General features: G+C 43.7%; 913 protein-coding genes, 24 tRNA genes, 2 other RNA genes, 16 pseudogenes, 8 riboswitches and 5 other annotated features (1 of these 968 cut by a window edge). Of the genes and pseudogenes, 165 read left to right on the forward strand and 790 right to left on the reverse strand.

Annotated features, from left to right (window positions below; translation table 11 throughout):
• Window positions 1-566: 566 nt before the first annotated feature.
• Both HHK01_RS15580 and HHK01_RS08325 read right to left on the reverse strand, forming a co-directional pair.
• Window positions 567-992, reverse strand: coding sequence for a hypothetical protein (locus HHK01_RS15580; RefSeq protein ID WP_228027523.1), 426 nt, complete (start codon window positions 990-992; stop codon window positions 567-569).
• Window positions 968-1,510 carry a transposase family protein gene (locus HHK01_RS08325; RefSeq protein WP_322619360.1) on the reverse strand — a complete coding sequence of 181 codons (543 nt, stop codon included), beginning with the start codon at window positions 1,508-1,510 and terminating at the stop codon, window positions 968-970. Before HHK01_RS08325 ends, HHK01_RS15580 begins: the two co-directional genes overlap by 25 nt.
• Window positions 1,511-1,526: 16 nt before the next feature.
• Here HHK01_RS08325 and HHK01_RS08330 point away from each other — a divergent pair.
• Window positions 1,527-2,006: pseudogene (locus tag HHK01_RS08330) on the forward strand (transposase); the annotation flags it as partial.
• Window positions 2,007-2,403: 397 nt separating this feature from the next.
• Window positions 2,404-2,810, forward strand: a pseudogene (locus tag HHK01_RS08335) (transposase); the annotation flags it as partial.
• Window positions 2,811-3,529: 719 nt separating this feature from the next.
• Here the strand turns inward: HHK01_RS08335 and HHK01_RS08340 are convergent.
• The 35 genes from HHK01_RS08340 to HHK01_RS08510 all read right to left on the reverse strand — a co-directional run bounded on the left by HHK01_RS08340 (window position 3,530) and on the right by HHK01_RS08510 (window position 45,912).
• A complete protein-coding gene (locus HHK01_RS08340; protein ID WP_170007352.1) occupies window positions 3,530-4,489 on the reverse strand; it encodes an ABC transporter permease in 960 nt (319 codons plus the stop codon).
• 1 nt (window position 4,490) lies between these two features.
• A complete protein-coding gene (locus tag HHK01_RS08345; protein ID WP_170007353.1) occupies window positions 4,491-5,540 on the reverse strand; it encodes an ABC transporter permease in 1,050 nt (349 codons plus the stop codon).
• Complete coding sequence (locus tag HHK01_RS08350) at window positions 5,533-7,071, reverse strand: ABC transporter ATP-binding protein (RefSeq protein WP_170007354.1); 1,539 nt, start codon at window positions 7,069-7,071, stop codon at window positions 5,533-5,535. Before HHK01_RS08350 ends, HHK01_RS08345 begins: the two co-directional genes overlap by 8 nt.
• 254 nt (window positions 7,072-7,325) lie before the next feature.
• Window positions 7,326-8,405 (reverse strand): BMP family lipoprotein, encoded by a 1,080-nt coding sequence (locus HHK01_RS08355; protein ID WP_170007355.1) that lies wholly within the window; start codon window positions 8,403-8,405, stop codon window positions 7,326-7,328.
• A gap of 57 nt (window positions 8,406-8,462) precedes the next feature.
• Window positions 8,463-9,191: a GntR family transcriptional regulator gene (locus HHK01_RS08360; protein WP_170007356.1), complete on the reverse strand. Its 729-nt coding sequence runs from the start codon at window positions 9,189-9,191 to the stop codon at window positions 8,463-8,465.
• A 282-nt stretch (window positions 9,192-9,473) separates the two neighbouring features.
• Entirely contained in the window at window positions 9,474-11,813 is a 2,340-nt protein-coding gene (locus HHK01_RS08365; RefSeq protein WP_170008725.1) for a DNA translocase FtsK, read from the reverse strand.
• 128 nt (window positions 11,814-11,941) lie between these two features.
• Entirely contained in the window at window positions 11,942-12,172 is a 231-nt protein-coding gene (locus tag HHK01_RS08370) for a YlzJ-like family protein (protein ID WP_170007357.1), read from the reverse strand.
• Entirely contained in the window at window positions 12,169-12,888 is a 720-nt protein-coding gene (locus tag HHK01_RS08375) for a ClpP family protease (RefSeq protein WP_170008726.1), read from the reverse strand. The genes HHK01_RS08370 and HHK01_RS08375 overlap by 4 nt, the downstream gene beginning before the upstream one ends.
• Before the next feature lie 105 nt (window positions 12,889-12,993).
• The gene (locus HHK01_RS08380; RefSeq protein WP_170007358.1) at window positions 12,994-14,649 is read right to left on the reverse strand and encodes a ribonuclease J; all 1,656 of its coding nucleotides are present in this window, start codon (window positions 14,647-14,649) and stop codon (window positions 12,994-12,996) included.
• A gap of 919 nt (window positions 14,650-15,568) precedes the next feature.
• Entirely contained in the window at window positions 15,569-16,444 is an 876-nt protein-coding gene (gene dapA / locus HHK01_RS08385) for a 4-hydroxy-tetrahydrodipicolinate synthase (RefSeq protein ID WP_170007359.1), read from the reverse strand.
• Between the two features lie 6 nt (window positions 16,445-16,450).
• Window positions 16,451-17,686 (reverse strand): aspartate kinase, encoded by a 1,236-nt coding sequence (gene dapG / locus HHK01_RS08390; RefSeq protein ID WP_170007360.1) that lies wholly within the window; start codon window positions 17,684-17,686, stop codon window positions 16,451-16,453.
• Between the two features lie 72 nt (window positions 17,687-17,758).
• Window positions 17,759-18,802 (reverse strand): aspartate-semialdehyde dehydrogenase, encoded by a 1,044-nt coding sequence (locus HHK01_RS08395; RefSeq protein WP_170007361.1) that lies wholly within the window; start codon window positions 18,800-18,802, stop codon window positions 17,759-17,761.
• Window positions 18,803-18,871: 69 nt separating this feature from the next.
• Window positions 18,872-19,468, reverse strand: a complete 597-nt coding sequence (gene dpaB / locus HHK01_RS08400; RefSeq protein WP_170007362.1) for a dipicolinate synthase subunit B — start codon at window positions 19,466-19,468, stop codon at window positions 18,872-18,874.
• Complete coding sequence (gene dpaA, locus HHK01_RS08405) at window positions 19,469-20,368, reverse strand: dipicolinic acid synthetase subunit A (RefSeq protein ID WP_170007363.1); 900 nt, start codon at window positions 20,366-20,368, stop codon at window positions 19,469-19,471. It lies immediately after the preceding gene.
• A 1,565-nt stretch (window positions 20,369-21,933) separates the two neighbouring features.
• Window positions 21,934-22,194 (reverse strand): YlmC/YmxH family sporulation protein, encoded by a 261-nt coding sequence (locus HHK01_RS08410; RefSeq protein ID WP_170007364.1) that lies wholly within the window; start codon window positions 22,192-22,194, stop codon window positions 21,934-21,936.
• Between the two features lie 102 nt (window positions 22,195-22,296).
• On the reverse strand, window positions 22,297-23,514 hold the full coding sequence (locus HHK01_RS08415; protein ID WP_170007365.1) for a M16 family metallopeptidase: 1,218 nt from the start codon (window positions 23,512-23,514) through the stop codon (window positions 22,297-22,299).
• A 42-nt stretch (window positions 23,515-23,556) separates the two neighbouring features.
• Window positions 23,557-24,504: a polysaccharide deacetylase family protein gene (locus HHK01_RS08420; protein WP_170007366.1), complete on the reverse strand. Its 948-nt coding sequence runs from the start codon at window positions 24,502-24,504 to the stop codon at window positions 23,557-23,559.
• A gap of 210 nt (window positions 24,505-24,714) precedes the next feature.
• A complete protein-coding gene (gene pnp / locus HHK01_RS08425; RefSeq protein WP_170008727.1) occupies window positions 24,715-26,826 on the reverse strand; it encodes a polyribonucleotide nucleotidyltransferase in 2,112 nt (703 codons plus the stop codon).
• 137 nt (window positions 26,827-26,963) lie between these two features.
• Window positions 26,964-27,233: a 30S ribosomal protein S15 gene (gene rpsO / locus HHK01_RS08430; protein ID WP_170007367.1), complete on the reverse strand. Its 270-nt coding sequence runs from the start codon at window positions 27,231-27,233 to the stop codon at window positions 26,964-26,966.
• A gap of 159 nt (window positions 27,234-27,392) precedes the next feature.
• Window positions 27,393-28,343, reverse strand: a complete 951-nt coding sequence (ribF, locus tag HHK01_RS08435) for a bifunctional riboflavin kinase/FAD synthetase (protein ID WP_170007368.1) — start codon at window positions 28,341-28,343, stop codon at window positions 27,393-27,395.
• Between the two features lie 101 nt (window positions 28,344-28,444).
• Window positions 28,445-29,365 carry a tRNA pseudouridine(55) synthase TruB gene (truB, locus tag HHK01_RS08440; protein WP_170007369.1) on the reverse strand — a complete coding sequence of 307 codons (921 nt, stop codon included), beginning with the start codon at window positions 29,363-29,365 and terminating at the stop codon, window positions 28,445-28,447.
• A gap of 232 nt (window positions 29,366-29,597) precedes the next feature.
• Window positions 29,598-29,942: a 30S ribosome-binding factor RbfA gene (gene rbfA / locus HHK01_RS08445; protein WP_170007370.1), complete on the reverse strand. Its 345-nt coding sequence runs from the start codon at window positions 29,940-29,942 to the stop codon at window positions 29,598-29,600.
• Window positions 29,943-29,971: 29 nt separating this feature from the next.
• Window positions 29,972-30,250 (reverse strand): DUF503 domain-containing protein, encoded by a 279-nt coding sequence (locus tag HHK01_RS08450; RefSeq protein ID WP_170007371.1) that lies wholly within the window; start codon window positions 30,248-30,250, stop codon window positions 29,972-29,974.
• Window positions 30,247-32,478 carry a translation initiation factor IF-2 gene (infB, locus tag HHK01_RS08455; protein ID WP_170007372.1) on the reverse strand — a complete coding sequence of 744 codons (2,232 nt, stop codon included), beginning with the start codon at window positions 32,476-32,478 and terminating at the stop codon, window positions 30,247-30,249. Before infB ends, HHK01_RS08450 begins: the two co-directional genes overlap by 4 nt.
• 4 nt (window positions 32,479-32,482) lie before the next feature.
• Window positions 32,483-32,800, reverse strand: a complete 318-nt coding sequence (locus HHK01_RS08460) for a YlxQ family RNA-binding protein (protein ID WP_170008728.1) — start codon at window positions 32,798-32,800, stop codon at window positions 32,483-32,485.
• Between the two features lie 5 nt (window positions 32,801-32,805).
• A complete protein-coding gene (gene rnpM / locus HHK01_RS08465) occupies window positions 32,806-33,081 on the reverse strand; it encodes an RNase P modulator RnpM (RefSeq protein WP_170007373.1) in 276 nt (91 codons plus the stop codon).
• A 33-nt stretch (window positions 33,082-33,114) separates the two neighbouring features.
• Window positions 33,115-34,272 carry a transcription termination factor NusA gene (gene nusA, locus HHK01_RS08470; RefSeq protein WP_170007374.1) on the reverse strand — a complete coding sequence of 386 codons (1,158 nt, stop codon included), beginning with the start codon at window positions 34,270-34,272 and terminating at the stop codon, window positions 33,115-33,117.
• Between the two features lie 59 nt (window positions 34,273-34,331).
• Window positions 34,332-34,802 carry a ribosome maturation factor RimP gene (gene rimP, locus HHK01_RS08475; RefSeq protein ID WP_170007375.1) on the reverse strand — a complete coding sequence of 157 codons (471 nt, stop codon included), beginning with the start codon at window positions 34,800-34,802 and terminating at the stop codon, window positions 34,332-34,334.
• A 204-nt stretch (window positions 34,803-35,006) separates the two neighbouring features.
• Window positions 35,007-39,320, reverse strand: coding sequence for a PolC-type DNA polymerase III (locus HHK01_RS08480; RefSeq protein ID WP_170007376.1), 4,314 nt, complete (start codon window positions 39,318-39,320; stop codon window positions 35,007-35,009).
• Window positions 39,321-39,480: 160 nt separating this feature from the next.
• Window positions 39,481-41,199 carry a proline--tRNA ligase gene (locus tag HHK01_RS08485; RefSeq protein WP_170007377.1) on the reverse strand — a complete coding sequence of 573 codons (1,719 nt, stop codon included), beginning with the start codon at window positions 41,197-41,199 and terminating at the stop codon, window positions 39,481-39,483.
• A gap of 113 nt (window positions 41,200-41,312) precedes the next feature.
• Window positions 41,313-42,587 (reverse strand): RIP metalloprotease RseP, encoded by a 1,275-nt coding sequence (rseP, locus tag HHK01_RS08490; RefSeq protein WP_170007378.1) that lies wholly within the window; start codon window positions 42,585-42,587, stop codon window positions 41,313-41,315.
• Window positions 42,588-42,602: 15 nt separating this feature from the next.
• A complete protein-coding gene (gene dxr, locus HHK01_RS08495; RefSeq protein ID WP_170007379.1) occupies window positions 42,603-43,748 on the reverse strand; it encodes a 1-deoxy-D-xylulose-5-phosphate reductoisomerase in 1,146 nt (381 codons plus the stop codon).
• Between the two features lie 18 nt (window positions 43,749-43,766).
• Window positions 43,767-44,561: a phosphatidate cytidylyltransferase gene (locus tag HHK01_RS08500; protein ID WP_170007380.1), complete on the reverse strand. Its 795-nt coding sequence runs from the start codon at window positions 44,559-44,561 to the stop codon at window positions 43,767-43,769.
• A gap of 7 nt (window positions 44,562-44,568) precedes the next feature.
• A complete protein-coding gene (locus HHK01_RS08505) occupies window positions 44,569-45,318 on the reverse strand; it encodes an undecaprenyl pyrophosphate synthase (protein ID WP_228027737.1) in 750 nt (249 codons plus the stop codon).
• A gap of 102 nt (window positions 45,319-45,420) precedes the next feature.
• Window positions 45,421-45,912 carry a hypothetical protein gene (locus HHK01_RS08510; RefSeq protein WP_170007382.1) on the reverse strand — a complete coding sequence of 164 codons (492 nt, stop codon included), beginning with the start codon at window positions 45,910-45,912 and terminating at the stop codon, window positions 45,421-45,423.
• A gap of 132 nt (window positions 45,913-46,044) precedes the next feature.
• Between HHK01_RS08510 and HHK01_RS08515 the strand changes: the two genes are divergently transcribed.
• A complete protein-coding gene (locus tag HHK01_RS08515; protein WP_170007383.1) occupies window positions 46,045-47,019 on the forward strand; it encodes a nuclease-related domain-containing protein in 975 nt (324 codons plus the stop codon).
• Window positions 47,020-47,025: 6 nt separating this feature from the next.
• Here the strand turns inward: HHK01_RS08515 and HHK01_RS08520 are convergent, their stop codons facing one another.
• From HHK01_RS08520 to HHK01_RS08790, 55 genes are all read right to left on the reverse strand, one after another.
• Window positions 47,026-47,469: a hypothetical protein gene (locus HHK01_RS08520; protein ID WP_228027524.1), complete on the reverse strand. Its 444-nt coding sequence runs from the start codon at window positions 47,467-47,469 to the stop codon at window positions 47,026-47,028.
• Between the two features lie 52 nt (window positions 47,470-47,521).
• Entirely contained in the window at window positions 47,522-48,079 is a 558-nt protein-coding gene (gene frr / locus HHK01_RS08525; protein WP_170007385.1) for a ribosome recycling factor, read from the reverse strand.
• On the reverse strand, window positions 48,079-48,795 hold the full coding sequence (gene pyrH / locus HHK01_RS08530) for a UMP kinase (RefSeq protein WP_170007386.1): 717 nt from the start codon (window positions 48,793-48,795) through the stop codon (window positions 48,079-48,081). The genes frr and pyrH overlap by 1 nt, the downstream gene beginning before the upstream one ends.
• Before the next feature lie 396 nt (window positions 48,796-49,191).
• On the reverse strand, window positions 49,192-50,073 hold the full coding sequence (tsf, locus tag HHK01_RS08535; RefSeq protein WP_170007387.1) for a translation elongation factor Ts: 882 nt from the start codon (window positions 50,071-50,073) through the stop codon (window positions 49,192-49,194).
• Between the two features lie 284 nt (window positions 50,074-50,357).
• Complete coding sequence (rpsB, locus tag HHK01_RS08540; RefSeq protein WP_170007388.1) at window positions 50,358-51,092, reverse strand: 30S ribosomal protein S2; 735 nt, start codon at window positions 51,090-51,092, stop codon at window positions 50,358-50,360.
• 142 nt (window positions 51,093-51,234) lie between these two features.
• Window positions 51,235-51,846, reverse strand: a complete 612-nt coding sequence (locus HHK01_RS08545) for a hypothetical protein (RefSeq protein ID WP_170007389.1) — start codon at window positions 51,844-51,846, stop codon at window positions 51,235-51,237.
• A 73-nt stretch (window positions 51,847-51,919) separates the two neighbouring features.
• The gene (locus HHK01_RS08550) at window positions 51,920-52,678 is read right to left on the reverse strand and encodes a FliA/WhiG family RNA polymerase sigma factor (RefSeq protein WP_170007390.1); all 759 of its coding nucleotides are present in this window, start codon (window positions 52,676-52,678) and stop codon (window positions 51,920-51,922) included.
• A gap of 43 nt (window positions 52,679-52,721) precedes the next feature.
• Window positions 52,722-53,225, reverse strand: a complete 504-nt coding sequence (locus HHK01_RS08555; RefSeq protein WP_170007391.1) for a chemotaxis protein CheD — start codon at window positions 53,223-53,225, stop codon at window positions 52,722-52,724.
• A complete protein-coding gene (locus tag HHK01_RS08560) occupies window positions 53,225-53,824 on the reverse strand; it encodes a chemotaxis protein CheC (protein ID WP_170007392.1) in 600 nt (199 codons plus the stop codon). Before HHK01_RS08560 ends, HHK01_RS08555 begins: the two co-directional genes overlap by 1 nt.
• A gap of 21 nt (window positions 53,825-53,845) precedes the next feature.
• The gene (locus tag HHK01_RS08565) at window positions 53,846-54,274 is read right to left on the reverse strand and encodes a chemotaxis protein CheW (RefSeq protein ID WP_170007393.1); all 429 of its coding nucleotides are present in this window, start codon (window positions 54,272-54,274) and stop codon (window positions 53,846-53,848) included.
• 451 nt (window positions 54,275-54,725) lie between these two features.
• Window positions 54,726-56,753 (reverse strand): chemotaxis protein CheA, encoded by a 2,028-nt coding sequence (locus HHK01_RS08570; protein ID WP_170007394.1) that lies wholly within the window; start codon window positions 56,751-56,753, stop codon window positions 54,726-54,728.
• 14 nt (window positions 56,754-56,767) lie between these two features.
• A complete protein-coding gene (locus tag HHK01_RS08575) occupies window positions 56,768-57,826 on the reverse strand; it encodes a protein-glutamate methylesterase/protein-glutamine glutaminase (protein WP_170007395.1) in 1,059 nt (352 codons plus the stop codon).
• Window positions 57,827-57,830: 4 nt separating this feature from the next.
• Window positions 57,831-58,736, reverse strand: a complete 906-nt coding sequence (locus tag HHK01_RS08580; protein WP_228027525.1) for a MinD/ParA family protein — start codon at window positions 58,734-58,736, stop codon at window positions 57,831-57,833.
• On the reverse strand, window positions 58,714-59,847 hold the full coding sequence (gene flhF / locus HHK01_RS08585) for a flagellar biosynthesis GTPase FlhF (protein WP_170007397.1): 1,134 nt from the start codon (window positions 59,845-59,847) through the stop codon (window positions 58,714-58,716). The genes HHK01_RS08580 and flhF overlap by 23 nt, the downstream gene beginning before the upstream one ends.
• Window positions 59,844-61,880, reverse strand: a complete 2,037-nt coding sequence (gene flhA, locus HHK01_RS08590) for a flagellar biosynthesis protein FlhA (protein ID WP_170007398.1) — start codon at window positions 61,878-61,880, stop codon at window positions 59,844-59,846. The genes flhF and flhA overlap by 4 nt, the downstream gene beginning before the upstream one ends.
• A gap of 20 nt (window positions 61,881-61,900) precedes the next feature.
• A complete protein-coding gene (flhB, locus tag HHK01_RS08595; protein ID WP_170007399.1) occupies window positions 61,901-62,995 on the reverse strand; it encodes a flagellar biosynthesis protein FlhB in 1,095 nt (364 codons plus the stop codon).
• A gap of 16 nt (window positions 62,996-63,011) precedes the next feature.
• Window positions 63,012-63,794, reverse strand: a complete 783-nt coding sequence (gene fliR, locus HHK01_RS08600) for a flagellar biosynthetic protein FliR (RefSeq protein WP_170007400.1) — start codon at window positions 63,792-63,794, stop codon at window positions 63,012-63,014.
• Between the two features lie 7 nt (window positions 63,795-63,801).
• Window positions 63,802-64,071, reverse strand: a complete 270-nt coding sequence (fliQ, locus tag HHK01_RS08605) for a flagellar biosynthesis protein FliQ (protein WP_170007401.1) — start codon at window positions 64,069-64,071, stop codon at window positions 63,802-63,804.
• A 14-nt stretch (window positions 64,072-64,085) separates the two neighbouring features.
• The gene (gene fliP, locus HHK01_RS08610) at window positions 64,086-64,751 is read right to left on the reverse strand and encodes a flagellar type III secretion system pore protein FliP (RefSeq protein ID WP_170007402.1); all 666 of its coding nucleotides are present in this window, start codon (window positions 64,749-64,751) and stop codon (window positions 64,086-64,088) included.
• Window positions 64,744-65,421, reverse strand: a complete 678-nt coding sequence (locus HHK01_RS08615; protein ID WP_170007403.1) for a flagellar biosynthetic protein FliO — start codon at window positions 65,419-65,421, stop codon at window positions 64,744-64,746. The genes fliP and HHK01_RS08615 overlap by 8 nt, the downstream gene beginning before the upstream one ends.
• A 19-nt stretch (window positions 65,422-65,440) precedes the next feature.
• Window positions 65,441-65,803: a chemotaxis protein CheY gene (locus HHK01_RS08620; RefSeq protein WP_170007404.1), complete on the reverse strand. Its 363-nt coding sequence runs from the start codon at window positions 65,801-65,803 to the stop codon at window positions 65,441-65,443.
• A 12-nt stretch (window positions 65,804-65,815) separates the two neighbouring features.
• Complete coding sequence (gene fliY / locus HHK01_RS08625; RefSeq protein ID WP_170007405.1) at window positions 65,816-67,006, reverse strand: flagellar motor switch phosphatase FliY; 1,191 nt, start codon at window positions 67,004-67,006, stop codon at window positions 65,816-65,818.
• A complete protein-coding gene (fliM, locus tag HHK01_RS08630) occupies window positions 66,996-67,994 on the reverse strand; it encodes a flagellar motor switch protein FliM (protein WP_170007406.1) in 999 nt (332 codons plus the stop codon). The genes fliY and fliM overlap by 11 nt, the downstream gene beginning before the upstream one ends.
• Before the next feature lie 50 nt (window positions 67,995-68,044).
• Complete coding sequence (gene fliL, locus HHK01_RS08635; protein ID WP_170007407.1) at window positions 68,045-68,467, reverse strand: flagellar basal body-associated protein FliL; 423 nt, start codon at window positions 68,465-68,467, stop codon at window positions 68,045-68,047.
• Window positions 68,460-68,681: a flagellar FlbD family protein gene (locus HHK01_RS08640; RefSeq protein WP_170007408.1), complete on the reverse strand. Its 222-nt coding sequence runs from the start codon at window positions 68,679-68,681 to the stop codon at window positions 68,460-68,462. The genes fliL and HHK01_RS08640 overlap by 8 nt, the downstream gene beginning before the upstream one ends.
• Before the next feature lie 93 nt (window positions 68,682-68,774).
• Window positions 68,775-69,974, reverse strand: a complete 1,200-nt coding sequence (gene flgF, locus HHK01_RS08645) for a flagellar basal-body rod protein FlgF (RefSeq protein WP_170007409.1) — start codon at window positions 69,972-69,974, stop codon at window positions 68,775-68,777.
• Between the two features lie 82 nt (window positions 69,975-70,056).
• On the reverse strand, window positions 70,057-70,446 hold the full coding sequence (locus tag HHK01_RS08650; RefSeq protein WP_228027526.1) for a TIGR02530 family flagellar biosynthesis protein: 390 nt from the start codon (window positions 70,444-70,446) through the stop codon (window positions 70,057-70,059).
• Complete coding sequence (gene flgD / locus HHK01_RS08655; RefSeq protein WP_170007410.1) at window positions 70,443-71,090, reverse strand: flagellar hook assembly protein FlgD; 648 nt, start codon at window positions 71,088-71,090, stop codon at window positions 70,443-70,445. The genes HHK01_RS08650 and flgD overlap by 4 nt, the downstream gene beginning before the upstream one ends.
• A 12-nt stretch (window positions 71,091-71,102) precedes the next feature.
• Window positions 71,103-72,455, reverse strand: a complete 1,353-nt coding sequence (locus HHK01_RS08660) for a flagellar hook-length control protein FliK (RefSeq protein WP_170007411.1) — start codon at window positions 72,453-72,455, stop codon at window positions 71,103-71,105.
• Between the two features lie 36 nt (window positions 72,456-72,491).
• Window positions 72,492-73,109 carry a magnesium transporter MgtE N-terminal domain-containing protein gene (locus HHK01_RS08665; protein ID WP_170007412.1) on the reverse strand — a complete coding sequence of 206 codons (618 nt, stop codon included), beginning with the start codon at window positions 73,107-73,109 and terminating at the stop codon, window positions 72,492-72,494.
• Window positions 73,110-73,112: 3 nt separating this feature from the next.
• Window positions 73,113-73,559, reverse strand: coding sequence for a flagellar export protein FliJ (gene fliJ / locus HHK01_RS08670; protein WP_170007413.1), 447 nt, complete (start codon window positions 73,557-73,559; stop codon window positions 73,113-73,115).
• A complete protein-coding gene (gene fliI, locus HHK01_RS08675) occupies window positions 73,556-74,881 on the reverse strand; it encodes a flagellar protein export ATPase FliI (RefSeq protein ID WP_170007414.1) in 1,326 nt (441 codons plus the stop codon). The genes fliJ and fliI overlap by 4 nt, the downstream gene beginning before the upstream one ends.
• Window positions 74,868-75,623 (reverse strand): flagellar assembly protein FliH, encoded by a 756-nt coding sequence (gene fliH / locus HHK01_RS08680; RefSeq protein ID WP_228027739.1) that lies wholly within the window; start codon window positions 75,621-75,623, stop codon window positions 74,868-74,870. Before fliH ends, fliI begins: the two co-directional genes overlap by 14 nt.
• A gap of 1 nt (window position 75,624) precedes the next feature.
• Window positions 75,625-76,626: a flagellar motor switch protein FliG gene (fliG, locus tag HHK01_RS08685; protein WP_170007416.1), complete on the reverse strand. Its 1,002-nt coding sequence runs from the start codon at window positions 76,624-76,626 to the stop codon at window positions 75,625-75,627.
• 13 nt (window positions 76,627-76,639) lie between these two features.
• Complete coding sequence (gene fliF, locus HHK01_RS08690) at window positions 76,640-78,229, reverse strand: flagellar basal-body MS-ring/collar protein FliF (protein ID WP_170007417.1); 1,590 nt, start codon at window positions 78,227-78,229, stop codon at window positions 76,640-76,642.
• Between the two features lie 88 nt (window positions 78,230-78,317).
• Window positions 78,318-78,620: a flagellar hook-basal body complex protein FliE gene (fliE, locus tag HHK01_RS08695; RefSeq protein WP_170007418.1), complete on the reverse strand. Its 303-nt coding sequence runs from the start codon at window positions 78,618-78,620 to the stop codon at window positions 78,318-78,320.
• Window positions 78,621-78,660: 40 nt separating this feature from the next.
• Window positions 78,661-79,116, reverse strand: a complete 456-nt coding sequence (flgC, locus tag HHK01_RS08700; RefSeq protein ID WP_170007419.1) for a flagellar basal body rod protein FlgC — start codon at window positions 79,114-79,116, stop codon at window positions 78,661-78,663.
• 2 nt (window positions 79,117-79,118) lie between these two features.
• Window positions 79,119-79,511, reverse strand: a complete 393-nt coding sequence (gene flgB, locus HHK01_RS08705; protein ID WP_170007420.1) for a flagellar basal body rod protein FlgB — start codon at window positions 79,509-79,511, stop codon at window positions 79,119-79,121.
• 1,077 nt (window positions 79,512-80,588) lie between these two features.
• Entirely contained in the window at window positions 80,589-81,368 is a 780-nt protein-coding gene (codY, locus tag HHK01_RS08710; protein WP_170007421.1) for a GTP-sensing pleiotropic transcriptional regulator CodY, read from the reverse strand.
• Between the two features lie 48 nt (window positions 81,369-81,416).
• Window positions 81,417-82,826, reverse strand: a complete 1,410-nt coding sequence (gene hslU, locus HHK01_RS08715) for an ATP-dependent protease ATPase subunit HslU (RefSeq protein ID WP_170007422.1) — start codon at window positions 82,824-82,826, stop codon at window positions 81,417-81,419.
• A 17-nt stretch (window positions 82,827-82,843) separates the two neighbouring features.
• Complete coding sequence (gene hslV / locus HHK01_RS08720; RefSeq protein ID WP_170007423.1) at window positions 82,844-83,386, reverse strand: ATP-dependent protease subunit HslV; 543 nt, start codon at window positions 83,384-83,386, stop codon at window positions 82,844-82,846.
• Between the two features lie 46 nt (window positions 83,387-83,432).
• A complete protein-coding gene (xerC, locus tag HHK01_RS08725; protein WP_170007424.1) occupies window positions 83,433-84,329 on the reverse strand; it encodes a tyrosine recombinase XerC in 897 nt (298 codons plus the stop codon).
• Window positions 84,330-84,462: 133 nt separating this feature from the next.
• Window positions 84,463-85,773, reverse strand: coding sequence for an FADH(2)-oxidizing methylenetetrahydrofolate--tRNA-(uracil(54)-C(5))-methyltransferase TrmFO (gene trmFO, locus HHK01_RS08730; protein ID WP_170007425.1), 1,311 nt, complete (start codon window positions 85,771-85,773; stop codon window positions 84,463-84,465).
• A 556-nt stretch (window positions 85,774-86,329) separates the two neighbouring features.
• Complete coding sequence (gene topA / locus HHK01_RS08735) at window positions 86,330-88,399, reverse strand: type I DNA topoisomerase (protein WP_170007426.1); 2,070 nt, start codon at window positions 88,397-88,399, stop codon at window positions 86,330-86,332.
• A gap of 258 nt (window positions 88,400-88,657) precedes the next feature.
• Complete coding sequence (gene dprA / locus HHK01_RS08740) at window positions 88,658-89,452, reverse strand: DNA-processing protein DprA (RefSeq protein ID WP_228027528.1); 795 nt, start codon at window positions 89,450-89,452, stop codon at window positions 88,658-88,660.
• Window positions 89,453-90,505: 1,053 nt separating this feature from the next.
• The gene (sucD, locus tag HHK01_RS08745; RefSeq protein WP_170007428.1) at window positions 90,506-91,408 is read right to left on the reverse strand and encodes a succinate--CoA ligase subunit alpha; all 903 of its coding nucleotides are present in this window, start codon (window positions 91,406-91,408) and stop codon (window positions 90,506-90,508) included.
• A 153-nt stretch (window positions 91,409-91,561) separates the two neighbouring features.
• The gene (gene sucC, locus HHK01_RS08750) at window positions 91,562-92,722 is read right to left on the reverse strand and encodes an ADP-forming succinate--CoA ligase subunit beta (RefSeq protein ID WP_170007429.1); all 1,161 of its coding nucleotides are present in this window, start codon (window positions 92,720-92,722) and stop codon (window positions 91,562-91,564) included.
• A 274-nt stretch (window positions 92,723-92,996) separates the two neighbouring features.
• A complete protein-coding gene (locus HHK01_RS08755; RefSeq protein ID WP_170007430.1) occupies window positions 92,997-93,269 on the reverse strand; it encodes an EscU/YscU/HrcU family type III secretion system export apparatus switch protein in 273 nt (90 codons plus the stop codon).
• The gene (locus tag HHK01_RS08760; RefSeq protein ID WP_170007431.1) at window positions 93,266-95,041 is read right to left on the reverse strand and encodes a hypothetical protein; all 1,776 of its coding nucleotides are present in this window, start codon (window positions 95,039-95,041) and stop codon (window positions 93,266-93,268) included. Before HHK01_RS08760 ends, HHK01_RS08755 begins: the two co-directional genes overlap by 4 nt.
• Window positions 95,042-95,125: 84 nt before the next feature.
• A complete protein-coding gene (locus HHK01_RS08765; protein WP_170007432.1) occupies window positions 95,126-95,914 on the reverse strand; it encodes a ribonuclease HII in 789 nt (262 codons plus the stop codon).
• A gap of 94 nt (window positions 95,915-96,008) precedes the next feature.
• Window positions 96,009-97,085 (reverse strand): hypothetical protein, encoded by a 1,077-nt coding sequence (locus HHK01_RS08770; RefSeq protein ID WP_170007433.1) that lies wholly within the window; start codon window positions 97,083-97,085, stop codon window positions 96,009-96,011.
• Window positions 97,086-97,182: 97 nt separating this feature from the next.
• Complete coding sequence (locus tag HHK01_RS08775; protein WP_170007434.1) at window positions 97,183-97,791, reverse strand: YppG family protein; 609 nt, start codon at window positions 97,789-97,791, stop codon at window positions 97,183-97,185.
• A 90-nt stretch (window positions 97,792-97,881) separates the two neighbouring features.
• Window positions 97,882-98,247 (reverse strand): DUF1798 family protein, encoded by a 366-nt coding sequence (locus HHK01_RS08780; protein ID WP_170007435.1) that lies wholly within the window; start codon window positions 98,245-98,247, stop codon window positions 97,882-97,884.
• A 36-nt stretch (window positions 98,248-98,283) separates the two neighbouring features.
• Entirely contained in the window at window positions 98,284-98,535 is a 252-nt protein-coding gene (locus HHK01_RS08785; RefSeq protein WP_170007436.1) for a hypothetical protein, read from the reverse strand.
• Between the two features lie 320 nt (window positions 98,536-98,855).
• Window positions 98,856-99,857 (reverse strand): DUF2515 family protein, encoded by a 1,002-nt coding sequence (locus tag HHK01_RS08790; protein ID WP_170007437.1) that lies wholly within the window; start codon window positions 99,855-99,857, stop codon window positions 98,856-98,858.
• Between the two features lie 79 nt (window positions 99,858-99,936).
• Here HHK01_RS08790 and recU point away from each other — a divergent pair, with 79 nt between their 5' ends.
• Complete coding sequence (recU, locus tag HHK01_RS08795) at window positions 99,937-100,542, forward strand: Holliday junction resolvase RecU (RefSeq protein ID WP_170007438.1); 606 nt, start codon at window positions 99,937-99,939, stop codon at window positions 100,540-100,542.
• Between the two features lie 46 nt (window positions 100,543-100,588).
• The gene (locus HHK01_RS08800) at window positions 100,589-103,231 is read left to right on the forward strand and encodes a transglycosylase domain-containing protein (protein WP_170007439.1); all 2,643 of its coding nucleotides are present in this window, start codon (window positions 100,589-100,591) and stop codon (window positions 103,229-103,231) included.
• Window positions 103,232-103,296: 65 nt separating this feature from the next.
• Here HHK01_RS08800 and HHK01_RS08805 read toward each other — a convergent pair whose 3' ends face one another.
• From HHK01_RS08805 to HHK01_RS08890, 18 genes are all read right to left on the reverse strand, one after another.
• The gene (locus HHK01_RS08805; RefSeq protein WP_170007440.1) at window positions 103,297-103,788 is read right to left on the reverse strand and encodes a YpoC family protein; all 492 of its coding nucleotides are present in this window, start codon (window positions 103,786-103,788) and stop codon (window positions 103,297-103,299) included.
• Window positions 103,785-104,450, reverse strand: coding sequence for an endonuclease III (nth, locus tag HHK01_RS08810; protein ID WP_170007441.1), 666 nt, complete (start codon window positions 104,448-104,450; stop codon window positions 103,785-103,787). The genes HHK01_RS08805 and nth overlap by 4 nt, the downstream gene beginning before the upstream one ends.
• A gap of 12 nt (window positions 104,451-104,462) precedes the next feature.
• Window positions 104,463-105,170, reverse strand: a complete 708-nt coding sequence (locus tag HHK01_RS08815; protein ID WP_170007442.1) for a DnaD domain-containing protein — start codon at window positions 105,168-105,170, stop codon at window positions 104,463-104,465.
• Window positions 105,171-105,265: 95 nt separating this feature from the next.
• On the reverse strand, window positions 105,266-106,549 hold the full coding sequence (gene asnS, locus HHK01_RS08820) for an asparagine--tRNA ligase (RefSeq protein ID WP_407646954.1): 1,284 nt from the start codon (window positions 106,547-106,549) through the stop codon (window positions 105,266-105,268).
• A gap of 119 nt (window positions 106,550-106,668) precedes the next feature.
• A complete protein-coding gene (locus HHK01_RS08825; RefSeq protein ID WP_170007444.1) occupies window positions 106,669-107,880 on the reverse strand; it encodes a pyridoxal phosphate-dependent aminotransferase in 1,212 nt (403 codons plus the stop codon).
• 14 nt (window positions 107,881-107,894) lie between these two features.
• Entirely contained in the window at window positions 107,895-108,371 is a 477-nt protein-coding gene (locus HHK01_RS08830) for a cell wall elongation regulator TseB-like domain-containing protein (RefSeq protein WP_170007445.1), read from the reverse strand.
• A gap of 12 nt (window positions 108,372-108,383) precedes the next feature.
• Window positions 108,384-108,554 carry a YpmA family protein gene (locus tag HHK01_RS08835; RefSeq protein ID WP_170008730.1) on the reverse strand — a complete coding sequence of 57 codons (171 nt, stop codon included), beginning with the start codon at window positions 108,552-108,554 and terminating at the stop codon, window positions 108,384-108,386.
• A 102-nt stretch (window positions 108,555-108,656) separates the two neighbouring features.
• Window positions 108,657-111,068: an exonuclease domain-containing protein gene (locus HHK01_RS08840; protein WP_170007446.1), complete on the reverse strand. Its 2,412-nt coding sequence runs from the start codon at window positions 111,066-111,068 to the stop codon at window positions 108,657-108,659.
• A gap of 349 nt (window positions 111,069-111,417) precedes the next feature.
• Entirely contained in the window at window positions 111,418-111,801 is a 384-nt protein-coding gene (gene panD / locus HHK01_RS08845; protein ID WP_170007447.1) for an aspartate 1-decarboxylase, read from the reverse strand.
• A gap of 6 nt (window positions 111,802-111,807) precedes the next feature.
• Window positions 111,808-112,662 (reverse strand): pantoate--beta-alanine ligase, encoded by an 855-nt coding sequence (gene panC / locus HHK01_RS08850; RefSeq protein ID WP_170008731.1) that lies wholly within the window; start codon window positions 112,660-112,662, stop codon window positions 111,808-111,810.
• A complete protein-coding gene (gene panB, locus HHK01_RS08855; protein ID WP_170007448.1) occupies window positions 112,662-113,498 on the reverse strand; it encodes a 3-methyl-2-oxobutanoate hydroxymethyltransferase in 837 nt (278 codons plus the stop codon). Before panB ends, panC begins: the two co-directional genes overlap by 1 nt.
• Before the next feature lie 329 nt (window positions 113,499-113,827).
• Window positions 113,828-114,802, reverse strand: a complete 975-nt coding sequence (locus HHK01_RS08860) for a biotin--[acetyl-CoA-carboxylase] ligase (RefSeq protein ID WP_170007449.1) — start codon at window positions 114,800-114,802, stop codon at window positions 113,828-113,830.
• Entirely contained in the window at window positions 114,787-115,989 is a 1,203-nt protein-coding gene (locus HHK01_RS08865; RefSeq protein ID WP_170007450.1) for a CCA tRNA nucleotidyltransferase, read from the reverse strand. The genes HHK01_RS08860 and HHK01_RS08865 overlap by 16 nt, the downstream gene beginning before the upstream one ends.
• A complete protein-coding gene (gene bshA, locus HHK01_RS08870; RefSeq protein ID WP_170007451.1) occupies window positions 115,973-117,100 on the reverse strand; it encodes an N-acetyl-alpha-D-glucosaminyl L-malate synthase BshA in 1,128 nt (375 codons plus the stop codon). Before bshA ends, HHK01_RS08865 begins: the two co-directional genes overlap by 17 nt.
• A 3-nt stretch (window positions 117,101-117,103) precedes the next feature.
• The gene (bshB1, locus tag HHK01_RS08875) at window positions 117,104-117,805 is read right to left on the reverse strand and encodes a bacillithiol biosynthesis deacetylase BshB1 (RefSeq protein WP_170007452.1); all 702 of its coding nucleotides are present in this window, start codon (window positions 117,803-117,805) and stop codon (window positions 117,104-117,106) included.
• Window positions 117,792-118,217, reverse strand: a complete 426-nt coding sequence (gene mgsA / locus HHK01_RS08880; protein WP_170007453.1) for a methylglyoxal synthase — start codon at window positions 118,215-118,217, stop codon at window positions 117,792-117,794. The genes bshB1 and mgsA overlap by 14 nt, the downstream gene beginning before the upstream one ends.
• 221 nt (window positions 118,218-118,438) lie before the next feature.
• Window positions 118,439-119,236 carry a 4-hydroxy-tetrahydrodipicolinate reductase gene (gene dapB / locus HHK01_RS08885; protein ID WP_170007454.1) on the reverse strand — a complete coding sequence of 266 codons (798 nt, stop codon included), beginning with the start codon at window positions 119,234-119,236 and terminating at the stop codon, window positions 118,439-118,441.
• On the reverse strand, window positions 119,233-119,568 hold the full coding sequence (locus tag HHK01_RS08890) for a nucleotide pyrophosphohydrolase (protein ID WP_170007455.1): 336 nt from the start codon (window positions 119,566-119,568) through the stop codon (window positions 119,233-119,235). The genes dapB and HHK01_RS08890 overlap by 4 nt, the downstream gene beginning before the upstream one ends.
• Window positions 119,569-119,723: 155 nt before the next feature.
• Between HHK01_RS08890 and HHK01_RS08895 the strand changes: the two genes are divergently transcribed.
• Window positions 119,724-120,590 (forward strand): YitT family protein, encoded by an 867-nt coding sequence (locus HHK01_RS08895; protein WP_170007456.1) that lies wholly within the window; start codon window positions 119,724-119,726, stop codon window positions 120,588-120,590.
• 31 nt (window positions 120,591-120,621) lie between these two features.
• Here HHK01_RS08895 and HHK01_RS08900 read toward each other — a convergent pair whose 3' ends face one another.
• From HHK01_RS08900 to HHK01_RS08950, 11 genes are all read right to left on the reverse strand, one after another.
• Complete coding sequence (locus tag HHK01_RS08900) at window positions 120,622-121,302, reverse strand: zinc metallopeptidase (protein WP_170007457.1); 681 nt, start codon at window positions 121,300-121,302, stop codon at window positions 120,622-120,624.
• A 62-nt stretch (window positions 121,303-121,364) separates the two neighbouring features.
• Entirely contained in the window at window positions 121,365-122,144 is a 780-nt protein-coding gene (locus HHK01_RS08905) for a sporulation protein YpjB (RefSeq protein WP_170007458.1), read from the reverse strand.
• Window positions 122,145-122,203: 59 nt separating this feature from the next.
• Window positions 122,204-122,806: a lipoprotein heptaprenylglyceryl N-acetyltransferase LhaT gene (gene lhaT / locus HHK01_RS08910; protein WP_407646900.1), complete on the reverse strand. Its 603-nt coding sequence runs from the start codon at window positions 122,804-122,806 to the stop codon at window positions 122,204-122,206.
• Window positions 122,807-122,906: 100 nt separating this feature from the next.
• Window positions 122,907-123,782, reverse strand: a complete 876-nt coding sequence (locus HHK01_RS08915) for a menaquinol-cytochrome c reductase cytochrome b/c subunit (protein WP_170007459.1) — start codon at window positions 123,780-123,782, stop codon at window positions 122,907-122,909.
• 36 nt (window positions 123,783-123,818) lie between these two features.
• Entirely contained in the window at window positions 123,819-124,493 is a 675-nt protein-coding gene (gene qcrB / locus HHK01_RS08920) for a menaquinol-cytochrome c reductase cytochrome b subunit (RefSeq protein WP_170007460.1), read from the reverse strand.
• A gap of 5 nt (window positions 124,494-124,498) precedes the next feature.
• Entirely contained in the window at window positions 124,499-125,005 is a 507-nt protein-coding gene (locus HHK01_RS08925; RefSeq protein ID WP_170007461.1) for a Rieske (2Fe-2S) protein, read from the reverse strand.
• Between the two features lie 122 nt (window positions 125,006-125,127).
• On the reverse strand, window positions 125,128-125,556 hold the full coding sequence (locus HHK01_RS08930; RefSeq protein ID WP_170007462.1) for a DUF2487 family protein: 429 nt from the start codon (window positions 125,554-125,556) through the stop codon (window positions 125,128-125,130).
• Between the two features lie 212 nt (window positions 125,557-125,768).
• Entirely contained in the window at window positions 125,769-126,404 is a 636-nt protein-coding gene (locus HHK01_RS08935) for an NAD(P)/FAD-dependent oxidoreductase (protein ID WP_170007463.1), read from the reverse strand.
• 114 nt (window positions 126,405-126,518) lie between these two features.
• Window positions 126,519-126,728 (reverse strand): copper chaperone CopZ, encoded by a 210-nt coding sequence (gene copZ / locus HHK01_RS08940; RefSeq protein WP_170007464.1) that lies wholly within the window; start codon window positions 126,726-126,728, stop codon window positions 126,519-126,521.
• A gap of 14 nt (window positions 126,729-126,742) precedes the next feature.
• The gene (locus tag HHK01_RS08945; protein ID WP_407646955.1) at window positions 126,743-127,084 is read right to left on the reverse strand and encodes a metal-sensitive transcriptional regulator; all 342 of its coding nucleotides are present in this window, start codon (window positions 127,082-127,084) and stop codon (window positions 126,743-126,745) included.
• A gap of 160 nt (window positions 127,085-127,244) precedes the next feature.
• Window positions 127,245-129,671 (reverse strand): heavy metal translocating P-type ATPase, encoded by a 2,427-nt coding sequence (locus HHK01_RS08950; RefSeq protein WP_170007465.1) that lies wholly within the window; start codon window positions 129,669-129,671, stop codon window positions 127,245-127,247.
• Window positions 129,672-130,019: 348 nt separating this feature from the next.
• Here HHK01_RS08950 and HHK01_RS08955 point away from each other — a divergent pair, with 348 nt between their 5' ends.
• A complete protein-coding gene (locus HHK01_RS08955) occupies window positions 130,020-130,592 on the forward strand; it encodes a hypothetical protein (protein WP_170007466.1) in 573 nt (190 codons plus the stop codon).
• A 213-nt stretch (window positions 130,593-130,805) separates the two neighbouring features.
• On the opposite strand, the gene HHK01_RS08960 is transcribed toward HHK01_RS08955, so the two are convergent.
• The 26 genes from HHK01_RS08960 to HHK01_RS09080 all read right to left on the reverse strand — a co-directional run bounded on the left by HHK01_RS08960 (window position 130,806) and on the right by HHK01_RS09080 (window position 153,754).
• On the reverse strand, window positions 130,806-131,360 hold the full coding sequence (locus HHK01_RS08960) for a ReoY family proteolytic degradation factor (RefSeq protein ID WP_170007467.1): 555 nt from the start codon (window positions 131,358-131,360) through the stop codon (window positions 130,806-130,808).
• Window positions 131,361-131,451: 91 nt separating this feature from the next.
• Window positions 131,452-132,699, reverse strand: coding sequence for a tetratricopeptide repeat protein (locus tag HHK01_RS08965; protein ID WP_170007468.1), 1,248 nt, complete (start codon window positions 132,697-132,699; stop codon window positions 131,452-131,454).
• Window positions 132,686-133,723, reverse strand: coding sequence for a hypothetical protein (locus HHK01_RS08970; protein ID WP_170007469.1), 1,038 nt, complete (start codon window positions 133,721-133,723; stop codon window positions 132,686-132,688). The genes HHK01_RS08965 and HHK01_RS08970 overlap by 14 nt, the downstream gene beginning before the upstream one ends.
• A 468-nt stretch (window positions 133,724-134,191) precedes the next feature.
• A complete protein-coding gene (locus HHK01_RS08975) occupies window positions 134,192-135,298 on the reverse strand; it encodes a prephenate dehydrogenase (protein WP_170007470.1) in 1,107 nt (368 codons plus the stop codon).
• 31 nt (window positions 135,299-135,329) lie between these two features.
• Complete coding sequence (gene hisC, locus HHK01_RS08980) at window positions 135,330-136,430, reverse strand: histidinol-phosphate transaminase (RefSeq protein ID WP_170007471.1); 1,101 nt, start codon at window positions 136,428-136,430, stop codon at window positions 135,330-135,332.
• Window positions 136,427-136,807 (reverse strand): chorismate mutase, encoded by a 381-nt coding sequence (gene aroH / locus HHK01_RS08985; protein WP_170007472.1) that lies wholly within the window; start codon window positions 136,805-136,807, stop codon window positions 136,427-136,429. Before aroH ends, hisC begins: the two co-directional genes overlap by 4 nt.
• A 20-nt stretch (window positions 136,808-136,827) precedes the next feature.
• Entirely contained in the window at window positions 136,828-137,901 is a 1,074-nt protein-coding gene (gene aroB, locus HHK01_RS08990; RefSeq protein WP_170007473.1) for a 3-dehydroquinate synthase, read from the reverse strand.
• Window positions 137,902-137,904: 3 nt separating this feature from the next.
• A complete protein-coding gene (aroC, locus tag HHK01_RS08995; RefSeq protein WP_170007474.1) occupies window positions 137,905-139,077 on the reverse strand; it encodes a chorismate synthase in 1,173 nt (390 codons plus the stop codon).
• A gap of 281 nt (window positions 139,078-139,358) precedes the next feature.
• On the reverse strand, window positions 139,359-140,141 hold the full coding sequence (locus tag HHK01_RS09000; protein ID WP_228027740.1) for a CheR family methyltransferase: 783 nt from the start codon (window positions 140,139-140,141) through the stop codon (window positions 139,359-139,361).
• A gap of 141 nt (window positions 140,142-140,282) precedes the next feature.
• Entirely contained in the window at window positions 140,283-140,729 is a 447-nt protein-coding gene (gene ndk / locus HHK01_RS09005) for a nucleoside-diphosphate kinase (protein WP_170007475.1), read from the reverse strand.
• 3 nt (window positions 140,730-140,732) lie between these two features.
• A complete protein-coding gene (locus HHK01_RS15585) occupies window positions 140,733-140,876 on the reverse strand; it encodes a hypothetical protein (protein ID WP_228027529.1) in 144 nt (47 codons plus the stop codon).
• A 92-nt stretch (window positions 140,877-140,968) separates the two neighbouring features.
• Window positions 140,969-141,931: a heptaprenyl diphosphate synthase component II gene (gene hepT / locus HHK01_RS09010; protein ID WP_170007476.1), complete on the reverse strand. Its 963-nt coding sequence runs from the start codon at window positions 141,929-141,931 to the stop codon at window positions 140,969-140,971.
• A gap of 56 nt (window positions 141,932-141,987) precedes the next feature.
• On the reverse strand, window positions 141,988-142,686 hold the full coding sequence (locus HHK01_RS09015; protein ID WP_407646901.1) for a demethylmenaquinone methyltransferase: 699 nt from the start codon (window positions 142,684-142,686) through the stop codon (window positions 141,988-141,990).
• Window positions 142,687-142,690: 4 nt separating this feature from the next.
• Window positions 142,691-143,509 carry a heptaprenyl diphosphate synthase component 1 gene (locus tag HHK01_RS09020; RefSeq protein ID WP_170007478.1) on the reverse strand — a complete coding sequence of 273 codons (819 nt, stop codon included), beginning with the start codon at window positions 143,507-143,509 and terminating at the stop codon, window positions 142,691-142,693.
• A gap of 216 nt (window positions 143,510-143,725) precedes the next feature.
• Window positions 143,726-143,956 carry a trp RNA-binding attenuation protein MtrB gene (gene mtrB / locus HHK01_RS09025; protein WP_170007479.1) on the reverse strand — a complete coding sequence of 77 codons (231 nt, stop codon included), beginning with the start codon at window positions 143,954-143,956 and terminating at the stop codon, window positions 143,726-143,728.
• A gap of 27 nt (window positions 143,957-143,983) precedes the next feature.
• Window positions 143,984-144,553 (reverse strand): GTP cyclohydrolase I FolE, encoded by a 570-nt coding sequence (gene folE / locus HHK01_RS09030; RefSeq protein ID WP_170007480.1) that lies wholly within the window; start codon window positions 144,551-144,553, stop codon window positions 143,984-143,986.
• Between the two features lie 230 nt (window positions 144,554-144,783).
• Window positions 144,784-145,056 (reverse strand): HU family DNA-binding protein, encoded by a 273-nt coding sequence (locus HHK01_RS09035; RefSeq protein ID WP_170007481.1) that lies wholly within the window; start codon window positions 145,054-145,056, stop codon window positions 144,784-144,786.
• 628 nt (window positions 145,057-145,684) lie between these two features.
• The gene (locus tag HHK01_RS09040) at window positions 145,685-146,365 is read right to left on the reverse strand and encodes a hypothetical protein (RefSeq protein ID WP_170007482.1); all 681 of its coding nucleotides are present in this window, start codon (window positions 146,363-146,365) and stop codon (window positions 145,685-145,687) included.
• A 111-nt stretch (window positions 146,366-146,476) separates the two neighbouring features.
• On the reverse strand, window positions 146,477-147,955 hold the full coding sequence (gene spoIVA / locus HHK01_RS09045; protein WP_170007483.1) for a stage IV sporulation protein A: 1,479 nt from the start codon (window positions 147,953-147,955) through the stop codon (window positions 146,477-146,479).
• 426 nt (window positions 147,956-148,381) lie between these two features.
• Window positions 148,382-149,116, reverse strand: a complete 735-nt coding sequence (locus HHK01_RS09050; protein WP_170008734.1) for a hypothetical protein — start codon at window positions 149,114-149,116, stop codon at window positions 148,382-148,384.
• A gap of 12 nt (window positions 149,117-149,128) precedes the next feature.
• Complete coding sequence (locus HHK01_RS09055; RefSeq protein ID WP_170007484.1) at window positions 149,129-149,329, reverse strand: DUF2768 domain-containing protein; 201 nt, start codon at window positions 149,327-149,329, stop codon at window positions 149,129-149,131.
• Between the two features lie 159 nt (window positions 149,330-149,488).
• Window positions 149,489-150,538 carry an NAD(P)H-dependent glycerol-3-phosphate dehydrogenase gene (locus HHK01_RS09060; RefSeq protein ID WP_170007485.1) on the reverse strand — a complete coding sequence of 350 codons (1,050 nt, stop codon included), beginning with the start codon at window positions 150,536-150,538 and terminating at the stop codon, window positions 149,489-149,491.
• Window positions 150,539-150,559: 21 nt separating this feature from the next.
• The gene (gene der / locus HHK01_RS09065; RefSeq protein WP_170007486.1) at window positions 150,560-151,870 is read right to left on the reverse strand and encodes a ribosome biogenesis GTPase Der; all 1,311 of its coding nucleotides are present in this window, start codon (window positions 151,868-151,870) and stop codon (window positions 150,560-150,562) included.
• A gap of 197 nt (window positions 151,871-152,067) precedes the next feature.
• Complete coding sequence (locus HHK01_RS09070; protein ID WP_170007487.1) at window positions 152,068-152,253, reverse strand: capping complex subunit for YIEGIA; 186 nt, start codon at window positions 152,251-152,253, stop codon at window positions 152,068-152,070.
• Window positions 152,250-153,146: a YIEGIA family protein gene (locus HHK01_RS09075; protein ID WP_170007488.1), complete on the reverse strand. Its 897-nt coding sequence runs from the start codon at window positions 153,144-153,146 to the stop codon at window positions 152,250-152,252. Before HHK01_RS09075 ends, HHK01_RS09070 begins: the two co-directional genes overlap by 4 nt.
• The gene (locus HHK01_RS09080) at window positions 153,143-153,754 is read right to left on the reverse strand and encodes a YphA family membrane protein (protein WP_170007489.1); all 612 of its coding nucleotides are present in this window, start codon (window positions 153,752-153,754) and stop codon (window positions 153,143-153,145) included. The genes HHK01_RS09075 and HHK01_RS09080 overlap by 4 nt, the downstream gene beginning before the upstream one ends.
• Before the next feature lie 113 nt (window positions 153,755-153,867).
• On the opposite strand from HHK01_RS09080, the gene HHK01_RS09085 reads away from it, so the two are divergent.
• A complete protein-coding gene (locus HHK01_RS09085) occupies window positions 153,868-154,005 on the forward strand; it encodes a YpzI family protein (protein WP_170007490.1) in 138 nt (45 codons plus the stop codon).
• Between the two features lie 129 nt (window positions 154,006-154,134).
• Here HHK01_RS09085 and fni read toward each other — a convergent pair whose 3' ends face one another.
• The 9 genes from fni to prsW all read right to left on the reverse strand — a co-directional run bounded on the left by fni (window position 154,135) and on the right by prsW (window position 162,320).
• The gene (gene fni, locus HHK01_RS09090) at window positions 154,135-155,166 is read right to left on the reverse strand and encodes a type 2 isopentenyl-diphosphate Delta-isomerase (RefSeq protein WP_170007491.1); all 1,032 of its coding nucleotides are present in this window, start codon (window positions 155,164-155,166) and stop codon (window positions 154,135-154,137) included.
• A 64-nt stretch (window positions 155,167-155,230) separates the two neighbouring features.
• Complete coding sequence (rpsA, locus tag HHK01_RS09095; RefSeq protein ID WP_170007492.1) at window positions 155,231-156,364, reverse strand: 30S ribosomal protein S1; 1,134 nt, start codon at window positions 156,362-156,364, stop codon at window positions 155,231-155,233.
• Window positions 156,365-156,593: 229 nt separating this feature from the next.
• Window positions 156,594-157,190, reverse strand: a complete 597-nt coding sequence (locus HHK01_RS09100) for a lysophospholipid acyltransferase family protein (protein WP_170007493.1) — start codon at window positions 157,188-157,190, stop codon at window positions 156,594-156,596.
• Window positions 157,187-157,858, reverse strand: a complete 672-nt coding sequence (gene cmk, locus HHK01_RS09105) for a (d)CMP kinase (protein ID WP_170007494.1) — start codon at window positions 157,856-157,858, stop codon at window positions 157,187-157,189. The genes HHK01_RS09100 and cmk overlap by 4 nt, the downstream gene beginning before the upstream one ends.
• A gap of 121 nt (window positions 157,859-157,979) precedes the next feature.
• Window positions 157,980-158,171: a YpfB family protein gene (locus tag HHK01_RS09110; RefSeq protein ID WP_170007495.1), complete on the reverse strand. Its 192-nt coding sequence runs from the start codon at window positions 158,169-158,171 to the stop codon at window positions 157,980-157,982.
• Between the two features lie 61 nt (window positions 158,172-158,232).
• A complete protein-coding gene (locus tag HHK01_RS09115; RefSeq protein ID WP_170007496.1) occupies window positions 158,233-158,916 on the reverse strand; it encodes a flagellar brake protein in 684 nt (227 codons plus the stop codon).
• Window positions 158,917-159,033: 117 nt separating this feature from the next.
• Complete coding sequence (gene ypeB / locus HHK01_RS09120) at window positions 159,034-160,380, reverse strand: germination protein YpeB (RefSeq protein WP_170007497.1); 1,347 nt, start codon at window positions 160,378-160,380, stop codon at window positions 159,034-159,036.
• Window positions 160,381-160,394: 14 nt separating this feature from the next.
• Window positions 160,395-161,429 carry a cell wall hydrolase gene (locus tag HHK01_RS09125; protein WP_407646902.1) on the reverse strand — a complete coding sequence of 345 codons (1,035 nt, stop codon included), beginning with the start codon at window positions 161,427-161,429 and terminating at the stop codon, window positions 160,395-160,397.
• Between the two features lie 219 nt (window positions 161,430-161,648).
• Window positions 161,649-162,320: a glutamic-type intramembrane protease PrsW gene (gene prsW / locus HHK01_RS09130; protein WP_170007498.1), complete on the reverse strand. Its 672-nt coding sequence runs from the start codon at window positions 162,318-162,320 to the stop codon at window positions 161,649-161,651.
• Window positions 162,321-162,976: 656 nt separating this feature from the next.
• Here prsW and HHK01_RS09135 point away from each other — a divergent pair.
• Complete coding sequence (locus HHK01_RS09135) at window positions 162,977-163,948, forward strand: asparaginase (RefSeq protein WP_170007499.1); 972 nt, start codon at window positions 162,977-162,979, stop codon at window positions 163,946-163,948.
• A gap of 210 nt (window positions 163,949-164,158) precedes the next feature.
• Here HHK01_RS09135 and HHK01_RS09140 read toward each other — a convergent pair whose 3' ends face one another.
• The 7 genes from HHK01_RS09140 to HHK01_RS09170 form a co-directional block, all read right to left on the reverse strand.
• The gene (locus HHK01_RS09140) at window positions 164,159-165,142 is read right to left on the reverse strand and encodes a YpdA family putative bacillithiol disulfide reductase (protein ID WP_170007500.1); all 984 of its coding nucleotides are present in this window, start codon (window positions 165,140-165,142) and stop codon (window positions 164,159-164,161) included.
• A 93-nt stretch (window positions 165,143-165,235) separates the two neighbouring features.
• Window positions 165,236-166,513, reverse strand: coding sequence for a Glu/Leu/Phe/Val family dehydrogenase (locus tag HHK01_RS09145; protein ID WP_170007501.1), 1,278 nt, complete (start codon window positions 166,511-166,513; stop codon window positions 165,236-165,238).
• 314 nt (window positions 166,514-166,827) lie between these two features.
• The gene (locus HHK01_RS09150) at window positions 166,828-167,415 is read right to left on the reverse strand and encodes an adaptor protein MecA (protein WP_170007502.1); all 588 of its coding nucleotides are present in this window, start codon (window positions 167,413-167,415) and stop codon (window positions 166,828-166,830) included.
• Between the two features lie 176 nt (window positions 167,416-167,591).
• Entirely contained in the window at window positions 167,592-168,356 is a 765-nt protein-coding gene (locus tag HHK01_RS09155) for a metallophosphoesterase (protein WP_170007503.1), read from the reverse strand.
• Window positions 168,357-168,603: 247 nt separating this feature from the next.
• Window positions 168,604-169,059 (reverse strand): DUF2663 family protein, encoded by a 456-nt coding sequence (locus HHK01_RS09160; RefSeq protein ID WP_170007504.1) that lies wholly within the window; start codon window positions 169,057-169,059, stop codon window positions 168,604-168,606.
• 331 nt (window positions 169,060-169,390) lie between these two features.
• On the reverse strand, window positions 169,391-170,917 hold the full coding sequence (locus HHK01_RS09165; RefSeq protein ID WP_170007505.1) for a RecQ family ATP-dependent DNA helicase: 1,527 nt from the start codon (window positions 170,915-170,917) through the stop codon (window positions 169,391-169,393).
• A gap of 57 nt (window positions 170,918-170,974) precedes the next feature.
• Entirely contained in the window at window positions 170,975-172,009 is a 1,035-nt protein-coding gene (locus HHK01_RS09170) for a YpbB family protein (RefSeq protein WP_170007506.1), read from the reverse strand.
• Between the two features lie 236 nt (window positions 172,010-172,245).
• Between HHK01_RS09170 and HHK01_RS09175 the strand changes: the two genes are divergently transcribed.
• Window positions 172,246-172,494, forward strand: coding sequence for a ferredoxin (locus HHK01_RS09175; protein ID WP_170007507.1), 249 nt, complete (start codon window positions 172,246-172,248; stop codon window positions 172,492-172,494).
• 75 nt (window positions 172,495-172,569) lie between these two features.
• Here HHK01_RS09175 and HHK01_RS09180 read toward each other — a convergent pair whose 3' ends face one another.
• From HHK01_RS09180 to HHK01_RS09260, 17 genes are all read right to left on the reverse strand, one after another.
• Window positions 172,570-172,779 carry a hypothetical protein gene (locus HHK01_RS09180; RefSeq protein WP_170007508.1) on the reverse strand — a complete coding sequence of 70 codons (210 nt, stop codon included), beginning with the start codon at window positions 172,777-172,779 and terminating at the stop codon, window positions 172,570-172,572.
• A 206-nt stretch (window positions 172,780-172,985) separates the two neighbouring features.
• Window positions 172,986-174,212, reverse strand: coding sequence for a hypothetical protein (locus tag HHK01_RS09185; protein WP_170007509.1), 1,227 nt, complete (start codon window positions 174,210-174,212; stop codon window positions 172,986-172,988).
• The gene (gene sigX / locus HHK01_RS09190) at window positions 174,209-174,739 is read right to left on the reverse strand and encodes an RNA polymerase sigma factor SigX (RefSeq protein WP_170007510.1); all 531 of its coding nucleotides are present in this window, start codon (window positions 174,737-174,739) and stop codon (window positions 174,209-174,211) included. Before sigX ends, HHK01_RS09185 begins: the two co-directional genes overlap by 4 nt.
• 233 nt (window positions 174,740-174,972) lie before the next feature.
• Window positions 174,973-175,500: an ECF transporter S component gene (locus HHK01_RS09195; protein ID WP_170007511.1), complete on the reverse strand. Its 528-nt coding sequence runs from the start codon at window positions 175,498-175,500 to the stop codon at window positions 174,973-174,975.
• Window positions 175,501-175,502: 2 nt separating this feature from the next.
• A complete protein-coding gene (locus HHK01_RS09200; RefSeq protein ID WP_170007512.1) occupies window positions 175,503-175,946 on the reverse strand; it encodes a DUF4430 domain-containing protein in 444 nt (147 codons plus the stop codon).
• A gap of 131 nt (window positions 175,947-176,077) precedes the next feature.
• A riboswitch (cobalamin riboswitch) is annotated at window positions 176,078-176,263 on the reverse strand.
• Between the two features lie 136 nt (window positions 176,264-176,399).
• Window positions 176,400-178,172 carry an ATP-binding protein gene (locus HHK01_RS09205; RefSeq protein WP_170007513.1) on the reverse strand — a complete coding sequence of 591 codons (1,773 nt, stop codon included), beginning with the start codon at window positions 178,170-178,172 and terminating at the stop codon, window positions 176,400-176,402.
• A complete protein-coding gene (locus tag HHK01_RS09210) occupies window positions 178,169-178,885 on the reverse strand; it encodes a response regulator transcription factor (RefSeq protein WP_170007514.1) in 717 nt (238 codons plus the stop codon). Before HHK01_RS09210 ends, HHK01_RS09205 begins: the two co-directional genes overlap by 4 nt.
• Window positions 178,886-178,997: 112 nt before the next feature.
• Window positions 178,998-180,176, reverse strand: coding sequence for a c-type cytochrome biogenesis protein CcsB (ccsB, locus tag HHK01_RS09215; protein ID WP_170007515.1), 1,179 nt, complete (start codon window positions 180,174-180,176; stop codon window positions 178,998-179,000).
• Window positions 180,177-180,229: 53 nt separating this feature from the next.
• Complete coding sequence (gene resB, locus HHK01_RS09220; protein ID WP_170007516.1) at window positions 180,230-181,909, reverse strand: cytochrome c biogenesis protein ResB; 1,680 nt, start codon at window positions 181,907-181,909, stop codon at window positions 180,230-180,232.
• A gap of 12 nt (window positions 181,910-181,921) precedes the next feature.
• Window positions 181,922-182,464: a thiol-disulfide oxidoreductase ResA gene (gene resA / locus HHK01_RS09225; RefSeq protein WP_170007517.1), complete on the reverse strand. Its 543-nt coding sequence runs from the start codon at window positions 182,462-182,464 to the stop codon at window positions 181,922-181,924.
• Window positions 182,465-182,654: 190 nt separating this feature from the next.
• Window positions 182,655-183,380, reverse strand: a complete 726-nt coding sequence (locus HHK01_RS09230) for a pseudouridine synthase (protein WP_170007518.1) — start codon at window positions 183,378-183,380, stop codon at window positions 182,655-182,657.
• Window positions 183,381-183,541: 161 nt separating this feature from the next.
• On the reverse strand, window positions 183,542-184,084 hold the full coding sequence (locus HHK01_RS09235) for a spore maturation protein (RefSeq protein ID WP_170007519.1): 543 nt from the start codon (window positions 184,082-184,084) through the stop codon (window positions 183,542-183,544).
• Window positions 184,081-184,680: a nucleoside recognition domain-containing protein gene (locus tag HHK01_RS09240; protein WP_170007520.1), complete on the reverse strand. Its 600-nt coding sequence runs from the start codon at window positions 184,678-184,680 to the stop codon at window positions 184,081-184,083. The genes HHK01_RS09235 and HHK01_RS09240 overlap by 4 nt, the downstream gene beginning before the upstream one ends.
• A complete protein-coding gene (locus tag HHK01_RS09245; RefSeq protein ID WP_170007521.1) occupies window positions 184,673-185,812 on the reverse strand; it encodes a D-alanyl-D-alanine carboxypeptidase family protein in 1,140 nt (379 codons plus the stop codon). Before HHK01_RS09245 ends, HHK01_RS09240 begins: the two co-directional genes overlap by 8 nt.
• Window positions 185,813-186,107: 295 nt before the next feature.
• Window positions 186,108-186,599 carry a DUF3907 family protein gene (locus tag HHK01_RS09250; RefSeq protein WP_170007522.1) on the reverse strand — a complete coding sequence of 164 codons (492 nt, stop codon included), beginning with the start codon at window positions 186,597-186,599 and terminating at the stop codon, window positions 186,108-186,110.
• A gap of 173 nt (window positions 186,600-186,772) precedes the next feature.
• Window positions 186,773-187,375 carry an SMC-Scp complex subunit ScpB gene (scpB, locus tag HHK01_RS09255; protein ID WP_170008736.1) on the reverse strand — a complete coding sequence of 201 codons (603 nt, stop codon included), beginning with the start codon at window positions 187,373-187,375 and terminating at the stop codon, window positions 186,773-186,775.
• 22 nt (window positions 187,376-187,397) lie between these two features.
• Window positions 187,398-188,132 (reverse strand): segregation/condensation protein A, encoded by a 735-nt coding sequence (locus tag HHK01_RS09260; RefSeq protein WP_170007523.1) that lies wholly within the window; start codon window positions 188,130-188,132, stop codon window positions 187,398-187,400.
• Window positions 188,133-188,256: 124 nt separating this feature from the next.
• Between HHK01_RS09260 and HHK01_RS09265 the strand changes: the two genes are divergently transcribed.
• On the forward strand, window positions 188,257-188,772 hold the full coding sequence (locus HHK01_RS09265) for a DUF309 domain-containing protein (protein WP_170007524.1): 516 nt from the start codon (window positions 188,257-188,259) through the stop codon (window positions 188,770-188,772).
• 64 nt (window positions 188,773-188,836) lie between these two features.
• Here HHK01_RS09265 and HHK01_RS09270 read toward each other — a convergent pair whose 3' ends face one another.
• The 16 genes from HHK01_RS09270 to HHK01_RS09345 all read right to left on the reverse strand — a co-directional run bounded on the left by HHK01_RS09270 (window position 188,837) and on the right by HHK01_RS09345 (window position 203,353).
• Window positions 188,837-189,199, reverse strand: a complete 363-nt coding sequence (locus tag HHK01_RS09270; RefSeq protein ID WP_170007525.1) for a GNAT family N-acetyltransferase — start codon at window positions 189,197-189,199, stop codon at window positions 188,837-188,839.
• 415 nt (window positions 189,200-189,614) lie between these two features.
• Window positions 189,615-190,943 (reverse strand): diaminopimelate decarboxylase, encoded by a 1,329-nt coding sequence (lysA, locus tag HHK01_RS09275; protein WP_170007526.1) that lies wholly within the window; start codon window positions 190,941-190,943, stop codon window positions 189,615-189,617.
• A gap of 78 nt (window positions 190,944-191,021) precedes the next feature.
• Window positions 191,022-192,443, reverse strand: coding sequence for a spore germination protein (locus HHK01_RS09280; protein WP_170008737.1), 1,422 nt, complete (start codon window positions 192,441-192,443; stop codon window positions 191,022-191,024).
• A 25-nt stretch (window positions 192,444-192,468) separates the two neighbouring features.
• On the reverse strand, window positions 192,469-193,071 hold the full coding sequence (locus HHK01_RS09285) for a stage V sporulation protein SpoVABEA (protein WP_170007527.1): 603 nt from the start codon (window positions 193,069-193,071) through the stop codon (window positions 192,469-192,471).
• Between the two features lie 13 nt (window positions 193,072-193,084).
• Complete coding sequence (locus HHK01_RS09290; RefSeq protein WP_170007528.1) at window positions 193,085-193,504, reverse strand: stage V sporulation protein AB; 420 nt, start codon at window positions 193,502-193,504, stop codon at window positions 193,085-193,087.
• A complete protein-coding gene (locus HHK01_RS09295) occupies window positions 193,494-194,117 on the reverse strand; it encodes a stage V sporulation protein AA (protein ID WP_170007529.1) in 624 nt (207 codons plus the stop codon). Before HHK01_RS09295 ends, HHK01_RS09290 begins: the two co-directional genes overlap by 11 nt.
• Before the next feature lie 355 nt (window positions 194,118-194,472).
• A complete protein-coding gene (gene sigF / locus HHK01_RS09300) occupies window positions 194,473-195,228 on the reverse strand; it encodes an RNA polymerase sporulation sigma factor SigF (protein ID WP_170007530.1) in 756 nt (251 codons plus the stop codon).
• A 13-nt stretch (window positions 195,229-195,241) separates the two neighbouring features.
• Window positions 195,242-195,682 (reverse strand): anti-sigma F factor, encoded by a 441-nt coding sequence (gene spoIIAB / locus HHK01_RS09305; protein WP_170007531.1) that lies wholly within the window; start codon window positions 195,680-195,682, stop codon window positions 195,242-195,244.
• The gene (gene spoIIAA / locus HHK01_RS09310; protein WP_170007532.1) at window positions 195,683-196,033 is read right to left on the reverse strand and encodes an anti-sigma F factor antagonist; all 351 of its coding nucleotides are present in this window, start codon (window positions 196,031-196,033) and stop codon (window positions 195,683-195,685) included. It abuts the gene before it with no gap.
• 427 nt (window positions 196,034-196,460) lie between these two features.
• Window positions 196,461-197,654 (reverse strand): D-alanyl-D-alanine carboxypeptidase family protein, encoded by a 1,194-nt coding sequence (locus HHK01_RS09315; RefSeq protein WP_194241261.1) that lies wholly within the window; start codon window positions 197,652-197,654, stop codon window positions 196,461-196,463.
• Window positions 197,655-197,806: 152 nt separating this feature from the next.
• Window positions 197,807-199,120: a pyrimidine-nucleoside phosphorylase gene (locus HHK01_RS09320; RefSeq protein WP_170007533.1), complete on the reverse strand. Its 1,314-nt coding sequence runs from the start codon at window positions 199,118-199,120 to the stop codon at window positions 197,807-197,809.
• Between the two features lie 19 nt (window positions 199,121-199,139).
• Window positions 199,140-200,324 carry a phosphopentomutase gene (deoB, locus tag HHK01_RS09325; RefSeq protein WP_170007534.1) on the reverse strand — a complete coding sequence of 395 codons (1,185 nt, stop codon included), beginning with the start codon at window positions 200,322-200,324 and terminating at the stop codon, window positions 199,140-199,142.
• Window positions 200,325-200,408: 84 nt separating this feature from the next.
• Window positions 200,409-201,002 carry a hypothetical protein gene (locus HHK01_RS09330; protein WP_228027531.1) on the reverse strand — a complete coding sequence of 198 codons (594 nt, stop codon included), beginning with the start codon at window positions 201,000-201,002 and terminating at the stop codon, window positions 200,409-200,411.
• Window positions 200,999-201,889 (reverse strand): site-specific tyrosine recombinase XerD, encoded by an 891-nt coding sequence (xerD, locus tag HHK01_RS09335; RefSeq protein WP_170007536.1) that lies wholly within the window; start codon window positions 201,887-201,889, stop codon window positions 200,999-201,001. The genes HHK01_RS09330 and xerD overlap by 4 nt, the downstream gene beginning before the upstream one ends.
• A gap of 6 nt (window positions 201,890-201,895) precedes the next feature.
• Window positions 201,896-202,120, reverse strand: coding sequence for a YqzK family protein (locus HHK01_RS09340; protein ID WP_170007537.1), 225 nt, complete (start codon window positions 202,118-202,120; stop codon window positions 201,896-201,898).
• 162 nt (window positions 202,121-202,282) lie between these two features.
• Window positions 202,283-203,353, reverse strand: a complete 1,071-nt coding sequence (locus tag HHK01_RS09345) for a Gfo/Idh/MocA family protein (protein ID WP_170007538.1) — start codon at window positions 203,351-203,353, stop codon at window positions 202,283-202,285.
• A gap of 199 nt (window positions 203,354-203,552) precedes the next feature.
• On the opposite strand from HHK01_RS09345, the gene HHK01_RS09350 reads away from it, so the two are divergent.
• Window positions 203,553-204,083, forward strand: coding sequence for a transposase (locus HHK01_RS09350; protein ID WP_170007539.1), 531 nt, complete (start codon window positions 203,553-203,555; stop codon window positions 204,081-204,083).
• Window positions 204,084-204,107: 24 nt separating this feature from the next.
• Entirely contained in the window at window positions 204,108-204,536 is a 429-nt protein-coding gene (locus HHK01_RS15780) for a transposase (protein WP_170007540.1), read from the forward strand.
• A 233-nt stretch (window positions 204,537-204,769) separates the two neighbouring features.
• On the opposite strand, the gene HHK01_RS09360 is transcribed toward HHK01_RS15780, so the two are convergent.
• The 5 genes from HHK01_RS09360 to HHK01_RS09380 form a co-directional block, all read right to left on the reverse strand.
• Window positions 204,770-206,008, reverse strand: coding sequence for an RHS repeat domain-containing protein (locus HHK01_RS09360; RefSeq protein ID WP_170007541.1), 1,239 nt, complete (start codon window positions 206,006-206,008; stop codon window positions 204,770-204,772).
• Between the two features lie 113 nt (window positions 206,009-206,121).
• Complete coding sequence (fur, locus tag HHK01_RS09365) at window positions 206,122-206,568, reverse strand: ferric iron uptake transcriptional regulator (RefSeq protein ID WP_170007542.1); 447 nt, start codon at window positions 206,566-206,568, stop codon at window positions 206,122-206,124.
• Window positions 206,569-206,753: 185 nt separating this feature from the next.
• Window positions 206,754-207,416 (reverse strand): stage II sporulation protein M, encoded by a 663-nt coding sequence (gene spoIIM / locus HHK01_RS09370; RefSeq protein ID WP_170007543.1) that lies wholly within the window; start codon window positions 207,414-207,416, stop codon window positions 206,754-206,756.
• 78 nt (window positions 207,417-207,494) lie between these two features.
• A complete protein-coding gene (locus tag HHK01_RS09375) occupies window positions 207,495-208,661 on the reverse strand; it encodes an endonuclease Q family protein (protein WP_170007544.1) in 1,167 nt (388 codons plus the stop codon).
• A 4-nt stretch (window positions 208,662-208,665) separates the two neighbouring features.
• On the reverse strand, window positions 208,666-209,229 hold the full coding sequence (locus HHK01_RS09380) for an NUDIX hydrolase (RefSeq protein WP_170007545.1): 564 nt from the start codon (window positions 209,227-209,229) through the stop codon (window positions 208,666-208,668).
• A gap of 86 nt (window positions 209,230-209,315) precedes the next feature.
• Between HHK01_RS09380 and mciZ the strand changes: the two genes are divergently transcribed.
• Both mciZ and HHK01_RS09390 read left to right on the forward strand, forming a co-directional pair.
• Window positions 209,316-209,531, forward strand: a complete 216-nt coding sequence (mciZ, locus tag HHK01_RS15930) for a Z-ring formation inhibitor MciZ (RefSeq protein WP_170007546.1) — start codon at window positions 209,316-209,318, stop codon at window positions 209,529-209,531.
• Window positions 209,513-210,436 carry an aldo/keto reductase gene (locus HHK01_RS09390; protein WP_170007547.1) on the forward strand — a complete coding sequence of 308 codons (924 nt, stop codon included), beginning with the start codon at window positions 209,513-209,515 and terminating at the stop codon, window positions 210,434-210,436. The genes mciZ and HHK01_RS09390 overlap by 19 nt, the downstream gene beginning before the upstream one ends.
• 93 nt (window positions 210,437-210,529) lie before the next feature.
• Here the strand turns inward: HHK01_RS09390 and HHK01_RS09395 are convergent, their stop codons facing one another.
• Together HHK01_RS09395 and HHK01_RS09400 are read right to left on the reverse strand one after the other, a co-directional pair.
• Entirely contained in the window at window positions 210,530-211,204 is a 675-nt protein-coding gene (locus HHK01_RS09395) for a 3-oxoacid CoA-transferase subunit B (protein WP_170007548.1), read from the reverse strand.
• Complete coding sequence (locus HHK01_RS09400) at window positions 211,201-211,905, reverse strand: CoA transferase subunit A (protein ID WP_170007549.1); 705 nt, start codon at window positions 211,903-211,905, stop codon at window positions 211,201-211,203. The genes HHK01_RS09395 and HHK01_RS09400 overlap by 4 nt, the downstream gene beginning before the upstream one ends.
• Window positions 211,906-212,177: 272 nt before the next feature.
• Between HHK01_RS09400 and HHK01_RS09405 the strand changes: the two genes are divergently transcribed.
• Both HHK01_RS09405 and HHK01_RS09410 read left to right on the forward strand, forming a co-directional pair.
• Window positions 212,178-213,065, forward strand: a complete 888-nt coding sequence (locus HHK01_RS09405; protein ID WP_170007550.1) for a hydroxymethylglutaryl-CoA lyase — start codon at window positions 212,178-212,180, stop codon at window positions 213,063-213,065.
• A gap of 157 nt (window positions 213,066-213,222) precedes the next feature.
• Window positions 213,223-214,152: an alpha/beta hydrolase gene (locus HHK01_RS09410; RefSeq protein WP_228027532.1), complete on the forward strand. Its 930-nt coding sequence runs from the start codon at window positions 213,223-213,225 to the stop codon at window positions 214,150-214,152.
• Window positions 214,153-214,244: 92 nt separating this feature from the next.
• Here HHK01_RS09410 and HHK01_RS09415 read toward each other — a convergent pair whose 3' ends face one another.
• Window positions 214,245-214,568, reverse strand: a complete 324-nt coding sequence (locus HHK01_RS09415) for an iron-sulfur cluster biosynthesis family protein (RefSeq protein ID WP_170007551.1) — start codon at window positions 214,566-214,568, stop codon at window positions 214,245-214,247.
• Between the two features lie 127 nt (window positions 214,569-214,695).
• Between HHK01_RS09415 and HHK01_RS09420 the strand changes: the two genes are divergently transcribed.
• From HHK01_RS09420 to HHK01_RS09445, 6 genes are all read left to right on the forward strand, one after another.
• On the forward strand, window positions 214,696-214,902 hold the full coding sequence (locus HHK01_RS09420; protein ID WP_170007552.1) for a CDGSH iron-sulfur domain-containing protein: 207 nt from the start codon (window positions 214,696-214,698) through the stop codon (window positions 214,900-214,902).
• A 75-nt stretch (window positions 214,903-214,977) separates the two neighbouring features.
• Window positions 214,978-215,079: riboswitch (TPP riboswitch) on the forward strand.
• 87 nt (window positions 215,080-215,166) lie between these two features.
• The gene (locus HHK01_RS09425; protein WP_170007553.1) at window positions 215,167-215,781 is read left to right on the forward strand and encodes a YkoF family thiamine/hydroxymethylpyrimidine-binding protein; all 615 of its coding nucleotides are present in this window, start codon (window positions 215,167-215,169) and stop codon (window positions 215,779-215,781) included.
• On the forward strand, window positions 215,782-216,369 hold the full coding sequence (locus HHK01_RS09430) for an ECF transporter S component (protein WP_170007554.1): 588 nt from the start codon (window positions 215,782-215,784) through the stop codon (window positions 216,367-216,369).
• Window positions 216,359-218,020, forward strand: coding sequence for an ABC transporter ATP-binding protein (locus HHK01_RS09435; RefSeq protein WP_170007555.1), 1,662 nt, complete (start codon window positions 216,359-216,361; stop codon window positions 218,018-218,020). Before HHK01_RS09430 ends, HHK01_RS09435 begins: the two co-directional genes overlap by 11 nt.
• Window positions 217,993-218,730, forward strand: coding sequence for an energy-coupling factor transporter transmembrane component T family protein (locus HHK01_RS09440; RefSeq protein ID WP_170007556.1), 738 nt, complete (start codon window positions 217,993-217,995; stop codon window positions 218,728-218,730). Before HHK01_RS09435 ends, HHK01_RS09440 begins: the two co-directional genes overlap by 28 nt.
• Before the next feature lie 273 nt (window positions 218,731-219,003).
• The gene (locus HHK01_RS09445) at window positions 219,004-219,399 is read left to right on the forward strand and encodes a Y-family DNA polymerase (RefSeq protein ID WP_170007557.1); all 396 of its coding nucleotides are present in this window, start codon (window positions 219,004-219,006) and stop codon (window positions 219,397-219,399) included.
• Between the two features lie 331 nt (window positions 219,400-219,730).
• Here the strand turns inward: HHK01_RS09445 and HHK01_RS15935 are convergent.
• From HHK01_RS15935 to HHK01_RS09475, 5 genes and pseudogenes are all read right to left on the reverse strand, one after another.
• Window positions 219,731-220,755 (reverse strand): annotated as a pseudogene (locus HHK01_RS15935) (ISLre2 family transposase).
• Between the two features lie 619 nt (window positions 220,756-221,374).
• Window positions 221,375-221,722 carry a YolD-like family protein gene (locus HHK01_RS09460; RefSeq protein WP_170007560.1) on the reverse strand — a complete coding sequence of 116 codons (348 nt, stop codon included), beginning with the start codon at window positions 221,720-221,722 and terminating at the stop codon, window positions 221,375-221,377.
• Window positions 221,723-221,747: 25 nt separating this feature from the next.
• Window positions 221,748-222,977 carry a DNA polymerase IV gene (locus HHK01_RS09465; RefSeq protein WP_170007561.1) on the reverse strand — a complete coding sequence of 410 codons (1,230 nt, stop codon included), beginning with the start codon at window positions 222,975-222,977 and terminating at the stop codon, window positions 221,748-221,750.
• Between the two features lie 345 nt (window positions 222,978-223,322).
• Window positions 223,323-223,883 (reverse strand): hypothetical protein, encoded by a 561-nt coding sequence (locus HHK01_RS09470; protein ID WP_170007562.1) that lies wholly within the window; start codon window positions 223,881-223,883, stop codon window positions 223,323-223,325.
• A gap of 15 nt (window positions 223,884-223,898) precedes the next feature.
• The gene (locus HHK01_RS09475) at window positions 223,899-224,288 is read right to left on the reverse strand and encodes a hypothetical protein (RefSeq protein WP_228027533.1); all 390 of its coding nucleotides are present in this window, start codon (window positions 224,286-224,288) and stop codon (window positions 223,899-223,901) included.
• Here HHK01_RS09475 and HHK01_RS09480 point away from each other — a divergent pair.
• The gene (locus HHK01_RS09480; protein ID WP_170007564.1) at window positions 224,287-224,619 is read left to right on the forward strand and encodes a YolD-like family protein; all 333 of its coding nucleotides are present in this window, start codon (window positions 224,287-224,289) and stop codon (window positions 224,617-224,619) included. The two genes, HHK01_RS09475 and HHK01_RS09480, sit on opposite strands and share 2 nt — an antisense overlap.
• A gap of 154 nt (window positions 224,620-224,773) precedes the next feature.
• Here HHK01_RS09480 and HHK01_RS09485 read toward each other — a convergent pair whose 3' ends face one another.
• The 3 genes from HHK01_RS09485 to HHK01_RS09495 all read right to left on the reverse strand — a co-directional run bounded on the left by HHK01_RS09485 (window position 224,774) and on the right by HHK01_RS09495 (window position 226,982).
• Window positions 224,774-225,193: a universal stress protein gene (locus HHK01_RS09485; RefSeq protein ID WP_170007565.1), complete on the reverse strand. Its 420-nt coding sequence runs from the start codon at window positions 225,191-225,193 to the stop codon at window positions 224,774-224,776.
• Between the two features lie 105 nt (window positions 225,194-225,298).
• Window positions 225,299-225,442 carry a universal stress protein gene (locus HHK01_RS09490; RefSeq protein WP_170007566.1) on the reverse strand — a complete coding sequence of 48 codons (144 nt, stop codon included), beginning with the start codon at window positions 225,440-225,442 and terminating at the stop codon, window positions 225,299-225,301.
• A gap of 61 nt (window positions 225,443-225,503) precedes the next feature.
• Entirely contained in the window at window positions 225,504-226,982 is a 1,479-nt protein-coding gene (locus tag HHK01_RS09495) for a SulP family inorganic anion transporter (RefSeq protein WP_170007567.1), read from the reverse strand.
• A 344-nt stretch (window positions 226,983-227,326) separates the two neighbouring features.
• Here HHK01_RS09495 and HHK01_RS15940 point away from each other — a divergent pair, with 344 nt between their 5' ends.
• Window positions 227,327-227,458, forward strand: a complete 132-nt coding sequence (locus tag HHK01_RS15940) for a YqzH family protein (RefSeq protein WP_407646956.1) — start codon at window positions 227,327-227,329, stop codon at window positions 227,456-227,458.
• Here the strand turns inward: HHK01_RS15940 and HHK01_RS09505 are convergent.
• The 4 genes and pseudogenes from HHK01_RS09505 to HHK01_RS09520 all read right to left on the reverse strand — a co-directional run.
• Window positions 227,445-227,780, reverse strand: a pseudogene (locus HHK01_RS09505) (M20/M25/M40 family metallo-hydrolase); the annotation flags it as partial. The gene HHK01_RS15940 and the pseudogene HHK01_RS09505 sit on opposite strands and share 14 nt — an antisense overlap.
• A pseudogene (locus HHK01_RS09510) lies at window positions 227,737-227,955 on the reverse strand (sodium:solute symporter family transporter); the annotation flags it as partial. The pseudogenes HHK01_RS09510 and HHK01_RS09505, both read right to left, overlap by 44 nt.
• Window positions 227,956-228,099: 144 nt before the next feature.
• Window positions 228,100-228,900: an SDR family NAD(P)-dependent oxidoreductase gene (locus HHK01_RS09515; protein WP_170008740.1), complete on the reverse strand. Its 801-nt coding sequence runs from the start codon at window positions 228,898-228,900 to the stop codon at window positions 228,100-228,102.
• Window positions 228,901-228,902: 2 nt separating this feature from the next.
• Complete coding sequence (locus HHK01_RS09520) at window positions 228,903-229,871, reverse strand: MBL fold metallo-hydrolase (protein WP_170007570.1); 969 nt, start codon at window positions 229,869-229,871, stop codon at window positions 228,903-228,905.
• Between the two features lie 504 nt (window positions 229,872-230,375).
• Here HHK01_RS09520 and proC (HHK01_RS09525) point away from each other — a divergent pair.
• Together proC (HHK01_RS09525) and namA are read left to right on the forward strand one after the other, a co-directional pair.
• On the forward strand, window positions 230,376-231,245 hold the full coding sequence (gene proC / locus HHK01_RS09525) for a pyrroline-5-carboxylate reductase (protein ID WP_170007571.1): 870 nt from the start codon (window positions 230,376-230,378) through the stop codon (window positions 231,243-231,245).
• Window positions 231,246-231,279: 34 nt separating this feature from the next.
• Entirely contained in the window at window positions 231,280-232,296 is a 1,017-nt protein-coding gene (gene namA, locus HHK01_RS09530) for an NADPH dehydrogenase NamA (RefSeq protein ID WP_170007572.1), read from the forward strand.
• A 559-nt stretch (window positions 232,297-232,855) separates the two neighbouring features.
• Here namA and HHK01_RS16010 read toward each other — a convergent pair.
• From HHK01_RS16010 to rnz, 3 genes are all read right to left on the reverse strand, one after another.
• Window positions 232,856-232,969 (reverse strand): TMEM164 family acyltransferase, encoded by a 114-nt coding sequence (locus HHK01_RS16010; protein ID WP_456061954.1) that lies wholly within the window; start codon window positions 232,967-232,969, stop codon window positions 232,856-232,858.
• Window positions 232,970-233,181: 212 nt separating this feature from the next.
• Window positions 233,182-233,376: a hypothetical protein gene (locus HHK01_RS09535; protein WP_170005848.1), complete on the reverse strand. Its 195-nt coding sequence runs from the start codon at window positions 233,374-233,376 to the stop codon at window positions 233,182-233,184.
• Window positions 233,377-233,548: 172 nt separating this feature from the next.
• Window positions 233,549-234,481, reverse strand: coding sequence for a ribonuclease Z (gene rnz / locus HHK01_RS09540; RefSeq protein ID WP_170007573.1), 933 nt, complete (start codon window positions 234,479-234,481; stop codon window positions 233,549-233,551).
• A gap of 237 nt (window positions 234,482-234,718) precedes the next feature.
• On the opposite strand from rnz, the gene zwf reads away from it, so the two are divergent.
• Complete coding sequence (gene zwf, locus HHK01_RS09545) at window positions 234,719-236,209, forward strand: glucose-6-phosphate dehydrogenase (protein ID WP_170007574.1); 1,491 nt, start codon at window positions 234,719-234,721, stop codon at window positions 236,207-236,209.
• 16 nt (window positions 236,210-236,225) lie between these two features.
• Window positions 236,226-236,858 (forward strand): cyclase family protein, encoded by a 633-nt coding sequence (locus HHK01_RS09550; protein ID WP_170007575.1) that lies wholly within the window; start codon window positions 236,226-236,228, stop codon window positions 236,856-236,858.
• Between the two features lie 126 nt (window positions 236,859-236,984).
• Here the strand turns inward: HHK01_RS09550 and HHK01_RS09555 are convergent, their stop codons facing one another.
• From HHK01_RS09555 to HHK01_RS09600, 10 genes are all read right to left on the reverse strand, one after another.
• Window positions 236,985-238,166, reverse strand: a complete 1,182-nt coding sequence (locus HHK01_RS09555; protein ID WP_170007576.1) for a DNA polymerase IV — start codon at window positions 238,164-238,166, stop codon at window positions 236,985-236,987.
• A gap of 28 nt (window positions 238,167-238,194) precedes the next feature.
• Entirely contained in the window at window positions 238,195-238,665 is a 471-nt protein-coding gene (locus HHK01_RS09560) for a chemotaxis protein CheW (RefSeq protein ID WP_170007577.1), read from the reverse strand.
• Window position 238,666: 1 nt separating this feature from the next.
• The gene (locus HHK01_RS09565) at window positions 238,667-239,800 is read right to left on the reverse strand and encodes a M20/M25/M40 family metallo-hydrolase (RefSeq protein ID WP_170007578.1); all 1,134 of its coding nucleotides are present in this window, start codon (window positions 239,798-239,800) and stop codon (window positions 238,667-238,669) included.
• Window positions 239,801-239,943: 143 nt separating this feature from the next.
• Complete coding sequence (locus tag HHK01_RS09570) at window positions 239,944-240,930, reverse strand: ABC transporter ATP-binding protein (protein WP_170007579.1); 987 nt, start codon at window positions 240,928-240,930, stop codon at window positions 239,944-239,946.
• Window positions 240,931-240,944: 14 nt separating this feature from the next.
• Entirely contained in the window at window positions 240,945-241,910 is a 966-nt protein-coding gene (locus tag HHK01_RS09575; RefSeq protein ID WP_170007580.1) for an ABC transporter ATP-binding protein, read from the reverse strand.
• Window positions 241,911-241,927: 17 nt separating this feature from the next.
• Entirely contained in the window at window positions 241,928-242,848 is a 921-nt protein-coding gene (locus tag HHK01_RS09580; protein WP_170007581.1) for an ABC transporter permease, read from the reverse strand.
• 15 nt (window positions 242,849-242,863) lie between these two features.
• A complete protein-coding gene (locus HHK01_RS09585) occupies window positions 242,864-243,778 on the reverse strand; it encodes an ABC transporter permease (protein WP_170007582.1) in 915 nt (304 codons plus the stop codon).
• An 81-nt stretch (window positions 243,779-243,859) separates the two neighbouring features.
• Window positions 243,860-245,416 carry an ABC transporter substrate-binding protein gene (locus tag HHK01_RS09590; protein ID WP_322619364.1) on the reverse strand — a complete coding sequence of 519 codons (1,557 nt, stop codon included), beginning with the start codon at window positions 245,414-245,416 and terminating at the stop codon, window positions 243,860-243,862.
• Between the two features lie 102 nt (window positions 245,417-245,518).
• Window positions 245,519-246,712: a M20 metallopeptidase family protein gene (locus HHK01_RS09595; protein ID WP_170007583.1), complete on the reverse strand. Its 1,194-nt coding sequence runs from the start codon at window positions 246,710-246,712 to the stop codon at window positions 245,519-245,521.
• The gene (locus HHK01_RS09600; RefSeq protein WP_170007584.1) at window positions 246,709-248,073 is read right to left on the reverse strand and encodes a M20/M25/M40 family metallo-hydrolase; all 1,365 of its coding nucleotides are present in this window, start codon (window positions 248,071-248,073) and stop codon (window positions 246,709-246,711) included. The genes HHK01_RS09595 and HHK01_RS09600 overlap by 4 nt, the downstream gene beginning before the upstream one ends.
• A 208-nt stretch (window positions 248,074-248,281) precedes the next feature.
• Here HHK01_RS09600 and HHK01_RS09605 point away from each other — a divergent pair, with 208 nt between their 5' ends.
• Complete coding sequence (locus HHK01_RS09605; protein WP_170007585.1) at window positions 248,282-249,421, forward strand: M20 family metallopeptidase; 1,140 nt, start codon at window positions 248,282-248,284, stop codon at window positions 249,419-249,421.
• 83 nt (window positions 249,422-249,504) lie between these two features.
• On the opposite strand, the gene HHK01_RS09610 is transcribed toward HHK01_RS09605, so the two are convergent.
• The 3 genes from HHK01_RS09610 to mce form a co-directional block, all read right to left on the reverse strand.
• Window positions 249,505-250,806 (reverse strand): hypothetical protein, encoded by a 1,302-nt coding sequence (locus HHK01_RS09610; protein ID WP_170007586.1) that lies wholly within the window; start codon window positions 250,804-250,806, stop codon window positions 249,505-249,507.
• A gap of 165 nt (window positions 250,807-250,971) precedes the next feature.
• Complete coding sequence (locus HHK01_RS09615; protein ID WP_170007587.1) at window positions 250,972-252,525, reverse strand: acyl-CoA carboxylase subunit beta; 1,554 nt, start codon at window positions 252,523-252,525, stop codon at window positions 250,972-250,974.
• Window positions 252,522-252,932, reverse strand: a complete 411-nt coding sequence (mce, locus tag HHK01_RS09620; protein WP_170007588.1) for a methylmalonyl-CoA epimerase — start codon at window positions 252,930-252,932, stop codon at window positions 252,522-252,524. The genes HHK01_RS09615 and mce overlap by 4 nt, the downstream gene beginning before the upstream one ends.
• Before the next feature lie 197 nt (window positions 252,933-253,129).
• Between mce and prli42 the strand changes: the two genes are divergently transcribed.
• Complete coding sequence (gene prli42 / locus HHK01_RS09625; RefSeq protein WP_170007589.1) at window positions 253,130-253,225, forward strand: stressosome-associated protein Prli42; 96 nt, start codon at window positions 253,130-253,132, stop codon at window positions 253,223-253,225.
• Window positions 253,226-253,255: 30 nt separating this feature from the next.
• On the opposite strand, the gene HHK01_RS09630 is transcribed toward prli42, so the two are convergent.
• From HHK01_RS09630 to HHK01_RS09710, 17 genes are all read right to left on the reverse strand, one after another.
• On the reverse strand, window positions 253,256-253,849 hold the full coding sequence (locus HHK01_RS09630) for a L,D-transpeptidase (protein WP_170007590.1): 594 nt from the start codon (window positions 253,847-253,849) through the stop codon (window positions 253,256-253,258).
• Window positions 253,850-253,912: 63 nt separating this feature from the next.
• Complete coding sequence (locus tag HHK01_RS09635) at window positions 253,913-254,917, reverse strand: aromatic acid exporter family protein (protein WP_170007591.1); 1,005 nt, start codon at window positions 254,915-254,917, stop codon at window positions 253,913-253,915.
• Between the two features lie 71 nt (window positions 254,918-254,988).
• A complete protein-coding gene (locus HHK01_RS09640; protein WP_170007592.1) occupies window positions 254,989-255,711 on the reverse strand; it encodes an amino acid ABC transporter ATP-binding protein in 723 nt (240 codons plus the stop codon).
• The gene (locus HHK01_RS09645; protein WP_170007593.1) at window positions 255,704-256,363 is read right to left on the reverse strand and encodes an amino acid ABC transporter permease; all 660 of its coding nucleotides are present in this window, start codon (window positions 256,361-256,363) and stop codon (window positions 255,704-255,706) included. The genes HHK01_RS09640 and HHK01_RS09645 overlap by 8 nt, the downstream gene beginning before the upstream one ends.
• Window positions 256,364-256,563: 200 nt before the next feature.
• Window positions 256,564-257,346 (reverse strand): transporter substrate-binding domain-containing protein, encoded by a 783-nt coding sequence (locus HHK01_RS09650; protein WP_170007594.1) that lies wholly within the window; start codon window positions 257,344-257,346, stop codon window positions 256,564-256,566.
• A gap of 249 nt (window positions 257,347-257,595) precedes the next feature.
• Window positions 257,596-258,033 carry a BrxA/BrxB family bacilliredoxin gene (locus tag HHK01_RS09655; RefSeq protein WP_170007595.1) on the reverse strand — a complete coding sequence of 146 codons (438 nt, stop codon included), beginning with the start codon at window positions 258,031-258,033 and terminating at the stop codon, window positions 257,596-257,598.
• A gap of 263 nt (window positions 258,034-258,296) precedes the next feature.
• The gene (gene meaB, locus HHK01_RS09660) at window positions 258,297-259,328 is read right to left on the reverse strand and encodes a methylmalonyl Co-A mutase-associated GTPase MeaB (RefSeq protein WP_228027534.1); all 1,032 of its coding nucleotides are present in this window, start codon (window positions 259,326-259,328) and stop codon (window positions 258,297-258,299) included.
• A complete protein-coding gene (gene scpA / locus HHK01_RS09665; protein ID WP_170007596.1) occupies window positions 259,315-261,483 on the reverse strand; it encodes a methylmalonyl-CoA mutase in 2,169 nt (722 codons plus the stop codon). The genes meaB and scpA overlap by 14 nt, the downstream gene beginning before the upstream one ends.
• Window positions 261,480-263,171, reverse strand: a complete 1,692-nt coding sequence (locus HHK01_RS09670) for a methylmalonyl-CoA mutase family protein (protein ID WP_170007597.1) — start codon at window positions 263,169-263,171, stop codon at window positions 261,480-261,482. The genes scpA and HHK01_RS09670 overlap by 4 nt, the downstream gene beginning before the upstream one ends.
• A 443-nt stretch (window positions 263,172-263,614) precedes the next feature.
• Window positions 263,615-264,910, reverse strand: a complete 1,296-nt coding sequence (locus HHK01_RS09675) for a dihydrolipoamide acetyltransferase family protein (protein ID WP_170007598.1) — start codon at window positions 264,908-264,910, stop codon at window positions 263,615-263,617.
• A gap of 17 nt (window positions 264,911-264,927) precedes the next feature.
• Window positions 264,928-265,911, reverse strand: a complete 984-nt coding sequence (locus tag HHK01_RS09680; RefSeq protein WP_170007599.1) for an alpha-ketoacid dehydrogenase subunit beta — start codon at window positions 265,909-265,911, stop codon at window positions 264,928-264,930.
• Window positions 265,911-266,864 carry a thiamine pyrophosphate-dependent dehydrogenase E1 component subunit alpha gene (locus tag HHK01_RS09685; RefSeq protein ID WP_170008743.1) on the reverse strand — a complete coding sequence of 318 codons (954 nt, stop codon included), beginning with the start codon at window positions 266,862-266,864 and terminating at the stop codon, window positions 265,911-265,913. The genes HHK01_RS09680 and HHK01_RS09685 overlap by 1 nt, the downstream gene beginning before the upstream one ends.
• 79 nt (window positions 266,865-266,943) lie before the next feature.
• A complete protein-coding gene (gene lpdA / locus HHK01_RS09690) occupies window positions 266,944-268,368 on the reverse strand; it encodes a dihydrolipoyl dehydrogenase (protein ID WP_170007600.1) in 1,425 nt (474 codons plus the stop codon).
• Between the two features lie 11 nt (window positions 268,369-268,379).
• Window positions 268,380-269,471, reverse strand: coding sequence for a butyrate kinase (buk, locus tag HHK01_RS09695; RefSeq protein WP_170007601.1), 1,092 nt, complete (start codon window positions 269,469-269,471; stop codon window positions 268,380-268,382).
• Between the two features lie 16 nt (window positions 269,472-269,487).
• A complete protein-coding gene (gene bcd, locus HHK01_RS09700) occupies window positions 269,488-270,582 on the reverse strand; it encodes a branched-chain amino acid dehydrogenase (protein WP_170007602.1) in 1,095 nt (364 codons plus the stop codon).
• Between the two features lie 21 nt (window positions 270,583-270,603).
• Window positions 270,604-271,503, reverse strand: coding sequence for a phosphate butyryltransferase (yqiS, locus tag HHK01_RS09705; RefSeq protein ID WP_228027741.1), 900 nt, complete (start codon window positions 271,501-271,503; stop codon window positions 270,604-270,606).
• A gap of 142 nt (window positions 271,504-271,645) precedes the next feature.
• On the reverse strand, window positions 271,646-273,688 hold the full coding sequence (locus HHK01_RS09710) for a sigma-54 interaction domain-containing protein (RefSeq protein WP_170007604.1): 2,043 nt from the start codon (window positions 273,686-273,688) through the stop codon (window positions 271,646-271,648).
• Window positions 273,689-273,890: 202 nt separating this feature from the next.
• On the opposite strand from HHK01_RS09710, the gene HHK01_RS09715 reads away from it, so the two are divergent.
• Window positions 273,891-274,142, forward strand: a complete 252-nt coding sequence (locus HHK01_RS09715) for a DUF2627 domain-containing protein (protein ID WP_170007605.1) — start codon at window positions 273,891-273,893, stop codon at window positions 274,140-274,142.
• Between the two features lie 46 nt (window positions 274,143-274,188).
• Here the strand turns inward: HHK01_RS09715 and HHK01_RS09720 are convergent, their stop codons facing one another.
• From HHK01_RS09720 to HHK01_RS09855, 28 genes are all read right to left on the reverse strand, one after another.
• Window positions 274,189-274,932: a glycerophosphodiester phosphodiesterase gene (locus HHK01_RS09720; protein ID WP_170007606.1), complete on the reverse strand. Its 744-nt coding sequence runs from the start codon at window positions 274,930-274,932 to the stop codon at window positions 274,189-274,191.
• 62 nt (window positions 274,933-274,994) lie between these two features.
• Window positions 274,995-275,786, reverse strand: a complete 792-nt coding sequence (gene spo0A, locus HHK01_RS09725) for a sporulation transcription factor Spo0A (RefSeq protein WP_170007607.1) — start codon at window positions 275,784-275,786, stop codon at window positions 274,995-274,997.
• 283 nt (window positions 275,787-276,069) lie between these two features.
• Window positions 276,070-277,350, reverse strand: a complete 1,281-nt coding sequence (spoIVB, locus tag HHK01_RS09730) for a SpoIVB peptidase (RefSeq protein ID WP_170007608.1) — start codon at window positions 277,348-277,350, stop codon at window positions 276,070-276,072.
• A gap of 177 nt (window positions 277,351-277,527) precedes the next feature.
• Window positions 277,528-279,210, reverse strand: coding sequence for a DNA repair protein RecN (gene recN / locus HHK01_RS09735; RefSeq protein WP_170007609.1), 1,683 nt, complete (start codon window positions 279,208-279,210; stop codon window positions 277,528-277,530).
• 15 nt (window positions 279,211-279,225) lie between these two features.
• Window positions 279,226-279,678: a transcriptional regulator AhrC/ArgR gene (gene ahrC, locus HHK01_RS09740; RefSeq protein ID WP_170007610.1), complete on the reverse strand. Its 453-nt coding sequence runs from the start codon at window positions 279,676-279,678 to the stop codon at window positions 279,226-279,228.
• Window positions 279,679-279,939: 261 nt separating this feature from the next.
• The gene (locus HHK01_RS09745) at window positions 279,940-280,791 is read right to left on the reverse strand and encodes a TlyA family RNA methyltransferase (protein ID WP_170007611.1); all 852 of its coding nucleotides are present in this window, start codon (window positions 280,789-280,791) and stop codon (window positions 279,940-279,942) included.
• Window positions 280,791-282,686 (reverse strand): 1-deoxy-D-xylulose-5-phosphate synthase, encoded by a 1,896-nt coding sequence (gene dxs / locus HHK01_RS09750; protein WP_170007612.1) that lies wholly within the window; start codon window positions 282,684-282,686, stop codon window positions 280,791-280,793. The genes HHK01_RS09745 and dxs overlap by 1 nt, the downstream gene beginning before the upstream one ends.
• An 11-nt stretch (window positions 282,687-282,697) precedes the next feature.
• Window positions 282,698-283,303, reverse strand: coding sequence for a hypothetical protein (locus HHK01_RS09755; protein WP_170007613.1), 606 nt, complete (start codon window positions 283,301-283,303; stop codon window positions 282,698-282,700).
• A gap of 679 nt (window positions 283,304-283,982) precedes the next feature.
• Window positions 283,983-284,870, reverse strand: a complete 888-nt coding sequence (locus HHK01_RS09760; protein WP_322619365.1) for a polyprenyl synthetase family protein — start codon at window positions 284,868-284,870, stop codon at window positions 283,983-283,985.
• Entirely contained in the window at window positions 284,867-285,106 is a 240-nt protein-coding gene (locus HHK01_RS09765; protein WP_170007614.1) for an exodeoxyribonuclease VII small subunit, read from the reverse strand. The genes HHK01_RS09760 and HHK01_RS09765 overlap by 4 nt, the downstream gene beginning before the upstream one ends.
• Complete coding sequence (gene xseA, locus HHK01_RS09770; protein WP_170007615.1) at window positions 285,099-286,457, reverse strand: exodeoxyribonuclease VII large subunit; 1,359 nt, start codon at window positions 286,455-286,457, stop codon at window positions 285,099-285,101. The genes HHK01_RS09765 and xseA overlap by 8 nt, the downstream gene beginning before the upstream one ends.
• Before the next feature lie 127 nt (window positions 286,458-286,584).
• Window positions 286,585-287,442: a bifunctional methylenetetrahydrofolate dehydrogenase/methenyltetrahydrofolate cyclohydrolase FolD gene (gene folD / locus HHK01_RS09775; protein ID WP_170008745.1), complete on the reverse strand. Its 858-nt coding sequence runs from the start codon at window positions 287,440-287,442 to the stop codon at window positions 286,585-286,587.
• A 21-nt stretch (window positions 287,443-287,463) separates the two neighbouring features.
• Window positions 287,464-287,862: a transcription antitermination factor NusB gene (gene nusB, locus HHK01_RS09780; RefSeq protein WP_170007616.1), complete on the reverse strand. Its 399-nt coding sequence runs from the start codon at window positions 287,860-287,862 to the stop codon at window positions 287,464-287,466.
• Between the two features lie 205 nt (window positions 287,863-288,067).
• Complete coding sequence (locus HHK01_RS09785) at window positions 288,068-288,481, reverse strand: Asp23/Gls24 family envelope stress response protein (protein WP_170007617.1); 414 nt, start codon at window positions 288,479-288,481, stop codon at window positions 288,068-288,070.
• Between the two features lie 20 nt (window positions 288,482-288,501).
• Window positions 288,502-289,854: an acetyl-CoA carboxylase biotin carboxylase subunit gene (accC, locus tag HHK01_RS09790; RefSeq protein WP_170007618.1), complete on the reverse strand. Its 1,353-nt coding sequence runs from the start codon at window positions 289,852-289,854 to the stop codon at window positions 288,502-288,504.
• Window positions 289,855-289,867: 13 nt separating this feature from the next.
• On the reverse strand, window positions 289,868-290,374 hold the full coding sequence (gene accB / locus HHK01_RS09795) for an acetyl-CoA carboxylase biotin carboxyl carrier protein (protein WP_170008746.1): 507 nt from the start codon (window positions 290,372-290,374) through the stop codon (window positions 289,868-289,870).
• A gap of 228 nt (window positions 290,375-290,602) precedes the next feature.
• Window positions 290,603-291,175, reverse strand: coding sequence for a SpoIIIAH-like family protein (locus tag HHK01_RS09800; RefSeq protein ID WP_170007619.1), 573 nt, complete (start codon window positions 291,173-291,175; stop codon window positions 290,603-290,605).
• Between the two features lie 4 nt (window positions 291,176-291,179).
• Window positions 291,180-291,884, reverse strand: coding sequence for a stage III sporulation protein AG (gene spoIIIAG / locus HHK01_RS09805; RefSeq protein WP_228027535.1), 705 nt, complete (start codon window positions 291,882-291,884; stop codon window positions 291,180-291,182).
• Complete coding sequence (spoIIIAF, locus tag HHK01_RS09810) at window positions 291,881-292,510, reverse strand: stage III sporulation protein AF (RefSeq protein ID WP_170007620.1); 630 nt, start codon at window positions 292,508-292,510, stop codon at window positions 291,881-291,883. Before spoIIIAF ends, spoIIIAG begins: the two co-directional genes overlap by 4 nt.
• Window positions 292,511-292,684: 174 nt before the next feature.
• A complete protein-coding gene (spoIIIAE, locus tag HHK01_RS09815) occupies window positions 292,685-293,908 on the reverse strand; it encodes a stage III sporulation protein AE (RefSeq protein WP_170007621.1) in 1,224 nt (407 codons plus the stop codon).
• Window positions 293,909-293,947: 39 nt separating this feature from the next.
• Complete coding sequence (spoIIIAD, locus tag HHK01_RS09820; RefSeq protein ID WP_170008748.1) at window positions 293,948-294,334, reverse strand: stage III sporulation protein AD; 387 nt, start codon at window positions 294,332-294,334, stop codon at window positions 293,948-293,950.
• 21 nt (window positions 294,335-294,355) lie between these two features.
• Entirely contained in the window at window positions 294,356-294,562 is a 207-nt protein-coding gene (spoIIIAC, locus tag HHK01_RS09825; RefSeq protein ID WP_170007622.1) for a stage III sporulation protein AC, read from the reverse strand.
• A gap of 64 nt (window positions 294,563-294,626) precedes the next feature.
• Window positions 294,627-295,142, reverse strand: a complete 516-nt coding sequence (spoIIIAB, locus tag HHK01_RS09830; RefSeq protein WP_170007623.1) for a stage III sporulation protein SpoIIIAB — start codon at window positions 295,140-295,142, stop codon at window positions 294,627-294,629.
• Window positions 295,139-296,071 carry a stage III sporulation protein AA gene (gene spoIIIAA / locus HHK01_RS09835; protein ID WP_170007624.1) on the reverse strand — a complete coding sequence of 311 codons (933 nt, stop codon included), beginning with the start codon at window positions 296,069-296,071 and terminating at the stop codon, window positions 295,139-295,141. The genes spoIIIAB and spoIIIAA overlap by 4 nt, the downstream gene beginning before the upstream one ends.
• Window positions 296,072-296,209: 138 nt before the next feature.
• Window positions 296,210-296,767 (reverse strand): elongation factor P, encoded by a 558-nt coding sequence (efp, locus tag HHK01_RS09840; protein WP_170007625.1) that lies wholly within the window; start codon window positions 296,765-296,767, stop codon window positions 296,210-296,212.
• 13 nt (window positions 296,768-296,780) lie between these two features.
• On the reverse strand, window positions 296,781-297,842 hold the full coding sequence (locus HHK01_RS09845) for a M24 family metallopeptidase (protein ID WP_170007626.1): 1,062 nt from the start codon (window positions 297,840-297,842) through the stop codon (window positions 296,781-296,783).
• Entirely contained in the window at window positions 297,839-298,300 is a 462-nt protein-coding gene (gene aroQ, locus HHK01_RS09850) for a type II 3-dehydroquinate dehydratase (RefSeq protein ID WP_170007627.1), read from the reverse strand. Before aroQ ends, HHK01_RS09845 begins: the two co-directional genes overlap by 4 nt.
• Window positions 298,301-298,381: 81 nt before the next feature.
• Entirely contained in the window at window positions 298,382-298,927 is a 546-nt protein-coding gene (locus tag HHK01_RS09855) for a YqhR family membrane protein (protein ID WP_170007628.1), read from the reverse strand.
• Window positions 298,928-299,293: 366 nt separating this feature from the next.
• Between HHK01_RS09855 and HHK01_RS09860 the strand changes: the two genes are divergently transcribed.
• Window positions 299,294-299,677 carry an SA1362 family protein gene (locus HHK01_RS09860; RefSeq protein WP_170007629.1) on the forward strand — a complete coding sequence of 128 codons (384 nt, stop codon included), beginning with the start codon at window positions 299,294-299,296 and terminating at the stop codon, window positions 299,675-299,677.
• Between the two features lie 21 nt (window positions 299,678-299,698).
• Here the strand turns inward: HHK01_RS09860 and HHK01_RS09865 are convergent, their stop codons facing one another.
• From HHK01_RS09865 to HHK01_RS09885, 5 genes are all read right to left on the reverse strand, one after another.
• Window positions 299,699-300,586, reverse strand: a complete 888-nt coding sequence (locus HHK01_RS09865; protein WP_170007630.1) for a patatin-like phospholipase family protein — start codon at window positions 300,584-300,586, stop codon at window positions 299,699-299,701.
• 121 nt (window positions 300,587-300,707) lie between these two features.
• A complete protein-coding gene (locus HHK01_RS09870; RefSeq protein ID WP_170007631.1) occupies window positions 300,708-301,172 on the reverse strand; it encodes a flavodoxin domain-containing protein in 465 nt (154 codons plus the stop codon).
• 11 nt (window positions 301,173-301,183) lie between these two features.
• Entirely contained in the window at window positions 301,184-302,230 is a 1,047-nt protein-coding gene (locus HHK01_RS09875; RefSeq protein WP_170007632.1) for a ribonucleotide-diphosphate reductase subunit beta, read from the reverse strand.
• Window positions 302,231-302,297: 67 nt separating this feature from the next.
• On the reverse strand, window positions 302,298-304,568 hold the full coding sequence (locus HHK01_RS09880) for a ribonucleoside-diphosphate reductase subunit alpha (protein WP_170007633.1): 2,271 nt from the start codon (window positions 304,566-304,568) through the stop codon (window positions 302,298-302,300).
• 168 nt (window positions 304,569-304,736) lie between these two features.
• Window positions 304,737-305,573 (reverse strand): lipoate--protein ligase family protein, encoded by an 837-nt coding sequence (locus HHK01_RS09885; RefSeq protein ID WP_170007634.1) that lies wholly within the window; start codon window positions 305,571-305,573, stop codon window positions 304,737-304,739.
• Between the two features lie 187 nt (window positions 305,574-305,760).
• Here HHK01_RS09885 and HHK01_RS09890 point away from each other — a divergent pair, with 187 nt between their 5' ends.
• Window positions 305,761-306,138 (forward strand): rhodanese-like domain-containing protein, encoded by a 378-nt coding sequence (locus tag HHK01_RS09890; RefSeq protein ID WP_170007635.1) that lies wholly within the window; start codon window positions 305,761-305,763, stop codon window positions 306,136-306,138.
• 647 nt (window positions 306,139-306,785) lie between these two features.
• Here HHK01_RS09890 and gcvPB read toward each other — a convergent pair.
• The 3 genes from gcvPB to gcvT are packed head-to-tail and all read right to left on the reverse strand — an operon-like array spanning window position 306,786 to window position 310,697.
• Window positions 306,786-308,243, reverse strand: coding sequence for an aminomethyl-transferring glycine dehydrogenase subunit GcvPB (gene gcvPB / locus HHK01_RS09895; RefSeq protein WP_170007636.1), 1,458 nt, complete (start codon window positions 308,241-308,243; stop codon window positions 306,786-306,788).
• Complete coding sequence (gene gcvPA / locus HHK01_RS09900) at window positions 308,233-309,585, reverse strand: aminomethyl-transferring glycine dehydrogenase subunit GcvPA (RefSeq protein ID WP_170007637.1); 1,353 nt, start codon at window positions 309,583-309,585, stop codon at window positions 308,233-308,235. Before gcvPA ends, gcvPB begins: the two co-directional genes overlap by 11 nt.
• Window positions 309,586-309,602: 17 nt before the next feature.
• A complete protein-coding gene (gene gcvT / locus HHK01_RS09905) occupies window positions 309,603-310,697 on the reverse strand; it encodes a glycine cleavage system aminomethyltransferase GcvT (RefSeq protein ID WP_170008749.1) in 1,095 nt (364 codons plus the stop codon).
• Window positions 310,698-310,880: 183 nt separating this feature from the next.
• Window positions 310,881-310,969: riboswitch (glycine riboswitch) on the reverse strand.
• Window positions 310,970-311,292: 323 nt separating this feature from the next.
• Between gcvT and HHK01_RS09910 the strand changes: the two genes are divergently transcribed.
• Complete coding sequence (locus HHK01_RS09910; protein WP_170007638.1) at window positions 311,293-312,978, forward strand: DEAD/DEAH box helicase; 1,686 nt, start codon at window positions 311,293-311,295, stop codon at window positions 312,976-312,978.
• Window positions 312,956-313,768, forward strand: coding sequence for a YqhG family protein (locus tag HHK01_RS09915; protein WP_170007639.1), 813 nt, complete (start codon window positions 312,956-312,958; stop codon window positions 313,766-313,768). Before HHK01_RS09910 ends, HHK01_RS09915 begins: the two co-directional genes overlap by 23 nt.
• Before the next feature lie 150 nt (window positions 313,769-313,918).
• On the opposite strand, the gene HHK01_RS09920 is transcribed toward HHK01_RS09915, so the two are convergent.
• The 9 genes from HHK01_RS09920 to comGA all read right to left on the reverse strand — a co-directional run bounded on the left by HHK01_RS09920 (window position 313,919) and on the right by comGA (window position 318,982).
• Window positions 313,919-314,098, reverse strand: a complete 180-nt coding sequence (locus HHK01_RS09920; protein WP_170007640.1) for a YqzE family protein — start codon at window positions 314,096-314,098, stop codon at window positions 313,919-313,921.
• Window positions 314,099-314,128: 30 nt separating this feature from the next.
• Window positions 314,129-314,650: a shikimate kinase gene (locus tag HHK01_RS09925; protein ID WP_170007641.1), complete on the reverse strand. Its 522-nt coding sequence runs from the start codon at window positions 314,648-314,650 to the stop codon at window positions 314,129-314,131.
• A gap of 9 nt (window positions 314,651-314,659) precedes the next feature.
• Complete coding sequence (locus HHK01_RS09930) at window positions 314,660-315,028, reverse strand: hypothetical protein (RefSeq protein ID WP_170007642.1); 369 nt, start codon at window positions 315,026-315,028, stop codon at window positions 314,660-314,662.
• The gene (locus HHK01_RS09935) at window positions 315,022-315,483 is read right to left on the reverse strand and encodes a competence type IV pilus minor pilin ComGF (protein ID WP_170007643.1); all 462 of its coding nucleotides are present in this window, start codon (window positions 315,481-315,483) and stop codon (window positions 315,022-315,024) included. Before HHK01_RS09935 ends, HHK01_RS09930 begins: the two co-directional genes overlap by 7 nt.
• Window positions 315,425-315,739, reverse strand: coding sequence for a hypothetical protein (locus HHK01_RS09940; protein ID WP_170007644.1), 315 nt, complete (start codon window positions 315,737-315,739; stop codon window positions 315,425-315,427). Before HHK01_RS09940 ends, HHK01_RS09935 begins: the two co-directional genes overlap by 59 nt.
• On the reverse strand, window positions 315,720-316,172 hold the full coding sequence (locus tag HHK01_RS09945; protein ID WP_170007645.1) for a type II secretion system protein: 453 nt from the start codon (window positions 316,170-316,172) through the stop codon (window positions 315,720-315,722). Before HHK01_RS09945 ends, HHK01_RS09940 begins: the two co-directional genes overlap by 20 nt.
• The gene (gene comGC / locus HHK01_RS09950) at window positions 316,153-316,470 is read right to left on the reverse strand and encodes a competence type IV pilus major pilin ComGC (RefSeq protein WP_170007646.1); all 318 of its coding nucleotides are present in this window, start codon (window positions 316,468-316,470) and stop codon (window positions 316,153-316,155) included. Before comGC ends, HHK01_RS09945 begins: the two co-directional genes overlap by 20 nt.
• Window positions 316,471-316,857: 387 nt before the next feature.
• Window positions 316,858-317,895 (reverse strand): type II secretion system F family protein, encoded by a 1,038-nt coding sequence (locus tag HHK01_RS09955; protein ID WP_170007647.1) that lies wholly within the window; start codon window positions 317,893-317,895, stop codon window positions 316,858-316,860.
• Entirely contained in the window at window positions 317,873-318,982 is a 1,110-nt protein-coding gene (gene comGA / locus HHK01_RS09960; protein ID WP_322619366.1) for a competence type IV pilus ATPase ComGA, read from the reverse strand. The genes HHK01_RS09955 and comGA overlap by 23 nt, the downstream gene beginning before the upstream one ends.
• A 180-nt stretch (window positions 318,983-319,162) precedes the next feature.
• Between comGA and HHK01_RS09965 the strand changes: the two genes are divergently transcribed.
• Both HHK01_RS09965 and HHK01_RS09970 read left to right on the forward strand, forming a co-directional pair.
• A tRNA-Gln gene (locus HHK01_RS09965) sits at window positions 319,163-319,234 on the forward strand.
• Between the two features lie 203 nt (window positions 319,235-319,437).
• Window positions 319,438-319,677 carry a DUF2626 domain-containing protein gene (locus HHK01_RS09970; RefSeq protein WP_170007648.1) on the forward strand — a complete coding sequence of 80 codons (240 nt, stop codon included), beginning with the start codon at window positions 319,438-319,440 and terminating at the stop codon, window positions 319,675-319,677.
• Window positions 319,678-319,732: 55 nt separating this feature from the next.
• Here HHK01_RS09970 and HHK01_RS09975 read toward each other — a convergent pair whose 3' ends face one another.
• The gene (locus HHK01_RS09975; protein WP_170007649.1) at window positions 319,733-320,374 is read right to left on the reverse strand and encodes an MBL fold metallo-hydrolase; all 642 of its coding nucleotides are present in this window, start codon (window positions 320,372-320,374) and stop codon (window positions 319,733-319,735) included.
• Window positions 320,375-320,541: 167 nt separating this feature from the next.
• Between HHK01_RS09975 and HHK01_RS09980 the strand changes: the two genes are divergently transcribed.
• Window positions 320,542-320,712, forward strand: a complete 171-nt coding sequence (locus HHK01_RS09980; protein WP_170007650.1) for a DUF2759 domain-containing protein — start codon at window positions 320,542-320,544, stop codon at window positions 320,710-320,712.
• Between the two features lie 294 nt (window positions 320,713-321,006).
• Here the strand turns inward: HHK01_RS09980 and HHK01_RS09985 are convergent, their stop codons facing one another.
• Both HHK01_RS09985 and mobV read right to left on the reverse strand, forming a co-directional pair.
• Window positions 321,007-321,306: a group II intron maturase-specific domain-containing protein gene (locus tag HHK01_RS09985; protein ID WP_170007651.1), complete on the reverse strand. Its 300-nt coding sequence runs from the start codon at window positions 321,304-321,306 to the stop codon at window positions 321,007-321,009.
• Window positions 321,307-321,625: 319 nt separating this feature from the next.
• On the reverse strand, window positions 321,626-322,189 hold the full coding sequence (gene mobV, locus HHK01_RS09990) for a MobV family relaxase (protein WP_170007652.1): 564 nt from the start codon (window positions 322,187-322,189) through the stop codon (window positions 321,626-321,628).
• A gap of 231 nt (window positions 322,190-322,420) precedes the next feature.
• Here mobV and HHK01_RS09995 point away from each other — a divergent pair, with 231 nt between their 5' ends.
• Window positions 322,421-322,795 carry a hypothetical protein gene (locus tag HHK01_RS09995; RefSeq protein WP_170007653.1) on the forward strand — a complete coding sequence of 125 codons (375 nt, stop codon included), beginning with the start codon at window positions 322,421-322,423 and terminating at the stop codon, window positions 322,793-322,795.
• Between the two features lie 372 nt (window positions 322,796-323,167).
• On the opposite strand, the gene HHK01_RS15945 is transcribed toward HHK01_RS09995, so the two are convergent.
• Complete coding sequence (locus HHK01_RS15945; protein ID WP_407646904.1) at window positions 323,168-323,383, reverse strand: hypothetical protein; 216 nt, start codon at window positions 323,381-323,383, stop codon at window positions 323,168-323,170.
• Between the two features lie 425 nt (window positions 323,384-323,808).
• Between HHK01_RS15945 and HHK01_RS15605 the strand changes: the two genes are divergently transcribed.
• Window positions 323,809-324,006 carry a transposase gene (locus HHK01_RS15605; RefSeq protein ID WP_228027536.1) on the forward strand — a complete coding sequence of 66 codons (198 nt, stop codon included), beginning with the start codon at window positions 323,809-323,811 and terminating at the stop codon, window positions 324,004-324,006.
• A 334-nt stretch (window positions 324,007-324,340) separates the two neighbouring features.
• Here the strand turns inward: HHK01_RS15605 and HHK01_RS10000 are convergent.
• The 8 genes and pseudogenes from HHK01_RS10000 to HHK01_RS10035 all read right to left on the reverse strand — a co-directional run.
• Window positions 324,341-324,676 (reverse strand): annotated as a pseudogene (locus HHK01_RS10000) (helix-turn-helix domain-containing protein); the annotation flags it as partial.
• Between the two features lie 113 nt (window positions 324,677-324,789).
• A pseudogene (locus HHK01_RS10005) lies at window positions 324,790-325,092 on the reverse strand (transposase); the annotation flags it as partial.
• 314 nt (window positions 325,093-325,406) lie between these two features.
• Complete coding sequence (locus tag HHK01_RS10010; RefSeq protein ID WP_170007655.1) at window positions 325,407-326,540, reverse strand: YqgU-like beta propeller domain-containing protein; 1,134 nt, start codon at window positions 326,538-326,540, stop codon at window positions 325,407-325,409.
• A 103-nt stretch (window positions 326,541-326,643) separates the two neighbouring features.
• Window positions 326,644-327,822, reverse strand: coding sequence for a M14 family metallopeptidase (locus HHK01_RS10015; RefSeq protein ID WP_170007656.1), 1,179 nt, complete (start codon window positions 327,820-327,822; stop codon window positions 326,644-326,646).
• Between the two features lie 105 nt (window positions 327,823-327,927).
• Window positions 327,928-329,814: an LTA synthase family protein gene (locus HHK01_RS10020; RefSeq protein ID WP_170007657.1), complete on the reverse strand. Its 1,887-nt coding sequence runs from the start codon at window positions 329,812-329,814 to the stop codon at window positions 327,928-327,930.
• Between the two features lie 311 nt (window positions 329,815-330,125).
• Window positions 330,126-331,103: an ROK family glucokinase gene (locus HHK01_RS10025; RefSeq protein ID WP_170007658.1), complete on the reverse strand. Its 978-nt coding sequence runs from the start codon at window positions 331,101-331,103 to the stop codon at window positions 330,126-330,128.
• Window positions 331,100-331,330: a YqgQ family protein gene (locus tag HHK01_RS10030; RefSeq protein WP_170007659.1), complete on the reverse strand. Its 231-nt coding sequence runs from the start codon at window positions 331,328-331,330 to the stop codon at window positions 331,100-331,102. The genes HHK01_RS10025 and HHK01_RS10030 overlap by 4 nt, the downstream gene beginning before the upstream one ends.
• Window positions 331,331-331,705: 375 nt before the next feature.
• On the reverse strand, window positions 331,706-333,175 hold the full coding sequence (locus HHK01_RS10035; protein ID WP_170007660.1) for a spore germination protein: 1,470 nt from the start codon (window positions 333,173-333,175) through the stop codon (window positions 331,706-331,708).
• A 139-nt stretch (window positions 333,176-333,314) separates the two neighbouring features.
• Between HHK01_RS10035 and HHK01_RS10040 the strand changes: the two genes are divergently transcribed.
• Window positions 333,315-334,190: a hypothetical protein gene (locus tag HHK01_RS10040; RefSeq protein WP_170007661.1), complete on the forward strand. Its 876-nt coding sequence runs from the start codon at window positions 333,315-333,317 to the stop codon at window positions 334,188-334,190.
• On the opposite strand, the gene HHK01_RS10045 is transcribed toward HHK01_RS10040, so the two are convergent.
• From HHK01_RS10045 to HHK01_RS10080, 8 genes are all read right to left on the reverse strand, one after another.
• Window positions 334,165-335,712: a rhomboid family protein gene (locus HHK01_RS10045; protein WP_170007662.1), complete on the reverse strand. Its 1,548-nt coding sequence runs from the start codon at window positions 335,710-335,712 to the stop codon at window positions 334,165-334,167. The genes HHK01_RS10040 and HHK01_RS10045 overlap by 26 nt on opposite strands.
• A 206-nt stretch (window positions 335,713-335,918) precedes the next feature.
• A complete protein-coding gene (locus HHK01_RS10050) occupies window positions 335,919-336,110 on the reverse strand; it encodes a hypothetical protein (RefSeq protein ID WP_170007663.1) in 192 nt (63 codons plus the stop codon).
• A gap of 46 nt (window positions 336,111-336,156) precedes the next feature.
• A complete protein-coding gene (locus tag HHK01_RS10055; protein WP_170007664.1) occupies window positions 336,157-336,945 on the reverse strand; it encodes a DUF92 domain-containing protein in 789 nt (262 codons plus the stop codon).
• A gap of 87 nt (window positions 336,946-337,032) precedes the next feature.
• Window positions 337,033-337,578, reverse strand: a complete 546-nt coding sequence (locus tag HHK01_RS10060) for a 5-formyltetrahydrofolate cyclo-ligase (protein WP_170007665.1) — start codon at window positions 337,576-337,578, stop codon at window positions 337,033-337,035.
• A gap of 399 nt (window positions 337,579-337,977) precedes the next feature.
• Complete coding sequence (gene rpmG, locus HHK01_RS10065) at window positions 337,978-338,127, reverse strand: 50S ribosomal protein L33 (protein ID WP_170007666.1); 150 nt, start codon at window positions 338,125-338,127, stop codon at window positions 337,978-337,980.
• A gap of 362 nt (window positions 338,128-338,489) precedes the next feature.
• Entirely contained in the window at window positions 338,490-339,026 is a 537-nt protein-coding gene (locus tag HHK01_RS10070; RefSeq protein ID WP_170007667.1) for a hypothetical protein, read from the reverse strand.
• Window positions 339,023-340,291 carry a glycosyltransferase family 4 protein gene (locus tag HHK01_RS10075; RefSeq protein WP_170007668.1) on the reverse strand — a complete coding sequence of 423 codons (1,269 nt, stop codon included), beginning with the start codon at window positions 340,289-340,291 and terminating at the stop codon, window positions 339,023-339,025. Before HHK01_RS10075 ends, HHK01_RS10070 begins: the two co-directional genes overlap by 4 nt.
• Window positions 340,292-340,376: 85 nt before the next feature.
• On the reverse strand, window positions 340,377-340,949 hold the full coding sequence (locus HHK01_RS10080) for a hypothetical protein (RefSeq protein WP_170007669.1): 573 nt from the start codon (window positions 340,947-340,949) through the stop codon (window positions 340,377-340,379).
• Between the two features lie 429 nt (window positions 340,950-341,378).
• Here HHK01_RS10080 and HHK01_RS10085 point away from each other — a divergent pair, with 429 nt between their 5' ends.
• Together HHK01_RS10085 and HHK01_RS10090 are read left to right on the forward strand one after the other, a co-directional pair.
• Entirely contained in the window at window positions 341,379-341,747 is a 369-nt protein-coding gene (locus tag HHK01_RS10085; RefSeq protein WP_170007670.1) for a hypothetical protein, read from the forward strand.
• Complete coding sequence (locus tag HHK01_RS10090) at window positions 341,744-342,226, forward strand: MltG/YceG/YrrL family protein (RefSeq protein ID WP_170007671.1); 483 nt, start codon at window positions 341,744-341,746, stop codon at window positions 342,224-342,226. Before HHK01_RS10085 ends, HHK01_RS10090 begins: the two co-directional genes overlap by 4 nt.
• 67 nt (window positions 342,227-342,293) lie before the next feature.
• Here HHK01_RS10090 and phoU read toward each other — a convergent pair whose 3' ends face one another.
• The 11 genes from phoU to HHK01_RS10145 all read right to left on the reverse strand — a co-directional run bounded on the left by phoU (window position 342,294) and on the right by HHK01_RS10145 (window position 354,551).
• Window positions 342,294-342,953, reverse strand: coding sequence for a phosphate signaling complex protein PhoU (phoU, locus tag HHK01_RS10095; RefSeq protein WP_170007672.1), 660 nt, complete (start codon window positions 342,951-342,953; stop codon window positions 342,294-342,296).
• 23 nt (window positions 342,954-342,976) lie between these two features.
• A complete protein-coding gene (pstB, locus tag HHK01_RS10100; RefSeq protein ID WP_170007673.1) occupies window positions 342,977-343,729 on the reverse strand; it encodes a phosphate ABC transporter ATP-binding protein PstB in 753 nt (250 codons plus the stop codon).
• A 22-nt stretch (window positions 343,730-343,751) separates the two neighbouring features.
• Window positions 343,752-344,594: a phosphate ABC transporter permease PstA gene (pstA, locus tag HHK01_RS10105; protein WP_170007674.1), complete on the reverse strand. Its 843-nt coding sequence runs from the start codon at window positions 344,592-344,594 to the stop codon at window positions 343,752-343,754.
• A gap of 1 nt (window position 344,595) precedes the next feature.
• Window positions 344,596-345,528, reverse strand: coding sequence for a phosphate ABC transporter permease subunit PstC (pstC, locus tag HHK01_RS10110; RefSeq protein ID WP_170007675.1), 933 nt, complete (start codon window positions 345,526-345,528; stop codon window positions 344,596-344,598).
• An 86-nt stretch (window positions 345,529-345,614) separates the two neighbouring features.
• Window positions 345,615-346,721, reverse strand: coding sequence for a phosphate ABC transporter substrate-binding protein PstS (gene pstS, locus HHK01_RS10115; RefSeq protein WP_170007676.1), 1,107 nt, complete (start codon window positions 346,719-346,721; stop codon window positions 345,615-345,617).
• 330 nt (window positions 346,722-347,051) lie between these two features.
• On the reverse strand, window positions 347,052-349,313 hold the full coding sequence (locus HHK01_RS10120) for a peptidoglycan D,D-transpeptidase FtsI family protein (RefSeq protein ID WP_170007677.1): 2,262 nt from the start codon (window positions 349,311-349,313) through the stop codon (window positions 347,052-347,054).
• Between the two features lie 135 nt (window positions 349,314-349,448).
• Complete coding sequence (locus tag HHK01_RS10125; RefSeq protein ID WP_170007678.1) at window positions 349,449-350,765, reverse strand: MFS transporter; 1,317 nt, start codon at window positions 350,763-350,765, stop codon at window positions 349,449-349,451.
• 51 nt (window positions 350,766-350,816) lie between these two features.
• Window positions 350,817-351,056 (reverse strand): hypothetical protein, encoded by a 240-nt coding sequence (locus HHK01_RS10130; protein WP_170007679.1) that lies wholly within the window; start codon window positions 351,054-351,056, stop codon window positions 350,817-350,819.
• A 6-nt stretch (window positions 351,057-351,062) separates the two neighbouring features.
• A complete protein-coding gene (sodA, locus tag HHK01_RS10135) occupies window positions 351,063-351,671 on the reverse strand; it encodes a superoxide dismutase SodA (protein ID WP_170007680.1) in 609 nt (202 codons plus the stop codon).
• Window positions 351,672-352,326: 655 nt separating this feature from the next.
• Window positions 352,327-352,809: a DUF456 domain-containing protein gene (locus tag HHK01_RS10140; RefSeq protein ID WP_170007681.1), complete on the reverse strand. Its 483-nt coding sequence runs from the start codon at window positions 352,807-352,809 to the stop codon at window positions 352,327-352,329.
• A gap of 125 nt (window positions 352,810-352,934) precedes the next feature.
• The gene (locus HHK01_RS10145; protein ID WP_170008751.1) at window positions 352,935-354,551 is read right to left on the reverse strand and encodes a Na/Pi cotransporter family protein; all 1,617 of its coding nucleotides are present in this window, start codon (window positions 354,549-354,551) and stop codon (window positions 352,935-352,937) included.
• 318 nt (window positions 354,552-354,869) lie between these two features.
• Here HHK01_RS10145 and HHK01_RS10150 point away from each other — a divergent pair, with 318 nt between their 5' ends.
• The 3 genes from HHK01_RS10150 (at window position 354,870) to ispG (ending at window position 357,462) form a co-directional block, all read left to right on the forward strand.
• The gene (locus HHK01_RS10150) at window positions 354,870-355,646 is read left to right on the forward strand and encodes a DUF1189 domain-containing protein (RefSeq protein WP_228027742.1); all 777 of its coding nucleotides are present in this window, start codon (window positions 354,870-354,872) and stop codon (window positions 355,644-355,646) included.
• A gap of 207 nt (window positions 355,647-355,853) precedes the next feature.
• A complete protein-coding gene (locus tag HHK01_RS10155) occupies window positions 355,854-356,186 on the forward strand; it encodes a hypothetical protein (RefSeq protein WP_170007683.1) in 333 nt (110 codons plus the stop codon).
• A 175-nt stretch (window positions 356,187-356,361) separates the two neighbouring features.
• On the forward strand, window positions 356,362-357,462 hold the full coding sequence (ispG, locus tag HHK01_RS10160) for a flavodoxin-dependent (E)-4-hydroxy-3-methylbut-2-enyl-diphosphate synthase (protein ID WP_407646957.1): 1,101 nt from the start codon (window positions 356,362-356,364) through the stop codon (window positions 357,460-357,462).
• Window positions 357,463-357,521: 59 nt separating this feature from the next.
• Here the strand turns inward: ispG and HHK01_RS10165 are convergent, their stop codons facing one another.
• Window positions 357,522-358,016 (reverse strand): DUF4190 domain-containing protein, encoded by a 495-nt coding sequence (locus tag HHK01_RS10165; RefSeq protein WP_228027538.1) that lies wholly within the window; start codon window positions 358,014-358,016, stop codon window positions 357,522-357,524.
• A gap of 67 nt (window positions 358,017-358,083) precedes the next feature.
• Here HHK01_RS10165 and HHK01_RS10170 point away from each other — a divergent pair, with 67 nt between their 5' ends.
• Window positions 358,084-358,668, forward strand: coding sequence for a hypothetical protein (locus tag HHK01_RS10170; protein WP_170007685.1), 585 nt, complete (start codon window positions 358,084-358,086; stop codon window positions 358,666-358,668).
• Window positions 358,669-358,720: 52 nt separating this feature from the next.
• Here the strand turns inward: HHK01_RS10170 and HHK01_RS10175 are convergent, their stop codons facing one another.
• The 4 genes from HHK01_RS10175 to HHK01_RS10190 form a co-directional block, all read right to left on the reverse strand.
• A complete protein-coding gene (locus HHK01_RS10175; protein ID WP_170007686.1) occupies window positions 358,721-359,140 on the reverse strand; it encodes a Fur family transcriptional regulator in 420 nt (139 codons plus the stop codon).
• 67 nt (window positions 359,141-359,207) lie between these two features.
• Entirely contained in the window at window positions 359,208-360,053 is an 846-nt protein-coding gene (locus HHK01_RS10180; RefSeq protein ID WP_170007687.1) for a metal ABC transporter permease, read from the reverse strand.
• On the reverse strand, window positions 360,050-360,826 hold the full coding sequence (locus HHK01_RS10185) for a metal ABC transporter ATP-binding protein (RefSeq protein ID WP_170007688.1): 777 nt from the start codon (window positions 360,824-360,826) through the stop codon (window positions 360,050-360,052). Before HHK01_RS10185 ends, HHK01_RS10180 begins: the two co-directional genes overlap by 4 nt.
• A 135-nt stretch (window positions 360,827-360,961) precedes the next feature.
• Window positions 360,962-361,837 (reverse strand): YitT family protein, encoded by an 876-nt coding sequence (locus tag HHK01_RS10190; RefSeq protein WP_170007689.1) that lies wholly within the window; start codon window positions 361,835-361,837, stop codon window positions 360,962-360,964.
• A gap of 99 nt (window positions 361,838-361,936) precedes the next feature.
• On the opposite strand from HHK01_RS10190, the gene HHK01_RS10195 reads away from it, so the two are divergent.
• Window positions 361,937-362,197, forward strand: coding sequence for a DUF2624 domain-containing protein (locus HHK01_RS10195; protein WP_170007690.1), 261 nt, complete (start codon window positions 361,937-361,939; stop codon window positions 362,195-362,197).
• 107 nt (window positions 362,198-362,304) lie between these two features.
• On the opposite strand, the gene HHK01_RS10200 is transcribed toward HHK01_RS10195, so the two are convergent.
• A complete protein-coding gene (locus tag HHK01_RS10200; RefSeq protein WP_170007691.1) occupies window positions 362,305-363,201 on the reverse strand; it encodes a deoxyribonuclease IV in 897 nt (298 codons plus the stop codon).
• A 24-nt stretch (window positions 363,202-363,225) separates the two neighbouring features.
• Window positions 363,226-364,536 (reverse strand): DEAD/DEAH box helicase, encoded by a 1,311-nt coding sequence (locus HHK01_RS10205; protein ID WP_170007692.1) that lies wholly within the window; start codon window positions 364,534-364,536, stop codon window positions 363,226-363,228.
• A gap of 286 nt (window positions 364,537-364,822) precedes the next feature.
• On the opposite strand from HHK01_RS10205, the gene vrrA reads away from it, so the two are divergent.
• Window positions 364,823-365,617: a VrrA/YqfQ family protein gene (gene vrrA, locus HHK01_RS10210; protein WP_170007693.1), complete on the forward strand. Its 795-nt coding sequence runs from the start codon at window positions 364,823-364,825 to the stop codon at window positions 365,615-365,617.
• Between the two features lie 96 nt (window positions 365,618-365,713).
• Window positions 365,714-366,691, forward strand: a complete 978-nt coding sequence (locus HHK01_RS10215; protein WP_170007694.1) for a 4-hydroxy-3-methylbut-2-enyl diphosphate reductase — start codon at window positions 365,714-365,716, stop codon at window positions 366,689-366,691.
• 52 nt (window positions 366,692-366,743) lie between these two features.
• Here the strand turns inward: HHK01_RS10215 and HHK01_RS10220 are convergent, their stop codons facing one another.
• From HHK01_RS10220 to rpsU, 26 genes are all read right to left on the reverse strand, one after another.
• Window positions 366,744-367,847 (reverse strand): Nif3-like dinuclear metal center hexameric protein, encoded by a 1,104-nt coding sequence (locus HHK01_RS10220; protein WP_228027539.1) that lies wholly within the window; start codon window positions 367,845-367,847, stop codon window positions 366,744-366,746.
• Window positions 367,844-368,542: a tRNA (adenine(22)-N(1))-methyltransferase gene (locus tag HHK01_RS10225; protein WP_194241263.1), complete on the reverse strand. Its 699-nt coding sequence runs from the start codon at window positions 368,540-368,542 to the stop codon at window positions 367,844-367,846. The genes HHK01_RS10220 and HHK01_RS10225 overlap by 4 nt, the downstream gene beginning before the upstream one ends.
• Before the next feature lie 68 nt (window positions 368,543-368,610).
• Complete coding sequence (gene cccA / locus HHK01_RS10230; protein WP_170007696.1) at window positions 368,611-368,958, reverse strand: cytochrome c550; 348 nt, start codon at window positions 368,956-368,958, stop codon at window positions 368,611-368,613.
• A 164-nt stretch (window positions 368,959-369,122) separates the two neighbouring features.
• Entirely contained in the window at window positions 369,123-370,271 is a 1,149-nt protein-coding gene (locus HHK01_RS10235; RefSeq protein ID WP_170007697.1) for an acyl-CoA dehydrogenase family protein, read from the reverse strand.
• Window positions 370,272-370,484: 213 nt separating this feature from the next.
• Entirely contained in the window at window positions 370,485-371,609 is a 1,125-nt protein-coding gene (rpoD, locus tag HHK01_RS10240; protein ID WP_170007698.1) for an RNA polymerase sigma factor RpoD, read from the reverse strand.
• A 31-nt stretch (window positions 371,610-371,640) separates the two neighbouring features.
• Window positions 371,641-373,452, reverse strand: coding sequence for a DNA primase (dnaG, locus tag HHK01_RS10245; protein WP_170007699.1), 1,812 nt, complete (start codon window positions 373,450-373,452; stop codon window positions 371,641-371,643).
• Between the two features lie 160 nt (window positions 373,453-373,612).
• On the reverse strand, window positions 373,613-374,104 hold the full coding sequence (locus HHK01_RS10250; RefSeq protein ID WP_170007700.1) for a YaiI/YqxD family protein: 492 nt from the start codon (window positions 374,102-374,104) through the stop codon (window positions 373,613-373,615).
• A 254-nt stretch (window positions 374,105-374,358) separates the two neighbouring features.
• Complete coding sequence (locus HHK01_RS10255) at window positions 374,359-375,165, reverse strand: pyruvate, water dikinase regulatory protein (protein WP_170008754.1); 807 nt, start codon at window positions 375,163-375,165, stop codon at window positions 374,359-374,361.
• Between the two features lie 19 nt (window positions 375,166-375,184).
• The gene (locus tag HHK01_RS10260) at window positions 375,185-375,817 is read right to left on the reverse strand and encodes a transcriptional regulator CcpN (protein WP_170007701.1); all 633 of its coding nucleotides are present in this window, start codon (window positions 375,815-375,817) and stop codon (window positions 375,185-375,187) included.
• Between the two features lie 78 nt (window positions 375,818-375,895).
• Entirely contained in the window at window positions 375,896-377,992 is a 2,097-nt protein-coding gene (glyS, locus tag HHK01_RS10265; RefSeq protein ID WP_170007702.1) for a glycine--tRNA ligase subunit beta, read from the reverse strand.
• Entirely contained in the window at window positions 377,985-378,875 is an 891-nt protein-coding gene (gene glyQ / locus HHK01_RS10270; RefSeq protein WP_170007703.1) for a glycine--tRNA ligase subunit alpha, read from the reverse strand. Before glyQ ends, glyS begins: the two co-directional genes overlap by 8 nt.
• 270 nt (window positions 378,876-379,145) lie before the next feature.
• On the reverse strand, window positions 379,146-379,940 hold the full coding sequence (recO, locus tag HHK01_RS10275; RefSeq protein WP_170007704.1) for a DNA repair protein RecO: 795 nt from the start codon (window positions 379,938-379,940) through the stop codon (window positions 379,146-379,148).
• Between the two features lie 114 nt (window positions 379,941-380,054).
• Window positions 380,055-380,195: a YqzL family protein gene (locus HHK01_RS10280; protein ID WP_170007705.1), complete on the reverse strand. Its 141-nt coding sequence runs from the start codon at window positions 380,193-380,195 to the stop codon at window positions 380,055-380,057.
• 256 nt (window positions 380,196-380,451) lie between these two features.
• The gene (era, locus tag HHK01_RS10285; RefSeq protein WP_170007706.1) at window positions 380,452-381,366 is read right to left on the reverse strand and encodes a GTPase Era; all 915 of its coding nucleotides are present in this window, start codon (window positions 381,364-381,366) and stop codon (window positions 380,452-380,454) included.
• Window positions 381,363-381,758: a cytidine deaminase gene (locus HHK01_RS10290; protein WP_170007707.1), complete on the reverse strand. Its 396-nt coding sequence runs from the start codon at window positions 381,756-381,758 to the stop codon at window positions 381,363-381,365. The genes era and HHK01_RS10290 overlap by 4 nt, the downstream gene beginning before the upstream one ends.
• Window positions 381,759-381,877: 119 nt before the next feature.
• Window positions 381,878-382,258: a diacylglycerol kinase gene (locus tag HHK01_RS10295; RefSeq protein WP_170007708.1), complete on the reverse strand. Its 381-nt coding sequence runs from the start codon at window positions 382,256-382,258 to the stop codon at window positions 381,878-381,880.
• Window positions 382,239-382,715, reverse strand: coding sequence for an rRNA maturation RNase YbeY (gene ybeY / locus HHK01_RS10300; protein WP_170007709.1), 477 nt, complete (start codon window positions 382,713-382,715; stop codon window positions 382,239-382,241). The genes HHK01_RS10295 and ybeY overlap by 20 nt, the downstream gene beginning before the upstream one ends.
• Entirely contained in the window at window positions 382,712-384,868 is a 2,157-nt protein-coding gene (locus HHK01_RS10305) for an HD family phosphohydrolase (RefSeq protein ID WP_228027540.1), read from the reverse strand. The genes ybeY and HHK01_RS10305 overlap by 4 nt, the downstream gene beginning before the upstream one ends.
• Window positions 384,869-385,013: 145 nt before the next feature.
• Window positions 385,014-385,970: a PhoH family protein gene (locus HHK01_RS10310; RefSeq protein WP_170007710.1), complete on the reverse strand. Its 957-nt coding sequence runs from the start codon at window positions 385,968-385,970 to the stop codon at window positions 385,014-385,016.
• A 21-nt stretch (window positions 385,971-385,991) separates the two neighbouring features.
• Window positions 385,992-387,215, reverse strand: a complete 1,224-nt coding sequence (gene yqfD, locus HHK01_RS10315; RefSeq protein ID WP_170007711.1) for a sporulation protein YqfD — start codon at window positions 387,213-387,215, stop codon at window positions 385,992-385,994.
• An 18-nt stretch (window positions 387,216-387,233) separates the two neighbouring features.
• Window positions 387,234-387,521 (reverse strand): sporulation protein YqfC, encoded by a 288-nt coding sequence (yqfC, locus tag HHK01_RS10320; RefSeq protein WP_170007712.1) that lies wholly within the window; start codon window positions 387,519-387,521, stop codon window positions 387,234-387,236.
• A 157-nt stretch (window positions 387,522-387,678) separates the two neighbouring features.
• Window positions 387,679-388,176: a hypothetical protein gene (locus HHK01_RS10325; RefSeq protein WP_170007713.1), complete on the reverse strand. Its 498-nt coding sequence runs from the start codon at window positions 388,174-388,176 to the stop codon at window positions 387,679-387,681.
• Window positions 388,177-388,196: 20 nt separating this feature from the next.
• Window positions 388,197-389,189, reverse strand: a complete 993-nt coding sequence (gene floA, locus HHK01_RS10330) for a flotillin-like protein FloA (RefSeq protein WP_170007714.1) — start codon at window positions 389,187-389,189, stop codon at window positions 388,197-388,199.
• 33 nt (window positions 389,190-389,222) lie between these two features.
• The gene (locus HHK01_RS10335; protein WP_170007715.1) at window positions 389,223-390,554 is read right to left on the reverse strand and encodes an NfeD family protein; all 1,332 of its coding nucleotides are present in this window, start codon (window positions 390,552-390,554) and stop codon (window positions 389,223-389,225) included.
• Window positions 390,555-390,685: 131 nt separating this feature from the next.
• Window positions 390,686-391,135 carry a GatB/YqeY domain-containing protein gene (locus HHK01_RS10340; protein ID WP_170007716.1) on the reverse strand — a complete coding sequence of 150 codons (450 nt, stop codon included), beginning with the start codon at window positions 391,133-391,135 and terminating at the stop codon, window positions 390,686-390,688.
• Between the two features lie 12 nt (window positions 391,136-391,147).
• The gene (gene rpsU, locus HHK01_RS10345) at window positions 391,148-391,324 is read right to left on the reverse strand and encodes a 30S ribosomal protein S21 (RefSeq protein ID WP_170007717.1); all 177 of its coding nucleotides are present in this window, start codon (window positions 391,322-391,324) and stop codon (window positions 391,148-391,150) included.
• A gap of 225 nt (window positions 391,325-391,549) precedes the next feature.
• Between rpsU and HHK01_RS10350 the strand changes: the two genes are divergently transcribed.
• On the forward strand, window positions 391,550-392,473 hold the full coding sequence (locus HHK01_RS10350) for a Na/Pi symporter (protein WP_170007718.1): 924 nt from the start codon (window positions 391,550-391,552) through the stop codon (window positions 392,471-392,473).
• A 306-nt stretch (window positions 392,474-392,779) separates the two neighbouring features.
• On the opposite strand, the gene deoC is transcribed toward HHK01_RS10350, so the two are convergent.
• The 10 genes from deoC to HHK01_RS10395 all read right to left on the reverse strand — a co-directional run bounded on the left by deoC (window position 392,780) and on the right by HHK01_RS10395 (window position 402,518).
• A complete protein-coding gene (gene deoC, locus HHK01_RS10355) occupies window positions 392,780-393,445 on the reverse strand; it encodes a deoxyribose-phosphate aldolase (protein WP_170007719.1) in 666 nt (221 codons plus the stop codon).
• Window positions 393,446-393,502: 57 nt separating this feature from the next.
• Window positions 393,503-394,858 carry a tRNA (N(6)-L-threonylcarbamoyladenosine(37)-C(2))-methylthiotransferase MtaB gene (gene mtaB, locus HHK01_RS10360; protein ID WP_170007720.1) on the reverse strand — a complete coding sequence of 452 codons (1,356 nt, stop codon included), beginning with the start codon at window positions 394,856-394,858 and terminating at the stop codon, window positions 393,503-393,505.
• Entirely contained in the window at window positions 394,858-395,616 is a 759-nt protein-coding gene (locus HHK01_RS10365; RefSeq protein WP_170007721.1) for a 16S rRNA (uracil(1498)-N(3))-methyltransferase, read from the reverse strand. Before HHK01_RS10365 ends, mtaB begins: the two co-directional genes overlap by 1 nt.
• A gap of 44 nt (window positions 395,617-395,660) precedes the next feature.
• Window positions 395,661-396,602 (reverse strand): 50S ribosomal protein L11 methyltransferase, encoded by a 942-nt coding sequence (gene prmA / locus HHK01_RS10370; RefSeq protein WP_170007722.1) that lies wholly within the window; start codon window positions 396,600-396,602, stop codon window positions 395,661-395,663.
• Between the two features lie 46 nt (window positions 396,603-396,648).
• Window positions 396,649-397,776: a molecular chaperone DnaJ gene (dnaJ, locus tag HHK01_RS10375; RefSeq protein ID WP_170007723.1), complete on the reverse strand. Its 1,128-nt coding sequence runs from the start codon at window positions 397,774-397,776 to the stop codon at window positions 396,649-396,651.
• A gap of 140 nt (window positions 397,777-397,916) precedes the next feature.
• Window positions 397,917-399,758, reverse strand: a complete 1,842-nt coding sequence (dnaK, locus tag HHK01_RS10380; RefSeq protein ID WP_170007724.1) for a molecular chaperone DnaK — start codon at window positions 399,756-399,758, stop codon at window positions 397,917-397,919.
• Window positions 399,759-399,795: 37 nt separating this feature from the next.
• The gene (grpE, locus tag HHK01_RS10385) at window positions 399,796-400,365 is read right to left on the reverse strand and encodes a nucleotide exchange factor GrpE (protein WP_170007725.1); all 570 of its coding nucleotides are present in this window, start codon (window positions 400,363-400,365) and stop codon (window positions 399,796-399,798) included.
• Between the two features lie 57 nt (window positions 400,366-400,422).
• Entirely contained in the window at window positions 400,423-401,460 is a 1,038-nt protein-coding gene (gene hrcA / locus HHK01_RS10390) for a heat-inducible transcriptional repressor HrcA (RefSeq protein WP_170008756.1), read from the reverse strand.
• Window positions 401,461-401,817: 357 nt separating this feature from the next.
• On the reverse strand, window positions 401,818-402,324 hold the full coding sequence (locus HHK01_RS15610; RefSeq protein ID WP_228027543.1) for a hypothetical protein: 507 nt from the start codon (window positions 402,322-402,324) through the stop codon (window positions 401,818-401,820).
• A gap of 2 nt (window positions 402,325-402,326) precedes the next feature.
• Window positions 402,327-402,518: a hypothetical protein gene (locus HHK01_RS10395; protein ID WP_170007726.1), complete on the reverse strand. Its 192-nt coding sequence runs from the start codon at window positions 402,516-402,518 to the stop codon at window positions 402,327-402,329.
• Window positions 402,519-402,826: 308 nt separating this feature from the next.
• Between HHK01_RS10395 and HHK01_RS10400 the strand changes: the two are divergent.
• A pseudogene (locus HHK01_RS10400) lies at window positions 402,827-403,305 on the forward strand (transposase); the annotation flags it as partial.
• A gap of 397 nt (window positions 403,306-403,702) precedes the next feature.
• Window positions 403,703-404,552 (forward strand): annotated as a pseudogene (locus tag HHK01_RS10405) (transposase); the annotation flags it as partial.
• A 414-nt stretch (window positions 404,553-404,966) separates the two neighbouring features.
• Here the strand turns inward: HHK01_RS10405 and hemW are convergent.
• The 5 genes from hemW to gpr all read right to left on the reverse strand — a co-directional run bounded on the left by hemW (window position 404,967) and on the right by gpr (window position 410,995).
• On the reverse strand, window positions 404,967-406,118 hold the full coding sequence (hemW, locus tag HHK01_RS10410; RefSeq protein WP_170007727.1) for a radical SAM family heme chaperone HemW: 1,152 nt from the start codon (window positions 406,116-406,118) through the stop codon (window positions 404,967-404,969).
• A gap of 60 nt (window positions 406,119-406,178) precedes the next feature.
• Window positions 406,179-408,014: a translation elongation factor 4 gene (gene lepA, locus HHK01_RS10415; protein ID WP_170007728.1), complete on the reverse strand. Its 1,836-nt coding sequence runs from the start codon at window positions 408,012-408,014 to the stop codon at window positions 406,179-406,181.
• Window positions 408,015-408,194: 180 nt separating this feature from the next.
• The gene (locus tag HHK01_RS10420) at window positions 408,195-408,533 is read right to left on the reverse strand and encodes a DUF3679 domain-containing protein (RefSeq protein WP_170007729.1); all 339 of its coding nucleotides are present in this window, start codon (window positions 408,531-408,533) and stop codon (window positions 408,195-408,197) included.
• Window positions 408,534-408,561: 28 nt separating this feature from the next.
• Window positions 408,562-409,746, reverse strand: coding sequence for a stage II sporulation protein P (gene spoIIP / locus HHK01_RS10425; protein ID WP_170007730.1), 1,185 nt, complete (start codon window positions 409,744-409,746; stop codon window positions 408,562-408,564).
• 136 nt (window positions 409,747-409,882) lie between these two features.
• Window positions 409,883-410,995, reverse strand: coding sequence for a GPR endopeptidase (gpr, locus tag HHK01_RS10430; protein ID WP_170008757.1), 1,113 nt, complete (start codon window positions 410,993-410,995; stop codon window positions 409,883-409,885).
• Between the two features lie 210 nt (window positions 410,996-411,205).
• Between gpr and rpsT the strand changes: the two genes are divergently transcribed.
• A complete protein-coding gene (gene rpsT / locus HHK01_RS10435; protein ID WP_170007731.1) occupies window positions 411,206-411,472 on the forward strand; it encodes a 30S ribosomal protein S20 in 267 nt (88 codons plus the stop codon).
• A 92-nt stretch (window positions 411,473-411,564) separates the two neighbouring features.
• Here rpsT and holA read toward each other — a convergent pair whose 3' ends face one another.
• Window positions 411,565-412,572, reverse strand: a complete 1,008-nt coding sequence (gene holA, locus HHK01_RS10440; RefSeq protein WP_170007732.1) for a DNA polymerase III subunit delta — start codon at window positions 412,570-412,572, stop codon at window positions 411,565-411,567.
• A 297-nt stretch (window positions 412,573-412,869) separates the two neighbouring features.
• On the opposite strand from holA, the gene HHK01_RS10445 reads away from it, so the two are divergent.
• Window positions 412,870-413,007 (forward strand): YqzM family protein, encoded by a 138-nt coding sequence (locus tag HHK01_RS10445; RefSeq protein WP_170007733.1) that lies wholly within the window; start codon window positions 412,870-412,872, stop codon window positions 413,005-413,007.
• Between the two features lie 69 nt (window positions 413,008-413,076).
• Here HHK01_RS10445 and HHK01_RS10450 read toward each other — a convergent pair whose 3' ends face one another.
• From HHK01_RS10450 to HHK01_RS10460, 3 genes are all read right to left on the reverse strand, one after another.
• Complete coding sequence (locus HHK01_RS10450) at window positions 413,077-415,098, reverse strand: DNA internalization-related competence protein ComEC/Rec2 (protein WP_228027544.1); 2,022 nt, start codon at window positions 415,096-415,098, stop codon at window positions 413,077-413,079.
• A 227-nt stretch (window positions 415,099-415,325) separates the two neighbouring features.
• Window positions 415,326-415,790: a ComE operon protein 2 gene (locus HHK01_RS10455; protein WP_407646958.1), complete on the reverse strand. Its 465-nt coding sequence runs from the start codon at window positions 415,788-415,790 to the stop codon at window positions 415,326-415,328.
• Between the two features lie 75 nt (window positions 415,791-415,865).
• A complete protein-coding gene (locus HHK01_RS10460; RefSeq protein WP_228027545.1) occupies window positions 415,866-416,543 on the reverse strand; it encodes a helix-hairpin-helix domain-containing protein in 678 nt (225 codons plus the stop codon).
• A 40-nt stretch (window positions 416,544-416,583) separates the two neighbouring features.
• Here HHK01_RS10460 and comER point away from each other — a divergent pair, with 40 nt between their 5' ends.
• Window positions 416,584-417,414, forward strand: coding sequence for a late competence protein ComER (comER, locus tag HHK01_RS10465; RefSeq protein WP_170007737.1), 831 nt, complete (start codon window positions 416,584-416,586; stop codon window positions 417,412-417,414).
• A gap of 58 nt (window positions 417,415-417,472) precedes the next feature.
• On the opposite strand, the gene HHK01_RS10470 is transcribed toward comER, so the two are convergent.
• Genes HHK01_RS10470 through HHK01_RS10505 form a run of 8 tightly spaced genes read right to left on the reverse strand, consistent with a single transcriptional unit; the run spans window position 417,473 to window position 422,466 of the window.
• Window positions 417,473-418,228, reverse strand: a complete 756-nt coding sequence (locus HHK01_RS10470; protein WP_170007738.1) for a class I SAM-dependent DNA methyltransferase — start codon at window positions 418,226-418,228, stop codon at window positions 417,473-417,475.
• Window positions 418,225-418,581 carry a ribosome silencing factor gene (gene rsfS / locus HHK01_RS10475; RefSeq protein ID WP_170007739.1) on the reverse strand — a complete coding sequence of 119 codons (357 nt, stop codon included), beginning with the start codon at window positions 418,579-418,581 and terminating at the stop codon, window positions 418,225-418,227. Before rsfS ends, HHK01_RS10470 begins: the two co-directional genes overlap by 4 nt.
• 5 nt (window positions 418,582-418,586) lie before the next feature.
• Window positions 418,587-419,153, reverse strand: a complete 567-nt coding sequence (gene yqeK / locus HHK01_RS10480) for a bis(5'-nucleosyl)-tetraphosphatase (symmetrical) YqeK (RefSeq protein ID WP_170007740.1) — start codon at window positions 419,151-419,153, stop codon at window positions 418,587-418,589.
• Window positions 419,140-419,715 (reverse strand): nicotinate-nucleotide adenylyltransferase, encoded by a 576-nt coding sequence (locus HHK01_RS10485; protein ID WP_170007741.1) that lies wholly within the window; start codon window positions 419,713-419,715, stop codon window positions 419,140-419,142. The genes yqeK and HHK01_RS10485 overlap by 14 nt, the downstream gene beginning before the upstream one ends.
• Window positions 419,712-420,014 carry a ribosome assembly RNA-binding protein YhbY gene (gene yhbY, locus HHK01_RS10490; protein WP_170007742.1) on the reverse strand — a complete coding sequence of 101 codons (303 nt, stop codon included), beginning with the start codon at window positions 420,012-420,014 and terminating at the stop codon, window positions 419,712-419,714. The genes HHK01_RS10485 and yhbY overlap by 4 nt, the downstream gene beginning before the upstream one ends.
• Entirely contained in the window at window positions 420,008-420,844 is an 837-nt protein-coding gene (gene aroE, locus HHK01_RS10495) for a shikimate dehydrogenase (RefSeq protein WP_170007743.1), read from the reverse strand. The genes yhbY and aroE overlap by 7 nt, the downstream gene beginning before the upstream one ends.
• 12 nt (window positions 420,845-420,856) lie before the next feature.
• The gene (gene yqeH, locus HHK01_RS10500) at window positions 420,857-421,948 is read right to left on the reverse strand and encodes a ribosome biogenesis GTPase YqeH (protein WP_228027546.1); all 1,092 of its coding nucleotides are present in this window, start codon (window positions 421,946-421,948) and stop codon (window positions 420,857-420,859) included.
• Window positions 421,945-422,466, reverse strand: coding sequence for a YqeG family HAD IIIA-type phosphatase (locus tag HHK01_RS10505; RefSeq protein WP_170007745.1), 522 nt, complete (start codon window positions 422,464-422,466; stop codon window positions 421,945-421,947). Before HHK01_RS10505 ends, yqeH begins: the two co-directional genes overlap by 4 nt.
• A gap of 470 nt (window positions 422,467-422,936) precedes the next feature.
• Between HHK01_RS10505 and sda the strand changes: the two genes are divergently transcribed.
• Window positions 422,937-423,077, forward strand: coding sequence for a sporulation histidine kinase inhibitor Sda (gene sda / locus HHK01_RS10510; protein ID WP_170007746.1), 141 nt, complete (start codon window positions 422,937-422,939; stop codon window positions 423,075-423,077).
• Window positions 423,078-423,184: 107 nt separating this feature from the next.
• Here the strand turns inward: sda and HHK01_RS10515 are convergent, their stop codons facing one another.
• Both HHK01_RS10515 and HHK01_RS10520 read right to left on the reverse strand, forming a co-directional pair.
• Complete coding sequence (locus HHK01_RS10515) at window positions 423,185-424,978, reverse strand: M3 family oligoendopeptidase (RefSeq protein ID WP_170007747.1); 1,794 nt, start codon at window positions 424,976-424,978, stop codon at window positions 423,185-423,187.
• A 143-nt stretch (window positions 424,979-425,121) separates the two neighbouring features.
• On the reverse strand, window positions 425,122-425,262 hold the full coding sequence (locus HHK01_RS10520; protein WP_170007748.1) for a sporulation protein YjcZ: 141 nt from the start codon (window positions 425,260-425,262) through the stop codon (window positions 425,122-425,124).
• A gap of 267 nt (window positions 425,263-425,529) precedes the next feature.
• On the opposite strand from HHK01_RS10520, the gene HHK01_RS10525 reads away from it, so the two are divergent.
• Together HHK01_RS10525 and HHK01_RS10530 are read left to right on the forward strand one after the other, a co-directional pair.
• Window positions 425,530-425,670 (forward strand): hypothetical protein, encoded by a 141-nt coding sequence (locus HHK01_RS10525; RefSeq protein WP_170007749.1) that lies wholly within the window; start codon window positions 425,530-425,532, stop codon window positions 425,668-425,670.
• Window positions 425,671-425,888: 218 nt separating this feature from the next.
• On the forward strand, window positions 425,889-426,908 hold the full coding sequence (locus tag HHK01_RS10530) for a F510_1955 family glycosylhydrolase (RefSeq protein ID WP_170007750.1): 1,020 nt from the start codon (window positions 425,889-425,891) through the stop codon (window positions 426,906-426,908).
• Window positions 426,909-427,022: 114 nt separating this feature from the next.
• On the opposite strand, the gene sigK is transcribed toward HHK01_RS10530, so the two are convergent.
• From sigK to HHK01_RS10645, 23 genes are all read right to left on the reverse strand, one after another.
• Complete coding sequence (sigK, locus tag HHK01_RS10535) at window positions 427,023-427,739, reverse strand: RNA polymerase sporulation sigma factor SigK (RefSeq protein ID WP_170007751.1); 717 nt, start codon at window positions 427,737-427,739, stop codon at window positions 427,023-427,025.
• A gap of 473 nt (window positions 427,740-428,212) precedes the next feature.
• Window positions 428,213-428,359, reverse strand: a complete 147-nt coding sequence (locus HHK01_RS10540) for a YrzI family small protein (protein ID WP_170007752.1) — start codon at window positions 428,357-428,359, stop codon at window positions 428,213-428,215.
• A gap of 474 nt (window positions 428,360-428,833) precedes the next feature.
• Complete coding sequence (locus tag HHK01_RS10545) at window positions 428,834-429,082, reverse strand: YrhC family protein (RefSeq protein WP_170007753.1); 249 nt, start codon at window positions 429,080-429,082, stop codon at window positions 428,834-428,836.
• 95 nt (window positions 429,083-429,177) lie between these two features.
• The gene (gene mtnN, locus HHK01_RS10550) at window positions 429,178-429,876 is read right to left on the reverse strand and encodes a 5'-methylthioadenosine/S-adenosylhomocysteine nucleosidase (protein ID WP_170007754.1); all 699 of its coding nucleotides are present in this window, start codon (window positions 429,874-429,876) and stop codon (window positions 429,178-429,180) included.
• A 98-nt stretch (window positions 429,877-429,974) separates the two neighbouring features.
• Window positions 429,975-430,718 (reverse strand): YrrS family protein, encoded by a 744-nt coding sequence (locus HHK01_RS10555; RefSeq protein ID WP_170007755.1) that lies wholly within the window; start codon window positions 430,716-430,718, stop codon window positions 429,975-429,977.
• A 107-nt stretch (window positions 430,719-430,825) separates the two neighbouring features.
• On the reverse strand, window positions 430,826-432,595 hold the full coding sequence (locus tag HHK01_RS10560; RefSeq protein ID WP_170007756.1) for a peptidoglycan D,D-transpeptidase FtsI family protein: 1,770 nt from the start codon (window positions 432,593-432,595) through the stop codon (window positions 430,826-430,828).
• 48 nt (window positions 432,596-432,643) lie between these two features.
• Complete coding sequence (gene greA / locus HHK01_RS10565) at window positions 432,644-433,120, reverse strand: transcription elongation factor GreA (RefSeq protein ID WP_170007757.1); 477 nt, start codon at window positions 433,118-433,120, stop codon at window positions 432,644-432,646.
• A 346-nt stretch (window positions 433,121-433,466) separates the two neighbouring features.
• Complete coding sequence (udk, locus tag HHK01_RS10570; protein WP_170007758.1) at window positions 433,467-434,102, reverse strand: uridine kinase; 636 nt, start codon at window positions 434,100-434,102, stop codon at window positions 433,467-433,469.
• A gap of 38 nt (window positions 434,103-434,140) precedes the next feature.
• On the reverse strand, window positions 434,141-434,764 hold the full coding sequence (locus tag HHK01_RS10575; protein WP_228027547.1) for an O-methyltransferase: 624 nt from the start codon (window positions 434,762-434,764) through the stop codon (window positions 434,141-434,143).
• 121 nt (window positions 434,765-434,885) lie between these two features.
• On the reverse strand, window positions 434,886-435,980 hold the full coding sequence (gene mltG, locus HHK01_RS10580) for an endolytic transglycosylase MltG (RefSeq protein WP_228027548.1): 1,095 nt from the start codon (window positions 435,978-435,980) through the stop codon (window positions 434,886-434,888).
• 129 nt (window positions 435,981-436,109) lie between these two features.
• Window positions 436,110-436,388, reverse strand: coding sequence for a DUF1292 domain-containing protein (locus HHK01_RS10585; protein ID WP_170007761.1), 279 nt, complete (start codon window positions 436,386-436,388; stop codon window positions 436,110-436,112).
• Between the two features lie 3 nt (window positions 436,389-436,391).
• Window positions 436,392-436,817 carry a Holliday junction resolvase RuvX gene (ruvX, locus tag HHK01_RS10590; RefSeq protein ID WP_170007762.1) on the reverse strand — a complete coding sequence of 142 codons (426 nt, stop codon included), beginning with the start codon at window positions 436,815-436,817 and terminating at the stop codon, window positions 436,392-436,394.
• Between the two features lies 1 nt (window position 436,818).
• Complete coding sequence (locus HHK01_RS10595) at window positions 436,819-437,082, reverse strand: IreB family regulatory phosphoprotein (RefSeq protein ID WP_170007763.1); 264 nt, start codon at window positions 437,080-437,082, stop codon at window positions 436,819-436,821.
• A 65-nt stretch (window positions 437,083-437,147) separates the two neighbouring features.
• Window positions 437,148-439,781 (reverse strand): alanine--tRNA ligase, encoded by a 2,634-nt coding sequence (gene alaS / locus HHK01_RS10600; protein ID WP_170007764.1) that lies wholly within the window; start codon window positions 439,779-439,781, stop codon window positions 437,148-437,150.
• Window positions 439,782-440,110: 329 nt separating this feature from the next.
• Window positions 440,111-441,178, reverse strand: coding sequence for an AI-2E family transporter (locus tag HHK01_RS10605; RefSeq protein ID WP_170007765.1), 1,068 nt, complete (start codon window positions 441,176-441,178; stop codon window positions 440,111-440,113).
• Between the two features lie 86 nt (window positions 441,179-441,264).
• Window positions 441,265-441,459 (reverse strand): hypothetical protein, encoded by a 195-nt coding sequence (locus HHK01_RS10610; protein ID WP_170007766.1) that lies wholly within the window; start codon window positions 441,457-441,459, stop codon window positions 441,265-441,267.
• A complete protein-coding gene (locus HHK01_RS10615) occupies window positions 441,422-441,943 on the reverse strand; it encodes a PRC-barrel domain-containing protein (protein WP_170007767.1) in 522 nt (173 codons plus the stop codon). Before HHK01_RS10615 ends, HHK01_RS10610 begins: the two co-directional genes overlap by 38 nt.
• 12 nt (window positions 441,944-441,955) lie before the next feature.
• Window positions 441,956-444,328: an SF1B family DNA helicase RecD2 gene (recD2, locus tag HHK01_RS10620; protein ID WP_170007768.1), complete on the reverse strand. Its 2,373-nt coding sequence runs from the start codon at window positions 444,326-444,328 to the stop codon at window positions 441,956-441,958.
• A gap of 15 nt (window positions 444,329-444,343) precedes the next feature.
• Entirely contained in the window at window positions 444,344-445,009 is a 666-nt protein-coding gene (locus tag HHK01_RS10625; protein WP_170007769.1) for a tetratricopeptide repeat protein, read from the reverse strand.
• Between the two features lie 128 nt (window positions 445,010-445,137).
• On the reverse strand, window positions 445,138-446,259 hold the full coding sequence (gene mnmA / locus HHK01_RS10630) for a tRNA 2-thiouridine(34) synthase MnmA (RefSeq protein WP_170007770.1): 1,122 nt from the start codon (window positions 446,257-446,259) through the stop codon (window positions 445,138-445,140).
• 104 nt (window positions 446,260-446,363) lie between these two features.
• On the reverse strand, window positions 446,364-447,512 hold the full coding sequence (locus HHK01_RS10635) for a cysteine desulfurase family protein (RefSeq protein ID WP_170007771.1): 1,149 nt from the start codon (window positions 447,510-447,512) through the stop codon (window positions 446,364-446,366).
• Between the two features lie 31 nt (window positions 447,513-447,543).
• On the reverse strand, window positions 447,544-447,966 hold the full coding sequence (cymR, locus tag HHK01_RS10640; RefSeq protein ID WP_170007772.1) for a cysteine metabolism transcriptional regulator CymR: 423 nt from the start codon (window positions 447,964-447,966) through the stop codon (window positions 447,544-447,546).
• On the reverse strand, window positions 447,963-448,634 hold the full coding sequence (locus HHK01_RS10645) for a YczE/YyaS/YitT family protein (RefSeq protein ID WP_228027549.1): 672 nt from the start codon (window positions 448,632-448,634) through the stop codon (window positions 447,963-447,965). The genes cymR and HHK01_RS10645 overlap by 4 nt, the downstream gene beginning before the upstream one ends.
• Window positions 448,635-448,760: 126 nt before the next feature.
• Between HHK01_RS10645 and HHK01_RS10650 the strand changes: the two genes are divergently transcribed.
• A complete protein-coding gene (locus HHK01_RS10650; RefSeq protein WP_170007773.1) occupies window positions 448,761-450,041 on the forward strand; it encodes a replication-associated recombination protein A in 1,281 nt (426 codons plus the stop codon).
• A 298-nt stretch (window positions 450,042-450,339) separates the two neighbouring features.
• On the opposite strand, the gene HHK01_RS10655 is transcribed toward HHK01_RS10650, so the two are convergent.
• From HHK01_RS10655 to HHK01_RS10685, 7 genes are all read right to left on the reverse strand, one after another.
• Window positions 450,340-452,118 carry a methyl-accepting chemotaxis protein gene (locus HHK01_RS10655; protein WP_170007774.1) on the reverse strand — a complete coding sequence of 593 codons (1,779 nt, stop codon included), beginning with the start codon at window positions 452,116-452,118 and terminating at the stop codon, window positions 450,340-450,342.
• Window positions 452,119-452,244: 126 nt separating this feature from the next.
• Window positions 452,245-453,039, reverse strand: coding sequence for a DUF2705 family protein (locus HHK01_RS10660; RefSeq protein WP_170007775.1), 795 nt, complete (start codon window positions 453,037-453,039; stop codon window positions 452,245-452,247).
• Window positions 453,036-453,956 carry an ABC transporter ATP-binding protein gene (locus tag HHK01_RS10665; RefSeq protein WP_228027550.1) on the reverse strand — a complete coding sequence of 307 codons (921 nt, stop codon included), beginning with the start codon at window positions 453,954-453,956 and terminating at the stop codon, window positions 453,036-453,038. Before HHK01_RS10665 ends, HHK01_RS10660 begins: the two co-directional genes overlap by 4 nt.
• Window positions 453,957-454,140: 184 nt before the next feature.
• Window positions 454,141-454,329: non-coding RNA, 6S RNA (ssrS, locus tag HHK01_RS10670), on the reverse strand.
• 101 nt (window positions 454,330-454,430) lie between these two features.
• On the reverse strand, window positions 454,431-456,212 hold the full coding sequence (aspS, locus tag HHK01_RS10675; RefSeq protein ID WP_170007776.1) for an aspartate--tRNA ligase: 1,782 nt from the start codon (window positions 456,210-456,212) through the stop codon (window positions 454,431-454,433).
• A gap of 1 nt (window position 456,213) precedes the next feature.
• Entirely contained in the window at window positions 456,214-457,491 is a 1,278-nt protein-coding gene (hisS, locus tag HHK01_RS10680) for a histidine--tRNA ligase (protein WP_170007777.1), read from the reverse strand.
• Between the two features lie 58 nt (window positions 457,492-457,549).
• Window positions 457,550-457,789, reverse strand: a binding site (T-box leader).
• 111 nt (window positions 457,790-457,900) lie between these two features.
• Window positions 457,901-458,071 (reverse strand): hypothetical protein, encoded by a 171-nt coding sequence (locus HHK01_RS10685; protein ID WP_170007778.1) that lies wholly within the window; start codon window positions 458,069-458,071, stop codon window positions 457,901-457,903.
• A 198-nt stretch (window positions 458,072-458,269) separates the two neighbouring features.
• Between HHK01_RS10685 and HHK01_RS10690 the strand changes: the two genes are divergently transcribed.
• Window positions 458,270-459,892 carry an N-acetylmuramoyl-L-alanine amidase family protein gene (locus HHK01_RS10690; protein WP_228027551.1) on the forward strand — a complete coding sequence of 541 codons (1,623 nt, stop codon included), beginning with the start codon at window positions 458,270-458,272 and terminating at the stop codon, window positions 459,890-459,892.
• Between the two features lie 47 nt (window positions 459,893-459,939).
• On the opposite strand, the gene dtd is transcribed toward HHK01_RS10690, so the two are convergent.
• The 7 genes from dtd to HHK01_RS10725 form a co-directional block, all read right to left on the reverse strand.
• Window positions 459,940-460,383, reverse strand: coding sequence for a D-aminoacyl-tRNA deacylase (gene dtd, locus HHK01_RS10695; RefSeq protein WP_170007780.1), 444 nt, complete (start codon window positions 460,381-460,383; stop codon window positions 459,940-459,942).
• A gap of 54 nt (window positions 460,384-460,437) precedes the next feature.
• Window positions 460,438-462,633 (reverse strand): RelA/SpoT family protein, encoded by a 2,196-nt coding sequence (locus HHK01_RS10700; RefSeq protein WP_170008760.1) that lies wholly within the window; start codon window positions 462,631-462,633, stop codon window positions 460,438-460,440.
• A 169-nt stretch (window positions 462,634-462,802) separates the two neighbouring features.
• Window positions 462,803-463,318 carry an adenine phosphoribosyltransferase gene (locus tag HHK01_RS10705; protein ID WP_170007781.1) on the reverse strand — a complete coding sequence of 172 codons (516 nt, stop codon included), beginning with the start codon at window positions 463,316-463,318 and terminating at the stop codon, window positions 462,803-462,805.
• A gap of 43 nt (window positions 463,319-463,361) precedes the next feature.
• Window positions 463,362-465,677, reverse strand: a complete 2,316-nt coding sequence (gene recJ, locus HHK01_RS10710; RefSeq protein ID WP_170007782.1) for a single-stranded-DNA-specific exonuclease RecJ — start codon at window positions 465,675-465,677, stop codon at window positions 463,362-463,364.
• Between the two features lie 382 nt (window positions 465,678-466,059).
• The gene (locus HHK01_RS10715) at window positions 466,060-466,434 is read right to left on the reverse strand and encodes a LapA family protein (protein WP_170007783.1); all 375 of its coding nucleotides are present in this window, start codon (window positions 466,432-466,434) and stop codon (window positions 466,060-466,062) included.
• A 213-nt stretch (window positions 466,435-466,647) separates the two neighbouring features.
• The gene (gene secDF, locus HHK01_RS10720) at window positions 466,648-468,909 is read right to left on the reverse strand and encodes a protein translocase subunit SecDF (RefSeq protein ID WP_170007784.1); all 2,262 of its coding nucleotides are present in this window, start codon (window positions 468,907-468,909) and stop codon (window positions 466,648-466,650) included.
• A gap of 185 nt (window positions 468,910-469,094) precedes the next feature.
• Window positions 469,095-469,406: a post-transcriptional regulator gene (locus HHK01_RS10725; protein ID WP_170007785.1), complete on the reverse strand. Its 312-nt coding sequence runs from the start codon at window positions 469,404-469,406 to the stop codon at window positions 469,095-469,097.
• 90 nt (window positions 469,407-469,496) lie between these two features.
• Between HHK01_RS10725 and spoVB the strand changes: the two genes are divergently transcribed.
• The gene (spoVB, locus tag HHK01_RS10730; RefSeq protein WP_170007786.1) at window positions 469,497-471,050 is read left to right on the forward strand and encodes a stage V sporulation protein B; all 1,554 of its coding nucleotides are present in this window, start codon (window positions 469,497-469,499) and stop codon (window positions 471,048-471,050) included.
• Between the two features lie 47 nt (window positions 471,051-471,097).
• On the opposite strand, the gene HHK01_RS10735 is transcribed toward spoVB, so the two are convergent.
• Window positions 471,098-471,751, reverse strand: a complete 654-nt coding sequence (locus tag HHK01_RS10735) for a DUF421 domain-containing protein (protein WP_407646959.1) — start codon at window positions 471,749-471,751, stop codon at window positions 471,098-471,100.
• Between the two features lie 151 nt (window positions 471,752-471,902).
• Here HHK01_RS10735 and HHK01_RS10740 point away from each other — a divergent pair, with 151 nt between their 5' ends.
• The gene (locus HHK01_RS10740) at window positions 471,903-472,283 is read left to right on the forward strand and encodes a TIGR04086 family membrane protein (protein WP_170007788.1); all 381 of its coding nucleotides are present in this window, start codon (window positions 471,903-471,905) and stop codon (window positions 472,281-472,283) included.
• Between the two features lie 56 nt (window positions 472,284-472,339).
• Here the strand turns inward: HHK01_RS10740 and yajC are convergent, their stop codons facing one another.
• The 11 genes from yajC to safA all read right to left on the reverse strand — a co-directional run bounded on the left by yajC (window position 472,340) and on the right by safA (window position 481,526).
• A complete protein-coding gene (yajC, locus tag HHK01_RS10745; RefSeq protein WP_170007789.1) occupies window positions 472,340-472,624 on the reverse strand; it encodes a preprotein translocase subunit YajC in 285 nt (94 codons plus the stop codon).
• 22 nt (window positions 472,625-472,646) lie between these two features.
• Window positions 472,647-473,789 carry a tRNA guanosine(34) transglycosylase Tgt gene (gene tgt, locus HHK01_RS10750; RefSeq protein ID WP_170007790.1) on the reverse strand — a complete coding sequence of 381 codons (1,143 nt, stop codon included), beginning with the start codon at window positions 473,787-473,789 and terminating at the stop codon, window positions 472,647-472,649.
• Window positions 473,786-474,832, reverse strand: a complete 1,047-nt coding sequence (gene queA, locus HHK01_RS10755; protein ID WP_170007791.1) for a tRNA preQ1(34) S-adenosylmethionine ribosyltransferase-isomerase QueA — start codon at window positions 474,830-474,832, stop codon at window positions 473,786-473,788. The genes tgt and queA overlap by 4 nt, the downstream gene beginning before the upstream one ends.
• Window positions 474,833-474,849: 17 nt before the next feature.
• Window positions 474,850-475,056, reverse strand: coding sequence for a DUF2905 domain-containing protein (locus HHK01_RS10760; protein ID WP_170007792.1), 207 nt, complete (start codon window positions 475,054-475,056; stop codon window positions 474,850-474,852).
• The gene (ruvB, locus tag HHK01_RS10765) at window positions 475,056-476,054 is read right to left on the reverse strand and encodes a Holliday junction branch migration DNA helicase RuvB (protein ID WP_170007793.1); all 999 of its coding nucleotides are present in this window, start codon (window positions 476,052-476,054) and stop codon (window positions 475,056-475,058) included. The genes HHK01_RS10760 and ruvB overlap by 1 nt, the downstream gene beginning before the upstream one ends.
• Window positions 476,055-476,095: 41 nt before the next feature.
• Entirely contained in the window at window positions 476,096-476,698 is a 603-nt protein-coding gene (ruvA, locus tag HHK01_RS10770; protein ID WP_170007794.1) for a Holliday junction branch migration protein RuvA, read from the reverse strand.
• Window positions 476,699-476,822: 124 nt separating this feature from the next.
• Complete coding sequence (locus tag HHK01_RS10775; RefSeq protein ID WP_170007795.1) at window positions 476,823-477,392, reverse strand: BofC C-terminal domain-containing protein; 570 nt, start codon at window positions 477,390-477,392, stop codon at window positions 476,823-476,825.
• A 173-nt stretch (window positions 477,393-477,565) separates the two neighbouring features.
• Window positions 477,566-478,303: a YhcN/YlaJ family sporulation lipoprotein gene (locus HHK01_RS10780; protein WP_170007796.1), complete on the reverse strand. Its 738-nt coding sequence runs from the start codon at window positions 478,301-478,303 to the stop codon at window positions 477,566-477,568.
• A 106-nt stretch (window positions 478,304-478,409) separates the two neighbouring features.
• Window positions 478,410-479,147, reverse strand: coding sequence for an NAD(+) synthase (gene nadE, locus HHK01_RS10785; RefSeq protein ID WP_170007797.1), 738 nt, complete (start codon window positions 479,145-479,147; stop codon window positions 478,410-478,412).
• A 28-nt stretch (window positions 479,148-479,175) separates the two neighbouring features.
• Window positions 479,176-480,147 carry a phosphotransferase gene (locus tag HHK01_RS10790; RefSeq protein WP_170007798.1) on the reverse strand — a complete coding sequence of 324 codons (972 nt, stop codon included), beginning with the start codon at window positions 480,145-480,147 and terminating at the stop codon, window positions 479,176-479,178.
• A gap of 5 nt (window positions 480,148-480,152) precedes the next feature.
• The gene (safA, locus tag HHK01_RS15445) at window positions 480,153-481,526 is read right to left on the reverse strand and encodes a SafA/ExsA family spore coat assembly protein (protein WP_194241264.1); all 1,374 of its coding nucleotides are present in this window, start codon (window positions 481,524-481,526) and stop codon (window positions 480,153-480,155) included.
• 321 nt (window positions 481,527-481,847) lie between these two features.
• Here safA and HHK01_RS10800 point away from each other — a divergent pair, with 321 nt between their 5' ends.
• Window positions 481,848-482,366 (forward strand): transcription repressor NadR, encoded by a 519-nt coding sequence (locus HHK01_RS10800; protein ID WP_170007799.1) that lies wholly within the window; start codon window positions 481,848-481,850, stop codon window positions 482,364-482,366.
• Between the two features lie 56 nt (window positions 482,367-482,422).
• Here the strand turns inward: HHK01_RS10800 and pheA are convergent, their stop codons facing one another.
• From pheA to HHK01_RS10930, 26 genes are all read right to left on the reverse strand, one after another.
• Complete coding sequence (pheA, locus tag HHK01_RS10805; RefSeq protein WP_170007800.1) at window positions 482,423-483,283, reverse strand: prephenate dehydratase; 861 nt, start codon at window positions 483,281-483,283, stop codon at window positions 482,423-482,425.
• Window positions 483,284-483,304: 21 nt separating this feature from the next.
• Entirely contained in the window at window positions 483,305-483,757 is a 453-nt protein-coding gene (locus tag HHK01_RS10810; protein WP_170007801.1) for an ACT domain-containing protein, read from the reverse strand.
• Between the two features lie 15 nt (window positions 483,758-483,772).
• Complete coding sequence (obgE, locus tag HHK01_RS10815; RefSeq protein WP_170007802.1) at window positions 483,773-485,056, reverse strand: GTPase ObgE; 1,284 nt, start codon at window positions 485,054-485,056, stop codon at window positions 483,773-483,775.
• A 22-nt stretch (window positions 485,057-485,078) separates the two neighbouring features.
• Window positions 485,079-485,618, reverse strand: coding sequence for a Spo0B C-terminal domain-containing protein (locus tag HHK01_RS10820; protein ID WP_170007803.1), 540 nt, complete (start codon window positions 485,616-485,618; stop codon window positions 485,079-485,081).
• Between the two features lie 272 nt (window positions 485,619-485,890).
• Window positions 485,891-486,181, reverse strand: a complete 291-nt coding sequence (rpmA, locus tag HHK01_RS10825) for a 50S ribosomal protein L27 (RefSeq protein ID WP_170007804.1) — start codon at window positions 486,179-486,181, stop codon at window positions 485,891-485,893.
• Window positions 486,182-486,196: 15 nt separating this feature from the next.
• On the reverse strand, window positions 486,197-486,532 hold the full coding sequence (locus HHK01_RS10830; protein WP_170007805.1) for a ribosomal-processing cysteine protease Prp: 336 nt from the start codon (window positions 486,530-486,532) through the stop codon (window positions 486,197-486,199).
• A gap of 18 nt (window positions 486,533-486,550) precedes the next feature.
• Window positions 486,551-486,859: a 50S ribosomal protein L21 gene (gene rplU / locus HHK01_RS10835; RefSeq protein WP_170007806.1), complete on the reverse strand. Its 309-nt coding sequence runs from the start codon at window positions 486,857-486,859 to the stop codon at window positions 486,551-486,553.
• An 11-nt stretch (window positions 486,860-486,870) separates the two neighbouring features.
• Window positions 486,871-487,024: a sequence feature (ribosomal protein L21 leader region), on the reverse strand.
• Between the two features lie 49 nt (window positions 487,025-487,073).
• A complete protein-coding gene (locus tag HHK01_RS10840) occupies window positions 487,074-488,465 on the reverse strand; it encodes a ribonuclease E/G (RefSeq protein ID WP_170007807.1) in 1,392 nt (463 codons plus the stop codon).
• A 9-nt stretch (window positions 488,466-488,474) separates the two neighbouring features.
• The gene (locus HHK01_RS10845) at window positions 488,475-489,335 is read right to left on the reverse strand and encodes a M50 family metallopeptidase (RefSeq protein WP_170007808.1); all 861 of its coding nucleotides are present in this window, start codon (window positions 489,333-489,335) and stop codon (window positions 488,475-488,477) included.
• Window positions 489,328-490,101, reverse strand: coding sequence for a M23 family metallopeptidase (locus HHK01_RS10850; RefSeq protein WP_170007809.1), 774 nt, complete (start codon window positions 490,099-490,101; stop codon window positions 489,328-489,330). Before HHK01_RS10850 ends, HHK01_RS10845 begins: the two co-directional genes overlap by 8 nt.
• 232 nt (window positions 490,102-490,333) lie before the next feature.
• Window positions 490,334-491,137, reverse strand: a complete 804-nt coding sequence (minD, locus tag HHK01_RS10855; RefSeq protein WP_170007810.1) for a septum site-determining protein MinD — start codon at window positions 491,135-491,137, stop codon at window positions 490,334-490,336.
• A complete protein-coding gene (minC, locus tag HHK01_RS10860; RefSeq protein ID WP_170007811.1) occupies window positions 491,122-491,823 on the reverse strand; it encodes a septum site-determining protein MinC in 702 nt (233 codons plus the stop codon). The genes minD and minC overlap by 16 nt, the downstream gene beginning before the upstream one ends.
• An 83-nt stretch (window positions 491,824-491,906) precedes the next feature.
• On the reverse strand, window positions 491,907-492,428 hold the full coding sequence (mreD, locus tag HHK01_RS10865; protein WP_170007812.1) for a rod shape-determining protein MreD: 522 nt from the start codon (window positions 492,426-492,428) through the stop codon (window positions 491,907-491,909).
• On the reverse strand, window positions 492,425-493,306 hold the full coding sequence (gene mreC / locus HHK01_RS10870) for a rod shape-determining protein MreC (protein ID WP_170007813.1): 882 nt from the start codon (window positions 493,304-493,306) through the stop codon (window positions 492,425-492,427). Before mreC ends, mreD begins: the two co-directional genes overlap by 4 nt.
• A 65-nt stretch (window positions 493,307-493,371) precedes the next feature.
• Entirely contained in the window at window positions 493,372-494,403 is a 1,032-nt protein-coding gene (locus tag HHK01_RS10875; RefSeq protein ID WP_170007814.1) for a rod shape-determining protein, read from the reverse strand.
• A gap of 83 nt (window positions 494,404-494,486) precedes the next feature.
• Window positions 494,487-495,212, reverse strand: coding sequence for a RadC family protein (gene radC, locus HHK01_RS10880; RefSeq protein ID WP_170007815.1), 726 nt, complete (start codon window positions 495,210-495,212; stop codon window positions 494,487-494,489).
• A 47-nt stretch (window positions 495,213-495,259) separates the two neighbouring features.
• Window positions 495,260-495,847 carry a Maf family protein gene (locus HHK01_RS10885; RefSeq protein ID WP_170007816.1) on the reverse strand — a complete coding sequence of 196 codons (588 nt, stop codon included), beginning with the start codon at window positions 495,845-495,847 and terminating at the stop codon, window positions 495,260-495,262.
• Between the two features lie 190 nt (window positions 495,848-496,037).
• Complete coding sequence (locus HHK01_RS10890; RefSeq protein WP_170007817.1) at window positions 496,038-497,132, reverse strand: SPOR domain-containing protein; 1,095 nt, start codon at window positions 497,130-497,132, stop codon at window positions 496,038-496,040.
• 198 nt (window positions 497,133-497,330) lie between these two features.
• Window positions 497,331-498,035 (reverse strand): hypothetical protein, encoded by a 705-nt coding sequence (locus HHK01_RS10895; RefSeq protein ID WP_170007818.1) that lies wholly within the window; start codon window positions 498,033-498,035, stop codon window positions 497,331-497,333.
• The gene (locus tag HHK01_RS10900; protein WP_170007819.1) at window positions 498,032-498,589 is read right to left on the reverse strand and encodes a hypothetical protein; all 558 of its coding nucleotides are present in this window, start codon (window positions 498,587-498,589) and stop codon (window positions 498,032-498,034) included. The genes HHK01_RS10895 and HHK01_RS10900 overlap by 4 nt, the downstream gene beginning before the upstream one ends.
• Window positions 498,579-499,577, reverse strand: a complete 999-nt coding sequence (gene pilM / locus HHK01_RS10905; RefSeq protein ID WP_170007820.1) for a type IV pilus biogenesis protein PilM — start codon at window positions 499,575-499,577, stop codon at window positions 498,579-498,581. The genes HHK01_RS10900 and pilM (HHK01_RS10905) overlap by 11 nt, the downstream gene beginning before the upstream one ends.
• 153 nt (window positions 499,578-499,730) lie before the next feature.
• Window positions 499,731-500,477: a prepilin peptidase gene (locus tag HHK01_RS10910; RefSeq protein ID WP_170007821.1), complete on the reverse strand. Its 747-nt coding sequence runs from the start codon at window positions 500,475-500,477 to the stop codon at window positions 499,731-499,733.
• A 55-nt stretch (window positions 500,478-500,532) separates the two neighbouring features.
• Window positions 500,533-500,943 (reverse strand): type II secretion system protein, encoded by a 411-nt coding sequence (locus tag HHK01_RS10915; protein ID WP_170007822.1) that lies wholly within the window; start codon window positions 500,941-500,943, stop codon window positions 500,533-500,535.
• A 116-nt stretch (window positions 500,944-501,059) separates the two neighbouring features.
• Window positions 501,060-502,271, reverse strand: coding sequence for a type II secretion system F family protein (locus tag HHK01_RS10920; protein ID WP_170007823.1), 1,212 nt, complete (start codon window positions 502,269-502,271; stop codon window positions 501,060-501,062).
• A gap of 1 nt (window position 502,272) precedes the next feature.
• Window positions 502,273-503,313: a type IV pilus twitching motility protein PilT gene (locus HHK01_RS10925; RefSeq protein WP_170007824.1), complete on the reverse strand. Its 1,041-nt coding sequence runs from the start codon at window positions 503,311-503,313 to the stop codon at window positions 502,273-502,275.
• A gap of 11 nt (window positions 503,314-503,324) precedes the next feature.
• Window positions 503,325-504,998: a GspE/PulE family protein gene (locus HHK01_RS10930; protein ID WP_170007825.1), complete on the reverse strand. Its 1,674-nt coding sequence runs from the start codon at window positions 504,996-504,998 to the stop codon at window positions 503,325-503,327.
• Between the two features lie 400 nt (window positions 504,999-505,398).
• On the opposite strand from HHK01_RS10930, the gene HHK01_RS10935 reads away from it, so the two are divergent.
• The 3 genes from HHK01_RS10935 to HHK01_RS10945 are packed head-to-tail and all read left to right on the forward strand — an operon-like array spanning window position 505,399 to window position 507,621.
• Window positions 505,399-505,908: a type IV pilus modification PilV family protein gene (locus HHK01_RS10935; protein WP_170007826.1), complete on the forward strand. Its 510-nt coding sequence runs from the start codon at window positions 505,399-505,401 to the stop codon at window positions 505,906-505,908.
• Complete coding sequence (locus tag HHK01_RS10940) at window positions 505,898-506,347, forward strand: PulJ/GspJ family protein (RefSeq protein WP_170007827.1); 450 nt, start codon at window positions 505,898-505,900, stop codon at window positions 506,345-506,347. The genes HHK01_RS10935 and HHK01_RS10940 overlap by 11 nt, the downstream gene beginning before the upstream one ends.
• A gap of 11 nt (window positions 506,348-506,358) precedes the next feature.
• Window positions 506,359-507,621 carry a pilus assembly PilX N-terminal domain-containing protein gene (locus tag HHK01_RS10945; protein WP_170007828.1) on the forward strand — a complete coding sequence of 421 codons (1,263 nt, stop codon included), beginning with the start codon at window positions 506,359-506,361 and terminating at the stop codon, window positions 507,619-507,621.
• Between the two features lie 157 nt (window positions 507,622-507,778).
• Here the strand turns inward: HHK01_RS10945 and HHK01_RS10950 are convergent, their stop codons facing one another.
• From HHK01_RS10950 to HHK01_RS10960, 3 genes are all read right to left on the reverse strand, one after another.
• Entirely contained in the window at window positions 507,779-509,494 is a 1,716-nt protein-coding gene (locus HHK01_RS10950; protein WP_170007829.1) for a sensor domain-containing diguanylate cyclase, read from the reverse strand.
• A gap of 127 nt (window positions 509,495-509,621) precedes the next feature.
• The gene (locus HHK01_RS10955; protein ID WP_170007830.1) at window positions 509,622-510,902 is read right to left on the reverse strand and encodes a bifunctional folylpolyglutamate synthase/dihydrofolate synthase; all 1,281 of its coding nucleotides are present in this window, start codon (window positions 510,900-510,902) and stop codon (window positions 509,622-509,624) included.
• 70 nt (window positions 510,903-510,972) lie between these two features.
• A complete protein-coding gene (locus HHK01_RS10960) occupies window positions 510,973-513,618 on the reverse strand; it encodes a valine--tRNA ligase (RefSeq protein WP_407646906.1) in 2,646 nt (881 codons plus the stop codon).
• Window positions 513,619-513,690: 72 nt separating this feature from the next.
• Window positions 513,691-513,914 (reverse strand) — a binding site (T-box leader).
• A gap of 354 nt (window positions 513,915-514,268) precedes the next feature.
• Between HHK01_RS10960 and HHK01_RS10965 the strand changes: the two genes are divergently transcribed.
• Window positions 514,269-514,460, forward strand: coding sequence for a hypothetical protein (locus HHK01_RS10965; protein ID WP_170007832.1), 192 nt, complete (start codon window positions 514,269-514,271; stop codon window positions 514,458-514,460).
• 34 nt (window positions 514,461-514,494) lie between these two features.
• Here HHK01_RS10965 and ysxE read toward each other — a convergent pair whose 3' ends face one another.
• The 8 genes from ysxE to hemA form a co-directional block, all read right to left on the reverse strand.
• The gene (gene ysxE / locus HHK01_RS10970) at window positions 514,495-515,547 is read right to left on the reverse strand and encodes a spore coat protein YsxE (RefSeq protein WP_170007833.1); all 1,053 of its coding nucleotides are present in this window, start codon (window positions 515,545-515,547) and stop codon (window positions 514,495-514,497) included.
• Between the two features lie 80 nt (window positions 515,548-515,627).
• Window positions 515,628-516,803 (reverse strand): stage VI sporulation protein D, encoded by a 1,176-nt coding sequence (gene spoVID / locus HHK01_RS10975; RefSeq protein WP_170007834.1) that lies wholly within the window; start codon window positions 516,801-516,803, stop codon window positions 515,628-515,630.
• Between the two features lie 210 nt (window positions 516,804-517,013).
• Complete coding sequence (gene hemL / locus HHK01_RS10980) at window positions 517,014-518,303, reverse strand: glutamate-1-semialdehyde 2,1-aminomutase (protein ID WP_170007835.1); 1,290 nt, start codon at window positions 518,301-518,303, stop codon at window positions 517,014-517,016.
• Entirely contained in the window at window positions 518,300-519,304 is a 1,005-nt protein-coding gene (hemB, locus tag HHK01_RS10985) for a porphobilinogen synthase (RefSeq protein WP_170007836.1), read from the reverse strand. Before hemB ends, hemL begins: the two co-directional genes overlap by 4 nt.
• Before the next feature lie 26 nt (window positions 519,305-519,330).
• Complete coding sequence (locus HHK01_RS10990) at window positions 519,331-520,071, reverse strand: uroporphyrinogen-III synthase (protein ID WP_170007837.1); 741 nt, start codon at window positions 520,069-520,071, stop codon at window positions 519,331-519,333.
• Window positions 520,061-520,999 (reverse strand): hydroxymethylbilane synthase, encoded by a 939-nt coding sequence (gene hemC / locus HHK01_RS10995; RefSeq protein WP_170007838.1) that lies wholly within the window; start codon window positions 520,997-520,999, stop codon window positions 520,061-520,063. The genes HHK01_RS10990 and hemC overlap by 11 nt, the downstream gene beginning before the upstream one ends.
• 47 nt (window positions 521,000-521,046) lie before the next feature.
• Entirely contained in the window at window positions 521,047-521,880 is an 834-nt protein-coding gene (locus HHK01_RS11000) for a cytochrome C assembly family protein (protein ID WP_170007839.1), read from the reverse strand.
• A 105-nt stretch (window positions 521,881-521,985) separates the two neighbouring features.
• Complete coding sequence (gene hemA / locus HHK01_RS11005; RefSeq protein ID WP_170007840.1) at window positions 521,986-523,347, reverse strand: glutamyl-tRNA reductase; 1,362 nt, start codon at window positions 523,345-523,347, stop codon at window positions 521,986-521,988.
• A 262-nt stretch (window positions 523,348-523,609) separates the two neighbouring features.
• Between hemA and HHK01_RS11010 the strand changes: the two genes are divergently transcribed.
• Window positions 523,610-524,092, forward strand: a complete 483-nt coding sequence (locus HHK01_RS11010; protein WP_170007841.1) for a hypothetical protein — start codon at window positions 523,610-523,612, stop codon at window positions 524,090-524,092.
• Between the two features lie 129 nt (window positions 524,093-524,221).
• Here the strand turns inward: HHK01_RS11010 and yihA are convergent, their stop codons facing one another.
• The 6 genes from yihA to HHK01_RS11040 all read right to left on the reverse strand — a co-directional run bounded on the left by yihA (window position 524,222) and on the right by HHK01_RS11040 (window position 533,319).
• A complete protein-coding gene (gene yihA / locus HHK01_RS11015; protein ID WP_170007842.1) occupies window positions 524,222-524,806 on the reverse strand; it encodes a ribosome biogenesis GTP-binding protein YihA/YsxC in 585 nt (194 codons plus the stop codon).
• Window positions 524,803-527,130, reverse strand: coding sequence for an endopeptidase La (gene lon / locus HHK01_RS11020; RefSeq protein WP_170007843.1), 2,328 nt, complete (start codon window positions 527,128-527,130; stop codon window positions 524,803-524,805). Before lon ends, yihA begins: the two co-directional genes overlap by 4 nt.
• A 208-nt stretch (window positions 527,131-527,338) precedes the next feature.
• A complete protein-coding gene (gene lonB / locus HHK01_RS11025; protein WP_170007844.1) occupies window positions 527,339-528,997 on the reverse strand; it encodes an ATP-dependent protease LonB in 1,659 nt (552 codons plus the stop codon).
• A 200-nt stretch (window positions 528,998-529,197) separates the two neighbouring features.
• Window positions 529,198-530,466, reverse strand: a complete 1,269-nt coding sequence (gene clpX / locus HHK01_RS11030; protein WP_170007845.1) for an ATP-dependent protease ATP-binding subunit ClpX — start codon at window positions 530,464-530,466, stop codon at window positions 529,198-529,200.
• A gap of 318 nt (window positions 530,467-530,784) precedes the next feature.
• A complete protein-coding gene (gene tig / locus HHK01_RS11035; protein ID WP_170007846.1) occupies window positions 530,785-532,071 on the reverse strand; it encodes a trigger factor in 1,287 nt (428 codons plus the stop codon).
• 192 nt (window positions 532,072-532,263) lie between these two features.
• Window positions 532,264-533,319: a tetratricopeptide repeat protein gene (locus tag HHK01_RS11040; RefSeq protein ID WP_228027552.1), complete on the reverse strand. Its 1,056-nt coding sequence runs from the start codon at window positions 533,317-533,319 to the stop codon at window positions 532,264-532,266.
• 104 nt (window positions 533,320-533,423) lie between these two features.
• On the opposite strand from HHK01_RS11040, the gene HHK01_RS11045 reads away from it, so the two are divergent.
• A tRNA-Arg gene (locus HHK01_RS11045) sits at window positions 533,424-533,497 on the forward strand.
• Between the two features lie 67 nt (window positions 533,498-533,564).
• Here HHK01_RS11045 and HHK01_RS11050 read toward each other — a convergent pair.
• The 11 genes from HHK01_RS11050 to HHK01_RS11100 form a co-directional block, all read right to left on the reverse strand.
• Complete coding sequence (locus tag HHK01_RS11050; RefSeq protein WP_228027553.1) at window positions 533,565-534,068, reverse strand: metallophosphoesterase family protein; 504 nt, start codon at window positions 534,066-534,068, stop codon at window positions 533,565-533,567.
• Window positions 534,046-534,678: an XTP/dITP diphosphatase gene (locus HHK01_RS11055; RefSeq protein WP_170007849.1), complete on the reverse strand. Its 633-nt coding sequence runs from the start codon at window positions 534,676-534,678 to the stop codon at window positions 534,046-534,048. The genes HHK01_RS11050 and HHK01_RS11055 overlap by 23 nt, the downstream gene beginning before the upstream one ends.
• Window positions 534,675-535,430 (reverse strand): ribonuclease PH, encoded by a 756-nt coding sequence (gene rph, locus HHK01_RS11060; protein ID WP_170007850.1) that lies wholly within the window; start codon window positions 535,428-535,430, stop codon window positions 534,675-534,677. Before rph ends, HHK01_RS11055 begins: the two co-directional genes overlap by 4 nt.
• A 170-nt stretch (window positions 535,431-535,600) precedes the next feature.
• Window positions 535,601-536,683 (reverse strand): GerMN domain-containing protein, encoded by a 1,083-nt coding sequence (locus HHK01_RS11065; RefSeq protein ID WP_170007851.1) that lies wholly within the window; start codon window positions 536,681-536,683, stop codon window positions 535,601-535,603.
• A 163-nt stretch (window positions 536,684-536,846) separates the two neighbouring features.
• The gene (gene racE / locus HHK01_RS11070) at window positions 536,847-537,653 is read right to left on the reverse strand and encodes a glutamate racemase (protein ID WP_170007852.1); all 807 of its coding nucleotides are present in this window, start codon (window positions 537,651-537,653) and stop codon (window positions 536,847-536,849) included.
• Between the two features lie 5 nt (window positions 537,654-537,658).
• Complete coding sequence (locus HHK01_RS11075) at window positions 537,659-538,099, reverse strand: MarR family winged helix-turn-helix transcriptional regulator (RefSeq protein ID WP_170008761.1); 441 nt, start codon at window positions 538,097-538,099, stop codon at window positions 537,659-537,661.
• 230 nt (window positions 538,100-538,329) lie between these two features.
• Entirely contained in the window at window positions 538,330-538,554 is a 225-nt protein-coding gene (locus HHK01_RS11080) for a helix-turn-helix domain-containing protein (protein WP_170007853.1), read from the reverse strand.
• Between the two features lie 147 nt (window positions 538,555-538,701).
• Window positions 538,702-539,154: an acyl-CoA thioesterase gene (locus HHK01_RS11085; protein WP_170007854.1), complete on the reverse strand. Its 453-nt coding sequence runs from the start codon at window positions 539,152-539,154 to the stop codon at window positions 538,702-538,704.
• A 687-nt stretch (window positions 539,155-539,841) separates the two neighbouring features.
• Window positions 539,842-540,612, reverse strand: coding sequence for a succinate dehydrogenase iron-sulfur subunit (sdhB, locus tag HHK01_RS11090; protein WP_170007855.1), 771 nt, complete (start codon window positions 540,610-540,612; stop codon window positions 539,842-539,844).
• A 2-nt stretch (window positions 540,613-540,614) separates the two neighbouring features.
• On the reverse strand, window positions 540,615-542,375 hold the full coding sequence (gene sdhA / locus HHK01_RS11095; RefSeq protein WP_170007856.1) for a succinate dehydrogenase flavoprotein subunit: 1,761 nt from the start codon (window positions 542,373-542,375) through the stop codon (window positions 540,615-540,617).
• A 50-nt stretch (window positions 542,376-542,425) separates the two neighbouring features.
• Complete coding sequence (locus tag HHK01_RS11100) at window positions 542,426-543,034, reverse strand: succinate dehydrogenase cytochrome b558 subunit (RefSeq protein WP_170007857.1); 609 nt, start codon at window positions 543,032-543,034, stop codon at window positions 542,426-542,428.
• 347 nt (window positions 543,035-543,381) lie between these two features.
• On the opposite strand from HHK01_RS11100, the gene HHK01_RS11105 reads away from it, so the two are divergent.
• Window positions 543,382-543,849: a DUF2507 domain-containing protein gene (locus HHK01_RS11105; RefSeq protein ID WP_170007858.1), complete on the forward strand. Its 468-nt coding sequence runs from the start codon at window positions 543,382-543,384 to the stop codon at window positions 543,847-543,849.
• Window positions 543,850-543,872: 23 nt separating this feature from the next.
• Here the strand turns inward: HHK01_RS11105 and HHK01_RS11110 are convergent, their stop codons facing one another.
• From HHK01_RS11110 to zapA, 13 genes are all read right to left on the reverse strand, one after another.
• Complete coding sequence (locus HHK01_RS11110; protein WP_170007859.1) at window positions 543,873-545,123, reverse strand: aspartate kinase; 1,251 nt, start codon at window positions 545,121-545,123, stop codon at window positions 543,873-543,875.
• A 133-nt stretch (window positions 545,124-545,256) separates the two neighbouring features.
• Window positions 545,257-545,437: riboswitch (Lysine riboswitch) on the reverse strand.
• 49 nt (window positions 545,438-545,486) lie between these two features.
• On the reverse strand, window positions 545,487-547,265 hold the full coding sequence (gene uvrC, locus HHK01_RS11115; protein ID WP_170007860.1) for an excinuclease ABC subunit UvrC: 1,779 nt from the start codon (window positions 547,263-547,265) through the stop codon (window positions 545,487-545,489).
• A 119-nt stretch (window positions 547,266-547,384) separates the two neighbouring features.
• Window positions 547,385-547,699: a thioredoxin gene (gene trxA, locus HHK01_RS11120; RefSeq protein ID WP_170007861.1), complete on the reverse strand. Its 315-nt coding sequence runs from the start codon at window positions 547,697-547,699 to the stop codon at window positions 547,385-547,387.
• A gap of 213 nt (window positions 547,700-547,912) precedes the next feature.
• Window positions 547,913-548,893 carry an electron transfer flavoprotein subunit alpha/FixB family protein gene (locus tag HHK01_RS11125; protein ID WP_170007862.1) on the reverse strand — a complete coding sequence of 327 codons (981 nt, stop codon included), beginning with the start codon at window positions 548,891-548,893 and terminating at the stop codon, window positions 547,913-547,915.
• Between the two features lie 30 nt (window positions 548,894-548,923).
• Window positions 548,924-549,697: an electron transfer flavoprotein subunit beta/FixA family protein gene (locus HHK01_RS11130; RefSeq protein ID WP_170007863.1), complete on the reverse strand. Its 774-nt coding sequence runs from the start codon at window positions 549,695-549,697 to the stop codon at window positions 548,924-548,926.
• A 76-nt stretch (window positions 549,698-549,773) separates the two neighbouring features.
• Window positions 549,774-550,547: an enoyl-CoA hydratase gene (locus tag HHK01_RS11135; protein WP_170007864.1), complete on the reverse strand. Its 774-nt coding sequence runs from the start codon at window positions 550,545-550,547 to the stop codon at window positions 549,774-549,776.
• 16 nt (window positions 550,548-550,563) lie between these two features.
• On the reverse strand, window positions 550,564-551,160 hold the full coding sequence (locus tag HHK01_RS11140; RefSeq protein WP_170007865.1) for a fatty acid metabolism transcriptional regulator FadR: 597 nt from the start codon (window positions 551,158-551,160) through the stop codon (window positions 550,564-550,566).
• A 155-nt stretch (window positions 551,161-551,315) separates the two neighbouring features.
• Window positions 551,316-553,022 (reverse strand): AMP-binding protein, encoded by a 1,707-nt coding sequence (locus HHK01_RS11145; RefSeq protein ID WP_170007866.1) that lies wholly within the window; start codon window positions 553,020-553,022, stop codon window positions 551,316-551,318.
• Window positions 553,023-553,410: 388 nt separating this feature from the next.
• Complete coding sequence (locus HHK01_RS11150; RefSeq protein WP_170007867.1) at window positions 553,411-553,815, reverse strand: DUF350 domain-containing protein; 405 nt, start codon at window positions 553,813-553,815, stop codon at window positions 553,411-553,413.
• A gap of 15 nt (window positions 553,816-553,830) precedes the next feature.
• Window positions 553,831-556,188 carry an endonuclease MutS2 gene (locus HHK01_RS11155; RefSeq protein WP_170008762.1) on the reverse strand — a complete coding sequence of 786 codons (2,358 nt, stop codon included), beginning with the start codon at window positions 556,186-556,188 and terminating at the stop codon, window positions 553,831-553,833.
• 10 nt (window positions 556,189-556,198) lie between these two features.
• The gene (gene polX / locus HHK01_RS11160; protein ID WP_170007868.1) at window positions 556,199-557,902 is read right to left on the reverse strand and encodes a DNA polymerase/3'-5' exonuclease PolX; all 1,704 of its coding nucleotides are present in this window, start codon (window positions 557,900-557,902) and stop codon (window positions 556,199-556,201) included.
• Between the two features lie 155 nt (window positions 557,903-558,057).
• Window positions 558,058-558,597 (reverse strand): CvpA family protein, encoded by a 540-nt coding sequence (locus tag HHK01_RS11165; RefSeq protein WP_170007869.1) that lies wholly within the window; start codon window positions 558,595-558,597, stop codon window positions 558,058-558,060.
• Window positions 558,598-558,599: 2 nt separating this feature from the next.
• Window positions 558,600-558,866 carry a cell division protein ZapA gene (gene zapA, locus HHK01_RS11170; RefSeq protein WP_170007870.1) on the reverse strand — a complete coding sequence of 89 codons (267 nt, stop codon included), beginning with the start codon at window positions 558,864-558,866 and terminating at the stop codon, window positions 558,600-558,602.
• Window positions 558,867-559,063: 197 nt separating this feature from the next.
• On the opposite strand from zapA, the gene rnhC reads away from it, so the two are divergent.
• Complete coding sequence (gene rnhC / locus HHK01_RS11175) at window positions 559,064-560,005, forward strand: ribonuclease HIII (protein WP_170007871.1); 942 nt, start codon at window positions 559,064-559,066, stop codon at window positions 560,003-560,005.
• A 111-nt stretch (window positions 560,006-560,116) separates the two neighbouring features.
• Here the strand turns inward: rnhC and pheT are convergent, their stop codons facing one another.
• From pheT to HHK01_RS11190, 3 genes are all read right to left on the reverse strand, one after another.
• Window positions 560,117-562,540, reverse strand: coding sequence for a phenylalanine--tRNA ligase subunit beta (gene pheT, locus HHK01_RS11180; RefSeq protein ID WP_170007872.1), 2,424 nt, complete (start codon window positions 562,538-562,540; stop codon window positions 560,117-560,119).
• A 2-nt stretch (window positions 562,541-562,542) separates the two neighbouring features.
• Window positions 562,543-563,595: a phenylalanine--tRNA ligase subunit alpha gene (pheS, locus tag HHK01_RS11185; protein WP_170007873.1), complete on the reverse strand. Its 1,053-nt coding sequence runs from the start codon at window positions 563,593-563,595 to the stop codon at window positions 562,543-562,545.
• A gap of 519 nt (window positions 563,596-564,114) precedes the next feature.
• Window positions 564,115-564,867 carry a TrmH family RNA methyltransferase gene (locus HHK01_RS11190; RefSeq protein ID WP_170008763.1) on the reverse strand — a complete coding sequence of 251 codons (753 nt, stop codon included), beginning with the start codon at window positions 564,865-564,867 and terminating at the stop codon, window positions 564,115-564,117.
• Window positions 564,868-565,037: 170 nt separating this feature from the next.
• Here HHK01_RS11190 and sspI point away from each other — a divergent pair, with 170 nt between their 5' ends.
• Window positions 565,038-565,250, forward strand: coding sequence for a small acid-soluble spore protein SspI (gene sspI / locus HHK01_RS11195; RefSeq protein WP_170007874.1), 213 nt, complete (start codon window positions 565,038-565,040; stop codon window positions 565,248-565,250).
• Window positions 565,251-565,294: 44 nt separating this feature from the next.
• Here the strand turns inward: sspI and HHK01_RS11200 are convergent, their stop codons facing one another.
• From HHK01_RS11200 to HHK01_RS11225, 6 genes are all read right to left on the reverse strand, one after another.
• The gene (locus HHK01_RS11200; RefSeq protein WP_170007875.1) at window positions 565,295-565,741 is read right to left on the reverse strand and encodes a small multi-drug export protein; all 447 of its coding nucleotides are present in this window, start codon (window positions 565,739-565,741) and stop codon (window positions 565,295-565,297) included.
• Window positions 565,738-566,193, reverse strand: a complete 456-nt coding sequence (locus HHK01_RS11205) for a hypothetical protein (protein ID WP_170007876.1) — start codon at window positions 566,191-566,193, stop codon at window positions 565,738-565,740. The genes HHK01_RS11200 and HHK01_RS11205 overlap by 4 nt, the downstream gene beginning before the upstream one ends.
• Window positions 566,190-566,378: a helix-turn-helix transcriptional regulator gene (locus HHK01_RS11210; protein WP_407646907.1), complete on the reverse strand. Its 189-nt coding sequence runs from the start codon at window positions 566,376-566,378 to the stop codon at window positions 566,190-566,192. The genes HHK01_RS11205 and HHK01_RS11210 overlap by 4 nt, the downstream gene beginning before the upstream one ends.
• A gap of 152 nt (window positions 566,379-566,530) precedes the next feature.
• A complete protein-coding gene (locus tag HHK01_RS11215; protein ID WP_170007878.1) occupies window positions 566,531-567,613 on the reverse strand; it encodes a M42 family metallopeptidase in 1,083 nt (360 codons plus the stop codon).
• A 137-nt stretch (window positions 567,614-567,750) separates the two neighbouring features.
• Window positions 567,751-568,338: a TVP38/TMEM64 family protein gene (locus HHK01_RS11220; protein WP_170007879.1), complete on the reverse strand. Its 588-nt coding sequence runs from the start codon at window positions 568,336-568,338 to the stop codon at window positions 567,751-567,753.
• A gap of 83 nt (window positions 568,339-568,421) precedes the next feature.
• Window positions 568,422-568,703, reverse strand: coding sequence for a DUF1294 domain-containing protein (locus tag HHK01_RS11225; protein WP_170007880.1), 282 nt, complete (start codon window positions 568,701-568,703; stop codon window positions 568,422-568,424).
• Window positions 568,704-569,100: 397 nt separating this feature from the next.
• On the opposite strand from HHK01_RS11225, the gene abc-f reads away from it, so the two are divergent.
• Window positions 569,101-570,729, forward strand: a complete 1,629-nt coding sequence (abc-f, locus tag HHK01_RS11230) for a ribosomal protection-like ABC-F family protein (RefSeq protein ID WP_170007881.1) — start codon at window positions 569,101-569,103, stop codon at window positions 570,727-570,729.
• A gap of 557 nt (window positions 570,730-571,286) precedes the next feature.
• Here abc-f and rplT read toward each other — a convergent pair.
• From rplT to HHK01_RS11385, 31 genes are all read right to left on the reverse strand, one after another.
• Window positions 571,287-571,643 carry a 50S ribosomal protein L20 gene (gene rplT / locus HHK01_RS11235; protein ID WP_170007882.1) on the reverse strand — a complete coding sequence of 119 codons (357 nt, stop codon included), beginning with the start codon at window positions 571,641-571,643 and terminating at the stop codon, window positions 571,287-571,289.
• Window positions 571,644-571,688: 45 nt separating this feature from the next.
• Window positions 571,689-571,877 (reverse strand): 50S ribosomal protein L35, encoded by a 189-nt coding sequence (gene rpmI / locus HHK01_RS11240; RefSeq protein ID WP_170007883.1) that lies wholly within the window; start codon window positions 571,875-571,877, stop codon window positions 571,689-571,691.
• Window positions 571,878-571,900: 23 nt separating this feature from the next.
• The gene (infC, locus tag HHK01_RS11245; protein ID WP_170007884.1) at window positions 571,901-572,404 is read right to left on the reverse strand and encodes a translation initiation factor IF-3; all 504 of its coding nucleotides are present in this window, start codon (window positions 572,402-572,404) and stop codon (window positions 571,901-571,903) included.
• A gap of 326 nt (window positions 572,405-572,730) precedes the next feature.
• Window positions 572,731-574,671: a threonine--tRNA ligase gene (thrS, locus tag HHK01_RS11250; RefSeq protein ID WP_407646908.1), complete on the reverse strand. Its 1,941-nt coding sequence runs from the start codon at window positions 574,669-574,671 to the stop codon at window positions 572,731-572,733.
• Between the two features lie 403 nt (window positions 574,672-575,074).
• Complete coding sequence (locus HHK01_RS11255; protein WP_170007885.1) at window positions 575,075-575,929, reverse strand: putative sporulation protein YtxC; 855 nt, start codon at window positions 575,927-575,929, stop codon at window positions 575,075-575,077.
• A gap of 118 nt (window positions 575,930-576,047) precedes the next feature.
• The gene (dnaI, locus tag HHK01_RS11260; protein ID WP_170007886.1) at window positions 576,048-576,980 is read right to left on the reverse strand and encodes a primosomal protein DnaI; all 933 of its coding nucleotides are present in this window, start codon (window positions 576,978-576,980) and stop codon (window positions 576,048-576,050) included.
• 6 nt (window positions 576,981-576,986) lie between these two features.
• Window positions 576,987-578,372, reverse strand: coding sequence for a replication initiation and membrane attachment family protein (locus tag HHK01_RS11265; protein WP_170007887.1), 1,386 nt, complete (start codon window positions 578,370-578,372; stop codon window positions 576,987-576,989).
• A 22-nt stretch (window positions 578,373-578,394) separates the two neighbouring features.
• Window positions 578,395-578,856: a transcriptional regulator NrdR gene (gene nrdR, locus HHK01_RS11270; protein WP_170007888.1), complete on the reverse strand. Its 462-nt coding sequence runs from the start codon at window positions 578,854-578,856 to the stop codon at window positions 578,395-578,397.
• Window positions 578,853-579,251: a hypothetical protein gene (locus HHK01_RS11275; RefSeq protein WP_170007889.1), complete on the reverse strand. Its 399-nt coding sequence runs from the start codon at window positions 579,249-579,251 to the stop codon at window positions 578,853-578,855. The genes nrdR and HHK01_RS11275 overlap by 4 nt, the downstream gene beginning before the upstream one ends.
• A 75-nt stretch (window positions 579,252-579,326) precedes the next feature.
• Window positions 579,327-580,133 (reverse strand): pyrroline-5-carboxylate reductase, encoded by an 807-nt coding sequence (gene proC / locus HHK01_RS11280; protein WP_170007890.1) that lies wholly within the window; start codon window positions 580,131-580,133, stop codon window positions 579,327-579,329.
• 76 nt (window positions 580,134-580,209) lie between these two features.
• Window positions 580,210-580,590 (reverse strand): adenosylmethionine decarboxylase, encoded by a 381-nt coding sequence (gene speD, locus HHK01_RS11285; protein WP_170007891.1) that lies wholly within the window; start codon window positions 580,588-580,590, stop codon window positions 580,210-580,212.
• A gap of 303 nt (window positions 580,591-580,893) precedes the next feature.
• A complete protein-coding gene (locus HHK01_RS11290; RefSeq protein WP_170007892.1) occupies window positions 580,894-581,925 on the reverse strand; it encodes a glyceraldehyde-3-phosphate dehydrogenase in 1,032 nt (343 codons plus the stop codon).
• A gap of 179 nt (window positions 581,926-582,104) precedes the next feature.
• Window positions 582,105-582,701 carry a dephospho-CoA kinase gene (gene coaE / locus HHK01_RS11295; RefSeq protein WP_170007893.1) on the reverse strand — a complete coding sequence of 199 codons (597 nt, stop codon included), beginning with the start codon at window positions 582,699-582,701 and terminating at the stop codon, window positions 582,105-582,107.
• A gap of 74 nt (window positions 582,702-582,775) precedes the next feature.
• Entirely contained in the window at window positions 582,776-583,450 is a 675-nt protein-coding gene (ytaF, locus tag HHK01_RS11300; protein ID WP_228027554.1) for a sporulation membrane protein YtaF, read from the reverse strand.
• A gap of 40 nt (window positions 583,451-583,490) precedes the next feature.
• Window positions 583,491-584,315 (reverse strand): DNA-formamidopyrimidine glycosylase, encoded by an 825-nt coding sequence (gene mutM / locus HHK01_RS11305; RefSeq protein ID WP_170007895.1) that lies wholly within the window; start codon window positions 584,313-584,315, stop codon window positions 583,491-583,493.
• 24 nt (window positions 584,316-584,339) lie between these two features.
• Complete coding sequence (gene polA / locus HHK01_RS11310) at window positions 584,340-586,973, reverse strand: DNA polymerase I (RefSeq protein WP_170007896.1); 2,634 nt, start codon at window positions 586,971-586,973, stop codon at window positions 584,340-584,342.
• A gap of 1,081 nt (window positions 586,974-588,054) precedes the next feature.
• Window positions 588,055-589,845, reverse strand: coding sequence for a two-component system histidine kinase PnpS (gene pnpS / locus HHK01_RS11315; protein WP_170007897.1), 1,791 nt, complete (start codon window positions 589,843-589,845; stop codon window positions 588,055-588,057).
• Window positions 589,842-590,561, reverse strand: coding sequence for a response regulator transcription factor (locus HHK01_RS11320; protein WP_170007898.1), 720 nt, complete (start codon window positions 590,559-590,561; stop codon window positions 589,842-589,844). Before HHK01_RS11320 ends, pnpS begins: the two co-directional genes overlap by 4 nt.
• Before the next feature lie 130 nt (window positions 590,562-590,691).
• Complete coding sequence (locus HHK01_RS11325; RefSeq protein ID WP_170007899.1) at window positions 590,692-591,168, reverse strand: MaoC/PaaZ C-terminal domain-containing protein; 477 nt, start codon at window positions 591,166-591,168, stop codon at window positions 590,692-590,694.
• Between the two features lie 177 nt (window positions 591,169-591,345).
• Window positions 591,346-592,533 carry a mandelate racemase/muconate lactonizing enzyme family protein gene (locus tag HHK01_RS11330; protein WP_170007900.1) on the reverse strand — a complete coding sequence of 396 codons (1,188 nt, stop codon included), beginning with the start codon at window positions 592,531-592,533 and terminating at the stop codon, window positions 591,346-591,348.
• An 89-nt stretch (window positions 592,534-592,622) separates the two neighbouring features.
• A complete protein-coding gene (locus tag HHK01_RS11335; RefSeq protein WP_170007901.1) occupies window positions 592,623-592,838 on the reverse strand; it encodes a glycerate kinase in 216 nt (71 codons plus the stop codon).
• 39 nt (window positions 592,839-592,877) lie between these two features.
• Window positions 592,878-593,411 (reverse strand): 2-hydroxycarboxylate transporter family protein, encoded by a 534-nt coding sequence (locus HHK01_RS11340; RefSeq protein ID WP_170008765.1) that lies wholly within the window; start codon window positions 593,409-593,411, stop codon window positions 592,878-592,880.
• Between the two features lie 173 nt (window positions 593,412-593,584).
• Window positions 593,585-594,694, reverse strand: coding sequence for an IS4 family transposase (locus HHK01_RS11345; protein WP_170007902.1), 1,110 nt, complete (start codon window positions 594,692-594,694; stop codon window positions 593,585-593,587).
• 102 nt (window positions 594,695-594,796) lie between these two features.
• Entirely contained in the window at window positions 594,797-595,624 is an 828-nt protein-coding gene (locus HHK01_RS11350; RefSeq protein ID WP_170007903.1) for a 2-hydroxycarboxylate transporter family protein, read from the reverse strand.
• A gap of 118 nt (window positions 595,625-595,742) precedes the next feature.
• Window positions 595,743-596,804, reverse strand: a complete 1,062-nt coding sequence (locus HHK01_RS11355; RefSeq protein WP_170007904.1) for a tartrate dehydrogenase — start codon at window positions 596,802-596,804, stop codon at window positions 595,743-595,745.
• Between the two features lie 198 nt (window positions 596,805-597,002).
• Complete coding sequence (locus HHK01_RS11360) at window positions 597,003-597,668, reverse strand: GntR family transcriptional regulator (protein WP_170007905.1); 666 nt, start codon at window positions 597,666-597,668, stop codon at window positions 597,003-597,005.
• A gap of 811 nt (window positions 597,669-598,479) precedes the next feature.
• Window positions 598,480-599,013 carry a UPF0236 family transposase-like protein gene (locus HHK01_RS11365; RefSeq protein WP_228027743.1) on the reverse strand — a complete coding sequence of 178 codons (534 nt, stop codon included), beginning with the start codon at window positions 599,011-599,013 and terminating at the stop codon, window positions 598,480-598,482.
• Between the two features lie 575 nt (window positions 599,014-599,588).
• Window positions 599,589-600,527: a malate dehydrogenase gene (gene mdh, locus HHK01_RS11370; protein ID WP_170007907.1), complete on the reverse strand. Its 939-nt coding sequence runs from the start codon at window positions 600,525-600,527 to the stop codon at window positions 599,589-599,591.
• A gap of 94 nt (window positions 600,528-600,621) precedes the next feature.
• Complete coding sequence (gene icd, locus HHK01_RS11375; RefSeq protein WP_170007908.1) at window positions 600,622-601,890, reverse strand: NADP-dependent isocitrate dehydrogenase; 1,269 nt, start codon at window positions 601,888-601,890, stop codon at window positions 600,622-600,624.
• 192 nt (window positions 601,891-602,082) lie between these two features.
• On the reverse strand, window positions 602,083-603,201 hold the full coding sequence (citZ, locus tag HHK01_RS11380; protein ID WP_170007909.1) for a citrate synthase: 1,119 nt from the start codon (window positions 603,199-603,201) through the stop codon (window positions 602,083-602,085).
• 479 nt (window positions 603,202-603,680) lie between these two features.
• A complete protein-coding gene (locus HHK01_RS11385) occupies window positions 603,681-604,154 on the reverse strand; it encodes a DUF441 domain-containing protein (protein ID WP_170007910.1) in 474 nt (157 codons plus the stop codon).
• Between the two features lie 104 nt (window positions 604,155-604,258).
• On the opposite strand from HHK01_RS11385, the gene ytvI reads away from it, so the two are divergent.
• The gene (gene ytvI / locus HHK01_RS11390; RefSeq protein WP_170007911.1) at window positions 604,259-605,401 is read left to right on the forward strand and encodes a sporulation integral membrane protein YtvI; all 1,143 of its coding nucleotides are present in this window, start codon (window positions 604,259-604,261) and stop codon (window positions 605,399-605,401) included.
• A gap of 44 nt (window positions 605,402-605,445) precedes the next feature.
• Here ytvI and HHK01_RS11395 read toward each other — a convergent pair whose 3' ends face one another.
• The 8 genes from HHK01_RS11395 to HHK01_RS11430 form a co-directional block, all read right to left on the reverse strand.
• Window positions 605,446-605,832, reverse strand: coding sequence for an FxsA family protein (locus HHK01_RS11395; RefSeq protein ID WP_170007912.1), 387 nt, complete (start codon window positions 605,830-605,832; stop codon window positions 605,446-605,448).
• 134 nt (window positions 605,833-605,966) lie between these two features.
• Window positions 605,967-607,727, reverse strand: coding sequence for a pyruvate kinase (gene pyk, locus HHK01_RS11400; protein ID WP_170007913.1), 1,761 nt, complete (start codon window positions 607,725-607,727; stop codon window positions 605,967-605,969).
• 18 nt (window positions 607,728-607,745) lie between these two features.
• The gene (gene pfkA, locus HHK01_RS11405) at window positions 607,746-608,705 is read right to left on the reverse strand and encodes a 6-phosphofructokinase (protein ID WP_170007914.1); all 960 of its coding nucleotides are present in this window, start codon (window positions 608,703-608,705) and stop codon (window positions 607,746-607,748) included.
• 228 nt (window positions 608,706-608,933) lie between these two features.
• Complete coding sequence (gene accA / locus HHK01_RS11410) at window positions 608,934-609,920, reverse strand: acetyl-CoA carboxylase carboxyl transferase subunit alpha (protein WP_170007915.1); 987 nt, start codon at window positions 609,918-609,920, stop codon at window positions 608,934-608,936.
• Window positions 609,905-610,789, reverse strand: a complete 885-nt coding sequence (accD, locus tag HHK01_RS11415) for an acetyl-CoA carboxylase, carboxyltransferase subunit beta (protein ID WP_170007916.1) — start codon at window positions 610,787-610,789, stop codon at window positions 609,905-609,907. Before accD ends, accA begins: the two co-directional genes overlap by 16 nt.
• A 167-nt stretch (window positions 610,790-610,956) precedes the next feature.
• Window positions 610,957-611,445, reverse strand: a complete 489-nt coding sequence (locus tag HHK01_RS11420) for a FadR/GntR family transcriptional regulator (RefSeq protein WP_228027555.1) — start codon at window positions 611,443-611,445, stop codon at window positions 610,957-610,959.
• Between the two features lie 6 nt (window positions 611,446-611,451).
• Window positions 611,452-612,690 (reverse strand): NADP-dependent malic enzyme, encoded by a 1,239-nt coding sequence (locus tag HHK01_RS11425; protein WP_170007918.1) that lies wholly within the window; start codon window positions 612,688-612,690, stop codon window positions 611,452-611,454.
• Window positions 612,691-612,910: 220 nt separating this feature from the next.
• Complete coding sequence (locus tag HHK01_RS11430) at window positions 612,911-616,222, reverse strand: DNA polymerase III subunit alpha (RefSeq protein WP_170007919.1); 3,312 nt, start codon at window positions 616,220-616,222, stop codon at window positions 612,911-612,913.
• Window positions 616,223-616,322: 100 nt separating this feature from the next.
• Here HHK01_RS11430 and HHK01_RS11435 point away from each other — a divergent pair, with 100 nt between their 5' ends.
• A complete protein-coding gene (locus HHK01_RS11435; RefSeq protein ID WP_170008766.1) occupies window positions 616,323-616,655 on the forward strand; it encodes a sporulation membrane protein YtrH in 333 nt (110 codons plus the stop codon).
• Window positions 616,652-617,158, forward strand: coding sequence for a sporulation membrane protein YtrI (gene ytrI / locus HHK01_RS11440; protein ID WP_170007920.1), 507 nt, complete (start codon window positions 616,652-616,654; stop codon window positions 617,156-617,158). The genes HHK01_RS11435 and ytrI overlap by 4 nt, the downstream gene beginning before the upstream one ends.
• A gap of 1 nt (window position 617,159) precedes the next feature.
• On the opposite strand, the gene HHK01_RS11445 is transcribed toward ytrI, so the two are convergent.
• Window positions 617,160-618,110: a DHH family phosphoesterase gene (locus HHK01_RS11445; protein ID WP_170007921.1), complete on the reverse strand. Its 951-nt coding sequence runs from the start codon at window positions 618,108-618,110 to the stop codon at window positions 617,160-617,162.
• 121 nt (window positions 618,111-618,231) lie between these two features.
• On the opposite strand from HHK01_RS11445, the gene HHK01_RS11450 reads away from it, so the two are divergent.
• Complete coding sequence (locus HHK01_RS11450; RefSeq protein WP_170007922.1) at window positions 618,232-618,537, forward strand: YtpI family protein; 306 nt, start codon at window positions 618,232-618,234, stop codon at window positions 618,535-618,537.
• A gap of 61 nt (window positions 618,538-618,598) precedes the next feature.
• On the opposite strand, the gene HHK01_RS11455 is transcribed toward HHK01_RS11450, so the two are convergent.
• The 3 genes from HHK01_RS11455 to HHK01_RS11465 form a co-directional block, all read right to left on the reverse strand.
• Complete coding sequence (locus tag HHK01_RS11455) at window positions 618,599-619,903, reverse strand: DRTGG domain-containing protein (protein WP_170007923.1); 1,305 nt, start codon at window positions 619,901-619,903, stop codon at window positions 618,599-618,601.
• A gap of 150 nt (window positions 619,904-620,053) precedes the next feature.
• A complete protein-coding gene (locus tag HHK01_RS11460) occupies window positions 620,054-620,296 on the reverse strand; it encodes a hypothetical protein (RefSeq protein WP_170005849.1) in 243 nt (80 codons plus the stop codon).
• A 79-nt stretch (window positions 620,297-620,375) separates the two neighbouring features.
• Window positions 620,376-621,062 carry a metal-dependent hydrolase gene (locus tag HHK01_RS11465; protein WP_170007924.1) on the reverse strand — a complete coding sequence of 229 codons (687 nt, stop codon included), beginning with the start codon at window positions 621,060-621,062 and terminating at the stop codon, window positions 620,376-620,378.
• Window positions 621,063-621,219: 157 nt separating this feature from the next.
• Here HHK01_RS11465 and HHK01_RS11470 point away from each other — a divergent pair, with 157 nt between their 5' ends.
• Entirely contained in the window at window positions 621,220-622,320 is a 1,101-nt protein-coding gene (locus HHK01_RS11470; RefSeq protein ID WP_170007925.1) for a M24 family metallopeptidase, read from the forward strand.
• 238 nt (window positions 622,321-622,558) lie between these two features.
• On the opposite strand, the gene ald is transcribed toward HHK01_RS11470, so the two are convergent.
• The 19 genes and pseudogenes from ald to ezrA all read right to left on the reverse strand — a co-directional run bounded on the left by ald (window position 622,559) and on the right by ezrA (window position 642,761).
• The gene (ald, locus tag HHK01_RS11475) at window positions 622,559-623,692 is read right to left on the reverse strand and encodes an alanine dehydrogenase (protein ID WP_170007926.1); all 1,134 of its coding nucleotides are present in this window, start codon (window positions 623,690-623,692) and stop codon (window positions 622,559-622,561) included.
• Window positions 623,693-623,927: 235 nt separating this feature from the next.
• On the reverse strand, window positions 623,928-624,101 hold the full coding sequence (locus tag HHK01_RS11480) for a hypothetical protein (protein WP_170005850.1): 174 nt from the start codon (window positions 624,099-624,101) through the stop codon (window positions 623,928-623,930).
• A gap of 132 nt (window positions 624,102-624,233) precedes the next feature.
• Entirely contained in the window at window positions 624,234-625,427 is a 1,194-nt protein-coding gene (locus HHK01_RS11485; protein WP_170007927.1) for an acetate kinase, read from the reverse strand.
• Window positions 625,428-625,618: 191 nt separating this feature from the next.
• Window positions 625,619-626,632, reverse strand: coding sequence for a class I SAM-dependent methyltransferase (locus tag HHK01_RS11490; protein ID WP_170007928.1), 1,014 nt, complete (start codon window positions 626,630-626,632; stop codon window positions 625,619-625,621).
• Window positions 626,633-626,754: 122 nt separating this feature from the next.
• Window positions 626,755-627,264, reverse strand: a complete 510-nt coding sequence (gene tpx / locus HHK01_RS11495) for a thiol peroxidase (protein WP_170008767.1) — start codon at window positions 627,262-627,264, stop codon at window positions 626,755-626,757.
• A gap of 150 nt (window positions 627,265-627,414) precedes the next feature.
• Entirely contained in the window at window positions 627,415-627,882 is a 468-nt protein-coding gene (ytfJ, locus tag HHK01_RS11500) for a GerW family sporulation protein (RefSeq protein ID WP_170007929.1), read from the reverse strand.
• Between the two features lie 14 nt (window positions 627,883-627,896).
• Window positions 627,897-628,586 (reverse strand): DUF2953 domain-containing protein, encoded by a 690-nt coding sequence (locus tag HHK01_RS11505; protein ID WP_170007930.1) that lies wholly within the window; start codon window positions 628,584-628,586, stop codon window positions 627,897-627,899.
• Between the two features lie 270 nt (window positions 628,587-628,856).
• A complete protein-coding gene (locus tag HHK01_RS11510; protein WP_228027556.1) occupies window positions 628,857-629,444 on the reverse strand; it encodes an RDD family protein in 588 nt (195 codons plus the stop codon).
• Window positions 629,445-629,456: 12 nt separating this feature from the next.
• Entirely contained in the window at window positions 629,457-630,464 is a 1,008-nt protein-coding gene (gene sppA, locus HHK01_RS11515) for a signal peptide peptidase SppA (RefSeq protein ID WP_170007931.1), read from the reverse strand.
• Between the two features lie 83 nt (window positions 630,465-630,547).
• On the reverse strand, window positions 630,548-631,471 hold the full coding sequence (gene rarD / locus HHK01_RS11520) for an EamA family transporter RarD (protein ID WP_170007932.1): 924 nt from the start codon (window positions 631,469-631,471) through the stop codon (window positions 630,548-630,550).
• Window positions 631,472-631,520: 49 nt separating this feature from the next.
• Window positions 631,521-633,134 carry an amidohydrolase gene (locus tag HHK01_RS11525; protein WP_170007933.1) on the reverse strand — a complete coding sequence of 538 codons (1,614 nt, stop codon included), beginning with the start codon at window positions 633,132-633,134 and terminating at the stop codon, window positions 631,521-631,523.
• Window positions 633,135-633,495: 361 nt separating this feature from the next.
• Window positions 633,496-634,482, reverse strand: a complete 987-nt coding sequence (locus HHK01_RS15950; RefSeq protein WP_407646960.1) for a methyl-accepting chemotaxis protein — start codon at window positions 634,480-634,482, stop codon at window positions 633,496-633,498.
• A pseudogene (locus tag HHK01_RS15955) lies at window positions 634,477-635,544 on the reverse strand (cache domain-containing sensor histidine kinase); the annotation flags it as partial. The pseudogene HHK01_RS15955 and the gene HHK01_RS15950, both read right to left, overlap by 6 nt.
• 38 nt (window positions 635,545-635,582) lie before the next feature.
• Window positions 635,583-635,864: a hypothetical protein gene (locus HHK01_RS15615; RefSeq protein WP_228027557.1), complete on the reverse strand. Its 282-nt coding sequence runs from the start codon at window positions 635,862-635,864 to the stop codon at window positions 635,583-635,585.
• Between the two features lie 478 nt (window positions 635,865-636,342).
• A complete protein-coding gene (mbcS, locus tag HHK01_RS11535) occupies window positions 636,343-637,923 on the reverse strand; it encodes an acyl-CoA synthetase MbcS (RefSeq protein ID WP_170007935.1) in 1,581 nt (526 codons plus the stop codon).
• Between the two features lie 188 nt (window positions 637,924-638,111).
• On the reverse strand, window positions 638,112-638,309 hold the full coding sequence (locus HHK01_RS11540) for an alpha/beta-type small acid-soluble spore protein (RefSeq protein WP_170007936.1): 198 nt from the start codon (window positions 638,307-638,309) through the stop codon (window positions 638,112-638,114).
• Between the two features lie 108 nt (window positions 638,310-638,417).
• Window positions 638,418-639,620, reverse strand: coding sequence for a tRNA uracil 4-sulfurtransferase ThiI (gene thiI / locus HHK01_RS11545; protein WP_170007937.1), 1,203 nt, complete (start codon window positions 639,618-639,620; stop codon window positions 638,418-638,420).
• A 5-nt stretch (window positions 639,621-639,625) separates the two neighbouring features.
• Entirely contained in the window at window positions 639,626-640,822 is a 1,197-nt protein-coding gene (locus HHK01_RS11550) for a cysteine desulfurase family protein (protein WP_322619367.1), read from the reverse strand.
• Between the two features lie 241 nt (window positions 640,823-641,063).
• Complete coding sequence (ezrA, locus tag HHK01_RS11555) at window positions 641,064-642,761, reverse strand: septation ring formation regulator EzrA (RefSeq protein WP_170007938.1); 1,698 nt, start codon at window positions 642,759-642,761, stop codon at window positions 641,064-641,066.
• Between the two features lie 146 nt (window positions 642,762-642,907).
• On the opposite strand from ezrA, the gene hisJ reads away from it, so the two are divergent.
• Window positions 642,908-643,696, forward strand: a complete 789-nt coding sequence (gene hisJ, locus HHK01_RS11560) for a histidinol-phosphatase HisJ (protein ID WP_170007939.1) — start codon at window positions 642,908-642,910, stop codon at window positions 643,694-643,696.
• 1 nt (window position 643,697) lies between these two features.
• On the opposite strand, the gene refZ is transcribed toward hisJ, so the two are convergent.
• Window positions 643,698-644,321: a forespore capture DNA-binding protein RefZ gene (gene refZ, locus HHK01_RS11565; protein ID WP_170007940.1), complete on the reverse strand. Its 624-nt coding sequence runs from the start codon at window positions 644,319-644,321 to the stop codon at window positions 643,698-643,700.
• A gap of 234 nt (window positions 644,322-644,555) precedes the next feature.
• Between refZ and HHK01_RS11570 the strand changes: the two genes are divergently transcribed.
• The gene (locus HHK01_RS11570) at window positions 644,556-645,038 is read left to right on the forward strand and encodes a GAF domain-containing protein (RefSeq protein WP_170007941.1); all 483 of its coding nucleotides are present in this window, start codon (window positions 644,556-644,558) and stop codon (window positions 645,036-645,038) included.
• Window positions 645,039-645,086: 48 nt separating this feature from the next.
• Here HHK01_RS11570 and HHK01_RS11575 read toward each other — a convergent pair whose 3' ends face one another.
• On the reverse strand, window positions 645,087-646,736 hold the full coding sequence (locus HHK01_RS11575; protein ID WP_170007942.1) for a sensor domain-containing diguanylate cyclase: 1,650 nt from the start codon (window positions 646,734-646,736) through the stop codon (window positions 645,087-645,089).
• Window positions 646,737-647,195: 459 nt separating this feature from the next.
• On the opposite strand from HHK01_RS11575, the gene rpsD reads away from it, so the two are divergent.
• Complete coding sequence (rpsD, locus tag HHK01_RS11580) at window positions 647,196-647,798, forward strand: 30S ribosomal protein S4 (RefSeq protein ID WP_170007943.1); 603 nt, start codon at window positions 647,196-647,198, stop codon at window positions 647,796-647,798.
• 440 nt (window positions 647,799-648,238) lie between these two features.
• Here rpsD and tyrS read toward each other — a convergent pair whose 3' ends face one another.
• Window positions 648,239-649,504 carry a tyrosine--tRNA ligase gene (gene tyrS / locus HHK01_RS11585; RefSeq protein ID WP_170007944.1) on the reverse strand — a complete coding sequence of 422 codons (1,266 nt, stop codon included), beginning with the start codon at window positions 649,502-649,504 and terminating at the stop codon, window positions 648,239-648,241.
• Window positions 649,505-649,569: 65 nt separating this feature from the next.
• Window positions 649,570-649,778: a binding site (T-box leader), on the reverse strand.
• A 282-nt stretch (window positions 649,779-650,060) separates the two neighbouring features.
• Here tyrS and HHK01_RS11590 point away from each other — a divergent pair.
• Window positions 650,061-652,994 (forward strand): transglycosylase domain-containing protein, encoded by a 2,934-nt coding sequence (locus HHK01_RS11590; RefSeq protein WP_170007945.1) that lies wholly within the window; start codon window positions 650,061-650,063, stop codon window positions 652,992-652,994.
• Window positions 652,995-653,128: 134 nt separating this feature from the next.
• Here the strand turns inward: HHK01_RS11590 and acsA are convergent, their stop codons facing one another.
• Complete coding sequence (gene acsA / locus HHK01_RS11595; protein WP_170007946.1) at window positions 653,129-654,847, reverse strand: acetate--CoA ligase; 1,719 nt, start codon at window positions 654,845-654,847, stop codon at window positions 653,129-653,131.
• A 188-nt stretch (window positions 654,848-655,035) separates the two neighbouring features.
• Here acsA and HHK01_RS11600 point away from each other — a divergent pair, with 188 nt between their 5' ends.
• The 3 genes from HHK01_RS11600 to HHK01_RS11610 are packed head-to-tail and all read left to right on the forward strand — an operon-like array spanning window position 655,036 to window position 657,523.
• Complete coding sequence (locus tag HHK01_RS11600) at window positions 655,036-655,668, forward strand: GNAT family N-acetyltransferase (protein ID WP_170007947.1); 633 nt, start codon at window positions 655,036-655,038, stop codon at window positions 655,666-655,668.
• Window positions 655,669-655,697: 29 nt separating this feature from the next.
• Window positions 655,698-656,351, forward strand: coding sequence for a CBS domain-containing protein (locus tag HHK01_RS11605; RefSeq protein ID WP_170007948.1), 654 nt, complete (start codon window positions 655,698-655,700; stop codon window positions 656,349-656,351).
• Window positions 656,321-657,523: an acetoin utilization protein AcuC gene (locus HHK01_RS11610; protein ID WP_322619368.1), complete on the forward strand. Its 1,203-nt coding sequence runs from the start codon at window positions 656,321-656,323 to the stop codon at window positions 657,521-657,523. The genes HHK01_RS11605 and HHK01_RS11610 overlap by 31 nt, the downstream gene beginning before the upstream one ends.
• Before the next feature lie 92 nt (window positions 657,524-657,615).
• Here HHK01_RS11610 and motS read toward each other — a convergent pair whose 3' ends face one another.
• The 4 genes from motS to HHK01_RS11630 form a co-directional block, all read right to left on the reverse strand.
• Window positions 657,616-658,389, reverse strand: coding sequence for a flagellar motor protein MotS (motS, locus tag HHK01_RS11615; RefSeq protein WP_170007949.1), 774 nt, complete (start codon window positions 658,387-658,389; stop codon window positions 657,616-657,618).
• Entirely contained in the window at window positions 658,379-659,209 is an 831-nt protein-coding gene (motP, locus tag HHK01_RS11620; protein ID WP_170007950.1) for a flagellar motor protein MotP, read from the reverse strand. The genes motS and motP overlap by 11 nt, the downstream gene beginning before the upstream one ends.
• Window positions 659,210-659,265: 56 nt before the next feature.
• Window positions 659,266-660,264 (reverse strand): catabolite control protein A, encoded by a 999-nt coding sequence (ccpA, locus tag HHK01_RS11625; protein WP_170007951.1) that lies wholly within the window; start codon window positions 660,262-660,264, stop codon window positions 659,266-659,268.
• A 246-nt stretch (window positions 660,265-660,510) separates the two neighbouring features.
• Complete coding sequence (locus HHK01_RS11630; protein ID WP_170007952.1) at window positions 660,511-661,590, reverse strand: bifunctional 3-deoxy-7-phosphoheptulonate synthase/chorismate mutase; 1,080 nt, start codon at window positions 661,588-661,590, stop codon at window positions 660,511-660,513.
• A 166-nt stretch (window positions 661,591-661,756) separates the two neighbouring features.
• Between HHK01_RS11630 and pilM (HHK01_RS11635) the strand changes: the two genes are divergently transcribed.
• A complete protein-coding gene (gene pilM, locus HHK01_RS11635; RefSeq protein ID WP_170007953.1) occupies window positions 661,757-663,955 on the forward strand; it encodes a pilus assembly protein PilM in 2,199 nt (732 codons plus the stop codon).
• Between the two features lie 91 nt (window positions 663,956-664,046).
• Here pilM (HHK01_RS11635) and HHK01_RS11640 read toward each other — a convergent pair whose 3' ends face one another.
• Both HHK01_RS11640 and HHK01_RS11645 read right to left on the reverse strand, forming a co-directional pair.
• Entirely contained in the window at window positions 664,047-664,484 is a 438-nt protein-coding gene (locus tag HHK01_RS11640; RefSeq protein WP_170007954.1) for a YtxH domain-containing protein, read from the reverse strand.
• 29 nt (window positions 664,485-664,513) lie between these two features.
• Window positions 664,514-665,038 (reverse strand): DUF948 domain-containing protein, encoded by a 525-nt coding sequence (locus HHK01_RS11645; RefSeq protein WP_170007955.1) that lies wholly within the window; start codon window positions 665,036-665,038, stop codon window positions 664,514-664,516.
• Window positions 665,039-665,432: 394 nt separating this feature from the next.
• Here HHK01_RS11645 and HHK01_RS11650 point away from each other — a divergent pair, with 394 nt between their 5' ends.
• Complete coding sequence (locus HHK01_RS11650) at window positions 665,433-666,548, forward strand: aminopeptidase (RefSeq protein ID WP_170007956.1); 1,116 nt, start codon at window positions 665,433-665,435, stop codon at window positions 666,546-666,548.
• 39 nt (window positions 666,549-666,587) lie between these two features.
• Here HHK01_RS11650 and murC read toward each other — a convergent pair whose 3' ends face one another.
• From murC to HHK01_RS11690, 8 genes are all read right to left on the reverse strand, one after another.
• Window positions 666,588-667,892: a UDP-N-acetylmuramate--L-alanine ligase gene (gene murC / locus HHK01_RS11655; protein WP_170007957.1), complete on the reverse strand. Its 1,305-nt coding sequence runs from the start codon at window positions 667,890-667,892 to the stop codon at window positions 666,588-666,590.
• Between the two features lie 192 nt (window positions 667,893-668,084).
• On the reverse strand, window positions 668,085-669,197 hold the full coding sequence (locus HHK01_RS11660) for a nicotinate phosphoribosyltransferase (protein WP_170007958.1): 1,113 nt from the start codon (window positions 669,195-669,197) through the stop codon (window positions 668,085-668,087).
• A 484-nt stretch (window positions 669,198-669,681) separates the two neighbouring features.
• Window positions 669,682-671,019 (reverse strand): transposase, encoded by a 1,338-nt coding sequence (locus HHK01_RS11665; RefSeq protein ID WP_322619369.1) that lies wholly within the window; start codon window positions 671,017-671,019, stop codon window positions 669,682-669,684.
• Between the two features lie 103 nt (window positions 671,020-671,122).
• Window positions 671,123-673,648, reverse strand: a complete 2,526-nt coding sequence (locus HHK01_RS11670; RefSeq protein WP_228027558.1) for a DNA translocase FtsK — start codon at window positions 673,646-673,648, stop codon at window positions 671,123-671,125.
• A 397-nt stretch (window positions 673,649-674,045) separates the two neighbouring features.
• The gene (gene ytpR / locus HHK01_RS11675) at window positions 674,046-674,657 is read right to left on the reverse strand and encodes a YtpR family tRNA-binding protein (RefSeq protein WP_170007960.1); all 612 of its coding nucleotides are present in this window, start codon (window positions 674,655-674,657) and stop codon (window positions 674,046-674,048) included.
• 4 nt (window positions 674,658-674,661) lie between these two features.
• Window positions 674,662-675,465 (reverse strand): DUF1444 domain-containing protein, encoded by an 804-nt coding sequence (locus HHK01_RS11680; protein WP_407646961.1) that lies wholly within the window; start codon window positions 675,463-675,465, stop codon window positions 674,662-674,664.
• Window positions 675,466-675,633: 168 nt separating this feature from the next.
• A complete protein-coding gene (locus tag HHK01_RS11685; protein WP_170007961.1) occupies window positions 675,634-675,951 on the reverse strand; it encodes a thioredoxin family protein in 318 nt (105 codons plus the stop codon).
• 3 nt (window positions 675,952-675,954) lie between these two features.
• On the reverse strand, window positions 675,955-676,998 hold the full coding sequence (locus HHK01_RS11690) for a PTS sugar transporter subunit IIC (protein WP_170007962.1): 1,044 nt from the start codon (window positions 676,996-676,998) through the stop codon (window positions 675,955-675,957).
• Window positions 676,999-678,013: 1,015 nt separating this feature from the next.
• On the opposite strand from HHK01_RS11690, the pseudogene HHK01_RS15960 reads away from it, so the two are divergent.
• Window positions 678,014-678,208, forward strand: a pseudogene (locus tag HHK01_RS15960) (HAMP domain-containing protein); the annotation flags it as partial.
• Window positions 678,203-679,315, forward strand: coding sequence for a methyl-accepting chemotaxis protein (locus tag HHK01_RS15965; protein WP_407646962.1), 1,113 nt, complete (start codon window positions 678,203-678,205; stop codon window positions 679,313-679,315). The pseudogene HHK01_RS15960 and the gene HHK01_RS15965, both read left to right, overlap by 6 nt.
• A gap of 351 nt (window positions 679,316-679,666) precedes the next feature.
• Here HHK01_RS15965 and HHK01_RS11700 read toward each other — a convergent pair whose 3' ends face one another.
• Entirely contained in the window at window positions 679,667-680,182 is a 516-nt protein-coding gene (locus HHK01_RS11700) for a hypothetical protein (RefSeq protein ID WP_170007964.1), read from the reverse strand.
• A gap of 159 nt (window positions 680,183-680,341) precedes the next feature.
• On the opposite strand from HHK01_RS11700, the gene HHK01_RS11705 reads away from it, so the two are divergent.
• Complete coding sequence (locus tag HHK01_RS11705; RefSeq protein WP_170007965.1) at window positions 680,342-680,803, forward strand: YtoQ family protein; 462 nt, start codon at window positions 680,342-680,344, stop codon at window positions 680,801-680,803.
• Window positions 680,804-680,906: 103 nt separating this feature from the next.
• Here the strand turns inward: HHK01_RS11705 and HHK01_RS11710 are convergent, their stop codons facing one another.
• Both HHK01_RS11710 and HHK01_RS11715 read right to left on the reverse strand, forming a co-directional pair.
• Complete coding sequence (locus HHK01_RS11710; RefSeq protein ID WP_170007966.1) at window positions 680,907-681,440, reverse strand: DUF84 family protein; 534 nt, start codon at window positions 681,438-681,440, stop codon at window positions 680,907-680,909.
• A gap of 73 nt (window positions 681,441-681,513) precedes the next feature.
• Complete coding sequence (locus tag HHK01_RS11715; protein WP_170007967.1) at window positions 681,514-682,587, reverse strand: M42 family metallopeptidase; 1,074 nt, start codon at window positions 682,585-682,587, stop codon at window positions 681,514-681,516.
• 140 nt (window positions 682,588-682,727) lie between these two features.
• On the opposite strand from HHK01_RS11715, the gene HHK01_RS11720 reads away from it, so the two are divergent.
• On the forward strand, window positions 682,728-683,054 hold the full coding sequence (locus HHK01_RS11720; RefSeq protein ID WP_170007968.1) for a hypothetical protein: 327 nt from the start codon (window positions 682,728-682,730) through the stop codon (window positions 683,052-683,054).
• A 592-nt stretch (window positions 683,055-683,646) separates the two neighbouring features.
• Here HHK01_RS11720 and HHK01_RS11725 read toward each other — a convergent pair.
• From HHK01_RS11725 to trmB, 3 genes and pseudogenes are all read right to left on the reverse strand, one after another.
• Window positions 683,647-684,304: pseudogene (locus HHK01_RS11725) on the reverse strand (transposase); the annotation flags it as partial.
• Between the two features lie 909 nt (window positions 684,305-685,213).
• Window positions 685,214-686,053: a YtnP family quorum-quenching lactonase gene (locus HHK01_RS11730; protein ID WP_170007969.1), complete on the reverse strand. Its 840-nt coding sequence runs from the start codon at window positions 686,051-686,053 to the stop codon at window positions 685,214-685,216.
• Between the two features lie 121 nt (window positions 686,054-686,174).
• Window positions 686,175-686,831: a tRNA (guanosine(46)-N7)-methyltransferase TrmB gene (gene trmB, locus HHK01_RS11735; RefSeq protein WP_170007970.1), complete on the reverse strand. Its 657-nt coding sequence runs from the start codon at window positions 686,829-686,831 to the stop codon at window positions 686,175-686,177.
• Window positions 686,832-687,155: 324 nt separating this feature from the next.
• On the opposite strand from trmB, the gene HHK01_RS11740 reads away from it, so the two are divergent.
• On the forward strand, window positions 687,156-687,440 hold the full coding sequence (locus HHK01_RS11740) for a YtzH-like family protein (RefSeq protein ID WP_170007971.1): 285 nt from the start codon (window positions 687,156-687,158) through the stop codon (window positions 687,438-687,440).
• Here the strand turns inward: HHK01_RS11740 and HHK01_RS11745 are convergent.
• On the reverse strand, window positions 687,422-688,219 hold the full coding sequence (locus HHK01_RS11745; RefSeq protein ID WP_170007972.1) for a phosphotransferase family protein: 798 nt from the start codon (window positions 688,217-688,219) through the stop codon (window positions 687,422-687,424). The genes HHK01_RS11740 and HHK01_RS11745 overlap by 19 nt on opposite strands.
• Window positions 688,220-688,515: 296 nt before the next feature.
• Window positions 688,516-689,457 carry a nuclease-related domain-containing protein gene (locus tag HHK01_RS11750; RefSeq protein ID WP_170007973.1) on the reverse strand — a complete coding sequence of 314 codons (942 nt, stop codon included), beginning with the start codon at window positions 689,455-689,457 and terminating at the stop codon, window positions 688,516-688,518.
• Between the two features lie 191 nt (window positions 689,458-689,648).
• Here HHK01_RS11750 and cysK point away from each other — a divergent pair, with 191 nt between their 5' ends.
• The 3 genes from cysK to HHK01_RS11765 all read left to right on the forward strand — a co-directional run bounded on the left by cysK (window position 689,649) and on the right by HHK01_RS11765 (window position 692,995).
• Window positions 689,649-690,578 carry a cysteine synthase A gene (gene cysK / locus HHK01_RS11755; protein ID WP_170007974.1) on the forward strand — a complete coding sequence of 310 codons (930 nt, stop codon included), beginning with the start codon at window positions 689,649-689,651 and terminating at the stop codon, window positions 690,576-690,578.
• Between the two features lie 376 nt (window positions 690,579-690,954).
• Window positions 690,955-691,959 carry a DUF3231 family protein gene (locus HHK01_RS11760; protein ID WP_170007975.1) on the forward strand — a complete coding sequence of 335 codons (1,005 nt, stop codon included), beginning with the start codon at window positions 690,955-690,957 and terminating at the stop codon, window positions 691,957-691,959.
• Window positions 691,960-691,990: 31 nt separating this feature from the next.
• Window positions 691,991-692,995 carry a DUF3231 family protein gene (locus HHK01_RS11765; protein WP_170007976.1) on the forward strand — a complete coding sequence of 335 codons (1,005 nt, stop codon included), beginning with the start codon at window positions 691,991-691,993 and terminating at the stop codon, window positions 692,993-692,995.
• A gap of 30 nt (window positions 692,996-693,025) precedes the next feature.
• Here HHK01_RS11765 and dat read toward each other — a convergent pair whose 3' ends face one another.
• Together dat and pepV are read right to left on the reverse strand one after the other, a co-directional pair.
• Window positions 693,026-693,886, reverse strand: a complete 861-nt coding sequence (dat, locus tag HHK01_RS11770; RefSeq protein WP_170007977.1) for a D-amino-acid transaminase — start codon at window positions 693,884-693,886, stop codon at window positions 693,026-693,028.
• 15 nt (window positions 693,887-693,901) lie between these two features.
• The gene (pepV, locus tag HHK01_RS11775) at window positions 693,902-695,308 is read right to left on the reverse strand and encodes a dipeptidase PepV (RefSeq protein WP_170007978.1); all 1,407 of its coding nucleotides are present in this window, start codon (window positions 695,306-695,308) and stop codon (window positions 693,902-693,904) included.
• Window positions 695,309-695,578: 270 nt separating this feature from the next.
• Here pepV and HHK01_RS11780 point away from each other — a divergent pair, with 270 nt between their 5' ends.
• Window positions 695,579-695,800, forward strand: a complete 222-nt coding sequence (locus HHK01_RS11780; protein ID WP_170008773.1) for a DeoR family transcriptional regulator — start codon at window positions 695,579-695,581, stop codon at window positions 695,798-695,800.
• Window positions 695,801-695,867: 67 nt separating this feature from the next.
• Here HHK01_RS11780 and HHK01_RS11785 read toward each other — a convergent pair whose 3' ends face one another.
• Together HHK01_RS11785 and HHK01_RS11790 are read right to left on the reverse strand one after the other, a co-directional pair.
• On the reverse strand, window positions 695,868-696,590 hold the full coding sequence (locus tag HHK01_RS11785) for a pseudouridine synthase (RefSeq protein ID WP_170007979.1): 723 nt from the start codon (window positions 696,588-696,590) through the stop codon (window positions 695,868-695,870).
• Between the two features lie 71 nt (window positions 696,591-696,661).
• Window positions 696,662-698,275 carry a putative polysaccharide biosynthesis protein gene (locus HHK01_RS11790; RefSeq protein ID WP_170007980.1) on the reverse strand — a complete coding sequence of 538 codons (1,614 nt, stop codon included), beginning with the start codon at window positions 698,273-698,275 and terminating at the stop codon, window positions 696,662-696,664.
• A gap of 128 nt (window positions 698,276-698,403) precedes the next feature.
• Between HHK01_RS11790 and HHK01_RS11795 the strand changes: the two genes are divergently transcribed.
• Window positions 698,404-699,690 (forward strand): BaiN/RdsA family NAD(P)/FAD-dependent oxidoreductase, encoded by a 1,287-nt coding sequence (locus HHK01_RS11795; RefSeq protein ID WP_170007981.1) that lies wholly within the window; start codon window positions 698,404-698,406, stop codon window positions 699,688-699,690.
• On the opposite strand, the gene HHK01_RS11800 is transcribed toward HHK01_RS11795, so the two are convergent.
• The 7 genes from HHK01_RS11800 to HHK01_RS11830 form a co-directional block, all read right to left on the reverse strand.
• Window positions 699,668-699,853: a sporulation protein Cse60 gene (locus tag HHK01_RS11800; RefSeq protein ID WP_170007982.1), complete on the reverse strand. Its 186-nt coding sequence runs from the start codon at window positions 699,851-699,853 to the stop codon at window positions 699,668-699,670. The genes HHK01_RS11795 and HHK01_RS11800 overlap by 23 nt on opposite strands.
• 446 nt (window positions 699,854-700,299) lie before the next feature.
• Window positions 700,300-700,614 (reverse strand): rhodanese-like domain-containing protein, encoded by a 315-nt coding sequence (locus tag HHK01_RS11805; RefSeq protein WP_170007983.1) that lies wholly within the window; start codon window positions 700,612-700,614, stop codon window positions 700,300-700,302.
• Window positions 700,615-700,659: 45 nt separating this feature from the next.
• On the reverse strand, window positions 700,660-703,074 hold the full coding sequence (leuS, locus tag HHK01_RS11810) for a leucine--tRNA ligase (protein WP_170007984.1): 2,415 nt from the start codon (window positions 703,072-703,074) through the stop codon (window positions 700,660-700,662).
• A 51-nt stretch (window positions 703,075-703,125) separates the two neighbouring features.
• Window positions 703,126-703,350: a binding site (T-box leader), on the reverse strand.
• A 1,413-nt stretch (window positions 703,351-704,763) separates the two neighbouring features.
• Complete coding sequence (locus HHK01_RS11815; RefSeq protein ID WP_170007985.1) at window positions 704,764-704,976, reverse strand: hypothetical protein; 213 nt, start codon at window positions 704,974-704,976, stop codon at window positions 704,764-704,766.
• Window positions 704,977-705,214: 238 nt separating this feature from the next.
• On the reverse strand, window positions 705,215-706,405 hold the full coding sequence (locus tag HHK01_RS11820) for an MDR family MFS transporter (RefSeq protein ID WP_170008774.1): 1,191 nt from the start codon (window positions 706,403-706,405) through the stop codon (window positions 705,215-705,217).
• Between the two features lie 216 nt (window positions 706,406-706,621).
• Window positions 706,622-706,780: a glycogen biosynthesis protein GlgD gene (locus tag HHK01_RS11825; RefSeq protein WP_170007986.1), complete on the reverse strand. Its 159-nt coding sequence runs from the start codon at window positions 706,778-706,780 to the stop codon at window positions 706,622-706,624.
• A gap of 30 nt (window positions 706,781-706,810) precedes the next feature.
• Window positions 706,811-707,074, reverse strand: coding sequence for a YtzC family protein (locus HHK01_RS11830; protein WP_170007987.1), 264 nt, complete (start codon window positions 707,072-707,074; stop codon window positions 706,811-706,813).
• 177 nt (window positions 707,075-707,251) lie between these two features.
• Between HHK01_RS11830 and HHK01_RS11835 the strand changes: the two genes are divergently transcribed.
• The 3 genes from HHK01_RS11835 to HHK01_RS15620 are packed head-to-tail and all read left to right on the forward strand — an operon-like array spanning window position 707,252 to window position 709,021.
• Entirely contained in the window at window positions 707,252-708,214 is a 963-nt protein-coding gene (locus tag HHK01_RS11835; protein WP_170007988.1) for a tRNA modification radical SAM protein MnmL/YtqA, read from the forward strand.
• Window positions 708,211-708,789, forward strand: coding sequence for a tRNA 5-(aminomethyl)-2-thiouridylate-methyltransferase MnmM (locus HHK01_RS11840; RefSeq protein ID WP_170007989.1), 579 nt, complete (start codon window positions 708,211-708,213; stop codon window positions 708,787-708,789). Before HHK01_RS11835 ends, HHK01_RS11840 begins: the two co-directional genes overlap by 4 nt.
• A gap of 28 nt (window positions 708,790-708,817) precedes the next feature.
• Window positions 708,818-709,021, forward strand: a complete 204-nt coding sequence (locus HHK01_RS15620; protein ID WP_228027559.1) for a hypothetical protein — start codon at window positions 708,818-708,820, stop codon at window positions 709,019-709,021.
• Window positions 709,022-709,171: 150 nt separating this feature from the next.
• On the opposite strand, the gene HHK01_RS11845 is transcribed toward HHK01_RS15620, so the two are convergent.
• Window positions 709,172-710,260 carry a tetraprenyl-beta-curcumene synthase family protein gene (locus tag HHK01_RS11845; protein WP_170007990.1) on the reverse strand — a complete coding sequence of 363 codons (1,089 nt, stop codon included), beginning with the start codon at window positions 710,258-710,260 and terminating at the stop codon, window positions 709,172-709,174.
• 10 nt (window positions 710,261-710,270) lie between these two features.
• The gene (locus HHK01_RS11850) at window positions 710,271-711,086 is read right to left on the reverse strand and encodes an alpha/beta hydrolase (protein ID WP_170007991.1); all 816 of its coding nucleotides are present in this window, start codon (window positions 711,084-711,086) and stop codon (window positions 710,271-710,273) included.
• Window positions 711,087-711,201: 115 nt separating this feature from the next.
• Between HHK01_RS11850 and HHK01_RS11855 the strand changes: the two genes are divergently transcribed.
• Together HHK01_RS11855 and HHK01_RS11860 are read left to right on the forward strand one after the other, a co-directional pair.
• Window positions 711,202-711,720 carry a gamma carbonic anhydrase gene (locus HHK01_RS11855; protein ID WP_194241302.1) on the forward strand — a complete coding sequence of 173 codons (519 nt, stop codon included), beginning with the start codon at window positions 711,202-711,204 and terminating at the stop codon, window positions 711,718-711,720.
• A gap of 61 nt (window positions 711,721-711,781) precedes the next feature.
• A complete protein-coding gene (locus HHK01_RS11860; protein WP_170007993.1) occupies window positions 711,782-712,630 on the forward strand; it encodes a C39 family peptidase in 849 nt (282 codons plus the stop codon).
• 159 nt (window positions 712,631-712,789) lie between these two features.
• Here the strand turns inward: HHK01_RS11860 and asnB are convergent, their stop codons facing one another.
• The 3 genes from asnB to HHK01_RS11875 all read right to left on the reverse strand — a co-directional run bounded on the left by asnB (window position 712,790) and on the right by HHK01_RS11875 (window position 716,867).
• Window positions 712,790-714,694, reverse strand: a complete 1,905-nt coding sequence (gene asnB, locus HHK01_RS11865; RefSeq protein ID WP_170007994.1) for an asparagine synthase (glutamine-hydrolyzing) — start codon at window positions 714,692-714,694, stop codon at window positions 712,790-712,792.
• Window positions 714,695-714,913: 219 nt separating this feature from the next.
• Entirely contained in the window at window positions 714,914-716,122 is a 1,209-nt protein-coding gene (metK, locus tag HHK01_RS11870; protein WP_170007995.1) for a methionine adenosyltransferase, read from the reverse strand.
• Between the two features lie 140 nt (window positions 716,123-716,262).
• Window positions 716,263-716,420, reverse strand: a riboswitch (SAM riboswitch).
• Between the two features lie 48 nt (window positions 716,421-716,468).
• Window positions 716,469-716,867 carry a thiol-disulfide oxidoreductase DCC family protein gene (locus tag HHK01_RS11875; protein WP_228027560.1) on the reverse strand — a complete coding sequence of 133 codons (399 nt, stop codon included), beginning with the start codon at window positions 716,865-716,867 and terminating at the stop codon, window positions 716,469-716,471.
• A 162-nt stretch (window positions 716,868-717,029) separates the two neighbouring features.
• On the opposite strand from HHK01_RS11875, the gene pckA reads away from it, so the two are divergent.
• Window positions 717,030-718,613: a phosphoenolpyruvate carboxykinase (ATP) gene (gene pckA / locus HHK01_RS11880; RefSeq protein WP_170007996.1), complete on the forward strand. Its 1,584-nt coding sequence runs from the start codon at window positions 717,030-717,032 to the stop codon at window positions 718,611-718,613.
• Window positions 718,614-719,160: 547 nt separating this feature from the next.
• Here pckA and HHK01_RS11885 read toward each other — a convergent pair.
• Together HHK01_RS11885 and HHK01_RS15830 are read right to left on the reverse strand one after the other, a co-directional pair.
• Window positions 719,161-719,397, reverse strand: a complete 237-nt coding sequence (locus HHK01_RS11885; protein WP_170007997.1) for a DUF2584 family protein — start codon at window positions 719,395-719,397, stop codon at window positions 719,161-719,163.
• 55 nt (window positions 719,398-719,452) lie between these two features.
• Window positions 719,453-719,545, reverse strand: a pseudogene (locus tag HHK01_RS15830) (S9 family peptidase); the annotation flags it as partial.
• Between the two features lie 306 nt (window positions 719,546-719,851).
• Here HHK01_RS15830 and HHK01_RS11895 point away from each other — a divergent pair.
• The 7 genes from HHK01_RS11895 to nagE all read left to right on the forward strand — a co-directional run bounded on the left by HHK01_RS11895 (window position 719,852) and on the right by nagE (window position 728,153).
• A complete protein-coding gene (locus HHK01_RS11895) occupies window positions 719,852-720,850 on the forward strand; it encodes an ABC transporter substrate-binding protein (protein WP_170007998.1) in 999 nt (332 codons plus the stop codon).
• A gap of 15 nt (window positions 720,851-720,865) precedes the next feature.
• Complete coding sequence (locus HHK01_RS11900) at window positions 720,866-721,630, forward strand: ABC transporter ATP-binding protein (protein ID WP_170007999.1); 765 nt, start codon at window positions 720,866-720,868, stop codon at window positions 721,628-721,630.
• Window positions 721,623-722,438 (forward strand): ABC transporter permease, encoded by an 816-nt coding sequence (locus tag HHK01_RS11905; RefSeq protein ID WP_228027561.1) that lies wholly within the window; start codon window positions 721,623-721,625, stop codon window positions 722,436-722,438. The genes HHK01_RS11900 and HHK01_RS11905 overlap by 8 nt, the downstream gene beginning before the upstream one ends.
• A gap of 273 nt (window positions 722,439-722,711) precedes the next feature.
• The gene (locus tag HHK01_RS11910) at window positions 722,712-723,800 is read left to right on the forward strand and encodes a Fe(3+) ABC transporter substrate-binding protein (protein WP_170008001.1); all 1,089 of its coding nucleotides are present in this window, start codon (window positions 722,712-722,714) and stop codon (window positions 723,798-723,800) included.
• Between the two features lie 149 nt (window positions 723,801-723,949).
• The gene (locus HHK01_RS11915) at window positions 723,950-725,500 is read left to right on the forward strand and encodes an ABC transporter permease (RefSeq protein ID WP_170008776.1); all 1,551 of its coding nucleotides are present in this window, start codon (window positions 723,950-723,952) and stop codon (window positions 725,498-725,500) included.
• Entirely contained in the window at window positions 725,500-726,186 is a 687-nt protein-coding gene (locus HHK01_RS11920; RefSeq protein ID WP_170008002.1) for an ABC transporter ATP-binding protein, read from the forward strand. Before HHK01_RS11915 ends, HHK01_RS11920 begins: the two co-directional genes overlap by 1 nt.
• 590 nt (window positions 726,187-726,776) lie before the next feature.
• On the forward strand, window positions 726,777-728,153 hold the full coding sequence (gene nagE, locus HHK01_RS11925) for an N-acetylglucosamine-specific PTS transporter subunit IIBC (protein WP_170008003.1): 1,377 nt from the start codon (window positions 726,777-726,779) through the stop codon (window positions 728,151-728,153).
• Window positions 728,154-728,188: 35 nt separating this feature from the next.
• Here the strand turns inward: nagE and ytkD are convergent, their stop codons facing one another.
• From ytkD to HHK01_RS11940, 3 genes are all read right to left on the reverse strand, one after another.
• Entirely contained in the window at window positions 728,189-728,683 is a 495-nt protein-coding gene (gene ytkD, locus HHK01_RS11930; protein ID WP_170008004.1) for an RNA deprotection pyrophosphohydrolase, read from the reverse strand.
• Between the two features lie 349 nt (window positions 728,684-729,032).
• A complete protein-coding gene (locus tag HHK01_RS11935) occupies window positions 729,033-729,371 on the reverse strand; it encodes a hydrolase (RefSeq protein WP_170008005.1) in 339 nt (112 codons plus the stop codon).
• A 102-nt stretch (window positions 729,372-729,473) separates the two neighbouring features.
• The gene (locus tag HHK01_RS11940) at window positions 729,474-729,977 is read right to left on the reverse strand and encodes a phage holin family protein (RefSeq protein ID WP_170008006.1); all 504 of its coding nucleotides are present in this window, start codon (window positions 729,975-729,977) and stop codon (window positions 729,474-729,476) included.
• 82 nt (window positions 729,978-730,059) lie between these two features.
• On the opposite strand from HHK01_RS11940, the gene HHK01_RS11945 reads away from it, so the two are divergent.
• The gene (locus HHK01_RS11945) at window positions 730,060-730,284 is read left to right on the forward strand and encodes a DUF6154 family protein (protein WP_170008007.1); all 225 of its coding nucleotides are present in this window, start codon (window positions 730,060-730,062) and stop codon (window positions 730,282-730,284) included.
• 58 nt (window positions 730,285-730,342) lie between these two features.
• On the opposite strand, the gene HHK01_RS11950 is transcribed toward HHK01_RS11945, so the two are convergent.
• Together HHK01_RS11950 and HHK01_RS11955 are read right to left on the reverse strand one after the other, a co-directional pair.
• Window positions 730,343-730,510: a polyribonucleotide nucleotidyltransferase gene (locus HHK01_RS11950; protein WP_228027563.1), complete on the reverse strand. Its 168-nt coding sequence runs from the start codon at window positions 730,508-730,510 to the stop codon at window positions 730,343-730,345.
• 51 nt (window positions 730,511-730,561) lie between these two features.
• Complete coding sequence (locus tag HHK01_RS11955) at window positions 730,562-731,002, reverse strand: Dps family protein (protein WP_170008009.1); 441 nt, start codon at window positions 731,000-731,002, stop codon at window positions 730,562-730,564.
• A 365-nt stretch (window positions 731,003-731,367) separates the two neighbouring features.
• On the opposite strand from HHK01_RS11955, the gene ytzI reads away from it, so the two are divergent.
• Window positions 731,368-731,550: a YtzI protein gene (gene ytzI, locus HHK01_RS11960; RefSeq protein ID WP_170008010.1), complete on the forward strand. Its 183-nt coding sequence runs from the start codon at window positions 731,368-731,370 to the stop codon at window positions 731,548-731,550.
• Window positions 731,551-731,572: 22 nt separating this feature from the next.
• Here the strand turns inward: ytzI and HHK01_RS11965 are convergent, their stop codons facing one another.
• The gene (locus HHK01_RS11965) at window positions 731,573-732,046 is read right to left on the reverse strand and encodes an S-ribosylhomocysteine lyase (protein ID WP_170008011.1); all 474 of its coding nucleotides are present in this window, start codon (window positions 732,044-732,046) and stop codon (window positions 731,573-731,575) included.
• 82 nt (window positions 732,047-732,128) lie between these two features.
• On the opposite strand from HHK01_RS11965, the gene yidD reads away from it, so the two are divergent.
• Together yidD and HHK01_RS11975 are read left to right on the forward strand one after the other, a co-directional pair.
• Complete coding sequence (gene yidD / locus HHK01_RS11970; protein ID WP_170008012.1) at window positions 732,129-732,428, forward strand: membrane protein insertion efficiency factor YidD; 300 nt, start codon at window positions 732,129-732,131, stop codon at window positions 732,426-732,428.
• A 31-nt stretch (window positions 732,429-732,459) separates the two neighbouring features.
• Window positions 732,460-732,615, forward strand: coding sequence for a DUF1540 domain-containing protein (locus HHK01_RS11975; RefSeq protein WP_170008013.1), 156 nt, complete (start codon window positions 732,460-732,462; stop codon window positions 732,613-732,615).
• Window positions 732,616-732,691: 76 nt separating this feature from the next.
• On the opposite strand, the gene menC is transcribed toward HHK01_RS11975, so the two are convergent.
• The 6 genes from menC to HHK01_RS12005 all read right to left on the reverse strand — a co-directional run bounded on the left by menC (window position 732,692) and on the right by HHK01_RS12005 (window position 740,245).
• Window positions 732,692-733,819 (reverse strand): o-succinylbenzoate synthase, encoded by a 1,128-nt coding sequence (menC, locus tag HHK01_RS11980; protein WP_170008014.1) that lies wholly within the window; start codon window positions 733,817-733,819, stop codon window positions 732,692-732,694.
• On the reverse strand, window positions 733,801-735,279 hold the full coding sequence (locus HHK01_RS11985; protein ID WP_170008015.1) for an o-succinylbenzoate--CoA ligase: 1,479 nt from the start codon (window positions 735,277-735,279) through the stop codon (window positions 733,801-733,803). Before HHK01_RS11985 ends, menC begins: the two co-directional genes overlap by 19 nt.
• Window positions 735,280-735,494: 215 nt before the next feature.
• Window positions 735,495-736,313 carry a 1,4-dihydroxy-2-naphthoyl-CoA synthase gene (menB, locus tag HHK01_RS11990; protein ID WP_170008016.1) on the reverse strand — a complete coding sequence of 273 codons (819 nt, stop codon included), beginning with the start codon at window positions 736,311-736,313 and terminating at the stop codon, window positions 735,495-735,497.
• The gene (gene menH, locus HHK01_RS11995) at window positions 736,310-737,128 is read right to left on the reverse strand and encodes a 2-succinyl-6-hydroxy-2,4-cyclohexadiene-1-carboxylate synthase (protein ID WP_228027564.1); all 819 of its coding nucleotides are present in this window, start codon (window positions 737,126-737,128) and stop codon (window positions 736,310-736,312) included. The genes menB and menH overlap by 4 nt, the downstream gene beginning before the upstream one ends.
• A complete protein-coding gene (gene menD, locus HHK01_RS12000) occupies window positions 737,125-738,837 on the reverse strand; it encodes a 2-succinyl-5-enolpyruvyl-6-hydroxy-3-cyclohexene-1-carboxylic-acid synthase (RefSeq protein WP_170008017.1) in 1,713 nt (570 codons plus the stop codon). Before menD ends, menH begins: the two co-directional genes overlap by 4 nt.
• The gene (locus tag HHK01_RS12005; RefSeq protein WP_170008018.1) at window positions 738,827-740,245 is read right to left on the reverse strand and encodes an isochorismate synthase; all 1,419 of its coding nucleotides are present in this window, start codon (window positions 740,243-740,245) and stop codon (window positions 738,827-738,829) included. The genes menD and HHK01_RS12005 overlap by 11 nt, the downstream gene beginning before the upstream one ends.
• 591 nt (window positions 740,246-740,836) lie before the next feature.
• Between HHK01_RS12005 and HHK01_RS12010 the strand changes: the two genes are divergently transcribed.
• Window positions 740,837-741,760, forward strand: coding sequence for a 1,4-dihydroxy-2-naphthoate polyprenyltransferase (locus HHK01_RS12010; RefSeq protein ID WP_170008778.1), 924 nt, complete (start codon window positions 740,837-740,839; stop codon window positions 741,758-741,760).
• A 143-nt stretch (window positions 741,761-741,903) separates the two neighbouring features.
• On the forward strand, window positions 741,904-742,659 hold the full coding sequence (locus tag HHK01_RS12015) for a TraR/DksA C4-type zinc finger protein (RefSeq protein ID WP_170008019.1): 756 nt from the start codon (window positions 741,904-741,906) through the stop codon (window positions 742,657-742,659).
• Window positions 742,660-742,767: 108 nt separating this feature from the next.
• Here the strand turns inward: HHK01_RS12015 and HHK01_RS12020 are convergent, their stop codons facing one another.
• From HHK01_RS12020 to glgB, 5 genes are read right to left on the reverse strand one after another with little or no spacing between them, the layout of a single operon-like run.
• Entirely contained in the window at window positions 742,768-745,173 is a 2,406-nt protein-coding gene (locus HHK01_RS12020) for a glycogen/starch/alpha-glucan phosphorylase (protein ID WP_170008020.1), read from the reverse strand.
• The gene (gene glgA, locus HHK01_RS12025; protein WP_170008021.1) at window positions 745,163-746,611 is read right to left on the reverse strand and encodes a glycogen synthase GlgA; all 1,449 of its coding nucleotides are present in this window, start codon (window positions 746,609-746,611) and stop codon (window positions 745,163-745,165) included. Before glgA ends, HHK01_RS12020 begins: the two co-directional genes overlap by 11 nt.
• A complete protein-coding gene (locus tag HHK01_RS12030) occupies window positions 746,608-747,636 on the reverse strand; it encodes a GlgC family sugar phosphate nucleotidyltransferase (protein ID WP_170008022.1) in 1,029 nt (342 codons plus the stop codon). The genes glgA and HHK01_RS12030 overlap by 4 nt, the downstream gene beginning before the upstream one ends.
• The gene (locus HHK01_RS12035; protein ID WP_170008023.1) at window positions 747,618-748,787 is read right to left on the reverse strand and encodes a glucose-1-phosphate adenylyltransferase; all 1,170 of its coding nucleotides are present in this window, start codon (window positions 748,785-748,787) and stop codon (window positions 747,618-747,620) included. The genes HHK01_RS12030 and HHK01_RS12035 overlap by 19 nt, the downstream gene beginning before the upstream one ends.
• Window positions 748,787-750,661, reverse strand: a complete 1,875-nt coding sequence (gene glgB / locus HHK01_RS12040; RefSeq protein WP_228027565.1) for a 1,4-alpha-glucan branching protein GlgB — start codon at window positions 750,659-750,661, stop codon at window positions 748,787-748,789. The genes HHK01_RS12035 and glgB overlap by 1 nt, the downstream gene beginning before the upstream one ends.
• A 200-nt stretch (window positions 750,662-750,861) precedes the next feature.
• Between glgB and HHK01_RS12045 the strand changes: the two genes are divergently transcribed.
• Window positions 750,862-751,623: a sulfite exporter TauE/SafE family protein gene (locus tag HHK01_RS12045; protein ID WP_170008024.1), complete on the forward strand. Its 762-nt coding sequence runs from the start codon at window positions 750,862-750,864 to the stop codon at window positions 751,621-751,623.
• A 718-nt stretch (window positions 751,624-752,341) separates the two neighbouring features.
• Here the strand turns inward: HHK01_RS12045 and HHK01_RS12050 are convergent.
• The 21 genes from HHK01_RS12050 to HHK01_RS12150 form a co-directional block, all read right to left on the reverse strand.
• Window positions 752,342-752,413 (reverse strand) — tRNA-Glu (locus HHK01_RS12050).
• A gap of 3 nt (window positions 752,414-752,416) precedes the next feature.
• A tRNA-Ser gene (locus tag HHK01_RS12055) sits at window positions 752,417-752,507 on the reverse strand.
• 6 nt (window positions 752,508-752,513) lie between these two features.
• A tRNA-Asn gene (locus tag HHK01_RS12060) sits at window positions 752,514-752,588 on the reverse strand.
• A 50-nt stretch (window positions 752,589-752,638) separates the two neighbouring features.
• Window positions 752,639-752,712 (reverse strand) — tRNA-Ile (locus HHK01_RS12065).
• A gap of 3 nt (window positions 752,713-752,715) precedes the next feature.
• Window positions 752,716-752,789, reverse strand: a tRNA-Gly gene (locus tag HHK01_RS12070).
• Window positions 752,790-752,797: 8 nt separating this feature from the next.
• Window positions 752,798-752,873 (reverse strand) — tRNA-His (locus HHK01_RS12075).
• Window positions 752,874-752,893: 20 nt separating this feature from the next.
• Window positions 752,894-752,969 (reverse strand) — tRNA-Phe (locus HHK01_RS12080).
• Between the two features lie 241 nt (window positions 752,970-753,210).
• Window positions 753,211-753,287 (reverse strand) — tRNA-Asp (locus HHK01_RS12085).
• A 210-nt stretch (window positions 753,288-753,497) separates the two neighbouring features.
• Window positions 753,498-753,574 (reverse strand) — tRNA-Met (locus HHK01_RS12090).
• 199 nt (window positions 753,575-753,773) lie between these two features.
• A tRNA-Ser gene (locus HHK01_RS12095) sits at window positions 753,774-753,866 on the reverse strand.
• Between the two features lie 10 nt (window positions 753,867-753,876).
• Window positions 753,877-753,950: transfer RNA gene (locus tag HHK01_RS12100), tRNA-Ile, on the reverse strand.
• A 5-nt stretch (window positions 753,951-753,955) separates the two neighbouring features.
• A tRNA-Met gene (locus HHK01_RS12105) sits at window positions 753,956-754,029 on the reverse strand.
• 28 nt (window positions 754,030-754,057) lie between these two features.
• Window positions 754,058-754,133 (reverse strand) — tRNA-Ala (locus tag HHK01_RS12110).
• A 19-nt stretch (window positions 754,134-754,152) separates the two neighbouring features.
• Window positions 754,153-754,229, reverse strand: a tRNA-Arg gene (locus HHK01_RS12115).
• A 17-nt stretch (window positions 754,230-754,246) separates the two neighbouring features.
• Window positions 754,247-754,335 (reverse strand) — tRNA-Leu (locus HHK01_RS12120).
• A gap of 10 nt (window positions 754,336-754,345) precedes the next feature.
• Window positions 754,346-754,417, reverse strand: a tRNA-Gly gene (locus tag HHK01_RS12125).
• Between the two features lie 5 nt (window positions 754,418-754,422).
• A tRNA-Leu gene (locus HHK01_RS12130) sits at window positions 754,423-754,505 on the reverse strand.
• A 16-nt stretch (window positions 754,506-754,521) separates the two neighbouring features.
• A tRNA-Lys gene (locus HHK01_RS12135) sits at window positions 754,522-754,597 on the reverse strand.
• A gap of 73 nt (window positions 754,598-754,670) precedes the next feature.
• Window positions 754,671-754,746: transfer RNA gene (locus HHK01_RS12140), tRNA-Thr, on the reverse strand.
• 18 nt (window positions 754,747-754,764) lie between these two features.
• Window positions 754,765-754,840 (reverse strand) — tRNA-Val (locus HHK01_RS12145).
• A gap of 455 nt (window positions 754,841-755,295) precedes the next feature.
• Complete coding sequence (locus tag HHK01_RS12150; protein WP_170008025.1) at window positions 755,296-755,793, reverse strand: GNAT family N-acetyltransferase; 498 nt, start codon at window positions 755,791-755,793, stop codon at window positions 755,296-755,298.
• A 126-nt stretch (window positions 755,794-755,919) separates the two neighbouring features.
• Between HHK01_RS12150 and HHK01_RS12155 the strand changes: the two genes are divergently transcribed.
• The 3 genes from HHK01_RS12155 to HHK01_RS12165 all read left to right on the forward strand — a co-directional run bounded on the left by HHK01_RS12155 (window position 755,920) and on the right by HHK01_RS12165 (window position 758,014).
• Window positions 755,920-756,609: an MgtC/SapB family protein gene (locus tag HHK01_RS12155; RefSeq protein ID WP_170008026.1), complete on the forward strand. Its 690-nt coding sequence runs from the start codon at window positions 755,920-755,922 to the stop codon at window positions 756,607-756,609.
• 100 nt (window positions 756,610-756,709) lie between these two features.
• Window positions 756,710-756,782, forward strand: a tRNA-Ala gene (locus HHK01_RS12160).
• 236 nt (window positions 756,783-757,018) lie between these two features.
• Window positions 757,019-758,014: a potassium channel family protein gene (locus HHK01_RS12165; protein ID WP_170008027.1), complete on the forward strand. Its 996-nt coding sequence runs from the start codon at window positions 757,019-757,021 to the stop codon at window positions 758,012-758,014.
• Between the two features lie 52 nt (window positions 758,015-758,066).
• On the opposite strand, the gene HHK01_RS12170 is transcribed toward HHK01_RS12165, so the two are convergent.
• The 3 genes from HHK01_RS12170 to HHK01_RS12180 form a co-directional block, all read right to left on the reverse strand.
• Window positions 758,067-758,468, reverse strand: coding sequence for a YugN-like family protein (locus HHK01_RS12170; RefSeq protein ID WP_170008028.1), 402 nt, complete (start codon window positions 758,466-758,468; stop codon window positions 758,067-758,069).
• Window positions 758,469-758,623: 155 nt separating this feature from the next.
• On the reverse strand, window positions 758,624-759,982 hold the full coding sequence (locus HHK01_RS12175) for a glucose-6-phosphate isomerase (RefSeq protein ID WP_170008029.1): 1,359 nt from the start codon (window positions 759,980-759,982) through the stop codon (window positions 758,624-758,626).
• Between the two features lie 173 nt (window positions 759,983-760,155).
• Window positions 760,156-761,319, reverse strand: a complete 1,164-nt coding sequence (locus HHK01_RS12180; protein ID WP_170008030.1) for an iron-containing alcohol dehydrogenase — start codon at window positions 761,317-761,319, stop codon at window positions 760,156-760,158.
• Window positions 761,320-761,493: 174 nt separating this feature from the next.
• On the opposite strand from HHK01_RS12180, the gene HHK01_RS12185 reads away from it, so the two are divergent.
• Window positions 761,494-761,727, forward strand: coding sequence for a DUF378 domain-containing protein (locus tag HHK01_RS12185; RefSeq protein WP_170008031.1), 234 nt, complete (start codon window positions 761,494-761,496; stop codon window positions 761,725-761,727).
• Window positions 761,728-761,884: 157 nt separating this feature from the next.
• Here HHK01_RS12185 and HHK01_RS12190 read toward each other — a convergent pair whose 3' ends face one another.
• From HHK01_RS12190 to yugI, 3 genes are all read right to left on the reverse strand, one after another.
• Complete coding sequence (locus HHK01_RS12190) at window positions 761,885-763,294, reverse strand: NAD-dependent succinate-semialdehyde dehydrogenase (RefSeq protein WP_228027566.1); 1,410 nt, start codon at window positions 763,292-763,294, stop codon at window positions 761,885-761,887.
• Between the two features lie 168 nt (window positions 763,295-763,462).
• Complete coding sequence (locus HHK01_RS12195) at window positions 763,463-764,659, reverse strand: ornithine--oxo-acid transaminase (protein ID WP_170008032.1); 1,197 nt, start codon at window positions 764,657-764,659, stop codon at window positions 763,463-763,465.
• 177 nt (window positions 764,660-764,836) lie between these two features.
• Window positions 764,837-765,229 carry a S1 domain-containing post-transcriptional regulator GSP13 gene (gene yugI / locus HHK01_RS12200; protein WP_170008033.1) on the reverse strand — a complete coding sequence of 131 codons (393 nt, stop codon included), beginning with the start codon at window positions 765,227-765,229 and terminating at the stop codon, window positions 764,837-764,839.
• 275 nt (window positions 765,230-765,504) lie between these two features.
• Between yugI and HHK01_RS12205 the strand changes: the two genes are divergently transcribed.
• The gene (locus tag HHK01_RS12205) at window positions 765,505-766,347 is read left to right on the forward strand and encodes an alpha/beta fold hydrolase (RefSeq protein ID WP_170008034.1); all 843 of its coding nucleotides are present in this window, start codon (window positions 765,505-765,507) and stop codon (window positions 766,345-766,347) included.
• On the opposite strand, the gene HHK01_RS12210 is transcribed toward HHK01_RS12205, so the two are convergent.
• On the reverse strand, window positions 766,318-766,569 hold the full coding sequence (locus HHK01_RS12210) for a DUF1871 family protein (RefSeq protein ID WP_170008035.1): 252 nt from the start codon (window positions 766,567-766,569) through the stop codon (window positions 766,318-766,320). The genes HHK01_RS12205 and HHK01_RS12210 overlap by 30 nt on opposite strands.
• Before the next feature lie 177 nt (window positions 766,570-766,746).
• On the opposite strand from HHK01_RS12210, the gene HHK01_RS15800 reads away from it, so the two are divergent.
• The gene (locus tag HHK01_RS15800) at window positions 766,747-766,869 is read left to right on the forward strand and encodes a hypothetical protein (RefSeq protein WP_265575544.1); all 123 of its coding nucleotides are present in this window, start codon (window positions 766,747-766,749) and stop codon (window positions 766,867-766,869) included.
• A gap of 79 nt (window positions 766,870-766,948) precedes the next feature.
• Here HHK01_RS15800 and HHK01_RS12215 read toward each other — a convergent pair whose 3' ends face one another.
• From HHK01_RS12215 to HHK01_RS12225, 3 genes are all read right to left on the reverse strand, one after another.
• Entirely contained in the window at window positions 766,949-767,536 is a 588-nt protein-coding gene (locus HHK01_RS12215; protein ID WP_170008036.1) for a superoxide dismutase family protein, read from the reverse strand.
• 72 nt (window positions 767,537-767,608) lie between these two features.
• Window positions 767,609-767,821 carry a hypothetical protein gene (locus HHK01_RS12220; protein WP_170008037.1) on the reverse strand — a complete coding sequence of 71 codons (213 nt, stop codon included), beginning with the start codon at window positions 767,819-767,821 and terminating at the stop codon, window positions 767,609-767,611.
• Between the two features lie 99 nt (window positions 767,822-767,920).
• The gene (locus HHK01_RS12225) at window positions 767,921-768,508 is read right to left on the reverse strand and encodes a peptidylprolyl isomerase (protein ID WP_170008038.1); all 588 of its coding nucleotides are present in this window, start codon (window positions 768,506-768,508) and stop codon (window positions 767,921-767,923) included.
• A gap of 239 nt (window positions 768,509-768,747) precedes the next feature.
• Between HHK01_RS12225 and HHK01_RS12230 the strand changes: the two genes are divergently transcribed.
• Window positions 768,748-769,122 carry a kinase-associated lipoprotein KapB gene (locus tag HHK01_RS12230; protein ID WP_170008039.1) on the forward strand — a complete coding sequence of 125 codons (375 nt, stop codon included), beginning with the start codon at window positions 768,748-768,750 and terminating at the stop codon, window positions 769,120-769,122.
• Between the two features lie 160 nt (window positions 769,123-769,282).
• Window positions 769,283-770,473, forward strand: coding sequence for an MFS transporter (locus HHK01_RS12235; protein WP_322619370.1), 1,191 nt, complete (start codon window positions 769,283-769,285; stop codon window positions 770,471-770,473).
• 49 nt (window positions 770,474-770,522) lie between these two features.
• On the opposite strand, the gene HHK01_RS12240 is transcribed toward HHK01_RS12235, so the two are convergent.
• Window positions 770,523-770,738 (reverse strand): hypothetical protein, encoded by a 216-nt coding sequence (locus HHK01_RS12240; protein ID WP_170008040.1) that lies wholly within the window; start codon window positions 770,736-770,738, stop codon window positions 770,523-770,525.
• A gap of 282 nt (window positions 770,739-771,020) precedes the next feature.
• Here HHK01_RS12240 and HHK01_RS12245 point away from each other — a divergent pair, with 282 nt between their 5' ends.
• The 7 genes from HHK01_RS12245 to mnhG are packed head-to-tail and all read left to right on the forward strand — an operon-like array spanning window position 771,021 to window position 776,767.
• Window positions 771,021-773,426, forward strand: coding sequence for a Na+/H+ antiporter subunit A (locus tag HHK01_RS12245; protein ID WP_170008041.1), 2,406 nt, complete (start codon window positions 771,021-771,023; stop codon window positions 773,424-773,426).
• Complete coding sequence (locus tag HHK01_RS12250; RefSeq protein WP_170008042.1) at window positions 773,423-773,845, forward strand: Na(+)/H(+) antiporter subunit B; 423 nt, start codon at window positions 773,423-773,425, stop codon at window positions 773,843-773,845. The genes HHK01_RS12245 and HHK01_RS12250 overlap by 4 nt, the downstream gene beginning before the upstream one ends.
• Complete coding sequence (locus HHK01_RS12255) at window positions 773,845-774,186, forward strand: Na(+)/H(+) antiporter subunit C (protein WP_170008043.1); 342 nt, start codon at window positions 773,845-773,847, stop codon at window positions 774,184-774,186. The genes HHK01_RS12250 and HHK01_RS12255 overlap by 1 nt, the downstream gene beginning before the upstream one ends.
• Window positions 774,179-775,657 carry a Na+/H+ antiporter subunit D gene (locus HHK01_RS12260; protein WP_170008781.1) on the forward strand — a complete coding sequence of 493 codons (1,479 nt, stop codon included), beginning with the start codon at window positions 774,179-774,181 and terminating at the stop codon, window positions 775,655-775,657. Before HHK01_RS12255 ends, HHK01_RS12260 begins: the two co-directional genes overlap by 8 nt.
• Before the next feature lie 6 nt (window positions 775,658-775,663).
• Window positions 775,664-776,134, forward strand: coding sequence for a Na+/H+ antiporter subunit E (locus tag HHK01_RS12265; RefSeq protein ID WP_170008044.1), 471 nt, complete (start codon window positions 775,664-775,666; stop codon window positions 776,132-776,134).
• Between the two features lie 50 nt (window positions 776,135-776,184).
• Window positions 776,185-776,424 carry a Na(+)/H(+) antiporter subunit F1 gene (locus tag HHK01_RS12270; RefSeq protein ID WP_170008782.1) on the forward strand — a complete coding sequence of 80 codons (240 nt, stop codon included), beginning with the start codon at window positions 776,185-776,187 and terminating at the stop codon, window positions 776,422-776,424.
• Complete coding sequence (gene mnhG / locus HHK01_RS12275; RefSeq protein WP_170008045.1) at window positions 776,405-776,767, forward strand: monovalent cation/H(+) antiporter subunit G; 363 nt, start codon at window positions 776,405-776,407, stop codon at window positions 776,765-776,767. Before HHK01_RS12270 ends, mnhG begins: the two co-directional genes overlap by 20 nt.
• A gap of 52 nt (window positions 776,768-776,819) precedes the next feature.
• On the opposite strand, the gene HHK01_RS12280 is transcribed toward mnhG, so the two are convergent.
• On the reverse strand, window positions 776,820-777,239 hold the full coding sequence (locus tag HHK01_RS12280; protein WP_170008046.1) for a hotdog fold thioesterase: 420 nt from the start codon (window positions 777,237-777,239) through the stop codon (window positions 776,820-776,822).
• A 96-nt stretch (window positions 777,240-777,335) separates the two neighbouring features.
• On the opposite strand from HHK01_RS12280, the gene HHK01_RS12285 reads away from it, so the two are divergent.
• On the forward strand, window positions 777,336-777,722 hold the full coding sequence (locus tag HHK01_RS12285) for a YuzC family spore coat inner layer protein (protein ID WP_170008047.1): 387 nt from the start codon (window positions 777,336-777,338) through the stop codon (window positions 777,720-777,722).
• 240 nt (window positions 777,723-777,962) lie between these two features.
• On the opposite strand, the pseudogene HHK01_RS15625 reads toward HHK01_RS12285, so the two are convergent.
• Window positions 777,963-778,058: pseudogene (locus HHK01_RS15625) on the reverse strand (hypothetical protein); the annotation flags it as partial.
• A 566-nt stretch (window positions 778,059-778,624) separates the two neighbouring features.
• Window positions 778,625-780,136: a leucyl aminopeptidase gene (locus HHK01_RS12295; RefSeq protein ID WP_170008048.1), complete on the reverse strand. Its 1,512-nt coding sequence runs from the start codon at window positions 780,134-780,136 to the stop codon at window positions 778,625-778,627.
• 172 nt (window positions 780,137-780,308) lie between these two features.
• Between HHK01_RS12295 and HHK01_RS12300 the strand changes: the two genes are divergently transcribed.
• Window positions 780,309-780,797: a divergent PAP2 family protein gene (locus HHK01_RS12300; RefSeq protein ID WP_170008049.1), complete on the forward strand. Its 489-nt coding sequence runs from the start codon at window positions 780,309-780,311 to the stop codon at window positions 780,795-780,797.
• Window positions 780,798-780,951: 154 nt separating this feature from the next.
• On the opposite strand, the gene HHK01_RS12305 is transcribed toward HHK01_RS12300, so the two are convergent.
• The 5 genes from HHK01_RS12305 to HHK01_RS12325 all read right to left on the reverse strand — a co-directional run bounded on the left by HHK01_RS12305 (window position 780,952) and on the right by HHK01_RS12325 (window position 784,952).
• A complete protein-coding gene (locus HHK01_RS12305; protein ID WP_170008784.1) occupies window positions 780,952-781,662 on the reverse strand; it encodes a 3D domain-containing protein in 711 nt (236 codons plus the stop codon).
• A 134-nt stretch (window positions 781,663-781,796) separates the two neighbouring features.
• Window positions 781,797-782,114 carry a YuiB family protein gene (locus HHK01_RS12310; RefSeq protein WP_170008050.1) on the reverse strand — a complete coding sequence of 106 codons (318 nt, stop codon included), beginning with the start codon at window positions 782,112-782,114 and terminating at the stop codon, window positions 781,797-781,799.
• Window positions 782,115-782,702: 588 nt separating this feature from the next.
• Entirely contained in the window at window positions 782,703-782,840 is a 138-nt protein-coding gene (locus HHK01_RS12315) for a YuiA family protein (RefSeq protein WP_228027568.1), read from the reverse strand.
• A 156-nt stretch (window positions 782,841-782,996) separates the two neighbouring features.
• Window positions 782,997-783,506 carry an NUDIX domain-containing protein gene (locus tag HHK01_RS12320; protein ID WP_170008051.1) on the reverse strand — a complete coding sequence of 170 codons (510 nt, stop codon included), beginning with the start codon at window positions 783,504-783,506 and terminating at the stop codon, window positions 782,997-782,999.
• Between the two features lie 228 nt (window positions 783,507-783,734).
• Entirely contained in the window at window positions 783,735-784,952 is a 1,218-nt protein-coding gene (locus HHK01_RS12325) for an NAD(P)/FAD-dependent oxidoreductase (RefSeq protein ID WP_170008052.1), read from the reverse strand.
• A 414-nt stretch (window positions 784,953-785,366) separates the two neighbouring features.
• On the opposite strand from HHK01_RS12325, the gene HHK01_RS12330 reads away from it, so the two are divergent.
• Window positions 785,367-786,365: an NAD(P)/FAD-dependent oxidoreductase gene (locus tag HHK01_RS12330; protein WP_170008053.1), complete on the forward strand. Its 999-nt coding sequence runs from the start codon at window positions 785,367-785,369 to the stop codon at window positions 786,363-786,365.
• Between the two features lie 285 nt (window positions 786,366-786,650).
• Here HHK01_RS12330 and HHK01_RS12335 read toward each other — a convergent pair whose 3' ends face one another.
• Entirely contained in the window at window positions 786,651-787,016 is a 366-nt protein-coding gene (locus HHK01_RS12335; RefSeq protein ID WP_170008054.1) for a HesB/IscA family protein, read from the reverse strand.
• Between the two features lie 175 nt (window positions 787,017-787,191).
• Window positions 787,192-787,428 carry a YuzB family protein gene (locus HHK01_RS12340; protein WP_170008786.1) on the reverse strand — a complete coding sequence of 79 codons (237 nt, stop codon included), beginning with the start codon at window positions 787,426-787,428 and terminating at the stop codon, window positions 787,192-787,194.
• 284 nt (window positions 787,429-787,712) lie between these two features.
• Between HHK01_RS12340 and HHK01_RS12345 the strand changes: the two genes are divergently transcribed.
• Window positions 787,713-788,780, forward strand: a complete 1,068-nt coding sequence (locus HHK01_RS12345) for an NAD(P)/FAD-dependent oxidoreductase (protein ID WP_170008055.1) — start codon at window positions 787,713-787,715, stop codon at window positions 788,778-788,780.
• Window positions 788,781-788,864: 84 nt separating this feature from the next.
• Here the strand turns inward: HHK01_RS12345 and HHK01_RS12350 are convergent, their stop codons facing one another.
• Window positions 788,865-789,221: a YuzD family protein gene (locus tag HHK01_RS12350; protein WP_170008056.1), complete on the reverse strand. Its 357-nt coding sequence runs from the start codon at window positions 789,219-789,221 to the stop codon at window positions 788,865-788,867.
• Between the two features lie 150 nt (window positions 789,222-789,371).
• On the opposite strand from HHK01_RS12350, the pseudogene HHK01_RS12355 reads away from it, so the two are divergent.
• Window positions 789,372-789,593 (forward strand): annotated as a pseudogene (locus HHK01_RS12355) (NifU family protein); the annotation flags it as partial.
• A 50-nt stretch (window positions 789,594-789,643) separates the two neighbouring features.
• Here the strand turns inward: HHK01_RS12355 and HHK01_RS12360 are convergent.
• Together HHK01_RS12360 and yutH are read right to left on the reverse strand one after the other, a co-directional pair.
• The gene (locus HHK01_RS12360; protein WP_170008058.1) at window positions 789,644-790,621 is read right to left on the reverse strand and encodes a 2-hydroxyacid dehydrogenase; all 978 of its coding nucleotides are present in this window, start codon (window positions 790,619-790,621) and stop codon (window positions 789,644-789,646) included.
• Window positions 790,622-790,732: 111 nt separating this feature from the next.
• Window positions 790,733-791,746, reverse strand: a complete 1,014-nt coding sequence (gene yutH, locus HHK01_RS12365) for a spore coat putative kinase YutH (protein WP_170008059.1) — start codon at window positions 791,744-791,746, stop codon at window positions 790,733-790,735.
• A gap of 135 nt (window positions 791,747-791,881) precedes the next feature.
• On the opposite strand from yutH, the gene HHK01_RS12370 reads away from it, so the two are divergent.
• Complete coding sequence (locus HHK01_RS12370; protein ID WP_170008060.1) at window positions 791,882-792,370, forward strand: phosphatidylglycerophosphatase A family protein; 489 nt, start codon at window positions 791,882-791,884, stop codon at window positions 792,368-792,370.
• A gap of 8 nt (window positions 792,371-792,378) precedes the next feature.
• On the opposite strand, the gene HHK01_RS12375 is transcribed toward HHK01_RS12370, so the two are convergent.
• On the reverse strand, window positions 792,379-793,152 hold the full coding sequence (locus HHK01_RS12375; RefSeq protein WP_170008061.1) for a TIGR01457 family HAD-type hydrolase: 774 nt from the start codon (window positions 793,150-793,152) through the stop codon (window positions 792,379-792,381).
• Window positions 793,153-793,164: 12 nt separating this feature from the next.
• On the reverse strand, window positions 793,165-793,605 hold the full coding sequence (locus HHK01_RS12380; protein WP_170008062.1) for a DUF86 domain-containing protein: 441 nt from the start codon (window positions 793,603-793,605) through the stop codon (window positions 793,165-793,167).
• 183 nt (window positions 793,606-793,788) lie between these two features.
• On the opposite strand from HHK01_RS12380, the gene HHK01_RS12385 reads away from it, so the two are divergent.
• Window positions 793,789-794,160 (forward strand): cytosolic protein, encoded by a 372-nt coding sequence (locus HHK01_RS12385; protein WP_170008063.1) that lies wholly within the window; start codon window positions 793,789-793,791, stop codon window positions 794,158-794,160.
• 41 nt (window positions 794,161-794,201) lie between these two features.
• Here the strand turns inward: HHK01_RS12385 and HHK01_RS12390 are convergent, their stop codons facing one another.
• A complete protein-coding gene (locus HHK01_RS12390) occupies window positions 794,202-794,477 on the reverse strand; it encodes a YutD family protein (protein ID WP_170008064.1) in 276 nt (91 codons plus the stop codon).
• 118 nt (window positions 794,478-794,595) lie between these two features.
• Here HHK01_RS12390 and HHK01_RS12395 point away from each other — a divergent pair, with 118 nt between their 5' ends.
• Window positions 794,596-795,327, forward strand: coding sequence for a YhcN/YlaJ family sporulation lipoprotein (locus HHK01_RS12395; protein ID WP_228027569.1), 732 nt, complete (start codon window positions 794,596-794,598; stop codon window positions 795,325-795,327).
• 126 nt (window positions 795,328-795,453) lie between these two features.
• On the opposite strand, the gene lipA is transcribed toward HHK01_RS12395, so the two are convergent.
• Window positions 795,454-796,386 (reverse strand): lipoyl synthase, encoded by a 933-nt coding sequence (gene lipA / locus HHK01_RS12400; RefSeq protein ID WP_170008065.1) that lies wholly within the window; start codon window positions 796,384-796,386, stop codon window positions 795,454-795,456.
• A 208-nt stretch (window positions 796,387-796,594) separates the two neighbouring features.
• Between lipA and HHK01_RS12405 the strand changes: the two genes are divergently transcribed.
• Window positions 796,595-797,593 carry a M23 family metallopeptidase gene (locus HHK01_RS12405; protein ID WP_170008066.1) on the forward strand — a complete coding sequence of 333 codons (999 nt, stop codon included), beginning with the start codon at window positions 796,595-796,597 and terminating at the stop codon, window positions 797,591-797,593.
• A 43-nt stretch (window positions 797,594-797,636) separates the two neighbouring features.
• Here the strand turns inward: HHK01_RS12405 and HHK01_RS12410 are convergent, their stop codons facing one another.
• From HHK01_RS12410 to HHK01_RS12535, 26 genes are all read right to left on the reverse strand, one after another.
• Window positions 797,637-797,744 (reverse strand): methionine/alanine import family NSS transporter small subunit, encoded by a 108-nt coding sequence (locus tag HHK01_RS12410; RefSeq protein WP_170008067.1) that lies wholly within the window; start codon window positions 797,742-797,744, stop codon window positions 797,637-797,639.
• Window positions 797,744-799,273 carry a sodium-dependent transporter gene (locus HHK01_RS12415; protein ID WP_170008068.1) on the reverse strand — a complete coding sequence of 510 codons (1,530 nt, stop codon included), beginning with the start codon at window positions 799,271-799,273 and terminating at the stop codon, window positions 797,744-797,746. Before HHK01_RS12415 ends, HHK01_RS12410 begins: the two co-directional genes overlap by 1 nt.
• 225 nt (window positions 799,274-799,498) lie before the next feature.
• Window positions 799,499-801,094, reverse strand: coding sequence for a Na+/H+ antiporter NhaC family protein (locus tag HHK01_RS12420; RefSeq protein ID WP_170008069.1), 1,596 nt, complete (start codon window positions 801,092-801,094; stop codon window positions 799,499-799,501).
• A 103-nt stretch (window positions 801,095-801,197) separates the two neighbouring features.
• Window positions 801,198-801,382: riboswitch (Lysine riboswitch) on the reverse strand.
• A gap of 87 nt (window positions 801,383-801,469) precedes the next feature.
• Window positions 801,470-802,255 carry a sporulation protein YunB gene (yunB, locus tag HHK01_RS12425; protein ID WP_170008070.1) on the reverse strand — a complete coding sequence of 262 codons (786 nt, stop codon included), beginning with the start codon at window positions 802,253-802,255 and terminating at the stop codon, window positions 801,470-801,472.
• A 105-nt stretch (window positions 802,256-802,360) separates the two neighbouring features.
• On the reverse strand, window positions 802,361-802,675 hold the full coding sequence (locus HHK01_RS12430; protein WP_170008071.1) for a YunC family protein: 315 nt from the start codon (window positions 802,673-802,675) through the stop codon (window positions 802,361-802,363).
• Window positions 802,676-802,723: 48 nt separating this feature from the next.
• Window positions 802,724-804,061, reverse strand: a complete 1,338-nt coding sequence (locus HHK01_RS12435) for a bifunctional metallophosphatase/5'-nucleotidase (protein WP_170008072.1) — start codon at window positions 804,059-804,061, stop codon at window positions 802,724-802,726.
• 110 nt (window positions 804,062-804,171) lie between these two features.
• Window positions 804,172-805,569 carry a Fe-S cluster assembly protein SufB gene (sufB, locus tag HHK01_RS12440; RefSeq protein WP_170008073.1) on the reverse strand — a complete coding sequence of 466 codons (1,398 nt, stop codon included), beginning with the start codon at window positions 805,567-805,569 and terminating at the stop codon, window positions 804,172-804,174.
• 21 nt (window positions 805,570-805,590) lie between these two features.
• Window positions 805,591-806,022, reverse strand: a complete 432-nt coding sequence (gene sufU, locus HHK01_RS12445; protein WP_170008074.1) for a Fe-S cluster assembly sulfur transfer protein SufU — start codon at window positions 806,020-806,022, stop codon at window positions 805,591-805,593.
• Window positions 806,012-807,247, reverse strand: a complete 1,236-nt coding sequence (locus HHK01_RS12450; protein ID WP_407646909.1) for a cysteine desulfurase — start codon at window positions 807,245-807,247, stop codon at window positions 806,012-806,014. The genes sufU and HHK01_RS12450 overlap by 11 nt, the downstream gene beginning before the upstream one ends.
• The gene (sufD, locus tag HHK01_RS12455; RefSeq protein ID WP_170008075.1) at window positions 807,244-808,551 is read right to left on the reverse strand and encodes a Fe-S cluster assembly protein SufD; all 1,308 of its coding nucleotides are present in this window, start codon (window positions 808,549-808,551) and stop codon (window positions 807,244-807,246) included. The genes HHK01_RS12450 and sufD overlap by 4 nt, the downstream gene beginning before the upstream one ends.
• A gap of 17 nt (window positions 808,552-808,568) precedes the next feature.
• A complete protein-coding gene (gene sufC, locus HHK01_RS12460; RefSeq protein WP_170008076.1) occupies window positions 808,569-809,354 on the reverse strand; it encodes a Fe-S cluster assembly ATPase SufC in 786 nt (261 codons plus the stop codon).
• Window positions 809,355-809,588: 234 nt separating this feature from the next.
• Window positions 809,589-809,765: a YuzK family famiily protein gene (locus tag HHK01_RS12465; protein ID WP_170005851.1), complete on the reverse strand. Its 177-nt coding sequence runs from the start codon at window positions 809,763-809,765 to the stop codon at window positions 809,589-809,591.
• Between the two features lie 364 nt (window positions 809,766-810,129).
• Window positions 810,130-810,993 carry a MetQ/NlpA family ABC transporter substrate-binding protein gene (locus HHK01_RS12470; protein WP_170008077.1) on the reverse strand — a complete coding sequence of 288 codons (864 nt, stop codon included), beginning with the start codon at window positions 810,991-810,993 and terminating at the stop codon, window positions 810,130-810,132.
• A gap of 29 nt (window positions 810,994-811,022) precedes the next feature.
• Window positions 811,023-811,691, reverse strand: coding sequence for a methionine ABC transporter permease (locus HHK01_RS12475; protein ID WP_170008078.1), 669 nt, complete (start codon window positions 811,689-811,691; stop codon window positions 811,023-811,025).
• Window positions 811,688-812,701, reverse strand: a complete 1,014-nt coding sequence (locus HHK01_RS12480; RefSeq protein ID WP_170008079.1) for a methionine ABC transporter ATP-binding protein — start codon at window positions 812,699-812,701, stop codon at window positions 811,688-811,690. Before HHK01_RS12480 ends, HHK01_RS12475 begins: the two co-directional genes overlap by 4 nt.
• Before the next feature lie 241 nt (window positions 812,702-812,942).
• Window positions 812,943-813,060, reverse strand: a riboswitch (SAM riboswitch).
• Between the two features lie 90 nt (window positions 813,061-813,150).
• The gene (locus HHK01_RS12485) at window positions 813,151-813,492 is read right to left on the reverse strand and encodes a hypothetical protein (protein WP_170008080.1); all 342 of its coding nucleotides are present in this window, start codon (window positions 813,490-813,492) and stop codon (window positions 813,151-813,153) included.
• Window positions 813,493-813,598: 106 nt separating this feature from the next.
• Window positions 813,599-814,333, reverse strand: coding sequence for an ABC transporter ATP-binding protein (locus tag HHK01_RS12490; protein ID WP_228027570.1), 735 nt, complete (start codon window positions 814,331-814,333; stop codon window positions 813,599-813,601).
• A gap of 1 nt (window position 814,334) precedes the next feature.
• On the reverse strand, window positions 814,335-815,144 hold the full coding sequence (locus HHK01_RS12495; protein WP_170008082.1) for an ABC transporter permease: 810 nt from the start codon (window positions 815,142-815,144) through the stop codon (window positions 814,335-814,337).
• An 11-nt stretch (window positions 815,145-815,155) separates the two neighbouring features.
• Window positions 815,156-816,169 carry an ABC transporter substrate-binding protein gene (locus HHK01_RS12500; RefSeq protein WP_170008083.1) on the reverse strand — a complete coding sequence of 338 codons (1,014 nt, stop codon included), beginning with the start codon at window positions 816,167-816,169 and terminating at the stop codon, window positions 815,156-815,158.
• 156 nt (window positions 816,170-816,325) lie between these two features.
• The gene (locus HHK01_RS12505) at window positions 816,326-816,637 is read right to left on the reverse strand and encodes a thioredoxin family protein (RefSeq protein WP_170008084.1); all 312 of its coding nucleotides are present in this window, start codon (window positions 816,635-816,637) and stop codon (window positions 816,326-816,328) included.
• Window positions 816,638-816,819: 182 nt separating this feature from the next.
• The gene (locus HHK01_RS12510) at window positions 816,820-817,059 is read right to left on the reverse strand and encodes a YusG family protein (RefSeq protein ID WP_170008085.1); all 240 of its coding nucleotides are present in this window, start codon (window positions 817,057-817,059) and stop codon (window positions 816,820-816,822) included.
• Window positions 817,060-817,222: 163 nt separating this feature from the next.
• The gene (gene gcvH / locus HHK01_RS12515) at window positions 817,223-817,609 is read right to left on the reverse strand and encodes a glycine cleavage system protein GcvH (protein ID WP_170008086.1); all 387 of its coding nucleotides are present in this window, start codon (window positions 817,607-817,609) and stop codon (window positions 817,223-817,225) included.
• An 86-nt stretch (window positions 817,610-817,695) separates the two neighbouring features.
• Entirely contained in the window at window positions 817,696-818,052 is a 357-nt protein-coding gene (locus tag HHK01_RS12520; protein ID WP_170008087.1) for an arsenate reductase family protein, read from the reverse strand.
• Window positions 818,053-818,173: 121 nt separating this feature from the next.
• Window positions 818,174-819,958 (reverse strand): acyl-CoA dehydrogenase family protein, encoded by a 1,785-nt coding sequence (locus HHK01_RS12525; RefSeq protein WP_170008088.1) that lies wholly within the window; start codon window positions 819,956-819,958, stop codon window positions 818,174-818,176.
• Between the two features lie 30 nt (window positions 819,959-819,988).
• Complete coding sequence (locus HHK01_RS12530; protein WP_170008089.1) at window positions 819,989-821,167, reverse strand: acetyl-CoA C-acetyltransferase; 1,179 nt, start codon at window positions 821,165-821,167, stop codon at window positions 819,989-819,991.
• Window positions 821,168-821,337: 170 nt separating this feature from the next.
• Window positions 821,338-823,719 (reverse strand): 3-hydroxyacyl-CoA dehydrogenase/enoyl-CoA hydratase family protein, encoded by a 2,382-nt coding sequence (locus HHK01_RS12535; RefSeq protein ID WP_170008090.1) that lies wholly within the window; start codon window positions 823,717-823,719, stop codon window positions 821,338-821,340.
• A 346-nt stretch (window positions 823,720-824,065) separates the two neighbouring features.
• On the opposite strand from HHK01_RS12535, the gene HHK01_RS12540 reads away from it, so the two are divergent.
• Window positions 824,066-824,203 carry a YuzL family protein gene (locus HHK01_RS12540; RefSeq protein ID WP_170008091.1) on the forward strand — a complete coding sequence of 46 codons (138 nt, stop codon included), beginning with the start codon at window positions 824,066-824,068 and terminating at the stop codon, window positions 824,201-824,203.
• A 308-nt stretch (window positions 824,204-824,511) separates the two neighbouring features.
• Here HHK01_RS12540 and HHK01_RS12545 read toward each other — a convergent pair whose 3' ends face one another.
• From HHK01_RS12545 to HHK01_RS12560, 4 genes are all read right to left on the reverse strand, one after another.
• A complete protein-coding gene (locus HHK01_RS12545) occupies window positions 824,512-825,429 on the reverse strand; it encodes a proline dehydrogenase family protein (RefSeq protein WP_170008092.1) in 918 nt (305 codons plus the stop codon).
• A 274-nt stretch (window positions 825,430-825,703) separates the two neighbouring features.
• Entirely contained in the window at window positions 825,704-825,949 is a 246-nt protein-coding gene (locus HHK01_RS12550) for a DUF2573 family protein (RefSeq protein WP_170008093.1), read from the reverse strand.
• Window positions 825,930-826,718, reverse strand: a complete 789-nt coding sequence (locus HHK01_RS12555; protein WP_170008094.1) for an IucA/IucC family C-terminal-domain containing protein — start codon at window positions 826,716-826,718, stop codon at window positions 825,930-825,932. The genes HHK01_RS12550 and HHK01_RS12555 overlap by 20 nt, the downstream gene beginning before the upstream one ends.
• The gene (locus HHK01_RS12560) at window positions 826,696-827,535 is read right to left on the reverse strand and encodes an ABC transporter ATP-binding protein (RefSeq protein ID WP_170008095.1); all 840 of its coding nucleotides are present in this window, start codon (window positions 827,533-827,535) and stop codon (window positions 826,696-826,698) included. The genes HHK01_RS12555 and HHK01_RS12560 overlap by 23 nt, the downstream gene beginning before the upstream one ends.
• Before the next feature lie 324 nt (window positions 827,536-827,859).
• On the opposite strand from HHK01_RS12560, the gene HHK01_RS12565 reads away from it, so the two are divergent.
• Both HHK01_RS12565 and HHK01_RS12570 read left to right on the forward strand, forming a co-directional pair.
• On the forward strand, window positions 827,860-829,407 hold the full coding sequence (locus HHK01_RS12565) for a spore germination protein (RefSeq protein WP_170008096.1): 1,548 nt from the start codon (window positions 827,860-827,862) through the stop codon (window positions 829,405-829,407).
• Between the two features lie 13 nt (window positions 829,408-829,420).
• Window positions 829,421-830,629: a GerAB/ArcD/ProY family transporter gene (locus HHK01_RS12570; protein ID WP_170008097.1), complete on the forward strand. Its 1,209-nt coding sequence runs from the start codon at window positions 829,421-829,423 to the stop codon at window positions 830,627-830,629.
• Between the two features lie 247 nt (window positions 830,630-830,876).
• Here HHK01_RS12570 and HHK01_RS12575 read toward each other — a convergent pair whose 3' ends face one another.
• The 5 genes from HHK01_RS12575 to HHK01_RS12595 form a co-directional block, all read right to left on the reverse strand.
• Window positions 830,877-831,710 carry an ABC transporter ATP-binding protein gene (locus HHK01_RS12575; protein WP_170008789.1) on the reverse strand — a complete coding sequence of 278 codons (834 nt, stop codon included), beginning with the start codon at window positions 831,708-831,710 and terminating at the stop codon, window positions 830,877-830,879.
• Between the two features lie 17 nt (window positions 831,711-831,727).
• Window positions 831,728-832,732, reverse strand: coding sequence for a FecCD family ABC transporter permease (locus HHK01_RS12580; RefSeq protein WP_170008098.1), 1,005 nt, complete (start codon window positions 832,730-832,732; stop codon window positions 831,728-831,730).
• Window positions 832,729-833,778, reverse strand: a complete 1,050-nt coding sequence (locus HHK01_RS12585; RefSeq protein ID WP_170008099.1) for a FecCD family ABC transporter permease — start codon at window positions 833,776-833,778, stop codon at window positions 832,729-832,731. Before HHK01_RS12585 ends, HHK01_RS12580 begins: the two co-directional genes overlap by 4 nt.
• A gap of 881 nt (window positions 833,779-834,659) precedes the next feature.
• The gene (locus HHK01_RS12590; RefSeq protein WP_170008100.1) at window positions 834,660-835,712 is read right to left on the reverse strand and encodes an NAD(P)H-dependent flavin oxidoreductase; all 1,053 of its coding nucleotides are present in this window, start codon (window positions 835,710-835,712) and stop codon (window positions 834,660-834,662) included.
• 80 nt (window positions 835,713-835,792) lie between these two features.
• Window positions 835,793-836,695 carry a DUF1002 domain-containing protein gene (locus HHK01_RS12595; RefSeq protein WP_170008101.1) on the reverse strand — a complete coding sequence of 301 codons (903 nt, stop codon included), beginning with the start codon at window positions 836,693-836,695 and terminating at the stop codon, window positions 835,793-835,795.
• Between the two features lie 193 nt (window positions 836,696-836,888).
• Between HHK01_RS12595 and HHK01_RS12600 the strand changes: the two genes are divergently transcribed.
• Window positions 836,889-837,293 carry a hypothetical protein gene (locus HHK01_RS12600; protein WP_170008102.1) on the forward strand — a complete coding sequence of 135 codons (405 nt, stop codon included), beginning with the start codon at window positions 836,889-836,891 and terminating at the stop codon, window positions 837,291-837,293.
• Between the two features lie 88 nt (window positions 837,294-837,381).
• On the opposite strand, the gene helD is transcribed toward HHK01_RS12600, so the two are convergent.
• Entirely contained in the window at window positions 837,382-839,718 is a 2,337-nt protein-coding gene (gene helD / locus HHK01_RS12605) for an RNA polymerase recycling motor HelD (RefSeq protein WP_170008103.1), read from the reverse strand.
• A 573-nt stretch (window positions 839,719-840,291) separates the two neighbouring features.
• On the opposite strand from helD, the gene HHK01_RS12610 reads away from it, so the two are divergent.
• Window positions 840,292-840,783 (forward strand): YajQ family cyclic di-GMP-binding protein, encoded by a 492-nt coding sequence (locus tag HHK01_RS12610; RefSeq protein ID WP_170008104.1) that lies wholly within the window; start codon window positions 840,292-840,294, stop codon window positions 840,781-840,783.
• A 39-nt stretch (window positions 840,784-840,822) separates the two neighbouring features.
• Here the strand turns inward: HHK01_RS12610 and HHK01_RS12615 are convergent, their stop codons facing one another.
• Window positions 840,823-841,155, reverse strand: a complete 333-nt coding sequence (locus HHK01_RS12615; protein ID WP_170008105.1) for a YnfA family protein — start codon at window positions 841,153-841,155, stop codon at window positions 840,823-840,825.
• Window positions 841,156-841,262: 107 nt separating this feature from the next.
• Between HHK01_RS12615 and HHK01_RS12620 the strand changes: the two genes are divergently transcribed.
• Window positions 841,263-842,819 (forward strand): ABC-F family ATP-binding cassette domain-containing protein, encoded by a 1,557-nt coding sequence (locus HHK01_RS12620; RefSeq protein WP_170008106.1) that lies wholly within the window; start codon window positions 841,263-841,265, stop codon window positions 842,817-842,819.
• Window positions 842,820-842,867: 48 nt separating this feature from the next.
• Here HHK01_RS12620 and HHK01_RS12625 read toward each other — a convergent pair whose 3' ends face one another.
• From HHK01_RS12625 to HHK01_RS12645, 5 genes are all read right to left on the reverse strand, one after another.
• Window positions 842,868-843,233, reverse strand: coding sequence for a DUF779 domain-containing protein (locus HHK01_RS12625; protein ID WP_170008107.1), 366 nt, complete (start codon window positions 843,231-843,233; stop codon window positions 842,868-842,870).
• Between the two features lie 19 nt (window positions 843,234-843,252).
• On the reverse strand, window positions 843,253-844,773 hold the full coding sequence (gene adh / locus HHK01_RS12630; protein WP_170008108.1) for an aldehyde dehydrogenase: 1,521 nt from the start codon (window positions 844,771-844,773) through the stop codon (window positions 843,253-843,255).
• Window positions 844,774-844,982: 209 nt separating this feature from the next.
• Entirely contained in the window at window positions 844,983-845,408 is a 426-nt protein-coding gene (gene arsC / locus HHK01_RS12635; protein ID WP_170008109.1) for an arsenate reductase (thioredoxin), read from the reverse strand.
• A gap of 20 nt (window positions 845,409-845,428) precedes the next feature.
• Complete coding sequence (locus tag HHK01_RS12640) at window positions 845,429-846,727, reverse strand: arsenic transporter (protein WP_170008110.1); 1,299 nt, start codon at window positions 846,725-846,727, stop codon at window positions 845,429-845,431.
• 28 nt (window positions 846,728-846,755) lie between these two features.
• Complete coding sequence (locus HHK01_RS12645) at window positions 846,756-847,100, reverse strand: ArsR/SmtB family transcription factor (protein WP_170008111.1); 345 nt, start codon at window positions 847,098-847,100, stop codon at window positions 846,756-846,758.
• 317 nt (window positions 847,101-847,417) lie between these two features.
• Window positions 847,418-847,525: riboswitch (guanidine-I (ykkC/yxkD leader) on the forward strand.
• Window positions 847,526-847,576: 51 nt separating this feature from the next.
• Between HHK01_RS12645 and HHK01_RS12650 the strand changes: the two genes are divergently transcribed.
• Complete coding sequence (locus tag HHK01_RS12650) at window positions 847,577-847,918, forward strand: DMT family transporter (protein ID WP_170008112.1); 342 nt, start codon at window positions 847,577-847,579, stop codon at window positions 847,916-847,918.
• A complete protein-coding gene (locus HHK01_RS12655) occupies window positions 847,918-848,232 on the forward strand; it encodes a DMT family transporter (RefSeq protein WP_170008113.1) in 315 nt (104 codons plus the stop codon). Before HHK01_RS12650 ends, HHK01_RS12655 begins: the two co-directional genes overlap by 1 nt.
• A 5-nt stretch (window positions 848,233-848,237) precedes the next feature.
• Here HHK01_RS12655 and HHK01_RS12660 read toward each other — a convergent pair whose 3' ends face one another.
• The 3 genes from HHK01_RS12660 to HHK01_RS12670 form a co-directional block, all read right to left on the reverse strand.
• Window positions 848,238-848,675 (reverse strand): nucleotidyltransferase substrate binding protein, encoded by a 438-nt coding sequence (locus HHK01_RS12660; RefSeq protein ID WP_170008114.1) that lies wholly within the window; start codon window positions 848,673-848,675, stop codon window positions 848,238-848,240.
• A 20-nt stretch (window positions 848,676-848,695) separates the two neighbouring features.
• The gene (locus HHK01_RS12665) at window positions 848,696-848,983 is read right to left on the reverse strand and encodes a nucleotidyltransferase domain-containing protein (protein WP_170008115.1); all 288 of its coding nucleotides are present in this window, start codon (window positions 848,981-848,983) and stop codon (window positions 848,696-848,698) included.
• 86 nt (window positions 848,984-849,069) lie between these two features.
• Entirely contained in the window at window positions 849,070-849,720 is a 651-nt protein-coding gene (locus HHK01_RS12670; protein WP_170008116.1) for a protein kinase family protein, read from the reverse strand.
• A gap of 849 nt (window positions 849,721-850,569) precedes the next feature.
• Here HHK01_RS12670 and HHK01_RS12675 point away from each other — a divergent pair.
• Window positions 850,570-851,949 carry a Glu/Leu/Phe/Val family dehydrogenase gene (locus HHK01_RS12675; RefSeq protein ID WP_170008117.1) on the forward strand — a complete coding sequence of 460 codons (1,380 nt, stop codon included), beginning with the start codon at window positions 850,570-850,572 and terminating at the stop codon, window positions 851,947-851,949.
• A 33-nt stretch (window positions 851,950-851,982) separates the two neighbouring features.
• On the opposite strand, the gene HHK01_RS12680 is transcribed toward HHK01_RS12675, so the two are convergent.
• From HHK01_RS12680 to HHK01_RS12695, 4 genes are all read right to left on the reverse strand, one after another.
• A complete protein-coding gene (locus HHK01_RS12680) occupies window positions 851,983-852,696 on the reverse strand; it encodes a hypothetical protein (RefSeq protein WP_170008118.1) in 714 nt (237 codons plus the stop codon).
• 159 nt (window positions 852,697-852,855) lie between these two features.
• On the reverse strand, window positions 852,856-854,739 hold the full coding sequence (locus HHK01_RS12685; protein ID WP_170008119.1) for an adenylate/guanylate cyclase domain-containing protein: 1,884 nt from the start codon (window positions 854,737-854,739) through the stop codon (window positions 852,856-852,858).
• A gap of 15 nt (window positions 854,740-854,754) precedes the next feature.
• Window positions 854,755-855,099 (reverse strand): DUF3307 domain-containing protein, encoded by a 345-nt coding sequence (locus HHK01_RS12690; RefSeq protein ID WP_170008120.1) that lies wholly within the window; start codon window positions 855,097-855,099, stop codon window positions 854,755-854,757.
• Window positions 855,086-856,249 carry a GAF and HD-GYP domain-containing protein gene (locus HHK01_RS12695; protein ID WP_170008121.1) on the reverse strand — a complete coding sequence of 388 codons (1,164 nt, stop codon included), beginning with the start codon at window positions 856,247-856,249 and terminating at the stop codon, window positions 855,086-855,088. The genes HHK01_RS12690 and HHK01_RS12695 overlap by 14 nt, the downstream gene beginning before the upstream one ends.
• Before the next feature lie 263 nt (window positions 856,250-856,512).
• Here HHK01_RS12695 and HHK01_RS12700 point away from each other — a divergent pair.
• Window positions 856,513-856,710, forward strand: a pseudogene (locus tag HHK01_RS12700) (IS5/IS1182 family transposase); the annotation flags it as partial.
• Window positions 856,711-857,548: 838 nt separating this feature from the next.
• Here HHK01_RS12700 and modB read toward each other — a convergent pair.
• The 7 genes from modB to HHK01_RS12735 are packed head-to-tail and all read right to left on the reverse strand — an operon-like array spanning window position 857,549 to window position 862,588.
• Window positions 857,549-858,214: a molybdate ABC transporter permease subunit gene (gene modB / locus HHK01_RS12705; protein WP_170008122.1), complete on the reverse strand. Its 666-nt coding sequence runs from the start codon at window positions 858,212-858,214 to the stop codon at window positions 857,549-857,551.
• Window positions 858,211-858,999: a molybdate ABC transporter substrate-binding protein gene (gene modA, locus HHK01_RS12710; protein ID WP_170008790.1), complete on the reverse strand. Its 789-nt coding sequence runs from the start codon at window positions 858,997-858,999 to the stop codon at window positions 858,211-858,213. Before modA ends, modB begins: the two co-directional genes overlap by 4 nt.
• 37 nt (window positions 859,000-859,036) lie before the next feature.
• The gene (gene moaD / locus HHK01_RS12715; protein ID WP_170008123.1) at window positions 859,037-859,270 is read right to left on the reverse strand and encodes a molybdopterin converting factor subunit 1; all 234 of its coding nucleotides are present in this window, start codon (window positions 859,268-859,270) and stop codon (window positions 859,037-859,039) included.
• Window positions 859,267-859,740 carry a molybdenum cofactor biosynthesis protein MoaE gene (locus tag HHK01_RS12720; protein ID WP_170008124.1) on the reverse strand — a complete coding sequence of 158 codons (474 nt, stop codon included), beginning with the start codon at window positions 859,738-859,740 and terminating at the stop codon, window positions 859,267-859,269. Before HHK01_RS12720 ends, moaD begins: the two co-directional genes overlap by 4 nt.
• A 33-nt stretch (window positions 859,741-859,773) precedes the next feature.
• Window positions 859,774-860,298 (reverse strand): molybdopterin-guanine dinucleotide biosynthesis protein B, encoded by a 525-nt coding sequence (mobB, locus tag HHK01_RS12725; RefSeq protein ID WP_170008125.1) that lies wholly within the window; start codon window positions 860,296-860,298, stop codon window positions 859,774-859,776.
• Window positions 860,259-861,554, reverse strand: a complete 1,296-nt coding sequence (locus HHK01_RS12730; RefSeq protein WP_170008126.1) for a molybdopterin molybdotransferase MoeA — start codon at window positions 861,552-861,554, stop codon at window positions 860,259-860,261. The genes mobB and HHK01_RS12730 overlap by 40 nt, the downstream gene beginning before the upstream one ends.
• Window positions 861,555-861,571: 17 nt before the next feature.
• A complete protein-coding gene (locus HHK01_RS12735; protein WP_170008791.1) occupies window positions 861,572-862,588 on the reverse strand; it encodes a molybdopterin-synthase adenylyltransferase MoeB in 1,017 nt (338 codons plus the stop codon).
• 162 nt (window positions 862,589-862,750) lie between these two features.
• Between HHK01_RS12735 and HHK01_RS12740 the strand changes: the two genes are divergently transcribed.
• Genes HHK01_RS12740 through moaC form a run of 3 tightly spaced genes read left to right on the forward strand, consistent with a single transcriptional unit; the run spans window position 862,751 to window position 864,328 of the window.
• On the forward strand, window positions 862,751-863,245 hold the full coding sequence (locus HHK01_RS12740) for a MogA/MoaB family molybdenum cofactor biosynthesis protein (protein ID WP_170008792.1): 495 nt from the start codon (window positions 862,751-862,753) through the stop codon (window positions 863,243-863,245).
• Window positions 863,242-863,814 (forward strand): molybdenum cofactor guanylyltransferase, encoded by a 573-nt coding sequence (locus HHK01_RS12745; protein WP_170008127.1) that lies wholly within the window; start codon window positions 863,242-863,244, stop codon window positions 863,812-863,814. The genes HHK01_RS12740 and HHK01_RS12745 overlap by 4 nt, the downstream gene beginning before the upstream one ends.
• A 25-nt stretch (window positions 863,815-863,839) precedes the next feature.
• Window positions 863,840-864,328, forward strand: coding sequence for a cyclic pyranopterin monophosphate synthase MoaC (gene moaC, locus HHK01_RS12750; protein WP_170008128.1), 489 nt, complete (start codon window positions 863,840-863,842; stop codon window positions 864,326-864,328).
• Between the two features lie 92 nt (window positions 864,329-864,420).
• On the opposite strand, the gene HHK01_RS12755 is transcribed toward moaC, so the two are convergent.
• From HHK01_RS12755 to HHK01_RS12770, 4 genes are all read right to left on the reverse strand, one after another.
• Window positions 864,421-865,221, reverse strand: a complete 801-nt coding sequence (locus HHK01_RS12755; RefSeq protein ID WP_170008129.1) for a formate channel — start codon at window positions 865,219-865,221, stop codon at window positions 864,421-864,423.
• Between the two features lie 233 nt (window positions 865,222-865,454).
• Window positions 865,455-866,471 carry a GTP 3',8-cyclase MoaA gene (gene moaA, locus HHK01_RS12760; RefSeq protein WP_170008130.1) on the reverse strand — a complete coding sequence of 339 codons (1,017 nt, stop codon included), beginning with the start codon at window positions 866,469-866,471 and terminating at the stop codon, window positions 865,455-865,457.
• A 25-nt stretch (window positions 866,472-866,496) separates the two neighbouring features.
• Complete coding sequence (gene fdhD / locus HHK01_RS12765; protein ID WP_170008131.1) at window positions 866,497-867,294, reverse strand: formate dehydrogenase accessory sulfurtransferase FdhD; 798 nt, start codon at window positions 867,292-867,294, stop codon at window positions 866,497-866,499.
• 13 nt (window positions 867,295-867,307) lie between these two features.
• On the reverse strand, window positions 867,308-867,652 hold the full coding sequence (locus HHK01_RS12770) for a Na-translocating system protein MpsC family protein (protein WP_170008132.1): 345 nt from the start codon (window positions 867,650-867,652) through the stop codon (window positions 867,308-867,310).
• A 327-nt stretch (window positions 867,653-867,979) separates the two neighbouring features.
• Between HHK01_RS12770 and fdhF (HHK01_RS12775) the strand changes: the two genes are divergently transcribed.
• The 3 genes from fdhF (HHK01_RS12775) (at window position 867,980) to HHK01_RS12785 (ending at window position 872,634) form a co-directional block, all read left to right on the forward strand.
• Entirely contained in the window at window positions 867,980-870,946 is a 2,967-nt protein-coding gene (gene fdhF / locus HHK01_RS12775) for a formate dehydrogenase subunit alpha (protein ID WP_407646910.1), read from the forward strand.
• Between the two features lie 16 nt (window positions 870,947-870,962).
• Entirely contained in the window at window positions 870,963-871,442 is a 480-nt protein-coding gene (locus HHK01_RS12780) for a helical membrane plugin domain-containing protein (protein ID WP_170008133.1), read from the forward strand.
• 130 nt (window positions 871,443-871,572) lie between these two features.
• On the forward strand, window positions 871,573-872,634 hold the full coding sequence (locus tag HHK01_RS12785) for a P-loop NTPase (protein WP_170008794.1): 1,062 nt from the start codon (window positions 871,573-871,575) through the stop codon (window positions 872,632-872,634).
• Between the two features lie 61 nt (window positions 872,635-872,695).
• Here the strand turns inward: HHK01_RS12785 and HHK01_RS12790 are convergent, their stop codons facing one another.
• The 5 genes from HHK01_RS12790 to HHK01_RS12810 are packed head-to-tail and all read right to left on the reverse strand — an operon-like array spanning window position 872,696 to window position 877,336.
• Window positions 872,696-872,833 (reverse strand): hypothetical protein, encoded by a 138-nt coding sequence (locus HHK01_RS12790; protein ID WP_170008134.1) that lies wholly within the window; start codon window positions 872,831-872,833, stop codon window positions 872,696-872,698.
• Window positions 872,830-873,051 carry a heavy-metal-associated domain-containing protein gene (locus HHK01_RS12795; RefSeq protein WP_170008135.1) on the reverse strand — a complete coding sequence of 74 codons (222 nt, stop codon included), beginning with the start codon at window positions 873,049-873,051 and terminating at the stop codon, window positions 872,830-872,832. The genes HHK01_RS12790 and HHK01_RS12795 overlap by 4 nt, the downstream gene beginning before the upstream one ends.
• Before the next feature lie 17 nt (window positions 873,052-873,068).
• Window positions 873,069-873,566 (reverse strand): helical membrane plugin domain-containing protein, encoded by a 498-nt coding sequence (locus HHK01_RS12800; protein WP_170008136.1) that lies wholly within the window; start codon window positions 873,564-873,566, stop codon window positions 873,069-873,071.
• Window positions 873,541-876,522: a formate dehydrogenase subunit alpha gene (fdhF, locus tag HHK01_RS12805; RefSeq protein ID WP_170008137.1), complete on the reverse strand. Its 2,982-nt coding sequence runs from the start codon at window positions 876,520-876,522 to the stop codon at window positions 873,541-873,543. The genes HHK01_RS12800 and fdhF (HHK01_RS12805) overlap by 26 nt, the downstream gene beginning before the upstream one ends.
• Window positions 876,523-876,544: 22 nt before the next feature.
• A complete protein-coding gene (locus HHK01_RS12810) occupies window positions 876,545-877,336 on the reverse strand; it encodes a formate/nitrite transporter family protein (RefSeq protein WP_170008138.1) in 792 nt (263 codons plus the stop codon).
• Between the two features lie 163 nt (window positions 877,337-877,499).
• On the opposite strand from HHK01_RS12810, the gene HHK01_RS12815 reads away from it, so the two are divergent.
• Window positions 877,500-877,721, forward strand: coding sequence for a PCI domain-containing protein (locus HHK01_RS12815; RefSeq protein ID WP_170008139.1), 222 nt, complete (start codon window positions 877,500-877,502; stop codon window positions 877,719-877,721).
• Window positions 877,722-877,839: 118 nt separating this feature from the next.
• Here the strand turns inward: HHK01_RS12815 and HHK01_RS12820 are convergent, their stop codons facing one another.
• The 5 genes from HHK01_RS12820 to HHK01_RS12840 form a co-directional block, all read right to left on the reverse strand.
• The gene (locus HHK01_RS12820) at window positions 877,840-878,760 is read right to left on the reverse strand and encodes a ketopantoate reductase family protein (protein WP_170008140.1); all 921 of its coding nucleotides are present in this window, start codon (window positions 878,758-878,760) and stop codon (window positions 877,840-877,842) included.
• A 227-nt stretch (window positions 878,761-878,987) separates the two neighbouring features.
• Window positions 878,988-880,439 carry a carbon starvation CstA family protein gene (locus HHK01_RS12825; protein ID WP_170008141.1) on the reverse strand — a complete coding sequence of 484 codons (1,452 nt, stop codon included), beginning with the start codon at window positions 880,437-880,439 and terminating at the stop codon, window positions 878,988-878,990.
• 221 nt (window positions 880,440-880,660) lie between these two features.
• Window positions 880,661-881,392, reverse strand: a complete 732-nt coding sequence (locus HHK01_RS12830) for a LytR/AlgR family response regulator transcription factor (RefSeq protein WP_170008142.1) — start codon at window positions 881,390-881,392, stop codon at window positions 880,661-880,663.
• Entirely contained in the window at window positions 881,361-883,130 is a 1,770-nt protein-coding gene (locus HHK01_RS12835; RefSeq protein ID WP_170008143.1) for a sensor histidine kinase, read from the reverse strand. Before HHK01_RS12835 ends, HHK01_RS12830 begins: the two co-directional genes overlap by 32 nt.
• A 211-nt stretch (window positions 883,131-883,341) precedes the next feature.
• Window positions 883,342-885,042, reverse strand: a complete 1,701-nt coding sequence (locus HHK01_RS12840; protein WP_170008144.1) for a pyruvate oxidase — start codon at window positions 885,040-885,042, stop codon at window positions 883,342-883,344.
• Window positions 885,043-885,372: 330 nt separating this feature from the next.
• On the opposite strand from HHK01_RS12840, the gene HHK01_RS12845 reads away from it, so the two are divergent.
• The gene (locus HHK01_RS12845; protein WP_170008145.1) at window positions 885,373-885,570 is read left to right on the forward strand and encodes a hypothetical protein; all 198 of its coding nucleotides are present in this window, start codon (window positions 885,373-885,375) and stop codon (window positions 885,568-885,570) included.
• Window positions 885,571-885,927: 357 nt separating this feature from the next.
• On the opposite strand, the gene ssrA is transcribed toward HHK01_RS12845, so the two are convergent.
• From ssrA to HHK01_RS12915, 14 genes are all read right to left on the reverse strand, one after another.
• Window positions 885,928-886,289, reverse strand: a transfer-messenger RNA (tmRNA) gene (ssrA, locus tag HHK01_RS12850).
• A 335-nt stretch (window positions 886,290-886,624) separates the two neighbouring features.
• Entirely contained in the window at window positions 886,625-887,092 is a 468-nt protein-coding gene (gene smpB / locus HHK01_RS12855) for an SsrA-binding protein SmpB (protein ID WP_170008146.1), read from the reverse strand.
• A 120-nt stretch (window positions 887,093-887,212) separates the two neighbouring features.
• Window positions 887,213-889,600 carry a ribonuclease R gene (rnr, locus tag HHK01_RS12860; RefSeq protein WP_170008147.1) on the reverse strand — a complete coding sequence of 796 codons (2,388 nt, stop codon included), beginning with the start codon at window positions 889,598-889,600 and terminating at the stop codon, window positions 887,213-887,215.
• 26 nt (window positions 889,601-889,626) lie between these two features.
• Entirely contained in the window at window positions 889,627-890,367 is a 741-nt protein-coding gene (locus tag HHK01_RS12865; protein ID WP_170008148.1) for an alpha/beta hydrolase, read from the reverse strand.
• A 255-nt stretch (window positions 890,368-890,622) separates the two neighbouring features.
• Complete coding sequence (gene secG, locus HHK01_RS12870; RefSeq protein ID WP_170008149.1) at window positions 890,623-890,853, reverse strand: preprotein translocase subunit SecG; 231 nt, start codon at window positions 890,851-890,853, stop codon at window positions 890,623-890,625.
• 296 nt (window positions 890,854-891,149) lie between these two features.
• Window positions 891,150-892,439 (reverse strand): phosphopyruvate hydratase, encoded by a 1,290-nt coding sequence (gene eno / locus HHK01_RS12875; RefSeq protein WP_170008150.1) that lies wholly within the window; start codon window positions 892,437-892,439, stop codon window positions 891,150-891,152.
• Between the two features lie 13 nt (window positions 892,440-892,452).
• On the reverse strand, window positions 892,453-893,985 hold the full coding sequence (gpmI, locus tag HHK01_RS12880) for a 2,3-bisphosphoglycerate-independent phosphoglycerate mutase (RefSeq protein ID WP_170008151.1): 1,533 nt from the start codon (window positions 893,983-893,985) through the stop codon (window positions 892,453-892,455).
• Window positions 893,982-894,740 (reverse strand): triose-phosphate isomerase, encoded by a 759-nt coding sequence (tpiA, locus tag HHK01_RS12885; protein WP_170008152.1) that lies wholly within the window; start codon window positions 894,738-894,740, stop codon window positions 893,982-893,984. The genes gpmI and tpiA overlap by 4 nt, the downstream gene beginning before the upstream one ends.
• Window positions 894,741-894,811: 71 nt before the next feature.
• Window positions 894,812-895,996: a phosphoglycerate kinase gene (locus tag HHK01_RS12890; RefSeq protein ID WP_170008153.1), complete on the reverse strand. Its 1,185-nt coding sequence runs from the start codon at window positions 895,994-895,996 to the stop codon at window positions 894,812-894,814.
• A gap of 80 nt (window positions 895,997-896,076) precedes the next feature.
• On the reverse strand, window positions 896,077-897,084 hold the full coding sequence (gene gap, locus HHK01_RS12895; RefSeq protein WP_170008154.1) for a type I glyceraldehyde-3-phosphate dehydrogenase: 1,008 nt from the start codon (window positions 897,082-897,084) through the stop codon (window positions 896,077-896,079).
• 69 nt (window positions 897,085-897,153) lie between these two features.
• Window positions 897,154-898,173, reverse strand: a complete 1,020-nt coding sequence (locus tag HHK01_RS12900; RefSeq protein WP_170008155.1) for a sugar-binding transcriptional regulator — start codon at window positions 898,171-898,173, stop codon at window positions 897,154-897,156.
• A gap of 474 nt (window positions 898,174-898,647) precedes the next feature.
• The gene (locus HHK01_RS12905; protein WP_170008156.1) at window positions 898,648-898,890 is read right to left on the reverse strand and encodes a glutaredoxin family protein; all 243 of its coding nucleotides are present in this window, start codon (window positions 898,888-898,890) and stop codon (window positions 898,648-898,650) included.
• Window positions 898,891-899,019: 129 nt separating this feature from the next.
• Window positions 899,020-900,285, reverse strand: coding sequence for an RNA polymerase factor sigma-54 (rpoN, locus tag HHK01_RS12910; RefSeq protein ID WP_170008157.1), 1,266 nt, complete (start codon window positions 900,283-900,285; stop codon window positions 899,020-899,022).
• A 124-nt stretch (window positions 900,286-900,409) separates the two neighbouring features.
• Window positions 900,410-900,481, reverse strand: a tRNA-Arg gene (locus tag HHK01_RS12915).
• Window positions 900,482-900,752: 271 nt separating this feature from the next.
• Between HHK01_RS12915 and clpP the strand changes: the two genes are divergently transcribed.
• Window positions 900,753-901,358 carry an ATP-dependent Clp endopeptidase proteolytic subunit ClpP gene (gene clpP, locus HHK01_RS12920; RefSeq protein WP_170008158.1) on the forward strand — a complete coding sequence of 202 codons (606 nt, stop codon included), beginning with the start codon at window positions 900,753-900,755 and terminating at the stop codon, window positions 901,356-901,358.
• A 49-nt stretch (window positions 901,359-901,407) separates the two neighbouring features.
• Here clpP and HHK01_RS12925 read toward each other — a convergent pair whose 3' ends face one another.
• From HHK01_RS12925 to HHK01_RS12955, 7 genes are all read right to left on the reverse strand, one after another.
• Window positions 901,408-901,662 (reverse strand): HPr family phosphocarrier protein, encoded by a 255-nt coding sequence (locus HHK01_RS12925; RefSeq protein ID WP_170008159.1) that lies wholly within the window; start codon window positions 901,660-901,662, stop codon window positions 901,408-901,410.
• A 42-nt stretch (window positions 901,663-901,704) separates the two neighbouring features.
• The gene (whiA, locus tag HHK01_RS12930) at window positions 901,705-902,649 is read right to left on the reverse strand and encodes a DNA-binding protein WhiA (RefSeq protein ID WP_170008160.1); all 945 of its coding nucleotides are present in this window, start codon (window positions 902,647-902,649) and stop codon (window positions 901,705-901,707) included.
• On the reverse strand, window positions 902,606-903,628 hold the full coding sequence (locus HHK01_RS12935; protein ID WP_170008161.1) for a gluconeogenesis factor YvcK family protein: 1,023 nt from the start codon (window positions 903,626-903,628) through the stop codon (window positions 902,606-902,608). Before HHK01_RS12935 ends, whiA begins: the two co-directional genes overlap by 44 nt.
• A gap of 5 nt (window positions 903,629-903,633) precedes the next feature.
• Window positions 903,634-904,533 (reverse strand): RNase adapter RapZ, encoded by a 900-nt coding sequence (gene rapZ, locus HHK01_RS12940; RefSeq protein WP_170008162.1) that lies wholly within the window; start codon window positions 904,531-904,533, stop codon window positions 903,634-903,636.
• 14 nt (window positions 904,534-904,547) lie between these two features.
• Entirely contained in the window at window positions 904,548-905,018 is a 471-nt protein-coding gene (locus HHK01_RS12945; protein WP_170008163.1) for an NUDIX hydrolase, read from the reverse strand.
• A 392-nt stretch (window positions 905,019-905,410) separates the two neighbouring features.
• Complete coding sequence (trxB, locus tag HHK01_RS12950) at window positions 905,411-906,361, reverse strand: thioredoxin-disulfide reductase (RefSeq protein ID WP_170008164.1); 951 nt, start codon at window positions 906,359-906,361, stop codon at window positions 905,411-905,413.
• A gap of 104 nt (window positions 906,362-906,465) precedes the next feature.
• On the reverse strand, window positions 906,466-907,968 hold the full coding sequence (locus tag HHK01_RS12955) for a tetratricopeptide repeat protein (protein ID WP_170008165.1): 1,503 nt from the start codon (window positions 907,966-907,968) through the stop codon (window positions 906,466-906,468).
• Between the two features lie 205 nt (window positions 907,969-908,173).
• On the opposite strand from HHK01_RS12955, the gene HHK01_RS12960 reads away from it, so the two are divergent.
• Window positions 908,174-909,061, forward strand: a complete 888-nt coding sequence (locus HHK01_RS12960; RefSeq protein ID WP_170008166.1) for a M15 family metallopeptidase — start codon at window positions 908,174-908,176, stop codon at window positions 909,059-909,061.
• 84 nt (window positions 909,062-909,145) lie between these two features.
• On the opposite strand, the gene hisIE is transcribed toward HHK01_RS12960, so the two are convergent.
• The 13 genes from hisIE to hprK all read right to left on the reverse strand — a co-directional run bounded on the left by hisIE (window position 909,146) and on the right by hprK (window position 919,934).
• Window positions 909,146-909,787, reverse strand: a complete 642-nt coding sequence (gene hisIE, locus HHK01_RS12965) for a bifunctional phosphoribosyl-AMP cyclohydrolase/phosphoribosyl-ATP diphosphatase HisIE (protein ID WP_170008167.1) — start codon at window positions 909,785-909,787, stop codon at window positions 909,146-909,148.
• Window positions 909,784-910,542 carry an imidazole glycerol phosphate synthase subunit HisF gene (gene hisF, locus HHK01_RS12970; RefSeq protein ID WP_170008168.1) on the reverse strand — a complete coding sequence of 253 codons (759 nt, stop codon included), beginning with the start codon at window positions 910,540-910,542 and terminating at the stop codon, window positions 909,784-909,786. Before hisF ends, hisIE begins: the two co-directional genes overlap by 4 nt.
• Window positions 910,524-911,270 (reverse strand): 1-(5-phosphoribosyl)-5-[(5-phosphoribosylamino)methylideneamino]imidazole-4-carboxamide isomerase, encoded by a 747-nt coding sequence (gene hisA, locus HHK01_RS12975; protein WP_170008169.1) that lies wholly within the window; start codon window positions 911,268-911,270, stop codon window positions 910,524-910,526. Before hisA ends, hisF begins: the two co-directional genes overlap by 19 nt.
• On the reverse strand, window positions 911,267-911,914 hold the full coding sequence (gene hisH, locus HHK01_RS12980; protein WP_170008170.1) for an imidazole glycerol phosphate synthase subunit HisH: 648 nt from the start codon (window positions 911,912-911,914) through the stop codon (window positions 911,267-911,269). Before hisH ends, hisA begins: the two co-directional genes overlap by 4 nt.
• Window position 911,915: 1 nt before the next feature.
• A complete protein-coding gene (gene hisB, locus HHK01_RS12985; RefSeq protein ID WP_170008171.1) occupies window positions 911,916-912,503 on the reverse strand; it encodes an imidazoleglycerol-phosphate dehydratase HisB in 588 nt (195 codons plus the stop codon).
• On the reverse strand, window positions 912,500-913,783 hold the full coding sequence (hisD, locus tag HHK01_RS12990; RefSeq protein ID WP_170008172.1) for a histidinol dehydrogenase: 1,284 nt from the start codon (window positions 913,781-913,783) through the stop codon (window positions 912,500-912,502). The genes hisB and hisD overlap by 4 nt, the downstream gene beginning before the upstream one ends.
• Window positions 913,780-914,436 (reverse strand): ATP phosphoribosyltransferase, encoded by a 657-nt coding sequence (gene hisG, locus HHK01_RS12995; protein WP_170008173.1) that lies wholly within the window; start codon window positions 914,434-914,436, stop codon window positions 913,780-913,782. Before hisG ends, hisD begins: the two co-directional genes overlap by 4 nt.
• On the reverse strand, window positions 914,436-915,608 hold the full coding sequence (locus HHK01_RS13000; RefSeq protein ID WP_170008174.1) for an ATP phosphoribosyltransferase regulatory subunit: 1,173 nt from the start codon (window positions 915,606-915,608) through the stop codon (window positions 914,436-914,438). The genes hisG and HHK01_RS13000 overlap by 1 nt, the downstream gene beginning before the upstream one ends.
• A 453-nt stretch (window positions 915,609-916,061) precedes the next feature.
• Complete coding sequence (locus tag HHK01_RS13005; protein WP_170008175.1) at window positions 916,062-916,547, reverse strand: acyltransferase; 486 nt, start codon at window positions 916,545-916,547, stop codon at window positions 916,062-916,064.
• Window positions 916,544-917,203: a pyrophosphatase PpaX gene (gene ppaX / locus HHK01_RS13010; RefSeq protein ID WP_170008176.1), complete on the reverse strand. Its 660-nt coding sequence runs from the start codon at window positions 917,201-917,203 to the stop codon at window positions 916,544-916,546. The genes HHK01_RS13005 and ppaX overlap by 4 nt, the downstream gene beginning before the upstream one ends.
• A complete protein-coding gene (locus HHK01_RS13015; protein WP_170008177.1) occupies window positions 917,169-918,128 on the reverse strand; it encodes a nucleoside recognition domain-containing protein in 960 nt (319 codons plus the stop codon). Before HHK01_RS13015 ends, ppaX begins: the two co-directional genes overlap by 35 nt.
• Before the next feature lie 49 nt (window positions 918,129-918,177).
• Complete coding sequence (gene lgt, locus HHK01_RS13020) at window positions 918,178-918,978, reverse strand: prolipoprotein diacylglyceryl transferase (RefSeq protein WP_170008178.1); 801 nt, start codon at window positions 918,976-918,978, stop codon at window positions 918,178-918,180.
• A gap of 20 nt (window positions 918,979-918,998) precedes the next feature.
• Complete coding sequence (gene hprK, locus HHK01_RS13025; protein ID WP_170008795.1) at window positions 918,999-919,934, reverse strand: HPr(Ser) kinase/phosphatase; 936 nt, start codon at window positions 919,932-919,934, stop codon at window positions 918,999-919,001.
• A gap of 310 nt (window positions 919,935-920,244) precedes the next feature.
• On the opposite strand from hprK, the gene nagA reads away from it, so the two are divergent.
• Window positions 920,245-921,408: an N-acetylglucosamine-6-phosphate deacetylase gene (gene nagA / locus HHK01_RS13030; protein ID WP_170008179.1), complete on the forward strand. Its 1,164-nt coding sequence runs from the start codon at window positions 920,245-920,247 to the stop codon at window positions 921,406-921,408.
• Entirely contained in the window at window positions 921,398-922,135 is a 738-nt protein-coding gene (nagB, locus tag HHK01_RS13035) for a glucosamine-6-phosphate deaminase (RefSeq protein ID WP_170008180.1), read from the forward strand. The genes nagA and nagB overlap by 11 nt, the downstream gene beginning before the upstream one ends.
• A 54-nt stretch (window positions 922,136-922,189) precedes the next feature.
• Here the strand turns inward: nagB and HHK01_RS13040 are convergent, their stop codons facing one another.
• Window positions 922,190-922,381, reverse strand: coding sequence for a PspC domain-containing protein (locus HHK01_RS13040; RefSeq protein ID WP_170008181.1), 192 nt, complete (start codon window positions 922,379-922,381; stop codon window positions 922,190-922,192).
• 32 nt (window positions 922,382-922,413) lie between these two features.
• Window positions 922,414-922,746, reverse strand: partial view of a DUF4097 family beta strand repeat-containing protein gene (locus HHK01_RS13045; protein WP_170008182.1) — the final stretch only. The gene runs 741 nt beyond the window's last position; only the last 333 of its 1,074 coding nucleotides appear in the window; its start codon lies beyond the right edge, outside the window; its stop codon occupies window positions 922,414-922,416.

Below are 922,746 nucleotides of genomic sequence, written 5' to 3' on the forward strand. Positions count from 1 at the left end.
TTCACTATACATAATAGAGGGAAGAAGTGGCAAATATTCGAGAAGAAGATCAGCTTTGAGGAGTAAAAGGAGTAAATACAAATAGTTATATGGCGGCCTTCAATTTTATGTGTTAAAATTTACCATATACATTAAGTTATTTTTTTGCCAAAAAAGTAAGCCTAAATTAATTTTTATCTATTTTATTTTTGGCTCTGTTAAAATGGCTGTTGATTTCCGTTCCAGGTGCTCGCTTTCCGCGGGGTGGGCGGTGAGCCTCCTCATCGCTGCGCTCTTGCGGGATGAAATGCGGAAGCGGTCCGTTTTGCTTCCTCTGAAAAATGTTCTTTGGCTTTAGAGGCGCTTTTTGCCTCAAAAGACGAAGGTTATTTTCAGACGGGAGCAGACCGCTGTAGCTAGACACGTCTCACCTGTCCCGCTAATCCCGCAGAACAAGGAAGAAAGGCTAAAGGCGCCACGTCCTGTGGCAACGCCTTCCTGACCCACGTCCTGTGGGCCTCCGCTCCAATCAACAGCGTGCCAAGTATTATTTTTGCTTCTTATCACACCCTTTGTTATACTGAAGTTTAGGTGAATCTTATTTGAATTGGCTTTGCTAATTCAGCTACATCCTCGTCTGTTACCGTGCGACCGCGAATCGCTTCTAACAGATTCGAGGATTTTTCTTTTGCTGTTTTTTTCAACTGTTTCCATACGCTAGACCCTTTTTCGTATAGCTGCATCAACATGTCCGCAATCTGGATGAGAAGATAATGATTTTTCATCGCTTGGTACTGGTGGCTATTAGGGTGCTCAATAAAATAACGCGTATTTTTTTGTTGATTAAAACATTGATTCTCGATCTTCCAACGGCTTCGACCTACTGAAACCAGCCGTTCTGCATTGTTCTTGTTCACTTTCATATTCGTGATAAAGACAAATTGTCGACTTGTTCCTTCTTCTGTTTCGAACTTAGATTCCAGTACATTCACCATTCTTTTATGATAGGGCATGTCATTGACCCAAAAAAGATGACTCTCCAGTATCTCCCTTCTATTTTGTACTGGTTGAAGCACCGCTTCTTGAACAGTTCCTTGACCATATAAGTCCTGATTTCTTCTAACTCTGTCACTTCTAGTCCAGTTAAAAAGTCGTTAAAGGTATTGTAATGAGGGAGTTCTTCCAACTCGTCTAGCTGCAATGTTTTCCTCACATTCTCTATACACTCATCCGTATTTAATGCGTCACTCATGCTTCTCATAGAGGTCAAACCCATCACGTTTTTTAACAGAGTGGTATATAAGAGTACTTCTGGTCCATAGGTAATATAGCTTTTTGATCGGTGATCTTTTACTTTTTTTAGTTTGTGAATTGAATGAATTTCACAAATCAGAGCCCATGCAGCGCAAGGGTTTTGAGACATAGTAAAAGGAGTACCTCCCCAAGTCTTGTATAATGGTAAGTAAGCAAGAACCAAAAGACTGGAGGAACTCCCAATGGTTAGTATACGACAAGAGAGCTTGTGTAGCATCCAAGAATGATACGAGATGGAACCTCCCCAACGCTATCAAGAGATGATTTCAGCGATAGACTTGGATGAAATTTACCACAATGTAACCAAAAAGTCTCGGTTCGATGCTCCCGAAAAATTAAATTATGCCGCTATGGTCATTTCAGTTTGTATCTGCTATGTTGAGGGGATTCCTACTAGTAAACAGCTCATTAAACGGCTGAAGGATGACCTGAACTTCAAGTTAAATTGCAGTTTTTTAGTTTCAGACAATACCCCATGTGAATCTTCCTACTCGCGACTTTTAGGTAAATTGAGTGAATCTAATATTTTAGAAGAAGCCCAAGAACAAGTTGTGCTCCAAGCAGTTAATGAGGGCTTTATTACAGAGGATACGGTCGCTATTGACGCCACCCATTTTGAAGCCCGTGATCAAGCACCGCCGAAAGAAGAAAAGCCCAAAACTGAACCTAAAAAACGCGGTCGAAAACCGAAGGCAGAGCGTGAGCAGTGGATCGGAGCATTCCTCCCTAAGTCTGAGCATTCCTCCCTAAGTCTGAGCATCCCTCCCTGAGTCTGAGCATTCCTCCCTGAGTCTGAGCATTCCTCCCTAAGTCTGAGCATCCCTCCCTGAGTCTGAGCATTCCTCTCTGAGTCTGAGCATTCCTCCCTAAGTCTGAGCATTCCTCCCTAAGTCTGAGCATTCCTCCCTAAGTCTGAGCATTCCTCTCTGAGTCTGAGCATTCCTCCCTGAGTCTGAGCATCCCTCCCTAAGTCTGAGCATTCCTCTCTGAGTCTGAGCATCCCTCTCTGAGTCTGAGCATCCCACTCTAAGTCTGAGCATTCCTCTCTAAGTCTGAGCATTCCTCCCTGAGTCTGAGCATTCCTCCCTAAGTCTGAGCATTCCTCCCTGAGTCTCCGAACAAGCTGAAAAAGAAGCTGATTTTCCACTTTTTGAGAGAAAATCGAAGCTCAATTAGATGCATCTGTAGCGGAATTACGTGCTGAAGTCCCTCAAAACCCTACTTGGGGCGTCAAAAAGAACAGTGAAGGGAAGAACGTCTTTTGGTATGGCTACAAGGGGCATCTGACTGTCGGCACATCGAGTCAATACATACTACAGACCCTTTTCTCATTGGGTAGTCTGAACGATGGAAAGGCAGCGATCCCACTATTAAAGGGGATTCATGTACGTCTCGCTCTTCCGACATTACGCTATCAGACCATGGACGCAGGCTATGATTATGACCCTATTTATGGACAAGTACATCGAATGGGGCATCAGTCCATCATTGCGTATAACAAGCGAAATGAGCCAGAACCAGGACGTGGCGCCCTTAGCCTTGCCTCCTTGTCCTGCGGGATCAGCGGGACAGGTGAGACGTGTCTAGCTGCAGCGGTCTGCTCCCGTCTGAAAATAACCTTCGTCTTTTGAGGCAAAAAACGCCTCTAAAGCCAAAGAACATCTTTCAGAGGGAGCAAGGCGGACCGCTTCCACATTTCATTCCCGCAGGAGCGGAGCGACGAGGAGGCTCACGGCCCGCCCGCGGAAAGCGTCCGCCTGTAGCGGAAATCAACAACCTTGTTCAAGCGGTATGAATCAAGAAAATTTTTAAGCAACTACTATTCTGCTGGTCTGTGTATTTTTAAAAAGAGCAATTATGAAATTGATTCAAATTAGATCCTTAAAGAAATGTCTTTGAGTTTTTGTGAACTCGAAGAAATAATTCGTCTCTTTTTCCTGTTTTCTTCTCTCTTTTCTCGTAGCCATAGTAATCCTCCTAAAATGTGCAGTCATATAGCACTTTTGTACCGCTAAATTATCTCATATTTAGCACATTTTAGGGTAGATAGACGTAAGATTAGCTCGAAGAATTTTTACTCTCCAGTACTGGAAGAAGATGGAAACTTTGCGCGCGTATACTCGGTGAAGGTGTTGATAGATTTTGTCGATCAAATCAGGCACCTTATCCATCAAATCGCTAGTTGCGCATCAAAAAAGAGTTGACCAGCAAAAACTGGTCAACTCTTTTCATATTATTACCGTGAACCTTTCACGTACGGTGTGTTCAAGGCTTTCGGTGCTGTGGCGCGACCGATGAAGCCGGCTAAAGCTAAAATCGTGAGTACGTATGGGGCAATGTCGAGCACCACTTTCGGTACCGCCTCTAGCCAAGGAACTTGTGACTGAACGTAGACTAGACTTTGGGCTAATCCGAAAAACAGGGCGGCTCCCATTGCGCCTAATGGATGCCATTTCCCAAAAATCATAGCGGCGAGCGCCATAAACCCTTGTCCAGAAATGGTCCCGTTGGAAAAATTGAGCGAAACCGTTTGTGCGAAGATGCCGCCCCCGAGTCCACCGAGCGCTCCACTGATGATCACGGCGATATAACGCATTCTCGTGACGTTAATTCCCATCGTGTCGGCTGCCGTTGGATGTTCTCCAACTGCACGTAAACGAAGGCCAAACGGTGTGTAAAATAATACGAACCAGACGATAATCACCAATACAAAGGCGACCAAGTTCGTTGCGTACGTACTTTGGAAAAATAGCGGTCCTAAGATGGGGATGTCAGACAAATACGGTACAGACGTTTTATTGAACCACACGTCGATGCTATCTGTTTGCCCTTTTCCGTATAACTTTTCAATGGCGAACAAGCCAATTCCTAGCGCAAGAAAGTTAATGGCCACCCCGCTAATGACTTGATCAGCACGAAACGTAATTGAGGCGACCGCATGAAGAATAGCGAACAAGCTTGAAGCGAGTGTAGCAGCGAGTAGCGCCACCCATTTAGCGCCGTCGTCCATGATCGGAGCTAACGTTAAGTTTGTCACAATTCCAACGAAGGCACCCATGATCATAAGTCCTTCAAGGCCAATGTTCACGATACCAGCTCGTTCAGAAATCACGCCACCTAGTGCAGTAATGATTAGAGGTACCGCTAAAAAGAGTGCGTTCGGGACAACAATTGCTAAAATGTCCATCAATCCCACGTTATTGTCCCCCTTTCTTACGACGTGCAATGAGAAATCGAATCATATAACTTGAAGCGACAAAGAAAATAATCACCGCAATAATAATGTCGACGACTTCTGTTGGAACTCCTGCTTCTAACGGCATATTTAAACTTCCAAATTTCAATCCGCCAAACAAAATAGCGGCTAACACAACACCAATGGCTGTATTGACCCCTAATAAAGCAACAGCAATTCCGTCAAAACCGATGTTTGTAAACCCAGATTTTACGGAGGCATACTCAAATGTACCGAGCCCTTCCATCGCCCCAGCTAAGCCGGCGAAGATTCCTGAGATCACCATCGAAAGCACGATATTTTTTGGCACACTCATCCCTGCGTAGTTGGCGGCATGTGTGTTAAAGCCAACTGCTTTTAGTTCGTACCCTTTTGTCGTACGTTCCAATAAAAACCACATCACAATAGCTGCTGCCATCGCAATCAAAATCCCCCAGTGCATCCGTGAATATAGTGTCACATTCTCTAAAAATGCTGAGGTTAATGTAGCTGTTGGCGCAATCGTTTCCGTTCTGTCCTGGTTATCTGTCAAGACGTTTCTGATTAACGAGTTTGTCGTATACAATGCCACGTAGTTCATCATGATCGTCACGATGACTTCGTGGACACCCAGTTTTGCCTTTAATATACCCGGAATAAATGCCCACACCCCACCAGCCACAGCGGCAGCTAGTAAACTTAATGGAAGATGGATGTACATCGGTGCTTCGACTGCAATCCCTACCCAAACGGCAGCGACCCATCCTACGATCACTTGTCCTTCTACCCCAATGTTAAACAAGCCTGTACGGAACGCAAAAGCGACAGCTAGTCCTGCTAAAATGTACGGCGTGACTTGACGAATCGTCTCGCCGATGTAATAGGAATCACTCATTACACCGGCAATAAGGGAGCCGTATGCTTGAAGTGGATTATATCCCGAAAAGAGCATAACGAATGCGCCCACAAGTAGGCCTAATACTACCGAGACGACCGGGATGACTATGTTCATCATGCGATCAGATTTAAACATCGTCTATTCCCACCTTTCCACCACGTGAGCTACCTGCCATTAACAGGCCTAGTTCTTGTTCAGACGTTTCTTTAGGGTCGACCACGGCAACAATTTTCCCTTCGTAAAGAACCGCAATGCGGTCACTCACATTTAAAATCTCATCAAGTTCAAACGAAACTAATAGAATCGCTTTTCCTTCGTCGCGTTGCTGGATGAGACGTTGATGAATAAACTCAATAGCTCCGACATCAAGACCACGAGTTGGTTGCGCGGCAATGAGAAGATCCGGGTTACGGTCTACCTCACGCCCGATAATCGCCTTTTGCTGATTTCCACCTGATAGAGCACGTGCTGGTGTGAATTCATGAGGCGTTCTTACGTCATATTCTTTAATTATTTTTTTCGCTTGCTTTTGAATTTCCTTATGCTTTAAAATACCGCCTTTTGAGAGAGGCTCCTTATAATAGGTTTGTAGAGCGATATTCTCTGCAATAGAGAAATCTAACACTAAACCGTGCTTGTGACGGTCTTGCGGAATGTGGCCAACCCCTGCCTCTAATATTTTGCGAGGTCTTTTTCCTTTTAGCTCTTGACCGTTTAAGACAATCGAACCGGAGTTAGGTTTGCGTAAGCCTGTGATTGCTTCAATGAGTTCTGTTTGTCCGTTCCCGTCGACACCGGCCACGCCAAGAATTTCCCCTGAGCGCACTTCAAGACTCAATTCATTGACCGCTTTAATCCCGCGTGAATCTTTAACGATGAGGTTGCTGATTTCTAACACTTTGTCTTTCGGAGTCGCTTTTGACTTCTCTGTTGAAAACACGACATCACGTCCCACCATGACACTCGCTAATTCCGTAGGGTTCGTTTCCGCAACGTTGTACGTTCCGATGCCTTGCCCTTTGCGGATTACGGTGACACGGTGACACACTTCCATAATTTCTTTTAATTTGTGCGTGATGAGGATGATGCTTTTCCCTTCATCAATCAGTGTTTTCATAATTTGAATGAGTTCTTTAATCTCTTGCGGTGTTAACACAGCTGTTGGTTCGTCTAGAATGACGATGTCTGCACCGCGATAAAGCGTTTTTAGAATTTCTACACGTTGCTGCATCCCAACAGAAATATCCGCAATTTTCGCATCTGGGTCAACGCGAAGTCCGTACTGATCCGAAATATTTTGAACGATTTTCCTTGCTTCTTTCATGTTGTTTATGACTTTTCCGTAATGGGGCTCTTTGCCTAAAACAATGTTTTCCGTCACTGTAAACGTGTCCACGAGCATGAAATGTTGGTGCACCATGCCGATTCCGAGATCATTGGCCTTGTTCGGATCCGTAATGTGAACATCTTCCCCGCGCACGCGAATGCTTCCTTGTTCAGGCTGGTACAAGCCAAATAACACGTTCATTAACGTCGATTTTCCCGCTCCGTTTTCTCCAAGAAGTGCGTGAATCTCGCCTTTTTTTACTTGAAGCGTCACGTTGTCATTCGCGACAATGCCTGGAAACTCTTTGCGAATATTGAGCATTTCAATGACAAACTCCATGGCTAACGCTCCTTTCATTTACTTAGAATTGGAATCAACTGTTACTTGTAAGAGGTCTGACAACTACTTTTTCCACAAAAAGAATGCAAACAATACCGGTTCGTTTGCAAGAATACGTTTCGAGTTGGATGGCTCTTCTTCCAATAGGAATCAAACCTGAAGCCACTCGAGAAATCGAACAGCTTCAGCTTCAATCCCCCTGCATAAATAGGGGGCAGGGATAGATCTCCCTCCCCCACAAGAAAGAAACCTACTTACTCAGCTGGTACTGAAGGCACTTCGATTTCTCCGTCGATGATTTGTTGTTTGTAAGACTCAATTTCATCAAGAATTTCAGGTGTTAAGTTTTCAGACTCTGCCACTCCGACACCGTTGTCATCTAAACCGTACTCCAGAATTTCGCCACCAGGGAATTCACCGTTCATTGCTTGTGTAGTCACGTCTTGAACGGCTGTATCTACTCGTTTCACCATCGAAGTAAGCGTTACGTTGTAAGTTTCACCGTTTACTTCGACTTCCCCTTCAGGAGCCTGGTCTTTGTCCACGCCGATCACCCACACTTTGCGCTCAGGATCGATGTTTTTCAAATCTTTCGCCTCTGTGAAGATCCCGTTACCCGTCGCACCGGATGCGTGGTAGATCACGTCAACACCAGAAGAGTACATGCTGTTCGCAATCGCTTTCCCGGTGTCTGGCTTATCAAATGCATTCGCATATTGCACGTCGATTTCAGCTTCAGGATTTACTGCTTTTACCCCTGCCACGAAACCAGCTTCGAATTTTCCAATGAGTTCAGACTGCGTGCCACCAACGAACCCAACTTTATTCGTTTCTGTCGTCAAACCTGCCGCCACACCCACAAGGAAAGAACCTTCTTGCTCTGCAAAGACGAGACTTGCCACATTGTCACCTTCCACAACGCTATCGACAATCGCAAAGTTCGTTTCAGGATTTTGCCCGGCAATCGTTTCTACCGCCGGTGCCAATAAGTAGCCGATTCCATACACTAAGTTGAAATCGTCACGAACAAGACGAGAAAGGTTCGTTTCATAATCGGCATCACTTTCAGATTGAAGGTAGTGATAGCCATCGGAACCTTCCGTTAAACCGTTCTCTTTACCGAACGCTTGGAGACCTTCCCACGCGGATTGGTTGAATGATTTATCGTCAACGCCTCCAACATCCGTTACTAATGCTACTTTAAAATCGCTCGTTTCGCTTCCCTCACCTGTAGAGCCGCCATCACTTGCCTCTTCGCCAGTACCACAAGCTGCTAAAATGGACCCTGTTGCGAAAATGGTAGCGAGCATTAATCCAAACTTACGCTTTCTCACGTGAAATCCTCCTAAGATTGTATACTTCAGTAGGTTTGAATCGTGTTTAGAAAGAAATTACGAAAATCGTTTACGCCACACATGAAATTGAAATTGATCAGCCCGAAAATAGTTTACAGAGTACAGAATGGGTGTATCTCTTTCGTCAAAATGCGTCTGCTTTAATAAAAGCAGGGCCGTTTCTGGGCTGCATTCCAACATCGGAGAAACGTGCTCATGGTACCCGATTGGCTCCATATACGTCACTGCATGCGTAATGGTCACATCGCTACGAGACTCCAACCATTGAAAAATAGAATGAAACTCATCGTGTCGTCCGTGCTCCACATATTTTTGTGGAATTCTATCTAAGCAGTATACGACAGGCTTCCCGTTTGCTGTACGAATGCGCTCCATTTCATAAATAGGCTCCAGACGATCGAGTCCAAAACGTTCTTGATCCTCTGCCGTTGACTGCGAGACCTCAGATTGTAAAAAGTGGGTCCCTGGCGTCATGCCGGCTTCTAAAATCATATCTGTCACACTTTTCAGATGCTCGATACCTGAAGACATGACGGGCTGCGCATTAACAAACGTTCCGACACCATGACGACGGACAATCCAATGCTCTTCTTCTAGCACACGCAACGCTTCCCGTAACGTGACCCGACTCACACCGAGTTTTTTCGATAAATCGAACTCAGACGGAAGACGATCATGCTCGGGGTATACACCTTGCTTCATGTCCCGCTTCAATCGATCAATGACTTGCAAATATAAGTGGCGCTGATCTGTTTTCACCATCATGACCGCTCCTCATTTCATACCTTTCTCTCAAATCATCCCTACTAATCGAAAATACTATAACACTATTTATACAAGAAATAAACACTCGATCACGAATTATGTCGAATGGTGACCGATAGCTGAAAACGGGGTATTTTGCGAATTTTGCCACCTGGATAAAAGTGGGTGACAGGCACTACATCATACATTCCAGGCACCCGCTCACTACATTAGATTTTCTTGCACACTCTAAGTTCCAGCGGCGTGCCTACTCACGGTTTTGTGACAGGCACGCAAAACAGGTTACGAACTGGATGCTTCGTCTTGAGTTGATTTGGCCATGAGAACAGTTCGTGGTTTACTGCCTTCGTACGGACCGACGATGCCACGTACTTCCATTTCATCGATCAGGCGGGCTGCTCGAGTGTAGCCGATGCGGAAGCGGCGTTGTAGCATGGAAACGCTCGCTGTTTGCATGTCTACAATGAGTTGAACAGCGTCGTCATACAAATCATCATCCACGCTTTCTGTCGTTTCGGGTACGTCTTCTGGAATCATCGCTTCTTCGTATTGTGCTTTTTGTTGATCGATAACAAAATCGACGATACCTTCCACTTCTTCGTCAGACAGGAACGCACCTTGAATTCGGAGTGGTTTAGAGGCGCCGACGGGCAAGAACAGCATGTCGCCGCGCCCTAGCAATTTTTCTGCTCCCCCTCCGTCCAAAATGGTACGTGAGTCGGTTTGAGAAGAGACTGCAAATGCGATGCGCGATGGAATGTTCGCTTTAATAACTCCTGTGATGACGTCAACAGACGGACGCTGTGTTGCGATAATGAGGTGAATCCCGGCAGCGCGGGCCATTTGCGCTAATCGAGTAATGGCGTCCTCCACATCATTGGAGGCAACCATCATCAAATCGGCGAGCTCATCGACAATGACGACAATGTACGGAAGCAAAGGTTGTTTATCTTCCTCTACTAAGTTGTTACGCTTCACGAGCTCATTGTAGCCTTCTATATTTCGTGTGCCCGAATGGGAGAACAGTTCGTACCGGCGCTCCATTTCGTTCACGACTTTTTTCAAAGCTTGCGACGCTTTTTTCGGATCGGTGACAACCGGTGCCAATAGATGAGGCACTCCGTTGTATCCGTTTAACTCTACCATTTTTGGGTCAATCATCATGAGCTTTACCTCATGAGGTTTGGCGCGCATTAAGATACTTGTGATAATGCCGTTAATGCACACACTTTTTCCCGAACCTGTTGCCCCCGCTACGAGCAAATGGGGCATTTTGTTCAGTTCAGCAAACACCGCATCCCCTGTAATATCTCGGCCTAAACCGATAAGGAGCTTACTTTCAGGCTTCTCTTGCTCGGTTACTTCTAATACTTCGCGAAGGGTCACCATCGATACTTCACTGTTCGGAACTTCAATCCCGACTGCTGATTTGCCTGGAATTGGGGCCTCAATGCGAATATCTTTAGCGGCAAGGGCTAAGGCCAAGTCATCAGACAAATTGACAATTTTACTTACCTTTACGCCTACATCTGGATGCACTTCATACTTCGTCACGGCAGGTCCGATATGTACTTGCTTGACCGTTGCTTTCACACCGAAGCTTTGGAACGTACGCTCGAGTTTTGCTGCGTTTGCATGGTAGTCATCAAACTGCCCGTGATCCGCTTGTTTAGTTGGAGGGTCTAGCAAAGTAAGCGGAGGCAGCTGATAATCTTTGTTCTCTACTTCTGTAAACTTCATCGGTGGCACAGTTGGTTCTTGTCCATCCGATTCCTTTGGTGCGGTTTCTTTTTTTGACTCATCTGCCTCTTCCATTCCTTCTAACGGCAGTTGTTGCTGTTCGTATGCTCTGTCTGCAAAGCTCTTCACTTCAATTGGCTCCCGCTCTGCAGGTGCGGGTGTCTGTTTTACTTCAGCTGGGGGTTCCCCGGTAGTAGCAGTCGTCTTCGCTGCTTTTTTGGCTTCTTTTTTCTCTTTCTTGTCTTCTTTCCACTTTGCTCTATCTTCCTGGAACGCTTCCCATTGTTTCGTAAAGAACTCGGTAACCTTCGTCGCCACCTTCACGAGGAGATCACCTGCTGTCTTGCCAGTTAATAAGGCCATTCCGATGAGGATCGCAATCGCTGCCATCACTTTTGTACCAGCAGCGGCAAACAGCCAGTAACTCGCTGAGAGCAGCACAGCTCCGAGCATACCGCCACCTAAATCAGACGTCGAACTTTCCCCGCTCACACTCATCCAAAACATTTCCCACGTATTCGTCAGCACACTTGGGCGTCTGATCACGCCTTCCCCTAACAGCAGTTCGAATAGGGTAACATGGCTCAACAATAAGAAACTTGCGATGATTACATACATCCCACTAAGGCGCACACTAGCTAGTTTCGGCATATCGCGCTTCCACATCATGTACCCCGACAACCAAATAAGGAAAAGCAAGAAGAACATATACCATTCTCCAAAGAAAAACTTAGAAAAGTATACGGTCGCCTTTCCGACAGCGCCGAGCTCCGCTATGGCGATCAAAGAGAGTGCAATCAGTAAAAGTGCGCTAATTTCATATTGAAGGATTCTCTTTAATCCCTTATCTTGTTTTTTTCTACGTTTCTTTTTCTTTGGCATTTCGCTCCACAATCTTTCTACTACAATTTTTGTCGTCCTTGTCCTATTGTGCTTCAAATAGAGCAAACGTTCAAGTAGGCAAAGCAAAAAGAGGCGCCACATTATTTCGGCACCTCTTACTAACTCTTTTAACTTGGTGGGAACGTCAATTTTGTCCCTGGTGTGCATGTGTTAGTCAAGTAGTGGTTCGGGTCTGTTGAGAGCACTTGGACGACGCGGTACTGCCCGGTTGCTTCTCTTTCCACGAGCACCGGGATTCCTTGGAAGTTTCGTACTTCTTGGCTAGATCGTCCTGTTGAGGCGTCAAATAGGTTATCGGCATATACGAGATCGTCTGGCATTGTCGTGTAGAGGATCATTGGACCATTCCTTTTTGCTTTGTGCCTTTATGTGCATCCATCAATTTGTTTAGTTTTTGAATGGCTACGCCGATTCCTCCCACCTCATCTATAAGCCCGTATTTGACAGCGTCTTCTCCGACTACGTTCGTTCCGATATCGCGGGTTAAGTTTCCTTTTTCAAACATGAGTTCTTTAAACTTTTCTTCTTCGATATTGGAGTGTTTTATGACAAAGTTCATTACCCGTTCCTGCATTTTGTCTAAGTATTCGAAAGTTTGTGGGACGCCGATGACGAGTCCTGTTAAGCGTACAGGGTGGATGGTCATCGTGGCTGTTTCCACAATAAAGCTGTAATCACACGATGTGGCGATCGGGACGCCGATGGAATGTCCGCCACCAAGAACGATGGAAACGGTCGGTTTGGACAGTGACGCCAGCATTTCTGAAAGAGCAAGACCTGCTTCGACGTCTCCACCTACAGTATTTAACAGAACGAGCAGCCCTTCAATGTTTGGATTTTGTTCAATGGCCACAATTTGGGGAATGACATGTTCATACTTTGTCGTTTTGTTTTGAGGGGGTAGTTGCATGTGCCCCTCAATTTGTCCGACGATAGACAACACATGAATCCGCGAATCTGGTGGCATTTGTGGTACGTTCGTTTGTCCTAGTTGTTGAATTTTATCAACGATGCCTTCTTTTTTAGGCTCATCTTGATCCGTTGATTCGTTCATGTTCACTGACTGGTTTCCGTTCGGCTCATACGGTTGTGTCAAAAGAGACAGCTCCCTTCTTTACGTCTCACATTAGTATGAGCACGACGGTTACAAACCATGCAATCACTGGCGAATTTCAACAATGATAGGCAAAATGACAGGTCGTCGTTTTGTTGCGTCAAACAATTCTTTCTGTACTACATCTTTCACTTTTTGCTTCAAGTCAGCCCAATCATATATTGGTGACTGTGCTTCCACGAGCTCTGCCACCACATTGGTGATTCGCTCTAATAAAGCCGCAGACTGTTTTTTATAGACAAATCCTCTCGTGACACATTGCGGTTGGGCTGCGAGTAGTTTCGTCCGCGAGTGGAGCGGTATGACAATAGAAACAACCCCGTCCTCGCTCAGCCATTTGCGGTCGCGAAGAACGACTTGCCCAATGTCACCGACGCCTTTACCGTCTATGAACACGTGACCTTTCGTAACAGTTCCTTCTCGTTCGATGCCTTTTTGTCCATCACAAAGTAAGATGTCGCCTTTTTCCGGAAGCGCAGCATGAGACGGTTCTTTTTGCTGTCTCTCCCACAAAGACTGACAAGCTAATAGCATTTGATACTCACCGCCGAGTGGAATGCACTGTGCTGGTTGTAAAAATTCTAGTAACCACTCCAGTTCTCCTCGAGACGTTTGTTCTTCTCCACGGGTCGATTTCACTAGAGAATGGACGTCGACGTCTTTGCGATACAATTCGTTTACGTAACGGGAAAGCTGCACCTCTCGTCCCCAAAGCCAGTGCGTAAGCAGTAACACAACGTCCCCTTGTTGCAATCGATTCGTCCATTTCCGCAAGGCTTCATACGGTTCTTCTTCTCTTCCTACAAACACATGCAATACGGCGTCGCTCGGCAGTAGCTTTGCCTTTTGCGGAGGGACTACATACCCTTCGTCTTTCCATTGTGGGTTGTATTGAAATAGCCCTTTGACGAAGGCGCTCGTCCGCTTTCCGTGAAACGTTACTTTTCGTCCGACTCGGTTGGCCACTTCTAGTAGTTGAAAAATACGCTTTGTGTCTTGTTCATGGATCGTAGCGAGCACCGTTTGCTCCGCTTGTTCGACCCAATTTTCAAGTTGGGCGGTAACGGATGAATACGTACGTTTTGGTCCCGTATTCGTGAGACCTATCGTTTCAGGCAACAAAAGGCGCACCCTTTCAGCTCCCAATTGTTGTAGCACGCGCATATCTGTGCGAAAGGGCGCTTTTTCCCCAGGTTGGAGCGACATCGTTCCGGTGTACACGACCCAGCCTTCATCCGTATGGAAACCATAGCCGCAAGAACCAATGGTTAGCGTGCTGGTGGCAAACGGGCGAATCTTCGTATTGCCTACTTGAAAGACGTCACCGGAAGTCACCTCTTGGAACGTATTCGAGCGGACGGGTACTTCATGCTCTTGACACCAACGTTTCGCTTGTTGAATCGTTTCCTTTGTCGCAAACACTTTCGTATGTATCACTTGCAAAAGAATCGGCAACGCGCCGAAATGAGCTGGATCTGCCTTTGTCAGGAAAATCCCCTTCACACGCTGGCTTCGTTCTACTATCGGTGTTAAGTCTGGAATGACACGATCGACCCCAAGCATTTCTTGTTCTGGACGTAGCTGACCACTATCCAAAATAAACACGTCTTCGTCCACTTCTAAAAGGGTGAGGTGGTTTTCTCGTTCTTCTACTCCACCAAGTGGAATCACTCGTACTGCTGTTTTCGTTAACTTATTCACAATCTTTTACCCCTTCCACATGTTTCCACTCAAAGTGGGCACAATAGAAAGCCACCCAGTTCGATCGATTGGGTGGCACTTTAAGTTTCTCCCATGTGTCTTGTTGTTTATTTTTGGCTCTTTTTGTATCCTTTGTTGTTTTTACTATACAGTAATCTCATGATGTGACGTAATGAAGAAACTGTGGAATACGCTGCGGAAATACACTTCGCTTTCCGTAGGCTTCGCGCTGAGCCTCCTCGCGAGCAAAGTACGCTCACTGCGGAGGCCCACAGGACGTAGGTCAGAAAGGCGTTGCTACAGGACGTGGCGCCCTTAGCCTTTCCTCCACTTCATCGTCTTCGCTTTCCCACAGGAGTCTACGAGTATTTCCTCCACTAGTATCGAGCTTAATATTTAGTAATTAAATAACGGAACCAGTGTCCGTACACCTTCGAAAACAACATGATTTTCATTGAATAGCGGAACCAATGTCCGTTCGAAACAGGATAGGCAATAGCCCAAGCGAGCACTATACCAAAGTATCGGTGCCTCTTTGTTTCTGAAAAATTCAAGTACCCATTGAACGGCATCTGGAGTGAACAATACCAACTGTTCAGAAGGTTGAGGTAATAAGTTCAATATTAGTAAGGAAATACACATGGATTCCTTAAAAATGTACTCAGCATTTTCTTTGTGTAATGTAATTTAAAACCAGCGGAGGAAATACACGTAGACTCCTGCGGGATCAGCGGGACAGGTGAGACCCCCGCAAGAGCGCAGCGATGAGGAGGCTCACCGCCCGCCCCGCGGAAAGCGAAGTGTATTTCCGGAGCGGTTCGTAACTCTTAAATGAATTGCATTACGCCGCATCATATAGCTACTGTGTAAAGAGATTTCATTAAAAAAGCAACAATCTTTTAGTAAACAGCCTTATTTTTTAATAAAACGGTGTCAGCACTTCGGTGAGCGACTGGCGTTCCTTCTCATCAAGAGGAAGCAGTGGTAGCCGAACCGTGCCTACGTCGATTCCTTTTACTTGTAGAGCTGTTTTGACTGGTGCCGGGCTTGGCGCTGCAAACATCGCTTCCATCACCGGAAGCAACTTCCCGTTCCAGACGGCTGCTGAAGCTAAATCGCCTTCTTTTGCGGATGAGATCATGGTTTGCATTTCTTTGCCGATCACGTGAGAGGCGACGGAGATGATCCCCGTTGCACCGATCGCTACAGAAGGTAATGTTAACGCATCTTCTCCACTGTACACGAGAAAATCATCGCTCGTTTCGCGGATAATTTTTGTCATCGCACTTAAGTCACCGCTCGCTTCTTTGACTGCTACTACGTTTGGAAGCTTTGATAGCTCAATAATCGTCTCTGGTGTCATACTCGTAATCGTACGACCTGGTACGTTATACAGCATCACAGGAAGCGTTGTCTCACTTGCAACAGCCTCGACATGCTTCCTTATCCCAAGCTGCGACGGCTTGTTGTAATAAGGCGTCACGATCATGATGGCATCAACGCCTGTTCTTTCTGCTTCTTTCGTTAGCTCAACGGTTTGCTTCGTATTATTGCTTCCTGTTCCAGCTATAACCGGCACACGTCCGTCTACCACTTTTACAACGTGTGTAAACAAGGCAACTTTTTCTTCTTTTGTTAAAGTGGGTGATTCTCCAGTCGTACCGGCGACTACTAAGGAATCCGTTCCATTTTGCAACAAGTACTGTATTAATTGCGTCGTCTTTCCGAAATCGATGTTTTCTTTTCGATCAAACGGGGTCACCATCGCAGTTGAAACCGTTCCGAAATGGATCAATAGAATTCACTCCTCGTTTTGTACTGGTTCTTCTTCTAAATGGAACGCATCGTGTAGGGCGTTTACTGCATCCCTCAAGTCTTCTTGCTTCACAAGTACCCAAATCGTTGTATGGCTGTCCGCAGATTGTAAAATCCGAATGCCTTTATCACTCAAAGCACCGACAATTGTCGAGGTAACGCCGGGAACACCGGTCATGCCTGCGCCGACGACAGATACCTTCGCGCATCCCGTTTCAATTTGCGGGGAGTAGCCGAGCGACTCCAATACGTTACAAGCGCTTTTGGTCGCTTCTTCTGGGACGGTGTAGGTCACTCTGTTTGGTGAGATGTTAATGAAATCGACGCTAATTTGCGCTTGGGCCATCGCTTTAAACACGTTGGATTGCAAGTGATAATCGTCTTTTGGCGCGTCAACGCGAATTTGCGTAATGTTTGCGACGTGAGCAATTCCTGTGATAACTCGTTCTTTTACGTCTCTTGCTTGCCCCGTTTGCTCAATAGACGTCACCAGTGTGCCTACATTGTCTGAGTACGTTGATCGAATCCTTATCGGCACTTTTGCTTGCATCGCGATTTCAACTGCACGCGGATGAATGACTTTGGCTCCTTGGTAGGCCATATTACACACTTCATTATAGGTTACTTTTGAGAGCGGTCTAGCATGGTCAGCTAAGCGCGGATCGGCCGTCATGATGCCATCGACGTCAGTGAAAATATCAATCGACTCTGCTTGTAGTGCAACACCCAGTGCAGAAGCAGACGTATCGCTACCACCACGCCCAATTGTGGTCACGTCACCATTTCTCGCCACCCCTTGAAAACCTGCAACAACAACGACATCTTGTCGCTCCAGTACATGGAGTAGGCGTTCTGGCTTCATGTCAATTAGCTTGGCGTTCGTGTGGTCGGCGTTCGTGCGAAATCCCGCTTGCGCTCCAGAGAGGCTCGTCGCCTGCACACCTTCACGCTTCAATAAATGACTAAATACGACGCTACTAATCAATTCTCCTGTAGAAAGCAACGCATCCAGTTCACGTTTTTCGAGCAATTCGCGCTCTTCTTCTACAAGGGAGAGCAATGTATCTGTTGCGTATGGATCTCCCTTGCGCCCCATAGCAGAGACAACGACGACTACTTTGTAACCCTTTTCTATAGCCTGTTTCACATGACGTATCGCATGAGCGCGTGCTGTAGGATCTTTGACAGAAGTTCCACCAAATTTTTGTACAATGACCTTCATGTTGACACCTCTTGACAAGAGTGGGCGTTGAAGGGTCTTGGTGAGTTTTGACCCTTTCAACACATTTCATTATTAAACGAGCTCTCGTTTGATGAGCTCTTGTGCAATTTGTACAGAGTTATAGGCGGCCCCTTTTAGCAAATTGTCTGACACAACCCACATATGAAACACTTGTGGATCATCCATATCTTGACGAATGCGCCCAACAAATACATCCGGGTGCCCTACGGAAGCGAGCGGTGTTGGGTACACCTGTTCTTCAGGTTGATCCTGTACCGTAATTCCTGGCCCCTCTTCAAGAATTGCTTTCACTTGTTCACGAGTCGCCGCTTGTGACAAATGAACCGTCACCGATTCAGAGTGTCCTGTTACGATCGGTAAACGTACACACGTTGCTGCAACAGGTAGCAGAGGCAAGTGAAGAATTTTTTTCGTTTCGTTTATCATTTTCATTTCCTCAAATGTGAAACCATTTTCTTGGAATACATCGATTTGAGGAAGTGCGTTGAAAGCAATTGGATGGTGCTTGTCGGCTCCTTTTACAGGGAGTACGTTTGCTACTGGCTCTTCGCCGTTAAGCATTTGCGTAGATTGCGTTGTAAGCTCGTCGATAGCAGCTTGCCCCGCTCCTGATACGGCTTGATACGTAGAAACGACTACACGCTGGAGACCTAACTGCTGGCGTAGCGGTTCGAGCACCACCACCATTTGAATCGTAGAGCAGTTCGGATTGGCAATAATGCCGTTGTGGTTGTGAAGATCGTCTGCATTCACTTCAGGCACGACGAGTGGTACGTCCGGATCCATCCGAAAGGCACTCGTGTTATCGATCACAATCGCACCCCGATCGGTCGCTTCTTTCGCAAATTGCTTGGAGATCGAACCGCCTGCTGAAAATAAGGCGATGTCGACTCCTTCAAACGACTCTGGTTTCGCTTCTTGCACAGTATATGTGTTTCCTTGAAACTCAACTTGTTTCCCGCTAGAGCGTGCTGAGGAAAGCAAAGTTAATTGTGAAATAGGGAATTTGACTAAATCAAGCATTTTCAGCATTTGTTCGCCGACTGCACCAGTGGCTCCTAATATAGCAACGTGATACCCGTTTTGACGTGGCATAACATTCTTCCTTTCAATATGCGTGTCTATTCATTTTATCATAGATTTTGTCACGTTCCATCGAAAGAATTATGCCTTCTTCCATTTTTCGATCACAACGGGTTGTAATTGCTTACCTTCGAGGGCTTCTTCCACCGTTTCTTTTAGCTGTGTCATGTCAGATACCATGCTTTTCGGTTTGCCGTGTGGATCGTCTTGCCCATACGGAATAAAATAAATATCTTTTGTCGACATCAGTCTCATTAAGTTGACTCCGTTTAACCCAAGGCAATCATTCGAAGATATACCGAGCACGACTGGACGATAATTGCGTAACGTCGCTTTTGCAGCCATAAGAACCGGTGAGTCTGTCATCGCATTGGCAAATTTGCTCATTGAGTTACCTGTCATCGGGGCAATTACCATGACATCGAGCGGCATTTTCGGCCCTAAAGGCTCTGCGCCTACAATAGAATCGATCACTTTGCGCCCAGTTACTTCTTCAATACGCGCGACCCAGTCTTCTCCTTTGCCGAATCGGGTAGTTGTCGACTTCACCGTAAACGTCACGAGCGGAACGACGTCTGCTCCTGCGTCTACTAATCGTTTAATTTCTGGTAACACCGCGTCATAAGTACAATGAGAACCAGTTAGCCCAAATCCGATTCGCTTTCCTTTAACATCCATTTAAGAGGACTCCTTTCGTAATTTCGCTTCCTCGTCGATCAACTGACACAACACTTTTGCTAAAATTTGCCCTGCTGTTTTCGGAGCGACAATCCCTGGGAGACCAGGGGCTAATAGCGCTTTTATTCCGCGTTTTTCCGCATAGCGAAAATCCGTGCCGCCTGGCTTTGAGGCAAGGTCAATGATTAACGTATGGGTTGGCATTTTTGCGATGGCATTTGCTGTCACAACATGGGCAGGAATCGTATTAATACAAAGATCACACGTCTCAACTTCTTTGGATAAATCTTCTAAATGAAAAGGGGTTAACCCCATTTCGGTTATGCGCGCGAGCTGTTCCGTTTTGTGTGCGCCTACTTTTACGCGGGCGCCTAAGTTTGCAAAAGTACGCGCGACACTCATTCCGACTCTTCCTAATCCGAGAACGACGACTTCAGCTCCATGAATCGTAAAATCCGTGTGCTGAATGGCCATCATGATCGTTCCTTCAACCGTCGGAATCGAGTTGTAGATCGCGACATCGTCTCGGTCAAATAATTGAACGAGTTTTCGATTGGCGCGTTTCGTTACTTTTTCTAAATGATCAGTGGAGATGCCTGAATAGACGACGCAATGCTCTGGTGTTCTTGCGAGCGCCTCTTCGGTAAGGGTAATCGTTTCATGTGAGAAAATCGTATCTACCTCCCCATTAGCATTCGTGCCCGGAACAGGGAGAACAATCACATCTGTTTCTTCTAGTGGGGCGTCCTCGAGCGATTCCTTGCCGGCGCCCGAGAATGCATGATCTAATTGTTCAAAGCCGACCAATGTAAGCCTAGCGTCCATCTCGACAAACTTTCGCACGATCTCAAGCTGGCGCGCATCACCCCCGATGACAGTGATGTGGATTCCCGTCAACATACACTTCATCACCTCTTTCTCTTGTTACGTGCTTCTTGAGTCAGTCTATGAGAAGGGCTGTAAAACGGTGCGAGACAGGAGGGAAAAATCAAAAAGTACGGAGAGGAAATCGCGGCGTGGTCTTTTGTATGGGACGGAGTCTGAGCAAATTGCTCTGAGTCTGCGTATTCCGCCATGAGTCTGCGTATTTCGCCATGAGTCTGCGTATCACGCTCTGAGTCTGCGCATTCCGCTCTGAGTCTGCGCATTCCGCCATGAGTCTGCGCATTCCGCTCTGAGTCTGCGCATTCCGCCATGAGTCTGCGTATTCTGCCATGAGTCTGAGCATTCCGCTCTGAGTCTGCGCATCACGCTCTGAGTCTGCGTATTCCGCTCTGAGTCTGCGTATTCCGCCATGAGTCTGCGCATTCCGCTCTGAGTCTGCGCATCACGCTCTGAGTCTGAGCAAATCGCTCTGAGTCTGCGTATTCCGCCATGAGTCTGCGTATTCTGCCATGAGTCTGAGCATTCCGCTCTGAGTCTGCGCATCACGCTCTGAGTCTGCGTATTCCGCCATGAGTCTGCGCATTCCGCCATGAGTCTGCGCATCTCGCTCTGAGTCTGCGTATTCTGCCATGAGTCTGCGCATCTCGCTCTGAGTCTGCGCATTCCGCCATGAGTCTGCGCATCACGCTCTGAGTCTGCGCATCACGCTCTGAGTCTGCGTATTCCGCTCTGAGTCTGCGTATTCCGCCATGAGTCTGCGCATTCCGCTCTGAGTCTGCGCATCACGCTCTGAGTCTGAGCAAATCGCTCTGAGTCTGCGTATTCCGCCATGAGTCTGCGTATTCTGCCATGAGTCTGAGCATTCCGCTCTGAGTCTGCGCATCACGCTCTGAGTCTGCGTATTCCGCCATGAGTCTGCGCATTCCGCCATGAGTCTGCGCATCTCGCTCTGAGTCTGCGTATTCTGCCATGAGTCTGCGCATCTCGCTCTGAGTCTGCGCATTCCGCCATGAGTCTGCGCATCACGCTCTGAGTCTGCGCATCTCGCTCTGAGTCTGCGTATTCCGCCATGAGTCTGCGTATCACGCTCTGAGTCTGCGCATTCCGCTCTGAGTCTGCGCATTCCGCTCTGAGTCTGCGCATTCCGCCATGAGTCTGCGCATTCCTCTCTGAGTCTGCGCATTCCGCCATGAGTCTGCGCATCACGCTCTGAGTCTGCGTATTCCGCCATGAGTCTGCGCATCTCGCTCTGAGTCTGAGCATTTCGCCATGAGTCTGCGTATTCCGCCATGAGTCTGCGTATTCCGCCATGAGTCTGCGTATTCCGCCATGAGTCTGCGTATTCCGCCATGAGTCTGCGTATTCTGCCATGAGTCTGCGCATCACGCTCTGAGTCTGCGCATTCCGCCATGAGTCTGCGCATCACGCCATGAGTCTGCGCATTTGGGTGGGGTACTGGTTCGCTGCTCCTAAGTCTGGATCTACGCTTAAGAGTCACTCCTGCACTTGAAGCCTGGGCCCCACTACTCACATTTTGCTATAAAAAAATGGACCCACCCTAACGTGGATCCACTTCACAACTAATATCTATCTTCATTATCTGTTTCGTAATGCGGAAACTTCATCATCACCATTTCATTTCCGATCGTTTGGATGTTGCGCCACGGAACACGGATTTCGTTCGATCCTTTTTTAAAGCCACGCCACTTCCCTGTAGGAATGAGCAGGGCTTCGATTCGACCTTGTTCGTTAATTTCTAAATCTGTCTCACCGAGGACGCCCATTCGTTCGGCTCGTTCTACGTCGATAATTTCTTTACCGCTCAGTTCGCTTAATCTCACTCGCATCGCCTCCCATACTTTCACTGTATACAAGCCGCGAGAAATTTATGATAAGCAAGCGCGCCATCTTAAAACTCGCAAAGGAACTAGCGAGAGACTCGTCTACTCTTTTGGGCTTACAATGCTTACCGCGTATTGATCCGTAAACACTTGGTGGGCGATTCGAGACACATCAGCCATCGTAACGGCGTCGATTTGTTGAACGAGTTCATCCAACGTACGATGTCTTCCGAGAACGAGTTCGTTTTTTCCGTTTCGACTCATGCGCCCGTTTGTGCTTTCCAGACCGAGCATCAAGTTCCCTTTGAGCTGTTCTTTGCAGTTCATCAATTCCTTATCGGTAAATCCTGTTTCCTTTACTGTAGCAAGCGTCTTTTCAATCGTTGACACGAGTTCCTCCAGACGGTTTGCACCGGTGCCACCATAAATTGTAACGGATCCACTGTCTTCATAGGCGGTGTGATAGGAAAAGATCGAATAGGCTAATCCCCGTTCTTCACGGACTTCTTGGAAAAGTCGGGAGCTCATGCTACCCCCGAGCATATTGTTTAACACGATGAGACTGAACATATCTACGTGACCCACTTGCAACCCTTCAAAACCGAGACAAACGTGGGCTTGTTCTGTTTCTTTTTTGCGGTGGATGCGCGTCGGTAAAAATTGTGGTTGTTGCACGTTGCGTTGTTTTTTCGGCCCTTGGAAGTGTCCGAATAACGATTCCACTTGCTTCAAAAATGACTCGTCGACATTCCCAGCGATAGAGATGACGACGGTGTCAGGCGAGTACGTTTCTTTTTGATAGTCAAATAACGATTGTTGTGTAAAACTACCTACTGTTTTGTCTGTGCCTAAAATGGGTAGAGCGAGCGGGTGGTCTCCGTAAGATGCTTCGCTTAGTAAGTCGTGCACAATGTCGTCTGGTGTGTCGTCTACCATTTTGATTTCTTCAAACACAACCTGCTTTTCTTTTTCGATTTCTTCTTCTGCAAATGTAGAGTTAAAAAACATGTCTGAAAGTACGTCTAACGCCTTATCTGCATGTGTATCCAACACTTTGGCGTAGTAACATGTATACTCCTTTGATGTAAACGCATTGACTTGTCCACCGATCGAATCGAACGCTTCGGCAATATCGCGGGCTGTTCGCGTTTTCGTTCCCTTGAATAACATATGTTCTAAGAAGTGCGAGACACCGTTGAGTTCAGTTGTTTCAAACCGGGATCCCGTTCCGATCCATACGCCGATTGCGACTGAACGTACTGTGGGGATATTTTCTAAGACGACTCGCAATCCGTTTGGAAGAGTTGTTCTATGTATCAAAGAAATTTCCTCCTTCTTTTCGCTGAAGCGGGCTCAAGTTGACTATTGACGTGAAGTTCCTTTAGGACGTCGCTCTGATAGAATATCAGATACTGTTCCAATAGAAAATCCTTTATCTTGAACCGCTTTTATCATGTTGGGCAAAGCTTTCACGGTTTCTTCTGTCGGGTGCATCAAGACGATTGCTCCTGGGTGAATTTTTGACTGGATTCGTTGGACTATTGTAGCAGGAGTGGGGTGCTGCCAATCAATGGTATCGACACTCCACAAAACGGTCTCCATATTTAAACGGTCAGCTACTGTCACAGTGCTCTGTTGATAACTCCCACTAGGCGGGGCAAACAACGTCGGTTTTACGTCGATAGCTGCCTCAATCGTTTCGTTCGTTTTCTTCATATTTTGGTATGCTTCTTCTTCTGATAGCTTAGCAAAATCTGCATGATTCATGGAATGATTGCCTATTTCGTGTCCTGCTTCGACAAGGTATTTGGCAACATCGCTATTATTACGCGTCCAGTTGCCTTCTAAAAAAAAAGTAACTTGTATGTTTTCTTCTTTCAAAATACGCAAAATAGCGGGCAGCTGGTCTTCTCCCCATGCGACATTAATCCCAAATGCGACTTGCGGATTTTCAGGATTTCCTCGATAAATTGGACCCGCAGGCAAATCATCGAGGGTCACTTTCGGGGGGATTTCTTCATAGACGACAAGCTCTTCTTCAAAACTTCCCACTTTTTTCATCCGTTTATACGTTTCTTCTTCATTTACTTTGAGCCCGTAGTAGCCAGGTTGTTTTTTCCAAACTGGGTGCATGACCGCATCCTGGGCGGGTTCGTATTCTTCTTCGGCAAAAAGAGCGATCTGTTCGCGTAAAGAAGCCTCCTTCACTGAAACCGTTGCGGTTTGATTAAGCAAAGAAAGCGGTGTGCTCATGACGATGAGTACACCGAACAAAAACATCAGTAACCTAATCCAATTCGATGATGGCATACGTCATCCTCCTCTTTTTTCAGTTTATGAAAAGAGAGGACAAGGTAGAACTCGCCCATCGTGTCAACGTATTGCTATATGCTTCACAGGCATCTAAGTCCTGACCGCGGATACCCCACTTGAACTCCGGTATCCGCCACCTATATCGCAAAAAAACTCGGCAGCTCCCGAGTTTTCGTTCTTTGCATGATGTAATTAAGGTTCACTAGACTACTGATCGCTAGTGGCCTTCTCTTTTTGCTCACGTAACACGACTTTACGTGATAAGTTGACACGACCTTGTCTATCGATTTCGATGACTTTTACGAGTAGTTCATCCCCGATAGAAAGTGCATCTTCCACTTTGTTTATCCGTTCTTCTGCAATTTCTGAAATGTGCAGAAGTCCATCTTTTCCAGCAAAGATTTCTAAGAAAGCGCCGAATTTTTCGATACGTTTGACTTTCCCTAAATACATTTCACCGACGCCTACTTCACGAACGAGGTCTTCGATGATTTTCTTCGCCTTCTCGTTCATCTCTTGGTCAGTAGAAGAAATGAAGACCGTACCATCTTGCTCGATATCAATTTTCACGCCAGTTTCTTCAATGATTTTGTTGATTTGTTTTCCGCTTGGTCCGATTACATCGCGAATTTTGTCAGGCTTGATCGCCATTTGCAAAATCTTCGGTGCGTATGGAGATAGCTGTTCACGTGAAGTTGAGATCGTGCTCACCATGTGCTCCAAGATGTGCAAACGACCTTTACGTGCTTGCGTGAGTGCTTCTTCTAAAATCTCACGGGATAACCCGTCAATTTTAATGTCCATTTGGAGTGCTGTCACGCCATCTTTCGTACCCGCAACTTTAAAGTCCATATCACCAAGATGGTCTTCCATCCCTTGAATGTCCGTTAAAATCGTGTAGTCGTCACCTTTTTTAACAAGACCCATTGCGATACCAGCAACTGGTGCCTTGATCGGTACTCCAGCGTCCATCATCGCCATTGTGCTCGCGCAAATGCTTGCTTGAGACGTTGATCCGTTTGATTCAATAACTTCCGATACGAGACGAATCGTATAAGGGAATTTATTTTCAGATGGAATAACGGGATCGAGTGCACGTTCTCCAAGCGCACCATGACCAATTTCGCGTCGACCAGGTCCACGAATTGGGCCAGTTTCTCCAACTGAGAATTGTGGGAAGTTATAGTGGTGCATAAATCGTTTAGACTCTTCAGTGCCGAGCCCGTCCAAAATTTGAACGTCGCCTAATGCACCAAGTGTACAGATGCTGAGCGCTTGCGTTTGTCCGCGAGTGAAAAGGCCTGAACCGTGCGTTCTAGGAAGAATCCCTACTTCCGAAGAAAGCGGTCGAATTTCGTCCACACCACGACCGTCTGGACGCACTTTTTCTTCTGTAATTAAACGACGCACTTCTTCTTTTACGAGGTTATTAAGCACCTCTTTGACTTGTTTGAGTGTTGCTTCCTCTGCTTCCTCAAACTGAGCAAGAACAGCCTCTTTTACGCTTGAGATGGCAGCTTCTCTTGCATGCTTCTCTACTACTTGCACCGCTTTTGTCAAATCAGTTTCACAGCGTGCGCGGATGTCTTTTTCGATATCTGCGTCTACTTTGTGCAATTTGATGTCCATTTTTTCCGGCTGCAGTGCATCTGCTATTTTTTGTTGGAAAGCAACGAGACGTTTAATCTCCTCGTGTCCGAACATAATCGCTTCTAACATGACTTCTTCTGGAACTTCATTAGCCCCTGCTTCTACCATGTTGACAGCGTCTTTTGTACCGGCAACTGTCAGGTCAATGTCACTCTTCTCCAGCTGTTCAACAGTTGGATTGATAACGAATTTTCCGTCGACACGACCTACAATGACACCCGCAATCGGACCACCGAATGGGATGTTCGATGTCATTAATGCGAGGGAACTTCCTAACATAGCAGCCATTTCACTAGAATAGTTCTGCTCTACGCTCATAACGATACTGATTACTTGGACATCATTGCGAAATCCGTCAGGGAACAAAGGTCGGATGGGACGGTCAATCAAACGGCTAGCTAATATCGCCTTTTCGCTCGGCCGCCCTTCCCTTTTAATAAATCCTCCTGGAATTTTCCCTACCGCATACAAACGCTCTTCGTAGTTCACTGTTAGTGGGAAGAAATCCAATGGTTTCGGTTCTTTTGAAGCTGTTGCTGTACTTAACACGACCGTATCGCCGTAACGTACAAGCACTGAGCCGTTCGCTTGTTTGGCGAGCTGACCAACTTCAACCGTCAATGAGCCATTCGCCCATTCGGTTTGAAACACTTGTTTAGTTTGTTCCATCATCGCTTCTGTGCTCCTCTCTTCAACGTTCTTAATATGTATGTTTTCACAAAAAAAAGACACTGTATACGAGTTTCTACCTTATTTTTGCGCAAACTATGAAAAAAGCGGGATTTCTCCCGCTTTTTGTAGGTAACTTATCGACGAAGACCAAGGCTGTTGATTAGTTCACGATAACGTTGTACTTCGTTATTACGCAAATAAGTCAAAAGGTTACGACGCTTACCAACCATTTTCATCAAACCACGACGAGAATGGTGATCTTTCTTGTGCGTACGCAAGTGGTCATTCAAATTGTTAATCTCTTCTGTAAGGACTGCAATTTGAACCTCTGGAGAACCAGTATCCTCAGCGTGAGTACGGTACTCTTCGATTAGTTCGCGTTTGCGTTCTTGTGTAATAGCCATTCTAGTCACCTCCTCTAATCATAGAATCCCCAATTGCTGAGCCGGCGTCGGAGAAATCGCGTAGCCAAGCAACGGTTGTGTGTACTTTAGTACGAAAATAAGCATACACTTTCCGACAATAAAAAGCAAGCGCTGCTAGGTGTTTGTCACCTTGAGAGGTCACATGTTTGTCGTGTTAAAATACGCTCTGGCATCCTCGCAATCTTGGTTGATTTGGGCGATCAATTCATCGACGCCTGAAAAGCGCTGTTCATTACGCAAACGTTTATGCCACTGCACCGTCACTGTCTGCCCATAAATCGTTTGCGAAAAAGAGAAAATATGAACTTCTACATGGGGTCTGTACGTTTGCTTGGAGTGGAACGTCGGTTTAAAGCCTACATTACAAACTCCTTCATACCACGTATCATCTACGCGAATCCGCACAGCATACACACCGACAGGAGGCAAAATATAATCGGTGGACACCTTCACGTTCGCAGTCGGAAAGCCGATCGTCCTTCCACGCTTCTCTCCGTCTATGACAATGCCGCTCGTTTCGTATTGTCGCCCAAGAAATTGAGGCACTTCCTCCATTACCCCTTGACTAAGCAAAGAACGTATATGGGTCGAACTGACCTTCAATCCGTCGATTGTGATTTTTCCAACTGTTGTTTGCGTAAATTGGTCTCTTGCATGAAATGACAGCGTCTCCATCGTTCCTTTCCCGAAAGAACCGTACGTAAAGTCAAAGCCTGCCACCACGTGCTCTATGTGCAAACCAATAATATACTCATCTACAAATTGTTGTGGCTGTAGTTTCGAAAAGACCTTTGAAAACTCAACGACAAAGATGACGTCTACACCGAGTTCGGCGATGTGTTTCATTTTGTCTTCAATCGGTGTAATAGCTTCTACACGCTGTACATCCCTTTGTAGGACGATGCTTGGATGTGGGTCAAACGTCATAACCGCAGACTGTATCCCTCTAGCCTTCGCTTCTTGCTGTGCAGTGCGGATAACTTTTTTGTGCCCAATATGGACACCATCAAAAAAACCGAGTGCACAAACAAGAGGTGGCAATTCATCTTTTTTCAGTTGATGAGGATGTGATAATCGATAAACCTTCACCGTTCTTGCTCCCTTCCCATTGGCAAGCTGGCTCGCGGGATGCGAGTGCTGCCAAGGTTCCTCTGTTCTACTTCTATAGTAGTAACGCTGTTTTATTGAATTCACTCATCTCTTACAAATACTTTCTTAGGCTTCACAAAGTCTGTCTTGGTGGGGTGCTCTTGGTAGATTGCGATTGCTTTCCCCTGCTTGGTTTCGGCGACCACTTCTCTTGCTCCCACTGGCCAATCAGTTGCTACATCAACTTTATGTAGTTTCGCACCGTTTTCAACACTCGATGTCAATGTATCAGAAATGACCCACTTCGGCAAATGCAAAAGCCCGTCTTCAATCGGTCGCAGCCATTTTATGCGTTCTTCCATATCGATGTCAGTTAGAGATTGAAGCGTGACACATTCATCAGCTGTAAACCCAGCAGCCTCTGTTCTTGTTAGTTGTGACATATGAGCAGGAACTCCGAGCGCTTCACCGATTGCAACAGCTAGCGTACGTACGTAGGTCCCTTTAGAGCAACGAACTCGGAATGAGAACGTGACTTGCTCGTCGTTCAGTTCCGGTGAGTCTAGTCGTTCAAATTTGTAAATATGGACGTGTCTGGTCGGACGTTCGACGACTTGTCCTGCTCGAGCATACTCGTACAATTTTTTACCATTCACTTTTACAGCAGAGTACATGGGGGGCGTTTGTGAGATGGTTCCCGTTAACGAAAGGAGGGCGAAGTCGATCTCCTCAAGTGGAGGGAGCTTCGTAAGCGGTGTTCGTTCAACGATAGCACCGGTTGCATCCTCCGTTGTTGTCGCATAGCCAAGGGTCACTTCTCCTTCGTATGTTTTAGGCTGTGCAATGAGTTCTTCCACGATCCGGGTCGCGTGACCGATGCAAATAGGAAGCACGCCATCCACCTCAGGATCGAGGGTACCCGTATGCCCAACCCTCTTTGTGCCAAACAATTTTCTCAGCTTCCATACACAATCATGGGAGGTCATGCCTTTTGGCTTCCAAAATGGCAAAATTCCGTTCACTTTGCTGTTCACCTCGCTGGTTATAGTGTGGGGGGCAACCGATGTAGGGGGATAGCCGATTCATCACGTTAGCGTCGGGTTTATCCTCAAATGGATCCGGTTATCAATCAAAACCTTAAATTTATCCACAAATCGGTGGCTTTGTCTATCAAAACATCCATTTTATTAATCAACATCCGATTTCCATACTAGCTGCCAAACATGAAAAAGGAGGACCGGCGCGTGCCAGTCCTCAATCTTCTCTGTGCAACTCGTGCAACAGTGTGTCGATGCGATTGCCTTTTTCCATGACATCGTCGACTTCGAACAAAATTTCCGGTGTTTTGCGTAAGCGGATACGGGCTCCGATTTCAGAGCGGATGAATCCTGTCGCTTTACCAAGTGCTTTTAGTGTCGCTTCTTTTTTCTCTTCGTCACCAAGGATCGAAACGTACACTTTTGCTTGTTGCAAATCACCGGTTACCCGTACGTCCGTCACTGTTACGAACCCGACGCGTGGGTCTTTTACTTTTCGTCCGATAATGTCGCTAAGTTCTTTTTTCATTTGTTCTGCTACGCGATGTGAACGAACATTCACTACTCGTCACCTCAATTTTTCTTTGCAGGTCAAAGCCATTCTTGCTCAATCGATGTGGCTTCTAGATCGTGTTGCTGATCTAAATAATTGCAAACCCGCTGTACCATTTGTTCACACACTGTTTTTGAGCTTGCGATGGCAACAACGCCAAACTCGGCGCGTTGCCAAAGATCTTGATAGTCCAACTCACTTACAGCCATATTTTGCTGCCCACCTATATGAGCAAACAGTCGTTGCAAAACGGCTCTTTTCTCTTTTAAGGAGTGTGCGTTGTACAAGATCACCTCGACAGTCAAGCTGAGAATCACTTACGCTCAATCTCTTCCATCACGAATGCTTCGATGACGTCGCCTTCTTTGACGTCATTATAGTTTTTAATTGTCACGCCACATTCATACCCTTTAGCGACTTCTTTCGCATCATCTTTGTACCGTTTTAGTGTATCGATTTCGCCTTCAAAGACAACGATACCGTTACGAACAAGACGAATGCCGCTATCACGAGTAATCTTTCCTTCTGTGACAAAGCTACCGGCGATCGTACCAATGCGCGACACTTTAAATGTCTCACGTACTTCAGCTTGCCCAATAATCTTCTCTGCAAATTCAGGATCCAATAATCCTTTCATTGCCGATTCGATTTCTTCGATTATTTTGTAAATAATGCGATGGAGTCTAATGTCGACGTTTTCGGCTTCAGCAGCGCGTTTCGCGTTCACGTCTGGCCGAACGTTAAATCCGATAACAATGGCATTAGAAGCAGCGGCCAAAATGATATCAGACTCATTAATGGCACCAACACCTGTATGAACAATTTTTACATTTACACCTTCTACTTCTAATTTATTCAATGCAGCGGCAACTGCCTCTAAAGATCCTTGCACGTCAGCTTTCAAGACGATGTGTAAATCTTTCATCTCACCTTGTTTCATTTGATCGAACAAGTTGTCTAGCGTAACGCGTGATTTTTCACTGCGTTGTGCCTGGACTGCTTGGGAAGCACGAGTCTCCCCAACAGAGCGAGCTGTTTTCTCGTCTGCAAATACGACAAATCGATCTCCGGCTTGTGGCACATCGTTCAAACCTGTGATTTCAACTGGCGTAGACGGTCCCACTTGTTTCACACGGCGACCAAGGTCATTCACCATGGCACGAACACGACCAAACGTATGCCCAACAACGATTGGATCTCCTATACGGAGAGTACCATTTTGAACAAGTAATGTAGCGACGGATCCACGTCCTTTGTCGAGTTGCGCTTCAATAACGGTTCCTGTCGCCCGACGGTTCGGATTCGCTTTTAGCTCTCCCACTTCACTAACGAGAAGAATCATTTCAAGAAGAGAATCAATCCCTTCTCCATTCAAAGCAGAAAGAGGAACGAAGATGGTATCTCCACCCCATGCTTCTGGGATGAGTCCGTGATCTGATAGTTCTTGCATGACACGATCAGGGTTCGCACCAAGTTTGTCCATTTTATTCACAGCTACTATAATTGGTACTTCAGCTGCTTTTGCGTGGTTGATCGCTTCCACTGTTTGCGGCATTACACCGTCATCGGCTGCTACTACAAGAATCGTTATATCTGTAATACTCGCACCACGAGCTCGCATCGTCGTAAAGGCAGCGTGTCCCGGTGTATCTAAAAAGGTAATGCGCTTTCCGTTACTTTCAATTTGGTAGGCACCGATGTGTTGCGTAATTCCGCCTGCTTCGCCTGCTGTTACTTTCGTATGGCGAATGGAGTCAAGAAGGGTCGTTTTTCCGTGGTCAACGTGTCCCATGATCGTCACGACAGAAGGACGCTCAACAAGGTTGGCTTCGTCATCTTCTTCCTCAAAATGCACATCAAGGTCCGTTACGTCCACGACGATTTCTTCTTCCACTTCCACACCGTAGTCTGTACAAATTAATTCAATCGCATCTTTATCAAGCTCTTGGTTAATCGTTGCCATGACCCCGAGCATGAAGAGCTTTTTAATAATTTCAGACGGCTCGCGGTGTAGCTTTTTTGCTAGTTCACTAACGGTCAATGATTGTTGGAACGTAATTTTTTCTGGAAGCTCTTTCTGCTTCCGCGGTGTAGGTGGTTGCTGTTGTTGGCGTTGCGGTTTTTGGTTCCCTCTACCACCTGGACGGTTTTGTTTCTTTCCTTTAGCATTACCGCCGTTTGGTCTTTGATTATTACCTCTAGGACCGTTAGAAGTGAATACCTTCTTCTCAGATGAGTTTCGGTCTTTCTCAGACTTCTTGCTATCTTGGCCACTAGCAGTAGGTTTTTTTGGTTTAGGTTTGTTATCCCCTGCACCTTTCTCGTCTTCTTTTGCTGGACGAGCTTTGGCGTGAACTTTCGGTTTTTCTTGAGCAGGCTGTGAAGCTTTTGGCTTCATGGCCGCATCTAATTTTGTCACGATGTTGTCTTCAATCGTAGACATATGATTCGAAACGTCGACTCCTAAATCCTTCAACTTAGTAATTACGTTTTTTGAAGAGATATTGTGTTTTTTTGCGTATTCATATACACGCATTTTACTCATCGTTTCACCCCCGAGACTTTTCATCAAGCCGTTTACATAAGCTGTCTCCAAACCCTTTGTCTGTCACACCGACAACGACGCGGGCGGGCTTCCCTATAGCGTTACCTAGAGATTCTCGATCGGCAACACGGCGAAGTGGGACACCGTACGAGGTACATTTGTTTGTAACCTTCTTCACGGTGTTCTCAGAAGCATCTGAGGAAAGCAACACAAGAGAAACCTTCCGCTTCCGAACCTCACCAATTACCAATTCCTCTCCAGAGACAACCTTTCGCGCTCGATACGCTAAACCTAAAAGCGACATCCATGCTTCGTCGTTCATGTTTGTCATAGGTTCTCCTTTTCCACAAATTGCAACAACTCATCGTATAGCGACGGTTGCACGTTGGTTTGTAGGTGGTGTGAGAGAACATTTTTTTGTTTTGCGAGTTTGACTGCCTGCTCAGTCTTTGATACGTAGGCACCTCGACCGGACTTTTTTCCGGTTGGGTCGATGAGCAGTTCGCCCTCTTTCGTCCGAACGATTCTTACCATCTCTTTTTTCGGACGCATTTCCCCTGTCGCTACACACTTTCTCATCGGAATTTTCTTTTGATGAGCCAACGCATTCACCTCTTTTTTCTTCATCGATCCGTATTACTTCACGTCGTTTTCTTCCTCAAATGATCCTTCAAGGAATTCATCTTCCTCGAATGTTTCCTCATCGGCGACGACTTCTTCAGGTTTCCCTGCATTTCCAGGCCGAGGATAAATACCGAGCTCACGGGCATCCGTTTCAGACTTAATATCGATTTTCCAGCCGGTTAACTTAGCAGCTAATCGAGCATTTTGTCCGCGTTTTCCAATCGCCAATGACAGTTGATAGTCAGGCACGATAACAGTGGTCGCTGTTTGATCCTCGTTCACAAGAACGTCAACCACTTTAGAAGGGCTAAGTGCGTTCGCGACAAATTTAACTGGATCGGTAGAATATTCAACGATATCAATCTTCTCACCCTTTAATTCGCTCACGATTGTTTGTACGCGAGAACCTCTTGGTCCTACGCAAGCACCGACTGGATCTACGTCTTCGCTTCCGGAATAGACAGAGATTTTCGATCGATCTCCCGCCTCTCGAGCAACCGAACGAATCTCTACAGTCCCATCGTAAATCTCTGGAACTTCCATCTCAAACAAACGCTTTAACAAACCTGGGTGTGTACGAGAAACGAAAATTTGCGGACCTTTTGTCGTACGGTCGACTTTCGTAATGAACACTTTCACACGGTCGTGAGGTTTCAAGGTTTCTGTTGGCATCTGTTCGTTGCTTGGCAACAACGCTTCTGCCTTCCCTAAACTTATATACGTGAACCGCCCATCTTGACGTTCGACAATGCCCGTCATGATATCTTCTTCACGATCGATGTACTCGGAATAAACAATCCCTCGCTCCGCCTCACGAACACGTTGAGTAACGACTTGCTTCGCCGTTTGTGCTGCGATTCGTCCGAAGTTACGTGGTGTTACCTCAATTTCCACCGTATCCCCAATTTCATAGGAAGGACTGATGTCATGCGCGTCCTCCAGACTAATCTCTAAACGAGGGTCAAACGCTTCTTCCACCACTTCTTTTCGTGCAAACACCCGCATCGATCCATTTCCGATATTAAAATCCACACGAACATTTTGTGCCTGGTGAAAGTTTCGCTTATACGCGGAGACTAAGGCTGCTTCTATTGCTTCTATGAGGACATCACGTGAAATGCCTTTTTCTTTTTCTAGCAGTGTTAAGGCATCCAACAGCTCACTGCTCATGCTATACTCCCCCTATCCTTACAAAATTCATCTTTTCTCATCTTCCATTCAATGAGTGATCATCCAAAGCTGACTGCTAAGCGAGCTTTCGCTACTTTATCAAAAGGAATGTCCACTTCTTTCATACGCGTTTTCACACGATGAGAGACTTTTAACACGCTTCCATCAAACGACGTCAACGTTCCTTCAAACGTTTTTTCACCATCAATGGCTTCGTACGTTTTAATATGAACCGTTTTCCCGATAGCCTTCTCAAAATCCTTTTCCTTCTTTAAAGGTCGTTCCGCACCTGGTGAGGCTACCTCTAAGAAGTATGGAAAAGGAATCGGATCCGCTTCATCGAGCTTCTCTCCTAGCTTTTCGCTCACTATACCGCACTCTTCAATGTCAATTCCGCCTTCTTTATCAACAAAAATACGCAAGTAATAGCTCTCGCCTTCTTTCACGTATTCAATGTCAACAAGTTCAAGACTGAGTTCTTCTAGAATGGGAAGGACCAACTGCTCTGTCGTTGTCGTTACTTCCGTCATGAGTCATCCCTCCTTCTCAGCGCTTTTCGCCGACTTTTTCATGAGGAGCAAGAACCTCGCTCACTAAAAAAGCACCCTATAACAAGACGAAAGAGTGGGCTTCCCCACTCTTAGACGCACGACTCTATTTATTTCAAAGATAACTATAGCATAGCAGTGTTTCCAATGCAAACCATTTGAGGGAGTGCCCATTGTTGAACTCGTTTAAAAGAGTGAAAGCTGGTTCTCATCTGGTAAGGCCTCTAAACAGTTTAGACCGTCTAGCGTTTCGATAATCGTTTTCGATACTTTTCCACGTTTTTGCAAATCTTCTTTAGAAAGGAACTCTCCGTCTTCGCGAGCTTTGACGATGTTAAGAGCGGCGTTTGTGCCGAGACCTGTCACCGCATTGAATGGCGGAATGAGGCTGTCTCCTTCAATAAGAAATTCGCTAGCGCTCGATTTGTATAAATCGACACCAGTAAAGCGATAGCCCCTAGCACACATTTCGAGTGCTAGCTCGAGTACCGTTTGTGTACTTCTTTCTTTCGGTGTAGTATCGAGCCCTTTTTCTTGGATCTCAATCACCTTCGCCTTGATCGCTTGTTCTCCGCGAACCATTGTCTCTAAATCAAAGTCTTCTGCACGAACCGTAAAGTACGCTGCGTAATAAAGAAGCGGCATGTGCACTTTAAAGTAGGCGATGCGAACCGCCATTAACACGTAAGCTGCAGCATGCGCCTTCGGAAACATGTACTTGATTTTCAAACACGACTCGATATACCAATCGGGTACTCCGGCTTCCTTCATCGCTTCTACCCACTCTGGCTGCAAACCTTTTCCTTTACGAACAAATTCCATAATTTTAAAGGCAAGAGATGGCTCAAGTCCTTGATAGATTAAATACACCATAATGTCATCACGACATCCGATTACTTCTCTTAGACTGCACGTCCCGTTATGAATGAGCTCTTGTGCATTACCGAGCCATACATCAGTTCCGTGCGATAGACCTGAAATTTGTACGAGCTCCGAAAACGTTGTTGGCTTCGTATCTTCTAACATTTGACGTACAAACCTTGTTCCGAACTCTGGGATGCCAAGCGTTCCCGTTTTACAAAGAATCTGTTCTTCCGTCACTCCAAGAGACGCAGTTCCGCTAAAGATCTTCATCACTTCAGGGTCATCAGTCGGAATGGTCTTCGGGTCAATTCCGCTTAAATCTTGGAGCATACGGATCACGGTTGGGTCGTCGTGTCCAAGAATATCTAGCTTCAGCAAATTGTCATGGATGGAGTGAAAATCAAAATGTGTTGTTTTCCAGCTAGACCCGACATCATCGGCTGGAAATTGAATGGGCGTGAAGTCGTAAATGTCCATATAGTCAGGCACGACGATGATGCCCCCTGGGTGCTGACCTGTTGTCCGCTTTACCCCCGTACACCCTTTAGCTAAACGGTCTCTCTCCGCTCCACGCAACGTTAGCGCGTGGTTTTCTTCATACCCTTTCACAAAACCGTACGCTGTTTTGTCCGCAACCGTACCAATCGTACCAGCTCGAAACACGTTGTCTTCACCGAACAAGACCTTTGTGTAGTTATGGGCTTTAGGCTGGTATTCTCCAGAAAAATTCAAGTCAATATCGGGAACCTTATCCCCTTTAAAACCAAGGAACGTTTCAAACGGAATGTCCTGTCCGTCTTTTTTGTAAGGTGTTCCGCATTCTGTACAGTCAGCATCTGGTAAATCAAATCCACTTCCGACAGAACCGTCGTCAAAGAACTTGGAATGCTTACAGTTCGGGCAAACGTAATGTGGCGGCAACGGGTTCACTTCTGTAATTTCTGTCATCGTCGCAACTAAGCTAGATCCAACAGATCCACGTGAACCGACAAGATAGCCGTCGTCCAACGATTTTTTCACGAGCTTATGAGAAATTAAATAAATCACCGCGAATCCATGACCAATAATACTTTTGAGCTCTTTTTCTAAGCGCGCCTCTACAATTTGTGGTAATTCCTCGCCGTAAATCGAGCGTGCCATTGCGTAGCTCATTTCACGAACTTCATCTTCCGCGCCTTCGATACGCGGTGTGTATAGGTCATCTTTAATCGGTTTGATTTTCTCGATGCGATCGGCTATTTCGTTCGGTGCGTCGATCACGATGCGTCGTCGCTCCTCTTCTGGCAAAAAGGAAAACGCCTCTAACATCTCGTCTGTCGTTCTGAAATAAGCATTCGGGAGCTTATGTCTATTCAGCGGATTAGCCCCACCTTGACTGGACACGAGAATATCGCGATAAGTACGATCAATAGGATCCAAATGATGCACATTTCCAGTGGCACACACCGGAATTCCTTCTTCTGCTCCAAGCTGAACAATTTTCCTTACGACATCAACTAAAGCCGCTTCATCATTGACGAGGGTCAATTCTACAAGATGCTGATACAGCTCGATAGGGTGTACCTCAAGATAGTCGTACTGCTTAATGACAGTGCGCGCCTCTTCGATACCTTTTTGCAAAACCGTTTCAAACACTTCCCCTTTATCACAAGCGCTCCCTATTAAAATACCTTCCCTAAATTCTTGTAGTTTTGAACGAGGAATACGGGGAACGCGATAAAAGTAGTGTAAATGAGATAAGGAGACGAGTTTGAATAAGTTTTTCAAGCCGACCTCATTTTGCGCGAGCAATGTTACATGCATCGGGCGTGATTGCTTCCAAGAGAGACTTTCGTCAAGCGACTGATTCAGCTCATCGTGAAATGCAATATTCCGCTTCTCTTTCGCTTCCTTTAACAGCTTCACAAGCAAATAACCCGTCGCTTCGGCATCATAAATCGCTCGGTGGTGCTGTGTAAGTTCAATCTCAAGCTTTTTACAAAGCGTGTTCAATCGATGATTCTTCATATCAGGATAGAGGAAACGGGCCAATTCCAACGTATCGATCACAGGATTGGTAGAGACCTTCTTTTCATAACGTTTGTAGCCAGCGTTCAAAAAGCCCATATCAAATGAAGCATTGTGCGCGACGAGGATGTCGTCTTTGCACCAGGCTTGGAACTTTTCTAGTACCTCTTCGACCTCTGGTGCATTCCGAACCATATCATCCGTAATTCCCGTCAAATGAATGGTTGTCGCAGACAGAGGGTGATGCGGATTAGCAAACGATTCAAACCGGTCAACAATCTCGCCATCACGAACTTTCACTGCAGCGAGTTCAATAATCGTATCGTACACAGCAGACAGCCCCGTCGTCTCCACGTCAAAAACGATAAACGTATCGTCCTCGAGCTTGCGATGCTGTGGCTGATACGCAATCGGTACGCCGTCATCTACTAAGTTCGCCTCTACCCCATAAATCACTTTAATGTCATGCTTTTGACTCGCATAAAAACTCTCAGGAAAGGCTTGGAGTACTGCGTGGTCTGTAATCGCAAACGCCTTATGGCCCCATTTTGCCGCTTGTCCAATTAACGCACCTGGAGAAGAGACGGCATCCATTTGGCTCATCGGTGTATGTGCGTGCAACTCCACTCGTTTGAGCCCCTCGTGTTTGTCTTCTCGAACCCGTGGTGGCATCTCTTGAATGTCATTTGCGATCATGACTAAGTCACGAACGAACGTGTCGTCTTGGACGTTCCCGCGAGTTTTGACCCACATTCCTTTTTTTAAGCGACTAAACATCGCGGCATCTTCTTTATCGCGAGAAAACATTTTGACAAGCAGTGAATCGGTGTAGTCTGTCACTTTAAAGGTTAGCAACGTTCTCCCACTCTTTAACTCTTTCGTTTCCGCATCGAACACAAACCCCTCGATCGTGACGCGACGTTCTTCTTCTTGCACGTCTCTCATTAAGCGAACAGGTTCTTGGTCTTTGATCATATACCCAATACTGAGTGGCCCACCTGCAGGTTGTTCGGCTGCTTCTTTTTGCTTCATTTGTTCTTCAATCGCTTGTCTAGCCCGCATCTCATCTTCTAATCGCTTCTGCTCTTCAAATTGCTTTCGAGCTTCGTCTTCCCCGTCTTGTTCTTCTATGGCGACTTGTGTGACCTCAAAGAAAACATTTGGAATACCGAACCCCGCGTATATCACCTGCAACGTGTTCAAGTAAGTTTGCTGAATAGTTCGAAGCGCCATCCCATTTGTCGTCTCAATGATAAAGCGCTCGCCTTTTTCTTTCAGAGGACGTTCCCGTAGCGCTTTTTGAATAGGAGGGGTTGCCCCGTGTAGCTCTTCTAGCACGAGTGGCCAGTAATTCAGTACGGTTTGACCACGTTCAGCAATATGCTCATACGTATAGGAGGTTTTCACAGTGGCGATATGGGAGAATACTTCGTGCAAACGCTTTTGAAATGAACGCAGTACAGCAGCATCGACTGGTTTTGGAAAGCGAAATTGAAAGTTCCACGTTCTCGTTTGCTTTTCAACTGTCACTCCTTCGATTTGCATGCCTTCCAACGCAGCCACATGCGCGTCATCTGTCCATTGGAGCTGTTGAAGTAAAATGGCTGTTGGATTGTTACGTATAGCCAAGAAAGTTTCCTCCCTTCCATAAAACAGGAGACCAACATAGTTGATCTCCTTTTATTTAATACTTTTCTATTCGCTATAAATACAGGTAAGTGACTTGTTCAATGTTCGCGATGTAGTGGAAGAAAGGCTAAACGCGCGACGTCTTGTTGCGACGCCTTTCTTACCCACGTCCTGTGGGCGATAGGAATTGTTGAACTTCGCCTAACAATTCGTGTACAGCAACTTCTTTAGCATCACCCGTTGCACGTTCTTTCCATTCGACGATTGCCTGTTCGGCTTTTTTCCCCACAGTAATACGGAGGGGCAGACCAATAAGATCACTATCAGCAAACTTCACACCAGCGCGTTCTGGGCGGTCGTCATACAACACGTCGATTCCCGCTTTAGTGAAAACATCATGAAGCTCTTCTGCTAGCGCTTTTTGTGCTTCTTGTTTGATGTTTAAGCAAAGTAGATGCACTTGGTAAGGAGCGACTTGCTTCGGCCACACGAGACCGTTTTCATCTGCATATTGTTCGGCAATTGCCGAAACAACACGGGAGATCCCAATTCCATAGCATCCCATTAACAGTGGCTGCGTACGTCCATTTTCATCTAGGAAAACGGCGTTCATCGTTTCTGAATATCTCGTTCCAAGCTTAAAGACTTGACCAACTTCAATTCCTTTCGCAAAGGAAATCGTCCCCATTCCATTTGGTGAAGGATCTCCCTCTTTGACGAAACGAATGTCTGCGTACTGTTCTATTTTGCAGTCACGCATCGGCTCAAAATGAACGGCAAACTGCGACGCTTGATTACAAAGTGTGACGCCATCAGCCACGCCTCCTACAGCTAGATCCGCAAACACTTGGACTTCTTCGGGAAGTTCAAGTGGTCCAACGAAAGAACGTTTCACGCCAAATGTGTCTTGTACCTCTTGATCTGTCAGCGGTCTTCTCGCCACGTCTGGGAACAACAGTTTTAGTTTCACATCATTTAATTCGTGATCACCACGAAGAAGTAGCAGGACAGGCTTTCCATCTACTAGCCACGCTTCACCATATACCGTTTGCTCTACCGTCACATTTTGAGCAGTAGCGAAAGCATGAAGATCTTGACCGGGTTCCCCTTGTACAAGCTGCAAAGGTGTCTTCGCAACGTCGTCTGGACGTGAATAAGTCGTGTTCACCTCGGCCATCTCGATGTTCGCAGCGTACTCCCCTTCAGACGAAAAGCAAATGGTGTCTTCTCCGACTTCAGAAAGCGCCATAAATTCGTGCGTATCCTTTCCGCCCATCTCGCCAGAATCGGCAATAACCGGACGGAAGTCTAAACCGCATCTCGTAAAAATACGCTTATAAGCTTCGTACATCGCTTGGTACGTTTCATCCAAGCTGGCTGAAGACGCATGAAACGAATATGCATCTTTCATAATAAACTCCCGTCCCCGGAGCAATCCGAACCGCGGACGTTTTTCATCACGAAACTTTGTTTGAATTTGATAGAGTGTGATCGGAAGTTTCTTATACGAATTGAGCTCGTCACGGATGAGCGTTGTAATGACTTCTTCATGAGTTGGACCGAGCGCAAATTCACGATCGTGACGATCACGCATGCGCATTAACTCCGGACCGTACCCATCCCACCGCCCACTTTCTTTCCAAAGGTCTGACAGTTGCAACGCTGGCATCAATAGTTCCTGTCCATACACAGCGTCCATTTCTTCACGAACGATTTGCTCTACGTGGCGCATCACTTTACGAGCTAGTGGTAAATAAGAGTAAATACCACTAGCATTTTGGCGAATGAACCCGGCACGTAGCAGTAACTTATGACTTTTCACCTCAGCATCCGCAGGTACTTCGCGTAGTGTCGGGATGAATGTTCTGCTTTGTCTCATCGTTTTACACACCTCACCCATTGCTTTGAACTTTTATACATCTTACAAGGGAAGTTCAAAAAGACCAGGAAAATAGCTGGAAAACTTCTCCCCTTTTTGAACACCCGCTCCGCTTACAGAAAAAATCTTTGAATATCGTTCCACGTTACGACAAGCATCAAAAGCATGATGAGCGCAAAACCAACAAAGTGGACCATGCCCTCCTTGTGACGATCGATCGGTTTTCCTCGAATGGCTTCGACTAAGAAGAAGAGGAGACGTCCACCGTCGAGAGCTGGGATTGGAAGTAAATTCATAATCCCTAAGTTAATGCTTAACAGCGCTGACCATTTCATTAAGTTAAACAAACCAGTTTGGGCGACCTCGTCAGTTGTTACATAAATGCCAACTGGACCGTTTAGCATGTCGATGGAAAATTGTCCTGTAACGAGCTGGCCTAAAAGATAAATAATTTCCTTTGTCCAATACGCAGTTTCCGTAAACCCGTAGCTCACAATGCCGAGCGGATCCTTCTCAGTAGGTGCCTGAACACCGACAAGCCCGATTTCCAATTGTTCTCCGTTTGGATCCTCGACCGTTTGTGGCTCTGGGGTTACTTTCACTTCGTAAACAGATTCGTCTCGCAAAATAGTGAAGGTGAGTTCTTCGGCTGGGTTCGCTTGAATCACATCGCGAATCTCTGTCCAGCTAGCCATCTCTTCTCCGTTAATACTTTGGATGGTATCGCCTTGTTGAAGTCCAGCTGAGCTTGCTGCCCCGTCTTCTAAGATCGCACCTAGCTTGGGAGCGTCAGTCGGAACCCCTTGAAAAATTCCTATCAATAGAAACACGACAAATGCCAATACAAAGTTCATCATCGGACCCGCAAAGATCGCCATCGTTCGCTGCGGCAGCGTTTTAGAACCAAATTGACGATCAAACGGGGCGATGCGTGTTTCGATCCCGTTTTCTACGATCATCGCTTCTCTACTAATTGAGAATGTACGAATTTGTTCTTCGTCACCATCTACCATGCCACGCACAAATAGCTTGTGTTCTAAATCAGCTTCTTCAACCTCGATTCGACGGGCATTAGCGTATTGATCTTTTTGATTAATGATCAGCTTTTGCACAACGTCTTCCTCGTCCAAAATGACGCCGATCCGATGACCCGGTTTTAAGTCCACCATTTCCGGATCTTCTCCTGCCATTCTTACGTATCCACCAATTGGTAGGAGACGAATCGTATACGTCGTTTCACCTTTTATATGAGAAAACACCTTTGGCCCAAAGCCGATAGCGAATTCACGGCAGAGAATACCTGCCCGCCTTGCGAATATAAAGTGACCAAGTTCGTGGAAGAACACGAGGGCACCAAAAATAATGATAAACGCTAATATCGTTTGCAACAGTTTAAACCACCTTTATTTTAGAAGTGACCGCACTCTTTCTCGTGTGTCTTTGTCCACGTGTTGTATGGTCTCTAAATCTGGAGAGGGTAGCACACTATGCTCCTCCAACATGCGCTCGATCACGTTTTCTATTTGTAAAAACGGGATGGCGCCCTGCAAAAATGCTTCTACGGCAACTTCGTTTGCAGCATTCAATACAGTCGGACATGTTCCTCCTATTTTGCCTGCTTCGAACGCAAAGTGCAAGCATGGGTAGCGGTCGAAATCCATTTTTTCAAAGTTGAGGGTAGCGATCTTCTCCAAGCGGAGTCTTTCTCCTCCAATAAGTGGTAATCGGTCTGGGTAGCTAAGCGCGTATTGAATGACTGCGCGCATATCCGGTGTTCCTAACTGTGCCATAAAACTCGTATCCACATACTCGACAAGTGAGTGGACAATGCTTTCCTTATGTAAGAGAACCGATATGTTTTCGTATGGCATATCAAATAGCCATCGCGCCTCGATTACTTCTAAACCTTTGTTCATCATCGTAGCAGAGTCTATCGTAATCTTTGCGCCCATCGACCAGTTAGGATGATGTAGTGCATCCTCGATTGTTACTCCTTCCAGCTCTTGTCTCGTACGGTCGCGAAAACTCCCCCCAGACGCTGTGATCCACAGTCGTTCAACGCGATCTCTATTCTCCCCTTGAAGTGCTTGCAGGATGGCAGAGTGCTCACTATCTACAGGCACTATCGGGACATTGTGCTTTTTTGCTTGCTCCATAACAAGATGGCCAGCTGTAACAAGTGTCTCTTTGTTCGCTAAGCAAATCGTCTTTCCAACTTCAATCGCGGCAAGTGTCGGTTGCAAGCCAATACTTCCCATCACCGCATTCACAAGCACGTTCCCTTTATCATAAACGGCTGCTTCTAGCAAACCTTCTTCCCCATACGACCATTGTATGTTAGGAAATTCGAGTTTTAACAAATCAGCGTCCTTTTTTTTCGCAACAGAAACAAACTCTGGCTGACACGCACGCACGAGTTCTCTTCCTTTTTCGATGTTGTTGCCAAAAGACATACTCACGATCCGAAAGCTTTCTGGATGATGGAGTACCACATCAACCGTTTGCGTTCCGATCGAACCCGTCGCACCTAACACGTTAATCATTTTCATGAGTACTGTTCACTCTCCCTATACAATTTGCAAAAAGTGGAGAAGTGGGAGGACGAATAATAAACTATCAAATCTGTCTAAAATACCGCCATGTCCCGGTAGAATCGTTCCAGAATCTTTCACACCAAAGTGGCGCTTTAACGCTGATTCTACGAGATCGCCAACTTGTCCAAAGATAGATAGGACAATCGTTACTAAAATGAGTTGGATCCACAGTGCCATGATTGGAAAAAACGCCTGCATCATAATGCTGAATACTACAGCCACTCCAATACCACCAATAAACCCTTCCAACGTTTTATTCGGGCTAATTTCCGGCCATAATTTACGTTTTCCTATCGCTCTTCCGATAAAATAGGCACCGGAATCTGTTGCCCAAATGACTAAAAGAGCATAGGCAACGAATACAAGACCATCGTCAGCTAGTCTTGTTTCGATTAAGTAATAGAACCCACTTCCCACATAAATCGTTCCCAATATAGCAAAAGCTACATCATTAAACACATACCGATTTTTTGTGACCACGGTATACGTAAGGAATAACAGAACACCTAAGTAAGCTAGTTCTATCTTTGAATACCCAATCTCTTCAAGGATCGATTCGTACGTTTCAGGAAGCAAAAACAACCAAAGAAGAGCCATCGATATAAGCCCTGGTACGCTCCACACAGATTGTTTCTTCATTCGCAGCAGTTCATATAAGGCTCTTGACGCCAGCACATAAGTAAACAGGATTAACGGGAGACCACCGATCATTACGAAAAGTACAAACACTGCTCCTGCTAAAATACTTGTAATAATTCGTTGCTTCATATACTTATTAACCCCCGTCGTTACGGACTCCACCATACCGGCGACTTCGCTTCTGATATGCCTCAACCGCTTCCACAAAATGCTCTTCAGTAAAATCTGGCCACAATACATCTGTAAAGTAAAACTCTGTGTACGCCAACTGCCATAACATAAAGTTCGACAGTCGAATTTCCCCACTCGTTCGAATGAGTAAGTCTGGGTCCGGAAGATCCGGTTTTAATAAATAGCTACGAAACGTGTCTTCATCGACTTGATGAGCATTAAAAACGCCTTGCTCATGATCGCGAAGCATTTGTTGCATCGCACAAATAAGTTCTGAGCGGCTTCCGTAGTTTAACGCAAAATTCAGCAAGAGTCCGTTGTTTTCTTTCGTATCTTCCATAGCCTTTTCAATAGCTACTTTCGTATGGAAAGGGAGGCGATCTTTCGTTCCCATCATATCCACTTTTACATTTTCTTCTACAAGTTCCGGTAAGTATGTTGTCAAAAATTGCTCAGGCAACTTCATAATATACTCCACTTCGGGTTTCGGTCGCGTCCAATTTTCTGTAGAGAATGCATACAACGTTAACACATCAATACCTAGACGATTGGCAAGTTTCGTCGCCTTCCGAACCATTTTCATTCCCTCGTGATGACCGGCAATTCTGGGAAGTCCACGTTTCTTTGCCCACCGTCCGTTACCATCCATAATAATCGCCATATGTTTAGGGACTTCATGCTGTAAACAAGCTTTTATCCGATCCTCTAATTGCACAGGTGGTCGCTTTTTAAATCCTAATTTGTGAATCAAGCCTATGCCCTCCCTCACAACAGACATCCGCAACCTATATCATAACAGAAAATGAGTTAACATTCCTTATTGAATTTTGATGGGGAAGGTTTTTGGATGTAGATATAGATTGTGAGTGCACGGATGAGGTCGTGGTGTAGTCCCTTGGCACGCGATCGCGGATATATGGGTCTGATCGCGGATATCTGCCTCTGATCGCGGATATCTGGGTCTGATCGCGGATATATTCTCCTGATCGCGGATATCTGCTTCTGACCGCGGATATATTCCCCTGTCCGCGGATATCTGCCTCTGACCGCGGATATCTGGGTCTGATCGCGGATATATTCTCCTGATCGCGGATATCTGCCTCTGACCGCGGATATATTCCTCTGATCGCGGATATCTGCTTCTGATCGCGGATATCTGCTTCTGATCGCGGATATATTCTCCTGACCGCGGATATATTCCTCTGATCGCGGATATATTCCTCTGTCCGCGGATATCTGCCTCTGATCGCGGATATCTGCCTCTGACCGCGGATATCTGCTTCTGACCGCGGATATCTGCCTCTAACATCTGAAGCGTGTATCATGAGCATTCTTTTATATACAATCCAAATAACATTTTTTGTAGAAATATGGAGGGATTTGTAATGCAGGCTCGAATAGGTATATAGACAAAAATTCCTATGAAAGGTGTGTAGAATTTATGAAGAGAAACTATCCTCTTGAGATTAGCAAGAGGGAAGCTTTAATAGGGAGGTTAGGAGAACGCCATCCGATGATCCCCGTCATCAAGAACGATATCGGCAGATTGAGAGCAGGTTATTTTGGCGAAAGATCTGTAGATTATCACTTAGCCCCTCTACCTAAACAAAACTTTGTTGAACTAAAAGGTCTTCGTCTTCTTCTTAACGGACAAGCTTTCCAAATCGACACCTTGCTCCTATCCACAAAATTTGCAGTACTCCTTGAGGCAAAAAACATGAGTGGTACCATTACATTTGACAAAACGTTCAAGCAATTAATTCAAGAGAAAAACAAAGTTGAAACTAGGATTAAAGATCCCCTCGGACAAGTAAAGCGCCAAAGGTTTATGTTCAGTCAATGGTTGGATGTCCACAACTTTCCACCACATCCCAGTGATTTTCTTGTTGTATTTACTCATCCCGATGCCATTTTAAAGACAAACACACCAGACCATCCAGACTTCAAAAAAGTACTTCATGTTGAGAATTTATTAGAAACTATTGACTCAATAGAAACAAGACACGAAGCAACATTTTTGGAAAAACATACCTTCTATAAGATAAAAAAACTTCTCCTAAGTAAACATACCCCGCTAGAACAAAACCTTCTAGAAGTGTACCGCATTTCAGCTACAGAACTCATTAGAGGTGTTCAATGTGAACGTTGCTCGTCTTTCTCGATGAAACGAATAAGGAAGGCTTGGGAATGCCCTCATTGCCACCACCGCTCTCAAAATTCACACGAACGAGCTCTAATAGATTATTTCCTTCTGGTAGCTTCCTATATTACTAACAGAGAATGTAGGGATTTTCTCAAAATTGACTCTTCAGATACAGTTCGAAGACTTCTACTTTCTCTGGGCTTGACCACAGATGGACAGAATAAGGGCACACGATATTATTTCAATGAAAAATTATTTAAATCACGGATGTAACTACTACTAAAATGCTACACCATAAATTTGCAAATGGGTTCGGAAACACTTCTTCCCAAACCACAGATATACTTCTCTGATCGCGGATATATTCCCCTGATCGCGGATATATTCCCCTGTCCGCGGATATCTGCCTCTGATCGCGGATATCTGCCTCTGTCCGCGGATATATTCCCCTGATCGCGGATATCTGCCTCTGTCCGCGGATATATCCCCCTGATCGCGGATATACTCCCCTGTCCGCGGATATCTATCCCTGATCGCGGATATCTGCCTCTGATCGCGGATATCTGCCTCTGTCCGCGGATATATTCCCCTGATCGCGGATATCTGCCTCTGTCCGCGGATATATTCCCATGGGCACGGATTCTTCTCGTTCGAAAGCGGATTCCGAATTCCCTGAACTATGGAATCAGTGTCGTACATTGTCAGTCCTTCACTTTTATACATGTCTCCCGTTTATTGAAAACAAAAAAACCGACCTAGGCCGGTTTTTTCATCTTTATACTTCCAAAATTTCTTTTTCTTTTTCCTTACCGAGGTTATCCACTTTTTGAATGTAGTCATCTGTAAGCTTTTGTACGTCATCGTTATAGCCGCGAAGGTCGTCTTCTGTGATGTCGCCATTTTTCTCAAGCTTTTTCAAGTCGTCGTTCGTGTCGCGGCGGATGTTACGGATGGCCACTTTTGCTTCTTCTCCCGCCTTTTTCACGACTTTGACTAGTTCCTTTCGGCGTTCTTCAGTGAGCGCAGGGATGGCCAAGCGAATCACTGTTCCGTCTGAAGACGGGGTTAAGCCTAGGTCTGATTTCAAAATAGCTTTCTCGATTTCCCCTACGCTTGACTTGTCGTAAGGTTGGATAACGAGTAGGCGAGCTTCTGGGACTGAAATATTTGCCAATTGATTCACAGGTGTTTCTGCACCGTAATAATCGATAGAAATCCTGTCTAATAAAGAGGCGTTCGCACGGCCGGCACGAATGCTAGCAAGATCCCGACTAAATGAGGTAATGGCCTTGTTCATTTTTTCTTTCGTTTGCGCTATTGCTTGTTTTGGCATTATGCTTTCCCCCTTACGATCGTTCCAATCGGTTCCCCGAGAACGGCCCGTTTAATATTTCCTTCTTCCATAATAGAAAACACAAGGAGTGGAATATCGTTGTCCATACAAAGCGAAGAAGCAGTCGAATCCATCACCGCAAGTCCTTCTTTTAGGACATCCAAATACGTAAGTTCGTCGTATTTTACTGCGTCTTGATCAACACGCGGATCGGCACTGTACACACCATCTACATTGTTTTTTGCCATGAGAATGATTTCTGCTTCCATTTCGGCTGCACGGAGCGCTGCGGTCGTATCTGTTGAAAAATACGGGTTACCGACTCCTGCTGCAAAAATGACGACGCGTCCTTTTTCAAGGTGACGGATTGCTTTTCTACGTATGTATGGTTCAGCAACTTGTCTCATTTCGATGGCGGTTTGAACACGAGTTTCGATCCCGATTTGCTCCAAACTGTCTTGGAGAGCCAGTGAGTTCATCACCGTAGCAAGCATGCCCATGTAGTCAGCGTTTGCCCGATCCATACCCATTTCATGTCCAATCTTCCCGCGCCAAATGTTTCCACCACCGACAACAATTGCAATTTCCACACCTAAATCAGCAACGTTTTTTACTTGGTTTGCAACAGACCTCATCACTTTCGGGGAGAGACCGAAACCTTGTTCACCTGCAAGTGCTTCACCACTCAATTTTAACACAATGCGTTTGTACGCCATAAGGGCCTCCTATCAGCCGAGTTGCTTTTTTTGGAAAGGGCGGAGTGACGCTGCTTCCCTATGTCAACGTATTGGATATGCTTATATCTTTAGCAGTCTACCAAGCGAGGTTCCCACTCATGCCGTCTCGCTGATAAAGGTAGCTACCACTATAGACCACTTTTTTCTGTGGAAAAGGGGCGCTAACGTCATGTTAATGATCCTATTAGATCACAACTTTGGATACTCGGGGCTTTACTTGTGCCGCCTTGATCACAACTTGGCTGCTTTGTGACCAGTTTCCATGAATGGTTGAGTGCTCAGCTCATGAATGTTTTCTATGCATGAGCTGAGGGTTAGGATTCTTAAAAAAGCGGGAACACATGGTGGTTGCATTGTGTTCCCGTGCTTCTGTCTTTATTTTTTCACTTGGTTCATCACTTCTTCAGCGAAGTTTTCTTGGCGTTTTTCGATCCCTTCGCCTACTTCGTAACGAACAAAGCTAGCGACAGATGCTCCAGCGTTCTTCACGAATTGTTTTACTTTTTCGTCAGGGTTTTTAACGAAAGATTGCTCAAGCAAGCAAACGTCTTCGAAGAATTTACCGAGGCGACCTTCGACCATTTTTTCTACGATGTTTGCTGGTTTGCCTTCATTCAATGCTTGTTGCTTTAATACTTCACGCTCACGCTCAGTTTCTTCTGCAGACACTTCGTCACGAGAAACGTATTTTGGGTGCAGAGCTGCAGCGTGCATAGCCACGTCTTTCGCTACAGATTCATCAGTAGTCCCCGTAAGAACTGTCAAAACACCGATACGACCGCCCATGTGAAGGTAGGCACCAAATGCATCAGCGTCTGTTTTTGTAGCCAATGCAAAACGACGCAGTGTGAGCTTTTCCCCAATTTTAGAGATCGCTGTGTTCACGTACTCAGTGACAGTAACCCCGTTGTCCATTTTGCTTTCATGCGCTTCTTCAATAGAAGTGGGTTTTGATTTCAATAAATGCTTGGCAAGATCTTGTACAAGCGTTTGGAAACCTTCGTTTTTTGCAACGAAGTCTGTTTCTGCGTTTACTTCAATGATCACAGCTTCGTTCCCGTTCACTTCGATGTAAGTAGTACCTTCCGCAGCGATACGGTCTGATTTCTTTGCGGCTTTTGCAATTCCCTTTTCACGAAGGAAGTCAATTGCCTTGTCCATATCACCGTCTGTTTCTTGAAGTGCTTTTTTACAGTCCATCATACCAGCACCTGTTTTTTCACGAAGTTCTTTCACCATTTGTGCAGTAATTGCCATGAGTTATCCTCCTTGCGGTTATGTGTGTGGGTTTTTAGTAAGTTTTTTATTGAGAATTTTTAAAGTATTCGAGTAGGAATGCAAAATTACTCAAGGAAGATTCGGACACTGTACTAGTCCAGCTGCAGGCGTTAGGGGACCGCACGTCGTTTCAGCCCCTCCGTGAAAGTTAAAGAACAACTTTCTCTACGGTTCTGAGACGAGTGGGTTCCCCTAGGCAAACGCCTTCCGCTTCCTATATAAAAAGGTGATAAAGGTCTCCCTTGTATCACCTTTATGAGTGGTTATGCAGTCGTTGTTTCTTCCTCTGCTACTTCTTCAACAACTTCGTCTTCTTCGCCTTGTTTCGCTTCTAGGATAGCGTCAGCCATTTTACCAGTAAGCAATTTCACAGCGCGGATTGCGTCGTCGTTTGCAGGAATGACAACATCGATTTCGTCAGGATCACAGTTTGTATCAACGATCCCGATGATAGGAATATTTAGTTTGCGTGCTTCAGCTACGGCAATGCGCTCTTTACGTGGGTCGATAATGAAAAGTGCATCTGGTAGTCCGTTCATATCTTTAATACCGCCGAGAAATTTCTCAAGACGCTCTTGCTCTTTACGTAGTCCGACTACTTCTTTCTTCGGCAATACTTCGAATGTTCCATCTTCGGCCATACGCTCGATTTTTTTCAAACGTTGAATACGTTTTTGGATGGTTTCAAAGTTTGTTAGTGTACCACCTAACCAACGTTGGTTCACATAGTACATGCCAGCACGTTTCGCTTCGTCTTTTACAGACTCTTGTGCTTGTTTTTTCGTACCAACGAAAAGAACGTTCCCTCCGTCAGCAGCTAAGTCGCGTACATAGTTGTATGCTTCCTCAACTTTTTTGACCGTTTTTTGCAGGTCAATGATATAAATGCCGTTACGCTCAGTGAAGATATACTTCTTCATCTTCGGGTTCCAACGACGTGTTTGATGTCCAAAATGAACACCAGCTTCAAGCAATTGTTTCATAGAAATTACAGACATGTGTGAGTCCTCCTTTGGTTTTTTCCTCCGCAATGGTTCTGCTTTAAACAGCACTCCACTAAAGGGCACCACCTGTTTAAATCCCCATGCGTGTGTACTTCTTCACACCAAAGAAAATAATAGCATATCCAGACGACAGATTTCAAGAAAATGTTTGCCGGTTTGAGGAAAACTTAAGTAAAAGCTCGATTTCTGTTTTCCCTCGTTGCGTTTTTTGTGCAATCTCGTCGATTGTATAGCCTTTTTCATGTAGTGCGACAATGTCATTCATGTCTTTGGATGGACTTTTGATACGCTCAGCATGTAAATCATTATCTTCTATTTGCTTTTCTTCGGCGCCTAGCATTTGTGATGGCTCTTCACTTGGTTGATAAGCGCGTTTCATTCGCAGATGGTTCGTATGTTTGATCGGAGAGTGTGGTACCGACAGCTCTTGAGGCTGTATAGATCGTTGTGTAACTTCGTCTTTTTTTCGTGTAAGCGAATCTTGACTGTGCGTTCGTTCTGTATCCTCTTTTCGGGTGTCCAGTGTTTCTGATTCCGTAACGGGGCTAGGCGGTTCGAGAATTTGCAGGAGTCTATCGTTCTCGTCTTTCATTTCCATAAAGAATGCACTTAACGTTTGTTCCCATTCTTCACGTTCGCGTTGGTGCAGTTCCTTTACTGCCTCAATCTCCTTTATCTTCTGATACAAAAAAACGATCGCCCACATGGCGACCGCGTGCAACACAAAGCTAATCACCCAAGCAAACATAGAATCCCTTCTTTCGTGAGTTATGATCGACCGTACGCCACTTGCCTATGGATCGACTCATCCCATCCCCCACTTATAGTGTGCTCAAGGAAAGTTGAAGTTTAGAAAGCGCCTTTGAGTGGATCTGGGAGATTCTTGATGTCGTTAACTCCAATATGTGACCGATCTCGGTTAAGGTACATTCTTCTTTATAGAACAAACTTAACACGAGTTGTTCTTTTTCGGTAAGGATGCCCACTGCAATCGTCAACTCTTCGATCCATTCTTGCTTCGTTATACTCTCCTCCGGGGTTACTGTCCGCTCATCCTTTAATATAAAAGAACGGTTTTCTTCGTCGGAATCTTGTGGTGTTTCGTCAATAGAAACGACGTGGGCTAAGAAAAAATCTGCTAATACTTTTTCCACTTCTTGACTTGTCCACTCCAGAGCATCAGCCAGTTCTTCTGTTGTCGGCTGACGATTGAACGTATGCGTTAACTTCTCTGTCATAGCGTCAATTCGTTTTGCCTTTTCACGTGTAGAACGCGGTAGCCAGTCCTCTTTTCGCAACCCATCCAAAATAGCGCCTCGAACTCGAAACGATGCATACGTGTCAAATTTCAAATCTCTTGCCGGTTCAAACTTCTCAATCGCATCGTATAACCCAAACAATGCCCAGCTCTCGATATCATCTTTCGATACATTTTTTGGGAGTCCTGCTGCAATGCGTTGCACATGAAAGTGTACGAGCGGTCGATATTTTTCAATGAGTGCATTCCCGGCCTCATCGTCACGATAAACGGTCCACTGCTCCCATATATACGATTCGGATGCTCGAGCGGACTGTGCCATTCCCTGTTTCCCCCTTATCTCTGTTTCAACCATCAAAAGAGCATTAGATCGTTAACACTCCTTTATTGACAGTTCGAATGTGTAACGTACACGTTTTTATTTCAAACTCAATGGTTCGACCGTTTTTCCCACCAGTATCTTCACTCACAATGGGAATGCCCCACTTGTCGAGCTGTCTTTTGACTTCTGTGACATTTCGCTCGCCTATTCGCATCGCATCTTGTAATTCCCGTAGAGCAAACATTTGCGCTCCGCCTGCAATCTTTGCTTGAAGCTTCGAAACGTTTGCCCCTAACTCCTTTATTTCTCGTACAAGCTCGAACACAGCGCGATCTGCGTATTTGCCCTTTGGTACTTCCAACTCTTTATTCGCTTGTAAAGCAGCGTGGGGGAGCATGACGTGGGCCATCCCGGCTATTTTAGCAGTGGAATCGTAAAGAATTACGCCGACACACGATCCAAGGCCACTTGTTCGCAAACGATACGGTCCCTTACAGCACTTCAAATCTGAAATCCCTACTTTTATCACCCTGTCTTCTGTTAACACTATCCCTCCACCCCCAGCATGGAAAACAGCTGTGGCAGCGCTTTCGGATCGGGAAGTAATAGTATGCAACCACGCAATGCGTCTTCAGAGTCTGAGGGAACTAGAACCGTTTCAATAGCGATGACTTTGTTCGTTTCCATTGACAAGTCAACGAGGCCAACACTCATGATGGCCCCTTGTAAATCGATTGTCATCGCAGGTGGAGACGGGATGATGGAAGAATCTGCAAAGGTAGCGAGCGCATTTAAATAACTGCCCGCTAAAATATTGCTCATCTCCCTGAAAGCTGATTGCGCCATTTCGGTAGCAATCGACTCTCCCATCCACTCTTGCAAAAGATCTGTCGCTTCCTTTACAGGGAGGAGAAAGAAAAGCTTTCCGGAAAGAGCGCCTGTAAAAGTATGGATACAGCTCGCCACTATTTCGTCACTCCCACCAGATAACTCCATCACTTCCGCAAACGTGGCAAGCTTTACATGAGGAACATGCATGTACATCCGCTTTCCAAGCATGTTGCCAAGCGCAGTAGCAGCATGTCCAGCTCCAATATTGCCAATTTCCTTTAGCACACTCATATGAATTGGTGTGAAGGCATCCATAACAGGTAAACTCCTTACTCTTTAAGAGGCAGTTTTTATAATTTCCTCCAACTCAATAAACAACAACAATCGTTTGTTCACGTTTGCGATACCGTGAATGAGTTCTGTTTTTGTAGAACCAACTGCCTCAGGTGCTAGCTCTATAGAACGTTCGTCAATGTCCAACACGTCGTGGGCGCGATCAACAATGAGGCCCATTTCTTTTTCATCATACGAGATCATGATCATGCGCGTATCATCAGTTGCTTCTTTTCCCTTTAAACCAAAACGCAGTCTAAGGTCTAAAATAGGTGTGACGATCCCTCGTAAGTTCATGACCCCTTTTACGTAAGGTGCGGTCCCAGGCACTCTTGTGATAGATTGCATTTTTTCGATAGAGCGTACGACGTCTACGCCAACGACATACTCTTTTTCAGCCATTTCAAATACGATTACTTTTTTCACCGACATAAATTCCCCTCCTTGTTTTCATGCGAGCTTCTGATCGCGGATATCGGCTCCTGACCGCGGATATATTCCTCTGATCGCGGATATCTGCCTCTGTTCGCGGATATATTCCCCTGATCGCGGATATCTGCCTCTGTTCGCGGATATATTCCCCTGATCGCGGATATCTGCCTCTGATCGCGGATATATTCCTCTGTCCGCGGATATATTCCCCTGATCGCGGATATCTGCCTCTGTCCGCGGATATCGGCTCCTGTCCGCGGATATATTCCCCTGATCGCGGATATATTCCTCTGTCCGCGGATATCGGCTCCTGTCCGCGGATATATTCCCCTGATCGCGGATATATTCCTCTGTCCGCGGATATCGGCTCCTGTCCGCGGATATATTCCCCTGATCGCGGATATCTGCCTCTGTCCGCGGATATATTCCCCTGATCGCGGATATCGGCTCTTTATAAAAGTGCGTTGCAGTCTACGATGAGCGCCACTTCTCCATCGCCTAAAATGGTAGCACCTGAGATCGCAAATACGTTCGTTAAATAGTTTCCGAGGGTTTTTAACACGACTTCTTGTTGACCGATGAACGAATCGACGACGAGACCCGCTACTTTTTCGCCTTTACGAACAAGGATGACAGAGTGGTAGCCATCTTTCGTTTGTTTTTCCCCTTTTGGCACTTGGAATACTTCTTCTAAAAAGACGAGTGGAACGACTTTTCCTCGGAAATCGATGACACGCTGGTTGTGTGCATACATGATTTCCTCTTCTTTTAAAATCGCCGTTTCAATAATAGAAGAAAGCGGAATCGCATACGTTTCGTTACCGCTCACGACGAGCATGACAGCAATAATAGATAGGGTAAGTGGTAGCTGGATAGAAAAGACGGATCCTTCTCCCGGCGTAGAACTAACCGTCACTGAGCCCCCTAATGATTCGATCGTCTTTTTCACCACGTCCAACCCTACTCCACGACCAGAGATGTCGGATATTTGGTCAGCAGTAGAGAAACCGGATGCGAAAATGAGCTGATACACTTCATTGTCTGATAGCGAGTGTGCAGCTGTTTGATCGACCACACCGTTTTGAATTGCTTTTTGTAACACTTTGTCGCGGTTAATCCCGCCGCCGTTATCCCGAATTTCGATAAAGACATGGTTTCCGCTATGGAATGCTTTTAGTACAAGCGAACCTTCCGCTTTTTTCCCAGCTTTTGTTCTCTTTTCAGGCGTCTCAATCCCGTGGTCGATCGCATTTCTAATCAAGTGGACGAGTGGATCGCCAATTTCGTCGATGACCGTGCGATCCAGTTCCGTATCTGCCCCTTCAATGCGCAGCTCTATTTGTTTCCCAAGATCGCGAGAAAGTTGACGGACCATACGCGGGAACCGATTAAACACGGTTTCAACTGGGACCATCCGCATCGTCAAAATAATCGATTGCAAGTCCCCAGAAATCCGTGACATCCTCTCCACTGTTTCCGTCAGCTCTTGGCGGTTTACATCTTTAGCAATTTGCTCAAGGCGTCCGCGGTCAATGACCAACTCTTCAAAAAGATTCATCAAGACGTCAAGACGTTCGATGTTGACACGAATTGTCTTGCTCTGCACAGCTTTCGTCTCGGTTGGGGCTGCCTGCGAATCACCTTCTTTTACTAGAGTAGCGTCTTCCGTTCCAACTGTTTGCTCCTGGGTGGCGGCTATGTCTTGCTTGATTTTATCCGTTGAAAGCTCGTCCACAGCCACTTCTAGAACCTCTGAAACTTTTAATACATGAGCTTTCACTTCATCTAGTTCCTTATTTGTTACGAGTGTCACGATAAATGATTGGTCAAATTTTTCGTCTTCCAGCTCTTCCACTGTTGGCGTTGATTTTAAAACGTCACCGAGCTTTTCCAGTACTTCAAAAACCATAAACACGCGCGCTGCCTTTAAGAGACAGTCTTCGGTTAAAGTGACCGTTATGTTGAATACAGAGAATCCTTGTTCCATAGATTGCAAGAGTACAGTTTGTTCAAATTCATCGAATGGTTTCCCATGAGTTCGTGTCGATGGCTGATCCTTCGTCTTCGTTGCGGCTACTTCTTTTTGCGTCAAGGTACCGTTTCCTTGCTCCCATAGCTTCAATAAACGTAGAGTTTCTGTCACATTGCGCTTACCGTCTCCACCGCTCGCAATAGATTCTACCATCGCTTCCAGATCGTCTAAAGAAGCAAACACGACATCCAAAAGCGCTGGCTGTACCTGTAGCTTCTCATTTCGGATCAGATCGAGAACGTTTTCCATTTGGTGGGTTACGTTCGCAATATCTTCATAGCCCATTGTTGCTGACATGCCTTTCAACGTATGGGCTGAACGAAACATCTCGTTGACAATCTCCAAATTATTTGGTTCTTTCTCCAACGCCAACAGCGCTTCGTTACAACGTTGAAGGTGCTCTCGACTTTCATCTAAAAACACTTCTAAGTATTGACTCATCTCCATCGTTCTTCACCTCTCTAAACATAATGTAAAAGTCTGTCTGCAATGTACTCTAGTGGCGTTATCGAATCTGCTAGACCTGCATCAATGATTTGCTTTGGCATGCCGTATACAACGGCAGACTCGATTGATTCTGCAATCACCTTCGTACTTGGATCGGTCTGTTTTAACAATTCCACGCCTGCTCTTCCGTCCGAACCCATCCCTGTCATCACGACCGCTATTTTTGCGAAACGTTCCAACTGACTGACTTCTTCAAACAAAACGTCAACTGCCGGTCTGTGCCCTTTTCTTGGGGGCGTGTGGAGAAGTCTAATTGCCGTACTTTTTCCAACTGTTTCACACCCGATATGGTAGTCACCAGGGGCGATGTAAGCGCAACCTGGCCTGAGAAGATCGCCTTCCTCTGCTTCTTTCACCGAAATTTCAGATCGTACATGCAGGCGGTCAGCCAAAGACTTCGTAAAGATCGGTGGCATGTGCTGTACGATCAATATCGGTGCTGGAAACGTAGAGGGTAACTTTGTTAGGACAGATTCTAATGCGCGCGGCCCACCTGTCGAGGTACCCATGACCACGAGGGGCTTCTTCCCATCAGGTGGTTGGACGGCTCGTTGAAAAAGTTTCTCTGGAGCAAGGACCGATGGATGCGCTATTTGTCGTAGTGTTTGAACATTTACGGCTGCAGCTTGTCTTACTTTTTCCACCAATTCGTCGCGGATTTTATGCAAATCTAGTGAGATAGGACCAGATGGCTTTGCCACAAAGTCGACTGCCCCGAGCTCCATTGCTAAAATAGTCGTATTTCTTGAAGATTGCGTTGTACTACTCACCATGACGACTGGAGTGGGTCTAATCGCCATTACTTGTTTTAAACATTCTAGTCCATCCATGTGCGGCATTTCTACGTCTAAAGTAACCACGTCCGGAGTATGTTTTTCGATCTTTTGTAGAGCGTCGACCCCATCTCTTGCCGTGGCCACAACGTCAAATCCTTCTTCTGTAGTCAGAATTTCTCGGACGAGCTTCCGCATAAAAGCAGAATCATCTACGACCAGAATCTTTATTGATCTCACAAGATCACATCCTTCCACTCAAAAATGTGCGGAGTTTTTGTACAAAGGAGCGCTCTTGCTCGTTCGATATCCCGTTTAACATGTGAAGCTGTTCACGAACAATGTTTTCTTGCGCGAGACTGATCGCGGCTTTCGGCTTCGAAACGGTATAGGGCGATTGTTGAATGACGGCGCTACTCACAGCTGCATCTTCAGGTAGAACACCGTAGAGAACGACAGAAGCACCTAAAAATTGATGGAGCGTCCCCACAAGCCGACTGTAAACATTTCTTGCTTCTTTTTCGTTCTTTGCTTTGTTCACGAGTAACTTCGGCTGTTTTTCGGGATAGTGAACGAGTAGGTACTTCAAAACAGAGTAGGCATCTGTCATCGCTGTAGGCTCTGGGGTCGTCACAACGACGATGTCCCGAGCAGCGAGCATAAACGTTAAGTGGGATTGGCTGATACCGGCGCCTAAGTCTAAAATGAATGTGTCGTACTGTGCTTGAATCGCTTCCAACTCATCAAGAAACGCACTTACCCGTGCAGAACTGAGATCAACTAATTGATGAAAGCCTGACCCCCCGGAGATGTACTCCATCCCTTCAGGTCCTTTTTGAATGAGGCTTTTGAGTGGAACCCCTCTAGTAAAGAAATCATAAAGGGAGCCTGATGAGCGCTGTCCTAATAGCACATCGATGTTGCCCATACCTACATCCAAATCAATGAGCAACGTACGCGCACCGTGCTTCGCATACAAAATGGAAAAGTTACACGAAATGTTGGACTTTCCCACCCCGCCCTTTCCGCTTACAATGGCGATTGAATGGGGAATTTTATTCGTCGTGTCATCTCGTTGGACAGTACGATTTGTCCCCATAAGACGCGTTCGTAAAGACGCCGCCTGATCATCCATGTTGATCACATCCATCGTTCAGCAGAAGCTTTGCAAACGCGTCTTTTGAAATCGGCAACAAGTCGTCTGGAACGTTTTGTCCATTTGTTACGTAAGCAACGCCCTTTTCGTATTCCTCAACGATAGAAACCATCGTGCCGTATGTAGCGGTTTCATCTAGCTTCGTGAATATAAAACGATGGATATCAATGTGACGAAACTTGTCGATAATAGCGCGCATATCCTCTTCTTTTGAAGTCAAGGCGAGCACAAGAAAAGTTTCCACTTCATTTGTAAAGTCGATGACTTTTTCTAAGTCTTGAACGTACGTTTCATTTCGGAAATTGCGCCCTGCCGTGTCAACAAACACGACGTCATAGTCACAGAAGCGTTCCTTTGCCTTCCGAAAATCTTGCACGTTATAGCAAACTTCGAGTGGTGCCCCCACTATTTTTGCGTACGTTTGTAGTTGATCAATGGCTGCGATCCGATACGTGTCTGTCGTAATGAAAGCTGCACGTTTACCGTGTTGAAGAATACTGTCTGCAGCTAATTTGGCTAACGTCGTCGTCTTGCCAACGCCAGTAGGACCGACAACATTGATATATTTTTTTTCGTACAAAGTGGGGCCGAAAGTAAGAGAAGACCAAGCGTTTTGCATTTCTTGTGAAAATGCATTTTCCACTTGAAGCGCATCGTCTTTGTACAGTCGCTTCGTCACTTGCTCTGTCCAAAGTTTAACAGTACTTGGTCGTACGCCTACTTGTAGCAGGTTCCGACAAATAGGTTGCACCTTTTCAGGGAAGAGTGTACTATCTAAGCCATTGTTTACCGATTCTGTTTGTTGTTTACGGCTCATTTGCTCTCGTAACTGCTTCACCTCTTGAAGAAGTGGCTCCAGAGATGGTGACGCGGGAGCGATTTCTTTTTTCTCAGGAGAGTGCTCATACGCCACTTTCTGGGGACTAGGCGCCCCGTGCTCGTCAACAGCTGCTACAATCTCTAGTTGCCTTTTCTTAAACATGCCAAGAAATCCACCCGTATAGACCACTTTAGAATTAACAATCACTGCATCATCGCCAAGCTGGGTACGAATTTTTTGCAACGCTGCTGGCATAGATTCGGCTACAAATTTCTTCATTTTCATGAGCTAACTTTCACCACCCCTACGCTTTGCACTTCGACATTCGACTCCAATTCGTTATAAGAAAGGATCGGAACTTGCGGAAAAATACGTTCTGTAAGCTGACGAACATACATCCGAACACCTGGTGAGCAAAGGATTACCGGCGACTGTTCTGTCAAACTGAGACGTTCCATTTCATGAGCCATGGCGTTCAGAATTTTTTGCGATGAATCTGGATCTAACGATAAGTAATTCCCGTGTTCTGTTTGTTGAATATGATCGGCAAACGTCTTTTCGACCGCACCGGATAGTGTAATCACCTTGAGCACATCGCCTGTAACGTATTGAGAAGTCAGTTGTTTCGCGAGCGATTGTCGTACATATTCAGTCAGTAGTTCTGGATCACTCGTCATCTGGGCTGTATCTGCTAAAGTCTCAAAAATAACGGGTAAGTTTCGGATCGACACGCCTTCCTTTAATAGCTTGGAGAGCACTTTTTGGATGTCTCCAATAGAGAGCGGGCTTGGCGTAATCTCTTCAACTAAAATAGGGTACATTTCTTTCACGTGCTCAATGAGTTCACTCGTTTCCTGACGACCAAGAAGCTGACTCGCATGCGTACGAATCGTTTCTGTAATATGCGTGCTCACAACAGAAGGGGGGTCAACAACTGTATATCCGAGTAATTCTGCCTCATCCTTCGTCGCTTCCGTTACCCATTTCGCTGGCAGTCCAAATGACGGTTCAATTGTGTCAATCCCAACAATAGAAGGGTCGTCTTCCCCAGGAGACATCGCGAGAAAATGATCGAGGAGAATTTCACCCTTTGACATTTCCTGCCCTTTTACTTTCAAGCGATACTCATTCGGTTCCAATTGAATATTGTCACGTATACGGACGATCGGGATGACAAGGCCTAATTCCAGGGCAAGTTGTCGCCTAATCATTACGATCCGGTCAAGCAGATCTCCACCTTGTTGACTGTCTGCTAGCGGAATGAGCCCATAACCAAATTCAAACTCAATCGGATCAAGATTTAATAGTTGAACGACGTTTTCTGATTTTTTCATTTCATCACTGGCGGCTACTTCTTCCATCTCCTGCAGACCTTCTTTGTCGACGACATCCACACGACTTAACATGAAGCCCCCAACGATCATAAGTCCACCTATCGGAAGGGTCAAAAGTAAACCAATTGGCGTCACCATTCCAAGTAACAAAATAGCCCCACCAGCTACGTAGAGCATCTTCGGGTAAGCGAGCAATTGTGTCGTAATGTCTTTTCCAATGTTGCCGTCACTCGCTGCGCGTGTCACGACAATACCTGTAGCTGTAGAGATCAGGAGGGCTGGAATTTGACTCACAATCCCATCCCCGACAGTTAAGCGTGAGAACGTGATTGCAGCATCTGCGAATCCCATCCCTAACACGGCCATGCCGATGATCATCCCAAAGAGTAAGTTAATGAAAACGATGATCACACCAGCGATAGCATCCCCTTTCACAAACTTACTAGCACCATCCATGGCACCGTAAAAATCAGCTTCACGGGAAATTTTTTCTCGGCGCTCCTTCGCGTCCTTATCAGATATGGCACCTGCGTTCAAATCGGCATCAATACTCATTTGCTTCCCTGGCATTGCGTCGAGAGTAAATCGTGCTGCCACCTCTGAAACACGCTCAGAACCTTTTGTAATGACGACAAATTGAATGATGATAAGGATCGAAAACACGACGAGACCAACTAAAATGTCGCCACCCACAACGAACGTTCCAAACGTATCGACAACTTGTCCTGCATCTTGGTCTGCTAAAATAGACCTCGTTGTCGATACATTCAGAGCAAGTCGAAACAGAGTGAGGAGCAATAAGAGGGAAGGAAATATGGAAAATTGCAAAGGCTCCTGCATGTTCATTGCAATCAAAAGGACAACTAATGAAAGGGAAATATTAATGATAATGAAAAAGCTCAACATCATCGGTGGAAAAGGTATGATGAGCATCGCTACGATTAAGATAACACTTAGTAAGACCGCTAAGTCTCGAGCTTTCATATGATTTCCCTACTTTCTTACTACTTTGTGTTCCTTCTAGGTGTTTTGTTATTCGTTTGATACACGTAAGCCAAAATTTCCGCTACCGCTTTAAAAAACTCTTCTGGTATTGGTTGACCAATTTCCGTGCTTTCGTATAAGCTCCGCGCTAACGGACGATTTTCTACCATTTCAATTTTGTTTTCGCTAGCAATTCTCTTTATTTTCTGGGCAAGAAAATCCGCGCCCTTTGCTACTACGTACGGCGCATCAGATTTCTCCTCGTCATACTTCAATACAATCGCAAAGTGGGTGGGATTGGTGATGACAACGTCTGCATCCGGAACTTCTTGCATCATGCGTCGAGTTGCCATTTCTCGCTGTCGCTGTTTAATCCTCGATTTGATGAGTGGGTCGCCTTCCGTGTTCTTATATTCATCTTTCAAGTCTTGCTTAGACATGCGTATATTCTTTTCGTGATCAAAGCGTTGGTATAAATAATCAAACACAGCCAGAACGATTAACACAACTGATCCCGCTAATCCCATTTGTAACGTTAATAAGCCTAGCGTAGAAACGATATCGCCTAAGGAGGTCAGTGATAGTTGCAACACTTCGTCAATCTGAAGCCACAATACGGCGAACGTGACCACCCCAATAAGCGTGATTTTGAGGAACGACTTTGCGAGCTCTACCAATGCTCTCCATGAAAATATTCGTTTCGCCCCTTTGATCGGGTCAAGCTTCTCCAGCTTCATTTTAATCGATTCAGGAGCGAATAACACGCCCACTTGAATGTAATTCCCAATTACAGCTGCAACAAATGCGACGAGCATTACAGGCACAATCATCCAAGCAAATTGCTGTAAAAACTCCAGAAACAACGTAAAAGCCGATGCCTCTGTCAGTTCCCATAGCATGTACTCTCCGAAAACAGTCGTAAACACCGCAAGTGAACGATCTAGCAAAAAGCCGCCAAGGAATAGAAAGGATAAAAATACAAATAACATAATGATAGCGGTGTTCACATCTTGGCTTTTCGCTACTTGCCCTTTTTTGCGTGTGTCTTGTCGTTTTTTCGGGGTTGCTTTTTCAGTCTTTTCTCCAGCAAAATATTGCAAATCTAATTGAAGCATGTTGCTTTGAACCCCTTTACTCTGCCGTCATGTAAATTAATAGATCACGCATCGAAATAAACATGAACTCAAACAATCCTTTTACGGCGGTCATAAAAACAGCAAAAACGATAATGAGCACAAGGAAATTCACCAGGATTTTTAACGGAAAGCCGACTACAAATATGTTTAGCTGCGGAACCGCTCTTGCTGTAATACCAAGTGCCACGTCTACAAGAAATAGCGTCGCGACTACTGGAATCGCTAATTGAAACGCAATCGCAAACATCGTAGAGAATGATTTAGCGATAAACTCAACTGTTTCTCCTTTGCCTAATCCCCAAATCGTATCGGTCAAACCTACCCATTGATAACTATAAAACAAGCCATCTAGTAATACATGGTGGCCATCAACAGAAAGGAGAAAAAGAATAACGAATACGTAAAAATATTGTCCAAGCATCGGTGTTTGTGCACCTGTTTGCGGATCGATGACGTTAGCGATCGCGAACCCTACTTGGAAATCAATGAGTCCACCAGCGATTTGTACAGCAGATAAAATGATCATCGCCGTAAATCCTAATGCTAAGCCAACCATGACTTCTTTGATCACAAGTAAAATAAAGGCATCATCTATCGGAATGCTTTCGGCGTCGACAACGAATACGAGCGTCCAGCTAAATAGAATCGAGAATAGAATTTTATATTGAACCGGAATCGTTTTGTATGAGTAAAACGGGACGGTGAGAAAAAACGACGATACCCTTGCTAAAATAAGTAAAAACGCCGGTAGTTCATCCACCCATTGTAATAGTGTCATCAAGGTTTCATCCTATAAACGTCGTTAAATTCTCATAGATATCAATTGTATAGGAGAGCATGCGGCTCAACATCCACGGACCAAAGAAAACGATCCCTATTAGCACAGCGACGATTTTCGGTATGAACGCTAACGTTTGTTCTTGAATTTGCGTCGTTGCTTGGAAGATACTGACGAGTAGCCCTACGATGAGCGCAAGCAGTACAAGCGGACCTGAAATATACAAAATTGCCCATATTCCGTTTTCAGCCAATCCAATCACATCTTCACCACTCATTAAGGGTCACCTACCTAAAAACTTTCTAATAAAGATTTCACAACCAAATACCAGCCATCGACTAGAACAAACAGCAAAATTTTAAACGGCAATGAGATCATGACAGGGGGTAGCATGATCATCCCCATCGACATAAGCACGCTAGCCACAACCATATCAATCACTAAAAAAGGAATAAAGATCATAAAGCCAATTTGGAATGCCGTTTTTAACTCACTGATTACAAAAGCTGGGACTAGCGTCGTTATAGGAATGTCGTCGATGGATTCTGGTGTTTGGGCTCCTGTATAGTTCAAAAAGAGCGCTAAATCCTTTTGTCTCGTCTGTTCACTCATAAACTCTTTAAATGGCGTACTTGCTCGCTCGTACGCTTCATCTAATGAAATCTCTTCATCAAAGAGTGGCTGTAGTGCTTGGTCGTTTACCTCTTGTAAAGTAGGTGCCATAATAAAAAATGTTAAAAATAAGGCGAGGCCGATGAGCACTTGAGTCGGTGGCATTTGTTGTGTGGCCAGTCCGCTCCGAACGAATCCAAGCACAATGATGATACGCGTAAAGCTCGTCATCAGAATAAGGATGGCAGGTGCTAAAGACAATACGGTCAAGAGCAATAGTAATTGTACGGATGTGGTAATGTTTTCCGTTTCAGCAGTGGAGAACAGATCTACAAATTCATTCATCGTTCGTTCTGTCTCCTTTCTGCTGCTGAAGGGCATCTGTTACACGTTTTCGATTCTTTTTCAACTCACGAAGTTCCTTTTCGAACTTTGATTGAAAAGTGGGATCTTTTTGGGACCCAGTTGCTTTCGGTAAGCTTTTCCCTATACGAGAGAAGCGCTTCATCCATTGATCAATTGGTGGAACCACTGATTCTTCGCTTGTTTGCAAAGAGGCGAGAAGTTTTTCTACATCTTGCTCATCAGTCCATTCGCCTAGTAACTGCACGTTCTCACCGACGCCTAGCAGAAGGACACGATCGCCAACTTTGACGACTTGCATACTCGTTTTTGGAGATAGTGAAGATCCAGCAAGCGTTTGAATGCCACCTTGTCTTTGAAAAGGTGATCCCTTTTTTTGAATCCATTTTAATATAAGGAGTAAGATAGCTAGAACAAGGACGAGTGAACCAATCATCCGCAGTACGTCCCATGCGGTAATCCCGACACCTGACGTTTCAGATTCTTCATCAGCTTTCACTGAAGCAGGTGCCTCGTTGGCACAAGATTCTGGTTGCTCCCAGCAATCTTTCACGCTTTGATTGCCAATTTGGGCGAGAACAGGTGAACCATTAGTCAGGAGATAGAGAAACAGGATGCTAGATAAAATACGGATGAAGTTGACTGTCTTCATATAATGGCCACCTACTTTTTTAGCTTAACGTTTTGTTAATCGCTTCTAGCACTCTATCTGCTTGAAATGGTTTCACAATAAAGTCTTTTGCACCAGCTTGAATGGCATCAATTACCATCGCTTGCTGACCCATTGCCGAGCACATAATCACTTTAGCGCTCGGGTTGATCGCTTTAATCTCTTTTAATGCAGTAATGCCGTCCTTTTCTGGCATCGTAATGTCCATTGTGACAAGATCTGGTGCGAGTTCTTTGTATTTTTCGACGGCTTGTGCTCCGTCCTGAGCTTCGCCAACTACGTCATAGCCATTTTTTGATAAGATGTCTTTAATCATCATGCGCATAAAAGCTGCGTCATCTACGATAAGAATTTTGTGAGCCAATCCTAAAACCCCCTAGCGAATTTTTTTCAGCCGATCCGCTTGACTTAAAATATCTGTCACACGAACCCCAAAGTTTTCTTCAATTACTACTACTTCACCTTTAGCAACTAAACGGTCATTTACGAGAATATCAACAGGTTCCCCTGCTAATTTATCAAGTTCTAAAATAGATCCCGATGACAGCTCTAAAATCTCCTTAACAGAGCGCTTCGTGCGACCGAGCTCAACCGTTACCTGGAGCGGAATGTCTAGAAGCATATCTAAATTACGTGTATCTGCTCGTGGTGTTTGACCGGGGGCAAACTGTGAAAACGTTGCAGGTTGTACGTTCGCTTCCGGAGCCTCGTGCTCACGTCTCGGTTGTTGAGCCATTTGCGACACAGCCTCTTGAGTAGGTTGTGCGGGATTCTCCCGAGTTGGGTGTTCAGGCTGTGCAGCTAGTTTGGTAGGTGCTTCACTCACTGCAAACGGTGGCTGTACAGGCTGCTCATTTGACATTGTTCCAGGTTGAACTTCCTCTTCTTGTGGCGAAAGTAGCTCATGTACAAGAGAACGAGCAAACTGCACAGGAAGCAATTGCATAATGGTAGAATCGATCAACTCTCCTACCTTCAAACGAAAAGCAACGCGCGCTAACATATTTTCTTCCGGAATATATTCCGTGCCTTCCCCATGCTGTACATCCAGTAAAGAGATGTTCGGCGGAGAAATGTCTACTCGCTTACTAAACACTGTCGACATGCTCGTCGCTGCCGAACCCATCATCTGATTCATCGCTTCTTGTACTGCACTTATTTGGATCTCTCCGAATTCGGCAGTCGCCTCTTGTCCATCTCCGCCAAGCATAAGGTCCGCAATAATAGCAGCGTCACTCTGCTTAATAATGAGTAAATTCTCACCTGCAAAACCTTCTGTATACTGAACTTGTATGGCCACATAAGGATGAGGAAACTCTTCCGAAAGCTTTGAGCGTTCCACTACAGAAACCGTTGGCGTCGTGATTTCGACCTTTTGATTTAAGAGTTGGCTCAATGCTGTCGCAGAGCTCCCGAACGAAATGTTTCCGATTTCTCCTAACGCGTCTAGTTCGATTAAGTTGAAATAATCTTCTACAGCTGCGGATTTATTCTCTGTTGGTTCATCGTCTGTCCCTCGAAGAAGCGCATCAATTTCGTCTTGAGAGAGCATACCGTCATTCATCATCGTCGTCTCCCCCCCTATATGGATCTAGTATTTGTATCGCCATCTTTTTTCCGACCTGCCCAGGTTGAGCAAAGTACTTCGGCACTCGATCGACGTGGATAACCAGTGATTCTTTAATGGAACGTTCTAGCGAAATACAATCGCCTTCTTCCAATGAAAGAAAGTCTTCAATGGTCATTACAGATCGACCTAGCTCGGCTACGATCGGAAGTTGTGCACGCTTTATACTTTTTTCCAGCTCGTGCACTTCTGCTTGCGAGCGCTCTTTTTTTGCCGTTTGCATCCAATGATGAGCAGAAAGCTTTGGAATTAACGGTTCAAGTACGACGTGTGGGATACAAATATTTATCATGCCACTTGTTTCCCCAATTGTCGTATTTAATGATATCACGACAACCGTTTCGTTCGGGGATACCATTTGCAAAAACTGCGGGTTTACCTCAAATTCCGACAATACCGGGTCAATCGATACAATGGATTGCCACGCTTCTTGTAAATTTTCCGCTGCTCGTTCAAACATCGCTGACATGAGCTTTGTCTCGATTTCTGTTAAACTCTCCACTTTGTTTACACTGTTCCCTTTGCCCCCAAGTACCCGATCCATCATGGCGTACGCAATGTTTGGGTTTACCTCCATAATGATTCGTCCGTCTAACGGGGGGACTTCAAACACATTAAGAATAGTCATTTTTGGAATGGAGCGTATAAATTCCTCATACGGGATTTGATCAGCCGAGGCAACGGTAATATTCACGTAGGTCCGAAGCTGAGCAGAAAAGTAAGTAGTCAGCATGCGGGCAAAGTTTTCATGAATTCGCGTGAGACTGCGGATTTGATCTTTCGAGAAGCGGAGCGCACGTTTGAAATCGTACACTTTTACCTTTTTTTCATTTTCTTCTTTTTTAAGCTCGTCTGCTGACATCTCCCCCGTTGAGATGGCTGATAGCAGGGCGTCTATTTCATTTTGCGAGAGGATGTCTTGACTCAATAGACCTCACCTCCTTTTCGAACACTGATTAAAAGATCAACCTGTAACGCCTACTGTAGAACGAAGGAAGTGATGTACACACGTTCAACACGACCACTTTGCATGACAGCATTCAACTTTTCGCGAAGAGTATTTTCAACCGCTGCCTTTCCTTCACTACCTTTGAAATCTTCCGCACTCAAATCGGAAATCTTCTTTAAAATGATGTTTTTGGCTTGAAAACTTCTCTTATCCAGTTCTTCCTTAGCGTCTGCGCTACTCGTTTGAATCTTGAATGAAATACGAATAAATTCATCGCTCATTAAGTTTGTCGTCATTTCCTCAAAGTCAACCGAAGCCTCTAGTACTTCATCGATAGTTGGTTCAGAAGAAGCTGCTTGTGAATCTGTTAGAAAAAAGTAAGCGAACACACCAGCTCCAACGACGGTGAGAATGGAAAGTGTGACAAGGGTCGTCAGTAAAACTTTATTCATCAGCACTCCCTCCTTCAGGTGGGCTCGCCTGCAATACATTCGCTTGACGATAAAAATCAACGATTCGGTGGCGCACCTCTTCAACAGATTCCGTAACAACAAACTTTTTCCCGTTAGTTAATGTCAGCATCGTATCTGGGTGTGCTTCAACCGTCTCGATATATAAACCGTTCACGTGAAAAGTTTTCCCGTTTAAGCGTGTCACTTCAATCATATTGCGGGGGGCCTAAAAGCGATGATTACCTCAATTTTTTACTGTTGAGGTGACCATTTCTTCGCCTTTAGGACAGCCCCTTCCCTCCCCACGTTATCGTTTTAGATTGACGAGTTCTTGTAGGACTTCATCGGACGTCGTAATGATTCTTGTATTCGCTTGGAATCCACGCTGTGCCGTAATCATTTCTGTGAACTCTTCCGAGAGGTCAACGTTGGACATTTCTAGAGCACTTGACGCAATGCCGCCACGCCCTACTCCAGGCAAGCCTACATTGGCGTCCCCAGAGTTAACTGATGCTCTGTACAAATTGTTCCCAGTCTTTTCGAGACCAGATGGGTTAGAGAACTTCGCCAACGCAATTTGCCCAAGCTCTGAAACTAAACCATTTGAGTAAACTCCATTAATCTCTCCGCTTGCACCGATGTTAAAACTTTGTAGATTGCCTTCTGTGTTTCCGTCTGGAGCGACTAATGCCGTGATAGAACCTTCGTTTTGAGCAAGACCCGTTACATCAAGATTGACTCCCCCCGTGATTCCAGCAAGCTCCTCTAAATCTAGTGCGTCAAGTTCTTCTGCAACGAGTAAGCCCTCATTATCTGGGTCTTCGGCGAACGTGATGGTTCTTGTTACTGGATCAGCTTCTGGGTTGGACGGATTTGAGATAGAGACATCCCACTCTCCAGTGGCTTCACCAGGGGCAAACTCAACATCAAGCGTCACGTCTTCCCCATTATCGTTGACTACCTTCATTTGTTGTGTAATCGCTTTGTTTCCCACCGAATTAGGAGGTAGGTTACCTGCAAATGTCATGTTTTCCGTCACACGCGCTGGCTCAGCAGAGTTGACGTTCACTTCAATATCTTCTAGCAATCCGTTAGCAAATGACTGAACTTTGTATCCGTCACTATTGACGAGTGTTCCATTATCATCTAAATAGAAGTTTCCTGCTCGCGTATAGTAGGAATTATCGCCGTTTCGGACGATGAAGTAGCCGTCCCCGTCAATGGCAAGATCAAGCGGTCGCCCGGTAGTTTGTAAGCTACCTTGTGTATCGATCGTATCAATCGAGCCTACTGTACTGCCTAATCCAACTTGCACCGGGTTTCTGCCCCCTTGATCTCCCTGAGCTGCAGTAGCACCTTGAATGGATTGGTTCATTGCATCTTTAAACGTGACACGACCTTTTTTAAAACCGAACGTGTTCACGTTGGCGATATTGTTACCGATGACGTCGAGTTTCGTTTGGAAATTTTTCAACCCGCTAATACCTGAGTACATTGAACGTAGCATTTGTCATTTTCCCCTTCCGTGTGTGGCTGCTTCTGTCATTCCACAGCCTGAAGACCTTCTCGTTTTATTCGAGTCCAGGTCGTTAGTTTTTCAATACAATCGTTCCGGTAATGTTCGTGAAAATTTGTGCTTGCAGGTCTGCTTGATTCATAGCGGTAATGACCGTTTTGTTTTGCGTGTTGACGATAAACGCATGGTCGTTAAACAGTACGAGCGATTCTTTTACCCCTTTTTCTTTCGCTTCTTGTACTTTTTGCTGCATCATGTTCCAGTCAGTAGGTGACATTTCAATGTCGCGGTCTTTCATACGACTAGCCGCGTGTTTTGTCACACGAAGGGAATGAGTTTCTTCTATCGCACCCTTCAAAGTGTCTTGGAACGATCTCCGTTCTGACGTCTGTTGCTTTTGTACTTGTTGCTGCTTCGGAAGTGGGGCTGTTCCCCATTGTGCTTTTAATTGCTGAATGTTCACCCGGCACTCACGCTCTCTACGCTATTGATACGATTCATTGAAATCGTTTCGTCTGAGTCAAGTGTCAGCTCAACTGCGCCTTGCTTCAACTGCACTCCTTGAACAAGCGCTTGTTGAACATTCCCCTCTTTGTCCGTCCACGAGACTTGTTTGCCGATTAAGTAACTGGCTGTAACAAGCGGGTTTTCAAGTTGTGGTACGGAGTTGAATTTGGAAACATCCTCAAGATTTAACGAAGTGCCATCTTGTAAAGTAAAGCTCGGCTCACCGCTTTTCCAATTGACAGACTGAATGAGCCCGTCCCCAGTCAATGGCGTTGTTTGTCCATCTTCGTTCTCCACTATTTTTTCAAATGAAATCGATTGACCTACGAGCTGTTGAAGTGAGAGCCACTGTGTATCTTGTTGGGAGGCTAAAAACTTCTCAAAGTTGCTAGACATATTCGTCATCTGTTCGAGTGTAGAAAAAGATGCCATTTGGGCGATAAACTCTTTGTCATCCATCGGGTTCATTGGATCTTGGTTTTCCAACTGCGTCATTAAAATTTTCAAGAAGTCATCCTTCCCTAAAACGGAGCTTCCTGTGTTCCGCTCTGCCTTTTGGGTAGATGATAAGTATAAAGAATCATCAATGTTGTTTGACATTCTGCCACCTCCTTACCATGGAATCTCTAACTCTTGTAATAGCTTTTCGAGTGTTTCATCAAATCGCACCTGCTCATTGTCATTCTTACTTTCATCGCGTTCATAGTCTGGTTGTCCAGTAGATGGCTTTCCTTGCTCCTGCTGTTGACTAAATTGCTTTGGACCAGATTCTTGTGATGCGGATCCATGGGATACTTCAATTTTCTCTACAGTAATATTCGCTTGAGCAAATTGCGCCTTTAGCTGGTGGAGCTGGCCTTCTAAGGAATCCTTTGCGCTTTGGGTAGACGCCAAAATTTTCGCGGTTACGACTCCATTTTGTTGGAGAAGTTCAACACGGAGCGAACCTAAATGTTCAGGATTCAATTTCACTAGTAGCTTCGTTGACTGACCATTTTTTAACAGTGTCGCGCGTTCCATCAGTTGTTCAAATTGCTTTGTAAACGCAGTGAGTGTCATCGGACGCGTTTCTTTTCCTGGCTGAAGTTCGCCTTCTTTGCCTATGGAGATCCATTGAGATAGTTCCTGTTGAAATGGTGCGCTATCTTCGGTCATTGTAGGAACAGTGCCTTTCGTAACTGTTTCAGAAGGTTCACTTTGCTGGCCCGTTACGGCATTACGATCGATAAAAGCTTGTCTTGCTTGAAAAGCTCTTTGCACTGCTTCTTCACTGCTTTCTGACACTGTAGGTGATTGTTTCGAAGGTCCATCATCCATCAGCTGCAGTAGTAAGGATGAAAGGCTAAGTTCGCCACGTCTTGTCGCACCGCCTTTCTGATCCACGTCATATGCCCCTCCGTTACGCTTTCCTTCAGATCCCAGGCTAAGTGCGATCACTTGAATCCATTTCATCGCTTCTTGTATGTCAGGTTGCACAGTGCGTGCATTCGTCGCTGGGATACGATCTATCGCTTGTAAGAACGTTTGGATTGCGCCCATCAATTGCTCTGTCGTTTGCTCTCGGGATTCGGGATTTAACTCACTTACTTGCATTGTGTTAAGTCCGAGCTGTGCCTCAAGAAATGCGCCTCCTTGCTGCCTACCTAGTTTTTTCAATGCACCTTCTATTAAAGTAAGAATGGCAGTGGCATCGGTTCCAAGCGCATCAAACAATTGCCGTAGCACATCGTTACGCTCGCCTTCTTCTGCCGTAAATCCCTCTACAAGTTCTTGCGCATCTTCACCCGTCATTCCTTGTAGTAAAGACAAAAGCGAGACGGTTCCCTCTTTCCTTTCAGAGACTTGCGCGGTGTTCGGTGCTATTCCCATAAAGGAAGCAAACGTTCCTGCTTCAGATTTGCCCATTTTTTGAGAACTTGTTGGTGAAGAAACGGTTCCTAGTGCTTGTACAGCTGCGACGTTCACTATATATTCACCTCCTTAAAAACACCGTACCGATCTTTACGGTTGGGTTCGTGCTTGGGTCGTGATTTGTTCCGTAAAGCGCGCCGCATCTTCTGCAGACATCGATTCTAGTAGATCTGCGAGCGTTTCTATCGTTACATTAGATAAAATCGCAAGCGCTTGTTCTTCGTTCATCTGTAATAAGATAGGCGCGGCTGTTCCCCCATCCATTTCTTCAAACGTGTCGAGGACATCTTGAAAGGCACGCTTGTTTTCTTCTTGCATTTGCCTGAGCTCTATTGCTTGGGCTTGGGCTGCATCTCGCTGTTCAGTAAGGATCGTCACTTCTTCTTGGAGGTCAGCTACTTCCCCTTCTAGTTGTTGAGCAAGGACCTCACGATCGCGAACACGTGCCTTGAGTTCTTGTAGTCCGTCATCTGAAGTAAATGACGCCTCCTCATTAGCAAGAAAACTTCCAACGACTGGGAGTGAGGAACCGTACGACTTTAGTGTGTCAAACACGTTCACGCCAGCAAACGTGAGGACGACAAGAGCTATGGCACTCGCCACTAGAAAAGGGAACAAAAAGAGGAACAAGAACGTTTTACCACGACTCTTTTTCTTTACCTCTACTTCTTCTTTCATTACTTGCTTCTTTTTGGGTTTTGCCACCATTGCTCACCACGTTCCTCTTTGCATAAAGCTTTGTGTTGCAAGTTCATCGAGCAACAAGTTTTCTTTTCTATGGCGCTCACTTCGTTCTACTGTTACCGATCGTTCACGCAGCTTTTCAAACTTCTTTACCTCCCGAAACTGGGTTTGAAAGTTTTGCTCGCGTAAATGCAATTGGGCCTGTGCTTGTTGTACTTCTTTTTGCACATGAGCAATGCCCGTTTCTAACTGTTCGAAGAAAACTTGTGTATGGCGCATCTTATCTATAGAAATTCCTTTTGTCAGCTCGTGTCGTCTACCTTCCTCTAGTACTTCTTTTTGTTTAAGGAGAGAGTAGAGTTGTTCCAGTTTTTCTGTAGCCTTTTTCTTTGCTTGCTCATAGGATTCCTTTGCCACGTCTTTTTCGCGTTCTTTTACTACTACCAATCGGTCATAACGTGTTGAAGGGGTCATACTCGTTCACCTTCCCGTAATAAGTGTTGAATAGATGCGACATGCTCCGCGAACGATCCGGTTTCGAATGTCTCTTGCTTTAAATACCGAATCAAATCCGGGTACCGCTGCACCGCTTCGTCAACGTCTTTGGATGAACCGCGTTTGTACGCACCAATTTGTATCAAATCTTCGGACTGTTTGTACGTGCTGTACAGTTCGCGAAACCGGTTTGCGGCTTTGACATGTTCTGCTGATACGAGGTGTGGCATGAGCCGGCTAACGCTTTTTAAAATTTGAATGGCCGGAAAATGACCTTGGTTGGCTAAATCACGATCTAGTACGATATGTCCGTCTAATATTCCGCGCACGGCGTCCGTAATCGGTTCGTTCAAATCGTCACCATCCACCAACACAGTGTAAAACGCGGTAATCGAACCTTGATGGCTTGTCCCCGTCCGTTCCAAAAGCTTCGGCAACATGGCGAATACACTTGGTGTGTATCCCTTCGTAGCTGGAGGTTCCCCTACTGCTAATCCCACTTCTCGCTGCGCCATTGCAACACGTGTCACAGAGTCCATCATAAACATCACGTTGTAGCCTTTAGCACGAAAATACTCTGCGATACTTGTCGCCGTATAAGCGCCTTTAATACGCATAAGCGCCGGTTGATCAGACGTAGCCGCCACCACGATCGTTCGCTTCCGTCCTTCCTCGCCAAGGTCACGCTCGATAAACTCGCGAATTTCGCGTCCTCTTTCTCCGATAAGGGCGATGACGTTAATGTCTGCTGTCGTCTTTTTGGCGATCATCCCAAGTAAAGTGCTTTTTCCGACACCACTTCCTGCAAAAATACCTACACGCTGCCCTTTCCCCACAGTGAGCAATGAATCAATTGCGCGTACACCAACGCCAATCGGCTCATGAATAGGGGGACGTGTCAGTGGGTTAGGAGGTGCAGCATCTGTTGGCACACCCACCAACCCTTTTGGCAAAAGTTTCTCGTCCATTGGGTGGCCGAGAGCGTCTAGCACTCTTCCGACTAATCCTTCGCCTACCCTTACTTGCAATGCTGATCCTGTCGCTTCTACTAAACTACCGGGAGAGATTTCTTGTACAGACTTATAAGGCATGAGCATAACGTTTTCATTTTGAAAGCCAACCACTTCTGCTAAAATGGGCTGCCCCTTTCCTTGGGTTGAGGGGTGAATCCAGCAAACATCCCCTATCGAGCTTTGCGGTCCTTGTGATTCAAGAAGTAATCCGACTACTCGTTGAATCCTTCCGTAACGCTTGAGAGAATCGACTGCCGCAATGTGTGGGACAAGATCAATGGCCTTCATGTGCAGGGTCTCCTTCCAACAACGTTTCAAGAACAGCGTGCAATTCTTTCAGTTGTGTTTCTAAACCTGCATCAATCTTCCCATTGGCACTTTCCACCACAAGCCCACCCTCTGCAAGTGAGTGGTCTGGATATATGTACAGGTCAATCTCGCGCGGGAAAATAGCTTGCAATTGATCCTTCTCCCCCAAAGTACGCTCGTATTGACTCGGGTGCACATGTATCTCAGCGTAAGGCGTTTGTCGTAGCTCTCTTAGTACATCTTTAACAAGAGGGACCATCGCGGCTTCGTTTTCAAGACTAGTACGCAACACTTTTTCTGCTATTTTTTTTGCTAGTAGTAGGATTGTAGTTTCCGCAGCTTGGAGATAGGCGTCTTTTTCACTCTTGATGAAGTTCACGATGTCGATCGCTTCGGCTATACGCGTTTCGTACATGCGCTGTCCGGTCGTCTCTCCGTCTTTGTAACCCGCTTCATACCCTTCGTCGTGCGCTCTTTCTTTTGTTTCTTTATATTCCACTGCCATCCGCTCTTTTTCTTCTTGCTTAGTCGCTTCCCAGTTAGCTTTGTGTTCATCCACTTGAGCACGAATGCGGGCAGCGTCTTGTTCTGCTTTTTCGAGAATGGCATGTGCTTGCCTGTGCACATCTTCAAGAGAAGGGGGCTTGTCTTCTTGTAATAGAAACGGCTTAACTCCAATTGGACGACTGTCATGAAGTAGTAACCTTGACGATTTGTACACTCTAGACAATGATGTCATCTCCTCCACCACGTGCAATCACAATTTCACCAGCATCTTCCAGGCGGCGAATAATCGATACAATTCGCGATTGAGCTTCCTCTACATCCCGCAACCGAACAGGTCCCATAAATTCCATTTCTTCTTTGAACGTTTCACTCATTCGCTGAGACATGTTCCGGAACACAACTTCTTTTACTTCATCACTCGCTACCTTTAATGACAAGATCAAATCTTCGTTATCACAATCACGGATCACTCGTTGAATAGAACGATTGTCTAACGTGACGATGTCTTCAAACACAAACATCCGCTTCTTAATCTCTTCAGCGAGTTCAGGATCCCGGATTTCCAAGGCGTCCAAAATCGTTCGTTCCGTCGCCCTGTCTACGCCGTTAAGCACTTCTACAACGGATTCAATACCACCCGTTTGAGTGTAGTCTTGTGTAACGGTAGCAGACAATTTCCGTTCTAAAATTTGTTCCACTTCGGAAATTACCTCCGGTGAAGTGCTGTCCATGACCGCAATTCTTTTGGCGATATCTGCTTGCACGTCATGTGGCAAACTAGAAAGAATTTGTCCTGCTTGTGCCGGATCTAGGTAGCTGAGCACGAGAGCAATCGTTTGTGGATGCTCGTTTTGGATGAAGTTTAAAATTTGACCTGGGTCAGCACGTCTAGCGAAGTCAAAAGGCCGGACTTGCAGTGACGATGTTAAACGGTTAATGATCGCAGAGGCTTGGTCGCTTCCGAGTGCTTTTTCTAACACGACTTTCGCGTAGCCAATCCCCCCTTGCGAAATATAGTCTTGAGCGAGCGCAATCGAGTGAAATTCTTCGACGATTTCTTCTTTTGAAACCGTTTCAACTTTTTTCACTCCGGAAATTTCTAACGTCAGTTTTTCAATTTCTTCTTCTGATAAATGCTTATACACTTGGGCAGAGACATCTGGTCCGAGCGAGATGAGGAGGATGGCTGCCTTTTGCTTGCCTGTTAGTTTTTTCATTACATCCTCCTCCTTACTCTTCTGATAGCCACGTACGTAGCAATTTAGCAAATTCGTCTGGGCGATCCTTCGCTAGTTTTTCAAGTTGCTTACGACGCACCGTACTTTCCGTTTCTTTCTCGCCGTTTACATCCGGAACGTTAGGCATTTCTTCGATAACGAAAGATTCCTCTTCTTCTTCCGTATTGCTTCGACGTTGACGCATGAATAGGAAAATAAGAAGGAGAATAGCTAAAAGCATAATTCCTCCAACTAACCAAATCCACCACGGAATTTGTGTAGAAGGCTCTGTATTTAAGTCAATCTTTCCATTGAACGGCTGAACAGAGACCGCTATTTTTTCCTCTAAGAATTCTTCCGTGACACCCGCTTCCCCTATCGCGTCTTTATCAATGGTCGTTCGGACGATAGAGCTAAGTACATTACGAATATCTTGTACACGCTGCTCTGGAAGTGTTTCTTCCCCTTCTGGTGGCTCCACCATCACTTGAATACCTAAGTCGCGTATTTGATAAGGTGCTTCCACGATTTCGCGGCGAATTCGATTCACCTCGCTGTTGATCGTTTCTTCCACACGCTCGTAATCCCCGTTACCACCTTGACTTTCTAAGTAGCTCGTACCAGCATCTGTTGGATCTTCACCTTGGGGAATGCCGCCAACCGCGTCACCGTTCCCCTCAAACGTTTCTGTAATCCGCTGTGCACTAATCTCAATACCAGCGTTCTCTTCGTCGTTAACTGGCTCCACTAAATCTTCAGTAGACTGCACTTGGTCGAAATCTAAATCTGTCGTCACAGAAACTACCACTTTATCCCGTCCCATGAGCGTCCCTAACATATTTTGAACTTGACGTTGTAAATCTCGTTCTATTTCACGCTTTACCTCTAGTTGCGTACCCATGACGTCACCAGACGCTAAGCTATTTCCCTCTTCCAAATCGTAGTACTCAAAATATTGATCCATAATGACGATATTCTCTGTAGGAAGATTCGGTACACTTTTTGACACTAACTGGTATAAGGCACGAATTTGAGACGGCTCAAACTGGTAGCCAGGCTTCGTATCTAAAACAATAGAGGCAGAGGCGGTCCCCGCTTGATCTGAGACGAAAATACTCTCTTCTGGCAAAGAGATCATCACGCGCGCGTCATTTACGCCATCGATACCCTTTATTAGATTAGCAAGCTCACTTTGTGTCGCATCTAGTTTCATCACGTTAAATTCATTGTCTGTTGTCCCAATCCCAGCATTTTGACTAAAGAAAGAATAGTCAATGTTTCCACTGTTAGGAATTCCCTCAGCAGCAAGTTCAACCATTAATGTATCAATATTTTCTTCTGGAACTAAGATCGTTTGTCCACCATTTGTAATTTCAGAAACAATGCCCCTACTATCTAACGTTTCTTTAATTCGACCCGTTTCAGAAGGTGCAAGATTGCTATATAGTGGTGCCATCGTAGTTCTAGACGCAAACATCAAAACGGTGACCAGCACACTAAGCAGAAGAAGGATGGATGCGATCAAAAGAAAGCGCTGCTTCGATGTGCGTTCCGTCCAGAACATTCGGACCGGACGGACATATTGTTGTATTCTTTCGTTCATTCTGATCCCCCACTGCTTAAGAAGTGTTCATTTGAGAAAGGCTATATACGCGAACTTTGGTAGAAACACCCATTAAGAAAAGGTTTTTCTAAATTTGCATTCTCATCATTTCTTGATAAGCCTCAATCGCTTTATTCCGCACTTCTATAGCAGTTTGCAGCGTAATAGACGCTTTTTGTGATGTGATCATCACATCTTGTAGCTGCACATTTTCACCTCGTACTAAACGCTCGGTCATGAGGTCAGATTGGACCCCAGCGTCATTTACAGACTGTATGGATTGTTGAAGCACTTCTGCAAAGGATTGTTGAAACTCGGCAGGTGTGGTTTCCTTTTTCTGAAGAGGTTGTACAGAAGGAAGAGCAGAAAATACAGATCCTACATGGTTCATCTAAGATTCCTCCTTATCTATGTAAATTCAAGCTTTTTGTTTATTTCCCGATTTCTAGCGTCTTCATGAGCATGCCTTTGTTCGCATTCATCACCGTGACGTTTGCCTCGTAAGAACGGGTGGTACTCATGAGGTCGACCATTTCTCGAAGGGGATCAACGTTCGGCAACTGGACGTACCCTTCTTCGTTAGCGTCAGGATGAGTCGGATCATACACTTGTTTAAAGGGTGTAGGATCTTCTACAATCCGCCGAACACGAACTCCCTCTCCCGATTGGGGGGTAGAACGATTCATCGCTTCGTTAAAAAACGAAGAAAACCCGCTTCCCTTTGGTGCTAAATCGACCATCTTTCTTCGGTACGGTTGCCATTCTCCATTTTCGAATGTCGCGCGCGTCGTGTCAGCATTTGCCATATTTGAAGAAATGACATCCATCCGTAATCGTTGAGCAGTAAGAGCTGACGCGCTAGTATTCATCGCTTGAAACACTGACATGTCTACCTACCTCCTCGAATGACAGTTTGTAAACTTGTAAATTTCCCATTCAATCGATCTACCAATGCTTGGTAATAGATTTGGTTCTCCGCCATTTCCGCCATTTCTTTATCAACATCTACGCTATTTCCATTGTTAGCGTACTGCGTATTTTGTGCAGTAATGGTTGCTTGTCTAGAACTGGTAGAGACAGAAAACGGGATATGGCGCTGATTCGTTCTTTTGGCTTCTAGTGAACGTTCGGAATCATTTAGTACAGAGCGGAACGACACATCCTTCGCTTTATAGTTAGGCGTGTCGATATTTGCTAAATTCTGTGAAATAGCTTGTTGCTTCGCGCCAGAATACGACAAACCTCGCTCCAAAGTAGTAATAGTTTCGGAAAATAACTTCATAATTTTACACCTCTTGTCATAAGGTTGTAATCTTCGAGTAAATAGGACAAATTTCAACATATTCCTAACTCTATTCTAATGATTACCTAATGAGATGTCTATGTGAAACAGAGGAAAACATTAGAATCTATTGTACTATTTCTCTTATACTCCATAAGCACTATATATGTAGGGAAATTTAAATTTCCCATGTCCAAAACACTAATTATTCTCCTTTTTCGTGGCTTTTTACCAAATTATCACTTTCAAAACTGCTACTTTAGGATGAATACAGTGACAGAACAGCTAATTTACAGAATTCGTTGAGAAAATGAACTTTATGTCCGTCTCTGTCGAAAAAAGTTGAATCATTACAATGGATGAGAAATTCTTCCCGTTTATCGTATGTGGAAAGGAAAAATAAGGAAGGGATTTTACTAGATAGGTGAGAAGGTAGACTTCTGACACGGATTTAAGAGCGTTAAGTCCGGGATAAGAGCGTTAATCCTGGGATAAGAGCGTTAATCCCGAGATAAGAGCGTTAATCCTGGGAGAAGAGCGTTAATTCTGGGATAAGAGCGTTAATCCCGGGATAAGAGCGTTAATTCTGGGATAAGAGCGTTAATCCTGGGATAAGAGCGTTAATCCTGGGATAAGAGCGTTAATTCTGGGATAAGAGCGTTAATCCCGGGATAAGAGCGTTAATCCCGAGATAAGAGCGTTAATTCTGGGATAAGAGCGTTAATCCTGGGATAAGAGCGTTAATCCCGGGATAAGAGCGTTAATTCTGGGATAAGAGCGTTAATCCTGGGATAAGAGCGTTAATCCCGGGATAAGAGCGTTAATCCTGGGATAAGAGCGTTAATCCCGAGATAAGAGCGTTAATTCTGGGATAAGAGCGTTAATCCTGGGATAAGAGCGTTAATCCTGGGATAAGAGCGTTAATTCTGGGATAAGAGCGTTAATCCCGGGATAAGAGCGTTAATCCCGGGATAAGAGCGTTAATCCGGTCTGAGTGCACGAGGAGATTCACAAAGAAAATTTCACGAAATAAAGAGGCCTCACAAATTCAGTAAAGTGTGAGGCCCCGCAGGATGGTTAAGGAGTTTTTAGTTTTTCAAGCTCTACAAGGAACTTATCGTTTAATACTTTAATGTACGTACCCTTCATACCAAGGGACCGCGATTCAATGACACCCGCACTTTCCAATTTCCGAAGTGCGTTCACGATCACAGAGCGTGTAATGCCCACGCGATCAGCGATCTTTGACGCAACGAGTAAGCCTTCTTTTCCGTTAAGCTCTTGGAAAATATGCTCGATCGCTTCTAATTCACTGTACGATAAAGAACTGATGGCCATTTGTACCACTGCCTTACTGCGCGCTGCTTCTTCAATTTCTTCTGTTTTTTCTCTCAGAATCTCCATACCAACAACAGTGGAGCCATACTCAGCTAAAATGAGATCATCGTCAGAGAAATCAACTTGAAGACGAGAAAGGACTAGAGTTCCTAGGCGCTCTCCTCCTCCAATAATTGGAACAATCGTCGTCAATCCATTTTCAAAAAGGTCGCGATTTTCTACAGGAAAGGCTGTATGCTCACTGAACACATCTAAATTCGCTGAAGTTACTTGGACATTGTGCAAATTGTGCGTATATGCTTCAGGAAATTGACGATCCTCTAGCATCTTTTTCATTCGTTCGTTTTCAATTTGTTGGTTAATGGCAAAGCCAAGCAGTTTTCCTCTTCGCGAAACGACAAACACGTTTGCTTCGATCGTCTCACAAAGCGTTTCACTCATTTCTTTGAAGTTTACAGGTCTACCTGCAGAGCGTTGAAGTAGTGCGTTAATTTTTCGAGTTTTTGATAACAAATCCATTTCTACGTTTCCTCCTACGTATAGTACGATATCGTTTGCGGTTATCGCCTACAGGATAAACTGGCTCAAATCTTTGTCTTTCGAAATGGCTCCAAGTTTATCATCGACATATTGTGGTGTTACTTGTACAGATCCCATTGAAATTTCAGGAGCTTCAAAGGAGACATCCTCTAAGAGCTTCTCCAAAATCGTGTGAAGACGACGCGCACCAATGTTATCTGTGTTTTGATTTACTTCGTAAGCGATCTCTGCCATTCTACGAATAGCATCGTCAGAAAATTCAAGACGTATACCTTCTACTTCCAATAATGCTTCATATTGTTTCAAAAGAGCGTTGTCTGGTTCAACGAGTATGCGATAAAAATCCTCCACATTCAGTTTCTCTAATTCAACACGGATTGGGAATCGCCCCTGTAGTTCAGGAATGAGATCGCTAGGTTTTGCCGTGTGGAATGCGCCTGCAGCAACGAACAAAATGTGATCCGTTTTCACTTGGCCATATTTTGTCACAACAGTAGATCCTTCGACAACAGGTAGAATGTCACGTTGTACACCTTCCCGTGATACGTCTGCCGAAGAAGATCCTCCAGATTTACTAGCAATTTTATCAATTTCATCAATGAAGATCATACCCATTTGCTCAGCTCGATCGATGGCAAGGTGTGACACTTCATCCATATCGATTAACTTTTGCGCTTCTTCACTCGTTAAAATTTTACGCGCTTCCTTAACGGTTACTCTTTTCTTTTTCTGCTTCTTCGGCATGAAATTGCTAATTGCATCTTGCATGTTCATCCCCATCTGTTCCATACCCGAACCTTGCAACATATCAAACATCGAGGCTTGCTGTTCTTCAATTTGGATGGTAACCGTCTCATTTTCCAAATCACCGAAAGCGAGTTTCTCTCGGATGATTTTTCTTCTTTCAGATAGGTTGAGTTCATCTTGTTTAGAAGAATTTTCTTCGTCGTCTTGTTGACCACCGAAAAACATCTCTAGTGGGTTTTTCATGTTCATCCCTTTTTTCTTAGAAGGGACTAAAATCTCAACCAGGCGTTGATTGGCCTGTTCCTCAGCTCTTGGTTGCACTTCAACCATCTGTTGTTCTTTGACGATACGAACGCTCGTTTCTACAAGATCACGGACCATTGACTCGACGTCACGACCTACATAACCGACCTCTGTAAATTTCGTTGCTTCTACTTTTACAAAAGGGGCGCCGACTAATTTGGCAAGTCGTCTCGCAATCTCTGTCTTTCCGACTCCAGTCGGTCCGATCATCAAAATATTTTTCGGTACAATTTCATCTCGTAATGCTTCAGGAAGCTTGCTTCGACGGTAACGATTTCTAAGCGCTAACGCCACTGCTTTCTTTGCGTCGTTCTGACCAATGATGTATTGGTCCAGACGTTCTACGATTTGTCTCGGTGTGAGTTGAATCAGTGTATCGGTACTCATATTGTCCTATTCCCTCCTCATAACTCTTCAACGATGATTTGGTCATTCGTATATACACAAATTTCACTCGCAACTGTTAAAGCAGCCTTTGCTAGTTCCGCGGCAGATAGATCTTGTGAGCCAAAGCGCTTTAATGCTCTACCTGCTGATAGTGCGTAGTTTCCACCAGAACCAATGGCTAATATGCCATCCTCAGGTTCAATCACTTCCCCTGTTCCAGATACGAGTAGCATGGAATCTCTATTCACAACAATAAGCATCGCCTCGAGCTTCCGAAGAACTTTATCGCTTCGCCACTCTTTAGCCAGTTCTACAGCAGCTCGTTGTAAATTCCCATTAAACTCCTCGAGCTTCCCTTCAAACTTTTCAAAAAGGGTAAACGCATCTGCTACACTTCCTGCAAAGCCAGCGAGTACTTGACCACCAAATAACTTGCGAACTTTCCTTGCTGTATGCTTCATCACGACTGCGTTTCCAAATGTAACTTGTCCATCTCCTGCCATCGCACATTGTCCGTTGTGCTGCACAGCAAAAATTGTCGTTGCGTGAAATTGACTCATTCTTTTCCTCCTGTCTCTAGGCAAAGATTTGTGATATTCTCATACATTACGCTCTTGGATGGTGCTTCATGTATGTTTTCCGCAAATGGTCTTTCGTTACATGTGTATACACTTGGGTTGAGGAGAGATGACTGTGTCCTAATAATTCTTGAACCGTTCTTAAGTCGGCTCCCCCGTTTAGCAAATGTGTCGCAAATGTATGTCGTAGCATGTGGGGGTGGATTGACCCTCCAGAAACTGCTTGTTGAACAGCTGTTTGTAGTATGTATCGAATGCCGCGCGCTGTTAATGAGCCCCCTTTACCATTTAAAAAAAGAGATTCTATCTCAGCTCTTCCTTTTTGTAGTAGGTGAGGACGACTTTCGATCAAGTAAGCTTGAAGCGCTTCTTTTGCGTAGCGACCGAATGGGACGTACCGTTCTTTACCACCCTTTCCCTTTACAAATACCGTATCATACGTAAAGTCGACATCTTGCAAGCGTATATTGGCGCATTCTTGTACACGTAGCCCAGAAGCATATAACAATTCCACGATGGCACGATTGCGAACGCCTAATTCATTGTCCAGCGGAAGTGCCTGCAAAAGCTGCTCCATCTCTTCCTCGTATAAAAAACGCGGAAGTGTCTGGTCTCGCTTCGGAAGTGGAATGTTCTCAAATGGGTTGTTTGCAGTTGTCTCTTCTCGAACTAGAAAAGAAAAGAATGTTCGTAAGCAAGATAACTTTCGCTTGACGCTAGCAGGTTGAAATCCTTGTTCGATAAGGAAAACGACATATAAGCGAGCAGTCAGTGTATCCACATCACAGAAAGCCTTCACCTGTTCTTGCTGAAGAAAAAGAGCAAAGTGGTGAAGGTCTTTACTATAATGAAGTACTGTATGTTCTGCAAGCTGCCGTTCGATTCGTATGTGTTGATGAAAAGCGTCTATATGCTTTTGTAGCATGACGTCACATCCCTATCCATAAGAGGAAGTTCAAAAGTCCGGGAAAAAGAATTGTCTGATTTCTCGGCTCTTTTTGAACACGCATGATAAGCTTTTACAGAATACCATAATCTATTTGTAGATGCAATGAACTTTACAATATTTTCACAAAGTTCTGAATCGTCTCGATTGCGCGTGTGGCGTGAGCTTCGTTGCGTTCTTGCTTTCTTTTGATCTTCGACGGTAACTCAGGGAACAGGCCAAAATTTGCATTCATCGGTTGAAAGTTGTTAACATCAGCCTCTGTAATGTAACGGGCCATACTGCCGATCGCCGTTTCATGTGGGAAAGAAACGGTTTCCTTTCCTTGCGCAAGTCTACTTGCATTAATTCCAGCGATTAAACCGCTTGCTGCCGATTCGACGTACCCTTCAACACCCGTCATTTGTCCTGCGAAGAACAGCGTCTCTCTATTTTTCGTCTGGTATGTTGAACGCAAGAGATTTGGCGAGTTTAAAAATGTATTTCTGTGCATGACTCCGTACCGAACAATTTCAGCTTGCTCGAGTCCAGGAATTTTCTTTAACACTTCTTTTTGGGGTCCCCATTTCAAATGGGTTTGGAAGCCGACAATATTATAAAGAGTTCCAGCCGCATCATCTTGTCTTAACTGGACAACCGCAAACGGACGCTTTCCGGTTTTAGGATCTTCTAATCCAACCGGCTTCATCGGCCCAAAGAGAAGCGTTTTCTTACCACGCTCCGCCATCACTTCTACAGGCATACACCCTTCAAAAAAGATTTCCTTTTCGAACTCTTTAAGTGGTACTGTTTCTGCAGAAATTAACGCTTCGTAAAACGCGTCGAACTCCTCTTCTGTCATCGGACAATTTAGGTACGCGGCTTCTCCCTTGTCGTAACGAGACTTTAAGTACACCTTGTCCATGTCAATGCTGTCTTTTTCGATAATAGGAGCTGCCGCATCGTAAAAGTACAGGTGGTCTTCTCCTGACAAATGCTGAATGTCTTTAGACAATGATTCGGTTGTTAGCGGTCCAGTCGCTATAATCACGATATCATCTTCTGGAATCGCGTTCACTTCCTCAGTGACTACTTCCACGTTAGGGTGTGCTTTCACGGCTTCCGTTACGTACCCACTAAATTCATGGCGGTCTACCGCGAGAGCACCACCCGCTGGAACACTCGCTTTGTCCGCAGCTTGAATAATGACAGAATCTAACTTGCGCATTTCTTCTTTTAGCACACCAACAGCGTTCGTTAATGCGTTAGCACGCAACGAGTTCGAGCAAACGAGCTCCGCAAATTTGTCTGTATGGTGGGCAGGCGTTTGCTTAGTCGGTCGCATTTCGTATAGCCTTACGTTCACTCCACGTTTAGCAAGTTGCCAGGTCGCTTCACTTCCGGCAAGACCAGCACCCACAACGTGAACTACAGGTGATGACATGTGTGTATTTCCTCCTTTTGTTCGTACAGTTACGTATTTTCCGGATGACGCGTTTATTAGAAAGTTGCTTTATGAGTTGTCAATAGACTTCGACCATGTGTCAACCATTTTGAAACCCCAGTATGCTTAGCATTTTACACGAGAGTATTTGGGAAAGAAAGCAAAGACTTTGTGAATGTTTTGACGGGGTAGTGATGGGAAAACTTTTTTGAGTGGAATGGTAAGGAAGGACTACACTTTTTTCTGCGGTGTTTCCCTATTGCTGTGCCCCTAACAAGATTCGGGAGCACAGCAATAGGGCGAATGGAAACTAATGGAGCAGCGAATACGGAGATTCGGGCCTGAGCGCGGATATCTGGATATCTGGTCCTAAGCAAGGATTTCTCGGCCTAAACGCGGAATTTTGACCCTGAGCGCGGATCCTGACCCTAAGCTCGGATATCTCCACCCTAAACGCGGAGATTTCCACCCTAAGCTCGGATATCTCCACCCTAAAGGCATATATTTCCAGCCTAAACGCGGATTTCCGTTCCATCACTTCATATCCGATTCCGGACTAGCTCTGTTTTTCTTCTTTATAATCGCAAGAAACACATTGAATTTGTTTCCCTTTTTTCAATTTCTTTTCAACGAGCAACCCTTCACATTTTGGACAAGGTCTGTTTAGTGGCAAGTCCCACGAGAGGAAATCGCATTCAGGGTAGCGATCACATCCGTAAAAAATGCGTCGCTTTTTACTTTTTCTCTCAACAATTTGTCCTTTTTCACACTTCGGACACGTCACGCCAACTTCTTTCACGATCGGTTTTGTATTTCGACAATCTGGGAAGTTGCTACACGCCATAAATTTCCCGTATCTACCCATTTTAATAACCATTGGAGATGAGCATTTCTCACAATCCTCTCCAGCTGGTTCATCCCGAATTTCTACCTGTTCCATCTCTTGTTCTGCTTTTTCGAGGCTTTTCTCAAACGTTTTGTAAAACGCGTCAATGATCTTCACCCAATCGACGTTTCCCGATTCTACTTCATCCAAGTTTTTCTCCATGTAAGCCGTAAACTCCACATCAAGAATCTCTGGGAAAAAGTCTACAATCAATTGCAAAACAATCTCACCAAGTTCCGTTGGGATGAAGCGTTTGTTGTCTAGCCCAACGTAGCCACGACGTTGGATCGTGTCTAACGTTGGTGCGTAGGTGGAAGGTCTCCCGATACCAAGCTCCTCTAACGTCTTCACAAGGCGAGCTTCTGTGTAACGTGGAGGCGGTTGTGTGAAGTGTTGCTTGTCTTCTAGCGCTTGCTTTTTCACGACATCGCCATTTTTCAATTCAGGCAAGCGGTTTTCTTTTTCTTCTTTCCCATCGTCGTTTCCTTCTACGTACAGCTTCATAAACCCTGGAAACTTCACTTGGGAGCCGTTCGCGCGGAACGTAACAGGACCATTTTGCAAATCAATGGCTACCGTATCCAAAATTGCTGAAGCCATTTGGCTGGCGACAAAACGTTCCCAAATGAGCTTATACAAACGAAATTGATCACGAGATACGTGCGCTTTAATCGTACTTGGTTCACGAAGCGTGCTCGTTGGGCGAATTGCTTCGTGGGCATCTTGACCCTTTTGTTTTTGCGGAGCAGACGATTTTCCAGTGTATTCTTTTCCGTATTCATTTGTAATGTACTCAGAAGCTTCCGTCTGGGCAACAGGTGAGACACGTGTGGAGTCTGTACGCATGTAAGTAATGAGACCCGTCGTGCCAGAGGAACCTACTTCAATCCCTTCATAGAGCTGCTGGGCGAGCATCATTGTTTTTTTGGCACGGAAATTTAATTTTCGTGCTGCTTCCTGTTGTAAAGAAGACGTCGTAAACGGTGGTGCTGGATTGCGACGACGTTCTTTTTTCGTTACGTTAGCAATTTCAAATTTGTCACCTTTAAGCTTTGACAGCACATTTTTCACGTCTTCTTCTGTAGAGAGAGCCGCTTTTTTGCCATTCAAACCATGAAACCTCGCTTGGAACGTTTGCTTGCCTTTGACGAAGTCTCCTTCAATCGTCCAGTATTCTTCCGGTATAAATTTCTTAACTTCGTTCTCTCGATCAATCACGAGACGGAGTGCAACAGATTGAACACGTCCTGCGCTTAATCCCTTTTTCACTTTCTTCCATAGTAAAGGGCTAATGTTATATCCGACGAGTCTATCCAATATCCGTCTTGCTTGTTGCGCATCGACAAGATCCTTATTAATGGAGCGTGGGTTCTTGAAAGACTCTTTAATCGCTTCTTTCGTAATTTCGTTGAAGACGACACGACAATCGGATGTTGTGTCGACATCTAAGCTATGTGCTAAGTGCCACGCAATCGCTTCCCCTTCTCTGTCGGGGTCAGCCGCGAGATAAACGCGTTTAGCTTTTTTAGCAGCCGTCTTCAGCTCTTTTAATACAGGACCTTTTCCACGAATTGTAATGTATTTTGGTTCAAAGTCTTTTTCAACGTCCACGCCCATTTGACTTTTCGGCAAGTCGCGAACATGTCCCATAGATGCTTTTACTTTATATTTTTTTCCTAAATATCGTTCGATCGTTTTAGCCTTTGCTGGCGACTCTACGATGACGAGATAATCTGACATACGTGATGTCCTCCTTAGAGGTGTTTCTCTAGATTCAACTATACAGGACGCACAGTCCATAACTTTTTCGTGATATAAAAAGAAAATCCTTCTTTATTTACCGTGTTTCTACATTCTTCCCAAAACTTCCTCCATCATAAAGACAGAATGAATGATTTGTCAACGCAGGAAGTATTGTTGGCGATTATTCGTTTTGCACTACACTCTTTTGCGTAATGTATACCATCTTCTCCTGTTTTGCAAACTGCACTCCTCTTCTTATCTACAAAAGTATTCCAAAAGCGTCTCTTTGTTCACTACTGGTTGCGCCCCTTCTGCAAGTAATTCTAAAGGGCCTACCGATGCTGCTGAAAAAATGGAACCCGGTACAACAAACACGTCTCGTCCTTGATGGAGAGCGTGCTCAACGGTGGAAAATGTCCCGCTGTGTCGCTTTGCTTCTATTATACAGATTGCTTGTGACAATCCACTTACAATTCGATTTCTCGCCGGAAAGTTCCAACGCTTTGGCGGTGTCTGCGGTGGGTACTCACTTACAAGTAAGTGATCGGTGGCGATTTTTTGAAAGAGAGGGCGATGGACTTTTGGATAAAGGTGCTGAAAACCAGAACCTAATACGGCCACGGTTTTTCCTCCTGCTGCTATTGCCGTTTCGTGACTCGCACGATCAATTCCATACGCTCCGCCACTCACGATGACAACCTTTTGTTCGACAATAGGTGGCACAAGCGTTTTGCATACTTGCTCTCCGTATGAAGTGGGCTGACGTGTGCCGATGACCGCAAGTAAAGGTTGCAAAAAAAGAGTGAGATCGCCTTTTGTGTAGAGTACGAATGGTGGGTTAGGGATGTGGCGAAGCTGTGGCGGGTAGTTATCGTCCAGGATCGTAACGGGAGTACATGTGTGAAGTGAAAGTGATGTATACCAATTTGACGTTTGCAAAATAGTTTGTAGCTCTCTTTGCACATGGTGAGGTACTGTCGAATTAGTTTCGAATGGCATTTGCAAAGTCGAGTCAAACGTGATCAGTTTTGTAAGGAGACGGTGTGTCATCGATGGTAGACTGTGGAGGAATAACAGTCTCTCACGAATAGTTTCGGGTGTCGTGTTCAAGTAGGAATCGCCCTTTCCATATGTGTGGATTTAGTAGGAGGTAAAGAAGATAGAGTTTGCGTGAGGAACAGTATAGATAGAAGCACTATCTTGAGTGGTAGTTGCCTTTTCTAATGCTCTCAACTCTTATTCTAATACCAAATAAATTAAACTGGCAAGTGATACATACTACGATGATAGAGTTGCAGGTAGATTTCCTTTGCTCCTAATTACTCACTTTCTCAATTGGGCTGTGGGCTGAACGTGGGCATTTCGTTCTGAGTCTGCGTATTCCTCGCCGAGTCTGCGTATTCCTCGCTGAGTCTGCGTATTTCTCGCTGAGTCTGCGTATTTCTTGCTGAGTCTGCGTATTCCTCGCTGAGTCTGCGTATTCCCTGCCGAGTCTGCGTATTTCTCGCTGAGTCTGCGTATTCCCTGCTGAGTCTGCGTATTCCTCGCTGAGTCTGCGTATTTCTCGCTGAGTCTGCGTATTTCTTGCTGAGTCTGCGTATTCCCTGCTGAGTCTGCGTATTCCTCGCCGAGCCTGCGTATTCCTCGCTGAGTCTGCGTATTTCTCGCTGAGTCTGCGTATTTCTTGCTGAGTCTGCGTATTCCCTGCTGAGTCTGCGTATTCCTCGCTGAGTCTGCGTATTCCTCGCTGAGTCTGCGTATTTCCTGCCGAGTCTGCGTATTTCTCGCTGAGTCTGCGTATTTCTTGCTGAGTCTGCGTATTTCTTGCTGAGTCTGCGTATTCCTCGCTGAGTCTGCGTATTTCTTGCTGAGTCTGCGTATTCCTCGCTGAGTCTGCGTATTTCCTGCCGAGTCTGCGTATTTCTCGCTGAGTCTGCGTATCGTGCTTCTATGCCCGCATATAAATCTCCACAGCCTGAGTGTCATTCCCCAAGTCTTCATATGCTCTCAAATTGCGCTGAATATACTCCACTTTCTGTAAAATCCTGAAATACAAAAACAAAGAGAGCGGGCACAATCATCCACTCTCTTCGTCCGTAAAACTTAGTGAGTCTTACACTCTTCGTATAAGCCTTTTTCTTTCAAAGTAGCGATGAGTGTTTCTCCGATCACTGATGGCGTTTCAGCAACTGGGATACCGCACTCGTTCATGACACGGATTTTCTCGTCAGCTGTACCTTTTCCGCCAGAAATAATTGCACCAGCGTGGCCCATGCGTTTTCCTGGAGGTGCTGTACGTCCACCGATGAAGCCGACAACGGGTTTCGTCATGTTAGCTTTTACCCATTCAGCCGCTTCTTCTTCAGCAGTTCCACCAATTTCACCGATCATGATAACCGCTTTCGTTTCTGGATCTTCATTGAACGCTTGTAAGCAATCGATGAAATCTGTTCCGTTAACAGGGTCTCCGCCAATTCCGACGGCTGTTGACTGTCCAACACCAGCTTCAGTTAGTTGATGTACCGCTTCGTACGTTAACGTTCCAGAACGGCTGACGACACCAACATGTCCTTTTGTATGGATGTATCCTGGCATGATGCCGATTTTGCATTCATCTGGCGTGATAACACCAGGGCAGTTCGGTCCAACAAGACGTGTTTTCTTGCCTTCCATATAACGCTTCACTTTTGCCATATCCAAAACTGGAATGTGCTCAGTGATACAAATTGCGATATCTAATTCCGCATCTACTGCTTCTAAAATCGCATCAGCAGCAAATGGGGCTGGTACGTAAATAACACTCGCGTTAGCGCCCGTAGCTTTTACAGCGTCTTCTACCGTGTTAAAAACTGGTACGCCTTCTACTTCTGTACCACCTTTTCCAGGTGTTACACCAGCGACGATTTGAGTTCCGTACTCTAACATTTGTTTCGTATGGAAAAGTGCAGTTGCCCCGGTAATCCCTTGGACAATAACTTTTGTGTCTTTATTCACCATGACACTCACAACGGTTCCCCTACCTTTCAGTATTTTCAATTGGTCTAGCTGCGGGCGTTAGGGGAGTGCACGTCGTTTGTGCCCCTCCGAGAAAGTCTGAAAAACAACTTTCGCTCCGGTTCACAGACGAGTGGGTTCCCCTGTGCAAACGCCCTCCGCTTTTCATCCCACGTTAGCTACGATTTTTTCTGCACCATCTGCCATTGATTCAGCCGCGATGATGTTCAGACCAGATTCGCTTAATATTTTCTTACCAAGTTCTACGTTTGTTCCTTCAAGACGTACGACAAGTGGCACTTTCAACTCAACTTGTTTTGCCGCCTCAACGACACCTGTAGCGATGATGTCACATTTCATGATGCCACCAAAAATGTTCACGAAGATTCCTTTAACGTTTTGATCACTTAAGATGATCTTGAACGCTTCCGTTACTTTTTCAGCTGTCGCGCCGCCCCCAACGTCAAGGAAGTTCGCCGGATCGCCGCCGTAGTGCTTGATGATGTCCATCGTTGCCATCGCGAGTCCAGCACCATTTACCATACAGCCGATATTTCCATCGAGGGAAATGTAGCTAAGGTCGTATTTAGATGCTTCAATTTCTTTTGCGTCTTCTTCGTCTAAGTCGCGATATTCTACGACGTCTTTATGACGGAAAAGTGCGTTCGAATCAAAGTTTAGTTTAGCATCAAGTGCCATTACTTTCCCATCGCCAGTTGTAACAAGTGGGTTGATTTCGGCAATAGAGCAATCCTTATCCACGAATACTTGATACAGGCCAAGCATGAATTTCACCGCTTGCCCTACTAATTCTTTCGGGATATTGATGTTAAACGCGATACGACGTGCTTGGAATCCTGTTAAGCCAACAACAGGATCGATTACTTCTTTGAAGATCTTTTCTGGAGTCGCTTCTGCCACTTCTTCAATTTCAGTTCCGCCTTCTTCAGATGCCATGAGCACTACCCGACTGGTCGCTCGGTCGAGAACAAGCCCGATATAGTACTCCTTCTGAATGTCGCAACCTTCTTCTATAAGTAAGCGCTTTACTTCTTTCCCTTGTGGACCCGTTTGGTGTGTCACCAACGTTTTTCCCAGTAATTCGTTTGCATATGTACGGACATCATCTGATGATTTTGCAATTTTAACGCCACCAGCTTTACCGCGTCCACCTGCGTGAATTTGCGCTTTTACAACTGTTACGTTCGATCCGAGCTTCTCTGCTGCTTCCACCGCTTCGTCAGCTGTGAATGCGACATACCCGTTAGGAACGCTCACTCCATAGTTTCTAAGGAGTTCTTTTCCTTGGTACTCATGGATATTCATGTCCCATCCTCCTAACTTCTTCTATGAAACCATCTTTTATTGTAATAAAGACACTCGGAATTGGCAACCGTTTAAAACGGGGGATGTTGATCTCACGCGTAAAGTAAGTTGAGAGATTCGCTACATGTCATTTTTGTTTATCCCGGGATTAACGCTCATATAATCAGAATAACGCTCTTATCCCGAGGTTAACGCTCATATAATCGGAATAACGCTCTTATCCCGACGTTAACGCTCATAAAACTGGAATAACGCGCTCCGCCGATTTTTAAAATTACCCACGACTTGCTTTTTCTCTATCAATTTTATAAAGAAAAGCAAATACCTCTGCGACCACTTCGTATAGTTCCTCTGGAATCATTTGCTCTACTTCCATTTGACCTAGTAACTCTACTAAGTTCTGATCCTCGTGAATTGGAACGCCTGCAGCGGCCGCCTTTTCTAGAATGGTTTCCGCTTGTATCCCTTTTCCTTTTGCCACAACTTTAGGGGCGTCGTCGCCGTCGTATTGTAGCGCCACAGCTTGCCTTCGTCGTTCTTTACTCATATTTTCACATCCAGTTGCAAATCTTCTACTCCAAAAAAGCGCTCATCCCAAGTATCGGTTGTTTTCTCTGTGATCCCTTGGAAACGCACTCCAGAAAAATAGAAGCCTGCCTTTTCAATTCCTTTTTGTAAGGCGTCGATATACGGAGCTGCGATGGAAGACAAGCGTGCCTCATCGTGAAATACGGTTATATTGAGGACTTTCTTTTGAATACGGACATCGACAACGACCTCCTGTAACTGTTCCAGATGAAGATGAAACCATAAGCGACAGTGATCAGGATCGATCGTGTCATCCTCTGTTTTCTTTCCTTGCCAATACATCTCGACGTCATGCAAGGCCTCGTGAAAAGGGAACGGAAAAGCAGTGAAAAATTGCAACAGGGGTCCCGCCTCGTGAGCTAATAACTTTTGGGCATGAAGTGTATTAAGTTGTTGCTGAAAAGGTTCCTGATCTGATTTTGTAAGATCGGAAATCAATTGATAAAGGAGTGCCTTTACGGTAGCAAGCTCACCACGTGTATCACTCTTGGCAAATTGCGTCTCTATATCGTACCCCATTTGTTGAATACGCCCCGTCAGTTCTTGCTTGATTTGGTTTGTAAAAAACTCCTTCATCGATAGCGCCTCCTCGGAATGAGACAGACGCATTTCTCCCGTTTTAATGAATTGGTCGGACCATTGCTGAATACGCGGCCCTGCAGCAGTTGTTGACGGAAACAGAAGACGAACAAAGGCTTCTGTCAATGCTTCCCGGTTTGGGTGACTGTCGATTTGTTGTAACAACACTTGAATTCCTTGCTCAACTAGTGACTGCTTTGTCTGTGGTGGTGTGTCCATCCATTTTTGCATCGTTTGTATGCTTTGCGTTGTTTGCCCTCGATCCATTCGTTCCATCGCCAAATACCAGTCCGTAGCAAAGGAAAGTTGGAATAAACTACTTGATCGAATGCCTGATTGCACTCGTTGTCCGTAGTGCTGGACGGCCTGTTCTCTGGATAAGACTGTTTGCTGTCCTTGTTTCCCATCTGTCACATGCAAAAGTGCAGACCAAGCCTGTGTAGTCGGCACACTCATCTGTGCCCCCGATGCCGTTTCCACTTGAAATAGACTAGTAACTAGGGAAGTGAGGAGAGAGCGTACAATTTTTTGCGGAATGGGCGTTTGCAAAGATTGTAGGAAAGACGCGTGCCCCGCCCGATTTTGTATCGGTTTATCTAAATGGGTGAGCAAGGTTGTTAACTCGGCCATCTGCTGGCTCACAACGGGTTTGTTAGCAAAAAATGCTGTCAAGACACGGAAAGGTTCGACAGTAGTTCCTGTATTGGATCGAATCATCCATTGAAGCGCAAGTTTAGCCGCTCCCTCGTTTTGCTTGGCCAGCTGGGTGATCTCTTGTGCGGTTTGTCGATCAAGGGGCGCCCCCATTTGCTTGACAAGCTGAAGGAACTGCTGCGTAAAAGCCGTATTGGGAAGTTGCCATGATTCTATTAAACGACTAAAATCAACTCTATTGCCATTTGAAGAAGCACCTGTCCAGTTCGCCAAACGCAAAAATAAGCCGTCCTCATCACGCGCCACTTCAAACCAGGCGCCTTCTTGGAGTGCCACTTGCCCTTCTACGCGCATGCTCATCTGTGTTTGTCCGATCGATACCGTGATTTTTCCGGTTTTACTCATGTTGGTGAGGCGACCGTACACCATTTGCCCTTCGCGAAGCTGTGGCTGGGGACGTTCTTCTTGAGGTTTAGTAAAAAAGTGTACGGGCTTCATGCAACACGCCTCCATTTTGTCTGCTTTCTATGTTATTTCACCAAGCACGTACCCTTTTGTTCGTTCTTGTGCTGCTCGTATTTGTTACAGAAGTGTCATCTGTTCTCTCGTTTTTACGGGTTGAAATGAGCGGCGATGCTCGTGAATCACGCCGTAACGATCTAACGCTTCTACATGCTCCTTTGTCCCATAGCCTTTATGGGAGGCAAAGCCGTATTGCGGATATTGTTCGTGTAGAGACGCCATATATCGATCTCTTGTAACTTTAGCCAAAATAGAGGCTGCGGCGATCGTTACACTTTTGGCATCACCTTTTATAATGGACTCTGTTTGTACTGCCTCGAGTTGCAAGGGTACTGCATCAATCAAGGCGATCTGAGGTGTCGGTGATAAGGACTCAATCGCCTGCTTCATCCCTTGTTTCGTCGCTTCATAAATATTAATCTCATCAATGACTGTTGTTGGCACAACCTCAATGGCAGTACAGATCGCTTGCTCTAGAATACGTTCATAGTAGTAATCACGCATGTGGGCGGTGATGGCCTTTGAATCATCCACACCTGGCAAATACGCATCTTCTCGCAACATAACGGCAGCAGTGACGACAGGACCGGCAATCGGACCTCTACCTGCTTCATCCACACCTGCGATATACGTGGCACCTTTTTTCCGGATAGCCCGTTCATACGTGTTCATTTCGAGCCACCGTTCATGCAAACGTTGCTCTTTTTCTTGCTGTTTTTGCCACTGTCGGAGGAGCTGTTGCACCCCTTTGCGCGGATCTTGTACAGCTTCCGCGTATCTGTCGTCTTCCATCGTTTTCATTTCTTGGAATATTTGTTTCCATTGTTGTATCGTTCGAATCGAATTCATCCTGTCACTCCATACGTGTACTCTATGTATCGTCAAAATGGTTTGAATGTTAATGGGAATGCGAAGGAGAATTAACAATCCAAACTATATGTAACTAGGTACATACTATAACAGTTTGATAGACAGTATTGTGTGGAGTTTCGAAAAATTTTCTAAGGAAAGATTGGGAAATGGAGGTGGGGTTTTTAAAGGGGATAGATCTGTTTGCGGAAGGGGGTTGAGGGATGATCGCGGATATATTCCTCTGACCGCGGATATATTCTCTTGATCGCGGATATATCCTCTTGATCGCGGATATATCCTCCTGACCGCGGATATATCCTCCTGATCGCGGATATATCCTCCTGACCGCGGATATATCCTCCTGATCGCGGATATATCCTCCTGATCGCGGATATATCGCTCTGATCGCGGATATATCCTCCTGACCGCGGATATATCCTCCTGATCGCGGATATATCGCTCTGACCGCGGATATATTCTCCTGATCGCGGATATATCGCTCTGATCGCGGATATATCCTCCTGACCGCGGATATATCGCTCTGACCGCGGATATATCCTCCTGACCGCGGATATATCCTCCTGACCGCGGATATATTCTCCTGATCGCGGATATATCGCTCTGATCGCGGATATATTCTCCTGATCGCGGATATATCCTCCTGATCGCGGATATATTCTCCTGACCGCGGATATATTCTCCTGACCGCGGATATATCGCTCTGATCGCGGATATATCCTCCTGACCGCGGATATATCCTCCTGATCGCGGATATATCCTCCTGATCGCGGATATATCCTCCTGATCGCGGATATATCGCTCTGATCGCGGATATATTCTCCTGACCGCGGATATATTCTCCTGATCGCGGATATATCGCTCTGATCGCGGATATATCGCTCTGATCGCGGATATATTCTCCTGACCGCGGATATATCGCTCTGACCGCGGATATATTCTCCTGATCGCGGATATATCCTCCTGACCGCGGATATATCCTCCTGACCGCGGATATATTCTCCTGATCGCGGATATATCCTCCTGACCGCGGTGTTGAATTTAGTCTGGATAGGTTGCTTTGGCGTGCTGGCTCTTCAGGGCGCCGGGGTGGGGTGCGCTCGTTCTGATTGCGTGCGGGGGTGTTTTTCGAATGGAAGCAATCGGTCATTGCCGATTGCTTCTTTATTGGGGTCTGTGTGTATTTTTAAATTTGTACTTGATCGGAGCACGCGAGCAGTGCCTGGCTCGCCTCGTGTGAAATCTTTTTACACTTTAAACATCCCGCCTAAGCCCTTCACCATGCCCGAAACTTGGTTCATCGCGTTCATCATCTGACCTGCCGTGTCCATCATCTTGTTGAAGTCCACAGTTCCTTCTTGGTTTTTAAATGAGCTCATCAATCCGCCTTTACCGCCTCCCTTGTTTGCTTGCTGGGGTTGGTTGTAAGGTGGGTATGGGTGCAGGTAAGGGGATGGCTGTTGTTGTGGCGGTGGCTGATTGTGAGTTGATTTTTTTGATGAGAGCGGGTTTTGGTACAAGCCTTCGTTTGGTGCATAAGGTGTCGTTTGATAGTGCGCTTGCTGTTGCATAGGATATTGCTGATTCCATTGCGCTTGCTGTTGCATAGGATATTGCTGATTCCATTGCCCTTGCATTGCATTAGCTGGCATAGGTTGAAAGACTGGTTGTGCAGATCCGTATGGGTTTCCCATTTGTCCTCCGTTATTCCAGGAAGGATGACCTTGGACAGCTTGATACGGAGTTTGAATTTGATGAAATGGATGGGTGGCCCCGTAAGGATATTGTGATGGTGTACTATTTCGTCCGCCAGAAACTCCCGTGACACGAGTAGATGGTCGCCCTGTATATTGCATCTTCCTTCCCTCCTCATTGTTACAATATGCAGGTAAAAAAAAGACGTGACATTCGCCCGGTTGTCCTACGAGCGCCTATCACGTTCATGCCTATTTTTCAGTTTCCTCAACTAAGGTAAGAAATCGGGTAAAGTTGTATCTTGTCGATTCAACGTGTTGTTGGAATTTTAAAGCGCTTGCTTTCGGATCAAAGCCTAGTAAAGATAGTCTGTGCATATTTTCTATTGTTTGTTCAATTTGCATGACGTGAAAGGTTTTAGGGCGTTTTTCCTCTATCCATTGTGTTGCGAGTAGCTTCCACCTTTCAAGTACATCTAATACTTCCATTGTGAAAGGACGTATTTCCGTTTCAAAATCAGCCGTTTCTCCTCGACTCAAGGCACGTTTTCTATGCACTTCCACGCGATCAAGTAGTTCTATTAGTTGCCTAGTTGTATGTTTCAGTTCTTCTGACACTTTTCCGCCCCCTTACACTCATTGTAAGAGAGATGATTAACTAAATTCAAGAAGAAGTGGTTCCCGACCTGTAATCATGGTTCCAGTTGGTGACTCTTCGCTAGTATGTCGTTCGATTTGTGTAAGCTCTAACTGCAAACCGCGTATCGTCGCTCGCACTTCTTGGAGACCTTGTTCCTCTTCTTGCAGGCGGGATGTCATCAATTCCTCAACAGCATCAATAGAAGCAGCTAATTTTGAAAGTTGTTGTAAGCATTCTTCTTTGTTCACGAGTGTCGGTGTTTGCATTCTTTCCAACCCCTTTTCCGTTTTCGTTGTACTCCAAGTATTCGAGATGTAACCGAAGCCTCCTTTCCTCTTGACAAAACTAGAAGAAATCCGTCAAAGATTTTAAAACATCTACGACAATTCGACAGCGTGCGTAAAAACAGTTCTCTCTTGCCACACTATATGAAAAGGACGGAGGTGATCGAGGCATGCGTTCAAACGATTCGAAGCAACAAAAAATACAAAAGGAACAAAACAAAACCGCTTCTCGGGCTCCAAAAAATAACCCGAAATTGGATGGTCCAAATAAACCGTCAACGTAAAAGAAAAACGATCGTCTGTCATTGTTCGTGCAGATGATCGTTTTTCTTCTGACGCCTTCGCTCTAATACAGCCTCTTTTGCAGCCATCCACATACGGGACTCTGCCCACTTTGCTCTCGACCAGTGGGTGATGTGCGGGTTCTCTTTCCATTGCGGTGGAGTTGCCCAATCTTTCGGTGGCTTCGAGTAACCTTCCCATTGCACAAGGCGTGGCTCGAGAATATGGTGATGAACGACAGGGTAGCAAGCTCTCAATAGTTGAGAGGTTTGATGACGTCGCTCCTCTATTGGAAGATATTGCTCATATTCGTATCTCGACCCTGTAGGTTCTGTTCGGGATGCAAAATTGACAAATTCCTTCGCCCAGTTATCATGAAATAAAATAGAACATAATCGTTTACCTAATTGAATCCGTTCATTTGGATCCGTAAACTTTGATACACTAGTGCCGTATAGTTTCCCTTCTGTTGTAGGAAACACAACCAAACTGTAATGGAGATGGTCTTCCATAAAAAAAGGAAGCGTTCCAAACACCTCCTTTTTAGCATGGTGCAAGACTGGTTGTTGAATCAGAAGTTGTTCGTTGACGATTTGTGCGTAAAGTAATCGTCTTTGATTTCCTTCTCTCCAAAAGCGCCTCCACTCTTCTTCCATAAATGTAGAGACACGAAATTGTGACAGAAGCTGAAACAAAGGTACTCCCCATTTCGTCGAATAGTGGTAGAGTAGCAATTGAGGGTATGCATCTTGAAATATTAGCCAATTCGCACGTTCATACACGAGAAATAGGTTCCTTCTCAACTTTGCAGGTAAAAAAGAGATAACCTCTGGTGCCTGTAAATCAGTCATGGACCAGCCTGCGTTTCGCGAAACCATCGAGGCCAGAAAAGACCATGGAATTTCTCGGTATTTGTTGTAGAATGCTTGGTAGGCCTTTGTTCTCGAAATATTGTCCAAGTTGGCACGGGCTGTTTTCAGATGTATGCTGGAAATAAGATGTTGCACGCGTTGTTTATTCATATGTTCAGCGCTCCTTACAGCTTAGCGTAAGAAAAGGAGAGCTCTTTTATGCACAGTCCTTAAAGTTAGGGGGAGCCTTATGTCTATTCGTTATCCGAACGGGAAGCCGTATAAAGGATCTTTATCTACTCCAAAACAAAGGGAGTCTACACACCGTTACGGAAATCGAGGAAAGACCCTCGAAGATGACTTAAACGCCACGAACCATTATTATAGGGAACATGGGATTGCCATCGTTCACAAGAAACCGACCCCTATTCAAGTGGTATCAGTCGATTATCCAAAACGAAGTGCGGCGGTGATTAAAGAAGCGTACTTTCGACAACCATCCACTACAGACTATAATGGGGTATACAAGGGCCTCTACCTAGACTTTGAGGCGAAAGAAACGACTGGGAAAACGGCATTTCCCCTTGCCAATATTCACGAACATCAGATTGGTCACATGAAGCAAGTCCTTCACCAAAGCGGGGTGTGCTTTTTCATCCTTCGTTTCACTGCCACTGATGAGGTCTATTATATGCCAGGGTATGTGGTCATCACATATTGGGAACGAATGGTGGCCGGTGGTAGAAAATCAATGAAAAAAGAAGAGGTCGAACGAGATGGTTACAAAATCCCTCTCGGCTTATCTCCTCGGGTGGACTACATTAAAATTGTTGATGAGCTACATAGCCCGTCATAGCTGACTCATTTTCAGCGCAAGGCGGAAGAAAGGTAGGTTATGGACTATGGCTGAAGGCTACGGATCACGGGAAGAACGTAGAAAAGCGAAACAACAAAAGCCTTCTTCTAGTGGAAAGAAAAAGCAAGACAGTAAAAAAACGAGTGCTATCCAGTGGGTGAAGCGTGTGGTTTTAATCTTTGCCATTATTGGGGTACTCGGTTTATTAGGAGGTGCTGGACTTTTCGCTTATTACGCCAGTAGTGCTCCTTCTTTAGACCCTGAAATGTTAAAAGATCCACTTTCATCCAAAATTTATGATAACGAAGGAAACGTAATTCGCGTGCTTGGTAGTGAGCGTCGAGACTTCGTACCCTATGATGAAATTCCACAAATAGTAAAAGATGCTGTTATCTCTATAGAAGATGCGCGATTTTACGAACATATGGGCTTTGATCCTATTCGACTTGGTGGTGCGGTCATCGCCAATATTACCGAAGGATTTGGATCTGAAGGAGCAAGTACGATTACACAGCAAGTCATTAAACAATCCTTTCTAACGCAAGACAAAACATTAAAACGCAAAGCTCAAGAAGCGTGGCTCGCCATCCAACTGGAGCAAGAATATGAAAAGGAAGAAATATTCGAAATGTACGTCAACAAAAACTTAATGGGCGGTAACATTAATGGAATCGCTACAGCGTCACAATATTATTACGGGGTACCAATTCAAGAAGTTAGCTTACCACAGGCCGCTCTTTTAGCAGGGATACCACAGCTTCCAAACGTGTATGATCCTTTCAAAAATCCCGAGGCTGCAAAAGAACGCCGTGACACTGTACTTAACGCGATGGTAAGAGAGGAAAAGATTACGGAAGCGGAAGCAGAGGAAGCAAAAGCAGTTCCAATAGTCGATATGATTTTACCAGAGGAACAGCGCGCACCAGAAGACACCCCTTATGATGCTTTTGTTGACCTTGTTATTGAAGAAGTCGAAGCTCTGGGAGAGTATGACATCTTCACTGACGGACTTAACATTTACACGACGCTAGATACAGACGCACAAAACACCGTAGATGAAATTCTCGCTTCAGAGAATATTGGGTATCCTGATGAAAATTTCCAAGCGGGGATTACCTTATTAGACACAGCCACTGGTGAGGTACGTGCTATTGGTGGAGGTAGAAACCAAACTACTAATCGAGGCTGGAACTTTGCAGTCGATGAAATACGTCAACCAGGCTCGACGATTAAGCCAATACTTGATTATGGACCTGCATTTGAGTATTTACAGTGGTCTACACATAAGCAAATGGTTGACGGCCCTACTGAATATTCATGGGGAGATTCAGTAAACAACTGGAATGATAGCTTCGATGGACAAATGTCAGTTCGACGCGCACTTGCCCTATCGAAAAATACAGTTGCTGTCCAAACCTTCCAAGAAGTCGGCGCAGATCGCATTCGTGAATTCGGGGAAAACCTCGGCATCCCATTGGACGAACAATTTGGTGAACCGTACGCAATTGGTGGTTTTAATTCAGGAGTAAACACTCTTCAATTAGCTGGTGCGTACAGCGCATTCGGAAACAATGGGGTTTATACGGAGCCTCATACCGTGAGAAAAATTGTGTTACGTGATGAGGAAACAGAAATTGATGTAGCACCTAAACCAAAAGTTGTCATGAACGAATCCACAGCTTATATGGTGACAGATATTCTGAAAGATGTGTTCTCTTATGGGACTGCATCTGCCTATGGCATTAGTGGCGTCCCGATGGCGGGAAAAACAGGAACGACCAATTACGACGATCGGAATGACGGCTCTGTCCCTGACTCATGGATGGCTGGCTACTCTACTGAGTACACAGCAGCCATTTGGACCGGCTATCAAGATCGCTCAATAGGTATCCCTGCGGGCGCACCGCAACAAATTGCACGCAAAATCTATCAACAATTAATGCAACAAGTTCACGAAGGTATGCAAGTAGCTGATTTTAAAAAGCCTAGTTCTGTTGTGGAGGTTGCTGTTGAAAGAGGTTCAGATCCGGCACGTTTACCGTCTGATTTTACACCTGACGATCAAATTGTAACTGAACTATTTATTAAAGGCACAGAACCAACAGAAGTATCTGAGAAATTCGATCGAGTAGATCCGGTACAAGGGTTAACTGCTAATTACAATGAAAAAGACAATACGATTACCTTAAATTGGGAGTACTCACGTGATAGCGAAGACACACGGGTGACATTCGACATCAATATTTCTTTAAATGATGAAGAATTTGAGCCGTTAACAACCTTAGAAGAAACGACACTCGTTCTCGAGGAAGTATTCCTAGATACAGCGTATTCATTTGAAGTCATTGCCAACGTTGGAGATGAAGCGAGTGACCCAGAATCTGTAGAGATCGTGGTTCCAGCAGCACCTGAAGATGAGGAAGATGAGGGAATCGGTGACATCATTGACCTACCAGGTGAAGGAGGAGACAGAGACCCAGAAAATGACGATCCTCAAAACGATGGAAGTGGCGACGAAGATTCCGGTGACGAAAACTCAGGCGGAAACAACGATGGTTCTGGAGACGGCACCGGTAGCGGAAATGGGAATGGGAATAACAACGGAGGCAATGGTTCCGGCGATAGTGGTGGGAACAACGATGAAGGCTCCGGTGGGGGTGACAGCGGTGGTGAGAACGGTTCACCGTAAATCCCCCCACTCCACCTAGAAGAAAAAGCCCTGACCAACTTATACTTGGTGAGGGCTTTTTCTTATCACTTGCGGTTATTCATCGTCTTTGTTCGATACATTATTTTTTCAAGTTCTTTCATAAGCTGTGTTGCTTGGGCGAAGGCGTGGACGTGCTGTGGACGTAACGCACAAAATTGCAATCGTTCTTTTGCGTTTAATGGCTTTATCACAAATCCAGTTACTTTCTCTTCCCAATTATGAAACGTAACCGGTTCTTCGTTCAACCAAAAAATCGCTATCCATAATTGTCGATACGCGCGGATTAACTTTCCCTTGTCTACCGAACGCGCGCTCAATGCTTCTTTCAATATAAACTGTTCACTTCGAAAAGCTTCAAAAACAGTCGGGAGCTTTTCAAAGGGAGTTTCCCATGGCCAAGGATCGGATGGTGTTTTTCCGTTGTAAAACAACATTTCACTATCTACATCTTGTCCTTCGTTCTCCCCTATCTCCCACTCCCTCATAGGAAGTAAGGTGGGATGCTGCAGTGAATGAGGAACGTGTACTCGATTCATGCTCCCTTCCCCTTTACTCCTTTTCGTGTCCGCTTTTGCCCTTCACGACAAAGCGAAAGAAGTGGGCACTTCTCACACTGTGGGCGCTGTGCCTTACAGTGGTAACGCCCAAAGAAAATCAGCCTATGGTGTGTATCTCCCCACTCATCTTCCGGTACTTTGCGCATGAGCGTTTTCTCTACTTCCAAAACAGAATCTTTCCAACGACAAATGCCTAACCGTTTGCTTACGCGCTCTACATGCGTGTCTACGGCAATCGCAGGAATGTTAAATGCAACGCTTAGCACAACATTAGCCGTTTTTCTACCGACACCTGGTAGTGCCTCCAGTGCTTCTCTCGTTTGCGGGACTTCACCGTTGTGTTCATCAATCAACATGCGACACAATTTTTGGATGTTTTTTGCTTTGTTTCGATATAATCCGATCGATCGAATATCTTCTTGTAGTTCCTCGAGTTCTACAGATAGATAGTCTTGGGGTGTGCTATATTTTTTAAAAAGGTTTGTCGTCACCTTATTGACAAGTACATCCGTACATTGCGCACTTAACAATACCGCAATCACTAAATCAAACGGATCGCGATAATGTAGTTCACAGTGCGCATCAGGGAACATCGACTCCATTTCGTCTAAACAGACACGAACTTGAGCTAAATTCAGCATGCGACGACTCCTTTATTGCTCGAGCCAATTATACAAGGGCACGTTTTTGGATTTTGGTTGTTCTGATTGTGTAGACGAAGTAGGACGGCGCGCTTGCATGCGAACTTGACGCCCTTTCGCTTGGGCTTGTTGAACTGTACGAACGCCTTGCTTTTGCCAGTCAAATAAGATGCGGTCGATATAGCGAAAATGCATTTTCCCACTAAGAACGGCCTCTTTTAATGCCTGACGAATAAGCGGAGGATCATACGCGTCATGATCTAACCACATCGAAAGGGTTTCTGTTTCCATCGGAGAAAGCGGTCTCGCGAATTCTTCTTCAAACGTACGATACAAAGCTGCCTCTTCATCTTGACGTGTACCTCTATTCGCTTTCTTCTCTTCTTTGTTTAAATGATGGTATAGCTTCTTCCAGACAGGAGTAAGGGAAAAGGCTTCTGAGCGAATTCCTTCCTCAGACTCACTTTCCAGTATTTGCACAACTTCTCTTTGGAGGAGAGATCTAAGAGCCCCAACGATTGCTTGCTCGGTAAGCGACATTCGACCAGCAAACTGTTCAGGTGTCGGAAAAGTCACCCCTTCTTTTTGGAACGCTTCTATGTGAAAGACGATCATCATTTCTTGCTCTGTTATGCCTAATGACGCATAGTGTGGCAACAACATACCTGCCACATTAGTAGAGCCTTGTTCCATCGTCCGAATAAAAACGGTTTCGTTCATAGGATCCCTCTCCTTTCTCGCCTTTCACATACCACCATCCCATACAAAAGACCATGCCCAAGGTTCGGGATGGCCTAAGAGTCTCTTGAGGGAACTTATGGGTATAAACGGTTGAGTAAGCGTGGGAACGGAATCGTTTCCCGTACGTGCTCTACTCCACTAATCCAGGCAACAGTCCGTTCCAAACCAAGACCGAACCCAGCATGCGGTACACTTCCGTATTGACGTAACTGCTCGTACCATTGATACGCATCTCTAGGCAACTGATGCTCTTCGATTCGCTGCGCGAGCAAGGCGGCATCGTGAATCCGCTCCGAACCACCAACGATTTCTCCGTATCCTTCAGGAGCAATTAAATCCGCACACAACACAACATCATCTCGATCTGGATGTGGTTGCATATAAAACGGTTTTAAAGAGGTCGGATAATGGGTAATAAACACAGGCTTGTCATAATGCTCAGCAATCGCTGTTTCATGTGGGGCACCCAAATCATCTCCCCACTTCACATCATCGAATCCTTTTTCTTGTAAGAAGGTAAGTGCATCGTCATACGTAATACGAGGAAACGGTGCTTTCACCTGTTCTAATTTCGCAGTGTCGCGTCCAAGCGTTTGTAATTCAATTGTACAGTTTTTTAGCGCTGATTGCACGACATATGAAACGTATTTTTCTTGAACTTCTAAGCTTTCTTCATGCTCTGTAAACGCCATTTCTGGTTCAATCATCCAAAATTCAATAAGGTGACGGCGCGTTTTCGACTTCTCTGCACGGAAGGTTGGACCAAATGAAAACACTTTTCCGAGTGCCATAGCAGCTGCTTCCATATAGAGCTGGCCGCTTTGTGACAAGTACGCGTCCTCTTCAAAGTATTTTGTATGGAAAAGCTCTGTCGTTCCTTCTGGAGCACTTCCTGTTAAAATTGGGGGATCGACCTTAACAAAGCCTTCTCGGTTAAAAAACTCATAGGTTGCACGAATAATTTCATTTCGGATCTTCATCACTGCATGTTGACGCTTTGAGCGCAACCATAAGTGACGGTGGTCCATAAGAAATTCTGTTCCGTGTTCTTTAGGGGTGATTGGGTAATCCGTTGCTTCACTTAACACTTGGATGCTCTTGACGACCAACTCATAGCCAAGTGGTGAGCGCGTATCCTCTTGCACAACACCTGTTACATACATGGATGTTTCTTGCGTAATCGATTTTGCTAATCGGAATACTTCTTCGTCTACTTCGTTTTTCACGACAACTCCTTGCATAAATCCAGAACCGTCACGAAGCTGTAAAAAGGCAATTTTCCCACTTGAGCGTTTGTTGGCCAGCCAAGCACCGATTTTCACTTCTTCTCCTACGTGCTGATGCACATCTTGAATCATCGTTTTCACGAAATTTGTCCCTCCAACTTTTGCTACATCGTTATACTAGATTTGTGTCCATATTTAAGCTACTTTAAAAGCCTTTATTCTGTAAGGATCTAGGGTCGACACGTCCTGTTTTAACCCCTTTTTGACGCACTTTCTGTCGAATCCCAACGTTCTTTTACAAAACGTTCTATTCTTTCAAGGGCTACTAGGATCGTGTCTAGGTCAGTTGCGTACGATATACGCAAGTGATCTGGTGAGCCGAATCCAGTACCTGGAACGACAGCCACGTTTGCCTCTTCAAGAAGTGCTGTTGAGAAAGCCTCAACATTTGCAAAGCCTGTTCGTTCTACCGCTTCTGTTACGTTAGGGAACAAGTAAAACGCACCTTGTGGTTTCTCGCAATGAAATCCTGGTATTGTAGAAAGTTTCTCGAAAACTGTATCTAGACGATGCTGGAAGGCTAGACGCATATTTTCTACAGGTTCCTGTGGCCCATCATACGCTGCAATCGCACCATATTGCGTCGTTGTAGTTGGGTTGGACGTAGAGTGACTCGCAATGTTCGTCATCGCCTCAATCACTTTCTTGTCTCCTGCAGCAAACCCCATCCGCCATCCGGTCATGGAATGTGACTTACTAAGCCCGTTAATAACAATGGTTTGACGTTGCAGTTGTTGAGAAAGCTGGGCAATTGATGTGTGAGTAGCACCATGATAAAGTAACTTCTCATAGATTTCATCAGACACAATCCAGATGCCTTTACGCACACAAAGATCTCCGATAGCTTGTAGCTCCTCATTTGTGTAAACCATTCCAGTAGGATTTGATGGTGAATTAAGAATGAGTGCTTTCGTTCGATCTGTCACGCTACGTTCTAATGCATCGATAGTAATTTTGAGTTGGTGTTCTTCTTGCCCTTCTACAAAAACAGGAACACCTCCTGCTAGCTTCACTTGTTCTGGATAGCTTACCCAATACGGTGTCGGAATGATGACTTCATCGTCTTTATCCAGAATGGCTTGAAACAACGTATAAAGTGCGTGTTTTGCACCGGTTGTAACAATAACCTCTGACGGGGCATACTCAAGCTGTTGATCTCTAGAAAGCTTCCGAATAATAGCTTGCTTTAAAGAAGCCAGTCCACCAGATGGTGTATATTTTGTTTCTCCATTCTTCATGCTCTTATATGCAGCTTCAATAATATGGTCTGGAGTATTAAAATCCGGTTCCCCAGCCCCTAACCCAATGACATCTTTCCCTTTTTCCCGCAGCTCTTTTGCTTTTGCTGTAATAGAGAGCGTGGCAGATGGGGTGATATCCTCAGCTCGTTTCGCTAATCTCATAAAGGCTTCACTCCTTAAAGGTATCGGTAATAACGAAGCCATTCTCCCGATTCAAAGTCTACGTGCAAAATGGTGTACCGACCCTCTCCATCGATAAACGTCAGTTCCCAGATTAGATCGTTTTTTTCTTTTCCGAGCTTTGTCTCAATATGCTCAACAATATCCCATTCCTCTCGAGCGATGCTAAGCGCTTCTTCTGCAGTGACACCCTCTTCTTGAAGAGCGATGGTTGTTTTAGATGGATTGTCAAAAGGAATCCATGCATAAATAGGTTCGCCGTCTTGATTGGCTCCGCTGACAACAGCATATGAGTCTGTAAAATGATACGTACCGACCCAATCTATCTTCTCAATCCCTTGTTCAATGGCTAGTTGCCTACCAAGAGCTTCCTCCTCTTCTAACGGCTGACGCGCCAATACAAACAGGCTACTCGCTCCTATAACAACTAAACCAAAAAGGATTACACTACTCCATACTAAGGTTCGTTTCATGATAAAACTCCATTATGTACGATAGATGGTAAAAACAGCCTTTGATTCATCTTCAGAATCTAGCGCAAGCCCAAACATTAAATCTTGATCTTTTAAGGTTCGATTTAATGAATCGACGATACGATATAAGTCGTCAGTATGTTGAATCCTCACTGTAGAGAGTGTTTCAATCTTCTTTTCCATCATCGTTGCCTCCTATATGCTCTATACTTCTCATATTATAGCAGTGTTTGACGAGCGAAAAAACTGTTTACCTGAAAAAACATACGTGTTCTGATTTTCTGGTTAGTCTTCTTTTTTCACGTAGGCTCCTATTTGTGTAAGGAGTTGGTCAAAAGCACGATGATACGTCGAGTTGACAATGCGGTCGTCTAAAAACACCCATTCACCTTCCCCTACATCCCACTTCCGAAATACACAAGCAAGTCGTTGGAGTGCTCTTGGTAATGCATAAGCGTAAAAGCCGTGTTTCCCCTGGGCACGATAATAGTGTTCCATTGCCTGTTGCAACGGATCTTTCGGGGGAAAGAACGGAACTTTCACGACAATCATGGTGGAATCTTTTTCGGTGATATCCATCTTTTCCAGTGCTTGGAACGTAGTGAGTAAAATACCTTGATCTACTTCTTGAAACGCACGAATTAGCTTGCGTAAACTATTCTGTGTGCCTTGCCTGCTGTATAAAAGCCGCCGGTCCACATCGAGCAGTTCTCCGACATCAAACAGTAACTCCACATTTGGAAAAATAACATATGTTTTTTTCTCCATATCCAGTATTGTTGACAGTTTTCTTGCAATTGCACTGGCAGAAGTTAGCGTAGTCGTCGTTAGCGTCACGGAAATTGGCGACCTTTGTTGACGTGGCTTCAGAACAACCCCTTTCGTTTGACCAAGTCCTAATTCGTCGAGCGTAAATTGTAAGGACCCTTGAAGAGACCAAATCGGAGCAAGAAGCCGAACGCGACTATACGATTCAAAACGTGCTTGTAACCGCGGTGCAACAAGCATTGGACGCACGTACAAAGACGTGTAATTGTGCATGGCTCTTTTGTCCGTTTCGCCCCACAATAACGCCCGTTTACTAGGATGTACACATTCATGGAGCGTTTGTATCATTCGCTTTGTCTCTTCCAAGACGTGCGGAAGCAACACGGTTTTACTAGCAAGCACTTCTTGCATATAACCGCTTAATCGTTCACAAAAACCTAAAAATGTATCCATCCAAGGTCCCTGCTCCGGGAGCCTTGCTTGCACATAAGGATTCGCGTCACTTCCATCGTCGTAATGTAAACAATGATCGGCTAACCATTGAAACAAACTGTCTATTTCAAAGGAAACCTCTTCCATCCACTCCGTACCCTTTATCTCGGTAAGCGATTGGACTGACGAATACCACTTTCTTGCTTGTTGAAAGTGTATTTTAGCACCATAATGCTGGCGGGCAAAATGGGCAAGCTTGTGTGCAGAGTATATATATACCGATTCTTTTTTCGGTAAATTCTCATTGCGAATCCAGTTCGTCATACTCGTTAATACGAGAGAACTTTGCTCAGCTTGTAGCCGGGCCCGCTCGTCAAATTGATAGCCCTTCCAAGCTGATGATGGATGATGAAGAGAGCTCACTGTTTGCCAAAAAATGTGCGCTCCATCAGACAGATGAAGCTCATCGCAGTCTCCCGTCTCGGTAACTAACAACCAGACAAGCACTTGCATTTTCAAAAGGGCTTCATCATAGTTTGTCGACTTCTTATGTAATGAACGTGCAAATGCCGCCAAAGAGAGGTAGTTGTGACGGCCTTTATAGACACTTGTAGAAAGTTGCAATCGACGTGCTGCTTCAATCCACTCACCCTGTACTTGACGTGGTGAGGGCACTACAATATATGCCGATTCTTCCGTTCGAAGAATATGCTGATTTGCTGTGATCCAATCAAGAAACGCTTCTTTTCTATCATCCACTTCATACAACACTAGTGGCTCGTCAACTGGCATAGTCGTATTTTCATATGTAGAAGCATGCTTAGCTTGAACATCTCTCGCAAAAGGCCATCCATTCATCCAAGCGTACCGCACATCATTTTCTTCCCAGTGCACATAAGACGAACGAACATCCTCTATCCAGGCGTGCACACCACTTCGCATTTGAAAAGATAAAGTAGACAACTTGTTCACCGTCCACTGCGGGAACGATTTCAACTTTTGTTCTAATGCTATGAGTAAACGTGCGGTCGCTTCTGCGTCTTCGTCTGCACGATGCGGTCGTTTATGGGTGAGTTGTAATGTTTCGCTCAAGGAAGAGAGTTTGTAAGAGAGAAGCGTAGGATATAAAATTCTTGCAAGCTCTACTGTATCCAGCACTCCAATATGCGGCAAAGAAAGCTGTTCTTTATCAAACATATGCGTTAAAAAGGACACGTCAAACTGCGCATTATGAGCAACAAGCACGCATCCTTTTATCTTCTTTTGCACAATTGAGGCGACCGCTGCAAACGTCGGAGCATCCTTTACATCTTCATCAGATATCCCGGTTAAATCCGAGATAAATGGAGGAATAGATGCGTGCGGTTGCAAAAAGGTGGCGTATCGATCGATCACTTGCCCATCCCGTACCACGACAAGCCCGATTTGGATAATCTCACCGCCACTTTTCACACTCGTTCCAGTCGTTTCTAAGTCTAAAACACAATAGTTTGTCATACCGTCATCCTCTTTTCTACTAGCAAAACCGTACCATAATTTTTGGGAAACGAAAAGTGGAGAAGCTATATTCTGGTTTTATGAGCGTTAATCTCGAGATAAGAGCGGTAGCCCGGTTTTATGAGCGTTAACCCCGAGATAAGAGCGTTAGCCCGGTTTTATGAGCGTTAATCTCGAGATAAGAGCGTTAGCCAAGTTTTATGAGCGTTAATCTCAAGATAAGAGCGTTAGCCAAGTTTTATGAGCGTTAACTCCGAGATAAGAGCGTTAGCCAAGTTTTATGAGTGCTCAAGACCCCGTTTTTATTATGAAAAAAGGAGCGTATTTCAGCTCCTCTTTTCATCTATCACTAAAGTACCGTATGCGCGGGCTCGTGGTCACGTAGCTCTTGAATGCGATTGTGCTCATCTAGAATCGCTACTTTCGGAGTGTGCACAGGCGCTTTCTCTTCCGCAACGAGCTGGTATCCTATAATAATGACGACGTCTCCTGGTTGGACGAGGCGAGCAGCAGCTCCATTCAAGCAAACTGTTCCCGATCCACGTTCTCCAGAAATGATATACGTTTCTAAACGGGCGCCGTTGTTGTTGTTCACAATTTGTACTTTCTCATTCGGGAGTAAACCAACGGCGTCTAGTAAGTCTTGATCGATCGTGATGCTGCCTACATAGTTTAAATTTGCTTCAGTGACCGTGGCTCGGTGTAATTTTGCGTGCATCATCGTTCGAAACATGATGCGTCACCTCTTTTCTGGAAGTTGAACTAGCACGTTGTCAATTAATCTTGCATTCTCAAATTGGCAAGCTACAGCTAGCAATACCTCACCATTTAGTTGTATATCCGGAGTTAAACTAGGGAAATCGTAAGCTTCTACATAATCGATCGTGAATACACCTTGAGCTGAATCTGCCAGTTTGTTTCGGACGGTCTCGACAGCAGCATTCGCTGACCCACCAGTTGTCAAGACGGTTTTCCCTATACATAGCGCCTCGTATACTATCGGTGCCATGTCGCGCTCCACTGCAGATAGTCTAACATTACGTGAGCTTTTCGCTAGTCCATCCGCCTCACGAACCGTGGCCACGCGATGAATACGAACTGGGAAGTCAAGAGCAGCTACCAGTCCTTCAATAACCGCGACTTGTTGCGCGTCCTTCAACCCGAAGCACGCTACATGTGGTTGAACGAGATGAAACAATTTCGACACGACAGTGACTACTCCATCAAAATGACCAGGTCGACTCTTCCCGCACAAAACGTTCACTCGCTTCGTAACTATAAGCTGCACACTCGGTTCCTCGCCATACAACTCATCACTCGTTGGACAAAATACCACGTCGACTCCCGCCTTCTCAGCAAGTTCAAAGTCACGGGCCTCATCTCTCGGGTATTTGTCAAAGTCTTCATTAGGTCCAAACTGTAGTGGATTGACAAACAAGCTGAGAACGGTGTAATCACTCTGATCGTTGGCTTCCTCAACAAGCTGTAAATGTCCTTCGTGCAAATACCCCATTGTCGGGACTAGAGAAACGATGCTGTTTCCGATCTCATTCCGCCAAGAACGTAAATCCTTTATAGTTCGGATTACTTGCATCATGAGTCTCCTCCGTAAAGACGCTCTAACACGTCGTCTTTCATCGTAAATTGATGCTCGCTAGTTGGAAACGATCCTGTACGCACGTCATTAGCATAGCTTGCGATCGCTTTCACACCACGGTCTTGAAACGATTCGTACGATTTTACAAACTTCGGAACACGATTAATCCCGTATTGCAATATATCATGATACACAAGCACTTGTCCGTCACATCCTGCACCCGCTCCGATCCCAACCGTCGGAATGTCTAACTGCGTAGAAATCCGCTCAGCTAGCTGATGTGGGACACACTCTAACACAAGTGCACACGCCCCAGCCGCTTGTGCACGCTTTGCATCTTCCATAAGCTGACGTGCTGCTTCCTCTGATTTTCCTTGTACTTTAAACCCGCCTAACACTTTAGCAGATTGCGGTGTAAGACCGAGATGACTCACCACCGGGACTCCTGCTTTTGATAATATTTCTGTATGGATAAATACGTCGCCACTTCCCTCAAGCTTCAGTGCGTCCGCACCTGTTTCTTGCAAAACACGGCGTGCTACTTCAATCGTAGATTCAATCGAGCCGTGATACGATAAAAATGGCAAATCGACAACGACAAACGTTTCCTTTGCACCTCTTCTAACTGCTTTTCCATGATGAATCATGTCATCGACTGTCACCGGAATGGTAGAGTCATACCCGAGCACCACCATTCCAAGCGAATCTCCAACTAGTAAAACGTCGACTCCCGCTTCCTCAGCCATTTTTGCAGAGGGGTAGTCGTATGCGGTTACCATAACGATCGGCTTCGCTTCCTGTTTCCATTTTTTAAACGTTTCAGTTGAATGCATTCTTTTCATCCTTCCCTTCGAGGTCTGTATGATGAAAGGCTAAGTGCGCGATGTCCTGTCGCAACGCCTTTCTGACCACATCGTGTGGCCCGAAGTAGAAGGGATGTCTACAACAAAAAACCCTCTACCGTAAAATTAGGCAGAAGGATCCCTATCGCTTACGTACTATCCCTTCTGTCCACGTCCATTTGGATCTAGGCAGATGTATCATTCCGTTGACAAGTTACAACAAACAGGTGCAGTTCCTACGATACTGCCCACATGTAGTATAAGCAAAATCATTGAAAATGTATAGTGATCACGTTTACGGAATCCACCCAATCTATTCGTTATCTAGTGTGTATATCCGCTGTATAAATAGAGAATAGCTCTCCGTCTTTGTCACGTGCAAGCAGTGTTCCGTTTTCGTCTAATCCAATCGCTATTCCGGTACGCGTTGTAGTGGACGTCTTTAACGTCACTTCTTTGCCAATCGTATAAGAACGTGCTTCCCATAGCCTGCGTATTGGCTCAAAGCCTACTTCCATATACAAAGCGTTGTAGGTTTCTAGTTTCTCTAGTATTTTACAAACTAGCTTTGTCCGATCAACAGGTTCGCAAGCATGTTCTTCTAAACAGGTTGCGATTTGTGACAATTCTGGAGGAAAGCTTGTCCGGTGTACGTTGATTCCAATTCCCATCACGATATAGTCGACGCGATCCGCTTCAGCCTGTAATTCTGTTAAGATACCTGTTGTTTTTTTTCCATCTATTAGCAGGTCATTCGGCCATTTGATTTCTGCAGATACTCCTGTTACTTGCTGGACCGCTTCCGTCACAGCCACCGCAGCTAACAATGTAAACTGGGGTGTGAATTGAGGAGGAAGCGTTGGACGGAGCAGCAAACTCATCCAAATGCCAGATCCTTTTGCAGAGTGCCAAGGTCTTGCCATTCTACCTTTTCCACCTGTCTGCTCTTCAGCGAGTACGACGGTACCCTCTTTCGCTCCTTCTTTAGCCAGCTCATGGGCCAATAGTTGGGTGGATTGGACAGAGTCGTATACATAAACAGAACGGCCAAATGTATTGGTTGATAATAGTTGCTGAATACGTGCAGGGTAAAGCTTCACATGCTCATTCAAAAGACGATATCCTTTGTTACGAATGGCTTCAATTTCGAATCCTTCCTTTTTCAGCTCCTCCATCGCCTTCCAAATTGCTGTTCTCGAGCAACCAATTCGTGCCGCGAGCTGTTGTCCTGAAACATACTCCGCTTCTCCTGACAACATATACTGTAACAACTGATCCTTCACTCGTTGCCCCATGCGAGTACTCTCTCCTTTATCTCTGCACGATCGTTACACAAGCTACCTTCGACGACGTGTTTTTCAATTTGTTGAAGCATATTTTTCACCCACGGTCCCCCAGTAGACTGCCTCCACCGTAGAAGATCATTTCCGGTTACGGCTAGTTGCTTTCGACTTGAAATTGGTAATGATTCCCATATTAAATGCACACCACGTTCTGCTATACTCTCCCAGCAAGCAATCATCTGTTCAATGTCTGTAGCCGTCTCTTTGCCATACGTATACACGCACCACTTCGTCCACTCACTTACTTTCATGATCCGAAAACCGGTTAGTAGCACTTCGATTGCTTTTGTTTCTTCTCTGGAGAACTTCCATTCCTTCGCGATAGAAAATGCACTGTCGATACGAAGAACTTCGAGTATGAAGGCCCAAATTTGCCGGTGATTTAGCCTCGATAGATTTTTTTCTAGTAAGAGAGAGCGCGCATCACACTCAAACTTGCAAAGAACAGGTAACTGCTCATGCAATCCAGTGTCAAAAAGCACCTTCAATGCCTCGTGACAATGCAAACCGTTTAATAACTTGTGGAATTCAACGCGATTCCGCTCCATGGCCACATGTTTCAATAATGATCGTTTGTTCCTTATCGCCTCGTCCACTTTTTCTGTAAGTGTAAACCCAAGCTGACTTTGAAATCGAACGGCGCGCATCATACGTAGTGCATCTTCTTGAAACCGGTCATGGGCGTCCCCGACAGAGGCAATTGTGTGACTCTCGATGGCTTCTTTACCACGAAAGGGATCAATCCATTGTCCATCAACAGTCATCGCAATCGCGTTCATCGTGAAATCACGACGCATAAGGTCTTCTTCCACGTTCTGAACAAACTGAACAGAGGCAGGGTGACGATGATCTGCATACGTTCCTTCCGTTCGAAACGTCGTTACCTCATACCCCTGTCCCTTGTGAATCACGAGCACAGTACCATGCTCTATGCCAACCGGTACCGTTTTCTGAAATAATGTTTGCACTTGTTCAGGCGTTGCACTTGTCGTTATATCAATATCACCAACTTCGCGTCCTAACAATAAATCCCGTACGGACCCTCCAACAAAATACGCTTCGTACCCCGCGGAAAGGAGAGTTTCTAGAACAGGTTTAGCCTGTTGAAATGGATTTACTTCGTCACTTTGATACAACACTGTTGTACACATCCTCGTACGCTTCAGTAATCGTTTCGGCACGAAAGTGGGTCATGACACGATCATACGAGGCTTTGCCCATCTTTTCGTGTAAAGCACTGTCTGTTAAAAGTTTTATCGTGTATGCGGCTATTTTATCAATGTCTCCAACAGAAGCAATAAAGCCTGTTTCCTCATGAATGATCACTTCTGGTATCCCACCAATATTTGTCCCGACACAAGGAACACCACAAGCCATTGCCTCTAGAGCAACTAAACCGAAGCTTTCCTTCTCACTCAGCAATAGCATACAGTCGCTCATACTGTAAATCTCCTCCAGACGGTCCTGCTTACCGAGAACTTTTACGTCTTCTATGAGTCCTAGATCTTCAATTAGATTGCGCACACGCTTCATCTCAGGGCCGTCCCCTACAAGTATTAAAACACTATCCACTTCCTCACGAACTTTTGCAAATGCATAAATTACATCTGGTACGCGTTTGACAGCTCGAAAGTTCGAGACGTGAATACAAACCTTTTTGTGAAGTGGAATCCCCCATTCTTCTTTTCCCAAAGCCTTGTCTCGGGGCTTATAAATACGTTCATCGACAAAATTGTAAACAGGCACAATTTTTTTATTTGGCTGTAGAAGCTGATCAGTCTGTTGAATGAGTGCTTCAGATACAGCGGTCACAGCATCGGACTCTTCAATTCCGAATCGAATCGCATCAGAAAGCGATGCATCGTATCCAAGCACAGTAATATCCGTTCCATGAAGCGTTGTGACAATCTTAACGTCTCGCTTTGCCATTTGCTTAGCCAAAATGGCGCACACTGCATGGGGTATTGCATAATGCACATGAAGAATATCTAATTTCTCGCGATTGATCACATCAGCCATTTTACTTGCTAGCGCAATGTCGTAAGGTGGATATTGAAAAACGGCGTATTGGTTAACCTCAACTTGGTGATACGAAATGTTAGAAACCGCTTTTTGCAGACGAAATGGTAAACTTGAAGAAATAAAATGGATGCTGTATCCTTTTTCTGCTAATGATTTTCCAAGTTCAGTAGCGATAACCCCGGATCCTCCTACAGTTGGATAACAGATGATTCCGATGTTTAATGTCATTCGTTACACTCCTAAGTCGTCTTGGTGTAACACGAGCGGGGTTTTCGAAAAGAAACCCTCTGCATATTCCACTCCGATTTCTTTTCCAAATAGCTTCTCCCGTGCTTCTAGTCGCGCTATATAATCGTCCGTTAATGGCGTTTTAACCGAGTCAGCACCGAGTGTAAATTGAGATGCATACGCTGTAAGACTCTCCTTTTTTTGGACAAAGGTACTTGAAATATCCACGTAAAAGTGTGGCTTATGAAAGCCGTTTAGTATGTAGGCGTACTGCTTTGAAACTTTATGCGACTGAGATTGTGGTGCGAATTTCCGAATACCTGCCGAAAACACAGCTTCTTGTACGAGGTGGGCTATCTGAACATGATCTGGATGGCGATCTTCTTCGTACGGATGAAATACGATGCTCGGACGAACTGATCTTAATACGTGAACGATGCGGTGAATGGCTTCCCTTTCATTTTCACGCAAACCACGATCAGGAAGCTGCAAGTTAATGCGCTCTTGAATCCCGAGAACATCACCCGCCCTCCTCGCTTCTTCCCTACGCAAGGAAGGTGTCCCATTTGAGGAAAGTTCAGCTTCCGTTCCGTCACAGATGGAGACAGTTTTCCCACTTTGTACAAGGAGTGCAATCGTTCCAGCCATGCCAATTTCTACGTCATCAGCATGAGCACCTATGCATAATACATCAGCTTGTTTCAATAGAATCTTCCTGTTCCTCGAGCGTCCGCCATGCAAGATCGCCGCGTTCAATACCTTTGATTAACACTTCAGCGCTCCCCAAATTAGTTGCTAAAGGAATTGCGTATACATCACACAACCGAACAAGAGCAGTCACGTCTGGCTCATGAGACTGCGCTGTTAAAGGATCGCGAAGGAAAAATATGGAGTCCATTTTGTTGTTTGCTATTTGCGCACCAATTTGTTGGTCACCTCCGAGCGGTCCGGACTGAAATCGATAAACAGATAAACCCGTTTCCTCTTGAATACGTGTTCCTGTTGTTCCAGTCGCGTAGAGTTGGTGTTTTTCAAAAATATGCTTGTAAGCAGTTGCAAACCGCACTAAATCGTTCTTTTTCTTATCATGGGCAATAAGGGCAATGTGGAGAGTCAATCGTCACGCCTCCGTTCTAAAATTTTTTTGTATGGAAAAGGGGCGGAGTTACGCAGAATCTTAACATTCTGTTAATCATCCTATTAGAGAACCACTTCGGATACCGTATTCCTAGATGGCTCGGGGCTTCACTCGCACCGCCTTGATCACAACTAGACTGCTTGAGATTAGTTTCCATGCATAGTTAAGTGCTCAGCTTATGAGTGTTTTCTGTTATTAATCTAATCTAGAATAGATTCTAAACCGTACACGAACTCTTCAAGTTGCATGACTACTTTACAGGCATGATGAACACCCGACATGAAAGATGCGCGATCGTACGAATCATGGCGAATCGTGAGCGTTTGTCCACTAGCTCCAAACATGACTTGTTGATGGGCAATAAGACCTGGCAATCGAACACTGTGTATTCTCATTCCATCCACGTCCGCCCCCCGAGCTCCTGCGATCGTTTCCACTTCATCGAGATGACCTTGAGGCTTACCTTCTCTCTCCGTTTGAATTAGTTGTGCCGTTTTAACAGCTGTTCCCGACGGAGCATCTTTCTTTTGATCATGATGTAACTCGAGAATTTCAACATCTTGAAAGTGTTTAGCTGCCATTTGCGCAAATTTCATCATCAGAATAGCACCTACCGCAAAGTTAGGAGCTACGATACAACCGAGCTTTTTATCATTAGCAGTTGCTTCCAACGTAGCCAATTCCTCATCTGTAAAGCCAGTTGCTCCGATAACAGGGCGAACACCCGCAGTCATTGCAGCTAAACTATTTGGATAAGCAGCTTCTCTTACGGACAAGTCTATGTATACGTCAGCTTCCACTTGAGAAAAACATTCCTCTGCAGTTGCAAACACTGGGCAAGATTGCGTCGTATTTACGATGTCGGAAACATTCACTCCTTTGTGCTTATAATCAATTACAGCAACTAGCTCAAGCTCTTCATTTTGTTCGGTTAGTTTGACAGCCTCCTGCCCCATTTTCCCACGGGGTCCACTAATCACAACTCGCAATATACTCATCCCTTCTCAATCGGTGTCCAACGATCTTTGTCTCTTATTTGAAATTTATTCATGACCGTGTTATGTGCATCCGCTAAAGAAATGTTTAAAGAGTTTGCCATGCAGATTAACACAAATAATACATCACCAAGTTCTTCTTCAATAGACTTGATTTCCTCTGTAGACTTTTTCGGTTTTTCTCCATAAACATGGTTTACCTCTCTAGCTAATTCCCCGAGCTCCTCGGTAAGTCGCGCTGTGAGAGCGAGTGGGCTAAAGTATCCTTCTTTGAATTGGGAAATGTATGCGTCTACTTCTTGTTGAAGCACGTCCATTGTTTTTTCTTCGGCCATATTACGTTCCCTCCACTAGTTCGTCTGTTTCATCGTAGCGAAAGCACGCTGAAATTACAATGTTCGTTACTCGAGGGGTGTTGTCTCTTGTGAGGGGTTTCTTTATAATGGCTTGGAACACGTTGTCATTATTTTGAAAAGGAGGGCTCCCATCAATGAAGCCCCATCTTAAAAATACTATTGCCATCCTCATAGGTTCGGCTATTTTCTCATTCGGACTCGTTCATTTTAATATGCAAAACAATCTGGCTGAAGGTGGATTTACCGGAATTACGCTTCTCTTTTACTTTCTGTTCTCGATTGATCCGTCGTATTCAAATTTAGTATTAAATATTCCGCTCTTTTTTATAGGATGGAAACTTCTTGGGCGGCAATCTTTTCTTTATACCGTTCTAGGAACAGTAAGTTTAAGTATGTTCCTATGGGTGTTTCAGCGGTATCAATGGAATATTCCTCTTCAGGATGACTTGGCGTTGGCGGCGTTGTTTGCTGGAGTGTTTATCGGGGTAGGGCTCGGAACTATTTTTCGTTATGGAGGAACGACAGGGGGAGTCGACATTATTGCACGGCTCGTTCATAAGTACATTGGTTGGAGCATGGGAAAAACCATGTTCATTTTCGACTTCTTTGTCATCGCACTATCGCTTGCTACTTATTTAGATTATCGGGAAGCTATGTACACACTTGTGGCGGTCTTTGTCGGAGCACGTGTAGTAGACTTTATGCAGGAGGGCGCTTATGCGGCACGTGGAGCGTTGATTATCTCTGAGCAACATGAAAAGATCGCTGAACACATCATGGAGCAAATGGAACGTGGCGTAACCGTATTGAAAGCACACGGCTCGTTTACGAAGCAAGATCGCAATGTTCTATACTGTGTTGTAGGAAAAAACGAGGTAATTCGATTAAAAACAATCATTCAAGATGTAGATCCCCACGCCTTCGTGTCTGTGACAACTGTACACGACGTTTTAGGAGAAGGATTTACACTAGATGAGAACAAGTTACCTCTGCAAAAATAAGAAAAAAAGACTTGACCAAGTGGTCGAGTCTTTAATCATCATTGTTCAGCCCTATAAACATGAGAATAAATCTAGCTAGTTCAAGAAGTGCGATTAAGGCAGCAGCCACGTATGTGAAAGCAGCAGCGTTTAACACTTTCTTCGTTACGCGTTCTTCATCATTTCGGATTACACCGTGGGAAACGATTTGATCCATGGCACGGGAGGATGCATTAAACTCTACAGGTAATGTTACGAACTGGAACAATACCGCAGCTGCAAAAAAGATGATCCCGAGAAGTAATAAGTTTGTGGCACTAAACAACATTCCAGCAATGATTAAGATCATCGAAAAGTTAGATCCTAAGTTCGCCACAGGAACGAGTGTATGGCGGAATCGAAGAAATGCGTAGCGTTCAGCATCTTGAATCGCATGTCCAACCTCATGAGCACTAATGGCAGCAGCAGCCACTGAACGTCCATGATAGTTGCCAGACGAGAGACGGACTACTTTTGAACGTGGGTCGTAATGGTCTGAGAGTTTCCCTCGAGTTTCTTCAATCTGCACATCGTACAGACCATTGTCATTCAAAATTTTCCTCGCCACTTCGTACCCGGTTAAACCCGAAGATGAGGCGACTTTCGAGTACTTCTTATACGTATTTTTCACACGCATGTTCGCCCATAGAGGAACGATCAGAAGAATGGCAAAGTAGATGAGAAATCCACCCATGTCGATGTTACCTCCAGTACTAATTTCGATTACTTTTATTTTATGAAGTTTGCCTTAGAATGTCAATCTCTTTGCTTTTTACGTGCCTGTTGCTTCTCTTTATCACCTTTATACTTTCTAAAGCCGACATAAGAGAGAGTAGCCACAATGATGCTACCCGTTGTAAACATCACCCAGAGAAGAGACGGATCTGCTTCATCCTCTTCCCCTTCGTACAAACTAGTTAAATCGGCCTCTAAACTCACAAGCTCTCCGTACGCCTTCGTTCCATTTGCAAGCACTTCGGGGCGGTAATTATCAATATAGTGTACCCTGGCATCCACTTTTTGCACGAGTTCGTCTGGAGCATCAATTTTCGCACTTGGATAGATCGTTTCATACTGCTTCATAAATACGTCTAATATGAAGTGAAATTGTTCTTGATCTCCATTATCTACAGCGTCTAGCATTTGCTGATAGTACGAGAGCATTTGCGCCTTCGTTTCTTTCCAAAGCGGCTCCTGCTCAGAATGAAGAGCATCCACAACTAAGTACAGTCCTGTAGCAGAACGAATCCGCTCCTCTTTCGTTGTCGGTTCTCTTAAGACGCGCTCTGTTTCTTCGTAAAGAGATAAAACAGTTTGAGAAGCCTCACTATTTTCCCAACCGGATAGGGATTGCTGCATGGCCCCTTCCATTTCTTGTAACAACCGATACGCCTCTGCAGGACGATTCATCTTCGTAAAATGGAGTACATCTTGAGCCTGGTCGTGGAGGGTTGCGTAGGGGTTTTCTGCTACAGCAACAAGATTTGTTGACATAAAAAGTGTAAGTAGTAGGATGGTTACGGTTGATCGAATCAAAATGAGTCCCCCCTTCATTTCCTCTTCACATACTTATGAAGGGTGGGACAAGTTTAGACCTAGGAATCCATGTCCCAAGTCATTTTTTTCTTACGAAGCGTGAGGTAATACGTTAACATTAACGTAGCGGTGGATAACCAAAACGTAAAGTACCCGATTTGTAAGGCATAGTCAGTAAGAGAGCTGTAACGTGGGTACATAAGAAACACGTAATCAATGATTTCATTGTTATACAGCCAAACGGCGGCAACGAAGAAATGCCACAGCTTGATTCGATAAAAAGGAGCGTACAACACGCCTTGAATGGCCATACCTAGATGAGATGCAATTAACATATAGCCCGTCCAATGTAACTCCCCCTCTACAGCTAGAGTCAATAAGTTCATAACAACAGCCCACAGTCCGTATTTCACGAGTGACGTAATCGCTAACGCTTCAATCAATCCCCACTGTTGTTTAAGTAAATAGGCAAAAAGAACAATCGTAAAAAACAGACTTGCAGTGGGACTGTCAGGAACAAAGATATAAAATTGCGCAGGAGTCCTTTCTAATTGTGGTCCATACCAAATATAACCATATACCGTTCCCCCTAGGTTAATAAGGAAAAGGAGAAGTAAAAATGAGCGTTGCTTGAGCACGTAAGGAACATACTGTGACATCATGCATAGAACCTCCTTCGCGAAATAGACAATTAAAAACACCTATTATTTTCGTATGAAACTAACAAGGAAAAGGACTGACACGATTGCCAGCCCTTCAGTCTTATTCTTCACCTGCAGTTTCGTCGGATGTGCCACCAGATTCTTCGTCGCTGGCCTCTTCCTCTGATCCCTCTTCGGTTGAACCTTCTGCTCCGCCTTCAGCTAGATTCGCTTCATCCTCATAAGCGACAGTTAAGATAAAGTTTGCTAACGTAGTCAATTCTTCTTCAGTACCTTGAAATTGACCTGCTGGCATATTCCCCATTCCGTTTACAGCGATATCTTTTATATAGTTTGGATCGTTGGCAACTTCGAGAAGAGCAGGAGCACCAGCCCCACCTTGTAGGTCTGTACCGTGACAGCTAATACAAGACTGAGAATAAATCTCATAGCCTGCAGATTCTTTATCGATATTAGCCTCTACGATTTGCCCTTGACGTTCAGCAGCTTCCCAGTCGTGCGTGACGACAGATTCCCAAGTCAAGAAAATAGTTGCGGTCAACCCTAATAACATGAATCCGACCGCTATCGGACGCTTCGTAGGTCGACGTTCTGGACCACGGTCTAAAAATGGTGCGAGTAGAAGTGCGCCAAACGCAACACCTGGAATTACTAATGCACCGATCACATTATACGGCCCTGAAGCGTATTGGTACTTTAATAATTGATAAAGAAATAAGAAATACCAGTCAGGTAACGGAATATAGGTCGTATCTGTAGGATCTGCCATACGCTCTAACGGTGGTTCTTCAGCGGCAGTCATAATGAGAAATCCTACAAGAAAGACAGCACCCACCATCCATTCACGAAGAAGGAAGTTCGGCCAAAAGGCTTCCGTTTTTCCTGGGTATTCGGAATAGTCCTTCGGAACATTCGGCTTACGATTAGCTGATACGCGTGAATCCCCGACAAACTTCATACCTTTACCACGATGCATGGTTCAAGTCCCCTCCTTTTTTTCAGTGTCTGCTTTTTATAGTGGTCCAGAAATCCCTTGCTTCCGGATCATCATGAAGTGCGCTCCCATCAAGCCGAGCAAAGCAGCAGGAAGGAAGAAAACATGAATAGCAAAAAACCGCGTTAGCGTTTGTGCCCCGATGATTCTCACGTCACCTGCTAACAATACCTTAATTTGATCTCCGATAATAGGGGTCGCCGCTGCAATTTCCAACCCTACTTTCGTTGCAAAAAGGGCTTTCATATCCCATGGAAGTAAGTAACCAGTGAATCCAAGTCCAAGCATAACAAAGAAAATAAGAACTCCGACTACCCAATTCAATTCACGTGGCTTTTTGTAAGCGCCTTGGAAGAACACACGCAACGTATGTAAGAACATCATCACAATGACTACACTCGCGCCCCAATGGTGCATTCCACGAACAATCGTTCCGAATGCCACTTCATTTTGTAAATAATAAACGGATTCCCACGCATTTTTAATATCTGGAACGTAATACATAGTTAAGAACATTCCAGATAAAATTTGAATGACGGTTACAAAAAATGTGAGTCCGCCAAAGCAATAAACAAACGCAGAAAAATGATGCGCCGGGTTTACATGCTCTGGTACTTCATGATCGGCTATGTCACGCCATAGAGGTGTTATATCAAGGCGTTCATCGACCCAGTCGTATATTTTATTCAGCATGTCGATTACACCCTTTCTCTAGGTTGTGGTGCCCCGAAATGAAGGAACCCATCTACTATTTTGTAGTCGTACACATCCAATGGTGCAGTTGGTGGTGTGCCCGGGACGTTGACCCCATTTTTATAATACCGACCAGCGTGACACGGACAAAAAAACTGGTTTGGGTATTCTTCATTTGAATTCCAGTCAACAATACACCCTAGGTGCTTACAAATAGGAGACATCGCTAAAAGCTCACCGTTTTCCTGTTTATACACCCAAGCAGTTTCAGTCACTTGACTTTCGTACCAAGCATCTTTTTGGTTGTAACTAAAGTCGACACGAGTCGGCTCGGTACCAATGTCTTCAACTTTTGCTTCGGTCGGGATGTAATCGCTCTCACCAGTTGCTTTTAAAACTGGATCGACAGCGAAGCGAACCATAGGCATCATAATCGATGCAGCCATGAATCCACCGACACCTGTCAGAGTATAGCTGAGGAATTGGCGTCTTGACACACGATGCTTGCTCATGTCTTTCCCCCCTCTACCGTAAAGTACGTCCCCTTGGACGATTATGAACACTTATGAAACTAGGACAACATAATGATATATCAAACCTATGGCAAGGTCAATAATCGTTCTGACGGTCTTTATTATGTATTCCAATGTTTCACGAGCGCTTGTAATAATTGTTGGACTTGATCACCTGCGAGTTTTTGCTTATAGGTTTCGTCCATGGTTTCTAGAGGAATATCTGGAACTCCTAAACGTAATGCACTTCCATCGATCGACATGCCTTTTGCCCCTAAATAGGCTACGTGTGAAAATCCAACTTTTTTTAAGTTTCCAGTCCAGTGTGCTATGACTGGAGTCTGGTCTTCAAAGTAAGTAACAGGAGGAAATAACATAATGCGTCCTTTCAATTGCTTCTCCAACCCATACGAGACCATTTGTACGTACTCTGCATGAGCAGCTGATGGCACGGGAGTATTCGGGTTCAATTGAATCATAGGGACAATTGCTGTATCTACGTACTCTCCAGTGTCCTGAAATGCCAAGGCATCCTTTGCTTCCCAACGCAACAGAATGCACCTCCTTTGCTCTCGTACTCCCATCATACCAGACTGTACTCATGAAAAATTGAACGTTCCGTGAACAGTACTAGTATGAGCATTATCCATCATAAAAAAACGTAAAAGTACATATTGTACTGATCTGTAAGGTTAAAACATGCAAAAAGGTAGCCGCAGTGGGCTACCTTTTAATTTTCCATTATATGGAATCATTCATCCAGTTAGCTCATTTCGTTTAAATCAATTTGTGCTTTAATCGTGTCTACACTATACCGCTTTACAAATTTGGGGAATGGTTCTCTCTTTTTCCCTTGTTCAGCATAAAGATCGATAAGTTGGTCAACAACACGGTATAACTGGTCTGGTACAAGGGATTCGAACAATAACTCTCCAACCTTTGCGTCTTTTCCCTTTGACTTACCTCCTACGTACACATTGTAAGTGTCCCTTATCTTCATGACTCCAATGTCATTAATCAACGGTTCACCACAACCGATCGGGCAGCCCGTATAGGCAGGTTTAAGAGTAAATGGTACTTCTCTTCTTGCCATTCGTTGATTGAGCTCTTTCGCAACTGGCATGCCCTCTTGTTCTTCCCCTTTACAGAAGTTACATGTTCTCAAGCTTTTCACATAATTTCCAACAGGATAACAGTGCAATCCTACTTTTTCAAGCTCTTCTACAATGGATTCTAGGTCTTGTTCTAGTACTTCTAAATAAAGTTGTTGAAATGTAGTGAGCTCCAGTTCATCATCTTCGTCCATATATTTAGCTAAAGTAAGAAGTTGTGAAGGTTTTAGTTTCGCACCAAAGTCGATCCCACCATTTACCGCTATTTTAACTTTTTTATTTGTCATTGTATCATCCCCACTACATATTAATGGCTTAAATGAACCCTATTCTCCATGTATTTACGTAGCACATAAAAACAGAACGCGCTGTAATAACAAGACACGTCCCGTTAAGTGGATTCATTCCTTTACGTCATAGCCTTGATCATCAATTGTTTCTTTGATTTTATTTAAAGAGACAGACGCAGAATCGAATTGGACACTTACTTTTCCATTTTCAAGATCAACAGCAACATTTTGTACACCTGTCAACTCTCCAACACTGCCTTCAATTGATTTTACGCAATGGCCACAAGACATACCTTCAACATGCAAAGTCACATTTTCCATCGTCCATACCCCCATTATTTTTTCATTAATTTTTGGACAGTTATAAGAACCTCATCAAGAACCTCAAGGTCTCCTTCTTGAATTCTTTCCACCAAACAGGTTTTCAAGTGACCTTCAAGAAGTATTTTAGCTACGCTGTTTAAAGCGGATTGAGTTGCAGCAATTTGAGTGATTACATCATCACAGTAGGTATCTTTTTCAATTAAGCCTTTAATCCCGCGAATTTGTCCTTCAACGCGGTTTAACCGAGTGACCAAGTTTTTTTTCACTTTATCTGAGTGTTGGCTCTTCCTATCATTCATTTCGACTAAACAACAGTCATCTGCCATTATTTCATCATTTACTACTAAAGACATCATATCGCCTCCCTCGGAACTATATTATACCATACCCTCATATGGTATGTAAAGCTAAGTTAAACGTTTCATCTGAATTTATAAAAGGCGTAGAACCGGTATAGAGGTTCTGATAAATATGGAGGCGATGCCTTCAAAGACATCGCCTTCTATATGACTCCTATCGAACAGGTTTCCAACGGCGCAAGAATAACGTGTTTCCTACAACGGATACAGAACTGAATGCCATAGCTCCACCAGCAAGAATTGGATTGAGCAGACCGATAGCTGCAACCGGAATTAGGATGACATTATATGCAAATGCCCAGAACAGGTTTTGGCGAATTTTTCGCATCGTTGTTTTGGACAAACTAATGATGTCGACAATTCCCGTTAAATCGCCACGCATTAATGTAATGTCAGCCGCCTCAATGGCTACGTCAGTTCCTGTACCAATCGCAATACCGACATCAGCAGCAGCCAGTGCAGGGGCGTCATTGATACCATCTCCAACCATAGCGACAACTTTGCCTTCTTGCTTTAACTTTTCGACCTCAGCAGATTTGTCTTCTGGCAAAACTTCCGCGAGTACCCGATCCACACCGACTTGCTTAGCAATAGCCTCTGCCGTAAGTCGGTTATCCCCAGTGATCATAATCACTTCAATATCCATTTGCTTCAATCGTTTAATCGCTTCAGCTGATGTTTCTTTCACAGTATCCGCCACAGCGATGATGCTAGCAAGACTGCCTTCAACAGCCATAAGCATCGCCGTTTTTCCCTCGCCCTCAAGTTCTTCCATCCGACTAAGCGCATCGTTTATTTCTACATTATTTTTAGCCATTAGTTTTTTGTTCCCAATCAACACCAATTGATCATTAATTTCGACTTGAATCCCGTGTCCGGGTATGGCGTTGAAGTTTTTGCTATCCTGAAGCTGTAAGCCCTTGTCTTTTGCTCCCTTAACAATTGCCTCTCCAAGCGGATGTTCAGAGCCCTTTTCAGCTGTGGCAGCCAATTGCAGCAGTTCATCTTCTGAATAATTTCCGTAAGTGACGATATCCGTTACATTAGGTTCACCTTTTGTAATCGTCCCCGTCTTATCTAGGACCACGGTTGTCACACGCTGTGATTTTTGTAGGTGTTCAGCGCCTTTAATCAAAAGGCCATTTTCAGCGCCTTTCCCCGTTCCCACCATAACCGCTGTTGGAGTAGCTAATCCTAACGCACATGGACACGCGATCACAAGCACGGCGATTGCACTAACCAATGCAGGGGTGAATCCTGCTAGGAAGAAAGTAATACCGAATGTAGCCAATGCAATGACAATAACAATAGGCACAAACACACCAGAAATTTTGTCCACAAGGTGCTGGATCGGCGCCTTAGATCCTTGAGCTTCTTCAACAAGCTTGACGATCTGGGATAGTGCCGTATCTTTTCCGACCTTTGTTGCTTTGAATGTAAAGGAGCCATGTTTATTTACTGTCGCACCAATTACTGTGTCACCCGTTTTTTTGTTAACAGGCATACTTTCTCCAGTTAACATAGACTCATCTACTGTTGTACTGCCTTCAATAATTTCTCCATCGACTGGAATCTTTTCGCCAGAACGAACAAATATCACGTCACCCGTCACAACCTCTTCGAGTGGTATATCCATTTCTTCCCCATCTCTAATGACACGAGCTGTTTTTGCTTGAAGTCCCATCAATGTTTTAATCGCTTCGGATGTTTGCCCTTTTGCTCTTGTTTCAAGTAACTTCCCTAAAACAATCAACGTCATCACGATTGCAGCGGCTTCGTAGTAAAGGAATTGTCCGGTTCCCATAATGGTAACGATCAAACTATAGAAATACGCCGCTGATGTTCCTAGTACTACAAGAACAGCCATGTTGGCACTGCCACCGCGAACAGCGTTGTATGCATCCCGGTAGTAATGGCCACCTACATAAAATTGGACGGGCGTGGCGAGTAAAAATTGAACCCAAGGATTCATGTGGAAAAACCCACCATTTCCATATTCCATTGCAAAATCTGATACCATCTGTACTAAGAAAAAGAATGATAAAACTGCACCAACTGTGAATTTTGTTTTCTGAGTCTTATACGCTTTTTCTCTGGCACTTCGTTCATAATCCCCATCGGCATCCCCTATTGTTTTTGCGTCATAACCTGCTTTTTTTACTGCGGCAATCAATTGATCTACATGGGTATTGCCAGGAATAAACTCGACGTTCGCTTTCTCCGTTGCTAGATTGACCGTCGCACTCGTTACTCCTTCAACCTTGTTTAACACTTTTTCAATTCGTGTTGCACACGCCGCACATGTCATGCCAATAAGGTTCAGCTTCACCTTTTCTTCCTGAACGCCATATCCAGTCTTTTTAACTTTTGCAATTATATCTTCAACTGATGCCTCGGAAGGATTATACGTAACCGACGCTTTTTCCGTAGCTAAATTGACATTTGCTTTTTGAATCCCTGGTACTTTAGCAATGTTTTTTTCAATTCGTGTTGCACACGCCGCGCAAGTCATACCAGTAATGTTCAAGCTGACATTTTCAGCTGATTCGGGCTGTACCTTTGCATTTGACTGAGCTCCCATGCTCTATTCCCTCCTACATATATATCCCACGACTTCATCTAATCGGCAAACGTTAGTCGCGGATCATATATTTTAATTGTATCACTCACATCTAAAACCTATTCTATACCTGTATAAGGTATTTTTCTTTGCGTCCGTTCGTTTCTCCCTCCTCGTTATTCATTATAGTATACCCCCGTACCCCATGTAAAGTGAAACGAATATTTTTTCGCATGTTGTTATTTACATCGGTAGTAGTGACACAACGTGTTTGCTTTCCTCTAGAACCAGGAGTCACCTAAAAAAACATTATTGACCTACATAATTCTTCATTCACGTAACAATACTAGCATTGAAAGGAGTGGTTACATGCTTCCAGCTATAGATGTTGGGTTAATGGACAATCACCTGTCAGCTCACGAAGGCATTGTGAGCAGGCTACAACTTTATTTAAAAATTGCTAAAGACAGAAACGTTACACAAGTCTTGGAAAAACAGTTACAGGTAATGAAAAACCATGTGGTGGTGATGAATCAACTTCTGAATCCAAGTCAACAAGGTCAAGTTGTTTTACCTCCAATCCCTCAAACTACTGGAGATAATGGTACAGAGGCACCTGTAAACGCTGGAATCCAGATAGAAGATCGTCACATCACCTTAGATGCGCACTCTACAGCGAATGCAATGGCAAACGATAATTTCATCTCTGCTTCCGCTATGAAAAACCCCGTTGTGAAAAAAATTCACTCGGAAATGGCGTTACAGCAAGAAGCCATCGCAAAGATGTATAATCAAATTCTGGAGACTAACGGATGGGTTAAATCTTCAATGGCAAAACAACAAGAGCAAATCGATACTGCCAACTATTATAGTAACATTCCAGGCACCCACAAGATGACGGATCAAACTCATTTCAATCACCAAAATTACGAACAGCAGTAGAACGAAAAATAAAGCCGTCCTTTGTGACGGTTTTTTTGATTTCAACTTCATACTATACCCGATCGAGTTGTTCGTACTCCACCAAAATAAGCTTGCAAATATTTCATTTGCAAGCTTACCGGAAGTTCATTGGCTAAAAATGGGGGTAAAATGAGTGTATTCATTCATTCCTCTATGTGTCATCAAGGGTATATTTAATGAACAGACACCCACTTACTTCACGTTTTCTGTAAGCAATTTTTGCAAAGCAGCACTTAAAAGATAAAAATTTTCAGTGTCGCCCCTGTCTAAAGCTGTGTCAATTTCGTTACGTAATCGCTCACTTTGAAATTGAATGAGACTATGCTGCAACATATCTTCTATTAAAGCGTGGTCTTTCTCCGTCAACTCAATAGGGACAGGCGCATGTGGATTTTCTTCGAGAACAAGAGCATATTGTGCATTCGTTTTCCGACCATAAAAGTTTAGTTGAATGTATAAGTCTTCCTCCCTGTTCAAACGTATATCATGAAATGATTTCTCTGCATCCGTCGTCATAACGTGCTGCTTGTAAAACTTAAAAGGCGTGTCATCTACACAATGGGTTGACATGTAGATGCCACGGGGACATCGCTCACACGACTCAACAAAATGCACTTTTCCCATGAGTTGATCGTGACTCATTAAATAGTTTAATATCCACACACATTCCCTACGCTTTAATTGATAATGATTTAAAAACCAACGAATAAACTCTTTCTTCTCATTTACAGACACAGGTGTCGACATCCCATTTTCTCCCCTTTTTGATGAGACTCCTACTCCTCCTGATCGTTCTCTGCAATTGTTTTTTAGCTTTCTGCTATCAAGATCCCTTGGCTTACAATCGCGCTACGATGTCGTTCCATTCTGCATTCGTCGGGTCTGTTTGTAACAGTAGTTGGAATACTTCTCGGGCTTGCAAATGTTTTCCTTCTTCTAGAAGAAATGATCCGTACTCTTCTAAGTAACTGGGGTATTCTTTACAGACAGTATATGCCCTTGTGTAACGGTTTAATGCATCCTCGTATCTCTCAAGTTCTCGTAAGCTCTTGCCAGCATCCCAGTCTAAAAACGAATCTTCCTCTCCGTCGGCTTCAAAAAGGGCAATCAGCTCTAGTACATCCTCGTATCGCTCTTTGCTAAGGAGAAGAGAGCTTAAAGTTTGCACAGCTTCACCATACTGAGCATCGAGCGCAATGGCTTCTCGAAGCCACTTTTCTGCAAGTTGTTCATTTGTCGTCTTTAACGCCAGCTTACCTCCTTGCAAATACAATTCCTTTTGAAAAGAATCTTGTGCAATTCCTTTTTCAATTGTTTGTATCGCTTTATCAAGCTGTTCATCAGACTCGTATGCCACTGCCAATTGTCGGTAAGCACCGTGATAACTGGGGTCCATACTGATGAGCTCTTCTAACTTCGAAATGGCGGTTTGTTTAGAACCAGCCTGGTAGGCACTCACTCCGTATGCGAATAATAGGTCAGGATCGACTTCTTTTTGTAACGCTTTTTCAAAGTAAGGTAGCGCTTCTTCAAATTTCCCTGCACCAGCATAGCTTTGGGCAAAACGATTGGATAAAGGAAGCGTCGTGTCACCTCCAAGCATCTCAGCCATTTCATATGCGTTCGTTGCCTCGGCAAACCGCCCTAACGACGCGTACAATTCTCCGAGAGCAAAAAAGAGTACTGGTTCCTCTTCATTCATTTGAGATGCCCGTTTCAACTTGCGCTCAGCGACTTCAAACAGCCCTTGACGCTCATATAAGTCAGCCTGAATGAGGAGAGCTTGCGAAAAAAGATCGGATGAGTCTGGGACCTTTTCTAACAGTGTTAGCGCATCTTCCTCATTGTCTAATTCAATAGATGCTTCTGCTGCCGAGAGCAATAGCTCTGGTTCTTCCGGAAACGAAACTAATAACACGTTATATAGTTGAATAGCCTCTTCTAAAAAACCTAGTTGGTTAAGGGCGTCAGCTAGCTGTAGTTGGTCTCCTGGCTCACCATGCTGCGATACCTCTTCGATCATTCGCTTAGCTTTTGTCATCTGCCCTTTTTCTAATTGCTGTATACATTGTTCAACTACCGTCATGGATGAAATCTCCTCTAAAAAATTGTGGAACTCGAATGCGCAACTCCTCTCCCCGCCCCGGTGAAAGAAATAGCTCTTCTCCAGCACGTAAGATGTTGCCTTTGTGTACCGTTACAACGAGTCTAGATTCATAATAAGGAATAGTGTTTGGATTCTCAAGTAAAGCGGATGCAAGGCTAAGGTCGCGACGTCCTAGTAATGAAGCTCTACTAAAATTGCGCCGTCCATGGCGCAACGTTGAGTCACTCACGTCCTGGGAGCGAACGACTTTCTGACCCACATCGTGTGAGCCTTGGGTATCATAGAGGTTATAAGTTACTTCGCCACCTTGATGTAAAAATCCTTTGTATGGGTAAATACCAATTTGTTTCAATACGTCAAGAGACAACGGAACTTCAGTTGGCATCGGGGTATGAACGTAGGGAAACCGCGTTGAAGCGAGTACATCTGCCCATTCTTTGAGCAATTGCCGCTCTTTTCTACGTTTATCTGCTGTGATTACAGGAACGAGGACAGGCTTATAACCAAAGGTGTGATTGTCGAGTAAGCTCCACGGCATTTTTTCGACGCTATTGTCTTCCCCTATCTCTAGAAACAAAATGGAGATGGAATCCTTTGCACACAGACGAACAACTGTCGGTGTAAGCTGGGAGAGAGGAAGTTGCACCGCTAACGTGTAATCAACCGGGCAATTGTTGTAACGAAGTCTAGCATAACGAAGAGCTGAACGCCATTCCTTCTCCTGCTCAACTTCCACTTTCGCCACGATCGTCGTCATCCCTTTTGTAATGGCATTCTCAATCCAAAAGGTTCGTAGTTGTTGCATTGACCATGCTGTAGGAATTGCTTCGAATACACCTACATGACCCGGCATCATTGTGTATGGGGACGCATCCACCTTCATAAGCTGATCCTTTGGAAAAGAGGGTCTCACTGCATGGATACGCTCATTACGGATGAGAAAGCTTTCTCTCACCAATTCATTGTGACGAACGACTGAGGCATTCGAAATAATATACGGCATTAAAATACCACCCCCAAATTTCATTAGCTTGTTCCTACCGACGCAACATAAAAGTAAGAAGTAGACGCAAGTAGGATAGGTTTATTTATCTACGAACACACTCACCTGATGAAGTTTCATTGTATAGACAAGCTATGAGAGGGGATGGGAGAATATGTGTTTAAAAAAATATTCATGAGCTAGTTACTTAACCATGCATGAAAACTGGTCACAAAGCAGTGGCGTTGCGATCAAGGCGGTGCGAGTGGGGCCTCGGATTATTTAGGAAAAAAGTATCCAAAGTTTGTTCTGTAATAGGATCATTACCATGATGTTAGGATTCTGCGTAACTCCGCCCCTTTTCCACAGAAAAGAAAGAGCCACTCAAATAATTGAGTAGCTTACCATTGATACAATCACTTCTCTGACTTTCCTTGTACACTCTCCCTAAAGAAGGAAATCATACGATAACGACACCATCTATACTCGTTACGTTGCTTCGGTCACCTCATAAGTCGTGCGTTGCCTTAAACAATGGGCAGCATAAGATCTTGTATCTTCTGTAGAAAAACTAAGTACAAGGACGCCAATCACCTCTTCATCCCGCGCCTCCACGATACGAATGTTGACTACACTAATACTTTCTTCTGCTAGGTGACCAGTAATTTCACTCAAGACACCAGGTACGTCTGGTACATCTACATACAAGTCAAAGAAAGAAGGCAATAGCCCTGTTTTCTTTTGTGGAAGTTCATCACGAAACGATTTTGCTCGTTGAAAAAAATGAAGAATAGACGTTCCATCTCCTAACTCAACGACTTGGGTCAGTTCATCCATCTCATCTTTCCAGGAATACAACAGCCGTAGAAGTGTATCTCGGTTTTGTAACGTAATATCTCGCCACATTGTTGGATTACTAGAAGCAATCCTCGTAATATCCCGAAATCCACCGGCGGCAAATCGACGTAACGCCTCTTCATCTTCATACGAACGAAATGCATGTCGTACGAGTGAAGCAGCCACCAAATGCGGAAAATGACTCACTACACCAGTAATCTCATCGTGCTCATCTGCAGGCATCACAACAAAGGAGGCTTTTGTCCCCTGTAGCCATTCCTTTGCTTGATTGATCGCTTTTTCACCAGAACTTGAAGGCGTTAGTACAAAAATGGCATTTTCAAATAAATGATCACGTGCTGCTTGAATACCACTTTTATGCGAACCAGCCATTGGATGCCCCCCAATGAAAGTGACCCCGTTATTTTGCAAAGGCTTTGCGGCTTCCATCACCTGGCGCTTCGTGCTCCCCACATCTATAACAAGGCAATCTTGGCGCAAAGGGACTCGGGCAAGCTCCCCTAGCAGTGATACTGTTTGTTCAACAGGAGTGGCCAGCACGATAAAATCTGCACGACTGGCCGCTTCTAATACATTTTGATTTTCTTCATCAATAACTCGCAATATTTTTGCCAGCTTACTTGTTTCGTCGTTTTGATCATAGCCTTCTACTATCGTCTCGGGGTGCGCTTTTTGTATACATTTCGCAATCGAGCCCCCGATAAGTCCTAGACCGACTACGAGCGCTCGCTTTGGCATTGTATTCGTTCCTTTCTTATTAGCAGAATCTCTAGGAAGTTTGTGTTTCCTTAAGTAGGGAAGCAATATGCTGTATTATATTCGTATTGTCTTCTGCTTGACCAACCGTAATTCGTAAACAAGTTGGGTATCCAAGTACATTTCCTGCTCGCACAATGTAACCATTTCTCAACAAGTACTGAAACGCTTCATCGCTGTCCATTCCGACATCAACTAATAGAAAGTTTGCTTCGGATGGATATACGTATAAACCGAGCGCTTCTAGTCCTTCCTTAAGACGTTTGCGTTCCTTGGCGTTTTCCTCGCGACACGCATTAACAAATTCTAAGTCTTTTATAGATGCTAGGGCAGCAATTTGACCAAGAGAGTTAACATTGAACGGTTCCCGTACAGGTTCAATAGCTTGGATGACATCCTCACGAGCCACTCCGTACCCGACACGAAATCCTGCTAGACCGTGAGCCTTTGAGAATGTACGTAACGCGAGCACGTTCGGATAGCGTGCAACAAGTGAAGTTGTATCGGTGTAATCTTCATCGGTAACGTATTCGTGATACGCCTGATCCACAACAACGAGCACATCTTCAGGAATGTGTTCCATCATTTCAGCAAGTTCTTGCTCGGTCATGATGTCACCTGTGGGATTGTTCGGGCTGCAGATCCATACAATCGACGTCTCATCATCAATAGCATTCAGCATGCCTTTACGATCGTGCTTCCCGTTTGGTAATAACGGTATTTCACGTGCTTCTCCACCTTGGAGTGCGACGTTATGCTTGTATTGTGAAAATGACGGAGCCGGCATGACCGAATTACGACCTGGACCGATGAGAGCGCTGGTCACCATTCGAATTACTTCATCAGAACCATTTCCGAAAATCAGTTGTTGAGGTGACACTCCAAGTTGCGCACTAACCACTTGTCTTAACTCGTACGCCGCCCCATCCGGGTAGATCGTTGGTGAAGAACTAGCTTCTTGTATTGCTCGATCCACAGCAGAAGAATAACCAAAAGGATTTTCGTTTGATGCCAATTTCACTAAACGATCTAACCCTAGTTCCCGCTTCAATTCCTCTGGTGTTTTTCCCGGCTGATACGCTTTTACTTGCTGCAAAGCTTGAATCCATTTCATTTAGAAGAATCCCCTTTCGTAGACAAATCTGGACGCAATGATACCGCATTTTCCATGTATACGTGGTGAATTTCCTGTTGCCTCAAATCAGTGTTCACATGCATCATTAAGCGAATACACTTAGGCATAGAACCTGGAACAGCCATTTCTTGCATGCACATAACGGGAACAAACTCCCATCCTGGTAAAGAGCGCACCACTTGTGCAGGAAAAGCACACGTCACATCCGGTGTAGCCGAAACAAACACACTAGCGACATCTTCCGCTTTAATATTGTTTTGGTGTATCATCTCTTCCAGCAACTGTTTCGTGTGTGAGAAGAGCTGCTCTTTCTCATTCACTTTTATCGTTGTCGCTCCTCTAACACCTCGCAGCATAAACCTCTCCCCCTTTTTCTTTACAGACTCAGTTCAAGAAAGCGGCGTATGAATGCATCTTCTACTGACACCACATGTGGACGCCCGACCTTTTCTAGTAAGCAATATCGGATTACGCCACGGTCCGCTTTTTTATCGAGCTTCATTGCACTAAGAAGCTGATCGATCGATAAGCTACTAGGAATACTCGTTTCATAGCCTAATTCTTCAGCCCATTGGCAAAATTCAGCTATAGGAAAATCGAAGGAATAGTGCTCCTGACTCATTCTTAGAGCAGTTACCATGCCAATGAAAACTGCCTCTCCATGAGTCAAAACGCCATACCCAGCTTCCTTTTCTAACGCATGACCGAGTGTGTGACCAAAGTTCAATACTGCCCGAACACCTTGTTCACGTTCATCCTCGTGAACGATTCTTTCTTTAACCGCAATCCCCCGAACAATCCAACGTGTCCATTGCTCTTTTGTAACTTCGCGTAAACTAGTAACAGTACGTAACTCCCCATAAAGTTCCTTATCTCCAATAAGCCCCTCTTTCACGAGCTCTGCAAAGCCAGATCGTAGTTCACGCTCTGGTAGCGTGTCGAGAAACGAAACATCATACAATACATGCTCTGGGTGATAAAAGGCACCGATTAAATTTTTACCTTGAGAATGATTGATGCCCGTTTTCCCTCCTACAGCACTATCATGTGCGAGCAAAGTGGTCGGCACTTGCAAGAAGCGAACACCTCGTAAAAAACTTGCTGCCACAAAACCGGTTACATCACCTACCACCCCGCCACCAAGGGCAACAAGGACACACTGCCGATCAAGCTGCCATTCTAGTAAGGTTGTAAGGATATTTTCAAATGTAGAAAACGATTTTGTTTGTTCTCCTGCTGGAAGCACAAGCCGCTTCATTGGGAAGACTTGAGCACATGGTTCATACAAGGATTGGCCATATAGTGGATTCACATGCTCATCTGTAATCACAACAACCGTTGATGGAGCGGGTGTCATTCCTGACAAGATGGCTGGAAGTGTAGAGGAAACCCCCTCCCCAATGGTCACTTCATACGGTTTATGAGCGCGGATTTGATAAGAAGTTGTCATTGCTTAAAACTCCATAGCCAGTTTGCGTTGCTTAGTGATAGCGGCTTGTAAATCTTCTAATGTGTCACTGCTAAACTGTTCCATCAAGGCATTCGCCACTTCCCATGCAATGACGTTTTCAGCTACTACACTAGCTGCTGGCACCGCACAGCTGTCGCTGCGTTCAATACTGGCTTGAAATACTTCTTTCGTATCAATATCAACACTGTCAAGTGGTTTGTACAGAGTAGGGATAGGTTTCATCACGCCGCGCACCACGATCGGCATTCCGGTAGTCATCCCACCTTCAAAACCACCGAGTCGATTGGTTTTTCGCGTGTATCCTTCATCTTTATTCCAGAGAATTTCATCGTGTACCTCACTACCGAATCGGCCGGCAGCTTCAAAACCGATACCGAACTCTACACCTTTAAACGCATTAATACTTAGCATGGCACCAGCTAATTTCGCATCAAGCTTACGATCATAATGTACATAACTTCCAACGCCAGCAGGCATTCCTTCTACAATCACTTCAACGATACCGCCGATGGAGTCTCCATTTTTCTTAGCATTGTCTATGGCATCCATCATTTCCTGATCTTTAGTAGTATCGAACACGCGTACAGGAGACTCTTCCGTTACTTTACGAAGTTCGTCTAGAGATGAATAAGGCTTATCTTCAGCGACAACATGTCCAATTTGTTTCACAACGCCGGCTACTTCTATTCCACACTCACGCAGCAATTGTTTCGCCACCGCACCAACTGCCACGCGCACCGTCGTTTCCCGGGCAGAGGAGCGTTCTAATACGTTACGCAAATCGCGATGTTGGTACTTTATACCTCCATTTAGGTCGGCATGTCCCGGTCGAGGTCGAGTAATTTTTCTACGGACTTCCGCCTCTTCGTCATTAGAAATAGGATCAATCCCCATAATTTTCGTCCAATGTGTCCAATCTTTGTTCTCAACAACGAGGGCAACTGGTGAACCGATCGTTCGTCCATGTCTGACCCCACTCATAATTTGAACACGGTCTTTTTCAATTTGCATACGTCGCCCTCGCCCGTGACCTTTTTGGCGACGAATTAATTCAGTATCAATGGATTCTCTTGTTACAGGAAGTTGTGCAGGTAAGCCTTCAATAATGGCCGTAAGCTGTGGCCCATGAGACTCTCCAGATGTCAAATACCGCACTTCTCTTTCCCCCTTCAACTCATTAAAGAATTCTGTTTTCACCACTATATCATAGTGTGTGAGGAGTGAGAAGGTAGAATACATATGTAGCTCAGGGTAATTGGTGAAGCTTTTACATGATTTGACTGATTTTGAAACGCTAAAGCTAAGTAGTTTTGAAAGGGCAGGAAATCAGAAGTAGTGAAAAGCATATTAGCAAAAAAAATCCCCCGACTAAAAAGGATTGTAACGATTACTTTTCGTTACAACCCTTTTTAGTCTATATAAACCAAGCCTTTATCCTAAATCTTCTCATAAAAAAAGGGGCGGATGGAACGAAAACCGAAACGCTCTGGGTGAAACATTTGTTCTGTGCTGCCAACAAACAAAACTCCACCTTGTTTTAAACTTTCATGAAAGCTTCTGTACACCTTTTCCTTTGCTTCTTCCGTAAAATAGATAAGAACGTTTCGACATACGATACAATCCATCTGTTTCGGATACGGGTCATGCAATAGGTTGTGTTTTTGAAATTGTACGGACCGCTTTAACTCCGACTTTACATGAAATAAAATCCCTTTTTGTTCAAGGAACAAATCTCGGTATGATTTGTCCACTTCCCGGATCGCTTTTTCAGTATAAATACCGTGTCGTGCATGCTCTAACACGGTGTTATCTAAATCTGTAGCCAACACCTTCAGCTTACTAAGCGGATACAGATCACTTAAAATCATAGCAAGTGTATATGGCTCTTCTCCAGTAGAGCAAGCCGCACTCCAAACGGACACAGGCGAATTTTGTTTAGACGCGTATGCAGGGAGAATATCCTGTTGAAAAATTTCCCATTGAGTTGGATTGCGGAAAAACTCTGAGACGTTGATGGTCATTCGATCTACACATTCTATAAGCAAGCTTTTTTCTGCCTGCAATCCTTTTGTATAGGCGCGAAACGACGAAAAGCCTCGTTTTTCATAAAGCGAGGTAATCCTCCGTTTCATTTGTGCTTCCTTATACTTAGCTAAGTCTATCCCTGTAAGCGTTTGAAATGTCTTTACAAACTGCGCATAGTCCTGTTGATCCCCCACGGCGGTCGCCTTCTTTCCACACCATTTCACGTTTCCCTTCTCTATATCGACACCAAGAAGAAAAAAGTGAAGTAAATAAAACAATCGTATGGACAACAAAAAAGAGACCGACAATAAATGTCGACCTCCTCCTATGGAAATTTATACTGTCCACGTTGTAATAGCTTTGCTGTATTCAACAAGCTCTTCGTTTTTAAAGAAAATGCCAATTTCACGCTCTGCACTCTCACTAGAATCTGATCCGTGAATGATGTTTTTTCCAACCGTAACAGCAAAATCACCTCGGATTGTGCCTGGAAGAGCGTCTTGTGGGTTTGTAGCACCCATCATCGTGCGAGCTGTTGTAATCACGCCTTCACCTTCCCACACCATCGCAAAAACAGGACCTGATGTAATAAAGTCGACGAGCTCTCCAAAGAATGGACGCTCTGTATGTTCAGCGTAATGAGTTTTCGCCATTTCTTCCGTTATGAGCATCAATTTAGCACCAACAAGTTGAAAGCCTTTGCGTTCAAAACGAGCTACGACGTCACCAATCACATTACGTTGTACGCCATCTGGTTTCACCATTAAAAAAGTCTTTTCCATTATTCACACTCCTACTTTGTTGTAAATCATACGCTTGTCCAAAATCCATAGTAGCAATGGAACGAGGATTTGGCAACGCTTTCTTAAGAGGATCTTCCATTCTTTATAGAACGAACAACGGGCTAAAACATTTTCTATGCGTTTCAACTTCTATCATGTTTAAAAAACTCTCTTTTTATTAAGAGAGCAGACTACACGAAAAAGACATAACTAAGGATAAATTAACAGAGATTGAGATATTAAAATTTGCGTTTCCCAATGTAGTTGGCAATGTTTCTGAACGTTTTGTTCGCGCGATTATTCGGGAGTCTGTCCAAGCATGCATGAGCCTTCTTCAAGTACCGTTGACTCAGTTCATAAGACCGATCGAGCGCATCCGTGCCTTTAATCGCAGCGATTATAGGTGTGAGCTCCTCTTTTGTTATGTTAGGATGAACCTTTTTTACTTGAGTCTTTGCTGTTGGGTGTTCAAGAGCATACAAGACAGGGAGTGTCAAGTTCCCTTGCCATAAATCGCTTCCTGCTGGTTTTCCAAGTTCTTCCTCTGTTCCCGTTAAGTCTAGTAAATCATCGGTAATTTGATACGCCATACCAACGTAATACCCAAATTTATAGAGGGTTTCATGTACCTCATCCTCTACACCAGCAGCAAGTGCTCCAAGTTGGCAACTCGACGCGATCAAGAGAGCGGTCTTGCGCTTAATACGACGCAGATAATCTCGTACCGTTTGATCATAACGATATTTGTCTTCAATTTGGTCAATTTCTCCAACACAAACCTCAACAATCGTATGGGCCAATATTTCGTGTGCCTTCGAAGATTGTAGTGTTGAAAATGTTTGCAGTGATTGTGCGAAAATGTAATCTCCCGTATACATGGCGATTCGATTGTCCCATTTGGCTTTAATCGTAGGTTCGCCTCTTCTTAAAACGGCATCATCGATCACATCATCGTGCACAAGTGAGGCCATATGAATACACTCCAACGCTACCGCCACTTGCTTCATCCGCTCAAAATCATACGTTCCAAACTGTCCAGCTAGTAACACAAACACAGGCCGAATCCGTTTTCCTCCAGCCTGCAATAAATGGAGGGATGCATCGTGGAGCACAGGAGATTGTGCAGTGATTGCCTCTTCCAACGCACGTTCAATTTTCTGCAAATCCCTTTGCATAAAAGAGTACAGAACATTTAATTTCATGATCGACCCACCTACACTCATACAATCCGTTTTACGGTCATTTTCTTGTTGAACATCTACTTTTGTTTAGATCCAATATGCAATGCTGCTGCTCCACCGCTGTATGATTTTACAAACACATCTGAAAAACCAGCCTGGTGGAAGTACGCTTTTAATGTGTTACGGTTCGGAAAATCTCGTGCTGATTCTTGTAGCCAAGAATACTCCTCGTAACTTTTCGCAAACAATCTACCGAACAACGGCATAATAAAACGAAAATAGCCGTAATAGAGCTGTTTATAAATAGGCATCGTCGGCTGTGAGGTCTCTAAGCAGGCGCACTTCCCTCCTGGCTTTACAACACGGTACATCTCTCTTAGTACTTGGTGCAAATCTGGTACATTCCGTAGGCCAAAACCAATGGTGACAACATCGAAAGTATTATCCTCGTAGGGCAGTTCCATCGCATTGCCGTGAACCATATTTACTTGCGGGAGCTGTTTTGTTTTTTCAATCCCAACGTTTAACATATTTTGACTGAAATCGAGCCCACATACAGTGCCTGTAGGACCCACTGCTTCCGCCAAAGAAATTGTCCAATCACCTGTTCCACAACAAACATCCAGCGCCTGTTGACCTTGTCGTACTTGCAGAATTCGCATCGTATCATTCCGCCATCGTTTGTGAAGTGAAAAGCTAATCACACTATTCATTTGATCGTACTGACCTGAAATTTTTTCGAATACTTTATGGACGCGTTCTTCCTTCGTTGCCATCACATTACCCTTCTTCCGCTAACTTCATGTTGGATATGCTCAGTTCATCTCGGAGCATTTCGTGAATTCTTTCCACAAGATACGCCGGTAAACTTGTCCTCTCGTTCACTACCCTCTCGACACGTTCACTTGTTTGCTGAACGAGTTGCTGTAAAGTGTTCGTGACATGTTGGCGCTGTTCACTCGTTAGTTCACCTTCTACGTGCGGAAATAAAATGTGTTGATAGCGAAGGAATGCCATAGAGGAAAGTCGTGATTGTTCCCAGACATCGCGTATATGGATGAGTCGTTTCCATAGTAAAATCGCCTGTAATAGTGGGCGAAAACTAGTAGCATAAAGTCTGTCTGCCAGTCGGCAATATAAAGCAGATTCTGTTGTTTCAATAGAGCGCACCCATTCTTCAACAGCTGTCATCGGATGTGTAGACGGTTCATAAAGAGCCATTTTCGACTCGTTGACTTCTTTAATGCCCTCAGAAAGGGAAGGGATAAAAGAAGACAGCGAATGCTTTGCAAGAATGGAATAAAACAGGCCACTGTAGTAGTCTCCTGCTAATACCGTTAATTGCCGAACCATTAATGGCTGCTCCTCTTCGTGTACATCCTCATGAGTGTCCAACGCCATCTGCATAAACATTGTTGCCAGAATACAAGGGTTTGCTTCTCTTTCCGGCCATTCTTTATCATGAAAGAGGGCTGTCACCAATAAGAGCTTGTCTTCATCTAGCTCAGGTTGTTTTATGTATTTTGCTAAGTAAGGGTGGTGTAGGGCTGTTATGATCTCTTCTTTTACATCCGCCACCCAACGTTTCAAATGATCCAAGTGAAATCACCCTTCATTTCAAGTAGGAATCTTTATTTATTGTAAATTCCTTGAAACATCTACTACCGTGTGCTGTTACAAACAGGACAAGTATAACATAAAAACAGAACAAAAGTCGGAATTTACGTTTAAAAAAGGAAGGCGAATTAAGATCGCGACATCGCGAGCGCAACATCCGCCCTACTCGCATCGTGCGAGCATGAAAAAAGCGAAAGGCTATTTCTTCCCTTCGCTTTCCACCTCACCATACGCTGTATATAATGTCGCCTTACCTCGAACTTTTACCGCAGATGTGTGCTCCGTGAACTGAGCTACCATCACTTCCCCTTTGTCCAACTTTTCTGCATGATGAAATCGGGTATCTGTCCCCCTAGTAAGGCCGATCACCTGTACACCATCCTCTAACGCTCGAATGACAATGTACTCTGAGTCCTTTGCATACTTCACACCATTTCCCTCCTCGTACACTTCAACTTACGATTGGTGTAATAGCGCCAAAATTTCTTGCCGCTTCGTGCTATCTTCTTTAAAAACACCACGCGCAGCCATTGTTATCGTTTTCGAACCAGGCTTTTTCACTCCACGCATCGTCATACACATATGCTCTGCTTCCACGATTACAAAAGCTCCATGTGGCGTGAGTTTATTCATAATGGAATCTGCAACTGTAGCTGTAATGCGCTCTTGTAACTGTGGACGTTTAGCAACAGCTTCAACTGCACGTGCCAGCTTACTCAATCCCGCTACCTTTCCGTCCTTGGGAATGTAAGCAACATGAGCTTTTCCAAAAAACGGAACAAGGTGGTGCTCACACATGGAAAAGAACGGAATGTCCTTTACGAAAACAAGCTCCTCATGATCTTCTGAAAAGATCGTTTCAAAGTATTCCTCTGGGTCTTGGTTAAGCCCTTGGAAAACCTCACTGTACATTCTAGCTACTCTCTTTGGTGTATCTAACAAGCCCTCTCGATCGGGATTTTCTCCTACTGCTTCCAAAATGAGACGCACTGCCTGCTCTATTTGTTCATGGTTAACTTCTTTCACGTTGTTTCCCCCTACAAAAACTATACAATTTGTATACTAGCACAACGTGAAAAGCTTCCGCAAAAAAATACTTTGGCGAAAGTGCTCTTTCTACACTATCACGTTTAAAAGTTCCATCCACCGATCGATCGGTGCGCTTTTCTATTAAAGCAACTCTAGTATCGTGAATAATTCTTTTTCATCACAAAAAAGGACTGGTGCATCACCAGTCCTTTGCCCGTCTATGTATGTTATTTCACAGCATCCTTCAGGGCTTTACCAGGCTTGAATGCAGGAACTTTGCTCGCTGCGATTTCAATTTCGTCACCAGTTTGTGGATTCCGTCCTTTACGAGCTGCACGCTCACGTACTTCAAAGTTACCAAAACCAATCAATTGGACTTTGTCACCTTCTTGAAGTGCTTTTGAAATTGTATCAAAAACAGCGTCAACAGCCTTTGTTGCTTCTTTTTTCGAAATATCACTTGATTCTGCTACAGCGTTAATAAGTTCTGTTTTGTTCATGCCATTCACCTCCTCCCAAAATGGTTGAGAGCTCCTAAAGAGAAGCATATTTTCTTGTACTACATTCGTAGACAAATTTTGCGAAAACTATACACTCCCCATACAGAATCCCGCGAAAAACATATGTTTCTCGCGTCAATTCTGATAGTAGATTATCATAACCTATCGGCAATGTGCAACAAAAATTGCAGAAAAACTTGGGAAATACGAAAAGCGAAGGGTGCTTGCCTAGGGGATCCCACTCGTCCCTGAGCCGGAGTGAAAGTCGTTTTTTGACTTTTACGGAGGTGAAGGAACGACGTGCGGTCCCCTAGCACCCGGAGCTAGACAGACGAAAAGCGAAGGGTGCTTGCCCAGGGGATCCCACTCGTCCCTGAGCCGGAGTGAAAGTCGTTTTTTGACTTTTACGGAGGTGAAGGAACGACGTGCGGTCCCCTAGCACCCGGAGCTAGACAGACGAAAAGCGAAGGGTGCTTGCCTAGGGGATCCCACTCGTCCCTGAGCCGGAGTGAAAGTCGTTTTTTTGACTTTTACGGAGCGATTTTCTAGCGCCTAGAGCGGGACATGCGGAAAGTGGAGTAAAGCATCAGTTTTCTCTATGTATTTAATCCAATTGTCTGAGCATTCTTCACCGAGTCTGGATATCTGCCTCTGACCGCGGATATCTGCCCCTGTTCGCGGATATCGGCTCCTGTTCGCGGATATCTGCCTCTGACCGCGGATATATTCTCCTGACCGCGGATATCTGCCCCTGTTCGCGGATATATTCTCCTGATCGCGGATATCTGCCCCTGTTCGCGGATATATTCTCGTGTTCGCGGATATCTGCCCCTGACCGCGGATATATTCTCCTGATCGCGGATATCTGCCTCTGTTCGCGGATATCTGCCTCTGACCGCGGATATATTCTCCTGACCGCGGATATCTGCCCCTGACCGCGGATATATTCTCCTGACCGCGGATATCTGCCCCTGTTCGCGGATATCTGCCCCTGTTCGCGGATATCTGCCCCCGTTCGCGGATATATTCTCCCAATCGCGGATATCGGCTCCTGTTCGCGGATATCTGCCCCTGTTCGCGGATATCGGCTCCTGTTCGCGGATATCTGCCCCTGTTCGCGGATATCTGCCCCCGTTCGCGGATATATTCTCCCAATCGCGGATATCGGCTCCTGTTCGCGGATATATTCTCCTGATCGCGGATATCTGCCCCTGACCGCGGATATCTGCCCCTGTTCGCGGATATATTCTCCTGGATTTGGATTTACCGCCCGAAGTCTGGATATGTTGGATTTACCGTCCTGAGTCATTCTGAATTTACCGCAACCCCTATTAACAACACCACGTCACTTGTATTTCTCAAAACAAAAAAAAACGTCTACCCCTCTAAAATACGAGCAGTAGACGCTGTGTTCATCTGGTTACAGAATGATGGCAATGAGGCCACCTGAGCCTTCATTAATGATGCGTTCTAATGTTTCTTTCAACTTATAACGAGCGTTTTCCGGCATTAACGCGAGTTTTGCTTGAATACCTTCGCGCACGATGGAGCTCAGGCTTCGGCCGAATATGTCGGAGTTCCAAATGGATAGCGGATCGTCCTCGAAATCTTGCATTAAGTATCGAACGAGTTCTTCGCTCTGTTTCTCTGTTCCAATAATTGGAGCAAATTCACTCTCAACGTCGACTTTAATCATATGGATACTCGGGGCAACTGCTCTCAATCTAACGCCAAAGCGTGCACCTTGTCGGATAATTTCCGGCTCGTCTAGACTCATATCTGCTAGCGATGGCGCGGCAATACCGTAGCCTGTTTGCTTCACCATTTTTAATGCATCCGAGACTTGATCATACTCTTGTTTCGCATGAGAGAAGTCTTGCATCAATTCTAATAGGTGGTCTTTCCCGCGAATTTCTACCCCTACAATTTCTTTCAATACTTGATCATACAAATCGTCTGGTGCGTGCAAGTCGATCTCGGCAACCCCTTGCCCCATCTCAATGCCAGCGAGTCCAGCACGCTCAATGAATTCAAATTCGCTGAAAGAGTGGACAACACGGTCGACATCACGTAGACGCTTAATGTCTTTCACCGTTTCTTTCACAGCATCTTGGTAATTCTCACGGAGCCAGTGATCCTCTTTTAACACCATCACCCAGCTCGGCAGATTTACGTTTACTTCAAGAACAGGGAATTCATATAACGCCTCGCGCATCACTGCGAGTACATCGCTTTCACGCATGCTTTCCACACTCATACATACAACTGGAATGTCGTACTTTTCACTGAGACCTTGGCGCAGTGCTTCTGTTTCCGGATGATGCGGTCTTACGGAGTTGACAACCATAATGAATGGCTTGCCAACTTCCTTCAGCTCTTCAATGACACGTTCCTCTGCTTCTAAATAATCGTAACGAGGAATTTCTCCAATCGTACCATCCGTTGTAATGACGACTCCGATAGTAGAATGTTCTTGAATCACTTTTCGCGTGCCCATTTCTGCTGCTTCATGAAACGGAATAGGCTCTTCGTACCACGGTGTATTGATCATACGAGGACCGTTTTCGTCTTCATATCCTTTTGCACCTGGGACTGTATAACCTACACAGTCGACTAAACGTACGTTGACATCCAATCCTTCATCAACATGGACAGAAATTGCTTGATTCGGAACAAACTTCGGTTCAGTGGTCATAATCGTTTTTCCTGCCGCACTTTGCGGAAGCTCGTCTTGTGCTCGAGCCCGCTCCACTTCACTACTGATGTTCGGGAGTACAACGAGCTCCATAAATTTCTTTATAAAAGTACTTTTTCCTGTTCGAACTGCTCCCACAACACCTAGATATATATCACCGCCAGTTCGCTCGGCAATATCTTTAAAAATATCGACCTTTTCCACGAGATTCCCTCCCGACTTGATTTGCTGGGACTTTGTTCAAATAACTAGACAGTCTAAATGTATGATGTTGTCCCCCTCTGTTATGACTATTTCTCGCATTCCCCCTCCAAAACTTATCTTGTATTGTCAACCATGCTGATTCTTGGTGTATGTTCGTGTCAACGAATCTAGCGAAACGTCCTTCTTCTACAATATATTGAAGGTTAAGAGCGATATGCCTGATTTTCACAGAGAATTGAAAGTGTGGGGTCTTCAAGTGAAGAAATGACTACATAGAAAGCGAAGAGGATCGGTACAAACAGTGATAATGGGAGAGGAATACCTATACATGCGTGTTAAAAACAACCACGTCCTGCCAGTTACCACGACGCGACGAACATACCCTAAGCGCTCACCACTTACCGCAATAATCAAAAAAACCGCGCCTCAATCCGAAGCATCGGTTTCTTTTGAAAAAGATATGTCATATACTGGTTCTCTGCCTTCACCTATTACAATAGGCAAAGAATAGGCTGGAACAAACGCACTCCGCTCGACAAGTTGTTCTCTAAGATCTCCTCCTTGCTCTGGTGTGATCGTTCCTTCTTGGATAAGTCTCGCCACGTCACTACGATAATCTATGTACACTTCCCCGTTAGGGCCTACTATAAGCGGTAATTGTTGTTGCGTATAGGGGCTTAATACAGTTGGTCCTTCTTCTAAACCTAACTCCTCATATCGCAAAGTAAAGACGCTATCGGCAATCTCTTCTCCATATGGTGGGTATCCTGTATTCGCATCAATACGAAATTTGAGCTCTCGAATTGCATCGGCTAGACGAAGGTCAAAAAGCTTTACTTGTGGATCCTCTTCAACGTCCACTAATACGTACTGGAATACGCCTCCATTTTCAAAGGCATTTGTCGGAACTTCACTTTGAAAACTTGGTACAATTCTTTTGAAATCGATCGGATATTTTCGATAAATAGGCGTGTCCATCTCTCTTGTTTTAATCGGCAAAATACCGTTAGCCTCTTGAAAACGGGTAACTGAAGATTGAACTGATTGAATTTGATCTTCGTAGGGTGTTTGATTGCGCGCTAACTCCTCTTGTGGATACATACATCCTGTTAGCAGAAAGACTAACGAGAGGATAACCGTCATTTGAATTCGTCTGAACATCATTCTCCACCTTTACTGCAACGTTGGTCCACTAAAGACAACTATAAATATAATAAAGCCAGCAATTATCATGAAGGAATACGCAACAAGAGCAGTAATGCCGCGCAAAATCCCTTTCAATTTATACCGACTTAGGTAAATCGTCACAACTGACAGAAACATTAATCCCATCGCACCAAAAGAAATCCACATTTTCATTAATGGGTCGATCATTTTCAACTCACCTCTTGTCTTTTCGCTTGCTATTATAGCATAACGTTCTTTCGACGAAATCGTTCCAGAGCCGAATTTGTCAACTTTGTCACAATTATCGAGTTCGTGTTACCATCAACAAGGCTCATCGCACAAAAAAAGGACCATTCGGCCCTTTCATTATCTTACAGTATCACCGTCATCAAGTATCCCAGCGAGTTCTTCCATTTCGTCTGTCCGGGTTCTTGCCATTAGTTGTTCTACAGCGGTTTTTGCCATTACACCGGAAAACAACACGCTATATAGGGCATTCGTAATAGGCATGTTGACATCATACCGTTTGCTTAATTGGTAGGCTGCTTTTGTAGTGCGTACTCCTTCTACAACCATGCCCATCTGCTCCAACACCTCATCTAGATGTTTTCCTTTTCCTAGCATGTTGCCTGCTCGCCAGTTGCGCGAGTGTACGCTTGTACATGTCACAATTAGGTCTCCAATACCGGTTAACCCGGAAAATGTTAACGGTCTGGCACCCATTTTTGTACCGAGCCTAGCAATTTCGGCAAGACCACGTGTAATGAGAGCCGCTTTGGCATTATCACCGAACCCTAGACCGTCTGAAATACCAGCAGCGAGAGCGATAATATTTTTCAGTGCCCCTCCGAGCTCAACCCCAATAAGGTCTGGATTGGTATACACACGAAAATGTCGTGTCATAAATAAATCCTGAACCCATTCTGCCGCCACCATCGACGAAGATGCCACAGTAACGGTTGTAGGATGGCGCAATTGTACTTCTTCTGCATGTGATGGCCCACTCAAAACAACAAGATCTTGCACAAGGTCACCCAGCTCTTCATGAATCATTTCTGAAATCCGGCAAAGAGAGTCTGGTTCGATACCTTTAGACACATGAACAAATCTCATCGGTTGTCCTATGTGACCCTTTACCTTCTGACAAACCTCACGAATTGCCTTTGTCGGGACAGCAAAAATAATGACATCCGCATGAGTGCACGCCGTTTTTAACGAGCTTGTCGGCACAATTGACTCGGGTAGGTGGGCACCAGGTAAGTATCGCTGATTTATTCGCGTTTCTTTCATTTTCTCCATCGCTTCCTGCCGATGTCCCCACAAGCGAACATCATGATTGTTATCAGCGAGTACAAGAGAAAGTGCTGTCCCCCAACTACCTGCTCCTAGCATGGCTATTGAAAATTTCTTTTCCATTAAACCACCTCTTTTTTGCGATTAAGACCGTGCTCGTGCAATTAACCGAATGGGCGTGCCTGTAAATCCAAATGCTTCGCGAATACGATTTTCTAAAAAGCGTTCATAAGAAAAATGTAACAGTTCTGGGTCGTTTACAAACAACACAAATGTAGGCGGCTTCACGGCAACCTGGGTTGCGTAATAAATATTTAAGCGTCTTCCTTTATCAGTAGGTGTCGGATTCATGGCGATAGCATCCATCACTACTTCGTTCAGAATGTTTGTTTGGACTCGGATCGCGTGAAACTCCGCTACCATTTTTATCGTGGGAAGAATGGTATGAAGTCGTTGTTTCGTTTGCGCAGATACAAACACGATCGGTGCATAATCCAAAAATTGGAAGTGATCCCGAATATTCTGCTCGAATTTATGAAGTGTTTTGTCATCCTTTTCAAGTGCGTCCCATTTATTCACGACAATGATGACACCCCGACCTGCCTCGTGTGCGTAACCTGCAATTTTTTTATCTTGCTCAATAATGCCTTCTTCCGCGTTAATCACAACTAACACAACATCAGATCGCTCTATCGCCCGCAACGCGCGGAGTACACTATATTTTTCAACGCTTTCATACACTTTTCCTCTTTTTCTCATTCCCGCTGTATCAATGATTACGTATTCGTCACCGTCATACGTATACACAGAATCAATGGCATCTCGAGTCGTCCCAGCAATATCGCTCACAATAACTCGATCTTCACCGAGGAGAGCATTCACGATCGATGATTTTCCGACATTAGGTCTGCCAATGAGAGAGAAGCGAATGGTATCTTCATCATAATCATTTGCTTGTTCAGTTGGAAAGTGCTTCACGACCTCATCCAGTACGTCTCCAAGACCAAGTCCATGAGATCCTGAAACCGGATAAGGTTCCCCAACCCCGAGAGCATAAAAATCATACAACTGATCTCTCATTGACGGGTTGTCCACTTTGTTCACAGCAAGAACAACCGGTTTTTTTGACTTATATAGTCGTTTAGCTACTTCTTCATCAGCAGAAGTGACACCTTCGCGACCGCTTGTTAAAAAGAGAATGACATCAGCCTCTTCAATAGCAATATCAGCCTGCAAGCGGATTTGTTCTAAAAACGGTTCGTCCCCCATATCAATTCCACCGGTATCAATCATGGAAAAAGAACGGGTTAGCCATTCGGCTTCACTATAAATTCGATCTCTCGTTACACCAGGTGTATCTTCAACAATGGAAATCCGCTCACCTACTATACGATTGAAGATCGTCGACTTTCCTACATTTGGACGTCCTACAATCGCTACTACTGGTTTTGTCATACGTTCCACCTCAATATCTTTCACGTTCATCTCATTTGCACGAACGAAAATACCCTTCTAAAGGGCATAGAAGGGCCTTATACTTCAGTATAGCAAATGATAGACGGAAACAAAATATTTCTGTAAATGAGTCGTTAAAAAAGCAGGGCGAAATATCGATATTCCCTCCGATCATAACACTTTCCCTGTAGACCATCTTAATGTCTAACCACAACAAAAACTTCTTCCGATACTAGATGAGCGATGCCATCTAATATCGCTTCAAGGTTGAGTGCTACTTTGTGTAACTCTTCTACTGAGTCAACATGAAATACTGCACAACCAGTCGGTGCTTTTTCCGGATCTGTCGTAATAGCCGCTAAAATAAACTTTTCGAGAGTCATGCTCGTTCACGCCCCTTCTGATCAAGATGTCGTTCGCTTGGCATACGTATAGCATTCTCAAGCGTAGGACAAGCTTTAATCACACGTTCAGCCTTCTCTCTGTCCTGCTCATGAGGAATTAGGAATACACCGAGCCTCCCATCAATTAAATCTCTTTTGGCAAGTGGATACAACGAAGGCTCTCCTGAATCACGGTGTACACCTAAAGCAGTTGACACATCATGAATAATGGCTTGGCGTTGTCCTAAATTTGAAATTGTGGTCAATGCATTTAAGTTTTTCGGTGTTAAAACAAAACCCATGCCATACTCTAAAATGATCTCCTGCTTGCTCGGTAACCCGATGTTCATGATGTAAATATCGTCAACGTGCAGTCCTGCTCCCTCAAAATGTAACGGTTGATACTCCACATGAACAATGTCACCTATTTTATTTCCTTTCATCATACGATGAGTTATGAAAAAACAAATGACGGCGACAATGGTGGCGATCCCTATCCCGAAGATCACATAGGCAAAGGTAGACAAAAGAGAAGTGAAAATGACTAAGTAGTTCCGTGATTCGAAAGTCAATGCGATGCCTTCTATGTATGCCTTTCCTCTCGATACCAACTCGTAGCTATCCAGTTCAGTCAGTGTATTCCGTTCCATATTACGCACCTCACGAAACTGTGAGGCTGCGACAGTCAAAAACGTGATGGCTGTATATTCTTCTTCTAAAATGGCAGGAACAGCTATCGTCCCCAAACTTGCTGCAATAAATCCTAAAGCAATATGGATAATTTTACCGTGTAAATAAGTCGGATATTGACGGTAATCTGTTTTCAGCATAGAAATACGCGTTACCGTTCCTACAACTACCCCAAATATAACTGGATACAAATACTCATTCATGATGTTCTTTGTCTCTCCTTTTTCACTGAAGTTGTCACTAATTGCCAACGTTTCATAGTTACTTCGTATGTTGTAATAAAAACAATTCCTATCACGCCAAGCATTAACGTATCCAATAAAAAAGTACCCCCAGATGTATAACCAAAGCGCCATTTTTCTAGAATCCAGCCAAATAACCAATCCCCCTGCACCATTCCTAGGGAGATGAATATAGCCCGAGTAGCGCCGTTATTTGAAAGCAGCACCGAGCAAGCCACTAAGCAAATAGCTAGCAGCCACCTCTCATCTATAAACACCCATACCGGATCATACAGGCTAATTAATTTAAACGCTGCATACCCAAGCGTAAGAGACAAACTCCCCCAAACCATAAACAAAGTCTGCTTTATATTCCCTTTAGCGACCCACCAAATACAAAGGATCCATATAATAACCGTCCATACCGCTACCGTCCAAGTGGGAGTAATCGATATTGTGTGTTGACTAAACGCTATCCACAGTAGAAGGACTGCACTTATAGGGGTTCTATAAGGAGTTTCTTTAGAGATTAAAAATGTGCACACGATCCAAGCGGTCCATCCTAGCCAATAGAACAGGAATCCTTCCACATCATCTCCTCCTATCTTTTCCAGTATGGGAAAAAGGTATGTAACTTAATCAGTAAAAACTGAGGGATACTACTTTAGAGTGCCAATACTAAATAAGAAGGAGGCGTGCGAATATGGGACGTGATCGTCAAGAACGGAAATTAAAGGCCGAAAAACGTGTGGAGAGTGACCGGGACCAAGCGATGACTCATGATGGTGCAACGAAGCTAGAGAAAGACGGAGAAATAGGGCCGCAACCAAAACAGCAATAAAAAAGGGCTGAACGAAAGGATGTCATATCCTTGATGTCCAGCCTTCACCGTTTCAACAGTTAATCGTATTGTAATGAAGTTGCAATTTTAAAACAAGCGCACGATACAATGTATCGTGCGCTTTGTTTATTAATCTAAAAACCCCCGCACAAAGGCATGCTGATACAGCTCGCCTTTCAGTATGTATGGGACATTGTGTAACTCAGAAATAGCCTTCGCACCCACTGCCGTCATAAAAAAGGTCAAATCACGATGCAACTCATCCAAACACTGAGAGAGCCCTTCTTGTCCCTCTTCTGTCAACGTACGAAGAAACACACCTGCCATTCCTACTGCATCTGCACCTAGTACAAGTGCAGTAAAAACGTCATCGCTCGTCTCGATTCCACCAGACGCAAGCGTAGGTCCACTTTGGTGGGCATTTTTAGCCTCCAATAAACTTGCCGCTGTCGAAATACCCCAATGATTAAACCCAGGAATGGTTCGAGTACGACGTTTGTTTTCGATAACAGCAAAGTTGGTACCGCCGCGCCCACCAACGTCTACAGCGCTCACTCCGACTGCTCGAAGTTTGTCCACTGTTTCCTTTGTCATTCCAAAGCCGACCTCTTTTACAATAACCGGACACTCTACTTTTTTTACAATGTGCTCAATACGCCCTAGAGCACCCGTAAAGTCACGATCTCCTTCGGGCATTGTTAACTCTTGGATGACGTTTAAATGAATTTGAAGGGCGTTTGCTTCGATCATGTCCACTGCACGACGGGCTTGATCGACAGTTGCCTCACTACCTAAGTTTGCAAAACAAATACCACGTGGATGCTTTTTCCGAACAATCTTATAAGAAGCTTCCTCTACAGGATCCCTCAAGGCAGCCATTTGTGAGCCTATCGCCATGGCAAGATTCCACTCTGCTGCCACTTCAGCAAGTAGTCCATTGATTTTTTCTGTTTCACGCCCACCACCGCCTGTCATCGCATTCACAAAAATTGGCGAACCTAAAAAAAGTTCGCCAATATGCGTTGACAGATCAACATCACTTACAGCACAGTTTGGTAAGCTGTTAGGTAGAACTTGCACATCTTGAAACCCATTTCCACCTGAAGAACCTGTTTCAATAGCATGCGCAATGTGCTCTACCTTTCGTTGCTGTCGACTCATGTCATCACCATTATTTTTAAGGGTTTCAAGAAACGCCCGCGGATTGCGAGCGTTAACAGTAAATTTATTTTAACCCTTTTAATTTATCTCCGATTACCTCACTGAGAGAAAATCCTTTTGATTCCTCAGGAAGTTCGTAGTTATCATATGAAGAAGTAGATTCCTCGAGCTCTTTAATACTAAGTGAAAGGCGCTCTGCCTCTTCATTCACATCAAGTACCTTCACGTCAATTTCTTGACCTTCTTCGAGTACTTCATTTGGAGTGCCAATGTGCTTATGAGAAATTTGCGAGATGTGTACAAGTCCTTCAACCCCTGGAAACACTTCCACAAAAGCTCCATAAGAAACAATCCGTCTTACGGTCCCTTTAAGAACCGTTCCACGTGGCGCTTTTTCGGAAATATTTTGCCAAGGCCCAGGTAGTGTTTCTTTAATTGAAAGGGAGATCCGCTCGTTGTCACGATCAACTGAAAGAACCTTCACTTGTACCGTTTGACCTACTTCGACAACGTCAGAAGGTTTCTCAACGTGTTCGTGTGCTAACTGGGAGACATGTACAAGACCGTCAACTCCACCAATGTCTACAAATGCTCCAAAGTCCGTTAAGCGTTGAACGGTACCTTCCAATTGTTGTCCTGCTTCGATAGCAGTTAAGACGTCCTGTTTCTTTTTCGCTTTCCCTTCTTCAAGAACAGCACGGTGGGAAAGGATTAGGCGTGATTTTTCACGATCAAATTCAACGATTTTAAAATCCATTACTCTTCCTTGATATTCAGAGAAGTCTTCTACAAAGTGATCTTCCACAAGAGACGCAGGAACAAAGCCTCGTACGCCTAAATCGACAACAAGTCCGCCTTTCACAACTTCTTTCACTTCTGAAGCGATTGTTTCGCCATGTTGAAAGGCTGTTTCTAAGCGCTCCCACGCTTTTTCTGCTTCCACTTTTCGTTTTGAAAGAATAAGGGCTTCCTCTTCTACTTTTAACACTTGAAGAGTGAGCGTATCCCCTTCCTTCACAACGTCGGTCGCTTTTTCTACATGCAAGCTGGATAGCTCGCTAATCGGAAGTATTCCGTCTAGTTTGCTGTCTTGAATGTCCACGAGTACTTGTTTTTCTTCGACTTTTGTAACGGTACCTGTCACTTCAGAGCCGACCTCAAACACTTTCACTTCGACTTGGTTCATGTCTTCTACCATGTGTACTCCTCCTTCAGCCTGACTACTCTACTACAAATATAGCATAAACTTTCAAAAAACTACATGAATTGTCCCCTATAGAACATGCGAGGTCTGGAATCTTTCTCATTTAGTGTAGCGACATAAAGGATGCTAAGCAGTACGCAACGTCGTGCTGCGACGCTCAGCTCTCCAACATCCTGTCGTCTCACGTTCTTATGTGCGACGATACACGACTACTTTAACAAAATCAACCAACACGACTCCCTCTTTGTTCATCGAGCAAATGCTGAATTTCCTCCATAATAATGCTAGTTGCTTCTTCTGCTGAAATTTTTTCTGTACGGTAGCTCTCAAAATCAATCGGCTTGCCAAACACTATCTTCAATCTCGAAAAGGGTTTGTACGGTCCGATGATGGCACAAGGGACGATAGCCGCTTCAGATCGCAGGGCAAAAAAACCTGCACCCGCTAATGCTTTTTGAATTTGCCCATCCTTGCTTCTGGTTCCCTCAGGAAACAAACCTAAGACGGCTCCTTCTTTCAAAGCTTTTAAGCCGGTACGAAGAGCTTCACGGTCTCCTTTTCCTCTCCGTACAGGAAACGCATGTACTTTCGGTAAGACTGTTTTTAAAATGGGTGCTTCAAACAGCTCTTGCTTCGCCATGTAAGATACCGGGCGTGGAGCTGCTACCCCGAGTGCAGGTGGATCTAAGTTTGAGATATGGTTACAGCAAAGCAACACGCCTCCCTCTTTTGGGAAGTTCTCCGATCCAATTACTTTGAAACGGAAAATCGGCTTCATAACACCAGCTACAATAGATCTTGCAAAATGGTAAAAACTCACTCCACGTCCATCCTTTCTGATGCGAGCGAAAGAATAGATTGCACGACCTCGTCTATAGTGCGACACGTTGTATCGATTTCTACTGCATCAACCGCTTTTTTTAACGGAGAAACCTCTCGTTCAGAATCTATTCGATCTCGACGAGCGATTTCCTCTTTTAACTTTTCGAAATTAACAGAAAAGCCTTTTTGTTTGTTTTCTTCATATCGTCTTTTGGCACGCTCCTCGACAGAGGCGAGCAGAAACACTTTGCATTCAGCATGGGGGAGTACGTCGGTGCCAATATCCCTACCATCCATCACTACTCCACCTTGTTTGGCAAGTTGTTGCTGCCTTTTCACCATATCTTCTCGCACCCCACGTTGGGCTGCGACATAGGAAACATTTTGTGTCACCAAATCTGTTCGAATAGCTTCAGTTACATCTTCTCCGTCCACAAACACGATTTGTCCTACATCACTCTGTTTTAAGAAAATGCTTATCTTTTGTAACAAGGCGACCAACTCATCCTCTTCATGGACCGAAATGCCAACTTGCATAGCCCTATATGTTAACGCTCTATACATTGCACCTGTATCGATATAAATATAATGGAGCGTTTCTGCAACTCGTTTTGCGACCGTACTTTTTCCAGCTGCTGCAGGTCCATCAATAGCAATTGAAATCATCTCTTTCGCGTTCCTCCTCTTTCTTGCCTATAACCCGTCTCATTCTACCATAGAACGACTCAGTCTACCGTAATAATCTCTCCTGAAAGACATACAAAAAACGGGGCATAGTGCACCCCGTTTACTCGTCTGGAGTTGCGCCTGAAAATGTCTCCAGTATATTCGTAAAGTTCTGTTTTGTTACGCCCTCATAAAAAGTAATTGATTTCCATTCCTCTAACACATCTGGCCTATGAAACCATCCTTGAATGATGATTAACAAAGCTAAGTGGATGAACACAAGCTTTTTAACGATTCGTTCCCCTCGTTGCATCCTGATACCACTCCCAAGTTTTACTACTAGAGTGGTCAGGCAATCGCTTCTCTATACATCTCTAGATGGCTTGGCTTTTTCTTCTCATTTCTAATTGTCTTTCGAAACAGTACCGCGTAATGAGTTGTTTCTCTTTTTCAGTCGTTTCTTGAAATTCTAATGTGACAAGCGTTCTTTCCCTCTTTTCAATAAACCGAATAACTTTTGTCTGTACCTTGACGTATCGGGTACCATTTTGAAAAGGGAGCACAAGGAGCGTTTCGTAAATCTCATCTTTTTGGAAAGGCAAATGAGGTTTAAAGACAGCGGCCAATCCACCTGCACTAATATCTGTTGTCACCGTATGAAACGTTTTTTGCGGTGGGTTAACGGATGTAAAGGCAACGTCAATCATAGCTTCTACGCGCACAAACTCTCTTCGTTGAATTTTCTCCATTTTGTTTACCTCAGGGAGAAAGCAAACAATCATAGGGACTCTGTCTTTTTTGCGCCCAACAATATGTGTTCTAAAGCCTAACGCCTGCCCTGCTGCATTCACAAATTGCACCTTGAAATACGTATCATTTGAAAGGAAAACTGTTTTACCACTTGTGTTATCTACTGGGTACTGCATCGCAAATGCATCTTGTGATACGTCCGCTACTTTGCTCCGTAATTTTTTTACTGACCCATCCTCTTGTTTCCATTCAATTTGTAAAGAGGTCCCTATCTCGATCAAACCGATCACCTCACAAAAATTTTTCATTATCTCCATTATATGTGAACAAATCGTGACAAGGAACCACTTGGTAAAAAAAACACGCCTACTAGTAGACTCAGTAGACGTGTTGTCATTGTGGTTGAGATGGTTATGAACATGTACTTATACTAAATTTTCGTAAATCGGTTCTGCGTTTTGAAGTTTTTCAATTTCTTCCTCTACACCATTGTTCGCATTAATGAAAATGCGATACGTGTCATTATTTAAGGTAGCTAGAAACTCATAGGATAGTACTTCTTCTCCCAGTTCGTTCACGATAATACTTAAGCGATCATCTTGAACTTTCACGTTGGAATTCAGCATACTTTTTGCTTCTTCTTTTGAGATTGTAGGCTCTGGGATGTCACGTGTTTTGTGTGACTTCAAATATTCTTCTGCAGTAAAGTTCAAGATAGATCCATCGTCCAAGGCTACTTTTATCGAAATCGCATCAGGATAAATACGGACTCCATCTTCAGAAATGGATACGAACGTAAATAGTCCTACATTATCATATTGTGTACTTTCAAATAATTCCATATCCATAAAGTTGTGCTCTTTTAAAAACTTTTCTGCTTCTTTACTTGCTTCATTTAAACTAATATTTTGATCTGTAATATCACGATTCTGAAGGAGGTAGATCGGGTATCCCCCTTTTCTCGTGATATCCATTGTTGCTTCCCAATTGCCTTTTTTATACGTCACGCTGTAGAACCCATTTTCCTTATTCGGACCACCCTTTGCAATGGTCATTTTGGCGTTCTTTGGAACAGGAATATATTTTTCAGCAATTTTTCTAGCTTCTTCTTTGTTAATAAAATCTCCATCTAAGTCCTTGTACCCAATCTCTTTCTCGCGCGAGGACACCTGGTTTGGACCAAAACCTGTTTCATCATAACCATCAACCGTTTTCTCGACCGTTTTGAACCCATCAATGATCGTATTATCAGTAGTTTCTTCACCGGAGGCCAATGCCATCTCAACGTCCATCCAGCGAAGGTTATCTTGAATCACCATATTTTGAACCGTGCGCAGCTCTTCTTGCATCGTGGCTGCTTGTTCGTAAAGGCTCTGAAGTGTTTCTTGTTCCTCACTAGTAAGGGGATCCTTCTCTAAATTTCGTACTGCTGTTCTATGACTGAATTCCCCTACTTGTGCAAGAAACTCCTCTGTTTTGTTAAAAGGCAATAACGTTAATGGTAGTTGCCCCACGTCATTATGGGCTTCAGAAGTAATGCGCCACACATCTGCCAGTGCAGGTGATAGTGACTTTTGCGTATTCATGGCAAGTGTGGCACCGATTTTATCATGTAGTAAGTCTACCTGATAGGTTAAATCGTGAAAGGCCCGTTGATAGTTGTTCTCTGCATTGATGAGGATTGCATTTTTTTCTTGGTGCTCTTGGTATCCCCAAAATGCTGTTCCACCGACTGCAACTGCAAGTACTCCGATGAGGATTCCTCTAATCATCTGTCTGCCTCCTCCTATTCACCGAATATGTGTTTTCCAATTCGTTTGATTTGCGGACGTGACCAAATCCAATTGCTTGTTGCCGTTTCTGGATTGAAGTAATACAATGCACCTTCCGATGGATCCCATCCATTAATTGCGTCTAAAACAGCTTGACGGGCTGTTTCATTCGGTGTTAAGTAAATTTGTCCGTCAGCAACAGCAGTGAAAGCACCAGGTTCAAAGATCACCCCAGCAGCCGTATTCGGAAACTGTGGACTATCCACACGATTTAATATAACGGCAGCAACGGCAACCTGCCCCTCGTACGGTTCTCCTCGTGCTTCACCGTAAACGGCATTTGACATGACCTGAATGTCATTTTGACTAAAGCCGTTCGGTGTGTTAGAAGCAGTCGGTTTATTAGGCTGCTGTTCTTGCTGAGTTTCTGTTTCTGAACCTTGATCTGGTGGTGGAGCCTCTTCAGTGTCACCTTCACCCGTATTTGGTGTAGGTGCCTGATTAGTGCCTGGATCTGATGGTTGTTCGTCTTTATGGGCAGCTCCTTTGTCACCGGCTTTTCCTGCTCCTGGGTCACCGGATTTTCCTGTTCCTTGGCCTTTCTTCGGATCAGTACTTGGCGCTTTTTCACTACCTTGTGGGTTATCCTTTGGGCCAGACTGTTTATCTAAACCTGTCCCTCCGTAATGTGTAAAATCTCGATCATTACGGATATTCTTTTTTACAAATTGCTTGTTATACTTAGTTGCTTTTTCGAGCATGTGCTTTGTTTCTTCACCGACAAGCCCATCAATCTCCATTCCAAATGCTTCTTGGAAGTTACGAACTGCCCAATAAGTCCCCCATCCGTAAACCCCATCAATCTCACCGTTGTAGTATCCGTTGTATTGAAGTCGCGCCTGCAATTCTATTACGTCTTCTCCTACAGCCCCTTTCTGTATTACTTGTTCCGAAAATGCACTTGCCTCCTGCATATTACCTGTAAAGAAAATAGCGGTTGCAAGGGTAAAGATGAGGAACCACTTTACCTGTCTAGACATCCATTCCATGTAGTTACCCTCCAATTGTTGGTCTGAAGTTAACTCTATTTTTGTGAGAAGAGGTTAGAAATATACAAAACAACACCCTATCTTGTTAGTGGTAGATTTGACCAGTTAGAAATGAATCGAAAAAAATCACTAAAAAGCGCCTCCCTTATACAAAGAGAGACGCACACATTTTATGTTTGAATGGAGTAGCTGATAGGATGTACTAGTTGTGGTTCACATTTACGGAATCGCTATTTTCTTTTTTCTTTCCACGTAGTGACGCGCCATTTTTACCTTTCGTAACGCAAACCACCACAAGAATAACATAAACGGAATGATGAGTACGACCCATTCCGTGCGCGTTCGCAAAATAACGTCATACGTACCATGTAAAAAAATAGGCACAAGAAGGGACAAAAAGAGAAAGCGGGACTTTAACGGTTGGTTTGAAAACTTCCCCTTCCCGATATAAAAGCCCATAATGACCCCAAATAGCGCGTGACTAGACACGGGAAGTAACGCACGACCCAGTGCATACTCAACACCATTGGCCAATAAGTACAAAATGTTTTCCATTGTAGCAAATCCAAGGGATACACTTACCGCATACACGATGCCATCATATGGATCATCAAATTCTACATGCGTATAGGCTGTATAAAACAAGACAAACCATTTGAAAAATTCCTCCAGAAAGCCTATAGAAAGAAACGATTTAGCAAACAAAGATTGCCAAATCCCCTCTACTTCAAACACATACTGGATAAACATCAGTGGAAATACAAGCAGTGCACCAAACATAAACGCTCGAATCACGACGGAAATAGGCTCTTGATCGTAATTATCTCGTAAGTAAAAATAACTTAATAAGGCAAATCCAGGAGCAATTCCCGCAGATAGGATAGAAATCATACCATCAACCCTTTAATATCCATTTACTTCATCGTATCATGGAATAGGAGGATACGGGTGAGAAGTTGAAAAAAGTGTACATAATCAGATTGAAATTTTTGGATAGGCTGTTTTCTGAAAGATTGTTGCTTTATTAATGAAATCTCATTACACAGTAGCTGTATGATGCGACATAAGACACCGCTCCGGAAATACACTTCGCTAGTTTTGATTGTACTAAGAAAATGTTGAATGTTTTCCATGAGACCATGTGTAATTCCACAATAGTATTCAACTTCATACTTAGTAAGGGAAATTATGTAATACTTACTATTCGTTGATTGGAGCGGAAGGCGGCGACTCCTGCGGGATCAGCGGGACAGGTGAGACGTGTCTAGCTACAGCGGTCTGCTCCCGTCTGAAAATAACCTTCGTCTTTTGAGGCAAAAAGCGCCTCTAAAGCCAAAGAACATCTTTCAGAGGGAGCAAAACGGACCGCTTCCGCATTTCATTTCGCAAGAGCGCAGCGATGAGGAGGCTCACCGCCCGCCCCGCGGAAAGCGTCCGCCTGCAGCGGAAATCAACATAGCAGTATGTCACATCATGGGATAACTGTTTAATAAAAACAACAAAGGATACGAAAAGAGCCTTTGGATAAAAGAGAAAGGTGTGTACTTATGAAACCAACACTACTACTTATTCATACTGGCGGGACCATCTCAATGGCAGAAGATGAACAACAGTCTGTGTCCCCTCAGACAACTAATCCGCTTCTTCGTGAAACACACCTTATTGAATCGTACTGCTTTGTAGACGTATTGGAACTATTTCACCTCCCCTCACCACATATTACATTCGAGGAAATGAAACAATTGCGAGACGTCATTATAGACGCAATAGCACGGAAAACGTATGACGGTGTTGTCATCACACACGGTACTGATACTCTCGAAGAAACTGCCTATTTCTTAGATATAACACTCGAAGTAAATGTCCCCATCGTATTAACAGGTGCGATGCGTTCTAGTAACGAAATTGGCAGCGATGGATTGTACAACTTGGTAAGCGCAGTTAGGACAGCTATTTGTCCTGAAGCAAAGGGGAAAGGCGTTATGGTCGTTCTCAATGATGAAATCCATACAGCGAAAAATGTAACGAAAACTCATGCATCCAATGTATCTACTTTCCAAAGTCCCCAATATGGACCCATTGGAATTGTGACCAAAACAAAAGTACGGTTTCACCATGCACCCATTCGCCGGGAGTGGATTCCTTTCACTAATGAATCTATTCCCAATGTGCCAATTGTCAAGGCTTACGCAGGAATGGACGACACTCTTTTACGAGCATTGGAAGGCAGAATCGACGGACTTGTCGTCGAAGCATTAGGACAAGGGAACCTTCCCCCAAAAGCAGCCCACGGTGTGTGCAGGTTGAAAGATAGCGGTACTCCCATCGTTGTCGTGTCTCGTTGCTTCAACGGTATTGCCCAGGAAGTGTACAAATATGAAGGCGGGGGGAAATGGCTACACGACCGGGGCATCCAGTTTGCTTACGGATTAAATGGTCCGAAAGCGCGCATTAAGTTGATGCTTGCGTTGGCAAAATACGGGCAAGACCTGCTTCTAGAAGACTTGTTTCAAGAATAACTACAAAAAAACGTTCATGAACACCACACTCAACCTATGTATGGAAATTGGAGATAAAGCAGTCTAGTTTTGATCAAGGCGGTGTGAGCAGAGCCCCAAGTAATCGGAAGTTACCTATGCGAAGTTGTACTCTAAATAAGTTAGTGAACATGGTTGGGACTCGGCGTCGCTCCGCCCCTTTTCCGCAAAAAAGAAGGAGTGCATAAAGCCCTACTGCTTTTGCACTCCTTCTCTTGTTGCGATGCATTCCGCAATTTGCCCCCCGTGAAATCGTCCGTTCTCAATGAATATTTCGTTTGCATTATTTCCTGCAGCAATGACTCCTGCAATAAAACAGTTTCTCACGTTTGTTTCCATCGTCTCTTCTGAAAAAGTAGGTCGTCCTGTTTCTTCATCGGATTTCACGCCAATGCGACGGAGAAATGCATGATCTGGTCGATATCCTGTCATCGCAAATACCACATCAGCAGGTACAGACTTTTCTTCTCCATCTTTTTCAAAAAATACACTCTCTGGGGTAAATGCTTTAACGTTAGCACGGAACTCCATTTGAATCGTTCCATTTCGTACTAGAGCTTCAAACTCTGGCAAAATCCACGGCTTTACACTTGACGAGTATGTATCACCTCTGTATAACACGGTTACGTAAGCTCCTGCAAAGACAAGTTCTAACGCAGCATCCACACTTGAGTTTTTACCGCCAATCACGACAGCACGTTGCTGAAAATACGGATGCGCTTCGTGAAAATAATGATGTATGTGAGGTAAATCTTCACCAAGTACGCCCATAACATTTGGATGATCATAATATCCAGTTGCGACAACGACATATTTAGCTTTGTATGTATCTTTTGTCGTTGTAATATGGAAGGTTTCACCATGCTGCTCCTTTTCAATCTTAGTAACAGTTTCAAATCTATGTATGCGTGGTTGTTCTCTTTCAACAACAGAACGATAATAGGCGAGCGCCTGATTTCGTTTTGGCTTTCGGTTCTCTGTAATAAAAGGAACGCCCCCAATTTCAAGCTTTTCACTCGAGCTAAAAAAGGTTTGATGCGTCGGGTAGTGGTAAATGGAATTCACAATGTTCCCTTTTTCAATAATGAGTGGTTGGAACCCTTTCTTTTGTAAAGCAAGGGAAGCGGCAATTCCGCATGGCCCACCACCGATAATAATTATGTCTTCATGCCCCACCTAAGACACCCCTCTACTCATGATGCTTAACAACACTAAATCCCCTATCAACACTATGATAGGGGATTTTAGGTAATCGTGCAAAATATGTGATTAGATCCAGCCCCGGAAACGACAAGCTTCTGCCATTTTGCGCACGCCAACCATGTAAGCAGCAAGACGCATGTCAACACGACGATTTTGTGCGGTTTCGTAAACGCTGTTAAAGCCTTTTACGATGACCTTTTCTAGCTTCTCCTCTACTTCCTCTTCAGTCCAGTAGTAACCTTGGTTATTTTGAACCCATTCAAAGTAAGATACTGTCACTCCACCAGACGAAGCAAGTACATCAGGAACAAGGAGAATCCCTCGTTCTGTTAATATGCGCGTTGCTTCTAGCGTTGTCGGTCCATTTGCCGCTTCCACTACGATAGAGGCACGAATGTTAGAAGCATTTTCCTCAGTGATTTGATTCTCAATCGCTGCCGGGACAAGAATATCACAATCTAATTCCAGTAGCTCCTTGTTAGAGATCGTGTTTTTAAATAGCTTTGTTACCGTACCAAAGCTATCTCGTCGATCAAGTAAATAGTCGATATCTAGACCATCCGGATCGTACAAGCCTCCGTAAGCATCGGAAATTCCAACCACTTTTGCCCCTGCATTATGCATGAACTTAGAAAGGAAACTCCCTGCATTCCCAAAGCCTTGTACAACAACACGTGCACCCTCTAGAGAAATTCCTTTTTTCTTAGCAGCTTCATGAATACAAATGGTCACCCCTTTTGCTGTGGCAGACTCACGACCGTGCGAGCCTCCTAGGACAAGAGGTTTCCCTGTAATAAAGCCTGGAGAGTTGAATTCGTCAATTCGACTATACTCATCCATCATCCATGCCATAATTTGTGAATTCGTAAACACGTCTGGAGCTGGGATATCCTTTGTTGGGCCAACGATCTGACTAATTGCGCGAACATAGCCACGACTCAATCGTTCTAGCTCACGGAACGACATTTCCCGTGGATCACAAACGATACCACCCTTTCCTCCACCATAAGGAAGATCGACAATTCCACATTTCAGACTCATCCAAATCGAGAGTGCCTTCACTTCTCTTTCCGTCACATCTGGATGAAAACGGATCCCACCTTTTGTTGGACCAACTGCATCGTTATGCTGAGCACGATAACCAGTAAATACTTTTGTTGTGCCATCGTCCATTTTTACTGGAATTTTGACGGTAAGCATACGAATTGGCTCTTTTAGTAATTCATAAACATCTTGTGGATACCCAAGTTTATCGAGTGCGTGATGAATCACGGTTTGTGTGGATTTCAGCACGTCTAAACTTTCTTCGTGATTCGTTCGTTCAGCGCCCTTCTCGGCTCCCATTATTGTAAACCTCCTGTGTTTGAAGCAAAAATGTAGGATGAAAGGCTAACTTCGCACGTCCTGTTGCAACGCCTTTCTGACCCACGTCGTGTGGGCCCAAGGATTCGTCCACCTTTCAGACAATAGTATACACCTTCCCCATGTTCATGCAAAGCAAAAAAGCGAAGTTGTTACAGTTCTTTTTTATTATATGTAACCGCTATCAATATGATTAAGACAAGTATCTTCACATGAGTAGTAACCAACTCTTAAGACCAACTAACAATGGAATTAGGCGGAAGATGATAAGCAAGAAAAAAGCTCGGTGTTATCTCTCACCGAACTTCTGAACTAAACCAATATGAAAGTTGGTTAATAGCATGCTGCTGACACACGCATACTCCGTACTCGATAATCCAGGCATCGCTTGAGGAACTTTTTTCTCCAAACTCTGTAAGAATCGGATGTGCTTCGACATAACCTCGGAATGAGGGGAACGTCACAATGAGATAGTAGGCGTTGTCTTTTGCATATAAAGACTGGTGGGTTGTCGCCATGCAGTGCCCGTATGGGATGAGCCCTAATACATGCTCAAAATCTGTAAATTGATAGACGAATGTACCTGAATCTGTTTCTTTGTATTTATGGCGACTGATTGCCCCCTCTAAAGTAAAAGGAGGTTCCTCTTCGACAGTTATGATAAAAAACAACCCTTGAGGTTGAACAGCGTATACCTCCACAGCGACGCTATCTTCTTCTTCGACACCAATCGTATCGCAAGCCTCTGTTACGACTTCATGAAAAAGATCAAACCATTTCGTTGAATCGCCTCCGACATCTTCTTTTGAAATGCCTCTATCTTGTAGTTCTTCTAGTGTCATAAACATTTTGTACTGATTCGGATTCAGGCGTTCAAACTGCATGCGAAGGCCTCCCTTCTCTTGCCCATTTCCTTAGGCAGTGTATGCAGAGTGACCTCATTCGGTACGTTGTCTAGCAAGCAAGTGCACGCAATTTGTGCTGCTGAATCCCATCTTCTTTCAGGTCTTCCCACAAACTAAGGATGACTACCTTTTCCTAAACAAATAAATTGGAAGGCTTACTGAAGAATGGTTATATGGTGTATCTCAGCCGGGGCCCCGAGCCGCAAAGGAAGCTTCGTTGTTCCAAAGCCATTACTTACTAAATGCACTCTACCATCAGCAAACTTAGACCATTTTCCCTTAGGATACAGCCCCCAGCCGAATAGACGAATTTGCCCCCCATGTGTATGACCACTCATTAGTAGGTTCCATTGTTTGTCCCGTACAAATTGCAAAACAGCGGGGTTGTGACAAACCGCTACATCTATCCCCATATCGTCTGACACCTTTTCGAATGCCTTGTCTACGTCACACCGACGCTCGTTCAGGTCATCCATCCCGATAATTTGTAAAACAAGGCCCTCTTTAGTAGAAAATATTCGTGATTCGTTGGAAAGCTCGATCACATCTGGGACGGATTGCATTGCGTGCCTACAAGCATCTATACCCACTTCTCCTTCGTTGTTGCCCCACACATACACAACGGGGGCTATAGCGCGCAACGCTTGTATATTGTGTTTGAGCTGCTCTACAGCCACACCATGTTCCAAAGCGTCGCCACCAAGTATACACAAATCAATATTTGTAAAATGCTTTTGCAGCCACGCATCAGAAATCTTTCGGCGGTGTAAATCGGAGACAAATAAGATGCGCGCTGATCGGTTCGTTTGTGTAGACTCTTTTGAATACGTATGGAAGCGAATCCTTGTAAAATAGGCTTCAGCTCGCATCCAAAGAAAACTTAACAAACCAATACAAGACAAAATCACTAAAATTGTCATACTCATCTTCCTTCTCTAGGATACGGAATGGTGTTATAAAATCACTCTGTTATGAGCTATTGTTATTTTCTTCACCTTTTTCCTTTAACGGACAGAATACCACACACCGTTACAAAAGCGAATACTCGTATTCGGTTAGTACGTACTGTAAACAACGAACACCCCTCTCAAAAATATGAGAGGGGTTCTATGCGGCATTATTCTATACATACAGCCAAAATCCTCTTGTGATTATCTGACTTGTCCATCACTTAGATTGATCATACAAATTAATGTCAAACTCTTTTTTCATGAGGCGAAACACTTCGTCTCTGCGAAGAAACCACTCGTTTTTCCATAGATCCTTACTACGATCGATGATTTCACAGCGAATCTCATGATACTCTTTTTCCGTCTTACTTTTCTTTTCGCCAAAGATACGAATTCCGACCACACCACTAATCGCTAACGTGAGTCCAATTAAATACCCTTGTGAGCCGAGCAAGACGGAAATTATTTCCGCAGTCGATACCTCACCTGGTTTAATTTGTGTGAGATAGAAGTGAAACAACACACCATACGCAAGGAACAAGGTGAAATAAACAGCTGTAAAAAATATTCTTTTTGCCTTCATAAATTTCCGCTTTTTTTCAACCGCATGTTGTAGCATTTGTTTTGTTGCGCGATCCGTCCAATCAGGTAAGTTCGCGATCGCTCGTTCCAATTGTACATCACTCCCTTTTGACTTCCGCTTTCACTGTCAAGGTCTAGGGATAGGTCACACACGCCGTTTCGCCCCCGAAGAAACCAAAGGAGGCTTATAACAGAGGTGTCGATTGAGTGTTAGACCTGCTTCCACTTTTCTATTTATATGATAGGCTCGTCTTCATCATCACTATATATAAAACAGGATGAAAAAGAGACTGAGTGGAAATATGATAAGAACTAACAAATAAACAAACGAATATGGATGGGTAATTATTCCTTTCCACCAATTCAATCGCTTTCCTTCTCGGACCGACGTCCTTGGTGGAAAAAAAGCGTCTCGAAAACGTTCACGCAAACGTTCGGCTTGATCGTTCTCTTTCATGCTCTTTTTTCTCCTTCTCGTTTAATCCGAACAGGGCCTGTAGCCTTTTCTCCCATGAAAATGTCTCCGCTTCCTCATTCGCTGCTCGGGTTCGTTTTGCGAGATCTGGCCACTGTGAATGACATTGATCGCAACAAGGATTTTTAAGCTTATCGGTGGTGTCTAAGCTTTCACCGAAATAGGAGAGTAAAGTGGCTCTTCGACAAGTAGTCGATGTAATCCAATTCTGAATCGTTTTCACTTGCTGAACTTTCGCTTGGCGTAGGCCTCTGATAGTGGCGACAGCCTCATTTATTTGATCTGCAAGATGAGCACTTCCATCTCCCTCTTCTCGTAAAGAATGGAGTATACGCATCGTAACTTCAGAGCATTGTGTTTTCGCCTGAAAGTCCTGGGATGATACATCTGATTCGGTTAAATAGGAGCGGATCAAATAATCTTCAGGTAAGTCTCCTGTTGCTAACACCATCGAAAGAGTCATATCATCTTTGGTAAAACATCCGTATGCTACACTCTGTAACCCATCACGACCCGCTCTCCCCATTTCCTGTAAGTACCCCTCCATCGATGTTGGGAAGTGATAATGAATGACGAGACGCACGTCTTCTTTATGAATTCCCATACCAAATGCACTCGTTGCGCACACCCATTCTAATTCACCATGTGAAAACTGTTGTTGCAACAAAATCCGATCTTCCTGTGCCATAGCCCCGTGATAAGCAGCCACCTTCGAAATTCCATGATTCCGCAGTATTTCTGAAAATTCTTCGGCTTTTCGTCTACTCGAAAAATACAATATCCCCGGCCCATGGAAAAGCTTGATTTTCTCTACAATACTTTGAGCCTTTTCTTTTTCGTTCTCTACCTCTTCTACAAAAATCGAGATGTTAGGGCGATCTACAGAGGCAATTTCTTCATGAACCTGTCCTAAACGTAGCGTCTTCGTAATATCTTCCCGAACTTGTTTCGTTGCCGTGGCACTTAGTGCTAGTGTTCGCGGGAAACCTAGAGACCGTCTTACTTCTCCTAATCGCTTGTAATCCAACCGGAAATCTTTTCCCCACTGTGAAATACAGTGGGCTTCATCTATAACAAACAAAGCAACATTCAATTCCATGAGGGCAGAAAGCACTGTTTCATTTTGTAGCATTTCGGGCGAAAGAAACAAAAACTTATAATTACGAAGATTACGTAGCACTCGATACTTCTCTTCTCTCGTTAAAAAGGAATTGAGCGCAGCGACTCGCTTCTCACCTCTGACTTTTATATGCTCCACTTGATCTTGCATTAAACTAAGCAGTGGAGAAACGATGAGCACCAATCCCGCTAACTCATATCCTGCCATTTGATAACAAAGTGATTTTCCTGTTCCTGTTGGTAAAACTGCAAGCGTGTCCTTTCCAGAGAGCACTGCTGTAACGACTTCTCTTTGACCTTTTCGAAACGATTCGTATCCAAAGTGTTTTTGAAGAAGAAATTGTAGCCTGTCCATCTTTTTTCCTCCTGCTAAATAAAGAATCTTCTTTTTGGTGTTATCCATTTTTTTAGGTTATCTTTGGTTAGCACTTGATAAAAGGAGTCGAATTTGAAAGTACGTGGCTTCAGGAACCCGTTCTTTCACCGCTTTAAGACGAACACTGTTTACTTCCTCTTTCGCATGCGTGATTTTTTTTTGAAGGTCTGTAGAGATATGCTTTTCAATTGGAAAGGACGGTAATGAACAAGCGATTTCCACGATATGGTCCTCAATTGTACTGATGCGTAATTGCCTTCTTTTGGCGATTTCCTCTAAGGGGATTTCTTGTGTGTAAAGAGCCAGTGTCTGTTTGGCGGACTGCGTTAAAGGTGTAGCACGTGCTGGGCGTATGTTAGCTAGGAATGGAAAGTGTTGTCTCTCTTTTTCCGCTAAAAGGAGGAGCTCACTAAGTACATGATACAAACGGAATCGAACCTCTAACGGATCAATTCTTCGTTCTTGGCTAAGCTGTTGAGTTGTCTTTCCAGTTTGTTTCCACCCAGATAATTGCTCTACAAAGAGGGCAACATTGAGTTCGTCCATTTGTCGCAACGCCCTTGTTAATTCGTCTGCACATTGTCGTGCTGCTCCCGTACGGTCTGTTTGTTCCCTTATAAAGCCTTTTACCCATCGCAACGTGTTCTCATCACGCTGGATCGGGTAATACGTTTTCACATTGTGTTGATCGTGTGAAAATACTTGAACGAGTAATGTTAATCGTCTCCAAAACGGCAACCACTCGGCTTGTATATCAAAAAAGCGCAGACCACTCGTTGTTGGTTGTGGCATCAAAGCTACATGATTTTGTCCAGCCGGTGTCACGATGACCGTTTCCTCATCCGTATCAATCCATGAGTTTTTTTCAAGCACAGCTATTCCTTCATGAAACATCGTTCGTGACAGTTTGGGTATTGTACGGAACAAGGCATGTAATTGGAAAAGATGCGTATCTTGGATGGATTGAGCAGATTTTTTTCCACGGAGGATATGATAGAGAGAGGAAGCGGATCGTTCTTGTCCGATGTTAGAGAAGCCTGTCAAAAGAAGGTATGATAGAAACGATGACACGAGTAAGACACCCCCTAATTTAATTTCCTTTAGTGTATCATGAGTCTGCGCAAACGTGGGATAAAAAAATTTATAAAAACCATGAATGAAAGCGCTCTATAAGGGGTCTTCAGAATGTTTTGTATTGAAAATTAGTGAAATGACCGATACAATAGTAGCGATGTTTCTTTTTCTGTCTAATGATGGACGACTTATCTTCGTCCCGCGAACTTCGTATAAGGGGAGGTTGAACACAGATGGCTAAATATACAATCGTTGATAAAGAAACGTGCATCGCATGCGGAGCTTGTGGCGCAGCAGCACCTGATATTTATGACTACGATGATGAAGGCATTGCCTTTGTAATACTAGATGACAACCAAGGAAACGTGGAAGTCCCAGATATACTTATGGACGACATGGAGGATGCATTCGAAGGTTGTCCGACAGATTCTATCAAAGTCGCTGATGAACCGTTTGAAGGCGATCCACTTAAATTTGAATAAATAGAAAAAGCTGGCATAATTGTCAGCCTTTTTTTTATTTACTTGCAGAAACGCCCAACGAACGAGTAAATGCTTTTATCTAGAATCCAAGATAAATAACGGATGGTTGCTTCCTCTTGAATCGTACGAATCCGTTATTATACTTTCCCCTCCCGCAGGCCATAACATAGTAGTAGACTTGTCCACATGTTCATTCTCACCCGCGATTGCTTCAGTTCCAATCCATAATAACGACATCACTGCCAATAACCCGAAAGAAACGAGAAATCGTTTCACCATATCCATCTACGTACCTCCTCGATATTGTGTAGTACAGCACTCCCTAATACGAACACACACGTTAGGTGTTTCTTACTTTTTTCTAATCTTGTCCACGTTTCTTACTTATTCATAATAGAGGTTTATTAGAACGGATTATGCTTTGAATTTTACAAACAAAAGAGGGCTGCTCGGCTCCTGAGCAACCCTCTTACATGAACTTCACATACAATTTACGGTAATTGATTTTCCCCCACAGGAACAGGAACAGGTTCAGTCAACGGATAGGAGTCAACACGTTCCATCCCAGTCCCCTCAAACAGTACAGAAGAATATCCAAAAGATCGTGCGACAAGCAAAATAGAAAACAACGCCTTTCGATTTTGCTTCTCACTGTCTCTAAGCTGTTTTTGGAAAGACACAACGAGCTGGTCCTCACCTTGTTCAGAAAGCTGTACTTCTAAATCCTCCGGTAGCGGGGCAATAAAACCTTGTTCATGATTTAACTTCATACGTTCGAGCGCTTCTTCTATTGAAGCTGGTGGTGCTCCAAATGTAGAAGGTTCTGGCATAAAGTATTCTTTGTCTTTTCCTTTAGCGATGTAGTATGTCTTTGCTACATTTGCTGCTGGGCTAAATTCGCTCCCTGACACTGCACCTTGGAATTGAACAGGTTCACCGTTTTCTCTTTCTAGTCGTACGATCTCTATATTTGTTGCCTCAAATAACTCTTGTAATACTTGCAAAAAGATTGTACTGCCAGTGGAACCGTCCTCATATGGCGCATTTTCATCGAGAATAAATTGCACTTCGTTTGTTGATGTTTGTTGAAACGAGCCTTCCAATGGATAGTATTCCGAAAGACCAAGTGCCTCCTCGTTCAATTGGCGAGAGGCGTACTGAAATCCTTCTTCCCAGCTGTTTTCTTGTTCTCTTGGTACAACGAATGTAAACGGCACAACAAATTGGGCATTCTGATCAGGAACCGCCAGTGTTATCGCACGTTCCTCTTCACCAATCTCATCCGGAAACAATACAGACGGCTCGGATGAAGCACTCATAATAGAAAACGATTGATCTTCTTGGTCGGATAGCGATTCACGATCAAATTTCGTTACTGAATTACGTGATTCTTCACTTTCTGGCATGCCTTTTTCCAATGTGGAATTCTCCGTGGCGGCATTATTACTCGAGGATGTACTTTCATCTCGGCTATCCTGTAACGAGATAGAATCGCCCCCCCACGTAAAAAAGCTGGCAGACGCAATGACAACGAGCAAAATTACAGCAGCAATCGTGGCGGCGACAGGGATAAAGGAGGAAGACCGTTTATGCTTCGGGCTTGCTTGTACTTGTTGTTTCACCCGCGAATAAACGACATCTTTGGAACGTTGATCTTCAATTCTTGGAAGCTGACGCATCATCCCCTCCAGCTCATCGTCCCAGTTTTGCTTTGTCATGCTGTGTCACCTTCTTTCTCTTTGGCAGCTTCCATTTCCATTCGCAACGTTTTCATAGCCCGGTGCTGGGTTGTCTTCACTTTGCTTTCTGTCCATCCTAACGACGCAGCCGTTTCGGAGATGGACATCGACTGAAGAAATCTAAGCAGGAGCACCATCTTTTGCTCTACTTTACACCTATCGAGACACCGGTACATTAATTGAATGTCCTCATTCTGTAAGAGGACCTCCTCTGGGAGAGGATTTTCGTCTTTTACGTCCACTTCCTGCGAATCAAATATGGACAAAATTCGTTTTTTTCTCGTGGATTGTTTACGAAAAAAGTCGATAGCCACGTGCTTGGCAATGGAAAACAGCCATGTTTTTTCACTGCTCTTTCCTTCAAATGAACTATAGTTTTTGAGCACACGAACATACACCTCTTGGGAGAGATCTTCAGCATGCTCTCTATTCTTCACTAAATAAAATAGAAATTGAAATAAATCTTGATGGTAGGTTTCATACAGTCTTTCGAAGGCGGAGTGCATGTTTTTCCTCCTCCATTCATACTAGTAGTCGAAACAAAACGACAAAAGTTTCACTCGTTTTACTATACCGTGTTTGTCCAATAATAGGAAGACGGAAAATAAAATCTGAGAGTGGATGTTCCTTACGTAATGAAACTACGTATAGAGTTTGTACAGGGATCCGAATAATTGATGATACGCATAAAATAAAAAATGAGAAAACCCTTAATCGAGTTTCCTCATTTTTCGTTTTATCATGTCCTTTTGTGATTCGCCATAAGTGGGGAATAACGTTCTAATAAATGTGTTATCGGCTTATATAAGATAAGGAAGAAAAAAATGTTAGAGAGGGCATGCACCGTATCAAACGACCAGCCGGCGACCCAATACGCCCAAAACATATTAGTAACCACCCAATTTTGGACGGCAAACCCGAATCCGTACAAATACCCTGAAATAACAGAGAAAATCGCAGCGAGAATAAATACAGTTTTCGGCCACCTTCCCCTTACCTTCCCTAACAATCCACTCATTATACAGATGAGAGTATACATGAACAGTTGCATGAAAAAGTAACTTCCCATTCCTAATACTAAGTTCGTCAAAAACATGGACATCAGCGCAAAAAGTGCCCCTGCCCGTATTCCCAACACGATCGCCATAATAATTAGCAACGCTGTATTCGGCTGTACATTCGGTAAAAATTGAAAGCTAAGCCTTCCCACGACTAGGAGAGCAACAAGCAGACTATATAGAGCAAGCTTTTGGGCTGACCACTGCATAGTTACCACTTACTATAGTCAAATACAATTTCGTCACCGGCAGAGAGCTCGATTTCGTTTGCTCCTTTCATTGCCGGCTCTCCATTAATAGAATACAACCATGCCATTTGCTCTTCCTCGTTACTCTCAATACCTTCAATTGACGTAATAAAGCCACCTTCCTCTACGACGTCAAAGTTTGCTTTTAAAGCGTCCATTACAGTATCGCCTTCTGCAAATACGATATCTTTTGATGTGATTTCTTCTTCACCACTGTTTTTCGTTAACGAAATTGTGATCTCTTCACTGACATCAGCTTCTTCCGCCGCCCCTTCATCTTCACTTGCTATCTCTTCCGTGTCCTCTAGTGTCGTTCCTTCTGTCTCTTCGGTTGTTGTATCAGATGCACAACCAGCCACAACAAGCATCGTAGCGAATAACCAAACTACCAACCAGTTCTTCATCATTGTTTTCTCTCCTCTTTTTGTAAAATAGACCAAACAAAAAAACCCCACCAGCAAAGGTGAGGTGAGAGCAGGATACCGTTTTAAGCGCTCCAAAAGGAACGCGCCTGCATCTCATCCTTAGCCCCGAAGGATCGATGATTGATGAGTTGGCAGGTCTACTGGCTTATGCCTCTCCCTACTACGTGCCCTTCCCATCACGACAAGTGACAGTGGTCATTGCACGGTTCGTCAGCAAATACAGTTGCGGGGACAGCTCTAGCATTTCACTAGATTCCCTTTTCAGCTCAATTTAGAGCACCAGCACATCGAAATCGTTTCAATTATATGGTCTATTTCATCTTACTGAATGAAAAAAGATTTGACAAGTTTTTTCTTTTAAGGCATGGATAAACCTTGTATGTTAGCAAAAATGTTTGTAATGTGTTTCACTTGAAACAAGAACTTTCGTCAAACTTAGTCACGATCCCGCTTTTTTCGCGGCAACGTAAATAAGAACGTTGTCCCTTGCCCCCATTTACTGTGAACAGAAATGTGACCGTTATGCGCCTCTACAATGTTGCGCGCAATGGACAAACCCAGTCCTGTACCAGTTCCTCGTTTTCGAGCTTTATCTCCTTTATAAAAACGCTCAAAAACAAATGGAAGATCTTCTTCACGAATGCCCGATCCAGTGTCTGTTACTTCCACTGCAAAACTCTGCTCTATCGCCTTAGATGTGACGTGAACACGCCCATTTTTAGGAGTATGCCTAAGGGCGTTATCTATGAGATTCGTAAACACCTGCTCCACTTTATCTGGATCAAAGTGAGCGCTCGTCTCAGTTCCTTCTAAATTCCAAGTAAGCTGAATGCTCTTTTCCCGAGAAGGTCCTGAAAACTTCTTCATGATCTTTTCCATGAAGGGATACAATTCAATATCGTCGGTAACGAGCGTGATATGACCTGCCTCCATGCGGGCTAAATCTAATAAATCATTCACAAGCCGTCCCATTCGCAACGACTCATCATAAATGATTTGCGCCATTTCCTTTTGTTCTTCCTCGGACTGAGCAATGCCATCCACAATTGCTTCGCTATATCCTTGAAGCATAGCAATAGGAGTTCGCAGCTCGTGAGACACGTTGGCAATAAAATCTTTTCGAAGTTTATCTAAACGACGATCCTCTGTCATATCACGAATAACGGCTACAGCACCGCGAATAGATCGCTGATTGTACAAGGGGCTAACAATGATCGTCCACGCCCGTCCTTGTAATGAAAGTTCTCCAACTTGTTCTCTTTCGGTAAGAACGGCAGACTGAAACAGTTCTTGAAGTTTTGGGGGTAGATCTAGTTCTTCATCGGTCTTTTCATAATACCAATATTTTAAGAATCGTTCCGACGGTGGATTTGTTAGCAAAATTGATCCATCGCGATTAAATGTAATCACACCATCAGCCATGCTACTTAGTAAGCTAGACAGATGCTCTTTCTCTTGTCTAAGCGCGCTAATATTATAGTGAAGTTGTTTCCCCATTTTATTAAAGGCGGTGGCTAGATCCCCAATTTCATCGCGTGTCAATTTCGGCACCTTCGTATCAAACTTTCCCTTGGAAATTTCCGATACTGCCTCTTTCATCTTCCGTAAAGGGGCAGTAATCCGTGTAGAAAGGAAAAATGCAAAAATCGTCGTTAGTACGATGGCAATTCCTGCTGAGAGGAAAATTGACTTCGTTGTCGACTGTATCGTCTCTCTCATCACTTCTAGTGATTGATAAATGTAGACGGCTCCACGCTCACCTTGAGAGTCTACAAAAGGAACACCTATGACGACATATTGATCGAACCTAACTCCTTCTCGCCCACTAACTGGGACAACTTGCTTTTTCACCACTTCTCCCTCAGTAATCGCTTTTGATAGTTCAGGATCCTCAAGTATCACAGAAAACGGTAAATGCCCATTTTCATCTTCCGGTGATAGAAAAAACTGCTCCTTACTTGTGTAAACAATTACTTTAGTCAGGTCATCTACTACTTCCCATGCAATTTCAAGTCCTAACTCAAAATCATCCTCTTGCGCAAGGATAAACGCGATTTTTGAAGCTGTACTCGTTAGGTCCTTCTCTACTTCAGCTACGTGGTAGCTTTGGAAAAATTCTAACAATAGAATCGTCAAAACAAACAAGACAAAAGAAACGAGAAGCAATATGGTCAACCATAGCTTCCCGACAACACTACGCCATATCATTCATCTTCAACCTCAAATTTGTAGCCGACTCCCCACACCGTAACGATCATTTTCGCTGCACCTTCGCTCACCTTATTTAGCTTCTCACGCAATCGTTTAATATGAGTATCTACAGTTCTTAAATCACCAAAAAACTCATACTGCCACACTTCCTTTAATAACTGTTCACGATCGAACACTTTGTCAGGCTGTTTAGCTAAGTAATGAAGGAGCTCATATTCCTTTGGAGTTAAGCTTACTTCAGCACCATCCGCCGTTACACGATGTGCATCATGGTCAATTGACAAGTGCGGAAAGACAAGCACGTTCTTAGCGACTGGTTCAGTAGACAGAAATTTAGTCTCCGAGGAACGACGTAAAACTGCTTTTACGCGTAAAATGACTTCACGTGGGCTAAATGGTTTAACGATGTAATCATCTGCTCCTGCCTCTAGCCCTTGAACTCGATTTGCCTCCTCACCTTTTGCTGTCAACATAATAATGGGGGTTGATTTTTTTTCGCGAATTTTCTCACACACTTCAATTCCATCCATCTCAGGCATCATGACATCAAGCAAAATCAAGTCAAAGTCCTCATTAACAGCAAGCTCTAAAGCATCAAATCCATTATCCGCCTCTTTTGTTACATAATTCTCACGTTCTAAGTACATTTTCACGAGGCGACGAATACGCTCTTCATCTTCCACAATTAACACGCGAGCCTCTTGACCCATTCCTGATCAACCCTTTCGTACCCTCTTTTTTTACATTTCACTAATGTGTAGTGGTTTGAACGTTTCTTGCGTTCCAGACCGTTCAAACGCCCCCACACAGCCTTAAAAACCTTTATGCATACGAATGCAAGCCCGCGATAACTAAGTTGATAAAAATCAAGTTAAAGATAATAATCGCAAACCCCACCACCGCTAACCATGCGGAAGGTTTCCCGTGCCATCCTTTAGAAAGGCGAAGGTGTAGGTACGCTGCGTAAAATAACCAAGTAATGAGCGCCCACACTTCTTTCGGATCCCAACCCCAAAAACGGCTCCATGCCTCTTGGGCCCAAATCATCGCAAAAATAAGTGCCCCCAGTGTAAATACCGGAAAGCCGATTAACACAGATCGGTAGGAAATTTCGTCTACTAAGTCTAAGTTCACCTGTTTTGTTAGCGGCTTCAATAGTTGACTGACCCGGCGACGAATGAGCAGACGAATCACAGCGTACAGCACCGTCCCGACAAGAAACGACCAAATGACGGTATTTAGTCTACTTGCGTTCACAATATCTGGCATGAGCATGAGTGGCTCCATCACATTGGCTGTCTCTAGCACACCCTCGTTTGGACCCACAAGTGCAGGGAGGGGATACGTGGTTTCCGCTTCCGCTCCTAGCTCATCCACGTACTGAAACTTCGCCTCGTATCCTTGAACAGAGAACGTAGTAACCACCATGATAAAGCCCAAGACGACCACAATTAAGTAAAGTAAGATTTCAAGCCACGTTCTACTTCGCGATTTCACCGATTGATCGACATCTTTTAATAAATAAATGACCCCTGCTATGAAGCTAATCGACAAGAGGGCTTGACCGGCCGCCGTGGTTGTGACGTGAACATACAACCAGTAACTCTTTAACGAAGGCACAAGTGGTTGAATCTCAGTAGGAAACATGCTGGCATAGCCAATAATAATGAGCGCGATCGGTAAAGCAAATAAGCCTAACACCGCATTCTTATACATGCTATACATGATCAAAAAGGCACCTACAAGTACCATGCCAAAAAAGGTGATGAATTCAAATAGATTGCTTACAGGTGCATGACCTGCTGCAAGCCATCGTGTCACAAAATATCCTAGCTGACTTAAGAAACCGATCAAACCCATGAGAAAACCGATCTTCCCTGCTCTCCCTGGTCCTTTTTTCGTATTGACATTTTTTTGCCGAATAGAACCAGCGAAAAAGATGGTCCCAAATAAGTATAAAATAAAAGCTGCCAACAACAAGTTACTACTGAACTCAGCCAACGTACTTCCCTCCTTATCGACGCCTGCTGCTATGAATGAACAGGGAGAATGTGCTAACCCTCCTCGTTACGATTGCGACTGTTCGTGTTTTCCATTGACGTAGAAGATTTCTCTTCAGAAGGTGACGCATTTTTGTCCTCAAGAGGGGGCCATGATACATTTTCCAATAGACCGTCTATTTCCCGCTTCAAACCAAACCAATTTTTATTCGTATGAGCAGCGACATGCACGACACCATCTTTTCGGACTATCCACAGGCGCCGGTGATTCCAATACGCCCCTTGTATGACCCCAACCATAAAGATGATACCGCCAATACCGAGTACCCACAATGTGCGATCTTTTCGAATTGTAAGACCAGTTACATCCGTCGTATCGATCCCGCTAAACGTCATTTTGTATTCATTTTCACCAGTTGGATCCAAGTTTTGTTGAATGGCAACGAAGCTGATCTCGCCTTCTTCCTTGTCGGGTGCGATCATCCGGAATACAAAGGCTGGGTTGTTTGGACTCGAGGTTTTCGTTGATGGCACCCCGTCCTCTAACTCAAAATCCGGATAATAATTCACTAGTTCCACCATATACCCATTTCCGAGGTCGTAGTTTGTTTCAGGGTTATTTAAATTCACTTCAATTTCGCCAAAGGACTCTCCTGTTTCTATTGATTCCAGCTGGAAGTTCATTCGCTGAAGTTCATCTAACCGGTAGTCCACTTGATAGGCAGAAAACCCGTCAAACTGAAGAGGCTCGTTGACAATAATGTCGTGTTCTTTTACTTTTTCAAGTTCCACTTCTTGACCGGGAAGCCTTTCATCCACACGCTCATACAGAACCGCTTCTGTTCGAAACTGCTTAACGATCGCGCCTTGATTCTCTAAGGCAGTCGCAAACTGTTCGCCATCGACTCGTGCATCATACATCTCCACAGAAAAGTCGAGATTTTCAATATAATATTGACCATCCGTTCCAGGAACAGCTTTTGTTTCACCTTCACGTATGAATAAGCCTGTATCCACATACAAACCTGGTACGAACCGCAACATAGCACCTAGTAAAAAGATGATGAGTCCAATGTGGTTGACGTAAGGACCCCAGCGCGTAAACCTGCCTTTTTCTGCGAGGAGACTGCCTTCCTTTTCCGTTACACGATATCTCCGTGCTTGGAGACGCGTTTTTACGGTTTGTAGGGTCACTTCATCTTGTGGACTCGCTTCCGTTTTCGCGTACAATCGTTGTCGTTTCAAAAATCCTTCATGACGATCGATGCGCTGTGTTTTCAGTGCGCGATAAAGTGGGACAAATCGGTCTAAACTCGCAATCACTAACGATATACCGATACTGGCAATTAGCACAAGATACCACCACTGCTCGTACAACCGATGAAAGTCGAAGAAGACGAATAATTCGCCAAGAATTCCGTACTGATCACTGTAAAACTGTTCAGGTATCACTCCCGGTGGAATATACGCTTCTTGTGGAAACACCGTGCCGAGTGCGGAGACGATCAACGTCGTGATTATTAACCAGACGCCCACCTTCACAGAGGAAAAGAAACTCCACGTCTTGTCGATAAATGTACGCTTGTACGTCTGTGAACGTCGGGCACTTCCTTCATATCGCATGTCTACCATCGTTTGCTTCGTTGCTTCTTCTGTTAGGGTACGTCCGCACGATCCACAGAGAACAGTCCCATGTGGATTCACGTGACCGCATTCACATTTAATTTTTTCCATTAAACCCCCACCTTACGCAGAAGGCAATATTTTTTGTACAGAATCTTTTACCTTCTCTTCAGACATCTCACTAATAATGATTTCTAAAATGATTCCTTCAGGGCTAATGAGTATCGTCGTCGGAAGTGGACTGATGCCATAAGCCCGTTGCACATCTCCCGAATCATCAACAAGAATAGGGAAGCTCATCTTGATTTGTTTTTTGAACTGATTAATAGCGAAATCTGACTCTCCGACATTCACCGCAAGCACTTCCAGGCCTTGGTCCTTGTAAAAGTTGTACTGATTTTCTATGTACGGCATTTCTCGTTTACAAGGATCACACCACGTTCCCCAAAAGGTTAAAAAGACCCCTTTTTCCCCTTTGTAATCCGATAGTTGCACAGTATTTCCTTCCATATCTTCTAATATAAAATCTGGTGCTTCGTCCCCAACTGACAGAACGCCTCGATCTTCTTTCGTCGCGTTAGCATATAGCGTATAGCCCACCGCACTTGCCATCATCAAGAGAATGGCAAGCCGCATAAAAAATCGCCCTTTTTTCTTTTCAGCCATGTAGACGGATGCCTCCTCCGGACAATGTCAAGTTCGCTAAATCTACTGGAGTGCCTCAGCTCTTCTATTGCTTTGCCTAGCTGCAGGTGTCATCCACTTCTTTAATTAGGACGTTCACTTTCATTATAGCATGTAGCATTCGACATTCTTTTTTTCGTGTATGAAGGTTACGTGACAAGGAGCAAACGCTTTAATCTCCATGGGCAGCTAATGAGCGAAGACGTTTCACTTCATGAGGAGACAACTCACGATATTCCCCTGGTCGAAGCTCTTCCAATCGTAAAAATCCATATTCTTCACGTTTCAGCTTCACAACAGGATTTCCAACTGTTTCAAACATTCGTTTCACTTGACGATTACGCCCTTCCACGATGACTAACCTCACAATAGCTGTTTGTTTTTTCTTATCTATCGACATGATTTTCGCTTGGGCTGGAAGCGTTTTCCCTTCTTCCAATCGTACTCCTGCTCGCAACGTTTGCATCGCTTGACGATCTGGGATTCCTTTTACTTTTGCCACATACGTTTTGGGTACTTGATAAGAAGGGTGCATAAGCGTATTCGCAAATTCACCATCATTGGTCATAAGAAGCAAACCCGTTGTATCATAATCAAGTCTGCCTATAGGAAAGATCCGCTCTTCAATGTGCTGAAAAAAATCCGTTGCCACTTTTCTCCCTTTGTCATCTTTCACACTCGAAATGACTCCTCTGGGCTTATAAAATAAAAAGTACACCGGTTTTTCTTTTAAGAGAGGTATTCCTTCTACTTCGATTCGGTCATTCCCTTTCACTTTCGTCCCAAGCTCACGAACGACGTTTCCATTGACTTTAACTTTACCGTCTACGATCAACTGCTCTGCTTTACGTCGCGACGTTATGCCTGCTTGTGCAATCACCTTTTGTAAGCGTTCCACTCTTTTCTCTCCTCTTTGATTCCATTCAAAAGCCGTACAGGCATCGCTGTACGGCTGATAAAATCGTTCTACTAAGGTTACTATTCCTGAGAACAAAATTCAAGTTTTCGTCTGAACGCTGGCACGCACGCTTGTACTACACACTCCCGCTCTAACGGAGACTACGAAGCTGACCCTCCAAAAAAGAGCGTTACCATAACGATCGCAGCAACAATTCCCACAAGGTCTGCTAGCAACCCTACCTTTAAAGCGTCTCCCATTTTTTTTATGCCGACTGCGCCAAAGTAAACGGTTAACACGTAAAACGTGGTGTCTGTACTCCCCTGAACAGTGGAGGCCAACCTTCCTATGAATGAATCCGGTCCGTATGTCGCCATAAGATCACTCGTCATTCCTAGCGCAGCCGTACCAGAAATGGGTCGAATAAAAGCAAGTGGAACAATCTCAGCAGGTACACCAATCGCCTCCATAGCAGGGCGCAAAAACCCAACAACATATTCGAGCGCACCTGATGCTCGAAACATGCTAATGGCGACGAGCATTCCAATTAGATAAGGTATGATAGAGAACGCCATGGAAATCCCTTCTTTTCCACCCTCGACAAATGTTTCGTAAGTCGGTACCTTTTTGGCAGTTCCATATACTAATATAAATACAACAATGAGCGGAATCATCCAAAGTGATGCAGTTGCCAAATAACTCATGTGCGCACGCCTCCCCTTTTCTGTCGACGATTGGCGAAATATCTATCTATGAGTACGGCGCCTACTGTTGAACAAGCTGTTGCCAAAATGGTCGGCACCACAATGTCTGTTGGTGACTGTGCGTCATAATTTAAACGTATGGCAATGACCGTGGTAGGTATAAGCGTAATACTCGATGTGTTAAGTGCTAAAAACGTAATCATAGAGCGGCTAGCCATAGGGGAGTGCCCGCTTAGTTGTTTCATTTGTTCCATTGCCTTAATCCCTAACGGCGTGGCCGCATTGCCAAGTCCAAATAGGTTGGCGATCATGTTTGAGAGGATATACCCAATCGCTGGGTGTCCTTTCGGAATTTCAGGAAATAGCTTGACAATCAACGGTTCGAATAGGCGTGCACATTTTTTGAGAAGCCCTGCCTCCTCCGCTACCTTCATTAATCCGAGCCAAAAGACAAGAACACTAATGAGTCCTAACGATAGCGTGACAGCTTCTTGTGCTCCTACAAACATTGCCTTATTCACTTCTTCCATCGTGCCTCCTAGTACGGCAAAAAGAAGGCTAATGATAATCATACCCACCCATATGACATTAATCATACGATCCAACACCTAGGCTTGCCAAAAACAAATCGCGAAATATAGTAAAGAAGCCTTTCTTTTCAGCCGGAGGTGTAAAATAAATAGAGGAAGTACCGACTACTTCATTTTTAAAATATAAAAACGTCTTTCCGACGACATCTGGTGTTGTTTCAGGATTATCAAGCCACTGCTCTTCTGGTTCAAACAAACGATTTTCCACTCGTAAATCTTTTACTTCCTCACCAGTGATGGGATACGTAATATTTTGTTTATTATAGACTCGCCCTTCATAAAACGAATCCGTTACTTCCTTAATCTTTCCCTCCTTCACTGGAATTACATAGTCATAGTTATCAAACCCGTACGTGAACAGACGCTTATGGTCATCCCAATCTCCTTTGCCAGACTGCAACGTCACGACGATCAAATCCATACCGTCTTTCTGAGCAGTAGAGACAAGGGTGCGCCGAGAGACTTTCGTGTAGCCCGTCTTTCCGCCCGTTGAGTATTCGTAGAGCTCTGTCAGCAAGCGGTTTTTATTGTGCCAAACTCCTTTGCCTTCTGCTGTGTACGCTTTCGTTCCTGTGATTTCTCGAAACTTTTCATTCTCCATTGCGTATTTAGTTAAGAGAGCCATGTCATAGGCAGTAGAGTAGTGACCTTCCGCGTCTAAACCATTGGGATTGACGAAATTTGTGTTCTCCATACCGATTTGCTCGGCTTTTTCGTTCATCATATAAACAAAACCTTCAACACTTCCACCTACTGTTTCGCTAATGGCAACAGCCGCATCGTTTCCTGAACGAAGCATCAACCCATATACTAAATCCTCCAACGTCAACCGATCTTCTTTTGTTAAATAAAGAGAAGACCCTTCTGTACCGATTGCGTTGTCACTTGGTTTTACCTTGTTATCTAGCTTCCCGCTCTCAATGGCAAGAATAGCTGTCATAATTTTTGTAATGCTAGCTATCTTCCGTTTTTCAAAAGCGTTTTTTTGAAACAATATTCGACCAGATTTTTGATCCATTAGAATCGCAGCTTCTGAGCTAACCCCTACGGTTTGCGCAGAAACTTCCTGTCCTAAAAACAGCGTGGTGATAAGTGTCAATACGAGTAACGGTGTAAAGCGACGTCGCCATCTATTCATCTATCCTCGTCCCTTCATCCAAAGTCCTTTGTACAAGTCTATGCACGTCCCTTATTGATATGAGAATCGCCTGTGGTTTTTCATACGTAGTTATGGCAAAGGGCTGTATTCATAACAAAAGGGCAAGCATGCATGGCTGTGTATCCAGCTCATGAATGGTTTTTGCAAAGCAAAAAAGCGCTCCAAAGTTCTGGATGCGCTCTCTAATTTCCGTAGATTCCTCAATACAATGACCATTGTAGCATTTTTTCCTTTTCATACCTCTTATCCACATCATTCCAATTTAAAACATAAACTACGAACGATGTTGCACAACCTTTGTTTGGTAATCGGTTTCGTAAAAATCTAATTCCTCACGCAACTCTTGAAAGTGCGCCTCCACCGATGCCATTAACGCTTGGAGAGAAGGGGGAACAGTCGCTCGGAAGTGAATAGCATTTCGTCCTGTGTAAGCAGCGCGGCTATCCTCGTACCAAAGATCGGATCTCGGATTGTAAAAATCATCTACACAATGGTGGTACACAGAGTACAACGTTTTCTCCGCAGCAGTTTTGGAGAGTGGCTCATTACGAAGCACAATTCCGCATGAATCCAGTGCTTCCTCACAAAAAACGAGCAACCTTCTCAAATCCCGCAGCACGCCATCATAATAAGCCTTGTCCCCTGTTGTTTCCTCCAAGAGCCGAAGTCGATCGTGTGTAGTTACGTACTGTTCGAACTTTTTAACGATTTGAGAAAGAACTGCCTGTGTGAGTGTAATTTGCGATTGTAACACTTGATTGCCCATGTGGTTGCCTCCTCATGCTCGCACGATGCGAGTAGGGCGGACTAAGAGCGCTAGCGATGTTCGCGCTCTTAGTCCGCCTTCCTTGTATAGTAAAACAAGCTTTTTATTAGTCTATCATATATACAAAAAAGATGTTGCCAGACCTTGTCGAAGATGAAAATTTTCTCATGATATTATTTCTCTTCTACGTCGACAGCTTTCAATGTTTCTTGGAATTTCTCAAAAAACAGGTCTGCTTCCGTTTCCACATCAGCATCGCCTACCTCTTCAGGCAATGGAGGCAGCTCGTTCAGATCCTTCAACCCAAAAACATCCAAAAACAAAGGAGAGGTACCAAATAAGTATGCTCGTCCAATCCCCTCACGTCTTCCCTTCTCTTCGACCAATCCCTTTGTAAGGAGCGTTTGGACAGGGCGCTCGCTTTTCACCCCACGAATCTCTTCAACTTCACTACGTGTAATAGGCTGTTTGTAGGCAATAATTGCCAGCGTTTCAAGCGCAGCCTGAGAAAGTGTTTGGTTCGTTGGAGCCTCTACAAGCTTCTTTAAAAACGGTGCCATTTCTTTTTTTGTCGCGAGTTGAATGATTTCACCCATTTCCAATAACACCAAACCTCTATCACTTTGGCAAAGCTGTTCTCTCATCTCATCCAGCATTTGAGAAATCTCCAGCTCTGTCGTATCTAAAACGTGGGCTAGCTGCTTTTGAGAAACCCCCTCATCTCCACTTGCAAACAAAATGGCTTCTATTATGGCCAGCCGCTCTTTTCGGTCCATCATCCATCGGTGCTCCTTTAGTTTACGTTGATACAAATATTTGTTCGAAGTTTCCTGTTTGCATAACTGAAATCTCATTTCGTTTCATGAGCTCTAACACGGCTAAAAATGTGACAACCAGTTGTTCGCGAGTTTCTATTGAAAACAACTCCTCAAAGACAATCGGTGTTGCACTGTTTTCCAATCGCTTTCGAATATCGGCCATTCGCTCTTCAATTGGTATTTCTTGACGCGTAATTTTTGTTGCAAGCGGGCGTTGCAGCCGTTTTCGCCGTAACATTTTCTGAAAAGCTCCTAACATATCGTAAACGTCCACATGCCAATCTTCAACAGACAAACTAGTTTCAGTTTCAAAGCCTGACAAGTCTTGGGGGGGTCTAGAAAAATGCAAACTCCTCTCCTCTTCCTTATCCTTTAAATCTTTCACTACTTCTTTATAACGCTTGTACTCTAGAAGGCGTTCTACAAGCTCTTCTCGCGGATCTTCTTCAAGAAAAAATTCTTCTTCGCCTTCCCATAATTCCTCGTTTTTCGGTAGGAGCATATGGCTTTTAATAGCTAAAAGAGAGGCCGCCATAACGAGATACTCACTCGCAACGTCCAACTCTAAGCTTTGCATCGTATGCAAATAGGCCATATACTGATCCGTAATCTCCGTCATCGGGATATCGTATATATCAATTTCAAGTCGTTGAATAAGATGCAATAGCAAATCCAACGGTCCTTCAAAAGCGTCAATCTTCACAGTATATGCCATAAAATCTTCCTTCAAAATGATATGAAATACGTATAGTATAAGGGAAATCCAGAAATGATGCTATGATCGGTTGAGAAACTTCACTATAACAACTACAATGGCTCACAGGAGGTGATGAGGTCGAATGTCCTATCCAAAGGCTTGGATTCAATATTTATGTCATTTTCATGGAGATCGTGACTACTTTGAATGTCATGAAGTACTAGAGGAATATTGGAAAAAAAAAGGCGGAGGGCGCAATAGTATTTGGGTTGGGTGGATTCAACTTGCTGTCGGCTTCTACCATTATCGTCGCGGTAACAACCGTGGAGCTTTACGTACATTGAAGAAAGCACAACGTATTTTTTCTTCACATGGCCCCGACATAGAGGCTCTAGGGTGTGATTATCATGCATTACAAAGTTTACTTTATCGGGAAATTCAACTGATAGAACAAGACACACCCAGCTATAAAAGCATTGTTCTGCCCATAAAGGACGAACAACTGCTTACCACTTGCAAACGATGGTGTAGTGAGCAACAAGTTACATGGGGTTCGTCATCCCCTTCAACCAATGAAGCGCTCATCCACCGCCATAAGCTTCGTGATCGTACTGATGTCCTTAAAGCTAGGGACGACGCCGCCAAAAAACGTTCATAAAAAAGGAACGCTCAAGACCGGAAACACTAAGTCTTGAGCTCTTGAGAAAAGGGGGTCTTGAGACTTACCCGATCTCTGACACATTACAATGGTCTAAAAAGGAAGCTGTTTCCTTTGTCGATTCAAACGTATACTCGTTATATTGCTCCCTTAACGTCTTAAGCATTTTATGACCAATCCCTTGTTGTCGGTAAGAAGGGTTTACAGATACGTGCTGAATAAGAATTCGTTTCTCATCATCGTAATGAACTAGTCCGACAAGGCCAACGATGTCCTCTTCTTCTTTCCATAGAAGCAATTTCCAATCCGGCTCTGCTTCATATTGTTTCATTGTTTGCTGAAGCTTCTTCACGTCTTTTTCATTGGGCATAAAGGAAAGCAAGCCCATTGCGATTTTCTCTAAACTTTTTTTATATCGGGTGTACATAGTCATCCCTCATTACTTTTAAAAAAATCCAGTCTACGTGACTAGTCTATGGTACGCAGTTTCGCCAAAAAACGTGTATGTTTATGCATCATACGACATAGTAAAGCTTTCTTCGGGTAATTGAACCTACTCATTTTCGTGAAATTAAATGTATTCTTTCAAGAAGCACTTATACGATATAAAGCCAGTAAAAAACGCCCCATCCAACTGCCCCTATAAGCAGTAGCCCAAACAGAAACTTATTTTGTTTTCGCATATCAATAAATCCTCTCTTTATCAAAAAAGAAAAAGCCCTATCCAAAAAGGGTTGTCGAATTCATGGTAATGAAAACGACCCTTTTCGTCAAGAGGGCTACTAATCGCCAAGTTCAATAAGCTAGACAGTCACTGGTGAAATTTTTTTGTAGCCTCAGTCTCACTTCCCTGTGTGTGTAGTCATTTGTACATAGGGTTGGTCTTGACGCACGAGATCTTCGTACACTTCACGCTTTACGACCAGTTGATGGTGACCATTCTCTACAAATATAACAGGTGGTCTCGGAATCCGGTTGTAGTTGTTGGCCATACTGTATCCGTAAGCACCCGTGCAAAAGACTGCCAATACATCCCCAGCCTCGACTTTTGGCAGCGGAATGTCCCAAATTAGCATGTCACCACTTTCGCAACACTTCCCAGCAATCGATACCGTTTGTTCCGTTTGATCATGCAGTTTGTTCGCGACACAAGCTTCGTATCGTGCATCGTAAAGAGCTGGGCGTAAATTATCACTCATCCCACCATCGACAGCAATATACCTGCGTACGTTCGGAATGTCCTTTTGGGAGCCAATCGTATAAAGCGTTGTTCCGGCGTCACCAACGAGAGAACGACCGGGCTCTATCCAAACTTCTGGGATTTGCATAGAGTGGCTTCCGCAGAACGATTTAATCACTTCCACCATTTCATTTACGTATTCAGCTGGTGGAATTGGTTCGTCTTCCTTCGTATAACGAATGCCAAAGCCACCCCCAAGATTTAACACTCGTGCCTGGAATCCATACGTTTCGCGCCATTCATAGAGTGCTTTAAGTAATGTATGAGCAGCAACTGAAAATCCAGTCGTCTCAAAAATTTGCGATCCGATATGACTGTGAATGCCTAATACCTCAAAAGTCGGTACTTGTAAAGCACGGGATAACGCCTCTTCCGCTTGACCATTCTTCAAGTCAAAACCAAATTTAGAATCCTCTTGACCCGTTAAAATATAATCGTGTGTATGCGCCTCTACTCCAGGAGTGACACGCAGTAAAATAGAAATGGTTTGATTACGTTCTCTCGTCAACTGCTCAAGACGATCCAATTCGTGGAAGTTATCTACAACGAAACAGCCAATTCGTTCGTTTAGAGCAAACATTAATTCTTCTGTACTTTTGTTATTCCCGTGAAAATGAATACGCTCGCGGGGGAAATCCGCTACCACTGCCGTGTACAGCTCTCCACCTGATACAACATCAAGCGAAAGTCCTTCCTCTTCAACGAGTTGGAACATCGCGACTGAAGAAAAAGCTTTGCTTGCGTAGGCAACTTGCGCCCGTACGCCATGGTGCTGAAATGTATTCAGAAAGCCTCGTGCCCGCTCACGAACTAGGGCAACATCATATACGTAAAGCGGGGTTCCATAAGACGCAACCAGCTCTGTTGCCTTTACCCCACCAATCAATAATTGACCATTATCATTCACCTGCTGTGTTCCGTACAAATGCATCGTTCTCATCCTCGTCCTAAATGTGTAAGTAAAAGTATATTCACTTTACCACACTACTGTTATCCCATCAACGAACGACTACGATTGCTCTGGTTGCTTGAAGCGGTCACTCGGTCGTACGATACTCGGACGAACTTTTGATCCCGGAACCGAACGTCTAATGAGAATTTGAAAGAGCGCACCACCATTAAAGGGCATAAGTGGCCATAAATACGGCGTTCGTAACGAGGTAAGCCCTGTTAATAGCAAAATAAATAGTGTACTACCGATCACAAAACCTGGGACTCCAAATAGTGCCACCCCGATGAGAAGCATTAGACGAACCATCTTATTCGCCACACTAAGTTCATAACTTGGTGTTGTAAACGTTCCGATAGAGGCTATTGCTACATAAAGTATCGTCTCCGGTACGAACAGGCCTACATCAATGGCGATTTGTCCAATGAGCACAGCAGCAATTAAGCCCATTGCCGTTGATAAAGGAGTTGGTGTATGAATGGCGGCAATCCTTAAAAACTCAATCCCTATATCTGCCATGAAAATTTGCATGATCAACGGAATGTTTGTTTGTTCGTTTGGTCCAATAAAGGCTAATTGCTCAGGTAAAAGGGAAGGTTCCAAAGCGAGTAATAACCAGAAAGGCAATAAAAAAAGCGACATCAAAATTCCTATAAATCGAGCCCACCGTATAAACGTCCCAACAGCAGCCGATTGCCGATATTCCTCTGCATGTTGCACGTGATGGAAAAATGTTGTCGGTGTTATCATAATGCTCGGCGATGTATCTGTATAAATGAGAACGTGCCCTTCAAGCAAGTGCGTCGCAGCAACATCTGCCCTTTCTGTATAACGCACGAGAGGATACGGATTATACCCCTGCTTCACCAGGAATTCTTCAATAGTTTTATCTGCCATGGCTATCCCATCAATTTCAATGCCCTTAATCTCCTTCCGAATCAGATCTACTAGATTCGAGTTAGCGACATCTTTAATGTAGCCGATGGACACATCCGTTTTCGAACGCTCCCCTACCTTTAGCATTTCAAAGCGGAGGCGCTCATCACGAATTCGTCTTCTTGTGAGAGCAGTATTTACAATAATGTTCTCTACATACCCATCCCTTGAGCCTCGGACAACTTTTTCAGTATCCGGTTCTTGTGGCGTCCGTCCAGGGTAGGAACGAACATCAACAATCAGCGCTTTTGAGTATCCTTCTACGACGATAGCAATAAGTCCTGATAATACTTGATCCACTATTTCGTCGACCGATTTTACAACCTCTACAGATTGATGAGTAATCGAATCGTGTACTGTGTCAAATACATCCTTTTTGTGCTTCGTACTTTCTCTTTGGAGCTCAACGAATTGCTCTGTGATCATTTGTATATAGTTTGCATCTGTCAATCCATTGATATAGTAAATATTCACCTCATGATCATTTACCGGATACTTTCGAATGCCAAAATCAAAGCTTGTTCCTAACCCCACACGCTCCTTCATAAACTCTTCTAGTTTGTGTGGTTGTTCAGGAATCGGTGCTTTCTTCTTCTCTTTTGTTTCCTCGCTCAAGGTAGCCACTCCTTTCTAACACAAGATGTACTGCCTGACGTGTAATGGGTGCGCCACGTGTTAAATCATCTCGCCTTGACATTTTACCAGGGTCCCCTATCCCAACGACGATCGGTAAATGTAATTGATCTAAACAGTACACGGTGTCACCATTAATGCGACCTTCTTCAGTTTCTGGAAGCCCGAATTTATCAACTCCATATGAGGTTAAATTCCCTTCCCGGTCAATACTTACATCCACACGCGTCCATTCGCGGTGCTCTGTGTGGGAAGCGACAGCCACAGCCCCTAGAACTTCAATTTGCGGATGGTGCGCCACATACTTCATTGCCGCCTCACCTGAACCTTCGCCGATATAGCCGCTATCGTCAAACATGATGAGTACGGGTTCCCCTTCTGCAGACAAAATAGCGTCCACTAGTTCTGCACCGCTATACAAAGAAGGGTTCCCTTGCGAGAGGGAGATACACCGGCCACCTAACGCAGTAGCAACAACTTCTGCACAACGTTTTGCATATACATCACCATCTGTCAAAAATACTACCGGCTTTCTTTCCATCCCATTCCCTCCTTCACGGAACAAATACTAGCCAATGAAACAAAGAACCGATTACTTTTCCAAGGACGATCGCCATCAATAAATAAACAATCCGATCATCTATCCCTATCCTCTTCGCTAGAATTGGCAATACGTTTAGTACTTCAGTTAAAGCAGCAGCTAACATACCGACAAAGACCCCACTCAATAACCCGTAAGGCACTGCGAACCATTTTCCAATAGGCACGACGAGATCCCGTAACCCAATCCATGTGGCACTTACTGCTCCAATCACGACCGACCACTCATACGCCTGAATGTACGTAAAGGTTTTCGTCAACTGTGTTAACCTAGGAATGATATTGAGCACGGTAAGAAAGGCAACAAACCCTGAGCCCACTGCAAGTCCTCCAGCAAAACCTACAAAAATAACTAAAACATAGCTAATGATCATCTATTCGTTTAATACTTTCTTTGTTTTCATTCATCGCTACATAACGGTCAAGATCTTGCTGGTAGTTAAACATTTCGACTTCAAGTGGGCTCGGCTCTTCATTAATGCGTTTCCGGAACAAATGATTGAAAAACAACACCATCCCAACGCCTAATCCTAGCGAATAGGGAATCTGAAAAAGTAACGGATGAGCCTCGTCTTCTCCAGTCATCATCGTATACAACTTTTGATGCACCTTTCCCATACTCACATCCTCGTGAAAATTCATGATCGCAAGAGAGGCCCCGACAAATAACAGTCCCCACACGAGTAAAAAGAGCGGAATAGAAACTGGTTTTTTCTTAGAAATGATCTCAATTATCGTTTGATTTGTACCTAGAGAATCAACAGACTGATTCGGATATGCCTCTCGTAGCTTCCTAACGACGGTCATTACATCTAAAATGTAAATATTTCCATGCGAAGGTTCGGCCTTTACGACAGGAAGGGAAAGGCATTCGGACAATATTGAGTCGTCTGCAATCACTTGTGCTACATCACCCAGGTTAAGCGTTTGCTGTGGGTGGGTTTGAACCTTATGTCGCAATCGAATGTAGATTGTATTTACACTCACCTAACTCTCCCCTTCCTATTCCCTTTACTCTCTAGTATGGAAGGTGTTAACAACGACTATGAAAGGGAAAATTTCACAAATAAAAAAGAACAGCCCTGTTGATGCGGTTAAGCTTTCAGCAGGGCTGTTTTTAAGAGAGGTGCCCAGAGGGTTCAAGTGCTCCACTTAGGCATCGGTCGGATCTGCACGTTTTAGTTGAGTACACCTTTGGAACTGGGGTTTTGTCCCTTAGGAACTGGGTTGGTCCCTTTGAACCGATGTACGGAAACCTGCAAGTAAAAGAAAAAGTAGACCATTTAATTGGTCTACTTTTCTGATTAAACTATTGCAAAACGAGGATTGCGAGTCGAATTCCCTATCCCATTTTCTCCTTCATCATATCCAAAATCTTTTTCTCCAGTCTCGACACTTGCACTTGAGAGATACCAAGACGATTAGCGACCTCGGTTTGGGTTTGGTCTTTAAAGTATCGCAAGTACACGATAAGTCGTTCTCGCTCATCAAGCTCACGAATCGCTTGTTTTAAAGCAATTTGATCAAACCATTTACCGTCCTCTTCATCAGCAATTTGATCGAGAAGTGTGATAGGATCACCGTCGTTTTCATACACTGTTTCATGAATACTTGATGGTGCGCGAGACGCTTCTTGGGCAAGGAGAATTTCCTCTGATGAAATATCTAGGAACTCACTCAACTCATGTAACGTCGGTGTTCTTCCTAGGTCTTTCGTCAGCTCATCCTTAGCTCTGCGCACCCGGTTGGCCATCTCCTTGAGAGAGCGGCTTACTTTCACTGTACCATCATCACGAATAAAGCGTTGGATCTCTCCAATGATCATGGGCACAGCATAAGTTGAAAATTTCACATCATAGCTTAAGTCAAACTTATCTACAGACTTCAACAAACCAATACAACCAATTTGAAATAAGTCATCAGGTTCGTACCCTCGATTTAAGAAGCGTTGAACAACAGACCACACTAACCGCATGTTTTGTTCAACGATTTGGTCTCGTGCTTGTTGATCGCCCTGTTGACTGCGTTCAATTAGCTCCTTGACTTCAGTGTCTTTGCCGTATATTTTTTTCTTTTGTTGTGTCACTTCGACTTCCATGGGCAAGACTCCCTTACTTCATCAACGCATTTTGTTTTTTGACCTGTTTTCGCAAATGAATAGTCGTCCCTACACCCGGAGTGGACGTCACGTCAATCGCGTCCATGAAATTCTCCATAATCGTAAAGCCCATTCCTGAACGCTCTAATTCCGGCTTGGTCGTAAACAATGGTTGTCTTGCCTCTTCGATGTCATCTATCCCCATGCCTTCATCGCGAATGGTGAGGTCAATCGCGCCACCTTCTGCTACACAAGAAATGTATACAAATCCATCTCCCGTATTGTGGTAACCGTGAATAATTGCGTTCGTAACCGCTTCACTCACGACTGTTTTTAATTCTGTAAGTTCATCCATTGTCGGATCTAATTGGGCAACAAAGCTAGCCACAGTGACCCGAGCGAACGACTCATTTTCACTTCTTGCTGAAAATTGTATATGCATTTCATTTTTCATTTACGCCACCCCCAGCCGTTCTCGTGCAAACAATTCGTTTTCCTCGTAACGAATGATTTTAAACAGCCCTGATAAATCAAACATCCGTTTGACAACAGGTGAAATGGCGCAGACGATCATCTGACCGTTCTTTTGTTTTAGTTGTTTGTATCGTCCTAAAATCACCCCTAGACCTGAGCTATCCATGAACGATAAGGTTTCTAAGTTCAAGATCATATGTTGAATATTATAGGTTTCTATTGCTTCTGACGCTTTCTGGCGCAAGCCCTCCGCACTGTGGTGATCTAACTCGCCACTCAAACGGACACATAAAACGTCATCAACAACTTCCATGTCAATGTGTAAGCCCAACACCTCTCGCCTCCTCTTAAAGGTCTGTTTCTTTTTTAAACAGTTCTCAAAGAAGAGGTTTCGTCTTACTTAGTCAAAATCCCTTCCCCACGACAAAAGAAGTGCAATGTCGACAAATTCTTTAGGGTAAGTACTTTAACGCTCTTATCTCGGGATTAACGCTCATAAACTCGGATTAGCGCTCTTATCTCGGGATTAGCGCTCATAAATTCGGATTAACGCTCTTATCTCGGGATTAGCGCTCATAAACTCGGATTAACGCTCTTATCTCGGGATTAACGCTCATAAACTCGGATTAACGCTCTTATCTCGGGATTAGCGCTCATAAATTCGGATTAACGCTCTTATCTCGGGATGAACGCTCATAAACTCGGATTAACGCTCTTATCTCGGGATTAACGCTCATAAATTCGGATTAGCGCTCTTATCATGGGGATACTTTCGAAAACATGCCGAAGGATCTTTTGTACAGAGTCCACCAAGATGCTTTTTCTACATCTTCCTTTAGGACCACTGGACTTTCACTTACCACTTTGTCACCGTTCTTTACTTGAAGCGTTCCGACAGTATCTCCTTTTTTCATCGGTGCTTTAACAGAGTCGTCTAGCATGACTTCATGTGTGAAACCATCCGTGTTTTCTCCTTTTTTCGTTAAGATAGAGATGGGTTCACTTGTCGTGACATCCACACGTTTTTGTTCACTCTTTGAAACGCGTAGTTGCGCCAAGACTTCATCCTTTTCGAACAATGGAGACGTTTTGTACTGTGCGTACGCATGATCAAGCATGGCGGTCACTTGTGCATTTCTATCTTTTGGTGTAGGTGCTCCAAATACAACAGCAATCACCCGCATCCCATTCTTTTCGGCAGTCGCGGTCAAACAGTATTTAGCTTCTTGGGTAAATCCGGTTTTTACCCCATCAACACCCTTATAAAATTTCACAAGCTTATTCGTATTGACAAGCCAAAACTTCTTCTCGGAGTCTTGACGTAAGTAATCTTCGTATACACCAGTAAATTCGGTAATTTTATCGTATTTCAAAAGTTCTTTTGCCATCATGCCCATATCATAGGCAGAAGAATAATGATTCTCCGCAGACAAACCCGTCGGATTCACAAAGTTCGTATCTTTTAGCCCAAGCTCCTTTACTTTCTCATTCATCATATCAACGAAAGCTTCTTCACTACCTGCGATGTGTTCAGCCATGGCTACAGATGCGTCATTTCCAGAACCTATCGCAATTCCTTTTAGCATTTCTTCGACCGTCATTTCTTCTCCAGGCTCCAGAAAAATTTGTGAGCCTCCCATACTAGCGGCATGTTCAGACGCGGTTACCGTTTCATCGAGAGTAATTTTGCCACTATCTAACGCTTCCATAATTAATAACATCGTCATAATTTTGGTCATACTAGCTGGTGGCAATCGGTCGTGCTGATTTTTTTGGAACAACACTTGCCCACTATCTCGTTCTATGAGAAGAGCAGATTTTGCATTTTGAGCGAGATTAGGTTGCTTACCCTCTTCATTTGTCGATTCTTTTGCCCAAACTCCTTGTTGTGGAAGTGCCATTGCAAAGAAGAAGGTGGCTAAAAGTAAAACAGTTACGATACGTTTTCCCATTACGAATCCCTCCAAAGTTCTACTGGCATCGCTGCTACATTCACGACATTCCGTCTCATACCAGTGTTTCCAATCTAACTATAATTATACAAAGTTTTCCTTTTACCCACACAAAAAACACCTCTCCCAGTGGAAAGGTGTTCTAATCACTATTACGTAGCGGATGTCATCACTTCGTGTACGAGCGTTGGTGCTTTCACTTGTTCTTCCGTAATCAAAATCGCGTTATATAGTTTCTCTTTTACTTTTTGCAACTGGCTTTGATCGTTGGCATGGATGGTGACAAGGGAATCACCTGCTTGTACTTTGTCTCCGACCTTTTTGTTAAGTACGAGTCCGACTGCCATATCAATTGTACTCTCTTTCGTTGCCCGACCTGCACCGAGCCACATCGCTGCGGTCCCGATTTCATCAGCTACTAGGCTTTCGATGAATCCATCTTCCTTCGCTTCTAATTCCACAATATGCTTAGCTCGGGGAAGTAAGGATGGGTCTTTGACAACTTCCCCTTTACCACCTTGATTCATGAGGAAGGTTTCAAACACTTCGAGTGCTTTACCAGATGAAATCGCTCCTTCTAGCAGAGTGCGAGCTTCTTCCAGTGTGTCAGCCTTCTTAGCGAGTACAACCATCTGACTGCCTAGGGTAAGACAAAGCTCTGTTAAGTCTTCAGGACCCTCACCACGTAACGTATCAATCGCTTCCTTCACTTCGAGTGCATTGCCGATCGCAAAGCCGAGCGGTTGGCTCATGTCAGAAAGAATCGCCATCGTTTGTCTACCGACTCGGTTTCCGATATTGACCATCGCTTGCGCGAGCTCTTGTGCGTCTTCGTATATTTTCATGAAAGCCCCAGCGCCTGTTTTAACATCCAGTACGATCGCATCGGCACCAGCTGCTATTTTTTTGCTCATGATGGAACTTGCAATAAGCGGAATGCTGTTTACAGTGGCAGTGACGTCACGAAGTGCATACAGTTTTTTGTCAGCAGGTGTTAGATTCCCACTTTGACCGATGACCGCTAGTTTGTGCTCGTTCACCAATCGAACAAATTCTTCTTTCTCGATTTCTACATGGAAACCTTCTACTGCTTCGAGCTTATCAATGGTCCCACCTGTGTGACCAAGACCGCGTCCACTCATTTTAGCAACCGGAACCCCAACACTTGCGACAAGAGGTCCGAGAACGAGCGTAGTCGTATCTCCAACGCCACCTGTGGAATGCTTATCTACCTTAGTCCCCTCAATAGCAGACAAATCAATTTGCTCCCCGGATTCAACGATGGCCATCGTCAACTCAGCCCGCTCCTCTTCTGTCATATCTTGAAAGAAAATGGCCATACTTAAAGCGCTTACTTGATAATCGGGAATCTCTTCTTTCGTGTAGCCTTCGATGATAAAACGAATCTCTTTCTTAGTTAACGCGTGACCATCACGTTTCTTTTGAATGAGGTCTACCATACGCATAACGGTTCTCCCCCTATTACTAGTTAATTTGTTCCAAAAAGCTTTTTCCGTATTTCGGCATATTCACATCAAAATTGTCAGCAATCGTCGCGCCAACATCTGCAAACGTAGTGGATGTTTGAATTTCTACTGCTTTATCAATCCCCGTATGATAGACGACAAGAGGCACGATTTCACGTGTATGATCCGTTCCAGGATGGACAGGATCGTTCCCATGATCCGCTGTAATAATAAGCAAGTCGTCTTCTGTCATTTTCGGAAGAACATCCCCAATCTGACGATCAAACTGCTCCAGTGCTTCCCCGTACCCGATCGGATCGCGACGATGTCCATACTTTGCATCAAAATCAACAAGATTCAAAAAACACAATCCCTGGAAGGACTTACCGAAAGTATCGAGTAATTTGTCCATTCCATCGTCGTTAGAAAGGGTACGAACCGCTTCAGTTACTCCCTCCCCATCAAAAATATCGCTAATCTTTCCTAATGAGATAACGTCAAGAGAAGCATCTTGAAGCGTGTTCATAACCGTCTTTCCAAATGGCTTTAGCGCATAATCGTGGCGATTCGGTGTGCGCTCAAAGGAACCTGGTTTCCCGACAAACGGACGCGCGATGACTCGTCCAAGCATGTACGGTTCTTCCTTTGTCATCGCCCTTGCTTTTTCACAAATGTCGTAAAGCTCCTCAAGAGGCACAATCTCCTCATGGGCTGCAATTTGCAATACAGAATCTGCTGATGTATAGACAATGAGAGAACCGTCTCTCATATGTTCTTCGCCTAGCTCATCAAGTATAGCTGTTCCACTTGCTGGTTTATTTCCGATAATCTTTCTGCCCGTTTCCTTCTCTAGTTGCTGAATTAACTCATCTGGGAATCCGTCTGGAAACACTCGAAATGGTGTATCAATGTACAAACCCATCATTTCCCAATGTCCTGTCATCGTGTCCTTTCCTGCTGAGGCTTCTGTTAAAATTCCATAGTGCCCCATTGGCTTGTCTACCTTTGCAATTCCTTTTATCTCGCGAATATTGCTGAGGCCAAGTTTCTCCATATTCGGCATATTTAAACCGTTCATCCGCTCAGCGATATGACCAAACGTATGGGCTCCTTCGTCACCAAATTTTTTCGCATCAGGTGCTTCCCCAATACCTACAGAATCCATCACAACTAAAAAAACACGACGAAATGACTTCGTGCTCATGATCATTTCCTCCTAACGAACTTCATTTTATGTATGTAGCCTACCCTGTTTCTCTCTGTTCTAGAGATGTAAGAGGTCTGACAGCTAAACATGCAGTAGAAACTCTACACTACCGCACTGATCGCGGATATATTCTTTTGATCGTGGATATATCGCTCTGATCGCGGATATATTCTCCTGACCGCGGATATATCGCTCTGATCGCGGATATGTCGCCCTGATCGCGGATATATTCTCCTGACCGCGGATATATCGCTCTGATCGCGGATATATTCCCCTGATCGCGGATATATCGCTCTGACCGCGGATATATTCTCCTGATCGCGGATATATCGCTCTGACCGCGGATATATTCTCCTGATCGCGGATATATTCTCCTGTCCGCGGATATATCGCACTGACCGCGGATATATTGCTCTGATCGCGGATATATTCTCCTGATCGCGGATATATTCTCCTGACCGCGGATATATCGCTCTGATCGCGGATATGTCGCCCTGATCGCGGATATATTCTCCTGACCGCGGATATATCGCTCTGATCGCGGATATATCGCTCTGATCGCGGATATATTCTCCTGATCGCGGATATATCGCTCTGACCGCGGATATATCGCTCTGACCGCGGATCGAGGTAAAGTCCTTTACTATTGCTAGTACATAATAACAAAACTTTCACGCGCGCGGATGAAATTGAGTGTACACATCCTTTAAGCGAGCCTTCGAAACGTGAGTATAAATTTGCGTAGTGGAAATATCGGCATGACCGAGCATCTCCTGAACGGCCCGCAAATCAGCCCCATTCTCCACCAAATGCGTTGCAAACGAATGGCGAAGTGTATGCGGAGTCACTTCCTTTTGAATGCCCGCATCCCTCGCAAACGCTTTAAGCAGCTTCCAGCACCCTTGACGCGTTAACCGTTTGCCATGAAAATTCACAAACAGCGCCTCTTCCTTCCGTTGTTTCACTAAAGAAGGGCGTGATTCTTGCAAATAGAGGGTCACTGCTTCTTCTGCTTTTGAGCCCATTGGCACAATTCTTTCTTTCCCACCTTTTCCTTTTGCCCGCAGAAAGCCTAAAGAAAGGTGAACATCACTTATTTGGAGGCCAATGAGTTCGCTCACTCGCAGACCAGTTGCATACATGACTTCCAATAAAGCGCGATCCCTCAACACAAGTACCCGCTTCCCAGTAGGGGCCTCAAGCATGGCATCAACTTCCTGCAAAGATAATACCTTTGGCAAAGACCGCTCCATCTTTGGCGAGATAAGATGAATCGTTGGGTCACGATCAACCTTCCTCTCAAGCAGTAAAAATTTATGAAACGAACGGATCGACGCCGTATGACGTGCTACTGTTCTAGTCGATTTCCCTTCCTCTTGCAAAAACTGAAAGAACTGGACAATGTGTAACCGTTCAACATCCTTCCAGTTCGTAAGCTGCTCTACCGATTCTAAATACTGTACATAACGAGTAATATCTCGGTGGTACGCTTCTATTGTATTTTCGCTACGCCCTCGCTCTAAACGAAGGTAGCGTAAGAAATCTAGCAATTCATCTTTCACGTAAACCTACTCCCCACTGAACGTAAACCAAACGAGCCGATCCCACCATGACCAATCATCCGGCTGACCATCCGCAGCCACCTTCACAGCTGCCCCCTCGGGTTTATTGTACCGCTGGTAGTTCTCGTACTCTTGATTTACCCAAATCATACCATAATAAAACATAACTGTTGAGAGGGTAAATAATAAGAAAACACGGAGTAATCGTCCTGTCATTCTCATGAATCTCATAGTTCTTCCACCTTCTTTAATCGTCTGGCGTGAGTTAACACATAGCTACTGTTTTCTTTTACTACCAGACTATGCCAAAGTGGACGAGGAATATACTGATATCTGTTTAAATACGCTAGATTGGTTTGTTCATGACCATATATGAGGGTCTAACACCTATAGTCAAATATCCAAACGACGCCCTTCCTCTGATGACTTTCTTACAGCATCGAGAACGAGCTGGACACGATAGCCATCTTCGAACGAAGCTAAGTCACTTTTTTGATTAAAACGAACAGTAGCATCATGTAAATGGTCCAGCATTGGGTAAAACGCTGCATAATACCTTTTTATAGGTGTCCCGAAATCTTCAGGCACTGCAGGTGAACTGGAAAGTGGTACTTCTTTCATCGGTGCGCTCCCCATACCAACTTCAACTTTTTGATCGTTTGTCATAAGGATGGTACCTTCTGTTCCGATCACTTCTAGACGCCAACCTGAGCTATGATGTGCGGCTGTGACGAAACTAGAAGTAAACGTCGTGCCACTATGAAAACTTCCGAAAAAGTGGAAACCGTCGTCTGCGTCTCTATTCTCTGTTTCCCCGGAGTCTGCGACAAAAGTAGGCACATGTGTCATCAATTGACCTTGAACGGTGGCAATCTGATCTTTCGTCCACCACAACAATGCATCGACCATGTGTGAACCGATGGCACCTAGCATGCCTCCACCCTCAGCCTTGCTCCCTAACCAACCTCTCTTGCTTGAAGTTAGATTTCGGTACCCTGGTGAGGCTCCGGAATAGTTGATGTGTTGGATCTTTCCGATTTGACCTTGATCTAATAACTCTTTTACTTTTTGCCTTGCGGGTAGGAATCGCCATTCAAAATTGATCACGCCCAGTCGCATTGCTTCATCTCGCATATGTATCATATTTTGTGCTTCGGTTGCATCAAAAGCCATCGGTTTTTCGCAGAGTACATGACAGCCTAACTTAAAAGCTTCTGAGACCATGTCATGGTGTAACGTTGGAGCAGACGTAACCGATACTAAATCCGGCTTTTCTCTCACAAGCATTTCCTTCCAGTCGTCATACACACTTTTTATGCCAGTTTCATTAGTGATTTCATTCAACCGACCTCTATTTACACTCGCGATTGAAGTTACATGAAATCCAGGGTGACGACTCATCAACGGGGCATGTACCTTCGCACCAAATCCCGTTCCAATAATAGCTACTCTAATTTTGTCCATCAAAAAACACCTTTCTTCTTAAGTGATTATTTTTTGTATCTTATTCATCCGATAGATGGAGCAATTTTAATCTTTCCAATATCTTCGACTGAACCCGGATTTAGAAAGTAACTGTCCTTAAAACATAAAAAAGTGCCCTCACCTTTGGTATACTAGTGTTAACGACAACACAATCCAAAGAGAAAGGAGCACCTTTAAGGTGAATTCTACCACAAATCTTTCACGTATAAAACTAGATTTTTCTCTCGGAAAAACAACTTCTTTCGGAGGACTGCTTCCTATTTTGCAATTTTGCCAGAAGATTGAGCTAAGAAAGAAGTTTGAGACGCTGGATTTTTTGAAAAAGCCCAGCTCCAAATATTCCTTCAGTACGATGTTGGAGTACTTTGTCATTGGCTGGCTCACTTTTGCAGAACGTGTGTCTCACTTTCAACATTTATCTCATGACCCAATGATTCAGAAACACTTCGGGGAAACATGCCCGCACTATACGACACTCCACAAAGAATACAGCAGAATGGCACGCCATAAAATCTCCAAGTTCCTTCCGATGACCATGATGGAGTTAGCCACGCCCCTTTTGTCATCTCACATCATTCTCGATTTAGATTCTACGATCGAGTCAGTGTACGGCAATCAAGAAAAAGCGGAAGTTGGGGTGAACCCTGGAAAACCAGGACGTAAAAGTTATCAAAGACGAACCCGATTCGAAAGATCCTACGTAACTTGACTTGGTGCCGTGTTGTGCAGGAAGATGGCTGGATCAAAAGAAGAGGCGGCGTTCTACTACCAAGCAAGTACGTGGGAAAAGCCAAGACGTGTGGTTGCAATCCGAAAAACAGAGGCAGAGACATGGGAAGAAAACCAGATGTGTCTACCCGAACTGGAGTGGAAAGAAGAAGTGATTGTGACGAATCTAGCGTGGCAGCCTTATGACATTTGGCGTATTTATAATCAGCGAGCGTGCATGGAGAACTATATCAAAGAAGCGAAACATGGATTCTCTATCGATCATATCCCGACACAGGACTTTGATGCCAATGAAGCCGATCTCTTTCCCGCATTGTTAATTATACTTTCTCCCCAACTCGAACCCGTGGCCCGATCGTATATTATTCCTGCGCCAAATCCTAATACGCCAAATTTTGTTGCAGCTTTAAACGCTGCATTTGTTGGACTGTAAACAGAGACTGGGTCTTTAATACCGAGAAATCCACCGTTAACTCTCGCAAAACGTGTTTGGGGATTCTTTACATCTTTATAGGTTTTAGTTTTGTCATGTGCATATTTATCCGCTCCACCTCCAGATCCCCCCATCAGTCCCCCAGTTGTAACATCCTTGATTAAACTGTCTTGACCTGATCCCCCTGTTCCTGGAGACGACTCAGGCTCATTTCTACTATTCCTGACTTCATTCTATATTTGCATAGCCTCACTATCCGACAATCCTTGAGCTACTGGACGATTCCCATAATAATCCACTAACATCACCGGATTATTCCCACAATACACATACAGATTACTACTCGGAAGTGGGTCTCTCGTCAGAAAACGGGCCAAACGAGGCGCATAGTACCGTGCGTTCAAATAATACAGTTCGGTCTCCTCATCATAAAAATAACCGGCATACCGTAATGGGTTCTCTCGTGCTATGCCACTCCCACTAGGAGATAAAAGTACACCGAAAGCGTCATACTCGTAACTTGCGACTACGCTTCCGGAATTATTCCTGAGTTGGATCACATCACCATGGCTGTTTCGAATATAGAAATAGGTTTCCACCGTATTATTTCGATGATCGTTTACACAAATCGGCGTCCCTGTTGCCGTTCTTGTGAAGCTAAACGTCAAATTGTTTTGACCGTCTGTAATGTACGACAAGTAGCCGACGTTATAAAAGTAATTTTCTACTTTCGTTGGTGTCATTTTTTTCGTTCTGAAGCCTTGATGATCGTACTCAAAGCTCGCAATTGGAAGACCATTGTTGTCTGTGACGTTCACTAGTTGGTTCTTGGCGTTATAACTGAAGATACGAGTACCGTCCGAGATCAAATTACCATTCGCGTCGTACTGAAAGCGAACGCCGTCTGTATAGGTGATTTCGTTCGCTGCGTTGTATGCGTACTGGTGCATCGTCCAAGTGAAGTTCGTTTTGCTCGTGCGGTTGTTCATGACGCCGTCTATTCCTTCGTATACGTACCCGTAATCGTATTCGACCGTGTTGTTTTCATTCGATCGATATTCTCTTACTAGGCGGTTACTCGGATCGTATTCATAGACGGTCCTATCTCCGGTAAAGTTTGTCACAAATTCTCTGTTGCCATTCGCATCGTATTGAAGCGTTTCATCCAGAATCGTTTGGTTCGCTTCTTCAATACGGTATCTAATTAAGTTCCCTTCATCGTTGTACTCGTGGTACGTGCTGAGTCCGTACGTAGCGTCGCCGATGAAAGACTTTTTTATTTTACCTGACTCGTTGTACATATGGTACGCTCTTTCCTCATTTACACCTAGAACCGACGCCATCAGCCCGGCAAAATCATACAAGTACTGGATGACGTCACCTAGCTTCGACTGGTAAATCGTTGAGGTTTTACCAGCTGGCTCGTAGTTATAGGAAATCGTATCTCCATTCGCATATGCCTTTTGATTCACACGATTCTTTTGGTCGTCGATAACGTATTCGATTTGCAGGGCTCCATTTTTATAGACATGCGTGATAACAAAAAACCTCCCCTCCCCACATCACTGGAGAAAGAAAAGGTCGATTAGTCTTTTTTCGGTTGGCATCGATAACAGATTCCGTGGAATGTGAGTCGATGATCTTGGATTGAAAAGTTGTATTGTGATTCCACTACGGTTTCGACGTCGCCTAACAAATCTTCTTGGATTTCATCAACAGCTCCGCACTCGATACAGACGAGGTGATGGTGGAAGTGCTTCGCGCCTTCCTTACGAAGGTCGTAGCGAGATACACCATCTCCGAAGTTGATTTTGTCGACAACTTTTAGTTCAGTTAAAAGTTCTAATGTTCGATACACCGTGGCTAAACCGATTTCAGGTGCTTTTTCTTTAACGAGCAAGTAGACGTCCTCTGCACTTAAGTGGTCTTCTTCGCGCTCTAGCAACACGCGGAGTGTCGCTTCACGCTGAGGCGTTAGTTTATAACTTGCCGCATGTAATTGTTCTTTTACTCGTTGGATTCGTTTCTCCATTTACCGTACCCTCCCCTGCCACATCCGCTCACAAGGATGAGTGGGCATGTGCTACGCTGAAACAAGCGTATTGTTAACTGTCTTCTCTATAGCCCTTAGTATAACAGAAGAAGCCAGGAAGCAAAAGAGAATGATTCTAATCCAGTAATCAAAATCATTATTATATAATAATATTTACAAACAAACTATTGCTTGCCCACTCCTAATCCGGCAAAAGAAGGGAGGTTGAGGGTTTGCAAAAACTGTGGCGATACATACGCTTCCACGCCAGCAGCTACGACAACTAGTAAAAGCGCCCCTCCTAAAATAAGCGTGTATTGCCGAAACAGCGGCCACATTGGTTCTTGTGTTTTTGTAAACTGCTTTCGCACCATTCGGAAAGAAACCAATACCGCACTGGCCCCAACCCCAACAAAGATAGGAAGTAGCAAAATGTTTTGTGGAAGGATGGAAAGCGTTGTGATCCAAACACCTTCCCAGCCCATTTCTCCTACTAAAAACCCGACCGTAAACCCGAGCACGATTCCTTTTATAAATAAGAAGAAAAGCACGACAGGTACGCCAACAACGGATATGCCTAATAGCCACATAAGTCCAATCGTTTTCGCGTTATCCCAAGCGCTTTGTGTAAACAAGTTGTTAGGGTCCGCCAGCTGTCCTGCGGAAAATTGTTGAAAAAATTGGGACACGTACCCAAACAAGTCCTCTCGTTGCTCTATTTGTAAGCTATTCACCACAATAGCACCGAACACAACACCCATTAAAACCAATACAGAGACGAAGGTTAAAATGGAAGTATGCTGCAGTAAGAAATGGCGAGATTGCATAGTCTGGAACCGTCTTTTCATGGGTAGTCCTCCCTCTCTTTCTTCTCGTTCTACTCTATGTCGAGGGGAACGTAGATATGATAGAGAAGGTAGACTTTTTTATGGTTTTTCTTTGTCCCAAACAAGTTTTCCGTATGTTCCACCGCCACCTTCGATCAGTGTGAAGGCTTTGTCGCGATACATTTTGACAGCATGCGCTGCTTGCCGACCGAAAAGGGTTTCTAGTTGTTCTATCGGTTCTTTTTGGAGAATTTCCCACTCAGATAGCTCACTGGTTTCGGCTTTTTCCATTCGCTTTTTTCCCCAAAACGGTAATTGGTGAAGCTGTACGTGATTCACATACGGTGCCCGTTCTTGTGGTGGTGGACCGCTATGGAGTCGAGCTAATCTTTCTCGAACTCCGATGAGCAAGCGCTCGCTTCCACAGTGGTCACAAACGAGGCCACTTCCCTTTTTGCGACAAGAGGCGCACACGGTTTCATAGTATTTTCCGAGCTGAGGTGGTAGCCCGTAATACGTTTCAATTGCATGATCATCCTGATTTTGTAGTGCTTTTTCAAAGGAAGCGAGCGTCGGGGTCTCCATACGACAAACCATCCACTCTCGCCCTATTTTTGGTAGGGAATGTGCGTCTGAGCCGACAATAAACGGGATCGTAGCGAGCTCCCCGATTCCGTTTGCTAGATGAGCGTTGGAGCTGAGTCCTAGCTCAATAGCATCCAAATCACCTTCTCGGAATACTTCTGTCCAAGACGCTTTTACGCCACTCCCGTACAGTCCTTTAAATGGAGTGAATGCGTGAGCTGCGACAAATAAGCCGCCGAGCTCGTGAACAATTGAAGCAACTTCAGTTGGCGGGGCGTACACGTGCTGGGTACTTAATTGAATGTTAGTAACATGATTTTGTAGCCACATTGACCACTCTCGAAGCGTTGTTCTATCTGGTAAGTATGCGATACAATGGAAAGCCCCACCTGTTGGATTGGTAAGCTCAATCTCACTACCAAGCCAGCATGTGATTCCCTCGGTAGACGTCAAACCTCCATCATCGTACTCAATTAAGTCTCCGCTATTTAGCATTTCGTGTAGGTCTTGTTGGACTGGAGGAGAATGACTGTCAATGATCCCCACAATCTGTAGACCCTTTTGTTTGGCTTCTTGAAACACCGATCGCACTGTCATCGAATCGCTTGCTGTGATTTTCACTGCTTTATTGTCGCCTGCTCTTCCGATATGTACGTGCAAATCTATCCGGTAGCTGTTCATGATCTCATCCTTTTTTCTGCAAGAGCTCCCAATATAACACGGCATAAGCAGTTTTCGCGTCTTGAATCCGGCCGTCGCGTACAGCAGCTTGTGCCTCGCTTAGTGTCCACTCTTTCACGTCAACAAATTCATCTTCATCAGTCGTAAGCTCTGTAGGCAGTTTTTCCAAATTCTTTGCCACAAACACATGAACGAGCTCATCAGCAAAGCCTGGTGACGTGTAAAAAGAAGTGAGCGACTCCCATTCACTAGCGCTGTAGCCCGTTTCCTCTTCTAACTCTCTCTTTGCCGTTTCCAATGGCTCCTCACCCGGCTCGAGTTTGCCTGCTGGAATTTCTACGAGTGCTCGTTCTAGCGGTTTCCGATATTGTTCCACAAGAATGATCTTTTCTTCCTTTGTAAATGCAATGACCGAGACGGCGCCAGGATGCTTTACAAGTTCACGCGTACTCGTTTTTCCGTTCGGTAGCTGCACCTGATCTACTTGAAGGGAAATGACTCTTCCAGAAAAAATCGGCTCTGTTGATAGAGTTTTTTCTTCGTAATGGTGATTATTTTTTTGCTTCATTTTATGTCCTCCTTGCCTCTGCTTCGTTCTACAGCACGTTTAGTCTGTCATACATTTTACCATACTGAAGCTGGAGGCGATTGGGAATGAAAGTGTACATTCATGAGAAAGGTGTCGTGCTAGCGGGAAAAGCCTGGCAAATTCGACACTTACTTCAGCAATATAGACGGCAATATAACACGGTGGATGAATGGATAAAAGGACGAAAGGAAGACATTCGTACAAATGAGTTGCCGACTACGCAACAAGGAAGCTACACTGTCCTTACAGGAGGTGCAGCGAAATGGACAAAATCCGATTAGGGAAGACGAACTTCGACGTGTCACGACTTGGACTCGGCTGTATGACAATAGGAACAGAGGAAAAGACAGCGCGCAAGATTTTAGAAGCCGCGTTGGAAGCAGGCATCACCTATTTTGATACAGCCGACTTATACGATTTCGGGAAAAACGAAGAAATTGTTGGGAAGCACTTGGCACCACACTTGAACGATGTGGTCATTGCTACGAAAGTCGGCAACCACTTTGAACAAGGGCGGGAAGGATGGTTTTGGGATCCCTCTAAGACGTACATAAAGGAAGCTGTGAAAAGAAGCTGCGGGCGGCTCGGCGTTGATCAAATTCAGCTTTGTCAGCTTCACGGAGGAACTATCGAAGACCCAATAGAGGAAACGATCGAAGCGTTTGAAGAGCTTGTGGAGGAAGGCTGGATTCTTCATTACGGCTTGTCTTCGATCAGACCGAATGTGATTCAAACGTATGCGGAGACATCACGAATTGCGTCAGTTATGGTACAGCATAGCCTGCTTGATCGACGACCTGAGGAGACGGTGCTGCCGTTGCTTGCGGAAAAAGGGATTTCAGGTATCGCGCGTGGTTCGGTCGCGAAAGGCATTTTGACGAATAAAGCCCCGAATGAGTGGGCGCAAAAGCTGCAGGAAAACGGCTTCCTACAATATTCTTATCAAGAACTTGTGGAGCTCACAGAAGAACTGAAAAAGAGATTTGACGATAAAAGCTTATTGTCTCTTGCTTTGCAGTATACGTTAGGGCAATCAGGAATAAGCGTTGCTTGCGTTGGTTCCTCTTCAGCAGACCAAGTGAAAGAAACGGTAAGGACTTTTGAAGCACCAGGGCTTTCGGACGATGAGATTCAGGTGCTGCAGTCGTTGACGGTGGAACAGGTGTATGAGGAGCATCGGTTATAAGAAAGTCAATTTTCTATGCTAAATAGTTCAGTTTTGGATTCTAGTTTACAAAAGAGAAAGGATGTCTCAAAGTTTGAGACATCCTTTTTCCGCTTATTTGAACGCGTTGAGCTTCACATCGTCGGGAACGATTAACTCTACCCCTGTACTTTCCTTCACTTCTTCAACTGTAAAGCCTTCTGCCACCTCAGCTAGCTTCAAACCGTCTGATGTTACCTCAATAACAGCGCGTTCTGTAATAATTTTCCCCACGACGGCTTTCCCTGTTAGTGGCAAAGTGCAGGTCGGAACGATTTTCACGCCGCCATCTCTATTCACGTGCTCCATAATGACGACAACTTTTTTGGCACCGTGGACAAGATCCATCGCGCCGCCCATTCCTTTAATCATTTTGCCGGGGATCATCCAGTTCGCTAAATCGCCAGTTTCACTTACTTCCATACCACCGAGAATGGCAACGTCGATATGTCCCCCGCGAATCATTCCGAACGACTCGGCACTATCAAAATAGCTAGCGCCTTTGACAGCGGTTACCGTTTCTTTACCAGCGTTAATCAGATCTGCGTCTAATTCTTCTTCCGTCGGATAAGGGCCGATACCGAGCAATCCATTTTCCGATTGTAAAACGACTTGTTTGTTAGGAGATAGCTCGTTTGCGACAAGGGTTGGCATGCCGATTCCTAAGTTCACATAGTCGCCGTCCCCGATTTCCCGCTCCGCTCGGCGCGCAATCCGGGTGCGCAGCTGTTTTTTGTCTAACGTGATCATATGGCTTCTCCCTCCTCGCGTAATGTCTTCCGTTCAATTCGTTTTTCTTGTTCAGCTTGGAGGAGACCTTGTACGTAAATACTCGGCGTATGAATCAGGTTAGGGTCTAAATCGCCAACTTCGACCAAGTGCTCCACTTCTGCAATCGTGACCTTCCCTGCAGCAGCGACCATTGGGTTAAAGTTTCGCGCTGTTTTCCAGTAACGCAAATTCCCAAATTTGTCCCCTTGGTAAGCACGAACAAGGCTCACATCAGCACGAATGGCCTCTTCCAATACATACTCTTTGCCATTGAACGTGCGGATTTCTTTTCCTTCGGCGACAGGTGTTCCAACTCCAGCCGGTGTATAGAAGGCTGGAATCCCCGCACCCCTTGCTCGAATTTTCTCAGCAAGCGTTCCTTGTGGGACAAGCTCTACCTCTAGCTCACCCTCTAGCACTTGCCGTTCAAATTCCTTGTTTTCCCCCACATAGGAGCCTATCATTTTTGTAATTTGTTTATTTTTCAAGAGTAAACCAAGACCCCATTCGTCAACTCCACAGTTATTTGAGATAACGGTTAAGTTTTGCACGCCCTTCTCCCTTAGTCCAAGGATGAGTTGCTCAGGAATCCCACACAGCCCAAACCCTCCGACGAGAATAGTCATGCCGTCTTGTACACAGTCTAATGCTTTTACAGCATTTTCATAGATTGGCTTCATACTTTTTCCCTCCCGATATGTAAAAGGATGAAAGGCTACATTCGCGACGTCCTAGTAAGGAACCTCGGCTAAAATCGCGCCGTCCATGCGCAACGCCGGACCACTCACATCCTGATAGCGAACACCTTTCTGACCCACGTCGTGTGGGCCCGCGGATACAGTACTTACTTCTTTCTAGTTTACTAGAATTCCTGTTCTCTTGCCAACTTTCTCTTTTTTCTTGCACGTCAGAGAATTTCCTTTACAATTTTATGCGAGGGGGTATGCGAAACATGAGCAACGATTTACCACAAAAAGTAACGATCATAGAGGTGGGTCCACGGGATGGGTTACAAAACGAGAAGGAGTTTGTTCCGACTGAAGCAAAAGAACGTTTTCTACAAAAGTTAGCTGACAGTGGTTGTGAAGAAATGGAGATCACTTCCTTCGTCTCACCAAAGTGGGTACCACAAATGCAGGACGCGGCTGAACTTTTGCCGAAAACACCATCAGATCTCAAACGAGCGATCGTTCTCGTTCCAAACGCAAAAGGATATGAGCGTGCGCTAGTTTCCGAAACTCAAGCAGTCGCTTTTTTTGTAGGTGTGAGTGAAACGTTTAATAAACGCAACATCAATCGCACAACAGCAGAGTCTATGGAAGCTGTTATCCCGCTCGTGAAGGACGCAAAAGAAAGAGGGCTATTTGTGAGAGCTTGTATTTCGACGAGTTTTCATTGCCCGTACGAAGGTTCGATTGATCCAGAAGCGACAATCCGTTTATGTAACCAGTTTATAGAAGCTGGAGTGGATGAATTAAGCGTCGCCGATACGACTGGGCTTGCGACGCCTCTTGAAGTGTACACGCTTTTTTCTAAGCTGAAAGAAACGACTGGCGATGTCCTGTTAACTGCACACTTCCACGATACTTACAAAATGGGGCTAGCCAACGTGTGGAGCGCACTACAAGCAGGGGTCACACGGTTTGATTCTTCTGTCGGAGGTCTTGGCGGCTGTCCATTTGCAAAAGGGGCAACAGGAAATGTCGCAACGGAAGAGGTCGTGTTTATGCTAGAACGAATGGGGATCGATACTAGTATTTCTATAGCCGGATTATTGCTTGCACTTGAAGAAGTAACACCGCATCTCAAACGAACCATCGACACTCCCCCCTTTTTTTAACGGTATAATTTGACCCTTTTTGCAAACATTAACTTATGCGCTGATTTGAGAGCGTTCTACACTTTTTGTAGAGCGTTTTTTTGTAAGCAAAAGGACGAACGTTAACGCACCGGGTTTGATACATTAGTATTAAACAGATGGTGAGGAGGGTAATAGTTTGAACAAAAGCATGAAGTGGGTAGGTGGTGTACTCGCTACTTTGGGGGCTCTTGGGTTTTACGTATCAGAGCGACTCATTCATATGCCGAAAAAGTCAGCAAAGTATTTATGGGAACGGGAAACAGACGACGGATTTATTACCCCTGAATCGTTTGAACGTCTTCCAAAAACAACCCGCACACTCGTGTCGCCGTTCGGTTACGATTTGTACGTACAAGCGGTGGAATTCCATCCTGCTTCAAAACGATGGGTCATTTTAAGTCATGGGGTCAGGGAAAGCAGTGTTGCGATGGTGAAATATATGAACTTATTTGTAAAAAGAGGCTATAATGCGGTGTTGTACGACCATAGAAGGCACGGGGACAGTGGTGGCAAGACGATTTCTTACGGGTACTTTGAAAAAGAAGATTTACAATGCGTCGTCGACTGGTTATTTGACACGTATGGCAATGACCTGTACTTTGGACTATTCGGTGAATCTATGGGTGCTGTGACGACCCTTCTTTACGCGGGTGAATTAGAAGATCGCGCCCAATTTTATATCGTCGATTGCCCGTTCAGCGCACTCTCTGATCAGGTTGCGCTCCAGCTAAAGCGAGAGTTGAGATTTCCAAAGTTCACCCTCCATTACTTTGACTGGTTTGTCCGTATGCGTGGAAGATTCTCTATGCGCGACGTCTCCCCTCTCCAGGTCGTTGGGCACATTCAAAACCCTGTTCTCTTTATTCACAGTGAGCACGACGATTTTATTCCTGTATCGATGACGCGAGCACTTTACGAAAAAAAGCAAGGAGCAAAATCGTTATTCATAGCACCTCATGGTGGTCATGCCGAAAGCTTTGTTTACAACCAGGAAGCCTATAAAACGGCTGTGAACGAGTTTCTTGATGAGGTGGAGGAAAAGTCGTCGATCCCGTTGCAAACATAGTTGCTGGTTTCGGAAACCACCGGCTGATTTCGATGCCCTATTCGTCGTTTTCACAAATCTTTACACCGAGGACGTTGATCTGACTTAAATTGTTATTCCACCTCAAAATTCATCTGTCCGTTCAAAATCTGTTGCGGAGATGACAGGCGAAATAAGGTTCCTTTTGTTGAAATATCTATTTTCATTTCTTCTGCGAAAAATACCAGCTTTTCCTTTTCCATGTGGATAGGAAATGTAGCATCACTATTCATTTGGACGTCGCCTGTTTTAGCCTTTTCTACCCACTGCAGAACGGGGACTCCACTCATCACACACCCACATCCTTCTGTTTCGTAATGAATACGTAAAAGACCTATATCTGTATCTACCTTTTCTTGAATTCGCTTTGTTGCTGCTTCTGTGATGTGAACATGCATAGAGGCATTCCCCTTTCTACCCTTATCGTAACATGTAACAGTAGAGTCCTGCCTAACATAGGATCGCTCTTCGTCCATTTGCAATATTGGGCAAAATTGCATACATTTACATGAAGGAGTGGTGTGAATGGAAAAGGTACAAATTAAAGTGAACGACAATGGCTCTCTACGTGTGACGGGAGAGTTCGAACTCATCGACGCAGAGGGAAATGTCATTCCATCAAAAAAGATAGCTTCTCTTTGCCGTTGTGGTCTATCACAGAAAAAGCCGTTTTGTGACGCATCGCACAAAGGAAAATTTGAGTCTTGTGTGCGAGCAGAACAAATGTTGTAGAAACATTTCTCAAAAAATATCTTTACAAGTATCCTACTTCTCTTTACAATGAAGCCAACAAAAAAACTGCATAACCTTTTGCACTAGGGGAGCTCTTTTTGGGCTGAGACGGTACGCGCCGGACCCTTATTACCCGAACTAGATAATACTAGCGTGGGGAAGTGCAGTGCGGATCATTCGGCCGATGTAACACTTTGGTGATTCAAACTGCATTCCTCATGGGATGCAGTTTTTTTGTGAATTTTTTTCACAGGAGGAAAAATCATGAATCAACAAAACAGCTGTAATGGAAATCCAAACATCGTCGGATGCCGCTTTTCTTTGTACCCAATGGCAGACAGCTTTGTCGATGTGATCAAAACCGCCTTGGCTTCTGTCGATACGTCAAACGTCTGGATGGAAACGGATGATGTGTCAACCTGTATTCGAGGAACAGAGGCTCACGTGTTCTCTACGCTTGAGGCTCTCTTAGCTGCTGCGAGTAAAGATGGAGTTCACATTGCATTAAACGCTAACTTCTCTGCGGGATGCCCTGGGGATAGTGAAGGTGATGTGTATTTAGACGCCGAACCTCCGAAAGAGCTTCCAGTATCGCTCAAAGAATTGTCCAGCTCCACGTACGTCGGCTCACAATTTGCCCTGTACCCAATGGGAACTGCTGATTACATGGATATCATCTATGAAGCTTGCAAAACGGCTACAGAAATCGGCACCTTCTCTAAAGGCGTCCACTATGCGAGTCGATTGGATGGCTCGATTGATAAAGTAATAGAAACATTAGCTACTGTGTTCAAACAAACACGCACAAGATCTTCTCATGTGGTGATGACGTGGCAAGCGTCTGTACATAGTCCGTCTCACAAAAAGGAGAACGAGTAAGTGGGGACTTGGAAGCTTCGTGAGCTCATTGTTCTTTCCGTACTTTCTGTCGTATGCGGTGTTATTTATCTTCTCTTTTTCCAAGTAGGCAACGTGTTAGTGGGCATGTTTGGTTTGATTGGGTATGATCTGATTTTCGGCATTTGGTTTCTCGTTTCCATACTTGCCGCTTATATTATTCGTAAGCCTGGCGCTGCTTTTTTGTCTGAAACGATTGCAGCGTTCGTGGAAGTTCTTATCGGGAGTAGTGTAGGACCGAGCTTAATTGTGGCGGGTATGGTTCAAGGTTTAGGTGCCGAAATGGTGTTTGCTGCAACGAGATATCGTGTATATACAACAGCTGTTCTCATGTTGGCTGGAATGGGTTCTTCCGTAACGAGCTTTATTTACGGGTATTTCATTTCCGGATTTTCGGCGCTCGATCCTACGCTCGTTACAGCGATGTTCTCTGTTCGTTTGATTAGTGGTGCGCTTCTTGCCGGTCTGCTTGGAAAATGGCTCAGTGACAGTGTCGCTAAAACTGGGGCACTCGCGCAATTTGCCCTCGGAAAAGAACAACGCAAAGGAAGTATTACGCATGAAACGTGAAATTTGTGCTCAAGAGGTAGGGTTTTCCTTTAACGAGGAATCCCCTCCCCTCTTTCAACATTTATCTTTTACGATAACACCAGGGGAAATTGTGCTACTGCTAGGACCAAGTGGCGTTGGAAAAAGCACGCTCTTGCGTTGTATGAACGGTCTGTATCCAGAAGCGGTAGACGGGGTACGTACTGGAAGTCTCTATTGTTTCGGACGAGAGGTGAATTCTACTCCAGCGGGTGAAATAGCACAATCAGTTGGGATGGTATTTCAAAATCCTGAGCACCAGTTTTGTATGCAAACGGTCGCTGAGGAAGTGGCGTTTGGACTAGAAAACATCTCGTTCCCACCTAAGGAGATGGATGTGCGCATCGACTGGGCGCTCGATTTGGTCGGAATGAAAGACAAAAAAAACGACCTCATCCATACGCTTTCAGGGGGTTGGAAACAACGGCTAGCACTAGCTTCGGTGCTCGCCTTAAAGCCACGAGCCTTTTTATTAGACGAACCAACATCTCAGCTCGATCCACAAGCATCTGAAGCGTTTGTTCATACGCTTGTCGCTGTCCAGAAAGAGTGGCCTGTCGCAATATTCCTTGTTGAACATGCGTATGAAGCGTGGTTGCCTTTTGTCGATCGGGTGTTGTTACTTTCTAAAGAAGGGCGCCTCTTGGCAAGTGATCGTCCAGATGAAGTGTTCACGACTCACGCTCACACAATGAATGCAGAGGGTGTGTTCCTTCCGCCAACCGTTGCTGTTGCTCTTCAACACGAAATGCAGTGTATCCCTCTCTCACTCCCAGCATGTGCTGCCGAACTACCAGACTCTATGTTCCTGTCTCCGCCTAACAGAGTCTGTGCTGTTGAGCCCGTCTTACGTATCGACAACGTCTCTTATCAATACGGAGCGAAAAGAGTGATACACGACGTGGACATGGCACTACATCACGGAGAAAAGGTGGCAATCATCGGAGAGAACGGTGCTGGAAAAAGCACATTATTGCAAATACTTGCCGATTTGCTCACCCCAACAGCCGGTGAGAGAACGATTAACGAAACCACATATGCCAAAGTGCGTGAAGTGGCGTTACGGGAACAAATTGGGTACGTTTTTCAAAATCCTGAGTTGCAGTTTATAGAGGAAACGGTATTTGATGAATTGGCTTTTGGCCTTCGCCTCCACACATCATGGAAAGAAGAAGAAATTCGAGAGCGAGTGCTACAAATGTGTCGTTCTTTTCGTCTCGAACCGCTCGTCCACGCCCATCCTTTGTCGTTAAGTGAAGGGCAAAAAAGACGGCTAAGTGTAGCGACCATGATGGTGTTTTCGTACAGCGTGCTGTTGCTCGACGAACCGACATTTGGTCAAGATGCTTACACAACTGCCCAGTTAATGAATATGTTTCAAGAAGTAACCGCACGTGGAACAGCTTTATGCTGCGTAACTCACGATATGGATTTAGTAGATACACATTTCGACCGCGTTCTTGTCCTGTCCGAAGGTAAGCTGCTCTTTGAAGGGACACCTGATCTGTTATGGGAATCTCCATACGTCCTAGCCGAAGCGCACTTAACACTCCCATTTCGAATTCGACTACAACAAGAATGGAAACGTCAGGAGGAAAAACGATCATGCTACAGCGCATCAACCCTGTCGTAAAAGGCATTTCCGTACTCGTTCCCGTATTCCTTCTAGCAAACGTGTTCGACGCTGGGCTACCCCTCTTCTACTTTGCGTGGGCAACTCTGTTAACCTTTCTTTTCGGCAAAGTACACATCAAAGTCTGGCTATTCTTGTTTGCACCTTGCTTGTTTCTCGCTGCAGTTACGTTATGGAATGCCGTCTTATTTCCCGCTCCGGCTGAGCAAACAGGCGCGGTACTTTGGACGTTTTGGTGGGTAGAAGTGACAACAAACACGTTAGAAAATGGACTTTCATTGAGCGCTCGGGTGCTTGCTTTTACATCACTATCATTACTGTTTGTCCTTACGACAAAACCGACTGAATTCATGCTAAGCGCCATGCAACAAGCCCGCCTACCACCAAAACTTGCCTACAGCATTTTAGCAGGCTATCGCTTCCTGCCACTCATTCGGCAAGAATTCCGCCATCTCCAGCAAGCCGGACGTATTCGGGGTGTGCGCAGGGCTCGGACACCTGCAGAAAAGCTGAAACAAATTAAGCGGACCACCGTTCCCCTGCTTGCACTCGCTATCCGCAAAGCAGAGCAAACAGCACTCTCTATGGAGGCGCGCGGGTTTACCGGTAGCCGGAAGCGAACGTATTATCATCAAATGACGGTTTCTTATTTGGATGGGATTTTTCCAGTGCTCGTACTTGTTCCGTTTTTGGTTTGGTGGGTGTTGTAAGCAGAAAAATAGACTATACACAAAAGACCGCTTAGTGTGGCGGTCTTTTTGGTTTGTGGACATAAGTAAAGTCCTCAACTTTCGCAGTTAAAAAACACGCATAACCCATGTCAGAATAGGGAATACAGACACAACAATATAATGATAAGCCTACATACAAAATATTAAAGAATACCCCATACTACGTTTCCATTTTTTGAACATTGCATAACGATCATATGTTCGCATATACTGTTGTTAGGAACGAATGTTCTATTTAGGAGTGGATGAGACATGATTGATTATTCGACACTTCCCTATCACGAAATGCTATGCGTTGATATGAAGTCATTTTTTGCCTCCGTAGAAGCCATCAATAAAGGTTTAGATCCCCTAAAATCTTACGTAGCAGTTGTAGGAGATAAAAATCGAAAAGGAAGTATTGTGTTGGCAGCCTCTCCCATGATGAAGAAACACTACCGAATTAAAACAGGGAGTCGGTTGTATGAAATTCCTACCTATGACCCTCGTATTCAAGTGGTTGAAGCCAATATGGGACAATATCTCCATACGTCAATAGAAATTACACGTCTAATGAATGAATTCGTTCCACCGGAAGCTATTTTCCAGTACTCGATCGATGTTCTGTTATCATTACGTATACGATTCACTAATAGTTTACAAGATTAGCAGTTTCCTTCTCTCCCTAAGAGGAAGTTAATCGTGTACACTTTTTTATGTAAACGATTAATAGAATAACAAAAATAGGTGGTGAATTCTCTATTTCAACTAGTAAAAATGAACTTCGAGTAGAAGTTGCAAAGTCACAAAATGATATTCGTTACATGATTACGGATAAAGGTATCCCATGCAAGACGCCTGTCTTTGGCGATTGAGTCAAGATTTAGTGGGAGTTTTTTTTCTACAAGAATTCGAAGTATATTGTAAAAGCCCTTTGCCTCTTGTTTTGTAAGCGTTTTCTATATTATTGATACTAGCCATCTTTTCGGATTTTGCTATTTTAGCTGCTTAGTCCCTTGAGTGTGGCATACAGTTGTTTCGCTGCTGACTGGCCGAGTGCCGGTATGTTTTGGCGGACGAGTTCCGTTACCTGTTTCGGGATGGAGCTGACTTGTCGCGTGCGTTTCTGAATGCCTTCTGACTTCTTGAGCCTTTCCAGTACGACTCCAGCTACGTTCTGAATTGACCATCCATTCAATCCTGCTACGAAGACGTCCATCATGCTCATCACGCCTTGTTCACACCAGGCGCGACCCCCTTTAAAGCGCTTCGCAAACACATTCATCGTACCTTCTGCGCTCCCCATCGCTCGCATCCCTTCTGTCGAGATGTTTTTCTCCAGACATACCCTCGTTCTGTAATTTCGAAGCCCTTGTTTGTTCTTGGTTAAAAGCGCTATAAATTTCTCTAGCCTCTCCTCCCGTTCCTCCTTCTGCAGAGTACCTACCGCACTGTTCGGCTCAAGAAATAAACCGTCTACATCGTAACGGGCTAAGGCTTTACGTAACGCACGATAGCGCGGATGATCGTGAAACAAGTCTTTGATTCCTTCGCGATGTGAAAGCGATCCAAACAGACAAAAGCGGACGCTCCGAAATGCTCCCTTGCGTTCTGAATCCAAGTGGCTCCGTCTCCGTTGATGATCAATAGAGTCTGCTTCGGGTCGTATCCATACTGGTCAAGTAAGAACGTCTCAAACCCTTCCCAGAAAGGGGCTTTGCCTTTATGCATGTAGTGTTTCTTGTTGACTAGAGAGGTCCGCTTCCCATTGCGACTCCATCCTTCGTGTACCGCTGCAATTTTCACTTCCTTCCCTCTTTTTGAAGAACGTTGGAATTTCGTATACAAGCCGTCCTCTTCTACAAACAAGACGCGTTGTGACGTTTCGGAAGGGGAGGGAACAGACTGAGCAGCTAGGACTCGCTGACGAACGGATTCGTGGCTCATCACACTGTAACCGAGAAATTGCTTCAGCGCATGAGAGGCTTTGCGATAGGAGCCTTGCGTTGCCATCTCTAGTGCCATTTTTTCTAGGCCCTGTGCTTTTTGTTTTGTCGCTTACAAGCATACAGGAGAAGAACTCTTTTTTCTTGTTTGAACCCCTGACCGCGCTACCGCTTGGTGTCCCCTATGTCAGGAAACGGAACGAAAGGACTGTTCCATTTCCTGACATATGGGTTAATTTTTGGGTCGAGGGTGCTCCCACATATATTTTACTCATACTAGGTGCACCTACCGCAGGGACCAAGAAGTCGAAGGTGAAACGCCGACAGTTACGAACCGTCATTCAGGATATTATGATTCAAGCTTCTAAGCTAGTGAATACAGGAAGAAGAAAGATTTTTAAGCTCAACGCACCACCTGAGCGGTTCTCGATGTTTCAGTTCCTGTTGAAGAAGTGTGTATTCTTCGTCCCTGTGTAATGCCTAGGACCCATAGATTGGATGCGCACTGCCAAAAAAGGGGCTGTGTTTCTTTGATGTGCGTAAAAATTACATGTCATGGAGAGTTCCATCTTTACCAACTAATAATGTGTAAACTTTAGGATTTACTAACAGTGCGGATGTGAGCCTTCACGGATTCATGTTAAACATTAACTACCTAGCAGTAAGGAGGGGTTCCCACCTTACTGCCACAATATCACTCAACCTTGTAAAACAACGTCAGTGATCTCATCAAGATTAATCGACTTAGTCCCCACTTGTGTGAGCAATTTTATTTGCCTACTTACCAAATCAACTGATTGAACCTGTCCCTCCACAAACTGATCTTTATAAAGATCAAAAAGTTGGAATCTTATCCTTGACTTGTGCTTCATTGCTCTATATATAGAACTCATAAATGTTTCCGTTAGTTGCTCATCTAAAATCGGCTTCTCCTTTTTCAAATTCTCTTTTTGATGCTCTACTAGTCGCTGTTTATGTTCTGGTAGCATCATTCTGCTAGACTCCCACATTATATTGTGCCCCGGCGCCAATTTATTTAGCTTCACTTTCTAGACCCTCCTTTAGCAACCCTTATTTATAGTGACCACCGATTTTTTCTGCACGTGCAAACGCCTGACCAGCCGACGTCAGGGACGATCCTCGAACGATTGATGTCACACCATACTTACCGCGTACAGCATCAATTGCTTGATGTAGATCTTCTTTCTTAGAACTATCGGGAAAAAGACTTAACTGAACAGTTTCAGATGGCTCTAGTTGGCTCAAGGAAACACCTAAGCTTCTGACCGGAAAACCATCCCAATTTTTTCTAAATAACTGAGTTGCTACTCTGTATATGTCCGTCCCAAAATTTGTAGCGAAAGATAACTTTGCTTGTCGGTGAAATCCAGTGGGATTCTTAAAATCTGCCCCACGTGAACTAACTGAAACAGTCCACCCTCTGTACTTTTTTGCTCGAGCACGGCGCGCCACTTCCTCACAGAGCTCTAACAATACAACAAATATATCCCGAAGGAGATAGTAATCACGAGGAAGGGTCATATGATGACCTACTGCCTTTTGCTGACTATGTGTACCTAGCTTGACAGGTGAATGATCAATCCCATTTGCTGTTTGCCATAATACTTGGCCATTGACTCCCCATCGTTTAGTTAGTACCGAAACAGAGCAATTTGCTAAGTCACCTATTGTGTAAATTCTCATGCTCTGCAAATGCTTTTCCATTCTACCCCCTACACCGAACATCTTCCCGATCGGAAGTGGCCACATGTGACCCCGAAAGTTATCATGATGCAACTTAAAAATACCTTCTTCATTTTTTTTAGCGAAGTTGTCGCAAGCCGTTTTAGCTAAAATTTTATTAGGGCCTATTCCGACTCGTGCATAGACTCCCGTCTCACTTTTTATAGCTTGTTGCACCTTACTAGCAATTGTCCAGTCGTCTCCAAAAAGCCTTAAACTCCCAGAAATATCCAAAAATTGTTCATCCACGGAGAACACTTCCACAAGATCTGTAAACTGTTCAAGTATCTTTGTAATTTGAACAGACACATCAATATAGCGTTGCATCCTTGGCCTAATGACAACAACTCCTGGACACTTCATTTTTGCTTGCCATAAAGCTTCCGCCGTCTTAACACCGTATTTCTTTGCTCGAGGACAAGCAGCGAGAATAATTCCACTCCTTCTCTCTGGATCCCCAGAAACGACAACTGGTTTACCTTGCAGTTTGGGATTATCGGCTTTTTCAACGGAAGCATAAAACGACTCCATGTCAGTTAGAAGGATAACTTTTTCCATACAGAACCTCCAAAAAGAACCTATGTTCTCTTTTTATTATATAAGAATGTATGTTCTCTATGCAATGGAAATGTTTAGCACACGGAGGAAACACAAAAAACCATTGGAGTTCAAGCCCATGTCTTCTTATATTTCAAAAAAATAACCACTCTAAGGAAACTAATGGAAACTTGAAAATTCTTCAGGGGGGTTTTATTGCACAAAAAATAGCCACCGCACCGGCAAAGGTATGGTGACTACTTACCGCTAAATAAAATTTAGCACTTCGCTACTCATAATTAGGGGAACAATTCATTCCCCGTTCCTACTGTGTCATACCTCATGAGAACTTCAATTTTAGTTTCATTACTGTTTGTTTTTTGCTTTGTCTTTAGCTTTTTTAACTTTCACCGTGATTTCTTCCTCGAGATCCTCGAGTTGTTCTATTTTAACTTCTTCTCCACTCTCATTAAGTGATTGCAACTGTTGCTTCACTTTACCGTTATTTAGGTCGAATCTGCCGTAACCTTCTCCAGTAATAAGGTATGCTGGACCATAAGGACTCTCAACTTCGTTTAGGAATAAAATATATTGTTTTTTCTCCTCTAGCAAAGGATTCTGTTTGTACTGTCTTTCAGGTGCTCCAGCTTGATAAAATTCTACATAATCAGTGTCTATATTCCCCTTGTAAGTCTTTTTAACTTCAGCACGAAATTTGGTTACGTCATCATGTTCATAATGTATTGTTTCGACTCGTTCTAAAACTTTCACCTTAACGATCAAGTCAGAATCATTAACTACCTCCTCGAATGTTAAAGGCGTTAAAAGACCATTGATCCATGTTATTTCATCCTTTTGGGCTGCAAATGCAGTTAAACTTAAGAGCACAAGCATAGTAACGATTACTGCAGTAACTTTCTTTTTCAATTAAATGGCCCCCTTTTAATAAATTGCCATGAGACCGTTAAGATCCGCCTGTGTCGGCCCATCAGCAGTGCCACCGCCGTCACCTATTCTCGAGTACATTAAAACGTGTGAGTATGAAACATCCTTCAGTCCCCAGACATGCCCCCATTCATGAGCAGCTAATGTAGCTAGAAAATCGTCTGAAAAATCATCAACCTTCGCGTCATTAAACATGATTTTAAAAGTGTGGTGTTCACCGTCAGTTGTTAAAGGTTCGTGATATGCGTTGTAAATGGAGAACCAGTTACTATATGCCCCTACAAAGTTATCAACGCTACGGTCATTCACATACGAAGCCGTAAAGCAGCTACACCAAGGCAGGCGTTGCATTGGAGAGAAGTAAAAAGATAGGAGGACATCGTGCATGATGGACAGAGGCGCAGCAAAGTGGTCAATGATGATGTTACCAGAACATAAAAAAATGCATTCGGATCTATATCAGGAGCAAAAGAACGTACAGAAGCCTATCCTTGATGAACAAAAAATAGATGAGCTAAACGAAATCATTAGATCAGCACTGCTAGACAAATCACGAGTAGGAATTACATTTTACCGCAAACAAAGGTTCCACACGATAACAGGATTTGTCTCGAACTTTGATTATATAGGCAAATCTCTACAGGTGTTGAGTGAAGCAACAGAATCTCATTATATTCCTCTCGAGGACATACTAGAAGTAGCAATAGTTTATCCTTAATGTCAATTGAAAAAAATTATCGAAGCAAATACCGGTAGATCGTTCACAGCAAACAAGGATGAAAAGGAAATAGCGTTCCACCTTCTAACAAGGAATGGATAGCTATTTCCTAAGTATTTTAATCAGTTTACCTAAAAAACAATGCACGACACTACTATTTCACAATCATAACCGGACAGGTGGCGCGTTTCGCAACCTTATGAGACACGCTACCTAACACCATCTCTTGAAATTTGTTCAGTCCTCGACTTCCAATTACAATGACGTCTGTAGGATTTTGTTCTGCATACTGCACAATCGTTGGTCCTGGTTCGCCATGCAAAAACTTTAATTCATAGGGGACATTTGACTTTTCTGCTAATTCTTCTATCGGGAACATCTGTTTTTTTCGTTTGTCACCAATACTTGCTGAGTCCCAATGACGCAACACATCCTGCTTAGACGTAGAGCCATCTACAACATAAATGACAGTAACCTTCGCCTCAGGATGTAGCTTAGCTAACTCAATTGCTCTTGTTGCTGCACGAATGGAATGTTCAGAGCCATCAGACGCCAATAAAATGTTTTTAAACATAGGATTCACTCCTTACGCATAGTGATTTTCCCCTCTACATCCCCATAAATAAAGCGCTTACAGTTTAATCTTAAAATTAGCCCCCTGTTGTAACAGAGAGCATTGTCAAAATTTTGATGTTTGGGAGTCAATGACGTACACAATTTCAATGCTTGCGTCTTCAGTATATTTAGCTAATCCCATTGCTGTTTCAGCAGCTCGTAACGCGTGCTTGGAACCATCTGATGCTAATAGTATTCTCTTAAACATGTACAAATCCTCCTATTTTCAAGAAAAGCACGTTGCAAACATCACAACGTGCTCCTGTACTTTAATGTCCACTAGAGAGCTTTGCGCCTGGCTTATCGTGGATCGCAACTCGTTTGACCAACGTTGAGCTAGAATCATTTAGGCCAATTAGTGATACATCAATATGATTTTGTCTAAACTTGAAAACTATCTTATCAATAGCGCCTACTGCTGAGTCGTCCCACACATGGGCGTTTGAAAAATCAATTTCTACCTGACGAACATTTTCTTCTTTAAAGTTAAAGTCTTCTATTAGATCCGTAACCGACGCGAAAAAGATTTGACCTTGAACCTTGTAAACACGCTTTTCGCCTACTAGATTCGATGTCACGTGAACCTTTGAGATCTTGGCTACGAAGAAAATCGCGCTTAGTAAGATTCCTGCAAAAACACCTTTTGATAAATCGTGTGTCCACACTACAGTCGTGACCGTAACAAGCATAACGAGCGTATCGGTAACGGGCACTTTTGTCATATTTCGTAATGAAGACCAATCAAATGTACCGATTGATACCATGATCATTACACCCACGAGAGCAGCCATAGGAACTTGAACTACTACTCCACCCAGAACCATAATGAGAAACATCAGGAAAACTCCCGCAACTAATGTGGACAGTCTTCCTCTAGCACCAGACTTCGCGTTGATGACTGACTGACCAATCATCGCGCATCCAGCCATTCCACCGAAGAATCCGGTTACGACATTCGCAATCCCTTGTCCACGACTTTCTTTGTTTTTATCACTTCCTGTATCCGTCATATCGTCAACAATCGATGCCGTTAATAGAGATTCGAGAAGTCCAACAATCGCCAAAGCTAATGACGTAGGGAAAATAATGGCAAGGGTTTCGAAGTTAAATGGTACTTCTGGAATCAAAAATGATGGTAATGATTGCGTAATCGTTCCAAGATCTCCTACTGTGCGTAGTTCAAACCCACCAAAAATAGCAAGGGCTGTCATCGCTACAATCGCTACTAAAGGTGCAGGTACGGCCGTTGTAAAACGCGGTAATAAATATATAATAGCTAACGTTGCACCCACGAATACATACGTCATCGTCGATATTCCGAAGAAGTGAGGGACTTGAGCCATAAAAATCAAAATAGCAAGTGCGTTTACAAATCCAACCATCACCGAACGTGGAATGAATTTCATAAACCGACCTACTTTAAGCACCCCAAACACGATCTGAATGACTCCCGTCAAAATCGTCGCAGCAAATAAATACTCAACTCCGTAGTCTTTCACAAGAGTTACCATGAGTAATGCCATGGCCCCTGTTGCACCAGAAATCATAGCTGGTCGACCACCCATAAAGGCGATTACGACAGCAATACTAAAGGACGCATACAAACCAACCATCGGATCTACTCCAGCGATGATCGAAAAGGCAATTGCTTCAGGGATCAATGCTAACGCAACGACAATTCCAGCAAGCACATCACCGCGAATGTTACCAAACCACTCCTTCTTCAATTGTTGTAAAGAAAAGTTCATACTCCACCTCTTTATCGTTTTATTTTTTCGACTTCAAACTCTCATTGAAGTCAGGTCCGTTATCAACTCGTGAAGCATATCACAGAGATTCAATTTGGCAAATTCCAATGTAAGCGGGAACAACACTACATATTCTCTCTCAATCTCTATTATTCTCTATTTATCTTTTGAAATCACTTTTGTTATACTCACGAAAAGTAAAACAAATTCGAAAATTATATTTTGTGAATATCTGAACAGGGACAACATGGTGAATAAAAGAATTTTTTTCTGGAGGTTGAAGTATGGAGAGAACTTGGATAAACAAGTGCCTTGTACAGGCGTTAGATAGGTACGGCTTAACGATGGAAGACCTCACGAAGCAAGAATACGAAGAGTTGGTCGCTAACATTGCTGACCGCACAAAAACAGGAGAAGCGCTGTACGAAGTGGTGGAGGACGAGGTGTACAACCTCTTCTCTCCACCTCTTCCGTAAGGCAGGAGAGATTCCCTTTCGTATCATTCGTGCCTCTTCTGTACATACGACCACCTACGATTTCAGCACCGAAAGGATCGTATGTCCAAGCTTCCCGATCGCCTTCTGTCACAACGTCTGTATGCCCTTCAAACAGTAGCGTTTTTCCTGGTTTCCCAGAATCTACAAATCCTATGACATTCGGTCTTCCTGGCGCCACTTCTTCAACATAAACGTCTATTGACAGCGATCGTAAGTAGTCGGCCACATAATGTGCTACCTTTTCCTCATTTCCATCGTCAACACCTGGACAATAAACACTTGAGAACCGGTAACACGACAGAGTGCATACCGAAAGCTTCTGGGAAGTAGGTAGAGATCACTATATAACTACCGACACCTAGAATCATAGAGGCAAGCGCTCCGTACTTGTTCCCCGTTTTCCAGTACAGACCTAAAACTACTGGCCAAATAAACGCAGCCTCTAATCCTCCAAACGCGAACAAATTGAGCCAAATGTTTACCACCGTCTAGAAAGGTTAGAAGATATTCTCGGGGGAGACTTTATGGAACCTAGCAAGCGACTTATGTTGGAGATCTTGTTAAAAATGGTCGAAGAAAAAGAAAGAGTATGACGGGTCATCCCCGTCACACTCCCTACATTACTTACTGAAAAATGCCCGCTTCCCTAAAAATTCAACGAGAGAAGGCGACAATGCATACAAAATGCTACCCATGTTCATCCACCTAGGCAAATTGATCTCCCTTTTTCTCGTGAACATACATTGTACGATCGCGTCCGCAACCACCTCGGTTGACAGCATAAACTGCTTAATATTTTGCAAATATGTCCCCGACTCGTCTGCAATCGAAAAGAAGTTTGTCGCAACAGGTCCTGGATTGACGCTCGTCACATAAATGCCATCACGCGCCATTTCCATGCGCAAGCTATTTGTAAATCCGAGCACCGCATGCTTGGAAGCTGAGTACACACTAGATTTCGGTGTTGCTAGTTTCCCAGCCTGTGAGGCTACATTAATAATGTGGCCCGCGCCTTTATGACGCATGGCGGGCACGACTTGCTTTGTACAAGACATTAAACCGAGTACATTCGTTTGGAACATCCCGTCCGCGTCCTCCAAGTCGGCATGAACGAATTCATCAAACACTCCGTATCCTGCGTTGTTTACGAGAACATCAACGGGGCTGAGTTCACGTGCGATCCGTGTAAACACGCTCTCAACTTGATTACGATTTTGTACGTCAAGGGCAAACGCTGTAATGGTTCCTTTTGCTTCGACTTCCTTTTGAATATGTTCAACTAGTTCTTGAAGCTTGTCCTCAGAGCGAGCAAGTAATACGACACTCGCCCCACTCGCTGCACAGCGTTCGGCGACCGCTGCTCCAATCCCGCTAGAAGCTCCTGTAATCGCTACGAGCTTCCCATGAAGTTTTTCGTTTATTTTCACTGTGCATTCGTCCTCTCTTCAACTGCTTTATAGTAGAATACACCCTCATGCTCTCTTACGCTAACCCTTCCCTTTGTTTCTAGGCAGTCCAATTGCCCCACCGTCTCACTGAGCACGAGTGGAAGTTGCGTTTTGTATGCATGGGGAAACAGCGCGACTCCTAAAGAAAACACCGTGTGCTCACTGGTAGCGATATGTGTCAAGACGTGTTCTTCTCTTTTTTGTTGCTCGTTTAGCCGCTTTTCGATGAGTTCGATCGGCTTCTCAATGATCTCACCGTGCCCTGGATATACGGTCGAAAGTGGTAACGACAGTAACTTGTGCATTGTATTCATATGTTCTAGAATCGGTTTGGGTCTTGTCGTAGAGCCGTCTTCCACCGGCTCTAATATTGGGTTTGGTGAAATATGTGCTAGCAAAGCATCTCCAGCGATCAGCCTTCCTGATTCCAAATGAAAAAGGGCTAGCTGATTACTCGCGTGTCCGGGAGTCGTGACTACCTCCCAGCCCAGATGCCCCGGTAACACGTCTCCTTCTTGTAATAAGTTCGTACACTCTCTGTTGCAAGAGTACTTCATCATGTCTGCTAGTGCACGGCCCGCATCGAGAGAAACCGGCACCCCAAATTGCCTCCCCCAGGCAGAAAGTGCCTCTTGATAGTGCGTGTAAAAGTCATCTGTTCGAACGAGCCAGCGCTGAATTCCCTCTAGCCCAAAAACTGGTAGCTCAGGAAAGCGATCCAATAGCCCAACATGATCTGGGTGATGATGCGTTAGTACGATTTGATCAATGTCTTCTATGTTCATTCCGAATGCGTGTAATTGTGTATGTAATGAATCCCATGCCTCGTCGGTATTCGGGCCAACATCAATCAGTGTTGTCGTCGATGTAGATTTTAGCAAGTATACATGAACGTCCCCTACTTGAAACGGTGTCGGTATGGTTAGTTGAATAAGCTCTTCCACATGTGAGCCCCCTCTTGAAAAAATGAATACCTATTCATTGTACCTTCCACAAATTGTTTTGTCATGCCCCTTGACAAAACAAGCTCACACTCTCCATAATAAACAAAACTTCAAATGTGCGTTGACGAAGACCAGTAAACTTTGTGATGGATACTAGAGAGCAGAGCCCACCGGCTGAAAGGCTTTGCATCCCGCTCCCTTGTTGAACCCTATCTTCAGAGCTTGTAGAAAACCCTACACGTATGGGCACGTTACGCTCCAATGAGTGTGCACTGTTTTCATGTGCAAACAAAGGTGGTACCACGGAATCAAACCCTTTCGTCCTTTAGAAGACGGAAGGGTTTTTTTGTTTTGTAAATAACGGAGGAAAGGCTAAATTCGCGACGTCGTAGTAATGAACCTCGGCTAAAACCACGCCGTCCATGGCGCAACGCCGAGCCACTCACGTCCTGTGAGCGAACGCCTTTCTGACCCACACGCGCGAGGCCCAAGGAGGAATGGAAAATGAAATTAGCTTGTATCGGCGCTGGTTCGATGGCAGAAGCGATGATTAGTGGGATGGTATCGACCGGTGTTTTGGCCAAAGAAAAAATCGTTGTCACGAATAAACAAGATAAAGCTAAGCTAGAACGTTTTTCACAAGTATACGGTGTCTGTACTAGTTCCTCATTGCCAAAGACGTTAGACGGTGCTGACGTCGTCTTACTCGCCATGAAACCAAAGGATATAGGTGAAGCTTGCCAGGCGCTGTCTTCATACATTCAAGATGGCACCGTGCTGCTTTCGGTTGTTGCAGGTGTGGAAACGGCGACGATTGTTTCCTATTTTCGGTCAGATATAGGCGTCATCCGTGCAATGCCGAACACGTCTAGTCACGTCGGCTTATCTATCACAAGTTTGTTCGCTTCAGAAAATGTTTCTTCGGAGGTTTACAACGAAGTTCACTCATGGTTTCAAGCCATCGGGGAAATCATAGAGGCGAAAACGGAAGAAGAGATGCACAGCCTCACTGCTCTGTTCGGTAGCGGGCCGGCGTATATGTATTACGTTGCTGAATCCCTGCAAAAGGCAGCAGAAAACCACGGGTTTGATGCTGACGCCGCGCAAATGTTTGTTACGTATATGTTGCGCGGGACATGTGAGATGCTAACGCAACGACAAGAAACGCCTGAAGCATTACGGGTAGCCATCACGAGTCCAGGTGGTACGACAGAGGCTGGCGTTAAAACACTGCAATCGCATGATGTTCAAGATGCTTTTCTTCATTGTATTGACGCCGCAGCAAAACGGTCAAGAGAACTCGCCACACAATTTTCGCGTAAACAAACTGATGAGCAGTTCGTTTCGGCAAACGCAAGAAAGCGTCTATACTAAACAAGAACGGTTGAATTTGGAAGGAGCGATTGCGTTGGAAACGAAATTATTTTCCCCTTACACAGTAAAGGGAGTCACATTAAAAAATCGAATTGTCATGTCGCCAATGTGTATGTACTCTTCACACAACAAAGACGGCATGGTGGAAGATTGGCACATGACACACTATGTAAGTCGTGCAGTAGGACAAGTGGGGCTTGTGATGGTCGAAGCAACATCCGTCGCACCAGAAGGAAGAATATCTCCTCAAGATTTAGGCATCTGGTCTGATGAACACGTACCTCGTTTCAGAGAGCTCGTCAAACAAATAAAGGCTCACGGAGCAAAGGCAGCTATACAAATTGCACATGCAGGTAGAAAAGCTGTAGTGGATGAGGAAATTTTTGCTCCTACTGCTATTGCCTTTAACGATAAAATGAAAAAACCGACGGAAATGACGACAGAAAAAATTCAGAAAACGATTGCTGAGTTTCGCGACGGTGTTCGCCGTGCGAAGGAAGCCGGATTTGACATTATCGAGCTACACGGGGCGCACGGCTATTTGATTAACGAATTTTTGTCTCCAATCTCCAACAAAAGAACAGATGAATACGGGGGAGACAAACGAGCTCGCTACCGTTTTTTAGAAGAAACAATTGAGGCAGTTAAAGAGGTTTGGGACGGCCCACTGTTCGTTCGCATTTCCGCAAACGATTATCTGCCTGAAGGAATGACACCTGAGGCATACGTTGAGGTTTGTGGCTGGATGAAAGAGCAAGGCGTTGATTTAATCGACGTGAGTAGTGGTGCCATCGCTCCAGCTCGTATTCACGCTTACCCAGGCTACCAAGTCGGTTACAGCGAAACGATTAAACACGGTGTGGGCATCGATACAGGGGCAGTCGGTTTGATTACAACCGGAAATCAAGCGGAGGAAATCTTGCAAAACGACCGCGCTGATTTAATTTTCCTCGCCCGTGCGCTACTTGACGATCCATATTGGGCAAAAACGGCCGCGAAGCAACTTGGTGTGGAGATCACACCACCTGTTCAGTATGAGCGTGGCTGGTAGGTGGATTTCGTTCAGGGGTAGCGCTCTTATCTCAGGATTAACGCTCTTATCCTGGGATTAGCGCTCTTATCCCGGGATTAACGCTCTTATCTCAGGATTAACGCTCTTATCCCGGGATTAACGCTCTTATCTCAGGATTAACGCTCTTATCCCGGGATTAGCGCTCTTATCTCAGGATTAACGCTCTTATCCTGGGATTAGCGCTCTTATCCCGGGATTAACGCTCTTATCTCAGGATTAACGCTCTTATCCCGGGATTAACGCTCTTATCCCGGAATTAACGCTCTTATCCCGGAATTAACGCTCTTATCCCGGAATTAACGCTCTTATCCTGGGATTAGCGCTCTTATCCCGGGATTAACGCTCTTATATCAAAACTAACGCTACTAGTTGAGGACTGTTTGTTTTTAATGTGCTTGAAACAAAAACGAGTCGAGGAGACACTCTCTTCGACTCGTTTTTGTTTGCCCTCTTCTCTATACAGACGCCTTCCAAGATCCACAAACCCGTACAACAAGAAAAATAGGACGAGTGCAACGGCTTCTAGCGAAAGAATGTACTAAGGATACAGTCCACATACATCTAGCAAACTATCTTGTGCGGGTTTTTCACGTAAGAACATATAGTGACTACCTAAGGCAACATTCACAAAGTAAACGACAACCGCCAACAAATGTGCTGTACTTCCCCAATAAACTGTGCGTCTCCCCCCCTCTTTGCCACCAGCTTATAAACTCCCCTACTTTCGTTTGCCTCTGGCGTTTGCGCTTCTCCTCCTACACCTATTCTTCACTAAATGAGAAGTTGCCTGCTGTTTCGTGTCAACGTCTAAAAGGCCTAGGGGGGTACCCAAAGGCCTGCTAAGAAAAGTTTAATTGTTTGTTTCTACAAATTCTCACTTTGTTGCTGAATTTCTTCCCTCGCCAAATCTCGATTTGCCGTTTCAAGGGCTTTGTGATCATTAACGGAGTCCCCTGCGTAACCATCTTTCAAGTTAGAATATTCTGCATCGTTAACTGCACTGATTTGCTCCTTTTTTGGGGCTTGAGTCAAGTAGTCTGCGTTTTTCTTTTTGCTCATTTTGGTCACTCCTTTTGTTTAGCCAGAAACATTCTTCTGCCTGCTATTAACGTGGCGGAAAACACTTAGAAGTATGTAATGGATCGCTTTTATTTTCGGGAGTCTAATCTTTGAAAGAAATTTTGCAAATAGGTAACATTCGACAAAATCCGGGTCGTACCAGTTCCTTGAATTATGATCCTTTCCCTCTTAAAACCTCCACGATAAATCCATCATTCGCCACATAAGTTTCCGGGAACACTCGCCGTGCTTGCTCCTCCAGCTCCGTACGCCCATCTTCATCGTATCGTGCGGACAAATGATTCAATATGAGCTTCTTGGCTCCTGCTTCTTTCGCAACAGTAGCCGCTTGTGTACACGTAGAATGGTAGTAGTCGTGGGCTCGCTTGTCTTCTCCATCAGCAAACGTCGCTTCATGAACGAGTACGTCAGCGTCCTTCGCCAACTCAATGCTTGCCTGGCAAAAACGCGTGTCTCCCAAGATGGTCACGATTCGGCCGGGAATCTCTTCAGACAAGAAGTCGCTTCCCTCCACCGTTCGACCGTCTGATAATGTGACGGTTTTTCCTTCCTTTAGCTCACGATAAATCGGGCCTTCAGGGATGCCGGCTGCCCTTGCTTTGTCAATCAAAAACGCACCGGGGCTTGGTTTTTCCTCGATTCGATAGCCGTAGCATTCTACCCCGTGTTCTAATCGTTTCGCTGTCACTCGAAATTGTTTGTCCTCAAATACAAGTCCTTCTGTAACGTCTTGAATATGTAACGGATAGGCGAGCCGGGTGTCCACCATATCGAAGCTTGCATGAAGAAATGCCTCCATTCCGTATGGTGCAAACACCGTCAAGGCCTCTTCTCCCCCTTGGTTCGATCGACTCCCCAAAAAACCAGGCAGTCCAAACACATGATCACCGTGCAAATGGGTGACAAAGATGTTTTCGACTTTGCGTGGCTTTAATGTTGTATGCAGCATTTGGTGCTGGGTCGCTTCTCCGCAATCAAACAACCAGACAGTGCCTCGCTCTTGTAGCAACTTGAGCGCAAGTGAAGACACGTTCCGATGCTTCGACGGGATGCCTGCTCCTGTTCCTAAAAATTCAATTTCCATAAGCCCGCCTCATTTCATTTGTTACCTCTAGCATATCGTGAGCTACGCTGCAATTCAATATCACTGGGCTAACTAGAATTGACCGCGGATATATCTCCCTCACCACGGATATCCGCATTCAACCGACACAACACGACGTTCTATTTGCGTTTGCAAGGTAGAAAAGATACTATGTGAAAGGAGTTAAACTGTACATATTCCACTTATTAAGTGTATAGAAAGAGAGGTGCTCACCTCATGAGCAACCAAGAGACGCCATCTGTGCTATTGACAATTTTCGGGGCAACTGGAGACCTTGCGAGCCGTAAGCTGTTTCCTTCATTATATAACTTGTACCAAAAAGGGCATCTTTCCAAAAACTTTGCGTGTGTAGGAGTTGCGCGTCGCAACCTTACTCAGGAAGAATTTAGACAACGTGTACAGGATTCGATTGGCGAAGATGCTGAAGCTCTACAGCCATTTTTAGATCGGTTTTCGTACCACTCTCATGATGTGGCAGATCGTTCTTCTTACAAGGCGCTCAAGCAAATTACTGACGAACTTGATGACCGTTATCACATCGGTGGCAACCGCATCTTTTATTTAGCGATGGCGCCAGAATTTTTCGGTACAATCGCAGAGCACTTAAAGCAAGATGGACTAAAGTCAAGCGATGGCTTTAATCGTCTCGTGATTGAAAAGCCGTTCGGACATAATTTGCCTTCTGCTAAGGAATTGAATGATCACATTCGAGAATCATTTAATGAAGAAGAGATTTACCGTATCGATCACTACCTAGGTAAAGAAATGGTGCAAAACATTGAGGTCATCCGCTTTGCTAACGCACTGTTTGAGCCCCTTTGGAACAATCGTCACATTTCCAACATTCAAATTACGCTTGCCGAAGAGTTAGGTGTGGAGGAACGTGGTGGCTATTACGAGAAAAGTGGAGCCATTCGCGATATGGTGCAAAATCACATTTTACAAATGGTGTCGTTACTCGCAATGGAACCGCCGATTCGCCTCACAACAGACGAAATTCGTAGCGAAAAGGTGAAGGCGTTGCGGGCTCTTCGTTCATTACGTACTGAGGAAGTTCGCGATTCTTTCGTCCGTGGACAATATGATGCCGGAGAAATTCGCGCAAATGCCGTACCTGCCTACCGAGACGAAGATCACGTTGACACGGATTCCAATACGGAAACGTTTGTCGCTGGGAAGTTGACAATTGACAACTTCCGCTGGGCAGGAGTTCCATTTTACATTCGCACTGGCAAACGAATGCAAGCGAAGTCAACTAAAATCGTCGTGCAGTTCAAAGACATTCCAATGAACTTATACGCTGAGCAAGGTGAAACGTTGAACCCAAATTTGCTCATCATACACATTCAACCCGATGAAGGCATTACGCTCCACTTGAATGCGAAGAAATCTGGCGAAAGTTTGGAAACGACACCAGTAAAATTAAACGCTGCCAATACGGCGCCTACAGGAATTAATACACCCGAAGCGTACGAGAAGCTATTATTCGATTGTATGCGTGGGGATGCGACAAACTTTACGCACTGGGACGAAGTGGCGTTAAGCTGGCAATTTGTTGATAAGATCTCGTCTGTATGGGAAGCAGAAAAAGAGAGCTTTCCGAATTACAAAGCGGGTACACCAGGCCCTGTAGTAGCAGACGAGCTTTTAGAGCGTGATGGTTTTCATTGGTGGGACATTGAATCGCTAGAGCTAAAAGACTGTTAAAGAGGAGATGGGAGAAATGGCAACTTTTTATGATGTAACGGCGCCAATTTACACAGGTATGGCGGTATATAAAAACAAAGAAGAAAAGCAACCGAGCTTTGATACGAAAACGAACGGGCATGTGACGGAGACGCGCGTTAGCCTTGACGTACACACAGGCACACACGTTGACGCGCCCCTTCATATGATCAACGATGGCGCCACGATTGAAACGATCGATATGAACCGACTTGTTCGTCCTGTCAAAGTGCTTGATTTAACAAATGTGCAAACAGCGATTGAGCAAACCGACCTTGAACAATGTGGGACATCTATTGAAAAAGACGACTTCCTTCTTTTTAAAACGCGTAACTCGGCGGTTGATGAGTTTGACTTTGAATTTGTGTATCTGCACGAGAGTGGCGCACGCTATTTGGCAGAAATCGGTGTTGATGGCGTCGGGATTGATTCTCTCGGTGTAGAACGGGCACAAGAAGGTCATCCAACACACAGGACATTAATGCAACACGATACGATTATTATGGAAGGCTTGCGACTGCAAGACGTTCCCGCGGGAAGTTACTTTATGGTCGCTGCACCGATGAATCTCCTTGGGACAGATGCATCTCCAGCGCGTGTGCTTTTGTTTACTAAGACTCCATCATTATAAAAAAACAGGTAGGGTGCTCAATTGAGTGCTCCTACCTATTTTCATATGCTTTTAACTTGAAAATGTGATGCCTTGAGCCTTTAGCAAATTCTATTTAACTAAAGCCTCACGTTTCAAGCGTACTCGCTATTCTCTCCGCTTCCGCTTCGTAAACCCCCTAGATATACTCCCCTTACCAAACTGATCGCGAATAGATTCAATGAGCGTGTACACTTCTTCTGAGGGCTGGTCATCGTCTTTTGCAAACAAATCTATTTGTACTGTGGATTCTTCCTTCTCTGCTATCGGGTGGCATGTGACACCGAGCAAACGAACCGGAGCATCGTTCCAGTTTGCAAAGAAAAGTTGTTGAGCCGCTTTATACAATGTGGAGATTTGTTGAGTGGGCTGCTCGAGTTTGACTTGACGCGTCACTGTCGCCCGATTTCCGTAACGGATCATCACTTGGACACCGAGCGCAACGTAGCCTTTTTCCTGCAATCTACGCATACCTTTTTCGGTCAGCATGTGCAAAGTTTGTTCAATCGTCGAAACGTCGGTCGTGTCTTTCGGCAGTGTAGTAGAATGGCCGATGCTCTTTCTTTGCTCTGCGGCCTCAGGGTCTACTGGACGATTGTCAATTCCGTTTGCTCTATCGACTAATATGGGGCCTCTTTTTCCGAGTCGGGTCCGGATGGCCATACGATCCGCCTTCGCTAAATCCTCAATCGTCATAAAACCAAGGGAGTTCAATACCGTGCTGGTTTTTTCACCAACACCGTGCATTTCCCGAACTGGCAAAGGCCATAGTACACTTTGCACGTCTCGTTTTCTAAGTACCGTAATCCCCATCGGTTTCTTAAAATCTGACGCCATTTTCGCTAAAAATCTATTCGGAGCCACACCTATACTACAAGGCAAATCCAGCTCCCGCTTCACTCGACCCTGCAGATTATAGGCGATGTTCCGCGCATTCTTTTTGTCCTTCTCATCTAGCCATTCCATGTATCCCTCGTCAATGGAAACCGGCTCAATCAAAGCATTCCATTCATGAAGCAACTGAAAGAAGCCCTGCGATGCGGCACGGTACCGAGGAAAATTCGGTTCCATGACTAGCAACTCAGGGCATTTGCGTTTCGCTTCCCATAGCGGCATCGGAGCGTGAACTCCTTTAGCGCGCGCCTCATAACTGCACGTTACGACAATGCCTTTCCGTTCCTTTGCATTTCCAGCAATCGCAAGTGGTTTCCCTCGTAACGAAGGATCGTGTGCCATTTCAACAGAAGCATAAAAACTATTCAAATCGATATGAAATAAAACCCGACTCAAAGAAAGTTCCTCCTTCTGTCAAAGTACTTCAGACAGCTTCCCCTTGTAAAAAAGACTTTACTTCATCCCAATTGTGCAAGCTATCAAATAGCTTTTCCACATCCACGAGCATGACAAGCTCCTCTTCTATCTGAATCATGCCTTGCCAATACGAGGCTGCACCAAATTGATTAACGTGCGGATCCTTGATATCGGTTGTTTTCACAGTGATAAGCTCTTTTGCTTCCTCAACAAGAAGCGCAATCGGATGATCAGCCCCTTCTAAAACGAGCAATCGTACATTAGATGTCATCTCCATCGGTTCGTCACAAAACAGCTGTCGAGCGTCAACGACGGGCATCAGTTCCCCGCGAATGTGCGCCGTACCACGAATATAAGTGGGCACTTTCGGGATTTTACGAGGCTCTGACCACTTTTCAATGGAAATTAAAGCCTCGACCGGTACAGCATACGGATCATTTTCGACTGTAAACAAAATAATTTGGCGTGCTTCTTCCATGCTACTCTCTCCCTAATCCGTTCGAAACTTCTTTTACGATTTCCACAACAAGGTCAGAAAGGGCAACAAGCTCTTCAATCGGCATGCGCTCGTTTGTCGTATGAATTTCCTCATACCCTACAGAGAGGTTCACCGTTGGAATGCCCATACCCGCAAAAATATTCGCATCGCTTCCGCCACCACTTCTTAGCAATTCACTTGAACGGCCAATGGTTGCTGCCGCTTTTTGTGCCACTTGCACGACATGGTCTTCGCCAGAATATTTGAAGCCAGGGTACATGACGTCAACGATCACTTCGGCACGTCCACCCATTTCAGCAGCAGCTTCTTCAAATGCCACTTTCATTTTCTCAACTTGTGCTTCCATCTTTTCTGGAACAAGTGAGCGTGCTTCTGCCAAAATATCTACACGATCAACGACGATATTCGTTTGCTTCCCACCCTCAAAACGGCCAATATTCGCTGTCGTTTCTTCATCAATACGGCCTAGAGGCATTTTGGAAACCGCCTTAGCCGCAATCGTAATCGCACTAACCCCTTTTTCCGGCGCTACACCAGCATGAGCTGTTTTTCCGTATATAATCGCTTTCACTTTTGCTTGTGTAGGCGCAGCTATAATGACGTTTCCGACTTTTCCATCGCTATCAAGTGCGTAGCCATATTTCGCGTTCATTAGTTTTGAATCTAACGCCTTTGCCCCAACAAGACCGGATTCTTCTCCTACTGTGATGACAAATTGAACGTCTCCGTGTGGAATGTTTTGTTCTTTCAATTGATGAATTAACTCCACCATCGCGGAAATTCCAGCTTTGTCATCAGCACCTAAAATTGTCGTGCCGTCCGTGACAACCAGACCATCTTGGACAGACGGTTTCACGCCATTAGCTGGAACGACCGTATCCATGTGAGAAGTGAAGAAAATCGGATCCACTGCGTCTTTCGTTCCTTTTAGTTGAATGATGAGGTTCCCAGCGCCATGACCTGTCGTGCCTGTAGTATCATCTTCTGTTACCTCACAACCAAGATCAGTAAACAGCTTTGTCAAAGCGTTACAAACAGCACGCTCGTCCCCTGTTTCTGAATCAATTTGTACTAGTTCGAGAAATTGTTGTAACACGCGTTCTTCATTAGCCATTTTGTCTTTAGCCTCCATCTTTAGTTAGTTATATGTATGCAGTATTAGTATAGCAGAAATAGTGGGTATGACTCGCGGTTTTGTTCACGTCTACAAAAAGAGATCCTGCACCACTGGAGGATCGGAGGTAAAAAACTATTTTATTACGAATGCAGCGGGTAATGACAAGCCACTGTATGCTGATTGCCACGGTCAGTCATAGCCGGTTCTTTTTCCTTACAAAGTGCTGTCGCATATGGACATCGAGTATGGAAGCGACAACCTGATGGCGGATTAGATGGGTTTGGCAAGTCGCCTTCGAGCAGTTTCACTTCTTTTCGTTGCGTCGGATCTGGGTTCGGAACTGCGGAGAGCAGCGCTTCTGTGTATGGGTGCATAGGACGGTCAAATAGCTCATCACGATCCGCTACTTCTACAATTTTCCCTAAATACATGACGGCTACACGGTTACTAATGTGACGAACGGCAGGTAATCCGTGCGCGATAAAGACTAATGTCAAATCAAACTCTTTTTGTAGCTTCTTTAATAGATTCAAGATTTGTGCCTGAATGGATACATCCAGTGCTGATACGGGTTCGTCACACACGATGAGTTTAGGCTGTAGCGCCAGTGCTCTTGCAATACCAATTCGTTGGCGTTGTCCTCCGCTAAACTCGTGAGGATATCGTTTTAGAACGTGCTCACCTAAGCCGACAACTTCAAGTAAACGAACCACTTCTGCCCTCAAAGTCTTTCCTTTCATGACGCCTTGAACGAGAAGGGGTTCTCCCACAAGCTCTTCAATCGTCATCCTCGGATTAAGAGAAGAGAAGGGATCTTGGAAAATAACTTGAACGTCTCGGCGCAATTTGCGTAGCTCTTCTTTCGATAAATCCTTTAAGCTACGATTATTAAATTGGATATCACCGTCTGTTGGTGGGAGCAATCCGAGAATCATTTGTCCAGTTGTTGATTTCCCGCAGCCAGATTCACCGACGATTCCTAACGTTTCACCTTCATAAACGGTCAAACTTATATCATCAACCGCTTTCACTTCACCGACTTTCTTTTGAAATAATCCTTTCGTAATCGGAAAATATTTTTTCACATGGGACACATGAAGTAATGGTTTGTCTTTTATTTGCGTCAACTGACTTTCCTCCTTTATGTGTTCCAACAGCGGTTTTCATGAGTTTCGCTTGTTGCTTCCATAACCGGTGATTTTTCTCGACAAACGTCTGTGGCGAGTGGGCAGCGAGGGTGGAATTTACAGCCTGTTGGCCAATTTCGTGGGCTCGGAACGCTCCCCGCGATCGTACCAAGCTCATCTACGACGGCGTCCACCTTTGGAATGGAGGCGAGCAATCCTCTCGTATATGGGTGCTGTGGTTTATGAAACACTTCTTCTACCGTTCCTTGCTCGACTACTTCCCCTGCGTACATGACCACAACTCGATCTGCGATTTCCGCTACTACACCAAGATCATGGGTAATCATCATGACTCCCGTTTGGAAATCTTCTTTTAATCGTTTCATAAGTTGAAGAATTTGTGCTTGGATCGTCACGTCCAAAGCCGTCGTCGGTTCGTCAGCAATGAGGAGCTTCGGGTTACAAGATAGCGCCATGGCAATCATGACTCGTTGTCTCATTCCACCCGACAGTTGATGAGGAAACCGTTTTACGACCTTTTCAGCATCAGGAATCCCGACAAGTTCAAGCATTTCTATCGATTTCTCTAATGCTTGACTTCTATTCAGTTTTTGATGAAGCCTCAATACTTCAGATACTTGATTTCCAATCGTGAAGACTGGGTTTAAAGACGTCATTGGCTCTTGGAAAATCATTGAAATATCGTTTCCTCTTAGCTTTCGGAGGTCACGCTTCTTTAAACCAAGGAGATCTAATCCATTAAATCGAATGGCTCCGCTCGAAATTTCGCCGTTATCTGGAATTAAACCGAGTATCGATAAGGACGTTACACTTTTTCCACACCCTGATTCTCCAACGACTGCGACCGTTTCGCCTTCTTTAATTGCAAAGCTGACACCGTTCACTGAAGATACTATTCCCTCTTCAGATCGAAAACGCACTTCTAAAGCATCAACTTCTAATAGTGGAGAGGTTGTCATCCTTTCTGCCTCCTTTCTTAACGTGTATTCATCCGTGGATCGAGTACGTCACGAAGCCAATCCCCTAAAAAGATAATGCCTAACACAGTAACCGTAATTGCAACCCCGGGAAAGGTAGCCACCCACCAGCTGGTTGCCACATATTCCCTACCATCATTCAGCATGAGACCCCAAGACACATCCGGAGATTGAATACCAAGACCTAAGAAGCTTAATGACGCTTCCGATATGATGGTAGATGCGACGTTCAATGTAGCAATGACGATGAATGACGAAATGATGTTCGGAAAGATATATTTCCCTATAATCCGTGAATCCTTTGCCCCTACCGCTTTGGCAGAACGAACATAATCTCGTTCCTTTATACTTAACGTCTCACCCCGAACCATGCGGGCATACACCACCCAAGTGGTGCCACCGAGCACTAAAATAAGTGTGCTTAAACTTGGTCCTACCACAGCCAAAACAATCAGCATGAACAAAATGCTCGGGATGGCTAAAAAGGCATCAACCGTCCTCATAATCACTAGATCAATCCAGCCACCATAATACCCAGAAATTAATCCGAGCAATAATCCGATGGCGCCCGCTAATAAAACCGCACTTATACCCACTAGCAAAGAAACTTGTGAGCCTACGATTAAACGACTTAAAATATCTCTACCTAAATTATCTGTTCCAAGTAAATACTCACTAGAGCCCCCTTCGATCCAAGACGGAGGTTGTAAGCGATCGACTGGGTTCGGCACCGCTGGATCGTACGGTGCTAAAACATCAGCAAACAACGATACGCCGATCACAGTAAAGACAATCACAAAACCAAGTGTTCCTGTCTTACTTTTTACCAGCATCTTCACCCATTTTTTAAAAGTGCTAGCAAATGTTACTGGCTTTCCAATAGGTTGAAGTGTTTCCTTTGTAGAAACGTCTGTCTGCATCGTGTTGTCCCTCCCTTACTCGTACTTAATTCTTGGGTCTAAGAAGCGATAAGCCGCGTCCGCTAATAGATTGCTTACTATAACTAGAATAGCAACGATAAACGTAGCTGCTTGAACGACTGCCATATCGCGTCCATTTACAGCTTGGACGAGAAGCTGTCCCATTCCAGGCCATGAAAAGACGGTTTCTGTAATCAACGTCCCCCCGATAAGCGTCGATGTTTGCAGTGCCATAATCGTTACTACCGGTATAAGAGCGTTTCTGAATCCGTGTTTGTTTATAACGATGAATTCTAGCAAACCTTTACTACGTGCTGTTCGAATATATTCTTGATTTAAGATTTCGAGCATACTAGACCGAATAAGTCGAGTCATTTCAGCCGCGATAGCCGTTCCTAATGTAATTGCTGGCAAAACAAGATTCATCGCATTCCCTCGACCAGAAACAGGGAACCATCCCATTTGTACAGCTAAAAGTAAAATTAGCATAATCCCTAGCCAGAAGTTTGGCATCGCTCTTCCAAGCACAGCAAAACCAGTAATAAAGACATCTAAAAACGAGTTTCTCTTAATTGCGGATAGTATGCCTAGTGGAATGGAAATGACTGTCGCCACCAGCATAGACGCAATCGCTAATTCAAAGCTTGCCGGTAACCGTTCTAAAACAATGGGAAGCGCGTCTTGGTTATAACGAAAAGATTCACCAAAATCCCCTTGTACCAAGTTGCTTAAAAAGGTTAAGTACTGAATATATAGCGGATCATTGAGCCCGAGTGCTTCCGTTAACTCGGCGCGTTGTTCATCGGTTGCAGTCTCTGGCAGCATTAAGCTAACAGGATCACCCGTTAGGCGAACGAGCAGGAAAACGATGATTGTTATAATTACAAGTACAGGTAGCGTACGCGCAACATTTTTCAGTATAAAGGTCATTGGATACTCCCCCCTCCTTTTACTAGAGATAGATGGAAAAGGATCTCGTCATAGAGATCCTTCCCCAATTCCATAAAATGTTTAGTTTAGCGTAATGTCATCCACCATAATCATTTCGTCTAATCGAGGTTCGTAAGTCACTCGGTCGTTGACACCGTAAGCAGCATCGAGTTGGTACAAGTAGATTTGTGGGCGATCTTCTGCAATTAATGCTTGTGCTTCAATATACTGTTGAACGCGCTCTTCTTCGTTCATGTTGCTTTCTGCGGCTTGCAAGAGTTCTTCAACTGCCGGGTTATCATAGTCTGTTTCTCCTTCAGCAGGCTCTTTTTGTAAGCGTTCGAGAGCTAGTGCCGCATCAAACATCGAGTTTCCATACCCAATAAGGAATAGTTCATTAAAGGATTTAGAAGCATACCTTTCTGTAAAGCTACTCCACTCTAAAAATTCTAAGTTCACAGTAATTCCTACAGCTTCGAGGTAAGCCGCAATGAGTTCTGCTGACTCACTATCTTTTAAATAGCGTCCTTGTGGTGAGCTCAACGTCAATTCCAATCCGTCTGCATAGCCTGCTTCGGCTAAAAGTTCTTTTGCTCTTTCAGGATCAAAAACTTGTTGGCCATATAGCTCTTCATTAGCACCTGTATTTCCTGGTGTTACTCGTGTGCGCGTGACTGTTCCTGAGCCATCCATTAAGCTATCAAGGATTTCCTGTTTATTAATGGCAAGATCAATTGCTTCACGAACTTTCGGGTCTGCGGTTACAGAACCTTCTCCTGTACGTGCGACGAGCATCATCACACGTTGTGTTGGAGACATCGCGACAGACGTTCCTTCGTTATCGTTTATCCGACCCCAATCTGTTGGTGGTACATTTGCTGCAATATCGACCCCACCTGTTAGCAATTCAGAAACACGTGTAGAGTCCTCTGGGATGGAGCGAAATACAACCTTTTCCCATTTTGGTGTTTGACCGAAATAATCTGTGTTGGCCTCAAGCACAACGCGATCATCTTTAATCCACTCCACAAATTTGTACGGACCCGTTCCAATCGGAGACTCTAGGAATGTTTCCCATCCGTTCTCTTCGATGTAATCCTTTGGCAATATACTGGAACCTAGACGAGACAGGCGATTGAGTAGAGCGGGCTCTGGACTTTTTGTCACAATTTCAAAGTTGAGATCATCTAGTACTTTTACTTCCGCAATTTGGTTATAGTTCCCGTACTCTAGTAGCGTATTATCGTTAGCAACACGCTCTAGCGTGAACTTCACGTCATCAGCCGTAAGCTCTTCACCGTTGTGGAACGTCACGCCTTCTTTTAACTTAAACGCCCATGTTGTGTCATCGACGTTCTCCCAGCTCTCAGCAAGATCAGGTTCGAAGCTACCATCTTCCTGCCTTTTTATTAAGTAGTTAAACATGTTAATATGAATGGCTTCAGTTGATGTGGTGTTGTGATCATGAATATCAAACGTTACCATGTCAGTTCCATTGGCAATCGTCAACGTTTTGCTGTCAGAAGTTTCCGTTTCTGTCCCCTCTGGCTCCTCTTCACTTGCCGAATCTGCGCTACACCCAGCCAGTACAATCGCTGTGATAAGCGATGCAAGTAAAAGCATCCATCGTTTCTTCACACTGGTTCTCCCCTTTGTTTTTCAATTGTCCCATGACTTTGAAACTAGCTTACTTTAGAAACTTTTACGTTGAAACGAGTGTTAGTTCGTTGTGTAAACGGATTACAGCCTTTTAGCAGCAAAGTAGTTGAGTGCAAGCTGGCTTAGCAATGCGACTCCATGCGGAAGAGCGTCCTCATCAATATCAAATTTCGGATGATGGTTCGAGTAGGCTGCCTTCACCTCATGTCCGACACCGAGTCTAAAAAATACAGATGGAACGAGCTCACTAAAGCAGGCAAAATCTTCTCCCCCCATGGAAGGCTTGTTGATGATAATATTTTCTTCTCCAACCAACTTCTCTGCTGTTTGCACAAAAAGTTGTTTCATATTTTTGTCATTTTGGATGGACGGGAATTTATAATGGAACTGAAAATCGTATGTTGCTCCGTGTGCTTCGGTGACTCCTTTAATAATCGACTCCATCCACGCTGGAATCTTTGTTCGTAAGTCAGGAGATAGCGAACGTGCTGTGCCAGACATGCGCACGTGTGGCGCAATAATATTTGGAGCTGTTCCCGCGTGAACCTCCCCAACCGTGACGACAACAGGATCTAATGGATCTACTCTTCGACTCGCAATTTGCTGGAAGCCAGAAATGATCTCGGCGGCAACAGGCACAGGATCCAGTGCTCGGTGAGGATGAGCAGCATGCCCCCCTTTTCCGACAATCATCAGGTCAAATAAATCGGCCGCGGCACATCCAATCGGCCCTTCAGCAATTGCAACTGTCCCCACTTCACTCGTCGGGTGAACGTGTAAGCCCGCCATCGCATCGACTGGCGGATCGAGCAACACCCCATCATCTATCATCGCTTGGGCTCCACCACGACCTTCTTCTGCGGGCTGAAAGACGAGTTTCAACGTCCCACTCTCGAGCCCTGTACGAGCGAATAACTCTGCAACACCCATCAAAATGGCCGTATGCGCATCATGCCCACATGCATGCATTTTCCCAGGAATTGTTGAACGGTATGCGACATCTTTCTCATCTTGCATCGGGAGCGCATCCATATCTGCCCGCAAACCAAAAGTTGGCCCTGGCTCTTTTCCACGTAAAATACCGACGACACCCGTTTTTCCTACATTCGTTTGAACTTCATACCCGAATTGCTCAAGATGATCAGCTACAATGCTTGCTGTACGCGTCTCCTCAAATCCAAGTTCAGGGTGTTGATGAAAATCGCGACGCCAGCTCACGAGTTTGTCTTTTAGTTGACGTGCCTCGTCTAGTAAACTAGTTTTTTGTATGGTCATAATTCATCGCCTCCACGTTGGCTAAAGTCATCTATCACAGCAGCCATGAGCTTAATGCCGTCAATAAAATCTTGTACGACGATATTTTCGTTTGGCGCATGATTGTTTGAAGAAAAATGCCCGACACCAACTGATACAGCAGGAATGTCAAACTGTTGACAAACTTCGTACATAGGTCCTGTTCCTGGAGACATCGGCATAACGGTTGGTTTTTGTCCGAGTACTTTTTCTGTCATCATTACAACAGATTGGGCAATGGCATCTTGTGGATTCGTTCGTGCTGGATGTTCTAGACCGAACTCTTTCAACTCGATATCTGAGTACCCGTTTTTGTCTAGATGGTCACGAATTTTCCCGAGAATCGTATGAGGGTCTTGATTCGGAACGAGGCGAAAATCGAGTTTCACGCTGGCCACGTTTGGTAATACCGTTTTCGTTCCCTCTCCTTGGTACCCTGAGGTCAGCCCACAAATGTTACAAGTTGGCGAGAAAATTAGTTGTTCTTTCAATTCATGGCCACTCACCCCATTAACGAATCGATCTATTCCGAGCTTCTCCTTCGTTTCTTCTTCGCTGTAAATCAACTGGTCAAGTAACACTCTATCGCTTTCAATCGGCGCCTCTACTTCATCGTAGAAGCCTTCAATTTTTACGTAGCCGCTATCGTCTCTCATGGAATGAAGCGCTTGCACTAATCGCCACGCTGGATTCTCAATGATCGCCGCATTGGCGGAGTGTAAATCAGTTGATGCCCCACGGCAAATGAGCTCTATGTAGACCATTCCTTTTACACCTAAGCTCACTTGTTGGCGTCCATCTGCATTTTTGTAACCAAACTCCCAAATACACGCATCGGCGGCTAACAAGTCTTGGTGGTTGCGACAGAATGCAGGCAAATTCACACTGCCGATCTCTTCTTCTCCTTCAAAAACGAACTTCACGTTAATAGGTAACTTTCCTCGTGCTTCTTGCAAAGCATGAACAGCTGCCATCCTTGCAATCAAATTGCCTTTGTTATCTGCTACCCCACGCGCATAAAGTACGCCATCGTGAATTTCGGCAGAAAACGGAGGATGTGTCCATAAGTCAATTGGATCTTCTGGTTGTACATCGTAATGATTATAAAATAATAGCGTTTTATCTACTTCTCCCTGCACTTCTCCGTACACAACTGGAAAGCCTTCAGTTGCCACTAGCTTTGATTGACCTTGGCAAAATTCTTTAATCCACTCTTTTACTTTGCCAGCTGCCTCATCCATTCCCCGATTTTGAGCAGCAACACTCGGAATACGACATAGCTCTTGCAGCCACTTAATGTACACGTCTTGGTTTTTTTCGACCACACGGAAAACGTCTTCCAATACAAAACCTCCCTTTACATTTTTAAGGAATAATGCTGTTTTATGTCCAAAATCAATATGTTAAGATTGAATATAGACGAGTAAAAATGTTTTGTCAATTCTGTTTTTACTATTTTTTCAGAAAAGATTGAAATGTCCACCGCTTTTCTGTATAACAGTAAGAAAGGCAAATCATTTTGATAACCGAAATAAAAAGGAGCGCTGCTTAATGTCTGAACTATTCCACTACTTTCAAACACAAGAAAAGGAAATGGTAGAAGATTTACTTACACTCGTTGCAGCAGAGTCACCATCTGAGGAGAAAAAACTTGTCGATGCATGCGGAGATGTACTGGCTAGTTTATTTGAAAAGAGGCTAGGAGTTAAAGAAGAGCGAATCCCCCAAGAAGACCGAGGGGATCATCGCAGATTTGTTGTCGGAAATGGAGAGGTAACACGCACGCTAATTTTGGGACACTTTGATACAGTTTGGGACAAAGGACGCCTCCCGATTCATGAGGAAGATGGAAAATTATTTGGTCCTGGTGTCCTTGATATGAAGAGTGGCATTATTCTTTCTATGTGGGCGGTTAAAGCTTTACAGGAAGCGGATAAGCTTAAAAATCAGACTGTTGTTTTTCTTTGTACTTCTGACGAGGAGGTTGGCAGCCAAACATCGCGCCCATTGATTGAGAAAGAAGCGAAAAAAAGTGATGTTGTGCTCGTAACTGAACCACCTGAGGCCAAAACAGGTGATTTAAAAACGGCTCGAAAAGGCGTCGGTATTTACAACGTGAAAGTGAAGGGCGTTAGTTCCCATGCAGGTAATCATCACGAAGAAGGCGTAAGTGCCATCCGCGAATTGGCTCAACAAATCGTTACGCTCGAGCAACAAACTGACTATGCGCAAGGAACCACTGTGAACGTTGGCGTCATTCAAGGTGGGTCGCGACGAAATGTTGTCCCAGATGAAGCGGAGGCTCTCGTAGACTTTCGTGTGACAACTGCTGAAGAGGCAGATAAAATGATCCAAGTCTTTGAATCTCTCGAACCCACCACAGCGCACGCTGAGCTCATTGTTGAAGGAGAATTAAATAGACCGCCTATGGAACGGACAGAAAAAACGGCATATCTGTTCTCCCTCGCTAAGGTTAGCGCGGACGAAATCGGAATGAATTTGTCCGAAACAACTGTCGGTGGTGGAAGTGATGGAAACTTCACAGCTGCACTAGGAATTCCTACGTTGGATGGACTTGGTTGTTTGGGGGAAGGTCCACATGCAGAGCACGAGCATATCGTTCGTGAGGAGCTACCGAAACGCGCGGCACTTTTTGCACACCTTGTTGAAAAACTAGAAGACTACAAGTAAAAAAGAGGCTGTCCATATAAGTCAACGATTCTTTGACTTATGGACAGCCTTTATCGCTTTAAAGTTGTGGGGGTCTGACACCGCTAAAAGTGAAGCTTGTAAATATTTCGCGGTCGTCCTCTTTGTCCACGGTCATTGTCGTTTGCTTTCGTCGCAATATTACTGTCTTCTAGGCAAGCTAGAATTCTACGTGCATTTCGCTCTGACGTTGACAACCACTTCGTAACGTCTTGGGCAGTTACCTCTTCTTGCCGATAAAATTTGCTCAATGCTTCTAGTTTGGCCACGGTCATCGGTCCGACGTCCTTTAGTTGCTCTTTCCGCTCAGGGGAAGTCCATTTCGCCACTTCGTACGTAAAAGTATCAACCTTATCGACGAGATGCGTAATATTTCCTACGTCATTGACTAAAACGATAGGTTGCCCCTCTTCTTCTCGAGCCACTTGTAGAGCCTGTTGCACATGTTCCTCTGCGTCCATTGCCGTAATGCCGTATCCAACCCCAATCCGCAACTTCACACCACAAATCGCCTCTGCACTTTTTTGGAGCTGAAAAAACTCCTGACCCTTTATGAGGCGCTCAATTTCTCCGCGGGTCGTGTAGACGGAATAATATCCACTGCCACCCGGAACGAACGACCCGTTTACTTGGTCACTCATCTTTAAAAGCAGCCTTTTTACATCAAGTTCACGGTACTTCCACGTATGATAAGGATTCGTTGTTTCAAACATTGGTGACGAGGCTTCTATTCCGATTAGTGCCATTTGTGATCTTTGATATAAAGATGAAGTGCCCCGCTCCCGAAGCAGTTGAATCGTAAAATAAACAGACAAATGGGAAGGGTAAATTCGAAAAGTGGGAATCCCCTTTTCTTTTAATGCAATCTGCACCGCAGAGATACATGTAAAGGCTACATTCGTTTTCCCTGATTCGTAACAAGTGACATGATGCTCAATAATCTCCTCATTTGGCAAATATGCCTCATATGGAAGAGCATGTACTTGTAGATCGTTCAGTGAAAAATGCCTTCTTGTTGTTTCCAATTCTTTTTCATTGATGGTATCAATGCTAATACTACGAAGGACTTCTTTTAACGCATACGAAGCTTCAACAATCGTCCCGAGTAAACTTGCGCCATATAAAGGTGGGTACGTCCCTTCTTCCTTCTTGATTAGACCTTGATCTAAAGCATAGTAATAAGGAACTTGACCAGAAAACATCCACTGGTCGACCTCTCCAGCATGCTTCCTAATGATGTCATCAATATCAGACCGATCCGAATATGGATACGAGTAAATCGTCACATCTGTAAAGGATGCTGCTGTTTCAAGAATGTTCTTAACTGAATCTTGAGGTCCAATGAGTCCTAATATAATCTTCACCATAAACAACTCCAATAATTACAATCATAACCCCTATCGTAGCATAGTAATTCTTCTTTTTGCTGCTATTTGAAATGTACTGCGACATAACATACCGCTCCGGAAATACAATAAACCAGAGACCTTAGTGCAACGGCTGATTCTTTGTCATTCTCGAATTGAGCTATTCTACAAGGGAATATTGCCATGTTTTCTGTATGGTCGCTGTTCTTCCTTCCCCTCTAGCATGTGAAGGCCTTGGATAAGTTTTTGCCGTGTTTCTCTCGGATCAATGACGTCGTCTACCATTCCACGACTGGCAGCAACGTAAGGATTTGCAAATTTTTCTCGATATTCGTCAATTTTTTGTTTACGTGTTTCTTCAGGGTTTGCACTCCCCGCGATTTCACGTGCAAAGATGATGTTGGCAGCTCCTTCAGGCCCCATAACCGCAATCTCCGCGTTAGGCCACGCGTACACAAGGTCTGCCCCGATGGATTTACTGTTTAATGCCACGTACGCCCCGCCGTATGCTTTGCGCAAAATGACCGTAATCTTCGGGACGGTTGCTTCAGAGTAAGCATACAGTACCTTCGCACCATGCCGAATAATACCACCATGCTCTTGTTTGATCCCTGGGAAAAATCCTGTCACATCCTCAAACGTGATAATCGGTATATGAAAGCTATCGCATAATCGAATAAACCGCGCTGCTTTATCAGAAGAATCGATATCGAGTCCCCCGGCTAGATGCTTCGGTTGATTACAAACGAGCCCGACAGATTTCCCTGCAATCCTTGCAAATCCGATGACAATGTTGCGAGCGAACTCCGGTTGTACTTCAATAAAAGACTCTGCGTCGACCACCTGCTCAATGACATTGCGCACGTCGTACGGACGCGTTGCCTCAACAGGAACCACATCTAATAAATCTGGACGATCCTCGCTAACCTTTTGGTCGTAAGGTTCTATCGGCGGATTTTTCGAAACGTGATCCGGTAAAAAGGAAAGTACTTTTCGGACTTGAGCAAACGCTTCTTCCTCAGTAGTCGCACGGAAATGGGCGTTCCCGCTTTTCACATTATGTACTTTTGCACCACCAAGCTCCTCTGAAGAAATACGCTCGCCTGTCACTGTTTCGATGACCTTTGGACCGGTAATAAACATTTGGCTCGTCTTATCCACCATAAACACGAAATCTGTAATAGCTGGCGAGTAAACCGCTCCCCCAGCGCAAGGCCCGAGAATAACAGAAAGCTGTGGCACAACACCAGAGTAAATACTATTTCTATAAAATATATGCCCATATCCGTCTAATGAAACGACACCTTCTTGAATGCGTGCTCCACCGGAATCATTTAAGCCGATAATAGGAGCTTTCGTTTTAACCGCGAGATCCATAGCGTGTGCAATCTTCTCAGCGTGCATTTCCCCTAACGCACCGCCAAACACCGTAAAGTCTTGGCTAAAGACGAACACCTTTCGTCCATCAATCATTCCGTATCCAGTAACCACTCCGTCTCCAGGACCCTCTACTTTGTCCATACCAAAGTCTGTAGAACGGTGCGTAATAAACGGATTAAGCTCTACGAAACTTCCTTCATCTAATAACAAATCAAGACGTTCTCGGGCCGTGTACTTTCCCTTTTCATGTTGCTTCTGAATCCGCTCATCTCCACCTCCTAGCTCGACCTTTCTACGCTTCTCATACAATTCAGTTATCTTATCATACAAATCTATCATCGGTTACATCCTTTCTCACACAGTTCTATGAGGACTTTGTTTGCTTGTTTTGGGTGTAAGAACGCGACATTCGCACCTCCCGCACCAGGTTTTGGCTGCTCATCAATAAGCTGTACGCCCTTTTCTTTGAGCTCTTGTAGTCGTTCAGAAAGGGAGGATACACGTAGCGCCACATGATGAATACCTTCCCCACGCTTTTTGAGAAATTGTGCAATCGGACTCGTATCTCGTACAGGCTCCAGTAACTCTAGTTTTACATTCCCCGCTTGTAAAAAGGCAACCTTCACATTTTGTGAATCCACAGTTTCTGTAGCTAATAGCGGAAGTCCTAACATGTCTCTATAAAAGGGGAGAGCGCTTTCAATTGAATGCACAGCAATTCCGATATGATCCATCGCTTTTTCCATACGTTGTCTTCCTCCTCACTAGCCGGCGTGAACTTAGCCTTTCATCCTTTATTCTACTTTACCATTTTCGTCATTGTTAGACAAAAATCCTTCTCCCAAATTACAGCCTTCCGTTGCACCAAATTACTAATCACGATACAATATAGTCAATCTAGCATGTGCTCTCCACACACGAAGAGAGCGAAAGGAGAGTTTCTATGTCAAACCGAAAAATTCAAAAAATCGTCGTTTATGTAATGGTCTTTATCATGCTTGCTTCCAGCTTGCTGTTCGGATTGACGATGTTTTTATAAAAAGTGGACTTAAACAAAGGGCGCGTCCTATTATTGGACGTGCCCTTTGTCGTGTTGAAAGAAATCGGGTATCCCCCGGAAGAAATACGGGTGCTCCCAATCGGTCGGTCGTTTCGTTGGAATCGCCCCGGCCTCTTCTCCCATTTGTTGAAAGCTTTTCGCGCCTCTTGTAATATAAATCCTTGTTCCGAGGGGGACTTTGGAAAAAACCTCCTCAACGTCTTGATTGAGCATACGAATACAGCCAGCCGAGACGTAATGACCTATAGAATCAGGTCGATTGGTTCCGTGTACCCCAAACGTACGCCCCTCCGTATTATTTGCATCAAACCCAATCCAGCGTGTTCCCAGTGGATTTTTCGGATCCCCCCCTGGTATATCCTTTTTTCGATAGTACGGTTGCACAGCTTTTACTGTAATGGTGAACATTCCCTCTGGTGTTAGCTCTTCTGTCTTCCCTGTTCCTACAAAATAAACATGTTGAATCGTCCCCTCATCAATAAGTGCTAACTGATTCGTCGACTTATTTATAATGAGAAACGGGTCAGAAGAAGTCGGGTTTACACCGAGTGGCCATAAAGGAGAGAAAATAATTAGGATAGATAACAAACCGTTTACAAACATTGTCATTCTCCTAACGACTTAAATGAACTGTTTACATGGTAGTGTAACAACGTTAGGTCATTCTCATGCACGTTTCGGTTGCCTTTTCACCGGCTTTGTTTTCTTTTCCATTTGTGGCAGTCCAGAAAAGTGGCTTTTTATCTCTAGATAGTGGATCATTTCACGGACAAATTGTACTAAAGCAGCACTTGATTGAAACTCTTGATGTGATTTTGGCAAAGGCATCGACTCGAACTCATGCTGCATTTGGTATAGCTTCATCAAGTAAAAGTGGGCTGTGTTTCCCGGGTGAACGTGTTCACTCAACTCACGTAGAAACGTAGCGGTCATTTCTTCTTGTACGTATTCTCCGCGAATGCGGTTTAATAAAATTACGCTTCTCTCTAACACGACAAACTGTTTTTCACGCATTGAAAAATAGTTGTAAAAAGGGTTCTCATGGCGGAGTACATGATTTTCCACATCGCGAAAACTCAGTGCCTTCCCCTTTTCAATAAGCGTTCGGATTTCCGTAAGATGTTCCTTAAACAAATCTACATCATCAGACTCATTTTCAAGAGCTTTTGCCATAGATTGTAGGAGTTTCTTTAGTTGCTCCTCAATCTTTCTCTGTAACTCGTACATGCTTGAGTCAAGACTTGGCATGTAGAAATTAACAAGAAAAGCGACTCCAATGCCAATGGTGATGAGGGAAAGCTGGTTCCAAACGAGGGCCCAAGTTAGTTGCTCTTCTATGTAAAACTGCAAAAGAATGACACTCGATGTTACAATCCCTTGCTGCAGTTTAAAAGCGACAACAGTCGGGATAAATATGAGCAACAGCAAGCCCACCACCCACGGAGAAAAGCCCAAAACAGAAAAAAACACCGCACTAAATCCTATCACCAACACACAGGCAAGAAACCGCTCTTTACTCGTTTGCAAAGACTTCTTTTTTGTCGTTTGCACGCAAAGAATGGTCAAAATACCTGCCGATGCATAGTTGGCTAATTGAAGGGATTGTGCGATGAAGATCGATAATGCCGTTCCAATAGCAGTCTTTACAGTTCTAGAGCCGATTTTAAACACGTATTTGTCGCCCCCGACTCAAGTATAAGTAGATGTTCCTATTGTACGTAGTGTGGGCAGGCTCATGCAAGCTACAACACTTTTTCTAAAAAGCGCCTCGCACGGTCAGTCGATGGGCTGTCAAAGAAAGTGTGAGGGGCGCCTTCTTCGACTAACTTTCCGTCATCAAGAAATAACACTCGATCCGCCACTTCCCGTGCAAATCCCATTTCGTGTGTGACAACTGCCATCGTCATCCCAGATTGAGCAAGATCCTTTATGACATCGAGTACCTCTTTGACCATTTCCGGATCTAAAGCTGAAGTTGGCTCATCGAAAAGAAGAACTTCAGGTTCCATCGCTAAGGCTCTTGCAATCGCGACACGCTGTTTTTGCCCACCAGAAAGTCGCTTCGGGTATTCCTCTGCCTTTTCTGCTAGCCCGACTTTTTGTAATAAATCATGGGCAAACTTGGACGCATCATCTTTAGATCGCTTTTTCAACTTAATAGGGGCAAACGCGACATTTTCTAACACAGTCATGTGGGGGAATAAATGAAAGTGCTGAAACACCATGCCGATTGCTTGCCGCATCGTTTGGACATTTGTTCCCTTTTCATTCACCACCTTTTGTTGGAAGAGTATGTTTCCAGAGGATGGTGTTTCTAGTAAATTGATACACCGCAGTAAGGTTGACTTTCCAGACCCCGACGGACCGATGATCGCGACTACCTCCCCAGTGGCAATCTTCGCGGTGATGCCTTTCAACACTTCCTGTTTTCCAAATGACTTCGATACGTTTTGAACCTCAATCACTACGAGACAACCTCCTTTCAATCAACTTCCCAATAAAGGTTAAAATCATCACAACGATATAGTAAACTAAGCCTGCAAATAAGACCGGCTCGAAAAATCTATACAAGTCACTACCGACAATATAGGATCTACGCATGACATCTTGAACACCAATCACGGTTACGACCGCTGACTCTTTCGTTAATGTGATAAATTCATTCATAAGAGCAGGTAAAATATTTTTAAATGCTTGTGGCAACACAACGTGGATCATCGTTTGAGAGTTGGATAACCCAAGTGCAGCACTTGCCTCTGTCTGTCCTTTGTCAACAGCTTGGATGCCGGCACGCAATATCTCGGAAATGTACGCACTGGAATTTAAGGAAAAAGCAAGTACAGCAGCCGTATACGCTTCAATATCCGTTCCAAAAAGTTGTGGAGCACCATAAAAGATAAGGATTAACTGTAATACGAGCGGTGTTCCTCGAAATAGTGATGTATAAAAGTTTGCAAGCCATTTCAAAAGAGCAATATTAGAAATTTTGCAGACGGCTAGTATTATGCCCCCTACTAGCCCGAGCAGCCCCGCAAGTGTAATAATTTTAAAAGTAGTAATGAGCCCTTCCAAAATAAACGGAATGGAAGGGATCAGTTGTACAAAATCGAGATCCATGGTAAGTCAACTCCTAATTACTCTTGGTATACTAGGTTAAGCGGGGACATCAGGTTAGTGAATCTCGCTGTCTTGGTGCCTATCCGCTAGTCCGCAACAGTCCGCCAATTCGAGGGCCTGTCCGTTGATTCCCCGCGTCTATCCGCCGTTTTTCTGACTTCTATCGCTCAAGTCACAACATCCGGATGCAAAACTCGGTTTTATTCGTTTTCCTTACCGAACCATTCCTCAATAAGGGCATCTAATTCGCCGTTTTCTTTCATTTTTTGAAGTTCTGCATTGAATGCCTCTGTAAGTTCACTACCTTTTGGAAACGCCATGGCTGATCCTGCACCTTCATCATCTGCTGGTGCAATAAACCCACCGAGATCATCATTTTCCTCTAAAAACCCAGTCGCTACAGTAACATCAATAACGGCTGCGTCAAAACGACCGTTTTTTACTTCTTGTACGAGTTCCGAAATTCGGTCACGACTTTCCACCTGTAAATCTGGGTATTCCTTTTGTAATTCTTTACCGTAATCTTCCTGAATAGACCCTAATTGGACACCAATCGTTTTTCCGTTTAGATCTTCTTCTGTTTCAATTCCGCTCCCCGCTTGTGAAATAATCATGTCCTTTGCAGTGTAATACACATCACTAAAGTCTACGTTTTGTTTGCGTTCTTCTGTTGCCGACATTCCTGCTAATACAAAATCAACTTTATCCGACTGCAGTGCAGAAATGAGGCCACCAAAATCCATGTCTTTTATTTCAAATTCGTACCCGAGTTTTCCGGCTATGGCATTAGCTAAGTCAACATCAAAACCGATAATGTCTCCACCTTTAGCTGTGTCGATGTACTCAAATGGAGGATAGTCAGCTGATGTTCCCATCGTTAATACTTTTTTCTCCTCTACTTCCGTTGCCCCTGACGTCGTACTCCCACAACCTGCTAAAATAAGTACAGCTAGTAATAGCATGATTCCCCATGATTTTTTCATGTTTTATTCCTCCTAATCACAATTTGTATTTTTATTCATCTGTATGCATCTTAACACATATATACACTTATGCAATACCTAGATTAATAGATCAAAAAATGTTTATATTTTCAGTCAAGTGAAAGCGCTCTAACGCCTATCCACATACTATTGACTGCATAACAACAAATATTTCTATACAGATTCTTGAATAAATAAGAAAATAAAAAAATCCCCCTAAGCAAACGCTCAGAGAGATCGACCTGTTTATTATACTTCTTCACAATACTGATCAAAATAGCCTTGTAGTTTTTCAACTACAGAAATCGGATCATGCCCTTCAATTTCATGACGCTCTACCATCGTCAGTACCTTTCCGTCCTTTAATAAGGCAAATGATGGCGAGGACGGCGGGTAATCTACAAAATAAGAACGCGCTGTTTCTGTCGCTGCTTTATCTTGACCAGCAAACACGGTAACGAGACGATCTGGTCTTTTGTCATGATGAACTGCATGCATCGCGGCTGGGCGAGCAATACCACCCGCACATCCACAAACAGAGTTGACCATAACCAGTGTGGTACCTTCTTGTTGAAATACCTCTTCTACTTCTTCAGGTGTGGTTAGTTGTGCATAGCCAGCCGTTTCAATTTCTTGCCGAGCTTGACGGACGACATCGTTCATTAACAAATTAAAATCCAATTCCATGTACTTTTCGCTCCTTTGCTCCAGCCCTTATACTAAGAACAGGCGCCTGTTGTCAAACGCCTTTTATATTGTTATTTTACCATCTGTCCAAGTGGGTCACAACTATTCAACTCTACTCCTATGACTTTTGGAGTATTTTTCAGTCAGGTGGGTTTAGGCAAGCACATGCAGGGTAGAGTTTAGATAGGAAGAGTTCAAACCTAACCTCCCTTATATGATGAGAGTACCTCGGTTTTGAGGTGCTCTTTTTTTGTGATCAGCTACTACCGCTTATCAATTTGTGTGTGTACTTGTTGTAAAAATGCTTGAAACAACGTATCTACTGCTTCCGGAACCGTTTTCTCCTTCTTTAGCACATCTACTTGCATACTGGTTTGCAGTTCTCTCAATTGTGCGTCCTCATTTAGCCAATCATGCAAACGCTGAATCAGCGCTTGATGGAACCAATGCCTTTGTTGCTCTTTGCGTACTTGCTCGTGAACGCCGCTCTCCTTTGTGACTGTGAAAAATTCATCTATCGTTTGCTCGAGCTCTTCCATCCCCATTCCTGTTTGCGATGAGAGAGTCATCACACGTGGAGGCCATCCTTCTGTTACCGGCTGAATATCGTGGACGATGCGTTCGAACGCATGCTTTGACCGCGCCGCTTTCGATTCATTTTCCCCATCAGCTTTATGCACGATGAGAACGTCTGCGAGCTCCATAATGCCTTTTTTCATCCCTTGCAGCTCATCTCCCGCTCCGGTTAACACAAAGTACAAAAACACATCTACTAAGTCGCGGGCCACAACCTCACTTTGGCCAACTCCAACAGTTTCTACAAATATGACATCAAATCCAGCTGCTTCACAAAGAAGGGTGACTTCACGGGTTCTTCGTTGTACACCACCTAGCGTGCCACCTGTCGGAGAAGGACGGATAAACGCGTTTGGGTGATGAGCTAATAACTCCATTCGAGTTTTGTCCCCTAAAATACTTCCCCCGCTTCTAGTAGATGTCGGGTCTACAGCAAGAACCGCCACACGATGATCTTTTTCCGCTAATCGCAAACCAAACGCCTCTAAAAACGTGCTCTTTCCTGCGCCTGGTACACCAGTTATTCCAATGCGCTTTGCCCCACCACTGTACGGCAATAATTCACGCAACAAAGCTTCACCATGAGGTCTGTGGGTGGGGGACACACTCTCCAAAAGGGTAATTCCTTTGGCCAGCGCTCCTCTGTCACCCTCACGAATTTTCCGTGCTAATTGAGGAACGTCAATCGTGAACGGCTTGGCCCGTTTATACGTCCCCATCCACATGAGCTCCTTCACGTGTATAACCTAGTCGTTCAAACAATGTCTCGACTACACGCTGGGCCGCAATAGGAATGACAGTACCCGGTCCGAAAATGAGGGCAGCACCTTGCTCGTATAAGTAGTCGTAATCTTGAAATGGTATGACACCACCGACGATCACAACGATATCCTCACGATCTAATTCACGTAGCGCAGTGATGAGCTGCGGAACGAGTGTTTTATGACCAGCTGCCAATGAACTAACTCCGATCGCGTGAACGTCGTTTTCAACAGCTTGTTGCGCCGTCTCCTTCGGTGTTTGAAACAAAGGACCAATATCCATATCAAAGCCTAAATCGCTAAATGCTGTGGCAATCATCTTTGATCCACGGTCATGTCCGTCTTGCCCCATTTTTGCCATCAGCATCCGCGGACGTCTTCCTTCTAGCGAGTAAAATTCGTCTACGAGAGCTTTCACGGAGCTAATCGCTTCTTTATCTTCGTAGTGCGACGCATACACCCCCTCGACAGACTTAATGAGTGCACGGTGACGTCCTGAAATTTCTTCAATCGCACTGGAGATCTCACCTAAGGTTGCACGTACTCTTGCGGCTTGGACACACGCTTCCACTAAGTTTAGGGACGGGTCACTAGCCGCACGTTTTACTGTTTCTAATGCTTGTTTAACGTCCTTATCATTCCGATCCGATTTCAGTGTATCTAACCGAGCGAGCTGTTGTTTACGTACCTCGCTATTGTCGATATCTAAAATATCAAACGTTTCCTTTTCCTCTGTTTTGTAGCGATTGACCCCTACGATTGTTTCCGCACCCGAATCAATTTTTGCCTGTCTTTTTGCTGCTGCCTCCTCGATACGCATTTTCGGAAGGCCTGTTTCCATCGCCTTTGCCATGCCCCCGAGCTCTTCCACTTCACGGATGTGCTCCCACGCCCTCTCCATTAGATCGTGAGTAAGCTTTTCGACAAAGTACGAGCCTCCCCACGGATCGGTTACGTTCGTTAACTTCGTTTCTTCTTGTAAATACAATTGCGTGTTACGAGCAATACGCGCAGAAAAATCTGTCGGTAGGGCAATCGCTTCGTCTAATGCATTCGTATGAAGTGATTGAGTGTGTCCGAGAACAGCTGCATGAGCTTCCAACAACGTTCTTCCTACGTTATTGAACGGATCTTGCTCTGTTAAACTCCATCCAGATGTTTGCGCATGGGTTCTTAGCGCCAAGGATTTCGCATTTGAAGGCTGAAATTCCTCGATCATTTCTGCCCACATTCTTCTAGCCGCCCGGAACTTCGCTACTTCCATAAAGTAATTCATTCCGACAGCCCAGAAAAAGGACAGTCTTGGCGCAAATTGATCGATAGATAAGCCTGCCTTCAAGCCTGTGCGCACGTATTCCAATCCGTCAGCAAGTGTGTAAGCAAGCTCAAGATCGTTCGGCGCCCCAGCTTCTTGCATATGATAGCCGGAAATGCTGATACTGTTGAACTTCGGCATGTTCTTTGCTGTGTATGAAAAGATGTCAGCGATAATTCGCATCGACATATCAGGTGGATAAATGTATGTGTTCCGTACCATATACTCTTTCAAAATATCATTCTGAATCGTTCCTTGAAGCGCTTCAGGGGAGACGCCTTGTTCTTCAGCAGCGACGATAAAAAACGCTAATACAGGGAGAACCGCCCCATTCATCGTCATCGAAACGCTCATCTCATCAAGAGGGATACCTTGAAAGAGAATTTTCATATCTTCCACACTATCGATGGCAACCCCTGCTTTTCCGACGTCACCTACAACTCGTTCATGATCAGAATCGTACCCACGGTGGGTCGCCAAATCGAAGGCTACACTCAGTCCTTTTTGCCCCATTTGCAAGTTTCTTCTATAGAAAGCGTTTGATTCCTCAGCAGTTGAGAAGCCAGCGTATTGACGAATCGTCCAGGGTCTTTTCGTATACATCGTGGCGTAGGGCCCTCTTGTATATGGTGGAATACCTGGGAGATCATCGAGATGACGCGCTTCCTTTATATCTTCTTCTGTATAATAGGATTGGACCGGGATTTCTTCGTGTGTTTGCTTTACGACTTGTTTTGTTTTCAATGATTCATCTATTTCCTGTCGCGTTTGCCATGCTGAAAACGACTGTCGACTCATGAATGATCCCCTCCTTGTAAACGTTCCACGATACGTACGCACTCCTCGAATCTAGACGACGCCCTTTCTATTTGTTCCTTCACCGGCACGTCTTCGGTAGACCAGCATAGAAAGCGAACGTTCGGGTGCGTTTGTTGCCAATCACTCATTCGGTTGGTGACTTGTCTTTGCCAAACTTCATCCTCTCCGCAAAGGATGACAATATCGTTTTCTAGTGCCTCTTCTTCGTTTTGCTCCCAGTAGGCAGCCCAACCAATCGTTCCGAGTCTATCAATCCATTCATCTGCGGACCTTTTAGCTAACTTCACGTTCCCAAAAGTCAGTACCGGTATCGACTTCGCTACAGTACGGTACGCCTTTGTTCGAAGGTCTTCAAAAGGCATACTTGTGCGGTACGGCGGGAAAAGTGCATCTTCTTGCCGTTCATAATGAGAGATTTCTTCTTTTTGCTCGGCTGCATAACGATTGACACCAACGAGTACCATATTGCCCTTTTTCACAGTCTCGGATAGCTGCTGCCGCTCAACTTCAACCTGTTTGGAAAGGGAGCCATTTTCAATGTTAGCCCGAAATCCTCCTGTTTTCTCTAGCTGTAAAAATGCCTGCCAAAGCTTTTGCGCAGCGGATTCAGTTAATGATTCCACTGCATACGAGCCTGCTGCTGGATCTTGTACAGCGCCTACTCCTGCTTCTTCGTTTAAAATCACATGCATGTTATAAGCGTATCGCCAAGCAGCTGGACGCGGCTTGCTCGAACTGTCAAACGGCAAAATAGTGACGGCATCTGCTCCTCCAACAACAGCTGCAAATGCTTCGTTCATAGCTCGAAGTAAATTTCCTTCTTCATCAATCGCTGCCTTTGTTCGGTAAGCAGTTTCTGCAAAGATTTGTAGAGGTTGTGGTGATACATCGTAATTTCTTTGCAGTTGGTCCCAAGTTGCACGCAAGGCACGAAGCGATGCGATTTCTTCAAAGAAATGCCCTGTCACCGAGACACGAAGTACAAATGAAGCAAACAGTTTAGAAGTGTCCCAGTCCCTCTCTTTCCCTAACTCTATTAAATCCACAACTGCACTCATTCCAGCAGCTAGTGCCGTTTGCTGGGTAGCACCACTGTTGTGGAGGCGATCTGTGTTTAGGCAAAAAAATACGTTCTCCCCATTTTGTTGCTCCCATACTTTAGCGACAGACTCTTCAAATACATCGAAGGCCCGCTCATCTACTACTGATAGGAAATCGATAAGAAGGTTTATATCCTTGACTGATCGCTCGTTCAGCTTTTGCTGGCAACGAAGCACATCGTCTGGTGCCCCAGTAAGGAAGGCTAAACGATAAGAAGCAATGTTCTCTATGTCTCGATAAGTCGCTTTGTTCCATTGATCCGCGGGAAGCAGCCACTCGACTCCCATCATTTCTTGTTGAGCTTGTCGAACGCTCTTTTCGTTTTGTGGAGTTAGTAATTGAAGGGCTCGCCAACCGAATGTTGACTTGTTCGCTCCTGCTCGCAAAAGATTTTGTACACCTTTCATATCGTTCAAAAATGGATGAACATCTTCTTTCATATAAAGAGGTTTCGCTTCCGTACCATTTTCTGTATGCCAAACTGGGCCATAGCCTGCTTCTGAAACAGATGCTGATAATTCACTCCACCGGCCAAAAGTGGAAGCGGTATCATTTTTTTGCGTCATGTGTGTGGAAGGTTTCGTATGGTACGATCCTTCCGTCCCCCCTTTTCGTCTAGCTTAAGGTCTTCCGCTCTTTACTATACAATTCTGAAATTATATTACTTTCTTCCATCTTAAAGCACGAATGCAAAGAGGGCAATACCTGCGAAAAGCGTGTATTCCCAGTGCAGTGTCACTAAAGACAAAATGGTAGTGCTATGAGGAATGGATAACGAGCTTCTGACTCTTCCTTTAGTGCTGGTTTAAGAGCGTTAATCCTGGTTTAAGAGCGTTAATCCTGGTTTATGAGCGTTAATCCCGGTTTAAGAGCGTTAATCCCGATTTAAGAGCGTTAATCCTGGTTTATGAGCGTTAATCCAACTTAAGGGCGCTAACACTGGTCAATAACCACACAGCAAAACCGACTCTCACAATGAAAGTCGGTTTCGAAACCTTTTCGGTTATATTTAATAAAGCGGCGTAGTTTTTTCTGATGTACTTTCCAGAATCTCTTTCACACGCTGTAAGAAACGTCCGCAAACAAGTCCGTCCAATACGCGATGATCAAGCGACAAGCAAAGGTTCACCATGTCACGAACGGCGATCATGTTATTCACGATCACAGGGCGCTTCACAATCGATTCGACTTGTAGAATTGCTGCTTGTGGATGGTTGATGATGCCCATTGATTGTACAGAGCCAAAAGATCCTGTGTTGTTCACGGTAAATGTTCCACCAGACATGTCACCTTGCGAAAGTTTGCCTGTACGAACTTTTTGCGCTAACTCAGTGATTTCTCGAGCAATACCCTTAATGGACTTTTCATCAGCATGTTTAATCACTGGCACGTACAAAGCATCGTCCGTTGCGACTGCGATTGACAAGTTAATGTCTTTCTTTTGCACGATTTTGTCGCCTGCCCACATGCTGTTGACTTCAGGAAACTCTTTCAGCGCTTGCGCAATAGCTTTGACGAAGAAGGCGAAGAACGTTAAGTTGTAGCCTTCTTTTTGTTTGAACTGACCTTTCACACGGTTTCTGTACTCGACAAGTGATGTTACGTCCACTTCCATCATCGTCCATGCGTGTGGAACTTCTGTTTTACTCTTCACCATGTTGGCAGCAATCGCTTTACGGATACCAGTTAGTGGAATCTCAACATCACCAGGGGCTGTCGGAACTGACGTAGCGGGTGCTGGAGCTGCTGGCTTCGGTGCTGCAACTTGTGCTTGTTGAACAGGCTCAGGTTGGCTCGCTTGAGAAGCTTCCTGCTTCTGTGCTGCTCCACCAGACTTCGGAATGTTACCAGATTCAACAAGAGCCAATATATCTTTGCGTGTAATACGTCCGCCACGTCCACTGCCTGAAACTTGTTGTAAATCAATATTGTGTTCGCCCGCTAAACGAACTACTGCAGGAGAGTAGCGTCCTTTTTGTGAGGAATCTTCGTCACTAGACTGTTCTGCAGTTTGAGTAGATGATGTCTCAGTAGCAGGTGCACTTGATCCCTCGGTACTGCCACCTTCTATTTCAATCTTACAAATCACTTCTCCAACAGCTAGCGTTTCTCCTTCGTTCCCAACAAGCTCTGTGATCGTGCCAGTAAATGAAGACGGAACTTCTGCATTGACTTTATCTGTCATTACTTCAGCAATCGGGTCATACTTGTTTACATAGTCGCCTGGTTTCACGAGCCAGTTTGAGATCGTTCCTTCGGTTACACTTTCCCCAAGTTGGGGCATCGTCATTTGTTCAATTGCCATTTTGAGAGCTCCTCTCCTTAAAATTCAGCAAGTTCACGAATCGCTTGCTCAACTTTGTCCGGATTCATCATAAAGAACTTTTCCATCGTTGGGGCGTACGGCATGGAAGGTACGTCTGGCCCAGCTAAGCGCTGAATAGGCGCATCTAAATCAAACAAGCACTCTTCAGCGATAATAGCAGACACTTCACTCATGATGCTTCCTTCTTTATTATCCTCTGTCACGAGCAAAACTTTCCCTGTCTTGGAAGCTGCTTTCACAATCTCTTCTCTGTCAAGAGGGTATACAGTACGTAAATCGAGAATGTGTGTTTCCACGCCGTCCTGTGCAAGCTTTTCGGCTGCTTGGAGGGCAAAGTTGACGCATAATCCGTATGTAATAACCGTCACATCGTCGCCTTCACGCTTCACATCCGCTTTACCAATTTCAATCGTATAATCTTCTGTTGGCACTTCGCCTTTTAAGAGACGATACGCACGCTTATGCTCAAAGAACAAGACTGGATCGTCATCACGAATGGCTGCTTTTAATAGCCCTTTTGCATCGTAAGGATTTGAAGGGATGACAATTTTTAACCCAGGCTGGTTTGCAAACACGGCTTCAACCGACTGAGAGTGGTACAAAGCACCATGCACACCACCACCGAATGGAGCACGAATAACGAGTGGGCATGACCAGTCGTTATTTGAACGGTAACGAATTTTAGCTGCTTCAGAAATAATCTGGTTAACAGCAGGCATGATAAAGTCAGCGAACTGCATTTCAGCGATTGGACGCATTCCGTACATGGCAGAACCGATCGCAACACCGGCAATGGCAGACTCAGCAAGAGGGGTATCTAGTACACGTGCCTCGCCAAATTGATCATATAATCCGTGGGTCGCTTTAAATACGCCACCTTTTTTTCCTACGTCTTCTCCAAGTACGAACACGTTTTCATCGCGAGTCATTTCTTCTTTCATTGCTAAGGTAATCGCATCAATATAAGACATTACTGGCATTACGGACGCCCCCCTTCTTCTTTATACACGTACTTGAGCGCGTCTTCTGGGTTAGCGTAGGCAGCTGCTTCTGCGGCATCGGTTGCTTCGTTTACTTCGTTTTGAATTTCTTTATTGATTTGCTCTTCTACTTCATTTGTAAGGACACCATTTTCTTTCAAATACGCACCGAAAGTAATGAGAGGATCGTTAGACTTCGCTTCCTTTACTTCTTCTGGAGCACGGTATACGCGATCATCGTCGTCACTGGAGTGGGCGGTGAATCGGTATGAAACGGTCTCCACAAGCGTTGGCCCTTCACCACGACGAGCGCGGTCTACTGCTTTTTTCACTACTTTGTACACTTCAAGTGGATCGTTTCCATCTACTGTATACCCTGGCATTCCGTAACCGATCGCTCGATCAGACACTTTTTCACACGCTAATTGCTTCTCAACCGGAACGCTGATAGCATATTTGTTGTTTTCACACATGAAAATAACTGGGAGATCATGAACACCCGCAAAGTTTGCTCCTTCGTGGAAATCTCCTTGGTTAGAAGAACCTTCACCAAACGTTACAAACGAAACAAAGTCTTCACCTTTCATCTTCCCGCTCAAAGCAATTCCGACCGCGTGAGGAACTTGCGTTGTTACAGGTGAACTTCCCGTAACGATTCTGTTTCTCCTTTGCCCAAAGTGACCAGGCATTTGACGACCACCAGAGTTCGGATCTTCAGCCTTCGCAAACGCGCTCATCATTAATTCTCTCGTTGTCATTCCAAATGCTAAAACAACTCCCATATCACGGTAATACGGAAGTGCATAGTCTTTCGAGCGGTCTAAAGCAAAAGCCGCGCCTACTTGTGCAGCTTCTTGCCCTTGACAAGAAATAACAAATGGAATTTTTCCTGATCGATTTAATAGCCATTGTCGTTCATCAATTTTACGTGCCAACAACATGGTTCTATACATGGCGAGTACGTCTTCATCTGTCAGACCGTACTCAATATGACGTGGTTGTGCCACTAGCAAAACCTCCCCTAATATTTATTTACTGATGTATAGCTTTCCCATCCACCGCTAGCGCTGCTTCCCCGATTGCCTCTGACAATGTTGGATGCGGGTGGATCGTTTCTCCGATTTCCCACGGTGTTGCATTTAAAACACGCGCTAAGGCACCTTCTGCAATCATGTCTGTGACGTGTGGTCCCATCATGTGAACACCAAGTACATCATCTGTTTCTTTATCAGCCACGATTTTCACAAAGCCGTCTGTTTCGCCGTAAACGAGCGCTTTCCCGATTGCTTGAAAGGAGAACTTTCCAACCTTTACATCATAGCCTTGCTCCTTCGCTTCCGCTTCTGTGTACCCAACGCTTGATACTTCAGGGGAGGAGTAAATACATTTGGCAATAAGACTATAATCGATTGGTTCAGTTTTCACATTTGCAATATGCTCAACTGCCTTAATGCCTTCATGACTAGCTACATGGGCAAGCTGCAAACCACCGATGCAGTCACCAATTGCGTATATGTGCGACTCTTTCGTTTGTAGAAATTTGTTAACTTGTATGACACCCTTTTCTACGACAATGTCTGTGTTTTCAAGGCCAATTCCTTCTACGTTTGCTTTGCGCCCGACTGAAACAAGCATCTTTTCAGCAGAAAGTGAGACAGTATGACCGCTTTGATCAGCTTGAATCGTAACAGACGCATCATCTTTCTCCACTGTATCTGGAAGTACCTTTGTTCCTGTATGTATCGTCACGCCACGTTTCTCTAATGCACGCTTCATTGCTTGGGAAATGTCTCGATCCTCTGTCGGAAGAATACGGTCTGCGTACTCTACAACCGTTACTTCTACTCCAAAATCGGCTAACATACTCGCCCATTCAATACCGATAACCCCGCCGCCAACAATAACGATAGATTTAGGGAGTTGTTCCATGGTCAATGCATGATCAGAGGACAAAATAACTTCTCCATCAAGTTCGAGTCCTGGTAAAGAATTCGGTCTAGAGCCAGTCGCTAAGATGAGTTGCTTAGGAATCAGTATTTCGTTGTCTGTTCCGTCAGCAAACTCTACCGAAACGCTTCCTGGCATCGGAGAAAAAATGGAAGGTCCAAGTAGGCGACCCATTCCTCGAAATACTTCGATCTTCCCTTTCTTCATTAAGGCTTCAACCCCTTTATGAAGCTGGTCAACAATACCTTGTTTTCGCTCTTGAACCTTTGTGAAATTCAAGCTTACTTCTTTCGTCTCGACTCCAAAGCGTTCACCATCTTTTGCTTCTCTGTACACTTCTGCTGAGCGAAGCAATGCTTTGGAAGGAATACACCCACGATGTAAACATGTTCCACCCATTTTGTCCTTCTCCACTACAGCAACACTTAAGTTCATTTGTGCGGCACGGATGGCTGCTACATAGCCACCCGTTCCACCGCCAAGTATGACAACATCAAATTCCTGAGCCAACGAGATCCCTCCTATTCATTTGGTCTCTTGTATTCTTTTGCAATTTCTTCTCCATTTAGAACACGAAGAGCTCCTTCAGCTAACGCTTGTAGCTCATTTTCACCAGGATGCACAACACAGTCAGCAATCCAACTAACGCGTTCTAAAATTTGACTAACAAAATCTTTGCCATAAGCAAGACCACCTGTTAACAGAATGGCGTCGATTTTTCCGTTTAGTACAGCACTTTGCGCACCGATTTCTTTTGACACTTGGTACGCCATGGCTTCATAAATAAGTTTTGCTTGTTCGTCGCCATTTTTTATTCTTTTTTCAACCTGGATAGCATCATTTGTATCCAAGTAACCGACTAGACCGCCTTTTCCGACAAGCATTTTCATAATTTCTTCCCGGAAATAGTCCCCCGAAAAACAAAGATTGACGAGATCCGCTGCCGGAATCCCCCCAGCTCGCTCCGGACTAAACGGACCATCACCGTTCAGTCCATTATTGACATCAATTACTCTCCCGTTTTTATGAGTCCCTACAGTAATCCCACCGCCCATATGAACAACAATCAAGCGAAGTTGCTCATATGGAGTGCCGATTTCTTTTGCGTAACGACGTGCGACTGCTTTTTGATTCAGTGCGTGAAAAATACTGCGTCTCTCAATATCAGGAATTCCCGAAATTCTGGCGAGAGGTTGCATTTCATCAACAACGACTGGGTCAACAATAAAAGATGGGATGTTCAGCCCTCTGGCAATCTCATTTGCAAGTATTCCTCCAAGATTCGAAGCATGCTCACCCGAGTATCCTGTTTGCAAGTCTGCCAACATCGCCTCATTCACAGCGTATGTCCCACCTTCTATTGGACGTAGCAATCCCCCGCGTCCACAAACCGCATGAAGCTTGGAGATATTAATCCCTTCTTCATCAAGTGCCTCTAAAATGGTTCGTTTTCGAAAGGCGCGTTGGTCGGATACGTTGACATACTGTTCCAGTTCACTCGTTTCATGACGAATCGTCTTTTCAAAAATGGTGTGCTCTCCTTCAAACACCCCAATCTTTGTTGAAGTTGATCCTGGGTTCATCACGAGGATGCGAAATTCTTGTCCTTCCACTTCTGTACCTCCATGTTTATCGACGACTTAATGTATGTTTTCCATTCAATAAGAACTGGCTACGTGATGTGTGTAATCTGTGGATACGCTCCTCAGCCATACGGTTCGCTGCTGCATATGTTGGAATACCGTCACGCTTTGCAATTTCAAACACGCGTTCAATCTTATCGTAAATACCTTCTACCTTTTTCATCGCACGATCACGATTGTAGCCGTTTAACTCGTCAGCCACGTTTATGACTCCCCCAGAATTGATCACGTAATCAGGGGCATATGCGATTCCACGCTCATGAAGCGCATCACCGTGACGAGATTCTTTTAATTGGTTGTTAGCTGCACCTGCGATTACTTTCGCTTTCAACCTCGGTAGCGTGTCATCGTTAATAATTGCTCCTAAAGCACATGGAGCGAAAATATCACAGTCTTGATCGTAAATATCATCAGGGGCTACTGCTTTTGCGCCAAAGTCGTCCACAGCTCTCTTCACAGCATCTTCATGAATGTCTGTGACGATAAGAGAAGCTCCTTCCTCGTGCAAATGGCGGCATAAATTGTATGCTACATTTCCAACACCTTGAACTGCCACGGTTTTTCCTTCTAATGAATTTGTTCCGAAAGCTTGCATTGCTGCTGCCTTCATTCCTTTATACACCCCAAAGGCTGTCACAGGTGATGGATTTCCTGATGAACCAAATGCTGGCGAGATTCCAGTTACAAAATCAGTCTCCTCATGAATTAAGTCCATATCAGCAACCGTCGTCCCTACATCTTCAGCAGTAATGTATCGACCGTTTAACCCTTGGATATAACGACCAAACGCGCGAAACATTTCTTCATTTTTATCCTTGCGCGGATCACCAATAATAACCGTTTTTCCTCCACCGAGGTTTAACCCAGCTGCCGCGTTTTTATACGTCATTCCTTTTGCAAGGCGAAGAGCGTCTTCGATCGCCTCTTCTTCATTTTTATACGTCCACATTCTTGTCCCACCAAGTGCGGGACCAAGAGTCGTATCGTGAATCGCAATAATCGCTTTTAGGCCCGAGCTTTTATCTTGGCAAATGACGAGCTGTTCGTAATCGTACTTCTCCATGTAAGAAAAAATTTGCATTATTTGTTCCTCCTCTTTTGTTTAGAGCATATCTTCAGCTGTCTTGATCGCAACTAATAATGAGTTCCACTTACTTTCAGATGAATCCGATCGGGAAGTGAGGACAATCGGCGCTTTGGCACCGGCTATAACGGCACCGACTTTCGCACTTGCAAAATAGATGAGTGATTTATACAGAATATTTCCAGACTCAACTGTAGGAACGAGCAATATATCCGCATTTCCGGCTACTTCCGAGTGTATTCCTTTTTTCTCTGCTGCCTTTTGATTAATGGCATTGTCTAATGCTAATGGCCCGTCCACGATACATCCTTTGATCTGTCCTCGACGATTCATTTGGGTCAGTAGCGCTGCATCAGTGGAGGCACTCATGTTCGGGTTGACCACTTCCACTGCTGCAAGTGGCGCCACTGTGGGAAGTTCAACCCCCATTTTGTGAGCAATAGAAACAGCATTTTGCAAAATGTGTTGTTTTTCCTCTAGTGTAGGAGCAATATTCATGCCCGCATCGGTGATATACAAAAATTTGTCGTATCCCGGCACCTCAAAAATAGCCACATGCGACAATAACTTACCTGAGCGCAACCCGTGTTCTTTATTTAGAACTGCTTTCAAAATTGTCGATGTGGGTACATTCCCCTTCATGAGAACATTCGCCTCGTTTTGTCGCACTGCGCGTACGGCCTGTTGGCAGGCGATGACCTCATCAGACGTGTGCACACAAGTTACGTGGTCGTCTTTTAGTAATTCCGGGGTATGTTCTTCAAGTGTATCAAAGAGTTTATGGCGATCACCGTATAATAAGAAATCACATAATTGCTCTTCACGAGCCCGCCTGACCGCCTCAAGAACAAGCAAATCTTCAGCTGCTGCCACAGCTACAGTTACTTGTTTCTGTACGGCTGTTTGTGTTTGTTGCAATTGCTCAAATGACAACGGATAACACCCTTTCCTTTTACTAGTTGCAAGATGTATGCCAACCATTACATGTGCATTTACGGCATATATTCACGAAAACATTTTCACAGTATGAAGATTTCTTCACGAAGATACGTGCACGTATTTATTTTTCTAATTTGTTATACAACGTACGAACCGAAACGCCTAAAGATTTTGCGGCTTCGGTTTTATTTCCGTTATGTGAAGAAATAGCCGACAATATGCATTGTGTCTCATAGGCACGGACCCGATTCGCTAAGGTATCCTCTTGAGCTTCAGTATACTGATTAATTGGACTAGCTTTACTAAGACGTGGCATTAGAGTAGGTAGATGGCAAAGCGATAATTTCTGTTCATGAAACTCCATAAAAATCATAGCTCGCCCAATTATATTCTCCAACTCTCTTACATTTCCAGGCCAATCGTACGCTCGAAGCTGCTCCAAAACGGCCGGATCAACCTCTTCTACGTTCCGACCGTAGTCTTGATTCAACTTCTCAACGAGGCGTAGTACAAGTGCCGGTAAGTCTTCTTTTCTTTTTTTCAACGGCGGGATATGGATCGGCATTCGACTTAGACGATAGTACAAGTCTTCCCTAAATCTTCCCGCAGACATTTCTTTTTCTAGATTTACGTTTGTTGCAGAAATAACACGGACGTCTACCGAAATAGGTTTCGTACCTCCAACGCGAACAATTTCCTTTTCTTGAAGTACTCTTAATAATTTTGCCTGCGTATGTAGAGGAAGTTCCCCAATTTCATCTAAGAGAATGGTGCCTTTATCAGCCTCTTCAAAGAAGCCTTTTTTACCGCCGCGAGAGGCACCTGTGAAGGATCCCTCTTCGTACCCGAACAGTTCACTTTCCAGAAGATGTTCGTGGATAGCCGCGCAATTCACACGAATGAACTTGTTATACTTACGTTCACTTGCATTATGAATAGCATGGGCAAATAGCTCTTTGCCCGTTCCAGACTCCCCCCGTAATAAAATGGTGGCGGGTGTACGTGCTGCAAGTTTTGCCTGTTCGATAGCTAACACCATTTCTTCTGCTTCTCCAATAATATCTTCAAACGTATATTTTGCTTCCAAAGAACGAATGATACGGCGTGCCCGATGCAACTCGGTCGTAAGCGACTGAATCTCCGACATATCGTGGATGACCCCAACGCTTCCCTTTAAAATGCCACCAACGATAATGGGAGCAACGTTTACGATTACCTCTCGTCGTCTTGGTCCCACCTTCATACGAACTCCACGCATTGGTTTTCGTGTTTGCAACACCTTCAGATGAACACTTTCACCTTCAGATATATCTATCGTGGCTGGTTTTCCGACAACATCTTTTTCACTAAGACCCGTAATTCTTGTATAAGCAGGATTAATTAACAGACCATTTCCTTTGTCATCAACTACTGTAATCGCATCATCAGAAGAATGAATGATAGCTTGAAGCATCGTGCGAATCTCTTCTAAATTCGTCACTTGCTCTGCTAATTGAACCACTTCAGTGATATCTTTAAAAACAGCTACCGCCCCAAACAGTACCCCACGATCATCAATGAGCGGGGTACGTGTAGTCACGATTTTTACTCCATTATGTAAAACAAGCTCTTGATTAGCTTCGGTTCTCTTCGTTTCCAAAACTCTTGGCAAGCCACTGTCTGGTATAACAGATAGTACATGCTGGTGTTGAACTTCTTGTTCACGTATGCCTACCATACGTTGAGCACTTTTGTTTACGTAAAGAACTCTTGCTTGTTCATCGACAACGATCATCCCATCATCTGTTGAGTTGAAAATAAGATCCTGTTTAAACGATTGATGTCTAAGAGCTTGGATGAGACCTTCCTTCTCTTCCATTAAGCGGGCTAAAATGTAGGCTACACTACCAGGGATCAACACAGTTCGCTTATGCCTTTTGTCACGAATGGCGCGAAATACGTCTTCTTTCCCTGTTACCTCTATTACAATGTCTATTTCTTTAGTCAAGAAAGCTTCCCATTCTGTGCCCGTAGAAATGCCAAGAGAAGCCGCCAGCCTCGTGCCAACGGCGTCTTTTTTGAGATCAATGACCCCCACTACTTGGAACGAGTCGGTTTTCGCTAGCATTTTTAAGATCGAAGTGCCTCCCTGTCCCGCTCCTACAATGAGTACCTTTTGTTTCATAAGGTGTAGCACCGACCTTTGAATAAGTTTTCATACTATTAACAACTATGTGTGACAATTCTTTCACACTCACTACTCGTAGTGTATCGTATTCTTCACAACTTGACAATCGTCTTTCATGCGATAGGATGTGAGTAAGCCGTCCTTTTAAATATGGGACGATCCATCTCATTGTTGAAAGAAGTAGAAAGGTGGAATTGATGTGGTGAGGATTTTTGCATTGTTAGTTCTAGTTGTTCCCGGTTTTCTAGCCGGATACGGGATTAAAATAATGAGAGATATGACTTTCGCTATTTTGCAACCTCCGTTTCCTGCACTATGGGTGCAAGGGATCATTGGCCTTTTGTTCACTGTTTTAGGCATTGCCTTTGTCGCCGGATTTATCCTACACCGTGACCGAAAGCGAAATAACGTACAAAAACGATTCCAAAAGCAAAACCGAGCCACCCGCTAAGGTCGCTCGGTTTTTTTCAGTAGCAATTACTCATGTAATGAAATGTTTATAAGTTCAAACTTGCGTATACATTTTTTGCTTTTAAAGGATCATCTGTAAAAATGGCTGTGCATTGCAAACGAAAAAGTTGTTCCATAACTAGTCTTCGGTTCACAGTATACGGGCGCACAGCTATTCCGTTTTCAATCGTTTCCAAAAGCACGTCCTGAGTAAGTGATTTCCAGCTCGGATGAATGCCCCGCGCTCCAAACGACTGAACATACTTCCACGGTTGATGAAGTATTTCTTTATACAGTACAGCTGTTTCAGCATGTGGATCGATTCGAAGCATATGGGCAAGGCTATCATGATTAAATGATGAGTACACGACACGATCCTCAAGCCCAAAATCCTTGACTTCTTGAACTACACGTTCCTCTAGGTTTGGATAGAAGATAACAGAGTTCTTTAACTCAATATTACAAAGAAGGTTTGTCGTTTTCAACCACCGAAATACCTCTGATAAGGTAGGAATACGTTCACCACTACGTGGAAAAATACGTTTGTTTTTCTTGTCGACAATGCGAAGCTGTGTAAGTTCAACATACGTAAAATCCTTCACAAACCCTTTACCATTTGTCGTTCGATTGACTGTTTCATCATGAATTACGACAAGTTCGCCATCCTTTGTCATTTGCACGTCTAACTCAATGCCATCAGCGCCCTCTTGTTCAGCCCTTTGAAACGACACAAGCGTGTTTTCCGGTTCACGTACACTCGATCCGCGATGTGCAAAAATCAAAGTGCCCATAAACATTCCCTCCAGACTACTTCGGTATAGGTGTCGGATCCTTATGCGTCGTCCTTACCCTTTCAAGATGCTTTGTGCTCAAGGCGAAGCTTGTCAGCGACCATTGCGATAAATTCTGAATTGGTCGGTTTTGCTTTCGTCATGCTCACCGTATAACCGAAGAGGGAAGAGATAGACTCAATGTTTCCACGACTCCACGCTACCTCTATGGCGTGACGAATAGCACGCTCGACCCGACTTGCCGTAGTGTTGTATTTCTTGGCAATGTCTGGGTATAGCACTTTTGTAATAGAGCCTAATAATTCGATATCGTTGAAAACCATAGAAATGGCTTCACGTAAATATAAGTATCCTTTTATGTGTGCTGGCACACCAATCTCATGAATAATACTTGTAATACTTGCGTCCAAATTGTATTCACGCGGCTCTGGTTGAAAGGAATGTCTCATGGAGCCTGACATTTTTTTCGGCTGCGGAGATTGCGCTCCTCCCATTTGCCGAATAATGTTGGTCAAATTGTCCATATCAAAAGGCTTTAAAACAAAATAAGACGCACCTAGCTCTACTGCTTTTTTCGTCACGTCCTCTTGACCAAACGCCGTCAGCATTACAACGTGTGGAAAGCGAATTCCTTGATCGCGCATTTTTTGTAATACTGCCAGTCCATCAAGATGTGGCATAATGATATCTAATACGAGCACGTCTGGCTCAGTATTTTCTAATAAAGCAAGACACTCTTGTCCGTTACGAGCAATTCCTACAACGTCCATATCGTCTTGTTCTTGAATATATTCTTCTAGTAATGAAACGAGCTCTCGGTTATCATCCACTATACATACCTTGATTTTCTTCACATTTGTTTCCTCCTCAATTATGTAGCGACCAAAATTTTCATCTATAGTCTATTCTAACGTACAGTTTCGACAAGGCAATAGAGTATCCCTTTCAATTTTTTATATTTCGTAAAAAAATCTACAAAATCATACCTTTTCTCTTTCTTTCTCTCCAATTCGACTGTATTCGTCATTTGACAGCAACCACTTAGAAGTTTTGTCGAAAAATCTTTATGTTCCGAACACTGAAATATACCAATGACATAAAAAAAACCCTTTAAAAGGGTAAACCACTTTTAAAGGGTTAGCTTGCTTGGTTTAGATCATTTCCGTACAAATCGATGCCGGCTTCGTCTAACATCCATTCGATATGCACGCCGTAACCAGACTTCGGGTCATTTACAAATACGTGAGTCACAGCTCCAACTAATTTTCCATCTTGAACGATGGGACTTCCACTCATTCCTTGAACGATACCACCTGTTTTTTCAAGCAATCGCGGATCTGTTACTTTAATGACCATCCCCTTTGTTGCTGGGAACTTTTGAGGAATGGTACTGATGATTTCAATATCGAACAGCTCAACCTTATCATCATCGACTACCGTTAAAATTTGAGCAGGTCCTTCTTTCACTTGATGACTAAGGGCGATCGACATCGGCTCATCAAGTATTCCGTTTTGAATGGGGTCTGTCAGTTCCCCAAAGATTCCAAAAGGACTGTTTCGTTTTATATTTCCAATTACTTTTTTGTCTTCAGCAAAACGTGCAAGTTTCTCTCCAGGGTTTCCCCCACGTCCTTTTTCGATGGACGTGACCATGGAGCGCATGATTTCACCGTCTTGTACAACGATTGGCTCTTTCGTATCCATATCGGAAATGACGTGACCGAGAGCGCCATATTTTTTTGACTTCGGCTCATAAAAAGTCATCGTACCAATTCCTGCTGCGGAATCTCGAATGTACAAACCAAGTTTGTACTGCGCTTCACCCGATTGCTGAATAGGCATCAACTCAGTCTCAAATGTTTCTTCTTCTCTTCTTACTTCAAGTTGTAATGGCTTCCCATTTTCTCCAGCTTGCTTGACATAAGGACCGATATCGGACATCTTTTCCACTTTTGTTCCATTGATTTTCGTGATGATGTCGCCAACTTCAATTCCTGCGTTCTCTCCTGGAGACACACGACCTTCTCCAGTTTCCACTAAATGATGACCAACTACTAAAACGCCAAGCGTATTCAATTTTACACCAATGGATTGACCACCTGGATACACTTTTAAATCTTTGACGACATCGACATTCACCTTTTTGATTGGAAATCCTGCAAGTTCATACACCATTTCATGCTGACCCACACCACCAGCAGAAATGCTTTGTTCGCCATCTTGAGCAGTTACTTCAATAGCATTGTCCTGTTCTACAACTTCACCGCCAAATGACGCAAACGTTTCTTCTTGTCCCTCTATAAGGGTAAGAGAAGTTGGCATGTTAATCCATGCTTGTACAGGGTATAAAAAGGGTAAGATGAGGATGGAAACAAGGAGAAGTATTCCAGCTATCATACGGATTGGGTAACGCTTCATTGTTTCACTCTCCTCGTTTCAAAATCCTTGCATTCAGTCTGGCCTAAGGCACTAGTCAATAATAATGCCCCGCGCTTTTTTGAATGGCTACATTCTTAATGTTGCCTTCTACATACGCATTTATAACTGGTGAAAAAGAGAAAAAAGCTCCTCATGTGAGAGAAGCTTTTTAGAATTTTATACGTATAAAGTGGTTTCCAAAAGTTCCTTCGCATGATCCTTCGTCGCTTTTGTTACATCAGCACCACTCATCATACGGGCAATTTCTTCGACTCGATCGGTTTTAGAAAGTGGCGAAATCGTTGTATACGTTCTTTTATCTCTATACGCCTTTTGAATCAAGTAATGACAGTTAGCACGTGCTGCTACTTGAGGAAGGTGGGTAATACAAAGCACTTGACCAAACGAGGCGAGGTAACTAATTTTATCCGCCATTGCTTGTGCTACTCGCCCACTTACCCCAGTATCTACTTCGTCAAAAAGAATGGATACCGCTGCCTGATGCTGACGGAACACAAGTTTTAACGCCAACATGAACCGCGACAGTTCACCCCCCGACGCTACTTTTGACAAGGGCTTTAATGGCTCTCCAAGGTTCGCACTAAACAAAATATCACACGTATATGCGCCATCCGCTTGGAACTCGTTACTTCCTGATCGCTTCTCAAACTGGACTTCAATACGTGTTCTTTCCATATAGAGATCCTGGAGGTGAGCGTGTACTTGTTCTGTTAGCGCTCGTGCACACCGGTTTCGCTCTGCATGAAGGACTTGTGCTTCTAAGACGAGCTCTTCTTCGACATCCGCTAATTCCTTTTGAAAGCGAGCAATATGACTTTCTCGATTTTCAAGCGACTCTAACTCTTCTTCAATCTTTGAAGCATACTCTAGCATTTCTTCTACAGTTGGACCATATTTTTTTTCAAGGCGCTGTAATTCTGCCAAGCGACTTTCCACTTCATTTAGCCTATTTTCATCATAAACAAGATCGTCTAACAAATGTCGAATCGTTGAGCATTCTTCCTCTAAAGTGTAAAAGGCGTCCGCCACTTTATTATACGTGCTTTTATACGTATCGGAAACGGACTGGACATGTTCCAACTGGGAAAGAGACAACCCGACCCAATCCAACCCTTTTTGTTCCCCTTGCAACGCATCATAAGCAGCCTGCAACCCTTTATATAGTTGTTCGTAGTTAGCTAACTGATCTCTTTCTTGCAGCAAAGCCTCTTCTTCTCCAAGCTGCAGGTTCGCTCCACTAAGCTCGTCAGCTTGATATTTTAAAATATCAAGACGCTGTGCTGTTTCTTGTTCGTTTCTTGATAAATCAGCAAGCTTTCGCTTCACACTCACATACGTTCGATACGTCTCACCGTATGTACGCTTCGCTTCGAATAGTTTCTCAGAACCGAATGAATCTAACAAGGTTAGATGGTGTTTTCGGTCAAGAAGCTGCTGCGTATCGTGTTGCCCATGAACATCAAGCAGACTTTGACCCACTTCACGTAAGGTGGAAATGGTGACAAGCTTGCCATTAATGCGACACACACTTTTCCCTGTAGCAAAGAGATCTCGTCTTATCACAAGCATCTCTTCGTCAATTGGAAGACCAAATTCTTGCAAACGGTTCAAGACAGGATGTTTCGGATCGACGTAAAAAAGACCTTCTAATTCTGCTTTGTCTGTACCATGACGAACAAAGTCTTGAGAGCCTCTTCTTCCTGCTAGCAGTAAAATAGCATCTATTACGATGGATTTACCTGCACCGGTTTCACCAGTTAATGCCGTCAGACCCTCTTGAAACGAAACCGTCAATTCATCAATTATGGCAAAATCCTTAATGGACAATTGTCCTAACATAAAAGGAGGCCTCCTTTATAGCATGTCCAGAAAGCGGTTTGCGATCACTTCTGTATCTTCAGGAGAACGACAAATAATTAAACAAGTGTCGTCTCCACAAATGGTGCCCAATATTTCTTCCCAATCCAGGTGGTCTACTAGCGCACCTAAGGCCTGCGCATTGCCTGGCAATGTCTTCATAACAATTAGATGTCCCGCCTTATCCAACCGAACAAATGAATCCATCAGCGAGCGCTTCAATTTTTGTAGAGGATTAAAGCGCTGATCAGCAGGCAAACTATATTTGTAACGACCGTCCATGAGTGGTACCTTTACCAAATGTAACTCTTTCATGTCACGCGAAACCGTTGCTTGTGTCACGGCGAACCCTGCTGCGCGCAATTGTTCAACAAGATCATCCTGTGTTTCAATCTCACGGTTCGTTATAATTTCTCGAATTTTTATGTGACGCTGTCCTTTACTTAACACTACTGTTCCCTCCACCTTCGCTCACAAAACGTATACAAGCTCCCATGCTGAAATCATACCACATTCAAGACGCTGCTAGAAGCGATTTCAGACTCATTAGCCGAACGTTATAAGTTACAGCTATAGTCTCTGTTAAGCAAAACAAAGCTGTTTTCTAAGGGGTTGTGCTTTTCCAAAGAACCCTCAGCTAGTAGTGGAGATAACCGCTGCAGAAAGAGCAAAGCAAAAAGAGTACTTGTTGCAAAGTACTCTTTCAGCATTTTATCCATCCCGTTTCGGAAAATGTCCATGTGCTTCTTGAACGGTGTCGACTATTTTTTGTTGTTCCGCTTCGTCTAAAACTAGCTCTACATCATCTGAAAAGTCATTGTCAGGTGTTTCACAATACAGCAGGAATTCAATATTCCCATCTCCGCCAGTGATAGGGGAATACGTGAGACCCTGTATAGAAAATCCTAACTGTTTGGCAAAAGACAACAGCTCGACCAGCACTTGCTTGTGAACAGAAGCATCCCTCACAATTCCTTTCTTCCCAACGGATTGTTTTCCTGCCTCAAACTGCGGTTTTACAAGTAAAACACACGGTGACATCGGCTCAGCAATGGCACGAAGCGGCGGGAGGATGTGTCGCAAGGAAATAAACGACACGTCTGCAGTTGCCAAGTTCGGTCTAGGCCCGTTAAAATCCTCACGAGTAGCATGGCGAAAATTCGTTTTCTCCATAACTGTTACACGCGCATCACTTCGCAGCTTCCAATCCAACTGGTTCGTTCCAACATCTACAGCATAAGAATGGCTGGCACCGTTTTGGAGGGCACAATCAGTAAATCCACCAGTAGAAGAACCAACATCTAATAAAACTCTATCTGTAAGATCCAAAGAAAAATAAGTAATCGCTTTTTCTAGCTTATATCCGCCTCGACTTACGAAAGGGTTCGGATTCCCTTTGACACGTAAAAGGGAAGAAGACGGAATCTTCTCCCCAGGTTTATCAACACGTGTCTCTTTGTGAAACACAAGCCCGGCCATAATGGCGCGCTTTGCTTTTTCACGAGTCGGAAAATGCCCTTGTTCGACGAGTAGAGTGTCGACACGTATTTTTGATTCCTTCATTAGAGGAACGCTCTTTTCTGTTTCGATTGAACGAGTTGTTGTGCTGTTTCTACAGCGTCGTCCACTGTAAGACCGATATCCTCTAAAAGCTTCCCGACACTTCCATGCTCGATAAACTGATCGGGGATTCCCATTCGCCGGATTGGTACATTTACGCCACGGTCTGAAGCGTACTCAACAATAGCACTCCCGAAACCACCTTGTAAAACGGCCTCCTCCATCGTAATGATTGGCACATTTTCTTTGAACAACTGCGCCAACATCGCTTCGTCTAGCGGTTTAATAAAACGGGAATTGATGACACGAGCAGAAATACCTTGCGATTGCAAATTGTCTGCTGCTGCTTCAGCCATTTGTACCATAGGCCCCACAGCGAGAAATGCGACATCGCTTCCCTCTCGCACCACTTCCCATGTACCGATCTGGATTTGCTGCAACTCCTCATCTAAAGGAACCCCGATGCCATTTCCACGCGGAAAACGCATCGCAATTGGACCTGCATTGTATTGTAAGGCTGTATAAACTAAATGTTGTCCTTCATTCTCATCCTTTGGCATCATTAATACCATGTTCGGAAGGTGTCGTAAAAAGGCAATATCGAACACCCCTTGATGCGTTTCTCCATCAGCCCCAACGAGTCCAGAACGATCAATGCCGATAAAAACATTTAAATTTTGCCTACAAATATCATGAACAACTTGATCATACGCACGCTGTAGGAAGGTTGAGTAAATCGCTAAAAACGGCTTCATACCTTGAGTGGCAAGACCTGCAGCAGTCGTTGCCGCATGCTGCTCTGCAATACCTACGTCATACATGCGATCAGGGAATTCCTTTGCAAACCCTTCCAGCTTAGATCCTACAGGCATTGCCGGTGTAATCGCCACGACACGACGATCTTCTCGTGCTACTTTGAGAACAGTTTCACTTACAAGTGCACTCCAGCCTGGTGCTCCGGGCTTTGGCTTCACGAAGTCACCGGAGTCGATTTTATATGGCCCGGTACCGTGCCACGTACCAATCGTGTCATTTTCTGCAGGCTTATAACCTTTGCCTTTTTTCGTAATCGTATGTAACAAGACAGGTCCCTTTGTTTTCTTTGCATAAGCTAAGTTTTCAAATAAGTCTTCATACGAATGTCCATCCACAGGGCCAAGATACGTAAACCCAAGCTCCTCAAAAAACATGCCTGAGATGAACAAATATTTCAAGCTATCTTTCACACGTTCAGCAGTTTTGGCCATTTTCCCCCCAACAGCCGGGACCTTTTTCAATAAATAATCTAATTCGTCTTTTACCCAGTGGTATTTCCCTGCTGTACGCAACTTGCCAAGGACATTATGAAGAGCACCTACGTTAGGCGCAATGGACATTTCATTATCATTTAAAATAACGATCATATCTTTTTGTTCATGCCCAATATGGTTCAGTGCTTCTAGAGCCATTCCACCAGTTAATGCACCATCACCGATGACAGGCAGAATATAGGAGGATTCTTTTTTGACATCGCGAGCAATTGCCATACCCATAGCTGCAGAGAGACTTGTTGAACTATGACCTGTTTCCCATACATCGTGTTCGCTTTCATTTCGTTTCGGAAATCCGCACAGACCTTGGTATTCTCGGAGGCTGCCAAAATCCTGTGCACGTCCAGTCAAAATCTTGTGTACATACGATTGGTGTCCAACATCCCATAAGATTTTATCTTTCGGACTGTCGAACATTTTATGAAGCGCGACTGTAAGTTCCACAACGCCTAGATTGGGACCGATGTGACCACCTGTAACAGAGCACTTTTCAATAAGAAATCGGCGAATTTCCTCACTAAGTGCCTCAAGTTCGCTCATGTTCATGTTCTTTAAAAAAGAAGGATTCTGAATCGATGTAAGATCCATCCTAATACAACTCACTTTCTTTTCTTTTTCCTGTTCTTTATTTTCGGATCTACAAGCACTGTTATATAAAATCGTTCCTCTAGCAACTGAAGAACGCACCCTACTCTTAGAATAATGTTTTTAGAAAATTTAATAGCAATCGTTTTCCCTAATGCTTTCCCTCCCACAGTAAGTGCTGCGATGAAGCTTGTTAACAGCACATTCAGCCCGTCTTCAAGAGAGGCATTGTTCCCTTCTTGTATTGAATGGGTTAACGTAACTATGACAGTTGCTGAAGCTGCCCCTGAAATAATACCCGAAATATCCCCAATCACATCGTTACAAAAACTAGAAAATCGATCAGCATTTTTTACAATTCTGAGACTATGCTTTGCACCGTACACTTTCCTTGACGCCATCGCGTGAAAGGGAGATTCGTCGGCAGCCGCTGCTGCCATCCCCATCATATCAAATACTACACCGATTAAGACGATAATGAATACGACCCCTAAACCCAACGTCCAAGTTAAACTGCCTAGCAACGTGTTGGAAATCATTGAAAAAAGAGCCGCTAACACGAACGTGATAACGGCGATACTCATACTCCATTTCAGCGAGGTAAGAATGACTTTTTTCATTTATGGGTCATACTCCAGTACTATGTGAAATTATAGGAAATAGAAGACAAACGTCTTCCTCCAGTTATTCTCTTCTCTTAGATTTTGAATGGTCACATGAAGAGGTAATCTTACGGCTTAGGTCCAGTAGGATTTCCCACCCTTCCACCTGATGTCACCATACAGGCGGTTCCCCTTTCAGGAAGAGTTAGCGTCGTTGCCGATCACTAGACTGGATTGCCACTTAGTCCGTACCACAACTCCCTACATGCTTCAAATTGAACAGTCTAGGAGTTTTCCTCGGGCAGTTCTTACCGTAAATTAGCCTATTTTGCAAAATAGGGAGCGCATGGTCAAGTATATCATCACAAAGGTGGCCACCTTTTGATGTTGATCCATGCTCCTCACAACGGTTTTGCGCAAGGCAGGCTGCGCTCTGAACTTTCAATCCCCATTTGTAAAGTACAGCGCATCTATGACCCGTAATCTTCGGGGTCTTTAGTACCCTTGAGTGGATTTTTAGCCCCACCTTCCAATACGGAGAACCGACTAGAATACTGCACCATCCAATTTGCATAAAAGTATACCACACCCGAAAAACTGTGTCACTTTTCACGGCAAAGTTGTGGTAAAAAAACCACCATTATCCTTTTTTTCACAAAGCAACAATCCTCAGGAAAATACATGACAGCACGCAGGTTCAATTCTGCCTGTTTTGAATAAGTTGAGCTAAGTACATCAGTTCGTTACTTTTTACCTTCGCTTCCTCCAAAGCTCTTAGTGCCGCGACTACCTCTTCATGCAGGTGGGCCTTCGCTCCCTCAAGACCAAGGAGCCCTGGATAGGTACTTTTCTCGTTCACCATGTCACTGCCTATATTTTTACCAAGCGTTCTGGCATTCCCTTCCACATCTAAAATGTCGTCTTGAATTTGAAAGGCCAGGCCGAGGTGATGACTGAAGAGTACGAGCGCTTCCTTTTGCGTAATTTCAGCCTCAGCTAGAATGCAGCCTGCCTCCACAGCATATGTAAGAAGCCTTCCTGTTTTTTTACGATGAATGGCTTGAAGTTCATCCACTAAGACAGTCCGTTTTTCAGCTTCCATATCTTCTATTTGTCCTGCCACCATCCCTTGTGCTCCAGCGGCATCTGAAAAAGCAGAAATAAGTTGCACTTTTTGAGCATCAGTTACCTCAGCTTGCGCCACTAAAGAAAAACCCTGTGTGAGAAGGGCATCACCTGCAAGAATCGCAGTCGCTTCTCCGAATACCTTATGGTTTGTGGGCTTCCCTCGACGTAAATCATCGTCATCCATACTCGGAAGGTCATCGTGTATTAACGAATACGTATGAATCATCTCTAACGCAGCGGCTACAGGGATGGATTGTTCGATCTGTTTACCCAGTGCTTTCACAGTGGCTAATAAAAGTAAAGGGCGAATGCGCTTCCCCCCCGCTTGCAAACTATAGAGCATTGCCTTTTGGAGGGAGGAAGGAGTTGTTAAACTTTGAACGTGTTCTAACATAAAACGTTCTGTTTGTTCCTTCCATTCTTGTAGCGTTTGTTCAGTTTTTTTAACTGATGTCACGAGTTTTCCCCCTCATCAAGGTCAAACTTCACAGTCTCTCCGTCTTTTCCAACCACTTCAACAAGTTGTTTTTCCGCTTTTTGAAGTTGGTCATGGCAAAATTGAGAGTATTCCATTCCTTTTTTATAGTAAGACAACGCTTTTTCAAGTGGGACATCACCAGCTTCTAGATGCTCAACGATTTTCTCTAATTTTTGTAACGCTTCTTCAAAGGTTAAGGTACTTTCCTCACTCATCGTCTTTCTTCCCCTCTCTATCCACGAACTGAACTTCTGTTATTATCGTTCCATCTGTAACGGAAAGATTAATTGTATCCCCTTGCTGTACTTGGGTCGTCTTAGAAAGAACTTTCCCGTCTTCTGTATAAGTGACTGTATAACCACGCTTTAACACAGCCAATGGGTTCAACGTCTCTAATTTAGAAAGAACTTGTCCAAACTGTTCACTACTACTATCTACTTGACGTCGACTTACGCGATGTATTGCCTTTTCCACTTGTTCCAAAGTTTGTCGCTTTCGTTCCACGAGCTTATCTAATCTTACGCGCCGTAAACGTGCCTGAATGTCGTGTTGCCGTAGTGCCTTCCACTGAATAGTGCTCTTCATATCCTTTACTAACTTTTCCTTCAAGCGATCTAACACAAGCATCTTCTCTTCTATAAGGCGCCCTGGATTTCGATACGCATAAGAGGAGATAGCACGTTTAAGCCGAGCTTCATCCAGTGAGACTTTTTGCTGTATGGACTTGGTCAACCTTACGTTCCACTGACGTAAAGCCGCCAGCACCTCCGTGTGATGAGGAACAGCAATCTCTGCGGCGGCTGTTGGAGTCGGTGCACGTTTGTCTGCAACGAAGTCAGCAATTGTTACATCGGTTTCGTGACCGACTGCCGAAATAATAGGAACATGACTTTGAAAAATGGCAGTAGCGACTTCTTTTTCATTAAACGCCCATAACTCTTCTATAGAACCACCACCACGTCCAACGATGCATACGTCCACTTTTTGATCATTGGCTCGCTGTATCCCCTCAACAATAGACACCTTCGCACGATCTCCTTGGACAAGTACCGGAAATAAAAGCACACGGGCTTGTGGGAAGCGACGATCTAGTGTCGTAATGATATCTCTTATGGCTGCTCCAGTAGGTGACGTAACAACCCCCACTGTCATCGGAAATCGTGGCAATGGCTTTTTACGAGCTTCGGAAAACCATCCTTGTTGCTGCAACGTTTCCTTTAACTGCTCATAGGCAACGTATAAGGCTCCAATTCCGTCTGGTTCCATCCCACTCGCGTACAGTTGATACGTTCCTGACTTTTCAAAAAGAGATACACGGGCTTCCACAATCACCTGCATACCTTCTTCGGGAGTGAATTTTAGACTTTGCACGTTCTTTTGGAACATGACTGCTTGAATACGTGCTCCGCTATCCTTGAGTGTGAAGTACATATGCCCACTAGAATGAAGCTTTACATTAGAGCATTCTCCTTTTACGAAGATGCGCTGAAGGTGTGGGTCACGTTCGAATTTTTGCTTTATGTACATTGTAAGCGCTTTAACTGTCAATACACGCTGATTGGACAAGTTATCACGTCCTTTTTCGCTCTTTATCTATTTAGTATAGTCGCTTCTACTATAAGAAGCGAGGAGGACTTTGTCGATAGCCATAAGAAAGAAGCCCTCTTACAGCCAGGGCTTCTCCCATCATTCATTATTTTTTTCGTCTACGCTTAGCAGAGGTGACCGTGTTATGGAGGAGCATCGTAATCGTCATGGGACCAACTCCGCCAGGAACGGGGGTCAAATAAGACGCTACATCTTTGACGTCATCAAAGTCTACGTCCCCACTTAACTTTCCGTCTTCCGCGCGGCTTGTCCCTACATCGATAACGACTGCACCCTCTTTAAAGTAGTCAGAAGTCAGGAATTTGGGTCGACCAATAGCACTAATGACAACGTCGGCTTGCTTTGTGAATGCTCGAAGATTGACTGTTTTTGAATGGCACATCGTCACCGTTGCATTTGCAGCCAATAGGAGCTGTCCCATCGGTTTTCCAACTATTCCGCTCCGACCAATAACAACCGCGTGCTTCCCTGTCACATCAAAATCAATCGCTTCCAAAAGCTTCATAACTCCAAACGGCGTGCATGGAAGAAAAGCATCTTGGCCTGACATCATGCGACCTACGTTTACTGGGTGGAAACCATCTACGTCCTTTTCTGGAGAAATGGCGTCTAAACAGTATTGTTCATCAATGCGGTCAGGAAGAGGTAACTGTACGAGAATTCCATCAACCAAATCATCTGCGTTTAAGGCTGCAATCATGTCTAGTAATTCTTGCTGAGTAGTTTCTTTTGACTTTCGAATAACGGTTGAGTGAATCCCCATTTTTTTGCATGCCTTTTCTTTCATAGATACATACGTAGTACTAGCCGGATCGTCACCAAGTAAGATAACTGCTAAACTAGGTGTAATCCCTTCATTTTTTAATTGTTCTACTTGTCGTTGTAACTCAGCACGAATGTTCCCGGCAATTGCTTTCCCATCTATCGTTTGCGCTTCTTGCATAGACATCATTCACTCTCCGTTCTATTCGTTATCTAAGGAACGTTTGAGTTTCGATAAGACTCCATTCACAAATTTTCCCGATTGTTCATCACCAAACGTTTTTGCCACTTCAATCGCCTCATTCATCGCAACATTCGCCGGTACTTCCGTGCTATACTTCAGCTCATAAGCACCTATTCTCAACGCATTTCGCTCCACTACTCCTACACGTGTGAGTTTCCATTTTTCTAAATGAGCCTCGAGCCACTCGTCAATTTGTGCTCTGTTCTCGATGACTCCACACACTAAGTCGTGTAAATATCCATCGGGAGATTCCCCTTCTTCGACTACAGAGTGAAGAGCTTCCTCTACGTTATGTTCAGTTATATCGATTTGATAAAGCGCTTGTAACGCTTTTTTTCTAGCTTCATGGCGTTTCATACGTGCTCTCCTTTTTCAAATGCATCAAAGTGACTATATCACACGGAATAAGGTCTTTTCTAGTGTCTGAAAAGTGGGATATGTCTAAAAAAGGGGTTGCCGATTTCTAAAGCACCGTTACCTGCCTGCACTTATAGCAACTTTCTGCACTATCACGGGTGCAATAAAAATGGACGAAACGCTTTATACGTTTCGCCCAAATTCCTTATATTTCTTGGTCGTAATCGCTTTCATCCTTTTGGGTTTCGAATTGAATCCCTACAACGTGGATGTTTACTTCATCTACATCTAAAGCGGTCATATTGATTAAAGCTTGGCGAATGTTATCCTGGATTTGTTGGGCGACGTTTGGAATAGAAACACCAAAGTTTATAAAGCAATAAACATCGACCACAATGCCTTCCTCAGCAAGATCTACTTTAATTCCTTTTCCGTGATTCTTTTTCCCAAGTCGTTCTGCCACACCAGAAGCAAAATTCCCTCGCATTTGCGAGACACCTTCTACCTCACTTGCGGCAATACCTGCAATGACCTCAATGACTTCTGGTGCAATTTCCACTTTTCCTAAACTCGAATTTTCCTGATTCATTTGCAACGGTTTTTGTTGTTGTTCGCTCATCGTTACACCTCCGTAGGTATTTACGAATCGTACACGTCATGCAGTTCAAGGAACTTCGTGTTAAAATCCCCTTTCACAAACGTTTCGTGTGCAAGTAACCGTTCGTGAAATTCAATCGTTGTGTGTATGCCCTCAATAACAAATTCAGAGAGCGCTCTTTTCATCCGAGCAATGGCTTCCTCTCGTGTCGAACCATGAACGATTAGTTTCGCTATCATGGAATCGTAGTACGGGGGAATTGTGTACCCTGGATAAACCGCAGAATCAACGCGCACACCTGGCCCTCCTGGAGGCAAATACATCTGTATTTTACCGGGCGAAGGCATGAACTGCTTTTGAGGATTCTCTGCGTTAATCCGACATTCAATGGACCATCCGTTGAATGTTACTTCCTCTTGATTGACTGAAAGTGGTTTTCCAGAAGCAATAAGTAACTGCTCTTTAACGAGATCAATTCCGGTTACCATCTCTGTTACTGGGTGCTCTACTTGAATACGTGTGTTCATTTCCATAAAGTAGAATGTCTGTTCTTTATGGTCATAAATAAATTCTATCGTTCCAGCCCCTTCATAATCAACAGCTTCGGCAGCCTTTACTGCTGCATTCCCCATTTTTTCACGAATTTCTGGTGTGATCGCTGGGGAAGGTGTTTCTTCAACCAACTTCTGTAAGCGACGTTGAATCGTACAGTCACGCTCTCCTAGATGAATCGTGTTTCCGTGCTGGTCAGCAAGAACTTGAATTTCTACATGGCGAAAATCTTCTATGTACTTCTCTAAGTAGACACCAGGATTCCCAAAGGCCGTCATGGCTTCTTGTTGAGTAATATGAATCCCTTTTAGTAATTCTTTCTCGTCTCGTGCCACCCGGATCCCTTTTCCACCGCCACCTGCTGTTGCTTTAATAATAACAGGATAGCCGATCTCGTTCGCAATTTTTTTGGCATCTTCATCTGTTTCCACAATTCCAGTAGAGCCGGGGACAATTGGCACATTCGCGCTTCGCATCGTTTCACGGGCCACATCTTTTGTGCCCATTCTTGAGATGGCTTCCCCACTCGGTCCTACAAAGGTTATGTGGCATTCTTTGCATAGTTCTGCAAAGTCAGCATTCTCACTTAAAAATCCATACCCAGGGTGAATCGCATCGCAATCAGTTAACTTAGCAATACTCATCATGTTTGAGAAGTTAAGATAGCTGTCTTTTGAAGGATGGGGGCCGATGCAATAGGCTTCGTCAGCAATTTGCACGTGTAAAGCTTCCTTATCACCCTCTGAATAAACTGCTACAGCTTCCATTCCTAGCTCATGACAGGCTCGAATAATGCGCACCGCAATTTCTCCTCGGTTCGCTACTAATACTTTACGAATCATATAGTTTCGCTCCTTACTCAGGGTTCACTAAGAACAACGGCTGACCATACTCCACCAGTTGTCCATCCTTTACTAAAATCTCTACAATTTCTCCAGTGGCCTCGGCTTCAATTTCATTAAACAGTTTCATTGCCTCTACAATACATACGACTGTAGAAGCATCCACTCGATCTCCTACTTTAACGTAAGTGTCGGCGTCAGGAGATGGCTTTTGATAGAACGTACCGACCATTGGACTCGTAATTTCTGTGAGTCCTTCCTTTTTATCGGGTTGTGGGACTGATACGGTAGATTCTTGAACAGCTGGCGATACTGCAGGTTGTTGTGCACCTGCTGTCTGTGCTACCGGTGCTTGTTGTACTGGCACTTGCGGGGCAGGTACTTGTACAGGTTCAGAAACAATGGTACCGGTCTTTTTTTTCATTTCAATCTTTGCACCGTCCAATTCATAGACGAATTCATCAATGGATGACTGATCGATGAGTTTTATGATTTCACGAATTTCTTGCACTTTTAACATCATTGTCACTCCTTACATCCTTGTTCTTGCGCAGGTTCCTTATTTAGGACTAGCTACTAATATCATACGATAAGAGAAAGACTTTGTACAATGCTTTAAAGAATTTCTACTTCAACATGCCCCCTCATTTTAAACAACCTGTATTAGTCATGATGTCTATTCTAATTAGGGGGGTGATGGAATAATAGAAAACACGAGCATCAGGACGCCTGAGCTCGTGTTTTTTAGTTATTCTGGTTGGAATTCAACGGCTACTGCGTTGATTGATCCCATTTCTGCGTAAACGAGCTGAATGATCTCATCTGCTGCTGTCCGAGAAAGTTCGTTAGCTTTGACAACAACTTTTACATCGTCACCGTTAGCTTGCACAAGTGCATCTGAATAGCCTAAAGAACGAATAACTTTTTCTAAATCTCCTTCTACTGCCGAGAGTTCTTGCAAAGTTTGCATTTCATCCATTAACTCACTTTTTTCGAGGGCGGAGAGCTCACTAGAAGCAATCATATCTTCTAGTTCTTCCGTCTTCATGGAGCGGATGTCTGAACGTTCAAGACGTAAGGCTTCAAAAACCTCGTCCCCAGCTTCTGCAAACATACCTTCCAACTCATCCGCATCAAACATGCTAGCGACATCTTCATTTGCTATTTCGTCTTCACTTACATTTTCCGTTGCTCCGCTTTCTTCTTCAACACTTGCCATGTTTCCAGGCCCACCTTCAGGGCTTGTAATGTAATACACACTCAGAACTACTACTAGACTTAACATCGTTAGAAGCCATACAGTTTGTTTTTTTAACAACATTTACTTATTCCCCTTTCATGGGCAGTACAGCTACACGGTGGCTTGGAACATCCAGCGAGCGCGTTACTGCCTCAATGATCCATTTTTTTAATTGAATATTTTCAGCACCCTTTGCGACGACAAGCACCCCACGAACTTCTGGTTGCACCGTTCCCCGTAAGAGTGGAATTTCCTTATCCCCTTCACGAATGATGACCACTTGCTTATCTATAGAAGAGTCTTCTACAGTACGTTTGCCACCTTCGCGATCCGTTTCGTTCGTCACTTGACGATCCTCTACTACGTTTTTCTCATATTGCTTCATTTCTGAGGACTCCAGTGTAACGACAACTTGCACTTCATCAATGCCCATCGCATCCTCCAGTGCTGTTTTTAATTGGTCTTCAAAATACTTTTCATACTCAGCGATGGATGCATTCGATGCGGAGGCTTTTCCGTTTCCAAACGTCTCTACATCTTTAGAGGCAGTTTCCTCAAATGCTTCTATGGACGAATCCTGCTCTTCAGTCGGGGTAGTGAAACTGCTCACAGCCATGATGCCAACCCCTGCTACAAGTAGTACGGCTAGAAGGGGCCCTTTTGGTTTCTTCCCTTGTGATTTTTTTTCAGTAGCATCTTGCTGGGCTTCCTCTTTTGGTGGGAAGAAAAAATGTTTTAACTTTTGTAATGGACTTGAATCGTTCCCTGTTTCGTTCATATTTCCCTTCATTCCCCCTCTCCTTCAAAGTAGACATTAAACGCAACCCCTTCCATACCCCAGGTCGACTGTAACCAGTCACGTATAGGTTCAATCTGTTTAACCGTCTGGGTATCCTCTTTCTTAGGTTCTCCTGTGTCAATGTCTACAATTTCAATGACCTCCACCGTGTCTTGTGTCTCGGAGTTTTCCTCATACGGCGTTAGTTGGATCGTCATGCTTTCAATGTCTTCTGGATACATCGTATCTAGATCTTTCGCTACTTCTACTTGCATGTCTGCTATTTCTACACCGTATTCATCTCTCAACTCCCCTTGTACGCTTTTCTTTAGTTGGACAGCCATCTGTTCTAACATATATGCACGTTGTGAGGCTTGTATTTCTGTTTTCTTTGTATCAAACAAATTTTCTGTCTGAACTTCTTTACTCCATTCGTCCATTTGAACCTGACCTAGCGCACTTTCAATGTCCTGGGAGACGAGTCGAAAAAGAGGGGAAAGAATAATCGTAATTAACAACAAACCTGTAACCATTTTTGTGTAGCGCTTTAAATTACTGTTTGGGAGCAACATATCCACCAAAACAGCAAACAAAACGAAAATGAGAATATTCGAGATCCATTGAATCAGATATTCCACCTGTGCACCTCCCCTTCGGCAATACCGAAATAGACTTACTCTTCGTAAATGTCTAGCACCAGTCGAACAGGGGACGCGGCGTATGTCACCCATCCGTTAGAATGTTAAAGAAAAACTTCTCTCCAGTTCTGAGATGGGCCGGTTCCCCTGACCAACCACCTTCCGCTTTCCGTTTCAACGCACCATCATCGTCACATTTCCGGCAGCAATAATCACAGTAAGGCTTAAAAAGAACATTAGACTGACAATCGCCAAGGAAGCAAAAATATAAATAACGCTTTTACTAATAATGTCGAGACATTCAATAACAGGTCCTCCACCTAAAGGTTGAAGCAGTGCTGCTGATAGCTTATAAATAAACGCGATCATCAAAATCTTCAAGGCTGGAAATGCCACTATGACAAGTAGGATAACTACTCCCGCTAGTCCAACTGTATTTTTTAGTAGAACAGAAGCGTTGATGACTGTATCGGCAGCATCCGTAAACATCCGTCCGACAACAGGGATAAAGTTCCCTGTTACAAATTTCGCTGTTCGTAACGCTAGACCGTCTGTAACAGCAGCGGTGGCACCTTGTACAGAAATGACTCCTAGAAACACCGTCATAAATATAGCTAGTAAGCCGATGCTCCATGTTTTTAATAATTGCGCTAGTTGCGTAACTTTGTGCTGCTCACTTAGTGTAGACACAATGCCTAACAATGCTGACAAGAACAATAAAGGGAGAATCACTGTATTAATAAAAAAGCCACTTGTATTCATTAAAAAGATGATAACTGGATGAAAGAAAGCTGCCGATACAAAACCTCCAGCGGATGCAATCAACGCTAACAATAGTGGAATCATTGCAATGGTAAAGTGAATCATCGTTGTAATTGCATCGCTCGCATAATCCATAGCGATTTTAAAGCTATTCAAAGCAATAATGATCAGTACCATGTAAACAATGGCATACGCTACCTTACTGACCGTTCCAGATTCAAACGCACTTTGTAGCGTCTGTAGAAAGATGCTGAATATCGTCAATACGATGAGCGTACCGAGTAACTTTCCATTTGCAAGTATTTCGTAAAAAATAAATTGCAAAAATGCCTGAAACCATGCCTCGATGGAAAACGATTTCTCCCCGCTGAGGAAATCAAATAAACTGCCTTTTTGACTCTCCGGTAAAAATCCACCGTATTCATCCAATATGTCATTCCAAAATGAACTTAGCTCGTCCAACTCTAATGTTTCTAACTGATTTTGTACAAAACCCTCTTGGGAGAAAGTGCTCTCTTCAAGTATTTGTTCTTCTTCCCTTTCCTCACTGCTACTTGGTGCTTGTCCATTCGCAACTGATGAAAAGCTTGTGAGGAGAAATAGGATGAGCAGCAATCCACCGAGGAAACGCTTCATCAGCTCTCGCCTCTTTCCCTAATAGAACTTTTGCTCTGATTATGTGCTTGGTAGTAGATTGAGTATCGTTTCAATGAGAACTGTCAAAATAGGAACGGCCATCGCTAAAATTAAAATCTTAGCACCTAATTCAATTTTTGAAGCAATCGCACCTTGCCCCGCATCCTTTGAGATTTGTGACGCAAATTCAGCGATATAAGCAATCCCGATGATTTTCAAAATTGTTTCTACATAAACAGTGCTTATATTAGCCTCAACCGCAATGCTTTCTACCATCTGAACAATGCGTGCAATCTCATCAATGAGAAAAAGGAATATCGTACAACCGACAAATACGACAAACAAGAATGCAAAATTCGGCGTTTGTTCCTTAATAATGATAGCTAGGAACGTGGATACGAGCGCGATCCCGACAATTTGTAAAATATCAATCGCAAACCGCCCCCTCTAGCCCTGAAATAGAAAGACCGATTTGATCTTATTAAATAAATCATCCACAATGGTTGCTAGTTGAAACAGAATATATAAAAACCCAAACAGCGTCACCCATTGTGCGTACTCCTTTTTCCCCATCTGATCCAACACCGTAACGAGAAACGCCACGATAATACCTATACCGGCGATTCGAAAAATGATATCTGCATCCAATCCCATTTGTTCTCCTCCTTCATGGCCCTTCCCACTTTTTCAGCGTGTGCCTGCGCTTTTACTTGTCCACTTACATAAAGAGTACGATTAATAGTAAGCCTGATAGCACACCCAAACTTTTGATCATCTTCTCGTATTTGGACTGGCGATCTCTTGCTTCAGTTTCTTCTCTCTCTAAATGGGTTAAGGCGAGAACGATTTGCTTTTGCTGTGTACCTCTGTCATGCTTCCCTAATGTTTGTCCAAATTGACTGAGCACCTCGAACTCACCCTTGTTGAGTGCCGTCCACTTCCAAACTTCTCGAAGTGAGGTTTCCCAAGCAACTGAAGCCGTTGTATCCGTTTCTATGAGTCGTTTGGAAAAACTCGAAAAAAGAAGAGCAATGGGATTGGGCATTTGTTTCGCAAGTCTTCTCGTTGCTTCATGTAATGGTGTATGTCCATACATAATTTCAGCTTCTAACGAACGAAGCGCTGTTTTCAATTGACGCAATTGGCGCGGTCGCTCACTGAATTGGCGAGAAAATTCAAACCCAATCCATGTTGTAGCAGCGAGAATACAAATAGCTCCTACAATTTTTATCATGATCTCGTCACACTTCTCTCAGAGGCTATTTCATTTCCCATTTCGTCTCGAAGAGTGATAACCCGTTTTCCTGTAGGAGATTTACTAAGTTCAAGAATTCTTGTAAATACGCGTTCCTCCAAAAAAGGTCGTAGCGTAGGACGATGGGCTACCTCTGCTAGTGAAGCACCGTGTGCGGTCGTAAAAATAGTAATCCCTGCATGTAAAGCTTCTCTCATTGCATCTTCATCTTCTTTTCTACCAAGTTCATCAACGACGAGCACATCAGGACTCATGGAGCGAATCATCATCATCATCCCTTCAGCCTTCGGGCAAGCATCTAATACGTCCACGCGTGATCCGAATGTGAGTTGTGGGATCCCCCTTTTGCAGCCCGCTATTTCCGAACGCTCGTCCACGATGCCAAGTTTTTTCGATGGGATGCGTTGACTTTCTTCACCGGTTGATACAATACGAGCCAAGTCACGAAGCAATGTTGTTTTCCCCGTTTGTGGTGCACCCACTACCAACGTGTGGACCCAACGTCCGTTTTGCCAGAGATGAGGAATCCAACGTTGTCCAACGCCTTTTTTCTCTCGAGCAATCCGAATATTAAAAGAGCCAAAATCGCGAATTGCTTTTACCTGACCGTTCTCTAGAATAACCTTCCCCGCAAGCCCAACGCGGTGTCCTCCTTCAATAGTGACGTATCCTCTTCGTAATTCTTCATCCATCATGTATAAGGAGTGCTTGCTTAATTTTCCAAGAATGTAGTCAACATCTTCTTCTTGCAAAGATATGGGAAGGTATTCGCTTTCGTTTGATTGAATAAGTTCTACTGCTCGTCCAACGCGTAATCGAATTTCTTCTAACTGAGGCACGCGGTCTAGTGGTAGTTGTTGTACGGCGGATTGAATGGCTGGCGGTAATAAATTATAGATTGACTCCATACCTCTGCCTCCTTGTCCATCTCGTTCATTACTTCAAATGTATGCGCTCCTTTTTGGTTTATGACCCAACGAGCTTCGGATAATTAGACACAAAAAAACTGGTCAAGAAGAGAAGTCTTCTTGACCAGTTTTTTTGTCTTATGCGCGGGATACGTATGAACCGTCAGTTGTGTTGACGATGATACGCTCTCCTTGGTTAATGAAAAAGGGAACATTTACAACGAGTCCTGTTTCTGTTGTCGCTGGTTTGCTTCCACCAGAGGCAGTGTCTCCTTTAATACCGGGCTCGGTTTCTGTTACTTCAAGCTCCACAGAGTTCGGGAGCTCAACTCCTAGCGTTTCCCCTTGGAACATCATAATTTGTACGTCCATGTTCTCTTTTAAGTACTTTAATTCGTACTCGATTTGTGGAGCCGGTAGCTCAATTTGTTCATACGAATTGTTGTCCATAAATACATGCAGATCGGCGTTTGCATATAAATATTGCATTTTACGGTTTTCAATGTGTGCTTTCGCTACTTTTTCTCCACCACGGAACGTTTTCTCCTGAATCGAACCTGTTCGTAAGTTACGTAGCTTCGAACGAACAAATGCAGCTCCCTTTCCAGGCTTTACGTGTTGAAAATCAAGTACTTGCCAAATTCCGTTATCTACTTCGATTGTTAAGCCAGTCCGAAAATCATTTACCGAAATCATTTCATCATCTCTCCTACAACGTAATCCATTCTTTCGTGCTATGAGTAAGCGTTTCATTTCCATCCTTGGTCACCAATGTGTCGTCCTCAATACGCACGCCACCTTTACCTGGAAGATAAATTCCTGGTTCGACCGTGACGATCATACCTTCTTCGAGAAGCATATCAGACTTCGCTGACAAGGAAGGCGCTTCGTGCACATCGACCCCTAGACCATGTCCAAGTGAATGACCAAAATACTCGCCGTATCCTTTTTCTGCAATCAAGTTTCTCGCTAGGGAATCGGCCTCTTTCCCAGTCATCCCAGGTTGGATGCCTTCCATAGCACGCAATTGCGACTCTAAAACAATATCGTACACTTGACGTAGCTCTTTACTTACTTCCCCTACGCCAATCGTGCGTGTGATATCAGACGCATACCCTTTATAACGCGCACCAAAGTCCATCGTAACAAGTTCACCCGTTTGGATCACTTTATCTGTAGCGACTCCGTGTGGCAAAGCAGAACGCGCGCCTGAAGCGACAATGATATCAAAAGAAGAAGACGTTGCTCCCGCTTTTCGCATGAAAAATTCCAATTCATTTGATACATCAAGCTCGGTTCTTCCAGGTTGTATGTACTCAAGGATGTGTTTAAACGCTGCATCTGCAATGTCACAAGCATCCTTGACAATCTTCAGTTCTTTCTCGTCCTTCATCAAACGCAATTGTTCCAATGCGCCTTTCACTCCGACAAGCTCTCCCTTAGAGAATGCGCGCTCATATGCTTCGTATTCTGAGTAAGTCACATAATCTTGTTCAAAGCCAATTTTTTTAACGCCTAATGCTTCAGCTTGAGTCGCAACTTCTTCCGGAATAGGGCCTTTATGTTGAACAATTTCATACCCTTGAGCTTGGGCAGCTGCTTGTTCTGTATAGCGGAAATCTGTAATAAATAACGCTTGGTCAGCAGTCACGAAAGCAACCCCACTAGTCCCTGTAAACCCTGTCATATAAAAACGATTGGACGGGCTTGTGATGAGAAAAGCGTCTACCCCTTGTACACTTAATTGTTCACGAAGTTTCTCTAGTTTCATCTTTTTTTCTCCTCCCCACATTGTATAGCACGCACGAGCGCAAGAAGTCCAAGGTAGTATCCGTCAAAACCAAAGCCACTAATTTGTCCAATACAAACAGGGGCTGTGATCGATTGATGCCGAAAAGACTCGCGTGCGTGGATGTTGGATATATGTACCTCTACTACCGGAACAGGAGATATGGAAGCAATCGCATCTCGTAGACTATAGGAACTATGGGTAAGCGCCGCGGGATTCATCAACACGCCTGCAAATCCTGCATCGAATGCTTCGTGTAACGAGTCGATAAGCACTCCCTCATGATTGGATTGACGGCATTCAACGGTGATACCTAATTTTCCGCTCCATTCGACAACTAGATTTTCTAAAGCCTCATATGTTTCCGTTCCATAGACATCCACTTCTCGTTTGCCAAGTCTGTTCAGATTGGGTCCATTCAGACAAAGAATTTTTTTCACACGATCACCTACCTTTTCCCCTATAGAACACCGTATGATAAGTGTATCATGTAGACACCTAGTTGGGTAGGTACATCACTCTCAGTGGGAGACAGGTTTTTCTGATTTGACTCTGAGTTCATTGTTTTCATATGAAATGGAATACCCAATAAATAAACCAAATAGACCGAACAAGCAAGCTGATGTAATAAACGTATTTATAGTAAGCTCCAGCAGTGGTGGCATACTTGGAAACATTGGGTGCAAGATGAAAAAGACAATGCCGAATAGACCTAGCCCATAACCAAATCCAATATAAAAAGGTTTGAGTTTACGCAATACGATATAATAACCAAGGGCAGCACCTGCTCCTAAACCACCATATAATAGAAGAGAAACGACGAGTCCGATCCACGTTCCTGTCCATTCTCCCACTGTAAAGGGTTCGAGAACAACGCGCGGCGATACTTCCGTAAACTGGAATAGAGACGCAATATATCCAAGTCCACTCCAGAAGGCGCCTCCAATGAATCCTGTCAGAATAACCGTTGCTAAAAAAGACATCGGCTCTTCTTGTTTGTTTTGCTCTTTTTGATGTCCATCCTGATCTGTCGTCTTCTCCTTTGTCTCTTTCTCGTTATCACTCATTTATGTCCCTCCTTAGTTCATCTAATTGTTAGTATGAACACAAGGAGAATAGGCTATGTCAAAAATACTTTCACGAGTCAGTAGCTTTGCTCTTTTTTGCCAGATTAACGTGAAAATGATCAGTTCGTTGAAGGAATCTACAGAAGCTTGTAGAATGAAGGATATAACCCTATTGCTAAGCAGGTGGGTCAGTTTCATCTTGTTGGAGTAGGGGTTTTCGCTTACTTTATCATTCCAATTGCCCCCATCATGGATGCGTTTCTTCAATTGCAGCTATGAATCCAACGTAATTCAGAAAAAATATTCCGTATTTAGTTTACTTTGGTAGACATTTGTATATCCTTCTAAGAGAGGAGGTAGCATTCGATGAAAAGCAGGACAACAGCATGGCTTTTTTGGTCTTTACTTGTTTTGGCGGCCGTCGGACTTGTGGTCACCTTCCGTCAATCTCCTAGTGCGTTCCTATCCAATTTGTTGATCGGATTAATGATTCTCGGTGTGTTGTTCTTCTTGTTTCGTCGATTGTCACCCGGAGTCAGTGGCGGTGGTTCATCAAAGGAACAACGCGCTTACCGGAAAGCAGTTCGTTCATCCAAGAAACGTAGACAGACGACAAGTCCTCTTGTACGGGGTAGCCACGTCACCTCAACAAAAGCAAAACGGTCCACAACAAAAAAACGAAAACCCCCTTCCCACCTTACAGTGATTGAAGGAAATAAAAACAAAAAGAAAGATCGTGCTTCTCTGTAGGAGAATTACGATCTTTTTCATTTAATAAGCCCACTCTTTGAAAAATCGAGTAGCGGACGAACGCCCTAATGTAATGAGCTCTTGCTTTCGTTCTTCATCTAGCATAAATTCGGTAGTTAACACCCCTTCAGTTGGGATGAAGATGATGTTTTTGGCGTGTTTTCGTGAGATATATCGTGCATCATGAGCATCTCTCATCGTCTCAAACAGTGCCTCAAATAACCCGATCGCGTTTCGAATCTCGTGCTTTTGATGGTCTTGATAACTCGGTGATAATTTCACTCCGATCACAGGTCGTACTTTATTTACGTTCTCTTCATCAAACAGCCACATAGGAAAATTACTTAAGATCCCACCATCAGCCATTAAAGAAGTCCCTTTGGAGGATCGTAACTTAACGGGTTCAAAGAAGTATGGAAGTGCACAACTCATCCGGACTGCATGAGCAACAGAAAATGTTCCTGCGGGAATCCCATATTTCTCTTCTAAATCATCTGGGAAAACGACCATACGACCATTGGTTAAATCGGATACAATGATACGGAGTGCTTGGTGTGGCAAGTCAGAAAACGTCCGAACACCTTTTTTCTCCAGTTTACTCGCTAGCCACTTTTGTAAACGTTCACCCTTATACAACCCGAGTCGTTTATATAAGAAGAACCATTTGGCTAGTGAAAATGGGATCCAGGTTCGCCGCTCGTCAAGGAATGTCTCAAAAGCCACCTCATCCAATATTTCATTCAGTTCCTCACTTGTATATCCTGCAGCTATGAGACTCGCTATTAACGCTCCCGCACTTGTCCCTGCCAATCTCTTAAATTGAAAGCCTCTTGTCTCCAATTCTTCATAAGCACCGATTAGCGCGAATCCTTTAATACCCCCTCCGGAAAACACTCCATCAATTAACAACTCTGCGCCCCCCTTTAAGGTATCGCTATTACCATCGTAGTAGACTCTAAAGAAAAATAGTCCATTTTTGTTTAATGAACGGATATTTCGTTCGCAGCAAATACAAAAAACCTACACATGCCTATTTATGAACAGGCATGTGTAGGTTTTGCGCTTTCACTCGGTCAAGAATGGATTGGACAAACAAACTGTATTTTTTTTCATCTTGCTGTTGTGGGTATAGTTCAATTTTCATCGTAACAGCCAGATTCGTTTCATAGGAAAGGAGTTTCGTCCATTCGTCCACGGCACCACAAAAGTGGGGATAAGATGTGTCACCAGTTCCAAAAACGCCAGTAACAAGGTTGGGTCGTGGGGAACCAGACATATATTGATACAAATCACTCATCGCATGCGGAATGTTCCCGCTCCCCCACGTATAGGTTCCCATAATGATCGCATCAAAATACGGTAGCGACGCGGATTCAAAATTTTCGACGGAAATGAGGTCAGGAGCTATCCCTTCTTTCCGAAATGCCCGCCATAATCCAGTTGCCACAGCTTCTGTATTACCAGTAATAGACGCATATACGATGGCAATTTTCACGTTTTCACCACCTACAGTTCGTTAAACCCGTTGGATGAGTTCACTTTTGTGTATGTTCGTGACTTTTGTTCAAATTGATCCGTTTTCGTTGCATTCATCATCTCATCAGAGAATACTTGAATCCAGGGCATTACATTTTCTTTATCAGCGTACAAATTCGGCAGTCCCATTTGACGAAAGCGTTTGTTCGCCAAGTATTCAATGTATTGATGGAATTCCTCCAAGTCAAGATCATGAATATCTTTTAAAACAACTGCCGCCCATTCCTTTTCTAGCTCTACGGCTTTATGGACTGTATCGTAAATGAACTTTGTGTTTTCTTCATTATTCAGCTCTGGAACTTCTGTTAATAAAATACGAATGAGCTGTGCACCAAAGTAAGCGTGCTGCATTTCATCACGTTGAATATAAGAGATCATCGTGGACGTGGAAAGCATCTTTTGCTTGCGTGCAAGGTGATAAAAGAACGCAAATCCTGCGTAAAAGTACAGGCCTTCTAGGTTGACAGAATTCACCATAAGTTCAAACAACCGTTGTGGTGAAGGTTCATCTCGGAACGCCTGGTAGCAGTCTAACACGAGCTGATTTCGCTTTCTAATGACGGGATCGTCCTTCGCTTCGTTAAAGCGTTCGTTTTGTTCGGACAGAGAGACGAGTGAGCTTAGCACGTACGAGTAAGATTCATTGTGTACCGCTTCCTGTTGAGCGATGATGGCCACGATAGCTCGAAAGCTAGAATCAGATAAATAATGAAGAACATCTAGCATCGTAGGGGTCTGTAAACTATCCAATGAAGAAAGTGCAGTAATAATACGGAAAAAGGCTTCCTTTTCCTCTTCTCGTAACGTATCGAATTTTTTTATATCATCCTGCATATTAATTTCTGAAGCCTTCCAAAAATTTGCGAGTAGTGTTTGGTACAACTCGTACATTTGTGGATAGGCGATATCGTTCCAGTTTAAAATTCCAGAGTTTTCTCCTCCGATAATACCTGTAGAACGGTTTGGATGCTTCGGTTCGAGCAATTTCACTTTCTGAATGGGTGCATGGATATCCACGACGATTCCTCCTCAACTGGGGTGATGAGAACTACTCTCCCACCACCCCTTTCAAAAAAAATTTCCTTTAGCTATGGCACGCTTCGCATTCTTCGATTTCCTCTTGAGAAGTGCTTCGTACGTAATACGTCGTTTTCAATCCTTGCTGCCATGCTTCTAAATGAATGTTCAATAACTCTTTTGCATGGATTGTATGTGGTACATACAGATTAAAGCTTACCGCTTGGTCAATGTGGCGTTGGCGAGCAGCGTTTTGACGAATGCTCCACGTTTGGTCAAGTTCGTGTCGAGCACGTTTGTAATACTCGTATGTTTTATGCGTGAGGTCTGGTGCCGTCACCTTAAACTTAAAGTTTTTCTTCTCCTCAGCAAATACGACCGAGTAAAGCGGGTCAATCCCGTCCGTAGAGCCTCCAATTTTTGCTGTAGACGAATTCGGAGCAACTGCCATCATGTACCCATTTCGCACACCTGTTGCGTTAATACGTTCTTGTAAGTTTGCCCAACGATTCGATGTATAAGCTCTACGCGCAAAATAGGCACCTGTGTCCCATTCGGAGCCGGCAAATTTTTTGTATGCACCTTTTTCCTCCGCAAGTGTTTGTGAAGCTGAAATCGTGTAATAGGCAATGTCTTCGTACAATTCATCAGCATACCGAACAGCATCCTCAGACTCCCAGTACAATTCTTTTTTTGCTAATAGATGATGCCAACCAAACGTCCCTAACCCAACAGCTCGATACGTTTGATTCGTTTCTTCAGCTTGTGGTACCGGAATGGTGTTGAGATCAATGACATTGTCAAGCATCCGTACTTGAACAGAAATCAGTCTTTCGAGTACATCAGCCTCCACCGCACGAGGTAGATTAATAGAAGATAAATTACATACGACAAAATCCCCTGGTTTACGTACGAGATGGTGGTAACCGCGCTCATCCTTATATTCATCCATAATCATCGTCGGTGACTGGTTTTGAGCGATTTCCGTACAAAGGTTAGAGCAGAAAATCGAGGTGCGTCCTACCCCATTCACATGTTTATTGGGATTTGCTTGGTTCATTGTATCGCGATAAAACATGTACGGAGTTCCCGTTTCTAGTTGCGCGATCATAATGCGTGCCATAATGTCCATCGCTCGGTACGTTTTGCGTGGAAGTAACGGATGATGAACAGCTTCCTCATATTTCTGTTCAAAGTATTTTTCATCTTGCTCATCATAAAAATCTTCAAGCCCTAGTGAAATGCCCTCTTCGTCTTTCCAACCCATCCATTTTTTCACTTCATACGGACAGAACACGTGCCATTCCCCAATCGATCTTCCGTCTTCGTCCTTTTCTTGAAGCTTTTTCATGAACAAATCTGGGATGGAAACTCCTGTAAAAATATCATGCGCTTTGCGGCGCTCGTCCCCATTGTTTGTTTTCAAATCTAAAAATCCCATGATGTCTTTATGAAATACATCTAAGTAGACAGCAATCGCTCCTTTTCGTTGCCCAAGCTGATCAACGGAGACGGCTGTTTGGTTCAGCTGCTTTAGCCACGGAATGACCCCTGAGGAATTCCCTTTAAATCCTTTAATATCTGAACCGAGCGCCCGTACTTTGCCGTAATATACGCCTATACCCCCGCCATCTTTAGAAAGGCGGGCGACATCAAAGTTGTTCAAATAAATGCCTTCTAAACTGTCATCGACCGTGTCAATAAAACAACTCGACAGTTGACCGTACGTTTTACCTGAGTTTGCTAACGTAGGGGTCGCTACCGTCATATACAAGTTAGAGAGTGCCCAGTACGCCTCCTTTACAAGCTCAATACGACGCGCTTTATTCTCTTTACGCATGAGATTCATTGCAATGATCATAAACCGTTCTTGTGGGAGCTCGAAACGATTTTTGTCTTTATCCGTTGCTAAATAACGATCTGCGAGGAGAAATAACCCAATATATGTAAAGTAATGATCGCGCTCTGGAACTAAAGACGCTTCTAGTTCATGAATGTCTTCTTTTGTATAGGCTTCTAGAAGATGTTGATGATAAACACCTTTATTTGTGAGTGTTGTGATGAGGTCATAAAAGAATCCATACCCGATTTGTGGGTCTGTTTCTCGGTTTTGTGCTGCTTCTTTATATAAGGTGTGCAAGTAAAAGCGTGCTGCTACATATGTCCAATTAGGCTCGTCTAATTCCACTTTATTTAGCGCGTGAAATTGACCCTGCTCAAACGCCTGATCTTCTGATAACACTTGCAAACGTGCTTCCAATGATGTTGTATCTAGGTTGTACTGTACTCCTATATTTTTCAACAAGTTCACTGCATCTTGTCGTACTTCCGTCTTCATCTCCACCATCGCTCCTCTATTAACAAATCGAAAATTCGATAGTATCACTCTATCAAATCTATGTAGTAAACTCAATAACAAAACACAATATATTGTACAGAAATCAATACAGCAACACTACATGTAGCGTCGCTGTAAGGTGTAAAGCATTTGATAATTTTTTTCACACTATCTTCTATAGTTCCATTCATCAGATTCGTAGCGCTCTTTGGCCAGTTTTTGAACGTATGCCTCTTCTTCTTCCGATAAAGTATAAGGTTCTAGGTGAATGTTAAGACCTTCTTCGAATCCAGCTCGAAAGGCTTCGCTTGCTTCTTCGTATGACACAGGAGCTTCCCTCAGTGCATTGATCGCCACTGCCTTACTACGAAATGCGCGCTGCATACGTTCTTTTACACGTTCACTCGGATACTTGAACAAAGAGAACAGCTTGTCCTCATCTAGATCTAAAAGAATAGAACCGTGCTGTAGGATTACGCCTTTCTGCCGAGTCTGCGCACTACCAGCCACCTTCCGTCCTTCTACAACGAGCTCATACCAACTTGGCGCATCAAAGCAAACCGCAGAACGTGGGTTCCTGAGCGCTGCTTTTTCATCATCTGTACGCGGAACAGCAAAATACGCTTCTAATCCCAATGAACGAAATCCTTGCAAAATGCCCTCTGAAATAACACGGTAAGCTTCTGTCACCGTTTGTGGCATATCTTTATGAGCTTCTGAAACGATCACACTGTAAGTCAACTCGTGCTCGTGTAAAACGCCTCGTCCACCAGTAGGTCTTCTGACAAAGCCGAGACCTAAATCGTGGATAGCATCCATATTGATTTCTTTTTCGACTTTTTGAAAATATCCAATTGATAAAGTCGCTGGATTCCATGTATAAAAACGAATCGTAGGCGGAATTTTCCCTTCGCTATGCCAATCAAGTAACGCTTCATCCAGCGCCATGTTATAAGATGGCGCTCCTCCTGAAGTTTCCAAAAAACGCCATGTTTCTTTCGACATCCTCGTATCCCTTCTTTTCTACTCTTCATATCGACATTAGTCTAGCAAAGTTCTTTCTCGATGAAAACTCGGCAAATCTAAAGAATTTTGTCAAGGGGAAAAGGGAATGAATTCTCTTTGCTCTTTTAATTTTTGCCCGTTATAATAGAAAGAGATCGAATTTAGTGCTAGAAGGGGAGATTAGTCTTTGATCGGATTGATTGTTGTCCTTGCAGCTATTTTGGCATACGGACTTTTTACGTACTTTTATCAGAAGAAGATTTTGAAAAGACTTACGCAAGAACAATTTATCGAAGGATATCGGAAAGCACAATTAATTGACGTGCGTGAACCGAAGGAATTCGAAGGCGGACACATTCTCGGTGCACGCAACATTCCAACGACACAGCTAAAAATGCGTCTACAAGAAGTCCGTCCTGACAGACCGGTGTACATCTACTGTCAAAACTCAATGCGGAGTGGTCGTGCCGCACAAATGTTATACAGAAAAGGCTATCGTGACCTGTACACATTAAACGGCGGATTTAAAAAGTGGACTGGAAAAATTAAATACAAAAAACAGTAGAACTCTCACGTGACCCACTAACAGGCCTTACCGTTAGTGGGCTTTTGGTTTTCTAATACTTCAACTTATGAGTGGATTTCACAAATCAGAGCCCATGCAGCGCAAGGGTTTTGATACATAGTAAAAGGAGTACCTCCCCAAGTCTTGTATAATGGTAAGTAAGCACGAACCAAAAGACTGGAGGAACTCCCCATGGTTAGTATACGCCAAGAGAGCTTGTTTAACATCCAAGAATGATACGAGATGGTACCTACCCAACGTTATCAAGAGATGATTTCAGCGATAGATTTGGATGAAATTTACCACAATGTAACCAAAAAGTCTCGGTTGGGTGCTCCCAAAAAATTATGCTCAATCTTGATTTCCAAACCGTTGATTGGAGCGGAAGGCGGCGACTCCTGCGGGAAAAGCGTGGCCAGGTGAGACCCCGCAGGAGCGAAGCGACGAGGAGGCTCACGGCCCGCCCGCGGAAAGCGTCCGCCTGTAGCGGAAATCAACACCCAAGTCCAACGGCCACAAATTAGGAAATTCTAGCAACAACTATTATGCTGGTCTGTGTTTCTTTAGAAAGTGATTTATGAAATTGATTCTTATGACAAACCAATAAATAAAAATGAAAAAGGACCTCACAAGGGGGCCCTTTTTCATTACGCTTTCTGATAACGCAACACGGGTTTTCTCGCTGCCTGTGTTTCGTCTAGACGAGAAATAACAGTCGTGTGCGGTGCTTCTTGAACAATTTCTGGATTTTCTTCGACTTCTTTTGCAATGTGAATAAGCGTATCACAAAATGCGTCTAAAGTTTCTTTTGACTCGGTTTCAGTCGGTTCGATCATCATACATTCCTCTACGTTTAACGGGAAGTAGATAGTCGGTGGATGGTATCCGAAATCAAGCAAGCGTTTCGCTATATCAAGCGTGCGCACGCCGAGTTTTTTCTGGCGTTTCCCACTGATTACAAATTCGTGTTTACAGTGCGTATCGTATGGAAGATCAAAGTATGGTTGCAAACGACGCATCATGTAGTTCGCATTTAACACAGCGCCTTCTGAAACTGCACGCAAGCCCGCTTCTCCCATCGTACGAATGTAAGCATAAGCACGAACATTAATACCGAAGTTCCCCCAAAACGGCTTCACTCTTCCGATGGATTGTGGGCGGTCTTCATCAATGATGTACTCGTTCTCACGCTTGGTCACGATTGGTTTTGGAAGGAATGGGATCAAATCTTCTTTCACCCCTACTGGTCCAGAACCTGGTCCACCACCACCGTGTGGCCCTGTAAACGTTTTGTGTAAGTTCAAGTGAACGACGTCAAAGCCCATGTCTCCAGGACGTGCTTTTGACATGATCGCGTTTAAGTTGGCTCCGTCGTAGTAGAGCTTGCCGCCCGCGCCGTGGACAATTTCTGCCATCTCTACAATATGCTTTTCAAACAAACCGAGCGTGTTCGGATTTGTGAGCATAAGCGCTGCGGTTTCCTCGTTCACAACGCGACGTAAATCTTCGAGATCAACGAGTCCGTTTTCATCTGATTTTACGGTAATCGTCTCAAAACCCGCAACAGTCGCCGATGCCGGATTTGTTCCATGAGCAGAGTCCGGAACGATCACTTTCGTACGCTTCGTATCGCCATTCTTCTCATGGTACGCACGGATCATCATTAAACCAGTCCACTCACCGTGAGCACCTGCTGCGGGCTGTAGCGTAATTTCATCCATGCCCGTAATAATACGTAGCTCTTCTTGCAATTCATACATAAGTTGCAAAGCGCCTTGAACCGTTTTCGGGTTTTGCAATGGATGAATGTGGGCAAGCCCGTCTAAACGCGCGACTTGTTCATTCACTTTCGGATTATATTTCATTGTACAAGAACCGAGCGGGTAAAAGCCTGAGTCTACACCGTGATTTCGTTTAGAAAGCGCTGTGTAGTGACGAATTAAATCAAGTTCACTCACTTCTGGAAGCCCTGGTGCCTCGGTTCTAACAAAAGTTCCACCTAGTACTTCATCAAGATCTACTTCAGGCACGTCAAGGTCAGGTAAACTATGTGCAATACGTCCTTCTTTACTGTGTTCGAATATGAGAGGGAAATCAGTTGCCATCGATTGCCACCACCTGTTCTACAAACTCATGGATTTCATTCTTAGTCCGTTGCTCTGTCACGGCTACGAGCATACGATGTGACCACTCCGATCGTACATTTCCTAGATCATAACCGCCTATGATTCCCTTTTCAAACAGGGCATCGTTCACTTCAGAAACAGGGCGATTTAGTTCAATGACAAACTCATGGAAAGTCGGTTGCTCAGTAATGACGCGCACCCCTGCCTTTAGCAAAGCACGCTTCGCATAGTACGCCTTTTGCGCATTCTGCTTAGCGAGTTCGACCACGCCATCCTTTCCGAGTGCAGACATGGCAACGCTAGCCGCCAGTGCGTTCAACGCTTGGTTTGAACAAATATTAGAAGTTGCTTTATCACGACGAATGTGCTGTTCACGTGCTTGTAGCGTCAACACAAAACCGCGGCGACCTTGTTCATCAACCGTTTGACCAACAAGACGACCAGGTACTTTTCGCATAAATTTACTCTTCACAGCAAAGTACCCACAATGTGGCCCACCGAAGCTTTGCGGGATACCAAACACTTGTGCATCACCGGCAACGATGTCACAACCAAACGCACCTGGAGGCGTTAAACAGCCAAGCGCAAGTGGATTACTTGAAGCAATGAACAACGCTTTTTCGTTTTCAAGTAGCTTTTGCAAACGATCCATCGGTTCAATACGACCGAAGAAGTTCGGATACTGCACAATTACAGCCGCTGTATCATCGGACATAAGACCTTCCAATGCCTCCAAATCTGTTGTACCGTCTTCTGTTAATGGAATCATTTTTACGTCGATGTATTGACCTTTTGCATATGTGGTGATAACTTCTTTCGCTTGTGGGTGGACAGCGTCTGACACGAGCAGTGTGCGGCGCTTCGTTTGACCCGCTGCCAACATAGCCGCTTCTGCTAACGCTGTCGGCCCGTCATACATAGATGAGTTGGCAACGTCCATTCCTGTCAATTCACAAATCATCGTTTGGAATTCGAAAATCGCTTGCAATTCGCCTTGCGAAATTTCCGGCTGATACGGTGTATACGCGGTGTAAAACTCTGAGCGAGAAATCACGCTATCTACAACAGATGGAATGTAATGATCATAAACGCCTGCACCTAAAAATGACGTATACGTTTTTGAGTCAGCATTTTTGGCAGCGAATTGGCGAAACGTTTTCACCAATTCTCCTTCTTTTAATGCACGCTTTAATGGCAAATGGTCTGGTGTGCGTACTGCTTTTGGAATGTCGGAAAACAACTCTTCTACTGAAGACACGCCAATCGTATCTAACATCTGACGTGTATCTTCTTCTGTTTGTGGCAAATAGCGATGTGTCATCGTTGTAGTTCCCCCTCTTATCCTCTTTTATAAAATGGCGTCGAGACAACCTGTGCTTTTCGTTCCTTCCCGCGGATATTTACATACACTTCAGTTGCAAGCTCTGTATGATCTACATCCAATATAGCAAGTCCGAGCGATTTCTCTAGAGTAGGAGATTTTGTTCCAGAAGTAACTGTTCCAATCACTTTACCTGAAGCGACTACTTCATAACCGTGTCTTGGGATGCCACGATCTATCATTTCAACCCCTACTAGCTTCCTTGTTAAGCCTGCTTCCTTTTGTGCATGGAGCGCTTCTTTTCCAATGAAATAAGCCTCTTTTTGTGTTTTGACCGCAAAACCAATACCCGCTTCCAAAGGAGAAATATCGCGTGTCAACTCTTGGCCGTACAACGCCAAATTCGCTTCAAATCGAAGGGTATCACGCGCACCAAGACCACATGGAAGTAGTCCTTCGTCTTTACCCGCTTCCAAAATTGCCGCGAACAATTTTTCCGCTGCTGTTGCCGGGCAATACAGTTCAAAACCGTCCTCACCCGTGTAACCTGTCCGACTCACGAGCGTAGGTACCCCCGCAATCTGGCAATCTTCTACAAATCCGAAGAAGCGAATGGAAGAGAGGTCAACATGCGTCAAGGTTTGCACAATTTTCTCTGCTTTCGGACCTTGGATAGCTAGTTGTGCCCACTCTTGTGACACGTTTTCAACACGCACATCAAACTCTCCTGTATGTTTTTGCAACCACTGGAAATCTTTGTCCGAATTAGCCGCATTCACAACGAGCAAATACGATGCATCGTCAAGTTTATAAACGAGCAAATCGTCTACTGTGCCACCGTCTTCATAGCACATCGCCGTATATTGTGCACGACCTATTTTTAATTTCTCCACATCATTTGTCAGCATCATATTTAAGTAGCGTTCAGCATCTTTTCCTTTAACAGTCACTTCTCCCATGTGAGAGACATCAAACAAACCGGCTGCTGTTCTTACTGCGTGGTGTTCTTCACCAATCCCCGAATATTGCACAGGAAGTTCCCAGCCACCAAAGTCGATCAGTTTACCTCCTAAACGAACGTGCGCATCAAACAACGGTGTATGTTTCAAGATTAATTCCCCCTTCAATATCTAAACGGTTACAAGCGGAAGCATCCTCTTCGGACGAACAAAAAAAGGACAAAGAACACGACTGTACATCGTCTTCTCTGTCCTGTTCCGGCTTCACTAAACATAGGAGGTGTCCGGCGAAAAAAATGAGCGCATCCACGACTCACTTTTTTCCATTCAGAGGTGCGTCCATGATAAGTACTTTTGCCTGAGAGTTTCACGATTCTCGCTTGCCCCTTCGGCGCCAATAGTTTGGTCTCTCCCTATCATGTCATTCGCTATATTATGCTCGCACAATGCGAGTAGGGCGGACGTTGCGTCATGATCTTAGTCCGCATTCCTTATAAAGTATCCCTAAGGTGGTTATACTACGACTACACTTTGTGAATAGTATGTCACATTTCTCACCATAATCCTACCACTACATAAAAGAAAGAAGCAATCCTTTTTATGTGCTTTTCACAAAAAATAGCGAATCAGTTAATGACGTGATAAAAACACTTAGTAGAAATAGGTTCCGCATACTGTTTCTAGAGCCACGCAAACTATTTAAATGAACGGATAGCAGCCCAGATGCTAGTCAAGGAGGGAATCCGCAATGGAAATTAAGGTACATTGGAACGACGATTGGGAACAAGAATTATTGCAACGACTAGAGAAGGACGGTCCGTGGGGAGATTGGGGCTTACACAACATTGCTCTTAAATCAGAACAAGCGCTACATATCCCTTCCTTTGAAGAAATGCAAGCACCCAAGTTTCTTCCGAGCTTCACCCCTCTCCCTCACCAGCTTGAAGTAGCTCGTCAAGTTGTACAAGAAATGAACGGAAAGGCGATCTTAGCCGACGAAGTAGGTCTTGGGAAGACGATAGAGGCTGGGTTAATTCTAAAAGAGTACATGGTGAGGGGGCTCGTAAAAAAAGTATTACTATTAGTACCCGCATCACTCGTTTCACAGTGGACGACAGAGCTTATTTCGAAATTTCACATTCCGGCCATCATGTATCGAAAAAGCTATAATTGGTCTCAAGTTGATGTGATGGTTACGTCTTTAGATACTGTGAAACGAGCCACACATCAAGAGGAAGTACTCGCCCAGTCGTACGATCTTGTCATTATTGACGAGGCACACAAACTAAAAAACCATAAAACGAAAAACTATGCCTTTATCCAAAAGTTAAAAAAGCGATTTTGTTTACTCTTAACCGCAACACCTGTGCAAAATCGCATTGAAGAGATCTTCAACTTGGTGTCGTTATTGAAGCCTGGACATCTTGGAAATCTCGCAGACTTTGCGGACAAATATGATCGTGCAGAAAGATCCCTCCAGCAAGAAGCTCATTTAAAAGAACTCATAAATAAAGTGATGATTCGCAATCGTCGTGAGGATACGGGGATTGAGTGGACAAAACGTCATGTAGAAACGGTGACGATCGATATGAAGCCTGCTCAGAGAAAATTGTATGATGAACTTAGCACACTACGAAAGGGTGATACGGGACTTGCCACAGGTTTTTCCTACATGACCCTTCAAAGAGAAGCGTGTAGTAGTAGAGAAGCTGTTTATATGACACTGCAAAACATGATAAAAAAACAAGAAACCCCCTCTGAGGAAATGAACAGTCGAATACAACCATTACTTAGCCTCATTGAGGAAGCCACCGAAAACGCGAAGGCAGAGAAAATGGTTGAGCTGATCAAACAGATTGACGACAAAGTGATTGTATTTACCGAGTACCGAGCAACTCAACTATACTTGCAATGGTTTCTACAGCAACACGGCATAACATCCGTCCCGTTTCGTGGCGGATTTAAAAGAGGAAAAAAAGATTGGATGAGAGAGTTGTTTCGTAGCAAGGCTCAAGTATTAATTGCCACTGAGGCAGGTGGCGAAGGAATCAATCTACAATTTTGTCATAACATTATCAACTTTGACTTACCTTGGAACCCGATGCGTCTCGAACAGCGTATTGGTCGTATCCATCGACTTGGGCAAGAGGAAGACGTGCGCATATACAACTTCGCTACAAAAGACACCGTTGAGGAGCATATTTTGAAGCTGCTCCATGAAAAGATAGAACTGTTTAAACGTGTGGTTGGTGAACTGGACGACATTTTGACTCAGTTGGAATTTGGCACTGTGGATGATCATTTCACTGACATTTTCCATCACTCACAATCAGAAGGTGAAATGCGCATTAAAATCGCCAACTTAGAGTCAATGGTTGAGCTAGCTGAGCAAATGAAAGGAGAATCTACCCGTGCAACAGCAGGAAATTCATGAATTTTTGCGGTCTTTCTTTCTTCAAAACAATTGTACAATTACTGAAGAAGGAGTCGGATACTTTACGGTGCAGCTCACTGTAGACATGGATAAAGAATTGATGAATCGGCCCTTTTACTGGCACTACCTCGAAAAAATTGGAGGAGTGCCAAACCCAATGAGGATTACTCTAATTACTGAGCCATCCGCTGTGAATGAGGACATAAAAGGAGAAGTGATCCACTTCGGATCCCCAAGACTTCATCACATTTTCCGTGTTGCCAAAGAACAGTCCTCCCATTTACGGTTGTACGAAAGTATCCTTGTAAATCAGCAAGTTCATAGGAATGTGGCGCTGCAACCTTGGCTAGGTGTTCAATTAAAGCTTACCTTTCAGTCGCATCAAACACGCGAAGAACTTCACTCTATTGGTTTACAGCTACAAAACGGGACAATGGTACACAATTTTCATAACCGTCTGCAGCAAGTAAAAATGACTCCTAAAATACCTGATTTCACTTTTACGCTCTCACCTATGATCCGTCCACAAAGTGGCATGTCTCGAATCCGGAATTGGGTATTGGATTACTTGCAATCACAAGACGATACGTGGGCTCAAAAAGCACGGGAGCGGTGGCGGCAAGACCTTCAGCTACTAGAACAATTTTACGAAGGCATAGACGAGCTCCCTGAGACGTTTCTTACAGAGCAGAAAGCCCTCCAAGAGCAATACGAGCCCAAGATACAAGTTGAAACGATCGGCGGTGGGATCTTTTACGTCAGCCAGTCTTTCCTTAGCAAAACATCCTAGCATCAACAAAAAAGGTGGCTTCTCCAAAAAAAATCAGGAAGCCACCTTTGAGAATATAGAGGCTACAATGAGACTCTGAACGCATACAATTTTTAGACTGTAGGGATCTCCACAATTAATCGCCGGTAAAGAAAACGTGAGACAACCACTTTATCGCTTTCTCTTCATCCAATGCGTGACAGCAAACGGAAGAATTCCAAACCATTTCGTTAAAAAAGGTTGTCTTTCCGTTTTCCGCTCTATACGTATCGCTTTTCGTTCATTTTTCGGTTTTTCAAAATGCTTCACAAACGTCTCCGTCATGAACCGAACGTAGTCATGAAAAGACATATTCCAGACCCCCTTCTCTTACCTACAGGGTTACCCGTGAGAAAAAGGTTTAAACGTTTCTACATATTTTACAAGCTCTTCTTGTAGATACAATGTCGGATTTATCTCGTATTGTGCGGTTTCTTTATAAAGTGGCAATCTCTGTTCATACAATGCTACTAATTGTTCTTTTGTTTTCTCTTTTGCAACTGGTCGATTCTTATCATGAAGAATTCTCTCATAACAAACCGAAAACGGTGTCGCGAGGTAAACAACAGATGGTTGCTGCTTCAAAAAGTGTCTGTTCTCCTCACTCACGACGATGCCACCACCTGTTGCGACAACCGCTTGCTCCCTTCCTATGATTTCTTGCAAAAGGAGCGTCTCGACCTTGCGAAATGCACCCTCTCCATAGGTAAAAAAATAGTCTCGTATAGAACAGCCTAAATAAGCTTCTATTTCCGTATCAAGATCGAAGAAAGGAACCTTCAAGTATGTTGCCCATCGCTTTCCTATTGTAGATTTTCCCGCTCCCATAAAACCTGTTAGGAACAAAGAGGACGTTGTCTGCATTGTAGAGAATCACCTCAAATCACTATTTAATTTGTTGATAGCATCATACCATATTTCACCTGATCGCATTGTGGGATTTCCATCTCGGTACAGATTCCAGGACCATCCACATTCCCCTGTTTCTTTTTTCAGGCTCGAAAACCCCACTTCATAAAAGTCCCAGACAAACCTAACTTCTTCATAGTCTGTACACGCTACTGTTCTTACCTCTTCAAGCGCAAGTTGCACCGCCAATTGTTCTCTATACCAATCTCTTTCGTCTTTCCATCTCATATGAATTGTGGGAGTAGTCGCAAACAAAATGAGCCAAAAAGAAAGCAACATCGTAGTGAACAAAAGAAGATAAGGAGAGATGACTCCTTTTTCGTTCCCTACCATAAACGTTCTTCCTGTTTCCACGAGCGAACCCATAAGCTCTGCATGGGATTGTTCGTCGTTTGAATGGTGATCTCTACAAGTCCATCTCCTTGGCACATAAATGTATTCACATCCCTCGCTACAGGCTCATACCCTGCCCCATTCACTGTTCTCATCACAAAGCTGCCTTTCTGTTCATAGCGGATCATGTCATTCCCTTGTTGTGAACGGATGCCTTTTTCAAGACACGCTACCTCCTCACTTTGCTGTACCTCTGTAGCTATTTTTTGTAAGACGAGTTGTTGACGACTGTAAGATTGTTGAATGGACGTTATTTCTGTTCCACGTGTCATTAATTGAGTGAGAGGGGTAAACAGAAGCGTGAGTAGAGATAATAGGAGGATGGTTACAAGCACCTCAGCGAGTGTAAATCCTTGTTCGTCGTGGCATGCAGACGATTCTGTTGTACGTACCAATAGCGCACACCTCCTCATCAGTAATACGCCATTGTATTTCAGGTGAGAAGGTGGCTTCTCTACTGATTTCCAGTTCGAGTATCTTATGAAGCACAGCCTGAGTTAGACGTTGTTCCTCCAGTTGATAGGATTGAACTTTTGTGACTATCGCAACATTCCCTACAAGCAAAATAACAATCGCAAAGAATAAAATGCCTAGTAGCGCATCCCAAAGTGCAATTCCTGCCTCTTTCTGCTTAGGAGAGCTTTGTAACATACCACTCCCCCTTTCCAATTGTAAAAGTGAGCCGATACAGTACCCCGCCAACCGTAACAAATATCGATCCAAACGGGGCTATGTCTCCTTCCCCATCAAACCGGAAAGACCGCATCGCACTATTTTGGAAAAGAACGTCTTCTGTTGAGAAAGTACGATCTGCAAGCGTTTCCTCTACTGTATAGATGCGGTAACGTCCACTTTCAGCATATAGTCGTACAGCCACCGTTTTTCCAGTCGTCAGTGCGTGCTGTTGAGCCGTAAGCAAATCCTCGGTAAATACACGCAAGAACGAGGTTTTATCTGTGCGTTGGCTCCACACTGCACCAAAATGAGCAACAACAGAAAGTACCACGCTCAAGCAAAGTAACACAATCAGCACTTCCGCAAACGTATATCCTCTAGTATCTTGATTACGTAGGTTGATACTCAACAGATCCGTCTCCTTGAATAACTACTTGACCTGTATCACCACAAGACCCTTCTGCTTGGATATATCCGGCCTCTTGCAATTGAGTCAGTGTCGTTGGAAACGCGCCAGTGTCCATTTCGTAAGCTTGCACTTGCGCTTCAACAACTTGTAAAAACGCTTCACATCCTTTTTCCTTAATCGACGCACTCTGTTTAGCTAAATTAGGGATCGTAATAGCGAGTAAAATGGTAATGACGAGAAGCACAAGCATCATTTCAATGAATGTAAATCCTCGTTCATCCCGGTTTAATGCAGGCATCAATGATGACCTCCTTGTCTCTCTTATTTAGTATTTAGGCTGTTTTCTAAAAGGTTGTTGCTTTAGATGAGAAGTTTTATTGCACAACAGCTGTATGATGCGACATACTGCTATGTTGATTTCCGCTGCATTCAACGAACAGATGGCGAGTCAAAACCAGCGGAGGAAATACACGTAGACTCCTGCGGAATAGCGGAGACGATGAGACCCCGCAGAGAGCGTACTTTGCGAACGAGGAGGCTCAGCGCGGAGCCCGCGGAAAGCGAAGTGTATTTCCGGAGCGGTATTCAAGCACTATGAATGTGCGGTACGTCGCAACATGGGTCAACTGTTTAGTAAAAACAACAAAGAATACGAACACAGCCGTTATTTATTATTCTTTGCATGTCATGATGAAAAGTTCGTCATTTGTAGCATCGGAAAAAGAATCACAATGTACAGCCCGACGACAATGATCGCAAACCCTACAAGTACAATCGGCTGCAACATGCGAATTCCATGGCGAACCCACTCAGTCATCTGTTGAAAGCTTTCTGTGCTTACCAGTAGAAACACTTCCGCAATATGTCCTCTTTGTTCTCCGTAAGCAAGTGCGAGCGAAAAATCTCTTGGGAACAAAGGATGGGACACAGTTAAAGAAGAAAAGGAATGACCCTTCTGGAGTTCTGTTTCCATTTCTTGAAGCAAAACGGTAAACCATGGTGGTAAGCAAGTCGGCGTTTTAAGAAGGGAGGCAATGGCTTCTTGTAAAGAACAGCCAGAGCGCATGAGGGATCCTAGCCACAGGGATACAGTGAACGCATGTTGGTGACGGAAAAACTGTTGCAACCAAGGAAATTGTACAAGCAATTGTCGGGTGCGGTAAGGATGATGAGCCATCCATTTTCCAACGAAGAATAGGAGCACAACTAACATGCTAGCCACTCCAATTACGACGGAAGCAAGTGGAGTCTTTTCGAAAGCGATTAATAAACTCATGAAAAACGTTTTCTCTTCTTGAAATTGATCGTATAATTGGAGAATTCGAGGTAAAAATGTTTCTTTTACAACAGATAGAACAAATACCGTCATCATCGTAAGTACGAGCGGATACTGCAGTACTTTTTTGAACTGTGTTGAATCTTCTCGGCTTCGTTGTAGCAAACGGGCAGCTTCGTAAAATCCCTTTGCTAGCTGCCCAGATTGCTCAGCGACATACAAGCTTAATGTTATGGTCGGATGGAGCTGCAAATGAAATTCCGTTACTTCATGTAGAGAGACACCCTTCTCTAACTGCAAACGGCCCTCTTCATAAACACCTCTCCACTTTGGACGACACGTCGCTTCTATAAGATGCCACGCTGTCCCGACTGCATATCCTTCTTTTAATAATTTGTACATACGATCGCAAAAGGCAATTTGCTCATGGAGTGGGAGCTTCTTCACGTAATTTCCACCTTTTGTATTCCTCTTCTGGGACAAACCCGTAACAAATTGCCTTGCGCAACCACCGATCCAACGTGTATGGGGGTCTGACAGTTTGTTTTCCTTCATAGAAGTGTTGCAAGTCGCGACCTGCTAACAATTCGCAAATACACGCTCTTCTCTTTTCATGATACGGACAATACGGACGACAATTTTCTCCGCAAATGGGGCAAACACGTCTCACTAACCTTTGTGCACTCACGCCGATAAGTGTCTCTTGAATGTCTTGTTTCGGTATCCCAAGCTCTTGAAGCCGACTAATAGCACCAGCCGCATCTTTCGTGTGCATCGTCGTCAACACAAGATGTCCAGTCATTGCAGCCCGAATGGCCACACGCGCTGTCTCTTCATCACGTATTTCACCGACAAGAATAACGTCAGGATCGTGACGTAAAATTGCTTTCAACCCCGTGGCATAAGTAATACCTGCCTTTTCATTAACTTGGACTTGAAGCATGTCTTCACTTTTTTGTTCAACGGGATCTTCCAATGTAATAACGTGTCGTCTCTCTATCTGTGAGGCGTACTGAATGAGGCTGTACACAGAAGTGGTCTTACCACTGCCAGTTGGGCCTGTGAATATGAGAAGTCCGTGTGCGTGTTGGACTAGAGAACAAAGTTTACGCGTGATGGATGGGAACAATGACAATTCATGTAAGGATACTTGGGTAGTTTGAGGCATCAACCGGATGACAAGACTTTCGCCAAAAGACGAGGGTAGCGTAGAAAAGCGTAAATGGACAGGAGTATCATGAACGTAAAGAAAGTGAGCGCCACTCTGCGGCCTTCGTTTTTCCCCAATATCCATGGAGGCAAAAAATTTGAATCGACTGATGAGTCGTTCACTATCGGAATGTGGCCACCTGTGTTTCAAAAGAAGCTGATCATGAAGGCGGAAATAAATGTGTGTATCGTGCTTTCTAGGAGAAAAGTGAATATCAGAAGCTTGCAATTGAAACGCTTGCTCTAAAAGTTGGGATGCTATTTGTTCGATTGATTCGATCAGTTTCACCACCTTTCTTGTCGTCCCTTTACTTTTTCGACACATTAAGTAGTACTCCTTCTTTTTTTCTACATTATTTTTGAATAAATTGATGAATGTTGGCCATCATAATGGTTGTCGAGTAACAACATCACTTCTTGTTGTTACCTAAGCATTTATTTTTCCGAAAAAGTTTGGATAGAAAAGCAACATGCGGAAATCATAACTACTGTTGATTCATAACGATGGGCTATAGCCAAGCGGTAAGGCAACGGACTTTGACTTCGTGATTCGCTGGTTCGAATCCAGCTAGCCCAGTTCTAACGGATGGTGAAACCTTTCACCATCCGTTTTTTTTTCCTGACATGGGGTATACTAAAATGGGTTCGGTGAGCACTTTGTCACCAGAGCATCTCTTGCCTTTTTCTATAGTTAAAGTACAATGGAAACGGTTATTTACAATTGGAATGGGTCTTCGTATAATAGAAATACATGGCCTTTGTCGAAGGGAGGATACATACATGGATCGTATGTTTCGAGTTTGCGGTTTTTGGACTGGGATCTTTGCGGTTTTTTTCTATCTAGGTGATCTATTGGAGCCCTCACTAATCTCTTTCGGTTCCACTGCATTCTTTGTGTTTTTAGGTTACTTGAAGCTGTCCGAGCGAATGTACGTTTACGCGTTTGCTGCTTATTTAACCGTGTTCTTCGCAGGTTTTACGTATTACACAACATTTGTAATGGTTCCAGGAAGCGGGTAAATATAACAAAAAAGCTGTCCAATAGATGGGCAGCTTTTTTGTTATGTGCACAGTCCTAAAATCCATGTAAAAAAGGATTTATGTCCATTTCCGTTCCGATCGTAGTTTCAGGGCCATGACCTGAGCAGACAACCGTGTCTTCTGGTAGTGTGAGTAAATGATCGTGAATACTTTGTAGTAGCTGTTTTGAATTCCCTCCAGGTAAATCTGTTCGTCCGATACTTCCTTGAAACAACGCGTCTCCACTGAAAACAACACCTGTATCTTGTTCATAAAAAGATACACTTCCAGGGGAATGTCCAGGAGTTTCTATAACACGCAATGTCAAACCTCCACATGTTACCTCGTCTCCATGAGCAAGAAAGTGATCAGCACCACGTTCTGTTTCCACTTTGCCTAGCCCGAAGAAAGCGGAGCCATTTTTTTTGGAGTCCGTTAACCAATCGTTTTCCCACTCATGCACATAAAGAGGTATATTCCATTTCTTTCGCAGCCCTTCAACCGCTCCGATGTGATCAAAGTGAGCATGCGTGAGCCAAATGGCTTGTGGAACTAAGGATTTATTTTCAATTTGTCGAATCAGTTTCTTCTCATCTCCACCGGGATCAATAACCACACAACCGCCATCGCTTGTATAGAGGATGTATGCATTCGTTTGTAATTCTCCAAGCGGATATCTTTTGTATTGTAGGTGCATGTACTATTCTCCTTTCTCTTTGAGTGTATTGTACTGTATGATGGAAAGAATTCGCAAAAACTGAACTCGACAAAAGCAATGGAAATGGGTACAATAACTTATATAAAAAACTCCAACCATTTTGGAGCTAGATAGCGCGATCATGTGCGCATAAAGGAGGTCTCAGCATGGGGACAGCTATTATTTTTGCGCTAGTAGCCATCGTGGCAGCGGCTGGTTCGTATAGAACTTTGAAGGAGAAAAACCTTTTAGGGTTCGCTCTTAGTTTTACGACGCTAGCACTCTTCGGCTGGTTTTCTATCATGACTTTTATTAACAGTGGTTGGCCTGCCGCTTAAAAGAAGGAAGTATTGGTCCTTTTTGGCGTGACTACGTAACGCCACCCTAAAAAATCGAGTAGGGGTCGTCATTGCTGACCACCCCTCTCACAGAACCACACGTGCGGGTCGTCGCGAGCGGCTCCTCCCACTTATCCCTTTGGAGATAGCGTTCATCATAAAGTTTGACTAATGGAACTAAGTTTTTGGCTTTGAAGAACTTACCGTTCATCACATAATGAACTTCTGGTGTAATGAAACTCCTCCATGCCGTCATTCGCATATCGGGGAGGTCTTCTTTCCACCCAGCTCTCCTTAACATCCTATGGAATTTCTTGATCTTTCTCCAGCTTCGTAATTGAACCATTCGAAGCCTTCTTCGAATCCATCCATCACACTCTTTGAAGAAACTATTTCATTTGTGTACTTGAAATAGTTTCCCCATCCTCTTATTACAGGGTTTAGTTCTTCCTTAATGAGAGTAAACAGGTCAACCGTTTGGTTCCTTCTAGTGATGTCCCGTACCTTCTGTTTGAAACGCTCTTTCTTCTTCGGGTCGATCTTTCTGTATTGTCGATAGAACTGATACCCAAGAAACACAAAGGACTCTGCCATTACATTCACCACTTTTGATTTGGTGTGGTGGACGGTCAGCTCCCTTTTGGTCTTTCGGGATATACACTCTTTTCACCGGTCTAGGACAGTAGGTTTTCTCCTTTAGAGACTGCTGGAGCGTTCCTAGGTGACTCCCCAACTCTCTCATGCACTTATTTTCGCTCGTAAGACTAGTATTCTCTTTTTTGAGTGTTTCCATTTCTCGATGCGCTCCTAAGCCTTTCTGAGCCGTTTTAAAGACATTCTCATAATCCTCTCGATTCAACTGCACCTGGTCTCGCTTCAAAACTGGTGTTTTTACCTCGATTGCACTCAAATTTTACAGGGGCACTTCGATCTCATTCAAAGCTTGCTTCACTTCAACAAGCCGAGCCTCTGTTTTTTCAATTTCCGCCTTCTGCGCAAGAAGCTCTTTTTCTTGTTGTTCGCGCACCCGGCTATATTCTTCCTTGAGCTCCGCCACTTGACCTTCTAGTTCCTTCGCTTTGTATCGGTGGGGCGCGACATGCTTTCGATCACTCGATACGCCACGATCGAGTTCAAAACCTTGGGCTTTTACATGTTTATTAAAATCATCCTGCAGCTGAACTAACTGGAGCTTTTGTCCAAAATGCTCCTTGGCCGACAATCGGACATCTTCTGTGACCGGCACGAACCCCAAATGCATATGAGGCGTTTTTTCATCCTTATGTACCACCGCATAGACCACATTGTCCTTTCCATATCGATCGGACAAAAAGTCATAACTCGTTTTGATAAACTTCTCTTCTTGGTCCGGCGTCAACTTCTCAAAAAAATCCTTATTGCTCGTAACCATAAACTCACAAAGCTTTACCGCGTCTTTTCCCCTTAAATTAGAAAGTGCTTTAAAATCCAACATCATAATTAAAATAAAACTGAGCAAATTTATCTTGTGATTCTACAATACTTTTTTAAAAAGTGAACCAGTAATCCATATTATTCAAAAGATTATATTGTATTTCCAGACAAGATAACCAAAAAATGCTAACATTCATTTTGTAGAACTATTACGACAAAATTTCGCATTGAGGAGGAGTTTATCATCAAAAAGCTACTAATCTCATTTTTCACTCTCGCATTAATCTTTGGAAGTATGCAGCTCGCTAGTGTTTCAGCAAATTCAGAACAACCACCTGTACTACCACCAGACTCTGGACTTGAACCAAACCCTGAAAACCCTGAAAATCCCGAAGAAGATAGCAATTCTGCTTCGAAAGCTGTCTTTTTTGGAGGTATGGTTATTGCCTGGTTTGTTGACGGAGCAATTGATTATATTTCAGGAAGTGCTCCATCAGAATGGGTAAGTTGGGGACTAAACGAAATTGAAGAAACAGTTGTTGGTTACTTAAGCACACCTTTATATTCATCAGCAGTGGTGAAATCTGGAGGAGTCGTCGAACCAAACGATTGTACTAGTTTTCCTTGTCCAATTACTGCAGAAGATCCAGAAAAAGAAGAAGAAAAGTAAAAAAAATAGAAAAGGGGTGTTTTTACACCTCTTTTCTATTTTTCTTCCTAAAAAACTTCTAAAAATCATAATGTCACAAACACAGACAAAATTATTATATAGGTAAACCTAACCATCTTAATACTCCCAGAATAACCATCCCAGTAATGATCCCCAGAAAAAAGTGCTTTTTCTTCATACAACTCTCCTTTCACCCTTACTATTTGTAACATTTTAACACAATCTGTGAATTTATAGTACGCAGAATATTCGAGTGGGTTTAAAAAAGTAAGAAAGTACTATTATTCCAAACACAATCGAGTAGGGGGCGTCATTACTAACCACCCCTCTCACAGAACCACACGTGCGGGTCGTCGCATGCGGCCCTTCCACTTATCCCCTTTGGAGATAGCGTTCATCATAAAGTTTGACTAATGGAACTAAGTTTTTGGCTTTGAAGAACTTACCGTTCATCACATAATGAACTTCTGGTGTAATGGAACTACGCCATGCCGTCATTCGCATATCGGGGAGGTCTTCTTTCCACCCAGCTCTCCTTAACATCCAATGGAATTTCTTGATCTTTCTCCAGCTTCGTAATTGAACCATTCGAAGCCTTCTTCGAATCCATCCATCACACTCTTTGAAGAAACTCTTTTCATTTGAATCAATTTCATGATTGCTCTTTTTAAAAATACACAGACCAGCAGAATAGTAGTTACTTAAAAATTTTCTTGATTCGTACCGCTTGAACAAGGTTGTTGATTTCCGCTACAGGCGGACGCTTTCCACGGGCGGGCCGTGAGCCTCCTCGTCGCTTCTCTCCTGCGGGAATGAAATGTGGAAGCGGTCCGTCTTGCTCCCTCTGAAAGATGTTCTTTGGCTTTAGATGTATTTCGCAAGTGAAAAGTGAGCCATTTCGCAATTTAATTTTGAGCCACTCTGTTTGTACTCACTTTCATCCATTCTTGGGTTTCTTTTATTCTAAATGACGTTATTACATCGAACGCACGAATAGTCATCATTACAGAGCCATGAAAAACCATTATCTCCTGACGCAAATAGCGGATATTCTGATGCGGCTCTATGAAAACGGTTCTAGCGTAATCAAGAAGGTGAAAAAAACGATCAAAGAAAAATCCTTGGATCTGTTTGAAGCGATCCGTGGTCGCATAGTAACAGACAAGGATTTAGCTGAACTGGATACACCAATTCAAGTAAGATTCACCTGAATTTAATTGTAGCAAAGGATGTGATGTGACGCAAAAATAATACTTAGCACCCTGTTGGTTGGAGTGGAGGCCCACAGGACGTGGGTCAGGAAGGCGTTGCCACAGGACGTGGCGCCTTTAGCCTTTCTTCCTTGTTCTGCGGGATTAGTGGGACAGGTGAGACGTGTCTAGCTACAGCGGTCTGCTTCCGCATTTCATCCCGCAAGAGCGAAAGCGATGAGGAGGCTCACCGCCCACCCCGCGGAAAGCGAGCACCTGGAACGGAAATCAACAGCCATTTTAACAGAGCCAAAATAAAATAGCTAAAAACTAATTTAGGCTTCCTTTTTTGGCAACCAGCCTCCACTAGCTCTTCATGCATATCAATCTTCTTCATTTGTTGCTTACTCATGTAGTGATTTCTCTTCCACTCATTTTCCTTTATGTAATCGCGTAGAATGTTCTTGACCTCTTCTGTTAATACCTTCTTTCTCCCTTTTATTTCCTTGTAAGTGGATGGTCTCATAATCTCCTCAGTAATTGCCAGATTACGAACATCCTCATTTCTACCTTTCTCAAACTCTTGTACGTATTTATCTACTGTATTCCGGGACTTTTTAGTATTTTTGGCAATCTTTCGCTTACTCATCCCCTCCAAATATAACTGAATAATGGTTTGTTTCTTTGTCAAAGTAATCACTCCTGATATTTCCCCCTAATAGTTCATTAGGGTTATTGTCTATCAAAAGTGGCTCAGTTTTCAATTGCTTTAGTGGCTCACTTTTAGGTTACTATATACATAGGCGCATAGTGTTTATTAAATCCTACTGGTTCTGGCTCATTTCGCTTGTTATACGCAATGATGGACTGATGCCCCATTCGATGTATTTGTTCATAAATAGGGTCATAATCATAGCCAGCGTCCATGGTCTGATAGCGTAATGTCGGAAGAGCGAGACGTTCATGAATCCCCTTTAATAGTGGGATCGCTGCCTTTCCATCGTTCAGACTACCCGATGAGAAAAGGGTCTGTAGTATGTATTGACTCGATGTGCCGACAGCCAGATGCCCCTTGTAGCCATACCAAAAGACGTTCTTCCCTTCACTTGCGAAATACACCCATCAAGTTATTCCGCCGAAATACCTTATCGTATAAGCTGTACCATACTCGTTTCGTCATCACTTTACTCCTTCTACGTGGAGAGTTACATCTCGTTTCCTTCCGTTTCCCTTTCATAGGATGGAGTTGACAGGTAACTAGTGTTACAATCCTTTCTTCCCACATCCTAGTGGTGAGCGGTGTACCCTTCTGTTCCACCTCGGTTTCGCGTCTTCTGCTCACTTCCACGGTTCTCTTCGTATGATGTAGAGCTTTCCATCTTCATGCGTCACGCCCTTCGCAAGTTGTTGTCAGTGGTTTTTTATTGCTCTGTTTCTTGAAAGACAAACTGCTCTCTTTTCCCAGTTTCTAGATGAATGACTTCGCTCGTCAATACTCCATATAGAAGGTGTCTACCATCTGTACTCATTTCGAGGTTTGCTTGTTCTGGAACTTCAAATAGAGGACGTTTCTCTTTCACTGAGAGGTTTACTTCGTACATTTGGAACAAACCGTCATATGTGTCCACATTTCCACTTTCTTCAGGATGAATGATGTAGAGCACGTTTTTCACCTCATCATATGAGAAGAAAGGAACTTGCCACGTACTATACTGAGAGAGGTATGGCGCTTGATAGGAAAATACTTCGTTCCCCATACCATCAAAGAAGGATACCATCCCCTTATTTTTTCCTTCTTGAGTAGCGAACACAACAACATATTCCCCCATGTCCTCTATAGCATAAGCTTGTGAAGAAAGGACACGCTCCCCACCGGAAACCCCATTCCACTTCGCTTTAGTCGTGAGCGATGACTTTGTTGGATCCCAGTCTAAGTAAGCAATCGCACCTGAATTCACACGTACGTAAAACGGCACATCTATATCAACTGCATCTAGCCCATCATTCGTTAATAAAAAATGCTCATATGACCAGTCTGGTTGAAAGGCAGTGACTTCCCATCCAGCCAAACTAGATGGTTCCAATGTAATTTCCGAAGCAGAAAAAGCCTCAGAATAGATCGTATTCCCTACAGAATTAACGATGGTTATCTCACCTTCCTCACCTCGTCCAGGTGAGGTAAACAATGCTACTTGACGACTCACTGGCTCGATGGCTACTTCCGAAATTATGCTTTCTTTTTTATAAAGAAGCGTTACGTCTCCTGAAAATACATTATATGTAAGAACAGATGACACACCGTCTTCTTCTGTCGTGTACACAATTGTTTTTTCGTCGAGAAAACCGACGATCTCTTCTAACACACTTTCTACAAAACGCATCGGAAGCCACTTGTCCTTCTCACCTAGCACTTCCTCTTCCTCTGCTAAAGGTGACTCTCCTTCTCCTTGTTGATCAGTGGGTTCTATGACCTTTTCCGTTCCACTACACCCAGTGATCAGGAGGACGAAAGAGAGCAAAGCAACCCATCCAATACGAATTTTCTCTTTATTCACGATCCGCCCCCTTCCATCTCTCTTTATAAGACGAATTGATCGTCGAAATGTTTCACTTTTTACAAAGAGATGACAAAAAGCCTATCCAAGCAGGAAATGATTCCTATAACGGACGGATTGCCTCTACGAGAATGCCTATAACATCTCGATAAATACTTTCGAACTGCTCTATTGGGAGCGGATTTACCCCTTCTCCTAATTCAATTGTAAATCCTGGCTTTTCGTAAGTTGCAATAAACCAATCTTTAAATCCTGCATGACTGTCAATCATTTGTACAGCCTTATATCCACTTGCTCTCTCAAAACGCGCTGCTAGTAAGGCACTTTCTTTCGGTTCGATTCCTTCATATCCCCAATAAAATTCTTTTCCTTGCGTATGAAGTGCAACGACTCTGTGAAATTGCTTTTCCTCTACAAGTTTTTGCATGACAATCGCCTCCTTTTCAGTTAAAGGAGCTGCCCCTGGATAATCTCGGTAGGCAGGTATTTTTGCCCATTTTCTATTCTTTTCGATTTCCCAATTTGTAGGGAATTGATTATTCAAATCGACCCCTCTAGCGTTTGCCTTCCAATCTTGAAAAGTGACCCCCTCATGAAGAAGCATACTTCGATAAACGGGACGTTCTTCATCGTGTGGGCCGTACTGGGCAATTTCTACACCATCAGGATTCACCATAGGCACAACAGACAATGTACACTCCGTGTATAACGTTTCTGCTGGGATCCCATACAAGTGCCCTCCTGTCGCTATCGCGTGGACATAATCTTGCACAAACTGCATGACGACGTTGGTCGTAACCCATTCGTTCCCATGAAAAGAAGCATTTAGATGTACATGTAACGGTCCATTACCTATAGTGATCTCAGTAATAGATCTGCCTTGTTCACTTTCACCGATTACTCTCACCTGAAACATGCTATACATTTCATACAGAGTTTGAATGTCCTGCTCCACACGGGAGTGATCGTAACCAAAATGCGGATTGACAATAGAACTTTTCACTTGCCACGGAATTTCTATTGTCTCACCTTCCCGCAATATTTCTTGCTCCATCTGGTTTAAAAGTAAAATTGCTTCCGGGCGCACCCCACACTTTCTAGCCAGACCATCTATCGAATCAAATTTTTTGACAGTATAGCTATCACGGATATATCCAGGTATTTTGCATATGCCTCTTGCCGTAATTGGGTTAGGATTAATGATTTCTAAAGCAAATATGGGGATGTTAAACCACTCACTAATTTGGGTAAGCATCGTCAAATACTTAAACTGCATTTGCATATATTCCCTACCTCCTGTGCGTGCTTATCGTTTAAGGTATGTATATTCTCACCCGAACGATAAAAAGACCTTACACCCAAAGATGGGCATAAGGTCTTTTGGCTTTTATTCAGCTGCATCAGTGTTGCTATCTCCTTGTCGATCTTCTTCGTAGAAACGGAGAAGATCACCTGAAACGACTGCATCTGAGTAACTTAACTCTTTTTCTGCCTTTTCTATATACGGATCACAAACCGCTGCATCTTCCACGGGTTCTTCCGTTGCTTTATCATAGCAAATACCGCTCGTATATAGGTATTTATCCGTAATGAAAGACCCATCACGCAATACGGCAAAATCCAAGCGGTCTTCAGCGAACAAATCCGCTCCAAATTGGATATCATCTTTTGTGTCAATACCTAGCAAATGGAGCAATGTAGGGCGTAGATCAATTTGACCACCTACCGTATCTATCTGCTTCCCTTCCATGCCAGGGATCCGAATCATTAACGGTACTTGCTGCAATTGGGTAGAAACAAACGGTGTCACTTCTTTGCCTAGGAATTGTCCCATTGCTTCGTTATGATTTTCTGAAATTCCGTAATGATCAGCGTAAATAACAATAATCGAGTCTTCATACAACCCTTCATCCTTTAATTGTTGAATGAAAGTTTTCACCGCTTCATCTTCATAGCGAATCGTTGGAAAATAGCGGTTCAATGTTTCACTGTTCGAATCATACTCATCGATCATACGGTCTTCTTCGTCTAGCTCAAATGGAAAGTGATTTGTCAATGTAATGAACTTCGTGTAAAAAGGTTGTTTCATTTCTTTCAAATACTGAATCGACTGTTCGAAAAACGGTATGTCTTTTAGTCCCCAACCGACCGAATTCTCCTCAGTCACTTCATAATCGGTCAACGAATAGAAACGATCGTATCCTAACGTGTTGTACATAACATCACGGTTCCAGAAGCTTTTGTTGTTTGCGTGTAAAGTGGCTGTGTAATATCCGTTCTCACCTAGCACTTCTGGTGTTGCGCGATATTCATTTAAAGCGTTAGTAAAAAAGACGGCACCACGGCTCGATGGATACAACGAATTATCCAAGAGGAATTCACTGTCACTCGTTTTTCCCTGACCTGTTTGAGAGTAAAAGTTAGTAAAGTTAAGACTCTCTTCCATAAAGTCATTCAAGAAAGGTGTAATTTCTTCACCGTTGATTTTCTCACCAAATACAAAGCTTTGCGTGGATTCCAAGCTAATGAGAATGACGTTCTTCCCTTTCGCCACTCCAAACATGTCCTCGTTCGGCTCTTTGTACTCTGCGGAAACATAATTTTCAATACTGTCAAGTTCACTACCATCAGCAAACGCTCGTTGTGCAGAAGATTTCGACTGCAAATAGGCGTCATAAACAAGATAGTTATAGGTTCCGATGTTTTTCACTAAAATTTCTCGGTCAAACGTACGCGTCAACAATTCAGGGCGTTCTGTCTCTGCTAACCCTAAGTTAAAGAAGGCAATCGCGACTACAACTAGAAAATACGCACGACGAGCCATTTTCGTAACAGGGCGATTATGGAAAACTTGTGGCTTTTTCCAAAGAATCCAACCAATAACGAGTAGGTCTATAAAATAGAGTAAATCTGTCCACATGATTAATTCGTTTACACTGCTTCCAAGGTCCCCCATGTTGCTCGTTTGAAATAATACAGGGAGCGTAATAAAGTCGTTAAAGAATCGATAGTACACAATATTTGCAAATAACACTCCCGTTACAATCCACGATACAATGTACATGTATCGATTTCTTCCTGCTCCTTGGAAGAACATACTGAGTCCAAGAATAAATAAAATAAAGCTCAATGGGTTGATTAGTAATATTAACTCTTGTTTCCAATTTTCAATGGGTATATCAAAGCTAGTTTGATAGGCTACGTACGTTTTTAACCAAAGCAATAGTACTGCAACGGCTAACAACGTTACTTTAGGAAACGCTCGTGATCTCATAAAAATTCTCCTCCCAACATCAACAGAGCGAAAAATACGGTAAAGTCATTCCAATTTTTTTCTACATGAAAGATCATGGTTAATCTTAATACGTTTTTTACAAAAAGGCAACCAGAATTCACACGTACTATTTACAATTTTATGTCTCCCCTTTACACACTACTATAGACGAGCAGACATTAAAAAAGTTTCATTTTTCATCGAACTGTTAAAAATCAGGACAAAAGTATGATAAAAAAAAAAAACAAGAACCATCCTTCAGTCCCTGTTTCTAGTGTGAGCTTATGTTGTACGTTCTATCGAAAAATTTTCTATGCACCAGAATTTTCAAGCAATAAATACCCTGCACCATATACGCCTGCATCGTTTCCGAGTTGCGCAAAAACAAGGTCCGTCGTGCGCGCTACGTTCGGATACGCAAACTTTTGAAAGGCTGTTTTCACTGGGTACATGAGCGTATTTCCAGCCTTAGAAACACCGCCTCCAATTACAATTTTCGTTGGATTCAAAGTATTTGCTATGTAGGAAAGGGCTAGTCCGAGCACTTCCGAAACTTCCTGCACAACTTCGAGTGCAACATCATCTTGTTGCTGGGCATACTGGAAAACAAGCTGACTTGTCATGTCATGTTCTGAAAGATCCATTACAAATGGGGATAAACTTTCTACCTTGACTGCCTTTGCTCTTTTTTCCTGAGCGATTCGAACAATTCCTGTTGCAGATGCGATCGTTTCGAGACAACCGGTTTTACCACAATTACACGGAGCTCCCCCCATAGGGATCATCGTCATGTGACCAATCTCACCCGCCGCCCCACCAGCACCGTGAACGATGCGATCATTCGCAATCACGCCGCCACCTACGCCGGTCCCAAGCGTAACGCATACAAGATTCGGCTCTCCATCCCCAGCGCCTTTCCACTTCTCACCTAGAGCTGCGCAGTTGGCATCGTTATCGATTTCTACACGTAATCCAGTGGCTTTTTCCAACTCAATTTGTAATGGAAGGTCGCCCTTCCAGCCGAGGTTAACCGCGCCTAAAACGAGACCTTTTTCCTTATCTACAGCACCCGGAGCTCCTACACCAATGCCCAGCACGTCCTGTTTATCCCATCGATGTCGGTGAAGCGCCTCTTCCACAGTGAGGGCAATATCTTGCACAATATGGCCCCCACCATCACTTTTATTTGTCGGGATTTCCCACTTCTCAATTAACTCCCCTAAAGAGGATAACAGGGCGCACTTAATTGTTGTACCGCCCAAGTCAATCGCTACAATTCCCTTTTTCACCGTTTTTGTTCCTCCCCTTGCTGGCGATCGTTCTTGCTTTTCTCTTCTTCGATTGCCTTTCGCAATATATGTACTGCGGATTGAAAGGTGTGCGGCTCTATAATTTGCGCGCGGTATAACTCTTTGACTTCCATCTCCATAAGTTCTAAGTTTGCGACACGCTCCCCAACATAGAGAATGGTACCGAACTGCTTTAAGAGTACTTGGACATCATAAATAGTGTTCATGCCAAATTCACCTCATCTACCTATGAGTATACAAGATTTTGACACGACTCTCCAACGTTTTTGCCGATTCAACACTTCTTGCGATTCCATGCGAATCCAAACCACTGACCAACCGCCTTCCGCTTTTCTCTGTCTAGCTCCAGGCGGTAGGGGACCGCACTCGTTTGTGCCCCTCCGCGAAAGTCTGAAGATCGACTTTCCCTCCGGTTCACAGACGAGCGGGTTCCCCTGACCAACCGCCTTCCGCTTTTCTCTGTCTAGCTCCAGGCGGTAGGGGACCGCACTCGTTTGTGCCCCTCCGCGAAAGTCTGAAGATCGACTTTCCCTCCGGTTCACAGACGAGCGGGTTCCCCTGACCAACCGCCTTCCGCTTTTCTAACGGTCTGGGTCTTTTGGGTGTAGGAATCTCGGTCGTCGGTTTTTTAATGGAATGGGTGAGCGTAAAAGCACGTCTCGGAAGGCTCGGTAATTAAACGGAATGAATGGCCATAAATACGGGACATCAAACGAACGCATGCGAGCAAGTCCCACGATCCATAGCGTAAAAAACACAATAAATCCGTACACGCCGAAGATGGCTGTAGCGATTAGCATAGCAATACGTACAATTCTGTTCGCTAAACTCAATTCGTAGCTCGGTGTTGCAAACGTCCCAATTGCTGCAATAGATAAATACAAAATTACTTCATTTGTCAGCAATCCGACTTGAACAGCCACATCCCCTATCATTAACGCCGCAACAAGTCCAAGTGCGGTTGCTAATGCTGACGGGGTATGAATGGCAGCCATCCTCAATACGTCTAGCCCGACTTCAATAATGAGAAACTGAGCAAGAAGGGGAACCTCTCCTGTTTCTTTCACACCTAGAAAGTCAAGGGGTCCGGGTAATAAATTAGGCTCCGTTGCAAATAGATAGTAGAGCGGTAAAAGAAAAATTGATGCCCACACCGCTATAAAGCGTACAAAACGGAGATACGCACCGACGAGAGGTTTGTTTCTATATTCCTCAATGTGCTGTAGATGATGCCAAAAGGTAGTCGGTGTAATCATTACACTGGGAGAACCATCGACAATGACACACACATGTCCCTCATACAGATGTGCAGCGACCGTATCGGGTCTTTCCGTATATCTAACTAAAGGATAGGGATTCCAATGTCTGCCACTAATAAACTCCTCGATCGTCTTTTCGGCCATAGGGAGTCCATCTGTATCGATTTGCTGGATGGTATCTTTCACGCTCTGGACAAGATCTTCTTCAGCAATGTCCTCCAAATAACAAATAACGACATCTGTTTGCGACCTTCTTCCAATTTGAAAGTACTCCATACGTAATGATTTGTCCCGAACCCTTCTTCTCGTTAAAGCCGTATTAAATACAATCGTTTCGACAAATCCATCGCGTGAGCCTCGAACTACACGTTCAATGTCTGGTTCTTGTGGACCGCGAGTAGGGTACGTTCTTGCATCAATTACAATCACTTCTGCTATTCCATCAACCACCAATGCCGCCGGTCCAGCAAGCACTTGATTGACCACATGATTCAAATCGTCGGTTTTTCCAATCTCGATGTACGGAATATACCTCTTCATTAATTTGTCGACAGGATTTTCGTCCAGCTCATCTGCTGATACACGAAATAGAAACTCCTGTAGATGATGCATGATGTCATCTTTCACGAATCCATCGACTAAAAACAACGCCATATCTCTTCCGGCATAATGCAAATCTAAACGAATCACATCAAAGCTTTTGTCTACTTGTAACAAGTGATTCAATTGCTCTACATTTTCCTTAATTGAAGAGGAGACAGGCAGTTTCTCTTGCTCTTTTTGTTTACTCATAATATCATCACCACATTCCAATCCAGCATTTTCCTCTTCCCATCATGGACAAAACTTCCTTGAAACATACGTGTATGTTCATATTTCCCTTGCTTGTCTCATATGGTGAAATTGACGGAGAGGAAGGGGGTCCCCAAAGATGAATTGGCGATTTATGCACACACTGACCTTTTTTATATTTGCATTACTCTTATTAGTTACTGTCCTACTAAAACTACCTACAGGAACAGAGGAAACGATTACGTACTTCCCTAAAGATGAAGAGGCATCTTTTAAGAAGACCGAAACAGAAATTTCCCTCCAAAACGAACCGAAGCAGAAGGCGCGTCTCGAATGGAAAGTCAGCTCAACCTTAGATAGGGAAAGCTATTTACGACAAGACGTCGGCCTCTTATATCAAGACGGCAGACTCCTTGAAATACTCTCAAAATGGTCTGAAAAGGAAAATAGCATTCAACAAGAAAAGTTCTTTGAGATCGTTTCACCAAGCTATTTCCAAGCCATTTCATTCCATCATGCTGAACTTCACGAGAGTCAAGATGGCAACATTACCAGTGTGCAAGCTACATCCGAAGACTCTTTATATACAATAGCCGAGCCTAACAAAAAAGCTTTTTCATTCGTTGAACCACAAACAGAAGAAGAGACTAAATGGAAAGAGAACTTGGACAAGAATACCTATAATTTCTTAAGAAGATCTTGGAATTCCGCTATCCGAACAAAAGACATTCCGATAAAAAACTACACGTTGTATCCCTTGACTGAGCTACCACCAGTCAAAGGGAATGCTTTCCCGGGATTGAGCATGGAAAAATCGCAAGAAGTATACGGGAAGCTATGGGAAGGATTGTATAGAAGGTACGTACTCGGTATTCAAACTGATGTACAAAAAAAAGAATCGCCGCTCGGGAGTACGATTCCTCTCATTGGTGTATCAAAGAATAATGATCATCTTATCGTCATCATCGTTACAGGTACGGGTGAAAGCATTACCCTTCGTCAAGTGATTGAGTAAGCTGCTGTAGAAGCTCTTGGATATCTTCATTATCGCTGTCGAGTGTCTCAGCCTTCCTAGCAACATCAAGAGCTTCTGGAAAGCGATTTGTCTTTGTATAGAGCACAGCCAGATTGAAATACGCTTCAGTGAAAGTTGGATCCTGTTCAATTGCCTTTAATAAATGGCCCTCCGCTTGTTTGTAGTCAGCACGCTTTAGCTCAACATAAGCGAGAAAAAAATACGCCTCGCTTGGAACATCTTCTTGATTTGCAAATGTATCCGAAAGTAACGTATAGGCTTGATCTACTTTTCCTTCTTGAATATACATTTGGGCTAAAGCGACCACTTGGGATCCTTTTGACGCATCGTATTCTCCTTCAATTCCTGTCTTAACAAGAAATGGGATAATAAAAAGAAGGATCAACACAGGGACAAGGCGGAGTTTAGACTTTTGCTTCGGAAAATGAACAACAGCTGCAATAAGAAAACCGCCAACAAGACCCCCAAGATGCCCTGCATTATCTATGCCAGGAATTGTAAATCCAAACATTAAATTTAACGCCAAAATAAACAAGACATTCAGACCCATCGTTCTAAAGAACAGACGCGGTTTGGATACACCTATATATAATAAAGCACCAAAGCAGCCAAAGATTGCACCACTCGCTCCCGCAGATAAATTCGTGGTAAATGCAAAACTAGCAAGAGAACCTATCACCCCAGCCAATAAATAAATACACGTAAAGCGGATCGTGCCAAAAATTCGCTCCACAGCAGTTCCTAAGTAAAAGAGGGCTAACGTATTCATAAGTAAATGTAAAAATCCAATATGAAGAAAAACTGCGGTTAATAATCTCCACCATTCTCCTTCTAAAATAAGGGGTTGAAATTTCGCACCGTAGCGAATGAGCGTCTCCGTGTTTTGACTGCCCCCATTCCATTCTAAGATAGCAAACATCACAATTTGGATCGCAATGAATACATAGGTCATTCTTGGTTTTCCATTTTGAAAAAATGATTGCTCTCGTTTCATACGAACATGAGTTACTTGTAACGCTTGCTGCTTACGGTAAAGAGCCTCAGCCTCTGTTCGTTCTTCTGCATCCTCTAATGAAGGCAGAGATGTACGAAGAAGCTGGGATAAGTGGGCAAGTGTACGCACATCACCTTCATTTGTATAAAGAATCGTTACGTTTTCTGCTCCTCTTGTGCTGACAACTGGCTCTTCCAATGGCGGAACCGTGTCATCGACTGGAGGAAGAGGGCAAAAATACACATTAACAAATGAGACTTTTCTTTTTCTAGCTTGATCCCGTAACTTCTGCACCATCATATAGGCACGATCTCGATCTCGTAACACTTCTCGTGACCAGTCAACCTGCCGCGCCACAAGACGAACTACCGGCCTTTTCGGTTCCTCAATTTTCTCAAGCCAAATCTCATGTTCTTGTACATGAGGTGCATCTACAGGACGATAACCTTCATTCACAATGAGATGCCTCGCTACCGTCCAAAGTTGATACGATTGTTTGGCGTCCATACCTCTCTCCTCCCTCCCGGCCACAAATCTCCAAGGTGCAAAAACAAGCCCCTTTCGTTTCCCGATTTCACTTCTCTTCACTATAGCGTTTCTCAAGGAATGACGCAAAAGAATAACCCTTTACAAACCAAAAAAGGAAGGGTAAGATTTCCCTTCCAATTCACCAAAGCTTGAGTACGTATGTGGTAATGTTTTAGAGGCATAACCTAAGAAAATGTTGAGCGAAATGCTCCTTGTAAAAATCGCTCACGCACCCCAGGTATACTAAACGATGTGCGAACAACGAGTTTTCGAGCAACCGAATACGACATAAGCCAGTTTACAATGCGGTATCGATAATGATACACACAATAGATAGCTGTAATGAGTGTCACCAAACGAATAAAACGACTTTGCACCAGTATCCCTCCTTTGTCTATCTATCTTAACCGTTTGGAGGGATTCTTATGTAAGAAGCACAATGTATAGAGAGGCTATCGCACTTACTCCAATAGCGCTTGCGTTCACGACATCATTTGTCATCCATTTCAATCCGCGTAGGTACACAGTTCTCTGACCACAGTGTATCCTCGCCTCGGTTTCATTTTTACAAATTAAGCACCTCTGCTTGCGCTGAATAGTCGCACCAAGCAAGGTATCTAACCACATACCACCCACAGCAAAAAGGAACACGACGATCGCTGCCTCAAGAGAAAAGATCTCAAGCAGAGAAGCTAAAAAAGCAATTGTTGCAGCTCCCAGTCCCCCGGCAACCGTCCCTAAAACTGTCACACCGCCACTTGTTCCGCGTGGTACCCTTTGTAACGTAAAGACGTGAATCGGTCTCCCTTTACTCAGTACACCTATCTCTGAAGCCCATGTGTCGCTGTTTGCAGTAGCTAAGGCACAAACTGCTCCTACATAAAAAACCTCTTCTTGAAAAAGTGTCCCATAGAGGGCGAAAAGTGCAGCCCATCCCCCGTTTGCGAGCACTTGATATGCGTCGCGTTGTTCCCCTTTTTCAATATGTTGTGCCGACTCACTTTTTTGGTCTCGACGGTATAGTGACCAAAAAGAGGATGTGAGGAAAAATGTTGCCAATAGAAGTAACCCATCCAAACCGAGTCCGATCCATACACTGCTTCCGACAAAAAAAGCCATTAGCGCCCCGCCTACCGTTAAGAGTCGAGCGACGGCGCCTCCGATAGCTACAATAGCAATGAAAAAAACAGAAAGTAATTCGATGCCCTTCACCCTCTCGTATCGAGCTTTAGGTGCTTTGTAACCGTAACTTTTTCACTTACACGACAACTTCACATATATGGTTAAGTACTAAAGGTTTCAGTCACTTAAAACGTGTTGAACAAATTGGTCATGGGGTTCCATAGGTAAAGAAGTAAATAGTTGCTCTTGTAAACAAAGGGCGATGGTTGTCATCTCCGAATGTGCCGCCAACAACCGATCATAATACCCTCCACCAACACCAAGTCGCTCTCCAGCTTTCGTGAAAGCAACCCCTGGAACGATAAGTAAGTCAATGTGTTCAATAGGATATTCCTCTGTTTCATTCACTTTAGGTTCTTTCAAACCAGAGTAGACAACCTCGAGTTGATCAAATTGTTCCAACACAAAAAAACGCATTGTTCGTGTATCAGGAAAGCATTTTGGAACAACAACGCATTTGTTTTCCTTCCAAGCTTGCTTAATAATATGTATAGTATCTATTTCGCGAGGCGTGCTTACTGTAACAGCAACAGTGTGTGATATGTTCCAGAAGGATGAGGTAAAAAGGGCTTGGTGAACCGCTGCCGTCTTCTGTAGACGTTCCTCAGCAGGAATTGCTTTCAACCGAGTCCATACTTGCCGACGAATTGCTTCCTTGTCCATCCTTTTTCACTCCTTTTTCAAAAAATGCAGTTTTATTTAAATAGGAAGAAACTCGAAACTCGATATGGGCGAATGAGAAAAATTGAATTGATTTTGTATGAGGGGGATAAGAGGTTGGTGACAGACAACGCCGTTCATGTCCATCCATGCGTTGCCTGACCATCCTTGCTTTTGTAGAGAATGTTCAAAAAGTCTGGAATGCGGGGAACACATGCTAAGAGCGCTACGTCCTGTAGCAACGCATGTGTGACTCACATCGTGTGAGCCTGAATTTCTTCGTCAGCTTGCTCCTCCGCTCCTCACGTATTAACACATACGCTCCGGTGCTCGGAGACTACGCTTCCTTGAACTTCTCGGCTCTTTTTGTCCTCCTTTTTAAACACACACTTAAAATACACCTTATTTTGTTTCGCGGTGTACCGTAGAGCGCTTTTCACGTGGGCAATATTTTTTAAGCTCAACACGCTCTGTGTTGTTACGTTTGTTTTTTGTAGAAATATAGTTACGATCTCCGCATTCCGTACATGCTAGCGTAATGTTCACACGCATTTCTTTTCCCTCCAAACTTGTTACATGGCACTTACGACCTTTTCAATAATAGCACTATTTTTGTACGAATACCAGTCCCCTTTTTAGCTCAGACGACCAGAAATTATTCATGAGCTGAGCACACTCAACCATGCATGGAAACTGGTCACAAAGTAGTCTAGTTGTGATCAAGGCAGTACGAGCGGAGCCCTAAATAATTTAGGGATTAAGTATCCGAAGTTGTTCTCTCATAGGATAATTAACATGATATTAGGCTTCTGCGTAGCTCTGCCCCTTTTCCACAGAAAAGAAGCCCCCTTTCTCATACATTGGAAGTAGCTAACAATATCCGTCAAGAAAGATAATTTCCCTTTTTTTGTCAACTACTTCGTCACTAACGGCTGGTGAAGTGTTTGATTCGTTTGCGTTACCGTATAGGTAGCACAAGTCGTTTCATTTGGATGAATCGTACCTTCTAACGTAAATATACTTCCTACATGCCCATGTGCAAACGGCTGATACATGAGTTGGGGTACCTCATCTTCAAAACGGTTTTGCAATGGGCTTTTTTCTAGAGGAAACACCGCGCATTGATGGTATGTATGATGAAGCCACTGTCCCTTCACCAACGTAACATGTGTAGGCGTTGCGTGAACAATTCCTTGATCCGTAGGGGATATAAATGCTCTCTGTTGCATTTCTATAAGTGGGCTGGTTTCAATGTATAACCGCACCTTAATAGGGTGATCTCTCTGATTCGTCATTTCGATTCGCCCTGCCCTGCCGTGTGCCCACGTGTATGAAAAAGAAGCGCAATCAAAGTCTACATGAGAGCTTGTTTTTTGTTTTAGAAGAGCATCTAGCTTTCCATCTAACCATAAGTATGGTTGAACATGATAATAGTAATGATTTTCACTCATGACAGTACACCTTCTGTTTTTATTGTTTTTCGTTTATCACCGACTTTGTGAGCACATTCCTGTACAGAAACTATATGTGAGGACGTTTCCTCAGCAGTGATACGCTCATAAAGCACTTCTTCGTATAGCATTTCCGTTTGCTTTGCAATGCGATTCCACTGGTACAAAGTCTGTGCTATGCGTTGTCCTTCTTGTGCAATATGTCGAGTGGCGTCTTGATTGCGAAACACTTCTCGAATGGTAGTGGCCCAAACATCGGCCTCGTTTCCTTCTACATGCCAACCGCTCTTCTTGTGTTGCACGATAGCTTTTAGTCCTCCAGTTTTAGAGACTATCGTAGGACATCCTTGCACCATAGACTCCAACGCTACGATCCCAAACGGTTCGTATGTACTTGGGAATGCACAACAAAATGCTACTTCCATCCAAAGAGTTCTCAAGTAATCATCAACTTGCCCAATAAAATGAACACAATGATGAAGCTTTCTTTTCGCAACCTCATCACGATAGGCTTGCAGACAAGGACCCGTGCCAGCGATTATGAATTGAATTCCTTCATTTTTTAAAAGTTCTGCGGCTTCTATTAATGTGAGAAATCCCTTCTCTGGAACCATCCTACCCATAGAAAATACAATATTCGCTCCGGTAGAGATCCCGACGTCACTCAAAAAGGAAAGTGATGTAGGAACAGGCCATTCAGTTGCACGGACTCCATTTGGGAGGACGGTGGGCTTACGAGGCGTTTCGAAGTGTAGGTTCACCTCGTCTTTCATGAATTCACTGCACACGATAACGGCTTCGCTATTACGTATTAGCGACACTTCTTTTTCATGAATAGCTCGTTGCAATTCTGTACTAATTTCCCCCTGTCTCCCCAGCTCTAACGAATGAATGGTCGTCACTAAAGGGACATCATACGTTTTTTGTAATACACTGCATACCGCTTCCGTTAGCCAATCGTGTGCATGCAATAGATCAAAGTGAACTGTTTCGTATATCTCTTGAAATGCTTGCATCATTGCCACATTGAGAGAACAAACCCAGTCATAAAAGGAAGCCTTAGAAACTAATGGTTTTACTCGATGTACAATTACACCACTTGCCATTACTTCTATCTCGTTCAATTCCCCGACAGTAAATACATGGACACGAACACCTTCGTTAGCAAGTGATTCGGATAATTCAGCAACGTGGCGTGCCAAACCACCAACGATATGCGGGGGATACTCCCAACTAAAAAAGGCTACTGTAAGAGGCATTTTCATAGATGTACTTCCTCCAAATTCTAGTTTTGTTTCTCATCCGAGTAGGGAAATTATGGGTACAAAAGCTATCTATTCGCCACTAAAATTATTCATAGAATGTATACGTGCTTACTTGCTCTTGCCACACTTCCGAAACGTCGTTGGTCGTATCTTCATTTGAGTTGTGACATTGTAAAATCGGAACAAAAAGATTATCAAATAATAGTCCCCAAGCTAAAGTGTACGATTTCCCTTCGTGCACACCTACAAACGTCCACTCCTTATCTTGCTTATGAATTGGTACACACCTTTTCCGTTCAATCTCTCCCTCTTGCCAATAAAGACAGATGGCACAAGTAGACGGGTTTCTTCTATAATACCTAGTACATACCATCATGCTTTCTTCGTCTACCGACCATTGGGCAAAAAGTCGATTGCCTTTCTGCGTCACTTGAATCGAATGAGGAAAAGAGGATTCAGTAGCGTCAGTTGATAAGTCTTCCTGTACAAAAGCAGCAGCTGTTTCTTGTTCTGCAGAGCAAACGGCTACTCTTTTCGCTTGTTGTTCTTGATACTTACTCCATTGGTAATGCACTTTTCCTAACGTAGAATGTAAATCATTAGCGATTCTTCTAAAGGAATAGCCTTGGTTACGCAACTTTACGATTTGTTCAATCACGAATACTCCTCCCTTATTGTGTCTAGCCCATTCAAGTCTCTTTAAATGAATGTAAAGTATATGTCCGTTAGCTCTAGTAATTTGTCTATCACTATCGTAGCACCGAGTTAATTGTCAGACAATAACCACAAATTGTCGACTTTTGCCGGCAGTTGATACGTTAGCGTTTACGACGAGAAAGTTTTTTCAGCAGACTTCAATAACGACAAAACTTGACAAGAAGGCACAAAATTACAAAGCTGAAAATGACGTGTTTTTACAAACTTCGCAAAGCAAGTCTAGGAAACTCCCAACGCGTATGGTATAAATAGAAAAGTGGAAACGGGTTAACCCACCTGCTAGCGCTGGACAGAGAAAAGTGGAAACCGATCATTTAAAGATCATTAAGCAGACGCTAGTATGGGAAGTACAAAACGAGGTGCTAAATGCATGGAATGGATTGGGTACGGTTTAATAGGGATAGGTGTACTATTATTTTTTGTAAGTTTTCTTGTGCCGAACAAATTGAAGTCCATGGAAGTGGAAATCGAACAGCTTTCTTTACAAATGATGCAAGAACAATATTCTTTAAAGAAACGAATAAAGATCCTAGAAGAAGAGATACTCATCGGATCAACTCGGTCTCCTTCTAGTAACCCCTCAATAAAAACGACATCGGACAAGCCCGTGCACCACATCATTCGCAATCAAGTATGGACCTTACACGAAAAAGGGTATTCTCTCAAAGAGATTGCCGGGAGATCTGCCTTATCGAAAGAGGATGTGCAAACTATTTTAAACGAGGCAAGAACACAATGAATCGTGGACGCATGCAAGGTTTCGCTATCGGATTGTGTTGTGCTGGCAGTCTACTAGTTGGATGGTCGTATTTAAACTCTCAAACGTCTAACAACGAAGCAGAAAAGTTTGAAACGTTCACTCAATTGCAAGAAGAGAACGCACAATTTCAAGAGAAGATACGGCAGTTAGAGCAAGAGGTGGCTTCCTACGAGAAAAACACATCAGAAACAGAAGAAAGCACTCCATCCGAAACTACAAAAATAGAGGAATCTGAAAACAATCCCCCAAGCACAATCACTATCTTACCTGTAGTCCAAGGGATGAGTTCACAAGATGTATACAGTTCGCTGGTGGAACTTGGTATTTTAGAAGATCCCTCTGCACTGGAAGACTTCATGGAATCGAAAGGCTGGGCGACAAACATTCAAATTGGGCGGTATGAGGTACATTCCGAGATGAGTGTAGAAGATTTAGCATTGTTACTGACAGGTAATTAAAAAAGGATGGCCCTTAATGAGGGGACATCCTTTTTGTGTGTTCACTAACAACACTAGCAACCACAATCTAATCATTTAAATCGTAACGGTTTCCGGTAACTAAGTAGATCACGTTCTCAGAGATGTTTGTTACATGATCCGCAACACGTTCGATGTAGCGGCAAACAAATGCCAACTGTGTAATTTGGTTCATATGCTCTGGATGTTTCGGGATGTAGCCGATCAATTCCTGTACAAGTTTACCGTACATCTCATCAACTGCATCATCGCGCTTGGCTACTACTCGTGCTAACTTCACATCTTCATTTTGAAAAGAACGAACGCCGTCGTCTACCATGGCGAGTGCCATATTCATCATATTTGGAATATCTACGATCGGTTTTATGTGCTTTTCTTGCCCGATGTGAAGAGTAGATTTAGCGATATTTACTGCCTGGTCTCCGATGCGCTCCACGTCAGAAGAAACCTTAATGGCCACCATGATTTTTCGCAAGTCCGAGGCTACCGGCGCTTGCTTTGCAATGAGAATAATCGCACGGTCGTTAATGGAGTGCTCCAATTCATCAATCGCTTCGTCACCTGCAATCACTTCGTTTGCGAGCTCTTCGTTTTGGCTTTTTAATGCCTCCATCGCCTGTTGCACTGCTGTTTGTGAACGTCTTGACATTTCCAACACATCTTGTTTCAACTGTTGCAAATGTTCATCAAAGTCTTTACGCAGACTCATTTTCTCCTCCCACCCTTTCCTCATTATCCGAAACGACCGGAAATGTAATCCTCTGTTCTTTGATGCTCTGGTTGTGAAAAGATCTTCTCTGTATCGTTTATCTCAATAAGGTCTCCTAGTAGAAAAAAGGCCGTTTGATCAGAAATACGGGACGCCTGTTGCATGTTATGAGTAACAATTACAATCGTATATTGCTTTTTCAACTCAGTGATTAACTCTTCAATTTTAGCCGTTGAAATCGGGTCAAGCGCTGATGTTGGTTCATCCATAAGTACAACTTCTGGATTTATAGCGATCGTCCTTGCGATACAAAGTCGTTGCTGTTGCCCACCGGAAAGTCCCATCGAGTTTTTAGTAAGCCGATCTTTTACTTCCTCCCATAGTCCGACAGCTTTTAGACTCGTTTCGACCACTTCATCGAGCCTTTTCTTTTTACGAACGCCCTTCAGCTTCAAGCCCGCAACGACATTGTCGTAAATAGACATAGTTGGAAACGGGTTTGGCTTTTGAAATACCATCCCAAAACGTTGGCGGATTTCAACTGGATCAATATTGCGGTTATAGATGTTACTTCCTTCAAAATTAATTTCCCCAGAAATTTTCGTCCCTGGGATGACTTCGTGCATGCGATTTATACAGCGAAGGAATGTGGACTTCCCGCAACCAGATGGACCGATGAACGCGGTCACTTTATGCTTTGGAACGTTCATATTAATATGTTTGATCGCATGAAAATCATCATACCATGCGTTAAAATCATTTACTTGTAAAGACATCCTTTCTTCCCCCTCATCCAAGTTAGCCGTTACGTCTGAAAGTTACGAGCCGAGCCATAATATTTAGCAAAAAGACAAGCATAATGAGTACGAGCGCACCTGCCCAAGCTTGAGCATTCCAATCATCATATGGTGCGATCGAATAGTTGTAAATTTGTACAGGTAGGGTTGCAATAGGCTCATCGATAATATCTTCTGCAAAATAACGGCTCGAAAAGGCTGTAAATAATAGTGGTGCCGTTTCCCCTGATACACGTGCAACGGCAAGCATAATTCCAGTAGTTATCCCTTTTAGTGCTGAAGGTAACACGACGAGTAAAATAACCCGCCACCTCGGCAACCCTAAAGCGAGACCAGCCTCACGAATATGACTAGGAACCAACTTCAGCATTTCCTCCGTCGTTCTTGTTACATTTGGAATCATGATGATAGCTAGGGCAATCCCACCAGCAAGAGCAGAGAAGCCTACTCCAAGTGAGACAACGACCACTCCGTAAGTAAAAATTCCGACGACAATTGACGGAGCACCTAGAAGAATATCTGTCGCAAAGCTTACGACCCGTCCTAATCGATTTCGTCCATACTCTGAAAGGAAAATTCCAGACATCACTCCGACTGGAATTCCAATGGCGGAAGAAATAGCGACGACAATGAGCGTGCCAACAATAGCATTCGCCATGCCGCCCCCTGGCTCACCGACTGGGGTTGGTAGATTCGTAAGGAAATCCATATTTAGTGCTGGAAGACCTTGTGTGAGAACATACCATGTAATACTAAACAAAGGAATGATAGCAATCACAGTAGCCAGCACACAGAGCGACAACATGAATATGTTGATCGATTTACGATAAGCAAGAGGTTTCATGTTACTTCACCTCCTGAGTGCCACGCGAGATTGACCAAACGAGAACTCTTGCTAGTAAATTCACTAAGAAGGTCACGACGAATAAAACAAGTCCAATTTCGAATAATGCCGATCGAAGTAATCCTGTGGAAGCTTCACCAAATTCGTTTGCAATTACACTGGCCATTGTAGCGGCCGGTTGGAAAATTGATTCGGGTACACTATTATTATTCCCGATAACTAGAGCTACCGCCATCGTCTCTCCAATGGCACGACCCAACCCGATAATCATGGCACCTAGTATTCCTGAGCGTGCATAGGTTAAAACGGCAATTCGAATCATTTCCCATTTAGTGGCCCCAATCCCGTAAGCACCCTCACGTTGCGTGTATGGTACGGTATGGAGTACATCACGGGAAATAGAAGCAATTGTCGGTAGTATCATGATCGCAAGAACGATCCCAGCTGTAATGAGACCTACCCCATAAAACGGTCCAGCGAACAACGGTATGGTTTCACCAAGCGTTTCTGTTATCGGTGGCGCAACGTATTTTATCAGAAAAGGTCCAAGTACAAATATCCCCCACATACCATATATGATTGAGGGGATAGCAGCCAAAAGCTCCACTAAAAAACCAACTGGCTTACTGATCCAATCTGGCGCCATTTCAACTAAGTAAATAGCGATACCCACTGCAAGCGGTGTCGCAATAAAAAGCGCGATAATGGAAGATAAAATGGTCCCCATAATAAAAGGAAGAGCCCCAAAAATATCTTCTCCTGCACTCCAAACTTGTCCAGTTAAGAATTCAAATCCAAATTTTTGAAATGACGCTGTAGAACTATTGAATAGTTCGGATATAATGAGAGCGATTAATGCAATTAAAATAAATCCAAAGAAAAAAGCAATCCCCTTAAATAACCGGTCTCCAATATTAGTGGAACGTTTAAACATAAATGAACCCCCTTCACCCAAGGTAACTCTCAACACATAAAACCCTTCTATAAAAGGGTTTTATGTGATTCGCTAATCTTCTCTTTTTATTCAGCAGTGTTAATTTTATCAATCTGTGTTTGGTTCAATTCTTGCATCTCTTTTGGTAACGGAGCGTAAGTCAAGTCAGGCGCATATTGCTGTCCTTCACTGTTTGCCCAGGTTAAGAGTTCCTTAATTTTTTCTGCTTTAGCTACTCCAACAGCTGCACCAAGTTCTTGAGGCACAAGAGCCCAAGTTGTCCCAGCGATAGGATACGTACCTTCACCAGGCATATCAACCATAGAGAAGATCAAGTCTTCTGGAAGTGTTGGAACGGCACCAGCTGCAGCCGCGCTTGCAGATTCAAGAGATGGCGCAATGAACTCTCCTTCTTGGTTTTGAATGTTAGCTACAGACATGTCATTTTGAAGCGCATAGCTTACTTCAACATATCCGATAGATCCAGGAATTTGACCTACTTGACCTGAAACTCCTTCAGAACCTTTTGCACCAATTCCTACAGGCCAATCGAGAGATTTACCAGTACCAACTGCGTCTGCCCAACCTTGATCTACAGCAGTCAAGTATTCAGAGAAGATAAATGTCGTGCCAGAACCGTCTGAACGGTGAACGACTGCGATTGCTTGATCTGAGAGTTCTACACCTTCGTTAATTTCAGCAATTGCAGGGTCATTCCAGTTGGTAATTTCACCAAGGAATATGTCAGCTAATACTTCTGGAGAAAGGTTTAAGTTTCCCTCAAGTCCTTCAATGTTTAATGCGATAGCAACTGGTGCGATTGCCATCGGAATATGAAGCACTTCTTCACCCATTTTATCAAGCTCTTCACTGTTCATTGGAGCATCCGATGCGGCAAAATCAACTGTACCTTCAATTAATTGACTAATTCCCGTTCCAGAACCAGTGGATTGATAGTTGACGCGAACCCCTTCATTAGCTGTGTTGTATTCGTCAAACATTTTAGTGAAAAGTGGAGCGATGAAAGATGAACCAGAAGCGTTAACGTCAATGCGCTCTCCTGACTCAGTATCAGAACCCTCACCAGTAGCGCCTTCTTCAGTAGGTCCAGATGCGCCTCCTCCACATGCTGTGATAATGAGCATGAGTGTCGCGAGCAGTGCTATTAAGCTTAATAACTTGAGGTTTCTCATTCCTTAACTCCCCCTAAAACTTTCGTTGTTTTTGTCCTACAGCTATAACAATACGCCCCAATAATTAAATCCATATGAATCGGATGTTAAGGTTTTGTAAATCCACTCGCTTTTTGTCGAACCCACGTATGGATAGAACGAAATTGGTAAGAATACCTCTTTTAGTTGCAAATCAGCGAGATCTTACACTGATCAACCATGCATAAGTTTCAGCCTCAACTATAAAAACCGATGGGCTTATTTGTATTTTTGCCCATCGGTTTTCTTTGGTTGTATGCTATTCATTTCTTTATTCTGATAACAAGCTTGGTGATTAGAACCAATCAAATTTTATTCTTCGTCATCCTCTTCTAATCGAGCTTCTTGACCATCTTGTTGCTCCTCGGTACCTTCAGGGTTTTCTTCATTTTCATTGTCAAGATTCTCTTCGACTTCTTCTAGGTTACCTTCTTCGTTTGCTTCGCGAATTTGTTCTTGTTCTTGTTGCGCTTCTTCGTAGTTGCCTACTTCGTTTAGCGCTCCAGTCATGTTACCGCGCTCTTCTTTTAAAGCGAAGTAGGTGTCAAGAACACGTTCTCCAATTTTCATATTCAGACCATTTCCCGAGCTTCCTTGGTAGGCGGCAGGTACCACAACGGACATGGCTATTTCAGGACGATCATAAGGAGCATAGGCAACTAGTGATAAGTTCGATGTTTCAAAGCTCCTCCCCGCACTCGCATCATAATAAAAGGTTTCAGCAGTTCCTGTTTTTCCAGCAGGTAGATAGTCTTTATCACCAAAATAACGTACTCCAGTTCCTCTCGGTTCCTGCATTACTTGTCGAAAGCCTTCCTGTACGCGTTCAATCACAGGTTGATCCATAGTTAATTTGTTTAGTATACGCGGTTCCATGTCTTCAATAACTGGACCGAGACGGTTTGGTACCTCTAACGGTTCGCGGATTTGCTTAACGATCCGCGGTTGCATACGATAGCCACCGTTAGCAATCGTTGAGACATACTGCGCTAATTGCAACGGCGTATACGTATCGTACTGGCCAAATGAGTAGAAAAGTAGCCCTTGAGTTGTTTCTGATCCAGCATAGCCTGTTGCCTCTCCAGGTAGATCTATCCCTGTACGAACGCCCAGTCCAAACTGGCTAAACGTATTACGAAAAATATCGAATGTTGAACTTAAAGATAAGTTTAACGCATCGTTCCTGATGTAACGGTCGCCACCGATTTCAATAGCAGTTTTCACCATATATACGTTTGACGAGCGACGTAGTGCTGTTATGTCATCGATGTTCCCCATTACACTGACAGAACGAATAGGTTCAGAGCCTTGGATATATAAGATTTCATCAACTTTATTAGTATTCCCCGCCGAAATAACTCCTTGCTCATACCCAGTTAACACGGTAGCACCCTTGACCGACGACCCAACTACATATGAAGTTGTCATATTCCCAAGCGCAAAATCGTTCATTTCCAACTCGCCGGTTTCATCATTTCGGGCATACTGCTTACCAGCCATCGTTAACACTTCACCGGTAAAGGGATCCAATAAAGTAACAAATGCACGGTCTAAATATTTTGTGTCAATTGATTCTTGTTTAGCAGCGCGTAGCTCTTCTTCAATAATTTTCTCTACGGCAATTTGGAGTTCCATATCAATAGAGAGAAGAAGGTCCTTTCCTCGTTTTCCTTCTTGAAGAACAATAGACTCAATCACATCGCCTTGACGGTTTGTGATGTTACGAACTTTTCCTTTTGTGCCGTATAGAACTTCTTCGTATTCTTCCTCAATATAGCTCGTTCCCACACGATCGTTACGGCTATAGCCACGTGATAAGAAATACTGAATACGGTCTCGTGGTAACCCTTCTTCTGCAGAGGACACTCCCCCTAAAACAGAGCTGAGCGTACTCCCATACACACGATATCGATTCCAATCTGTCGTGACACCGACACCCGGTAGCTCGGATAAGTGTTCACTGACAACTGCAAACTCTTTATCCGTCACTCCGCGGTTTTTAATCATTTGTGGAGTGAGTTGGTAACCAGAATTCATGGCTCTCCAAATCGCTAACACTTGCATCTCCTCGTCAGAGAAATTCTCGATCTCCTCTGTAGGCACTCGATCGAGTTGTCGTTGGTACACTTCATCATTTTCAAGCTCAGCGATTTCTTCTTTACTCACTAATTCAAGTGCTTTATCTGGACGGGTTACCATCCAAAAATCTTGACGATCCCGTTCAGTAACACGGTCTAATTGCTCTTTTTCCATTGTTATATACTTTGATAACTCTCTAGCCTTTTCTAGCAAATCCTGTACTGTTTCTCCTGGTTGTCTTGTATATGTTATGGCATTTAGCGGAACGTTGTCGACAACTACATTTGCGTAACGATCCAAGATTTTCCCACGTGGAACAGTATTGTTAATATTCACTTCGTCCGTTTGGTCAATCTCACGCTGATACTCACCACCGTAGACTATTTGTACAAATCCAAGTCGCAGAATGAGGACTGAAAACAAACAAAAGACGACAAAAAAGAGGATATTTAATCTAAAAGGAATATGCGTTCTTTTTTTCTTTTTCTTCCCCATATACAACACTTCTTTCCTTCATACTCCTTTCTATTGTAAAGATAAAGCGTTTATCTGACCACCATCAAATGAAGGAATGATTCATTTGATGTGTCAAACTTTTGTACTAGTCCACTCCAAAAAAGACCAGTTGTTTTAAGACTGGCCTTGTTCTGATGGATTTGGTGATGACCTTGGGAATGTAGGAAGGCCCTGATTGTCAGCACCCGTGGCTGGATTACTTGCTGGATCTTGTTTAGGAGCAGACAATGGAATGTTCCGAACAAAGAAGTATATGACCGAATGCCCCGCGCCTAAAATGAGTAAAAGGACAGGTAAACTCTTCTCAGGGGGAAACGTTGTGACAGCAAACAAAAAGCAAAGTATACTTACTGCCCTCCCGCCGTTCAGAAATAGCTCTTTCACGACAATGTATTCAATCCGCATTTCCGCCGCTTTCCATCCTCGTCCAATCACATCATAGGATAGCGAATTGTAAGGAATGAGTAGCATTGGATAGGCGATGGCGATCACTGCCGCATAAATAAGTAACCGTGGAAAGGTAACTTCAAAAGCAATGATGAAAATAGCTGCATAAAGCAGAATGCCACCGAACAAGATAGAACGTTTTCTGAAAGATGGCTTAATAACACGAGATGCTACATAATAGCCTACAAAAGCAATCCCGGAATTCAATAGGCCAAACGTTCCGAGAGCTAGTTCACTCCCTGTCGAAATAAACACAAATACGGAAATAACAAAGATAAACGTCCCTTCCCGCAATCCTTGAAAAAAATTGGCGTTCGTTATTCGCTTCCAATCACGGTTGAGTGAACGTTCTTTCACAATTCTCCATACCCAGTACTTTCCATCAGCTGGTCGCCGTTGAATAAAAAAACTTAATACGACAGCGCAAACAAATAAAAAAAGTGACAATGTAAAGATCAGAGTATATCCCGTGAAACTTTCCATACGAGAAATAACAAAACCGGCAACAATAGGTCCGATCATCCCCCCACCTGATGTTAACACGCCGAGAAAACCGTTGAAGAAATCTCTTGTCTCTGGCTCTGTGATTTCAAAGGTCAGTACGTTAAAAGCAAGCCAATAAAACCCGTATCCGATTCCCAGCAACATACCGAGCGGGAACAAAAAATCAGATGCGTTTGTTCCGACAGATAGAACTGTAATGTAAAAAGCGGCCAACACACTGACCCCGATTCTTAGGACAATGACCCTGTCCACTTTCTTAGCCATTCTTCCTGCTAAAACAAACGTGATAGGCTGCAGGAGAACAATAGCTAAATTATAAATACCAAGATCGACAAACTCACCAGACTGCTTCCACAAATAAATATTCACAAATGTGTTTGATAACGCAATGCTTAAGGAGTACAGACCGCCAACGACTAGGAGCAATAGCAAATCTTTGGTGACCGTAACATCCCCGAACACTTTTTGATATCGGCTCATGAAAAAACTCCCCTTTATCTCCTTAAGTAGTGTCTCAATGGAGTAAGAGGATTATTCAATTTGACGGTGAGGAGATGAGGTTATCTTCTCTCTGTCCGCGGATATATCTCTCTGTCCGCGGATATATCTCTCTGTCCGCGGATATATCTCTCTGTCCGCGGATATATCTCTCTGTCCGCGGATATATCTCTCTGTCCGCGGATATATCTCTCTGTCCGCGGATATATCTCTCTGTCCGCGGATTAGAGCATAAAAAAACCTTTCTGCTAAGCAGAAAGGTTTTTTTCGCATCTACTATTATTTCGCAGCATCGAAGCGTTTGTTCACTTCATCCCAGTTAATGACATTATAGAATGCATTAATGTAATCTGGACGACGGTTTTGATAGTTAAGGTAGTAGGCATGCTCCCAAACGTCGAGGCCAAGCACAGGAGTTTTGCCTTCCATCAATGGCGTGTCCTGGTTTGGTGTGCTTGTGATTTCTAATTTGCCGTTATTGACAACGAGCCAAGCCCAGCCTGATCCGAAGCGTCCTGCTGCAGCAGCGGCAAACTCTTCTTTAAACTTGTCATAGCTTCCAAACGTGGAATTGATAGCTTCGCCCACAGCTCCTGTAGGTGCTCCACCACCGTTTGGTGAAAGGATTGTCCAGAAAAGCGAGTGGTTAGCATGTCCACCACCATTGTTACGAACAGCCGTGCGCGCAGCCTCTGGAACAGCATCTAAATTAGCAACGAGTTCCTCGATCGACTTCGATGCTAGATCATCATGCCCTTGAAGAGCATCGTTTAACTTCGTGATGTACGTGTTGTGATGCTTCGTATGGTGAATGTTCATCGTTTCTTTGTCGATGTGTGGTTCAAGCGCATCATAAGCATACGGTAATTGCGGTAATTCATAAGCCATGAATAAATTCCTCCCTAAATATGTAGTGACCATCCCACTTGGAATTGGTTGGTGTACTTTTACATTAGCAGAATTCCAAGGAGCCTTCAAATGATACGCAATATAAAGTGATTTTATGTAAAGGCTGTTTTCGTAATCTTTGTTGCTTTACTACACAGTTATCCCATGATGTGACATACTGCTATGTTGATTTCCGCTGCAGGCGGACGCTTTCCGCGGGGCGGGCGGTGAGCCTCCTCATCGCTGCGCTCTTGCGAAATGAAATGCGGAAGCGGTCCGTTTTGCTCCCTCTGAAAGATGTTCTTTGGCTTTAGAGGCGCTTTTTGCCTCAAAAGACGAAGGTTATTTTCAGACGGGAGCAGACCGCTGTAGCTAGACACGTCTCACCTATCCCGCTAATCCCGCAGAACAAGGAAGAAAGGCTAAAGGCGCCACGTCCTGTGGCAACGCCTTTCTGACCCACGTCCTGTGGGCCTCCGCAGAGAGCGTACTTTGCGAACGAGGAGGCTCAGCGCGGAGCCCGCGGAAAGCGAAGTGTATTTCCGGAGCGGTGTCTTATGTCGCATCATACAGCTACTGTGCAATGAGACTCCATAAAAAAAGCAACAATCTTTTAGAAAACAGCCTATGTAAAAGATTTGTGTCAGTAGACTCACTAACTGACGTAGACAAAAAAGATTACGATCATGACTACCTGTAACAGAGCTTTTGTCACCGAACTTCCTAAAAAGCCTAGAAACGACCCGAAACCAATTTTGGCCGCATCTTTTAAAGACCTCTTATGGACAATGAGTTCAGCTATCATTGCACCAAGAAATGGACCCAAAATTAATCCGGCAAACGGTAGCACAAACGGTCCGACGAGTATCCCTACCGTACTTCCCCAAACGCCTGCATTAGAGCCACCAAGTCTCGTGACGCCAAGCGCTGTTGCGACGTAATCTGCTACGAACAGGAGAGCAAGCAAGATCCCTTGCCATACCCAAAACGTCCATGTGAGCGCATCAAACGAGAAAAACAGCCCGTACACTACGTAGGCAGCAATAAGTACCACAGCACTAGGTATAATCGGGTACACAATCCCAACAAAGCTAAGTATCAGAAGCAGCACAACAAGAGCCCAACCAATTATACTCATTAAAGCATCCCTCCCTCAGAAAATCACAAAAAATCTCGACAGCACTTTATTAGTAATTATGGACAATACTCCCTAAAAAGAAAAGGCAACAAACTGTAAACAGTCTGCTACCTAATTCTTTCTTCTTATGCTTCGTTTTTATCTTCCAAAACGTACTCGGCAATGTTAACAGCGTGGTCGCCAATTCGCTCTAGGTTACTCAAGATGTCAACATACACAATACCCGCTTGTCCAGTACAAACTCCTTGGTTCAAGCGTAAAATATGTTGTTTGCGTAGCTTTCGTTCCATTTGGTCAATTTTTTCTTCCATTTCTGTTACTTCAACCGCTAACTTGTGATTGTTTTGGTCTAGAGACTCAAGGGCTTTATGAACCGTATCCATCGTGAACGCAAACATCTCATTCAAGTCGTCCATGGCACCTTCTGTAATGAATACTTTATTCGCTTGCTTGTATTCCACTAGCTCAACAATGTTCTCAAAGTGATCACCGATTCGCTCAATATCACGAACAGTATTAATTAAACTCGTATGTCTCGTAGAATCTGCATCACTAAGCGCACTGCTAGATAGTTGAACTAAATACTCTGTAATTTTTTTGTCGAGATTATTAATGGCGTCCTCCAACTGCAAAGCCACTTCTGCATGTTTTGGAGACCCCGTCGTTAAATATTGGTACGATTCTTCTAAACCCTTTTCGGCAATTTGACCCATTCGCAACACTTCTTCTTTTGCTTGTCCGATGGCTATAGAAGGGGATTGCTCTATGAACAATGGATCGAGGTGCTTCGGTTTGTAATCGATTACAGAGTCCTTTCCTGGGATAAGCTTTGTCACAAGCATTGCCAAGAAAGCGATGAATGGGAACTGGATAAGTACATTCGTTACATTAAACGTACCGTGGGCGAATGCAATTGTCATTTCAGGATTCAAGTTCATTGAGTCTCGAAAGAATTCAACAAGCATCGTAAAAGGTCTAAGTAAAATTATGAAAATTGTCGTTCCAATGAGGTTAAAAATAACGTGTGTCGCTGCTGCTCGTCGTGCTGCTACTGAAGCACCGATTGCGGCGAGTACAGCGGTGATCGTTGTTCCGATATTATCTCCAAATAAAACGGGTAAAGCAGCATCCAAAGTAATAAGACCTTCCCCGAAAAGCCCTTGCAAAATACCTATCGTTGCCGATGAACTCTGGACGAGTACTGTAAATAACGTTCCCGCAATAACACCTAGGATAGGGTTGTTACTGAAACTTACGGTTAGATCAGTAAAGCCCTGAACCTCTTCAAGTGGTGCTAATCCGTCACCCATTAGGCTAAGACCGAAGAATAACGCACCAAAACCAAAGACAATTTGTCCCAAATAGGTGGCTCTTCTTGCCTTGAAGAAGAAAAGTAGGATAGCACCAACTGCAATGATCGGTAGTGCGTATTCCTCAATTTTAATTCCAATAATAAAGGCAGTCACCGTTGTTCCAATATTGGCACCCATTATAACACCGATAGATTGTCTGAGTGTCATAAATCCTGCACTTACGAGTCCAATAACTAAGGCAGTCGTACCCGAACTTGTTTGTAATAATACGGTAACAAAGATCCCTGCCAACACACCCATAAATGGATTTGTTGTAAATTTATCTAGGATATCTCTCAAGCGATCCCCAGCTGAATTTTGAAGACCTTCACCCATAAACTTAATACCAAACAAGAAAATCCCGAGTCCACCAAAAAAGGTAAATAACATTTCTTGCCAATTTATTCCCACTGAAAAACCCCCTCAAACAAAATTAAAACTGTTTAGTGTGAAACAGTTAGCCAATCAACACCTCGGCATCATTCGACAATATTTTTGAAAACCCCGACCTATTATGAAGCAATTGTTTAGAACCTGTAAACTCCATTTACGGATTTGTAATCATAAATTTACAATTGGTCGTTGTGCAACATTTACTCAAGTATTCCGGCATGCTTTCATTCCGATCCTATATCTTCACCATACATGCTTGAATTACCCCTTACTACCCACTACAATAGGGAAAGAAAGAAGGTGGGCTTTTTGAACGTGTTTCAACAACTTGTGAAAAGTTTGTATTCCCCAAAAGATGTGGCGAAGTTTCGCTTTCAAGGGATCGGCAAAACCATTCTTTACGTATTTTTGCTAGCGCTCCTCACTTTAATTCCAACAATGATTTCTTTATGGCAAACTGTATCAGCAGGAATTCAAGCCGTGAATGAAACGATCGAAGAAGAAATTCCAAATTTCACAATTGAGAACGGACGACTACAGTCTGATACGCAAGAACTTATTGTGATTGAGGAGCCAGGATTCACGATTTACTTTGATGCTTCCGGAGAGACGACACTTGCAGATATTCGCGAAGATAGTGCACTTCTCATTTCAAAAGAGGAGGCGTCATTCATCACAGGTGGGCAAGTAGATGCCGTTCCGTATTCGATGTTCGAAGGAGTCCCCATTAGTAAGGACGAGATCTCTAACATTTTAACTGGACTGGGTGCCTCTCTTCCCGTATTGCTCGGTGTTTTATTCTTTGTCATCTACGTATTCTCATCAGGAACTGCTTTTGTACAAATATCATTGTTTGCGCTCATTGGTTTGCTCTTTAAGAAGAGTCTAGGAAGAAAACTACGTTACGGACAACTATGGCGCCTTACTGCCTACTCCATTACGTTGTCATCGGTCTTCTTTGCCATTGTAGCCTTGTTCGGGGCAGCTGTTCCTTTTCCATTTTTCCTTGATACATTTGTGAGCTTGTTATTTCTATACCTTGTCATTAAAGAAATTCCTGCCCCCAAATCGAAGAAGGTCGAAGCCTCGTAGCGTGTACACGAGGCTTTTTTTATTTCAATCTTCTCCTCACAGAAAGAAGGAAAGCAACTCGTTTACGCCGAATACGACAGACAATTGGCTAAGATTTTATAAAAGCTACCGGTTACTCCCCAACCTCATCCTTTATACTTCTTCTATTTTAGTCATAACTTCAATTTACTCACCATATACATGGGCACAAAAGGAGGTTGTCCTTACATGAAACGTCTAGGTGCTATAGTACTTGTCGTCGTTATACTTTATACGGTGTATTATGATCTAAGTGTCGGTTCTTTATCATTACCTAGTCTCCCCTCCCCTGCTGGAGCGGAAGAGACTTCAGAGCAGGTTGGGGCAGTTGAAGTGTCTGGACAACCGTACGAAGAGATAAAAGTGGAGCGTGGTGAAACCGTCCTCACTATTGTTGAAGACGCACATCAGTCTATCCCCGTCCCGATCGAGCGGATCGTACGAGACTTTGAAGAATTAAATGAAGGACTCAAAGCAGAGGAGATTCAAGCTGGTGAAACGTATCGTTTTCCTCTGTATTAATGAAGAACAGAGAGCGATCACTTATTAAAATACATGTAATTCCAAACCTTCAACTTGTCAATTCTCCTGCATGCTTGTTACAATAGGAATGTATGCTTATTAGAGTTCAAAAAAGAGGATACTTTTGAACTCCCTCTAGTCCTTTCTATAAAAAGGAGCGATCAACTTGACTGAAATGATACATCGTTCAAAGACGAGACCTGTGAAGGTTGGAAACTTGACGATTGGTGGAAGCAACGAACTTTTTATTCAAAGCATGACGACAACGAAAACACATGACGTGGAAGCGACCGTTGCAGAGATTCATAGATTAGAAGAAGCTGGATGTCAAATCGTACGCGTGGCCTGCCCAGATGAGCGTGCTGCAGATGCAATCCCTGAAATAAAAAAACGAATTAATATTCCTCTCGTCGTAGACATCCACTTTGATTATCGCTTAGCACTGAAAGCAATTGAAGGTGGAGCGGATAAAATTCGGATTAACCCTGGAAACATCGGCCGTCGCGAGAAAGTGGAGGCTGTTGTGAAAGCAGCGAAAGAAAAAGGAATCCCGATCAGAATCGGTGTAAATGCAGGTTCCTTAGAACGAAAGATTGTGGAAAAGTATGGTTACCCAACGGCTGATGGAATGGTCGAAAGTGCCCTTCACCACATTAAGATTTTAGAAGACCTTGATTTTCACGATATTATTGTGTCCATGAAGGCATCTGATGTCAATTTAGCTATTGAAGCGTATGAGAAGGCTTCCAAGGCATTCGACTACCCACTTCATCTTGGCATTACAGAGTCAGGTACGCTGTTTGCTGGAACTGTAAAGAGTGCTGCAGGTCTTGGGGCAATTTTGCACAAAGGCATTGGGAATACACTTCGTATTTCTCTTTCAGCAGACCCTGTTGAAGAAGTAAAGGTCGCTCGTGAGTTGTTGAAATCATTCGGACTTGCCTCAAATGCGGCCACCCTAATTTCTTGTCCAACATGCGGACGGATTGAGATTGATTTGATCTCCATCGCCAATGAAGTAGAAGAATATATTTCAAAAATCAAAGCCCCTATTAAGGTTGCGGTGCTTGGTTGTGCGGTGAATGGTCCTGGGGAAGCTCGTGAAGCGGATATTGGCATTGCGGGAGCTCGTGGTGAGGGGTTGTTATTCCGTCATGGGAAAACAGTTCGTAAAGTTCCTGAAGAAACAATGGTGGAGGAATTGAAAAAAGAAATCGATATCCTTGCAGAGGAACACGCACGTAAAGAGCAAGAAGCAAAAACACAAGAAGCGTAAAAAACAAAAAGCGCTTGATCCCCAGGTAAGTGAGGATCAAGCGTTTTTTTAACTCACTCTTAGAAAAACGGAAGGACAAACAGACCAATGACAATAGAAATTGTACCAATTGTAATAGCCGTCATACCAGAACCGCTTGCCCCTTTACGTCGAGCGATAAACCCTAATATAATCGCCGTCGCTCCAAATAAAACTGGGAGCATGAACAGGGAAAGAAGTGACAACGCTACCCCGATATATCCATACATTTTTCCGTTGTCTGCTTTTTCCTTTATGCCGTTCGCTTCGTCTGCGTATCGATCCTCTCTGTCCATTGTGACAGGCGCAGCTAATTCAGCAGACGTTTCCTCAATATAGTCTCCATGCTCTCTTCGGGCTTCCATGTCAACATTATCTTCATATCGACCAGTCGGAACGTGGTCAACTTGTCCCTCATCAATTACATTTGGACGTCTTTCTTCTTTTTCATTTTGTGTGTCCATCTTCTTCCCCTCACTTTTTAAAGTAGTTGATGGAGCTTTCTTATTGTGTGTGAAAAATGGAGAATTCATCATGCCAAAATTTATAAGTATGGATCGCTCCTGCTATGCTACACTTATAGAAGAGAGAGGGGTTTTTGGCATGATACGTTTAGGTATAGACATCGATGGGACAGTGACAGACCAAAGTTCCTTACTTCCATTCCTTAATAAACAATTCCAAATGGAACTAACTTTGAAGGATATTACCGATTATGATTTAACAAAAGCTGTTGGCGTTTCTCATGAAGTATTCGCCAAGTGGTTTCAAGATACAGAACGCGAGATGTACAAAGATTCTATACTTGCAGAGGGCGCTAAAGAAATTTTGACGAGATGGATGAATAGTTATGAGTTGTATTTTTTAAGTGCCAGACCTACTTCTGTATTAGATGTGACGATAGAGTGGTTTCATAAGCATGGAGTAGAGTATCATCATATAGAATGCATCGGGAGCCATGACAAAGTGAACGCTGCAAAACATTATAAAATTGATGTATTTTTAGAGGACAAGCATGATAACGCGGTAGATATACATAACAAATGTCAAATCCCCGTGTTACTATTTGATGCACCTTATAATCGGGACCCTATTCCAGAAGGTGTCATTCGCATCGTGAACTGGCAAGAAGCAGACAATTGGCTTGCTAGTTGGGAGCAGTTGAAATTGGAAAGTAACAACCGCTAACAAGCCATACAAAAGAGGATCCTTCAGGAGAAAGATCCTCTTTGTATTAAGCTCATTTGGATACGCAATCAGGGCATGTGCCGTATATTTCAAATTTATGGTCTTCCACTTGGTAGTTAGCTAAATCTTCACGTAATATTTCCATTGGACACGTAGCAATCTGCTTCGTCTTCCCGCACGTTAGACAGATAAAGTGATGATGGTGGTTCGCGGAATGTGTGCAGCGAAAACGGAAATGTTTTTCACCAGATAGTTCGGTTTCTTCAAAGATGCCCAATGTCGAAAATAAGGACAAATTGCGATAAATCGTATCAAAACTAACACGTGGATAGCTTGCCTGTAGCGCCTGTAAAACATCCTTTGCGCTTAGGTATTGGTCACGTTCACTGAACAGCTGCAACAATTCCTCACGCTTTCCAGTATGTTTATAACCTTTTTCTTTTAACAACTCCATCGCTTCCTCAACACTCATACTTTCGCCACCTCACTCTCACTTCTAAAGTGTACTCAGACTAAACAGCTTCCTATTGCTCAGTATATCACACGCTTAATGGCTTTGTCCGTAGTTGAGTACGTCTCCACCCTTGAGCCACAATGAGTAAAAAGACACTAACAAGTACAATGGTTCCTCCCGGCGCAATGTTGAGGTCATACGCTAAAAGCAATCCCGTAATGATAGCAAATTCTCCAAATAGGATTGACCAAATAATGGTTTGCCTGAAGCTTTTTGCTATTCTCATTGCCGCTGCTACCGGAAGTGTCATCATAGACGAAACGAGGAGCACGCCTACAATGCGCATAGAAGCTGCAATGACGAAGGCGACTAATAGAATGAACAACACATGCAAGGCTTTTACAGGTAGTCCAGAAGCTTTTGCGTGCTCTTCATCAAAAGAAACTGCAAACCACTCTTTATAAAAAAGAACGATGAAAAAAGCCACGACCACGGCCACTACCAACACACTTATAAAATCTTGACGGCTAACTGCACTGACGCTTCCGAACAAGTACGAGAAAATATCTGTGGAAAAACCATCCGCTAATGAAATAAACAGCACACCGAGACCAATCCCTAGTGACATAAGAATGGGTATAGCTAATTCTTGATATTGTTTATAAACACCCCGAAGCCTCTCGATCCATAAAGATCCAAGGACTGAAAATGCCATTCCTGCTTGAAGGGGTTGAACTGGGATGGAAAATTTCTTTTCAACATACATCCCAAAAGCGATTCCAGCTAGTGCTACATGACTAAGAGCATCTGCAATAAAAGACATTCGTCTTACCACAATGAACACACCAAGTAACGGAGCTAACCAGCCAATGAGTAGTGCTGTGTACAGCGCGTATCGCAAAAAATCATATTGAAAAAAATCGTACATCATGAATGATCTCCCCCGTGCTCGTGGGAATGTGAAAGAAGCACAACATCCTGACCGTAAATCGCCGCAATGTCCCCTGCTTCCAACTTTCGAAACTCCTTGGCATCCCCGTGAAAATGGAGAGTTCTATTCAAGCACAACACTTCCCCCACTTTTCGAGACACCGTACCAATATCGTGTGTCACCATGAGTAACGTTTTGCCGTAATCCTTATGGAGAGATTCCAACAGGGAGTAGAAAGCGTCCACTCTCCTGGCATCAATGCCTACAGTCGGTTCGTCTAAAATAAGTACTTCCGGATCTTGGATGAGCGCCCGGGCAATAAATACACGTTGCTGTTGCCCGCCTGAAAGTTCGCCAATTGGCTGTTTGGCGTATTCAGCCATCTCCACTACCTGTAGCGTTTCCATCGCTTTCTCGCGATCACGGTTTGTGTAGAAGCGAAACCAACCGCGCTTTTTCACTAAACCACTTAAAACGACTTCTAGAACAGTGGCCGGAAAACCACTATTAAAAGCGTTTGCCTTTTGCGATACAAATCCAATCTCCACCCAATTGTGAAAATCTTGAATTTGCTCTCCAAACAGATGAATCGTTCCGTTTTGAACAGGTAATAATCCAAGCAATAACTTTAATAATGTCGTTTTTCCGGATCCGTTTGGTCCGACAATCCCGACAAAGCTCCCTTTCTCAATCCTGAAAGAAACATTTTCAAGAACGAATTTTTGTTCATATTTGTACGAAAGATTTTCTACTTGGATGAGAGGCTCTGTCATGCTACCCACCTCCATTTTCAGAATGATTCCGATTTACATTCACATTTGTTTAGTATACAGATCAGGAGCTTTCCTGTAAACAAAAAAACTCACATACCTGCAACACCTCCACGGTGTGCAATATGTGATGTTTCCCTAATGAATAGCAGATTTAAACTTAGCTCCCTTTGTTTCCTGAGTGTCCATAATCGTCAAAAATGCAGTGGGATCCACATCGTGTACGAGTGACTTTAGCTTTGTCACTTCAAGACGGGTGATCACCACATAAATAATGTCTTTCTCTTCGTCTGTGTAGCCACCCTTTCCTTTTAGTTTCGTCGTTCCTCGCCCTAATCGGTCTAAAATGGCGTCTGACACTTCGGAATGCTGATCCGATATAATGAATACTGCTTTCGTCTCATCCAACCCTTGAATGACTGTATCAATCGTTTTAAACGCTATGTAATAGGTCATGACCGAATACATGGCCTGCTCCAGTCCATATACAAATGCCGCCCAAGCGAAAATAAATATATTGAAAAACATGACGAACTCGCCTACTGAGAAAGGGAGTTTTTTTGAAAGGAGAATTCCTAAAATTTCTGTGCCGTCCATTGAGCCTCCGTGTCGAATGACAAGTCCTACACCAAAACCAAGAAGTAATCCACCGAACACGGTTGCGAGAACCATCTGATCTGTAAATGGATCGAATACGTACAGAAATCGCTCGATAATAGCTAGCGCGACAATCCCTATCAAAGTAGAGACCATGAATGTTTTGCCAATTTGTTTATAGCCAAAGTAAAGGAAAGGAATATTCAATATAATAACGAATACCCCAAAACTGAGGAGCAAATAATCTGGAGTAATATAATTGAGGATGAGTGAGATCCCAATAATACCACCATCAATAATCTCGTTTGGCACAAGAAACAATTCAATCGCAACGGCCGCCATTCCAGCGCCGATGACAATCATCACTACCCGGTATAGAAAATGAAGCTTACTTTCTTTTTTATGCCGCTTTTCCATATCGTTTCATCCTCTCTCTTGACTTTTTCTAAACAGCTAACTCTTTTTGCGCACATTAGCCCGCATCCCTTCATATAGATCACATAGGGAGGCGAGCGCATGAAACTTTTTGAACATGTCGTCAATCATAAATTGAGTACAATTACACCATCTGAAATACAAGATTATGGTAATGAATATGACATTTCCCTCACGAATGAACAAGCAAGCAGTATTTGTAACGTGATTCATTCAAAGAAGTGGAACATTTTTGACTCTCGTGAACGCACAAGCTTAATTAAGGAAATTGCCAAAATAACCGGACCGAACGTGGCACGACAGGCAAATCAATTATTTCTTCAATTAACGAAACAAGGGTAAGTGCTGCAGGTAGACGGTTCCTTTTTTAAAAAGGTCGACCTTCTACCTGTCTCACTGCTATGCCCTAACTCCATTAAAATCCATATGCTTGTTGAAAAGCGATTTTTTTACGCTTCTGCAACAATCACTTCTAACACTTTTTCTTGAAAGGTTTTATTGCGGAACATGTCGATCTCATATTTGTAAGGTGGCTTTTTGTTCTTTTTGTCTTCTCCTACATAAGGGGTTTCCAAAATTTTTGGGATATGCGCCAGCTGCGGATGATGAACAATTTTATTTAAAGCCTTAAATCCGATATGACCAAAACCAATATTCTCATGACGGTCTTTTGAAGCTCCTTTTTTATTTTTGCTGTCGTTAATGTGGAGTACTTTTAAGCGATCAATCCCGATTGTATGGTCAAACTGTTCGAGCACGCTATCAAAGTCGCTTACAATTTCATAGCCTGCGTCGTGAGTATGGCATGTATCAAAGCAAACAGACAAGCGCTCATTATGTGTTACACCGTCAATAATGGCAGCAAGTTCGCCAAATGTACGACCACACTCACTTCCTTTTCCGGCCATTGTTTCTAACGCAATCTGCACACCTGAAGACTCCGTGAGCACTTCATTCAATCCTTCGATGATCTTTTCAATGCCTTTATCAGCACCAGCGCCAACATGAGCACCTGGGTGTAGTACAATTTGCTTTGCCCCGAGAGCTTCTGTTCTCTCAATTTCAGAGCGCAAGAAATCTACACCGAGCTTAAATGTACTCGGATTTGTTGTATTTCCAATATTAATAATGTATGGCGCGTGCACGACAAACTCTTCAATCCCGTTCGCTTTCATGTGCTCCCAGCCCGCTTCAATATTCAAGTCTTCGATTTTTTTGCGACGCGTGTTTTGCGGCGCTCCTGTGTAAACCATAAACGTCGTTGCTCCGTAAGAAACTGCCTCTTCACTTGCCGCAAGCAGCATTTTCTTTCCGCTCATAGATACGTGAGAACCAATTTTCATCAAGCTTCCCTCTCCTTTACATACTTTTTACTTCTGACGTTGTTGTTTTCGTCTATGTTGTTTCATTTTTTCATCGACTTTTCTTTGGTATTTCTTTTTATAACCAGGCTTTACTTTTTTCGACTTATACACTTTTTGCCTTACTTGCTTTTCGTCTGAAGATGCGGTCATTTTACGAGTCGTTCGTTGGTGACGTGGCTTACCATCTTTCCACACACCCTTTTTCAACTCTTTCATTTGGATAGGAAGACCGCGTGACTCTAGCGCATCTAACTGGTTTTCCTCATCAGGAGAAACGAGTGTAATCGCAACCCCCTCGTACTGAGCCCGTCCTGTTCTGCCAGCACGATGTACATAGAAATCGAGATCCTTTGGCAGAGCATCATTAATGACGTGGCTAGCCCCTTCCAGGTCAATCCCCCGTGAAGCTAGATCTGTTGCCACCACATATTGAAATTCTAACGATTGTATTCGTTTGAGCATACGAGCACGCTCTCGTGGTGCTAAATCACCATGCATCTGCCCTACTCGCAAACCTTTTTCAGTGAGGAAGCGATGTACTTCCTCAGCTCGTTTTTTTGTGTTCGTAAAAATTATAGCTAAGTACGGTTGGAAACTTGTACAAACGTCATACAATCTCTCTAAACGATCACTCGACCGAACTGGCAGTACCCAATGAACCAATTTGGACGGCGTCGTGTTCACTTCTGTTTGTTGAACATACCGAGGATCTTCCATGTATTTTTGCAGGAATGGCTGCAATTTTTCAGGAATAGTTGCTGAAAATACGCACATTTGCAAGTTCTCGGGCATGCGAGAAGCAATTTGGTCAACTTCTTCAATGAATCCCATATCAAGCATGATGTCTGCCTCATCGACAATCAAGATCTCCGTCTTGTGAACAGACAACGCTTGTTCCTTTACTAAATCACGCAATCTTCCCGGTGTCCCGATGACGATATGTGGTGCATCTTTTGACGCTTCTATATCACGTGCCTTATCCGTTCCTCCGACAAACCGTTTTACTTTATACGTTTCATCAGCGTCTGCAACTAACTCGCGGGTAACTTGGTACAACTGGGTAGCTAATTCGCGAGTTGGTGCGGCAATAACCACTTGTGTTTCGGCACGAGATGGATCAACTTTATCAACTACAGGCAGTAAGAAAGCATGAGACTTTCCTGACCCCGTTTTAGATTGTCCAATGACACTACGACCTTTTTTTATCATAGGAATGACACGCTGTTGAATTTCAGTCGGTTGCTGAAATCCTTTTTTATCTATCGCATCGACCAAAAATGGCTTGATCGAAAAGGATTGAAATGGGTGATTCTTCATGTTTTTCCGCCTCTTTCTTTTGTTCATCCCTTCATTATAATGGTTTTCTTAATAGATCTCCACTTACAGGAGTATTCGGAATACTTTTTCAATAAAAACAAGTTTGGTTTTGAATAAATCACCAAAAAAACTTCACAAGTGGACTTCTTGCGGAACATTTTGTGAACTACTTAAAACACGACCTGTGTCAATCCTCAACGAAATCGAACGTGCTTGAAACCGAAGTGTCCCTCTTTGCATACAATACTATAGAAGAGACGTCATATTTCAAAAAAGGAGGAGCTCTATGCCACCTATTGGTTCACCTGGTCCGTTTGGAGGAAATTCATTCTTGCGACCACCATCCGGAGGACCAGGTCTATTTATGCAAAGTTCCCGATTCTCACCCCCGCAGGCAAATCCGTTGTCGTTTGGTGCGACTCGTCAGTCTTTTGGTGGAGGTTTTTCTGGGGCACCCCGTGCAACAGGTGGCGGAGGTGGTCTCGGAAAGCTTCTTGGTGGAGCTGGAAGCAACCCGAGCACAGGTACCGGTGCCCGTGGCGGGGGGCTATTAGCAAAAATCCTTGGAGGGAAGGGTGGAGCGGCTACATCAGGGTTAACAGGCTTTGAAGGTGTCCAATCAAGTGCAGGTTCCTTGCTTGGAAGCGCTGGAGGTGCAACGAGAGCAGCAAGTGGTACAGGTGGGGTCATGAACTTTTTACACAAGGCGCAAGGTATGGTGAAAACGGCCCAACAAGTCACCCCCATGGTTCAACAATATGGACCAATGGTACGCAACCTGCCTGCTATGTGGAGACTTTATCAAGGGCTGAAAGACGTAGACCTAGAGAGTACGGAAGATGAAGAAAATGATGAGGAACAAGAAGAAGTAGAAGAAGTGGGAAAAGGTGAGAAAGATATAGAACAAAAAGAGAAAACGACATCATCTACTAACACTAAATCCGAAAAGGTCTCAACAAAAAAGAAGTCGACTAGTGGTGTACAGTCAACAACAAAAACCACTTCCGATTCAGATACCGATGCTGTAGAACGATCTAAATCAAAAAAACAGCGAAGCTCCAAAGTGAAGCTGTACATTTAGTGGGGGACAATCAATCTTTGAGTTCTCTACGAATCTCCTATATAATAAACACTAGAGTGCGAGCAAAGTGCATTATTTTTAGGAGGCATGCGCACAATGGATGTAATTAAGATTTCTCCTCGTGGGTATTGTTACGGGGTTGTGGATGCGATGGTCATTGCACGGAATGCAACCTTAGACCCCTCTTTACCTCGACCTATTTATATTTTAGGAATGATTGTCCACAATGGTCATGTCACGGATGCGTTCCGGGAAGAAGGTATTCGTACACTTGACGGTAAGGATCGCAAAACGATTTTAGAACAAGTACATGAAGGCACCATTATCTTCACAGCACATGGTGTATCTCCAGAAGTACGAAAGATTGCTATGGAAAAAGGCCTCACGACGATCGATGCAACGTGTCCTGATGTCACTCGTACGCACGATCTCATTCGTAAAAAAGTGGGAGAAGGATACGACGTCATTTATATTGGAAAAAAAGGCCATCCTGAGCCAGAAGGTGCCGTTGGGGTCGCTCCTGAACACGTACATTTAGTGGAAACAGTGGAAGAAGTAGATGCTCTTTCGCTAGACCGGGACAAACTCATTGTGACGAACCAAACGACGATGAGTCAGTGGGACGTAGTGGACCTCATGGACCGCATACGTGAAAGATTTCCATATGTGGAGCAGCATAAAGAAATTTGCTTAGCTACCCAGGTTCGTCAGGAAGCAGTCGCCGAGCAAGCAGGCGAAGCGGATATCACGATCGTTGTCGGAGACCCGAAAAGCAATAATTCGAATCGTCTTGCCCAAGTTTCTGAGCAAATTGCCGGAACGAAGGCGTATCGAATTGCTGATGTGACTGAATTACAAATTGAGTGGTTACGAGAAGCGAAAACTGTAGCGCTCACTTCAGGTGCTTCCACCCCAACCCAGATTACGAAGGAAGTACTTACCTTCTTGCAACAATTTAACGCAAACGATGAATCTACATGGACACGCGAACGCCAAGTTCCGCTCCATAAGATTTTACCTAAAGTAAAGAAAAACACAAAAATCCCTCAACGAGATCAGCAACAGGCTACTTAACATAAAAGCGAGTTTCTTCTTGCTATCGGCAGAAGAAACTCGCTTTTTAGTATTACACAACAAAAGTAAATGGGTCTGTGTTGATGGATGATACAACCCAGCTTACTTTCTCATAATTAAAGCGTTTTTGCATTTCCTTTACAACGCCTTCTTTCATGACGTATTCTGCATAGTGACCTACGTCAACGATAGACAGCCCTAAAGCTTCCGCATCTTGTGCAACGTGAAAGTACATATCCCCCGTCACAAGTACATCTGCTCCTTTTTGTTTAGCTGCTTGAATATACTTGTTCCCATCGCCTCCAAGTACGGCCACACGACGTACAAGTGCTTCTCCATTTCCCACATAGCGAACCCCTTGAACACCAAACCGCTCCTTTGCAAACTGAGCAAATCCGACCAATGTCATACTATGTGTTAGCTCACCGATTCTTCCCAGCCCATATTCTGCTCCTTTTTGCTTGAGAGAATACAAGTCGTAGGCTACTTCTTCGTATGGGTGTGCATTCTTCATCGCGCATAATACAGAAGGTAATTTCTCTTCCGGGACGATCGTTTCAATCTTTACTTCATTCACCGTCTCAAGTTTTCCATGTTGTCCAATGTGAGGATGCGTATCTTCTCCCGGTAAAAATCTCCCGAGGCCTTTTGAAGTAAAAGAGCAATAAGAATACGACCCGATTGCACCAGCACCATTGTCCCCTAAGGCTGCTCTTACTTCTCTTTCATGAGTTTCCGGAACATACACAGCCACCTTCACGAGGGGGGAATACCCTGTTTCGGCAAGAATAGACGTATTTTGAAGACCAAGCCTTTCACTAAACCAATCGTTCACGCCCCCCACTGTTACATCCAAATTTGTGTGTGCTACATAGACGGCGATTTCATGCTGAATACAAAGCGTGAACACAGAATTATGAGGAATCGTTTTCAGTGGACGAAAAATGGGAGGGTGGTGTGCTATGATTAGCTCTGCTCCAATAGAAATAGCTTCCTCTACTACTTTTTTTGACACGTCTAAAGTAACTAACACTTTAGATACAGGCTTGTCCAACGTACCGATTTGAAGGCCTATTTTGTCTCCTTCGACTGCTAAAGACGGTGGTGAGAATTGTTCAAACTCCTGAATAATTTTCTTTCCTGTTACGATCGTCAAGAGAACACCTCTTTTGCGTATTGAATATTTTTTTTCAATTGTCGCCTCTTTTCATCTACAGCCTCGTTTCCATTTGCTTGTTCAAGTTGCCGTAAAATACGTGCCCATTCGTGCTGTTCCCGCTCCCATTTTTCACGAAACACTGAATCTTCACGATGCTGCAGTAAGATCGGGCCGAATAATTGCTCTTTTTCCGTGAGATGGCTCTCCGCAGGGGAAAAGACTGCAACAATAATTTCGTATAGATGTCCATCTTCTTTCATCACACATTCGTCCACGCATTTCCATCCATTTTGCACACACCAATTTCGGACACTTTTTCCGCCAATATTAGGTTGTAAAATGAGCGTCATGTTTTTTGAAAGTTTGTCTTTTCCGTTTTCTAGAATGGAAGCAATTAATGTACCGCCCATACCTGCAATGACAATACAATCTCCCTCTTCTTTTTCCAAAACTTCTAGTCCATTCCCTTTCCGTACATCGATTGAGGCAGTGAGACCACTTTGTATCACTTCTTTTTGTGCTGCTAAAAAAGGGCCTTGGGCTACTTCACCGGCAATTGCTTTTTGTACAACGCCTCTTTTTACAGCCTCTGTCGGTAAGTACGCATGGTCTGAGCCGATATCAACAAGTACAGACCCTATAGGAATATAGGACAAAACACACTCTAGGCGTTGAGATAGCACTTTTTTCATCACTTCCCTCCAACTGAACAAAAAACCCTTCTCTTGATTCTTAACCAAGAAGAAGGATTTTTTCGTTATTATTCAAGCGACGATAACCATTCGACAAATGGCTCTAACTCTTCTTGCGGTACCAAACCTGCTGGCATCCCGCCTTCTTTTCCGTTTAAAAGAATGTCTTGAATTTCTTCATTAGAATACCTTTCACCCACACCTAACAATGACGGACCTGCACCACCTTCAAAGTTTTGACCATGGCATGAAATACAAGATTGTTGGTACCGTTCTTCTGGTTCAAGTACTACGACTTCTTCACTTCCGTTTTCAGCTTCATTTAGGTCATTCAGCCCTATAGCGGAGAGGAAAGAGACTAGTCCGATCCCGAAGACCATAATAAGGACAAATGGGATAAGCGGATTTCGGTTCATGTTAAGCTACCTCCCTTATGTACGACAATTGTTGTCAAATAGAAAAGTGCAATATCAGCAATTTTTATTTTACTTGAAATCGGCTACAAGGGAAAGCCCTTCGACGGAAATCCTGTCCATTTGTGAACATTTTGACATAACTTTGCCACAAACTTCCTCAGAAATCATCCGTTTTCAAGAACGTCTCTTCCAATCACCATTCGCTGCACTTCACTTGTTCCTTCTCCAATTTCCAACAACTTCGCATCTCTCATATAGCGTTCCACATCATACTCTGCCATATAACCATAACCTCCATGAATTTGTACAGATTGTGATGTAACAGATGCACAAATTTCGGACGCGTATAATTTACACATGGCAGCTTCTTTTGAAAAACGTTTCCCTTGATCCTTCAACCACGCGGCCTTATACACCATAGTTCGAGCTAATTCAATTTGCATAGCCATGTCTGCGAGCTTAAATTGGATAGCCTGGAACTTTCCGATTGATTGACCAAATTGAGTGCGTTCGCGAGCATATTGCTTTGCTCTGTCAAAGGCTGCTTGTGCAATTCCTACTCCCATCGCACCAATTCCAATACGCCCACCATCTAACGTGACTAAAAATTGTTTAAATCCTTCACCACGTTTTCCTAATAGAGCGGACGCGGGAACTTTCACATTTTCTAAAACAAGCTCAGTCGTATTGGAAGAATGAAGTCCCATTTTTTCATAGTTGTCAATGACTTGAAATCCGTCTGCATCCGTTGGAACGATAAGAGCAGAAATTTCTTTACTACCGTCTGCTCTTTTACCTGTAATTGCTGTCAAAGCTAAATACTTAGCGTAGCTCGCATTTGTAATGAAGCATTTAGAACCGTTGATAGTAAACGTATCGCCTTGTTCAATAGCTGTCGTTCTTGTTCCACCCGCATCACTGCCCGCATTTGGCTCAGTTAATCCGAAGGCACCTAAAGATTCACCTGAACAAATCGGCGGTAAATAGGCTTTCTTCTGTTCCTCAGTACCGAAATTTGCAATCGGCGCACCACCGAGAGAGATGTGTGCCGAATACGTTATTCCAGTAGAAGCACACGCCCGAGATAACTCTTCAACGACTATTGCAAAGCTGATCGAATCGCCACCCCCACCTCCGTACTCTTCAGGAAACGGTAAACCGAGCATGCCTAGATCGCCTAATTTTTTCACTATGTCTGTCGGAAATGTTTTGTTGCGGTCCCGTTCTCTCGCTCCTGGTGCCACCTCTTCATCAGCAAATTCTTTCATTGATTTTTGAATGAGTTCTTGTTCGTCTGTTAGTGAGAAATTCATGAACATCCCCCTTGTTTGTTAACGCTTTCAATATACATTATACAAGTTAATGTTCACTTTTCCCAACATTAAAACTTTATTAAATATTCATCTTCGTGTATACTGTTAAAAAGGCTGTAGAGATGTTCATAAATTTGACAAAAATTGATTCTGTAGCCAACAAGTAAAAAAGCCGAACCACAAGTCGTGGCCCGGCGAATTTTACAGAGTGCCTTATTCTAAAAAGTCTTTCAACCGTTTGCTTCGACTTGGGTGTCGTAACTTCCGAAGAGCTTTCGCTTCGATTTGTCGAATCCGTTCACGCGTTACTCCGAACACTTTTCCAACCTCTTCTAAAGTCCGAGTTCGTCCATCGTCTAGCCCAAAGCGCAATCGCAAAACGTTTTCTTCACGATCAGTTAAAGTATCCAATACATCTTCCAACTGCTCTTTCAATAATTCATAAGCAGCATGGTCTGATGGTGAAGTTGCTTCTTGGTCTTCTATGAAATCACCTAAGTGACTGTCATCCTCTTCACCAATCGGCGTTTCCAGCGAAACAGGTTCTTGAGCAATCTTTAAGATTTCACGTACCTTTTCAGGTGTAAGATCCATATCCTCAGCGATTTCTTCCGGAGACGGTTCACGGCCCAGATCTTGAAGCAGCTGACGTTGTACTCGGATGAGTTTATTGATAGTTTCTACCATATGCACAGGTATACGAATCGTTCGCGCCTGGTCAGCAATTGCCCGTGTAATGGCTTGACGAATCCACCATGTTGCGTAAGTAGAAAATTTATAGCCTTTACGGTAATCAAATTTTTCTACAGCTTTTATAAGACCCATATTACCTTCTTGAATAAGGTCTAAGAACAACATTCCACGACCTACATAACGTTTCGCGATACTTACTACAAGTCGTAGGTTGGCCTCAGCTAGTCGACGCTTCGCTTCTTCATCACCCTGTTCGATACGCTGGGCTAAGTTTATTTCCTCTTGTGCAGAGAGAAGATCTACGCGTCCAATTTCTTTTAAGTACATCCGAACAGGATCATTTATCTTTACACCTGGAGGAACGCTTAAATCGTTCAAATCGAATTCCTCAGTCTTTGCCAACTGATTTATGTTAGGATCGGCGTTTTCATTGTCCCCAACGAGTTCTACCCCTTGGTCACTTAGATGCTCATAAAATTCATCCAACGTGTCTGAATCTAACTCAAATGACCCCAGGCGCTCAGCGATTACCTCGTAGGATAAAAAGCCGGTTTTCTTACCTATTTCAACTAATAATTCCTTTGATTGATCCAGTGTCAATTCCGTATCAGCAACTTCTTTTGAACGTGCAGACTTTTCAGCCATGCAGCCCCCTCCTTCCAACTCATGAAACAAGCTACAACATCTTTCGTAATGAAAGGATCTCTAAAGCGAGCTGTAACTCTTTTTCGTGGTCATGCTCTCGCTGTGCTTCTCTTTCTTGTTTACGCATCTCTTCAATTTCAAATAAAATTGAAGCTTTTTTCACTTGATGAATGTAATCATCCAGTTCTTCATCGCTACAAACGTCATCCATGGTCATCATGCTAATGCTGATGATATCTTTTTGCAGAGTATCATCCTCTACAAACTGTAAAAACCGACTCACATCTGATTCATATCCCTCTTCATAATATGCAAGAAGGTACGTGAGTATAGCTTGATGTTGGTCTCGATGAAAGGCAAGTTCTTGCATTTTTTGTTGAATTCGTTCGAACATTTCAATGTCTTGCATCATATATGCTAATAGTCTACGCTCCGCAATTTCGTAAGCAGGCCGTAACCTTTGCTCTGGAAGAGGTTGTGTCGATTTTTTTCTTACTTCTTTCTTTTCTCCACGGGAGACGTTCGCCTTTAGTATGTTTTGTAACTGATCATTCAGGACTTGTTTTGAAAGACGAAACTCTTCACTAATCTGCGTCAAGTACACATCTCGTTCAATAACTTGAGAACGACTTGCAAGAACTTGTAGTACTTGTTCCAGATACAGGAGGCGTTCTCCTTCTTTTTCAAGGTTTTTCCCTTTTCGGTAGTAATTCAGCAAAAAGCTTACATATGGCTCGGCATCCTCTACGCATTCTTTAACAAACACCTCTGGACCATACGCTCGAATAAATTCGTCTGGATCCATTCCTGCTTTCATCGTCACAACCCGAACACGTAATCCGGATTGTTCTAACGCCTTCCCTGCTCGCTCTGATGCCTTTAGCCCAGGGGAATCACTATCAAAACATAGCACGACTTCTTTGGTGTGGCGCTTCAAAAGTTGTATATGACTGTCTGTTAGTGAGGTACCCATCGTGGCAACCCCATTCTGAATGCCTGCCCGATACGCTAAAATAGTATCAGTAAATCCCTCAAACAGGATAACAGATTGGGTTTTTCTGATCACAGATCTTGCTTGGTAAAAGTGATAGAACAACTCACTTTTTTGGAAGATGATGCTCTCAGGAGAATTAAGATATTTCGGTTCATCCTTATCTTTTTCTTTAAACACTCGTCCAGAAAAAGCCACCACATGCCCATGGTGATCAAAAAGCGGGAACATAATCCGGTCCCGAAACCGATCGAAGGTTGTTCCATCTTGCTTGGAGACGAGTAATCCACACTTATGGAGTAATTCTTCCGTGAACCCTCTTTTCGTCAAGAATTGCTTGACGGTTTCCCATCCCGGTGGGGCATACCCTATATGAAACGATTCAATGTCACCATCAGTAAAGCCGCGATCGTGTAAATAGCGAAGTGCTTCTTCACCTTGTTTTGTATTTACCAATAAATGATGGTAAAATTTACGTAACAACTCGTGAGCGTCGAGCATACCTTGATGCTCTTCTGAGTGATGAGATTGGACGTGTTCGCTAAGATCGGTAGGCAAGTCAACTTCTACGCCACTCTTACTGGCCAAGCGCGCTACCGCTTCTGTGAACGTTAAGCCGTCCATATCCATAACAAACTGAAGTACATTTCCCCCAGCACCGCAGCCGAAACAATAATAAATTTGTTTATCTGGTGCAACAGAAAAAGAGGGAGTGTTTTCTCCGTGAAATGGACATAAACCAAAATAGTTTCTTCCTTTTCTCGACAAGTTGACATACTCACTTATGACATCCACAATATCTTGTGATCGCCGAACTTTTTCCACGATTTCTTCAGGAATACGCCCTGCCATGAGAGTGGACACCCACTTTCCTGATCGTTAGGCCCACACGATGTGAGTCAGAAAGGTGTTGTTACGCGAGTGTGCCTGTGTTGCGCCAAGACGGCGCGTATTTAGCAGGCCTTCCCAACTTGACGTCGCGATTTTAGCCTTTCGTCCTTTTTCTATTCTTTTATTCAGTTTCGAGATTTTGTCCGGGAATTCCTGCAAGGTTCGACAACATTTTTTCAAATGAAGAAAAAAAACAGATTTCATCATCTTTTGACCACTTTTTGGGACCTTTTCCGTAGTTGCCTCTTCTTCTCATTTTTTGGGCTTCATATCGAAAAGCGAGCTGAATATCAACGGTATCTTCTTCAAGGATTTTCCCTCGTGGCGTTATAACCAATACGCCTTTGGATAGCAACACACTTCCAAGACCAATGTCTTGTGTAATGGCGCCATCGCCCCGTCTGACGCGACTCATAATATACAAGTCGACAGCTTCACTCCCTCTTTCGATGAATGTCCATGCCTCACTCTTATTCAAAGAGAAGTGATCATAGGAGGCTACGAACTGAACAGATACACCCACGCTAGCACAGAGGGTCTCAATCTCTTCTGTAAGAGGGCAGGCATCTGCATCCACCCAAACAGTTGGCTGCGGACTCCTATCTTGTTCCAAAAGTAACATCTCCTCACATGAACGGAACCAAAAAAATGTCGAAACTTTTTTAATCTAAACTATTGACATCTCTCAATAAACAGTTTATTCCTTTTGTCTCAACTCTAAACCTTTTTGGGCGACTTTTTATCACAACTTTTTATTTTAGTACATAGTTCGACAAAACGCTACGTTTTTTTGTTTCTTTCTCTAAAAATGATGAAAAACACCTGAACAAGGAATACTACTACTGTTCAGGCGTTTTTATGATGGTTTCACGGAGTTGACTTTTGTTGAACCATTTGTAAGATAACATTTGCCGTTTCTTCTACTGCCTTATTCGTTACGTCGATTACAGGGCACTGGATTTTCTCCATAATTGTTTTGAAATACGACAGCTCATTGGCAATGCGTTGTATGTTCGCGTAATTCGCGTTATCGTTCAAGCCTAGGGCAATCAAGCGCTCTTTTCGAATTTGATTGAGTTTTTCAGGTTGAATTTTAAGTCCTACGCATCGCTCTTTTGGAATTTGAAACAACTCTTCGGGTGGGTCTACCTCAGGAACAAGCGGTACGTTTGCCACCCGTAATCTTTTGTGCGCCAAGTATTGACTGAGCGGCGTTTTTGAGGTGCGCGATACACCAATAAGTACAATATCTGCCTTTAATATGCCCCTTGGATCCCTACCATCGTCATATTTAACGGCGAACTCAATTGCCTCTACCTTTTTAAAGTAATCTTCGTCGAGTTTACGCACAAGGCCCGGTTCATTTTTCGGGAGCCTTCCATATATTTCTTGACACTCATCCATTAGAGGTCCCAGAATGTCGTAAGCAAACAACTCTTCTTCCCTAGCGCGTGTTTGTAAGTACGCTCGAATGTCAGGTCGTACAAGTGTAAACACAATCATTCCATGATAAATTTTCGCCAGTGAAATGACTTCCTCTATAGTACCCGTATCCTCAACATATGGAATGCGCTTAATCGTTGTATCGCTTCCATTGAATTGACTAATAGCGGCTTTTGTTACTAGTTCTGCTGTTTCTCCTACAGAATCTGAGATGACGTATATGACTGGCATACTCAAAAAGATTTCCCTCCTATTCTGTATGTGACAATTCTACAAAGGCTTTTGTGATCGACGTTTTCGTCAGTCTACCGATCACCTCGAGTCCCTTCTCTCCCTCCTTCACAACTGGGAGAGCGTCAATTTGTTTGTCAATTAACAGTTGGGAAACATCCACTAAATAATCTTCTTTTCGACAAACTGTTATGTTCGGCATCCGTGTCATAATGATGTGCACAGGAACTGAGGACAAGTCTTGTTGACCGATGCTTGCTCGCAATAAATCTTTTCGAGACAAAACTCCTACGAGGAGCGCATGAGCATTGACGACAAACAACGTCCCTACATCCTCTAAAAACATTGTACAAATGGCATCATATACACTGACATTCTCATCCACGACAACAGGGATTGATTGATAATCTTTTACTTGCAACTTTTTCATCTGCTCACCGAGTAACTGAGTTCCATTCTTTCCTGAATAAAAGTACCCCACTCTCGGTCGCGCGTCGAGAAAACCAGACATCGTCAAAATAGCTAAATCAGGTCGTAACGTGGCTCTCGTCAAATCAAGTTGATCCGCGATTTGTTCACCTGTAATCGGCCCTTGTACTTTGACAATTTCTAATATCTGCTCTTGTCGTTTATTGAGCTCGATTGTCCTCACCACCTAACTCTCGACCAATGCTTTTTCAATATTATATCACGAAAAGCGGAGGGTAGCTTTTTTAAACCTTCACCTGAACTATTGCTTACGAACGGTTAGTGAAGCGCCTAAATCGTCAGTTTGCTTCACTTGAAGGTGCCTCACTCCAGCAAAAGAGGCAGTTACAGATGCTACTAGGTGTAATAAGGCAAGTCGATTTTTCTTCACTTCCTCATTCTCTACCATGACCATCGTTCCGTCAAAAAACGTATCAATAGTAGGCTGCAAACTACAAAGTAATTCGTACTTCTCGGTAACGTTCAGATCATTCCATCTACCGCTTAGGGATGTTACTGCATCGTATAGTGCTTGCTCCGAATCATTTTCAAACAAGGAAGTCTGTACTCTTTCTGAAGATTGGTATTTACTTGCCAAGTTTTGCACACGTATCAGGCTTTCCATCGCTGGTTTAAAGGAAGCACCATCTCTTTCTTTTTCGAGCAATAGCGCTACTTTATAACGTTCATGAACGATATGATTAGTGCTATCCACTGCAGCGGCGATACAATCGTAACGCACCTGTTCCTCTTGAAGCATGAATTCTAAACGTTGCTTAAAAAAGCTAATGATTGTACTGTGCAAATCAGATTGTGTGTTTGCTTCTAGCTTGATGAGAGCCTCCTTCACTAGTTGCTGAATTGAGATAGACCACTGCTGATCTCGTAAAATACGTAGAACACCCCACGCCTGTCGTCTTAGTCCATAAGGGTCTTGTGAGCCAGAAGGAATAAGTCCAGCATGGAAGCACGAAACAATCGTATCCATTTTTTCCGCGATGGCTACAAGGCGGGATACGTCAGTTGTCGGAAGTGAAGCTTTCGCACTTTTAGGCCAGTATTGTTCTTCAATAGCACGTGCAACAAGCTCATTCTCTCCTTTTTGCAGCGCATATAAGTGACCCATCCCACCTTGAAGCTCTGGAAATTCTCCGACAAGGTTTGTGACAAGGTCAAACTTGCTGATCTTTGCTGCCCGTACGGCTTTTTGCTTTTCTTCAGCAGAAACAGACACCAGGTCAGCTAGCCGTCCTGTTAATGTTGCAACATGCTGAACTTTTTCTGCCATCGTCCCCATTTTCTCATGATACACAATACGGGAAAGCGTATCATTCGCCTCTTCAATTGTTCTTTTTTGATCTTCTTCATAAAAGAACTTCGCATCACTTAACCGGGCTTTTAATACTTTTTCATTCCCTTTTGCAACTGTATCCAAGTGCTGATGATCACCGTTACGAACAGTCACAAAAAATGGAAGAAGCTCTCCTTCAGAACTTCTCACAGGAAAATAGCGCTGATGTTCACGCATCATTGTTGTCAGAACATCGTCAGGTAGTGATAAAAATGATTCTTCAAACGTACCTGCCAACACTGTCGGATACTCTACAAGCTGAGTAACTTCCTCCAATAATTCCTCGTCTTCTTCAATAATCCAATCACGTTCTTCCGATAGCTTTTGCAATTGATCCCTGATAGCGGATTTTCGCTTACTAGCACTTGCCACTACATACTGCCGTAGCATCGTAGTCGGGTATACACCTGCCGTTGAAATATTTACCTTTTCACCTAGAAATCGGTGTCCAAAAGAACTACGACCACTTTCCACACCAGCAACGGCAATTGGGACGATCTCATCGTTCCAAAGGAGTGTCAGCCATTGGAGCGGTCGAATGTACCGGAACGAAGTAGAGCCCCATCGCATTGTTTTTGGGAACTGTACTTTCGTTACGAGTGAATCCCATGAGCTTAATAAGTCTTTTGCTAGTTTACCTACTTCTTTTTTGACAAGAAAGCAGTACTCTACTCCTTTGATTTCTTTGAAAAAGATATCATCCGGTGATGCGCCTTGTCCTCTGGAAAAACCGATCGCTGCTTTTGACCAATTACCTCCACTATCGAGTGCAATGTTCTTCGCAGGTCCTTTCACTTCCTCTTCCTGATCGGCTTGTCGCTCCTCCACACCGTGGACTATCACAGCTAGACGACGAGGAGTTGAGTAGGGAGTAATCCGTTCAAAATGTAATCGGTGCTCCTGAAACCATGTCTCTACAGCCTTTGCAAGTTGCTCCATTGCGTCTGTAATGAAACGAGCTGGCATTTCCTCTAAACCAATTTCAAACAATACAGTACCTTTACTCATGTTCACTCGCCTCCTTTGTTGTTGCTAGTGGAAATCCGAGCTTTTCCCGCTCTTCGTAAAATGTTTTTGCAATGCCACGAGCTAATTTCCTCATCCGTCCAATATACGCTGTTCGTTCTGTAACTGAGATAGCCCCTCTACCGTCCAACAGGTTAAAGACGTGTGAGCATTTCAGCACATAATCGTATGCTGGGTGTACTAAACCATACGTCATTTGCGCATGTGCCTCCGCTTCATACTGCCCAAACAAGCGAAACAAAAGGTCGCCGTCACTCGTTTCAAAGGTGTATTTACTTTGCTCGTATTCTTGTTGTAGGAAAATGTCGCGGTATGAGAACTGATCATTCCACTGCAAATCGAACACATTTTCTTTATCTTGAATATATGAAGCGAGTCGCTCCAAACCATAGGTAAGTTCAACTGACACCGGGTTACATTCCAGGCCACCTACTTGTTGAAAGTACGTAAATTGGGTAATTTCCATCCCGTCTAGCCATACTTCCCAACCGAGTCCTGCGCAGCCAAGCGATGGGTTTTCCCAGTTGTCTTCAACAAAGCGAATATCGTGCTGTAGTGGATTAATCCCCAGTGCGCGTAATGAATCTAAGTAAAGTTCTTGAATATTGTGTGGAGATGGCTTCATCACCACTTGGAATTGATGATGTTGATACAATCGGTTTGGATTTTCTCCATAACGTCCATCTGCTGGGCGACGAGAAGGCTCTACGTATGCTACGTTCCAAGGCTCAGGTCCAATCGCTCGTAAAAACGTATATGGGCTCATAGTTCCTGCCCCTTTCTCTACGTCATAAGCTTGTAACAATATGCACCCTTGATCAGACCAATGTTTTTGTAGCGTTAAGATCATTTGTTGCAAGTTCATTGTGACACCTCCATATGTTTACAAAACTGTTTCACTGTAGGAAAAGAAAAAACTCGCCCCTACGTATTTTCACGTAGGGACGAGCCTTGACCCGCGGTTCCACCCTAGTTGCCTTCCTGACTAAGAAAAGCCACTTTATGACTATTGCTCCGAAACGCCTTCGTTCATCGTTCTCCCTTAGCTTTCACTATCCTAAGGTCGCTTTCCAGAGAAGAGGGTGAACTACTCTTTTTCATCTTCGCAAAGATATTAAATTTTAATCAATCGTACTCAAACTTCTTCTTCTTTGTCAAGTTTTGTTTTCGTATTCTTATTTTCCCCAAGTCCCCAGTGTTCCATCTGCTCTAAAAACTTTCGACTCTTACAATACAGACCACTGTAGGCATCATAATACGCCCATAATAGGTGACGCAGTTCTTTTAATGTCCCTTTTTGCAACGTAACACTCCCGAGCTGATCCATTACTACACGTTCAAACTTATGTAAAACAGAAAGTGCCTTCGCAGACGCTGGATATGCATGAGGATCGTGATCGTAACACCGATGACAAAGTAAACCATTTTCACGAATGGAAAAACGAAACTCGCCTTCCTTTGCGCCACAATTCGTACACTGTCCAAGTACCGGATATAACCCAAGAACCGGAAGTAGCTTTACTTCTAAAAATCGAGTGTAAGATTCAGGGTCATCTCCGTCTTCAAGAGCCAAGAGAATTCTCTTCAGTAGCCCATATAATGATGGACTCGGCCTGCGATCTTCAACTGTTTTTTCCACGAGTTCCACAAGGTAGGCAGCAGCTGCACTTTTATCAAGATCTTCACGTATTTTCCGCAATGAGTACAGTGCCTCTCCTTGTTGGAGATGCCCCATTCCTTTTCCCATAAAGGCGACAAACAACCCAATCGTAAATGGTTGCGTACAAGAAGTAAATTTACTTCTTGGTTTGCGGGCTCCTCGCGCCATTACAGCTACTTTCCCAAGACGTTCTGTGTAGAGAGTTACAATTTTGTTTGTTTCCCCATAAGGTGTTGTCCTTAGTACGATCGCTTCCATCTGTTCCGTCACCGTATTTCTCCCCCCAAACACCGCAAACTGGAAGACGTCTACTTTGCTAATGCCTTTAGACAGAAAAACCGACCTCTATCTGGTCGGTTTTTATAATTATGATGCGCTCAAACCCTAAGAAAACGGGAATTGTAATTGTGCTAGTTCTTCTTCACTCTTGGGCTCCGAATAACCTTCCTGCTCCATTTCCTTAAGAAGAAGATACGTATCAATGTTACCCGTTTGTTTGAAAATACTCCAGGTAAAGTCTAACATGTGAAACCCCACCTTTCCGTTTTCAACTCTAGCATGATTTTGTTCCCTTGCCTTATTACTAGGATGATGCAACACCGTTTAAATCATGTCTCGCAATTTTTGTAAAATGGTAAGGCGATAGGATTATTGTGGCCACACAAACGCTTTCTACTTTCATGTCAGTTTTGTGTGTTAGCTCTACGATAAGAGCGTTATTTGGTTTTATGAGCGTTATTCCCGGGATAAGAGCGTTAACCTGTTTTTTTCCGCGATTCGATTAGTACTCATCTTCTCGGTATCCATAATCCCGCAAATGGGTTTGTCTGTTTCGCCAATCTTTTTGAACTTTTACCCAAAGCTCTAAATACACTTTTGATCCAAGTAGCTGTTCAATATCTTCGCGGGCTCGTGTGCCGATCTCTTTTAACATGCTGCCACGTTTTCCGATAATGATTCCCTTTTGACTGTCTCTCTCGACAACAATCGCCGCCATTACATGAATAGGTCCATCCTCTTTTTCTTGCTTAATTTGCTCGATCACTGTCGTTAAGGAATGCGGTACTTCTTCGCGGGTAAGCTGTAATGCTTTTTCGCGAATAAATTCTGCAATAATAAATCGTTCGGGATGATCCGTTACTTGGTCTGCAGGGTAAAACTGTGGTCCCACAGGTAAATATTCTGTGAGTTTTTGCAGTAATTGATCGACATTGTTCCCGTAAAGTGCAGAAATAGGAAACACCTCTTTGAATGGGTAAGCCTCTTTATACGAATCAATAATGGGAAGCATTTCGTCTGGTGTCACTTCATCAATTTTATTAATAATGAGAAACACGGGAGTTTTGGTCGACTTGAGCTTCTCTATAATGAAATCGTCTCCTTTACCTCGACCTTCTGTGGCATTTACAACAAACAAGACGATATCCACTTCCCTGAGAGCGTTTTGAGCCACTCGCATCATAAAGTCTCCCAGTCTATGCTTCGGTTTATGAATACCAGGTGTGTCTAAAAACACCATTTGTGCATCATTTCGTGTCAGAACACCTTGCACTTTATTTCTTGTTGTTTGGGGTTTATCACTCATAATGGCGATTTTCTGCCCGACGACTCGGTTTAAAAACGTTGATTTTCCTACATTAGGTCTTCCGATGATGGCGATAAATCCTGATTTATAATCTGAACCGGTTTCTATCATGTCAAATCACTTGGTGCAAAAGCGCCCGGTAAAAGATCGTTTACCGTCGTCTTGAGCATTTCTCCTTTTAAATTAGCTAAAATGACTGTAGTTGTTGGTTGGCAAAGCTCACTCATCACTTGTCGACATGCCCCACACGGAGATACAGGGCGCTCCGTGTCTGCCACAACGACGAGCGTACGAAAACGTGTCTCTCCCTCTGAAACCGCTTTAAAAATAGCAGTTCGCTCTGCACAATTACACATGCTATAGGCTGCATTTTCAATGTTACAGCCCGAATACACCTTTCCGTCTTCTGTTTCTAAAGCACACCCTACCCCGAATTTAGAGTAAGGGACATAGGCAATGTCTCGGGCTCGCTTCGCCTCTTGAAATAGTTGTTCGTTTGTCACTCTCTGTCTTCCCTTCTGACTAACGTCGTAGCCTCATTTTACAGAAGTACTACTACGTTTTCAAATGTAGAGGGGGCTTGTTGTACTGTATGATTGTTTCGATGATTTGTGCCCCGATCTCAATGTTTTATTTGCTCCCAAATCGGAGGTGCAAATAAAACAATTCCTACAATAACTGCATACATGGCACTAACTAAACAAGCTGCTGCAGATACATCCTTTGCTCGTTTGGCCAGTGGGTGTCGGTCTGTTGAAATATAGTTTACTGTAGTTTCGATTGCAGTGTTGAAGAGTTCACAAAGAAACATAAGGACAATAGCGCTACTAAGAAACAACCACCCCATCCGATCCAAGGAAGTCCAAATTCCTAACATTACGCCTAGGGTCGCTGCAACCGTATGAATTTTCATGTTTCGTTCTGAAACAAATGCCTCTCTAAATCCGCAACAAGCATTTCCTACAGACAGCAGAAAAGATGTATTACGTGCGGGGGAGCCCATATGCGGTTAAAATCTCCTCTTGTTTTGCGAACATTTCTTTTTCCCCTTGCTCAGTTTCATGGTCAAACCCGAGGAGATGTAAAAATCCATGAATGGTTAAAAACGCGAGCTCTCTCTGAAAAGAATGTCCATAGCTTTCTGCTTGCTCCTTCGCCTTAGGGATTGAAATGATGAGATCACCAAGCATAAGTGGAGGTGCATCTGTTTCTTCATCAAAAACCCATTCCTCATCTTCATCCTCAATCGGAAAGCTTAAACAGTCTGTCGCTTGGTCTTTATCTCGATACGTACGATTCAATTCCTGAATACGCTCGTTATCGACAAGCGTAACAGAACACTCAAAATCTCTCTCCAACCTAAGATGTTTAGCGGCGTATTGAAGTACTTTTTCAATTAGGTGTTGCTCTTCTTCAAGTGGTGCTTCATATTCATTTAAAATGTCAATAAAACCGCTCATGAATTTTTCTCCTTTTCTCGATCTTCTGGATACTCAATGCGAGTATGAAACATGCCTTTTAACGTATCACAAAGAGACTTTTTCACTGTTTGAAGTTGTTGCATTGTCAACTCACACTCATCAAACTGTCCGTCTTGGAGGCGCTCCTTTACGATACTATCCACGAGACATTCAATTTTTTCCTCTGTTGGTGATTTCATAGAGCGTGTAGCTGCTTCGACGCTATCGGCAATACTGATGACGGCAGCTTCTCTCGTCTGTGGCTTGGGCCCAGGGTAACGAAATGATGCTTCTTTTACGTTCTCATCTTTCTCCTTCGCCTGATGGTAAAAGTATTTTACCGAAGAGGTACCATGGTGTTCCTTTGCAATGTCCACGACTTCCTTCGGTAACTTATATTGTTTCAGCAAGCGCGCACCATCAGTGGTATGGGCAATAATAATATCTTTGCTTCGAGACGGTGTCAATTCATCGTGAGGATTACGTCCATTCATTTGATTTTCAATAAAGAAATGCGGACGAACTGTTTTGCCAACGTCGTGATAATAACACGCCACTCGCGCAAGAAGACCGTTAGCACCAACCGTTTCACAAGCTGCCTCAGAAAGGTTGGCAACCATCACACTATGGTGATAGGTACCTGGTGTTTCTGTAAGCAATTTTTTAAGCAGGGGATGGTTTGGATTGCTCAATTCAATGAGTTTCATTGTAGATAAAATGCCAAATCCGCTCTCAAATATCGGCAACAATCCAACGACCAATATACTACTAAGTACCCCCGATAATATCGTAAACAATAAAGAAAAGCCCAACTCTTCATCAAAGAGACTCCCAGACCGCAACAACGTGACGCTCAGCTGGAATACGATTCCTACCATCGCCACAATAAAGCCTGTTTGAAAAACATTTGCTTTCATCGTCCCTCTTCGCAAAGAGAGGACAGCTACTACACCGCTTATTAATACGAATAACAAACTAATTGCGGAGAAATTACTCGACACATTTTCACTAAAAAACATACTAGCGAGAAGAGCCTGCACGAGGCTACTCCCAAACGCAATCTTTTCCCCGAGAAGAACCGTAAGTAACATCGGGGTCAGCGCAGCCGGAAATAAAAAGGCAATGGTCGGCATCGTGACATCTGTTAATAAGGTGAAGCCTTTCATTAACCCCACAAACAGGAGAAAAACAAAAGCAAATAACACTAGATGATTTGCACGATGGGAGTGATCAGCAATCCCTTTCTTCGTATGAAAAAAGAAGCCTCCTAAAACAAGTGCCACAAACAAAAAGGTTCCGATAAGTGGCTTTGTCGATTGATCCTCCTGCAAAAGTCCAGCCACATCTAGTTGTCTGTACACGTCACGTGTCACTAGGTCCCCTTGCTCTACTATAACTTGTCCTTCAAGAATCTGTACGGGTTCCACAAGATTGACGGCCTCTTCCCTCAGTTCATCTGTTTGAGTAGGATCATAAAACTTGTTTTGAACGATGGCAAACCTACCTAGCTCTATAGAAGCTTCCTTACGTGAAGAAGGAAGTGAAGAGAATCTAAGTTGATCTTCTACACGCTGTTTGGCTTCTTCAACTTCAGAAGATGAGATTTCTTGCGTCATCACGCTATTTACGGCAGTCACCGTAACATCTTGCATCACACTACGTTCTTGTTCGTTCGTTTGTAATAATATGCGTAACGTTTGTTCATCGATTTCGTCTGCAACTTCAGGGGTTAGCTCCTCTTTCAAAGCATCCAACTTGTCTGCTATGGAAAGCGAAGTACGTGTAGTTGTAGAGTTTCCGTTACCCTCATCTTCTGTTTCAGCCCGTTCAATCTCTTCAACCGTTTGAAAGATAGAGGTAATCAAATCAATGCGGTTTTGAGTATATTCTAACCTTACGATATATACATCTTGAACCCGTTTTCGAGCTTCTTCACGGCGCTTTTCTGTACTTTCTACATCCTCAATCGTCGACGGTGAGCGAATGGTCTCCGGAGAGGGGTTGTACATTTCAATATTAAGATCATCAGGTCTCACATGTGGAAATAACAGCACAACAAGAAGAACACCAAGCCCTACGTACAAAAAAAGTTGGGCGATGCTACCTTGGAATAAGTATTTAACCCGTTGAATGAATTGATAAAACGATTCCAAAAGAACTCCCTCCTTACTAAGAGGTGAACTTATTGTCAACTATAGCAGTTTTTGGTTTCATTATCTAGGTCGAACACAATTGCCCATGGGTTCATACGACAAAAGGGGCTGTCCCCGTTGGAAGAGGTCAGCCCTTTTTTTCCCTTTATTCGCGTTCATATGCCTCAATAATACGTGATACAAGCTGATGTCGCACAACATCAGTAGCTTCTAGATAAAGGAACTGTAATCCTTTTACGTCTTTTAAAAGCTCAGCTGCTGTCGTTAATCCAGATTGAACACCTTTTGGTAAGTCAATTTGAGTGCGGTCGCCTGTGATCACCATTCTTGAACCGAACCCTAGTCGAGTCAAAAACATTTTCATTTGAGCACTCGTCGTATTTTGCGCCTCATCCAAAATAACAAAGGCGTTATCAAGTGTTCGCCCTCTCATGTAGGCAAGGGGGGCTATCTCAATGACCCCTCGTTCAATAAGGCGTTGCGTATGGTCGGCTCCAAGAACATCATGAAGTGCATCATACAGAGGGCGCAAATATGGATCCACTTTTTCTTTTAAATCTCCGGGAAGAAATCCTAGGCTCTCCCCTGCTTCAACGGCTGGTCTCGTCAGGATAATTCGTTCTACTTTACTTACTTTCAATGCTTGTACCGCCATAACTACAGCTAAATAGGTCTTTCCAGTTCCTGCTGGGCCAATCCCAAATACGAGGTCTGAAGATTGCATGGCGGCGATATATCTTAATTGCCCAACCGTTTTTGGACGTATAGACTTTCCTCTTGTAGTACGTGCGAGTTCTGTTTCAAAGAGGTCCTTGAATGAATCAATTGCCCCTTTCTTAGCCAACTGAATTGCGTAAGCACAGTCTCGCTCTGATATCGTTTTTCCTTTGCGAATTACAGCCAGTAGCTCCGATAAAACACTTTGCGCAATCGAAGCTTCTTGTTCAGCTCCATCTATCATGATATTGCCGCCACGAGAAACGATGCGTATCGTAAGTGCGTCTTCCAACAACCGCAAGTGGACATCACCATTTCCAAATAATTGTGCGGCTTCTTCTGGACCCGCAAGTTCCAGATCCAAAGCAATCATAGGTTCGGTCATAAAGTAAATGGTCTCCTTAGTCTAATTCGTATCGTTTTCAGTATCCTTCACTTTGTTTTCTTCTCTTTGGAGAATAGGTTTAGGTACGGCAATGTTTTCAACGACTTGAAAATGCAAGGTTAACACTACTTTACCATCTTTCACCTGTTGCTGTAAAACGTTATATCCCTTAACTGTAGCGTCCTCATCCAGCTGTCGGGCTAACCGCTCCTCAGCTAATTCTTTAGCAATGGCCATCGCATCTTTTTTCTCGTATTTACGCAAGACCTCTGTTGTCTCTCTCTTCGTTACCTTTTGAAAGGATAAAGGCAATTCCCATTGTAAGAAGCGGAATGTTTTTGTTTGGACTTCTTGCGTCTGTTGTGTATAGGTTTTTTCTCCGAATCCCCACACCGGAATTTGCGCACCAAACAAGCCAATGGTATACAGTTCGTCCTCTTTTCCAGTATACATAGAAAATGTTTTTTCTAACGGAATCTCCACTGTTGTTTTGTACCACGTTTCACCGTAAATGTCTCCTTTGGCTGACACTGTTTGTGTGTTTCCTTCTTTTCCGATAATGCCGCTTACAAGAGGTTGACCTTTTTGCACGTAATCATTTACTTCTATGAGAGGTTTTCCTGTTTCAACAAACAGCTTCGTCACAACCGCTTTCTTCCCGGCAACTAAATGTTGAGGACCAGCTTCTTTTTCCACCTCAGGTGCGTTCTTTTCGACGACCTTTAGCTTGTACTTTGTCCCATCTAATTGCACGCCTATCCATGTAATCTCATCCACCTGACGAGTCAGGTTCCGTTGAATCGTATCCAAGTCATCTACGTTCCATAAAAATTTCCCTACCTTTACGCCCTGTTTGTCCAGTTCCTCCCACACTTTGTTTTCGGTTTGCGCAGAAGCGCCTTCAATCTCTATCCCCCATACCATATTGGAAAGAAGAAAGATGATGACAAGAAATCCAGCAGCACCAAATAAAAGTCCATTATTATTCCACAACCTTCTCCACACAAACGGAACGCCGTGACGTCTCAGTATTGAAAGTTTACATCGATGCTGCCATCTTGCTTCACGAACGAGACCTAAGTCTCTGCGCAACACTTTAAACGAAATAACCCCATCTCGGGAGCGTTTCACTCCCCAAACAGGAATTTTCTTTCTTGCACAAGCATTTAAAAATAACTCCAATTGCTTGCCTTGTGCACGTACAGTCACATATCCAGAAAAGTAGTTCAGCCACTGGTTCTTCATTCGCCTCATCCTCCTCGCCTACGTTTCCGATAAATAGTACACTTGTTCTACTTTACCTTCTACTAAGATTTCCTCCGGAAGGATCGTTTTTATCACAAAACCTTTCCCACGCACGAGTAACTGCCCTTGTTTTAAAAGTAAACGGATTTCATCATCTTCAAAGGATAACAACCCTCGATGATTTTCAATATAAATATGTAATTGACCAATCATCGTGATGCGGGGGAGGTCCATCATCACATCGTCTGGGAGATCAAGGTGTCGTGCTAGGAAGTTAGATATCTTACGTCCCCACTTGAGTTTCATGCGCCCAGCCCCCTTTCATCTCATATGTATGAAGTTGACAACGCGTTTAGCACAAGTGAAGTGCGTGTAGGGAGGAAATGTGCGGAAGGTGGGGTGCCGATCTCTACAGACAAAAAAACCTAGAAAGGAATTTTCCCTCTCTAGGTGCATTTTTTCACTAATTTCTCATACGATGGTGCGGGCGCTTGGAGCGAGGTGGACCTAAAATTTCTGCCCAGACAACTCCCTGTTTTGCGTTTTGCAATGAGATTCCCTTGTTTTGTTGTTGATTGGAAGGGCGAGGTTGCAACTTGTTGTTTGACTCCGCTGACAATTGCCGAGCTTTCGTAGCGAATTTTTCTTGTTTTCGTCTTAGTGATTGAAGGTCTCGCTCAACATCGGACAATGCGTTCGTCGGGCTACTATCCCCGATATTCGCTTCAGATAGAGAGGGACGTTGCGCTTCTTTCTGACGTTTTGTTGGATGAGGTACCTCACTCGCTGTTTTTGACTCCATATCTCTTTGAGGTCGACGAGGCTGCCTTTTAGGAGGTTGATTCCCCTCTGTTTGACCACCTTTCATCTTGCCAAATACAGTTGAAACGAGACCGATAATCACGACGAGAAGAAACGGGTTGCTTAAAAGTTCTCCAAACAATTGGAAAATCGCGTCCACTTTTCGCCACCTCCTAAACGTTACTGGTCTTTGTCTTTCGAATCGCTTTGATTACCAATAGAGTCGCGCATATCCGTGTCTGCTGTAATGTTTTTGATGTTCATGTAATCCATCACCCCGATGTTGCCTGAGCGTAGTGCCTCTGCCATGGCAAGTGGCACTTGAGATTCGGCTTCGACCACTTTCGCACGCATTTCTTCTACGCGTGCTGTCATTTCTTGTTCTTGGGCAACGGCCATCGCTCGACGCTCTTCTGCCTTTGCCTGGGCAATATTTTTATCTGCTTCTGCTTGCTCAGTTTGCAAAACGGCACCAATATTTTTGCCGATATCCACGTCCGCAATATCGATGGATAGAATTTCAAAAGCCGTACCAGAATCTAAGCCTTTCGATAAAACAGTTCGGGAAATCAAATCAGGATTCTCTAATACTTTTTTATGGTCTTGAGAAGAACCGATTGTACTAACAATCCCTTCGCCAACACGAGCAATGACAGTATCCTCTCCAGCACCCCCGACGAGTCGATCAATGTTTGCTCGAACTGTAATACGGGCTTTTGCCTTTACCTCAATTCCGTCCATCGCCACACCAGAAATAAATGGTGTTTCGATTACTTTCGGGTTAACACTCATCTGAACAGCCTCTAACACGTCACGTCCAGCTAAGTCAATGGCTGCACCGCGAGCAAACGGAAGTTCAATATTCGCACGGTGTGCAGCAATAAGAGCGTTTACAACTCTATCTACATTACCACCTGCAAGGTAATGACTTTCCAGCTGATTAATCGTGACATCCAATCCGGCTTTATGGGCCTTAATTAACGGGTTCACAACACGACTTGGAATAACTCGACGCAAACGCATCCCGATGAGTGTAAAGATACTTAAACGCACACCTGCTGCCAATGCTGAAATCCATAGCATGACAGGAACAAACGTGAACAACACAATGAGAAGCAAGATTCCAACAATAATTGCAACACCTGTCAAAATAGTACTTGTAGTGAGTTCCATTTTCTACCTCCTGTTTTTTTCAGACCTAGATACTTACTTATTTTCTTTTTCTAAGTCTGGAATTTCCCTTACAACAACACGTACGCCTTCTGTTTTAACGACGCGTATACGGTTTCCTTCCTCAATAAATCCTCCTTCTGATACCGCATCTACTCGTTCCTCTTCAATAAGTACGGTTCCTGAAGGTCGAAGTGGCGTTAATGTTCGACCCGCCTTACCTACGAGCTCGACTCGGGTTACATTAGAGACATACCCTGATTCGGTATTCGTGGAATCACGTAATATCATCTTATTAAATACTTGTAGCCTTTTCCCGAAAAACTTCACTAGAATCACCCCCGCTAGGATGGCAGTAAATAAGGCAATGGCTAAAGAGATCCCCATTGATTGTACACTTTCACCTGCCATAAACAAACTGACAATCACAGCAATCATTCCTAAAATACCTGCGACTCCACCCGGCAAGAAGAATTCTATGACAAGAAGAATAAGACCCCCAACGAACAATAAAATGGTTTCGTAACCAGCAAGGCCCGTAAATAGATGACCAAAGAAGAAGAGTAGAAGGGCACCAAGTCCCATGATTCCAGGAACTCCAAATCCCGGTGAGTATATTTCAACGACTAATCCTATGCTTCCTATTGACAAGAGAATAGGCACGATGACGGGATTCGTTAGAAATCGCGCTAACTTATCTGCGAAAGTTTGCTCAAAAGTATCCACTTGTGCATTTTCAAAGCCGAGTATAGTGAGCAGTTCGTCCAGCGAATCTGCTGTCCCTTTGCTATAACCGACTTCCTCTGCTTGTGTCGATGTAAGTGTTAACAATTTTCCTGAAGGAGCGCCATACTCTGGAACATCTTCTTCGGGATCTGCCATAGCTATCGCATAGGTTGGATCTAGACCCGCATCCTCAGCTGACCCTCTCATGGCTGCAATCCACGCAGATTGCGCTTTATCACCTGCAGCATTTCCTTGTCCATCAATCACTTGGGCAGCACCCATTACACTGCCCGGCGCCATATAAATCCTGTCTGTGTTCAAGGAAATGTAAGCACCAGCAGAAAGAGCATTTTTGTCTACATAGGTAATGGTTTCCACTTCTGCATCACTAAATAGTTTTCCGATATCAAAAGCGGCATTCACTGCACCACCAGGCGTATCCATTTGTATGATCACAGCTTCATACTGCTCTGTTTCTGCTGTGTTAATCGCCCGTTCCAAAAACCCATATAACCCTTTTTCCACTTCTTCCTGTAAAGGGACGACAAGTACCCTGTCTCCATCAGCTTCTACACTGGCTGATAAACCACTTACACCTAAAATGAGGAGCACAACATAGACAAACAATCGGCGCGTTCGCAATTTTTCACCTCCTACGTCTTCGTTACCTTCTATTACGAGTGTATGCAAACAAAGGTTTCAAAAATCGAAAGATATCATTTTGAATAAATCCAAAAAAGCTACAGTGCAAAAAAACACTGTAGCTTTTATCGTTACAAATTTAATTGCTGTTGAACGAGTTTATTAACTAAAGAACCGTCCGCTTTACCTTTCACTTTAGGCATGAGTGCAGCCATTACTTTACCCATTTCGGCTTTTGATGTGGCACCTACTTCACGGATCGTATCGTCCACAACTTGAGACAACTCATCTTCAGACAGCTGTTTTGGCAAGTATTGATTGACAATTGTAAGTTCGCTTTCAAGCTTTTGGACTAAATCTTCCCGGCCGGCAGATGTAAACTCTTGGAGGGAGTCTTTTCGTTGCTTTACTTCCCGAGAGAGAATCGTCAATTCTTCATCCTCTGATAGCTGGTCTTTTTTTAAATGAATCGCTTCATTTTGTAAAGCTGCCTTCACCATCCGGATGACAGATAACGTGTCCTTATCCTTTGCTTTCATCGCTTGCTTCATGTCTTCGTTTAAACGAGTAAGAAGACTCATTATTTCACCTGCTTACCATTTGCGTTTTCTTGCCGCTTCGGATTTCTTTTTGCGCTTTACGCTTGGTTTTTCATAATATTCGCGTTTACGGACTTCTTGCATAGTTCCCGTTTTAGAAACGGTACGTTTAAAGCGGCGAAGAGCGTCTTCAAGCGATTCGTTTTTGCGAACGGTCGTCTTATTTGACATGAGTTTCCCTCCCTCCGACTCAAAGAAAAAATACAAGGATGCATGCTTCTCACACGAAAAGCATGTACTCACAAATTATAAACGACCCACTTCTATTCGTCAATTATCAAATACCCTATAAAAAAAGATCTTATGCTTTTTGAACAATAAAAATCGGCCTCTTTTTCATTTCCTTGTCGTTCTTATTGTTTACTTGTCCCCATAGACTAACAAGGGGGTGAGGACTTGCTATCCGTTCTGTTTTTTTTCGGATTTCTAGCATTATTTCTATTCGGCATGACTTTGCTACGTATTGGGATGTTCCAATTATCTGGCGACCGCCTGCAACAATGGATCTCTCCATTTATCTCGCACCCTGCAAAGGGCATGATCGCAAGCATCGTTGTCACTATGATTTTACAGAGTTCATCAGCAGTTATGGTGCTCACGATTGGACTTGTATCAGCGCGTATTATCACCTTTCCACAGACCATCGGGATCATTCTTGGCACAAATATCGGCACTACCTTTACCGCAGAGTTCATGACATTCCCGATCGACCAATATATATTGCCAATTAGCATTTTCGGAGCCGTATGTATCTTACTTCCTACACATTGGATTCGGAGTAGTGGATTCATTTTGTTAGGCATTGGAGCATTATTTACGGGACTGCAAGGCTTCAAAACGCTCGCCAAACCGCTTACTGAAGTTTCATTTGTACAGACTCTCCTTCATCAGATGGACAACTCTATCCTTCTTGCTAGTTTAGTTGGAATTGTCATCACGGCATTGATCCATTCAAGTTCAGCCACGACAGGAATTGGGATGGGGTTCGTTGCAGCAGGAGTATTGAGTATGCCTGCAGCCATCGCCGTCATTCTAGGGGCAAACATTGGCACCTGTGTCACAGGCTACATGGCAAGTATCGGAAGTGGAAAAGAAGCGAGATTGACTGCCTACGCTCATATTTGGCTGAACGTGGTTGGGGTGGCTATCTTTTTGCCATTCGTATACTGGATTGACGTATGGACAAGCGGGTTTGCATCCTCACCTGCCGTACAGCTAGCGCATACGAGTGTGTTGTTTAATGTGGCTACAGCTCTTCTGGTGTTTCCATTTGCTAAGCAGTTTGGAAAGTTAATTGTTATGGTCCATGGGAAGAGGTAATAATTTTTTTTGGAAAAGGGGCTATTAGGGTACGAATCAGGATTTAGGGGGAATCATTTTATCCATCATTGATGGATGTTGGCTCTTTACTCATCCTAAGTCTGGATTTATACCTGATTAGTGTGGATTTCTAGTTCGGAGTCTGGATATATGTTCAGTAGTCTGGATAAGTAGTGAATTAGTTTGGATTTTACTGCTCTAAGTGTGGATATTAGCTGAAATAGTCTGATTCAGTACCGTTGACTGTTCATAATGAACCTGAAAAAAGCGGAAGCAGGTTCCCATCGACCCGCCTCCGCTTTTCTTTCAATAATCCCCCGTTGATTTCAGTCCTTGTAAAATTGTAACTCCTGAGCTGGCGCCGATGCGAGTGGCGCCTGCTTCGATTACGTTTTGTGCGTCCTGTAATGAGCGGATTCCGCCTGATGCCTTCACGCCCATTTCAGAACCGACTGTGCGACGCATGAGTGCCACATCTGCTACGGTCGCCCCTCCACTTGAAAACCCAGTGCTCGTTTTCACGAAATCTGCACCAGCACGTTTGGCAATACGGCAAGCCTCTACTTTCTCATCGTCAGATAAGAGGCACGTTTCAATGATCACTTTCACGATGGCACGACGATTAGACGCTGCTACGACAGCCAATACGTCTGCTTCCACAGTTTCAAGATCACCGCTTTTTAAAGCACCGATGTTAATAACCATATCCACTTCTCCAGCGCCTTGCTCGATCGTGAGGTTTGTTTCAAACGCTTTTACCTCTTTCGGGTTTGCACCTAATGGGAAGCCGATGACTGTACAAACTTTCACAGATGTTCCGTCAAGAAGCTCTTTTGCAAATGATACCCACGTTGGATTTACACAAACGGAAGCAAATCCGTACGCCTTCGCTTCCTTGCACAGAGTTTCAATTTGTGTTCGTGTCGTATCTGGTTTTAAGGCTGTATGGTCAATCATTTCCGCTAAACTCATAGACAAAAGCCCCTCTCCACTGTTAACTAGTGTAATTCCATCCTATCATACCATTTGTTAACTGACTGTACGCTGTTGCTTTACGGATTCTTCCTCTATCACGCGTACAAATTGTCCTTTGTTGTATGGATAGCCTGCTTCTTGAATTTTTACTTTAACAAGCTTGCCCACGAGGTCCTCGGTCGCCGGGAAAACCACCTTTAAATAATTGTCAGTATAGCCTACGTATAAACCAGAGTCAGGCTTCTCTTTGTACGGCTCTTCTGGAATAACTTCCAACACATCGGCTTCAAACTTTGCTGCGTATTCCTTGGCGAGTTGATCAGAGAGAGCAATTAGACGACGAACTCGCTCATTTTTCACGTCTTCGTCAACTTGGTCTTCCATTCTTGCGGCTGGTGTTCCAGTCCGCTTCGAATACGGAAACACATGCAATTCTGAGAAACCATGTTCTTGGATGAAGTTGTAGGTCTCGATGAACTCCTCTTCTGATTCACCGGGGAACCCTACTATCACATCAGACGTAATAGCTAAGCCTGGTAGAGCTGCTTTCAACTTCATCAACCGCTCAGCAAAAAACTCCATCGTGTATTTACGACGCATCCGCTTCAATACGGTATTGGATCCGGACTGCAAAGGAATGTGTAAATGACGAACGACAACAGAGGATTGTTCCAGCACCTCAATAACTTCATCCGTTAACTGTGAAGCTTCGATTGAGGAAATACGCAATCGTTTCAAGCCATGTACTTCGTTTTCCAAATCACGAAGTAAGGCTGCTAGATTATAGTCTTTCAAATCTTCACCGTAGCCGCCGGTATGAATACCGGTTAATACTATTTCTTGATATCCTGCATTAACGAGTTGCTGGGCTTGTTTGACAACTTCCTTTGGATCGCGCGAACGCATTAGACCACGGGCCCACGGAATGATACAAAATGTGCAAAAATTATTGCATCCTTCTTGTATTTTCAAGCTAGCCCGTGTTCGATCAGTGAAGGAGGGTACGTCTAATTCCTCATAGACACGATTCTTCATAATATTGCCAACCCCATTAATCGGTTGGCGCTCATTTTTGAACTGCTCAATGTAAGTGAGCATCTTTCGACGGTCTTGTGTTCCAACAACCACATCCACACCAGGGATCGCCAATATTTCACCAGGAGATGTTTGTGCATAACAACCTGTCACACAAATCACAGCATTAGGATTTTTACGAATTGCACGACGAATGACTTGTCTACTCTTTTTATCTCCCGTGTTCGTGACCGTGCATGTATTGATGACATATACGTCCGCTTGGTGCTCAAACTCTGTGCGTTCGTAGCCTTCTTCCTTAAACAATTGCCAAATGGCTTCGGTTTCGTAGTGATTAACTTTGCAGCCCAATGTATGAAACGCTACAGATGCCATTATTGTTCACCTCTTTTGAAAAGCTCAAGTTGATAACTGATCGCACTTAATGCATAGAGCGGTGCGGTTTCAGTTCGTAATATGCGTGGTCCTAACGCTGCGATGTGGGCTCCTTTTTGTTCAAGAGCCTCTATTTCCTTTTCCGTGAAACCACCTTCAGGGCCGAAAATGCATAAGACACGTTCCTGTCGTTGAAGTTTCGTAATCACACTGGAGAAGGTAGATTGTTCACCCGACTTTGCAGATTCTTCGTAAGCTACTATAACTTGATCAAACCGTTCCATTTCTTCAAGTAACGTCTGAAATGGGCATGGTGCTTGAACAGTTGGAATGATGACCCGATGACTTTGCTCAGCTGCTTCCTTCAAAATTTTATCCCAGCGGTCTTTTCTTTTTGCCACTTTCTTCTCGTCCCATTTCACTACAGAGCGATTTGCCACGAAAGGGATAAAGCCAGCTGCGCCTAACTCGGTTCCCTTTTGGAAGATCCATTCGAGTTTATCCCCTTTAGGCAATCCGCTCGCAATCGTGACCGAAACGGGTAATTCCACTTCTTCTTCTCGCCATTTCTTCACTTTTACCGTCACTTCTTCTGGAGAAACAGTTTGTAGTGCACATACTGCACTCTTTTGAGAGCGCGTAACGATAAGAACTTCATCTCCAGGCTGCATACGCATCACATGGGTGATGTGATACGCATCTTCTCCATACAAACGAAAGGGAGGCTCTTGTTCCTCTTGTAGAAAATAACGTTGCATCTGCTTCCCTCCTTATCGCCGGACTTGGCATAAAGATAGATGGATTACTCAGGCTTCTTCGCAATCAACGCAACCCAGTCTTCCATCACTAGTGTTTCTTCAATGATAAAGCCAACACGTTGCAATTCACTTTTAACGAGTTCTTTCTTCTGACGAATGATTCCCGAGGAAATGAATGTTCCACCAGCTCTCACCGTGTCGAATGCCTTCTCAGGAAAGAGTATCAAAATTTCAGCTAACAGATTAGCAACAATTACATCCGCGTGTCCTTCTATTCCTTCTAATAAATTCTGCTCTGCGACAGACACCTTGTCGTGAACGTTATTTAGTTTAACGTTTTCTATCGCCGTAGTAACGGCAACAGCGTCTAAATCGAAGGCACGAACGTCAGATGCACCAAGTTTTGCTGCAGCGATGGACAAAACGCCCGATCCTGTTCCCACATCAAACACGACATCACCCTTTTTCACATGATGTTCTAGGGCCTGAATACACAATACAGTAGTCGGATGTGTCCCTGTACCAAACGCCATCCCTGGATCTAGTTCAATAATTTGTTCTTCTTCTGAAACGGGTGTGTAGTCTTCCCACGTTGGCACAATGGTGAAATGCTCAGAAATTTTCACAGGATGGTAGTAGGTTTTCCATGCAGTAGCCCAATCTTCCTCATTGACTTCGCTTAAGGTTACTTCGTTCGTTCCAATATCAATATTGAATTGGAGCAAGTTTTCAATAGCGTTTTTCACTTCCTCAACTGTCTCTGCAAGAAAACTAGTAACAGGTAAATAGGCTTTTACGATCACCCCTTCTTCGGGATAATCACCTGGGTCTAGTTGATAAATTTCTCCGAAAAGTCCTGCTCGCTCTTTTTGAAGCTCAAACGGGTCTTCGATCACTACACCGCTTGCTCCCGCCTCATGAAGAATATTCGAGACAGGCTCCACTGCATCTTGTGTCGTATGAATGCTCATTTCGGTCCACTTCAACTAGACCCTCTCCTTCCAAATTTCAGACGTACCCAATCATGCTTTCTCATTCGCCTTTAAACGCACGTTTTAATTTATCAAACAAACCTTCTTCGTGCTCGTCTGGAACAGAGCCACTTACTTCAGCAAACTCACGTAGTAGTTTTCTTTGTTGCTCTGAGAGATTTGTTGGGGTAATAATTTTCACAATAACGTGTTGATCCCCGGTTCCATAGCCACGTACGTTAGCAATTCCCTTTCCTTTTAAGCGGAATTTAGTACCTGTTTGTGTACCTGCAGGAATCTTTAACTTTACTTTTCCTTTAAGTGTTGGCACTTCTACCTCGTCACCGAGCGATGCTTGTACAAAGGTGAGTGGCATTTCGCAGTAGACGTCATCCCCGTCTCTTTCAAAAAACTCATGTCTCTCTACATGAAAGACTACGTATAAGTCGCCTGCAGGACCGCCGTTCACACCTGGCTCACCTTGACCAGAAACTCGAAGCTGTTGACCTTCGTCAATCCCAGCTGGAATCGTAATAGAGATCGTTCGACGTTTGTTCACCTTTCCTTGACCACCACACGTAGCACATTTTTCTTTAATCAGCTTTCCTGTACCTTGACAGTGATGGCACGCACGTCTATTCACAACGCGACCAAACGGTGTGTTTTGTTCTTGCGATAGTTGACCCGAACCATGGCAGTATGGACATGTTTCAGGCTTTGTACCCGGTTTTGCTCCAGATCCATGGCAAGTTTCACACGTTTCTTCTTTCGGAATTTCAATCTTTGTTTCTTTACCGAACGCAGCATCTTCAAAGGAAACAGCCATAGTGTACTGTAAGTCTGCTCCTTGACGTGGCGCGTTAGGATCGCGTCTTCTTCCACCCCCACCTCCAAAAAAGGTGTCGAAAATATCTTCAAAGCCACCAAAACCAGAGAAGTCAGCACCTGCTCCCCCACCGAACCCAGCGTTCGGATCTTCGTGACCAAAGCGATCATACCGTGAACGTTTTGAATCGTCACTTAGTGTTTCATACGCTTCTTTTGCTTCTTTAAATTTATCAGCAGCATCTGCTTCTTGATTGATGTCTGGATGATATTTTTTGGACAATTTTCTGTATGCTTTTTTTATGTCGTCTTTTGAGGCGCCTTTTTCTACGCCAAGTACGTCATAAAAGTCCCGTTTGCTCATGTCTCATCCACTCCCGTACGTTTTCACATAAATTCAATTGTAGCATGGTATTTTTCAATAAATCAACAATGAAAGAAAAGTCAACGTCAAGCACGCTTGACGTTGACTTTCCGATCGGACTATCATTTGGAAGTTTGCCCCTACTTCTTGTCGTCATTAACCTCTTCGTACTCGGCGTCTACTACATTATCATCGCCAGATTTCGTTTCCTCACTCGCACCGGCATCACCTTGTGCCTGTTCCGCCTGTTGTTGAGCTTGTTCATAAAGCTTTACGCTTAACTCTTGAACGAGTGTTTGAAGGGCTTCTTTCTTTTCTTTAATTTGCTCTATGTCATCTTTTTCGAGAACTTCTTTCAAAGCTTCTTTTGCTTCCGTCGCTTTTGCTAGTTCAGCTTCATCCACTTTACCTTCTAGGTCTTTCACAGTCTTTTCAGTAGTGAATACGAGTTGATCGGCCTCGTTACGAAGATCAATCTTTTCTTTACGCTCTTTATCGGCTTCTGCATTCGCTTCCGCTTCTTGTACCATGCGATCGATTTCATCATCAGATAAGTTAGAAGAAGATTTAATCGTAATCGATTGTTCTTTGTTCGTACCTAAATCTTTGGCACGAACATTCACGATACCATTTTTATCAATATCAAAAGAAACTTCGATTTGTGGGACCCCACGTGGAGCAGGTGGAATATCTGTCAATTGGAAGCGTCCAAGTGTTTTGTTGTCCGCTGCCATTGAGCGCTCCCCTTGTAGCACGTGAATGTCAACGGCTGTTTGATTGTCAGCTGCAGTTGAAAACACTTGGGATTTGGAAGTTGGAATCGTTGTGTTCCGTTCAATCAGCTTTGTTGATACGCCACCCATCGTTTCAATCCCAAGAGACAGTGGTGTTACGTCAAGAAGAACGACATCTTTTACGTCACCAGTTAGGACGCCTCCTTGTACAGCTGCCCCAAGTGCAACTACTTCGTCAGGGTTTACCCCTTTATGCGGGTCTTGCCCTGTTTCTTTTTTAATTGCTTCTTGTACAGCAGGAATACGAGTAGATCCCCCAACTAAAATTACCTTGTCAATTTCTGAAGGAGACAGACCTGCGTCTTTTACCGCTTGACGTGTTGGTCCCATTGTACGTTCTACAAGACTTGCAGTGAGCTCATCAAATTTCGCACGTGATAGCGTCACTTCTAAGTGGAGAGGACCATTTTCGCCTGCTGTAATAAACGGTAGAGACACTTGAGTACTCGTTACACCTGACAAGTCTTTCTTCGCTTTTTCAGCAGCATCTTTTAAGCGTTGGAGCGCCATTTTGTCTTTAGAAAGGTCGATACTATTTTCCTTTCTAAACGTGTCAACAAGGTAATCGATAATGACTTGGTCGAAGTCATCTCCACCTAGTTGATTATCTCCGGCTGTCGAACGTACTTCGAAAACACCATCGCCTAGTTCTAGAATGGACACATCAAACGTTCCGCCACCGAGGTCGTAAACAAGAATCGTTTGATCTTCGTCCGTTTTATCCAATCCATAAGCAAGAGCTGCTGCTGTTGGCTCGTTAATAATACGCTCGACTTCAAGTCCTGCAATTCGGCCTGCGTCTTTTGTCGCTTGACGCTGTGAGTCGTTGAAATAAGCAGGAACTGTAATGACAGCTTTTTCGACCTTTTCACCAAGATAGTCTTCTGCATACGATTTCAAATATTGAAGAATCATCGCAGATACTTCTTGAGGTGTGTATGTTTTGTCTCCAATTTCTACTTTATAGTCTGTTCCGATATGACGTTTAATGGACATAATCGTATTTGGATTTGTGATGGATTGGCGCTTAGCTACTTCCCCTACTTGACGCTCGTCGTTTTTAAACGCTACAACCGAAGGAGAAGTGCGGTTACCCTCTGGATTCGGAATAACCTTTGGCTCACCACCTTCTAAAACAGCTACACAAGAGTTCGTCGTCCCTAAATCGATCCCGATAATTTTGCTCATGTAAGAGAATACCTCCTTGAATTCATATGTATGTCCACTACTTACTGTTCACTTTCACCATAGCTGGACGCAACAATCTCTCTTTTAATTTGTACCCTTTCTGTAATTCCTCTAATACAACATCTTCCGGATGCGATTCGTCCCAATCTTGTAGAACGGATTGATGCACATTCGGGTCAAAAGGCTGTCCAACTGCCTCCACTACTTGAACTCCCTCTTTTTCAAGAGCTCCAATAAATGACTTGTACACCATTTCTACCCCACTTAACAACGTTTTCGTTTCGTCTTGAGTAGGTTCGGTTTGGAGTGCTCTTTCAAAGTTATCTAAAACGGGTAATAGCTCTGTCACAAGTTGTTGCGCACGATACGTTACTTGTGCTTCCTGATCAAGACGAGTTCTCCGTTTAAAGTTTTCATAATCAGCTTGTAGGCGCAGTGTACGACTTTCAGCTTTTTCGAGTGCCTCTTTTGTAGCATGAAGCTCTTCTTGTAGGGCTGTGGCATCAATAACTTCCTCCATCACAGGTTGTGGCTCCTCGACTCTTTCCTGATCAGTATTTACTTCCTCAGCCTCCACTGTCGCATGTTCATTTTGCTTTTCTATCAACACGATTCACCTCCTTTAAAGAATTGCAGAGGAGACCCAACGCTTACTTGGGTCTCTTTATTTATGAAGACGGTATAGGTTCGTCATCATTGTAGACAAGTCTTGACGGAAATAGTCGAGCGTTGTGATAACGCGTGCATAGTTCATTCGCTTAGGACCTAAAACCGCAATGGTTCCCATTTTTTCGGAGCCCAGCGCATATGTCGCCGTAATTAAGCTCAAGTCTTTTGCTGCATCTACGTTTAGCTCTGTGCCAATTGACACATGAATTCCTTGACCATCACGGGGTTTTAGTAAACGACTGACAGCTGTTTCATCCTCCATTAAAGAAAGGATGGCTTTCACGAGCTCTACATCATGAAATTCCGGTTGTTCAAACATGATAGTCTTTCCACCAAAGGCAAGTTTCTCTTGCAAATTGATGTGCAGGGCACGCTCCATTGCTTCCATCCAAATTTGGTAGTGGTCCGCATGCTTTCGAAATAGCATCTGAACTTCATGCGACGCCTTTTCGGGAAGCTGTGAGATGCTGACTCCCTCTAGTCGCTCATTCAATACGTTAGCTACTTTATCAAGGTCATCCATCGCATCAGGGCTAGACAGCTCTATTGTCTTATGCTCCACATGCCCCCCATCCGTGATAATGATGGCAAGCACACGACTTTCATTCAACGGAACCATCTCAATCTTTTTCAAGTGATGATCAGAAATGTTAGCTCCCAGCACGATAGATGTATACGATGTCAAGTCGGACAAAAGAGTGGCTGCTTTCGAAACAACTTCTTCCCATTCAAACATACGCTCACGAAAAAAACTTCGCAATTTCAGCAGCTCTTCTCCACGTAATCGCTGCGGTGCGAGCAGATGGTCAACGTAATATCGATAACCTTTTTCAGACGGAACACGCCCTGATGACGAATGCGTTTTTTCTATAAAACCGAGCTCCTCTAAGTCTGCCATCTCATTTCGAATGGTGGCAGAGCTAAAGTTCACCTCTTCCTTTTTAGAAAGAGTACGAGAGCCAACAGGTTGTGCCGACTGAATAAAATCATTCACAATGACCTGCAATATGAACAGCTGTCGATCTGTTAACATGGTCATCACCTCTGTTAGCACTCCAAACAATTGAGTGCTAAATCTATAGATAACCTATCAAATTTTTTGTTTCTTTGTCAATCATTACGCTAATGGGAATGGCAAAACGGGATTGGTAAATCCCCCCTTACTCATAGTAGCGTCTCTATCTCTACTCGTCTAGATCACAATAACAAAGCACCCGCTATAACGAAGCCTTGCGGGTGCTTTTCTACATTATAAAAATATAGAGTCATAGGTTGAAATACACAAGTTATTTTAATACATGCTCGTTGCAAGTCTTCTCGTAAAAACAATTGACACTGTTTCTGTTTTAATTATAAAGAACAATTCTACCCTCTTGGTATATCTTCTCAATCAAGGTGTTGAGTTCCAGTAAAGATTCAGACAAGAAATAATCGTCTTTTCTGGATACAGCAATTTGTTGTTTTCTCGAATCCACTTTAGCTTATCTATTTCCTCAGTGCTTAAATTTTGGTTAGAAGTTGCACCGTCAAACCGACTTTGATTTTGGGCGAAGAAGTTTGTAAGCAACCCAGTGTAATTAGTAAGATGATCGGTTGAGTTAGGCACAGATCTTAGATAAGTATTTACTGTACTTAGATATTCAAATTCTTTCCCAATGCTAGTATACGAAGTTACTATTGTTAATTGTTCGCGATAAGAAATTTCTTTTGTTTGAATTGCTTTATCTATTATAGTAGTAACCAATGTTAGATCGTTTGAAATACTGGTAGACATATTTGCAAGAGTTTCCCTCGTGAAAACATTTATGTCTTTTTTTACGTCAAAATACAGCACAGCTTGTACAGTAAATATTAAACAGCCCAGAAGGATAATGACTTTCTTGAAGTTTCCTTTCATATTCATTTAACTAGCTGAGTAAGGGATTGAGAGACTAATCGATTCTCTGTCATAATCCGGATAATCATTTGTATTTGCCCAATGATCCAAGAAGAGGCAGAGCAATCATAAAAAGCCGAACATTCGATTTCACCTGTACATCCCTCCTCTTGATTTTTTATGTTGCTTTGAATAGATTCTAGTTCTCTTTCCATAATACCTCCTATCCCAGAAAAGGCGATAGTAAAGAAACACTTAATTTACATATTTTACAAAATTATACTTTATGAGGTATTTATGTAGTGCAATAGAACTTTTCTTCGTGTTAAATATAAATAAGGATGTGGATGAATGAATTTCACAAATCAGAGCCCATGCAGCGCAAGGGGTCTGAGACATAGTAAAAGGAGTACCTCCCCAAGTCTTGTATAATGGTAAGTAAGCACGAACCAAAAGACTGGGGGAACTCCCAATGGTTAGTATACGACAAGAGAGCTTGTGTAGCATCCAAGAATGATACGAGATGGAGCCTACCCACGTTATCAAGAGATGATTTCAGCGATAGACTTGGATAAAATTTACCACAATGTAACCAAAAAGTCTCGGTTGGGTGCTCCCGAAAAATTAAATTATGCGGCTATGGTCATTTCAGTTTGTATCCGCTATGTTGAGGGGATTCCTACTAGTAAACAGCTCATTAAACGCCTGAAGGATGACCTAAACTTCAAGTTAAATTGCGGTTTTTTAGTTTCAGACAATACCCCATGTGAACCTTCCTACTCGCGACTTTTAGGTAAATTGAGTGATTCCAATATTTTAGAAGAAGCCCAAGAACAAGTTGTGCTCCAAGCAGTTGATGAGGGCTTTATTACAGATGATACGGTCGCTATTGACGCCACCCATTTTGAAGCCCGTGATCAGGCACCGCCGAAAGAAGAAAAGCCTAAAACTGAACCTAAAAAACGCGGTCGAAAACCGAAGGCAGAGCGTGAGCAGTGGATCGGAGCATTCCTCCCTGAGTCTGAGCATTCCTCCCTGAGTCTGAGCATTTCTCCCTGAGTCTGAGCATCCCTCCCTGAGTCTGAGCATCCCTCCCTGAGTCTGAGCATTCTTCTCTGAGTCTGAGCATTACTCTCTGAGTCTGAGCATTCCTCCCTAAGTCTGAGCATTCCTCCCTGAGTCTGAGCATTCCACTCTAAGTCTGAGCATTCCTCTCTGAGTCTGAGCATTCCTCTCTGAGTCTGAGCATTCCTCTCTGAGTCTGAGCATTCCTCCCTGAGTCTGAGCATCCCTCCCTGAGTCTGAGCATTCCTCCCTGAGTCTGAGCATTCCTCCCTAAGTCTGAGCATTCCTCTCTGAGTCTGAGCATCCCTCTCTGAGTCTGAGCATTCCTCCCTAAGTCTCCGAACAAGCTGAAAAAGAAGCGGATTTTCCACTTTTTGAGAGAAAATCGAAGCTCAATTAGATGCATCTGTAGCGGAATTACGTGCTGAAGTCCCTCAAAACCCTACTTGGGGCGTCAAAAAGAACAGTGAAGGGAAGAACGTCTTTTGGTATGGCTACAAGGGGCATCTGGCTGTCGGCACATCGAGTCAATACATACTACAGACCCTTTTCTCATCGGGTAGTCTGAACGATGGAAAGGCAGCGATCCCACTATTAAAGGGAATTCATGAACGTCTCGTTCTTCCGACATTACGCTATCAGACCATGGACGCCGGCTATGATTATGACCCTATTTATGAACAAGTACATCGAATGGGGCATCAGTCCATCATTGCGTATAACAAGCGAAATGAGCCAGAATCAGTAGGTTTTAATAAACACTATGCGGCCTACCTGCTTACGGGAGCACTCGTATCGCTATGACAGTTTTGATGCCAAATACGAGACACTGAAATACACTCGTCCTAAAAACTGCCCTTTAGCCAACGAAGACGTGTGCCAAAAAGTATATAAAGTCAAAATCACCAACGACCTACGGAGATATACAGCGCCCGCTCGTGGATCAAAAGCTTGGAAAAAGTTGTTCAAACGACCGATCAGCTGTTGAACGAGTCAATGCTTACTTAAAGGAATACTTTCAACTGAACAACGTTCGTCACCGGACTGGAAAACGTGCCAAAGTTCATTTTGACTTTGTGACCTTAGTTTATAATGCTTCAAAATTAGCTGCTGATCGTATCCATGCCTTATTCAATCAACATATAGGCTGTGTTCATGCTCAATCTTCATTTGTAAACCGTTGATTGGAGCGGAGGCCCACAGGACGTGGGTCAGAAAGGCGTTGCCACAGGACGTGGCGCCCTTAGCCTTTCCTCCTTGTCCTACGGGAAAAGCGTGGACAGGTGAGACGTGTCTAGCTACAGCGGTCTGCTCCCGTCTGAAAATAACCTTCGTCTTTTGAGGCAAAAAGCACCTCTAAAGCCAAAGAACATTTTTCAGAGGGAGCAAAACGGACCGCTTCCGCATTTCATTCCCGCAGGAGCGGAGCGACGAGGAGGCTCACGGCCCGCCCGCGGAAAGCGTCCGCCTGTAGCGGAAAGCAACAACCTTGTTCAAGCGGACGAATCAAGAAAATTTTTAAGCAACTACTATTCTGCTGGTCTGTGTATTTTTAAAAAGAGCAATTATGAAATTGATTCGGATGGCGAAAAAAATCTTTACTTCTTGTCAAAAGAGTCTACGAGAAATGATTGAAATACTTCATTTCCGAGAAACATCCCTTCCTTTGTTAGGCGGAGGTGCGTATGTGAAGTTTCTACCCATCCCTTTTCCTTCAGATTTTCAATTACTTTTCCATATACAGTTCGTAACGAAACTCCAAATTTTTCCTGAAAACGCTGAATAGAAACTCCCTCCACTTTACGCAAGCCAAGAAAAAGCTCTTCCTCCATCTGCTCTCCTCGAGTCACAGTACTTGTTCGTAAATACGGTCCCTTTCCAGACATCATCGATTCAATATAGTGGGAAGGAACAGCGATGTTTTGTGTTCTTATTCCTTCTACATAGCCGTGTGCACCAGCACCAAATCCGTAATAACTCTCATTGTTCCAGTACGTGAGATTATGCCTACTTTGAAATCCTGGCCTAGCAAAGTTGCTAATTTCATACGGATTATAGCCGCACTCCGACATAAACTTTAATAACATCTCGTATTGATTAGCCTCAGTGTCCTCAGAAGGAAGTTCTAGACGACCTGAACGCACCCAATTGGCAAATTGGGTTTTTTCCTCAAGAATGAGCGCGTAGCTTGAAACATGTTGTATCTCCAGTCCAACCACGGTCTCCATAGAATGTACAAACGAGTCCTGAGTTTGTTTCGGCAAGGCAAACATAATATCCACACTAATGTTTTCAAATCCAGTTGCTTGCGCTTTTTTAATAGTTGAAATCGCTTTTTCAGGCGTATGAGCACGACCGATAGCTTGCAGTACGTCAGGATCAAACGACTGCACCCCGAAGCTTAAACGGTTCACCCCGACAGCTTTTAACACATCTAGTTTTTCTTGTGAGACATCTTCAGGATTGGCTTCTATTGTCCACTCGGCGTCTTGTGCAAGAGGTAAAAACTTCTTCAAACCTTCACACAGCTTACGAAGTAGTTCCGAAGAAAGAACCGTCGGCGTGCCTCCCCCGATAAATAGGGTATCCAGACGATCTGAGGGCGTCACGCGTACCGTTTCTTCGACTTCTTTTAAAAGCGCATCGACATACGCTTCAAGGGGTTGCCCTTTAGCGAACACTTTCGGGAAGTCACAATAATAACAAATCGTCTCGCAAAATGGGATGTGTACGTAAGCAGCTCTAATCACGAACGCCCCTCCTCTCGTAACAGAAGGTGATCCGAGAGCTTGACTCTGGATCACCTTCATCTACTTTTTACTCTCTTTGTCGTCCATTTGCAAGACGGCCATAAACGCTTCTTGGGGAACCTCTACAGATCCTACAGATTTCATGCGGCGTTTACCCTCTTTTTGTTTCTCTAACAGCTTCCGTTTCCGAGAGATGTCACCACCATAACATTTGGCAAGGACGTTTTTCCGCATTGCTTTAATTGTAGAACGAGCCACAATTTTCGTGCCGATAGCTGCTTGAATAGGCACTTCAAACTGTTGACGTGGAATGAGCTCTTTCAGTTTTTCAACGATGATCTTCCCTCGTTCGTAGGCAGAATCTCTATGAACGATAAAGCTTAACGCATCTACTTTTTCAGCATTTAGTAAAATATCCATTTTCACAAGCTTACTCGTTTTGTACCCTTTGAGTTCATAATCAAACGATGCGTAGCCTTTTGTGTTGGACTTCAATTGATCAAAGAAGTCGTACACAATCTCTGAAAGCGGAATATCGTATACAATGCTGACACGGTTCTCGTCCAAGTATTGCATATCAATAAATTCGCCACGTTTTTCCTGACAAAGCTCCATAACAGCTCCAACAAAATCGTTTGGCACCATAACAGTTGCTTTTACGAACGGTTCTTGAACATAGTCAATTGATTGCGGATCAGGCATATTAGACGGGTTGTCAACACGTAGCTGTTCTCCATCTGTTAGGTGCACGTCATACACTACACTCGGTGCAGTCGTAATGAGATCGATTTTAAATTCACGTTCAATTCGCTCCTGGATAATTTCCATGTGCAGTAGCCCAAGAAAACCACAGCGGAAGCCAAATCCGAGCGCCTGTGATGTCTCTGGTTCGTACTGAAGTGCAGAGTCATTTAGCTCCAACTTCTCTAACGCTTCTCTAAGGTCGTTAAATTTTGACGAATCAATTGGGTACAGACCACAAAATACCATCGGATTTAATTTTCGGTATCCAGGTAGAGGCGTTGTAGCAGGATTTTTAGCTAAAGTTATGGTGTCCCCTACACGTGTGTCAGCTACATTTTTAATACTAGCTGTTAAGAAACCTACATCCCCTACAGAAAGTTCCTCAAACGCCGTAGGTTTCGGACTAAATACACCGAGTTCTGTTACTTCGAACTCTTTGCCTGTTGCCATCATCCTGACTTTATCACCAATTTTAACAGAGCCTTCAACAACTCGAATGTAGGCGACTACCCCCCGATATGGATCGTACAATGAGTCAAATATGAGAGCTTGTAAAGGTGCTTCGGGATCGCCAGTTGGGGCAGGCACCTTTTCTACAATTTGCTCTAAAATAGCTTCAATGCCAATTCCAGATTTTGCTGAAGCAAGCACTGCCTCGGAAGCATCCAACCCGATGACATCCTCTACTTCTTGTCGTACACGCTCCGGTTCCGCACTCGGCAAGTCAATTTTATTAATGACGGGAAGAATTTCTAAATTATTGTCTAAAGCTAGATAGACGTTCGCTAGCGTTTGCGCTTCAATTCCTTGTGCTGCATCGACAACAAGAATAGCTCCCTCACACGCAGCCAGACTTCGTGACACTTCGTACGTAAAATCCACGTGTCCAGGTGTGTCAATTAGATGAAAAATATACGTCTCGCCATCCTTCGCATCGTAACGAAGCTGCACAGCGTTTAGCTTAATTGTAATGCCCCGTTCCCGTTCTAAGTCCATTGAATCGAGAAGCTGCGCCTTCATTTCACGTGCGGTGAGCGCTTTTGTGTGCTCTAAAATACGGTCGGCCAGCGTTGATTTTCCGTGGTCGATATGTGCGATTATGGAGAAATTCCGAATTCGTTCTTGTCGATTCTTTTTCTCTGCTAAGTTCATCTCGTTCACTCCTACTCATCGAGTACGATTATAGCAGTCACACAAAGTCTGAACAACTAACGTCTATAAAAAAACCTCATGTACCGAGAAGAATGATACACGAGGTGGTGGATATAAGGATGAAAAGCTAAGATCGTGTCTCCGTATCGCAACACCTTCCTAATCCACGTCCTGTGGGCCCTAGGGCAGTAAGTTTGCAAGTAGCGAAAACAACCAATCCGTGATGACAGTTGTCACACTTGCGACGATTTGACCAAGCTCCGAGAAGAAATTATACGTTTCCATATCTTCTAGCTTTTGTTGTTTTGAATCAAGATCATGACTCGAGATAGAATTCCCAAACCATGAAGCTTCATACTCACCTTCTGAAGTAGCCACAACGTCCACAGGAGGGGAGATGTCTGGGTCATCAAAGCCACGCATGTTTTCGAGTCCAGTCGTTGCCTGTTGGTACCCGATTAAAACCCCTAGGAACAACACGCAGATCGTCACAAACACTTTTAAACTAAAACGAACCATTATTCTCCACTCCTTTCTTTTTTAATTGTTATGGTGAGGGGCTACCAGATACTTCTTCTGCTTGCCAGTAATACTCGCTAAACACTTCTGCGAACACTTCTGCTGTTCTATTTAGCTCTTCAAATGTATTGTCAACGCCACCGAACTCTACGAGCAACGAATTAGATGTTAAATCCTGATTGTAAGTCCCATCCACGTTTGTCCCGCTCTTTTCCACTACTGCGCGGCTAATACCGGGATATTTTTCGTTTAATCTCGCGTGCAATTCATTCGCTAATTTCATATTTTGTTCGTAGTTTTCATTCTCTCCACCGACAACAAAAGCTAAACGAGCGTACGGAACACCATTAAATTCTTTTGTTGTTTCTTCTCTTCTATAAGAATCTCTGTGAATGTCAATGGCATACTGTAAATCTCGATTGTTCTCGAGAGCATTCGCTACAACCGGTCTCGCTGTGTCGTAAGCTTCATAATATTCTTGTCCTTGTTGAACCCCTAAACCGACGATATCTGTTTTATCTACGTCTGTACCGATACCTCGACGTTCTAAACTTTCCTTTAATGAGTCGCCTATTTTCGTTACGTTTAACTCAGAGTGTTGAGCCAAGTTAGGATCCGTCACGCCTTCTAAGTACGGCAGATAGGATTCTCGGGAATGTGTGAAGTACACATACACCACATCTTTCTCTCCTGTCGTTTGTTCAGGATTAACCGGAGTGTCAGGAGTTTCGTCTAAAGACTCTTTATAATTAATTATTGTCGGCTCACGGTTTACATCTAAAGCCTCTTCACGTGGTGGATTCTCTTTAGGTAAATTTGTATAATCGACATCATCGGCGGCGGCCAAAATTCTACTGTCGTACAACGCAAACCCAGGTAGCTCTCTCCCCAGGAAGGAACGGGGATCGTCTAAAGAGATGTTGTTTGACAATTGAAAGAAAAGATCTGTTTGTTCTAGTCGCTCTGCATCCGCTGGTAGGGATGCCGCGAAGTAGCGATTTTCAGCTACAAATAACTGGTACCAGTCTGAACCATCGAATTGCCTCGTGGCATTGGATACCCAGTCACTCGTCCACTGATAGCTAGCACTTACACTTGTCAGACCGCCAGCAATGACGAATAAACCAACAAGAGCTGAGAAAAAAAGAGCAATACCTCTAGTGACAGGACGGACAGCTTCTATGAAAGTAGACGATGTTTGAGGACGCAACACAAACGTTCACCCTTTCTAGCAATGGAATCTAGTACAACTTATGCCTTTGCTAGACAAGATAGAACGAAAAAAGAAAGTAGACACTTGAATTGAGAAGAGGAAAGCGGTTTTTCCCGATTTCCTCTTTACCCAATTTTCACTTAGTATAAAATCCACTATTTTCTTGTTGAATAGCTTGGTGTAGCGTTGCATTCAACGTATTCGCAATAATGTTTGCTGTGTCTTCCATAAAAACATCTACTTCTTTCGGTGTCACCATTAAATTATGTCCGAGCGGTGACAAAACCTCACGAATGAGTTGGCGTTTTTCCTCTTCTTCCAGAGTCCCTACCATTCCGAGAAATGACTGGCGCTGCTCTTCTTGGGGGAGATCCTCCTCTGTGAGCGTTTTCCGTTCGCCAAACGTCATGCCTGCTGGTGCAAGAGAACGAGATGGACGATCGCCTTCTTTCATTTCCCTACCAAAGTGCTTTAAGATGAAATCGATCGTATCACTCGTAATACTCACAGCGTCCACAACAGTTGGCACACCGATGGCTATAACAGGAATTCCGAGCGTCTCTTTACTTAGTTCTTTGCGTTTATTCCCGATCCCGCTCCCTGGATGAATTCCTGTATCAGACACTTGAATCGTGCTGTTCACGCGTGTAATAGAACGAGATGCCAATGAATCAATGGCAATTACAAAGTCTGGCTTCACCTTCTCAACTACTCCGAGGATGATATCACTTGTCTCGATCCCTGTTAGCCCCATCACCCCAGGAGAAACGGCACAAACGGGTCTATATCCTTCCTGCACTGTTTCGGGTTGTAGTGCAAAGAGGTGCTTTGTAACGTACAAGTTTTCACAAACAAGTGGCCCGAGGGCATCTGGGGTCACATTCCAGTTCCCAAGACCTACGACGAGACAAGTGTCGTTCGGTCCAACGCCAACATCTTGTAAAAAGGCCCCTAACTCTTTGGCAAACACTTTTTCTACTGTTTGCTGTACATCTATATTTTCTGTCCGTATTCCTTGTGCTTCTAACGTTAAGTATCGACCTCTCTTTTTTCCTACAGTTCGTTCTCCAGTTTCTGTAATTGTTAGAGAGGACACGTGAACACCATCTTCTTCACGCTCTTCTACTATAACGCCATCTAATTCAGAGGAAGACGCCTCATCTGTTTCTGTAGCCATGTCTCTCGCTTCAACAGCTAAATCAGTCCGTACTTGATATAATTTAGTATCTTCAGCGCTTTGCTCGTCCATTAAACGTTTCCCTTTTCCCATGATATTCGCCCCTTTCCTACTATGAAATTTAGCGTTCCCGGTTAACGGAAGTCTCATGCGAAAGTGAAATGCGATACAGAAACTATTGCAAACGGTAGTTCCCTTTGATAAAATTACATTTGTTCTCATGACGAATAGAGAAAAATGGGTTTATGAACCTAAGATTTTGTAGGTAGGAGGTGGATGAGATTGCCTAATATCAAATCTGCTATCAAACGTGTGAAAACGAATGACACGCGCTATGCTCGCAATGCAGCTCAAAAATCTGCTATGCGCACAGCGGTTAAAAAAGTAGAAGCAGCGGTTGCGAACAGTAATGCACAGGCTGCACAGGATTCTTTAAAAGTAGCTGCGAAGCACCTTGACAAAGCTGTTAATAAAGGAATTCTTCATAAAAATGCGGCAAACCGTCATAAGTCTCGCTTGACGAAACAAGTGAACGGACTGCAAGCATAAATCACCTAGCGCAAGCAGGTTGAGTTGATTAACTTGCTGTAGCTAGACAATGAAAAAAGGAGCCTGCCTGTGCTGGCTCCTTTTTGATGTTCTTATTTCACAATAGTAAACAGTAGCATTTCAAAAGCGAGTTCTTTGTCCATTGTCCCCGTTTTCATGGCTACATCTGTATTAGCACACGTTTGCAAAATGTCCTTTAACTTCTGGTTAGGGAACGCTTTTCCTTGTGTTCGTGCCATTTTTACTCGAAACGGGTGAACACTAAGTATACTCGCCATCTTTTTTTCAGAATATCCTTTTCCTTCCAAACCACGCACTTGTGCCATCAAGCGAAATTGGTTATGTAACAAGGCTAACATACGAATAGGCTCTTCTTTTTGTTTCAACAAATCTTCCAACAAGCGAAACGCTTCTCCAGTTCGTTGATGAACAACATGTTCCAAAAAAGTAAACACATTTGCATCCAATGTTTTACTGACAAGCTGATCGCAAATTTCTTGTGTTATTGTGCCACCAGCACCTGTATATAAAATAAGTTTTTCTGCTTCTTTCATGCTTACAGTTAATGTCCCTTGGCAAAGGGTAATAAAATAAGCCAGGGTGTTTTGGGAAATGGCTACCTGGTTCTCTTGTATGTACTCATAAACCATTTTTTGCACGTTTTCTACATTCGGAGACTGACATGAAATGACTTCCCCTGCTGACTTTAAAGTCTTCACAATTTTTTTGCGTTCATCGAGTTTTTCCGCGCGTACGGTCAACACGACCGTTGAGAACGAAGCGGGATTCGTCGCATAGGAAAGGATGGAGTCCAATACATGCTCTACTTTTTGCTTCTGTTTTGCCCCCGTGAGGAAAGTGGCTTCTCTACCAATTAAAAGGCGATGTGCAGAGAAAAAAGGAACCGTTTCGGCATCCATTACCAACTCTTGCACAGACACTTCATTCAAATCGTATCCATCCGTTTCAACATCTTCTTTTTGTTGCAATGCAGCTTGAATACGTCGTATAGTCTCTTCCCTTACATAATCTTCACTTCCATAGAGCACATATAAAGGAGACACTTTCCCTTGCTGTAACGATTTCCAAATTTGTTGCACCGTGTTCACGTCCTAGAGTTTCTTTTCTACATGGTACAATAAAAGAGGAAGGATTGGCTACGTGAAAGCCAATCCTCATCTATATGAACGCAGTCTCTTACGTGTACTTGTTTGGGAAGAGACTGCGGTATCGCAATCACAATAGGTTCAAAGTAGGAGAAGGAAACTTCGAACTTTTCAATCCTTCTCGTCATAAGTAGTGTAGCCAGTAGCTTCAAAAGTATGGATGACAACTCTTGCTAGGGTAGATTTTTCATCTTGGTTTCTTTATAATAAAAGCGATTAGGAGGGCTAGTCATGAACGATTTCGAAAAAGACGTCCAAAGTAAACGAAATGATGCGGTCGACTCCGCTGTCGGATTTGTTGTCTCTTTTGGTTTTTTCGCAACGATGTTTGTTATTGCAGTACTCATTCAATTTTTCGGCACCATGTAGTCGTTGCTAGGTGGCTCACTTACTGAGACCACCTTTTTTCGTTCACAACATCAACTGTCCTTTTCTATCTTATGGTATGGCGGTTCGAAAGGTGCCGAACCAATTTGTAAAGAAGTAACTCACTGTGCCGTTTTCAGCCGTTGTAAATAGAGTCGTGCCTTCCAGACGCTTAATTACTTCTTCGTGTGGATGTCCATAGTTATTTTCCTTCCCGACTGAAATCCAAGATATAGACGGGCTTAATTGCGATACCCATTTTGCTGAAGTAGACGTTCTGCTTCCATGATGCCCTGCCTTCAGCACATCCGCTTTTATTTGTGGGTAGGCAGCAAGTATGTCCTGCTCTCCTTCTATTCCTAAATCTCCTGTTAATAAGAATGTTAAAGAACCAGCTCGCAAAAATAGAACAAGCGAACGATCGTTTGGATCTTCTGACAACAAATCCTGTTCACCTGGTGACAACACATCGAGTTTCGTTCCTCTAAGAAAAATACGATCCCCTCGCATTACTTCACGAACACTACCTTTCACCCTATACTTAGCAGCCTCCCCCTCTGCGACAATGAGTTCCTTTACATACATATTTTGTAAAAGTGTTTCAATCCCACCCGAATGATCAATATCCTCGTGCGTAACGATAAGTGCATCTAATTCTCGTACCCCTCTTTGTTTCAAAAAAGGAAGAATCCTGTCTTCTACATAGCGATCTTCTTCTAAAAAATACCCACCTGTATCTACAATAAATGTACCTCCGTCATAAGGCATTCGCACGAATAGACTGTCTCCTTGCTCCACATCTATCATGGTCACTTCGCCCATTGGTGCTGAAAAAAAACCCATTATCTGTACAAACAAGGCAAAGAGAACGATCTCCACACCTTTTGCATATTGATCCCATTCAAACCTTTGGATAGCCAGTACCACGGCCACAACTAGTAAGAACAGTTCGACAAATGATGGTGCTCCGAAAGTAACAGAGGAGAAGGGCAGCCCTTTAATAGCTTGAACAGCCCATTGTAGCCCTCCATTTAGGAATTGAATCCCTGTAGACAGTACACTACCAAGAGAAGGTAAAACAAAGGCTGCTATCGTCAACAGAAAACTAACGGGTATAAGAAAGAGTGTGTACACCGGAACAAAAATGAAATTTGCGATGAGACTGTAAGGAGAGTACGTGTAGAAGTTGAGAAGTAACAGAGGCAAAGAACCTACTTGTGCTAATAGAGAAACACGGATAAACACCCATATCGCGTGTGAAGTCGAAGCGAGCAAAGACTGACTAGAAAGAACGAGAATGAGTGATACAGCAAAAGAAAGCTGAAAACCAACTGCTAATAATAAAAATGGATCAAGCCATAGTAATAGCAGTAAACAAATACTCCAAATACTTACAGGATGCACCTTATGGCGGATAGGCCAAGCAAGAAAGGCCAATACGGTCATCCCAACTGCCCGCTGTACGGAAGGGGCTCCACCCGCAATGATCGTATAACTGAGTAAGATCCCCCCTAAACCGATCATGGCAACAACTCGTGGCAATCCTAATCGAAGTAACAATTGCAAACATCCTAAGGAAAAAATCCCAACGTGCAATCCTGAAATCGCTAGTATATGTGACAAACCGAGCGTTTGAAATGCTGCTACTTGTTCCTCGTCCAGCGAACTACGATCTCCAAATACTAACGCTTTGACCGTAGCTGCTACGTCTTCCTGATAAGTATTATCAATCTTTTGAAGAAAAGCATAGCGAATCGTCTCTAAGGTAGGCAAGCGTTGTGTTTGTTGGCACACGGGGACTTCGTTTGCCACTACAGTTCCTACAACACCAATAGATTTCATGTAGGCTTCTTCAGGGAATGTACCTGGTACTGTAGTGCGGGATGGAGATTCAAACTGGAAGGATGCTGAACAGATCGTTGCAGTGGGTGTCCATTTAGGGAGAGGGTCGTCTGTAAAAACGACAAGTTGGAACTCATCATCCCCCACTTCGGACAAGGAGGGGCTACTGACAAGCTCAACCGTGGCTCGAAACCCGCCCTCAAAAGCAATAGGCATTGATTTGACCTGCCAGTCTCCTCTAATAGTTTCCAACTGTTCATACAGAGAGACACGTTCCATCATGAATTGAGCCGTGTAAGCAGTGTGAAGATAGAAGGGGAGAGCAAGGAGAGCAGACCAAAGTACCACCTTCCACCTAAAAAGAAATAATTGCAGTAACAAAATCACAATACTGAACAAAAAACTATACACAGATGGTACAAGAACCGTCCACACTACCCCAACGGTGAAAAGGGACAAGCACAATAATCGGGACCATATCATCCTTTAGTAATTAGATCCGTAAGAGCGCTGTGTTCAAATGGAATGTGCATCACAGTAATTCCTGCTTCTGCTAACAACTCTACCGCGTACGGGTGATTATGATAAACATTTGCATAATATACGTGTGAAATACCTGCTTGAATAATCGCTTTTGCACAGTTAGGACAAGGAAAGTGGGTTACATATATGGAGGCACTGTTCGTTCCCACACCAAGCTTAGCACACTGAAGCAAAGCGTTCATTTCCGCATGAACCGTACGTACACAGTGACCCTCTACTACATAACAACCTACATCAATACAGTGCGTGCTCCCCGCTACGGAGCCGTTGTAGCCATTGGCAATCACACGATGATCTCGAACAATCGTGGCGCCCACAGCTAACCTTGTACACGTGCTTCGCTCCTTAACAAGGTGGCACTGCGCCATAAAAAATTGGTCCCAACTAATACGCTCATTCATCATAATGGTCTCCCTTTTATTCATCTTGTCTTTTATTGTAATACCCGTTCTCCATTCTGCTCAAGAGGTATTTTCTTACGGAACGAGAACATCATTTTGAATTTGCTCAATTGTTTTCTCCCCGATCCCATTTACTTGCAACAAGTCTTCTAAACTTCGAAAAAGTCCGTTCGTTTCTCGGTACTCTACGATTGCCTCCGCTTTTACTGGACCTATTCCTTGCAAAGTATCAAGTTCTTCCACCGTTGCGGTGTTGAGTGATATCCTTCCTGATCCTATAGGTGATTCACCTTCCCTTTCTTCCACGATTTCGCCTATTTTCGGGACGTATACACTCATTTCATCTGTAACGTATTGTGCCAGTGATAGACTTTTTTGATTAGCCTCTACAGTTAATCCGCCTGCCTTTTCAATTACGTCAATGACTCGTTCTCCTTGTGTGACTGTGTACACTCCTGGCTTTTTCACTGCACCCTTCACATCCACCATCCATTCAGTTGCCGATAGTTTATCCTGTTGTTTTATTTGAGTATTATTCATCTCTTCTGTTTCTGACAAAGGGGGTTCCACAGTAGATATGGGTTCTTTTTGCGTCATAACACCCCAAATAATAATGGTCGTGGTCATAGCAATGCCCGCTAAAATCCATGGAACTTTACTCTTCCTAATTCCTCCCCTTTCTGTGGTCGTCCACAATGAGTTTGACATCGTTTCCACCTCGTCTTTCATATTTGCACTTGTTGATTCATACATTGAAAGGAGACTGTTTTTGTAAAGAAGGAGGGATATCGAAATGCACGTAGGAGTCATTGGAACTGGGAACATGGGCAGGATTCTAATTGAAGCGATGGTGGAATCGGAAGCCGTTTCACAAGCCTCGGTTTCCATTCATAACCGGACGCGTTCAAAAGCTGAAAATCTCCAGCAACAATACCCTTCTTTAACTGTCGTCGACTCTCCAGAAGCGTTGGCCGAACGGTGCAACCTTCTCTTTCTTTGTGTGAAGCCGAAGGATATGCATGCACTCTTAGAAAAAATTCGTCCTGTTTTGACGAAGGAACAATGTATTGTTTCCATTACGAGCCCGATATCGGTAGAACAGCTATCACAAATGTCCCCTTGCTCGACAGCAAGAATGATTCCAAGCATCACAAACCGAGCTTTAGCAGGGGTATCGTTGTTCACCTTTTCTAAAACGTGTACAAAAGAATGGAGACAAATGTTGTGGACATTCGCTGAGCAGTTCTCTACACCTCTCGAGATCGATCAGTCGATAACCAGAGTGGCATCAGACATTATTAGTTGCGGACCAGCCTTCTATGCCTACATGACAAGGCGATTCGTTCAAGGAGCAACTAAGGAGACGATGATACAAGAAGAGACTGCTACTAAGCTGGCGGGAGAAATGTTAATAGGACTTGGTGAGTTGTTAAAGCAAGGGCATTATACACTTCCCACACTACAGGAAAAAGTATGTGTTAAAGGCGGTGTCACTGGAGAAGGAATTCGCGTTCTTGAGGAAGAGCTAGGAGATGTGTTCCGGCACCTTTTCCTCGCAACCCATGAGAAGTTTGACGAAGATGTAGAGCTAGTAAACAGACAGTTTCAGCAATCTACTACTTAAATCGATTCGACATTTATAAACAAATTCCTGCAAGAATTTCGAAAAAAGTGGCGAAGACTTATTTGTCATCGCCACTCTTTTTTCGTGCAACAAAGAAAGCCCGCTCACTGTCTTCAGAAAGGTTTCCCCTAGGTCCACTGCTCACGCTCACCACTACAAAACCGGCCTCTTCCAGCCAATTTCGTAATGAAGTAAGCTCATATGCTCTCTGTACATGCGTTTCCTCCCAGCGTTCATACATGCCATTTTCTTGCTGAACAAAAAAGGTTACATCATGTGTGACTGTATCGGGCTCTTCATAAGTACATTCCCAAATGTAACTTGCCTCGTCACCTGCAAAAGCGAACGTTTCATCCGCAAAAATGTTTCTGATCTTGTATGGTGTGTGCACATCAAATAAAAGTAATCCTCCCGGTGCTAACGTCTCTGCCACTCGTTTGAACAATTGCTGTATTTCGGAGCTATCTGTAACGTAGTTCAACACATCACACATCATCACAGCGCCATCCATGTTAGAAAACCCTTCTAAATTCACGATGTTTTGCTGCAAAAATAACGGTGAAAGCGAGAGCATATCTGCTTTCTCCTGTGCAACCGTGAGCATTTCTGCTGAGAGGTCAACCCCAACAAGCTGATGACCAGCCTGTTGAAGACGCAGAGTCATTTCACCTGTTCCACACCCTAGATCTAACAAGTGTAAGGACGGACGCGAAGACGACGCGAGCAGTTCTTTCTCTGCCCATTTTGCCCATTCGTCATATGGTACTTCTTCCATTAGCCTATCGTACACTTTGGAAAACCATTCATAACTCACTGTGGAATCACATCGTCAACAGTGAGGAGTTCAGCATCTCCCCACAGACGTTCTAAATGATAATACGGGCGCTCGTCACGATGGAACACGTGCAGAACACAGTCACCTGCATCGAGTAATACCCACTTTGCCTCGTCAAATCCTTCTAGTCGTTTGACCTGATACCCATGTTTATCAGCTTGTTTTTTTGCTTCTCTAGCAATAGCCTGGACTTGTGTATCAGAGTTTCCATGACAAATAACAAAGTAATCTGTGAGAAGTGAAATTCCCTCCATACGTAAAATGGTCACATCGTGCGCCTTTTTCTCGACGACAGCCTCTACTATGTGTGTTAATTGTTGTTGATTTCCCAATCGTTTTACCCCTTTCGCTGTACAAATGCATTATAGGTTTCTAAAGTTAACGGATAAATCATTACTTGTCTATCCAGTAGAAAGCGTATCGTGTGTTGTGAAACGGCGATACACGCTTCCTCTAAGGATTGCTTCGCTTTTTCTCGTAACTGCTCTACTCCAGGATATGTACGACCAGGTTCAATCGCATCAGCAACAAACACAACTTGCTCTAACGGCATCATATTGGGTCTTCCTGTCGTATGACTTGCAATTGCCAACAATACCTCCCGATCTGTAACGCCCCATTCGCGTTCTACGAGAAGGGCTCCTACAGGGGCATGCCACAATTCATGATGGTACTGTAAGAGTAAGTCCGGAAGTATAGGTTCCTCACGAATTATGCGCTGCATTTCATCACGATCTCGATATTTTGCATAATCATGAAAAATGGCTGCCATTTCAGCCTTTGCCATATCGACCCCGTAGGCTTCTGCAAGTTCAAGAGAAGATTCCACAACACCTAGTGTATGCTCGTAGCGGGCTTGCGGGAGCACTTTTTTCACAACAGTGAGTGCTTTAGCTCGTTCCATATAGTCCCTCCTTCCGAATCCAATTCCATACATTATCCGGTACAAGATATCGAACATTTTCCCCGTTGTTCAATTTGCTTCGAATCATAGAAGAAGAGACCGCCATGCTTGGCACTTCAACTTTTGTGAACTCGTACGGTGAATGAGTAGAATACCCTTCCCGCTCGACACCGATAAACTCTACTAGCTTGACGAGTTCTTCAATACGATGCCATTTCGGCAAGTAAGCAATCATATCCCCACCTATAAGAAATGAAAATGAAGCATCAAGGTACATTTTTTTTAGCGACAACACCGTATCAACCGTGTATGATTTCCCCGAACGCTCAAGCTCGATCCCACAAAAGTGAAAAGATTCGTTCTCCTCACAAATGAGTTTGACCATTTGTGATCTTGCTTCGTCAGATACTGCGTTCGACTTGTTTTTATGTGGGGGAGTACTCGTTGGAATCCACCACACCTCATCCAACTGGCATCTTTTCAACACTTCGTTCGCGATAATACAATGCCCAATGTGGGGAGGATCAAAGGTGCCTCCAAACAATCCGATGCGACGAGTCATTGATGCTTTTTCGGTAGCTCAATTTTTTTATTTTCTCTACTTTCTTTGTACAAAACGATTGTACTACCGATTACTTGAACTAGTTCAGCTCTAGCTCCTTTAGAAAGCTTTGCAGCGACCTCGTCTTTATCTTCCGCACAGTTTTGTAGTACGCTAACTTTCAATAGTTCTCGTGCTTCGAGAGCATCCCGTATTTGTTGAACTAGGTTCTCTCCAACACCTGCTTTTCCTACTTGGAAAATCGGTTGAATGTGGTGTGCTTTCGCGCGTAAAAAACGCTTTTGTTTGCCTGTTAACATGTTGCTGTCCCTCCTAACTGGTTCGTAATCAATCTTTTCCATGCCTCAATAGGCGCATCCGCTTCAGTCCACAGAGAAAATGCTAAGCGCGCTTGATGAACAAACATTGGAATCCCGTTTTGTACGCAACACCCTTGGTTTCTTGCTGCTGTTAAGAGCTTTGTTTCAAAAGGGGTGTAAATGATGTCTACAACGCACGATCCCTCTCGGAAGTGCGCTTCTATTGGAGATACATTTATATGAGGATACATACCGACAGAAGTGGTTTGCACCACTAGATCATACATCGTGCAGTCAACGATTCCTTCTTCGTAAGCTAGTACTTCCCCACTATGAGAAAATGGACTTTCCTGCAAAAGATTTTGGGCGTTACCTGCTGTTCGATTATAAACATCTACTTGGCGAATCCCCGCGTCATGGAGCGTGTATAAAATAGCTTTCGCTGCACCGCCAGCCCCTATAATAAGCACCCGATCACCTGTATTGACTTTACGCACCTCTTCTAACCCCTTTAAAAAACCAACGCCATCCGTGTTATACCCTACATATTCTTCCCTAACTTTCACAACCGTGTTCACAGCACCGATCGCTTCACATAATGGATCAAGACGATCTAGATGTTGCACGATCGTTTGCTTATGTGGGATCGTCACATTCCACCCTTGAATGTCTAAAGTTCGACAGGCAGTCACAAAGGCCGCGAGTTGATCATTTTTTATATGAAATGGCTGATAGTGTGCCGCTATATCAAGCTCATCAAACGCATAGTTGTGCAAAAGAGGCGATAGGGAATGAGCAATCGGATCGCCAACAACTCCATATAACTTCATTACTCATCCCTCCTATAAAATAGCTTTGCGCACTAAACAGGTTACCCCTTTTGGTACGTATGCGCGCACACGGACACCTGGTGGAATTCGTACCCAACCAAGACCACTAAACACAATATCACACTCTTCGTTCTTACTAGACAATTCTTGTGCTGTTAAGGAAGGGAACGCTGCACTTCGATCCTTCGTTGGTGGCGTTAACATTTCACCAACGTGTTCTTCATAAAGAGTATCTGCCCGTTCTGTTTTTGTCCGGTGTATATACAAATCGTTTGCTACATACACAACAAATGAGGCGTGATCACCACTAAGAAAATCTAATCTGGCCAATCCGCCTAAAAATAACGTTTGTCCTTCGTCTAGCTGGTACACTTTTGGTTTAATTTCCTTTTTTGGTGTGATCGCTTTTAACTCGTCTGCTGTGAGTACATGCGCCATCTGATCGGCATTGACAATTCCAGGTGTATCATAAAGTGCTTGTCCGTCCTCAAGACCAATCTCAATAAGTCCAAGCGTCGTTCCTGGGATTTGTGATGTTGTGATAAGCTCCTTCTCCCCCATCGCTTCTTCTAATACTTTGTTGATAAAGGTAGATTTCCCTACATTGGTACAACCGACTATGTAAAGGTCCTCTCCTTCACGAAGGGCATCCAATCGCTGCATTGCCTCTTGAACACCTGTACCTTTTTGAGCACTTACTAATAAAACATCTTGGACTGTTAATCCGAGTTGTTTTGCTTCGTATTTCATCCAATGAATCAATCGTTCATGAGAAGCAGATTTAGGCAATAAATCTACTTTATTCGCAATGAGAACACATGGATTACTACCGATCATTCTTTGTAATCCCGGCAAGAAACTCCCGTGAAAATCGAAAATGTCAACTACTTTCGCAAACAATCCTTTACGTGAGCCAATTTCGTGAAGAAGCTCCAAGTAATCAGAGTCTGTCAACGATACAGAAGGCGTTTCATGGTAGTGTCGCAAACGAAAACAGCGCTGACAATAGGGGATATCCCTTGTGAGCGCTTGCTTTGGCGCAAAGCCTATTTTGTCTTGTTGCTCTGTTTGAATATCAATACCACAACCTGAACAAGTGATCATACCTGTTCCTCCCATTCTAACAACCCTTTTCTTTTAAAGTAGCGTAAAATTCTTCGCTCTAGCTTGCGATTGAAACGGGTCATCCATCCATCCGAGCTTGACACAGGAACGACTAAGATCGTGTAAAATCCTCCACGATTTCCACCTAGTACATCTGTAAGTACCTGATCGCCAATAACGACGGCTTCCTCTCGTTTTACACTCATTTGTTTGATTGCCTTTCGGAAGGCTTGACTAAATGGTTTTCGCGCTTGATGAATAAAAGGAATCCGCAATGGATCTGCAAAGTTACGCACTCTTGTTTCATTATTATTAGAGACAACGGTGACAAGAATTCCTTCCGTTCGAAGCGCTTCGAACCAGCGAATTAAATTCGGAGTGGCAGTCGGACGATCCCACTCAATCAACGTATTGTCCAAATCAGTAATCACAGCTTTAATGCCACGCTCTTTTAACTTTGTTGGACTGATCTCGTATATACTTTTCACGTACTCGTTCGGCAAAAACTTTCTAAGCACTAGTTTGTGCCTCCTTTATTCTTGTATAGCATCTTCTTTAAGGAATTTCTTTTACACTACACCGTTCTAGCAAGAAAACTCCGTTTAAGGCGCGACATGATCCTGTGAGCGTGCATTTATCATACCGAAAAAACGTGTCTCTTTCAAAATATTTTCGAACCAGCTCAAACGAAACACTGGAGATTAGATAACAAAACACGACAAATTGTGATGCGAAATAAAAATAATTCGACAAAATATCACCTATTTCAACAGCTGTGGATAACGTTACACACACTATACACATTACTCACTCAACACTTCATCCTCTTTACACACAACATACCCACAACTTATCCACTGGCGCTTGTGGATAATCAGAACGCTTGTTCTCTTATAAATAATTTGGTAAATTAACAGTACACCACCTACTAGTATATGGTGATGTATAAAAAATAGAACGGCAAGTACCACGGAGGTGAGTGAGGAAGATGCGTAGGCTGTCCGATGAACTACTAGTTGAATCTTATCAAAAAGCAAAAGAGCTAAAGCTAAGCCACGAATTTATTTGCCTCATTGAAAGCGAGCTCCAACGACGTTCGCTCATGCACAAAATGACGATTACCCCATAACTTTTCTCCTCCATCGCAACCGGTGGAGGTTTTTTTTGAAAAACACCTAAAAAAACCTGACAACAGAACAAATCGTTGTCAGGTTTTGCACTAACTAGAAATCACTCTTATTTTGTAAGTTCAAGAAACTCGTCAATATCAGCCACAATCGGTTTCAATGCATCCTCCCAGAAAGCGGGCGATGTTAAATCAACATGTAGATGCTTCTGAGCAAGATCTTCCACTGTCATGCTAGCTGTATCTTGTAATAAGGCCATGTAATCACTTTCAAAAGCTGTACCCTTTTCCAGAGCACGCCCATATATACCAAGTGAAAATAGGTACCCAAATGTGTACGGGAAGTTATAAAACGGGACTCCCGTAATATAAAAGTGAAGTTTTGCCCCCCAAAACATTGGATGTACATCGCTCAAAGCTCCACAATATGCCTCGTTTTGGGCGTCTGTCATCAATTCCTTCAGACGATCAACAGAGACTATCCCGTTTTTACGCTCCTCATAAAAACGCGTTTCAAAAAGGAAGCGTGCGTGAATGTTCATGAGCAACGCAACGGAACGCTGAATCTTGTCTTCTAATAATGCAATCTTTTCATCCTTAGATTGCGCATTGCGAACGGATGCATCACTCACGATCATTTCAGCAAAAGTCGAAGCAGTCTCTGCTACATTCATCGCATACTGACGATTTAAAGGATGGATATCACGCATTGCATAGGAATGGAATGCATGACCAAGTTCATGAGCGAGCGTTGAAATATTCGATGGTGTTCCACTATACGTCATAAAAATACGCGATTGTCCATCCTCTGGAAAGCCTGTACAAAATCCTCCAGGACGTTTCCCTGCGCGGTCTTCTGCTTCAATCCAACGATTTTCAAATGCGTTCTTCGTAAAAGCAGTGAGCTCTTCACCAAATTGTGCAAACTGCTCCAAAATAAACGCAGCACCTTCCGTGTAAGAACGCTTGGATCCTGTTGTCCCTATCGGCGCATCCATGTCGTACCATGAGAGCTGATCGACGCCTAGAAGTTGAGCTTTTCTTTCTAAAAATTCTACTAGCTTCGGTTTATGTTTCGTAATGGTCGACCACATTTGAGTCAACGTTTCTTCTTGCATACGGTTATAACGAAGAGGCTCGTGCAATACGTTGTCCCATCCCCTCGTTTCGTATGTACCTAACCGGAAACCAGCTAAATGGTTCAATGTTTTACCTAGGAGATCTGACTGCTCATCCCAGGCAGCTTCCCACTTTTCAAAAGCGTCTTTACGTACAGAACGATCTGGATGTGAGAAAAGATTTGACGCTTGCCCAGCAGACAGCTTTTTCGTTTCACCGTCCACCTCTACTTCGATAGAAATACGTTTTACAAGCTGATTATACAGTTGTCCCCATCCATGATAGCCATCGACAGCGAGCGTTTGCATAACTGCTTCCTCTTGTAGAGAGGCCTTCTCATTTGCCTTATCGCGGCGCTCATTTAATACGAAGGCCAATGCGGTAAGATCCTCTTGCCCTAACATTTGATTCCACAGTTCGTCATCAATCAACGCTAATGTCTGCTCAAAATTACCTAACGCCTTTTGTAGCGTAGCCGAAATCCTCGTCATTCGTCCACGCCACTCGTTCGCCTTTGTATCATGGACATTTTGTGCCTCTAAGCAGCTAACAAATGCTCCAGCTTGACGCATAGATTGACTTAATTCTGCAATCGTATGTAAGACGGGGTGAATAGAGGTTACCTCCTCAAGAGAAGTCGGTGCTTCCCAATTGTTTATCACCGTTGTAAAGGATTCTACCCGTTCTTGGAGAGAAGTGATATACGTGGCAAACTCCTTCGATTCACTGCCCCCAGGAAAAAATACGTCCAAATCCCAAGTATCTTGATAAGTGGTTGTTGTCATTCTGTCATCTCCCTTCACCTACTATTATACATTATATTCAGTATTCACACACACTTTCGAACAAGATGAAGGATGTAATGTTCTCAATGCGTCATCTCGCCTCTCGAAATAAAAAACCCCTCCTATAGGAGAGGCCAATTCGATTAGACATTTCCTTTGTACCAAAACCCAGCAAGTAATAGCAGCACTAAGAGCACAACGATTAATGCAAAATAAGCTCCGTATCCATACCCTCCACCATACGGACGATAAGGATATGGAGCATAATAATAGCCTGGGTACATATAAGTTCCCCTCCCATCGCCCTTTTTATATCGTATGACAAACCATGATCTTTGCACTGGGCCTTTGCCCTGTCTATGCCTAAAAAAAAGCGGGTTCTTCGCTATTCTCTACTAGACAACTCACAGTTCCACATACAAACACATAAACATATAGGAAATAACACCCGTCTGTACATGCCTGTTACGCACACATCTTCGTGTGATTCTGATCAACTGAAAGTCCTTCTAGGAAGGGATCTAACTACTACTTTACGAGGAGGAATGGATATGAAGGTCGTCGTATTTTGTCAAGTTTGTCACGGACAAGGCGTGATCAAATTGTATGGGGTCCTAACAAAAAAATGTCCGAAATGTAAAGGAAAAGGAAGGCAAACGATTCGAATCCGGGATGTCAAACAGTTACTGTAATTACTTTGGCTCATTTTCTTATAAAAAATCTCCGTTAAAATAGACTACTCTCGTCTTATCCTCTTTACTACTTTTCATTAAAGCTGACTCATTTCTATGAATATGGGAAATTTTTGATTGGGGTAACCACAATTCGTGTCAATCTTATGAACAGAAAGCTGTTCCCCTTTTCAAAATCACTAAAAATTGGGTACGCTATTGTGTAAGGAGGCGTGAATATGACACAATTTCGCAAGCGTACTAGTGTGATTGGATTGGGCGTGATTCTCTTATTAAGTGCTTGTTCAACAGAAGAGTTACCGAATGAAGAAGGACAAGCTAGCGACCCACAACTTGAAGAGAACGCTGCACCTGGTGAAGAGGCAGCATATAAAATATCCGCAGATGCAGAAACACCTATCGAGCATGTGCACGGGCTTGGATTTGATGGCGATACGGGCGAGCTTCTCTTTGCCACCCATGATGGTCTTCGTTTTTTCAATGATGGGGCATGGTATACAACAACAAGCAATCGTAATGATTATATGGGATTTCAAGCAACGTCAGAAGGATTTTATGCTAGTGGACACCCTGGCGAAGGAGCACAAGAAGGGCTGGTTAATCCACTTGGTCTCGTGAAAAGTACAGACCAGGGGGAAACGATCGAACCACTTAGCCTATTTGGTCAGGTAGACTTTCATTATATGGCAGCCAGTTACGAAGGAAAAAGCGTATATGGGCTCATAACCGCAGAAGTAGAGGATGAAAGTGGAAACGTAATGACACCTGGTATTTACCGCACTTCTGACGAAGGAAACACATGGAATTCTCTTGCCCTTAAAGGGTTCAGTGCCAACAGCTTTGGCATGATGGCAACACATGCTACAGACGGGGAAAAGTTAGCTATTGCAACACAACAGGGGGCGTATTTCTCAAGCGATGGTGGAGATACCGTTTCTCGTATTACAAAAGACAGTGAAAAGATTACCGCCATCGACTTTAAAGGAGAACAAATAATTTATGCGGCAGTAGATGGACAAGATATCGTCCTTCGTGTAATCAACACAGATGGATCTGATGTAAAAGAGCTCAACAACCCTTACTTAGACTTTGAAAATGCCATTACTTATATAACAGTGAACCCTGAAAATGAGGAAGAAATTGCATTTACAACTCTTGATATAGACGGATATCTATCATCTGACGGTGGCCAATCATTTCAGCCTATACTTGACGAGGGGCAAATGCAAGGGGCATAATACCAACTGAATATGCTGTGGATGTCAGTATAGTTCTCTACATATCTTTATTACATATGTACACAAAAGGAGACCCCTATAGATCTCCTTTTGTGTTTCCATCTATTTGCACCCCTACCGATTCCCTTGCCTTTTCTCTTTTTCTTGTCGGTAAAACTCATGAAACATCTTCATCAATGCCCTTTTTTCAATACGCGATACATAGCTGCGGGAAATTCCTAATTCCTTGGCAAGTTCCCTTTGCGTCTTTTCCTTCTGCAAATCAAGCCCAAAGCGCCCTACGATTACTTCTTTCTCACGATCATCTAAAACGTTCACAAACTTTTTCAGCTTCTCAATTTCTAACCCCTTTTGAATCGTCTCGACAACATCTTCAGAGTCCGATTTTAAAACATCAATCAAGGAAATCTCGTTCCCTTCTTTATCCTGACCGATTGGATCGTGAAGGGACACGTCTTTCTTCGTTTTTTTCAGCGCTCGTAAATGCATCAAAATTTCATTTTCTACACATCTAGCTGCGTACGTTGCGAGTTTTGTTCCTTTTCCTTCCGAGTAGCTTTCAATTGCTTTAATCAACCCAATTGTCCCAATGGAAATGAGATCTTCTGGATCCTCACCAGTATTTTCAAATTTCTTTGTAATGTGAGCGACAAGACGTAAGTTATGTTCAATGAGCATGTTGCGCGCGTGGGCGTCTCCTTCTGCCATTTCGCGTAAGTATCTTTTTTCCTCCTCGGGTGTGAGTGGTTGTGGAAACGCATTGTTTTTCACATACGAGACAAATAGAAGAAACTCTTTAACAAAAAACCCAATAGCCCCAATTAGTGACATCAACCCACCTCCTGAGTAAAGATCATCAATACATACAGAAGAAAATATATACGGTCACTTAATCGACTAGCTTCCGTATTTTAAATCGTCTGTATTTATACCTATGTCGCCCATAAGGAATTGTGTCTGTCCTTCTCCTTTCATCACCTACTGAACGTAAATTTAAAAATGGAATACTGTTACTTAATGGTTGACTGTTTCAGTTATGTATGTTGATAGTTTGCCTTGAGAACTCTTGAACACAGGACTATGTTTAAACGAAAATTGCCAAGAAAAGCATTCGCTTCTCTTGGCAATGTAAACATCTAGTATGTGAATTCACGGGTGCTCGGTTATAATGCACCTCTCTGATGTAGCGCAGAGCTGTTAGCACAACTACGCGCTATCGTCCTCTACCCAGGTTCGAATTTGCTGTGCATTCATTGATTTCCCCATTGTTCTTCCTCTCCTCTCTCTTGTTCCCTAGTAGGTTTTTATGGTAAATGGCGGTACATTTCGTGAGCGCGATTACGAGAAGCTTCAAAAATTTCCTTCACTTTCTCGTTGTGCACATAAGATTCTAAGGACTTTTTGTTGCGTGAAACGGTTACCGTGAATCCAACGAAGTTTAGGGTCTTCACATGTCTCCCTCCTTCCTTTGTTGCATTTTTAGGCACAAAAAAACACCGCTTTTTTGGCAAGCAGTGGTTCATACCTATGTATACACATGATAAGGAGTGCCTTTCCCTGAACAAGGCACACGCTCTACAGGCGCAGACAGTTAGAGCACTCACATCAGTGTGAGGTGTACGACACGACTTGTCAAATATGTTGTGAATATGAAGTTGTTTTGTTGCAAAGCTACAGTAACTTCCATTGTATTCGACCTCCATTCCGTTCCTCACATAGTAATTATACCCAATTATTGGTCTCTTATAAACCTTAAAAATAGGCTGTTTTCTAGTTCGATAACGAGCCGTGTATTTCCGGTGCGGTATGTTATGTTCAGTACATCTCAATAGCAACAAACTATGCGAAAAGAGCCAAATAAAAAAACTTCGCTATGGAAAAATCAGCGAAGTTTATCTTTTAAGTTACCATCAACCAACTTATCATTAAGCTGATGGAGAATCGTTATGATCTTGCAGTGCGCGATGGCATCGACGAGCTGTAAAAAAGCAAGTAGTGGCCATCAGAAGCAACACGAATGTTCCTATCATGAGTAGGTTAGTCGTAAAATCTGTTTTTTCAATTGACGGGATGACCGTACCTAAATACAAAAAAACGCTTACTGCCATCGAAACGAGCGCAAATCGTTTGTAATCTTCCATTTTGGCCTTCAGTTCTTTTGCCTTATTTTTCAAGAACGATCACCTTCCTTGCTCACTGTTACGTTCAGTGTAGCATAGGAAAGTACTTCTGTAAGGCTGTAATAGTTGGTAATAGTTCCAGTTGTTCATTATACCCCCAGTGCCACAATAACCTTTTCAACAAGAGTCGTAGAGTGTTCAGCAGCTTGTTCCAAAAATGATTCAAAGGAGACGTTTGATTCTTGTCCTGCTATATCTGAAAGCGCCCTTATCACAACAAACGGTACTTTAAACGCGTAGGCAACTTGAGCGATAGCTGCTGCTTCCATCTCGGTAGCAATCACATGAGGAAACTGTGACTTCACTTGCTTCACTCGGTCAGAGTCTTGCATAAACGCATCCCCTGATGCAATCCACCCATAAGCAGCCTGAAGCCCCATTAGTGCGCTCGCTTTTTGCTTCGTTAGCGTTCGTAGGCTTTCGTCAGCCGAGAACGTAGCAGGCATCCCTGGTACTTGTCCCGGTACGTATCCAAACGCAGTGACATCCACATCATGATGAAGTACTTCGGTGGAGATAACAAGATCCCCTACCTGTAAGTCCTTAGACACGCCTCCAGCTGAACCCGTGTTAATCATATGAGTTGGTTGATAGAGTTGACAGAGTATTGTTGTGGTCATAGCAGCATTCACTTTGCCTATTCCCGATTTGACAAGCACAACAGATACTCCTTCTAGTTTGCCTTCTGTAAATTCACTACCTGCAATATGAGTTGTGGCAGTGTCTGTTAGCTTCTGGCGAATGAGTGCTACCTCTTCTTCCATCGCTCCGATAATTCCAATTGGCATACACTTCGTTCCCTTCTCCTAGCATCGAAAGTCATTGTACCATAGACAAGAAGAAATTAGAAAAGAGGAAGCGTTTCCTTCCCGCCCCCTCTTAATTGTCATTTTTTATCATTTTCCTTTAATTCTTCTACTCTTGTTGGCTTCCATCCTTGACGGTCTATCCACTCCAAATAGACACGATAGGCAGTCGTTTTCGTTTCATCACTGACTGTAGCAACGGCTTGTGAAGGTCCGCCACCTTCCATCCACCACGTAACCATGCTTTCAGTCGGAATACCAGTTGCGTATGATACTGCTTGAATCTTTTCAGACCAGTCTTTTGATGTATCATCGAAGTTGTTCGTGTGCTCTCCTGTCTGGCTAGTTGGAACAGGACCCCAGCTGTCGTCCTTGTACGTACGGACAACATTAGGATCATCAGTCACGTTTTCCACTACCACTCCGTCTCGAGCAGAAATTGATTCTGCTTTCTCATTAGAGTTATCGTCTTGCTCTTCACTATTTTCGTCAATACTATTTTTCGTGTTTTCTTCTTCAGCGTTCGAGTCTGAACGTGTATCCTCCTCGCTTGCACTAGTTTCTTCGTCAGATGTTTCTTCGTTAGTATCATTAGAGTCGTTAGAAGAGTCGCCTCCGTCATCATTTCCTGTACCAGTTTCAGTATCTGGAGCCGGTGACGTTGCTTGACTCGCTCCGTCGTCTCCTCCACCACCAAAAGCAAGAGTAACTCCTACTACTACAATGAACAGGACAATGACACCAATAAGACTATTTAAGATGAGGTTTGTTCTTCGCTTTTTCGCTCGCTCGCTTGAACGGCTAACGTAAAAATCATTTTTCATCCGTGAATCCCTCCACTCCCCTTATATAGTAACAGAAGTGGTCGATTTCGCATATGACAGTAGACGAACTGTTACAAACTTGATACGAAAATGGAATTTTTTTTAATTTACTGTTGTTGATCAAATTCGTAAAGTGCCTTCACAACGTCCTGGAACAAACCATTGATCCCACCTTCACTTGATGGCACACCCAGGTTAACAACCGCGAGAGCATACTTCGGTTGTTCAAATGGAAAATAACCAGCAAACCATTTATTGTACTTTGTATCCTCCTCCTTTGTCGTAGCAGTTGAGACATCTCCTGTTCCAGACTTGCCGGCTACTTCATAAGGGAGCTCTTGAAACCATCTTCCCGTTCCTTCTTCGTTTGTTACTACTTCACGTAAAAGAGATTGTACTTTCATCGCTCCATACGGCGACAATTCTTCAGAAGAATCAACTGATTGTTGATCAAATTCATACAGCTTTGAACCATCTTGATAGTCCATTTCTGAAACAATTCTAGGAGGAATTTGTTCACCACCTCTGGCAATCGTCGCCATCATATTTGCAACGGCCAGTGGAGTTGCGCGTACTTCGTATTGACCAATTCCGGTTTGTGATAAGTAGTTTTTATCGGTAGTTGGCTCGTCCAGAAATACCCTGCCCGCATCTTCTTTGTGGAGTGGTCGAAAGTTTTCAACGTGATACACATCGCCTTCCCAACCAACAGGACCTAGTAAACCTACTTTTTTGGCGTACGTTTCTAAAGTCGTTTCATCGAGCTTTTGTAACTCATTGGTCAGTTGCGCAAAGGTATTGTTGCAACTAATGGCAAAGCTTTCTTCAAAATTTCGCATCCCGTAGTCATATCGATTTTCCTCCCCAAAAATACTTTGGGAGCAATCGAATGTTCTTGTCTTCACATCTATGCCTTTTTCAATAGTGGCCGCCGCAACTACTGTTTTAAATACGGATCCAATTACTTGTTGTTGCGTCATCCGATTACGCGCCGAGTCCTCTTTGAAAGGATCCTCATAAGATATAGAAGGGCGTGATACCATACTCAAAATATTGCCGGACTGTACGTCCAATAAGACGAGACCTCCTTTTTGTATGTCGTATGCATCGACGAGTTCTTCCATCTTTTCTTGGATGGTTAAGTCTAATGTTGTTTTCATCTTTAACGGGTAAAATGGATTCCCGGGATCCGTATATTTTACATCAATCCCGAACAATGGTCCTCCGATGCCATCAACGTGATACAGAAGCTTGGTTGCTCCTTCTTGTACAAGAAATTCGTCAAAACTTTCTTCAAGACCGGATATCCCAATCTCTTGGTTCAAAGGAAAGTCACGATCAGGGTATCTCTCTTGTAATACTGTTGGATTTTCACCAGTGATACCAATCGTATGAGCAGCTAATGATTTCTCCCGCGGGAAATCAGTTAACGTCGCGAACACACCGGGTATTTTCAGTTCATTTATTTGTCGTACTTGCTCCTCTGTTAGCTCCATAGGATCTGGTTCCCCAAATGCAAATGGCTCCTTTGCTTGTTGAATAGCTTCCTCTAATTCCTTTACAGGCACATCCACTATTTGCGCTACGGCTTCTTGATCCCATTTAATTGACTCTAGAAAAGGAAATAAGAGCAAGGCTGGAATTTGTCTATGCGTAATGGGCTCCCCGTTGCGATCGACAAACGTCCCACGTCCTTCGTGAATGGTAAGCGCTTGGGTTCGCTGTGCAACACTTTGTTCATATAAATTAATTTGTCGATCTGAAAACGATTCTGTTTCGATTAATTGTAGTTGACCCAATCTGACTAGAAGAACGACGATACCAAGGATACAACCAACCAGTAACGAAATGGTTCTTCTTTTGATTATTCGTTTCATACAAAAGCACCTCATCCACAGTGTGGACGAGGTGCTTTTTATTTAACCTTAGTGAATCTTTATTATTTTCACATTCATTTCGCCACCTGGTGTTTGAACGTTTACTTCATCGCCAACTGCTTTTCCAAGTAGACTTTTTGCGATAGGAGAATCGTTTGAAATTTTTCCGTCAAATGGATCAGCTTCCGCACTCCCGACAATCGTATACGTTTCTTCTTCACCGTCTGGTAGTTCTTGGAAAGTTACATTTTTTCCAAGAGTGACAGTATCTGAATTCATTTCATCTTCTTTTATAATCTTTGCGTTCCGAACCATGTTCTCAAGCGTCGTAATTCGACCTTCGACAAAAGCCTGTTCTTCTTTTGCCGAATCATACTCTGAGTTCTCAGACAAGTCTCCAAAGCTACGCGCGATTTTAATTCGTTCCACGACTTCTTTACGTTTTACCATTTTTAGTTGTTCTAATTCTTGTTCAAGTTTTTCTTTTCCTTTTTGCGTCATAGGAAATACTTTTTCTACTGGCACAAATTCCACTCCTTTGATCTCACAGATCCGTTCAACTTGCTCATTAGGTCTGTCAAAAAGTATGTATATATGGACAGCGCGTCCAAAAGAATTGGGCGCGCCTTTTCCATACTTATTCTAATCCTTATACCACAAACGTTTTCCTTAAAAAAGTCACTTTCAAGAGAACACGCCACTGAAGATATGATAAGTTTCCATCGTAGCGCTTTTCACGGGAATAGAGATCCTTTAGATTTACTGTCAGTATACGTTGTGTTCCCTTGAAATACAACTGTTTACCAAAAAAACTATCATGAAAACCACACTCAGCTTTTGCATAAACGGGACATAAAGTCATCATGGATTTTTACAAAAACGTCTTCTGTTCAAGAATGGTCTGTATTTTAGTTACCATTAAGTCTATTGCGACATGATTTTGTCCACCTTCTGGGATGATCACATCTGCGTAACGCTTTGTAGGTTCAATAAACTGGTTGTGCATCGGACGAACTACATTCACATATTGATCGATCACCGATTGAATGGTTCGGTCACGCTCTTCAATGTCCCGTAACATCCTGCGAATGATCCGAATATCTGCATCCGTATCGACAAATAGTTTAATGTCCATTAAGTCACGAAGACGTTCGTCCTCCAGAATAAGAATGCCTTCCAAAATAATAACGTCTTTTGGTTCTACATGTACCACCTTGTCAGACCGTGTATGCATCGTGTAATCGTATACAGGTTTCTCAATCGGTTTATATTTTAACAAAGTGAGGATGTGTTCAATGAGCAAGTCGTGATCAAACGCTAATGGATGATCGTAATTCGTTTGCAAACGCTCTTCATATGCTACTGTACTCTGATCCTTATAATAAGAGTCTTGTTCGATCATTAAGACGGTTCGATTTTGAAAACGGTCACAGATGGCTTTGGTCACACTTGTTTTCCCAGACCCACTTCCTCCTGCAACTCCAATCACAACAGGTTTTGCTTCCATGTACCTATTGCTCCTTTCACATTATGTTACGTCTAGGCTTACTCTTTGTGTCCTCCGCTTTCATGATTTCGCACAACGACCATAACACCATCACCTACCGGATAGGTAACTGCAGTATAATCAACTTGTTCTTCCATCCATTCGTGAAAGCGTCTCATCTTCTTAGCTAACTGTTGCATTCGTTTCGTAGGCGCTTCTCCTTCAAATACGTACCCTCTGAAAAGTACATTGTCGATATAAATGACCCCCTCCGGACGTAGAGAAGGTGCGTATAATTGAAAAAAGGCTTCGTAATGCCCTTTTGCAGCGTCAATAAACAAAGCATCAAATGAACCGTATGAGGCCACCTCTTCGTGCACATCCAAAGCATCTCCGAGCAGAAGATGCATCGTTTTTTGACATCCAGCTCGATCGACATATCGACATGCTTGCTGAAAGCGAATTTCGTCACGTTCAACCGTGACAATTTCAGCGCTTGGGCAAACTGATTTCATCTGCAAAGCTGAATAGCCGATGGCAGTGCCGATTTCTAAAATTCGCTTAGGCTGTTGAATGCGTAAAAACTGTAGCATTCCTTCCAAACCGTCGCGCTCCATAATCGGTATACGGTCACGTAATGCGACTTCTTCCATTTCAGCAAACAATTCATTCCACCTTGTCATCTGTATCATCCTCTTAGCATGGGAAAAGGCAGGTGAGCGAACCTCTGCACACCAGCCTTTCACCACGAACTATGCAAAATCACTCGTACTATTGTAGCACATCATTCTTGTTTGTGAAGAGTTACCCTCTCGAATCAATCTCTGCCTTACGTTCGTTATGTTCTTCAAGAGTTTTAGTAAAGTACACTTCTCCTTCTTCGTCGGCTTGGAAGTAAAGATAAGAAGAAGTCTCAGGTTCTAAAGCCGCCTCTAAAGATGTTTGTCCAGCATTCGCAATAGGACCAGGAGGGAGTCCCGTATTTTTGTACGTATTGTACGGAGAATCAACTTCCAAGTCCTCATACAGCACGCGGTCTAGTTGTTCTCCTAACGCATATAAGATGGTTGGATCGGTTTGCAAAGGCATGCCTTCATCAATTCGATTAAAGAAGACACTCGCAATTAAGTCACGGTCAGTTTTAGCCGTGGCCTCTTCTTCAATTAATGAAGCCATCGTTAACCATTCATGAACTGTTAACCCCTTCTCCTGAATTTGTCCAGAATATTGATTCATCATATCGTTCGTCTTTTTCAACATTTCTTGGATAATTGTTTTTACGGAAGGAGCTTCTTCTGTGAAACCATAAGTTGCAGGAAACAAGTAACCTTCAAGAGGATACTGAACATTCTCCGCAAAGGCATCCTCACCAAGGAGTTTCGGATAGAAAGATTGAAGCTCTTTTAAGTAAGCTTCGTCGTTGAGAATTGCCCAAACGTCTGCTTCCTCTTGTGCCGTTTTCCCAGCAATAATTTCGGAAATTTCCTTCAGTTGTTTCCCTTCAGGAATGGTAATTCGAAATAAAACTTCTTCCACGACTTTCCCTGTCTTCAAACTTGCAATAATATCATCTAACTCCATATTTGGTGACAGCTGATACTCTCCTGCCTGAAAATCAGATTCGTTGTTAAACTTCGTATAATAACGAAAGATCGTCGCGTTTTTCACAATGCCTGCTTCTTCCAAAATATCCGAAATACTTGTGACGGAAGATCCGATAGGGATGTTCACTGTTTTCATTTCATTGCTCTCGGCGTCAACTGGCTCTAAAGCTGAGGAAACGTACACGTATCCAAAAATACCCCCGCCCACTAAAATAAGCGCGATTACTGAGGTAACGGTGAACACAATGCGACGAATAACACGTGCCTCCCTAGCCTTCTCTTGATAATCAGACACGTCGCCTGTCACTCCTTTGCTGCGTCATGTAGTGAGTCTCTCAAACAGTATACAACAAATTTCTACAGGAACACACAAAAAACGAGCGATCGGCTTCATAAGAGATCGCTCGTTTCATCATTTTAAGTTTTATTCGTCGTCTTCTTCTAGGAATGTCGCTAGCATTTGCTCGATCATATCCCATTCTTCCTCAGATTCGATTGGCTGTAATTCTCCGCCTTCTTCTTCGCCCGGTAAGAAGCTAGATGCGTGAATGTCTACTTGGCCATTCTCGTCTTCGGATCCTGCGGGATAGTACAACACATACGATTTTCCAAAATCCTCTGACTCAAATGTAAATAATATCTCGCAAAGTTGTTCGTTACCGTCATCATCAACAACAACAATTTGATTTTCTCCGTGTTCCACTGTTCACCCTCCTTGAGTATGGCGATCTAAGAATCCTTGTAAAATCATAGAAGCAGCCACTTTATCAATTACTTTTTTTCGTTTCTTTCGACTAACATCAGCCTCGAGTAGTGTACGTTCAGCAGCCATCGTCGTTAAACGCTCGTCCCAATATTCTACTGGCAATTGAAAGCGCTCTTCAATAAGTCGTCCGTAATGCTGGCTCGCCTCACCGCGCACTCCAACGTCACCATTCATATGCTTTGGTAGCCCAATGACTACCTTCGTTACTTCATAGGTGTCGATAAGCTCACCAAGTCGATCTAAACCGAATTGTTCTCGATCTTCGTTAATTGGAACTGTTTCCACCCCTTGTGCGGTCCACCCTAGGGCGTCACTCACGGCAACTCCGACTGTTTTTGATCCTACATCAAGACCCATAATCCGCACGTTATCGCTCCTCTTTTTTCACGTACGCTTTTACAAGCTCTTCAATGATCTCATCCCGTTCGAGTTTGCGAATGAGGTTACGAGCGTCTTTATGACGTGGAATATACGCAGGATCCCCAGAAAGTAAATAACCAACAATTTGATTAATTGGATTATACCCTTTCTCTTGAAGCGCCTCGTGTACGTGTAACAACACTTCTTTCACATCATGCTCATACGGTTCGTCCGAAAAAGAAAACTTCATCGTTTTATCAAAAGAACTCACTACACTCACCTCACACGTTCAGTGTGCTAAATATATCCTTCATTGTACACCAATTATCGACGTTTTCAAACGGATTTCACGTAATGTTCCACAACCTGCAAGGCTTCTTGGATTTTTGCTGGATCTTTCCCACCTGCCTGTGCCATATCTGGACGGCCACCGCCACCACCGCCACAGACGGTTGCAGCCTCTTTAACGAGTTTCCCAGCATGGTATCCTTTATCAACTAAATCTTTAGTTACACCAGCAATGAGTTGTACTTTTCCATCATTAGCAGCTGCCAACAAGATGATGCCTGAAGAAAGCTTTTCTTTCAAACCATCCATCATGGAACGTAATTGATTAGCATCATTGACGTTCACTTCGCTAGCAAGTACTTGAATACCTTCAATGGTTATTAATTGATTCGTTAACTCTCCAGCTTCTACATTAGAAAGCTTCGCTGCTAACGATTCCTTCTCTCGTTCTACAGTTTTAAGTTGTTGTAAAGTCGCCTCAACTTTTTTCACAACTTCCTCTGGACGTGCTTTCACAAGTTCAGCAATAAGGTGAAGCTGGCCGATTTGGTCTGTCATCACATCGTAAGCCGCTTTGCCTGTCACTGCTTCAATACGACGAGTTCCAGCCCCAATTCCACCTTCAGACAGAATTCGGAACATACCGATCATAGACGTATTGGGCACGTGGCATCCACCGCAAAGTTCTACACTGTAGTCGCCGACTTGTACGACACGTACGACATCTCCGTACTTTTCACCGAACAATGCCATTGCTCCCATTTGTTTCGCTTCTTCGATTTGTTTTTGTAACGTCATAACAGATGTAGCTTGCCACACTTGGTCGTTTACGATCGATTCAATTTTCTTCAGTTCTTCATCAGTTACTTGCCCAAAGTGCGAGAAGTCAAAGCGTAAACGAGTCTCTTCCACACGTGATCCAGCTTGGTTTACATGATCTCCAAGCACGTCTTTCAATGCTTGGTGTAACAAGTGAGTTGCCGTATGGTTGCGAATAACCCCACCACGTGCTTTTTTGTCCACCTTAGCCGTACATTTCGCACCTTGCTCAATCGTTCCAGCAGTGACTTTAGCCGTATGAAGGTGTTGTCCATTCGGTGCTTTTTGAACGTCCTTTACAAATAAAGTTGCCGATGGGCTCTCGATGATTCCTTCATCTGCAATTTGTCCACCGCTTTCCGCATAGAAGGGTGTGATGTCAAGAATGAGTTGAATCTCATCGCCCTCATCAGCGGACTCTACAATCATACCGTTACGAATAATCGTCAGCACTTCACTATTTGTTTCCAAATATTCGTATCCGTAAAACGTACTTTCCATTGTTAAGTTAGAAAGTAGTTCACTTTGTACTTGCATGGAGTCAGTTTCTTGACGCGCAGCACGAGCTCTGGCACGTTGCTGCTCCATTTCTTGCTGGAATCCTACCTGATCTACTGTCATGCCTTCGTCTTCCGCATATTCTTCTGTTAGTTCAACAGGGAAACCGTATGTGTCATATAAACGAAATACGTCGCTACCTGGAATAACGGTTTCTCCCGCCTGTTTTTGTCTTTCAACAACCTCACCTAATAATTGAAGACCCTCTTGCAACGTTTCATGAAAACGCTCTTCCTCAGTCGAAATCACTTTTTCAATCAACGGCTGTCCTTTTGCGACCTCTGGATAAAATTCCTGCATTTTCTCCACTACCACTGGAACGAGTTGTGCTAAAAACGGTTTATCTACACCTAATTGTTTGCCGTAGCGAATCGCTCTACGTAGTAAACGGCGTAGCACGTATCCGCGACCCTCATTAGAAGGAAGAGCACCGTCTCCTACTGCAAACGTCACGGTACGTACGTGGTCTGCTATTACTTTAAACGCTGTGTCGTCTTCTTTGGTTATTCCATATTTGCGGTTAGAAACGCGTTCTGTTGCTTCGATAATGGGTAAAAACAAATCTGTTTCAAAATTAGTTTTCGTATTTTGTACGACAGATGTAATCCGCTCAAGACCCATGCCTGTATCAATGTTCTTTTTCGGAAGCGGAGTATACGTATCGTCAGAGTTATGATTGAATTCCGAGAACACAAGGTTCCAAATTTCTAAATATCGCTCGTTCTCTCCTCCTGGATAGAGCTCAGGATCTTCAAGATCATCGCCATAAGACGGTCCACGATCATAAAAGATTTCTGTGTTCGGTCCACTCGGTCCCTCACCAATATCCCAAAAGTTCCCCTCTAAACGAATGATGCGCTCTTTCGGAACACCAATTTTCTCGCGCCAAAGTCGGTACGCTTCTTCGTCCTCTGGATGAACTGTGACCGATAACTTTTCAGAATCAAAACCAATCCACTTGTCATCAGTGAGGAACTCCCATGCCCAGTCAATCGCTTCTTCTTTGAAGTACTCGCCAATAGAGAAATTTCCGAGCATTTCAAAGAACGTATGGTGACGCGCTGTTTTGCCCACTTCTTCAATGTCATTTGTCCGGATAGACTTTTGCGCGTTTGTAATACGTGGATTTTGCGGTATAACACGCCCATCAAAATATTTCTTCAGTGTAGCGACCCCACTATTAATCCACAACAAGGATGGATCTTCGTGCGGGACAAGTGAGGCACTTGGTTCAACAGCATGTCCTTTTTCTTGGAAAAACTTTAAAAATAGTGAGCGAATTTCATTTCCCGTTAACGTCTTCACTTCGTTTGCCTCCATTCATTTGGTTGAACCATAAAAAAATCGCCCCTTCAACAGCGTGAAGGGACGATGGATTCGCGGTACCACCCTACTTGTGCCAAAGAAAGCTTTGACACCTCTTACACCCGTAACGTAGGTTAGACGGCAAGAGTTTTCTTGCACTCAGAAGTAGCGTTCAGTCACTCTTCACTTCGCATTCCTTTCAGCCTAGGGAACGCATCTCTTCTTAGTGGGCTGTGACGTACTCGATTTCCTCAACGTATTACTTGTATAGTTTAATAATATCCAAATTATAGACACGTGAAATTTCTTCTGTCAAGCGGACACCGTATTCAAACACGAACTTTTTCAAAAAAGCGTAACCGAATATGGACGAGAGACACCTTTGTCACAGCAAGCACTGGAACTGCTAATAATAGACCGACTACCCCACCGATTTCTCCACCAATCAAAAGAGCCGCCATGATCATAAGCGGATGCATGTGTAAGCTCTTACCGACAATTAACGGTGACAGCACATTTCCCTCTAAAAACTGTAGACCAACTATAATTAACACCACGTAAAGAACGAGTGTCGGTGAAACTGTTAACGCAAAGATGACTGCCGGAACCACTCCAATAACAGGGCCAAAGTACGGAATCACATTGGTTACCCCGATTAGAAGACCGAAGAGCAGTGGGTATGGGAGGCCGATCCACCATAAAAGCAAAGTAGAGATGATGGCCATTAAGGAACAAACGAGAAGCTGTCCCCGAATGTACTGACCGAGTGATCGATCAATATCACGTAAAAACTGTATACCTTCTCTTCGCCATTTTTTAGGCGTAATATACCACGCGGTTCTCCTCACCGCTTCTGCATCCTTCAATAAATAAAAAGAGATGAACGGAATTAAGGCGACGACAATGATCACGTCGAGTATTCTTTGAAGACTGCTGATCATACTTTCTAGAACTTGGTCAGTAAGGGCCTTCAATTCTGCCCCGCTCTCAGTGAGTTGTTGCTTCACTGCTGGCGGTAATGTTGAGGTACTGTTTTCGAGTGAAGTGATCCAGCTTTCATATGCTGTTACATATTTGGGAAGCTCGTCAACAAATTCTTGCAATTGCTGTACAAAAATGGGTACCCCTTTGTACAGAGCAAATCCAAATACCCCAAAAAAAAGTGAATAAATCATCAATATGGCCGCCACTCTTGGCATCCCGGTTTCATGAAATCGTTCGACAACAGGATGCAATAAATAAGCAAAAAAACCACCGATAAGAAACGGTATAAGTACTGTTAATAGTACCTTTAGGATCGGAAACCAAATTGGAGAAAGGAGATGAAAAACGAACAATACGACGAAGATCATCAAAACCAATCCGAGGCGTACAAACCATTTCATTTGCACAGACATAAGCACACTCCTGACTTACTAGGGGTGAAATGAGAATTGCTGAAGCGTTAAAAAAGAACCACCATTTACAAGAAAGGGGGTTCTCATTATTGTTCGGCTGTCATTTGACGGTGATCCTCGTCGAATAAATCATCTAGGGAGGACAAACTTCCGTCTTCTTCTACTTGGTGAGTATGGATCATTCCATTTGTAACCGACAATTCAATAAAACAAGTCCAACAATAATATTGATTGACCCCAATTTTACCGATGTCCTTCCTCCCACAGTTGGGACACTTCATTTCGCACACCTTCTCTTTCGTTCGTAGGCTCTAAAACAATGGCATCTCCCGTTATGTTAGCTGGCCCGCTTGTAGTATACACGGGTTTTCCTTCTGTAACATCAGCAAAGAAACCATCTGAGCATTCGTATGCTACAATGTTGCCCAGATCATCGGAAAAATATACCTGATCTAAGATACCAAGGGCTTCACCATTTTGTGAGACGACACGTTTCCCTTGTAATTTATGCTGGTGAGTAAGTGTAAAAGTTGACGCTTCTAGTTTTATGAGAGGATCTGTTTGACTGACAACTAGGCAGTCCATTCCCGCTGAGTCAAGCGTAGCATAAGGCAGCACCATTTTCCGACCAAACAACCCCTTCCCTTTTACAAGAAATCCAAAAAACTCTCCCGTTTCAAAGAAAACAAGATCACATACTGTTCCGACCGAAGTACCATCAGATGCGACGATCGGAAGTCCAATTACATTTGCACTACCTCTCATCTCTTCACCTCCTTAGACAGTAGTATCGTCGTCGTTCAGAAAGTCATAAGGCGTAACGTTTTCCATTCCAATCATCGGATCGATCGCTTGCAAGTCAAACGATTCGTCAGCAGCGAGGGGAGCTTCGTTATGTGATGACCTGTCACGAAGACGTTTCACAAGAGATGTTTGCCGCACTACATCCTCTTCTGTCGTGACTCCGCGGGAAAATGCATCCAACTCTCCGCATAAAATAAGAAATTGCTTGCTTCGTGTGACAGCCGTGTACAACAACTTTCTCCGAAGCATACGCGCATGACCTCTTACAACAGGGAGCACAACGATAGGAAATTCACTACCTTGCGATTTATGGATAGAACAGCAGTACGCGTGCGTCATCTCAATCAATTCTTTTCGTTCGTACGTCACTTCTACTCCATCAAAGGAAACGGTCATCATATCCGTTTTTTGTTCCGTTTCTTTGGCAAAATGGATAGCGACTACTTCCCCCATGTCTCCGTTATACACATTGTCTTCAGGTCTATTGACGAGCTGAAGTACTTTATCGCCTCTACGAAACACGATGTCACCAAACTTTATTTCCCGTTTTCCTTTTTCAGGTGGATTAAGTAACGATTGCAAAGATTCATTAAGCGCGGTAATCCCAGCCGTCCCTCTGTACATGGGGGCCAATACTTGAATGTCTTTGGCAGGGTACCCTTTTGCAACAGCATTTCCAATCACCTTTTGGATCGCCTCGTTTACTTGATCCGTACGACAAGAAATAAATGAACGATCTCCCTTTTTCTCACGAATATCTGTAGGTAGCTTTCCTTTTTTCATTTCATGAGCAAGCGTTACGATGGAAGAACCGTTTTCTTGGCGGAAAATATCGGTTAATTGCACAGTAGGTAACACATCTGCTTGAATGAGGTCTGCAAGAACTTGCCCAGGACCTACTGACGGAAGCTGATCTTCGTCTCCCACAAGGACCACTTTCATCCCAGCAGGTATCGATTGAAACAACTGGTTAGCGAGCCACATATCAACCATCGAAAATTCATCTACAATGAGTAACTTTCCGTCTAAAGGGTGGTCTTCATTGTGATCAAAAGTCGCCTCTCCATTCCACTTCAACAAACGATGAATGGTAGATGCTGGTAGACCTGTAGCCTCACTCATCCGTTTAGCAGCCCGACCTGTTGGGGCACAAAGGACTACTGGGAAAGCTTCTTCTTTATTTTTGTAATCAGCTAAATTGAGACTGATTCCATGTAGCTCGGCAAACAACTCCACAATGCCCTTAATAACAGTCGTCTTCCCTGTTCCAGGTCCACCAGTTAACACCATGAGTGGTGAGGTAAGTGCTGTTTGGATCGCTTCCTGTTGACTTTCTGCATAATAGATTTTTGCTCTTTCCTCTAGAGCCCCAAGCGAGAGCAAAAATTCTGACTCACTGTACGATTCCTCTTCGCTTTGCAATAGTCTCGTCGCGTGTGTCGTAAAGCCCACCTCTGCATAATAAAGAGACGGCAAGTACCACCTGTCATCTTCACAAACAGCAAGACCTTCTTCTACGAGTTCCTGCATCGCCTTTGCGAGTTGTTCACCAGTGACCTTTCCTCTACGTGAAAGTAGATTCATACTGTCGTGCATAACCACCCGTTCCTCACTGTACACATGTCCATTTTGTAAGGAACCGACCTCGAGAGCGTGGAATACACCAGCGCGAATACGTGACGGGTGATCTGCTTCCATGCCAAGTGTTTCTCCTAGCTCATCTGCACGAAAAAAACCAACACCCTCTATATCCGATACTAGGCGATACGGGTTCTCATGAATAATCTCAAGCGTTTGTTCCCGATACTGTTGAAATAGTTTCATCGAGAGCTGAGCACCAAACCCTAGCTGCTGTAGACCAATCATTACCCGCTCCATTCCTTCATGGGTGCGCAGCGCTGCAACAAATGTTTTTCTTTTTTGAGTAGATAGTTGGGAAATCCCATCTAAAACAGATTCATCGTCAAGAATACGTGAAATAGCGTTCTCTCCAAGCGCATCCACAATAGCTGCAGCCGTTTTTTGTCCTATTCCTTCAAATAGGTCGCTTGATAAGTATGTAATGAGCCCATCTTTCGTTTTCGGTAGCTCTTTTTCGTATTGTTCAGCGGTAAATTGGACGCCAAATCTAGGGTGCTCAATTAGCTTTCCAATAAACGTATAAAGCTCACCTTCCAATAGCTTAGGAAAATGACCAGTGACGGCTAATTCCTTCTCTGCGTAGGAGGGGAGATTCGTCTCCTGAAGACGAATACGACATACCGTGTAAAACGTATCTTCATTTCGAAAGATCGTCACGAACGGGCGACCTTTTACATACGTACTAGTTTCTTCTGCGGTTGTCATCCTCTTCTCCCCTTCCTACTCGTTTTGCAAACGTTTTTCCATTACCTTTTTCCCGTATCCCGCTAATATGTGCTGCGAGTCAGCCACTAATGCTTTTTCAAAGTGAGCTAAAGCTTGTACCGCATCGTGATCACACACATCGTAAGCAACCCCCAAATTGTAATAGGCGTCGGCGTGATTCGGGTCTAAATCTGTCGCTTTTAAGAATTGCTTTTTTGCTTCTTCGTACACTTCCTCATATGCCAACACTAGTCCAAATTGGAATTGAGCATCGACATCCTCAGGCATTAACTCAGCCGCTCTTTGCAAGTACGGAAAAGCAAGCTTCGTCTGCTCGAGTTTCAAAAGCGATACTCCGATCATAAAGTACACATCTCCAGTTTCCATCCCGTTCCGCAGTGCAAGTTGAAAGCTTTGAATCCCTTCTTGTAGCCGTTCCTCCTGATAATAAGCCGTCCCTTTGCCGTAATATGCTGTTGGCAAGTCGGCATCTAATTGAAGGGCACGATCAAAGAAACGGTGAGCACGATCAAACTCACCGACTGTGGTCAGTGCGTTGCCTATGTTCACAAAACTGATAGGCTCTTCACTGTTTTGATCGATAGCTTCCGTGAAAAAGCGGATAGCCTCCTCTACGTTTCCTTCTTGCAGAGCGAGAACTCCTTTTTCGTGCGATGTCATCGTGGTGCTCCTTTCTAAACTGTCCATTCATTTGTTGCCTGTAGTATAGCACGATTTCATCGCGGAATGGATTGCATGCCGTAAAACAACACGAAAAAGAACGGCCCTTTTTAAAGACCGTTCTTTTACTAGCCAACATAAGAAAGTACGTGATTATCTTTATACAAAGTATCGATGGTCGCGCCTCCTAGGCACACATCTCCATCGTAAAAGACAACAGACTGTCCTGGCGTAACGGCTCGGGACGGCTCATCAAAGGTCACAACGATGGTTCCTACTTTGTCACCAAGCGTTACAGTAACAGGGTGATCAACTTGTCGATATCGAAACTTGGCCGTACAGGAAAGTGGAAAAGAAGGTGGCGTTGGTGCAACCCAGTTCACAGCCGTTGCATCGACTCGTTCAGAGTAGAGCGCGTCGTGATGGAATCCTTGTCCAACGAGTAACACGTTTCTTTCTAGATCCTTCCCAAGCACAAACCACGGTTCGCCTGCCCCACCGATACCAAGACCTTGGCGTTGTCCGATTGTGTAGTACATCAACCCGTCGTGTGTGGCTACCTTTTCTCCGCTCATCGTTTCCATAGTCCCTGGTTTCGCAGGTAAATACTCTTGCAGGAAGTCCTTAAAATTCCGTTCTCCAATAAAGCAAATACCTGTGCTGTCTTTTTTCTTAGCCGTAGCGAGTCCAGCTTCCTCTGCCATTTTACGTACTTCTGGTTTTTCATAGGCTCCTAAAGGGAACATGACTCGTTGTAATTGGTCCTGTGAGAGCTGATTTAGGAAATACGTTTGGTCTTTGTTCGTGTCCACTCCACGAAGAAGTTGAACGTCTCCTGTTTCTTCATCACGACCGATTCGTGCGTAATGACCCGTTGCCACGTAATCAGCTCCGAGAGATAAGGCATGTTCTAGAAACGCTTTAAACTTAATTTCTTTGTTACACATCACGTCAGGGTTTGGTGTGCGCCCCTTTTTATATTCATCAAGAAAGTATGTGAACACTTTGTCCCAATACTCCTTTTCAAAGTTCACCGAGTAATATGGAATGCCAATTTGATCTGCAACAGCTGCTACATCGTGAAAGTCTTCTGTCGCAGTACACACTCCATTTTCATCTGTGTCGTCCCAGTTTTTCATGAACAGGCCGATGACATCATAGCCTTGCTCTTTTAGAAGCCAAGCCGTCACAGATGAATCAACTCCCCCGCTCATTCCAACGACAACTCGTGTTTCAGCACGATTTTTCATTCCTTTCACCTCCGAACTTTCCCATCATATCAAGAACTCGAACGAAAAACACGAATGGAGAATCACCGGAAAATATTACAAATAAGGTGCTGTTCCTGTGATACTCACTTTACTGATAAACGATCCACAATACGCGCCACAATCGTTCCAATCTCAACCATGTCTTCCTCCGTGAGACCTGCTCCCACACTGAAGCGAATAGACTCTTTTGTACGAGGATCGTCTCCGTACATCGCTTTTAATACATGAGACGGCTGCACAGATCCGGCAGAACAAGCAGAACCACTCGAAGCCGCTACCCCGTCCAAATCTAAGTTCATCAGCATTTTCTCGAGTGACATTCCAGGAAAATGAAGGTTCACAATGTGCGGAAGCGAACGAGTTTGATCGTGGGCTCCGTTACGCACAAAGGTCACATCATTTTGCTGAAGTGTGCGGAGAAACGTCTCAATAAGAGCTTTCATCTTTTCAGCGTGATGAGGTTGATTCTCTGTAGCCACCCGAAAAGCATGTGTAAGACCGACGATACCCGGAATGTTTTCTGTCCCTGCTCGTCGCTTTCTTTCTTGTTCACCACCGAGTTGCTGCGAACGAAAAGGTGTCCCTTCCTTGACGTACAAAAAGCCAACGCCTTTAGGTCCACCAAATTTATGGGATGACACACTGCAGAGATCAACCCCATAAGCCTTCGGCGAGAACAGGAGTGAACCGATTGTTTGGACTGCGTCGGTATGAAAAACAGCGCGATGATCCTTCAATACAGAAGCAATTTCCTCAATCGGCTGGACAGTCCCAACCTCATTATTACCAGTCATGATACTGACAAAAATGGTGTCGTCTCGCAACGCTTGTTTAAAGTCATCAACGGATACGAGTCCTTCTTCATTCACGTCCAAATACGTGACGTCAAATCCGTTCTCCTCCAGCTTATGAAATGCATGCAACACAGCATGGTGTTCTATTTTGGTTGTAATACAGTGGTTTCCGTAATCACGCAACGCGTCTGTGCAACCAAAGATGGCCAAGTTATCCGCTTCAGTACCACCACTCGTCCAAACGATTTCAGACGGCAGTACATCCCAACACTTCGCTAACATACGCCTCGCTTCATCCAATTCTTTTCTCGCGTTTCTACCTGCAAAATGAATGCTTGACGGATTGCCCCAGGCTTGTTGCATCGCATCGACCATAACTTCCATTACATCTGGACGGATTGGCGTTGTCGCTGCATGGTCTATATAATATCGTTTCATTTTCTATTTCACCTTCCAGCAATCTTGAGGTTTAAATATAGAACATAAAGGCATCTGAATCATTTTCATCATTTGAATGGCTAGCAAGCTCCTCTAATGTTGTCGATTCGAGTACCTCTTTTACCGCATCACGGATTCGACTAAACAACTCTCGCTTTGCAGGTTCTTCGTCCTCTAATCCTTCTACCGGACTTATCGGACCTTCTAACACTCGGATAATGTCCGCAGAAGTAATCTCACCCGGTTCACGAGTTAGTAGGTAGCCACCATAAGCACCGCGAATACTTTTCACAAGACCTGCATTTCTCAAAGGAGCAATAAGCTGCTCTAGATAGTGCTCCGACAAGTTATTCATTTTTGCAATATTTTTCAAAGGAGTCGGTCCTTCTCCGTGTTTTTTCGCTAGTTCAATCATAATTGTCAGTCCATATCGCCCTTTTGTTGATATCTTCATATATTCGCACCTCGGCTCCCTTTCCATTCCTGTCTATTCAGTCGTATTGCTCTCCGATCTAAAAATTTACCCGTCCATCGTTCAAAAATGGGAATCGTAATCCCGACAATCGGCCCAATCGTAAGGCAAAATAGGAGCGTTCCCCAAAAAACAGGTCCTCCGAGTAACCAACCAAAAAATAGCACGACGACTTCCATTGTACTTCGAACTCTAGACACACTCCACCCAGTTATGTCACGTAGAGCGACCATTAAACTATCTCTCGGGCCTGCCCCTAAAGAAGCGGACATATACATGCCAATACCAATTCCCATCACGACTATACCGAGCAAAAGAAAAGCGACCTTCCCTGCTAATGATACAGGTTCATTTAAAAATGGTAACAGCATATACCCGTCTATAAACATTCCTACAAATAACATATTTAAATAGGCACCAACGCCTGGTAATCGGCGAGTCATGGCGGCAGATATACACAGTACAAGCAAGCCTGCAAGTACAGACCACGTTCCGATCGTTAAACCTAGCTGTAAAAATAATCCCACGTGCAATACGTCCCAAGGTGATGCCCCAAGGTTTGATAAAATAATGAGTACAACCCCGAGCGCCATAATTGCAAGTCCGATTGTAAAAATACTAAAACGCATCCACCATTGTTGCTTATGCAAATATCTCGCCTTCCTTCATCTCACTCTTCTCGACTCATCTATCCCTAGATTGTAACAAATTTTTGCCTGATTGGGGAATCGTGTGTTAAAAAAGATATAGAACACTGGACGAAGAGAGGACTATATATGGAACCTTTAGCTTATCGCATGCGTCCCAAAACGATTGACGACATTTTAGGTCAAACGCATCTCGTCGGACCAGGAAAGATGATTCGGAGAATGGTAGAAGCCCGGCGTTTGTCTTCTATGATTTTATACGGTCCACCAGGCATCGGAAAAACTTCCATCGCCAGCGCCATTGCTGGGAGCACAGATGCCGCCTTTCGTATGCTCAACGCGGTGACAGACACGAAAAAAGATTTGCAAATTGTAGCAGAAGAAGGAAAACTCTCTGGACAAGTCGTCTTGCTATTAGATGAGGTACACCGACTCGATAAGACAAAGCAAGACTTCCTGCTTCCTTATTTAGAAAAAGGAACCATCGTGTTAATCGGTGCGACAACGAGTAATCCTTATCACGCCATCCATCCAGCGATCCGAAGTCGTTGTCAAATATTTGAACTGTTTCCTTTGCATTCAGACGAAGTGAAACAAGCGTTGCAACATGCATTACAAGACGCAAAACGTGGTCTTGGTACATACAACGTCACAGTTGATGAGGACGCTCTTAATATATTCAGCGAGGCTACCGGTGGGGACGTTCGGAGTGCACTAAACGGGTTAGAGCTCGCTGTATTGTCCACTCCACATGGCGATGATGGAACGATCCGAATTACAGTAGACGTTGCCAAAGAGTGCATCCAGAAAAAAGGATTCACCCATGACAAAGACGAAGACGCTCATTACGACGTGTTGAGCGCCTTCCAAAAGTCGATCAGGGGTAGCGACGTGAATGCAGCGCTTCATTATTTAGCGAGACTTATCGTTGCAGAAGACTTGCCATCTATCACACGCAGGCTGCTCGTCATTGCTTACGAAGACATCGGACTCGCCCATCCACAGGCAAGTGATCGCGTGCTCACTGCCATACAGGTCGCTGAAAAAGTGGGATTCCCTGAAGCGCGAATTCCGCTTGCCAGTGCCGTGATTGAACTCGCCCTATCACCGAAATCGAACTCTGCTATCACAGCGATTGATGCCGCCATAGCAGACGTACGATCAGGTAAAGGCGGGGACGTCCCACTTCACTTAAAGGACGCTCATTACAAAGGAGCCGCAGCACTCGGTCGCGGACTCGACTACAAATACCCTCACGATTCCAAGTACGGGTTCATCCCGCAACAATACTTGCCGGACAAGCTCGTAAAGAAAGAATACTATGAACCGAAGCAGACGAGTAAACATGAGACATCACTAGCGCAAATATACGAAAACATTCAAGCGAAACAGCGCCGTTCTCCTAAATAGGGACGGCGCTATTTTTTTGTTTAAGTCGATACCTGTCATTTCCGAATTACGGATCCCAGACCACTCGCTATCAGACAGTAGTTTCAAATCTGCTCCATTGCTCAACCTTACTTACTTAAAAGGGCCAGCAGCTGTAAAAAATCGATGCCTGTCACTTCCCGAATTTTCTTGTTTCACGAGTTGTTCCACAAAAAACCTGCTGTACTTTTAAATAAACCCCAAGGCATAGGGTTTCCTCTTCCTTTGCTGAAAAATAAAAAACAGCACCACTCCTCTAAATAGGAACGGTGCTGTTTTTCTATTTTGGTTCTTCCATATCCTGCTCAATTGACTCCTCTTGCTCTACAACATTCACTTCATCAACAACTTCCCCACTCTTCTCAAACACAAACTGGCGTGTCAGTTGTTGAAGCTCATCAGAAAGCGCGGCTAGTTCGTGTGCTTGATTTGTCAAGTCACTCATTACGCTTGCATTTTCCTCCACTGTTGCTGATGTTTGTTCTACGCCAGCAGCAGATTCTTCAGTTACAGAGGCGATCGATTCAATAGATGCACTCACTTCTTGTGTGGAGCTGTACATTCCGTTCAGTTGTTCACTCATTGATTGAATCGTTTTCACCATGGATTCTACTGATGACTCAATGGAACCAAACGCTTCGCCACTCTCTCTCATACTCTCCGTTCCATCTTTTACTTGTTGGAAGCTTTCGTGCAAAGCTGTTGAAATGGCTTTTGATTCGCTTTGAATGCCTTGTACACTCTCTATAATACCGACTAAAGACTTTGATACTTCTTCGGCTAAGTTCCGTACTTCCTCTGCCACCACGGCAAATCCTCTTCCGCTTTCACCAGCACGTGCTGCTTCAATCGCTGCGTTCAACGCAAGAAGGTTCGTTTGATCTGCAATACCTTGAATGACGTCTACTAGTGAGGAAATATCTTCAGAACGCTTTTCCAATCCTTCTACTCGTTCCACAGTCTTCTCAACAAGTGAATATACTTTGTTCATTTCAGTTAAAGATGTTTCCATCCGTTGGCGCCCTTCACCTGTCATGTTAAGTACTTGTGTAGAGTCTGAACTCATTGACTTCCCACGGTCATCCGTTTCCTGAACGGTCTGAGAAAAAGCTACCATCATGTCTGTCAGCTCTGTTGCAGCACCCGCTTGTTGATCGGCTCCCTGCGAGAGTTGCTCCATCGTGACGGCAATCTGTTCGCTGCCTGTTTTTACTTCGTTGGATGATTGTAGCATTTGCTCTGCTTGAGAAGAAACGGTTACAGACACATGTTGGATTTCCTGTACCATATTCACGAGGCGGTCCTTCATATTCATCATCGCTTGACCGAGCTGACTAATTTCGTCTTTCCCGACCGCGTCTAAATCAGGAAAGTTTAACTCACCCTTCGATACTTGGTTCGCAGCATCTACAACTTGGTGCAGACCTTTCGTTACGATGCGATTTACGATATAGACGATTCCAGAACCTAGAATAGTTGACAGGAATATAGAGGCCATAAGCACGGTTAAACTTTGTGCCGTGGCACTATTTGTGTCAGCTACCGCTTGTTCCCTCGTTTCCTCGAAAAAGGCACGCAAACTGTACAAGCTGTCTACTGTTTGAGGACGAATTCGCTCCAGCTCTAGCAAAACAGTACTAACTTGCGCTGCATCTTCTGTATTCCCAATAAGATCTTCAAGGAATAATGCATTCAACTGCTCGTCCAGTAACATTACCAAATCATACATGTATTTTTCTTCATTTGTTTTAATTTGCTCTTTAATACCTTGAGCAAGCTGAGTAAATTCTTCGCTGCGTTGTTCGAATTCCTTTACATGTAGCGAGTCTGGATCATTTGCATATGAGGCTACACGAATGGCCTTTGACCTGTAAAGAGATCCCATTTCCGTCAAATCAGTCGCGGTCCTACCTGTTTGTTCCATTCGATCTACGTTGTCTCGAATACTTTGAAATTCAAAAAATAAAACTGCTGCGGATCCGATAAACAATAGGATCGTAACAGCTAGCGCAAAAAAATACTTATGTCCAATTTTTGTGTTTCGCCAAAGGGTTCGCATTGTCTGTAGTTCCTTTCTTCTATCGTTTCTACAAAGAGTAGCCACAACATATATCGACAGGAAACATTACAGTTTAAGAAAACTAACAGAAGTCAAATTATTCCCCCTAGTAGATATTTTCACTACTTAAGCGTGGACATCCCTTTTTTGAAACACTAGAAACGCACTAACAAGGAATAGCGATAAGTAAATCAAAACAATCACGAATGAGCCCACAAGTGTCAATCCCTCTAACGCAGCGCCGTTAATATACTGCGTTAAATCAGAGTTTGCGAATAATATATATTTGCCCCATTCGTAATTTGCAGCTAAGAAAAAGGTGAGCGATGACCCAGTAAAAAAGAGAAACAGTGAGATTCCTAGCGAAAACGCGTTACTTAAAGTAATCGCCGATAAAACAAAGGAAATGATCGAAAAGGTGAGCATGTGTAACCACTTAAACAAAAAGGTGAGCGTAGTAAGTAGTAAAGTACTTGTTGTGTATTCTCGCCCTTCCATTGTCCAAGACGCTTCTTCCATTGGTGAGGAAAATCCGAAAAAGATCCCACCTACAAGGATTGCGGTCAGAACAAGCAGTACCATAATGATCAACGAAAAGAAGACAACGACAAGTAATTTGCTAAGCAAAAACTTCCAGCGCGCAAAAGGACGTAGTAACATGAGCTTCATCGTCCCCCATTGAACTTCTTGAGAAACGATGCGCGCAGCGACGATCATGGAGAACAGTCCGACGAGAGAGCTGATATACATAGCACTATTTACAAATGTCCACTGATTCATTTCCACAGACACACCGAGCGCCTCTGTTGTTCGATTCACCCATCCAAAGCCGGCCACTACGATGATCGTTAAAATAAACATGAGCCACGTGCTTCTTCTTTTGTAGAGTTTAATCCATTCGTTCATTAAAAGTGCCTTCATTTCTGCTCCCCTCCTTCCGTCATTTCTATAAAGCGATCCTCGAGTGTTTTTCTCTCTGGTACTACAGCTGATATAGCGATGCCGCTCTCTACAAAGTGTTGAACTACTTTAGGGACAGTGTCTGAGGGCATGGTGAAACGAACCTTTTTTTCATCAGTAGAATGGTGTTGGATTCCAAGTGTTTGTGCTGTATGTACCGTCTCATCTACTTTGTCTACTGTAAAGCTAACAACGATTTCACTCTCAGTTGTATGAACCGACTCAATCGCAACAATCTTCCCCTTCTTCATCACTGCAAATCGGTCACACATCAGCTCCATCTCTGACAGCAAGTGGCTCGAGACGACAATGGCTAAACCTCGTTCAGCGGCAAGTCGTCTCAGTAAATCTCTCATCTGCCGAATTCCCTTCGGATCTAACCCGTTCGTTGGCTCATCCAGTAAGAGTACACTCGGATCGTGTAGCAAGGATTGCGCTAAACCGAGTCTCTGTCGCATGCCAAGGGAGTACGTTTTGACACGTTGATCAATCGCATCGCTTAGCTCAACTGTGCTAATGACCTCATTGATCTTTTCATTCGATACGTTATGCATACGCGCAAATTGTTTTAAGTTTTCTCTACCCGTAAGAAAATTGTAGAAATGAGGTTGCTCGACAATTGCCCCTACATTCTTTAAAGCTGCCTCACGTTTCGTCCGAATACTATGACCAAATACGTATGCATCTCCAGAGGTCATACCGATTAAACCAACCAGCATCCGAATCGTCGTTGTCTTTCCTGCTCCATTCGGACCTAGAAGCCCAAACACTTCCCCTCCTTGCACTGAAAAGGAAGCTTTATCTACTACAGTCGTTCCGCTGTACACCTTCGTCAATGCCTTACAATCTAGCAAGCAGTTACCTATTCTATCTTCCAAGTTACAGAACTCCTTTCAAGATTATCTATCATAAACTATTGCTCAAGAATACATACGAAAAAGAACCATAATGGTTTCTAAATTCCACCAAATAAACCTTATTAGTAAAGAATACGAAAACAGCCTACACAAAAAAAGGGTCATCCGGCTAAGTAGGCGGATAACCCTTTTTACTGCTAAGTTATGTAGTCCCAATCGTGCCGTTACAGAATTTAGGTCTTCGTTTTGAACCCGCTCCCTGCAGGTGGGTGCCCTGTTCTTCGTTTTGTACGTCCTCAAGCTTGCAAGGCATGTACGCCACGGTGAAACGTAAGCTCCCGTTATCGAAGTGTTCGGTCAAAACAAGAAAGTGCAACGAACACATCAGGACTTTGTGTTGAACTTATTATAGCATCATGATTCTCATCGCGCAATGGAGGAAGAGCCCAATTTTCTTTCCATTATTTACGACCAACTACAGGGATTTATCATTACTTAGCTTCGACCGAGGCTGCCTCCACGTAAAGCAATGTGCAGCTCTTCCAATTGAGCATCTGCTACCCCACTCGGTGCGTTTGTGAGTACACAGCTGGCACTTGCTGTTTTCGGAAACGCGATTGTTTCTCGTAAATTAGATACACCTGATAGGAGCATCACAATCCTATCAAGACCAAGGGCAATTCCCCCATGTGGAGGTGTACCGTATTCAAACGCTTCTAATAAAAAGCCAAATTGCTCATGTGCTTCCTCTTGCGAAAAACCTAGCGCTTTGAACATCTCTTCCTGTACTTCTTTTTCGTAAATTCGTAAGCTTCCCCCACCTAATTCAAATCCATTCAATACGAGGTCATAAGCTTGTGCTAACACTTCTCCAGGGGCTGTGGAAAGTTTGTCTACGTCTTCACGCTTCGGCATGGTGAACGGATGGTGTGCTGCGTAGTATCTGCCGTCCTCTTCATCGTACTCAAACAGTGGCCAATCAACGATCCAGAGAAAGTGGAAGGCACTTTCGTCAATAAGCCCAAGAGCTTTCCCTAAATGCAGACGTAATTGCCCGAGCGACTCTTGTGTAACGTTTCTTTTGTCTGCTACAAACAACAGGAGATCGCCCTCTTCTGCTCCCATAGCTGTGCAGAGGGTCGTTTGCTCTTTCCCTTCAAAAAACTTCGCGATCGGTCCTTTTAATCCTTCTGCTTCAACCTTCATCCATGCCAATCCTTTGGCACCGTAGCGCGCCACGAATTCAGTCAGTGCATCTATATCTTTGCGTGAATATTGATCTTTTGCACCTTTTACTGTCAATCCGCTGACAAGACCGCCTGATGCGATGGTGCTAGCAAACACTTTAAATCCACTATCCTTCACAACGTCACTTACATCGACTAATTCCATTGCAAAGCGGGTGTCTGGCTTATCTGATCCGTAACGAGACATCGCTTCTACGTAAGTCATACGTGGAAACGAAGCCGCAATATCCATTTCCTTGACATCCTTCATCAATTTAGCCATCATGCGCTCCGTTAGCTCGATAATGTCTTCCTGACTCATAAAACTCGTTTCAATATCCACCTGCGTGAATTCTGGCTGACGATCCGCTCGTAAATCTTCATCGCGAAAACAACGAGCAATTTGATAATAACGGTCAATCCCACCTACCATGAGGAGCTGCTTAAACAATTGTGGTGATTGTGGTAACGCATAAAATTCACCATCATGTACCCGACTAGGAACGAGATAATCGCGTGCTCCTTCTGGCGTACTCTTTGTTAAAATAGGCGTTTCTACCTCATAAAATCGTTCTTCATCTAAGAAAGAGCGAATTGATTTCGTCGTTTCGTGACGCATACGAAGTGCATTTGCCATCTTTGGCCGGCGCAAGTCTAGGTAGCGGTGCCTTAGACGTATTTCCTCGGAAACATCTTGTTTGTCTCCGATCATAAATGGTGGTGTTTTCGCCTTACTTAAAACCGTTACCGATTCCGCAACTACTTCAATTTTTCCAGTAGATAAACCTTCGTTTACCGTTTCAGAACTTCTTTTGACGACTTTTCCTTGAATGTCAAGCACGTACTCATTCCGTACATTTTCGGCGACCTGCAAAGCTTCGGGATTTATTTCTGGATTGAAAACGACTTGAACGATACCTGTACGGTCGCGAAGATCTAAAAAGATCAATCCACCAAGATCTCTTCGCTTTTGTACCCAGCCTTTTAGTGTAATGGTCTCATTAATTGCTGCTTCAGGAACCTCTCCACAATAATGCGTCCGTCCAAACATATTACGCTCCTCCTTTTTGTGCGGCAACATACGTAGCTACCTCATTTACCGAGACTTCAATTTGTTCCCCAGTAGTCATCACTTTTACAACACCAATTCCCTTAGCTAGCTCGTCCTCTCCAAGTATGACAACAAATCTAGCACCTTTGCGATTTGCTTGCTTTAATTGTGCTTTCATTTTCTTTTCTGCATAATCTTTGTCAGCAGACAATCCATTCGATCGGAGTTGCGAGAGTAGTGAAACAGAAGCGTCTTTTGCCTCATCACCAAGCGCAACAACGAATACGTCGATTCCACCCGAAGCCAATTCTGCTGATTTCTCCGCTTCAATCGCCGCGACAACCCGCTCAAGTCCAATCCCAAAGCCGATACCTGGTGCACTCGGCCCACCAATTTGTTCGACAAGACCGTCGTAGCGTCCCCCCCCACCCAAAGTGGTTTGGGCACCAAAGCCTTCAATGGTACTCATCACTTCAAAGCAAGTATGATTGTAGTAGTCCAGCCCTCGTACCAATGTCGGATCCACTTCATACGGAATAGCAAGAGCATCTAAATATTGCTTTACTTTTTCAAAATAAGTTCTGCTTTCCTCGTTTAAGTAACTCAAAATAGACGGTGCATTCCCTACCAGTTCGTGTTCATGATCTTTTTTGCAATCGAGAATGCGTAACGGATTTTGGTGAAGTCGGCGTTGGCAATCTGAGCAAAATTCGTTAATTCGTCCAGAAAAGTGTTCTACCAATGCTTCCCGGTGCGCGATGCGACTTGACGCATCTCCTAAACTGTTCACTACTAGCTTCGTATCTCGTAATCCAAGTTTACGGAACAGCTCCACAGCAAAAGACATGACCTCTACATCAACGGCAGGATCGACGCTACCAATTGCTTCAATCCCGAATTGATGAAACTGGCGGTATCTTCCTGCTTGCGGGCGCTCATAACGAAACATCGGTCCGACATAATACAATTTTTCTGGAAGATCAGGCTGACCAAACATTTTATGCTCTACGAACGCGCGGACTACGCCTGCCGTTCCTTCAGGCCGCAGTGTGAGTGATCGCTCACCACGATCCTCAAACGAATACATTTCCTTTTGCACTATATCCGTTGAATCGCCCACCCCTCTTTGAAACAGCTCAGTGTGCTCGAAAATAGGCGTGCGAATTTCATGGTAATTAAATCGTCTTGAAAGTTCTCGTATTTCTTTTTCGATACTATGCCAAATTTCCACTTTTCCTGGCAGTATATCTTGTGTCCCTCTCGGTAAGGAATAGCTCATCCTATTTCACTCCTTCAATCTTGTACAAATAAAAAATCCCGTCCCTTCGCCATAACGACGAAGGGACGGGATATTTTTTACCCGCGGTGCCACCCTTGTTGAAGATAGTTACAAAACGATCTTCCTCTCTACCGGTAACGCTCGGTATGCGTCTACTACCTACTCACCATTCGGGCGTTCAGTAGAGATCCTTCTGGGTGTTCATTCACTAAGTCACTATGTAGGAGCGCTCTCAGCCTATGACGCTCCCTCTCTATTCACGTGGATCCTAGCTACTATTCCCGATCTTAAGAACCATATATTCACTTTATGTTTGTGCTACCTTCTGTCAAGTACCCGTACAAAACGTAGCATTCGAATCTTAAAAGCGTGTAGAATGTTTTTATCATAGACAGTTAAGAATGGATTGTCAAGAGTTGTTTCCACGCATCTTTTTCCTTAAATTACGTGCTTCTCGGACGGAAACCCCAAACTCTGTTGCAAATTCAAAATCTGTTAAATTAGCTTGCTGTTCAAAACGATGCATATCGATACTTTCTAATTTTGCATTTGTGGGTGATTGCTTTCTTTGCGTACGCATACTCCATATCCCCTTCCATTCTTCGATACGTTCAGTTTGTCCGAGTTTTTTTCACTTCAACCGAATTTCGACAAAGAAAGATAAAGGTTTTTTTCTTTTCGTACAGAAACTATGTAAAAGTCACGTCACTATGCGCTTATAAAAATAAAGTGTTCAGCAGAGGAGGAGCGAACGATCAAAAAAACTGTTGTTTTACTTATGTGTATAGGACTCTTTCTCTCGTACATGCCTGCATCACTATCTCAAGGTGAGACCTTAACCGTAGAAGCTACTTCCTTATACTTACGAGAAGGACCAGGCCTTAGTTATGCGCCAATTGGTTCTCTACAATACAATGATGAGCTGACTGTCAAAGAACGTAACAATGACTGGGTTCGTGTTCAAACGAGAGATGGACAAACGGGATGGATTGCTTCCTGGTTTACATCAGCGACGAAGACAACTACGAGCACATCCGCCACTCAAGCGACTGTAACAGCGACTAGTTTACGCGTCCGATCGGGTCCAGATACTAGTTACGATGTAGTTGGCAACGTGAATAAAGGGGACCGTCTTACGATTGAAACAAAAGAAGGAAACTGGGCACAAATTTCTTATTCAACCGTTGATGGCTGGGTGTCTCTAGACTACATACAAGAACTTAATTCGGATACGGGAACAGAAAACTTAGAGCAAGAAACAATGACTGGGATTGTGAATGCAACCGTGCTCAATGTCCGGACAGAAGCTAGTAGTAGCGCTAGCATTGCCACACAATATGAAAACGGAAAACAGATCGATATTATTGGAACTACTGGCGACTACTATGAAACTGAAGATGGTTTTGTACATAAAGATTATATCGTCGTCTCAGAAGACCGATCTTCTAACGTTCAACAAGCTACAGCCACGATTGCAGGTCTTCAAATTCGAACAAGACCTTCTTATACAGGTGAAGTCGTGGACTCTTTGCTAAAAGGGGAAAAGATTTCAATTAAGAAAAGACAAGGTCCATGGGTCATGATAGAAAATACAAGTGGAAAAGAGGGTTGGATAACCAGTTGGTTTCTTGATACTGGTACTTCTACCTTATCATCACAAACTATTCAATTGCTCTATGAAGGGACAAACATTCGTAGTGCTCCTAGTACCGATTCCCCAATCATTGAGAGGGGGCAAGCCTTTCAAGAGTACGAGGTAACCGGTACACTCGGGGATTGGTATGAACTAAAACTAGAGAGTGGTAAAGGATATGTCGCCTCTTGGATTGTAGAAGAGTTGTCCGAAACTACAACGCAGGACGGGCTTGAAGGAAAACGCATTCTTCTTGACCCTGGGCACGGCGGGGTGGATGAAGGTACAAGAGGCAGTAGTGGAACAAAGGAAAAGGAGCTAAGTTTACAAACATCCCTTGCTTTGCAAAAACGTTTGGAACAAGCAGGTGCTTTCGTCACATTGACTCGGGGGGATGACTCGTTTGTAGAGCTGCGCAATCGAGCTCGGATGTCCTCTTTCACGGGTGCTGATCTGTTTATTAGCATCCACTACGATGCCGTTGAAGACACGAGCGTTCGTGGTACAACGACCTACTATTATCACCCCACGCACAAAAGAATGTCAGATACGATACAAAAAGCACTGTCTACCTCTACAGATCTAGAAGACAGAGGAAGTAGATATGGGAATTATCTCGTTCTCCGCGAAAATACGGTACCATCCATTCTAGTAGAACTCGGATTTTTGAGCAATCCGAGTGAGGAGGCCTATATGATGACAGACGCCTTTCAAGAAAGTGCTGTTGACGGACTATTCGCAGGCATAGAAGACTACTTCTCGAACTGATGTCACGTAAAAAAGCTTGCCCTACGGTGGCAAGCTTTTTTCAGTTTCTACTCCTTTGATTCAATAACAAGCGTTACTGGACCATCGTTAATAAGTTGAACGTCCATCATTGCTCCGAATTGACCAGTCGCTACTTCAATCCCTCTATTTCGTAATGCTGTATTAAAAACCTCGTATAGTGGTTCGGCTACTTCAGGTTTCGCAGCTTGCATAAAATTTGGCCTTCTCCCTTTTCTACAATCCCCGTACAAGGTGAATTGAGATACTGAAAGAGCTTGTCCCCCTGTATCAAGTAATGACAAATTCAATTTATCATTTTCATCTTCAAATATACGCAAGTTTGCAATTTTATCTGCTATATAAAGAACGTCCTTCTCGGTATCAGTATGAGTAATACCGACAAGTAATACGACGCCCTGGTCAATCGCTCCAACGATTTGACCCCCTACTGTTACGGAGGCCTGTTTCGATCGTTGCACAACAACTTTCATTGTCACCAGACTCCTTTTTGAAACACGTACTTTAACATGCCTTTCGTTTTTGGTCTAATTGACCTGCCTTCGCACTGTGTAAATGTCGGGAATTTGTTTGATGCGTTCTACTACTTTATGCAAGTGGCTCATATTTTGAATAGAAATGGACAAATGAATCGTCGCCATCTTGTGACGATCAACCTTTCCAGTTACTGCCGTAAAGGTCGTTTTTGTTTCACTGACAGCTTGCAACACTTCGTTTAGGATGCCGCGTCGATCAAACGCACTAATTTCCAAATCTACATTATATTCTTTTCGTTCATTTGGTCCGCCTTCCCACTCTACGGGAAGTAAGCGAGAATCGGATTCGTCACCGTCTACATTCGGGCAATCAGCGCGGTGTACAGAAACGCCACGCCCTTTTGTAATATAGCCCACGATTTCGTCCCCAGGGATAGGGTGACAACACCGAGAGAGACGAATGAGCAAATTATCGATGCCTTTTACGCGAACCCCTGCTTCTTTTTTACGGGGCGGAGTCTGTGCCTTTAATTCTGTCACCGAATCCTGTAACGATAATTCTTGGTCAAGGTCACGTTTCTTTCGCCACTTCTCTGTTAGACGGTTCGCAATTTGGCTGGCGGTAATGCCGTTATATCCGACGGCTGCGTACATATCCTCTTCGTTTGAGAAGTTAAACTTCTCGGCAACTTTTTGCAAGTTGTCTGAGATGAGCACTTCTTTTAAATCAAAATCCATGTTACGAATTTCCTTTTCAACAAGCTCGCGACCTTTTTCGATATTTTCTTCTTTGCGTTGTTTTTTGAAGAAAGCACGAATTTTATTTTTAGCTTGGCTTGTCGCTGCAAGCTTTAACCAGTCAGGACTTGGTCCGTACGAATGCTTCGAGGTTAAAATTTCAATGATATCTCCTGTTTTCAACTTGTAATCAAGCGGAACAATTTTCCCATTGATTTTTGCCCCAATGGTCTTGTTTCCAATTTCGGAATGAATTCTATAGGAAAAGTCTATGGGGACGGATCCATACGGTAGCTCAATCACATCGCCCTTTGGTGTAAAGACAAACACCATATCGCTAAACAAATCAATCTTCAGCGATTCCATAAACTCTTCCGCATCTGTTGCGTCATCCTGAAATTCAAGTATTTCTCGAAACCAAGATAGTTTATTCTCTAATTTTACACTCTGATCTACCACTTTTCCCTCTTTATAGGCCCAGTGAGCCGCGATCCCAACTTCTGCGATTCGATGCATATCCTGCGTTCGAATTTGCACTTCGAGTGGATCGCCCTTTGGACCAACCACTGTTGTGTGAAGAGACTGATACATATTCGGCTTTGGCATTGCGATGTAATCTTTAAAACGACCAGGCATCGGCTTCCAAGCAGTATGGATAATACCGAGTACCGCATAACAATCTTTAATACTTTTTACAATGACACGAACAGCTAATAAGTCATAGATCTCGTTAAATTGTTTGTTTTGCTTAACCATCTTTCGATAGATGCTGTAAATATGTTTCGGACGTCCAGTAATATCCGAACGGATGTTTACTTCATCCAACCGTTCATTCATATTCTCGATGACGCTTTCTAAATACTGCTCCCGTTCCGCACGTTTTTTCTTCATCAAATTAACGATGCGATAATATTGTTGTGGGTTTAAATAGCGGAGCGCAGTGTCCTCCAACTCCCACTTAATTTTTGAAATACCGAATCGATGAGCAAGCGGAGCGAAGATCTCTAACGTTTCGTTAGCAATACGTCGCTGCTTTTCCAAAGGTAGATGCTTTAGCGTCCGCATGTTATGAAGTCTGTCAGCAAGTTTGATTAAAATGACTCGGACATCCTTCGCCATAGCTAAAAACATTTTCCGATGGTTTTCAGCTTGTTGCTCTTCTAATGATTTGAACTTAATCTTTCCAAGCTTCGTCACACCATCAACAAGCATCGCGACCTCTTCAGAAAATGTTACACGAAGCTGATCGATCGTTACTTCTGTATCTTCGACCACATCATGCAAAAATCCTGAAGCTACTGTTGCAGGATCCATTTCCAAATCAGCAAGGATCCACGCCACTTGGACAGGATGAATAATGTACGGTTCGCCAGATTTACGGAACTGGTCAATGTGAGCTTGCTTGGCGAACTCATACGCATTCATTACAAAATTTGCTTGCTCTTCATTTACATATTTTTTTATTCGTTCCACCACTTGTTCGGCGGTAACTACGTGTTCGCTCGCCATACCACTCACTTCTTTCCATTCACGTTTATCTTTCTGTATCAAGGTTAGTTCTCTCTATTATCAAAAAAAACTGTCCATATGTAAAGGAGAGATGGTTTTGTTTTTTTATAGAAAAAGATCGAGAAAGAAGTGGCTCTTTCCCGATCCCTACTGTTTAGTTCGTATTTACTTACTTATACGTCATGAGTGTAAACACATCATGATTATTTAATTTATCACGTCCATCAAGATAAGCAAGTTCAATTAAAAAGGCAGTACCGACAACAATGCCGCCTAATTCTTCAACTAGCTTAATGGTTGCCTCAATGGTTCCCCCTGTTGCTAATAAATCATCCGTAATTAATACACGTTGTCCTGGCTTAATAGCGTCTTTATGAATTGTTAGTACATTTTCTCCGTACTCCAATCCGTAAGACACTTTAATCGTCTCGCGTGGAAGTTTTCCTTCTTTTCGTACAGGAGCAAAGCCAACACCGAGAGCGTATGCTACCGGGCAACCGATAATAAATCCACGTGCTTCTGGTCCGACAATGAGGTCGATTTCCTTTTCACGTGCATACGCTACAATTTGATCTGTTGCATAACGATACGCATCTCCGTTGTCCATCAGTGTCGTGATATCTTTAAATTTAATGCCCGGTTTTGGCCAATCGTGGACAATCGTGACGTATTGTTTTAAATCCATTATAAATCCTTCCTCCTCTATAATCCTGCTTTGGGCTCAAGCGCTACACAAGCACCTGTTGTTTTTCTTTTTGACAAGGAAGAAGCTGCTCTTGTAGTTCTTCATATGAACAATACAGGAGACGTTGTTCTATCTCCGCTTGAGCTTGAAATCGTCGGTATGTAGCCGATTCCTTTAATGAACGTTTCATCGGTGAAGTTGAAGCTCGAATCAGTCCATCCTCTATTGTAGCAAATTCTAATTCAAAAAACACCTGCGACATAAAGCGAATAGATGCGACAGACCATTTTTTTGACTTTGCTATGCGAGGCAAATCCCGTTCCATGTGGAATGGTCCCTTTTGTCCGATCATGGCGTACCACCATTTAAACTGTTCACGTTTTGGGAGGTGCTCAAAGTAAGCAGAGGACGCCTCGTGAAAAAGAGCGTAAATGTGTGTCGGATCATGCGCCTTAATCTCGTCGTGCAACGCCTCAACAGACGGTGGCAAATCAACGAGTACAACGTGACGTTCATTACTCTCACTATAGTGGTGCTCGGAAGGAAAAGGCTCCTGCTTTAATCCAAGCGCATCTAACGCCCCTTCTCCAAAGCTTACAAATCTCACATCTTCCCGACGAAGATGGCGCAGTTGCTGGAGCTTTTTAACTTGTTCCCGCCAATCAAACACTTGGCAATGGGCAACCGCCACATCCTCCACAATCATTTGTGGTGAGCGTCTCCCGTTCCATTCATTCATTTGCAACTGTCCGACTACTGAGCAGCGTGCTCCTTTAGAAAGTAGGTCTGCCAACGCTCCATTTCCAAAGGCAACGCCATCTACCTTTGCTTCCCCATCGATAAATGTAAGCTTTGCGTGATTTTGTTGAGAGCCAATTTTTCGGACGGTTGTCTTTGGGACATTTTCTAACAACACGTATGGTTTTGGGTGATTCATTCCGAATGGAGCCAATTTTTCTAGTTCCTCGATGGCGTCAAGAGTGACGTCTTCCAGCGAAAGAATCGCATCGATTTGTTGGATCGGTACAAAATCGTCTTCTGTCAGCTCTTCTTCTGCAAGCTGATTTAACCGTTCGCGTAACAAATCTAAATTCTCAAGCTTAATCGTGAGACCCGCTGCACGAGCGTGTCCCCCGAAATGAGGTAAAATATCGCGACATGTACTCAGGGCCCTATATAGATCCCAACTATGAATCCCTCGAGCAGACCCCTTAGCAGTCCCTTTATCTTTATCAATGGCAAGTACGAAGGTAGGCTTCTCGTATTCTCTTACTACCTTTGAAGCAACTATCCCTAAAATACCAGGGTTCCATCCTTCTTGGGCTATAACCAGGACCTTGTCGTCATTCTCTTTCACGAGCTCTTCCGCTTCTTTAGTAGTTTGACTGACTAGTTTCTGACGTTCCTTATTAATAGCATCTATCTCGTCTGTGTAAAGTAGAGCTTGTTCCGGGTCTTCTTCCCGCAACAACTCCACTGCTACATCTGCATCGCCAAGACGGCCTGGTGCATTGAGTCTAGGACCAATTGTAAAGCCAATCCCTTCTTCAGTAATTCCAGCCATATCAGTTCCTGCTTTTTGACAAAGCGCACGGAGTCCAATTCGGTTCGTTTGTTGTAGCCGTCGTAAGCCACGTTGGACGATGAAGCGGTTTTCCCCAACTAGTGGCACAAGGTCACAAACCGTTCCGATTGCTACAAGATCGAGGTAGTGTTCAGGAACATCTCCAAGGAGTGCATGCGCAAGCTTCCAAGTGACCCCAACACCGGCTAATTCACCGAATGGATAAGCTCCACTAGGATGTCGTGGGTGAATCGTTGCAAAAGCCTCAGGTAACTCCGGTCCCATTTCGTGATGATCTGTTACGATTACGTCCATTCCCCAGCTCTGCGCTTTTGCAACGGGTTCAATGCCACTGATTCCGTTATCGACTGTGATGAGAAGTGTGACGCCTTCCTCAAAGGCATGGCGAAAAGCCGCTTCATTCGGTCCGTATCCTTCTGTAAAGCGATTCGGTATGTAATAAGAGACGATTGCTCCTAAGTCTTGCAACACAGAGACAAGTAAAGATGTGCTAGTTACCCCATCCGCATCGTAATCACCATAGACGAGTATGCGTTCTTCCTGATCGACCGCGGTTCTAATACGGTTGACAGCCTTATCCATATCATAAAATGAAAAAGGATCATGAAACGCTTGTGCAGGCTCATGAATCCACTGTTCACATTCTTCAACTCGTTCTACTCTATTTGCCAATACTTGACTGACTAATGAGGATACACCGTACGTTTCTTGAATAGTCTGGGCAAAATCCGCACGTACCTCGGGGTATACCCACCGTTTTTTAGGGTGTAACATACGTTTCCTCCTTACCTCGCTGTTCGATGTGACGACAAAAGAATCACAGTCTAGTTGAACTTCTACTAGTACGAAACATTCCTATTAAGCCACCGGTAAAAGTAAATCCTAGTTTCCAATTTTATGTTCAATTAAAAAATTATCTCGCTTCCTAATTATACAGGAGGGAGAGGGATTGTCTCAATGACTACTTTTATATTTCATGGTAATCATGACGTACTGGACTGCTTCACTGATGGCTCCCTGTCATAAAGTTTGGACTTTAGGCTCAATTCGTTTGGATAAGCTGCTTTATGTCTGGATCTATGCTGAATTAGTCTGGGCTACAGCACTAACTGTTCAAAATAAAACAGCAGGTCACATCGCCTGCTGCGCTAATTCCCTACTTGCTATCATTTTTTGACTCGTCTGTAGGTAGATCATTTGGGTCTGTTTGTGGAGGGATGTTTTCCTTCTTAAGGGTATGACTACTCTTCTCTGTTAAAGTTTCTCGTAATGTGTCCAACTCTTTCTGGAGACTCTCATTGTCTCTTCGGGTTGCTTTCAGTTGTCGACCTACAAAAAATAAACGAAACAATGAGACCGATCCGACAATCAATCCACCCATAAGAACAGAAGTTAAAATAACGAGAACGAGTGGCCATTCCGCTTCACCAAAAACATAATTTACACGAACGCTATCTACATTGACGACAGCGAAGATGGCCACAATCAGGGCAAACAAAAACGATAACAGTAACCACCACTGTTGTTTCATGAACTTTACTCCTCTCGACTTACGGATTAATATGTACGAATACATCATCAATGTTTTCTCCGTAGCTCATCAGAATTTGTTTTAGGTTTTTTTCAACGACTACTTTTAAAACATTGCTTCTTTCTTTGTCGATATCTTCTACTATTGTAACCTAAGGATAAGAAAAATGTCCTCAAAACGGTAATGTAAACCGTTTTGAGGACTTTGGAGTTATTATACAACTGGTTCGTCTGTTTTCTCTTTCTTCTCTTTGTAAGTAACAATGGAGCCTTTATTCCTAAGTTCCCTTTTCTTCCATACCATCCAAAGCTGTGCTGCAATGAATATAGACGAATACGTACCGGCAATTAACCCGATGAGTAAGGCAAATGAGAAGTTTGCGATGGTGCTAGCACCTAGACCATACAGCGAAACAACCACAAACACGACCGTAATTACCGTAGAAATCGAACGGTTTAACGTTTGACGTAAACTATTATTGACGATAGCGTCGATTTCTTTTGGTTCTTTAATTTTCCTTTTCTTCCGTAGATTTTCACGAATCCGGTCAAAAGTAACGATCGTGTCATTGATTGAGTAACCAATTATCGTTAACACAGCTGCGATAAACGTGATATCTACTTCTAACTGCAAGACACTGAACAAAGCAATAATGAAAAACGCATCATGCAAAAGCGCAATCACAGCTGCTAATGCCATTTTCCATTCAAACCGAATCGTTACGTACAAAATAATCCCGGCAGAGGCAATAAGAACGGCGATTACAGCGTTCTTCGCAAGCTCTCTTCCTATAGTTGGTGACACTGTACTTACACTTGGCTCCACGCCATACTCAGCGTTGATAGCTGCTTTCAATTCATTCACTTCGTTCTCTTCCAGAAGTACCGGATATCGAATCACAGCAGCATCCTGCTCTTCACCAGTAAGAGCAACATTTGTGGATGGGTAGCCTGCTTCCTCGACAAGTGCAGTCACTTCGTCTGTCGTCAAGGTAGTATCTGTTGAAAATTCCACTCTAGATCCGCTCGTGAAATCGATTCCAAGATTTAACCTGAAGACAGAAATAAAAATGAGTCCAATTACTAGCAAAACTCCGCTAGCCCAGAAGAATTTTTTCGCATGCTTCGCAAAGTCTATGCGATCATATCTTGTATTTAAATCGAGTGTATCCAAACCTTCTTCGATAGACGCTCGCTTACTCTCGTTCACACCGAACCAAGAAAACTTATGATTCAAAGCATTGCTATGAATCCACAAGCTAAGTAACATTCTGCTAAGAAAAACAGATGTCAAGAAGCTAGCTAAAATACTCAAAATCAACATCGTCGCAAACCCTTTTACAGAGCTAGTTCCATAAACGAAGAGCACACCAGCCGCTAACAACGTCGTTAAGTTGGCATCGACAATGGTAGCAAACGAGTTCTTTCCGCCTTCTTTAAACGCTGCCTTAACAGATCGTCCGACACGTAGTTCTTCTTTAATACGCTCATACGTAATGATATTAGCATCAACTGCCATACCAACCCCAAGAAGAAGTGCGGCAATTCCCGGCAACGTTAGTACTGCGTTCATCCAATCAAAGACGAGTAAAATCACGAAAATATAAGTCGAAAGCGTGATTACGGCTATTAGTCCCGGGAAACGGTAGAAAGCCACCATAAATAAGAATATGATCGCAACCCCGATAATCCCAGCAAGTACTGTCGCGTCAAGTGCCTCTTGACCGAGTTGAGCCCCAACAGAAGTGGAGTACACTTCTTCTAACTCCACAGGTAAACTTCCTGCGTTTAACAAAGAAGCGAGTGTTTGCGCTTCTTCTGTAGAGAAGCTTCCCTCAATGGAAATATCAGGCTGTGAAAGTGGTTGACTTACTCGAGGTGCAGAGATCACCTTGGAATCTTCTTTTCCCTGTGCTTCTGCGTATGTATCCCCCTCTTCCCAATCCAACCAAATCACCATTAAGTTTTCACCTAGTGGTCTTCGTGAGATCTCGGTCGTAATTTCGAGAAGCTTGTCCGGATTTTTCAACTCCAACACAACATTTGGCTGCCCGTTTTGATCAAACGATTGCTGTGCGCTTCCCTCTACAAGGTCAGCACCGCTGAACAGTAGCTCATTGTTCACGTCCCGAAGGCTCAATTCCGCTTCTGTTGCCAGCAATTGACGAGCAGTAGCTTGGTCTTCTACTCCAGCAAGCTGAACACGAACGCGATTCGGATCTTCTATATCGATACGAGGTTCACTTACACCAAGCACGTTGACACGTTGATCGAGTGCTTCTGCTGTACTGGCTAACACTTCATCAGTAATCTCTTCTCCATCTTTTCCTGTTACTTCGTAAAGAACTTCAAATCCGCCTTGAAGGTCTAAACCTAGTTTGATATTTTTCATAATTTGTTCTGTCGTCCCACCCATTGTCGTAAACAAGAGAAGTACTAACAGGAAAAAGGCGATAATCCGCCCGCGTTTTACCATTATGTATTGCCTCCTTCAAAACGCACCATAAAGTCGAACTCCATTCGTTCGTCCCCCGCTAACGGCTAGTTCAACGAATCGAAATTCACGGGCAGTTCCGTATCCCCCTATTCTTAGTTGGGGGATTATACTACCCGTTTAATGTGGGGTAAACAAGCTAATTATGAAATAGTTACGTGAATGTGTCAATTTTTCGGACGAAATAGGGCTTGAAAATCTTCTTCTGATAACCCTTTCATTAAGTCAGGAGACTTTATGGCTTCAATAGTTTGGAAGCTCATAAAATCTTGCACCTTTGCCGAAAGGATGTCTTGGGCAAGCTGATAAATGCGGACGTCTGCAGGATCTACTTTTCGCCATTTTTTTTGCACACAAAAGGTCCATACTGCTTCTGGATTTACTTTATCGATTCCGAGTAACTGAAATTCCTCTGCTTTGCTCTTCAATGCTGGGTATAATACTGCTTCATACGATTTCCAAACTTTTGTCGTTTCCATGTCTTTCCCCCATTTTGTCATGGTTTGTCCTACACTCTCATACGCATTATTGTAGCGAATTCCATGAACTTTGAGAAGGCGGGGAACGAAATGTCGAAGTTTATACAAGGCGCCCTCATTTTATTACTAGCTGGATTTGTCACACGAATCCTCGGTTTTATTAACCGAATTGTCATTGCACGGGTGCTCGGAGATGAAGGGGTCGGGCTCTATATGATGGCGTTTCCGACGTTTGTCCTCGTTGTGACAGTGACCCAGCTCGGGTTGCCTGTAGCCATCTCAAAAAGTGTAGCCGAAGCAGAGGCAATCGGAGATCGAAAAAAAGTTAAGAAAATATTAGTCGTTTCACTCGCCACAACAATCAGCCTGTCGTTAGTATTTACACCGGCTTTAATTTTACTTGCGCCCATATTGGCTGATGTGTTATTTACAGACCCACGTACAGTTTGGCCACTACTCGCAGTGGCACCTGTTATTCCAATCATTGCCGTGTCTTCTGTAATTCGTGGTTACTTCCAAGGTAAGCAACAAATGAAGCCAGCAGCCCTTAGCCAGTTATTAGAACAGTTTGTTCGTATCTGTCTCATTGCACTGCTCACACAAGCATTTCTTCCCTATGGAGTGGAATACGCAGCAGCTGCAGCTATGGTGGCGACAGTACTCGGGGAGCTTGTTTCTCTAGGATACTTACTCACGATGTTCAAATTAAAAAAGCGATTCCGCGTACGCAAAAAATTTATGCACTCTATTCGATCTGGGAAAAAGACATTCAGTGAACTAATGCGGGTGGCACTTCCTACAACAGGAGGACGAATGGTTGGCAGTTTATCATGGTTTTTCGAGCCTATTGTGGTGGCGAATAGCTTGGCCATAGCTGGAGTTACAGCGACGATGGCGACGAAGCAGTATGGCGAACTCACTGGCTATGCGATGCCATTGCTCATGCTTCCGTCATTCATTACACACGCGCTATCTACCTCCCTAGTTCCAGCCATATCAGAGGCGTATGCACTTAAACAGTACAAGCTCGTGGAACTACGTATGCAACAATCCATCCGCTTTTCTCTTGTCTCTGGGGGAATTGCTGTCGTCATTATGATGGTGTTGGCTGGTCCGCTCGTCCAAGAAATGTATAACTCGCAAAAAGGAGCCGTGTTTATCCAAGTCATGGCCCCGTTTTTTCTTCTTTATTTTTTCCAAGGGCCATTAACGGCTGTATTACAAGCGCTGGATTTAGCCAGGGCGGCCATGATTAACAGTATGATTGGAGCTTTCGTGAAACTGACAGTTATTACCCTCCTAGCCAGTCAGCCTACGTTTGGTATTATGGGCGCTGCACTCGGAATAGTCGTTGGCTTTGTACTCGTTACGTTTCTTCACTTTTTCACTGTGCTTAAGCATATTCAATTCACTCTACATTTGCGAGATTTTGTAAAAACAATTGTGACGATGGCATTAGTTGGTTGGTTGGGCAAGCAAACATTTACCCAACTTTATCCACTGCTTGGTAATGCAGGCACATTGTTCATTACGATTATCGTCATGTTTGTCGTCTACATCACGATCATTTTACGACTTAAATTAATTCGTCATGAGGAATTAGCTAAGTTTCCAGTAATCGGAAAATGGTTTACCGTAGGTTGAATTTGATTGGTAAAAAAGTAGCGTAGCATTCTGTAAGCTACGCTACTCTATATGTCTTTGGTGTCTACAATAAATTCACCGTTTTGAAATGAACAAAACGAAATGGTTGATGTGTTCGAATAACCTCTCTCACTTAGCTCGCGTTGTAACCACTCTTCACTTTTCCCAATCTTTTTTACGTTATTTTTCTGAATAATTCCGTCGAGAATCAATGGCATTATGAGAAAATCAGGTTGCCTTTTTTTCCCTTTTTCCTTTTCGTACACAGTTAGTTTACCAGATGTCTCTAGAATGGCAAATTCTACATCCCCGACACTTTTTACGTTTTGTTCTCGCAATTGAAGGAGTAAATCATCAAAGTTGTATCTCTGCTTTCGCATTTCTTTCTCGTCGATATTGCCTTTGTAGATTAACACACTCGGACGACCGTCCACGAATTGACGAAATTTCTGGCTTTTCAAAGATACAATTGCAAACAAAACTTGAATAATCATTAGCGTTACCATTGGGACGAGTTGTCTAGAAAAGTTCACGCTTGTATCCTCAATCGCAACAGAGGCTAACTCCGCGATCATAATAAACACGACGAGGTCCAATACGCTTAATTCCCCTATTTCTCTTTTTCCCATAAACCGAAAAATCAACAGGAGGACAACATAAAAGAAGAACGTGCGGATGATTGTCAGCAGAATATCTTCCACCATAGTTCCCTCCTTAAACACATTCCTGTGCATAGTTTGTAACAGGCAGGAAAAGTTATGCTCTTTTTTAAGTTTTTCTCTTCTATTATTGGAACCTGTTCATATGCTTGTACTAGGCAACTACTGTGCTGTAAAAGAGGAGGGGAACTTTATGGAAACTAGACGAAGTAGTGTGGCCGTTTTGTTCGGGGTCAGTACCATCTTCGCCTTTGCCGTGTTCAGCAGCTTATTATTCTCCCTAGTTCTGGCCTTTACCAACTTAGATGAGCAAGCCATTTCGTACGTAGTAACAGGTACGACGTTTTTTGCCATGTTTGTTGGGGGGTTTCTTGCGGGTGGAAAAAGCAAACAAAAGGGATTACTCGTCGGAGGAATTACTGGATTCATCTTTTCTACCTTTGTGTTCGCATTTCAATTTCTTGGGTTGGAGGGCATGTTTACTGTGCAGCAGCTCATCTACCACGTTTGCTTTATCATCACAGCGATGATGGGTGGCGTGCTTGGTGTAAATATGAGTAGTCAATCGGACTAACTGCGACACAACACCTTTAAAAAAGACGACTTTCATCGTGAAAGTCGTCTTGTTGCTTATGATTCGGCTAAACCGCCTTTACCCTTTTCAACCACGTCGCGAATCGCGGCACGGTCGTATGTAAGTCGACTCCCATCGCCACACTTAATCACAATTTTGCCTTCATCCAATGCATCCACTGTCCCGTGGAGACCGCCAATGGTAACAATTTTATCGCCCTTTTGAAGGTCGCCTTGCATTTGTTGCACATTACGTTGACGCTTTTGTTGTGGACGAATCAATAGGAAATAAAACAACACGAACATTAAAAGTAGTGGTGCTAACGTTGTAAGGATATCCATTGATTAATCCCTCCTTTCTCCCTTAGAAATTTTTCGCATTCGGGCGATTGAAGCCGTATTCTTCAAAAAATGCTTCTCGGAAATCTCCGAGAGAATCCGTTTGAATCGCATCTCGAACCTGCTTCATTAAGTTTAGCAGAAAAGACAAGTTATGATAAGTCGTAAGTCTAATTCCGAACGTCTCACTTGTTTTAATGAGATGGCGAATATATGCACGCGAATAATTTTTACACGTATAACACGAACATTTTTCATCAAGTGGACGGAAGTCACGCTCAAATTGCTTATTTTTGATTACAAGACGCCCTTGTGACGTCATACATGTACCGTTTCTTGCGATTCGTGTCGGTAAGACGCAGTCGAACATGTCGATCCCACGAATGGCCCCGTCAATCAGTGAGTCTGGGCTGCCTACTCCCATTAAATAGCGAGGTTTGTCACCAGGCAAATGGGGGGTTGTGAACTCTAACACACGGTTCATGACGTCCTTTGGCTCTCCTACAGATAATCCCCCAATTGCATAGCCAGGAAAATCCATGGAAGTTAAGTCACGCGCGCTCTGTTTTCGTAAAACTTCAAATTCGCCACCTTGGACAATGCCAAACAGGCCTTGGTCATGAGGTCGTTCGTGTGCCTGTAAGCAACGTTCTGCCCAACGAGAAGTTCGTTCTACAGATTTTTTCATGTACTCATAAGTAGCAGGATATGGTGGGCATTCATCAAACGCCATCATAATGTCAGGACCGAGGGCATTTTGAATTTTCATTGATTTTTCTGGTGAAAGGAACAGCTTGTCCCCATTCAAATGGTTACGAAAGTGAACGCCCTCTTCCTCTATTTTCCGAAATTCACTCAAGCTAAACACTTGAAATCCACCAGAGTCTGTTAAAATTGCCTGATCCCAATTCATAAATTTATGCAGTCCGCCTGCTTCTTGCACAATATCCTCCCCAGGACGCAACCACAGATGGTATGTGTTACTTAAAATCACACCCGCTCCCATCTCCTTTAAATCTTCAGGGGACATCGTTTTGACTGTCGCGAGTGTTCCAACAGGCATAAACATCGGCGTGTCAAAGGTACCGTGTGGTGTGTGTAACTTCCCAAGACGTGCTCCTGTTTGCTTACACGTTTTAATATGCTCATATGTTATCGGTTGTGTCATAGGTTGTCTTTCTTCCCTTCTACTATAAGCATCGCGTCACCAAAGCTAAAAAAGCGATAACGCTCTCTTACAGCCTCTTCATAGGCACTCAAAATGTGTTCTCTATTCGAAAAGGCACTGATCAACATGAGGAGCGTCGACTTTGGCAAATGGAAGTTAGTGAGCAAACCGTCGATTGCCCGAAACTCGTATCCCGGGTATAAAAATATATCCGTCCATCCCGATGATTCTGTAAACGTCCCATGGTCGCGGACAATCGTTTCTAACGTACGTGTTGAAGTTGTTCCGACGGATATGATACGCCCACCCTTTTCACGTACAGTACGCAACAATTTGGCCGTTTGTGCGCTCATGTGGTAAAACTCACTATGCATTTTATGGTTCTCAATCGTTTCCACTTGGACAGGTCGAAAAGTACCTAGTCCAACATGTAACGTGATAAATGCGATATGAACACCTTTTTTTTGAATTTCTTCTAGGAGTTCTTTTGTAAAATGTAAGCCCGCAGTAGGTGCAGCCGCAGAGCCTTTTACTTTAGCGAAAACGGTTTGATATCGGTCTTTATCGTCGAGCTGTTCTGTAATGTAAGGAGGTAACGGCATGTCCCCAAGCTCCTCCAACAACTCATAAAATACGCCTTCATAAGAAAATTCCACCTTACGACCGCCAAACTCTGTTGACCCTACTACTGTCGCTGTTAGCTTTCCTTCCCCGAAGGTAAGTACAGTGCCTTCTTTTAAGCGCTTTGCAGGTTTAGCAAGCGTCTCCCACGTGGAATTACCTAAGTCTTTCAATAGGAGCAATTCCACCTTAGCACCCGTATCTTCCTTTGTACCATACAATCTTGCAGGTAGCACCTTCGTATCGTTCAACACGAGACAATCTCCCGCTTGAAGTTCATTGACAATACTTGAAAATTGCTTATGCTGAATTTCTCCCGTTATACGATCCATCACAAGCAGTCGACTTTCCGTACGATTTTCAAGAGGAGTTTGTGCGATTAATTCTTCTGGCAACTTAAAATCAAAATCTTCTACACGCAACGAACATTCACCCATTTCTATTTCAATCGACCAAAAATAAAAAACAACAAACTTAGCACAACACTAGCAACAATAGACGTCACAATCGGAAAATAGACGGTTGTATTCCCTCTTTTCCAAACAATATCTCCAGGTAATTTACCGATTGGGAGCACTTGCATGATAAGACCGATAAGAAATACAAGACCACCTATAATCATCAGTAGTTTTCCAATCGGTGGCATTACTCCGGTACCTCCAAATTCAAATGGCTATAGGCAGCATAAGTGACTTGCCGACCACGAGGGGTCCGCTCTAAAAAACCAATTTGCATTAAGTACGGCTCATACACTTCTTCTAATGTGGAAGGTTCTTCTCCAATGGAAGCAGCCAACGTTTCTAATCCAACTGGACCACCACGATACATACCGATCATCGTTTCTAATACTTTGTGATCAATTGCGTCCAATCCTTTTGCATCCACTTGCAATAGCTCTAGTGCTTCTTTGGCGATTGACAGCGTAATCTGCCCGTCTCCACGCACTTGAGCAAAGTCACGAACACGTCGCAACAGTCGATTGGCAATGCGGGGTGTTCCACGCGATCGCTTCGCCATTTCATCTGCGGCATCGTCATCCAGATTTGCTTCGAGAATACTCGCCGATCGCTGAAGAATTTGAATCAAGTCTTCTTCCTGATAGTATTCCAAACGACTGAGCACGCCAAACCGGTCGCGAAGCGGGGCAGACAAAGCACCAGCCCGCGTGGTCGCCCCTACTAAAGTAAACGGTGGTAAATCTAAGCGTACAGACCGAGCACTCTCGCCTTTTCCAATCATAATATCTAAGCAAAAATCCTCCATCGCACTGTATAGTACTTCCTCTACTACCCGCGGAAGACGATGAATTTCATCAATAAAAAGAACATCGCCGGGTTGTAACCCAGTAAGTATAGCAGCTAAATCTCCTGCTCTTTCAATAGCTGGACCTGCTGTTGTCCGTAATTCACCATTCATTTCAGAGGAGATAATGGCCGCTAGCGTCGTTTTCCCTAAACCAGGCGGTCCATGGAGCAGGACGTGATCAAGCGTTTCCTGTCGTAATCTGGCTGCTTCAATAAACACTTGTAAGTTTTGTTTTACTTTGTGCTGGCCTATGTATTGCGCAAAAGATTGGGGGCGAACAGACCCTTCCACTGATACTTCTTCCTCGAACACCTCATCGGTAACTAGTCGTTCTTCCACAGCCGTCCCTCCTTACTTTTTAAACGGATTGAACACGCACTTTAAGCCTTTAATACAAGTTCTTGTAACGCCCGTTTAATGTATTCATCTGTGGTCATCAACTCATGCTTACGTAGCAACGTTTCTGCACGTTTTACTTCGCGTTTGGAGTACCCTAAAGCCTCTAAAGCTAAAATAGCCTCCTCCAATGCTTGTTCTTCTGAGGTGTCCTCAACTTGTTGAAAGAATCCCTTTTGAATCTTCTCATCAAATGAAGGACATTTACCTTTCAAATCCAAAATAATTTGCCGAGCCGTTTTTTTACCAATACCAGGGAATTTTGTTAAAAATGTATCATCTTCATCTTCTATAGCTTGAACGATACGCGCAGGCTTTCCTGTGGCTAAAATGGCAAGCGCCCCTTTAGGGCCAATGCCTGAAACGTTGAGTAGTGACCGAAACATGTCTTTTTCTTCGATTGTTTGAAAGCCATATAGTAAAAAGGCATCTTCCCGAACGTATAATGAAGTATGGATTTTTACTATTTGTCCAACTGTATATGCATACGGATTTGGTGTGAAAAGCTCATAACCAAGCGCACCGACAGACACGACGATCCCATCTGGTCGAACTAACGTGATTTCTCCCTCAATATGTGCGAACACACTCGCTCTCTCCCTCATTACATTATTCTCTTTTAGTCTATCCTTCATTGTAGCAAAACGAGGGCTTTCACGTAAGTATCCTTGACGCAAAAAAGGGCTTCCGTTTGGAGAACCCATTTTACTTCTATTGTGCCATATCTATGCGTGAATACGGTTTAAACGTTTCCAACACTTCTTCGTATTGCTGCTTTGTCCGAATTCGAATGCCTTGTTGTAGCTGCTTTTGTTTGACACTTTCCAGCTTATACAAATCTAGTTGATAGAATGACTGAATCACTTCGTCTTCAACAGGTTTGCCATTAAAAATCGATAAAGTGCCTTCCTTTGTTACACCGAAATAACCGTTTGCTTTTAGTAATGGCGATATGTCATTGACGCGTTTTTGGAAAACAATATGACCTTGATCCATCTCTTGCAAGTTCCACCCACTATATTTCGACCAAAAGTCTTCCATCGCCAGTATCTCTTCCTCAATTGATTCTTCGCTAGTTTCTCCATCGAAATACACTCTTCGAAGTACTACTTCTAGCCTAATAGGGGACGAGGGAACGATCACTTCTGCCAATGTCTCTTGAGATTTCGATTCCTTTTCTTCAGCTTCAACTGGCTTTTCCTCTTCTGCTGATACATACACTAAAGCAAACGCACCCACTACAAGCAGAACCATGAGTACGATACGAATGCGCATGGTCATGAGTATCACCTCAAATTTTTCGTGATACCCCTATTGTGACCAATCATCACAAAATTATCCAGAAACCTTTTCGATGACATAATCTAGGTGTGATTCACTGATTCGCTTTCCTTATCCTGGGATAGATAAAAAAAGCAAAACAGCCCATCTTGCACTGTTTTGCCTTACTGACGTTAATCATTATCGTTACCTAGAGAACGAAGAAGTTCCTGAATATCTTCTTCAAATGTTTGGCGTGATTCCCCGTGACGAAGGGAGTTGTCCACGTTACGCAATCGACTGAACGTTCCTTTGTTAGCAACGACAGTAACCTCTTGGTTCTTTGCGTATGGTTCGATTGCGCGTTCAATATCCTGTAACGTTTTTTTCTTATCTCGTTCGTTTTTTAATACGACTGCCACCACAATATCTCTGTCATAAATAACAGAGCGGACATCCGTTACGTTGTCCATATTGCCCACTATTTCACTGATTGACTCGGAAAGATTTCCTTCGTACGTGTTGTAATAGGAGCTTCTTGGTCTTGACGTTTGATCATCCAGATGGCCGTGGTAGTTGGCATCCCCTGTGGAATACTGGCCGTCTTTTAGAAAAAGGCTATCGTAATTGCTGAGCGGTTGTGTACCATTCGGTGGGTTCCCGTTTTCGTCACGAATTTGTAATGTTTGCCTACGGGTTCTTCGGTAATCTTGTCCTTCTTCTCCGACTGTATGGTCATAGAGCTCTTTCATTGGTCCGTCATTTTCGCTTTCACGAAACGTTCCATCAAACTCGTTCGTGTAATAACCAATTGGGTTGCCTTCGTTTGTGTAGCGGTTCGTGTTCTCCGCTTCATCATTGGATGAACATCCCGCCACCACGCTAGTCAAAAGCAAACCCGTCACTCCGACCTTGACCCATTGTTTCTCCAAAGGAAAAACCCCCTGTCTAAGGAGTGGTCACACGGCTTTCGTGCTACCGTGTACACCTAGCATGTGAACAGACAGCGGGTTTCATCCTGTCAGTATCGACCAAAAATCAATTCGGCGGAGAAAAAGCTAATTGGCGCTTGTGGGCAGTTCGTTCGTGCATTCTGTCGATTATTTCTTTATCCTTTTGAGGAATATCCATCCCCTGTAAGTACTTGTCAATATTTTCATACGTAGTGCCCATCTCATTTTCGTCTGTTTGACCTTCCCACAGACCAGCACTTGGAGCTTTATTAATGATGGCGTCGGGAACGCTTAATGCTTGGGCCATTTCACGAACCTCACCTTTTGTTAAGTTCACGAGCGGCACGAGGTCAACACCACCGTCTCCAAATTTCGTGAAGTAACCGGTGTGCCATTCCGCTGCGTTATCGGTTCCGACGACAAGATAGTTTTGATTTTGCGCAATGCTGTATAGCGTAGTCATGCGCAGACGCGCTTTCGTGTTAGCATCGGATAGTTTCGCTTGCTCTTCGTTATAGCGTCCTGACGTTTTAAGAGCCATCTCTACGGGTGTTACGAGCTCTGTGTGTGCGTTAGATAAATCAACAAGAACAGAATCAATTCCACAAGCATCAATGACGTTTCTTGCATCCTTTTGGTCATTTGGGTTGCTTTTACACGGCATAATGACGCCCAGTGAGTTATTCGGATAAGCTCGTTTAATTAAATTAGCCACGACAGCAGAATCAATCCCTCCACTTACACCAACAAGAGCCCCCTTTGCCCCAGCATCTTCTACTCGTTCTTGAATCCATTTTGTCAAGTTTTCAACAGTTTGTTGCATATTATTACTTCCTTTCGCTTCACGTTATTCATGATTCTACCATATTCCGTATTTTTTCGATAAAATTCATTCTACGTGAAAGCTGATGAAAGGTCGTACGTTCCACATAACTCATCCATTCTTTATGTGAGAACAAGTTTTCTCTGATCGTTCTGTTCCATTCTCGATAAATATCGGACGGAAACGCCAAACCATACAAAAAATGGGCGTTTATCTGGAACGCATGATCAGCGCACAAAAGATCAGATGACCAGTGAATATATGGTAAAATGCGATTAGCAAATTGCACCTCATCATACCAAGCAGGTCCATACGCCACGAGGTCAAAATCAATCATGTATAGGTTACCGTTTAAGTGGCGAATAAAATTATGGGCTGCTACGTCTCCGTGTAGAATGGTGTGGGTATCCTTTGTTTGTTCACTGTTCATTCCATCCAGTGCCCATTGTCCCCATTGATGCAATTTTTGCAAAGTAGTTTTCGGAATATAAGTACTTAACACGGAATGAGCATCTTCAAAATCAGCAAAGCGTTTATGCCATTTCATAAGTAATGACGGACGTGTAAGCATCCCCGGAGCTGCTTCTTGAATAGATTGTCCTAGCTCATGGACGGAACGTAATAGGTGATGAGCATCCTTTCGATCTTTTTGCAAAGTATAGGTGATCGATTCACCTTTCTTTACATTCGCATGAGGAATGTATTCTAAAAGTGCGATGGAACCCTTCCCATCGAAGAAAAGCTCATCAGGCTCAGATATCATTTGATTCGTGCCTGACAATCCCTTTTCCAACAATGCATTAGTGACCCATCGTTGCTTCATATAATCTTCCTGTGTAGAAAATCGCTTTGCAATCCACTTGTTTCCGTGTTTACCTGTAACCTCCCAAACATGACTCCGAATGGGCTTTACAGAAAGAAGTTGTTTACCGAGTACTGCTTGAAAAAAAGAAAGGAGACGTGTTGTAACATCGTCTCCTCGCAAAGGTGTGTTCCTCACAGAATTCACCCTTTTTTTCCGTAATAATTATTTCCATAGACATCTCCATTTGGATAGTGTGGGGATGAAGGGTAGCCTCCTTGTGTACCTAAACCGTTTGGCCCTGGTCCATAAGGAACTCCATATGGGCCACCACATCCACAGTCTTGCCCTGGTGCTGGATATGGTTGTGCTGGATATGGTTGTGCTGGCATTGCAGTTCCTGGTCCCATTGATGAGTACGGATAAGCCCCGTTTGGAGAATCTTCTCCGTAAACCCCTTGAACTTCCCCTGATGGATAACCTGGTCCTCCATACGCTGGTCCTGGACTACCGAATCCTGGGCCGTATCCTGGTGTTGGACCAAATTCCGGGCCGTACCCTGGTGCTGGACCGAATTCTGGGCCGTATCCCCCTGGTGCTGGACCGAATTCTGGGCCGTACCCCGGTGCTGGACCGAATTCTGGGCCGTATCCCCCTGGTGCTGGACCGTATTCTGGGCCGTATCCCCCTGGTGTTGGACCGAATTCTGGGCCGTATCCCCCTGGTGCTGGACCGTATTCTGGGCCGTACCCCGGTGCTGGACCGTACCCCAGTGCTGGACCGTATTCTGGACCGTAACCTGGTGCTGGACCGTATTCTGGGCTATATCCTGGTCCTGAACCGTATCCTGGGCCGTATCCAGGCTGCATTTGATCATATGCGCCCTGTACTTGCCCCATGTGTGGATAATGGTTCGTCAATGGGAAAGAGGAAGAAGAAGACTCATCGTAAACCCCCCCTGCAAATCCTGGTTGCGTCATCTGTCCGTAAGGGATTTCATGGTAACTTCCTTGCACTCCATGGTGGTGCATCCCATGATGAGGTGGGTAACCCGTTTGTATGCCGCCGACTCCTGGTGGCATTGGTACTGGTACCATTCCTGGTGGACACAGTGGCATCATCGGTTGCATCACTCCTTCTATCGATTCAGATGATTCTTCTATAACTTCCGGCTTTGGCTTTGGTGGCATTTTTGGCATTTCTTTTTTCGTTGTGGACACGTTAGCCATGTTCATCATATAGTAGTTATTAATATCAATCTCTGGGGAAATTTGCATTGGCATTTTTGGTGATTTCATCGGCATTTCCTTTGGTTTTTTCTGCATAGGCATCTCTTTCATTGGCATAGGCATCTCTTTCATTGGCATGGGCATCTCTTTTTTTGCGCCGAAATTCACTTTTGCAGACTCTTTTTTAACCGAACCGCCATTGTCAGGCACTTTTATTTTCATGCCGGGCATAATCATGTCTGGATTAGACAACTGGGCATTCATTTTCTTTACCTCTTCAAAATTCACGCCATACTTTTTAGCGATCTTCCAAAGAGTGTCCCCTTTTTGGACAATGTGAATCTTCACTTCGTTTCCCTCCTCATCTAGCTGTAGACGCTAAGGAACCCGCTCACTGATTAAGATTATGACAGGTGTTTGCAATATATGTTTGGTTGCTGTTCATGCCATCTTCTTGAAGTGAGGCGCTTCCCAAGGGCGTGCGCCTTCCGCCTTTCGTACTGATCCATATCCTACTAATTGTATGTGCAAATTTGTGCATAGGCACACACTACTTTCTCTTGAAGAGCTTTTCATGATAACTTATGATGTAAGGAAGTTGTCTTGTTCCTAAAGTTTTCAAAACGTGTGGGAATTAGGCGACCGTCCCACCTGAGAGAGAGGATATCCATGGAGAAAATTACCGGAGATCAACGTCGTGAACAATTGTTACAATGGCTACGGGCATCTTCTGCGCCTATAACAGGGACTGAACTGGCAGAGCGTGCTGGTGTGAGCAGACAAGTTATTGTGGGGGATATGACACTGTTAAAAGCAAAGAATACACCGATTGTGGCAACAAGTCGTGGCTACATGTACTTACAAGAAGTTGCATCAGCACGATACATCCGCCAAGTCGCTTGCCGACACACCCCTGAACGAACAGAGGAAGAGTTGTACTTACTAGTTGACCATGGAGTGACTGTAATAGATGTAAAGGTCGAACACGAGGTATATGGAGAATTAACAGCTTCTCTTCATTTACGAAGTCGTAAAGATGTCGAAGCATTTTTGCAATCTATTCAATCCGCTAGTCTGCTTAGTGAACTCACAGACGGTTATCATGTACATACTTTACAAGCACCGACAGAGGATGTTGTGGAAAAAGCCATTCTTGCTTTAGAAAAACATGGTTTTTTAGCAAATTAAAAAGATGCCCTTATTGTAAAAAGGGCATCTTCCCCCAATTTATCCACGCACCCAAACTACGCGCACACGATATTGTTTTTCACCTTATACACAGGGTAGCTACCAAGTAACTTTACGGTGCACCCAAGTGACTCCATCTCCTGAATAGCTCCCGGTAACAAGACATCGTCCATCGGTTTCGTTACGTCCATTAGAAATACGTAAGACCCGAGTCCTGTTTTTGTAGGACGAGATTCGATTTTGCTCAGTCCTAAGTTTCGCCACGCAAAACATGACAAGGCTTTATGAAGGGCTCCCGGTTCGTTTGTTGGCAACCAAACAAGCAGTGTCGTTTTCTCGCCATCTGCCTTTTGCTGTAATGCCAGCTCTTCATTTGTTAGCAAAATAAATCGTGTCTCATTGCTTGTATAGTCCTGTACATCCTGTTTGACAATAGTCAACCCGTACTGAGCGGCAGCGAGTTGGTTCGCGATGGCTCCGTAACAACGATTCGGATGTTCTTTCACGATCTTTGCCGCCGCTGCAGTCGACGTTGTTTCTATTTTTACGGCCCCTGTTAGTTGCGAATACAATAAAGAACGACACTGATGGATGGCATGGGGGTGAGAGAATACTTTCGTCACTTCTTGCCAATTTCCTATTTGAAGAGGGTGCACCATCAGTTGCTGACGAATCGGAAGCACTATTTCCGTTCGAATAGGTGGAAGTTCTTCATGGATTAAGGCGTCCATCGTCATACTAACAGATCCTTCTAAAGCGTTCTCTAGCGGCAGTAAACAGGCATCTGTGCGGCCACTTTGAATCCACTGGACCCCCTCAGGGATCGTTTGAAAAGGCTCCAAAGTTTCATCTGGAAAGAGCCTCGTGACAGCCTCGTGTGTAAAAGTTGCTTCCGGTCCTAAAAACCCTACGCGCATGTTCTAATGCCTCCTGACGTGCTATACTCCAGACCCTACAACGTCTACTTGTTCAACAAACGGGTAGCGTTCTAGTGCAGCTAACAATTCTTCAAGTGAAGAACTCATCATCGTCGTTTCCAACGATAAGGTCACATTCGCTCGCCCTGATAAAGGAAGTGTTTGGTGAATGGTCATGACGTTTCCACCTGCATGTGCCACCGTATCTAGTAGCTTGGATAAACTTCCGCGCTCATCCTCTAACTGAAAGAACAAAGTAACGTAGTGGGCTTTCATCATTTGACGGAAAGGCAAAACAGCGTGTCTGTACTTGTAAAAAGCACTCCGACTCATGTCCACTGTATCAACAGCCTCTTGCACTGAAGAAACTTTCCCGCGTTCCAAAAGTGATTTCGCCTGCAATACTTTTTTCATTCCATCTGGCAAAATGTCTTCCCGTACCAACACGAACGGAATGGCACCTTTTTGTTTCATGACTTGTTTCCCCCGTTAGTCAAGAAATTCAAATTCATACTCTAATAGACGAACGATATCGCCATTTTTAGCACCGCGCTCGCGTAATGCATCGTCAACACCCATGCCGCGCAATTGACGACTAAAGCGTCGCACAGATTCCTCTCGGCTAAATTCTGTCATCCTGAACAAACGCTCAAGCTTATCCCCTGATACAACAAACGTTCCATCTGGATCACGCGTAATGACAAAGGGTAATTCGTCTGCTTCGTGCTTGTATACAACACGCGCGCCATCTTCTTCAATAACGGTTTCTCCTATTTCAGGAGCGCGATCGAGGATATCTGCAATTTTATAGAGAACCTCCTGTACACCTTCTCTGGTAATGGCAGAAAGTGGAACAATCTCAATATCTTCTTTTACTTGCTTACAAAATTCCTCAAAGTGGTCTTGTGCTTCTGGCATATCCATTTTGTTGGCCAAAATGAGCTGTGGACGGGACAGTAGTGTATCATCGTAAGAGCCTAATTCAGAACGAATCGTTTCGTAATCTGTATACGGGTCACGCCCCTCTACTGCAGCCATGTCTACGATGTGTACAATGACTCGTGTACGTTCTACGTGACGTAAAAACTGATGACCTAGCCCTACTCCTTCGTGTGCGCCTTCGATTAACCCAGGTAAATCGGCAAGCACGAAGCTTCGTCCGTCTCCTGTTTCAACGACCCCTAAATTCGGGACAAGCGTTGTAAACGGATAATCTGCAATTTTTGGTCGAGCGCTTGACACTACGGAAAGAAACGTAGACTTTCCGACACTTGGAAATCCAACGAGTCCTACATCAGCCAGTAGCTTTAACTCTAAATTCACATAGCGTTCTACACCAGGCTCTCCATTTTCAGATAGCTCCGGGGCTGGATTACGTGGCGTGGCAAAGCGGATGTTGCCTCTTCCACCGCGACCGCCTCTTGCAATAATTGCTTGCTGTCCATGCGTTGTTAAATCGGCAAGGACTTGTCCTGTATCATCATCCGTCACAATAGTACCTGGTGGAACTTTTACGACCATGTCGTCTGAATTACGACCATGCATCCCTTTTGACATACCATGTTCACCACGAGTCGCCTTAAAGTGCTTTTTATAGCGAAAATCCATTAACGTACGTAATCCTTCGTCTACTTCGAAGACAACGTCTGCACCATTTCCACCATCACCGCCAGCGGGTCCACCTTTTGGAACATATTTTTCTCGACGAAATGCGACCATACCATTGCCTCCGTCGCCACCTTTGACAAAGATCTTTACTTGATCAACAAACATTTCTTCCACCTCCTTATGTTTTTTAAATTGTTCTCGAAATAGAGAAAGAAAATGTCCATTCTTCTTGTGTTTCGTGTTGAACTTTAGTAAATGCCGAACAATCGGTGTGAACCAGTTTCTCGAACGTTGCATCGTCCGCAAACTTACCTCTTAAATCAAATAAAAACTGAATCTGTTCTTCGTCTGTAAGGTCAATCGTAACACTAAGATGGTTCTCAACACTCTTGTCCACCGTCTCATCAATTGTTTCAAAAAGTTTTGCAAACCATGCGCTAAGAGCACCATCCACTTGTTCTGGTAGAATGCCCGCTCCCATAATGTCATACTCAATAGTAAACGCATGCTGACTCCATGAAAACGTGAGTAACTTAGCCGCAAATTTCGGGACACCTAGGTTTGAAAGTTGTGTCTCTTGCCTTGCTTCTATCACGATTTCATCGATGATTTCTTTTACACGTTCAGGTCTTTCTAATGCTAGATTTCCTTTTATAAGTTGAAGTTTATTCAGCCAATCGTGTCGAGTGTTTTGCAACACATCAATAAGTTGTCTTTCGTCATTCATACGGGTCGACCTCTCTTTCCGTGCACAGTGCCGCCATTTTCTTCCTCCCAGTATAGCAAACTCCACCAGCTAATGAGAGAAAAAACGAGACCTTTGAAAGGAAAGACATCTCCAGTGAAATTTTCGTCACATAAATGAAGAAAACTCTAACCGAAACCGGTTAGAGTTTTCACGCTCGCAAGATGCAAGTGGAACATGTAGCATGTAGCACAACTATACGTTGCGTCGTTAACATGCCTTCCACCCTACCTCATTCGCAAAAGCTTTCTACGTTACGCTTCTTGCGCTTGTGGGTAGACACTCACTTTTTTGCGGTCACGGCCGTAACGTTCGTAACGAACAACGCCGTCCACTTTTGCAAACAATGTGTCGTCTCCACCGCGACCAACGTTTTCACCTGGGTAAATTTTCGTTCCGCGTTGGCGATACAAAATAGATCCGCCAGAAACAAACTGACCATCAGCACGTTTAGCGCCTAGGCGTTTTGAAATGGAGTCACGTCCGTTTTTTGTCGAACCTACTCCCTTTTTCGATGCGAAAAATTGAAGATCTAGATGTAGCATGTCTTAGTCCACCTCCTATTTGCTTATCTTTATGGATACGTACTTGCCGTAATCCCGTTCTATCGTACGGAGTGAAGAAATGATACTGCGCAGTAGCAATTCGACGTTCGCTTCTTTGTCTACAGGTAAACCCGCGGGAACATCTGCCCGAATGTACCCTGACTCATTTGGACGCTGCTCTACTTGTAACGAAACAGAGAGCAGTTCTTCAACGGCATTAATGCCTCCGAAGATCACCGCTGAAACGCCTGCACAAACTAGGTCTTCACCGTGTTTAGCGAATCCAGCATGTCCCTCAAGAGTAAGACTGTGAATCCGATTATCTCTTTGCTGAACCGTTACAGCAATCATCTCAGGAACCCCCACACATTAGCCGTTGATTTTTTCAATCGTCAATTTCGTGTAAGGTTGACGGTGACCTTGCTTACGACGGTAGTTTTTCTTCGCCTTGTATTTGAAGACAACCAATTTCTTCGCACGGCCTTGTTTCTCGACCTTTGCAGTAACGGTTGCGCCATCAACTACTGGGCTTCCAACTTTTACGTTGTCACCACCGACGAGTAATACTTTGTCAAAAGTAACTGTCTCGCCTGCAGAAGCATCCAATTTTTCAACGAAAATTGTTTGACCTTCTTCGACTTTGACTTGTTTTCCGCCAGTTTCAATAATTGCGTACATGTGTCGCACCTCCTTAGACTAAAGACTCGCCAGTGTGCTAGGTGACACTTTTTAAGGATGAAAGGCTAAATTCGCGACTTCGTGTCGCAACGCCTTTTCTGACCCACATCGTGTGTGCCCAAAGTGTGCTTTTTTTAACCTAGTCCTGAGCGGTTGTAGCTTTGGTGCTATCAAAGCATAACAAGAGAATCATACCATAAGTAAAGAAAGAAGGTCAACGGTTTTCAGGACGATAAGCAGACACTTCACGAACAGACCAAAAGGGGTTGTCCCCTTCAACAATGCGAGACTGGAGTTCGAAAGGGAGGGACATATCGTGTTTGTGCTGCTCCCAAGTCTTCTTCATCACCTCTGTCCACTCTATCTTTACATACGCCATATCCTCCCTAGAAAATTGCGCAAATGTATCATTTAATTCTTCAAGTTGTACATTTGCTGAAGGGACTCGACCACTTCCTTGGCAAACCGCACAAGCCTGGGTTCGCTGCTCTGTCGGCCCTATTCGCTTACGAGTTCCTTCCAAAACTCCAAATGGGGAAATCGTTCCTAACTGTACCGCTCGTGAATCCCATTTTGTGAGTTCTTCAAAAAAGTATTTCGTGACGTCCCTTTTGTTTGTTGGAATATCCATATTCACAAAGTCAATCACAAACAACCCAGAAATGTTGCGCAAGCGAATGAGACGAGCAATTAAATTGGCTGCTTTTTTATTCGTTTCAAATGCTGCACGCGATGCCACGCGAGATGTGTGTGATTTGCCCGAGTCGACATCGAATACGGTCATTGCTTCTGTCTCATCAATCGTGACCTTCACCCCGTCCTCTCCGACAAACACCCGCTCCTGCAGCCAGTAATCTATATCCGCAAGAGAAAGACGACCACGAACTAACGAAGACATCCGTTCCCTATTCCATGATTGAGGCAATTTGTATAAATTGAAGCGCGCAGGTGACGCATACACAGTTGTTGATCCCTCTTTGTTTAGAAGATGTGAACAAAAGCTTTGCACCTGTTCTTGAAACGTTTGTGCTTCTTTTAAACAAGTAACACCAGTAGCGCTTTGAATCTTCGCTTGTGCCTCGTCACGTAACAAATCCCACTCAGTTTGAAGTTCATCCCGGGTAGCCTTTGCAGCGGCCGTTCTAAAAAGTACACCCTCTGTCCCTTCGACTAAGCAAGTGCCGAATTTCAGCAACTGCTCCCGCTCCTTTTGAGTTACTTTTTTAGAACAAGCAACATACTTACTGAAAGGCAAGTAGACGAGTAACTCGCCCCCCCATTCTATATGCCCTGTTAGCTTTGCGCCTTTATTCCCTCGCTCCGGCTGCTCTACTTGTACAAAGACAAGGTCGCCTTCTCGATACGGAAAGCCACCTTTCTTTGCACCCGGAATATCTCGTTTATGTAACAATGCGGGTGTCCCCACACCTAATTGAAGAAAAGCTGCGTCTAACTGAGGGGCCAGTGTCGACACTCTCCCCTGATATACACTTCCAGGCATTGGACCTGCCTTCGAGACGTATTCCTCGTATCGTTCCAATTGTCCGTCCACAAACAGTCCAATTCGCGGCACTCGTCTTTTGTCGTCTATTATAATCTCCCTCATGAAGCCACCTCACCATATGAGATCTTTTACCTTTGTATTGTACAGATTCTCGGCAAAAAAAACATGAAGGAGCTCATTTTCGTCAATATGACCCATTGTCTGTCCACCGGCGACAGACTGGATCGTATGCTTTTTCCCGCGTTTAAATCGTGTAAGTGCTTCGTAAACGGTAACGTCCTCTTGTAAACGCAAAGGCTGTAGAGAACCCACAGACTGTTTCTTTCCATAATATCTTTCTAGCAAAAAACGAATAAACACATACCGTCTGTACTTCCACTCCTTCCAGAGAGAGACGGCTAAAAACGTAGCCAGCACATAACTTGTCATATGAAGCGGCTCTACAAAGAGAACAGCTACAACATACAAAAAGAGAACAGCTAGCGATACAAATAAAGTTCTCTCATGTGCCTTCACAAAAGTTTGGAACGTACATAATAATAAAAACACAATTTTCCCACCGTCCAATGGCCAAATTGGTAGCAAATTAAAGCAGAGTAGCACAATGTTCAGACCTGACCATAATTCAAAAGTTGAAGTGGAGAGGAGACTAGTAGTGTGAAGAACGTACAGAAGACCGGCGATCCACACATGTTGCACCGGACCCGCTAACACAACGAGCCACTCTTGAAACATCGGACGGTTCCCGTGCTCTTCCATTTCGGCAACTCCCCCAAACGGAAGAAGTTGAATAGAGCGAATACGCCACGAAAAAAAAGAGGCCATGAACGCATGACCTAATTCGTGTATCAGCACGAGAGAAGCTAAAGCAAGCAACGACCAAAAATTTGCGGTAATAATACTAAGCGCAACAACGAGCCAAAATAACGGATGAATACGAAATTTCGAAAACACCCGCCATACATTATTCAAAGGAAATCACCTGAATTGGGTCGATAAACGTATCTCCTTGCTTGATTGCAAAATAGAACAACCCCGTGTTCGTTCCACCGTCACTCACCATACCAATTGATGATCCGGCTTCAACAAATTCATATACGTTCACATCAAGAGATTCTAGTTCCCCGTACCAAGACTCACTTCCATCTGCATGTTGTAAAATAACCGTTTTGCCGAGGTCCTCTTTCTCCCCAGCAAATACGACTTTTCCTCCGTTCATCGCTTGCACATCTGCACCTTTTCCTGTCTCAATGAGAATTCCTTGTCCATTTGCTTCAAACGACTCCGTTACACGTGCACTCGCCGGAATGGAATATTCCGCAGTAGTATTGGTGGGGACTTCTTTTTCCACATCTTCCGTTGGAAAGAACGCAAGTGGCTCCCCGAACGTTTCCTCATACCAAGTCCCCGCCGCAGCAAACTGAAACTCTTCGGTCATCATTCGGTCTACAAACTGTTGCGTTTGTTGAAAAGGCGATCCCGCTTGTCTAAAAGAAATCGCTACAATAAGAAATAGACTGGCAGCGATAAGCACTTTGAGAACCCACCATTCTTTTGAAAAGAGAGGACGCGAAGAGGAACCTTCTGATCTTCCTGTTTGCTCGTATGGCTCGTAAATAGCAGGAAATCCATGCTGTTCTTCAAGTTGTGTTCGTCTTGGTTGACTGTAGTTTCCAGTAGCCCCAGTACGTCGCCTCTTAGAAAACTCCTTTCGTATTTCATCAGCTCGATTTTTCACTCGCACCACCACCCGTTTCCCACAAGTTTGTACAAGTCTATGACTCGTTCGGTTTGAATATGCAAATGGGGGAGATGAAACTGAATTGAGTTGATTTTAAAGAGTTATCATGCCCGGGGTCTGTGTTTATCTGGATATATTGCCTGGTTCGTTGCCACGCGTACCTGGCTCGCCCAATGAAAAAACGTACACAGTATAATTAAATGCCGTGTACGCAAGTAGTCTTATTGTGTTACGCTTTCACACCAAAAAACTTTTTCAACCTAGCAAACATACCGTTATGCTCATCTTCGAGTGGCTCTAAAGGAACCGATTCACCTAAGATTCTGCGGGCAATGTTACGATAGGCAATGCTCGCACGTGTATCTGGCTTCATGACAATTGGTTCTCCGTCATTAGAAGCACGAATCACTGCATCATCATCAACAACGATCCCAATTAGTTCAATGGAGAGATGCATCGTGATTTCATCCACGTCAAGCATATCCCCACTTTTCATCATGTGAGAGCGAATTCGATTAATAATTAATCTAGGAGACTCCATATCTTCTTTTTCTAGTAAGCCTATTACGCGATCGGCATCTCGCACCGCTGAGATTTCCGGTGTCGTCACAACAATCGCTTGGTCCGCTCCTGCTACCGCATTTTGATAGCCTTGTTCAATCCCGGCTGGGCAATCAATCACGATATAATCAAATTCTTGCTTTAAATCCTCAATCAATCGCTTCATTTGTTCAGGATTGACAGAAGATTTGTCCGTCGTTTGTGCAGCAGGCAAAAGATACAATAAGTCGTTGAACCGCTTGTCCTTCACGAGTGCTTGATGAAGCTTACACCGCTCCTCCACCACGTCGACAAGATCATAAATGATGCGGTTTTCGAGTCCCATAACCACGTCCAAATTACGCAATCCAATATCGGTATCTACTAAGCAGACACGCTTTCCTTGGAGGGCGAGTGCTGTGCCAAGATTTGCGGTTGTGGTTGTTTTTCCAACTCCGCCTTTTCCTGAAGTAATGACTATGGCTTCTCCCATGTTCCGAGTCCCCCTTCAAACGACTCCTGCAAAGCAGGTCGTAATTTTGCCAATTCCTGCAAACGATCCAAAACAATTTGATCCTTATCATCTACATAAGCACATTCCATCGCGTGAGTATCCACGGTCCCCTCTTCATCTGGAGCACGGTTCACATAATCAGCGATGCGAAGTTGCGACGGCTTCATAAATGAGGCAGCAATGACTGCTGATTTGTTGCCTTCACAGCCAGCGTGCGCTATGCCACGTAGCGCGCCCAATATAAAGATGTTCCCTCCAGCAGCAATCTCTCCCCCAGGGTTTACATCACCTACCAAGAGAAGATCACCGGGTGCGCGCAATACTTGTCCAGAACGAACAATTTTCGTTACACACATCAATTCATTCTGCCTGCGCCACTCGTTTGCTTCTTCGATTGTTAAGCAGTCGCTTTGAATGCTCCCCACGACCAAATGCCTCTGCTCCCGTACAACAGACTTCACTTCCTCCACTTGTTCGGGTCGAAGCGTGCGATAGCCAGTTTGTACATAAACAGTGACAACGGGACGATCTTCCTGTCCCTCATATTGACCAGAAAGCTTAGCCCTGAGCTCCTGAATAAGTTCAGAAAAAGAGCATGCGTCGTCTAAATATAATGTGAGACCTTCTTTAGTTCCTTTAATCATGACAGGTTGTTTTGTTTTCATCGGAATTGTCACCTCTGATGCTACATACAGAGTTCCATACAGAGCTACTAAAATCCTCTTTTACCTAGGAAAAATTTCACTCATTATGCGTCAAGTACTATAGTCCGCTGTTTTTGTAACAATTTACTGTAAAAAAATGCAAACACCACTAACCAAACTAGTTGTAAGAGAATGGATGGTACAAAACGCTCTAACACAAATGTTTGTACCCCTATTTCCGTATTGTTCACGAGCAATTGAAATCCGTATAGTACCCATTCTAGACAACTTACTGCGACAAGGGCAATAAGCACTAATAGAACAATATGATGTTGTAACCACCGCATCAACTTGCTCGCAATCCATATACTCATCGGAAATAAAACGAGATACACTCCAATAATCTCGGTATATACAATGTCGTAGAGAGCACCGAAAATAAAGGCGTACACGAAAGCAGTTTCTAGCTTGTAATAAGCAGACATAAACAACAAGAATAGCAATAAAAATCGTGGCACGAGCGTCCACTCATAACCAATTTGCTCAGCAGATAAATAGAGAGCAAAGTAACTTTCCAAATAAAAGTGCAGAAGGGCAATGGCAGGTAGAACGAGCTTTTGCATCATGCTCCGTCTTCCTCCTCAGCACTTTCGAATTCAGCTTCGGTGCCCTCTATAACACGATTAGCCACGACCACGTTTTCTAGCTGGTACAAGTCGGCTTCCGGTTCAATGTATGCCATTTTTGTTAACCCGTATTCATCCGGTTCAATGCTAGAAATCGTTCCAATTTGTAGGCCGGATGGAAACACGCCCCCTAACCCACTTGACACGACCCGTTGTCCTTCTTCAATTTCGGCATCATATGGGATTCGTCGTAAGATCAGCTTCTCTTCCTTACGGTCATACCCTTCAATGACACCATTTTGCGTTTCTTCTGACTGCACGATTGCTGAAATACGATTCGTAGGGTCTGAAGAACTTATAAGTTGTACGGTTGAAGTCGTTTGCGCAGTGCTCTTAACTTTACCGACAAGTCCTTTTGCCGTAATCACCGCCATATCCTTTTCGACGCCATGAACTGATCCTTTATTAATAGTAATCAGTTCATCCCATCGATCTGGATTGCGCCCAATCACTGTAGCTTGGATCGATTCGTAATCTCGTAAACTTTCCGTTTTATCGAGAAGTGCTCGCAACTCTTCATTTTCTTTTCGGAGCTGCGTTGCTTCGCTATCAAGTTGCCCGTATTGATCAAGTCGAGATCGCAACAATGTATTTTCTTCATATGTATCAAGTAAATTTTTCACATTTTCGACTCCATCATCAATGAGACGAAGCGGAAACCCTACAATTGTTTGAACGAACCCCGACGAGTCTTTTAAAAATTGCTCTGTCCAGGTCAATTGAGCCCGGTCTCGTAACGAAAAACCAATTAACGCTACGAGGACTATTATGCTCACTAACAAGACGATCAGCCGTTTGTTAAAGAAAAATTGCGGCATCGGAAAAACCCCTTACCTAATTAGAGGTTCAAAAAGTCCGGGTCGCCCTACTTTTTGAACACTTGTTAATAAGAACGTGAACCGCGAGATTTTGTATTAAACAAATGGATATGATCCAGCGCTTTTCCAGTTCCAATTGCAACACAATCGAGTGGTTCCTCAGCAATTAAAACGGGCATTTTTGTTTCCTCACTAATCACTTCATCAAGATTACGCAATAGTGCTCCACCACCAGTTAATACAATACCGCGGTCCATAATATCCGCTGCAAGCTCAGGAGGTGTTTTTTCTAGTGTATTTTTAACAGCATCCACAATGGCATACACGGTGTCGCGCAACGCTTGCGAAATTTCTAGTGCTGTGATCTCAATTGTTTTTGGTAATCCTGTTAACAAATCACGACCACGAATATCCATTGGTTCAATGTCTTCTGAATTACCGGCAGACCCGATATCTACCTTGATCATTTCAGAAGTTCGTTCACCGATCATCAAGTTGTACGTTTTTCGAATGTACTGAATGATCGCATCGTCCATTTCGTCTCCTGCAATGCGAATCGACTGACTTGTGACGATACCACCAAGTGAAATAATCGCCACTTCTGTAGTGCCACCACCGATATCAACAACCATGCTACCGGTAGGTTCCCAAACGGGTAAGTTCGCACCAATCGCCGCTGCAAATGGTTCCTCTATAGGATATGCATCTCTCGCACCAGCTTGTCTAGTGGCATCAATAACGGCTCTTTGTTCTACCGCAGTAATCCCTGAAGGTACGCATACCATGACGTACGGCTTGCGTGAAAACACCGAACTTTTGCTTTTCGTAGCTTGTTGTATGTAATGTTTCATCATCGTCGCTGTTGTTTCGTAATCCGCAATCACGCCATCTTTCATCGGGCGCATCGCTACGACGTTTCCAGGTGTTCTTCCGATCATATTTTTAGCATCGTTTCCTACTGCAACGATTTGCTTTGATTCGGTTTGAAGTGCGACGACGGATGGTTCACGTAAAACGATCCCTTTGCCTTTCACATATACGAGCGTATTCGCAGTTCCTAAATCAATCCCAAGGTCGCGTGATCCAATTCCAAACATCGTTGGTATCTCCCTTTCTAAAACGAAATCCTTCCAGAAATCATAAATTTTATTATAGCTGAACGTTACTTAAAATCATAGTGTCAACAATACCCTTTTTCCTTTAGGCTAACATACCTCTCGTCCCCAATAATAATATGGTCAAGTACCTCGACTCCTAATAGCTTACCACACTCCACTAATCTGCGGGTGACCTCAATATCTTCCCTTGAAGGGGTTGGATCTCCAGATGGATGGTTATGAAAACAGATCAATGAAGCACTTGATCGGCGCAGCGCTTCTCTGTACACCTCCCTCGGATGTACGATCGACGCATTTAAGCTCCCTATAAAAACCGTTTGTTTATGAATCACCTGGTTTTTTGTGTTGAGATAAGCGCAAACAAAGTGCTCCTGGTGCAACGCCTTCATCTCCTGCATCACGTAATTTGCACCATCTTGCGGGGAACGAATGACGACACGATCTTGTACACGGAACGTTGCGATTCTTTTTCCGAGTTCGCAAGTAGCCAGCAGTTGAATCGCCTTCGTTTCGCCAATCCCGTTGATAGAAGTGAGTTCCTCTAAGGTAGCGTGTTGCAAATACTGAAGTCCTTCAAATTGTTGTAGAATTCGTTGGGAGAGATGCAGAACAGAATCAGTCTTGGTTCCTGACCTTAGAATCAGAGCAATGAGGTCTTGGTTCGTACAATGAGTAGCTCCATGTTGTAGAATGCGTTCACGAGGTCTTTCAGAAATGGGTACGTCTTTAATGGTGAGAGATGGACGAGATGTTGTGTTGGAAGTGACTTGTTTTACTTTTGTTGGCAATGGCGCTCCTCCTGTAGCTTCAAGTAGCAAAAAGCGCCCTTAAAGCATTATGTTTTTGTTAACACGGAAGGAATGCCTAACTTCTCAAGAGCTCTCGCAGTTTGCGCAATAGGTAACCCCATCACTGCATAAAAATCGCCACAAATTTCCTGAACAAAATACAAACCAGCACCTTGAATACCGTAACCACCGGCTTTATCAAATGGTTCACCCGATCTTACATAGGTCGAAATTTCAGCATCAGTTAACTCATAAAACGTCACTTCTGTAGCTTGTACAAATTGGACGGGTGGTCTCCTTGCAGATACAATCGCCACCCCGGAGTATACTGTGTGTGTGTTTCCACTTAATTGTCGAAGCATACGATAAGCTTCTTTTTCATCTGCTGGTTTCTGCAATATTTCGTTCTCTAGTACGACAACTGTATCACTACCAAGAACAATGGCGTCACCACTTTGCTTGTTCGCAACTGCTTGCGCTTTTTGCAAAGCTAGCTCTTGGACGACTTCAGTTGGATGGAGGGCAGGTGAAATCACTTCTTCAATGTCTGCTGGCTGTTGGATAAAAGGAATTTGGAGCTGTTCAAGAAGTTCTTTTCTTCGTGGAGACTGCGAGGCTAATACGAGCGTTGGCATATAAATTTCGCTCCTCAAATGAGAATAAAAAGGGAGATATCCAATAATAGTTTACCAAAGTTGTTCCCAGCATTCAACATAGACAACGAAAACAATCCGATCTACTATCAAATTATTTAGTGTCGTAAAAAGAAAACAGTCTCTCTATAAAACGAGGTTACCTTTTACAGAGAAACTTATCGGATCATTGCTATTCTTCAGTTTGTACGGTGGCATTAGCCAGTGCTGTGTATGCATCTAAAAATTGCAGGAGTGAGCGTTGAGCTTCTTGTATTGTTTCGTCGACTCCTGCCTCCTCGTAGGAGAGTAACGCTTCATATCCATTTTGCAAAGAGCTTACGAGGGGCTGCATCGCTTCCATGCCATTTAACGTTTGCAACGCTTCCATACTTTCACCTAACGTCTCCACTTCGCTTACTCCCCCACTTGATTGCAATTGATAAGTCGAAGTAAGAAGTGTTGTGAAGACGGGCTGCATTGTTGTTATAGCTTCTTTTTCGCCGGAAGTAATTTCGCTAATTTCCAATTCAGCAAGTGAAAATGGCTTTTGGTACGCCTCAAACCCTTCTTCCTTAATAACACTCGCCAATTGCCTTGCTTCTTCGAGTGTTGGAGCCACACCAGTAAATAAAAAAGATTGTTCTCCCTGTTCGACGATAGCAGTAGGAACACCAGCTTCCTCTAAGCGAGCTGCTACAGTATTGGCAGAGTTAGCAGTCGAGAATACCCCCCCTTGCACGACAAAGATTTCCATCTCGGGTATAGACGTTGAAGTAAATCCTCCTACCTCACCTTCAGTCGACTCCCCTTCACTTGGTGGAGTAGCTGTTGGATCAAATGCGGTTTCGGCCTTTTCATCTGACAATACAAACTGTAGAAGAAGGAATCCGAAGGCAACGCCTATGACCACTGCAAACACGGTTGCAAACAGGAGTGACCCAAGAGGAAACCCTTTACGCTTCCCACCCTTAAACTTAGTTTTTGAAGGGTTACGCGGAACCGTTGTGAATCCACGATCGGATTCATCTCGGTACGATTTCTTTTGTAATGGCTGGATATCCTGCTCCTCTTTTGGAAGCACCCAGTCAAACTCGTCCTCAACGTGTTCTTTGGCGCTAGCTACCTGTTCTGTAGCTTCCTGCAAGGCATCTTTCGCCTTCTGTTTTGTCGCATTCTGATTCTCTTTGTATAAATGGGGTTCTCCGTTAATCTTTATAGATATAGTAGAAGATGTTTGAGAAGTTTTCTCTCGTTCATCTTCTTTACGCGTATGCTCGTCCATCATCAACAGCCTCCCTTTACACCTTTTGATTTATGCTAGCATAGAGATAATAAAAAAGAACAAGACTTTTGTCGTCTTGTCCTCAATAGATAGTGACGGTATTCTGCTTGTTTCGACAAGGGGGGTTCTTTTTCATACTCTTACCGAAATATTTGTCGTTTGCTCGCTAGATTTGTCAATGGCAAATGATCGAAATCCCACTCAATTCAAAGGATTCTCTCTCCCTGCAGGAGCAGGACTGTCGATAGGAGGCAAAAGTGACTCGACTTGCTCTAATAAACTTGGCATGTAATATACAGACCAGTCTACCGTAAAGGGAATCGATAATAAACTGCCCTCATTACCTGTTGTTTCAGTGCCTACAGTAAATTGGGCGTAGCTTATTTGGTTGAAGCGAGTGGAATTTTCTAATGCAGTAAGGAAGCTATCGAGTTCTCTATAAGAGGAACTGGTTCCATTTATAGAGAAACGTATCACTTCTGCGACGCCTGACGATGTTGCCGTCTCCCCCTCCGCATCCTGTTCCATATACTCTCCCAACTGCTCTATAAGTCCTTCACCTAGACTGATCATTTCATCGTCTCCAATTTGAATGGCTGAAACCGCAACACCTGAAGACAATTCCGCTCTATTTATTTCAAGGAGAACCTCTTCAACACGTGGTTGGACGGGTAATACTTCTTGCAGTGATCCTTGGCCCGGCGACTCTTCTTCGAAAGGTTTCGCTGTTGATTTTGCTAATTGTAATTCACTTTTTTCAATTTGGAAGAGCGCCTCTGCCTGTGTCAGTTTACTCCTCTCAGGAACAATCCATTGAACATACAAAAAAGTAGCTATGAGAACAAGTAGAAAAACGACAATGAGTGCCACCGTTCCTTCTCTTCTCTTCATCAAAAACTGCTTCATGATCTCTCCTCCTCTTGAAGTTGTTGAAGCTCAAGAGGATCAACCCAAATGATCGTAATAGTAGCCACGTTGGAAGCGGCTGACTCCGACTTAATCTCCGTGACCGTAACTTCATAAGTCCACAAAGATTCTAGTAAACGACTGAGAAAAAAAGCGACATTGTTTTTATTCGTAAACTCAACATTAAGAGTAGCCGATTCGACACCATTCCATTGCGCTTGAACCACTCTAGCCTCTGCTGGCAGAAGACTTGTCGCGTGCTCTATGAGAGAGACAACAGAAAAGGAAACTCCCTCCAACGATGAAACAGCTCCTTCCAGTTGCTGTTCTGCAGTATCTGTCCCAACACGCGCTTCTCGTTCAATACGTTGGCGTGTCTCAACAACTTCCGCTGTTTCAGTTGTGACAACATTTAACGCTTGTTGCAGTTGGGTTCTCTCCCACAACACCCAACTGACAAACAAAACAAATGCGGTGGTACATAAAATCATCGCCTGCATCCCATAATTTTTCCGCCTAGATTTTCTCTCTAATAAATTCACTTCAATCCACATGGGGTTGTCCTCCTCGAAGGGGCACACCCATGAGCTCATGAAATCTCACAGGGATGATGTGATGTTTTCCTGATAGCTCCTCTCGGCTTTGCGAGTTGATGGGCAAAACAGTCATTTGATCAAATCGAGCTTGTATAGCAGAAATAATATCAGGCAAATCAGGATGATCGCCACTCACTAAAATACGATCTACTTCTACTTCTCCCTTGTGTAGTGTATAGCGATAGTAGTTTAAAACACGCGACAATTCTTCAGTGAGTTGTCTCCAATCCATCTGAAGCGCTCCCTCATCTCTTTTACATCGATACAAAATTTCTCTCTCTACTTGAATGGCTTCCCAATCAATCGGTTGTAAGGTAGATTTCATATGCCTCATAAATACGAGATGTGCATCTTGAAAAAAGCTAACTGTATTTGCTACGAGATTTGCCTGTAAAAGTAAGGTGTGTCCTTCAAAAGAAGAGCGGTCTTGTACGGAAGAAAACCTTTGCAAGGAAAGTGCGCTAATATCGGCCACCACGGGCTTTAGTCCCGCATCTTTACAAAGATCCGAATAGTCCTGTACGACATCCCTTGGCGCTGCAAACAAAAGAACGTGTTGCTTGTCACCATCTGATGCAACAAGATGATAATCAAAAACAGGATCCTCAAAAGGAAGATGAATCGTTACACCAAGTTCTAGTAGAATATACCCTCTAAATTCATCAGGTTGTATATCAAGTGGAATCGTAATGGATCGCACGATAACAATCGCATCTGGAACGAAAAAAGAGGCGCGTTTTCGTCTTCCCTTTACTTTGCCTACACACTTTACTAGATGAGAAAGAAGCGCAGGTTTATCAAGAATTTGACCATTCTCCACAATGCCATTCGGCAACAAGTGCTCATACGTTGAGCTTACACCCCCCGACGGTGTATAGGTAAGACAGCGAATCGCATAATCTTTTACCGTGAGCGCGATAGATTTTGAAGCAAACAAGGAACGCAACACAGGTCTCTCCTTTCATCCTTAGGCCCACACGACGTGGGTCAGAAAGGCGTTGCGCTCGCAAGGACGCGAGTGTGTCTGCGTTGCGACAGGACGTCGCGTACTTAGCAGACCTTCCTTACTTGACGTCGCGCTCTTAGCCTTTCATCCTTCTTATAAAAACCAAGTCATATACCAATCTATCAATTGTTCTCCGAAAAATATGGAGGTTAAAGTACCTAATGCAATAAAAGGAGCAAATGGAATAGGGGTTCTCTTTTGATTACCCTTACGGTGAGCAAAAAACCAACCGAGCACTGCCCCATATGCCGTTGATAGGAAAAATGCTAAGACAAGCTCCGTTACACCAAGTGCTAATCCAAGCAGAGCGAATAGTTTAATATCTCCTCCGCCCATCCCTCCTTTAGAAAAAACACCTACAAGAAATGGAATTAAAAATCCTATGGTCGCACCTAGTCCAGCTTCTACAATAGACAAATCCGGTCTTATCAACGTTAATAGCAAAAAAAAGGGAAGAAAAAACAGCAGGATAGCGTTTGGAATGAGTAAATAATGGAGATCACTCACCGTCACAATGACAAGCAGTGAAATAAGGAGTAATACGATCCACCCTTGTACGCCAAGTCCAAATGTAACAAAAGAAAAGGCAAATAAAGCACCTGTTACGAGCTCAACGAGTGGGTAAAAGAGGGAGATACGCACACAACAATGACGGCATCTCCCCTTTTGCCAAACGTAAGAAAGGACCGGGACAAGCTCCACACCAGACAGCGTCGTCTGACAGGTGGGACAATACGAGCGCGGTGATACGATGGATTGTTTTATAGGAACACGTGAACCTACGAGATGAAAAAACGATCCGAACACGGTTCCGTACAAAAATAGGATGCTAGTCCACATAGGAAAGGGTTCCTTTCGATTTTATGAGAATTTACTTCCAATTATCATGGTTATTTTAGTCATCAGTATTACCTAAAAGGTCTTCTTCAGATGCAGAGCCACTATTTTTCCCATTGACTAACTCAACCGAATCATGATCCTCAAGAGTGTATTCATATTTATCATTATTAACATTTATTACTACTTTATATCCTTTGTCATCGACACTATCCAAAAATTGACCTAAGTCTTCGTCTGTAAGTACTTCGCCATCCTCGATCCTCTCAGACGCTGTATACAACTTAGCTGCATTAATAATCTGGATACCTTCAGCCACAGTCGCATCCTCTTCCGCACTCGTAATAATCCCACCGATGCTCGGAACAGCAATCGCCGCCACAATACCTAAAATGACAATAACAGCCAGCAACTCTACTAAAGTTAGTCCACGCTCATTTTTTAGTGCGTGTTGTAGTCGGTTCCTCATAATTTCACTCCTCCTTCTGTTCTATAGATCTATGAAACATGTACTTTTATTATACACATATTCCCCTTAGCTGCCACGAAATACCTACAGTTTTGTCGAATTGCTGTCGTTGTAGTTCAATAGGTATTCAATTGATTAAACAGTTCGAACATCGGAATAAGAATGGCTAAGACAATTGTCCCGACAAGAACAGCAAGTAGGACAATTAGCACCGGTTCAATGATCGCCTTAAAACGATCTGTCGCTACCTCTACTTCTTGTTCATAAAAATCGGCCACTTTTTGCAGCATCGTATCTAATGCTCCTGTTTGCTCTCCTACTGCAACCATTTGTGCAACTAGGGGAGGAATGGACCAATGATTTTTCAGAGCGGTGGCCATAGGTTCTCCTACTTCGAGCAGCTCTCGACTCTCCCGCAGCACATTCCTCATGATTTCGTTACCTACTGTTTGCTCCGCCATTCTAAGTGCTTCTAAAATAGGAACTGCGCTTTTCAACAAGCTACTTAATGTACGCGTGAACCGAGCGATCGCTGCTTTTTGAAGAAGTTTTCCTATTAAAGGGACTTTTAGCATCGCATAATCTGACCGCCATTTCCCTTTTTGAGTTTTTCGTACTTTAGTGAAAGCGAGAATTAAAGCGAGAAGAAGGCCACTCCAAATGTACCAAAATGACTGCGTCCAATTACTCATCGCTAATACAAACCGGGTAAGCACAGGCAGTTCTCCACCGAAATCGGCAAATAGACCTTCAAAAATAGGTACCACTGCGGCGAGTAGGAAAATGACAACAGCGATGGAAATAACCCCGACGAGTATCGGGTATGCCATTGCCGAAACCACTTTTTGTCTGAGGGCATGTTGCTTTTCATATTGCACTGCTAATCTTTCTAGTGTATCGTCCAAGTTTCCGCTTGTTTCCCCAGCCTGAATCATACTAATAAACAATACAGAAAACACCTTTGGATGCTTTTGGAACGCTTTTGATAAAGATTGTCCTTCACGAAGCTCCTTTTCTACTTCGTACAAGACTCCTTTAAATACTTTCCCCTCTACTTGGGCGGCAAGAATACTTACTGAATCAATGACAGATACTCCGGCAGACACTAGCGTTGCAAATTGCCTTAAAAACAGAACGAGTTCAACGAGTTTAACAGGAGGACCAAGATGAATGTCCTTTGTCCATACCGTTTCTTTTACTTCTAAGATGTCTATGACCCGGACTCCACCTGAACGAAGACGAGAGACAGCCTCTCGCTCGGAGTTGGCATTTACGGTTCCTCTTACTTTTCCGCTTGCCGTTCGCCCCGTATATTGAAAACGTGGCATCTTACGAATACCTCGTCTCTACTAGGAAAGGAGCTGCTATTTCGCTCGTTATGACCGATTCTCTCAGTAATGACTGCACATGCATACTCATCGTTTGCATGCCTAATTGTTTAGACGTCATTAACACGTTTGGGATTTGGTGGATCTTATCGTTCCGAATTAAATTTGCAATGCTGTTCGTGTGAGTTAAAATTTCTAGAGCCACTACCCGCCCACCTTCTCGCCGTGGCAAAAGTCTTTGTGCAATGATTGCCTGACAAACTGATGCTAGTTGCGAACGAATTTGCGGTTGTTGATTTCCCGGAAACGAGTCTAAAATTCGATGGATCGTGGACGGAGCATCGATCGTATGAAGGGTTGCCAACACAAGATGTCCTGTTTCTGCAGCGGACAGAGCCGTTTGCATCGTTTCCATATCACGCATTTCTCCTACTAAAATGCAGTCAGGATCTTGACGTAAGGCAGCCCGTAATCCACTAGAGAAGTTTTGCGTATCTTGTCCGATTTCTCGTTGCTCGATAATACAATTGCCATGCTGATGCAAATATTCAATCGGTTGCTCCAAGGTGACGATGTGTTTGCTCATTGTCTCGTTTATATAGCGGATAATAGCTGCCAACGTCGTACTTTTCCCGCTTCCAGTTGGTCCTGTAACTAAAATTAACCCTTGAGAGAGAGTAGCAATTTGTTTGATGATGTGCGGTAATTGTAATTCTTCAACGGTCGGAATCGTAACAGGCAATACGCGTAAAGCTAGTGCGATGTGAGATCTTTGGAAGTAGACGTTCACTCGAAATCGCGACACCCCAGGCATACTGTACGAGTAATCTACTTCGCCTTTTTCTACTAGAATAGCCCACTCTTCCCTAGGTAATATTTCTTTGGCAATCGTCTCGGTATCTTCAGGAGAGAGAGCCTGATCTCCAACTTTACGCAAATCCCCGTCACACCTAAAAACAGGTGGTATTCCAACAGTAAAGTGAATATCGGATGCCCCCATGTTATAGGCAGTTTGTAAACAGTGTTGCAGGTATTGTTCCACGGACGTCCCTCCTACTCTTCTACCATTGCTACGCGAAGGATTTCCTCTGTCGTAGTTACTCCCTGTTTCACTTTTCGTAGGCCATCATCAAGTAAAAAGAGCGTTCCCTTTTTAATGGCGTACTCACGAACAGTATTCATTGATTCTTTATGAAGGATGAGTTGTTTCATTTCATCATCTATTACGAGTACCTCTTGAACAGCAAGTCTTCCTTTATAGCCTGTCATGTTGCAAGAAGGACAGCCTTTACCGCGCATCACTTTATGAATCGTCATTCCTCTCTTGTGAAACAAATCTAGTTCAGAAGGCGAAACAGATTCGGGTTCTCCACAATCTCGGCATACTTTACGTACTAATCTTTGGGAAACGATTCCACTCACAGCGGAAGCCACTAAGAAGGGCTCTACTCCCATGTTTACTAAACGAACGATCGTACTAATGGCATCGTTCGTATGAAGCGTTGATAACACGAGGTGACCCGTAAGCGAAGCACGAATTGCCACTTCTACCGTTTCTTTATCACGAATTTCCCCTACCATGATAATGTTGGGATCCCCTCTAAGTACGGCGCGAAGTCCTTTGGCAAATGTCATACCCGTTGCTTGGTTCACTTGAATTTGATTAATGCCTTCTAGCTGGTATTCTACTGGATCTTCAATTGTCATGATATTTACAGTCGTATCATTCAAATCATGAAGGGCCGCATATAGCGTAGATGATTTCCCGCTCCCAGTTGGCCCTGTAATCAACACGATCCCTGAAGGTCGCTGAATGATAGAACGGAAATGGCGCAAATTTTCTGCCTCAAAGCCTAGTAACTCTAGATCGTTGCCCGCGTGCGTTAAGTCTAGAATCCGCAAAACAATTTTTTCTCCAAATACGGTTGGCAAAGTGGAGATACGCATATCTACAGGGCGAGAGTTGACGTTCTTTTTGATTCTTCCATCTTGTGGTGCCCGCGTTTCCGTAATATTTAAGTTTGCTAAAATTTTCATCCGAGCCGTTATGACATTTTGCATATGCTTTGGCAAAGAACGCTCTGTGCGAAGCTGGCCGTCTACGCGGTATCGAACGAGAATTGCTGATTCTTGTGGATCTATATGAATGTCACTCGCTCTTTCATTGATAGCCCCGAGTAAAAGTTGATTGACCAACCGTACGACTGGGGAATTTTCACTACGAATTGCGTCTTCTAGTGATTCTCTTCCTGTAAATGTGGACGCAGTTTCTTCACTTATTTCTTCTATCTCTTCACTAAGGTCATAATATTTAGTAATAGCTTGTGTTATATCTTGTCTAGAAGCAATAGCAGGTTCAATCTGAAATCCTGTCGATAGTCTCAAATCTTCAATGGCGATCATGTCCATTGGGTCTACCATAGCCACAAACAGTTTATTTCTTTCCTTTTTTAGTGGAATCAGCTCATTACGCTTGGCTACTTCTTTAGGAATGAGGGAAAATAGTGTCGTGTCGAAAGGATACTGATAGAGCCGATAGTGAGGAATTCCCAGCTGAAATTCTAGAACTTCGATGAGTTGTCGCTCAGTTACAAGCTCCTTTTGTAAAAGGACGTCACCGATACGCTGATCCACTGTTTTATCAAGGAGTGCCGCTTCTAACTGTCTTTCTGTTATTAGACCAGCCTCTACCAGTAAGTCTCCTAGCCGTTTTCTCTGTACTTTCATCCATATCCCCCCTATGTATCCATTTCAATATTTTATTGAAGATCTTTTTTAACACTATATTTTCCCATGAGCTTTCAGATCACTGTAATCTATTCGTTACTCTAATTTTTAGAAATCGTGCCGATATTCTATTTTTAGTTAAAAAAGCACTACTATATGGTACAATGAAGGAAGTATTTTCATAGGTATGTAGTCTTGTGATTATTGTACCGCAAAGTGTATTTTTAATAAAGATTTTGTGCGATGAGCAGTACTTTTCAAGTATGGGCTTTCCAAGAAGTACACAAAATTATACTAATATTACGGATCTTGAATTAAATACATGTATATGTAGAGCCGTCTGAACTATCCAACTAATCTGAATTAAACATTCTTTGCTCCCAAAGTGCAGGTGATTCGCGTGAAGTGTGTTGCAAATGAACGAGGACTTACTTTGCTTGAAGTGTTACTCTCTTTTTCTATTTTATCTGTGGTTTTCGTTACGTTTATGGCCTTTTTCACAAATGCCTTTCAATATAATTCGCTCTCATCAGATGAAATTCAGGGGACAAACCTTGTGCGGGCAACACTTGCTGAGTTGAAGGAAAATAGCGCAAAAAGGGTAGCAATGGAGGACTTTCTCGGAAATGTTAGAAACGGGGATCTTTCCATGTCCCATCCTGAGTACGCTGCATTAAGCTTAACCGGAACGGTCGGAGAAACGATGTTTAACGAGGAAGATTATTACACGTTGCAAATTCAACACTTTCAATACAAAGTGTTTGTTCACGTAAAAAGGAAGCCAGATTTTTCAGGTACCTCTATTTCTCTGTATCGGTTGTACGTTCAAGTCTTCAACGATACAAAGCTTCTCTCAGATACATACGCATACTTTGAATATGATAGCGAGGAAGAAAACAATGCTCAATAACGTTCGCCATCAAGACGGGGTCACATTACTTGAGCTTCTGGTCTCCATTACGATCCTTTCATCTCTACTCGTGCTTACTGGAAGCATTTTATTAAGCGGGATGAAAGCTTCCAACCAAGCGCAACAAACAACCCTATTGCAGCAAGAGGCCAACTATATTCTTTCGTTACTAACAACCCAACACGAAACACAAGAAGAATACATCATTTTATCGGAGGGAAACTGGGATGAAAGTTCCATTACCATCTCAAATCTTGAAGAATCATTTACGATATCCAATCCAAATTTCACCTATGCTTTAACTATTGATGACAAGCCAGTGAAATCGGAAATCTCCGTTTTTCCTGAGTCCCAATCTTTACCTATCAAGCTAGTTATCAGAAGTAGGCGCAATCCTGATTTAGAATTTAAAGTTCAAACTATCATTTCACGGTTGTAGGAGGGTATACGATGAGGAACGTTCACAATGAAGCAGGTGTAGCTCTGGTCACCGTCCTACTCATCGTCACCGTTCTCTCTGTACTTGGGTTATCCGTTGTTGGGATGGCTATAAACAATTCGAAGCAAACAAGTCAGATCGAAACCAACATACAAACACTTGACTTGGCGGAAATGGGATATACGTATTATGTAACAAGTTTTTCTGACTTCTACGAGAGAAAAATACGGAGTGTCATGCAGGACTCTATAGCGCAAATAAAAGAAGATATCATCAAAAACTTAGAAAGTGATCCATCTTTAAAGGAAGACGAAGACTTTATTGAGGGGTACAGAGGGAGACTTGCAATAGAATTACGAGCAGCCTTAGTTTCTAATGACTTTGCACCATTATCAGGAAGTGGCCTCGTTCATTTCAAGGAAATAGATGCGAATCGTTCTTTTAACATCTACGTAAACGAAATCGAAGCAAGTGCTGACAACCTACAACTCAACTTTATAAGTGAAGGCATTTTTAATGATTTTCCAACTAGAGAAATAAGCTCAACGATTACGATCCCGATCCCTTCTATTAACCTAGACGGTGTTGGTTCAGGGGCAGGTAATCTTGACAGCAATGACGGTACCATCCGTTATGAGGACAGAATTCCCACACCAGAAGGATTGCCGCAATGCGAATACAATAAGAAAACATTCGGGGCAAAATCCTGTTCCTATCGCGGAGCAGTATCCACAGGTTCTTCTGTAGATATCGAGAACGTCACTATTCTTATTGGGGGATCTGGAACCTTTAATAGCTCTATTAGCAAAGGAATCAATAATTCAACTCTTTACATCCGTGGTTCCTCCACATTTAATAATCCTATTAATGGTATCCAAAACTCTCAACTATACGTTGGTGGCGCCGCCCGGTTCGACAACATTAACCGCGGAATTGACGATTCACTTATCGTGGTTATGGGAAGTGCTACTTTCGATAGAAAAATAGATGCAATGAGCACCTCTACCATCTACGTCAAAGGATCAGCAACCTTTTACGGAAAAATAAATCTTGAGAACAATGCAAAAATCTGTGTAGGTGGAAATGTAGGTGGAATACAAAAATCCTCTGGAGTCAATATCTTCTCACCAACAATCGATCGTAACGCGTATAATGCCAACTGCTCAGGTGAAACAGGTGATGGCACAAGCCCTGGTAGTAAACCAAGTAGTGAAGACATCGAAATAATTTGGGAACCCATTAACCCCGCTGCAGCAAGATATGTTTACGAATAGGCTAGCTAATCCCTGTAAAAGTTTCTTCTGAAAAACCAAAACAAGTGTGCTAAAGATAGCACACTTGTTTTGTGTTACTTTGTTCACCTTAGTCCACTACTGACAGAGTTTGAATTCTTAGTAGGCAATTAACCTCCAAGGAGAACTTTTTCTATAACTACAAAATGGCCTGATAATCTGCAACACGATTTCGCCCTTTTTGTTTAGCCCCCATATACATCGCATAGTCAGCATAACGGATGAGGGAAAGCGAATCGTCAACTCCATCCGTTGTGCAGGACACACCTATACTTACAGTGATCGACACCTTCACAATTTTTCCACTTTCGTTCATGGATTGACGAATATAAAACGGTCTAGCAGAAACAAATTGACGAATTCTCTCCGCCATTTCGTGCGCTTGCTCCTTCCCGATATCTGGAAGTAATACAATGAATTCCTCTCCACCATACCGTGCTACTGTCCCCCGGCTTCCCACCATGCGGCGCAACCGTTCAGCAAGCTCAATTAGTACTTCATTCCCGCTTTGGTGACCATACGTATCGTTAATGCTCTTAAAGTAGTCTATATCTAATAGAATGAGAGATAATTGTTTTCTCTCACCTTCGTCTAGTTTTTGAAATTCGTCTGTAAGGTACCTTTCAAAGTAACGATAGTTATATAGTTTCGTTAAAGCACAGCGCTCACTCTCATTTTTTGTTTTTTCGTAGTGCCGTGCATTTTCGAGAGCTACCGATAAATACGAACATAAAATATCAACGACCATGACTTGGTATTTATGAAATAAGCGCTTTTTCCTTGAGGCTAAAAACAAGACCCCCTTCACTTCCCCACTACGCAAAATAGGAACTGAAAGTACACTCTCTGCACCTGCTGGCATGTAACCTTTTACCACGCCTTCCCATTCCACTTTCGTTCCATAAATAACACTTTTACCAGTAGCCCAAACCATCCCGCTAATGCCTTCGTGTCGCTGCAACCTTTGCAAATCCTTCGAAGAGATATCCCCTTCTTCTAACACGCGTGAAACGGTTAATTCACGATCATTTACATCAAGAAGGTAAGCGAAATCAATTGGTAATAACGTAGATATCTTTTGCATAAACACGTCTAGTACCTCAGTGACCTTTAGACTCTGCGCGAGTTCGTGTCCAAATTCAGCAGCATTTTGCAAATAATCATTTATGTTTTCTGTATTATTATACATTTTCAATAGAAGAGCAACACAAATAAAGGGTACCCCGATTAGAAAGATAGACCAAGGACCTACTTCCGAAAGTAAAAAATAAACAACAAGTCCTAGAGGATACACAAGTAAAGTACTAACCATCTCCCACACAAAATCTTTTCCAACAAAAGGTCGTTTCACCCCATGCATCCATCGAACTACAATATTAAGTAACACTTGATTTGTAATCGCATAAATGAACATATAGACTAGTAGCAAAATATAAGTTAGTGTAGTAAGTCTTTCTTCCGTGCCCACTTGTCCACCCAATGAAATGTATACTACCGCGCTCAATAAAGAAATCGAAAAAAACATAGCAGAGTTCAAGGGAAGTCGATAAAGTTCTTCAGGACGAATGCGTAAGCGAAACATAAGTAATATAGTGGCCAATTGAACAAGTAACATTTCCACAAACAAGCCGTGCACCAATAACGTGGGCAAGCTGATTAATTGGATGAAAAATATCGTCGTCCCATTAACTACAATCGGGAAAAAAGCAATGATGCACATCATAAATAGGTAAGGAAGCCAGTCTACAAAGCTTCCAGATGGTGGCATCCATTGAAAAGTGACTACGAATCCAACAGGAATCGTAACTAGCCAAATTAGCCAGATTACTCGCTTCTTTGCTGCACTCAATTCCAATCGACGTTCCCCCTTTCTAGTCAAAAAGTCACAGACTTTGAAGATAGTGTAGCAAATAGATGAAGTTTTGTCACCAATTTTTCAGAAAAAAGGAAATGCTCTTATAGTAGGTGCATACTAATTTATCTCATATTAACGCTTGACGACAATAAGAGATAAAGTAGAGAGAACCGGTTACAACGAGTACCTCATCAGCGTCAGCCTCAGCATACCAATCCTCTATCCATTGTACCGCATTTTCTGCCCATTCGACTGATTTCGACACGTTTTTTACTGTTTCTTTCGTAGCAGATCTTGGAAAGGGAAACGTAGTCCAGACAAGCCGATCGCTATGCTCCTGCAATTGAGAAGTCATGTTCACAAAAGGCTTATCCACTAAAGCCGAAAACAAAACCGTCACACGTGTACCTGCTAATCTAGTTGCCATTGTGTTTGTTAATGCGGCCACACCTTCCTCGTTGTGTGCACCGTCAAAAATAATGGTTGGATGGTGACGAATTATTTCAAAGCGCCCAGGCCAACGGGACCGTTTCAATCCAATCTGAATTGCCTCTGGCGTTAACGCGTCAAATCCACGTTTTGCACATTCATGCAACAAGCGAATTGCAAGCGCGCCATTCGACACTTGATGTCTTCCTTTTAAAGACGTCTCTACTGCAAAAGACCAGCTTTGATCTTGGTAGAAGAAACGTTCTCCGATTTCAGTTGACTCTTGATAAGTTGCCGAGAATTCCGTCCCGATCTGCTCACAATCTGTTCCAACAGACTTTGCGTGTTCAGCAAACAGGGTCACTACTTCCGGTTTTGTTTCTGTAGTCATGACAGGCACTCCTGACTTCATAATGCCAGCTTTTTCAAAAGCGATTTCCTTGATTGTATTTCCTAGAAACGCCATATGATCAAATCCAACGTTCGTAATGCCAGTGACAATGGGGGCCACTACGTTCGTACTATCCAATCTACCGCCAAGCCCCACCTCAAAAAGCACAATGTCGACAGGATCCACATTCGTGAAGTAACGGAAAGCTATGGCTGTAATGCATTCAAATTCTGAAGGTGCACCGAGAGTCGTTTGTTCAAGCTGTTCACTTGCCTCTTTTACTTCTTGAACGAGTGTGAACAGCGCTTCGTCACTTATGGGCGTACCATTTGTTGAAATACGCTCCTGAAATCGTTCAATATAAGGCGAAGTAAACGTTCCCACACGGTATCCACTAGCTTGTAACGCTTCCCGCATCATCGTCACTGTCGATCCTTTTCCATTGGTTCCGCCTATATGTACAGCTCGGAGGCGTTTTTCCGGATTCTCAAAGTAGTTCATGAGCCACTCCATCCGTTCTAAGCCTGGTTTAATTCCTAGTCGAAGCCTGTTATGAAGCCACCCAATTGCCTCATCGACTGTTTTCATGTCGCTCTATCCCCTTTTGGTCCCTGCTATTTTAGAAATAGGGCGAACCTTATTCGGTCCGCCCTTCACATTAATTTTCTTTTAGTTCTTGAATACGTTGTTGGACCGTATCGCGTTTCTCGACGTACTCACGCTCTTTGTTGCGCTCTTCTTCGACGATGTGTGCCGGAGCCTTCCCAATAAACTTTTCGTTGGCTAATTTCTTTTGCACTCGATCTACTTCACTTTGCCACTTAGCCAACTCTTTTTCCAATCGAGCGACCTCAGCTCCCATATCGATTAAACCTTCTAATGGCAAAACAAGATCAACACCGGTGACAACGGCTGTCATCGCTTTATCAGGTGTTTCGACCGACGTTGCCATGACTAATTCACTCGGATTACAGAAGCGCTCGATGTATGATTCGTTTTTTTGAAGTACCGCAAGAATGTCATCATCCTTCGCTTGTAAGCGCAATTCAATTTGCTTCGACATAGGCGTATCCACTTCTGCCCGAATGTTTCGTACTGTACGAATGATCTCAACAAGAAGCTTCATTTCCCCAGCAGCGCGTTCGTTCGTGTAGCGCTCATTAACAGTTGGCCAAGCCGCTTCTGTTATTGATTCGCCATGATGCGGCAAATGCTGCCAAATTTCCTCGGTAATAAACGGCATAAACGGATGTAATAAACGCATCGTTTGATCAAGTACGTGCGCAAGTACAGAGCGGGTCGTTTTCTTTGCCTCTTCTTCTTCACCGTACAAAGGAAGCTTCGCCATTTCAATGTACCAATCACAGAAGTCATCCCAAATAAAGTTGTATAGCGTTCTCCCCACTTCCCCAAACTCATAGCGATCCGCTAGTGAAGTGACGGTCGCAATGGTCTCGTTTAGCCTGGTTAAAATCCACTCATCAGCAACGGACTTTTTCCCATCGAGAGAAATTTCGTCTACCGTCATTCCGTCTAAGTTCATGAGTGCAAAACGAGATGCGTTCCAAATTTTATTGGCAAAATTCCAAACAGATTCGACTTTCTCCCAGCTAAACCGCAAATCTTGCCCAGGAGATGTGCCTGTAGAAAGGAAGTAGCGTAAGGAATCAGCACCGTATCTGTCGATGACATCCATTGGATCGACACCATTTCCTAACGACTTACTCATTTTACGACCTTGCTCGTCGCGAACGAGTCCGTGAATCAGTACGTCTTGGAATGGGTGTTGTTCTGTAAACTCCACCGCTTGAAAAATCATCCGCGACACCCAGAAGAAAATGATATCATACCCTGTGACGAGGGAGCTCGTTGGATAGTAACGTTTGAATTCTTCATTATTTTCATCTGGCCAGCCAAGGGTTGAAAACGGCCATAAAGCGGACGAGAACCATGTGTCCAACACATCTGCATCTTGCGTCCAATTTTCTTCATCGGTCGGAGCTTCCATACCAACGTACACTTCACCAGTCTCATGATGATACCAAGCAGGAATACGATGCCCCCACCAAAGCTGCCGAGAAATACACCAGTCACGAATATTCTCCATCCAGCGTAGATACGTTTTCTCAAATCGATCCGGGACAAAGTTTACAGCCCCGTCTTGACCTTGTAAATCAACAGCGCGTTTAGCCAATGGCTCCATGTTTACAAACCATTGTGTAGACAAATACGGCTCAACGACCGCTCCACTACGCTCAGAATGCCCTACTGAATGCATGTGTTTTTCGATGTGGAAGAGTACACCATCCTCTTGAAGGTCTTTCACTAGTTGCTTTCGGCAAGCAAAACGATTCATGCCGCTGTATTTGCCAGCTTTTTCGTTCATTGTCCCGTCTTCGTTCATAACGAGAATACGCTCTAACTTATGGCGATTTCCGATTTCAAAGTCGTTCGGATCATGAGCTGGCGTAATTTTCACGGCACCTGATCCGAAATCCATATCGACGTAATCATCGCCCACGATTGGAATTTCTCGTCCTGTAATTGGCAGGACGACTGTTTTTCCAATCAAGTGTTTATAACGCGTATCCTCTGGGTGAACGGCAACTGCTGTATCTCCGAGCATCGTTTCCGGACGCGTCGTCGCAATGTCAATAGACCCAGACCCATCAGACAGTGGGTACCGCATATGATAGAAAGCACCTTCCACATCCTTGTAAATCACCTCGATATCTGAAAGAGCTGTCTTTGTATCCGGATCCCAGTTAATGATGTACTCGCCACGATAAATAAGGTCCTTTTCATACAGTTTGACAAACACTTGTCGTACTGCATTTGATAACCCTTCGTCAAGTGTAAAGCGTTCTCGACTATAGTCTAGTCCCAAACCAAGCTTCGACCATTGCATTCTAATATGTTTGGCGTATTCATCCTTCCACTTCCACGTTTCAGTGACGAAGGCATCACGTCCGAGGTCATAGCGGCTCTTGCCTTCCGCTTTTAACTTTTGTTCGACTTTTGCTTGCGTAGCAATTCCTGCATGATCCATTCCTGGCAGCCACAATACGTCATACCCTTGCATACGCTTCATACGAGTCAAAATATCTTGTAATGTCGTGTCCCACGCATGGCCTAAATGAAGTTTTCCGGTAACGTTCGGGGGCGGGATTACGATGGTGTAGGGTGGTTTTGTCTCATCAGACTTTGCTTCAAACACCTTTCCTTTCAGCCACCACTCATAACGATTCTTTTCGACTGATTGCGGATCGTATTTTGTAGACAATTCTGTTTGCTGGGTTGTCACCAACAAACACCTCCTTCATTCTTGTAAGCGTTCATTATCAGTTGAGGAAAACAAAAAAACGCCTTTCATCCAGTAAAGGACGAAAGACGACGCTTCGCGGTACCACCTTAATTCTCTACTTATCGAAAATAGAGCGCTCATTTGTGTAACGGACTTTTCATCCGGCTCCTTTTACTTAAGTTCAAAGGAGCAGCTTCCAGGCGACCTTCTGAAAAACTCTCAGTAAGAACCTTTCACCAGGCGGTTCTCTCTCTATAAAAGGAGTTGTTCATACTCTTCCTGTGCAACGCTTTTTATCATATAGATATTTCAAATAATAGCGTATGTTTTCCCCCACGTCAAGTTTTGCATGTTTGTCACAGCGATGAGGAGGCTCAGCGCGGAGCCCGCGGAAAGCGAAGTGTATTTCCGGAGCGATATTAGAGCAACATGAATTTGCAGTATGTCGCATCATATAGCTGTTGTGCAATAAAGCTTTTCTCAAATAAAGCAACAACCTTTTAGAAAACAGACTTACATTTTATTGAATTGAGCGTCGATGTGTGATGCACTAGCTAAATTAATATTCCCGCGCACGTAAGAGTGGCAAGCACCATTTAGAGAAAACGCCCATACACTAGATACGAAACGTAGTAGAGGAGGAGCTACCATTGCGTAAAAAGTACAATTCATACACCTTTCAAAATTGGATGAAGAATGCACGAGCCATTGCTCAGCAGTTAGTCATCCCGTTTACTGTCTTCCAAGTCATTCGTACCGTTATTTTCCCTACAACATTTGATGTTTTACTGCTTGCCCTGTTCATTTTTATAGCTTTAGCCTTTTATTATGAATGGTTGTAAGTCGCCTTTAAGTACGTGTTCAAATCATCTTCTTTTAGTCATTTGTTGAGGCGGCTTCTGCTGCTTTTTCTGCCTGCTCTCTTCTTTTTTGCTCTTCCTCTAACTTCATGACGACATATTCGATGTTTTTAAGTCTCCAGTGATATTCCTGCAACTTTCGCACATCTTCACGCTCATTTCGTCGTTCTTTTGGTCGTTGATAATACCGTTCTACAATATCAACGATCGGGCCAGGATGGGCTAAATAACTAAGAAACAAACGCATTTCTTCCTTCTGAAAAGGAGATGTTGCAAAATATGTTTGTAGCCAGGCAAGTACATCGTCGTGTTGAGTGGGTCTCGCGTGAAGCGTTCGTGCAAGAAAAGGAAGTAAATCATGAAGGGGTGAAGCATACTTTGCCTGTTCAAAATTAATAAAGTACCCAAGCCCTTTTTCATCATATAAAAAATGCTCTGGAGACAATTTACCGTGCACAAGTACGGACCGCATGGTTTGCTTTTCTTCCATTAGTTCTTCCCAAACTTCTAACTGATTAATAGCAAACGTACACGCCTGGCGAATGTCGTTATAGTACATACAGTAAGTTAATTCAAAAGGTGACATGTACCACTGTTCTTCACAATACTCGACAAACTGCTCTAAAAACGTTCGCTGTGCCTCCCACGTTTGCTTCGTGGCTTCTGTATGTTCTTTCCGTTCTTCTTCTGTTACTTCTGTTTCCTGCTGACTTAGCACGTGCATTCTCGCCAACTCTCTAAACAACTTTTCATGCTTTGTCTGACGGTTCTCCCCTGGAAGGTCATGTAGCCATGGCATCAAGTAGTATAAGTCGTTTCCTTGTAACACACCGTACCTTCCATCACGCGTCGGATAAACAGGCACGATGCGATGGAAGCCCTTTTGGTAGAGCATTTGCAAATGGGACACAAAATCCATCCGTACGGAAGCGTCAATCCGCTTCAAAGCAAATAATCCCGATTGTGTATGCACTTTCGCAATCACACCTAGTGGTTCTATATACATCGGCTGAATACCATATTGCTGGAGAACGGTTTGTAATGCGTTTGTATCAGATGGTCTCCCCATGTTCTCCCCTTCTTTCCAAACAAATAGTTATGTTCGTAAAAAAAGTGAGTGCTCATCATACTCACTCACTTTTCACTACCTTATTTCACTACCGCCTGTGGGATGTATAACACTTGCCCTTCAAACACATCTTGAGTTGGTTCAAGCGAATTAACACGTAACAGTTGCTGTGCACTCACTTCATACCGTTCGGCAAGTGTATCTACCGTGTCTCCATCCTGCACGATGCACACTTTTAGTCGCGTCACCTCGTCTTCAGACTTTCTAGCAAAGAAGTCTGTTAGAGAGAGTGCCGAGGAAGAGGAAGAGCTTTCACTTTCGTCTTTAGACTTAGAGGCAAATTTAATTTCCTTGTGAGCCGGTGGGTACTCTTCGTATTCGTCCTCTACAATCGTATACGCCCAATGATCCTCTTCAGAATCATCTTCATACGTGTTCTCATATGGAGCGTATGCATTTTCTTGCTCCTCATGTTCATATGCTTTAGCTTCAGAAGAAGAAGAGGACTCGTATTCTTCGTCATCATCGTCCTCGATCGAAGGCATCGGAACGACTCCATACGGTTTGTGATAGCTCCGTGTTGCCTCTACAAACTGCTGATCCTCTTCAGATAGTGATGATTCATTGTTTTCGTCCTGTACATAACTAGGCTGTGCATCCTCTTGTGAGGGAGGACGCTTCGCCTCAGCGGAAAACTCCTCTTTCGTCCATGGAAACGTAGTTGGTGGTACAGGTTGGTCGACACTCGGCAAAGATAACGTAATTTCTTCTGCATGCTCAGCTGCTGTCGTCTCGTTTCTTTCCAACATATACGTTTCAGACTCTACTTGTTCAATAACCCCCGTTACGGTCAGGTCTGCCGTAAGTTTTATACAGTCGGCGACTGGAAATACATAATCAAACGAATCCACACACACATCTAAGTCATACAAACTCTTCACACGATTGTTTGGAATCGTAATATCTACCGGAAACGCATGTGTAAAAGCACACGTCTCTTCACTAACTTCTCTTACCTCAACGTACCGATGTTGTGCATACGGTTCCTCTTCCTCATCCTCTTTCACTTCAGACACTTTCTTATACTCACCAGTAAGTTCCAAAGAACCACGAATAGCAACGTACTGATCATGTTCTTGAATCGTCACATTAGGCTCTAGAGATATGCTCTGTAAAATGTCAACGGCCTCTTGTCGACCGAACCAAACGGACTCTTCTAAGGAAAAACGTAAATATGATGGCTTCCCTTGTGTCAAGAAGAATTCCTCCTTTCTCACCTTAAAAGACTTGTCGTTACCACTCTATGAAGGACATGGGTCTTTTATGCCGAAAACTAAGCCGGAAAAAGGGAAGGGTGGAGTAGTGAAATGCAATCACTGTTTTCTGTGACCTTACACTGTACTGAGTCCCTTTCCCCCAAAAAATCACATAAAAAAGACGACGATATCATCTCGCCGTCTTACCACTTACTTTGAAATTTTTGCAAAAGCGTGTCTTGCTGCCTCAATTGTTTGTTCAATATCCTCATCCGTGTGGGCTGTTGATAAGAACATACCTTCGAATTGGGACGGAGGCAAGAAAATACCTTCTTCAATCATCGCACGGTAATACGAACTAAACAGGTCTAGATTTGACCTACGTGCTTGGTCAAAGTTGGTGACGGGACCTTCATTGAAGAAGAAACCGACCATCGATCCAGCACGATTAATAGTGTGCGGGATTCCATTTTGCTTTGCTGCTTTGGACAATCCTTCTTCGAGGCGATCTGCTTTTTTACGGAACCCAGCGTATGTTTCGGGTGTAATTTGTGATAGGGTTTCATATCCAGCCGTCATCGCAAGTGGGTTTCCAGAGAGCGTCCCAGCTTGGTATATCGGTCCTGAAGGGGCAATGCGTTCCATAATCTTACGTTTTCCTCCGTAGGCACCGACAGGCAAACCACCGCCAATCACTTTACCTAGACATGTCAGATCTGGCATGACATCGAAAGCACTTTGGGCGCAGCCGTAGTCGACACGGAAACCGGTCATTACTTCATCAAAAATGAGTAACGCGCCATACTCCTCTGTCAATTCTCGTAAATAGTGAAGGAAGCCATCAATTGGTGGTACGACGCCCATATTACCAGCGACTGGTTCTACGATCACACCTGCAATGTCCTCGCCAAATTGTTCAAAAGCATAGCGGATTGATTCTTTATCATTGTAAGGAACTGTAATCGTATTTTGTGCGACTCCTTCCGGTACACCTGGACTGTCAGGAAGTCCTAATGTGGCCACTCCTGATCCTGCTTTAATCAACAATGAGTCACCGTGTCCATGATAGCAGCCTTCAAATTTCACGATTTTATCACGACCGGTATACCCTCTCGCTAAGCGAAGTGCACTCATCGTAGCTTCCGTTCCTGATGACACCATGCGTACCATTTCAATAGAAGGCACTCTATCGATGACAAGCTTAGCAAGTTTATTTTCTATTAATGTGGATGCGCCAAAGCTCGTTCCTTTTTCGGTTACTTTTTTCAAAGCTTCTACAACTTGATCATTAGCGTGTCCTAAAATAAGGGGTCCCCAACTGAGTACGTAATCGATGTATTCGTTGCCGTCAATGTCTCGTATTCGGGATCCTTTTCCACTTTCCATAAACAGAGGATCCATATTCACAGAACGAAAGGCGCGAACAGGACTGTTCACACCCCCGGGCATATGCTGCACGGCTTCTTCAAAAGCCTTCTTTGATTGTTGAAAAGATTTCATTGTGCGCCTCCTCCATTCTCCTCTCGTAAATACGTAGCAACGTCCTTTGCAAAATAAGTAATGATAATGGATGCTCCAGCCCGTTTCATGGAGGTAAGCATTTCCATGACGACTGCTTGCTCATCAATCCACCCGTTTGCACTGGCTGCCTTAATCATCGAGTATTCTCCGCTCACGTTATAAGCCACTAGCGGTACAGGAAAACGGTCGTTCGCTTCACGGATAATATCTAAGTAGCTGAGGGCAGGTTTTATGATAAAGAAGTCAGCGCCTTCTTCGATGTCTGATTCCATCTCACGAATCGCTTCTACACGGTTTGCTGGATCCATTTGATACGTTTTACGGTCACCAAACTGTGGTGTAGAATGAGCTGCGTCACGGAACGGACCGTAAAAGCTCGATGCATATTTAACCGCATAAGACATGATCGGTACATGGGAGAAGCCTTCTTCGTCCAATGCATGGCGAATGGCTGTTACAAAGCCATCCATCATATTGGAAGGGGCAATAATATCAGCACCTGCCCTCGCTTGACTAACTGCTGTCTTTGCTAGCAATTCTAGCGATTCATCATTTTCGATTACCCCATCACGAACAATTCCACAATGACCATGATCCGTATACTGGCATAGGCAGGTATCCGCCGCGATCACAAAATTCGAGTCAAAAGCTTTGATGTGCTTAATAGCTCTTTGAACAATACCCCCATCAGCATACGCTTCTGTGCCGACTGAATCTTTTGCTTCTGGTACCCCAAAGAGCATAATGGAAAGAACGCCTAGATGACGTAGTTTTTCTAGTTCTGCATCCAAATGATCTAGTGAAACGTGGAACACACCAGGCATGGAAGATACCTCTTTATACACACCTTCTCCTTCCACCACAAATAAAGGATACATAAGATCTGAGGTAGTTATCGTCGTTTCACGAACGAGTTTCCGAAGTGGCGCACTTTGCCGGAGACGACGATGACGGGCAAAAGAGTCATGGTTTGAATTCATACAGATCGCTTCCTCTCTAAACGTAATTAAGTATGTTGACTTGCATATGTAAAAAAACTTCGTGCAAGTGCCTCGACCGTAAACTCCTCGGGCAACACGTGAACAGGAAGCCCTTTGTTCCGTAATGCACGCTCTGTTATGGGACCAATTGCCCCAAACACAAGATGCGAAGGGGGGCTCTTAATAATTTCGGTAAATGCCTGTACTGTAGATGGCGAAGTGAATGCTACTCCGTACAATGAATCTACCACTTCAACTAGTTCGTTTTGTCCTTGTCTAGAAATATGGGTTTCATAAAGGTGTTCTACCGTAACGTCATACCCTATACGTTGCAAACTAGCTGGAATGACCGCACGTGCACGATTCCCTAAAATACACATAACGCGTGAACCGCTTGGCTGTTGCTCTTCCCATTGCTCCACAAAAGCGTCTGCGTCAAAACGGCTAGGCTGAAAAGAAACAGAAACGCCCCACTTTTCAAGTGCTTGCGCCGTTTTCCTTCCCACTGCTGCAAAATGAAAAGATATAGGTAGTTGAAACGTCGAAGGAAGATGCCGAAAAAATGCCTCCACCCCATTTTGCGAAGTGAAGATGAGCCAATCCATATCCCGCCCAGCCCACCAACTTGTCCACTCAAGTTCAGATTGTAGTAAAAAGCGAATTTCCAACAACGGAACACTCAATGGTTCAAACCCGATCTCTTCCAACGCTACAAAAAAGGGGGGAGCTTGCTGGGCTGAACGCGGGACGAGAATTTTACGCCTCATCTAACGTTTCTTTCACAGCGTCAATGAGTGTTTTTGCTCCTTGGCGAGTAAGGATAGAGGCAACTTCCTCTCCAACAGCTACCGGGTCTGTTCCACTAACCGTTTCTTTATAAATTGCCGATCCGTCCGGTGCAGCAACTAGTCCAGTGAGCGAAACCGTCTCGCCTTCTAAAGTCGCATAGCCTGCAATCGGGATTTGGCAACCACCTTCCATCCGGTGTAAAAAAGTACGTTCTGCAGAGACCGTTCTCGCTGTATGCTCACAATGAATTGTTTTTAAATAGTTGATAAGCTCCTCATCATCGCTCCGACATTCAATCGCCAAGGCACCTTGTCCAACAGCAGGCAAAGACACATCCTCATCCAAATAGCGCGTGACGACATCATCACTCCAGCCCATTCTTTTCAAACCAGCTGCAGCTAAAATAATGGCATCAAAGTTATCTTCTTGTAGTTTTTTCAAACGTGTATCAATGTTGCCGCGAATCCACTGAATACTAATGTCAGGTCGTTTTGCAAGAAGCTGAGCTCCACGTCGTAAACTGCTTGTCCCGATAATCGCTCCAGAGGGAAGTTCTTCAAATGGTATGTGGTCTACGGAAATAAAAGCGTCCCGATGATCTTCTCGAACTGGGATACAAGCAATCGTCAAACCTTCTGGTAATTTCGCCGGCATATCCTTCATACTGTGCACAGCTAAATCAATTTCTTTATCAAACAGAGCTTGCTCGATTTCCTTCACGAACAATCCTTTTCCACCCACTTTGGAAAGAGTAACGTCAAGAATACGGTCACCTTTTGTGACAATTTCTTTTACTGAAAATTGATATGGTACCTGTTCTTCCTGTAGTCGCTTCAATACCCAATTCGACTGGGTCAGAGCTAAATTACTTCGACGTGAGCCAAGCACTACTGTGCGATTTGACATAGGTCATTCCTCCTTTACATAAGTCCAACTGTAAGCTTTAGTTCGTGTTAGGAAATCCACAAGTGAAAACCAGACAATCTGCCAAACAAGAAAAAGTTAATGAGCACGATAAGAAAACAGCCAATATTCCAGTAGGCTAGCACACGACCATACAACTGTTTGCGTACTCTCATAGCGAACACAATACTATAAGCAAGTAACATCAGTATGGAACCGATAATTTTCAAGTCTAGCCAGCTAAAATCAGGTAATGCGATCACAGCGCGTTGAATCCCCAAGATCAAACTAAGCAAAAGAAGTGGGGTCCCGATTCCGTTTAGTACGACCGTCATCCGATCAAGCTTTTCCAAATCAGCAAGACGTCGCAAGCGCTTCCCCCATTTTTTTTGCTTTAATAATCGGTGTTGTAATAAGTATAGACAAGAAAACACGAAAGAGATCGTAAAGGCACCATAAGATAAAATAGCCATCATAATGTGAATATACAAAATTTCATTCATCAACTGTTCTGCAATCACATTTGACTCGATCTGGGCTGTGGAAAATGTATGAACCGCCATAATAATGAAGCCAAGAACGTTTGTAAAGAAGACGGTGAAATCGACTTTTAATAAACGATTAATACCCAACGACAATGTAATGAGCACCCACGCATAGAAGTACAAGCCTTCGTTTATCGTTAAAATAGGAAATCGGCCTGTTTCAAACATGTACATAAATAAAAAAATTGTTTGAAGAATCCAAACAATTGCTAAAAGCCAGAAGGCGGTTCGATTCGCCTTCTGGTTCGTATCGACAAAATCTAAAAAGTAAAGCAGTACACTAGTAGCATACAAAATTATAATCAGTTCATGCATGCGAGTCATTACAACGTCAAACATTCTCTTTCGTCCCTCATATTAGAGTAGGTGGTGGAATGAATTAAGAGTGGAAGCAACCGGTAGAACCGATTGCTTCAACGTTATCACAACGCTCTACCCGAAATTTTATGTTGAAAAAGAGACTTCAGATACCGCAGTTTGAGAAGGAGCACGCTCGGTCTTGCGCGCTTCTTGCACATAGGAAGTGGGCTCCTTCTGTACAACATCTTCTATTCCAAAGATTTGTTGAAATAGAGCGAGGTTCTCTTTTGCGTTCGGTCCGCTCGCCAGCTCTTTCATTTCTTTTACAGGATCTTTCAACATTTGATTCACGATGCTTTTCGTATGCTTACTCAATACTTTACGTTCACGTTCCGTCAAGTTCGGTAGTTTTCGCTCAATACTTTGCATTGTTTCCGCTTGAATACTTAATGCTTTTTCGCGAAGGGCAGTAATCACGGGTACAACTCCCAGCATAGCAAGCCATTCTTCAAAAGCAATCAGCTGTTCCTCAATCATGACACCTATTTGATCAGCGGCTTCTTTTCGTTCTGCTAAGTTCGCTTGTACAATGCCCTCTAAATCGTCAATGTCATAGAGAAATACATTGTCCAACTCTGCTAAAGCCGGATCTAGGTTCCGAGGTACAGCAATATCGACAAGGAAAATGGGCTTACCTCGCCGCATTTTAGCTGCAACAGACATAACTTCTTTTGTGAGCACATACTCTTTCGAACCTGTAGAGCTTATTAAAATATCTGCATCGAGCAATGCGCACTGTAACTCTTGAAGTGACCGTGCCTCACCTTGAAACTTTTGTGCGAGCTCCTCTGCTTTTTCAAACGTTCTATTTAATACGGTAACCCTTTTGACACCTTGTCCATAAAGGTTTTCCATCGCCAATTGTCCCATTTTACCAGCACCAACGATGACGACATGCTTATCTGCTAAAGACCCGAACACTTTTTTCGCAAGCTCAACTGCTGCATAACTGACACTTACAGCGTTCGCTCCAATTTCAGTTTCAGTGTGACCTTTCTTAGCCACCGTAATAGCTTGTTGAAATAGGCGATTTAATATAGTCCCTGTCGTTCCAAGCTCTTGCGCAGTAAAAAAGCTCTTACGCACTTGTCCTAAAATTTGCGTTTCGCCAAGCACCATAGAGTCTAGACCGGAAGCAACTCGCATAAGATGTTCTGCCATCCCACTGTTTTCATGAAATGTCACATATGGAGAAAAAGATTCCATCCCCAAATCAAACCAGTCTGCTAAAAACTTTTTCAAGTAATAGCGACCTGTATGCAATTGATCAACCACCGCATACAATTCTGTACGATTGCATGTAGAGACAACCACGTTTTCTAGGATACTTTTTTGATCCTGCAACGCCTTCATTGCCTTAGGTATATCAGACTCTTGAAACGATAAGCGTTCGCGTATTTCAACAGGGGCTGTTTGATAGTTTATTCCTGCTACGAGTAAATGCAACTTTTGACCCCCCTACTACAAATCATTTCTCTTTGTCACTAGTATATCATGTCGTATTCGCACGATTTTTTCCGAAATGTGAACAGACGTTGACACCCTTTACAACGCTGTTACATGGCGTTTAAAAATTAACCATTTACACAATGGATTCCACCTTGTACCATAACAAAAAAGGGCCATTTCATCAAGTCTACTGCTTAGCAGCCATTACCACGAGTTAGAGCACAAATCCAGTTTCATGCAGAAGGGACGCAAACCAACTATGCGCACAACCAATGTCTTACCTGGCTGGATCCTAATTGGGTTTGGCTTATACATATGGATTAGAGATGAACAATGGGATACGTTCGCTTCGCTTTCCGGCTGGCAAACACTACTCATCATCGTTGGTATTGCCATGCTTCTTCAAGCGTACAAAGGGAGAGACTATACACTTATTCTTCCTGGAACATTCCTTACCGGCGTTGGCATTCACTTCCAAGTAGTCGGAGAACTCGTCATTTGGCCTGAACACTTAGGGGCTTTTTCCTTGTTTTTAGCACTGGGTTTTCTGCTTCAGCACCAAAAAACAGGTCAAGGTCTTTTGTACGGTGTCCTTTTTCTTATCATGACCGGGATGGTACTGTTTTATGACCAAGTGACGTCTTCTGTCAACGAAGTAATAGCGTTAGGTCCTTATTGGCGCTTATGGCCACTTCTACTTGTTGCATTCGGTTGTTATGTATTGTTTTTCAAAAAACGGTAAATGCACACCTTTACATATCTTAAAGCTCTTATTACGGGACTAACGCTCTTTTTCGGTTGGCAGTGTGTTTGTTACTTAATGCCAATGATTCCTTTTAAAAAGCCGGAGTTCACAGACCCCCGGCTTTTTTTATTTCAAATACCTTTCTAACAAGTGCCACGATTCTTCTTTTCCTTGTTTCGTTTCCGCTGAAAATAAAACGATCGGGTCTTCAGGATCAACCTGTAACGTTTGGATGGCAACTTGTAGCTGTTTTTGTTGCTTCCCTTTAGACAATTTATCGGCTTTTGTACAGACGATCACACAAGGTAGATCATAGTGTTTTAAAAAGTCATACATTAATACGTCGTCTTCTGATGGTTCATGGCGAGAGTCAATTAGGAGAACGACGGCTTGCAGCTTTTCCCTTGTCGTCAAGTATGTCTCCATCATGATTCCCCATTTTTCTCGCTCCGATTTCGACACTTTCGCGTAACCATAACCAGGGACATCTACAAAGTAAAAAGATTCATTCAGCTTGTAAAAATTGAGCGTCTGTGTCTTCCCTGGCTTAGAAGAAGTACGGGCTAGTGCTTTCCGACGAATCAAACAATTGATAAAGGATGATTTACCTACGTTCGAGCGACCCGCGAGTGCTATTTCTGGAAAACCTTCATCAGGGTATTGAGATGGTCTTACGGCGCTTATTACTAGTTCCGCTGTCTGTATATTCATGACGTTCCCTCACGCAATGCTGTTTTAAGTACTTCCTCAACGTGAGCGACAAATTGAAAGTTCATGTCGTTGCGTACAACCTCAGGAACGTCTTCTAAATCCTTTTCGTTGTCTTTGGGAAGTAGCACCGTTTTCAAGCCTGCCCGATGCGCACTCAAAGATTTTTCTTTCACGCCACCGATCGGTAGTACCCGTCCTCGTAATGTCACTTCCCCGGTCATACCTAAATCATGGCGAACAGGTTTGCCAGTGAGCGCACTAACAAGGGCTGTCACAATCGTAATTCCAGCAGAGGGGCCATCTTTCGGTACAGCTCCTTCAGGTACGTGAATATGCAAATCATGCTTTTCATGAAATTTTGGATCGATATCAAATTTTTCCGCATGCGAACGCACAAAGCTGAGTGCGGTCTGGGCTGATTCCTTCATCACATCGCCCAGCTTACCAGTCAATAACAGCTTCCCGTTGCCTGGAGAAAGTGAAACTTCAATTTGGAGCGTGTCTCCTCCAACGGTCGTGTAGGCAAGTCCAGTTGCTACACCCACCTGATCTTCTTTTTCAGCCTCTCCATGACGAAACATCGGCTTACCAAGAAGGTCTTCGATAGATTTAGTCGTGACAACGATGCGCTTTTTCTCTTCACTAACAATTTGCTTTGCCGCTTTTCGACAGATAGATCCGAGTTGACGCTCTAAACCGCGAACACCTGCTTCTCTCGTGTAGTGGCGAACGAGTTTGAGAAAGGTCTCATCGCGCAGTTGTAATTGAGATTTTGATAAACCATGTTCTTCGATTTGCTTCGGAAGCAAATGATTCTTTGCAATTTGTACCTTCTCGTGCTCTGTGTATCCAGCAATCGATATGATCTCCATTCGGTCCCGTAAAGGCTCTGGAATGGTGGCTAAATTATTAGCTGTTGCAATAAACAACACATTAGATAAATCGTATGTTTCTTCAATGTAATGATCACTAAAATTGTGGTTTTGCTCAGGATCTAACACTTCTAACATGGCTGCCGATGGGTCTCCACGGAAATCGTTCGACATTTTATCAATCTCGTCCAACAGGAAAACAGGATTAATGGAGCCTGCTTTCTTCATTCCTTGAATAATTCGACCTGGCATAGCACCCACATATGTTCGGCGGTGTCCACGGATTTCAGACTCATCGCGAACCCCTCCTAATGAAATACGCACAAAATTACGGTTTAAACTTGTCGCTAGAGAACGTGCAATACTCGTTTTCCCGACACCTGGAGGCCCAGCTAAACAAAGAATCGGCCCTTTTAAAGACTTTGTCAGCTTTTGAACGGCAAGGTACTCGAGTACACGCTCTTTGACATCTTCGAGACCGTAGTGATCCTCATCCAAAATACGCTCTGCATGTTGCAAGTCCAGTCTGTCTTCCGTCGCATGACTCCAAGGTAGGGAGAGCAACCAATCGATGTAGTTTCGAATTACCCCACTCTCAGCTGAAGTTGATGGCACCTTTTCATAACGATCCAACTCTTTTTCCGCTGTCTTCCGAATAGGTTCTGGCATGCTGGCCTCTGTGATTTTCTTCTTTAAATCGCTCACTTCACCCGTTTTTCCATCTTTGTCTCCAAGTTCTTTTTGGATGGCTTTCATCTGTTCCCGTAAGTAATACTCCTTTTGCGTACGTTCCATCGAGCGTTTTACACGCTGCCCAATTTTCTTTTCAAGACGCAATACTTCCTTTTCGTTGTGTACAAACTCAATCACTTGCTGCAAACGTTTTTTAATTGGTAGCGTGTCTAGAATCAATTGTTTATCTTTTAATTTGATCGGCAAATGAGAAGTAATCAAGTCTGCCATTCGGCCAGGCTCTTCTACATCGGATACCGTCGCAAACGTTTCCTGTGACACCTTTTTGGAAACGTTTATGTACTGTTCAAAGTACTCTAGCATTGTACGCATGAGTGCTTCATCTTCAGTATCCTTCAGTTCTTCTCCGGCATAACCTTCTACAGTAGCAGCGAAAAAGTTTCCCTTGTCATGAAACTGTAGCAGCTTTCCCCTGTACAACCCTTCAACAAGTACCCGGATCGTACCGTTAGGAAGCTTAAGCATTTGTTTAACACGAGTCACCGTACCCATTTCATACACATCGGTAGCTTCCGGCTCATCTATAGATATTTCCTTTTGGGTAGTTAAAAAAATGAGGTGATCTTCCACCATCGCCTGCTCGAGCGCTTCTACTGATTTTACACGCCCAACATCTAAATGCAATACCATCGTAGGGAAGACTAGCAACCCACGCAACGGCAATAAAGGAACGGTTAATGTTTCATTAGTAGCTGCCATTCCTCCACCTCCTCCAACAAAATTACTTTGATCAAGACCAAGGGTCATTTCCTCATTCTAGCGTACCGGGAGTCCTTTGTACAAATTAACGATTATAAGTTGCAACTAAAGCTCTCTGCTCCTCTGTAGTATTCGATTCCCAAGAGGTTTTATGTTAAGAACGTAAAAGATACTCCCCGCACATAATCGAGGAGTATCTAATCAAAAGTTACACGCTTTCTTTCTTGTCTAATCGAATCGTATTTTTCACATCTTTTGCCTCGATATGTAAAGCTAACGCGAACACATCGTCCAAATGATCTACTGGCTGTATCGTAATTCCATCAATTTCTTTTAAGATGGACTGCACGTTATCCCTTGGTACAATGGCAAGTTCAGCACCAGCTTGTTTTGCAGCCTTCACTTTTGCAAAGACGCCACCGATCGGTTTCACATCACCATGTATGCTAATCTCACCAGTCATTGCGACAGTGGATTTAACAGGTATTTTGTATATAGCAGAGTAAATCCCCGTAGCCATCGCAATCCCTGCTGAAGGACCATCAATAGGTATACCACCAGGGAAATTGACGTGGATGTCAAATTCATCTGCTGGGACTCCCATTGCGCGCAAAACCGTAACCACATTTTCAATCGAGCCTTTCGCCATACTTTTTCTACGAATAGACTTCCCTTGGTTACCAATGCTTTCTTCTTCAACGATTCCCGTAATGTTAATGCTACCTTTTTCTTTGGTCTTAATTGCAGTTACCTCGATTTCTAACAAAGCCCCCGTATTAGGACCGTATACAGCTAAACCATTCACACGACCTATCGCCTCTTTGCCACGAACTTTCTTCTCCATTCGTGGTGAAAGCTGACTGGAGTGGATGACCCATTCAATGTCTTCATCTTTAATAAACGACCGCTCCTCAGTAATCGCTAATCCTGCCGCAATTTGGATAAGATTCACAGCTTCGCGCCCATTCCGAGCATAGTTAGACAATGTCTCGAGTGCTTCTTCACTTATCGAAAGTTTTACCTTTTCTGCTGCTCGCTTCGCCACTTTAGAAATTTCATCTTGATCCAATTCTCTGAAAAACACTTCCATACAACGTGATCGGATTGCAGGAGGGATTTCGTTTGGTGTACGAGTGGTTGCCCCGATTAATCGAAAATCAGCAGGTAAACCATTTTGAAAGATATCATGGATATGTTTAGGAATTTGCGTGTTCTCTTCGCTATAATAAGCGCTTTCCATAAAGACTTTTCGATCCTCTAACACTTTTAACAACTTGTTCATCTGAATCGGGTGTAGCTCACCAATTTCATCGATGAACAATACGCCTCCGTGTGCGTTTGAAACAGCACCTTGTTTCGGTTGTGGAATACCTGCTTGCCCCATCGCACCTGCCCCTTGGTAAATCGGATCATGGACAGAGCCTATCAACGGATCAGCAATTCCCCGTTCATCAAAGCGAGCTGTTGTGGCATCTAACTCCACAAAAATAGATTGGGCACGGAACGGAGATTTCTTATTCCGTTTCGCTTCTTCGAGTACAAGTCGAGCTGCAGCTGTTTTTCCAACACCTGGGGGACCATAGACGATCACATGCTGCGGATTCGGTCCACACAAAGCAGCTTTCAAAGAGCGTATTCCATCTTCTTGTCCCACAATATCATCAAAGGTAGTCGGTCGTACTTTTTCTGCCAAAGGCTCCGTTAGGGAGATGGCGCGCATTTGTCGTAGTTGCTCCATTTCTTTTTTGGATTCGCGATCAATAGACACCTTTTGATTCCTTTGATTTTTAAGTAGGTTCCAAAAGTACAATCCGATGACTATTCCAAAAAAGAGTTGTATAAACAGCGCTATGCCAGTCCAGTTCATTCTCCATCCTCCTGCTTAACAATTATGTAGTTCCTAGTATTTCCTAGGAAGATGGGGATTAAACTCTTAATAGGAAGATATGAGGGTGTTCTGAAGGTAAGGAAGATGAAGTGAATGAAATTTGTGCTTCGTAAGATCGACCAAGCACCCACAAAAATAACCGCATCCCTAAAGATACAGGATGCGGTTAAAAATGTTGTTTACGCAGATGTTTTTTCTTCTTTCGTGATCACTTGACCGTCTTGTGTAACAAGGGTAGGATGACCACTGCTTTCCACAGTTGCTTTCGTGATAATACACTTCTGGATGTCGTCACGGCTCGGTAAATCAAACATGACGTCCAGCATAATGGACTCAATAATAGAACGTAAGCCACGTGCACCCGTTTTTCGCTCAATTGCCTTTTGTGCAATGGCAAGAAGCGCGTCCTCTTCAAACTCAAGCTCTACGTGATCAAGCTCCATCATTTTTTGGTATTGTTTGATGAGCGCATTTTTCGGCTTTGTCAAAATTTCAATCAGTGCATCTTCATCAAGAGTTTCTAGGCTCGAGATAACGGGAAGACGACCAATGAACTCTGGAATAAGTCCGAATTTTAATAAGTCTTCTGGCAACACTTTCGTCAACAATGACTTTGTTTCTTCGCCAGCTTGTGTTTTTTGATCTGAACCAAATCCAATCACCTTTTGACCAAGGCGACGTTTAATGATTTGTTCGATGCCATCAAAGGCTCCACCACAAATGAACAATATATTGCTCGTATCGATTTGGATGAATTCTTGATGAGGATGCTTACGACCACCTTGTGGAGGTACACTCGCAACAGTACCCTCAAGAATTTTCAAAAGCGCTTGTTGAACACCTTCACCAGACACATCACGTGTAATGGATGGGTTTTCAGACTTTCGGGCTACTTTATCAATTTCATCAATGTAAATAATCCCTTTTTCTGCTTTTTCCACATCGTAATCAGCTGCCTGAATCAGTTTGAGCAAAATATTTTCTACATCTTCCCCAACGTATCCAGCCTCTGTTAAAGAGGTTGCATCGGCAATAGCAAACGGTACATTTAAAATACGCGCTAACGTTTGAGCAAGTAAGGTTTTCCCGCTCCCAGTTGGTCCAATAAGCGCGATATTACTTTTTGCTAGCTCCACTTCATCTACTTTGCTGTTCGAATTGATTCGCTTGTAGTGGTTATATACAGCAACAGCAAGTGACTTCTTGGCTTGTTCTTGGCCAATTACATAATCCCCCAAGATTTCACGGATTTCCCGTGGTTTAGGAACTTCTTTAAATTCTACTTCTTCATCAGTACCAAGCTCTTCTTCCACAATTTCTGTACAAAGCTCAATACATTCGTCACAAATATATACACCTGGACCCGCTACAAGCTTACGTACTTGATCTTGTGTCTTACCACAGAAGGAGCACTTCAATTGGCCCTTCTCATCGTTAAATTTAAACAAATCTGTTCACCCCTTTTACAGCGTTCGACAGTTTTCACATTCAATAAGGAAGCCACGGCGGCATATTGGTGTCCTATTCCTTTACACAACACATACCTACTCACATCTTGTGAGTCGCTAGAGCCACTTGCCTTTTTGGAATTCAACTGGATTTTATGTAGTGAGATTGTAACACATTCTCACAAAAATGCGAGAAAAAACACTTATGGTATAGGCTCGTAATGCTCCAGCGTCCCATGAATGCATGTTCTTAATTTCTAGACCGTACCGTATGTACAAGAAAGGCACGAACGAGTCGCGCCTTTTCTCTACTTATTATTATGCAACAGTTTTGCTGTTTTCCACAAGAAAATCGACTGCCTTCTTGATTTTTAACTCTTCTTTCAGACCGTCAAGCTGTCCACCAAGGGCTTGAGCAATTTGCTCTTTTTCGAGGTTGTATTGTTTTGCCATTTCTTCAAGTTCAGCATCTACGTCTTCATCAGTTACTACTAGGTTCTCTTGAATGGCTACTGCTTCAAGCGTCAAATTAAAAAGTACACGTTTTTTCGCATCTTCTGCCATTTGTTGCTTCAAGTCTTTTTCTTCTTGACCAGAGAACTGGAAGTACATATCAAGGGTCATCCCTTGCGCTTGTAGACGTTGTTCGAACTCTTGAAGCATGCGCCCTGTTTCGTTATCGATCATCGCTTCTGGAATGTCTACCTGTGTGTTTTCTGCAGCTTTTTCCACTACAGCATCGCGAATGGCTTGCTCTGCAGCTTGTTTCTTTTCTTCTAATAGGCGCTCACTGATTTTAGCTTTAAGTGCATCCAACGTCTCTACTTCTTCGTCCACGTCTTTAGCAAACTCATCATCCAACTCAGGAAGCTCTTTGCCTTTTACTTCGTGAATTTTCACTTTGAACACAGCTTCTTTTCCAGCAAGCTCAGCAGCGTGATACTCCTCTGGGAATGTTACCGTTACGTCTTTTTCTTCCTCAGCTTTTACGCCTACCAACTGCTCTTCAAAGCCAGGGATGAACGTATTGGATCCAAGTTCGATTGAATAATTATCCGCTTGTCCACCTTCAAACGCTTCACCGTCTACGAATCCTTCGAAGTCCAAAACAACGGTATCGCCTTCAACAGCAGCATCTTCTTTCACAGCAAGTTCGGCTTGATTTTGTTGCAAAGTTTCGAGTTCTGCTTGTACATCTTCATCGGATACGTCTGTATCTTGTTTTTCCACTTCGAGCCCTTTATATTCACCGAGAGTTGCTTCTGGCTTCACAATTACCTTCGCTGTGAAGATAAGCTCTTTGCCTTTTTCCATTTGGTCAAGGTCAATTTCAGGTTGAGATACAGGTGAAATACCTGCTTCCTCAACAGCTTTAGCATATGCATCTGGCAGAATGACATCAAGCGCATCTTGATAAAGAGATTCTACTCCAAAACGCTTGTCAAACATTTGGCGTGGCATTTTTCCTTTACGGAAACCTGGAACATTAATTTGTTGAACCACTTTTTTAAAGGCCTGGTCTAATCCTTTGTTCACAGTATCCACATCTACTGTAACCGTTAATACACCTTCGTTACCTTCTTGTTTTTCCCATTTAACTGACATCAAATTCCCTCCAACCAATCTATTGACGCATTATTTACTCACTGTTTAATTGTTTTCTCGGTACGTCACACACGTTTTAATGGTACCGATCCACCACATTTCTGCATAGGTGACTACATAAGCCATCTGCTTCAAACCACTCTATTATAACATAGACAAATGGGCTTTCAACTGTTTTCCCATATACACTCTTTACAAGTGAGGGGGTTGCATTTCTTCTAAACTTTGAATTCGCTCAAATACAGGTTCAAGATGGTCGTAAGGAATCGGACAGCGCTTTTTCCATTCTTGAACTTGCTCTTCCTGTCCGAGCCACTCGCTTGCCTGTATCATGTAAGCATATGCCCATTTGCTAGCGTTTGAGGTAGGTGTAGTAAAAGGGTACAATAAAAAAAAGTGACGCTCGACCATAGCTTGAATGGAAGTGTACAAGGTGGGATCTTCGTCTTCTACCACACTCGCTAAGAGAGTCAGTACTTCCTCTTTAAACGCCCAGTCTTGAGCCGTTGGTAAGCTCATTGCACTACCAGTGAACGTCTCCCCAAACTTGCATACTGTGACAGACGCATTTACCTCTTGTTCCTTTAATGCATGGAGCATAAGCGTTTTTGTAAAGGGATGGGTATCTTCGCTTGCTAAATAACGTTTAATTCTTGGGAGCTCTGGTCGAATATTTTCATGGAATAGTCTCGACCAATCTGTCCATTCTTCTTGTTGAGGTAGCAACACGTCCTCCACAATTTCTTCAATAAACTCTCCTTCATGACGAACCCGATCGCAAAGTTGAAGCACTCTTTGCAACCGATTGTACTGCTCTGCAGGAATTTGGTCTCCCTCTTCTTCAAACAGCATGCGTAACACGTCGTATGCTGTGTCATATTTTCGCTCCTGAATCAAAAAGGTCACATACAATTCCATAACAGTGAAGTAATGACCTAGACCACGCTTCATCATCTCTTCGCAAAGTACAACACCTTTTTGTGAATGATGAAGCTCCATATAACATGCAAGCAAACTAAAATACACTTCTTCGTGACACGAATCCATCTCTATTGCTTGCTCATAAAGATCGACAGCCTCTTCAAATTCTTGTTCTTTCAACCGCTCTTTCCCAAGGGCTATGTACCGTTCCTGTAATCGTGGAATAGGGATCACGTTTCGCTTCTTATTTTCATTATCCTTCAAAACGGTTCGCTCGCTTTCCTTCAAATCCCCTACAGTGTAGCATGTGCTTTGAACGGAAAACAAACAGAGGTTGATTGTTAGTGTGGTGGAAGAACTTTCATTAGAAAATGGTTGACATTGGGTTGATGAGTTTCTATAATAAGATTTGTCTCTGTGATACGTTTTGTGTCCCAGTAGCTCAGCTGGATAGAGCAACGGCCTTCTAAGCCGTCGGTCGGGAGTTCGAATCTCTCCTGGGACGTAGTAAAAACTGCCTTCTTTTGAGGCAGTTTTTTTATTTATTCATATAAAATTAACACAGAATAACATTATGTCCGCGAAAAGGAGAATTTCCCCACATCACCGCTTGGGTATTCTTTCGCCTGAATGAATACCGTATCTTCAGTCACATCTCCAAGAATATAGGTGCATTCTTTACGTCCTCTGGGTAATCGCACACTACCCGGGTTTAAAAACACCGTTCCATTATTTTCCTCACAGCCAAGCTCGTGAGAATGGCCAAAACAAGCGATATCCGCGCCCACTTCTTTCGCTTTTATGCCTAAAGGAGTCAATGTTGTTTTCACTTGATGCTGATGACCATGCACAACTAAAAATGTAACCCCGGCTACTTCTACGGTTACGAGATTCGGCAAACGCCCGTCCATGTCACAATTCCCTCGCACAACCTGAAATTGCTCTAACACGGGGTCGTCTGAAGAAAGTTCACTATCCCCACAGTGAATATACAAATCTAACCCCGGATGTCGCTCCAATAAAGTGACAAGCTCTTCTTTACTTGCATGGCTATCACTCACTACGAGAAAATTCATCACTCTCCACCTCTTTCATCCATGAACCTAACACCGTTTCCAGCTTTTTCATCGCATTAGCTCGATGACTCCACCGCTGCTTTTGTTCAGAAGATAGTTCCGCAAACGTGGCACCTTCCTCTTCAAAAAAGAAGATAGGATCGTAGCCGAAGCCATTTGCTCCTCTTTTTTCGTGAAGTATGCGACCGTGTACTGTACCCATTACTGTACGTGCCTTAAACCCTGGAAAAGCGACCGCTAAACAACATACAAAAAGTGCGGTTCTTTCCGCATCCGGCACTTCCCGCAGTTCTTGTAATACTTTTTCAATGTTCGATTCATCACTTTTTTCCTCGCCTGCATAACGAGCCGAATACACACCAGGCTTGCCTCCAAGAGCGTCTATACAAAGTCCTGAATCATCAGCAATGGTCATCATTCCAAAGTGATTTGCGGCAGCTTCTGCTTTTAAACTGGCATTTTCTTCAAAGGTATCGCCAGTCTCTTCAACATCAAAATCGTCCGACACGTCTTGTAATGTCAGCACTTCATAATGAAAACGCGCAAAAAGAGTTTGGAACTCTTTTGCTTTCCCTCTATTGTTTGTTGCTAACAGGAGGCGCCCACTCATGATGGGTCGCCTTGTTGGATTTTATTTGCTATAGTGCCTAGCACTGTTTTTTGTACGTCCATTAAGTTGGTGATTGCTCCTTTAGCTAACTGGAGCATTTGTTGTAATTCTTCTGACGAAAACGTTGCCTCTTCACCTGTCCCTTGCAGTTCTACAAACTGCCCTGTTCCTGTCATGACCACATTCATATCTACAAGAGCAGCAGCATCCTCCTTGTACGGCAAGTCAACCGCAGGACCCACTGAAGGGAGCACACCAACACTTGTCGCAGCCAGGTAATCCTTCAAAGGAAATTTCTTTAGCGAAGCGTTTTTTTGTAGCTTGTCCAATGCGAATGCCAATGCGACAAATGCCCCTGTAATGCTCGCTGTACGAGTTCCTCCATCCGCTTGAATGACATCACAATCCAACCAAATCGTACGTTCACCAATTGCATCTAAATCGACAACAGCACGCAAAGAACGTCCGATCAATCGTTGAATTTCCATCGTTCTACCCGACACTTTTCCCTTCGACGATTCTCGAATGTTTCGCGTTGTCGTCGCTCTTGGAAGCATTGCGTATTCTGCAGATATCCAGCCTTTTCCTTGTCCTCTCATAAAAGGAGGAACACGCTCCTCGATAGAAGCTGCGCAAATGACTTTCGTATTGCCAACTGTAATTAAGCACGAACCTTCTGGGTGCATGATGTAATGAGGTTCGATATGTACTGAGCGCGACTCTTCACAAGTGCGTCCGTCTTCTCTCGTCACAAAAAACGTCCTCCTGTCAAACCAGTATCATTTATTTTGTCATGCTAGCTTAGTACGTCTTTACTAACATGTACTAACAAATATTTCCTATGTACGACTAGTAAAAATCACCAAAAGCAAAGACAAGCTGCTGAAGCAACTTGTCTTTACCAGTATAGCAATATGTTGTTTTACACGCCACTTGTGTTGACATTCTCTGGACGAGAGACAGGTTCTGCCACAGATTCGCCATTTTCATTCACAAATTCTGACTCTCCTGCTACTTGAATAGAAACTTCTTTAATACTCTTTTGCTCTGTTAGAGAAAGAACGATACTTTGAAGCATACGGCTGGATAGCACTCCCTCTTCATTTCCAGCAAGAAGGGCTTCGTTAAAGTTCAACGTCACAAGACCATCTTCTACAATCGGCGCTTCTACTAATTCAACATCTGTTAAAAACTCAGAAACGAGGTTTGAACTTGTATACGCAGGTCCCTCTACTAATTTTGCAATGGTAGCAGTAACCGGGTCTAGACTTTTATCAATGCGAGTAGTGACTGGGACTTGATAGTACTGGCCTTCGTCATTTTGTCCTAGGTAGTACACGGTAACTTGACTCGTGCCGGTGATGTCTGCGAAGCTTCTACTGTCTAAGTTAATTCCGTCAGCACGTGACATGCCGGCATCGTCAAGCGGGAAGCTGGCTACAGGCATTTCTGTCTGCTCGTTTCCATTGACAGTAAATTTCACACGGTCAATAGAGTCAAACTCTGTTAACGTCCACGTAACCGCTTGAACGATCCGTTTCTCATCTTCTTCCATGTACTGAGTGAACTCTGTCGAAAAGTCTACCGTTGCTACACCTTCGTTTACATCGATAGAGGAGACAGTTCCTTCTGGAAGGACCGCACGAAACCCTTCAGGTAACTCTTGTGTAATAGGACCACCTGCTACAAGATAATCAAGAGCTTGTTGTGCGACGCTATTCGTGATCGGCATTTCTACTGTTTGTGGAACCACAAATCCATCGTTATCAATTAAGTATAAAGTTTGAAGGGTTGTATCTGCTGCCTCTCCCTCTTGATCTGCACCTTCTTCTTCTCCAGGATTTCCAGCGTCCCACTCTTGCAGCACTTCTTCTTCATCTGTATATGTCACATCCTGAGGGGGATCGACTTGTGCTTGTTCCTCCCCTCCAAAAAGCCCACAACCACTCAACAGTAAGCTGGAAGCAATCAATGTCACGACTACAGTCTGTTTCTTCTTAGACATCCTCATATCCCTCCTAGGACAGTTTGTACTACTATGTATACGAGCCTTTTCTCGTTTTAGACCATACAATCTTTAGTGGAGATAGAAGAATTACCAATGTAGGTTGACTTCATGACAAAATAAAAGAAGCCACCTCTGAATTGTAAAGTGGCTTCTCAATATTTTAATAGCGATCTAACGAAACTGGCCTAATCATTCTGTTGTGTGGAGGTAACCAGTTATCGAGAATGGTCTCGAAAAGCTCTATGGAACCGGTCGTGTAAAACGTATGTCCTTTGTGGTTGTCCGTATTAGCGACAATCCCGCGATCATAAAGAACAAGGGAGGTTTCACGCGCTGTCTCTTCCCCAGAGCTAATAATGGACACGTGGTCACCCATCGTTCTTTGGATAAGCGGCTCTAGTAAAGGGTAATGCGTACAGCCTAAAATAAGCGTATCGAGTTCAATTGTTACCAGTGGTTGCAAAGTTTCTTGCACAATTTGACGGGCTATTTCTCCCTCATACGCATTGCTCTCTACGAGGGGCACAAACTTTGGACATGCGAGGGGGGACACTTGTACACCTCGATGGATAGACTGCAAGGCCCGTGTGTATGCACCGCTTTTGACGGTGCCTTCTGTTCCAATGACACCAATTCGACGTGTGCGTGACATATTTATAGCTGCGCGTGCTCCCGGGTGAACAACACCAATTACAGGAATCGGTAGCTTTGCCCGGAGATCATCAAGCGCCACAGCAGTTGCAGTATTGCAGGCAATAATTAACAACTTACTATTTTGGTCCATCAAAAAGTGCGCCATTTGCCAAGTGAAATGACGTACTTCTTCTGAATGACGAGGACCATACGGACAGCGAGCCGCATCTCCCACATAACAAATTGTCTCATGTGGTAATTGGCGCATAACTTCACTCGCTACAGTAAGTCCTCCGACACCAGAATCCATAATCCCAATTGGTTGGTTACCCAATCGCCTCACTCTTTCATGTCTTGATGTAACTTCATTAGTTGCTTTTCTAGTGAGCGAACTTCTCCTTCTGAAAAGTCATGTAACACTTCTTCTAAGTAAGCTTGCCGTTTTTGAATCACTTCATTAATGATACGTTCACCTTCGCTTAATAAGTGGATGCGCACCACCCTACGATCACTTGGATTTTTCACGCGTTCAACTAGATGACTTTTTTCCATCCGATCAATTAGATCTGTCGTTGTACTACAAGCGAGGAACATTTTATTAGAGAGCTCTCCAATGGTCATATCCCCTTCTTCAAATAACCATTGCAGGGCAACAAATTGTGGCGGAGTGATTGTGTAGTTAGAAAGGATTTCCCTACCCTTTTGTTTAATGATTCCAGAAATATATCTTAGCTCTTTTTCAATAGTGGCGACGACTAGTTTTACATCACGAACTTCCATGTCGTTCGTCAATAAGATTCACTCCCTTAGACCAATTGGCCATGTTTCTCTTATTTTCTACTGTTTCGCTTCTAATTTCAACAATAAAGCATTAAAAACCGGTCTTCTTTAAAAAAGGACCGGTTTTTATATGTGTATGGATAGACAACACTACCCACAAAAACGCCCCCACAGACTTTAGTTCCTCAAAAAAATACCGTCCTAGGTTGACGTTTTTTCTAAATTTCGAATTACAGCTGTAGTTCTCCCATGCGAAGAAGCTCGACCACTGCTTGTGAACGGCCTTTTACTCCTAGTTTTTGCATCGCATTGGAGATGTGATTTCGAACTGTTTTTTCACTAATAAACAATTCTTTTGCGATGTCCTTTGTTGTTTTGTCTTGGACTAACAATTCAAAGACTTCTCTTTCCCGTTTTGTTAAAAGTGGCTTATGAGTAAATTCATTCTCCTTCAACGACGATAACCCTCCTTGCCTCAAAGCGCTACTGAACTGTGGGATGGGTGTAAGTTTAGTCATGTTATCATATGTGACGACACGCGCTGTAGTGACACTATAAGGGTAAGCGAATAGAGAAAGTCGTGAAAATGTGTTCTTGTCCCACTAATTTGATTGGGTTTGAAGCAAACAATCCCTTGCAAAATTTGACCACGGCACACTTTTACCTGTATGCTTTGAAACCTGAACCATCGTCCCTCGACCCGTATACGCAACAGTTCCGTCTACTTTAGTTACTAAATATTGCATGTCAACACTCGAAGTTCCAATCTTGGCCACCTTCACGCCAACTTGTAGTTGATCGCCAAAATATACTTGAGTAAAATAATCACACTGCAAATCCGCAACTACAGGAATACAGTCAGACTGGCTCCACTCATCCATAAGGCCAATGGACTGTAAATACGCGATACGTACTTCTTCATAATATGTAAACGGCACTGTGTTGTTCACGTGTCCATACATATCCGTTTCGGAAAAGCGAACAGCTATCGGAATTTGAAAGGAAAATGAAGATGTGTATGCTTCTAAGTCATGAATATAGGGTGCTCTTGCCATTATGTCTCCTCCTATCAAAGGTGAATGAATGTTCATTCGGTTTCCTTTCATTGTAATGGAATTGGGACAGAAGGGGAAGAAGAAACGTGGAGTAAATGACTAGGATGCGATACGTGAGCATGCGTGAAAATGAGAAATAAAAAGCCCTACGGAGATTTCTCTCTATAGGACCTTCACTATCTATTTAAAGAATCCAGATCAATATTTTCAAAACCATCCCTGCTTTAGACATGATTCAAAAAAATATTTACCATGACGCTATTTACACAGATACGCAGTAACCCTTTTGTACTGCAGCATTTTCAATAGCAGTTTTTATATTCCTTAACATTATGACAACATCGTCATAGATTTCGAAAAATTCATTTCTCGAAACACGTAATAGGTCCATTTGAAATTTGAACATATTGTCTGATGTAGGATAGTTCTTTTAATCGCCAGGTAAATTCACTATCCAACATTTCCTCAAGTTGGCTTAATGATCTAATCTTCTTCATGGAACAGCTTTTGTCCTAATGGAATTAACTTAGACAGACGTGATTTCGCATTGCTACCGCTTCCTGAATTCGTTTTAAACACTTCATTCTCCCAAACAGAATCCCCCGCAAAGATTTCTCTCCACAGGGGACTTTGTACTTACTATCGTCCATTCGACAAATTTCGGGGCGTACCTGTTCCCGGCCTTGCCTAGCCTTGGTCGCTTCCGAAGAAGTTGCGGAACATTTGGACTGTTGTGTCGCGGTTTAAAGCAGCGATTGATGTTGTCAAAGGAATTCCTTTTGGACACGATTGTACGCAGTTTTGGGAGTTTCCGCAGTTTGCAAGTCCGCCTTCACCCATAATCGCTTCCAGTCGTTCGGATTTGTTCATCTCGCCAGTCGGATGTGCGTTAAAGAGACGCACTTGAGAGAGCGGTGCTGGTCCGATGAAGTTAGATTTACTGTTAACGTTTGGACACGCCTCTAAGCAAACACCACACGTCATACATTTGGATAGTTCATATGCCCACTGACGTTTCTTTTCTGGCATACGTGGTCCTGGTCCTAAATCGTACGTACCATCGATAGGAATCCATGCTTTTACCTTTTTCAGAGAATCGAACATGCGGCTACGGTCAACTTGTAGATCGCGAACGACTGGGAATGTTTTCATCGGCGCTAACCGAATTGGTTGCTCCAGTTTATCAATGAGAGCTGTACAAGATTGACGTGGCTTGCCGTTAATGACCATAGAGCAAGCACCACAAACCTCTTCCAGGCAATTCATGTCCCAGTTAATCGGAGTGGTTGTGTCACCTTTTGCATTCACTGGGTTGCGTCTGATTTCCATGAGCGCTGAAATGACGTTCATATTCTGACGATACTCTAGTTCGAATTCCTCATCGTAAGGGGTAGCGTCTGGACGATCTTGTCTCGTAATAATAAAACGAACGGTTTTTGTTTTTTCCGCTGTCGCCATTCTTAATTCTCCCCTTTCTTCTTCGAATAGTCTCGTTTCCGCGGCTTAATCAACGATACATCCACATCTTCATAGTGGAACTGCGGCGCTTCCGCTTTGCCAACAAATTTTGCCATCGTTGTTTTCAAGAACTCTTCATCGTTACGATCAGGGAAGTCAGGCTTGTAGTGAGCGCCACGACTTTCATTTCGGTTGTACGCCCCGATCGTAATCACACGCGCTAACTGTAACATGTTTTGCAGTTGACGAGTAAACGTAGCACCTTGGTTACTCCATTTGGATGTGTCCGTCATGTTGATATTTTGGAATCGTTCTAGCAATTCTTGAATCTTATCATCTGTTTGCTGTAGCTTATCGTTGTGACGGACAACGGTTACGTTATCTGTCATCCATTCACCAAGCTCTTTATGAAGAACGTAGGCATTTTCTTTTCCATTCATGGCAAGGATTTCTTCCCACTTTTGTTGCTCTTGTTTTTCAAATCCTTCGAACAACGTGGAAGAAAGGTCGTCCGCTGATGTTTCAAGCCCTTGAATATATTCAATAGCTTTTGGTCCAGCAACCATTCCTCCATAAATAGCTGATAACAACGAGTTCGCTCCAAGACGATTTGCTCCGTGTTGAGAATAATCAGCTTCACCCGCAGCAAACAAGCCAGGGATGTTAGTTTGTTGTTCATAGTCAACCCACAGACCACCCATTGAATAGTGAACTGCAGGGAAGATCTTCATTGGTACTTTTCGTGGGTCATCTCCCATGAATTTCTCGTAAATCTCGATAATGCCACCGAGTTTTACGTCAAGTTCTTTCGCATCTTTATGAGAAAGATCTAAGTACACCATGTTTTCGCCGTTTACTCCGAGTTTTTGGCGTACGCAAACGTCAAAAATTTCACGAGTCGCAATATCACGTGGCACTAGGTTTCCATAAGCAGGATATTTCTCCTCGAGGAAGTACCATGGTTTACCTTCTTTATACGTCCAAACTCGTCCACCTTCTCCACGAGCAGACTCACTCATAAGGCGTAGTTTATCGTCCCCCGGAATAGCTGTCGGGTGAATTTGAATAAACTCACCGTTTGCATAGTACGCACCTTGTTGATACGCAATCGCCGCAGCAGATCCAGTGTTAATAACAGAGTTTGTTGACTTTCCAAAGATAATACCAGGTCCACCTGTTGCTAAAATGGTTGCATCAGCACGGAACGATTGAATCTCCATCGTCGTTAAGTCTTGTGCCACGATCCCGCGAGCACGACCTTCGTCATCAAGGACTGTACCAAGAAACTCCCAGCCTTCATACTTCGTAACGAGTCCTGCTACTTCATAACGTCGTACTTGCTCATCAAGTGCATAAAGCAATTGCTGACCTGTCGTTGCACCTGCATAGGCGGTGCGGTGGTGTTGTGTTCCCCCGAAACGACGGAAATCCAACAATCCTTCAGGTGTCCGGTTAAACATAACACCCATACGATCTAAAAGATGAATGATACCTGGCGCTGCCTCCGTCATTGCCTTTACTGGAGGTTGGTTGGCTAGGAAGTCTCCACCGTATACAGTGTCATCAAAGTGCTCATACGGTGAGTCCCCTTCTCCTTTTGTATTTACCGCACCGTTAATACCGCCCTGTGCACATACAGAGTGGGAGCGCTTAACGGGAACGAGAGAAAATAGTTCAACTGGTGTGTCTGATTCAGCAGCTTTAATCGTCGCCATCAATCCTGCGAGACCGCCACCGACCACAATCACTTTACCTTTATTCATAACTTGTGGCTCACTCCCTTTAGAGACTTGCTCAAACTAGTAAACTTTTTTTACACAAATGCTAAAATCGCACTTACTCCTACATATGAAAGGGCAAGGAAAACACCGATCGTTACATATGTAGAGATTAATTGCGAGCGCGGTGTCACAGTAATTCCCCAACTTACTCCAAACGACCACAAACCATTAGCAAAGTGGAAGATCGTGGAGATGACACCGACAATGTAGAACCAGAAGAAGAATGGTTGACTCAAAATGTTCTCCATCATATTAAAGTTCACTTCGGCGCCACGAGCTGCAGCAATTCGCGTTTCCCAAACGTGCCATACAATAAAAATGAGCGTCACGATACCGGTGATTCTTTGCACTAGAAATAACCAGTTTCTCACAAAACCGAAGTTACTCACGTTATTTTTGGCAGTGAAGGCAATGTAGATTCCATACACAGCGTGAAATAATAGCGGTAAAAAGATGACAAAGATTTCAAGTGCGTAACGAAATGGTAGGTTTACCATGAACTCGGAAGCAGCGTTGAACGCTTCCTCACCTCGTGTTGCGAAGTTATTTACCACTAAATGTTGAATGAGGAATACACCTACAGGAATTACTCCTAATAATGAGTGAATTCGTCGTAACGTGTATTCACGACTTCTTGCCATAGTTCTTTCCCCCCTCGATAGTAAAACAGCAACAAATTTCATTAAATGGAACCTGCTGTAAAAGTGTGACAATGGTGTGCCAAGTCAAGTTTACTCCTACTGGCAAGCCGCGTCAAGAAAACGGATACAATTCCTGAACGCTTGCTCAACAAAAAAATACGGATATAATTCACGTACAAATGAAGATGATTTCCCTTTAATCAATCCACAAAAAAATGTTTAAGGAATTAGATTGTCTTCCGATCTGCACCACCCAAACATTACCGTAGTTACGGGAAAATTTTCTCCATCTTTTCCACGCAAACTAACAGAATCCGTTATACTAATGGGGAGAGGAGTGTGGAATTATGCCTAAGCACAATGAACAACAAGTAGCACTCAAAGCAGACCAACAAATTAGAGAATCCAAACGCGATCCTTCATTCGCCGTTCATTTACTTCGTGACCAATTGGGGCCTCTTCTTATTTCTTCCCCTACCGCTCAATATTGGGCAGGCAAACAAATGGCGCGAGCGAATCCACTATCATCTCTTGAAGCGATTCAAGAATTCTTCGAACGCGCATCATTTGGCACGCTCACTTTTGCCAAAATGAAAAAGGACGAGGCGCTAGTTATCCTATCTGGTTCCATTGTTGAATATCGACTCAGTGAGCAAAAGCTCGCTTCCTTCCATCTAGAAGCGGGATTTTTAGCCCAGCAGTTCGAACACATCCACAAAGTCATCACCGAAGCAACGGAGAATAACCGTAAGCGCAAAGGCGAAATCCATATTCTCTTGAAATGGGATCGGAAAGATGCTTTAGCAGAGGAGTAAAGGTGGCCTAACCGGTCACCTTTTTACGTATGTGTAACGGGTACACCTTCTACCGGCATCTCTTCTCCCAGCTGAAAGCAGTTATGCAAAGCTTGCGTTGCCTTTTGCATATGTTGTTTCTCAATTACAGTCGAAACTTTAATCTCTGAAGTACTGACCATTTTAATATCAATGTCTTCCTGTGCGAGCTTATCGAACATTTCCGCAGCGACACCGGGATTGGAAATCATCCCTGAACCAACAATGCTTACTTTTGCTAGTCCTGATTCCGCCTCCATCTTCTCAAAATGCAACCTCTCCTGCTCTTGTTCAAGAATGCGGCTTGCTTCTTCTACGTCAGAATCTTTCACCGAGAAGGACAAATTACTTGAATTCTCGCTCGTTACAGACTGAATAATGATATCTACATTGATTCGATGACGTGCTAACGTAGAGAATACCGCAGATAGATTTTTCTCTTTACGCGGCATACGAAATAAGGTCATCCTTGTGATTTGATCTTCGAAGGCAATTCCTCGAACAACTGACCGATTTTCCATTTTCACTTCCTCCTCAATACGTGTCCCCTCTTCAAATGTCATACTTGACCGTACAGTTAGCGGGATTTGATAATTTTTCGCAAATTCAACTGCACGTGGGTGAAGAACACCTGCACCTAAATGGGCTAACTCTAACATCTCATCATAGGAAATTCTCTGCAACTTTCTCGCATCTTTCACAACACGTGGATCTGTCGTAAACACACCTGGAACATCGGTGTAAATGTCACAACGGTCGGCATGTAAGGCAGCAGCTAAAGCAACAGCTGTTGTATCAGACCCACCTCTACCCAGTGTTGTAATGTCTTGCTCTTGAGATATTCCTTGAAAACCAGCTACGATAGCAATGGTTCCACTTGCTAACAGTTGCTCTAGACGCGTAGTATCGATGTTGACGATGCGTGCATTTCCCGGGACAGATTCTGTTTGAATTCCCGCTTGCCATCCGGTGATGCTTGCTGCTGACATCCCTCGATTTTGAAGAGCCATGGCGAGGAGGCTCGTTGTTACTTGTTCTCCTGTAGACAATAGCATGTCCATTTCACGTGCACTCGGACTCACAGTCAATTCATTTGCTAATGTCACGAGTTGATCCGTTGTCTTTCCCATTGCTGAAACGACCACGATAACTTCATGTCCAGCGTCTGCTTCAGCGATGACACGATCTGCGACACGAATAATACGCTCCACAGACCCTACGGAAGTACCGCCAAATTTTTGTACAATACGAGCCAAGATATTTCTTCCTCTCTAGATGTTATCTGTCAATACTATGTACCACGCATGAGTAGAATAGAGGTGTTGGGAACTTCCTCTACGTGCAAAAAAAGCAATAAGGGGTTTCCCTCATTGCTTCGTTTCCGAGTCAATGTGAGATAGCCCTCCAAGATTCTTAAATCTTGACAGCCCCCCGCTTCTTCAGCAAGTAAGCCAGCTGTTTATCTTGAGTCTAAATAAACAGCTTCGGCGGTTGTCCCTTTCGATTACGATCGTTGAGCAGACCCGCTCTCCCGCAATGTACTCATGACTTCCGCACCTCTATCTTCACTCTATTCGCGATACTTTTCTTCACGATTGTATCATGTTCTAGTTAATAGCTCAATTGTCCTTTTGTAAGACATTCACCAATTTTTCTGCTACATGGCTTGGCAAGCCCGCCGCTATGAATTCTGCAACACTAGCCTCTTTCATTTTTTTTACAGAGCCAAAGTGTTTATATAGCTGCTTTTTACGTTTTTCTCCAATTCCCATTACCTCATCCAAAATTGATTGAAAGGCGGATTTTGAACGAATTTGACGATGGAACGTAATAGCGAAGCGGTGCACTTCGTCTTGGATTCGCTGTAGTAAATAAAACGATTGACTATTTCGCTCAAGGGGAACAATTTCCAACGGATTACCGAACAATAGCTGTGATGTTTTATGTTTGTCATCTTTAGCAAGTCCAGCTAATGGCATATCTAGTCCAAGTTCATCAACTAGTACTTCCCGAGCTGCCTCAATTTGTCCTTTTCCACCGTCAATTAACACTAGATCTGGGAGCGGTTTTCCTTCTCGTAACACACGCGAATAGCGGCGGCGTACCACTTCACGCATCGTCTCATAATCGTCAGGACCTTGAACCGTTTTCACTTTATACTTTCGATATTCCTTTTTATCCGGTTTCCCATCTGTAAATACAACCATCGCCGACACGGGGTCACTACCTTGAATATTCGAATTATCAAAAGCCTCAATTCGAAGTGGCGGATGAATATTCAGTGCTTCACCTAACTGTTCGACAGCCTGAATCGTGCGTTCTTCGTCACGGCCAATAAGCGCAAATTTTTCCTTTATGGCAATTTGTGCATTTTTCTTAGCCAACTCTACCATCTCTTTTTTCTGCCCTTTTACAGGCTGAAGAACCTTAACCTGTAAGTACTCCTCCACAAGGTCAGCAGGCACTTCTTTTGATAGAAGCACTTCTTTCGGCTTAAAGTGGCTTGGCTGATCGTAAAACTGACCAAGAAAAGTCAAAAACTCTCCTTCTGGATCGTCATAAATAGGAAAAGTGGAAACGTCCCGCTCGATTAAATTCCCTTGGCGGATGAAAAATACTTGAACACACATCCAACCACTCTCTACGGCATACCCAAAGACGTCGCGATCAACAAAATCTGTCGTCGCCATTTTTTGTTTTTCCATTGTGGCTTCTATATGTTGAATCTGGTCACGAAGCTCTTTCGCTTTTTCAAAGTCTAAAGCTTCACTTGCTGCTTGCATCGATTTTACTAATTCCTGCTTAATGTTTTTATATCCACCGTTTAAAAACTTAGTTATCTCTTGCACTATGTCTTTGTAAGTTGATTCAGGTACCTCCTTCACACACGGAGCTAAACACTGACCCAAATGATAATAAAGACACACACGGTCGGGTAGTGTCGAACATTTTCTAAGCGGATACAAGCGATCCAACAGTTTTTTCGTTTCATTTGCTGCATATACGTTTGGGTAGGGGCCAAAATACTTCGCTTTATCTCGTTTCACTTTCCGTGTTGTAATCAAGCGTGGATGTCGCTCAGCGGTTAGCTTTAAAAACGGGTATGTTTTGTCATCCTTTAGCATGACATTGTACTTTGGATCGTGTTTTTTTATTAAGTTGTTTTCAAGTATGAGAGCTTCCATATTGGAGGATGTAACGATGTATTCAAAGTCGTGGATTTCACTTACAAGGCGCTGCGTTTTCCCATCATGGGAGCCAGTAAAGTAGGAGCGGATACGGTTACGGAGCGACTTAGCTTTCCCCACATAAATAATAGTACCTTGACGATCTTTCATTAAATAGCATCCAGGTTGATCGAGCAGTAGCGCTAGTTTATGTTGAATGATCTCTTTCAAAAACGATCCCTCCCCCGCAAAAAACCGTCCAGTTTATGAGTGCAAAAAATTAACTTTAACAGAAAAAGAAGAGTGCCTCTGGAAGTGTTCGCTTTCCTTCCGAGCCACTCTTACCTTGATTACGCGTGTTTTTCAAGTACTTCTTGCAAAGCTTCTTTCGGTTGGAAGCCAACAACTTTGTCGACAACCTCCCCGTCTTTAAATACGATTAATGTCGGAATGCTCATTACACCATATTTCCCAGCTGTTTCTTGGTTTTCGTCAACATCTAATTTTACGATTTTTACTTTATCTCCCATTTCACCGTCGAGTTCTTCAAGAACTGGCGCAATCATTTTACAAGGGCCACACCATGTTGCCCAAAAGTCAGCAAGTACTAATCCGCCACCTGTTTCTTGACCAAACGTTTGATCCGTTACATGTGTAATTGCCATCGACTCATTCCTCCTCAAGTTCTATAGTGGTTAGAAGTATATCACGTACCTACTGGTTTAGCGAACCTTTTGCTTGCGTCTCATTTAGCTTGTCCGGAACCCCTTATAGCCATTCAAAAGGGACATACGCAACTAAAAAGTCTCTACATAAACAAGCTCCTCCGTTTATCTCTATGCAAACGAAGGAGCTTGTTTATTCAAATGAGTCTTACCTTATGAAGTTTGTACTTTAAGCTTTTTAAACTCCTCTGTTAGAAGTGGGACCACTTCAAACAAATCCCCTACGATTCCGTAATCAGCAACGTTAAAGATATTAGCTTCAGGATCCTTGTTAATCGCTACGATTACTTTTGCGTTTGACATCCCAGCAAGATGTTGAATCGCACCAGAAATCCCACAAGCAATGTACAAATCAGGTGTAACGACTTTTCCTGTTTGACCAATTTGTAAAGAGTAGTCACAGTAGTCAGCATCACATGCTCCACGAGAAGCTCCCACAGCTCCACCTAGAACATTCGCAAGTTCTTTTAACGGTTCGAAACCTTCCGAGCTTTTCACCCCTCGACCACCGGCAATTACCACTTTCGCTTCAGACAAATCAACACCTTCTGTTGCTTTGCGTACAACATTTTGGATAATTGTGCGTAAATCAGTGACCGACACATCTTGTTGCTGAACGTCTCCAGACCGCGTTGTATCCTTTTCTAAAGCATTAATATTGTTTGGACGAACTGTCACGAACACAAGACCGTCCGTAACAATTTTCTTTTCGAATGCCTTACCAGAGTATATCGGTCGTGTGAACACAAGGTTTCCACCTGCTTCTTCAATCGCAGTGACGTCGGAAATAAGTCCTGACTTCAAACGACTAGCTAACTTCGGCGACAAGTCTTTTCCTTGTGCGGTGTGACCTAGCACAATGGCCTCAGGATTTTCTTCTTGAAGTAATGGAAGTAACGCTTGCGTATATCCATCAGAAGTATACGATTCTAGCTTTTCATCTTCCGCAACGAGTACACGGTCTGCCCCGTAATGAATGAGTTCTACAGCGAGTGATCTAACTGATTTACCTAGGAGGATACCTACAACTTCTCCTCCTTCTGCTACTTTATGTGCCGCGGCAATCGCTTCGAACGTAACATTCCGAAGCGCTCCGTCTCGTGCTTCCCCAATAACAACTACCTTTTTAGACATAAGTCTTCTCCCTCCCGAACAATTTCTATGTTAGATAACTTTCGCTTCAGTTCGTAGTACTTTCACAAGTTCTTGAACTTGTTGATCGAGGTCGCCTTCTAAAATCCGACCTGCTTCTTTTTGTGGAGGCAAAAACACTTCAATACGTTTTGTTTTTGCTTCTACATCATCTTCTTCTAGGTCTAAGTCGTCTAACTCCAGTTCATCTAACGGTTTCTTCTTCGCTTTCATGATACCTGGTAAAGAGGGATAACGTGGTTCGTTCAGTCCTTGTTGTGCTGTAACTAGCAATGGTAATGATGTCGTGATTTCTTCTGAGTCGCCTTCTACATCACGCACTACTTTCACCGTATCCCCATCAATAGAAAGCTCGGTAATTGTCGTCACGTAAGGAATATCAAGCTGATCAGCAACTCGCGGACCTACTTGACCAGAACCACCATCAATGGCAACATTCCCTGCGATAATGAGATCTACTTCTTGTTCTTTTAAGTAAGTTGCAAGTAAAGTTGCCGTTGTAAACTGGTCACTTGCTTCTACATCGTCTTCCGTATTAATAAGGACAGCCTTATCTGCCCCCATTGCTAAGGCAGTGCGAAGTTGCTTCTCGCTTTCTTCTCCACCGACCGTTACGACAGTTACCTCTCCACCGTGCTCATCACGGACGGTAATCGCTTCTTCCACTGCGTATTCATCATACGGATTAATGATGAACTCTGCACCGTCTTCTTGAATCACTCCACCAGAGAGTGTAATTTTTTCTTCCGTATCAAACGTACGTTTTAATAGAACGTAAATATTCATGAATGATGCCTCCCTATGTTCATGTATCTCTTCAATTTCCAGTTACGACCGCTACAAAGGCTACCGCCTTGTCTACCTATTCCCCTGTAAACGTTGGCTTTCTTTTCTGCAAGAAAGCCGCAATGCCTTCTTGACCATCCTTCGACGTAAACACTCTACCGAATGCCGCTTGCTCTTTTTTCACGCCTTCGTAAAAGTTCTTCGATTTAGAGTAATTGAGCAACGATATCGTTTCTTTGAGCGCAACAGGGCTCTTCTCGGCAATCTTTTTCGCGAGAACAATGGCCTCATCGAACAATTTCTCCTCTTCTACTACGCGGTTTGCCAATCCCCACTGCACTGCTTCTTCCCCTGTGAGTGGCTCACTCGTAAAAAGAAGTTCGGCGGCTTTTGCTGATCCGATTAGCCTCGGAAGTCTTTGGGTTCCAGCAAATCCTGGGACAAGTCCGAGCTGTAATTCTGGTAGGCCTAGTTTCGCATTCGGTGTAACGAGACGAAGGTGGCACCCCATCGCGAGTTCAAGTCCTCCACCAAGAGCAGCTCCATGAATAGCGGCAATAATTGGTTTTGAGAGCGTTTCCATTCTTTCGAACACGTCTTGCCCGCCCTTCCCTAACTCGGCAAAGCCGTCTTCGGTCGTAACCGTTGTAAACTCTTTAATGTCGGCACCAGCGGAGAAAAATCGTCCTTCCCCTTTTAATACAATGGCCCGTACTTCTTTATTCTCCTCTAGTTCCGTCAGTAACTCGTTTAACGACGTCAGTACTGCTTGAGAAAGAGCATTGGCTGGTGGGCGACTGTACGTTACGATGGCAACGCGGTCTTCCACCGTTGTTTGAAAAAAGGACATCGGCTTTCCTACCTTTCTACACCTGCTTCAGCGATCCCCCACACCCATACAAAAGGAGAGCCTGCACAGATATCGCTTGTTTTTTCAAGTCGTACTTCTGATCATTCATAATCCATGTAGTCACCATCTCATCAATCGTACCAAATATGAGTTGACGTGCAAGCCTTACATCCACATCTTCACGAAATTCTCCGCTGTCTTTACCAGCTTCGATAATGGTGTCTACAAGGAGCAAGTAATTTTTCAAGACTTCATTAATTTTCAAGCGAATGTCTTTATTAGATTGTCTCAACTCTAATTGCGTCACAATGGCTAAGCTTGGACTGCTACTTAACATCGAAAAATGGTTTTCAATTAGATCTAACAATTTCTCTGCAGCTGTTTCCTTCTCAGCAATTTTTACCTTCATGTCTTCAATGAACTGTCCCATCTTTTCACGAAAGAGGGAGATGAGGATGTCCTCTTTATTCTTGAAGTACAAATAAATCGTACCGTCCGCTACACCAGCTTTTCTAGCAATCTTCGAGACTTGCGCTTGGTGGTAACCGTTCTCCGCGATCACCTCTATAGCTGCGTCTAAAATTTGTTTGTATTTTGGTTTATTTCGTTTCAAATGGTCCACCCCTCAAGCTGGTAAAATGAATGAATCATCATTCATATTCCTAGAATACATGGCATCTTTAGAACTGTCAAGAAGGTTTATACGTATTACTTGTCCAAACACGCTGCAAAAAGGAGGGAGTCCACATGACTCGACTCCGAAAGTGATTACGCTTGCTTTTTTTCCTCTGCTATTTGTTTTTCTCGCTCTTCCTCTACCAGTTTGCGGCGTAAGATTTTACCGACTGCTGTTTTCGGGAGCTCGGCACGGAACTCATAGATTCTCGGAACTTTATAGGCCGCTAAAGATTTTCGGCAAAACGCATCTAATTCCTTTTCCGAAATCGTTTTTCCTTCTTTCAAAACTACATACGCTTTGACTGTTTCCCCTCGGTACGCATCAGGAACCCCTGCGGCGACTACCTCTTGAACTGCTTCGTGTTCGTATAATACCTCTTCAATTTCACGGGGGTATACATTGTAGCCACCCGCGATGATCATATCTTTCTTCCGATCTACAACATAGAAATAACCGTCTTCGTCCATGTAGCCTAAATCCCCTGTAGATAACCATCCATCTTGGAGAACTTCAGCCGTTTCTTCTTCTTTGTTCCAGTAACCTTTCATCACTTGAGGTCCTTTTACGACAATCTCACCAACCTCACCAACAGGGGCACTCTCTCCCTCAAAGGAACGAATAGCAGCGAGAGTATCTGGCCATGGCACACCTATAGATCCACGTTTTCCATGTCCATCCCACAAAAAATTCGAATGGGTCACTGGGGAAGATTCTGTCAAACCGTATCCTTCTACTAAATTCCCACCGGTTACTTTTTCGAACTGCTCTTTCACTTCTACAGGTAGGGGGGCAGAACCACTAATACACGCATTAACAGAAGAAAGGTCATATTTTGAGAGATCAGGATGGTTTAACAAGCCAATATAAATGGTCGGTGCACCAGGAAATAAAGTAGGACGTTCTTTTTGAATTGTTTTGAGCACTGTTTCTGGATCAAATTTAGGAAGAAGAACCATCTTTTGTGCTTCCATAACTGACAGGAGCATAACCGTTGTCATCCCGTACACGTGAAAAAATGGTAAAATACCAAGCACCGTTTCTTTCCCGCGTTCACAGCGATACATCCAAGCTGTACACATTTTTACGTTAGCGACAAGGTTTTCGTGGGTTAACATCACACCTTTAGGGTAACCGGTTGTGCCGCCGGTGTATTGAAGCAGTGCAAGATCTTCTTGAGGATCAATGTCTATACATTCAAATGGGAGAGGACCTTGCTTTTGAATGACGTTCCATAGATGTACAGGGGCTTTATGTTCCACTTTTACTTGAATTCCATATTGCTTTTTTTGGACAAAAGGATAAAGCAAGTTTTTTGGAAATGGTAAATACTGCTTAATCTCAGTCACAATAATGTGTTCTAATGAGGTAGTGTCTTTCACTTTGCTGACCCGTGGGTATAAAATGTCTAGAGTAATAATGGCTTTTGCCCCTGAATCTTTCAACTGATACGCCACTTCTTGCTCTGTATAGAGTGGGTTCGTTTGTACTACAATACCTCCTGCTAACAACACGCCATAGTAGCCCACGACAGCTTGGGGACAGTTGGGCAACATAATAGCAACGCGATCTCCTTTTCTGATTCCATTTCTTTGCAAATAAGAAGCGAGTGTTTTTGCTTCTGTATATAGTTTGGAAAACGTCATCGAATAGCCTAAGAAGTGAATAGCCGTCGCATCACCATATGCATTTGAGACTTCTTCTAAATAGTGGGGCAAAGGTTTTACATCATAAGTTAACGTTGTAGGGATTTCTTGCGGATACATACGTGTCCACGGCGTTTCCGAAACAGATTCCATTCATTTCCCTCCTTTTTTTGTCTGATTAAGGACTTTTATTGAATTGTTTTGAAAAATTAAAACGCTTACATATAGTATACTGCACAACAAAAAGAGTCGCAACGAAATCGAAGTATGTTACGACACTTTTTGAAAATATTACGTACTAAAGGATTGTCTGTTAAGAGACATGATCGTATAGTAGAAAGTCTGCAAACTGCGCAGCACAGACACACCCGCATCCCCGCGAGCGCCACGCCGAGACATGATGATTAAAAAAATGACAAATAAATAACACCAATCAATATAAAGGCACCGCACACACCGAACAATATTTTAGCTAATGTCTCCACTTATTATCCTCCCTACTTATCCCGAGACGCTAGAATAATTCTTTTCGAATTTAGGCTTAAATTCCTGCACCGATGACATACGAAAGCCCCAGTGAAATAACAAAGGAGATAAAGCCAACAGCTCTGTTATCTTGTGAAATTTCTTCGTCAATTTTAAATTTTGGCGTCAAAAATTCAAATATAAAATAAGCGAACACAAGCAAAGCAAAGCCATAGACACCCCATCCTACAGTTGTTAAGAGTGTGTCATTCGCTTCAATCGAGAAACGAAAGATGTTGGCAATGCCGAGCATTTTCCCACCCGTTGCCAACGCTACCGCGACATTCCCTTTTTTAATTTCCTCCCAGTTATTATATTTGGTTACCAGCTCAAACACAGCCATAAACACGACCATACAGAGCACCACCACGCTATAATAAGCTGCTGTAGCCACTAAATCATTCTCCCAAAACGGGTTCACACTCATCCCCACTCTCTAGCCTAATACTACGATCGTCACACCATTTCCACCTTCAGACGCCTCTCCGTACCGCACATCTTTCACTGAGCGATGTTGCTTTAAGAAGTCTTGCACGCCTTTTCTAAGCGCTCCAGTTCCTTTTCCATGTATGATCGAAACACGTGGATATCCAGCCAGCAATGCATCATCAATGTACTTTTCGACTTTCGTAATAGCAGCTTCAAACCGCTCTCCACGTAGGTCAAGCTCTAGTTTGACATGGGAAGCACTCCCTCGCACTGTAGCCATTGGTTTTGGCGCTTGGTTTTTCTCTTGTTTAAGCTTTACAAGATCGGATGTGGCTACTTTCATCTTTAAAATACCAAGCTGAACTTGCCAATGGTTGTCATCCACCTTCTCAAGCAGCTGTCCTTTTTGATCAAAACTCACCACTTTCACATCATCACCAGGTTGCAAAGAAGCTTCTTCTTTCTTTTGATGCGGGGCCTTTGGTTGGACAGGTATATCAGGCACTAGCTCATCCAATTTCTTCCGCAACCTAATAAGTTCGTGGTCTTTTACGACAGATTCAGCTTGTGTGGATTTCATATTATGAAGCTCTTGCACAATGTTCTCTGCTTCTTTACGTGCTTTGTCTACAATAAGTTTCGCTTCTTCACGCGCTTTTTCGTGCCATTTTAGTTTCTTTTCATGATACTGTTGCATTTCATCTTGCAAATCTGCAAGTAATTTCTCCGCACTTTTAGCAAAATCCCGCGCTTCTTGTTCCTCTATTTCTGCAGCACGTCTACTCGACTCTAAAGAAGCGATCATTTGATCAACCTCAGCGGAGTCTTCACTTATTAACGATTTGGCCCGTCCGATTAGATCCTCTGACAATCCAAGGCGTTTAGAAATTTCAAATGCGTTACTTCGACCAGGTATGCCGATAAGGAGGCGATACGTCGGACTTAAAGTTTCAATATCAAACTCGACGCTCGCGTTCGTCACCCGCTCCCGATTGTATCCGTACGCTTTTAATTCGGGATAGTGTGTTGTAGCGACGACGCATGCTTTTCGTTGGTGCATATTGTCTAAAATACTAATCGCCAAGGCTGCCCCCTCTTGTGGGTCTGTGCCAGCGCCTAACTCGTCAAAAAGAACGAGGCTTTTTTCATCAGCCTTCTGTAAGATCTCAACGATGTTGACCATATGACTTGAGAAAGTACTTAAGCTTTGTTCAATGGATTGTTCGTCACCGATATCAGCGAAGATTTGTGTAAAAACACCTACTTCTGATCCTTCTTCTACAGGAAGAAACAAGCCTGATTGCGCCATAGTGACAAGCAACCCGAGCGTTTTCAATGCAACGGTTTTCCCTCCTGTATTCGGACCAGTAATCACCATCGTCGTGAACGTATCACCAATTTCAATTGTGTTCGGAACGACTTCATCATCTGGTAGGAGTGGATGACGTGCTTTTACAAGCCTCACACGACCTTCATCATTTAGACGCGGTTTTGTGCCTTTTACACTTTGCCCGTAACGAGCTTTTGTAAAATACCAGTCTAAACGTGAGATCGCATCTAAATTGGTTAGTAGAATGTCTGCTAATTCTGCTACTTGCTCTGTAAATGCGAGAAGAATCCGTTCAATTTCACGCTGTTCTTCAACTTTTGCTTGCTGAATACCGTTGTTTAGCTCCACAATTGATTGTGGCTCAATGAACAACGTTTGTCCTGATGCTGACTGATCGTGCACAATCCCGCCGTAGTGTCCGCGGTATTCTTGCTTTACAGGCAATACGAAGCGTTCATTTCGAATCGTGACGATCTGGTCTGATAGCATCTTACTTGCATTCGCACCTCGAATCATGCTTTCTAATCGTTCGCGGACCCTCGCTTCTTGGCTTCTGCGCTTTTGGCGTAACGTGCGAAGTGTCGGGCTCGCGGAATCCAATACTTCACCACTTTCATCCACTGCATGTTCAATATTTACTTCCATATCTCGCAGTACGACAATTCGCTCTGTCTGGGCTTCTAATTGTGGATAAGGTGCCTCTTCCAAAAGTCCCTCAATAAACTGCTGAATGTGCCGACCTTGTCTGAGTGTATTTCCAATTTGGTATAGTTCATGAGGATTTAACATCCCACTAATCGTCGCGCGCTTCACGTGGGGTCTAATGTCATACACGCCTCGGAGCGGGACATTTCCCTTTAAACGGTAAACAGTGATTGCTTCGTCAGTTTCTTGAATGGCCTTTTCTACGTCGCTTATTTTCGTCAACGGTGCCAATTGTCGAATCCGTTCTTGCGTCATAACGGACGTAGCATGGGACAGCAAAGCGTTTTTCACTTTGTCAAATTCTAATTTTCGATACGTTGATTGTTCCATCATCTCACCCTTATGTTTTTAACTGCAAAATTTGTTGCACAGACCACGTGTTCAAAACAGAAGTCTTCGGAACCCAGCCTTTTTTGGCTTGTGACACGCCGTACGTCATATTGTCAAGTTCTTTCTGATTGTGTGCATCTGTGTTGATTACAATGGGAACCCCTTTGGAAACGGCTTTTTGTAACCAATCACTCCGCAAATCAAATCTGTTAGGGTTGGCGTTGCATTCAACCGCCGTTCCCGTTTTGTGTGCGATCTCTAGAAAATTCTCTATATCAAAGTGATAGCCGTCTCTAATTCCAATTTTCCGCCCGCTCGGATGGGCAATCATTTTCACATACGGATTTTCACAAGCAGCTTGAAATCGTCGTGTGATGAGTTCTTTTGACTGATGAAAATGAGAATGGATGGAGCCGATGATCCAGTCTAATTCGCGTAGGACCTCATCCGGATAGTCAAGTGCTCCATCCGCTAAAATATCCATCTCTACACCAGATAAAATCGTTATATCTCGATACGTTTCTCGTAGTTTTACTATTTCCTCGTGCTGTCGTAGCAAATTGTCTATAGACAGCCCCCCGGCTATCACAAGGGAGCGCGAATGGTCAGTAATCGCCATCACTTCATATTCTTTTCTTCGGCAAGCCTCTATCATTTCCTCGATAGTGTGTGCACCATCGCTCCATGCTGTGTGCATATGCAAATCGCCACGTATGTCTTCTATAGAAATCACATCATGGATGCGTTTAGAATGATCGATTTCCTCGCCAGTTTCTCTCAACTCAGGAGGGAACCATGGCAAATGAAAATGATGATAAAACGCTTGTTCATTTGAAAATGTTGTCACCCTGTTCGTCTCATCGTCTGTAACTCCGTATTCACTAATCTTCTCACCACGTTGCTTTGCCAGTTGTCGCATGCGTACATTGTGATCCTTTGAACCGGTAAAGTGATGCAAAGTGGTGGCAAACACAGCAGGTTCCGCGAGGCGAACATCTATAGACAACTCGTGTTCATCCATCCATCTTACAGATACTTTTGTCGTTCCTTTTGCGATCACACCAACGATTTCTTCCCAATTCACAATCCAGTCTCGTACTTCTTCTGGTTCATCCGTTTCCACGATAAAATCAAGGTCCTTCACCGTTTCCTGCACTCGCCGAAAACTGCCAGCAACTTCTGCCCGTTGAACAGCAGGAAATTCACGTAGCTTTTGTAAAATATGTTCAGCTATAGGACGAGCGTAAGCAAACGGGTGTCGTTCCCTTGTCCCCATTGCCTGCTTAAGGGCCGCTAACAAATTTTCTTCGGTTTTCACACCAAACCCGTCAAGAGCTTGTACTTTGCCTTCCTCACACGCTCTTTGCAACGTTTGTACATCAATGATTCCCAGTTCTTTATGTAGCTTTGCCAGCTTTTCCCCACCGATCCCTGGAAGCTGTAATAAAGGGATTAATCCGACGGGCACTTCCTTTTTCAAGTCTGTAAGTAGCTTTGTTTGACCAGTTTGTAAAAATTCCTCTATAACAGTAGTAGTTTTCTCCCCTACTCCGTTTAACGCTGTCCATTTCTCTATTTCGTCTACACTTCGTTTATCCCGCTCAATGCCGTTCGCCGCTTTCCGATAGGCAGCGATTCGGTACGCTGAGTCTCCTCGTAGTTCCATGTAGGTCGCGATTGTCTCCAAGTGGCGAATAATTGCCTTCTTGTCCATTCCGTTCTCCTTTAAATGTGATACGTATAGGTTTACTTTACCACGTTTTTGCTTTTTGCTTCAAAAGATCGTGAAGGTCATACAGAAAAACGCTTGAATGATAAAAATCAATTCAAGCGCCATTGTTTATTCCTCATAGTGAACTTTCCCATTTGTTACGCTATGTTCTGAAACCATAATTCGCGAATTTGTTCTGAAATAAGCGGGGTATTTTGTACGATCGTTTTTGCGAGTACAGAGTCATTCATCGGTCCTTGTATAAAATCAATAGGTAGTAAGGCTCCAATATACAATACAAGAAATGCAAGCATATAGACTTCTACAACGCCGAGTGCTCCGCCCGCCCACACATTTAGCTGCTTTAATACGGGTAAGTGGGCAACAAAATCAAGCATCGATCCAAGAATCTGCAAGAGAATTTTTGAAACAAAGAAAAGAATGGCAAAGGAAATTGCATTATAGTAGGCAGTCTCTAAGTCTGTTCCTTCAAATAATAATTCCATCGTTTCTGGTTCCCCAAATGTAGGATAAGGAACCCAGAGATTCATTCGTGGCGCTAACTTATCGTAGTACAGAAACGCCACAATAAATGAAATGATAAACCCGGTCATATGGATCGTTTGCAAAATAAAGCCTCTCCGCAATCCGACTAAAAAGCCCAACGCCAGTAAGCCAAGTAAAATGATATCTAACAAGTTCATTCCGTCCTTTTCTGTTGAAGTTCTTGTTCGAGTTTCTCTGCGTCCTCACGAATTTTCATGTATTCATGAACTGCATTTACTGCTGTCAACACGGCTAAACGTTGAACATCCAGTGAAGGGTTATGAACAGAAATTTCCCTCATTTTCTCATCTACATAAGAAGCAACGTGGCGCATATGACTGTTCGACTCTGGCCCGACAATCGTGTAAGCTTGTCCATATATATCTACAGTTACTCGATTCTTCCTATCATCTTGAGACAAATCCTTCACCCTTTTCAGAGAATCCTATTCACACACGTTGTGAGTACAAGCTGTCGCGGCATAGATGTGGCAAATTCAGCTTAGTTTCTTAAAGTTCATCATAGCATATTAGCTCTGGAGAGAGGAAGAGATGACGAGAAATTGGAAGCTATTACTTTAGAATAATGAACACCTTCTAACGAGAGAGGAGAAAGATCATGGCACAGGCCGTACTTCAAGTTTCAAAAGAGACACTCCAAACGATCAAAACCTTTTATCAAGGAGCGGGTGTTCTGCAAACATCCCCCCCACCACACGCTGTTTTTTGTGCAAAGCTACCTGGCTGTACAATTACTGGCTACGGATCAGGGAAAGTGCTTTTTCAAGGTAAGAATGCCGAGACAGAAGCAGAAACGTGGGGAAAAACAGCAAACCAATCTCCACCCAAAAAGTCGAGTAGTAAAGGAGACCCACTACCTGAATCGTTTTCCACGCTTTCAGTACTAGGGTCCGATGAAGTGGGAACAGGAGATTACTTCGGGCCAATGACCGTTGTGGCGGCTTATGTTTCACAGGAAAACATCGCATTGGTTAAAGAACTTGGGGTAAAAGATTCGAAGCAACTGACTGACGATGCTATGAGAAAAATGGCCTCATCACTTATACACGCCGTTCCTTATAGTTTGCTCGTTTTGGCGAATCCAAAGTATAACGAGCTACAGCGTAAAGGAATGACCCAAGGAAAGATGAAAGCGATTCTACATAATCGTGCGCTGCAAAATGTCGTCGAGAAAATTGCGCCCACTAAACCAGATGCCATTCTTATTGATCAATTTGCAACACGGGAAGTGTATTACCGTCACCTCCAAAAGGAGCGCTCAATCGTTACCGATGACGTTTACTTCCGAACAAAAGCAGAGGAACTTCATCTGAGTGTCGCGACTGCTTCGATATTGGCGCGTGTTGCCTTTTTGAAAGAGATGGATCGACTTAGCAAACAAGTTGATGTGACATTGCCTAAAGGAGCTGGAGGTAAAGTGGATGAGGTAGCTGCGCGAATTTTATTAAAAGAAGGCGAGGACACGCTTGCTGCTATGACAAAATGGCATTTTGCGAATACGGAAAAGGCCCGGGTGCTTGCGGGGAAAAAACGGCGGTGAAGGTCGAACGTTCGTTTGACAATTGCTTTGACTACTAGCAGTGTCCCTAATACACCGCCCCATCAAACAGGAAAAAAGCGGACTGCCGTCATGACAGCCCGCTTTCCTTATTTATGCACCGCGTACCGTAGCATCCGTTTGTTCCTTTACTGCGCTCACGATCGCCTCGTGCGCCTTTGTCACTTCTTCGTCCGTAAGCGTGCGATCTCTGTTCAAATACGTCAATGAGAACGCGATGGACTTCTTCCCTTTTTCCATATGCTCACCATCGTACAAGTCAAACAAGTAAACGGCTTCGAGCAATTTTCCACCCGTCTTTTCAATAATCGTACGGAGTGTGCCTGCTGAAACTGATTCATCTACAACTAAAGCTACGTCACGAGTTACTGCAGGATAACGTGGAATTGGTTCATATCCAAGTGACGAAAGATCAGCATTTAGTAGCGTCTCTAGGTCAACCTCTGCCACATACGTCGCCTTCAAATCACGTGCTGCTTCTTCGGATGGATGTAGCTGGCCAATTGTACCGATTACTTCGGATCCAAGCAAAATTTGTGCCGTTCTTCCTGGGTGAAAACCTTCCACTTTCCCTTGTTCAAAACGAACTTCCCTACTAATTCCAAGCTGTGCAAACACGTGGGTAACGAGTCCTTTCGCAACGTAGAAGTCAGTTTCTTTTACCTCTGCTTGCCAGTCATGACTCGTCCATTTCCCTGTGATCAAAACGGCAAGGCGCTCTGTTTCAGTCGGTAATTGTCCTGCTTTCTCTTGAAGGAAAACGCGCCCGATTTCGTACAAAGCGACATTATGTTGACTACGCGCGATGTTGTATTGAGCAACCTCCAACAATCCTGGCAACAAGCTTTGGCGTAATACTTTGCGCTCTTCACTCATTGGTAAGGACAGCTTCGTTGTCTCCGCCTGTTGTAGTGCAAAAGCTGTAGCTAGCTTTTCGCTTGTCAATGAGTACGTAATCGCCTCTGTTAGTCCCGCCTCTTCCATCGCACGCTTCACAAGACGGCGCTTCTTCTGATAAGGCGTTAAACCTCCCGGCGTCGCTTCACCTCTTGGTAATGTATAAGAAAAGTTGTCATATCCATACAAACGGCCGATTTCCTCAATCACATCTTCTTCAATGACAAGGTCCCCTCTGCGTGTCGGTGCTTTTACTGTTAACGTGCCTTCAGACGCTTCAGTTGGTAGCTGTAATCGTTCTAATAAAGCAACCATGTCACTTGGAGAGATTTCTGTTCCGAGTACACGATTTACCTTATCAGCAGGTACCGTAATCACCCGCGGTTCATCTGTTCGGTGGTCTTCAATAACAGATCCTTCCAACACTTCGCCACCTGCCAGTTCGACCATCAGCTGGGCAGCGCGTTCTGCCGCCTCTTCCACGCGATTCGGATCGACACCTTTTTCAAAACGGCTACTCGCTTCACTCCGTAGTCCAAGCGCCTTCGATGCTGCACGAATGGGTCCTCCAGCGAAAAGAGCAGATTCCAAAAGAACCGTCGTCGTCTCAGCGGTTACTTCTGAATTCGCACCACCCATCACACCGGCCACTGCTACTGGTTCTGTTCCATTTGTAATTACGAGGTGTTCGCCCGTTAAAGTGCGTTTCTCATCATCTAATGTAACGATTTCTTCACCGTCATTCGCTCTACGCACAAGGATTTGCTTTGAACCAAAACGATCATAATCAAACGCATGTAAAGGCTGACCATACTCGAGCAATACATAGTTCGTAATGTCGACAATATTGTTGTGCGGACGAATTCCCGCTGCACGTAGACGATTTTGCAACCAAAGCGGAGAAGGTCCGATTGTAACATTGCGGACTAATTTAGCAACGTACAATGGATTGTCTTCTGTTGCATCGACAGTAACCGTTATGTGCTTACCTGCAAATTCACCGGTCGCCACGTCTGTTTGCGTAGGTGTGGGCAAATCAATGGAACGATTCACGATCGCACCGACTTCATACGCCACTCCCATCATCGATAGACAATCAGACCGGTTCGGGGTTAGACCGAGCTCGATGACTGTATCGCGAAGACCTAATATAGCAAGCGCATCCTCTCCAATTTGCGCAGATTCTGGGAACACGTAAATCCCCTCCTCCACGTCTTTCGGTACGACTTTGCCGTCAACACCAAGCTCTTGTAGCGAGCAGATCATCCCTTCAGAAACTTCGCCACGCAGTTTGGCCCGTTTAATTTTCACTCCACCCGGTAATTTAGCACCCACCTTAGCCACAGCAACTCTTTGACCTTGGGCAACATTCGGAGCACCACAAATAATTTGGACAGGCTCCGTGCCGCCAATGTCTACAGTACATTTGTTCAAATGATCAGCATTCGGATGTGGTTCGCACGCCTGCACATACCCAACCACAACTTCTTTTACACCGTCATCCAAATGCCGGACCCCTTCGACTTCAATGCCGGTACGAGTGACTTTTTCGGCTAGCTCTTCCGGTGTTAATCCAGAGAGATCCACATATTGTTGTAACCATTCTAATGAAACTAGCATCGTTAACGCCCTCCTTCTTCTGACGGTCTGTGGAACTGGTGAAGGAATCGTTGATCGTTTCCATAAAAGTTTCGAATGTCTTCAATTCCATATTTCAGCATGGCGATACGCTCCGGCCCCATACCAAATGCAAATCCTGTGTACTCGTTTGAATCAAATCCTGCCATCTCTAACACGTTTGGGTGTACCATCCCAGCGCCTAAAATTTCAATCCAACCAGTTCCTTTACAGACAGAACAACCTTTTCCGTCACACATTTTGCAAGAAATGTCCATCTCAACAGACGGTTCGGTGAACGGGAAAAAGCTTGGGCGAAGACGAATGCTACGGTCTTCACCAAACATTCTCTTAGCAAACACGTCTAGCGTACCTTTTAAATCTGTCATACGAATGTCTTTATCTACTACCAGACCTTCAATTTGTGTAAATTGATGTGAATGTGTCGCGTCATCAGCGTCGCGGCGATACACTTTGCCAGGGCAAATAATTTTAACTGGCCCTTTTCCTTTATGCGCCTCCATCGTACGCGCCTGAACCGGTGATGTATGTGTACGCAGCAGCGTTTCTTCGGAAATATAAAACGAGTCTTGCATGTCGCGTGCAGGGTGTCCCTTAGGCAAATTAAGCATTTCAAAATTGTAACGATCTGTTTCCACTTCCGGACCTTCTGCGATCGTGTATCCCATACCAATAAATAAGTCTTCTATTTCTTCAATAATTTGTGTAAGCGGATGGGCATTCCCACGCTTAACCGGACGTCCCGGAAGCGTCACGTCAATCGTTTCCTCAGCTAATTTAGCCTCTAAAGCTTGCTGCTGTAAGTAATCTTGCTTTTCTTCAATATTTGTTTGAATAGCTGCTCGTACTTCATTAGCAAGGGCACCAATAACAGGTCGTTCCTCAGCGGAAAGTTTGCCCATTCCGCGAAGCACTTCTGTAATCGGCCCTTTTTTCCCTAAATACTCAATACGCACATCTTGTAGCGCTTGTAACGAATTTGCAGTTGTAACCTTTTCAATGGCCTCTTGTTCTAATTCGCGCAGCCTTTCTTTCACCTTTTTTCCTCCTTATTACGTTCGGGCCCACAGGATGTGGGTCAGAAGACGTTGCGACAGGACGTCGCGGTTTTAGTCTTTCTTCAGCATAATTTAACAAAGCGTCCAAACCTTAACCGACTAGGACACATTTAAGTAGAGCAGAACTCAGCTTTTTAAACACAAAAAAATCGCCCCTCCAAAAAGGGACGATTGTCGTCGCGGTACCACCCTTGTTAGCACAGAAAAAATACTGAACTCACTCTTGTCTTTGATAAACGGGGGTGTCCCGATGTGCCTTTACAACGAATTGGTCCCGGCACAAGCTCGTGAGGTGAACAATCTCTGCCCTGTCCTAAGAAAGCTTTCAGTCTAGGCTCTCTTTCCCTTTTCAGACGTTTACCGCTTCGATTTCGTCTCAGTCATCGCTTCCAGTCGATTTATGAATAGCCTTACTCTTTTTCACATTATAAGCAAGAGGAGCTCGTTTTTCAACGGTTGTGAAAAATTCGCAGGAAAATAAGTAGGAAGTAAATCGAGTCATTTTTGCCCTGAAGTCCCTTTTTTTTGTAAAGCAAATAACAGTACTCCTGTGGCAACAGTCACGTTTAAAGACTCTGCACGGCCGTAGATTGGCACATGTAAATTCTGATCAGTCTTTTCTAATAGAGCTGGAGATACTCCATTTCCTTCATTTCCAACTATAAGGGCAAATGATGACTGTGGTGTTTGTACCTGCTCATAAGAAATACTATTTTTGAGCGCAGTTCCGTACACCGGAAGTTGCGCTTCTTTGCACGCCTCAACCCATGCTTGCAATTCTCCTGTTGCTAGATCTACATGAAGATGACTTCCTTGTGCTGATCGCAATGCTTTCGAATTGTAGATATCTACACTGCCTTTTCCGAAAACAACTACATCCACTCCGGCTGCATCCGCCGTCCGACAGATTGTCCCTGCGTTCCCAGGATCTTGAATGCCGTCTAAAAGAAGCACCTTTTTGTTTGCTAGAGAATCATCGATTGCACGTTCCGATTGCATCTGACAAAGTGCTAAAATGCCTTGCGGTGTTTCCGTTTGAGTAAGCTGATTGAAAAGCACAGAAGGTAGAACAATGTGTGGAACGGCTGACGTTAGGACGACTCCTTGCATCACGCTTTCTTCTACTAAAATCTTTTTTACAACATCCCGTTCCTTTAAAGCCTCTTCAACAAGATGGCGCCCTTCCACAAGATATTGTTTCGCCTCCACTCGACCCTTTTTCGAAAGCAGCTTCTTCATTTGTTTGAACATCGGATTTTGTACCGATTGAATTACTTTTTCGTTCACAGGAGTTCCCCATTTCGTTCAGTACGTGTTGCTCTTACTAAAAAAAGCATACATAATCACACACATTCTTTCAAATGCTACAAAAAAGAGTCCTTCTCCAGGTCTCCTAAATTTCTAACTAGAGGGGTGTTTTCATGAACTTAAATTTACGCAACGCGATATTACAAAATGTACAAGGTAATGATCAATCTCAATTAGAAGCCACCATTAAGGACGCAATCACTAGTGGCGAAGAAAAGATGCTCCCAGGTCTTGGCGTATTGTTTGAAGTCATCTGGCAAAATGCAGATCGCCAAGAACAAGAAGAGATGCTACAAACGCTTGAAAGTGGTGTTCGCGGTCAATAACAAGCAAACAACCGATTTGCAACGAAGCAAACCGGTTGTTTTTTTTATGAACGTATCAACCACTCTACCCCATAATAAGAGCCGAGTCCGAATAAAACAGACCACAATAGCAAGAATCCACTTACCCATGCAAATGTCCAATTTTTTTGCGCACCTAAAAGAAGGCCCACAAAGGCTGCGATATGTGTTCCGATTAAAATTGGCCCTAAAAAGGCGATACCGGGCAGTCCATATTTGTTCCAGATGTCTTTTGCACGAATAAAACGTTTGGAAGGGACCCGTTCACCTTTGCGTTTTTTAGCACGATATCCATCAATTTTTTCATAAAAATGAACAACAAGCCAAATCGTCGATATATTACCGATAAACGCGATCAGCACCACGAGTACTGGGTTTAAGTCCCGTACGATGCCGAGTGGAATGACAAGCGCAATTTCAACCCAAGGAATGGCTGCCAGAAGAAAAACGAGTGCATATTCTAATAGGTTCAATCGTCATCTCCCCCTTTTAACAAATTACGAACGGCAAGCTGATAGGTAAGAAACTGTCCTAGAAACAACACAAGTAGAGAAAGCAGTAAAACATCCCGGTTCATCTCGAAAAGTAGAGCGGAAACAATCAATACTGGAAAGCTAAAAAAGTAATATACATATACGGCACGACAAGCTTTATAACTAAAAAATTTCATGCCTTCATCTTCTTCCCTCAGCTCAGGAGGTAATAAGATCAGTGGCACACGATCTGTTGGATGTCGGAAGTTGTGAAAAGTGGCTGCTCCGTACCAAACTGCAAGCAAAAAAAGTAGGATAATGAAAAAAAGACCCGAAACGTTTGCAAACCAATGCGGAAACGCGACCACATTCCACTCAGCAGCTAAATAAATAGCCAAACAAGTCAACATACCCATAGACCAATACGTCGACGTCAACACACGTTTACTCACAATTCATCTCCCCCCTCCAACCAAAAAAGATCGTCAACCTTTTCACCAAATTCCTGAGCAATTTTCAATGCTAATTCAATGCTTGGACTATAATCGCCCTTTTCAATAAACCCAATCGTTTGGCGAGTGACACCGACTCTTTGGGCCAAGTCTCCTTGTGTCCAGCTTTCTCTCGCTCGCATCATTTTCACAGAATTTTGCAGCACTTATTCGATTCCTTTCTTTCATATTGTCTAAGATTCATTGTAATGTATTGTATACATAATGTCAACTATACTTAACATAAGTGAGTAAAATAGAGCAGGCTTCCTGTAACAGGAACCTGCTCTTATCGTTCTCAATCAAATGTAATTTGATCTACCGTCTTACGATCAAGACGTTTAATAACTTCTACAATGAGCTTCACCGCGTTCTCAAAGTCATCACGGTGCAACATTGCAGCATGTGAGTGGATGTAACGCGTTGGAATCGTGATCGAAAGCGCTGGCACTCCGTTTGCAGTTAAGTGGATCGCACCAGAGTCGGTACCGCCACCAGCCATCGAATCGAACTGATATGGGATGCCTTTTTCATCTGCCACACCTGTAACAAAATCGCGAAGCCCTTTATGTGACACCATAGAAGCGTCATACAAAACAATTTGGGGTCCATCGCCCATTTTGCTTAGTGCGTCTTTTGAAGATACGCCGGGTGTGTCTCCAGCGATACCTACGTCTACTCCAAAACCAATATCAGGTTGAATCATTTGCGCAGATGTACGCGCCCCGCGCAACCCGACTTCTTCTTGAACAGTCCCTACGCCGTAAACGACGTTTGGGTGTTGCTCATTTTGAAGTCCTTTCAACACGTCAATTGCGATCGCACACCCGATACGGTTGTCCCACGCTTTAGCAAGCAACATTTTTTCGTTATTCATGACCGTAAATTCAAAGTATGGCGTCACCATATCTCCTGGTGTAACGCCCCATTCCGCTGCTTCTTCTTTTGAAGAGGCACCGATGTCGATGAACATTTCTTTAATTTCTACAGGCTTTTTACGCGCCTCTGGAGGCAAAATGTGTGGCGGTTTTGACCCGATTACACCTGTAATATCACCTTTTTTCGTCGTGATCGTCACGCGTTGTGCGAGCATGACTTGGCTCCACCAGCCACCAACGGTTTGGAAGCGAATAAACCCTTTTTCATCAATTTGTGTCACCATAAAGCCGACTTCGTCTAAGTGACCAGCGACCATAATTTTCGGTCCATTTTCGTCACCTTTTTTTACAGCGACCAAACTTCCAAGCCCGTCTGTCGAGACCTCATCGGCAAAAGGTGCGATGTATTCTTTCATGACGTGACGAGCTTCACGCTCATTTCCTGGTATGCCTTTCGCGTCTGTAAGCGCCTTCAGCATTTGCAATGTTTCATCTTGTGGCATGTGAATCCCCTTTCAAATCGGTTAGTTATGTATGAACCACTTCTTAGTATACTAAAGTGGATTCTAATTGTACAAAAGTTGCGTGAACAAAGACATTCCAAAAAAATCTCTACCCCAAATAGGATAGAGATTTTTAGCTAAGCAGAAGCGTCTTTTTCATTTTTCTCGAAGAATTCCTGCCACTTAACGACCACCCATTTTTCTCTAAGTATGTAGAACAGAACGCAACAACTTAGTAAAACGGTCAAGATCATTGTAGGAGTGAATTGAGACAGAAACTCGCCGAACACTGTGTAGAAAAAGGCTAAAGGAAGATTGGTAATGAGGGAGTACTTTGCATATTTTCCGAACCCGCGTGCCCTTTCCATCATACAAAGATTTAATAATTGCACATGCATGAACGGGATCAGTCGCAAAATGGTGATTTGCCCCATCGTTAGTCGCGCATGACGCCCTAAAACTTTCGCTTTCAACCGCAACAACTTTTCCATCTGCTTAGGCATCTTCTCTGCAACGAAATAAAAAATAAGCGATGCAATAAACATGCCCAAAGTCGAAAACAAAGTTCCAAACGCCGAGCCAAACAAGACTCCGCCTGCCATATTAACGACGGCTACTGGAATGAAGAGCGCTTGCCGGACGATATGGAACATCAAAAAGAGAATAGGTGCAAAGTAACCCGTCGTTTCAAAGAAGCCTAAAACCATCGTGAGGTTGACGTCCATTTCCCGACCCCTCTTTTCTACAGTCTCGTATTACACCTTATCCAGAGGACGAGCACAGTATGACAAACAATGACAAGACTAGCCTATCCTCCTATAAAGAAAAGTGCACCGAGGAGAGCCACTTGAAGTATAGCGAGCGCCGGAAAACCAATTTGGAATGACGTGTGCCGTGTTTTGTGGCGAAAAGTGACCATTCCGAGCCAGCCTCCAGGAGCGCCACCTAAAATAGCGAGCCACCACAGTCTTTTTTCTGGGATGCGATAGCGGGATCTGCCTTTTTGGGCCCGGCGTTTGTCGGTGCCCATGGTGATGAAGGAGAGGACGCTCATGATGATGATAAAAACGAGTACGTAGTTTACTAGCATGTTAATTATTCCTTTCTAACCCCACATTTACTAGTCATCGTACACCTTTTTCTCTACAACGAAAAGTAAAGTTTGCCAAAAATAATAGTAGCGAGTATACTAAAAATTGAATTTAAATCCTAAACGAAAGAGGTGAACGGGATGTCTTACACGGGATCTGCTCAAGGGCAACTTTTACATTATTTAACTCTTGTCCATGGGCTTTTTGCGACTGTTTTTGTTCAAGGGGATACGTCTGCTCAAAAACAGAAACATACGTTCGTGTAAGGAGTCCTGCTTTCACCCATTTTTTGAAGACCACGGGAAGAGCGTTTCTTCTTCGTGGTCTTTTTTGTACGAGCCAGGCACTTAATAAACCATGCCAGGCACGCGTGCTCTAATAGGAGGAAAATTCACTATGATTTGTCAACTAAACAACATCACACTTTCAAACGGGTATAAAACCGTACTAGATCATATCTCAATGCATTTACAGCCAGGGGACCGGATCGGTTTGATTGGTCGAAATGGAGTTGGGAAGACGACACTGCTTAACATTCTAACTAAAACCATTGTTCCAGACTCGGGAGAAATTATTTTGCAAAAAGGGAGTCAAATTGGCTATTTGCAGCAAACTCCCGATATAGAGGAAACACTAACTGTAGAAGCAGTACTTCAAACTGCACGTAAGGATTTATCGGCAATGGAGACGGAAATGCATACATTAGAAGTCAGTATGGCGTCTGCTACAGAACGACAACTTGATTCTTTACTCTCAAGATACGCACGTTTGCAGGAACAGTACGCAAACGACGGAGGCTATGAAAGTGTCTCCCGCCGAGAAGGAGTCGCCAAAGGCTTAGGGATAGACAAATTGTTATCTCAGCCTTTCTCTTCATGTAGTGGCGGTGAAAAAACAAAAATCATGCTCGCGTTATTACTCTTAGAGCAGCACGATCTATTACTTTTAGACGAACCGACCAATCACCTTGATATGCAAGCAGTGGAGTGGCTAGAGGAATTCTTGCTGAGATACGCTGGGGCAGTTATGATCGTGACTCACGATCGCTTTTTCCTCGACAAGGTCACGACAAAAATAGCTGAACTCGAAAATGGAGATTTGACGTTTTATGATGGCAATTACTCTCGTTACGTAATAGAGAAAGAGGAACGAGTATTAAGGCAGTTCCAACAGTTCGAGGAGCAACAAAAGAAAATCAAACAAATGAAGGAAGCGATCAAACGACTTCGCAGGTGGGCAAATGAAGCCAATCCGCCGAACCCTGGTCTCCATCGTCGCGCCCGCCATATGGAACGAATGCTAGAGCGGATGGAGAAAGTGGAAAAACCATTGGAAGGGAAGCAGATGGGACTTTCGTTGTCAGCACATAAAAGAAGTGCGAATGATGTGTTTCAAGTTAAAGGTGGCGGCAAGCTCACTGAAGACAATGTACTTTGGCAAGATTTGAATCTACTTATTCGCTATCAGCAGCATACGGCTGTTGTCGGTGGAAATGGTGTTGGGAAGACGACACTTCTGCGAGTTTTTCTTGATAAAACTGACTTGGATGAAGGTGAAGTCAAAATCGGTTCAAACGTGCGGATTGGATATTTATCTCAGGAGTTCCCGACTGATGAAAAAGTACTGGCGTTTACTGTATTGGAGTATTTCCGTCAGTTTTGTGCTTACGATGAGGGCAAAAGTCGCCATGTGTTAGCGAAATTTTTGTTCTTTGGTCAAGACGTGTTCAAACCTGTCTCGCGGATTAGTGGCGGAGAGTACATGCGGCTTCAGCTTGCTACCTTGATGCATCAACCTTTCAACGTGCTACTACTCGATGAACCGACAAACCATTTGGATATTGAATCAAAAGAAGTGTTGGAGGAAGCTTTACAGGATTATGATGGGACGATTGTAGCCGTTAGCCATGACCGATATTTTTTATCTAAGCTATTCCAGCAAATTCTTTGGCTTGAGAAAGAAACAGGTACTGTTTTTATAGGGAATTTTGTGGATGCTTATGAGAAGAAGAGAGAGCAAAGGTAGAGATTCTAGTCAAAATCTCTCGTCCAAACAAAACAGTAATTATCAATAGTAGTCGCCGTCTCGCTATCGAGGCGGCTACAATTATAGTGTTTTTTCTTTAGAACTCCTGTCCATTCCCCCCTAAGTCTGAGCATTTCCCCCTGAGTCTGAGCATTCCCCCCTGAGTCTGAGCATTCCCCCCTGAGTCTGAGCATTCCCTCCTGAGTCTGAGCATTCCCCCCTGAGTCTGAGCATTCCCCCCTAAGTCTGCGCATTCCCCTCTGAGTCTGAGCATTCCCCCCTAAGTCTGAGCATTCCCCTCTGAGTCTGAGCATTCCCCCTTAAGTCTGAGCATTCCCCCCTAAGTCTGAGCATTCCCCTCTGAGTCTGAGCATTCCCCCCTGAGTCTGAGCATTCCCCCCTGAGTCTGAGCATTCCCCTCTGAGTCTGAGCATTCCCCCCTGAGTCTGAGCATTCCCCCCTGAGTCTGAGCATTCCCCTCTGAGTCTGAGCATTCTCCCCTGAGTCTGAGCATTCAAAAAAGCACCACTCATAGGGAGCGGTGCTTTTCATAGTACTTATTTTAAGTTTTTCTTAGCTGTTTCAGCCAATTGTGCGAATGCTTTTTCGTCGGAGATTGCGATCTCTGAAAGCATTTTGCGGTTCATTTCGATGCCAGCTTGTTTCAAACCAAACATTAGACGGCTGTAAGAAAGACCGTTTGTGCGTGCTGCTGCGTTAATACGCGCGATCCATAGTTTGCGGAAGTCGCGTTTTTTCTGGCGACGATCGCGGTATGCATACATGTAAGACTTCATAACTTGTTGGTTAGCTACTTTGTACAATGTATGTTTGGATCCATAATATCCTTTTGCGAGCTTTAATACTTTTTTACGACGACGGCGAGTGACTGTTCCACCTTTTACACGTGCCATGAGTGTTTCCCTCCTAGATCAATTACAAATTCAAATTCGTATATGTTAGATCATTTGCTTGATGCGTTTCATGTCTCCTGCAGAAACATACGCACCTTTACGAAGTTTACGTTTTTGCTTTTGAGATTTGTTTGCGAACATGTGGCTTGTGTAAGCATGGGAACGCTTCAACTTACCACTACCTGTTTTCTTAAAACGTTTTTGTGAGCCTTTGTGCGTTTTCATTTTCGGCATAATGGGGTTCCTCCTGTCAACAATTACTTTTCTGCTTTTGGTGCGAGTACTAAAAACATGGAACGTCCATCCATTTTCGGTCGGGATTCCACAGTCGAAACTTCCTCACACTGTTTTGCGAAGCGCTCTAAAACTGCCTGACCGATTTCTTTATGTGTAATGGCACGGCCTTTAAAGCGGATCGATGCTTTTACTTTGTCTCCCTTTTCGAGGAATTTGATCGCATTACGAAGCTTCGTGTTGAAATCATGCTCCTCGATGGATGGGCTGAGACGTACTTCCTTGATGTTGATGATCTTTTGGTTTTTTCTTGCTTCTTTGTCTTTCTTCTGTTGTTCGAATTTGTATTTTCCGTAGTCCATAATTCGAGCAACAGGCGGTTTCGCATTGGGAGCAACGAGTACCACGTCTAAATTCCGACGGCTGGCAATTTCTAATGCTTCGTTACGAGATTTGATACCAAGCTGGTCTCCATTTGCGTCGATTAAACGCAACTCGCGGGCGCGAATCCCTTCGTTCAAGATCATATCCTTGCTAATAACGAGCCACCTCCTAAAGTGTTCCGATCAAACCTGATTTTTTTAGTGTAGGCATTGCTTCATCAAAAAGGGTGTACTCTCTAGTGAGAGCACACCCATTTTCATTCCAAATCCAATGTACAAGCTCTAAATTAATAGAACTCATAAAGCATCGTCATGGACCTGCCAACTGCATAAATGCGTCAATCAGGTGAGAAGCAGGGTGCTTCTACTTATTTTTATTTTCCACAGATTAGTATAACAAATGATCTGTATCGTGTCAAAAGGTATATTGAAACCTTATTCATTATAGCACGAGTTTCAAAAAAGGCAAGCTATTTCTTGTTTGTTTCTTGCTGAAGCATCTGCAAGAACTTCTCGAGGGCAATCGTTTCAGACTTTTGCTCGCCATACTTGCGCACGTTCACCGCACCTTGCTCTTTCTCCTGATCCCCAACCACAAGCTGATACGGTATTTTTTGCATTTGCGCTTCGCGGATCTTGTAACCCACTTTCTCATCACGGGCATCGACTTCTACACGGAAGCCTGCTTCTTTTAGCTGCTCCTTAACTTGTAAAGAGTAATCGAGATGGACTTCGTGAGAAACCGGGATGATTTGTGCTTGCACCGGAGCGAGCCATGTTGGGAAAGCGCCTTTATATTCTTCAATCAGGAAAGCAACAAAGCGTTCCATTGTTGAGACGACACCACGGTGAATGACAACCGGGCGATGATGCTTTCCGTCTTCTCCGATGTACGTGAGGTCAAATCTTTCCGGCAATAAGAAGTCAAGCTGTACAGTCGACAGTGTCTCTTCTTTTCCGAGTGCTGTCTTCACTTGTACGTCCAGCTTCGGTCCGTAAAATGCTGCTTCACCTTCTGCTTCGAAGTACTCAACGTTTAATTCACCCATAGCACCCTTCAACATTGACTGTGCTTTTTCCCACATTTCATCGTCATCAAAGTATTTTTCTTTGTCTTCTGGATCGCGATAAGAAAGACGAAGAGTGTAATCCTCGATTCCGAAGTCTTTGTACACTTCTTGGACCAAATTCACAACACGAACGAACTCCTCTTGAATTTGATCAGGTCGTACGAAAATGTGTGCATCATTCAACGTCATTCCACGAACGCGTTGCAACCCAGAAAGCGCGCCTGACATTTCATAGCGATGCATTGTACCAAGCTCTGCAATTCGAAGTGGCAGCTCACGGTAACTATGCATATCATTTTTATAGACCATCATATGGTGAGGGCAGTTCATTGGACGTAACACGAGGTCTTCGTTATCCATCTCCATCACAGGGAACATGTCTTCTTGGTAGTGATCCCAGTGTCCGCTCGTTTTGTACAACTCCACGCTTCCCATAATCGGTGTATAGACGTGCTCGTAGCCAAGCTCAACTTCTTTATCCACGATATAACGCTCAATAATACGGCGAATTGTTGCTCCTTTAGGCATCCACAGTGGCAAACCTTGCCCTACCTTTTGTGAGTTTGTAAACAGGTTTAGCTCTTTTCCGATTTTACGATGGTCCCGCTCTTTCGCTTCTTCAAGCATGCGTAAATGTTCTTTCAAGTCTTCTTTCTTAAAAAATGCTGTGCCGTAAATACGCTGTAGCATTTTGTTTTTACTGTTTCCACGCCAGTACGCACCCGCGACACTTAACAGTTTGAATTCTTTTATTTTTGCTGTTGACGGAATGTGCACTCCACGACATAAGTCAAAAAATTCCCCTTGCAAATAGAGGGTAACCGCTTCTTCTTTAGGGATGTCTTTCAGAAGCTCAAGCTTGTATGGGTCCCCAAGCTCTTCAAAGCGTCGATTCGCTTCCTCACGACTAACCTCTTCACGTACAATTTCTAAGTTTTCACCCGTAATTTTTTGCATTTCTTTTTCAATTGTCGGTAAATCTTCTACAGAGATGGATTCCTCTAAATCAATGTCGTAATAAAACCCACCTTCGATAACCGGACCGACGCCGAGTTTCACGTTATCTGCCCCATACAAACGCTTCAACGCTTGTGCCATTAAGTGAGCTGTACTGTGACGCAAAATTTCCAGTGCTTCGTCAGATCCTTCTGTAACAATTTCAATTGCTCCTTCGCCCGAAAGAGGTGTGCGTAGATCAATCAATTCCCCGTTCCATTTTCCAGCAATTGCTTTTTTCTTCAAGCCTGGACTAATGGACGCGGCAATGGACTCTGTTGTCGTTCCAGCAGGAAACTCTTTTACTTGTCCATCTGGAAATTTCACTTGTACATCTGCCATCATTATTCTCTCCTTTAATCCATTTGTCCATATTGGGGAACAAAAAAAACGCACTCGTCCCTATAATAGGGACGAATGCGTGCATCCGTGGTTCCACCCTTTTGTGCTCAAATAAATATAAGCACACTTCATTACGTAACGAGCAGAAAGGTCTGCCCGACGAATCCTACTTTCCTTATAGAAAGGCGTTCAGATTCGTAGCTCTGAGGTGGTAAACTAAAATGTGAGCGGTGAGGAAGGTTACAGCCAATGCCTTCCCTCTCTGCTATCAAGCCACAGCCTGATTTACACATCACTTTTTTTAGTTCGTGTCCTCTTCTTCGCTCCGACCGATATGGATATGTACTCATTATATGGAGAGAAGATGAGAAATGCAACATCGTCTTTTTTTTACTTAGTTCACGCACTATACCGAACGCTTCGATTCTAGTAAAGATCCAGCTTCCTGTCGTGGATAAACTTCTACTCGTTCATCAAAAATGGTGCAGATTGTTCGTGCAATTCCTTCGTCTGGCGCATCTGTATACATGCGGATACGGCGAGGTGCGATAGATAATAACGGAGCGATTGTGACAGAGTCGATATAAGCCGGGTGGTTCACAATCAACTTTCGGTCAACAGATTTATATAGTTCACCTTGCTTCATCCACCGTCCTGACGCATCAAAAAATAAAAAACCTTCGTCTTGTACTAAGTGAATCATATCTACAACTGGTGATCGCCCGCGCAAAAAGTTTCGCAACGATTCCACAAACATTTGATAATCCTGTTCAAGTTTGTATTCATCGATAGCAAGCTCCACCACTTCCCGCATTTTCACTTGAAACTTTCGTAAACGAAACGTGACAAATGAACGGAAATGCAAGTACTCGTCCTCGATCAATTCGGATTCCAACGCTTCCCTTAATAGTTGCTCTTCATCTGGTCCTTCTACTAAGGAACGGACATGTGATTTTGTGTCAGTAAATTCCCAAAGAATATGTAGAATGTGGGACCTTTCTTCCTCATCTGTAAAGTAGTAGTGGTGCTCAAGCCAATGATGGCACCACTGAATCCGCTTTTTCTCCCAAATCCAAGAGTAAAGCCCTTGTTGTACAAGATATTTACGCCCCCCCAAGGTAGGACCTTCAATCTGAATGCGATTCTCATCTTGCTTTATTGTAAAAGTACGCAATTCACTTCGCTTAGAAAGGGCTTGCACTTGTTGCAAGTACTGAACCACTTCCAACGATTCTTGCGCACTGTCAAATACGATGTTCAAAAAAAGTGCCCCCTTTTTCACAAATCCCTGCTTCCATGTATATGGGATGCTTGACCCATTTAGAAGCATGATTGTGTGTTAAGAGACACTTTTCCAATAGAAAGTATGTGTTCAGTACTTATGATCGACGTCGGTTTTTCCCAGACATCTCCACAGGGATAGCCAGGGCTTGAACGCGGTCAATAAGTCGAGACGCTTTTATGACTTCCTCTTCGCCGCGCTGAGAGAACGTTAGATGGTGTTCGAGTTGCTCCAAATCAAAATTAGACGTGAAAAATGTAGGCAGTTGTTCAAGTGTTCGGTACTGAAGAATTGTTCCTAACACTTCATCACGTGCCCAACTGGACATAGATTCTGCGCCAATGTCATCAAGCATTAACACAGGCGTTTCTCGTAGAAGAGCTAGCTTATTTGAAAAATCCTCTTTCCCAATCGATTGTTTAATCTCACGTATAAACTCGGGGACGTGAACAAGCACAGAGGACACGTTGTGATTCTCAGCTAGCTCGTGTGCAATGGCGGCTAATAGATGCGTTTTGCCAACGCCAAACTTTCCGTATAAATAAAGACCCCTTGGTTGGTCAGGATAGGCGTTTACAAATTCATGTGCAAGACGGATCCCCTGAAAGCGTCTGCCATCGTCCAAATCTAAGGAAGCAAATGTCGCTTGTAATGCCCGTTTTGGGATATGGAAGCTCTTAATCAGCGATTGTTGTTCTGCACGCGCGTCAGCTAAACGTTTGCGTGGGCATTCGTCATACTGCAATGTGATATTCCCTTTATCAATCGTTAACATTGGATCGTAGCCTGGCATCATGTTTTTACACGTTTCGTAACTAGCACAATCTGCGCACGCTTTACTTTGCTGGGAGTATTCAAGTAGCTTAGGAAAGGCGCGTTCAATCATGTCTTCTGTCACATCTTCTTGTCTCTCCTGTAAGAAAGCGACAATATCCGGGTGCTGCAACACTTCTTGTTTCAATTGTTCGTATCTTTGCCTGAAATCATGTGACGTCTGAAACTTAGATAATGCACCTCGAATATTTTTCATGACCTCTTATGACCCTCCTTTCAGCAAACGTGTGAGCTTTTCCCTCTCTTCTTCAACAGAAGCACTGTTTCTAGTAGCAGTTTGCTCATCCAACTGTGCTTTTCTTTCTTTCCGATCTTCCTCAAACCACTCCGGAACCTTTTCCGTACGGATAGCTGGTTTACGTTTCCCCTGCTTTTTCTGGTCTTGCCACTGTTGATACTGCTTATGGTGCTCTTTTGCATAATCCATTGCTTCAGGGACAGTTTTTATATGTTTTCGCGCCCAATGACTCGCAATTTTTACGACGTAATTACGAGTTAGCTGCATGTCGGTCTTCAACATACAATAGTGGAGAAGTACATTGACTACACCAGGTGCTAATTTTTGATCCATCAGCACTTGTTCCACCGTTTCGAGTTCAGATGCAGACGGTTCCCCATCCGAAAGATCACGCAAAAGCTGCCTTGGTGCCACGGTTTCGAAATAAACGACCGCTTCTTCTTCTTTTGTCGAAGGCTCCTTTACTGTACGCGTATAAGCAGGTTGTGCGCGATCAAGCAGTGCTGGCATCCCATTTGGCTGTTCTAGCTTATACCAATCCCGCGCAGCCTTCCGCATTTGTTCTTCTGAGAACTCATCTTTCTCATCTAACGATTCAAGCAGAATAGATTCAATGGACGAAGGAGGTAGCTCATAAATAAACATGAGCTTTTCAACTACTCTTTTCATGTCCTTGGTTAGCGTAGTGCCTCGGAGGAACGAACTTCCTATACGCTCTAATACCTCCTCCACATCGAATGCAGGCCGAGCAAACCGAACAGACCTAGCCTCCTCTTTAGACAAAAACCGCTCATCTTCGTTAGGGTTCATCGTCATAAGGAGATCTGGATCACGCACTGGCTGAGCTTCTGTATCAAATACTTCATCAAAAGAGCGTGTAATGTCCTTCATGTGCGCCTTCTCGACTACCGTTGTCTCTGTTAGCATTTGTTTCACGTGCATATAAAACGAACTGCCAATTTTTTGATATAAGTACATATTAAGCATTCCATCTTGAAGGAATTCTTCTGCAGATAACGGGGGTGATAATTCATATAAAAAATGCCGACCTTGCCCACTCTCGTCTACAAACGTTTGCAACAAACCTATTGCTTCAAGCTTCAAACGGGCTTGAAATATGTTCTCCAAACCTTCGTCTAAAGTCGCAAACAAGTACGAGTGTGGTAGAGATTCGGATGTTTGTTTCGCGTGAGCAACGTGGCTGTACCAAGTTTGATACAGGCGAAAAGCCGTAGCACCCACCAGCGGCTGATAACAAAGGGAAAGAACGCGTTGATCCTGTTCATGCAAAAAAGCACCTATTCTCACCGTGTATGAATCCTTTGGGGACACTTCTTGCCAAGCCTTCATCTACAGTCCCTCCTTTAACAAACTACGGCATATTCTTTTTCATCAGTTCCTTTAACTCGTCCAAAAACACGGTAATGTCTTTGAATTGTCGATACACAGAGGCAAAACGAACGTAGGCTACTTCATCCACTTTAGCTAGTTTGTCCATAATGAGCTCGCCGATTTCCTCTGACTGTATCTCGCCACCGCCTTGCTCCCGTATCTTCTGCTCGACCTCTGCTACAATCGTTTCCAGCTGTTCCATTGAAACAGGGCGCTTTTCACATGCACGTATCAACCCCCGCAGTAGCTTTTCACGACTAAATGCCTCTCTTGTCCCTTCTTTTTTCACGACCATTAACGGCGTTTCTTCTACCCGCTCAAAAGTCGTAAATCTCTCTTGGCACCTTTCACATTCACGACGTCGGCGGATCGTTTGGTTGTGTTCGACAGGGCGTGAGTCAACGACCCTTGTTGCATCCGCTAAGCATTTGGGACACTTCATACGCTTGTCGTCCTTTCGTTTTTGGTTGGATCACCAGAACGTGAGAAATGGGCGTCCAAGTGTTTATAGATGTGTAACACTTCTTCTTTCACAACACGGTATATACCGCTTATTCGCTGGTCTTCTGTAGAACAAGTTATATCGACAGCGGTTTCCAAGACAGAGGTGGAGACGATACTGATTACAACAAATAAGGACGGTTTTCCTTTGCGTTCATACGAAAGTTCGCCACGCTCTTTATTCCCCGTCGCTACGACTATTTCTTGATCTCTTTCGGTCCAACGCTCTACTTCTCTCCAAATTCTCTCGAAAGTTACTTTATAATAATGGGTTCGAAGTGCCGCATCCTTGTGATGGTCTGAAGTTTCACAATGTTTATCGTATCGTTGTATCATGGTAGCCCTACCTCTTTTCGCGCTCCTTATTCTTGTCTCTATTGTAACAAACAACTTGAGGTTCTAGAAGTAGTCTTACTTTGCTCCAAGTTGCTTTGTTTTTTCCGCGCATGCTTGCATTGCCCTTGAGATAGCCCTTCTAAATCCTTCGTCTTCTAAAGTAAGTACCGCTTCGATTGTCGAGCCACCAGCAGTACACACTTCATCCCTTAAAAGAGCAGGGTGTTTACCCGTTTCCAACACCATCTTCCCAGCACCTACTACAGTTTGTGCAGCTAAAGTAATGGCTTGATCATAAGAAATTCCCGACCGTACACCGTTCAATGCCATTGTTTCAATAAGTGTATAAACGTACGCAGGGGAAGAACCACTAATAGCCGGGATTTCGTCTTGTAACGATTCGTCTAGCAACACTTCTTTCCCAAATGTACGCAATAGACGACCTATCGCTTGTACTTCTTCCTCATTGACAAACTGATTAACACTCCATGCTGTCATTCCTTCTCCAACAAGAGATGGTGTGTTAGGCATTGTGCGAACGACTTTTGCATGGCTTGAAAATTGATGTTGTATCCAATCCATTGAAATACCGGCTGCAATCGTGATGAGAATCTTATCATCCGTCCACTCTGTTACGATTTCCTCCAACACTTCCTTTGTGACGTGAGGCTTTACTGCCACAATGATGACTCGACTTTTAGCCACCACCTCTTTGTTCGTTCCCGTATGTATGCCAAAGTTTGTTGCGCCTTCTTCCTTTGTTTGATCCGTCTTGGCACTTATCATGATTTGGTCTGGCGAGAGTCCCGACTGTAGCATCCCCCTCGCAATGGCCTTAGCCATATTTCCAAAGCCTAAAAATCCAATCTGTGTAAGTTCCATTTTGTTTCTCCTTTCCTCTTTCAAAGAAAAAAAGCTTGCAGAGTTATCTCTACAAGCTTCTTGATGTTCATCATTTTTATAACGCTTTAACTTTTGCACGCTGAACGTGGACAGGGCCTTTTCCACGGGGCAATTCCATCGTTTCCCGTGTTGTCGCACCTAAACTGTTCGCAATGAAATCAGCAGCAATGTTCGGATCCAAATCTCCACATGTGTAAACGTCAATGCTTGCGTATCCGTGTTCAGGAAAGCTGTGTATGGTTAAGTGTGACTCCGAAATAATCACCACTCCACTCACGCCTTGAGGGGCAAATTTATGAAAAGCCACCTCCCGAACTTCTGCACCAGACTTTAGAGCAGCATTGACAAACGTTTGCTCAATTTGTTCCACATCATTCAACTTTTCAAAATCACAGCCCCAGAGCTCTGCAATGACATGACGTCCCATAGTTTCCATGATTTTGTTCCCCCTTTAACGCTTTTTTCCATGACACATCACAAAAAGCGACCATCTCCTTACCACGGGGGAAAGTTAGTCCAAAGAGGTCCTAACCCTTTAAGTAACGAGTTCAAGATCTATTGTGATCTGCACGCAGATTAGTATACTTGTTTTACTATGTGAATGCAATACAGAATGTGAAAAAGACGGTCCTTCTTCCTAAAAGGACCGTCTTTTCCTGTAGAATTTTGTATAGGATTGTCGATTTTGAATGGCTACTTCCCTTGAAAATTCGCATCTTTTTTTCGCTTTTGGATTTAGCTATTTTCCAACCTCAGACATTTGTTTTTTGAAAAGGAGTTGCAGCACTTTTTGGGTTAAATCGACGACGCGACAAGAGTAACCCCACTCATTATCATACCAAGCCAACACTTTCACTTTGTGGTCTCCCATCACCATTGTGCTAAGCGCGTCGACAATACAAGAATGTGGATTTGTGTTGTAGTCCACTGATACGAGGGGTTCGTCTGACACAGCCATGATTCCTTTGAGAGGCCCGTTTGCTGCTTGACGAAAAGCCTCGTTCACTTTTTCTGCTGTCACTGCTCGCTCCACGTCGACAACAAGGTCCACTAGCGATACATTCGTTGTCGGAACCCTTAACGCCATACCGTGAAGCTTTCCTTCTAGATCGGGAAGCACCTTCGCCATCGCCTTAGCAGCGCCTGTAGAAGTTGGGATGATTGATTGACCACAAGCCCGTGCCCTTCGTAAATCATTATGTGGATTATCAATGTTCCGCTGATCGTTTGTGTATGCGTGAACTGTTGTCATTAACCCATTTTCTATTCCGAATGTATCTTGCAATACCTTCGTCACGGGTGCCAAGCAATTCGTTGTACACGAGGCATTGGAGATAATTGTATGATCGCTCAGCAGTTCCTGATCGTTCACGCCTACCACAATGGTAATATCCTCTTCTTTCCCTGGTGCTGTTAAAATGACCTTTTTCGCTCCTGCTCGAATGTGGGCCATCGCCTTTTCTTTAGAATTGAACTTTCCAGTCGCCTCAATGACAACATCTACACCGAGTTCTTCCCAAGGCAAAACTTCTGGATTCCTCTCTGACACAAGTTGTATACGCTTACTTTCTACACGTAAAAAATCTTCACCGTACGTAATGTCTTTAGAAAATCTCCCGTGCGTTGTATCATATTTAACGAGGTGTGCAAGCGCTTCAGCAGGATAGGATGCATTAATTGCCACAATCTCTACGTCTCCTAGTTCCATCGCTCGGCGAAACACCATACGTCCAATTCGTCCAAATCCGTTGATTGCGACTTTCCCCTTCATCCAACTGTCCCCTCTCGAAAGTGTTATACTTTATGTCTACATTTATTAATCAGTATATCACATTACACTGAATTAGTGTTGACAAACTATGTGATTGTCTGAACAATTTATCGCAACTAGACACAGTAAAAACAAAAAAGAATGTGAACTGTACACTACAGTCACATCCCTATGTAGGGTTACATCCAGCCTTGCTGTTGCAACCACGCCTCAAGAGCTTTTTGCAATGCTGCCTTTGTTCCACAGTTATCCAATACGACGTCTGCTTGCTCCTTTTTTTCTTCAATAGACATTTGAGAGCGAATTCGGGCCATCGCCTCTTTATCAGTCAAACTGTTTCGGGTTTTAAGGCGTTCCCGTTGAGTAGCTTCATCAACATAAACCACGAGAATCTCCTCAACCCGATGCGTTAACTTACTTTCAAACAAGAGAGGAATGTCTAAAAACACAACAGGCTCTCCTGCTTTCCGGTGTGTCTCTTCCAATTGCGCCATCCGCTTACGAACTGCAGGATGTACAATCGCATTTAGTTGATTCCGTTTTTCTTTGTCATGAAACACAATACTACCTAATGCTTCCCTATTCAAAGTACCGTCTGGGTGCAACACCCCTTCTCCAAAGGTGTCTGCAACACACTGCATGGCAGGTTCCCCTTTTTCGACGACCTGTCTTGCCACAACATCTGCATCGATGACTGGGAACCCTTTTTCTACTAGCATACGCGATACGGTACTTTTTCCAGTCGCAATGCCTCCTGTTATCCCGATTCGTTTCAAGCGTGTTCCTCCTTCTAACAGCCGCAACCTACTTTTTATTAGGTACTTGTGCCACAGACTGATTCATTACGATCTTATATCTTCCATAGTCCTAACATGATGAGTACGATTCCTGGTAAAATTGTACACCGATTTACCCATTGTGCATGGGACAAGCGCTTTCCTACGACGATGCCTCCAACGACAAAAAGAGAACTCATCACAGCAACAGTAGCCGCTAGACCCCATGGAGGAAGACCGAGCATCGACGCTCCAATACCTGCTCCAAATGCATCCAATGAGAGTGCCACTCCTAACAATAACGCTTCCAGCCCCGTAATAGTACCCGAGCCATCAATATCAGCAGCCATTGGACGACGTAAAATGTGAATAACAAGCCCTAAAGAGCGGATTTCAAGTTTCACAAGTGTCTGATCATGCAAAATAGCTGAATTCGTTGTTTCTCCATGCTGCTCTTTTCCAGAGCGCCAAACTTGGTACAACGCCCACATCCCTAAAATGATGAGCACACTACCACCAATGGTTTCAGCAAATTGCGGGCCAACAATCACCGTAATTCCTTTTCCGACAAGCATCGCTAGTAAAAGGGTGACTGCTGAACAACAAGCAATTAAAAGAACCGATCGAAAAGGGATTTTCATTTGTCTTAATCCATACGTGAACCCTACACTAAAACTATCTAAACTTACCGCCAAAGCAAGTAAGAAAAGAGAAAGTGCCATAAGTTGGAGAGCTCCTTCCGCGTTCATTAATCCCCATAGTATATGGAGGAAGCTTCTCCAACGTTAGTTATTCCTGGCAGTTCGGGCAAATATGGGTGCCCCGTCCAGCGACGACAAGTCGTTCAATGGGCGATCCACACACCTTACATGGCTCTCCTTGCCGTCCATACACATTATGGCTTAATTGAAACATACCCATTTTACCTTCTGAATTTACGTACGTCCGAACGGTGCTGCCACCTTTCTCTACCGCTTCGGAAATGGTTTGGTCAATGGCATTTAGAAGTTTGGTAATCCTCTCTTCATCCAATGAGTTTGCTTTTGTTTCTGGGTGTATGCCACTTCTAAACAACGCTTCGTCCACATAAATATTGCCCAGCCCTGCTACAACGGTCTGATCGAGGAGTACCGCTTTGATGGATCGGGTCGTTGCCTGAACGCGTTCAAGAAAATACTCCAACGTCAATTCCTTCGTCAGTGGTTCCGGACCTAACTTTCGTAAAGGAAGTTGATCGTGCACGACCTCATGTGGAAAGACGTGCATCGTCCCAAACTTCCGAACATCTGTATAGTAAAGACTCGTCCCGTCCGAAAACTGAAGTACTACGTGCGTATGCGGTCCTTTCTCCGTACCCGTTTCCACAACTTTGTAGTTACCTTCCATACGCAAATGACTGACAAGTGTGTCTTCAGTTAAATGAAACAGTAGGAATTTACCCCGTCTTCCGATTGATTGAATACGCTGTCCAATCAACTGCAAACGGAACTGTTCCACGTCGTCTGGATGCTGAATAATGCGTGGCCACATCACTTCAATAGCTGAAATTGTTTTTCCTACGACAAGCTGTTGTAGCGTGCGCCTGATAGTTTCCACTTCAGGAAGTTCTGGCATATGACCCCACCTCTCTTTCAAAGATTACTTAGCATCAAACCATGTGTCGCCGTATGCCACATCCACCTTCAATGGGACATCCAAGGCAAGCGCAGCCTCCATTACTTCAGGTACAATTTTCATTAGCTTGTCTATTTCCTCTCTTGGTGCCTCAAAAATTAGTTCATCGTGAACCTGCAAAAGGAGCCGGGCCTGTAAGCGCTCTTCTTGCAATCGGTCCGCCATATGCAGCATGGCTAGTTTTATAATATCTGCTGCTGTACCTTGAATCGGCGTGTTCATCGCAGTTCTTTCAGCGAATGAACGCAAATTAAAATTTCGACTTGTTATTTCTGGGATATAGCGCCGACGCGAGTATAAAGTCGACACATACCCAGTCTGCTTTGCCTGCTGTACGATGTCTTTCATATAGACAGCCACGCCAGGATAGCTTTCGAAGTAACGGTCGATAAACGCTTTGGCCTCTTTACGTGTAATACCAAGGTTTTGACTAAGGCCATAGTCACTAATTCCATATACAATACCAAAGTTAACTGCCTTCGCTTGACGACGCATGTTATCAGTGACCTCACCTTCTGTCACGTGAAACACATCCATCGCCGTCTTTGTATGAATATCGAGATCCTTTTTAAAGGCCTCCTGTAACCCTGCGTCTCCAGAAATATGAGCCAAAACGCGGAGTTCAATTTGCGAGTAGTCTGCCGCAAAGATCACCCAATCTTTTTCTGAAGGTATAAACGCTTTTCTAATTTTACGCCCTTCCTCTAAACGAATGGGGATGTTTTGTAAGTTCGGTTCAATCGAACTCAGTCTTCCTGTTTGCGCTAACGCTTGGTTAAAACGGGTATGTACTTTGCCTGTTGGATTGTGGATGACCTTCAGTAACCCTTCAATATAGGTGGATTGTAGTTTGCCAAGCTGACGGTAGTGGAGAATTTCTTCAATAATAGGGTGCTCACCTTCCAGCTTCTCCAGAACGTCCGCCGATGTAGAATAACCCGTTTTCGTCTTTTTTACGACAGGTAGCCCGAGCTTCTCAAACAAAATGACACCGAGCTGCTTTGGTGAGTTGATATTAAACGACTCTCCTGCGTGCTGGGTAATTCGCGTCTCGATCTCCTCTATTTGTTTTGCCAACTCTTTTTTCATCTCTTCTAGGTGTGCTTTTTCAACCGCAATGCCTGCCCATTCCATATCTGCTAACACTTTCGCCAAAGGAAACTCCAGTTCATCCACTAGTTTCCATTGTTCGTTTTCTTCGAGCGTTTGCGCGAGAATATCTCGTAAACGGAGCAGAGCACGCCCCTTCCGAACCATATGATTATGCCAAATTTTATTATCTGCTGGTATCGATTGCTTAGCACCTTTTCCATACACAGCTTCCTCCGATTGTACTTGTGGTACACCATAAGCGGACGCTACTGCTGCCAAGTCGACTTTTGATTCTGAAGGATTCAAAATATACGCTGCGAGGTGGACATCAAACACAACACCCGCTAACTTTACATCATGATGCCGTAACGATACCACGTCACGCTTACTGTCATATACGATTTTTTCTTTCGTGTCGTCTTCCAGCCATGTTTTGAATAAGGTAGAAGTGTGTAACGTTTCAGGAGAAATAACATAAGCGCGATCCTGCCCAATAACAGCTATCCCATGAATATCGCCCCTGTAGTAATTTTCGTCCAGCCCTTCTAATACGAGCGCACCCTTGTCTGGAAGTGTATCGCCTTCTTTATAGTGTGAAAACGAAATATTTTCCCACTCTTCTTCTGAAGTGGTTTCTTGTTCTACACCCATGTCTTCTAGTAGCTTTGCAAATTGTAAATCTTCGTATAATGAGCGCAATGCTTCCTCATTAGGCCCTTCATATTTCGTTGCATCAGGTGACATATCGAAAGGGGCTTCCCGTTCAATCGTGGCTAGCTTTTTACTCATGAAGGCGTCATCTTTGCCGCCTTCCAGCTTTTCCTTCAGCTTCGCACCAGAAACCTCATCCAGATGCTCGTATACACCCTCAACCGTTTCATAAGATGTCAATAGCTTGATCGCCGTCTTCTCCCCTACACCTTTCACTCCTGGAATATTGTCTGAGCTATCTCCCATTAAGCCTTTCATATCAATGATTTGCGAAGGGGTCAGACCGTACTTTTCGCGAATGTGTTCCGGTGTGTATGCTTCCATTTCTGTAATCCCTTTTTTTGTAATGTAAACCGTTGTGTAGTCTGTAGCGAGCTGTGTCAAGTCTTTATCTCCAGATACAACAGATACCTCAAAGCCTTCCTGTTCAGCACGCAGACTAAGTGTCCCGATCAAGTCGTCTGCCTCGTATTCGTCCACTTCAGCTGTCTGAATTTGAAACGCCTCTAGCAGTTTTCGTATGTACGGAAATTGTTCATTTAGCTCGGAAGGAGTTTTTTGACGCGTTCCTTTGTACTTCTTGTACGTTTTATGGCGGAACGTCGATTTCCCTGCGTCAAAAGCTACCAAAACGTGGGTAGGTTTCTGATCTGCTAGCACCTTATTAAGCATCATTGTAAAGCCGTAAATCGCGTTTGTATAAATCCCTTTATCGTTATGTAGAAGTGGTAGGGCAAAAAATGCCCTGTATGCAACCGAGTTTCCATCAATAAGCATTAACTTCTTCTTAGCCATTTCATCGTCCCTCCAAACGTTTTTTGAGGATTCCATTACGTTTTACCAATAAAAAAAGCCACATTTTCTGACCTTATCATACCAAATGCGGATGGGAAAGAAAAAGTGGCGTCCTTTTGGTCAGCTAGTTTTCACTAGAAGAGTGGGTCTAGTATATCAAAAGATTACAAGCTATTGGGGGGAGAGAAAGGTGTTGGAACTCTCTTTTTTTAAAATACAAAGGCTGTTTTCTAAAAGATTGTTGCTTTTTTAATGAAATCCCATTACACAGTAGCTATATGATGCGACATACTGCTATGTTGATTTCCGCTGCAGGCGGACGCTTTCCACGGGGCGGTCGGTGAGCCTCCTCATCGCTGCGCTCTTGCGGGATGAAATGCGGAAGCGGTCCGTTTTGCTCCCTCTGAAAAATGTTCTTTGGCTGTAGAGGCGCTTTTTGCCTCAAAAGACGAAGGTTATTTTCAGACGGGAGCAGACCGCTGTAGCTAGACACGTCTCACCTGCCTCGCTGATCCCGCAGGACAAGGAGGAAAGGCTAAGGGCGCCACGTCTTGTGGCAACGCCTTTCTGACCCACGTCCTGTGGGCCTCCGCTCCAATCAACGAACAGATAGTGGTTTACAAAATTCCCTTATTAAGTCGTGAGTTCAGTACTAAACAAGGAAATGTATGTGCACTTTTGAAATGCACTCAGTATCTACTTCGTGCGATGTAAAACCAGCGTAGGAAATACACGTAGACTCCTGCGGGAAAGCGAAGATGGTGAGACCCCGCAGGGAGCGTACTTTGCGAACGAGGAGGCTCAGCTCGAGCCCGCGGAAAGCGAAGTGTATTTCCGGAGCGATATTCAGGCACTATGAATTTGCATTACGTCACATCATGAGATTACTGTATAGTAAAAACAACAAAGGATGCGAAAAGAGCCAATACAAAAAACGAGAGCGGGGTGGGCTCTCGTTCTTTGCTGGCTCGCTTGGATAAAGGGGGTTTTCACTTATAGAGTGTAGCAACAGATTGTGAAGCTACCATAAACACAATGTTAAAATCATGTAAAGGAAGCGAAACTTAGTATACTGATGCCCCTATGATGGGTATGTCTCCTTTTCCTCAGGCCCGTTTTTTTTAAGACTAATGACAAAGGTAGATCCCTCGTCAACTTTACTAAATACATCGATAAAACCATTATGAGCATCAATAATATGCTTGACGATGGCTAGACCTAGTCCCGTTCCGCCAGAGTGACGAGAACGGGCTCTATCTACTCGATAAAAACGTTCAAAGATTCTCGGAATTTGCTCGATTGGAATCCCCATGCCCGTATCTGTTACATAAATGAGCACTTCTTCCTCTTGTTCCTCTACGGAAACCGTGACAGACCCGTTTTCGCTCGTATACGTAATTGCGTTGGAAACGAGATTCACAAGTACTTGCTGCAAACGATTCCGATCACCAATCACTGTATACGTTCTATTCAGTTTACTTATTTCCAATGAGATTGACTTTTGTTGAGCCCGTGGCTGGACAATGTGTACAACATCTTTTACGAGTTCATTAATAGAAACTTCCCCTAATTGTAGGGTGAATCCGTACTTCTCAATTTTGGAAAGCTCCAATAATTCTTGGATGAGCGTTTGCAAGCGATCACTCTCTTTCAAAATAATAGAGAGAAAGTGCTCTAACGTCTGTTCATCATTTTTTGCCCCATCCAAAAGGGTTTCCGCAAACCCTTTTATGGATGTAATGGGTGTACGCAACTCATGGGATACATTTGCGACAAAGTCTTTACGAATTTGCTCGAGGCGCTTTAAGTCTGAAATGTCGTGTAGCACGAGCACCACCCCACGCCATTCATCTTTGTGACCTAAAATTGGGGCTCCGTATACATCAAAATGTCGACGCTCAATGCCGATTTCCAATGTCACTTGCGTTCGTATTCGCTCTTCTAAAAGGAAAATCTCTTCAATGATTTTTTGAATCTCTTTCATTGGAATGGCGTCGTAATAGAGACGATAAAGCGTCTGATCTGTATGAAGGTGCATCGATTCTTTAAAAGGCTTATTCATAAGTTGTATGTACCCTCGGTGATCCATTAAGACTAAACCGTTACCCATATTTTCGATAAGCGTCATAAGGCGTTGGTGTTCCGTCTCTTTCGAGGAAACCATATCCTGTAAGTTTCTCGCTAAAATATTAATAGAGGTATTCAACATACTCGTCACGTCGTTTTGTTGAAATGTCTCATACGTGCGAGCAGAGTAGTTTCCCTTTGCGAGCTCTATCGCCACTCGTGCCGCAGAATCAATCGGCTTTGTGTACCTTGTCGTAATACGTGAAGACAGGTACATAATGAGCGCAAGGGCAGTAGCGAGACTAATAGAAATGACCCACCAAATGTTGCGATAAATCTCCTGCAGCTCTTCAATACGCGTACTCACCACGACGACACCCTCATCTTCTCCGATGCCATTCCAATAATAGTATACATCGTAGCCGCCTTTGATGGATGAAATTCCGGCGTCTTTTCCTGCTTTGTAACTGTTTAATACATCTACAATCATCGCTTGATGTCTTTCGTTATTCAATTCGGTCAAAGAACCATTATCAAAGAATATCTTGCCTTGCCGATTTGCCACGGTTAGGCGAGCATCAAGCTTTTCAGAGAACCTTTGTAAATTTTGTCGACTCATTTCGTTCAAGCCGCCCTCCTGCTGAATAACTTCACTAATGAGAGCACTTTCTACTTGTAGGCGAGCATTGTACGAATCCACATAATTGGTCTTGAATAGTTGACCGAGTAAAAGACCTAATGCCACGAACACCATCACAATCGAGAAGGAAAAAGCAAATAAAAGCCTCACACGGAATTGATTCATCCGTCTTTCGGCTCCTCCAATTTGTATCCGAGTCCTCGTATTGTCTTAATATACACTGGTTTTTTCGTGTTTTCTTCAATCTTCTCCCGTAAATGGCTCACATGAACGTCAACAATGCGAGTGTCACCAGCAAAATCGTAATTCCATACAGCACTCAGCAATTGATCCCGGGTCATCACGCGCCCTTTATTTTGGAGAAAGTAACATAAGAGTTCGAATTCCTTCGGTGTTAACTCTAATAACTTGTCCTTAAAGTAGGCTTCATAGCGATCTGGATACACAACTAAATCCCCGATAGAAGTTTGATTTACATCTTCTGTGGAAACATCAGAAATCCTGTTTTGCTGGTACTGGCTACGGCGCAAAATTGCTTTAACGCGGGCGATGACTTCACGCGGACTAAACGGCTTTGTCAAATAATCATCTGCACCAAGTTCCAAACCAAGCACCTTGTCAAACTCGTCATCCTTTGCAGTTAACATTAAAATAGGAATAAACACTTTCGCTTGACGCAGTTCTTTGCACACTTCCATACCGTCTAACTTCGGCAACATTAAATCGAGTATCATTGCATCGGGACATTCCTCAATGGCAAGATCCCGTCCTTCCTCGCCATTCGACGCAGATAACACCTCAAATCCTGCCTGCTCTAAGTTGTACGTTAACAGCGTGACAATTGATGGTTCGTCATCTACTACCAGAATCCGCTTCTTCATCGCATCCTCCATCTACCAAGTGTTCCCCTTTTGAACCCTTATCCTCGTGACTATTATAGTGTAACAGTACGGAAAGCCCAAGTAATGAATTTCTCATCACAAAAAAACACCCCCAAAAAGAGGTGTCTCGTTAAAAATTATCAAGAATCCGTCCATCCATCGTTTGCGTTTCGCAAGGTGGTTGTACAGTAAAAGAGGCTGATAGCACTTTTTCCTCTTCCTCATTCCAGGCGCTCGCTTCAACGATGATGGTGCACGCATCTTCATTTTTTTCCATAACCTTAAAATCAAATCGCACCGTCTCGTAATGATAAACCGGTTGATGAAATGTAATGGTTTGGGCTAGCACATGGCTCCCTGGACCAGGCAAATACTTCGACAAAGCTGACGTGCAAATTCCTGTTAGCATCACCGCTGGAACGATTGGCTTTTTCCAAGTAGTTTGCGAAGCGTAATCGTGCTGAATATAAAGCGGGTTTGCATCGTTAGTTAACCCGAGATAGAGCAAAAGATCTTTATCCTCAATCTTTTCTGTGAGTGAAAGTTTCTCCCCTACTTGGATGTCTTCAAATCGTCTCCCAAGTTTGCGCTTTTTCCCTAACAACATGTCAGTCCCCCTAAGAAAACGGTTTCATCTATAGATAGAGTATAGCACAGGGGGTTTCGCTTGTTCAAAATGTTCGTGCATTTTCCTAAGGAGTAAGCAGTTTGGTAATAAAGACGAATACATCGTAAATAAAATTGCTTTAGTGGTACTAACTGATATGACGAAATTCAGTACTATTTATTGGTCCACAATTGAACCATCTACATGTAATCTTGTGTTTATATCTCTACGTTTAAAAGGAAACTTTTCTTGAACACCCTCTACTAAATCTATTCCGATCCCGGACTGTTCTGGTACATCAATGAATCCATCTTTAGAAGTTGGTACCCATGTCACAATATCACTTTGTTTAAAGTCATCTTTTGATAGTGAATTTGAACTTGTAAACTTTTCCGTTGCAGCAGAGGTTTGATGGTTGGGGAGCTCTAGAATTGCTAGATTCTCTGTTGCAACAGCGACTTGAATACAAGCGGCAGTACTAACTGGACTTAATGGATTATGCGGAACTATTTGCACCCCATGGGCTTCCGCAATTGCTGCAATTTTCTTGGTACCTGTGATACCTCCACAAAGACATACACTCGTTCTTGCATAAGACATTGCATTTCTAGAAAATAGCATTTCAAATTCTTGGATTGTATGAATTCTTTCACCTGTTGCAATCGGCACATGAGTTTTACTTGCTACAAGTGCCATTGTGTCAAAGTTATCTGGGGTAACCGGGTCTTCTAAAAAGAAAGGACGATATTGTTCAACGGCACGTGCAAATGAGATGGCTTCTCCATGTTTCATTCTTCTGTGTAATTCAAGACACAAGTCCACCTCGTCACCAACAGCTTGCCTAATCATCCCCACTCGGTCGGCAGCTTGGTTAATCATCTTTGCATAAGGAAGAAAGTAAGGTTTGCTTCTCGGTTCGTCAAGGAATGGGGATAGATGGCCAATTGCTGTATACCCAAGCTCTTTTGCCTGCACACAATTCTCCACAAGCTCCTCTGTTGTCTCTCCCATCACATGATAATACGTTCTGATCTTATCTCTACACTTGCCTCCCAATAGTTGATAGGTGGGAACATTGAACCATTTTCCTGCTATGTCCCATAGAGCTATATCAATAGCACTTATCGCCCCCATAATTGCCGCTCCTCTAAAGTGAAAAGAGCGGTACATGTATTGCCAATGATGCTCGATCTCCAAAGGGTTCTTCCCTATTAAATATGTTTTAAAAGAGTTGACCACTTCTTCTGAGGCATTCAAGAATCCCCAAGCACCAGACTCACCTATTCCAGTAATGTTTTCATCCGTTAAAACTTTTACATATAAAAAACGGTTTACAGGAATAACTTGTATATCTGTAATTTTCATATACTTTTTCCACCTTTCAGGATTGTAGCTTTAATCAAACGAAACAGCTGATTGTTAGTAAACTTTAAGTTTCCAAAAGTAGTAGTTGATTAAATCGCTTCATCTAATGACATCGGCGCTTCTCCTCCATCGGTCAATAGTAGGGGTAGGGAGATAATGTCTGCATCTTCATAAACCTCTTGAATCCCTAACGAGATGGCTTCGCTTTCTTTAATAGATGAAATACTCCCTTTAAACGAATCAATCGCTATAATACTTTCATCCCAATCATTCCTTAATTGAAACTTTTTAAAGTAGAGAGGCATTATCTATTAAACAACTAGATAATGCCTCTTCAAAAGTACCTACATTAAAAAGGGAGCCAAAAAGGAGAGTATAATTAGCATCAATGCTCCACCAATTCGTGAGGATATTTGTAAAAATGGCATTAACCCCATTCGTTCAGAAGCACTAAGTACTGCTACATCCCCTGAACCTCCCATATCAGCCATCCCGAGACCAGCACCAATTGCAGATTCTACAAAGTAAAAGCCAACTAGTAAACCAGCAAACCCAGCGGCTAATACAGCAATTATTACCGTTATAATGGTCAAACTAATATAGCTCGGATCCATCACGATGGCCATAACACTAGAAAAGTCAACCATTCCCGCACTTATAGCTACTAGAATAGCAGGAACCCATGCTCTCGTAATTAAGTCATACCAATGCTCTGCACCTTTCTCAATAGAAGCTGGTAAGAGGTTAAATATCTTAAGTACTGCTGCTCCTAATATAATCCAAACATAAGAGTGGAACATCGGAATTAAATCAGCAACAATCTTACCAAAGACATAAACGGTTGTAGCAATAATAATACCGATGATGAGAGTGTTTATGGAAAACCACTAGCGTTGCATAAAACAGAAATACAATATTAATTTAAATATTCTGAACTATATCTAACTCTGAAATTGCGAAAAAGACAAACATCATATAAAGGTGACGCTGTCCATTTGGTAATAAATGTATTAAAGTCCTCTGGCTTTTTGTCCGACCAACATATGTATATTCATGTAGGCAGCATGACTTCAGTTAATTCGCTATAACTGGAGAAAACGAGCGCTCTGAGCTTTGTGAAAATTTGATACATCGTAAGCTTGGTTTTACTTTCAAGCTTCACAAGTACTAGTAAACTGTATGCAATCATGGCGATATAAAGCTGATTCCACGCAGCCTGCTCGGTGCGGCCATGAATATGATTTACCTGTAAATGCTGTTTCATCCACTTGAACTGTAACTCGATCTGCCATCGGGAACGGTATAACTCTGAGATGTCATGTGCCGATAAATCAAAGCGATTTGTGATAATACGATAAAATTTCCCTTTTTCATCTCTGAATTCAATCAGACGTAAATGATGCTTCATTTTGTTTTGTTGAGAGCCAATTTTAACGAGTGATTCCCGTATACCACCCTGGTCAAGGTGATCGTAGATCACTTCCCTATAATCCACAACTGTATTTGATTTGATTCTTGTCGCGAAGTAGATACCCTCTTTACACCAAGCATCAAATAACATGAAATCAAAGTAACCACGATCAAAAACGTATGTCACACCTGGTTCAGTTATGAAGTGCCGCCATTCTTTGATATCTGAACGTTCGGCAGGGGAAACCGTCAGCTTTGTTGGTAGAACATCGCGTTCGTTGATAAATTCCACAAGTAAATGTAGTTTTAATCCCGACTTGGTTTCTCGAAATTTAGCCCACTTATAAAGGTTTAGGCTAAGCGGAACAGTAGACGAATCAAGCAATTGTACGTTTGGTATCGTACGCTTATGTCCGGATGACACTGTGCGAATTTGCAGGATTAAGGACTGCCAAACTTCTGAAAGAATCGTAGAGTCGACATGCCTATTTTTCCTAGATAGCTGTGATGGACTGATATGATCCAACCCGATTTCCTTTTGGAAATCTTTCATCAACAGATCGTCGCTAATCGCTCTTAAACCGCTGCGGTTTTGGAGTTGCGCATACAAAAACAGAAGCACGTAACGCTTTGTTGTAAGCTTTTTTGTATAGCGATCAAAAGATTTATCATGTGACATTTCATCGAATAAGGTACTTTCTAAGGGCTCTACCCATTTACCAAATGAAGTTAATAGTGTAAACTTGTCCATGCTGAATTCCTTTATAGTGGATTTGGACAGGCTACCACCTATCCCTCTATTATAAAGGATTTTTTTATGTCTTCTTTAGATGACAGAATTGCCAGAAAGTATTTATGCAACGCTAGTGATGGAAAACGGAATAGTTGCTTCATTGTCACCCGATACACTAAAATTTTGAGATCCATTTTTAGGTCGTAACATTTTTCCATCACCTGAGAAGTTCTTCGGTAATTTCTTTCTCTTACCTAAACCATTTAGCGCTCCAGCAAATAGAATAGTAATCATATTTGCAACCATAACTGCTGGGGCTATTCTTGCTAATATTGTTCCAGCGTCCTCTCCAGTGCTAGCTGCAAAAATCTCTGACATCGGTATGGCACCGGCTGCCATACCACCTCCCATGATTGGACCAACGACATAAAAGATGGTTTCGCCAAACCCAAACCCAGTTAATTCACCAAGAAGCCCCCCAATTAGAATCGCTGACACTACGGCGCTTATGAGAGGAATGATAAATCTAATTCCAACTTTCATTAGCATTGCTCTATCCATACTCAAAATACTTCCCACAATAATCCCTGTTACCGCAAAGTCTGAAAAGCCAATATCATTGTAAAAGCTGTCCGTTAATGTTCCTACACTTTCAGGTAGAATCCCCCAATATAAAAATAAAGCTGGTATTAAGATACAAAGGATGGGGCCACCACCAAACGTACTAAAAACAGGAATTTGGTCTCCAATCCACATTAACAAAATACCTAGAACCATGGAAACGATTAACCCACTTGCAAGGCTTTGAGGAAGAATCTCCATGTAAATAGCAATTAATAATATTATCACCACACCAAAAAAGATAGGAGCATCAATACCAACAATTTTTAACTTTTCTTTTGTGCCCGGTTCAAACCTATCTACATTGCTTTCCATTAAGTTACTCATATCTCAACCATCCTCCTCACTGGATTTTGTTCAGGTGCACACCAGGTAAGCGTTTACAATTTTAGATAAAGGTTAAACCTACTTTTCAATAAATAGGTACCTTTGTTTGATCTCTTTATTAAGCTTTCGCTTTTATACGATTTATAATTTCGTTTTTCACTTCTTCAGTGGTATATTTCCCACCGATGTCAGGGGTTATGATGCCATCTTGGGTCACACTCTCCACTGCATCTAACAATACTTTCCCCATTTCCTCTTCACCAAAGTGATCCAGCATCATCTTTGCAGTCCATATTTGTCCAATTGGATTGGCAATTCCTTTTCCGATAATATCGGGAGCAGATCCGTGGACAGGTTCAAACATGGACGGATACTTGCCGTTGACATTAATATTGGCTGCTGGAGCAATACCAACACTTCCCATGATTCCTGCTCCTATATCTGTTAGGATATCTCCAAACAAATTACTAGCAACAATCACATCGAACCTATCAGGATTCGTTACAAGAAAAGCTGCTAAGGCGTCAATGTGTTGGGAATCGGTATCAATGTCTGGATAGCTTTTAGTAACATCCTTGAAGACTTCATCCCAGAAAGGCATAGAATGAAAAATTCCATTTGACTTAGTGGCACTAGTTACATGCTTTTTACGTTTCGAAGCCAAATCAAATGCAAAGCGCATCGCCTGCTCGGTTCCACGCCTTGAAAAAATGCTATTCTGAATGGCAATTTCGTCTTCACCTTGATAAATCCTACCACCAACAGAGCTATACTCCCCTTCACTATTCTCTCTAACTACAATAAAATCAAAATCCTTTGGGTTTACTAATGGAGACCTCACACCACTTAAGATTTTCGCTGGTCGAATGTTAATTGCCTGTTCAAACTCACGTCGAATTTTTAATAATAATCCCCACAATGAAACATGGTCTTGCACAAGATCTAGGTTACCAACTGCTCCTAAGAAGATAGAATCAAAATCTTTTAATCTTTCAAGACCATCCTTAGGCATCATTTCACCATGCTCTAAGTAATATTCACAGCTGTACGGAAAGCTTGTGAACTTAAATGATAACCCCCCATGAGTATCCGATATTGCATCTAACACTTCGATCGCTGCAGGAACGACCTCCCTCCCGATTCCATCTCCGGGAATTGCTGCAATTCTTAGGTGTTTCATCTTAACGCCTCCTCCTTCTAATCTAAATTCTTAAGCCATTGGTCGACGGTCGACTGCAAGGCTTATATTTCACTATACACATCAGGTAGGATCATAGCAAGTAAATTTTTAGATTATTTAGGTGAGAGGGAATAGTGGGTCTAGTATAAAAAAGAGTTGAATCATCTGCATAGGATTCAACTCTTAATTATCTTCACTTTAACTATCATTGGTTAGCACATGTACTAAATGTTCTATATCCTTTTCTAAATGCTTTATCATTTCATTTGAAGCGGACAGTGCATCTCTATTCTTGATGTAGTAAAGAATATCGTGATGTTGTCCCAAGATATCCTCTGCTCTATTCTTCCCTTTAAAATTTAGAACTCTATAGTAGTGAATTAACCCTTTTAGATCATTTACTTGCTTTTGGATTCTACTGTTATCGGTGAACTGAAGAATTAAAGTATGGAATTGTTCATTAAGTTCAATTATAGTACTGGATCCTTTACATGACTTAATTGCTTTTTCAGTGTTTAATAACAAATTCCCAAGTTCATCCAATTGCGATTCAGTTGCAATTCGGGTTGTTAGATCTACAGCAAATGACTCCAGCGCCATACGGCAAAAATAAATATCCTTTACATCTTTTAGAGTTGGCTCGTATACAACTAATTTTGTATTTTTAATTTCGAGAAGTCCCTCTTTCTCAAGAATCCTAATCGCTTCTCTTACAGGGCTTTTACTAACACTAAACTGTTTTGCCAGCTGTGTTTCATTGATACGCTCACCAGGTTGATATTTCCCATCAAATATCATTTGTTTAATCCTTTGATAAAACTGCTCATAATAAGGAACTTGTTTTTCTACTAAAAATTGGTCCATCTGCTTTCCTAATTCTCCTATCTGTTAACAACAATTGATACATTAAATGATCTAATCTGATCTAACATTGATGAATTAATCAATTGGTTATATGTTTAGTTATTTGACAATTTATCTATTCTTATATTTTAAAGCTACAATGCCTCCATTTAGAAGACTAACACCAATAACCATGCACACCACCCTCTCGCATATTACTCCAATGCTACTGACAACTTGAACGCTAAAATCGGTTGGTTTTTCTTACTCACATAACTTGATAAATCAGAAAAAACCTTTCCATTTAATAAATATCTCAACTTTAGCACCTGAAAAACAATTCCAGAATTTGGTATTGTTCACTCCAGACGCCGTTCAATTGGTTACTTGAACTCTTCAGACACAAAGTAAGATACCGCCTACTATGGTATAGTAACTCGATTGGGCAATTGCTTCGAACAAACGAACATTGGTTCCGCTATTGAGGGTACAGACAGGTAAAAAGGGTGGAATATTACCTAATAGCGGCGGATTGTATGTCCACAAGCACCTCGAGAAGTAGAGAAATCGACGAAATACCGGATCCTATATACGTTATGAGAACCTGCCACCCTTTAATCGGATACTAGTTCCATTATTCAACTCAACTTTAGCACCTAGAATGAGTCAGGTAAAGTCAGTACCACCTATTGATTGAGTCAAGATTTAGCGGGAGTTTTTTTTCATAAGAATTCAGAGTAAATTGTAAAATCCTGTAATCCCACGTCTTATAAGCGTTTTCTGAATTATTGATACTGGTCATCTTATCGCATTTTGCCATTTTTTTAGCTACTCAGTCTCTAAGTGCGGCATACAATGGTTTCGCTACGGACTGCCCGAGTACCGGGATGTTTTGGCGGACGAGTTCCGTTACTTGCTTCGGGATGGATTTCACTTGTCGCGTACGTTTCAGAATACCTTCTGACTTCTCAAGCCTTTCCAGTACGACTCCAACTACGTTTTGAATTGACCATCCATTCAAGCTCGCTACGAAGACGTCCATCATACTCATCACGCCTTGTTCACACCAGGCACGACCCCCTTTAAAGCGCTTCGCAAACACGTTAATCGTACCTTCTGCTCTCCCCATCACTCGCATACCTTTGGTTGTCATGTGTTTCTCTAAACTTAGCCAGATTCGGTAATCTCGGAGTCCTGCTTTATTTTGACGCGTTGTGACGTTTCGGAAGGAGATGGAACAGACCGAGCCGACTCGCTGACGAACGGATTCGTCTCGCTTATCCTTCAAAGCGAATCTCCTTTTGTCCCGGCTCTCTGCTAGTTGCTTGTCTACGTCTTGTAAAACCTCCGTCACTAGATTGCGCATGAACACCCATGCCTACGTCCCATATATGGCGTTAAATCTCTTCCCATTTCAGTCCATCCATAGTATGTTTATTCGTAAGAGTTCTCTCTTTGTGCTTTGGGTTTTGTCGCTTACAAGCATACAGGAGAAGAACTCTTTTTTGCTTCTCAATGCCCCTGAACGAGCTACCGCTTGGTGTCCCCTCTGTAAGGAATCGGAACGGAAGGTCTGTTCCACTTCCCTACAAATGGGCTAATTTTTGGGTTGGGGTGCTCCTACATATATTTTACTCATACCTATTAACACCAATCATCATTAAATTGGATACTGGAGTTCTTCAGAAACAATGTCTTGAAAAATGTCAACACGAAAAAGAAAAAACTCATCTAAAAACATTTGCAGTATTTGATGACCGACCTGCCTAGTGTTATCAAGTTTTATTTTCCGATTTTCATTCTGCGAAAGTTGAATAAATGTAATTTAGTAACCCGTAATAATTTTTGGTAATGGAAGATTTATTGCCGGTAATAATTTTGCACTTTACGCAGAAAAACCAGTTGGTCTCATAGGACGCAACTGGTTTTTTGTTCATACTATTAAGCCAACACGCTCATCACATTTTTAACAGAGTCAGCTGACTGTTGTAATTGAGCTTTCTCTTCGCCAGTTAGATCTAATACGATGATGTCTTCAATTCCATTTCCGCCTAGAATGGTTGGAACGCCAAGGTAAATACCGTCAAATCCGTATTCTCCTTCAAGATACGCGATAGATGGTAATACACGGCGCTGATCTTTTAGGATTGCTTCTACCATTTCAACTAAAGAAGCTGCTGGAGCATAGTACGCACTTCCGTTTCCGAGAAGGCCTACGATTTCTCCGCCACCTTTACGAGTGCGTTCTACGATAGCTTCTAAACGCTCAGGACTGATCAGCTTTTCGAGTGGGATACCACCAGCGTAAGAATAGCGTACGAGCGGTACCATGTCATCTCCGTGGCCACCTAGGACGAATCCTGTAATATCTTTCACAGACAAATTAAGCTCTTGTGCAATAAATGTACGGAAGCGAGCTGAATCCAACACACCAGATTGTCCGATAACACGATGTTTCGGAAATCCAGATTCTTTAAATACAGTGTACGTCATGGCATCAACAGGGTTCGTTAATACAATAATCGTAGTTTCTGGAGAGTATTTTACAATTTCTTGCGTTACACTTTTCATTACCTTTTGGTTTGTTTGGACGAGATCGTCACGGCTCATCCCTGGCTTGCGTGCGATCCCTGCTGTGATAACGACGATATCAGAGCCTTTCGTGTCTTCGTAATTACTAGTACCGACGATGTTAGCGTCAAAGCCTAGTACTGGACTTGCTTCGAGCATGTCGAGTGCTTTTCCTTTTGTTGGGTCCTCCATTTGTGGAATGTCTACGAGAACAACGTCACAAATTTCCTTTTGTCCTAGAATAAAGGCTGTTGTTGCCCCTGTGAAGCCTCCACCGATAACAGATACCTTTTTACGTTTGTTTGCCATGAAGTATCTCTCCTTTTGTGTTTGATGGTATGTAGATTATTAACACTTTGAAAAAGTACCATCCCCAATTGAAAAGGAGACGGTACTTCGTTTCTTACATGTTGTCAATAAGTGTTGTTCCAAATTCAGAACATTTCACTTCTGTTGCACCTTCCATAAGGCGAGCGAAGTCATAAGTAACTGTTTTAGAAGCAATCGTTTTTTCCACAGAGTTCAACACAAGTTCTGCAGCTTCGTTCCATCCAAGGTGTTGAAGTAGCAATACTCCAGATAGAATCACCGAAGATGGGTTTACTTTATCGAGACCAGCATATTTTGGTGCTGTTCCATGCGTAGCTTCAAAGATCGCATGCCCTGTTTCGTAGTTAATGTTCGCACCTGGAGCGATTCCGATACCACCCACTTGTGCAGCAAGAGCGTCAGACACATAGTCACCGTTCAAGTTCATCGTAGCGACTACGTCAAATTCGTTCGGACGCGTTAAGATTTGTTGCAAGAAGATGTCTGCAATTGAATCTTTTACGATGATTTTGCCAGCAGCTTCTGCGTCAGCTTGCGCTTTGTTCGCCGCATCTTTGCCTTCTGCTTCTACAATCCGATCGTATTCTGCCCAAGTGAATACTTTGTCACCGAATTCTTTTTCAGCCAACTCGTATCCCCAGTTTTTGAAAGCACCCTCAGTGAACTTCATGATGTTTCCTTTGTGGACGAGCGTAACCGATTTGCGACCTTCCGTGATCGCGTAGTTAATGGCCGCGCGAACGAGACGGCTTGTTCCTTCTTGTGAGACAGGCTTAATTCCGATTCCGCTTGTTTCAGGGAAACGGATTTTGTTAACACCCATTTCGTTTTGTAAGAAGTCGATCAATTTTTTCACTTCATCAGAGCCTTGTGCATACTCAATACCAGCATAAATATCTTCAGTGTTTTCACGGAAGATGACCATGTCAGTGTCCCCGGGACGCTTTACTGGAGAAGGAACGCCTTCAAACCAGCGTACAGGACGCAAGCAAACGAACAAGTCCAACTCTTGGCGAAGCGCAACGTTTAATGAACGAATTCCTCCCCCGATTGGTGTTGTAAGAGGTCCTTTAATCGCGATGAAATATTCGCGAATTGCGTCAAGAGTTTCGCTAGGAAGCCACTCGCCTGTTTGGTTGTATGCTTTTTCACCTGCAAGCACTTCTTTCCAGACGATTTTCTTCTCGCCATTGTATGCTTTTTCGACTGCCGCATCCAATACGCGTTGTGATGCTGCCCAGATGTCTGGACCTATTCCGTCGCCCTCAATAAATGGAACGATTGGATTGTTTGGTACGTTTAATGTACCGTTTGATACAGTAATTTTTTCACCTTGTGTCAAGTCAGTTCCCTCCATAGGCTTTTGAGAAACGCTCGCATTCATTGTCGGATCGGTAGCGGATGAAAGGCTAAGATAACCACGTCCTGTGGGTCCCCGCTCCTGGCACACCCATTCCTCGACTGACAAGCGTTTTCAATGCGCCTAAAAATTTCATTTCTTATTCCGTTACTTATGCTACCAAAACTAAGCTACTTACGCACGTTTTTCTAGCGGAATGTATGCTTGTTTTCCTGGGCCTGTGTAGTCGGCACGCGGGCGAATCAAACGATTGTTTTCGTATTGCTCTAAAATGTGCGCCAACCAGCCAGATACACGGCTTACGGCAAAGATCGGTGTAAACAAGTCGTGGTCAATGCCGAGGCTATGGTATACAGACGCAGAATAGAAATCTACGTTCGGTGGAAGTGGTTTTTCGCTCGTGACAATTTCTTCAACCTTTGTAGACATTTCGTACCATTTTGTTTCGCCTGTAATATTTGTAAGTTTTTGACTCATTTCGCGTAAGTGTTTTGCACGTGGATCCCCTTCGCGATACACGCGGTGTCCGAAGCCCATAATTTTTTCTTTATTATTAAGTTTCTCACGAATGTAAGGCTCTGCATTTTCTACAGATCCGATTTCAGTAAGCATCTTCATTACTTGCTCGTTAGCTCCACCGTGAAGAGGACCCTTCAATGCACCAATAGCAGCAGTTACGCCTGAGTAGACGTCAGAAAGTGTAGCAACACAAACACGTGCTGTAAACGTAGAGGCATTCAACTCATGGTCTGCATGAAGAATAAGCGCCTTATTGAAAGCTTCCACAGCAATAGCTTCTGGCTCTTGGCCGTTTAGCATATAGAGGAAGTTGGCTGCATAGCCAAGGTCTGTCTTCGGTTGAACAGGCTCTTGTCCTTTACGGATACGAGCAAACGCTGTCACGATCGCAGAAATTTTTGCTTGCAGACGAATTGCTTTGCGGTAGTTAGCTTCTGGCTCCATTACGTCAGCCTCTTCGTCAAACAAACCAACAAGTGAAACGGCTGTACGAAGTGCTGCCATTGGATGAACTGTGTTTAAGTCATATGATTTAAAATGATCAATTACTGCTTGTGGCAATGCCATATTTTGGGCAAGCTGTCCTTTAAGTTCTTCTAGCTGAGTGCTTGTTGGTAGTTCGCGATGCCATAACAAATAAATAATTTCTTCAAAACTTGCATTCTCTGTTAAATCATCAATGTTGTACCCGACATAAGTGAGCGTATCGTCAATGATTGAACTAATTGATGACGTTGTTGCCACTACTCCCTCTAAACCTTTTGAAACCGTCATACCGACAACTCCTTTTATTTCATGTATTTGGGTAGGATCCCCATACGAACCCGCTAAAAATGGGCCAGCTCATAGTACTGTACAAGCATGTTGTCTGAGCGCTTGTTCAACAAACTTCAAAAGAAAATAGCACTCTCATTTGTTCTCTTTACTAGTTCATCTTCCCTATCATTGTATACAAAAAACACCTCTACGAAAAGAAAATGCTTTCATTTTCTTTGAAAACGTTTTAGAGGGAGTCTTGTATCTTTTACCACCCTCTATTATAAACAATGTTCAGAGTCTTGTGAACAGGTGTGGAAAATTCCATTTCACCAAGTTCTCCTGACTTATTTCAATTAAGTGAGAACGTATACCTTCTATGTTTACGACGTAGTTTTTATAGTTTAGATGTAGGCGAATGATTTAAAAGATTGTTTCAACATTAGTGGTTTTAGGGCGAAAATTCTCTCTCTTTTTCATTTGCATGCAACAGCCACTTAACTCAAAAAACTTTTCAATTGATCAACCCACTGGATCAAAAAATAAGCAATTCCTGCTCCTATTAAAGGCCCGACAGCCACCCCTTGAAAGAATCCTACCGCTAAAATAGTCCCGAGCACTAATGCTGTCGTAATCTCTGGTTCTGATGCTAACAAAGATAAGCCATTTTTTGCGATAAGAGCAACTCCTGCTCCCGCAATAAGCGCAACCCAGCTTTCAAGCGAAAGAAACGTCTGCCAAAGTTCCTGGAAACCGATTCTTCCTGTCGCAATTGGTGCCAAAACGGCTACTGTAATGATCGTGACTCCCCAATTAATTCCTGAAGCTTCAATAGTTTGAAACCACTTCGTTCCAGTTACTTGCACGATAACGAGCAACAATAAAAAACCTGTTGCTACCATTAACGAGCTATTTTTCGCGAAAAATCCTAACAAGAACAGCAATCCTAAAAATAATATAGGTTGAATCAAATTGTGTCCCGCCCTTCTACTTTCTCATTGGAAAATCCTTCTTTTATTCCATGAAAAACCTCGTTACAATGAGGACAAACCTATGGGGAGGAGTCTGTATTATTGTGAATTCGATTTTCCTTCATCGCTTCTTGCGCGCTTTATTAGTTGTAGCGATTATCGTTGTGACATGTGTCGCGTTTGTATGGTTAGCTCAAATTACATACCCGTTTCTTATTGCTATCGTGCTTGCATTTCTTTTTAATCCAATCGTACAGATTTTAGAAAAACGTTTTTCGATGCCTAGATCATTGGCAGTTATTTTAACAATGGTGAGTGCAGTCGCGATTTTAGCGGGACTTATTACTCTTTTCGTAGCGGAGCTCGTGGCAGGTGCTAATTATCTGTCAAAGCATGTGCCTAACCAGGTCAACACATTAGTTGGCTACGCCGAAAATTTCTTCATGTATACAGTGTTGCCGTTTTACAACGAACTTACTGCGATGTTTGAGAGCTTAGATCTAGGACAGCAGGAAACGATTCTCGAAAACATACAAAATGCGGGCACGACGGTTGCGACTTCCGTTGGCAACTTTATAGAAGGTTTCTTCGCCAATATTCCAAGCATTATTGGCTGGTTCCCCAATGCGGCGACGGTCATTGTCTTTTCTCTGCTTGCTACATTTTTTATTAGCAAAGATTGGGACAAGCTGAAAAATAGGTTCACTACGTATATTCCTGCTAAAGCAAAAAATAGTGGAAAAAGCGTCTATGCAGATTTACGTAAAGCATTATTTGGCTTTCTACGGGCACAAGCAACGCTCATCTCCTTAACTGCCATCACTATTTTAATAGGCTTACTCATTTTGCGCGTCGAATATGCGGTAACCATCGCCCTTGTCATGGGGCTAGTAGACATCGTGCCGTACTTGGGGACAGGTGTCATTTTTATTCCATGGATCGCTTATGAATTTTTAGCAGGGGAATCGAGCCTTGCTGTAGGTCTCACGGTTCTATTTGTTGTAACCATTGTGCAACGTCAAGTACTTGAGCCTAAGATTTTATCGTCTAGTATCGGACTTGATCCGCTCGCTACACTTGTCGCACTTTTTATCGGATTTCAGCTTTTTGGTTTTCTCGGGCTGATCGTGGGACCGGTTGTACTTGTTTTATTCAACACATTCGAAAGAGTCGGCGTGTTTGGCGATGTCTTCCAATACATTTGGTGGGGATCTGAACCACCGAGGCCAACAGAGAAAGGTAGCTAGTACCAAAGAAAAAATGCGTTGAGACTTTGCTCTAACGCATTTTTTCATTTCATGATAATAATATTCCCTTTATCCATCCACCGCTTAATCATACGACGTAGCATCTTTTTTATACTTATGCGCGATGGGGGAAGGAGAAGCAGAAAGCCTGTTAAATCAGTCACAAATCCGGGTGTTAATAAGAGCAATCCCCCCGCAAGAATGCATACCCCATCTAAAATCGCTTCATTAGGCATTCCGCCGTAGGCAACCTCTTCGCGAAGTTGTTGTAACATTTTAAATCCTTGTTGTTTAGCTAGATAAGCACCTGCCACACCCGTTGCAATAATAAGTAAAATCGTCGGTAGCACACCAATTGTGTTACCAGCAAGAAGCAAAAGACCTATTTCTATTGCAGGAATAACGATTAAAAACGGGACCAAAACTCGCATGTACGGCACTCCTTTCGTCCCTCTTGATAGCAAGTATATGCAACACAGATGGGGAACACAACTAAGATAAACTAGTTATGGTTGAAGGCAGACAAAACAGCGCTTCTGTGGAGTACAGAAACGCTGTTTAACATTTATAAGATACTAGCTTGTCCGTTGTAAACAACCCCACGTGAGGAATCTACGGTAACATCTTGTCCGTCTTTAAATAAAGCTGTTGCTCCTTCTACACCGACAATCACCGGGACTCCTAGGCTGAGACCGACTACCGCTGCATGGGATGTTAAACCGCCTTCTTCTGTGATGATTGCAGCGCATTTCTCTAATGAAGCGATCATATCTTTTTCTGTTCCAATCGTCACAAGCACATCACCTGACTGGACTTTTTCATTAGCATCTTTAGAGCTTTTGGCTACTACTATATTGCCGTATGCCGTTTTGCGTCCAATTCCTTGCCCCTTTGCAATGATGTCACCAATAATGTGGATTTTCATCAAGTTTGTCGTTCCTTGTTCACCCACAGGTACACCTGCAGTAATAACGACGAGATCTCCATGTGCAACGATACTTGACGCTAAGCTTTCTTGTACTGCTAAGGCAAGCATTTCGTCCGTTGTTGATGCTTTTTGCCCAATTTGAGGATACACTCCCGATACCAATTGTAAGCGTCGAGACACGCCAGCGTCGCTTGTTACAGCTACTATCGGTGCTTTCGGGCGGTATTTTGCGATAACACGAGCTGTATGCCCGCTTTCTGTTGGAGTAATGATGGCGCTCACGTCAAGGTTATACGCTGTATGCACGACAGACTGACCAATAGCATCCGTAATATTGTGGTCGATCGCTTTACTTCTATCATTTAATATATCACGATGATCTAGGGCAGACTCTGCACGTGTTGCAATGGCACTCATCGTTTGCACAGCTTCCACTGGGTACGATCCGGCTGCAGTCTCACCAGAGAGCATGATCGCATCTGATCCGTCAAAAATTGCGTTCGCTACATCCGATGCCTCAGCGCGCGTTGGACGAGGGTTGCGTTGCATACTATCCAACATTTGTGTAGCTGTAATAACAGGTTTCCCATGTTCATTGCACTTGCGAATAAGTTCTTTTTGTACAAGAGGAACCTCTTCAGCAGGAATTTCTACACCGAGGTCACCACGAGCTACCATTAAGCCATCAGACACTTCCAAAATTTCATCAATATTATCCACACCTTCTTGATTTTCGATCTTCGGGATGATATGGATGTGTGCTGCGTTATTTTCTTCAAGCAATTGGCGAATTTCCAACACATCAGAGGCACGACGAACGAAAGAAGCCGCAATAAAATCGACATCTTGCTCAATTCCGAAACGGATATCGTTTGCATCTTTTTCCGTAATGCCAGGAAGTTTGACAGAAACACCCGGCACATTAACGCCTTTTTTGTTTTTCAAGACACCACTATTTAGGATCTTTGTACGAAGTAACCCATGATCTCTATCGATGGAAAGTACTTCGAGACCAATTAAACCATCGTCAAGGAGAATTTGCTTACCTACCTCAATGTCATGAAGCAAACCTTCGTATGTAATGGAGAATCGTTCTTTGTTTCCTACTACTTCTTTCATGGAAACAGCAATCTCATCACCCGCAACCAAATCAATCGCATCATTTTCCATTGTATGAGTACGTATCTCTGGCCCTTTCGTATCAAGCAAAATAGCTATTTGCTTCTGGCAAGCGTAGGCTGCTTCACGAATATTTCGTATACGTGCACCGTGTTCTTCAAAGTCTCCGTGTGAGAAATTTAGTCTCGATACATTCATACCTGCTTCTAATAACTTTGTTAATGTTTCGACCGACTCACTTGCCGGGCCAATCGTACAAACAATTTTTGTTTTACGCATGGCGTTTTTCCCCCTTTATTAAATCGAGAGCTCTTTCGATAATTGATACATCGATCTGTCAATTTGATGCTGATGTGATAAAGCTTCGATAATGTCATAGTCCACTAACGCATTTTTTTCAATGCCGACTGCACGTCCACCTTTTCCAGCCAATAATAACTCAACAGCTCGTGCCCCCAGTCGACTTGCGAGAACACGGTCAGAAGCTGTCGGAGAGCCGCCACGTTGGATGTGACCAAGCACTGAAACGCGTGTTTCTAAGTTACATTCATCTTTCAATTGCTTAGCAAATTCGGATCCTGTTGTCACGCCTTCAGCTACAATGATGATGCTATGTTTTTTGCCCCGCTCTGTTCCTCGATTTAGACGTTGTACAACATCTGCCAATTCGTCTTTTTCTTCTGGAATAAGGATCGATTCTGCTCCGCCAGCTAAACCAGACCATAATGCAATATCACCAGCATTACGCCCCATTACCTCAATAATAAAAGCTCGATCATGACTCGTTGCGGTATCACGTATTTTATCAATTGCATCAATAACCGTGTTTAAAGCCGTATCAAAACCGATCGTAAACTCTGTCCCAGGGATATCATTATCAATGGTTCCCGGTACACCCACACAGGGATACCCGTGACGCGTTAACGCTTCTGCACCTCGATAGGAACCGTCACCACCAATCACGACGAGCCCTTCAATGCCATGTTTATTTAGCTGCTCAATGCCTTTTTTCTGACCCTCAGTTGTTTTAAACTCTTCACAACGGGCTGAGTAGAGGAAAGTGCCTCCCCGATGAATAATATCACCTACAGAGCCTAGTTCAAGTTTTTGTATATTTCCTTCAATTAATCCCTGATAACCTTGATAAATTCCATATACTTCGGTTCCGTGAAAAATTGCTTTTCGCACGACGGCTCGGACCGCTGCGTTCATACCTGGTGAATCACCGCCACTCGTTAACACACCGATTCGTTTCATTTATTTGTCACCTCTTCACTTTTTCTCACAACTTATCTTTAATGTAGTATGGACTTAGAGTAACATTACCATAACACGGTGGAAAGACAGTCTCAATACGGGAGCGTTGCAAAGAAAAAAGACGAAATTCTTCGGTTATTGAAAGCGATTGCCTCGTCTGTTTACTCCGAAAATAGTAGTAGAACAGTAAAAAAGTGAGAGCACTGGCCTCTCACTCTGTTTTTACTGTTATGATCTGATGCTCTGTAATTGTTTATTCTCTTCCTCTTCGTATACACCAATTCTTTTGAATTTCTCGTACCGATGTGCAACAAGCTCTTTTCCTGTTAATGGAGTGAGCTCTTGAAGTGAACTTTTCAGCACAGCTCGAACAGCCTCCGCTTGGCGATCGACGTCGTGGTGTGCACCACCACGCACTTCCTCTATGACTTCATCTATAATGCCTAATTCTTTTAGATCTGGAGCGGTGATTTTCATCGAAGTCGCAGCCTGTTTCGCTTGTGAGGCATCTTTCCATAATATAGCAGCTGCTCCTTCGGGTGAAATAACCGAGTAGGTAGAATTTTCCAACATATGGATATAGTTCCCGACTCCAAGCGCTAGGGCTCCACCACTTCCACCTTCCCCAATCACTACGCAAACAATTGGTACTCGGAACCCAGACATTTCGTATATATTGCGAGCAATTGCCTCACTTTGTCCGCGTTCCTCAGCAGCTTTCCCGGGATAGGCGCCCTTCGTGTCGATGAAGCAAAGGATCGGTCTGTGAAATTTCTCTGCTTGTTTCATCAACCGGAGCGCTTTCCGGAACCCTTCAGGATGAGGCATCGCAAAATTTCTGCGAATGTTCTCTTTCGTGTCTTTCCCGCGTTGATGTCCAACCACAGTTACCGGCAACCCTTCGAAATGGGCGACACCACCAACGATCGCCTCATCATCTCGAAATCCCCTGTCCCCATGTAGCTCTATAAAATCCGGGAACAATCGGTCAATATAATCTAACGTTGTCGGACGATTTGGGTGTCTAGCAATGAGAACACGATCCCACGGTTGCAAATTGCTATAGATTTCTTGCTCCAAATTAGCAAGACGTGACTCTAATGTCGTAATTTCTGAAGATAAGTCCACGTTTTTTTCGGTTGTAAACGTTTTTAATTCAGCGATCTTCTTTCGCAACTCGACAATTGGTTTCTCAAATTCTAATTCTGCAACCACTCAACATGTCTCTCCTCTCGGTGAAGCGCAAAGAGGACTGCTAGACGCTCATGTAAATCATTTCGGTGAACGACATCGTCCAATTGGCCATGTTTCAGTAAAAACTCAGAGGTTTGAAAGTCCTGGGGTAACTCTTCTCTTACAGTTTGTTCAATTACACGTCGACCCGCAAACCCAATTAGAGCCCTTGGTTCCGCGAAATTATAGTCTCCTAAAGAGGCAAAGCTTGCGGAGACCCCTCCTGTTGTCGGATGGGTCATCACAACAATACTCAATAGACCTTGTTCGCTATGCGCCTTCAGAGCGGCACTCGTCTTTGCCATTTGCATCAGACTGAGCGCTCCTTCTTGCATACGGGCTCCACCTGAAGCTGTAAAGATTACGAATGGAACTCCTCGTTTCGTTGCATATTCAATGGCCCGTGTAATTTTTTCTCCTACAACAGAGCCCATACTTGCCATTCGAAAAGATGAATCCATAATGGCTAACGCAAATGGATGATCATCAAGAGTAGCTGAACCTGTTAGTACTGCTTCTTTCATATTCGTTTTCTTTTGATCTTTTGCAATTTTTTCTTCATAACCTGTGAAATGTAATGGATTCAAGGTTGACATCGATTCATCAAGTTCCTGAAACGATCCTTCATCAACCAAACTGTGAAGGCGCTCAAATGCTGTCATCGGATGATGGTGCTCACAGTGAAGGCAAACTTTATTGTTTTTTATAAGTTCTTTCGTAAATAAGATCTTTTTGCAAGCCGGACACTTTGTCATAATACCTTCGGGAACATCTTGCTTTGCTGCTTCTGAAGGGATGGTTGCATATTTCCGTTTTTTCGGCTTTTGCTTCGTAAAAATATCTTTTAACATCGCTGGGCCTCCCTTGTCCAAGGTTACAGACGATCTCTCATCAGGCTGTTTTGGAAAGCCTGCATTCTCGATGAGTGAGACTATCGCTAAGTTCATTTTGTTTCTTAAATCTCTTCGTTACAAGCAAGAACTTTCCTGCTTGTAATTGCCCAAAATAGTATTTTTCACTATTTATGATTCGCTTTTTTCGCAGCGGTTTCGTATTCAGCAAGTAGCTTCCAAATTCGATAGAGTAATCGATTGTCTACTGATTGCATCTTTTTATCCATTTTGTCAAGCTCATCATCTGATGTAATCATGTGTGGTGTCGAAATTGGATCATAAGTATGTTGGGCACTTTCTAATAGACACTTCACTTCAGACACTTCCTGCCGGGTCGTAGGGTTTCGCAGCAGAAATGCAGCTAGCAACTCAACGAGACGATGCTTTGTAGGATCACTTAAAAACGTTCCTTCTCCACGCTTTGTTTCGATCACACCGAGCAATTCGAGCGCTCGCAACGCTTCACGTACAGAAGACCGACCTACTTGTAGGCGGTCGGTCAGCACACGTTCTGAAGGAAGTCTATCCCCTGGCTGTAATTCTAGCTCTTGAACCATGTGTTGCAAATGCTCTACAATATCGAGAAACATTTTTTTCTTTTCTTCTTGGTTCACTCGCATCTACTCTTCTGTTTCAATGATAGACAACTCACTAGTTCGCTGTCTAACTTCCTCCGGGTCTACTTTGATCCTCGCTACACCCGTTTCCATAGCGGCTTGCGCAACCGCACTCGCAACAGCTGGTGCTACTCGACGATCAAATGGTCCAGGAATTACGTAATCACTGTGTAATTCATCGTCTGTTATCAATTCTGCAATAGCTTGTACCGCAGCAATTTTCATTTTCTCATTTATATGGGTCGCACGGACGTCCAATGCACCACGAAAAATGCCCGGGAAGGCAAGCACATTATTCACTTGGTTCGGAAAATCAGAACGACCTGTACCAACTACCTTAGCTCCAGCATTTTTAGCTTCTTCAGGCATGATTTCAGGGACTGGATTGGCCATCGCAAAAATAATGGCATCATCGTTCATAGATGCTACCATTTCTTTTGTTAAGGCACCCGCAACACTTACCCCAATAAAAACATCTGCACCAGTTAAAACGTCTTGCAAGGAGCCCTCTAATTTCTCACGATTCGTATAGGCGGCTACTTGCGCCTTGATGTCATTCATTCCATAAGGGCGACCTTCGTAGATGGCACCTTTGGAATCACACATGACAATATCTCTTACACCAAAATGATGAAGCAACTTAATAATCGCAATACCAGCCGCACCTGCCCCGTTGGCAACTACTTTAATTCCCGACATCTTCTTCCCTACTAACTTCAATGCATTCACTAAGCCAGCAGCTGTTACAATGGCTGTTCCATGTTGATCATCGTGAAAAATAGGAATGTTCGTTTCTTTTTTCAACCGTTCCTCGATTGCAAAACAGTTTGGTGCAGCAATGTCTTCTAAGTTTACGCCTCCGAATGTTGGTTCTAAACGTTTTACCGTTTCAACAATTTCATCTACGTCAGTTGTATTTAAGCAGATAGGAAAGGCATCTACCCCTGCAAAACTTTTAAAGAGAACCGCTTTTCCCTCCATTACAGGCAATGCTGCTTCAGGTCCTATGTTTCCAAGACCCAATACCGCGGTTCCGTCTGACACGACGGCTACCATGTTCCCCTTCATTGTGTATTCATATACAGCTTCAGGCTTTTCGTGGATGACCTTACACGGCTCAGCGACTCCCGGAGAGTACGCTAATGACAAATCTTTTGCATTCCGAACTGGGATTTTTGACTTTGATTCAAGTTTTCCGCGGTGCGCACGGTGCATATGTAGAGCTTCTTCTCGTAACGTCACTTCAACTTCAACTCCTTCAATGAATTCGTTCCCTGAGCGTATTATTGATAGTGCAACATTCATATTTAGTACAATGGATTATTCGAACTAATTAGGTTGTAGTGGACGGATGAACATACTAATTTCAAGTACCTTTTACCGCTCGTTAGTCAAGGGAGTGGTCTGACCACATCTTCTTACCAAGATTAAACGAAAATGATTGCTCTGTAAAGGAAAGAATCTATCTACAGTCTCTCCCCTGTTTCACTTGCTGTACGACGTAATTCTCTTCTCCAACCACAAGGCTAACATCTTCTTCTAATGATGAAGACGGGGTTACGTAAAAGTCTTTTGACAAACGAACTGTCCGCTTGTCTTTCTCATACACAAGTATGACGGGTACAACGCCAACATGCCGTCTGAGCACATTTTGTAATGTTCGATATCCTTTTGTATCTTCTACTAATCGGGGAATACGAATGTACACCTGCTGCAAAAATTCCTCTTGACTGTATACTTCCTTTGCAATCCATTGAATCTCGCCGTTTCGCTCCTCTGTTTGCCCGACAATAAGAAGAGGTGTTTGCTCAACTAATTTTTCTTTAACGAGTCGGTATGTCGTCGGAAACACGACAACATCTACTTCAGCGAGGTCATCTACTAGCGTAACAAATGCCATCGTTTCGCCTTTTTTTGTACGGATGGTTTTAATAGTTTGTACCCATCCTCCAAGTCTCCCTCTTTTTTTAGCGGAAGAGGCATCAGCTGGCAAAAGACACCCCCGTTGCTTTAAGTACGGTGCGAAGGTCTCAAACGGATGTGCAGAGACATACAACCCAAGCACTTCCTTCTCCCTTGCCAACTTCTGATCGGGAGAAAAATCATCCACACGCTGATACTTTGGCTTTAAGTAGGCAGCTTCGTCTCCGTATAAATTCAACTCTCCTTCTTCTGCTTTTACTAGCTGTGCATATTCAATTGCTGGGATGATAGCGTGCCATAATTCCCCTCGGTGCTCTCCCCACTCATCGAATGCTCCAGCAAATACTAAATGCTCTAACACCCCCTTGTTCACAGACTTCGTATCAGTGAACAATACGAAGTCAAACAAATCCTTTATGTCGTGCTGCTTCCGTGCATTAATAATTGATTTAACAGCTTCTTTACCGACACCTCTTATAGAAAGCAAAGGGAGGTGCATCGTATTCCCCTCTACTATAAATGAATATCCGCTTTTAGAGATAGAAGGCCCTTTCACTTGTACACCCAACTGTTTTGCCTCACGCAATGCTTCATTTCGCTTTTCTATATTCCCGGAAACAGAGGTAATGTACGCAGCCATAAAAGCAGTTGGGTAATGCGTTTTTATATAAGCAAGCTCGTAAGCGATGCGAGAGTAGGCAACAGCATGGCCTTTCGGAAAGCCGTAATCACTAAATCGTACAATGTAGTCATAAATTTTTTCTGCTGTTGCCGCCTCATGACCTTTGGAGATAGCTCCGCCGACAAACCACCTACGTTGTTCTTCTAATATGTTCTTTTTCTTTTTACTAACTGCTCTTCGTAATAGATCTGCTTCACCGAGTGAAAACCCAGCAAACGCAGAAGCAATTTGCATAATTTGTTCTTGGTATACGAGAATCCCATAAGTAGGCTCTAAAATAGCTTGTACATCTTTATGCCAATAGGAAACGTTTTCTTTTCCATGCTTTCTCGCAACATACTGTGGAATTTGTTCCATAGGGCCAGGGCGATATAAAGCATTAACAGCAACCAAATCTTCAAATCGGGACGGCTGTAACTTTCTAAGAACATTTTGCATCCCATTTGACTCAAATTGAAAGATCCCCATTGTCTTTCCTTCCGCGAGCATCTTAAGAGTCCCCGCATCATGAGGATCAATTGCTTCGATAGCAAGCTTTGTACCCGTTTGTTTATAGACGTTATTAAGTGCGTCCTTTAATAAAGTGAGGTTGCGCAAACCGAGAAAGTCCATTTTTAAAAGCCCTAGTTTCTCTAAATCTCCCATAGGAAGCTGTGTGACGTATAAACCATCACTCCCCATTTGGATAGGGACAAGCTCTGTTAATGGGCGAGATGTTAGGACAACACCAGCCGCATGAACGGACGCATGTCGAGGAAGTCCTTCAATCGTCAAAGCTGTTTGAAATAAAAGCTGATGAACGGTTGACTCTTCTAACCAAGCTGCTGTTTCTTTCCTCATCTTTACTTCCGCTAGCGTAATTCCAAGCTTAGAAGGAACTAAACGAGAGAGTCGATCCTGCTCATTTGTTGAAAGATTGAAGACACGCGCGCAATCACGTAATGCGGCTTTTGGTTGAAACGTACCGAACGTTGCAATTTGAGCAACATGAAGTGCACCGTACTTTTGCTGGACATACTTTAACACCTCGTCACGACGTGTATCCTCAAAATCTATGTCAATATCAGGCATCGAAATACGCTCTGGGTTTAAAAACCGCTCGAATAATAGATCATATTCAAGCGGATCTACGGTCGTAATTTGAAGTGCGAAGCTAACGAGAGATCCAGCAGCAGACCCCCGTCCAGGTCCCGTTCGTATTCCTTTTTCTCGAGCGTATTTCATAAAATCCCACACGATAAGGAAATAGTCACTAAAACCCATCTTCTTAATAATGTCTAGCTCATGATTGAGTCTATCCCAATAAACTTTTGTAGGATTTAAAATGAGCCGTTTAAGACCCTCTTCTGCTAACTCTTGCAGCATCTCAGCCGCTGACTTACCCGTGGGCACGGGGTATGTCGGTAAATGGCGCTCTGATAAAGATAACGTGACTTGGCACTCCTCTACGAAACGAACCGTCTCCTTCAGCAAACCTGGGGAATGATTGAACTGCTCGACCACGTCGTCGCTCTTTGGAAACGCGAACTTACCATCAGGTTGTCTAAGAGAATCAGCATCCACTTCTTGAAGAGTTTTCCCGTTTTTTAACAATGAAAGAACCTCGTAGGAGAACCGATCGTCTGGTTGAGCGTAATGAATTTGAGGAAACGCCACTTTTGGGAGTCTAGCAAACAATGGATTTGCGTCTGTAGCAGACATTGGCTTCCCTGATACACCTCCCCATATAGGAGTGCCGTCCAATACTTTCAAAAAGGATTCGACCTGCCTTTGTCCGTCTTCTGTCTGCAAGTGCGCTTCTGAAAGTACAATTCGAATTCCTTCTGCGTATCCCTTCGCCCAAGAAAGCGGGAGTAGTTTCTCCTCTCTCGTCTGCACAACACTAGCTATTTTCATAAGATTTGTGAGCCCTACATTCGTTTCAGCATAGAACACTGCTTCAAAAGGAGCGCTTTCTACTTCCACCGATACAGTCACCCCAATAATCGGCTGAACACCTTCCTCTTGACAAGCTTCATAAAACGGTACCATCCCTGAAAGTACGTTTCGATCTGTAAGGGCCACTGCTGGATATCCTTGTTCTTTCGCTAATTTGACGATTTGTTGTGCTGTTAGTGTTGACTCTAAAAAACTAAAGCCACTAAACGTATGTAACGGTACAAAACTCACTAGAATCACTCCTTTCACAACATAATCAACAACGGTTGTCCATATGTATTAGAGACAGCGCTGAAACCGAGCGCTTAAGAGAATATAAGGGATGATGAAAATGAATGAAGCATTTTTTCCAACATTTTTCAATGCTTACTTTATCGCACTCGGGGTTATGATCGGAGGCAGTATTATCGGAAGCTTAGGTGCATTTCTCATGAACAAGCCTCCCTTAACAGAAATGTATCTATTGTCAAATAGCCTGCGAATTTGGGCTATTATTGCAGCTATTGGTGGAACGTTTGATACCGTCTATCGCTTAGAAGGTGGCCTACTAAACGGTGAAACGAAAGACTTGTTCAAACAATTTTTGCTTATTTTGTCTGCGTTCGGCGGTGCACAAACAGGCTCTCTTCTTATTGCATGGCTTACTCAGGAGCCCACCTCATGAGGATCCCTCCCTATTACCGGAATCCGAACTGGCAAAGGTTATTTGCAGGGATGGCATTAGGTGCGTTCCTAAGTTGGATGATCTTTCTCTTTATTTACGGGGTGACGCAAGAAAAACAGGCTACACTCATTCAGCGACAAGAGAACGATATTGCCGACCTCAAAAGAGATAAACTGGTATGGCAAGAACGTTTTCAAGAATTAAACAATGAACAACAAAAGCAATTGACAGTACAAGAAATTCGAGTACGTATTCGAGATAACCCGCGCTTAGAACTAGCTGAACTCTCCTTATATGAGATACAGGAAAAAGTAAAAGACGATTTGAGCGTATTGCTCTCGAAAGACCTTGAGACTGTTTCTGAAATGCGCGATCTCATTAAGCGTACAATCGAGAACCAACTGCACCGGGTAGAGGAAAAACAGTACAAATTAACTTTGCATGAAACAGTCGTATACACAGAAGTGATTCTCATTTTAGACATTGAATTAGCTTCGAGTTAGCCTACTGTACAGCGTGGGAAGCGGCGACTTTTTCCAGTTCGTCGTATACATCGTCTGCTTCTTCCCACGTATGAATTGAAGCACCCGCTGCAAGAGGATGTCCACCACCCCGATACTTCTTCGCTAATACATTAATGACGGGTCCCTTTGACCGAAAACGTACTCGAATTTGATCTTCCTCTTCGATAAAGAACACCCAACACAAAATCCCTTCAATCGAACCCAACATACTCACAAGCTGTGACGCTTCTTTTGCGTCGACTTCGAACTCCTCCAGAAGTGACATCGGGATACGAACTTGCGCTGCTCCTTCTGCTGAATAAGAAATATGTTGTAGCACGTATCCTTGTAATCTAGCCAGCTTCAAAGGGATTTTGTACATTCCGTCGTACAGCTCTGTGCGAGAGAATGGAAATTGGATGAGTTCACCCGCGAATTGAAAGGTCTTCTCCGTCGTACTCGGATAAAGAAATCTCCCTGTGTCCCCAACGATACCTCCGTATAATAAACGGGCAGCCTCCTCGTTCAGTTTCCATCCTTTTTTTTGTTTTCCATAGTGGTAAAGATCCACAATCATTTCACTAGCCGAACTTGCGGTAGTATCCACCCATAACACATCGCCGTATGGGTCTTCATTAGGGTGATGGTCTATTTTCACTAAACGTGCTCCGCGATCATATCTATTATCACAAACACGTTCCGTATTGGCTGTATCTGTTACGATGACAAGTGCACCCTCATATAACCCGTCTGGTATATGATCCATTTCTCGTAAAAATCGGAGCGTCGAATCTTCCTCCCCTACCGTATAAACACTTTTGTCTGGATAGTTATACGCAATTAATTCTGCTAATCCACCTTGTGACCCATACGCATCAGGGTCTGGTCGCACATGGCGGTGAATGATAATCGTGTCATACGCTTCAATTTCTTGTAAGATCGCTTCTCTCAAAAGAACTCCTCCTTGCCTTGCATGTATTAAGAAGACTTGTTCACATTTTATCCGTTTGCAAATCGTTCAAAACGATTCTACAATGATACTAGCATGAGTTATAAAGGAGTGGAGGCTTTTCATGCCTTTCTTGTCAATACCTATCATTATTACCCTCGTATTTGCGCTTTTTTACTTCGTACGCGCATTCCGAACAAAAGGACCCATGGAGAAAATCTGGACACGTTCCAAAGCACGTATGGCTCTCGGTATTTTCGTAGCCCTTTTTGGCTTGAATACCATTCTTGTGGATCCTATAACGGTAGACTGGATTATTGGTTCTATTTTCGTTATCCTAGGTGGCTTTAGCACCTACTCTGGGTGGAAAATGTATCAACATTTCCTTCCCCTAGCCCGCGAGGAAGTAACGAACATTCCCAAAGCGTAGACAGCCTACATGCTGCTGCGCTTTTTTCTATGCATCGTTTAAGTGGTCAGCTCATGAACGTCTATTGGTCTATAAATTGACAAACGAGAAGCGCCCGTCCGATAGCCTCACCTTCACTAAACACCTCTACGTCCACTTTCCCGAAATTTCTCCCTATATCTAATACGTGTGGGGTGATGGTAAGAAGCTGATCAATTTGTACAGGCTTGAGAAAATAGATCGTCATCGTCTCTACCACGTGGTCTCCACGCTTTAATCCACGAAGTGCTCTGTTCGTTGCTTCTGTAACGATTATCGTGAATACTCCGTAACTTACCGTCCCAATTGCACTAGCCATTTGGGGTGTAACCTCACATGTATACACATCTGTTCCTGCCATTCCCTCCATTCGACTCGTCACGAGATCTTCAATCGTCTCAGCTACTTGTGGTTGCCGTTGAATCATTTGTAGGGCCTTTAGCACGTCTTGACGACTAATAATCCCTTTCAATTGCCCAGCTTCATTCACAACAGGGAGCTGTTCAATTCCCTCCCAAATCATCTTGTGAGCGGCTGTGGCCACACTTGTTTGCAACGTCACCGTGGATGGATGCTTCGACATTATTTTTCCAATTCTTGCAGAGGACTCCTTGCCAATGACGTCTTTTGCCGTTACCATTCCCAATACTTTTTGCGTATTGTCAATGACAGGAAATCGACTATGGCGTGATCTCTCATTCTGTTCATACCAAGAGGCTACCGTGTCTTCAGCCTCTAAATAAACTGTTGAGGAAAGAGGAGTATACATATCCTCTACCATAACAATTTCCTTTTTAATCATTTGGTCATATATGGCCCGATGAATCATTGTTGCAACAGTGAATGAATCGTAGCTAGTAGAAAGAATAGGAAGCTCTAACTCATCGGCAATCACACGAACTCGTTCTTCTGTGTCAAATCCGCCAGTAATTAAGACAGCAGCCCCAGCCTTTAAAGCTGCTTCATGTGCTCGCGTTCGATTACCAACAATGAGTAGATTACCTGCTGTCGTATACTTCATCATGTCCTCGACCTTCATTGCACCAATCACGAACTTTGTAAGTGTTTTATGAAGACCGGCCCGTCCACCCAACACGACACCGTCAGTCACCTTAACAACCTCAGCAAAAGTAAGCCTTTCGAAGTTTTCCTTTTCTTTCTTTTCAATACGTATCGTTCCAATGCGTTCCATCGTGCTCAAATAACCTTGCATTTCTGCCTCTTTTATTGCCCGATACGCAGTACCCTCACTAACTTGGAGTTCTTTTGCTATTCTTCTTACAGATAATTTTTCCCCAACCGGTAACTGTTCGATATAGGTAAGTAGTTGTTCGTGTTTCGTAGCCATCTCATTCACCTTCCGTAGCTCCAGTATACTGAAGCTACGTGTCATACAGCAAACATTGCCAACATCTATTCTCTCATTATAGAACACATGTTCCTTTTGTGCAAATAAAAAAGCAACTCCCCATACGGAAAAGTCGCTCGCTTTTTTTGTTTACCCCCTTGCATACGCTCGCTTTTTCGTCACGACTGTACGTTTGGCTTGTTTCTTTTCACCATCTTTAGCTGTAAATAAAAACGCTGCCAGATTACCCGCAAAAACGATTAAGCAAAAGCTAATCCATAGTAAAGAAAATAATCCTCCGAGTCCCTCAGCCCCCGGAGCCAGCCGTGGTAGGGCAAATACAAACATCGCTATCGTACCTAGTAAACATAGTAAGTACCTCGTGCGCTTCATCGTGAACGTACAACCTCCTCTAATCAGCTTGTCTCTAATTCACTGTATGCGCATACCCTTTAAAAGAGACGTCTTTTCTTCACACTTCTAAGCTCTCACCCGGTTTCAATAGAACACCCTCGACAACTCCTTGAAGTTGGTTTGTAAACGACGTTGGATCTTGTTTAATCGGAGGGAATGTATCGTAATGTATGGGTACGACTTTATTCGGTTTTAGTAAACCTGCTGCATACGCTGCGTCTTCTGGCCCCATTGTAAAATTGTCTCCGATCGGTAAAAACGCCACATCGATATCGTTCCGTTTTCCGATCAGCTGCATATCAGAGAACAGGGCAGTATCTCCTGCGTGGTATATTGTTTTCTCATTGTGGGTAAATAGAATTCCAGCAGGCATCCCTGTATAAATAATTTGCTTATCCTCAGTAGTGTAGCTTGAACCGTGGAACGCCGGTGTGAATTTAACCGTACCAAAATCAAATGTGTAACTTCCCCCAATGTGCATTGGGTGTGTGTTAACTCCTTGCCAGCTTAAATAGTCGGCAAGTTCAGCTGTAGCCACGACAAGCGAGTCATGTTTTTTGGCAATTTCAACGGTGTCCCCTACATGATCATTGTGCCCGTGGGTTAGTAAAATCACGTCTGGGGCAACATCGTCTTTTGTAATATCACTAAGTTCGTTCCCTGTTATAAACGGGTCAAAAAGGATTGTTTTCCCCTCGTCAGTCTCGACTTTTACAACGGAATGTCCGTGATAGGTTAGTTTCATGAAAATCCTCTCCTCACAAAAATGTTTTTAACATAAATTCTCCTTCTCTAGCATAATTCCCTCCTCATGGTTCTCTCAAACGTTTACAAGAAGTGAAAAAGTTGCTACGCTCAACAACAAGAGAAACTGTTTCACACATTCAAAGGGAGGAATATACGTGTCCAAGGAAAGAATTCATACTATTCAGCAATGGCTTCAAACAGAGGATATTGACGTTTGCATATTAACTTCAAAGGAAAACGTGTTTTACACGACAAAGCTTTATAAAGACCCACATGAGCGACTGCTAGCCCTTTGTATTTTCCCAACAGGAGAGCCGACGTTAGTTTGTCCACAAATGGAAGTAAGTGAATCAAAAAATAGTCCAGTAGAGATGAATGTGATTGGCTATTACGACACAGATAATGCAGAAGATCTACTCGTACAAACCATTTTAAAACGTTCTTCTGGCGTTCGAAAAATTGCTGTAGAAAAAGAGCATTTACCTGCAGGGAGATACGAAGCTTTGTTACACGGTCTCACACCGCAAGCCTTTGTTTCTGCCGAAGAAACACTATCCACTCTTCGCCTTGTGAAAGACGAAGAAGAGATTGCCATTTTACGAGAAGCTGCCGAGCTAGCTGATCTCGGTGTAGAAATCGGAGTAAATGCGATTCGGGAAGGGAACACAGAGCAGGCTGTCGTCGCGGAAATTGAGTACGAACTAAAGAAGAAAGGCATCATGGGCATGAGCTTTCAAACGATGTGTCTAACTGGTGCAAACGCAGCGAACCCGCACGGTGTCCCAGGAAAAAACACCTTCACAAAAGGGGACCTCGTACTGTTTGATTTAGGAGTAATGTGGAAAGGATACGCATCAGATATTACGCGGACAGTTGCTTTCGGTGACATTCATGAGAAGCAAGAAAACATTTATAATACGGTTTTGCAAGCTCAAATTACGGCACTTGAAATGTGTCGCGTCGGGAAAACGTGCCAAGACGCCGATCAGGCCGCACGCTCTTATATTGAAGCAGCAGGGTATGGTGACTACTTCCCTCATCGTCTCGGACACGGATTGGGTCTGAACGTGCATGAGTACCCTTCTATGACAAGCACAAATACCCTTCCATTTAGAGAAGGGATGGTTTGCACAGTTGAACCAGGTATTTATGTACCGAATGTAGCGGGTGTGCGAATTGAGGATGATATTTTAATTACTAGTGAAGGTGCAAAGACGTTGACTACGTTTCCTAAAGAGCTTCAAATTATTTCGTAATGAAAGGAGGCGGTCCCTAGTCTTTAGCATTCTCCGCTGAGTTGAGCGATCTAAGCGCACAAAAAAATGGCGTGCAAACCAATGTCAGTTTGCACGCCATTTTTTCGAGCCCGCGGAAAGCGTAGTGTATTTCCGGAGCGGTATTCAGGCACTATGAATTTGCATTACGTCGCATCATGAGATTACTGTATAGTAAAAACAACAAAGGATACGAAAAGAGCCTTTATTTTACATAAAATTACTGCTCTTCTTTATGCTGACGAAGCATCGTGTGCGCATCTGCGTAATCCAGACCATGTGCTTCTGCAACTGCTTTGTATGTGCAGTAACCGCCAAGTGTATTAATCCCTTTGAAAAGTGGTTCGTTGTCTTCACACGCCTGGATGTAGCCTTTGTTTGCAATTTGTACTGCGTAGGGCACCGTTACGTTTGTTAAACCAATCGCAGACGTACGCGGAACAGCTCCAGGCATATTGGCAACTGCGTAATGCACCACTTCATGCTTCGTATACGTCGGATTGTCGTGTGTCGTAATCCGATCTGTCGTTTCAAAGATACCGCCTTGGTCAATAGCAATATCGACCACAACGCTACCGTGTTTCATTGATTGAATCATTGCCTCTGTCACGAGTTTCGGTGCTTTTGCCCCTGGGATCAAAACGGCTCCAATCACCAAATCAGAATCCTTCACCGAATCCGCAATGTTAAGTGGATTAGACATGAGTGTTTGTACGTCGCTTCCAAAAATGTCGTCCAATTGGCGAAGACGCTCAGGGTTCAAGTCCAAAATTGTCACGTTGGCACCTAAACCGACGGCCATTTTTGCAGCGTTTGTTCCTGATACACCGCCACCAATAATGGTAACCTTTCCGCGCGAAACACCCGGAATACCAGATAGCAGGATGCCTCGTCCGCCGTGTACCTTCTCTAAAAACTGTGCTCCAATTTGTGTAGCCATACGTCCTGCTACTTCACTCATCGGAGTTAACAATGGCAAAGCACCTGATGGAAGCTGCACCGTTTCGTATGCAATTCCTACGACTTTTTTGTCAAGTAGTGCCTTCGTGAGCTCTGGGGCCGCGGCTAAGTGTAAGTATGTAAAGAGAATAAGACCTTCACGGAAATACCCATACTCTTCAGGAAGCGGTTCCTTTACTTTCATCACCATATCTTGCGCCCATGCTTCTTCAGCAGAATATACGATCACCGCACCAGCAGCTTGATAATCTTCATCCTTAAAGCCTGAACCTACACCAGCATTCGATTCTATAAATACCTCATGACCATTCTCTACTAAATGAACAACGCCGGCGGGATTCATCGCCACACGGTTCTCGTTGTTTTTCACCTCTGTTGGTACGCCAATACGCATCTAAAAAGCCTCCTTACGGTTGTCCAGATGCCCTCATCATATCACGAAGATACTGGGGAGGGAAGATATTTCCTATAGTCCGACAATTCAACACTGTAAGCGCTTTATAACTATTTTTTCACCTCTTCTTTCAGTCTCCCCCATATTGGTACAATGTGATTCGTTACACAGCGCCACAAATTACAAAAATATAAAGAAAAGGGATGTGCGCCCTGCACATTCCCCCTCTGCCAGCTTACTCTTTCGGCTCTTCTTCGGCGTTCCAATTAAACTGCTGTTTCTCGTGCGCAGCATGTGGTTGATCAATCACGCCGCTCATATAAGCACCCGTAATTTGTTGTCTCGTTTGTTCAGTTCCCTCATCGTCATACGACAAATACTCTTTCTTCTCTTTATCCCACTCAAACATGTAAGGTTCCTCCTTTCACTTATATGTAGTAATAGTGTTTGGAAAAGAAGAGTGACTCATGCCTTGATGTTTATGGAAGAACTGCCTACCCGTAAAAAAAACTGCCCTCCCGCGAAAAGGAAAGCAGTTCTTTTATCTAGAAGTAGTACACGCCTGTACGTCTCGCGCGATCATCACTTCTTCGTTTGTTGGAATCACAATCACTTTAACAGGAGAATGCGGGTAGTTAATAAACGCTTCCGTCCCTCGTACTTGATTTAACGAAGGGTCCCAGTACACACCCATAAATTCAAGGCCTTTGAGTACCCGCTCCCGAATGGCTTGAGAGTTTTCTCCGATACCAGCTGTGAAAATAATTGCATCTACCCCATACATTCTTGAGGCATAGGAACCAATGTACTTATGGATTCGATTAGCGAACACTTCCAAAGACAGTTCTGCGCGCTCATCACCTTGACTAGCCCGGTCTTCTATATCCCGTAAGTCGCTAGAGAATCCTGACACACCGAGCATCCCGCTTTTTTTATTCAAAATCTCCAACACTTCATCTGCCGAATTTCCGGTTTTCTCCATGATATACGGGATGAGGGCGGGGTCTATATTCCCTGAACGAGTTCCCATCGCGACTCCTGCAAGTGGCGTAAATCCCATGGATGTGTCAATAGATTTTCCACCTTCTATGGCAGCAATACTCGCCCCATTCCCAAGATGACACGAAATCAAGCGTAACTGTTCAACGGGACGACCTAATAATTCAGCCGCTCTTTCTGAGACATATTTGTGAGAGGTACCGTGAAATCCATACTTACGAATTCCATAGTTCTCATAATACTCGTAAGGGAGGCTGTATAAAAAGGAACTCTCTGGCATCGTTTGGTGAAACGCTGTATCAAACACGGCAATCGCTGGAACTTTCGGTAACACTTCACGAAAAGCACGGATTCCTGTTAAATTGGCTGGGTTATGCAGTGGCGCCAACTCACTTAGCTTGTCAATTTCAGCAATGACCTCATCAGTAATTAGCACTGACTCGCTAAAGATCTCGCCACCATGTACGACACGATGCCCAATTCCTTCAATCTCGTCCAAACTTTCAATTATCCGTAACTCAGTTAGTTTGGAAAGAAGCATTTTGACGGCACTCGCATGATTAGGGATGTCAATAATCTCCTTTTGATTTTCACCTTTAACAGAAATAGAAAATATGGAATCAGGCAGCCCAATTCGTTCTACGAGCCCTTTTGTCACAACCGTTTCTTCTGGCATATCAAATAACTGAAACTTTAAAGAAGAGCTTCCCGCATTAATTGCGATTACTTTTCCCATTGGTACCGCTCCCTTATAGTAAAAAATAGATAGACGATTAACTATCACACTTGTTAGTATGACGCTCCGCCCATCATTTAACCACCAACTGAACAGCTTTTCAACAGTAGAGAGCTTTGGGATCGTTTTCATTTGCAAAGTAGCACTATTCAGACTAACGGAAGCCCTTACACATAGGAAAAGCCGCCCCTTTATTTTATAGGAGACGGCTTTAGTGCTTCTTCATTTTCTGCAAACCATTCATTAATTTTTCGAATAATCTGCAAGAATGCTTCCCTATGCTTCGAAGAGGGTAGCTTGACAAGTAAAGCTTCTTTAGGTGCTTGAACTCCGGCTCCTTTTTTTCGTACGAGCAAAATACTTTTCGCGTGTTGCGATGACGTGAACATATTCTTAGGTAACTCTAATAGCCCGAGTATGTGTACTGTCTTTTGTAAATAGGAACGCAATGTAGGCGCCTCTTTTGAAGTGAATAAATGATTCGGTACGACGAATAGGCCATATCCACCGTCTTTCACCATGTTTAGGCTTTGTTCTAGGAGAAGGTGATGACTAAACGAATGCCCTTCTGTTGCCTTTGTTTGAAAAGACGCTGAGGTATCATCATCTGGGTAATAACCCACTGGTAAATCCGAAATAGCTAAATCGACAGGATCAATGAGTAATGGCTGCAAGCTGTCTTGTGCGAACAATTCCATAGGCTGTTTGCATAAGTTTGCATATGATCTACATACGGAGAGTAGCGTTTCATCTACGTCCACTCCATATACGTCTTTTACCACATTCGGAATTCCTTCGCATAGTTTTATCAATAAATGGCCTGTCCCAACCGTCAAGTCAAGCATGCGCAAGTTTTCTCTCTCAAACTGTAACCTTTGAACAATGTAAACCATTAAGTTGCCAACACTATCTGGGGTCATTTGATGATGTGGCTGTACATACTGGCGCATTACTTTAACGAGTGCAAAATGAAAGGCTTTTTGAATGGTAGCTGCATCCATTTTCGGTACCATGTCCACTACGTCGCGCATCCGTTTTTTCGTAAGATCATTTATTCCAGATTCGTTAAACCTCTCTTGAAATAAGACATCTCCTATTTCTGTCAGTGCTTCTACCAAACTTGTTCCTCGTTCTTTCGCAAGGGTTTCAACTGCAGCATCCAACGTGGCAAAAACGTGTTCTACAGTTGTCGTGGAAGTTGGCATGAGCTCACACCCCTCTCTATTTTCTCATCCCTCCATTGTACAGTTGGAAAGAGGATAAACTCAAGCTTTTAGGTCCGGAAGCAAAAAAAAGAGCGAGCCACAGTAGCTCACCCCCTGAAAAATTATTGGCCTGCTGCTTCTTTTGTCGCTTGGATGGCTTTGTCGTAGTTTGGGTGGTTCGTCCCCTCTGATACGTACTCGATATACGTGACCTTATCGTTTCCATCGACGACAAATACAGATCGGGCTAGCAGACGAAGCTCTTCCATAACAACGCCGTACGCTTCTCCAAACGAAAGGTCACGATGGTCGCTAAATGTATGTATGTTTTCCAAGCCGTTTGAGGCACACCATCGGGTTTGCGCGAAAGGAAGATCTACGCTGATCGTCATCACAACAACACCAGGGATACCATTTGCCTCTTCGTTAAACTTCCGTGTTTGCTGGGCACAAACTCCTGTGTCAATAGAAGGTACTACGCTGATGAGACGAGTTTTTCCTTTGTAGTCGTTCAGTGTTACCTCAGACAAATCTGTTGAGAGCACACGGAAATCAGGTGCATTGTCACCAACTTTTATTTCGTTTCCTTTTAAACTTATTGGATTACCTTTAAATGTAATGTCCACAAGAATTCCTCCTGTCTAGTTTAAGAAATAAGCGCTTCCCACTTTTTTCTATGTAGTTAACTTTATACCACTTACTTCTTCCTTTTTACAAATATATAGCACACAACTTTTTGCAAAGCTGAGGGTGACCAACCCCCAAAAAGGCATTTGGTCACCCTATAGTTCCAAATCTTGTCGTTTATGTTCACCTGAAGCTTGTTGCTGTTGATTTTGTTGAGGGGCTGTTTGCTTATTTTTGCTGAGCATCTCTTGAATTTTTTCCACAGCAGCAGGCGCAAGATCTAACAAACGTTCATAAATGGAGGTATTCTCATCAAGATGAAGCATCTTCACTCCGTTATGACCGACAACTAAAAAGGCGATCGGTGTAATAGACACGCCACCTCCACTACCACCACCAAACGGATGCTTTCCCCCTTGTCCTTCACTACCTTCCTTTTTCTCGCTAGCAGAGCCAAATTCGCTCCCTCCAGCACCAAACCCGAAACCTACCTTTGAAACCGTTAAGATGACACTGCCGTCTGGTGTTTCGACTGGATCGCCAACGATTGTGTTCACATCAATCATTTCTTTCAAGTTCTCCATCGCAGTTGTCATTAACCCTTTAATTGGATGATCAGACATCTTCTTCATTCCTCCTAGCTAGCAGATTCTTTTTTGTCGGTAAATTCAGCAAGTGGGCTACTTTTGAACTTCGGTACCCCACCACGCCAATATGCGATCAATTTAAGAGCTGCGAGAATAGCATGCCCGACGCGAAAGTGAATCATGCATTCGAATTCAGTTACCGACCGCCTCGCATAAAAATCTGGTGTAATGTCGTATGTAGGTAAGGAATTCATGACCATATGATGGCTGACCCATCCCAAAATACAACTTTTCACTGTCCATAATAGCCCTGTAATCGTCCCCGTTTTTGCTGCATCCCCGACCCCAATTACCGTTTTCCATCGTAGAGCACTCACCTCTATGTGTTTCAGAAAGGAAGACATAATATGATGCAAGTGGCGTACATGCTTAGCTACTTCTTTTGTATCCTGTAAGCTGTTCCAAATTTTTTCTGGAGTGATTTTTCTTTTTTTCTTTTTCTTCGTTTTTTCTTTCTTTCCTGACTTCACGTCTTCCTCGAATTCGAAAGAGGCAACAGATCCTTTCTCCTTTTTGACGAATGGAATATCAATCGTATACCTCAAAATGCCCCAAAACGCTCGCATTTGAATGGTCACACGATCGTTATCCCCACCATGAAAAAGATGGAATCGTATAGAAATTCGAATCCAAAACGTCAATAAGAATAGGAAAGACAAAAGAAATGTGATCCACCACATGTTCCACTCACACCTTTCTAGGTAGTAGAGTTCCCATCAATTGGAGGAATATACCATTCCCTTTTAGGAGTAAACTGAAAAGATCGTGTTTTATGCTCATAAACGGAGAAACTTTTTGTATAAGTGAGGTTTTGCATTAGAATAAGGCATAGTAGGGAATGCGGGCTGTATTTCGGAATACGCGTCCTTTTCCATGGAATTTTCTTCAAAACAAAACGCTTGGAGAAGAGATCCAAGCGTCCACATGTAAACACGCACCTATAGATTTTTTCACGTCGTCACTAGCTTCGACTGGTCTATCACTTTTCTCGTTTGCTCATGAATAACAGTTGTATCTGCAAACACATCGTGAAGCCCTTGCTTTTTTGGTAAAAATGCCACTAATACATACAAAATCATGATGGCACCTGAAATAAACCTGCCAATCCATTCACGAAATAGTACGGTTCCCCACGAAAGGGATCCCTCGCCTTTTGTTGACATTACCTTCAAACCAAAGATCATCTTCCCAAGTGTTTGTTGAAAGTACTTTGTCATAAGCACGAAATAGGCGTAAAAGAAGAAAGCTTTTAATACATCGTCTAAGGAAAATAACCAAAAGGTAGGTGGATTCTCATTCATCCCAACTGTTGCTAACGCGACATTGGTTAGCATACTCCCGACAACCCCGATCAACACGCTATCTACAAGAAACGCCCACAAACGCATCCAAAACCCACCGTAATGCACGCTTGTAGTAGGCACAGAATGAGGAGGAATCGCATGTGGCTCTATCGAATGTACTTCAGTATCGTCCGCTCTCAATTGTTCATGCTGTTGGCTAGACTGCTCTTCTTTGCTAGGATCTTTTTCACTCACACTCTTCCCCTCCTATTCTGTGTATAAATACATGAGCCGTGGTCCGCCAGAGCGTTGGAGAATACGTTCAAGCATGCCTACTTCTGAAAATCCACTACCGAACAAAGAGCCGACCTGTGCTGAAAACAGTGAACCTATCGAGGAAGTGGTACGATATTCTACAACTTGTGCACCTTCTAAATCTTCGTCAACTTTCATCGCTTCGATCACATCGTCTAAATAACCAAATTCGTCAATGAGCCCATTTTCTTTCGCTTGAATTCCGTCATAAATTCGACCGTCAGCAAGTGTGCGTACTTTTTCCTCAGACATTTCCCGTCCATTTTGAATAACCTCTACAAAGGCATTATAGGAGTTCTCTACCATGGAAGAAAGAATGGCCCTCTCCTCTTCCGAAACCTCTTTTGTTGGGTTTAACATATCTTTATACGGTCCACTCGCTACAGTAATCATTTCCACACCAAACCGATCGGCAAGCTCGCTCACGTTAATTGATTGCATGATCACGCCGAGGGAACCTGTCATGGTCTCTTTACTTGCAAAAATCTTTTGTGCAGGAGCACTTATGTAATAACCACCAGATGCTGCAGTCGCTCCCATCGATACGTAGACAGGTTTCTCCTCAGTTAGCTCAACGATTTCTTGATGCAACTCGGCTGATTCTACAACACCTCCACCTGGTGAGTTGACACGTAGTACAACCCCCTTAATCGTCGGATCCTCCTTCACTGCTTCTATTTGACGTAAGAAGTCTTGATGACGATATCCTTCTGATCCAATAAAGCTAGAGCTTGAACCAGTGTCTTGAATCACACCCTCTACTGTTAGCACCGCAATCTGACTCGACAGGTCTCCTTGCTCACGAACTACTGGTTCGAAACCGCCTGCTTCCACAGCCAGTATGTCTTCAAATGAACCAGCGAAATCCGAAAATAAAAAACTCCACACAGCTTGGAATCCTAGCGAAACCACCAATACAACGCCTGCAATAACGAGAGCTATCCATCTTTTTGTATTCATAGAAGTCCCTCCGTTCCCAATTTTCTTTAAGTCTACGGTTCATTCTCTTATAAGTTTCAACTTTTATCCACTATTTTATCAATCTAAATAGAGTTGGAAACCGCACGCTTTAGTTGCCTTTTTTGCTTAACACGACCGAAAGTAAATACACCGAGTCCAATCCAAATCATACAAAACGCTATCAGATCATAAATTGTAAACGCTTCTCCATACACAAACACTCCTAATACAAGCATGGAGGAAGGAGCGATGTATTGTAAGAGCCCTACGACGGTAAGTGGAATTCGCTTGGCACCCGTTGCAAACGCTAGTAACGGAATGGCCGTTACAACCCCCGCCAGTATAAGAAACAGTGTATCTGAAGAAGTCGTTGTCCCGAAAGACGCAGTTCCTTGTAGAGCGATTACCACGCTATATACAAGGGCGAGTGGAAGGACAAACAAGGTTTCCATCCAAAGACCGACCCCCGCACCAAAAGGAAGCATCTTCTTACACAATCCATAAACTCCAAAACTAAGGGCGAGTAATAAGGCAAGCCAAGGAACTTCCCCATACCCAATGATCAAAACAAGGACCCCTGCAGCGGCAAATGCAAAGGACCACCGCAGAGATCTTTGAATCGTTTCTCCCAAAAACAAAACACCTAAAGCGGCACTCACAAGCGGGTTAATATAATAGCCCAAACTCGCTTCAGTCACACGATCACTTACAACAGTGAAAATAAACACGAGCCAATTCAGGGTAATCATAAAAGAGGCCCCAGCCATCATCCAGAGCGCTTTTCGATTGGTGCGCAATTCATGAAATGCTTCTTTAATTGCCCCGTAATTTCGAAAAGCAAGAATCCAACCACCCATAAAAAGGAAGGACCATAGAACACGATGGGCGAGGACTTCAACAGGCCCTACATGTTCTAGCAACTTCCAATACATTGGGAGCAACCCCCACATCATATATGAGAGAGCCGTAAACCATACTCCCTTTTTATCAAGCATCTCCGTTCCCATATACTCCACCTCTCTTACTTGTTTTTTCTAGTGATGTAATTAAAAGAGTTTAGGTGGAAGGTGTTCGGAGAGCGTCATACACGATACGATCGTCCACAACGGTCATTGCTACTTTGTTTTGTAGCAAATGATCTGGTGTTTGAACAAACGGATCACTCTCCAAAACAGTGAAATCTGCCCGCATTCCCGGGGATAGCACCCCACTCACATGTTCTTCTCCCGCCGCATACGCACTGCCCTTTGTAAACAGTTCGATCGCTTCATAAATGGATAGCCTTTCTTCCGGGATGTATACCGTTTGTTCCGCTTCTCTCTGTCGAGTAACAGCGGCGTGAATGCCTAAAAGTGGATCTACCGGTTCTATCGGCGCATCGGATCCCCCTGCAAGCGCAATACCTTCCTCTTTTAGTGTCCGCCATGCATATAGATAATCATATACCCCTTCACCCAGCCGGCTTAGCACCCATGGGAAGTCTGTTGCGACAAAACGCGGTTGAATATCTAGTACCACTTGCAAACTTTTTGTTCGCTGGACTAAGTCGTTCCGTAGAATTTGCGCATGGATAAGTCTATCCCGCTCTCCAGATGGTGTAGGATACAGTTCAATTGCATCCAACACTGCTTCGTACGCAGCGTCCCCTATTGTATGGACGGCAATTGGTAAATCCAGCTCACGTGCTTTTCTCACTAGTGTATGAAGTCCTTCCGTTGTATGGATAGCAACTCCGTTCGTTGTCGGATCATCTGCATACGGATGACTTAACCATGCCGTCCGTCCACCCAATGCTCCGTCAGCAAATATTTTTACCGCCCCGAACGTCACGTAAGGTGAGGAAGATAATTTGGTAAATCCTCCCCTTTCCCACTCATCAATTACCGTATGATGAATAAGGAGATGAGCCCGAAATGGGTGTGGCTCAACTGGGCTCTCCAACACATCATAAAACGCGTGTAATGTTTCATGGAACTGACCATAGTAACTTAGATCTTCTGTATGACCCCCTGTAAGACCGAGAGACCATGCGTGCTCAACAGCCTTCCGTAAAGCGTTTTGTAAATAGTTTCGATCTACAGGTGGTAATACACGATAAATCATGTCTTGTGCTTGATCTTTTAAAATGCCTTGTACTCTTCCCGCTTCATCTCGCTCGATCACGCCTCCTGGTGGTTCGACAGTATCGTTATGGATCTCAGCTAGTTGTAATGCTTTAGAGTTCACTACTAAGGCGTGTCGACATGCACGCTTTAGTACGACAGGATGATGTGGGCTCACTTCATCCAAGTCCCATCGAGTAGGAACGGATGTATCTGTCCAATCGTTTTCATTCCATCCTTCTCCGATAATCCACTCTCCTAAAGGAGTATCCGCTATCTTTTCCTCAAGGCGTAAAAGAAGCTCATCTTTACTGCTTGTTACAGATACGTCTAGTCTGAGCAGTGATTCTCCGTGCCCGATGATATGAAGATGACTATCAACAAAACCAGGAAATACTGTTTTTCCTTGTAAAGATACGCTTTCTGCTATGTTTTCGGTGTAAGCTGCCTCTAATTCCTCTTTCTTCCCAAGAGCAATGATAAGACCGTTTTCGGTATAAACTGCCTCCGTTTTTTCTCCCTCTTCTCGCATTGTGTAAAAGTTCCCATCATACCAAAGCGTTCCCATCCGTGATCCTACCTTTCCATCGAGCATACTTTGTCCTAACCTCTATCATGTAATTGGCTTTTTCGCTTCTTCCTTTTACTACATTAAAGGGAAATGTTCTGCACGTGCTAAAAAAGCTCAATTTTTAGGCAAATCCTCTCCCCATACTACCAATCAAGAGGCAACAAATAAACCTTATAATTTTAAGAAACTGTGGTGGTGTAATAACCAACCTCCATATTAACTAAGTCCTAAAGACATTATTATACATCATTTTTGAGGTTTATTTAATTTCCTTGTATGTGGTAATGACCTTGCTTTCACTAAATAGAAAGAGGAACCCCCGCTTTTTTAAGCAATGGTTCCTCATCTTTCACTCAACTCACTCTTGTTCTTCGACTGCTGTAGATTCACTGTCTTCCTTTATTCTAAACTGTTTCATCATAAGCTGTAGCTGCGCGCTTGCTTCCTGTAGACTTTCAGCTGATTCACCGATCGTCATCAATACTTTGAGCTGCTCATCTGTTGAAGCACTCACCTCTTCGGATGAGGCGGCGGCTTGTCCTGCAACATTGGAAATACTCTGTATGGCTTCGACGACCTCATCCTTATATGCTTTCATTTGATCAACATCTTGTCCAATCGTACCAATTGAAGTGACCATGTCGTTCATATAGTCTGCTAACTTTCCAAATGCTTGTTCAGCATCTTCTACAGAGCGATTTTGATCCTTTGTTATGTCTTTTGTACGTAACATTTCGTTGATCGTTCTTTCTGATTCCATTTCGATTCCAGTTATCGTCAGTCTTACCCTTTCAGTTGCTTGAGACGATTGCTCTGCCAATTTACGCACTTCATTCGCAACGACGGCAAAGCCTCTTCCGTTTTCACCTGCGCGTGCTGCTTCAATGCTTGCATTTAACGCTAACAAATTCGTTTGTTCCGAAATGTCATTGATCGAATTCATGACTTGATCGATCTCCGCAATTTTAGCACCTAAGTTAAGAATGGCGGCTTCAACCGTTTGAAGTATATCATTCGACTCAGTCGTTTTACTTCTTAACACTTGAATTCGCGAAACTCCTTCATCGTTAGCCGTTTTTGCTTCATTAGAGATGGCTTGCATTTTGGATGCTTGTCGATAAATATTTTCAATTTGCTTTGACAAATCTGTCACACGTTGATGAGTCGTTTCGGCATCAGATGCTTGCTGGGTTGCACCACTCGCCACTTCAGCGATTGCCCGCGAAACTTCTTCGCTTGAAGCAATCGTCTCTTCTGCAACAGCGCTTAAGTTTTCGACCGAATCGTTGACACTGTTGGATGATCGTTGAACAGAGTCGACTAGATAGCGTATCCTCTCGACCATTGTATTAAAGTGTGAGGTCAATTGGCCGACTTCATCTTTAGATGTTGATGAAACCTTGACCGTTAAATCTCCGTCTGCCACACGATTCACTTGTTCTGTTAGCAGCTGAATCGGCTTCGTAATGCTTTTTGAAATGGTGTACACAAAGATTAAGCTAATGGCTGTTACGATTGCTGCAATGATAAGAATAAAGTTACGTGTATCTCGAGCATCAGCCAATAAATCGTCGTAAAGATACACCGCCCCTACCTTCCAACTCGTTCCTTCAATTGTGTCGTAGTACAGCACCCGATCATCGTTATTATCATTGTAATCGATGGTACCCTGGCTATCCCCATTGTACATACCTTCAATAAAGCTGTACTTCTCCTTCAAGTTCTCTCCGCTCTCAGTCGGATGAACTAGGGCCATCCCATTTTGATCAAACAAAAACGGATACCCCCCGTCAGACACTTCCGTATTTGAGACGATTTCGTCCAGATTAGTTAATGTCAGATCTAGCGCTACCACACCTAGTACATCATTTGTAGTAGGATCTACCACCGGCTTTGAAACCGTTACAACATATCCATCACTTGCCTCGTCAAGGTAAGGCTCTGTCCATGAAACAGTTTCCGAGTTACTTAATGCATCTTGATACCACGGGCGCGTAGTTGGATCAAAATCATTACCTAACTCAACCTTTGGCGTTGTCAGCATCGTTTTATTCGCAGCACCTACATACACCAGTCCTACATTCTCATTTAAAGAAAGGAACGTGTTAAAGTCGTTGAATAAGCTATCACTTCTCAGTGCTACTGCGTCTCCACCGGCTTGTATCCCTTGAAGATATGTAATGACAGACTCATCCTGACTATAGCGATTTACAGTTTCCCCATATTTGTCCAAATACAGTTCAATAGTTCCCCCAAGCTCATCAACAAGTGCTGTCGACCTCTCTGAGACATCTTGTTCCAGCGTGTTTTCTACATCCAAATACGTAATAATAGAGACAATGATTAATGAGACCGCGATAATAGAAGCCATAACTATCATCAATTTTGTCTGTAGTTTTTTAAACATTCTAACCCCCCTTACTTCTCCTTTTCTGTATCGGCTTTTTACATACGAGTTTTAGATGAATATACAAAATTACTTACATTTAATAATTCAGACATATTAAAGTAGTCTGGATACAAACGTTTTAGTTTAAGGTTCTTTTCGTATCCTTTGTTGTTTTTACTATACAGTAATCTCATGATGCGACGTAATGCTGTGTTGATTTCCGCTCCAGGCGGACGCTTTCCGCGGGGCGGGCGGTGAGCCTCCTCATCGCTGCGCTCTTGCGGGGTCTCACCTGTCCCGCTGATCCCACAGGAGTCGCCGCCTTCCGCTCCAATCAACGAATAGTAAGTATTACATAATTTCCCTTACTAAGTATGAAGTTGAATACTATTGTGGAATTACACATGGTCTCATGGAAAACATTCAACATTTTCTTAGTACAATCAAAACTAGCGGAGGAAATACACGTAGACTCCTGCGGAATAGCGGAGACGATGAAGAGGAGGAAAGGCTAAGAGCGCCACGTCCTGTGGCAACGCCTTTCTGACCCACGTCCTGTGGGCCTCCGCAGAGAGCGTACTTTGCGAACGAGGAGGCTCAGCGCGGAGCCCGCGGAAAGCGAAGTGTATTTCCGGAGCGGTGTCTTATGTCGCATCATACAGCTACTGTGTAATAGTATTTTCATTAATAAAGCAACAATCTTTTAGAAAACAGCCTAGTTTAAAGATGAACCCGCGCATGGACAATTTGACTGAACTTTTTATCGCCTGTTGAACAAAAAGAAACTTCCCTCAAATTAGAGAGAAGTTTCTTTCGTTATACTGTTTTCGTCTCCGTTTCCGCTTGTCGTAGCTCAATACGCCGAATTTTTCCCGAAGTGGTTTTCGGTAGTTCGTCAACAAACACAATTTCACGTGGGTATTTATACGGTGCTGTCTCAGCTTTTACATGTTCTTGTAGCCGTAAAATCAACGACTGTTCGTCTTCTATTACCCCATTTGGAATAACATATGCCTTCACGACGCTCCCTCGCACTGGATCAGGACTTGCCACAACAGCACATTCTTTTACTTGAGGATGCTTGACGAGGGCATCCTCTACTTCGAACGGTCCAATTGTATAGCCCGAGCTGATGATCATGTCATCACCTCTACCCTCGAACCAGAAATACCCGTCTTCATCCATACGAGCCTTGTCACCTGTAATATAATAATCACCTCGAAGCTGGTGCGCTGTCCGCTCAGGGTCTTTGTAATACTCCTTAAATAGGGCGGGTGTATCTCGATGTACTGCGATATCCCCAACTACTCCTATTGGACAAATATTTCCTTCTTCATCAATGATTTCTACTGAGTTTCCAGGTGTCGGTTTCCCCATGCTTCCTGGGCGTATGTCCATACCCTTTGTTACACCAACAAGCAATGTATTTTCCGTTTGACCATAGCCATCTCGTACTTGTAACCCGAATACGTCTGAAAACACTTCAATTACTTCGCGATTGAGGGGTTCTCCTGCTGAAACAGCACTTCTAAACGCCGGAAGCTTCCAGTCTCGTAAGTTCGGTACCTTAGCCATGAGTCGATATTCCGTCGGCGTACAGCACAGCACTTGAACACTGTGCTTTTTCAAAAAGTTCAAATATGTTTCAGCATGAAAAGGTCCTTGATAAACAAAACCAGTCGCCCCCATGCCCAGTACAGACAAAAACGGGCTCCAAATCCACTTCTGCCACCCGGGGCCTGCTGTCGCCCAGACTACATCGCCTTCTTCAATGCCAAGCCAATGGCTAGCTGCTGTCCGCAGGTGGGCATACCCCCATCCATGTGTATGTGCGACGCCCTTTGGATTGCCGGTCGTTCCAGACGTGTATGATAAAAAGGCTAAATCGGCTGCATTTGTTTGAATCGTTTCAAAGTATGGTGATGAACGGTCAGCGCTATTTTGGAGGCTCATCCAATTACCTTGCTCATCCCCTACTACAAAACGAATCAAGTCCTTCGTTTCTTCAACTTCTTCACAAGCTTCCACATAAGGCTCAAACGCAATAATGGCACGTGCACCGCTATGCTGTATGCGATATTGTAAATCTTTCGGACGTAACATTTCCGAACAAGGCAAAACAACTAAACCACTACGTAAGCAAGCTACATACACTTCATATGCCTCAATTCGACGAGGAATCATAATTAAAACAATATCGCCTTTGCGAAGCCCCTTCGAGAAGAAAGCGTTCGCAATTTGATTAGTTCGCGTCTGCAACTCATCGTATGTACATGACGCTTCACGTCCCAGTTCATCTTCCCAAATCAGCGCACGTTTCCCAGTATCGTCTGCATATTTGTCTATCTCTGAAACGATGTTGTACGTTTCTGGAGCGAGTAAATCTTCTCTATTCATAGCCCTTCCCCCTTCTTGTACAGAAACAATCTTCTCCTCTGTTATTCTATACTTTTAGACAGTATTCCTGCTTTAAATGAGGACAGGTTTAAAAAGATAAAGCTTTCAAATGGACCGTTTTCTCCACAGAAAAAAGAGCGGGGGGTACCCGCTCTTTCATAGCCATTTGTATGAGGTTTTTTCACTGCTTAGCGGATTCCGCCAAGTTGTTGTTCAGCAGCTTGAACAAGACGTTTTGTGATCTCTCCACCAACAGATCCGTTAGCGCGAGAAGTTGCGTCAGGGCCAAGTTGAACACCAAACTCTTGAGCAATTTCATACTTCATTTGATCAAGTGCTTGTTGTACACCAGGTACTACAAGTTGATTTGAGTTGTTGTTTGCCATGATGATGTCACCTCCTTGTAAGTATAGAGTGCAACATTTTTCGCGCTTCATACTCACAAACCGGATGGTAATTGTTCCTAACTAACAGTTCAGTGATTCGGCATGTTTCTACAACAATTGACTCATTTCCTGGGATACACTCTGATTAGCTCTATATGTGACTGTCTCCACATGTTGCAGAACGTCTAGGAGCAAATTGTCGAAATCAACAAAGCTTTCGTAGCGCTCTACCTTTTCTAGCTTCGGACGGGTCTTCGGGTTAGGCGGTGTGAAAATGGTGCAACAATCTTCGTATGGTCTGATCGAGATATCGTAAGCACCGATTCTTTTGCTTATCGTCACGATTTCTTGTTTATCCAGTGTCGCTAAAGGACGCAAAATAGGTGTCGCCGTAACTGCATTAATTGCGATCATGCTATCTAGAGTCTGACTTGCCACTTGCCCAATTGATTCACCCGTAATAATCGCCTTCCCCTCTCGAGTAGAACGAATTGCGTCAGTTAATTTGAGCATCATTCTCCGTGTAGAAGTCATCGTGTAGTTCTCCGGTATTTGCTTCTGAATGAGTTCTTGGACTTTGGCAAATGGAACGTAATGCACAGTGAACTCTCCAGTTAAATCAGCAAATAATTGCCCGATGTCTTCCACTTTCTGTTTAGCCCTATCACTTGTATAAGGTGGAGAATGAAAGTGAATAGCCTCTACTTCAATTCCTCTTCTCATCGCTAAAAAGGTACTTACTGGACTGTCCAAGCCACCAGAAAGCATTGACATTGCTTTTCCACTTGAACCAACCGGGAATCCACCCGCACCCGCCACTGTTTCATACGACAAATAAATAGCCTCTTTACGTATTTCTACAGTTAATTCCAAATCGGGTTCGTGAACATTTACCGATAAATTTTCGAATGTTTTAAGTAAATGACTTCCAAGGAAATAATTCATTTCATTCGTGTTTAATGGGAATTGTTTGTCTGCTCTCCGTGTTGAAACCTTGAATGTCACTGGCTTTGTTATTTCTTTTTCAAGAAGTTGGCTAGCTGCTAAGGAAATTTCCTCCATATCTCGGTTTACTTTGACAACTGGCGAGAAGGATATAATACCAAAAATATTTTCCAACGGATTTCGTAGTTGCTCAAAATCAACTCCATGAAGATGAATGAACGTCCGGTCTCGATTACTGATAATGTCAAGTTCTGGCCATTGTGATAACACAGATCGTATTTGTCGCTTTAGACGGGATACGAATGCCGACCTATTTCGACCTTTTGTTGATAAATCCCCGTAGCGAATTAAAACGTGATCGTACAAAGGTTTCACTTCCTTTTGACAGATTGTACAGTTTGGATGACACGGTGCAATTCCTCTATGAAATACTGTGCTTCCTCCAAAGTATTCTCATAGGACAAACTAACACGCAAAGCGCCTTTTGCCACCTCTGGAGAAACACCTTTGGCTAATAAAGTTTCACTTAAGGATGACTTTTTCGATGAGCAAGCACTCGTTGTAGATACATAAATATCAGCCTCTTCTAAAGCATGAACAAGAACTTCTCCTTTTTTCCCAACAACGCTGAAATTTAAAATGTGGGGCACCACTTGCTTAGAAGGAGAATGGATCACTATATCACTTATTTTCGATAGCTTTTCCCTTATATAAGAAGAAATTTCATGCAAATCACTATAAACGTTTTGACGCTTTTCTTCCACAAGACGAAGCGCTTTGGCCATCGCAACAGCTCCTGGAACGTTCTGTGTACCACTACGGAATGTTCCTTCTTGCTGGCCTCCTGCAAACAAAGGGGATAATAGAATTCCTTCCTTACAATAAAGCATGCCTGTTCCTTTCATTCCCTTAAATTTGTGGGCAGACGTCGTATACAAGTCAACACCGAGATCAGTGATGTCAATAGGAACTTTCCCTATAGCTTGTACACCGTCACTATGAAAGGTAATACGTCGGTAACCTTTACACAATTGTGCAATTTTTTTCACAGGTTGAACAGTCCCAATTTCATTGTTCACATGAATGACGCTTACAAACGTTGTATGGGGACGAATCGCCTCTTCTATGGCTTCAGGGCGGACAAACCCGTCCTCATCGACATCCACATAGGTGACATCGAAACCTTTTTCTTCCAATTGCCGGAATGTTTCCGAAACAGAAGGATGCTCGATCGTCGTTGTAATGAGGTGTTGCTCTTCTCGCTTTGCACCATACACAGCACCTTTAATAGCTAGGTTATTGCCTTCTGTACCACCCGAAGTCAAAATCCACTCTGAAGGTTTGTCTGTATGGAGGAGACGAGCAACTTGTCTCTTTGCCTCGTGCAAAAGCTTCTCTGCTTCCCCGCCAAGCTTATGAAGAGAAGATGGATTTCCAAAATAGCGTGTAGATGTGGTGAGAAACGATTGAACAACATCTTGATGCGGGGGGGTGGTGGCACTGTTGTCAAAATACACCATAAGTTCACTTCCTCCGATTTCATCGATTGCAACAATATATCCTATCATAATTCAGAGCTCATCACCATTGACAGACAGAGTTTTATTCAAACGGAGACAACTATCGTGTCGCAACTACTAAGGACACGTCCTTATGATATATAATCATCCAAATCAATAAGGAAAGGGAGCGCTCATCTGTCGGATAAGCTCTCCCTTTCCTATTGTGCAGTGATATTAAGGACAAGTAGAGGAAGCACGATTCCCCATACGAAAAAACAAAGAATCGAAATTCCTAAAACTGCCGACTTCATCCCTTCACAGCCACCCATTCTTCGATTTTACGCAAAGCTCCTGGTTCAACAGATTCCACGGCCGTCGCCGCTTCCTCAAGCGCACGCTCGTAATGGAATGAACGGAATGAGGATTCTGCCGACTGTAGCTTTTCTCGAACTTGAGAGCTTTGATTTCTATAACGATTTCCATATTGAATAACTGCCTCAGCTAATACGACATGTTCGACTAATTCATCGGTTTGCGTACTCAACTGTTGAACCTTTTCTTCTGCATCTTCTAAAGAGGCGAGCACAAGCGTCATTTTGAGTGGTTTCGCTGCTAAATAGGACTGTGTTTCACTAAGGACTGTATTCGTTTCATACATATGCTGCTGAAACGTCTCAGGTAAACCAGGTAAATTACTCTTTGAAAGCTTTCGATGTGTAGCATGGATTTGTTTGCGTAATCCACTCAACACTTCACGCGCACGTAGCTCGTCTTTACGGAGAGTTTGCAACTTTTCACTCAATTCTTCTTGCGTTTGGTGAAGCTCTTCTAGAGTAGATTGAATACGTTCAATTTCTTCTTTGATGAAAGATTGAGCAATGTCTTCTTCTTCAACCTTCTCTTTGACGTCTTGCAAACGATCACTAACCGCTTGGAGAGACAACTGTAACTTCTTGTGTTGTCTAAGTTCTTCCTCGTCGACCTCGTACGATTGTGACACGTATTCACGATCATCATCGAGAGACGACTGTGCATTTTTCATGTAAGCAAGCTTTTCTTCTGTTTTAGGAAGCTGCTCAGTATTGTGCAATCTTGCATGTACTTCACTCTCAAGCCATTCATAGTACCCATTAATCGTTTCCTCATCTTGGGACATTTCTGTGGATACATCCTCCCACTCCCCATCATGGAGACGATCTATGTAGCTAGACAGCTTTTTCTCAACCAACCGTATTTCTTCTATCAAATTCATATGCGCAAGTTCGTATCCTTTTTGACGCATTTCTTCATGACCATCACGGAGTGCTTTTAATTCGTTTGGTATTTTTGTTTTACACTGATTTAATAACTGCGGGATCATTTCCAGTTTCTTTTCCACCTGACATAGCTCTTCCATAATAAGAAGTACCATATCACGCGCTTTCAAATAATCCCCATTTCCTGTTGCTTCCTCAATTTCAAGAAACCGAGTTCCTATTTCCCTTAACTGTTCTTCTAATTTACTTTCTGATTCGCCATATGCTAGTCGGTTTGTTAGCAGTTTTCGCTTTAGTTCACCGTACTTTTCTTTGCTAGCGTCAAGATCTTCCCTATTCTTCTCTTCGCTTCCGAGTAATTGTTCTAACTCTTGCAACATAGAGTGAATCGTTTCCTCACTCGTATGTAAAATAGTGGCAATTCGTTCTTGCTCTTGTCTGGCGGTACCGAATCGGAATTTTTCAATATGATCTTCCGTTTCAAAGAGCATCTCCTCAATTTGTGGGAGTTCCGTTGCCACAATATCATCCCAAGTGGAACGCCATTTTTCAAAAAGTTCCTCGGCTTCACCATTCATGTTTAGCTGCTTCACCTTTGATAGCTCCGCTAGTACAGGGCGATTCATGAGTTCCATTTTCCGCGTTTCAAGCCGATCCATCTCTCGAAAATGCTTTCTCTTATAAAAGTATCCAGTTAAGCCCAAACCAATGAGCACTATAAATAATCCGATTACAAACTCTATCACCATAGTTCCCCCTGTATCACCAAAGGTCGACAAATCGTTTCAATATTTTTTATGATACCATGTATATGCATCTTTTTGTGACATTTTATAATGATTTTATGAATAATCACCTTGCAAATTTTGTCGAACCGGGAAGGAGTTTTTATATTATGAAGCGTGACGGTCATGTGCACACCCCATTTTGTCCTCATGGCAGTAAGGATTCATTAGAAGCATATGTAGAGAATGCACTCCAAAAAGGAATCACATCTATTTCATTTACCGAGCATGCTCCCTTGCCTGAAGGGTTTCGGGATCCTGCACCAACAAAAGATAGTAGCATGTCCCTTGATACGTACTATGAGTATATAGAAGCTGTACAAGCTCTACAGGATCAATACAGAGATGCTCCTATTGATATACGCGTAGGTGTAGAACTAGACTACATTTCTGGTTGGGAACAACAAACGTTATCCTTTCTACAAACTCATGGAAAGTCTCTTCAAGACATCATTTTGTCTGTACATTTTATAGAAGTAGAAGGAAAATGGCTTTGCATTGATTACGATGAAGAAGTGTTTCGCACTTACGTTTCCTTGTGCGGTGGAATTGAAGCGGCTTACGACCGGTACTTCCAAACAGTGGAGAAGTCGGTCCGTGCTGACTTCGGTGACCATCAACCACCACGAATTGGCCACCTTACGCTCATTCGAAAATTCAAAAAAAACTTCCCGGTTTCTTTTGAGTGGGAAGAGAAGGCTTTTGAGTTGCTTCACTTGATGAAGACACGAAATCTAGCGCTTGACTATAACAGTGCCGGACTACGTAAACCTCTTTGTGGAGAAACCTATCCGTCTCCTTTCCTTTTACAGGCAGCACAAAAAATGCGCATTCCAATTGTTTACGGATCTGATGCGCACTGTGCAAAAGATGTTGGTTCTTTTTTCGACAAGTTGTAAGTTACAAGTGGGCGGTGGCGAGACGTTGCTTTGTAAAGAGCGTCTCGTTGACCAAGTGGAATAGCTCTCGCTTATATTGTTTTTCAAAATAAGGATCTTGCGGATGTACTTGCCATACTTCACTCATATACTGCGCTTGCAAATAGGGCATCGTAAGTAAGCCCTTTAATTGGATAATGCAATAGCGGGTGGATACCGTTTCATATTCACCTTGCTCCATCCCAATTTCCAAAAGCGTTTTTAAATAGTATCTCTCTCTCATCACATAAGTTGAGAGCACTTCCCTAACAATTTGAGAATCAATCGTCATCTCCCGCAGGACAAATCGTGCTAACGGATTGTGGGCACGATGAAAGCCTAGTACCTCTTCAATAAGTTTTAGTAGCGCTTCTTTAGCAGAACGCTCTTCAGCTATCTTTACTGCACGCTCTAAAATATCTATGTATTCTTCGTAATATAAGGCGAAGCAATACTCTAATAACCCTTGTTTGTTCTGGAAGTAGTAAGAAATATGGGCGACATTCACCCTTGCTCGTTCCGCAATCATTCGTAATGACGTACCAGCATACCCTTTTGTATGGAAAAGTTGCAAAGCACTGGTCAAAATGGCTTCCTTTTTATTCATCTTCTTCGTCCCCTTTATTATCTTGTTGGCTCAGCTTTCTTTCTCCAAGCCATTTCCCTTGGGCGAACGACTAATTTTCTGCTTAAACGAACAGAATCAAAATAGTTTCAATCGTAAAAAAGTATGCTATTCTGTTTGTAACCATTTCGAGGGAACGAAGGAGTAGTCCTTCACAAATCGCTCGACAACTCCTGCACATTCTTACGTGCATATGACAGAACGGAGGAGATACTGTTGTTTCATGTCGAAACGTACAAAGGTACTCGTGAAGATAATTACAAGCTTGTCAGTAAGCAACTACAAGCATTAATGGAAGATGAGCCAAACGTCATTGCTAATTTAAGCAATGCGAGTGCTGTTCTCAACCAATTTTTAGACAGAGTGAATTGGGTCGGATTTTATTTAGTTGAAGAAAATCAGCTTATTCTAGGACCATTTCAAGGACTACCAGCATGTGTACGAATTCCTTTTGGAAGGGGAGTTTGCGGTACAGCAGCCTCCACTAAAGAAACACAACTTGTTGCAGATGTTCACGAGTTCCCTGGACACATTGCTTGCGATGCTGCTTCCCGATCAGAAATTGTCGTGCCTATTTTAAAAAAGGATGGTTCTTTGTTTGGCGTACTAGATATCGATTCTCCTGAAACAGACAGATTCGATGAAGAAGATCGCAAAGGACTGGAAGCGTTCGTGAGTGTTCTTGAGTCTACTTTGTAACTAATAATAAAAAAGCTTGGATAGTCTCGCTATCCAAGCTTTTTGTTTTCACTCTTGCACGTATAATTGATTCTTACCAGAGCTCTTCGCGCGATACATCGCTTTGTCTGCCATATGGAACAAATTCTCAGCAGTTACCGGTACTTCCCGTTCCCAGTGGGACACACCACACGAAATCGTGACAGGAGGATTCGTTTGTTTCTCAACCACTTGAAGTAAACGTTCAGCGACGGATACACCGACGTCGATTGGGGCATTCGGCAAATAGACTGCCAACTCCTCTCCTCCCCAACGAGCGCCTGTATCGCTCATACGGATGTGTTCCCTTATACAATCTGCTACCTGTAACAAAACACGGTCGCCCACTTGATGTCCGTGTGTATCATTGATCGTTTTGAAATTGTCCAAATCCACCAATAGAAACGAGCCTTCTTTGTCTTTTTCTAGTGACTGCTGAATTTGCTCATCCAAGTAGTGCCTTGAAAACAATCTCGTTAAGTGGTCTGTCACAACTAAACGTTCTAACTCTTCACGGAGCTTCGAATTTGTAAAAGCTAGAGAAGAATGGCCTACAAGAGATTGTAATAGCTTAAATGTTTCAAAACTAAAAAAATATGGCTCTTTATGAAGCACCATAGAAAAGCCTTGCCATTCCTTTTTCTCTGTAAACGGCATGACCAACATCGAACGATACGGCGTAGGGAAATCAACTTTTTGTGAGAAGTCTCCAATAAATAGAGGCTCGGGATTTTTTTGAAGAGATTTCTGGGCATATAATAGATAGGAAGCGACTTTTTCGTTTTCAAAGAACGAGGTGCTCCCCTCAACAATTTGCACGTCTTTTCCTGTATCGTCTTGAATTAAAAAGCCGACCTCACTCGCATGAAAAGCATCTATCATTTTAGTCTTTAACAAGGTAGCGACTTCGGTAATACGTAGGTTAGTATTCAAAGTTTTGCTAGTGTCGTTGACAATTTGTAAATCTCGAACTTGTTGCTTCGTATTTTGATAAAGTTGAGCGTTCTCAAGCGCCACCCCTATTCCTTCACCGAAATCACAAAGTAAGTGCTCGTAAGGTTCTACGATCGTTGTTTCGTGGAATACGACTTGGAGAACACCGTAAATTCCTTGGTTCCCTCTAAACGGCAAGTAAATATGGCGGTACACTCCACCCTTTTCATAACGCAATTCTCCTGTAAGAAATGTCTGAACTGCAGGAGAAGCAATTTGTTCCGGCTGCAGTTCTTCTGTGCTTACCCCTTGCACTTGCTTATGGTCGTGACTAAGCCAGATTGTGTAGGCTACTGGACCATGAATGTCATCAAGTGCTCTGGCAACCTCTTGAATAATGATTTGGTGATCCATCGTTCGATTCAACTTTTTTGTGATGTCTAATAACCACCGAGTGTAAGCTAGCATAACATCAGAAGTGCGAAAGGGGAGTGCATTCCCCATTTCCCTAAGTGTACGTCTCCAATTTTCAAAAAACCCTTCTGAAACAGCTTCACCTTTATATGTATAAATCGGTTGTCCGCTTTCTGTATGAATAGTTTGCGAAGTTTTTACAGGGTACTGAGCGTGAAACGTTTGTTCCAACACTTTTTTTTGCGCTACATGAACCGCTTCATTCGTTTTCAGCAAGCGTTGCCACAGCTGTTGTTGAAGGGAAGCAAATAACGGCCATTCCCATTGTTCCATTGTTTTCACCTACACTCATGTACGTTCTATTGTACGAACTTGAACCCTTCACCAGTTAAGATTCCATAATTATTCCAAGTCTAACATAAATTTTTGAAACGTCAGCGTGTCCGTCCCTTTCTTTGCTAACAGCTTCCATGTTGATTCAACCTTCAACCTTACCGTGCCTTCCTTTCAACCATTATAGCATAACCATACTAAAGTGATGAGAGTTCTCAAGTTGAGGCATTAGGAATTTTGCATTTGTTGACTTTTATTACAAAACGTCATACAATAGTCTTTGTGTAAAATTTGCAGCCTATGTGTTCATCGTTGTGCTTGATTCTGTTGCTACTTTTTGTGGTGATATTGTGTAACCCTCTGCTGCTAGGGCGAAGATATCGAAAACAGAATCTGCAAATGAGTGAGAGCACAAAATGGTAGGAATTTTACCTCTATAATATATTAGGAGGGTTTTCCATGGCACGCTATACAGGTCCAAGTTGGAAACTATCACGTCGTTTAGGCATTTCCCTAAGCGGTACAGGAAAAGAATTAGATCGTCGTCCATACGCACCTGGACAACACGGCCCGAACCAACGCCGTAAAATTTCTGAATATGGCTTACAACTTCAAGAGAAGCAAAAACTTCGTCACATGTACGGATTGAACGAACGTCAATTCCGCAGCTTGTTTGACATTGCGGGGCGTCTTCAAGGGAAACACGGTGAGAACTTCATGATCTTACTCGAAACTCGTTTAGACAACCTAGTGTACCGTCTTGGTCTCGCGCGTACTCGCCGCCAAGCACGTCAGCTTGTTAATCACGGTCACATCGTTGTCGACGGTGGACGCGTTGATATTCCATCTTACCGTGTACAACCTGGTCAAGTGATCACTGTACGCGAAAAATCACGTAACCTTGACATTATCAAAGAAGCTGTTGAAAACAATAGCTTTGTTCCAGAATATGTGACGTTCGACGGTGAAAAACTCGAAGGAACATTCTCACGCCTTCCAGAGCGTACAGAACTTCCTGCTGAAATTAACGAAGCGCTTATCGTTGAGTTCTATTCACGTTAATAGAAAACGCAAAGAACCTCGCTGCCAATTGGTAGCGAGGTTTTTTCCCTCTGAGTCTGAGCATTCCCCCCTAAGTCTGAGCATTCCCCCCTGAGTCTGCGCATTCCTCCCTAAGTCTGCGCATTCCCCTCTGAGTCTGCGCATTCCCCCATAAGTCTGAGCATTCCCCCCTGAGTCTGAGCATTCCTCCCTAAGTCTGCGCATTCCCCTCTGAGTCTGCGCATTCCCCCCTGAGTCTGCGCATTCCCCCCTGAGTCTGCGCATTCCCCTCTGAGTCTGCGCATTCCCCTCTGAGTCTGCGCATTCCTTGCGTTTTAGATTGCTTTTTTGCTATTTCGAACAGGCATTCTGAATATAAAAGCGGATACTCATTATCGCGTATTATTTTCATGCGAGCGAACATTCCAGGCCTAACCGCGGATTCTGATTCTGCGCCCTAATTAAGCAGTGTACCGTAACACAAAGTACTTCTTCTTCCCACGACGGACAATAGTAAAACGTCCCTCGATCTTATCTGTATCAGTAAGCGTGTAGCCTAGTTTTTGTTGGCGTTCTCCATTTACATACACAGCACCATTTCCGATATCCTCCCGAGCCTGGCGCTTCGATGGGGAAATACCTGCAGCCACGAGCACTTCAACAAGATCTTTTGATGCGTCTGCTTCTAGAGCGAAGGAAGGCACATCTTTAAAGCCCATCTCAATTTCGTCTGCTGTTAAGTTTCTAATCTCTCCGCTGAATAGTGCCTCTGAAATTTTTTGTGCTTGTTCAAGTGCTTCTTTTCCGTGCACAAGCTCTGTCAATTCTTCAGCTAATACACGTTGCGCTTTTCGTAGGTGTGGTTCTTCCTCCGTAGCAGTCGCTAGATCGTCTCTCTCTGTTTTTGATAAGAAAGTAAACGTGTTTAAGTATTTCTGAACATCTCGATCGTCGGTATTGAGCCAGAATTGGTAAAATTCATAAGGGGATGTTTTGTCGGCATCCAGCCAAATCGCTCCGCCTTCAGTTTTCCCGAATTTCGTACCGTCTGCCTTGGTCACTAGCGGCACTGTTAATCCAAAGGCTTTCACATCTCCATGGCTTCTACGAATAAGCTCTAAGCCGGCTGTAATGTTCCCCCACTGGTCACTTCCACCGATTTGAAGCTGACAATCTTCTCGCTCGTATAAAGTAAAGAAGTCGAGGGATTGAAGAATCATGTAACTAAACTCAGTAAACGAAATGCCTTGGTCAATCCGGGATTTCACAGAATCCTTTGCAAGCATGTAGTTTAGTCCAAAATTCTTTCCTACATCACGCAAAAAGGAAACAACGTCCATCTTTCCGATCCAGTCATAGTTGTTCACCACTTTAGCCGGGTTATTCACTCCATCAAAGTCCAAAAAACGGGACAACTGATCACGAATACTATCCGACCATTCCTGTACGGTAGCTGTTTCGTTTAATGTACGTTCTTGCTTTTTCCCACTTGGATCTCCAATTAGGCCTGTCGCTCCACCTACAAGCGCAATCGGATGGTGACCACTTAATTGAAACCGTCGCAGCAATAGGACGGGTAGCAAATGACCGATGTGCAAGCTGTCTGCTGTTGGATCAAATCCACAATAAAGGTGGACAGGCTTTTCCTCTAACAACGAATGAAGTCCTGCTTCGTCAGTAAATTGCTGAATTAAATTTCGTTCCTGTAAATCTTGTAAGATCGACACGTTTACGCCTTCTTCCTCTATTTGATTTAGCAACAAAAAATAAAAAAATCGTCCCTCCACTAGTGTGAAGGGACGATTAGCAATCGCGGTACCACCCTACTTGAGAACATGAATGCTCCCCAGCTCTTTTTCTAACGAGGAATCTCCCCGTCGCTTGTCAAAAGCGAGTGGCTCCAGATTGTAATTCGAATGTCGCGGAAGGTTGGTTTGCATCCACCACCAACTTTCTTGTGCGGCTTCGCGACACTCTACTTCGATCTTTCGTTGCCGTTCGTATGAAGTTCTGATTACATGTGTACCATAATTCCACAATCCCTGTCAATAATTGAAAGAAAAACTCTTTTTCAGAGGCAATCGAAAGTACTGAAATCTACCCTATTTCCGTGTCGAATTATGGTATGATAAAAGGTGAACGGCTATAATCTCGACGTCTACGAATATAGGCCGGCTAACTAACTCACGCCATCCAAGGTATACTCGCATCCTTGCGACACATCACCTTTTTGACCCACGTCACGTGGGCCCAAGGTTGAAATTTTTTTTGGGGGACGAAACAATGGAAGAAACCAATTGGAAAGAGCGGATACGCCGTGCTTTTCGTTTCTTAACGAATAATAGAACAAGAAAAGGTGCGCGCATTACATACGGAGTCTTTTGGAACTTCTTTTTGCTTATCTGTATCACCGGATTTACAGGTGTTGCTTTTGCAGGTGGTGTCGGTGCGGGCTATTTTGCCTCACTCGTAAAAGATGAGCCTATTCGCAGCTCTGATGATATGAAAAAAGATGTTTACAATTTAGAAGCAACGACAGAAATATTTTTTGCTGAAAATGTCTATATGGGGAAACTTCGTAGCGACATAGAGCGTGAAGAAGTGACATTAGATCAGGTGTCACCATACGTTAAGGACGCCATTATTTCTACAGAAGATCAATATTTCTACGAGCACGAAGGTGTTGTCCCAAAAGCAATTTTGCGTGCTGTATATCAAGAATTCAGCAATGCTAATGTCCAAACTGGTGGGAGTACACTCACCCAGCAACTTATTAAAAATCAAATCTTAACAAATGAAGTATCTTTTGAGCGTAAAGCGAAGGAGATTTTACTTGCCCTACGCCTAGAGCAGTTTCTAAATAAAGATGAAATTTTGGAAGCGTACTTGAACATGTCCTCTTTCGGTAGGAGCTCTTCCGGTCGAAATATTGCTGGAGTACAAACAGCTGCTCAAGGAATTTTCGGGGTAGATGCCCTTGATTTAACTTTGCCACAAGCTGCATTTATTGCCGGATTGCCACAAAGTCCTTATGCATACACTCCATTCACCCAAACAGGCGAAGTGAAAGAAAACTTGGAACCAGGTATGGAAAGAATGCATACTGTCCTAGAGAGAATGCTTGATAACGGTAAAATTGACGAAAAAGAATACGAAGCAGCGATCTCCTATGATTTAACAAAAGACTTTGCTCCTCCACAGCCGAGTACAACTGAAGCGTACCCATTTCTAGCTTATGAAATTGAAAAGCAGGCAATTGATATTTTAAAAATACAAATAGCAGAAGAGGACGGGTACAACAAGGAAGATTTGGAAAGTGACGAGATACTCAACGAAGAGTACCGTTTACTTGCTGATCGTAACTTGCGTCAAAATGGCTATCGCATTCGTACAACGATAGATAAAGAGATTTATGATAGAATGCAAGAGGTCACGAAAAACTATAAAAATTATGCCTATAACACTTCCTTTACATACGAAGACTCCGAGACTGGAGAAATCGTGACAGAAGAACAACCGATTGAAACAGGCGGCGTCCTTATCGAAAACGCAACTGGAAAAATTATTAGCTTCGTTGCAGGAAGAAACTTTGACAGAGAACAATTGAATCACGCCTTTCGGTCAGAACGTCAAAACGGTTCGACAATGAAGCCACTTGTCGTGTATGGACCGGCAATTGAAGAGGGAATTGCATCGCCGGGTACTGTCATTCCTGATGTATACACAGAGTATCAAGCGGGGCCAGAACTATGGACTCCTAGTAACTATGTTAGCAACTCGTACCGTGGATTAACGACTACTCGCTATGCCTTGCAACAGTCGTTAAATATTCCCGCTGCTCGCTTATATTGGGAAATGTCTAGCTTGCAACCTGCAAACTATTTACAGAAAATGGGCTTCACTTCTTTGACAGAAGGCGATTTTTCAAACTTGGCCCTTGCACTAGGAGGCATGGAGATTGGTGTAAGTGTTGAAGAAAATACGAACGCCTATACAACCTTTGCAAACGGCGGAGAATTTATCGATGCCTATATGATCCAAAGCATTGAGACGGCTGAAGGGGATAGTGTTTATGAACATGAAATAAAAAGAGAAAAAGTATTCTCTCCACAAACCGCCTACTTACTGATCGACATGATGCGCGATGTTATAAACCAAGGGACAGCAGCAAGCTTACCGAGACTGTTAAGCTTCCAATCGGATTGGGCAGGAAAAACGGGAACGAGCCAAAACACGAACGACACGTGGTTCGTCGCATCTAATCCTAGCGTGACATTTGGGACGTGGATGGGTTATGATCAACCACAAACCATTCAATCGATTCCGGGCTATTCCTATAATCAACAAAATCTTGGGTTGTGGGCGCAGCTAATAAACGCAGCTTATGAAATAGATCCTGAACGAATTTCAACAGGAGACCGCTTTAAAATGCCAGGTGGAATCGTGCGTCGTTCTTATTGCGCAGTAAGTGGAGAACTTCCTTCTGATGCATGTTTACAGGCTGGTTTGGTAGAAACAGATTTATTCTCTGCCAATAATGTTCCAACGACTACTGACGATAATTTGTCTAATGCCGGCTTTGTTAGGATCGGCGAGGAAACATATATTGCAAACGAACGAACACCAGCTGAGTTTGTCGAGAGTGGTATCGTCTTAACACCAGAGTTTATAGACAATCAAATTGGTGGTGAAATATTAAGACCAGAAGAGGAGCTCATACCGAGTGACTCACGTTGGGAGCAACTACTTATTCCAGATAACGTGTTAGAAGAGAATGGGAAGGCACCAGATCCATTGCGTATCACACAACAGGGGTCCACTCTTAGGTGGTCAACTCATCCAGAAGAGGATGTCGTTGGCTATTACGTATACAATGTTACAGATAGTGCAGAAACACGAGTTGATGCACTAGCCAATACACAATCTGGTTACAGTGTAAATGTCGGTGATGGTTCGTATGCTGTCAGGGCAGTCGACATTACAGGCCAGCTTTCTCCACTCTCTAACGTCATGCAGATTGGGGAACCTCCAACTCCAGAGCCTGACGACAATAATAATGATGATGAAAATTCCGGTGAGAACCAAGGGGAAGAAGAGAATCCTCCTAACGATGGCAGCAACGAAGATCGTCCTCCTGATGATCAGGAAAATGACCCTAACGATGGCAACGGTGACGACCCACCACCAAGTGACGGTAATAACAATGGAAATGGATAGTTCGTCGATCAAGTGATCCATTTAACCTCATAGCCGCCTTCGAAGGTAATCGGAGGCGGTTTGTTAATGAAACTGACATCGGTAATTGAATGGTAAAAAGCCCTCCTTTTCACTTGGAAAAGAAGGGCTTTTTATTAATCTTCCATTGTTGATAAATCACCAGTAGGCAAATCGAGTTCCCAAGCTTTGAGAACACGACGCATAATCTTTCCGCTCCGTGTTTTTGGCAGCTTATCTTTAAATTCAATTTCACGAGGAGCTGCATGGGCGGCGAGGCCTTTTTTCACAAATTGACGAATCTCTTCAGTCAATTCATCTGACGCCTCGTACCCATCGCGCAATGCGATAAAAGCTTTAATAATTTCGCCTCGAACAGGATCTGGTTTTCCAATCACTCCCGCTTCTGCAACAGCTGGGTGCTCAACTAATTTACTCTCTACTTCAAATGGCCCTACACGCTCGCCAGACGTCATAATTACGTCATCTACACGTCCTTGGAACCAGAAATAGCCATCCTCATCCATGTACGCGGAATCACCGGAAACGTACCACTCATCGTTTAAGAAATACGATTGAAACTTTTGCTCGTTATTCCAAATCGTAAACATTTGCGATGGAAAGCCTTTTTGAATCGCTAAGTTCCCCATTCGATTAGCAGGTAACTCGTTTCCTTGATCGTCAACGATAGCTGCTTTTACTCCAGGGATTGGTTTCCCCATTGATCCTGGTCTGATATCCATAGAAGGATAATTACAAATAAGCTGCCCACCTGTTTCTGTCATCCACCACGTATCATGAATACGCTTTTGGAATACTTGCTGTCCCCACCGAATTACTTCCGGATTCAACGGTTCACCCACGCTTAGTACGTGACGAAGAGAACTTAGGTCAAATCTCTTCACAAGCGCATCGCCTGCTCCCATTAGCATACGAAACGCTGTCGGTGCGCTATACCATACTGTCACTCCAAAGTCTTCAATCGTTTCGTACCAATTTTCTGGCTTAAAGCGTCCACCTACAATCACATTCGAACTCCCTGTTAGCCACGGTCCAAATATGCCATAAGAGGTACCCGTTACCCAACCCGGATCTGCTGTGCACCAATACACATCATCTTCTTGCAAATCTAATACCCATTTAGCGGTCTGATAATGTTGGATCATTGCGTTGTGTACATGTAACACGCCTTTTGGCTTACCGGTTGATCCTGAAGTGTAGTGCAAGATGAGGCCGTCCGTCCGATTAACCCACTCGATTTCAAGGTCCTTGCTCGCCTGTTCAAAATGATTTAAGAAATCTACATATGTTTCACTTTCTTCTACGCCTTCGCCAACAAGGAAAATGGTTTTTAAATGAGGAAGCTCCTCTACCGGTACACGCTCCAACAGCGCAGGCGTGGTGACCAATACTTGCGCTTCACTATCTTCTAATCTGTCTCGTACAGCGCCTTCCATGAAGGCTTCAAAAAGAGGTCCTACGATCGCTCCAAGTTTAATCGCGCCCAATGTCGCAAAATAAAGTTCTGGTGAGCGTGGCATAAAGATGAAAACGCGATCGCCTTTTTCCACATTTCCGTATTGCTTTAATACGTTTCCAGCTTTGTTTGTATTGTCTTTCATCTCTTTGAACGTATACTTTTCGTTTCTTGATGGATCGCGATAGTAGAGTGCGACTTTATTTTTTCTCTCTGATGTCGCGTGACGGTCAATCGCTTCATACGCCATATTCACCCGACCGGTTTCTGACCAAGTAAAAGCTCTCTCTGTCTCTTGCCAGTCAAATGACGCAAGTGTGTCTTCATAACTTTGTAGGTTATGGTTTCCCTTTGTCGCTGGTAGCGCTTCCACTTTCATGAAACATCCTCCTTTGTTCTTTGTTTCAAGTCTCATTCTCTAGTATAATATAAATAAGAAACGTTCACAATTTTTTACGTATTCTGTACATACTTCTCCTCTTCAAAGTATTCTGTAGGAGAAATAGATTGAAAGCGCTTTACTTTTTGGTATGCTAAAGGAAGAGACTCCCTAAAGAGGTGATGGCATTGCACCACCTGAAGACCTACAACGCAAAAGAAAAAAAAACAAAAGACGGTACATTTATTGTAGAAGGTCCTCTCCCAGCTTCTACTCTGAAAAAATATGATTTTCATGCAGATCTTACTTCTTTTCGTCCTGCCCGCCAACAATTTCAAGCTTTACTCGGGATTGCTGAACTCCCGGAGGGGCGTATTCTTGTAGCAAGAAGAGATGATATTATTGTCGGCTACGTTACCTACTTATACCCTGACCCATTAGAGCGGTGGTCAGAGGGGAATATGGAAAATTTAATTGAATTAGGAGCTATTGAAATCGCCCCAGAATTCCGGGGCGGTTCACTTGGAAAAGAGTTGTTAAAAGTTTCAATGATGGATGACTCAATGGAAGATTATATCATTATTACGACAGAATATTACTGGCACTGGGACTTAAAAGGGACAGGTTTATCTGTTTGGGAATATCGTAAAGTGATGGAGAAAATGATGAACGCTGGAGGTCTAGAATGGTTTGCAACAGATGATCCTGAAATTAGCTCACACCCAGCAAATTGCTTAATGGTTCGTATTGGGAATCGAATTGAGGCGAGCTCTATTCAACAATTTGACCAGCTACGCTTTAAAAACCGCTTTATGTATTAACTCAAAAACCGCTTACAAGGGGGAACAGCATGATGAAAGTCGAAGAAATGATGACTTCGCCAGTTGTGACACTTTCACCGGAAAACACAGTCGAAGAGGCCTATCAATGTTTGCAGCGATCCCGTATCTCACACATTCCGGTTGTAGGAAGTGATGATCACTTTATTGGGTTAGTATCAGACCATCACCTCTCCTATTGGATGACAGAAGCATACAAATCTGGAGGGAACATAAAAAACGCCTACCAAAGACCGCTTAGCGATGTTGCGATTCGCAATGTACAAACAGGGCATCCGCTCGATTTTGTCGAGGAAGTGACCGTTTTGTTTGAGGAGTATCATTTACGCGCCCTCCCTATTCTGTCGGATAAAAAAGTAGTGGGCATCATTACTAAAACTGATCTCCTTAAAACATTTATTGCATTAACGGGTGCAGGGAAGCCTGGTTCTCATTTAGAGGTCCGGGTCCCAAACAAGCCAGGTAATCTTGCACGAGTAACTGACGTAATGAACTCTGACAAATTAAATATTCATAGTATTCTCGTCTATCCTAATGCAGACGACGACCGTTTCAAAATTCTTGTTTTTCGTGTTGGAACGATGAATCCTCTCCCCCTAGTGCATGCGTTACACGAAGAAGGATTTGACGTTTTATGGCCGAAAGAAATGGGGACACATGTATGATGGAGAGCGTGTTTATTTTTAGTAAAGAATTGCTCTCCTACCGGTTCGGTGAACAGCACCCCTTCGATCAAAAAAGATTATTGTTAACGAAAACCCTTCTTGAAGAAGTAGGTGCATTAACTAATGAAGAAATACTTCCTCCCCGTCGTGCTACAGAAGCTGAAATTGCACTTATTCATGATCCTCAATACATTCAAGCGGTGCAACATGCAAGCTCTGGACTGCTTGGCGACCCAGAACCGTATGGATTAGGAACAGAGGATACACCGGTATTTCCCAATATGCACGAAGCGAGTTCTTGGGTGGTCGGTGGTGCTATCACTGGAATGGAAGCGATTCTTTCTGGTCAAACAAAGCGTGCTCTCCATCTAGGAGGCGGTCTGCATCACGGGTTCCGTGGCAAAGCTTCAGGTTTTTGTGTCTATAATGATACCGCAGTAGCGATCGAACTAGCAAAGCGACAAGGTTATCGCGTGTTATATGTAGATACTGACGCTCATCACGGGGATGGAGTACAATGGGCTTTCTACGATGACCCCGCTGTATGTACGCTATCTATTCATGAGACAGGGCGCTATCTCTTTCCAGGCACTGGTTCTCTTCAAGAACGCGGACATGGAAACGGATATGGATTCTCTTTTAATATTCCACTAGATGCCTTTACAGAGGATGAATCGTGGCTACACGCATATGAAGAAGCATTTAGGGAAGTTGCCCACTACTTCCAACCAGATATCATTGTGACACAAAATGGGGCCGATGCACACTTCTTGGACCCGCTTACGCATCTATGTTCTACGATGAAGATCTACCAAAGGATTCCTCTGTTAGCAAAAGAAATAGCAGATATGTATTGCGATGGTCGATGGTTAGCTGTAGGGGGCGGGGGATACGATCATTGGCGTGTTGTTCCAAGGGCCTGGTCATATATTTGGCTAGCCATGAAGGAAAGGGATTCCCCTACCGATGAAATCCCTAAAAGTTGGAGAGAAATGTGGCAAAAAGAAGCACCTGTGACCTTACCCAACAATTGGGACGATGGTGTCCATGCTTACGAACCGATTCCTCGCAAGGCAGAGATTGATGAAAAAAATGAACAAACAGTTAAGAAAGCCTTATATATATGTCGCAGCACGAGTCCTTTTAAAAAGAGCCAAGAGTCATCATCCTAGTCGTATAACAACAAAACGAGGTGATCACAATAAACATGTGTACCTCGTTTTGTTTTATCCTATAAAAACAGCGCCAATCCACATGAAGATCGTTACTGTCCTACTTCCGCACCTTGAAAGTCAGGATCTGAAATGATGATTTCCACACGGCGATTTTTCTGCCAATTTTCCTCCCGATCATTGGGAGCGACTGGTCTCGTTTCTCCATATCCAACTGCAGTAAATCGCTTTGGATCTAATCCTTCATTCTCAATAAAGTATCGTATAACGCTAGAAGCTCGTGCTGTCGATAACTCCCAGTTAGAAGGATATCTATACGTTTTAATTGGACGATTATCCGTATGTCCCTCAACCTTCACAAAGTTCGGGATATTTTGAAGTAGTGTAGATACCTTTTCTAAAAATGGGGTTGCCCCATGTAGTAACGTTGCTTCACCGGTTTCAAACAATACCTGCTCCTGCAAAACAAGAACAACACCTCGCTCCGTTCTGTTCGCTACCACAACATCCTGCAAACCCTCCTTTTCAAGGAAGGCCTGTACCTCTTCCATGATAACAAGCAATGAGTCTGCACTAGAGTCCGAGAAATTCGCTTCCGTCTCCTGCTTACTATCTTGCACTGAATTTACTTCTTTCTCTGAAATCGGTTCACCTGGTTGCTCGTATTCAACAATAGAAGGCTGAAAATCTAGTATACTCTTTTCGCTAAAAGAATCTGCTAATGCACGAAACTTCAAATTATCAATTTGTGACATAGAGAATAGCAATATAAAAAACACGAGAATTAGCGTAATCAAATCTGAAAAAGTGACCATCCATTTCGGTGCTCCCTGATTAACAGGTGGTCTCCGTCTTTTATAGTTCATTTCGAACGGTCTCCTCGCTAAAAGGACTCACCTTATCCTTATCCTCCTCCTCTTTCTGATCCTCATCAGAAAGAAATACAGCTAACTTTTCTTTAAGGAGTTTCGGATTTTGACCTGATTGAACGCCAATAACCCCTTCTATCACGATCTGTTTATAAAATACTTCCTCATCTGTTTGTGCTAATAGTTTTGCGGCAAGTGGGTGAAAAAATAAGTTTGCGAGAAGAGATCCGTATAAAGTAGTTAACAAAGCGATAGCCATGTTGGGTCCTAGCGTGGAAGGATCATTTAGGTTCTTGAGCATTAATACAAGTCCGATCAATGTACCGATCATTCCCCATGCTGGTGCATAATCACCTGCTTTTTCCAACAGATTGCGCATACGACCATGTCGTTCTTCCATTGCCCGAATATCAGCATGCATAATATCTGTAATGGTATCCGATTCTATTCCATCTATCGCTAGAAGGATTCCCTTTTTCAGAAAAGGATCTTTTACTTCATCAAGTTCCATTTCTAGAGCGAGCAGACCTTCACGTCGCGCACGATCAGATAGAAGAATACATGTTTCAATTAAGTCCTTCAAGCTGTGATCTTTAATTGAAAATCCTTGCTTTATTACACTTGGCAACCGCTTTAACTCCTTAATAGAGAAGTTAACGAGCATGGCAGCTGCCAGCCCTCCAAACAAGATGATCATAGACGGAATATCAAGGAATGAGAGAAATCCACCAGAAGCTCCATTTGACAATACGCCAAAGATTAAAACGAGAACGCCTACGACGATTCCAATTGGTGTCAGTAAATCAAGCCTTTTCATAAGTTGTCCTCTCTCCTCATTCCTATTTTTGTCTATTCCTTATATCGTCTATATATTTATTTTGTTGAGTCCCGAAATTCGATTCGGTGTGGCAATTCAACGATGTTTTGCTCAACATTTTCTTTGTTCATGAATTTTGTAAGAAGCCGCATGGATACAGCTCCAATGTCATAAAGAGGTTGGACAACCGAGCTTAGCTGTGGGCGCACCATTAAACTCAACCGTGTATTATCAGAACTAATAACCTCTAACTCATCAGGCACCTGAACTCCTTTGTCATACGCCCCGTGAAGCACACCAAGAGCCATTTCATCAGAGCCAACATAAACGGCTGTTGGCTTGTTTTCCCTATTTAGTAATCGTTCTACGGCCTCTAATCCAGCATCATATGTATAATCTCCCTCAATGACAAAAGCTTCGTCGTAAGGAACAGCTGCCTCTTCAAGCGCTCGCTCGTATCCTTTCATTTTGTGAGTCGAATTAATAGGCTCTCTCATGGGTCCTACAACAAATCCTACGTGCTGATGCCCTTTGTCGAGAAACATTTTTATCGCATCATAAGTTGCTTGTTCATAATTAATGTTCACTGATGGAATTCGCTTACTTTCCTCTAAAGAACTAGCTAATACGATCGGAACAGACGTCTTTTCAAACTCTTGAACATGCTCCTCAGTAATATAACCACCCATGAACACGATCCCGTCCACTTGCTTCCCTAGCATTGTTTGAATGAGGTGTAATTCTTTGTCTTTATTTTGGTCGGAATTACTTAGGATAATGTTGTAATTATACATGGTTGCGATATCCTCAATGCCTCTTGCTAGCTCTGCATAAAAAATACTAGAGATGTCTGGAATGATGACTCCAACTGTTGTCGTTTTTTTGCTTGCAAGCCCTCTTGCCACCGCATTCGGTCTGTACCCTAGTCGCTCAATCACATCCAACACCTTTTTACGCGTTACCGGTTTAACATTTGGATTTCCGTTCACAACACGAGATACTGTTGCCATTGAAACGTTCGCTTCACGTGCTACATCATAAATCGTAATATTCATCTTGCCAACTCCTTCTCATCACGTACCATTCATTTATTCGATAGTGTTTGCATTTTTCCACGAAACTACTCGAATAAAGGCCACTACTATGTGAATTACTATACGCCACACAGCGATATCTCGCAAACAGAAACCTAAAGCATTAAATTCTTCCCGCATTAAAAAATCCACTTCTACCTCAAAAACCCGCGTCAGCAAAAGCCACGCGGGTTCAAACCATAAGCCTAATTTTTCTCTTCGCCATTCTTACATTTTATGAGCAATTTTTTGTGGTAACAGCTCTCGAACAAATGCATCAAATTGACCGAGATCCATTTGCTGTGCGGAATCCGAAAGTGCGACTGCCGGGTCTGGATGAACTTCAGCCATAACACCATCTGCACCGATTGCTAATGCCGCTTTTGCTGTAGGGAGCAATAAGTCTCTTCTACCTGTTGAATGCGTCACATCAACAAACACCGGCAAATGCGTTTCCTGTTTCAGGATCGGCACTGCTGAGATATCCAGTGTATTGCGTGTCGCTCTTTCGTATGTGCGAATACCACGTTCGCACAAAATAATTTGTCCGTTTCCTTGCGCCATAATGTATTCCGCTGCGTTGATGAATTCATCAATCGTAGCAGCGAGTCCGCGTTTCAAAAGAACAGGCTTGTTGACGCTTCCTGCAGCTTTTAGCAATTCAAAGTTCTGCATGTTACGTGCCCCGATTTGAATTACATCTAAATACTGCAATGCTGGCTCGACATCAGCTGGATTCACGATCTCACTTATGACAGATAAGTTCTGCTCATCAGCAACTTGACGTAAAATTTTCAATCCTTCCATCCCAAGACCTTGGAAGTCGTAAGGAGATGTACGTGGCTTAAAAGCGCCACCACGCAAGAGCGTGAAACCTTTTTCTTTAATAGCTTTTGCGACCTCCGTTACTTGTTCGTAACTTTCCACCGCACATGGACCAAAAATGAACTGTTGAGTGCCGTCACCGACTTTGGTTCCTTTAATGTTTACGACTGTATCTTCTGGTTTCTTTTTCCGTGAAACTAGAAGAGCTTTTCTATGGTCATTCTTTTGTAACTCTAAACCTGCTTTAAAAATTTCTTTAAATAGGTGCTCTACGGTAGACTGTTGGAAAGGTCCATCGTTTTGTTCTTGAATTTTATTTAGCATAGTTCGTTCACGAACAGGGTCATATCGGTTGACACCTTGCGCTTCTTTTGCTTTACCGATTTCCTTCACAAGTTCTCCACGCTTATTCAACAAGTGCAATAACTGCTCGTTGATTTCGTCTACTTCTTGGCGAAGACGATCCAATTCTCGATGACTCATTCCATTCAACCTCCTATAAACGAATTCAAGCAGGGGATTCTTTCCCTGCCTTTCAAAGTGTGATACATTGCTTTTAAGATTAGGTCTCATTATAAAGGACAAAAAGTGTATTGTCACGAAATATCTTTATCCATTAACCGCTTTTAAGTAATAAAGCATTGTATGCATGATGAAGAAGGAAGGTGAATGTGTTTTGGAAAACGAAACACTTTTCGCATTAGATATTGGTACTCGGTCAGTCGTAGGCGTACTTTTGTCTAAGGAGGGCACGGGTTATGTAGTGAAGGATTGGTATGTTAAGGAACACGAAGAGCGTGCCATGGTGGACGGGCAAATCCATGACATTCCTGCCGTTAGCCGTGTCATTGAGATAGTTACCCAGCATTTGAGCGACAAACATGGGCCTCTTTCCTCCGTTTGCGTCGCTGCGGCTGGTCGTGCATTAAAAACAGAAACTGCATCAAAAGAGATCACTCTTTCGGGAAAAAAATCCCTCACAAGACAAGATGTACTGCACTTTGAAATGGAAGCCGTACAAGAAGCCCAAAAACGGGTTGCTGATCGTTATGACGAAGTGAGTAAACATTACTTGTGCGTTGGGTATTCTGTTCTCCACTATGAACTGGACGGCGACGAGATTGGTAGTTTATTAGATCAGCGGGGGGACATCGCAAAGGTCTCCGTCATCGCTACCTTCCTACCTAGAGTAGTCGTCGATTCTTTGACCGCCGCTCTTGACCGCTGTCACTTACAAATGGAAGCCTTAACACTGGAGCCAATTGCAGCTATCCAAGTACTCATCCCTACTTCCATGCGGCGCCTTAACGTAGCACTCGTAGATATTGGTGCAGGCACAAGCGATATTGCGATTACAAACGGAGGTACCGTTGTCGCATACGGAATGGTGCCTGTAGCTGGGGATGAAATGACGGAAAGGTTTAGTGACGCTTTTTTGCTCGATTTCCCAGAAGCCGAAGCCCAAAAGAGACGCTTATCTACTGAGGATGAGCTAACCTTTACAGATATTTTAGGAGTCGAGTCGACAGTAGCTAAAGAAGACATTTTACTGGAGCTTCAACCAGCTGTCGATCATCTAGCTTCCGCCATTGCCAAAGAAATCATTTCATTAAACCAACAACGATCGCCAAAAGCTGTCATGCTTGTTGGTGGAGGGAGTTTAACACCAAACCTAAAAGATTCTCTTGCTGAAAAACTCTCCCTCCCAAAGCAGCGGGTAGCTGTTCGTGACACCTCTGCCATTGCAGACCTTACACTTCCTGAACAGTTTCCAAAAGGTCCCGCCTTTGTAACACCGATCGGAATTGCTATAGCCTCCCACCAGTCACCAGTCCAATATGTATCGGTAACTGTAAATGAACAGCCTGTTCGCTTGTTTGAGCTGCGTAAACAAACAGTTGCTGATTGCTTACTAGCTTCTGGCTTATCTTTCAGCAAACTGCACGGAAAACCTGGGATGGGCTTATTCGTTACAGTGAATGGAATAGCGACAACTCTTCCAGGAGGTTTTGGAGAACCTCCTTATCTAACGAAAAATGGGCAGCCCTGTCAATACGATGACGTCGTCCAAAACGGTGATATCCTCGTTGCCGTTCCAGGTGAAGCTGGAAAAAGTGCTGTACGCACAATCAGGGATCTCCTACCGAGCAAGACACAGTCTTTCCGCGTTCGTTGGCAAGGAAAATGGGAAACAATAGAGCCTGTTGTTAAGCAAAATGGTCGTTTCACAAATCTTGAAGCTCCGTTACAAGATCGTGATGAAATTGAAATCCAATATTTAGAAAGCGTTCGTGATCTATGTGGAAAATTCAAACAGGAAGATTATCTTGCACAATGTCAGCCTTTTCATTGCACCATTGATGAACGGGATACGTATCTCCCCGGTGTAAATCGGCAGGTGACTGTTAACGGAAAAGTAGCCACTTTAGACACGACCATTAAAGAAGGGGATGACGTAGAGTTTACCTCCTACTCTCCAGTCACTGTAAAGCGACTTGCCGAGCGGAAACAGTGGACGCTTGCTATAGGTATTAGTGTAATGTTTCAAGGAAAACAAATTCGTATAGAAGAAGCTACGCTCGAAGTGTGGCGAGATGGGGAAAGACTAGGTAAAGATGAAGAGATTCACCATGGAGATCGGTTACGAACAAAAGTCTTGCAGGCTGAAACCTGCACATTCTTATTTCAGGACGTGTTCCGGTATGTAGACATTGAAATTCCCCAACAAGGTGGGAAAACCTTTCAGCTGCTTCAAAATGGAGCAAAGGCTACATTTACTTCTGTCCTGGCAGATGGTGATGTATTGGAGATTCAGTGGACACCTAAGCTTCCCCTTCGCAACATGTAACCTTCAAGTCATTGTAAAGCTCACTGTATGTATCCAAAAAGGGTGTTCTCATAGGAGACACCCTTTTTACGTTCATTTTTTCAAATAAGAATTACGATTGTACCTTTTCTTCTTCTCTTTCAGTTGCCTCTGCTCCCACTCCATCGCTATCTTCTGTTACAGCAATCTCTTCAGCATCTGCTTCTACAGAACGAAGAGTCTTCACCTTATTTACAAATTCGGAGTCTTGAAGTTGCTGTGACCATTGGGATGTCTTTTCTTTGGCCACTGAAGCTTTTTCTTTCGCGACGTTTGCGAATTCTGTTCCTTTTTGTGACGCTGTTTCACGAAGCTGACCTGTCTTCTCACGGAGGACCACGGCTTGTTCATTTAGATTACCGCGAAGCTCTTTTCCTGACTTCGGAGCGAGGAATAAAGCAGTCGTTGCACCCACAATTCCTCCGATGAGCGTACCGATGATAAAGTCTTTTGCATTAATGTTTGTTGGTTCCGGTTGATTTTGGTTGTTGTTTTGCGTTTGTTGAGCCATATAAAATTCCTCCTTCATATTTCCTATAGTTAAGCACCATCGTAAGAACGGCTACGGCTACGTTTTCGTTCGGGTTTTTTCGGTTGCGGATCTGCCTCTCGTTCATTTGGGACAACGATCGGTTGCTCCACTTGAGTTGGTTGCTTTTTGCGAGCCCGAAAACGGTCGCGAATTTCTAGTGCAACGTTCCCCCATTGAACAACTTGTGAGATTTTCTCTTCTTGTTCATTCATTTGGGAAGTAACCCGATCAGCGATGCGGTCTACAGAATGGTTGAACTTCTGTACACTTCGTCCAACTTCTTTTACAGCGGACACAACACCGTTTAGGCTTTCAGATTTCTGTTGCAAATCTTCAGCAAGAACATTTGTCTTTTGAAGCAAAGATGTCGTTTCACTCGTCACCCCTTGTAGCTGCTTCTCTAACCCGTCTAATGTATGACTGACACTCGTAAGCGTCATTTGCAAGGATCTTAAAGTTCGAGTGATATATACGACTAAAATGAAAAATGCTACGGCTATAATGGCAACGCTTATATATAGAATAACTTCCATTAGCTGACCTTGACACCTCCTGATTTTTAAGATGAAGGGGTAAGTGCGCGACGTCTAGTAAGAAAGACCACTAACCTTGCGCCATCTCCTGAGCAAACACAGGCACATTAGCTTACTTGCAAGCGAACAACATCTTTCTGATCTACATCGTGTAGACGACCTGGACCCTATGTATATATACTCTCCTTACCCTACCACGAAGAAATTCAAACTTCATCCCCGTCTCGTTTCTTAGTTATACCACAAAACCGTACTCTTCTTACCATAACCAATTCGATGCCTTTCCACAAATCCCTGCTGACTTTCGGGAAATTCATGCAATTTCTTTTTCACTGTAAATATCAGCAAACTTCGCTACAATAGAATAAGTACGATCAATAAGGAGGAATTTGAGATGAAAGATAGTCGCCTAAAGCAACTCGCCAAACAATTAATCCAGTACAGCGTCAACTTACAGCCAGGTGAAAAAGTACTCATTGAGAATTTTGGAATCCAAAGAGAGTTTGTCCAAGCACTTGTCGAAGAAGCTTATAAAGCCGGTGGTTTTCCGTTTGTTAGTTTAAAAGATCATCGCATTGACCGCTCTTTACTGCTCGGGGCTACAGACGAGCATTTTGACAAGATTGCCGAATATGAAGCAAAAGTTATGGGAGAAATGGACGCTTACATAGGACTTCGAGCGGGTAACAACATTAACGAGTTTTCTGACGTCCCCGATGAAAAGATGAAAATTCAGGGTAGAACGATTGGTAAACGAGTTCACCGTGATATCCGCGTACCTAAAACGAAATGGGTTGTCCTTCGTTTTCCGAATGATTCAATGGCCCAGCTCGCCCAAATGAGTACAGACGCATTTGAAGATTTTTACTTCCATGTGTGTAACCTCGATTATGCAAAAATGGATCGTGCCATGGATGCGCTCGTAGAACGTATGAACAAAACAAAAGAAGTTCACATTACTGGTCCTGGAACTGATTTGCGCTTTTCTATTGAAAATATTCCAGCAGTAAAATGTGCTGGGAGATTAAATATTCCAGATGGGGAAGTGTATACGGCCCCTGTGCGTGATTCAGTAGAGGGAACACTTACATACAATACCCCTTCTCCATACCAAGGCTTCACCTTTGAAAACGTACAGCTCACTTTTGAAAAAGGGAAGATCGTAAAAGCTAGCGCCAACGACACAGAGCGCATTCATCGTATTTTAGACACTGATGAGGGGGCGCGTTACATCGGAGAATTTGCCATCGGTGTGAATCCGTACATTCTACATCCCATGCAAGACATTTTATTTGATGAAAAAATCGACGGTAGCTTCCACTTTACTCCAGGCGAATGCTACGAAAATGCCTACAACGGTAACCATTCAGATATTCACTGGGACATGGTTACTATTCAGCGTCCTGATTACGGTGGCGGCACGATTGAATTTGATGGTACTGTTATTCGAAAAGATGGACGCTTCGTACCAGAGGACTTGCAAGCTTTAAATCCAGAGAATTTGAAGTGAATGAAAAAACGAGGCCTTCCTTAAGGAGCCTCGTTTTTCTTATTGTCTTTGTAAATAGGTTTCGTACGCGAGTTGAAACTTTTGAATGTCTCCAGCACCCATAAAAATCAGGACACTGTTTTTGTGTTCTGCTAACGGACTTGGATCTTCTTCTTGTAGCTGTGACGAATTCGATACGAGCTGTTGCAGGTCCGAAATCGAGAGCTGTCCGTGATGTTCACGTGCAGAACCAAAAATGTCACATAAATACACTGCATCAGCCTCGTTTAAACTATCAGCAAACTCATGTAAGAACGTTTGTGTTCGTGTAAAGGTATGTGGTTGAAAGACAGCAACAATCTCTTTTGATGGGTACTTTTGTCTGGCTGCATGAATTGTAGCGCGAATTTCAGTAGGATGATGAGCATAATCGTCAATGAGTATTTGTGTGCCTACCTGTTTTTCAGTGAAGCGTCTTTTTACACCTCTGAACGTTTCCAGTTGTTCCTTTACTTTATCTGTTTCAATTTCTTCGTAGTGGCACAACGCAATCACACCAAGCGCATTCAATACGTTATGGTCACCGTAGGCTGGGATAAAGAATCGCTCATAAAACGTATTACGAACAAAGACATCAAACGCCGTCCCTGCTGTAGATTTTTCTACATTACGTGCTTGGAAATCGTTCTCTTCACCAAAGCCATAAAACATAACAGGTACTTTCGCCTGAATCTTCTGTAGTTCTTCGTCGTCTCCACAAGCAATAATTCCTTTTTTCACTTGCCACGCCATCTCCTGAAAAGCGCCAAATACATCTTCTACATTGGCAAAATAATCGGGGTGGTCAAAATCTATGTTCGTCATAATCGCATAATCAGGTTCGTAACTCAAAAAGTGACGTCGATATTCACACGCTTCAAAAACGAAAAACTCGGCATTTTCATCCCCTTTTCCTGTACCATCCCCAATAAGATACGAGGTAGGTCGTGCACCTCGAAGGACATGTGCGAGTAACCCCGTCGTCGATGTTTTCCCGTGTGCTCCTGTAACAGCAACACTTGTGAATTTTTGGATGAATTCGCCGAGAAAACGATGATATCTAATCACCGGAATTGCCAATCGCTTCGCTTCTTGTAGTTCTTCATGGTCATCCGAGTAAGCGTTCCCTGCAATGACGGTCATGCCCGGTTGTACATTGGATGCAGAAAAGGGTAGAATCGGAATCCCAGCTTCTTCGAGTGCTTTTTGTGTGAAAAAATTTTTCTCTACGTCAGATCCTTGTACGCGAAAATGCATGTCGTCAAGAATTTGTGCGAGTGGACTCATTCCCGATCCTTTTATGCCAACAAAATGATATAGAGTCATATTGAGAACCTCCAGCAATCGTCTATCTGTTCACAGTATATGAAAAGGCGTCTCATTTGCAAGATGTCCGATGGGTTCACTCGTTGCCTTGGAAAAATGTCTCACCAAAGAATTTCATTTTTCCCCTGCCAACTAACTGCACTGACCATCAACAATCCACGTACGACAGCCTTCTCATCCTAATTCTTGGTGTCAATTGTACGGAACAAACTCCACTCTTTCCAACCGAGGATTCGGTCGGTAGCGCCTGCCCGCTTTTGCTTGTGGCTTTCCATTAAGAAGTACATTGTCCCCTGTAAATCCGTGGTGAATTTGAAGAAGAGAATTCCCTACTCCGTACAAGTCAACGGGTACCCCTTGTTTTTCAAAGGACTGTATCCGTTCTTCGTTAAACCCTCCACTTACGACAATCTTCACATGATGAAAACCTTCTTCGTCCAATGCTTTTCTCAGTGCAAACAACAATTCGGCGTTCACTCCACGTGGGTCGAAACTTCCAAGTACATGTTGATTTCGTAAAAAATATTGGTCAATCATTGTTCGGGACGTATCGATACGGACCCCCTTTAAATCAGAACCAAACGCTCTAGCAATTTTGAGAGAATCTGTAATCACATCATTGTTGTAATCAACTAAAGTAATCAAGTCATCTTCAGGGAATGTTTCTTGATACGCTTTTGTCGCTGCCACTATATCTCCATCAAACAATTGGATGAGAGCATGCGGCATCGTTCCCATCCCTTGTTTCCCCCACCATTCGTTCATGGCGTGAGTGGCTTGCGCTGTAGAGCCACCAATGTATGCCGCATAGCCGTCCCCCGCCTGTTGGGTGAAGTGATCGTCACGGTCTCCCATAAAGATGACTGGCTTTTGCTTTCCGGAAATACCGGCAGCCTTTACTACGTTATATACATTTGTAGCGACTGACGTTCGGCGGGCGAGTATCCCGTCGATCATCCCTTCAAGAAACCCAAAGTGCTGATACTTCCCTTCAATGGTCAAAACCGTTTCAAACGGGGAAACACGATCTCCATCCTTCAATGAATGAATCGTTAATGATTCTGGATTTTCACTAAATGTATGTACGAGTGCAATCGCTTCATCTGTTCCACACAATACGGCATGTTTCTTTTGAAAAAACTGCATGGTGACCGTATCGTCTGATTTGTATTTTTCAGCAAGTTCTTTTGTTTTCAAAAAGTAAACGGCAGAGAACCAACCTTCGCCGACCCGTTCATCAAACTTAAAAGTTTTGTTCGTCAATCGGGATATGTGTCCTTTAAGCTTTAGTTCTATTTCTTTCATAGCCACAAACTCCAATCTGCTTTCCTAGACTTTGCTGCTTGGCGTATCACATCCATGTTGGTAGAAGAACTATGACAAAGGAGATGACACATTTCAACATCTTACATTGTATCGGGCTTTGCTGTTTAAGTAAAGAAAGACTCTTGTTCTCTCAGCTATGAGGAGTAAATATAGATAGTTATATGGCAGCTTTCAATTTCTAATGTTAAAATTTACCATATACATCAAGTTATTTTTTTGCCAAAAAAGTAATCCTAAATTAGTTTTTATCTATTTTATTTTTGGCTCTAATTAAAAGTAGGCTGTTGATTTCCGCTCCAGGTGCTCGCTTTCCGCGGGGCGGGCGGTGAGCCTCCTCATCGCTGCGCTCTTGCGGGGTCTCACCTGTCCCGCTAATCCCGCAGGAGTCGGCACCTTCCGCTCCAATCAACAGCGTGCCAAGTATTAATTTTGCTTCTTATCACACCCTTTGTTATAGTGAAGTTTAAGTGAATCTTATTTGAATTGGCTTTGCTAATTCAGCTACATCCTCGTCTGTTACCGTGCGACCGCGAATCGCTTCTAACAGGTTCGAGGATTTTTCTTTTGCTGTTTTTTTCAACTGTTTCCATACGCTAGACCCTTTTTCGTATAGCTGCATCAACATGTCCGCAATCTGGGTGAGAAGATAATGATTTTTCATCGCTTGGTACTGGTGGCTATTGGGGTGTTCAATAAAATAACGCGTATTTTTTTGTTGATTAAAACCTTGATTCTCGATCTTCCAACGGCTTCGACCTACTGAAACCAGCCGTTCTGCATTGTTCTTGTTCACTTTCATATTCGTGATAAAGACAAATTGTCGACTTGTTCCTTCTTCTGTTTCGAACTTAGATTCCAGTACATTCACCATTCTTTTATGATAGGGCATGTCATTGACCCAAAAAAGATGACTCTCCTTTTGACCTTTTTCCATCGTTTTTATCGCATAAAAATCGGACGCAATACTTCGTATTCTGCCTTCTTTAAATCGGAAAAGGTATTTCCAGTTGTACTCCTCACAACGACTAAATACAGGCTCACATGCGTATAGGCTATCCCCTAAAACACAAATAGGCAGCCTCTTATAGGTCTGCTTGAGCTTCTCCGCTAATCTATGAAATGCCTTTAATTCGCAATCCTGTTTGGTGACGTTTTCTGATTCATTTTCAATAAATTCCGACCCAATGCTATACACCATATCGCCTACCACTAGCTTGGCTTCCAACACATGATGCATGTATACCGTCTGGATTTCTCCTGTTTCCTTGTTCTTATATTCGCGTCTCAAACAATGTTCACAGTGCTTCTTCTCAAAAGAATACAACCCGGTGCCGTCAAAGATGACGCCCCAGTATCTCCCTTCTATTTTGTACTGGTCGAAGCACCGCTTATTGAACAGTTCCTTGATCATATAAGTCCTGATTTCTTCTAATTCTGTCACTTCTAATCCAGTTAAAAAGTCGTTAATGGTGTCGTAATGAGGGAGTTCTTCCAACTCGTCTAGCTGCAATGTTTTCCTCATATTCTCTATACACTCATCCGTATTTAATGCGTCACTCATGCTTCTCATGGAAGTCAAACCCATCACGTTTTTTAACAGAGTGGTATATAAGAGTACTTCTGGCCCATAGGTAATATAGCTCTTTGATCGGTGATCTTTTACTTTTTTTAGTTTGTGAATTAGATCCTTAAAGAAATGTCTTTGAGTTTTTGTGAACTCGAAGAAATAATTCGTCTCTTTTTCCTGTTTTCTTCTCTCTTTTCTCGTAGCCATAGTAATCCTCCTAAAATGTGCAGTCATATAGCACTTTTGTACCGTTAAATTATCTCATATTTAGCACATTTTAGGGTCGATAGACGTAAGATTAGCTCGAAGAATTTTTACTCTTCAGTACTGTTGTTCTCTACTCTTCGATAGCAGAGGCCAATTCATCTTTTGTCATCAAGACATCACGCGGCTTCGATCCTTTTGCTTCCGAAACAATACCTTGTAATTCTAACAAGTCGACTAAGCGAGCTGCCCTGTTGTATCCTACTCTGAATTGCCGTTGAATGAGGGAAGTGGACGCATGCTGCTGCTTTACAACAAATGCACACACTTCTTCAAACAAATCGTCTTCTGCCTCTTTTGCATCAATCTTCTGCAGCAATTCCTCTTGTTGGAACAAATAGTTAGGTTCGTGGTCACGACTCACGTCTTTAACGACAGCCTCAATTTCATCGTCTGTTACAAAAGTCCCTTGCATGCGGACAAGTTTACTAGACCCATTCTCAACGAATAGCATATCACCTCTGCCTAATAACCGTTCTGCACCTGCCCGGTCCAGGATGGTTCTTGAGTCGACTTGAGATGAAACTGAAAAGGCAAGACGTGTTGGAACGTTTGCCTTAATAAGACCCGTGATCACGTCTACAGACGGCCGCTGCGTTGCGAGTAATAAATGGATTCCACAAGCTCGTGCCTTTTGCGCAATCCGACAAATTGCCTCCTCTACATCGTTTGGAGCCATCATCATGAGGTCTGCTAATTCATCAATGACGATGACTAAATAAGGGAGCTTATGGGAGTATTGCTCTTCCTTCTCACAAAGTTCATTGTATTTTTTTACATCTCGAACGCGAGCATGGGCGAACAGCTCATAACGACGCTCCATCTCTTCAACAGCCCACTTCAAGGCAGCTGTTGCCGCTTTTACATCTGTAATAACTGGACTGACAAGGTGTGGTAGCCCATTGTATGGAGCCAATTCCACTACTTTTGGATCAATTAACAGCAGGTTCACCTCGTGAGGCTGCGCCTTATACAGTAAGCTAATCAGCATGGAGTTAATACACACACTTTTTCCAGAACCAGTAGCTCCCGCAATTAATCCGTGCGGCATCTTTGCAAGGTCAGTTACAATGGGGGCTCCTGATAAATCAACTCCCAATGCAACTGTTAGCGGGGATGTAGAGTCCCGAAATACAGAAGTTCCCAGCACTTCTTTTAACACAACTGGTCTGCTCGATGCATTCGGAATCTCCACACCAATTGCTTGTTTACCAGGAATCGGGGCCTCAAGACGAATATCCTCAGCTGCAAGATTTAGTTTTAAATCGTCAAGTAAATTTGTAATCTTACTTACCTTCACACCTGGTTCTGGCTGAATTTCAAAGCGTGTAACACTAGGGCCTTGCGTCCAATCTACTACCTTTGCTTTCACATGAAAGTGAGAGAGAGTTTCCTGCAGTCTATGTGCTTGTTCCTCAGCCCAAATCGTAGCGTCTTCCCCTTTAATAGGGTCTTGTAGCAAAGAAAGTGCTGGCGTGTATGTCCAGGTGTCTAATTCGTCATTTTGTGGAGGAATCCACTGTTTTGTACTCGACACCTCTTCTTCATGATGCATGAACTCTCTTTCTATTGTGGCATCTTGAGTTCGACGTGTATTTTTAAAATCTTCAATAAAATGTCTTTCATCCGCAACAGCGACTTCGCTAGCTTTCATCGCTTGCTCTTTTTTACGCTGTTCTTGAGCCTCGTAGCGAGTTTTATCCTGCTTTAACATCAACACATTGAAAGGAAGATGACTACGCTTTCGAGGGGTATCTTCTTCTTTATTATCCGTTGACGATTCCTCAACGGAAGGGGAATCCTCAATAGAAGGCGCTTCTTCCTCAGCATCTGTATCTTGATAGCTATTGGAAATTGTCGCTACTTCCTCGTCACTGCCTTCAGACTCCAGATAGGTAGCAGGTACTACGCTCTCCGAAGAATCTAACCCGTTCTCTATGGAAATACGATGGTAAGGTTGTTTGACAACGCTTTCTGGTTCTTCTTCAAAAGAGAAGGACTCTCGTTGTTTCTCACTTGATGGTGTATTGATGGGGAGAGAAACGCTTTCTGACTTCACCTCTTTCTGCTGAATTTGCAAACTAATATCTGGCTCGTCGTTCTCTGTTGCCATGGAGAGTGAACGGAGTGACTCCTCCACGCTGTTCTCTTCGTCTATGCAGGTGGATGACCATGAAGATGTCGTGCGTCCAGGTCTTTTTTTAAACCCATAAATCGGAGAAGGGATTTCTGTCGGTTGAAATGGACGAGATGGACGGAAGACAGGTTTCACTTGCTCAGAATCTTTTTCAGGCGCAGGTTTTACCTCAAATTCCTTTTGTGGCATTTGCTGACTCTGTGCGGCACGTTGCTTTCTCCTAGAGCTTTTTTCTTGCTGCATACCTTTAGGTGACTGTGCAATCGTATTTTCTCTAATTCTTCTTTTCCTAGGTCTACCCTCTTCATTTTGGATGGGTTGCTTATACTTTTGCTGTTCTTGCATAGCATCCCGTTTTGGATAATGATAACGAATACGAGCCTTAATCTCCTCATTTTCTTGGAGGCTACTATGTAAACGATCTTTCAGCGTTGAGTCTGCTGGCATACCTTGTTCTGACATCTGTTTGTTTGTGGAAGATGTGCGATCTTTCCACCAAGAGCGAAAACCCATCATAAAATCCTCTTTTCCTTCTATAGCGTAACAGGGGTCACCTGTTTCTATTTATAATTAATAGCTTTATTGTAACAAGAATAAGGACGGTTTGGGGAAGTGTAGGAAGTGGTATTTTTTCAAACATTACTTTCGTCCATTGTGGGATTGACTAGTGGAAGGATTAATTTTAGAGTGCACTACCGCCTATCCACCGACTTTTTGGATATAGTAGACGGTCCATAGAAGATAGTCCGGCAGTTTTAACTATTCTACAGGAAAATTTGATCATATAGTAAACGCTTTTTTTCATTGCCTCACTTTTATCAAAAAAAGAGACCCTTTTAGGCCTCTTTTCCGCAACATATTATCCTTCATACGTGAACTTAAACGCATCTCCTGGCGTCGCTGCGTCCGGGAGTACGAGAATGCCTTTTTCCTTTGGCGGGTTCTCCAGGTCCAGCTCCTTCGCCGAACAAATCATTCCGTACGATGGTACACCTCTTAATTCTGCGTCCCGGATTAATAATCCAGACGGCATGACTGCGCCAACTTTTGCGACGACAACGCGTTGCCCTTGCGCCACGTTTGGTGCACCACAAACGATTTGAACTTGCTCTTCTCCAACATCAACTTGGCACACGTTAAGCTTATCCGCATCTGGATGCTTTTCCATGGAGCTTACGTACCCGACAACAAAGGAGGCCTTCGCATCAATTTCTTCATCAAAGCCAGCGTCTTTTATAACAGATTGTAGGGTAGTAAATTGATCGTTTGTAAACACATTACGCCCTTGCTCTAAAGAAGAAAAAATGGTAGAAGCGTTAAAAAGATTCCAACCAGTGGTCTCACCTGTTTCACTGTTGCACACTCGAGCCACGTTTCCTTTTCGCTCGACTTGACGCTTATCTCTATCCACAGGTTGTACAATCACAAGTAATGTATCGCCAACCCCTTGTAAGTTATAGTGAATGTTCATTGATTTACTCCTTTGACTTTTGTTTACCTAAAATAAAGATCGGCTCCAATTCTCCGTCCTCATATAGAAATGAAAGTGCAGTAATCGGGACGCGGCCTTCCGCAAAAAACTTCATCGTCATTTGCGCTAAAATATCGTAACCAGTTTGATTACGGATATCACAAATAATACAAACATCTTGATGGGGAACCGCAACCGCCATCTCTCCCTGCATATCCTTTTTCAGCTCGGAAAGCCAGCGGTCATTTAAGATACGACTCGCATCGTATCCATCGTTTGTATTTAAAAAGTAGAACACATTACCAGCTACTTCATCCGATTTCATCTCAGTAGGTAGAGACCGAACGTGAAAACGAGCAATTTCCCTAATGCGATCTTTCGTCCATCCGTATTTCTGTAAAGTTTGTTCATCGACGAGGCGGTATGTGTTCCCAAGGTCAACTGCATAATAAATTCTCGTTTCAGCAGTATGTTCATCAGTGACAAAGGACACCCCTTCCTTTGATTCTTTCGGAAAAGATGTAGAGCGAATTACCGGGTACACATGTTGCTCTTTTCCATCTAGGGATAAGGTGGACACCATCTCGCGGAGCGCTTCATTGACATAGTAGACCATTTCCTCAATAGCCGCGTCTCCCTCTACCTCCCACTTCCCAACAAGCCTAGGGAGTTCTATCGTTACACCTTTTTTTGTGTCACTATCCTCAATTCGTAACGTATCTTTCTCACGGTCAAAGGAGATGGTTCGATCCGGGGCCTGGCACCGCTCTATGAGCAAATCCCGCATCCGTTTACTATCCATCTTCATCTTATCCACCACCTCCTGTTCTCTCTCGTTATTGTATAGATTATCTACTACCTTTTTCAAGTGACAGGAAAGGGGATACTTTTAACTGGGTAAATACTACCCATTATAAGACAAAAGAAAACTCCCCAGCTGTAAAGGGAGTTTTACGCTACTACATCCTTGTCTACACTACAGTTTACTAATGAAATTCTCAATCTCTTCTCGCGTCTTACGATCTTTACTCACAAACCGACCTAATTCCTCGCCATTTCTATAGGCAACAAAGCTCGGGATCCCGAACACACCTAGTTCACCACATAAATCAATAAATTCATCTCTATCAACAGACACCCATTTTATTGAACCCTTTGTCGCCTCTTCTAGCTCAGGTAAAAATGGTGCAATGACTCGGCAATCTGGGCACCAGTCGGCTGTAAACATAAATAGTTGTGTCGTTTCCATTTCTTTTCTTTGTTGAAACTCTTCTAGCGAAGTGAGTGCATCCATCGTTTAGTTTCCTCCCTGGTCTAGTCGAAGATCGCCTGGACGTATCCAGCCTATTTTTCTCAACCATTCTGATAGGAGTAAGCTTAACACAGCAGGAGCTACGATGTGCAACACGACGACTTGGAGAAGGACTGTTGTGGAAAAGCCCATTACTTGAAACGTCATGAACTGACCGACAAATCCACTTGTACCCATTCCGGCTCCAGCTGGGTTGTTTTCCATTATCCAAACTGTTGTGGCAATCGGTGCAAGCACTGCACCCGCTATTGTCGGCGGAATAAGAACGAGTGGATTTCGCACAATGTTCGGTACTTGCAACATGCTCGTGCCAATCCCTTGTGCAAAAAATCCTCCCCAGCCGTTTTCACGAAAGCTGGCTACTGCAAAGCCGATCATTTGTGCACTACATCCTATCGTAGCTGCACCTGCCGCCACTCCTTCCAACTCCAGCATAAATGCGATTGCCGCACTCGAAATGGGAGCTGTCAAGGCAAGCCCCATAAGCACGGCAACAATGATTCCCATTAACACGGGTCTCAATGTGATGGCCCATTCGATCCATTCACCAAATGCACCGACAAAACCACCAATGGATGGACTTGCCAAGTAGGCGACTGTATAGCCGACTGCCACAGTCACAATCGGCGTTACTAAAATATCGATACGTGTCTCTTTACTCACCAATTTTCCGATTTCAGTAGCGACAAGCGCGGCAACAAAGGCACCCGCAGGTCCACCTGTCAATCCAGCGTCCAAGTCCCCATAACTTGCACCGAATCCTCCAACAACCAGTGCAGAAAACAAAACGAGCGGAGGTGCTTTTAAACCATACGCCACAGCTGCTCCAATAGCTGGCCCCATATACCCTTGAGCGGTTCTACCCATCTCTTCTAAAAACGGAATTCCTAAAGGTCCCCCAATCGTTTTTTCCAAAATTACCCCGACGATTAACGTAGCAAACAAACCAATCGCCATGCTACTTAACGCATCGATAAAGTATACCTTCGGGGATAACGTTACGCCCTTTTTTGTTAAAAATGCTCTCAAGATAGTATCTCCTCTCTTTATACCTCTTTAATAATAGTATATGACATCTGTCAAGACACCTGTTGAATTCAGAAATTTCACCATTTGCTTAATCCTCCACAAAAATTGTCGATATAAGTTTAGAACTTACTACGAAAGTAGACTTATTAACAGTCAAGACGAGGGAGGAAAACAAATGAAGACAATACGAGGGAGACTATGGATCACGATTGGTATCGCAATATTAGGACTACTCGTACTCATTGGATTTAATGTATACTACACCATTTCAAACCAAAATTTGATGGAATCGGTTGACGAGTTGAACCAGCTCTCACGAGAAAGCGGACAACTAACTTCCCAGCTAACAGAAAGCCAGGTATACATACAAGAATATTTACGTGAGCCTGGTGAAGAAAAAGCTACTGAAATTCGCGCTTCTCTACGAGCACTTGGAGAACAAAGTATGGCGATTGCTGAAACATACACTATGAGTGATGAGATGGAGCAGAATCTCGGACTCGTTGCAGAGCAAATCCGTGCTTATGACGCAGAATTTCTAGCCCTAGAAGAAATGAAACAAGCGTTAGGTTATGATGCGAATGAAGGTGTTCGCGGAGAAATTGCCTCTCTTTCCAGTTATGTTGGCGCTTCGGCTACCATGCTTGGCTCAGAAACAGTCATCACTCAAACGAATAACCTATTGTTGGAACTTAATCAATTCCTCATGTCAGAAGAGGCCGCAGATTTCAGAAAGTTCACGAAGGGTTCTCAAGAAATAAAAGATCTTTTATCAAGCGAAACCTTTGAAGGGCAAGAAACTGCAGAGCGAATGATAAACATCGTCTCCGATCTTGAACAGCAAGTGAACACAATCGACCAATCCTTCAAACAGACGGAATTGTACCTAACCTCTTTTGAAGCTATTGGTGGAGAAATTTCAACAAAAATGGCAGAAGTGGAAGCCTCCGCTAACGCGTACGCTAGCCAAATAAAAGAGACCAACTCAAGTGACAACCAACTACTCACTTGGATCATGTATGCTGTAAGTGCCATTGTCCTGCTTGTGATTATTTCCATAGGAGGTATCGTTATTCGTCGGGTCAATCAATCGATTCAATCATTAACTGTAGGTGCCCAAATCATCGGCAGTGGGAAATTTGGCTACAGAGTCACGGTCAATAGTAAAGACGAAATCGGTCTGTTAGCTCAAACCTTTAACGACATGGCGGAAAAGGTACAAAAGGCTTTTGAAAAGATTTTAAGTTCTTCTGATCAAGTACAAGCGTCTTCACAGCATTTAGCAGCAATTTCAGAAGAAACGACAGCACAGGCAAACGAAGTAACCCATGCCATTCGCCAGGTAGCCTCTGGCGCTACTGAACAATCCTCACAGCTCGAGGAAGGAACGCGTCTTGTAAAAGAAGTCGCAAATTCGATTCATGAAACGGAAGAAGTGAACGCTACTATTGAAGAAAGAACCACAAACACGAAAGCAGACGGCGAACGTGGACTGGCAACTGTACACACTCTTCACGAAACAAGCGAACAGTTTCTGGCGCTCGCTGAAGGGCTCGTTTCTCAAGTACAAAAGGTTTCTTCCCAATCTCGTCACATCACATCCATCGTCGAGACGATTGAAGAAATTGCGGAAAATACAAACCTACTTGCCTTGAATGCTGCTATAGAATCGGCACGTGCTGGAGAAGCTGGTAGAGGATTTGCAGTCGTTGCCCAAGAAGTTCGTAAACTCGCAGAACGTTCAAAAGCAGAGGCAAGGGAGATTTACCAAGTCATTCAACAAATGAACGCACAAATGGTTCAACTTGAAAACGAAGCCAATTCATTTCATAACTATCGAGAAACTCAAAGCGCTGTCGTAACTGAAACTCACAAAGCATTCGAAAGCATTACAACAAATGTAGACGCCATTTCGTCACAAATGCTTGAGGTAAATCGAGCAGTGACATCGATTAAAACAGCAAATATGACGCTGACAGAACGCCTAGAAGCTATTTATATTATTTCCGAGCAATCTGCAAGTTCCTCGGAACAAGTGAGTGCTTCCAGTGAAAGTCAACTTGATGCGATTGGGCAGGTAAACGAAGCAGCCACAAGCTTGAGCCATATCGCTAGCACATTGCAAAGTGAAATTAGCCAGTTTGATTTAACTACTCAAACAGCACCCGTGAACGAAGAGAAAAAGGCCAAATTCAACTGGAAAGCAACGCGAAACGTATTGAAGAGTGTGAAGGGTTTATTGAGTAAAAAAGAAACAAACTTGGAGAAAAAGAAAAGTTTTTTGAAGCTTAACCTGAAAAGACATAAAAAAGATTAATCTTATCTTCTGTGGAAAAGGGGCGGAGTTACGTAGAACCCTAACTAACATCACATGAATGATCCTAGTAGAGAACAGCTTTGGCCTAAATAATTCAGGGCTTCACTCGCACTGCCTTGATCACAACTAGACTGCTTTGTGACCCGTTTCCATGAATGGTTGAGTGCTCAGCTCATGAATGCTTTCTAGTGGCTTGTATGAATAATGGAGTGTTCAGCTCAGTTTCTTACAAGCTCTTTTTCTTTTTTTACATCACTACAACTGAAATTCCATACACCTTTCTTTTTGACACTACTGTAAACAAAGACTGCCTCACCACAAGTGTGGTGAGGCAGTCTTTGTAATTCCTCTTCAATTCGCGGGTTCAAACGAATTGACGATATCCATCATAGCTGAAGCCTCACTAGACAAATCGCCAACACTTGTAACAGTCGTCAGCTTCACCCCGCCGACCCCTACTGTTAACTCATATTCTTTCTCTGAAAATTGACGACCGACGACGTAACCAAACTGATTGCCTTGCACAAAACTTTCACTAAAAAGAACATCTCCATCGTCAAGGAGCGTTTCGTAGACAGCCTCTGATCCTTCATCCTCTTGATCGTTATAAAAAAGAATATATGTAGAGAACCCTGACTCTAAAATTACGTTGTTTGGCGTTTCTTCACTTTCTATATCCATACCAAATGGTAAATAAAATGAACCGATAGCTGCTTCGTCAGTCTGCTCTTTCTCTTCACTAAAGAACGCAGTCTTCGTAGATGCGATAGTTTCCTCTTGTGCATCGTCTAGAGAAGTTGCGCAACCCGCCAAAAGGACCCCCACAGTTAGCATGCTTCCCTTCCAATATTTCTTCATTTTCCCCATATAGAAATCCGTCCTTCCTATCGAGGTGCATTCGCAAAATTCGACGTATTTTTATGCTACCATATACCTATATTCCCTGTACATGCTTATTTGTCACTTTTCCCAAGCGGAGGATCACTATGCTATACTGGGCAAAAGTAGAATAAGGGTGTGAATCTTATGGAGTATGTAGTGTATTTAGCAGGAGAAATTCATTCCGAATGGCGTCAAGAAGTAAAGGAAAAGGCGAAAGCACTAAAACTTCCTTTAACCTTCGTTGGACCAATGGAAAACCACAGTCGTTCAGACAATATTGGCGAAGAAATTTTAGGAGAAAGGCCAAACCCAATTGCGAAGGACGAAGCTGCCAGCCAAATTAATAACCTACGTACACAAGTGCTGATGCAAAAATCCGATCTCGTTATTGCTCTTTTTGGTGAACAATACAAGCAATGGAATACGGCCATGGATGCGACCACAGCGGTTACCCTTGGCAAACCACTCATCCTCGTTCGTCCTGAAAAGTTACATCATGCGCTTAAGGAACTTTCAAATAAAGCAAACGTAACTGTTGAAACAGTAAACCAAGCGTTAAAGGTAATCGCTTACTTGTACGATGATGGTTCTGTAAACGAGTCATAAGTAGGGAAGACTTCTGAATTGAATGACCTCATGTCCATATGATGGATAACGTGCGAGTGAGGAAAAGGAATTGGTTATGGACCAATTCCTTTTATTTTGTATGTTATAGATGCAATTCTGCTAGAGACTCTTCCCGCTCCCACTGTCCTACTAATGCCTCTACAATTTGATGAAACATGTCGCCACGCAAAATACGCCCGTTAGTAAAAGTCCCGACGGCCCCTTCAGATTTCCGAGTATCTTGTTTTTTAGTGTACCGATCCATAACTGGACCTAGCTCGTCTCCACCAATCACTTCTTTAGCTACTTCATCTGGTAATGGAATGCGAAGTCCTGCAGCGAGATACGTGTTACCCTTTTTGGTGTGTAATGCCCCCCAGTTAGTCAAAAACAGTCTGTCCTCAACTAGTACAACCCCGCCTTCTAAACCGATGCCTATTAGAGCGTCTGGATACGCATCCAGCACTGCCTTCGCTCTATTCATTGCGCCCTGCCTCGTTTCCTTTTCAGAACGTGGTTGATCTGACACCCCTGATGGTACGTCTATCCCAACTACATTTACATTAGGTAAGCTTCGTTGGACTGGACCTAATTTGGCTGGGTTTTGTGAGCCGACTGCGATGGTTAGTTCATTCATTTCAACTTCTCCTTTACGCTTACTACTAACAAAAAAGGTGACCCTTCTCAAAAGAGTGGATCACCCCATATCATTAACTAGATTGCTTAATCGTGTCTACTGTTGACCGATCGCACGCCTTCACTAAACGAACGAGTAACTCTTTCGCTGCTGCATAGTCATCCACATGAACGATGGAAGAGCTCGTGTGAATATAGCGTGAGCAAATACCAATCACTGCACTTGGTACACCTTCATTTGAGATATGTACGCGACCTGCATCTGTTCCACCTGGAGAGACGAAGAATTGGTAAGGAATTGAGTTTGTCTCCGCTGTATCAAGGATGAGTTCTCTCATTCCACGGTGTGTCACCATCGAACGGTCAAAAATACGTAGGAGTGCACCTTTTCCAAGCTGACCGAACTCTTTTTTGCCTCCCGACATATCGTTTGCAGGAGAGGCGTCTAGAGCGAAAAAGATATCCGGATTGATCATATTTGCTGCTACCGCTGCCCCACGAAGTCCAACCTCTTCCTGTACCGTTGCACCAGAGAAGAGTTGATTCGGAATGGACTCCCCTTGAAGTTCTTTTAAAAGTTCGACAGACAATCCACATCCGTAACGGTTGTCCCACGCTTTAGCAAGAACTTTTTTCGGGTTTGCCATTGGAGTGAACGGACAGACTGGAACGATTTGTTGACCTGGTTTCACCCCAATTTGGGCAGCGTCTTCTTTGTCGTCTGCTCCGATATCGATCAACATATTTTTGATATCCATCGGTTTTTTGCGTTGTTCTTCCTGTAACAAGTGAGGAGGAATCGAACCAATTACACCCGGTATCGGCCCGTTATCTGTCATAATCTCCACACGTTGCGCGAGCATCACTTGATTCCACCAGCCACCTAGCGTTTGGAAGCGAATCATCCCGTTGTCAGTAACATTCGTCACCATAAAACCAACTTCGTCCATATGGCCAGCAACCATCACTTTAGGGCCTTGCTCCTCCCCTTTTTTAAGACCGAACACCCCACCAAGGCGATCCTGAATGACTTCATCTGCATATGTACTGAGCTGCTCTTTCATAAATTTACGAACTGCGTGCTCATTTCCCGGCGCGCCAGGAAGTTCTGTCAACGTTTTAAACAATTGTAGCGTCTCTTGATTCACAAGTAAGCCTCCTCATCCAATTCGTCTAACGAAATATTTCCTTTCTATTGTACTAAACTTTTTGACAAGAAGGCTACCATGGCGAGTACAAAACATTTGAGCTATACTGACATCATGTATAAGAAAGCGAGGGATGAGTCATGAAAACAACCCAATCCTTTTTGTTAGGGGTTGCGGCAGGTGCTGTCGGATTGTACATATCACAAAAGAGTGTGCCGAAAACACAATATATCTCAAGCGAAAAAGTATTAAAAAAGGTGAAAGCTGTATTTAAAGCGGAAGGTAATTTGTCTGGTGCTTGGATTGAAATGCGCCCTCAATCGTATGTAAAAAAACCGTTTACTTATGATATATACCGTGGTGGTGTCCAAGCGGATTTAGGAACAGGCACGATGAAGCCCTATGAATTTATTGCGGATTGTAAGACAGGGATCGTATTAGACGTTTATCCGCTTCCAAATTCATAGGATTTGAACTATGAATCGAGGGGCTGTCCCTCTGAACGGGGGATTTGTCCCTTTGAATGCGGTTTTGTTCTTTTGAACTGAGATTGGTTCTTTAAGCACCTGATTTGCACTTACAAACTTGATTCCATGGGGCAAAAAAAAATGACCTGAAGCGCTGTTATAGCGTTTCGGGTCTTTTTCTTAGGCTGTTTTCTAAAAGATTGTTGCTTTTTTAATGAAATCTCTTACAAAGTAGCTATATGATGCGACGTAATGCAAATTCATTTAAGAGCTACGAACTGCTCCGGAAATACACTTCGCTTTCCGCGGGGCGGGCGGTGAGCCTCCTCATCGCTGCGCTCTTGCGGGATGAAATGCGGAAGCGGTCCGTTTTGCTCCCTCTGAAAGATGTTCTTTGGCTTTAGAGGCGTTTTTTGCCTCAAAAGGCGAAGGTTATTTTCAGACGGGAGCAGACCGCTGCATCTAGACACGTCTCACCTGTCCCGCTGATCCCGCAGGACAAGGAAGAAAGGCTAAGGGCGCCACGTCCTGTGGGCCCCCGCTTCAATCAACGGTTTACAAATGAAGATTGAGCATGAACACAGCCTATAGTTTAGGCAACTTGTTGTTGATTGAATAAGGCATGGATACGATCAGCAGCTAATTTTGAAGCATTATAAACTAAGGTCACAAAGTCAAAATGAACTTTGGCACGTTTTCCAATCCGATGACGAACGTTGTTGAGTTGAAAATATTCCTTTAAGTAAGCATTGACTCGTTCAACAGCTGATCGGTCGTTTGAACAACTTTTTCCAAACTTTTGATCCACGAGCGGGCGCTGTATATCTCCGTAGGTCGTTGGTGATTTTGACTTTATATACTTTTTGGCACACGTCTTCGTTGGCTAAAGGGCAGTCTGCACACTCTTTAGGACGAGTGTATTTCAGTGTCTCGTATTTGGCATCAAAACTGTCATAGCGATACGAGTGCTCCCGTAAGCAGGTAGGCGCATAGTGTTTATTAAAACCTACTGGTTCTGGCTCATTTCGCTTGTTATACGCAATGATGGACTGATGCCCCATTCGATGTATTTGTTCATAAATAGGGTCATAATCATAGCCAGCGTCCATGGTCTGATAGCGTAATGTCGGAAGAGCGAGACGTTCATGAATCCCCTTTAATAGTGGGATCGCTGCCTTTCCATCGTTCAGACTACCCGATGAGAAAAGGGTCTGTAGTATGTATTGACTCGATGTGCCGACAGCCAGATGAAATGCTCAGACTTAGAGTGGGATGCTCAGACTCAGAGAGGAATGCTCAGACTTAGAGTGGGATGCTCAGACTCAGGGAGGAATGCTCAGACTCAGAGAGGAATGCTCAGACTCAGAGAGGAATGCTCAGACTTAGGGAGGAATGCTCAGACTCAGAGAGGAATGCTCAGACTCAGAGAGGAATGCTCAGACTCAGGGAGGAATGCTCAGACTCAGAGTGGAATGCTCAGACTCAGGGAGGGATGCTCAGACTCAGGGAGGAATGCTCAGACTCAGGGAGGAATGCTCAGACTCAGAGAGGAATGCTCAGACTCAGGGAGGAATGCTCAGACTTATGGAGGGATGCTCAGACTCAGGGAGGAATGCTCAGACTCAGGGAGGAATGCTCAGACTCAGGGAGGAATGCTCAGACTCAGGGAGGAATGCTCAGACTCAGGGAGGAATGCTCAGACTCAGGGAGGAATGCTCAGACTTAGGGAGGAATGCTCAGACTTAGAGTGGGATGCTCAGACTCAGGGAGGAATGCTCCGATCCACTGCTCACGCTCTGCCTTCGGTTTTCGACCGCGTTTTTTGGGTTCAGTTTTGGGCTTTTCTTCTTTCGGCGGTGCCTGATCAGATGGCGAGTCAAAACCAGCGGAGGAAATACACGTAGACTCCTGTGGGAAAGCGAAGACGATGAAGAGGAGGAAAGGCTAAGAGCGCCACGTCCTGTGGCAACGCCTTTCTGACCCACGTCCTGTGGGCCTCCGCAGTGAGCGTACTTTGCTCGCGAGGAGGCTCAGCGCGAAGCCCACGGAAAGCGAAGTGTATTTCCGCAGCGTATTCTAGAAGTTTCTTCATTACGTCACATCATGAGATTACTGTATAGTAAAAACAACAAAGGATACGAAAAGAGCCTTTTCTTATTTCATCTCTTCCTACCCAAACTTTCCACGATCTCGTACGAGTCATTCCATTTCAAAGCGCGGTACACGTTATCATGATAAAAAACAAACCACGCATTGTTCTCTACTCCGTACGGAATCCATTTCTGCTTTTGTTCAATGGACGTCATCGGGTAGTCATCGTAAGCAAGCACCCAAAGCGGATTGCGGTGAGCGTGTGTTGGCATGATATCAGCCATATGTACAAGCGTCTCATTTCCTTCTTTCCCAACGATAATACTATGCCCGTCACTGTGGCCACCAGTGTGGATCATTCGGAACGATTCCCATTCGTACTCGCCAGTAAAAGGTACTACTTGACCTTCAATAGCTTTCCAATTTTCTTCCCAATACGTGTTTTTTGAGCGAACGTTCGGTCGACGCATTTCGTTCCACTCAACAGCGGACGTCACAATCGTCGCATTCGGAAATGTGGAAACAAGTTTACCATCTTCCCAACTCGTTAAGCCTAGAACATGATCAAAATGCATATGTGTCATCAACACAAGATCAATGTCTTTACGAGTCAATCCTAGCTCATGTAGACCTTCATCAATCTCCGCTTCTTCCGTTACACCATAATTACGCATCTGCTTTTCAGTCAAGCGTCCGTTACCAATTCCGCCTTCAATCAGCGCTGTTTTTCCTCCACCTTGAATCAAAATCGGATCAGACCGAAGTGGAATCTGATTCTTTTCATTGGGTGGATACAACTTTGACCAAAGCGGATATGGCACCACACCAAACATCGCGCCACCGTCCATTTGCGTGAGTCCCCCGTTCAACCAAGTGAGCGTATACCTACCAAACTGAAGCTTTTCCATGGAAAAATTCCCCTTTCCCCTTTTTTAATATTATAACATGGAAGTGAAAGTGGCTATACTCCTGTAGATCCCTCTACCAATAAAAAAGGAGCAACTCCGCGTAAGTTGCTCCGCAAAAAAATTATTCATTTGCTTTATTGGGGAAATTAGCCACACACCGATAAATCGGCTGCCCCCTACTCGAAAATTTCTCTTCGTATTCTGTGCGAACATTCGGTATGTTGTCCTCTTCTTGGTGCAAATCGACTTGCACTTCTTCAAGCGTCATGCCATATTGTGAGAAGCTTACAAGGGAATACTCAAATAGTCCACGGTTGTCGGTTTTTAACTGAATTCTCCCGTTGCTCTTCATAATTTGTTCGTATTGAGCTAGAAACGTCCGAAACGTCAGTCTTCGCTTTTCGTGCCGAGTCTTGGGCCACGGGTCTGAGAAATTCAAGTACACGAAATCAATTTCGTCGTCCTGAAAAATATTAGTAAGGTGATTGGCATCTGCTGCTGTAATACGGATGTTTGGTAATGGTTCTTCAACCAGCTTCTCTAATACGGAAACGAGCACACTTTCGTGAAGCTCGATACCGATAAAATTTATATCTGGGTTCGCTTTTGCCATCCCGTGTATGAACTGACCTTTGCCTGTGCCTACTTCTACGTGTACAGGTTGTTCTACTTCAAACAAAGAACGCCACGTTCCCTTTTGGGCGACGGGGTCAATGACTACCCAATTTGTATGTGAATGTAAATACTCTTTTGCCCATGGTTTATGTCTAACACGCATCGTTTTGACACCTCGTTCTTTTTCTTCGCTCCTCACAATACCATGTCGGAAAAAGCTTGTCCATACTCACAAAAGCGGAAAGCATCCTTGTATTACTCATTGCATGTGTGGGGATTGTTTACAGCCTGACGGATTATCCCGTATAACGAATTCGAGAGCAGATGGCATATATACAAGTAAAAAAGCGCCGTATATTTCGCAAACAAGTCGCACGTGGAGCTACAGAAAACGACGCCCTTATAAAAGAGCGCCGTTTTCTGTATGAGTAAAAGAGATCAAAACGAGCCACGCTAGTAGTAACCTGAGTCGAAAGGGGTTTACAGAATGCCACTGCGTTATGAAGATCAGCTACACGTTCTGCAAGATTTACTTACGAATCATTCGACGGATTGTTGTGGTTCTATTTCCGAATGCGAACAAATAGAGCGGCTTGCGAAATCTTTGCTCACAAATGGAAACGTTGAGCAAAATATCACGGCCGCTCTTCAAGAAATTTATACGTATAGTCAACAAGGTGCGCAAAGTGGCGGAGGGGTGAATACGCACATTTCCTCGCATCAACAACAGCTTCAACAGTGGGTAAACACGATTCAATATCCATTAGAATAGTTAATAGTTTCCCATTTCATTAGCTGAGTCTTTAGTCTTTCATACTGTTCCTCGTCTCCACGCGAAGCATGCCAGCCAACCATCGCTAGGCCGTGGGCGAGGACATACCATCGCATCCGTCTGGCCAAACCATCTGTTAACGTGATCCCATAGGCAAGAAGCCACTGATCCCAATCTTGTCTGGGTACATACGTATAAAGTAACATCCCTACGTCGATAGCGGGATCACCGATTTGAGCGTTATCCCAATCAATTAAATACAGCATGTCATCGTCAGTGAGTAGCCAGTTGTTATGGTTCATATCACCGTGACAAACACCATCATGGGAATAACGAATAGTTGGCTCAGTTTCCTGAAGTTCTTTTAAAATTCGCTTCACAAATATTTGCTTTGAAAGCTCGTTAGGTAAAGACTTTATGAGATTTTGAATGATTTGTTTTGGATCAATCGGCGTTTTTCCGAGACGGCGAAGCATCATCTGTAACGGATTTGACCGATGTATTTTTTGCAAAAGTTTCGCGACCCGTTCACTGCTCATGTCTTTTGCTTTAAGTTCGCGTCCGCTCAGCCACTCTTGCGCTGAGATGACGTCCCCATTTTCCAAACGCTTCGTCCAAACAAGCTTCGGCACAATTCCTTCTGCTGAAAGAACCGCGAGAAACGGAGACGAGTTACGCTTCAGGAAAAGTTTTTGCTCTTCAGATCTAGCAAAAAAGGCCTCGCCGGTTGCTCCACCAGCAGGGATAATTTCCCACTTTTGATCAAATAAATGTTCCAATGGAGTTCACCTACAGTTAGGATCTGGACAACCTTGTTTAAGGATGAAAGACTAAAAGCGCAACGTCCTAATAAGGGAACCGCGGCTAACTTCGCGACGTCCATGTCGCGAAGTCGATTCACTCGCGTCCTGCGAGTGAACGCCTTTCTGATCCTTCGTGCGGACCTAAAAAACGACAAAAAGGTCATGAGGTTGCCCCATAACCCCTAACATTTCGTATCAAGTTCTTAACTTGTTTGATTGTATCTTTCGGAGCTTGTTCCGTCAAGTATTCAGAGTGTAGTTTACACACCTATCTATTCACCATCAAAACGATTTTCGACAGGATTTGACCTTATTACACTAACCGTTTGACAGTGTTCCACGAGTACCTTGGCAATTCGAAGTTGCTCAGATTTAAATGATGTCCGCTCGTTCCTCATCTGATGAAACCATTTTGCATACGTTCGCTTGTCGACCATTTCAACACCATACACCGCTTGAGGAATATCGATATAGCCGTTACGACATAAAACGATTTGATGCAAGGGCAACTTGACAGCACGCTCCTTCATCATTTTAGATACGATCGTCCCGGTCCTTCTCGCAGAAAGAAGCGGGTTTAGTATCTTCTTTTCATCGTCTCGATAACGCTTGACCCAAAAGTTATCACTTCCGCCAACCCATACGGCATCGTCCTCTCCCTCAATAACGGTTACGACCCATACACCAGTAGGAGTAACCAAAATAATCTCAGCTTCTGTAGCGGCTTTTCCGTTCAACAAAAATATCGGGTGATATAACGTTAACATAGTGTCTGGAAACCTTTGCAACAAATATCGCAGTATGGGGTCGTATTGGAATTTAGGATCAAGATCGGATTGATCAGTCAATGTGGAGCTTGCCCACTTCAATTGGACAAGGAACAACTGATCTAAAAACTGCTGCTTAAGTTCCTCTTCTGATGTGACTAAGTCGTAGCGGATGGGAAGTGTCGCTCGTTCCTCCTCATCACGATCGGAAAGGGTCCACTCTTCTTCATCACTACGTTTGCCAAAAAGGGCCTTCATTTTAGAAAATAAAGGTGGAGACGATTCTTCTCCTTCGAACTCCTGAGGCAACTCGTAATCATTACGTGTCCAAGCCCTATATATGTGGTCCCATTGTGATCGTTTTAAGCGATAAAAATGGGAAGGATAATGATACATATTCCACTCATATCGTGAAGTGTAATCTTGAAGCTTCACCAGTTGAGCCATGTTGATTCCTCCTCGAAAGCTAACCGTTCCATTGACCTCTCTTCATTTTAGCACGAAGGGGATCCACTAGGGATACTTAAAAACGAAGCGGAAAGTTGCTTGAATTCCGACAAGCATGGTAGGCTAAATAAAACGTGCATGAGTCTTACTCACTATCCTCGCATGAAAAGATAACGGAAGGAAGAACGCGAATGAAAGTAGTCACAAATATTGCAGAACTTATTGGCGACACTCCTCTTGTAAAACTCAATCGATTGAACCCGGAAAACGGGGCTGATATTTATTTGAAATTGGAATTTTATAATCCAAGTAAAAGTGTAAAAGACCGCGCTGCCTTTTCTATGATTGTCGAAGCAGAAAAACAAGGATTCATCAAACCGGGTGCTACGATTATCGAGCCAACTAGTGGTAACACAGGAATCGGACTTGCGATGAATGCTGCTGCTAGAGGCTATAAAGCTATTCTTGTCATGCCTGATACGATGACCAAGGAAAGAATTAACCTGTTAAAGGCTTACGGAGCAGAAGTTGTATTGACTCCAGGAGACGACAAAATGCCTGGTGCCATCAAAAAAGCGAAAGAACTCGTCCAAGAGACACCGAACTCGTTCATGCCTATGCAATTTGAAAATGATGCCAATCCTGAAGCTCATCGAAAATCCACTGCACTTGAAATTCAACAAGCAGTAAAACAGATTGGCAAACCACTTGGTGCTTTCGTCGCGACCGCTGGAACTGGTGGTACGATTACTGGGACTGGCGAAGTGTTAAAAGAGGTGTACCCAAATGTACAGGTCCATGTAGTTGAACCAGCTGGCTCACCCGTATTATCAGGAGGAAAGCCTGGAAAACACAAACTTGTCGGGACATCGCCTGGTTTTATCCCGTCCATCTTGAATCAAACTGTATATGAAAAAATACACCAAATCAAAGATGAAGAAGCGTACGATATGACAAGAAAATTGGCCAGTCAAGAGGGGATCCTCGTTGGTCCTTCAAGCGGGGCAGCTTGCTATGCAGCCATTGAAGTAGCCAAAACGCTACCCGCTGATGAAATTGTCATCTGTATAGCATGTGATACAGGGGAACGCTACCTGTCCAGTGATTTGTTTCAGTTTTAACTTTACCAGCTAATGCTCTCCTTAAGAGTCCGTCTACACGTTCATAAATATCCTAGCTACCTACCATTAACGGGAAGGTAGCTTTTTTTTACTCAAGTATGAAGTTGACGTCCAAAATGGTTTCGAACAGGTATATCCAACTGAAAGAAATCATATGTCCGCTGCAGGGAAACATACGTGTATTCGAATTACGCTAGACAGAACCGAATGGGAGCAATCAATTCAAGCAGATATTTTAAAAGTACTTTGCAATGGAGAATCTATTGAATTCTCCTTGGATCAGGTCCATATATTCACTACAAAAATTGGAATTATGCCAGTGTATTTATCAGGGAAGATTATTCACTGTAAAGCCATTATAGGAGGGAACTTTTCTATGCCGAAGACCCCAGCGATCACTTCAACTGAACTTGGTACGTTATGGATGACTTATCAACAAAAAACACTCTCTTTACGCATGCTAGAATATTTTATAGAGAAATCTGATGACCGAAAAGCAAAAGCAATCATGTCAGATCTGCACACTGAAATCAACCCATACGTTGAAAAAATAACGAAAGTATTCCAAAGGGAAGGAGCAGTCATTCCAGTAGGGTATACTACTCAAGATGTTCACCTAAATGCGCCTAAGCTATATGACAACTATTTTGATATCATGTTCATTCGCATCATGAATCAGATTAGTATGGGGATGCATACGTTGCATTTAAGTATGGTCGTACGCGAAGACATAATTATGATCTATAAAGACCTAACAGCCATTAAGCAAAAATACTACCTTGCTTGCACACACTATTTAATTGAAAAAGGTGTCCTTGCTCGAGCACCTTATGTATCTATGCCGCAAGAGGTTTCTTTCGCTAAGGATAAGAACTATCTTAGCGGATTTAACCTTTTAAGTGAAAAGCGGTCGTTAAATACAGTAGAAGTAGCCTATCTTCACCATGCTATTGAAACGAACAGTGTTGGTTTACAACTAATGACTGGATTTGCTCAATGCGCTAAGGAACCTGAGGTGAAAAAGTATTTTGTGAAAGGAAAGGAGCTCGCGAAAAAGATCGTTCATGACATGGATGAAATACTTATTCAGAGTGACGTTCAGCTATCTGCTTCTGCTTCAGGGAGTGCCACGACATCCACGATTGCTCCTTTCTCAGACAAATTGATGATGTATGTTACAAATCTGTTATGCAGCTTTTCTTTAGGTGGCAACGCTGTAGGAACCGCATTTAGCTTGCGTAGTGATTTGCCATTAAAAATAGGGGTCATGACAAAAGATATTTTTGGACTTGCTCATGAAGGGGCAAAATTAATGGTGAAGAACGGCTGGTTAGAGGAACCGCCGCAAATGGAGGATCGGAACAAACTAATTCAAGGATAGAACTGCTTCACAATTGGGGGTATTCGTCACTATGGAAAATCAACATCAAGCCAAATTGTCCTCCTCAGAACTTTCCCAGCTGTGGGTCGGCTACACACAAGACACTCTGACCGTTTGTACAATGAAATATTTCCTGCAAATAGTTGAGGACCCTGACATTCGTCCTATTATTGAACAAGCTTTGGCGCTATCAGAGACGCATGTCCAAAAGCTTACGGCGCTATTTCAATTAGACAAGCGCCCTGTTCCGATTGGTTTTACAGAACAAGACGTAAATGTGATGGCACCTAGGTTATACTCTGATCCCTTTTTGTTGGACAATGTGAAACAGACGACTCAGTTGGGCATGCAAATGTACTCACAAGCGATAGCTTTATGCGCCCGTCACGATGTTCGGCAGTACTTTTCTGACTGTCTGCAGGAATCTCTGCAATTATATAACTGGACAATAGATACATTACTATCAAAAGGACTGTTTGTCAGATCACCCTACATTGACACACCTAACCAAGTTGATTTTGTCACCAAGCAGCATTTTATGTCTGGCTGGGTAGGCAAGCAGAGACCATTGCTGTCATTAGAAATTGCCAACTTGTATGCAAATTTACAACGGAACGCGTTAGGAACCAGGCTGTTAACTGGTTTTAGCCAAGTAGTTAGGTCTAAGAAAATTCAGGAATATATGATAAGAGGGAAAGAGATCTCTTCAAAGCACCTACAGGTATTTTCAAAAATTTTGCAAGAAAATGACCTTCCTGCTTCGATCCCCTGGGATGAAGGAGTTACAGACTCTACTGTCCCTCCTTTCTCAGATAAGCTCATGCTGTTTCAAGTCACGTCTATGAATGCTTTAGGTGTTGCGTATTACGGCACCGCTGTTTCGACTACATTCAGGCGTGATTTACTAGTGGATTACACACGGTTGATTGCTGAGATTGGCAAGTACGCAGAAGATGGAGCCAATTTATTAATCGAGAACGGCTGGATGGAGGAGCCTCCGCGGATGATTGATCATGATGGGTTAGCTAAAAGGTAAAAGCAGCGCCCGATCGAGCGCTGCTTTTGTCTATAATAACTTTACTTCCTTCGTTTGTACCTCAATATCCTCTTCAAATGCCTTCTGCAACTGACGAGCAACTGGTCCCACTGTCCCATTACTAACAGATGTACCATTAATAGAGATGACAGGCATAACCTCTACAGTCGTTCCTGTAAAAAACACCTCATCAGCTGATTCATATTCGGATAGCGTACACTCCCGCTCCTGAACCTCGATTCCATTCTCTTTACAAAGTGCTAAAACTCTCATCCGCGTAATGCCATTTAAAATGAGATTGTTTGCTGGGTGTGTGTATACAGTCCCGTCTTTAACCATCATGACGTTCGAGTGACTCCCTTCCGTCACGACCTCCGCACGATGTTGAATGGCTTCAAAGGCACCCGCCTCTACCGCTTTTTGATTAGCCATTACGTTCCCTAACAAGTTCAAACTTTTAATATCACAACGCAACCAGCGAATGTCCTCGCAAGTGATCGCTGACACACCTTTTTCCATTGCCTCAACCGGGCGCGGTGCCTCTTTTGTTGTAATCATGAGCGAAGCCTTTACTTCAGGGTCTGGAAACGGATGCTTTCTCGCGGCTACTCCTCTAGATACTTGAAAATAAATTGTGCCGTCATGAACCGCATTACGACGAATTCCTTCGTGCAAAAGCTGAAGAAGCTCTTCGCGCGTTACCGGTAGCTTAATCCCGATTTCCCGAGCGCTTCTTTCAAATCGATCTAAGTGTCCGTCTCGTTCGTAAAAAACACCTCCGTACACACGGATCACTTCATAAATACCATCACCAAATACGTGGGCACGATCTTCAATATCGACAGTGGCAGAATCGCGGTCGGTCCATTGTCCGTTTACATAAACGTCCATGTTTATCTCCTCCCTTTACTCGGCATTTGCTAATTCGTACATCGCCTGTGCATATAACGCGGCAGCTCTCAATAAGTCCTCAACATACATATATTCGTTTGGCTGGTGAGCCACGTCTTCTCTGCCTGGGAACATTGGGCCAAATGCAACGCCTGTATTTAGAGAGCGTGCATACGTCCCCCCACCAATCGTGAGCAGCGTAGCCTCTTCACCCGTTTGCTCTTCATAAACGCGTTGAAGTGTTTGAATAAGCGGATTTTCCTTATCTACATGATGAGGTTTCTCGTTCGTGTAGCGACTTTCCTTTAAATTATATTCGGAAGCTTTTTGCGTTAACCTTACTTTTTCGCTTTCAAAGTCAAAAGTGGACGGGTAGCGAATGTTGCAGCCGATCTTCCCTTCTCCACCAGCCTCATACCGAATGACACCAACGTTACACGTCAAATCTCCAAGCTCTTCGTTTTCGTGATCCATTCCGACCTTAGAAAGGGTTGTGTCACCTAAGAATACGTCATGAAGAAATGATACAAACTGTTTTGCGTCTTCATCTAGATTGTCCTTTTGTTCATAAAGAAAATCTGCTAACAACACTCCCGCGTTAACCCCATTTTGCGGTGCCATGGCGTGATGCGCTTTTCCTTTTATCGTGATGTGAAGTTCGCCTTCTAGTTCAGTTAAGGATCCCTTACTCTCCGTCTTACGCAAAAAGGTTTGGAACGCATCGAGTACGTGTTCACCGATTTCCTTTGATACAGTTGCCGTCGCCTCGTCTGGTACCATATTGTATCTTTCGCCTGATTGAAAAGAACGCAAAACGGCAGTTTCCTTGCTTGATAATCCAATCGTGTAATCTAAATCGACAATCCCCTTCTCTGCATAAATAATCGGAAAATCGGCATCGGGAGCAAATCCGAGAACGGGCATCTCCTCTTTTTGGAAGTATGTATGTACGCATTCCCAATCGCTCTCTTCATCTGTACCGACAATAATGCGGATTTTGCGCTTCATCGGAACCCCTAATTCTTTTAACAACGATAGTGCCATATAAGCTGCGATAGTAGGCCCTTTATCATCCATGGCCCCCCTAGCAATGAGCTTTCCGTCCTCTACAACAGGCTCAAACGGTTGTGATTGCCAGCCATCTTTGCCTGCCGGAACTACATCGACATGACATAAGACACCGACGATTTCTTCACCGTCACCATGCTCAATATGCCCTGCCACGTTCTCAACTTCCTTTGTTATGAAACCATCGCGCTCGCCAAGCTGTAGCATGTACGTGAGCGCCTGCTTCACTTCTGGACCAAAAGGAGCATCAGGGGTTGCTCGTGACACATCTTTCACACTTGGAATCCGCAGTAAACCTTTCGCATCTTCTAGAAACTGCTCTTCCCTCTGTTTCACTTCTTGAAGCCAATCCATTTCGCACCGACCCCTTCATCTACTTTTCATTAGCTTACCAAAACTGCACGATATTTACGATAAATGGGTTTAGTTTTTGGATCCCTTATTAAAGTTTCGTAAAATTCCCACACGAGACTGGCATTTTTTCCGAACATTTCATACAATATACAAACAGGGTGTTTCTCAAAGAAGACCTCAAGTAAAGGAGTGGATTGTCGGACAGGAAAGCCAAGCATCGTCGTCTAAAGCCAGTTGCCTCGGGTAAAAAGGAGATAAGGAGTGGTTCACCTGAAACCATCAACCGATCGAATGTTGACCCGCATCAAGTCCATTTACTTGTATATAAGCAAACACGGTACGGTAACGACAGAACAACTTGTAGATGAATTTGGCATCACTTCTCGTACAATTCAACGTGATTTAAACGTATTAGCTTACAACGACCTCGTAAAAAGCCCGAGTCGTGGTAAATGGAGTACAACGAAAAAGCGAGTCAAGCAACCTTCGTAGCTCATGTACATAGGACAAATATAATAAAGGGCGTGCCAACATCGGCACACCCTCTCTTTTTTTTTGGTTAGGATAATCCTGTCACCTTATATAAAACTTCCACTTCTTCCTCACTTAAGTCTCGATAAGTGCCTACAGGTAATTCTTCTTCGTCTAGTTTCAAAGGCCCCATCTCGACACGCTTTAAATACACGACCCGATTGCCCCTCGCAGCGAACATCCGCTTCACTTGATGATACTTTCCTTCTCGTAAAGTGACGTATACGATCTTGTCACTCTCAGATGATGGTTCTAACCGAGCAGGCTTCGTTACATATCCATCATCCAACAAGATTCCGCTGTAAAAAGCCTCACGATCGCCTTCTTTGATCGGTTCAGCCAGATGCGCTTCATATATTTTGTCGACATGGTGCTTTGGCGATGTTAACCGATGAGCGAGCGTGCCATCATTTGTCAGCAAAAGAAGTCCCTCTGTATCTTTGTCAAGCCGGCCTACAGGAAACGGCACCCGACTAGCATCCTCCCATTCCAGTACCTCTAGAACAGTGGGATCTGTTTCGTCTTCCGTTGCCGAAATCACTCCACTCGGCTTGTTCATGATGAAATAAACATATTCTTCATACTGTATAATGTCTCCCCCTACCGTGATGACATCTACAGCAGGGTCCACGTGACGTTTGCCATCCTTCTCAACAGTATCGTTTGCCTTCACGATGCCTTCCTTTAATAGCTTCTTGACTTCTTTCCGCGTACCAAAACCGCTATTGGCTAACAGTTTATCTAATCTCATCTTTCTTCCCACCTTTTCAGACAAAAAATTCGGTTTCGAAAAACTTGAAGTGAACGAGCGTCGCCCCCGGATCAAGAACGCAATAAGCGGTCTTGAATTCTTTTTACGTATAGTGGGAATACCCGGTGTAACAAGCGCGTTCGTGCAGCGAGCAATAAGTAGAACAAAGCCCCAAGACCCACTGACACGATCACAATCAGGAAAGCAGACCCCTTTTCGGCACTGGAGAAAAGTTGGCCCATCCCTAAGTAGCTTACACTCACAACAACGGCCATAGCAGCAGTAAGCATCAAAATGGCAACAGTACGTTTGACTACTAACCGATAGGAGAAATTTGTGTATTTAGCGAGCACAACTAAATTCAAGATCACCGTCACCCCATACCCTATCGCAGTAGCTGTAATGGCTCCCTGCGTTTCCATCCACTGAATGAGTGGCATATTTAGCACAAACTTCACGATCAATCCAAGCCCTAAACTAATTAGTGTAAAGCGCTGTTGATTAATACCTTGTAGCATCGCGGCTGTTACCGAAAACAAGGAAAATAAAATTGCGACAGGTGCATATGCCTGCAACACATTGGATCCAGCTGGACTCGCTTCGTAAAACAGCGTGTACAAAGGCTCCGCTAATATGGATAAACCGACACAAGCCGGTACTGTTAAAAACAACAACACCTGGAAGGTTTGATTCATTTGTCCGTACAATTCCGTTCGATCTTGCTTCACGAAAGAACGCGTAATCGCAGGAATAAGCGTTAACGAAAACGCTGTTGCCAACGACACCGGGATAATAACAAGTTTGTGAGAAGCAAAGTTCAACATTTCAAAATACTGATCCGCTTTGGATGCCAGCCCAATGGACACCATCGCTCTATTGAAAGTAAATTGGTCGATTAACTGGAACAGCGGGTTGGCAATGCCAACAAACACAAAAGGACCTGCATACAATAAGAGCTCTTTGTACATGGAACCCGTCGATAACTCAACTTTGTTCTTGGACTTTTGTAAAAATTGATCGAAGTGTTTTTTCCTTTTTGTGAAAAAGTAGATTAACATGAAAAGACCTGCGATCGCCCCAACAAAGGCGGCAAATGTAGATACGTTGACCGCGTCCAAAGTCGATCCATCCAACACATATAAAACGAAAAAAGTACCTCCAAGCAAAACAACGATGCGAACAACTTGCTCTAGCACAGTGGATACAGAGGATGGACCATAAGATTCATGCCCTTGAAAAAATCCACGGAACAAACTCATAATCGGCACAACAAGAAGGGCAAAACTGACTGCTCTCAGCACAGAGATCACTTCCTCTGTATCCACCTTTTGTTCACCGCTCACAATCACCCACTCAGCGACCACCGGCGCACCCGCATACATAAGGAGAAAAAACAGAATTCCCGTTAGGCTCATGAGTAGTAAGCCCGACCGGAACAGCTTTCTACCAAGTGCATATTCTTCCAACGCATTGTATTTGGAAACAAATTTACTCACAGCCAAAGGCACCCCAGCAGTTGCTAAACTAATTGCAATCGTATACGGGGTGTAGGCGTATTGATAAAGTACCGTTCCATCGCTCCCGATCATCGCATAGAACGGAATCACGTAAAACAGTCCAAGAAATTTAGATAAAAACGTCCCTGCTGTGAGGATGAACGTTCCTCGTAACAGCTTGTTTGACATAACTAGACCTTCTTTCCAACACCACAAGGGTCTCTCCAGTAGTGTACATGTCCCGATCAACTGTGACAATGTTTTTCCCCACCAAACTGTGGTACGATGGGCGCTAAGAATAGAAAGGAGCGGAAAGGATGGACGTTTTAGTCATCGGAGGAGGGCCCTCTGGTTTAATGGCAGCCATTGGAGCTGCTGAACACGGTGCAAAGGTTACACTCCTCGATAAAGGCAATAAGCTTGGTAGAAAACTAGCCATTTCTGGAGGCGGTCGTTGTAATGTCACAAACCGTTTGCCACTCGATGAAATCGTGAAGCATATCCCGGGTAACGGACGTTTTTTGTACAGTGCGTTCTCTGTTTTTCATAATGAAGATATTATCGCGTTTTTCGAAGCGCTCGGTGTAGGGCTAAAGGAAGAAGATCATGGGCGGATGTTCCCTGTTTCAAACTCAGCACAGGATGTTGTGCAAGCTTTGCTCAGGCGCTTAGCAGAGCTAAAAGTAACGATTCGAACAAACACACCCGTTGACTCTGTCGCGTTTACAGACGAACACGTACATTCCGTCACGCTTCAAAATGGAGAAGTACTAAAACCAAAAGCCGTCATTATCGCAGTAGGTGGTGCATCTGTACCTCACACAGGCTCTACAGGTGATGGTTACGCGTGGGCAGAGGCAGCTGGGCATACGATAACAGACCTCTTCCCGACAGAGGTACCACTCACTTCTCAAGAAACGTTTATAAAGGAGCGAACGTTACAAGGGATCTCGTTACGTGGCGCACGAGTATCCGTACTTCACCCGAAAAAGAAAAAAACACTAGTTACACACGAAATGGACATGCTCTTTACCCACTTTGGTTTGTCAGGACCAGCTATTTTACGCTGTAGTCAATACGTGGTCAAAGCCAAAATGCAAACGGGATCGAAAACAGTACCTGTTGTCATCGATGCCCTTCCTTCAGTCACACCTCAAACCATTGAGCAACAACTTTTTCATAGTATTAAAGAGGCACCGAAACGAGCCATGAAAAACAATATGCAGCTCGATCTTCCGGAGAGGTACGTGCTGTTCCTATTGGAAAAATCAGGTATAGACGTGGATGCTCCATCAGGCACTATTTCTCATGACAAATTGCGTGTTTTTGCTGGACTGCTCAAAGAATTTCCTGTTGAGGTGAACGGAACTCTTCCTATGGAGAAGGCTTTTGTCACAGGGGGCGGGGTCTCGATTAAAGAGATAGTCCCGAAAACGATGGCATCAAAAAAGAAAGCCGGACTGTATTTCTCCGGCGAAATTTTAGATATTCATGGATACACGGGTGGCTATAACATTACATCAGCGCTTGTCACAGGACGCGTGGCAGGTATGAACGCAGCCGCATACTGTCAAGAACAAGCTACTCTTCATAGTGAATCATAACCGAAAAACAGTAGAGTTGATCTTCACTCGATTCTTCAGCAAAGGCGGCGACCTGGTATTGAATATCAATCACTTGGTCGTCGTTTAACCCTTTTAAAAACCGATTCACATCTACCTCTAAATCTTTCTCATGTTCACAATCAAACAATTTAATTTTTCGCATACTCCGTCTCCCCTACCCTTTGTTTTTTTGTTATGAGTATTGACGAAAAAGTGTGGAAGTACACCTTTACACTGGGGATTTGAATGCATTAAATTTGGCATTTGATCCTTTGAACCTCAGACCTGAACTTTAGATCTTTTTCAGGGTCTCATTGATGAGAGAAAAAATAAAGGTTCACAAAAATGTCACTTATGCCAAAAAATCTAAGCATATATAATTCACAGCTTACCTTAAAACAGTTGGTCTAAACTTTATCGTGGCACTTCCGTCACAGGTACTAATTGTTGGACCCATCTCACGTAGACTATTAACTAAATACATTAAACCACTGACGCAAAAGCCAGAATTAAACATGTAAAAAACAAGCAAGCTATTTTTGGTAGCTTGCTTGCTCTAGATAGAACTTCCACTCAATTTTTTGTACCAAGTTGAGGGTTTTTCTTCTATTAGTTCTTCGGCTCCGTATGCCCCTCATACTCAAGCATGCCGCCAATCATGTTTCTGACTTGAAAGCCCTCCATTTGCATGAAGCGGCTCACATTATCACTTCTTCTTCCTGAACGGCAGACAAAGATGTACTCTACGCCTTGGTCAAATTCTTCTAAGCGCTCTGGAATCTCTGCCATTGGAATGTGTTTTGCCTCTGGAATCATACCAAGGGATACTTCGTCGTCTTCGCGCACATCGACTAATGCCAGTTTTTCACCGTTCTGTAATTTTGCTTCTACTTCCTTTGGCGTAATTGTAGGAATCTCACTCATTTGATTCCCCTCCTTTATTTTAGACTGCACCGCTTCCGCATTTCGTTATTGTGCCACAATATTCACGAGTTTTCCGGGGATGGCTATGACTTTGCGAATCGTCTTGCCTTCGATGTGACTTTGTACTTTTTCGTCGGCAAGAGCTGCTTCTTCTAGCTGCTCTTTCGTCGTTTCTGTCGCGACTGTCAACTTAGCACGTACCTTGCCGTTTACTTGTACAACGAGTGTAATGGTATCGTCCACTAGTTTGGACTCGTCGTATGTTGGCCATGCCTCGTGCTGGATGCTTTCGGTGGCTCCCAGTATGTGCCAAAGTTCCTCTGCTACGTGCGGTGTAAATGGAGAAAGCAATTTGACGAAGCCTTTGACGTATTCTTTTGGAAGTATATCTTGCTTGTTTGCTTCATTATAAAACATCATCAGTTGCGAAATAGCTGTGTTGAACTGTAGCACGTCAATGTCTTCCGTCACTTTCTTCACCGTCTGGTGGTACAACTTTTCAAGGTTTTCATTCGCTGCATCTTGAATCGTGTCCTTCGCCGTCCCGTCCTCTGTCACAAGAAGGCGCCATACCCGGTCGAGGAAACGGCGAGATCCGTCAAGTCCTGTTGTTGACCAAGCAATAGATGCTTCTAGCGGTCCCATGAACATGACGTACAAGCGAAGTGTATCTGCACCGTGAGTTACGACGATATCATCAGGGTTCACGACGTTGCCCTTCGACTTACTCATTTTCTCGTTACCTTCGCCAAGAATCATCCCTTGGTTAAACAGCTTTTGAAAAGGTTCTTTTGTTGGTACCGCACCGATATCGTACAACACTTTGTGCCAGAAACGTGCATACAACAAATGGAGTACTGCGTGTTCCGCTCCTCCGATGTACAAATCTACAGGGAGCCACTGCTTCAATTTCTCCGGATCGGCAAACATCTCGTCGTTATGAGGATCAATATAACGCAAGTAGTACCAACAAGATCCGGCCCATTGCGGCATCGTATTCGTCTCGCGGCGGCCCTTTTTCCCTGTCACAGGATCTGTAACGTTTACCCAATCCTCAATGTTTGCTAGTGGCGATTCACCTGTACCAGACGGCTTAAATTCTGTCGTTTCCGGAAGCACTAACGGAAGTTCGTCTTCAGGCACAGTTGTCATCGTACCATCTTCCCAATGAATCATCGGAATCGGTTCGCCCCAGTAACGTTGGCGACTAAAGAGCCAATCGCGCAAACGATAGGTCACCTTCTTTTCACCTACACCTTTCTCTTCCAACCACCCAATTGCTTTTTCGATGGCATCCGTTTTTTGAAGTCCGTTGAGGAAGTCACTAGAGACATGGGCACCCTCACCTGTGTAGGCTTCTTCTGCAATATTCCCGCCTTCCACAACCTCTACGATCGGCAACTGGAATTGCTTCGCAAACTCGTAGTCACGCTCATCGTGGGCTGGTACCGCCATGATCGCGCCTGTTCCATAATTTGCAAGGACGTAATCAGCGATCCAAATCGGCATTTTTCCACCGTTAGCTGGGTTGATCGCATAAGCTCCCGTGAACACACCCGTTTTGTCTTTAGCGAGATCTGTCCGTTCAAGATCGCTCTTTGATTGTATTTCTGCAATGTACGCATTCACTGCTTCGGTCTGATCGTCCGTTGTGATGGCTTGCACGGCAGGATGCTCTGGTGCCAAAACGGCGTATGTCGCTCCAAAAATAGTGTCCGGACGAGTTGTGAAAGCTCGGAACGATTCGTCAGTTCCCTCAATTGAGAACGTAATTTCTGCACCCTCTGAACGGCCAATCCAATTTCGTTGCATATCTTTCAAGCTATCCGGCCAATCGAGCTCTTCCAAATCGTCCAACAAACGGTCCGCGTATTCCGTGATTCTCAATACCCACTGTCTCATTGGCTTGCGGATAACCGGATGTCCTCCACGCTCACTCTTGCCGTCAATGACTTCTTCGTTTGCAAGTACAGTTCCGAGCGCTGGGCACCAGTTCACAGGCACTTCATCCACATACGCCAATCCCTTTTTATACAATTGAATGAAGATCCACTGCGTCCATTTGTAGTAAGCAGGGTCTGTTGTGTTCACTTCTCGATCCCAATCGTATGAGAAACCGAGTGACTGAATTTGGCGACGGAAAGTTTGAATGTTTTGCTCCGTAAATTGTGCAGGGTGGTTGCCTGTATCTATTGCATATTGCTCAGCAGGCAATCCGAACGCATCCCAACCCATCGGATGCAGTACGTTATATCCTTGCATCCGCTTCGTTCTCGATAGAATATCTGTTGCTGTGTAGGAAACTGGGTGACCTACGTGCAGTCCCGCTCCGGATGGGTACGGAAACATGCCCATTGCGTAAAGTTTTGGTTTAGCAGGGTCTTCGCCAGTTTTAAACGTGTGGTGCGCTTCCCAGTATTCTTTCCATTTTTGTTCAATCGTTTGATGATCGAAAGACATTTGTGTGTTCCTCCTTATTTAGACAAATAAAAAAGCCTCTGCATCCCAATAAAAAGGGACGAGAGACTGAGTTTCCCGCGGTACCACCCACATTAACACTAATAAATAGTGCTCGCTTGAAAACCCGTAACGTGGGCAAACGAACCTAGCTACTCTACGTGTTCGCTAGTTTAGCTACAAAGGGGAGTTCGAACAGGTTCACTCGTGACTTGCACCAACCGCCACGTCTCTTCGAAAGTGAAAAACTGCCTACTACTCCTTTATCTCCGCTTTTAACTTATGTGATGTCTATTGTATGTGAGAATATCCCAAAAGGCAAGTCGAACTGCTTACTTTTTGTAATCTTTACATCGAACCTCAACAAACTGCTCTAGCTTTCCTTGAGAGAAAAATATATACATGTTTTATAAGGTAATACAGTACCGTGAACGTGACGGTCAACTTAACTGTCCATATAACCGTTTGGTATAAGAACATGAAAACGTAAAACCACAGAGGATCGTCATAAGACATTTGCGGGTTGCCGTAATATTCAAAAGTGAGAAGGTACGTATATATTGACGAACCTATAAATGAAACTGCCATAATTACGAAAAGCATGGGTGTCTTTTGAAAAGGCTGTTTTCTAAAATATTGTTGCTTTTTTAATGAAATCCCATTACACAGTAGCTGCATGATGCGACGTAATGCAAATTCATATTGCTCTAATATCGCTCCGGAAATACACTTCGCTTTCCGCGGGCTCCGCGCTGAGCCTCCTCGTTCGCAAAGAACGCTCACTGTGGGGTCTCAGCGTCTCCGCTTTTCCGCAGGAGTCTACGTGTATTTCCTCCGCTAGTTTTGAACTTACATTGTACGAAGAAAATGCTGAGTTCATTCTTAAGGAGTGCACGTGTATTGTCTCGCTAGTATTAAACTTACTTAATAAGGGAAGTTTTGTAATCGCTATCTATTCGTTGATTGGAGCGGGGGCCCACAGGATGGGGGTCAGAAAGGCGTTGCCACAGGACGTGGCGCCTTTAGCCTTTCCTCCTTCGACTCCTGCGGGAAAAGCGTGTCAAAGGGAGACCCCGCAGGTGCACTTAAGCCGAGGAGGCTCCCTGACCGCCCCGCGGAAAGCGTCCGCTTGGAGCGGAAATAAACACAGCATTACGTCGCATCATGAGATTACTGTATAGTAAAAACAACAAAGGATACGAAAAGAGCCTTTGAAAAAAACTCACATTTTTTCACATCCCTCTATCCCATTATTCAATCATCATAATTATAAGCAAACTTTCTGATAAGGAAAAAAGCCTCCTGCTTTGTGGAACGACTCAAAAAAGTAGCCTGAGATTAATTAGTCTCAGGCACAAAGTAAAATATCATATTCATCTAATTGCATTGTTCCATTTTCCATTTCCTATACACAGTTACCGTTTGAAAGGTTTGGATTGCAACAATTAAAATGGTAAAAGCTAGATTTAGACTGTAGTTATCAATAAATAGCCAAACAATAATGATGGCTAAGACATTCATCGGGATAGAAAATAAGGTTCTTTTCTATTTACCTTTTGTGTCTAACTTCCAGTACGGTGTATAAAACAATTCTCTTTTCGCTCCTTCATTCTAATGTGCACTCCTGTGTTTAATAAAGTCTTAAACAGCAGCCATTTACCATTTCGAATGGACCTTGTAAGACAACTTCTTCTAAGAAAGGACTCGTTCTAGAAGCGTCAGTATAATTTTCTGAAACAGTTGATACAAGTTTTTCCCTGCTGTGTCACTATAATAGTCTACAACCTTATTTCTAGAATAAACAATATCAAAGTCATTGAATAATCCGCCAATTGCTAAACCAACCGCTACTCCCCATGCTGTTCCAGTCCCTGCTGAGAAAGAGGCTCCTATTGCTCCCCCCAAAGTACCCGTTATTCCAGTGAAGTAATTTTGAATTGTCTCAAAGGTAAGATAGTTCTGATAAGAGATTCTATATAGGTAACAGAGGAAATTTACTGAAAGGAAAATGGAGAAGGCTCGAACTGTCCAGATCATGGTTCGAGCCTTAAAGAGTGGGAATCGAATAAAATTCCCTGTATACTACTGTGACAAATTAGTCTCGTTCCAAAATCGGCTTTTTAGAGTAATTAAAAATAATGTACTACGCCGAAGCCTTCATAAGATCTGCACGATCTTCACTAGAAAGCTTTTTGTCATAAAAGGCTGTCGTGACAATCGAGATCACAAAGAGCAACGAGAGCGCAAGGAACAGTACTGACATCCCGTACGTATCCGCTAGTATTCCCCCAATGACAGGGCCCAACATCCTTCCTCCTGTCGCCGTACTATTCACGACACCTTGATAAAAGCCTGCCCGTCCTTTTGGAGCAAGCTGATTAGCAATGGTCGGTACAGCTGGCCAAACAAACATTTCCCCGATCGTCATGATAATCATAGCAGTGAGAAAGCCGGTGAATGCCGACACTTGGGACGCCACGATAAACGCGATGATAAATACAGAGATGCCTACGATCATTTGTGCTTTTAATGACTGGAACCACCTTTTTACCATCTGGCTAACAATCGGTTGGAAGCACACGATGAGTGCACCATTCACTGTCCAAAGAAGACTGTAATCAGACAATGAGATGTTCAATTCTTGTGTATAAGCTGCAATCGTTGACTGCCATTGTACATACCCGATCCAGCATAAAATATAACCGAAACAGACGATCCCCAGTGCAGTGAGCCGTGATTTGCTCTTTACTTCAAAGGAAGTGCGAGTTGAAGTGGTCGCATCCCCCACGCCTTGCAGGGAACGATAAAAGAAAAAAGCAAAAACAAAGAAAGCTCCGTACATAGCTGCGTTCACGATAAAAATGAGATTAAATGAGATGTCTGCTAAACGACCGCCTAAGGCAGAACCGATGGCAACACCGAGGTTTGCAGCTACATACATCGCTGTAAATGCTCTTCTGCCACCTTCCTTCCATACGGATCCTGCCATCGCATACATGCTTGGGAAAATAAGACCTGCGCCAAAGCCGATCACTGTCAAGAGCACTACATAGGTGGGCCAAGTGTGATTCCATGCTAGAAGAGTAGACGCGATAAGTGCGATGAAAATTCCATATAACACGGAGCGATAACCACCTATTTTATCAAACAGCCATCCGCCAACTAAGTTCCCAATCACACTGGCCCCTTGATTCAGCATAATCACGAGACCGGCTACTGTAAGCGATTTGTCCAGCTCACTATTTACATATATTGTATTTAAAGGCCATAAAAAAGAAGCCCCCGTCACATTAATGGCCATTCCTATCACCAAGAACCAGAGTGCTTTCGGCATGTCGCGCATATGTTGACACCTCTCTCTACTGCGTAAAAACCGTTCATTAACTGCCACACACAGTATATGCTCTTTCGGGTAGCGAAGCAATGGAAATTTGTTATCCCCTTGGGAACTGGGATTCGTTCGTCCCTTTGGCACCCTTATAATGGTTTCCGACCACATAAAAAGCTGCCCAAAAGCCAGTGCTTTCTGACTTTTAGACAGCTCCCCCATTTAGTCTTTCGACTTCTTCGGTTGGCCGTGCATCGCTTCGTATTTTTTCTTCGATTTGATAACTTGGTCGTGTTCTTTTGCCAACTCTGTGTCTAAGTTGTTTATACCGTTACGCGTTTTTTGTTCTGGGTTTTGCTTTTGTCGATGCTTTCCACTCACCTGTCATCGTTTCCTTCCCCTACAGGCTGATTAATGATCCAAAAGAATCATTTCGTTTTGAAGCTGTTGCAGCTGAAGACGCATGCGGTACAGCTGTTCTTTCTGTTGTTTGTTAGCCGAGTTGTTCATAACGTCTAGCTCTTTTAAGGTTGCTTCGACTTGCTGCAGGGAGGATGTATACTCGTTATCATCCCAATGTTCTTGACGTAGTCCGTCTTTATACTGATCCTGTGCATTTCTGAGGGTATCTTCACAGTGTTGTAAACATTCATCTATAGAACGTCGTGTCGCCACGTGTATTCCCCTCCTTGACAAAAAGGTTCACGCTATTTGCGTGTCACTCGTTAGTGTGGTCGCCACTTTTAAACACTAGCCCCTTAAAATTTTCCCAGTTCGTTTGGCAGTTGGTCTCCCTAGCATGTCCGTGTTAAAATTGATCTTTATTAGAAGTTTTTTGAGGAGTTGAGCTGTATGAGCAACCCATTTCCATATGCAACCGATGACAAGCGTTACCACACATGGAACTATCATTTACGAGAGCATTTTGGTCATAAAGTCTTCAAAGTTGCTTTAGATGGTGGCTTTGATTGTCCGAACCGTGATGGCACGGTGGCCCACGGTGGGTGTACATTTTGTAGTGTAGCGGGTTCCGGTGATTTTGCCGGAAATCGAGTCGACGATTTAGAAACACAATTTAACGAAATTAAAGGACGTATGCACCAAAAGTGGAAGGATGGCAAATATATGGCCTACTTCCAAGCGTTCACTAATACACATGCCCCTGTTGAAGAGCTGCGAGAAAAATACGAAACCGTCTTAAAGCAAGATGGTGTTGTCGGTTTGTCCATTGCGACACGCCCGGATTGTTTACCAGATGACGTCGTCGAGTACTTAGCTGAACTCAATGAACGGACGTATTTGTGGGTTGAACTCGGTTTGCAAACCGTTCATGAAAAAACGGCGACTTTAATTAATCGTGCACATGACTACCCATCCTACGTCGAAGGTGTGAACAAATTGCGCAAGCATGGCATTCGTGTATGTTCCCATATTATTAACGGTCTACCGATGGAGGATACGGACATGATGATGGAGACTGCTCGCGAAGTCGCCAAGCTTGATGTACAAGGGATCAAAATTCACCTTCTCCACTTATTAAAAGGCACTCCGATGGTCAAACAATACGAAAAAGGAATGCTCGAATTTTTGTCGTTCGAGGATTATGTTCGCATAGCTTGTGATCAGCTCGAGATTATTCCACCTGAAATGATCGTCCATCGTGTAACAGGCGATGGTCCGATTGATCTAATGGTTGGCCCTATGTGGAGTGTGAATAAATGGGAAGTGTTGAATGCGATTGACGATGAACTAAATCGTCGCAACAGTTGGCAAGGAAAGTTTTACAATAAGGAAAAGGTAGGCACGTCTGCATGAGCGCCTTGCTACAACGTGTCTTACCCTTTGTGCGCCAGCTCCTTTCCGATGCGATAGAGCCAGGGGATATTGTTGTAGATGCGACGGTGGGCAATGGACATGACACGTTGTTTCTTGCACAACACGTTGGCCCACATGGACGTGTGTACGGCTTCGACGTTCAACAAGAAGCCATTCAAACTACTACTGATCGCCTAACAGAGCATGAGCTAGCAACGCGGGTCACACTGTTTCACGCGGGGCATCAAGAAGCTAGCCATATGCTACCTCCAGTACACGACGGCAAAGTTAAAGCGGTCGTATTCAATTTAGGCTATTTACCAGGTGGAGATCATCGTGTCGTTACCCGTCCAAAAACAACGATTGCGGCAATAGAGTTTTTTCTCGACACCCTTCTCCCAGGTGGCATTATCGCTGTTGTCGTTTACCCAGGTCATCCAGAAGGTGCAGTGGAACGCGATTATTTACTACGTTATATACGTCAGCTAAATCAACAAAAAGTGAGCGTTTTACAATATGGCTTTGTGAACCAAGTGAACAAGCCACCGTTTCTACTCGCCTTTGAAAAACAATAACTTTGATGATGTTGAAATGAAAGAGTAGGTGAGTGAGCTGAAAAAGTATACAAAAATCGGAAACATCATTTTCTACGTTGGTCTCACATTGTTTGCGATTGGATTTGCCTTAAAAAACACAGATGTGCCAGCATCTTATTCTAATTTTTCCACGCCATTCATTGTCGCGGGCTTTGTGTTTTTGATCGCGACAAATTTCTTTAGAAAGAAACGATCTATACAGAAAAATTAGCGTGCAAAAAGCTTGGAGGAGTATACTCCTCCAAGCTTTTTAATTTATCTTGTTAAGACTTTATCGCTATATACAACAATTGAAAAGAGTTGATGTTCCGTCCAAGGGTATGCCCTGTTCTAAGCTGATCTAATACGCTTAATCGCAGTGTCAAGCTTGTACACTTTCTTTTGTCCTTCGAATCTTCTGCCACCTTTGATACATTTTTCTATTCCAGTAAAAAAACTTTGCCATCGGATCCGTTGAATTCAACATTGTGCGTGCTACGTCGTGTAGGTCTTCATTTTCTTTCACTTTTTCATCCGACAAATACACCGCTAATAACCCCCGGTGAATAAATTGATGAAATTTGGCGTGAGGTAGCTTTTGTAGCGTGTCCTCAGCTCGTTCAATAAAATAGCTCATTCGTTCTGCCATCTCTTGTTTGTCTTGATAATAATTACAGAAATTTAAATCCCCAGCCTCTTCATCCTCGGCTTGGTCAATAAAGTAATCCAGTAAAATATGGGCCCCTTGCACAAAAGGAAAATAAGCATCGTAAATTTGTTTTGCTTGTGCTTCAGTAAATTCTGGGCGCATAGCAGCAGAAACTAAACAGAAAATACCTAATGTCGAGCCTGTACACGCCGAAAATTCGTACCACTCCATTTCAGGAAGCTTGTGGCGATGTAATTCAAACCACTTTTCTAACCTTGGCACCCGCTCTGATTTCACCACATGCTTATGGACTTGTAACTCAGAATAATATTGACTCAGCCTGAGCAAATATGGATGTATCTTTTCATGATGGGGCATATTCTTCAATACCGTTTGGCATGTGCTAACAAGATCACACAAGTAACTTCCATCGTCTTTGTCTTCTCTAAATGCATAATAGTCTTTTAGCTGCGCGTCAACGGTCAACGCATGCCCCATCGATTCGTGCATACACGCAAAATCATTAGGATCTAACGATGTACTCCGATCACATAAATTATCCAAATAGTCGCTGATTATCTGATACGCCACGACAAAGCGAATAGTTTCTTCCATCTGAGAAGAAGAGAGCAGCGAGAGGATACTCCCTCCCTCACAATGAAACGACTTCGTATCAATAGATGCTAGTGCTTGATTACGTAATTCTTTATTTGGAATAGCTGCTGCTCGTTCTCTCCAATAGTTTAGTTCGTGATGTACAACTGGAAAGACATCTTTATACACACGCCTCATAAACGTGAACGGGTGAGACGGAATAGACACACTGGACACCTCACTCTATGTAAAATCCTAGTTGACGCAATCTTGAAAACGTAAAATCCCTTGCATAGGTAAACACTAAATCACGCTCAGGCTCACTAAAAATTTCATGGTACAGTCCTGGCCACACTTTCCAATGCTTTTCAGAAAGAGACACTTGGTGTACCCACTCATATACCTTTTGCAGATCGACAATTTTGTCGTCACCTGCCTGCATAACACATAATGGAAAATCCTTCATCTCTGCTACATCTTCAAATGCATTCTTCATGGCACCGATTAGTTCACGATACCATCTTATAGAGACTTTTGTAATGTATAATGAATCATTTTCTTCGGCATTTTTTACCTCCTCGTTCCTTGTTGACAAGTCAGTAGAGATGCCGCTCTCCAATTTGAACTTTGGAGTGACGAGATTCAGCCCCTTACTTATCGCGCTTTTGAACTTGGTAGGGGTATAGGCCAGACCAAAACACGGGGAAGACAGGATCACACCCGCGATGTGCAACTGTTCCTTCTCTTTTGTTTGTAAAAGCCGTGTAGTAGCCAATCCCCCCATACTATGACCTAGCAAAAAGACAGGAAGGTGATACTCGTATGCATGTTGCAGCCAATCGTAAATTGCATCAATGTACTGGTCAAACGACTGAATATGTCCACGTCCAGAGCGTGATGTCGTTCCTTGTCCTGGAAGATCACCCATGATGACGTGAAAGCCTGCCTCCTGCCATTTTTCGATTAACCACGTATAACGACCGTGATGCTCCATGGCACCGTGCACGATGACCATGACACCTTTTGCCTCGCCTTCGGTTTCCCATTTCCACATCTTGATGCCTCCTCTTAAAGTGTCTTTCTCTTTTCTTCGTCCTTGCATTCTTCAGCATTGTTACCCAAAATGATACGTAAAGATGTTTACAAATCCCGAAAAGGAAGTGGCTGATTTGATTTACCCATTCAACGGTATAACACCTACTATACATGATAGCGTATATTTAGCAGACTATACGACGATTACAGGAGATGTATTCATCGGAGCAAACTCCAGCATCTGGTTCCAAACTGTTATTAGAGGAGACGTGGCCCCTACGATTATCGGAGAAAGGGTAAACATTCAAGACCTTTGCATGCTTCACCAAAGTCCGAATCGACCTTTGCGCATAGAAGACAATGTTACAGTAGGACACGCTGTTACGTTACATAGTTGCCATATTAAAAAAGGGGCCTTAATCGGGATGGGCTCTATCATTTTAGACGGTGCTGTGATCGGTGAAGGCGCCTATATCGGGGCAGGGAGTCTCGTGCCACCCGGAAAAGTAATTCCTCCGCATACACTTGCCTTTGGCCGACCGGCTGTTCCTATCCGTAATGTAACAGACGAAGACCGAAAAGATATGAATCGTATTCAACAAGAATACCAAGATAAAGCACAACTGTACAAAACTATGCCTTCTGTCCGATAAATAAAAAGAGGTCTTCTTTTACTCAATAGACCTCAATAATTGGTCTTAGGAGAGAAGAGTCATGCTAATTGGTTTAGGTACCGCCTTCGTTTGCTTATTTATCGCTCTGTCACTCTTTTGGAGAAAAAGGTGGGTGCTTGCATCTTGCCTGTTAGCACTGGCTAGTACTACTGTGGTGGGATTAACTTTGCGCGGCGATCTTCAAATCGCTTTGGCGGATCGTCTTGATTTTGCCAATACTAGTGTGACAGTACCTCAAAATACTTTAAGTCAAGAGGTGGAGATGGTTTCTTTAGATGAGAAGGTGCGCCTCGATGTCCCCATTATCGGTCAGTATCCCGAGCTCCCACGTGGCTGCGAAGTAACAGCTTTGGCCATGTTTCTTCAGGCTGAAGGGGTATCTGTAGACAAAATGACACTGGCTGAGGAAGTCAAAAAAGACCTCACGCAAAAACAAGTACGAAATGGGAAGATATTCTTCGGTAATCCTAACGAAGGTTTTGTCGGTGATATGTACGATAAATCGAATCCTGGATACGGTGTTTATCACGGGCCTATATTCGAACTCGCCTCTCGTTACTTGCCTGGGCAAATCATCGACATCACTGGTGGAACGTTTGAAGAAGTCCTTACCGCAGTAGCTGATGGTCGTCCTGTCTGGGTGATCACAAACGCCACTTATGATGAACTCCCCCCATCAGCCTTTGAAAAGTGGAATACTCCACAAGGGGAGATTTCTATCACGATGGAGGAGCATTCTGTTGTAGTCTCTGGTTTTGATGAGGAGTTTGTCTACTTCCACGATTCCATTACAAAAACAGCTTATATGAAGGCGCCCCGAGCAGAATTCGAAGCTGCTTGGATACAAATGGGGCAACAAGCGATTACGACTTTGCCAGATGGTGAGTAATATTCAATAATCGTGGGTGAGCATTCTCATAGAGTAGAAGTATGCGTGACCGGGATTGTGGCGTTTACTACCGAGGGGTCAGGTGGTTCCCGGGCAACGGGGTTCGAGCGGAATATCTAACAAAACAAGCAATCAGCACGAAGACCGATTGCTTGTTTTTCACTTTAAAATAACCGAGTACAAAGACGGATCCTGTTCGATAGCCTTTTGTTGAAAATTGTACGCATCTGTGAAATACACTTGATACCACAAAATAAAAACAAGTACCGTCCATAGCTTACGGCTGTAGTCTCCTTTGCCCACGCGATGGTCTTCAAGCAGCTGAAGAAGATACGACTTATGGAAGAGGTGATCCACTTCAGCTAGCTGAAACAAATCACGTGCCCAGTCATACCACTCGTCTTTTAACCAGTGGCGAATTGGTACTGGAAATCCAAGCTTTCGTCTTTGCAACACGTGGTCTGGTACGATGCCTTCTACCGCTTTCCTTAGCATGTATTTCGTCGTACCGTTTGTCGTTTTCAAAGCTGTCGGCAACTCGCGGGCTACGGCAAACACCTCTTTGTCTAAAAACGGTACGCGCAATTCCAATGAATGCGCCATCGTCATCTTGTCTGCCTTCAACAAAATGTCACCGCGCAACCACGTGTACATATCGATATGCTGCATTCTTTCAACAGGGTCGTACGCCTTATTTGCTTCATATAGAGGCTGCGTCACATCCGTGTAATGAATGTCCTCGTTGTAACGAACAAGAAGCTGTCGTTTCTCTTCCTCCAAAAACATCTTGGCATTTCCGATAAAGCGTTCCTCTAATGGAGTCGTGCCTCGGTCTAAATAGCTCTTCCCTTTCACACCTTCTGGTAACAGGCGCGAAATGGTTCTTAGCCCTCGTTTCATTGCAGGCGGTAGTCCTTCGAGCATTTGTAAACTTTGTGGTTCACGATAAATGTTGTAGCCACCAAACAGTTCATCTGCACCTTCTCCACTTAAAACGACTGTGGCGTGCTTGCGAGCTTCTCGTGCGACAAAATATAAAGGGACACACGCCGGGTCTGCTAGTGGGTCATCTAAATGCCACATGATTTTTGGCAATTCGCGCTGATACTCTTCAGGAGAAATGATGTACGAAATGTTTTCTACACCAATTTTATCTGCCGTCTCCTTCGCCACATCAATCTCTGAGTACCCTTCCTGCTGAAAACCAACAGAAAATGTTTGAATGCCGGGGTGAAATTCTTTGGCGATGCTGGCGATAATGGAAGAATCGATTCCCCCTGAGAGAAACGACCCTACCGGCACATCACTACGCAAATGCTTCTCAACAGAGTCGTACAAGCCGTCTTGAATTCTCTTCACCCAATCAGTTTCTTCACGAAGCACTGGTTGGAACGTTGGTTTCCAGTACATTTCAATATTCATTGGCTCACCGACCGTTTTCGTAAAAAAGTGACCAGGCGGCAATTTTTTAATGCCAACAGACATTGTCATCGGTTCTGGGACGTATTGGAATGTGGCGTACTGCTGCAATGCATCGTAATCTAGTACATCATTTTTCAGTGCATGTACGAGTGATTTTTTCTCAGAAGCAAACCATGTCCGTTCCGCATCTTCTTTATAGAAAAACGGCTTAATTCCAAATTGATCACGTGCGCCAAACAGCTTCTGCTCCTCTTTGTCCCAAATCACAAAGCCAAACATCCCACGAAGCGATTGAACTGCTTTTTCCCCGTGCAAATGATAATACGCTAAAATAGTTTCCGTGTCAGAGTCCGTTTCAAACGTCAGACCCGCCTCTTTGCACTCTTCGCGTAATTCCAAGTAGTTGTAAATTTCTCCATTAAAAATAATCCAATACCGTTCATTTTCGTAAGAGAGAGGCTGATGCCCACACTCTAAATCAATAATACTCAAACGGCGAAATCCAAATTGTACACGATCATCTTTAAAGAACCCTTCGTCATCTGGTCCACGGTGGGTGATCATTCGATTCATTTCTTGAAAAGTCGTATCATTCACTGGTCCTACTCCAGGATTGTGAACGCAACCAATAAAACCACACATATGTTGTCACCTACTCTATTCTCATGCATTTGTATGTACTCTTATCATCCTACTCAAAATAAACGAGCAGTGCAATGCCCCAAAAGAACGGTCATTTTTATTGTAAACGACAACTATTCTAATGCCGGATCCTCTTCTCTTCTTTCCTAAAACAGTTTGCACAAAAAAGGGGGCGGTATGAGATATTTCACTCACGCCACCCCTTTTCCCGTTATCCGTTTAACGAGCAGCCTCTTGAGCTTCATCGCGCAAAAGGGTTGCTTTATCCGTTTCTTCCCATGGAAGATCTAAATCGTTTCGTCCAAAATGACCATATGCTGCCGTTTGCTTGTAGATCGGGCGCCGTAAGTCAAGCATTTTAATGATACCGGCTGGACGCAGGTCAAAATGCTTGCGTACGAGATCTACGAGCACTTCTTCGGTAACAGTTCCAGACCCAAATGTATCAATAGAAATAGAAACCGGTTGAGCAACTCCAATTGCATAGGCAAGTTGCACTTCACATTTATCAGCAAGCCCTGCAGCCACGATGTTTTTCGCCACGTAACGTGCTGCATATGCCGCAGATCGGTCAACTTTCGTCGCATCTTTTCCTGAGAAAGCCCCTCCACCGTGACGTGCATAGCCACCATACGTATCTACAATAATTTTACGGCCTGTTAAACCGGCATCGCCTTGTGGTCCACCGATAACGAAGCGACCAGTTGGGTTAATGAAGTATTTAGTGTTCTCGTCAATAAGTCCTTCAGGCATAACCGGTTTAATGACGTGTTCCTTTAAGTTACGCTGAATTTGTTCCAACGCAATTTCTGGGTGGTGCTGTGTTGAAATAACAACGGTATCAATACGAACAGGTTGATTGTTCTCGTCGTACTCCACAGTTACTTGCGTTTTACCGTCTGGACGTAAGTAAGGAAGAATATCCTCTTTTCTTACCTCTGTTAAGCGGCGTGCAAGACGGTGACTTAATGCAATTGGAAGTGGCATAAGCTCTTGTGTTTCGTTACATGCAAACCCGAACATAAGACCTTGGTCTCCAGCACCGATTGATTCAATTTCTTTATCCGTCATTTGACCTTCACGAGATTCTAATGCTTGGTCAACACCCATTGCGATATCTGGCGATTGCTCGTCAATTGATGTCAGAACGGCACATGTTTCAGCATCAAAACCGTATTTTGCTCGTGTATAACCGATACCACGAATCGTTTCACGAACGATTTTTGGAATGTCGACATAAGTTTGTGTTGTGATCTCTCCAGAAACGAGCACTAGACCTGTGGTGACAGATGTTTCACATGCTACACGTGCGTTCGGATCTTTTTCTAAAATGGCATCCAAAATAGCATCTGAGATTTGGTCACAGATTTTATCAGGATGTCCTTCAGTTACAGACTCCGACGTGAATAAGCGACGATTTTTTGACATAGTTTTATTCATCTCCTTCAACTTCTGGGAGTCCATACTTTCGGAGTGCTTCTGGCTTCTTTTTCAAAGGAAAAACAAGTTCCTATTATAGAAAAAACCTTTCCCATTATGAGGAAAGGTATACATCATTCAGCCTTTCACTCTTATCGATCAAGGGCTCCCCTTGCTACAGGTTAAGCACCTTAGGAGCGGGCGTATCTCGCTGCACGAGCTACAGGCGCTTTAGGCAAGCGCCTTCCACATCTCTTGGTTGCTGGGTTTCATCGGGCCTGTTCCCTCCACCAACTCTGGATAAGAGTATCCATTCAACAATTTATCTTAACGTACGCAATTAAAAAATGCAATGTTATCTTTCATTTTTTGTCGAAGTTTGCTTTTGTGGAATCGCACAAGCCCCATCTTTGCATTGTGAAGCCAACAATTTATGACGATTATTTGCGATAAGACGGTACACGGGATTACCGATCCGGTCTATAAAAGGAACATAAAGCAAAATTGCTAAAGGAAAACCGAGTGGTGTTTGTCGAAGTAAATAACGTACCGCATAAAATCCCTTTTTCGTTTTCTTTCTCGTAAGAACGTGAAGCTCTGTCCGGAGTTCTTCATTTGTATAAGAGACATCGTCCGCTACTTCTTGGAGGGTGCTCCATTGAATTCGATGGAACAGATCAAGTTGACGAAAAGCCTCTTTCGTTTTGCGACAGAGTGCACATTGCCCGTCGTACAACGCTATTACTCGTTTCATTGAATCCACCTCCCTTAAGGTTAGTATACAGAAATAGGAAGGAAAGAGACACCGAAAAAGTTGTGTCACACAACGTGTAAATTAGTATAGACTATTAAAACCAATGTGTTATACTAATTAACATCAAACAAGACAAATTTTCCAGTAAAGGTAGGGTCACGTATGCAATCCAGTATGCTTCAAAAAGAATTGTCTCAACTTATTCATGGGGAAAATGTCATCATGCAACCCTCTGTTCCCGTGCTCGTACAAGAATCTTTATCACGAAACGAGGGACAGCTTACTGCTACCGGAGCACTCAGTGTGTCAACTGGAGAATTTACCGGTCGTAGTCCGCTAGATAAATATATCGTTAAGGATGACGAAACGAAGGATACAGTAGATTGGGGGGCTATTAACCAACCTATCTCTCCAGACGACTTCGGACGTTTATATGAAAAGGTAGTTTCTTACTTACAGAAAAAATCTGAAACTTATGTGTTCAAAGGATTTGCTGGTGCCGACAAAGAGTATCAACTTCCAATTCAGGTGATGACAGAATATGCGTGGCACAACTTGTTCGCACAGCAATTATTCATCACGCCAACGAAAGAAGAATTTAGCAACCATGAAGCACAGTTTACTGTATTATACGCACCTGGTTGTAAAGCTGATCCAGTTGTAGATGGAACACGTAGTGAAACATTTATTGTTACTTCCTTCACGCAACGTGTCGTCTTAATTGGTGGAACAGAATACGCTGGTGAAATGAAAAAAGCCATTTTCTCTTGCATGAATTACTTATTACCGAAACAAAACGTATTTCCTATGCATTGCTCTGCAAACATTGGTGAAGAAGGGGATGTCGCACTTTTCTTCGGACTTTCAGGTACTGGGAAAACGACATTGTCTGCTGACCCACAGAGACGCCTTATCGGTGATGACGAGCACGGCTGGTCGTCTCACGGTATTTTCAACATAGAGGGCGGATGCTATGCAAAGTGCATCGGACTTACTGAAGTGAAGGAACCACAAATTTACCGCGCGATCCAATTCGGGGCTGTTCTTGAAAATGTTGTCTTAAACCAAGATGGGGAACCGGATTATGATAACAACACAAAAACAGATAACACACGTGCCGCATACTCTTTGCAGGCTATTGATCGAGCCGTGTTACCTTCTGTTGCGAGTCAACCTACAACGATTGTATTTTTGACAGCTGACGCATTCGGTGTTCTTCCACCCATCGCCAAGTTAACGAAAGAACAAGCAATGTATCACTTCTTGAGTGGTTACACGAGCAAATTAGCAGGAACAGAACGCGGGATCACTTCACCACAAGCAACATTTTCTGCCTGTTTCGGAGCACCGTTCCTTCCACGTTCACCACTTCATTATGCGGAACAACTCGGGGCGAAACTCGACGCAGAAGAAGTTCAAGTTTTTCTCGTTAACACAGGCTGGACAGGAGGCCCTTACGGAGTTGGAGACCGGATGCCTTTACTCCAAACGCGCCTCATGATTCATGCCGCCTTATCTGGTGAGCTTGACGCACTAGACACAATACAAGAACCTGTATTTGGTCTGCATATCCCACAAGGCATTCCTGGAGTTGAAGAAAACCGACTTCACCCTCGGAAAACGTGGAATGACCCTGCTGAGTATGATGAAAAAGCAGCACAACTCGTTGCCCAATTCCGTGCTAACTTCGAAAAGTTTCGCGGTGTCGCGGCTACTATTGAAAAAGCTGGTGGGCCTATAGCGTAAATTAAAACAAAAGCTGACTCCAATGGCGAACAAGTCATCGGGTCAGCTTTTTTTGTGTTCAAGCTTTATCCTAAGTCTGCGCATTCCCCGCTGAGTCTGCGCATTCCCCGCTGAGTGTGCGCATTCCCTCCTGAGTCTACGCATTCCCCGCTGAGTCTGCGCATTCCCTCCTGAGTCTGCGCATTCCCCCCTGAGTCTGCGCATTCCCTCCTGAGTCTGCGCATTCCCCCCTGAGTCTGCGCATTCCCCGCTGAGTCTGCGCATTCCCCGCTGAGTCTGCGCATTCCCTCCTGAGTCTACGCATTCCCCGCTGAGTCTGCGCATTCCCCGCTGAGTCTGCGCATTCCCCGCTGAGTCTGAGCATTCCCCGCTGAGTCTGCGCATTCCCCCGCTGAGTCTGCGCATTCCCTCCTGAGTCTGAGCATTCCCTCCTGAGTCTGCGCATTCCCCGCTGAGTCTGCGCATTCCCCGACAAAAAAACGCAAAGGACTTCTTTACACTAAAGTCTCATGCGTTTTAATCGATTAGTGTCCTTTAAAATCAACATCTAGTTCGTCGAATGCAACGAGTGTAACTCATAGCGTAGCACCGTTTGATCCGCTTCCCATTTTAGAGACGATACAGTAGCGGTACCGGATGGCTCACTTGCTGCCGTTTTATACAAAGTAAGTTCTTCGCCGATAGGAAATAGGTGGTACCCATCTAACAAAAGTTCAAATGTATTTTGCTTTAAACGTTTTGCTTTTCCTTCCGTCACTAGCTTTGTCTCCCACGTTACGCGCATCAGATTATCCCCCGTTTATGTAGATGATTTTTCATTTAGCTGTGCTTTTCATCCACTAGGTAGCCCTTTTAACTGTTTCTCGATTTACCTGTGGTGGAAAATAGTGTGTATACGTTGGAAAATACCATGTTTCTACTGGCTTGTCCATCCCTTACTGTCTTGTGGGATTCGGTGAGATGAACGGATAAAACTCTACGGTTCCAGACTAACGACCCACAGCTAACCTCTTCTATTCTAACTAGACAAAGGCCATTTTATTTCCAAATAAAATATAGGCATTCACACACACATTCCTTCTTTCATAAGATATCACAGCGACAGACAAAAAACGTATGTCTCTATTTATAAAGACGATTTCCGTTCACGTTGGCGTTACGAAAGGCCTACTATTAGTCCTTTTCATCCAATTCGTCTCGTGATGAAAAGAGTGATAAAAAAGGAGTGGAACGTGTTCATGAAAGGGAAAAAAGTTCTCTTACTGTTATTGGCTGGCATTCTTATGTTTGGGTTAGTCGCTTGTTCAGCTGAGGATGGCAGTTTGAAACAAGTAAAAGTTGCAGAAGTTACTCGATCTATTTTCTATGCTCCCCAATATGTAGCCGTTGAAAAAGGTTTTTTTGAAGAAGAAGGATTAGAAATAGACATTACGACGACATGGGGCGGAGACAAGACAATGACAGCTCTTCTTTCTGACGGTGCAGACATCGCACTAGTTGGCTCAGAAACGTCAATCTATGTATATGCACAAGGAGCAAGTGAGCCTGCTATCAACTTTGCTCAATTGACACAAACAGACGGAACCTTCCTCGTGGCACGCGAACCCGATGACGACTTCCAGTGGGACGATATTAAAGGGAAGGACTACTTAGGACAGCGACCTGGTGGTATGCCACAAATGGTTGGCGAGTTTGTTCTCAAAAACAACGACATTGATTTAGAGAATGATATCAATCTCATCCAAAATGTAGATTACGCAAACATTCCAAACGCCTTTGCCTCTGGAACTGGTGACTACGTACAGCTGTTTGAACCGCAAGCAAGTATGTTTGAAGAAGAAGGCATCGGATATATTGTCGCCTCCTTCGGTGAAGAAAGTGGCAAAGTACCATACACCACCTTCATGACAAAAGAAGACTACTTGACGGAAGATAAAGAAACTGTAAAAAAATTCACTCGTGCCATTTACAAAGCACAGCAATGGGTTGACAGTGCCTCTCCTGAGGAAATCGCTGAAGTTGTCGCGCCTTTCTTTGAGGATACAGAAATGGAACTACTCGCAACGGTTGTGGAGCGATACAAGAGCCAGAACTCTATGGCTACAGATCCAATTCTAGATGAAGAAGAATGGAATAACTTGCAAAACATCATGGATGAGTCTGGACAATTACCAGCAAGAGTTGATTACACTGACCTTGTTAACATCGACATTGCTGAGGGAGTTATCAACGAGTAAAGGAGGACACACATCATGTCGTTTGTGACTGTACACGATGTGAACCATAGCTACTTTTCGGAGAGGGAGGCCACAGAAGCACTCAGGGACATCTCGTTTACGATGGAAAAGGGTGAATTTATCTCTCTACTTGGTCCGAGCGGCTGTGGGAAGACGACACTTCTCTCCATTATCGCTGGTCTATTATTGCCAACAACAGGGACTATTACACTCAATAACAAAACGATGCAAGGTCCCTCTCGTGATACTGGCTATATGCTGCAACAAGATTACTTGTTTCCTTGGAAGACCATTGAGGAAAATGTCACGATCGGATTAACCATTACGGGAAACAAAGAAGTACAGCCTCGTCAGAAAGCCCTTTTGCGTCTTGAGGAATTTGGACTGTACAATGTGGAGAAGAAATACCCGAGTGAACTATCAGGGGGGATGCGCCAACGGGTTGCCTTGGCGCGCACCCTTGCTACAGACCCTAGTATTCTACTCTTAGATGAGCCATTTTCAGCGCTCGATTACCAAACTAAGCTCAAACTAGAGGATCTTGTATTCGACACATTAAAGGCCTATGAAAAAACAGCTATTCTTGTCACCCACGATATTGGTGAGGCAATTGCCATGAGTGACAAGATCATTTTACTTTCTCCAAATCCCGGAACGATCCACCGCACCTTTCATCTCTCAGATGAATTGCGTACGATCCGTCCATTTGAAGCCCGTCAACACGACACTTACAATGATTGGTTCCGAGAGATATGGAAGGAGATGGAGTCCCTTGAATAATATAGAGATAACAATTCATGAACGTTATCAACAATACAAAGCTAAAATCCGTAAAGAAAAGCGGACTGTCCGTCTTATCCAACTCCTTCTCTTCGTTTCCTTTTTCGGATTATGGGAAATAGCAAGCCGTAACGAGTGGATTGACCCACTCATTTTTAGTTCACCGACAAAAGTTTGGGCGCTCTTTCTTGAACACTTACAGACCGGTCAACTTTTCTCCAACTTATCGATTACGCTGTTTGAAACTGTACTAGGATTTATTCTCGGAACAGTAGCAGGTGTTCTTCTTGCCATTCTGCTCTGGTGGTCACCTAGAATCTCCAACGTGCTCGACCCCTACATGGTCGTGATGAACGCCATGCCAAAAGTGGCACTTGGTCCTATTCTCATTGTGGCTCTCGGTCCAAACTTTTCAAGCATTATTGCTATGGGGGTGCTCATCTCTGTCATTATCACCACCCTTGTCGTCTACTCTGCCTTTCAAGAAGTAGATCCAAACTATCCAAAAGTATTGCAAACGTTTCAAGCATCTAAAAAGCAAGTATTTCAAGAGGCCATTTTTCCTGCCAGCCTTCCGACTATTATCTCCACACTGAAAGTAAACGTAGGTTTATCCTGGGTCGGGGTCATTGTTGGAGAATACCTTGTCAGCAATAGCGGACTCGGGTACATGATCATTTACGGATTCCAAGTATTTAATTTTACACTCGTTATGCTATCTCTGCTACTCATCGCATTATGTGCCACTCTCATGTATCAAGGAGTCGAATGGATCGAGCGAAAAGCACTTCGACGAACAAGACAATAATGGATCTCACTCACAGCGAGCCAAGTACTTTCGCATTATTACAATGCTTCGTACTGGCTCGTTTTTCTATTGACATTTAAATCACTCCTTTACCGAAGCTTCGAGATTCATTCCCGCTATTACGCTTCGTTATACCCGTTTCTTTTACACAAAACTAATTATTCAGACTTTTGTATGTCGTATTGACTTGAAAATGATTATCAGTGAGAATGTAATCAGAGATAATGAAATTCATTATCATCTAACTAATAGAAAAAATTTGGAGGGATACGGATGAAAAAGCGTAAATGGTTATTGCAGTTGTTTGTTCTCATGTTTTCACTAGTGGTTTTATCCGCTTGTGGTGCTACGAGCGAGAACGTTTCTAGTGATACTTCCCCGAGTAACGGGGCTACAAATAGTGACGAAAAGCAAGAGGTAAACTTGTACACGAGTCGACATTACGACACTGATCAAGAACTTTACGATCAGTTCACTGAGGAAACAGGCATAGCTGTAAATGTCATCCAAGGATCAGAAGACGAATTAATTGAACGTTTGAATCGTGAGGGGGAGGCAACAGAAGCTGACCTGTTCATCACAGCGGATGCTGGACGTTTATATAGAGCAAAAGAAGCTGGAGTTCTCCAACCTGTAGACTCCGACGTATTAAATAAAAATGTTCCCGAAAACTTGCGAGATAAAGATAACGAATGGTTCGGTCTTACCATGCGTGCACGTGTGATCGTATACGACAAGGATCGTGTAGACCCTTCGGAGTTATCTACATACGAAGAGCTAACAGAGCCTAAATGGAAGGATCGTGTCTTAATCCGCTCATCCTCAAGCATCTATAACCAATCCCTGCTAGCTTCCTTGATCGAGATAAACGGAGAAGAAGCAGCGAAAAGTTGGGCAGAAGGTATTGTCGAAAATATGGCACGTGAACCAGAAGGCGGTGATCGGGATCAGGCGAAAGGTATAGCGGCTGGTGAAGGTGATGTTGCGATCATGAACACGTACTATGTTGGGGGCATGCTTAACTCTGCTGAAAAAGAGGAAGTGAGTGTCGCCGAAAAATTGGGTATTTTCTTCCCTAATCAAGATACGTCAGGCACACACGTAAACGTTAGTGGCATTGGCTTAACGAAGTATAGCAAAAACAAAGACAACGCGATTCAATTTATGGAGTTTTTGACAAGCGAAAAAGCACAAGGACAATTTGCGAGTGCAAACTACGAGTACCCTGTCAATCCGAATGTAGAGCCATCAGAGCTCCTGCAATCATGGGGCGATTTCAAGAAACAAGATATTAACCTTTCGATTTTAGGAGAGAACAATGCACAGGCTTTGATGCTCTTTAATGAGGTTGGTTGGAAGTAAACATGGATAAGCAGGATCGCTCCCAATTGGGACGGTCCGCTTTTTCTGTGAGAAAAAAGAGGGTGAATGGATTGAGAATAAAACACTTCTTTTCTGGATGGGGTCTCACAACTCTTGTATTTGGTGTACTACTTACCTTCCCTACCGCCATGCTCATGATTCGTATGTTTCGCCCAGCCAATGCAAACTGGGCACATATTCAACAATTTATGTTAACTGGCTATTTGATGGATACAGTTACACTTGCATTTTGGACAGGTGCGTTTTCTGTAGCCATTGGGGTTACATTAGCTTGGCTTGTATCAGCCTATCAGTTTCCCTTCCGCAACACCCTGAAGTGGGCACTAATGCTACCACTAGCCATACCACCTTATATCGGAGGCTATACATATCATGGGATGCTCAATTACACTAGCGTACTTCAAACGACGTTACGTAACCGCTTTGACATAAAAGTCAACCAAAACTATTTTGATATTTTGAATATGCCGGGTGCGGTGTTCATTTTCACCATTTTCTTATATCCGTACGTATACGCGATTACACGTGCTTTTCTGGCTAGGCAAGCCACGTCCCTTATCGATAATGCTCGGGTGCTCGGTAGCGGTGCATTTCGTACTTTTTTCTACGTAATCCTTCCTATTTCACGAGCATCCATTGTAGGTGGGGTTAGTTTAGTTATTTTAGAAGTGTTAAATGATTACGGGGTAGTCAAATACTTCGGCATTCAAACTTTTAGTACGGCTATTTTCCAAACGTGGTTCTCTTTCGGTGATTTAGATTCTGCTATTAAACTAGCAGGAATTCTCATGACCGTCGTGATTTTTATTATCCTACTGGAAAAGTTCTTACGTGGTAGGAAGCAATTCAGCTATAGTAATACGAAAGTTTCCCCACTCCGTCCTCAACCCGTGTACGGATGGAAGAAATGGACGATTGGAGGATTTACGACAACCATATTTATTCTTGGCTTTGTACTGCCCGCACTACAGCTAATTTACTGGGCGACGTTAACTTTTGATTCCATTTACTCGATAGCATTTGTTCGGATCATTTTCAACTCAGCGCTAGTGGCTACTATAGGGGCAGTGCTCGTGATCGTTTTCGCACTCATAGTAGCTAATTTTATGCGCATGAGAAAGGGCGTACTGTCTAACGCCATCGCCAAACTTACCGTACTAGGCTATTCCATTCCGGGAGCAGTCATTGCTGTTGGTGTCATCAGCTTTTTTATTGCTACAGATGAGTGGCTATTCGGTGTTTACGAGCTGTTCGGCCTCCCACCGACATTACTACTTAGCACAAGCTTGACTATGCTCTTGTTTGCCTATGTGATTCGGTTTATGGCGATTGGATATAACTCTGTTGAATCAGGCTTTGATAAAGTTGGCACCACGTTTACTGAGGCCTCTCGAGTATTAGGAATGTCTTGGACAGCAACGTTTTTCCGCGTTGATGTCCAACTGATCCGTCCGGCTATCTTTAGTGGCTTCATCCTTGTGTTTATAGATATTTTAAAGGAACTACCACTTACGCTTATTTTGCGACCATTTAATTTTGAAACATTGTCTACTACAGCCTATCGCTATGCAAACAATGAAATGGTGCAAGAAGCGGCACTATCCTCATTGTTCATTACTTTCATTAGTGCTATTTCAATTTATATGTTTTATCATCTCATTGAAAAGGAGCCAAACTAATGCATGTAAACATACAAAATCTACAATTTCGATATCCGTCCATGCCAACAGCTACCGTCGAGGATTTTTCTATCGGAATACAAGAAGGTGAGATCATTTCGATTCTAGGCGAAAGTGGAAGTGGGAAAAGTACTATTTTACGCTTGATTGCTGGCTTGGAAAAACCACAAAAAGGAATCATTCGTGTCGGAAATGATGTTTTTTCTAATGGCTCTGGCATTTTCACCCCTACAGAAAAGCGCGGTCTCGGTATGGTGTTTCAAGACTATGCCCTATTTCCACACATGACAGTTGAAGCTAACATTTTGTTTGGCTTAAAAAGGTGGAATCGAAGCGAACGAAAAAAAAGAGTTGTGGAAATGCTTGATCTAGTGAATATGATAGAGTATAAAAAACGCTACCCTTATGAGCTAAGTGGTGGGCAACAGCAACGGGTCGCCTTAGCACGGGCCCTTGCACCTCAACCCTCGTTACTACTGCTTGATGAACCGTTTAGCAACTTAGATGCCCACCTTCAGCAACGTATTCGAGACGAGCTAAGAGAAACGATAAAAAGAACTGGTACCACCACCTTGTTCGTTACTCATGACGAAGAGGATGCGCGCGCACTTGCAGACAGAATTATCATTGTCCGACAAGGTCACGTCCAACAAATCGGTAGGCCGTGCGATTTGCTCAGAGCTTAGGCGTTGTCGTTTCAGACTCCCAGCCAAAATAGGTTGGGGGTTTTTTTGGTGGATCTGCCACTTGGAGTCCGGTCGATTTACTGTAGATTCTGTTTAAGTTTCCCTGAGTCTGAGCATTCCTCCCTGAGTCTGAGCATCCCTCCCTAAGTCTGAGCATCCCTCCCTGAGTCTGAGCATTCTTCCCTAAGTCTGAGCATCCTTCCCTGAGTCTGAGCATCCTTCCCTAAGTCTGAGCATCCCTCCCTAAGTCTGAGCATCCCTCCCTGAGTCTGAACATCCCTCCCTAAGTCTGAACATCCCTCCCTAAGTCTGAGCATCCCTCCCTGAGTCTGAACATCCCTCCCTAAGTCTGAGCATCCTTCCCTGAGTCTGAGCATTCTTCTGTGTTGTACTCATAGATGACCTTAGAGCCCGATGAAGTGAGCAGTCCCCTCACAGCTGAAAATATATATACATTCCCTTCAATTATTGGTATATACATATGTCCATTCCACTGATATAATACGTGTGTACAGCTCATATACTAAAAATGATAACGCTTTCATACTTGTTACTAGGAAAAGGCTGTGCATAAAAAAAGGAGGGGTATTATGTTTCGCTTTTTACAGCAATTAGGGCGCTCATTAATGTTACCAATTGCCACGTTACCTGTTGCCGCTTTATTAGTTCGGTTAGGAGCTACAGATGTACTTGACATTCCATTTATTGCGGCAGCCGGTGATACTCTACTTGCAAACCTGCCACTACTGTTTGCCATCGGGGTCGCGATCGGATTTGCAAAGGATAACAACGGTGCTGCTGGACTCGCTGGTGCTATCGGGTATCTAGTGCTCTCGAGCGCTACTGCAGCGTTTGATGAGACGATTAACATGAGTTTTTTAGGAGGATTAATTTCCGGGGTCATCGCTGGGCTTCTTTACAATCGCTATCATGATATTAAGCTTCCACAATGGTTAGGTTTCTTCGGGGGAAGACGCTTCGTACCGATCATTACTGCTTTGACAATGGTCTTGTTATCTATACTATTTGGCTTCATTTGGCCCGCTATTCAAGCCGGGATTGATCAAATCGGCATCTGGCTGATCGACGCTGGAGCTGTAGGCGCAGGATTGTACGGATTTTTCAACAGACTACTCATTCCAATCGGTATCCATCACGTTTTGAACAGCTTTATTTGGTTCCAGTTCGGTGAGTTTAACGGAGCAACTGGGGATTTAAATCGCTTCTTTGCAGGAGATCCGACTGCGGGTGTCTTTATGGCAGGATTTTTCCCGATGATGATGTTCGGTTTACCTGCTGCGTGTCTTGCCATGATCTATACAGCGAAAAAGGAAAACCGCAAAATGGTGGCGGGGATGCTCGGTAGTTTAGCCTTAACTTCCTTCTTAACAGGGATCACAGAACCAATTGAGTTTACCTTTATGTTCTTATCACCACTTTTATATGGGGTTCACGCGGTGTTAACAGGACTGTCCTTAGTCGTAACAAATGCCTTTGGAGTGCTACACGGTTTCGGATTCTCTGCTGGTTTTTTGGATTACGTGCTTAGCTTTAACATCGCCACAAAGCCACTTCTCATCATACCGATTGGTTTGGGATTGGCCGTGTTGTACTTTGTAATCTTTACGTTCTTAATTAAAAAACTAGATTTAAAAACTCCTGGTCGAGAAGATGAGGGAGAAGAGTCTTTACTAGCAGAAAACAAATCTATTCAGTCAAAGGCTGATGACGATGATGTAGTTGCTGCTCACTATATCGAAGCTTTAGGTGGCAAGGACAACATCGATACATGTTCCAACTGTGTAACGCGCCTCCGTATGCGTGTCAATGAAATGCAATCCGTTGATGAAAAGAGATTAAAATCGCTTGGTGCTAAAGGAGTCGTCAAGCTGAACGACCACGACATACAGGTCATTGTCGGTACGAATGTTGAACGTATTGCGAACCGGATGCGACAGCAATTGTAAGTTTCAAATACCGTTTTACAAAAGGAGGAACTGGTTCATGAGGATTTATGAACCGGTTTCTCTTTTTGCTGTTCCCCTATTCTTTCAAGGGTTAAAGGCCATACGTCGTCTCTCATCATAAAACTAAACCGTTCATCGTGACGGATATCGGCAAGATCACCTTCCCAAATAAGGGGTCCTTTCGTTTCAAAGTCTGTTGGTGGCGTGTCTAGCTTGTCTACTTCAGCGAAGAAAATAGCCTTCACAAAGGGGATATACGTGTTCACACGATATGATCCTATTCTCGTTAAGGAACGAATGTGGGCACCTGTTTCTTCCCACACTTCTCTTCTGGCCGCATCTTCCATCGTCTCCCCACTCTCCACTTTTCCACCAGGAAACTCATATCCTCGTTTCGGATGGTCTGTTAACAACCATTTTCCTTTGTATCGACAAATGATCCAAACATGTCCAATCTCTCCTTGGAAGGAAGCTTTTTCTCCCCATTCCAACTCAATCCTCATCCCATTTTGATCTTGGAACTTGTGCAAAGTAATCCCCCTTTTCCTCTAGTACTTTCATCTCATGATAGCAAACTTCATTTTTTGGTAAATTACCCTCTCTCTTGGAGAAACATAACAGAATCCTAAAAGTGACTCCAAAGAAATAGATACCTTTGTCGAACCTTACAATGGATCCATTGCTGAAAAGAGAACAGGCGAAGTACCTATGGAAATTTAAACAACCATTAATATGGAAGTATCGTTAACCTCTCTCATACTCTATCAAAAATAAAGCGCCAAGTATCTTATAATTACCACATACTGTTAAACACAGAAGCGGTGGGCATTATAATAAAAACAGCTCTAGGAACGTGAGCCCTAGAGCTGTTTCATTAGTTCACGGTCCTGGATTTCGATGTGGATTCAGCATTCCAGATTGCTCGACCCACTGTTTTGCAGAGTCGTCTCCTAATTCATGTACCATTTGATATACTTCCATTAAAGTGCGATCATAGGCATCGTTTTCTCGATCGTAATGGTACTGCACGTAAGGTACGTGTGCACGCAAAAAGCTTTGCCAGTTTGAAGAGTGCATAGAATCAAAGCACTCGCGAAGCTTCACGATTTCATCATCGGTTGCTTCAACAGTAAAATTCCATTCAGAAGACGTGCCACTCCGAGAGATTTCCCCATTTCCAAGGTTGATGTAGTAGGTTTTTTTTTCGTTTTCCAGCATCCCCTGATTCATCCTCCTTCAATTGTTTTACCATTAGTGTGAGAGGAATTGCAGAAGTTATACCTTATTTTGTATGGGCGTGCGAAAACGTCCTCCTACTCATTAGCTCTTTGGTTGCTCTTCATCCTCATTTTCTTGTTGTTCCTGATCGGCTTCAGCAGGCTTTTTGTCTGCCGAAATAATGATTTCTCTCGGTTGTTTTAGCGATTGAATAGCACCTGTTAATACTTTTGGAATGGGAACGCCTGCATGGCCTGCATTTTCAAGTATCGAAATCAGTTCATTGAGAATATAAAAGATAATGGTCGCATCGCGAATGAAGTTCTGGTCGCCTAGCAACTGGTCGACAAAATTTGCTACTGCCACAAGTGCAAATATAAAAACTTTTTTCGCGATCCCTTTTAATCCGACTTTGCTGGAGATTTCTCCGTTCACGAAGGCTGATAGCAAACCTGTCGTATAATCAATAACCACTGTAGCAAACAATATGGTTATTAGCATGTCCCACCCTCCAAATAGAAACAAAACAATCGCTCCTAGAGCACTAGCTACAGGAAGTAACCATTGGAACTTGTCCACTACATCTACATCCCTTCTGATTAGCATTCAACTATTTCACACTATATGCAAAGAAAAGGGGAAATGATTGGACATCTAGCTTTGGAACATAAGAAAAAGGGAGTCGTTTATGAAGTTAATTGAGGAAATATATGAAGAATATAAAGGCAAACTTACCGGTGACGATGAGGACATAGACGCACTCACTTTTGGCGTTCTCCAAGCCATGACACGACAAGACATACTGGAGTTGCTAGAAGAGCTATCTAATGAAGAATTAAAAGGTTTGTTTGGACTCTATGTTATGGAATCATTGCGAAGTAGGTTTGCAGATGATGGGGCGTTTTACCATTAGGAAAGGGCACAACAGAGGCAGTTTACTACACACGACGTGTAGTAACTGCCTCTTTTGGTTAGGCTTTGACGTCAACAGAGCTACCTTTGTACGGGTGGGAAGCAATCGAATTCGTTTCTGATAGAGACTCCATCATTTTCGTCGCTTGAGCTGCGTCTGTCGCCATTTGGCTCTTCAATAGATTAAGACCGAGTGTAGTTTGGAGCTCGGACACTTGCTGAGTCATAAAAGAATTGATGGACATAGACACGTCCCTTTCCGTCTCTCCCCTCCATTCCTATTTGCTTAAGAAGGAGTTGAGCATCCAGACATGTTTTTCCAGACTTTGATGAATGGACAGGAGCATATCCCCAGTTGTTTCATCACCTACAGTATCGGCAAGATCCATTCCTTCTTTAAGCTCATCAATAAGAATAGTAAAGTCCTCTGCTGTTGTTGCAACCATTTGTTCTGCGTTTTCGTTTCCTGCTCCTTCTTTAATAGTAGCTATTTCAAGCACTTCTTTCATTGTAGCAACAGGTTGTCCTTCTAGCGCTAACAAACGTTCTGCTAGGTCATCAATATGTTCATGCGCCTCATTATAAAGTTGTTCATACAGTTCGTGTAGTGTGAAAAATTGTGGACCTTTCACAAACCAATGGAAATTATGCAGCTTGACGTACAAAACTGTCCAGTTTGCCACCTGTTTGTTCACACTCTTCATTAATTCCTTAGACATTTACATCACCCTCCATGGGTAGTTTTCCCTTTTTTATTGTTTATAAAACCTCCTATCTCCTTTTAAACGACCAATTTTGATTGACGAATGTAAGTCATTTTCGTGTTACACTAAGTCTACAAAGATGTTTCGTTTTATTAAGGCTGTTTCGACAAATTTTGTTGCTATGTAACAAGTATTCGGAATGGTTGAATTCCGCTCCAGGTTACTCGCTTTCCGCGGGGCGGGCGGTGAGGAGCGGAGGAGCAAGCTGACGCAGAAATTCGACAGCGACTTTCCCGGACTTTTTGAACATCCTCTAAAAGAACGTTTGTTCAATAACCTATTGAAAAATAATAATCTTTTAAGAATGGAGGGATGCTGAAATGGTTGGAGCAATTCTCATTGTGTCTGTCATTATCGTGTTGATTGTTCTGTTTTTAAGCGTGATTACCACTTCAAAGGCATATACTTCTGTTCAACATACAGTGGATCCTGTTGAAGGAAATCCTCATCTAAAGCATAAAGAAGACGATCTGGAAACAAAAAAAACACGTACGGAGGACTGAACCTCTGTACGTATTCGCAAGGTTATGCAAACACTTCTTTTAATGTGTTCTTGTCTTGTTGCAACCAAAATTTCATCAGGCGTTTTGCTCCGTCAAGGTCGTGAAGTTTCGCTTGCCCGCATTGCTTTTCGTTTGCGGCAGGAATTTCGGTAATGTCGACCGCCTCTTCAAACGTTGCATGCAATAGGTCAATAATGTCCTCAACTGATGGCGAACCGCTAACGACGAGGTAATAACCTGTTTGGCAACCCATTGGTGATACGTCGATAATATCGAAATGGTCATAGCGTTCAGCATATTTCCGAATCGTAAACGCCAATAAATGCTCCAACGTATGCATCGTATCTGGCTTCATCGCTTGTTTATTCGGCTGACAAAAACGGAGGTCAAACTTATTTACAACGCCGTCTGTCCCCACTTTATGAACACCGCAGTGGCGTACGTAGGGGGCTTTTACAGCATTATGATCTAGTTCAAAACTTTCAACAGAAGGCATTAGGGTTCCTCTCCTTTCCTAACTTTCTTTATCATAACGCATTTGCCGAGAAATTTCATCAGATTAGGAGGAATTAATTCCGATGAAAACGATCGCCTTACTTTTCATTCGCTTTTACCAACGGGTGATATCCCCATTAAAGCCACCATCATGCCGTTTTTATCCAACGTGTTCTCACTATGGATTGGAGGCAATTGGGCGCTTTGGATTTATAAAGGGGGCATACCTTACTATCCGTAGACTCCTTAAATGTCATCCATTTCACCCAGGTGGTATCGATCTTGTTCCGATGCGATGGATGGATCGACACGAAAGTTCCTTGCAGAAAAAAACAGAAGAAGAGACTTCACGTATGGATCGTATCGACGAGTGGGATACTTAATTTGTACCACTCAATAAAGGAGGCGACGACAGTGGCACAAGATGTTCTTTGCGAGGTAAACAACTGCACTTACTGGAAAAAAGGAAACCACTGTGGCGCAGATCAAATTTATGTCGTTAGCCACAAGGGCGACCGTGCAAAAAATAGCTATGAAACCGATTGTAAAACGTTCGAAGCTCAAGAATAAAGAAATGGGCTAATGTAAAGGGTGAAGTCTCGTACTTCACCCTTTTTTCAGTCGAGTCCTCTGCATATGGCTCCGCTCAATTTACGCTAACACTCCATTCATCAATACGGTATGACTGCATCCACTCACGTTTCACTTTAAACCCAATTCCAGCCTCTGTTCTTGTTTGAATGTATCCCTTTTCCACAACAACTGGAGGTGCTGTTACATCTTCTGCCACGTACCGACTTGTCTCTGATAGGTCAGGAGGATATCGGAACGCAGGGTGTGTGGCGAACGCGACATTGTGTGCTCTTGAAATTCCTAACTCCACCATGCCCCCAAGCCAAAGCGGTACCCCATTTCCATGCGCCATGTTAGCCAAACGGAGTGCTTCGCTTAGTCCCCCGACTCTGCCTACTTTTACAACATAGACATCCGCTGCCTCTAGAGCGATCGCTAGTTCAAAAGCTTCCACACTGTCAATGCTTTCGTCTAAGCAAATGGGGGTTGCGAGTTGCTTTGTGAGCTGTTGATGCGCTAACCACCTGGAAGTGTCAAATGGCTGTTCAATCATCAGTAGAGAGAATCTGTCTAATTTCTCTAGTTCATCCTGTTGATCTGTAGAAAAAGTCCCATTGGCGTCGACCATAAGGGGAAGATCTGGATATTTCCTTCTAACCGCCTGTACACGATCGAAAGCATTTCCTGGACTAATTTTAATTTTGTATCGTTTATAGCCTTTTTCAATCGCTTTCGATATATCTGCAAGCATCTGTCCTTCTGTTTCCGTAGCGATGACGATGCCTGCCTCTACTTGACTGCGATTCATCCCAATTAGGGAGGAAAGTGGGACTTGTTGTTTCTTTGCATACAAATCCCATAACGCCAAATCAACGGATGCTTTTGCCATATAGTTTCCTTTATATTGGCGGGTTGACTCGAAAAATTCACGCGGATGTTTGTATGTTTCTTCACACACTTTGGGGAGTAGCCACTCTTTCAACGCATACTTCGCTGTGTATACTGTCTCTTCTGTGTACCATGGTGTCGAGAAAGCCACACACTCCCCGTACCCACAAATGCCATCACCGTCTACGACTTCAATAATGAGAGACTCTCGCTCCGTTACTGTTTCAGTTGCGGTAACAAAAGGGGTAAGAAGAGGAACTCGGACATGTGTGCACGTCACCTTTTCCACAGAGATCAACTTTGTTCCCTCCATTTTTCATCCCACTCCTGTAACTTGTATCGCAAAATCTTTTGTGAAGCATTTCTCGGGAGCTCATCCACTTCATGATATGCCACCGGATGTTTGAATTTTGCCAGGTGCTGTTCAACATGTCTCTGTAAAGCTACAAGATTCTTCTCCCCAACTTCCCAAACGACAAATGCAACAGGAACAGCCCCCCAAGTAGCGTCAGCCCGTCCGCATACAGCCGCTTCCTTTATTCCTGCAAATGACGCGAGCACTTCCTCAATCTCTTTCGGATAAATGTTTTCCCCACCCGAAATAATAAGGTCTTTCCGCCGATCCACCACAAACAAATATCCTTCTTCGTCTATATAGCCAACGTCTCCTGTTCGAAACCAACCATCCTTTAAAAAGCTAGTCGCATTCGCTTCTGGAAGCTCGTCATATCCGGGAGTGACGGTAGGACCTTTTACGATCAATTCTCCTATTTCTCCTCGTCGAACTTGTTGTCCTTCTGCTGTCACCACTTGTATGGACGTACCAAATAAAGGTTTCCCTGAAGAACCCAACTTGCGCACTGCATCTTCTTGAGACAGCGTGGCAATTTGTGAGGCAGTTTCAGTCATCCCATACGTTTGGAGGAGCGGAATGCCTCGTTTCTTTGCCTCGTCTAATAAAGATTTTGTTGCAGGTCCACCTCCGAGCAGTACGGTGCGAAACGAGGGATGAACCGTATTTTCATCCCATTCACCCAAAACTCGTTGCAGCATCGTAGCTACGAACGAAACAATCGTAATACGGCCTACTTGCATATCGTTAGCTAGTGCTGCTGGATCAAACGTTTCATACAAACGTAACGGCATTCCGTACAAACACGAGCGCATCACGATAGAAAATCCGCTTATGTGAAACAACGGCACCGGGCATCCCCACACATCTTCTCGCTCTGATCCTAAATGAAATAGGGACGCTGTGGCGTTGAAGAAATGGTTCCCATAGGTTTGGACTACCGCTTTCGGCGTACCCGTTGTACCGGATGTGTACATGAGTGTGCAAGGGTCTTCTAGCGATATTTCCTCTAAAAAGCTGTTGTTACTAGAAATGTTCTCTACGTGTACAGGAAGTTTGAGAACAGATTCTGGCAACCACTTCACCGCATCATCCTTATCACAGTAAAGAGCACTCAACTTACTATTCTCTGTCTGCCATCTAAGTTCAGAAGGTGTTAAACGACGATTGAGACATACAATTGGACAGTGTAACAGCATCCCTGCATGCAAAGCCACAATGCTTTCCCAACGATTGCGAGCAAAAAAGCCAATCCTTGCTTCTTTTTGTAACCCAGCTTGTTCCCATCCGCGAGCGAGTGCAGTGGCTTCATTCCATAATTGTCGAAATGTCCATTTCTGTTCACCTTGCATGACGGCGATACGGTCTGGCGTTTGTTCTTTTCTTTTCCACAAGAAAGGTGGTAACGTCATTGATGTCATTAAAATCCCCCTAGCTAAGTTCGCGACGTAGTAAGGAACCTCGGCTAAAACCATGCTGTCCCGAGTAAGGAAGGCCTGCTAACTGCGCAACGCAGGCACACTCGCATCCCTGCGAGCGCAACGCCTGTCTTACCCACGTCGTGTGGCCCGTAACAGTAAAGAGCCTTGTCCCACCGAGGTGGAAACAAAGCTCACTGTAGACGAAAAGCCATTGTTTATGGGAAACGTGGAAACTGTCCGAAATCAGGTTTTCGCTTTTCTTTGAAGGCGTCGCGTCCTTCTTTTGCTTCGTCAGTTGTATAGTAGAGCAGCGTTGCGTCACCCGCCATTTGCTGAATGCCTGCAAGTCCGTCTGTATCTGCGTTGAAAGCTGCTTTTAAGAAACGAAGAGCAGTAGGCGATTTTTCTAGCATTTCTTGTGCCCATTGCACCGTTTCGTCCTCTAGTTGATCTACTGGCACTACTGTATTTACAAGTCCCATATCCAACGCTTCTTGCGCGTTGTATTGACGGCAAAGGAACCAAATTTCTTTCGCTTTCTTGTGGCCAACGATACGCGCGAGATATCCAGAGCCGTATCCAGCATCAAAACTTCCCACTTTAGGGCCTGTTTGACCGAAGCGTGCGTTATCCGCAGCAATTGTCAAATCACATACAACGTGAAGGACATGGCCACCACCGATTGCATATCCAGCAACCATGGCGATGACAGGCTTCGGAATGACTCTAATTAGACGTTGAAGATCAAGCACATTTAAGCGAGGGATCTCGTCATCACCAACGTATCCTCCGTGACCACGCACATTTTGATCTCCACCCGAACAAAACGCTTCCGTTCCAGCCCCTGTTAAAATGATGACGCCGACTTCACTATCATCTCGTGCGTAAGCGAATGCATCAATAAGTTCCATGACAGTCTTTGGCCGGAAAGCATTCCGTACCTGCGGGCGGTTAATCGTAATCTTTGCGATGCCTTCGTATGTTTCATACAAAATGTCTTCATATTGTTTTACTGTAATCCATTCTCTTGTCATGATTCTGTTCCCCTTTCATACAAAAAAGTAGTAACGGCGTTCGAAAACTTTATGGGTGCTTCTACATGTGGTGCATGCCCAACGTTTGGAATGACAATATGTATACAATTAGGCATGATTCGCTTCATTTTACGCGCTATTTGAACAAACTTCTTATCCTCACCACCCGTCACAAGGTGGATTGGAAAGGCTAAAGTATTGAGTTTGCCCCAAAATGAAGGTTGCCTCCCCGTGCTGAACCCACGTAATGATCCTGCAAGCCCACCATCAGTGTGCGACATCCGCTCAAGACGTATTCGCTGCCTGACGGAGAGCGGGAGTGTTTGTTGTGACTGAAACAAGGGAAGCTGTTCCCAGTCTGCTACAAAAGCAGCGCATCCTTCTGTTTCTATTTGGTGAGCACGCCCTTCATCGACAAACGACCGCTGCTCTCGTGCTTCCCTAGAAAGCAGCCCTGGAGAGGCGCTTTCTAGGGTTAGCGTTCGAATCATATGAGGATAGCGGCATGCAAAGGCTAGCGCTAGTCTCCCTCCCATAGAATACCCTATTAGATGAAAAGAAGACAAACCTTCTGACTGCATACATGCATATAAATCCTCTACTTGAGCAGAGCAATCGTACCGTGCAAAGTGTAAGGGGGCGGAAGATTTCCCATGACCAAGCAGATCAAATGCGTACCACTTATACCCCTTATTTTCGTACAAAGTGTGCCACGTTTGGTGTGAGCCCATAAACCCATGCAATAAAACAACCGGCTCCCCTTCACCATATTGATGTAGTTTATAAGTCACTCCACGAATCGACAGAGATTTCATTTGCTCACCAACTTATCCATTTCCCGGGAAACAAATTCAAACAAGTTTCGATGTTGTTCTACATTTTGTTCACGGTTTGTCAACACTTCTACAAGTTGCCATGATGAATGACCTTGCGTTCGCAATGCCTGTCGCAACTCATCTCTTCCCGTTACAAGTTGATACTCACCTTGAAACATAGAGGCAACCTCTTTAAAGTGCACGTCCATCGGCGTACCGAACAACGGTTCAAACACATCTTTCTCTTTTGCTTGTGGCAAAAAAGAAAAAATGCCCCCTCCGTTATTGTTAAAAACGACGATTGTAATGCGACTCTTACGTAACTTAGCAATTAAATGTCCGCCTAAATCGTGGAGCGTGGACAAATCACCGATGACCAAATAGGTCTGCTCGTAACGTTCGCTTACCCCGATCGCTGTGGAGATCACACCGTCAATGCCGTTCGCTCCACGGTTTGCGTATACATCACACGAAAGTGGTTTGCCGTGTGAGAACGTATCTAGGTCACGGATCGGCATACTATTTCCTACGAAAAGCGCAGTGCCTTCAGGAAGTGCAGCGAGAACCTCCTCCATTGCTTGTCCCTCGTGCCACGCCAGTAATTTATCTTTGTCTGACATTGCCTTCGATGCGCTTGCCTCTACTAATTGCCAATTCACAACCCAGTCCGTTATACGGGTGATAGCTTCATCCGGTATTACATCTCGACAAAACGTGCTCACCTCTGCCTCCACCCAATCAGTAACGGCATAAGCAGGGTCGCGATACGTAAATCCTTCGCCTACATAGACGTGGCGAGCATTTGACCATTCTACAGCTACCGTTTGCGAAAGTGATTTGGAGACAGGCATAGCACCGAACCGAATAATTTGCTCAGGAAGCAAGTGCTCTCGAACCGCATGATTTCTAAGTAGAGCATCGTATGTGCGGACGAGCAACGGATGGTCATACTTCCGCAAATTTGAGAGCGGATCACATAATACCGGATATTGAAAGCTTTCTGCTAGTTGCAACACAGCCTGCTCTTCTTCACGATTTGCTAACTGACCACAAATGATCATACCCTGGTCACAATTAGCAAAGGCTTCCCGCCATCTAGAAGGCTCCTCTACACGAATCCGACCCTTTGAAAAAGATCGGTTCTGATACAAAGTAGGACGCTCTTCTAATAAGTCCGGTACAAGTGGCTCACGGAAAGGAACGTTTAGATGTACAGGACCTTTTGGATGTTGATTGGCTACAACGACACTTCTAAACGCTTGTTGCTCATACGTTTGAATGGTCATTTCGTGTTCTTCAGCAATCGGTAAGTCCACGAAGTGCTTCGCATACTTTCCGTACATGTGTAATTGATCAATTGCTTGTGGTGCTCCTACTTCTCGCAATTCATGTGGACGATCAGCCGTGATCACAACCAGTGGAACGTGGCTATAGTACGCTTCAATAATTGCCGGGTAATAGTTAGCAGAAGCTGTTCCCGATGTACAGAGTAGTGCTATTGCTTTCCCATCTACTTTTGCCAGCCCGAGGGCATAAAAAGAGGCGGATCGCTCATCCAAAATCACATGAACGTTCAGCCGTTCGTCTCGATGGGCAACGAGCGCTAAAGGAGTAGAGCGAGAACCAGGACTCACCACGATGTCAGTGATTCCCCCAGAAATTAAGCTTTCTAGAAAGTGATACACAGCCCGTGTATTGTCATTCCCCACGCAGATCACCCCCTACTCCCAAACTAGTCCGCATCGGCTTTAATTTAACAAGCGTTTCGTCCCATTCCTCCACAGGGGTAGAATCGCTCACGATACCACAGCCCGCGTAAAGCACAGCTTCGTTCCTATTTATACGAGCGGAACGAATAGCGACGACAAATTCTCCATTTCCGTTCATGTCCACCCAACCAATCGGCCCTGCATACCAACCACGATCTAGGGGTTCGTGCTCACGGATGAACTGTAAAGCCTCCGGACGAGGGCTCCCTCCTAATGCAGGAGTGGGGTGCAACTTTTCCACAAAAGGCAACAAGGTCGCACTATCAGTTACTGTACCTTGAATGGGTGTGTGTAAATGTTGTACATGCTTCATCTTTAATAGTGACGGACTCTCTGCGACAACAACATCTTCACAAAGTGACTCGAACACTGATTGAATCAATTCGACTACGTACGCGTGTTCTTGACCGTTTTTCACGTCTTGTAGTAGCCAATCGCCCAACTGAAAATCTCCCTGTAAAGTTTCCCCTCGTGGCATTGTGCCTGCAATGGCGTGAGAGTAAACCCTGTTTCCATTTTTACGTATCAGCCGTTCTGGTGTGGCTCCCATAAAAGAGTGGTCACCTTTCGCGTAAGAAAAGACAAAGGAATTTTGTTGTTCTTCCGATAGGTTCCTGAGCACAGTAGCGACGTCCATGTTGTCTGAGAACGTCAATTGTTGTTCTCTTGCCAAAACCACTTTGTTAAAGTTTCCCTCTTCCATTGCATTTGTCGCCCGTTTCACAACCGATTTCCACTCTTCACCGCAAGGGTTTTCTTCTTGGACTAAATGAGGGAGATCTTTTTTCTCTTCCCGATTCACTAAAGTACTCCAACACTTTACAGACAGTTCATCTTGATCCTGTATGTGATGCTGAAGTAATTCTGTCGGCGCAACGACAGTTTCCGTCCAATACGCCTTCCCATCGCTCTCTGTATACATAAATTTTGGCACGATAAAAGAAGCTGCCCCAAACGTTTGCCAGGCATCATTTGATGAAGGTTCCTCAAAAAAGGAAAATCCGCCAAATAGAAGCGGTCCTGTTCCATAAGGTAGAACCGACGTGTCGACCTTTCCTATAAAGCGCTTCCACTGCTGTTCAACCGAACTAAATCGGGAAAGATACTTGTGTTCAGGTGCAATCGTAAACGCGGCACCAAAACCAACCATTGTTAGCGAGCGATCATTCGTTTGCCAAAAAAAGCGCTCTTCTTCTTGAAGGACTTGTGCAGCACGATACACTGAAGTCGCAGGAATCGGATCAATAGACCACACAGAAGATTGCCATACGCGGTCTTTATGCGTGGACCGAATCGTATACGTACTCTGTTGTGTTCCTTTATGATCTCGTTCTTTGATGGTGGCCATCCTACTTCCTCCTCAACGTACGACCGATTAATACCGAAAAATAGCATACACTTCATTTTAAAATACTTTATGCAAATTGTCATGCACGTAAACTGGAAATGTCACAAAGGGCACTCAACGGTCAATTTCCCACCTGCAATTTGGAACTAAATACTTAATAAGGAAATAGAACGTCCCGTGTTTCTCGTGAAATTTCATTGACAGTCAGTATTTCTTTTTCTACACTTGTATTTGGTCACGATTGTTCACAAATCGTTTACACTTTTATCACGCGAGACCCACACGACATGGGTCAGAATGGCATTCGCTCGCAGGAAGAAAGTGGCTCGGCGTTGCGCTCGCAAGAATGCGAGTGCCTGCGTTGCGCTCACAAGGTTGCGAGTGTGCCTGCGTTGCGCTCGCAAGGATGCGAGTGTGCCTGCGTTGCGACAAGGACGTCGCGCAGTTAGCAGGCCTTCCTTACCTAGGACGTCGCGCAGTTAGCAGGCCTTCCTTACTAAGACGTCGCGTACTTATCCTTTCATCCTTATCCTTAACATGTTCTCCTTTTTCTTACGACTTGAAAGGGGTGGAAAAGAGTTGGAACCCATAATGGAAACTCCTTCAACTGAATTACAGCACACACGGTCATGGCGTGTTTGGTGGCAGCTGACGAGACCACACACACTGACAGCTGCTTTTGTCCCTGTTATGTTAGGAAGCGCCCTAGCTTTGCAAGAAGGGGCTATAGATATATGGCTCATGCTCGCGATGTTGTTCGCCTCTTTGTTCATTCAAGCAGCAACCAACATGTTCAATGAGTATTATGACTATAAGCGTGGGCTAGATACTAAAGATTCAATCGGCATTGGTGGTGCGATTGTCAGAGAAGGTGTACGACCTAAAACAGTCCTTGCAATTGCCTTCGCGTTGTTTGGAATGAGCGCTCTGCTTGGTGTATACATTTGTTTAGCTAGTAGCTGGTGGGTGGCGGTTGTTGGTCTAGTTTGTATGGCAGCTGGGTATTTATATACAGGTGGCCCATTTCCGATCGCATATTCACCGTTCGGGGAAATAATGGCTGGATTTTTCATGGGTATTGTGATCATCATTTTGTCTTTTTACATTCAAACTGGCACCATCACAACAGAAAGCTGGCTTGTTAGCATCCCTATTTTCTTCTTAGTCGGGAACATCAATCTGGCTAACAATATACGGGATCGTGAAGGGGATGCACTTGCTGGACGTAAAACGATAGCCATTTTAATCGGACGCAAAAAAGCAATTAGACTGCTTGCAGCTTCATTCTTATTTGCATATATTTGGATTGTTGTACTGATCATGATTTATCCTAACTTCTTCTGGTTCGTAGCTGTGTTCGCGAGCCTTCCAAAAGCAATACAAGCTACAAAGGGCTTTATTGGGAAGTCCCAACCGCAAGAAATGATGCCGGCAATGAGAGCTACAGCCCAAACCAATACACTGTTTGGTGTTTTACTGACCATCGGTGTGCTTCTCACTATTTGGATAGGATAACCACTCAAACGTTAGTTTCCCAGAAAAAATACATTTCTTTCCGTAAGCGGAGAGAGGTGTTTTTTTACGTTCTCCAACTTTCAGAATAGCACCCTTCCTCTCGTTTCATACTAGATGTAGAAACAGGAAGGATGTGACCCTCTATGCATTCACCACAACAAGTGGCCCATTGGAAGGCCCTGTTAGAGAAGCAGAAACAAGAACTTCTTACTCATAGTCATGATCATAAACTAGGTCTTTCATATCGGGATGAAGGCGGTGAGCTTTCATTGTATGATAATCATCCCGGAGATTCTGGTACCGATTTATATGAGCGAGAAAAAGATGCTGCATTGCATGTTCATGAGCTTGATGAGCTTTCCGAAGTTTATAACGCACTGCAAGCAATCGATAAGGGGACATACGGAATTTGTCAGGTGTGTAAAAAGACCATTCCTGCTGAGCGACTTGATGCGATTCCGACAGCTGTTACTTGTAAAGAACACGCCCCTCATTCAATTCCAGAAGATCGCCCTGTGGAAGAAGAGATCTTGGAACCAGCACACGGTCCTCATTTTCATCACCGAACGGGCCCAGAGGTATTTGATGAATACGATAGCTTTCAGGAAGTCGCCCGTTACGGGACAAGTGAGACACCTTCAGACTTTCAAGGGGACATTGATGATTACGAGGGCTTGTATGACCCTGAAGAAGGAGAAGGCTTTACTGAAGCATATGAAACATTTGTAGGGCAGGACTTTGACAGTGGAGAAGTTCGTGTCTATCCTTCTGGTAAATTCCATGAAGGATACGAAGATCAACTGGATGAAGAGGGGACAGACACTCCATTTGGTGACTTACCATTTCACAACAGTGATGGCTACGTAGACGAGTCAGATAATGTGAAAAAGGATGACTAGACATAGTAGTAAAGTGCGGTGCTCTTTCTCTTGAACGCAAGAACCAATAAGAGTGCAAAAGGGCTGTCCTGCAAAATATAGGCAGCCCTTTCATGAGTGGAGATGCGATCAATACATTTCATGTGAAACCGGTTGAATGTTCCAAATATCTTTTGCATACTCCCGGATCGTTCTGTCACTTGAAAAATGCCCACTTTCTGCGATATTCACAAGGGTCGAACGCCACCATGACATGCGATCATAGCTTGTGGCAACGGTTTGTTGTGCCGCTAGATAAGACGCAAAATCACGTAGCACAAAAAATGTATCATTCTCCTCTATAAGTGAGTCAACAATCGTGTTGAACAAGTCTCCAGTATGGGGTAAAAAACCGTTCGTCAATTGATCTACCGCATGGCGAATACGTGGGTCATGGGTGTAATATTCTCGAGCTACGTAGCCCCCGTCACGTTGGTAGCTCATGACTTCCTCTGCATTCAAGCCAAACAAAAACATATGCTCCGCACCAATGCGGTTATGCATCTCTACATTAGCGCCATCAAGTGTACCAATCGTCAGTGCACCGTTCATCATAAACTTCATGTTCCCTGTCCCGGACGCTTCTTTACTCGCCGTAGAAATTTGCTCACTGACGTCTGCCGCCGGAATGAGTCTCTCTGCTAAGGACACCCGGTAATTTTCTAGGAAGACGACTTGGATATACTTTCGGACAATAGGGTCTTGATTAATCGAATCTGCGACAGAATGAATGAGTTTAATGATCGTTTTCGCGTAAGTATAACCAGGAGATGCTTTTGCTCCAAACAAAAATACACGTGGCGTCCAGTTATGATTGGGCTCTTCTCGAATGCTATTTGCTAAAGATAAAATGTGTAGGACATTGAGCAATTGCCGCTTATAAGCGTGTAGCCGTTTAATATGAATATCAAAAATAGCATCTTCACGTAGCGCGATTCCGAACTGCTCTTTCACATATTGGGCAAGAAGCGACTTGTTCTTTCGCTTCACGACACGCAATTGTTCTAGCAAATTCGGATCATCTTCTAGCTTACGAAGTTCTTGCAATGCTGCCGGTTCTGATCGCCATCTCTCTCCGATGGCATCATCGATCAAATGGGTAAGGCTTGGGTTAGACTTCATTAACCAGCGTCTGTGAGCAATGCCGTTCGTTTTATTTTGAAACTTCCCAGGAAATGCTTCATGAAATTGACGCATTTCCCTCTTTTTCAAGATCTCTGTGTGTAATTCTGCTACCCCGTTCACACAAAATGAGCCTACAATTGCTAGTGGTGCCATCCGAACTTCCCCGTCTGCCAAGATAGAGAGTTGCTCAATCCGGCTCCAATCACCCGGTGTTTCTTCCCAAAGTTGTCCACACCATCGTTCATGAATTTCTTCAACGATCCCATACATCCGTGGCAATAAGTGCTTAAACAAATGAATGGGCCATGTTTCAAGCGCCTCAGAAAGCGTCGTGTGGTTTGTGTAGGCAAACGTTCGTGTTGTGACATCCCATGCCACCTCCCACGAAAAACCGTACTCGTCTAAAAGGATCCGCATTAGTTCGGGAATAGCTAACACGGGATGGGTATCATTCAACTGAATAACAACACGTTCATGAAAAGAGCGCATGTCTCCTTTTTGCTTCACAAAAGAACGAACGATCGTTTGTAAACTAGCAGACACTAAAAAATACTGTTGCTTCAATCGCAATAACTTCCCTGGGTCGTGCGTGTCGTCAGGATACAAAAATTCTGTAATAGCCTCTGTGTCCCGTTTGTACCTCATGATGTCTTGATGAGGGGGAAATGGAGAAGGCTCTGCACTCCATAATCGCAGCGTATTGACCGTTTCATTTTGATAGCCCAAAATCGGGATATCATAAGGAACAGCCATTACTTTTTCTGTATTGAGGTGGCGAAATTGTAGCTTTCCTCCCGCCTCCGATGACTCTACATTTCCAAAAAAATGCACTTCAACTGCCTCGTCACTTCTTCTCACTTCCCATACGTTTCCATTAATCAACCAAGGGTCTGGCCATTCTACTTGAAACCCGTCCACAATTTTTTGCTTGAAAAGGCCATGTTTATAGCGGATACCGAAGCCGTGACCTGGATATTGCAACGAAGCAAGGGAGTCCAAAAAACAGGCTGCTAATCTGCCAAGTCCTCCGTTGCCTAGTCCTGCATCACATTCAATTTCCTCAATGTCAGAAAGGGGGATTCCTAGTTCAAGCAACCCCTTTTCTACAACTTCCTCTATTCCTAAATACTGCAGCTGTTGCCGTAGCATACGCCCTAGTAAAAACTCGATTGAAAAGTAGTACACTTGTTTCCCTTGCTCGCTCCTCAATCGCTCGTTCGTTGCAATCCAATCTGGGCTTAACTGCTCACGTACCATTGTTCCTAACGCTAGAAATTGCTCTCGTGATGTCGTATCAGCGAAGGGTTTTCCAGACAGTAGCTCAAGCTTCTTCACAAACTGCTGGCAAAAAGCGCTTCGGCTAGAAAACATGGCTTTCCCTCCTGGTTGTGATTTCCTCGTATAACTCATTGTAAGCAAGTGCCGAGCTATCCCAGCTGACATCTCGCTGCAAACAACGCTGTTGAATCAATTGCCATACTTCGCCATTCTCATAAAAGGACAGCGCACGACGTACTGTATAAAGAAAAGCAGACGAATCAATAGGTCCGAAAGTAAAGCCCCATCCTTCCCCCGTTTCCTCGTTATACGAAAGTACCGTATCCTTTAACCCACCTGTTTCCCTAACAATCGGAACCGTACCGTACTTCATGCCGATGAGCTGACTAAGCCCACACGGTTCGAACAAACTCGGCAATAGCAACATATCGCTGGCTGCATATAAATGGTGGGCAAATGACTCATCAAAACCAATATATGACCGGCATTTTTCATGATACTGGGCTTCCATTTCACGAAAAAAGTTCTCATCGTCTCGCTCCCCTGAACCGAGCAACACAAATTGGATATCTTCCTTCATCAGCTCGTGAAACACTTCTCTTACTAGCCCCATTCCCTTTTGGTTTGTCAGGCGGGAGATAACAGCGACAAGTGGAACGTCTTGCTCAGGAAGTGACATTTGCTGTTGTAAAGTACGTTTATTGAGTGATTTACTCTCTTGAATGGACGCTGTGAAGGGGTGCGGAATGAAAACGTCCGTAACCGGGTTGTAAACTTCCTCATCAATACCATTCACAATGCCAGAGATATGCTCAGTTCGGACCTGTAACACACCGGTAAGCCTTTCCCCGTACTCTTCTGTTTGAATTTCCTTTGCATATGATGGACTAACTGTCGTGATGCGATCGCTCGCAACCAACGCTGCTTTCAAAAAGTTGATCCCGCCATGAAACTCAAGACGTTGCGACGTGAAGTGCTCCTCTCCAAGTGGCAACAACTCCCCAAGAATCGACTTCGGAAAAACCCCTTGATAACGTAAATTGTGGATTGTAAACACAGTTCGGATGCGCCCATACTCAGGATAGAATCCATAATACTCGCTTAAAAGATACGGAACCATGCCCGTGTGCCAATCATGGCAATGTAATACATCTGGGAAAGTGTCTAACTTTGGCAATGCTTCCAGTACGGCTAAGCAAAAAAAGCTAAACCGTTCTCCATCGTCAGGAAATCCGTACAATTGCGATCTGCGAAAGTAGTACTCGTTGTCGATAAAATACATCGTAACGCCATCGTGTTCCAACTGAAACAATCCACAATGCTGCTCACGCCAACCTACGTTGACTGTCCAATGCGTTACATATTCCATTTTCTCCTGCCACACTTGTGGAATATCACCATATTTCGGGAGTATCACGCTGACAGACGTTCCTTGTCGCTGTAACGCTTGTGGGAGTGAACCTGCTACATCTGCAAGTCCTCCTGTTTTACAAAAAGGTACACACTCTCCTACGACAAATAGTGTGTTCATGATACATTCACCGCCTTTTGTCTCGTTCCTTTCTTCAATACAATCGGCTCCTCTTTCGTTCCAATCAACACGGTTCCATCTTCCACGTGTACATCCTTATCTAAAATACAGTGTGACAGGTGGCAATGATTACCAACCAAAGATTTTTGCATAATAATGGAACTCTCAACTTTAGAATTCTCACCTACAGTCACCGCACGAAATAAAATACTAGAGTCAACTGTACCTGCGATAGTGCATCCGTTCGCAATAAGAGATTGACTTGCTTTTGACCCACGAGTGTACTGTGTCGGTGGTTCGTCCTTCACTTTTGTGTAGACAGGGAAATCGGAACGAAAAACTTGTTGGAATATTTCTGGCTTTAGTAAGTCCATACTTTGTTCATAAAACGTTTCTATTGAGTTCAGCATGTGAGCACGCCCCTGATATTCATAAAGGCATACGCTATAATTATGCTTCAGTGAAGTTACAACATCTTTCATGTACATAAATCCCGTTTCCTCTGACCGTTCAACAAGATCCATAAGCAATTCGCGCTTTATGATGTACATCTCTAGCGACTTGCCATCCTTTCGAATGTCAGTAATGTCACAATCATGGTTCATATGCCATGAGAGGATCGGTCGAAAGTCAATAGAAGCAAGTGTGAAGCAATTTGCGATGATGACATATGTTTGGCGACTACGTTTGAAATAGTCAATGTGTGCTTGGAAATGTTGAAATGCTCCAACCCGTTTTTTCGAATCATCCAGTTGTGGCGACGGGAAGAAGAAGAGGCCATCTCGTTTCCGGTTAAGATCCCAATTTCGTCCTGAACCGAGATGATCCATTAGCGAACGATATTGGTATTTTGGGAAGATCGCCACACTGTTTACGCCTGAGTTGACCATACTTGATAAAATAAAATCAATCATTCGATAGCGCCCAGCAATAGGCACAGCCGCCAACGAGCGATGGTGCATCAAATCTTCCATACCAGTCGCATAACTTGTCGCATCAATCACTCCTAAAAGTTGATCGTCCATGGATTTTCCTCCTCTTTATGTAGCCAGTTTTGGATTGAGTCTTTTGTTACTAAAGCACACTCTTTTTCAGTACCCTGAATGATGACATCTGCTGGGATAGTAACACCCGCGTCAATAATTGCGTACTCAACAGTTGCACCTGCTTCAATTTGAACGTTTGGCATGGCGACTACCTTCTGAACAACGGCCCCTTTTTGAACAGTAACTCCTTGAAATAGAACGGAGCTTTCCACATGTCCTTCCACGATGCACCCCTCATTGACGAGAGATTGTTCAACACATGCAGTACTTGTAATCATTTGGGGAGGATGATTCGGGTTCACAGAATAAATACGCCACCCTTGATCAAATAATTTCAGCTCACAAGCGGGATCTAACAAATCCATGTTCGCTTCCCATAAGCTTTGGACTGTCCCCACATCCTTCCAGTATCCTTGAAACCCATAAGCCATTAATTTCTTTCCAGATTGAAGAAGGTACGGGATCACATCTTTACCGAAATCGTGTGATGACGTGTCAATTTGTTCGTCACGTTGCAATGTTGCTTTAAGGAGCTTCCAGTTGAAGATATAAATCCCCATCGAAGCCAAATTGCTTTTTGGCGTTTTCGGCTTTTCCTCAAACTCTACAATTCTCTTAGATTCATCTGTGTTCATGATGCCAAAACGGTTCGCCTCTTCCCATGGCACTTCAACAACTGAAATCGTAGCATCTGCCCCTGATTCAATATGTGCCTCTAACATGTCGTTATAATCCATTTTGTAAATATGGTCACCACTCAACACGAGTACGTACTCTGGGTCGTACTGCTCAATGTACGGAACGTTATGATAGATAGCGTTGGCTGTGCCACTATACCACTTCATCGCACTAGACTCACTGTACGGTGGAAGCACCGTAACGCCACCGTTTCTACGATCCAAATCCCAATCGCTACCGATCCCTATATATGAATGAAGAACTAGTGGTTGGTATTGTGTACAAATCCCGACTGTGTCGATGTGAGAGTTCGTACAGTTACTCAACGTAAAATCGATGATTCTGTATTTACCTCCGAAAGGGACTGCTGGCTTTGCGAGTTCTTTCGTTAAATCATGCAGCCTGCTCCCTTTTCCACCTGCTAATATAATCGCCACACACCGCTTTTTCATTAAAGGGATCCCATCCTTTCGTCTTCTAAAACATTTTTATAATGAAGCAATACCGCTGAATACTTTGGTAGAGAAATAGTAAGAGAATAGGGCTTGCCATGTAAGGGTGTGCTACTTGTCGTGTGTACACCTTTGCCTGTCATATCCTCTCCTCCGAAGCACGCGGCATCTGTATGAAGCAGACACTCCCATTCCCCTTGATGCGGTACTCCAATGTCGAATTGCTCATAAGATTCGCTAGAACAATTGAACACGACGGCTGCTGTATCGTCGTGACCATAGCGCAACCACGATAAAATTTGTTGTTCGTGGTTGTTCACATCGATCCATTGAAAGCAAGCTGGTTCCTTTTCTTGTTCGAACAGCGCCGGGGTTTGCTTGTATAAAGGAAGTAGCGTTTTGAAAAATGTCAAAAAGGCATCATGATTTTCATATGTAAGTAAATGCCAATCAAGCTGTGCCCCATCTTTCCACTCCGCGAAAGGGGCTAGCTCTGTTCCCATAAAGAGCAGCTTCTTTCCCGGGTGTGTCAACCAGTAGGTGAGTAACAACCGTAGCTGCGCAAATTTCTCTTCATACGTTCCAGGCAACTTATCTAATAGTGACTTTTTGCCGTGCACAACCTCATCGTGCGAAAGCGGCAAAATATATTGCTCATTAAAGGCATAAAGCATGGAAAAGGTGAGTTTGTCATGGAGCTCACGTCGTCTCTTTGGAGGTGATGAGAAATAGGTCAACGTATCATTCATCCATCCCATGTTCCATTTGTGTGTAAATCCAAGCCCCCCCTGCTCGACTCGCTCAGTAACATGTGGCCAATCTGTTGAATCCTCTGCTGTAATAAGCAATCCTGGATCATAGTCTCGAAGTCTTCGAGATACGCTTTGCATCCATTCGTGTGCCCACGGATTCGGCGTGGGAGAGGATGAATTCGGCCAGTATATAACCCGGCTCATGGCATCGAATCGAAAACCATCCACATGAAATTCTCGCACCCAGTAAAACAGACTCGACAACAGAAAACTTCTTACTTCCCCTTTTGATAAATCAAAATGAGCCGTTCCCCACTCCACATTCTCACGATCTTCTAAACTGGAATACTCATAAGTCGGAGTCCCATCAAACAGATAGAGCCCCTGAAGATCTTTGCAAAAGTGTCCCGGAACCCAATCCAATAAAACACCAATTCCTTCTCTATGGCAGGAGTCAACAAAACTCATAAAATCATGTGGAGTACCGTAACGACTTGTCGGTGCATAGTATCCCGTTGCCTGATAACCCCACGAGCCATCAAAAGGATGTTCTAAAATCGGCATTAGTTCGATATGTGTAAACCCGAGTTCCTTCACATATGGGATAAGTTCTGTCGCAAGATCACGGTACGTCATGAGGGCGCCGTTATCCGATCGTTTCCAACTGCCGAGGTGGACTTCATATATACTGACCGGTCGCTCAATCAAATTTGACTTTCTACGCTGAATCATCCACTCATCATCACCCCAGCTATTCCCTTCCCAGTCATACACAATCGAAGCTGTTTGCGGACGAACCTCATGTGTGACCGCAAACGGGTCTGCCTTGTGCACGACCTTCCCGTCAAACTGCGTGACCTCATACTTATACCGCTCTCCATGGAGGCTACCTGGTATTGTAAGCGTCCAAATTCCATCTTGGGATTTCATGCCGTACGCTGACCCATTCCAATCATTAAAACTACCTACTATCGAAACACGGCGAGCATTTGGTGCCCACACACGAAAAATAGTCATCACTTTTCCGTCCACCTGTTGAAGGTGAGCTCCAAAAAATTGATAAAGAGACTCGTGGGTACCTTCGCGAAAATAGTACACATCCTGTTCTATCTGTTGCTGCATCTTATCGATTCCTTTCCCACGTCTTTAACTATGTATTCGTGGAAACTGAAAACATCCCTTTTAACCTAACGTTTAAATTTTCAGACATTTAATGACAAAATTCGTTTTAACTTGACAAAAGGTTGTTTGTGCTGGTCTACTATTGTCTCTACTAAACAAGTAAGCTACGATGGAAAGAGTTGGGGAAAGGGGCAATGTATGTGGAAGTGTGGCAACTACTTCTTGTGTTTATTGTCGGCATCATCACCGGCATCATTAACATCTTATCTGCTGGGGGGAGTTTGCTTACCTTACCTATTTTGATTTTCCTAGGTTTGCCAGCTGCAGACGCAAATGGCACAAATCGTATTGCCATTCTCGTGCAAAGCACAGTCGGAATCACTGCCTTTCAACGCCAAGGCTGGATCGAATGGAAAGCTCGTGCATGGACATGGTTTGCCCCAGCAGCAGTAGGCTCACTTATTGGGGCTTGGTTAGCGGTAGATATTAATGGCACTTTATTTCAACGACTGCTTTCGATCATGATGGTATTTGTATTGATCCTTTTATTCATACCAAAACAAAAATTACGTAGCGAACGACTACAGCAATTTTCCTCGAGAAAAATCGTACAATATGGTATTCTGCCCCCAGCCTTTTTCTGTATAGGTATTTATGGAGGGTTAATCCAAGCAGGTGTTGGCTTTTTCATCGTAGGCATTCTTATGCTGTTTAGTTCATTACCTTTGCAGCGTATCAATGCATACAAAGTTGCAATCGTCGGTGTATTTATCTTTCTTTCTCTGTTTATTTTTCTATGGTATGGAAAAGTTTATTGGGGGATAGGACTATCTTTAGCAGCAGGATCTGCAATAGGAGCTTGGGTAGGGGCCAAGATCGCGGTAGAAAAAGGGGAGAGATGGATACAAACCTTTATGGCAGTCGCTGTCATTGTGATGGCAGTGCAGCTGTGGTTCTTTTGATATAGATAATCCCGGGGATATGAGCGTTAATCCCGGGATATGAGCGTTAATCCGGGGATATGAGCGTTAATCCCGGGATATGAGCGTTAATCCCCGGATATGAGCGTTAATCCCGGGATATGAGCGTTAATCCCCGGATATGAGCGTTAATCCCGGGATATGAGCGTTAATCCGGGGATATGAGCGTTAATCCCCGGATATGAGCGTTAATCCGGGGATATGAGCGTTAATCCCGGGATATGAGCGTTAATCCCCGGATATGAGCGTTAATCCCCGGATATGAGCGTTAATCCCCGGATATGAGCGTTAATCCCGGGATATGAGCGTTAATCCTGGGATATGAGCGTTAATCCCGGGATATGAGCGTTAATCCCCGGATATGAGCGTTAATCCGGGGATATGAGCGTTAATCCCGGGATATGAGCGTTAATCCCGGGATATGAGCGTTAATCCCGGGATATGAGCGTTAATCCCCGGATATGAGCGTTAATCCGGGGATATGAGCGTTAATCCCCGGATATGAGCGTTAATCCCCGGATATGAGCGTTAATCCCCGGATATGAGCGTTAATCCCCGGATATGAGCGTTAATCCCGGGATATGAGCGTTAATCTTTGGAAGTGGGCAGCGTGATTCTTACCACAGGCACAAAGCTGCTCACAAAGTAAAAAAGCTTCCTCAACGTCCAGTACGACAAAGAGAAAGCTTTTATTCGTGTATGACCCGTACGGGATTCGAACCCGTGTTACCGCCGTGAAAGGGCGGTGTCTTAACCGCTTGACCAACGGGCCAGCTGGCGGAGAAGGAGGGATTTGAACCCTCGCGCCGCGTAAACGACCTACACCCTTAGCAGGGGCGCCTCTTCAGCCACTTGAGTACTTCCCCATAATTTGGCTCCGCAGGTAGGACTCGAACCTACGACCGATCGGTTAACAGCCGATAGCTCTACCACTGAGCTACTGCGGAATGTATAAATATTACATCAAAAATAGAGCATTTTAAAAAAAGGATAATAATGGGCCTGAGTGGACTCGAACCACCGACCTCACGCTTATCAGGCGTGTGCTCTAACCAGCTGAGCTACAGGCCCATATGGAGCGGGTGATGAGAATCGAACTCACATCATCAGCTTGGAAGGCTGAGGTTTTACCACTAAACTACACCCGCGTTATGAATGGGGCGACTGATGGGAATCGAACCCACGAATGTCGGAACCACAATCCGATGCGTTAACCACTTCGCCACAACCGCCACAGAATTCAAAAAATAAATGGTGGCTCGGGACGGAATCGAACCGCCGACACATGGATTTTCAGTCCATTGCTCTACCGACTGAGCTACCGAGCCAAAACTGGTTTTCAGCTTTCGCTAAGCTTCGAATTTCATTGTCAGCTCCTTCACTCACATCCTCACGTATATAAAATACGCTCCGGTGTTCATGCCAACAGGATGTTGGTGGGCTAAGCGTTGCAACAGGACGTTGCGCTTTTAGCTTAGCTTCCTAAGATAGCTTCCTCGACCTTCTCACTTGTCGAAATCCTTTTACACTGTAACAATGTATTTTTCGCAGTATGAAATCCACTTAAAATGGCGGTCCGGACGGGACTCGAACCCGCGACCTCCTGCGTGACAGGCAGGCATTCTAACCAACTGAACTACCGGACCCCATTGTTCCAGCTTCCGCTAAGCGACGAATCTCTTCGTCAGCTCCTTCACTCACATCCTCACGTATTAAAACGCTAAGGATGAAAGGCTATAAAATCGCGACGTCCTGTCGCAACGCCTTTCTGACCCACATTGTGTGGGCTCCCAGTGTATTGGAGCTTCCTCGACCTTCTTGCTTATCGAAACCCTTAAAGTATTAAATAGTATATTTGGTTGCGGGGGTAGGATTTGAACCTACGACCTTCGGGTTATGAGCCCGACGAGCTACCAGACTGCTCCACCCCGCGACGATATTAGTTTTCGGCTTCCGCTAAGCTTCGAATCTCTTCGACAACTCCTTCGTTCACATCCTCACGCACACTAGTGCGCTCCGGTGTTCACTCCATCGTTTCCTCGACCTTCTCGCTTATCGAACCCTTTTACATTAAAATAGTGTTTGTCAGTTTTCAACATCTTTAACACTGCCCACTATTTCAATAATATAAATGGAGGAGGAAGAGGGATTCGAACCCCCGCGGGCTGTTACACCCCTGTCGGTTTTCAAGACCGATCCCTTCAGCCAGACTTGGGTATTCCTCCGTATGAAAAGTGGACCTTGTAGGACTCGAACCTACGACCGGACGGTTATGAGCCGTCTGCTCTAACCAACTGAGCTAAAGGTCCGTTAGTAGCGGCGGAGGGGATCGAACCCCCGACCTCACGGGTATGAACCGTACGCTCTAGCCAGCTGAGCTACACCGCCATAAGAAACGATAAAAACAAGGATAATATGGTGGAGCCTAGCGGGATCGAACCGCTGACCTCCTGCGTGCAAAGCAGGCGCTCTCCCAGCTGAGCTAAGGCCCCAAGATTGTCTCTATAAAAATGGCGCGCCCGAGAGGAGTCGAACCCCTAACCTCCTGATCCGTAGTCAGACGCTCTATCCAATTGAGCTACGGGCGCAAAAACTATTGAATTACTGGTACCGAGGGTCGGACTCGAACCGACACGGTGGGAACCCACCCCAGGATTTTAAGTCCTGTGCGTCTACCTATTCCGCCACCCCGGCGTTACGAAAGAGCGGAAGACGGGATTCGAACCCGCGACCCCCACCTTGGCAAGGTGATGTTCTACCACTGAACTACTTCCGCATTAATGCGGGTGAAGGGACTCGAACCCCCACGTCACAAGGACACTAGATCCTAAGTCTAGCGCGTCTGCCAATTCCGCCACACCCGCATTGCATTATGAAAAATGGTGAGCCATGAAGGACTCGAACCTTCGACCCTCTGATTAAAAGTCAGATGCTCTACCAACTGAGCTAATGGCTCATGCCAACAGGATGTCGGTAGGTTAAGCTCTATGCTTAACTTCATTAAAGTACCTGTTCCACAAGATGTATAGTGGTGCCGGCAAGAGGACTTGAACCCCCAACCTACTGATTACAAGTCAGTTGCTCTACCAGTTGAGCTACACCGGCGTGCTGTAATGTTGAAAATGGTGGAGGATGACGGGATCGAACCGCCGACCCCCTGCTTGTAAGGCAGGTGCTCTCCCAGCTGAGCTAATCCTCCATTTTTAAATCAGACATCATCTATTATACAGCTTATCAGATGTTTTGCAAGATATTTTTTTATCTTAAGATTCTGTTGAAAGCAAGTTAACTGGTCAAAATTATGTAGAATGTTGACCTCGTTTGTCTTTTGAGGACGAGGATTACTATATCATCTCTAGTAATCGATTGCAAGATCATTTCTTGTTTTTCTATGAAATCTTTCATGATGAGGGAAATCCTGCATAGAGTGTATGAAAAGATTTGTTTGTGAGGTGTCTTTATTGGTGACCATTCTCGCTTTTGTTATTTCTTTCGTGATGTCCATCTATTTGTTCACTGCAACGTTCCTTTATGGTGTCTCGTCCAAGAGAAACGACATTGGTACAGGACACTTTACGTTCACTCTCTTCGGTGCGTTTTTCTTCTCAGCTATGTGCTACGTGTTCCTCCCTGTACCTTAAGGGAGAAACACTTTTATGATGTCGTTAAGGAAAATACGTACCCTTCCTCAATATGTGTTTTGTTTCCTATGGAGAGGGTGGTTTCTTCTTTTTTCACCCCACCTAGACTCTTATAAAACTGCCTCGATTTATTTTCTTGAAGTACCCATACAAGCATTTGCTTATAGTTCTCCCTCTTCAACGCCTCTTCTACTGCCTGTACAAGTTGTTTTCCCAGTCCTTGCTTTTGAGCTTCTTTTAGCACATAAATTGCATACAACTCTCCGTCGTACGGCAAACTAGACCTTTCCTTCCCACCAGAGGAGAAACCCACGATCTTCCCTTCTATCTCTGCGACAAATACGATACTCGTGTCCATTGCTAAAATAATTTCCCACCGCTCCACTCGCTCGTCTAGATCTAAAGTGTTTAAAAATGTTTTATCCACAATTCCGGTATACGTCTCGTGCCAAGATAGAACGTGCACTTCCGCGATACCTTGAGCATCCTCTCTTTTCGCCTTCCTGATCATTTACATCCCCTCTTTCTTGCTCATCCAATTCGACATGTGTACTAGGCAACCTTCATAATGTAGAAGGAATTCTTTACAACTGTCTAGAAATCATATTAACACCAACATATATGGAAGGTAGATACGATGGAATTTTCCTTGGAAGTATTACTCAAGTTAGGTATTACCGCAGCTTTAGGTTTGGTCATTGGTCTAGAACGTGAAATAAAGCGAAAACCTGTTGGTCTTAAAACGTGTCTCGTTATTAGTATCATGAGTTGTTTACTGACGATTGTTTCTATTGAAACAACATATGATGTCGCTGCACGACCTGAAATTAACGTTACGATGGATCCACTTCGTTTAGCGGCACAAATTGTATCAGGGATTGGTTTTTTAGGTGCGGGGGTTATCTTAAGAAAAAGTAACGACAGCATCCTTGGGCTCACAACCGCAGCGATGATTTGGGGAGCAGCTGGGATTGGTATAGCAGTCGGGGCAGGGTTTTACTATGAGGCGATTGCTGGTGTTATACTTTTGATTATTAGTGTGGAACTTTTGCCATACTTGTTCAGCTTAATCGGACCTAAGCAGTTGAGGGAGAAAGAAATCTTACTGCAGGTAACGTTAAACCACCCCTCGAAGATCTCCACAGTACTTGGAGTGTTTGAAAAAGCGGACATGAACATCGAAAACGTCCGTATTAAAGATTTACCTGATAGTTTACACCTCCTACAACTACGCCTTTCTGTTGATTTTCGTCAGCGGACAACAGAAGTGTACGAGATGGCTGCTAGTATCAATGGTGTACAGAGCGTAGAAGTTGAAAGCTTGTAGTAACACTGTCAGTCGTTCTTTAACATGACTTGCTAGCGAACGAACATTTTCTTCTTGAAACATTCTAACAAATATAGTATGATTTTGCTGTCTTGATCACGGGGGCTTAGCTCAGATGGGAGAGCGCTTGCATGGCATGCAAGAGGTCGTCGGTTCGATCCCGATAGTCTCCATCAATACTTTACGCAAAAAACGGCAGAGATGTCGTTTTTTTGTTATGTAAATGAAGACCTGAAATGGGCAAAGCTGAAGGGCAAGGAGAACATGAATAATTCCGGTCTGGATTTTTCATTCCACCTGACCATGCAAAAAAATCGATACGTCAACATCTACGACTCGCTCCTTTGTTTGAACACTCTACGCTTTGACCATACTAGGAATACGTAACTTTTTAGTAAGGATCGATGCTATGGGTTGGTATAAGCAATTTATTCGTTGGCCTGTTGTCGGCAGAATATTATTAATCGGTGTAGGGTTAGTCTTAACGTTTGGTATTCTCATTCATCTTGTAGAGCCAGAAACATTTCCATCTATTATGGTGGGTATCTATTGGTCATTAATTACAGCTTCAACAGTAGGATTTGGAGATTACGCACCCGTGACCACAGCAGGCAGAGTGCTCTCAATGGTGCTTATATTAATGGGAGCGGGCTTTATTTCTGCATATTTTATTGGTTTAGCTACTCTCACCGTCACATGGCAAAACAACTTGCTAAGAGGCTACCATCCTTATAAGGGGAAGGATCATATGATTGTCATTGGTTGGAACGAGCGCACTCGCTATTTATTTGAACAAATGAAGGCCTCGAAGTTAGACCATAAAGTAGTGTTAATCGATGAAAGTCTTGAAGAAACACCGGATAAATCATTGCCCATTCATTTTGTTAGGGGGAGACCTAGTATTGACGGTGTGTTACGCCGCGCTAACTTAGAAGAAGCATCCGTTGTCTTGATTACATCAGATCCTACAAAAGATGAACTACAAGCGGACATGTCGTCTATTTTGACTTTGTTAGCCGTTAAGGGAAATCGTCCGGATGTGTATTGCATGGTGGAAATTTTAACCGAAGAGCAAGTTCCTAATGCGAAGCGTGCAGGAGCAGATGAAATTCTTGAAACGAATCACCATGCTAGCTACATTATGGCAAACTCTATTTTCTCACGCGGCATGTCTGAGCCACTATCTCTTTTACTTGATCAATTGCGTGGGAATAAAATGTATTTTCGTCAAGCGCACGAAAATGAAGTGGGAAAATCATTTTTTGAATTAGCCGAGGAGCATTTAGAGCAACATACTCTTCTTATCGGGTACCGCAGAGGGAAGGATACAGAAATTAATCCGCCACTCGCGACGACCATTTACCCACAAGACGAGCTTCTTATCATATGTCAAAGAACTGAATGAATTAGAGAAAAGCGTTCGCAGCATAAGGTTTTTTCGCGAACGCTTCTTGCCTTTAGAGCAGTCGATTCTCCACTTCCTTCACAAGTTCTTTACCAAGATCCACATAATCATCAGGAAAATCTGCATCTTTATCGACTGGCTCCTGAAATTGGTTGAATGATGCACCGAAGTTTCCGACGAATGCGTGGTCATCCAACCCACGCTGGTATTTATGTGACAACAAAAGTGGGCGACCGAATTCAACTGTTGCTCCATAAGAATCAAGTTGCCCATCCACTGCTCTAATCGGTAAACGCAGAAACTGATATCCAACACGATCGTCAATTTTATAATCAAAATAACCGTGATCATACTCCCAGTTATCACCGATAGAATATCCCATTTCCTTTAGTTCCTGCTCCAGTTTATACAGCTGAAAGTGCTTCCCTTCTAGCTTCGATGGAATTTCAATCATTTCTTTTCCTCCCTTGCTTACTCATTTTGTTTTTAGTCTGCACAAAATTGATTTATTTTACAGAAGGCAAAATCCTCCTCATTACGGGGTACGTCCAGCATTATCTGCATACAAAAAAACCTACACCGCCAAAATAACAGCGATGTAGGGTCCTTTTATTCTTCATTCGACAATCTTTTCTCAAGCTCAACTTTTTCTTTTTCAAATCCAGGTTTCCCGAGAAGAGCAAACATGTTCTTTTTGTATGCCTCTACTCCCGGTTGGTCAAAGGGATTAACACCTAGCAGATAACCACTTACTGCACAGGCTTTCTCGAAAAAGTAGACGAGGTAGCCAAAAGTGTAAGGATCCAATGCCGGAATTTCAATGACGAAGTTCGGTACTCCCCCATCTGTGTGAGCGAGTAACGTGCCTTCAAACGCTTTTTCGTTTACAAAGTCTACGGTCTTACCTTCTAGATAATTCAATCCATCAAGGTCATTAGGATCGTTCTCAATACTTAGCTCATGACGTGGTGATTTCACTTTAATGACCGTTTCAAATAAGTCTCTCCGTCCCTCTTGAACATATTGACCTAACGAATGCAGGTCTGTAGAGAAGTTAGCAGAAGAAGGAAAAATCCCTTTTTGATCTTTTCCTTCACTTTCACCGAAAAGCTGCTTCCACCATTCAGAGAAGTATTGAAGACCTGGTTCGTAGTTAATCAACATTTCAATTGTCTTTCCTTTGTTATAAAGAGCATTCCTAGCTGCTGCGTATTGGTAGGCTAAGTTCTCCGATAGTTCCGCAGAAGAGAAGTCTTCGCGTGCCTTAGCCGCACCATTTATCATCGCATTGATATCGATTCCAGCTGCGGCGATTGGCAACAAGCCAACTGCAGTTAAAACAGAATAGCGACCGCCGACATCATCTGGAATAACGAATGACTCATAGCCCTCTTCCGTTGCGAGCGTCTTTAAAGCCCCTTTTGAAGCATCTGTAGTGGCAAAAATGCGTTGTTTTGCATCCTCTTTACCGTAACGATCTTCCAAAAGCTTGCGGAATATACGAAATGCAAGTGCAGGTTCTGTCGTTGTTCCCGATTTTGAAATAACGTTTATAGAGAAATCTTTTCCTTCTAAAAGGTCCATCATGTCTCGCATATAAGTGGAGGAAATATTGTTTCCAACGAAAATCACTTGTGGCGTGTGCCGCTTATTCTTAGGCAATTCGTTATAAAAGCTGTGTTGGAGCATTTCGATTGCAGCGCGAGAGCCGAGATAGGAACCACCAATTCCAATAACAAGCAGTACCTCTGAGTGTCCTTGAATACGTTTTGCCGCAGCTTCAATGCGTGCAAATTCTTCGCGATTGTATTCTTTCGGTAAATCAATCCATCCTAAATAATCGCTTCCCGCTCCTGTTTTTTCATGAAGAGAATGGTGAGCAGCCTTCACTGCATCTTGTAAATAATCAAGCTCATACGATTGTAAAAAGTCACTCGCCGTTTTGTATTGAAATTGAATATGTGACATCGCTAGCCTCCGTTATGTATTGATTCGCTTTCACTTTACCGAAACCGCATGACGGAATCAAGCATGCTCCTAACTGCAAGCGGTTTCTTATGAAAAAATTTACTTTAAGCTTTTTCCACCAACAAGGACCAGACCGCTATTGCGACCTGGTCCTTTACCTTAAATATCTTTCCTTATAAAGACGCCTTCAAAATAGCGACAACATCTTCCTTTTGAAGTTTTTGGAAGTTGCCGAATGGACCGTTTGCCATCGCTTTGTCTGCCATAGCGTCTACTTTTGAATCATCAATATCGTAATGTGCTAATTGCTCCGGTGCACCAATAGAAGACCAGAATACGCGTAATTTTTGAATACCTTCCAGTGCAGTTTCTTCATCGGTTTTGCCGGTTGGATTTACATCAAACACGCGAACAGCCAGTTGCTTGTAACGTCCAACGTTCGTTTGTAGTGTGTGTTTCATCCAATTCGGGAACAGAATGGCCAAACCTCCAGCGTGCGGGATGTCGTACACAGCAGAAACGGCGTGTTCGATATTGTGTGACGCCCAATCACCACGGTAACCGACTTGAAGCGTACCGTTTAAGGCCACTGTCCCACTATACAAGATCGTTTCGCGAAGATCATAGTTCTTTAAGTCTTTAACGAGCTTTGGTGCTGCTTCCATCACTGTGCGCAACGTTCCTTCAATCATACGGTCTTGAAGGGGAGTGTTCTTGACATTATGGAAGTACTGTTCAAATAGATGGCTCATCATATCGACAACACCATACACAGTTTGATCTTGCGGTACTGTAAATGTGTTCTGAGGGTCTAAAATAGAGAACCTTGGAAATACAAGCGGACTTCCCCAGCCGTATTTTTCATTCGTTTCCCAGTTTGTAATGACAGAGCCAGAGTTCATTTCACTACCTGTTGCAGCCAAAGTAAGAACCGTTCCAAAAGGCACTGCTTCAGTTGGAATGTGCTTCTTCGTCACTAAATCCCATGCATCACCTTCATACTTCGCGCCAGCAGCAATTGCCTTCGTACAGTCAATAACACTACCGCCACCAACGGCAAGAATAAAGTCGATTCCTTCTGTTTTGCAAATGTCTACACCTTTCCGAACAGTCGCTATACGCGGATTCGGTTCAACACCTGAAAGCTCATGCACTGTCGCACCAATTTCTTTCAAGTAAGACACTGTTTGATCGTAAAGTCCGTTTCGTTTAATACTACCTCCACCGTAAACGAGTAGCACGTTGTTTCCGTAGCGGGGTACCTCTTCTTTGAGCTGTACAAGTTGATCTTTGCCAAAGATTAATTTCGTTGGATTGTGATATGTAAAATTCTCCATTCATTTCCCCTCCTTATGTTATAGGGTCATTATCCAGTATTTACAGTACCGATGCAAAAGATGTGATTCAACTGGTTTGTTTAAACCAATATGTAAATGTTGGGAGGCAGTATAAACAAATGGCCGCTGTAAATGATAAGAACGAACCCATCTTACTAAAAGGAGGGCATACGAATGAGTGGCATTCAACGTACTGCATTAGTTCTTACTATTATTGGTGCGATTAACTGGGGGCTTATTGGTTTTTTCCAATTCGACCTCGTTGCAGCCATTTTCGGTGGTCAAGCTTCCGGACTGTCCCGTATCATCTATGGACTTGTTGGACTCGCAGGAATCATCAATCTCGGGCTCTTGTTCAAGCCATCTGAAGAAGTGGCAAGAGAACCTGAATCACGACCGACACCGTAACACTGGAAATAGATCTTGTAATAAGGTCACCAAAAAGCTTATTGGTTATGGAGCAGTTCTATTCTCATATTCATGAATAGAACTGCTCTTTTTATTTGTGTAACGCACAAATAAAAGAGACGCACTATTTACTTTAGCGCGTCCCTTATCTATTTGCTTACACACCAATTGAAATATACTGTATCTCAAGAAAGGCATCCAGTCCTGCTTTCCCACCTTCTCGCCCCATTCCACTTTCCTTCATTCCACCAAATGGGGCTTGAGCTGTGGAGGGGGCTCCATCATTAACGCCGATGATGCCAAACTGTAATTGTTCTGGAATACGCCAGCTATTTGTTAAAGAAGTCGTGTATACATAGGCGGCCAGTCCGTATGGCAAACTGTTTGCGCGCTCAATCGCTTCCTCGTCCGATTCCACAACTGCAATCGGTATGACTGGTCCAAAGGTTTCCTCCTGCATGCAGAGCATGTCATCCGTCGCTCCTAAGATCAACGTCGGAGAAACGTATAGTCCAGTTTGCGAAGATGCGGTAATAATAGTGGCACCTTTAGACTCAGCATCCTCAATATGGCAATTTACCTTTTTCACAGCCTCCGTATCTATAAGTGGACCAACCGCTGTTCCCTCAGCAAATGGATCTCCAACGACGAGCTGTTTTATTTCTTCTTGCAGCCTTTGCACTACGCGTTCTGCTATCGAATTATGAACATACACCCTGTTTGTACAAATACACGTTTGCCCTGCGTTACGGAATTTCGATTGCATCAGACCGGCAATTGCTTGCTCCACGTCTGCGTCTTCACAAATGAGAAACGGCGCTTGTCCACCGAGTTCGAACGAGCATGCCTTCATTGTGTCTGCTGCTTGCCTCATAAGAAGCTTTCCAACCTCAGTCGATCCCGTAAAGGTAATCTTTCGCACACGATCATCTTTCAGCCATGCTTCACCAATCGTTTGCGCATCACCTACGATGAAATTGACGACACCCTGCGGAAAACCTACTTCCTCCATTCCTTTTGCTAGTAACATAGCTGTTAAGGGAGTTTGTTCCGCTGGCTTCACAACCACAGTGCATCCCGCAGCGAGAGCCGGTGCCAGTTTACGTGTAATCATTGCAGCTGGAAAATTCCAAGGAGTAATAGCAGCCACAACACCAATAGGTTGCTTACGGACGAGAATTCGTTTGTTTTCGTGTTGAGAAGGAATCGTTTCTCCATAAACACGAATTGCCTCCTCCGCGTACCATTTTATAAAAGAATTTGCATAGCGTACTTCACCGAGTGCCTCTTGAAGCGGTTTTCCTTGTTCAGAGGTCATCACTTTAGCAATTTCCTGCTCGTTTGATTGAATGTGATCGTGCCATTTCATGAGGAGCTCTGCGCGTTCGTATGCAGTCATTTTAGACCAAGTAGGAAGGGCATCGTGCGCAGCAGTTACTGCTTCTTGCGCTTCCATCTTCCCCCCGACTGACACAGTGCCTACTTCTTTATCCATAGAGGGGCTTGTCACTGAAAGTTGTTCACTCGTTTTCTTCCAAGAACCGTTAATAAATAGATCAAAATGCACGTTAACCTCTCCTTCCGTACTATGAACTACTTGTTTTTATGCATGCATTGTAGCATTTTTTACCTTTCTTTACCGAGCTTAACCGAGATGATAGGCATCTTCTTTGTGTGTGTGGAACTATCCTACCAAAAAAACGCGACTCAAAAGGAGCCGCGTTTTCCATCTTGTTCAGGCACTAAGCACACGTTGAATACGCTCAATCGCCCAGTCTAATTCTTCTTTCGTAATAACGAGCGGTGGAGCGAAACGAATCACTGTGTCGTGTGTTTCTTTACAAAGCAAGCCTTCTTCTTTTAGGGCCTCGCAATATTTACGTGCTGGTTCAGTTAGTTCAATTCCGATAAATAAACCTTTTCCGCGCACATCATTAATAATCGGATTTTTAATTGTTCCAAGCTGCTCTTGGAAATAAGTACCGAGCTCTAATGAACGTTCTGCCAGCTTCTCTTCTTCTAATACTTCAAGGCTCGCTACAGATACTGCACATGCCATCGGATTTCCACCAAATGTGGACCCGTGCGAACCTGGGTTGAATACGCCTAATACGTCCTCATCTGCACACACGCACGAGATTGGGAACACGCCGCCACCGAGAGCTTTCCCTAAAATATACATGTCTGGAGTTATGTTCTCCCAGTCACAAGCGAAGCGTTTTCCAGAGCGTCCAAGACCTGCTTGGATTTCGTCGGCGATCATAAGTACGTTTTGTTCTGTACAAACGTCGCGAACTGCTTGAAGAAAGCCATCTTGAGGGATGTTGATGCCCGCTTCTCCTTGAATCGGTTCGAAAAGGAATGCTGCAGTGTTTGGTGTGATAGCTGCTTTTAGTGCTTCAACGTCTCCGTATGGAATAAGTTTAATTCCCGGAAGCATTGGCCCAAACCCTCTTTGGTACTCCTCGTCCGAAGATAGAGAAACAGCAGTCATCGTCCGCCCATGGAAGTTCCCTTCGCAAGCGATGATTTCAGCTTGGTTTGCTGGCACACCTTTCACGTCATACGCCCAACGACGCGCAGCTTTCACCGCTGTTTCCACAGCCTCAGCACCTGTATTCATCGGAAGTGTCATTTCCTTGTTCGTAAAGGTAGCCATTTTCTCATACCAAATTCCTAATTGGTCATTGTGAAATGCACGGGACGTTAAGGTGACACGGTCTGCTTGATCTTTCAAGGCTTCAATGATTTTCGGATGGCGATGGCCTTGGTTAACAGCAGAATACGCACTTAACATGTCCATATAGCGATGACCTTCAGGATCCTCCACCCAAACACCTTCTGCTTTTGAAATGACGATTGGAAGTGGTAAATAGTTTCTTGCCCCATACTTCTCCGTCTTAGAAATCATTTGTACCGTTTTCGTTGTCATACAAAACAAACCTCCTTTATCTTCATTGTATCGAGGACCGCGACGAAACAAAAGCATTTAAAGTAAATTTCCGCCACATATTTCCTCACTCACTTTTACACGATCACTTCCGGTTTCCTAATCATGCACGATCAAATAAAAATACCTCTCCCTGAATTGGGAGAGGTGTCATTGTCATTACTTTTTAATTAAATCTTGACGCTCTGATTGTTCGATCCACTCAGTCAGTTTGTCACGTAATGTATTGAATCCGCCAGCTTCCTCTGTTTTCACAGCAGCTTGACGCTTACGTGGTGCACGCTTTTTCTCTGGTTGTTGCTGAACGGGTGCGTCTTGAGTGGCGCGCATGGAAAGAGAGATCTTTCCTTTCCCTTCGTCAACTGACAGTACTTTCACTTCCACTTCGTCACCAACAGAAAGATGCTCATTCACGTCTTTTACGTAGCCGTGTGTGATTTCAGAAATATGCACAAGTCCTTGCGTTTCTTCATCTAAAGCAACAAACGCTCCGTACGGTTGAATACCGGTTACTTTTCCTGTTTGCACTGATCCTACTTCAAAATTTGTCATATGTTAACACTCCTATATACTTTTCCTTTTAGACGCATTTGTAAAGTATAACACAGCCCCTCTTGACTGACAAAGGAATTTGTAGGAATGTAAAATGGAAACATAGATGAGACATGTTTAAAATTATAAAACGCTGTCTAAAATGGGGATAAGGCTTTCTAGTATTCCCCCTTTTTTGACAACGTTGGTGACAGCGTTGTCTTTTTTTGTGCACAAAAAGTCTATTTCATCAACCAATATGTTATTTTCACTGCGTAAAAGGAGCGGATTAACGAATGAGTCAATCACCACTCTCTGTTCTATGGCACAAATACTCTGGAGAAAAGCCGTCTGCCCCGTTAACAATCGTGTGTTTACATGGTTTTTTGGCGAGTCGCATAAGCTTTGATCTAATACTTCCTTCACTTCAGAAGCTAGGCGATGTTTGTACGATTGATTGGCCGCCATTTGGAGAAAGCGAAAAACCTATGCGTTTTCAGTACTCGACAAGCTCCATTGCACAAACCATCGCAGCAGTAATTGAACATGTTCCGACACCCCTTCTTCTATTTGGGCATTCTATGGGCGGACAGCTGGCACTCAGGTTAGCCAGCTTGCCACAAGTGAAGCCAAAGGTTGTTGGAGTAGTCACCGCGGCTAGTTCTGGTTATATGGAGAGATTCCCAAGAAAGTTACGTGCGCTAACGTATCTTCCTTTTGCTTCGTACATTGCACAAAAGCGACTAGAAAAAACCGGGGTAAGAGGTAATTTAGAAGTTGTACTCCACGATCAAAGGCACATCACAGAAGAGTTGATTAGAGCATATGAGGCACCTTTTCAACAACGACGTATCTTCCAAGGGATACTTCGAATGGTTCGTCATCGCGAAGCAGATTTATCTACCGCGGAACTGCGGAATATTAAAGCCCCCGTGTTACTCTTGTACGGTAAGCATGATCGAGTAATACGTGAGACCGTCGTCCAGCGCTTTGCAACCGACTTGCCGAACGCGACAACATCACCTATTGAGGCTGGACACTTAATTCTAGAAGAGCAACCAATCGAATCCTTTCATCGCTTAGTCGATTGGATGCACAAGACCCCTTCTTTAACATCCTTTGTCCACGATATTTCTTAACTCAGTAGCCACAGTTAGACACGACCCTAATGGGGGGGCTTGTTCAAACGAAAAGGAAAAAACTTGTTGAATCGTTTTAGCAAGTTCCCCAACAGAAGTAGCATCTCTTGCTGCCTGCAAACAGTCTGCAATTTCCGGATCATAGTTACCTGAACCTAATTGAAAAGGGTCCCATTCGTTTAAAATGTCCACCATTTTTTCATAAGCACGTTGATTTTCCATTAGCAGTCCCTCACTTTGTTTCTTTATATCATAAAATCGCCCATGAATAAGGCATATCGTTTTCCATATCCATATACACTAACGTTGAAACTACAACGAACACGCATAATCCGTCAAGCCTCTTCCTGTTCACACGTCAAGAAAGTCCGTGCACTAATTATATAGATGCTAGATAGGATGTTGTATAGGGAATCAACTTTGTTTGATCGTTTGATGGTTCGCAAAGACACCTATTCTGTGAAATGGGATACTACTCCAGAATTATTTCAGTATCAAGAGGATGACTTATTACCGATGTAAGTTGAGGAGTGGCTATCCTTCGTTTTTCCGACGCAAATCAAGGAAAAAGAAAAAAGGACAAAGCGGCGTGGCTTTGTCCTTACTCTTTCTCTTGTTCAGTTTCAGCCTCTTCCGTGCCTTCTTGGTCAACAGGTTCTCCGTTCTTTGAAATCTCTCCGCATGCAATCCGCGCACCTGCATTGCCAGCAGGCTGACTCATTCCATCGTCTGCCAGCTCATGGATAACGAGAGACGTCCCTTCTGTTGTATACAAAGTCGTTTTTCCTTCAGCTAAAGTCGCTTGAGGCGCTGTTAACTCGACATTCACTACACCTTGATCATCTGCTATCACGTTAGGAAGGTCCCCAGCATGTGCACCTTCTGGATTCAATAGACCATGACTTTTATCATCCGGATTAAAATGATTGCCAGCAGATTCAAAATCTGGCCCTTCACAAGAGCCCTTTTCATGAAAATGAACCGCATGCTCACTCGGTGGTAAACCTTCTAGGTCAAACGTCATATCAACACCAGACGCCCCTTCTTCCATCGTAACTACACCAAGTGAGTCTCCGTCCGGGTTTACGACATCAACATTTAATTTTTTAGGATTTCCTCCAGTAGCACATCCTGCTACAAAGAGGACCGTACAGCTACATACTAAGAAACCAACTGACCGCACAACCATAACAATCCCCCTACATACGGCAAGAACTTTCTTAGTAGTGTGGTCAGTTGCTTTTCTTTTTAAACACGTTTTCTATAATCGTTTCTGTTCTTCCTCAGCTTGCAACTGTTGTTCAAACAATTTCGCTTCCTTTTCCTGCTTACGGTTAATGCGGATAATCCACATCATCGTCAGCACAGCAAACACGAAAAAGATTCCGAAGCTAATGGCAGCCGGAATGTACTCGGATTTGTCTTCTGGGAAGTACAAAAAGAGCCCAAGTATCCATGGGGGTACACTTGGCATCGTGCATCACCGCCTTTCAAAAGTAACTACTACTAACTAGTATAACAAACGAGACTCTTTCTCCAAACATTGCTTGTGAAGAAGTGATGACATGTTAATTTAATTCATAATTGGACGGACTTTCGTCATCACGACTTTTTCCATCGGTTGATCTGTTGGCAATGTTGGAAGGTCAGCAATTTTATGTACGATATCCATTCCTTCAACTACTTGTCCAAACACTGTGTGACGGTGGTCTAACCAAGGGGTTCCGCCAACTTCTTTGTATTTTTGGATAGCTTCTGCTGGGTATCCTGCTCTATCAAGATCGGCAGCCATTTGTGGATTCAGCTCACTATTTTGCACAATAAAAAATTGGCTCCCATTTGTGTTTGGACCAGAATTCGCCATTGAGAGTGCTCCTTGGAAGTGGAACAACTCTGGTGAAAATTCATCTTCGAAAGGGGCACCGTAAATACTTTCCCCGCCTGTTCCGTTTCCACTTGGGTCTCCACCTTGAAGCATAAACTGCTTAATGATTCTGTGGAAAGTAAGACCGTCGTAATAGCCGTTTTCACAGTGAGTTACGAAATTCTTAACCGTTTTTGGTGCCTGATTTCCGTAAAGGGCGATGATCATATCCCCATGATTCGTTTCCATTTTCACTTTAACCGTTTCATTCGTTTGATCGATTTGCGGGTAGCTCATTGTGTTACCTCCATTTTTTCGTGGGGGCGACCCACTTTGTTCTGCACGTAAATTAAAGATAAAGGAACCACGCTGCAATCTCGCCGTCCATGGCGCAACGCTTGGTACTCAATTACGGGCACAGATAACGCTATTTTACCTTACCCATCATCTCAGTGCAAAAGTATAGACCCTTGCAGTTTTCCCATCTCTTTCGTAACGTAGTAAGAAGTAGGACTATTTTTAAGGAGTGGACTCATATGCAAATAGGAGATCTGGTCACAGCGCCGTATAAAACTGGGGTTTATATTGGTGAGGTTACACAGTGGAGTGAATCACGTGCTACGGTTCGTGTTTTAGCAGTCAAAAAGCATCCTAAGCAAGGGGATCTTCACAACCCAAATCAAACAAACGTCCCTTTCTTTCATGAGCGAAAAGCTTTGAGTTTCCGTGAACAAACGAACGTGCCCCCGCAACAAATAAAAGCTTACGAAGGTGACGTTCCAGACTACTACGCTTCTTTACAACATGCTCTAGACACGTATGAGAACAAGTTGAGACAAACTGAATCCCCATATGCTCGGCAAGCCCTCGATTGCTTACTGAACTTAAAAAAAGCCTACTTCCGTTCTTAAGAAGTAGGTTTTTTCATTCTGAACTCACCAATAGGGACATCCATCCCCTTTTCAAATGCTAAAAGGAAGCGTATAATTTTATTTAGCAAACCGAAATATAAGACAATCAAAGAAGGTGGAAAGGATTACGGTTAGAAAAAGAAATCTACGCGTCATGTTTATGGCAAACTTTTTAGTAGCAGGAAGTGCCACGATGGTCATGCCGTTTCTTTCCTTGTACATTGAAACATTTGGAAACTTTAGTGACGAATATGTGCAGAGATGGGCTGGCTTCGTGTTTGGAATCACCTTTTTGATGGCGTTTTTAGTCTCTCCCATCTGGGGGCGCATTGCCGATCGAAAGGGCTATAAACCCATTTTAGTTATTACAGGGTACGGAATCGCAACAAGCATCTTTTTAATGGGCTTTATGGAGTCTGTAGCAGGTTTATTTTTTCTTCGGGTGTTTATGGGGATTGTTACTGGCTTTATTCCAACGTCTCTTGCTTTTATTTCAAAACAAACACCGAAGGAAGTTGCCGGCAGGACATTGGGAACTTTGCAAATGGGCACCGTCTCCGGCGGATTACTCGGTCCGCTTATTGGAGGAGCACTCGCAGATAGTGTCGGATTCTCCTACACGTTTATTATTACCGCGACTGCGATTATCATTTCGACGACCATGGTCCTATTTTTGACAAAAGAAGTAGAGCTTGAAGAAGATGAAAAGGAAAACCAGAAGCATTATACACGAAAAGAAGTGCTGCAATTTATTTTACAGCACCGTGTATTGTTTACCTTAATGCTTCTCTCAACATTAGTTCAAGTTGCTAACTTTAGTGTGCAACCACTGCTCGCCTTATACGTTGCCGAATTGACGAATGCAACCAATGTAGCACTTTTAGCAGGGTTTGCCTTTTCCGCAACCGGTTTCGGAAACTTACTAGCTACTCGAAAGTGGGGAACATTAGGAGATCGAATTGGCTATGAAAAAGTTCTTCTTATTTTGTTGTTAGCCGCATCCTTATTGTTTATCCCACAGGCTTTTGCAAACGCCTTATGGCAACTCGTCTTAGCTAGGTTTTTATTTGGTATGGCAATTGGGGGCATTATTCCTTGTGTCACAGCGTATGTTCGCCAAGTGGCCCCGCAACGAATGCAAGGGGAATTACAAGGTTACACAGTAAGCTTTCGTTTCCTCGGTAACGTCATTGGACCTGTTATGGGGGGAGTTATCTCCGGATGGTTTGGCATACAATCGGTTTTCTTCGTGACGAGCGCTTTATTTTTCACAGCATGTTGTGTATTGTTTTGGAGCGTTCGCCACGAGGAAAGTCAAGAAACTTTGGCTCATAACTCCCGATCGATATAACTTATGAAGAACCCAACATCTGTAATGATGTCGGGTTCTTTAAGTTAACCTACCCAACAATGCGCACATACTCCCTTGAGCGCATCCTTTTTGGCGGGAGAGGCCTTTCGAAATTTTCCCCCACTTCTGTACTTAGCGGGATCGGTTGCAATTGACCGTCTTGTTGAAGGCCTCTTTCGTATGAAATTTCTTGTTGTGAATTGACAAACCAGCCACCTAGAAACAACACAGAAAAGAGGGTGCCACTATACAAAATCTTTTTCATATAAGCATCACCTATTGCTCAGTTTGCTCTTTTTTATACGTATTTATGCAAAGTTTTTTTCGAATTCACGCCGTCTTCTTACATATTTAATAACAAAACGGGAACCCTTGTGTAGACTGTGTTTCATCCATGCAAGCTTTTTTTATTTACGTTATAATGTGTCTAAGATCAACTTATAGTGGCTACTTTACATAGTTACAGATGCACTACATCCCCGCACTTTTATAAACATTTGCAAAAGTAATTTTCACATAAGGATTGGATGATAAGGAGGGTGTTCGTTTGACATTACTTCATGTGGCAATTCTGTTGCCATTTTTATTTGCCATTTTCGTACCTCTGCTGCGAAAGTACATGCCTCAAGTACACACAGGGTGGTTTGTGCTACTTGTACCCGTCACGCTTGTGGTCTACTTTAGTCAATTTCTAGAGGTAACAGGTAATAATGAAGCCATTTTAGAAAGTGTACCGTGGATTCCTGCACTTGATATTTCCTTTGACGTTTATATTGACGGATTAGGTCTTTTGTTTGCCCTTCTCATTACTGGGATCGGGGCACTCGTAGTCCTTTACTCTGTTTACTATTTGGACAAGCATAAAGAATCTTTACATACCTTTTATGTGTATTTATTGCTCTTTATGGGCGCTATGTTAGGGGTTACACTTTCCGATAACGTCATCGTTTTGTATACGTTTTGGGAATTGACGAGTATCTCCAGTTTTCTATTAATTGGGTACTGGAACCATAAAGACGGTTCTCGTTATGGGGCGCAAAAGTCGATGCTTATTACCGTCTTCGGCGGACTCGCCATGCTCGGTGGTTTTATCATGCTCTATCTCATGACGGGTACTTTTTCGATTCGCGGAATGGTGGAGCAGTCTGAAGTCATTTTTGCTCAACCACTATTTATCCCAGCGATGCTACTCGTTTTACTTGGAGCATTTACAAAATCAGCTCAGTTTCCGTTTCACATTTGGTTACCTGACGCCATGGAAGCTCCTACACCTGTTAGCGCATATTTACACTCTGCCACGATGGTTAAGGCGGGCATTTACTTAGTCGCTCGTATGAGTCCTATCTTTGCCGAGTCTGGTGTTTGGCTCTGGCTCGTTGGTGGAGTCGGAATTGTAACGCTTTTCTGGGGCTCTTTTAATGCGATTAGACAAACGGATCTAAAGGGAATTTTAGCTTACTCTACAATTAGCCAACTCGGTTTGATTATGAGTTTACTTGGAATTGGTGCTGCTGCTTTGCAAAATGACGGCGGCGAAAATATTTATATTGCTGCTACTGCCGCAGCTGTTTTCCATTTAATCAATCACGCCACCTTTAAAGGATCACTCTTTATGGTCGTTGGAATTGTCGATCATGAGACAGGTACCCGGGATATCCACCGATTAGGTGGCTTAATGACCGTCATGCCGATAACGTTTACGCTCGCTATGGTCGGTAGCTTCTCGATGGCAGGACTTCCTCCGTTTAACGGATTCCTTAGTAAAGAGATGTTTTTTACCGGAATGGTTAACGTGCTAGAAATGGACTTTTTCTCGCTAGAAACATTCGGATTTTTGTTCCCCGTGCTAGCTTGGATAGGAAGTATTTTCACGTTTGTTTACAGCATGCGCTTATTGTTCAAAACATTTACAGGCGACTTACAAAGAGACAAGTTGGAGAAAGAGCCGCATGAAGCTCCTTTCGGAATGCTCATTTCCCCGCTTATCCTTGGGTCACTCGTTGTTATCTTTGGATTTTTCCCAAACATCTTGTCCATTAACATTATTAGGCCAACAATGGCTAGTATTTTACCGTCCCTTATTACACAAGGAGAAACGTTCCAAGTAGACATTTTCTTTTGGCATGGGTTCACGGTAGAACTGTTCATGACCCTTGGTGTTATTACAGTTGGTACGTTGTTGTATCACACATATCCGAAGTGGAAGCGTGTGTACAATGTCATTCCAAAAAGCTTGGAACTTAATTCGTTTTACGATTCAGGTATGCACCATATGCAACGTGGGGCGCTGAATCTTACACAGGGCGTGATGACAGGCTACATACGGAACTATCTTGTAGCTATGTTTATTTTCATAGTTGGTTTGCTTGCTTTCGTGCTAATTGATACAAAGTCATGGAATGTCACGACAGAGAATACTGCGCCTATCGGAGTATATGAGGTCATTTTAGCTATCGTGACTGTTGTAGCAGCCATTACGATCCTGTTTGCAAAAAGCCGCCTCACAAGCATTATTGCGCTCGGAGCTGTTGGATACGCAGTGTCCCTTTTCTTTGTATTGTTTCGAGCACCAGATCTTGCTTTAACGCAGCTCGTCATTGAAACGGTCTCTGTGGCTCTTTTCTTACTTTGCTTTTATCATCTACCGAAGCTTGGTCGGAATGAAGAACGCATGAGATTCCGTTTTACGAACGCAATCGTCTCTGTCGGTGTAGGAGCGATTGTCACCATCATTGCCCTTGTTGCCCAAAGTGAAAAACTATTTGACTCTATCTCTTCGTACTATATTGAAAACGTGTACGAAAAAGCAGCAGGGAAAAATATGGTCAATGTCATTCTCGTAGACTTCCGTGGTTTCGATACACTGTTTGAGATTGCTGTCCTTAGTATTGCCGCAATGGGGATTTACGCGATGATTCGTCTACGTCTTGCAAGGAGGAATGAAGAGTCATGAGAACAAATGATATTATTTTTCAAACTGTCACCCGTGTCGCCGTATTTCTCATTGTTCTCTACTCTTTGAATTTGTTTTTCGCTGGACACTACACACCCGGTGGAGGATTTATTGCAGGCCTCATGACAGCAGCAGCCATCGTTCTTTTGTTGTTGGCTTATGACATCAAAACCGTCGTAAAGATCTTACCGATCAATTATATTTCGATGGTTGGAATCGGATTACTTTTAGCAGTTGGGACTAGTGTATCAGCCATCTTGTTTGGTAAACCATTTTTAACTCATGCATATGACTACTTCCAACTCCCTTTACTTGGGAAACAAACATTGCACACTGCAGTTGCGTTTGATACCGGTGTATATCTCGTCGTAGTCGGCGTAACGTTGACCATTATTCAAACGATAGGGGAGAGTGAATAGTGGAAATTTTAATGTCTTTTGTCATTGGAACCTTGTTTATGTGCGCCACCTATCTCATGTTATCTAAAAGCTTGTTACGAATTATTGTAGGAACAGGATTATTGTCTCACGGAGCCCATCTCCTTATTTTAACAATGGGTGGACTGAAAACGGGTGCGCCTCCCATACTCGTAGACGGTACGGAAGCGTACACAGACCCTCTGCCACAGGCGCTAATTTTAACGGCCATCGTCATTAGTTTTGGTGTGACTTCATTCATGCTTGTATTAGCTTACCGGGCGTATCAAGAACTGGGGACGGACAACATGGAACGATTGCGAGGGAATGAAGGCAATGATTAACTTACCGATCTATCCAATATTGATTCCTTTACTAACTGCCGTTGTCCTCATGTTCTTTCCGACAAAGATAAGATGGCAGCGAAGTATATCCGTAGTTGGCTCACTCGTTACACTAGGGGTTAGTGTGTGGCTTCTTTCCGAAGTAATAACTGAAAGAGTGATACCATTATATTTAGGAAGCTGGGAAGCTCCGTATGGTATAACGTTGGTAGCCGACGGTCTTGCGAGTTTGCTCGTCTTAACTTCGAGTATCATTAGCTTCACAGCTTTACTGTATGCGTTTCGAACAATTGGGGAAGAACGAGAACGTCATTTCTTCTATCCTGTCTTTCAGTTTTTGCTCGTAGGCGTAAATGGGGCCTTTTTAACAGGGGATATTTTTAACTTGTTCGTCTTTTTCGAGGTCATGCTCATGTCTTCCTATGTCCTGCTCGTTTTAGGAGGAACGCGTGTCCAGTTGCGAGAATCTTTGAAGTATATTTTAGTGAACGTCATTTCATCAGCCTTATTCGTCTCAGCTGTTGCGTATCTGTATTCGGTTACAGGAACGCTTAATATGGCAGATTTAGGTCAAAAGGTTGCTGACAGTGGGCAACCAGGTATTCTTACCGTGATCGCAATTTTGTTTCTGATCGTTTTTGGTATGAAAGGTTCCTTCTTTCCACTTCACTTTTGGTTACCAGGTTCCTATAACGCACCACCCATTGCGATACTCACCGTATTCGGTGCGTTGCTAACAAAAGTAGGCATTTACTCTATTTTGCGTACATATACGATCATTTTTCCGTACGAACCCGAGATTACCCATGCCATTTTAGGGACTTTATCTATTTTGACTATTCTTGTAGGGGTGATTGGAGCAATTGCCTATTGGGACGTCAAAAAGATTATCATTTACAACATTATCGTAGCAGTGGGTGTCATTGGCTTTGGCATTTCAACGGGAACAGAAACTGGCATCTCCGGATCTATCTTTTATATCATTCACGACATGCTCATCAAAGGAGCGTTATTCCTCTGTATCGGTATGCTAATGAAAGTGACGGGGACAAGCGACCTGAAAAAAATGGGCGGTGTTATCCGTGAATTCCCAGGACTTGGATGGACATTTTTCGTTGCGGCACTTTCACTTGCAGGGATCCCGCCTCTCAGCGGATTTGTAGGCAAACTACTCATCGTACAAGCAGGCTTTGAATCTGGCCAATACGTTGGATCATTCGTTGTCCTACTTTCCAGTTTACTTGTGTTGTTCTCAGTAATGAAAATCTTTTTAAACGGGTTTTGGGGTCCTCCACACGAGGTACATGCAACGAAACATGCTATTCGTCCATTACTCGTCCCTGCTATCCTACTCGTCGCTCTTGCCAGCTTCTACGGAGTTGGAACTCAATTCATAGAGCCGATCATTGCACAGGCTACAGAAACGCTAATCAACCCATCCATTTACATTGATGCGGTCTTAAAGGAGTAATGTCGGATGGCTTTTCAAATTTTACTCAACGTCTTGCTAGCATTTGTCTGGATGCTGTTACAAGTGTCGTTTGATGGGGCAACGTTTGTGATTGGTTACCTGCTTGGCTTGTTCATTTTGTTTGTGTTTAGACGTTTTTTCCCTTCTCGGTTTTACATAGGGAGAGTCATTGCCATTGTGCACCTGCTTCTCGTCTTTTTGAAAGAATTGGTGCTGTCTAATGTCGATGTGTTAAAGCTAGTCTTGAAGCCGAAATTGGATATTCAACCAGGTATCTTCGCTCTCCCTATAGAGGTAAAGAAGGACTGGGAAATTACTGTGCTCGCCAATCTCATCACATTGACTCCTGGAACACTTGTCATTGACGTAGACGATGGGATTTTATACGTGCACGCCGTTGATCTTCCTAATGTAGAAGAAGCCATTCAAGGGATTAAAGATTCGTTTGAAAGATTAATCCGGGAGGTGAGCCGATAGTGACCTTAGACTTCTTTTTACAGCTATCTCTTCTACTCATTTCGATTGCTATGCTCGGGTTTGTCTATAGACTAATTATAGGACCGACGACTCCAGATCGGGTCGTTGCTCTTGATGCCATCGGGATTACATTAGTCTCCATGGTAGCTATATTGTCAATTTTGCTCGACACAAACGCCTTTTTAGAAATTATATTGCTAATAGGGATTTTAGCGTTTATCGGAACCGTTGCTTTTGCTAAGTTCCTCGAGAAAGGAGTCGTGATTGAACGTGACCGTGATCATTCCTAGTCTCGTTGGCTTCTTTGTGGTTACTGGTGTTATCCTAACTTTAGTATCTGCTATCGGTGTCGTTCGATTACCTGATGTGTACACACGAAATCACGCCGCCTCGAAAAGCGCAACACTCGGAGTTATGTGTGTACTACTTGGTACATTTATTCACTTTTATGCAGTTGAAGGACAGTTTAACTCACGTGTACTATTGAGCATCGCATTTATCTTTCTAACAGCTCCAGTTGCGGGGCACTTGATCAGTCGTGCCGCTTATTACTCTGGTGTAAAGCTGTGGAAAGGCAGTAATCACGATGATTTAAAGCAAAAGATAGAAGCTCGTCAACGATCTAATGAATAGTCCCATTTAAAAGGGAAGTGAGACCTTTGTTTAAAAGTGTCTCACTTCCCTTTCATTTTCCTTGTACAGCCTGTTGTAGCAAGGCGATCGTACATCTCGATAAACAGATTAATCTTGTTTCGTCTGCTTCATCCACTATTCGAATTGTCCACACCATTGTAGTTTCCCCAAAGTGTTCAACCGTTCCGATAGCTTTTACAAAACCAGACCGCATACTCTTTATATGGTTGGCATTAATCTCCAATCCAACCGGTACTTTCCCGAGTTTCTCTACAAGAGTATATGCACCATAACTCGCAACACTCTCGGCCAAGGCCACAGATGCTCCACCATGTAGCATGCCATACGGTTGAATCGTGCGCTCATCTACAGGCATAGTCGCTTCTACTTGCTCAGTACCTAACGTCTCCTCCCGAAATTGAATACCTAATGCCTCTAATAAAGTTGGACGCTTATGTAAAATATCGCTCATTTACCACTCATCTCCTTTTCTTTCTCCTCCTTTCATAGTACCAGTTGTTAGCGCATATGGTTAGCAAAAGACTGTAACGAGAAAGGGGAGTTTTCCATGAGATATTGGAATGGACATCCTTCCGCCTATCGAACACGTCCACCGAAGTCATATTTTCCATCATCTTTTGAAAATAGGCAAAAAAATGGATCATTTCCAGATGTCGATCCCGCTCTTTTTCAACAATCTGCCCAACAAATGCAACAACTTGTTTCGGATGCCGACAAACTATGCACTGCGCTACAAAGCGGCACACTGGCTAAGGATGTGATGAGTGCAGCACAAAAGTCAGATGACAATACGGTCAAACAGCTTCTGCACACGACAGGCATTTCCTCACAGTTCTCTGTTTCCTTCAATCCAGATGGAATTACGGTGTATTTAACAGGACGGTATCAATCTGAAGAATGCTGTAAGTTAAGGCTCGTTTATCGGTGGCGGTGAGGAAGAAATTTCTTTGCGAACGCTTAAGTATCAGGTGGGATTTGATTTGAGTATGGAGCCCAGTTTTTGGACTGAACCACCTCATAGATGCATTACCCTTTTATGTTGGTAATTGTAATTTATTTAACTATGTGTTAAAAAGGGTCAGCACAAGAACTCGTTGTGCTGACCCTTCCGTAATTGTTGTTTTAATTAGTAATATGGGGGATATCTATATCCTCCACCATGATACGGATTATAACCATGTCCTCCGCCATAGCCGCCATAGCCGCCATAGCCTCCGTAGCCTCCGTAGCCTCCATAGCCTCCATAGCCTCCATAGCCTCCGTAACCGTAAGGACGTGGACGTAAAAACGCACTGCCTACAAGGCCTCCAAGTACGCCACCAATGAACGGGCCACCAAAGCCTCCAAAGCCTCCAAAGCCTGGACCGTACGGACGACGAAAATCACGATACATCGCATTTCCTCCTCTATGCACATTTATCTTTATCTCTTACAAAGTTAGCGTATGCATGGACAAGTGCGGAGGTATAGGCACGTGCCTTTCTCTCGGCAACTTCACAGCAGAACTTTTATAATGGAAGTTTTGACTCGCTATCTGTTCGTTGATTGGAGCGGGGGCCCACAGGATGTGGGTCAGAAAGGCGTTGCCACAGGACGTGGCGCTCTTAGCCTTTTCTCCTTCTACTCCTGCGGGATCAGCGGGACAGGTGAGACGTGTCTAGCTACAGTGGAAATCATCACAGCAGTATGTCGCATTATACAGCTCCTGTGTAATGAGATTTCATTAATAAAGCAACAATCTTTTAGTAAACAGCCTTTAATTTTTACTGAACAAATCCTTCTTCTTAAGAAAAAAGGGAGAATAGCATGATGCCTTCCCCCTTTTCTTCGTATAACTTACTCGTTTTCAAGCTGGAACGTCTCTACAAAATAAGCTAGCGTTTTCGCCATAACACCAGTTGCTCCAGCAGGACCGAGTGGTGTCGTTTTTGAAGTCGTCGCAGTTCCGGCAATATCCAAATGTACCCACGGTGTCCCTTCTGTAAATTCACCAATGAACGTTCCTGCCATGATGGCATGTCCTTCACGACCAGGCGAGTTGTTTAAATCGGCAACTTTACTAGTGCGTACCCGTTTTTTATCTTTTTCCGTAATCGGTAATCGCCAAATCGTTTCATTAGCCTCATCAGACGCTTCTAACACTTGCTCAAATAAAGCTTCGTTGTTCGTCATCGCACCGGTTGTGTCTGTACCGAGAGCGACGATGACACCACCTGTTAATGTGGCAACGTCAACTAGCACACTGGCACCATGATGCTTTGCATACGTTACACCGTCGGCCAGCGCCAGACGACCTTCTGCATCAGTGTTCAACACTTCAATCGTCTTCCCGCTCATCGACGTAATGACATCGTCAGGTTTAAAGGCACTTCCACTGATCATGTTGTCTGTGGACGGGATCACAGCGACCACGTTTTGTTCAGGTCTGGTTTCACCAATGATTTCCATAGCACCTAAAACTGCTGCAGCTCCCCCCATATCAGTTTTCATTCCGACGATACCTGTTTTTGGCTTAATGGAATAGCCACCGGTATCAAACGTAATGCCTTTTCCGACAAGTCCAATTACATCTTCCCACGTATCTTTGCCTTGATATTTCAAAACGATCATCTTTGGGGGTTCAGTTGAGCCTTGGTTTACCGCAAGCAAAGCGCCCATCCCAAGCTCTTCCATTTGGGCTTTTTCTAAAATTTCTACTTCAAAATCGTATTTCTGACCAAGTTCGGTGGCAAACTGTGCCATATGTGTGGCAGTGAGCATATTCCCCGGCGTATTGACAAGCGTACGCGCAGTGTTCGTTCCGTTTCCAAATGCATATCCGACTTGAAGAGCAGCTTCGACCTCTTTGCCATCAGCATCTGTGTATACTGACACGTCTTCAATCCGGACTTTTGGTTTATTGGAATGCTGCCGGTATCCATCATAGTGATACGTTGAGGTCGGCAAAACTTCTCCAATAAAATGTGCCACCGTTTCTACGTCAAGTTCGCTACTTGTGAAAGAATCTAGATCAATCGCTAAAGAGGAATGCAGATTTTTCTGGACGTACTGGAATACAGTTCCAAAGACTTCTTTCAACTGCTCAATGCTTGCTTGGTTTTCTTTGCCCAACCCGATCGTCATGACCCGGTCACTCGCAAATTTACCGTATGTATGAAAGATCGTCCAATCCAGATGCTTTCCTTTCACGTCCCCAGTGTCTAAATACGGTTGCAACCCACCATCTAGTGCCGTATCTAGTTGTTGGAGCGTATCCGTTCGTTTCTCGGGCTCGTCCCATACACCAACGACGAGTAAAGGGATGCTTTTTTGTTTGAAAAGTTCTGACTTTGTGTGTAGTGTAAACATCTTCCCACCTCCTACACTTAGTATAACGTTTTTAGAAAAGTTCGGGTAGTGTGGGCAATGTGCTAGGCACTCTGTGGTATACTATTATTCAAAAGTTTCGATACGCCTCTCTTAAGAAACACTACGGTAACACGCACTTAAAATAAGAACTACATCAAAGGATGATCTTCCAATGACAGACTTCTTTCACTTTTCTTTTTGGGCAGCACTTGTCGCCATCATTTTTGCACAGTTCATTAAAATCCCTATTCTATATGTAGCTACTAGAAAGTGGGATTGGTCACTCTTTACCTCAACAGGTGGAATGCCAAGCAGCCACAGTGCGGCGGTAACAGCTTTAACGACAGGAATAGGCATTGAAGAGGGTCTTGATTCACCGCTTTTTGCAGTGTCGTGTGTATTCGCCATTATTGTGATGTTCGATGCAACCGGTGTTCGTTTTCAAGCAGGTGAGCAAGCTCGCGTCCTAAATGATCTTGTCAAAGACTTTAATCGTTTTGTATCAGAGGCGAAAATTTGGCCTCAAAAAGAAGAATCAGAAAAACGTAGAGAATTAAAGGAATTACTCGGACATAAGCCGGTTGAGGTATTTTTTGGAGGGTTAAGCGGTGTAATTATCGCTTTGGTGCTACATGCGATAACAGATGGCCCGATTACATAACAGTCGCCCGCATGTTGATCGTAACCATTCAGAGGGGATATCTCTCCACCTTGAACGATGGAGAGATGATGCGTGTCCTTTTGAACAGTATCTCCAAATAAAATAGAGCGAACCATCCTGCTCGACGGTTCGCTCTATTCCTATTTATTTCCTATTATGATGCTTCCTCACCATTTTGAATTTGCTGCCGAAACACTTGCATTGCTTTGTTTTCGTTCAGGTTGAGGAGTACTTCTTCTGTCAAGTTTCCATCACCCATTTCGACGATATACACATCTACCGTTTTCTTTCCCCACTGCTCGTAGACATCTTCTACTGTTTTAAAATACAAATCAATTTTGTTACCCTTTATAGCTGAACCCGTGTCGGCTACAACGCCCAAACCATAATCTGGAATCCATAGGATGGTACCGATCGGAAATACGCTCGTATCCGCAGCAATTGTTGAGTACAAATCACGCTTCACCTTTACTCCTGAGTACGTAATACCATACTGTGGATGACTCGGGTCTTTCCCAGTCGACTCTACTCCAGCAGTGTAACCTGTTGCCACCACTTCTCGCTTCGGATATTTCGACCAATCATAGGCCTCTTCTAAGGACGGTGGATTGCTCACCGCTGTCGCCGTTTGCGAGGATACTTGCTTGTCGGTAAACAATGTTTCTAAAAACTTAAACGATAAGCCAAATCGCTTTCCTTCATGATCTTGTGCTTTTTCGTACGTTTGCGTCGGCACCTCAGCCCAAAGCCATGAAGCAAACGTCTGAACACCAAGTCCAGATACAGCTTGTACCGTTGTGGTGAAAGCCAGCACGAAACAAAGACTCATCCCCAACCTTTTCCACCATGAATGTGTACTGTTCATATCCAATTTTCACTCCTCCCACCTCTAATCGTTTCCCGATGAGAAATCTTTTATACAAGAAACAGGAGATTAAGAGAAAAATGGGAAAATTAAAATCCCTTCTACCATGAGGTAAAAGGGACAGAAGCTTTCTGCTAGAACATCCGATATCCGCGGCTTCTAAGCATCTTAATGACGACTCCAGAAAGAATGGCACCAACAAATCCACTTGATAAAATAAGCCCATCTGCCAAGGTGATGACAAACAGTCGATCCCACGCCAGTTGTAGCGTATCAATAGGTGCTGTCGCATAATTTAAAAAGGGTACATCATCGATAATCGACAATGTGATTATTGGGTATATAATTGCCATTATCCAACTCATTCTAAGCAACATATTCAGAATAAAACCTATTCCAAAAAACATGACAAAAAACAATACCATGGAAATCAAAATAAACGGTATTCCCATAGATTCCACCTCTTCACTTTGCGGTATTCATTATTGTACAGGAAATAAAGAGTTAGCGCTAGAACATCACAAAGTTGTCACGCAAAAAAATAAATAAAACGATAGTACGATTAAAGGTAAGAGACTCGGGTGAATGAGAGCATGATTCGTGGACGGTAAGAGCGTTAATCCCAGGATAAGAGCGTTAATCCCAGGATAAGAGCGTTAATCCCGAGATAAGAGCGATAATCCCTAGATAAGAGCGTTAATCCAGAGATAAGAGCGTTAATCCAGAGATAAGAGCGTTAATCCCGAGATATGAGCGCTAATCCCCAGATTTGAGCGCTAATCCCCGGATAAGAGCGTTAATCCCAGGATTTGAGCGTTAATCCCTAGATAAGAGCGTTAATCCAGAGATAAGAGCGTTAATCCAGAGATAAGAGCGTTAATCCAGAGATAAGAGCGCTAATCCCCAGATAAGAGCGTTAATCCCGTTATTAGAGCGTTAACCCCAAATTAGAACGCTACTCCCTGATGAGGATTCAAACTCTTCTCGCAGGTTACTGATTAAGCAAAAAAAACGAAGCGACAAGCACCTCGTTTGGATAGTTATGATACATGTTTATCTGCTTTTTTACCTGATCCACTACAGCAAGGACACGTTTCTGAACCACCAAGCAGCAACTGAAAGTAACCCTTACCTTGACAGTACACACAGCTTTTCGTTGAATTTGTCATGCGAGCCATTGTGCCCACTCCTTAAAAATTGTATTTTCTGATAATATAGCAAAAAATCATCAATTCGGAAAGGCAGATAAGGCGGCGTCACGGTCAATGAAAACGCATACAAATCCCTTTTTCATTCTCTCTCTTCAGTTATCTAATTATTTCAAAAATAGGCACTCAATTTTTGGTAATCTCCCCATGCCGATCAACAGCGACTTTATAAGATGTGTATCCAAACTGGGCTCCAGGGTCGGCGCTGTGGAGATCACGTAGCGCTGTCCCCCAGCCTTCTTTCAAAGCTCGTACAACTAACAAAGAAGCATCTGGGTCTACGGCAAGCTGGGCTTTTGTTAGAAATTGTGCATCTTCTAATTCGGACTTTTCCACGACAATGTCAGTTGTATCTGGATAAACACGAAAGAGGATAAGATGATCGCCAATTTTCCCTTGAATCACGCCTGTACGAATCGCTAAGCATCCTTCCACCACGCCCGTTATGCCTGTTTCCTCACGTAATTCTCGCAGTGCTGCCTCGTCCAATGTTTCGCCAGGTTCAACAAATCCAGCGGGAAAAGACCACTTCCCCTTTAATCCACCGTACTTTTTCTTTACAACGAGCAAGCGCCCGTCCTCAGTTTCCACCACTGCCCCTGCAGCCAACCAAACATGTCCACGCTTCGATAGCATCTTCTCTCTCCCCTTGAAGCATGTTATAGCGGATGTTCAAAAAGTCCGGGAAAAATAGCTGTCGAATTTCTTTGTCAGCTCGCTCCTCTGCTCATCACGTATTTGCACATACGCTCAGGTGCAAAGGAGTCTGCGCTTCCTCGAACTTCTCGGCACTTTTTGTCCTCCTTTTTGAACACGCACTTATAGAAAAGGGACACTCAAAATAGAGTATCCCTCATTTGCTCATTAGAAAATTTTAAACTTGCCCTTTTTCAACACAAGAGATGGCCCACCAATCATGTACAAGGCACGATTGTCGACGACTTTTTTCATAATGGACGCTTTTGTTCCGAATAGCTTACGACCAAATACTAGACCAATCGCATCATCCTCACCAAGAGAGCATACGGTTCCCTTTAGATCTGGAGTAAACGATTCTAGGTTTGTTTCACCTTTTACTAATTTTGCGACGTTGTTTGCACATACTTCTCCTTGTTGCATCGCAATTTGGGCAGTCGGAGGGTATGGACGATCAATTTCAGGATTAATGACGAGTGCAGAATCACCTATTACGAAAATAACGTCTTCCCCTGGTGCACGAAGATCTGCCTCAACTTTAATTCGTCCACGCATTTCTTGGAATCCAGATTTCTCAATGACTGGATTTCCACGCACACCCGCAGCCCACACAACCGTACCTGCTTTAATTTCTTCAGGATCATTCTCACCCTTTTGGCAAATAATACCTTCTTCAGTACACTGTTTAATGGCTGTACCAATTTTAAATTCAACGCCTTTACGCTCGAGTTGAGCAACAGCGTAATCAACAAGTTCTTTATCAAATCCTGGAAGAACCATGGGCGCTGCTTCCACACACGTAATACGAACTTTATGATAGTCTACATCAAACTCTCGGCATAGTTCTGGAATTCTGTTAGTTAGCTCACCCAAAAATTCGATTCCTGTGAAACCAGCTCCACCAACGACAAAGGACAACAAACTTTCATCCTTTTCATCTGAGTTTGAATACTTCGCAAATTGGTAGTCAATGTGTTCACGAAGCAGACGCGCCCCATTCACGTTTGAAATCATGAACGCATGCTCATGTAACCCTTCAATACCGAATGTCTCCGGAATTGCACCAAGGGCAACTACTAGATAGTCGTAAGAAAGTGTTTCTCCACTTTGCAACACGACTTCTTTTTCATCACGCTTAATCTCTGAAACAGTACCCTGGATAAAATTTACTCTATTGTCTACGACGTCCTTCACACCGTAGCGAACTTTGTCATGGTGCAACGTTCCAGCAGATGCTTCATGAAGCCACGTAGTCTCGTAATGATAGTCATTTTTATTGACAAGCGTAATGTTTGCTTCATTTACACCAAGTTGCTTGTGTAGGCGGGTAGTGGCCACTAATCCGCCATATCCAGCACCTAATACAACTACATTGGGAGTTTTCACGTCAATCACCTTTTCCTAAAATAGTCCGTATGCTTTACATACAAATGGTTGTAGCGATATCTTTCTCTTTCATGGATAAAGATCATAAGAGCAAATAGGTGAAAGAGAAATCTTTGACAAGATCTCGACTTCCGTTGTCGACCTATCCTTGTCGCCTAAGTTGACACGTGCCCATTTTACACGAGCAAAAAAAGTTTGTGATATACTTCACGTAACCAAGCAAAAAAATTGTCATAAAATCTTTACATTATTCCCTTCCTTTATCTTATTAAACTTACGTAGCGATTTCAAGAGAGAGAAGTAGGTTTGTAAAATTCCGAAAAAGCATGGCTACAGAATGGTCTTCCACGAACTTTTCACCGTTTTATGATAAACTAACATAGATGTGACGAACTTCTAAAGGAGGTACATACGTTGAAAGAAGATCAACAAGTATACGATATGACCATTATCGGAGGAGGTCCTACAGGGTTATTTACCGCGTTTTATGGGGGAATGCGCCAAGCATCCGTCAAAATTATTGAAAGCCTCCCTCAACTCGGTGGACAACTTTCTACCCTCTATCCAGAAAAATATATTTACGACGTAGCAGGATTTCCAAAAGTACGGGCACAAGAACTCGTTGACTCACTAAAAACACAAATTGAGCGCTTTGAGCCTACGATTAGTTTGGAGCAAGCCGTTGAAAAAGTTGAAAAACAGGCAGATGGCGTTTTCAAATTAACTACAGATAAAGAGGTACACTACAGTAAAACAATCATCCTTACAGCAGGAAACGGTGCGTTCCAACCACGTCGTATTGAGCTAGAAGGTGCAGAACAATACGAAGGAAAAAACCTTCACTATTTCATCAACGATTTGAACGCGTTTGCTGGTAAAAATGTTGTTGTTCTTGGTGGAGGGGACTCCGCAGTGGACTGGTCACTTATGCTCGAGCCCATTGCAAAGAGTGTTACGCTCGTTCATAGACGCGACAAATTCCGTGCGCACGAATCTAGTGTAGAGCAACTCAATAACTCTTCAGTCCGCATTATGACGCCGTATGTTCCTAACGAAATAATTGGCGACGGAGAAGCAATTAAACAAATCGTGTTCCAGCAAGCGAAGGGTGAAGAAAAGGAAATTCTCGACATAGATGCACTGATCGTGAACTACGGCTTTGTTTCTACGCTTGGACCGATTAAAGAGTGGGGCCTTGAAATCGAAAAGAACTCCATCGTCGTCAACTCAAAAATGGAAACCAATATCCCAGGCTTTTATGCTGCAGGTGACATCTGTACGTACGAAGGAAAAGTGAAACTAATCGCTACAGGCTTCGGTGAAGGTCCGACAGCGGTCAATAACGCAAAATCGTATATGGATCCGAAATCACGCGTGCAACCATTGCATAGCACTTCTTTGATTCAAGAGTAAAGACACGGTGACGCTTGTTAAAGAACTACAAGTGGCTGATTGACTACAGCGTCTAGACGCACACCGCTTTTATGAAGAAAAGATGGGGTTTCAGAAGACGAGTTATTCTTTTAAGAAGTCTATATAGTTGAGAATAGCCTTTCGTTCAGGTAATGCCTGCGACGGAAGGCTATTTTGTGTCGGAATGGATATCGCCTTGGTTTTATCCTCTGACCCAGTGTCAGCTTTCTCCCCAAAAAAAAAGAACCTTTGACTAGGATAGCCCAAGGTTCTTCCTATCTACTATTAACAATTCTCCGGCTTCCCAGCATTCTTCTTCGTCCGGAATGATGAACCACAGCCACAAGCTGCAATCGCATTCGGGTTATCAATCGTAAACCCGCCCCCCATTAAGGACTCCTTATAATCAATGACCGTTCCGTGCAAAACCGGACGTGCTTCGGCATCGATCAGCACTGGGATGCCGTGATGATCCTCTAGCTTGTCATCCTCTTTTTGTTCGTGGTCTAATCCCATTCCATACGACAGACCACTACACCCTCCACCGTGCACCGTTACGCGAAGAAATGCATTTTCTTCTTCGTGTTCCTTCAACATATCACGAACTTGGTACGCGGCTGCTTCTGTTAGAGTGACCACTTGTTCTGACATACTGGATCTCTCCTTTACTCATGTGCTAAACAATGAAGCACTTATTAGTATCAGTATACCTCTCTCAAGGTGAAAAACTCAACCGCAAGCCCTTATTTATAAAGGTTGTTTTTGTAAAATAATGAGTCCTAGTACGCTAAAATACTCGCAGGAATCGACCACCCATATATATAGATTAAAACATCGGATTTTCCTCGAGAAATTGATATACTTCAGCCACGAGTTCTTCGGGTGTGTCCCCTTCTACTATCTCCCCGTTCACGAGACAATAAAGCCCGCGCACGCATGCAGTACAGTACCCTAGACAGCTATATTCAACGATATCCAAGTTCGGATCTTTTTCTAATTTTTCTAAGGCAACTTGACTCCCATTCGCCAAGTTGCTAATACAAAATTCAATAATGGGTTGCATACTTGTCACCTCGATCCTTCCTATCGTAAGCGGTTTGTCCCCTTTTAGTCAATGCACGAGTCTTCAATGAATTTGTCAACTTTAAGAACTCACTCTGTTGTACCTTTTGACGAAATCCGATATACTTTTAGTGGTCTATTAAACTTAAAGTTTTCTTATTTACAAATAGCAAGCGGTTACAAGGACAGAACTGCTACCGAGGGCCCACACGACGTGGGTCAGAAAGGCGTTGCGACAGGACGTCGCGAACTTAGCCTTTCATCCTTAATAAAGGGGACATTCTTATGAAACAACTAGTTATCCTAGGAGGCGGTTATGGAGGCATGCGCATGTTGCAGCGACTCTTGCCTAACCAGCTTCCCGATGATGTAGAAATTACACTTGTGGACAAAAATCCGTATCACTCTTTGAAGACAGAGTATTACGCGTTGGCTGCTGGAACAATCTCTGACCAGCACGTTCGCGTTACCTTTCCTGAGCACCCACGTCTCAAAACCATGTTTGGTGAAGTGGAGCTAGTCGATTTAGAAAGAAAACAAATTTATTTTGTCGGGGAAGAAACCCTCTCCTATGATGAACTCGTCATTGGACTCGGATGTGAAGACAAATACCATAACATCCCAGGAGCGCACGACTACACGTACAGCATTCAATCCATCGAACGCGCACGAGACACTTATCAATCGTTAAACAACTTGCAAGCAAACTCTGTCGTTGCGATTGTGGGTGGGGGCTTGAGTGGTGTAGAACTAGCTAGTGAGCTACACGAAAGTCGTCCGGATTTACGTGTGCAGCTGTACGATCGCGGAAAGAAAGTCCTATCTGTGTTCCCGGATCGTCTAAGTTCTTATGTACAGAACTGGTTTGAAACGCATGGTGTTGAAGTGGTGAATGAGGCAAACATCACGAAGGTCGAACAAAACACGTTGTACAATCACGATGAACCGATTCATTGTGACGCGATCGTATGGACAGCTGGGATTACACCGAACAAAGTCGTGCGGGAACTTCCAGTCGAAAAGGATGCGCAAGGACGCGTCGTGCTGACTCCGCTCCATCATTTACCAAACGATCCAACCGTATTTGTCTTGGGGGATTGTGCCAGTTTGCCACACGCCCCAAGCGCGCAACTCGCTGAAGGTCAAGCAGAACAAATCGTACAAGTGTTGGTGAAGCGATGGAAAAACGAGCCACTTCCAGAATCATTCCCACAAATTAAACTAAAGGGCGTTCTTGGCTCCCTTGGGAAAAAACACGGCTTCGGATTGGTATCTCAGACGGCTATCACTGGTCGAATGGCGAGGCTTTTGAAATCTGGGGTTTTGTGGATGTACAAATACCACAATGGGTAATATTTCAAATGAAAAGAGTACCCTTAAGGGTGCTCTTTTCATTTGATTGCTTGATCAATAAAACAGTGGCGACTAAATAGCCACTCACTGTTTTATTGAAAAGTCATTAGTTGATGATGCATTCACCCGAGCACCTAACCCCTCAAGCTCTGCAAAGATCGTCTTCAATCGTGGGTTTCCCTCACCAACCACTTTCTCACCAATCCGAACGACTGGGTAAAAGAACTCGTCAGCCAACACCCTTTCTGCAAATGTGGCACGGTCCTCATCCTCAGGTGGGGATTCAATATCAACATATTCAACCTGAATCAATTCTTCAGGAAATTTACGAGCGATCGCTGCTCGTATCCATTCAAACGTTTCTGCAGAAGAAGGTGCGTGCAAACAACTGGCACAAGGCTTGTCAGCGCCATATACAACGACAGTAATCGAATTCACCATATTTCTCCCTCCTCATTTATTCTCACTAACAGTATAAAACGATTTCACATTCTTTGACAGTACTTCAGCACATTTTTGGCAACTGAACGTGCATGATAGATTTTTTCACGAAAACCTTTTATAATAGAGAAAGGAAAGGAGCGATTGGCGATGAATGAACAAGTACAAGAAGTCCTTGATAAATTACGTCCCTTCCTCCTTCGAGATGGTGGCGACTGTGAACTTGTTGACGTAGAAGACGGCATCGTCAAATTACGTCTGCTCGGTGCTTGTGGAAGCTGTCCTAGCTCCACAATTACGTTAAAAGCCGGGATTGAACGCGCCCTTCTTGAAGAAGTACCAGGGGTTGTCGAAGTAGAGCAAGTATTTTAAGACAACATGTAAAAAACACGCCTCCACACAAGGAAGCGTGTTTTTTTTGCTTAACGCATCTCTGGGATTGGGGTTTTCGCCTTCTCTCCTTTAAGGACACATGCTATATTATTTAAACAAAGTTCCATCATCGTATAGCGTGTTTGAATGGATGCACTCCCGATATGTGGCAGTGCAGTGACTTGTGGAAACTGTAGCAAAGGGTGATCCGCTGTAACCGGTTCTTTTTCGAATACATCGAGTCCCGCTCCAGCTATTTCCTCTGTTTGTAGAGCATTAACAAGTGCCTGTTCATCCACAACGGCCCCACGAGATACATTTACAAAGTGGGCAGTTTTTTTCATAAGCTGAAACGCCTGAGCGTCAAACAATCGATGTGTTTCTTTCGTATAGGGTGTCAAACATACGATCACATCACTTTTTTGTAGCAGGTCCTTAAATGATGCGTACTCCACACCGAGCTCTTGTTCAACTGCTGGCTTCCGGCTACGATTATGATACAGCACATTCATCGAAAAGCCTTTTGCACGTTTCGCAACGCCTGTACCGATACTTCCCATTCCGACAATCCCCATTGTAGACCCATACACTTCAGACCCTGCCATCAGCAAAGGACTCCAGCTTGTCCACTTGTTGTTTCGAATGAGATCGGCACTTTCTACGATTCTTCGCATAGTAGCGAGAACTAAGCTAAACGCCAAATCTGCTGTTGCTTCAGATAGCACGTCTGGTGTATGGCAAATTAGAATTCCTCGCTCCTTCGCTGTCTTCACATCAATGTTGTCATAGCCGACAGCTAAATTAGCCACTACTTTCAATTGATCGCCAGCTTGCTGAAAAAACTCTGCGTCTAACTGATCTGAAAGCATAGTGACGAGCCCATCGGCTGTTTTAGCAACCTCTAAAAGCCGTTCACGTGGAATGGGAGACTCCTCAGAACCCCACATTTCCACATAAAAACCAGCCTCCTGAAAAGGACGGATCGCCTCTTGAGGTAATTGACGCGTAACGTAAATATGTTTAGTCATTTGACTCCTCCTACAGTATCTCTTCATCATAAACGGCTATCCGCTGTTCGGACCATCCTACTCCATATCTACATCCAGTGTACCTATTCCTTCCATCCATTGTCCATTACTTTAATTCCAAGGCTGCAGCCAGTGTAACGTAGGGATCTTCAACTTTCGAGCAGGCACTTCTGTCAAGTCAAAAAAATCGTACAGGAACCCTTCATACCCTCTGGACTTCGATAAAATTGTTTGCAGTCTCTCTGTTTGCGCGTGACGGTCGTGTTCACTCGGTGCTAAATAAAACTCTTCTACACATTCCAAATAGTGAAGAGGAAATAGCAATCGTCCGTAGATGAGTCGCCATGAAAAGGGGCTAAGTGGTCCGTATGATTGATAATCTCGATAAAAGGTTTGGACGTGGTGCGCGAGCGTTTGACCGTATGTTTCGTGTTGTCCGCGTGTCCAGTCTGCGAGATCCCGTCCGGCATGATCAAACACCCAATCCATCGGCACTTTAACGTATCCCTGATCTGTCCATGTTCCTTCGTGAAAGCGAAGATGACATGCCGTCCCTGCGTCACCATCTTTAGGCGTCTCATCCATTTCTGTGTCCACAACGTATTGGATCGCATTATCGGTAAGCGCCATGTAATATGGAAATGACTCCACGAATAGTCTGTCAAACTCGGTTTCAAATCCACCCATCATCATACCTTGCCAAACTTGCTCCATTTGTTCTAGGCGTTGCTCCCATAACGTCTTCCACTGTCCTATTCGATTTAAAGATTCAACGCGCTCTGGAATGGTTCGGGCACGCCAATGAAACTTCGCCAACTTTCTCCCGATTGAGGAAGGAGTGCGATATTCCATTTGATTGTTGTATAACACTACATAGGCTTCCTGTCCGTCCTTCACCACGTACTGATCTTGTTTAGCTGGAAGAAAACGAGCTACACTTTTATCTCCTTGATTGGCAATGTGTTCGGCCATTCTATGCATTTCATACAATTCCTGTTGTTCCATATTCGTAACGGGCACAATAAGATATAACACACCACCAACAGAAGTGGCTTGATATCGTCCATATAGAAACGTCTGCGTCGCCTCGATACCATATTCTTGTAACACACCATGTATCGTCATGATAAACCCCTTTTCAAAAGGCAATGTTACTTCATATGTATGTAGGCAGTTTTGAAAACTTGTTAGTGGTTTGGAATGGGATATAATTAAGAAGGAAACGCTAGATAAATGCTTGGAAAAAAAGGAGCGTTTTAGATGGGATTAAAGAAATTAAATAAAGAAGTAGTCGTCACCTGGTTACAAGAGCGTGGAGTTACTGTAAACGACATTGCAGAACTCGTCTACTTCCTGCAATCAAACTATCATCCTGAATTAAAAATGGATACGTGCGTTGAAAATGTAGAACGAGTGCTTTCAAAAAGAGAAGTTCAAAACGCAATCATCACTGGCATTCAACTAGATATTCTTGCCGAAGAGAAGCAATTGCGTGCTCCTCTTCAAGAAATATTGGAAGTGGATGAAGGGTTGTACGGGATTGATGAAGTACTTGCCTTAGCCATTGTCAACGTGTATGGTTCCATCGGATTTACGAATTACGGCTATGTTGACAAACTCAAACCTGGAATATTGAAACGCTTAAACGATAAAACGACTGGCGAGTGCCATACGTTTCTTGATGACATTGTCGGTGCGATTGCTGCAGCTGCCTCCAGTCGGTTAGCACACGGTGCATTTGAGGAATGATAGAAATGCTATAACCAACGCCATTCATCTAGCGAATCGAGCACATACGTTGGAGACAATCCTTCTTGTATAGCATCTTCCCGCGTAGATACACCTGTTAACACAAAGGCTGTATCGACCCCAGCTCGTTCGCCCGCAAGCAAATCTGTATGTACATTATCTCCTATAAGAACAGCATCCTGTTCTTTGACGTTGTAGGCAGTTAAAGCTAAATCAATCACATGCCGCTCTGGCTTTCCAATGAAGAGCGGCTGTTTGTTTGTTGCCAATTCAACCACTTTCGTTAGACTCCCGTTACCTGGTTGAAACCCTCTCTCTGTTGGCAATTGTGTATCTGCATTTGTTGAAATAAACGGTACACCTTGCTGCACCCAGTATGCTGCAGTAGCTAGTTGCTCGTACGTGCATTTCCGATTGAGTCCCATGACAACAGCTGCTGGATTTTCCTCACTAAAGGTAAAACCAGCCTCTTGTAACGGTACGGTCAGCCCCTCTTCTCCTATCCAATAAACGTGTGCACCAGCAGGAATTTTTTTCTTCAAAACAGCGACCGTAGCAATACTCGTTGTGAACACTTGCTCAAAGCTAGCAGGAATGTCAAAGGACTGCAAATGATTCACAACATCCTCACGTGTTTTCGTCGAATTGTTCGTGACAAACGCGTAGGAAATTTGCTCGCGATGCAATTTTTGTACGAAGCGCACAGCTGCCTCAATACGTTCTGTGCCTCGATACATCGTCCCGTCTAAATCCAATAAGTATAAGCCATACACTTTTGACATCACACTGCCCCCTTACGATGGTTTAAACGCTGAAACAGGTCCGAGTTGTGTGGCTAAATATTCACGGACAGCTAGGCTAAACTGCGCGAACTGATCCTTATATGTTGAAAGGGTGTTCACAATATCTTCGTGCGGAACATTTGTATAATCTTGCATAAGTTTTTTTCGAAATGGAAGCAAGGCGGATGCAGCTTCTTTGCAAGCTCCATCAATCACTTTCTCATCGTATAAAATAGCCAGTACATCTTCATAACTTCCTGGATCACGCATAATAAATCCGTCAATCATCGCATTGCCTACGTCCATCATAGACTCGATCATCATATGGGTAACCCGTTCAAGGGCTGCCTGCTCTAAACTTGTCCGAAAGCTTTGTACAGACGAAAACAAGTTTAGCTGGCGATCAAAGTATTGTAATGACCGTTCAATTTGTTCTCGGTCGACAAAATACATGGATTTCATCCTTTCTAAAAAACGAGCATTTTTTTCTAGTGTAACACAAATATTGTCGAAGTTTGTATGATAGTGCTACTCAGTCAAGCAAGGGCTTGAGTAAAATACTTCCAAATAAACAAGAACCTTTGGTTGAATAAAATTTGTGCACTTTTATCACCCTAGAAACAAGGGGTGACCCAAATGACACAGCAACACAAAAAACAACCACTCGATAAAGAAGAGGAAGTGTACACTGACTTTTCGAATGTAGAAACCATGCGGAATTTTGTAGCACCTGAACCCTTTCCTGAAGGTCCATATGGTGCGCCACGGGGGGAAAACGAGCCAGTCGTGAACAAGACGACACCGTGGGAAGAAGGGCAACGGTACTATAGTGCTTATAACTATGAGAACAAGTCTCTGCATGCAGATATTCCAAGAGGCATTGCGCCTTCCCACCCAGCACATGATGATCCAAACAGGAAAGAAGAACCGCCGTATGGGCAAGACGGGTCTGATAAAAGTGATGTAGATATGCGTGCAACGATTCGAAAAAAACCGCTATACGAATAATGATTTAAAAAAAATGAAGCGAGGATATGTTTCATCTCGCTTCATTTTTTTATTTTTTTTAGAATGAAGTAAGCACAACCGAAATTACAATGCTCATATAAATAATCCTGGATCGTACTGGCTTTATTATCAAAGGATGCCTTTTGATTTTGATCATCAAAAAATCCTCGCAGTCGCAGTTGGCCATATCCCCAATCCCCGACGATGTAGTCGTATTTTGCCAATATATCGCTATATCTTTCGACAAAGGCATCTTCTTGAAATCCATCTCTTTGCTCTTCAATTAGCTCATATTGTTGTTGCTGGACGACAATCACTCACTCTGCCTCCTTTACCGGCCTGTTCGTTTCTTTATTATATACCCTCTTCCCATCAATTACTAAGTGAAAAAACAAGGTGTTGTGGTCACTCTATCTAATGAGGGGGTGTTAGAAGGTGAGAAACACAATGTACGCTGTAGGTCTATCTAGTCTTCTTCTAATCGCAGGTGGTTGCGCAGGCGATGATGGTGCTGCTCGCGAGGACATCTATAAAGAAAGTGGTAACACAATAAACGTACAAAATCGGGAAGACATGTATAATCCGAACAATGCGGACACAAACCGCGAAAAAGGGGAAGAATTCGGATACGTCCGTCACCAGAGCAGTGGTATTATGGGTGACACCGCTTCCTATGACGATATTGGCAGTATTGACCGTGAAAAAGTGGCGGACACTATCGGGAAAATAGTACTAACTGTTCCAAACATTCAAGACGTTGCCACACTTGTTACCGATGAAGAAGTGCTCATGGTATATGAGACCGATACACAAAATCGCTTTGAGACGGCAGACCAAGTGAAAAAATCTGCAATGTCAGTCGTGCCACGCTATTACCATGTGTACGTAACCGACGACACATCATTCTTGAAAGAAGTAGAAAATTACGCTTATATCGACTCCAACACAGATAATTATGAACAACTGATTGACCGTACGATTCAAAAAATAGTGAAATCTGCTCCTCAAGGGCGCAAAATGAGTGACGGAGAAAACGCTAACGGCGAACAACAAGGCGAAATGAACGCACGTATGAACCGTGAAGGTGAAAATAAAGACAATGGACTTCAACAAGCGGAAAATCAGACTGAATCTAATCGCGAGGGACTCTCCCGGACGATGGAATAACAAAAGGGATGTCCGATAAGTGACAGCTCACCACGGTTTTACGCCAAATATAGGGTTTGTGGCTTTTGACGAACACTCTATTTGGCGTTTGTGGTGACTGTTACTTTGCTTTTAGGAGCTCTTTTTTCAGGCTTGCATCTTCTCGTTGTGAGTTGGTTCACCTTTTGCTTGACGTTCTTTAGCTGCTGCATTCACTTGCTCATCAGCATGGTAAGATGAACGCACCATAGGACCTGCCTCACAATGTGAGAAACCTTTTGAAAGGGCAATTTCTTTCAACTCAGCAAATTCATCTGGGTGGTAATACTTTTGAACATCCAAATGCTTCTTCGATGGCTGTAGGTATTGTCCGATCGCCATGATATCTACGTTATTTGCGCGAAGGTCATCCATCGTTTCGATAATTTCTTCCTTTGTTTCTCCAAGACCGACCATGATGCTCGATTTTGTTGGAATGTCTGGTTGCATTTCTTTAGAACGCTTTAAAAACTCTAAGGAACGTTCATACGTTGCTTTAGCACGAACTCTCGGTGTTAAACGGCGAACCGTTTCAATGTTGTGGTTAAGAATATCTGGCTTTGCGTCCATGAGTGCTTCTAAATTTTCATAGACTCCCCCCATGTCACTCGGGAGTACTTCAATCGTTGTAAAAGGATTTTTTCGGCGAATAGCACGAACCGTTTCTGCAAACACTTGAGATCCTCCGTCTTTCAGGTCATCACGTGCAACAGCAGTTATGACAGCGTGCTTTAAATTCATTGTTGCTACAGAGTCTGCTACGCGTTCTGGCTCTTGTAGATCTAACTCCGTTGGTAAACCGGTCTTGACCGCACAAAAACGACATGCCCGCGTACATACGCTTCCTAAAATCATAAATGTAGCTGTCCGACGAACTGCCCAACACTCGTGAATATTCGGGCACCGCGCTTCTTCACAGACCGTATGTAGATTTTGACTGCGCATAAGTTTTTTCAACCCGGTGTAATTCTCATTCGTATTTAATTTTATCTTGAGCCATTCCGGCTTTCGCAAATACTCTTTCTTTTTTTGTTCTGCCACTGTAGGTCTCACTCCTATTTACAAAGTCGGTCAAAGACTAAATTCTTTTTCGTACACTACTTGTCACTTTACCATACGAAAAAGACTACGACAACAACTCCGGTTTATACATGAACTTCCAGTAATTACACAGAGTAAAGCCCCCCTACAGTTCCAAACTAACTATATAAAATACGTGTCTTGATGCTAGGAGAGGAGTAGTAAGAAGATGCGAAAAATCCTCCAACTTAAGTGGGTAATTTGTCTATTAGTGGTTACTATTGGGGGTTTTCAAACTACCCACGCAAAAGAAACACTATCCCAGGACGAACTGTATAAAAAAAGAATGGAATACTACGAACGAGTGGAAGCTGTTACACAAATACCATGGTACTATTTGGCTGCAATTGATCAATACGAGCGCACAATAAGATATGCACGTAACGATTTACCCGATCCAGAAGGCACTATCGGTATTTGGATCCCGGAACAAAACTGGGTAGGGTGGTCAAATCCTGACAACGCTGATCAAGATGAGGAACGTATTCAGTTTTTTGAAGGATTCGGTATAGACGGTGACGGTGACGACCTCGCAGATCGTACAAATGATATCGATGTGCTCACTTCGTTTGCGAACTACTTGCTAAAGTACGGTACAGACCACGACAACATAAAAATTGCGTTGTGGAACTATTATGGACGCGATAAAACGGTCGGACTCATTATGGGTAAAGCAAAAATGTACAAAACAGTGGGGCAGTTAGACTTGGATCTGCATGCCTTCCCCCTCCCTCTCCAATACAATTACTCGTACAAAAATACGTGGGGAGATTCACGTGGTTGGGGAGGTAGACGTATACACGAAGGTACCGACATCTTTGCTGATTATGGAGTTCCTGTACTCTCCACCTGCTACGGTGTAGTGGAGATGAAAGGCTGGAACCAGTTTGGCGGATGGCGCGTAGGGATTAGAGACATCCATAACAACTATCATTACTACGCTCATTTAAGTGGCTTTGCACAAGGATTGGAAATTGGACAAGTAGTTGAACCCGGAACACAGATTGGCGGTGTGGGGAGCTCGGGCTATGGGCCTCCAGGAACATCCGGTAAATTCCCTCCACATCTGCACTACGGTATTTACAAGGATAACGGTTGGACAGAGTGGTCATTTGACCCATACCCCCGCTTAAAACTATGGGAGCGCGAAACTCGTTCACGTTCTTAAGCTAAAAAGAGGTCATCACAATAACGTGATGACCTCTTTATCTTTATGATTTCTGTTTACTCTTTTTCACAGCGTTTATAATGCTGGCTGCTAAACCACCCCAGATAATCACGATCCCAAGTACAGCCATCACGATAGCATTGCCATCCATTAGCTTGAAACCTCCTTATCAGCAGAAGCGGATTTTGGTACTTCCAAGCTCGTTTTCTTCCATGACTTTGCTTGCGCAAGTAACACACCGACAAGGATAGCACCGATGGCTACAGACCACCCGTAATTGAATATGAACTCTCTTGAGTAGGCTCCACCACCATAATCACCAAGTAAGTTTTCTTTTAAGAGTCCATACATCATGTAACCGAGCATAAGCGGTGTAATAATCGAAAGGCAAATTTTCCACCACGCACCGAGTTTGATGTCTGAGACAGCATCCGCATGGTTCTTCAGTGGCGTCAATTGTTTCGCAAACCAAGCGATAAAAACAACTTCGAACAATCCAACAAGAGCAATACCAAATTGATTAATAAAGTAATCTGCAACATCTAAGAAGTTCAATCCGCCTTGCGTTGCGAATACGAGCGACAGCAACGCTGCTAAACCTCCCCCAAAGAGTACAGCCGTCTTCCGCTTGACTTCAAATTTGTCCATAATCCCTGATACGAAAGCTTCCACAATGGAAATCAATGAACTTAATCCTGCAAGTGTCAATGAAGCAAAGAAAAGGAATCCAAATATTCCATTAAACGCAGGGAATTCATTGATAATTTGTGGGAAGACAACAAACGCTAATCCAACTCCACTTGCAACAACCTCATCAATTGCTACGCCTGATTGTGAGGCCATAAACCCTAGTGCCGCAAATACACCAATACCTGCAAGAAGCTCAACAGATGAATTGGCAAAACCTGTGATGAATGCATTGTTTGTAATATCCGATTTCTTCGGTAAGTAACTAGAGTACGCTATCATAATGGCAAAAGCGATAGACAAGCTGAAGAAAATTTGACCGTATGCTGCGACCCATACGCTCGGTTCCCCAATCATTGCCCAGTTCGGTTGGAAGAATGCGTTCAGACCGTCGATCGCCCCTTCCAAAAACAATGCGCGAACGGTGATGATGAGAAACATCACGAGTAAAAGCGGAATCATAATACGGTTCGCAATTTCGATCCCTTTTTTCACTCCTGCAGATAAAACGCCTAATGCGATCACCCAAACAAAAATGAGTGGGATGAACACGCTCGGTACGAGAGACCCAAATTCGCCTGCTGCTGTAGTTTGAAGGTAATCCTCAAACAAGAAAGCTTGGGTGTCTGTACCCCATTGCTGACCAAATGAAAAATACGAAAACATCATGGCCCAGGCAATAATAACTGAATAATACGTAGCGATAACAAAGGAGATCGCTGTTTGCCACCAGCCAATCCACTCTCCACCCTTACTTAATCGTGCATATGTGAGTGGTGCAGAGCCACGGTATTTATGACCCATCGTAAATTCGAGAATAAGAAGCGGGATACCAGCTGTTAATAACGCAAATAAGTACGGTAAAAAGAAAGCTCCTCCTCCATTTTCGTACGCGACGCCAGGAAAGCGCCAAATGTTTCCGAGCCCGACAGCCGATCCAACAGCAGCCATGATAAAGCCGGCTCGCGTGCCCCATTGTGCACGATTTTCCATAGGAAAGACCTCCTCTTCCTTTTCCAACTTTCACAAATTGGAGATTTTATTATTTTCAGATTTTAGTAGTTCAAATATTAGTATAGCGACGAGCTCACATTATGTCAAAAGGATTTTAAAACTTTTGTCATAGACTTACTACAGATGCATGTCAGATATTTTGCCTAGTGGATTTTTTTCAATCATAAAAAAAGCCACTTGAACATTAAGTCCAAGTGGCTTTTTTTATACTTGCTGAACAGCTTCTTCTCGTAGGGCATATTTTCTCCGTAACAATCCCAATACGAGAAAAGTAAGAAGAATCGTCACTACGAAGGAAAGCCATACAGATCCTGTAAAACCCATTAAGATAAAGCCAATCACACTGATACCCCCACCGATAAGTGCGTAAGGTAATTGCGTCACAACATGGTCGATATGGTTCGATCCAGCCCCTGTACTCGAAAGAATTGTCGTATCCGAAATTGGTGAACAATGATCACCTAAAACAGATCCTGCCAATACCGCGGCCAATGCTGGAACGAGTAGCTCTACGTCAACTGCGACAAGAATGTCCCCGGCAATCGGTAACAGGATAGCGAAACTTCCCCAACTTGTCCCTGTTGCAAACGCCATAAAGCCTGCCACAAGGAATAATAAAACCGGTAACCACGCAGATGAAATGGCTGAGTCTTGAATGAGGCCTGCTAAGTAACCTCCTGTGCCCAATTCACCAATAAGCGTTGCAATTGTCCAGGCAAAAATAAGAATATACACTGCTGGCAGCATCGATTTTGAACCTTGTGAGAGTCCTGCTAAGAAGGTATGCCCTGGAAGCTTAGCGCCTACCCATTGCAAGGCTGCGACTACTGCACTAGCACTCCCCCCGATAAATAAAGCGAAAGAGGAATCAGCATTTTCAAAGATGGAAAGCGGCGCAAAGCTTCCTCCTGCTGTCGCACCCGAATAGATCAATGCACCTACTGTAAAAACAAATAGTGAGGCAATCGGGTAGACGAGTGCGCCAATTTTACCGAAATCAGATGTCGGCAGTGGCGTACCTGTTTCACCAGGCACGTCCTTCCCCTCATCAAACAAAGTGCCTGTACGTAAAGCAAGTTCCTCGTGTTTCCTCATCGGGCCTACTCCAATCGACCAAATCGATGTAAACAAAACGAGTAGCAACGCCGTCCATACGTAGAGATTTGCCGGAATCGTAGCAAGAAACATACCGAGTTCAGATTCGTTCAAGCTATGCTTCGCGATGACGTCCGTTCCAAGGATACTAATAATATACGCGCCCCAGCTCGACAATGGGGCAATGACACATATCGGGGCAGCTGTAGAGTCAATTAAATAGGCTAGTCGAGCTCTAGCTATCCGTTTACCGTCTGTAATCGGTTTCGCTACTTGTCCCACAGCTAAGCTATTAAAATAATCATCAATAAAGATTGCGATTCCGAGCATGAATGTAACGATTTGAGCCCCAGCCCGCGTCTTCACACGTTTCAGTGCCCAGACTCCAAATGCTTGAATGCCACCATTCATCGACATAAACGCGGTTGTAATCCCTAATAACAGTAAGAAACCTAAAATGTATAAGTTCCATGTGTTGAGGGCAAATCCACCCTCGCCTACTGAGTAAAAAACTCCAGAGACGGCTCCCCACAACGAACTCGCCGAATCACTTACAAATTCTCCACCATTCCCAGCTGCATCAATCCCTAACAACACAGCCGCAGATAAAATACCTACACCAAGTGATAACAGCACACGACGCGTTAATAGCACCATCACGATAGCAATCACCGGTGGAAGTAAAGAAAAAACTGTTTCTATCATGGTTTTCTCCTCCTATCACATAGTGAGCTACATCTCGCAACACAACAACAAAAAAACGTCATGATCACAAGGATCACCACGTTACGTTTGGTATCCATTATTTGCGATCTGTAGCTCCCCATTATGAGATAGATCTCATAATGACAGTGATGACCTTCTTCAAGTCATCCCCAGAATGAAGTGAGGGAACACTCACTTCATTCTTCGGCATGCCTCCCTTTCGGCTTCCCTCATCGATGTCCTTCTCGGAAAGCGTACTTTTGAGCACATGCAGCCTCTACATATATCAATGTCCCGTACTAGAATAGCAGGCAGTTCAAGCTTTGGCAAGTGGAAATAGTTTGCACGCAATTTCTCATAGGACTCTCTCTATTCTTACTCTCTTGGTCCACTCAAAGGGAATTCAATTGCAGGTGATGGGACTCCACTAGTTTGCCCACCCTCAGAATTGTCGTAGAAAAAATCCGGTACTTCTCCATCAAAGATTGTAGAGGCGATTAATACACTTTGATTCACAGTTGCACGCTCAGTTGCAAACGGAATGATAATCTCAACGTTTACTTGAATGTCAGCGTATATAGCGAGAAACGAATTGTTAATTCCAAATTCCGTTATCTCGGCTCGAAGGTCTGCTTTTGCATCCCCAGCAGCTTGGAACCTAATGGGGATTTCTGGACCTAAGTTACCGAGCAGTGCATTTTGAGTCGCTTGACCAAGTGGTACTCTAAACACAAAGCCCTTTTCTTCACTTGAATCGAGGTTCATTTTAACATCGGTTTGCATCTGCAAATCTTCAATATACCCACGTTCAGCCTTCTTAAGGTTTTCTTGAATAAGCTGAATGATTTCCGTTTGAACTTGGTTTACTTTGTTTGTGTTTATATCCCTATATGAAGAAGAGCCCTCTACTTCTATAAAATAATCTTCAACCTGTGTATTTTTGGAAATATTTTCATTGATTGCACTGTTGATTACGCTTGTAGCGATCGTCCGTGTTTGTGTATCAGCATAGCTAATGAGTGTGGGCTTAATTCCTGCATTAATGAGCCATAGCCCTGTTACAGTAGACAAAATGAAAAATACAACGCTCAATAAAAACACGTAACGAAAAGGTAAAGGGCCTCTTCTCATCTTAGGTCGTCTTCCCCGGAAGCGCGGCAAGGCTCATCCCTCCTTATCCACCACTATATGCGCCCAACCGGGAAAATAGCATCGGGCGACAAAAAACGATGTGTCCGTTTTTTGTCGCCCGAATGTTACCTATCCTTATGATTGTTCAACCATTTTTACAAGCGCGTCTTTGCCGATAGTACCCTTTGTGATGCCATATTTCGATTCAGCCTCCAACGTCACTGATTCAAGTGGGGCCTCCATTAATTGGTCAATCGTTTTAACGCCTGTAGCTCGCCCTGCCACGATATGGCGGTCTGCCAGCTTTTCATTCAACAGTTTGACGTCTAACGCGCCGCACATAATATACCCAATGTCGTTTTTCACAGCCATTAGGTGCGTTTTCGGAAGTTGAACAGAAACTGCAATAAATGTATGTCCTTTATATTCAATGGGGTATACATTCATCATACTCTTGCCCACTCCTTTCCTCGTTACAAAGTATGTAAACAGTGAAGATTACGTGCGCTCTTGAATGGCTTCTTGAAGCAAGTGTCGTAAAAATTGTGGTAAGTGATACGTCTTTTGACAATGGTCAAAGGTCGGAAAAAAGTGACCATACGTAAACATATCGAGTGTAGCTACCGTGTACGAGCGTTCCTTCTCGATCTGTTCACCAGCAATTGAGAGTATGTGTGTGCCAGTCACTTCTGGGTACGTGACCAAATGGCCCATCTCTTTCCCGCGGAACCCGAGACCTTTAATTTCCAGATTATGCCAGCGGTCTTTTTTTACTTCCCGCAATACCTCAAGTAGCTCTTCTCCAGAGGTTTTTATCGTACACACGTTAATAGGATGTGGACAAGCTTGATGAAGAGTGGCTAGCGTAACAGATCCCTGCGGAAAATCATGAAGGATGACTCCTTCATTTATAAATGTAACATCAGCACCACTCCAATGATGAATATACTCACACAACCAGTTTGATACTTGATCCTTTTTAAGGTCGGTTGCAAGGATATTGATCACAGAGCTCTCCAGTCTCTTTATCCCATCTTTAACAAGCGTTTTTGCTAGCTGTGGTGTTTTGTTAGGAAGAAGACTAGTATCTGATAGCCGTGCCTCCTTGCTTAGAACGATGCCGGCTTCCTTACCCCATGAAAGGCTAACGTGTCCAACCCACTGCCCCCATTTCCCAGCACAAGCTAAAAGAACGTCACCTACCCTTTTGCCTTGAGGAAGGACGTGATGAGTGTGAGCGCCTAAAATGACATCAATAGCTGGACACATGTCTGCCAACCGTTCATCTTCAGGAAGCCCTAAATGTGAGAGGACAACCACGATATCAACCTCTCCTTTTATCCGTTCAACTTCTTGCTGAATGGTCGCAATCCCGTCTCCTACATCCCAACCTAACGCTTTATAAAACGGTACAAAGGGAACGGTTGCCCCGACAATACCGACCTTTGTTCCAAGCTCAGTATGCAGAATAGTAGATGGTATGCACCAAGACGGTCGTTCACCGGAAATCATAAACAAATTCCCTACCACAACTGGGAAAGGTGCATCCTGATAAAGGATTTCTAATTCGCCAGGGGAAAATGTGATGCCTTCGTTATTTCCAATCGTCACTGCATCGGGTTGAAGCTCAACAAGCATCTGCCGATTGGATTGTCCTAAAGTCGCCTCCGTGAGTGGATGAGCACGATCGGCATGATCCCCTAAGTCAAATACAAATACCGTATCTCCAGACTTTGTTAGTCGTTCTCGTTCCGTGTGAATGTATTCAGTAATGGCTCCCCATTGTTCAAAGTGACTGTGTATATCGTTGATGTGGTATAAGTGAATCGTTTCCAAGATCGTCCTCCTCTCCAAACAATATTTTTAAAATTTTCGAATCCTCCCAGCGCAAAAAACAAACCTCGCCAACCTGTAATAGGTGGCGAGGTTGTGTGAGAAATCGAATATTACCCGATAGAACCTTCCATCTCAAACTTGATCAGGCGGTTCATCTCTACAGCATATTCCATTGGAAGTTCTTTTGTAAATGGTTCGATAAAGCCCATCACGATCATTTCAGTTGCTTCTTCTTCTGAAATGCCGCGACTCATGAGATAGAACAATTGCTCTTCAGATACTTTCGAAACCTTCGCTTCGTGCTCTAAGGAGATGTTGTCGTTTAGGATCTCATTGTACGGAATCGTGTCAGAGGTGGATTTGTTATCCATGATAAGCGTGTCACACTCGATGTTAGAGCGCGCTCCCTCTGCTTTGCGTCCGAAGTGAACAATCCCACGATACGTTACTTTCCCACCTTGTTTTGAGATCGATTTAGAAACGATCGTAGAAGATGTGTTTGGTGCTAAATGATGCATTTTCGCACCAGCGTCTTGGTGTTGACCTTTTCCTGCAAGCGCGATGGAAAGCGTCATACCGCGGGCACCTTCTCCTCGAAGGATGACTGCTGGATATTTCATCGTTAATTTAGAACCGATATTTCCATCGATCCATTCCATCGTCGCATTCGCATCACAAACAGCACGCTTTGTCACAAGGTTATAAACGTTATTCGCCCAGTTTTGGATCGTTGTATAGCGGCAGTATCCTCCGTCTTTCACGATGATCTCTACAACTGCACTGTGTAGTGAATTTGTCGTGTACACAGGAGCTGTACAGCCTTCTACGTAGTGAACGTGCGCGCCTTCGTCAACGATAATGAGTGTACGCTCAAATTGTCCCATGTTTTCTGAATTGATGCGGAAGTACGCTTGAAGTGGCGTATCCACTTTAATGCCTTTTGGTACGTAGATGAACGAGCCACCAGACCAGACGGCAGAGTTCAATGCTGAAAATTTATTGTCTGCAGCAGGGATGACTTTACCGAAATGCTCGCGAAAGATGTCCTCGTTTTCTTTTAACGCTGTGTCAGTGTCTTTGAAAACGATGCCTAGCTCTTCCAAGTCCTCTTTCATGTTATGATACACAACTTCGGATTCATATTGTGCCGAAACCCCTGCCAAATATTTTTGCTCTGCTTCTGGAATTCCAAGTTTATCAAACGTTTGCTTGATTTCCTCAGGCACCTCATCCCATGAACGTTCTGACCGTTCAGATGGCTTTACGTAGTACGTAATTTCGTCGAAGTTAAGCCCTGCCAAATCACCACCCCATTGTGGCATTGGCATTTTGTAGAACTGTTCCAGAGACTTCAAACGGAAATCTAACATCCATTGAGGTTCTTCTTTCATACGTGAGATTTCTTCGACGATCTCGCGCGTAAGACCTCGCTTCGAACGAAAAATTGATACGTCTTTATCATGGAAGCCATACTTGTAATCGCCGATCTCTGGCATTTTTTTTGCCATGCTTCATTCCTCCTCGTTTATTTACTTGTTCCCGTTCATTCCTTTTTCCATTGCCTTCCATGGAAGTGTTGCACATTTAATACGCGCTGGGAACTTTGACACTCCTTGTAATGCTTCAATGTCACCAAGGTCGATGGTGTCATCGTATTCTTTTCCTAGCATCATATTAGAAAAAATACCAGACATGCGAAGAGCATCATCAATCTGCTTGCCTTTTACAGCTTGCGTCATCATAGAGGCGGATGCCATAGAGATGGAACACCCTTCTCCGTCGAATTTCGCTTCCTGTACGACGCCATCTTTCACGTTCATTGTGAGATGAATTCGGTCGCCACATGTCGGATTGTTCATATCAATTGTCAGTGTACCGTCTTCGATCTCTCCTCTATTTCGAGGGTTTTTGTAATGATCCATAATGACTTGGCGGTACAATTGTTCTAAATTAGAAGACATCTGTAAAAAACTCCTTCGTTTTCAGAAGCCCTTCTACCAGTTTCTCTACATCTTGCTCTGAATTGTATAAATAGAAACTAGCACGAGCCGTTGCACTGACATCGAGCCATTTCATGAGTGGTTGTGCACAGTGGTGTCCAGCACGGACGGCGATCCCTTCAGCATCCAGTACTGTTGCCACATCATGCGGATGAACATCATGAAGGTTAAAGGTGAGGACTCCGGCTCGTTGCGCTACGTCTTGTGAACCGTATACTGTCATCCCCTCTACCTCTGCTACACGCTCAAGTGCATACTTGATAAGATGGTGCTCATGTGCCGCAATCTCATCAAGTCCTATCTGCTCTAAAAAGTCAATAGCGGCTCCGAGTCCAATGGCACCAGCAATGATAGGCGTCCCACCTTCAAATTTCCACGGGAGGTCTTTCCACGTCGAATCTTGAAGGCCGACAAAATCAATCATTTCTCCACCAAACTCAACAGGCTCCATGGATTCTAATAAATGTTTCTTTCCATAGAGTATGCCAATCCCTGTTGGTCCACACATTTTATGTGCAGAAAAGACATAGAAATCGCAATCTAATAACTGTACGTCCACCTTCATATGAGGGGCGCTTTGTGCACCATCCACGACCATAATAGCCCCATTTTCATGGGCAATTTGTGCAACTTCTTTCACAGGATTAATCGTTCCTAATACGTTTGAGACGTGAACCATGGAAACAAGCTTCGTATTTGAAGTAATTGTCTCACGCACTTTATCCAATGCGATTGTACCGTCTTTTTCCAACGGGATATATTTCAGTGTTGCACCTGTTCGTTTTGCGACTTGTTGCCACGGAATAATATTCGAGTGGTGTTCCATATACGTAATAAGAATTTCATCGCCTTCTCGAAGATTCTCGCTCGCATAACTGGATGCAATCGTATTTAATGCTGTCGTTGTTCCACGCGTGAAAATGACTTGCTCTGTCGATGCTGCGTTAATAAATCGACGTACCTTTTCACGCGCACCTTCGTATTCATCGGTAGCCTTTGTACCAAGTGTGTGCACACCACGATGGACATTGGAATTATACGTTTTGTAGTACGTTTCCAACTTTTCGATGACTGAAAGCGGCTTTTGAGACGTCGCAGCACTGTCAAGATAAACGAGCGGATTCCCATTTACCTCCTGGTCAAGAATTGGGAACTGGGAGCGGACGTCTGCGAGTGATATGGTCATACACGAACTTTCCTTTCAATAACTTCTTCAAGCTGTCTCTTTACTCCTTCAATCGGGAGCTTCTTGACAACTGGTGCCAAGAATCCATGGATCACTAAACGTTCTGCTTCTTGACGAGAAATGCCACGACTCATTAAATAGTAAAGCTGTAACGGGTCGACACGTCCAACTGAAGCCGCGTGTCCTGCTGTTACATCGTCCTCGTCAATTAGGAGAATTGGATTCGCGTCTCCACGTGCTTTTTCGCTTAACATTAACACACGGGACTCTTGCTCAGCGTTTGCCTTAGATGCACCGTGTTCAATTTTCCCAATACCATTAAAGATAGAAGAGGATGCGTCTTTCATCACCCCATGCTTTAAGATGTAGCCTTCAGAGTGTTTTCCGAAGTGTACAACTTTCGTAGTGAAGTTTTGCTTTTGGTTGCCACGCCCCACAACCACCATTTTCGTATCCCCAAAAGAGCCGTCTCCAATTAAGTTCGTGACGTTTTCGCTAATCGTGTCACCGTCATTCATTAAACCGAGTGCCCACTCAATGCGGGCATCGCGTCCAGCGACTCCACGACGATTGACATATGTGGTAACACCTGCAGATAGGTTGTCAACAGCTCCGTATGTTACTTTCGCGTTCGTTCCCGCAATGACTTCTGCTACAAGGTTTGCAACACCCGAAGCTTCCCCGGTAGTTGAGATGTAATTTTCTACATACGTCACACTTGCATTGTCTTCGGCTACCACAAGTACGTGGTTTACAATGGATGCTTCCTCATCATCGTGCACATAAATCGCTTGAAGTGGTTCTGCGATTTCGACGTTTTTCGGTACGAACAAAAAGGCTCCGCCGTTCATAAGTGCTGCATGGAGTGCTGTAAGTTTATGCTCATCTACCTTTACGCCGTCTTTCATATAATACTTTTGTAGGAGATCACCGTGCTCTTTTGATGCAGTGAGGATGTCTGTAAAAATGACTCCCTTTGCCCTCAAGTCTTCAGACAATGTGCTATATGCAGGTGTACTGTTGCGTTGAACAAAGATATTTTTTTGATTTTCTACATCGACAAGACCTTTTACTTCTTCTGGGAGATCCTCGAGTGTTTCATACGGTGCCGAAGTTACTGTATGTGATCGAAAGTTTGTAAAGTCCCATTTATCAATTTTCGTTTTATCTGGTCTTGGTAACGGCAACGTTTCTGCTAGCTCTAGAGCCTCTTTCCGGAAGCCTTGGAACCATGCAGGCTCACCGCGACTTTCGGCAAATTTCGCCACATAGTCCTGGTCGAATTTTTTCGTTTCTAATGTCATATCCATCCTCCTACCCCTTACGCTTCTTGCCCGACTGTTTCGTCTTCAATACCAAGCTCTTGTTTAATCCAGTCATAGCCCTCTGCTTCTAATCGTTGAGCAAGTTCTGCCCCACCTGATTTCACAACGCGTCCTTGCATCATCACGTGGACGTGGTCTGGAGTGATGTAGTTTAAAAGACGTTGGTAATGAGTAATAATAAGGCAACCGAACTCTTCGCCACGCATTTTATTAATCCCTTTTGATACTACTTTTAGTGCATCAATATCTAGTCCTGAGTCTATCTCATCTAAGATAGCAATTGCTGGTTCAATCATCATTAATTGTAGAATTTCATTGCGTTTTTTCTCTCCACCAGAAAAGCCTTCATTAAGGTAACGTTGCGCCATATCTAGATCCATTTCAAGATACTCCATCATGTTATCCATTTTCTTAATGAACTTCATAAGAGAAATCTCATCGCCTTCCTCACGGCGAGCATTAATGGAAGAACGTAGGAAATCCGCATTTGTAACACCGCTTATTTCAGAAGGATACTGCATAGCGAGGAAAAGTCCAGCTTTTGCACGCTCATCTACTTCCATCTCAAGTACGTTCTCTCCATCTAAAAGGATCTCTCCCTTTGTTACTTTGTATTTCGGATGGCCCATAATGGCTGCTGAAAGAGTCGATTTCCCAGTTCCGTTCGGTCCCATGATGGCATGGATTTCTCCACCCTTTACCTCTAGGTTGACCCCTTTCAAAATTTCCTTCCCTTCAATTTCCACGTGTAGATCCTTGATTATTAACGTTGATCCAGCCATGTTCCATACCTCCATCTATGGTCAGTTACTTATAACCATTCTCAATTTATTCTCATTCTAATTTTAGTACAATTCGTGTTCATATGCAACCAACGAAACCGACTTGTACCGTATTCTCTCTACTTTAACATAAATGCGTATGGACGCACTAGGAGATGGGTTGACATGCAATTACACACAAAAAAGAGGCTGCACTTCTCATGTGCACACCTCTGCTCATATAAGTAATTTCATCTAAAGTAATGTTTGGCCTCTACGCCCTAGGTCAGCGATCAATCTTTGCGATTGTTCATATTCCTGTTGGCGTTCTTGTTCTACTTTCATTCGTACTTCGTGCTTTCGCGCATACAATTCATACCCAACTCCATGTGTGGCACGAAATCCCTTTTCCATTTCCGGTGTGACATTCAAGTTTATCACTTGTGTAATGTCGGTTCATTCCCTTCCGGCTTTTTTTCAACAGTTATTATCTTATCACGATAGACACTTGGATGTACACTTCCATAAAAGGCCTTGACACATGATGAGAGCGTTTGAGGTACCATGAAGGCGCATACACGGCAATCAGGAGTACGTTTCCTCCCAAATCGTCTACTATGCGGCTTGTCCTCTACTTTATTGTTTGAGTTGTTGAAGTTCTTAAATCGCCTCTTGTACAAGAGTATGCACCACAAAGAATGTGACTATACGCTATCGAAATCATGTAAAAAGCAGCGTACCAAATTTGGCACGCTACTTTTGTTCGATCGTGGATTTCAGGCCCTTAACTGAATGATTACTCTCCGGAGCCTGCACCTACAGGAACAACGGCGCCTTCGTACTCCTCAAGGATGAAGTTTTGGATCTCTTCTGATTGCAATACTTCGACTAGCTTCTGAATAGCCTCATTATCTTCGTCTCCAGATTTAACAGCAATTACGTTTACGTATGGTGATTCAGAGTCTTCAATCGCAATAGCATCTTCCAATGGATTCAAACCAGCGTCGATTGCGTAGTTTGAATTGATCAACACCGCATCACCCTCATCTTGTGCATATAATTGCGGAAGAAGTGCCGCTTCATAATCTGCATCAAATTGTAAATTTTTCGGGTTGTCAACAATGTCTTCTGTTGTTGCCTTTGTTTTATCAATTCCTTCAGCAAGCGTGATTAAGCCTTCTTTTTCAAGCATAGCTAAAATACGCCCATGATCGGCAACAGAGTTACTCATCAGGATTTCCGCGCCTTCTGGAAGATCCTCTAGACTTTCGTATTTGTTTGAATACACACCAATTGGTTCAATGTGAATACCGCCTGCGTTAACAAAATCGTACCCTTTTGCAGCGATTTCAGACTCTAGATAAGGAATGTGTTGGAAATAGTTTGCATCTAATACCCCTGACTCAAGGTCTTGGTTCGGCAATATATAATCTTGGTATGGCTCGATGACTAAATCAATTCCTGCTTCTGCTAAAATTGGCTTTGCCTCTTCTAAAATCTCTGCATGAGGGACGTTTGAAGCACCCACCACAAGCTCTGTCATTTCTTCATTACCTTCACCTTCAGTAGTTCCTTCAGTTCCTTCTTCTTCTGTAGTACCACAAGCAGCTAATAGAAGGATTAGTGCTGTAGTAAGTATTGCAACTAGCCATTTTTTCATGAGTAATCTCTCCTTTGTTTTGTTGTTGTTTATCTTTTATCTATGAATCGTGTTAATACATCCCCTACTGCCTGGATTGCAAACACGATTACTAAAATAAGAATGGTTGCCATAAGTGTGACATCTTCTTGCGCTCTTTGGAAACCTTCTAAATACGCCAGATTCCCAAGGCCTCCTGCACCAATGACACCTGCCATAGCGGTGAAACCAACAAGTGCAATCGCCGTAACCGTAATTCCAGAAATAAGCGCGGGCATGGATTCGGGAAGAAGCACTTTCCAAATGACAGTGCTTGTCTTTGCTCCCATTGCTTTCGCCGCCTCCAGCACTCCTTTGTCTACTTCGCGCAATCCTATTTCAACAAGGCGCGCGTAAAAAGGGGCAGATCCTATGATTAAGGAAGGGAGCGCAGCGTTTGGACCACGCACCGTATCAATTAAAAACTTCGTAAAAGGAAGAAGAAGTACGATTAGAATAATGAACGGAATCGAACGAAACACGTTGACCACTACACTGACAAGTAAATTGACAAGTTTATTTTGCCAAACGTGACCTTGTGACGTGAGAAATAGGAGTAAACCTAACAAAATACCTAACACGAATGTCATCGCGACCGCCATCAACGTCATGTATAACGTTTCCATAGTCGCCTCGTTCATCTTGTCCCAATCGACGTTAGGGAACCATGCTTCAATCATGTGATCACCTCCACACCGACATGTTGCTCACGAAGCCACTCAACTGCTGACGTAACATCAGATCCATCCAAATGGACAAATAAATTCCCGTAAGAACCGTCTTGTAGCTGAGAAATCTTCCCTTGCAAGATATTTAAACGAATATCAAAGCGCCGTATCAATTCATTAACAATAGGCTGCTCCGCTGTCTCCCCGACAAACTGAAGCCGGATGATCTTCCCAGTAGTATATCCAGACATTAGGTGTTCAATAGTTACGGTCGCTTCCTCTGGCTGGACCACTTGTTGAACAAACCGTTTCGTTACCGGTTGTTCTGGATGTTGAAACACTCGCAATACAGTACCAGATTCCACAACTTTTCCATCCTCCATCACAGCTACGTGATGACATATCTTTTGGATGACGTGCATCTCATGCGTAATGAGCACAATCGTTAATCCGAGTCGCTCATTAATGTCTGATAAAAGCTGCAATATGGAGTCCGTTGTCTCCGGATCTAATGCCGATGTTGCTTCATCACATAACAACACTTTCGGATCGTTAGCGAGCGCCCGCGCAATACCTACCCGCTGTTTTTGTCCTCCGCTTAATTGGGAAGGATAGGCGGATTCTCGACCAGTTAATCCAACTAGGTCGATTAATTCTTTTACTTTGGCAGCCCTTTTCGCTTTTGAAACGCCCGCAATCTCCAGAGGAAAAGCAATATTCTCTGCAACTGTACGTGACCACAGGAGATGAAAATGTTGAAAGATCATGCCGATATCATGACGTGCTTTTCGCAACTGAACTCCTTTGCTCGTTGAAATGGAAGTCCCTGCAATGTTGACTGAGCCCTCAGTCGGCTGTTCAAGTCCGTTCAACATACGCAACAACGTACTTTTCCCTGCACCACTGTACCCAATAATGCCGAAAACTTCACCTTGTTGAATGTCTAAATTTACGCCGTCTACCGCCCGAACCTCTTTCCCTTTACTTCGAAACACCTTGGACACGTTTGAAATAGAAATCACACTACCCGCCTCCTTTCTAGTAATTCTGTAGGAATAGTCAATTTTATACCGAGAGCTTATGCTACATAGTGTCCCTTTGCACTAAAAGTCTTATCCTTGTTCATACTTGTCGCCTATAGTAGACGCTTCAACATACATATTGAGTCGAGCCGTTTCCCTGATCAAGCGCCTTCCGCATCCTATTTAAAAACGCCCCCTACTCAAAAATGAGCAGGAAGGCGTTCAAAATACAACACCGTTCCTCTCATCTTTCAGTCCAATTAAAAAGACTGTGTGAATTGGCACCTTTTCCAACGAAATAAATCGTTGCCGGTTGCCGGGCTTCATCGGGCACATCCCTCCACCTCTCGCGATAAGAGTTCACGACTATATGAAATTAGTGAAATTTTTTGAGCTATTTAAGACAGTTAGTGAAAAAACTTACGATGATTATCCTAGCACGGTCCCGTTCACTCGTCAACGAAAATTTTTTCGGATGGTGTAGCATTTAACCAAAATAATGATTCCAACGCTAACAAAATAGGTAAAGAAGCCTGGCAAAATAGTTGGCTATCGTCAATGAGCACGCGCAAGGTGACCTCTCCATTCAAGAGTAATCGAAAATTTCGTTGTGATCCTCGCAAGACTGCATCAGGTTTTTCCTTTATTACCCCTTCTTCCCCTGTAAGCACGAGTGAGTACTTGCTATCCCCATCATGACAGTCAACTTGTACTCCGTATGTAGGGAGTAATTTGTGCAGTGATTTATTTTTTTGATACCGTGTGTTCCATTCTTGTATGATGGTCTCCATAAAAAAAGACCCCTCCCCTAGTACCTTTGTAGTGTACTGAATTCGAGAGGGGGAGGGATAAATCCTTGAAAAAATTATCGACAGACACTACTTTCCTTCGACATCGTTAGTTCAGCTGCAGCGCTTCCATCATTTCTTTTTTCAATTCTGCCAATTGCGGGTGATTACGTGGTCGTGGACGAGGCACGTTAACAGTGAGTTCCTTTAGTACTTGTGCCGGTCGGTGGCTAAGCACATAGATTCGATCCGCCAAATAGGCAGCCTCCTCCATATCGTGTGTAATCAGAATCATGGTTTGCTTCGTTTCTTCCCAGATGCGTAACAATTCCTTTTGCATCGTGAGACGTGTCATCGCATCCAATGCACCGTACGGCTCATCAAGCAACAATACTTCAGGCTCTGTCACGAGAGATCTGGCGATGGCAGCACGTTGTCTCATTCCACCAGAGAGTTGGTGAGGGTAGTAGTCTTCAAACCCTTTTAATCCAACCTTCAACAGCGCGGTCTTTACACGGCTGTCTGCTTCTTGTTTTGGAACGTTTTGCAATTCCAATCCGAGAGATACGTTTTTTTGAATCGTACGCCACGGATAAAGAGCATGTTCTTGAAACATCATCATGCGTGATGGATGCGGTTTCGTAATCAAGTTCCCATTAGCTGTTACTTCACCTGAAGTTGCGCTCTCAAGTCCAGCCATCATACGAAGTGCCGTACTTTTTCCACAGCCAGACGGACCTACAATAGCGGCAAATTCCCCCTTTTCAATAGAAATAGACAAATCTTGTAGAACGGTGAGATCGCCAAAAGTTTTACTTACATGATGCAGTTCAATTTTTTGCACGTCACGCCGTCCCCTTTCCTGCATAGCGCCATTTCAATAGCTTACGTTTAATACCACCTATAACCGCGTAATCCAATATAATGGCAATGATTCCGATTGTCATAATACTTGCTAAAACCCCGTCCATGTCAGCAATCTCACCTGCGTAACTAATACTCCACCCTAATCCTAACGAGACCCCACCGACCATTTCTGATGCGATGAGCGAACGCCAAGCATTCCCAAATGCAACTTGTGCTCCCGATAGGAATGAGGGCAACGTTTCTGGACCGTATACTTTACGAATGAGATCCACCTTTGTAGCCCCCATAACACGGGCTAACTCTAGGTGAGTCTGGCTAACCCCTTCTGTCGCATTTAACACTGACAATGCCATCGGGAAGAAGCTCGCAACTGTAATCACGAGAATGATGGGGAGGTCTCCAAAACCGAATAGAATTACAAAAAATGGCACCCATGTAATAGGAGGAATCGCTTGCAAAATAGAAATCACACTGCGTAAGTAAATTGAAAACGATTTTGATACTCCAGCTAACAATCCTAATACAGCCCCAAGTAAACACGCCAGCGGATATCCCCATGCCAGGCGATATAGGCTACTTGTCACTGCACTAATATATTCCGGATCTTGAAAGTTTTCAAAAAAACGGCCGACACCTTCTGGGACATCCGGCAATAAAAAATCTTCTAAAAACAAGGCGACAAATTGCCAAATAAAGAACAGACTTGCTACGGCAGCAATATACGGAATACTCCCTTTCAAAAAAGAAAGAGAGCGACTAGAGCTCTCTTTCTTACGATTCTCTTGCATTCTGTGACCTCCTACTCCTTGTTTTGTTCTTCTTGCCAGCTTAAGTCAAGAATGCTTTCTACATCAAATGGCTCTTCTAACACATCTTGGTCTACCATTAAGTCAGCTACTGCTTGAATTTGACCAATCTGCTCTTGGTTGAGGCCTGCATCAAACGTTTGTGCTTGGATGGCTTCTGTAATGACTTCTTCGGCTGTCATTTCACCGTTTGGCGTGCTATACGATTCTTCCTCTGTAAAACGATAAGTGATTAATTCAGCTGCTTGTGCCGGATCATTTTCAAGCAAATCAACCGCTTTTGACTGTGCATCTAGTATTTTGTTCACCACGTCACGGTTATTATCGGCAGCATCCCCCGAAGTAATGACAACCATGCAAGGAAACGGCCATTCTGCACCAATTTCGTAAAGTTCCCGGACGCCACCTTGAATACGAGCAAGACGATCGTACGGCTCAAACAGGAATGCAGCGTCTACTCGACCTGCTTGCAAGGATTGTACAGCTACAGCAGGAGACACATAGGTCATTTCGATATCATCTCGAGTCAAGCCTGCATCTGTCAGAGTCACGCCATTTAACACGATATCCGCAGTACTCCCCTGCTTCTGGGTAGCCAAACGTTTTCCTTTTAAATCTTCAATTGACTGGATCCCTGAATCTTCATTGACAAGTATGGAATGATAGCCCATTTGCGCTCCACCGACAATTTTCAAGTCCGCACCTTGAGCAGCCCAGCTAACGGCGTTTGTAGCACCAAGAACTCCTGCATCAAGGTCCCCATTAACAATCGCTTTAATTAAGTCTGTTCCACTATCAAACAAAACTAATTCTGCGTCTAGCCCTTCTTCTTCATAGTACCCAGCGTCCTCAGCTACCATCGCAGGTGCGTCGTCCATAACGTTAATATATCCAATTCTTACTTTTTCTCCAGTTCCTTCCCCTGAAGCATTTTCCTCATTACTCCCACAAGCAGCAAGCACGACACTGACTACGGATAGTATAATTAATAAAAATAAGCGTTTCATACGCAAATTTCCCCCTTAATGATATAATTCCTAGTAAACGGATGGGTTTATTATATTCGCCTGTCACATTCTCGTCAAAGGTATTTACTCAAGAAGGAAAAAACAGTTTGTTCCAAAAAAAATAACACTCACAAAGTTGTAAGCGTCCGTAAAAGTTTATTTTTGTTCAAACGTTCGTATCTCTTCTAATAAAGTTGGTACTGTATCAAAAGCGTACCGTTTGTATTTCACTTGCCCCCCTTCCAAGCTTAACAAGCAAGGAACACTTTCCACACCGTACGTTTCCGCTAGGTCAGGTACATAATTCAAATCTAGTTGGTAGACAGGCAGCGAGGTCATCTGTTCAACGACACGAAGCATTGTAGAAGCGATCTGACACGTACCACACATCGGTGTATATAAGTAAAGAAGTTGCTTTTCATTCTTGCCAAAGGGTTCTGTATAATTGTCTTTCGATAATGAAATCACTAGTCGCTCATCCTCTTGTCTACGTAATACGCATGAGTCGCAAGTTCATTTAATACTGTTTGTACTTTTCTTTTATGAGCTGCCTTCTACGATGATGACTTTCTCTTCTTCAGCTTCACCCATTGTCTCTCTATAGAAAGGACCCCAACGTTCATAATGATCTTCCTGCACGTAGCCCTTCTCTAGCACCAGCCGCCTTCATCACAATCAGTGTAACGACCTTCTGGGTTATCTGCCGACATATATTGTTCAAACACTTTCTGATTAACTGCTGAAAAACGTGGCTCCATCTGAACCTGAGTTCCTTTCGGTAATGACATCGTACCAATTCGTTGGTTATCTAAGTAAAGCTCAATATTTTCCCCCTTTAAGCGACCGACAACCCGATCGGTTACGTCAACACGTTTTGGTTCTAGTGTCATAATCAAGTTCCTCCTAAATTGGTTTTAAGAGTAGTTTGTCCGACGTATTTTATATGAGTACGGAAAAAAATGGAAACTTTGATTTAACACTATTTTAGATTGGATCCTTTGCACAAAAATAAAGCAGGTATCGTCACGAGTGACGATCCTACTTTATTTTATATTAGTCTTCGTTAGTCATGCTTATGTAAGCATCTGCGTCCATAAGGTTCTCAATCTCTGATTTGTCAGCCGGTTCAACGACGACCATCCACGCTTTTTCGTAAGGAGATTCGTTGACGAACTCTGGGCTGTCGTCTAAATCATCATTTACTTCAACGACTTTTCCGCTGATCGGTGCATACAATTCTGAAACGGTTTTCACCGATTCTACGCTTCCAAAAGGCTGGTCCGCTTTAATTTCGTCCCCCACTTCAGGTAGCTCTACGAATACGATATCTCCTAATTCAGATTGTGCAAAATGAGTAATCCCGATGCGAACTGTGTCGCCCTCGTCCTTAACCCATTCATGTTCTTCAGAATAACGCAATTCACTAGGTGTGTTTGACATGTCCAAATCCCTCCATCATCATCGTTTCTAAGTCAGTGTCATCATACCGAAAGTAGTGGTAGATTCGCAACAAGAATTACTTATGCTTAGCTCCAAGTATTTGCAAAGTCTGCTTCTTTAAATCCAACTGTAACCTTTTTACCATCAGTTACGATCGGTCTTTTAATCAGCATACCATCAGAAGCAAGGATTTCAAACAGTTCCTCATCAGAGACCGCTACTACTTTGTCTTTTAAGCCAAGCTCTCGATATTTTTTTCCGCTTGTGTTAAAAAATTTTTTTGCTGGAAACCCGCTTTTTTCAACAAGTTGTTTTATGTTTTGTTTTGTTGGGGGCTCCTCTACAATATGTACATAGCTATAGGAAACATTGTGCTCGTCTAACCATTTTGTGGCTTTTTTACACGTTCCACAGTTTGGATAGCCATAAAACGTTAATGCCATTTGGATCCCCTTCCTACTTAAAAATATGCCAACTTTTTAGAGTGTAGCATACAGCACATAAAAACACGAAGCAACATGCGAAAAGTGAAGACCTAATTCAGGTCTCCACCCTCTCTATCGTCTACAATGCGAACCGATTCGCCTCAATACAAACGTCCGCCGCCTCACGCTTCAATGCTACTACGTTAATTGGCGTATAGCGCGTGAGCTTCCGTAGAGCAGAAAGCATCATACGCAACGTATCGCCTTTTTCAATCGCGACAAGAGATTCTTTTGCATCTTGCTCAATTGCTGTAAAGGCTTCTTGAACAAAGAGTTGCGTGTAACGGATTTTCTGTGCATGCTTCGCTTCTCCGTCTTTTGTAATCGCCTTTTTCGTACGTAAAAGGGCTGATTCCATTGCGTAAATGTTTGAAACGATATCCGCAATATTCACTAAAACTTCCTGTTCCTTCTCAAGAGCTGTACCGTAGCGTTGAGCAGCTAGGCCAGCAATCATGAGCGCGATTTTCTTTGCATTGCGGATGAGGTAAGTCTCTTGTGCGAGCGTTTCTTCTCCCGGTTCTTCTGGCATCATCATCATTAATTCTTCCTGAAGACTTTGTGCTTTTTGGAAGAGAGGTAGTTCGCCCTTCATTGCTTTACGAACGTAAGTACCTGGCACGAGTAAGCGATTGATCTCATTTGTTCCTTCAAAGATACGATTAATACGGGAGTCGCGGTAAGCACGCTCAATTTCGTATTCGCTCATGAACCCGTATCCACCATGAAGCTGAACGGCTTCGTCTACTACATAATCAAGGGTTTCTGAGGCAAACACTTTGTTTAACGAGCACTCGATGGCATACTCAGCGATTGATTTCGCCACTTCTTTTCCATCTTTTATTTGCTCGTTAGAAAGTACACTCATTCGATCCTCAAACAGGCCTACAGTTCGATACACAGAGCTTTCTGTTGCGTATAGTTTTGCTGCCATCGTGGCGAGCTTCTCTTTCGTTAAGTTGAACGCTGCAATTGGTGTTTGGAACTGTTTCCGTTCCTTCGTATATTGAACGGCTAGCTCATAAGCACGTTTAGTGCCTCCTACTGCTCCTACACCAAGCTTATAACGACCAATGTTCAAAATGTTAAAGGCGATAAGGTGGCCTTTACCGATTTCACCGAGCACGTTATCTGCCGGAACCTTCGCATCTTCGAAAATGAGTGTACGGGTAGATGAGCTTTTAATCCCCATTTTCTTTTCTTCAGGTCCTGTTGATACGCCTGCAAAGTCACGTTCGACAATGAATGCAGTGAATTTTTCCCCATCAATTTTTGCGTACACGACAAATACGTCTGCAAAACCTGCGTTCGTAATCCATTGCTTTTCACCGTTTAACACGTAGTGTGTGCCATCTTCTGAAAGCTTTGCAACCGTTTTGGCACCAAGTGCATCAGACCCTGAACCTGGTTCCGTTAAGGCATACGCTGCAATTTTCCCACCGGTTGCCAGCGCTGGTAAATAGCGCTGCTTTTGTTCCTCTGTACCGAACAATACGATGGGCAAAGAGCCAATCCCCACGTGTGCACCGTGTGTGATCGAAAAGCCACCTGCTACAGACATTTTTTCAGCAATTAGCGCTGAGGACACTTTATCTAACCCAAGTCCACCGTATTCTTCAGGTACGTCAGCTCCTAGTAATCCGAGTTCTCCTGCCTGTTTAAGCAATTTCACTGAACGATCAAATTCATGGTTCTCCAAGTGCTCGACTTGTGGTAACACTTCGTTTTCCACAAAATCAGCTGTCGTTTTCGCAATCATACGTTGCTCATCTGTATAGTCCTCAGGCGTAAACACCCGTTCTGGTTCTACATCCTCTAATAAAAAGCTTCCACCACGAATAAAGGTTTTTGTTTGCTCTGCCATGGTCTCTCATCCCCATTTCTTTTTCATTTATTAAGCTAAGAGTTCAAATACACCGGCAGCACCCATACCGCCACCGATACACATCGTCACGAGTCCAAATTGCTCGTTGCGTCTTTTCATTTCATGTAGCAACGTCAAGGACAGCTTTGCCCCTGTACAGCCAAGTGGATGTCCGAGAGCGATGGCCCCTCCATTTACATTGACTTTTTCCTCGTCTAGCCCCAGCGCTCGAATAACTTGAATCGACTGGGATGCGAACGCTTCGTTCAATTCAATTAGCCCGATATCCTCTAAACTCAGACCAGCAAGCTTCAACGCTTTCGGAACTGCCTCTACAGGACCAATACCCATTACTTCAGGAGCCACCCCTGCTACAGCAAATGAACGGAAACGAGCAATCGGCTTTAGTCCCTCTGCATCGGCCTTTTCTCTATCCATGAGTAATACAGCAGCGGCTCCGTCACTCGTTTGCGATGAGTTACCAGCTGTCACCGTCCCTTTTATCGAGAAAGCAGGGCGTAACTTCGCTAATGTTTCTACAGAAGATTCGGGTCGTACCCCTTCATCTGTTCCGAATAAGAAACGCTCTTCTTGCACGGCGTAATCATGTTGGATGGTTCGTTTTGTAACTTCATATGGAACAATTTCGCCATTAAATTTGCCTGCTTCAATTGCTGCTGCCGCTTTTTGATGACTTCTTACAGCAAAAGCATCCTGATCTTCTCTTGACACTCCATACTTCTGCGCCACTTCTTCAGCAGTATGGCCCATGCTCATATAATACTCTGGTGCCTTTTCAGCCAATTTACGATTGGGTCGGACTACATGCCCCATCATCGGAACAAGACTCATAGATTCTGCTCCCCCAGCTATAACCGTGTCGGCATGACCTAGCATAATCCGCTCAGCCCCATACGAAATGGCTTGTAGACCTGAAGAACAATAACGGTTAATCGTAATAGCTGGCACGTGAGTCGGGATGCCAGCTAACCCTCCAATATTCCGAGCCATATTCATCCCTTGTTCTGCTTCAGGCATCGCACATCCAATAATTAAATCGTCAATATTTCCATCATATCCGCCTGCACGACGCAGTGATTCTTTTACTACGGCAGCTCCTAAATCATCGGGACGTACGTGTGCTAACATTCCCTTTTTCGCTTTTCCAATGGCGGTTCTTGCACCGCTTACAATGACTGCTTCTCGCATGATGTATCTCCTCCCTTGGTTCGTGTAATAAACATGTGTATTCTTTGTCCAGCTTCAGCAGCTAGGGCACCGCGCGTCATTTCGTCCCCTCCGTGAAAGTGAAAGAACAACTTTCTCTACGGAGCCGAGATGAGCGGGTTACCCTGACCAAGCCGCTTCCGCTTTTCTAGTTAATTGCGTAGAGGTTTACCCTTCACCAGCATGTGCTGCATTCGCATTTGTGATTTTGGTTGTTTCACTAAAGACAAGAATGCTTCGCGCTCTAGCTTAAGTAAATATTCCTCATCGACTTCTGTTCCATATGGTACGAGACCACCCGCTATGACAAAGGCGAGTTTTTTCGCAATCTCTAGGTCATGCTCTGAAATGAATCCAGAACGGAGCATTGTTTGCGCCCCAAGTAGCAACATGGCATAGCCCGTTTCTCCAACCACAGGCACTTTTCTTTTTACAGGTGCGCGGTAGCCCTGCTCATATAAACGGAGTGCCGCTTGTTTAGCATCATACAAAAGGTGATCCCCGTTCATACTAATGGCATCAGCCTTCACTAGGAAGTTACGCTCTTGTGCCTCTTGAGCTGACGTAGACACTTTTGCCATGGCAATGGTCTCAAACACTTTATTTGCCACTTGTTGAAGGTCATAATCGACTCCCTTTGGAATCGCATTCAAATGACGTAAGTACAATTCCTTGTTTCCACCACCTCCTGGGATAAGTCCAACGCCCACCTCCACCAGTCCCATATACGTTTCACTGGACGCTTGAATGTGATCAGCTGGCAAACAAACCTCCGTTCCACCACCAAGCGTCATGCCGAACGGTGCTGCGACGACAGGCTTGTTGCAATATTTCAATCTCATCATCGCTTGTTGGAAATTCTTCACGACAAAGTCAATTTCAAATTCGTTATCATCTTGAGCTTCCATTAAGATGAGCGCAAGGTTCGCCCCAACACAGAAGTTCTTTCCTTGATTTCCAATCACTAGCCCTTTGTAATTTGCCTCTACTTCATCGACAGCAAAGTTGATCATTTGAACGATATCTAGCCCAATTGCGTTATTCGGTGAATGGAATTCTAGCAGGGCAATCCCGTCCTCTAAATCTATAAGACTCGCACCACTATTTTTCTTAATCACACCGTTCTTTGCTTTCCACGCGCGAAGATCAATTACTTTTTCGTTCTGTACAACTGGCTGATACCCTTGACCCACTGTATAGACAGCACGCTCATTATTTTCCTCTACATAAAAGGAAGTCCGTCCTTCTGCCAAAAACTCTGTCACCCACGTAGGAAGCTCGTGCCCTTCACTTTGTAAGCGTTCAGCCGCTCGTTTCACACCGATAGCATCCCAAAGTTCAAACGGGCCCACCTCATAGCCAAAGCCCCATTTCATGGCGTTATCAATATCCTCGATACTGTCAGCAATTTCTCCAAGCAATTGTGCTGAATACAGTAAAATCGGAGAAAGTGTGCTCCACAGAAAAGTTCCTGCTCTATCTTCAGCATACAAAAGCGCTTTCAATTTTCTGTTTAGTCCCTTTTCTTGCTTGGCAAGTTCAACAGATGTGCTTTTTAACTTTCTCCGCTCCCCGTAAGTGAGCGTCTCAGGGTCAAGCTCTAAAATACCCTCTTTCGTTTTCTCGTAAAAACCTTTTCCTGTTTTCGCACCGAGCCAACCTTTTTCATGCATCGTATGAAGAAACTGCGGAACGTCGAATACGCTCTGTTCGGCCCCCTCTGTTTGGTCGTATACGTTTTTCGCAACGTGCAAAAATGTATCGAGTCCGACGACATCCAGTGTTCTGAATGTAGCACTCTTTGGGCGACCGATCAGCGGGCCCGTTAAAGAATCCACTTCCCCGACTGACAATCCTTGATTCAACATTTCTCGAACGGTAACTAGTAAACCGTAAGTCCCGATTCTGTTCGCAATAAAGTTCGGCGTATCCTTCGCTACGACCACGCCTTTACCGAGGACGTCTTCACTAAACTCTTTCATAAACTCCAACACACGAGCGTCAGTCTTCTCAGTCGGAATGATTTCAAGTAACTTCAAATATCTTGGAGGATTAAAGAAGTGTGTGCCAAGAAAATGACTTTGAAACTCTTCGCTTCTTCCTTCTGCCATAGCCTCTATTGAAATCCCAGATGTGTTGGAGCTGACGATGGCTCCAGGCTTTCGATAAGCCTCCACTTGCTCATATACTTGGCGTTTAACATCTATCTTCTCTACAACCACCTCGATAATCCAGTCACATGTACGGAGTTTTTCTAGATCGTCCTCAAGATTTCCAACCTCAATTCGTGATACATTTTCCCTTGAAGTAAACGGCGCCGGTTTTTGTTTCAACGCACGCTGCAAACTTTGTTGAGCCATGCGATTTCGAACAACGTTGTCTTGAAGAGTAAGCCCTTTGGCTGCTTCTTCTGCCGTTACTTCGCGGGGTACTATATCGAGTAGCACCGTTTCAATTCCTGCGTTTGCTAAATGAGCTGCGATTCCAGATCCCATCACACCAGACCCGATCACAGCAGCTTTGTTAATTTGCATAAACTAAAAGCCCTCCCTTTGTCCCACTTGGTGTTTCACTGAATACCCTTTTTACTATCGTATTGCTTACATACTGTTACTAGGACACTGTTCTTTGCTCTTTTAAACTGTGAATTTACCTTTTTATTTTTGAATGAATACTCATTCATTTCCTGTTACCAATATAGTAAATTTTCAGAATGGATGCAAGCATTTTTATGAGGACAAAAAATCTTTAATGATTAGAAGAGGGAGTAACCGCTATTCCTCGCTTAAATTCACTCTTATTTCCGTCGATCGGTTACGTTGCGAGGTTTGATAGTTTTTCAATAATCGGGGACATTACCTAATGTTAGGAGGTGAGATTATGGCGAAAGTGGAACGGAATCCGTCCAAAAAAGGTGTTAGTGCCGCAAGCGTGAAAGGGAACGCAGGTCCGCCTCACGAGTACACTGAAGACGGAAAACGAAATAGTCAAAACCAGCAATACAAAAAACATTCATGAGCTGAGCATTCAACCATTCATGGAAACTAAGCTCAAAGCAGTCTAGTTGTGATCAAGGCGGTGCGAGCGGAGACCCAAATAATTTAGGGATTAAGTATCCGAAGTTGTTCTTTAATAGGACCATTATCCTGATTTTAGGATTCTGCGTAGCTCCGCCCCTTATCCACAAAAAAATAAAATGGGCAAAGACAGTACATACTGTCCTTACCCATTTTAGTAAGAAGTAGCTCCACAGCTTAAGAAAGCTGTTGGAAGCTACTGTGTAATGAGTTTTCATTAATAAAGCAACAATCTTTTAGAAAACAGCTTTACTTTTTGACCATACCCTTCATAACAAAAGCTACGTTTGCTGGCCGTTCTGCTAATCTGCGCATGAAATAACCATACCAATCCGTACCATACGGAACATAAACGCGCACCTTATAGCCTTCTTTCACTAACTCCAACTGTCGCTCTGTACGGATCCCGTACAACATTTGAAATTCTAACTGATCACGAGAAATTCCCTCTTTCTCTACGAATGACTTTGTAAACTCAATCATCGCATCATCGTGTGAAGCAACCGCTGTATAGTTACCGTTTTTCAAATGTGTGGCAATCATTTTTTTTAGATTTTCATCTACGTCTTTCTTTTCAGCAAATGCTACTTTCGGTGACTCTTTGTAGGCACCTTTAACTAAGCGCAGGTTCGGTGAGTATGCATTCAACTCATCCAAGTCATCCTGTGTACGATATAAATACGACTGCAGTACAGTTCCAATCTGATCTGTTTCGCTCTTGAGCTGTTTAAAGATGCGTAGCGTTTTTTCGCAACGAGAGAAATCTTCCATATCAATCGTGACAAAAACGTTTTGTTTCTCCGCTTCATTTAAAATACGGCGCATGTTTCTTAAACAGAGATCTTCCGATAGATCTAATCCCATGGAAGTTAATTTTAATGAACATTGCGAATATAGTCCATTTTCTCCAATCGCACGGATCGCCTCAATACAATGGGCTGCCATCTCATTAGCTTCCGACTCATTATCTACAAATTCGCCTAGGTAGTCGATCGTAACGACAAGTCCTTGTTTATTTAGTTCCCGAATGACGTCGACCGCTTGCTCAATCTTTTCTCCTGCAACAAAACGCCCGGCACCAAATCGCAACCCATATTTTTTTGCCATTTTGGTCATTGGTTTGTTTTTCGATAGAAAGAGAAAGAAGTTACGCATGAGCTGTTCCATGCCTGAATCCCCCTTCAAAAGGAATGTAAACGCATACAAGTACACAAAGTAAAACGATCACAATATACTCTTATTCTATCATTATAAATGCTGTGTGAATATATTTTTCGTGTTACTTCGACAAATTTCCTTAGTGCAAATTCACTACCTATTCTATAGGGTAACATAGCATGTGTACGACTGATTTCTACCTAATCTGGTAAGTTCCAACGAATCACTTCAAAATAAATAACAGTACGTGCACCCTAGGTCATACGGGTTACACGTACTGTCTTTATGTCATCTGTTTTTCTTCGTGAGCTTTTTTGACACGCAAACTAATTTCTTTCATCATTTCTTTCGCTTCAGGATATTGGCTGTTCCAATGTTTTGCAAGAGCTGGCATCGATTTGGCAACATGCGTATACAACGCCCAATACGAGACATCCTCCACCCAGTCTTCCCCTTCTTGATCAAGTAACAACTCTGTATACTTTGCAAGTAGGGATTGAAATGCTTCATCAAACGTTTGTTTGTTCAAGAGGCTTCCCTTCCTTCCGACAGCGATGCGGGCACGTACCACAAAACACTTCGCCCTCTCCCTTTTTAAGTGAGCTTTCGTGATAAAAACAACACGTTTTTCTAGGTTTCACAAGATATTCGCCCACTAGGACAGGAGTTTGTTGGTAAGAGGTTAAAAAGGGGTTTTTTCGCATTCCGAATACCTCTCCAGGTAACTGCAGAAGCGCTTCAAAGTCCTGCTGAACAACATGTTGATCCAGCGCCTTGTCTTTTAATGACTCATATAGCCAAGACAAATAACTATAAACGGTCTCCCATAGCGAGACTTTCGGCACTTTAGTCAAGGAAAAAAGTTGTTCAACGATAGGGCGATAATGATCATGGTATAAATCCGCAAAGTATTCCATTGGTTGAACCTCTTTACGACTAGCTAAAATACGGCTTTCATTATGCAGAGTAAATTTAGGCGCCCAGTAATCATTTGAGTCACTATCTCTCTGCTCAACTATTTTCCAGTCAATCAACCGCGTAGACAGAGGCACGTGAGCAAAGGAATAACTGGCATGGGCAATAACCGCCACAAACGCATACCGCTTCACAAAAAGCGAAGCAGTCTTAAGGGGTGTAGGCGAAAACAACTTAGGCTGAATGCTTTCTAAAAAAAGTGCTGCAGTTTTTGAATCAAGTAGATCAGCGGAAGAGATCGTCGTTACCAACTTACTGTCTACAGAAAACTGCAATGACTCTAACAAATCTAAAGCATATTTATTTCGCTTGAGGCTGTGCATTTTTCATCATTCCTGCCTTTTGCAACAAGCATCGTCCCCGACCATACGGGATGCAAAGTGGGGTGCCAAACAGCGGATCTGCCGTTACTTGACAATCCATTTCAAATACGTCGCGTACCATTTGGCATGTAATGACTTGCTCTGGTTTGCCTTGTGCATAGATCTCTTTATCTTTCAACGCGATCAAATTATGAGCATAACGGCACGCTAAGTTCAGATCATGTAATACCATGACAATCGTTCGTTGCTCTCGTTCATTCAACTCGAATAACAAATCTAAAATTTCAATTTGATGTGTCATATCTAGATAGGTTGTCGGTTCGTCTAGTAAGATAATATCCGTATCTTGAGCAAGTGTCATAGCGATCCACGCCCGCTGACGCTGCCCTCCAGATAAAGAATCAACAGGACGATCTTTGAATTCTTCCATTCCCGTTGAAACAAGTGCTTCCGATACTTTCTCTTCATCCTGTTTGGACCACTGCTTCAACCAAGATTGATGTGGTGTCCGCCCTTGTTTCACAAGTTGATACACGGTAAGACCTTCAGGAGCTGTAGGAGATTGAGGAAGAATAGACATTTTTCTCGCAATTTCTTTTGTAGAGAGCTTTGCGATCGCTTCCCCTTCCAGTAGTACAGAACCACTCCTCGGCTTTAATAGGCGAGCAATTGAACGGAGTAACGTCGACTTGCCACATCCGTTTCCGCCAATCAATACACTAATTTCTCCCTTAGGAACCGCTAACTCCAACTCATCAATAATCGTCGTTTCCCCATACCCTAACGTTAAAGACCTTGCTTCAATCGTCTGAAACATACACTTTGCTCCTTCCTCAAAAAAGACTCCCTCGACATACCAATCAAAAACCGTTCAATTTCACTACTACCAGCCTAAATGAAAACACCTCTCACTGTCAATGAAAATCATTTTTAATTACAAAGGGGCATAACGTTATTTCCTGTCCCGCTTGGTCCTTTAAACATCACACGGCACTTAGAACAAAGCGACCAAAAGGGAAAATAGACACAAAGACCTCATCTTCGACTATCACTTTAGGCCAAATTTTCCTTACCTTCTATAATTTCTTCCGAATATGACACACTAACGATAAGACGATCCGTATGGAAAAGTGGTGAGACGATGAACCTCTGGAAAAAGTGGGAGAAAAAGCTCGATGAACATAAGAAAAAGGATGAAAAGTTAAAGCAGCCACCATCTGACGAACAGCGGGTTCAACAAGAGGACGGCTTACTTTTCGAATCTAGTGACTTTAAACAAACGACTTTTGTCAACGGTCCTACAGGGAAATGGTTCCAATTCCAATTTCTCGAATCACTCGTAGATAATCAAACCGTTGGCGAACTTGTTCTTCCAAAGTTGTTGTCACAACCTCTTGAAAGTCTCGATGATCTTATTAAATTAGTCCCTGATACCGATGTATTGCTCACGACAAAACAAGAGGAATTAGAGGAACGGATATTTCAAGGATACGTTGCCATGACGTTAAAGGGCGATCCCGACAGAATTGCGTTTCTTAAAGCAGCGCAGTTAATCGCGCGGAAAATTGCTCCGCCAGAGGTTGAATTTAGCGTCATTGGTCCAAAAGAAGCCTTTTCAGAAGCGATTGAATACAACATCCATTTAATACGGAGACGACTGCCTACAAAGAAGCTCGTGATCAAGGAAAAAACGCTTGGCTCATTGTCTAAATCACGCACATGTATATTGTACATTGACGGAATCGCAAATGAAGAAAACGTGAACACGGTGATGCAACGACTCGAAGATGTCCGTTTTGATACGATCCCTGACAGCTCCTTTGTCGAGCAACTCATTTCAGACAATAAAAACTCTCCTTTTCCACAGTTACTTGATACAGAAAGACCAGATCGTGTTGCTTCTACTCTGTCTGAAGGGAAAGTTGTCATTCTAGTGAACGGTTCCCCGCATGCACTCATTGGTCCAACAACATTTACGGAGTTTTTTAGTACGTTTGAAGACTATTTCTTAAACTGGATCATTTCTTCGTTCTTTCGTATTGTTCGGCTCTTTGCCGTGGCTTTTTCGGTACTGGTAACGCCTATTTATGTAGCAGCACTCACCTATCACTACGAAATGATCCCTCGAGACTTGCTGAGCACACTCGTCAGCTCACGGCAGGAAATCCCACTTCCACCGATTCTAGAAGCAATATTTCTTGAAATGGCTATAGAGTTGTTACGGGAAGCTGGAGCACGCTTGCCGACCAAGGTCGGTCAGACGATCGGTATCGTAGGAGGGATTGTGATTGGGACCGCTTCTGTAGAAGCCGGACTGACGAGTAACGTATTGCTCATTATCGTCGCACTGGCCGCCTTAGCATCCTTCACAACTCCTGTTTACAAAATTGGTAATACGATCCGTCTTATTCGGTTTCCATTTTTACTATTTGCTCAATTTTGGGGATTACTTGGCATCGTGTTTTGTTTTTGTTTCTTCATGGCACACCTATTGCGGCTTACGTCACTTGGCAGACCATTTTTAGAACCAATTTACCCACCACGGTTCACGGATTTAAAAGATTCCATCATTCGATTACCTTTTGATAAATTACGCATGCGTCCAAGCAATTTGCGGCCTCCTTCAAAAGATAGGTTCAGTGGTAAGTCAACAAGTTCGAGCAAAAAATACAAAGACATCGATGAGTAGAGGAGATGTCACGATGATGAAGGTACCAGAAACGCGTCAAGTGTCGCCGTTTCTCGTTTTTTACTTAATTACCTCTATGCAGATAGGCGTTGGAGTGCTTGGATTTCAACGTGTGATCTCAATAGAAGCTGGCTATGACTCGTGGATTTCGATCATAGCCGCTGGAGCTTCCATACATATTATCGTTTATATTTTTTATAAGATCGTCCAAAAAAGTGACGGTGACCTCGTAAGTGCACACCAAATTGTATTCGGAAAGTGGATTGGAAATTTGTTGAGCACAGTGTATACGGGCTACTATTGTCTCATTGTCGTTACGATTTTACGTACATATTTAGAAGTTGTTCAAGTATGGATGTTCCACGAACTGAGCACCTTTTGGTTTTCCATCTTCTTTCTACTTCTCGTAGTGTACATCGTCAATGGGGGAATCCGGACCGTCGCAGGAGTCTCCTTTTTCGGAACCGTTTTACCAAGTTATTTAGCACTTATGTTTGGTTTTACAGTGCCTTATGCCGAGTACCGAAACTTGCTGCCCCTGTTTGATCACTCGTTTAAAGAGCTATTGTCTGCATCATTTGCCATGTCTTTAACATTCCTTGGATATGAAATTATTCTGATGATCTATCCAATGATTAAAAACGGAAAACACTCACAGAAGTGGGCGCACTTAGGCGTGTTTATGACCACATTATTTTACACAATCGCCGCCATTGCGACGTTTACTTTCTTTACAGAGGAACAACTTTCGCGAACTATATGGGCCACGCTTTCCACTTGGAAGATTGTTAAAATGCCGTTTGTAGAACGATTTGAGTTTATCGGAATTGCAAACTGGAATTTGATTATTCTACCAAACGTATGTATCGCCCTTTGGTGTGGTAGCAGAATTTTAAAACGTTCCTACGGATTGAAGCAACGGAAAGGGGTGTTACTTTTTGCTGCAATTTGTGTCGCTAGCCTTCCTTTATTTGAAACGCGACAACAAATCAATATGCTGAATGACATAACAGGCAAAGTTGGATTTGCCCTGAATTACGGCTACTTTCCTTTGTTATTAATTTTACTGCTCATCATGCGGAAAGTAAGAAAACTGGATAAGCCTAAGAAGGAATCGAGCGGCACTGAATCTAATTCTAGAGATGCTGCTTCTTCATCAGATGACCAAAACGATTCTTCTCAACAAAATAGCCCACCTGTCACAACTTCACCTTCAAATTAGGTTCTGTTCTTTAAGTACAAAACGCCTTTTGTAGAAAGAAGTTTAGGTGGAGTGTATGTATTCTACTCTTTGAAACAAAAAAGCACCTGTATACGGGTGCTTTTCATTGACACGATGTCATTTCAATTTTTGTGATGATCATTTGTATTCGGCTACAGAAGCACTTATCTAACACGGACCTAAGATGGAAGCTTCCACGCTTTGAGCATGAAACTTTGAGGGAATGATACACCCATTGATAAGCTCTTTACGCGTGTTGTTTGTTCTTTTGAAGCGTATTAGTAGTACCGCCACTCGCTTCTAACAAGTCATAGGTTAAACACACTGGCTTCCCCGTTTTCGGTTCGTACACAATTTCTGCATGAATATCAAACACTTCACGAAGTACGTCCTTTGTCACCACTTGCTCAGGAGTCCCTTCTTTTACAATGGCTCCTTGTTTCAAGGCGACAATATGGTCAGAAAAGCGAGCAGCTTGATTGATGTCGTGAATGACCATAAGAATCGTCCGGCCCTCTACACCATTTAGTTGTTCTAGAAGCTTCAGTACTTCCAGCTGGTGGCACAGATCAAGATACGTCGTCGGTTCATCTAAAATAAGTACCTCGGTTTCCTGTGCTAACGCCATCGCAATCCAAACCCGTTGCCGCTGTCCACCAGACATGGCATCCACTGGTCGATCAGCAAACTCCGACATGCCTGTAACAGATAACGCCCAATCGATCATATCTCGATCCTTATCATTCAGTTTTCCGAAGCCACGCTGATGTGGAAATCGCCCATAGGAAACGAGTTCTCGTACCGTCAACCCTTCTGGTGCCTCTGGGGATTGAGGAAGCACGGCCATCTTTTTTGCAATCGCCCTTGTAGATTGCTTTTGAACGGCTTTTCCGTCTAAAAATACCGTACCTGACTTTGGTGAAAGGATGCGAGCCATGGATTTCAATAATGTAGATTTCCCACATCCATTGGCGCCGATTATACTAGTGATTTTCCCTCTTGGTATAGAGACCGACAAGTTGTCTACAATCGTTTGATCACCGTAGCCAATTCGCAACTCTTCTGTTGTAATGATTCCCATGCTCTCCACCCTTTTCATTATGATTTACTCTTCATTAATAAGTATAAGAAGTACGGAGCCCCGATGGCAGATACGACAATCCCGACTGGAATTTCGGATGGTGCCAGTAAATTCCTTGCTAGCATGTCAGCGACGAGTAACAAAAGAGCGCCTACGAGGGCAGAAGCAGGTAACAACAGCTGATGCTTCGGTCCAATTAATCGGCGAGCTAAATGTGGGGCAACTAACCCGAGAAAAGCAATACCTCCCCCCACCGCCACACTCGCCCCAGCTAACGAGGTGCTAATGAGCAAAAAGATAAGTCGTTGCCTCTCTACAGATACCCCTAAGCCTTTAGACATTGAATCCCCTAATTGCAGTGCATTTAAAAACCTAGCTCGGTACGTCACAAATGGAATTAATAATAAAATCCACGGTAAGATAGCCAACACTTGCATCCAATTCGTTCCCCAAATACTACCAGATAACCAGATAGTTGCTTGCATAAAGTCTTGTGGATCCATTTTCAATTGAAAAATAATAAGTCCCGCCCCGAAACCAGCGTTGACCCCAATCCCGACAAGAATAAGCCGAATCGCATTTATCCCTTTTTTCCATGCCAATACATAAATAAGAATGGCTGCGACTAAAGCACCTAAAAAGGCAAAAATGGGCATAATAAAAGTAGATAGAGTACTAAGGGTAGCAGTAGAATCACCAATAAAATAAATGAACAAAACGATGGCAAGGCCTGCACCTGCATTAATCCCCAATATTCCCGGATCAGCTAATTCATTATTAGAAAGTCCTTGTAGTACAGCTCCACTAACTGCAATCCCCGCTCCGATCAATAGAGCGAGCACCATACGTGGTAGCCTAAACTCATAGAGAACGAGCGCTTGTTGATCCGTACCTTGACCTAAAAAAACTTGCATTACCTCGATCGGTGTAATTCGAATAACGCCTAAATTTAAGCTTAGAAAGAACGTCGCGACAATAACAATCAACACCGTAACGAAAAACCAACCGGGGTTCTTTCTCATACTCGAGACCCCCCTTCACGGCGGGCTAAGTAAAGGAAGAAAGGAACCCCAATCATGGCTGTGATCGCACCAATTGGAGTTTCAAACGGTGGATTGACCATCCGTGAGCCAATGTCCGCTAACACTAACAATAAGGCTCCCAAAATCGCACTACAAGGAATAATCGTTCGATAGTCTACCCCGACTAGAAATCTTGCGATGTGCGGAACGACAAGACCTACAAAACCAACTGAACCCGCGACAGATACAGCCGCTCCTGTCATGAGAAGAACGAGCAGAACCCCCCATACTTTCACCCATGTGTTATTTTGCCCTAAACCTGTTGCTACTTCTTCTCCTAGGCTCAATAGTGTAATCGACCTTGAGATCGCGATTGCCCCTAGAATTCCAATGACCGCGACAGGAGTTATCCACCCGACCCCTGTCCACTGTGCACCCGATACGCCACCCGCAAACCAAAAGCTTAAATCTTGCGCTGTTTGAAAGTAAATAGAGATTCCTGAAGAAAAGGAACTTAACAAGGCACCCACGGCGGTTCCAGCTAACGCTAGCTTCACTGGGCTCATGCCACCCTTGGCCATCATAGCAACTCCAAACACAAGCATCGCACCAAACGCAGCCCCTACGAAAGAGAAACCCATCATTTGCACGAAACTCGCCGCTGGGTAGAACGCAAATACAAGCGCCAACGAGAAAGCAGCTCCGTCCATAACCCCCATAATTGAAGGCGAAGCAAGTGGATTCTTCGTCATACCTTGCATAATCGCTCCACTTACAGCTAAAAAAGCACCGACTAAAGCAGCGGTAAGTGCACGAGGCAACCGTAATTCTTGAATAATATTATGTTCAGTGAGAGAAGCATCAAAGAAAAATACAGCCTCCCATACTGTTTTTAAATCAATATCTGCTGCACCGTACGATATGGAAGCTGCCAGGCTAAATAGCAAAGCGACTGTTCCCACTAGAAGAACAACACTTGCTACAATGACTCGATTTTTTGGAACCTTCTTCTTTTGAGTTTGTTCGCTTTGTAAATCTTGTTCCATAGTGACCCTTCTTCTTAGAAGTTCACGAACGACCTTGCCCCTCTAAACCCAGTCGAGTTCTAACTTCTTTTGATATATTCGATGATAATGAAAAACATTCTCGTTGAAAAGTATACGGGATAAAAGCGTATCAATCAATAATCGATTTCAGTCTAGCACAGTACTGTGAATTTCATCGTCTATCATGACTCACGAACAGTGTTGTATTCGATCAAGTCTGAGCATTCCTCCCCAAGTCTGAGCATTCCCCCCCAAGTCTGAGCATTCCCCCCTGAGTCTGAGCTTTCCCCCCTGAGTCTGAGCATTCCTCCCTGAGTCTGAGCATTCCTCCCCGAGTCTGAGCATTCCTCCCCGAGTCTGAGCATTCCTCCCCGAGTCTGAGCATTCCTCCCTGAGTCTGAGCATTCCTCCCCAAGTCTGAGCATCCCCCCCCCAAGTCTGAGCATTCCTCCCCAAGTCTGAGCATTCCTCCCCGAGTCTGAGCATTCCCCCCTGAGTCTGAGCATTCCTCCCTGAGTCTGAGCATTCCTCCCCGAGTCTGAGCATTCCCCCCCAAGTCTGAGCATTCCTCCCCAAGTCTGAGCATCCCCCCCCAAGTCTGAGCATTCCTCCCCGAGTCTGAGCATTCCCCCCTGAGTCTGAGCATTCCTCCCCAAGTCTGAGCATTCCCCCCCCAAGTCTGAGCATTCCTCCCCGAGTCTGAGCATTCTCCCCTGAGTCTGAGCTTTCCCCCCTGAGTCTGAGCATTCCTCCCCGAGTCTGAGCATTCCTCCCCAATGAACCTCTGCTTGAATTTGTTCTTTCGTTTTATGGCTACTATGACCAAAGCGCAAGACTGCTATTTGTCCTTGACGCACCCTTTTATAAATGTATTTTTCAACTTACTCTGCATAAGCTCGGTTAGTCCTATCGTGAAATTCCTTCTGCCACTTCTGTAGCAGCATACTAGCAGTAGACACTTCACCACGCTCATATCCTTCTCCTGCCCATACTGCATCCCACTCCGCATTTCCTGTTTGCTTCGCCCATTTTCGGATGGGAACGGTTAGCTCGTGTTGAAGTGGATACGCTGCATGCGGATGGTTCTTATACTTCTCCATAAATTCATTTTGCAAACCTCTTGCCCACCGACCAGAGAATGCCTTTGTCCATGTGGTTTTCTTATTTCTTTTTGCTAGCGCCCCTTTGGCAGTTGGATGAAGTCCACTTTCCATTGCTTGTAGAAAGGCCGTGCCAATTTGTACACCGTCTGCTCCTAGTTCATAGAACATGGCTGCGTCTTTTCCAGACATGATCCCACCCGCGACGTATAAATGAAGATCGGTCAACGGACGAATCATTTGTAAGAGGGCATTTGTCGTAGCTGCATAATTTGGGGAGGCGTTTGGGTCGTGACTGCCTCGATGACCGCCCGCTTCCTTTCCTTGTAACACAAGAACTTCACAGCCTGACTGAAGCCAATGCTGAGCTTCTATTTCATTCGTTGCCGTCCCGACGATGACTTTGCCAGCTTGCCGACACTGCTGCAAAATTTCGTTACTAGGAATTCCGAACGTAAAACCGATATACGTCGCACTCGATTCACAAATGGCTTTCACCTTGCCGTGAAACTGAAAATATTCGTTTTCAAAAGAGGTCAGATTGGGTTGTGCCAACTCAGCTCTTTCATACAAAGACTGTAGACTTTTTCGCGCCTCTTCAACTTCCTCATTACGCTTCTCAGGTACAAACAAGTTAATCCCGAACTTCCCACTTGTGTTTGAAGCCACTTCCTTCGCCTGAGTACGTATCGCCTCTGGAGTTTGGTAACCCGAACCCATCCATCCAATGCCCCCCGCTTCACAAACAGCGACAACTAAATCTGTGGAAGTCGTTCCCCCGGCCATCGGAGCTTGCACCCATTGAAACGTTTCTGGTGTTTTCGTTCGCTTCATCCCGATCCCTCCTTCTTATTGGAAACTTTATCACACAATATAAAAAAGCGACTTGAAGATCCCCCACAAGTCACTCCTTTTTAGTTAGCTGGTGCTTCTTCTCGGTTACTGAAATAGCTAAAGATGTTCATAATTGCATCCCAAAGAGCCGTGAAGAAATCTTTTACTGCTTGAAAAAATCCTTGTCCTTCTTCCGAGTTAATGAACTCATTGAACGTGTCCTTCGCTTCAGTCAACTGGTCTTGAAATGCTCCCCAGTCGATATTGAGCTGAGAGAGGTTCATAAACAGTTGCACAAGGTCGTTCATCATATTCTCCGGAAGCTGTATACCGAGTCTATCTGCTACCTCTTGCATTAACTGACGCATTTCCTCTTCGGTTTCAGGCTTATTGTTCGCAATTTCTTCTTTCATTGCCGTAATGAAGGAGTTCGCTTTCTCTGCGCCGATAAGCTCAGCTAAGTTTGCTGTTTTGACCATTTCCTCGTTTGCCACTTGCTTTTGCTCTTCAGATATAACCTCATCCGTTGACGCTTCATATGCTTTGATTAAACCGGTAAGTGCAGCTGTGCCTGAAACTTCAAACGGTGCAGTGATTTGAATTTCTGCGTCCTTCACACCCGCTGTTACGAGAGCGTTCGTATACATATCCTCAGTTACCCAATTAATGTTCGACGTCTCCACTTGCACACCACTGTCAGGTTCACCGATCGTTACCATTGCTGAAGATAAGGCACGTGTTCCGATTTGCGCAGCCGAAATATATTCACCAAGGTACTGATGCTCTTCCTCATTTGTTACGACTATTTCTAGTGCATTTTCAGGTGGTGCTAATGTATCCATCACAGTTGCTTTTTCTGCCTCATTTAAATCTTCTCCAAGAATTAAAATTACATCTCCTGGGCTACTGTCAGCCCCAGCTACAGATCCTATAGAGAAGCTCAAAAGCACGCCTACCATCATACTCACAACCAACTTATACATATGCCCAACTCCTTTTCAAGGTAGTCCACTTTATTATACTGTGATTGTGCAATACGTCCCCTAATACTTTTCGACAAAACTGTGCTAGCTGTGTCCGTCGAGTAGGACTTTTTCCCTAAAACAGTCCTTATTTTGTCTAGTTTTGTCGCTTTGTGCATGGTATACTATTTTCATGGAACAGGAGGTGAATCAAATGGGAGCTACAAATGAGCAGATTCTACAAGCCGTCATGGAACTATCAGGAAAAGTAACTGGTCTTGCAGAAGATGTGTCTGGTCTTAAAGAAGATGTGTCTGGTCTTAAGAAAGATGTGTCTAGTCTTAAAGAAGATGTGTCTGGTCTTAAAGAAGATGTATCTAGTCTTAAAGAAGATGTGTCTGGTCTTAAAGAAGATGTATCTAGTCTTAAAGAAGATGTGTCTGAACTCCAAAAAGATGTGAAAGAAATCAAAGCGGAACAAAAGAAACAAGGGGCTAGAATTGAAAAGCTTGAAAAAGACGTCGCAGCTATAAAAGAAAATACCGACTTTCTGTACGAAACTGTCGGCATTCAGCAAATGGATATACGCAAACTTCAAAAACAAGTGGCTTCGCGGTAATTCTTCTTACATCATCAGAAAGTTCTACACAAATATAATTACCCTATTCAAGAGAGGACATGGCCAATGCCGTTGTCCTCTCCTTTATTTACACCTTATCTATTGTGTACAACTCCGACGATACCTGTTGAACAAAAGGACTTACTTCTCCAGCCGAATACAGATGAAGCTCATGCATCGCCCGCGTACAAGCTGTGTAGAACAACTTTCTCTCCGATTCCTTACTGTACTTTGTGCGACTAGCATCATGAACAATTACTGCGTCAAACTCGATGCCTTTGGCTAAGTAAGTAGGGATGACCAGAATGCCTTTATGGAAGGTATAGGTTTGCTGATCCATTAATTGAACAGCGACACCGTGTGGCTGCAACTGTTTATATGCTTCTTTACTTTCCTGCATCGTTTTGCAAATCACTGCGATCGTCTCATGTCCTTTTGCCTGCAATTCATTCATTTTACTACTCATTTTTTTATAAAGCGTCTTTTGATCATTCACATAGGCCAGTATCGGCAGTTCGCCTTCTCGATTAAACGGTTCGATGTGCTCGCCCCCTTCCACAAATTGTTTTGTGAATTCTACAATTTGTCTTGTGGAACGGTAACTCCTCATGAGAGAAATTCTTGTCTCGTTTTCGGAATTCGTTTGTGACAAAATAGACGGGGAAACCGAGGCATGTGCGTAAATCGCTTGATTCACATCCCCGAGCAGTGTAATTTTGGCGTGTGCAAACAGTTCTTTTAAATAGGTTAACTGAAACGGCGAATAATCTTGTACCTCGTCAATGAGCACGTGACGAATATGCGTATAAGATGCCCGTCCTTTGATTCGGTCTTGAAAATACAAGTAAGGCGTTACATCGTCCCAACTGAATCTATTTTGGTTCAAGTTCTCAATTGTCCAATCACAAATCTGATTCCACGAACTCGGAAGCTGAAGCTCTCCATTTTTTTCGCGGGTCCACGCGTCATAAAACTGAAGATAAGTGGCTTTAACATCTACAAACGAAAATTTCTTAATGCGCTTTTTGATCGGCAGAAAATGTTTTTTCACAATGCTTCTGCCTAAAACTTCTTGTTCGCGTCCAAAATCATTAAATGTTTCGTCATCCCATTTCTTATTCTTCTGCACCTTTCTAAATGCTTCCAAATAGTCCTCTTTATCTAATAGTTCGACCTCGTTTTCCACCCACGCTTCCTGCCATTCAGTGCGCTCTATTTCCCTAAGCTCTGCTAACAACCGTTCTGTCACAAGTGTCAATCGATTCGGAATAGATATGGAAGAATCAAGTTCATAAAAGTACTGTTTTATGGTTTTCGAGCTAAACAAAGACCTGTCACGGAAGCGGATAGATTTAAAAATGAGTCCATGGGAGGCTAGATCAGCTACATACGTATCAAGAAGTTGTTTACATGCTAACTGGGCTTTAAAAAGAATGCTTTCCGCTCTTCCATTGTGCTCATCTGTCTCGGTCAACAGCGTCTCCATTTGCGCAAAGGAATCTTCTAATTGAAACCGCCTACCGATTCTAGCTTCCGCGTACTCTTTGTATGTAGTCTGCTGCATATTTTCTTCACCTAGTTCAGGAAGAACCGTCGCTACATAGCTGTTAAATAGTGGGTTTGGAGAGAATAGCATCATATTACTAGCACTTAGTGTATCGCGATGGGCGTACAATAAATAAGCAACTCTTTGAAGAGCAGCAGATGTTTTCCCGCTTCCCGCAACTCCTTGAACGATCAATAAATCACTTTTTTCATTTCTAATAATTCGATTTTGTTCCTTTTGAATCGTGGCTACAATACTCTTCATTTTTGTATTTGCACGATTTCCGAGAACTTCTTGTAGCATATAGTCTCCGATGGTCACTCCTGTATCAAATAGACCTGTCACCTGGCCTTTTCTAATAATAAATTGACGCTTCAACGTGATTTCCCCTTGAATAGCACCGTCTAACGTGTTGTATTGCGCTGGACCCGGTGCGTAATCATAATACATACTAGAAATCGGCGCACGCCAATCATAGATAAGGAAATCTTCTTCTGTTTTATCCATTAAGGAAGCAATGCCTACATAAATTGGTTCAGAGGTCGATTCGTCTCCCTCCAGAAAATCAATCCGTCCAAAGTAGGGTGAATCCTGTAGGCGATCAAGAGTCTTCATCTGATCGTGTAAACGCCCGTAACTTCTTTCCCTTTCGGAGAGTACTTCAACTTGTTGCTTCATACTTGCTTGCGTCTCGATCACATCATCTGGTTCATCAAGGTTGACTCTTACATCGTCCCAGAAATTTTTACGAAGATCGATAATCCCCTCTTTTAACCCACCAGCGTTCTCATTTAGTTTCGTTTGCTTTCTTTTGATTTCATCCACAACGTCATTCACACGATACTGCTCGTCTTGCCATACTTGGTTCTGATCGCTCACCGAAACACCTCCAGCGGATTTAGAAAATTACCATTTGACAGTTCTTGTTCCTTATAATATAATTATATTGGGAAACGTATAGTCATGAATACTAAAACTACAATCCAAAGCTTATCATATCACCTTGTGCGCGACTGTTCAAGGTTTTTTCTGTAATTAATTAGAAAAGAGCACCCTACACCGGGTGCTCTTTTTGTTCGTCAGCTACACGTTTTATCAGCATTTATTTAAATCACCGTTGAAAGTGAAGGCCGTGTTCATGCTCCCTCTTAATTTCCGAACTTGTTGATTGGAGCGGAAATCAACACAGCTGAAGTCGCATCATGGGATAACTGTTTAGTGAAAACAACAAAAAATACGAAAACAACCTAGAATAAAGATTTATGAAATTGATTCATATTGTGTCCCTTCCTAATCATCGCTTATTGTAGAACGTGTGGCACATTCATTACCGTTCGTCACGCTTTGTCACAAAATCCCCTATTTCTCCTGGTCTAAAAACTGGACATGTTTGCCAATACACAAGATTATCTCTATACTTATATGAAGCAAAGTAGGTAAGGAGAGGTTCATATGGCGAAAGAAGCTTCCTTTGATATTGTCTCGAAAGTAGATATGGCAGAACTGACAAATGCGGTGAATCTAGCGATGAAAGAAATTGAAAATCGCTATGACTTTAAAGGCTCTAAAAGTGACATTACGCTCGAAAAAGAAGAGCTCGTTCTCTTAAGCGACGACGAATTTAAGATGAGCCAATTAAAGGATGTTCTATTTAGTAAACTTGTCAAACGTGGAGTACCTGTCAAAAACTTAGACTACGGAAAAATGGAAAGTTCACTCGGTGGCACAGTCCGTCAACGCGCTAAACTTGTACAAGGCATCGATAAAGAAAATGCGAAAACTATTAACAACTTGATTAAAAAGTCGAACGTTAAAGTAAAAAGTCAAGTACAAGACGATCAAGTTCGTGTAACAGGTAAAAGTCGTGACGACCTGCAACAAATCATTGCCCTCATTAAAGAGGCCGATTTACCGATCGACGTGCAGTTTACAAACTATAGATAAGTGCTATACCCTCTCACCCTACACAGTTGAGAGGGTTTTTCATGCTTCTCCCCTCGGTCCATAAAGAATAACGAAAACTCCAATGATACAGATCACTGATCCGATAAAATCCCATCGGTCCGGGCGCACACCATCTACCCACCATCCCCAGAAAACAGCCACTACAACGAACACGCCTCCATACGCTGCATACACTCTCCCGAATGAAGGGAAGGTTTGTAATGTCGGTAGGATGGCGTATAGAAATAAGACGATTCCACCAAACACTCCATATCCCCACGGCTTTCCCTCTCGAATCCATAACCAAACTAGATACCCCCCACCGACCTCAGCTATTCCCGCTAAAACAAACAACAAAAACGTACTAACCACTTCTTCTCCCCCTCTTGGAAAAAGTTTATCCACTCCACACGGTTTCCGAATTCTCTCCCACCTAGTATAATGACGAGAGAATCTGCATGCAAAGGACGGAACAGAAGATGAGTTTATTAAATGTAAGTGGATTAAGTCACGGATTTGGTGATCGCGCCATTTTTGACGATGTTTCTTTTCGTTTATTAAAAGGGGAACACATCGGTCTCATTGGGGCAAACGGTGAAGGAAAGTCGACGTTTCTCAATGTTATTACGAAGAAACTGGAACCGGACGCTGGAAAAGTCGAGTGGACACGACGTGTGCGTGTAGGGTATTTAGATCAGCACACTATTTTAGAGAAGGGTCTATCCATTCGCGATGCGCTTCGCGGGGCATTTCAATATTTATTCGACATGGAAACAGAAATGAACACACTTTTTGGAAAAATGGGCGAAGTGGAGGCAGACGAGCTGGAGAAGTTGTTAGAAGAGACAGGCGTCTTACAAGACATGCTCACGAACAATGATTTTTATGCCATTGATGCCAAAGTGGAGGAAGTGGCACGAGGTCTCGGTCTTGACGAGCTTGGATTAGATCGAGATGTAACCGATTTAAGCGGTGGACAACGTACTAAAGTATTATTGGCAAAGTTGTTACTCGAAAAACCTGACATTTTATTACTGGATGAGCCAACGAACTATTTAGATGAGCAACACATCGAGTGGCTTGTTCGCTACTTGCAAAACTACGATAATGCGTTTATTTTGATTTCTCATGATATCCCGTTTGTGAACCAAGTCGTCAACTTGATTTATCACGTTGAACACCAAAAGCTAACCCGTTATGTCGGAAACTATGATGAATTTATGAAAGTATACGATGTGAAAAAGCAACAGTTAGAGGCAGCTTACAAAAAGCAACAAAAGGAAATTGCTGGTTTGAAAGACTTTGTTGCTCGCAATAAAGCGCGAGTATCGACCCGTAACATGGCGATGTCCCGCCAAAAGAAACTCGACAAAATGGACGTCATCGAGCTAGCTTCCGAGCGTCCGAAGCCATCGTTTGATTTTAAATTAGCGCGCACAACTGGACGAATGATCTTCGAAGCGAGAGACTTAGTAATTGGCTACGACGAACCTTTGTCTAAACAATTGAATTTACAAATGGAACGCGGACAGAAAATTGCTTTAGTAGGGGCAAACGGTATCGGGAAAACCACATTGTTGAAAAGTTTACTTGGAGTCATCCCTGCTTTGTCCGGATCAGTGGAACGCGGAGATTATTTAGAGGTAGGGTACTTTGAGCAAGAATTGAACGATGACACAGGAAAAACGTGTTTACAGGAAGTGTGGGATACTTTCCCCCACTTAACGCAAGCTGAAGTTCGTTCCGCCTTAGCCCACTGCGGATTAACGACCAAACACATTGAAAGTAAAGTGAGTGTATTAAGCGGTGGTGAGAAAGCAAAGGTGCGTTTATGCAAATTGATGAACACCCCTTCTAACGTACTGTTGCTTGACGAACCAACCAACCACTTGGATGTGGACGCGAAGGACGAACTCAAACGTGCGTTGAAAGCGTACAAAGGAAGCATTTTACTCATCAGTCACGAACACGATTTTTACGAAGACGTTGCAACAGATGTTTGGAACGGTGAAACTTGGACGACACGCGTCTATTAAGTCAAAAACGCCTCCACCGGTTAGTGATCGATGGAGGCGTTTTTGTGTTCACAAAGGATGTTGTAGTAATTCATGGTATTCCTCAACAGTAAACGCTCGGGAACGGGTCAAAAAGCGCTTTCCTTCCACTCCCTCTACCGAAAACATTCCTCCTCGCCCGTCAACAACGTCGATAATGAGCTGGGTATGCTTCCAATATTCAAACTGCTTACGATGCATGTAAAACGGAGTATCGCCGATATGTCCCAGCAACACGTCCTGATCACCTAATAGTAAATCCCCCTGTGCGTAACACATCGGCGAACTTCCATCACAACAGCCTCCAGACTGGTGAAACATCAAAGGTCCATGCTTCGATTGTAAGTAATTTAAAAATTCGAGGGTATCTTCCGTACCAACGACGCGCTTGAGCATAGAATCCCCTCCCTGATTTTTAAAAGAATCCTAGTTTCTTAGGATCGTAGCTAACCAACATGTTCTTCGTTTGTTGGTAATGGCTTAGCATCATTTTATGATTCTCACGGCCCACACCAGACATTTTGTATCCACCAAATGCCGCATGTGCAGGGTATTGGTGGTAGCAGTTCGTCCAGACGCGTCCAGCTTGGATTTCACGACCGAAGCGATATGCTGTGTTAACGTCTCGAGACCACACTCCTGCTCCAAGACCATAAAGTGTATCGTTCGCAACCTTCAGCGCTTCGTCATTATCACGGAACGTAGTCACAGATAGCACCGGTCCAAAAATCTCTTCTTGGAAAATTCGCATGTCATTTGTTCCTTTAAAGACCGTCGGCTGGACATAGTACCCACCTGATAGGTCTCCTTCAAGTGTATTGCGCGCTCCCCCTGTAAGTAATTCCGCTCCTTCTGACTTCCCGATCTCAAGATATGACAAAATTTTCTCCAGCTGTTCGGAAGACGCCTGTGCCCCCATCATCACGCTTGGATCCAAAGGATTTCCAACTTTAATCGCCTTTACTCTTTCTAAAGCACGCTCCATAAACGGCTCGTAAATGGATTCATGAATGAGTGCTCGTGACGGACACGTGCACACTTCTCCTTGGTTCAAAGCGAACAGGACGAGCCCTTCGATCGCCTTATCCAAAAAGTTATCATCTTCGCGCATCACATCTTCGAAGAATATATTCGGAGATTTACCTCCAAGCTCGAGTGTAACTGGAATAAGATTTTGGGAGGCATATTGCATGATGAGTCTTCCAGTTGTCGTTTCCCCTGTGAATGCCACTTTATCAATTCTTGGGCTAGATGCTAGTGGCTTACCAGTTTCTAAACCATAACCGTTCACAATATTTAAGACACCCGGTGGTAACAAATCTTCAATAAGTTCAACCAAGTACAAAATGGAAGCAGGCGTTTGCTCTGCTGGCTTTAATACAACTGTATTCCCTGCTGCCAACGCAGGTGCAAGCTTCCATGTGGCCATTAAAATAGGGAAGTTCCAAGGAATAATTTGTCCTACTACTCCAAGGGGCTCATGGAAATGGTAGGCAACCGTATTATCATCAATTTGACTCAAGCTACCTTCTTGTGCTCTAATTGCCCCCGCAAAGTAACGAAAGTGATCAATCGCTAACGGAATATCGGCATTTAACGTTTCTCTAACTGCTTTACCGTTCTCCCACGTCTCCGCTACGGCTAATTGTTCCTTATATTGCTCCATTCGATCAGCAATTTGATTCAACAAATTAGCACGTTCCGCGACAGACGTTTTTCCCCACGATGCTTTTGCTTCATGTGCTGCATCTAAAGCAAGTTCTACATCTTCAGCAGTAGAACGGGCTACTTCACAAAAGGATTGTCCCGTAACTGGAGTAATATTTTCAAAATAATCTCCTCTGACAGGGGGTGTCCATTTTCCACCGATGTAGTTATCATATTTAGACTTAAACTGCACAATAGAGCCATCTGTATTCGGATTTGCATAGACCATGGTAAAAACTCCTCTCGTTATGTAAGCGCTTTTAATTAGAAGGTTATGATAAGTCAGAACCTTCACACACCTATGTTACTATATATAATCGAAGAATGGAAACAATATGATCATCTCTTTTCACAAATTTCTTGTCCTCACTTTCAAATTTTTTGATAATTTGTATTGAACAAAGGAGAGGCACAATGCCTCTCCTTTGAAATCAGCTTTTATTTCCCAGTTTCAGAGAACTTCTTTATCCGCTCACCAATCTCATCACGAACACGCTGGAAAAAGGCCCACTTCTCTTCCTCAGTACCTTCTGCTTGCGCCGGATCGTCAAATCCCCAATGAGCTCGTTCCTTGTTAGGCGGTGTTGCCGGACAAACATCATTCGCATGACCACACAAGGTAACAACAAAGTCTGCCTTTTTCAAAAGTTCTGGATCAATAGTGTCAGAAGTTTGTTTTGATAAATCAATGCCCACTTCATTCATCGTCTTGACAGCATTCGGGTTCACGCCATGCGCTTCAATCCCGGCAGAAAACACATCCCACTCATCACTTAAGTAGTGTTTTCCCCAACCTTCAGCCATTTGCGAGCGGCAAGAGTTTCCTGTGCAAAGAAAATAAATAATTTTTTTCGGTTTTGTCATCGTCTATACACTCCTTTAATTTATCCGATAATAAGTAGCCAAACGTAAAGTCCGATTAGGGTGATAAATAACGTCGGGATCGTTAGAATAATCCCGACTTTGAAATAGTAGCCCCACGAAATGCGGACTCCTTTTTGACGTAGAACGTGTAGCCACAGCAGTGTGGCGAGCGAACCGATTGGTGTGATTTTCGGGCCTAAATCTGAACCGATGACATTTGCGTAAATGAGTGCCTCCCGTACCATACCAGATGTTGTTGTTTCCTGAATTGCGAGAGCATCGATCATGACAGTTGGCATATTATTCATCACAGATGACAGGATGGCGGCAAGAAAGCCCATCCCGATCGTGGCAGCGAATAAGCCTTGATCTGCAAACATTTGGATAATGCCTGTCAATACATCTGTTAGCCCTACGTTCCTCAGACCGTACACCACGACATACATCCCGATAGAGAAAAAGACAATCGCCCACGGTGCCCCTTTCACGACCGTTTTCGTATTAACTGCCTCGGAAGACCGGGAGATGATCAAGAAGACGATCGCAATCACACCAGCCACAATTGAAACCGGGATGTCTACTGACTCACTTAAGAAATAGCCAGCGAGAAGAATCGCCAACATCCACCACGATAAATGAAACAGAGACGCGTCTTGAATCGCCTCGCGTGGCTGCTTCAACTGAGACATGTCGTACGTTTTGGGCAATGACTTCCGAAAATAAAGATACAGTACTAAAATACTAGCAGCTAAACTGAAAAAGTTCGGCACGATCATGCGGATCGCATACTCTAGAAATCCGATTCCGAAAAAATCCGCGGACACTATATTCACTAAGTTCGACACAACGAGCGGCAAACTCGTCGTATCGGCAATAAATCCACTTGCCATAATAAACGGCAAAATCATTTTCTCGCGCAAATCAAGGGCCCGGACCATCGCCAACACAATGGGTGTCAAAATAAGCGCGGCACCATCGTTGGCAAAAAACGCTGCCACAACAGCACCGAGAATCGTAACAAGGAGAAACATTTTGAAACCATTACCATTTGCAAATCGAGCCATATGTAACGCAGCCCACTCAAAAAAGCCAATCTCATCTAAAATTAACGAAATAATAATTAAAGCGACAAACGTTAACGTCGCGTTCCACACAATTTGCGTAACGTCTACTACATCTGTAAAACTAACAACCCCTACGATGAGAGCAAGCGCAGCCCCTCCGCATGCAGACCAACCAATCCCTAACCCTTTCGGCTGCCAAATGACGAGCACCAACGTCAGAATAAAAATGAGGGCTGCCAACACTACAGTTGTCATAAGCTCTCTCTCCTTTCTTCCCCGTTATCTAACAACAAATTCTTTTGCCACCTTTTATGAGCTCCTTTACCTTGTCGTCCTGACTAGGCAAAGAAGCAAGCACACTTTCTACAAGTTGGACATGCGGATGGTCTTCTCGTATAGAATAAAAAATCCAATGCCCTCGTCTTTCTTCCTCCACAAGCCCCGCGTCCTTTAGCTTGCGCATATGTTGACTAATGGACGGTTGACTCATCCCGAAAATTTCCACAAATTCACATACACAACAGTCGTGGTCAGCCAAAATTTTCATCATGGTTAATCTCGTTTTATCTCCCAAGAGTTTTAATACTTTGGCAGCATCGACAATTTCAACCTGTTCCTGAACAGTCAAAGGCTCACCTCCTCACATAAGTTCTTCATTATTATATAACTATATGCTTATATAATGAAGAACTTATTTTATGAAGTTTTTGTAAAGGTGCTGAGCTATCACGTGAGACCTGCGGCTGCGATTTGATCCTTTGACACCTGGATTCGATCCTTTGGCACCCGGAATCGATCCTTAAAACTAATAATTTGTTCCATATGACCTGTAATCGGTTCCTTTGAGCCAAGATTTGTTCCTTACATCAATGGGCTACATGCTCAGATACTCATAAGGAATCTCACTGTTGACACAATATGAAATTAGCACTATAGTATGGGGACACAAAGGTTTTCTAGGGTTCCGCTCTTCTCTTTGCAAAAGAGGTCTGGTCCGAGAGAGAACACACAAGAGATATCTTGTGCACACGGAGGGAGAAAAGCCCGGGAGGATAGACCATCTATCTTCTCGGGCTTTTCGTTATTGGAAAGGGGGAAATTCTTTTGAATTCTACGTGGGTTCAAGTTTTCATTGCATCACTCTTTGAAGTGCTTTGGGTTGTTGGACTTAAGTATGCCTATGACTTCTGGACATGGCTCGGCACCGTTATTTGTATCGGGTTGAGTTTTATTTTACTTATTTCTGCAGCAAGACATCTACCAGTAGGAACTGTCTATGCAGTGTTTGTCGGTCTCGGCACAGCAGGTACGGCATTGGTCGATGTTGTCGTTTTCGAGGAATCGTTGAGTCTTATGAAGCTACTTCTCCTTGCGATACTGTTAGCCGGAGTTATAGGCTTGAAACTGGTTAGTGGGGAAAAAAAAGAGGAAGGCGGGAAAGCATAATGGAATGGGTATATTTAATTTTAGCAGGATTGTTTGAAATGGCTGGTGTCGCCTTAATTAATCGCGTAATCGAGCGGAAAGACGCCTCCTCTGTTCTCTTTATGTTTCTCACGTTCGGCGGAAGCTTCCTTTTCCTTTCCTTTGCCATGGAGACGTTGCCGATGGGTACAGCTTATGCAATTTGGACAGGTATTGGCGCTTCCGGAGGCGCTTTACTTGGCATGATCCTTTACGGTGAACCTAAAGATGCGAAGCGGTTGTTTTGTATTGCCCTTGTTCTCATTGGAGCTGTTGGACTAAAGGCAGTAGGGTGATATTTTTACTTGCCGTACGTCACTAGGTTTCCAAACCACTTAAGCTCATCAATTTCTTCATTCATTTTCGCTGACAAATTTATTAACAAATAACTGTAGTGATTTTTCACTTTCTCATAGATCAGCCTTGCTTCTTCCTCATCATAAAAGTAGGAAGTTTTATTTCGATCAACCATCATGTCGATCCACTCTTCTCCATTATCAATTAAACCGTATGTGTAGGCTTCGCGGATCGTCGCACGAGGACTTTTGATCTCACTAATTCCTGTGTATTCCAGAAACATCTTCATGAGCTTCCAACTTAGTTCAAATGTGAATTCAAAGCGTTGGATCACTCCATCATACACAATATCATCCTCGATCTGGAGTTTGGTCGCTTCAACAAGTCTTGTACTCGCACGCTGATAATCAGTAAGCTTCTCATAGAGTCTCTCCTTTTTCATAGATCATCACCCCGTCCCTCTTAAGATTTGAAATCAACTTTTCTTTTTTTTATTCGATCTGGAAATATAATATCTAACCTTAAAGGTGTGGACATTTCATTGATAGCATCTTCAATAAGATTTTGTTGAGTGTGTGAACAGGTGACCGTGAACACTGCTAGATCAATATCAGACGCTCTATGATAATCGCCTCTCGCCCTTGAACCGAAGAGAACCACTTTATCTATAGAGTCATTCCTTTGGCAGTACTCCAGAAGTTCATCGATAAACCTTTGAGAAGTTCCTGTCGCCTTCCAATGCAAAGTCACGTTCCCATCCCTCCTACTCTCACTATTACTACATTGTTTATCAACTTCTAATTAATAGTAAATTTATTTTCAGTAGTCCCACTAATTTAACAAAGGAAAAAGACAACAGACTTAGGCGTTCTCTTTTTAGTAAGAGGGATAATATTTTTCTTGTACAAAGCAGCGATCAAATTCAAAATTAAAACAGGGATCCTTTTAGGGAAAAACGTTCTACTATAATATTTATAAAAGGCACTTTTTAAATCGCCCCATTGTGAGCAATCCTTTGCTTGTCTAAACCGTGCAACGTCAATGAGCTTTATTTTTCCTTCCTTTGTAATGAATATATTTCTTAAATGTATGTCTGAAGGATTCAGCCCTTTTTCTCTGGCTAAATTTAGGGCTACGTCGATTTCTTTTATTTTATCTGAAGAGACGCGAATCCCTTTTGCTAAGCATTCAAACAGGGTATGTCCTTCGATCAAATCAATGACTAAGTAATTGCGTCCTGCTTCATAGAGAGTCGGATAGTAAGGTGAATTCTGGAGAACATTATATATAGCAGCTTCCTCCCTCGCTACATTCGTATAGCCAGGATAAAACACCTTCAGCGCTTTGTTTGCACCCCAAATTTTGAATACGACAGCACTTCTGCCTTTCCCAATATACTCGAGTGATGGATCTTGGTGAATTTGTGCGATGACACTTTTTCGCTTTGTAAATGTCACACTATTTGCAAGCTCACTGTATTTATTCAAATTGGGGACTCCCTTCTAGACGTCGCCTATCTACCGGCACTTCTTTTTTTGGAAAAGGGGCCAAGCTACGCAGAACTAAAATCATGTTAGTTATCCTATTAGGAAACAACTCCGGATGTTGATTGTTCACAGCATGGGGCTTCGCTCGCACCGCCTTGATCACAACTAGACTGCTTTGTGACCGGTTTCCAGACAAGGTAGAGTGCTCAGCTCCATGAATGTTTTTTTTGGAAAAGGGGCGGAACTACGCAGAATCCTAAAATCATGTTAGTTATGCTATTAGAGAACAACTTCGGATACTTAATTCCTTGTGATTTGGGGCTTCGCTCGCGCCGCCTTGATCACAACTAAACTGCTTTGTGACCAGTTTCCAGACAAGGTAGAGTGCTCAGCTCATGAATGTTTTTTTTGGAAAAGGGGCGGAGCTACGCAGAATCCTAAAATCATGTTAGTTATCCTATTAGGAAACAACTCCGGATGTTGATTGTTCACAACATGGGGCTTCGCTCGCACCGCCTTGATCACAACTAGACTGCTTTGTGACCGGTTTCCAGACAAGGTAAAGTGCTCAGCTCATGAATGTTTTTTATACAGGATATGCTTCTATGCGGCAAGTTATCATCTATCTCAAGCTATTAACGTCCATTACTATTTGGGAAGTAGTTACAATTTTACACTAAGCAAAGCAGTCTTCAAAGTTAAATGACCTTTACAGAAATACCCTTTCACGTCGAGAGCTACGTTGAATGGCCTAAAGAGGCATTTTTCAATGTTTCGCGAACTACTATTAAAGGTAAAGAATAAGACAGGGTTCTTTTTTTATACTAAGACTTGGATGGAGGTTTTTTTATGGCAAGCCAAACCGGATCAATCGTACAACAATCGTTAAATGCCCTATTAGAGGACAAATCCTTTTTACAAAATTTGCAGGACGATGCCAGGGAACAAGCGTTTACGTCATTAGCGGCGATACTGTCCACCCCAAATCACGTACACAAATCGTTTTTACGCGTTCCATTAGACAGTGGAAAAGTTGTTCGTGTGCCCTCTTTCCGCGTTCAACACAATGATACCCTCGGGCCTTACAAAGGGGGAATTCGCTTCCACGAGTCTGTGAACGAAGATGAAGTAGTGAATCTCGCTGCTCTTATGACATTGAAAAATGCGCTTCATGAAGTTCCTTTTGGCGGAGGAAAAGGTGGCGTTGTGATTAATCCACGAGAATTTTCGGTGAAGGAATTACATTCAATATGCAAAAAATATGTTCAATATTTTAGTGACATTTTAGGTCCTGATAAAGATATCCCCGCACCAGATGTCGGCACAGGGGATCGTGAAATGGACTGGATGATGGCAGAATACAAAAGCATTCGACCGGGTAAACCGTACAGAGGAAGCTTTACAGGAAAAAGTGTCGTTAACGGTGGCTCATTAGGACGAAGAGAAGCAACTGGTAAAGGTGTTTTCTTTACCCTCCGCTACATGCTGCACGATTTCCTAAAAGAGAATAGCAAGTGGCTTTCAGGGAACGACAACATCTTTGGAAAAACGGCCTTGTCAGTGGCTAATCGACCGTTAAAAATTGCTGTACAAGGTTTCGGAAACGTAGGTTCTGTTGCAGCGCTTGAGGCCTATCAGTGCACCTATTTACAAAATAAGGTGGTGGCAGTGAGTGATCGGAATGTCACTCTCTACAATTCCGAAGGCCTAAATATTCCTGCATTAGTCAGTTTCACCTCGAAAAACGGCGGAGATTTGCCAACTACAGTGGAGCAATTAGCAGAGTGCGACGTAAAAGCAGACATAGAGGATAGAGATGAAGTTCTTTACCTAGATGTAGATGTATTAATTTTAGCTGCCCTAGAGGATCAAGTTCATAAAGACAACGTGCAACAAGTGAAAGCTCCCGTCATCGTTGAAGGTGCGAACGCTCCTATAACTGGAGAAGCAGATACATACCTTAGTAAAAAAGGCGTCATAATTGTCCCGGATATTCTCGCTAACGCAGGTGGAGTGATCGTTTCGTATTTTGAGTGGCTACAAGGTCGTGAAACACAATTTTACAGCGAGCAGGAGGTTTTTAAACTCCTTTTTGACAAAATGAAAGTAACTATGGATACGATTCTTCCGCAATTTTTTGGTGACCCATTCCCGTTACGCCAAAATTGTTATATCCATGCTGTCATGAAATTGAGCACCATTTTATATCGCCAAGGGAAATTGTACTGAGTAGAATGGGATAGGGACTCACCCTATCTCATTTTAAATTGTCCAACTATCATGAACTATCGCTACTAGCTTCAAACCCTCCTCATACTCTTCAAAAACAAATAACAAGCTCTTCCAATCCATGCCGGTCATTGTTTCAGTTCCTTCGACATAAAATTCAACTGTTTTCGAGTTAGGAAACACTTCTTTTACGTTGTTAAGCATATTTCCTCTTTGCTTCATTTCATTGACAATGACTTCATCTGGATTGGTGAATAGATCGATCTGTATAAAGGTTTCAAAATACTGATTTGCTGTGAGTTCCATCGCTTCTCCACTTCCATCAAACGTACCCCAGTGATGTACAACGTCACTTTTCAGCAAACTATTAACTTGTTCTCGGTCAAACGTTAAGGCGTTCTGAGCAATGTAGATATACGGTGAAAAAAGAACACCTTTTTCGGGATGTACATAACGAGAGAATTTCTCCATGTTCTCTTCAGTGAGAATTTGTATAATTTTACCAGTAATTTCTTCTTCTGATTTAGGTTGCGCCTTTGGACTTTCACCCTCTGGTTGATTCTGTTCAAAGTCGCTACCGCCGTCTTCCTCTTTCTCGGTTTCATTGTTTTCTTTAGGTTGTTCATTCGGATCAGGCTGAGGTTCTTCTAAAGAAGGTTCCTTCACCTTTGTTTCTTCTGATGGTTCAGTTGGATTGCATGCTGCCATAAGTAAAAGTATGATTATAAGAAAGGACATTTTTTTCACATCAAACCACCTCCTATACCCCATTAGACTCTTTATTTTCACTCTTTGTTACATCCATCGGCCGCCTATTTTTTTGCCGAAACACCTCAGTAATTAAGAATATAGAGAGCGATGATTTGCTCAAAAAAAGACCAGTGTGCACGCTAACACAGTGGTCTACTACGTTCGATACTCCCCAATAGACAGATCCTGCTTTGAGGACGCTTCAAGGTCACAATCAAAATCACGCAGACTGAGACGCACTAAGTCCACACTCCCGTTTATCCCTTTAAGAACGGCTTGAAATGGTTGTAGTACTACTTCTTCCTCTTGCAATATAGTTCTAATGCTTTCCTTGTCTAAATAATCTGCACCGAACACAATATCGTCCCCAACACTTTGACCTTGAATTCTTGCGGCGATATTGACAGTTCTACCGAAGTAATCCAACACGTCATTAGAATTAACAGCGATCGCAGGTCCACTATACAAACCGATTTTCAAAATAATTTCATCCGAACCTTGTTCATTAAATTCCGATATATGTTTTTGAATTTGCAAAGCCGCTCTTAAACCATCCTCTGGCAAATGAAATACAGCCATGACTGCATCCCCAATGGTTTTGACAACACTTCCGGAATTTTTTGAGATCCAGTGAGTCAAAAATTCAAAATGCCTTCTGACTTGCCCGTACGCATATGCATCTCCTACAGTCTCGTACAAAGAGGTTGATCCTTGCAGGTCACTGAACAAAATGGTTACGTTCTCTATTCCTACTTGTTGACCCGGTGATAATACTTCAGATGAGAATAAGTCCCTAAACTCCTGCAGCGCTGTTACCATTGCAGCCGTAGTCACCTCATCGCTCCACTCAGTTTGTTCAATAACTAGAACGATATCGTTTGAGCTATCGTTGTGTATGTGAATAAACTCCGTTCCAGCAGAAAGCGTTATGGATGACTCAGACCAGCCACTATCTTTGTATTGAACGTTAACTTCCTTCAATGTATCTGTCGGTGATGACTTTTCCAGGATGACAGCATGGTTTGCCTGGAGAACGCGTAGCCGCAATTGATCCTCGCTTTTAGGGATGACCATTTGATGACTCTTTCCTTTTTCAATTACCTTTTGAATTTTGACATGAGGTGTGATCATAGGGCCCCCAACACAATAGGTCTGAGCAAATGCTCGTCGAATAGCGGTATGACAGGCAAAATAGAGTTCCACATACTTTTCGAAATTCGCATCATAGTTAATTCCACATAAGTCACAATGAAATTGCTCTTGTAACTGAGATAATGAACTGTACTCTGCTTTCGACACTCGACAATTAGGACAGATTAAATTCCAGCTCAAATTGAGTATGCCTACTTTTGTGGCATATAAAAATAGGCGTAAAACCTGTTCAGGATCTGCATCCCATTGGTTGGCGATATGTATTGGTCTCATTTCGGCTACTTCGCGATCAGCGCGTTCTACTAAATATCGGTGGAGAAGTTCCACGTAGTCTGGATCAACTGGAGATCCTCTTAATATTCTCTTTAGTCTTTGTAGCTCAGCCTCATTTATTTTAGGATTCGATTGTTTCATAGGGTGATAAGAAGCATCTCCTTTATGATTCACTAAGTAATCATCCAGATACTTCATCGTATTTTTCATCGACTTCAAGCCTGTTATGGGAATTGCCGCAACGCCTATTATATTCCGAGCAGTAAATTCTCCAAATAGCTGCACTTTTGTTCCTGTAACACAGTCAGAAAGCTCAATACCACCAACAAAATGCTGCAGGGGACCATCGTGATAGTGGCGCTCAACAACATAGTATTCGTTTTCAACCCATTGAAAAGGGGACTCCTTCCAGTTTAGTGGAATGACCCCTGCTACTTTTGCCAAAGCCTCCCGAAAAAAGACATTCCCTTTTTCCGTAATTGCTGGTTTAAATTCAACCGGAAACAGCCCAATAAACCGATTCAGACGGTCTGTGTCGCTCAGTAATCTCCAAACAACACTTCTAGGCAAAGGGTATTCTTTTTCAATCACATACTTTTTTGCAGAAAGTGGCATTTCCCTCCCCCCTTATCAAATATTAATGGCAATGGCTAATAAAATAATGTGGAAAATTTGATCAACCATAATGGACAGCCAATTATGTACAGGTCCATCCTTCGCCCCTTGTATATTCTTTACCCAAAAGGTGACAAACGTTTTTCGATCAAGTACAACATGTCCTAAAAAGATAATGGCGATGCCCAAAAGCGAAATTTGACCAGAAAAGAAACCAAATAAACTAACGATCGTCGTATATACTGTGACATGTGTAAGTAACGGAATCCATTTGGTTGATTTATACTGCGCCATCCACGACGTTTGCAAGAGGAAATCTCCGATGAAATGCCCGATTAACAAAAGGTCAAACTGGCTCATGACCAATACCCCCTTCATCGTATCGAATCCCATAGCTTTCTAGATTGAAGTCACATTCTTCGAGAATCGCTATAAAAGCGTCGACAACCCTCTCATCGAATAGGGTTTCCTTACACCTCACCAATTCTGCCGCACCTTCTTGTAGAGTATGGCCTTTGCTATAAGGACGGGAAGTTGTCATGGCATCAAACGCATCAGCAACACCGACAATGCGAGCAAACATTGGAATTTCCTCACCTATCAATCGGTCGGGATAACCGGTCCCATTCATCCGCTCATGGTGAGACCTTGCTATCTGGACTGCGTTTTTCATCACAGCCTTGGGCTCCATATTCGAAAGAATTTTCGCCCCAATCTCTGTGTGACTTTTCATGATTTCATATTCATCATTCGTTAATCCGGTTGGTTTTCTAAGGATTTCATCTAAAACGCCAATTTTCCCGATATCGTGTAAGAGTGCTGCTTTATACAGCTCATCACATGTTCTTGTACCGTAACCCATCTTTTTTGCAATCCAAGAGGAATACTTGGCCACTCGCTCTGAGTGACCTGCAGTATAAGGATCGCGGGCGTCGAGAACTTGGGCAAGCGTTCGGATGACACTCATAAACATTTTATATAGTTCGTCGTACATTTGACTGTTATGTAATGCTAGGGCAGATTGATTCGCTAGGGCAAGTGCTAAATTAACGTCTTCGTCTGAAAAGAAATCGTCATTTTTTTTGTTTAGAAGCTGTAGTGCACCGATTGCTTTCCCTTTTGCGTTTAGCGGAACCGTTATCATGGATCGCGTAATAAACCCGCTCGTCTCATCGACTCGCCTTGCCCAAGCAGGTTCTTTTGCCACATTTTCTATTAGGTATGGTTTGCCAGTTAGGATCACCTTACCTACAATGCCTTCTCCCCTGTTCATTTTAATATTACGTATCGTTGAGGAGGTTGGGCCATATGCAGCACTCGCTGTTACTTCTTCTTTTTCTTCGTCGACAACCCATAAGGTTCCGGCCTCGGCTTTAATCACTTTAACCATTTGCAGAAGAATATTTTGAAAGACTTCTTCTATCTCAATATTTGAATTTAGCTCTTTAAACGCCTCTAAAAGGGAGGATAGCTCTTCAACTTTTAATTCTAGTTCTTTGATTGCATCCATATATGCATTCTCCGTTTGTAATAATGTAGTTTCTGCAAGTCTATCTTCATGTCACCGCGTAGACACGCAAATAAAAAAGAATAACCTTCCCTTCTTCCTTGAACCACTTTATCGCATCTACAACGTCTATACCTTCAATATCGGCGGACCACAAAGCTAATTCAACTTTTGAAGTTTAAATGGTATATGAATGAATTTCAAAACCCATGCAGCGCAAGGGTTTTGAGACATAGTAAAAGGAGTACCTCCCCAAGTCTTGTATAATGGTAAGTAAGCACGAACCAAAAGACTGGAGGAACGCTTCCTACTCGCGACTTTTAGGTAAATTGAGTGAATCCAATATTTTAGAAGAAGCACAAGAACAAGTTGTGCTCCAAGCAGTTCATGAGGGCTTTATTACAGATGATACGGTGGCTATTGACGCCACCCATTTTGAAGCCCGTGATCAGGCACCGCCGAAAGTGTAATGCTTCAAAATTAGCTGCTGATCGTATCCATGCCTTATTCAATCAACAACAAGTTGCCTATACTATAGGCTGTGTTCATGCTCAATCTTGATTTCCAAACCGTTGATTGGAGCGGGGGCCCACAGGACGTGGGTCAGAAAGGCGTTGCCACAGGACGTGGCGCTCTTAGCCTTCCCTCCTCTTCAGCGTCTCCGCCTTTCCTCAGGAGTCTACGTGTATTTCCTCCGCTAGTTTTGAACATACATTGCATGAAGAAAGTGCAGAGTTTATTCTTGAGGGGTGCACGTGTATTTTCTCGCTAGTATTGAACTGACTACTTCATAAGGGATGTTTTGTAATCGCTATCTGTTCGTTGATTGGAGTGGATGGCGGCGACTCCTGCGGGATCAGCGGGACAGGTGAGACCCCGCAAGAGCGCAGCGATGAGGAGGCTCACCGCCCGCCCCGCGGAAAGCGTCCGCCTGCAGCGGAAATCAACATAGCAGTATGTCGTATCATGGGTTAACTGTTTAGTAAAAACAACAAAGGATACGAAAAGAGCCATTAATTAAAAAGCTAACGGACTAATCCGACCTTTGGATCATTTCATTCGATATAAAAATCATTCGTGAGCGCAGCACGCAACCATGCATGGAAACGGGTCACAAAGCAGTTGCGTTGTGATCAAGGTGGTGAGAGTGGAGCCCCATGTAGTTTTCACTCAATATCTGATCTTGTTTTCTAATGAGATAGATAGTGGTGTTAGGAGTTTGCGTAACTCCCCCCTTTTCCACAGAAAAGAACTCGTCCAAGATTAACGAGTTCACTAGAGAGAGTCTTTTACCATCAGCATTTATTTTTTAAACTGATTCAAATAAAAAACAAAGCTTAGCATACAAAAGGAAATCACCATGATGGTAACGACCCATAACCATGCTAGTTCCATATTTCCCGAGTCTAATGCCATATAAATTGCTGTCGGTATCGTTTGTGTTTTGCCTGGGATATTTCCAGCAAACATTAAAGTAGCACCAAACTCACCCAATGCCCTAGCAAAACTTAAGATTCCTCCGGTTATAAGGGAGCCAAAAGCAAGGGGCATGGAGATATGCAAAAATACCTGTAGATCATTGGCACCATCCACTCTAGAAGCATTTTCGATATCCTCATCAATCATTTCGAAACCAGTCTTCGCAGATTGATACATAAGCGGAAAAGCCACTATTGTCGAAGCAATAACGGCTGCCCACCACGTAAACATGACCGACTGATCAAAGAGCCAATCGATTGCTTGCCCGATCGGACTATTCATGCCGAATACAACGATTAATAAAAAACCAACTACTGAAGGAGGCAATACTAATGGAAGCAGAAACACGGTTTCTACCATGATTTTTCCTCTGAATTGTCTCTTTGACATAAACTTTGCAGCTAGTATGCCTAGTATGGAAACAATGAGTAGGGAGATAGTTGCAATTTCTACGGAAAGTTTGACAGGAGTCCAAAAGTCATTGATCATGCCCTTTTTTCCAGCCTCTTAAAACCGTACTTTTGTAAGATTTCCATAGCTTTATCCCCTTGAAGATATTCATAAAAAGTTTTCGCCTCGTCTGGATGCTTCGTTCCTTTTAGAATGCCGATTGGATAAATGATGGATGAATACGTTGCTTCTGGTACGGTGGCAAGTATTTGGACGTTTTGTGATATAGCTGCATCTGTTTTATACACAATCCCCGCCTCTACGTTTCCCGTTTCTACATAGGTCAGTACTTGTCGGACGTCTTTTGCATAAATCACATTGCTTTCAACGTCCTTCCACACCCCTACATTCTCCAAAGCTTCTTTTGCGTATTTTCCAGCTGGAACAGTCTCCGGCGTTCCAATCGAAATAGATCCATCCAACTTTGCTAAATCTTCCATAGCATCAACACGCGTATCGTTATTTTTAGACATCACTACCACCATCTCGTTTCCTACTAGTGCAACAGCATCCTCTTGATCAATAAAGCCCTCATGAACAACATTGGCGAATTTATCCTCTGCTGCAGAGAAAAATAGATCTACAGGTGCGCCTTGCAATATTTGTTGTTGCAATGAACCTGAAGCACCGAAGTTGAAAAATAGCGTAATGTCGGGGTATTCTTTTTCAAAAGCGTTTTGAATTTCTGCTAATGCATCTTGCAAACTAGCAGCTGCAGAAACAGTCAACTCCACATCGTCCTTATTTTCTGAAGCTGAACAACCACTTACTAGAAGTACAAGCACAACAAGCCAAAAGTTTCTGGTGACATATCCCCCTCGCATTAGCACATTACAGTAACGGGGGACTGACACCGTGACATTAGCCTCCGCTAACTGGCGGAATAAAGGCAACTGTATCATTTTCCTTCACAACCCCATCATCTGTCACAAAACTTTCGTTAATCGCTGTCATAGCGTGTTCAACTGATTTTAATTGATACATGCTCTGGAGATGCTCTTTTAATTGCAAAATGGTCATCTCTTTTACGTCTAGCTCTATTTTTTCCGAGCCAACTTCTTCCCTTATGTTGGCGAAAAATAAGATTGTAATCATTTTGTGTCGCCTCCTGCTGGCGGTTTTCCTTCTGGATATTCCTTCGTCTCCAGTTGATCCCCTATCCACATCGTGCCATCTTCCCAAAACTCTTTCTTCCAAATAGGAACGATTTGCTTAATCCGCTCAATAGCATACTCATTTGCTTCGTAGGCTGTCCTCCGATGTGGGGAGGAGACGGCAATTACCACCGCAATATCTGTTATTTCCAACCTGCCTACTCTGTGTGTGATCGCCGTTACAGCATCTGGCCATTTCTTTTGTATTTCCTCACCAATTTGACAGAGCATTTTTTCAGCCATTGATGTATATGCTTCGTATTCAAGATGTAGTGTCTTTTTCCCCTTTGTAAACTCTCTTACAGTTCCTATAAACGTTGTAATAGCACCGGCTTCTCTTCTCGCAACTTTTTGTATCGCCTCGTCAACGAATATAGGCTTATTTGTGATCTCAAAAAACTTTTGTTTCACGCCGCTTCACCACTTATTTTCTGGATTTTCTGCTCAAAGTGACCGCACTTGCTTCAGTAAAAAATCAACATATAACTGCTCTTCGTCTAGACGAAACACAGGATAATGAGGAAAACCCTCTTTCGCCAATTCAACATGACTGATGACACACTTTATATTTTTTAAGGATTGGAGCAAAGGCAAATCCTCCCCACTTCGAATAAGCACTACCTTAGGATACGCTGCTTGTTTGTACCCCTCTATGAACAGGACATCCATTTCAAAGAAACCGTACATAGAAATTATTTGCTCAAGGCTCCAATTCTGTACACGAGCTGACAGCTGCAAAATCCCATCCCCTTCAACGCCTGCCACAATCGCTCCCGCTCCAAAATGGCGAACGCTGTCTTTAGGAAGAGACTCGTTTGATGGTACGCCACCGTGACCGTGATGCTTAATAGATGCCGCTACCATGCCAGCTCGACCTGCAGCAGAGATCAACTTCTCCACCAACGTCGTCTTCCCACTATTTTGATATCCTACGATCTGTAGGATGGCACAATGTTGTCCCACGGCCATTCACTTCCTTGAACATCTTCTAGCAACAGAGCGTCAACTAACATCCCTTTTTCATAGCCTCTCGTTCCACCGGGGAGGAGGATGAGTGCATTTGCTGCAGCTAACGATGAGACAGCATTCGATTTATTGAAGCCCGACGGTGAAATGAGTAATTCACCGTCATCTCCATATTCAAGTGTCGCTCTGACAAAACGAGTAAAAGGATTTGCCTTTTTGAAATCTTCTCCTAAATGCGCTTTCACCCTTTTTAAATGAGGCTTCTCGTTAAACAGAAACGTCCGAATAATAGGACGGACGAAAAGTTCAAAACCGACGTAACAAGCGGAAGGATTTCCAGATAAACCGAACAAGAGCTTTCCATCGAGTGCAGCTACTGTCGTTACACTTCCTGGTCTCATCGCCACTTTGTTAAAGAGAACTGACGCCCCTAACGTAGCATAGATCTCTGGCAAATAATCGTAGTCGCCCACAGAAACGCCACCCGTTGTAATGAGCATATCCACTTGAGAAAGGGCCGCTTTAACAGCGGTTAGACAGCTATCAAGATCATCACTTAGTTTTCCAAAATAGATGACGTCTCCACCGACACGCTCAATTTGCGATAGGATCATGTAAGCATTACTGTTGCGAATTTTCCCCGGTTCAAGCGGCTGTTCTACTTCTAGAAGTTCACTTCCTGTTGCTAAAACACCGATGACAGGCTTTTTAGAGACTGGGACCTCGCTGTATCCAAACGTCGCAAGGAGTGCAGAGATTCCGGCGTTTATAAACGTTCCTTTTTCGGCGAGCACGGTACCATTTCGAGTATCCTCACCTTGAAGGGACAAATTGTCTCCCTTTTGATAGGCCCGTTTCAACTCAACAAACTTCCTACTTCCTTCGCTTAATTCCCTCGATAATTCCAGCATAACAACCGCATTGCAGCCTTCCGGAATCGCCGCTCCAGTCATAATTCTAACAGCTTGACCACTTTGCACGAAATCATCAAAAACCGATCCGGCCCCAATTTCCCCGACCACATCCAAAATGATTGGAACATTCGAATTCGCTCCTTCTGTATCCTCTGCCCGAATGGCAAAGCCGTCATAAGGGGAACGATCAAAGGAAGGGACGTCATGGTCAGCAACTAAATCTTCCGCAAGAAACCGTCCGTGTGCCTGCTGGAGCGATACCGATTCCTTCACTCCACTTTTAGCGTAGTGCATAACTTTGCTTACTGCCTCACTAACAGAAATAGGGGTACGCTTTTCTACCATTCCGTTCACTCCTCCTACTAACCTAGCAATTGATAATACAGTTTTTTCGCTTCCTGAATATCATTTGTCCCGTGAACAAAAGCTCGTCCATCACGAAAAATGACTAAACGATAATCAGACAACTGACAAGACAACAAATACGGATTCCGCCCAACTTCCCCATGATTCCTCAATTGTTTCTCTAATTGATCAAAGTTATACTGCACCGTTCTTGGTGGTCTAATTTGTACGGTATCCCTTCCGCATAAAACTTCTGTCTTCGTTTGGTTCTCATACGTTAAATACGGATATGTTCTATCCGTCCCACACGTCAAACAGCTGTCTGTCTTCATCTTATCTAAGTTCATCGAATAATGCTGGTTACTCCATAAATCAAATGTCAAAAACGAGCGTCTTAACGCAGAAAAATCATCAACGAGGATCTTAAACGCTTCTGCCACTTGATAGGCAGCCACCATTTGAACGGTTGGGCTAATAATACCCGCTGTATCACACGTTGCACCGACAACGGGGATTTGACTGAGCATACAATTCAAACACGGCGTTTGCCCAGGTACAATGGTATAGGTAACACCGTAGCTTCCTACACACGAGCCATAAATCCAAGGGATATTGCATTTATGCGCTAAGTCGTTTACTACAAAGCGAATATCAAAGTTATCTGTAGCATCTACAATCACGTCAACATCATCAAGTAGTCCTTCTAAGCCTCCAGGTGTTGCATCCATGACGAGGGCTTCAACTTGAACGTCCGAGTTAATTTGACCTAGTCGTTGTTTAGCAGCGATTGCTTTTGGAAGTTGCCTGCTCGCATCCCCTTCAGCATACAACTGTTGCCGTTGTAAATTACTCCATTCCACGTAATCGCGGTCAATGATGGTCAGCTTGCCAATACCTGCTCTAACCAACGCTTCCGCACTAGCACTTCCTAACGCTCCTGCGCCAACTATGAACGCATGTTTACTCCTAATTTTCTCCTGTCCCTTTTCCCCTATATTGGCAAACAATTGTTGCCGTGAGTAGCGATCATTCAATAGATTGCCTTCCTTTCTATTCCAGCGTTCTCTCATGTTCTTCATCAGTGAATTATCCCCTATACGTACAACTGGCATTCAAGTGACGGTCGTGTAATACTAGATGATGAAATGAAACGACTAACTTTTTAGGCGCATCCAAAGGAGAGTGTGAAAGAGCACATGCATGTTCATAACGAATCCCTCACAGTTTCGACGGCGGTGTTGACAGTCAGCGATACAAGATCCGTTGACGATGATAGAAGTGGTCAACAAATTCAAACCCTTCTTAAAGAAAGCAATCATAATGTCGTCGATTATACGATTATCCAAGACGACATTTCCGCAATTACATCCACCATAGAATCTTGGCGTAAAGACCCTTCCATCCAAGCGATCATTATTACAGGTGGCACTGGTTTCACTCCGAGAGATGTTACGCATGAGGCTGTTTCAAGTTTATTAGAAAAAGAAATGCAAGGCTTTGGAGAGTTGTTTCGCTCCTTAAGTTTTGCAGAGATTGGTCCTAAGTCTATGTTCAGTAGAGCGGTAGCTGGTAGCATGGGTCGTAAAGCTGTCTATGCTCTTCCAGGGTCAACGAATGCTGTCAAATTAGCGATGACTACACTCATTTTACCGACCTTTCAACATTTTGTAGAGGAATTGAATCGCCAATGACGATCATCGGAGTCGTTTTGGCAGGCGGAAAATCCTCACGATACGGAAAACCGAAAATGTTTGAAACGTACAAAGGAAAACAGTTCTACGAGCATAGTGTAGACGCCTTAAAGGACAATTCCCTTGCACCTATTATTATTTCAACAAACGACCAGCTCAGTCCCTCTTTTCAAAGGGATGATATTCTCTTGATTCTAGAAGAGCAGCCGCATCAAGGTCCTTTGTACGCAATCTATCAAGTCATGTCGCAAGTACCCGATGCTGAATGGTTTTTTGTCCTATCATGCGACATCCCTTTTGTTACTTCTACCTTTGTTAGCAAGATGATCGGTTACGTCGATAGCGATCAATATGACGCAATTGTCCCGATTCAATCCGGAAGACTGCAACCACTCTTAGCTTTATACCATAGACGGAATGTCAAAAGAATAGAGCAGCTGTTAGTTGAAAAGCAAAGAAAAATTCGTCTGCTATTAGATGATGTCCGCACGTTAACCGTTCCGTTTCCCGCTGACGATAAAGTATTCACTAACATGAATTATCAAGAGGATTGGTTGGATCATAACTAAACACATCTAGACAAGGAGGCAGATCATGAGCAACTTTTCACACTGGAATGAGGAAGGACGGCCTCGAATGGTTGATATTTCCGACAAAGATATAACGAAGCGAACTGCCGTAGCTAGGAGCACTATTTCACTATCAAGCGAGCTATATGACGCCATCCAAAGTGGCATGATTAAAAAGGGTGACCCACTCCAGGTCGCACAAATTGCTGGCATTATGGGTGCTAAAAAAACCTCAGACATCATTCCCATGTGTCATCCGATAGCGTTGCAAGGCACTGACTTTAGCTTCACTTATGAGAAAACCGCTGAAGGATATGACTTAACCATTCAATCCACAGTGAAGTGCGACGGGAAAACCGGAGTCGAGATGGAAGCACTGACCGCCGTCTCTATAGCCGCGCTCACGTTTTATGATATGTGCAAAGCGGTTGATAAAAGTATGGTAATGAAAGAAACTTTATTAGTACAAAAGACTGGCGGCAAAAGTGGAGTCTTTTTCCACGGAAAATTATGACCCATAAGTAGCAGAGAGGACTGACTCAAAGGGAGATTTCCCCTTCACGAGTCAGTCCTGTTTCATATCTTTATAATAAAGTCGTTCCGAATTTAAGAGGCTTTCTTCAGTTCTCGGTAAGGATGGCTCTGTTTGTTGTAGGTGGAAAAGTATGCCAATCCAACAAACACTGCCCCACCTATCACATTCCCAATAAACGTCGGGATAATATTTGAGGCGAAGTCCCCCCAAGTAAAGTAGCCTGCAAATATAGCTGCTGGTATAAGAAACATATTCGCGACTACATGCTGGAACCCGATTGCGACAAATGCCATAATCGGAAACCAGATTCCGATGATTTTTCCCGTCATATCATCAGCACCGTAAGCGATCCAAATGGCGAGACAAACTAGCCAGTTGGCACCAATAGCCGAAATCACCGTCTGTCCGAACGATTCAGCTAATTTCCCTTCTGCCAACGCAACTGTTTTATCCAAAAAGGGTCCTGTTTCTGTTAACCCGACAACGTGCCCAAAGAAATACGCTACAAAAAGAGCACCTACAAAATTCGAGAGAGTCACCCAAAACCAGTTGTTCCAAAGCTGCTTCATGGTGATTTTTTTCGCGTAGGCAGCCATAGACACTGACATGATATTCCCTGTGATTAACTCCCCTCCAGCAAGGACAATCAAAACGAGACCAACAGGAAAGACAGCTGCTCCAAGAAGGGTAGAAAGACTACCCCATTCCGGAGGTAGATTTCCGATGACACGAATATCGAGCAAGAAGCCTAATGATATAAAAGCTCCCCCTAAAAACCCAAGAATAAGTACCGATGTAAGAGGTAGCTTTGTCTTTTGTACCCCTGTTTCAATTGTCAGTTCTGCAATTTGTTGCGGCTTTTGAAATGCCATTATGTCTCCTCCATCCTCGTCAATAAAAAAGGCAGCATTCAAAAAACCCAAAAGAAAAGGGTTTTCGAATGCTGCCTAATTTTCCTGCACTTCTCTACAGTAAAATCAACCATCATTTTCCTATTATAAAATAGAAAAAATACAGAACTTGCATGTTTTCCATTCGCGTTTTTTAGCATATTCATATTATCAAAGAAAAAAGAGAATGACTAGTCTCTTTTTCATTCATTCTTTCATCCACCAATGTGCGACATTTCAACCTTTTCATTTTTTCTTACGTCACGATCGCTCGTTCGCTCATCAGAGTAGCGGTCGACGCGATGGTTCCAAATATCAGAAACGGTCTTAGCAACGACTTCATTTGATTGCTCAGTCCGAAGCAGGCTACGAAGGTCTACCCCTTTCGTAGCAAATAAACACGTATAGAGCTTTCCTTCCGCAGAAACTCTTGCTCTTGAACAAGTGGAACAAAATGAATCCGTAACAGACGAGATGATTCCAATCTCTTGATGATCGTCCGAATATTGATATCTAGTGGCGACCTCCCCAACATAATTTGGCTCGATCGGTTGGAGGGGCATTACTTGATTGATCTTGTCAAGAATGTCTTTCTTCGTTGCCACTTCTTCCATTTTCCATCCATTTGAGTTGCCCACATCCATGTATTCAATAAATCGAAGGATATGTTTCTTTTCTTTAAAATACTTAGCCATCGGCACAATATCTTCATCATTTTTCCCTCTTTGCACCACCATGTTGATTTTCACTTTCAGACCAACTTCAGTTGCTGCCTCGATTCCGTCTAAAACCTTTTTCACGTTCCCTCTATTTCCGTTCAATTCACTAAATCTTTTCTCATTTAGTGAATCGAGACTAACTGTCACACGAGATAATCCTGCATCGCGCAGCTCACGGGCAAACTTTTTCAAGAGGGACCCGTTTGTTGTAATCGCAAGATCTTTTACACCGTCAATTGCGCTCAATCGTTGGATTAAGTTAGGAAGATCTTTTCGAAGTAAAGGCTCGCCCCCAGTGATTCGCACCTTTGTGACACCGAGCGAAACGAAAATAGACGTTAATCGCTCCATTTCCTCAAAAGATAAAATTTTATCTTTTGCTAAAAAAGAGTAATCAGGACCAAATATTTCTTCGGGCATACAATATCGACAGCGAAAATTACATCGGTCTGTCACAGATAAACGCAAATCCTTTAGTGGACGTTGGAACGTATCTAGTACTGTATGACGCATATTCATCGCCTCCTTCTTTCTGTTTCTACTCACCTAGATTGATTCGATCCGGACACGTGTAAATATTCATAGAATCATTCCGAATAAATCCGACTGTCGTAATCCCCAATTCTTCAGCTAATTGTAACGCCAGTTCAGTCGGGGCTGATTTTGACAGAACGACTTCACAACCAATTTTCGCTACCTTCAACAAAATTTCAGAAGAGATTCGACCGCTAAATACGATCACCTTATCTTCAATTGATATTCCATTTTTCAAGCAGTAGCCGTATATTTTATCTAACGCATTATGACGACCAATGTCCATTCTACTCAGCACAACACCGTTCACATCACATAGAGCAGCATTATGAACTCCGCCTGTGTTTTTGAACGTGACAGCAGAATTTTGTAATTCGCCCATTAACCTAAAGCAATCATGTGGAGTAAGGTTAACTCTCATGTTATTCATCTTTTTGGCCGTCAATGCATCATTCACAAAAACAAAGCCTTGTCGACTCGCTCCACAGCACGAAGTAATGTAGCGCTTGTTTTGGAAATTTTGATAATAGGGATTGGTCTTATCTGTTTTGATGTGTACAAATCCCTCTTTTTCTTGCACCCAAATTTCTTTTATTTCTTCGTAGTTTCGTATGACTCCTTCTGACGCTAGAAAACCTGTCACCATGTCTTCTATATGCTCAGGTGTGCAAACCATTGTAACAAATTCCTGTCCATTAATTTTCACCGTAACAGGGAACTCAGTCACTACCGTATCTTCCGTTCGTTTAAGGTGATCTCCTTCGATACGGATAATTTTTCGCTTAACCGAAATCTCCTTCACGTTGTCACCACCTTTACGTTATGTTCTGATCAAAAACAAACACGGAGACCGCTATATTTTCTTCAATTTTCATATCTGAGAATAAATGAACTAGCTTGGCGCCCACTAGTTCCTCCATGCCTTCTGGGGGACTCACTGAGTATACGTCTTGAATCATTTTTGTCCTAGCCACGCGGACCATCTCTTTTCCTTCCTCGGTCCTTGAGATAAATACTTCTGTCGGAGTCAGATTACCGTACAACGTGGAAATGGCCATGTTCTCAACAAAAACCGTATGAATTCGCTCAGGACCTTTACCAAATGAATCCTTGCGCAGTTTACGAATCATATCATTGAACTCATGGATTACTTTCGACATGACAGACTAGCCCCCCTTCAAAGTTGAATACCATTTTGCACTTTTTTACTTTCCCCATACAATTTCCTCATCATAAATCAATACTTTAAAAAATAAAAGCAGGGGCAACTGGCAAAGTCATTCTTAAGTACAGTATTGTTTCTTTTCGGAATTAACGCTATACTAACAAGACCGATGGAAACATAATAGCGTGCTGTTATGAGTCTATCTTTCTATTCATTTACGATGGTCAGGATTGGTATATTAGCAAGTTCTGCTTGTAAGCTACTCCACCATGAATTACACTTCGCCTGTTTGATGCAGGGGTGTAATCGTGGTGGTTTTTTTATGTCTATTCGTAAAAAGGAGGAGAATATTGTGAGCGTTTCCACGATCACGATCAAAATTAATGGTGTGGATTATGAAACAAAATCTGGTTCGACCTTATTAGAAACGATCAATCAACATGAAATACCCCATCCACAAATTTGCTATGTGCCTGAACTGGATCCGATTCAGACATGTGACACCTGTATCGTTGAGGCAAACGGGAAACTTGTGCGGTCTTGTTCTACACACGTTGCAGATGGGATGCGTGTTGAACTGAGCTCTGACGGTGCAAAAGAAGCACAAACCGAAGCGATGGACCGACTACTAGAAAACCATCTTCTATACTGCACCGTTTGTGATAACAACAACGGGAATTGCAAGCTACATAACACGGCAGAGATGATGGAGATTGAGCATCAAAAATATCCATACACGCCAAAAGTCGACTTAGATGGTGTCGACATGTCGCATCCTTTTTATCGCTACGACCCGAATCAATGTATCGCGTGCGGACAGTGTGTGGAAGTGTGTCAAAGCCTTCAAGTCAATGAAACTCTCTCCATCGACTGGGAAGCAGAGCGCCCACGTGTCGTTTGGGATGACGGGGCATCTATTAACAACTCTTCTTGTGTAAGCTGCGGTCAATGTGTAACCGTTTGCCCCTGTAATGCGTTGATGGAAAAATCCATGCTCGGTGAAGCCGGATTTATGACGAAGCTTGATAAAGACATGATGGAACCCATGATTGACCTTGTTAAAGAAGTGGAGCCTGGCTATAGCGGAATTTTCGCCGTTTCAGAAGTGGAAGCCGCGATGCGTGACACACGCACGAAGAAGACAAAAACAGTGTGTACGTTCTGTGGTGTAGGTTGCTCGTTTGAAGTGTGGACGAAGGATCGTAAAATTTTGAAGATCCAACCGACTGATGGACCTGTAAATGCGATTTCTACTTGTGTAAAAGGGAAATTTGGTTGGGATTTCGTCAACTCTGAAGAGCGTTTAACGAAACCTTTAATCCGCAAAAACGGCACATTCGTTGAGTCAAGCTGGAAAGAGGCACTAGATCTAGTTGCGAGTAGATTAGGTACGATTAAAGAACAACACGGAAATGGTTCTGTAGGCTTTATCTCTTCCTCTAAAATTACAAATGAAGAAAACTACGTGATTCAAAAACTAGCAAGACAGGTTTTTGAAACGAATAACGTAGACAACTGCTCTCGTTATTGCCAATCTCCGGCGACAGACGGATTATTCCGTACGGTTGGTATGGGTGGAGATGCCGGTACAATTAAAGATATTGCCAAAGCAGGTCTTGTCATAATCGTAGGTGCAAACCCAGCAGAAGGTCATCCTGTTTTAGCCACTCGCGTGAAGCGTGCCCACAAGCTTCATGGGCAAAAGCTAATCGTTTCGGACCTTCGCAAAAACGAAATGGCAGAGCGATCTGATATTTTTATGAGCCCTAAGCAAGGAACAGACCAAGTATGGTTGATGGCGGTTACGAAATATATGATCGATCAAGGATGGCACGATCACTCCTTTATCGAAGAGAATGTCAACTTCTTCGATGAATACAAAGAAGCTCTTGCCAAGTACACATTAGACTATGCAGAAGAAATTACAGGCATTTCAACGGAAACCCTTATTGAGGTTGCCGAAACGATTCGCGATGCAGACGGGACTTGTGTGCTTTGGGGCATGGGTGTCACGCAAAATACGGGGGGTTCCGATACTTCAGCTGCCATTTCAAACTTGTTACTCGCAACAGGGAATTATCGCCGTCCGGGGGCAGGGGCCTATCCTCTTCGTGGTCATAACAACGTCCAAGGTGCTTGTGACATGGGGACACTTCCAGGGTGGCTCCCAGGTTATCAGCACGTGACAGATGACAAAGCACGTGCAAAATTTGAAAAGACTTACGGTGTAAGCATCGATGGAAAACCTGGCCTTGATAATATCGAAATGCTTCAAGAGATTAGTAAAGGCAACATGAAAGCGATGTACCTTGTTGGGGAAGATATGGCACTCGTTGATTCCGATGCTAACCATGTACATGAAGTGTTATCTAGTCTCGATTTCTTTGTCGTTCAAGACATCTTCCTTTCCAGAACTGCCCAATATGCAGATGTCGTACTGCCTGCTACACCGTCTCTTGAAAAAGAAGGAACCTTTACAAACACAGAACGACGTGTGCAACGCCTGTACCAAGCGCTCCCTCCCCTAGGAAATTCTATGCCTGACTGGTGGATTGTACAAGAGATTGCCAACCGTCTAGGTGCAGACTGGAACTACGACCACCCGAGCGAAATTTTTGAAGAGATGGCCAGCTTAGCTCCACTATTCGGAGAAGCAAACTACGAAGTTTTAGAAGGCTGGAACAGTTTCCTATGGGGAAGTCACGACGGTAAGAGCACACCGCTTCTGTACGTAGATGGCTTTAATTTCCCTGATAAGAAAGCGCGCTTTGCTCTATCTGACTGGGTCGAGCCGGCTGTATTCCCAGATGAATTCGACCTTCATATTAACAACGGTCGTATGCTTGAGCACTTCCATGAGGGAAATATGACGAACAAATCGTCCGGTATTCAAGCAAAAGTGCCTGAAGTATTCGTTGAAGTGTCTCCACAACTTGCAAAAGAACGCGGTGTGAATGACGGTGCGCTTGTACGCTTAGTGTCTCCGTTCGGGGCAGTGAAGTTAACCGCACTTGTAACAGATCGGGTGAAGAAAAACGAGCTGTACTTACCGATGAACTCTGTCGACAAAGACTCAGCAATTAACTTCTTAACAGGGCCAATTTACGACAACCGTACACACACACCTGCTTATAAACAAACAAAAGTGCGTATGGAAGTACTAAATGCTAGCGGTGATCATCCGTTGCCAAAAACGAACCCACGCAACAAAAAGCGTTACCCTCAAAATGGTGTTGAGGTAGAGCGCAAGTGGAATCGTCCTGGTTATGTTCACTTAACAGATAACTAAAGGGGAGATGAAACAAATGGCAGCTCCTATAACGTCCATTCATAAGCACGTGCCGACAGAAGAAGAAATCAAGCAACAAAAGCTTGACGATCTCAAAACGCTATTTGCCGATAATGAAGATTCTTTAAATAAATTGTTTAACATTATTGGTGAGCTTAATAACGTAGGTGTACTTGAAGCTACAGATTCTTTGCTTCAAGCAAAAGACCAAGTGGCAAAAATTGCACTCGGTCAAGTATCCCGTGAACCTGTAACCAATTTGATCAATACATTGATGGGGGCTACCGGCGCTATGATGAGCGCTGATCCCCAGCAAACAACAAAGCTCGTTAGCAGTGCAATGACGGGAATGGATGAAGCACACAATTTTCTTCAGATGAACAAAAAAGTCGGTGTGCTCGATCTCATGAAAACACTCAATGACCCGGACATTAACCGTGCTGTTGGATTTGGTATTCACTTTTTAAAGGGAATGGGTAGAGAGTTAAAGGAATAAGTTTTTTGCCCCACTACTCGACTAGTAAACGGGAGACTTAAAAGAGGGCATCTGTCTCTTTTAAGTCTTTTTTCCTTACTGGTTGGCAACAATGCGAATAAGACTAATCTTGGAAGAAGGATTTGATATTATGCTAACGCAAGACAAAGTAATGGAGGCATTGCAGCACGTGCAAGACCCCGAGCTTCATAAAAGCGTTGTAGAGTTGAACATGGTGAGAAACGTGCAAATTGACGGTTCTGCTATCAAACTAGAAGTTGTATTGACGATTCAGGGGTGCCCGTTAAAAGGGAAAATCCGAGAAGATGTGGAAAACTCTTTGAAGAACATCGGAGCTTCCAGCGTGGATGTAACATTCGGTGCGATGACGAAGGAAGAACGCGAAGCACTCACACAATCGTTAAAAAAGGGTGCGACTACCGAAAGCGGTATGCCTGCTATGCTCAAGCCTGATTCTGGTGTTACATTTATTACAGTGACGAGCGGAAAAGGTGGCGTCGGAAAATCAACGGTTACGATTAACCTTGCCGTCGCTTTAGCACGTCTAGGAAAGAAAGTCGGTATTTTAGATGCAGACATTTACGGATTTAGTGTCCCTGCGATGATGAAGGTTGACCAAAAACCAACGATGATCGATCAAACCGCCATTCCCGTGGTAAGCCATGGGGTGAAGGTAATGTCGATGGGATTCTTTGCACCTGGAAATAGCCCAGTCATGTGGCGAGGACCGATGCTGAACAAATGGATTAAAAACTTTCTAGTCAACACACATTGGGGAGAGCTAGACTACTTACTGCTAGACTTGCCGCCTGGAACCGGAGACATCGCCATTGACGTAGCGGCCATGATTCCGCAAGGCAAAGAAATTATCGTCACCACCCCACATCATGTCGCTTCATTTGTCGCTTCAAGAGCTGGAGCAATGGCTAAGCATACGAAGCACGATATTTTAGGTGTGATCGAAAACATGGCGTATTATGAGGAACAAGACGGCTCGAAGAACTACCTCTTTGGAAAAGGAGGCGGAGAGCTGCTTGCACGCCAATTAGAAACAGACGTCATAGCAAAGGTTCCATTCGCAAATCCGCTGGAAAGTAACGGATCTTCAGTGTACGATGAAGACTCTTTCGTCGGTGAGATGTTTACCTCATTAGCTGAAGACTTACTGCATCGCAAACAAAAAGCCGTTTGAACGCTGGATTTGTCCCTTATAAATAGAGCAGCTCCGAGTTGATCTCGGGCTGCTCTATTTTTTATGATTCCTGAAATGACTCGAACTTGCGGTCATTTCTACAGTCTTCACAGAGATGAAGCATTCTTGTATGGGCTACTTCTTGACTGTCTAAGTTCATCACTTCTTCTTCAGCGCCGCAAACTTCACAAACTCTCATCTGCTGTCTCCTTCCTCAATCGTAAATCCTGTATCTTCAACCGCTTGAAGGAAATCCTCATACGATGCCGCTTTTTCGTTGTATCTGAAACTGGCCGTTTGATTGGATAAGCTCACTTCAGCTTTACGCACTCCCCACACCTCGTTGAGCGCGTGGAGAACCTTCTCGGCATCGTGTTCATTTGTCATGCCCTCTACTTTAATAAGTCCATCTTCCACTTTGCTTTTCCTCCTAGTTAGTGAATCTCCTTTTGCTCTTGAAAGGATTCCCCCATCCCTTCTAAAAAGCTAACCATCGTCGCAATTGATTGCCTCACTTCTGGAGTTCGCATACTGCTCCCGAGCTTCCATAAACTTGGATTGCCACTTTTCTGCGCACTTCCTTCCCCTAGTTTCTCAAAACCATTACCCACTCCGTTCAACATCATCTGCAGTTGACCAGGGTCTAACGTACCGAGAAATTTGAACGCAGTCATCCCATTTTTAATAGTGTTATGCATCGCTGGTTGGTTGATTTGCTGGATCGCAATTTCGCTAACATCAACCCGCTTGTCAAGTAACGCCTCGACTGCCGACAATACGCCCATGTCATTGAGCTGCCTCACTATGCCAATGGTAGCGAGGATCGCCTCTCGGTTTTCCGCAAGAGCAGTCACAATATCTGCAACTGCTTGGGATTGCACCTCTTCAGGATGAGGAACTTCTCTTTTAATTTGCTTGGTGGCCTTCGCCAAAGTGGTTCGCCCCCGTTTCAAATAACTCTGTAATTGGTGTAAAATCGTCTCGTTTCCATTTTTCTTCAACCTTGACACTGATTTGTGGCATGCGGTTTCCGAAGCGATGGTTCACTTTTGGTAATGGCGATTCTCCCTTTTCCTCAAGAACTTCCATTTTGACACTCATCTCTTTGTAGTTCGGCGTATGGGTTATTTTGTCGTGGTAACTACTCGTTAAACGGTTTACCATTTCATGCTCTTCTCTCGTATTCATCGTCAAGTAGAGCTCGTTTCCTCTCACTCGATCTGTCACGATCGCTCTTACTTTGACGTGACCGTAAGGAGAACTTAAGCGAACTAATGAGCCATCCTCAATGCCCCGCTCCTGTGCTACTTCTAATGAAATCTCGAGCCAAGGGTGCGGAACTTTGTGAGTCAATCCTTCCGATCTGTACGTCATGTTGCCTTCATGGAAATGCTCAAGCAATCGACCATTATTTAAGTGAAGATCATACTCGTCTCCAGCTTCAAATCCGGGTGTCCAATCAACAGGGTGTAGCCTTGCCTTACCGTCCGGAAAAGCGAACTTTTCTGTATAGAGAAGCGGAGTATCCGTACCGTCTTTTGCTACTGGCCAAACTTGGCTATTGAATCCTTCCAGTCTCTCATAACTAACACCCGCAAAATAGGGAGCCAGGCTTGCTACTTCTGCCATAATTTCGCTTGGATGCTCATAATTCCACTCAGCCCCTAAGAGATTTGCGAGCTCCTGAAAGATCACCCAATCAGGCTTTGCGTCTCCAAGTGGCTCGAATACTTGGTAGAGCCTTTGAATACGGCGTTCAGTATTTGTAAAGGTACCTTCCTTTTCAAGGCTTGGAGCCGCTGGCAAAATAACGTCAGCAAACTGAGCTGTTTTACTAAAGAACACATCTTGAACGACGAAGAAATCGAGACTTTCTAGCGCAGAATCTACATGGTTAACATTGGAATCCACAATGGCCATATCTTCACCAAACAAATACAAAGCCTTAAGTTTCCCTTTATCAATTCCTTCGACCATTTGATGGTTATCCATGCCTGGGTCTTTTGGTAATGTCACTCCCCATGCCTTTTCGTATCGAGCGCGAACATGATCGTCCTGAATGGGTTCATACCCAGGCAACCAAGCAGGCATCGTGCCGAAATCACAAGCTCCTTGAACGTTGTTGTGTCCTCTAAGCGGGTAAGCTCCTGTTCCTGGTCGTCCGAAGTTTCCTGTAATAAGTAGCAAATTAGCAATCGCTGTGCTCGTATCTGTAGCTCCCATGTGCTGCGTAACGCCCATCGCCCAAAGTCCGCATACAGATTTTGCTTCATGAATCATCGTAGCTAGCTTGATGAGTTCATCTGTTGAGATCCCAGTCGTTTCCTCAGCATAGTCCAACGTAAACTTGTCCAAAGACGCAACGTAATCATCCAAACCATTTACTCTAGTCGCTAAGAAGTCTTTATCCTCCCAGCCTTGATCCAAAATATACTTCGTAACAGCTGAGATCCACACTAGATCAGTGCTCGGCTTCGGATGAAGGTGTAGATCAGCACGCTCGGCAAGTTCATTTGCTCGTAAATCAACGACGACAAGCTTCTGTCCATAAAGCTTGTGCGCACGCTTTATACGAGTAGCGAGAACAGGGTGAGATTCAGCAGGGTTAGCCCCGACAGTGATCACTAAATCTGACTTCTCAATATCTTTAATCGTTCCGGAATCCCCACCGATTCCAACGGTTCTCATAAGACCCGCTGTGGCTGGGGACTGGCAGTAACGCGAACAATTATCCACATTGTTAGTTCCCATAACGGCACGCGCGAATTTTTGAAAGATGAAATTTTCTTCATTTGTACATTTCGATGAGGCGATATAACCAATTGCATCAGAGCCGTGTTCCTCTTTAATGTCTGTTAGTTTAGAAGCGATGAGCTTGAGAGCCTCTTCCCAAGTTGCTTCGACAAACTCATCTCCTTGGCGGATCAAAGGCTTTGTCAATCGCTCCTCGCTATTAATGAAATCCCAGCCCCATTTTCCTTTCACACAAGTAGAAATCCCATTAACAGGGGCATCCTCTTGCGGTTCAATTTTTAAAATGTGCCGATCCTTCGTCCACACTTCAAAACTGCAACCCACTCCACAATATGTACAAACGGTTTTTGTTCGCTTAATCCGTGACTTTCTCATCGCTGCTTCCACTTCTGAAATGGCGAAGATCTCTTTATAACCTGGCTCGACTTCCTTCGTTAAGTCAATCATCGGCTCCAATACTTTTGGAGGAATAGCCGTCATAAACCCTGCTTCCCCAAGCATGGATTTCTCCATTAAAGCGTTACACGGACACACGCTAACGCAATGCCCACACGAGACACAGGAGGATTGATCGATAGACACATCGTTATCCCAAATGACACGTGGTGCTTCCCGTTCCCAATCAATCGTTAAAGTCTCATTCACTTGCAGATCCTGACAAGCTTCCACACACCGCCCACATAAAATACATTGATCGGGCTCGTAACGATAAAATGGGTGTGAGTTGTCGGCTGCATACGGCTTTGCCTCAAACTCATATTTTTGGTGTTCAATTTCAAGGTGCTCCACCGTATTATGAACAACGCAGTTTCCATTGTTGTTGTCACAAACAGTGCAATACAATTCGTGGTTTTTCAAAATTCTAGAGGTGGCTTCATACTGGGCATCCCTTACTTGTTGCGAGGTTGTGTCAATATTCATCCCTGGAATCACCTTCGTGGCACAAGCCCGCACCATTTCACCACCTACGTTCACATGACAAGTATCGCAAGTTTGGATCGTTCCTAGATTTGGATGGTAGCAGATGCTCGGGATATAGGTATCATGATCCTTCGCCACTTCTAAAATCGTTTGCCCTGGATAAGCGGTGTGTTCCTCTCCGTTTATTTGGACAGAAAATGAAGACTCTTTCATTTATGACCCTCCCGTTATGAATTTACTTTTCATCTGATAAAGATTTCATATAGTCGTAATAGGATAGCCAATACGCCCAACCAACAAACACACTTCCACCGACCGCATTCCCGAGAAACACAGGAACAAAATTTGACAGAAAATCTCTCCAAGTAAAATACCCGGCAAATATGCCTGCTGGAATCACGAACATATTGGCGACCACGTGCTGAAAACCGATGGCGACAAAGCCCATGATCGGAAACCAAATTGCGAGAATCTTCCCACCAACATCTTCAGCACCGTACGCCAGCCAAACTGCTAAACCTACGAGCCAGTTACAGCCTATGGCAGAAAAAAATACTCCCCAAAAATCCCCTGCTAATTTGCCTTCTACAATGGATACCGTTTTAGCTAAATAAGGTCCTGTTTCGGTCAATCCCGCTAGATGTCCGAAAACATACGCCACAAAAATTGCGCCAATAAAATTACTGATCGTGATCCAAAACCAATTCTCTAAAAGCTTTCCCACCGCCACCTTTTTAGCAAAAAAGGCAATCGAAACTGCCATCATATTTCCGGTTAACAGTTCGCCACCAGCGATAACGATTAAAATAAGGCCTAACGGAAAAACGGCCGCCCCAAGAAATGTCCCGAATGAACCCCAACCTTCGGGTAAATCTGCTACAACTCGAATGTCTAAAAGATAGCCGACCGATATGTACGCTCCCCCCATAAAACCGAGGATCAGCATGCTCCTAAGTGGTAGAGTCGCCTTCCTAGCACCTGCTTCTACGGATAATTGTGCAATGCGTTGCGGACTATGAAATCCCATCGTATTCCTCCATTCGACTGTAGTGTTACCTTTTTTGGAAATACTAGTATTGTTGTGTGGCATTTTGCGAATTTGTTGGGTAGCATACGATCGTGCTAGTATGGTTATTCTTATAAGGGATGAATGAAGTTTCATAATTCATAAAAAAGAGAGGGAATGAAAAATGGAAAAGGAAACGTTGTTTGGGCGGGTACAGACAATGATTATGTCTTCAACAAAGAAGCCAAAATATACAGCACTTTCTACAGTGAAAATTGCCGATCTATTTGATGTAAAGCCAACAGATGTGGAAAGAGCCTTGCAGGAACTAGTCGAAGAAGGTCGGTTACATAAATCCAAATTAGTAGACCCACCCCATTATGAGACCTACTCACTTCCCTCATAAAAAAACCCGAGTTTTGCCCATTCAGGCAATACTCGGGTTTTAAAAAAGGAACTCATATCACATACATGCGAACACCTAGCATACTCCTATGTTGTTTTTGATAAAGGTGAAGAAAGTCTTATTTTGAGTACCGTACAATATTTTCATACACTTGTAAATTGGCATAGATAGTCTGTAAAGTAGGCGTTTCTAATTGCTCTTGTGCGGCAATGTTAAGTATATACCCATATAAGTGATCCGCCTCAATAGAAAGTTGTTTCTCCATATCCCGCTGAAGTGATGATTTCATGTCATACCCCATCGATTGCAGCTTTTCCAATAGAATCTCTTCAATGGTGTCAGCGAGGGGCGCTCCTGCACTCTTCATAATAGAAGTAGCTTCTCTCAGTGTGTTCTTAATGGTCGCCATTCCCTGCTCGCGAATAGGTCCAATAGGGGCACGAAATAAGGAAGTGACTCCAGAGAGTGTCGTAATAAACAAATATTTGTGCCACATCTCCTGATCTATTGTTTTAGAAAGGGTGAAATTTGCCTTCGTTCCTTCAAATACCTTTTGCAGTTCCTTCATTCTATCTGTTAACTCACCACCTCGTTCTCCAAATACTACATCATGCATTGGACTGCTTTGCAAAATGGCCCCACTCTCATCCATCGTTGATTCTACAAAGCAAAGCCCGCCAATCACATTTTCGTCTTTAAAATTATTTAGTAACGAATCGATATGCGAAATGCCATTGAGTAACGGCAAAATCATTGTATTCGCCCCTACATACGGTCGTATATCCTCAATAACAGTTTCGAGATGGTAGGCTTTGGTTGAAAGAATGATGACGTCATATGGATGTGGGTTTGCACCACTCAGCAAAGTGTTGGGGTGTAGCGTCACGTCGCCATGCACGCTTCGAATGACTAATCCTTTTTCTTGAAGCTGTTGTTCCCGCTTCTCACGTACTAGAAACGTGACATTCTCTCCTTTCTCCAACAATCGACCGCCGAAGTAGCCTCCAACTCCCCCTGCGCCAACCACTAAGATTTCCAAGTCTATCCCTCCATTTTCATTTCAAATCTTTACTAGTCCTACAAAACAAAGTGCACGAACTGTGGCCCGTGCACTTCTTCATTATAGGGTGAAAAACGCTATGATTCCTCCTAAAAAGACCAGTAATAATAGTAACTTGATGGATGTAGGAAGGGAGTCTCTTCCTTTTTCATTTATGTGCTCCTCGTTTTCGGTAACAACGTCACGATTTGGTGTACAGCACCCCATTAGGCAACTTTCTCCCAATCAGTTATATCATACTCGAGTGGCCTGTTTTCTCCCCGTGCTTTTCTCGCAGCAATAAAGAATAGCAGAGTAATAGCTACAGTAAAGAAGGTGGCTCCCACATATGCAATGTTCAGGGAAAGACCTAACCCGATAGGTGCGTAAAGGATGTATGTGCTTGTTGCCATTGTCATAAAGATTGCCGGAACCATTGCAATCCAGTAGTTCTTCTTTGCAATGAACAGATACATAGCTCCGACCCAAAGGGCGATCACTGCCGTAGATTGGTTTGCCCAAGAGAAGTAGCGCCACAATAGCGTGAAGTCTATTCTCGTAAGCGCAAGTGAAACAACAAACAATGGCAGTGCAATCCATAAACGACTCGTGACTTTCTTTTGTGAAAAGTTAAAGTAATCAGCTATAATCATACGTGCACTTCGGAAAGCAGTATCTCCTGAAGTGATGGGTAGAATAATAACACCGAGAATCGCCAAAGTTCCTCCGATGGCACCGAGCATTAATGTAGACGCCTCACTGACAATCAACGCTGGGCCTCCATTTGCTAACAAGTCACCTAGTCCATTATATCCGTCAAAAAGACTCATGGCTGCTGCTGCCCAAATCATGGCAATCACGCCTTCTGCAATCATCATACCATAAAATATTTTCCGACCTTGCTTTTCACTTTGCGTCGTCCGCGAAATAATTGGTGTCTGGGTCGCATGAAATCCAGAAAGGGCACCGCATGATATGGTCAGAAATAGAAGCGGAAAGATGGGAGCATTGTCAGGATGGAAGTTCTGCAATGAAATCTCCGGAATAGGAGCTCCTGTAAACACCAACCCCAAACCGACACCGAGTGCACTGATCAATAATAGGGCACCAAAAATCGGATAGAATCGACCAATAATCTTATCAATCGGTAGCAAAGTAGCTAAAATATAGTAAATAAAAATTGCGGCTAAAATAAGTCCCATTGCCATCCAGCCGTTCATTAACGAGTAAAGTAACGCAGCGGGTGACGTGACGAAAACGGTACCTACAAGTAGCAGGAGCAACACAGCAAATGCGTTGACAACGTGTTTCATGAATTTCCCTAAAAATTTCCCTGCCAATTCAGGTAAATGCGCACCTCTGTTACGAATAGAAATCATTCCAGTAAGATAGTCGTGAACAGCACCTGCGAAAATACAACCTACTACGATCCAAATAAACGCGACTGGTCCGTAAAGTGCCCCCATAATTGGGCCAAATATCGGACCTACTCCCGCTATGTTTAATAATTGGATCAGTGAGTTTCTTTTTGTGTTCATTGGTAAATAATCAATATCATCTTTATGCGTATAGGCAGGAGTCGCACGCGCTTCCCTCACACCAAACACCTTTTCTACAAACTTACCGTAAGTAAAATACCCTACAATCAACAGCGCAATACTTGCTATAAAAGTATACATAGTCCCTTCCCCCTCATACATTAATGAATACGCTTTCAATTAGTATATAAGAGCATTACGAAGATTGGGGCATTTTGTGCGTAAGATGCAATAACCACGGGGTAATGTGCATTATCAACCTAGTGAGATACATATAAGCGTGAATTCGTTAGTAGGCAAGTGGCTGTTTTGACCACGTACTAATAGTTTCAAAAAGAGGACGTTCGCAACCTTTAACACGATTATAATTCCAATATCGCTCTTAATGCCTTCACATAATTCCGACTAACGTATAACTTTTCTGTCACACCTTCCATTTCAAGCTGATAGGCGCCATTAAACCATGGACTGAGACGAGATACACCCTGTAAATTCACAACGTAGCTTTTGTGAATACGGAAAAATGAGTAGGGAATTAACCTACTCTCCAGTTCCTTCAGTGGCGTCTTCACTTCATACTCTCTTCTTTTTGTCATAATTCTTGACACTTTTTCGTCACGGTACATATATAAAATATCTTTTGGCTCTATGTAGTGAATCTCTCCTTTACTCTCTATTGCTAATTTGCCAGCATGTTTTGTTTGCTCGATATTGTTAGGTATGTAGAGCGTTCTCTCAATGCGTTTGATCGTTTCTTGTAATTGTTCTATATCATACGGCTTTACTAAATAATCAATGGCCTCATAACGGAAAGCCTCTGCTGCAAATTGTGGGTAGGCAGTAGCAAACACGAGTAGAGGAACTCTTTTCAACTTCACAAGTGATTTCGCCACTTCCATTCCATTGAGTTTTGGCATTTCGACATCTAAAAAGACGACATCAGGTTGGAGCTGTATAGCTTTCATTACCCCTTCCTCACCTGAACCTGCCTCTCCCACTACTTCAACGGAGGAAAACTTGCCTAATAAATATTTCAGCTCATCTCGACTATATCTTTCATCATCAACGACTAGAACCTTTATCACCTGCTCCATCCGCTCTTCCTCCACTCTTTGGGATCTTAAAAGAAACCTCCGTGCCTACTTTAAGCACACTTTGTAATGTAAGGTTCGATTTTTCACCAAACATCATCGTTAGTCTACGGTTTACATTGTATAAGCCAAGACCGGTTCCGCTCTCTGATACAAGGGGGGTGACACCAATTTCTTGTAGGCGTTCTTGGCTCATTCCTTCACCATTATCTATCACCATTACGGTTGTAGTGGCCTCTCCACTATGAATGTGAATGTGAATCATACAGTTTTTATCTTTATTTTGAATTCCATGTTTCACCGCATTTTCAACAATAGGTTGCAACGTAAGCGGTGGAACTAGACTCGTCAGCGCTTCACTTTCAATATCATAAGAAACTGTGAGTTTATCAACAAACCGTGCTTCTTCAATTGCCAAATAAGCTTTTACATGCTTCAATTCCTCGGCAAGCGTCGTCATTTTCACAGTCGTCCCCATCAAGTTTTGCCTTAAAAAATTTGAGAGTGACACGAGTAAGTCTCTTGCTTTGTTAGGCTCAATACGCACCAACGACACGATCGTGTTTAACGAATTAAACAGAAAATGCGGACTGATTTGAGCTTGAAGCGCCTTTATTTCTGCTTCCTTGGCCAGTTGGTAGGCTCTATCCGCTTCAGCAATTTCAAGTTGGTTACTGAGTAGAACGCTGAGTCCCGAAATCAACTCGATAATCACATTCGTAATTTCTTTTTCCGATTGGAAATAAAATTTTAACGTGCCGATCGTTTGCTCTCTATGTTGCAAAGGTGCGATCACCGCTGCAGAGAGGGGGCAGTCCTTATGTACACAATGTATTGTTGTATCATTTGCCACTTTCAGCTTTCCTTGCTCAATCACTTCTTTTGTTATTTGCGTTTGGAGAGGACTGTTCACGCGATGGTGATCATCACCCAGGCCTACGTGCGCAATGATTCGAAACCGATCCGTCATGGCAACTGCACTAGGTTGAATTTCATTGTAGAGTATTTGACACACCGCCTGAGCCGAGTGAGCATTCAGACCGTTCCTTAAATAGACTAACGTTTGGTCGGCTATCCGCAATGTCTTTTGTGCCTGCAAAGCACCCACCTTTTGTTCCTCATTGATGACATTTTTAATAATCATAAGAAACAGAGCCGAACCGACACCATTTGCTAGTATCATAGGAACACCAATCAACTCAACTAGAGTGATCGCCTTATCAAGTGGTCTTGCTAAAACTAAAATAATGACCATTTGAACTGTTTCCGCAATACCCCCAATCAAAAAAGCATGAGAGAGTTTTACATGCTTATTGCGTTTACGGAAAGAGCCGGAGATGAATCCCGCAACAATGGACGCTATTCCGCAAGCAAGTCCCGTAAATCCCCCCAACGAAAAACGATGAATGCCAGCAATAAGCCCTGCCCCAACCCCTACTTTATATCCACCTAACAACCCAGCGAGGACAATTCCAATCACGCGAGAATTCGCAATCGCTTCATCTGCTGCCACATCCACGGTCCATCGTTGGAATTGCTCTGTATCCGTACTGAACGTCAAGCCTGAATACGTACCGATAATACCGAAAAACCCAAAGAACAAGATGGCCATATATTGCTGCCTACGATTCAAATGATCACTATAGACCATTTCCCTAAAAAACCGCAACCGCGTCAATACAAAAGCAATCGTCACAATCATTCCTAAACGCTCCAACATCGTAAACAACAATTCAACCATGCAACAAACGCCTCACTTCGGGAACTGGTACGCCCCGGTTTTTGTCGAAATTTGTAGAATGTTTTTTTAAAAATTTCAGATGTATAGCGTGTCGTCAAGTCAGTCATCTTGTTACTATCATCTTATCAAATACGTTCCTACTTTCCAGCAAAAATGACCCACTACATCTTACCAGTGGGTCATCTCAACAAAACAACGAATTTAGGCTCATCTAGATTGGTGGTAAGTCAAGTTTCCCCTCCTGAAATAATTCCTTAAGCATATGTTTCGTATATCCTGCTGCCTGTCCAAAGGTAATCTTCGCAGGTAAAGGGGCTTCCTGCGCGTCTACAACTACATCGATAATACATGGCTTATCTTGCTGCACTGCTTGTTTTAATGCCGGGACTAAGTCTTCTGCTTTTTCTACTCTGTACCCAATCCCACCACAAATGTCAGCATAGCGTGCGAAATTTGGATTTTGTAAATCTGTCCCAAACTCAGCATTCCCCATGACCTCTTGTTCAAATTTAATCATGGCGATTTTATGGTTATTTAGAACAATCGCAACAAGGGGTAATTTGTACTTAACTGCCGTCACAAAATCGTTCATCGTCATCGTAAAACCACCGTCACCACAAACGGCCCAAACTTGTTTTTGAGGAAATGCAATTTTTCCGGCAATAGCCCCAGGTAATCCGCATCCTAATGTTGCCAGCCAGCTTGAAATAATCATTTGTTGATGGGTCATACGGAAGTGTCGCGCCATCCACACAGTTACATTTCCGACGTCGACAGAAAGAATGGCATTATCTGTGACAACTTGCTGCAAAGCCTGCACCACGCGTTGTGGCTTAATAGGTGAAGAGTCGTCTCCTTCTTCTTTATCTAACTTTGTCCACCATTGTTTCATATTTTGTTGACATTGTTCTAAAAAGGAACGGTCGCTTTTATGTTCAACTTGGTCTGTTAACCACGTTAAAGTATAATGCGCATCTCCAGCTAATCCTACGTCAACTTTACGACGTTTTCCGATTTGTGAAGCATCTATGTCGATATGTATCGTCTTCGCATCTTTTGGAAGAAACCCAGTAAACGGAAACGATGTACCGATCATGAGTAAAGTGTCTGCGTCCTCCATAGCTTCTGTAGCTGGTTTTGTACCAATTAAACCAAGTCCCCCTAAACAATACGGGTGCTCATCGGGAATGACCCCCTTCCCCGGTAATGTGAGAACAATGGGTGAGGCCATCTGTTCGGCAAATTTCAACAAGGCATCACTCGCTCCTCTAGCGCCCTTTCCTGCCAAAATAACCGGTTTTTTGGCTGCTTCTAACAGTTCTTTTGCCCGTTGCAGGTCAGTATCCTGTGGAAATACTTTCGATTTTATAAAGGAAGAGTTCGTTTCTCTAGCACCACGTTCCACCTCGTATTTTGGAATATCGTCTGGGATCGTAAGCACAGCCACACCCTTTTTCGTGTAAGCTTCCCTAATCGCTTGGTTCAACACCGTCGGCAATTGCTCAGCAGACATGACACGTTGATTATAGACTGCCACATCATCAAATAATCTTTCCAAATTAACCTCTTGGAAGAAATCTGAACCTGACAAATCCGTTTCTACTTGCCCTGCTATCGCAAGAACGGGAACTCCGTCTAACTTGGCGTCATAAAGACCATTCAGCAAATGAATTGCACCAGGACCCGCTATCGCTGTACAAACTCCTAACTTTCCTGTCAACTTTGCATAGGAAGCTGCAGCGAGTGCGCCGTTCTCTTCATGCCTCACCTGTATAAATTTGATCTTATCTTGTGCTTTTCTCAAAGATTCAATAATGGAGTTAATAGAGTCTCCAGGCATTCCATAAATATGATCTACACCCCACTCGACTAACAATTCCACTAATGCGTCTCCTGCATTTTTGCGAAACATATGCAAGCTTCCTCCTTTGGTTTGTTAGATTTCTATTCTCTTTAGTGTTTGTATTTACATTCATTCAATACGCCAGATTTCCATTATTAGAGAGAAGTTAGCCAGGTCGGATCACTCGGTAGTCAGAGATAATGAAATATATACCCTTATATTAAAAGTGTACTTTCACAGGGAAGGCAATTATAATCATAGTGTGTTATGCGCATAATGAATACAAACGGGAATATATTCATTTATTTACATGTCCACAATAATAAATTGGCTTGGTTTTTTCTATAATGATTGCTTTCACAGCTAGGTTGTGTTTCCTGAACAGAATGGGGTGAGGTATTGAAGATTTTTAAAAGGAATGAACTAGTATTGATAAACGGTACCCCTGCACGCTTCTTTGCACAAAACGAACAAGAGTACCTCTTCGTTGTACTTGGCCATGATTGGAAAACAGAAAAAGATATGATCGTTATTTCTGCAGAGCAAATTGACAAAATTGCCATTGAGCCCAAAAAGCAGTTATCACGACTGGAGTAGGGACCCTTTTCTCACGAGGGTGGCTACTTTTTTTAAACACCATTCCCTCCAACAAATTACCCTATCCCAACCCTCTCTAGATCCAAAATACTCACCCTGATCTGGAGGAGATAATGCTTTTGACGAGGCTACCGCTGTATCTTTTTCACTTCCTTAAGTTAAAAAGACGTATTTAACGCATCAGGTTGTACGACAGTCAACGTCCCCTCTTTCGTCACTTCTAGGTCAACATCATCCTTTTTCGACTGTGAGTAATACAAATAGCTTAATGAGGCATTGCATACAAAAAGGACCTACCAACAGTATCGGTAAGTCCTTTTAATGTATAAAAATTTAAAAAACCACCAAATATGTATTTGGTGGAGACGGTGGGAGTCGAACCCACGTCCAGACATATCGTCACTTCAGCTACTACGAGCGTAGTCGGTCTACTTCAGTTTTCGCTACACTAGACGCCGAACGACAGGCGAACTAGCTCGCTAGCCTGTTAGGTCTCTTCCAGAAGTCTCAGGCGGTGACTTCAGGCGTAGCCCACTTTAGTGAACCCTACTGACACCACATGGGCGATGGTGAGTAAGGTTTAGGTAGTCTGCTTACGCAGCTACAGCTAAGTTGTTGTTTTCTTTGCCAGTTATAAGTGTTGACGTTGATGACGGGGCCGATCCCCCCGGCTCGCAACTGTAAGCTCGAACTATCCCTGTCGAATCCGTAACGTCCCCATTCTAAAATAAATCATGAGTTAAAAACCTAAACTCATGCAGGGAAATTAGTCACAAAGCAATTACCTTGTGATCAAGGCGGTGTGAGCAGAGCCCTCGGTAAAAATAATCCAATGCAACAAAATATCACCCTGTATTCGGCACGGCGTCGCTCCGCCCCTTTTCAACAAATGAGTGACTTACAGTATAACTTCGTTGCTTTGAAAGAATCTCGCTCCCACATGTCGTGGTCATAGCGAGGGCAGTTAGTGTGTATCGCTTCATCAGCGACAACTTAAGTATAACAAATTTACGCTATTTGGCAACCACTCTCACGCTAACAATTTCTTACAAAATTACCATTGCTGTTTTGACTTAAAGGCTTTTTCAATTTCACGTTGTGCATCTTTCTTTTTCAGGTCTTCACGCTTATCAAATTTCTTCTTCCCTTTACCTAAACCAATCAATACTTTGCAGTAGCCGTTTTTAAAATACATTTTGAGTGGCACAAGGGCCATACCCGTTTCCTTCGTATCACCAATTAACTTATTAATTTGTTTACGGTGAAGAAGAAGTTTGCGTGTGCGTAATGGATCATGATTATATCTGTTTCCTTGCTCGTAAGTGTTAATGTGCAAATTATGAACAAACACTTCTCCGTTCTCCACACGAGCAAAAGAGTCTCTCATGTTGACGCGGCTAGCTCGAATCGATTTAATTTCTGTACCACTTAACACGATCCCGGCTTCGTATGTTTCTTCAATGTGATATTCATGCCGTGCTTTACGATTTTGTGCAATTAAGTTGCCTTCCCCTTTTGGCATCCGAACTTCCTCCACTTCTCTGTTCCCTTATTATAGTGAACCTCTGGCAGGAATTCAATGAAACAGAGCGAACAGCGTAGCCAATCCCCCTTTGACTCTGTTAGCAAAGGGGGAAGTAGTTTACTTCTGCTTCGGTTTTCGACTCCGTTTTTTCTTAGGGATTTGTTCATAAAATTTCTTGTTGTTTTTCTTTTTCTTTTTCTTTTTCGGTTTTTCGTTCGACCATCCATCTACAGATACTCGATCGTCACCACGTGAGCTTTTCCCTTTATCTCCACCACGTTCGCCTTGACGCTTAGAACGTTCCCTTTTCGGCTTACCTTCACGCTCAGTACGACGACGAGAATCTCCTAAAGGTGTCTCTCGACGACGGTTTTCCTTCATCCCTACAACAGCAAAGTCAATAGATCGTTCATCTTTATTCACAGAGATACACTGTACAGTGATTTCGTCACCGAGACGAAATACCTTCGCTGTCCGCTCACCAACCATCGCCATCTGTCTTTCTTCAAAGCGATAATAATCATCTGTCATTTCGCTCACGTGGATAAGCCCTTCGATTGTATTCGGGAGTTCGACAAACATACCGAATTTCGTCACAGAGCTAATGATGGCGTCAAACTTTTCGCCGACTTTATCAAGCATGTACTCAGCCTTTTTGAGATCATCTGTCTCCCGCTCAGCGTCAACAGCTCGCCGCTCCATTTTTGATGTATGGTCCGCAATGGCATCTAGTTGCACATCCCACTTATTCTGAGTCCCTTCATCGATGCGTCCGCGAATTAAATACTCTCGAATTAGACGGTGGACAATCAAGTCTGGATAACGACGGATCGGTGAAGTGAAATGCGTGTAAAATTCAGCTGAAAGGCCAAAGTGTCCGAGACTGTCTGGTGCGTATCGGGCTTGTTGCATAGAACGCAACATCATCGTCGAGACGACCATTTCTTCGGGTTTCCCGGCTACTGCTTCAATGACCTCTTGTAGCGCGCGTGGATGAATGGCATTCGCTTTCCCTTTCACGATGAGCCCGAAGTTTGTAATGAACTCGAAAAAGCGCTGGAGCTTCTCTTCTTTCGGTTCTTCGTGAATACGGTATATAAACGGCACGTCCATCCAATGGAAATGCTCTGCTACCGTTTCGTTGGCTGCAAGCATAAATTCTTCAATAAGTTTTTCAGCAACAGAACGTTCCCGTAACGCAACGTCTACTGGTTTGCTATCTTCATTCACAATGACCTTCGCTTCTTTAAAATCAAAGTCGATTGCGCCCCGGTGCATTCTTTTTCTACGAAGAATACTCGCAAGTGTTTCCATTGCTTCAAACATCGGAACGAGTGGTGCATAATGTTCTCGAAGCTTCTTATCTTTGTCGACAAGAATAGAGTTTACATCCGTGTATGTCATTCTTTCATTCGTTTGAATGACGCTTTCAAAAATCTCATGGGAAACCACTTCCCCGTCCTCGTTAATCTCCATCTCACATGAAAGCGCTAGGCGATCAACTTGTGGATTTAAAGAGCAAATCCCATTCGATAATCGATGAGGAATCATTGGAATAACACGGTCAACCAAATACACACTCGTCCCACGATCAAGTGCTTCACGGTCAATTTCGGAACCTTCTGTTACGTAATGACTTACATCAGCAATATGAACACTTAGTTTGTAATTTCCGTTCGACAACACACTAACATGCACGGCATCGTCTAAGTCCTTCGCGTCAGCTCCGTCTATCGTTACCAGCTCTTCCTCGCGTAAATCACGACGCCCCTCTAAGTCCTTCTCATTAATTTTTTCAGGGATAGATTCAGCGTGCTCCAACACTTCCTGTGGGAACTCTGTAGGAATCCCATGTTTGTGAATGATGGAGAGGATATCAACACCCGGGTCATTTTTGTGGCCAAGGATATCTGTAATTTCCCCTTGAGCTAGCTGTCGACCTTCTGGATATTTTGTGAGGCGCGCGACGACTTTGTGTCCATCTACTGCCCCTTTACTATTTTCTCTAGACACGAGCACGTCAGCAGTGATTTTTTTATCATCCGGAATGACAAGACCGTAATATTCATGGTCTTGATAAGTCCCGACTACTTCCTTCACACCGCGTTCAACGATGCGTACGATCGTACCTTCCCGACGATCACCTCGAGACTCGTCCAATATGCGTACTAATACAGTATCATTTTGCATTGCCTCGTTCGTTTCGCTAGGAGGAATGAAAATATCGTCCATTCCCCCACCCTCCACAATCACAAAGGCAAACCCTTTCTCGTGTGCACGATACGTACCTCGCAAAAAGTTTAGCTGTTCTGGGAGACCGTACCGATTGGAACGTGTTCGAATAAGTGTGCCCTCATCCTCAAGCTGTACAAGCAGTTTGACAAGCTCTTTAAATGTATCCGCGTCTTGAACAGATAACCGCTCCTCTAACTCTTGCACGGTAAGCGGTTGGGGTGCTTCTTTGCAAATAGTGAGTATCTCGTCACGAAGTAACCTTTCGTCCATGATGATCTCCTCCCTTCCTTATATACTTATACATTCCAGTCTAACCCTTCCAAAAAGGCATAAACATCTTTATGCAACTGTTCCTTTTCTTGGCCTAGTGTAATAACGTGACCCGAATCCTCATACCACTTTAAATCTTTAATGGGCGATTCTGCTTCATCGTATATAATGTTTGCACTATTTGTGTTGATCATGTGATCTTTTCTTCCTTGCACAACAAAAAGCGGTGCGTACACAAGATCCACTTGCTCACGTACACTTTTAATGAGGTTTTGCAGTTCTTTGAACGTGCTCATCGGTTTAAAGTCTTCCATCTCTTGTTCAATAACTTCTTCTGATTTCCCTTCGTACTTTTTAAATTCCCGTGCGTAATCAAGTACTCCTTGATACATCACATCTTCACTTTTTATGTACATCGGTGCACACATCGGGAATACTCCTTTTACCGGCTTCTCTAACGAAAGCTTTAACGAAAATACACCACCCAGTGAAAGCCCACCAACAGAAATTTCCTCATAGCCTAAGGAACGCAGATGTTCGTAACCGTCCAGAACATCTTGCCACCAGTCTGTAGGCCCTGTCTTCACAAGTTCTTCAGGTGGTACGCCGTGCCCCTTATAATGGGGAGCGTGTGACGTATACCCATTCTTTTGTAAGTATCTTCCGAGCATCCGTACATCAGAAGAATTACCAGTAAAACCATGAAGCAGTAGAACTGCCCGAGGACCTGCTTCAAATGTAAACGGTTTTGGTAAGTTGAGTTTCATGTTGTGAACCCCTTTCTCTCTATATACTAGTTTCCCCATGTAGCTTAAGAAAAACATCGGTGTTCGATTGGAAAAAATCTACACTCTCAAAAGATTTACTTTACCAAATATACGGACACACATCCACCGTTCTGTTTGTTTTGAAACGGGAGAGACGACTATAAATGTTATGGACGAGCGTGTCTCATATCTGTTCTAAGATTTTGGCAAAGAAAAAACCTGACCGTCGCTGGCCAGGTACTAAAGCTAACTCTATTAAACAAAGTACGTAATTGAAATTGCCAGTACAAAAAACAAAACAGCAAGAACAATTGTCACTCGATGAAGAACCAGATCCAACCCACGAGCTTTTTGCTTTCCGAAAAGTTGTTCTGCGCCTCCAGAGATGGCACCAGATAACCCTGCACTCTTACCTGATTGGAGCAAGACCACTACGATCAAAGCGATACAATCAATAATTAAAAGAGTAATGAGAAGAGCATTCAACTCGTCCACCTCCTACTACCTACCGTCAATTTTTCCTTCGTTTAGAATAGCATAAACGCACATTAACTACAAGGTGTTTTAAGTGGATGGACGACGTTTGCGCGCGTTAGACAGGTTCTTGCGCGTATTCGACATGGTTTTGCGCCGATTCGACATGGTTTTGCGCACATTCGACATGGTTTTGCGCACATTCGACATGAGTTTGCGCACACGGTCATTTTCCACATACAAATAGAAGAACTCGCACTTTGTTGAGGGCTACCAGACTAACTTTCTGGACAGCCCCGTAGTTATCATTATTTTACGTTGTAGAAAGTTTTGTCGCCTAGGTATTCTGCAAGTTCGTCAAGTCCGTCTTCGATACGAAGAAGTTGATTATACTTCGCAACACGATCTGTACGTGACGGGGCACCTGTTTTGATTTGTCCAGCGTTTGTAGCCACCGCGATATCAGCGATGGTGCTATCTTCTGTTTCACCAGAACGGTGAGAGATAACTGCTGTGTAACCTGCACGCTTTGCCATTTCGATCGCGTCAAATGTTTCTGTTAACGTACCGATTTGGTTTACCTTGATCAGAATTGAGTTCCCAACACCTTGCTCAATTCCTTGCGCAAGCTTCGCCGTGTTGGTTACGAACAAATCGTCACCAACGAGTTGCACGCGGTCACCGATACGGTCAGTTAACAATTTGTGACCTTCCCAGTCGTTCTCGTCCAAACCATCTTCAATAGAGATAATCGGGTACTTGTTCGCAAGCTCTTCGTACCAAGCGACCATTTCCTCAGAAGACTTCACGACGCCTTCACCAGAGAGATGATATTTACCATCATCTTTATTGAATAACTCAGAAGCGGCCACGTCCATAGCTAACTTCACTTGTTCGCCTGCTTTATAGCCAGCCTTTTCGATCGCTTCAAGAATCGTAGTCAACGCTTCTTCATTTGATTTTAAGTTCGGTGCAAATCCGCCTTCATCTCCGACTGATGTGTTGTAACCTTTTTCTTTCAACACGGCTTTTAGATTGTGGAAAATCTCCGCACCCATGCGTAGTGCTTCTTTAAAGCTTTCCGCACCGACAGGCATGACCATGAATTCTTGAATATCAACGTTATTGTCTGCATGCTCTCCACCGTTCAAGATGTTCATCATCGGAACAGGAAGTTGCTTTGCATTGAAGCCGCCAAGGTATTGATATAGTTCTACGCCGAGAAGGTCAGCAGCTGCGCGTGCACACGCCATAGACACGCCTAAAATAGCGTTTGCTCCCAGCTTGCCTTTGTTTTCTGTTCCATCCAAGTCGCGTAACGCTTTATCGATACCTACTTGGTTTAAAATGTTGAAGCCTTCAAGCTCTGGTGCAATCGTTTCGTTCACATTGGCTACAGCTTGTTCAACTCCTTTGCCTAAATAGCGATCTTTGTCGCCGTCACGGAGCTCTACTGCTTCGTATTCCCCAGTGGATGCGCCACTTGGTACGAGCGCGCGACCGAAGGCACCAGATTCTGTATAGACTTCTACTTCTACTGTTGGATTTCCTCGAGAGTCTAAAACTTCACGAGCATAAACGTCTAAAATGTATGGCATGTGTACCGCTCCTTTATTTTTGAATGAGACTGGTTCCAGTCATTTCTTTTGGTTTTTTTACGTTAAGTAAGTCGAGCATAGTTGGTGCTAAATCACCTAGTTTCCCACCGTCTCCTAGTGAAGCGGATGCGTCAGTCACAATACACGGAACCGGATTGGTTGTATGAGCGGTCATCGGAGTGTCCTCAAGCGTAATCACTTCATCAGAGTTCCCATGGTCTGCTGTGATAATTGCCTTACCGCCTTTTTCCAGTATAGCATCCACAATCTTTCCTAAACACTCATCCACCGTTTCGATCGCTTGAATCGTCGGCTGGAGCATCCCCGAATGCCCTACCATATCCGGGTTAGCGAAGTTCAAAATGATCGCATCATGCTTATCCGCAGCAATTTCCTGTAATAGCGCATCGGTTACTTCGTACGCACTCATTTCAGGCTGCAAATCATACGTAGCTACCTTAGGAGAATCAATCAACAGACGTGTTTCACCAGGAAACTCCTGCTCACGTCCACCACTCATAAAGAACGTCACATGCGGATATTTTTCAGTCTCCGCAATGCGAAGCTGCTTGAGATTATTTTGTGAGAGCACTTCACCAAGCGTATTGTCCAGTCCAACCGGCTGAAATGCTACATACCCATCTACCGTTTCGCTAAAATGCGTTAGGCAGACAAAATGCAAATTCTTCGGATGCATTTCTCCACGATCAAACGAACGGAAGTCTTCATTTGTAAACGTGTTGGAGATTTGAATCGCACGATCTGGTCGGAAGTTGTAGAAAATGACCGCGTCTTCGTCTTGAATCGTAGCGACTGGCTCGCCGTTCTTTTGTATAACTGATGGAAGCACAAATTCGTCATAAATCTCATTTTTGTATGAATCATCAACAACTTCTAGAGCAGATTCGTACGTGGGTCCTTCCCCGTATACCATAGCACGATACGCTTTTTCGACGCGTTCCCAACGCTTATCACGATCCATGGAATAGTATCGCCCAGAAATGGTGGCAAATTCTCCGACACCGTACTCTTTCATTTTTTCTTCTGCTGCTGTGATGTATTTTTTAGCCGTTTGTGGTCCCACATCACGGCCATCAAGAAATGCATGAATGTATACGCGCTCCACACCTTGTTTGCTAGCTAGCTTCAAAAGAGCGTACATATGCTCAATATGACTGTGCACACCGCCATCAGATAGCAAACCGAAAACATGTAAACTGCTGTTTTTTGCCTTTACATGATCCATCGCCGCAAGAAACGTATCATTTTCTTGAAACTCCCCTTCACGAATTGACACGTTGACTCGTGTAAGGCTTTGGTACACGATGCGTCCTGCACCAATGTTCAAGTGTCCGACCTCAGAATTGCCCATTTGACCTTCTGGAAGTCCAACTGCCTCCCCACTCGCCTGTAGTGTTGTGTGAGGAAATTGCGTCCAGTATCGGTCAAAGTTCGGTTTTTTGGCTTGTGCGACCGCGTTCCCCTTCGTCTCGTCACGAAGTGCAAAACCATCTAAAATGATGAGAGCTGTTGGGGATTTCGTCATTGGCTACCTGCCTCCAATAACTGCAAGAACGATGCTGAATCAAGACTAGCCCCGCCGACAAGCGCGCCATCAACGTCAGGCTGTTCCATTAGTTCACCAATCGTTGCTGGTTTAACGCTTCCCCCGTATTGAATGCGTACGGCGTCAGCTACGGAGTCATCGAATATATTTGCGATCACTTGACGAATGTGTGCACATACTTCGTTAGCGTCTTGGGCTGTAGATGATTTCCCTGTACCGATTGCCCAAATAGGTTCGTAAGCGACGACCGTTGTCTTCGCTTGTTCACTCGAAACTTCCGCAAAAGCCTTGGTCACTTGGTCACCGACGATTGTTTTCGTATCGCCAGCTTCTCGTTGTTCAAGCGTCTCTCCTACACACACGATCGGAGTGATGTTGTGACGGTGAGCTGCTTTCACCTTTTGGTTGACCGTTTCATCTGTCTCTGCAAACAGCTCGCGGCGTTCAGAGTGACCGATGACGCTGTAAGAAATGCCTAGATCAGCTAGGGCTGCAGGACTAATTTCACCTGTAAATGCCCCGTTATCCTCGAAGTGCATATTCTGTGCGCTCACCTTCAAGTCAGATCCATTTGCTGCTTGTTGTAATTCCGCCAAAAATAGTGCTGGTGCACAAACGACTGCATCTACCTGGTCTGTAGAAGGAAGCTGACTTTTCACTTCTTCAATAAAAGACTTCGCTTCGCCCATCGTTTTATTCATTTTCCAGTTTCCTGCGATGATTGGTTTTCTCATGCTCTTTCACCCTTCCATTAGTTCATAAGCAATTCGACAAAATTCGGGGCGTACCAGTTCCCGGTCTGGGTTTATTTGTTTTGGAGCGCTACCACGCCAGGTAGTTTTTTGCCTTCCATGAACTCTAGTGATGCGCCGCCGCCTGTGGAGATGTGAGACATTTTATCTGCTAGGCCGAATTTTTCTACGGCTGCTGCTGAGTCGCCACCGCCGATGACGGAGTATGTTTGCTTTGATTCTGCAAGTGCTTCTCCGACGGCTTTTGTCCCGTTCGCGAACGCTTCTAGTTCAAATACACCCATTGGTCCATTCCAAATGACTAGCTTTGAGTCTTGGATTACTTTCTTATACATCTCTTGTGTTTTCGGGCCGATATCTAGCGCTTCCCAGTCTGCAGGGATGCTGTCAATCGAAACGACTTTTGTATTCGCATCGTTGGAGAAATCGTCTGCCACGACAACGTCTTCAGGGACGTAGAAGTTGACACCTTTTTCTTTTGCCTTTTTCATGAAACTATTCGCTAGTTCGATTTTATCTTCTTCTAATAGTGACTTTCCGACCTCATGACCTTGTGCTTTGACAAACGTATACGCAAGTCCCCCACCGATGATCAAGTTGTCCACTTTGTCTAATAGATTGTCAATGACACCAATTTTGTCTTTTACTTTTGCTCCACCGATAACGGCTGTAAATGGGCGTTCTGGAGCTTCAAGTGCTTTGCCCAGTACGTCAAGTTCCTTCTCCATTAACAAGCCTGACACAGCAGAAATGTGCTCAGCAATTCCTGCTGTCGATGCGTGTGCACGGTGTGCAGCACCAAATGCATCGTTTACAAAAAGATCAGCAAGAGAGGCGAACTCTTTTGCTAACGCTGGGTCGTTCTTTTCTTCACCTTTTTCAAATCGAACATTCTCAAGTAACAAAACGTCACCTTCAGCTAAGGCATTCACTTGTTTTGCCACTGCTTCTCCGTATACTTCGTTCGTTTTATGTACGGTCGTGTCGAGTAGTTCCCCGAGCCGCTTCGCCACAGGAGTCAGACGTAGCTCATCAACTATTTCCCCTTTGGGACGACCAAGGTGACTCGCCAAAATGACTTTTGCACCTTGTTCGCGAAGATACTGAATAGTTGGCAAAGCTGCTTTGATCCGTGTTTCGTCTGTGATGTTTCCGTCTTTCATCGGAACATTAAAGTCCACGCGACAAAATACTCGTTTCCCTTTTACATCTACATCACGTACTGACTTCTTTTGCATCGTGACAGCCTCCTTGTCATAGGAAAATTCAAAAAGGGGAGGGAATGATTTAGAGCCCCCATCCCCCTATCCATCTTATCTTATAACCCTTGTTTTGCAATATAAGCAGCAAGGTCCACAACACGTGAAGAGTAGCCAGTCTCGTTGTCATACCAAGAAAGAACTTTTACCATGTTGTCTTCCATCACCATTGTAGAGAGGGCATCAATTGTAGAAGATGCACTGTTTCCATTGTAATCTCGGGAAACGAGCGGCTCTTCAGAGTACGCTAAAATGCCGTTCAAATCACCTTCAGCAGCTTCTTTGAACGCCGCATTGATCTCATCAGCAGTTGCGTTTTTGTCGAGTTCAGCAACGAGGTCCACAACAGAAACGTTAGGTGTAGGTATGCGCATGGCCATTCCGTTTAACTTTCCTTCAAGCTCAGGAAGAACTAAAGAAACTGCCTTCGCTGCACCAGTAGTCGTTGGGATGATTGATTCACCTGCAGCACGTGCACGACGGTAATCTTTATGTGGAAGATCAAGAATTTGTTGATCGTTTGTGTACGCATGAACGGTTGTCATCATGCCACGCTTAATCCCAAATTTATCGTTAAGTACTTTTGCAAATGGTGCTAAACAGTTCGTCGTACAAGAAGCATTTGAAATAACATGGTGGCTTCCCGCATCATATTTATCTTCGTTTACACCCATAACAATTGTAATATCTTCTTCTTTTGCAGGGGCAGAGATAATCACCTTTTTCGCACCAGCATCGATATGTTTCGCTGCATCTTCACGGTTTGTGAAACGGCCTGTAGATTCAACAACGATATCCACACCGAGGTTCCCCCAACCAAGTTGAGCAGGATCACGTTCTGCTAACACTTTAATTTTCTTGCCACCCACTACAAGGCTGTCACCTTCAACAGTCACCTCTTGGTCAAGTTGCCCGTGGACAGAATCGTATTGAAGAAGGTGTGCGAGCATATTCGCATCCGTTAAGTCATTCACCGCTACGATTTCTACTTCTGGATTATTGAGGCTTGCACGAAACACGTTACGTCCAATTCGTCCAAAACCGTTAATTCCTACTTTTACTGCCATGTTTAAGTTCCTCCTTAAAGTTGTACCTTATATAGATTTGAAGAAAAACAGAGCAAAACTCTCTTTTTCCTACTTCACAAACATGTTGCGTGCTGCTGCTTCGTCAGTAATTAAAATGGTCGCGGAAGGGGCTTGTTTGCAATACGCTTGGATCGCCTTGGCCTTCGAGGCACCACCAGCCACTGCGAGTAGATGCTTTGCGCCTTTTAGATGCTCCAGTTGAATACCGATTGTCTGCACCTTATACACAACGTTTCCTTCTTCGTCAAAGTAATAGCCAAACGCTTCCCCTACAGCATGCCCTTGTTGAATCTTTTTCACATCTTCTTCGCTCGTTTTTCTTCGCTTGGCCATTGTCATCGCATCACCAATGCCGTGTAAAACGAAGTCGGCTGCGCTGATGTATTCAAGAACTTCACGTATGGAAGGCTCTTGGACAAACTTTTCATAAGCGTCTTGGCTGACTTGGTCAGGAACATATAATGCTTTGTACTCTGCTTGCGTCTTTTCCGCCATCTTAGCGCAAATGGTGTTTGCTTGGTTATAAATCTCTTCACCAATGCCTCCACGCGCAGGTACAAACAAAGCATCAGTCCCAAAATCTGGTGTCAACATATCGGCAACTGTCGCCATTGTCGTTCCGCCTGTAACCGCAATGATATTTTTTCCAGTTCTTAGCTGTTTCATGCATTCTACTGTAACGCGGCCTAATTCTCTTTTTACCCAAGGAGATTCGTCACTATTTCCAGGAACTATAAATACTTTCTCTAGGGCATACTCATCCATAAGTGCGTGCTGCAATTCTGTTAGATTTAGTAAATCCCGCATTAATTCATCTAGTTCAAGTAAAGTTTGACGACCCTTTTCCGTCATTCTCATACCCTCTGAGGATACATCTAGTAACTCTTGCGTCTTTAAGTTATTGACTTCTCCCCGTAATACACGTTCACTAAGACCGAGCGTTTGAGCGACACTCCTTCTTCCTACTGGGCCCATCCTACCAATCGCCTTTAACACAACGTAACGGCGTTGCAGGAGGGGGACTAGTTCTGGAGTTAGTTGCCGAATAGCAGTGACGAATGAATTCATCTTTTCACACACCTCCCTCTGATGGTCTGATAACGTCCCACTAAGACGTATTATGTCCCACCAGGGGATAAAAAAACGTGGATGCACCACGATAATGATGGAACAAAAGAATTCTATTCTCTCATTCCGCCATTATTGTATCAATCCACTATTTTTTTTTCAACTATTTGAATCGATTTCATAAATCACTTTTCTTAAACCTTGATTAACGCTCTTATCTCGGGATTAACGCTCTTAAACCCGGATTAACGCTCTTATCTTGGGATTAACGCTCTTAAACCCGGATTAACGCTCTTATCTCGGGATTAACGCTCTTAAACCCGGATTAACGCTCTTATCTCGGGATTAACGCTCTTAAACCTGGATTAACGCTCTTATCCTGGGATTAACGCTCTTAAACCCGGATTATCGCTCTTATCTCGAGATTAACGCTCTAAAAACCAGATTAACGCTCTAAAATCGACTTCCCATAGACTACTCCTCATGAAGAAAAGCGTCACTTAGCACGTCCCATGTAAGTCGCCCACTTTGTATTTCTACTCCATTAGAAACAACAACGGGAACCGACAATCCGTATCTTTCTGTAAGCACATCGTCTCCATCTATATCTACTTCTTCCAAGTCAAAATGCGCATCTTCTTTGATTAGCAGAAGCAACTGTTTCCCCTCCTCGCACAAGGGACAGCGCTCTCTCGTGTAAAATGTTACGCGATTCATATAATTCCTGCTCCTTTAGGCGACGTGAAATTGTTCTTTTCTGTGTTGTAGCGGCGTTTTGCTCACGATAACGGATTTCTGGCCCCGGATCGCGGATACTTACAACTGTTCAGGACTTCATTTGACGACTCATCCATTCGTATATTCTTTACGGTATTTTGTTGAAGGAATACCAAGCTGGCTGCGATATTTCGCGATCGTGCGACGTGAAACTTCAATCCCTTGTTCTTGCAGCATCGTCATTAATGTTTGATCACTATAAGGCTCAGTTTTATTTTCAGCTGCGACAAGCTTTTTCAAAAAACCTTTAATCGATTGGTTGGTCACGTTGCTATCCTTAGAAGTCACTGAGTTTGCTGAAAATAACATTTGACAAGTGATTAATCCAAAGGGGGTTTGCATCGTTTTTCCTTGGATTGCACGACTCACGGTGGACTCGTGCACCTCAACTTCGTGCGCTATTTCAGCCTGTGTCAAAGGAACCAATGCCGAAATACCCTCTTCTATAAAGCGTGGTTGCTTCTGCAAAACCGTTCGCATAATGCGTTGAAGTGTCTCTTGGCGGTATTGCAAGGAGCGCATAAGTTGCTGATAGGCGGTGTGATGCTTATGTGCGTATTTATATACTTCTGGCGATCCATTTGTAAGAACCCATTCGTACATCGTCTGATCAAAGCTTAATACAGGCAAATCTTCTATAGCCACAAACAGGTTCCAGACTCCCTCCTCCTTACGAAGTTCAAAATCTGGTGTCATTCTTTGAAGTTGGGCTAGCTTTTCTTGATCTGTCACAGGACGCCATTGAAAACAGGTCAGCTGGTGAAAGGCCTCTTGCAATCTAGCATAAGAAATATTATACAGTGACACAAGCTGTGACCATTTTTTTTGCAGGAAAAGTTCAAAGTGATTTTGCAATAGTGTTGGAAGTAACGGGTCAGTCGTTTCATTACATTGTAAAAGAAAGCACTCTTGAAGGGAACGCGCCCCGACTCCGCTTTGCATCAACTTTTGAAAAACGATAAGTCCATGTTCAGCTACCTCTACTGAGCACCGCAATACGAGAGCTGCTTCCTCTACACTTGTTTCGATAAAGCCTTTTTCATCAAGGTTATCGATCCACCAATTGACTATTGGTCTTAGATCCTCGTCAATTCCTGCCTCAAAGACGTCTTGCTTAAGTCTGTCCCGAAAAGAAACCGGTGCAGCGATGTAATCATATGAAAGAGAATTTGATTGCCTCGAAGGTGGGGAATCAAGGGAAAGAAACGGATTGTGCAGCACTTCTTCCTGCAGAATCCCCTCTAGTTCTACTTGTGTATATTGAAGAAGGCGCATCATTTGTTGGATTTGTTGGGAGAGAACAGGTTTTTGCACCTGCGATTGGGTGAGCCTCATACAACGTCCACCATCCTTTATTAGCACCTCTTTATTGTAACGCAGAAGAGGGAAAAAGTGAATGGAAGCGCTTTCCTTTTACTATTAAAAAAGAGGCGAGTAGAATGACTACTCACCTCTTGAACGCCCTCGAAGGGAATCGAACCCCTATCTCAAGAACCGGAATCTTACGTGCTATCCGTTGCACCACGAGGGCATGTGAACAAAAATGGGCTTGAATACGCCGTCTGCACACCGCGACAAAGTTTATTATAGGTGATTTCCATGTAAGTTTCAAGGGAAACATAGATTAAACCATGATAGAAAAGGGAATGATGGAAAGAGTTTCCTCAATTTTGTCGAGAAAAAATGTAGTGTGACTAATACTTCATCTTTGACCTTCATTGACCATTTAGTGTATGATGAATGCACAACCTCGAAATAGAGGAATCCTTTTCCATATTATCACGCTAGGAGGATATTCAACTATGCCTTTGATTCCTACGGTTATTGAACAAACAAATCGCGGTGAGCGTGCGTATGATATTTACTCTCGCTTGCTAAAAGATCGCATCATCATGCTTGGTACTCCGATAGATGATCACGTTGCAAACTCAGTCGTTGCGCAGCTGCTATTCTTAGAGTCAGAAAACCCGGAGAAAGATATCTCCATTTACGTGAACTCCCCAGGTGGAAGTATTACAGCTGGTATGGCGATTTATGACACGATGCAATTCATTAGACCTGACGTGCAAACAATCTGTATCGGAATGGCTGCTTCTATGGGCGCGTTCTTGCTAGCTGCCGGCACGAAGGGTAAGCGGTATGCTCTTCCGAATAGTGAAGTGATGATTCACCAACCACTCGGTGGTGCACAAGGGCAAGCAACTGAAATTGAAATTGCTGCTAAACGTATTTTGTCCATGCGTGAGAAGCTAAACACCATTCTTTCAGAGCGCACTGGCCAACCGCTTGAAGTGATTGCACGCGACACAGAGCGAGACAACTTCATGTCTGCAGATAGAGCGAAAGAGTATGGCATGATCGATCATATTGTGACGCGTAACTCTATTAACAAAGACAAAAAAGAATAAAATAAGAAAACACCGCGTCTCATTCACAGTAGAGTGCCGCGGTGTTTTCTTATTGCTCTTTTTGTACAAACTCAGCTAGTGCTTGTAGAGCCTCTTGTTCATCAGATCCTGTTGTTTCGATGGTAATTGTCGTCCCTTTTCCCATCGCTAAGCTCATTAAACCCATAATACTTTTCGCATTCACTCGCTTGCCGTCTTTCTCTAGAAAAATGTCTGATGAATACTTATTTGCCTCTTGTACGAATTGTGCAGCTGGTCTTGCTTGTAAGCCTGTTTTCAGAGCAATTTCTACCGTTTGTTTCACAGTTATATCTCCCCCCCATTGGTCTCTTCTGTATTCTATTTGTTAAAACTGTTCTCCTGTTCGTAACTTGTCGGCAATTTCATCGAGCTTACGAAGTCGATGGTTAATACCTGATTTGCTGATTTTCCCTGATGTCATCATCTCACCAAGTTCTTTTAGCGTGACGTCTTGGTGCTCTACACGTAAGCGGGCAATCTCTTGTAACTTTGTAGGGAGGGCGCCGATCCCGATTCGTTTTTCTATCAATTTTATATTCTCCACTTGGCGAAGAGCCGCCCCAACTGTTTTGTTTAGATTGGCTGTTTCGCAATTGACTAGCCTGTTAACGGAATTTCTCATATCGCGTACAATCCGAACATCCTCGAATCGGAGCAATGCATGGTGGGCCCCGACAACATTCAAAAATTCTGTAATTTTCTCTGCTTCCTTAATATATGCGATGTATCCCTTTTTTCGTTCAAGTACGCGACTATTTAGGGTAAATGCGTTCATAACTTTTTGCAAAGATTTGGCTTGCTCTTTATATAACGTATAAATTTCAAGGTGATAAGAGGACGTTTCTGGGTTGTTTACCGATCCCCCAGCTAAAAATGCGCCTCGTAAGTAAGCGCGTTTACAGCATTTCTTCTGGAGGAGCGGGTCTTGATGTACTTCATGCAGAATGGAAAATTCATCATTCATAATATGAAGCTCTTCCAGTATCCCTTTTGCTCGTTCCTCGAGACGAACGATGTATACGTTATTTTTCTTCAAGCGCATCTTTTTACGAACAAGCAAGGCTACATTCACCGAAAATAAGCGTTTTAAAAGCGTGTATATTCTCCGCGCAATGGCGGCATTTTCTGTTTGAATATTCACCACTAAAGTTCGGTTAGAAAACGACATAACCCCATTCATTCTTATGAGTGCTGCTAACTCCGCCTTCGCACAACATGATTTTACGTCAATGGTCGTCAGTTCTTTCTTCGTTTCGGAAGCAAAGCTCAAGGTGGGTCCCTCCCTTTTTAACCTCCGTAGGGATGGCATCATACAAGATTTGGGCGACCTTGTCAGTATCGTGACGCACAACTCCATCTGCAAAGGAGGCAATATCTTTTTCTAAAACGTTCACTCCCAGACGTAGTAATCGGTCTCGATCGTACATCACCGGTTGCGCTTCCTCTTCTACATATTTCGCCTGAATTTCCGTTGGGATAGACTGGTTATGAAGGAGAATCGCATCCACACAAGGTAGACCGATATGAGAGTAAATCGCTTTCACATGATCACTTGCTGTATAATTGTGCGTCTCCCCTGCTTGTGTCATTAAATTACACAAATATATCTTCTTCGCCGTTGTAGACAACAAAGCTTCACCGATGTGTGGAACGAGTAAATTTGGCAAAATGCTTGTATATAAACTACCTGGTCCAATGACGATAAGGTCTGCTTCATGAAGAGCTCGAATCGTCTCTGGGAGTGGCTGCACATCATTTGGCGTGAGAAATACACGAGAGATGGTTTTCTTCACCTTTGGTATTTGCGATTCACCGGTTATGATCGTTCCATCGTTCATCTCAGCATGCAAAACAACGCTCTGATTCGCGGCAGGAAGTACTTGCCCGCGCACGTTTAATACTTTGCTCAATTCTTGAATGGCGTTCATGAAGTTTCCTGTAATAGAGGTCATAGCTGCCAAAATGAGATTCCCTAAGCTATGTCCAGATAATTCTCGCTCGGTTGTGAAGCGGTGTTGAAACATTTCTTCGATTAGTGGCTCTACCTCCGACAGCGCAGCGAGTACATTTCGAATATCTCCAGGCGGTGGTACATCCAACTCTTCTCGTAGGCGACCAGAACTTCCACCATCGTCTGCAACAGTCACGATGGCAGTCAAATCTATCGGAAAGTGTTTCAAGCCACGGAGTAAAACAGGTAGACCTGTTCCACCACCGATGACGACCACTTTCGGTTTCTGTTTACTCATGGATGCTAACCCTTTCTCCTCTCGATGTCTCGATGGGTAACTTTCGTGTTGTAGTCTCTTTGGAAGGTGCGCCCAATTTTCTCAGCTAACGCAACAGACCGGTGCTGACCTCCTGTACACCCAATCGCAATCACAAGCTGACTTTTCCCTTCGCGTTTATACTGTGGAAGCATGAAAGCAAGTAGGTCGGTTACTTTTTCTAGAAATTTTGTTGTTTCACTCCACTTCATTACATAATTTGACACTTCTTCATCCAAACCTGTTTTAGACCGCATGTGTTCAACGTAGTGTGGATTAGGTAAAAAACGAACATCAAAAACGAGATCAGCATCGATAGGTAAGCCATACTTAAATCCGAACGACATCACATTAACTGTGAAAATAGGCTTGGCATTCGTTGAAAATTCTTGAAGGATTTGTTCTCGAAGTTCTCGTGGTTTCAAGGAAGACGTCTGGTAAATCAGCTGTGCCCGGCCTTTTAATTCCTCAAGCAATTGCCTTTCATTTTTAATTCCCTCTAGTGGGAGTCCATCAGGTGCTAGCGGATGCGATCTACGCGTCTCCTTGTATCGCCGAACGAGCGTAGCATCATCTGCATCTAAAAAGATGACTTTTGGTGTTACCCAAGAAATTTCGGCTACATCATCTAACGCTTTAAATAAGTGTTCAAAAAACTCTCTCCCCCGCAAGTCCATCACGAGAGCAACTTTGTTCATTTTGTGGACTGATTCTTTCATCAGCTCTAGAAATTTCGGTAGTAAAGTAGGTGGCAGATTATCTACACAAAAGAAACCTAAATCTTCAAAACTTTGAATCACCACCGTTTTTCCTGCACCGCTCATCCCAGTAATGATGACGAGTTGCAAATCATTTGCTGGGGATTGACTTTGCTGCTCCTCTGTCATTTAGGATCTCTCCTCTATTCAATAGGAATATGTGGGTCAAGTCTAACCTCTAGTAATTCAAATTGAGGTGTATAGTCAAAAACACCATGTAACATTCCCTCTCCTGTTAGCATATGACGGAAAATGAACCGATCCCCTTCTGCCATTGGAAGTGAGGGAATATTTTCTTCTCGATGTACCTCTAAAATGCCTTCCTCTGAAACAGGAAATTGCTTACCTGATGCTTCTGTTGCGACGAAGGTAAACATCATCCACTCATGAATCACGTTTCCTTCTTCTATATTACGAATCGTAAATACACCTTTTAACAACGGATTCGTAAGAGTTAATCCCGTTTCTTCCCGGTATTCCCTAACGACAGATTCCTTCACAGATTCGCCGGGTTCCATCTTGCCACCCGGAGCGACCCACCAATTCCGTCGTGGTTTTTGTAATAGTAAAACGTTCCCGTCTTTGCGCAGGACACAGTTTGTGACACGTTGCACAATCTTCACCTCACCTTGGTGAACGTTTCTAGATGTTCTCACCATTATATCGTGTTTGTTCGGTTTTGGCGAGCCAGGCACACGTGCTTTCATTCTACAGCAGCAGGTACCGGTCAAATCTCAAAAAAAGAGAACGCAGAAATAAATTCTACGTTCACACAAAGGCTTTATGGTGTTAAAAGGGGGTCAATTTCAATTTCTACTATACAGCATCTTTGTTGCACCGCTATTACAGTGAAATAAAAAACCAATGACGATATAAAACAGTTCGATGACGTCAGGCCCACACGTTGTAGGTCAGAAAGGCGTTCGCTCACAGGACGTGAGTGGCTCTACGTTGCGCCAAGGATGGCGCGGTTTTAGTAGAGCTTCATTACTACGACGGCGCAGTTTTAGCCCTTCAATTGCATTGCCTCTTTCAGCTCTTCCACATAGTGTTGAGCACTCTGAGCCGCGATACTTCCGTCTCCAGTCGCCGTAACGATTTGACGAAGCATTTTTTCGCGGATATCTCCTGCTGCGAAAATCCCATCAACTTTAGTTTCCATTTGTTCATTCGTTTCAATGTATCCGGCCTCGTTTGTAATGCCAAGATTGCCGAATGGTTTTGAAAGAGGAAGCATACCGATGTAAATGAATACACCGTCAATTTCCTTCACCCTCTCTTCCCCTGTGTTTGTGTCCATGAGAGTGACTTTGCCAACCTTCCCGTCAACACCGTGAATCTCTTTCACTTCTGTATTCCAAATGAAGTCCACTTTGTCATTTTTGAAGGCGCGTTCTTGCAGTATCTTTTGCGCGCGTAGCTCCTCACGACGATGTACAATCGTTACTTTAGAGGCAAAACGTGTTAAGTATACCCCTTCTTCTACTGCAGAATCGCCGCCACCGACTACGATCAATTCTTTTTCTTTAAAGAAAGCTCCGTCACATACAGCACAGTAAGAGACTCCACGTCCTCCGAGCTCTGATTCTCCCGGTGCACCAAGTTTTTTATACTCGGCACCTGCCGTAATAATAACAGCGCGTGCTTTGTACTCTTTCTTACCGGCTTTAATGGTCTTATATTCTTTTCCGTCGACAATTTCTTTAATATCACCATAAGCGTATTCGGCACCGAATTTTTTCGCATGCTCAAACATTTTGTCCGAGAGGTCTGGTCCGAGAATATGTTCGTATCCCGGATAGTTCTCGACATCTTCGGTATTAGCCATTTGTCCTCCTGGAATACCACGTTCAATCATCAACGTTGTCATACTAGCACGTGACGTATACACAGCAGCGGTCATCCCTGCAGGACCAGCACCTACAATAATCACATCATATATTTTTTCATCTGACATAACGCGTCACCTCATTTGAAAGTACTTTTCTTATTATGACCGTTCACTTCGTATCGTATAAAAAAGCAACCCTCAAGTCTACAATTCTGCTTATCACAGCTCTTTCACAACAAAATATCCTTCAACCACTTTACATACTTTCTCACTGTAGATACGCTTACTTGATGCATAGTAGCTACTTCTTGTTGCGTTATGGTTTCTCGCTTTACTGTCTTCCACATATACATCAGTGCAGCTACCCAAGCACGGTCATTTCTTAATCGAGAAGGGGTTTCCCGGTAGAGCGAACTAACGGTAAACCACATCAAATACACCCCAAGGGAATCCCACGTCATCGGGTGATAGTGTCTGTACAACGAGTCAGCGACACGATGCGTATACAAAACCGCGGTCTCTTCAAGGGGATCTTCTATCGGCTTACCTGTTACATACTTCCAGTACACAAGTTCAAAGGGCTCACTCAAGTACTGCTGCGTCCACTTTTCACTCGCCAGCCAGCGCTCTCCTTGCTGTGTTCTTGAACACATAAATAGCGCCAGTACATGTTGCTCTTCATCATCGGTTTGCATTAGGTTCAATATCGCTTGCAGTTGGTTCTCAAGTCCTCGATCCTTTGGTGCCCACGGTTCCATACCTTCACGCTCTGGATGTTCCTTAAGAACATGTGCCCAAGCTTCCTTTGCAGCCTTATCGTGACCAGTATGGTACGCAGCTTTTGTGTACCAGTAATAAAATGTTGCATCTCCTTCAAATCCCAATTTCTTTAACGAATGCAACCAAGTATAGGCAGGTTCATAGTAGCCAGTTAGAGTAAAAGTAGCCCCTAACTTAAAACGATGATCAATCGAAATTGGCCTAATCTTTTGTAAACGCATCGCCAGTGTTTCCACTTCTCCATCTCGTTCTTCATAATGAAAGAAAATCATTAAGTTGCAAAGGGCATGCAAATTCCCTTCGTTTTTGTCGAGTACATCCACTAAAACAGCCTTCGCCTCATCAAGATCACCTTCATAGAAATGAGCAAGGGCAAGATTATTATAGGCCGCCCAAAAGTCATCCTTTTCTGCAATCACCTCTTCAAGCAAATCTTTCGCTTCCTGAAACTGACCGTTTTCCAAATAATCTCGTGCTTCTTCTTGCTTCAGTACCCACTTCTCATCCACTTCAATAGGATCGTGTTGCATTTCTAGTTCCAGTGAAAGTAGATCAAGCAAATCTTCAGCATCATCGCTAAAGTCTCCATCTGGTTCATACGATAAGTAGTTCTGCGCTTCTCGATACGCTTCTCGGAAAAGACCAAGGTACGCATAATTGTTTGCTAATAAATAATGGCACTCTCTCATGGTAGGGTCGAGCTCGTCTAGTATAGAAGACAATAGACGATTCGAATCCTTATATTCCCCAAGCTCTGTATACACCATCGCTAACTGACAAAGAATGAGTGGCTCTTGCGGCTCTAACTCGAACGCACGCTCGAAATACTTCTTTGCCTTTGGTAACTGCTGATGGCGATAAGCTTTCATCCCTCTAGAATAATAGTATTCACCCGTTGGCAAAAAGGAGAGGACTTTACCCTTTGGTTGGTATGCACTAGACTGTTTATTCATAAAAATCCTCCACACGAGTAGTCACTTCTTCCAGTATAACACAGGTGAAACTTGTTCGAGAAGCTACGGTAGAATAAGGATGTTCACCTATTGACAATAAGAGGATTGAAGCGGAGAGTAAGAGGTGGAAAAGTGATAAAATTATCATAGAAAAGCGTGCTATACTTTTTTATAGAAACAACTCTTGAAAGCAGGTGTACCAACGATGAAATGGTGGCTCCCACTAATAGTGCTTGTACTCTCCGCTTGTTCTAGCTTGGCAACAGCGCCTACCGACGAACGAGAAAACGAGGACACTCCACCAACAACGGAAGAACAAGAAGCTGCTGAAGAAGTAGATAAAGAAGACCCTCCGACAAATACAGAAACGCCCGTGCCTAATACAGAGGAAGAGGATGACGAAAGCAAGAACGAGAATACGTCAGATAATACCCGTGATCCTTTTTCACCCCAATTAGCGAAAGAAGCATTCAACCAGGTCAAAGAGGTGAATGGCGTACCTACTATCCAAAACCCGCAAAACGTGTACACACTTGTAAACAAAGAGATGGCGCTTCCATCTGACTATAAGCCAAGTGATCTCGTTCGACCGAATGTTCGTTTTGTGTTTGGAAGTGAAGACGTCGAAAAAGCGTACTTGCGCCAAGATGCAGCGAACGCATTAGAAGCATTATTCCAAGCAGCAATTGACGCCGACATTACCTTATTTGCTACATCAGGCTATCGGTCGTATGCTACGCAAGACTATTTATTTCAAGCTGAAATAGACCAAGTTGGCTATGAAGAAGCAGTTCGAGCAGTCGCCGAACCAGGTACGAGCGAACACCAAACAGGGTTATCTATGGATATAACGGCAGCTAGCGTGAACTATAGTTTGACAGAGTCTTTTGAAGACACCCCAGAGGGCACATGGTTACGAGAAAACGCCCATTTGTTTGGATTCATTCTTCGCTATCCAAAAGAGATGGAATCTGTTACCGGCTACAAATACGAGCCTTGGCATTTTCGCTATGTAGGAAAGGAAATTGCGAAAGAAATATTCAAACGCGGGATTACGTACGAAGAGTTTATTGAGGAAGCAGAAGCTGTGTAAGTTTAAGCCCGTGCTATGTCATGTGTATGAGAATCACATCAAATTAAACCCGCAACCTCTTTAACAGTTGCGGGTCTTCATTCTCTATGACGTTTTCGATGCGTGTCGTTCTTGTAATCTTGCGAACACAGCCTCTAAAGATAGCTCCTGTTCATTCAACAACACAAGCAAATGGAACAATAAGTCCGCACTTTCCCATGTTAGCTCCTCACGGTCACGGTTTTTAGCAGCGATAATCACTTCAGCAGCTTCCTCGCCGACCTTTTTCAACATTTTATCAACGCCTTCTTCAAACAAGTAGGTCGTGTAGGAGCCTTCTGGCCGTTCTTTTGCTCGTTCTGCGATGATGCCTTCTAACGTAAATAAGAAGTCTCGCACCGAAGGATCAGCACCGGCTTCATTCGTATAAACCGTATCGGAAAAGCATGTCCGCTCACCTGTATGGCATGCTGGTCCGTTCGGGCTTACCTTTACAACAAGCGCGTCTTGATCGCAGTCCATATCAATGGAAACGACTTGTTGCGTGTTCCCGCTCGTTTCCCCTTTGTGCCATAGCTCTTGGCGGGAACGGCTATAAAACCACGTCTGACCTGTTTGCAATGTTTTCTCCAGTGACGTCGCGTTCATATAAGCCAGCGTCAACACCTCGTTCGTGTTGGCATCCTGCACGATGGCTGGCACAAGACCTTTTTCGTCAAACTTCACCTTTTCTACTATATCCTTCATCGAACAAGAACTCCTTTCGCACGTAGCGATTCCTTTACAGCTGGAACTGACGTTTCTTTGTAGTGGAAAATGGAAGCGGCTAGTGCGGCATCGGCTTTTCCATCAACAAATGCATCATAAAAATCGTCGGCATCCCCTGCTCCACCAGAAGCAATGACCGGAATGGACACAGCTTCGCTCACTGCTTTTGTGAGCGCAAGATCAAATCCAGACTTCGCCCCGTCTTTATCCATAGATGTGAGCAAAATTTCTCCTGCGCCTTGTCGTTCTGCTTCCTTTGCCCACTCGACTACGTTCCACTCAGTAGGACGACGACCGCCATGTGTATACACACGCCACATATTCGCCTCTTCGTCCCATTTTGCATCGATTGCGACGATAATGCATTGAGAACCGAAAAAGTCTGCGCCTTCCCGAATAAGCTCTGGCCGGTTGACAGCAGCTGTGTTGACGCTCACTTTGTCAGCACCGGCACGGAGGATGCGCTTCATATCGTCTAATGCATTGATCCCTCCGCCTACAGAGAACGGAATCGCCAACTCACTAGCGACTGCCTTCACGACGTCGACCATCGTTTTACGTCCTTCGTTGGAAGCAGAGATATCTAAAAACACTAGTTCGTCCGCGCCTTCCCGATCGTACTCCCTCGCAAGCTCAACAGGGTCACCCGCATCGCGTAACTCCACAAACTGAATCCCTTTCACAACGCGGCCGTCTTTTACGTCTAAACAAGGAATTAATCGTTTTGTGAGCATGCCTGCACCTCCTGTAACGCCGTTGGAAGCGTAAATCGGTTTTCATAGAGTGCTTTACCGATAATGACACCACCGATGCCTTTGTTTGTCTCTCGTACAAGCGATGTCACATCCTCCAGTGTGCTGACGCCTCCTGAAACGATCACTTCTTTTCCGGTAGACGAAGCAAGCTCCAGCATGGCATCAACGTTCGGCCCGCTTAATGTTCCATCTTTTGCTATATCCGTACAAATAAACACGTCACAACCAGCATCAGCCATTTCCTTTGCCACGTTGGTCGCCTTTACAGTTGATGTCTCGAGCCAACCGTGTGTGGCCACGAATCCGTCCTTCGCGTCTAAACCAATCACGATTTGCTTACCATATTTACGAATCATTTCCTTTGCAAATGTCGGGTTCTGGACAGCGACACTTCCTAAAATGACACGATCTACTCCGCTAGACAAATACAAATCAATATCTTCCTCAGTTCGGATTCCGCCACCGATTTGTACGCGCACTGAAAGCTCTTTTGCCGCACGAAGCACATGTTCATGGTTCATGCGCTTTCCATCCTTCGCACCGTCCAGGTCGACCATGTGCACCCACTGGGCCCCTTCTTCGGCAAACTTCTTCGCCATGTCAAAAGGGGAATCTCCATACACTGTTTCTTGATCATAGTCACCTTGGAAAAGCCGTACACACTTTCCGTTTCGCATATCAATGGCTGGATATAACGTCAAGCTCATGAACGTGTCACCTCCTGGTTCGCTAGTTGCGTAAATCGTTTCAATAACTGCATACCGACTGTGCTACTTTTTTCCGGATGAAATTGGGCGCCGAACACATGACCATACTTCCCACCGGATACAACAGCAGGCACTTCTCGATAGTAATCGGCGGTTGCTACAAGCACGTCACGATTTTCTGGCTCCACTACGTAAGAATGCACAAAGTAGGCGTACCCTTCGTCCACATCTTTCGTTAATGAAGATTCGCGTTGAAACTCAAGTCGATTCCATCCCATATGCGGGACTTTATAGGACTGACCTTCAGCCGTTTTTCCAGCAAACTTCACAACTCGTCCGGGCAAGAAGCCCAACCCTATATGCGTCCCAAACTCTTCACTTTCCGTAAACAATAGCTGCATGCCTAAACAAATCCCGAATAGTGGACGTCCACTCTCCACAAAGTCTACTAGAAAGGAGGACAAACCCGTTTCGTTCAGTCGCTTCATCGCATCTGGAAATGCACCCACACCAGGCAAAATAAGTCCATTCGCACGCTCTAATTCAACAGGATCTTCACTCACAATGTGTGGTACATCTAGTCGTTCCAGCGCCTTTTGCACGCTAAACAAGTTACCCATTCCGTAATCGACAACGCCGATCATCTTACAACATTCCTTTCGTTGACGGCACACCTTTAACACGAGGATCGATCTGTGTGGCATCGTCAATAGCTCGAGCAAGCGCTTTGAAAATTGCTTCGATCATGTGGTGTGTATTGAAACCGTAATGCACAATCACGTGCAAATTCATGCGCGCTTCTAACGCCAGTTTCCATAAAAATTCGTGCACAAGCTCCGTATCGAATGACCCGACCTTCTCACTCGGAAAATTTGCACGAAATTCCAGATGCGGTCGGTTGCTCAAATCCACGATCACTTCAGCTAGCGCTTCGTCCATCGGTACTTTTGCTTGTCCGTAACGCTTGATACCTTTTTTATCACCGAGTGCTTCCTTTAACGTTTCACCGAGGCAGATGCCGACGTCTTCAGTCGTGTGGTGGTCGTCCACTTCAACATCACCGTTTGCTTGAACAGTCAAATCAAAATGTCCGTGCTTCGTAAAAAGTTCCAGCATGTGATTTAGAAAAGGGACTGGGGTAACAATCTGACTATTTCCCTCTCCATCGATAGAGAAGCTTAGCTTTATTTGTGTTTCATGTGTATTACGTTCAATAGACGCAGTACGGGTCACGAGCGTTCCTCCTTCTTCCAAAAGCGAGATTCAACAGCTCTAGCGTGCGCCTCTAGCTGTTCTTGACGAGCAAATGTGGCAATCGCCTCAAAGTTTTGGGTGAGCGCCTTTTCGCTATAAGCAATGATGCTAGATTTTTTGATAAAGTCATCCACGTTTAGCGGACTTGAAAATCGAGCTGTTCCATTAGTCGGCAACACGTGATTCGGCCCCGCAAAGTAATCACCAACAGATTCCGAGCTGAATCGACCAACGAAAATCGCTCCCGCGTGACGAATGCTACCAATGAGTCCAAAAGCGTTTTCTACGAGTAACTCAACGTGCTCCGGTGCCAACTCGTTTACTGCGTCTACAGCTTCTTCCAAAGAATCAGCTACATAGATGGCTCCATAGGCTGCAAGTGATGCTCGAGCGATATCTGCGCGCGGCAACTCAGCTACTTGACGCTCCACTTCTTTCGCTACCTTCTCCGCTAGCGACTGCGAGGTTGTCACTAAAATTGAAGAAGCCCGCGGATCGTGTTCAGCTTGGGAAAGTAAATCTGCCGCTACTTCATCGGGGTAGGCTGTGTCGTCTGCGAGCACTACAATTTCACTAGGTCCTGCAATCATGTCAATGGCAACGTCGCCGAACACTTCCCGCTTTGCTAGCGCAACGTAAATATTCCCAGGCCCCACAATTTTGTCAACAGGCTGAATCGTCTCCGTTCCGTAAGCAAGAGCCCCTATAGCTTGAGCTCCCCCTACTTTATACAGCTCTTCGACACCTGCTTCTTTGGCTGCTACGAGAATACTGGGATCAACTTCACCCGTTTTTTGTGGCGGTGTGACCATTACGATTCTTTTTACACCTGCCACAAGGGCTGGTATTACATTCATTAAAACGGATGAGGCAAGCGGAGCGGTTCCACCTGGTACATATACGCCCACTGCGTCTAAGGGAGTAATTTTCTGGCCCAGAATCGAGCCGTCAGTTTCTGTCGTCATCCAGCTCACACGCTTTTGCTGCTCATGAAACTTGCGAATATTTTGGGCTGCTTGACGAATGACTGTAATGGCTTCTTCGTCTATCTGCTTATAAGCATGGCGCATTTCCTCGTCAGAAACGGCTAAATTGCCTATCGTTACACCGTCAAATTTTTGTGTGTAGCGTTTTATCGCGATATCCTTTTCGCTCCGAACGGCTGCAAGTATTTCTTGAACTGTCTTTCGTTGTTCCTCTGTTCCTTGTTCGACAGAGCGACGTAAAGAGACGGCTTTTGTTAGGCGCTGAATCTTCATGACCTAGCTTCCTCCTGTTTCCCATGTTGTACAACTTTGCTCAACCGTGCGACCATCGGTTCAATGACGTCATCCTTCATCCGATAGCTTGCAGGGTTAACGATTAATCGAGAAGTAATATCCACAATCTTTTCGTATTCAATAAGTCCATTTTCCTTTAATGTACGACCAGTAGAGACAATATCCACGATTCGGTCTGCTAAGCCGATCAGTGGGGCAAGTTCAATCGAACCGTTCAGTTTAATCATCTCTACTTGCTCGCCTTGTTCACGAAAATAACTACTCGCAACTTTCGGGTACTTAGTGGCAATCTTCGGGGCGATCTGTTGTAGGTCGGTGTTTGGAATGCCTGCAACGGCTAAATAGCACTCACTAATTTGCAAATCGAGTAGCTCGTACACATCCCGTTCCTCTTCTAACAATACGTCTTTTCCAGCGATTCCGATATCGGCCACACCGTATTCTACATAGGTGGCGACGTCCATCGGCTTTGCAAGGATAAAGCGCATGTTTTCTTCCGGTACCTCGATAATTAATTTGCGAGATTCCTCGAACTCGGGAGGAAGACGATAACCTGCTTTTCGCAAAAGGCCTAGTGCTTCTTCAAAGATTCTCCCCTTCGGCATAGCAATCGTTAACTGTTGATCTTCCATTACTCGTTCCCTCCCTTGCGCATATCAATGACTCGTGCACACGCTCCAAAAAACGCAGTGAGTTCCTCGACACCAGCTACATGCTGCAAAATAACACGCTGATTGGTCGAACGGATTTTTTTAGCCTGCTCTACAGCTTCTGTGCGTGATTCATCGTCAAACAACACGCCATACGGTGTCGAAAGAGGATTAGGGGCTGGGAGCGCTTCTAATAGATGGTCAACACGAATCGCAAACCCTGTCGCTGCATGCTGCGTACCGAACTGGCGGACGAGCTGATTGTAGCGCCCTCCGTTTCCAATCGGAGCACCCACATCTCCTGCGTATACCTCAAACAACAAGCCAGTGTAATACGTCATATGGCTGACGAGTGTTAAATCCAATTTTACCGTTGCCTCTACTTGATAGTCTTTCAAATGGGCAAACATCGTATGAACGTCACCTAACGCATTTCGTTCTTCTTCTGTTTGAATTAAGGATTCGGCACGTTGGAACAGGTCCTCTCCTCCGCGCAAATGTAAAAATTGGCGGAGACGCTCTTCCTTGGCTACTTGTAACTGAAAGGATTCAACTGCCTCACCGTAACCGACTAAATTCTTTTCATAAAGAGCTCGAAGCAACGCATCCACTTGTTCAGCCGTATCTAAGTTTGCACGAAAAAAAGCTTTGACAAATCCAATATGACCGAGCAAAAATTTAAAAGAGCGCAAGCCCACCGCACGTAATGCCTCATCCGCGATCGCAATAATCTCCGCATCTGCCGCAAAGGTTTTGTCCCCAATCAGCTCGACACCTACTTGGGTAAACTCCGCTGGTCGTCCTCCTTCTCTCTGCTGGGCACGAAACACGTTTTCTTCGTACGCCAAACGCAAAGGAAGGCGCTCTTTGGCTAACTTAGACGAAGCGACTCGTGCTATCGGTGATGTCATGTCAGGTCGTAGCACTAACGAATGTCCGTCACGATCCATAAGCGTAAATAGTTGCTGTTCTTCAATAGCCGATACTCGACCAATCGTGTCAGAATATTCTACTGTAGGCGTACCGATCATCCGATATCCCCACGATTGCATAGTGGAACACATTCCTTCTACAACCGTCTTCTTCTTTTCATAATGTTCAGGGAGTGTATCGCGCATCCCCATTGGTTTTTCAAACATAAATCGCTTTGACATGTGAGTCACCTTACTTTCCGAAAACATCTCTATACGTTCTTGTCCCCCATTTTCTTGTAGGAGAAACACGTTTAAAATATCTGATTACTTTAGTTCGCTAATATGGTAGTAAAATGAAGTATAACGATAGTGTACTTGCCTCCTATCTTTGCGTCAAGAGATAATGCTTGATTTTGAAATACAACGGCTGTTTTCTAAAAGATTGTTGCTTCTTTTATAGAGTCTCATTGCACAATAGCTATATGATGCGACGTAATGCAAATCATATTGCTAAATATCGCTCCGGAAATACACGTAGACTCCTGCGGGAAAGCGAAGTGTATTTCCGCAGCGTATTCTAGCAGTTTCTTCATTACGTCGCATCATGAGATTACTGTATAGTAAAAACAACAAAGAATACGAAATCAGTCGATACAAAAAAGAATAGACTTCCATTACAAAGGAAGTCTATTCTTATTCCGGCATGCGAATCATTTGCATCGGGTTGCCACCTACAAATGCACCTGCTGGAACGTCTTTATGTACAAGTGTGGCTGCAGATACAATCGCATTGTCTCCGATCGTAACACCAGGCAGAATCGTTGTATTGGCACCAATTAAGACATTATTGCCAATCACAACTTCACCTACCCGGTATTCTTCTATTAAATATTCATGCGCTAATATTGTGGAGTTAAACCCAATAATACAGTTATCCCCTACCCGGATCTTTTCAGGAAACATCACGTCTGGAAATACCATGAGCGCAAACGACGTCGTTCTCCCAACAGACATCCCTAGAAAGTGCCGGTACATCCACCGTTTCCAGCTGACGAATGGCGTGTAGCGCGCCATTTGAATCACAACAAAATTGCGCGCCACCTTCCAAAAAGAAACGGTGTCATACATACGCCAAAGGGAATTCTCACCTTTCACCGGATGACGAGTCGTCCGTCTCATCTATTTTTCTCCTCTAAAAACGTGAGCAGGTCGTCCATTGTATGCAAGATGACATCGGGTTTTAGGTCTCGGAGAAACGCTTCACCTTTTAATGACCAACTAACTCCTGCTGTCAGCGTACTAGCCCTTTGACCAGAGAGAATGTCGTGGGAATTGTCCCCAACCATCACCGCCTCTTCTGGGTTCGACCCTAGTAATTCCAGAGCTTTTTGTACTGGCTCTGGATGAGGTTTGGCATGTTCCACTTGATCAAGTCCAATAACGACTGGGAAAAATTCATCCAATCCAGTTAAACGCAACCCTTTTTCTACCGTAGCTTTAATCTTTGTAGACACAATCGCCAATTTGTACCCCTGTTCGTGTAAAATACGAATCGTTTCGTATACACCGTCGAACGCTTGCACAAGCGCATCGTGGTTCTTCAAGTTGAATGATCGATACGTTGTCACCATTTCGTCCAACTCATCAGGTCTGACTCGCTGAAACGAATCCTGCAGCGGAGGCCCCATGAATTGAAGCAAGTCTTCTCTTGAATAGGTTTGCTCGGGTACATGCCTGCGAAACGTATGCTCGAATGATTGTAAAATCAATTCATTCGTATCTAATAATGTTCCATCTAAATCAAACAGAATGGTGTTGATGCTTTTGTTGTTCATACAAATTACTCCTTTTCTGCCTTCGATTCCATATGGTGGCTACGACTAATGTTAATATAACGGCGACGCCTAACCTAATGAGAAGCAGTGGCCATACCGGAATACCCAACGGAATAAAAATGAGTGTATCTTCCACAACCGCATGACACGCAACTAAAAAGATAAAAGCGAGCGTTGCATCCTTTTTGCTCACCCCGTCTTCTTTCACTGCCTGGATCATAACGCCTGCTCCGTACGCAAGACCAAATACCAAGCCTGCTGCCATCGTGGTTGACGTATTCGGTTGCATACCTAATGCTCGAGTCACCGGTGCCATCCACCGCGAGAAGACAGTCAAACCACCACGATCCTTAATAACTTGAATGGCGACCATTAGCGGAATAACAATGATGGCAAGTTGTAATATCCCCACCGTTGCACTCCAAATCGCTTCAAGGACGATGGCACCCCAACCTTCGATCACTTCTTCGCTTTGCGAAACAAAGCCGTATTGCGCTCGTTCGCTACCACCAGACCAAATGAGGTTGATGACAACAGCAGCTACAATCGCCAAGCCTATACGGGTCACTAATATAATCCAAAGCTTTACGCCAGTTTTCAGCGCTACACCCGTTTCAATCAGTAAGTTATGGGAGAACGATAACATCACCGCCAACGTAAAAACTTCCTTGACGGTAAGGTCGAGCGTAAGGATAGCACCAATTCCCGCATATAAATTCAACAAGTTCCCTAGCACGAGCGGAATAGACGCTTCACCAGGGAGGCCCAGTACACTCATTAAAGGCGCCATCATTTCCATAAGCCATGGAAAAACCGGCGTGTATTGCAAAAGAGTCACGATAAGGGTAATAGGGAAAATAACTTTCCCAAGCGTCCACGTTGTTTTCAGACCCACTTTCAACCCTTTTCCTATGGATGCTTTCATTGCCTGTACCTCCCTGTTGTAAGGTGAGCACCTGGACCTATTTGCTTTATTATTTGTCCAAATACCTTTTATCTGCCTTACCCGTTTTCCGACGAACGATGAGTACGGCTAAAGCACCCACAATCAATACAACAGAAATCACTTGGGCTATGCGCAAATCTGCCGTTAACATGAGGCTGTCAGTCCGCATGCCTTCAATAAAGAAACGTCCGAAAGAGTACCAGATGATATAAACTAAGAACATTTCTCCACGGCGTAAGTTGACACGACGTAACCATAGAAGTAATAGGATCCCTGCAGTGCTCCATAGTGATTCATACAAAAATGTCGGGTGATAGTAAACTCCATCTATATACATTTGGTTAATGATCCAGTCAGGCAAAAACAGCCCTTCGAGAAACTCGCGTGAGACCTCTCCTCCATGCGCTTCTTGGTTCATAAAGTTTCCCCAACGACCAATGGCTTGCCCCACCAAAATACTCGGTGCAACAATATCCGCCAGCTTCCAAAACGAGATTCCTTTTACCTTGCAGAATATGATACCTGTTAGTACTGCCCCAATTAACCCGCCGTGAATGGCGATGCCACCTTCCCAAATTTGAATGATTTGACCAGGGTTTTGAAGATAATAGTCTAGTTCAAATAGTACGTAATATAAGCGCGCACTTACAATTGCAATCGGTATAGCCCATAACAGAAGGTCTGCAATAATATCTTTGTCAAAACCTCGTCTGTCCGACTCACGCATCGCGAGCCATAATCCTAGAAAAATGCCCAATCCAATCAGGATCCCGTACCACCTCACTTCGAGGGGACCAAGGTCTAATGCTATGGGGTTCAATGGTTCCATTGTTCGTCTCTCCCTACTAATTAGTCTAGTTCTTTATCAGCATCTACGATCACATGATTCAATTTCTCTGTAAATTGCTGTGCCGCGTTTACACCCATTCGCTTTAAACGGAAGTTCATGGCAGCCACTTCAATAATAACAGCTAAGTTTCGACCTGGACGGACAGGAATCGTAAGCTGCGTAATGTTCGTATCAATGATCCGCATCTTTTCTTCATCAAGTCCTAACCGATCATACTGTTTTGTCGGATCCCATAACTCTAAGTTTATGCAGAGTGTAATCCGTTTAAAGCTCCGAACGGCTCCTGCTCCGAAAAGCGTCATCACATTAATAATGCCTAATCCTCGTATCTCTAACAAGTGTTCAATAAGCTCGGGTGCGCTACCAACGAGTGTGTCTTCATCCTCTTGACGAATTTCAACACAGTCGTCTGCCACGAGGCGATGTCCTCGCTTAACAAGTTCTAAAGCTGTCTCACTTTTTCCGACACCGCTTTTCCCCATAATCAGAACACCGACTCCATAAATATCGACGAGTACCCCATGAATGGCCGTTGTTGGGGCAAGTTTCCCCTCTAGGTAATTAGTGAGGCGACTGGAAAGACGCGTGGTCTTCATAGAAGAACGCATGATCGGAACGCCTTCTCTTCTAGAAGCCTCGATTAACTCATCAGGTACCTCTAGTCCCCGCGTGACGATAATACCTGGAGTAATATCTTGGCATAGCCCAGCCATTCGATCACTTTTTTCCTTTTCTGAAAGCTTTTGAAAAAAAGTAAGCTCTGTTTTTCCGAGTAACTGAATGCGTTCTGCAGGATAATAATCAAAGTATCCAGCAACCTCTAAGCCAGGACGAGATAAGTCACTCGTCACGATTGGTCGGTGCACCCCTTCTTCACCACTCAGGAGTTCTAAGTGGAACTTTTCAATAAGATCTTCTGTGCGTACCTTCGCCATCATGATCCTCCTTTCAAACAGGGGCGTTCTTACAATCTGTTGTTACAATATTCCATAACGATACCATGAGATAGAGCCCTAATGACGTAATCCTAGTTCATACATTACGACCCATCGTTCGTTATTGTACCACGAATTTTAGCGCATTCTAAACTCTTATAGAGAAGTTGAGAATTGTTCACATCTTTCAATAAACTTTCAGGAAGCTTGCCTTGATAGTAGGTTATGTAACACTATTGGTATATACATATACATTTCATTTTGGTATAATTATTGTATACAAAATTTAAAACGCAAAGAGGGAAACGCAATGTGGATCCGAAATGTGCACGTCGTAACTGAAAGTAAAATGTTGCCCTCATCGAGTGTGCGTATTCAAGAAGGGAAAATTGCTGAAATTAGAAAATCACATGTTCCCATCGAAGACTCTATGGACGGGAAGGGACTCTTTCTTATGCCAGGTTTTATAGATATTCACATTCATGGGGCCCACGGAGCAGACGTCATGGACGGCACACTAGAAGCATTAGAAACCATATCGCAAACATTACCGCAAGAAGGAACGACATCATTTTTAGCAACGACGTTGACTCAAAGTAAAGCTGCTATTGTAGAGGCTTTGCGTACGGTAGCTACTTTCCGAAAACATTCTACTTGCTCTGGTAGTGAATTACTAGGTGTTCATTTAGAGGGCCCCTTTTTGGAGCAAAAACGAGCTGGTGCACAGCCGAAAGAGTATTTGCGCCGCCCAGATGTATCTTTGTTCGATGAGTGGCAGCTGATAGCTGGGGGGGCGATTCGTATTGTTACACTTGCTCCAGAAATTGCAGGAGGATTGCAATTGATTCAGCACCTACACAAGCAAAACATTATTCCTTCTATTGGGCACTCTGACGCACTAGGTCATGACATGGTACAAGCAATCGAGTCCGGCGCTTCCCAAGTGACCCATATGTACAATGGTATGCGTGGCTTGCACCACCGTGAACCAGGCGTAGCAGGTATCGCCTTACAGCGGGAGGAGCTATTCGTAGAGATGATCGCTGACGGAGTGCACGTTCGTCCGGAAGTCGTCGATGTGACGATTCGAGCGAAAGGCGTAGACCGAGTGCTACTTATTACAGACGCCATGCGCGCAAAAGGACTTAAGGATGGCTCATATAGCTTAGGCGGGCAGCCCGTTTCTGTACAAGGAAAAGAAGCTCTCCTTCCAGATGGAACACTCGCTGGTAGTGTTCTAAAAATGAACGAAGTCATTCCCTTCTTACTCCAATTAGGATACTCACTCACTGACATCGCCAAAATGACGAGTACGAATCAAGCCAAACGATTGCGATGTGACGACAGAAAAGGGTCTATATCTGTTGGTAAAGATGCGGACTTCGTATTGGTCGATCTAAACGGAAACGTGCACGAAACTTGGATTAGGGGTCATTCTGTTTACAAGAAAGGGGGAGAGGACTTTGAACATTGAGGTATGTAAACAAGCGGAAGATGTGGGGATAAAAGCAGCTGAACTCGTTGTCCAGGAACGAAAGCAGACCTCTTCATTTGTACTCGGCTGTGCCACGGGTGGTACCCCCATCCCTTTTTACCGTGAGCTAGTGAGTGCGCATTACGCCGGTAGAATCTCCTTTACCGACGTTCAGACGCTCAATTTAGATGAATACGTCGGTTTATCCCAAAACGATCCTCAGTCCTACTACGCGTATATGCAGGAGCACTTATTTCAGTACGTAAATTTGCCCTCAACACATACGCACTTACCAAACGGGACAGCAAATTCATTGCCAGAAGAGTGTAGGAGGTATGAATCGCTTTTCACATCCTACCCTGTCGACGTGCAAATTTTAGGCCTCGGTCATAATGGACATATTGGATTTAACGAACCGGGATCTTCTCTAAACTCCACAACGAGAATTGTCAAACTTGCCGAGGAAACAAGGCAAGCAAACGCACGTTATTTTTCTTCTGCTGAGGAAGTGCCTTCAAGGGCCATCACCGCAGGGATCCGTACCATAATGCGAGCAAAGCACATCGTTCTACTTGTGAGTGGTGAGAACAAAAAAGCAGCTATGACACAGCTATTAAATACACGTCAAGCAACTGAACAGTTTCCCGCTTCTGTGCTGTGGACTCATCCCCAAGTGACCATTTTCGTAGACGAGGCAGCTTGTCCCGAAGCAGTGTCTACGATTTGAGAACAATTCGAAAAGCGGTACTTCTCGATTCACGAGTTGTACCGCTTTCTTTACCTATGCCTTTTTCTCCGAAGGCATGATATACACAAGTGTCGCATAAACCAGTAAACTTGGGATAAACCCCCGGACTACAAACACCACCATGTATAACAGACGAATGAGTGTTGAATTCATCCTTAGCGATTTCGCGATGCCACCACATACTCCGGCTACTTTTCGATCGTTTTGCTCACGAACCCAATTCACTGTCATTCCCTCCTTCGCTTTCCTTACAAGCGTTAGGAAGATGAAACGGAAGCCGATTTAATTGTAATGGTACCTGTTTTCGTTTGTGCAAACAAATGCACGGTTGGCGGCAGTCCCTCTTCGTGTTGCAGACGAAACCGCTTGGAAAGCCAATCTTCTTTTTCGCGCACAGACCTAGTGTTAGGCAATGAAACATTCACTGTGCCAAAGTTCGTTTCACAATCACCTGTGACAACGGTTCCGGATGGAAGTTGGCATTCAATGCTTCCGGTACTTGCCTTCGCATAAATTGCTTCGGTTTTTGCACTGCGAGGAAGAATCAATAAATTTCCATTAAATGACTGAACGTCAAACGAGCGAATTTC

Origin of the sequence: Bacillus fonticola (genome assembly GCF_012955605.1) — a bacterium.
Lineage (GTDB): Bacteria > Bacillota > Bacilli > Bacillales > JC228 > Bacillus_CG > Bacillus_CG fonticola.

Excerpts from the sequence above, each read along its gene's own strand:
- HHK01_RS15580 (WP_228027523.1), bottom strand. The coding sequence starts at position 992 with ATGCCCTATCATAAAAGAATGGTGAATGTACTGGAATCTAAGTTCGAA.
- HHK01_RS08325 (WP_322619360.1), bottom strand. The coding sequence starts at position 1,510 with ATGCTACACAAGCTCTCTTGTCGTATACTAACCATTGGGAGTTCCTCC.
- HHK01_RS08345 (WP_170007353.1), bottom strand. The coding sequence starts at position 5,540 with ATGTTTAAATCTGATCGCATGATGAACATAGTCATCCCGGTCGTCTCG.
- HHK01_RS08350 (WP_170007354.1), bottom strand. The coding sequence starts at position 7,071 with ATGGAGTTTGTCATTGAAATGCTCAATATTCGCAAAGAGTTTCCAGGC.
- HHK01_RS08360 (WP_170007356.1), bottom strand. The coding sequence starts at position 9,191 with ATGATGGTGAAAACAGATCAGCGCCACTTATATTTGCAAGTCATTGAT.
- HHK01_RS08365 (WP_170008725.1), bottom strand. The coding sequence starts at position 11,813 with ATGCCAAAGAAAAAGAAACGTAGAAAAAAACAAGATAAGGGATTAAAG.
- HHK01_RS08370 (WP_170007357.1), bottom strand. The coding sequence starts at position 12,172 with ATGATCCTCTACACGACAATGCCAGACGATCTCGTATATGCCGATAAC.
- HHK01_RS08375 (WP_170008726.1), bottom strand. The coding sequence starts at position 12,888 with ATGAACGAATCAACGGATCAAGATGAGCCTAAAAAAGAAGGCATCGTT.
- dapG (WP_170007360.1), bottom strand. The coding sequence starts at position 17,686 with ATGAAGGTCATTGTACAAAAATTTGGTGGAACTTCTGTCAAAGATCCT.
- HHK01_RS08395 (WP_170007361.1), bottom strand. The coding sequence starts at position 18,802 with ATGCCACGTCAAAACGGGTATCACGTTGCTATATTAGGAGCCACTGGT.
- dpaB (WP_170007362.1), bottom strand. The coding sequence starts at position 19,468 with ATGGATGTTAAAGGAAAGCGAATCGGATTTGGGCTAACTGGTTCTCAT.
- dpaA (WP_170007363.1), bottom strand. The coding sequence starts at position 20,368 with ATGTTGACGGGAATCCACATCACTGTCATCGGGGGTGATGCGCGCCAG.
- HHK01_RS08420 (WP_170007366.1), bottom strand. The coding sequence starts at position 24,504 with ATGCCATCATCGAATTGGATTAGGTTACTGATGTTTTTGTTCGGTGTA.
- pnp (WP_170008727.1), bottom strand. The coding sequence starts at position 26,826 with ATGGAACAAACTAAACAAGTGTTTCAAACCGAATGGGCGAATGGCTCA.
- rpsO (WP_170007367.1), bottom strand. The coding sequence starts at position 27,233 with ATGGCTATTACACAAGAACGCAAACGCGAACTAATCGAAGAGTACCGT.
- infB (WP_170007372.1), bottom strand. The coding sequence starts at position 32,478 with ATGAGTAAAATGCGTGTATATGAATACGCAAAAAAACACAATATCTCT.
- HHK01_RS08460 (WP_170008728.1), bottom strand. The coding sequence starts at position 32,800 with ATGAACGACGAAGCATGGATGTCGCTTTTAGGTTTAGCGTATCGAGCG.
- nusA (WP_170007374.1), bottom strand. The coding sequence starts at position 34,272 with ATGAGCAGTGAGCTGTTGGATGCCTTAACACTGCTAGAAAAAGAAAAA.
- rimP (WP_170007375.1), bottom strand. The coding sequence starts at position 34,802 with ATGACGGAAGTAACGACAACGACAGAGCAGTTGGTCCTTCCCATTCTA.
- HHK01_RS08485 (WP_170007377.1), bottom strand. The coding sequence starts at position 41,199 with ATGAGACAAAGCAGAACATTCATCCCGACACTACGCGAAGTACCTGCG.
- dxr (WP_170007379.1), bottom strand. The coding sequence starts at position 43,748 with ATGAAAATGATTAACGTGTTAGGTGCGACGGGTTCGATCGGAACGCAA.
- HHK01_RS08500 (WP_170007380.1), bottom strand. The coding sequence starts at position 44,561 with ATGAAGCAACGAATTATTACAAGTATTTTAGCAGGAGCAGTGTTTGTA.
- HHK01_RS08510 (WP_170007382.1), bottom strand. The coding sequence starts at position 45,912 with ATGTTAGAGGCAGATATCCGCGGTCAGAAGCAGATATCCGCGGTCAGA.
- HHK01_RS08515 (WP_170007383.1), top strand. The coding sequence starts at position 46,045 with ATGAAGAGAAACTATCCTCTTGAGATTAGCAAGAGGGAAGCTTTAATA.
- HHK01_RS08520 (WP_228027524.1), bottom strand. The coding sequence starts at position 47,469 with ATGTATAAAAGTGAAGGACTGACAATGTACGACACTGATTCCATAGTT.
- frr (WP_170007385.1), bottom strand. The coding sequence starts at position 48,079 with ATGCCAAAACAAGCAATAGCGCAAACGAAAGAAAAAATGAACAAGGCC.
- pyrH (WP_170007386.1), bottom strand. The coding sequence starts at position 48,795 with ATGGCGTACAAACGCATTGTGTTAAAATTGAGTGGTGAAGCACTTGCA.
- tsf (WP_170007387.1), bottom strand. The coding sequence starts at position 50,073 with ATGGCAATTACTGCACAAATGGTGAAAGAACTTCGTGAAAAAACAGGT.
- rpsB (WP_170007388.1), bottom strand. The coding sequence starts at position 51,092 with ATGTCTGTAATTTCTATGAAACAATTGCTTGAAGCTGGTGTTCATTTT.
- HHK01_RS08545 (WP_170007389.1), bottom strand. The coding sequence starts at position 51,846 with ATGTTTGCTTGGGTGATTAGCTTTGTGTTGCACGCGGTCGCCATGTGG.
- HHK01_RS08550 (WP_170007390.1), bottom strand. The coding sequence starts at position 52,678 with ATGGCACAGTCCGCTCGAGCATCCGAATCGTATATATGGGAGCAGTGG.
- HHK01_RS08560 (WP_170007392.1), bottom strand. The coding sequence starts at position 53,824 with ATGGATGCCTTCACACCAATTCATATGAGTGTGCTAAAGGAAATTGGC.
- HHK01_RS08565 (WP_170007393.1), bottom strand. The coding sequence starts at position 54,274 with ATGTCGGTGAAAAAAGTAATCGTATTTGAAATGGCTGAAAAAGAGTAT.
- HHK01_RS08570 (WP_170007394.1), bottom strand. The coding sequence starts at position 56,753 with ATGGAGATGAGTCAATACTTAGAAGTGTTTTTAGATGAAAGTCGAGAG.
- HHK01_RS08580 (WP_228027525.1), bottom strand. The coding sequence starts at position 58,736 with ATGGATGTGATCAACATGGATGATCAGGCGGCGTCTTTACGAACGCGT.
- flhF (WP_170007397.1), bottom strand. The coding sequence starts at position 59,847 with ATGAAAATGAAGAAATTTGTAGCCGAATCTATGCCAGCAGCGTTGCAA.
- flhA (WP_170007398.1), bottom strand. The coding sequence starts at position 61,880 with ATGAAAGCTCGAGACTTAGCGGTCTTACTAAGTGTTATCTTAATCGTA.
- flhB (WP_170007399.1), bottom strand. The coding sequence starts at position 62,995 with ATGCTTCAATTAGATTTGCAATATTTTGCTGGAGAAAAGACTGAAAAA.
- fliR (WP_170007400.1), bottom strand. The coding sequence starts at position 63,794 with ATGACACTATTACAATGGGTGGATGAACTACCGGCGTTTTTACTTATT.
- fliQ (WP_170007401.1), bottom strand. The coding sequence starts at position 64,071 with ATGAGTGGTGAAGATGTGATTGGATTGGCTGAAAACGGAATATGGGCA.
- fliP (WP_170007402.1), bottom strand. The coding sequence starts at position 64,751 with ATGAATGAATTTGTAGATCTGTTCTCCACTGCTGAAACGGAAAACATT.
- HHK01_RS08615 (WP_170007403.1), bottom strand. The coding sequence starts at position 65,421 with ATGAAGACAGTCAACTTCATCCGTATTTTATCTAGCATCCTGTTTCTC.
- fliY (WP_170007405.1), bottom strand. The coding sequence starts at position 67,006 with ATGATGAATGACGGTATGCTCTCTCAAGACGAAATTGATGCGCTTCTT.
- fliL (WP_170007407.1), bottom strand. The coding sequence starts at position 68,467 with ATGAATAAAGTTTTACTGACGACCCTTGTCACACTTTCCATTCTCACC.
- HHK01_RS08640 (WP_170007408.1), bottom strand. The coding sequence starts at position 68,681 with ATGATTGAAGTGACACGCTTAAACGGGAAAACTTTTCACGTGAACGGT.
- flgF (WP_170007409.1), bottom strand. The coding sequence starts at position 69,974 with ATGCTACGTTCAATGTACTCAGGTATTAGCGGGTTGAAAAATTTCCAA.
- flgD (WP_170007410.1), bottom strand. The coding sequence starts at position 71,090 with ATGTCAAACAACATTGATGATTCTTTATACTTATCATCTACCCAAAAG.
- HHK01_RS08665 (WP_170007412.1), bottom strand. The coding sequence starts at position 73,109 with ATGGTGGCAAAACCCAAAAAGAAGCAAGTAATGAAAGAAGAAGTAGAG.
- fliJ (WP_170007413.1), bottom strand. The coding sequence starts at position 73,559 with ATGACCCCTTCAACACGTTATGACCGATTGGTAGTAGTAAAAGAACGC.
- fliI (WP_170007414.1), bottom strand. The coding sequence starts at position 74,881 with ATGAAGGCCATTGATCTTGTCCCACACATTGCGGCAGTCGATTCTCTC.
- fliG (WP_170007416.1), bottom strand. The coding sequence starts at position 76,626 with ATGAAAAAACTAACAGGCAAGCAAAAGGCAGCCATCCTCCTCATCTCG.
- fliF (WP_170007417.1), bottom strand. The coding sequence starts at position 78,229 with ATGAACGAAAGAATACAACAATATGTCCGTCCGGTCCGAATGTTCTGG.
- fliE (WP_170007418.1), bottom strand. The coding sequence starts at position 78,620 with ATGAACCATGTAGGATCTGTATTTTCTGCTCTTCCTTCTGTACAACCT.
- flgC (WP_170007419.1), bottom strand. The coding sequence starts at position 79,116 with ATGTCAGTGTTTCAAGCGATGAATACTAGCGCGTCAGCTCTTACTGCT.
- flgB (WP_170007420.1), bottom strand. The coding sequence starts at position 79,511 with ATGAAGTTATTTTCCGAAACTATTACTACTTTGGAGCGAGGTTTGTCG.
- codY (WP_170007421.1), bottom strand. The coding sequence starts at position 81,368 with ATGGATTTGTTATCAAAAACTCGAAAAATTAACGCACTACTTCAACGC.
- hslU (WP_170007422.1), bottom strand. The coding sequence starts at position 82,826 with ATGAGTACCGATACACTGATTCAACTCACACCGAGACAAATCGTAGAA.
- hslV (WP_170007423.1), bottom strand. The coding sequence starts at position 83,386 with ATGAGTCAATTTCACGCAACGACAATTTTTGCTGTGCAGCACAACGGA.
- xerC (WP_170007424.1), bottom strand. The coding sequence starts at position 84,329 with ATGCTACAAAAGCATATAGACGCTTTTCATCAACACATACGAATCGAA.
- trmFO (WP_170007425.1), bottom strand. The coding sequence starts at position 85,773 with ATGTCATCACCTGTAGTTCACGTTGTGGGTGCTGGTCTTGCCGGAAGT.
- topA (WP_170007426.1), bottom strand. The coding sequence starts at position 88,399 with ATGTCAGATTATCTCGTCATCGTAGAGTCGCCAGCAAAGGCTAAAACG.
- dprA (WP_228027528.1), bottom strand. The coding sequence starts at position 89,452 with ATGACACACCGTCTCCTTACAAAACTGATCACGTTTGACTCGACTTTG.
- sucC (WP_170007429.1), bottom strand. The coding sequence starts at position 92,722 with ATGAATATCCATGAGTACCAAGGAAAAGAACTCCTTAGAAACTATGGA.
- HHK01_RS08755 (WP_170007430.1), bottom strand. The coding sequence starts at position 93,269 with ATGAGTAAAGAACGACGAAGGCAAGCTGTGGCGCTACAATACGACGGC.
- HHK01_RS08760 (WP_170007431.1), bottom strand. The coding sequence starts at position 95,041 with ATGAAGCCCGTACACTTTTTTACTAAACCTCAAGAAGAACGTCCCCAG.
- HHK01_RS08765 (WP_170007432.1), bottom strand. The coding sequence starts at position 95,914 with ATGAATTCGATTCGAACGATACAACAATGGAAACAAATATTCCAAGAA.
- HHK01_RS08770 (WP_170007433.1), bottom strand. The coding sequence starts at position 97,085 with ATGACCGATTGCTTCCATTCGAAAAACACCCCCGCACGCAATCAGAAC.
- HHK01_RS08775 (WP_170007434.1), bottom strand. The coding sequence starts at position 97,791 with ATGCAATATACAGGGCGACCATCTACTCGTGTCACGGGAGTTTCTGGC.
- HHK01_RS08785 (WP_170007436.1), bottom strand. The coding sequence starts at position 98,535 with ATGCAAACACCGACACTCGTGAACAAAGAAGAATGCTTACAACAACTT.
- HHK01_RS08790 (WP_170007437.1), bottom strand. The coding sequence starts at position 99,857 with ATGAATAAACAACGCGTGCAACATCTTATTTCCAGCATACATCTGAAA.
- recU (WP_170007438.1), top strand. The coding sequence starts at position 99,937 with ATGTCTATTCGTTATCCGAACGGGAAGCCGTATAAAGGATCTTTATCT.
- HHK01_RS08800 (WP_170007439.1), top strand. The coding sequence starts at position 100,589 with ATGGCTGAAGGCTACGGATCACGGGAAGAACGTAGAAAAGCGAAACAA.
- HHK01_RS08805 (WP_170007440.1), bottom strand. The coding sequence starts at position 103,788 with ATGAATCGAGTACACGTTCCTCATTCACTGCAGCATCCCACCTTACTT.
- nth (WP_170007441.1), bottom strand. The coding sequence starts at position 104,450 with ATGCTGAATTTAGCTCAAGTTCGTGTCTGTTTAGACGAAATGGAGTCG.
- HHK01_RS08815 (WP_170007442.1), bottom strand. The coding sequence starts at position 105,170 with ATGAACGAAACCGTTTTTATTCGGACGATGGAACAAGGCTCTACTAAT.
- asnS (WP_407646954.1), bottom strand. The coding sequence starts at position 106,549 with ATGATTCAAGATGTGCATCAGCACGTAGGAGAAGAAGTGAAAATCGGT.
- HHK01_RS08825 (WP_170007444.1), bottom strand. The coding sequence starts at position 107,880 with ATGAGATTAGCGAAACGAGCTGAGGATATCACCCCATCTGCCACGCTC.
- HHK01_RS08830 (WP_170007445.1), bottom strand. The coding sequence starts at position 108,371 with ATGAAACGAACCTTAGTATGGAGTAGTGTAATCCTTTTTGGTTTAGTT.
- HHK01_RS08835 (WP_170008730.1), bottom strand. The coding sequence starts at position 108,554 with ATGGAAAAGAAGATTGAAACACTCTCTACAGTGAGGATTCAACATACT.
- HHK01_RS08840 (WP_170007446.1), bottom strand. The coding sequence starts at position 111,068 with ATGACAAACTATTGTGTTTTAGACTTAGAAACGACTGGAACGAGTGTG.
- panD (WP_170007447.1), bottom strand. The coding sequence starts at position 111,801 with ATGTTTCGAACGATGATGCACGCAAAATTACACCGAGCCACGGTCACT.
- panC (WP_170008731.1), bottom strand. The coding sequence starts at position 112,662 with ATGCAAGTAATCCGAACTATAAAGGATTTACGTTCTTGGCGGAATGAG.
- panB (WP_170007448.1), bottom strand. The coding sequence starts at position 113,498 with ATGCATTCAACTGAAACGTTTAAAAAATGGAAACAGGAAGCGAAGCCG.
- HHK01_RS08860 (WP_170007449.1), bottom strand. The coding sequence starts at position 114,802 with ATGGGGCAACGAGTGAAGGATCAGTTGTTACAGTATATGTTGTCAGGA.
- bshA (WP_170007451.1), bottom strand. The coding sequence starts at position 117,100 with ATGACATTAAACATCGGAATCATCTGTTATCCAACTGTAGGAGGATCC.
- dapB (WP_170007454.1), bottom strand. The coding sequence starts at position 119,236 with ATGAGTATATTGCGAGTTGTGATTAGTGGACCCCGTGGGAAAATGGGG.
- HHK01_RS08890 (WP_170007455.1), bottom strand. The coding sequence starts at position 119,568 with ATGGCCGAAGAAAAAACAATGGACGTGCTTCAACAAGAAGTAGACGCA.
- HHK01_RS08895 (WP_170007456.1), top strand. The coding sequence starts at position 119,724 with ATGAAGCCCCATCTTAAAAATACTATTGCCATCCTCATAGGTTCGGCT.
- HHK01_RS08900 (WP_170007457.1), bottom strand. The coding sequence starts at position 121,302 with ATGGGTGGATTTCTCATCTACTTTGCCATTCTTCTGATCGTTCCTCTA.
- lhaT (WP_407646900.1), bottom strand. The coding sequence starts at position 122,806 with ATGATGTCACAGTATGTTCCTTACGTGCTCAAGCAACGCTCATTTTTA.
- HHK01_RS08915 (WP_170007459.1), bottom strand. The coding sequence starts at position 123,782 with ATGCATCGTGGTAAAGGTATGAAGTTTGTCGGGGATTCACGCGTATCA.
- qcrB (WP_170007460.1), bottom strand. The coding sequence starts at position 124,493 with ATGCTGAATAAAATATACGACTGGGTCGATGAACGCCTTGATATAACA.
- HHK01_RS08925 (WP_170007461.1), bottom strand. The coding sequence starts at position 125,005 with ATGAGCAAGCATCGTGTGTCAAGACGCCAATTCCTCAGCTATACTCTG.
- HHK01_RS08935 (WP_170007463.1), bottom strand. The coding sequence starts at position 126,404 with ATGACAAATAAAAAAGTTAAAATAGCGGTAAATGGTGGGATCGACTTT.
- copZ (WP_170007464.1), bottom strand. The coding sequence starts at position 126,728 with ATGGAAAATGTGACTTTGCATGTTGAAGGTATGTCTTGTGGCCATTGC.
- HHK01_RS08945 (WP_407646955.1), bottom strand. The coding sequence starts at position 127,084 with ATGTCTTTAGTAGTAAATGATGAAATAATGGCAGATGACTGTTGTTTA.
- HHK01_RS08950 (WP_170007465.1), bottom strand. The coding sequence starts at position 129,671 with ATGGGAGCTCAGTCAAATGCAAAGGTACAGCCCGAATCAGCTGAAAAT.
- HHK01_RS08955 (WP_170007466.1), top strand. The coding sequence starts at position 130,020 with ATGCTTCCAGCTATAGATGTTGGGTTAATGGACAATCACCTGTCAGCT.
- HHK01_RS08960 (WP_170007467.1), bottom strand. The coding sequence starts at position 131,360 with ATGTCGACACCTGTGTCTGTAAATGAGAAGAAAGAGTTTATTCGTTGG.
- HHK01_RS08965 (WP_170007468.1), bottom strand. The coding sequence starts at position 132,699 with ATGACGGTAGTTGAACAATGTATACAGCAATTAGAAAAAGGGCAGATG.
- HHK01_RS08970 (WP_170007469.1), bottom strand. The coding sequence starts at position 133,723 with ATGCCGTATATTATTTCGAATGCCTCAGTCGTTCGTCACAATGAATTG.
- HHK01_RS08975 (WP_170007470.1), bottom strand. The coding sequence starts at position 135,298 with ATGCCAAAGCGAGCGCTCGTAGTCGGTCTAGGACTTATCGGGGGCTCG.
- hisC (WP_170007471.1), bottom strand. The coding sequence starts at position 136,430 with ATGAAATGGATTCAAGCTTTGCAGCAAGTAAAAGCGTATCAGCCGGGA.
- aroH (WP_170007472.1), bottom strand. The coding sequence starts at position 136,807 with ATGCTGCGAGGTGTTAGAGGAGCGACAACGATAAAAGTGAATGAGAAA.
- aroB (WP_170007473.1), bottom strand. The coding sequence starts at position 137,901 with ATGACAACTTCTTATCAAATCCGCGCTCATAAACCGTATGAAGTGACC.
- ndk (WP_170007475.1), bottom strand. The coding sequence starts at position 140,729 with ATGGAAAAGACTTTTTTAATGGTGAAACCAGATGGCGTACAACGTAAT.
- hepT (WP_170007476.1), bottom strand. The coding sequence starts at position 141,931 with ATGAAATTAAATGTTCTGTACTCTTTTATGCAAAGGGATTTGCAGAAA.
- HHK01_RS09015 (WP_407646901.1), bottom strand. The coding sequence starts at position 142,686 with ATGGCAACGAAGGAAGAACGCGTCCATAAAGTATTCGAAAAAATTTCA.
- HHK01_RS09035 (WP_170007481.1), bottom strand. The coding sequence starts at position 145,056 with ATGAACAAAACAGAACTTATTAACGCTGTAGCAGAATCAAGTGATATT.
- HHK01_RS09040 (WP_170007482.1), bottom strand. The coding sequence starts at position 146,365 with ATGACTCAGGACGGTAAATCCAACATATCCAGACTTCGGGCGGTAAAT.
- HHK01_RS09050 (WP_170008734.1), bottom strand. The coding sequence starts at position 149,116 with ATGTTCAGACGAATTCAAATGACGGTTATCCTCTCGTTAGTCTTTCTG.
- HHK01_RS09055 (WP_170007484.1), bottom strand. The coding sequence starts at position 149,329 with ATGATCGACCCATTAATGAAAATGTGGATTTCTTTTGGTGCGATGGGA.
- HHK01_RS09060 (WP_170007485.1), bottom strand. The coding sequence starts at position 150,538 with ATGGAAAAGAAATTTTCAATAGCCATGCTAGGAGCAGGTAGTTGGGGG.
- der (WP_170007486.1), bottom strand. The coding sequence starts at position 151,870 with ATGACAAAACCAGTAGTAGCGATTGTAGGACGTCCAAATGTAGGAAAG.
- HHK01_RS09070 (WP_170007487.1), bottom strand. The coding sequence starts at position 152,253 with ATGACTCTCGAAAAGTTTATTTTAGCGGCTATTACGACAGATCCGGAA.
- HHK01_RS09075 (WP_170007488.1), bottom strand. The coding sequence starts at position 153,146 with ATGAATGAGTATTTGTATCCAGTTATATTTGGGGTAGTTGTAGGAACG.
- HHK01_RS09085 (WP_170007490.1), top strand. The coding sequence starts at position 153,868 with ATGGGACGTGATCGTCAAGAACGGAAATTAAAGGCCGAAAAACGTGTG.
- fni (WP_170007491.1), bottom strand. The coding sequence starts at position 155,166 with ATGAGTCGACAGCAACGAAAGGTAGAGCACATTGCGCATGCTATTGAA.
- rpsA (WP_170007492.1), bottom strand. The coding sequence starts at position 156,364 with ATGGTAGAAGACATGAACCAAGTCGAAGTGAAAGTGTTTGAGGTCGGC.
- cmk (WP_170007494.1), bottom strand. The coding sequence starts at position 157,858 with ATGATTTCAATTGCTATTGATGGACCTGCAGCAGCTGGAAAAAGTACG.
- HHK01_RS09110 (WP_170007495.1), bottom strand. The coding sequence starts at position 158,171 with ATGCAACGAGGGGAACGAATCGTTAAAAAGCTTGTGTTCATCCACTTA.
- HHK01_RS09115 (WP_170007496.1), bottom strand. The coding sequence starts at position 158,916 with ATGAAAAATTTTTGTGAGGTGATCGGTTTGATCGAGATAGGGACCTCT.
- ypeB (WP_170007497.1), bottom strand. The coding sequence starts at position 160,380 with ATGATTAGAGGAATCCTCATCGGAGTACTTGCAGTTGCAGTCGGTGGA.
- HHK01_RS09125 (WP_407646902.1), bottom strand. The coding sequence starts at position 161,429 with ATGGAATGGATGTCTAGACAGGTAAAGTGGTTCCTCATCTTTACCCTT.
- prsW (WP_170007498.1), bottom strand. The coding sequence starts at position 162,320 with ATGATTTCTATCCTATCTGCGGGAATTGCTCCTGGATTTGCCTTATTA.
- HHK01_RS09135 (WP_170007499.1), top strand. The coding sequence starts at position 162,977 with ATGAAACCAACACTACTACTTATTCATACTGGCGGGACCATCTCAATG.
- HHK01_RS09145 (WP_170007501.1), bottom strand. The coding sequence starts at position 166,513 with ATGGGAGCCGAGAAGGGCGCTGAACGAACGAATCACGAAGAAAGTTTA.
- HHK01_RS09150 (WP_170007502.1), bottom strand. The coding sequence starts at position 167,415 with ATGCAGTTTGAACGCCTGAATCCGAATCAGTACAAAATGTTTATGACA.
- HHK01_RS09155 (WP_170007503.1), bottom strand. The coding sequence starts at position 168,356 with ATGACAATTTTAGTGATTTTGTCTTGTATTGGTTTGTTAAGTTTTCTT.
- HHK01_RS09165 (WP_170007505.1), bottom strand. The coding sequence starts at position 170,917 with ATGGACAGGCTACAATTTCTTCTTCAAAAACACTTTGGATACGAATCG.
- HHK01_RS09175 (WP_170007507.1), top strand. The coding sequence starts at position 172,246 with ATGGCTAAATATACAATCGTTGATAAAGAAACGTGCATCGCATGCGGA.
- HHK01_RS09180 (WP_170007508.1), bottom strand. The coding sequence starts at position 172,779 with ATGGATATGGTGAAACGATTTCTCGTTTCTTTCGGGTTATTGGCAGTG.
- HHK01_RS09185 (WP_170007509.1), bottom strand. The coding sequence starts at position 174,212 with ATGACAAAGCAAAACTGGGACGATGAGCTGGAGGGGATGATGCGTCAG.
- sigX (WP_170007510.1), bottom strand. The coding sequence starts at position 174,739 with ATGCACTCCGCCTTCGAAAGACTGTATGAAACCTACCATCAAGATTTA.
- HHK01_RS09195 (WP_170007511.1), bottom strand. The coding sequence starts at position 175,500 with ATGCAGTGGTCAGCCCAAAAGCTTGCTCTATATAGTCTGCTTGTTGCT.
- HHK01_RS09200 (WP_170007512.1), bottom strand. The coding sequence starts at position 175,946 with ATGATGAAGAACTGGTTGGTAGTTTGGTTATTCGCTACGATGCTTGTT.
- HHK01_RS09205 (WP_170007513.1), bottom strand. The coding sequence starts at position 178,172 with ATGATATGGCGTAGTGTTGTCGGGAAGCTATGGTTGACCATATTGCTT.
- HHK01_RS09210 (WP_170007514.1), bottom strand. The coding sequence starts at position 178,885 with ATGGGTCAAGAGGCTCGCGTGTTAATTGTGGAAGATGAAGAGCGTATT.
- resB (WP_170007516.1), bottom strand. The coding sequence starts at position 181,909 with ATGGAAAAAATTAAATGTGAATGCGGTCACGTGAATCCACATGGGACT.
- resA (WP_170007517.1), bottom strand. The coding sequence starts at position 182,464 with ATGGCTGAAAAGAAAAAAGGGCGATTTTTTATGCGGCTTGCCATTCTC.
- HHK01_RS09235 (WP_170007519.1), bottom strand. The coding sequence starts at position 184,084 with ATGAGTTATTTGGCAACTGCATCACTTTGGATGATTCCGCTCATTGTT.
- HHK01_RS09240 (WP_170007520.1), bottom strand. The coding sequence starts at position 184,680 with ATGATTAATGTCATATGGGTGGGTATGATTATCATTAGCCTTCTTTTT.
- HHK01_RS09245 (WP_170007521.1), bottom strand. The coding sequence starts at position 185,812 with ATGAATAGATGGCGACGTCGCTTTACACCGTTACTCGTATTGACACTT.
- HHK01_RS09250 (WP_170007522.1), bottom strand. The coding sequence starts at position 186,599 with ATGGGCAATCAAGTGTTACAATCGCAAATTACACTCACACAGGCAGTT.
- scpB (WP_170008736.1), bottom strand. The coding sequence starts at position 187,375 with ATGGACCGAAAAGAGCGGCTGGCCATAATAGAAGCCATTTTGTTTGCA.
- HHK01_RS09260 (WP_170007523.1), bottom strand. The coding sequence starts at position 188,132 with ATGGCATATACTGTGAAGATTGACGCTTTTGAAGGACCGTTGGATTTG.
- HHK01_RS09265 (WP_170007524.1), top strand. The coding sequence starts at position 188,257 with ATGTCCTATCCAAAGGCTTGGATTCAATATTTATGTCATTTTCATGGA.
- HHK01_RS09270 (WP_170007525.1), bottom strand. The coding sequence starts at position 189,199 with ATGTACACCCGATATAAAAAAAGTTTAGAGAAAATCGCAATGGGCTTG.
- lysA (WP_170007526.1), bottom strand. The coding sequence starts at position 190,943 with ATGCATTTGTACGGAACACAGCAGGTGAATGATAATGGTCAATTATTG.
- HHK01_RS09280 (WP_170008737.1), bottom strand. The coding sequence starts at position 192,443 with ATGAAGGAGCGTGTGGGGTTAGGAACAAGCTTTGATTTTGGCATTCGA.
- HHK01_RS09285 (WP_170007527.1), bottom strand. The coding sequence starts at position 193,071 with ATGGAAAGAAAGCCGGTAGTATTTTTGACAGATGGTGATGTATATGCA.
- HHK01_RS09290 (WP_170007528.1), bottom strand. The coding sequence starts at position 193,504 with ATGATCATTAGCTATGTTTTAGTTATTTTTGTAGGTTTTGCTGGAGGA.
- sigF (WP_170007530.1), bottom strand. The coding sequence starts at position 195,228 with ATGGAAGTCGAAGTGACACAACAAAAGAAAAAAATATACGGCAAAGAC.
- spoIIAB (WP_170007531.1), bottom strand. The coding sequence starts at position 195,682 with ATGAAAAATGAAATGCATATACAATTTTCAGCAAGAAGTGAAAATGAG.
- HHK01_RS09315 (WP_194241261.1), bottom strand. The coding sequence starts at position 197,654 with ATGGGAAAACGTATCGTAACTGTTTTACTTTTAGCCACCTTCTTCTTT.
- HHK01_RS09320 (WP_170007533.1), bottom strand. The coding sequence starts at position 199,120 with ATGCGTATGGTAGACCTCATTCAAAAGAAACGTGATGGTCACGCGTTA.
- deoB (WP_170007534.1), bottom strand. The coding sequence starts at position 200,324 with ATGAGCACGAAGTCATTTCGTCGTGTTTTTTTAGTTGTGATGGATTCT.
- HHK01_RS09340 (WP_170007537.1), bottom strand. The coding sequence starts at position 202,120 with ATGAGATTCATGAGAATGACAGGACGATTACTCCGTGTTTTCTTATTA.
- HHK01_RS09345 (WP_170007538.1), bottom strand. The coding sequence starts at position 203,353 with ATGGACAAAATTAGAGTAGCTATTATTGGAACGGGATTTGGTGCGAAG.
- HHK01_RS15780 (WP_170007540.1), top strand. The coding sequence starts at position 204,108 with ATGGCTGGATCAAAAGAAGAGGCGGCGTTCTACTACCAAGCAAGTACG.
- fur (WP_170007542.1), bottom strand. The coding sequence starts at position 206,568 with ATGGAGAAACGAATCCAACGAGTAAAAGAACAATTACATGCGGCAAGT.
- spoIIM (WP_170007543.1), bottom strand. The coding sequence starts at position 207,416 with ATGAAAAGACGGTTCCAGACTATGCAATCTCGCCATTTCTTACTGCAG.
- HHK01_RS09375 (WP_170007544.1), bottom strand. The coding sequence starts at position 208,661 with ATGAACAGCTACCGGATAGATTTGCACGTACATATCGGAAGAGCAGGC.
- HHK01_RS09380 (WP_170007545.1), bottom strand. The coding sequence starts at position 209,229 with ATGAAGCAAAAAAATAATCACCATTACGAAGAAAAAACTCTATCAACA.
- mciZ (WP_170007546.1), top strand. The coding sequence starts at position 209,316 with ATGAAAGTGTACATTCATGAGAAAGGTGTCGTGCTAGCGGGAAAAGCC.
- HHK01_RS09390 (WP_170007547.1), top strand. The coding sequence starts at position 209,513 with ATGGACAAAATCCGATTAGGGAAGACGAACTTCGACGTGTCACGACTT.
- HHK01_RS09395 (WP_170007548.1), bottom strand. The coding sequence starts at position 211,204 with ATGATCACGTTAGACAAAAAACAGCTGCGCACCCGGATTGCGCGCCGA.
- HHK01_RS09400 (WP_170007549.1), bottom strand. The coding sequence starts at position 211,905 with ATGAAGCCAATCTATGAAAATGCTGTAAAAGCATTAGACTGTGTACAA.
- HHK01_RS09405 (WP_170007550.1), top strand. The coding sequence starts at position 212,178 with ATGAGCAACGATTTACCACAAAAAGTAACGATCATAGAGGTGGGTCCA.
- HHK01_RS09415 (WP_170007551.1), bottom strand. The coding sequence starts at position 214,568 with ATGCATGTTCACATCACAGAAGCAGCAACAAAGCGAATTCAAGAAAAG.
- HHK01_RS09420 (WP_170007552.1), top strand. The coding sequence starts at position 214,696 with ATGGAAAAGGTACAAATTAAAGTGAACGACAATGGCTCTCTACGTGTG.
- HHK01_RS09425 (WP_170007553.1), top strand. The coding sequence starts at position 215,167 with ATGAATCAACAAAACAGCTGTAATGGAAATCCAAACATCGTCGGATGC.
- HHK01_RS09435 (WP_170007555.1), top strand. The coding sequence starts at position 216,359 with ATGAAACGTGAAATTTGTGCTCAAGAGGTAGGGTTTTCCTTTAACGAG.
- HHK01_RS09440 (WP_170007556.1), top strand. The coding sequence starts at position 217,993 with ATGCTACAGCGCATCAACCCTGTCGTAAAAGGCATTTCCGTACTCGTT.
- HHK01_RS09445 (WP_170007557.1), top strand. The coding sequence starts at position 219,004 with ATGATTGATTATTCGACACTTCCCTATCACGAAATGCTATGCGTTGAT.
- HHK01_RS09465 (WP_170007561.1), bottom strand. The coding sequence starts at position 222,977 with ATGGAAAAAGTTATCCTTCTAACTGACATGGAGTCGTTTTATGCTTCC.
- HHK01_RS09480 (WP_170007564.1), top strand. The coding sequence starts at position 224,287 with ATGATGGACAGAGGCGCAGCAAAGTGGTCAATGATGATGTTACCAGAA.
- HHK01_RS09475 (WP_228027533.1), bottom strand. The coding sequence starts at position 224,288 with ATGCACGATGTCCTCCTATCTTTTTACTTCTCTCCAATGCAACGCCTG.
- HHK01_RS09485 (WP_170007565.1), bottom strand. The coding sequence starts at position 225,193 with ATGTTTAAAAACATTTTATTGGCGTCTGATGGCTCTGAACATTCCATT.
- HHK01_RS09490 (WP_170007566.1), bottom strand. The coding sequence starts at position 225,442 with ATGTTTAAGAGAATACTATTAGCATCAGATGGTTCCAAGCACGCGTTA.
- HHK01_RS09495 (WP_170007567.1), bottom strand. The coding sequence starts at position 226,982 with ATGAACTTTTCTTTACAACAATTGAAGAAGGAGTGGTTTGGTAACATT.
- HHK01_RS15940 (WP_407646956.1), top strand. The coding sequence starts at position 227,327 with ATGGAAGACCTCACGAAGCAAGAATACGAAGAGTTGGTCGCTAACATT.
- proC (WP_170007571.1), top strand. The coding sequence starts at position 230,376 with ATGAAATTAGCTTGTATCGGCGCTGGTTCGATGGCAGAAGCGATGATT.
- HHK01_RS09535 (WP_170005848.1), bottom strand. The coding sequence starts at position 233,376 with ATGAGCAAAAAGAAAAACGCAGACTACTTGACTCAAGCCCCAAAAAAG.
- rnz (WP_170007573.1), bottom strand. The coding sequence starts at position 234,481 with ATGGAAATTGAATTTTTAGGAACAGGAGCAGGCATCCCGTCGAAGCAT.
- zwf (WP_170007574.1), top strand. The coding sequence starts at position 234,719 with ATGAGCAACCAAGAGACGCCATCTGTGCTATTGACAATTTTCGGGGCA.
- HHK01_RS09550 (WP_170007575.1), top strand. The coding sequence starts at position 236,226 with ATGGCAACTTTTTATGATGTAACGGCGCCAATTTACACAGGTATGGCG.
- HHK01_RS09560 (WP_170007577.1), bottom strand. The coding sequence starts at position 238,665 with ATGGAAGAAGCACGCCAAATTATTTTGTTTACAGTCGAAAATGATCCG.
- HHK01_RS09565 (WP_170007578.1), bottom strand. The coding sequence starts at position 239,800 with ATGGCTAATGAAGAACGCGTGTTACAACAATTTCTCGAACTAGTACAA.
- HHK01_RS09575 (WP_170007580.1), bottom strand. The coding sequence starts at position 241,910 with ATGACAACCTCTCCACTATTAGAAGTTGATGCTTTAGAAGTGCGTTTT.
- HHK01_RS09580 (WP_170007581.1), bottom strand. The coding sequence starts at position 242,848 with ATGCAGACAGACGTTTCTACAAAGGAAACACTTCAACCTATTGGAAAG.
- HHK01_RS09585 (WP_170007582.1), bottom strand. The coding sequence starts at position 243,778 with ATGACCTTTATACTGAAAAATGTTGCGCGTACGCTACCTGTACTTGTA.
- HHK01_RS09595 (WP_170007583.1), bottom strand. The coding sequence starts at position 246,712 with ATGACCATACAAAAAACTAGTTTACTAGACGAGGCACGTCAACTAAAA.
- HHK01_RS09605 (WP_170007585.1), top strand. The coding sequence starts at position 248,282 with ATGTCTGAACTATTCCACTACTTTCAAACACAAGAAAAGGAAATGGTA.
- HHK01_RS09610 (WP_170007586.1), bottom strand. The coding sequence starts at position 250,806 with ATGGTGAAGATTATATTAGGACTCATTGGACCTCAAGATTCAGTTAAG.
- HHK01_RS09615 (WP_170007587.1), bottom strand. The coding sequence starts at position 252,525 with ATGATAGATTTGTATGATAAGATAACTGAATTGTATGAGAAGCGTAGA.
- mce (WP_170007588.1), bottom strand. The coding sequence starts at position 252,932 with ATGGAAAAAGCGATGGATCATATCGGAATTGCTGTGCATTCAATTGAA.
- prli42 (WP_170007589.1), top strand. The coding sequence starts at position 253,130 with ATGTCAAACCGAAAAATTCAAAAAATCGTCGTTTATGTAATGGTCTTT.
- HHK01_RS09630 (WP_170007590.1), bottom strand. The coding sequence starts at position 253,849 with ATGTTTGTAAACGGTTTGTTATCTATCCTAATTATTTTCTCTCCTTTA.
- HHK01_RS09645 (WP_170007593.1), bottom strand. The coding sequence starts at position 256,363 with ATGGATCTCGATTTTGTACAACTGATCCCTTCCATTCCGTTTATTTTG.
- HHK01_RS09650 (WP_170007594.1), bottom strand. The coding sequence starts at position 257,346 with ATGAAAAAATCATGGGGAATCATGCTATTACTAGCTGTACTTATTTTA.
- HHK01_RS09655 (WP_170007595.1), bottom strand. The coding sequence starts at position 258,033 with ATGGAATTGGATTTTAATTTGTTAATGAACGATGTCGTCCGTCAAGCT.
- meaB (WP_228027534.1), bottom strand. The coding sequence starts at position 259,328 with ATGGGGACGTATAAACGGGCCAAGCCGTTCACGATTGACGTTCCTCAA.
- scpA (WP_170007596.1), bottom strand. The coding sequence starts at position 261,483 with ATGAGTCGACAGTCGTTTTCAGCATGGCAAACGCGACAGGAAATAGAT.
- HHK01_RS09670 (WP_170007597.1), bottom strand. The coding sequence starts at position 263,171 with ATGACGCAAAAAAATGATACCGCTTCCACTTTTGGCCGGTGGAGTGAA.
- HHK01_RS09675 (WP_170007598.1), bottom strand. The coding sequence starts at position 264,910 with ATGGCAATTGAACAAATGACGATGCCCCAACTTGGGGAAAGTGTAACC.
- HHK01_RS09680 (WP_170007599.1), bottom strand. The coding sequence starts at position 265,911 with ATGCCAGTAATGTCTTATATTGATGCGATTACCTTAGCAATGAAAGAA.
- HHK01_RS09685 (WP_170008743.1), bottom strand. The coding sequence starts at position 266,864 with ATGTATAGAACCATGTTGTTGGCACGTAAAATTGATGAACGACAATGG.
- bcd (WP_170007602.1), bottom strand. The coding sequence starts at position 270,582 with ATGCAAATTTTTTCTTACATGGAGAAGTACGATTACGAACAGCTCGTC.
- HHK01_RS09710 (WP_170007604.1), bottom strand. The coding sequence starts at position 273,688 with ATGAAACAAAAGGTACTCATTGTAGGAGCGGGACAGGGAGGCACTTCG.
- HHK01_RS09720 (WP_170007606.1), bottom strand. The coding sequence starts at position 274,932 with ATGGGCACTTTGATTTTTGCACATCGCGGATCGAGTGTACGTGAACCG.
- spoIVB (WP_170007608.1), bottom strand. The coding sequence starts at position 277,350 with ATGAAGCGTTACCCAATCCGTATGATAGCTGGAATACTTCTCCTTGTT.
- recN (WP_170007609.1), bottom strand. The coding sequence starts at position 279,210 with ATGTTAGGACAATTGTCCATTAAGGATTTTGCCATAATTGATGAATTG.
- HHK01_RS09745 (WP_170007611.1), bottom strand. The coding sequence starts at position 280,791 with ATGAAGGAATCAAAAATACGTGTCGACACTCTACTCGTCGAACAAGGG.
- dxs (WP_170007612.1), bottom strand. The coding sequence starts at position 282,686 with ATGGATCTTACATCGATTCAGAATCCTTCTTTTTTAAAGAACATGAAC.
- HHK01_RS09755 (WP_170007613.1), bottom strand. The coding sequence starts at position 283,303 with ATGAAAAAAGTCATTCTTACCTCGCTGAAATGGAGTATGAGTATCGCC.
- HHK01_RS09765 (WP_170007614.1), bottom strand. The coding sequence starts at position 285,106 with ATGAGTGAGGAAAGTACCTTAACCTTTGAAGAAGCGTTACAAAAATTA.
- folD (WP_170008745.1), bottom strand. The coding sequence starts at position 287,442 with ATGCAAGAAGCGCAAACGATAGATGGGAAAGCAATTGCCGGGAACATT.
- nusB (WP_170007616.1), bottom strand. The coding sequence starts at position 287,862 with ATGAAACGCCATGAAGCTAGAAAAAAAGCGTTACAAGCGCTTTATCAA.
- HHK01_RS09785 (WP_170007617.1), bottom strand. The coding sequence starts at position 288,481 with ATGAGCGAACAACAACAAAAACCGTTGCAAATGAATCAGGAAAATTCG.
- accC (WP_170007618.1), bottom strand. The coding sequence starts at position 289,854 with ATGATTCGTAAAGTATTAGTAGCGAACCGAGGAGAAATTGCGGTGCGC.
- accB (WP_170008746.1), bottom strand. The coding sequence starts at position 290,374 with ATGTTAAAAGTGCAAGAAATTCGTGAAATCATAAAACTCATCGATCAG.
- HHK01_RS09800 (WP_170007619.1), bottom strand. The coding sequence starts at position 291,175 with ATGTTGTTAAAAAAACAAACTGTATGGCTTCTAACGATGTTAAGTCTA.
- spoIIIAG (WP_228027535.1), bottom strand. The coding sequence starts at position 291,884 with ATGAAGGGAAATATGAACGAAACAGGGAACGATTCAAGTCCATTACAA.
- spoIIIAE (WP_170007621.1), bottom strand. The coding sequence starts at position 293,908 with ATGAAGCGTTTCCTCGGTGGATTGCTGCTCATCCTATTTCTCCTCACA.
- spoIIIAC (WP_170007622.1), bottom strand. The coding sequence starts at position 294,562 with ATGGGATTGGATGCAGATATCATTTTTCGAATCGCCGGTATAGGTATT.
- spoIIIAB (WP_170007623.1), bottom strand. The coding sequence starts at position 295,142 with ATGATAAAAATTGTAGGAGCTATTTGTATTCTCGCTGCTACAACATGG.
- spoIIIAA (WP_170007624.1), bottom strand. The coding sequence starts at position 296,071 with ATGGAGTCAATCTATAATTTATTACCGCCAGCCATTCAATCCGCCGTA.
- efp (WP_170007625.1), bottom strand. The coding sequence starts at position 296,767 with ATGATTTCGGTAAATGATTTTCGGACTGGCTTAACAATCGAAGTAGAT.
- HHK01_RS09845 (WP_170007626.1), bottom strand. The coding sequence starts at position 297,842 with ATGAAACTAGAGAAACTTCGTGAACAATTAAGTGTACAAGGGGTAGAC.
- HHK01_RS09855 (WP_170007628.1), bottom strand. The coding sequence starts at position 298,927 with ATGAGTGATAACGAGAAAGAGACAAAGGAGAAGACGACAGATCAGGAT.
- HHK01_RS09860 (WP_170007629.1), top strand. The coding sequence starts at position 299,294 with ATGAAAAGCAGGACAACAGCATGGCTTTTTTGGTCTTTACTTGTTTTG.
- HHK01_RS09880 (WP_170007633.1), bottom strand. The coding sequence starts at position 304,568 with ATGAAGACGGAAGTACGACAAGATGCAGTGAACTTGTTGAAAAATATA.
- HHK01_RS09885 (WP_170007634.1), bottom strand. The coding sequence starts at position 305,573 with ATGTCGAAAGAAACATGGCGTTTTTTGGAAACTTCAGGAGGAGCGCCA.
- gcvPB (WP_170007636.1), bottom strand. The coding sequence starts at position 308,243 with ATGGCAACTGATTTCCCTCTCATATTCGAACACAGTAAAGAAGGACGT.
- gcvPA (WP_170007637.1), bottom strand. The coding sequence starts at position 309,585 with ATGACACATCGCTATTTGCCACAAACAGAAGAAGATACACGTCAGATG.
- HHK01_RS09910 (WP_170007638.1), top strand. The coding sequence starts at position 311,293 with ATGGAAATTAAGGTACATTGGAACGACGATTGGGAACAAGAATTATTG.
- HHK01_RS09920 (WP_170007640.1), bottom strand. The coding sequence starts at position 314,098 with ATGTCTTTTCATGACTACGTTCGGTTCATGACGGAGACGTTTGTGAAG.
- HHK01_RS09925 (WP_170007641.1), bottom strand. The coding sequence starts at position 314,650 with ATGCAGACAACGTCCTCTTTGTTCCTAACAGGTTTTATGGGAGCGGGA.
- HHK01_RS09930 (WP_170007642.1), bottom strand. The coding sequence starts at position 315,028 with ATGGTAGGGAACGAAAAAGGAGTCATCTCTCCTTATCTTCTTTTGTTC.
- HHK01_RS09940 (WP_170007644.1), bottom strand. The coding sequence starts at position 315,739 with ATGTTACAAAGCTCTCCTAAGCAGAAAGAGGCAGGAATTGCACTTTGG.
- comGC (WP_170007646.1), bottom strand. The coding sequence starts at position 316,470 with ATGCCTGCATTAAACCGGGATGAACGAGGATTTACATTCATTGAAATG.
- comGA (WP_322619366.1), bottom strand. The coding sequence starts at position 318,982 with ATGTGTCGAAAAAGTAAAGGGACGACAAGAAAGGTGGTGAAACTGATC.
- HHK01_RS09970 (WP_170007648.1), top strand. The coding sequence starts at position 319,438 with ATGGATCGTATGTTTCGAGTTTGCGGTTTTTGGACTGGGATCTTTGCG.
- HHK01_RS09975 (WP_170007649.1), bottom strand. The coding sequence starts at position 320,374 with ATGCACCTACAATACAAAAGATATCCGCTTGGAGAATTACAAACGAAT.
- HHK01_RS09980 (WP_170007650.1), top strand. The coding sequence starts at position 320,542 with ATGGGGACAGCTATTATTTTTGCGCTAGTAGCCATCGTGGCAGCGGCT.
- HHK01_RS09985 (WP_170007651.1), bottom strand. The coding sequence starts at position 321,306 with ATGGCAGAGTCCTTTGTGTTTCTTGGGTATCAGTTCTATCGACAATAC.
- mobV (WP_170007652.1), bottom strand. The coding sequence starts at position 322,189 with ATGATGTTGGATTTTAAAGCACTTTCTAATTTAAGGGGAAAAGACGCG.
- HHK01_RS09995 (WP_170007653.1), top strand. The coding sequence starts at position 322,421 with ATGCAGCTCGCTAGTGTTTCAGCAAATTCAGAACAACCACCTGTACTA.
- HHK01_RS15945 (WP_407646904.1), bottom strand. The coding sequence starts at position 323,383 with ATGGTTCAATTACGAAGCTGGAGAAAGATCAAGAAATTCCATTGGATG.
- HHK01_RS15605 (WP_228027536.1), top strand. The coding sequence starts at position 323,809 with ATGAAAAACCATTATCTCCTGACGCAAATAGCGGATATTCTGATGCGG.
- HHK01_RS10015 (WP_170007656.1), bottom strand. The coding sequence starts at position 327,822 with ATGCAAATGCAGTTTAAGTATTTGACGATGCTTACCCAAATTAGTGAG.
- HHK01_RS10020 (WP_170007657.1), bottom strand. The coding sequence starts at position 329,814 with ATGAGATCACGAGCGTTTCCTAAAGTAACGTTGTTAGCCGTTGCAGTA.
- HHK01_RS10030 (WP_170007659.1), bottom strand. The coding sequence starts at position 331,330 with ATGAACACTATTTATGATGTCCAAGTACTCTTAAAGCAGTTCGGTACC.
- HHK01_RS10035 (WP_170007660.1), bottom strand. The coding sequence starts at position 333,175 with ATGAGTAAACAAAAAGAGCAAGAGAAACTGCCTGTCTCCTCTTCAATT.
- HHK01_RS10040 (WP_170007661.1), top strand. The coding sequence starts at position 333,315 with ATGAATTGGCGATTTATGCACACACTGACCTTTTTTATATTTGCATTA.
- HHK01_RS10045 (WP_170007662.1), bottom strand. The coding sequence starts at position 335,712 with ATGGACGCCAAACAATCGTATCAACTTTGGACGGTAGCGAGGCATCTC.
- HHK01_RS10060 (WP_170007665.1), bottom strand. The coding sequence starts at position 337,578 with ATGGACAAGGAAGCAATTCGTCGGCAAGTATGGACTCGGTTGAAAGCA.
- rpmG (WP_170007666.1), bottom strand. The coding sequence starts at position 338,127 with ATGCGTGTGAACATTACGCTAGCATGTACGGAATGCGGAGATCGTAAC.
- HHK01_RS10070 (WP_170007667.1), bottom strand. The coding sequence starts at position 339,026 with ATGAGTGAAAATCATTACTATTATCATGTTCAACCATACTTATGGTTA.
- HHK01_RS10075 (WP_170007668.1), bottom strand. The coding sequence starts at position 340,291 with ATGAAAATGCCTCTTACAGTAGCCTTTTTTAGTTGGGAGTATCCCCCG.
- HHK01_RS10085 (WP_170007670.1), top strand. The coding sequence starts at position 341,379 with ATGGAATGGATTGGGTACGGTTTAATAGGGATAGGTGTACTATTATTT.
- HHK01_RS10090 (WP_170007671.1), top strand. The coding sequence starts at position 341,744 with ATGAATCGTGGACGCATGCAAGGTTTCGCTATCGGATTGTGTTGTGCT.
- phoU (WP_170007672.1), bottom strand. The coding sequence starts at position 342,953 with ATGAGTCTGCGTAAAGACTTTGATGAACATTTGCAACAGTTGAAACAA.
- pstB (WP_170007673.1), bottom strand. The coding sequence starts at position 343,729 with ATGTCTTTACAAGTAAATGATTTTAACGCATGGTATGATGATTTTCAT.
- pstA (WP_170007674.1), bottom strand. The coding sequence starts at position 344,594 with ATGAAACCTCTTGCTTATCGTAAATCGATCAACATATTCATGTTGTCG.
- pstC (WP_170007675.1), bottom strand. The coding sequence starts at position 345,528 with ATGTTTAAACGTTCCACTAATATTGGAGACCGGTTATTTAAGGGGATT.
- pstS (WP_170007676.1), bottom strand. The coding sequence starts at position 346,721 with ATGAGAAACCTCAAGTTATTAAGCTTAATAGCACTGCTCGCGACACTC.
- HHK01_RS10120 (WP_170007677.1), bottom strand. The coding sequence starts at position 349,313 with ATGGGGAAGAAAAAGAAAAAAAGAACGCATATTCCTTTTAGATTAAAT.
- HHK01_RS10125 (WP_170007678.1), bottom strand. The coding sequence starts at position 350,765 with ATGAGCCGATATCAAAAAGTGTTCGGGGATGTTACGGTCACCAAAGAT.
- HHK01_RS10130 (WP_170007679.1), bottom strand. The coding sequence starts at position 351,056 with ATGCGAAAAAAACCTTTCTGCTTAGCAGAAAGGTTTTTTTATGCTCTA.
- sodA (WP_170007680.1), bottom strand. The coding sequence starts at position 351,671 with ATGGCTTATGAATTACCGCAATTACCGTATGCTTATGATGCGCTTGAA.
- HHK01_RS10140 (WP_170007681.1), bottom strand. The coding sequence starts at position 352,809 with ATGAGTATAATTGGTTGGGCTCTTGTTGTGCTGCTTCTGATACTTAGC.
- HHK01_RS10145 (WP_170008751.1), bottom strand. The coding sequence starts at position 354,551 with ATGTTATTTACCTTTTTTGGTGGACTCGGGATTTTCTTGTTTGGTATT.
- HHK01_RS10155 (WP_170007683.1), top strand. The coding sequence starts at position 355,854 with ATGAAACGTCTAGGTGCTATAGTACTTGTCGTCGTTATACTTTATACG.
- ispG (WP_407646957.1), top strand. The coding sequence starts at position 356,362 with ATGATACATCGTTCAAAGACGAGACCTGTGAAGGTTGGAAACTTGACG.
- HHK01_RS10165 (WP_228027538.1), bottom strand. The coding sequence starts at position 358,016 with ATGATGAATTCTCCATTTTTCACACACAATAAGAAAGCTCCATCAACT.
- HHK01_RS10170 (WP_170007685.1), top strand. The coding sequence starts at position 358,084 with ATGATACGTTTAGGTATAGACATCGATGGGACAGTGACAGACCAAAGT.
- HHK01_RS10175 (WP_170007686.1), bottom strand. The coding sequence starts at position 359,140 with ATGAGTGTTGAGGAAGCGATGGAGTTGTTAAAAGAAAAAGGTTATAAA.
- HHK01_RS10180 (WP_170007687.1), bottom strand. The coding sequence starts at position 360,053 with ATGATGTACGATTTTTTTCAATATGATTTTTTGCGATACGCGCTGTAC.
- HHK01_RS10185 (WP_170007688.1), bottom strand. The coding sequence starts at position 360,826 with ATGACAGAGCCTCTCATCCAAGTAGAAAATCTTTCGTACAAATATGAA.
- HHK01_RS10190 (WP_170007689.1), bottom strand. The coding sequence starts at position 361,837 with ATGGAAAAGCGGCATAAAAAAGAAAGTAAGCTTCATTTTCTATACCGG.
- HHK01_RS10195 (WP_170007690.1), top strand. The coding sequence starts at position 361,937 with ATGAAACTTTTTGAACATGTCGTCAATCATAAATTGAGTACAATTACA.
- HHK01_RS10205 (WP_170007692.1), bottom strand. The coding sequence starts at position 364,536 with ATGAAGAATCACCCATTTCAATCCTTTTCGATCAAGCCATTTTTGGTC.
- vrrA (WP_170007693.1), top strand. The coding sequence starts at position 364,823 with ATGCCACCTATTGGTTCACCTGGTCCGTTTGGAGGAAATTCATTCTTG.
- HHK01_RS10215 (WP_170007694.1), top strand. The coding sequence starts at position 365,714 with ATGGATGTAATTAAGATTTCTCCTCGTGGGTATTGTTACGGGGTTGTG.
- HHK01_RS10225 (WP_194241263.1), bottom strand. The coding sequence starts at position 368,542 with ATGAAAAAAGTGCTATCTCAACGCCTAGAGTGTGTTTTGTCCTATATT.
- cccA (WP_170007696.1), bottom strand. The coding sequence starts at position 368,958 with ATGAACCGAAATCCGCTTATCCCATTTGTCCTTATTATGGTCTTCGGG.
- HHK01_RS10235 (WP_170007697.1), bottom strand. The coding sequence starts at position 370,271 with ATGAATTTCTCACTAACAGACGAACAAGAACTCATTCAAAAATCAATG.
- rpoD (WP_170007698.1), bottom strand. The coding sequence starts at position 371,609 with ATGGCTGAAAAGTCTGCACGTTCAAAAGAAGTTGCTGATACGGAATTG.
- dnaG (WP_170007699.1), bottom strand. The coding sequence starts at position 373,452 with ATGGCAGGGCGTATTCCTGAAGAAATCGTGGAAAAAGTTCGGCGATCA.
- HHK01_RS10255 (WP_170008754.1), bottom strand. The coding sequence starts at position 375,165 with ATGCCAGTCATATACGTCATCTCAGATTCTGTAGGAGAAACAGCAGAA.
- glyS (WP_170007702.1), bottom strand. The coding sequence starts at position 377,992 with ATGAGTAAAGGTACTGTATTGTTTGAAATTGGTTTAGAGGAAATGCCA.
- glyQ (WP_170007703.1), bottom strand. The coding sequence starts at position 378,875 with ATGAACTTGCAACAAATGATCTTAACGCTACAAAAACATTGGTCTGAT.
- HHK01_RS10280 (WP_170007705.1), bottom strand. The coding sequence starts at position 380,195 with ATGTTAGACTTTACCTGGAGTATTTTCAAACAAACGGGTAACATTGAT.
- era (WP_170007706.1), bottom strand. The coding sequence starts at position 381,366 with ATGATAGAAACCGGTTCAGATTATAAATCAGGATTTATCGCCATCATC.
- HHK01_RS10295 (WP_170007708.1), bottom strand. The coding sequence starts at position 382,258 with ATGGGCTCCCCCGCACGTAATACATCTTTTCTGCTGTCTGTAGGAAAT.
- ybeY (WP_170007709.1), bottom strand. The coding sequence starts at position 382,715 with ATGAGCGGTTTTATTGACATTTTAAATGAATATGAAGCACCACTTGAA.
- HHK01_RS10310 (WP_170007710.1), bottom strand. The coding sequence starts at position 385,970 with ATGACCGAACCTATGATTGCTTTGGATCTGGAACTTGCGGGTCCAGAA.
- yqfD (WP_170007711.1), bottom strand. The coding sequence starts at position 387,215 with ATGAAGAACCAGTGGCTGAACTACTTTTCTGGATATGTGACTGTACGT.
- yqfC (WP_170007712.1), bottom strand. The coding sequence starts at position 387,521 with ATGAAACTCAAGTGGGGACGTAAGATATCTAACTTCCTAGCACGACAC.
- floA (WP_170007714.1), bottom strand. The coding sequence starts at position 389,189 with ATGGAACTCACTACAAGTACTATTTTGACAGGTGTTGCAATTATTGTT.
- HHK01_RS10340 (WP_170007716.1), bottom strand. The coding sequence starts at position 391,135 with ATGAGTCTTCTTACTCGTTTAAACGAAGACATGAAGCAAGCGATGAAA.
- rpsU (WP_170007717.1), bottom strand. The coding sequence starts at position 391,324 with ATGTCAAATAAGACGACCGTTCGCAAAAACGAATCGCTTGAAGACGCT.
- deoC (WP_170007719.1), bottom strand. The coding sequence starts at position 393,445 with ATGAGTTTAGCGGAAATGATTGACCATACAGCCTTAAAACCAGATACG.
- mtaB (WP_170007720.1), bottom strand. The coding sequence starts at position 394,858 with ATGGCATCTGTAGCGTTTCATACATTGGGCTGCAAAGTTAATCACTAC.
- HHK01_RS10365 (WP_170007721.1), bottom strand. The coding sequence starts at position 395,616 with ATGCAACGTTATTTTCTACAAGAGGAACAAGAGCCTCCCTTTCGTTTG.
- dnaJ (WP_170007723.1), bottom strand. The coding sequence starts at position 397,776 with ATGAGCAAACGGGACTTTTATGACGTACTTGGCGTAGAAAAAGGCGCC.
- dnaK (WP_170007724.1), bottom strand. The coding sequence starts at position 399,758 with ATGAGCAAAATTATCGGGATCGATTTAGGGACGACGAACTCTTGTGTA.
- hrcA (WP_170008756.1), bottom strand. The coding sequence starts at position 401,460 with ATGTTAACAGATCGACAGCTGTTCATATTGCAGGTCATTGTGAATGAT.
- HHK01_RS15610 (WP_228027543.1), bottom strand. The coding sequence starts at position 402,324 with ATGAAAGGAAACTTCAAGAAAGTCATTATCCTTCTGGGCTGTTTAATA.
- HHK01_RS10395 (WP_170007726.1), bottom strand. The coding sequence starts at position 402,518 with ATGGAAAGAGAACTAGAATCTATTCAAAGCAACATAAAAAATCAAGAG.
- lepA (WP_170007728.1), bottom strand. The coding sequence starts at position 408,014 with ATGAACTTAGCAGAGAAAAAGAATCGACAAGAACGAATTCGGAATTTC.
- HHK01_RS10420 (WP_170007729.1), bottom strand. The coding sequence starts at position 408,533 with ATGGTTCGTTTTAGTTTAAAAGTGTTTGTGACGATCTGCGTGTTGTTC.
- gpr (WP_170008757.1), bottom strand. The coding sequence starts at position 410,995 with ATGGACGAGCAAAGCGCTGAAGATACTAAATTATATCAAGTACGGACT.
- HHK01_RS10445 (WP_170007733.1), top strand. The coding sequence starts at position 412,870 with ATGAACGATTTCGAAAAAGACGTCCAAAGTAAACGAAATGATGCGGTC.
- HHK01_RS10455 (WP_407646958.1), bottom strand. The coding sequence starts at position 415,790 with ATGAATGAGCGTATTAGTTGGGACCAATTTTTTATGGCGCAGTGCCAC.
- HHK01_RS10460 (WP_228027545.1), bottom strand. The coding sequence starts at position 416,543 with ATGTATGAATCAACAAGTGCAAATATGAAAGACGAGGTGGAAACGATG.
- comER (WP_170007737.1), top strand. The coding sequence starts at position 416,584 with ATGCACGTAGGAGTCATTGGAACTGGGAACATGGGCAGGATTCTAATT.
- yqeK (WP_170007740.1), bottom strand. The coding sequence starts at position 419,153 with ATGGAACGAGCTAAAGCACTCACTGTTGTGAAAAAAGTGCTCCCGCAA.
- HHK01_RS10485 (WP_170007741.1), bottom strand. The coding sequence starts at position 419,715 with ATGACTCGTCGCATCGGATTGTTTGGAGGCACCTTTGATCCTCCCCAC.
- yhbY (WP_170007742.1), bottom strand. The coding sequence starts at position 420,014 with ATGTTAACAGGCAAACAAAAGCGTTTTTTACGCGCGAAAGCACACCAC.
- aroE (WP_170007743.1), bottom strand. The coding sequence starts at position 420,844 with ATGAAGTTATATGGAGTTGTTGGCGATCCGATTGCTCATTCCCTATCG.
- yqeH (WP_228027546.1), bottom strand. The coding sequence starts at position 421,948 with ATGATCACTTGTTCAGGTTGTGGTATTGATATTCAAACAGAGCAACAA.
- sda (WP_170007746.1), top strand. The coding sequence starts at position 422,937 with ATGCGTAGGCTGTCCGATGAACTACTAGTTGAATCTTATCAAAAAGCA.
- HHK01_RS10515 (WP_170007747.1), bottom strand. The coding sequence starts at position 424,978 with ATGACAACAACCACTTATCAAGATACTTGGGATTTGGACGTATTTTTT.
- HHK01_RS10520 (WP_170007748.1), bottom strand. The coding sequence starts at position 425,262 with ATGTACCCAGGCTATTATTATGCTCCATATCCTTATCGTCCGTATGGT.
- HHK01_RS10525 (WP_170007749.1), top strand. The coding sequence starts at position 425,530 with ATGAAGGTCGTCGTATTTTGTCAAGTTTGTCACGGACAAGGCGTGATC.
- HHK01_RS10530 (WP_170007750.1), top strand. The coding sequence starts at position 425,889 with ATGACACAATTTCGCAAGCGTACTAGTGTGATTGGATTGGGCGTGATT.
- sigK (WP_170007751.1), bottom strand. The coding sequence starts at position 427,739 with ATGTCACTAATTGGGGCTATTGGGTTTTTTGTTAAAGAGTTTCTTCTA.
- mtnN (WP_170007754.1), bottom strand. The coding sequence starts at position 429,876 with ATGCCAATTGGAATTATCGGAGCGATGGAAGAAGAGGTAGCACTCATT.
- HHK01_RS10555 (WP_170007755.1), bottom strand. The coding sequence starts at position 430,718 with ATGAAAAATGATTTTTACGTTAGCCGTTCAAGCGAGCGAGCGAAAAAG.
- HHK01_RS10560 (WP_170007756.1), bottom strand. The coding sequence starts at position 432,595 with ATGAAACGAATAATCAAAAGAAGAACCATTTCGTTACTGGTTGGTTGT.
- udk (WP_170007758.1), bottom strand. The coding sequence starts at position 434,102 with ATGGAAGCAAAACCTGTTGTGATTGGAGTTGCAGGAGGAAGTGGGTCT.
- HHK01_RS10575 (WP_228027547.1), bottom strand. The coding sequence starts at position 434,764 with ATGACAAGGTGGAATGAATTGTTTGCTGAAATGGAAGAAGTCGCATTA.
- HHK01_RS10605 (WP_170007765.1), bottom strand. The coding sequence starts at position 441,178 with ATGTCTGTGCAAATGAAATGGTTTGTACGCCTCGGATTGGTTTTGATG.
- HHK01_RS10610 (WP_170007766.1), bottom strand. The coding sequence starts at position 441,459 with ATGAAGTGTCCCAACTGTGGGAGGAAGGACATCGGTAAAATTGGGGTC.
- HHK01_RS10615 (WP_170007767.1), bottom strand. The coding sequence starts at position 441,943 with ATGAGAGGTAGTGCAAATGTAATTGGACTTCCGATCGTCGCATCTGAT.
- recD2 (WP_170007768.1), bottom strand. The coding sequence starts at position 444,328 with ATGACAACCGCAGAAGAAACTAGTACGTATGTAAAAGGTCGCCCGTTC.
- HHK01_RS10625 (WP_170007769.1), bottom strand. The coding sequence starts at position 445,009 with ATGACATCGCACGAAAAAGGAGTTCTCGCTCTGCAAGAAGGAAACGTA.
- mnmA (WP_170007770.1), bottom strand. The coding sequence starts at position 446,259 with ATGAAAAATCGTGCTGAAACACGAGTTGTCGTTGGAATGAGCGGGGGA.
- HHK01_RS10635 (WP_170007771.1), bottom strand. The coding sequence starts at position 447,512 with ATGAAACGATATTATATAGACCATGCAGCGACAACGCCAATCCGTCCA.
- cymR (WP_170007772.1), bottom strand. The coding sequence starts at position 447,966 with ATGAAGATATCAACAAAAGGGCGATATGGACTGACAATTATGATTGAA.
- HHK01_RS10650 (WP_170007773.1), top strand. The coding sequence starts at position 448,761 with ATGGAACCTTTAGCTTATCGCATGCGTCCCAAAACGATTGACGACATT.
- HHK01_RS10655 (WP_170007774.1), bottom strand. The coding sequence starts at position 452,118 with ATGCGAACCCTTTGGCGAAACACAAAAATTGGACATAAGTATTTTTTT.
- HHK01_RS10660 (WP_170007775.1), bottom strand. The coding sequence starts at position 453,039 with ATGAAGGCACTTTTAATGAACGAATGGATTAAACTCTACAAAAGAAGA.
- aspS (WP_170007776.1), bottom strand. The coding sequence starts at position 456,212 with ATGTTTGGACGGACGCATTATTGTGGAGAGGTTCCTGAAGCAGCAATT.
- hisS (WP_170007777.1), bottom strand. The coding sequence starts at position 457,491 with ATGAGCTATTCCTTACCGAGAGGGACACAAGATATACTGCCAGGAAAA.
- HHK01_RS10685 (WP_170007778.1), bottom strand. The coding sequence starts at position 458,071 with ATGCGTACGCAAAGAAAGCAATCACCCACAAATGCAAAATTAGAAAGT.
- HHK01_RS10690 (WP_228027551.1), top strand. The coding sequence starts at position 458,270 with ATGTGTATAGGACTCTTTCTCTCGTACATGCCTGCATCACTATCTCAA.
- dtd (WP_170007780.1), bottom strand. The coding sequence starts at position 460,383 with ATGAAAGTTGTTGTGCAACGATCGAAACAGGCCTCCGTAACAGTAGGG.
- HHK01_RS10700 (WP_170008760.1), bottom strand. The coding sequence starts at position 462,633 with ATGGCGAGCGAACACGTAGTTACCGCCGAACAAGTGGTGGAACGAATA.
- HHK01_RS10705 (WP_170007781.1), bottom strand. The coding sequence starts at position 463,318 with ATGGATTTAAAACAATACGTCACGATTGTCCACGATTGGCCAAAACCG.
- recJ (WP_170007782.1), bottom strand. The coding sequence starts at position 465,677 with ATGTTACACCCTAAAAAACGGTGGGTATACCCCGAGGTACGTGCGGAT.
- HHK01_RS10715 (WP_170007783.1), bottom strand. The coding sequence starts at position 466,434 with ATGAAACAACAGTGGTGGTTACTGTTATCGTTTTTGTTTGCCCTGATT.
- secDF (WP_170007784.1), bottom strand. The coding sequence starts at position 468,909 with ATGGTAAAACGCGGGCGGATTATCGCCTTTTTCCTGTTAGTACTTCTC.
- HHK01_RS10725 (WP_170007785.1), bottom strand. The coding sequence starts at position 469,406 with ATGGAAACGACAAAAGTTTGGAAATCGTATGAAGCAGTATTATACCCA.
- spoVB (WP_170007786.1), top strand. The coding sequence starts at position 469,497 with ATGTCGAAGTTTATACAAGGCGCCCTCATTTTATTACTAGCTGGATTT.
- HHK01_RS10740 (WP_170007788.1), top strand. The coding sequence starts at position 471,903 with ATGGAAACTAGACGAAGTAGTGTGGCCGTTTTGTTCGGGGTCAGTACC.
- yajC (WP_170007789.1), bottom strand. The coding sequence starts at position 472,624 with ATGGATATCCTTACAACGTTAGCACCACTACTTTTAATGTTCGTGTTG.
- tgt (WP_170007790.1), bottom strand. The coding sequence starts at position 473,789 with ATGACACAACCGATAACATATGAGCATATTAAAACGTGTAAGCAAACA.
- HHK01_RS10760 (WP_170007792.1), bottom strand. The coding sequence starts at position 475,056 with ATGCCACCGATTGGAAAACTACTGATGATTATAGGTGGTCTTGTATTT.
- HHK01_RS10775 (WP_170007795.1), bottom strand. The coding sequence starts at position 477,392 with ATGACCATGCGCATTCGTATCGTACTCATGGTTCTGCTTGTAGTGGGT.
- nadE (WP_170007797.1), bottom strand. The coding sequence starts at position 479,147 with ATGCAACAAACTGTTGAAAACTTGACAAAATGGATTCAAGAACGAGTA.
- HHK01_RS10800 (WP_170007799.1), top strand. The coding sequence starts at position 481,848 with ATGGAGAAAATTACCGGAGATCAACGTCGTGAACAATTGTTACAATGG.
- pheA (WP_170007800.1), bottom strand. The coding sequence starts at position 483,283 with ATGCGCGTAGGGTTTTTAGGACCGGAAGCAACTTTTACACACGAGGCT.
- HHK01_RS10810 (WP_170007801.1), bottom strand. The coding sequence starts at position 483,757 with ATGAAACAAAAAGGTGCCATTCCGTTCGTGTTGGTACGGGAAGACATT.
- obgE (WP_170007802.1), bottom strand. The coding sequence starts at position 485,056 with ATGTTTGTTGATCAAGTAAAGATCTTTGTCAAAGGTGGCGACGGAGGC.
- HHK01_RS10820 (WP_170007803.1), bottom strand. The coding sequence starts at position 485,618 with ATGAATGACGAAAGACAACTTATTGATGTGTTGCAAAACACTCGACAC.
- rpmA (WP_170007804.1), bottom strand. The coding sequence starts at position 486,181 with ATGCTACATCTAGATCTTCAATTTTTCGCATCGAAAAAGGGAGTAGGT.
- HHK01_RS10830 (WP_170007805.1), bottom strand. The coding sequence starts at position 486,532 with ATGATTGCTGTAACGGTTCAGCAAAGAGATAATCGGATTCACAGTCTT.
- rplU (WP_170007806.1), bottom strand. The coding sequence starts at position 486,859 with ATGTACGCAATTATTGAAACTGGCGGAAAACAAGTCAAAGTCGAAGAA.
- HHK01_RS10840 (WP_170007807.1), bottom strand. The coding sequence starts at position 488,465 with ATGAGGGAGATTATAATAGACGACAAAAGACGAGTGCCGCGAATTGGA.
- minD (WP_170007810.1), bottom strand. The coding sequence starts at position 491,137 with ATGGGAGAAGCCATAGTCATTACTTCAGGAAAAGGCGGAGTTGGAAAA.
- minC (WP_170007811.1), bottom strand. The coding sequence starts at position 491,823 with ATGAAAACAAAACAACCTGTCATGATTAAAGGAACTAAAGAAGGTCTC.
- mreD (WP_170007812.1), bottom strand. The coding sequence starts at position 492,428 with ATGATGCAAAAGCTCGTTCTACCTGCCATTGCCCTTCTGCACTTTTAT.
- mreC (WP_170007813.1), bottom strand. The coding sequence starts at position 493,306 with ATGCCGCAATTTTTCTTTAACAAACGGCTGATCGTCTTGTTAGTGAGC.
- HHK01_RS10875 (WP_170007814.1), bottom strand. The coding sequence starts at position 494,403 with ATGTTTGGAATTGGATCACGCGACCTTGGGATTGATTTAGGAACTGCG.
- HHK01_RS10885 (WP_170007816.1), bottom strand. The coding sequence starts at position 495,847 with ATGCCAACGCTCGTATTAGCCTCGCAGTCTCCACGAAGAAAAGAACTT.
- HHK01_RS10890 (WP_170007817.1), bottom strand. The coding sequence starts at position 497,132 with ATGATGGACGAGCATACGCGTAAAGAAGATGAACGAGAGAAAACTTCT.
- HHK01_RS10895 (WP_170007818.1), bottom strand. The coding sequence starts at position 498,035 with ATGAAGCAGTTTTTGATGAAGAGAAGAGAAGGAACGGTGGCACTCATT.
- HHK01_RS10900 (WP_170007819.1), bottom strand. The coding sequence starts at position 498,589 with ATGTGGATTGAAGTGAATTTATTAGAGAGAAAATCTAGGCGGAAAAAT.
- HHK01_RS10910 (WP_170007821.1), bottom strand. The coding sequence starts at position 500,477 with ATGTGGACTAGCATCCTATTTTTGTACGGAACCGTGTTCGGATCGTTT.
- HHK01_RS10915 (WP_170007822.1), bottom strand. The coding sequence starts at position 500,943 with ATGAGGAACCGACTACAACACGCACTAAAAAATGAGCGTGGACTAACT.
- HHK01_RS10920 (WP_170007823.1), bottom strand. The coding sequence starts at position 502,271 with ATGCCACGTTTTCAATATACGGGGCGAACGGCAAGCGGAAAAGTAAGA.
- HHK01_RS10930 (WP_170007825.1), bottom strand. The coding sequence starts at position 504,998 with ATGAAAGTACAGAGAAAACGGCTAGGAGACTTACTGGTAGAGGCTGGT.
- HHK01_RS10940 (WP_170007827.1), top strand. The coding sequence starts at position 505,898 with ATGCTCAATAACGTTCGCCATCAAGACGGGGTCACATTACTTGAGCTT.
- HHK01_RS10945 (WP_170007828.1), top strand. The coding sequence starts at position 506,359 with ATGAGGAACGTTCACAATGAAGCAGGTGTAGCTCTGGTCACCGTCCTA.
- HHK01_RS10955 (WP_170007830.1), bottom strand. The coding sequence starts at position 510,902 with ATGAAAACAGTCGATGAGGCAATTGGGTGGCTTCATAACAGGCTTCGA.
- ysxE (WP_170007833.1), bottom strand. The coding sequence starts at position 515,547 with ATGGGGAGACCATCTGATACAAACGCATTACAAACCGTTCTCCAGCAA.
- hemL (WP_170007835.1), bottom strand. The coding sequence starts at position 518,303 with ATGAAATCTTTTCAACAATCAAAGAAGGCTTTTGAAGAAGCCGTGCAG.
- hemB (WP_170007836.1), bottom strand. The coding sequence starts at position 519,304 with ATGAATTCAAACCATGACTCTTTTGCCCGTCATCGTCGTCTCCGGCAA.
- HHK01_RS10990 (WP_170007837.1), bottom strand. The coding sequence starts at position 520,071 with ATGAGGCGTAAAATTCTCGTCCCGCGTTCAGCCCAGCAAGCTCCCCCC.
- hemC (WP_170007838.1), bottom strand. The coding sequence starts at position 520,999 with ATGTCAAATCGCACAGTAGTGCTTGGCTCACGTCGAAGTAATTTAGCT.
- HHK01_RS11000 (WP_170007839.1), bottom strand. The coding sequence starts at position 521,880 with ATGTTTGACGTTGTAATGACTCGCATGCATGAACTGATTATAATTTTG.
- HHK01_RS11010 (WP_170007841.1), top strand. The coding sequence starts at position 523,610 with ATGCGCACAACCAATGTCTTACCTGGCTGGATCCTAATTGGGTTTGGC.
- yihA (WP_170007842.1), bottom strand. The coding sequence starts at position 524,806 with ATGAATATACAGACAGCGGAACTAGTAATAAGCGCCGTAAGACCATCT.
- lon (WP_170007843.1), bottom strand. The coding sequence starts at position 527,130 with ATGGCAGCTACTAATGAAACATTAACCGTTCCTTTATTGCCGTTGCGT.
- lonB (WP_170007844.1), bottom strand. The coding sequence starts at position 528,997 with ATGAACTGGACTGGCATAGCGCTGTTTATACAACTCTTTTTTGGAATA.
- tig (WP_170007846.1), bottom strand. The coding sequence starts at position 532,071 with ATGTCAGTTAAATGGGAAAAACAAGAAGGTAACGAAGGTGTATTAACG.
- HHK01_RS11050 (WP_228027553.1), bottom strand. The coding sequence starts at position 534,068 with ATGAATTTTCTCGTAGTGAGTGATAGCCATGCAAGTAAAGAAGAGCTT.
- HHK01_RS11055 (WP_170007849.1), bottom strand. The coding sequence starts at position 534,678 with ATGAGTGGGCGCCTCCTGTTAGCAACAAACAATAGAGGGAAAGCAAAA.
- HHK01_RS11065 (WP_170007851.1), bottom strand. The coding sequence starts at position 536,683 with ATGTCTAAGAAGAAACAGACTGTAGTCGTGACATTGATTGCTTCCAGC.
- HHK01_RS11075 (WP_170008761.1), bottom strand. The coding sequence starts at position 538,099 with ATGGAAGTTCGTGATGTAAAACTAGTCGTCGCCACTATTGAAAAAGAG.
- HHK01_RS11085 (WP_170007854.1), bottom strand. The coding sequence starts at position 539,154 with ATGGCAAGAGCACCCTATATTCATGACTTAGAAGCATACACATCTTCA.
- sdhB (WP_170007855.1), bottom strand. The coding sequence starts at position 540,612 with ATGGCGACAGCGGAAAAAACAAAAACCGTTCGTTTTATTATTACGAGA.
- sdhA (WP_170007856.1), bottom strand. The coding sequence starts at position 542,375 with ATGAATAAAGGTAAAGTGATTGTGGTCGGTGGCGGTCTCGCAGGATTG.
- HHK01_RS11100 (WP_170007857.1), bottom strand. The coding sequence starts at position 543,034 with ATGGCAAGAAGTCGTGAATACACGTTACGACGAATTCACTCATTATTA.
- HHK01_RS11105 (WP_170007858.1), top strand. The coding sequence starts at position 543,382 with ATGCCTAAGCACAATGAACAACAAGTAGCACTCAAAGCAGACCAACAA.
- trxA (WP_170007861.1), bottom strand. The coding sequence starts at position 547,699 with ATGGCAATTACACATGTAACGGATCAAACGTTTGGTCAAGAAACAGGT.
- HHK01_RS11125 (WP_170007862.1), bottom strand. The coding sequence starts at position 548,893 with ATGTCTAAAAAGGTAGTTGTTATTGGGGAAGCACGAGACGGAGCGCTT.
- HHK01_RS11130 (WP_170007863.1), bottom strand. The coding sequence starts at position 549,697 with ATGAATATTTACGTTCTATTAAAACGTACGTTTGATACGGAAGAAAAA.
- HHK01_RS11135 (WP_170007864.1), bottom strand. The coding sequence starts at position 550,547 with ATGTCCTTTTTTCAAACAACGGTGGAAGACCGCGTTGCCATCGTAACG.
- HHK01_RS11145 (WP_170007866.1), bottom strand. The coding sequence starts at position 553,022 with ATGGAATCTGTTTCGGAAACGCCGTGGACACGTATGTATCCGCAAGAA.
- HHK01_RS11155 (WP_170008762.1), bottom strand. The coding sequence starts at position 556,188 with ATGGAACAATCAACGTATCGAAAATTAGAATTTGACAAAGTGAAAAAC.
- polX (WP_170007868.1), bottom strand. The coding sequence starts at position 557,902 with ATGGACAAGAAGGCAATTATTCGCCACTTGGAGACAATCGCGACCTAC.
- rnhC (WP_170007871.1), top strand. The coding sequence starts at position 559,064 with ATGGCACAGGCCGTACTTCAAGTTTCAAAAGAGACACTCCAAACGATC.
- pheT (WP_170007872.1), bottom strand. The coding sequence starts at position 562,540 with ATGCTAGTTTCATTAGAATGGTTACAACAATATGTGGATCTCTCTGGA.
- HHK01_RS11190 (WP_170008763.1), bottom strand. The coding sequence starts at position 564,867 with ATGTTCAAACAAATGAAGAAGCTGCTTTCGAAAAAGGGTCGAGTGGAG.
- sspI (WP_170007874.1), top strand. The coding sequence starts at position 565,038 with ATGAACTTAAATTTACGCAACGCGATATTACAAAATGTACAAGGTAAT.
- HHK01_RS11210 (WP_407646907.1), bottom strand. The coding sequence starts at position 566,378 with ATGATGCGAGCGAGAGAAAGCTGGACACAAGGAGACTTGGCCCAAAGA.
- HHK01_RS11215 (WP_170007878.1), bottom strand. The coding sequence starts at position 567,613 with ATGCCACAAGATGAAACATTGCAAATGCTGAAGGCGCTTACAGACGCG.
- HHK01_RS11220 (WP_170007879.1), bottom strand. The coding sequence starts at position 568,338 with ATGGACGTCAACCTCACGATGGTTTTAGGCTTCTTTGAAACGACGGGT.
- HHK01_RS11225 (WP_170007880.1), bottom strand. The coding sequence starts at position 568,703 with ATGCTAGTAAACTACGTACTCGTTTTTATCATCATCATGAGCGTCCTC.
- abc-f (WP_170007881.1), top strand. The coding sequence starts at position 569,101 with ATGATTTGTCAACTAAACAACATCACACTTTCAAACGGGTATAAAACC.
- rplT (WP_170007882.1), bottom strand. The coding sequence starts at position 571,643 with ATGGCACGTGTAAAAGGTGGAACAGTCACTCGCCGTCGTCGTAAAAAA.
- rpmI (WP_170007883.1), bottom strand. The coding sequence starts at position 571,877 with ATGCCGAAAATGAAAACGCACAAAGGCTCACAAAAACGTTTTAAGAAA.
- infC (WP_170007884.1), bottom strand. The coding sequence starts at position 572,404 with ATGATCTTGAACGAAGGGATTCGCGCCCGCGAGTTGCGTTTAATCGAC.
- thrS (WP_407646908.1), bottom strand. The coding sequence starts at position 574,671 with ATGATGGCAGATGTACAAGTGAAATTTCCAGATGGACAAGTAAAAGAG.
- dnaI (WP_170007886.1), bottom strand. The coding sequence starts at position 576,980 with ATGAAAAATATTCGAGGTGCATTATCTAAGTTTCAGACGTCACATGAT.
- HHK01_RS11265 (WP_170007887.1), bottom strand. The coding sequence starts at position 578,372 with ATGAAGGCTTGGCAAGAAGTGTCCCCAAAGGATTCATACACGGTGAGA.
- nrdR (WP_170007888.1), bottom strand. The coding sequence starts at position 578,856 with ATGAAGTGTCCCAAATGCTTAGCGGATGCAACAAGGGTCGTTGACTCA.
- HHK01_RS11275 (WP_170007889.1), bottom strand. The coding sequence starts at position 579,251 with ATGATACAACGATACGATAAACATTGTGAAACTTCAGACCATCACAAG.
- proC (WP_170007890.1), bottom strand. The coding sequence starts at position 580,133 with ATGGAACTTACACAGATTGGATTTTTAGGCTTTGGAAATATGGCTAAG.
- speD (WP_170007891.1), bottom strand. The coding sequence starts at position 580,590 with ATGGAAACTATGGGACGTCATGTCATTGCAGAGCTCTGGGGCTGTGAT.
- HHK01_RS11290 (WP_170007892.1), bottom strand. The coding sequence starts at position 581,925 with ATGAAGGGGAAAGTCGCAATCAACGGATTTGGACGAATTGGACGTATG.
- ytaF (WP_228027554.1), bottom strand. The coding sequence starts at position 583,450 with ATGAACGCGGAAGGAGCTCTCCAACTTATGGCACTTTCTCTTTTCTTA.
- mutM (WP_170007895.1), bottom strand. The coding sequence starts at position 584,315 with ATGCCAGAACTTCCTGAAGTGGAAACTATCAGGCGCACGCTACAACAG.
- polA (WP_170007896.1), bottom strand. The coding sequence starts at position 586,973 with ATGGCTAAGAAGAAGTTAATGCTTATTGATGGAAACTCGGTTGCATAC.
- pnpS (WP_170007897.1), bottom strand. The coding sequence starts at position 589,845 with ATGAATCAATTCCGTGTGAGGCTTTTATTTGCTTTTTCCTTCTCGATT.
- HHK01_RS11320 (WP_170007898.1), bottom strand. The coding sequence starts at position 590,561 with ATGAAGAAGCGGATTCTGGTAGTAGATGACGAACCATCAATTGTCACG.
- HHK01_RS11325 (WP_170007899.1), bottom strand. The coding sequence starts at position 591,168 with ATGTTGTTAGGGAAAAAGCGCAAACTTGGGAGACGATTTGAAGACATC.
- HHK01_RS11330 (WP_170007900.1), bottom strand. The coding sequence starts at position 592,533 with ATGAAAATTACAGATATACAAGTTATTCCTGTAAACCGTTTTTTATAT.
- HHK01_RS11335 (WP_170007901.1), bottom strand. The coding sequence starts at position 592,838 with ATGCCTCTCTACTTTAAAAAGTTTCAATTAAGGAATGATTGGGATGAA.
- HHK01_RS11345 (WP_170007902.1), bottom strand. The coding sequence starts at position 594,694 with ATGGACAAGTTTACACTATTAACTTCATTTGGTAAATGGGTAGAGCCC.
- HHK01_RS11350 (WP_170007903.1), bottom strand. The coding sequence starts at position 595,624 with ATGAGTAACTTAATGGAAAGCAATGTAGATAGGTTTGAACCGGGCACA.
- HHK01_RS11355 (WP_170007904.1), bottom strand. The coding sequence starts at position 596,804 with ATGAAACACCTAAGAATTGCAGCAATTCCCGGAGATGGAATCGGGAGG.
- HHK01_RS11360 (WP_170007905.1), bottom strand. The coding sequence starts at position 597,668 with ATGGACCAATTTTTAGTAGAAAAACAAGTTCCTTATTATGAGCAGTTT.
- HHK01_RS11365 (WP_228027743.1), bottom strand. The coding sequence starts at position 599,013 with ATGCGCAATCTAGTGACGGAGGTTTTACAAGACGTAGACAAGCAACTA.
- mdh (WP_170007907.1), bottom strand. The coding sequence starts at position 600,527 with ATGGCAAACAAACGTAAAAAGGTATCTGTTATCGGTGGAGGCTTCACA.
- citZ (WP_170007909.1), bottom strand. The coding sequence starts at position 603,201 with ATGACGGTTTCAAAAGGTTTAGAGGGAGTAGTGGCAACAACGTCATCA.
- HHK01_RS11395 (WP_170007912.1), bottom strand. The coding sequence starts at position 605,832 with ATGCGAGTTTTGGTCCCGTTTTTAATCGTTATTCCTGCAATAGAAATA.
- pyk (WP_170007913.1), bottom strand. The coding sequence starts at position 607,727 with ATGCGTAAAACAAAAATTGTTTGTACGATTGGCCCGGCAAGTGAGTCG.
- pfkA (WP_170007914.1), bottom strand. The coding sequence starts at position 608,705 with ATGAAACGAATCGGTGTGTTAACGAGTGGCGGTGATTCACCAGGTATG.
- accD (WP_170007916.1), bottom strand. The coding sequence starts at position 610,789 with ATGTTAAAAGATATTTTTACGAAGCAAAAGCCGAAAAAACGGAAATAT.
- HHK01_RS11435 (WP_170008766.1), top strand. The coding sequence starts at position 616,323 with ATGAATGAAGCATTTTTTCCAACATTTTTCAATGCTTACTTTATCGCA.
- ytrI (WP_170007920.1), top strand. The coding sequence starts at position 616,652 with ATGAGGATCCCTCCCTATTACCGGAATCCGAACTGGCAAAGGTTATTT.
- HHK01_RS11450 (WP_170007922.1), top strand. The coding sequence starts at position 618,232 with ATGCCTTTCTTGTCAATACCTATCATTATTACCCTCGTATTTGCGCTT.
- HHK01_RS11455 (WP_170007923.1), bottom strand. The coding sequence starts at position 619,903 with ATGGCTACGAAACACGAACAACTACTTACCTATATCGAACAGTTACCG.
- HHK01_RS11460 (WP_170005849.1), bottom strand. The coding sequence starts at position 620,296 with ATGAAGCGCACGAGGTACTTACTATGTTTACTAGGTACGATAGCGATG.
- HHK01_RS11465 (WP_170007924.1), bottom strand. The coding sequence starts at position 621,062 with ATGAAACTAACCTATCACGGACATTCCGTTGTAAAAGTCGAGACTGAC.
- ald (WP_170007926.1), bottom strand. The coding sequence starts at position 623,692 with ATGCGTATTGGCGTACCAACAGAGGTGAAAAACAACGAGAACCGTGTG.
- HHK01_RS11480 (WP_170005850.1), bottom strand. The coding sequence starts at position 624,101 with ATGTTTGAGTGGGATAAAGAGAAGAAAGAGTATTTGTCGTATGACGAT.
- HHK01_RS11485 (WP_170007927.1), bottom strand. The coding sequence starts at position 625,427 with ATGGGAAAAGTAATCGCAATTAATGCGGGAAGCTCTTCTTTAAAGTTT.
- HHK01_RS11490 (WP_170007928.1), bottom strand. The coding sequence starts at position 626,632 with ATGCCAACTTCCACGACAACTGTAGAACACGTTTTTGCCACGTTGGAT.
- ytfJ (WP_170007929.1), bottom strand. The coding sequence starts at position 627,882 with ATGTCTGATCATCCAATTAAAGGGTTAATGACAACTGCGATGGAGAAC.
- HHK01_RS11505 (WP_170007930.1), bottom strand. The coding sequence starts at position 628,586 with ATGTGGTGGATCACATTTCTTTTGTCTTTCCTATTCTTATTGACGTTT.
- sppA (WP_170007931.1), bottom strand. The coding sequence starts at position 630,464 with ATGAATACAAAAAGATGGATAGCTCTCGTTATTGCAGGCGTTGTATTG.
- rarD (WP_170007932.1), bottom strand. The coding sequence starts at position 631,471 with ATGGGAACGGAGATGCTTGATAAAAAGGGAGTATGGTTTACGGCTCTC.
- HHK01_RS11525 (WP_170007933.1), bottom strand. The coding sequence starts at position 633,134 with ATGGGAACGCTTTGGTATGATGGGAACTTTTACACAATGCGAGAAGAG.
- HHK01_RS15950 (WP_407646960.1), bottom strand. The coding sequence starts at position 634,482 with ATGGTCGAGAGGATACGCTATCTAGTCGACTCTGTTCAACGATCATCC.
- mbcS (WP_170007935.1), bottom strand. The coding sequence starts at position 637,923 with ATGAATAGAGAAGATTTACTCGCTCCAGAAACGTACAACATCGTTTCA.
- HHK01_RS11540 (WP_170007936.1), bottom strand. The coding sequence starts at position 638,309 with ATGGCAAACAACAACTCAAATCAACTTGTAGTACCTGGTGTACAACAA.
- HHK01_RS11550 (WP_322619367.1), bottom strand. The coding sequence starts at position 640,822 with ATGATAGGATATATTGTTGCAATCGATGAAATCGGAGGAAGTGAACTT.
- ezrA (WP_170007938.1), bottom strand. The coding sequence starts at position 642,761 with ATGGTGATAGAGTTTGTAATCGGATTATTTATAGTGCTCATTGGTTTG.
- hisJ (WP_170007939.1), top strand. The coding sequence starts at position 642,908 with ATGAAGCGTGACGGTCATGTGCACACCCCATTTTGTCCTCATGGCAGT.
- refZ (WP_170007940.1), bottom strand. The coding sequence starts at position 644,321 with ATGAATAAAAAGGAAGCCATTTTGACCAGTGCTTTGCAACTTTTCCAT.
- HHK01_RS11575 (WP_170007942.1), bottom strand. The coding sequence starts at position 646,736 with ATGGAACAATGGGAATGGCCGTTATTTGCTTCCCTTCAACAACAGCTG.
- rpsD (WP_170007943.1), top strand. The coding sequence starts at position 647,196 with ATGGCACGCTATACAGGTCCAAGTTGGAAACTATCACGTCGTTTAGGC.
- HHK01_RS11590 (WP_170007945.1), top strand. The coding sequence starts at position 650,061 with ATGGAAGAAACCAATTGGAAAGAGCGGATACGCCGTGCTTTTCGTTTC.
- acsA (WP_170007946.1), bottom strand. The coding sequence starts at position 654,847 with ATGAAAGTGGAAGCGCTACCAGCGACAAAGGGAAACCATAACCTACAA.
- HHK01_RS11605 (WP_170007948.1), top strand. The coding sequence starts at position 655,698 with ATGATGAAAGTCGAAGAAATGATGACTTCGCCAGTTGTGACACTTTCA.
- HHK01_RS11610 (WP_322619368.1), top strand. The coding sequence starts at position 656,321 with ATGGCCGAAAGAAATGGGGACACATGTATGATGGAGAGCGTGTTTATT.
- motS (WP_170007949.1), bottom strand. The coding sequence starts at position 658,389 with ATGAACTATAAAAGACGGAGACCACCTGTTAATCAGGGAGCACCGAAA.
- motP (WP_170007950.1), bottom strand. The coding sequence starts at position 659,209 with ATGAAAAGGCTTGATTTACTGACACCAATTGGAATCGTCGTAGGCGTT.
- ccpA (WP_170007951.1), bottom strand. The coding sequence starts at position 660,264 with ATGAATATTACGATTTATGATGTAGCACGTGAAGCGAACGTTTCAATG.
- HHK01_RS11630 (WP_170007952.1), bottom strand. The coding sequence starts at position 661,590 with ATGAGTCATCGAGAATTGGATCGTCTTCGCCAAGAAGTAGACGAAATC.
- pilM (WP_170007953.1), top strand. The coding sequence starts at position 661,757 with ATGATGAAGAAGGAAGGTGAATGTGTTTTGGAAAACGAAACACTTTTC.
- HHK01_RS11640 (WP_170007954.1), bottom strand. The coding sequence starts at position 664,484 with ATGGCTCAACAAACGCAAAACAACAACCAAAATCAACCGGAACCAACA.
- HHK01_RS11645 (WP_170007955.1), bottom strand. The coding sequence starts at position 665,038 with ATGGAAGTTATTCTATATATAAGCGTTGCCATTATAGCCGTAGCATTT.
- HHK01_RS11650 (WP_170007956.1), top strand. The coding sequence starts at position 665,433 with ATGAAAGATAGTCGCCTAAAGCAACTCGCCAAACAATTAATCCAGTAC.
- murC (WP_170007957.1), bottom strand. The coding sequence starts at position 667,892 with ATGACTCTATATCATTTTGTTGGCATAAAAGGATCGGGAATGAGTCCA.
- HHK01_RS11660 (WP_170007958.1), bottom strand. The coding sequence starts at position 669,197 with ATGAAAGAAATAGAACTAAAGCTTAAAGGACACATATCCCGATTGACG.
- HHK01_RS11665 (WP_322619369.1), bottom strand. The coding sequence starts at position 671,019 with ATGACTGCACATTTTAGGAGGATTACTATGGCTACGAGAAAAGAGAGA.
- HHK01_RS11670 (WP_228027558.1), bottom strand. The coding sequence starts at position 673,648 with ATGTCAGAACAAGGTATGCCAGCAGACTCAACGCTGAAAGATCGTTTA.
- ytpR (WP_170007960.1), bottom strand. The coding sequence starts at position 674,657 with ATGAACATTCACTATAACTTACAAGGGGTTGGCGATACATTACTTGTG.
- HHK01_RS11680 (WP_407646961.1), bottom strand. The coding sequence starts at position 675,465 with ATGAAGATGGATAGTAAACGGATGCGGGATTTGCTCATAGAGCGGTGC.
- HHK01_RS11685 (WP_170007961.1), bottom strand. The coding sequence starts at position 675,951 with ATGGATGCACTCACTTCGCTAGAAGAGTTTCAACAAAGAAAAGAAATG.
- HHK01_RS15965 (WP_407646962.1), top strand. The coding sequence starts at position 678,203 with ATGGCGGAAAAGGTACAAAAGGCTTTTGAAAAGATTTTAAGTTCTTCT.
- HHK01_RS11700 (WP_170007964.1), bottom strand. The coding sequence starts at position 680,182 with ATGGGGAAAATGAAGAAATATTGGAAGGGAAGCATGCTAACTGTGGGG.
- HHK01_RS11705 (WP_170007965.1), top strand. The coding sequence starts at position 680,342 with ATGGAGTATGTAGTGTATTTAGCAGGAGAAATTCATTCCGAATGGCGT.
- HHK01_RS11710 (WP_170007966.1), bottom strand. The coding sequence starts at position 681,440 with ATGAATGAACTAACCATCGCAGTCGGCTCACAAAACCCAGCCAAATTA.
- HHK01_RS11720 (WP_170007968.1), top strand. The coding sequence starts at position 682,728 with ATGAAAACAACCCAATCCTTTTTGTTAGGGGTTGCGGCAGGTGCTGTC.
- HHK01_RS11730 (WP_170007969.1), bottom strand. The coding sequence starts at position 686,053 with ATGGAAAAGCTTCAGTTTGGTAGGTATACGCTCACTTGGTTGAACGGG.
- trmB (WP_170007970.1), bottom strand. The coding sequence starts at position 686,831 with ATGCGTGTTAGACATAAACCATGGGCAAAAGAGTATTTACATTCACAT.
- HHK01_RS11740 (WP_170007971.1), top strand. The coding sequence starts at position 687,156 with ATGCCACTGCGTTATGAAGATCAGCTACACGTTCTGCAAGATTTACTT.
- HHK01_RS11750 (WP_170007973.1), bottom strand. The coding sequence starts at position 689,457 with ATGGCTCAACTGGTGAAGCTTCAAGATTACACTTCACGATATGAGTGG.
- cysK (WP_170007974.1), top strand. The coding sequence starts at position 689,649 with ATGAAAGTAGTCACAAATATTGCAGAACTTATTGGCGACACTCCTCTT.
- HHK01_RS11760 (WP_170007975.1), top strand. The coding sequence starts at position 690,955 with ATGCCGAAGACCCCAGCGATCACTTCAACTGAACTTGGTACGTTATGG.
- HHK01_RS11765 (WP_170007976.1), top strand. The coding sequence starts at position 691,991 with ATGGAAAATCAACATCAAGCCAAATTGTCCTCCTCAGAACTTTCCCAG.
- dat (WP_170007977.1), bottom strand. The coding sequence starts at position 693,886 with ATGGACGTTTATGTAAACGGACAATGGACCGACCGCGATTCTGCCACT.
- pepV (WP_170007978.1), bottom strand. The coding sequence starts at position 695,308 with ATGGATTGGCTTCAAGAAGTGAAACAGAGGGAAGAGCAGTTTCTAGAA.
- HHK01_RS11785 (WP_170007979.1), bottom strand. The coding sequence starts at position 696,590 with ATGAGATTAGATAAACTGTTAGCCAATAGCGGTTTTGGTACGCGGAAA.
- HHK01_RS11790 (WP_170007980.1), bottom strand. The coding sequence starts at position 698,275 with ATGTCAAACAAGCTGTTACGAGGAACGTTCATCCTCACAGCAGGGACG.
- HHK01_RS11795 (WP_170007981.1), top strand. The coding sequence starts at position 698,404 with ATGGACGTTTTAGTCATCGGAGGAGGGCCCTCTGGTTTAATGGCAGCC.
- HHK01_RS11800 (WP_170007982.1), bottom strand. The coding sequence starts at position 699,853 with ATGCGAAAAATTAAATTGTTTGATTGTGAACATGAGAAAGATTTAGAG.
- HHK01_RS11805 (WP_170007983.1), bottom strand. The coding sequence starts at position 700,614 with ATGAGTGAGATTCCTACAATTACGCCAAAGGAAGTAGAAGCAAAATTA.
- leuS (WP_170007984.1), bottom strand. The coding sequence starts at position 703,074 with ATGTCTTTCGATCATCAAACGATTGAACAAAAATGGAAAGAATACTGG.
- HHK01_RS11820 (WP_170008774.1), bottom strand. The coding sequence starts at position 706,405 with ATGCCGAAAGCACTCTGGTTCTTGGTGATAGGAATGGCCATTAATGTG.
- HHK01_RS11835 (WP_170007988.1), top strand. The coding sequence starts at position 707,252 with ATGAGCAACCCATTTCCATATGCAACCGATGACAAGCGTTACCACACA.
- HHK01_RS11840 (WP_170007989.1), top strand. The coding sequence starts at position 708,211 with ATGAGCGCCTTGCTACAACGTGTCTTACCCTTTGTGCGCCAGCTCCTT.
- HHK01_RS11850 (WP_170007991.1), bottom strand. The coding sequence starts at position 711,086 with ATGTGGAAATGGGAAACCGAAGGCGAGGCAAAAGGTGTCATGGTCATC.
- HHK01_RS11860 (WP_170007993.1), top strand. The coding sequence starts at position 711,782 with ATGCTAATTGGTTTAGGTACCGCCTTCGTTTGCTTATTTATCGCTCTG.
- asnB (WP_170007994.1), bottom strand. The coding sequence starts at position 714,694 with ATGTGTGGTTTTATTGGTTGCGTTCACAATCCTGGAGTAGGACCAGTG.
- metK (WP_170007995.1), bottom strand. The coding sequence starts at position 716,122 with ATGTCAAAAAATCGTCGCTTATTCACGTCGGAGTCTGTAACTGAAGGA.
- HHK01_RS11875 (WP_228027560.1), bottom strand. The coding sequence starts at position 716,867 with ATGAAACGAGTAATAGCGTTGTACGACGGGCAATGTGCACTCTGTCGC.
- pckA (WP_170007996.1), top strand. The coding sequence starts at position 717,030 with ATGCAATCCAGTATGCTTCAAAAAGAATTGTCTCAACTTATTCATGGG.
- HHK01_RS11885 (WP_170007997.1), bottom strand. The coding sequence starts at position 719,397 with ATGCGCGTAACGTGGGAGACAAAGCTAGTGACGGAAGGAAAAGCAAAA.
- HHK01_RS11895 (WP_170007998.1), top strand. The coding sequence starts at position 719,852 with ATGAAAGGGAAAAAAGTTCTCTTACTGTTATTGGCTGGCATTCTTATG.
- HHK01_RS11900 (WP_170007999.1), top strand. The coding sequence starts at position 720,866 with ATGTCGTTTGTGACTGTACACGATGTGAACCATAGCTACTTTTCGGAG.
- HHK01_RS11910 (WP_170008001.1), top strand. The coding sequence starts at position 722,712 with ATGAAAAAGCGTAAATGGTTATTGCAGTTGTTTGTTCTCATGTTTTCA.
- HHK01_RS11915 (WP_170008776.1), top strand. The coding sequence starts at position 723,950 with ATGCTCATGATTCGTATGTTTCGCCCAGCCAATGCAAACTGGGCACAT.
- HHK01_RS11920 (WP_170008002.1), top strand. The coding sequence starts at position 725,500 with ATGCATGTAAACATACAAAATCTACAATTTCGATATCCGTCCATGCCA.
- nagE (WP_170008003.1), top strand. The coding sequence starts at position 726,777 with ATGTTTCGCTTTTTACAGCAATTAGGGCGCTCATTAATGTTACCAATT.
- HHK01_RS11935 (WP_170008005.1), bottom strand. The coding sequence starts at position 729,371 with ATGCTGGAAAACGAAAAAAAAACCTACTACATCAACCTTGGAAATGGG.
- HHK01_RS11940 (WP_170008006.1), bottom strand. The coding sequence starts at position 729,977 with ATGCTAATCAGAAGGGATGTAGATGTAGTGGACAAGTTCCAATGGTTA.
- HHK01_RS11945 (WP_170008007.1), top strand. The coding sequence starts at position 730,060 with ATGAAGTTAATTGAGGAAATATATGAAGAATATAAAGGCAAACTTACC.
- HHK01_RS11950 (WP_228027563.1), bottom strand. The coding sequence starts at position 730,510 with ATGACTCAGCAAGTGTCCGAGCTCCAAACTACACTCGGTCTTAATCTA.
- HHK01_RS11955 (WP_170008009.1), bottom strand. The coding sequence starts at position 731,002 with ATGTCTAAGGAATTAATGAAGAGTGTGAACAAACAGGTGGCAAACTGG.
- ytzI (WP_170008010.1), top strand. The coding sequence starts at position 731,368 with ATGGTTGGAGCAATTCTCATTGTGTCTGTCATTATCGTGTTGATTGTT.
- HHK01_RS11965 (WP_170008011.1), bottom strand. The coding sequence starts at position 732,046 with ATGCCTTCTGTTGAAAGTTTTGAACTAGATCATAATGCTGTAAAAGCC.
- yidD (WP_170008012.1), top strand. The coding sequence starts at position 732,129 with ATGAAAACGATCGCCTTACTTTTCATTCGCTTTTACCAACGGGTGATA.
- menC (WP_170008014.1), bottom strand. The coding sequence starts at position 733,819 with ATGGAGGGAACAAAGTTGATCTCTGTGGAAAAGGTGACGTGCACACAT.
- HHK01_RS11985 (WP_170008015.1), bottom strand. The coding sequence starts at position 735,279 with ATGACATCAATGACGTTACCACCTTTCTTGTGGAAAAGAAAAGAACAA.
- menB (WP_170008016.1), bottom strand. The coding sequence starts at position 736,313 with ATGACAAGAGAATGGATTACAGTAAAACAATATGAAGACATTTTGTAT.
- menH (WP_228027564.1), bottom strand. The coding sequence starts at position 737,128 with ATGAAATCTCTGTCGATTCGTGGAGTGACTTATAAACTACATCAATAT.
- HHK01_RS12005 (WP_170008018.1), bottom strand. The coding sequence starts at position 740,245 with ATGGCCACCATCAAAGAACGAGATCATAAAGGAACACAACAGAGTACG.
- HHK01_RS12010 (WP_170008778.1), top strand. The coding sequence starts at position 740,837 with ATGGAAACTCCTTCAACTGAATTACAGCACACACGGTCATGGCGTGTT.
- HHK01_RS12015 (WP_170008019.1), top strand. The coding sequence starts at position 741,904 with ATGCATTCACCACAACAAGTGGCCCATTGGAAGGCCCTGTTAGAGAAG.
- HHK01_RS12020 (WP_170008020.1), bottom strand. The coding sequence starts at position 745,173 with ATGTTTTCTAGCCGAAGCGCTTTTTGCCAGCAGTTTGTGAAGAAGCTT.
- glgA (WP_170008021.1), bottom strand. The coding sequence starts at position 746,611 with ATGAACACACTATTTGTCGTAGGAGAGTGTGTACCTTTTTGTAAAACA.
- HHK01_RS12030 (WP_170008022.1), bottom strand. The coding sequence starts at position 747,636 with ATGGACGATCAACTTTTAGGAGTGATTGATGCGACAAGTTATGCGACT.
- HHK01_RS12035 (WP_170008023.1), bottom strand. The coding sequence starts at position 748,787 with ATGAAAAAGCGGTGTGTGGCGATTATATTAGCAGGTGGAAAAGGGAGC.
- glgB (WP_228027565.1), bottom strand. The coding sequence starts at position 750,661 with ATGCAGCAACAGATAGAACAGGATGTGTACTATTTTCGCGAAGGTACC.
- HHK01_RS12150 (WP_170008025.1), bottom strand. The coding sequence starts at position 755,793 with ATGATCAGGAAGGCGAAAAGAGAGGATGCTCAAGGTATCGCGGAAGTG.
- HHK01_RS12155 (WP_170008026.1), top strand. The coding sequence starts at position 755,920 with ATGGAATTTTCCTTGGAAGTATTACTCAAGTTAGGTATTACCGCAGCT.
- HHK01_RS12165 (WP_170008027.1), top strand. The coding sequence starts at position 757,019 with ATGGGTTGGTATAAGCAATTTATTCGTTGGCCTGTTGTCGGCAGAATA.
- HHK01_RS12170 (WP_170008028.1), bottom strand. The coding sequence starts at position 758,468 with ATGATTGAAATTCCATCGAAGCTAGAAGGGAAGCACTTTCAGCTGTAT.
- HHK01_RS12175 (WP_170008029.1), bottom strand. The coding sequence starts at position 759,982 with ATGTCACATATTCAATTTCAATACAAAACGGCGAGTGACTTTTTACAA.
- HHK01_RS12180 (WP_170008030.1), bottom strand. The coding sequence starts at position 761,319 with ATGGAGAATTTTACATATCACAATCCAACGAAATTAATCTTTGGCAAA.
- HHK01_RS12185 (WP_170008031.1), top strand. The coding sequence starts at position 761,494 with ATGAGTGGCATTCAACGTACTGCATTAGTTCTTACTATTATTGGTGCG.
- HHK01_RS12195 (WP_170008032.1), bottom strand. The coding sequence starts at position 764,659 with ATGACAACGAAAACGGTACAAATGATTTCTAAGACGGAGAAGTATGGG.
- yugI (WP_170008033.1), bottom strand. The coding sequence starts at position 765,229 with ATGACAAATTTTGAAGTAGGATCAGTGCAAACAGGAAAAGTAACCGGT.
- HHK01_RS12205 (WP_170008034.1), top strand. The coding sequence starts at position 765,505 with ATGAGTCAATCACCACTCTCTGTTCTATGGCACAAATACTCTGGAGAA.
- HHK01_RS12210 (WP_170008035.1), bottom strand. The coding sequence starts at position 766,569 with ATGGAAAATCAACGTGCTTATGAAAAAATGGTGGACATTTTAAACGAA.
- HHK01_RS15800 (WP_265575544.1), top strand. The coding sequence starts at position 766,747 with ATGTTGTATAGGGAATCAACTTTGTTTGATCGTTTGATGGTTCGCAAA.
- HHK01_RS12215 (WP_170008036.1), bottom strand. The coding sequence starts at position 767,536 with ATGGTTGTGCGGTCAGTTGGTTTCTTAGTATGTAGCTGTACGGTCCTC.
- HHK01_RS12220 (WP_170008037.1), bottom strand. The coding sequence starts at position 767,821 with ATGCCAAGTGTACCCCCATGGATACTTGGGCTCTTTTTGTACTTCCCA.
- HHK01_RS12225 (WP_170008038.1), bottom strand. The coding sequence starts at position 768,508 with ATGAGCTACCCGCAAATCGATCAAACGAATGAAACGGTTAAAGTGAAA.
- HHK01_RS12230 (WP_170008039.1), top strand. The coding sequence starts at position 768,748 with ATGCAAATAGGAGATCTGGTCACAGCGCCGTATAAAACTGGGGTTTAT.
- HHK01_RS12235 (WP_322619370.1), top strand. The coding sequence starts at position 769,283 with ATGGCAAACTTTTTAGTAGCAGGAAGTGCCACGATGGTCATGCCGTTT.
- HHK01_RS12240 (WP_170008040.1), bottom strand. The coding sequence starts at position 770,738 with ATGAAAAAGATTTTGTATAGTGGCACCCTCTTTTCTGTGTTGTTTCTA.
- HHK01_RS12250 (WP_170008042.1), top strand. The coding sequence starts at position 773,423 with ATGAGAACAAATGATATTATTTTTCAAACTGTCACCCGTGTCGCCGTA.
- HHK01_RS12260 (WP_170008781.1), top strand. The coding sequence starts at position 774,179 with ATGATTAACTTACCGATCTATCCAATATTGATTCCTTTACTAACTGCC.
- HHK01_RS12265 (WP_170008044.1), top strand. The coding sequence starts at position 775,664 with ATGGCTTTTCAAATTTTACTCAACGTCTTGCTAGCATTTGTCTGGATG.
- HHK01_RS12270 (WP_170008782.1), top strand. The coding sequence starts at position 776,185 with ATGCTCGGGTTTGTCTATAGACTAATTATAGGACCGACGACTCCAGAT.
- HHK01_RS12280 (WP_170008046.1), bottom strand. The coding sequence starts at position 777,239 with ATGAGCGATATTTTACATAAGCGTCCAACTTTATTAGAGGCATTAGGT.
- HHK01_RS12285 (WP_170008047.1), top strand. The coding sequence starts at position 777,336 with ATGAGATATTGGAATGGACATCCTTCCGCCTATCGAACACGTCCACCG.
- HHK01_RS12295 (WP_170008048.1), bottom strand. The coding sequence starts at position 780,136 with ATGTTTACACTACACACAAAGTCAGAACTTTTCAAACAAAAAAGCATC.
- HHK01_RS12300 (WP_170008049.1), top strand. The coding sequence starts at position 780,309 with ATGACAGACTTCTTTCACTTTTCTTTTTGGGCAGCACTTGTCGCCATC.
- HHK01_RS12305 (WP_170008784.1), bottom strand. The coding sequence starts at position 781,662 with ATGAACAGTACACATTCATGGTGGAAAAGGTTGGGGATGAGTCTTTGT.
- HHK01_RS12310 (WP_170008050.1), bottom strand. The coding sequence starts at position 782,114 with ATGGGAATACCGTTTATTTTGATTTCCATGGTATTGTTTTTTGTCATG.
- HHK01_RS12315 (WP_228027568.1), bottom strand. The coding sequence starts at position 782,840 with ATGGCTCGCATGACAAATTCAACGAAAAGCTGTGTGTACTGTCAAGGT.
- HHK01_RS12320 (WP_170008051.1), bottom strand. The coding sequence starts at position 783,506 with ATGCTATCGAAGCGTGGACATGTTTGGTTGGCTGCAGGGGCAGTGGTG.
- HHK01_RS12335 (WP_170008054.1), bottom strand. The coding sequence starts at position 787,016 with ATGTCAGAACAAGTGGTCACTCTAACAGAAGCAGCCGCGTACCAAGTT.
- HHK01_RS12340 (WP_170008786.1), bottom strand. The coding sequence starts at position 787,428 with ATGCAACCCATTATTGAATTTTGTATTAGCAACTTGGCGAATGGGAGT.
- HHK01_RS12345 (WP_170008055.1), top strand. The coding sequence starts at position 787,713 with ATGAAACAACTAGTTATCCTAGGAGGCGGTTATGGAGGCATGCGCATG.
- HHK01_RS12350 (WP_170008056.1), bottom strand. The coding sequence starts at position 789,221 with ATGGTGAATTCGATTACTGTCGTTGTATATGGCGCTGACAAGCCTTGT.
- HHK01_RS12360 (WP_170008058.1), bottom strand. The coding sequence starts at position 790,621 with ATGACTAAACATATTTACGTTACGCGTCAATTACCTCAAGAGGCGATC.
- yutH (WP_170008059.1), bottom strand. The coding sequence starts at position 791,746 with ATGACGATACATGGTGTGTTACAAGAATATGGTATCGAGGCGACGCAG.
- HHK01_RS12370 (WP_170008060.1), top strand. The coding sequence starts at position 791,882 with ATGGGATTAAAGAAATTAAATAAAGAAGTAGTCGTCACCTGGTTACAA.
- HHK01_RS12375 (WP_170008061.1), bottom strand. The coding sequence starts at position 793,152 with ATGTCAAAAGTGTATGGCTTATACTTATTGGATTTAGACGGGACGATG.
- HHK01_RS12380 (WP_170008062.1), bottom strand. The coding sequence starts at position 793,605 with ATGTATTTTGTCGACCGAGAACAAATTGAACGGTCATTACAATACTTT.
- HHK01_RS12385 (WP_170008063.1), top strand. The coding sequence starts at position 793,789 with ATGACACAGCAACACAAAAAACAACCACTCGATAAAGAAGAGGAAGTG.
- HHK01_RS12405 (WP_170008066.1), top strand. The coding sequence starts at position 796,595 with ATGCGAAAAATCCTCCAACTTAAGTGGGTAATTTGTCTATTAGTGGTT.
- HHK01_RS12410 (WP_170008067.1), bottom strand. The coding sequence starts at position 797,744 with ATGGATGGCAATGCTATCGTGATGGCTGTACTTGGGATCGTGATTATC.
- HHK01_RS12415 (WP_170008068.1), bottom strand. The coding sequence starts at position 799,273 with ATGGAAAATCGTGCACAATGGGGCACGCGAGCCGGCTTTATCATGGCT.
- HHK01_RS12420 (WP_170008069.1), bottom strand. The coding sequence starts at position 801,094 with ATGATAGAAACAGTTTTTTCTTTACTTCCACCGGTGATTGCTATCGTG.
- HHK01_RS12430 (WP_170008071.1), bottom strand. The coding sequence starts at position 802,675 with ATGATGAATGTATACCCCATTGAATATAAAGGACATACATTTATTGCA.
- sufB (WP_170008073.1), bottom strand. The coding sequence starts at position 805,569 with ATGGCAAAAAAAATGCCAGAGATCGGCGATTACAAGTATGGCTTCCAT.
- sufU (WP_170008074.1), bottom strand. The coding sequence starts at position 806,022 with ATGTCTTCTAATTTAGAACAATTGTACCGCCAAGTCATTATGGATCAT.
- HHK01_RS12450 (WP_407646909.1), bottom strand. The coding sequence starts at position 807,247 with ATGACCATATCACTCGCAGACGTCCGCTCCCAGTTCCCAATTCTTGAC.
- sufD (WP_170008075.1), bottom strand. The coding sequence starts at position 808,551 with ATGACATTAGAAACGAAAAAATTCGACCAGGACTATGTGGCGAAATTT.
- sufC (WP_170008076.1), bottom strand. The coding sequence starts at position 809,354 with ATGGCTGGATCAACGTTAATAATCAAGGATCTACACGTGGAAATTGAA.
- HHK01_RS12470 (WP_170008077.1), bottom strand. The coding sequence starts at position 810,993 with ATGAAAAAATGGCTAGTTGCAATACTTACTACAGCACTAATCCTTCTA.
- HHK01_RS12475 (WP_170008078.1), bottom strand. The coding sequence starts at position 811,691 with ATGATTGAAGCATGGTTCCCTAACGTCGATTGGGACAAGATGAACGAG.
- HHK01_RS12485 (WP_170008080.1), bottom strand. The coding sequence starts at position 813,492 with ATGGAGACCATCATACAAGAATGGAACACACGGTATCAAAAAAATAAA.
- HHK01_RS12495 (WP_170008082.1), bottom strand. The coding sequence starts at position 815,144 with ATGCAAGAGAATCGTAAGAAAGAGAGCTCTAGTCGCTCTCTTTCTTTT.
- HHK01_RS12500 (WP_170008083.1), bottom strand. The coding sequence starts at position 816,169 with ATGAAACGCTTATTTTTATTAATTATACTATCCGTAGTCAGTGTCGTG.
- HHK01_RS12510 (WP_170008085.1), bottom strand. The coding sequence starts at position 817,059 with ATGACACTAGAACCAAAACGTGTTGACGTAACCGATCGGGTTGTCGGT.
- gcvH (WP_170008086.1), bottom strand. The coding sequence starts at position 817,609 with ATGTCAAACACACCTAGTGAATTGCGTTATTCTGAAGAACATGAATGG.
- HHK01_RS12520 (WP_170008087.1), bottom strand. The coding sequence starts at position 818,052 with ATGGCATTAACGTTTTATGGCTATCCAAACTGTGGAACGTGTAAAAAA.
- HHK01_RS12525 (WP_170008088.1), bottom strand. The coding sequence starts at position 819,958 with ATGGCAGAGCAAACAAAAACCTTTATTCGTGGTGGAAGCTTTTTATTA.
- HHK01_RS12530 (WP_170008089.1), bottom strand. The coding sequence starts at position 821,167 with ATGCGAGAAGCAGTCATTGTAAGCGGTGCAAGAACCGCCATTGGAAAA.
- HHK01_RS12535 (WP_170008090.1), bottom strand. The coding sequence starts at position 823,719 with ATGCAAATTAACAAAGCTGCTGTGATCGGGTCTGGTGTGATGGGATCT.
- HHK01_RS12540 (WP_170008091.1), top strand. The coding sequence starts at position 824,066 with ATGGCGAAAGTGGAACGGAATCCGTCCAAAAAAGGTGTTAGTGCCGCA.
- HHK01_RS12545 (WP_170008092.1), bottom strand. The coding sequence starts at position 825,429 with ATGGAACAGCTCATGCGTAACTTCTTTCTCTTTCTATCGAAAAACAAA.
- HHK01_RS12555 (WP_170008094.1), bottom strand. The coding sequence starts at position 826,718 with ATGCACAGCCTCAAGCGAAATAAATATGCTTTAGATTTGTTAGAGTCA.
- HHK01_RS12560 (WP_170008095.1), bottom strand. The coding sequence starts at position 827,535 with ATGTTTCAGACGATTGAAGCAAGGTCTTTAACGTTAGGGTATGGGGAA.
- HHK01_RS12565 (WP_170008096.1), top strand. The coding sequence starts at position 827,860 with ATGAACCTCTGGAAAAAGTGGGAGAAAAAGCTCGATGAACATAAGAAA.
- HHK01_RS12570 (WP_170008097.1), top strand. The coding sequence starts at position 829,421 with ATGATGAAGGTACCAGAAACGCGTCAAGTGTCGCCGTTTCTCGTTTTT.
- HHK01_RS12575 (WP_170008789.1), bottom strand. The coding sequence starts at position 831,710 with ATGGGAATCATTACAACAGAAGAGTTGCGAATTGGCTACGGTGATCAA.
- HHK01_RS12580 (WP_170008098.1), bottom strand. The coding sequence starts at position 832,732 with ATGAGAAAGAACCCCGGTTGGTTTTTCGTTACGGTGTTGATTGTTATT.
- HHK01_RS12585 (WP_170008099.1), bottom strand. The coding sequence starts at position 833,778 with ATGGAACAAGATTTACAAAGCGAACAAACTCAAAAGAAGAAGGTTCCA.
- HHK01_RS12590 (WP_170008100.1), bottom strand. The coding sequence starts at position 835,712 with ATGAAGCGAACGAAAACACCAGAAACGTTTCAATGGGTGCAAGCTCCG.
- HHK01_RS12595 (WP_170008101.1), bottom strand. The coding sequence starts at position 836,695 with ATGTATAAGTTGGTTGTGAGTATGATGGTAGGCGTGCTTTTGAGCTTC.
- HHK01_RS12600 (WP_170008102.1), top strand. The coding sequence starts at position 836,889 with ATGGGAGCTACAAATGAGCAGATTCTACAAGCCGTCATGGAACTATCA.
- HHK01_RS12610 (WP_170008104.1), top strand. The coding sequence starts at position 840,292 with ATGGCGAAAGAAGCTTCCTTTGATATTGTCTCGAAAGTAGATATGGCA.
- HHK01_RS12620 (WP_170008106.1), top strand. The coding sequence starts at position 841,263 with ATGAGTTTATTAAATGTAAGTGGATTAAGTCACGGATTTGGTGATCGC.
- HHK01_RS12625 (WP_170008107.1), bottom strand. The coding sequence starts at position 843,233 with ATGCTCAAGCGCGTCGTTGGTACGGAAGATACCCTCGAATTTTTAAAT.
- adh (WP_170008108.1), bottom strand. The coding sequence starts at position 844,773 with ATGGTCTATGCAAATCCGAATACAGATGGCTCTATTGTGCAGTTTAAG.
- arsC (WP_170008109.1), bottom strand. The coding sequence starts at position 845,408 with ATGACAAAACCGAAAAAAATTATTTATTTTCTTTGCACAGGAAACTCT.
- HHK01_RS12640 (WP_170008110.1), bottom strand. The coding sequence starts at position 846,727 with ATGACAACTGTAGTGTTGGCAGCCCTCATTTTTATTCTGACGTTGGTG.
- HHK01_RS12655 (WP_170008113.1), top strand. The coding sequence starts at position 847,918 with ATGGAATGGGTATATTTAATTTTAGCAGGATTGTTTGAAATGGCTGGT.
- HHK01_RS12660 (WP_170008114.1), bottom strand. The coding sequence starts at position 848,675 with ATGAAAAAGGAGAGACTCTATGAGAAGCTTACTGATTATCAGCGTGCG.
- HHK01_RS12675 (WP_170008117.1), top strand. The coding sequence starts at position 850,570 with ATGGCAAGCCAAACCGGATCAATCGTACAACAATCGTTAAATGCCCTA.
- HHK01_RS12685 (WP_170008119.1), bottom strand. The coding sequence starts at position 854,739 with ATGCCACTTTCTGCAAAAAAGTATGTGATTGAAAAAGAATACCCTTTG.
- HHK01_RS12690 (WP_170008120.1), bottom strand. The coding sequence starts at position 855,099 with ATGAGCCAGTTTGACCTTTTGTTAATCGGGCATTTCATCGGAGATTTC.
- HHK01_RS12695 (WP_170008121.1), bottom strand. The coding sequence starts at position 856,249 with ATGGATGCAATCAAAGAACTAGAATTAAAAGTTGAAGAGCTATCCTCC.
- modB (WP_170008122.1), bottom strand. The coding sequence starts at position 858,214 with ATGATCAATGACTTTTGGACTCCTGTCAAACTTTCCGTAGAAATTGCA.
- modA (WP_170008790.1), bottom strand. The coding sequence starts at position 858,999 with ATGCGAGGGGGATATGTCACCAGAAACTTTTGGCTTGTTGTGCTTGTA.
- moaD (WP_170008123.1), bottom strand. The coding sequence starts at position 859,270 with ATGATTACAATCTTATTTTTCGCCAACATAAGGGAAGAAGTTGGCTCG.
- mobB (WP_170008125.1), bottom strand. The coding sequence starts at position 860,298 with ATGGCCGTGGGACAACATTGTGCCATCCTACAGATCGTAGGATATCAA.
- HHK01_RS12730 (WP_170008126.1), bottom strand. The coding sequence starts at position 861,554 with ATGGTAGAAAAGCGTACCCCTATTTCTGTTAGTGAGGCAGTAAGCAAA.
- HHK01_RS12740 (WP_170008792.1), top strand. The coding sequence starts at position 862,751 with ATGCATGTTCATAACGAATCCCTCACAGTTTCGACGGCGGTGTTGACA.
- HHK01_RS12745 (WP_170008127.1), top strand. The coding sequence starts at position 863,242 with ATGACGATCATCGGAGTCGTTTTGGCAGGCGGAAAATCCTCACGATAC.
- moaC (WP_170008128.1), top strand. The coding sequence starts at position 863,840 with ATGAGCAACTTTTCACACTGGAATGAGGAAGGACGGCCTCGAATGGTT.
- HHK01_RS12755 (WP_170008129.1), bottom strand. The coding sequence starts at position 865,221 with ATGGCATTTCAAAAGCCGCAACAAATTGCAGAACTGACAATTGAAACA.
- moaA (WP_170008130.1), bottom strand. The coding sequence starts at position 866,471 with ATGCGTCATACAGTACTAGATACGTTCCAACGTCCACTAAAGGATTTG.
- HHK01_RS12770 (WP_170008132.1), bottom strand. The coding sequence starts at position 867,652 with ATGTCGAAAGTAATCCATGAGTTCAATGATATGATTCGTAAACTGCGC.
- fdhF (WP_407646910.1), top strand. The coding sequence starts at position 867,980 with ATGTCTATTCGTAAAAAGGAGGAGAATATTGTGAGCGTTTCCACGATC.
- HHK01_RS12780 (WP_170008133.1), top strand. The coding sequence starts at position 870,963 with ATGGCAGCTCCTATAACGTCCATTCATAAGCACGTGCCGACAGAAGAA.
- HHK01_RS12785 (WP_170008794.1), top strand. The coding sequence starts at position 871,573 with ATGCTAACGCAAGACAAAGTAATGGAGGCATTGCAGCACGTGCAAGAC.
- HHK01_RS12790 (WP_170008134.1), bottom strand. The coding sequence starts at position 872,833 with ATGAGAGTTTGTGAAGTTTGCGGCGCTGAAGAAGAAGTGATGAACTTA.
- fdhF (WP_170008137.1), bottom strand. The coding sequence starts at position 876,522 with ATGAAAGAGTCTTCATTTTCTGTCCAAATAAACGGAGAGGAACACACC.
- HHK01_RS12810 (WP_170008138.1), bottom strand. The coding sequence starts at position 877,336 with ATGGGATTTCATAGTCCGCAACGCATTGCACAATTATCCGTAGAAGCA.
- HHK01_RS12815 (WP_170008139.1), top strand. The coding sequence starts at position 877,500 with ATGGAAAAGGAAACGTTGTTTGGGCGGGTACAGACAATGATTATGTCT.
- HHK01_RS12825 (WP_170008141.1), bottom strand. The coding sequence starts at position 880,439 with ATGTATACTTTTATAGCAAGTATTGCGCTGTTGATTGTAGGGTATTTT.
- HHK01_RS12830 (WP_170008142.1), bottom strand. The coding sequence starts at position 881,392 with ATGGAGCAGGTGATAAAGGTTCTAGTCGTTGATGATGAAAGATATAGT.
- HHK01_RS12835 (WP_170008143.1), bottom strand. The coding sequence starts at position 883,130 with ATGGTTGAATTGTTGTTTACGATGTTGGAGCGTTTAGGAATGATTGTG.
- HHK01_RS12840 (WP_170008144.1), bottom strand. The coding sequence starts at position 885,042 with ATGTTTCGCAAAAATGCAGGAGACGCATTAGTGGAATTGTTAGTCGAG.
- smpB (WP_170008146.1), bottom strand. The coding sequence starts at position 887,092 with ATGCCAAAAGGGGAAGGCAACTTAATTGCACAAAATCGTAAAGCACGG.
- rnr (WP_170008147.1), bottom strand. The coding sequence starts at position 889,600 with ATGGACGAAAGGTTACTTCGTGACGAGATACTCACTATTTGCAAAGAA.
- HHK01_RS12865 (WP_170008148.1), bottom strand. The coding sequence starts at position 890,367 with ATGAAACTCAACTTACCAAAACCGTTTACATTTGAAGCAGGTCCTCGG.
- eno (WP_170008150.1), bottom strand. The coding sequence starts at position 892,439 with ATGCCATACATTTTAGACGTTTATGCTCGTGAAGTTTTAGACTCTCGA.
- gpmI (WP_170008151.1), bottom strand. The coding sequence starts at position 893,985 with ATGACGAAATCCCCAACAGCTCTCATCATTTTAGATGGTTTTGCACTT.
- tpiA (WP_170008152.1), bottom strand. The coding sequence starts at position 894,740 with ATGAGAAAACCAATCATCGCAGGAAACTGGAAAATGAATAAAACGATG.
- HHK01_RS12890 (WP_170008153.1), bottom strand. The coding sequence starts at position 895,996 with ATGCAAAAGAAGTCAGTACGTGATGTAGATGTAAAAGGGAAACGAGTA.
- gap (WP_170008154.1), bottom strand. The coding sequence starts at position 897,084 with ATGGCAGTAAAAGTAGGAATTAACGGTTTTGGACGAATTGGACGTAAC.
- HHK01_RS12900 (WP_170008155.1), bottom strand. The coding sequence starts at position 898,173 with ATGAATTCATTCGTCACTGCTATTCGGCAACTAACTCCAGAACTAGTC.
- HHK01_RS12905 (WP_170008156.1), bottom strand. The coding sequence starts at position 898,890 with ATGAATCGCGTAACATTTTACACGAGAGAGCGCTGTCCCTTGTGCGAG.
- rpoN (WP_170008157.1), bottom strand. The coding sequence starts at position 900,285 with ATGAGGCTCACCCAATCGCAGGTGCAAAAACCTGTTCTCTCCCAACAA.
- clpP (WP_170008158.1), top strand. The coding sequence starts at position 900,753 with ATGCCTTTGATTCCTACGGTTATTGAACAAACAAATCGCGGTGAGCGT.
- HHK01_RS12935 (WP_170008161.1), bottom strand. The coding sequence starts at position 903,628 with ATGAGTAAACAGAAACCGAAAGTGGTCGTCATCGGTGGTGGAACAGGT.
- rapZ (WP_170008162.1), bottom strand. The coding sequence starts at position 904,533 with ATGACAGAGGAGCAGCAAAGTCAATCCCCAGCAAATGATTTGCAACTC.
- trxB (WP_170008164.1), bottom strand. The coding sequence starts at position 906,361 with ATGTCAGATGAAAAAATATATGATGTGATTATTGTAGGTGCTGGTCCT.
- HHK01_RS12955 (WP_170008165.1), bottom strand. The coding sequence starts at position 907,968 with ATGAATAAACAGTCTAGTGCATACCAACCAAAGGGTAAAGTCCTCTCC.
- HHK01_RS12960 (WP_170008166.1), top strand. The coding sequence starts at position 908,174 with ATGAAATGGTGGCTCCCACTAATAGTGCTTGTACTCTCCGCTTGTTCT.
- hisIE (WP_170008167.1), bottom strand. The coding sequence starts at position 909,787 with ATGAAGGATATAGTAGAAAAGGTGAAGTTTGACGAAAAAGGTCTTGTG.
- hisF (WP_170008168.1), bottom strand. The coding sequence starts at position 910,542 with ATGCTCACAAAACGATTAATTCCTTGTTTAGACGTAAAAGACGGCCGC.
- hisA (WP_170008169.1), bottom strand. The coding sequence starts at position 911,270 with ATGAGCTTGACGTTATATCCAGCCATTGATATGCGAAACGGAAAGTGT.
- hisH (WP_170008170.1), bottom strand. The coding sequence starts at position 911,914 with ATGATCGGCGTTGTCGATTACGGAATGGGTAACTTGTTTAGCGTGCAA.
- hisD (WP_170008172.1), bottom strand. The coding sequence starts at position 913,783 with ATGAAGATTCAGCGCCTAACAAAAGCCGTCTCTTTACGTCGCTCTGTC.
- hisG (WP_170008173.1), bottom strand. The coding sequence starts at position 914,436 with ATGGAAGATCAACAGTTAACGATTGCTATGCCGAAGGGGAGAATCTTT.
- HHK01_RS13000 (WP_170008174.1), bottom strand. The coding sequence starts at position 915,608 with ATGTCAAAGCGATTTATGTTTGAAAAACCAATGGGGATGCGCGATACA.
- HHK01_RS13005 (WP_170008175.1), bottom strand. The coding sequence starts at position 916,547 with ATGAGACGGACGACTCGTCATCCGGTGAAAGGTGAGAATTCCCTTTGG.
- ppaX (WP_170008176.1), bottom strand. The coding sequence starts at position 917,203 with ATGAACAACAAAAGCATCAACACCATTCTGTTTGATTTAGATGGAACA.
- HHK01_RS13015 (WP_170008177.1), bottom strand. The coding sequence starts at position 918,128 with ATGAAAGCATCCATAGGAAAAGGGTTGAAAGTGGGTCTGAAAACAACG.
- lgt (WP_170008178.1), bottom strand. The coding sequence starts at position 918,978 with ATGGAACCATTGAACCCCATAGCATTAGACCTTGGTCCCCTCGAAGTG.
- hprK (WP_170008795.1), bottom strand. The coding sequence starts at position 919,934 with ATGGCGAAGGTACGCACAGAAGATCTTATTGAAAAGTTCCACTTAGAA.
- nagA (WP_170008179.1), top strand. The coding sequence starts at position 920,245 with ATGTGGATCCGAAATGTGCACGTCGTAACTGAAAGTAAAATGTTGCCC.